Origin of the sequence: Methylibium petroleiphilum PM1 (assembly GCF_000015725.1) — a bacterium.
GTDB classification, from domain to species: Bacteria; Pseudomonadota; Gammaproteobacteria; order Burkholderiales; family Burkholderiaceae_C; genus Methylibium; species Methylibium petroleiphilum.
Window position 1 is genome coordinate 2,071,162 of the sequence record NC_008825.1, and the last position, 897,149, is coordinate 2,968,310.

Here is an 897,149-nt window from a genome sequence, read left to right on the forward strand (position 1 = left end):
GGCTGGAGCGGCGAGATGCAGCACGAACTGCTCTGGACCGCGTCAAGCATGGCGAGAGACCTGCGGCTTGCGATCCAAACGAATCACATTCGGGTGCCAGTTCTATCAGCTTGCGTAGGGCCGAACGTCCGCTTGGCCAGTGCACCGTGTGATTCGGTTTTGCACGACTATCGGCGACAGAAACACTACCTAGCGGCTCTGTCGTCATTGCATCTGCCTTGACCGCATGATCACGGCGGGATGGATCCGATAGCAGAACGCGCCGATCAACGCGACCACCGTCCCGATACTGCTTCCCGCGCCGTAGCGCCATAACACTCCCATGACAAAGATGAGCGCTCCATAGCGGGTCAGCATTCGTAGCGAGCCCTTCGGTTGATGCAGCATGGCGATGTTTTTGTGTTCCTCACCGAACAGTGCACCCCAAAAATTAACGCTGCATTAAGGGGCTCGGCTTCGTCCTTCTTTCGGCGGCCGGTTGTCCTACTTCTCTGGCGCTTCCGATGCGTGAGGATGATGGGTCATCAACAGAGCAGGTGCACCATGACCGATCCCCGCGATATTGCGCACGACAAGAAGCTGCGACAAGAAAAGAAGAAGCACGGCGAGGAAATTGCGCCGGGTGCGGACAAGACGCCGCAACTGGGCAAGAAGACGCACAAGGAACACCATGCGTCGGATACGCCCAAGGTGCCCGACGAGGCGGCGCCAGCACCGACGGGCGAAAAGCTGCGGGAGTAGTCATCGCTCGCTACGATGCGCCCATGTGCTTCTCTGCCCAGCTCGTAGACGCCTACCGTCAGCACTGCCGCCGCTGGGGCGCCTTCATCTCCTTGGAGGAGTTCAAGGATTTGTATGGGCCTGCGTTCAGCGATAGACGCAAGGTCCCCAAGATGATCGACCAGTTTTTCGCCGATCCTCAGACCGACGACGAGCGGGCCATCAAGACACTGATCGACCAGCGCAACGCCGAGCTGGCCACCGAGCACGAGCAGGAGCTGTTCAAGCAGCGCACGAGGCTGGCCGACGCCGAACGCAAGCTCGCGGTCAAAGAGACCAAGGCCGCCGCCGAGAGCAAGCGCATTGCAACGGACAAGGTCGAGGCGCTGAAGCGCAAGCTCGATGACTTGCGCCGCACCGAGCCCAAGGATCGCGATGCGCGGATCTTCCCCGGCATCTACGCGCCGGTGATCGTCAGCGAGGGCGGCAAGCTCGTGGTGAAGCCGATGCGCTACCAGTGCCGCCCAGCCGGCAAGCCGGCGTTCTACGACATCAAGTACCCGGGCACGTACAACGCCCGCAGGGACAACCTCGAAGGCTTCTGGAAGGGCCAGTTCGGCCACACCCACGGGCTCATGATCGTCAAGACCTTCTACGAGAACGTCGACCGCGACGGCAAGAACGTGGTGCTGCAGTTCACCCCCGACGACCGGGAGCCGATGCTGGTGGCGTGCCTGTGGTCACGGTGGACCGGAAAGGACGAACCGGATCTGCTGAGCTTCGCCGCGATCACCGACGACCCACCGCCCGAGGTGGCCGCTGCGGGGCACGACCGCTGCATCGTGCAGATCAAGCCCGAGAACGTTGCGGCCTGGCTCAATCCTGACCCGAGGAATCTGGCGGCCAGCTACGCGATCCTCGATGACCGACCGCGGCCCTACTACGAGCATCGCTTGGCTGCTTGAGTCCTCAGGGTGAAAACCCAGCGGCCGTGTCGACATGTCCGCAAGCGTCCGATGAAGTGCAATACTGTATGTTCATACAGTGTTTGGGGGCAGCATCATGGACGCACAGGAATGGCAGCGTGGCTTCGCCGCGCGCCTGCAGAACCAATGGCCGACGATCCCGATCGACGAGCTGCTCGACGCGGCTGGCGATCTCTGGTGCGATGAGCACTGGCGGGCCATGTCGCCCGAGGAAGCTGCGGTGCGATGGCTGAAGCTGGGCGTGCTGGCGGACTGAGATGTGCCCTCGACCAGCGTTCGAGTCAGTCGGCGGCAAAGAGACCTTCAGCTGCACCGCCTGCGAGTCCACCAGGTGCACGCGTGTCGCGGTCAAGCGGCCCGACGGCCGAAGCTACGAGACCGAGTTCGTGTCGTGCTATTGGTGCGGCGTGATGTACCACCACGCCGGGGCCGTGCCGGTGTTCGATCCGAGGTCGGCCACGCCGCGCTTCCACGCTGGCCAACTTGGTAGCGGTGAACCCCACGGCATCAGCGCAGAGGCCTACGCGAAGATCAAGGAGGCGGCAGAGCGAGCTAACAAGTCGAAGGGTCGGCGGCACCGATGAAGGCCATCCCGGTTCGACCCCGGGTCGAGGCACACGCCGGGCTTGAGGTCTACAAGGGAAAATCTGTCGAAGTATGTGAATCGCAAAACCCATATGCAGCGAACAGGCGACGAACTACTTCATATCGGCAGACTCAGTTGTGAGATGGGCCACAAATGTGGAAAATCGCAGATGGGAGAGCGGCTCCGTACGCAAAAGAGAGCGTGTAGCTGAGCAAAAAATGACAGAAGCAGAGATCCGCGACAGGCTTATCAAAGAGTTGGCATTGTCGCCGGCCGGTCTCGGTGCGACCTTCATTCCTGAGCTGTTCGTTGACGGATTTTCGCGACGCGCCGACCTCGTTATGGCGAACGGCAAACTCAGCGTTTTTGAGATTAAGAGCCCGCGCGATTCTCTCGATCGACTTGATGGTCAAGTTGAGAGCTACTGCAAGTTCTTCGAGCAGGTAACCGTGGTTTGTGCGCCAAAGCACCTAGCGGGTGTGATGGCGCGCGCCCCAGAAACTGTTGGCGTCTGGACCATCAACGATGACGGAAGTCAGATAGTTCGAAAAGCAAAGTGCAGCTCACCTACTTCGAAAGCGAACTGGCTAAGTTTCTTGCCGGTCTTAGAGCTTCGAAGATTTCTGAGGGCGCAGGGTGGCCGCGCGCTTGGCTCGCGAGCAGATCTTGTCGAACAAGCGTCGCGGCAGAGCGTGAGCGTCATTCGCGCAAGCGTCCTTTGCTACTTGAAGCGCAGGCACGAGCACATCCTTGCCCTTAAGCAGAAGCAGCGTGCGTCAACACGACATGTCGCCAAAGCTGAGCCGAGCCAAGCCGAAAGGCTCGCCGAGTACATCTCAAAAAGCGGGCTCAGAGATGCGGCACCAATTCCTCGCCAGCGAGCAATTTAGTTCATTCCTCCGTATCTTCTTCAGCGTCGAGTCCAGCACCCAACTTAGCCGAGAAGTCGATCTGTCGCGCAAGGTGGATGTTCACTCGAACGGATATCCAAGAACTAGGTGCTTTGCCGTGCGGGGTGCCCCCGGCCGCCTGCCGAATCATGTCTTCCCCCCAGATGTCTCGTGACCCAATCTCAGCATCCGTAGCAAGGACAGCCTGAGCTGCGGACACATAACCTGCGGTTGCGTCAACGCCACTTCTGCGCTCGAAGTACCAATCCAGTTGTCGAGGGTAGTCCACTCTTGGTACCCAACGCATAACTTGTGCATCGTCATAAACAACGGAATGCACAGAGCCATGGTCACCATATGCAGCGACTGGGCTTCCACCAATTCTGGCGTGAAGATCTCTCTCTAAGATGTCGATAGATCCTCTTTGCTGCTGTTGGTCTCGCCCGGCAAATGACAGCGTCGATGATGGAAAACTTGTAGACAAAACAACAATCATCAATTCCGGATACTCAATCCGCAATTGATTGATTGAAGCAATTGTTGCAGTCGCATAGGCAGATAGAGCGCTTCGAATGTACTGGCAGTCGATGAACACAATCGCATTTCGTGGGTTGTCAAGCGCACTCAACGCATTAACCACCATCGCGGTTTCCGCAGAGAATTCTTTGATTCTGAACGCCACTTTTCCAACAGCGCGCTCTATCTCTTGCGCCTGCTTGGTCACATCACGGACTCGCGCGCCTGAAACAATCTGAACTACTGGTATCGCTCGTGGATATTGAGCAGTGAACCTCCGCCATGCTTCAAAAGCCCCGACTGGATTCCTTAGCGCCAGTTGCTGATCTGCTAGGTGATTGCCGTCGGTTGTCAGATCGAGAAAGTAGGGCAAATCTGGCATTGCCGCTGCCGCCCTCTCTGCTGATTTGACGAAGTCAATCGCCTTCGGCCAGCGGCCAAGCGTTAGCAACGGCACGATTTGGCGCTTGCGGTAAGGATCCAACATTTCTAGACCCTTCAACTCCGCCTGCCTCGTACGCAGCGTCGGGTAGTACGAATAGCCATCAAAAGAAATGTTTATCACATTGCCTCCCCATCCTCGTGCGGCTGCACGGTCATCGCGCGCGGTGTGGCAACTCGCCCCATTTGCAAAGAAGCCAGATAGTCCAGTGTTGCGTTTCGAGATGACATTTCACGCTTGAGCCCTTCGAGCTCAACGGTTAGTCGTCCAATCAGTTCGCCATCAGCGCGAGCAACGTGAAATGCTTTTACCAGCATCAGCCCGTAGATGATCGCTGCAAACCAACCTGACCCAAGTAACGCGTACTCGTACCAAGACGCATCATTTTTCACAAGGAAGACCAAACCAATCAAGGCCGGAATCAGCCCAGCAAGGCCATACACATGGTTAAGCATCGCGCCCCTGTCAACGGCCTTGGTCATCTCACCTCCCCCTTGCTGCATGCGATTCGAGCGCCTACTTGCGGCGCCCACAGAACCGCACCTGCGGATTGACTTGTGCTCAGATGGTGCTGGACCGCAGCGGTATCCACAACATGGGATCAAACGTGGGTAGAAAGCAAAACGGGCCGCAAAGGCCCGTGTTTCCTAGCTATCTGGCGGAGAGAGCGGGATTCGAACCCGCGGAGGGCTGTTAACCCTCACACGCTTTCCAGGCGTGCGACTTAAACCGCTCATCCATCTCTCCGGAGCGACGGATTGTAGCCACGCGCCGGAACAAAAAAGGCGCCTCTCGCGAGGCGCCTTCTTCATCAAGGACGCGCTGGCGTCATCAGTTCAGCGGGACCTTCTTGCCGTCCTTGTAGACGTACAGGGTCATCGCCGGGTTCTTCAGTTCACCATCGCTCTCGAAGGCCACCTTCGCGGTCACGCCGGTGTAGTTGGTTTCGAACAGCTTCGGGCCGTAGACCTTGGGGTCGGCCGAGTTGGCGCGCTTCATGGCGTCGACCAGCACGAATACCGCGTCGTAGACGTAGGGCGAGTAGACCTGGAACTGGCCGGGATACTTCGCGTCGTACTTGGCCTTCCAGGCGGTACCGCCGGGCATCTTCTCGAGCGAGGAGCCGCCTTCGGCGCAGACCACGTTGCCCAGCGTCTTGGCGCCGGCCGACAGGTCGGCGAGCTTGGCGGTGCACACGCCGTCGCCGCCGAAGAACTTGACGTTCGACAGGCCGAGTTGCTCCATCTGGCGCAGCATCGGGCCGGCTTGCGGGTCCATGCCGCCGTAGAACACGCCATCCGGACCCTTCGACTTGATCGAGGTCAGGATCGCCATGAAATCGGTGGCCTTGTCGGTGGTGTACTGCTCATCGACGATCTGGATGCCCTTGGCCTGGGCAGTCTTCTTGAACACCTCGGCCACACCCTGCCCGTAGGCAGTGCGGTCATCGATGATCGCGACCTTCTTGAGCTTCAGGTTGTTGGCGGCGTGCAAAGCCAGGCCGGCGCCGAGCGCGTTGTCGTTGGCCAGGATGCGGAAAGCGGTCTTGAAGCCCTGCTGCGTGTACTTGGGGTTCGTGGCCGACGGGGTGATCTCAGGAATGCCGCAGTCGTTGTAGATCTTCGAGGCGGGAATGGTGGTGCCGGAGTTCAGGTGACCGACCACACCGTTGACCTTGGCATCGCACAGCTTGGTGGCGGCGGCCGTGCCCTGCTTCGGGTCGGCAGCGTCGTCTTCCGCAACCAGTTCGAACTTGACCTTCTTGCCACCGATCGTGATGTTCTGGGTGTTGAGTTCCTCGATCGCCATCCGGGCGCCGTTCTCGTTGTCCTTGCCGTAGTGGGCCTGGGCACCGGAGATGGGGGCGACGTGGCCGATCTTGATCACTTCCTGGGCCGAGACGGCGCCGGTCGCGAGCAGGGCCGTTGCAAGGGCGATGGCTTTGAGTTTGAGTTGCATGAAGAACCTCCGGGTTGGAAGAAAGATTGAAGAAAACGGGTCGTTCTCAACGGCCGAGACAATACTCCAAAACAGGCAGCACACCGCTCGGGAGACGCCCCGGGAAAACACCGTCGGCGCCGGTGCCGGCGGTCTGCACCTGAAGCTGGAACAGTAGCAAGCCGCAGACCACCCGCTTTGCAGGCGCCGAGATCAGCCGCGCACCTCGTGCGGGCGGATCTCGTAGCCGCGGCTCTCGAAGTAGCGCCAGCGCTGGCGGCCTGCGCGCCGCTCCTCGTCGTCTTTGCCGACGATCTCGAACAAGCGTTCGAAGCTCTCGAAACCAGCCGGCACCTCGGGTCCCAGGTTCACCAGCACCTCGTGATGAGGTGCGTCGGCTGCCCGGTCCAGCAGCCAGATCGGGGTCGGCGCCAGGCGCTCGGCCGGAGCCGCTCCTGCGCGCAGCCGGGCATGGGGCACGAACGCCAGCGGATCGTAAGTCCACAGCATCACGTCGAGCTGGGCGAGCCGCTCGCTCGACGACGCCGTGACGGCTACCCGGGCGCCCCGCTGGTAGGCCTTCGTCAGCAGGCGGCAGGCGTGCGCCAGCGGATCGGCTGCACCGTGGTGGAAGTTGATCTCCGTCAAGCGGGTTCCCCGCGCGCAGGCGTCAACGGGTGCGCGACAGCACGAAGTGCGTGAGCAGCGGCACCGGCCGGCCGGTCGCTCCCTTGGCGGCGCCGGATTTCCAGGCCGTGCCGGCGATGTCGAGGTGCGCCCAGCGGTACTTGGCTGTGAACTTCTTGAGGAACATCGCCGCGGTGATGGCCCCGCCGGCGCGGCCACCGACATTGCCCATGTCGGCGAAGTTGCTGCGCAGCGCTTCCTCGTACTCGTCGTCGAGCGGCATGCGCCAAGCCGGGTCGAGGCCGGCGCTGCCGGCGTCGAGCAGCGCATCGGCGAGCGCATCGTCGGCGCTGAACAGGCCGCTGCGGTGATGACCGAGCGCAATGACGCAGGCGCCGGTCAGCGTGGCGATGTCGATCACCACGGCCGGCTTGAAGCGCTCGGCGTAGGTCAGCGCGTCACACAGGATCAGGCGCCCCTCGGCGTCGGTGTTGAGCACCTCGATCGTCTGGCCCGACATCGAGGTCACCACGTCGCCCGGCTTGATGGCGCGCCCGCTGGGCATGTTCTCGCAGCTCGGGATGAGGCCCACCACATTGACCTGCGGCTGAAGTTCCGCGACAGCGCGGAAGCTGCCGAGCACGCTGGCGGCGCCACCCATGTCGTACTTCATCTCGTCCATTTCGGCCGCCGGCTTGATGGAAATGCCGCCGGTGTCGAAGGTGATGCCTTTGCCCACCAGCACCACCGGTGCATCGCTCCGCGACGCGCCGTCATAGCGCAGCACGATGAACTTCGGGGGCTCGTCGGAGCCCTGCGCCACGGCGAGGAAGGAGCCCATGCCGAGCTTCTCGCAGGCCTTGCGGTCGAGCACGTCGACCTTGATCCGCGGCAGCTTGGCGAGCTTGCGCGCCTCGGCCGCCAGGAAGCTCGGCGTGCAGTGGTTGCCGGGCCGGTTGGCGCACTCGCGCGCCAGCGCCACGCCAAGGGCGATCGCCGCGCCGCGCGACAGTCCGGTCTGCGCCGCCTTGGCTTCCGCCTTGTCGACCAGCAGGGTGATCTTCTGCAGCGCCGGCGCGGGGCTCGCGCTCGGCTTGGTGTGGCGGTAGCTGTAGGTGGCGTCGGACGCTGCCGCCGCGGCGGCCTCGGCATGGGAGTCCTCGATGGCGCCGCTTGCGGCCACTGCCAGGTGTTTCACACCCAGCGGCTTGATCAGGCCCAAGCCCGCGGCCACGGCGGACTTGAAGGCCTTGGGCCCGGCATCGCCGGCCACGGCGAACACCACGCGCGCCGCCTTCACGCCCAGCGGACGGTGCAGATAGAGCGTGCGACCGGCCTTGAAGGCCAGGTCGCCGGCCGCGATCGCATCGGACAGCACGCGATCCAGGGGATCGTCCAGGCCTTGCTGCTTCGGATCGCCGGCCACCACGATCAAGAGCGCATCGGCGCTGACCTTCGAAAGGCTGGAGGTCGACGTGGCGAGAATGCGAAAGTCCATAATGCGATCCGTTTGAAATCCAATTGATGTTATTCGATTCCACTCTGCGCCGAGACCTCGCCAGGAGCTTTGGCGCGACCCTGGTCGTGATCATGACCATCGTGATCACGATGTTCCTCATCCGCACGCTCGGCCAGGCGGCGGGTGGTTCGGTGGCCGCGCAGGATGTCGCGCTGCTGCTCGGCTACGTGGCCCTCGAGAACCTGCCCACCATCCTCAGCCTGTCGCTGTTCATCGCGGTGGTGACGACGCTCACGCGCATGTACCGCGACAGCGAGATGGTGATCTGGTTCGCCAGCGGTGTGGGCCTGCTGCGTTTCGTGCCGCCGGTGCTGCGGCTGACCGCACCGCTGCTGCTGCTGGTGGCGCTGCTGGCGCTGTTCGTCTGGCCCTGGGGCAACCGCCAGATCGCCGAGCTGAAAGACCGTTACCAGCGGCGCTCAGACGTGGCGCGCGTGGCGCCCGGGCAGTTCCAGAGCTCGGCCGACGGCAAGCGCACCTTCTTCATCGAGCGTGACACCGGCGAAGGCAACATCGCGCGCAACGTGTTCGTCCTGGAGCGCAAGCCCGACAGCGAGAGCGTGACCTCGGCCCGCACCGGGCGCATCGAGATGGACGGCGACCAGCGTTTCGTCGTGCTCGAAAGCGGCCAGCGCAACGATATCAACCTCGCCACCGGCGAGCGCAAGCTCGCCCAGTTCGACAGCTACCGCGTGCTGGCCGGCGAAGCCGTCAGCAGCGGCGCCGACAACCTGCCACCGAAGGCGCGCAGCACCTGGGATCTGCTCACGCAGCCGAGCAACCGGCACTTCGGCGAGCTCGCCTGGCGCATCGGCCTGGCCGTCGGTGGCATCAATCTCGTGTTGTTGGGCATCGGCCTGGCGGGCGGCAACCCGCGGCGTGCCGGCAGCTGGAACCTGCTGTTCGCGCTGCTCGCCTTCGTCGTCTATTTCAACCTGCTGAACCTCAGTCAGGCCTGGGTCGCCAGCGGCAAGCTCGAGATCGGCATCGTGCTGCTGCTCATCCACGGCGGCAGCTTCGTGCTGGCTGTTTCCTTGCTCTGGTGGCGCGAACGCGGCGCCTCGTTCGGACTGCGCCGCCGGCGCGCAAGCACCTAAGGCCTCGCCATGCGCACGGTCCGCCGTCTCCTGTATGCCGACGTCCTGGGCGCGGTGACCTTCGTCGCCGTGTCCTTCCTGTCGCTGTTCTTCTTCATCGACTTCGTGGAGGAGCTCGACGACATCGGCCGTGGCGCCTACCGCGTGCACCATGCGGCCCTGTACTGCCTGCTGGAGCTGCCGGGGCGCCTGTACGAACTGCTGCCGATCGCGGTGTTGATCGGCACCATCTACGCGATGGCCAGGCTGGCGCAGTCTTCAGAGTTCACCATTCTGCGCACCGGCGGGCTGGGTCCGGGCCGGGCCCTGTCGCTGCTCGCCAAGATCGGACTGGCGTTCGCGGTGCTGACCTTCGTGGTCGGCGACTACGTCGGCCCCTATTTCGATGCCAAGGCGCAGACGCTCCGTTCCACGCTGCGCGGCTCGGCCTCCGGCGGCGGCAACAACAGCGCCTGGCTGAAGGACCGCCGCGCCGCCGCGCCGGGGGAGCTGCCCGCCGGAGAGCGCATCGATTCGATCAACATCGGCAACGTCGGGCCCGACGGTCTGCTCGACGACGTGCGCATCTACGAGTTCAGCGAGGAAGGCCAGCTGCTGGCGCGTGTGGCCGCGGAGCATGCCGTGGTCGAAGACGGTGCCTGGCGCCTTAAAAAGGTGCGTCTCACGCGCTGGCATGCGGCGAGCGGCGACGGCCTGCCGGTCGACGAGCGGCGCGACGAGCTGCGTTGGCCGACCCGCTTGACGCCTTCGGTGGTTGGTGCGGCCGTCTCGCCGCTCAAGAGCATGTCGACCGTCGATCTCTACCGCTACATGAGCCATCTGTCCCAGAACGAGCAGGCCGCGCAGCGCCAGGAGATCCAGTTCTGGAAGAAGGCGCTGTACCCGCTGGCCTGCCTGGTGATGGTGGGCCTGGCCCTGCCGTTCGCCTACCTGCACGCGCGCGCCGGTGGCGTCAGCGTCAAGGTGTTCGGCGGCATCCTGCTGGGCATCAGCTTCGTGCTGCTGAACAACGTGTCGACCCACCTCGGGTTGCTGCGCGATTGGACGCCCTGGATCGCAGCCGCAGCACCCGGCGCTTTCTACCTGCTGCTGTCGATGGCTGCCTTCAGCTGGCTCGTGCGCTACCGGTGAGAGGGAACCGCATGCAGCAGCACGGCATCCTCCTGTTCGCCCACGGCGCCCGCGACCCCTTGTGGGCGCGGCCCTTCGAGGCGGTGGCGCGTCAGCTGCGGGAGCGCGCGCCGGATACACCGGTCGCGCTGGCCTACCTGGAGTTCATGAGCCCGGACCTGCGCGGCGCGGCCCATGCCCTGGCGGCGCAGGGCTGCTCGGCCGTGAGCGTGCTGCCGCTGTTCCTGGGCGCAGGAGGGCATGTGCGCAAGGACTTGCCGGCACTGCTGCACAGCGTGCGCGGCGAACTGCCGGCGGTGCGCTGGCAGCTCGCGCCCGCGATCGGAGAGATCGACTCGGTGGTCGCCGCGATGGCCGATGCCGCCTGGGCGCTGCTGCAACCGCAGGCCCGCTGAGAGCGTCACGCCGGTGGCACTGAGATAATTTCGTTTCACCCGCCTCGCGCAGCTGCGCGCACCGCCCGATGAACCTGCATCAGTTTCGTTTCGTCCAGGAAGCCGTGCGCCGCAATCTCAACCTGACCGAGACCGCGAAGGCCCTTCACACGTCCCAGCCCGGAATTTCCAAGGCCATCCTCGAGCTCGAGGGCGAGCTCGGCATCGACATCTTCGCGCGCCACGGCAAGCGGCTCAAGCGCATCACCGAGCCAGGCCAGCAGGTGCTCGCGGCCATCGAGATCATCATGCGCGAGGTCGGCAACCTCAAGCGCATCGGCGAGGAGTACAGCCAGCAGGATGCCGGCACCTTGTCGATCGCCACCACCCACACCCAGGCACGCTACGTGCTGCCTGGCCCGGTGGCTGCGCTGCGCAAGCGCCATCCCAAGGTGGCAATCAGCCTGCACCAGGGCACACCCGAGCAGGTGGCGCAGATGCTGATCGACGAGACCGCAGAGGTCGGGCTGGCGACCGAGTCGCTGAGCGATTTCGAGTCCCTGGTCACCCTGCCCTGCTACGACTGGCAGCACGTGGTGGTGCTGCCGCTGAACCATCCACTCGCGGCGCACGAACGGCTGACCCTGGAGCAACTGGCCCAGGAGCCGCTGATTTCCTACCACCCGTCCTTCACGGGCCGCACCCGCGTCGACCAGGCCTTCGCCACGCGCGGACTCAAGCCGAACGTCGTGCTGGAGGCGATCGACTCCGACGTCATCAAGACCTACGTCCGGCTCGGCCTGGGTGTGGGCATCGTGGCCGAGATGGCGGTGCGCGACGATCCCGCCTGTGCACCGGGCGGCGATCTCGTCACGCGTCCAGCCGGCCAGCTGTTCGGCAACAACGTCGCCCGACTCGCTTTCAAGCGCGGAGCCTACCTGCGCAACTTCGTCTACGGTTTTGCCGAGCTGCTGTCTGACCGGCTGACCCGCGATCTGATCACCCGCGCGTTGCAGGGCGACGCCGAAAGCTACGAACTGTGAAGCCAGCACCGATGAGCAGCGCCCACCTCCTGGCCCGCACGCCCGTGCCGCCCAGCCGCCTGCCGCGGGTGGGCACGACGATCTTCACCGTGATGTCCGCGCTGGCCCAGGAGCACGGCGCGGTCAACCTCGGCCAGGGCTTCCCGGACTTCGAGTGCGACCCGCGCCTGGTCGATGCCGTGACGCAGGCCATGCAGGCAGGCCACAACCAGTACCCGCCGATGGCCGGCGTGCCGGTGTTGCGCGAAGCAGTCGCCGCAAAGATCGCCGCGCTCTATGGTCACCGCTACGACCCCGGCAGCGAGATCACCATCACCGCTGGCGCGACCCAGGCCATCCTGACCGCGATCCTCGCGCTGGTGCATCCGGGCGACGAGGTGATCGTCCTTGAGCCCTGCTACGACAGCTATGCGCCAAACATCGAACTGGCCGGCGGCCGAGTACGGCGGGTGCCGCTGACGCCGGGCCGCTTCCGGCCGGACTTCGACCGTATCGCCGCGGCGCTCGGGCCGCGCACCCGCGCAATCCTCGTCAACACGCCGCACAACCCGAGCGCCACGGTGTGGACCGCCGGCGAGATGCAGCGCCTGGCCGATCTGCTGCGGCCCACCAACGTGATCGTCATCGCCGACGAGGTCTACGAGCACATGGTGTTCGACGGCCAAGCCCACCAGAGCGTGGCTCGCCATGCGGAGCTCGCCGCGCGCTCCGTCATCGTGTCGAGCTTCGGAAAGACCTTTCATGTGACCGGCTGGAAGGTGGGCTACGCCGCGGCCCCGGCCGAACTGATGGCGGAGTTCCGCAAGGTGCATCAATTCAATGTGTTCACCGTCAACACGCCGGTGCAGCACGCGCTGGCCGCCTACCTGGGCGACCCTCGCCCCTACCTGGACCTGCCGGATTTTTATGCACGCAAGCGCGACCGCTTCCGCGCCGGGCTCGCGGACACCGGCCTCGACCTGATGCCCAGCGAAGGCAGCTACTTCCAGTGCGTGGGTTATGGCGGCCTGGCCGCGCATCGGGCGCGCAGCGAAGCCGAGTTCTGCCGCTGGTTGACCACCGAGGCCGGCGTCGCGGCGATTCCGCTGTCGGCGTTCTACGACGCCGGATTCGAACAGCGGGTCGTGCGCTTCTGCTTTGCCAAGCGCGAAGGCACGCTGGATGCCGCGTTGCAGCGGCTGCGCACGGCGCTGTCCGCGCGATCTCCCGGCTGAGGGCGCCCGCAGGCGCGCAACTCAGCCGCGCGAACCGCCGTCCTGGCCTGTGCCGCCTTCGGCCGGCTTGGGCTCGAGGTCCTCGAGCGACAGATCGACCGCCAGCGGCTTCTGCACCTCCGGCTGGGCCTCGAGCGAGGTCGTCGCCAGCAGACGCTCGAAGACCGCGCTGGCCGGCGCATCGTCCGTGGGTTCGCCTGCGCCGATCGGCAGGAGCAGGTCGACGGCCCCGCCGGCCTCGAGCTCCGATCGATCGCGTGCGACCGAATACAGCAGCATCAGCTCGCGATAGGCCGGCAGGTCGAAGCTGTCGCTGCCCTCGGGATCGGCATTGCCATCGTCGGGGCGCAGCAGGCTGACCTGCAACACGTCCATCGCTCGCGACGGCGTCGACCACAGCGCCTGGAGCTGCTCGATGACGGCCGGGTAGTCTTCCAGCGTGCGTCCGCCCAGAAGGTCGGTCTCCCAGGCCGGGGCGTAGGCATTGAAGCGGCTGTTGAAGCGCTCGCGCAGCCGTTCGTAGTCGCTACGGTCACCGCGGCGCTTGTAGATTTCCAGCAGCTTCAGATAGGGCAGCGGACTGGTACCTGACGTGCTGCGCAGATGCCCCATCAGCAGATCGATCGCCGCAGCGTCCTGACCCAGGACGATGAAGAACTCGGCCTGTTGCTCGAGGTCGATCAGCTCCTCGACCGAAACCTCGCGCTTCTGCGCAGCGCTGAGCGGCCGCACCGCATTCAGCGGAGCAGGCTCCGACAGCGCGCCGGTCACCGACATGCTGCCGGCCCGCGTCGCGGCCAGCGTGTCGTCGAAACCGTCAATCTCGTTGGGCTTGCTGACCCAGGCCTTGAGCGTCGGCACCGGCGCGAAGGCGGCCGCCTCTGCCGTTGCGGCCGGCGCTCCCACGCCACCGCTCCGCGGCGCTTCCGCCGGCGTGGCCGCCTGCACCAGCCAGGCGTGCGACTGGCGCTCCTGGTTGCGTTGCCGCCAGAGCCAGATCACCACGCCGAGCAGAACCGCGAGGGCCGCCGCCAGACCGTAGACCAATGGGTTGCTGTAGCGATCGCTTTCCGCGCGCTGCAACCGCGCCTGCAGGCCGGCAATGGCCTGCTGGGTGGTTGCGGTCTCGAGGCGCAGCTTGTTCATCGCCGCCTCGAGTTCCTCGACTCTGACCCGGGCGGCCTCGGCCAGGGCTGCCGCACTGGCGGCGCTGGCCGCCTGCTCGGCGGCGGCCGCGCTGGCGGCCACCTCGGCGGGCGTTGGCGTCGCCGCGACCAGGGCGCCCGCCTCGAGAGGGGCGAGCTTCAAACGGGCGTTGTTGCCGGTCGCCGCGGGCCGGGCCGCACGCTGCGGCGCGGGGCGCGGCACAGCGATTGGGGCAGCGGCAGTGGCGGGCGCACGGCGTGGTGCGGCCGTGGTGGCACGGCTGCGCGCCGGCGTGCGCGGTGTGGCGGCACGCGGCATCGGCGCGGTATCCGGGGGCGCGGCTTCGGGGCGGCTCGCTGCGGAGGCCGCCGGCGCAGGTGGTGCCGACGGTGCAACGGCCGCAACTGGGGCGGCCACTTCGGCGGGGGCGATCAGCGGCGGGTCCGCGAACAGCGTGAAGCGGCGTGTGACCTTGGAGGCACATCCGACCGTGATCTGCACCGTCACGACCGGCTCGTCGACGCGCGTGGTGGTGGCAAGCCGCAGCACGCGCTCGGTTGCGCTGGGTTCGGCGGGTTCGAGCCGCAGCGAGGTGGTGCCGGGCTGCTGCAGGTTGTCGGAGAAATGGACTTCGCCATTGAGGCATTCGGGACGCAGATCCTCGCCCGCGTCGACCCGCAGCGGAATCTTCAGTTCCAGCGGCTGCCCGAGCGTCGTGGAGTCCGGCAATTTTCCGAAACCGACAGCCACGACACCCTGTGCCAACGCGCACAGGCTCACACCGATCAGTAGTTTTCGCGTGCTGAGATGCATAGCTCTTCTTTTGCCGACCGCGATGGACTCTAGCATGGAGCCGACCGGCCCAATCCGCAGAGGAGCGCCCGAATACACCGACTCCGGTGGCCCGCTGCCACGGTCTCGGCGACGGTGCGTGACACAATTCTCGCCTGCCCCGAGACCGCAGCAGCCGACGATGACCGCAGAACTGCGCACCGAGCGACGCGACAGCACCCTGGTGCTGACCTTCAGCGATCCGGCCAGCCGCAATGCCCTGGCGCCGCAGGCCCTGACCGCGGCCGTCGAGGCGCTGAACGTCGCCGAAGCCGACGCCACGGTTCGCGCGGTGGTGCTGGTCGGTGAAGGCGCGCACTTCAGCGCGGGCAGCGACCTCCAGCGCTTGGCGAACGACGCGGAGATCCGGCCCGGCGATGCCGCGGCGCACCAGTTGCATGCGTTGCGATCCTTCGTCGAGGCCCTGCGTGCGCACCCCAATCCCGTCATTGCCGCCGTCGAAGGGGCAGCGACGGCGGCCGGCTTCTCGCTGGCGCTGGCCTGCGACCTGATCGTCGCCGCGGAGGACGCGCGCTTCACCATGTCGCAGGGCCAGGCCGGACTGTCGCCCGACGGCGGCGGAAGTTGGCTGCTGGCGCACGCGCTGCCGCGCGCGCTGGCACTGCAGCTGCTGTGGCTCGGCGAGCCCGTGTCCGCGCGCGAGCTGCAAGCCTGGGGACTTGTCAATCGCGTGACAGACAGCGGCCAGGCCTTGGCCGAAGCTACTCGGCTGGCCCGCCAGCTCGCGTCCCGCGCGCCGAACGTGCTGGCCGCCACCAAGGAACTCGTGAACCAGGCCCGCGGACTGGCTCTGAACGAGCACCTCAATGCCGAAGGTATTCACTTTGCCGATACCCTGTCTCACATCAAAGGGGCCGAGACGCTGCCCAAGAAGCGCGGGCCGCGCTCGCGCTGACTGGTCCTCCCGATGAAGCTGCCCCGGGCGCGGCGCCGCCTCTACCTGATGCGGCATGGATCGGTCGACTACTTCCTCCCCGACGGCACGCCAGTGGCGCCCGACTCGGTGCCGCTCAACGCCGAGGGGGAACGCCAGGCCGACGCCGCGGGGCAGCTGTTCGCTCAGTGCGGCGTGCGCTTCGACCGGGTATTGGTGAGCGGGCTGCCGCGCACGGTGCAGACGGCGCAGCGCGTGCTGTCGGCATCGGGCCAGGCGCTGACGCTTGACCACGAGGCGGCGCTGCAGGAAATCCGCGGAGGTCGACTCGCCGACATCCCGGCCGACCAGGTCGAGCAGGCCTTTCTGGGCGCGTTCCAGGGGCGCGGCGGGAGCGAGACCGAGCAGCAGCGCTTCCTCGGCGGTGAGTCGATCGGCGAACTGCTCGACCGCGTGCTGCCGGCCTTCGACGCCTGGTGCGCGCGCGACGACTGGCAATGTCTGCTGCTGGTGCTGCACGGCGGGGTCAACCGTGCCCTCCTCTCGACGGCGCTGGCCGGGCAGCGCGCCTTCTTCGGCCGCCTCGAGCAGCAGCCGGCCTGCATCAACGTGCTCGACATCGGACTCGGAGACGAGGCCGTCGTGCGCGCGGTGAACCTCGCACCGACGCAGTGGCTGCACGAGCAGGAGCGGTACACCACCATGGAAAAGGTGTTGGCGCAGTATCTGCGCCTGCCCCCCTGAGGCTGACACCGGAGCCGCGCGTTCCGCGGCCATGAATTGCCATGTGGACAATCGAACGTACAGCTTCCACGATGCTGTCACGTCAGGGACAAGCCATGCACAACCCCGTTCTTACACTCGACGAACAACAGCACATCGACGCCGGCCCGTGGTTCAGCAAACTGTCTCCTGCGCTCCGACAGGCCATCCTGGCGCGAGCAACGGTACGCCGGGTCGCCGATGGCGCAATGCTGACCTCGCGGGGCGCAGCCGCCGACGAGTGGTGGGGTGTCGCGGCCGGCGCCGTGCGCATCAGTTCAGTCTCGCTTTCGGGCAAGCTGGTCACGCTGACCTACGCGGAGCCGGGCATCTGGCTCGGCGATACCTCGCTGTTCGACGGACTGCCTCGTACGCACGATGCGAACGCGCACGGCGACACCACGCTTCTGGTCGTGCGCCGGCCCGATTTCAAGGAGCTGCTCGCGCAGCACGTCGAGCTCTACGAGGCCCTGCTGCGGCTCAATTGCCGCCGGCTGCGACTCGCCTACGACCTGGTCGAGGATCTCAACACGCGCCCCCTTTCGGCGCGACTCGCCAAGCAGATCCTGCTGCTGGCTCGCAGCTACGGCATCGCGCAAGGCGACGAGATCCGCATCGGGCTGCAACTTGCGCAGGAAGACCTCGCACAGCTGCTGGGCGCGTCGCGTCAGCGCGTGAATCAGGAACTCAAGGGCTTCGAGCGCGAGGGCGCAGTGCGCATCGAGCCCACGCGCCTGGTGGTGCTGTCGCGCGAGCTGCTGCTCGCGATCGCCGAACGATGAACTGAATCCGAGTCCCCATGGAAGCCCAGTCCGGAACGAAACCCGTCACCTCGCAGCACGCATTCGACGTTGGCGCACTGCAGTCCTATCTCGAATCCGCGCTCGACGGCTTCCGCGGTCCGCTCAGCGTCGAGCAATTCAAGGGCGGCCAGTCGAACCCGACCTTCAAGCTGCTCACCCCGCAGCGCAGCTACGTGATGCGCAGCAAGCCGGGGCCGGTCGCGAAGCTGCTGCCGTCGGCACATGCGATCGAACGCGAGTTCACGGTGATGCGAGCACTCGCCGGAAGCGAAGTACCAGTGGCCCGGATGCACCTGCTGTGCGAGGACGAATCGGTGATCGGCCGGGCCTTCTACGTGATGGAGTACGTGGAGGGCCGCGTGCTGTGGAGCCAGGCACTGCCCGACATGACCACCGTGCAGCGTGGTGAGATCTACGACGAAATGAATCGCGTGATCGCGGCGCTGCACCGTGTGGACTACGCCGCTTGCGGTCTGGCCGGCTACGGCAAGCCCGGCAACTACTTCGAGCGTCAGATCGGACGCTGGAGCCGCCAGTACCAGGCCTCTCTGGGTCCCGGCGGACCGGAGCCGATCGACGCAATGGAGCGCCTGATCGACTGGCTGCCGGATCACATCCCGGCCAGCGCACGCGATGAATCCCAGACCCGCATCGTTCACGGCGACTACCGGCTCGACAACCTGATCTTCCACCCGAGCGAGCCGCGCATCGTCGCGGTGCTCGACTGGGAACTGTCGACGCTGGGACACCCTCTGGCCGACTTCAGCTACCACTGCATGAGCTGGCACATCTCGCCCGGCACCTTCCGCGGCATCGGCGGGCTCGACGTCGCGGCGCTCGGCATCCCGACCGAAGCCGAGTACATGCAGCGCTATTGCGAACGCACCGGCCGCGGCGGCACCGACGCGCTGGTGACAGACTGGAACTTCTACCTGGCATACAACCTGTTCCGCATGGCCGGCATCCTGCAGGGCATCGCCAAGCGTGTGCTGGACGGCACCGCCGCGAGCGAGCAGGCCCGACAGGCCGCTGCCGGCGCTCGACCGCTAGCCGAACTGGGCTGGGCGATCGCACAACGGCAGCGCTGACGCCACGATCGCCGACACGGGCCGCCCGCGCTGCCTGCGCAACGGCACCGACCCTCAGGGAGACACGCATGGACTTCGACTACTCGCCGCGCACGCAGGACCTGCAGGCCCGCCTCACGGCCTTCATGGACCGGCACATCTACCCGGCCGAGGCCGCCTACTGGGCCGAGATCGAAGCCAACACGCGCGCCGGCAAGCGCTGGACGCCGCTGCAGGTGATCGAGCAGCTCAAGCCCAAGGCGCGCGACGAAGGACTCTGGAACCTGTTCCTGCCCGACAGTGCCGACGGGGCGAACCGCACGTCGGGCAACTACGGCGCCGGCCTGTCCAACCAGGAATATGCGCCGCTGGCCGAGATCATGGGCCGCGTGCCCTGGGCCAGCGAGGTGTTCAACTGCTCGGCACCCGACACCGGCAACATGGAGACGCTCGTGCGCTACGGCAGCGCCGAGCACAAGAAGCGCTGGCTCGAACCGCTGCTGCGCGGCGAGATCCGCAGCGCCTTCGTGATGACCGAGCCGGACGTCGCCTCGTCGGATGCCACCAACATCGAGTCGCGCATCGAGCGCCAGGGCGACGACTACGTGATCAATGGTCGCAAGTGGTGGATCTCGGGCGCGGGCGACCCGCGTTGCGCGATCTACATCTTCATGGGCAAGACCGATCCGGAGGCGCCGCGACACAGCCAGCAGTCGATGATCCTGATCCCCAGCGACGCGCCGGGCATCAAGGTGCTGCGTCCGCTTTCCGTATTGGGTTACGACGATGCCCCGCACGGCCACTGCGAGATCACCTTCACCAACGTGCGCGTTCCGGCCAGCAACCTGATGCTCGGCGAAGGCCGCGGTTTCGAGATCGCCCAGGGCCGCCTGGGGCCGGGACGCATCCACCATTGCATGCGGCTGATCGGGCTGGCTGAGCGCTCTCTCGAGCTGATGTGCCGGCGCACCAGTGCGCGCGTGGCCTTCGGCCGCCCGGTGGCCGACCAGGGCGTGACGCGGGAGCGCATCGCCGAGGCGCGCTGCCGGATCGACATGGCGCGCCTGCTGACGCTCAAGGCGGCGTGGATGATGGATGTGGCGGGCAACAAGGCCGCCAAGGCCGAGATCGCGATGATCAAGGTCGTGGCGCCCAACCTCGCCTGCCAGGTGATCGACTGGGCCATGCAGGCACATGGCGCCGCGGGCATGTGCGAGGACTTTCCGCTCGCCTACTTCTACACCCTGGCGCGCACGCTGCGCTTTGCCGACGGCCCCGACGAAGTGCACCGCAACGCGATCGCCAAGCTCGAGCTCGGCAAGTACGCCGCCGCCTGAAGCCAGCCCCAGGGCGCGGCTGTCTCAGCGGCGGTTGTCGCCGAGCCCGGCCTCCGCCGGGTAGTGCGAAGGCAGGTGGCTCTGCCAGGCCGTGGTGCTGGTGCTCGGCCACTGCGTCTGCGAAGACGCGCCTTCGGCCGCTGCCAGCGCGCCGCGGGCGGCCGCCTCGAACAGCGCCATCACGCCATCGAGCAGCGCAGCGTCCGGCTGCACCGACTCGATGCGCAGGTAGAGCCTGCCCCGCAGCGTCATCAGCACGAGCGGGCCCTCTTCACCCAGCCAGCCTTGCCGGGCGGCCTCGAGTTGGCCGACCAGATCCTTGTCAAGCCACACCGCCAGCGGTGCCGCGGCATTCGATGCCGTCGTGTAGCGATTGCGCAGCATCTTCAGCGCAGCCAACTGCGTCTTCGGGAACATCGCCAGCCAGCGCATTTCCTCCGGCATGCCGGAGTCGATCTGCGTCTGCATGTCCTGTGTGAACAGCGCGTAGGCCGCCTGTTCCAGCTCCTCGGCCAGCACGCGCGAGATCACCATCATCTGCAGGCTCTGCGGCAGACCCAGGTCCATGCGCAGGCGCAGTTCGCGATCGAGCAGATAGGCTCGCTGTGGCGTACCCCATTCCATGCGCCACGGCGTCCCGTGCATCTCGCCCTCGATCACCACGCCTTCACCGTTGCGCACGCGCTTGAAGACCAAGCCACGCTGCTTGGCCCAGGTCTGGAGGAGACGACCGTCCGGGCCGCCGCGCTTGCCGTCTATCCAGCGCTTGAAGGAGTCGAGCATGGGTCCGTGCGATCGAATAGAGTGCCCACAAGCCGTCCGTCGGAGCGGCTGCCACCCACCGAGGGCTCTGACGATGATCGAAGTGTATTCCTGGGCCACGCCCAACGGGCACAAGGTCCACATCATGCTGGAGGAGTGCGGGCTGCCATACCGTGCATTTCCTGTCGATATTGGCGCCGGCGATCAGTTCGAGCCCGCCTTCCTGGCGATCAGCCCGAACAACAAGATCCCCGCGATCGTCGATCCTGATGGCCCGGACGGAAAGCCCATCTCGCTGTTCGAATCCGGCGCAATCCTGCTCTATCTGGCCGGCAAGACCGGCCAGCTGCTGCCAGCCGACGTGCGGGGCAAGTACGAGGTGCTGCAGTGGCTGATGTTCCAGATGGGTGGCGTCGGGCCGATGCTCGGCCAGACGCACCATTTCCGGGTCTACGCACCCGAGAAGATCGACTATGCGATCGACCGCTATACCAACGAGGCCAAGCGCCTCTACGGCGTGATGAATCGCCAGTTGGCCAAGTCGAAGTACATCGCGGGGGCGGACTACAGCATCGCCGACATCGCGATCTTCCCCTGGCTGCGCTCCTGGAAAAACCAGGGCATCGACTGGAACGACTACCCTCACCTCAAGGGCTGGTTCGACGAGATCGCCGCACGCCCTGCGGTGCAGCGCGGCGTCGAGGTCTTGGCTCAACAGCGCAAGCCGCTGGTCGACGAGCAGTCGCGCAAGATGCTGTTCGGGACCGAACAGTACAAACCGCGCTGAGCCGCACGGACTTTTCTTCGCCGCCAGAAAAACGAAAGGCCCGCGAGACGGGGCCTTCGTTTGAGATCAGGTGGGGTGGCTGATGGGACTCGAACCCACGACAACAGGAATCACAATCCTGGACTCTACCAACTGAGCTACAGCCACCGCAGAGCCCTGCATTATAGCGGAGAGCTTCAGCGCGAAGCGCCGGACTGCTCGGCGTCGGCGCTCTTCGCCACGCCGGTGATCTTCACCTTGTATCGTTCCTTCAGCGCCGCGTAGTAGGCCTCGTCTTCGGCCGCGCCCCAGATCTGTCCGTATTGCTGCTGCAGCCGCTTGTCGTCACCAGCCGCCGCGTCGCGCGGCAGCAGCTTGTCGACGCGCACCACCGCGTAGCCCTCGTCGCCGAAATCGACACCCGTCCACGACGGCAGCGGCGCCGGCGAGGCCTTCATCACCGCATCGATCAGAGCGGGCGGCAGCTCCTGCTGCCGGCCGCGCGAGACCGTCATCGCGGGCTCCAGACCCTCAGGTTCGGCACCGCCCTTCCAGGCGGCGAGCCGCGCCAGGGCTTCCTTGCGCGCCAATGCCGCCGATTGCTCGACCACCACCCGCTCCCGCACCCGGTCCTTCACCTCGGCGAGCGGCAGCTTGCGCGACGGCGCGTATTCGACGATGCGGCCGGCCACCAATTGACTGCCACCCAGATCGACCGCCTCGGTGTTGCGCTTGTTGCGCAGGGTCTCGGCGGCAAACAGGGCCTCCAGGAACTTCGGGCTGGCGAGCGCGCCGGTCGTCCCCTGCGCCGGCGTGCGCGCCACGCCGGACGCCGTGCGCACCGTGAGCTTGAGCTTCTCCGCCGCCGGTTTCAGGCTGTCGGCTTGTTCGTAGACGGTGTTGCTGAAAATCTCTGCCGCTTCGGCGTAGCGGCGCTGCGCCAGCTGCTGCTTCACCTCGTTCTCGATCTCCGCCTTGACGGACTCGAAAGCCTTCTTCTCGCCGCCCCGCACCGCGGTGAGCAAAATCACGTGGTAGCCGAAATCGCTTTCCACCACCTCGCTCAGTTGCCCCGGCTTCAGTGCGAACGCGGCGTCCTCGAAGGGCTTGACCATCGCACCGCGCGCAAAGAAGTCCAGGTCGCCGCCCTGCACCGCGGAGCCGGGGTCTTCCGAATTCTTCTTGGCCAGTTCGGCGAACTTCGCAGGGTCCTTCCGCGCCTCGGCGAGCAAGGTGGCGGCCTTGGTCCTGGCCTTCTCGCGCTGCTCGGCCGACGCGCCCTTCTCGGCCTTGATCAGGATGTGGCTGGCGCGGCGCTCTTCCGGCGCGACGTAGCGACTCTCGTTCTCCGCGTAGTATTTGCGGAGATCGTCGTCGCTGACCGTGAGGCCGGACTTGATGGCATCGAGGTCGAGCACGAGGTACTCGATCGACGCCTGCTCCGGCGTCTCGAATTCGGCAGCGTGCCGGCCATCCTTGTAATAGGCTTCGATGTCGGCGTCGGTCACGTTGACCTTCGTCACGAACTTCTGAGCCTCGAAGCGCGCGATGCGCACTTCGCGTTGCTGCAGCAGCGCATCCAGCGCCGTCGACGTGGGACGACTCGGCGCCAGCACCGTGCCACTCACGCCCTGCAGGACCTGACGCATCGCCAGATCCTGACGCAGTTGCTGCTCGAACTGCCTGGCACTCATGCCCTGCGCCGCAAGCACGTCGGCGTTCAGGCTGCCGTCGGGCTTGCGCAGGAAGGCGAGTTGCGGATCGCTGGCGAACACCCGCTGCAGGCGTTCGTCGCTGGCGGTCAGGTGCAGCTTGTCAGCCGCGACGAGCATCACACGCTCACGCACGAGGGCGTCCAGCGTGCGCTGCTTCGCCTCGGGCGTATCGAACAGCTTGAGGTCGACACCGGGGGACTGCGCCCGCAGGCGCTCGACCTGATTGCGGTGCGCCGCATCCCACTCGGCCTGCGTGATCGAGGTGCCTGCAACCTTGGCGACGACCGCATTGCCTTCGCTCATGCCGGTGTAACCCTGCACCCCGAAGAACACGAAGGCCGGAAAGACCAGCAGGACCAGGATGAACTGCAACAGCCGGGTGTGCGAACGAACGAATTCAAACATCGATGGCCTCGGAAGATCGATCTGTGTCGGCCCACATGCGACAAAGGCGAACCGGGGTTCGCCTTTGCTGGACTGGCTCTCTTGCGCGCTCTGAGGAGAGCGCTGCTGCCGGATTCTATCGAAGCGGTCGTGGCCGTCTCAGGATGTCGACTCCGGGGTGGTGGGTGCTGAGGGGTTCGAACCCCCGACCTACGCCTTGTAAGGGCGCCGCTCTACCAGCTGAGCTAAGCACCCGAGCCTGACTTGGTTCAGTTGAGTGCGTCCTTCAGGGCCTTGCCCGGACGAAACTTCGGCACCTTGGCCGCCTTGATCTTGATCGTATCGCCGGTGCGCGGGTTGCGCCCACTGCGCGCTGCACGCTTGGTCACGGCAAACGTGCCGAAACCGACGAGCGATACGCTGCCGCCCTTCTTGAGCGTCGTGCGCACACCGCCGATCAGTGCCTCGAGCGCACGCGTGGCAGCGGCCTTCGAGATGTCGGCCTGCTTGGCGATGTGTTCGATCAGTTCAGTCTTGTTCACGAAAGGTACCCCCTTTGAAAGGTGTCTCTGTCTACGGTGGAAGGTGCGGGACCCAGCCCGGTGGGACGCGCTGCGGAAGGCCGCTGGGACTGCGGATCATTACAGCGGTGAGCCTGCGGGGTGTCAAGCGCGGAAGGCGATTCTATGCGTATTCCCCCATGCAGATCGCCTACCGGGCGGGGCTCGGCGACTCGGCTCGCGTCGACGCTGCAGGCCCGACGGGACACCTTGTGGACGCGACGACACAGCTCGCCCCACTCACGCCTCGCTTCGCGTCGCACGAACCACCACGGCGACGCCCGCCGCCGTCAGGGCCAGCCCGACCAGCACGCTCAGCGACAGCGATTCGCCGAACAGCAGCCACGCCATCAGCGCGGTGCAAGGTGGCACCAGGTAGAGCAGACTGGTCACGGCCGTCGCGGCGCCGCGCTGGATCAGCAGGTAGAGCAGCGAACTGCCGCCCAGCGTCAGCACCACGACGGACCACGCCATCGCACCGAGCAGTTGAGGGTGCCATTGCACCGGCGCCGGCTCCAGCAGCGCGAGCGGCAGCGTGACGGCCAGCGCCGCCAGCAGCTGCACGGCACTGGCAGTCCGCACGTCGCAACGCGCCACATGCTGCTTCTGGTACAGCGTACCGGCGGTGATGCAGAGCAAGGCGAACAGCGCCAGGCCGAGGTTCGCTACCGTGACCTCGCCGCTGCCGAGCCGGTGACCTACCACCAGCAGCAGCCCGGTGAAGCCGAGCGCCAGGCCGATCCACTGCCGGGCCGACACCCGTTCGGACAGCGATCCGGTGCGGCTGATCCACACGGCGGTGAGCACCGGTTGCAGGCCGACGATCAGTGCCACGGTGCCGGCACCGATGCCCAACCGCACCGCGGCCCACACCCCACCCAGGTAGCCCGCGTGCATCAGCACGCCGGTCACGGCCAGGTGTCTCCACTGCGCCCGCCCTTGAGGCCACGCCGCGCCGGACACCCTTACCCAGAGCACGAAGCACAGCGCCGAGAGCGCGAAGCGCCAGGCCAGGAACTTCAGCGGCGGGGCATGCGGCATGCCGTAGCGCGCAACGATGAAGCCGGTACTCCAGATCAGCACGAACAGCGCCGGCATCGCGCCGATCAACAGCGCGCGCTGCTGGGCGGGCTGCATCACCGCACCTTGGCCCGGATCTCGGGCAAGGCCTTCTGCAGGTAATAGACCATCGACCAGATGGTCAGCGCCGCCGCGACGATGATCAGGACGGTGCCCCACAGGTGGGTGTCGATCACGCTGAACAGATGGCCGTCAAAGAGTAGGAAGGGGATCGCGATCATCTGCACGGTGGTCTTGAGCTTGCCCAGCATGTGCACCGCGACGCTGCGCGACGCGCCGATCTGCGCCATCCACTCACGCAGGGCCGAGATCGCGATCTCGCGCCCGATGATCACCAGCGCGACCAGCGCGTTGACGCGGTCGAGCTGCACCAGGATCAGCAACGCGGCGCAGACCAGGAACTTGTCGGCCACCGGGTCGAGGAAGGCGCCGAACGATGAAGTCTGATTCAGCTTGCGGGCCAGGTAGCCGTCAGCCCAGTCGGTGAGCGCCACCACGACGAACAGCACCGTCGCGATCAGGTTCTGCATCGATGGCGCCACCTGGAGGTAGAACACGCCGACGATCAGCGGAATCGCGACGATGCGCGCCCAGGTCAGGAGAGTCGGCAGCGTGAAGAACATGCGGGCATTGTGCCCAAGAAGGGCCGATGCCCGTGGCCATGCCGGCAGCGTTCAGGAATCGAGGGTACGAGGCTTGAACTTGCGGTCGTCACGGAACAGGAAGGTCTCGGTGAACTTCCAGGGCCGGGGCAGCTTCGACACGTCGCCGAACGGCGCCGCGCGTCGTACCGCATCGATGGACAGCTGGATGGTGTCCTTGGCCTGGCGCGGCTCGCGCAGCACCTCGATACGGCGCACGCTGCCATCGGCGTTGAGCTCGACCTCCAGCACCGGGATGGCCAACAGCGGCTCGGGCACCTCGCCGCTGTAGGTCATGCCCGGGTTGGCGGCGACCAGCCGGCGCGCCGCCTGCAGGCGCAGGCCGGCGAGCGTGCGTGGCGCCTCCGGGGCCGGCAGGGCCCCGGCCGACGGTGCCGGTGCGACAGGCGCCGCAGGGCGGGCAGGCGCCGGCGCCGGCTTCGGCGTCGGTGGTGCGGTAGTCGAGCAGGCGCCCAGCGTCAACGCCAGTGCGGCCCCGAGGCGGGCCACGTGCCAGCGCGTGCGTCGCGCCGACGATTCTTCAGTGCAGGACACGGTAGATCTCCTCCGCCAGTTCTCTCGAAATGCCATCGACGCTCGACAGGTCGTCCACGCTCGCACTGGCCACGCCGCGTGCGCCGCCGAAGCGCTGCAGCAGCTTCGCACGTTTCTTGGGCCCGATGCCGGCGATGTCCTCCAGCCGGCTGCCGCCGGTGCGCACACTGGCACGCCGGGCGCGCATGCCGGTGATCGCGAAGCGGTGGGCCTCGTCACGGATCTGTGCCACCAGCATCAGCGCGGCCGAGTCCTTGCCAAGGTAGACCTTGGCGCGGCCATCGGCGAATACCAGTTCTTCCAGGCCGACCTTGCGGCCTTCCCCCTTCTCGACCCCGACGATCAGGGACAGGTCGAGCCCGAGCTCCTCGAACACGTCGCGCGCCATCGCCACCTGGCCCTTGCCGCCGTCCACCAGCACGAGGTCGGGCAGCCGCGCCGTTCCCTGGGCGGATGCCTCGGCGAGCTTGGCGTAGCGGCGCGTCAGCACCTGGCGCATGGCCGCGTAGTCGTCGCCGGGGGTGATGCCGGTGATGTTGTAACGCCGGTACTGGGCCGGCTGCATCTTGTGCTCCTCGAATACCACGCACGAGGCCTGGGTCGCCTCGCCGGCCGTGTGACTTATGTCGAAGCATTCGATGCGGAAGCGCTCCAGCTGGTCGGGTGCCAGGTCGAGCGCATCGACCAGGGCCCGCGTGCGGGCCTGCTGCGAGCCTTCCTCGCCCAGCAACTGCGTGAGCTTGATGCGTGCGTTCTTCTCCGCCATCTCCAGCCACTGCCGGCGCTGGTCGCGCGGCTGGTGCTGGGCCGTAACGCGCACGCCGCTGGCGTCGGTCAGCGCCTCGACGAGCGCCTTGTCGATCGCATGGCTGGTGATCAACAGTGGCGGTGGCGCACCGTCGAGGTAGTGCTGGGCGATGAAGGCCTCCAGTACCCGCACCTCGACGCGGGCCTGGGGCGGGGCCACCGCGGCGACCGGCCCGGCGGCGTCCTCCATCCCCTCGAGTGCACTCGCCTCCTCGACATGCGTCGGGAAATAGGGCCGGTCGCCCAGGTGCCGGCCGCCCCGCACCATGGCCAGATTGACGCAGGCGCGCCCCCCCTGCACCACCGCGGCCAGGATGTCGGCGTCCTTGTCGAAGGCGCCGTCGGCGTTGGTCTCGACCGACTGCTGGTGCAGCACCCGCGACAGGGCCCCGAGCTGATTCCGGATCTCGGCGGCCTTCTCGAACTCCAGCGCATCGGCGTACGCCATCATCTGCGCCTGCAGCGTACCCATCACCTCCTGCTGCTCACCGAGCAGAAAGCGCTCGGCGTTGCGGACATCGCGTGCGTAGTCCGCGGCCCCGATGGCCTGCACGCAGGGCCCCGAGCAGCGCTTGATCTGGTACAGCAGGCAGGGCCGCGTGCGGTGGTTGAACACCGTGTCCTCGCAGGTGCGCAGGCGGAACACCTTCTGCAGCAACTGGATCGATTCCTTCACAGCCCAGGCGCTCGGGTAGGGGCCGAAGTAGCGATGCCGCTTGTCGACCCCACCGCGGTAGTAGGCCATGCGCGGATAGTCGACGGCGGCCGCCGTGCCAGCGGCAGGCGACGGCCCGCCGGCGACCGCGGCGCCGGTGATCTTGAGGTAGGGATAGCTCTTGTCGTCGCGGAACAGGATGTTGAACTTCGGGTTCAGCGTCTTGATCAGGTTGTTCTCGAGCAGCAGCGCCTCGGCCTCGGAGCGCACCACCGTGGTCTCCAGCCGAGCGATCCTGCCGACCATGTGGCCGGTGCGCGTGCCGCCATGGTTCTTCTGAAAGTAGCTCGACACCCGCTTCTTCAGGTTGCCGGCCTTGCCCACATAGAGCAGCGTCCCCTGCGCGTCGAAGTAGCGGTAGACGCCCGGCAGGCTGGGCAAGGCCGCCACCTCGATCGCCAGGCGGTCCCGCGCCTCGTCGCTGGCTGCCGCTGTTGCGGCGGCGTCGGGCGGAGGTACCGTGTCGTCGGGGGAAGCGGCCGTCATGGTCGCGGATTGTGCAGCGTGGCCCTGTCGATAATCCCGCCGATGACACAGCCGCTGCGATGGGACCTGTTCTGCCACGTGATCGACAACTTCGGCGATGTCGGCGTGTCGTGGCGGCTCGCTGCCGACCTGGCGCGGCGCGGTCAGCAGGTCCGGCTGTGGATCGACGACCCGTCGGCACTCGCCTGGATGGCCCCGGCCGGGCAACCCGGCGTCGAGGTGCTGCGCTGGGCCGAGCCGCTGCCGGACCGCGAGCCGGGCGACGTGGTCGTCGAGACCTTCGGGTGCCAGCTCCCTGCGACCTTCGTGCAGCGCATGCGGCGCCCCTGCCCGCCGGTGTGGATCAACTTCGAGTACCTGAGCGCCGAGTCCTACGTGGAGCGCAGCCATGGGCTGCCCTCGCCGCAGCTCGAAGGTCCCGGCCAGGGGCTGAGCAAGTGGTTCCTCTACCCCGGCTTCACGCCGCGCACCGCCGGCCTGATCCGCGAACCTGAGTTGCTGCCGCGCCGTGCGGCCTTCGACGCCACGGCCTGGCTGGCATCCCACGGCGTGCAGCGCCAGCAGGGTGAACGCGTGGTCAGCCTGTTCTGCTACGAAAACGCGGCCTTGCCAACCTGGCTGGACAGCCTGGCGGAGGTGCCTACGGTCCTCCTGGTGACGCCGGACCGGGCGGCACGGCAGGTGCGGTCCGCGCTCGGCGACGGCGGTCGGACGGGTGCGCTGCGAACCGTGATGTTGCCCTATCTGCCACAGGACGAGTTCGATCACCTGCTGTGGGCCAGCGACCTCAACTTCGTGCGCGGAGAGGATTCGTTCTCGCGCGCGCAATGGGCGGGCGTGCCCTTCATCTGGCAGATCTACCCGCAGGTGGACGACTTCCATGCCGTCAAGCTGGACGCCTTCCTGGACCGTTACCTCGACGCGGCCGCACCCGCCCAGGGTGTGCAGATCCGCGCGCTATGGCACGGGTGGAACGGTTTGTCCGGCGTTACCCGGCCGACCTGGCCCGAAGGGCAGGATTGGCAGCGCCTTGCCCGCGACTGGAGCGCGCACCTGGCCGCCCTGCCCGACGCCACCGACTGTCTGCTTCGCTTCGCGGCGGACAGAGGCTAAAATGCCGAGTTGTCTCGAAAGAAGGCGGCGCTGCCGCTGGGCAGCATGGCCGGGCCGCCACGGACCCGCCCCTTCCAACACGGAATCACTATGAAACTCGCACAGGAAATCCGCGCCGGTAACGTGATCATGCAGGGCAAGGACCCGATGGTCGTGCTCAAGACCGAATACAGCCGCGGCGGCCGCAACTCCGCCACGGTGCGCATGAAGATGAAGAACCTGCTGAACGGCTCCGGTGCCGAAGTGGTGTTCAAGGCCGACGACAAGATGGACCAGATCGTGCTCGAGAAGAAGGAGTGCACCTACTCCTACTTCGCCGACCCGATGTATGCGTTCATGGACGCCGAATACAACCAGTTCGAGGTGGAATCCGAGAACATGGGCGACGCGATCCAGTACCTCGAGGACGGCATGCCGGTCGAGGTGGTGTTTTACGACGGCAAGGCCATCTCGGTCGAACTGCCGACCAGCCTGGTGCGCGAGATCACCGAAACCGAGCCGGCCGTCAAGGGCGACACCTCGGGCAAGGTGCTGAAGATCGCGAAGCTGGCCACCGGCTTCGAGATCTCGGTGCCGCTGTTCGTGCAGACCGGCGACAAGGTCGAGATCGACACCCGCACGCACGAGTACCGCAAGCGCGTGTGAGCGAACTCGCTTCGCCGCGAACGAGGGCACCTGCGGGTGCCCTTGCCGTTTCTGGTGCTGCACGGCGGCTGCAGGCACCATCCGGACCATGAACCCAGGGTTCGACTTCGATGCCGCCGTCGGCGCGCCCTTTCGCATGCAGCCGGGGCTGCGCAAGCTGGCGCCGGCGACGGCCCAGTTGACGGCGCTGAACCCTGCCGCACCGGCGTTCGCCGAGAAGCTCACGGTGCTGACGCGGCATGCCGGCGAAGCGCTGCTCTGCGCACCGGACTTCGACCCGCTGCCCGCGTTGCGGGCGCTGGTCCACGAGGCCGCCCGGGACCCACTCACGGCGTTGAGCGCCGATGAGGAGGGCGTCACCGCCCACCGGCTCGGCGGTCGCGTGCGCTGGGACGGCAGGTTGGCCGATGCCGGCGGCGCGGCGCCCTGGCCGCACGAAGCGGCGCTCGCCTGCCTCACGGCGATGCCGCCCGCGCAACGCCTGTCGGGCCTGCTGAGCCTCACGCTGCACGAGGATCTGGCCATCGTCGATGGCGCGCGGGCCACGCTGCCCTGGATGGCGGTCTGCCTGCCCTCGCACTGGGCGCCGTCCGAGAAGGTCGGTCGCTCCTTCGCTGCGGTGCATGGGCCGGTGGCCGACAACGCCACGCTGATCGCGGCCAGCCAGCACCTGACGCGGCTGGTCTGCCAGTCGCAACGCTGGGAGCGCTTCGTTTGGAACCTGACGACGCACCCGTCGCACGACCAGCATCCGGCCCGTCACGCGCGGCTGCCTTGGCCCGACGACCCGCAGGCCGTGGCCGAGGCTGCTCACTGGCGCACCGAGCACCAGACCTTCATTCCGCTGCCCGCGCTGCAGCAGGCCGTGTTCACGATCCATGTGAACGTGCAGGCGATGACGCAGGCCATCACGACGCCACGCCAGGCCACTGCATTGCATGCCGCGCTGTCGACGATGAGCGATGCGGTGCTCGCCTATCGCGGCCTCGGCCCGGCACGTGACGCCCTGCTGGTCTGGCTCGCCGCGCGCGCGTCGGCATGAAGACGGCGCCGATCACGCCAGGCCGCCTGGCCTTCTCACCCGACGGCGTGCCGCTGGCGCCGGAGTTCGGCGATGTCTACCACCCGGCGGCGGGCGCGCTGCAGCAGGCGCACCACGTCTTCCTCGGCGGTAACCGGCTGCCGGCGCGCTGGGGCGGTCGCGGGCGCTTCGTGATCCTCGAGACCGGCTTCGGCCTGGGCAACAACTTCCTCGCCACCTGGGACGCCTGGCAACGTGACCCGCAGCGCTGCGAGCGGCTGGTGTTCGTCTCGATCGAGAAGCATCCGCTGACGCGCGAGGACCTGGCTCGTGCGCACGCGGCTTCACCGCTGCCCGAATTGGCCCGTGCACTGGTTTCGGCCTGGCCCTTGTCGACGCCGAATTTGCATCCGATCGCCTTCGAAGGCGGTCGCGTGCAACTGCTGCTGGGTTTCGGTGACGTGGCCTTGCTGCTGCCGCAATTGGTGGTGTCGGTCGACGCCTTCTTCCTCGACGGGTTCGCCCCGGCCCGCAATCCTGAGATGTGGGAGCCGCGCCGGCTTCAGCGCCTGGGCCGGCTCGCCGCGCCCGGCGCAACCGCGGCGACCTGGAGCGCTGCGCGGGTCGTGCGTGACGGGCTCTCGGCAGCCGGCTTCACGGTGGAAACCACAGCCGGTACCGGCGGCAAGCGCGACATCACGGTGGCGCGATTCACACCAAGGCACATCGCGGTGCCCCCGCCCGGTGGCTGGCATGCGCACGACGCGGCCTCACGCGAAGCCTTGGTGATCGGCGCCGGTCTGGCCGGCTGCGCGGCAGCCTGGGCGTTGTCGCAACAGGGCTGGCAGTGCCAGCTGCTGGATCGTGCGGCGGAGCCGGCCGACGTCACGTCTGGCAATCCGGCCGGCCTGTTCCACGGCAGCTTCCACCGCGACGACGGTCCGCATGCCCGCACACTGCGAGCCGCGGCACTGGCGACCGAACGCCTGGCCGGCGCGTGGATCGCGCAGGGCCGAGTGTCCGGCCAGCTCGCTGGCTGCCTGCGCCTCGAATCGAGGTGGTCGGACGACGCGGCGCGCGCGGCAATGGCGGCCCAGCAGATCGCCCCCGGCTATATCGACTGGATGGACCGGGCCGTCGCGAGCACGCTCTCCGGCCTCGCCCTGCCGAGCGGCGCCTGGTTCTACCCGGGCGGCGGCTGGCTCGCGCCGCGCGACTATGCGCGCGAACTGCTTGCGCGCAGTGGCTCCCTCTTTCGGGGCGGCATCGACGTGGCGACCATCGAGCGGCATAGCGGCTTGTGGCGCGTGCTCGACGAACAGCGCCAGGTGATCGCCGAAGCACCGGTGCTGGTGCTGGCCAACGGGCTCGGTGCGAACGGCCTGCTGGCCTCCGGCCGCGGTGAGGTGCCGTGGCCGCTGACGGCGGTGCGCGGACAGATCAGCAGCCTGGCGACCGACGGTCACCCCGCCACCCTGCCCTGCCCGCGCCTGCCGGTCGCCGGCGGCGGCTATGTGCTGCCGCAGACGGGCGGTCGGCTGCTCTTCGGCGCCACCAGCCAGCCCGACGACATCGATCCCGCGCTGCGCGATGCCGACCACCGATTCAATCTGCAACAGCTCGCAGGACTGTCGGGCTGCGACGTCGAAGCCTGGTCCAGCCTGCCCTGGCAGGGCCGCGTGGGGTGGCGCGCAGTGACGAGCGATCGGCTGCCGCTGATCGGTGCAGTGCCCGACCTGGAGGCGCTGGACCGCACTTCGCGCGCCGACCAGCCGCGCTTCGTGCCGCGCCAGCGCGACGCGCGAGGCGGTCTCTATGTCTTCACCGGCCTCGGTTCGCGCGGCATCACCTGGGCCGCGCTCGGTGGCCAGTTGCTGGCCTCGTGGATCAGCGGCGCGCCCTGCCCGCTCGAAGCCGATCTGCGCGACGCGCTCGACCCCGCGCGCTACGCGCTGCCGCGCTGGCGCAGCGACTCGTAGAGGCAGATCGCGGCGGCAGCAGCCACGTTCAGCGATTCCTGGCCGCCCGGCTGCGGGATGCGCCGCGTTTCGCTGCAGCGCGCCAGCAGCGCCTTGCCGACGCCCTGGCCTTCGTGCCCGAGCACCCAGCCACAGGGACTCGGCAATCGTCCCTCGGCCAGCGCGAGGCCGGCGTGGGAACTGGTGGCCAGCAGCGGCACGCCCAGCGCGTCCAGGTCTCCGACCTCGGCCGATTCGACCAGGTGCAGCGCGAAATGCGCGCCCATGCCGGCGCGCAGCACTTTCGACGACCACAGCGCCGCGGTTCCCTTGAGCGCGACGACCTGCGCCACGCCGAGCGCTGCTGCACTGCGCAGGACGCTGCCGACGTTGCCGGCATCCTGCAGCCGGTCGAGCACGACGGTCGCCACCCCCGCCTGCACCGCCGTCGCCTCGGTCGCGTGATCGAGCACGAAGCCCAGCCGGGCCGGCGACTCCAGGCCGCTGAGTTGCGCGAACAGCGCGTCGGCCACGACCGCGATGCGCGGCGCCGCTCGCGCCAGCCGCTGCAACCGCGGATCGACCCAACCAGCCTCGCTGACCACCGCCTGCGCCGGCACGACGCCGCGCGACACGCAGGCCTCGCACAGATGGTCGCCCTCGAGCCAGACCGCGCCGAGCTTGCGGTAGGCCCCCGGGTCCTGCGCCAGCTTGCGCAGCCGCACGAGCAGCGCGTTGTCGCGCGAGCTGATGAACTGAGGGCCGCTGGTCACGGCCGCCGCTCCAGCAACACCTCGCGCACCGGCGCGAAGCTGCGTCGGTGCGCGCCGCAGGCCCCGTGGACGCGCAGCGCCGCAAGGTGGTCGGGCGTCGGGTAGCCCTTATGGCCCGCGAAGCCGTACTGCGGGTGCGCCTCGTGCAGCGCGAGGCAGAGACGGTCGCGATGCACCTTGGCGAGGATCGACGCCGCCGAGATCGCAGCCACCTTCGCGTCCCCCTTGACGATGGCCTCGGCCGGCACCTGCAACACCGGCAGCCGGTTGCCGTCGACCAGCACCTTGTTCGGCCGCAGCCGCAGGCCCGCAACCGCGCGGCGCATCGCCAGCAGCGTGGCCTGCAGGATGTTGAGCGTGTCGATCTCCTCGACGCTGGCCTCGGCGATGCAGCAGCACAGCGCCTTCGCGCGGATCTCGTCGAACAGCCGCTCGCGCACCCGCTCGCTCAGGACCTTGGAGTCACCCAGGCCGCGGATCGGCTGCACGTCATCGAGGATCACCGCCGCGGCCACCACCGGCCCGGCCAGCGGCCCGCGGCCGGCTTCGTCGACACCGGCCAGCAGGCCCGGGACGTCCCATGACAGGCCGAGCTGCCGGTCGGTCGGCAGGCCCGGCGCCTCAGCCCGCGATGACTTGCGCGATCGCATCGGTGGCGGCGCGAGCGGTGTCGCGCCGGAGCAGGAAATGGAGCTCTGTAAAGCGCCCCGCGATGCGCTCGCAGGCAGCCGGATCGTCGAGCCAGCGCAGCGTTTCGGTGGCCAGCGCGTCCGGCGTCATCGCGTGCTGCAGCAGTTCGGGAACGACAAAGTCCTCGCTCAGCACGTTCGGCAGGCCCACCCAGGGCTGGTAGCGCATGTGGCGCATCACCTGCCAGTTGAGCCAGTGGACGCGGTAGCCGATCACCATCGGCCGTTTGAACAACGCGGCTTCCAGCGTGGCGGTGCCGCTGGCCACCATCACCACGTCGCTGGCGGCCATCACCTCGTGCGAACGGCCGTCGACCAGCTCCACCGCCTCCTGCGCACCGGCTTCGGCCACCGCCGCCTCGACCATCGCACGCAGGCCGGGCGCGACCGGCAGCAGGCAGCGCAGGCCAGGCCGCGCCGTGCGCAGCCGCCGTGCGGCGCGCAGGAAGTCGGGAGCAATGTGGCGGATCTCGCCGCGGCGGCTACCGGGCATCACGGCCACCACGGTCTCGCCGTCACCCAGGCCAAGCGCAGCGCGAGCGGCGGCGCGCGGTACGTCCAACGGAATCGCATCGGCCAGTGGATGGCCCACGTAGCTGGCGGGCACGCCTGCCTTCGCCAGCAGCGCCGGCTCGAACGGAAAGAGGCACAGCACATGGTCGGCCGACGCGGCCAGCTTGTGCACCCGCCCGCCGCGCCAGGCCCAGATCGACGGGCAGACGAAGTGGATGGTCTTGAGCCCGGCTGCCTTCAGGCGTGCCTCGAGGCCGAGGTTGAAATCGGGCGCATCGATGCCGATGAAAGCCGAAGGGCGCTGCGCCAGCAGACGGTCGCCGAGCTCGGTACGCAGCGCGACGAGCTGGCGGTAGACCCTCAGCGCCTCGGCGTAGCCGTGCACCGAAAGTCGCTCGCTGGGCCACCAGGCCTCGAAGCCCTGGGCCACCATGTCGGGGCCGCCGATACCGGCCGCCTGCAGCGTCGGCCAGCGGGCCTTCAGGCCCCCCATCAACAAGCCGGCGAGCAGGTCGCCAGAGGCTTCGCCAGCGACCATGCCGAGCTGCATGGTGGTGCTATCTGACGATGCCGCGCTTGGAGGCCGCGAGGAAATCGAGCATCAGCCCGAGATCCTCATCACCGCCGTCGACACCGCCCTGCAATGCGGCGATGGACGCCTTCGACTCGTCGAGCGTCAGCCCCTTGCGATAGAGCAGGCGGTGCATCTGCTTGACCTGGGCAATGCGCTCCGCGCCGAAGCCGCGCCGGCGCAGCCCCTCGACGTTGAAGCCGCGCACCTCGGCCGGGTTGCCGTCGACCATCATGAAGGGGGGCACGTCCTGCGACAGCGCGGTCTGGAAACCGGCCATCGCGTGCGCGCCGATCTTCACGAACTGATGCACGCCGGTGAGGCCGCCGATGATGACCCAGTCGCCCACGTGCACATGGCCGGCCAGCGTGGCGTTATTGGCCAGGATGCACTGGCTGCCGAGCTGCACGTCGTGCGCGATGTGCACGTAGGCCATCACCCAGTTATCGTTGCCGACGCGGGTGACGCCGCTGTCCTGCGCGGTGCCGCAGTTGAAGGTGCAGAACTCGCGGATGGTATTGCGGTCGCCGATCTCGAGCCGGGTGGGCTCGCCAGCGTATTTCTTGTCCTGCGGTGCCGCGCCGATGGAGCAGAACTGCCAGATGCGGTTGTCGGTCCCGATCGTCGTGTGGCCCTCGATCACGCAGTGCGCACCGATCGTGGTGCTGGCACCGATGCTCACGTGGGGACCGATGACCGCATACGGCCCGACCTGGACGTCGGGCGCGAGCTGCGCCTGCGGATCGACGATCGCGGAGGGATGGACCGTGCTCATCGCCGGCGCCTTCAGGCGACGCTGCGCATCGTGCACATCAGCTCGGCACCGCAGGCCAGTTCCCCGGCGACCGTGGCGCGTGCCTTGAACTTGTGGATGCCGCCGCGGACGCGATCGGCCTCGACCTCGAGGATCAGCTGGTCGCCGGGCTCCACAGGCCGCTTGAAGCGCGCACCGTCGATGCCGACGAAATAGATCACCGAGTTCTTGTCGGACTGCAGGTTGTTGTCGGCAAAGCTCAGCAACGCGGCGGCCTGCGCCAGCGCCTCCAGCATCAGCACGCCCGGCATCACCGGCCGGTGCGGAAAGTGCCCGACGAAGAACGGCTCGTTGATCGTGACGTTCTTCAGCGCCTTGATGCGCACGCCGGCCTCGACCTCCAGCACCCGGTCCACCAGCAGGAACGGATAGCGATGCGGCAGTTTCTCGAGGATCTGGTGAATGTCCATCATGGCGTGTTCTCGGCGCCGTTCGCGTCGGCGGCGCCTGGTTCTTGGTCGGAAGCGGCAGCGGCCTGGCGCTCCAGTGCGCGGATGCGCTCGCGCAGCGCCGGCAACTGGCGCAGCGTGACCGCGGTCTTTTCCCACGCGCGATTCTCGGCCAGCGGGAAGATGCCGGTGTACACGCCGGGCTTGTCGATCGAGCGCAGCACGGCCGTGTGAGCCGAGACGTGCACACCGTCGGCGATGCTCACGTGGCCGACCACGCCGGCGCCGCCACCGAAGGTGCAGCCTTCGCCGATGCGCGTGCTGCCGGCCACGCCGGTGAAGGCGGCCATCGCAGTGCCCCGGCCGATTCGCACGTTGTGGGCGATCTGGATCAAGTTGTCGAGCTTCACGCCGTCCTCGATCACGGTGTCGCCGAGCGCACCGCGGTCGATGCAGGTGTTGGCGCCGATCTCCACGTCGTCGCCGATGCGCACGGCGCCCAGTTGCTCGATCTTCACGTAGCCGTGCTCGCGGCTCGGCGCGAAGCCGAAGCCGTCGGCGCCGATGACGGCACCGCTGTGGACGATGCAGCGGGCACCGACCACGCACTCGAACGCCAGGGTCACGCGCGGATGCAGCCGAGTGCCTGCGCCGACGCGCGCCGCGCGCCCGACGAAGCACTGCGCACCGATCTCCGCACCGTCGTCGATCTGCGCGCCGGCCTCGACGACCGCCAGCGCGCCGATGCTGACGCCAGCGCCAAGCCGTGCGCCGGGATCGACCACCGCGCTCGGGTGCACCCCGGTGACCGCTGCCGGCCGCACGCGCCGCGCCCACCATTGGGTCAGGCGCGCGAAATAGAGATAGGGATCGGGCGTGACGATCGCCGCACCGCGGGCCACCGCTTCGTCACGCAGGGCCGGCGCCACGATCACGCAGCCTGCCGAACTGCCGGCCAGCTGGGCGCGGTAGCGCGGATTGGCCAGAAAGGAGATGGTGGCGGCGTCGGCGTCCTCGAGCGGCCCGATGCGGGCGATGTCGAGTGACTTCGGGCCGATCAGTTCGCCGCCGAGTGCTGCGGCGATGTCGCCGAGCGTGACCTCTGCCGAGTCGATCACCGCGCGGCCACGCGCCTCACTTCGCGCCGTTCAGCGCCTTGATCACCTTGTCGGTGATGTCGACGCGCGGACCTGCGAACACGGCTTCCTGGAGGATGACGTCGTACTTCTCGGTCTCGAAGATCTGCTTGATCACCTTGTTGGCGCGATCGACCACACCGGCGAGTTCCTCGTTCTTGCGCTGGTTCAAGTCTTCCTGGAACTCGCGCCGCTTGCGCTGGAACTCGCGATCCTGCTCGACCAGGTCGCGCTGCCGGCGGCTGCGATCGCCTTCGGCCAGGGTGGGAGCATCCTTTTCGAGTTTTTCCGAAGCGGTCTTCAGCTTCGCAGCGACGTCCGCCAATTCCTTCTCGCGCTTGGAGAACTCGGACTCCAGCTTGGCCTGGGCCGCCTTCGCGGGGCCTGCCTCGCGCAGCACGCGTTCGCTGTTCACGTAGCCGATCTTCAGTTCCTGCGCTGCCGCCGCCGTCACTCCGGCAGCGAGCACCGCCGCGGCAAGCATCGGCATCAATGACAAGGTCTTCATCAGAACGCGGTCCCGATCTGGAATTGCAACTTTTGAATTCTATCCTGCGCAAACTTGCGCACCGGCTGGCCGTAGCTGATCTTGAGCGGCCCGACCGGCGAGACCCAACTCAGGCCGATGCCGGCCGCGGCACGCAGGTCGCCGAGGCTGAGCTTCTCGTCCTCGCCCCACACGTTGCCGGCGTCGAGATAGCCGAACAGGCGCAGCGTGCGGTCGTTGCCCGAGCCCGGCACCGGGACGTAGAACTCGGCATTCAGGTTGAGCTTGCGGTTGCCGCCGATGTAGGCGCCGGTCACGTCGATCGGGCCCAGCGAGCTCTGGTCGAAGCCCCGCACCGACCCGAGGCCACCGCCGTAGAAGTTCTTGAAGATCGGATACGGACGGCCGCCGAAGCCCTTGCCCCAGCCGGCTTCGGCATTGAGGCCCAGCGTGTACTTCTTCGACAGCGGAATCCACTGCTGAATCTGGTAGTTGGTGCGCAGATACCGGGTGTCGAGCGCCACGCTCCACTCGGCGTTCAGCCGCTGGTAGAGACCGGAGGTGGGGACCAGCGCGCTGTCGCGGCCGTCGCGCTGCCAACCGAGCGTCAGCGGCAGGCTGTCGGTCGTGTCACCGAAGGCCTCGCGGTACAGGAAATAGCTGTTCGGGATCGAGACACCGGCCTCGATCTGGGTCCGCTCCCAGCCCGCACCGAAGAACACGGTGTCGAACTCGCTGAACGGCACGCCGAAACGGATCGCCCCGCCCTGCGTCACCAGCTTGTAGTCCTCGCCCTGGCTGTTGATCGGCCTGGCCGTTCGGTAGAACACGTCGATGGCGCGCGAGATGCCGTCGACCGTGAAGTACGGATCGACCGTGCTGACCACGATGTTGCGGTTGTAGCGGCTGGTGTTGACCTCGAAGCCCAGGTAGTTGCCGCTGCCGAAGATGTTGTCCTGTCGGATGCCGAAAGTCAGCGAGACCTTCTCCGCGCTGGAGAAGCCGGCGCCCAGCTGCAGATTGCCGGTCGGCTTCTCGACCACCTGGGCGGTGATGTCGACCTGGTCCTGCGCACCCGGTACCTCGGCCGTGTCGATCGTGACCTCGCTGAAGTAGCCGAGCCGGTCCACGCGGTCGCGCGACAGCTTGATGCGCCGGCCGTCGTACCAGGACGACTCGAACTGCCGGAATTCGCGCCGCACCACCTCGTCGCGGGTGCGGGTATTGCCTGCCACGTTCACGCGGCGCACATAGACCCGGCGGCTCGGCTCGCCGACCAGCACCACCTCGACGCGCCCGGTGGCACGGTCGATCTCGGTACGCGGCTCGACGCGTGCAAAGGCGTAGCCGAAGGCGCCGTACATCTCGGTGAAGCGGCGGGTCGTCTCGGCGACTGTCTCGGCGCGGTACGCCTCGCCCGGCTTGATGGCCACCAGCGCCTTGAAGTCGTCTTCCTTGCCGAGGTACTCACCCTCGAGGCGGACCGCTGTCACGGTGTAGGGCTGACCTTCGGTCACGTTGATCGTGATCGAAATGTTCTGCTTGTCCGGTGAGATGGCCACCTGCGTGGAGTCGACCGTGAACTCGAGATAGCCGCGGTTCAGGTAATAGGCGCGCAGCGTTTCGAGGTCGGCATTGAGCTTGGTACGCGAGTAGCGATCCGTCTTCGTGTACCAAGTGAGCCAACCGCCGGTGGTCAGCTCGAACTGCCCGAGCAGCGTGCTTTCCGAGAACACCTTGTTGCCGGTGATGCGGATGTCGCTGATCTTCGCGACCTCACCTTCGCTGACGGTGAAGGTGACGTTGACGCGGTTGCGCTCCACCGGAGTGATGGTGGTCACGACCTCGGCGCCGTAGAGGCTGCGCGTGAGGTACTGGCGCTTGAGTTCCTGTTCGGCACGGTCGGCCAGCGCGCGGTCGAACGGCTGGCCTTCGCCGATGCCCACATCCTTCAGCGACTTGGTGAGCGCGTCCTTGTCGAACTCCTTGAGCCCGACGAAGGTCACCGACGAGATGATCGGCCGCTCCTCGACGATGACGACGACCACGTCATTGTCGACGTCCAGTCGCACGTCCTTGAACAGGCCGGTGGCGAACAGCGCGCGCAGCGCGGCGGCGCCCTTCTCGTCGCTGTAGGTGTCGCCGATACGGAACGGCAGCGCGCCGAAAATGGTACCGGCGTCGGCCCGCTGGAGGCCTTCGACACGGATGTCCTTGAGCACGAAGGGCTCGACCGCCCACACCGGCGCCGCGTGCATTGCCACCGCCAGGGCGGCGGCGAGAATCGAGGGGCGCAACGCGGAAGGGGTGGCCAAGGAGAGCGACGGACGGACCGTCGACAGGAGGAGCGCGCGGGAGAAGGCCATGCGGTCAATGCAGGCCCAGCAGGCGGGCCACGTCGTTGTAGAGGGCGAGTGACATCATCACGAGCATGATTGCCAGCCCCCCGCGCTGCAGCCGATCGAGCCACACCTCAGAGACCGGCCGCCCTGTCACTCCTTCGAAAAGATGATACATGAGGTGTCCGCCGTCGAGCATCGGCAACGGCAGCAGATTGAGCACGCCGAGGCTGACACTCACCAGTGCGAGGAAGCCGAGGTAGTAGGCCAGCCCGAGTTGTGCCGACTGGCCGGCGTAGTCGGCGATCGTCAGCGGCCCGCTCAGATTCTTCAGCGAGGCCTCGCCGATCAGCATCTTGCCCAGCATGCGCAGGCTCAGTGCCGCCACTTCCCAGGTGCGTTGGGCACCGCGCACCAAGCCATCGACCACGCCGTAGCGCACCGTGACCATCTCCGGCGCCTGCCCCACGTAGGCCTCGATCCGGCCCACGCTGCGGGCGCCGTCGGTCAGCAGCCCCGGCATCACGGTCAGCGATAGCCGCTCGCTGCCGCGCTGTACCTCCCACGCCATCGGGACCGGCACGCCGTCGCGCACGGCCGCACGGATCGTCTCGCGCAGCCGTCCGGCATCGTCGATGCGGGCGCCATCGACGCCCAGCACGCGGTCGCCTTCACGCAGCCCGGCCCGCGCGGCGGGTCCGCCCTCGACCAGCTTGCCGAGCACCGGCTCGCTGAACGGCGTGCCGATGCCGATGCGGCGCATCAGCTCGGCATCGACCTCTCGCGCGTTCACGCCCTCGAGTGCCAGGCGCACCGTGCGCTCGCCGTGCCCCTGGGCGTCGGTGATGCGCAGCGCGATGCGTTCGCCGCGCAAGGCGGCGTCGGTCAGTTGCCAGCGCAGATCGGTCATCGACTGCACCGGCTCGTTACCGCCGTCGTCCTGCACGACGCCCCGCACCCAGTCGCCCGCCGCCAGGCCCGCGCGATCGGCAATGCTGCCGACCGTCGGCGCGCCGAGGACGGCCTTGGGTTCCTCCAGCCCGACCCAGTTGGCCGCGGCGTACAGCAGCACCGCGAGCAGCAGATTGGCGGCCGGGCCGGCCGCCACGATGCTCGATCGCTGCCACAGCGGTCGGTTGTTGTAGGCCCGAGCGCGTTCGGCAGCGGGCACCGAACCCTCACGCTCGTCGAGCATCTTCACGTAACCGCCCAGGGGCAGCATCGAGACGACGAACTCGGTCTCCCCCCGCTGGCGGCGCCAAACGACCCGACCGAAGCCGACCGAGAAGCGCAGCACCTTCACGCCACAGGCCACGGCGACCCGGTAGTGCCCGTACTCGTGCACGACGATCAGGATGGCGAGCGTCAGCAGGAAGGCCAGCAAGGTGGTCATGACAGGGCTTTCAAGTGCTGGCGCGCAACGCTGCGGGCTTCGGCGTCGAGCGAGAGCAGGCCCGCGAGCGAGCCCGCGGCCCCGGAGCCAAGCGGCGTGCGTTCGAAGGTGTGGGCATTGACGCTGTGAATCTGGTCGAAGCGGATCGTTCCGGCCAGGAAGGCCGCCACGGCCACTTCGTTCGCGGCATTCAGCACCGCCGTACCGCCCTCGGGCCCGCGCAGGGCGGCCCAGGCCAGTGGCAGCCCGGGGTAGCGGCGCTCGTCGGCCGGCTCGAAGCTGAGTGTCCCCAGCCGCATGAAGTCGAGCTGCTCGGCTCCGGACTCGATCCGTTCCGGCCACGCCAGCCCGTAGGCGATCGGTACCCGCATGTCGGGCGTTCCGAGCTGCGCCAGCACCGAATGATCGCGGCATACCACCATCGAGTGGATGATGCTCTGAGGGTGCAGCACGACACGCACCTGCTCGGGTTGCAGGTCGAACAGCCAGCGAGCCTCGATCACCTCGAGCGCCTTGTTCATCATCGTCGCCGAGTCGACCGAAATCTTGCGGCCCATGACCCAGTTCGGATGGGCGCAGGCCTCGTCGGGCGTGACGTTGCTCAGGCTGGCCGGGTCGCGGCTGCGGAACGGCCCGCCCGAAGCCGTCAGCACGATGTGATCGATGCGCCGCGCCCAGGTGCTGCGGTCCTCCGGCAGACACTGGAAGATGGCCGAGTGCTCGCTGTCGATCGGCAGCAGCGTGGCGCCGCCTTCCTTCACCGCCGCCATGAACAGCGCACCGCCCACCACCAGCGCCTCCTTGTTCGCCAGCAGCAGGCGCTTGCCGGCGCGCGCGGCGGCCAGGCAGGGCGCCAGCCCGGCGGCGCCGACGATCGCCGCCATCACCGTGTCCACCTCCGCGTGCGCTGCCACCTCGGCCAGTGCGGCCGCGCCGGACAGCACCTCGACGCCGCTGCCCGCGAGCCGCTCGCGCAGCGTCTGCGCTGCCGCGGCGTCCGGCAACACCGCGTAGCGCGGCCGGAACTGCAGGCACTGCGCCGCCAGTTCATCGATGCGGCTGTGGGCGCTGAGTGCGAACAGCTCGTAGCGGTCGGGATGGCGCGCGATCACATCGAGGGTGCTGACACCGATCGAGCCGGTGGCACCGAGCAGGCACACGCGTTGCATCGTCATGGCGTCTTCAGAAGGAACACAGCGCCAGCGCCAGTGGAAACACCGGCAGCAGCGCGTCGATACGGTCGAGCACGCCGCCGTGGCCCGGCAGCAGCGCGCTGCTGTCCTTGGCGCCGGCACTGCGTTTGACCAGCGATTCGAACAGATCGCCGACCACACTCATCGCTGTGAGGAACAGCAGGGCCACCGTCAGGCCGGCGGGCCCGAGCCTTTCGAGCAACTGGCTGTACAGGCTGGACACCGACTGGCCGGTGTACCGATCGAGGGCGATCCAGACCAGGGCGAGCACCAGCACGCCAGCCATGCCGCTCCACACACCCTCCCAGCTCTTGCCCGGACTGATGGCCGGCGCCAACTTGCGCCGACCGAAGGCGCGGCCACCGAAATAGGCCGCGATGTCGGCCGCCCACACCAGCGTGAACACCGAGAGCAGGAAGTTCACGCCGCGCGCCTTGGCGGCCACCATCGCCAGCCAGACGCTCCACAGAAGCAGCGCGCCGAGCATCCAGCGCAGCGGCGGGCTCAGGGCCGGCCAGCCGGCGACGCCGCGACGCAGGATCCAGGCTCCGCCCAGCACCCAGGCCGAGGTCGCGAGCCACCACCCGGTGCCCTCCGCGGCCATGTCGGGCCAGCCCAGGCCGTAGGCCAGCAGTCCGCCCGCGGCCACCAGACCGCCCAGCGCCACCGCGCCCACCGGTCCGAGGCCGTTCAGGCGCCCCCACTCCCAGCCGGCGGCACCGATCATCACCAACAGCAGCAGCGCGAACGGCCACAGGGCCGCGGCGAACAAGGCCGGAAGGAGCACCGCGAGCAACAGCAGCGCCGTGATGATGCGTTGCTTGAGCATCGTGCGGGCCGGGCTCAGACCGTGGCCTGTGGGTCGGCCGCCACCGCTGCGACCGGCTTCACGCCACCATAGCGGCGATCGCGCGCGGCGTAGGCGGCCAGCGCCGCATCCAACTCGACGTCACCGAAGTCCGGCCACAGGCAATCGGTGAAGTACAGCTCCGAGTAGGCCGCCTGCCACAGCAGGAAGTTCGAGATCCGGACCTCGCCACCGGTGCGGATGAAGAGATCGGGATCGGGTGCGTGGCTGAGCGCCATGTACTGCCCCAGCCGGGCCTCGTTCAGCTGGTCGGCCGGTATGCCGTCGGCGATCGCCTGCCGGCAGGCCTGCAGTACGTCCCAGCGGCCCCCGTAGTTGAACGCGACCGACAAGGTGATGCGCGTGTTGTGCGCGGTGCTGCGCTCGGCCTCCGCCCACGCCTCTCGCACCTTGTCGGACACCGCGTCGCGGTCGCCGACGATGCGGATGCGCACGCCCTCCTTCGCCAGCTTGGCGAGGTACTTGGAGACCGCCACCAGCACCAGACCCATCAGACCCGACACCTCTTCTTCGGGTCGCTTCCAGTTCTCGCTGGAGAACGCGAACACCGTGAGGTACTCGATGCCACGATCGGCGCAGGCCTTGACCGTGCGCACCAGTGCGTCGACGCCCTGCTTGTGGCCGACGAAGCGCGGCATGAAGCGCTTGCTGGCCCAGCGGCCATTGCCATCCATCACCACGGCCACGTGGCGCGGGATCGCGGCAGGGGCCTGGCTCACGGCGGAGGCGCTACGCACACCGGAGGTTCTCAAACCGCGAGGATCTCGGCTTCCTTGGACTGCACCAGTCGGTCGATCTCGGCGATCACGCGGTCGGTGAGCTTCTGCACCTCGTCGAGCGAGCGGCGCTCGTCGTCTTCGGAGATGGCCTTGTCCTTCAGGAGCTTCTTGGCCTGGTCGTTGGCGTCGCGGCGCAGGTTGCGAACCGCGATCCGTGCGTCCTCGCCGGCGCCACGCACCACCTTCGTGAGGTCGCGGCGGCGCTCTTCATTCAGCGCCGGCATCGGCACGCGCAGCAGTTCACCTTGCGACGACGGATTCAGACCCAGGTCCGACTCGCGGATCGCCTTCTCGATCTTCGGGCCCATGCCCTTTTCCCACGGCTGGACGCTGATAGTGCGGGCGTCGAGCAGGCTCACGTTGGCCACCTGGCTGATCGACACCATCGAGCCGTAGTACTCGACGTGCACCTGATCCAGGATGCCGGGGTGAGCGCGGCCGGTGCGGATCTTCTGCAGTTCCGACTTGAAGGATTCGATCGAACGTGCCGACTTCTGCTCGAACGTCTTCTTGATGTCTGCGATGCTCATGTTGTTGCGATCCTCGGACGGGTTCACACGTGCACCAGGGTGCCCTCGTCCTCTCCCGTCACCACGCGCCTGAGGGCGCCGGGCTTGAAGATCGAGAACACCTTGATCGGCAGCTTCTGGTCGCGGCACAGCGCGAACGCGGTCGCGTCCATGACCTGCAGGTTCTTGCTGATCGCCTCGTCGAAGCTGATCTTGGCGTAGCGCGTGGCGCCGGGATCCTTCTTCGGATCGGCGGAGTAGACGCCATCGACCTTGGTCGCCTTCAACACGATCTGCGCGCCGATCTCGGCCCCGCGCAGCGCGGCGGCGGTGTCGGTGGTGAAGAACGGATTGCCGGTGCCGGCGGCGAAGATCACCACCTTGCCTTCTTCGAGGTACTGCAAGGCCTTCGGCCGAACATAGGGCTCGACCACCTGCTCGATGCCGATCGCCGACATCACCCGGGCCGTCATGCCCTCCTGGCGCATCGTGTCGGCCAGGGCGAGCGCATTCATCACCGTGGCGAGCATGCCCATGTAGTCGGCCGTCGCGCGGTCCATGCCGACGGCGCCGCCGGCCACGCCTCGAAAGAGGTTCCCGCCGCCGATCACCACCGCCACCTCGCAGCCCATCTCGGTGATCTCGCGCACCTCCTGCACCATGCGCACGATGGTCGCGCGGTTGATGCCGTAGGCGTCGTCGCCCATCAAGGCCTCGCCGGAAAGCTTGAGCAGGATGCGCTTGAACGCCGGCATGCGGGGGTCTCCTCGGGTGAACGGTCGGTAGAACGGCAGTTTAGGGGATGGCCCCGGCACTCAGGCACGCGCGCCGGGCCGGGCGCAGCGCTTACTGCCCCTTGGCAGCGGCCACCTGGGCGGCCACTTCGGCGGCGAAGTCGTCGGTCTTCTTCTCGATGCCCTCACCCACGATGTACATCGTGAAGCCCTTGATCGTCGTGCTGGCGGCCTTGAGCATCTGCTCGACGGTCTGCTTGTCGTTCTTCACGAAGGTCTGGTTGAACAACGAGACTTCCTTCAGAAACTTCTGCACCGAGCCCTCGACCCGCTTGGTGACGATCTCGGCAGACTGCGGCGCCTTGCCGGCCGCCTCGGCGGCCTTTGCATCCTCGGCGGCCTTGCCGGCGGCGACGTTGCGCTCCTTCTCGATCAGATCGGCCGGCACGTCGGCCGAGGTCAGCGCCACAGGCTTCATCGCGGCCACGTGCATCGCCACGTCCTTCGCGGCGACATCATCGCCCGTGTACTCGACGACCACGCCGATGCGCGTGCCGTGCAGGTAGCTGACCAGCTTGCTGTCACCGCTGAAGCGCTTGAAGCGGCGGATCGCGATGTTCTCTCCGATCTTGCCGATCAGCGCGGTGCGGGTGGCCTCCACCGTCACGCCGGCGATCTCCAGCGCCGACAGCGCAGCGACGTCCACCGGGGCCTTGGTGGCCACAAGTTCCGCGAGCGTCTTGCCGAAGGCCAGGAAGTCGTCGTTCTTGGAGACGAAGTCGGTTTCGCAGTTCAGTTCCATCAGCGCACCGGTCGTGCCGCTGATGTGCGCCACGACGATGCCTTCGGCCGTGACGCGCGAGGCGGCCTTGCTGGCCTTGCTGCCGAGCTTGACGCGCAACAGTTCCTCGGCCTTGTTCAGGTCGCCTTCGGCCTCGGTGAGGGCCTTCTTGCACTCCATCATCGGGGCGTCGGTCTTGGCGCGCAGTTCGGCGACCATGCTGGCGGTGATTGCGGGCATTGCGTTCTCCGTTCGGTGAAGCGGGGCTGCCTCCGGGCAGCGATCGCTTCGAAATCATTGAAAAAAAGGGGCTGAATCAGCCCCTTGATGAGTGCGCGGGGGCGCCTTGCGACGGGCTCAGGCCGCGTCGCTGACTTCCACGAACTCGTCGGTGCTCTGGGCGGCGGCGACCACTTCGTTGACCGCGTTGGCCTTGCCTTCGAGTGCGGCATCCGCCACGGCACGGGCGTAAAGCGCCACGGCCTTCGCGGAGTCGTCGTTGCCCGGGATCACGTAATCGATCCCCTCGGGCGAGTGGTTCGAGTCCACCACGCCGATGACCGGAATGCCCAACTTCTTCGCCTCGGCAATCGCGATCTTGTGGTAGCCCACGTCGATGACGAACATGGCATCGGGCAGCGCGTTCATGTCCTGGATGCCACCGATGTCCTTCTCGAGCTTGGCGATCTCGCGGGCGAACAGCAGCGCTTCCTTCTTGCTCATGGACTCAAGGCCCGCTTCCTGCTGGGCCTGCATTTCCTTCAGCTTCTTCAGCGACCCCTTGACGGTCTTGAAGTTGGTCAGCATGCCACCGAGCCAGCGCTGGTCGACGTAGGGCATGCCGGCGCGCTGGGCTTCCTGGGCGACCACTTCGCGCGCCTGGCGCTTGGTGCCGACCATCAGGATCGTGCCGCGCTTGGCGGCGAGCGAGCGGGTGAATTTCATCGCCTCGTTGAAGAGCGGCAGCGTCTTCTCGAGGTTGATGATGTGGATCTTGTTGCGATGGCCGAAGATGAAGGGGGCCATCTTGGGGTTCCAGAAGCGGGTCTGGTGTCCGAAATGGACGCCCGCTTCCAGCATTTCACGCATGGTGAGGGACATGGAAACTCCAAAGGTTGGGTCTAAAATCCGGCCAGAATTGCAAGTGATTGCAGCGCTTTGTTGCGACATGCAAGCAGACCTCTTTCGAGTCTTGCAACACCTTTTGGCGACCGGGTTTGCGGATTGCAAATGCCCTTCCGGCTTTTGCCGAACCGACCTCGATCGAACCGACCAGGACAGGCACCGACGTGTTCCAGAAAAACCCTGAGAGTTTAGCACGCCGATGACCGACGACCTGCTCTCCCGGCGCGCCCGGGTGCTTGACGGCACGAGCAGCGCCGGCGCGGAGATCGAGCGCTCACTGCAGCACGCAGCCTCCGCTGCCGTAGCCCCGGCCTTCCTGAAGATCGATGCTGTCGGCGCGCGAGCCGCGGCCCGCGCCGTCGACGCCGCGATCTCCAGCGGCGCCCCGCTGCTGCCGCTCGCCGGTCTGGCCGTCAGCATCAAGGACCTGTTCGACATCGCCGGTCAGGTCACGACCGCGGGCTCCACGGTACTGACCGATGCCGAACCGGCTGCGCAGGACGCGCCCGCGGTGTCGCGGCTGCGGGCCGCCGGCGCAGCGCTGATCGGCCGCACCCACATGACCGAGTTCGCGTTCTCGGGCGTTGGTCTCAATCCGCATTACCCCGCGCCGGCCAACGTGCCAATGGCGACCCTGGACCGCGACACACCGCGCATCCCGGGCGGCTCCAGTTCCGGCGCGGCGGTTTCGGTGGCGAGCGGGGCTGCGTGGGCGGCGTTGGGCTCGGACACCGGCGGTTCGGTGCGAATCCCCGCCGCATTGCAGGGTCTGGTCGGCTTCAAGAACACCGCGTCGCTGACGCCGACCGAAGGTGCCATACCGCTGTCCACCACGCTCGACACGGTCTCGGCCCTGACGCGCTCGGTGCGCGACGCCGTACTGCTGCACGAGTTGCTGTCAGCCCGCCGCGTTGCGCTGCCTGGCCGGCCGCTGAGGGCCACCCGGCTCGCAGTGCCGACAACGCTGATGCTCGACGCGCTGGAGCCTGCCGTGGCCGCGGCCTTCGAACGCGCCGTGGACCGGCTGTCGCGCGCCGGCGCGCAGATCGTCACGCTCGACGTCCCGCCGCTGGCCGACCTGGCGCCGCTGCAGGTCAACGGTGGTTTCGCGAGCTGCGAAAGCTGGGCCTGGCACCGGCACCGGCTCGCGACTCACGAAGCCGACTACGACCGCCGCGTGGTGACGCGCATCCGCCGCGGCATGGCCATGAGCGCGGCGGACTACATCGACCTGCAGAAGGCACGCGCCGCCTGGATCGCTCGCATGCACGCGGCGCTGCGTGGTTTCGACGCGGCGCTGTCCCCGACCGTGCCGATCCTCGCGCCACCGATCGCGGCGCTGGAAGCGAGCGACGAGGAATTCTTCCGCGTCAACTCGCTGCTGCTGCGGAACCCCTCGGTCGTGAACTTGCTCGACGGCTGCGCGATCAGCCTGCCCTGCCAGGCGCCGGGCGACGCGCCAGTCGGCCTGATGCTGTGGTCGCGCGGCCATGCCGACGACGCCCTGCTCGACATGGCCCTGGCCGTCGAAGCCGCGCTGGCCAATGGAGCATTCTCATGAGAGTCGGCGTGATCGGCGCCGGTATCGTCGGCGTGACCACAGCCTACGAACTGGCCGAGGACGGCCACGACGTTACCGTGTTCGAGCGACACAGCAGCGTCGCCTCGGAGGCGAGCTTCGCGCATGCCGGCGTGCTGGGCTCGGGCGATGTCGTGCCGTGGGCTGCGCCCGGCCTTCCTGGACGCCTGCTGCGCGACCTGTTCAGCCGCCATCCGGCGATGCGCGTGCGCCCCTCTTTCGACGCGATGCAATGGCGCTGGCTGTGGCGCTGGTGGAGCGCCTGCCGCGCGCCGAACTTCCCGCAGCGCCGCATCGAGCTGCTGCGCCTGGCGCAGTACAGCCGCGAACGGCTCCGCGTGCTGGACGAGCGGCTGCAGCTGGATTTCGAACGCTCGCAGGGCCTGTTGCTCCTGCTGCGCGAAGAGCGTGACGTTGCCGCGGCACAGCCTCGCCTGGCGCTGCTGCGAGAGCTCGGCATCAGCGTGCGCGAACTGGATGTCGCTGCCTGCCACGCGACGGAGCCCGGCCTCAATCGCGAGCAAGCGCTGGCCGGCGGGATCCAGCTGCCCCAGGACGGCGTGGGCAACTGCCGCCAATTCGCTCATCTGCTGCGCGACGCGGCCGAGCGGCTCGGCGTCGAGTTCCGGTTCGGTACCGTGGTGCGCGCGCTGGAGACCGGGACACGCTCCGACGGCGCCGAACTGCAGCTCGAGCACCTGGCCCTGACCACCGGCTTCGCCTCGAGCCGGGCCACGGCCATTCCCGGCGGCAACGGCAACAAGCATGGCAGCGCGATGGCTCACCGCGCGCGCGCCGCAGCGCGCTATCTCGACCCGGTGTCGGCGGAGGCTTTCGATGCCGTGGTGATCGCCGCCGGTGTCGACGCTGCCGAATTGCTGCCGGGTCTGGGCATCAAGCTGCCGCTGATGCCGATCCACGGCTACTCGCTGACAGCGCCGCTGCGTTCGCCCGAACGGGGCCCGAAGGCGGCACTGGTCGACGAGCGCTACCGCATCGCGATGAGCCGGCTGGGGCAGCGCGTGCGTCTGGCCGGCTGCGCCGAGCTGGGCGGCTCGGTGCAGACGCAGCGACGGGCGGCGGTCGAGACGCTGTACCGCCTGCTCAACGACTGGTTCCCCGGCGCCGCCCACATTGCCCGGCCGCAGGTATGGAAAGGCGCGCGACCGACGCTGCCCGACGGCCTGCCGCTGATCGGCCCCAGCCCGCGCCCCGGCGTGTGGCTGAACCTGGGCCACGCCGACCACGGCTGGACGCTGGCCTGCGGCAGCGCCCGCCTGCTGGCCGACCAGATCGCCGGGCGCTCGCCCGGCTTCGATCCGGGCAGCTTCGCGCTGGCCCGGGCGGCCTCGGGCCTACCGCCTGTCTGACGGATCAGCCAAGATGTTCGATGTTGCGATGCCCTGGGCCGTTCTGGGCGATGGCTCGCGGCGTGACGCGGAGCGGCTGCCGCTGTTCGGTGTGGCCGCAACGCGTGCGCTGGAAATCGAGGCCGCGCGCGCCTTGCCGCCCCACACGCTGATGCAGCGTGCCGGCGGTTCGGTGGCGCGGCTGGCCCTCGCATTGGCGCCGCATGCACGACGCATCTGGATCGCTGCCGGTCCCGGCAACAACGGTGGCGATGGCCTGGAAGCCGCGGCGTGGCTGCAGCGCACCGGCAAGCAGGTGACGGTGAGCCTTGCGCCTTGCGTGCAAACGCCAGTCGATGCAGCAGCGGCCGGCGCCGAGGCACGTGCCGCGGGAGTCGCTCTGGTGGAAAGCAGCGCGCCGCCCGAGCCGCTCGGCCCCGACGATCTGGCCATCGACGCCCTGTTCGGCATCGGCCTGACCCGCGCGCCCGCCGGCTGGGCCCTGGCCGCGATGAGGTCGCTCAACGACGGCGGCACTCCCGTGTTGTCGATCGATCTGCCCAGCGGGTTGGATGCCGAGCAGGGTGCGCTGCTTGACGAGACCGCCGTGGTGCAGGCTCGCTGGACGCTGAGCCTGCTGACCCTGAAGCCGGGATTGTTCACCGCCCAGGGACGCGACCACGCCGGGCAAATCTGGTTCCACGACCTGGGCGTCCATGCCGAGGCCTCACAGGCGAGTGCCGGCCTGCTGACGGGTGCGAGCTCTCTGTGGCCGGCGCGCCGGCATGCGCAGCACAAAGGCAGCTTCGGCGATGTATGGGTGGTCGGTGGCGCCGCCGGCATGGCCGGGGCTGCGCTGCTTGCGGCACGGGCCGCGCTGGCCGCCGGCGCGGGCCGTGTGCATCTGGTACAGCTCGATCCGCAGTCACCGACGCTCGATCCCATGCACCCCGAGTTGATGCTCCGGCCGCTCGCCGCACTGCACGATGCACGCACGCCGCTCGAGAACGCCACGGTGGTGTGCGGCTGCGGTGGCGGCGATGCGGTGCGCGAACACCTGCCGGGCCTGATCGCCCGTGCCGGACGCCTGCTGCTCGATGCCGATGCGCTGAACGCGGTGGCCGCCGACCCGTCGCTCGCTCGCCTGCTCGAAATGCGTGCCGGCCGCGGGCGGGCCGCCACGCTGCTGACGCCGCACCCTCTCGAGGCCGCCCGGCTGCTGGGGCTGCAGACTGACGCGATCCAGTCCGCCCGGCTGTCGGCCGCGGAGCGGGTCGCGCAGCGATGGCACGCCACCGTCGTCCTCAAGGGATCGGGGAGCGTCATCGCGGCGCCTGGGGAAACCACGCTGATCAACGCCAGCGGCAATGCATCGCTGGCCACGGCGGGAACCGGCGATGTGCTGGCGGGCTGGATCGGCGGGCTCTGGGCGCAAGGCCTGTCAGCACGAAGCGCCGCGCTGCTGGGCACGCACACCCATGGCGCCGCGGCCGACGTCTGGTGCGCACACCAGGCGCGTCCCGGGCCGCTGGCCGCGAGCGCGCTGATTGCTCAGCTGCGGCGCTGAGCGCCGCAGCGACTCAGTGGATCGGGCCTACCGCCTCGAACGCTTCGACTTGCGCGGCGCTGCCGCGGTGTCCGCCCCAGCGCTGCGCGCAGGCTTGCGGGGAGTCTTGCTGACCGCCTTCTTGGTCGCCCGCTTGTGCTCGCGGTCGACGTCCTTCACGACCTGCAGTTCCTCGACGGCCGAAGCCGCCTTGTCACGCGGTGCCCGCGGGTTCAGCCCCGATTCGTGGACCAGTCGGAAGTCGATCTTGCGCCCGTCGAGATCGACGCGGCTCACTTGCACCCGCACCCGGCTGCCGACGACGTAGCGCACGCCGGTGCGCTCGCCGCGCAGCTCCTGTCGCGCTTCGTCGAAGCGGAAGTACTCTCCGCCGAGTTCGGTGATGTGCACCAGGCCCTCGACGTACAGCTCGTCGAGCGTGACGAACAACCCGAAGGTCGTGACTGCGGTGACCGCGCCGCCGAACTCCTCGCCGAGGTGCTCACGCATGAACTTGCATTTCAGCCAAGCCTCGACATCGCGCGACGCCTCGTCGGCCCTCCGCTCGTTCGCGCTGCAGTGCGCGCCGGCCGCTTCCCAGGCCATCGCCTCGGCGGTCCGCTTGACGACCAGCTTGCTGGCCTGCTGCGCCTTGGAGGCCGCGGTCGGCCGAACCTTGCGCGTGTGGACGGCTGAGCTGGCGAGCTCGGTGACCTGCAGGTGGTACTTCTTGCTGCCCAGCAGAGCCTTGATCACACGGTGCACCAGCAGGTCCGGGTAGCGGCGGATCGGGCTGGTGAAGTGGGTGTAGGCCGGATAGGCCAGGCCGAAGTGACCGCTGTTGGTCGGCGTGTAGATGGCCTGCTGCATCGAGCGCAGCAGCATCGAGTGGATCTGGGTGGCGTCAGGGCGGTCCTTCGTCGCCTGCGCGATCGCCTGGAACTCACCGGGCCGGGGATCGTCGCCGATCGACAAGCCGAGGCCGAGCGCACGCAGATAAGTCTGCAGGATCGCGCGCTTCTCGGGCGTCGGGCCTTCGTGCACGCGATACAGCGAAGCGTGCTTGTGTGACGCGATGAAATCGGCCGAGCACACGTTCGCCGCCAGCATCGCCTCCTCGATCAGGCGGTGTGCGTCGTTGCGTGTCCGCGGCACAATCTTCTCGATTCGCCCGTTCTCATCGCAGACGATCTGCGTCTCGGTGGTCTCGAAGTCGACCGCGCCGCGCGTGGCGCGCGCCTTCAGCAGGGCGCGATACACCTCGTGCAGGTGCAGCAGGTGCGGCACCAACTCCTTGCGCTTCTGCGCCTCTGGCCCGCGCGTGTTGGCGAGGATCGTCGCGACTTCCGTGTACGTGAAGCGCGCATGCGAGTTGATGACGGCCGGGAAGAACTGGTAGGCGTGTACCTCGCCTGCGGCGTCGACCACCATGTCGCACACCATCGCGAGGCGGTCCTCGTTGGGATTCAGCGAGCACAGCCCGTTGCTGAGCTTCTCCGGCAGCATCGGAATCACGCGCCGCGGGAAATAGACCGAGGTCGCGCGCTCGTAGGCATCGTCGTCCAGCGACTCGCCGGGCTTCACGTAGTGGCTCACGTCGGCAATGGCGACGATCAGGCGCCAGCCGTTCGGCGCCGCCCCCTTGGTCTTGCGGCCGATCGTGACCGGCTCGCAGTACACGGCGTCGTCGAAGTCCCGGGCGTCCTCGCCATCGATGGTGACCAGCGGGACGTCGGTCAGGTCGATGCGCTGCCTCTTGTCGGCTGGCCGCACCTTGTCGGGCAGCTTGGCCGTCTGCGCCAGCGTTTCGGCCGAGAAGCGGTGCGGCACCTCGTACTTGCGCACCGCGATCTCGATCTCCATGCCCGCGTCGTCGATCTCGCCGAGCACCTCTGTCACGCGGCCCAGCGGCTGCGAATGCATCGACGGCGGCTCGGTCAGCTCGACCGCGACCACCTGACCCGCGCTGGCATTGGCAATGCCATTCTTCGGGATCATGATGTCCTGGCCGTAGCGCTTGTCCTCCGGGGCGACCAGCCAGATGCCGCTCTCGTGCAGCAGGCGACCGATGATCGGCGCCTTGCGGCGTTCCAGGATCTCGAGCACCCGCCCTTCAGGCCGGCCCTTGCGGTCGTAGCGGATCACCCGCACGCGGACCCGATCGCGGTGCAGAACCGCCCGCATTTCCTGCGGCGACAGATAGATGTCGGATTCGCCGTCGTCGCGCTGGACGAAGCCGTGCCCGTCGCGGTGGCCTTGGACGATACCCTCGACCTCACTCATTAGCGCAGCACCGAGTGAGGCGCTGCTTGTCTTGTCTTCGTTCTTGATGCTAAAATCTCCGGCTTCGGTACCTAGCCCAGGTGGCGGAATTGGTAGACGCACTAGTTTCAGGTACTAGCGAGTAACATCGTGGAGGTTCGAGTCCTCTCCTGGGCACCAAATCATAAAAGGCCAGCGCAGCGCGCTGGCCTTTTTGTTTTCCGCGGTCGATGGTGCGTGACCTCTCAAACCGCCAGCTTCCTCGCGAGCCCGTCAGGCCGCAGGCTGTCGTAATCCTCGAACGGCTGGTGGATCCAGGGACTGGTCGGCAGCGATTCGACATAGTAGTCCGGCGTGTAGCTCGACACACCCTTCACCCAGATCACGGACGAACGCAGTTCGCTGATCGAGGGCATGCCGCGCAGGCGATCGACCACCGCCTTCAGTGTCACCCCGGTATCGGCGAGGTCATCGACCAGCAGGACCCGGCCGGCCAGTTCGCCCTTGGGCAGGGTGATGTAGGTCGCCAGGTCCAGCCGCCCCTGGATGGTCCCGGCGTCCGAGCGATAGGAACTGGTCGACATGATGGCCAGCGGCTTGTCGAACACCCGCGACAGCATGTCGCCGGGCCGCAGGCCGCCACGCGCCAGGCACAGGATCTGGTCGAACGCCCAGCCCGAGTTGTGCACCTTCAGTGCCAGGCGCTCGATCAGCAGGTGGTACTCGTCCCAGGAGACGTAGAGGTGCTTGCCGTCGTCGGTGAGCATGTGGCGTGGTTCCCGTGGTGTCTACCTTTGGCGCATCAGCCCTGGTAGGGGTGGCGTAGCAGGATGGTGTGCTCGCGATCCGGCCCCGTCGACACCATGTCGATCGGCGCGCCGATGACCTCCTGCACGCGCTCGAGATAGCGGCGGGCATTGAGTGGCAAGTCGTCCCAGCGCGTCGTGCCGACGGTGCTGCCGGTCCACCCCGGGAAGCTCTCGTAGACCGGCTTGCAGGCCACGATCTCGTCGGCGTCGAGCGGCAGGATGTCGATGCGCCGGCCATCGAGTTCGTAGCCCACGCCCATCTTGATCTCGGTCAGGCCATCGAGCACGTCGAGCTTGGTGATGCACAGGCCCGTGAGGCCGTTGATCAGGATCGAGCGCTTCATCGCCGCCGCATCCAGCCAGCCGCAGCGCCGCGGGCGGCCCGTGACGGTGCCCCGCTCCTGACCGACCGTCGACAGATGGTGCCCCACCGTGCCCGGCTCGTCCATCGGCAGCTCGGTCGGGAACGGGCCCGAGCCCACGCGTGTGGTGTAGGCCTTGGTGATGCCGAGGATATAGTGCAGCTTGTCCGGGCCGACGCCGGACCCGGCCGCCGCATTGCCGGCCACGCAGTTGCTCGACGTGACGTAGGGGTAGGTGCCGTGGTCGATGTCGAGCAGTGTGCCCTGCGCACCCTCGAACAGAACGCTGCCGCCGGCCAGGTTGGTCTCGTGGATGCGCACGCCGACATCGGCCAGCATGGGCTTCAGCTGCTCGGCGACGTTCATTGCATGGTCGAAGATCGGCGGAAACTCGAGCGCCTCCGCCTTCAGGAAGCCCTGCAGCACGAAGTTGTGGAGTTCGAGCAGGTCGCGCAGCTTCTTCGCGAAGCGATCCGGGTGCTTCAGGTCCTGCACGCGCAACGCGCGCCGTGCGACCTTGTCCTCGTAGGCCGGGCCGATGCCCTTGCCGGTCGTCCCGATCTTGCCGGCCCCCGAGCTCTCGCGCAGCGCCTCGCGGGCCTTGTCGACCTCCACGTGGAACGGCAGGATCAGCGGGCACGACTCGCTGATGAACAGCCGCGAACGCACCTCGACGCCGGCCGCCTCCAACCGCTCGATCTCGCCGAGCAGGTGGGCCGGATCGACGACCACGCCGTTGCCGATGTAGCAGGCCACGCCGTCGCGCATCACACCCGACGGAATGAGCTGCAGCGCAGTCTTCTTGCCCTTGATCACCAGCGTGTGACCGGCGTTGTGGCCGCCCTGGAAGCGCACCACCGCCGCTGCGTGGTCGGTCAGCCAGTCGACCACCTTTCCCTTGCCCTCGTCGCCCCACTGGGTCCCGACCACCACGACGTTGTGACCGGCCTTGCTCGCTGCTTGCATTGTCTTGTCCTGAATCTGATGGCTCTCGGTCGCTGGTTTCACAGCGGCCGGACGACCCATTGGCCGCCTTTTTGCACGATCTCGCGGTCGCAGTCGAACTCCTGGACCTCGTGCTCATGTCCCGGCAGCACGCACACCACGGTCTCGCCGCCAGCCCGCAGGGCGCGGACGGCGGCGCGCAACCCGGTTTCCTCACCCCAGGGCGCACGCACGGCAGCCCGGCGCCCATCGGGGCAGGCACGTTGCACCACTTCCTTGAGATCAGCGCTGAAGCCCACCGCTGGCCGGTTGCGGCCGAACACCGCACCGACCTCGTCGTAGCGCCCGCCGCGCACCAGCGAGTCGCTGGACCCGGCGCCGTAGACGGCAAAGCGCGCGCCGCTGTAGTAGGCGTAGCCGCTCAGGTCGGCAAGGTCGAAGCCGACCCGCACGTCGGGATGCGCGATCGCGGCGTGCGCGGCCAGGCGTCGCAGGTCGGCCAGCGCGGCCGTGATCAGTGGACGCTGAGGCAGCCGCGCTGCCGCGATGTCGAGCACCTCTCCATCGCCGTACAGCGAGGTCAGTGCCTGCAGCCCCTGCCGCACCTCGGCGGCGAATCCGCTGCCAAGCGCCTGCAGCGCCGTGCCGTCCTTGGCAGCGAGCGCCGCGTACACCTCGTTCAGACGCGCGGGGTCGCAAGCGACACCGGCCAGCAGACCGCGCACGATACGCGCGTCGGCCAAGTCGAGCACCAGGCCCGGGACACCCGCGGCACGCAAGCTGTCGAGCGCCAGATCCTGTACCTCGAGATCGGCCTCGAGTCCGGCATGACCGTAGAGTTCGGCGCCGAACTGCAGCGGTTCCCGGCTACCGTGCAGTCCGGCCGGCCGCGTGTGCGCCACCGGGCCGCAGTAGCACAGGCGCGTGATGCCATCGCGATTGAGCAGGTGCGCGTCGATGCGCGCCACCTGGGGCGTGGTGTCGGCACGCAGACCCAGCGTGCGGCCGCTCAGTTGATCGACCAGCTTGAAGGTCCGTAAATCCAGTTCGTGCCCGGTGCCCGTCAGCAGCGACTCGAGGTGCTCGAGCAAGGGCGGCATCACCAGTTCGTAGCCGTAGACGCGGGCCGCGTCCAGCACGGTGCGCCGCAATTCCTCGATGCGCCGCGCCTCGGAGGGCAGCACATCGGCAATGTGCTCGGGCAGCAGCCAAGCAGAGGTCATGAAAAGCCTGCGGGGTTAAAACCGCATTGTACCGGCGCCCCCAGCAGCATTCGCGCGCGATTGACCTGCGCGAACGGTGATCAGCCTGCCAAAACCAGCAGCACCACCAGCCCGCCCAGCATGCTGCTCAAGCCAAGAAAACGCAGTTGCCCGTCGCTCAGCCGCGTGGCCTGCTCGAACACCCGGCGCCAGCGCTGCGGACTCAGGAAAGGCAGCAGCCCCTCGAAGACCAGCATCAGCGCCAGCGCGCTGAACAGCGTGTCCCACATGCCGGCTCCTGCGGCAACGCGCCGTCAGCCCGGACTCACCTGGCACGGGAGGAGGATGGCCCGCCCTCACCTCGCATCGCGCGGAAGAACTCGCTCTCGGGCTCGACCACCATCACGTCGGTCTTGCTGCGAAAGCTCGCCCGATAGGCCTCGAGACTGCGATAGAACTGCGCGAACTGCGGGTCGCGACCGAAGGCCTCGGCATACAGGGCCGAAGCCTTGGCATCGCCGTCACCCTTGACCTTCTGTGCATCCCGATAGGCCTCGGCGACAATGACCTCGCGCTGCCGATCGGCGTCGGCACGCACCTGCTCGCCTTCGGCCTGGCCGGTGGAGCGGGTCTCGTTGGCGACGCGCTTGCGCTCCGACTCCATGCGGCGGTAGACGGCCTCGGTGATGTTGGCGACGAAGTCGACCCGCTTGATCCGCACGTCGACCACCTCGATGCCGAAGCTCGTGGCGTCGTCCGACAACCGCCGCAGCACGCCCTGCATGACCTTGTCGCGCTCGGTCGAGAGCACCTGGCGCACACTGACCTTGGTGACCTCCTCGTTCAGCGCGGCCTGGACGATCGGTGCCAGCCGCGCCTCGACATTGCGCGCATCGATGCCGCTGTTGCGGATGAATTGTCGCGGGTCCTTGATGCGCCACTTCACCAGCCAGTCGATCACCAGACTGGTCTTCTCGGCGGTGAACACCGGCCGCGTTTCAGGGCTGTCGAGGCTCTGGATGCGGCGGTCGAGGAAGACCACGTTCTGGAACGGCGGGGGCAGCTTGAACTTCAACCCCGGCTGGGCAATGACTTCCTTGATCTCGCCCAGCGCATACAGCACGGCGAACTGCCGCTGGTCGACGACGAACAGCGTGCTCGAGGCAATCATCAATGCGAGCAGAGCGCTCGCCACGATCAGACCGATGCGATTCATTCTTGTTGTTCTCCTCAACGGCTTTCGCGCTCACGCGAACGCTGGTTGTCGCGCGATCGCACATCGTTCTGTGACGTGCCGGTGCTTTCGGTGGTCGGCAGCGCGGGCGCAGGTGCGGCCGCGGCGGTCGCCCCGGCCGATTGCATCAGCTTGTCGAGCGGCAGGTACAGCAGGTTAGAGCCGGTGCGCGACTCGATCATGATCTTGCTGACGTTGGAGTACACCTCTCGCATCGTGTCCACATAGAGGCGATCGCGCGTGACGGCCGGCGCCTTCTGGTACTCCGTCAGCACCTGCTTGAAGCGCGATGCATCGCCCTCGGCCTGCGCGATCACGCGCGCCTTGTAGCCCTCGGCCTCCTCGCGCAGGCGCGAGGCCGTGCCCTGCGCCTTCGGGATCACGTCGTTGGCGTAGGCCTGGCCTTCGTTCTTGAAGCGCGAGCGGTCGGCGCCGGCCTTCACGGCATCGTCGAACGCCGCCTGCACCTGCTCGGGCGGCGCCACACTCTGCACGTTGACGTTGGAAATCAGGATGCCGGTCTTCAGACGATCGAGCTGCGCCTGGATGGACTTGACGAGGTCGGTCGCGATGGCATCGCGCTGCTCGTACAGCACCGAGTCCATGTTGCTGCGACCGACGATCTCGCGCACCGCGGATTCGGAGGCCAACACCACCGCCTCGTCCGCATTGCGGTTCTCGAACAGGTAGTCCTTCGAATCCTTCAGGCGGTACTGCACCGTGAAGCGGATGTCGACGATGTTCTCGTCCTGGGTCAGCATCGACGAGTCCCTCAGCCCGGTGGCCTGCACCACCGAATTGCGCCCGACCTCGACCGACCGCAACTGCGTCACGTTCACCACCTCTGCCGACTGGAACGGGTATGGGAAACGCCACTGGAAGCCGGCTTCGACCGTGTGGCTGTATCGGCCGAAGGACATCACGACGCCCTGCTGCCCTTCCTGCACGATGAAGAAGCCGCTGCCCAGCCAGATCAGCGCCACGACCGCGCCGATCAAGCCGATGCCGATACCGGCGCTGCGCAGGTCCGGCGGTGGCGAGCTGGCGCCACCGCCGTCGGGCTGCGGACTGTTCCCACCCCCTTTGCCACCGAACAGGCCGCTCAGGCGACGATTGAAGTCGCGCCAAAGCTCGTCGAGATCGGGCGGGCCGTCATTGCGGCCGCCGGTCGCCAGCAGCCGCTCCCCACGCGCGCGCCAGACGGCGCGGCGCACGGCGCCGGACCACAGCAGCGCCAGGGCCTCGACCAGGAGTGCGGGGCGTCCCCGCGGGCGCGCTGCGCCTGCATCGTTATAGGTATTCATGCGTGTCGTTGGAGCAAGACGGAGGCGGGAATGGGATCGTGATCGGAGGGCGCGGCGTCGGCGACGTCGCGCACCGGCGCGTCGGAGACCGAGGCACCGGGCGCGCCCGCCTCGCCACCGTCGGCGAGCAGCGCCTCGCTCACCAGCGCCCGCAGCTCGGCGAGCCCCACACCGCGCAAGGCACTGACGAAGACGCGCGGGATGCGGCGTCCGCCGTCGAGTTCGAGCCGATCCACCAGCACGCGAGGCCGCTGCTCCTCGTCGAGCTGGTCGAGCTTGTTGTAGACCAGGATCTGGGGAATACCGGCCGCGTCGATCTCCGCGAGCACGCGCTCCACCTCGACCCGCTGCTCGGCCAGCACCGGGCTCGAAGCGTCGACCACATGCAGCAGCAGATCGGCATCGGCAGCCTCCTGCAGCGTGGCGGCGAAGGCCTTGACCAGCGTGTGCGGCAGATCGCGGATGAAGCCCACGGTGTCCGACAGACTGACCGAGCGCTGCGCGTCCTCGAGATAGAGCTGCCGCGTGGTGGTGTCGAGCGTCGCGAACAGTTGGTCGGCGGCGTAGCTGCGGGCCTTGACCAGCGCGTTGAACAGCGTGGACTTGCCGGCATTGGTGTAGCCGATCAGCGAGACGCGGAAGGTGCCGGCGCGCTCGCGCGAGCGCCGTTGCGTGCCGCGCTGGCGCTTCACCTTGTCGAGCCTCGCCTTGAGCGCCTTGATGCGCTCGCCGATCATGCGGCGATCGAGTTCGATCTGGCGTTCGCCCGGACCGCCACGATGACCCACGCCGCCGCGCTGGCGCTCGAGGTGGGTCCACCGGCGCACCAGTCGGTTGCTGAGGTACTGCAGCTGCGCGAGCTCGACTTGCAGCTTGCCTTCGTGGCTCTGAGCGCGCGCGGCGAAGATCTCGAGGATCAGGCCGGTTCGGTCGAGCACCTCGACGCCAAGATGGCGCTCCAGGTTGCGCTGCTGCGTCGGGGACAAGGCCTGATCGAAGATCACGCACTGGCCGCCGCTTTCGGCCACCAGCGCCTTCAGCTCGTCGGCCTTGCCCGAACCGAGGAACAGTGCGGCGTCGGGCGCCTTGCGGCGAGCGATCAGGCGCGCCACCGGCGTGTCGCCGGCCGACTCGGCCAGCAGCGCCAGTTCGTCGAGGGTGGCGTCGAAGGAGGCGCCGGCGCCGAGGTCGACACCGACCAGCACCGCCCTGGCCTCGTTGACGGCGGTGGACGCGCTCAAGCTGAAACCACCAGGGTCTGGCGGCAGGCGGTCAGGCGACGAGACGGATGCCGGGAGTCCATCGAGCCGTTCAGCCCGCCGACTCCGGCGCGTCGTTGGCCTGGAAATTCACGGCCCGGCCGGGCACGACGGTGGAAATCGCGTGCTTGTAGACCATCTGGGTCACGGTGTTGCGCAACAAGACCACGTACTGGTCGAAGGACTCGATGTGCCCCTGCAGCTTGATGCCGTTCACGAGGTAGATCGAGACCGGAACGTGCTCCTTGCGAAGCAGGTTCAGGAACGGGTCTTGTAGGAGTTGCCCTTTGTTGCTCACGATATCGTCCGTGTTGTGAAGCTGTTGGAGGATGGAAGGTATCACAGGCTCCAGCCGGCGACGCCCTCAGACTACGAGTCCTTCTCCGCGAAGGGGTTCCGTGACGATTTCATCTCGATGCGCATCGGCGTGCCGCTGAGCTGGAAGTGGCAGCGGAAACGCCCCTCCAGGAAGCGCTTGTAGGCGTCTGTCACATGCTCCAGCGAGTTGCCGTGGATCACGATCACCGGCGGGTTCTGCCCGCCTTGGTGGGCGTAGCGCAGCTTGGGCCGGAAGGCGCCGGCGCGCTTGGGCTGCTGGAACTGCACCGCCTCCAGCAGCACCCGCGTCAGCACCGGCGTGGCGAGCTTCTTGGTGGCCGAGGCCCACGCGTCGGCGATCGCCTTCCACACCGGCCCCAGGCCCTGGCGCTTGATGGCGGAGATGTGCAGCACCGGCGCGAACTTCAGGAACGCCAACCGCTGCTCGATGGAGCGCTGCAGCAGTTCGCGCTGGTAGCTGTCGACCGCGTCCCACTTGTTCACCGCCAGCACCACGGCACGGCCGGAATCGAGGATATAGCCGGCGATGTGGGCGTCCTGGTCAGTCACCCCCTGGGTCGCGTCGAGCAACAGCAGCACGACATTCGCGTCGGCGATCGCCTGCAGCGTCTTGACGACCGAGAACTTCTCGATCGACTCGAACACCTTGCCCTTGCGACGCAGGCCGGCAGTGTCGATCAACTCGAACTTCTGGCCATTGCGCTCGAACGGAACGCTGATGGCGTCGCGTGTGGTGCCGGGCAGGTCGAAGGCCACCAGCCGCTCTTCACCGAGCCAGGTGTTGATCAACGTCGACTTGCCCACGTTCGGGCGACCCGCTACCGCCAGGCGGATCGGCCGTTCGGGGTCGTCGAGCGCGAGATCGTCGGGCTCGTCGAACGCAAAGTCCTCCAGCGCCGCCGTCAGCAGGCTGCGGATGCCCTGCCCGTGTGCCGACGACACCGCCAGCGGCTCGCCCATGCCGAGCTCGTAGAACTCGGCCAGCTGGATGCCTTCCAGCATGCCCTCGGCCTTGTTGGCAGCGAGCAGCACCTTCTTGCCGGCAGTGCGCAGGTAGCGTGCGATGTCATGGTCCTGCCCGGTGACGCCGGCGCGGACGTCGACCACGAAGATGACCACGTCGGACTCCGCCACCGCCTGGCGCGTCTGCTTGGCCATCTCCTTGTAGATGCCGCTCTCGGCCGTGGGCTCGAAGCCGCCGGTGTCGACGACGATGAACTCGCGTTCGCCGAGCCGCCCATCACCGTAATGGCGGTCGCGGGTCAGGCCGGCGAAGTCGGCCACGATCGCGTCGCGGCTCTTCGTCAGACGGTTGAACAGCGTCGACTTGCCGACGTTGGGGCGCCCCACGAGCGCCAGGACGGGTTTCATTCAGGTTCCGATCGCACTCACTCGGGCCGGAACGCGAACACCGTGCCGCGGCGGGTCACCGCGACGATGGTGGTGCCGACCTTCACCGGGGCACCGATGATGGGCTGCCCGTCGGTGGGCAGGCGCAACAGCGGCTGGCCGTTGTCGCGATCGAGGAAGTGCACCTGGCCCTCGAAATCTCCAAACACCAGCGTCGGACCCACCACCAACGGTGAACTGAGGCCGCGGTGGAGCATGCGCTCCGAGGTCCATGCGACTTCGCCGCTGGCGCGCTTCCAGGCGGTAATGCGGTCGGTGGCATCGGCCGAGAACACCAGTTGCTCGTCGGCCGCCACGCCCTGGGTCCCGCCGGTGGTCTTGGCCCAGCCGAGGGTGCCCCGTTCGACGTTGACGCAACCGACCGCGGCCTGGAAGCCGCGCACGCAGACCGCGTCGCCGACGCGCGCCGCCGGCCCGACGAGGTCGGCCAGCCGTTCGACCTCGTTGGTGCCGCGCGGCGACGCGACGGTGGTGTCCCAGCGCACGCTGCCGCGCAGCGGGTCGAGCCCGGCGAGGCGCGGACCCTGGCCGACCACCAGCGTGTCCTTCCACGGCAGCAGCACACCGGGCTGCAGCAGCGTCAACGGATCGCCGGGGCGCTGCTGGACCCACAGCTTGCGGCCATCCAGTACGTCGAAGGCCTGAACGCTGCGGTCGATGCCGAGCACGAAGACGCGCTCGCCCGCCACCAGCGGCGGCGTCACGACACGGGTGGTCAGGCGCGTGCGCCACAGCGGCTTTCCGCTGTCGAGCACGACCAGCTCGTTGCCGGTGGTCACGACGCTGGCGTAGCGCCCGTCGCTGCCCACCCCGGCGCTGAGCTTGCCATCGGCATCGCCGCGCCAGAGCTCGCGGCCGGTGTCCGCCGCCAGGGCGACGACGCGACCATCGGAACTGGCCAGCACCACGGCACCGGCGCCGGTGGCGATGCGCAGGGGAAAGTCCACACTGCCCAGGCCCTGCGTCCACACCTGCCGGCCGGCGATCTGCGCCTTGAGCGGCTCGAGTGGCGTCGGCTTGGGCTTCTCGGGCCCGCTGGAGCAGGCGGCCAGGCCGGCAACGAGCAGCGCGGCGGCAAGGCGGCGCATCACTTCGACGCTCCCGTCGCAGCCGCTGAGGCCGCCGCAGCGGGCGCCTCAGCGGCGCCCAGCGCGGTTAGCTTGGCCTCGACCAGCCGACGGTAGTCGAGCGTCGGCGGCATCGCATCGAACGCGGCCTGATAGGCGGTACGCGCCTCGGCGGGCTTGCCCTGCGCCGTGAGGATGTCGCCGCGGCGATCGGCCGCCAGCCCTGCAAAGGACTGCGGAGGATCGGTCGGCAGTGCCTTGAGCGCCTCGTCGTACTTCTTCTCGTCGAGCAGTACGCCGGCCAGGCGCAGGCGCGCCAGCACCGCGTACTCCTTGTCGCTCGCATTGCCGATCACCCATTCCAGGCTGGCCCGCGCCGCGTCGTTCTGGCCCTTCTCGAACTGCGCCTTCGCCGCCAGCAGGCCGGCCTGTCCAGCGAACGCCGTCGAGCCGTAGCGATCCTTCATGTCGGAGAACACGCGGGCGGCCTTGTCGGTGTCGCCGGCGATCACGGCCTTGTCGAGTTCGTCGAACAGCACGCTGGCCTTCACGGATCGGTCTCGCTGCATCCACTGCCAGCCGTTGAACGCGGCGAAACCGCCGAGCGCAATGATCAGGACCCAGGTGATCAGGTTGCCGTACTGCTTCCAGAAGTGCTTGATCGAGTCGAGCTGTTCTTGTTCTTGGAGGTCGAGATGGGTGGCCATGCGGATGCTTTGTGAGAGGCTGCGCGGCGTGCGGGGCGCGAAGCCGGGATTATGAACGGAGCAATTCGCCGGCCCAGGCCGCCGGATCGTCCAGCGGGCGCAGCACCTGGGTGGCCGCGCCCTCTCCGGCACGCAGCGGCTTGAGCGCCACCATGCCCTGCGCCAGCTCGTCGGCGCCGAAGACCAGCGCATGGCGGGCGCCGCTGGCGTCGGCCTTCTTGAACTGCGACTTCATGCTGGCCGGCCCGTCCTTGCCGGCGGGATGCAGGACGACGCTGGCGCCGTGGGCGCGCAGGGCCTCGATCAGCACCATCGCCGTCGGCAGCGCAGCAGCGGCAGGCAACACCGCATAGGCGTCCGGCAGCCGCGGCGGCGTCACGACGCCCACCGCGTCCAGCAGCAGCAACAGGCGCTCGATCCCCAGGCCCCAGCCGACGCCTGGCGCCGGCTTGCCGCCGAGCTGCTCGATCAGGCTGTCGTAACGGCCACCGCCTCCGACCGTCAGGGGCGCGCCCATGCGATCGGTGACCCACTCGAACACGGTGAGGTTGTAGTAGTCCATGCCGCGCACCAGCCGCGGGTTGATGCGGTAGGGCAGACCGGCGGCATCCAGCACCGCACGCACGGCATCGAAATGCGCCAGTGAGGCCTCGCCGAGGAAGTCGATGAGCCGGGGCGCCGCATCCACCACAGCCTGCATCACCGGCGTCTTGGTGTCGAGGATTCGCAGCGGGTTGCTGTGCAGGCGGCGCTTCGCGTCATCGTCCAGCAGGTCGGCGTGCGCCTCCAGGTGCGCGATCAGCGCCGCCCGGTGGGCACGCCGCTCTTCGGGCTGCCCCAGGCTGTTGATCTCCAGCCACAGATCACGGCCTTCGATCAGCCCGAGCTCGCGCCACAGCGCGCGGCACATCAGGATCAGCTCGGCATCGACGTCCGGGCCATGAAAGCCCAGCGCCTCGGCGCCGGCCTGATGGAACTGGCGGTAGCGGCCCTTCTGCGGGCGCTCGTGGCGGAACATCGCGCCCAGGTAGTAGAGGCGTTTGCCGCCCTCGTACAGCAGCGAATGCTCGGTCACCGCCCGCACCACGCCGGCCGTGCCTTCCGGGCGCAGCGTGAGTTGGTCGCCGTTCATGTTGTCGGTGAAGGAGTACATCTCCTTCTCGACGATGTCGGTCACCTCGCCGAGCCCGCGCACGAACAGCGCCGTCGGTTCGACGATCGGTGTGCGGACCGCGGCATAGCCGTAACGCTGCATCACGCGGCGCACCGCGTCCTCGAACCATTCCCAGCGTGCCGATTCGGGCGGCAGCAGGTCGTTCATGCCCTTGACCGCACGCAGCGGCGAAGTCTCCGTCTTGGCGGCTTTCTGTTGTTCTGCCATGGTCGATGCCCACAAGGATTCAGGCCGGCCGCGGCCGGTTCGCTGGGCACACCCGGGGGGTGCGCCGGCTCGCCGCGTCAATGCGCGGCGGTGATGCTGCCGTAACGGCGCTCGATGTAGTGCTCGACGACGTTCTGGAACTCGCGCGCGATGCCCTCGCCGCGCAAGGTCATCGCCTTCTCGCCATCGATGAACACCGGCGCGGCAGGCGCCTCGCCGGTGCCGGGCAGGCTGATGCCGATATCGGCATGCTTGCTCTCGCCAGGCCCGTTGACGATGCAGCCCATCACCGCCACCTTCATGTTCTCCACGCCCGGGTAACGCGCCTTCCAGACCGGCATCTGTGCCCGCAGGAAGTCGTCGATCTGCTTGGCCAGCTCCTGGAAGGTGGTGCTGGTGGTGCGGCCGCAGCCCGGGCAGGCGGTGACGCTGGGATTGAAGGCACGCAGGCCGAGCGACTGCAGGATCTCGAGCGCCACCACCACCTCCTGCGTGCGGGCCTCGCCCGGCTGCGGCGTGAGGCTGACGCGGATGGTGTCGCCGATGCCGTCCTGCAGCAGCATCGCCAGCGCCGCGGTCGACGCCACGGTGCCCTTGGTGCCCATGCCGGCTTCGGTGAGCCCGAGGTGCAGCGGGTAATCGCAGCGTCGCGCCAGTGCGCGGTAGACGCTCACGAGGTCCTGCACGCCGCTGACCTTGCAGCTGATGAGGATCTGGGACGGGTCCATGCCCAGCTCGCGCGCATATGCGGCCGACTGCAGCGCCGAGCTGATCAGCGCGTGGTACATCACCTGCTTCGCGTCCCAGGGCCGGGCGCGGGCGGCGTTCTCGTCCATCAAAGCCGCCAGCAGTTCCTGATCGAGGCTGCCCCAGTTGACGCCGATACGCACAGGCTTGTCGTGGCGCATCGCGGCCTCGATCATCATCGCGAACTGCCGGTCGCGCTTGTCGCCCTTGCCCACGTTGCCGGGATTGATGCGGTACTTCGACAGCGCGGCCGCGCAGTCCGGGAACTCGGTCAGCAGGCGGTGGCCGTTGTAGTGGAAATCGCCGATCAGCGGCACCGAGATGCCCATGCGGTCTAGCTGCTCGCGCACGTGCGGCACGGCCTGCGCCGCCTCCGGCGTGTTGACCGTGATGCGCACCAACTCCGAGCCCGCCAACGCCAGCTCCTTGACCTGGATCGCAGTCTCGATCGCATTCACCGTGTCGGTGTTGGTCATGGACTGCACGCGCACCGGGGCGTCGCCACCGACCGTCACGACATTGCTGCCCCAGACGACACGCGCCTGCAGCGAACGGCGCGCGGCAGGCTGCGCCACGTCGATCGCTTCGGCGTCACTGCGGGTCCCTGTGGACGCTACTGGCCTGTTCATTTCAGCTCCAAGCGCGCGACGTTGTCGCGCGTCGACTCGCTCAATGCGACCGGCTGGCCGCGGAAAACGATCTGGGTGGCTTCGGCATTTCCCACGGTCACGCGCAGCGGGAGCGGGCCGTCCAGACCCGCCGCCTCGCCGGCCGCCAGCGTGCGCGACAGCAGCACCTGCCCCTTCGCATCACGCACCTCGACCCAGGATTCCGCCACCGCCCGCATGGTCAGCAGGCCGCCGGCCGCGGATGCCGAGGCTGCGGTGCCGACCGGGGCCGAGAACACCGTGTCGATCACGGCCGAACCGGGTGCTGCAGCCTCGGCCTCGGACGACCCGACGGCCGACGCTCCCGCCAGCGCGGGCGATGCCGACTCGGGCGCGATCGACGTCGTCGAGGACACGGCAACGCCTGTATCGATCGGGTTGCTGGCGGCGATCTCCGGGACTGCCGAGGCGCTTGGATCGGTCGGCAGCAGCCGACCCACCCAGCCCACGGGCAGCAGGTAGACGGCCACCGCTGCCAGCACCAGGACGGCGGCCGCGATCAGCGGTGGGCTGAGGAAGCGCTGCCACTCGTCACCGTCGCTCGGCACGCCGCGATCGTGGAAGGGCTGGTTGAGGCCCCGCGCCACGTGATCGAGCCCCCGGCCGGCCGACGCGGCCGTAGGCAGGAGCGACAGCACCGGCTCGGCATCGATTTTCAGTGCGCGGCACATGCTCTGCGCCAGCGCACGCGCGAAAGTGGCATCGGGCAGCTGTTCTGGGTGGTCGTTCTCGATCGCCTCCAGCTTCTGCGGCGAGACCTTCAGCGAGGCTGCGAGCACCGCGAGGTGCATCCCTTGCGATTCGCGCGCCGCGCGCAGCAGCTTCCCGGCCGTCGTGGCCGGCGGGCCGGCGTCGACCGTCCCCTCACTCATCGAACATCCCCCGCTCGAACGACGCCGCCTCGCGCGACGTGGGGTAGCTCGCACGCAGCTGGTTGCCCAGATCGCGAACGCCCTGCGGATTGGCCAGGCGGTTCTCGATGCGGGCGGCGAGCCACAGCGTCTCGGCGCTGCGCAACTCGGCGTTGTTGTTGACGCGGCGCACGTAGAAGCGCGCCCGCTCGTACTCGCCACGTCGGTACAGCACGTCGGCCAGGTTCATCGCGATCGCCGGGTTGGCCGGCTCGAGTTCGTAGGCGCGCTTGAGCGTCAGCTCGGCCAGGTCCAGCTGGCCGGCGCGTGCCTCGCAGATCCCCTGCACCAGGAAAGTCCGGTTCGGGGTGCGGTACTGCGGCGTCGCCACGGCGCGCTCGAACAGCTTTCCCGCCTCCGGGTAGCGGCCACGCTGGCACAGGAACCAGCCGTAGTTGTGCATCACGTCGCCGTCGGTGGATGCCAGCTGCAGTGCGCGCTTGAAACTGTCCTCGGCCTTCTGCTCCTCGCCCAGCGCGGCCAGTACCAGGCCTTGCAGGTTCAGCGCCTGCGGCAGATTGGGGTCGGCGGCCAGCGCCAGCTTCACCTCCGACAGGGCATTGTCGAAACGCCCCTCGGAGAAATAGGCCCCCGCAAGGTCGAGGCGGATGCGCGCGCGCTTCGCCGAGTCGGACTCCTCGTCCGTGCCGGCACCGGCGGTGGAACTGCTGCGGCCGAAGTCGTTGGGCCGGCCCTGCGCCTGGGCAACGCTCCAGACCGCGCCACACAACAGCGTCGCCAGCAGCAGTCCTCGCATCGCGTCCCTCACCCATCCGTCCCGCATCATCGTGTCGTCTCCGTGGCTGAACCTGATGGTGCAGCGTCGGCCCGGCGCTGCACCGCGCTGTCGATCGGCCGGATGGCGATCGGCGCACGCCGCATCCGTGCCTGCGCATTGGTGCGGTCCTGTACCTCGCCGGCCAGTTGGCCGCAGGCGGCGTCGATGTCATCGCCGCGAGTCCGTCGCACCGTGGTGACCAGACCCCCGTCGACCAGCAGCTGCGCGAAGGCCTGCACGCGCGCCACTGACGAACGCGTCAGCCCCGAGGCCGGGAACGGGTTGAACGGGATGAGGTTGATCTTGCAGGGCACGCGCCCCACCGGCCCGCGTTCGCCCACCAGGCGCAACAGTTCGCGCGCCTGCGCCTCACTGTCGTTGACGCCGTCGAGCATGCAGTACTCGAAGGTGATGAAGTCGCGCGGCGCCGCCTCGAGGTAGCGCTGGCAGGCCTCGAGCAGCTCTGCGATCGGGTACTTGCGGTTGAGCGGCACGAGATCGTCGCGCAGCGCGTCGGTCGGCGCATGCAGCGACACTGCCAGAGCCACCGGACAGTCCTCGCGCAGGCGGTCGATCATCGGCACCACACCGGAGGTCGATACCGTGACACGGCGACGCGACAGGCCGTAGCCGTGATCGTCGAGCATCACGCGCAGCGCCGGCAACAGCGCGGCGTAGTTCTGCAGCGGCTCACCCATGCCCATCATCACGACGTTGCTGATGACGCGCTCGGTCGTGCCCAGCCGTGCGCGCAGCTGGTGCTCGGCATGCCAGAGCTGGGCAACGATCTCGCCGGTCGACAGGTTGCGACTGAAGCCCTGGTGACCGGTCGAGCAGAAGCGGCAACCGACCGCGCAACCGGCCTGCGACGAGATGCACAACGTGCCGCGATCGTTCTCGGGGATGAACACCGTCTCGACGGCATTGCCGCCGCCGACGTCGAACAGCCACTTGACCGTGCCGTCGGCCGACACGTGCTCGCTCAGCACTGCGAGTGGCCGGACCACCGCCCGCCCCGCCAGCTTCTCGCGCAGCGACTTCGCCAGATCGGACATCTGAGCGAAGTCGCTCTGGCCCTTCTGGTGGATCCAGCGGAACAGCTGAGTGGCGCGAAAACGCTTCTCGCCGAGCTGCTCGCAGAAAGCGGCCAGCGCGTCGAGATCGAATTCGAGCAGGTTGGCCGCAGTCATGGCATGCACCGATCGGACCGTCGGGGCGCCAGGCGCCCCGCAGTCGTTCAGCGGCTGTAGACGTTCATGCCCGGGAAGAAGAACGCCACCTCGACCGCGGCGGTCTCCGGCGCGTCCGAGCCGTGCACGGCATTGGCGTCGATGCTGTCGGCGAAGTCGGCACGGATGGTGCCCTTCTCGGCCTTCTTCGGGTCCGTCGCGCCCATCAGCTCGCGGTTCTTGGCGATCGCGCCCTCGCCTTCCAGCGCCTGGATCATCACCGGGCCCGAGATCATGAACTCGACCAGGTCCTTGAAGAAAGGCCGGGCCTTGTGCACGGCGTAGAACTGCTCGGCCTCGCCGCGCGACAGGTGAACCAGCTTGGCCGCCACGATCTTCAGGCCCGCGCCCTCGAAACGGGCATAGATCTGACCGATCACGTTCTTGGCAACGGCGTCAGGCTTGATGATGGACAAGGTGCGTTCGATCGCCATATTTATTCTCCGGAATCAATGATTTAGCAGAACCTTGAATTGTAGCGCTTGAGGTCGGCGCCTCGATGTCGCTCGCAGCCTCAGCGGCGCGGTCCGCGGCCCCCACCGCCGCCCCCACGACCCCCCTGGCCTCCGCGCCCACCCCCACCGCCCCGCTTGCCGCCGGCCTTGTTGAAGTAGGCATCGGCGCCGATGTAGCCCACCGAGGTCTGCATCGGATCGGGCTGCTTCGGCCCGCCCTTCCTGGCGCCCGGCTCGGGCTGGTGCGCATCGTGCCGGCCGAAGCCGGCATTGATGCGCTGAGAGCCCTTGACGAAGCGCTTGTCGAAGGTCTGTTCCAGCGGATTCGGAATGGTTCCGGGCGGGCCGCCGGCGTCGTGATCCGACTGCGAGCCACCATGCCCGAAGCCCTGGGCTGCGCCGCGGCGCGGGCCCTTCGCAAAGCGACGGTCGAAGGTCTGCTCCAGCGGATTGGGGATGCGGCCGAAGTCTTCCTCTCCAGCGCCGTCGGTGTCGGGTGCGGCCTCGCCGAACCGCGATTCACGCGGCTCGCGGCGCGGGCCGCGCTCGCCGCCGCCCTGGCCCTGCGCGCGGGCCCCGCCCTGCTGCGGCCCGCGCGCGTTGCGCTCGGGCTTGCCGTTGCGACCGTTGTTGCGCCGTTGTTCGCGGTTGCCCTGAGCGTCGCGCGACTCGCTTTGCGCCGCTGCGCCACGGTTGCCGCTGGCCAGCTGGCGGATCGCGCGCAGGTCCTGGTCGTCGAGCTCGACCCAGACGCCGCGCTTGAGGCCGCGCGGCAGCACCACAGTGCCGTAGCGAATGCGGATCAGACGGCTCACGGCCAGGCCGACCTTGTCGAACAGCTTGCGCACCTCACGGTTGCGCCCTTCGGTGATGACCACGCGGTACCAGCGGTTCGCGCCTTCGCCACCGCCCTCCTCGATGCTCTTGAAGCCGGCGGTCTGACCGTCGATCTCCACGCCCTCGAGCAGCTTCGCGCGCTGCTCCTCGTTCAGGCTGCCGAGCACGCGCACCGCGTACTCGCGCTCGACGCCGAAGCGGGGATGCATCAGCTGGTTCGCCAGTTCACCCGAGTTGGTGAACAGCAGCAGGCCCTCGGTGTTGATATCCAGGCGACCGACGGACTGCCACTTGCCCTGCTGAAGGCGCGGCAGACGGCGAAACACCGTGGGACGCCCTTCCGGGTCGTTCAGCGTGACCACTTCGCCGGTCGGCTTGTGATAGGCCAGCAGCCGCGCCGGGCCCGGCTGGATGCGCAGACGCACCGGCTTGCCGTCGACGGCGATGCGGTCGCCGTAGGAGATGCGCATGCCCACATGGGCCACCTCGTCGTTGACCGTGACCTTGCCGTCGAGAATGAACTGTTCCATGTCGCGGCGCGAACCGATGCCCGACTGCGCCAGCACCTTGTGCAGCTTGGGCGCCTCGGGCTCGGGGCGCAGCACGCGCTTGGTCGACTGCTCGACGCTGGCCTCATCGTCCGGCTCGGGTGGCTCGGCGTCGTAGGCACCCGACAGCACTTCCTCGAAGCGCTCCACCACCAGCGCCGGATCGAGCGCCGGTCGCGGTGCCTGCGGCGGGCGTTCGGCGCCGGGCTCGGCCGAGCCATCGGCGCCCGCAGCCTCGCCGCCTTCACGGCCGGCGCGGTCCTTGCGGCCTCGGCGCCGGTTGCGGCCACGACGGCTGCGCTCGACCGATTCGTCGCCGGCCGCAGCCCCCGATTCGCCGGATCCGGCCACTTCGGTCGGTTCGCTGTCGGCGGCTGTTCCTTCGGCCGCTTCCGCGGCAGCCGGCGCCGAGACCGGTACAGGTCGCTCGATCGGAGCCGGTCGGGACTCGGCCGCCGCCGGCGCATCAGCCGCCACGGGCGACGCGACGGCATCGGACGACTCCGCGACAGCCACATCGGCCTTGGGCTTGCGCCGCCGCGGGGTCTTCGGTGCCGCTGTGTCCGCATCGGCTTCGACGGCCGCCGTCACCTCCACGGCTGCCGTGCTCGCGGCCGCTGGCGTCGCCGCCTTGCGCGTGCGTCGCTTGACCGGCGCTGCAGCGGCGCTGTCGTCGCCGGTGTGCGGCGTGGCATCGGGCTGCGTATCGCTGGGCGGAGTGTCGTTCGAATTCATGTCTGGGGTTCCGTGCCGGCGTCGGCCGGCGGCGTGGGAAGTTCTGCGGTCGAGGAGAGAGCCTCCGATGCAGCCATGGGGATGGCTGCGTCGACAGCCTCGTCGTCGTCCGAGGCCGCTTCGTCCGAAGCCTCGAGCGGCTCCGGCGGAATGGCATCGAGGCCCTGCTGCGGAAGCCCGGGATCGCCCTCCCCCGGCAAGGCCGCATCGATGGCGACATCGAGTAGCGATACCTGGCCCGGCAAGGCGTCGACGAGCATCGTCACCGCTGGCGCGCCGTCGAGGGCGGGCAACTGCTCGAGCGTGGCGAGGCCGAGGTCGTCGAGGAACTGCCGCGTCGTCGCGAACAGCGCCGGCCGCCCCGGCGTTTCGCGGTGGCCGATCGCCTCGATCCAGCCGCGGTCCTCGAGCTGCTTGAGCAACTGGCTGTTGACGGTGACGCCGCGGATGTCCTCGATGTCGCCGCGCGTCACGGGCTGGCGGTAGGCAATGATTGCCAGCGTCTCGAGCGTCGCGCGGGTGTAGCGCGGCGGCTTCTCGGGGTGCAGGCGATCGAGGTACTCACGCAGCTCCGGACGGCTCTGGAAACGCCAGCCATTGGCCACCGCCACGAGCTCGACGCCGCGGTCCTCCCAGTCGCGCGCCAGCTCGTCGAGCAGGACGCGCAGGGTGTCGGGGCCGAGTTGGTCATCGAACAGCGTGCGCAACTCGCGCAGCGGCAGCGGCTGCTGCGCGCAGATGAGCGCCGTCTCGAGGACGCGCTTTGCATCCTGTGTGTTCATCGAATCCGTCTGTCGTCTTGGCCGACTGGGGAGCCGGCGTGCAAGGGAACCGGGGTGCCTTCCGTGTGCTGTCTGCACTGCAGGTGCGGCGAGTGTCTCGGCCGCAGAGGCCGGCCGGAGCCGGGGTGTGGCTGAACTCGGGGGGACCTGCGGTGGTCGGAGCCGGTCGAGCCGCCTTCGGCCACCGGCAAGGGCTGCATCAGCCCTGCACGACGATTGTATCTGTATCGTGGCCGGGCGCGTGCGACCCGCCCACGATCTGCTGCCAGGCCGCGCGCAGGTCGTCGGGCGGGACGGCGCTGAACTCGATTGGCTGCAGGCTCGCCGGATGGACGAAGCCCAGCCGGTGCGCATGCAGCGCCTGTCGCGTCAGGCCGAGTCCGGGTCGGCCACCGTACAGCGCGTCGGCCAACAGGGCATGTCCTCTCGAGGCCATGTGCACCCGGATCTGGTGCGTGCGGCCGGTGTGGAGCGTGCAGCGCACCGCGCTGACGGCGTCGCGCGCCGCGATCAACTCGACATCGGTGCGCGCCGTCCGGCCGCCCGCCAGCACGGCCATCTTGATGCGCGACACCGGATCGCGACCGATCGGCGCGTCGACGCTGAAGACCGCCTGGCGCAGCACACCGTGCACCAGGGCCAGGTACTCGCGATGCACCTCCCGCGCGGCGATCGCACGCACCAGTGACGTCATGGCCGGCAGCGTCTTGGCCACCACCATCAGGCCGCTGGTGTCCTTGTCGAGCCGGTGCACGATGCCGGCCCGCGGCAGCGCCGCCGCGCCGGCGTGATGCGCCAGCAGGCCGTTGAGCACGGTGCCCGACCAATTGCCGGGCGCCGGGTGCACCACCAGACCGGCCGGCTTGTCGATGACCAGCAGATGGGCGTCCTCGAACACCACCGGCAGCGCCACCGGCTCGGGCCGGAAGGCCTGGCTCTCCGGCGTGGGCAGCAGCGTGATCTCGATCTGCTGGCCCGCACTGACGCGCCGTGCGCGGGCGGTGACGGTCTGCCCGTCGATGCGGACCTGCCCGCCCTCGATCAGCGTCTGCAGGTGGTTGCGGGAGAACTCGCCCGCCAGCGTCGCCAGCCAGCGATCGAGACGCTCGCCGTGGGCGCCGGCATCGACCCGCGCCTGGCGTTGCTCGGCATCGCCCGCCAGCGGTTCGGCGGGCTCGTCGGCCTCGGCCGGCTCGGTGGCCACGGTCTGGCGCAAGGGAGCACCCATATAATTTTGCTGTTCCTTCAACTGCGGTCGCTCCGGCGCCGCCTGCTGGTGATGACCGCGATGCGTATGAGCCCTGCCGCCCACTGGCGCGCGACCCTGGCCGTGGTGCTGGCGGCCGCCAGCATCGGACTGATCGGATGTGCCGGCGGCCCGAAGGACGAGTTTGCCGGCAAGAGCACCGACAAATTGTACGAAGAGGCCCGCGACGAAGCCGCCAACGGCAACTGGGAGCGCGCCTCCAAGCTGTACGAGAAGCTCGAGGCGCGCACCGCCGGCACCCAGCAGGCGCAGCAGACGCAGATCGACCTCGCCTACGCGTACTACAAGACGAACGAAAAGGCTCAGGCGCTGTCGACGATCGAACGCTTCATCAAGCTGCATCCCAGCAGCCCGGCGATCGACTATGCCTACTACCTGCAGGGCCTGATCAACTTCAACGAGAACCTCGGCCTGCTCGGCGGGCTGGCACGCCAGGATCTCTCCGAACGCGACCAGCAGGCCGCGCGCGACGCCTACCAGAGCTTTCGCCAGCTCACGCTGCAGTTCCCCAATTCCAAGTACACGCCGGATGCGCAGCTGCGCATGAACTACATCGTCAACACGCTGGCCACCTACGAGGTCCACGTGGCGCGCTACTACTACCGCCGCGGCGCCTACGTGGCCGCGGCCAACCGCGCCCAGCAGGCCGTGCAGGAATTCCAGCGCGCTCCTGCGACCGAGGAGGCGCTCTACATCCTGGGCATCAGCTACGACAAGCTCGGCCTGACCGAACTGCGCGACGATGCCCAGCGTGTGCTGCAGACCAACTTTCCGGAATCGCGCTACGTGAAGGACGGCTTCGAGACGGCCGACAAGCCCTGGTGGCAGATCTGGTGATCAGGCGGCCGGACCCACGGCGCTGATCCCGCCGCCTCAAGCCCAGGCCGACGCCGCCTTCGATATCTCGGCCAACCACGCCAGCGCCTGCGCTTCCTCGCGCAGCACCTGCATCGGCGGCAAAGCGGCCCTCATGCGCTGTCCATAGCCCATCGTGCCCATGCGGGGGTCGCACACGACCAGCAGACCGCGATCGCTCTCGCTGCGGATCAGCCGGCCGGCCCCCTGTTTCAGCGAGACCGCAGCCTCGGCCACGAAGTAGTCGTTGAAGGGGTTGCGCCCCTCGCTCTCGAGCCGCTTCACGCGCGCCTCGACCAGCGGATCGTTCGGCGGCGGGAACGGCAGCTTGTCGATGATCACGCACTGCAGTGCCTCGCCGGGCACGTCGATGCCTTCCCAGAAGCTCTGCGAACCGACCAGCACCGCGCGAGGTGTGTCGAGGAAGCGCTGCAGCAGCTGGCGCTTGGGCCCGCTGCCCTGCATCAGCACGGTGATCGGCTCCGCATCGCCCTCGAAGTCGGACTGCAGCGCCTCGCCCACGCCGGACAGCGCACGCAGGGTCGTCGTCAGCACGAAGGTGCGCCCCCCCGCGGCCCGCGCGCAGGCCGCCGCCAGGCGTGCAACCGCCGCCGTGTGGCCCGGCTCGTTCGGCTTCGGGAAACGCGTGGGGACGTAGAGCCGCGCGTGCATCGGGTAGTCGAAGGGGCTGTCGACGCGCAGCGTGCGCGCCGTCTCCAACCCGGCCTGCTCGGTGAACCAGGTGAGCCGCTCGTCGGCTCCGAGCGTGGCCGACGTGAAGATCCAGGCCTTGGGCGCCGCCGCGATCTGCTCGCGCATCGCGTCGCGCACGTCGAGCGGGGATTCCACCAGCCGCAGCCCCTGCGGTGTGAGGTCGATCCAGCGCACGCGCCCCGGCTCGGCCTCGAGCCCGAAGCCGGCGGCGCGGGCGGCCAGCGTCGACGCCCGCTCCGCGAGCTTGGCCAGATCGGGTGACATCTCCGCCACGACGTCGAGCGCGTCGGCCGCACTCCGGCAGGCCTGCCCCAGCGCGGCGAGTGTCTCGATGAAGTCGGCCCGGTCGGCGCGATCGCCCCAGCGCAGCTTGAGGCTGCCGCGCACCTCGCGAAGGGGCCCGTTGGCCGCGAGGCGCAGATCGCGCGCCGCGCGGTCGCATCTTGCCGCCAGGTCCTGCCAAGGCTGCAGGCCGCGCGCCTGCGCCAGCCCGACGGCCAGCATGTCGCGCGCGAAATCGACCACCTGGGCGCTGCCCAGCGTGCTGCCGAGGAAGGCCACGCCCGCCTCGGCAAGCTGATGCGCTTCGTCGAACACCGCCACGTCCACGGAAGGCAGCAGCTCTGCCATGCCGGTGTCGCGCAGCGACAGGTCGGCGAAGAAGAGGTGGTGGTTGACCACCACCAGGTCGGCCGCCATCGCCTCGCGGCGGGCCTTCATCACGTGGCAGCCGCGGTATTCCGGGCATTCGCTGCCGAGGCAGTTCTCGCGCGTCGAGGTCACCAGCGGGATCACCGACGAGCGCTCATCCAGGCCTTCGAGCTCGGCCAGGTCGCCGCTCACGGTGCGCTGCGCCCACTGCTCGATCTTCGCCAGCGTGCGCGCCGCATAGCGGTCGGGCAGCGCCGTCGTCTCCCGGGCCAGCACCAGCCGCTGCAGGCACAGGTAGCTGCCGCGTCCCTTCAGCAAGGCCACGCTGACCGGCAGGGCCAGCACCTCGCGCAGCCGCGGCAGATCGCGCAGGAAAAGCTGGTCCTGCAGGCTCTTGGTCGCGGTGCTGATCAGCGTGCGATGCCCGGCCAGCAGCGCAGGGACCAGGTAGGCGAACGTCTTGCCGACGCCTGTGCCGGCCTCGGCCACCAGCACCTCGCGCGCATCGATCGCATCGGCCACGGCTGCGGCGAGCTCCAACTGGGCGCCGCGCTCGCGGTACTGCGCATCAGCCCGCTGCAGCGGACCGCCGAACGCGAATGCCGCACTCACCGCCTTCTGCAGTTCGCTGCGCATGCCGTTGGCCGGGCTCATGAGCGCCCCGCGCTCACGGCCGCCGGCCGCTCCCGATCCCCCGCGGGGATGTCGCCCGCCTTCGGGCGGCCGTGCATCGACCTCATGCCGGCTCGGGCGGGCTGAGGCGCATTTCCAGTGTGGCGATCTGGTCCCGCAAGGCCAGGCGGCGCTTCTTGAGACGCCGCAGCGTCAGTTCGTCGAGGGGCCGCTCGACGGACGCCTGGTCGATCAGGCTGTCGAGGTCGCCGTGCTCGATGCGCAATTCGATGAGCCGGCGTTGCGGTGAATGCAGGTTGTCGTCCATCGGGGGTTGCACCGCCGCAATCTGGATGTCAACAGGCCTTGATGCCGATGCAAGCCTGCCATTGGTTCGCATGGCAATGAAGATTATAGTTTTCGGATGAGTACTGCGCCCCCAGGTTATCGACTTGCCGCCGCCACCGGCCTGCACCGCGGCGATCGCGCGTACCAGCAGGATCAGGTCGGCGTGCTGCCGCACCCACGGGTGCCGGGCTGCGTGCTGGCCGTCGTCGCCGATGGCATGGGCGGCAAGAGCGGCGGGCGCAAGGCCGCCGACCAGGTGTTGCTCACCGCCCAGCAACTGTTCGAGCGCTACACGCCGACCCGCGACACACCCGCCGAGACGCTGAAGCAGCTCGTGCTCGAGTCGCACCTGATGATCAAGCTCACGGCGATCACTGCCGAGGAAGAACCGCACAGTACGCTGGCGGCTTTCCTGATCAGCGCCACACGCGCCTGCGACGTGATCCATGCCGGCGACTCGCGCGTCTACCACTTCCGCGGCGCAGAGCTGGTCAGCCGCACCGTGGACCACTCGTTCGTGCAGCGCCTGGTCGATGAAGGCCAGATCACCGAGGATGAGGCGAACACGCACCCGCAATCGAACCTGCTGACCGGCTGCCTCGGCACGCAGCAGGACCCGCCGCTGACGCTGAGCCACATCCCGTCGCTGGAAATCGGCGACACGCTGTTGGCCTGCAGCGACGGCTTGTGGCACTACTTCACGCCGCGCGAGCTTGGTGCGATCGTGCACACGCTGTCACCGCGCGAGGCCAGCGAGATGCTGGTCGGCAAGGCCCGGCATCGGGCCCGCGGGGGTGGCGACAACCTGTCGCTGGCGCTGGTGCGCGTCGAAGCGCTGGGCTGAAAGGGCTCCCTCGGCGGTTGAACGGCGCTGCCAAGTTGCAGGCGGACGCAGCCCCGCTGTCACTCAGGGTGCCGACGCACTCTCGACCGGCGGCAGCGGTGCAGCGGGCGGCTTGCGCGATGCGGCCCTCTGCGCCGCTGCCTCCTGACGCGCCTTGACCTGGCTCTGCCGGTTCTCGTATTCAGTGCGCGAGCGCTGCTCGTCGGCGCGCCGCTGGGCGGTGTCGAGAGGCCGCGCGGGCGCAGGCGTATGCGTTGCCGCGCGCGTCGGCGTACGGATCGCCGCGCTGGCGGGTTCGAAGGGGATCAGCGGCGCCGATGCGCGCTCCTCGCGGTCACGCGCCTGGCGCGCCTGCTTCGCGTCGATGCGCTGCTGACGGGCCGCAGCCCGCCGCGTCCGCTCCGCGTCGTCAAGTGCCGCCTCGCGAGTGCTCAGGCGCTTCAGCGCGTCTCGGCGCTGCGTCTTGGCAGTGTCGACGCAAGCCGTCACGAGAAAACGCTGCGAGCATTCGCGCTCCTGCTCCGCAAAATCGCGCTCGACTTGCCGACGCTCGGCGGACAGGCGCTCTCGCTGTGCCTTGTCCGAATCCCCTGTCGCGCCCCGCGAAGGGAATGCCGCGCCAAACGTCGCCACGGCGACGGCGCAGGAGATCAGGCAGCCGGCGAGCTGTGCTCTCATCACGTCAAGCTCGTATCGACATCTCGCCGCGACAGCGCCAGAAACTCGGCCGACTGCATCTCGGTCAAGCGAGACACGGTGCGCGGAAATTCATGGGCCAGCGGCCCGTCGGTGTAGAGCTGTTCGGGAGGCACGGCGGCGGATATCACGAGTTTCACGCGCCGATCGTAGAGCACGTCGACCAGCCACGTGAAGCGCCGCGCCTCGGACGCCAGCCGGGGCGGCATCTCGGGCACGTCGGACAGCAGCACGGTATGGAACTGCGAGGCCAGTTCGAGGTAGTCGTTCTGCGAGCGCGGGCCGCCGCACAGGGTCTTGAAGTCGAACCACACCACCCCCCCGGCGCGCCGGCGCGCACGGATCGTCCGCTGCTCGATGTTCAGCACCGGATCCTCGTCCTTGGCCTCGGCGAGGCGCTCGAAGGTCTCGGTCAGCGCTCCGTCGGCCTCCGGTCCGAGCGGTGTGTGGTAGAGCGCCACGTCCTCCAGCGTGCGCTGGCGGTAGTCGACCCCGGCGTCGACATTGATCACCTCCAGCCTGTCCTTGAGCAGTTCGATCGCCGGCAGGATCCGGTCGCGATGCAGGCCATTGGGATAGAGCGCGTCGGGGTGGAAGTTGGACGTCGTGACGATGCTGACGCGGTTGGCAAACAGTGCCGCCAGCAGGCGGTGCAGGATCATCGCGTCGGTCACGTCGGCGACGTGGAACTCGTCGAAGCAGATCAACCGGAAGCGCCGCGCGATGCGGCTGCCCAGTTCGTCCAGCGGGTCGGCCGTGCCCTTGAGCTCCTGCAATTCGCGATGCACCTCGCGCATGAACTCGTGGAAGTGCAGCCGCGTCTTGCGCACCAGCGGCACCGACTGGAAGAAGCAGTCCATCAGGAAGCTCTTGCCGCGCCCGACACCGCCGTACATGTAGACGCCGCGAGGAATCGGTGGCCGGCGCAGCAGCTTGCTCACCGCATTGCTGCGGCGTGCCTTGTAGTCGATCCACTCGTTCTCGCAGCGCTCCAGCGCGTCGAGCGCGCGCAACTGCGCCTCGTCGGCCCGGTAGCCGCGCTCGGAAAGCGTCTCACCGAACAGTTGGCGGACCGTCATGGCTGTCGGCCCGCGCCGTTCAGAAATTCAGTGTGCGCTTGTCCACGGCCAGGGCGGCCTCCTTGGTCGCTTCCGACAGCGACGGGTGCGCGTGGCAGATGCGGGCAATGTCCTCGGCGCTGGCCTTGAACTCCATCGCCACCACCGCCTCAGCGATCAGTTCGCTGGCCATCGGTCCGACGATGTGCACGCCGAGGATCTCGTCGGTCGCAGCGTCCGCCAGGAACTTCACCATGCCGGTCGTGTCGCCGAGCGCACGCGCACGACCGTTGGCCAGGAACGGGAAGGTTCCGGCCTTGTAGGCGCGGCCCGCCGCCTTGAGCTGCTGCTCGGTCTGGCCGACCCAGGCGATCTCCGGACTGGTATAGATGACCCAGGGGATGGTGTTGAAGTTGACGTGTCCATGCTGGCCGGCAATGCGCTCCGCGACCGCCACGCCCTCTTCTTCCGCCTTGTGGGCGAGCATCGGGCCGCGCACCACGTCGCCGATGGCCCACACCTTCGGCAGGTTGGTGCGGCAGTCGTCGTCGACCACGATCGCGCCGCGCTCGTCGAGCTTCAGTCCCACCGCCTCGGCGTTCAGGCCGGTGGTGTTGGGCACGCGGCCGATCGACACGATCAGCTTGTCGACTTCCAGCGTCTTGGCATCGCCCTTGGCGCTGGTGTAACTGACGCTGACGCCCTTCTTGTCCTTCTTGACTTCGCTGATCTTCACGCCCAGCTCGATCTTCAGGCGCTGCCTCATGAAGGCCTTCTGGGCTTCCTTGGCGATCTGTTCGTCGACCGCGCCCAGGAAGGTCGGCAGCGCTTCCAGCACCGTCACCTCGGCGCCCAGGCGGCGCCACACCGAGCCCATCTCGAGGCCGATCACGCCCGAGCCGATGACGCCCAGCTTCGCCGGCACCGACGGGATGCGCAGCGCCCCGTCGTTGCTGAGGATGCTCTCCTCGTCGAACGGTGCACCCGGCAGCGCACGTGCACTCGAGCCGGTCGCGATGATGATGTCCTTGCCGATCAGCGTGTCCTCGGTGGCGCCGCTGACCTTGATCTCGTAGCCGGCGTCACCGGCCTTCACGAACGAGCCGCGGCCGTGGAAGAAGCTGACCTTGTTCTTCTTGAACAGATAGAGGATGCCGTCGTTGTTCTGCTTCACGACGGTGTCCTTGCGCCCCAGCATCTTCGCGACGTCGATGCTCAGATCCTTCAGTCCGATGCCGTGGTCGGCGAACGCATGGCCGGCGTGTTCGAAGTGCTCGCTCGACTGCAGCAGCGCCTTCGACGGGATGCAGCCCACGTTCGTGCAGGTGCCGCCCGGCGCTGGACCGCCCTTGTCGTTCTTCCACTCGTCGATGCAGGCGGTGTTGAAACCCAGCTGCGCCGCACGGATGGCAGCGATGTAGCCGCCCGGGCCGCCGCCGATGACGACGACGTCGAAAGTCTTGCTCATGAGAATGCTCCGAAAGGCTCGCCGCGTTCAGTGGGCGAGCTTGAGTGTGATGACGCCACCGACGATCAGTGCCACGCCGAGGTACCGCGCCAGCGACGCCGAGTCGCCGAAGAACAGCACCCCGATCAGGAAGGTGCCTGCGCCGCCGATGCCGGTCCAGACCGCGTAGGCCGTGCCGATGGGGATCTCGCGCTGGGCCAGCCACAGCAGCCAACCCGACAGCCCCATCGACAGCACGGCAGCGGCGATGCCCCAGACCTTGTAGGCCGGTTGCTGCGACAGCTTGAAACCGACCGGCCAGCCGATCTCGAACAGGCCCGCCAGCGCGAGGTAGATCCAGGCCATGCTCGTCAATCGGGAACCGGTCTCGAGACGATCAGATATCGAACAGCAGGCGCGCCGGGTCTTCCAGCGCTTCCTTCATCGCCACGAGGCCCAGAACCGCCTCGCGGCCGTCGATGATGCGGTGGTCGTAGGACATCGCCAGGTAGTTCATCGGCCGGATCACGATCTGGCCGTTCTCGACCACCGCGCGGTCCTTCGTCGCGTGCACGCCCAGGATGGCGCTCTGCGGCGGGTTGATGATCGGCGTGCTCAGCATCGAACCGAAGGTGCCACCGTTGGAGATGGAGAAGGTGCCGCCGGTCAGGTCCTCGAGCGACAGCTTGCCGTCGCGGGCCTTCTGGCCGAATTCGGCGATCTTCTTCTCGATGTCGGCGAAGCTCATCTGGTCGGCGTTGCGCAGGATCGGCACCACCAGGCCGCGCGGCGAGCCCACCGCGATGCCGATGTCGAAGTAGCCGTGGTAGACGATGTCGTTGCCGTCCACGCTGGCGTTGATGACCGGGTAGCGCTTGAGCGCCGCGACCGCCGCCTTCACGAAGAAGCTCATGAAGCCGATCTTGACGCCGTGTTCCTTCTCGAACTTCTCCTGGAAACGCTTGCGCATCTCCATCACCGGGGCCATGTTGACCTCGTTGAAGGTGGTCAGGATGGCGTTGGTCGCCTGCGACTGCAGCAGCCGCTCGGCCACGCGGGCCCGCAGGCGCGACATCGGCACGCGCTGCTCGGGGCGGTCGCCCAAGTTCAGCGCGGCCGGCACCGTGACGGCGGGCAGCGCCTTGGCGACGGATGGCGCGACCGGCACCGAGACGGCAGCCGCTGCCGGGGCAGCGACGGCGGGCGCCGCTGCCTTGGCGCCGGTCTGCAGCGCTGCCTGCACGTCGCCCTTGGTCACGCGACCATCCTTGCCGCTACCGGCCACCTGGCCCGCACCCAGCTGGTTCTCGGCCAGCAGCTTCGCGGCCGCGGGCATCGCCACGTCGCCCTTCGCGCCGGCCGTATCGGACGCGGCGCCGGGCGCCGGCTTGACCTCGGGCACCGGCTTGACCTCGAGCGGGCTGACCGCTTCCTTGCCCTCGGTATCGATCTTCGCGATCACCTCGTCGCTGACGCAGCTCTCGCCGTCGTTCTTGACCAGTTGCGCCAGCACGCCGGCAGCCGGTGCCGGCACCTCGAGCACGACCTTGTCGGTCTCGATCTCGATCAGGATCTCATCGATCGCCACGGCTTCGCCGGGCTTCTTCTTCCACTGCAGCAGCGTCGCTTCGGCAACGGACTCGCTCAGCTGGGGGACTTTGACTTCAATGATGGCCATGGAATGCTTTCTTCGTTGTTTGGATGACGCATCGCGCGGATCCGGCAGCTCCGACCGGCGCAAGGGCCGGTCGAAGGCCGCGGTTCATCGCCGCGCACGCGTCCGCGATGACGTCACTTGGACAGGACGAATCCCTTGAGCTTGCCGTAGGCCTGGTCCAGCAGGGCCTTGAGCTGCTCCTGGTGCAGGTGCGCGTAGCCGACGGCTGGCGAGGCAGACGCCGGTCGGCCGGCGTAGCCGAGCTTCTGCCCCTCGAGCATGTTCTCGTGCACGTAGTGCTGCACGAAGAACCACGCGCCCTGGTTCTGCGGCTCGTCCTGGCACCACACCACGTCGGTCGCGTTCGGGTACTTCTTCAATTCGGTCGCGAAGGCCTTGTGCGGGAAGGGATAGAGCTGCTCCACGCGCAGGATCACCACGTCGGTGCTCTTCTTCTCGTCGCGACGCTTCACCAAGTCGTAGTAGACCTTGCCCGAGCACGCGATCACGCGCTTGACCTTGGCCGCGTCGATGTCGGCGTTCTGCTCGGGGATGACCGTGCGGAATTCGCCGCGGGTGAACTCCGACAGCGGCGACGCCGCGTCCTTGTTGCGCAGCAGCGACTTCGGCGTCATCACCACCAGCGGCTTGCGGAACATGCGCACCTGCTGGCGACGCAGCAGATGGAAGATCTGACTCGCCGAGGTCGGCTGGCAGACCTGCATGTTGTTGTCCGCCGCCAGCTGCATGAAGCGCTCGAGGCGCGCCGAGCTGTGCTCAGGTCCCTGCCCTTCGTAGCCGTGCGGCAGCAGCAGCGTGAGTCCGTTCGCGCGGCCCCACTTCACCTCGCCGGAGGCGATGAACTGGTCGATCACGACCTGCGCGCCGTTGACGAAGTCGCCGAACTGCGCTTCCCAGATCGTCAGCGTGGTCGGGTCGGCCGAGGCGTAGCCGTACTCGAAGCCGAGCACCGCCTCTTCCGACAGGATGGAGTCGATCACGACGAACGGCGCCTGGCCGTCGGCCACGTGCTGCAGCGGCGTCCAAGTACCTTCGTCCCACTTCTCGCGGTTCTGGTCGTGCAGCACTGCATGGCGGTGGGTGAAGGTGCCGCGGCCGCAGTCCTCGCCGGACAGACGTACCGGATAGCCGCTCGCCACCAGCGAGGCGTAGGCGAGGTGCTCGCCCATGCCCCAGTCGACGTTGATCTCGCCGCGGCCCATCGCCGCGCGGTCGGCGAGCACCTTCTCGACCAGCGGATGGACCTTGAAGCCCTTCGGGATGGTCGTGATGCGCTCGGCCAGACGCTTGATCTCGGCCAGCGGCAGCGCGGTGTCGGCCGCGTCGGTCCACTTGCGGTTCAGGTAGGGCGTCCAGTCGACCGCGTACTTGCTCTTGTAGTTGGTCAGCACCGGGTCGACCGTGTGCTTGCCGGCGTCCATCGCGGCACGGAAGGCCTTCACCATCGCGTCGGGCTCGTCGGGCTTCAGCGTGCCCTGGGCGACCAGCTTGTCGGCGTACAGCTTGCGCGTGCCGGGGTGGGCCGCGATCTTCTTGTACATCAGCGGCTGGGTCAGCGACGGCGTGTCCTGCTCGTTGTGGCCCAGCTTGCGGAAGCAGATGATGTCGACGACGACGTCCTTGTTGAACTCCTGCCGGTAGTCGAGCGCGAGCTGGGTGCACAGCACCACGGCCTCGGGATCGTCGCCGTTCACGTGCAGCACCGGCGCCTCGATCATCTTGACCACGTCGGTGCAATACAACGTGGAACGCGAGTCGCGCGGGTCGCTGGTGGTGAAGCCGATCTGGTTGTTGATGACCAGGTGCACCGTGCCGCCGGTGTAGTAGCCACGCGTCTGCGCCAGCGCCAGCGTCTCCATCACCACGCCCTGCCCGGCGAAGGCCGCGTCACCGTGCACCAGCACCGGCAGCACCGTGTCGCCTTCCTTGTCGCCGCGTCGGTCGAGTCGCGCCTTGACGGAACCTTCCACCACCGGATTCACGATCTCCAGGTGCGAGGGGTTGAACGACAGGCTCAGGTGGACCGGGCCGCCCGGCGTGGTCACGTCGCTGGAGAAGCCCTGGTGGTACTTCACGTCACCCGCCGGCAGTTCTTCCTTGGCGGTGTGGTCGAACTCGGCGAACAGGTCCTTGGGCATCTTGCCCAGCGTGTTGACCAGCACGTTGAGGCGGCCACGGTGGGCCATGCCGATCACGATCTCCTGGACGCCGCGCTCGCCGCCGCGCTGCACCACCTCGTCCATCGAGGCGATGAAGCTCTCGCCGCCCTCGAGCGAGAAGCGCTTCTGGCCGACGTACTTGGTGTGCAGATAGCGCTCCAGGCCTTCGGAGGCGGTCAGCCGATCGAGGATGTGGGTCTTCTGCGCCGCGGAGAAGCTCGGCTTGGCCCGCACGCTTTCGAGCCGCTGCTGCCACCAGCGCTTCTCGACCGGCTCGGTGATGTGCATGAACTCGGCGCCGATGGAGCCACAGTAGGTCTCGCGCAGCGCCTGCAGGATCTCACGCAGCGTCTGCTGTTCGGCGGTGGTGAAGTAGGTGTTCGTAGCGCTGAACGTGATGTCCATGTCGGACTCGCTCAGGTCGTAGAACGCCGGCTCCAGTTCGGGAATCTTGGGGCGCTCGGTGCGCTTGAGCGGGTCGAGGTCGGCCCAGCGGGCGCCCAGCGTGCGGTAGGCCGCGATCAGCGACTGCACGTGCACCTGCTTGCGCGCGACCGCCAGTTCGGCGGCGCTGGCCTTGACGGCGAAGGCGTTGGCCTTGGCGCGCTGCGCGAAGGATTCGACGACCGGCGCATGCGCCACGTCGCGGGATTCGGAGCCGTCGGTGGCCGGTACGTGCTGAAGCGCGTCGAAGTAGGCGCGCCATTTCTCGGGGACCGAACCCGGGTTGTCGAGATAGGACTCGTACAGTTCCTCGACGTAGGGCGCGTTGCCCCCGAACAGGTACGAGTTCGACCGGTACTGCTGCATCATCTTCGCTCACCTTTCACCCTGGTATCCAGGACGTTGGCTGGTTGAAAAACCTTCCGCGACACGGCTGGACCGGTTGGCGGATTGCGACCCGCCTTTGCTTGTTCAACAGAACCAGAAAAGGGGACGGGAAGGACCAAATTTCGAGGTGCACTGTAGCACCGCGGCGGGGCGCTGTCCCGTGAACCGGCACCAGAACAGGCCGGAATCCGGCCGTTCATCGGCGTTTCACGATCGTGCGGACGGCCTTCGCTACTGCACGGCGCGCGAGGCCGGCGGCTGGTCGCGGGGCGCCGTGAAGACCTCGCCGCCGTCGACCGCATCGAAGTGGTACTGGGCGCCACAGAACTCGCAGCCCACCTCGGCCAGCCCGCGCTCGGCGATCAGGCCGTCGAACTCCTCGCGCCCCAGGCCGCGCAGCATGCGCGCCACGCGCTCCCGCGAGCAGCTGCAGGCGAAGCGCGGCCCGTGCTCGCCGGTCAGCGGCTCGAAGCGGCGCACGGTCTCCTCCCAGAACAGCCGCCGCAGCAGGGTGTCGGCGTCCAGCGTCAGCAACTCCTCGCGCGTCAGCGTCGCACTGAGGTGGGCGATGCGGTTGTAGGCCTCGTTGAGGCCGATCTCGTCCTCGTTCCGCGCGCCGAGGTTGCCTTCGCCCTCGACCGGCAGGCGCTGGATCAGCAGGCCGGCGGCCACGTCGTCGTTCGCCGCCAGCACGAGCTTGGTGTCGAGCTGCTCCGACTGCAGCATGTAGTGCTCCAGCACCTCCGACAGCTGCTGCAGCGGCTCGCGCCGGTCACCATGCAGCGGCACCACGCCCTGATAGGGCTGCTGGCCCGGGTAGCGGTCCTTGGGGTCCAGCGTGATCGCGCAATGGCCGCGCCCGCCCACGTTGACCAGCGCCTCCAGCCGCGCGCCGGCCGGCACGTCGCCGACCACCGTGGCCGTGGCCCGCAGCGCCAGGTCGGGCTGCACCTCGGCCACCGCCAGCTTCACCGGCCCGTCGCCCGAGATCTGCAGCACCAGTGCGCCGTTGAACTTGATGCTGGCCTGCATCAGCACCCCGGCGGCCGCCATCTCGCCGAGCAGCGTGCGCACCGGCGCCGGATGCGCCCGCTCTGTCCCCCGGCGTGCCAGCAGTTCGGTCCACGCGCCGGTCAAACGCACCAGCATGCCGCGCACCGGCAGGCCCTCGAAGATGAATTTATGGAGTTCGCTCATGACTGCCCCTCGCCCGATGGATCCGGCTGCATATGGGGCTCAACCCACGCGCTTCAACGTGGCCTTGAAGCGCTGCCCGCGCTCCACATAGGTCTGGGTGCCGCGCCGCATGCGCGCGATGTCCTCCTCGCTCAGCGGCCGCACCGCCTTGGCAGGGCTGCCGAGGATCAGCATGCCGTCCTCGAACTCCTTGCCTTCGGTGACCAGCGCGCCGGCACCGACGAGGCAGTTGCGGCCGATCTTCGCGCGGTTGAGCACCACCGCCTGGATGCCGATCAGGGCGCCGTCGCCGACGGTGCAGCCGTGCAGCATCGCCTGGTGCCCCACGGTGACGCCCTCGCCCACCACCAGCGGACAGCCCGGGTCGGTGTGCAGCACGCTGCCTTCCTGCACGTTGGAGTGGCGACCGATGACGATGGGCTCGTTGTCGCCGCGCATCGTGACCTGCGACCACACGCTGGCGCCTTCGCCGATCTCCACGCTGCCGATCAGCTCGGCGCTCTCGGCCACATAGGCCGTCGCGTGCACCTGCGGCACGCGATCATCGAGCTGGTACAGGGCCATGGGCAACTCCGGCAAAGCGATAATTTTACGGATGCATCCCGACCTGCCCTGCGCCGGCGAGCAAGCCCTTGAACTGCGAAGCCAAGCGCTGACGCTGCTGCAGGAATGCGATCCACTGGCCAAGGCTTCTGCGGCGCGCGCACTGCTGGCCCGGCGCGATGCGCTCGCGCTCGACACCACGGCCATGCTTCAGCCTGCAGGCCCGCTGCCCGGCCGGCCCGCACGGCCCCTGCTGCTGCCGGCGCTGCGCGTGCCGCAACGTTCGATGGCCAGTCCCGAGGGCCGGGCCTCGCTGCTGCACGCCATCGCCCACATCGAGTTCAACGCGATCAAGTACGTTTAGAACGTAGGAAGTTACAACGCGTAACCGATCACGCCTGGGCCGGTGTGAATCTCACTTGAACAACGCTTCACGAAGCTGCTTGATCATGTCAACGAGCGACGTGGTCTTGTTGTTCTCGGTCCAGGCGAAGAACGCGCGCACGCTGACCCACGCAGGTAGACCGCTCAGGAAGAACGCTGCACCTTGAGCGAGCGGACCCCATGCGCCAAAGCCGAAGTACTCGATGAGGGCTCCAACCTCTCGGTTCACTAAATAGCCCGAGCAATTCGGGAGTGAACGAGCATGTGTATGGGTGGCGGATACAGCGGACCAAGTCAGGCAGAGATCCTCGCGCAGGAAGAAGCATCCAGGCAGCGCGCACAGGCAGAGGCATCGAAGCTCAAGGCTGAGCAGGCGCTTGAGCAGGAGCGAGAAGGTCAGAAGGTTCTGGCCGACCGCGTGGCGATGGCGACCTCTGACCAAGAGGCTCGTCGGCGCACCAGAGCCCTGCTGATCGGCGCGGAGGCTGAAGAGAAGGACAGCGCATCGCTCGCTGACCCTGCGGAGCCTGAGAAGCGCTCAGAGAAGAAGGCGCGTCGCGCCACGCTCATTGCCGCCGGAGGCGAGTAATGGGTTGGGTGACGGTCAAGAAGCGCGTCCCCCTCGCGTCGCTGTCCCCGAACGCCCAGGCCGGCTCGTACGGCAAGGCTGTCGCCAAGTTCCTGCTTCTCGCTGCTGAACCGGATGTAGGACCACGCTTTGAGCATGGATGACCCCAGGAGCCAATCTTCCTACATTCTAAATCATCAACCTCGCGCTCGACGCCCTCTGGCGCTTTCCGGGCCTGCCGGCCGCCTACTACCTCGACTGGCTGCAGGTCGCCGGCGAGGAGGCCCTGCACTTCACGCTGCTGCGCGAGCACCTGCTGAGCCTGGGCCACGAGTACGGCGACTTCCCCGCCCACGACGGCCTGTGGATCATGACCGAGCGCACCGCCCACGATCCCATCGCCCGCATGGCGCTGGTGCCGCGCACGCTGGAGGCCCGCGGGCTCGACGCCACCCCGCCGCTGCAGCGCAAGTTCGCCGCAGCCGGCGATGCGCGCGCGGTCGAGATCCTCGGGATCATCCTGCGCGACGAGATCGGCCACGTCGCGATCGGCAACCGCTGGTACCGCTGGCTGTGCGAGCGCGAGGGCCTGGACCCGGTGGCGCTCTACCCCGAACTCGCAGCGCGCTACGAGGCGCCGCGCCCGCGTCCGCCCTTCAACCTGGCGGCCCGCACAGCGGCGGGCTTCAGCGCCGAGGAGCTGGCCTACCTGAGCGGATGAGGCAGCTCAAAGGCTGTCAAAGAAGTAGCGCTTCAACCCCGCCAGGATCATCTCCACCGCCACCGCGGTCAGCACCAGGCCCATCAGCTTCTCGATCGCCGACACCATCGAGTGTCCGAGCAGCTTGCGGATGCGGTCGGCCGCCAGCATCACCGCGCCGCACACCAGCATCGCCGCGCTGACCGCGCCGACCCATTGCATCAGCTGCTGCGGCTGCCGCGAGGCCAGCAGCAGCACCGTGGCCATCGCCGACGGCCCGGCCAGCAGCGGCACCGCGAGCGGGAAGATGAAGGGCTCGCGCGCGCCCCCGTCGGACGCGTAGATCTGCGAGCCCGACGTGAAGATCATGCGGATCGCGATGATCAGCAGGATCACGCCGCCGGCCACCTCGAGCGAGCGCTCCGACAGGTGCATCAGGTTCAGGAAGCCCTGCCCCGCGAACATGAAGGCCAGCAGCACGCAGAAGGCGATCAGCACCTCTCGCACCGCCACGCGGGTGCGCCGCTCGGGCGGCACGCCCTTCAGCACCGAGATGAAGATCGGCAGGCTGCCGAAGGGGTCGAGCACCAGCAGCAGCAGGACGAAGGCGGAGACGAAGCTGTGATCCATGGCCCGATTGTCCCAGGCCGGCGCCTCAGGTCTCGCCCGTGCGCGGCGCCGGGGCGCCCGCCGCAGGGCGGACGAGCGGACGGGGCGCCAGCGAAAGCAGGCTCAGCCAGCCCACCAGCCCGCCCAGCGCGCTGCCGGCCAGCATGTCCAGCGCCACGTGCTGCCGGATCGCCAGCGTGGCGTACAGGATGCCCATGCACCAGAGCGCGTTCAGGCCGCGCATCACCAGGCCGGCCGAGGTCTGACGGAACACGCGCTCGAACCACACCGCGGTGTACACCGCGAACGCCGCGTGCAGCGACGGGCAGGCGTTGCCGGCTACGTCGGCCGATTTCAGGAAGGCCACCGCCTCGTGGCGGGCCCAGTCGATGTCGAACTCGGGCACCTTGCTCGGCCAGAACCAGAAGATCGCCAGCCCGACCAGGCTCAGCAGCAGCGCCGACAGCGCATAGGTGCGCACCTCGCGCGCGTCGTCCAGCAGCGCCGGGGCGATCGACACGTAGAACCACAGCGACGCATACAGCGGCAGCGCGGCGGGCTGGAAGTCCACCCAGTCGTCCATCGCGATCAGCGGCATCGTCGTGATCGCCTGCGGCGTGTGGCGCATCACCCAGAAGTAGGCCACGAAGAACAGCGTGATGCCGAGCGTGGTGCCCGTCATCTTCACCAGGCTCAGCACGCGGGTGCGCCGGCGCAGTTCGTGCAGCCAGCCGACGGGAGGCAGGAGGCGGTGCTTCAAGGCCCCGATGGTAGTCGGCCGCTCCTGCGGCCCGTGTTCAGCCGCGCGGGTGATGCTGTGAGTGCAACTGCTTGAGCCGCTCGCGCGCCACGTGCGTGTAGATGGTCGTGGTGGAGATGTCGGCATGGCCCAGCAGCATCTGCACCGCACGCAGGTCGGCGCCGTGGTTGAGCAGGTGCGTGGCGAACGCATGCCGCAGCGTGTGCGGCGACAGTGGCACCTGGATGCCGGCGGCGCCCGCATGCCGCTTGATCAGCTGCCAGAACGCCTGCCGCGTCATCGGGCCGCCGCGTGCGGTGACGAACAGCGCGTCGCTCGCCTGGCCGCCCAGGATGGCCGCGCGCGCCTCCGCCAGGTAGCGCATCAGCCAGCCGTGCGCCTCCTCGCCGAACGGCACCAGCCGCTCCTTGCTGCCCTTGCCGGTGACGCGCAGGGCCGCCTCCGAGTAGCCCACGTTCACGCTCTTCAGCGTGACCAGCTCGCTGACGCGCAGGCCGCTGGCGTACAGGATCTCCAGCATCGCCCGGTCGCGCAGGCCGAGCGGCGTGTCGACGTCCGGCGCCTCCAGCAACGCCTCCACCTGCGCCTCGCTCAGCGTCTTGGGCACCCGCAGCGGCTGCTTCGCGGCCAGCAGCTTCAGGGTCGGATCGGCGCTCAGCCGATGCTCGCGCAGCGCCCAGCGGAAATAGCGCCGGAAGACGGTGAGCCGACGGTTCGCGCTGGTCGCACGCGTGCCGGCGTGCCGCTCCAGCGCGTAGGCGCGCAGGTCGGCCTCGCCGCTGCCGTCGAGCGGCTTGCCGCTGGCGTGGACCAGCCAGCGCGCATACAGCGTCAGGTCGCGCCGGTAGGCGGCCAGGGTGTTGTCCGACAGCCCGTCCTCGACCCACAGCGCCTCGAGAAAGGCGTCGATCGCGACCGCACTGTCGGCGGGCAGCGGGGGCAGTTCGTCGTGTGGCTCGGCTGACATCAGGCACGCAGTGTGCCTAAAGCTGGCTCACCCCCGTTGGAGCCGCTGGACAGCACGAGCCAGGGGTGGGCTTCAGTCGAGTTTCAACTTCTGCTGCTCGACCACCTTCTTGTAGACCTCGAACTCGGCCTGCGTCTGGGCGGTGAACTGCTCCGGCGTGTTCGCCACGATCAGCGAACCGGTGTCCTCGATGCGCTTGCGCACCGACGGGTCCTCGAGCGTCTTCTTGGTCGCGGCGGCGATCTTGTCGACCACATCCCGGGGCATGCCCTTCGGGCCATGGAAGCCGTAGTAGGCCATCCGGTTCACCGGCTCCAGCCCCACCTCCTTGAAGGTCGGCACGTTCGGCAGCACCGCCAGGCGCTCGGGCGCGGCCACCACGATCGCGATCAGCCGGCCGTCCTTGATGAAGGGCAGCGCCGACGGCAGGTTGTCGAAGATCATCGGCACCTGGCCCGCCACCGTGTCGTTGAGCGCCGGGCCGGCGCCGCGGTACGGGATGTGCGTCACGAAGGTGCCCGACAGGCTCTTGTACAGCTCCATCTGCAGGTGGCCGATACCGCCGGTGCCGGAGCTCGCGAAGCTGTACTTGCCCGGGCTCTTCTTCAGCTCGGCGAGGAAGCCCTTGTAGTCGCGGGCGGGAAAGCTGGGGTGCACCGCGATGACGTTCGGTGTCGCCGCGATGTTGATGATCGACGTGAAGTCGGTCAGCGGGTTGTACGGCGTCTTCGGGTTGATGGCCGGGTTGGACGCCGTGGTGGACACCGTGGCCATGCCGATCGTGTAGCCGTCCGGTGCCGCCTTGGTGATCTCGTTGGCACCGATGATCCCGCCGCCGCCGGCCTTGTTCTCGACCACCACGGTCTGTCCGAGCGGGCCGTTCATCTTCTCGGCCACGACACGGGCCACGATGTCGGTGGTGCCGCCCGGCGCGAACGGCACGATCAGCCGCACCGGCTTGCTCGGGTAGGCCTGGGCGAACACCATCGTGACCGGGGCGAGGGCCGCCAGCACCCCGCAGGCGGCCACCACGATGCGACGCGAACTCGAAACCATTGAGCGCTCCTGGAAGAATTGGGCAATGCGGTCGACTGTGCCCCCGAGGTTTGCCATCGCCGATTGTGGAAACCCCTCACAGGGTCAACCGTTACTCTAGGAGCCCCTGCCCCGGTTCCGACATGCGCGACATCCTGCTCCTGCTGCCCGACTTCCTGCTGATCGTGGTCGGCTTCCTCGTCTGCCGCTACACCACGCTGAACCGCCCGATCTGGGAGTCGATGGAGAAGCTGGTCTACCACCTGCTCTTCCCGGTGCTGCTGTTCACCTCGATCGTTCGCAACCCGCTGAATCCGGCCGATGCCGCCTCGCTCGCCCTCGGTGGCGTGGCCACCGTGGTGCTGGGCATGGGGCTGGCCTACGCGCTGGGTCGCTGGCCCGGGGTCGACCCGATGCTGCACGCTTCCGGGGCGCAGACGGCGTTCCGCTTCAACTCCTACGTGGCGCTGGCGATGGCTGAGCGCCTGGGCGGCGCGGCCGGCGTGGCCCAGATGGCCGTGCTGGTGGCGGTGTGCGTGCCGCTGTGCAACGCTGGCGCGGTGCTGCCTCTGGCGCGCCACGGCGGCCACCACCTCGGCCGCGAGCTGATGCGCAACCCGCTGATCCTCAGCACCTTGGGCGGCCTGGTGGCGAACCTGCTGGGGTTGCAGTTTCCCGATGCGGTCGGCACCACCCTGCAGCGGATCGGCAGCGCAGCGCTGCCACTGGGGCTGATGGCGGTCGGCGCCGGCCTGCAGCTGGGAGGGCTGACGATCGCACCGAAACTGGCCACCGCGCTGCTGACGATCCGCCATGCGCTGCTGCCGGCCTTCGCGCTCGGCTTCGGCCTGTGGCGGCAATTGCCGCCGCTCGAACTGACGGTGCTGGTGGCCTTCGCTGCGATGCCCACCGCGTCGAGCGCGTACGTGCTGGCGGTGCGCATGGGCGGCCACGGGCCCTTCGTGGCCGGGCTGGTGACCGTGTCGACCCTGCTCGGCATGGTCACGCTGCCCGCGTGGATCGCGCTGCGGCTCGCGGTGGGCTGAGTCCGCCCGTGCACCGGCCGCGAGGCCGCTCAGGCGCGCTGCGCCAGCGCCCAGTCGATGTGCTCGCGCAGCAGCTCGCTCGCACCGTAACGCGCCGCCTGCAGCGCCTGCGCGACCGCCGGATCGCCCTGCTCACGCCAGGCATTGCCCAGCGCCACCGCCAGGTTGCGCCGCCAGCGCGCGGGGCCGATGCGTCGGATCGCGCTGCCCTCGGTCCGCTTCAGGAATTCGGCCTCGGACCAGGCCCACAGCCCCAGCAGCGTCGGCGCATCGAAGACCTCGCGGGTGTCGAAGTCGGGCAGCACGGCGCGCGTGGCGTATTTGTTCCAGGGGCACACCAGCTGGCAGTCGTCGCAGCCGTAGATGCGATTGCCCATCGGTGCGCGAAGCTCGGCCGGGATCGGACCGTCGTGCTCGATCGTCAGGTAGGAGATGCAGCGCCGCGCATCGACCCGTCGCTCGCCGACGATCGCCTGCGTGGGACACACGTCGATGCAGGCGCGGCAGCTGCCGCAGTGCGCGTCCACCGGCTCGGTGAGCGGCAGCGCCAGGTCGACGTAGATCTCGCCCAGGAAGAACATCGACCCGGCCTCGCGCGACAGCGCCAGCGTGTGCTTGCCGCGCCAGCCGATGCCGCTGCGCGAGGCCAGCTCCACCTCCAGCACCGGCGCCGAATCGGTGAACACGCGGTGGCCGAACGGGCCCAGCCGCTCACCGAGCCGATCGGCCAGTGTCTGCAGCCGCGCGCGCAGCACCTTGTGGTAGTCGCGGCCCCGGGCATAGAGCGACACGGTCGCCGCCTCGGGCCGGCGCAGGCGCTCGAACTCGATCGTCTGCCAGCCCTCGGGGAGCGCGGCCGGTAGGTAGTCCATGCGCGCGGTGATCACGCGCACCGTGCCCGGCACCAGCTCGCCGGGCCGTGCCCGCTTCAGCCCGTGCAGCGCCATGTAGTGCATGCTGCCGTGGAAGCCCTGCGCCAGCCAGGCCAGCAGGCCGGGCTCTGCGCTGCGCAGGTCCACGTCGGCCACACCGATCTGTGAAAATCCGAGCTCGCGCGCCTCACGGCGCAGCCCGGCCATCACGGCCTGCTCGTCCGGGACGCCTTGCGTTCGATGCATCCACCGATTCTAGAAACCCGACACGAACACTGGCCCGACGAGGACGCCTGCGCGGCGCGCGCGTCCGCACTGGCCGCCCATGCGGCGCTGCGCGACGCCTTCGTCGAGCTGCAGGGACCGCTCGGCGCCGGCAAGACCACCTTCACACGCCACCTGCTGCGCGCGCTGGGCGTCACCGGCCGCGTGAAGAGCCCGAGCTATGCGGTGGTCGAACCGTACGAACTCGCCACCGGGCCTGCCTGGCACTTCGACTTCTACCGCTTCGGTGACGAGCGCGAGTGGGAGGACGCGGGCTTTCGCGACATCTTCGCGGGCCCGGGCCTCAAGCTCGTGGAGTGGGCGCAGAACGCCGGCGAGACCCTGCCCGTCCCCGACCTGCGCGTGGAACTTGCGCCGCTGGATGGCGACCAACGCGCCGTGACCCTGATGGCCTACACCGAGCGCGGCCGGGAGCTGCTGCGATGAAACCCTCCCGACGCCGACTGCTGCAACGCGCCGGTTCGGTCGTGCTGCTGCTCGGCTCGCGCGAACTGGCCTTCGGCGCCAGCATCGTCGCGGTGCGCGTGTGGCCGGCAGCCGACTACACCCGCGTGACCATCGAGTCCGACACCGCGCTCGCCGCGAAGCACTTCATGGCCGAGAACCCGCAGCGCGTGGTGATCGACGTCGAAGGCCTCGAACTCAGCCCCGAGCTGCGCGAGGTGGTCGGCAAGGTGAAGGCCGGCGATCCCTTCATCTCCGGTGTGCGCGTCGGCCAGAACCAGCCGCGCGTGGTGCGGCTGGTGATCGACCTGAAACAGCCCACCGCGCCGCAGGTCTTCACGCTCGATCCGGTGGCCGCCTACCGGCACCGGCTGGTGTTCGACCTCTACCCGACCGCCGAGCGCGACCCACTGCTCGCGCTGGTGCAGGAGAAGGTCTACGCCGACCGCGCCGCCGCCGAGCCCTCGGACCGCGCCGCCTCGGCGGTGAACGACGCACTGGGCGACTTCATCGGCCAGATGGGCGGGCACGGCAACAAGCCCGCCGCCAGCGCCACCGGGCCGCTGCCGGTGCCGCCGGTGGCCGGCAGCGAGCCGCCGTCAGCGGGTGCTGCGGCGGCCAAGCGCATCGCCGAACGGCTGGTGATCGTCGCGCTCGATCCCGGCCACGGCGGCGAGGACCCCGGCGCCATCGGCCCGACCGGCCTGCGCGAGAAGGACGTGGTGCTGCAGGTGGCGCAGCGCCTGCGCGCCCGCATCAACGAGCAACCCAACATGCGCGCGATGATGACGCGCGACGCCGACTTCTTCGTGCCGCTCAACGAGCGCGTGCGCAAGGCGCGCCGGGTGCAGGCCGACCTGTTCATCTCCATCCACGCCGACGCCTTCATCAAGCCGCATGCGCGCGGTGCCTCGGTGTTCGCGCTCAGCGAGCGCGGCGCCACCAGCGTGGAGGCGCGCTGGATGGCGCAGAAGGAGAACGCCGCCGACCTGGTGGGCGGCACCAACATCAAGAGCAAGGACGCCGCCGTCACGCGCGCCCTGCTCGACATGAGCACCAGCGTGCAGATCCGCGACAGCCTGCGACTCGGCAGCGAAGTGCTGGGCCGCATCGGACAGGTCGGCCGGCTGCACAAGCCGCGCGTCGAGCAGGCCGGCTTCGCGGTGCTGAAGGCGCCCGACGTGCCCTCCATCCTGGTGGAAACGGCCTTCATCTCCAACCCCGAGGAGGAGAAGCGCCTGCGCGACCCGGCCTACCAGACCCAGCTGGTGGAGGCGCTGCTGAGCGGCATCCTGCGCTACTTCGCGAAGAACCCGCCGCTGGCGCGCAACCGCTCCATGTGACGGACAGAACCGGCCTTGCACCGGTGTCGCGGTGTCGCCGCTGGCCTGCCTGGGATGTGGGTGCTATCGAGGGCGTCGAGCCATTTCGTCACAACCACGGCAGCGGAAGCACACCCGCATGCAGGACGACGAACCCCGCGACATTCAGCAGCACAGTCAACCAAAATGCGGCCACGAAACTCGGCTTGGAGGACTTGTGCCGCAGGAACTGCTGCGCGACCAGGGATCCGGGCCAGCCGCAGGCGAGCCCGATGAGGAGCAGTGTTCCTTCGGACGTTCGCCAGCGCTTCTGGATGGCCGCTGACTTGTCCAGCGCGTATGCCATGAAGGCAACAAGACTGACGAACACGTAGATGGCCGCGACGACCGGCTTGACCGGCCAGTGACTCGCCACAACGTAGTAGATCGCGACGAATGCGGGAATAGCGAGTAGTCGGGGGAGCGTCCAGTCAGCCGGGGCTTCGGAGCGCAGCGGCTTGCGGGATCGACCACGCACCGGGTACTGCACCGAGCGCGCGCGCTTCTTTCCGTTGGGGCCGAGTTCTACCTCGAAAGTTACGGCCTGCCCGACGGTAGGTCGACCGGTTCCTGAAGGAAAGGCCTTGATGTGGACGAAGATATCCTGCCCACCATGAACCGGATCGATGAAGCCGAAACCGCGCTCATCGTTCCAGGATTTGAGTTTGCCGTCGAGACGCATGCGAAGACAACAGACAGTGGCGGAACTCGCACCGAACTGAGCCGTCAGACGGCCTGCGCCTTGCCCTCGCCGCGGCTGGCGCGCCAGGCGCCGAACAGCGCCACCACGCCGGGGATGATGATCATGGCCCAGATGATCTTGCTGAGGTTCTGCTGCACCCACGGGATGTTGCCGAACCAGTAGCCGGCGAGCACCAGGCCGCAGACCCACAGCACCGCCCCCAGCACGTTGTAGGCGGTGAACTTGCCGCGGCTCATCGCGGCCACGCCGGCCACGAAGGGCGCGAAGGTGCGGATGAACGGCATGAAGCGCGCCAGCACGATGGTGATGCCGCCGTAGCGCTCGTAGAAGGCGTGGGCCTGGTCGAAGGCGCGCTTGTTGAAGAAGCGCGAACTCTCCCACTGGAACACCTTCGGTCCGAAATAGCGCCCGATCGAGTAGTTGGTCTGATCGCCCAGCACCGCGGCCACCAGCAGCAGCCCCATCGCCAGCGGCAGGCTCATCAGCCCGGCGCCGCACAGCGTGCCCACCACGAACAGCAGCGAGTCGCCGGGCAGGAAGGGCATCACCACCACGCCGGTCTCGACGAACACGATCAGGAACAGCAGCGCGTAGACCCAGGCGCCGTAGGCCTGCACGAAGGCCGCGAGGTGCACGTCGACGCGCAGGATGAAGTCGATCAGGTAGGCAATGATTTCCATGGGACGCGATTATCCGGGGCGACCGTGACGGCGACGGCGGCTCACAGCCGCGCGCGGATGGCGCGGGTGATCTGCTCGGTCTGCTCGTCCAGCGCATCGACCACGAACTCGGCGCCGAAGTCGCGCAGCCAGGCGGCCTCGGCATCGTTCATCGCCGCGCCGACGATCTCCACGCGCGGGTTGAGCTGGCGCGCCGCGCGACAGACCTGCATCTTCTCCACCAGCGGCATGTCGGCCACCACCAGCATGTGCGCCTGGCCCAGTCCGGCGGCGGCCAGCACATCGGGGCGTCCGGGGTCGCCGTAGATCTGGGCCACGCCGGGCGGCAGGCCCTCCAGCGCCTCGATCGCCTCGTGTTGCACCACGCACAGCGGGATGCCGGCGGCGGCGCAGCGCTGCACCACGCGCCGACCGAGCGAGCGGTAGCCGGCCAGCACCACCGCGGCGCCCGGCGCGTCCGGCGCATAGGTGGAGGCGAGCGGCACCTCTTCCTCGGGCGCGCTGCCGTGCTCCTTCGGCAGCCAGCGCTCGACCAGGCGGAACAGCACCGGGTTGAGCGCGATCGAGACGATGGCCGCCACCACCAGCACGTCCAGCGCCTCCTTGGGGATCACACCCAGGCTCAACCCCAGGCTCGCCAGGATGAAGGAGAACTCGCCGATCTGCGCCAGCCCCACGCCCACCGTCGCGGCGGTGCGCCAGTCGGAGCGCAGCAGCAGCACGATCACCACCGCCACCAGCGGCTTGAGCAGCAGCACGACGCCCAGCGCGGTGAGCACCAGCGCGGGCTGCTGCACCACCAGGTTCGGGTTGAACAGCATGCCCACCGACACGAAGAACAGCGCGGTGAAGACGTCGCGGAACGGCGCCATGTCGGCCGCCGCCTGCGGCCCGAAGCGCGACTGCCCGACCACCAGCCCGGCGAAGAAGGCCCCGAGCGCCACCGACACATGGAACAGCTCCGACGCCAGCACCGCCACGCCCAGCGCCACCACGAACACCGTGAGCGTGAACAGCTCGGCCGAGCGCGCGCCCGCCACGCGCTCCAGCAGCCGGCCCACCACACGGGTGCCGACCAGCATGACGATCGCCACGAAGGCCGCGACCTTGCCCATCGCCAGCAGCAGCGCGCTGCCCAGGCTCTGCGCATCGGAGGAGTCACTCGCCAGCACCGGCAGCACCACCAGCGCCGCGACGGTGAACAGGTCCTCGACGATCAGCCAGCCCACCGCCACATGGCCGTCGCGCGAGCTCAGGCGGTCGCGCTCCACCAGCATGCGCATCAGCACCACGGTGCTCGCCACCGCCAGAGACATGCCGAACACCGCACCGGCCGCATGCGACCAGCCGAAGGCGCGCGCCGCGGCCCAGCCGGCCACGCCGGCCACCAGGCTCTGCGCCACCGCGCCGGGCACCGCGAGACGCCACACGCGCAGCAGCTCCTGCGGATGGAAGTGCTGCCCCACGCCGAACATCAGCAGGATCACGCCGATCTCCGACAGCTGCGAGGCCAGCGACTGATCGGCCACGAAGCCCGGCGTGTTGGGGCCGACCACGATGCCGGCCAGCATGTAGCCCACCAGCGTCGACAGGCCGAGCCGACGCGTCAGCGTGCCCAGCAGCAGGGCAAAGGCCAGCCCGCCGGCCAGCGTGACGATCAGCGTGAGGTCGTGCATGCGTGAGAGGAAGTCGAGGGTCGATCGAGGCGGTGCCCGTGACCATAACAGGCCGACGCCCGATTTCGCGCTCCTACAATCTTCTCGATGAATGCCGTGTTGTCCCCGGCCGGCCCGCGCCGGCAGATCCGTGAGCTGCCCGACGAGCTGGTGAGCCAGATCGCCGCCGGCGAAGTGGTCGAGCGGCCGGCCTCGGTGGTGCGAGAGCTGGTCGACAACGCCCTCGACGCCGGCGCCCGCGAGATCGTCGTCAAGCTGATGGCCGGCGGCGTGCGCGCCATCCTGGTGGAGGACGACGGTGCCGGCATCCCCGCCAGCGAGCTGCCGCTGGCGCTCAAGCGCCACGCGACCAGCAAGATCGCCTCGCTCGACGAGCTGGAGAACGTGTCGACGATGGGCTTTCGCGGCGAGGCGCTGGCCGCCATCGCCGCGGTGTCGGAGCTGTCGATCGCCAGCCGCCACGCCGACGCCCCCCACGCGCAGCGCCTCGACGCCCGCTCCGGTGAGCTGGTGCCCGCCGCGCGCGGCGTGGGCACCAGCGTGGAGGTGCGCGAGCTGTTCTTCAGCACGCCCGCACGCCGCAAGTTCCTGAAGACCGACGCCACCGAGCTGGCCCACTGCCTGGAGGCGGTGCGCCGCCACGCGCTGGCGCGGCCCGACGTGGGCTTCGCGGTCTGGCACGAGGGCAAGCTGCTGGCGCAGTGGCGCCGCGCGCCGCTCGAGCAGCGCATCCGCGACGCGCTGGGCGAAGACTTCATGGCCCACAGCCGCGAGGTCACGGCCCAGCCCACCGGCCTGCGCATCAGCGGCCGCATCGGCCTGCCCGATGCCGCGCGTGCCCGGGCCGACGAGCAGTACGTCTACGTCAACGGCCGCCACGTGCGCGACCGGCTCATCTCCCACGGCCTGCGCACCGCCTACGCCGACGTGCTGCACGGCGGGCGCCAGCCGAGCTACGTGCTGTTCATCGAGATCGCCCCCTCGCGGGTCGACGTGAACGTGCACCCGACCAAGATCGAGGTGCGCTTCCGCGACGGCCGCGAGGTGCACCAGGCGGTGCGACACGCCGCCGAGGACGCGCTGGCGCTGCCGCGTGCCGACGAGACCCGGCCCGCGCTGTTCGAGCCCACCCGGCCGGCCGTGTGGAGCCCGCTGGCCGAGCAGGCCGGGCTGGGCCTGGGGGCAGGCGTCAGCGAGCGCCGGCCGGCCTGGCCCGCACCGAGCGGCGAATCGGTCGACCTGCTGCTGCACCTCGATGCGGCGCCGGACGGTGGCGCTCCGTCCCCGTTCCTGCCGCTGACCCTTCAGAGCGGTGACGACTGGCCGCTGGGCCGCGCGCTGGCGCAGTTGGGCGGCGTGTACATCCTGGCCGAGAACCGCGACGGCCTGGTCATCGTCGACATGCACGCCGCGCACGAGCGCGTGGTCTACGAGCGGCTCAAGGCCGGCCTGGCCGGCGCACGCATCGAATCGCAGCCGCTGCTGATCCCCGCCATCTTCCCGGCCACCGCCGCCGAGGTGGCTACCGCCGAGGCGCAGGTGGAGACGCTGGCGCGGCTCGGCCTCGACCTCACGGTGCTGTCGTCCAACGTGCTGGCGCTGCGCTCGCACCCGGCCGCGCTGGCCGGCGGCGACATGGTGGCGCTGGCGCGGTCGGTGCTCGCCGAACTGGCACGCTACGACGCCAGCCACGCGATCGAGCGTGCGCAGCACGAGCTGCTGTCCAGCATGGCCTGCCACGGCGCGGTGCGCGCCAACCGGCGCCTCAGCGTCGAAGAGATGAACGCGCTGCTGCGCGACATGGAGCGCACCGAGCGCGCCGACCAATGCAACCACGGCCGCCCCACCTGGCGCCAGCTCACGCTGAAGGAGCTGGACCAGCGCTTCCTGCGCGGCCGCTGAACTTCTGCGCGGCGCGGTGCTCTGTCGCCCATGCCCGCACCGCCCCGCTCCGCACGCCGCCCCGGCATCGCACCCGCCCTCGTCGCCCTGCTGCTCGGCCTCGTGCTGCTGACGGCCGGCTGCGCCTCGCTCGACACCCAGCAGCGCCGTTGGATCTTCCAGCCCGCCGCGTCGCCCTGGGCCGGCGGAGTGACCGCCGCCGAGGGCATGGACGACGTGTGGATCGACTTCGACTCCACCGCGACCGGCCGGCCGGCGCGGCTGCACGGCCTGTGGCATCCGCGCCCCGACGGCACGCAGGCCGGAGCGCCGGTGCTGCTCTACCTGCACGGTGCGCGCTGGGACGTGACCGGCAGCGCCCGCCGCGTGCGGCGCATGCAGGAACTGGGCTTCAACGTGCTGGCGATCGACTACCGCGGCTTCGGCCGCAGCGCCCCGGGCGAGCTGCCGTCGGAGCAGATGGCCTACGAGGACGCCCGCGCCGCCTGGGATTGGCTTGCCGTGCAGCACCCGGGCGCGCCGCGCTACATCTTCGGCCACTCGCTGGGCGGCGCGATCGCGATCGACCTCGCCGCGCAGGTGCCCGACGAGGCCGGGCTGATCGTCGAGGGCAGCTTCACCTCGGTGCGCGACGTGTTCTCGCAGATGCGCTGGGGCTGGCTGCCGCTGGGCCCACTGATCACGCAGCGCTTCGACGCACAGGAGAAGGTGGCCCGGGTCGGCTCGCCGCTGCTGGTGGTGCACGGCAGCGAGGACCGGCTGATCCCGCCCGCGCTCGGCAAGGCGCTGTACGAGCGCGCCGCGTCGCCCAAGCGTTGGCTGCTGGTGGAAGGTGGCTCGCACCACAACACCAACGCCGTCGGCCAGGGCGCCTACCGCGAGGCACTGCGCGAGCTGTTCGGGCTGGCGTCCTGAGTGGCCAGCCCGGCGCCCGCGGCGCGCCATGATCCAATCGGCACCGACATGGCCACCCTCAAGCTCAAGAAGCCGGCGCCCGGCGCGCCCTCCTCACCCGCGACCGTCCGCCGCGCGCCACTGCGCAGCGGCGGCGTGAAGCCCGCGCGGCCGACCCTGGCGCAGGCCGAGGCCGAGCGCGCCCGGCAGCGCGCGGAAAGCACGCCCCCACCGCGGCCCGAGCGGGCCGACGCCCCGCCTCGCGCCGGCCGCGCGGCACCCGCCGCGCCCGGCCGTCAGCGCAGCGACGCACCACGCCCCTCATCCCGCACGGAGGCCGGCCAGCCCCCGCGCGGCCCCGGTCGGCCCGGTGCCGAACGCTCGCCGCGTGACCCGAACCGCACCTCCGAGCGCCCCACCTTGCGCGATCCGGCCCGCGAGCCGAGCTCAGACCGCCGCCCACCGCGTACAAACGACAGCGGTGCGCCGCGCCCCTCGGCCCGGCCCTCGCAGCGCCCACCGCCCCGCCCTGCCCAGGCCCGCACCACCGGCGGCGCGCCGCCCGAGGAGCTCAACCCGCGCCTCTCCAAGCGCATGAGCGAACTCGGCCTCGCCTCGCGTCGCGAGGCCGACGAGTGGATCGAGCAAGGCTACGTGCGCGTCGACGGCGAGGTGGTCGACCAGCTCGGCGCCCGCGTGCGGCCCGAGCAGCAGATCACCATCGACCCGCAGGCCAGGCTGGAGCAGGCGCAGCGCGTGACCATCCTGCTGCACAAGCCGCTCGGCTACGTGAGCGGCCAGGCCGAGGACGGCCACGCGCCGGCCTTCACGCTGGTCACCGCCGCCAACCGCTGGGCGACCGACGGCAGCAAGCAGCGCTTCAACGCCAGCCAGCTCAAGCACCTGGTGCCGGCCGGCCGCCTGGACCTCGACTCCACCGGCCTGCTGGTGCTGACCCAGGACGGCCGCGTCGCCAAGCTGCTGATCGGCGAGGACAGCCCGGTCGAGAAGGAGTACGTGGTGCGCGTGCAGTGGACCGCGCGGCCCGAGCTCACCGACCTGAAGCAGCACTTCCCGCCCGAGGCCCTGGCGCGGCTGCGCCACGGGCTCGCGCTCGACGGCGAGAAGCTCAAGCCCGCCAAGGTGTCGTGGCAGAACGAGCAGCACCTGCGCTTCGTGCTGCGCGAGGGCAAGAAGCGCCAGATCCGCCGCATGTGCGAGCTGGTCGGCCTGAAGGTCGAGTCGCTCAAGCGCATCCGTATCGGCCGCGTCGGCCTGGGCGAGCTGCCGCCGGGGCAGTGGCGCTACCTCGGGCCGTTCGAGAACTTCCTGTGAGCGTGGCCTCGCCCGCCGCCGCCGGGCTGGACACGCTGTGCCTGGCCGGGCCCACCGCCTCCGGCAAGACCGCGGCCGCGCTGGCGCTCGCGCAGGTGCTGCCGGTCGAGGTGGTCAGCGTCGACTCGGCGCTGGTCTACCGCGGCATGGACATCGGCACCGCCAAGCCCAGCGCCGCCGAGCGCGCGCTCGTGCCGCACCACCTGATCGACCTGATCGAACCCTGCGCCGCGTACTCGGCCGCGCAGTTCGTGGCCGACGCGCGGCGTGCGATGGCGGAGATCCGCGCCCGCGGCCGGCTGCCGCTGCTGGTGGGCGGCACGATGCTGTACTTCAAGGCGCTGTTCGACGGCATCGACGCGCTGCCGCCGGCCGACCCGGCCCTCCGCGCCGCGCTCGACGCCGAGGCACGCACGCGCGGCTGGCCGGCGCTGCACGCCGAGCTGGCCACGGTGGACCCGGTCACCGCCGCGCGGCTGGCGCCGAACGATGCGCAGCGCGTGCAGCGCGCGCTGGAGGTGTGGCGCGCCACCGGCCAGCCGCTGTCGAGCTTTCACAGCGGCCGCTTCGACGTAGCCTCCGCCGCGCCGCCCCGCACGGCGCTGATCTCGCTGGAGCCCACCGACCGCGGCTGGCTGCACGCCCGCATCGGCGAGCGCTTCGCGGCCATGCTGCAGGCCGGCCTGGTGGACGAGGTGCGCCGCCTGCGCGCGCGCGGCGATCTGCACGCCGACCTGCCCGCCATGCGCTGCGTGGGCTACCGCCAGGCCTGGGCCGCGCTGGACGCCGGCGACCCGCCCGACCTCGCCCGCCTGCAGGCCGAAGGCGCCGCCGCCACGCGCCAGCTCGCCAAGCGCCAGCTCACCTGGCTGCGGGGCATGCCGTGGCGCCGGACGGTGGCCTGCGACGCGCCCGACGCCAGCGCACAGGTGGTGGCGCTGGCGCGGCAACTGGTCGACGAGCGCGAGGCCGCGGCATGAGCCTGCTCGCCATCGACGGCCTCGCCAAGCGCTACGGCGACAGCGCCGTGTTCGAGCAGGTGTCGCTGCGCGTCGAGGCGGGCGAGTTCGTCGCGCTGCTCGGCGAATCGGGCGTGGGCAAGTCGACGCTGCTCAACGCTATCGCCGGGCTGGACACGGTGGATGCCGGCCACGTGCTGCTGGACGGCGACGACGTGACCGCCCTGCCCGAGCGCGCGCTGGCGCTGCTGCGGCGCGCGAAGCTCGGCTTCGTGTTCCAGGCCTTCCACGTGCTGCCGCACCTGAGCGTGGCCGACAACGTGGCGCTGCCGCTGCTGCTGCTGGGCGCGCCCGATCCGGCGCGCGTGCAGTCGGTGCTGGACGCGGTGGGCCTGGGCGGGCTGGGCGAGCGCCTGCCGCAACAACTGTCGGGCGGCCAGCTGCAGCGCGTGGCGATCGCCCGCGCGGTGGTGCACCGACCGCGCCTGATCCTGGCCGACGAGCCCACCGGCAACCTCGACCCCACCACCGCCGAGCGGGTGATGGACGTGCTGGCTCACGAGGTGAAGCAGCAAGGCACGGCCTGCCTGCTGGTCACCCACTCCACGGCCGCGGCGGCACGGGCCGACCGCGTGCTGCGGCTCACGCCGAAGGGCGTGCAGCCGGCCGCGGCCTGAAGGCGCGGCCGGGCCTCGCGGTTCAGCCGCAGAGGTTCTCGGCCACGGCCTTCTGCGGGTCGGCCGCGAACTCGTTGAAGGCGCCGATCGAACGGCCGGTGTAGGTGATCGTGGCGGGGGCGGCCGGCGTGGTGTGGGCGGTGCGCTGACGAACTCTTTGTGGACACCTTGCGGACAGGCCGCATGGGGATCGGTGACCCGCCTCTGCATGCGGTGCTGCTCGCCACGGGAACTTCACGGGGTGATGACCGCTTTCGCTCCTCATCAGCCAGACATTGACGCGTGCTGAGCGGCACTTTGGCAGCGTAAGCGGCCATCCGAGCTCGCAAGCCGAACAGCAGATCAGAGCCAGCTTGCCGAAGTTCGCGACGTCGCTGAGCGGGTGCCGGTGCTGCCGCTGGTGCTGACGGTGTTCGCCATCAACGCCCGCCACCTGCTGATGGGCGCCACGCTCTACCGCTGGCTGCGCCCGCTGCCGGCGCGCCGGCGCTACGGCGTGATGGTGCTGGCCTCGGACGCCAACTGGGCCATGACCCTGCAGGCCTTCGGGCGCGGCCAGCCGGGCCTCGGCCAGCTGCTGGGCGGTGGCCTGGCGCTGTGGCTGTTCTGGGTCGTCGGCACCTGGCTGGGCACGCAGGTGGGCGACCTGATCGCCGATGCGCGGCGGTGGGGGCTGGACATGGTGATGGGTTGTTTCCTGCTGGCCATGGCGGTCGGCGGACAAACGAAGAACCTGCGCCTGCTCGCCATCTGGGCGGTGGCGGCCGGCGCCTCGCTCGCCGCCTGGCGCTGGCTGCCCGAGAACAGCCATGTGGTGGTGGGCGCCCTGGCCGGCGGCCTGCTGGGCACGGCCTGGAAGGAGCCGCGCGATGAGCCTTGATTCGCTGGGCTGGGGCACGCTGCTGATCGTGGCCGTGATGGCGCTGGTCACGCTGGCCACGCGCTGGGGCGGCGTGTTCGTCATGTCCTTCGTGCCCATCGGCCCGCGGGTGCGGCGCTTCATCGAGGCCATGTCGGGCTCGGTGCTGATGGCACTGCTGGCGCCGCTGGCCGTGCAGGGCGACGGCGGCGCGCGGCTGGCGCTGGCGACCACCGCGGTGGTGATGCTCGTTCTGAAGAAGCCCCTGCCCGCCATCGCCGCCGGCATCGTGGCGGCGGCGGTGTTCAGGCAGTTCTGACGGCGAGCACCCTCTGGCAACATCGCCGGACCATGCCGCCCGCCGCCTTCTCCGACGCCGCCCAGTTGCTCTGGCGTTGCCGCCAGTCGGGCACCGTCATCGACGCCCTGCCCGCCGCGCTGCGCCCCGCCGATGCCGCGGCCGGCCATGCGATCCAGGCCGCGCTGGCCGACGTAGCCGGCAGCCCGGTGGTCGGCTGGAAGATCGCCGCCACCAGCGCGGCCGGTCAGGCGCACATCCAGGTCGACGGCCCGCTGCCGGGGCGCATCCTGAGCAGCTTCGTTCATCCGATGGGCGCGACGCTGTCACTCGCGGGCAACCACATGCGCGTGGTCGAGCCCGAGTTCGCGTTCCGCATGGGCTCCGCGCTGCCGCCGCGCGCCACGCCCTACGCCGTCGACGACGTGATGGCGGCCGTCGCGTCGCTGCACCCGGCCTTCGAGCTGCCCGATTCGCGCTTCGCCGATTTCGCCCGCGCCGGCCAGGCGCAGCTGATCGCCGACAACGCCTGCTGCGGCCGCTTCGCGTTCGGGCCGGCGGTGGCGCCAGCGGCGTGGCGCGGGGCCGACTTGGCGGCGCAGGCCGTGCACGCCACCGTGCGGTCCGCAGACGGCAGCGTGCGCTGCACGCGCCGCGGCGAAGGGCGCGCGCTGCTCGGCGATCCGCGCACCGCGCTCACCTGGCTGGCCAACGAGCTGTCCTCGCTGGGCGTCGGCCTGCGCGCCGGCGACTGGGCCTCGTGCGGGACCTGCATGGTGCCGCTGGAGGTGCAACCGGGCGACCGTGTCGAGGCCGACTACGGCAGCTTCGGCGCCATCCAGATCGGCGTGTCCCGCTAGCGCCGCCTGCGGCTGCAGCTCACGCGGGCGGACCGGCGGCTCGCATCGCCTCGCCGAGCTCGCTGTCGCCCTGGCCGATCAGCGCCTGCGCCGCGCTCAGGCGGTCGCGCGCCTCGCGGTTCTGGCTGAGCTTGTACTTGCCCACCAGGCGCTCCACCGCGATCTCCAGCCCGACGATGGACTTGAGCATGGTGTCGATGTACTCCGGCGGCGCATCGCCCATCTTCCACGGGCGAGGCTGGTCGGCCTCGTGCCGGCGCGTGAGGCGCGCCACCAGGCCGCGCACGTGGCGTTCGTCGTCGTGCACGGTGATGCGGCCGTGGGCATGCACCACGCGGTAGTTCCACGTGGGCACCTGCTTGTGCGCCTCGTGCTTGCTGGGGTACCAGTTGGGCGAGATGTAGGCGTCCTGGGCGCGGAACACCACCAGCACCTCGTCGCCCTGGGCCACGTTCTGCCACAGCGGGTTGTTGCGCGCCACGTGGGCGCGCAGCACACCGTGCGGGCCCTCGCCGGCATCCAGCTCGAACGGCACATGGTTCGCGTCGAGGCCGTCGCTGCCGTGGGTGACCAGCATGCCCAGCGGGTGCTTGTCGATCAGGTCGTGCAGGGCCTCGGGCCGCTGCTCCTCGAAATGGCGGGGTAGGTACATCGTGGCTCCGCGTGTTCCGGGCTCGCTCGCGGTCGATTCTCAGGCCGCCGATCGCTCGGCACCCGGGAGATACGGCCCGATGTTGCGCATCGCCTGCGCCACATAGGCGTCCTTCTCGCCCACCGGCGCCACGTAGTGCAGCGCGCTCTCGGCCGCGGCCACGCCCTGCAGCCGGGCGATGACCCACGCCGCGAGGTAGGCCGACGCCAGGCAACCGCCCGCGGTGGCGATGTTGCCCTTGGCGAAGAAGGGCTGGTTCAGCACATCGACGCCGGCCTCCTGGACCCAGGGCTTGGTGATCAGGTCGGTGCAGGCGGGCACGCGGTCCAGCAGGCCCAGCCGGGCCAGCACCAGCGTGCCGGAGCACTGGGCGCCCAGCAGCTGCCGGGTCGGGTCGAGCGGCTTCAGTTGTTGCATCAACGCGGCATCGGCGATCACCTCGCGTGTCTGCATGCCGCTGCCCACGATCACGGCGTCGGCCGCCACGGCGTCCTGCAGCGAGGCCTGGGCCTCGATGACCACGCCGTTCATCGAACGGACCTTGGCGCTCGGGCTGGCGATCGACACGCGCCAGCCGGGCTGCTTGACGCGGTTGAGAATGCCGAGGGCGATCAACGAATCGAGCTCGTTGTAGCCCTCGAAGGTGAGGATGGCGATGTGCATGGGTTCGATGCTAGATGCGCCAATCAATACAATCAAATAATTGTCATGCATACAACATCGCCCCATGGCCCAGACCCGGTACAAGCAGGTCGTCGACCGGTTCGCCGCTGAGATCACGGGCGGCCGCCTGCCCCCCGGCACGCGCCTGCCCACGCACCGGCAGCTCGCCGCCGACGAGGGCCTGGCGCTGGTGACGGCCAGCCGCGTCTATGCCGAGCTGGCGGCCATGGGCCTGGTGAGCGGCGAGACCGGCCGCGGTACCTTCGTCAAGGAAACGGCGGTTCCGCGCGGCCAGGGCGTGGACCAGCACGCGGTGGCGGCCAACATGCTCGACCTGAACTTCAACTACCCGTCGCTGCCGGGCCAGGCCGAACTGTTGCGGAACGCGCTGCGCCAGCTGGCCGCGGCCGGTGACCTGGAGGCGCTGCTGCGCTACCAGCCCCATGGCGGGCGCCCGCACGAGCGCGCCTCGGTGGCGCGGCATCTGGCGCGCCGCGGGCTCACGCTGCCGGGCGAGCAGGTGATGCTGGTCGACGGCGCGCAGCACGGCCTGGCCACCACCGTGATGGCGCTGCTGCAGCCCGGCGACGTGGTGGCGGTCGACGCCCTCACCTACCCCGGCTTCAAGCTGCTCGCCGAGGCGCACCGCCTGGAGCTGGTGGCGGTGCCCGCCGGCACCGACGGCCCCGACCCGGACGCGCTGGCTGCGCTGTGCCAGCGCCGCCGGGTCAAGGCCCTGTACGCCATGCCGACCATGCACAACCCGCTGGGCTGGGTGATGAGCGCCAGCCACCGCCGTGCCCTGGTGGCGGTGGCGCGGCGACACGGGCTGCTCGTCATCGAGGACGCCGCCTACGCCTTCCTCGTGGAGAAGGCGCCGCCGCCGCTGGCGGCGCTGGCACCGGAGCGCACGGTCTACGTGTCGGGCTTCTCCAAGAGCGTGGCCACCGGCCTGCGCGTGGGCTGCGTGGCCGCGCCGCCGCAGTGGGTGGGCGCGATCGAGCGCGCGATCCGCGCCACCACCTGGAACACGCCGGGCGTGATGACCGCCATCACCTGCGGCTGGATCGACGACGGCACGGTGGACCGGCTGGAAGCCGGCAAGCGCCGGGACGCACGCGCGCGCCAGCAACTCGCCGCGCAGGTGCTGGGCGCGCTGCAGCGCGTGAGCCACCCGGCGTCCTACTTCGTCTGGCTGCCGCTCGCCGAAGAGGTGCGCGCCGACCAGGTGGCCGCGGCGCTGATGCGCGAGCGCATCTCGGTGTCCACAGCCGAACCCTTCGCCACGTCGGCCCGGGTGCCGCACGCGATCCGGCTGGCGCTGGGCTCGGTGGACTTCGACACGCTGCGCGAGGCGCTGGAGAAGGTGGCGGCGGTGATTGCCGCGCGCACGTACTGATCGGCATCGATCCTTCGCACGCTGTCGAAGGCTGTCGTCTCGGCGTTGCGCCCGGCCTGCGCATGGCCGCTTTTCCGACCTCTTGAAACCGCTGCGCCGGCCCCTACTTCGAGAACCGAGCCGGCGGGTCTGGTCTCCTGCCGGTGTCGACCCATGAATCGGAGGACACACACCATGTACGAATCGATCCTGAATCACCCGTACAGCCTGTTTGGCCAGTTCGAGCGCCTGCGTCGTGAACTCGACGACGTGTTCGGCGTTTCCGGGTTGCCCAACAGCATCCGCTCGGTCGCGGCGGGCACGACCCCTGCGATCAACATCGGCCGCACCGCCAGCAGCGTGGAGATCTACGCCTTCGCGCCCGGCCTGGACGCGTCGAAGATCGAGGTCACGCTCGACCGCGGCGTGCTGCGCATCTCGGGCGAGCGCGCGCCGGGCATCCCGAGCGGCGACCCCAAGGTGCAGGTCTATGCCCGCGAACGCGGCACCGGCCGCTTCGCCCGGGCGATCTCGCTCCCCGACGACGTGGACGCCGCTCACGTGAACGCGAGCTACCGCGACGGCGTGCTGCAGGTCAGCGTGGCGCGCCGCGAATCGGCCCGACCCCAGCGCATCACCGTGCAGTGACGCGCAAGCAGGACACGAAAGGAGAGCCCATCATGAGCGACAGGAAGCAAGTGACCGCCCGCGCCGCCGCCGACACCGAACAGCAACGCGCCGTGTCGCCCGCGGTCGATGTGTTCGAGGACGCCTCCGGCATCACGCTGCTGGCCGACATGCCCGGCGTTCCCAGGGATCAGCTGGATCTGAAGATCGAGGGTGACGCGCTGCTGATCGAAGGCGCGGTGCAGCAACCCACGCCCGATGGCCTGGAGGCGGTGTATGCCGAAGTGCGGGTGCCGCGGTACCGACGCAGCTTCACGCTGAGCCGGGAGCTCGACACGGCGCGCATCGAGGCCAACCTGAAGGACGGCGTGCTGACCGTGCGGATCCCCAAGCAGGCGCACGCGCAGCCGCGGCGCATTGCCGTGACTTCGGGCTGAAGCGTCGGGCCGCCGTCGGCATGCGGCGCCCTCGAAGCACGCGGGGGCGCCCAAGTCCACGCGCCGGGCGCCCATGGCTCGGGGTGATGACCGCTACATCGCGTAGTCGCCGCTCGCCTCGGGCTGGAACAGCAGGGCAACCACCTCGGCGGACCGCGCCTCGCCCGAGGGCGTGGACCAGCGCGCCACGGCGCCGACCGTCAGCCCCAGCAGGCTGCAGCCCACCGGCGACAGCACCGACACGAAACCTGCCGCGGGCTCCGCGTCGGCCGGGTAGCAGAGCGTGAGCCGGCTGCGCAGGCCGCTGGCCAGGTCCTGCAGCAGCACCTGCGAATACATGGTCACCACGTCGGGCCGGACCTGGCGCGAGGGCACGACGGTGCACGCGTCGAGCAGCGGCTCGATCGCCGCGGCAGCGACGCCGGGCCGCTGGCGGCGCGCGAGGCTCAGCAGACGAACATGGTCGAGCTCAGTGAGCGTGCGCTCGAGTGTCAAGACTTCCACGGGGCATTCCTTCGATCAGGGGCGCCGTGCCGGGCCATCGCCGGCACACGCCATCGCGCGGACTGGAGGCCCGGCGATCGGAGGTTTGCGCAGTGTGGGTGGAGGTGATCGCCGGGCCTAGGGGTGTGCGGCCGGCAGACGGGTGCGCGTGCCCGCCCCGGCCCGCAAGGCGGGTCCGCGCAGCGCGGTGGTGCGAAGGGGCGAACACATGCAGGCACTCTAGGCGGCTGCCCGGATCGACGCAACGGACGGCCGGCAAGTCGCACTGCGGCGTGGGCGTATTGCGTCGGCGGAGACCGGCGGGCCGCTCCCGCAGACTGCGGCGCACTCAGATCTTCGGGATCCGCAGCGTCTTGCTGATCATCAAGGTGCCCGACAGCGCGAACATCAGCACCAGCGGGTGCAGCGTCCAGCCGGCGAGGGACCAGGCGCCGCCGGGCAGCGGCGCCGTGAGGCCGCCCTGCTGCCACGCGATGGCCGCGAGCACCGCGGTCAGCACCACGCTGGTGGGAATGGGCGTGCCCTCGAAGTAAGGCACCTTGGCGGCGCCGGCCGACAGGCTCTCGGCAGTGACGTTGTAGCGCGCCAGCCGGCTGACGCCGCAGCACACGAAGTAGATCAGCACCACCACGTCCCAGCCGCCGCGCAGACCCGCGGCGAAGGCCAGCGCGGCCGGCGCCACGCCGAAGGAGATCACGTCGGCCAGCGAATCGAGTTCGCGGCCCAGCGCCGAGAGCTGCTGCCGCCAGCGCGCCACGCGGCCGTCGAGCCAGTCGAACGCGAAGGCCAGTGGCGCCATCGCGGCGGCCCACAGGAAGTCGGCCAGCTCGCCGCTGCCCATGTACAGCATCGCCAGGAACACACCCGCGGTGCCGCAGGCGGCGTTGCCCAGCGTCACGAAGTCCGCGAGATGGAAGCCGCGGATCATCGACAGGTGGCGAGGCGGCGGGGGCGGCGGGGATGGCGTGTGGTGGGACATGCAGACCTCCTGGATGTGCATTCAGCGGTTGCCGCCGAGCGGCCGGGCCCGGACGGTGCGCGAGGGCACGGCGAAGGTGCCGCCGCCCAGGTGGTGCAGCGTGTGCAGCTCGGCGTTGTCGTCGCGGAACGACCAGCGCCCGTCGGCGAACACGCGCGGGTCGGCCTGCGCCGAGACCACCTCGCCGAACACGGTGTCGTAGGCTGCCTCGGTGTGCGGCTCCGGGATGCGGCGCAGTTCCAGCCAGGCCACGCAGCCCTCGATCAGCGGCAGGCCCAGCACCGGCCCCGGTGTGGCGCGGAGGCCGAAGCGGGTGAACTTGTCGACCTCGCGCCCGCTCTCGCTGCCCACCGCGTAGGTCAGGTCGGCCAGTGCCGCGCAAGGCAGCCCGATCGCGAAATGGCCACTGGCCTCGAGCAGCTCGCGCGTGAGGGTCTTCTTGTCGACCACGATGGCAATGCGCGGCGGCGTGAACTCCACCGGCATCGACCAGGCCGCGGCCATCACATTGCGGCGGCCCTGGTGTTCGGTGGTGATCAGCACCGTGGGGCCGTGGTTGACCAGGCGGCTGGCGTGGTCGAGGGTGACGGGGTGCATCGGCATCATGCGGGCAGTCTACGGGGGCGGCAGCGTTAGCATCGGCGCCGTCATGAAGCGCACCGTGCCCCCGCAGCCCCACGGACGCCTTCTCGTCGGCGTGGCGGCGGCGCGCTGAGCGAGCGCGATGAGCCTGGCCACCCTGCTGCGCCACCTTTCGTGGCCCGAGCTGCGGCACCACGCCGCACGCCACGCCATCGCCGTGCTGGCGGTGATGCTCGGCGTGGCGCTGGCGTTCTCGGTGCACCTGATCAACGCCTCGGCGCTGTCGGAGTTCGGCGCGGCGGTGCGCAGCGTCAACGGCGAACCCGACCTGAGCCTCCGCGCCGTGAGCGGCGGCGGTTTCGACGAGGCACTGTATGGCCGCGTGGCCACGCACCCGCAGGTGGCGCTGGCATCGCCGGTGGTCGAGGTGGACACCTACGCGCTCGACGCGCAGGGCCGGCGCGTGGCACTGCGCGTGCTGGGGCTCGACGCGCTGGTGGCGCCGGCGCTCTCGCCTTCGCTGTTGCCGGAGCCGGCCGCCGATGCCGGCCGCCTGGCGATGCTGGACCCCGGCGCGGTGTTCCTGAACCCGGCCGCCCGCGCGGCGCTGGCACCGAGCGGCGGCGATGCGCTGCGCGTGCAGAGCGGCCTGCGCCTCGTGTCGCTGCGCATCGCTGGCGGCAGCAGCGCGCCGGGTGCGCCGCTGGCGTTGATGGACCTGGCCGGTGCGCAGCAGGCCTTCGACCGGCTGGGGCGGCTGAGCCGCATCGACCTGCGCCTCGCCGCCGGCGCCGACCCGCAGCGCGTGCTGCGCGAACTGGCGCTGCCGACCGACGTGCGGGCTGCCACGCCGGGTGAATCGGCGCAGCGGCTCAGCAACGTGTCGCGCGCCTACCGCGTGAACCTCACGGTGCTGGCGCTGGTGGCGTTGTTCACCGGGGCCTTCCTGGTGTTCTCGGTACTGTCGCTGTCGGTGGCGAAGCGGCAGCCGCAGTTCGCGCTGCTGGGCGTGCTGGGACTTGGCGCGCGCGAGCGGCTGCACTGGGTGCTGGCCGAGTCGGCGCTGCTGGGGCTGGCGGGCAGCGCGCTGGGCATCGCGCTCGGCACGGCGCTCGCGCTGGGCGCGCTGCGCTGGCTGGGCGGCGATCTCGGCGGCGGCTACTTCTCAGGCGTGGCGCCGCGGCTGCAGTTCGGGCCGCTCGCAGCGCTCGTCTACGGCGGACTGGGCGTGGTGGCGGCGCTGGTGGGCGGCTGGCTGCCCGCGCGCGCGGCGCAGCGCATCGCACCGGCCCAGGCCTTGAAGGGCCTGGGCGAGGCCGGCGCGCGCACGCGGCGGCCGTGGCTCGGGCCGCTGCTGATGCTGGCCGGCGCCCTGCTGGCGCTGGCACCGCCGATCGCCGGCCTGCCGATCGCCGCCTACGTGGCGGTGGCGGTGCTTCTGGTCGGCGGCATCGCCTGCGTCCCGGCCGGCGTGGGCCTGCTGCTGCGCGCGGTGCGTGCCCCGACCTCGAGCGCTGCCTGGCTGCTGGCCACGCAGCGCGCGCGGCACCTGCGTTCCAGCGCGACGGTGGCGGTCGCCGGCGTGGTGGCGAGCCTGGCGCTGGCGGTGGCGCTGACGGTCATGGTGGCGAGCTTCCGCGACGCGGTGACGCGCTGGCTCGACACGGTGCTGCCGGCCGACCTGTACGTGCGCACCGCGACCGTGAGCGCCAGCAACGACACGGCCTGGCTGCCGCCGGATTTCGTGGCGCGTGCCGGCGCCCTGCCCGGCGTGCGCCGCCTCGAGACGCTGCGCGCCCTGCCGCTGTCTCTCGACCCGGCGCGGCCGTCGCCGGTGCTGATCGCACGGCCGCTGGCCGACGCGCAGCGCACGCTGCCGATGACGGGCGAGTTGCTGCCTGCCGCGCCCGGCGGCGAACCCGGCGTGTACGTGAGCGAGGCGATGGTGGCGCTGTACGGCGCCGCGCCGGGCACGCGCCTCCTGCTGCCGCTGACGCACCGCGACGGCCACGCGCTGCCCACGCGCTTCTTCGTGCGCGGCGTGTGGCGCGATTACGCACGGCAGCAAGGCGCGCTGGTGGTCGACGCGCAGGATTTCGTGGCGCTCACCGGCGACACGCGCGTGAACGACCTCGCGCTCACGCTCGCGCCCGGCGCCGACCCGGCCGCGCTGCAGCAGGCGTTGCGCGCACTGGCGCCCGACCCGGCCTTGCTCGAGTTCGCGCAGGCGGGGGAGATCCGCGCGAGCTCGTTGCGCATCTTCGACCGCAGCTTCGCGGTCACCTACTGGCTGCAGGCGGTGGCGATCGCGATCGGGCTGTTCGGCATCGCGGCCAGCTTCTCGGCCCAGGTGCTGGCACGGCGCAAGGAGTTCGGCCTGCTGGCGCACCTGGGCTTCACGCGCGGCCAGGTGCTGGCCATCGTGGCCGGCGAAGGCGTGGCGTGGACGGCGGCCGGTGCCCTGCTCGGCCTGGCGCTCGGGCTGGCCGTGAGCGTGGTGCTGGTGCACGTGGTCAACCCGCAGAGCTTCCACTGGACGATGGAACTGCTGGCGCCTTGGGGCCGGCTGGCCGCGCTGTGCGCCGCGGTGGTGGCCGCCGGCACGCTGACCGCGGCCGTCGCGGCGCGTCGCGCGGTCTCGCAGGACGCGGTGCTCGCGGTGAAGGAAGACTGGTGAACGACAAGCCCCTGCCGCTGTCGCGCCGCGCGCTGCTGCTGGCGTGTGCGCCGGGTTTCGGGCTGGGCGTGGGCACCGCACGCGCGGCGCCGGTGGTGCGGGCCGGCACGCCCATCGTGCTGCCGCGCGACTTCGGCTCGCACCCCGAGTACCGCACCGAATGGTGGTATGTGACCGGCTGGCTCGAGGCCGCCGCAACGCCCGAACCCTTCGGCTTCCAGATCACCTTCTTCCGGTCGCGCACCGACGTGGCGGCCGCCGACCACCCGAGCCGCTTCGCCGCGCGGCAGTTGCTGTTCGCGCATGCCGCGCTCACCGATCCGCTGGCCGGCCGGCTGCGCCACGACCAACGCATCGCCCGCGCCGGCTTCGACATCGCCGAGGCCGCCACCACCGACACCGACGTGCGGCTGCGCGGGTGGCAACTGGTACGCGACGGCAAATCCTCTCCGAGCGCGCACCACTACCGCGCCGTGGTCGATGCCGGCACGCAGGGCTTCTCCTTCGACCTGCGCCTCGACGCGACGCAGCCGGTGCTGCTGCAGGGCGACGCCGGCTATTCGCGCAAGGGCCCGGCGCCCGAACAGGCGAGCCACTACCTCAGCGAGCCGCAGCTCGCCGTGGGCGGCACGCTGCGCGTCGAGGGCCGCGCGCTCGCGGTCAGCGGCCGCGCCTGGCTCGACCACGAATGGAGCGAGGCGCTGATGCACCCCGACGCCGTGGGCTGGGACTGGGTCGGCATGAACCTCGACGACGGCAGCGCCCTCACCGCCTTCCGGCTGCGCCGCGCCGACGGCTCGGCGCTGTGGGCCGGCGGCAGCTTCCGGCCGCGCGACGGCGCGGTGCGCGCGTTCGGGCCCGACGAGGTGCGCTTCACGCCACTGCGGCGCTGGCGCAGCCCGGCCACGCAGGCCGAGTACGCGGTGGCATGGCAGCTCGACACACCCGCCGGCACGCACCAGGTGCGCGCCCGCCTGGACGCGCAGGAACTCGACAGCCGCGGCTCGACCGGCTCGGTCTACTGGGAGGGCCTGAGCGACCTGCTCGACGCGCGCAGCGGCACGCGCATCGGCCGTGGCTACCTGGAAATGACCGGCTATGCGAGCCCGCTGAAGCTGTAGCCGCGCCGCGCGCAGGGCCGCAGCGTCAGGGCGCCACGGCGGGGGCTGCTTACACTGCTGGCCCCATGGCCTCTTCCACTTCCACGATGTCCCAGGCCGTCACCGGCGGCGCCGCTGCCGGCGCCGGCGCCAAGGCGCGCTCGGTCCGCCCCTTGCGCGGCCTGCTGCCCTTCCTGAAACCCTACCGCGGCCGCATCGTGCTGGCCGGGTTGTTCCTGGTGGGGGCCGCGCTGACCACGCTGGTGTTCCCGGTGGCGCTGAAGGCGCTGATCGACCAGGGCCTCGTCAGCAGCGACCCCGGCGAGCGCGTGCTGGCGCTGCGCGGCCACTTCTTCGCGCTGTTCGGCGTGGGTGCGGCGCTGGGCGTGTTCTCGGCACTGCGCTTCTACATGGTCACCTGGCTCGGCGAGCGCATCACGGCCGACCTGCGCAACGCGGTGTATGCGCATGTGGTGAAGCAGAGCCCGCAGTTCTTCGAGACCACGCAGACCGGCGAGGTGCTGTCGCGCCTGACCACCGACACGACGCTGGTGCAGACGGTGGTGGGCTCCAGCCTCAGCATGGGCCTGCGCAACACCGTGATGGGCCTGGGCGCGCTCGTCATGCTGGTGATCACGAACCCGGTGGTGATGGCGCAGGTGCTGGGCATCCTGGTGCTGGTGGTGCTGCCGGCGCTGTGGTTCGGCCGCAAGGTGCGCAGCCTGTCGCGCGCCAGCCAGGACCGCGTGGCCGATTCGAGTGCGATCGCCGCCGAGGTGCTGAACGCCGTGCCGGTGGTGCAGAGCTACACGCAGGAGGCGCGCGAGGCGCAACGTTTCGACGAGTCGACCGCACGCGCCTTCGCCACCGCGGTGCGGCGCACGCGCATGCGCGCCGGGCTGGTGGCCTTCATCATCACGGCCACTTTCGGGGCGCTGCTGTGGGGTCTGTACCAGGGCACGCAGGCGGTGATCCGCGGCGAGATCAGCGCAGGCCACCTGGGCCAGACGGTGGTCTACGTGATCCTGCTGGTGAGCTCGGTGGCGGTGCTGGCCGAGGTGTGGGGCGACCTGCTGCGCGCCGCCGGCGCCAGCGAGCGGCTGATGGAACTGCTGGCCACGCGCTCGCCGATCGAGAGCCCCGCCCGGCCGCGCGCGCTGGCCGCAGCGCCGATCGGCTCGCGCGTGAGCCTGCGCGATGTGGTGTTCCGTTATCCGTCGCGCCCGCTGACGCCGGCACTGGACGGTGTGACGATCGACGTGGAGCCGGGCCAGACGGTGGCGCTGGTGGGCCCGAGCGGCGCCGGCAAGAGCACGGTGTTCCAGCTGCTGCTGCGCTACTACGACACCCAGGGCGGCACGGTGGCGATCGACGGCGTGCCGGTGCGCGAGGCCGACCTCGGCGCGCTGCGCTCGCGCATCGGCCTGGTGCCGCAGGACAGCGTGATCTTCTCGACCAGCGCGATGGAGAACATCCGCTACGGCCGACCCGAGGCGAGCGACGACGAGGTGATCGCCGCCGCACGCGCCGCGCACGCGGACACCTTCATCCGCGCCCTGCCCGAGGGATATGCCAGCTTCCTGGGCGAGCGCGGCGTGCGGCTGTCGGGCGGGCAGCGCCAGCGCATCTCGATCGCCCGCGCGATCCTGAAGAACGCGCCGCTGCTGCTGCTGGACGAGGCCACCAGCGCGCTCGACAGCGAAAGCGAGCGCGCGGTGCAGGCCGCGCTCGACGAGGCGATGCGGGGCCGCACCACCCTGGTCATCGCGCACCGGCTGGGCACGGTGATGCACGCCGACCGCATCGTGGTGCTCGACGCCGGGCGCGTGGTGGACAGCGGCACGCACACGGAACTGCTGGCGCGCAGCGGGCTCTACCAGCGGCTGGCGGCGTCGCAGTTCTCCGATGCGCAGGCGATGGCGGTCAACGACGCCTGAGGCGGGCGCGTTGTAACGAACGCTTGCAGCGCCCCCGGCGCCGCGCCGTACAAAGACGATCCTGGACCTCGAAGGAATTGCCATGACGATCACCTCCTCCCGCAAGTCGATCCCCACGCTCTCGATCGTCGCGCTCACCGCGGCCGCGTTGCTGGCCAGCGGCTGCGCGAACATGAACCAGGAACAGCAGGACACCGCCAAGGGCGCCGGCATCGGCGCGGCCGTCGGTGCGGTGGCCGGCGTGCTGATCGGCGACAGCAAGAAGGGCGCGGCCACCGGCGCGGCGATCGGCGCGCTGGGCGGCGCGGTGGCCGGCAACGTGTGGTCCAAGAAGATGGAAGAGAAGCGCCGTGCGATGGAGCAGTCCACGCAAGGCACCGGCGTCGACGTGACGCGCACCGCCGACAACCAGCTCAAGCTCAACGTGCCGAGCGACATCTCCTTCGACACCGGCAAGTCGGCCATCAAACCCGAGCTGCGCACCGTGCTCGACAGCTTCGCCAACGGCCTAGCCAACGACCCGGCGCTGCAGGTGCGCGTGATCGGCCACACCGACAGCACCGGCAGCGACGCGATCAACAACCCGCTGTCGGTCGACCGCGCGCAGAGCGTGCGCGACTATCTCGCCGGCCGCGGCATCCTGCCGACACGCATCGAGACCTCGGGCCGCGGCTCGCACGAGCCGATCGCCGACAACACCAGCGAGGCCGGCCGCGCGAAGAACCGCCGCGTGGAGATCCTCCTGCGCGAGCCGGAACAGGCCGGCGCACCGGCCGCCCCGAAGTCCTGACCCGGCGCGGCCGCGGGGCCCGCTGCCTACAATCTGCAGATGTCAGCTCTTCCTTCCCCCTCGCCCCGCCCCGCCCGCTCCCAGTACGAGGACTTCCTGCGCCACGTGCGCGACCACGGTGTGGTCAAGGCCGACCGCACCGGCACCGGCACCACCAGCGTGTTCGGCCACCAGATGCGCTTCGACCTGCGCGAGGGCTTTCCGCTGGTCACGACCAAGAAGGTCCATCTCAAGAGCATCGTCCTCGAACTGCTGTGGTTCCTGCGCGGCGACGGGAACGCCACCTGGCTGCAGGAACGCGGCGTGACGATCTGGGACGAGTGGGCCGCGCCCGACGGCGACCTCGGCCCGGTCTATGGTGTGCAGTGGCGCAGTTGGCCCACGCCGGACGGCGGCCACGTCGACCAGATCGCCGAGGTGGTGAAGCAGCTCAAGACCAACCCTGATTCGCGGCGCATCATCGTCAGCGCGTGGAACGTGGCCGACTTGCCGAAGATGGCACTGATGCCCTGCCACGCCTTCTTCCAGTTCTATGTGGCGCCCGGCGACTCGCCTTCGGCTCGGGGTCGGCTGTCGTGCCAGCTCTACCAGCGCAGCGCCGACATCTTCCTCGGCGTGCCCTTCAACATCGCCAGCTACGCGCTGCTGACGCACATGCTGGCGCAGCAGTGCGACCTGGAGGTGGGCGACTTCGTCTGGACCGGCGGCGACTGCCACATCTACAGCAACCACCGCGAGCAGGTCGAGCTGCAGCTCTCGCGCGCGCCGCGCCCCTACCCCACGCTGCAGATCAAGCGCCGGCCGCCGTCGATCTTCGACTACGCCTACGAGGACTTCGAGATCATCGGCTACGACCCGCACCCGGCCATCAAGGCGCCGGTCGCGGTCTGAGGCCTCCCGATGGAACTCTGGCTGATCGCCGCGGTGGCGCGCGACGGCGCCATCGGCCGTGCCGGAACGATGCCGTGGCACCTGCCGCAGGACCTGGCTCACTTCAAGCGCACGACGCTGGGCTGTCCGGTGGTGATGGGCCGCAAGACCTGGGAGTCGTTGCCGCCGCGTTTCCGGCCTCTGCCGGGCCGCCGCAACGTGGTGGTGACGCGCAATGCCGCCTGGCAGGCCGACGGCGCCGAGGCCGCGCCCTCGCTCGACGCCGCGCTCGAGCGCCTGCGCGAAGCGGAGCGGGTGTTCGTCATCGGCGGCGGTGAGCTCTACGCCCAGGCGCTGCCGCGCGCCGACGGACTGGTGCTGACCGAGGTCGACACCGACGTGCCGGACGCCGACACGCACTTCCCGGCCTGGGACCGCAGTGCCTTCTCCGAAGCCGCGCGCGAAAGCCACACCGACGGCGCGCCCTGGCCCTATCACTTCGTGCGCTACGAGCGCATCCGTCGCTGAAGCCGCACATCAGGCAGCGACTATCATTTGGGCGTTCAACCAGAGGGTGCGAACCATGACAACCTCTCCCCGAACTGCAGCGACCGCCTCGAAGCGGGCCAAGAAGCCGAAGTCCGGGAGCGGCGGCGCTCGCTCCAAGCCGGCCGCAGCCCAGCGCACGAAGAAGGCCGCGATCAACGAGGCCATTGCGACGGAGCTCGCGCCGGCTGTCGCCATCGCATTGCTCGACAAGACCGACCAGGCCCCAGGCGCCGCGACGCCGTCGCTGGAATGTCTGGCTGCCGGAGCAGCACCTTCCGAGACCGAGGGCAAGGTCCGCGTCCAATTGCTGTTCGAGAACGGGGCGGTGCTGCCGGTCGAGATGAGCAACGCCGCAGGAGCTGCGCTGTCCAAGGGACTGGCTGAGGAACTTCCCAAGAAGTAGTTCGGCTTCGCAGTTCAGGCCGTCGACGGCGGCAAGCACAACGCTTGCGCAACGCCCCTGCTCCAGCTTCGACCGCCTCCGGATGGCATCCTTCGGAGCCCGCACAGTCGATTCGGAGTTCGGTTCGGGCTCGCCGCCAATGACATCGTCCACCCCCGCATTCCGCGGCAACAAGGCCGCCCTGCCCAGCAAGCCTTGCGTGGCCTGCGGCCGGCCGATGAGCTGGCGCCGTCGCTGGGCGCGCACCTGGGATGAGGTGAAGTTCTGCTCCGACGCCTACCGGCGCGCCAAGGGAACTCGTGACTGAGATGCGCCACCTGGTCGTGGTGCTGGGCGATCAGCTGGATCTGCACGCCGCCGCGTTCGACGGCTTCGACGCCGCACGCGATGCGGTGTGGATGGCCGAGGTGGCCGAGGAATCGGCGCATGTGTGGTCGAGCCAACCGCGCACGGTGATGTTCCTCGCCGCGATGCGCCACTTCGCGCTCGCCCTGCGTGCGGCTGGGCGAGCCTTGCATTACGCCGCGCTGGACGATCCCGCCACGCACGGCAGCCTGCAGGCGCAGCTGCACGCCGACATCGAACGCCTGCGCCCCACCGGCCTCGTGATGACGGCCCCAGGCGACTGGCGCGTGCTGCAGGCGATCAAGTGCGTGGCGCAGGCGCAGGGCCTGCCGCTCGAGATCCGCGAGGACCGCCATTTCTACGGCAGCGTGCGCGAGTTCGCGGCCCACGCGCGCGGCCGCAAGGCGCTACGCATGGAGTACTTCTACCGCGAGATGCGCAAGCGCCACGGCGTGTTGATGCACGGAGACGAGCCCGAGGGCGGCCAGTGGAATTTCGATGCCGACAACCGCGAGGCCTTCGGTGCCGCCGGCCCGGGCGCCGTGCCGCCGCGTGCGGTGTTCGAGCCCGATGCGCTCACGCGCGAGGTGATCGCGCTGGTCGAGAAGCGCTTCGGCACCCATCCCGGCCGACTCGATGGCTTTGCCTGGCCGGTGACGCGTGCACAGGCACTCGTCGCGCTGCAGCGCTTCATCACCGAGCGCCTGCCGCTGTTCGGCCGCTACCAGGACGCCATGTGGCCCGGCGAACCCTGGCTGTACCACGCCCACCTGGCGGCCGCGCTGAACCTGAAGCTGCTGAACCCGCGCGAGGTCGTGGACGCGGCCGTAGCGGCCTACCGCGGGGGCGCCGCGCCGCTGGCCGGCGTGGAAGGCTTCGTGCGCCAGATCCTCGGCTGGCGCGAGTACGTGCGCGGCATCTACTGGACCCGCATGCCGGGCTATGCCGAGCTCAATGCACTGGACGCCCGCGAAGACCTGCCCGCCTGGTACTGGACCGGCGACACCGAGATGGCCTGCCTGCGCGACGCGATCACGCAGACGCTGCAGCACGGCTACGCGCACCACATCCAGCGCCTGATGGTCACCGGCCTGTACGCGCTGATGCTGGGCGTGCAGCCGCAGCAGGTGCACGCCTGGTACCTGGCGGTGTACGTGGATGCCGTCGAATGGGTGGAACTGCCCAACACCCTGGGCATGAGCCAGTACGCGGACGGCGGGCTGATGGGCAGCAAGCCCTACGTGGCGACCGGCAAGTACATCCAGCGCATGAGCCCGCACTGCCAGGGCTGCCGCTACGACCCCGCCCAGCGCACGGGCGAGAAGGCCTGCCCGTTCACCACGCTGTACTGGGATTTCCTGATGCGCCACGAGGAGACGCTGGCCGGCAATCCGCGCATGGCGCTGCAGGTGAAGAACGTGGCGCGTCTGGACGACGCGCAGAAGCAGGCGATCCGCGAGCGCGCAGTGGCTATCCGCAACGGCGCGGTCGCGTGAGCCGGGCCATTGTCTGGTTCAAACGACGACCTGCGCGTGGCAGACCACGCGACGCCGGCCGAGGCAGCGCGCGGCGACGCCGCGCTGGCGCTCTTCATCGTCGAACCCGCTTGGCTGACCAGCCCCGAATCCCACCCGCGGCGCGAGGCCTGGTTGCTGAAATGCCGGGTGGCACTGCGCGACGCCCTCGCCGCGCGAGGCCTGCCGCTGCCGGTGCGCACCGGCGAGGCGGTGGATGGTCCTGGTCGGGGTTTCAGCGACGACCTCGACCGGTAGCACGGCGACGAGGAGCCCGAGACACATGGCTGACAAGGCCCGCTTCCAGCATCCGGCGGCTGCAACGCGACGTCGAAGCCAACCTGCAAAGCGTGGCCGTGAGGAGAGACCTCCTCGACGAGGTCGATCGCCCACGTGCGGTCTTGCAACGCGCCGGGGTCATCACGCCCTGATCAGTGCCCGCTGCCCTCTCGATCCACGACCACGAGCCAGCGTCCCGCCCAGGGCGTCATGAGTCGGTCGGAACGCAGGACCCAGAAGCTCTCGCCGCGGGCGACGGCCGCGTCGTAGTCGGCATCGAGCACGCCGTGACGATCGAGAAAGCGGTTCAGGCTGGCGGCGATGCGGATGCAGCCTTTGGACTGCTGCGTGCCCAGGCGCGGTTCGAGCCGCTGCGGATCGGTGGCGTGCACCTGCAGGCGCATCTGCCCCCATCCACCGCCGCCCCACCCGCGCCAGCCCTGCTGCCATCCAAAGTCGAAGACGCGCATGCCGCGCGCGCCGTAGCCGCAGATGCCCTGCGCATTGGGCGTGCCTTCGGCACGGAAGTCGGGATTGGCCAACGTGTGAGGGAAGACCCCCAGCGGCGTCTCGAAATGGTCGTACCCTGAGGCGCGTCCGGTGGACACGGGACTGGCGCCGACCACGCGCGCCGCGTCGAATCCACCCTGCGGCGGCAGCCACCACAGCACGGCGGCCTGTGCATGCGGCGCACGGTCGACCATGAGCACGAACTGTCCGTCTGGCACAGCCACCCCGGCGACCGCGAAAGCCCGCTGCAGCAGGCCGCGCCATTCGATCACCTCTTGTGCGCCGGGCGCCAGGCGGCGGTCCACCTCGGCAACGAAGACGTCGGCCAACGGCGTCGAGGTCGGCGGGCCATCGTCGACCTCGACGCCCCCGGCCGCTGCGGCGCCGGACGCCATCGCCATCGCCATCGCGAGCGAAAGGCCCCACACCGCCGTTTCGGTCAACCGCGGCAATGCCTTCGCGGCCGAGCCGAACGCGAGGTGCGGCTGTTTCAAAAGCCACCGGACTCGCGCAGGCGACGCAGCAGTTCTTCGCTCGGAGGCACGTCGTCGAGGCACATGGTGACCTCGACTACTGGATCGCGATGACGCGGGAGCCGGCACCGTCGCGCTTGGGCAGGGTCAGCTTCAGCACGCCATCTTCCAGCTTCGCGACGACCGCCTTGTCGTCGATCTCGTGCGCCAGCGAGAACCCGCGCGATGCGCTGCCGTAGTAGGTTTCCTTCAGTAGCGAGCGGCCGGACTTCTCCTCCTTCTCCTTGCGCACTTCGGCGCTGATGGAAACGTAGTTGCCGTCGACCGAGACGCGGATGTCATCCTTCTTCGCGCCAGGAATCGATGCGCGAACGTGGTAGTCCTTGTCGTTCTCGGTGACGTCGACTTTGATCTCGGCCGGCATGTCGGCCGCCAACGAGGTGGGCACGGTGCGCGCGAAGCGGCGGAAGAACTCGGGGAAGAAATCGTCGAGGCGGGCGAGGTCATTCATGGTCAGCTCCATTCGGTTGAGTCGCTGCACGACACGCAGCGGCAAGGTCAGTCTAGGATTCGCTCCGGCGCACGGCTTGCGCCACGTCAAGCCAACCGAACGAGCGGGCGGCAGCCGCGACCTGCCTGTCGTCGGCCATCCGGCCGGAGAGATCGCATCGCTGGTCGACAAGGAGCAGCCGGACCTGTTTGGGATGAGCTCGCACGGCCACGGCGTGTTCGCCGGGTTGGTGCTTGGCTCGGTCGGCACCGGCGTCCTGGACCGCTGCAAAACGGCAGCGTTGCTCTCGGTGGCCTCGCAACCGATGAACCTGCTGCTGGCCCGCCGCCCGCCTTGCGCTCCGGCTGGATGCCACGAGCCGCCATCAACGCGAATCGGCCGCCGGGATGGGCAACGTGCGATCTTGCGGAAACGAGACGCGCTGGAACGCGCCCAGTGCATGCTTGGCCAGCTCGACTGCGGCCAGATAGGAAAGCGTCAGCGCGACGATCATCGCCAGCGCCGGCAACGGCAGTGGCACGAAGCCGAAGGCATCGGCCCAGGGGAGCCACGGCATCGCCACCGCCAGCGCCGTGATCGCGAGGCTGCTCGCCGCCAGCCAGGCAGAGGGCCGATCGCGCCACGCGGCGTGCGGCGTGCGGATCAGGAAGATGACCAGGACCTGCGTGGCCATCGACTGCACGAACCACGCGCTCTGGAAGACGGCGGCCGGGACGTGCAGAACGAGCACCATCAGCGCGAACGCGGCGAGGTCGAACACCGAGCTCAGCGTGCCGAAGCACAACATGAAGTTGCGGATCTCGGCGACATCCCAGCGCTGCGGCACGAACAGTTGGGCGTCGCTCACGCGGTCGGTCGGGATCGCGAGTTCCGACAGGTCGTAGAGGAAGTTGTTGAGCAGGATCTGCACCGGCCGCATCGGCAGGAACGGCAGGAACACCGCGGCGGCTGCCATGCTGACCATGTTGCCGAAGTTGGAACTGGTGGCCATCTTCACGTACTTGCCGACGTTGACCACGGTGCGCCGGCCTTCACGCAAGCCGTCGCACAGCACCGCGAGGTCTTGCTCCAGGAGAACCAGATCGGCCGCCTGCTTGGCGACGTCGACTGCGCCGTCGACCGAGATGCCGACGTCGGCCGAGTGCAGCGGCGGCGCGTCGTTGATGCCGTCGCCGAGGTAGCCGACGACATGCCCGCCGGCCTGAAGCGCGCGCACGATGCGGTTCTTCTGCTCCGGTGTCACGCGGCAGAACAAGGTGGCATCGGACGCCGCGGCGCGCAGCGCATGGTCGTCGAGTGCGGCGATCTGCGTGCCGGTCAACACGCCGCCAAGCGGCAGGGACAGCGCGCCGCACAGGTGCCGGGCCACGGCTTCGTGGTCGCCGGTGACGATCTTCACCGCCACGCCGTGCGCCCGCAGCGAGCGCAGCGCCTCGGCCGCAGACGCCTTGGGCGGATCGGTGAACGCAACGAAGCCGGCAAAGATGAAGTCGTGTTCGTCGCGCGCCGTGACATCCGTCGTGGCGTTGTCGATACACCGCGTGGCCACGGCCAGCAGGCGCAGGCCCTGCTCGCCGCACTGCGCAAACAGGCGTTCGATGGAGATACGGCGCGCTGCGTCTAACGCCGCGATGCCCGAACCCTGCTCGACACCCACACACAGGCGCAAGATGTCTTCCGGCGCACCTTTGGCCACGAGCAGCCGGGAGCCCGCGCGCTCGACCAGCACCGAGACCCGGCGCCGCTCGAAGTCGAAGGGCACTTCATCGAGCTTGCGCCAGCCCTCTGCATCTAGCTGGCCGTGGGCAAGGATGGCGTCGTCCAGCGGGCTCTTCAGCCCGGTCTCGAAGTGGCTGTTGAGCCACGCCAGTTCGAGCACGCGCGGGCTCGGCTCGCCTTCGGCATCGAGCGCACGCTCGACGCGCAAGCGCGCCTCGGTCAGGGTCCCGGTCTTGTCGGTGCACAACACGTCCATCGCGCCGAGGTCCTGCACCGCGGCGAGCCGCTTGACGACAACCTTGCGGCGCGCCAAGCGCGCGGCACCGCGGGCCAGTGTCACCGACACGATCATCGGCAGCAGCTCCGGCGTCAGGCCCACGGCCAGCGCGACCGCGAAGAGGAAGGATTCCAGCATCGGCCGCTGGTTCAGCAGGTTGACAAAACGACGGCCAGTACCAGCGCCACCGTGGCACGCGTCAGCAGTAGACCGAAGCGACGCGTCGCGCGTTCGAAGGCTGTCGGCGGCGGCGCCTGCGCGAGGCGATGCGCCAGCCGGCCCAGCTCTGTCTGCCGCCCGGTCGCGCACACCAGCACGCGGGCCGATCCGCTGACCACACTGCTGCCCATCAGGGCGGCGTGCGGGCAGCCGAGTGCGACCTGCTCGGTCCCGGCAGTAGCGCGCGGCCGCTTCTCGACAGGGAACGCCTCGCCCGTCAGAGACGCCTCGTTGACGAAGAAGTCATTCGCCTCCAGCAACCGCCCATCGGCCGGCACCAGGTTACCGGCAGCCAGCATGACGCAGTCGCCAGGAACCAGGCGTGACGCCGGCAGCTCGACCTCGCGCCCATCGCGCCAGGCCCGCACGCGCAAGGCCACCGAACGTTGCAGTGCCTCGACGGCGCGTCCCGCGCGATGCTCCTGGAACAGGTCGAGGCAGATGCTCGCCAGCACCACCGCAGTGACAAGACCGAAGCTGATCGCATCGCCGGTCGCGGCGGCGATCCCCGAGGCCACCAGCAGCACCAAAGTCAGCGGTTCCAGCAGGCGCGTGGCGACGCGGCGGACGAACGATGACCCTTTGGCCTGCTCGAGCCGGTTCTCGCCATGGCGGCGCAGGCGCGCGGCTGCCTGGCGCTGCGTCAAGCCTCGCGGGGTCGTGTGCAGCGTCGCCAGCAGCCGGTCGAGCGGCAACAGCCACCAAGTCGCGGGCGCCTTGTGCTGCACCACCGGAGACTCAGCGCATCAGCACGTACTGCCCCGGCGCATCCGCCAGCACGGCATAGCCCTGCGCGGCCGCGCCGACGGCCGGTGGCGTGACCAGACGGCCGGAGCGGCTCGCCAGCCAGCGTTGCCACTCGGGCCACCAGGAGCCGGGCTTTGCCTCGGCCTGCGCGAGATACAGGTCGGGGTCGATGTACTTGCCATCCGCGGCGCGGGTGCGCACGCGGTAGTGCCGGTGGGGATGGCCCGGCGGGCTGACGACGCCGACGTTGTGGCCGCCGCTGGTCAGCACGAAGGTCAGTTCGGTGTCGGTCAGCACGTGCAGCTTGTAGACCGAGCGCCACGGCGCGACATGGTCCGTCTCGGTGCCGAGGCAGAACACGGGCACGTGCACGTCGCCCAGCGCGACCGGCTTGCCGGCCACACGGAAGCGCGCAGCGGCCAGATCGTTGCGCAGGAAGAGGCGCTTCAGATACTGAGCGTGCATGCGGTAGGGCATGCGGGTGGCGTCCTGGTTCCAGGCCATCAGGTCGGTCATGGGCGCGCGCTCACCCATCAGGTAGTCGCGCACACCGCGCGACCAGATCAGATCGTTGGAGCGCAGAATCTGGAAGGCGCCGGCCATCTGGTCGCTGGCGAGGTAGCCGCGATCGAACATGATGTCCTCGAGAAACGCCACCTCGCTGTCGTCGATGAAAAGGGCGATCTCGCCCGGCTCGGTGAAATCGGTCTGCGCGGCCAGCAGCGTCAGCGAGGCGAGGCGATCGTCGCCGTCGCGCGCCATCGCGGCGGCGCCGATCGCCAGCAGCGTGCCGCCCAGGCAGTAGCCGACGGCATGCACGCGGCGTTTCGGCACGATCGCGCCGACCGCGTCGAGCGCGTCGTACAAACCCATGCGCAGGTAGTCCTCCATGCCGTAGTCGCGCTCGGCTTCGCCCGGGTTCTTCCACGACACGCAGAACACCGTGTGGCCTTGATCGACGAGATACCGGATCAGCGAGTCGTGCGGCGACAGGTCGAGCACGTAGTACTTCATGATCCACGCGGGCACGATCAGGATCGGCTCGGGATGCACCTTCGGCGTGGTCGGCGTGTACTGGATCAGCTCGACGAGCGAATTGCGCAGCACGACCTTCCCCGGCGTAGTGGCCAGGTTCCCACCGACGCCCCAAGCCTCGCTGCCCGCGCTCGGGCGGCCCGCCTTCAGGCGCTCCCAATCGTCCCACCAGTGCCCGGCGCCCTGCGCCAGGTTGGCGCCGAGGGTGGAGAGCGTGCGCTGCAGCACCAGCGGATTGGTGGCGACGAAATTGCTCGGCGAGCACAGGTCCAGCAGTTGGCGGGTGATGAAGGTCACCACCTCCTCATGGTGCTTCGAGACGCCGCGCACTCCGGTGGTGGCGTTGTGCCACCATTGTTGGGTGAGCAGGAAAGACTGCGAGATCAGGTTGAACGGCCACTGGTGCCAGGCCGGGTCGGCGAAGCGCCTGTCCTGCGGCAGCGGCTCGATGCAGCAGGGCGCTTCGGGGCTCGTTGCATGCGCGAGGTACAAGGCGAGCCGAAGCGCCTTGCGCCAGGCTTTGTGCACCAGCTCGGCCTGCTTGGCCGGCGACAGCGCCAGGTGCGACAACCAGTCGACATAGGCGAGCAGCAGCGCCGACGGCGAGACGCCGCGCGTGGCGTGCCCGAGTTGCGCGTGCAGCCAGCGATCGAACCCTTCGGTGGGCTCACCCACGGGAATGTCCAGCACCGGCGGCGCTCGAGCTGCGTCGACCTCGATCTGCTGAGTCATGGTCCGTCCCATCCATCCAGCACCTCACTATAGGGACGGCCGGCGCGACCGCCATTGACGCAGCGCAAGCGGACCCCCCTGGCGCGCGGCGAGACTGGCTGCCGTGAAGATCCCCTTCGATCGCTGGCTCGGCTGGCCCACGCTGCTCCTGCTGCTGCTCGGCCTCTGGTTGCTGGGAAGCAGCTTGCGCGACCAGCGCACCGTCGAGGCGGTGCCTTACAGCGTGTTCGAGCAGTACCTGCGCGACGGCCAGTTGACCGACGTGCAGGTCGGCGACCAGGTGATCAGCGCTAGGTTCACCTCGCCGCACGACGGCAAGGCGACCGTCGTCGCCGAGCTGGTCGAACCGGCGATGGCCGAGCGCATGTCGCACTATGGCGTGTCGTACCGGCGCGTGCGCGAATCGAACTGGCTCTCCCAACTGTTGTCGTGGATGGCCGGGCCGCTGCTGTTGCTCGGATTCTGGTACTTCATGAGCCGCCGCATCGACGGGCAACAGGGCGGCGCCGGCTTCCTGGGCATCGGCCGCAGCCATGCCAAGGTCTACATGGAGAAGTCCACCGGTGTTCGCTTCGACGACGTCGCCGGCGTCGACGAGGCCAAGGCCGAGCTGCAGGAGATCGTCGACTTTCTGAGGGACCCGAAGGCGCACGGGCGACTCGGCGCCCGCATGCCCAAGGGCGTGCTGCTGATGGGGCCGACCGGGACCGGCAAGACGCTGCTGGCGCGTGCGGTGGCTGGCGAGGCCGGGGTGCCGTTCTTCTCGATCAGCGGCTCCGAGTTCATCGAAATGTTCGTCGGCGTCGGTGCGGCGCGCGTGCGCGATCTGTTCGAGCAGGCTCGTGCCGCGGCGCCGGCGATCATCTTCATCGATGAGTTGGACGCGCTCGGCAAGGCGCGCGGCATGGGCGCGCTGGTGGGCGGCCACGACGAGCGTGAGCAGACACTGAACCAGTTGCTGGTCGAGCTCGACGGCTTCGATCCGAGCGTCGGGGTGGTGCTGCTCGCGGCGACGAACCGGCCCGAGATCCTCGACCCGGCGCTGTTGCGCGCCGGCCGCTTCGACCGCCAGGTGCTCGTGGACCGGCCCGACAGGTCGGGTCGGCGCGCGATCCTGCGGGTGCACGCTGCGAAGGTCCGCCTCGCGCCCGATTGGGACCTCGATCAGGTGGCCGCGATCACGGTCGGATTCGCCGGCGCGGACCTGGCGAACCTCGTCAACGAGGCGGCCCTGGTCGCGACGCGCCGGCGGGCGGATGCCGTGACGCTGGCCGATTTCACCATCGCGATCGAGCGCATCGTGGCCGGCATCGAGAAGAAGCACGGCCTGCTCGGGGAGGACGAGAAGCGTCTCGTCGCCTACCACGAGCTGGGGCACGCACTGACCGCACTCGCACTGCCAAGCACCGACCGAGTGCAGAAAGTGTCGATCGTGCCGCACGGCATCGGCGCGCTCGGCTACACGCTGCAGCGCCCGAGCGAGGACCGTCACCTGCAGCGGCGCACAGAACTGATCGACCGGCTGACCGTGCTGCTTGGCGGCCGGGCGGCGGAGGAACTCGTCTTCGGAGAACCGTCGACCGGCGCCGCGGACGATCTGGCGCGCGCCACCGGGATGGCGCGCGACATGGTGCTGCGCTTCGGCATGGACGAGGGCCTCGGGCCGGTGGCCTACGCCGATGCGCCAGCGAGTCCCTTGGTCGGTCTGCCCGCCATGCCGACTCTGTCCGAGCGCGCCAGCCCGGCCACCGCCGAACGCATCGATGCGGCCGTGCAGGCGCTGCTCGGCCACGCCCGGCAACGCGCCACCGAGATCCTGCGCGACAACCGCGAGATGCTGGACCGCACGGCTGCAGCGCTGATGGCGCAGGAGACGCTCGACGAAGAGGCCCTGCTGGCGCTGACGGCAGGCCTGCGTGCGGCTGGGCGTCCAGCCGCAATCCGGCAGGTCGCCTGAAGGCGGATCGTCGCGGTCGATCACACAGTGTTGCGCAGCGATGCTGCGCGTTATCGGCGTCGTCGCGATGTGTTGTCGTCGCCCCTCCGTCCTGTTCCCATGGCGAGACCGCCAGAAACCGGAGGAGCAAGAGATGAGCGCTGGTGCCATCGCCGCGGACCTGGGCTACCAGCTGCGCTTCCACTCGCTCTTCCACGAAGGCCGCGGCTGCGTTTCCCGTGCGACGCCGCCGGCAGGTCGACCTGGGAACCTTGAGCCCGCACGCGCTCAGCAACTACTTCTACGCCCGCAAGGTGATCGGCCGGGAACCCGCGATGCCCGCCATCGAGTCGACGATGCACCGACGCCGCCTGGGCGGCGGAATTCTTGACCGGGCGCAAGCCGGCCGCACGGCAGTTGCGAACAATGCGAAGCACCGCCCACCTCGAGGAGTCAGCCATGCCCAAGATGAAAGCCGCCGTCTTCGTCGAGCCGGGACGCATCGTCCTCGAGGACAAGCCGATTCCGGACATCGGTCCGCTCGATGCGCTGGTGCGCATCACCACCACGACCATCTGCGGCACCGACGTCCACATCCTGAAGGGCGAGTACCCGGTCGCCCGCGGCCTCACCGTCGGTCACGAACCCGTGGGGGTGATCGAGAAGCTCGGTTCGGCCGTCGAGGGCTACGAGGAAGGGCAGCGCGTCGTCGCGGGCGCCATCACGCCCAGCGGCTGGAGCAATGCCTGCCTCTGCGGTGCTTGCTCGCAGGACGGCGCGGGAACCGCGCACGGGTGGAAGCCGATGGGTGGCTGGCGCTTCGGCAACACCATCGACGGCTGCCAAGCCGAGTACGTGCGCGTGCCCGACGCCATGGCCAACCTGGCGCGGGTGCCCGACGGCCTCACCGACGAGCAGGTGCTGATGTGCCCCGACATCATGTCGACCGGCTTCGGCGGCGCCGAAAGTGCAGGCATCCGAATCGGTGACATTGTGGCGGTGTTTGCTCAAGGCCCGATCGGGCTTTGCGCAACAGCCGGCGCGAAGCTGTGCGGTGCCAGCGTCGTGATCGGCGTGGACCGGCTGCCCGAGCGTCTGGCGATGGCTCGGCGCATGGGGGCCGATCATGTCATCGATGCCTCGCGGGTCGATCCGGTCGAGGAGATCGCACGGCTGACCGGTGGCCGCGGCGTCGACGTGGCGATCGAGGCGCTGGGGACACAGCAGACTTTCGAGTCGTGCTTGCGGGTTCTGCGTCCCGGTGGCACGCTGTCCAGTCTGGGCGTGTACTCCACCGACCTGAAGATTCCACTCGGCGCCTTTGCTGCGGGGTTGGGCGATCACAAGATCGTGACGACGCTGTGCCCGGGCGGCAAGGAACGCATGCGGCGGCTGATGTCGGTGATCGAGCGCGGGCGCATCGATCTGGGCGCCATGGTCACGCACCGCTACCGGCTCGACGACATCGAGACCGCCTACGAGCTCTTCGGTCAGCAGCGCGATGGCGTGCTGAAGATCGCGATCACGCCGTGAAGCACCGGGTTCGCGCGTGACCGTCCGCAACCTCGATGCCCTGCTGCGGCCTTCGTCGGTCGCCGTCATCGGAGCTTCCGATCGCATTGGCAGCGTCGGCGGTACCGTATGGCGGAACCTGCGCGCGGGCGGTTTCCAGGGGCCGGTGCTGGCCGTGAACCCGCACCACGCGGTCCTGGACGGACAGCCCGTGGTCCCAAACATCGGGGCCCTCCTCGTGGTGCCGGATCTGGCCGTGCTCTGCACACCTCCGGAAACGCTGCCGCCACTCGTCGCCGAGCTCGGCGCACGCGGTACACGCGCCGCGATCGTGATGACCGCGGGCCTCGATGCCATGCGGAAGCAGGCGCTGCTGGACGCCGCGCGGCCGCATCTGCTGCGCGTACTGGGGCCCAACTGCCTCGGTCTGCTCACACCCGCCATCGGGCTGAACGCGAGCTTCGCTCACGCCGACGCGCTGCCCGGAGACATCGCCTTCGTCTCGCAATCGGGCGCGCTCGTCACCGCCGTTCTGGATTGGGCCCGATCGCGGCGCCTCGGCTTCTCGCATCTCGTCTCGCTCGGCGAACATGCCGACGTCGACTTCGGCGACCTGCTCGACTACCTGGCGAGCGACCCGCAGACGCGCTCCATCCTGCTCTACATCGAGAGCATCGAGTCACCGCGCAAGTTCATGTCCGCGGCGCGTGCGGCCGCGCGCAACAAGCCGGTCGTCGTCGTGAAGGCCGGGCGTGCCGGCAACGGCATCCATGCCGCCGCATCGCACACCGGGGCTTTGGCCGGCTCGGACGTCGTGTTCGATGCGGCGATCCGCCGCGCCGGCATGCTGCGCGTGGACACGCTGCAGGAACTCTTCACGGCCGCGGAGACGCTGGCGCGCTTTCGCGGCGGCCACGACGGTACCCTGACCATCGTGACCAACGGCGGCGGCGCCGGCGTGATGGCCGCCGATGCGGCCTCGCTCGCCGGCATCCCGCTGCGCGAGCTCGGCCCCGAGCTGCTTAGCCGGCTCGACGCCGGGCTGCCGGCCACCTGGTCGCACGCCAATCCGATCGACATCATCGGCGACGCGCCCGTGCATCGTTACACCGACACATTGCGGGCGCTGCTCGCCGATCGCGACACCGGCGCGGTGCTGTTCCTGCATGCGCCCACCGCGATCGTGCGCAGCGACGACATCGCGCGTGCCTGCGCGCCGATCGTGCGCCCCGATGCCGATCGCGTGATGGCATGCTGGCTCGGGGACGCCGCCGTGACCGACGCGCGGCGCATCTTCGAGGAGGCCGGCGTGGCCGACTACGCGACCCCCGAAGAGGCCGTGCATGCGTTCGCCAGCGTCGTGACCTACCGCCGCAACCAGGCCCTTCTGACCGAGGCACCGACGGCCAGCGAGAACGGACCGCCCGCTGTCGACGTGGCCCGCACCGTCATTGCGCGCGCGCTCGACGCCGGCCGCGAGATGCTCGACGAGTCGGAGGCCAAGGCCGTGTTGGTCGCCTACGGCATTCCGGTGGTAAAGACATTGGCCGTCGACGCGTCGGCCGATGCCGCAGAGGATGCAGCGCGGACACTGGGCTATCCGGTGGCGCTGAAGATCCGCTCGCGCGACATCAGCCACAAGTCGGATGTCGGCGGTGTCGCCCTCGACTTGTGCGACGGAGCGGCAGTGCGCGACGCCACCGACAGCATGCTCTCGCGCATCCGCGGGAGCCGGCCGCAGGCACGCATCGATGGCTTCACGGTCCAGGCGATGGGGAAGCGGCCGCTGGCGCAGGAGCTGATCGTCGGCGCCAGCATCGACCCGCTGTTCGGGCCGGTGATCCTGTTCGGCCAGGGCGGCACCGCGGTCGAGGTGCTCGCCGACCGCGCGGTGGCGCTGCCGCCGCTGAACCGCGTCCTAGCGCACGAGGCAATCGGGCGCACGCGGGTGGCCAAGCTGCTTGCCGGCTACCGCGACCATCCGCCGGCGAAGCTCGACGCGATCGCCGACGTGCTGGTCGCGGTCTCGCAGATGCTCGCCGACCTGCCGCAGATCGCCGAGCTCGACATCAATCCGCTGTGGGCCGACGCCGACGGCGTGCTGACGCTCGACGCACGGCTGCGCGTGAGCCGCAAGCAGTGCGCCGGCGCGCAGCGGTTCGCCATCGCGCCCTACCCTGCCGAGCTCGCCGAGACCGTGGCGTGGCGCGGCCGCGAGTTGCTGCTGCGCCCGATCAGGCCGGAAGACGAGGCGCGCCACCGCGCATTCTTCGAGCAAGTCGAGCCCCGCGACTTGCGCCTGCGCTTCTTCAGCAGCCGACGCGAGTTGCCGCGCAGCGAGTTGGCGCGCCTGGTCCAGATCGACTACGCACGCGAGATGGCCTTCATCGCACTGCTCGCGCCCGCCCGCGGCGGCGCGCCCGAGACCGTCGGTGTGGTGCGCGTCGTGTGCGACCCGGACAACGTCGAGGCCGAGCTCGCGATCCTCGTGCGCTCGGACCTGAAGCATCAGGGCCTGGGCCATCTGTTGCTGGACAAGGCGATCCGCCATCTGCGCGGGCACGGGACGCAGCGCGTCGTCGCCGACGTTCTGCACGAGAACGCCGCGATGCGCGAGCTGGCGCGCAGCCACGGCTTCACGGCTGAACCGGGGCAGGATTCGACGGCGTCAATGCGCCTGGTGCGAGAACTGGCAGCCGACCGCGGCGCGCCGATCACGGTCCACCCATGAGACCCGAGGCGCTTTCGACCTTCGCCGCGGCAAAGACCGGGGCGCAAGCAGCGCCCTTCGCCGCCGGCGAACGCATCGTCGGCGCACTCCAGCGCAAGCTGGGCGCGCGCCTCGTCGAGACCCACATCTCGTGGGTGCTGCTCGGCGCCGGGCAAGTCTGGAAGATCAAGAAGCCGGTGACGCTGCCGTTCGTCGACTTCAGCACGCTGGAGGCGCGCCGGCGCATGTGCGCCGAGGAGTTGCAGCTGAATCGCCGCCTCGCGCCTTCGATCTACCAGGCCGTCGTCCCGGTGACCGGCGAGCCCGACGACCCGGTGCTCGGCGGGTCCGGGCCTGCGATCGAGTGGGCGCTCGTGATGCGCCGCTTCGCCGATGGGGCGCTGTTCAGCGAGCGCCTGGCGGCCGGCACGCTGACGCCAGCGCTCGTCGACAAGCTGGCGGAACGGCTGGCCACCTTCCATGCCGCGGCGCCTCGCGCCAGCGCGGGCACGGCCTACGGCAGCCCGACTCGCATCGCGGCCGACACGTGTCACTTGCTCGAAGGTCTTGCCGCGCACGGCGTGCAGACGCAGGCGTTCGAAACCTGGGCCCGCTCGCAGGCGTCGGCACTCGACGGCCACTGGCGGGCGCGCCAGCGCGAAGGCTGGGTGCGCGAAGGCCATGGCGACCTGCACCTGGCCAACCTGTTCGCCGAAGGCGACGAGGCAACCGCCTTCGATGGCATCGAGTTCGACCCGGCGATGCGCTGGATCGACGTCCAGGCCGACATCGCCTTCACCGTGATGGACCTGACGGCTCACGGACGCACTGACCTCGGATTCCGCTTCCTCGATCGTTGGCTCGCGGCCACCGGCGACCACGCCGGTCTGGCCGTGTTGCGCTACTACCTCGTCTACCGTGCCCTCGTGCGGGCGATGGTCGCGACGCTGCACTCACCGGTGACCGAGGCGCCCGACTACCTGGGCCTGGCACGGCACTGGATCGCGCCCGCGAGCGGGCGGCTGCTGCTGATGCATGGCGTGTCCGGCTCGGGCAAGAGCACCATCGCGGAGCGCCTGCTCGAACGCGCAGGCGCGGTGCGGTTGCGTTCTGACGTCGAGCGCAAGCGCCTGCATGGGCTGGCGGCGCTGGCGCGCAGCGGAGCAGGACTGGGCGACGGTCCCTACGATGCGGCGGGCACGGAGCAGACCTATGCGTACCTGCGTGACGCTGCGCACCACGCGCTCGCGGCCGGCTGGCCGGTGATCGTCGACGCGACCTTCCTTTCCGAGGCGCCGCGGCGCATGTTCCGCGCGCTGGCCGACCAGATGCGGGTGCCGTTCTCGATCCTGCACTGCGAGGCACCCCGGGACGTTCTTGCCGTGCGTCTGGCGCAGCGTGCCGCCGCCGCGAGCGACGCTTCGGAAGGCGGCACCGAGGTGCTGGAGCATCAGTTGCGCACACAGCAGCTGCTGGCCGAAGACGAGCTTGCCCACGTGCTGCCGCTGGCCGGTGACATCGATGCGCTGGCGGCGCACTGGCTCGCCGCCGACGCGCGCTGAGCCGGGTCCTTCCGTGCGCCATCAGGGTCGGCAGCGTCATCGATTGCAGCAGCGTGCGCGTTGCGCCGCCGAACACCCGTTCGCGTGCGCGGCTGTGACCATAACAACCGCAGACCAGCAGATCGGCTTCAAGGTCGGCAGCGCGCGAAAGCAACAACTCGCCCAGCGCGTCGGGCTGCGCCCCGGCCGACACGTCCAGCCGGCCCTGGACATCGTGCCGCGCCAGCCAGTGCCGCACGCCCTCGGCGCTGGCTCCGGCATCCTCGCCCCAGCCGACGACAGTGATCGTTTGTGCCGGTCGCAGCAGCGGCAGCGCTGCGTGCAGCGCGCGGGCTGCCTCGCGCGTCGGCTTCCAGGCCACCATCGCCCGGTATCCCATTCCCTTGTAGGGCATGGCTTGCGGGACAAGCAGCGCCGGCATGCCGCTGTCGATGACCACCGCCTGAACGAAGTCGGCGCGCAGCTCGCTGGCCCGGCGCAACGCGGGCCTGCGCTGGCCCAGAACCACCAGGTCGTGCACGAGCGCTGCACGCGCCGTCTCGGCAACGGGCATGCCGTCGCGGCACTCTCGCCAGTTCATCGGTACGTCGGACTCGGCCAGCCAACCCGCAGAGCCGTCGAGACGATGGCCCGGCTGCCGCAGGACCTGGCGCGGCGGCTGCATCGGGCGCGGCGCGGCAATCTGAAGGTGAGCATCGAGATCGACGACCTTCACCACCACGGCGATCCGCTCGATCGTGCCGCGAGCCGGCTCTCGCTGGCGCTGGTGACCGCGGCGCTGATCATCGGCTCGTCGATCGTGATGACCATCCGCGGCGGCCCCCCGCTGCTGGGTCTGCCGGCGTTCGGGCTTGTCGGGTTCGCCGGCGCCGTGTTCAGCGCATTGCTGCCGCTGCGGGCGGTCGCAAACGGAAGACGGCGGCCCGACGAGGAAAGATGAAGATGCCGCTCGTCGACTCGCCTCTCTTCCGCGCCCGCGGTCTCGCAAAAACCTACCGCACCGGCGAGGTCGAGGTGCGCGCGCTGCGCGACGTCGACCTCGACATCGCGCGCGGCGAGTTCATCGTGCTGCTCGGACCTTCGGGCAGCGGCAAGTCGACGCTGCTGAACATCCTCGGTGGGCTCGACGTGCCGAGCGCCGGCACTCTTCAGTTTGGCCCGACGCGCCTGGACGGGGCGGGCGACGCCGCGCTCACCGCCTATCGACGCGAGCACGTGGGCTTCGTGTTTCAGTTCTACAACCTGATCCCGAGCCTGACCGTCCGGGAGAACGTCGCCCTCGTGACCGAGATCGCGCGCGACCCGATGCCGGCTGATGAGGCGGTGGCACAGGTGGGCCTGGCGCCGCGGCGCGACCATTTCCCGGCCCAGCTGTCAGGCGGCGAGCAGCAGCGCGTGGCGATCGCGCGCGCCATCGCCAAGCGGCCCGAGGTGCTGCTGTGCGACGAGCCGACCGGCGCGCTCGACTTCCAGACCGGCAAGCTGGTGCTGGAAGTGATCGAGCGCGTCAACCGCGAGCTGGGCACGACCGCGATCGTGATCACGCACAACGCGGCAATCGCCGGGATGGCCGATCGCGTGATCCATCTCGCCGACGGCCGCATCCAGCGCATCGAAGTGCCCGCGCGCAAGCTGACGCCGGCCGAACTGGCTTGGTGACGGTTCATGAAGGCCCTCGACCGCAAGCTGCTGCGCGACCTGCGCCTGATGTGGAGCCAGGCGCTGACGATCGCGCTGGTGGTCGCTGCCGGCATCGCCGGCTTCATCGCCAGTCTGTCGGCAGTGGACTCGCTGGCCGCCGCGCGCGACGACTACTATGCCGCCGGCCGCTTCGCCGACGTGTTCGCGAACCTGAAGCGCGCGCCCGACTCGTTGCAGGTCACGCTGCGCGAGCAGCCCGGCGTGGCCGACCTGGAAGCCGGCGTCGAGACGATGGCGCGCATCACGTTGCCCGGCGTGCCAGATCCCATCATCGGTCAACTCGTCGGCCTGGACCTGGAACGCCCACAACGGCTCAACGTGGTGAGCGTCGCCGCCGGCGCGGCGCTGCAGCCCTTCGACGCCGACGGGGGCGCACGCAGCATCCCGGTGCTGGTGTCGCGCGGCTTTGCGCAGGCGCGCGGGCTGAAACCCGGCGCCACGCTGCAGGCGCAGATCAACGGCCGCTTGCGCACCCTGCGCGTGAGCGGGCTGGCGCTGTCGCCGGAGTTCGTGTTTGCGGGCCTCTGGGGCATGCCGGACCAGCGCGGATACGGCATCTTCTGGGTCGACCGCCGCGTCCTCGCCGCCGCCATCGACATGGACGGCGCGTTCAACCGCCTCGCGGTGCGGCTGGCGCCGGGCGCCGACACCACCGCGACGATGGCTGCGCTGGCGCGCCGCCTGGCGCCCTACGGCGGCCGCGATGTGCACGGCCGCGCCGACCAGGCTTCGCACCAGATGCTGGACAACGAGATCAAGGCGCAGCACGTCATCGGCACCGTGGTGCCGGCGATCTTCCTCGGCGTCGCGGCCTTCCTGCTGCACGTGGTGATCTCGCGCCTGGTCGGCACACAGCGCGAACAGATCGCGGCGTTGAAAGCGCTGGGCTATACCGACCGCGCGATCGGCATGCACTACCTGAAGCTGGTTCTGGCGATCGTGATCGTCGGTCTGGGCCTGGGTCTGCTGCTGGGCCGCTGGATGGGAACGATGCTCACGGGACTCTACGCCGAGCTGTTCCAGTTCCCGCGCTTCGAACACCGCCTCGCGCCCTGGCTGGCGGCGACCAGCGCGGCGGTGGCGCTGCTCACCGCGGTGCTGGGCACGCTGAGCGCGGTGCTGGCCACGGTGCGCTTGCCGCCGGCCGAGGCGATGCGCCCGCCGGCGCCCGACCGCTACCGCCGCACCTTGCTGGAGCGGCTGGGCGTGCAGCACATGGCGCCGGCGCTGCGCATGGTCATCCGCAACATGGAGCGGCGGCCCCTGCGCACCGCCTCCAGCATCACCGGCATCGCCGCCGCGGTGGCCATCACGATCATGGGCAACTTCTTCCGCGACGCGATCGACGTCATCGTGCACACACAGTTCGAGCTCGGCCTGCGCGGCGACGTCACGGTCTGGGCTGTCGAGCCGGTCGATGACGCGGCGCGCCTCGAGCTGATGCGGCTGCCTGGCGTGCGCCAGGTCGAATCGACGCGCTTCGTGCCAGTGACGCTGGTGCACGGCCACCGCCACGAACGCGGCCTGATCCGCGGGTATGCCGCCCGGCCCGCGCTGTACCGCGTGGTCGATCTCGACGGGGCGGTCATACCGCTCGCCGGCGATGGCGTCGTGCTCTCCGACCGGCTGGCCGACAAGCTCGGGCTGCGGGTCGGCGACACCGTGCAGGCCGAACTGCTGACCGGCGAGCCGCGCACGCTGGCGCTGCGCGTCGATGCCACGGTGCGCGAGATGATGGGCCTCAACGCCTACATGGAGCGCGGTGCTCTCAACCGCGCGCTCGGCGACAGCGACGTCTCCACCGGCTGGGTGCTAGGCGTCGAGCCGGGCCGCGAGGCCGCGCTGCTGGAGGCCAGCAAAGCGCTGCCCCGCGCAGCCGGTGCCTTCAGCAAGGCGACGATGCTGCGCAACATGCAGGAGATCAGCGCGCGCAACGTGCGCATCACGAGCACGGTACTGACGCTGTTCGCCGCGATGATCTCGATCGGCGTGGTCTACAACAACGCGCGCATCGCGCTCGCCGAGCGCGGCTGGGAGCTGGCCTCGCTGCGCGTGCTCGGCTTCACGCGCGCCGAGGTCTCGGCGCTGCTGCTGGGCGAGTTGGCGCTGGCGATTGCGCTTGCGCTGCCGCTCGGCATGGCGCTCGGCTGGGCACTGGTGCACGGCGTCAACGAGCTGCTTCGCTCGGACCAGTTCCTGTTCCCCGCCACGATCCGCCCGCGCACGTACGCCTGGGCCGCGTTGTGTGTCGCGGTTGCCGGAGTGGGCAGCGCGCTCGTGGTGCGCCGGCGCATCGACCGGCTCGACCTGGTGGCGGTGCTGAAGACGAGGGAGTGATGATTAAGAAGACCACCATGGCCTACACCGCCGGTGCGCTGCTGGCAGCGGCTTTGCTGCTGACCTGGGCCTTCGCGCCGCGGCCGATGGACGTGCAGACGGCCCAGGCCAGGCTCGGCCGCTTCGAGGCCGCGATCGAGGAGGACGGGCGCACGCGGCTGCGCGAGCGCTACCTCGTCTCGGCGCCGCTGGCGGGCCGACTGCGGCGCATCGAGCTCCACGAGGGCGACCGCGTGCAAGCCGGCGCGGTTCTCGCCATGCTCGACCCGGTGCTGCCGCCGATGCTGGACGAACGCACGCTGCGCGAACAGCAGTCGCAGCTCGAGATCGCGCGAGCCAACGTGCAGCGCGCCGGCGCCCGCGCTGCGCGCGCCGCGGTCGCGCGGCTGCAGGCCGCGCACGACGCCAGCCGCAGCGCCGAGCTTGCGCAGCAGGGCTTCGTTGCCATGACGCGGCTGGAATCCGACCGCCTGGCGCTCGCCGCCGCCGAGCGCGAAGTCGATGCGGCCGAGAGCGAGCGGCTGGTTGCAGTGCATGGCGTCGAGCAAGCCCGCGCCGCGCTCGCCGCCGTGCGGCAGCCCACGCCCGGGCGCGCCTTCACGCTGCGGGCACCGGTGGCAGGCACGGTGCTGCGGGTCGCGCAGGAGAGCGAGGCCAGCGTCGCCACCGGCGCGCCACTGATGGAACTGGGCGACGTACGTGAACTGGAAATCGTGGCAGAGCTCTTGACCGCCGACGCGCTGCAGGCCGCGCCCGGCAGCCGCGTGCTCATCGAGCGCTGGGGCGGCGAAGGCGTACTCGAAGGACGCGTGCGCCGCGTCGAGCCGGCCGCGTTCACCAAGGTCTCGGCGCTCGGCGTCGAGGAACAGCGCGTGCGCGTGCTGATCGATCTGGTTGCGCTCGAGCGAGCGCCGGCGCGCTGGCGCTTGCTCGGAGACGGCTTCCGTGTCGGCGTGCGCATCATCACGGTGTCCGAAGAACAGGCGGTCGTGGTTCCTGTCAGTGCGGTGTTCCCGTCGGTCGACGATGGCGGCGCGGGCGCTGCCGTGATGGTGGTCGAAGACGGCCGTGCCCAACTGCGCCGCGTCGATCTGGGCGCACGCAATGGCAGCCAGGCCTGGCTCCGCGGGGGGCTGGCCGCAGGCGCCACGGTCATCGTCTACCCACCGCCAGCGCTGCAGCCGGGCCAGCGGGTACGCGGGAAGGCCGGCTGAACCCTGACAGCCCGGAAGGCGTGCGGCTCGCTTGACGGAGCGCAACACCAATTCTCGCCTGCTGGAGATGCTTCAGCATGTGGAGCGATCTCGACCCATGGCGGTTGACAAGTCGCCTCTGTACCGGCGCCGCCTCGGCGCACGGGCGGCTTCGATGCCGCCGGCCGAACTGCTGCCGGTGGGGAAGGCCGAACTCATGCGCGGATTCGACGACTGGGCCACGGATCGGGACATCCACCTGGATGAGATCCACCGCTTCATCGCCGATCCGGGGAACAGCTTGCGCCGCTGTGGCCATTGGGCCGCGCTCCTCATCGCCGCTTGATCAGCGCAGGGCACTGGAGGAGCGGGTGACGCCGGCACCTCTGCCTGGGCCATGAGACGATGTGCTCGGCGTTTCCTCGTATCGGTCGAACAACCGACTCGCCTGTGGCGGCAAGATCGTTCGTTCGCGACCGTGCAACGAGATCGGCAGGAGGAATGCGCATTCGTGTAGCTAAGTGCGTAGCTGATTCAGAATCGAATCAATTACTCTGTTGATGTGTATCGATTTTTTCCTCTTATGAGACTTGCCACCTGGAACGTCAACTCGCTCGCCGTGCGCCTGCCTCAGGTGCTGGACTGGTTGACCGCGAACCCGGTCGACGCGCTGGTGCTGCAGGAAACCAAGCTCACCGACGACAAGTTCCCGCGCGCCGAAATCGAGGCCGCCGGTTACGCGGTGCAGTGGTTCGGGCAGAAGACCTACAACGGCGTGGCGCTGCTGTCGCGCGAGCCGGCGCATGACGTGACGAAGAACATCTTCGGCTTCGCCGACGAGCAGGCCCGCGTGATCGCCGGCACGGTGGACGGCGTGCGCGTGATCGGCGCCTACTTCCCGAACGGCCAGGCGCCGGACAGCGAGAAGTTCACCTACAAGATGGCCTGGCTGCAGGCGCTGCGCGACTGGGTGCGCAGCGAGCTGGCCGCGCACCCGCGGCTGGTGCTGATGGGCGACTTCAACATCGCGCCGGAAGACCGTGATGTGCACGACCCGGTGCTGTGGGCCGGGCAGATCCATTGCACACCGCAGGAGCGTGAGCACTTCCGCGAGTTGATCGCGCTCGGCCTGGTCGATGCCTTCCGACTGTTCGAGCAGCCGCCCAAGAGCTGGAGCTGGTGGGACTACCGCAACCTGGCGTTCCGCAAGAACCAGGGTCTGCGCATCGACCACATCCTGGTCAGCGAGGCGCTCCGACCCGCGGTGAGCGCCTGCATGATCGACAAGCTGCCCCGCAAGAACGAGCGTCCGAGCGACCACGCGCCGGTGGTCGTGGAGTTGTCGACCGCGTAGAAGGCGGCTTGCCTATTTGGCGGCGGCGGGCGGGCGCGGCAGCGGCTTGACGCTGCCGCAATCGGCGCCGAGCCACTGGCCCTCACCCTGCATCGCCATCTTCGTGCCCTTGGCGCCACCGGTGCCGCGCATCTTCATCGTGTAGCGCTCGGGGCCGAGCGTGGTGATCTCGATGTCACCCTGCGACGGCGGCTTGGTGCAGACGTACTTGATGTTCGTCGTCGCGCCGGAGCGGCTCTGGTCGTATTTGCAGTCCGGCCGCTGCTCCATCGGCACCGACTGGCGCGCCACGTCATCGGGCGTGACGCAGACCTTGCTGGTCGAGCCGCCGCCGGCGGCGGCGTCCATGCCGGCGCCGTTGCGGCCCATCATCTCTTCCATCTGCTTGCGCTGCGCCGGCGGCATGGCGGCGATCTGCTTGCGCATCTGCTCCATCTGCGCCTGCTGGGCAGGATCAAGCTCCATCTGCTGCTTGATCTGCCACAGGCCCGGCTTCATGGCGGTCTGACTCTGCGCCGGCCCGACCATCCCCGACATCCCTACTGCGCACAGCAGCGCCGCGGTACGCGTTCCGAAGTGGCTCACGGTCGTCTCCTCGTCCAGCCCGGGCATCGACCCGCGCCGGCATGGCGCCGTTCAGTCGTCGAGACCCAGTTCCTGGATTTTGCGCGTGATCGTGTTGCGGCCGATACCGAGCTTGTGGGCCGCCTCGATGCGACGGCCGCGCGTGATGTCGAGCGCGGTGTGGATCAGGCGCGCCTCGAACTTGTCGGTCAGGGCCTGCCAGACGTCGGGCACGCCGGCCTCCAGCAGGGCGCGGGCCTCGCGCTCCAGGTCGTCGAGCCAGAGACCGGCAACCGCGGCGGCCACCGCGCTCGGCGTGGCGGCCAGGCCGGACACCCCCGGCTCGCCGGCCGGAGCGGCGGGTGCCTCGGACAGGCCACCAGGGCCCGCGGCCAGCGTCACGGCCGCCGCGGGAGCGGCCAGGGCCGCGGTGGTCAGTTCCGGCGGCAGGTCCTTGGCGTCGACCATCTGCGCCGGCGCCATCACCGTGAGCCAGTGGCAGATGTTCTCGAGCTGCCGCACGTTGCCGGGGTAGTCGAAGCTTGACAGCCGAGCCAGCGCGGCCTCGCTCAGGCGCTTGGCCTCGACGCCCAGTTCCTTGGCGCTCTTCTGCAGGAAGGAGCGCGCCAGCGCCGGGATGTCCTCGCGCCGCTCGCGCAGCGCCGGCAGACGCAGGCGGATCACGTTGAGGCGGTGGAACAAGTCTTCGCGGAAGGCGCCCTGCTTCACTCGCTGCTCGAGATCCTGGTGGGTGGCGGCGATCACGCGCACCGTGCTCTTCAGTGGGTTGTGCCCGCCAACGCGATAGAACTGCCCGTCGCTCAGCACGCGCAGCAGGCGCGTCTGCAGGTCGAAGGGCATGTCGCCGATCTCGTCGAGGAACAGCGTGCCGCCGTCGGCCTGCTCGAAGCGCCCGCGCCGCGTGGTCTGCGCGCCGGTGAAGGCGCCGCGCTCGTGGCCGAACAGCTCGCTCTCGAGAAGGTCCTTCGGGATCGCCGCGGTGTTGATGGCGACGAACGGGCCGCTGGCGCGCGAGCTGTGCTTGTGCAGCGCATGCGCCACCAGTTCCTTGCCGGAGCCGCTCTCACCGGTAATGAGCACGGTGACGTTGCTCTGGCTCAGGCGACCGATGGCACGGAACACGTCCTGCATCGCCGGGGCCTGGCCGAGCATCTCGGGCACCTGGGTCAGGCGCTCGTCGCCCTCGTCCTCGCGCAGGCTCTCGTCGAGCGCGCGGCGGATCAGCTCCACGGCCTTGGGCAGGTCGAAGGGCTTCGGCAGGTATTCGAAGGCCCCGCCCTGGAAGGCCGAGACGGCGCTGTCGAGGTCGGAGTAGGCGGTCATGATGATGACCGGCAGGGCCGGCAGCCGCTCCTTGAGCGTTCCGAGCAGGTCGATGCCCGAGCCGCCGGGCATGCGGATGTCGCTCACCAGCACCTGCGGCGCGTCGCCGTCGTCGAGCGCCGCGAGCACGTCGCGCGGGTTCGCGAAGCAGCGCACCGGCAGCTCCTCGCGTTGCAGGGCCTTCTGGAGCACGAAGCGGATGGATTGATCGTCGTCGACGATCCAGATGGATTTCATGCGGCTCTGCGATCCCTGAGCGTCTTGCCAGCCGCAGCCCCGACAACGGGTCAGGGTAACGGCATCGTGATTTTGAACAGCGTCCTGCCCGGTTCACTCTCGCATTCGATCGTGCCCTGATGTTGCGCCACGAAGGTCTGTGCCAGTGTGAGCCCCAAGCCCGATCCGCCATCGCGCCCAGAAACCAGGGGGTAGAAGATGCGATCACGGATGGCCTCGGGAACGCCCGGACCGTTGTCCTCAATATGCAATTCCAGTGCCAAACGAAAGCGCTGCTTGCCGAGCGTGACCTGCCGGGCGATCCGCGTGCGCAGCACGATGCGGGCGTCACCGGCCACCATGCGCTCGCCCAGCGCCTGGGCGGCGTTGTGGGCGATGTTCAGCACCGCCTGGATCAGCTGCTCGCGGTCGCCGCGGAAGTCGGGGATGGATGTGTCGTAGTCGCGTTCGATCCGGAGCCCGCGGGGAAACTCGGCCACGATCAGGGCGCGCACCCGCTCGCACACCTCGTGGATGTTGACGTCGCCCACCACGTGCGGGCGGCGGTGCGGCGCCAGCAGCCGGTCGACCAGCGCCTGCAGGCGGTCGGCCTCGTGGATGATGACCTGGGCGTATTCGCTCAGGCCCTTGGACTCGACCTCCATCTGCAGCAGTTGCGCCGCGCCACGGATGCCGCCCAGCGGGTTCTTGATCTCGTGCGCCAGGTTGCGAATCAGCTCCTTGGTGGCGCGCACCTGGTCCAGCGCGCGCTCCTCGCGGTCCTGCCGGGTCTGCTGCTCGATCTCGATCAGCTCGACCAGCGTGACGTCGGACTGCTCCATCTGGTTGACGATCACGTGCACGAGCAGCGGCTCACCGGGTGACACGAAGGGCCGCTTGAGCTGGGCGTCGAGGCGGCTGGTCGAGAACTCGTTGCAGGCCACCGCGGCGACGGTGTCCCGCAGCAGCGAGGGATCGACGAACCATTCGAACCAGTCGCGCCGCAGCACGTTGCGGCGCGACAGGCCCAGGACGTTCTCGAACGCCGCGTTGGCGAACAGGCAGCGCCCGTCGGGCTGGACCACCGCCACCATGGTGGCGAGCAGGTCGAAGGCCTCGCTCCAGTGCGCCGCAGCCGGCAGTGTCGTGCTTGTCGTGCCGGCCGCGACGGCGATGCCGCGCCGCTCAGCCACCGCTGCCGCCGGTGACCTTGGAGAGCTCGCGCCGCAGGGCCGCCACGTCGGACTCGGAGCGCTCGATGCTGGCCTTCATCTCGGCCACGCGGTCGAGGTACTTCTGGTAGTTCTTCTCGTCGCCGCGTCGCTCGGGCTGGCCGTTGTTGTACTCCTGCTTCAGCGCCGTCAGGCGCTCCTCTTCGCGGCGCAGCTCGGTCTCGAGGATGCGGCGCTTGTCGGTGTCGCGCGCCCGCTGGTCGGCCGGGTCGACACGGCTGTCTGCGGGACGCGATTCGCCGCTCGGCGTGGCGGCCGGAGCGCGCCGCGCCGGCGCCTGGATCACCGTGATCGGCGCGCCCTCGAGCGTCTTGCAGCCCTTGGCGGCGGCCTCCTTCGGCGTGTAGGCGCTGGTGTACAGGTTGCCCGGGCACTTGTAGATGACGGGCTCCTGGGCCCCCGCGCCAGCGGCCGAGCTCACCAGCCCTGCCGCGACCAGCACGCGCAGTTCAACCGTCCATCGACTCATCCCGACTCCTTCATCCTGACGATCCGCAACAGCGCGACGCCCTGCGACCGGAGTATCCGGCATCCCGCATTCAACGCGCGGTGGGCGGCTGGAGCACACAGCGCCGCCAAGAAAAAGGGACGGCAGATGCCGTCCCTTGCTCACACGCGACTTGCGCGCCGGTCGGCGGGCCCGCAGGCCCGCCTCGGCGATCAGAGCGTGTAGTACATGTCGAACTCGACCGGATGGGTCGCCATGCGGAAGCGCGTGACTTCCTGCATCTTGAGGTCGATGTAGGCGTCGAGGTAGGAGTCGGTGAACACGCCCCCCTTGGTGAGGAAGGCACGGTCCTTCTCCAGGTACTCGAGCGCCTGCTCGAGGCTGGCGCAGACGGTCGGGATCTTCGCGTCCTCTTCCGGCGGCAGGTGGTACAGGTCCTTGGTGGCGGCTTCGCCCGGGTGGATCTTGTTCTCCACGCCGTCCAGGCCGGCCATCAGCAGCGCCGCGAAACCCAGGTAGGGGTTCATCAGGGGATCGGGGAAGCGCGCCTCGACACGACGGCCCTTCGGGTTCGCCACGTAGGGGATGCGGATCGAGGCCGAGCGGTTCTTGGCCGAGTAGGCCAGCTTCACCGGGGCTTCGAAGCCGGGCACCAGGCGCTTGTAGCTGTTGGTGCCGGGGTTCGTGATCGCGTTCAGCGCACGGGCGTGCTTGATGATGCCGCCGATGTAGAACAGCGCGAACTCGCTCAGGCCGGCGTAGCCGTCACCGGCGAACAGGTTCTTGCCGTCCTTCCAGACCGACTGGTGAACGTGCATGCCCGAGCCGTTGTCGCCGACGATGGGCTTGGGCATGAAGGTCGCGGTCTTGCCGTAGGCATGGGCCACGTTGTGGATCACGTACTTCTGCAGCTGCACCCAGTCGGCGCGCTGGATCAGCGTGCTGAACTTCGTGCCGATCTCCATCTGGCCGGCATTCGCCACCTCGTGGTGGTGCACCTCGACCGGGATGCCCAGGGATTCGAGGATCAGACACATCTCCGAACGCAGGTCCTGGCCCGAATCGACCGGCGGCACCGGGAAGTAGCCGCCCTTGACGGCCGGACGGAAGCCCGAGTTGCCATGCTCGTATTCCTTGCCGGTGTTCCAGGCGGCTTCCTCGCTCTCGATCTTGGCGAAGCAGCCCGACATGTCGTTGCTCCAGCGCACGCTGTCGAACACGAAGAACTCCGGCTCCGGGCCGAAGTAGGCGGCATCGCCCAGGCCCGAGGCCTTCATGTAGGCCTCGGCGCGCTTGGCAAGCGAGCGCGGGTCGCGCTCGTAGGCCTTGCCGTCGGCCGGGTCGATGACGTCGCAGGTCAGGATCAGCGTCGGCTCTTCGAAGAACGGGTCGATGTTGGCCGTGTTCGGGTCGGGCATCAGCTGCATGTCGGAGGCTTCGATGCCCTTCCAGCCGGCGATCGAAGAGCCATCGAAGGCGTGGCCCGACGTGAACTTGTCTTCGTCGAAATGCGAGACGGGCACGGATACGTGCTGCTCTTTGCCGCGGGTGTCGGTGAAACGGAAATCAACGAACTTGATCTCGTTTTCCTTCACCATCTTCATCACGTCGGCGACGGTCTTGTTGGCCATCAGGTGCTCCTAGCGGGACGTTGTGTCGGTGTGGGGGAAATGGGGCTGAGAGGCCCCGGCAATGGCCGGAAAGGGCTCTTGGAAATTTAGCAGAAACCATGCCCAGGACAGGAGCACGAACGGTGCACGCGTGCGCCTCGACGGCCCATGGACGGCAAGGCGGATCGATCAGGCACCAATTCAACGCGGATTACGCACCTTAACCGGGCGATTCCGGGCGTCGTCATCGCACCATTTCGGGGCCTAGCCTGGCTCCGTGGTTGGCCAGTCCCTCCAGCAGCACGGCGTAGGCGCGACCCAGCGAGAGCGCGTTGGCGCCCTTCACGCCGAGCTCGATGTGGCGCCCGTGCTCCGGGTGGTCGACGCTCGGGAGGCTGAACACCTTGACGTCGCCGAACTCGGCCTCGATGGCCTCCATCAGCGGCGTCAGCGTGGCCTCCATGGCGCCGTAGACGATCACCGAGCGCTCGGCCTGGCCGCCGCCGCGCAGGTGACCGTAGTGCGTGTCGAGCACCCAGGCCATCATCGGCCACGCCATCACCGGGAAGCCGGGGACGAAATGCACGGCACCGCCGGCCGGACCGTCGAGTGTGAAACCGGCGATCTTGTTGTACGGATTGGGGATGAGGCGCGCGCCTTCGGGGAACACGCCCATGTTGAGCCGGTGGCGGTTGTCGTCGCGATCGGGTTCGTAGGGTAGGCCCTGCTCCGCCGCCACATCGCGCATGCGCTCGAGGATGAGGTCGCGCGCCTGCGGGTGCAACGCCAGCGGCACGCCGAGCGCCGCCGCCGCGCACTGGCGCGTGTGGTCGTCCGGCGTCGCGCCGATGCCGCCGCAGGAGAACACCGCCGCACCGCTGGCGAAGGCGTCGCGCAGGTCCGCGGTGATGCGCGCGCGGTCATCGCCGGCGTAGCGCGCCCAGGCCAGCTGCAGGCCGCGTTCGGCCAGCAGTTCGATGGTCTTGGCGAGGTGCTTGTCCTGGCGCTTGCCCGACAGGATCTCGTCCCCGATGATCAGCAGTCCGAATTCCATGTTCGTTTTCCCTCGGCGGCCACTCAGACCGGCGGCAGCGCCGGCGGCGCCGCCGGCACGGCATCGATCCCGATCGCATCAGGCCGCGGCGGCGTCAGCGCGGCACTGCGTTCGCGCAGCGCCTGCAGCTCGGCCAGGCAGTAGTGGCTGAACCACAGCGACGAGAACGCGAACACCAGCGTGTACAGCCACACCGACACCACGATCAGCACCGGCGCGAACACCAGCAGCGCGGCGCTCACCGCCCACACCAGCGCGGGCGCTGCACCCAGGTAGCCGGTGACGATGCCGATGCCCAGCAGCGGCAGGCGGTGCACGCGCATCAGTTCGCGCCGCTCGTCGCGCGTCGCGTGCTCGGCGAGCGCATCGAAACTCATCACGCGGTAGCTGAGCCAGCCCCAGATCAGCGGAGGCAGCAACAGCACCAGCGGCGGCACGAGCCACAGCGGCATCGAGATCACCAGCGCGCCCACCGCCAGCAAGGTCGCGCCCAGCGAGTACAGCACGCTGCGCCACACCGGCTCGCCATGCCGGCGTTCGAGCGCGGCGAAGCGCCGCTGCGCCACCAGGTCGACCAGCCTGGGCATCATGATCAGGGCCACCGCGAGCAGCGACAGGATCACCAGCGCAGGCACCGCCAGCGCCAGCACGATCAGCGGCGCGACCAGGGTCCGCAGGCTGCCCGCGCCGACCGATTCGAGCCAGCCGAGCGCACTGCCGGTCAGCGACCAGGCATCAAGCTGGGTGCGCACGGCGATCAGCGCACTCTCCCAGAAGAAGTAGCCCAGGACCGCGGCCAGCACGCCGGTCAGCAGCAGCGGCAGCACCGACAGCCAGATGACGCGCGGGTGCAGACAGTAGGCGGCGGCCCGCCAGAAGGAATCGACCAGTTGCTTCATCCGATGAGCATACCCAAGGGCCGCCGGACGCGCCGTCGCTCAGGCACGCCCGAACAGGCGCTGCAACCCGCGCAATTGCTGGGCCCAGAAGCCGCGGCCGTAGTCGCGCGCGCCCTCGCCAGGCAGCTGGTCGCGCACGCCGGTCGGGTCGTAGCGGTTCTCGAAGTTCGCGGTGCCGAAGAGCACGTCCCACAGCGGGAACAGCACCGCGAAGTTGTGGCCGCCGAGCGTGCCCTGCCCGTTCGACTCGTGGCCCAGCCCGATGCTGTGGTGCAGGCGGTGGAAGCGCGGGCTGGTCAGCAGACGCTCGCCGACGCGACCGAAGCTCAGGCGCAGGTTTGCGTGCTGCAGGTTCTCCAGCAGCTGGGTGACCGCGACGACCGCGATGAACTGGCCCGGCGGGACGCCGATCGCCCGCGCCAGCAGCACCAGCAGCGCGTCGCGCAGCAGGTCGTCGAGCAGGTGGTTGCGGCTGTCGCTCCACATCGTCATCTGGCGCTGGCTGTGGTGCAGCGCATGCAGCGCCCACCAGGCGTTCAGGCCGTGCTGGCCCCGGTGGATCCAGTAGTCGGCGAGGTCGAACACCAGCAGGTAGGCCACGAAAGCGAACAGCGCCGTGTCGCTGACGCCCGGCCACGCGGGAGCCATCCACTGATCGAGCTGCCAGCCGCCGTAGCCCCGCACGCTGAGCGCGCCGAACAGCGCGTCCCACAGCGGATCGACGGCGAAGAACAGCGCCACACGGAACAGGCCCAGGCGGTGCAGCAGCGTGTACAGCACGTCCACGCGCACGGCGCGCCGGTCCACCACCGGTTCCACCGGCCGCCAGCGCTCCAGCGGTGCAATGACCGCGAGCATCACCGTCAGCTGCAACAGGCCGACCAGCAGCCAGCCGGTGGCATCGAAGCCGTCCTCGAGCAGGTTGCCGAAGCCGAGCGAGAACAGCAAGGGCTGCACCACGGCCTCGAACAAGGCCTGTTGGGCCTGCGCGAACAGATCGGTCAGGGTATCCATCGGCGGACTCAATGCAGCGGATGGGCCGAGATCCAGGCGCGGTAGTCGGGATGCTCGCGCAGGGTCGCGAAGCACAGCCCGCGGGCCTTCAGGCCCTCGATCAGCGGCTCCAGCACCGCCGGCGCCCAGGCGTCCTGGCGCGACCAGATCCCCAGGTGGGCCAGGAGGATGTCACCCGCCCGGATGTCGCGCAGCGCCTTCGACAGCAGCTGCGCGTTCGGGTACTTGTCGCTCGGCAGCTCGTCGCCCAGGAAGCCGGCCGGCGACCACGGCACGTGCTTGTAGCCGCAGGTTTCGGCCGCTTTCAGCAAGGCCGGCGAGGTGCGTCCGGCCGGCGCGCGGAACAGCGGCAGCGCCGGCTGCCCGGTCATCTGCTCGAAGCGCTGCAGCGGCCGCTTCAGCGCCGCGCAGTACTCGGCCGCGGTGACCGAGAGCGTTCGCCCGCTGTCGGGGCCGGCGGTGGGCCGCACGCTGAAGCCCGCACCGCGGTCGGCGCGCCACACCCAGTGGTCCCAGGTGTGAGAGCCGAAGGCATGGCCCTCGGCGGCACGCGCCTTCCACCACGGCGCCCACTGGTCGTCGAGGCTGCTGCCGCCGGTCAGGGTGCGCTCGTTGGCAAGGAAGAACGTGACCCGGACCTGCTGACGCTGCAGCACCTCGGCCACCAGAGGGGCCACGCCCATGTGCCCGGTGTCGAAGCTCAGATAGACCGGCTTGTCGCAGGCCGCGGCGAGCGCTGCGCCGCCGCACAACGCGGCCGCCACGGCGGCCAACGCACGTCGCAGCTCAGCGGCGAGACGCATGGGCCAGGGTCCACACGCCATGCGGCGAGCGACCGACGGCGACCTGGCGCACCACCTGGCGCTTGACCGGGTCGATCACCGTGAGCTTGCGCGCCCAGCGCGAGGTGACCAGGATGGTCTTCGTGCCCTGCGCATCGACCATCACGTCGATGCAGTCCGGCCCGCCGGGCGCCGGATAGGTGTCGACCACGGCGAGCGTCTGCAGGTCGATGCGGCTGATGGTGTTGGCCACTCGGTTGCTCACGAGCACATGGCGTCCGTCGCCCCAGGCGCGAAAGGCATGCGCGCCGGCACCGGTCTTGATGCGCTTGACCAGCTTCGCGGTGGCGGAGGTCACGTCGTAGACCTCGACGAACTCGTCGCCGGTCAGGCCGACGAGCAACTGCTTGTCGTCCGGCGTCAGGTAGACGTCGGCCGGCAGCTTGCCGGTCGGCACCGTCCAGCGCGGCGCCTGCGTGGCGAGCTCGATCGCCATCAGCTGGTCGCTGTCCTGCAGCGAGGCGTAGACCACGCTGCTCCTGCTGTCGATGAACAGATGGCTCGGTGTCTTGGCGGCGGCCACCTTCTTCACCAGCTTGAAGTCGCCGCCGTCGGCGCCGGCGGTCCAGCGGTAGATCGCCACATGGTCGAGCCGGTTCGCCGCGGTGACGAACCACTTCATGTCGGGTGAGAAGCGCAGCTGGTAGGGATCGTCGACGCCGGCGATCGTGCGTTGCACCAGCCCGGTCTTCGGATCGACCAGCGTCAGGGTGTCCGACATCGCATTCGCGACGAGCAGCGAACGCTCGTCGGGCGACAGGTAGAGATGGTGCGGCTCCTTGCCGGTGGGCAGACGGCGCAGTTCGGTGAAACTCACGGGATCGATCACGCTGATCGTCGCGTCCAGCGAGTTGAGCACGAAGATCGGCTGCGATGCGGTCACCACCCCGCCTGCACTCGCGGCAGCCACCGCCCGTGTTGGGGCCGGGGTCGAGACCGGCACCTGAACCGCCGGTGAAGCCGAAGCCCGCGCTGGGGTCGGCACTGGCACCGGCGTTGCAGGCCGTGTCCTGGCTGGCACCACGGCCTGTGCCGGAGCGGGCCGCGCTGCAGATGCGGGCGCAGGTGCAGGTTCCGCTGCGACGGCTGACGCCGCAGAGTGCGCCGGGGTCGACGCGACGGTCGGTTCCGGGGCAGGGATCGACACGGGAATGACAGCCGGCGCGGGTACCGAAGCGGCTGTTGGAGCGACTGCAGCTTCCGATGCGGCCGGGGCGGGCTGCGATCGAACCCCGAAGCCGGCTGCGCACAGCGTCGCCAGCACCACGGTCTGCAGAGCCCGACCCACCATTCCGGGCCGGCACGGGCCGCGCCGCGCGCTCACTTCTTGATTCAATCGATTCCCCGACAGCAAACCCAAGATTCTACGGGCCGCCCCATGACGGCCCGGGCTTCACTACAGTGCAGTCAACGCGATGACGGCCTTCGCGGCCGACCTACCGACCATGAGCCCCAGCCCCCTGCCCGCCCTCGGCATCGACCTCGGCGGCACCAAGATCGAAGCCATGCTGCTCGACGACACCGGCGCCACGCGCTGGCGCGAGCGCATCCCGACACCGCCCGACGATTACCGGGCCGCGCTGGCCGCCATCGGCGGCCTGGTCGAGCAGGCCCGTACGGCCGCCGGGAGCGCCATCAGCGTCGGCATCGGCACACCGGGCACGCGGCGCGCCGACGGCGCGATGAAGAATGCCAACTCCACCTGCCTCAACGGCCAGCCGCTGCAACGCGATCTGGAGGCGCTGCTGGGCCAGCCGATCGCCCTGGCCAACGACGCCAACTGCCTGGCGCTGTCCGAAGCCACCGACGGGGCCGGCGCCGGCGCGGCGGTGGTGTTCGCGGTGATCCTCGGCACCGGTTGCGGCGGGGGCGTGGCGGTGCATGGCCGGGTCCTGCAGGGCCCGAACGGCCTGGCCGGGGAATGGGGCCACAACCCCCTGCCCTGGGCACGCGACGACGAACGCCCCGGGCCGGCCTGCTACTGCGGCACCGCAGGGTGCATCGAGGCCTGGCTCAGCGGTCCGGCCGTGGCCGCCGACCACCGACGCCACGGTGGCGCGGCCATCGACGCCGTCGCGATTGCGCAAGGCGCCCTGGCCGGCGATGCGGCCTGCCAGGCCAGCCTCGACCGCCATGCGCTGCGCGTGGCGCGGGCGCTGGCGTCAGTGGTCAACCTGCTCGACCCGGACGTCATCGTGTTCGGTGGTGGCGCCTCGCGTCTGCCGGGACTCATCGAGCGCCTGCCGAGCCTGTGGACACCCTGGGTGTTCGGCGCCCGCCACGACCCGCCGGTGCGGACGCGGCTCGCGCTCTCGCAGCATGGCGACGCCTCGGGCGTGCGCGGGGCGGCCTGGCTCGGACGCGCGCTGTGAGCGCCAGCGTCACCGCGCCGCTCAGGACGAAGCGCGCACCGGCCGCGCGCTGAGTGCCTGCAACAGAGTCTCGGCGCTGTCAGCCAGGTGGGCCCGCGCCTCGGCGCTGAGGCCCGGCCGACGGCGCGCCACCTCCATCTGCGCCAGCAGCGTGCGCGATTGCGCGCGCAGCAGGCTGCGGGCATCGGCCCGGCTGAGCGCGCCCGGCCGCAACAACAGCGCGGCGACGCGGTTCACATGCTCGCGCTGCAGTTCGCGACGCGGCGGCGCGATGTCGCCACCGGCGCGCAACTCACTCCACACGTCGCGCGTCAGGCGCTGGTAGAGCTCGGCGAGCGGCAAGGCATCGGCGGCGCTGCTGGCCTTGCCCTGGCTGTCGAGCAGGCGCGCGGCCACCGCGTCGCTCATCAGCTGGTTCAGCACATTGCGCTGCAGTTCGAGCACCGCGCCGACCAGCGAGTAATCGGTGGCGATCTGCGTCTCGCCGCTGAAGACCGCGTCGGTGCGCTCTGCGAAATCGGGCGCCAGCCGGCGCTGCAGGGTCGGCGAGAGGCGGATGCTGTCGGCCGCCAGCAGGCCGCGCGACAGCGTGTCGAGCGCCAGGCGCTGCTGCGCGGCCGGCAGCGGCTGCAGCGGGTCTCGCCCGCTGCCCGGCGCATCACGCAGCGTCCGCACGCCGCCGATCTGGCGCGCCAGCACGGTCGCGGCACGGCCCAGATCGCGCAGCGCATAGCTGACCGAGCGCCGCAGCACCGGGTAGTCGCTGCCCGGAGGCAGCGCGCGCCGCTCCTGGCGCGCCAGCAGGTCGCGCGCGATCGCGAAGCGCTTGCTGGCGAAGGCCACCGGATCGTCGCCGAGGTCGAACTGCAGCGCCTCGGGGTCGATGCCCAGCGCGTTGTCCTCGTCGGTGCCGTAGGCCAGCTCGGGTTCGGCGCTGCGGGCGGCGATGCGCGACAGTTCGGCCGCCTCGTCGGCCGCGGAGAGCGGCTTGTAGCCGTACTCGATGGCCCAGTAGTCGTAGGGACCGAGCGTGGTCTGGAACGGCACGCCGCCGGCCTGGCCGGGCGCCGGCAGGTTGACGGCGGCGTACTCCATCACCGAGCCGGTCAGCGCATGGTCGGCGGTGAAGGCCGGGTCGGACAGCTGCGCCTCGCCGTAGACCCGGGAGGCACGGAAGTTGTGGCGCAGCCCCAGCGTGTGGCCGACCTCGTGCATCGTCACGTCCTTCAGGTAGGCCAGCACGTAGGCCTCGGTGTCGAGGCTGCCGGGGTCGAGTTCACCGCGCGCCTCGAGCACGTCGAGCGCGTAGCCGAGCTGCTCGGCGGCGCCATCGGCGTGAGTGCAGGCAGCGGCGTCATGCCCCGCATGCGTGTCCGGGCCCTGACCGATCGCGAGCACCTGGGCGCGCTCGGTGCGGCGGTTGCGCGAGGACAGGCTCTCGATGCCGATGTCGGCATCGACGATCTCGCCGCTGCGCGGATCGACGTGGCTCGGGCCGATGGCGCCGAAGGACGGTGCCGCGTTGGTCATCCAGCGCACCGAGGCGCGGTTCACGTCCAGCGTGTCGAAGTCGGCATCGTCGGGCTGCACCTCGACGCGGATCGCATCACGGAAACCGATGCGCTCGAAGGCCTTGTTCCACTCCAGGATGCCGGCGCTGATGGCGCCGCGGTACTTGTCCGGGATGCTGCGGTCCAGCCAGTAGGTGATGGGCTTGACCGGCTCGGACAGCGCCGCCGCCGGGTCCTTTTTCTCCAGACGCCAGCGGTTGACGAAGCGCTGGCGCGGCGAGCGCGCGAGGTCGTCGCTGAAATCGCTGCGCACGCTCTGGAAGTAGCCGATGCGGGGATCGGAGGCACGCGGCGCCATCGGCTGCTCGGGCAACCGGGCCAGCGCGTAGTAGACGGTGACGAACAGGCTGCGGGCGTCGGGCACGGTGCCGGGCGTGCTCGGCACCACCGTCGCGCCCGGCTGGGCCTGGGCGATGCGGGCGGTGGCGAAATGCCCCAGCACCTCGAAGCTCACCGCGTCGGGCAGCGCGCGCTCCTTGCCGATCGCGGAGTTGCGCGCCTCGAAGGCGTAGCCTTGGCGGTAGCTGCGGTCCAGCGTCGAGGCAATGCCCAGCAGGTCGCCGACGAACAGCGCATTGAGCTCGACCAGCACCGACTTGCGTTGCGGGTGCGGCTGGCTGGCCACCGGCGCGCTGGTGACGAGGCTCGGCGAGAACGCCGCCTGCACCGCACGGCCGGTCGGCGTGCCCGCGGCGGCGGTGTACGCGAGGTTCGGCGCGATCAACTGCACCTGATTGTTGAGCCGGCGGAACTCGACGATGCGCGGGCTGCTGGCCATCAGGCCGCCGAACAGCCCGGCCTCGCCGATGCCGGTGGCCAGCTTGGGCGAAAAGAAGTAAGGCCGGTTCAGATCCTCGGGCTTCAGCTCGAGCCAGAGCTTGTCGTCCTTGCGCCACAGCGTGAACAGGCCTTCGCTGGCCTTGGCGTCCTTCACCACTGTCGCGAAGGCCGGCGGCGCACCGGGTGCCGGTGCAGGCGCCGAAGCGGCCCCCGCGGCGGCCGGCGGCGCCGCCGCCGCACCGGCCTGTGCCGCCGTCCCCAGCGATGCGCAGCCGGACAGCAGCAGTGCACCCGCCAGCAACAGCACCGGAACGCGCAGGAACTTCATGCTCGACGGGATTGCGGCGCCGCACCGCGCCCGTTGCGGGCGCGAGGCCTTCGCCTCAGACGCTCAGCGCCTTGAAACGGATGCGCTTGGGCTTGGCGCCCTCCTCGCCCAGGCGCTTCTTCTTGTCGGCCTCGTATTCCTGGTAGTTGCCGTCGAAGAAGAACCACTTCGAATCACCCTCGCAGGCCAGGATGTGGGTGGCGATGCGGTCGAGGAACCAGCGGTCGTGCGAGATCACCATCACGCAGCCGGCGAACTCGAGCAGCGCGTCTTCCAGCGCACGCAGCGTCTCCACGTCGAGGTCGTTCGACGGTTCGTCGAGCATCAGCACGTTGCCGCCTGTCGCCAGCGTCTTGGCCAGGTGCAGGCGTCCGCGTTCGCCGCCCGAGAGGTTGCCCACCAGCTTCTGCTGGTCGTTGCCCTTGAAGTTGAAGCGCCCCAGGTAGGCCCGCGATGGCACGACGAACTTGCCGATCACCAGGTTGTCGAGACCGCCCGACATGTCCTGCCACACGGTCTTGTCGCCTTCGAGCGTCTCGCGGGTCTGCTCGACGAAGGCCATCTTGACGGTCGCGCCGACCTTCACGTTGCCCGAGTCCGGCTTCTCCTTGCCGGCGATCATGCGGAACAGCGTGGACTTGCCCGCACCGTTCGGGCCGATGATGCCGACGATCGCGCCGGCCGGTACCTTGAAGCTCAGGTTGTCGATCAGCACCCGGTCGCCGAAGCTCTTGGTGACGTTCTCGAACTCGATGACCTCGTTGCCCAGGCGGTCGGCCACCGGGATGAAGATCTCGTTGGTCTCGTTGCGTTTCTGATATTCGACGTCCGACAGTTCCTCGAAGCGCTGCAGGCGTGCCTTGCTCTTGGCCTGGCGCCCCTTGGCGTTCTTGCGGACCCACTCGAGCTCCTGCTTCATCGCCTTGGTGTGGGCATCCTCGGCCTTCTGCTCCTGCTCGAGGCGGGCTTCCTTCTGCTCGAGCCAGTCGGAGTAGTTGCCCTTCCAGGGGATGCCGCGGCCGCGGTCGAGCTCCAGGATCCACTCGGCGGCGTTGTCGAGGAAGTAGCGATCGTGGGTGATGCCGACCACGGTGCCGGGGAAACGCTTGAGGAACTGCTCCAGCCAATCGACCGATTCGGCGTCGAGGTGGTTGGTCGGTTCGTCGAGCAGCAGCATGTCGGGCTGGCTCAGCAGCAGCCGGCACAACGCGACGCGGCGCTTCTCGCCGCCCGAGAGCTTGCCGATCACGGCGTCCCAGGGCGGCAGGCGCAGCGCGTCGGCGGCGATCTCGAGCTGCAGGTCGGTGTTCTCGCTGCCGGCGGCAGCGATCACGGCCTCCAGCTCGGCCTGCTCGGCGGCCAGCTTGTCGAAGTCCGCATCCGGTTCGGCGTACTCGGCATACACCTCGTCCAGGCGCTTCTTGGCGGCCAGCACGCCGCCGATGCCCTCCTCGACCGCCTGACGCACGGTCTGCTCCGGGTTGAGCTGCGGTTCCTGCGGCAGGTAGCCGATCTTGATGCCGGGCATGGGCACGGCCTCGCCCTCGATCTCGTTGTCGAGGCCGGCCATGATCTTCAGCAAGGTCGACTTGCCCGAGCCATTCAAGCCCAGCACGCCGATCTTGGCGCCGGGGAAGAAACTCAGGGAAATGTCCTTGAGGATCTGTCGTTTCGGGGGAACCGTCTTGCTGACGCGGTTCATCGTGTACACGTACTGGGCCATGTTCGGAGCGCTCTTCCCGGTCAAATTCTGTAAGGCGCAGCGTTTGCCGCGCGACCACGGTATTGTCGCCGACGGCCCCTGCGGCGGCGGGGATCAGGGATCAAACCACTGACAAGCGCCGGTCCTGGGCGCATGATCCGACGATCGAACAGCCCTCGATGGCGCTCCTGGAGACACGCATGACGACCCTCACCCGAAGGATGCTCCTCGGCCTGGCGGCCCTGGGCCTGTACGCCGGCCCGGCCTCGTCGGCCGACGACAACGCGGACAACGAGCGCTGGCAGGCGGTGCGCAAGTCGCTGTTCGCGGACCGCCCGATCTCCGAGGACGCGCGCGGCATCGTCGAACTCGACACCCCGGTCCGGGCGGCCGACGCGGCAGTGGTGCCGATCGCCATCCGGACCCAGCTGGTGCAGAGCCCGGCGCGCTACATCCGCAAGCTCTGGCTGGTCATCGACGGCAACCCGTCGCCGGTCGGCGCGGTGTTCAGCTTCACGCCCGAGAGCGGGCGAGCCGATCTGGAAACCCGCGTGCGCATCGAGGAGTACACCCATGTCCGGGCCATCGCCGAGCTGAGCGACGGCAAGCTGGTGATGGACAAGCGCTTCGTCAAGGCGTCCGGCGGCTGTTCGGCACCCGCCGGCAAGGACCTCGCCGAGGCGATGGCCTCGATCGGCCGGATGAAGCTGCGCGTCGAGGGCGAACCGGTCGCCGGCCAGCCGGCGCTGGCGCAGTTGATGGTGAGCCACCCCAATGTGTCCGGCCTGGCGATCGACCAGCTCACGCGTCTGGCGCCGCGGCCGCACTATGTGCGCAGCATCAGCGTCACCTACGCCGGCCGGCCGGTGATGAGCGCCGACGTCGATTTCACGATCAGCGAGAACCCCTCGCTGCGCTTCTACTTCGTGCCACGCGGCGACGGCGAACTGAAGGCCCAGGTCGTCGACAGCAGCGAGCGCACGTTCGAGAGCGTGCTCCCCGTCCACTCGAAGTCCTGAGGCCGTGGCGGACACGCCCGGCCCGCCCGGCGACGCACTGCAGCCGGTGGCCGGCGGCGGCCTGCTGGGCCGGCGCGCACTGCTGACGCGCGGGCTGGTGCTGGCCACGGCGGGCAGTGCGGCCGCGCCGCTGCAGGCGGCCGCGCCGGCGGTCAGCGCCGGCGATCCTTCGCCCCCATGGATGCACGCGCCGGGCCGCCCGTTCACGGTCTATGGCCAGCCCTCGAAGCACGAGCAGCAGGTGATCCGCCGCATCAGCGGCAACCGCCTGCTGCCGGGCAACGGCGTGTCGCTCACGCCGCTGGAGGAGCTCGAAGGCATCATCACGCCCACCGGCCTGCATTTCGAGCGCCATCACAACGGCGTACCCGACATCGATCCGGCGCAGCACCGCCTGCTGATCCACGGCCGTGTGAAGCGTGCGCTGAGTTTCTGCGTCGACGACCTGCTGCGCTACCCGATGCGCTCGCAGCTGCTTGTGCTGGAGTGCGGCGGCAACAGCAACGCAGGCTGGCATCCCGAGCCGATCCAGCGGCCGGTCGGCTCCTTCCACGGCCTGGTTTCGTGCAGCGAGTGGACCGGCGTGCCGCTCTCGGTGCTGCTCGACGAGGCCGGGATCGAGCCACGCACGACCTGGGCCGTCGCTGAGGGCGCCGACGCCTTCGCGATGAACGTGAGCCTGCCGGTCGCCAAGCTGATGGACGACGCGATCGTCGCGCTCTACCAGAACGGCGAGCGCCTGCGGCCCGAGCACGGCTATCCGCTGCGGCTCATCGTCCCCGGCTGGGAGGGTGTCCTGAATGTCAAGTGGCTCAGGCGGCTGCAGTTGAGCGAACAGCCGCTGATGGCGCGCAACGAGACGGCCAAGTACACCGAGCTGCTGCCCGACGGCAAGGCGCGCATGTTCACCTTCGTGATGGAGGCCAAGTCGCTGATCACCTCGCCCTCGCACGGCCAGCACCTGCGCGGGCCCGACGTCTACGCGATCAGCGGCCTGGCGTGGAGCGGCCGGGGTCGCATCCGGCGCGTGGAGGTGTCGGCCGACGGTGGCCGCAGCTGGGCCGACGCCACGCTGCAGGACCCGGTGCTGCCGCGCTGCATGACGCGCTTTCGCGCCGCATGGAAATGGGATGGTCGACCGACCGTGCTGAAGAGCCGCGCGACCGACGAAACCGGCGATGTGCAGCCCGAGCGCAGCGCCCTGGTTGCGCAGCGCGGCACCAACGGCTACTTCCACTACAACGCCATCGTGTCCTGGGCCGTCGACGAGGAAGGCAACGTGCGCCATGTCTATGCGTGAGCCGCGTGCGCTGGCCGCCGGGCTGCTGCTGGCGTGGGCCGGCGGCGCTGCGGCGGCCGAGGCCCTGCAGGCACCGCGGCTGGGCCGGCCAGTCGACGCGCAGGAAGTCGCCCGCTGGGACCTGAGCGTCTTTCCCGACGGCCGTGGCCTCCCTGCCGGCCGCGGCAATGCCGCCGAAGGCGCCATCCTGTTCCGCCAGCACTGCGCGGCCTGCCATGGGGCGGGAGGCCGCGGCGCAAGTGCCGAGGAACTGGCCGGCGGCACCGAGCCGCTGACCAGCCCGACGCCCGACAAGACCATCGGCCTCTACTGGCCCTACGCGACGACGGTCTTCGACTTCGTGCGCCGCGCCAAGCCGATGACGGCACCCGGCACGCTCAGCGCCGACGAGGTCTACGCGCTCACCGCCTACCTGCTGTACGCCAACGGGCTGCTCGGCGAGACAGACGAGATGGACGCCCGGACCCTGCCACGGCTGCGCATGCCCAACCGCGACGGCTTCACCGGCATCGACGCGACGCTGCCGCCGCGCTGACCGCCGCCGTCGGCGCGGGCCGGGTCCTGCCTCGCGGAACTGAGGGTTTCCAATCTGTCCCCTACAATAGCGTCCGTAGCGCGCAGTTCCAGTCCTTGCGCTGCAGTCGATTCCGACCTCTTCCCCCTTCAGGCCTCCGACTGGCGCACGTGCTTCGCACGCCGCGGCAGGCCGACTCGATGCCCGCATCCGGGCACCTCATTCATGTCATTCAAAGAACTGGGGCTCGCCGAGCCCCTGCTGCAAGCCATCGTCGACGCCGGCTACGAGACGCCCACGCCGATCCAGAAACAGGCCATTCCGGCCGTCATGCTGGGCGGCGACCTGCTCGCCGGCGCCCAGACCGGCACCGGCAAGACCGCCGGCTTCGTGCTGCCGATGCTGCACCGCCTGATGGCCAGGCCGGCCGTCAAGGACGCTCGCGGCAAGAGCCCGGTGCGGGCGCTGATCCTCACGCCGACCCGCGAACTGGCGGCGCAGGTGGAGGAAAGCGTGCGCATCTACGGCAAGCACGCCAAGCTCAGCTCGATGGTGATGTTCGGCGGCGTCGGCATGCAGCCGCAGATCGACCGCCTCAAGCGCGGCGTCGACATCCTGGTGGCCACGCCCGGCCGCCTGCTCGACCACCACCAGCAGCGCACGCTGGACCTGAGCCACGTCGAGATCTTCGTGCTCGATGAAGCCGACCGCATGCTCGACATGGGCTTCATCCACGACATCAAGAAGGTGCTGGCGATCGTGCCGAAGCAGAAGCAGAGCCTGCTGTTCAGCGCGACCTTCAGCGACGAGATCAAAACCCTGGCCGACCGCCTGCTGAACAGCCCGCAGGTGATCGAGGTGGCGCGCCGCAACAGCACCGTCGAGACCATCGCGCAGAAGATCCACCCGGTCGACCGCGACAAGAAGAAGGAACTGCTGGCCCACCTGATCAAGAGCCAGGATTGGCACCAGGTGCTGGTGTTCTGCCGCATGAAGCACGGCGCCAACCGCCTCACCGAGTATCTGAACGACCAGCGCATCACCGCGATGGCGATCCACGGCAACAAGAGCCAGACCGCGCGCACCAAGGCGCTGGCCGACTTCAAGAGCGGCGCGCTCCAGGTGCTGGTGGCGACCGACATCGCCGCGCGCGGCATCGACATCGACCAGTTGCCGCACGTCGTCAATTTCGAGCTGCCCAACGTGTCCGAGGACTACGTGCACCGTATCGGCCGCACCGGCCGCGCCGGTGCCCTGGGCGAGGCCGTGTCGCTGGTCTGTGTCGACGAGGACGGCTTCCTGCGCGATATCGAGAAGCTGATCAAGCGCAGCATCCCGCGCGAGGTCGTGCCCGGCTTCGAGCCCGATCCGCGTGCCGTGGCGCAGCCCATCCAGATCGGACGGCAGACGCTCAACGGCGGCCTGCGCTCTGGTGGCGGCGGCCGGGGCGGCGCGGGTCGTCCGGCGGGCGGTGGCGGTGGCGGCCGTGGGGGCCCCCGCAGTGCCGGCGGCGGCGCCCGCAGTGGCGGGGCCGGTGGCCCTCGCGGCGGTGGCGGCCACGGCGGGGGCGGTGGCCGCAGTCGCTGATTTGCGACAGGGCGCCGAGGCGTCAGGCAACGGACCGAAGCATGTACTTCGGTCCCGGGGCCCGCTGGCCGGGAGCTTGGGGCACTGCGAACGGTGACCTGCAGCCGCCTCGTCCATCGTTCGCACACAGCGATTGCATTTGGACGCGCCTCGTCACACCCCGTTTTCTCGCAGGGACCTAGAGTCCACGCGATGAAAACCAGCTTCGATCTTTCCCCACGCTGGAGCACCGTGTGGTCCGGGGCCGACATCGTGGTGCGGCGCAACAGCAACGAAGTCGATCGGCTGCACACGCCGGACATCCGGCGCATCGTCTTCGTGCAGGCCGCCGGGGCACAAGGATCGGCCGATCCCTCTTTTGCGCTGGTCGAACTGGAGGCCGAGTTCGTGGTCTTCCCGACCGAGACCGGCTTCGCCGGACGCGTCCATTTCGAGCGTCAGGCCTTCTGGGCCGCGAAGGCGTGCACCTACTGGACCAACACCGTCACCGCACGGCTGCCGGCGCATTGCCTGCGCCGCGGCGGCTTCATGCTCTCGCGGCGCAGCCCGCGCTATGGCCGCGTCCCGCGAGCCGAGCTCGATGCCGTGGTGGAGCAGTGGCTCATCGAAGGGCCGTGCAGCTGGGACGAGCGCCGCTGGCGGCGTTTCGAGCGCTCGGTGCCATTCGCTCATATCGATACGCGGCGCGACACGATGCCCTCCCGCCTGCAGGAACCGCAGCAGGGCTGAGGGAGGGCCGCCGTCGGCCGCGACCGGTACGCCTCGAGTGAAGAGGCCCGCAAGCGCGGGCCTTCTTTCTTTGTGCCGACGTTCAGGCCGTGGGCTTGGTTGCCGCCGCCTTCTTGTGCTTCTTCTTTGCCGCGGTCTTCTTCGCGACCGCCTTCTTTTCCGTCTTCGCCGGCGCAGCCGTCACCGCAGCGGATGGCGTCGCAGCAGGCGCTGCGGGTGCAGCGGGCGTCGCGGTCTGGGCCTGGGCTCCCAGGACGATCAGTGAAGCAGCGAGACCAGCAATCAGCTTGTTCATTTGGGACAACTCCTCGAAGGGTGAATGAGCGACAGGCTCCTTCACTCAACGGTCCGCCCGGCAGCAACGGCGACGCCTGGCAGCGACGTTCAGGCCGGCGTCAACCGTCGCAAGCCCGGCGTCAATCGAAGCGTCCGACGCGCAACCACTTGGTCGCCACCCACTTGTCGCCCTCCAGCACCGGCGCGCCGCCGTGCAGGCTGCGGGTCGAGGGGTGCGGCCGGTCGTAGCTGAAGAACACTGCATGCCCCTTGAGCGGCGTGACCTCGAGGCCGATGTCCGGGAAGGTGGTGCCACCGCCCCGCGTCGGGGTGTTGAGGTAGGTCACCAACGTGGCCACCCGCTGGCCGCCCCGCCGCAAAACAGCCGGAGTGCCGGGCTGGTCGGGGTCGAAGTAGTCGTAGTGCGGCTTGTATTCTGCGCCCGGCCGGTAGTGCAGCACCTGCAGGCCCTCACCGTTCTCGACCGGCCAGTTCAGCAGCGCCGCGATGCGGGCCTCGAAGCGCGCACACACCGGGTGTTCGCCGCGCGTGAAGAACATGCCATCGCTGGTGCGGGCGGCGTTGACCTCGCTGGCTCCGGTGGCCGTGTCGACGGTGTGCGATCGCGCCAGCCGCGCGCCCGCGAGCGCCACGATCTCGTCGCATTCCGCGTCCGACAGCAGGCCGGAGAAGACGATCACGCGCGGATCGCGCATCGCCATCACCACGCGCACCTCGCGATCGTGTGCCCACAGGGTGGCCGGCGCACCGTCGAGGAAAGGCTCGGGCACCCGCGCGGGCGGTGGCAGCACCTTCTGCCGGGTACCCGCCTCGACGATGTCGCGCAGCACGATCTCGAGCACGTCCAGCGCGGCATCCTCCTCCCAGCCGCTGGCCTTCATGGACGCCAGCAAGGCTTCGGGCGTGTGCCCGGCGCGTGCCTGGTCGGTGACCCATTCGCGCATCTCGCGGGTGATGTGGGGCACGCTGCGGGTGGGAGTTGCACTCATCGGGCAGTCGATAGCGTTGCGGAGGCGTCAGGGCAGGCGGCGACGGAACACCATCCGGTCGGGTTCGCTTGCCGAAGCATCGAAAGCATAGCCCTCGAGATCGAATCCGGCCAGCGCCCGCGGCGATCGCGCGCGGTGCAGTGCCGCGTAGCGCACCATGAGTCCGCGCGCCCGCTTGGCGTGGAAGCTGATGATCTTGTAGGCGCCGCCCTTCCAATCCTGGAACACGCAGTGGACGACACGCGCGCGCAGTTCACTGCGATCGACCGCCTTGAAGTACTCCTCCGACGCGAGGTTCACGACCACCGGCGCTCGTTGCCCGGCGAGGCGCTCGTTCAGGTGCTCGGCGATGCGCGTGCGCCAGAAGGCGTAGAGATCCTTGCCCAGCGGGTTGGCGAGCCGCGTCCCCATCTCGAGCCGGTAGGGCTGCAGGCGGTCCAGCGGTCGCAGTACGCCGTACAGGCCGCTCAGGATGGCCACGTGCTCCTGCACCCAGCGGACCTGGGGCCGGCTCAGTTCGTGCGCGCCCAACCCACCGTAGACGTCACCGTCGAAGGCGAACAGCGCGGGCTTGCTGTTGGCCGAGGTAGGGCGCGGACTGAAGGCGGCATAGCGGGCGACGTTGAGTGCGGCCAGCGGCTCGCTCAGGTCCATCAGCTCGGCGATGCCACGCTCGTCGTGCTGGCGCAGCAGCCCGATGAGTTCGCCGGCCGCGGCCGAGAAATGCGGCACACCGGCATCGGGCACCGGCGCGGGATGTTCGTAGTCGAGCGACTTGGCGGGTGAGATCAGGAACAGCATGACAGGCGAGGAACGGCGAAGCGCGAAGGGTAGCAGCGCGGCTGCCGCCCCGGTCGCGGTAGGCTCGCTCCATGGTTCCCGACGCGAAGCACGCCCCCTTGCCCTGCCCCTGCGGCCGCCCGGCCTATGACCGGTGCTGCGGACGCCATGTCGGGACGGCGCTGCCGGCCCCCGATGCCGAGACCCTGATGCGCTCGCGCTACAGCGCCTTCGTGCTCGACCGCCGCGAGCATCTGCTGGCGACTTGGCACGCTTCGACCCGGCCCGCGGCGATCGAGCCACCGCCTCCCGGCCTGCGCTGGCTGGGCCTCGAGGTGCGGCAGCACCGGCTCACCGGCCCCGACGCGGCAGAGGTGGAGTTCGTGGCCCGAAGCAAGCTCGCCGGCCGTGCCCACCGGCTGCACGAGCGCAGCCGTTTCGTCCGCGATCAGGGCCGCTGGTTCTATCTGGACGGCGAGATTGACCCGCCGGTCGCCGGCTGAGGCCGACGCCTCAGGCGAGCGCAGGCGCCGTCGAGCGGATCAGGTGGTCGAAGGCGCTCAGCGCCGCCTTCGAGCCCTCGCCGAGCGCGATCACGATCTGCTTGTAGGGCACGGTCGTCACGTCGCCAGCCGCGAACACGCCAGGCACCGAGGTCTGGCCACGGGCATCGACGATCACCTCACCGTGCCGGGACAGCTCCACCGTGCCCTTGAGCCAGTCGGTGTTGGGTAGCAGGCCGATCTGCACGAACACGCCCTCGAGCGTCAGCTGGTGAACCTCGCCGGAGGCGCGATCGGTGTACGTCAGGCCATTGACCTTGTGCCCGTCGCCGGTGACTTCGGTCGTCTGCGCCTGGGTGATGACCTTCACGTTGGGCAGGCTGTGCAGCTTGCGCTGCAGCACCGCATCGGCGCGCAATTCCGCGGCGAACTCGAGCAGCGTGACGTGCGCCACCACGCCGGCCAGGTCGATCGCGGCCTCGACGCCGGAATTGCCGCCGCCGATCACCGCCACGCGCTTGCCCTTGAACAGCGGGCCGTCGCAGTGCGGACAGTAGGTCACTCCCTTGGTCCGGTACACCTGCTCGCCGGGCACGTTCATGTCGCGCCAGCGCGCGCCGGTGGCGATGATCACCGTGCTGGCCTTCAGCGCCGCGCCCCCGGCGAAGCGCACTTCGGTCAGCTCACCGGGTTTGCCGGGGATCAGCGCCTCGGCACGCTGCAGATTCATGATGTCGACATCGTAGGCCTTGACGTGCTCTTCCAGCGCGACGGCGAACTTCGGGCCGTCGGTCTCCTTGACCGAGATGAAATTCTCGATCGCCAGCGTGTCCAGCACCTGGCCGCCGAAGCGCTCGGCCGCGAGGCCGGTGCGGATGCCCTTGCGCGCCGCGTAGATGGCAGCGGCCGCGCCGGCCGGGCCGCCGCCAACGATCAGCACGTCGTAAGGCGCCTTGGCGCTGAGCTTCGCGGCCTCGCGCTTCACGGCGCCGGTGTCGAGCTTCGCGACGATCTCCTCCAGGCCCATGCGGCCCTGGCCGAAGACCTGGCCGTTGAGAAAGATCGTCGGCACGGCCATCACCTGGCGTTGTTCGACTTCGGCCTGGAACAGCGCACCGTCGATCGCCACGTGGCGGATGTTCGGGTTCAGCACCGCCATCAGGTTGAGCGCCTGCACGACGTCAGGGCAGTTCTGACAGCTCAGGGAGAAGAAGGTCTCGAACAGGTAGTCGCCTTCGAGTCCCCGGACCTGCTCGATCACCTCCGCCGCCGCCTTCGAGGGATGGCCGCCGACCTGCAGCAGCGCCAGCACCAATGACGTGAATTCATGGCCCATCGGCAGACCGGCGAACCGCAGGCCGATCCGCGCGCCGGGGCGGTTCAGCGAGAACGAGGGCTTGCGCTCGGCGTCGTCACGGCGCACCGAGAGCGTGATGCGGGCCGAGAGTTCGGCGATGTCGTTCAGCAAGGCCAGGAGCTCCTGCGACTTGTCGCCTTCGTCGACCGAGGCCACGATGTCGATCGGGTGTTCGACCTTTTCGAGATAGCTCTTCAGTTGGGTCTTGAGGGCAGCGTCCAGCATGGTGGCTCGTCCTTGGAAAATTCAGGGAAAAGGCCGTCCCGACGCCCGGGCCTCGTGCGCCCGGTCGTGCGGTCCGGCGCTCGGCCGGGGTCAGGGGTTACGGCTCCGCGGACCGGCTTCGATCGGAAGCAGTCCGCGGCGAACGCGGACCGTCAGATCTTGCCGACGAGGTCCAGCGAGGGCTTCAGCGTCTCGGCACCTTCGGTCCACTTGGCCGGGCAGACTTCACCGGGGTGCGCGGCGACGTACTGCGCGGCCTTGACCTTGCGCAGCAGCTCCGTGGCATCACGGCCGATGCCGTTGTCGTGCACTTCGATGATCTTGATCTTGCCTTCGGGGTTGATCACGAAGGTGCCGCGGTAGGCCAAGCCTTCCTCTTCGATCAGCACCTCGAAGTTTCGCGCCAGCGCCGCGGTCGGGTCACCGACGAGCGGGTACTGCACCTTGGAGATGGTGTCCGAGGTGTCGTGCCAGGCCTTGTGCGCGAAATGCGTGTCGGTGGAGATGCCGTAGATCTCGACGCCGAGCTTCTTGAATTCCGCGTAATGGTCAGCCAAGTCGCCCAGTTCGGTCGGGCAGACGAAGGTGAAGTCGGCCGGGTAGAACACGAACACGGACCACTTGCCCAGCAGGTTCTCGTTGCTGACCGGCACGAACTTGCCGTTGTGGTACGCGGTGGCCTTGAAGGGCTTGACTTCGGTGTTGATCAGGGACATCGGGAGCTTCCTTATCGGGACAGGGTTGAGTGATACCGCGCCCAAATAGTAATGCGACCCCGTTATCCACTTTATTCATAGACTAAATCAAACCCATCCGAAATTGCTATCGAACCGACCGCGGCTCAGCGCAGGTCGCCCGCCAGGCTGGCCAAGGTTTCCGGCGGGATGCCGGTGTGCGCCGGGTAATTTCGGTGGTCGCAACCCAGCTTCACGGCGGCGCCAGCCCGGATGGCCTCGATCGCGACCCGGGTGAACTCGAAGCGCAGGAAGTGCACCGAGGAGGTCTTCTCCTCGGTCTCCCGGTCCAGGTCCTCGTCGGCGATCGCATAGACGCGCTGCAGCCCTTCCGGCTCGACGAACATCCGATCCTCGATGCCGATCAGGCGCGCCAGTTCGCGCTTGCGCTCGTGCGCGTCGGGGTATTCGATCAGCATCGTCGCCTTCCAGTTGCCGCCGTCCGGCACGAGCGGCGCATAGGCGTCGATCTCGGCCTGGATGCCCGCCTCGTCGAAGATCTTCTCGATGTGCAGCATCTCCTGGATTTGACGGCGGACGGTGCGCTCGTCCTCGAACTGCACGCTGAGGTGCTCGCCGAGCCGCACGGTGCGCAGACGCCGGTGCGCGATCGACTCGGGCTTGCCGGTCTGGCGGACCTTGGCATAGGCCTCGAGCGACATCAGGCTGTCTCTGGGAATGGTCGTCATGGCGATCTGTCCTCGCTGCGTGGGGTCACAGCCCGTAGGCGGTTCGCACCAGGCTGAGCGGATGCAGGAGCCTGGCGGCCGGGAACCCGCCCGCCTCCATGCCCTGCGCGATGTGGTGCCCGGCCAGCTGGCAGTCGGAGCTGATGTAGTCCGGTTCGTCCTTGGCCATGCTCTTGAAGACCGGCCGCCCGATCTTCATCGCGATCGGGTGGTAGGGGGTCTTCACGCCATACGTGCCCGCATGGCCCGAGCACCGCTCGACCGTGTTGAGCTGCACGGACACCGTCTGGCCGATCAGCTTGAACATCTCCTCGGTCTTCCGACCGATGTTCTGCACGCGGCCGTGGCAAGGGATGTGATAACTGACCTTGCCGAGCGCCTGCTTGAAGTCGGTCTTCAACAGGCCGTCGCGGTGCCGGGCGATCAGGTACTCGAAGGGATCGAACATCGCCTCCTTGACGAGCTGCGTGTCCGCGCACGCGGGGAACATCAGCGGCAGCTCCTGCTTGAACATCAGCGTGCAGCTGGGAATGGCACTGAGGATCGCGTAGCCCTCCTTCGCATACCTTGCGAGCACCGGCATGTTCGCAGCCTTGTGCGCCGCCACGGCGTCGAGGTCGCCGAGCTCCAGCTTGGGCATGCCGCAGCACTTCTCCTTCTCGACCAGCACATAGGGAATGTCGTTGTGCTCGAGCAGCTTGATCAGGTCGTGACCGATGCCGGGTTCGTTGTAGTTCACGTAGCAAGTGGAGAAGATCGCCACCTTGCCCGGCGTGCGTTCCCCGTTCGTGACCACGGTGGCACGGCCCTGCCGACTCGCGGACCAGCGGAAGCGGTTGCTCGCGAGCTCCGGCAACCAGGCGTCGGGATGCACCTGCAGCGCCGAGTCGAGCAGCTTGCGCATTGGCCGGGTCTTGTTCAGCGCGTTGGCCACCTGGACCACCACCGGGATGCCGGCGAACTGGCCGTGCACGTCTGTCGAGGCAAGCAGCTTCTCGCCAGCGCCGACACCGCCCTTCTTGAACTTGATCGCCTTCGCCCGCAGCATCGTGTGCGGGAAATCCAGGCGCCAGGGGTGCGGCGGCACGTAGGGACATTTGGTCATGTAGCAGAGGTCGCACAGGTAGCACTGATCGACGACCTTCGCGTAATCCTGCTTCGGGATGCCGTGCACCTCGCCGTCGTCGGTCGCATCGACCAGATCGAACAGGCTCGGAAAAGCCTGACACAGGCTCACGCAACGGCGGCAGCCGTGGCAGATGTCGAAGATGCGCTCGAGCTCCTTCTCGCAGGCCGCCTCGTCGTAGTACTCGGGGTTCGTCCAGTCGATCGCGTGCCGGGTAGGGGCTTCGAGATTGCCCTCGCGTGTGCTCATCCGGGGTTCTCCTGTGGACCAAGGGCTTCCTGCGCGGGAAGGAACGGCGACTCGCGAGCGCAAGGCATGCACACGGGCGCCGAGCGGGGCACGGCGCTCCGCTCGACGCTCGCTGCGGCGGCGACGCTACGCGCCACCGCCGTCTGCTCAATCGACCAGAGCGTCCAGCGCCTTCTGGTAGCGGTTCGCGTGGGAGCGCTCGGCCTTCGCCAGGGTCTCGAACCAGTCGGCGACCTCGTCGAAGCCTTCGTCGCGCGCCTGCTTCGCCATGCCCGGGTACATGTCGGTGTACTCGTGCGTCTCGCCGGCGACGGCGGCCATCAGGTTCTGGCGGCTCGACCCGATCGGCAGGCCGGTGGCCGGGTCGCCGACAGCCTCGAGGAACTCGAGGTGGCCATGCGCGTGGCCGGTCTCGCCTTCGGCGGTGGAGCGGAACAGCGCCGCCACGTCGTTCTGGCCCTCGATGTCGGCCTTGTTCGCGAAGTAAAGGTAGCGACGGTTCGCCTGTGATTCCCCGGCGAACGCGTCCTTCAGGTTCTGCTCGGTCTTGGAGCCCTTCAGTTGCATGTCGATCTCCTTGTCGTGCGTGTGCGATGGTGACCACGGAGCCTGGAGGGCCCAGTGCGCGTCGACGGTAGAGGAGACCGGAGGCAACGTCCAATAGCGCGCGTCAATGCAGAGAATTGTGCGGGTTTACCTGAGGGCCCGTGCCCCATTGACCTCTGAGTTGACGCGTCGCTCCGCAGCGACGGCCCCGAAACAGGAATCCGCCACGCTGAGCGACAATCCACGCTATGAAACGCACCGAAGCCCAGGCGCCGACCATTCAGGTGATGGAGCGCATGTTCTCGCTGCTCAACGTGCTGGCGGCGCACCCGGATCCGGTCTCGCTGAAACACATCAGCGAACAGACCGGATTGCACCCCTCCACGGCCCATCGCATCCTCAACGATCTCGCGATCGGTCGCTTCGTCGACCGGCCCGAGGCGGGCAGCTACCGGTTGGGCATGCGCCTTCTCGAACTCGGCAACTTGGTCAAGGCACGGCTGGACGTCCGGGAGGCTGCGATCGCGCCGATGCGCGAGCTTCACAAGCTCACGCACCAACCCGTGAATCTTTCGATGCGTCAGGGCGACGAGATCGTCTACATCGAGCGGACCTACAGCGAGCGCTCCGGCATGCAGGTCGTTCGCGCCGTCGGCGGCCGCGCCCCGCTGCACCTGACCTCCGTGGGCAAGCTGTTCCTCGCGCACGACGACGCCCAGCGAGTCCGGGCCTATGCCGCCCGTACGGGGCTCGCCGGCCACACGCGCAACAGCATCACCGAGTTACCGGCTCTGGAGCGCGAACTGGCGAAGGTGCTGCAATACGGCAGCGCCCGCGACAACGAGGAACTGGAACTGGGCGTGCGCTGCATGGCAGCCGGCATCTTCGACGACCAGGACAAGCTGATCGCCGGACTGTCGATCTCGGCCCCCGCCGATCGCCTGGAAGACAGTTGGATGGAGCGGCTGAAGGCCACGGCCGCCCAGATTTCGGCGGCCCTCGGCCACCACGCCAAACCCTGAAAGGCTGATCGCCGGGGTCTGCCCGGGCGGATGCCCGGCGCTCGCCGGTGCGTCCCGCCGCAGCGCGTCAGGAGGTCGTCTTCGGCCCTTCGGCCCGCGGCACTTCCGGCGTCACGGCAGGCGGCGGGCTTGCCTCGATCCAATGGCGCACACGCTCGGCGTCGCCCTGCCGCGAGTACTTGCCGGCTGAATCGAGGAAGACCATGATCAGCTTGCGTCCCGCCAGTTGCGCCTGCATGACCAGGCAGCGACCCGCCTCGGAGATGTAGCCGGTCTTCTGCAACCCGATGTCCCAGGCTGGATTGCGCACCAGGCCGTTGGTATTGCGGTACTGGAGCGTGCGGCGCCCGACCGCCACGCTGTATTCCTGCGAGGTCGACAGCTCGCGGATCAGCGGATGCTGGTAGGCCGCCGATACCAGCGCCGCCAAGTCGCGCGCGCTCGATTGATTGCGGCTCGACAGTCCCGTGGGCTCGACATAGCGCGTGTCGGTCATGCCGAGCAGGCTGGCGCGCGCGTTCATCGCCGAGACGAAAGCCACCAAGCCGCCCGGGTAATGCCGGCCCAGAGCATGGGCCGCACGGTTCTCCGACGACATCAGGGCCAGATGCAGCATCTCGCCACGCGTCAGCTGGGTACCGACGGCCAGTCGCGACCCGCTGCCCTTCTCGGTGTCCACGTCGTCCTGGCTGATCGTGAGCATCTCGTCGAGCGACTGCCCGGCTTCGACGACGACCACCGAGGTCATCAGCTTCGTCAACGACGCGATCGGCAACACGGCCTGGGCGTTCTTGTCGATCAGCACCTCGTGGGTGTCCTGATCCATCACGAGCGCCACGCTCGAACGCAGATCGAGCGGGTCATCGGTGGCGCGCAAACCGCTGAGCTCACCGAAAGAGGGGCGTGCCACCACCGTACGGACCGACTTGCGCGTCGCGGCACGAATGCTCTTTACCTTGGCCTTCGACTTGGCGCTCGCCTTGCTGGCGCTGCTCTGACGTTTGGTGGCGGCATCGGCGCCCGTGCTCAGTCCGAAGGACAGCATGGCAAACAGGGCCAACAGAGCCACACGCCAACGAAACACAGGCAACGAAATCAACACGGGCACTCCCTCCGACACGCGCACGAGTCTAGGATAAAGAAAAAAAGCGCGCAAGATCAAAAGCTTACGCGCCCTTCCTCCATTCCACGTGAAGAATGCCTCCCGTTACCCCTGGGCGGCGACGCGCTCGTTCTTGCTGTGCAGCTTGTTCAGGGCCGACAGGTAGGCCTTGGCCGAGGCCACCACGATGTCCGGGTCCGCCCCCACGCCATTCACCACCCGTCCGCCGTGCTGCAGCCGCACAGTCACCTCGCCCTGGGATTCTGTGCTGCCCGAGGTGATGGCATTGACCGAATAGAGCAGCATTTCTGCGCCGCTTTTCAGCTTCGACTCGATGGCCTTGAGACTCGCGTCGACCGGCCCGTTGCCTTCGCTCTCGGCATGGAACTCGGTCTCTCCGACCGCGAAAGCCACCTTCGCATGCGGACGCTCCCCAGTCGCCGATTGCTGCTCCAGCGAGAGCAGCCGGTACGTCTCCTGCTCGTGGGTCACGCTCTCATCGCCGACCAGCGCGATGATGTCTTCGTCGAAGATGTCGCTCTTGCGATCGGCCAGATCCTTGAAGCGCGCAAAGGCCGCGTTGACGTCGGTCTCGGACTCGAGCTCGATTCCGAGCTCCTGCAGGCGCTGCTTGAAGGCGTTCCGGCCGCTGAGCTTGCCGAGCACGATCTTGTTGGCACTCCAGCCCACGTCCTCGGCGCGCATGATCTCGTAGGTGTCGCGCGCCTTCAGGACGCCGTCCTGGTGGATACCGGAGGCGTGCGCGAAGGCATTTGCGCCGACGACCGCCTTGTTCGGCTGCACGATGAAGCCAGTCGTCTGCGACACCAGCCGCGAAGCCGGCACGATCTGCGTGGTATCGATGCCCACTTCGAGCCCGAAATGGTCGCGCCGCGTGCGAACCGCCATCACGACTTCCTCGAGCGAGCAGTTGCCTGCGCGCTCGCCGAGCCCATTGATCGTGCATTCGATCTGGCGGGCACCCCCGATCTTCACGCCAGCCAACGAGTTCGCCACCGCCATACCGAGGTCGTTGTGGCAGTGAACCGACCAGACCGCCTTGTCCGAATTCGGCACCCGCTCCCGCAAGGTCCTGATGAAATTGCCGTACAGCTCGGGGATGCCGTATCCGACGGTGTCGGGCACGTTGATGGTGGTCGCGCCCTCGTTGATCACGGCCTCGATCACACGGCACAGGAAGTCCGGGTCGGACCGGTAGCCATCCTCCGGCGAAAACTCGATGTCCTCGCACAGGTTGCGGGCGAAGCGAATCGACAGCCTGGCCTGCTCCAGCACCTGCTCGCGCGTCATCCGCAACTTCTTCTCCATGTGCAGTTCACTGGTCGCGATGAAGGTGTGGATGCGAGAACGCGCAGCGCTCTTCAGCGCCTCGGCCGCCCGCGCGATGTCGCGGTCATTGGCGCGCGCCAGCGAGCACACGGTCGATTCCTTGATCACGTCGGCAATCGCCCGGACCGCCTCGAAGTCGCCGTTGCTCGACGCCGCGAAACCCGCCTCGATCACGTCGACCCGCAAACGCTCCAGCTGGCGCGCGATGCGCAGCTTCTCATCCTTGGTCATGGAGGCGCCGGGCGACTGTTCGCCGTCGCGCAAGGTGGTGTCGAAGATGATGAGCTTGTCGGCCATGGAAGTCTCCAGCGAAGATACGAAGGTCGAGGACTAAACAAAACGGCCCGCGAGCAGGAAGCGCGCGGGCCGTGGATGCAGAAACGACGGGACGTGTGCAATCAGCGCGCGCAGGGCACTCCTAGCAGTAGCAGCAGCGAAAAGCGGGCGCGAAACGTCATGAGCACAATATAGCACGCGCCTGATCACGGCACGCGCCGCAGTGGCTATCAGCGGTGCAGCCCCTCTTCATCGGGCTCGTGAGTGGACGTGGCGATGACGCTGACAGGCCTGCCCTTGGTCTTGCGCCACACGTAGACCGCGTAACCTGAGAAGCCGTAGCAGACGAACAGACTGAACAGCACGAGCGGCGGGTGAAGGTTGATCACTGCGATGAAGAGCGCGATCGCGACGATCACGATGAACGGGACCGTGCGCTTGAAGCTCACGTCCTTGAAGCTGTAGAACGGCACGTTCGTGACCATCGTCAGTCCGGCGTAGAGCGTGAACGCGAACGCCATCCAGGACAACCAGTCGATGCTGCCGGCCCCCTTGAACCCCGCGTCGTCCATCAGCCAGATGAACCCGACCACCAGCGCTGCGGCGGCCGGACTCGGCAGCCCCTGGAAGAAGCGCTTGTCGACGACGCCGATGTTGGTATTGAAGCGGGCCAGCCGGAGCGCAGCCCCAGCGCAGTAGACGAACGCCGCCACCCAGCCGAGCTTGCCCAGCCCCCGCAGCGCCCACTCATAGACGATCAACGCCGGCGCAGCGCCGAAGGACACCATGTCCGACAGGCTGTCCATCTGTTCGCCGAAGGCGCTCTGGGTGTTGGTCATGCGCGCGACGCGACCGTCGAGGCTGTCGAGCACCATCGCGCAGAACACGCCGATCGCCGCCTGCTCGAAGCGGTCGTTCATGGCCATCACGATCGCGTAGAACCCGCCGAACAATGCCGCAAGCGTGAAGAGATTGGGCAGGATGTAGATGCCCTTGCGGCGAGGCCGGCGCGGCGCCTCGTCGTCGACATCTTCGAGCGCGTCCGGCGTTTTCGGATCCTGCGTGCCGTCGTGCATGCTCATGCTCGGCCAGTCCGTGGCAACGAATCCAGACCCCTCGGCGCACCATGAAGATCGATCATGGGCGGGAGGATACCGCAGCACCCGTCGCAAGAAGGGCCGCGCACCCTTCAGTGTCGCGGCCCTAGACGGAGCGTGGAGCGGAAGGTCGCGATCAGTTGCGGCTCTTGTCCACCAGCTTGTTCGCCTTGATCCACGGCATCATCGCGCGCAGCTTCTCACCCACCACCTCGATGTCGTGCTCTGCGGTCAGGCGGCGACGCGACAGCAGCGTCGGCGCACCGGCACGGTTCTCGAGGATGAAGCTCTTGGCGTACTCGCCGGTCTGGATGTCCTTGAGGCACTGGCGCATCGCCGCCTTGGTGTCCTCGGTCACGACCCTCGGCCCGGTCACGTACTCGCCGTACTCGGCATTGTTCGAGATCGAGTAGTTCATGTTGGCGATGCCGCCTTCATAGATCAGGTCGACGATCAGCTTGAGTTCGTGAAGGCATTCGAAGTAGGCCATCTCGGGCGCGTAGCCGGCTTCCACCAGTGTCTCGAAGCCGGCCTTGATCAGCTCCACGGTGCCGCCGCACAGCACGGCTTGCTCGCCGAACAGGTCGGTCTCGGTCTCCTCGCGGAAATTGGTCTCGATGATGCCGGCCTTGCCGCCGCCATTGGCTGCCGCATAGCTCAGAGCCAGGTCGCGCGCCTTGCCGGTCTTGTCGGCGTGGACGGCGATCAGGTGCGGCACGCCGCCGCCCTGGGTGTAGGTGTTGCGCACCGTGTGGCCGGGGGCCTTCGGGGCAACCATCCACACGTCGAGGTCTTCGCGCGGCACGACCTGGCCGTAGTGGACGTTGAAGCCGTGCGCGAAGGCCAGCGAGGCGCCCTGCTTGATGTTCGGCGCGACCTCGGCGCTGTAGACCGAGGCGATCTGCTCGTCGGGCAGCAGGATCATCACGACGTCGGCGCTCTTGACCGCATCAGCGACCTCGGCCACCTTCAGCCCGGCCTTCTCGACCTTGTTCCACGATGCGCCGCCGCGACGCAGGCCGACGGTGACCTTGACGCCGCTGTCGTTCAGGTTCTGGGCATGCGCATGGCCTTGCGAGCCGTAGCCGATGATCGCCACGCTCTTGCCCTTGATGAGGCTGAGGTCGGCGTCCTTGTCGTAATAGACCTTCATGGGGTTCTCTCCTGTCGAAATTCAGTAATGGAACGGGGTTCAGACGCGCAGGATGCGCTCGCCGCGACCGATCCCGCTGGTGCCGGTGCGCACGGTTTCCAGAATCGCGGTGCGGTCCACCGCCTCGATGAACGCGTCGAGCTTGGGCGCATCGCCGGTGAGCTCGATCGTGTAGGTCTTTTCGGTGACGTCGACGATGCGGCCCCGGAAGATGTCGGCCATGCGCTTCATCTCGTCGCGCTCCTTGCCGACGGCGCGCACTTTGATGAGCATCAGTTCGCGCTCGGTGTACTGACCCTCGGTCAGGTCGACCACCTTCACCACCTCGATGAGCCGGTTGAGGTGCTTCGTGATCTGCTCTATCACGTCCTCGCTACCGGTGGTGGTGATGGTCATGCGCGACAGCGACGGATCCTCGGTGGCCGCAACGGTCAGGCTCTCGATGTTGTAGCCGCGCGCCGAAAACAGCGCCACGACGCGCGACAGGGCGCCCGGCTCGTTCTCGAGCAACAGGGCAATGATGTGTTTCATGGGTAGATCGTCCTTCGCGCTCTTCAGGACTGCGGCGGTAACCGCAGCCCCTTGGCCACGCGCTTCGATGAATGAGTAGTGGTTCAGACCGCGGTCGCTGCACTCGCTGCGCTCCTGGCGACGGACCGGCAAGCCCGCCGCCCTCGCGCCGCTCGTGCCCCGGCCTTACAGGTCTTCCGAGCCCAGCAGCATCTCCGAGATGCCCTTTCCGGCCTGGACCATCGGCCAGACGTTCTCGGTCGGGTCGGTACGGATGTCGAGAAAGACCGTGCGATCCTTCAGCCGGATCGCCTCGCGCAGCGCGGGTTCCACCTCGCTCGGTTTCTCGATCTTCAGTCCGACGTGACCGTAGGCTTCGGCCAGCTTCACGAAATCGGGCAAGGCCTCCATGTAGCTGTGCGAATAGCGGCCGCCGTAATCGAGCTCCTGCCACTGCCGCACCATGCCCAGATAGCGGTTGTTCAACGAGATCACCTTGACCGGCGTCTTGTACTGCAGGCAGGTCGACAGCTCCTGGATGCACATCTGGATCGAGCCTTCGCCGGTGATGCAGAAGACATCGGAGTCCGGCTTCGCGAGCTTGATGCCCATGGCGTACGGCAGGCCCACCCCCATCGTGCCCAGACCACCCGAGTTGATCCAGCGCCGCGGCTCGTCGAAGCGGTAGTACTGCGCCGCCCACATCTGGTGCTGGCCGACATCGGAGGTGATGTAGGTGTCGCGTTCGCGGGTCAACTCCCAGAGCTTCTCGACCACGAACTGCGGCTTGATGACCTCGTCGGAATTCTTGTACTTCAGGCACTCGCGACCGCGCCATTCAGCGATCTGTTTCCACCAGGCCGACAGGGCCTGCGAATCCGGCTTCGCCTGCGCTTCCTTGATCTGCGAGATCAGTTCTTGCAGCACTTCCTTCACGTCGCCGACGATCGGAATGTCGACCTTCACGCGCTTGGAGATGCTCGACGGATCGATGTCGACGTGCACGATCTTGCGCTCCACCGAAGCGAAATGCTTCGGGTTACCGATCACCCGGTCGTCGAAACGTGCGCCCACGGCCAGCAGGACGTCACAGTTCTGCATCGTCATGTTGGCTTCGTAGGTGCCGTGCATGCCCAGCATGCCCAGGAAGCGCGGGTCGGTCGACGGGAAGGCGCCCAGGCCCATCAGCGTGTTGGTGCACGGGTAGCCGAGCAGGTCGACCAGCTGGCGCAGTTGCGCCGAGGCATTGCCGAGGATCACGCCGCCGCCGGTGTAGATGTAAGGCCGCTTCGCCTGCAGCAGCAGCTGCACGGCCTTGCGGATCTGGCCGCTGTGGCCCTTCTTCGCCGGGCTGTACGAGCGCATCTCGACCGCCGCAGGGTACTGGAAGGGCGCGGTCTTCAGCGACACGTCCTTCGGCACGTCGACCACCACCGGGCCAGGACGGCCGGTGCGGGCGATGTGGAAGGCCTTCTTCATGGTGAGCGCCAGCTCGCGCACGTCCTTCACAAGGAAGTTGTGCTTGACGATCGGCCGGGTGATGCCGACGGTGTCGCACTCCTGGAAGGCGTCGAGGCCGATCGCTGGCGTCGGCACCTGCCCGGTGATGATCACCATCGGAATCGAGTCCATGTAGGCGGTGGCAATGCCGGTGATGGCATTCGTCACGCCCGGCCCCGAGGTCACCAGCGCAACGCCCACGTCGCCGGTCGCGCGCGCATAGCCGTCGGCCGCATGGATGGCCGCCTGCTCATGGCGCACGAGCACGTGCTCTATGGTCTCCTGCTTGTACAGCGCGTCGTAGATGTACAGCACGGCGCCGCCCGGGTAGCCCCAAAGGTACTTGACACCTTCGGCCTGCAGGCAGCGAACGAGGATTTCCGAACCGTTGGGCTCGGCAGCTTGGGTGGGGTGCGGTTGGGCCGTGGCGGCCCGCTTGATTTCCGCGGCAGACATGTCCATTTCGAACCTTTGTGAATTTCTCTGACGAAAAACCATCGGTGCCCCTCTTCGCACCCTGGTGGGGTGGATGTGGGGCCTGCGCGGTCTGGCAAAGCCACCCGGGTCGGATGGTGTTGAAGACCAATGAGCGTTTTGCGAACGCACATTATGGCATCCGCCCGGCACCAGCCCGGCGCAGGCTGCTGCATCGAGGCGCGGTGACATAATCCGCGGCCTCCCCAAAGCCACGGCAGACAGGCCGCGCCTCTTGGCTTCCGACAAAGAACTCAGCGACTTCCTCAAGAGCGTCGAAAAGCGCGCCTTCAAGCGCGCCGTTTATGCCGTTCGCGACGACGATGCTGCGCTCGACATCGTGCAGGACTCGATGATCCGCCTGGCCGAAAAATATGCCGACCGGCCGCCGGCCGAATTGCCGCTGCTGTTCCAGCGCATCCTGTCGAACGCCATGATGGACTGGTTCCGCCGGCAGAAGGTGCGCAATGCAGTCGTGCGCAATTTCTCGGATTTCGAGCCAGCGGACGCCGACGGCGACTTCGATCTGCTCGAGACTCTGGCGGCCGCCGGTGGTGCTACCGCGGTCGAAACGGCGGCCGACAGCGTGTCGCGGGCCCAGATCCTGCTCGCGATCGAGACCGAAGTCGCGCGGTTGCCGGGGCGTCAACGGGAGGCCTTCCTGCTGCGTTACTGGGAGGAACTCGATGTCGCCGAGACCGCTCAATCGATGGGCTGCTCGGAGGGCAGCGTCAAGACCCACTGCTCCCGGGCAGTGCACAGCTTGGCGCAGGCCTTGAAGGCCAGAGGGGTGCTGCCATGAATCATTCCAACGTCGTCACGGGACCAACCCGGCTGGATCGCCAGTCGCTCGAAGACCGCTTTGCGCTGCGTGTGGCGGCGGCTCTCAGCACGCACGTCGACAGTCTGCCTGGCGACGTGACGGAGCGCCTTCGTTTCGCGCGCGAGCAAGCGCTGGCGCGTGCCAGACAGGCTGCGACACGCACCGCCCCGAGCACCGCTCGGCTCGGCGGAGGCGTGCTGGCCTGGGGTGGAGAGCCCGGTTGGGGCTGGCGCCTCGCGACGTTGGCGCCGTTGTTCGCGCTGGTGGCCGGCCTGGTGCTGATCCAGATCCAGCACGACGACGACCAGATCAGCGCCGCGGCCGAGGTCGACGCCGCCCTGCTGGCCGACGACCTGCCGCCGGCGGCTTACACCGATGCCGGCTTCGCCGAGTTCCTGCGCCTGCCCGGATCGGTGGGCAGCAACTGAGGATGACGGGTTTCGTGTCCCTGCGGCGAGTCGCTGCGCGGCATCCGGCGTTTGCCCGGGTCGCGGCCGGCGCGTTGCTGAGCATGCTGCTGGCGCTGGCCGCGCCACTCGCCAGTGCCGCGGGCGCCGACGCCGGTGGCCCCAGCTGGAACAGCCTCGGCCCGGCGCAACGCGAAGCACTGGCACCGCTCCAGAGCGAATGGTCATCGATCGCCCCCCAGCGCAAGCAGAAATGGCTGGAGCTGGCATCGCGCTTCGATCGCATGTCGCCCGACGAGCGCAGCCGCGTTCAGCGACGCATGTCCGACTGGGTCAATCTCAGCGCCAAGCAACGCACCGAGGCGCGCATGAACTACCAGGGTGCGAAGGACCTGAGCCCGCAGGAACGCCAGCGCCGCTGGGAAGCCTACCAGTCCCTGCCGGAAAGCCAGCGGCGCGACCTCGCCGCCCGCGCCAAGACCGGCGCCGGCAAGGTCAATGCGCGACCCATCACGCCAGCCGCCGAGACCAAGGTCAACACCGTCCCCAACCCGCTGCTGGAGGCCCGTAAGCCGCGCGCAGTGACACCGGGGCTGACGCAGGCCAAGCCTGGGGCCACGACCAACCTGATGTCGACGCGCCCCGCGCCCCCTCTGCACCAGCAGACTGGCCTGCCGAAGGTCGCGGCGACCCCCGAGTTCGTCGACTCGACGACGCTGCTGCCGCGCCGCGGCCCTCAGGGCGCAGCGACCGAGCCGCGCCGCAAGCCCTGACACGTGCCGACCCCGAACGTGCAAGCTGGCCTAGCGCCGCCGCCCGGGGCACTGGCACCGCCACTGCGTCGCCGGCTGGCGTGCTTCCTCTACGAGGGCGTGCTGCTGTTCGGCGTGGTGTTCGTCTGTGCGCTGATCTATTCCGTGCTCACCGATCAGCGCCATGCGATGGTCGGACGCCTGGGCCTGTTGCTGACCGCCTTCGTGCTGGCGCCCGGCGTTTACTTCACGTGGTATTGGTCGGGGAGCGGCCAGACGCTGCCGATGCAGACCTGGCGCATCCACCTGCAGACGGCCGACGGCCGGCGGCTCACGCGCGCACGCGCTTTGGGGCGTTATCTCACCGCCTGGATATGGTTCCTGCCGGCCCTGACCCTGGCCTGGCTGGCCGGCTGGCATGACAGCGGCACGCACCTGGCCGCGGTGCTCGCGGCCGGGGTCGCGCTCTATGCCCTGTCATCGAAGCTGCATCCGCAGCGCCAGTTCTGGCACGACGCGCTGTGCGGCACGCGGCTCGTCGACACGCGCGGCGCGCCTCCTGCCCGCGCCTGAGTTTCGCAGCGGCGCCATACGCCGCAGTTACCATCGCGCGCCATGAGCAACCCCTACAAAGGCCGCACCGGCCTGGACCGCGTGATCCGCGCGGCTGGCTACTCGATGGACGGGCTGCAGATCGCCTACCGCGGCGAGAGCGCGTTCCGGCAGGAAGTCTGGGCGGCCGTGCTGCTGGTGCCCACAGCCTTCTGGCTGGGCGGCAGCTGGATCGAGGTCTCTCTGCTGGTCGGCTCGGTGCTGTTGGTGTTGATCGTCGAGCTGCTCAATTCGGGCATCGAAGCGGCGATCGACCGCGTCAGCTACGAGCTCCACGACCTGTCCAAGCGCGCGAAGGACCTCGCCAGTGCCGCCGTGCTGCTGTCGCTGCTGCTGTGCATGGGCATCTGGGCGGCTGCGCTCTGGCATCGTTTCGGCAGCTGACGCGACGCGAACCATGACGAAGCGCTTCACGCTGTGTGTGTACTGCGGCTCGCGCCTTGGCGACGATCCGGCCCATGCCCACGCGGCCCGGGCCGTTGGCCGGGAGATCGCGCAACGCGGCTGGCAGCTGGTCTACGGCGGCGGCAACGTCGGGCTGATGGGCATCGTCGCCGACGCCTCGCTGGCGGGCGGCGCCCCGGTGATCGGCGTGATCCCGCGGTCGCTGATGGAGCGCGAGGTCGGACACTCCGGCCTCAGCGAACTGAACGTGGTCGAGACCATGCATCAGCGCAAGCAAGGCATGGCCGAGCAGGCCGACGCTTTCCTGGCGCTGCCCGGCGGCATCGGCACCTTCGAGGAGTTGTTCGAGGTGTGGACCTGGCGGCAGCTCGGCTACCACGACCAGCCGATCGGGCTGCTCAATGTCGGCGGCTACTACAACGCTCTGGTCGCGTTCATGCAGCAGACGGTAGACGCCGGCTTCGTCTCGGATGGCACGCGCGCGATGCTGGAGATCGGCGACGAGCCGTCTGCCCTGCTCGATCGGCTCGCAGCCCAGGCTGCGCTGAGCGGCGGCCGCGACGACTACAGCCGAACCTGAGCTTCAGTTCGGTCAGACCGCCGCTTCGTCCGTTTCGCCGGTGCGGATGCGAACGACCTGCTCGACCGAGCTGACGAAGATCTTGCCGTCACCGATCTTGCCGGTCTTGGCCGCCTTGACGATGGCTTCCAGGCAACGATCGACGTCGACGTCCTTCACCACCACCTCGAGCTTGACCTTCGGCAGGAAGTCGACCACGTACTCGGCACCACGGTACAGCTCGGTGTGGCCCTTCTGGCGGCCGAAGCCCTTGACCTCGGTCACGGTCAGACCGGACACACCCACCTCGGCAAGCGCCTCGCGCACTTCCTCGAGCTTGAAGGGCTTGATGACGGCGGTGATCTGTTTCATGGCGCGCTCCGGTGAAAGGTGACTGACCAGAATTTAAGCACGGAATTTCGAGGTGATGGGATAGCGCCAGTCCTTGCCGAACGAGCGGTGCGTGATGCGAATCCCCACCGGTGCCTGCCGTCGCTTGTACTCGTTGATCTTGATCAGCCGCGTCACGCGCTCCACATCGGTGCGTGCGTAGCCCGCAGCGACGATCTCCTCGACGCCCTGATCGTCTTCCATGTAGCGCGCCAGGATCGCGTCGAGCACGTCGTAGGGCGGCAGGCTGTCCTGGTCGGTCTGGTCCGGCCGCAGTTCCGCAGACGGTGGCCGCGTGATGATGCGTTCGGGTATCACCGGCGCGGCACCCTGCGCATTGCGCCAGGCCGCGAGGCGGTAGACCAGGGTCTTGGCCACGTCCTTGATCACCGCGAAGCCGCCCGCCATGTCGCCGTAGAGCGTGCAGTAGCCGGTCGCCATCTCGCTCTTGTTGCCGGTGGTCAGCACGATGCGACCCGACTTGTTCGACAGGGCCATCAGCAGCGTGCCACGGATGCGCGCCTGGATGTTCTCCTCGGTCGCATCCTCGGCCAGGCCGGCGAACTCCAGCGCCAGGGCCGACTTGAAGGACTCGAACATCGGCACGATCGAGATCTCGTCGTACTGCACGCCCAGGCGCCGCGCCATGTCCCGGGCGTCGATCCACGAGATGTCCGCGGTATACGGCGAAGGCATCATCACCGCCCTCACCCGATCGGCCCCCAAGGCATCGACCGCGACCGCCAGCACCAGCGCCGAATCGATGCCGCCGCTCAGGCCGATGATGGCGCCGGGGAAGCCGTTCTTGCCGAGATAGTCGCGCACGCCGGTCACCAGTGCTGCCCACGCCTGCGATTCCAGCGAAGGCGCCGGCGCCAGCGGGCCGCTGACGGCGCCGTCGGCGTTCACCTGAACCGCAAGCACCTCCTCCACGAAGCTGGCGGCGCGCGCCCGCACAGCGCCCTTTGCGTCGACTGCGAACGAGGCCCCGTCGAACACCACCTCGTCCTGTCCGCCGACCAGGTGTGAGTACAGCAATGGCAGGCCGCTCTCCACGGCGCGCCGCGCCATGCGTTCCTCGCGCTCCTCGGCCTTGCCGAGGTGGAAGGGCGAGGCATTGATCACCGCCAGCACCTGGGCGCCCGCCGCCTTCGCCGCCGCCGCCGGCTCGTCGAACCAGGCGTCCTCGCAGATCAGCAGCCCGACGCGCAACCCGCCTGTCTCCACCACCAGCGGGCCGAAGCCGGCATCGCGGCCCGACACGAAGTAGCGGCGCTCGTCGAACACCTGGTAGTTGGGCAGTTCCCGCTTCGCATAGGTGGCCATGACACGCCCGCCGGCCAGCACCGACGCCGCATTGACCCGCCGCTGCACCGCCAGCGAGCGCGTGCGAAGATCACCCAGCGCATCGATGGCCTGCGGGTGACCGACCACCACCTGCAGGTCCGGCAGATCGGCCAGCGACGCCGCGCAAGCGGCCAGCGCTTCGTCGCAGGCACGCATGAAGGCCGGTCGCAGCAGCAGGTCTTCCGGCGGATAACCGGTCAGCGACAGTTCCGGCGTAATCACCAGTCGCGCGCCCTGTGAGTAGGCCTGGCGGGACCACTGGGCGATGCGTTGCGCGTTGCCTGCGAGGTCGCCGACGGTGGCGTTGAACTGGACGAGGGCGATCGAGGCAGACACGGTGGCAGGCATGGATCAGGAAGAAGACGCGTTGTCGATCGATGGTACCCGCGACCCCGAGGCGTGGGCGGTCCAGGTGCACGCCGATCCGGCCCTCATCGACGCCCAGGCCTGGGACGCGCTGGTCGACGCCAGCCCGGCGCAGACGCCCTTCATGCGCCATGCCTATCTGTGCGCGCTGCACGCGTCGGCCAGCGCCGTTTCGGGTACCGGGTGGGCACCGCAGTTCCTGGTGATCGAGCGTGACGAGGTGCTGGTGGCGGCCTGCCCGCTCTACCTCAAGAACCACTCCTACGGCGAGTACGTGTTCGACTGGGCCTGGGCGCAAGCCTATGAGGAGGCCGGACTGCGCTACTACCCGAAGCTGCTGTCGGCGGTGCCGTTCACGCCGGTGCCAGGCTCGCGCCTGCTGGCACGCGACCCGGCCGCGCGCAGCGTGCTGCTGCGCGCGATGGAGAGCTTCGCCCGACAACACGGCCTGTCATCGGCGCACGTGCTCTTTCTCGACGAGGCCGACCGCAGCGCTGCTGAGGCGGCCGGCTGGATGCTGCGCAGCACGGTGCAATTCCACTGGACCAACCGGGCTCCCGCGGCCTATGCCGACTTCGCCGATTTCCTCGCCAGCCTGCAGCGCGACAAGCGCAAGAAGATCCAGCAGGAGCGCCGCTACGTGCGCGAGGCCGGCGTCGAGTTCGAAACCCGCGTCGGCACGCAGATCCGGGCCGCCGACTGGGACTTCTTCTACCGCTGCTATCGCAACACCTACCGTGAGCACCGCTCGACGCCCTACCTGACGCGCGACTTCTTCGCCCACATGGCCGAGTCCCTGCCGCAGCACTGGCTGCTGTTCACCGCCCGGCGCGAGGGTGAGCCGATCGCCGCATCGCTGATCGCCCTCGACCCCGAACGCGGCCACGCCTATGGCCGCTACTGGGGCGCGCTCGCTCCGGTGAGTTGCCTGCACTTCGAGGCCTGCTACTACCAGCCGCTGCAGTGGTGCATCGAGAACGGCTACCGTCGCTTCGAGGGCGGCGCGCAGGGCGAGCACAAGATGGCTCGCGGGCTGATGCCGGTGCGCACGCATTCCGCGCACTGGCTCAGCGATGCGCGCTTTGCCGATGCCGTGGCGCGCTATCTGGCGCGCGAAGGCGCCGGCATCGAGGCCTACGTCGACGAGCTCGACGAGCGCAACCCGTTCAAGCGATAGGGCCTCTTGCGCGACCGAAGGGCGCCGGGCCTCACGGTGCCTTGCCCAGACGCTCGAGCGCACGTCCCAGCGCCGCCACGGCGTCACCGATCTCGCGTGCACCGATCACCAACGGCGGCGCGAAGCGCACCACCGTGCCATGGGTGTCCTTGCTCAGCACGCCTTCCTGCATCAGTCCCTCGCACACGGTGCGGGCCGAGGCGAAGCCCGGATCGATCTCCACGCCGACCAGCAGCCCCTTGCCGCGGACGTCGCGGATCGCGGGATGCCGCAGCGCGTGCAGACGCTCGAGCAGCACGGCGCCCTGCTCGGCCGCCCGCTCGGACAGCTTCTCCTCCACCAGCACCTGCAACGCCGTGTCGCCCACGGCCGCCGCCAGCGGATTGCCGCCGAAGGTGGAACCGTGGTCGCCGGGCGTGAATACCGCCATCACCTCCTCGCGCGCCAGGAAGGCGCTGACCGGCAGGAGCCCGCCACCCAGCGCCTTGCCCAGCGTGAGGCCGTCGGGACGCACGCCCTCGTGGTCACAGGCGAGCACCCGCCCGGTGCGACCCAGGCCGGTCTGCACCTCGTCGCAGATCATCAGGATGCCGCGGCGCGTGCAGATCTCGCGCACCGCCTTCAGGTAGCCGACCGGCGGCACGACGATGCCGGCCTCACCCTGCACCGGCTCGACCAGGAAGGCGCAGGTGTCGTCGGTGATGGCCGCTTCCAGAGCCGCCGCATCGCCGTAGGGCACGGTCACGAAGCCGGGCGCGAACGGCCCGAAGCCGCTGCGGTATTGAGCCTCGCTCGAGAAGCCCACGATGGTCGTCGTGCGTCCGGCGAAGTTGTTGGCCGCGACGATGATCTGCGCGTGACCCTCGGCGATGCCCTTGACCGTGTAGCCCCACTTGCGGGCCGCCTTCAGCGCCGTCTCCACGGCTTCGGCGCCGGTGTTCATCGGCAGCGCCCGGTCCATGCCGGTCAGGCGGCACAGGCGTTCGAGGAAGGGGCCGAGGCGGTCGGTGTGGAAAGCGCGCGAGGTCACGGCCAGTTGCCGGGCCTGCGCGACCAGCGCCTCCACCAGCCGCGGGTGACCGTGACCGAAGCTGACGGCCGAATAGGCCGACATCATGTCGAGATAGCGCCGGCCATCCTGACCCCACAGGTAGACGCCCTCGCCGCGCGTCAGCACGACCGGCAAGGGGGCGTAGTTCGCGGCACCGTAATGCTCTTCCAGCGCGATGGGGCTGGCCGACAAGGGGAAGCCGGGGTGAATGGTCATGGCGATCTCCTGAACACGGGGGTCGCTTCCCCCAGCGCTTCACTGTAGAGACGGTCGAACGCAATGTGCGTTCAATTTGTTGTGCATTCTCATTTTTTGGCGCATGCTTCGTGTATGAAAGACAGAACATGAGCACATTAGATGCGCTGGACCGCCGTTTGCTGGCCGAACTTCAGGCCCGCGGTCGCGCCTCGAACGTCGAGTTGTCCGCGGCGGTCCACCTGTCGGCGCCGCAGTGCTTCCGGCGCGTCAGGTCGCTCGAGGAGCGTGGCGTGATCCGCGGCTATGCAGCGCACGTCGATCGCGAGGCGCTGGGGCTGGGCGTGATGGCCTACGTCAGCGTGGACATCGCCGCCGAGCAGTTCGGGCATGTGCGCGAGTTCGAGCAGACGATCCGCGACTTCCCGCAGATCCTGGAATGCCACACCGTCTCGGGTGACTCGGACTACCTGCTCAAGGTGGTGGCGCGCGACCTGAAGTCGCTCAGCCAGTTCCTGACCGACCGATTGATGCAGATCTCCGGCGTCGCCAACGTGCGCTCGATGATCTGCATGGAAGAGATCAAGCCGCCCTCGCCGCTGCCAACGACGACCGAATGAAACGGGCGTCCCACGCGCGGTCGAGCGCCGGGCCGCCAGCCGACCGCACACCCGCTCGGCGGGTAGCGCCGGCAACCCGGCGCCGGGTGCCCACACTACTCCTTGAAGTCGCCGCCGAAGCCGTAGACGAAGGCCTCGGGCCGGATGTACTTGCGCAGCGCCGCGTTCACCTGCTCCAGGGTCGCCGCAGCGATCGCGTCGTCGACCTGCTGCGAGATCGCGAAGGTTCGGTCGAGCCGCAGGTTGCTGGCCAGCCCGGCCGCCAGCCGCGCGTCCTGCGCGCGTGACAGGCGGCGCGCGCTGATCAGCCCCCGCTGCGCCTCCTGCAGCTCGGTTGCAGTGAAGCCGTCCTGCAGGGAACGCGCCACCTCTTCCCTGAACGCCGCCTCGACCTTGGCGCGGTTCTGAGGCGCGAAGATGGCCTGCGCCTGCCACGGCGAATTGCGCTCGTCCTGGTTCTCGGGTGACTCGGACTACCTGCTCAAGGTGGTGGCGCGCGACCTGAAGTCGCTCAGCCAGTTCCTGACCGACCGATTGATGCAGATCTCCGGCGTCGCCAACGTGCGCTCGATGATCTGCATGGAAGAGATCAAGCCGCCCTCGCCGCTGCCAACGACGACCGAATGAAACGGGCGTCCCACGCGCGGTCGAGCGCCGGGCCGCCAGCCGACCGCACACCCGCTCGGCGGGTAGCGCCGGCAACCCGGCGCCGGGTGCCCACACTACTCCTTGAAGTCGCCGCCGAAGCCGTAGACGAAGGCCTCGGGCCGGATGTACTTGCGCAGCGCCGCGTTCACCTGCTCCAGGGTCGCCGCAGCGATCGCGTCGTCGACCTGCTGCGAGATCGCGAAGGTTCGGTCGAGCCGCAGGTTGCTGGCCAGCCCGGCCGCCAGCCGCGCGTCCTGCGCGCGTGACAGGCGGCGCGCGCTGATCAGCCCCCGCTGCGCCTCCTGCAGCTCGGTTGCAGTGAAGCCGTCCTGCAGGGAACGCGCCACCTCTTCCCTGAACGCCGCCTCGACCTTGGCGCGGTTCTGAGGCGCGAAGATGGCCTGCGCCTGCCACGGCGAATTGCGCTCGTCCTGGTTCCACGCCAGGTAGCTGTAGACGCCGTAGGACAGGCCCTCCTTCTCGCGGATGCGCACCCACAGCCTCGAGCTGCCGCCGCCGCCCAGCAGGTGGTTGGCGAGCGTGAGCGGTGCGTAGTCCGGATCGCTGTCCATCAACGGCACCGGCAGGAACACTGCCATGTGGGCGTTCTGCTTGTCGGGCGTCGGCAGCACCAGGCGAGCCGGTGCCACCGGCGCCAGCGGATCGGACACCCGCGCGTAGGGTTCACTGCTCTTCCAGTCGCCGAAGGCCGCCTCGAGCGCCTGCCTCACCGCCGGCACATCGAGGTCGCCGCTCGCGCCGAACTCGGCATGCGAGGCGCCGTAGAAGCGACGATGGAAGGCACGCAACTGGTCCGGCGTGGCCGCGCGGATGTCGGCCACCAGTTCGTCGAAGCTCTTCGCATGGCGCACGTCGCTGCGTGGGTACCGGTTCACATGGCGGTCGATCGCGTTGGCCACCACCGCCTCGGGTTCCTTGCGCTGCTGCTCCACGCCCGTCAGCGCCTGACTGCGCTGCTCCTCCAGCACCGCAGGCGGGAAGGAAGGCTCGCGGAGCAGTTCGCCCACCAGCGCGATCACGGCTGGCAGGTTCTCGCGCTTGGTGGCGATCGTCGCGCTCACGCTACCGGTGCCGCTGGAAAAGGCCACCTCGGCCTGCAGCGCGTCGAGCCGATCGCGGATCTGCTGGCGCGAGAGCTTCGCCGTGCCCTCGTCGAGCATCGCGGCCGTCAATGCAGGCACCTCGCCCTGATCGGCCAGGCTTTTCTCGTCGCCGAAGTGCAGAGAGAGCACCGCATTCACCGCCCCGCCGCGGGTCGGCTTGGGCAGCAGCGCGACCTTCATGCCGCTGGCCAGCGCGAAACGCTGCGTCTGCGCGTCGATGTTGGCCGGGGTGGTGTCGAACGCGGCCACCGCGGTGGCGCCCGCCTGCGGCTTGAAGTCCTTGAATTGCGCCGCCACGTCCACAGCCTTCGGCGCCGGCGCGCGCTGCGGCTTGTCAGTGGGGACATAGGTCGCGAGCGTGCGGTTCGACGGCAGCAACCGCTCGACGGCGACGCGCTGCACGTCCTCCAGCGTGGTCGCCTTGACGCGGTCGCGGATCAGGAAGAACAGGCGCCAGTCGCCCTGCGCGACCGACTCCGACAGCGAAACGCCCACCGTCTCCGGGTTCGTGAACGCCAGGTCCCAGCCCTTGAGCCACTTGGCGCGCGCGCGCTCCAGTTCCTCGGCCGTGACCGGCTCGGCCGCGACCGACTCCAGCACCGCGATCAGCTCGCTGCGCGCACGCTCGACGTCCTGCTCCGGCGCGAGCTGCGCCACGAACAGCGCCGCGCCGGGATCATGCAGGCCGAACGGCTCCGCCCCCACGCTTGCGGCCAGTTGCTTCTCGACCAGTCGCTTATGCAGCCGCCCTGAAGGCGCATCGCCCAGCACCAGCGCGAGCAGTTCGATGGCGGCGAACTCGGGATCCGGCGCAGCCGGCACGTGATAGCCCGCGTACAGCAGCGGCGCGCCGCCGACGCGGCGCAGCGTCAGGGCGCGCTCACCGTCCTGAGCCGCATCGAGGGTGTAGAGCGTGGGCAGCACGCGTCGAGGCCTCGGGATCTTGCCGAAGTACTGCTGCACCCAGGCCAGCACCCGGGCCGTGTCGAACTGACCGCTGACGACCAGCGTGGCGTTGTCGGGCTGGTAATACTGACGGTAGAAGGCCTGCAACCGCGCGATGTCGACGTTCTCGACATCACTGCGCGCGCCGATCGTGTCCTTGCCGTAGTTGTGCCAGTCGTACATCGCGGCCAGCGTCTTCTGGTACAGGATGCGGCCGGGGTTGTTCTCGCCCATCTCCATCTCGTTGCGCACCACCGTCATCTCGGAATCGAGATCCTTGCGCGCGATGAAGCTGTGGACCATGGCATCCGCGTGCCACGACAGGAACCACCGCAGGTTGTCGTCGTTCGCCGCAAAGCTGGCGAAGTAGTTGGTACGGTCGAACCAGGTGCTGCCGTTGGCCCGCAAGCCGCGCTTGGTGAACTCGCCCCACACGTTGGGCGTGGTCGGCGTGCCCTTGAACATCAGGTGCTCGAGCAGGTGCGCCATGCCCGTCTCGCCGTAGTTCTCGTGGCGAGAACCGACGTGGTACGTCAGGTTGACCGTCGTCGTGGGCTTGGACGCATCGGGCACCAGCAGCACCTGCAGCCCGTTGGTCAGCCGGTACTCGGTGATGCCCTCGACCTGGGTCACTGCGGTCACCCCGCGTGGCAAGCCTGGTGAGGCGACGGAACCGGAAGGTGGGATTGGCTTGCTGGCGGCCGCAACAACCGGCGACACCTGCATCACGACCAGCGCGAGCGCGCCGGCGACCAAGTACTTCGAGAACATGCTGCGGGCCTCGCAACCACCGAGGCGGTGTGATGGAGGCCCGCAGTGTAGCCAGCCGGTTTGGGGCCTCGCCGCCTCGGGGGCATACCCGAGCGCGGCGCTGGCGACGCCAGCCGATCGTCAGTCAGGCCGCCTGGGCCTTGAGGTAGTTCTCCATGCCGGAGCGCACTTCAGCCTGCGCGCTTTCGGGGCCTTCCCAGCCCTGAACCTTGACCCATTTGCCGGCCTCGAGGTCCTTGTAGTGCTCGAAGAAGTGCTGGATCGCCTTCAGGCGCATCTGATTGATGTCCTCCGGCTTCTTCCAGTGGTCGTAGATCGGCAGGATCTTGGTGGTGGGCACGGCCAGCACCTTGGCGTCTCCGCCCGCCTCGTCTTCCATCTTCAGCACGCCGATGGCGCGGCAGGTCACCACCACGCCCGGGGTCAGCGCGAACGGCGTGATCACCAGCACGTCGACCGGGTCCCCGTCGTCGGACAGCGTCTGCGGCACGTAGCCGTAGTTGCAGGGGTAGTGCATCGCGGTCGTCATGAAGCGATCGACAAACAGGGCGCCGCTTTCCTTGTCGACCTCGTACTTGATCGGGTCGGCGTTCATCGGAATCTCGATGATCACGTTGAACTGTTCGGGCGCCTTGGCGCCGGGGGTCACTTTGTCCAGACTCATGGGTCCTGTCTCCGGAATCGCGGGGAAACCCGAATTCTAAGCAGCGGCCTGTCGCGGGCCTGACCACGGCCCGGCCCCACCGTGGCGAACCGCACGGGCCAATTCCATTGCGGCTTCGAGGGGCTTCCCTTAGCATGCGCCGGCAACCCGACCGGGATGCCACACGCGTGGTGTCGACAGTGAAGAGTCGCGGTGCAAGCCCTTTCACCGAGGACCTCTAACGAGGAAGGAGACTCTTTCCATGTCCAGTTCCCTGGCGCTCACCTTTGCGCTGCTTTGCGGTTTCGCGGCCGTCGTCTACGGTTTTGTCCAGCGAAGCTGGATCCTCAAACAGGACGCGGGCAACGCCCGCATGCAGGAGATCGCGGCGGCCATCCAGCAGGGTGCGGCCGCCTACCTCGCGCGGCAATACCGCACCATCGCCCTGGTCGGCGTCATCCTCACCGTGCTGATCGGCATCTTCATCGGACTGCCGACCGCGGTGGCCTTCGTGATCGGCGCGGTGTTGTCGGGAGCCTGCGGCTTCATCGGCATGAACGTGTCAGTCAAGGCCAACGTGCGCACCGCACAGGCGGCCACGCGCGGCATGAAGGAGGCGCTCGATGTGGCCTTCAAGGGCGGCGCCATCACCGGCATGCTGGTGGTCGGCCTCGGGCTGCTGGGCGTGGGCATCGTGTTCTGGTTCCTGACCAGCAACGGCCAGCTCACACCGACCAGCGGCCTGGCACCGGCACTGAAGCCGCTGCTTGGCTTCGCGTTCGGCTCCAGCCTGATCTCGATCTTCGCGAGACTGGGCGGCGGCATCTTCACCAAGGGCGCCGATGTCGGCGCCGATCTGGTGGGCAAGGTCGAGGCCGGCATTCCGGAAGACGACCCGCGCAACCCGGCGGTGATCGCCGACAACGTGGGCGACAACGTCGGTGACTGCGCGGGCATGGCGGCCGATCTGTTCGAGACCTACGCGGTCACGCTGATCGCGACCATGGTGCTGGGCGCGCTGATGGTCACCGCGGCGCCGATGCAGGCAGCACTCTACCCGCTGGCGCTGGGCGGCTTCTCGATCATCGCGTCGATCATCGGCTGCAGCGCTGTCAAGGCCACGCCGGGCATGAAGAACGTGATGCCTGCGCTCTACAAGGGCCTGATCGTCGCGGGCGTGATCTCGCTGGTGGGCTTCTTCTTCATCACCAAGTGGGTGATGCCTGACAACGCGATCTACGAGAGCGGCACCCAATGGCGCCTGTTCGGTGCGGCGGTCATCGGCCTCGTGCTGACGGCCCTGCTGGTGTGGATCACCGAGTACTACACCGGCACCGACTACGCGCCGGTGAAGCACGTGGCGCAGGCCTCGACCACCGGCCACGGCACCAACGTGATCGCCGGCCTGGGCGTGTCGATGCGCTCGACGGCCTGGCCGGTCGTGTTCGTCTGCGGTGCCATCCTGGCGTCCTACCAGCTCGGTGGCCTGTACGGCATCGCGGTGGCGGCCACCTCGATGCTGAGCCTGGCCGGCATCGTGGTCGCGCTCGACGCCTACGGTCCGATCACCGACAACGCTGGTGGCATCGCCGAGATGGCCGAGCTGCCGTCGAGCGTGCGCGACATCACCGACCCGCTGGACGCCGTCGGCAACACGACCAAGGCGGTGACCAAGGGCTACGCCATCGGCTCGGCTGGCCTCGCCGCGCTGGTGCTGTTCGCCGACTACACCCACACGCTCGAGGCCGCCGGCAAGCTGGTGAGCTTCGACCTCAGCAACCCGTCGGTGATCGTCGGCCTCTTCATCGGTGGCCTGATCCCCTACCTGTTCGGTGCGATGGCGATGGAGGCCGTGGGGCGTGCCGCCGGTTCCGTGGTGGTCGAGGTGCGGCGCCAGTTCCAGGATGGCCAGATCATGGCCGGCAAGCGCAAGCCCGACTACAGCGCAGCGGTCGACATGCTGACGTCGGCGGCGATCAAGGAAATGATTATCCCCAGCCTGCTGCCGGTGGTGGTGCCCATCGTCGTGGGCCTGCTGCTCGGCCCGGCGGCGCTCGGCGGCCTGCTGATGGGCACCATCGTCACGGGCCTGTTCGTCGCGATCTCGATGTGCACCGGCGGTGGCGCCTGGGACAACGCCAAGAAGTACATCGAGGAAGGTCACTTCGGCGGCAAGGGCAGCGACGCCCACAAGGCGGCTGTCACCGGCGATACGGTGGGTGATCCCTACAAGGACACGGCCGGCCCCGCTGTCAACCCGCTGATCAAGATCATCAACATCGTGGCGCTGCTGATCGTGCCGCTGCTGCCGGCTGCCAGCGGTGGTGCGGGGGCGCATGCGCCGGCCGCCCCCGCGGCGGCGGTCGAGAGCACCGCGCCAGTTGCCGCCACGCCGGCGCCCACCGCCGACGGCGCCAGCATCAAGGTCGAGAACGGCGTGGTGAAGTTCTACTTCGCCAGCGCCTCATCGTCCCTGGCGGGTGGCGCGGCCGAGGCACTGGCCGACGTGGTAAAGGGCGTCGCGGCGGGCAAGAAGGCCGTGATCAGCGGCTACCACGACGCCACCGGGGACCCGGACAAGAACGTCGAGCTCGCCAAGCAGCGTGCCCTCGCGGTGCGCGATGCCCTGAAGGCGGCAGGCGTGGCCGAGGACAAGATCGAGCTGAAGAAGCCCGAACAGCTCAATGCCGGCGACGCGGCCGAGGCCCGGCGCGTCGAGGTGAAGCTCGAGTAACCCGCCCGCGGGATCAACGAGGGCCCGCCTCGGCGGGCCCTTTTTTTTGGGAACAACGCGGAATGGTCCGGACGGGCAACGCCGGGCGTGGGAGAGAGGCAGCCGCCATCAACTCCAGGGTGGTTTCGGCGAAAACTTCTCGGTCAGGTACTCCAGCAGCACCCTCACCTTCGCCGGCAAGTGCCTGCGGTGAGGATAGACCGCGTAGATCAACTGCTTTTCGATGTGGTAATTCGTCAGCAGCGGCTCCAGGCGTCCCGCCGCAATATCCTTGGCCACCATGAACGCGGAAAGTCGGACGATACCTCCGCCCAGCCGTGCGTATTCATGCAGCACATCGACGTTGTCGGTCACGAAATGCCCCTGGACATTGACCAGCTCCGGTCCCGTGGCGCCGCTGAAATGCCACTGATTGAAAACATCGCTGGTGGACAGGCGAAGGCAATCGTGATCCAACAGATCCGATGGCCGGGTCGGACGTCCTCTGGCGTTCAGATACTGGGGGCTGGCACAAACCAGACGCTGGCTCTCACCCAGCTTGCGGCCGACAAGGCTCGTATCCCGCAACTCACCCAGTCGGATCGCCAGATCCACGCCCTCGTCGATCAGGTCCACCGCCTGCCCGGTGATCTGGAGTTCCAGCGTCAAACGCGGATAGCGCCCCTGAAACTCAGCCATGAACTCCAGCAGCTGGTGCTTGGCGAAGCCCTGAGTGCTGTTGATGCGCAGGGTTCCGGTCGGCTCACGCACGAAGCTGGTCAGCGAATCTTCGGCGCTCTCTATGTCGGTCAGGATCTCCAGGCATCGCTTGAAATAGCGCTCACCTCCCTCGGTCAGGCTGAGGCTGCGCGTGGTGCGGTTGATCAGACGCACGCCCAGCCTGGATTCCAAACGCGATAGCAGCTTGCTGATCGCCGATGGCGACAGATTCAGCTGGCGTCCCGCAGCGGAAAGGCTGCCGCGCTTGACCGACTCCACAAATACCTGCATTTCGGTCCACTTGTCCAAATCACCTCCTGATTTGTGAACTCTATTCACAGAACATTTTCCACTTGTGATGATTATCACCAGGCGGCCGGGAAGATAGCCTTGCGAATCGTCGAATTCAGCGACCAGTCACCTGACCACCGCAATCGCCACGGGAGTTTCCATGCTCGAGCTGTACACGCACCCGATGTCACCCTGTGCCCAGAAAGTTCGCATCGTCCTGGCCGAAAAGAAGCTGGAGTGGATCAAGCACCACGTCGATCTTTCGCAGAAGGAAAACTTGCGACCGGAATACCTGAAACTCAATCCATTGGGCGTCGTGCCCACCCTGGTCCACGACGGTCGCCCGGTGATTGAATCGAGCGTGATCTGCGAGTATCTGGACGACGCGTATCCCGTTATCCGCCTCAAACCCAGCTCGGCTTACGCGCTGGCGAACATGCGCCTGTGGATGAAGCATGTGGACAACAAGCTGCACCCGTCCTGCGGCGCCTTGCAGTGGCCGCTGGTGATGCGGCCGGCATTGATGGAGAAAGGCGAGGAGGAGCGTGAGGCACTGCTGGCGCGGATCCCCGAAAAGCCACGCCGCGAACGGCAGAGACGCCTGGTCAAGTTCGGACTTGAGGCTCCGGATGTCGTCGACGCCGTCCATGTCTACCGCCGGACGATCCTCGATATGGAAGCGGCGCTCGCCCAGCACCACTGGATGGTTGGTGACGTCTTCAGCCTCGCCGACGTGTGCCTGGCGCCCTACTTCCAGACCGTCCTGCAGTTCGGCTGGACCGCGATGTACGACGATTGCCCGCGCGTGGCCGATTGGTTTTCGCGCTGCCGCGAGCGCGAATCCTATGAAGGTTCCGTGACGCGCGATTTCGCACCCGAAGTCCAGGTCGACCTGCTGACCATGGGGGAATCGGCCTGGCGGACGATCCGCACGCACCTGGCCTCGTTCGACGACTCGGGCGCGATTGCGTGAAGTCCTACGATTTCGACCTGTTCGTCATCGGGGCCGGCTCTGGTGGCGTGCGGACGGCGCGCATGGCGAGCGAACGGGGGCTGCGCGTCGCAATTGCCGAGGTGTCGCGTCTGGGGGGGACCTGCGTGAACGTCGGCTGCATCCCGAAGAAGCTCTTCGTCTATGCCGCACAGTTCACCGAGGCGTTCCAGCAGGCACGCGGCTACGGTTGGCGCGTGCCAGAAGCCGCGTTCAATTGGTCGACCTTGCGCGACAACAAGGATGCCGAGATCGAACGTCTGAACGGTGTCTACCGAGCGTTGCTGGTCGATTCCGGTTGCCAGTTGATCGAGGGGCACGCGACGATCAAGGGAGCACACACGGTCGCCGTGGATGGACGCAGTTGGAGCACCGAACGCATGGTGATTGCCACCGGAGGCTGGCCGTTCGTGCCGAACGTGCCGGGACGCGAACACGCGATCACCTCCAATGACTTTTTTTTGCTCGAACATTTCCCGAAGCGGGCGGTCATCGTCGGGGGAGGCTATATTGCCCTTGAACTCGCCAGTATCGCCGCCGGTCTCGGCGCACAGACTCGACTCGTGTATCGCGGCGCGTTGTTCCTGCGCGGCTTTGACGAGGACATACGCCGCGTCGCAGCCGAGGAGATGATGAGGCGGGGCGTCTTCCTGAACTTCGGCTGCGAAATCAGCGCCATCGAAAAGCAGGCGGACGGAAGTTTGCTAGTGACGTTCAGCAATGGCCGTCGCGAATCGACGGATTGCGTCCTCTACGCGACAGGGCGACTCCCCAATGTTGCAGGGCTCGGTCTGGAAAACACGCGCATCCGGCAGCAGGCCCATGGCGCCATTGTCGTCAACGAACACCTGCAGACTGACGAGCCCTCGATCTATGCGATCGGCGACGCGGTCGGACGCACGCAATTGACGCCCGTTGCCCTGGCCGAAGGAATGCAATTGGTCCGACATCTCCTCGGCGACGAAGGTCCGCAGGTGGACTATGAAATGGTCCCAAGCGCCGTGTTCAGCCTACCGGCCATTGCGACCGTCGGACTGACCGAAGCGCAGGCGCGGCTCCGTTATAAAGACGTGGTGGTCTACAAATCCAGTTTTCGCGCCCTCAAGCAGACCCTCGCCGAAGGCAACGAGAGAACTTTCGCGAAGCTTCTGGTGGACCATGACAGCGACCGTGTCGTGGGTGTCCACATGGTGGGAGCCGACGCTGCCGAAATCATTCAGGGCATGGCCATCGCCTTGCGAGCCGGGGCGACCAAGCAGGTGTTCGATACGACACTCGGCGTTCATCCGACCTCGGCGGAAGAGTTCGTCGCCCTGCGCAAACCGAGCCATGAACCCTTCATCACGACAGGCCCCTAAGGCGATGACCCCTTCTTCACCGACCTCGGATCAGTTCCTCGACGATTGTTCTGCACGACTCTGGGCGGCCGAGGTCGCCTGTACGCCGACGGCGCTGTTGAGCTCGTCCCACCCCGAACTCGACGTGAGCGACGCGTACGCGATACAGGCCGCGACGTTGCGCCGCCGCGGCATGCCGGCCGTCGGCTTCAAGCTCGGCTACACCAGTGCGGCGATGCGCGCCCAGATGAACATCGACCAGCCGAACTTCGGCGTGCTGACCGAAGCACACCGCCTCGGCGTCGACGGCCACACGATCGACCGCGGGCGCCTGATCCATCCGCGCGTCGAGCCCGAGATCGCCCTGAGGCTGGGGCGTGAACTCGCCGGCGCGGGGCATGACCGGGCGAGCGTCTCCCGGCACCTCGATGCGGTGATGCCGGCGCTGGAGGTGGTGGACACACGCTACCCGGACTACCGCTTCACGCTCGTCGACAACATCGCCGACAACAGCTCCAGCGCCGGTTTCGTGACGGGCCCGGCCCTCCCCTGGCAGGAGGGCTTCGACCTCGGCGCCGTCGAGGTCGAGCTGCGGATCGATGGGCAGACGGTGGATCGCGGCCGCGGTGCCGACGCGATGGGCGACCCGTTGCTCGCGCTGGCCTGGCTGGCTGGATTCCTGGCCGAGCGCGGGCTGGCCGTGCCGGCCGGCGCGGTGGTGCTGACCGGCGGGCTCACGCGCGCCCAGCCGGCCGAGCGCGGGCAGTTCGTCGAGGCTGGCTTCGGCTGGCTGGGCCGCGTGCAGGCGCGCTTCGGCTGACGCGTCGGCCGCGGCGAGGCCTCAGCGCTTCGCCGGCGGCAGGTCGGTGCAGGAGCCGTGTGCCACTTCGGCCGCCATGCCGATGCTCTCACCGAGCGTCGGGTGCGGATGGATGGTCTTGCCGATGTCCACCGCATCGGCGCCCATCTCGATCGCCAACGCGATCTCGCCGATCATGTCGCCCGCATGCGTGCCGACGATGCCACCGCCGACGATGCGGTGCGTGGCCTCGTCGAACAGCAGCTTGGTGAAGCCTTCGTCGCGGCCATTGGCGATCGCACGACCCGAAGCTGTCCAGGGGAACAACCCCTTCTTCACCTTGACGCCGCGCGCCTTGGCCTCGTCCTCGGTCAGCCCGACCCAGGCCACTTCCGGATCGGTGTAGGCCACGCTCGGGATCACGCGCGCGTTGAAGGAGCTCGTCGCGAGCTTGGCGTCGCCGAGTACCGCGCCGGCTGCCACCTCGGCCGCCACGTGGGCCTCGTGCACCGCCTTGTGTGCCAGCATCGGCTGGCCGACGATGTCGCCGATCGCGAAGATGTGCGGCACGTTGGTGCGCATCTGGATGTCGACGGGGACGAAGCCGCGCTCGCCGACCAGCACGCCGGCCTTCTCGGCACCGATCTTCTTGCCGTTGGGCGTGCGGCCGACGGCCTGCAGCACGAGGTCGTAGACGCCCTCGCTCTTCGTACCGTCCAGGCCCTCGAACTGCACGCGGACGCCGTCCTTCGTCGCTTCGGCGCCGACGGTCTTGGTCTTGAGCATCAGCTTGTCGAAGCGCGGCGCATTCATCTTCTGCCACACCTTGACGAGGTCGCGGTCGGCGCCCTGCATCAGGCCATCGAGCATCTCGACGACGTCGAGCTTCGCGCCCAGCGTGGAGTACACCGTGCCCATCTCCAGGCCGATGATGCCGCCGCCGATCACCAGCATCTTCTTCGGCTGCTGGCGCAACTCGAGCGCGCCGGTCGACGTGACGATGCGCGGGTCGTCCTTCGGCAGGAAGGGCAGCTTCACCGCCTCGGAACCGGCCGCGATGATCGCTTGCTTGAAGCGGATCGTCTGCGGCGCGCCGTCCTTCGACGGCACGACCTTCAGGTGATGTGGATCGACGAACTCGCCGCTGCCGGTCACCACGGTGACCTTGCGCATCTTGGCCATCGCGGCCAGGCCGCCGGTCAGCTTGCCGACCACCTTGTCCTTGTGGGCCTTGAGCCTCGCTAGGTCCACACTGGGCTTGCCGAAGCTCACGCCCAGGGCCTCGAAGTGCGAGACCTCGTCCATCACCGCGGCAACGTGCAGCAGCGCCTTCGACGGGATGCAGCCGACGTTCAGGCACACGCCGCCGAGCGTCGCGTAGCGCTCGACCAGCACGACCTTCAGGCCGAGGTCGGCGCCGCGGAAGGCGGCCGAATAACCGCCGGGACCGGCACCCAGCACCAGCAGGTCGCACTCGACGTCGGCACCGCCGGCGTAGCTGGCGGCTGATGGCGCCACCGCAGCCGCCGCGGGTGCAGCGACTGCCGGCGCCGCGGCAGCCGCGGACGATGCCGCCGGCTCGGCGGCCGCACTGGCCGCATCGAGCGACAGGATCACCGAGCCCTCGTTGACCGTGTCGCCGACCTTCAGCTTCAGCGCCTTCACGACGCCCGCATGCGAGGACGGGATCTCCATCGACGCCTTGTCGCTCTCAACGGTGATCAGGCTCTGGTCGGCCGCGACGGTGTCGCCCGGCTTCACCAGCAGCTCGATCACTGCCACGTCCTTGAAGTCGCCGATGTCGGGGACCTTGATATCGATCATTGCCATGTCCGCGTCCCTCTCACAGCAGCACCCGGCGGAAGTCCGCCAGGATCTGACCGAGGTAGGCGTTGAAGCGAGCCGCCGCCGCGCCGTCGATCACGCGGTGGTCCCAGCTCAGCGACAGCGGCAGGATCAGGCGTGGCTGGAAGGCCTTGCCGTCCCAGCGCGGCTCGGTGCTGCTCTTGCACACGCCGAGGATGGAGACTTCGGGCGCGTTGATGATCGGCGTGAAGTAGCGTCCGCCGATGCCGCCGAGCGAGCTGATGCTGAAGCAACCGCCGCTCATGTCGGCCGGCCCCAGCTTGCCGTCGCGTGCCTTCTTGGCCAGCTCGCTCATCTCCTGGCTGATCTGCAGCACGCCCTTCTTGTCGGCGTCCTTGATCACCGGCACGACTAGCCCATTGGGCGTGTCGGCCGCGAAGCCGATGTGGAAGTACTGCTTCAGCACGATCTGCTCGCCGTCCAGGCTGGCGTTGAATTCAGGGAACTTCTTCAGCGCCGCCACGCAGGCCTTGATCAGGAAGGCCAGCATCGTGACCTTCACGCCGGACTTCTCGTTCTCCTTGTTGAGCTGGACACGGAAGGCCTCGAGTTCGGTGATGTCGGCATCGTCGTGGTTGGTGACGTGCGGGATCACGACCCAGTTGCGGTGCAGGTTGGCGCCGCTGATCTTCTTGATGCGCGACAGGTCCTTGCGCTCCACCGCGCCGAATTTCGCGAAGTCGACCTTGGGCCACGGCAGCAGGTCGAGCCCGGCGCCGCCGCCCGCAGCGGGCGCCTTGGCGGCCTGCGCGGTGCGCGTCTCGCCGGACATCACGCCCTTGACGAAGCCCTGCACGTCCTCCAGCGTGATGCGGCCCTTCAGGCCGCTGCCCTTGACCTCGGCCAGCGGCACGCCCAGTTCGCGGGCGAAGCGGCGCACCGACGGCGAGGCGTGCGGCAGATGACCCTGGGGCGCCGTCTGCTCGTGGGCCGGCAGCGCGGCCGTCGGCGCGGTGCGCTCGACCGGCTGGCTGGCCAGTGGCGAAGCCGGAGCAGCCGCAGCGGCCGGAGCGACGTCGGCCGCCTTGGCTGCGGCCGGCGCCCCGCCGGCGCCCTGCAGAACCACCACCGGCGTGCCTTTGGACACCTTGTCGCCCAGCTTGACCAGCAGCCGCTCCACGGTGCCGGCGTGCGAGGACGGGATCTCCATCGACGCCTTGTCGCTCTCGACCGTGATCAGGCTCTGCTCGGCTTTCACCGCGTCGCCGGGCTTAACCAGCAGTTCGATCACCTCAACGGCGTCGAAGTCGCCGATGTCGGGCACCACCACCTCCACCGGACCGGCGGCCACCGACGCAGCAATGGGCGCCGCTGGCGGCACCGAAGCCACGGCCGGAGCCGGGGCCGGTGCGGGCGTCGAGGCAGCGGCATCGGCCGCCTCGATCACCAGCACCACGGTGCCCTCGCTGACCTTGTCGCCCAGCTTGACCTTGAGTTCCTTCACCACGCCGGCGTGCGACGAGGGAATCTCCATCGAGGCCTTGTCGCTCTCCACCGTGACCAGGCTTTGCTCGGCCTTGATCGCGTCACCGGGCTTGACCAGCACCTCGATGACCTCGACCGCCTCGAAATCCCCGATGTCAGGGACCTTCACTTCCATCAGCGCCATGTTGTCTCCGTTCTAGGGCAGATCGGCGGGAAGCCCCGCCGCCGCGTTCTTCGCTCACGCGTACAAGGGGTTGATCTTGTCAGCGTTGATCCCGTACTTCTTGATCGCCTCGGCCACCTTCGCAGCCGGCACCGTGCCCTCGTCTGCCAGGGCCTTGAGCGCGGCAACCACGACGTAGTGGCGGTTCACCTCAAAGTGTTCGCGCAGCTTGGTGCGGAAGTCACTGCGGCCGAAGCCGTCGGTCCCCAGCACCTTGTAGCTGCGGCCCTTCGGGATGAAGGCGCGGATCTGCTCCGCGTAGGCCTTCATGTAGTCGGTCGACGCCACCACCGGCCCGGCATGCGGCTCGAGCTGCTGCGTCACGAAGGGCACGCGCGGCTTCTTGTCGGCCGGGTGCAGCAGGTTCCAGCGGTCGGCGTCCTGGCCGTCGCGCGCCAGTTCGTTGAAGCTCGGGCAGCTCCACACATTGGCGGACACGCCCCAGTCCTTCTCGAGCAACTCCTTCGCGGCGATCGACTCGCGCAGGATGGTGCCGCTGCCCAGCAGGTTGACCTGCGGCGCGTCCTTCTTCTTCGACCCGCCCTCGAGCAGCAGGTACATGCCCTTGACGATCTGCGTCTCGGTGCCCGGCCTCAGGCCCGGTTGCGCGTAGTTCTCGTTGAGCAGCGTGAGATAGAAGTAGACGTTGTCCTGCTGCTCGACCATGCGCTTCAGGCCATGGTGGATGATGACCGCCACCTCGTGCGCGAAGGTCGGGTCGTAGCTGATGCAGTTGGGGATCGTGCTCGCGAGGATGTGGCTGTGGCCGTCCTCGTGCTGCAGGCCCTCGCCGTTGAGCGTGGTGCGGCCCGAGGTGCCGCCGAGCAGGAAGCCGCGCGCCTGCATGTCGCCCGCGGCCCAGCACAGGTCGCCGACGCGCTGCAGCCCGAACATCGAGTAGTAGATGTAGAACGGAATCATGATGCGGTTGTTCGTCGAGTACGACGTCGCCGCAGCGATCCACGAGCTCATCCCGCCCGCCTCGTTGATGCCTTCCTGCAGGATCTGGCCGGCCTTGTCTTCCTTGTAGTACATGACCTGGTCCTTGTCGACCGGCGTGTACTGCTGCCCCGCGGGGTTGTAGATGCCGATCTGGCGGAACAGGCCTTCCATGCCGAAGGTGCGCGCCTCGTCGACGAGGATCGGCACGGTGCGCGGGCCCAGGGCCTTGTCGCGCAGCAGCGCGTTCAGACAGCGCACATAGGCCTGCGTGGTGCTGATCTCGCGGCCTTCGGCTGTCGGCTCCATCACCGCCTGGAACACCGACAGATCGGGCACCGGCAGCTGCTCGTCGGCCTTCGGACGGCGCTTGGGCAGGTAGCCGCCGAGGGCCTTGCGGCGCTCGTGCAGATACTGCATCTCCGGCGTGTCGTCGGCCGGCTTGTAGAACGGAATGTCGTGCAGCTTGTCGTCGGGGATGGGGATGTTGAAGCGGTCGCGGAAAGCCTTCACGTCCTCGTCGACCAGCTTCTTGGTCTGGTGGGCGGTGTTCTTGCCCTCGCCGATCTTGCCCATGCCATAGCCCTTGACCGTCTTGATCAGCAGCACGGTGGGCTGGCCCTTGTGGTTCACGGCCTCGTGGTAGGCGGCATGCACCTTGTGCGGGTCGTGACCACCGCGGTTCAGGCGCCAGATGTCGTCGTCGCTCAGCTTGGACACCATCTCCAGCAGCTTGGGGTGCTGGCCGAAGAAGTGCTTGCGCACGAAAGCGCCGTCGTTGGCCTTCATCGCCTGGTAGTCGCCGTCGACCGTCTCCATCATCACCTTGCGCAGCAGGCCCTCCTTGTCGCGCGCCAGCAGCGGGTCCCAGTAGCTGCCCCAGATCAGCTTGATGACATTCCAGCCCGAGCCGCGGAACTCGCCCTCGAGCTCCTGGATGATCTTGCCGTTACCGCGCACCGGGCCGTCCAGCCGCTGCAGGTTGCAGTTGATGACGAAGATCAGGTTGTCGAGCTTCTCGCGCGCCGCCAGGCCGATGGCGCCCAGCGACTCGGGCTCGTCCATCTCGCCGTCGCCGCAGAACACCCAGACCTTGCGCTTCGATGTGTCGGCAATGCCGCGCGCGTGGAGGTACTTCAGGAAGCGCGCCTGGTAGATCGCCATCAGCGGGCCGAGGCCCATCGAGACGGTGGGGAACTGCCAGAACTCCGGCATCAGCTTCGGGTGCGGGTAGCTGGAGAGGCCCTTACCGTCGACCTCCTGGCGGAAGTTGAGCAGTTGCTCCTCGGTGATCCGGCCTTCCATGAAGGCGCGGGCGTAGATGCCGGGCGAAGAATGGCCCTGGATGTAGAGCAGGTCGCCGCCGTGCTTGCCGCCCTGGTCGGTGTCGTCGGCGTGCCAGAAGTGGTTGAAGCCGGCGCCGAACATCGTGGCCAGCGAGGCGAAGCTGGAGATGTGGCCGCCGAGGTCGCCGCCGTCGGCCGGGTCGAGGCGGTTGGCCTTGACCACCATCGCCATCGCGTTCCAGCGCATGTAGGCACGCAGCCGCTCCTCGATGTCGATCTGCCCCGGACTGTGCAGTTCCTGGCCGGCCGGGATGGTGTTGACGTAGGGCGTGGTGGCCGAGAACGGCATGTCGATGCCGGCCTGGCGCGCCTCGTCGATCAGGCGCTCGAGGAGGAAGTGCGCGCGCTGCGGCCCCTCGCTGTCGATCACGGCGGCCAGCGCCTCCAGCCATTCGCGCGTTTCCTGCGCGTCACTGTCGTTGGCGGCCGAACGGCCAAAGGATTCCGGCAATGCAGACATGTCTTGTCTCCTTGGATCGGGTGCTGTGGCGCGCCCTGGGCTGATGCTCGATTTCAGTATTGCATAGTCGTCTTATTTTTTCAAATGGTGCCAGTTGATTTCTTATTGTGGAATTTACTTAGCCATCCGCCAACCAACATCCCCCGGGATGGGAGCTTCCTGCGACGCCGAATTCACTCTGGCACCGATAATCCGCCGATGACGCCCCATCCACCCGACTCGACCCTCGATCCGCCACCCAAGGCGCATCCGCGGCGGCTGTTCTGGGCCTGGTGGAAAAGGCAGTCGCCGGCCCACCAGGACCGCTTCGCCACGTTCGCGCCCCTGTTGTCGGTACTGCTGTTCCTCGCGGCGATCATCACGGCCTTCTGGTACCTGCGCAACGAGGAATTCGAGCGGGAGCAGGAGTCGGTCAAGCGCGACACCGAGATCGCCCAGCAGCAGATCCGCCTGCGGCTGATCGAGAACCAGGAACAACTGGTGCGCATGGCCCGCGAGGTCGCCACCCGCGCCATCGACCTCGACGAATTCCTGGGCCAGGCAGTGAGCTTCGCGCGCGAGCGCCCCGAGGTCGTGAGCCTGAGCTGGATCGATGCCGACCAGAGCGTCAAGGCGCGCCACCTGTCGCCCAATCACCCGGCCGACCTGATGCGCTGGACGGAGCCTTCCGCACCGGCCGCCTCCGCGGCCGAGCCGCAGCCGCCGGCCGGTACCGCTGCTGCGGCCGCCCTTCGCGGCGAGCCGGCCTGGGCCTTCGCCGCGGCGCGCGACCTGCGTCAGCCGGTCTATTCGCGCCCCTACGAAGGCACCGGCTCGCTGTCGGTGTTCCAGGTGCACGTCCCCCTGCTCGACCGCAGCGCCTTCTCCGGCACGCTGGTGGCGGAGTATTCGGTCGAATCACTGCTGCGCTATTTCGTGCCCGCCGAGGTCACGCGGCGCCACGCCATCAGCCTGCTCGACAGCAACGACCGCGTGCTCGCCAGCAGCGTCTCGCGTGAGCCGGCCAACAGCGTGCGCAGCAGCAGCGGCATCGTGCAGGACGTGGCGCTCGCGCCGTCGGGCAACGGCCTGGTCGTGCGCGGCCAGGGCTGGCGCACTTCCATCGGCCTCATCGGCAACACGTTGTTCTGGATGGTGGTCGCGCTGTCCGCACTGACGGTGTGGATGCTGCTGGGCACCTGGCGCCACATGCGCCGGCGTTCGCAGATGCAGAGCACGCTGATCACCGAGACGAACTTCCGGCGCGCGATGGAGAACTCCATGCTGACCGGCATGCGCGCGATGGATCTCGAGGGGCGCATCAGCTATGTCAACCCGGCGTTCTGCGCAATGACCGGTTTCGCCGAGGACGAGCTGATCGGCCGTCTGCCGCCCTTCCCGCACTGGCCGCCCGACCGCATGGAAGAGAACACGCGGCTGCTGCAGCAGGAGCTGCAGGGCCGCAGCCCGGCTGGCGGCATCGAAGTGAAGATCATGCGCAAGGACGGCACGCTGTTCGACTCGCGGATGTACGTGTCGCCGCTGATCGATGCCAAGGGCCACCAGACCGGCTGGATGACCTCGATGACCAACATCACCGAGGCCAAGCGCATCCGCGACCAGTTGTCGGCCTCGCACGAGCGCTTCACCACGGTGCTCGAGGGGCTAGAGGCTGCGGTGTCGGTGCTGTCGGTGGCGCAGGACGAACTGCTGTTCGCCAACCGTTCCTACCGGCTGTGGTTCGGCGCCGATTCCCAGGGCCATGCGCGCCTGGCCGGCGCAGACGAGCTGCAGGCAGGCCGGCGCGACGCCGATGAGTCGGTCGACAGCTTCGGCGGCCTGCCTGCACAGGAACTCACCGAAGCCAGCGGCGACGTGCACGAAGTGTTCGTCGAGTCGCTGCAGAAGTGGTTCGACGTGCGTGCGCGCTACGTGCAGTGGACCGACGGCCGGCTGGCGCAGATGCTCATCGCGACCGACATCACCGCTCGGCGCCGCGCAGAGGAGCAGGCCTCGCACCAGGCGGAGAAGGCCCAGGTCACCAGCCGCCTCGTGACGATGGGCGAGATGGCCTCCAGCGTCGCCCACGAGCTGAATCAGCCGCTCACCGCGATCACCAACTACTGCAACGGCATGGTCTCGCGGGTCAAGTCCGACGCCATCGAGAAGGACGACCTGATCGCCGCGCTGGAGAAGACCGCGCGCCAGGCCCACCGCGCCGGACAGATCATCCACCGCATCCGCGCCTTCGTGAAGCGAAGCGAACCACAGCGCCAGACCGCCAAGGCGCGCGACATCGTGGAGGACGCTGTCGAACTGGCCGGCATCGAGCTCAAGCGCCGCAACGTGCACATCCGCACCTACGTCGCGCAGCGGCTGCCCGACCTGCAGGTGGACCCGATCCTGATCGAGCAGGTGCTGCTGAACCTGCTGAAGAACTCGGCCGAGGCGATCGACAACGCGAAGCTGCCGTCCTCTCGTCGCCACATCGAACTGCGCGTGGTGCCCAAGCACACGCCGGAGGAAGGCGGCGTGATCGAGTTCAGCGTGCGAGACAACGGCCCGGGCGTGAAGGAGGAGATGATGGCCCGGCTCTACGAGGCGTTCTTCTCCACCAAGCCCGACGGGCTGGGCATCGGCCTGTCGTTGTGCCGATCCATCGTCGAGTCCCACCGCGGCCGTATCCGTGCGGAGAACCTCTACAATGGAAGCGTGATTAGCGGCTGCAGCTTTGCCTTCACCCTGCCAGTGGAGCTCCCGGTCCCGGCGACCGAGCCTCCCGGCGTCACCTTGACCGAAACCTCGTAAAGAGCGCGCATGAGCCTCATCCCCAAGAAGGGCACGGTCTATGTCGTCGACGACGACGAAGCCGTGCGCGACTCTCTTCAGTGGCTGCTCGAAGGCAAGGACTACCGGGTCAAGTGCTTCGACTCGGCCGAGTCCTTCCTGTCGCGCTTCGACTCCCGCGAGGTCGCCTGCCTGATCGCCGACATCCGCATGGACGGCATGAGCGGGCTGGAGCTGCAGGATCGTCTGGTCGAGCGCAAGAGCCCGCTGCCCGTGGTCTTCATCACCGGCCACGGCGACGTGCCGATGGCGGTCACCACGATGAAGAAGGGCGCGATGGATTTCATCGAGAAGCCCTTCAAGGAAGAGGAACTGCTGAGCCTGGTCGAGCGCATGCTCGACAGCGCCCGTGCCGCCTTCAGCCAGCACCAGGAAGCCGCCAGCCGCGACGCGCTGCTGTCGCGGCTGACCACCCGCGAGGCCCAGGTCCTCGAGCGCATCGTCGCCGGCCGCCTGAACAAGCAGATCGCCGACGACCTGGGCATCAGCATCAAGACGGTGGAGGCCCACCGCGCCAACATCATGGAGAAGCTCAACGCCAACACCGTGGCCGATCTGCTGAAGATCGCGCTCGGTGCCCAGGCCAAGGCCTGACGCACCTCCTCGTCGCCAGGGCCGCCTTCGTGCGGCCCTTGTCGTTTCTACCTCCGGTGCCGTGCTGACGGTGCCTACCGCTGAAGGAGCCCCTCGCATGAGCGCCCGAGCCATCGACGGCAATGCCCTGTCCCGCCACCTCCGCCACGAAGTCGCGCAGCGCGCCGCCACGCTGCGCGAGCACGGCATCACGCCGGGACTCGCCGTCATCCTGGTGGGCGAGAACCCGGCCTCGCAGGTCTACGTGCGCAACAAGGTGAAGGCCTGTCACGACAGCGGCCTGCATTCGGTGCTGGAGCATTACCCGGCGGCGATGACCGAGGCCGAGCTGCTGGCCCGCGTGCAGGCGCTGAACGCCGATCCGGCAATCCACGGCATCCTGGTGCAGTTGCCGCTGCCGCCGCACATCGACGCGCACCGCGTCATCGAGACCATCGCGCCGCACAAGGACGTGGACGGCTTCCACGTCGCGAGCGCAGGCGCACTGATGGTCGGCCAGCCCGGTTTCAAGCCCTGCACACCCTACGGTTGCATGAAGATGCTCGAGTCGATCGGCTACGACCCCAAGGGCAAGCACGCCGTCGTGATCGGCCGCAGCAACATTGTCGGCAAGCCGATGGCGATGCTGCTGCTGCAGGCCAACGCCACCGTCACGGTCTGCCACAGTGCGACCCCCGACCTCGCGCTGCACACCCGCCAGGCCGACATCGTGGTCGCCGCGGTCGGCAAGCGCAAGGTGCTGACCGCCGACATGGTGAAGCCCGGCGCCGTGGTGATCGACGTGGGCATGAACCGCGACGACCATGGCAAGCTGTGCGGCGACGTTGACTACGCCGGGGTCGCCAAGGTCGCCGGATGGATCACGCCGGTGCCCGGCGGCGTGGGACCGATGACGATCACGATGCTGCTGATGAACACCCTGGAATCGGCCGAGCGGCTGGTGGGCTGAGCCCATGGGCTCGCTATCCTGCCGATGAACAGGATTGAAACCGCGCCGCCCGACGCCAGCTGACACTGCTGCGAGCCCCGAACCGACGAGCCGACCCATGAGCAATCCTCTACTCGATACCGCCGCCCTGCCGCGCTTCGGCGAGATCCGCCCCGAGCATGTGGAGCCTGCGGTCGAGGCCCTGCTGGCCGAAGCGAACGTGGCGCTGGAACGCGCCACGGGCGCGGACGTGCCGGCCGACTACGATGCCCTCTCCGCGGTGCTCGATGTCGCAACCGAGCGCCTCGGGCGCGCCTGGGGAGCGGTCAGCCACCTCAACGCGGTGGCCGACACGCCCGAGCTGCGCGCCGCCTACACCGAGGCCCTGCCGCGCGTGACCGAGTTCTACACGAACCTGGGTGCCGACGAGCGGCTCTACGCGAAGTACAAGGCCGTGGCCGGCAGCCCTGCGGCAGCCGCGCTCAACGCGGCACGGCGCAAGGCGCTGTCGAACGCGATGCGCGATTTCGTGCTGTCCGGCGCCGAGCTGCAGGGGGCCGCCAAGGAGCGCTTCGCAGCCATCCAGGCGCGTCAGGCCGAACTCGGCCAGGCCTTCTCCGAGCATGTGCTCGACGCGACAGACGGCTGGAGCTTCATCGCGAGCGAGGCCGAGCTCGCCGGCGTACCGGAGGACGTCAAGGCCGCCACGCGCGCCGCCGCCCGGGCCGACGGCCAAGACGGCCACAAGCTCAGCCTGCACATGCCGGTCTACCTGCCGGTGCTGCAGTACGCGCAGGACCGCGCGCTGCGCGAACGCGTCTACCGCGCCCACGTCACGCGTGCCTCGGAGGCCGGCCCGACCGAGCGCGACAACAGCGCCGTGATGGGCGAGATCCTCACTCTGCGGCAGGAAGAGGCCGAGCTGCTGGGCTACCGCAACTTCGCCGAGGTTTCGCTGGTCGCCAAGATGGCCGACTCGCCGGCGCAGGTGCAGGGATTCCTGCGCGACCTGGCGCGGCGCGCACGGCCCCACGCCGAGCGCGATCTGGCCGAGCTTCGCGAGTTCGCCCGCACCGAGCTCGGCCTGGCCGATCTGCAGGCCTGGGACATGGCCTACGCGGCCGAGCGCCTGAAGGAAGCCCGTTACGCCTTCAGCGACACCGAGGTGAAGCAGTACTTCACCGAACCCAAGGTGCTGGCCGGCCTGTTCCGCATCATCGAGACGCTGTTCGAGGTGGCGATCCGCCCGGACACGGCGCCGGTCTGGAACGAGCACGTGCGATTCTTCCGCATCGAGCGCGGCACTCAGCTGGTCGGCCAGTTCTACCTCGACCCCTACGCACGCCCCGGCAAGCGCCCGGGCGCCTGGATGGACGACGTACGGGGTCGCTGGGCCCGCCCTGAGGGCAGGGTGCAGACGCCGGTGGCTCATCTGGTTTGCAACTTCGCTGCGCCCGTCGGTGACCGCCCCGCGCTGCTGTCGCACGACGACGTGACCACGTTGTTCCACGAGTTCGGCCACGGCCTGCACCACATGCTCACGCAGGTCGACGAGATCGGCGTGGCCGGCATCTCCGGCGTCGAGTGGGACGCGGTCGAGCTGCCCAGCCAGTTCATGGAGAACTTCTGCTGGGAGTGGGAGGTGGTGAAGCACATGACGGCGCACGTCGACAGCGGCGAGCCGCTGCCGCGGACGCTGTTCGACAAGATGCTCGCCGCAAAGAACTTCCAGAGTGGCTTGCAGACGTTGCGCCAGGTGGAGTTCTCGCTGTTCGACATGCTGATCCACGACGGTGCGTCGGCGGCGCCCTACGGCGCCGACGCCATCCAGCGGGTGCTCGACGGCGTGCGCCGCGAGATCGCGGTCATCGTGCCGCCGGCCTTCAACCGCTTCCAGCACAGCTTCTCGCACATCTTCGCCGGCGGTTACGCAGCCGGCTACTACAGCTACAAGTGGGCCGAGGTACTGAGCGCCGACGCCTACGCCGCCTTCGAGGAGGAAGGGGTGTTCAACCCCGCCGTCGGCCGCCGTTACCGCGAAGCCATCCTCGAAGCCGGTGGCAGCCGTCCGGCGATGGAGAGCTTCAAGGCCTTCCGCGGTCGCGAGCCACGCATCGACGCCCTGCTGCGCCACCAGGGCATGGCGGACTAAGATCGAAGTTCCGCCGAACCCGAGAACCTTGTCATGAGCCGTTCCGCTGCCGTCCTGCTGTTCAGCCTCGTCGCACTGGGCTCCGGTCCGGCCCTGGCGCAGTACAAGATCGTCGAGCCCGACGGGCGCATCACCTACACCGACCGCCCCGCGCCCTCGGCCGCGGCCAAGGTACAACCGATCCGCGGCGGCGCAGCGGTCGCCGGCACCCCCAGCGGCCTGCCGTACGAGCTGGCGCAGATCGCCGAACGCTACCCGGTGACGCTGTACAGCGGTAGCGACTGCTCGGGCTGCGTGGCCGGCCGCGACATGCTGCGCCAGCGTGGCATCCCCTACACCGAGAAGACCATCACCGGCGAAGCCGACATCGCCGCCTTCCGACAGATCGAATCGAGCGCCGAACTGCCGGTGCTGCGCATCGGCGGCCAGCAGCTGCGCGGCTATTCGGAGGCCGAATGGCGCGGCTACCTCGACGCCGCCGGCTACCCCAAGCAGTCGCGCCTGCCGCCCACCTACCGCGGCTGGGAGCCGACCCCGCTGGTGGGTCAGACCACGGCGCCGCGGGCCGCTCCGGCGCCGCGCCCCGCCGCGGAAGCCCCGGCCGCCCTGCCGCCGGCCCTGGAGGCCGCACCCAACGGCATCCGGTTCTGACGGCCTGCGCGGCTCGCGCGCAGGATGCCGGTCAGAAGCGCAGCGTCTTCACGCCTTCGGGCGTGCCCAGCAGGCAGACGCTGGCCTTGTGCCGCGCGAACACGCCCACGGTCACCACACCGGGCCACTGGTTGACCTCGGTCTCGAAGGCCAGCGGGTCGCCGATGCGCAGGCCCTGAACATCGAGGATCAGCTGACCGTTGTCGGTGATCACACCCTCGCGCACGGTCGCGGTCGCGCCCAGCTTCGCAAAGCGCCGCTGGATCTGGCTCACCGCCATCGGCAGCACCTCGACCGGCAACGGAAAGCGCCCCAGCACGTCCACCAGCTTGGAGGCATCGGCGATGCAGACGAAACGCTCGGCCAGATCGGCCACGATCTTCTCTCGCGTCAGCGCCGCGCCACCGCCCTTGATCATGCAGCCGTGGGGGTCGATCTCGTCTGCGCCGTCGATGTAGACCGGCAGCGATTCGACCGCGGCGGCCTCGAACACACGGATGCCCTTCTCGCGCAGCCGCTCGGTGCTCTTGACCGAGCTCGACACGGCCCCGGCGATACGCTCCTTGATACCCGCCAGTGCGTCGATGAAGCAGTTGACGGTCGAGCCGGTGCCGACGCCAACGATGCTGCCTTCGGGCACGTACTCGAGTGCAGCGCGGCCGACGAGGGTCTTCAGTTCATCCTGGTTCATGATGGGTGGCCGGGGCGGGACCGGCAGGGAGGTCGTGGGAAGTCAGTGCGAATGCAGCGATCGCGGCCGCGATTATCCAAGCCTCGAAGCAAGATGCGTGTCATGCCCCCGCCACGGCGACGGCGGCCACCGCGGTATGCTCGCCCAGCAACAGGGCCGACCCGCCCTGACCTGCCCTGAAAGGCCTCCGGCTGCAGCCCGACTCGCGAGTCCTCGCCGAGCGGCCGGTCCCGAAGGCGAGGCTTCCGGCCCGCCGACCCCCGACGCATGACCGAGCCCCTTTCCCTTCGTTCCTCCCGACCGCCCACGCCCCGCGGATTGCCCGCACGGTCGATCGCCGCAGCCCTGTGCCTCCTGCTGGGTGCCTGCGCCGCGCCGCCGGCCACCACCCCACCGGCCGGCGCGCTGGCCATGGCCTGGTCGGCGCCACTGCCGCACGGCGGCCAGCGCGCGGCCTTGCGCGACTGGTGGTCAGGCTTCGACGATCCGCAGGTGGCAGCGCTGATCGACGCGGCCCAGCGTGCCAACCCGACGCTGGCGCAGGCCGCGGCGCGTGTCGCCGAGTCGCGCGCGCTGGCGCAGGCAGCCGGCTCGTCCCGCTGGCCCACGCTCGACGCGAATGCGAGCGCCGTGCGCAGCCGCAGCGTGCTGCCGCCCGCGGGCGCCATCCAGACCACGAGCGGTGCCACGCTCGACGCGCTGTGGGAGATCGACCTGTTCGGCGCCGTGCGCCAGGGCGTTGCGGCGGCCGAGGCGCGGGCCGACGCGAGCCGCGCGCAATGGCACGACGCCCGCGTCAGCCTGGCGGCCGAGGTGGCGGCCACCTACGTCGGCCTGCGCAGTTGCGAGGCCGTGCTGGCGGTCTACGAGGAGGACGCGGCGTCGCTGCAGCAGACCGCCGACCTGGTGGGACAGAAGGTCCGCGCCGGCTTCGACGCACCGGCAAACGGCGCGCTCGCACGGGCCAGTGCAGCGGAGGCGGTCAACCGCGTGGCGGCACAGCAGACCGAGTGCGAGCTCTCCGTCAGGCAGCTGGTGCAGTTGACCGCGACGTCCGAACCGGCGTTGCGTGAACAGTTGCTGCCGCAGCGCGCCCGGCTGCCGCAGCCGTCCAGCTTCGAGGTCGCCGCGGTACCCGCGGCCGTGCTGTCGCAGCGTCCCGACCTCGCTGCGGCCGAACGCAACATCGTCGCGGCGGCGGCCGAGGTCGGCGCGGCCCAGGCGGATCGCTTTCCGCGCCTGAGCCTGTCGGGCTCGATCGGCCGCGCATCCATCCGCAGCGGCGGCCAGACGTTCGACGGCACGACCTGGTCCTTCGGTCCCGGCCTGCTGATGCCTCTGTTCGATGGTGGCCGGCGACGCGCCAACGTCGATGCCGCGCAGGCGCGATACGACGGCGCGATGGCTGCCTACCGCGAGCGCGCGCTGGCCGCCGTGCGCGAGGTGGAGGAAGCCCTGCTGCGGCTGGACGCGGCTGGCCGCCGCGAAGCCGACGCCGAGCGGGCGGCTCAGGGCTATGGCGAGTTCCTGGCCGCCGCGCAGACCCAGTGGCAGGTCGGCGTGGGCAGTCTGCTCGACCTGGAACAGGCGCGGCGTGCCGCGCTGGCGGCCGACGCCGGGCTGATCCAGGTGCGGCGAGAGCGCGTGAGCGCCTGGGTTCAGCTCTACAAGACGGTCGGCGGCGCCTGGCAGGCCGACGACGATACGACGACGAGGTAAAGGGCATGCAGGAGAGCAAGAGATCGCGCAAGTGGATCGTCGCGGCCGTCGCTGTGGCCGGCGTGATCGCCGTTGCGGTGGGGTTGGCCATCGGCCGCAGCGCACCCGACGGCGCGGCAGCGGCCGCCCCCGCCGCGTCGGCGGCGACCTCGGCCGGCAAGCCGGCACTCACCGTGACCACCACACGCGCCGAGACGCTCGACTGGCCGCGTACGCTGGAAGCCCACGGCAGCGTGGCGGCCTGGCAGGAGGCGTCGATCAGCGCCGAGATCGGCGGTTTCCGCCTCACCGAGGTGCGGGTCAACGTGGGCGATCGTGTCCGGCGCGGCCAGGTGCTGGCGCTGATGTCGCCCGACACGGTGCAGGCCGACCTGGCACAGACCCGTGCCGCCCTCGCCGAGGCCGAGGCCACGCTGGCCGAGGCCCAGGCGAACGCCGAGCGCGCCCGCCAGCTGCAGACCACCGGCGCCATCAGCAGCCAGCAGATCAACCAGTACCTGACCGCGGAGCAGACGGCGCGTGCGCGCCTCGAGGCGCAGCGGGCCCGGCTGGAGGTCGAGGCACTGCGGCTGCGCCAGACCCGCGTGCTCGCACCCGACGATGGCGTGATCTCGGCACGTACCGCCGCCGTCGGTGCTGTGGCCCAGCCGGGCGCCGAGATGTTCCGACTGATCCGCGGCGGACGGCTCGAATGGCGCGCCGAAGTCACCGCGACCGAGTTGCCTCGCCTCCGCGCCGGAATCCCGGTGCGGCTGCTGCACGGCGACGGCAGCAGCACGCCCGGTCGCGTGCGCATGGTCGCGCCGACCATCGACCCGCAGACGCGCAACGGCCTGGTCTACGTCGACCTGCCGGCCAACGGCGACGATCGCGCACAGGTGCGCGCCGGCCTGTTCGCGCGCGGCGAGTTCGAACTGGGCCGCTCGCCGGCGCTGACCCTGCCGCAATCGGCGGTGGTGCTGCGCGACGGCTTCAGCTATGCGCTGCGCGTGGGACCGGATGCGCGGCTCGCGCAGGTCAAGCTGGCCACCGGGCGGCGCCTGGGCGAACGCATCGAGGTGCTCGACGGCCTGAAGGCCGGCGATTTGGTGGTGGCCTCGGGCGCCGGCTTCCTCGGCGACGGCGACCTCGTTCGCGTGGTGCCGGCCGGCCCGCGCGCCGACGCCGCGTCCGCCCCCTGAGACCGACCCGCGAGCTGCCGATGGACATCAACGTCTCCGCCTGGTCGATCCGCAATCCGATCCCGGCCATCCTGCTGTTCGCGCTGCTGACGGTGCTGGGACTGATGTCGTTCCGGGCGATGAAGATCCAGAACTTCCCCGACATCGACCTGCCGATGGTCACCGTCACGGCCGCCTTGCCCGGTGCATCGCCGTCGCAGCTGGAGACCGAGGTGGCGCGCAAGATCGAGAACTCGGTCGCCTCGGTGCAGGGGGTCAAGCACCTGTACACCAAGGTGCAGGACGGCGTGGCCACGATCACCGTGGAGTTCCGCCTAGAGAAGCCCATCCAGGAGGCCGTGGACGACGTGCGCGACGCCGTCTCGCGGGTGCGCTCCGACCTGCCCGTCGACCTGCGCGACCCGGTGATCGCCAAGGTCGACCTGGCGGGCATGCCGATCCTCACCTACACGGTCGCCTCGGACCGCATGGACGATGAGGCGCTGTCCTGGTTCGTCGACAACACGGTGGCCAAGACGCTGCTCAATGTGCAAGGTGTGGGCGCGGTGGCGCGGGTCGGCGGCGTCACGCGCGAGATCGCGGTCGAGCTCGACCCTGGCCGCCTGCTGGCGCTGAACGCCAGCGCGGCCGACATCTCGCGCCAGCTACGCCAGGTGCAGCAGGAGGCGGCAGGCGGCCGCACCGATGTCGGCGGGGCCGAACAGTCGGTGCGCACGCTGGGCACGGTGCAGTCGGCCGAGGAACTGGGGCGCGTGCAGATCGCGCTGAGCGACGGCCGCCGCATCCGCCTTGACGAAGTGGCGAGCGTGCGCGACACCGTGGCCGAGCAACGTTCGGCCGCCCTGCTCGACGGCCGGCCGGTGGTCGGCTTCGAGATCACGCGCAGCCGCGGTGCCGGCGAGGTGGACGTCGATGCCGGTGTGAAGCGAGCGCTCCAGCGGCTGCTGGCCGCCCACCCCGAGATCACCGTCAGCGAGGCCTTCAATTTCGTCGACCCGGTGGTCGACAACTACGAAGGCTCGATGAAGCTGCTGCTCGAGGGCGCGCTGCTGGCCGTCGTGGTGGTGTGGTTCTTCCTGCGCGACTGGCGCAGCACGCTGGTCTCGGCCACGGCGCTGCCGCTGTCCATCCTGCCGGCTTTCGTCGGCATGCACCTTCTGGGCTTCACGATCAACGGCGTGACGCTGCTGGCGCTGTCGCTGGTGGTCGGCATCCTGGTCGACGACGCGATCGTCGAGATCGAGAACATCATGCGCCACCTGCGCATGGGCAAGACGCCCTACCAGGCCGCCATGGAGGCAGCCGACGAGATCGGCCTCGCGGTCATCGCCACCACCTTCACGCTGGTCGCGGTGTTCCTGCCCACCGCGTTCATGAGCGGCGTGGCCGGCAAGTTCTTCGTGCAGTTCGGCTGGACCGCGGCCATCGCGGTGTTTGCCTCGCTGGTGGTGGCGCGCATGCTGACGCCGATGATGGCCGCCTACCTGCTACGCGCCGACGGCCAGGCCCACCATGACGGCCGTCTGATGCGGGGCTACCTGGCCGCGGCCGCCTGGTGCCTGCGGCACCGCGTGCTCACCTCGCTGGCGGCCGCGCTGTTCTTCTTCGGCTCGCTGGCACTGGCGCCGCTGCTGCCGACCGGCTTCATCCCCCCGGACGACCTGTCGCAGACGCAGGTCTACCTGGAGCTGCCGCCCGGCTCGACCTTCGAGGAGACGCGCGCCGCGGCCGAGCAGGCACGCGAGATCGTGCAGCGCCATCCGCATGTGAAGCGCGTCTACACCGCCATCGGCGGCGGCAGCGCCGGCGGCGATCCCTTCGCCGGCGCCGGTGTCGCGGAGGCGCGCAAGGCCACCCTCACCATCAATCTCACGCCACGCGGCGAGCGGGGCGGCTTAAAGAAGCAGGCCGTCGAGCGCGAGTTGCGCGACACGCTTGAGGCGCTGCCCGGCGTGCGGCTGAAGATCGGGCTGGGCGGCTCGAGCGAGAAATACGTGCTGGTGCTGGCCGGCGAGGACGGCCCGACGCTGGCCGCGCACGCGAGCCGTGTCGAGCGCGAACTGCGCACCCTGCCCGGCATCGGCAACGTGACCTCCACGTCCAGCCTGGTGCGGCCGGAGCTCATCGTGCGACCCGACTTCGCCCGCGCCGCCGACCTGGGCGTGACCTCGGCCGCGATCGCCGACACGCTGCGCATCGCGACCGCTGGCGACTACGACCAGGCGCTGGCCAAGCTCAACCTGTCGCAACGGCAGGTGCCGATGCTGGTGCGGCTGAAGGCCGACGCGCGCCAGGACCTCACGCTGCTGGCGAGGCTGCCGGTTCCCGGCGCGCACGGCCCGGTGATGCTGGGCAACGTGGCCACGCTCACGCTCGAGAGCGGCCCGGCGCAGATCGACCGCTACGACCGGCTGCGCAACATCAACTTCGAGATCGAGCTGAACCAGCAGCCGCTCGGCGCGGTGGAGAAGGCCGCGCTGGCCCTGCCCAGCCTGAAGACCTTACCGCCCGGCGTGAGCCAGACCACCGTGGGTGACGCCGAGGCGATGGCCGAGCTGTTCGAGAGCTTCGGCCTGGCGATGCTGACCGGCGTGATGTGCATCTACATCGTGCTGGTGCTGCTGTTCAAGGACTTCGTGCAGCCGGTCACCATCCTTGCGGCGCTGGTGCTGTCGGTGCCGGGCGCCTTCCTGGCGCTGTTCATCACGCACACCGCGCTGTCGATGCCGTCGATGATCGGCCTCATCATGCTGATGGGCATCGCGACCAAGAACTCCATCCTGCTGGTGGAGTACGCGATCGTCGCGCGGCGCGACCGCGGCCTGTCGCGCTGGGACGCGCTGATCGACGCCTGCAGCAAGCGCGCCCGCCCGATCGTCATGACGACGGTGGCGATGGGCGCCGGCATGATGCCGATCGCGATCGGCCTGGGTGTGGACCCGAGCTTCCGCGCGCCGATGGCGATCGTGGTGATCGGCGGCCTGATCACCTCGACCTTCCTGAGCCTACTGGTGATCCCGGTGGTGTTCACCTACGTCGACGACCTCGTGGCCTGGCTCAAGCGCCATACCTTCAAGGGCGCGCACCGGGTGAACGCCGGCCTCTAGCAAAATGCGCCGATGCCCCTCATTCCGTACGCGCTGACGCGCCCCTTCCTGTTCGGCCTGGACGCCGAGCACGCCCACGAACTGACGCTGGCCTCGATCGCGCGGCTGCAGAACACGCCGCTGCAGTGCCTGTGGCAGCAACCGCGCATCGACGATCCGGTCACGCTGGCGGGCGTGCGCTTTCCCAACCGCATCGGCCTGGCGGCTGGCCTCGACAAGAACGGCCGCTGCATCGACGGCTTCGGTGCCATGGGCTTCGGCTTCATCGAGGTGGGGACCGTCACGCCCAAGGGACAGCCCGGCAACCCGAAGCCGCGCATCTTCCGCCTGCCGCAGGCCGAGGCGCTGATCAACCGCCTGGGCTTCAACAACGACGGCCTCGACGCCTTTCTCGCCAATGTGCGGCGCGCCGGCTTCCGTCAGGGCGGTGGTGTGCTCGGCCTGAACATTGGCAAGAACGCCGCCACGCCGATCGAGGACGCGGTCGACGACTATCTGCTCGGCCTGGAGGGTGTGTACCCGCACGCCGACTACGTGACGGTCAACATCTCCAGCCCGAACACGCAGAACCTGCGCAGCCTGCAGAGCGACGCAGCTCTCGATGCGCTGCTCGGCCGCCTGCAGGAGCGTCGCCAGCAGCTCATCGCGCGGCACGGCCGCAGCGTGCCGATGTTCGTGAAGATCGCGCCCGACCTCGACGAGGCCCAGGTCGACGTGATCGCCGCCACCTTGAAGAAGAATGCCGTCGACGGCGTGATCGCCACCAACACCACGTTGTCGCGCGATGCCGTGCGGGGCCAGGCGCACGCCACCGAGGTGGGCGGCCTGAGCGGCCGGCCGGTGTTCGAGGCCAGCAACCGCGTGGTCGGCCAGCTGCGCGCCGCGCTCGGCGCCGGCTATCCGATCATCGGCGTGGGCGGCGTGATGAGTGGCGCCGATGCGCGCGCCAAGCGCGACGTCGGCGCCGACGTGGTGCAGATCTACACCGGCCTCATCTACCGCGGTCCGGCGCTGGTGAGCGAAGCGGCGCGCGCCCTGAAAGGCTGAGCCGCGACGCAGCGACTCAGTGCGGCTTGCGTCCGACGGCGCTCACGCCCTTCGGCGGCACCGACGCGAACAGCCGCGCTGCGCGGCCCTTGAGTTCGAGCAGCTCGCTCGGTGTGACCGAGTAGGTCCCGGCAACCACATTGACCTCGACCCGGAACTCCACGTCGCGGTCGCCGTTCGACAGCATGCCCGAGGTGAACTCGTAGTCCTCCTGCTCGGCCGGCAGCCCCTGGGTGCCGATGTCGTAGTCCTCGTAGTCGACGCGCGTGATCTCGCCGCTGGCCATGTCGAGCAGCCCGGAGGAACGGATCACCGTCTCGGACAGCTCGTCGAAAAGAACCACGGGCAACTTCAGATCCACGTCGAGCCTCCTGTACCTTGCATCGGCAAGACCGTGATTTTAGGCCGTGGCCCGCGGACTGTCCGACGTCGCGCTCACAGCGTGGCGACCACCGCCGCCGCCATGCGCTGCGCAGCGCCGCGGTGCGCCGCCGAGAACGCCAGCGCTGCCTGCGCCATGCGCGCACGCAGCGGCTCGTCGGCGGTGAGCGCGATCGCGCGCAGCACGCCGGTGTCGATGTCGGCCACCCGCTCGGCGGCACCTGCCGCGAGCGAGCGCTGCGCCGCATCGGCGAAGTTGAAGGTGTGCGGCCCCATCAGCACCGGGCACCCGCAGGCGGCCGCCTCGATCAGGTTCTGCCCGCCCAGCGGCTCGAAGCTGCCGCCGAGCAGCGCGACGCGCGCGGCCGCGTAGTAGGCCGGCATCTCGCGCAGCGTGTCCCCCAGCCAGACGTCGGCGGCCTGAGCCACCTCGCCGGGCTGGTCGTCGAACCACGCACTGCGGCGCGACAGCGACGCGCCGCTGCGCTCGACCAGTGCCGCCACCTCGTCGAATCGCTGCGGGTGGCGCGGCACCAGCAGCAGCCGCGGGCGCGGCGCGGGCCGGGCCTGCCAGGCGGCCAGCAGCGCGGCCTCCTCGCCCTCGCGGGTGCTGGCCGCCAGCACCAGCGGCCGGCCGCTCGCCTGCGCCCAGCGTTCGCCGAGCCGGCACAGCGCGGCATCGGGATCCACGTCGAACTTCAGGTTACCCATCACGTCGACGCGGCGTGCGCCGGCGTCGCGCAGGCGTGCCGCGTCGGCCTCGGTCTGCGCCAGCACGCGCACGAGCGCCGCGAAGGCCGGCCTCAGCAGTACCGCGAAGCGCGCACCGCGTCGCAGGCTCTTCTCGCTGAGGCGGGCATTGGCCAGCAGCACAGGCACGCCGGCGGCGGCGGCGCTGCGCATCAAGTTGGGCCACACCTCGGTTTCCATCAGCACGCCGACCGCCGGCCGCCAATGGGCCAGGAAGCGGCGCGTCGCGCCCGGCGTGTCGTAGGGCAGCCAGGTCTGGGCGTCACCGGCGCGCAGCAGGGCGGCGCCGGCCTCGCGCCCGGTCGCCGTGCCGTGGGTGAGCAGCAGGCGCAGCGACGGCTGTTCGTCGCGCAGCGCATCGACCAGCGCCTGGGCGGCCCGGGTCTCGCCGAGCGACACGGCATGGATCCACACCGCGCCGGGCACCGCGGTCCCGGCATAGCGGCCGAAGCGCTCGCCGATGGCCTGGCGGTACGGCGGTTCGGCGCGCCCGCGCCACCACAGCCGCAGCGCGTAGACCGGGCTCAGCGCGCGCAACAGGCTGCCGTAGACGAAGCGCGCGAAGCCGGCCTTCACGTCCATGGCGGCCGCGAGGCGACGGCGCCGCTCAGTGCGCCGCCGCGGCGACCTGCGCGTCCGGCTTCACGGCGCGCAATGCGGCCATGAACTGCGCCTGGATGCGCTCCAGCGCCGCCGCCGTGTGGCCCTCGAAACGCAGCACCAGCACCGGCGTGGTGTTGGAGGCGCGCACCAGGCCGAAGCCATCCTTGAACTCGGCGCGCAGGCCATCGATGGTGATCACCTCGCTGGCGCCGGGGAACTTGGCCACTTCGCGCAGCCGGGCCACCACCTCGTGGTGCTCGCCCTCGGCGCAGGGCACGTTCAGCTCAGGCGTGCTGTAGCTGGTGGGCAGGGCGTTGAGCAGCTTGCTCGGGTCCTTGTGGCGCGACACGATCTCCAGCAGCCGCGCCGCGGTGTAGGTGGCATCGTCGAAGCCATACCAGCGCTCGCCGAAGAAGATGTGGCCGCTCATCTCGCCGGCCAGCGGTGCGCCACTCTCCTTGAGCTTTGCCTTGATCAGCGAGTGGCCGGTCTTCCACATCACCGGCTCGCCGCCGGCCTTGCGGATCGCCGCGACGAGGCGCTGCGAGCACTTGACGTCGAAGATGATCGGCGCGCCGGGGTGGCGCTGCAGGATGTCCTGCGCGTACAGCATCAATTGCCGGTCGGGGAAGATGTTCTGGCCATCGGCGGTCACGACGCCCAGGCGGTCGCCGTCGCCGTCGAAAGCCAGGCCGAGTTCGGCACCGGTCTCCTTCACGGTGCGGATCAGGTCCACCAGGTTCTCCGGCTTGGAGGGATCGGGATGGTGGTTCGGGAAGTCGCCGTCGACCTCGGAGTAGAGCTCGATCACCTCGCAGCCCAGCGCGCGCAGGATGCCGGGCGCCGACGCGCCGGGGATGCCGTTGCCGGAATCGACCACGATCTTCATCGGCCGGGCCAGCTTGCAGTCGTTGGTGATGCGGTGCCGGTACTCGGCGCCGATGTCCATCGCGGCCGAGCGGCCCTGGCCCTTCACGTAGTCCTCGGCCTCGATGCGCCGGCGCAGACCCTGGATGTCCTCGCCGTAGATCGCGCGGCCGCCCAGCACCATCTTGAAGCCGTTGTAGTCCTTCGGGTTGTGGCTGCCGGTGACCTGGATGCCGCTGCGGCAGCCGTGCTTTGCGCGCGTGGCGGCCACGTAATACAGCATCGGCGTGGTGACCGGCCCCAGGTCCACCACGTCGAGACCGGTCGAGGCCAGGCCACGGATCAGCGCGGCCGACAGCCCCGGCCCGGAAAGGCGCCCGTCCCTGCCGACCGCGACCGCCTTCTCGCCCAGCTTGCGCGCCTCGCTGCCGAACGCACGGCCGAGGTGCTCGGCGAACTGCTCGTCGATCGTCTTGCCGACGATGCCACGGATGTCATAGGCCTTGAAGATCGAAGCTGCAACTTGCATGCGGGGGTCCGTCCTGAATGAGAAGACTGAGGAGACCGGCGGATTGTAGGGACGCCCCCTGCTTCGGCCCGCCGGTCACCGGGTTTCCTCGCGCCGAGTGCATCACGCCTGCCCAGCCTAAGATCGCGGGTCCGTCGCCGGCTGGCTGCTCAACGGGATCTCCGGCGACCTTTCCGTCCAAGCGCCCCATGCCACCTCGTTCGTTCGCCGCCCAGGCCCGGGCCGACACGCCGCTCGGCCCGATCACACTCGCAGCCACCGAGCGCGGCCTCGCGGGCCTCTGGTTCGACGGTCAGAAGCACCATCCCGGCACGATCGATGCGCCGGTCGACGCCGGCCAACGCTGGATCGTCCAGGCCCTCGATGAACTCGCCGACTACTGGCGCGACGGTTCGGCACCCTTCACGATCGCGCTGGATCCGCAGGGCACGCCGTTCCAGCAATCGGTGTGGGAGGCGCTTCGTGGCATCGCCGCGGGCCGCACGCTCAGCTACGGTGGCCTCGCGCAGCAGCTCGGCCGTGCGTCGGCGGTGCGGGCGGTGGGTGCGGCGATCGGCCGCAACCCGGTCGCGGTGATCGTGCCCTGCCACCGCGTGCTGGGCACGAGCGGCTCCCTCACCGGCTATGCCGGTGGCCTGGAGCGCAAGGCGGCGTTGCTGCGGCTTGAGGGCACCCTGCTGTGAAGCCGGCCGACGTCCTCGAGCTGTGCCTGCTGGCGGCGCTCTGGGGTGCCTCCTTCCTGTTCATGCGCCTGGGGGCCGGCGAATTCGGCCCGGTGGCGCTGGCCGGGCTGCGCGTGCTGGGGGCCACGCTGTTCCTGCTGCCGCTGCTGGCCGCCCGCCGGCAGCTGGGTGTGCTGCGTACACACTGGCGCGACATCTTCCTGGTGGGACTCGCCAACTCGGCTCTGCCCTTCCTGGCCTACAGCTATGCGGCGCTCGCCATCACGGCCGGCCTGTCGTCGATCTTCAACGCTACCACTCCGCTGTGGGGTGCGCTGATCGCCTGGCTGTGGCTCAAGGACCGGCTGACGCCATCGCGCGTGCTGGGCCTGCTGATCGGCTTCAGCGGCGTGCTGTGGCTGGCCTGGGACAAGGCCAGCTTCAAGCCGGGCGCCGATGGCACAAGCACCGGCTGGGCGATCGTGGCCTGCCTGGGCGCGACCCTGCTCTACGGCTGGTCGGCCAGCTTCACCAAGAAGCGGCTCACCGGCGTGGCGCCGCTCGCCGTGGCCACCGGCAGCCAGGTGTCGGCGGCGCTCGTGCTCACGCTGCCGATGCTGTGGTTCTGGCCCACGCAGGCGCCCTCGGCCACGGCCTGGCTGGCGGTCGGCCTGCTGGCACTGGCCTGCACCGGCGTGGCCTACGTGCTGTTCTTCCGCCTGATCGCCCGCATCGGCCCGTCCAACACGATCGCGGTGACCTTCCTGATTCCGGCGTTCGCTGTGCTGTGGGGCTGGATATTCCTGGCCGAGGGCATCACCACGGCGATGGTGATCGGCTGCGCGGTCATCCTGGTCGGCACGGCGCTCACGACCGGGCTGGTCACGTTGCCGCTTGGCCGACGCAAGACCGCCACGGAAGCGTGAGGGTCCGGGCCGGCGGGCCCGGCTCAGTCGACCTCGATCAGCAGCGCCGGATCGAACGCCGGGTTCTCTACCTGACCGCGTGGCGCATAGCCACGCGGATTGGCGACCACGCGGGTCCGGCCGATCCGGTAGTCGAAGCTGTCGTGCACATGACCGTGCAGCCAGAGCTGCGGCTGCCAGCGCAGGATGCGCGCCTCCAGGTCGGAGACGAAGCAGGCGTTCAGCGGCGAGCCGGCGAACTTGTCCGCGATGCTGCCTCGCGAGGGCGCATGGTGGGTCACCACCACCGTCGGGCCGTCGTGCGGTTCGGCGAAGCGCGCCTCCAGCCAGTCGACGGCCGTGTCGAACAGCAGTTGCGACAGCGCGGGCGTGAAAAGCTGGTCGAACTCCGGTGCCATGCGAATGCGCGAGAAGTCTCGCACCAATTCGGTCGCCTGTCGCACTCCGGCGTCACGCTCGGCCAAGGTAGCGAACAGGCGGTAGTCGGACCACAGCGTGCAGCCGAGGAAGCGCACGCCGCCGTGGTGCCACTCGTCGCGCTCCAGCACCCGCACCGCGCTGCCCTGCGCCTGCTCACGCAACTGCCGCAGCGTGGTGACGAGATCGCCGCCGTAGAACTCGTGGTTGCCCGCAACGAACAGCGTGGGCTGCGGAAACTGTCGAGCCCACGCGATGGCGCCGGCGGGCCGCGACACGTCGCCCGCCACCACCACCACGTCGGCCGGCGTCGACGGCACGTCCAGCGGCTGCACCGACAGGTGCAGGTCCGAGTACAGCGCAAGCCTCATGCCGCGGCAGGCTCGTCCGACAGGCGAACCATCAGCTTGCCCTGGTTGCGGCCATCAAGCAGCATGTTGATGGCATCGGGCACGCGTTCGAGGCCTTCGACAACATGCGCGCGATGCTGCAGGCGGCCCTCTCCGGCCCACTGCAGCAGGTGCGCGTAGGCCTCCTTCGGGTCGTGCTCGGGATCAAGGATCACGAAACCCTGCATGCGCAGCCGCTTCAGCACCACCTGCACGATGTTGCGCGGACCCGGCACATCGTAGTCGTTGTAGGTCGAGATCATGCCGCAGCAGACGATGCGGCCGAAGTCGTTCATCAGCCCCAGAGCAAGCTCGAGGGTGTGCCCGCCGACGTTGTCGAAGTACACGTCGATGCCCTTCGAACAGGCTGCGGCCAGCGACGCGTCGAAGTCGGCGGCGCGGTAATCCACCGCGGCATCGAAGCCCAGCACCTCGGTCAGGTAGCGGCACTTCTCGGCGCCGCCCGCCACGCCGACGACGCGGCAGCCGAGGATGCGGCCGATCTGGCCGACCAGCGCGCCCACGGCACCGGCGGCGCCAGACACCAGCAAGGTCTCTCCGGCCTTCGCCGCGCCCACTTTGACGAGGCCGCAGTAGGCCGTCATGCCGATGTGACCGAGCAGACTGAAATGAGCCGTGACCGGCAGCGGCGCGATGTCCGACAAGACGAGCAGGTCAGAGCCATCGCTGATCACGCGTTGCTGGCAGCCGAACAGGCCCTGCACCAGCGTGCCCTGTGCGAAGCCAGGGTGCCGCGTGGCCTCGACCACGCCGATGCCGATGCCGCGGAACACCTCGCCGGGCTGGATCATCGGCAGGTAGTTGTCGGTCGGGTGCAGCCAGACGCGCATCGTCGGGTCGATCGACAGGTAGATCGTGCGCACCTGCACCTGGCCGTCCGCGAGCGGCGCGAGCGGCGCGTCGACGAGGCGGAAATCTTCGTCGCGGATGCGGCCTTCGGGATGGCGGGCGAGCAGCAGTTGGCGGTTGCCAGCGGTGGTCACGGTTAAGTCTCCTGGTTGTGGGTCGCCCCAATGGCGCGGTTGTGGCGAGGAGATCACAAGTTCCGGCGAAACGGAAGCGGTGGAAAGCCTCGGGCGGGCCTCGCCGACCAACTCCCGCTGCGACGACCACTGCATCGGAATCGCAAGAACTTCACACGCGTGGCCCGCGACGCCCTCGCTTCAGGGGGGCCCGCTTGCGCCCATGAACAGCCGGTCCCGTCTACGCTTACGGCGCAGGAGCAACCACTGAGCGCGGCGCCCCGCTGCCGCCCTGGAGTACAGGAATGACGACGGTACAAAAGATCATCTGGGCTGAAACCTTCGCGCAGCAATGTCAGGCCCTCTCCGAAGGGCGCGGCAACTTCCACGGCTACCTCGATCTGGCCTATGAACTGCAGGCGCGTGAAGGCGCCAGCGACCCGGCGCTGGTGGCCCGGCGAGAGTTCGACCGGTTGCGCAGCATCGACTCCTGCCAGCGAGCGACGGCCACGTCGTGACCCGTTGACCCCGGCGCGCCGCCGCTGATCCGCGGCGCTCGTCGTCCCGGTATGTGCGAGCAGGGCGAGGTTCGATATGCGATCCGCCCGGTTGGCCGCACCAGCGGGCGCCGCGACGCTCCCGGCAACTCGTCGTGACAAGTTGCCGATGAACGCTTCTCGCGCCGCCAGATCCCCCGCTACCCTGGTCCGCCTGCCCGGCACACCGCTGCTTGCGCAGATCGAGCTGCAGGGCAAGGGCAGCTTCGCCGCCAAGCCCAAAGCTTGGTCGAATCGGTGTCTGCCACGGACTGTGAGGCGCTCAACCAGCTGCAGGCACTGCGATTTCGGCGCGCCGACGCCAGCGTCGCCGAGCGCTCAACCGCCGGGCGGGTCGTACTCGGGGCCGGAGGCCGGCAGCTCGCGCTTCAGGTAGCGCACCACCGACTCGGCGCGCGGACCGACTTGCTGGACGGCTCGACGCAACTGCGCGTGGTCGACGTCCAGCAAGCGACACCAATAGGCGACGTCGACGTCGCGCAAGAGGTCGATGCGCGCGGACGATGCGATCGAAGACGGGTTCGTTTCGACGACCATGCCTGCCTCCTTCGGAGCGAAGACGAATCCATTATGAGACGGCACGGCTGCCGGGTGGAGGGCTTCCCCCTCTTCTCGCCGTGGCACGGTCAGACGGGCCGGCATATGCAAAGCCGCAAAGCGTCCTTGTCCACCGGGACCTCGCGGCTTAGGGTCGAGGGTTGTTCCGCGACTGCACTTCTCTCTCTCGCACACCAAACCAGAACCCCATGAAAGTCATCAGCATTCTCGGCAGTCCCTCGTTGCGTTCGCGCTCCGGCGCCCTGCTCCAGTTGGCGCAGGCCAGGCTGCAGCCTCACGCGACCACCACAGAGACGATCACGGTCCGCGACCTGCCCGGCCAGGCACTGCTGCACGCCGAATTCGCCGACACCGACATCCAGGCCGCGATCCGCAAGGTGCTGGAGGCGCAGGTCGTCCTCGTCGCCACCCCGATCTACAAGGCCGCCTACAGCGGCCTGCTGAAGAGCTTCCTCGACCTGTTGCCACAGGACGGACTGCGCGACAAGACCGTGCTGCCACTCGCCACGGGCGGAAGCGCAGCTCACCTGCTGGCTCTCGACTACGCGCTCAAGCCGGTGCTGTCGGCGCTGGGTGCTCGCGACATCCTCGACGCGGTCTACGCCAGCGATGCGCAGATCCCGAGCGTGGACGGCCGCTACGAGGTCGACGCAGAGATCGGCGTGCGCGTGGAACAGTCACTGCGCAGCGTCATCGAGCGCGATGCTGTGTTGGCACGTGCACGCGGCACGCCCCAGCCGCCCTGGTTGAGCCACCGCGTGCGCTGGGCGGTGTGATAGAGCGCCCACAAAGCACAACGGGTTGCAACATCGCTGCTGCAACCCGTTGATTTTTTGGCGGAGTGGACGGGGCTCGAACCCGCGACCCCCGGCGTGACAGGCCGGTATTCTAACCAACTGAACTACCACTCCATGTGGTTGGCAGGTTTCACATCGCTGTGCAAGTCCTGCGCTGACTTGGCGTCCCCTAGGGGATTCGAACCCCTGTAATCACCGTGAAAGGGTGGTGTCCTAGGCCTCTAGACGAAGGGGACTGAAACCTTCTGGCAAATCACTTCTCTTTTGAACAGCGCCACCGCAGCTTCAAGCCTTTGGTGGAGGTAAGCGGGATCGAACCGCTGACCTCTTGCATGCCATGCAAGCGCTCTCCCAGCTGAGCTATACCCCCGGCGCTGTTCAAGCGAGACTGAAATTATATGACGATTTTCAGGATGCTCGCAAGCGAGCCAGCACAGTGTCGCGGGCAAACAGGGCCAGCACGGCATCGACCGACGGCGTCTGCGCGCGGCCGCACACCAGCACGCGCACCGCATGCGCCAGTTGCGGCATCTTCAGGCCGTGCTCGGCAAGCGTTGCCTTGAAGGCCTGCTGGATGGATGCGGCATCCCACGCGATCTCGGCGAACTGGACCGCGAGCGACGACAGCGCGGGCTTCACCGCGTCGGTCACGTGGGCCGCAAGGTCCTCGGCGCTCGGCGTCACGTCGCCGAAGTACATCGCCAGCCACTGCGCCAGCTCCGCGGTGGTCGCGCAGCGGTCCTTGAACAAGCCACACAGCTTCGCGAGCCGCTCGTCGGTGGGAGCGGCAAGGCCCAGCCGATGCAACTGCAGCGCCACCAGCGGCGCCAGCACGGCATCGTCGGTGCGCTTGAGGTGCTGGGCACCGACCCAGCGCAGCTTGGCCTCGTCGAACTGTGCAGCGCTCTTGCCGAGGTGATCGAGGTTGAACCATTCGACCAGTTGCTCGCGCGAGAAGATCTCGTCATCGCCGTGGCTCCAGCCCAGGCGGGCCAGGTAGTTCACCACCGCATCGGCGAGGTAGCCCTCGTCGCGATACTGCGTGACGGGCTTGGCGCCGTGGCGCTTGCTCATCTTCTCGCCCTGCTCGTTCAGCACGGTCGGCAGGTGCGCGTAGACCGGCGGCTCGTGACCCAACGCTCGCAGGATGTGGATCTGCCGCGGCGTGTTGTTCACGTGGTCGTCACCGCGGATCACGTGCGTGATCTGCATGTCGGCGTCGTCGACGACGACGCAGAAGTTGTAGGTCGGCGTGCCGTCGGGCCGGGCGATCACCAGGTCGTCGAGCTCGTCATTGCTGAACTCGATGCGGCCCTTGACCTTGTCGTCCCACGCCACGCTGCCGCCGATCGGCGAGCGGAAGCGGATCACCGGTTGCACACCCGCCGGCACCGGCGGCAGCGTCTTGCCGGGTTCGGGCCGCCAGGTGCCGTCGTAGCGCGGCTTCTGCTTGGCGGCCATCTGGCGCTCGCGCAACGCGTCGAGCTCGGCCTGGGCCATGTAGCAGCGGTAGGCGAGCCCCCGCTCGAGCATCCCGGCCAGCACCTCCTTGTAGCGGTCCATGCGCTGCATCTGGAAGAACGGGCCCTCGTCGGCATCCAGGCCCAGCCAGCGCATGCTCTCGAGGATGACGTCGACGGCCTCCTGCGACGAACGCTCCACATCGGTATCTTCGATGCGCAGCACGAACACGCCGCCCGTCGCCCGGGCGTAGGCCCAGGGGTAGAGCGCGGAGCGGATGTTGCCGAGGTGGATGAAGCCGGTGGGCGACGGCGCGAAGCGCGTGCGAACGGGGGCTGGGGAGGTGCTGCTCATGCCGTCAGGGTGTCGAGGCCGCGCGCGAGATCGGCCTTCAGGTCGTCCAGGTCGTCCAGGCCGGCGGCAACGCGGATCATGCCCTGCGTGATGCCGGCCGCCAGGCGCTGCGCCTCGGTCAGTCGTCCGTGCGAGGTGCTGGCCGGATGCGTGATGGTGGTCTTGGTGTCGCCGAGGTTGGCGGTGATCGAGCAGATGCGCGTGCTGTCGATCACGTGGAAGGCGTTGCGACGCGCGAGTTCCGCGCCCTCGCCCTTCACGATGAAAGACACCACCGCCCCGCCGCAGCCGTTCTGCTGCGCCATCGCCAGCGCGTGCTGCGGGTGCGACGGCAGGCCAGGGTGGAAGACGCGCTGCACCGCCGGGTGAGCCTCGAGCCATCGCGCCAGACCGAGCGCTCGCTCGCTCTGAGCGGCCATGCGGATCGCCAGCGTTTCCAGGCCCTTCAGCACCACCCAGGCGTTGAACGGCGACAGGCTCATGCCGGCGCTGCGCATCAGCGGCACCAACTTGTCGTTGACGATGTGCGCCGGGCCGCACACCGCGCCGGCCAGCACGCGACCCTGGCCGTCGAGGTACTTGGTGCCGGAATGGACGATCAGGTCGGCACCCAGCTTCACCGGCTGCTGCAGTGCCGGCGAGCAGAAGCAGTTGTCGACTGCCAGCAGGGCACCAGCCCGGTGCGCCACGTCAGCCAGCGCCGCGATGTCGCACACCTCGGTGAGCGGGTTGCTCGGCGTCTCGGCGAACAGCAGGCGGGTCGTCGGCCTCACGGCTGCCTGCCATGCCGCCACGTCGGTCTGCGACACGAAGCTGGTCTCGACGCCGAACCTGGCCAGTTCACCGCCCAGCAGCTTGATGGTCGAACCGAACACGCTCTGCGAGCAGATCACGTGATCGCCGGCCTTCAACAGGCCCAGGCACAGCAGCAGGATCGCGCTCATGCCGCTCGACGACGCGATGCAGGCCTCGGTGCCTTCCATCGCCGCCAGGCGACGCTCCATCATCGTGACGGTCGGGTTGCTGAAGCGCGAGTAGACGAAGGCTTCTTCCTCATTGGCGAAGCGCGCGGCCGCGGTGGCGGCGTCGGGGTGCACGAAGCTGCTGGTCAGGTACAGCGCCTCGGAGTTCTCTCCGTACTGGCTGGGCGGCAGGCCCTCGCGCACGGCGAGCGTGTCCAACCGAACGTCGGCCGGCAGATCGACGCGCGGCAGCCGCTTGGTGTCGTCGGTGCCCGCCATCAGACCTCCGTGGCGCTCTGCAGCGCCAGCCGCGATGCCGACTCGGCATCTTCTTCCAGTTGCAACGGCCGCTGCGCAGCCAGTGCCTCGAAGTCGGCGGCACTCACGTCACCGGTGATGTAGACGCCATCGAAGCACGAGGCCTCGAAGCCGGCCAGGTTCGGGTTCAGCGAGCCCACGGCCTTCTTCATTGCCGCGACGTCCTGGTAGATCAGCGCATCGGCGCCGATGAACTCGCGGATCTCCTCGATGCTGCGGTCGTGCGCGATCAGCTCGCCCTTGGTTGGCATGTCGATGCCGTAGACGTTCGGGAAGCGCACCGGCGGTGCAGCCGAGGCCATGAAGACCTTGCGGGCACCGGCCTCGCGCGCCATCTGCACGATCTCCTTGCTGGTGGTGCCACGCACGATGGAGTCGTCGACCAGCAGCACGTTGCGGCCCTTGAACTCCGACACGATCGCATTGAGCTTCTGGCGCACCGATTTCTTGCGCATGCCCTGCCCCGGCATGATGAAGGTACGGCCGACGTAGCGGTTCTTCACGAAGCCCTCGCGGTAGGGCTTGCCGAGCTTCTGCGCCAGCTGCATGGCCGACGGCCGACTCGACTCGGGGATCGGAATCACCACGTCGATCTCGTTCGGCGGCATCGTCGATACCAGGCGCTGCGCCAGGGTCTCGCCCATGTTGAGCCGCGCCTGGTAGACCGAGATGCCGTCGATCACCGAGTCGGGACGGGCCAGGTAGACGAACTCGAATACGCAGGGATTGAGCGAGGCCTTCGCAGCGCACTGCCGCGCGTGGACACGGCCTTCGAGATCGATGAACACCGCCTCGCCCGGCGCCACGTCGCGCACCATGCGGTGGCCGGTGCCTTCGAGTGCGACCGATTCACTGGCCACCATGACGCTGCGTCCTTCTGGGCCTTCCGCATCGCCCAGGCAGAGAGGGCGGATGCCGAACGGGTCGCGGAACGCCAGCACGCCGTGCCCGGCAATCAGGCAGACCACCGCGTAAGAGCCCTTGATGCGCCGATGCACCGCGCCAACGGCCTTGAAGATCTCGTTCGGCGTCAGCGGCAAGTCGCGGGCCGCGAGTTCGAGCTCGTGCGCCACCACGTTCAGCAGCACCTCGGTGTCGCTGTCGGTATTGAGGTGGCGGCGATCGACCGCATACAGCTCCTGCTTCAGCGCATGGGCGTTGGTGAGATTGCCGTTGTGCACCAGCACCAGGCCGAAGGGTGCGTTCACGTAGAACGGCTGCGCCTCCTCCTCGCTGTAGGCGTTGCCCGCGGTCGGGTAGCGCACTTGGCCGAGCCCCACGGTGCCGGGCAATCCGCGCATGTTGCGGGTGCGGAACACGTCGCGCACCATGCCACGCGCCTTGTGCATGAAGAACTTGCGGCCCTTGGCGTCCGGCCCCGCTGTCACGATGCCGGCTGCGTCCTGCCCGCGGTGCTGCAGCAGCAGCAGTGCGTCATAGATCAGCTGATTGACCGGTGCCGTGGAGATCACACCGACGATGCCACACATGGACTACCCCTTGAAATGAATCTCTCTCAGGCCCGCAGATGCCGCGCCACCTCGTGCGGCAGCAGCGGCTTCAGGCCGGCCAGCACCGCCTGCAGGCCCGCCACGCTGTGGGCAGCTTGCCATGCCGGCGATGTCGCCAGCGGCGTCATGGTGACCGCCGTCGCGGCGACCAGCGCCACCAGCACCCCGCGCAACAGACCGAACACCGCGCCCAGCACCCGATCGAGCGGACTCAGCGGCGAGGCCTGCACCAGCTTCTTGATCAGCCACGACAGGAAACCCCAGCCGATCAGCACGGCCACGAAGACGATCACGAACGACGCTGCGAGATTGAGCCCCGAGCCCGGTGCCCCGACCGGGATGCTCGGCGCCACGGCGAAGCCGAAAGCCTGCGCCGCCACGTAGGCGACCACCCAGCCCAGCAGCGACATCACCTCGTACAGCAGGCCGCGCACCAGACCCACGATGACCGACAGGCCGACGACGGCGAGGAACACCCAGTCGACCCAGCTGACCTGCGCCACGGCGGCGCTCACAGCGTGAGCACGGCCGAACCGAGGCCGGATTGCTTGATCTTCGCGGCCACCTTGTCGGCCTCACCGCGATCGGCGTAGGGGCCGATGCGCACCCGGATGCGCTTGCCCGATGGCGTCTCCACGACCTGCGTGTAGGTCTTGTAGCCCAGCTTCTCGACACGCGAGCGGGCCTCGCGGGCAGAGTCGGCCTCACTGTAGGCACCGACCTGCACGACGAAGCGTGTACTGCCATCGGAGGGCTTGTCGGCAGCCTCGGTCTTGGCCGCGACGACCGCAGGCTTGCCTTCCAACGCGGCCCTGGCTCGGGCAGCATCGGCGGCCACCGCCGGTTTGGTGGCAGCGGGCTTGCTGGCGGCCGGCTCAGGCTTCTTGTCGGCGGGTTTTGCGGCGGGCTTTTCCGGGGGCGCAGCCGCGACACGCGGCGACGCAGCCGGCACGGCGACCTCGCGTCCGGCCTCCTCGGCGCGCTCCGTCATGACCGCATCGTCCTTCGGTGCCGTCACGGCGTCCGACGGCGGACTCGCCGGCTTGGTGACCAGCGGCGCGGCAGCGTCCTTGCGAGGAATGTCGATCGGGATATCGCCCGACAGCGGTCGCGGCGCCGTGTCGAACAGCAGAGGAAAGCCCAACACACCCAGCACCACCAGAACTGTCGCGCCGACCAGGCGGCGACGTGCACGGCCACGCGCGAGTTCGACGGAATCAGCGTCGGTCGGTGAGGCGCCGGACCCGGTGCCGGACTTGCGTTGAAAGAAGGACAGCAGACCCATGCGAGGAGGCTTCCGGGAGGTGATCGACGGCAAGCGCAACGCCCTGCGATGGTTCCGCGATGCAGGCCGTCGGACCTGCACATCGGGTCGGCAACCGCAATGTCAACCCAGATGCTTGGCAGTGCGGCGTGGCAACCCGTTCTCGAGCACGCCACCGACGGTGAAGAACGATCCGAACACCACAATTCTATCAGCGGGGTCAGCCGCTTCGAGGGCCGCGACGAGTGCGGCGCGGGGCGCTGGATGCTCGCTGGCCTGCACTTGCGGCGGCAGCGGCGTCGCCCCCGGCGCGCGCGCGGCCACGGCCCGCACGTGCAGGGCCCGGAGCTCCTGCGCCGTCGCAGCGCGGGGTGTCGGCAGGTCGCTGAAGTACCAGCGATCCACCAGCGGCAACAGACGCGCGAACATGGTCTCGATGTCCTTGTCCTTCATCGCACCGAACACGACGTGGGTGCAGGGGTAGTAGCCCATCTGGTCGAGGTTCTCGGCCAGCGTGGCGACGGCGTGCGGGTTGTGCGCGACATCGAGCACCAGCGTCGGTGCGCCCGGCACGATCTGGAAGCGCCCTGGCAGTTCCACCATCGCGAGTCCGTTGCGAACGGCCTGCGCTGTGACCGGGAGCCGGTCGCGCAGCGCCTCCAGCGCCGCCAGCACGCCCGAGGCGTTGAGCAGCTGGTTCGCGCCGCGCAGGGCCGGATAGGCCAGCCCGTTGTGGCGGCGCGCGCGACCGGCCCAGCCCCACTGCTGCTTGTCGCCGCGGTAGTTGAAGTCGTGCCCGAAGCGCCACAGGTCGGCGCCGATCTCGCGCGCGTGGTCGATCACGCTCTGCGGCGGCACCGGGTCGCCGACGATCGCCGGCCGGCCGGTGCGCAGGATGCCTGCCTTCTCGCGCCCGATCGCCTCGCGGTCGGGCCCGAGATAGTCCATGTGGTCGAGGTCGATGCTGGTGAGGATGGCGCAGTCGGTATCGATCGAATTGACGGCGTCAAGCCGCCCCCCGAGGCCGACCTCCAGCACCACCGCGTCAAGCGAGGCTTCGCTGAGAAGCCGCAGGATCACCAGCGTGGTGAACTCGAAGTAGGTCAGCGTCTCACCTTGGCGGGCCGTCTCGACGGCCGCGAAGTGCGGCAGCAGCGCTGCCGCCTCGACGATCTCGCCGCCGATGCGGCAGCGTTCCTCGAAATGCACCAGGTGCGGCGAGGTGTAGACGCCAACCCGATAACCCGAATGCAGCAGGATGGCTTCGAGCATCGCGCAGGTCGAGCCCTTGCCGTTGGTGCCAGCCACCGTGAACACCGGACAGTCGAAGCCCAGCCCGAGCCGCTTGCGCACGCGCTGCACGCGCTCCAGCGTGAGGTCGATGGTGCGGGGATGCAGGCGCTCGCAATGGGCCAGCCAGTCGGCGAGCGTGGACGGGGTCGTCATGGAGCGCGAATCGTGGGACAGAGAAGCGGATGGACAACGGCCGAGCTTCAAGCGCAAGGGCGGCCGACACCGCCCTTCGCCGTGCTGGCGGCTCGCTGCCGCCAGCTGCACCGAGCGCGACGGGAGAAAGCTCAGGCCACCGCGTCGGCGCTCTGCCGCTGCAGCATCGCGAGCAGTTGGGCCACCGTGCCGCGCAATTCGCGACGGTCGACGATCATGTCGAGCGCCCCCTTGTTCAGCAGGAACTCGCTGCGCTGGAAGCCCTCGGGCAGCTTCTCGCGCACGGTGTTCTCGATCACGCGCGGGCCGGCGAAACCGATCAGCGCCTTCGGTTCGGCAATCACCACGTCGCCCATGAAGGCGAAGCCGGCCGATACGCCGCCCATCGTCGGGTCGGTCAGCACGCTGATGTAGGGCAGCTTCGCCTTGGCCAGCCGCGTCAGGGCCGCATTGGTCTTGGCCATCTGCATCAGCGACAACAGTCCCTCTTGCATACGCGCGCCGCCGGTCGCGGTGAAGCAGAGGAACGGCGTCTTCTGGTCGATGGCTGCCTCGACGCCGCGCACGAAGCGCTCGCCGACGACCGAGCCCATCGAGCCGCCCATGAACTCGAACTCGAAGGCTGCGGCGACGACCGGCAGCGTGTGGACCGCGCCGCCCATCACCACCAGCGCGTCGGTCTCGCCGGTGGATTCCATCGCCTGCTTCAGGCGCTCGGGGTACTTCTTGCTGTCCTTGAACTTCAGCGGGTCGACCGGCACGACCTCCTGGGCCAGCTCGTAGCGGCCCTCCGGGTCGAGGAACTTGTCGAGGCGTTCGCGCGCACCGACGCGGTGGTGGTGGGTGCACTTGGGGCAGACGTAGGCGTTCTGCTCCAGGTCGGTCTTGTAGAGCACCGTCTCGCAGGCAGGGCACTTGATCCACAGCCCTTCCGGCACCGAGCGACGCTCGGTCGGATCGGTGGGCTGGATCTTGGGCGGCAGCAGTTTCTCGAGCCAGCTCATGCACGCACTCCTTCGGTTGAAGAATCTAGCGCCTCGCGGATCGAGGCAATGAAGGTGCCGCCGACGGCAGCGACGCTCTCGCGCGGCTCGGCTTCCAGCAACTGGACGATGCGCGAGCCGATGACGACCGCGTCGGCCACCGCTGCAAGCGCCTTCGCAGTGGCCGCGTCGCGAATGCCGAAACCCACGCCGACCGGCACTTTCACGTGCTCGCGGATGCGCGGCAGCATCGTCGCGACGGCGTCGGTGTCCAGGTGCCCTGCTCCGGTCACGCCCTTGAGCGACACGTAGTAGACGTAGCCCCGCGCAATGCGGCCCACGTCCTTCATACGCTGCTCGGTGGAGGTCGGGGCGAGCAGGAAGATCGGGTCGAGGTCCGCGCCCTGCAGTTGCGCGGCGAAAGCCTCGCACTCCTCAGGCGGGTAGTCGACCACCAGCACACCGTCGACACCGGCCGACTTGGCGTCGGCGACGAAGCGGTCGATGCCATAGCGCTCGACCGGGTTCGCGTAGCCCATCAGGACCACCGGCGTGGTGTCGTTGTGCTCTCGGAAGCTCCGCACCATCGCCAGCACCTGACCCATGCCGATGCCTTTGGCCAACGCCCGCTCCGAGGCCTTCTGGATCACAGGGCCGTCGGCCATCGGGTCGGAGAACGGCACGCCGAGTTCGATGACGTCGGCCCCGGCTCCGGCCATCGCCAGCATGATGTCGACGGTGGCGTCGGCGTAGGGATCGCCGGCGGTGATGTAGGGAATCAGCGCGGTGCGCCGCTGCCCGCGCAGCCGCTCGAAGGTCGCAGCGATGCGACTCATTGCTTCACCTTCTCGCCGCGCGACGACGGCCGGTCGTAGAACTCGGCGCCGGACAGGTCGGCAACGGTGCCGATGTCCTTGTCGCCCCGGCCGGACAGATTGACCAGCAGACTCTGGTCGCTGCGCATCGTCGGCGCCAGTTTCATCGCGTAGGCCACCGCATGGCTGGATTCAAGCGCCGGGATGATGCCTTCGGTGCGGCACAGCCGGTGAAAGGCCTGCAGCGCCTCGTCGTCGGTGATGCCGACGTACTCGGCCCGCCCGATGTCCTTCAGGTAGGCGTGCTCAGGGCCGACGCCGGGGTAATCGAGTCCGGCGGAGATCGAGTGCGTCTCGATGATCTGGCCGTTCGCGTCCTGCAACAGGTAGGTGCGGTTGCCGTGCAGCACGCCCGGCGAGCCGGCGCTGAGGCTGGCCGCATGCTTGCCGGAGTCGAGCCCGTGTCCGGCCGCCTCCACGCCGATCAGGCGCACGCCCTCGTGTCGGATATACGGGTAGAAGATGCCCATCGCATTGCTGCCGCCGCCGACGCAGGCGATCACCGCGTCGGGCTGGCGACCCGCCATCTCCGGCATCTGCCGCAGGCATTCCTCGCCGATGACGCTCTGGAAGTCACGCACCATCTCCGGGTACGGCGCCGGGCCGGCCACGGTGCCGATGATGTAGAAGGTGTTCTCGACGTTGGTGACCCAGTCGCGCAGCGCCTCGTTCAGCGCGTCCTTCAGCGTCTTGCTGCCGCTGTCCACCGGCACCACCCTGGCGCCCAGCAGGTGCATGCGGTAGACGTTGGGCGACTGGCGCTTCACGTCCTCGCTGCCCATGTAGACCACGCATTCCATGCCGTAGCGGGCACAGATGGTGGCGGTGGCCACGCCGTGCTGGCCGGCACCGGTTTCGGCGATCACGCGCGGCTTGCCCATGCGCCGGGCCAGCAGCGCCTGGCCGATGGTGTTGTTGATCTTGTGGGCGCCGGTGTGGTTGAGGTCCTCGCGCTTCAGGTAGATCTGGGCGCCACCGAGCTCGCGGCTCATGCGCGCGGCGTGGTAGATCGGACTGGGTCGGCCGACGAAATGCGCGAGCTCGCTCTTGAACTCGGCCACGAACTCGGGATCGTCGCGATAGCGCGCGTAGGCGGCCTTCAGTTCGTCGAGCGCGTGGATCAGGGTCTCGGCGACGAAGCTGCCGCCATAGCGGCCGAAATGGCCGCTCGCATCGGGTTGCTGGTAATTCAACATGGTGGGTGCAGGGAAGGTGTCAGATCTCGCTGGCGGCGACACGGGCATCGGCCTCGCGCACTGCCTCGCAAAACCGGCGGACGGCGTCGGCATCCTTGATGCCCTTCGCACTCTCCACGCCGGAACTCACGTCAACGGCCCAAGGCCGCACCTTCAGCACCCCATCGGTCACGTTGGCAGCACTCAACCCACCAGACAAAACGAGCGGAGGGGTGACGCCGGATGGAACGAGTGACCAATCGAAGACCTTTCCGCCGCCGCCGTAGCCCTCGACATATGCATCGAGAAGCAGGGCCTGGGCGCTCGAGAACTGCTGCGCAAAGTTTAACAAATCGAAACCCGGTGTCATGCGGGCAGCGCGCAGGTAGGGCCGCCCCACCGCATCGCACTGCGCCGGCGTCTCGTCGCCGTGGAACTGCAGCATCAGCGTCGGAATGGCGGCACAGGCAGCGGCCAGTTCGTGCGGCGCAGCGTTGACGAACAGGCCGACCGGCGTCACGAACGGCGGCAGGCGACGCGCCAACGCCGCAGCGTGCGCCACGGACACCGCACGCGGGCTCTTCGCATAGAAAACGAAGCCGACGGCGTCGACTCCGGCCTCGACCGCCGCGTCGACATCGGCCTCGCGGGTCAGACCACAGATTTTGATGCGGGTGCGCATGGGCTTTCAGGGCAGCCAGTCGAACGCGGGCGTGCGTTCGGGCAGGTCGAGGTTCGCATCGTATTGCGGACCGAGGAAATACAGGCCATCCGGGGCAAAGGTGGGCGCAGCCCGGCGGCGATCGCCCGCGGCCAGCACCTCGGCCAGCCACTGCGGCGCTCGCACACCCTGCCCTACGGCCAGCAGGCAGCCCATCAAGTTGCGGACCATGTGGTGGAGAAAGGCGCTAGCCTCGAACTCAAAACGCCAGTAGGCGCCGCAGCGAACGATCTCGATACGCCTCAGGTTCTTCACCGGGCTGGCCGCCTGGCACTCGGCTGAGCGGAAGGCGCTGAAATCATGCTCGCCGATCAGGTGGGCTGCCGCCTCGCGCATGGGCGTCGCATCGAGTGGCCGGAACACCCAGCCGACGGCACCGGCCTCGATGGCCGGCCGCACGGGGGACTCCAGCAGCAGGTAGGCATAGCGCCTTCCACGCGCGCTGTTGCGCGCGTGGAAGGCGGCATCGACCGGCCGGCACCATTGCACGGCGATATCAGGAGGCAGGTAGCGGTTGGTGCCGCGCACCCAGGAGAACGGCTCACGCTCGATCTCGGTGTCGAGATGGACCACCTGGTTGAGCGCATGCACGCCAGCGTCGGTGCGCCCGGCGCACACGGTGCGCACCGGCCGATCGGCGAAGCGGGCCAGGGCCTCCTCGACCCGGTCCTGCACCGTGAGTCCGTCGGGTTGGCTCTGCCAGCCCCGGTAGGCGCCGCCGCGATAGCTCAGGCCCAGGGCCAATCGCATGGCCCGGAGCCCGGCTGGAGACGATCAGCGACCGAACCGACCCGGTTCAGCCGATGTCCTTCAGCATGCTCTGGGCCTTGGCTTTGAGCGTGCCGCCGGACTGCGCCACGACTTCCTGCAACAGGTCGCGGGCGCCTTCGAGATCACCGATCTGGCGGAACTCCTCCGCCAGTTCGAGCTTGCGGGACAGCGCCTCATCGGTCGCTTCGTCGCCCGGCAGATCGAAGTTGCCGAGGTCGGGCAGCGACTCATCGGCCACGGTGGTGGAGACAGCCGGTTGGCTGGGATCGTCAAGCGAGAGGGACGGCAGGTCGAAGTCGAACCCGAGGTCCGGCGAGGCGGTCGGGGCCGCCGCGGCCGGCAGCGGCTGGGTGCGCTCCGGTGCCGAAGGCCGTGGGGTCTCGTCGAGCGCGCCGGGCACCGACACGTCCAGGTCCAGGTCGACTCCTGGGTCCTCGAGGATTTCCGAACGCTGCGCATCGAAGCGCGACGGAGACGGCAACACCGATTGCGGCATGGTGCTGGCGCCGAGCGCCTCCACCACGGCGCCGCCGTCGACCGGCGCACCGGGCGGGCGGCCGCCCGGCTGGAACAGCGGGTTTTCGGGGTCGATGCCGGCGCCGAGCTGCTGCGCGCGCAGCCAGTCCTCGCCTTCGCCACCGGTCAGCGCATAGAGCTGCGTGGCGAGCAGTTCGAAGCCCTTGGTGTCGCGGCGCTTCGCATAGACCTCGAGCAGCTTCAGCCGGATCGCCATGCGCTCCGGACTCGAGCGCATCGCTTCCTTGAGGATCTCTTCGGCCTGCAGATCGCGGCCGTAGGCCAGGTAGACATCGGCCTCGGCCACAGGGTCCACGTCGCCGATCGCATCGAGCTGGCTCAGAGAGTAGCTCATCGATGACGGCACGCCGGTCGCGTCGCGGGTGTCGACGCGCTGCCCACCACTCGCACCGAAGAACGAATCCGGCTGCAGGCGACTTTCGAGGAACGAGGTCTCGCCGCTGTCGCGCTTGCCCTGGCGCATGCGGTAGAAGCCGAAGCCGGCGAGGAGCGCGACCAGCACGCCGACACCCGGCAGCAGCAACGGGTTCTCGAGCAAGCCGTCGAGGAAGCTCGGGCCCGCGCTGGGTGCCGGTGCCGGGGCAGTTGCCGGCTCGCTGGCTGCCGTCGACGCTGGCGCAGCAGCGACCGGCAGCGCCTCGGAGGGTGCCGAAGCCACCGCCGGAGGCACTTCCGGGCTGGGCGCCGGGGCGGGCGCGGGGACAGGGGCCGGCGCAGGGGCTGGCTCGGGAGCCGGGGGCGGGACCGGCGCGGGCGGCGGCGGAGCGGGAACTGGTGCGGGCGCAGGAGCGGGCTTCGGCGGCGTCGGCGGGACGACCACTGGCGCGGGTACGCTGACCCCCGGCTTGGCTACCGCAGCTGAAGCCGCCGAACCGGCCGCGGCCGCTCCCTGCAATTTCTTCAGTTCCTCGACGTTCTTGGCCAATTCGGCCACACGGGTGGAGCTGTCCTTCTGCTCGCGGCCTTTGGCCACCTGGTCTTCCGGCCCCGGCTTGCTCGCACCGACCGCACCCTTGCTCAAGGTCAGCTTGTCCGGCGTACCACCAGCGGCCGTCTTGCGGTCCTGCACGTCCGCCTGCACCTTGCCCGCCGCAGAGCGGCTGCTGTCGGGCGCGGCCGCAGTGGGCACGCCACCGGCGAGCTTGGCACGGTAGGCGCCGAAGTCGGCGCTCTGCGCCTGGATCACCTGCCGGGCGTCGGATGGCGTGATGGCCTGGGTCTCTTCACCGGACGGAACATTGAGCACGGCGCCGGCCTTGAGCCGGTTCATGTTGTTGCCGAGGAAGGCGCCGGGGTTGCTGCGATAGAGCGCCACCAGCATCTGGTCCAGCGACACGCCGGGCTGCTGCGTGCGAGTGGCGATGCGGTACAGCGTGTCACCCGCCTTGACGCGGTACTCGGACGCGGCACCCGTGCCAGCCGGCTCGGCCGCCGCAGCGCGCGGTGCCGGTGCCGGTGCCGGTGCCGGTGCCGGTGCCGGTGCCGGTGCCGGTGCCGGACGCGGAGCCGGGGCCGGGGCCGGGGCCGGGGCCGGGGCCGGAACCGCCCCGTTCGGGCTGGCGGGAGCGGCCGCGCGGGGCGGCAGCGGCGCCGCGACGGCGGGCGCCGCCGACGGCGCCGGCGAGATGACCGCCGGTGCAGATGCCGGCGCCGCGGCACGCGTGGCCGGCGGGTCGAACAGCATGGTGAACTCGCGCACCAGGCGCCCCGACGACCAGTTCAATTCGAGGATGACGTCGACGAAGGGCTCGCCGACCGGACGATCGCCGGTCAGTCGCAGGTAGGGTCGGCCATCGGCGCGCCGCTGCAGCGTCACGTTCGCCGCCGACAGCGCTGCGTTGTAGTCGACCCCGGCCGCACGGTAGGCGTCGGGCGACGCCACCTTCACCTTCAGGCTCGAAGCCTCTTCCGGCGTGAGTGCGGTGACGTCGATCTCGGCCCGGAGCGCCTCCCCGAGTGCGGACTGAACCGACAGACGCCCCAAGCCGAGCGCCGCCGCGTCGATCGGCATCCAGGCGCAAACCGCCAGCGCTGCAACAGCGACGGCGTTCAGTGTTCTGGGTGCACGAGCCTGCCCGACGCGGTTCTTTCGTTCTTTCAAGGCGCCTCCCAAATACGAAATCCAAGCGTCGCGCGATGCGACTCGTTGTCCGCCGGTGCCGAGGCGAAACGCCGGGCAAGCCGAGCTGAAATGACTGAAATCACAATAACATCAAGCAGATACGGTGACAAGCTCATGCTCCGCGTGACGTCTTCGTGACCGTGGCGACCTGCGCACCCGAGACGGCTTCGTTGTCACTCTGCAACGTCTCGGTCCCAGGCGGTGCGCTGCCGGTCGTTCAAGCCTGCAGCAGGATGCGCAGCATACGCCGCAGCGGCTCGGCCGCACCCCACAACAACTGGTCGCCGATCGTGAACGCGCCCAGGTATTCCGGGCCCATCGCCAACTTGCGAACGCGCCCGACCGGAATGCCGAGCGTGCCTGTCACGGCCACCGGTGTCAGGTCGCGGATCGTCGCCTCGCGCGTGTTCGGCACCAGCTTGACCCAGTCGTTGTCCTGGGCGATCAGGGCCTCCACATCGGCCAGCGGCACGTCCTTCTTCAGCTTGAAGGTCAACGCCTGGCTATGGCAGCGCATGGCGCCGACACGCACACAGAAGCCGTCTACCGGGATCGCCGGCGTGCCAAAGCCTTCGCCGATGCCGAGGATCTTGTTGGTCTCGGCGCCCGCCTTCCATTCCTCGCGGCTGACGCCTGCGCCGAGGTCCTTGTCGATCCACGGGATCAACGAGCCGCCCAGCGGCACGCCGAATTGCTGGGTCGCTTCGGCCGACAGGCCACGTTGCGTGTCGATGACCTGGCGGTCGATCTCGAGGATCGCGCTCTTCGGATCGTCGAGCAGCGCACGGACCGAGGCGTTCAGGGTGCCGAACTGCGTCAACAGTTCGCGCATGTGCTGTGCGCCGCCGCCCGAGGCCGCCTGGTAGGTCATCGAGCTCATCCACTCGACGAGACCCGCCTTGTACAGCGCACCCACGCCCATCAACATGCAGCTGACCGTGCAGTTGCCGCCGACCCAGTTGCGCCCTCCCTGGGCGAGCGCGTTCTCGATGACCGGCAGGTTCACCGGGTCGAGGATGATGACGGCATCGTCCTTCATGCGCAGTGTGGAGGCGGCATCGACCCAATGGCCCTTCCAGCCTGCGGCGCGCAGCTTGGGGAAGACCTCGGTGGTGTAGTCGCCACCCTGCGCCGTGATGATGATGTCGCAGCGCTTGAGCGCCGCGATGTCGTGCGCATCCTGCAGGCGCGTCTCGTTCTTCGCCATCGCTGGCGCCGCGCCGCCAGCGTTGCTGGTGCTGAAGAACAGCGGCTCGATGAGGTCGAAGTCGCGCTCGGCGACCATGCGATCCATCAGCACGGAACCTACCATGCCGCGCCAGCCGACCAATCCTACGAGTGCCATGTGATTGCCTTTCCAGTTCGAGAGTCCGGACCCCACTTGCCCGGCTCGTGTCGCCGGGGTCCAGGAAGGTGGGGCGAGACGAACCGGAGCCTGCTAGCTCTTGGTAATGGTTTTGCCGGTGATGGCGGCCACGACCGCATCACCCATCGCGCGCGTGCCCACCTTGGTGGTGCCCTCGGACCAGATGTCGGCCGTGCGCAGGCCCGCCGCGAGCACGGCATCCACGCCGCGCTCGATGCGAGCGGCGGCTTCGGGCTGGTTGAGGGAGAAGCGAAGCATCATGGCAGCGGACAGGATTGTAGCGAGCGGATTCGCCACGCCCTTGCCCGCGATGTCGGGCGCGCTGCCGTGGCTGGGCTCATACAGGCCCTGGTTCTTTGCGTTCAGCGAGGCGCTGGGCAGCATGCCGATCGAGCCGGTCAGCATGGCCGCCTCGTCACTGAGGATGTCGCCGAACATGTTGCCGGTGACGATCACGTCGAAGGCCTTGGGCGCCTTGACCAGCTGCATCGCGGCGTTGTCGACATAGAGGTGGTCGAGCTTCACGTCCGGGTACTGGGCGTGGACCTCGGTGACGATGTCCTTCCAGAACTGGAAGGTCTCCAGAACGTTGGCCTTGTCCACGCTGGTGAGCTTGCCGCCGCGCTTGCGGGCCGCCTGAAAAGCCACGTGGGCGATGCGCTCGACTTCAGGGCGGCTGTAGCGCATCGTGTCGTACGCCTCCTCGGCCCCAGGGAAATGCCCATCGGGTGCACTGCGCCGGCCGCGCGGCTGGCCGAAGTAGATGTCGCCGGTCAGTTCGCGGATGATGAGGATGTCCAGGCCCGCCACCAGCTCGGGCTTCAGGCTCGACGCGTGCGTGAGCTGCGGGTAGCAGATGGCCGGGCGGAAGTTGGCGAACAGCCCCAGGTGCTTGCGCAGCCCGAGGATGGCCTGCTCGGGCCGCAGCGGGCGGTCGAGCTTGTCGAACTTCCAGTCGCCGACGGCGCCGAACAGGATCGCGTCCGCGCTTTGGGCAAGCTGCAGCGTGCTCTCGGGCAACGGATGACCCGCGGCCTCGTAGGCAGCGCCGCCCACCGGCGCAGCTTCCAGCTCGAAGCGCAGGTCCAGCACCTCCAGGACCCGGACCGCCTCGTCGACGATCTCGGGACCGATGCCGTCACCCGGCAACACGGCAATCTTCATGCTCTGCAATTCCTCGTGGTTCAGGAGGCCAGCGTGTTCGCCAGCCAGGGCTTGCGCAGCAGGCGCTCGGCCTCGTAGGCGCGGATCTTGTCCGCGTGGCGCAGCGTCAGGCCGATGTCATCCAGGCCGCCGAGCAGGCAGTGCCGGCGGAACGGCTCGACGTCGAACGCCAGCTCGTCGCCGTCGGGCTTGACGACCACCTGGCGCTCTAGGTCGATCGTCAACTCGTAGCCCGGGAAGGCCGCCACCTCGTCGAACAGCCGCGCCACCTGCGCCTCGGGCAGCACGATGGGCAGCAGGCCGTTCTTGAAGCAGTTGTTGAAGAAGATGTCGGCGAAGCTCGGCGCGATCAGCGCGCGGAACCCGTACTGGTCGATGGCCCAGGGCGCGTGCTCGCGGCTGGAGCCGCAGCCGAAATTGCGGCGCGCCAGCAGCACCGAGGCGCCACGGTAGCGCGGCTGGTTCAGCACGAAGTCCGGGTTGGGTCGGCGCGACGCCGGATCCTGCCCCGGCTCGCCATGGTCGAGATAGCGCCATTCGTCGAACAGGTTCACGCCGAAGCCGCTGCGCTTGATCGACTTGAGAAACTGCTTGGGGATGATCGCGTCGGTGTCGACGTTCTCACGGTCGATCGGGGCGACCACGCCTCGGTGCAAACGGAAAGGCTGCATGGCTGTCGGTTTCAGGTGGAGGCGGTGACGGACGCTCAGGCGGCAATGCGCCGGACGTCGACGAAATGCCCTTCCATGGCGGCGGCGGCGGCCATCGCGGGGCTCACGAGGTGCGTGCGGCCGCCGGCGCCCTGGCGACCCTCGAAGTTGCGGTTGCTGGTAGACGCGCACCGTTCTCCGGGCTCGAGGCGGTCGGCGTTCATCGCCAGGCACATCGAGCAGCCCGGCTCCCGCCATTCGAAGCCGGCCGCCTTGAACACCGCATCGAGCCCTTCGCGCTCGGCCTGCGCCTTGACCAGCCCGGAACCCGGCACGACCAGCGCCAGCTTCACGTTGCCGGCGATGCGCCCGCCGACGCGCCGCACCACCGCGGCGGCCTCGCGCAGGTCCTCGATGCGGGAGTTGGTACACGAGCCGATGAACACCTTGTCGATGCGGATGTCACCGATCGGCTTGTTCGGCTCGAGCGACATGTAGGTCAGCGCGCGCTCGATGGCGCCGCGCTTGCCAGCATCCTTCTCGCGGTCCGGATCGGGCACCCGGTCGTTGATCGAAAGCACCATCTCGGGCGAGGTGCCCCAGGTGACCTGCGGTGCGATCTGACCCGCATCGAGTTCGACCACGCGATCAAAGACGGCATCCTCGTCGGAATGCAGCGTGCGCCAGTAGGCGACCGCGTGCTCCCACTCCACACCTGACGGCGAGAACGGCCGCCCCTTCACGTACTGGATCGTCGTGTCGTCCACCGCGACCAGGCCGGCCCTCGCGCCGGCCTCGATGGCCATGTTGCACACCGTCATGCGGCCTTCCATGCTCAGCGCGCGAATCGCCGAGCCACCGAACTCGATGGTATGGCCGTTGCCGCCGGCCGTGCCGATGCGACCGATGATCGCCAGCACGATGTCCTTGGCGCTGCAGCCGGCCGGTAGCACGCCGTCCACCCGCACCAGCAGGTTCTTCGCCTTCTTGGCGAGCAGCGTCTGAGTCGCAAGCACGTGCTCGACCTCGCTGGTGCCGATGCCATGCGCCAGCGCACCGAAGGCGCCGTGGGTGCTGGTGTGCGAATCACCGCACACCACCGTCATGCCCGGCAGCGTGGCGCCCTGCTCCGGCCCGATCACGTGCACGATGCCCTGGCGACGATCGTTCATCTTGAACTGCGTGATGCCGAAGCGGTCGCAGTTGGCGTCCAGCGTGTCGACCTGCAGGCGCGACACCGGGTCGGCGATGCCCCGGGATCGGTCGGTGGTCGGCACGTTGTGGTCGCTCACCGCCAGATTGGCCGAAAGTCGCCAGATCTTGCGGCCGGCGAGGTCCAAGCCTTCGAAGGCCTGCGGGCTCGTCACCTCGTGCACCAGGTGTCGGTCGATGTAGAGCACGGCGGTGCCGTCGTCCTCGGAGTGGACGACGTGTTCGTCCCACAGCTTGTCGTACAGAGTGCGTCCCATGGCCTCGATTTTAGGCGTCAACAACAAGAAACCCCGGCGCAGGGCCGGGGTTGCTCTGATTGGAGCGGACCGGCGTCAGGCGCGCTCGGCAATCGGCGTGACGTCGCGGGCCGTTGCACCGACGAACAACTGGCGTGGGCGGCCGATCTTGTACTCGGGGTCGCCGATCATCTCGTTGAGCTGCGCGATCCAGCCCACCGTGCGGGCCAATGCGAAGATGGCGGTGAACAGGCTCACCGGGATGCCGATGGCACGCTGGACGATGCCGGAGTAGAAGTCGACGTTCGGGTAGAGCTTGCGCGACACGAAGTAATCGTCTTCCAGCGCGATCTTCTCCAGTTCCATCGCCAGCTTGAACAGCGGATCGTTCTGCAGGCCCATCTCGGCGAGCACCTCGTGACAGGTCTCGCGCATCAGCTTGGCGCGCGGGTCGTAGTTCTTGTAGACGCGGTGTCCGAAGCCCATCAGGCGCACGCCCGAGTTCTTGTCCTTCACCTGCTCGATGAACTTGCCGACCTTGGCCACGCCGCCCATCTTCTGGATGTCTTCCAGCATGTTCAGACAGGCTTCGTTGGCCCCGCCGTGCGCCGGGCCCCACAGACAAGCCACCCCGGCCGCGATGGCGGCGAACGGGTTGGTGCCGGAGCTACCGCACAAACGCACCGTCGAGGTCGACGCGTTCTGCTCGTGGTCGGCGTGCAGGATGAAGATGCGGTCCATCGCGCGCACCAGCACATCGTTGGGCACGTACTCCTCACAGGGGGTACCGAACATCATCCGCATGAAGTTCGAGGTGTAGCTCAGATCGTTGCGCGGATAGATGTAGGGCTGGCCGATCGAATACTTGTAGGCCATCGCAACCAGCGTGGGCATCTTCGCGATCAGGCGGATCGCCGCGATCGCGCGGTGCTCCGGGTTCTGCACGTCGGTGCTGTCGTGATAGAAGGCCGACAGCCCCCCCACCAGACCGGTCAGCACGGCCATCGGGTGGGCGTCCCGGCGGAAGCCGCGCAGGAAGAACTGCATCTGCTCGTTGACCATCGTGTGGCCGTTGACCGTCTTGACGAACTTCGCCTTCTCGGTGACGTTCGGCAGTTCGCCGTTGAGCAGCAGATAGCAGGTCTCGAGGAAGTCGCAGTTCTCGGCCAGCTGTTCGATCGGGTAGCCGCGGTACAACAGTTCACCCTTGTCGCCGTCGATGTAGGTGATGGCCGATTGGCAGGACGCCGTGCTCAGGAAGCCCGGGTCGTAGGTGAACTTGCCGGTCTGTGCGTAGAGCTTGCGGATGTCGATCACGTCCGGGCCCACGCTGCCCTTGTAGATCGGCAAATCCATGCTGGGGCTGCCGTCGGAGAACGACAGGGTGGCTTTCACGTCGGACGGTGTCATGGCAGTTCCTTGGCTAGAGACTTCGAAGGGAGACGAAACGGAGCGGGACAAGGGGCAAAGAGCGAGGGACGAAAGCGAAACGGAGCGCAGCGTGGCTTCAGGCGGGCCGCGGCGTGCGCAGTTGATCGAGCACCAGGCGAACCTCGGGGCGGTCGAGTTCAGCCTGGGGCTGCGTGCGCACCAGCAACAGGTCCAGCAGATCGTTGTCCGGCAGATCCATCAGCGCTTCCAGGCCCGTCGCCTGACGCTCGGTCAGCGTGGCCTCGTGCCGTGCGAAGAAGCGCTCGATGAACAGATCGTTCTCGAGCAGGCCGCGGCGGCAACGCCAGCGCAGCTTGCTCAACGCAGCGGGGCTCAGCAGCGGATCATCGAGCACGTGGGCCATGCAGGTCTGCCGGGTCGGGTCAGACGGCGCGGCGCACCATCAATTCCTTGATCTTGCCGATCGCCTTGGTCGGGTTCAGGCCCTTCGGGCAGACGTCGACGCAGTTCATGATCGTGTGGCAACGGAACAGGCGATAGGGGTCCTCGAGGTTGTCGAGTCGCCCTGCGGTGTCCTGGTCGCGGCTGTCGGCGATGAAGCGGTAGGCCTGGAGCAATCCGGCCGGGCCGACGAACTTGTCGGGGTTCCACCAGAAGCTCGGGCAGCTGGTCGAGCAGCTCGCGCACAGGATGCATTCGTACAGGCCGTTGAGCTCGTCGCGCTCCTCCGGCGACTGCAGACGCTCCTTCTCGGGCGGCACCTCTTCGTTGACGAGATAGGGCTTGATCGAGTTGTACTGCTTGAAGAACTGCGTCATGTCCACGATCAGGTCGCGGATTACCGGCAGCCCCGGCAGCGGCTTGAGCACCACGGTTCCCGGCAGCGTGCGCATGTTGGTCAGGCAGGCCAGACCGTTCTTGCCGTTGATGTTCATCGCGTCCGAGCCGCAAACACCCTCGCGGCACGAGCGACGGAAGCTCAGGCTCGGATCGACCGCCTTCAGCTTGTTCAACGCGTCCAGCAGCATGCGCTCGGAACCGTCGAGCTCGACCTCGAGCGTCTGCATATACGGCTTGGCGTCGGTGTCCGGGTCGTAGCGGTAGATCTGGAATGTGCGCTTGCTCATGTTTTCGCTTCCTGGGGCGCTTCGGACTGGGGTGATCAGAACGTGCGGACCTTGGGGGGGATCGACTCGACCGACATCGGCTTGAGGTTGACCGGCTTGTAGTCGAGCCGGTTGCCATCGCTGTACCAGAGGGTGTGCTTCATCCACACGGCATCGTTGCGGCCGTTCGGATGCTCGGGCGTGTCGCCGTAGTCGTTGACCGTGTGCGCGCCCCGGCTTTCCTTGCGGGCCGCGGCCGACACGATGGTGGCCTGCGCCGCCTCGATCAGGTTCTCGACTTCCAGCGCCTCGATGCGGGCGGTGTTGAAGACCTTGGACTTGTCCTTCAGCGCGATGCTCCGCACGCGCTCGGCCACCGCGGCCATCTTGGTCACGCCCTCGTCGAGCATCGCCTGGGTGCGGAACACGCCGGCGTGCTGCTGCATCGTCGTGCGGATGTCGTTGGCCACATCCTGGGCGTACTCGCCGCTGCTGCTGCCGTCGAGGCGCGCCAGGCGTGCCAGCGTGCGATCGGCAGCATCGGCGGGCAGGGACTTGTGCAGCTTGTTCTTCTGATTGAACTCGACGATGTGGTTGCCCGCCGCGCGGCCGAACACCAGCAGGTCGAGCAGCGAGTTCGTGCCCAGCCGGTTGGCGCCGTGCACGCTGACGCAGGCGCACTCGCCGACCGCATAGAGGCCGTTGACGATGTCGTTGGGCTTGCCGTTGTTCGGCACCACCACCTGGCCGTGAACGTTCGTCGGGATGCCACCCATCTGGTAGTGGATGGTCGGCACGACCGGGATCGGCTCCTTCGTGATGTCGACGTTCGCGAAGTTGTGGCCGATCTCGAACACGCTCGGCAGGCGCTTCATGATCGTCTCGCCGCCGAGGTGGGTCATGTCGAGCTGGATGTAGTCCTTGTTCGGACCGCAGCCGCGCCCTTCCTTGATCTCCTGGTCCATGCAGCGCGACACGAAGTCGCGCGGCGCCAGGTCCTTCAGCGTCGGCGCGTAGCGCTCCATGAAGCGCTCGCCGTTGCTGTTGCGCAGGATCGCGCCTTCGCCACGACAGCCTTCCGTCAGCAGCACGCCAGCGTTGTGCACCCCGGTCGGGTGGAACTGCCAGAACTCCATGTCCTCCAGAGGGATGCCGGCACGAGCCGCCATGCCCAGGCCGTCGCCGGTGTTGATGAAGGCGTTGGTGCTGGCCGCGAAGATGCGACCCGCCCCACCGGTGGCGAGCAGCACGGTCTTGCCTTGCAGCACGTGGACGTCACCGGTCTCCATCTCGAGCGCGGTGACGCCGACCACGTCGCCGTCAGCGTCGCAGATCAGGTCGAGCGCCATCCACTCGACGAAGAACTGCGTGCGCGCCTTGACGTTCTGCTGGTACAGCGTGTGCAGCATCGCGTGGCCGGTGCGGTCGGCCGCGGCGCAGGCGCGCTGCACCGGCTTCTCGCCGTAGTTCGCGGTGTGGCCGCCGAACGGGCGCTGGTAGATCGTGCCGTCCGGGTTGCGGTCGAACGGCATGCCGAAATGCTCGAGCTCGTAGACGACCTTGGGCGCTTCGCGGCACATGAACTCGATCGCGTCCTGGTCGCCGAGCCAGTCGGAGCCCTTGACGGTGTCGAAGAAGTGGTAGTGCCAGTTGTCCTCGGACATGTTGCCGAGCGAGGCGCCGATGCCGCCTTGCGCCGCGACGGTGTGCGAGCGGGTCGGGAACACCTTGGACAGCACGGCCACGTTCAGGCCGGCACGAGCGAGTTGCAGCGAGGCGCGCATGCCGGAGCCACCGGCTCCGACGATGACGACGTCGAACTTGCGGGTCGGAAGCTTGGTTGTCATGGTGTCACAGCCTCCACAGCACTTGGATCGCCCAGCCGGCACAACCGACCAGCCACGAGATCGTCAACACCTGCAGCAGCAGGCGCACCCCGACCGGCTTGACGTAGTCCATCCAGATGTCGCGCACGCCGACCCAGGCGTGCCAGGCCAGCGACACGATGACGACGAAGGTCAGCACCTTCATCCACTGCGACGAGAAGATGCCGGCCCAGCGTTCGTAGCCCATCGGCGCGCCGAACAGCACCTGAGCGATCAGCACGATGGTGAAGATCGCCATCAGCGCGGCCGTGACGCGCTGGCTGAGCCAGTCGCGCAGACCGTAGTGCGCACCGACGACGATGCGCTTGGATCCGTAGTTCTGTGTCATGTTGATCGATCCGCGTTGCCTCAGATTTCTCGTTCTTCTCTTGTCAGTACCAGCCGAACAGCTTACCCATCAGCGCCAGCGTCAGCAGCGTGCTCAGGCCCAGGGTGATCAGGGCCGAGCGGTGCCCCGCCTCCTTGCTGACGGCATGCGTCACGTCCATCCACAGATGGCGCACGCCGGCGATGAAGTGCAGCAGGTAGGCCCAGATCAGGGCCAGCGCCACCAGCTTGACGAACCAGCCCGGCACGAAGCCGATCCCGGCGACGAAGGCACTGGTGAAGGTCTCGTAGGAGATTTCGGAGCTCAGGCTGGTGTCGAACAGCCAGACGATGAAGGGCAACAGCAGGAACATGATCGCGCCGCTGATGCGGTGCAGGATCGACACGATGCCGGCAGGGGGCAGCCGGTAGCCGATGATCTGGCTGACGTGGATGTTGCGGTGGACCGGACGCGGCCGGCCTGCTTTCACGGTGGTCTCTGCCATACCCATTTACCTTGTTCTGGTCTGTGAAACTCGGCGAGTTTATTGCATTGTTGCATCGCAGCAGACGGATGCTCGCCGGCGAACATCCGACGCGCGATTCTGTTCCGTTCCGGTTCAGCTCAACTCGTTCCTGTAGTGATGGAGCGTCGTGTCGTACAGCCCGCGGCGCAGTTCCACCGGCCGGTCCCCGTAGGTCAGCGTGCGCCGCTCCACGCTCAGCAGAGGTGCGCCGAGCGCCACCTGCAGCAACTCGGCCTCGACGGCCATCGCGGCCACCGCCCTCAGCTTTTCTTCGGCACGGATCATCCGAACACCGAATTCCGCTTCGAAGGTGGCGTACAACGCGCCGCGCGAATCGGCCAGCCGTTCGGCCGTGAGCCCCCTGAACAGCGCGCCGTTGAGCCAAATGTCGTCCAGCACCACCGGGCGGCCGCCGAACGACAGCAGGCGCCTGACCTGGATCACCGTCTCGCCAGCCTTCAACTCCAGCGCACGCGCGACCTCGGCCGGCGCCCGGACGCGCCGACAATCGAGGAAGCGGCGCTCCACGGCGCCGACCTTGCCCTCTGCATCGGGAACCAGACGCAGGAAGCGGTACTGCACCTGCTGCTCCGCGTGGGTCGCGACGAAGGTCCCCTTGCCCTGGCGGCGAACAACCAGGTTCTCGGTGGCGAGTTCATCGATCGCCTTGCGCACCGTCCCCTGGCTGACCTTGTAGCGTGCCGCAAGTTCGATCTCGCTCGGAATAGCCTCGCCGGGGCGCCACTCGCCGCCCTGCAGGCTGCGCGTGATCAGCGCCTTGATCTGCTGATACAGCGGACTGAAGGCCGGCCCCGACACCTCGAGCGACGTGTCTTCCGCAGACAGGGGGGGAGGCAGCGCGTTGGCCATGCGGCGGATTGCATCACAGCGCGCCCCGGATCGTCCACAAAACCGATGAAAGATGTCTTATATAAGACATAAGATTCGGCGAATCCTGCGGCAGCAGCATCGATTGCTTCTACACTCGCAGTCGTGTGCCGGTCTTCGTCACGTCTTTGACGTACGCAACCCGGCCCCCCATCTCACGACCCTACCTCCGGAGCTTCGACATGAGCAAGAAACCCGTCCGCGTGGCCGTCACCGGTGCTGCTGGCCAGATCGGCTACGCCCTGCTGTTCCGCATCGCCTCCGGCGAGATGCTGGGCAAGGACCAGCCCGTGATCCTGCAGTTGCTCGAGATCCCGGACGAGAAGGCCCAGAAGGCGCTGAAGGGCGTGATGATGGAACTGGAAGACTGCGCCTTCCCGCTGCTGGCCGGCATGGAGGCCCACGGCGACCCCATGACCGCCTTCAAGGATGCCGACTACGCGCTGCTCGTCGGCTCGCGTCCGCGCGGCCCGGGCATGGAGCGTGCCGAGCTGCTGTCGATCAACGGCGCCATTTTTACCGCGCAGGGCAAGGCGCTGAACGCCGTGGCCTCACGCAACGTCAAGGTGCTGGTGGTCGGTAACCCGGCCAACACCAACGCCTACATCGCGATGAAGGCCGCACCCGACCTGCCGCGCAAGAACTTCACCGCGATGCTGCGCCTTGACCACAACCGCGCCGCCTCGCAGATTGCCGCCAAGACCGGCAAGCCGGTGTCGTCGATCAAGCAGCTGGCCGTGTGGGGCAACCATTCGCCCACGATGTATGCCGACTACCGCTTCGCCACCATCGATGGCGCCTCGGTGAAGGACATGATCAACGACCAGGTCTGGAACAAGGACGTGTTCCTGCCGACGGTCGGCAAGCGCGGCGCGGCGATCATCGAGGCCCGTGGCCTGTCGTCGGCGGCGTCGGCAGCCAATGCGGCAATCGACCACATGCGCGACTGGGCCCTGGGCACCAATGGCGCCTGGGTCACGATGGGCGTCCCGTCGAACGGCGAATACGGTATCCCGAAGGACGTGATGTTCGGCTTCCCGGTCACCTGCGCCAACGGCGAGTACAAGATCGTCGACGGCCTCGCGATCGACGCGTTCTCGCAGGAATGCATCAACAAGACCCTGGCCGAACTGCAGGGAGAACAGGACGGCGTCAAGCACCTGATCTGATCCGGCCCGCAGCGCCGCCCCGAGAGGCCGATCCCGTTGCTCGGGTCGGCCTTTTTCATTCCGCCTCGCTGTTCCCGCATGGAGCCCTCGCGATGAGCCGCCCCCGCATCCACCCGCTGCAGGCGCTGTTCGGCGCCCACGAACACCGGCCGGATCTGCCGGTCTGCGACCACTACGCCGGCGTCGAGCCGCGCATGCGCAAGGCCCTGGCGCTGCAGGCTGACATGGCCGACACCGCGCTGTTCGACGTGACGCTCGACCTCGAGGACGGCGCCCCGGTCGGCGGCGAACCAGAGCACGCACGGCTCGCCGCGGAGTTGGTGTCGAGCGCCGCCAACCGCCACGGCCGCGTCGGGGTGCGTGTCCACCCCTACCCTCACCCGAGTTTCGCGGATGACGTGCGCAGCCTGCTGGCCGGCGCCGGCGAGCGGCTGGCCTACCTCATGATCCCGAAGGCGCAGGGCGTGGAAGAGCTGCGCGACGCCATCGCCGCCATCGAAGCGACCCGCCGCGAGCAGGGCCTGGCGCGCGCGGTCCCGGTGCATGCGCTGGTCGAAACGCACGGCGCGCTGCGCGACGTGCAGGCGATCGCGGCACTGCCGGCGATCGAATCCCTGTCCTTCGGGTTGATGGACTTCGTCTCGGCGCACCACGGCGCGATCCCTGCCTTCGGCATGAGCCTGGCGGGGCAGTTCAGCCATCCGCTGGTGCTGCGTGCCAAGCTGGAGATCTCGGCTGCCTGCCACGCGGCCGGCAAGCTGCCCTCGCACTGCGTGGTCACCGAGTACAGCGACACGCAGGCCATCGCGCAGGCTGCCACGCGTGCGTCGCGCGAGCTGGGCTACGCGCGCATGTGGAGCATCCACCCCAACCAGATCCGACCCATCGTCGAGGCCTTCGCCCCGGTGCCGGCCGAGATCGAGGCGGCTCTCGACATCCTGCTGGCCGCCCAGGCCGCCGATTGGGCCCCGATCGCGCACCGCGGCCTGCTGCAGGACCGTGCGAGCTATCGCTACCACTGGCACGTGCTGGAGCGTGCCGCCCGCACCGGGCGCTCGCTGCCCGACACGGCGCGCTCGGCCTTCTTCGCCACCGCCGCGGCCTGAGCCACCCGCGGCCACACGGCGCGGCACTCAGTGCGCGCAGAGCGCCAGCACCATCGGCGTGGCGTACTCGCGGCCGACCACGGCGCGCGCATAGAGGTAGTTGTGACGAGCCTGCTCGCTCAGCGCGTCGAGCTGCACGTGGCCCTGCGCGTCGCAGGGAAAGCTCAGCGCCCGGCCTTCCCTGAACAGCGACTGGAAGCGGATCTCGTAGCGGGTGACGGAGAGGGAGCTCATGCGTCGGCCTCCTGCGGCTTCGACGCCCCGCATCTCCCGGACCCTCCACCGCGTGGAGCCGACCGGCCTTGCGGACGCAGGGCTTCGTGTCTCCTCAACGCGCTCGCAGGAACAACGTTGACCCTCTCCAGAACGTAACGCAGCCGCGGGCGCCCACCCTGTCGAGTGGACGCCCGCGACACCGTCGTGCCCGGCGGCTGCCGGGTCGTTCGGGGATCAGCTCTTGGCCGGTTCGATGGTGAGCTGGTTGTCGACGCTCACCACGCCCTTGACCGCCATCGCGAGCTGGGTCGCACGTTCGCGCGAGGCGCTGTCCGGCGCCGTGCCGCGCAACGCCACCTTGCCGTCGGCGGTGTCGACATCGATCTTCAGCGCGCTCAGCTTCGGATCCTTCGCCAGTTCGGCATTGACCGTCGTGGTGATCATGGCGTCGCCGACCTTGTCGCCGACCTCGGCCGCCGCGTTCTTGGTCGCCTGGGTGGCGTCCTGGGCGGCGCCCTTCACGGCGTTGGCAGCGTTGTCCATGCCGCGCTCGGCGCTGGCCTGCGCCTGATCGACCTTCTGCTCCATGCGCTGCTCGGACTGGGCCACGCCCGCGCCGCTGTCGGCCGGCGCCTGGGCCTGTTCGGTGTTGCGATTGCATCCGGCCAGCGCCAGGGCGGCCAGCAGCACGGTGGAAGCAGACATCGTGGTGAGGGTGCGTGAACTCATCTTCATCTCTATCTCCTTGAAAAGCGGGAGGGCATTGCCTGCAGCAGGGCCCGGACATCGCGAGGGGCCGAAGACACCGACTCGCGTCGTTGCGATGTAGACAGCTTAGGAACGGCGGGGGCCCCTCACCATCGGCGCTCACCGCGCAGTGTTGTCGGACGATTCCCACGCCCCCGCCGCGGCATCCCGCCACGGCGGCAGGGCGCCGCGCTAGCATCGCCGGCGGCCGCCCTGCCGGGGGCGCGACGCAGAACCTCTTCCCGGCCGAGGAGAAGCTGGTGGGCAAGACGCAAGAGCGCGACCGATCGATCCGGCTGCTGCTCGCCGCGTGCGCGGCGGGCTGGGTGGGCAGCGCCGCTGCCGCAACCGAGGCGTGGCCGGTGGCCGGCCGGCAGGGGATCATCCGCTCGGTGATCGTGCCGGCCGACCTGGCCGGCCAGCGGGAGGCCTATCAGCCGCAGATCGACAGCCTGTGTGCCGGTGCCGAAACCTGCTTTCTCAACTTCTACACCAACACCACCGGCGCGCCTCTGGCGGTGCCGCTGCCGGATGCGATCGCAAACGAGCCCACCGCCATCCTGAGACGTTCGGCCAAGCAGGGGGTCGACGGCTTTCGCTGGAGCTGCCGCCTGAAGAAGCCCGAACCGGACTGCTACTAGGAAGAAAAGCAGGACCGGGCCCCTGCGGGCGGGGACACGGGGCGCAGGCCCGACAATCGGGCATGTCTCTGCCCCTCTCGAAAGACGCCCCGTCCGGCGCACCTCCCCTGCCCTTCAGCCAGCTGCCGCTGGCGCCCGCCGTGCTGGCCAATCTGGAGCAGCTCGGCTACCACAGCATGACGCCGGTCCAGGCCGCCACACTGCCGATCGCACTGGCGGGCCGCGACCTGATCGCCCAGGCCAAGACCGGGAGCGGCAAGACGGCTGCCTTCGCCCTGGCCCTTCTGGCGCGGCTCGATCCGCGCCGCCTCGACGTGCAGAGCCTGGTGCTGTGCCCGACGCGCGAACTCGCCGACCAGGTGACGCAGGAACTGCGCCGCCTGGCTCGCAGTCAAGAGAACACCAAGATCCTCACGCTGTGCGGCGGCGCCACGATGCGCCCGCAACTGGCCAGCCTGCAGCACGGCGCGCACATCGTCGTCGGCACGCCAGGTCGCATCATCGACCACCTGGAGCGCGGCAGCCTCGCGCTCGCCTCGCTGAACACACTGGTGCTCGACGAAGCCGACCGCATGCTCGACATGGGCTTCTTCGACGACATCGCTGCCGTCGCCCGCCATTGCCCACCGCAGCGCCAGACACTGCTGTTCTCGGCCACCTACCCGGACGGCATCGCCCGGCTGAGCGCGCAGTTCCTGCGCCAGCCCGAGCATGTCCGGCTCGAATCGCAGCAGGACGCAGGCAAGATCCGCCAGCGCTTCTACGAGGTGACGGAAGAGCAGCGCCTGCACGCGGTCGGACTGCTGCTCGACCACTTCCGCCCCGCCAGCACGCTGGCGTTCTGCAACACCAAACAGCAGTGTCGCGACCTGGTGGCCGTGCTGAGCGCGCAAGGCGTGCAGGCGCTGGCGCTGCACGGCGATCTGGAGCAGCGCGAACGGGACCAGGTGCTGATGCAGTTCGCGAACCGCAGCTGTTCGGTGCTGGTGGCCACCGACGTCGCCGCGCGCGGCCTCGATGTCGAGCAACTCGAAGCGGTCGTCAACGTCGACATCTCGCCCGACCCGGAAGTGCACATCCACCGCATCGGCCGTACCGGCCGCGCCGATCAGGCCGGGTGGGCGCTCAGCCTGGCGACGCTCGACGAAATGCCCAGCGTGGCGAAGATCGATCAGTTGCAGGACCGGGAATCGGAATGGCACCCGCTGAGCGAACTCACGCCGTCCGGCGCCGGGCCCCTGGTGCCTCCGATGGTCACGCTGCAGATTCTGGGCGGCCGCAAGGAGAAGATCCGTCCCGGCGACGTGCTGGGCGCGCTGACCGGCGACGCCGGTCTGGCCGCCGCCCAGATCGGCAAGATCAACGTCACCGAATTCTCGACCTACGTGGCCGTCGAGCGCAGCATCGCCAAGGAGGCGCTGCGCAAGCTCGACGGCGGCCGGGTCAAGGGCAAGAAGATCAAGGCACGCAGCCTTCAGGCATGAGCCCGGCGGGCGGACGGCGTGCGGACCGCGTCTTCAAAGCGACGGGTCGGCCTGGGCACGGGACGCAACGCATTCGATTCGGGATCGGACCGCTCGGCGGCCGACGTCGGCGGGTTCATCGCGACCAGGCGCATCATCTTGCTGTGCGGTGCGTCCCAGTAATCGGCCGAGTGCGGGACGAACTTCAACAGCACCAGGTAGGGTGATTCGGGACCCTCGAGGAACCAGGGCTTCGCATAGGGCGTCCACAGTCGCTTCACGTGCTCCCGGTCGCGAACTACCTCGCCGTGACCGGAGATGGACACGTAGATCGAGTTCGCTTCGTTGGAGAAGCTGAGGTTCAGAGGGATCAGCCGCTCCGTCTTCTCCGAACGCACATCGGTGAAGAACCACAGCGCGCCGTCGCCGTCCATCTCCAGCGGCGTCATCGGCCGGCTCACCAGCGAACCGTCGCGTTCGACGCCGCTGAGCATCGCGATCGACATGCCGTCGATCAGGCTCGCCAATTGGTTCAGGTCGGCCGCTTCTTGTGTTTCGATGTTCATGGACCACTCCTTGCGTTGGGGTGCATTCATGGTCGCCCCGGGCCGGGGCGCGAACTATCGGCGAGGGCCGCTCCTGCGCGTCGGCCGCGTCCTACAGCGGCGGCCGACGGCAGGGGCCGCGTCACGTCAGGGCGTCGTCGTCAGTTCGGTCGCTGCCGGCGTGTCGTCGTCCGACTGCACCACGAGGGCCTTCACGTCGTCGGGTGTCGCGCTGGCCGGCAGGCTGAGCACCAACCAGTCGGCGTTGACGTTCAACGTCACCGGTGCATTGAAGATCACGTTCTTCGTGCCGGCGTTGGTGATGCGCATCTGGTAGGTACCGCCGGGCAGATCGACAGAGTCGGAGCCCGAGGCCGGACTCGCTGCCTTGTAGGCCACCGCTGGGAAGGTGGGCGACACGCCGGCCAGATCGGTGCCGGGTGCATTGAGATAGACATCGATGCTGCCGGCGTTGAACGAGGCATTGAACACGCGCACGCGGGCATTGTCCGCGGTCAGGCCCTTGTTGTACGGGTCGTCGATCAGCACCATCTCGGTCACCGAAGAACTCGGCACCGCGAGCAGGCTGTACTTGTTGCCGCGCTTGGCATCGAAGGTGACCGCACCGACATCGAGCGAACCGGTCGATGTCTTCACCGACCAGGTCGCGTCGCCGGAATCGACGTCGAAGTACTTCGATGCGAACAGGTAGGGCACATCGGTCGCGTCGGACTGCGCGTTGGCGCCGCGGAACAGCGTGACGTCCGGGCCGGCCGGAATGGCATGGACGAACCGGACCTTCGGGTCGGCGATGTCGAGCCGGTCGTCGAGGTCGTCGTCGCCGCCACCACAAGCGGCGAGCAGGGCGATGGGCGCGAGCGCCAGCAGGAACTTCATGGAATGCTTCATCGGTCTTGCCTCTCGAAGGGTTGCTGAGTGATCGCCTGGGCCTGGCGGCCGGTGAGGCGAGTCCGTCTTGCGAACCCTTGAAAGGTAGGAGCGAAGCCTGCGGGCTTCTGTCGGCCGATGCGGCGCCTGCACGTAGGGCGCCCCGCAAGAGAGTGTCGGACAACGCGCTTTGTCTTTTGACATGCTCCGCCGGACCGCTCGGCCGACGCAACGCTCGCGGTCAGGCGGTGGACGCCGCGCCCTCAGTCGAGGAACACACTGCGCACGACACGCCACTCCTGCGGTCCCGTGCTGCTGCGCGAACACCCCAGGGCCTCGGGCTCGCCAGCGGGTGCGAGATCGCTGCGCGAGCGGTCGCCGGTCCCGGTGCCCATGTGGTAGCGATCCAGCCACACGCGCAGCCGGCGCGTGGGGTGCGTGTTCCTGACGAGAATCTGCACGCCGTTTCGAGAGACACACTGCGCGGTGAAGTCTTCGACGAAGGCCACGTAGGCCCTCGCGTCTTCCTCCGCGCCCGCCGTGCCGGGCAGCACGGTGCCGCACAGCGCCAGCACGATGGCCCAACCTGCGGTGAGTCGCTGACGTCTCACGTTGCTGCTCCTGTATGGATGACCGGCCTTGATGTCGACCGCTGCAAATGATGACACGCGCCGCGCACTCAAGCGGACGCAGCGGATCAACGCTTCAGCTTGCGGTAGGCGCGGTCCGCTTCCGGTCCGCGATCGGTGTCCTTCAAACCGCGAGCCAGATCGCGATGGGCCTGCCGCATGCTCTCGCTGGGCTCGCCACCGGTCATGTCGCTGGATTCGTCGCGTTCGTGTGGCAGTGATGGACGCGGGCTCGGCTTCGGCGCGGGCGGCCGGGATCGGGAGGAGGATGCGGCGCGTGTGCTCATGGGACTCTCCTTGCTCGAGGGGACGCCTTGCGCTCAGCCCGGCGCACGGCGATAGCGACGCGTCAGCTCGGTGCTGACGACGCAGACGGTCAGCCAGGCCAGGCCGGAAGCGAAGCCGGCCAGCACGTCGCTGGCGAAATGCACCTGCAGGAAGATGCGGCTGCATCCGGTCGTGAAGGCGATCGCGGTGGCCAGAAGCAGCGCCGGCAGATGCCACGCCGGCGGCAGGCGCCGCATCGCGATGTAGGCGAGCATGCCGTAAGCGACTACCGCACCGGAGCTGTGGCCACTGGGGAAGCTCCACCCCAGTTCGTGCACCAGGCCGTGTTCGTGCAGTGGCCGCACGCGCTCGAAGATGCCCTTCAGGGTGGTGTTCAGGACGCCGTTGCCGGCGATCGCGATCACCCAGGCCAGCGCCAGCCAGCGTTTGCGGACGACCCACAGCCACACCGCCACCACGGTGCAAAGCACGGAGAGCGTCGCCGTGTCGCCGAAGCGGGTCAGAAGCGAGAAGACCCGCAGGGTCGCGAGCGAGACGCTGTCCCGCAGCGTGTCGGAAAAGGCCGTGTCGAGCATCCCCAATTCCTCGTCGATGCCGATCTCGTCAGCCGTGCCGGCGAAGATGGCGGCGGACACCACGACGATCACGAAGCCCAGGCCGAGGTTCAGCGCCAGGAAGCCGCTCGGCGGCAACGGGCTCTCCAGCCGCGGCAGCACATGGCGTCGTGTCAGCCACCAGGCCGAGGCGACGAACAACAGCAGGCAAGCCAGCGCAAACACGAAGCTGGGTACGGCCCGCTCGCCCACCGCGGTGACCAGCGCGAGAACGCGGGCCTCATCCATCGCTGCCAACCTCGAAGCCGAGGCGGTGCATCGACACCGGTTCGAAACGCTGCGACGCCGCGCGGTAATCCCAGCGCTCGACCAGCGCCTCGCGGCGCGGCCCCACACGGCCTCGCGAACGGACCAGGTTGACCGAGTTGCCGGCCTCGTCACGCACCCGCCGCGACACCGCGGTGCCCGCCTGCACCGCCCACAGTGGTCGCGCCAGCGCCTCGAAGCGCTCGTGCAGCGGCAGCACGAAGGGCAGATGGATGTGGCCGCCGAGCACCAGGTCCGCCCCGGCCTGAGACCAGGCGCGCGCCGCCTCGGTGCCGCGGTGCAACCGGTTCGGTTCGTCCTCCTCGCGCGTCACCGCCAGCGGCTGGTGCACGACCACCACCCGCAGCTGACCCGGTTGCGCGGCGTGCAGCTGCGCCGCCACGCGCGCCACCTGCGCGTCCGACACCTCGCCGTCCTTGTGGCGCCAGGGCCGGGTGGTGTTGACGGTGAGCAGCAGCAGGTCGGGCCACGCGGCCATCGGTTCGAGCTCGGCACCGAAAGCCTGGCGGTGGTTGGCATACGGCGCAAACAGCCGGGCGAGCGGGTTGAACAGCGGGATGTCGTGGTTGCCGGGGATCACTAGCGTGACCGGGGTACCCAGGCGATCGACGAAGGCCCGCGCCGCGCGGAATTGCGCGCGGCTGGCCCGTTGGGTGATGTCGCCCGACAGCACGGCCACGTCGGGCGCCTGCTCGCGCACCAGCTGCAGCAGCGCCTCGACCACCGCGGGCTGCTCGGTACCGAAGTGCGGATCGGAGATCTGGATCGCCAGGGTCATTGCGGCTCCGGCTTGAGCAACCACAGCGGCTGCGGAGCGACTCGGAACACCAGTGGCGTGGCCAGCCAGGCGATCTCGCCGTCGGTCGCCACCTTGATACGCCGCCCCGCGCGGCCCCGCAGCGCCGGCTGCACCGTGATCCGCGCGAACGGGAAGCTCGACACCTTGTCGGCGTCCCCGAGCTGACCGAACGCGCCCCGCAGCAGCAGCCACAGCATCTCGAGCCGGCCCACAGGCCGCAGCGCGATCGCCGCGAGCCGGCCCTGTTCGAGCAGCGGCGCCTCGCGGATTCCGATCTGCTCGAGCTGCAGGCGGTTGTTGCCGATGAACAGCGTCGACGTTCGCAGCTCGCAGGCCTGCAGATCGCCGTCCTGCTCGAGATGCAGGCGCAACCGCCGGTGCCCGCGCAGCAGCGTCATGACGCCCGACCACAGCGCCACCAGGCGGCTGCGTCCGTACTGCTGCTTGTAGGCCTCGCGGTCCTCGAGCAGCTTCGGGTAGAGCCCGAGGCTGGCGTTCACGAGGAACACGCGGTCGTTGACCAGCCCCACCTGCACCGGCTGCGCCTCAGCCGTCAGCAGCAGTCGGGTGCCCTCTTCCGTCGTGGCCGGCAGCCCGTGGGTGCGACTGAAGTAGTTGAAGGTGCCCTGCGGCAGCACCCCGAACGCGCAGCCGCTGCCCAGAACCGCCTGGGCCACCGCGTTGATCGTGCCGTCGCCACCGGCGGCGACCACGATGCCGCCACGCGCCCGCGCGCGACCGACTACGTTGCGCGCGATGTCGTGCAGCCGCGCCGGCTCGTCGACCACCGTCAGTTCGTGCTTCCGTCCCGCCTCGCTCAGCACACGCTCGATCGTCGCGCGCGTGGCGTTGGCGTCGTCGCTGCCGGAACCGACGTTGAGCACCACGAAGATCGGCGCGTTGGAGTCGGGCTCGGGAGGGTCGGTAGGCATGGTCGGTGGGCGTGCGGCACGAAGACCGCATCAGACCATGCACCCCGGCCGCAAGCCATAGTCCGCGGACCGACCGCACGGTAGGAACTTGCCTACGCTCCTACTCCGGACATCCACTCGACGAGGCGGGCGCGCCGACGCCGGCGCACGGGCCCTAGCGTCGGGCCTTGCCGGAACCGAACAGGCCGCGCAGCAGGCCCGGCTCCGAACGGGCGGCCGGGTTGGTGCGGGTGACCATCAGGCTGGAGGTCAGGTAAAGCGCATTGAGCAGGCGCGCGGCCCGCTCGACGTTCATGCCAGGGAAGCGCGCCACGTCACGCATCGAGACCGACTCCTTGCGCAGTCGCTCGATGGCCGAGCCAAGGGCGCCAGGCGCATTCAGGTTCTCGATCGCCGAGCGATCGACCACGCGGTAGGCCGCCGTGCCGCCGATTTCGCTGAGCAAGGTGCGTCGCGGACCGTTCAGAGCCATGGTCCAGAGCAGCGGAGCCAGCGGACGGTAGCAATCCGCCTGGCCCACCCGTTCATGCATCCAGTGGCCCGGTGGCCTCACGCCCGGCGGCTCGACGGTCAGCACGCGCAACTCGGCCAAACCCTCTGCAGACGCACCGGTCATGTCGCGCGGCGAATGGTAGAGGCGCTCGTCGGGAAACACGGTGATGGGCCACACCAGTTGCTCGTGCTGCAGGCAGAGCAATGCCGGCTCCCGGTGCCGTATGCAGGCAGCGATCACCTCGAGGATGTCGCCCTCCTGCAGGTCCTCCTCGATCTGCCGCAGGTCAGCCATCAGCGTGCTGGGCAGCAGCGTCGGCCCGCCCGCCAGACGCATGAAGCCGCTGGTGCCGGTTTCCGCCCTCACGCGCTCGAACGCACTGATGCGCCACAACGTGGACGCCGCAAAGTCACGCATCGCTTCCCGCATCACTCTCTCCCTGAACTGCTGGCCGGTGGCCTATGAATACATCATGAACGACGATGGCGACAAGTCGTCGCTGCGGCGGACCCCGCAATCGAGGGGAATTGTGGTCCGGGGCAGCCCCACCGGCGGGCTCACGCCAACACCTCTGCGGCGTCCTCTGCCTCTTCGCCCAGGAAGCCCCCACTCTGGTGCGCCCACAATCGCGCATACAGCCCACCCCGCGCGAGCAGGCTGCGGTGGTCGCCCTGCTCGACGATGCGGCCGCGGTCCAGCACGACCAGCCGGTCCATCGCCGCGATCGTGCTGAGCCGGTGGGCGATGGCGACAACCGTCTTGCCCTCCATCAGCCGGTACAGGCTGGCCTGGATGGCCGCCTCGACCTCCGAGTCGAGCGCGCTGGTGGCCTCGTCGAGCAGCAGGATCGGTGCGTCCTTCAGCATCACGCGCGCGATCGCGATGCGCTGCCGCTGGCCGCCCGAGAGCTTGACGCCGCGTTCGCCCACATGGGCGTCGTACCCGGTCCGCTGCTTCGGGTCGGTCAGGCCCTGGATGAACTCGTGTGCCTCGGCCCGTCGGGCGGCGAGCACCATGTCGGCATCGGTCGCGTCGGGCCGGCCGTAGAGGATGTTGTCCCGCACCGAGCGGTGCAGCAGCGAGGTGTCCTGCGTGACCATGCCGACCTGCTCGCGCAGGCTGTTCTGTGTCACCCCGGCGATGTCCTGGCCGTCGATCAGCACGCGGCCTCGTTCGATGTCGTAGAAGCGCAGCAGCAGGTTGATGAGGGTGGACTTGCCGGCACCGGACCGGCCGACCAGGCCGATCTTCTCGCCCGCCCGGATGTCCAGCGACAGGTTCTCCACCACCATCCGCTCGCCGCCGTAGCCGAAGCTCACGTCCTCGAAACGGATCTCGCCGCGGCTTACCTGCAGCGGCCGTGCGTCCGCCCGGTCGACCACCGCATGGGGTCGCGACAACGTGTTCATGCCGTCCTGAACCGTGCCGATGTGCTCGAACAGCGCCGCCATCTCCCACATCACCCAGTGCGAGATGCCGTTGAGCCGCAGCGACATCGCGGTCGCCGCCGCCAGCGCGCCCACCCCCACCTGCCCTTGCGTCCACAGCCACAGCGTCGCACCGGCCGTGCTCAGGATCAGCAGCATGCTCAGCGCGTGATTGACGATCTCGAAGCCGGTGACCAGCCGCATCTGCGCCTGCACGGTCTGCAGGAACTCCTGCATCGCGCCGCGTGCATAGCCGGCCTCCCGCCCGGCATGCGAGAACAGCTTGACGGTGGCGATGTTCGTGTAGGCATCGGTGATGCGCCCGGTCATCAGCGAGCGCGCATCGGCCTGCGACTGCGCCACACGCGCCAGCCGGGGCACGAAATGCCGCAGGGCCAGCGTGTAGAGCGCCACCCAGCCCAGGAAGGGCAGCAGCAGCCATGCATCGAAGCCGCCCAGCACCAGCAGCAGCGTGACGAAGTAGATCACCACGAACACCAGCAGCTCGGCCAGGATCATCCAGGTGTCGCGCACCGCCAGCGCCGTCTGCATCACCTTGGTGGCCACCCGGCCGGCGAACTCGTCTTGGTAGAAGCCCATGCTCTGGCCGAGCATCAGGCGGTGGAAGTTCCAGCGCAGCAGCATCGGGAAGTTGCCGGCCAGCGCCTGCTGCTTGATCAGCGACTGCAGCGCGATCAGCAGCGTGCTGCCCACCAGCACCGCCGCCAGCAGCATCAGTGTGCCGCCCTGCTCGGCCCACAGACGCGCGGGCGCCACCGCGGCCAACCAGTCGACGATGCGGCCGAGCATGCTGAACAGCAGTGCCTCGAACGCCCCGATGCCGGCGGTCAACAAGGTCATCGCCAGCAGCCAGGGCCGCAGCCCGCGCGTGCTGTGCCACAGGAAAGGCAGCAGCCCCTTGGGCGGCGGCGTGGGCGCCGCGTCTGGGTAAGGATGGAGCAGCTTCTCGAACGCGCCGAACACGCAGGGTCTCCGTGGTGGATGGGGCCCGCACCGGAGCCAGGCGGCGAGGTTAGCCGATGGCAATGGCCCTGCCCCCATGCCAGCGTCGACAGGCCCTAGCATGCGCGCTTCGCCCGCACGGCTCACCGCTTCGCCCACCGCCTCCGATGGATTCACTGACTCAGCTCGCACTCGGCGCCGCCGTCGGCATCGCCGTCATGGGCCGACGCACCGCCGCCTGGAAGGCCGCGCTGTGGGGCGGCCTGTGCGGCACCCTGCCCGACCTCGACGCCTTCATCGACCACGGTGACGCGATCAGCAACATGACGCTGCACCGCGCCGAGAGCCACGCGCTGTTCTTCCTGACGCTGGCGGCGCCGCTGCTCGCCGCAGCCATCGCCGGGCTGCACCGTGACCGCGCGCACTTCGGCCGCTGGTGGGTGACCGTCTGGCTCGCGCTCGTCACCCACCCGCTGCTCGACCTGATGACGGTCTACGGCACGCAACTCGCCCGGCCGTTCAGCGACTTTCCGTTCGCCGTCGGCAGCATCTTCATCATCGACCCGCTCTACACGCTGCCGCTGCTGGCGGGTGTGATCCTGGCGCTCGTTGCGTGGCCCGGCCGCGGCTTGCGCTGGAACGCCGCGGGCCTGCTGCTGAGCACCGGCTACCTCGCCTGGAGCGTGATCGCGCAGCAGCATGTGACGAGCCTCGCGCGGGCCTCGCTGCAGGCTCAGGGACTGGCCGCGCGCGACTTGCTGGTGACGCCGGCCCCGTTCAACACCGTGCTGTGGCGCGTGCTCGTCCTCACGCCGGACGGCCACGCCGAGGGCTTCTATTCGCTGCTGGACGACACACCCCACATCAGCTTCGAGCGCTTTCCGCACGACACCGGGCTCCTGCCCCGGCTCGCCGACAACCTCCCCGCACAGCGCATCGCCGCGTTCAGCCACGGCTTCTTCAAGCTCGAGCAGCGCGACGGTCAGGTGCGCATCACCGACCTGCGCATGGGGCTCGAACCGAGCTACTTCTTCAGCTTCGTCGTCGCCGAGCAACGCGACGGGCGGTTCGAGGCGCGACCGCCACTGCCGGTCGGCGTGCGGCCGGACTTGCAGCGCACGGGCCCGTGGCTCTGGCGCCGCCTGCTCGGCGAACCGCTGCCATCGCCACGCTGACCAGCGCGACCTATTGCACCAGATCGAGCACCTCGATCTGCTCCAGCACGGTCTGGAAGGTTCCGGCCCCCGAAGGCATCTGCATCAGCGGCCTCAAGTCGGCGTCGAACAGCCAGACCGTCGGGTAGACCAGCAAGCGCGAACGCTCGTCGCCGATGGAGCGCTGGAATTCGCCATAAGGCCAGACACTCCCTCCGACGCGGAAGTACAGGCGGCTGGCCGGCACCGACAGCGAACTCCGCAGGTGGACCACGATGTACTTCGCCGCGAAGCGCGGCACCAGCTCCCGCGCGTTCTTTTCCAGGAAGGCCTCGTATTGACGGCAATAGCGACAATCGCTGGCACCGAGGTAGACATAGAGCCTCTTGTTCTCCTGACGCGCCCGGTCGCGCACGGTAGTCAGGTCGAACTCGGTCCGCTCCGGCCCGCCACCGGGCTGCAACACCACCGCGCCATAGGCCGACGGCAGGCCGGCCGCAGAACTGAGCGACGCCAACGACGAGCCCAGCGCCAGCATCAGCACCCACGCGCCAGAGCGCCAGCGGTGCAGCCAGGGCGTCATGCGGGTCGTCTCACTGCACGGCCAGGCGACCCGAGAACCGCCCGTCCTTCGAATCCTCGACCTCGGCCGACAGCTCGCCCCGGGCGTGCGGCACGAAGTTGAAGCGGAAGGTCGGGTTCTCGCTGACCGAGAAATCGAGCTCGGCGTCGAACAGCTTTCGCTGGTCGTAGCTCACCCTGATCGAGCGCACGAAGTGCGGCGGTATGAACATCACTGTCTGGTTGTTGAGCTCGAAGCCGGTGTCGTTGGGGTGCAGAACCGTCACGTCGGCCGCCGTCACGGCGTTCATGCGGGCCGGCTCGGGCAGCTTGAACACCGTCTTGCCGACCAGATGCAGCGCGTCGCGGTTCGGCGGCGCCGAGCAGCCGCCGGAGGTCTTCACGTAGCGGGAATCCATGTGCAGCGAGCCGTCTGACAATTCGCTGATGACCCGCACATGGCTGTACTCGTCGACCCTCAAGCGGGTCTCGAAGTCGGCCTGGCCGAGTTCGGTCGTGAGGTCGAGCACCGCCGCCACGGGCGAGGGGTTCTTGTCCACCAGCACGTACATCTTGCGGACATAGAGCTCGGCGGTCTGCGGCAGCTTCGAGACGATCTTCACCGGCACCGAGGCGCCGTAGGCGGCCCGCAGCGGCACGATCAGCTGCACCTTGCCGGAGTCAGTTTCGATGCGACGCGACGCGAACAGCCGTTGCCGCAGGTTCTCCCACTCGGGCGACGAGTCGGTGTGCGCCACGTTGGTCGGCAAGCCACCCGGCGCCGCGTGCACCGGCCCCACCATTGCCCCTGCGGCGGCGAACAGCAGCGCCACCAGCCACCCCGCAACGCCCCTCGACGGTCTCGACCGCTTGCTTTCCAGCATCGTGATCCTCCGGATGCCTGCCTCTTACCTGACCAACAGATCGCGCTCCATACGCACGAAGACGATCGATGCGTTGCGCCGGTGGATCGTCTGATACTGGTCCCAGTCCTTGAACTCGGGCAAACCCGCCGCATCCGGCACCTCGCTCAGCGCCGCGTCGGCCCGGGTCAGCTCGATCAGCCGGGATTCGAGTTGGGTCAGGTAGCGGTCCACGCCGTCGATCAGCGCGGCCGACGCGACCGGACCGTGCCCTGGAACCACCTGGCGGATCGGCAGCCCCCGCAGTGCCTGCAGGGCCTGCCGCCAGCCGTCGATCTCTCCGTCCTGCACGTCGGGGATGCGGCGCTGGTCGAGCAGGCCGCCGGCGAACAGCACGCCCGTGCGCCCGTCCAGCACCGCGATGTCGCCCGGCCCGCTCGAATGGCCGTAGTACAGCACCCGGACCGGCCGACCGATCAACCCGGACTCGTAGGGCGCATCGAACTCGGTGTCCGGCTTGAACATCACGGTGCCACGCATCGCCTCCTCGCCGAGCACGCGATTGAGCGTCTTCAGGCAGCCCTCGCAGCGCGCCGTCATCAGCCGCGAGGCCTTGCGCTGCATCTGCACCGGAATGCCGCGCTCTCGGAAGGCCGCAGCGCCGAAGATGAACTCCTGGCGCGCATGCGTGAGCAGGAGCAGCTTCACGGGCTTGTCGGTCACCCTCGCGATCTCGGCCAGCAGCGCCTGGCCATGACGGTAGGACGTGCCGCTGTCGATCGCGATGACGCCGGCGTCACCGACGATGAAGCCGGCGTTGCCCAGCCGGCCCTGGTTGGCCAGGTCCACCTCGCCGGAGCTTCCCTGCACCATGTACACGCCGGACGCCACTTCGACGGCCCTCGGCGCCGTCGGGTCCGCGCCGGGGGCCGCAAGCGTGGCACAGCCGCTCGCCGCGGCCAGGCCGAGGGCGCCGACGAGCGGCAGCAGGATCCTTCTTCTGATGGCGAACTGCACCTTCTTCTTCCAGGGCTCGGGGCTGGAGCGATTCCGGCCCGGCGGCCCGCTGCGCTCTCGTCTTGTCTCCCGACCTCACTGTAGCGGGCCCACCGCACCGACTGCCGCGTGGGGTCGGCCTTTCTCGACTCACGACCGAGCTCGAAGGGCGCGGGCCGGCCGGCGCCCGACCCCGGCGCCGTCAGTGTCGAACTGAACCGGTCCGGCCAGATGCGCCCCGATTCCCGACAATCGAGCCCTCCCTCGATGTGGCCTTGCCGGCCCTCAGCCCATGCAACTCTCGGTCCTCGACCAGTCCATCGCACTCGCCGGTGTCGGCGAGGACGCGGCGATCCGCGACACCGTCGATCTCGCCGTGCACTGCGAGACGCTCGGCTACCGGCGCTTCTGGTTGAGCGAGCACCACAACCTGCCGACCATCGTGGGCACCGCGCCCGAGGTGCTGATGGCCGCGGTGGCCGCACGCACCCGCCGCATCCGCATCGGCAGTGCGGGCGTGATGCTGCCGCACTACGCAGCGCTGAAGGTGGCGGAACAGTTCCGCGTCCTCGACGCGCTGGCGCCGGGGCGCATCGATCTGGGCGTGGGCCGCGCGCCGGGCGGCGACATGCGGACCGCGCTCGCGCTCAACCCGCAGGCCCACGGCGCGGCTGACCAGTTCCCCGAGCAGATCCGCGACCTGCAGGCCTGGACCGCCGGGCGGCAACACCGCGGCATCGTGGCGCATCCCCGGCCGCCGGCGGACGCGCGCGACTTCGAGCGGGCCCCCGCGCTCTGGGTGCTCGGCAGCTCCGACTACGGCGCCCGGCTCGCGGCGCACTTCGGCCTGCCCTACGCCTTCGCCTACTTCTTCATGGACGGCCAGGGCGTCGAGCAGGCCCTGTCGCTGTATCGCGCGCTGTACCAGCCGAGCGAACGGCACCCGACGCCGCAGGCCACGATCTGCGTCTGGGCGCTCGCCGCCGACAGCGAGGCCGAGGCACGGCACCACGCGCTCAGCCGCGACCGCTGGCGGATCGACCGCGCTCGCGGCCGTCTTGGCCCGCTGCTGTCGCCCGACGCAGTTGCCGAACGCGGCTTCAGCGCCGAGGAAGGACCGGCCCTGGAGGCCCAGCATCGCAAAGCCTTCGTCGGCAGCGCCCCGCAGGTCGCCGCGCAGCTGAGGGAGCTGGCGACCGCGCTGGGGCTCGATGAACTGGTGGTCAACACCTGGGCGCACGACCCGGCCGTGCGCCGCCGCTCCTATGCGCTGCTGGCGCGCGAGTTCGGCTTGGCGCCGGACCTCGCAACAACACCCCCGGAGAACGCTGCATGAGCTTTCGCCCGCTCGCACTGCCGCCTGGGGTCGCCGGTCGGGTGTGGCTGTCGCCGATGCCGGGCCGGCTGCAACCCTGGGAGCGGTTCGTCACCGTGGCGCGCGATGCCGGGCTGACGCGCATCGTCTGCTTGACACCCCTCGAGGAGATCGCCGAGCTGTCGCCCGACTACGCGGCGGCCATCGAATCGCACACCCTGCCCTGCCAGTGGCAGGCGCTACCGATGCGCAACTACGGCGTCGCGCCGGATCTACCGGCCTTCCAGGTCGGGGTCGAGGAGATGGCGCTCGCCCTGGGCCGCGGCGAGGTCCTGCTGCTGCATTGCGCTGCCGGCATCGGCCGCACCGGCACCGCCGCCGCCTGCCTGCTCAAGCGCCTGGGTCTGAGCACCGATGCGGCACTGCAGCAGGTGCGCGAAGCCGGGTCGAACCCCGAATCGGCACGGCAGTCGGGCTGGATCGAGACCATCTGAGCGCAGGTGCCGGCGACGTTCGGAACCAATTTGTCAGCTTTACGTCATACTTCCGACAGGCGCCCTTCCACTGATCGGCCGCCTGCAGACTCTGACAAGGAACAGGACATGAAGCGTTGGTGGCTTGGTGTAGTGATGGCGGCGTCGCTGGCAGTGGGGCTGGCCCCGACGCTCGTGGAGGCCAAGCGCCTCGGCGGTGGCGGTTCGGCCGGCATGAAGCGCAGCCTGCCGCCGCGCAGCACCCCGGACGCGCCGCCGGCCAAGCCGGCCGCCACACCGAACCAGGCCGCACCGGCGGCGCCGGCAGCGGCCGGTACGGCCGCTGCCGCCGCGCCCAAGCGCTCCTGGATGGGCCCGATCGCCGGTCTGGCCGCCGGCCTGGGCATCGCGGCATTGATGAGCCATCTGGGCCTGGGCGAGGCCTTCGGCAATTTCCTGATGCTCGCACTGCTGGCCGTCGCCGCGGTCTTCCTGATCCGCTTCGTGATGCGGCGCATGGCCGGCGGCTCGGCCGGACCGCGACCGGCGCTGGCCGGTGCGGGAGCCGGCGGTCACGGCGGCGCCACGCAGCCTGCCTGGCCCGCGCCGGCCGAGCCGCTGCAGCGCCGCGTGGAGCCCTCGCCCGTCGCGGCAGTGCCCCCGATCGCCATGGTGTCCACGGGCGGAGCATTGCCGGCTGATTTCGACGCCGCCGGCTTCGAACGCCTCGCCAAGCAGATCTTCATCCGCCTCCAGGCAGCCAACGACACGGCCGATCTGAACGACCTGCGCGCTTTCACGACGCCCGAGCTGTTCGCCTCTTTGCGCCTGGACCTGCAGGAGCGCGGCGAGACTTCGCAGCAGACCGACGTGCTCAAGATCGACGCCGAGGTTCTGGACCTGGCCCGTGAGGACGGCCGGCAAGTGGTCAGCGTGCGCTTCCACGGCCTGGTGCGCGAACTGAGCGACGCCGCCGCCACCGATTTCGACGAGGTCTGGCACCTCGTGAAGCCGGACGACGACAGCCGTCCCTGGGCCATCGCCGGTATCGAGCAGCGGCACTGATCGCGTCGAGGTGCGTGGCTGCGGCTACGCTCCAGGGTGTCGACAAGGGGCTGCGGCCCCTTGTCCCGTTCTGGAACCCGAAGAATCCCCTGCACAGCTGCCATGCCCCGCACGATCCTCCTCACCGCCTCGCTGCTCACCGGCCTGCTGATGCTGCAGGCCTGCGGCACGCCTGCGGCGCGCTCGCCGGCCGCCGGCACGCTGCTGCCGAACGAGAACCTCGTCGTGCAGGGCATTCCGGCCATCCCGGTGTCGCTGGTGCAGCAGGTCGAGCGTTACACCGATTTTCGCGGCCATGCCCTTGCCGACTGGCATCCGGCACGCGACGAGATGCTGGTCTCGCACCGCCCGGCCGGCGCCAACACCGCGCAGCTGTTCCGTGTGCCCGGCCCGTTGGCGGCCCCGGTCGCGCTGACCGACTTCGCCGACCCGGTGACCGAGGCGAGCTACGAGCCAGTGCTGGGCCGCTACCTCGTGTTCTCGCGCAGCCCCGGCGGCAACGAGGCCGAGCAGCTGTATCGGCTCGATGCCGGCAAGCGCCAACCCACGCTGCTGACCGATCCCGACCAGCGCCACGACGCCATCGGCTGGCTGCACCAGAGCGCGCAGTTGCTTTACACCGCGGTACCGCTGGACCGCACCGCCGAGGGCGGCAGCCGCGCAACGCCCACCACCACGCTGTGGCTGGTCGATCCCCTGCAGCCGTCGTCGCGTCGCCGCATCGCCGAGCTGCCCGGCACCGGCTGGTTCGGTGGCGAGATCTCGCGTGACGACAAGCAGTTGGCGATCACGCGCTACCGCTCGGCGACCGATTCGCAGGTCTGGCTGATCGACCTCGCCGACGGCACGCCGACGCAGTTGCTGCCGGCCGTCGGCGAACCCTTGCAGGCCACGCACTTCCCGGTCGGCTACTCGCCGGACGGCGCCTCGCTCTACGTGCTGAGCGACCGCGCCGGCGAGTTCCGCGAGCTGATGCGCTACGACTTCGCGAGCCGCGCGCTGACGCGGCTCACGGCGGCGATTCCCTGGGACGTCGGCGCGGCCCAGCTCAGCGACGACGGCGCGCTGGCGGCGCTGAAGATGAACGTCGACGGTCGCGAGGAACTGCGCGTCGTCGACACCCGCACGCTGCGCGAACGAGCGCTCCCCGCGCTGCCGGCCGGCGGCGTGAATGCGGTGCGCTTCCAGCCGCGCACCCACCGGCTCGCGGTGGCGATCGACAGCGCCCAGGGGCCGGGCCGCCTGTTGGCGCTCGACGTCGACCGCGGCACGGTGCAGCCGTGGACACGGCCCCACGTGCCGCCGGGCCTGGACACCACCAGCTTCCCCGACCAGCGCATCGTGCGCTGGACCAGCTTCGACGGCCTGAGCATGTCGGCCGTGCTCAGTCCGCCGCCGGCGCGCTTCACCGGCAAGCGGCCGGTCGTGGTGCTGGTGCACGGCGGCCCCGAAGCGCAAGCGACGATGGGCTTCCTGGGCCGCTGGAGCTACCTTGTCAACGAGCTCGGCGTCGCCATCGTCGAGCCCAACGTGCGCGGTTCCTCGGGCTATGGCAAGACCTTCCTCGCGCTCGACAACGGCATGAAGCGCGAGGACGCCGTCAGGGACCTCGGCACGCTGCTCGACTGGATCGCCACGCAGCCGGACCTCGACGCGGGCCGCGTGCTGGTGGTCGGCGGCAGCTACGGCGGCTACATGAGCCTGGCCGCGAGCGTGCACTTCGCCGACCGCATCGCCGGTGCGATCGACATCGTCGGCATCTCCAGCTTCGTGAGCTTCCTGAACAACACCGAGAGCTATCGGCGCGACCTGCGCCGCGTGGAATACGGCGACGAGCGCGATCCGGCGATGCGCGACTTCCTCGAACGCATCTCGCCGCTGAACAACGCACAGAAGATCCGCAAGCCGCTGTTCGTGATCCAGGGTCGCAATGACCCGAGGGTGCCGTGGACCGAGGCCGAACAGATCGTCGAACGCGTCCGGCAGACCGGCACGCCGGTCTGGTACCTGCTCGCCGAGAACGAGGGGCACGGCTTTCGCCGCAAGGAGAACGCCGACTACCAGTTCTACGCGATGCTGCTCTTCATGCAGGAGACGCTGCTGAAGTCGGCCGGGCGCCAAGACTGACACGACTTCACCGGATTCAGCGACGCCGCGGGCCCCGGCGGGGTCGGAACGCGGCCGGCGTGCGCTCTAATCCGGGCCAGTGCGCGCACTGATCTGGTGGCAAGCTGGTCCACCGTCGGTCTCGCTGTAGCCGTCCGACCGGAGGAGAAAGAATGGGACCTACGAGAATGCGCCGCTTCCTGGCCGCCTGTCTGCTGCTGGCCGCGCCCTGGGCCCAGGCTGGCCTGGTGTTCGCGGTCAACGAAGGCGTGACCTACCGCGTGCCGAGCGAGCAGATCGCCGCCAAGTACGCCGCTATCGCGGCCGACCTGGGCAAGCTGCTGAAGCAGCCGGTGACCATCGAGCCCGTGGGCGACTACCCGACGCTGCGCAAGCGCCTGGCCGAGAAGGCCTACGACCTGGCGATGGTGCACCCGGCCCACCTGTCGATCGTCGCCATCAAGCAGTCGGGCTACAAGCTGGTGGTCGTGACCAAGGGCTACGAACAGTACAGCGCCAACTTCCTCGTCAAGGCCGACTCGCCGCTGAAGTCGCTGGCCGACATCAAGGGCCTGCGCCTCGGCGCACCCGACGAAGACTCGATCACCTCGTGGATGGTGCGAGCCTCGCTGCGCGACGCGATCGGCGATCCCAAAGGCGTGGCCTTCACCTACACCCGCTACCAGGACGCGGTGCCCTTCTTCGTCGAGAACAATCTCACCCACGTCGGTGCGACCGCAGCGTCATCGGTCATCAAGGCCTGGCAAGCCAAGGGCGGCAAGGTGCTGTTCAAGTCCAAGCCGGTGCCGATCAAGCACGTGATCGCGAGCCCCTCGCTCAGTGCGGAGCAGGTCGGCATCGTGCGCGATTACCTGCTGTCGCTCGATGGCAGCGAGGACGGCCGCAAGAAGCTCGAACCGACCAAGTACCAGGGCTTCGCCACCTACGACGAAGCCGCGATGCTCGCCATCGGCACCTGGCTGGGTCTCTGACCCGAGCCACGGAGGTGACGCCAGCCGACGACCCGTTGGTGGGGCCCGCACCGCCGGCGCTCTACCGCGACGAGGCCCTGCTGGTCGTCGACAAGCCACCCGGCCTGCTGGCCGTGCCCGGACGCGGCCCGCTGAAGCAGGATTGCCTGGCGGCCCGGGTGCAGCGCGCCTGGCCGGACGCCCGCGTGGTGCATCGGCTCGACGAGGCCACCTCCGGGCTGATGGTGTTCGCGCTGGACGTCGAGATGCAGCGACGCCTGAGCCGGGCGTTCGAGCAGCGTGAAGTCGAGAAGCGCTACGTCGCCGTGGTCGCAGGCCATGTCGAGCCGGCCGCGGGCCGCATCGACCTGCCGCTCGGCGCCGACTGGCCGAACCGGCCGCGCCAACAGGTCGATCACGCGCGCGGCAAACCCGCGCGCACGCACTGGCAGGTGCTGTCCTACGACACGAGCGGCGATTCGACCCGCCTCGAGCTCACGCCCGAAACCGGCCGCACGCACCAGTTGCGCGTGCACCTGATGGCCATCGGCCACGCCATCCTCGGCGACGCGCTGTACGCACCGCCGTCGATGATGGCCCGATCACCGCGCCTGCTGCTGCACGCCAGCGCCCTGGCCTTCGCGCACCCGATGCCCGGCCGGCCGGCGCTCGCCTTCGAGTCGCCGCCGCCGTTCTGACCGAGGCGTCGCCAGGAGCGGACCGCTCAGGCCTTCTTCGCGTAGGCGCTGCACCACCCTGCTGCGGCCACCTGCTTGCCGGCGAACAGCGGGCAGTTGCCGGCGGCGTCGCCCGCCTTGCCCTGGAACAACTGGCAGTTGCCGCATTTTTGCCCGGCGGCGTAGGTCTTGAACTTGGCCTTGTCGGCCTTCGTCGCGTCTTCCACATAGCCCAGTGCCACGGCCTGCGGATCCTTCTCGCTGACCTTGGTCTGCGCTTGCGCATGGCGTCCTGCCCAGGCGGCCAGGCCGGCTGCGGGTATCCACTGGATGAACTGGCGTCTGGCTGTCATCGTCGTCTCCTGCTGAGGGTCGGGTTGCACGGATCGCCGGATGCGCAGGCATCCGATCGACGCTGCATGCTAGGCAGCCAAGGCTGACATCTCGGCGACGCGACTGCAAAGCCCTGCGCGCGCAGCCGAACCGAGAATCGATCGCGTTCCCGAGCCCGACACGATCAAGCGCTTCCCGCGCCTTCCGCGGCCAGCAGCCGCACGCGCGCGCCGCTCACGGCGACCACCTGACCGGCCCGCAGCTTGGCGCCGCGCCGCAGTTCCTCGCGGCCGTCGACCTGGACCTGGCCGGACTGGATCAGTTGCTTGGCGGCGCCGCCGCTGTCGGCCAGTCCCGTCGCCTTGAGCAGCGCGTCGAGCGTGATGAACTCGCCGCGCAGTGCGAAGTCGAGCTGCTGCAGCTTGCGCCCGCTCATGCGAACCGCACGCGCGCGGCGCCGGACTGCAGCCGACCGATGGATGCGGCCGCCGCGAAGCCGGCGCGCCAGAACGCGGCCAGCACCGCGTCGACGGCGCCCGGCGCACACGACACCAGCAACCCGCCGCTCGTCTGCGGATCGCTGAGCAGCGCACGCTGCCAGGGCTCGACCTGCGGGCCGAGATCGACGTGGTCGCCGTAGCCGGCCCAGTTGCGTGCCGAGGCGCCGGTGACGATGCCTTCCTGCGCGAAGCCTCGCGCGATGTCGATCCACGGCACGCTCGCCAGGTCGACTTCGGCGGCCAGTCCGGAGCCACGGCACACCTCCAGCAGGTGGCCCGCGAGGCCGAAGCCGGTCACGTCGGTCATCGCGTGCACGCCGTCCAGCGCACCGAGTTCGCTGCCCACGCGATTGAGCTGCGTGGTGAGGCGCAGCATCTCGGCATAGCCGGCCGCGTCGAGGCGGCCCTTCTTCAACGCCGCCGACAGCACTCCCACGCCGAGCGGCTTGCCGAGCACCAGCACGTCGCCCGGCCGGGCGTCGGCATTGCGGCGCACGCGCTCGGGGTGCACCAGGCCCAGCGCGACCAGGCCGTAGATCGGCTCGAGCACGTCGATCGAGTGTCCGCCGGCGATCGGGATGCCGGCCTCGCGGCACACGCTCGCGCCGCCCTCCAGGATGCGGCCGATCACCGCGGGCGGCAGCTTGTCCAGCGGCATGCCGACCAGGGCCAGGGCCAGGATCGGCGTGCCGCCCATCGCATAGACGTCGGAGATCGCGTTGGTGGCCGCGATGCGGCCGAAGTCGTAGGGCTCGTCGACAATCGGCGTGAAGAAATCGGTGGTGGCCACCAGCGCCTGGTGCTCGTTGAGTCGGTAGACCGCCGCGTCGTCGGCTGTCTCGGTGCCGACCAGCAGGTCGGGTGGGATCAGCCCGGCCGGGGCACGCGACAGGATGTCGGCCAGCACCCCGGGCGCGATCTTGCAGCCGCAGCCGCCACCGTGGGAAAAGGATGTGAGTCGGATGGATTCCATGATGCAAGTGTCGATCAAACCGAATCGGGCGGCCCGACGGTGAGCCACTGCCCGACTACCGTCGACGACCTCGCCGGCTTCGACACCGTGATCGACGTGCGCTCGCCGGCCGAGTTCGCGCTCGACCACATCCCGGGCGCGATCAACTGCCCGGTTCTCGACGACGAGGAGCGCCGCGTCGTCGGCACGCTGTACGTGCAGGTGTCGGCCTTCGAGGCACGCAAGCTCGGCGGCGCGATGGTCGCACGCAACATCGCACGGCATCTGGACACGGCTTTCCACGACCGGCCGAAGGGCTGGCGACCGCTGCTCTACTGCTGGCGCGGCGGCATGCGCAGCGGCAGTTTCGTGACCTGGATGCGCTTGGTGGGCTGGGATGCCCAGCAACTGCAGGGCGGCTACAAGGCCTGGCGCGCGCATGTCATCGCGCGCATCGCGGCGCTGGCGCCGAGCTTGCCGCTGCGCGTGCTGTGCGGGCCGACCGGCAGCGCCAAGACACGTGTGCTGCAGGCGCTGGGTGCGCTGGGCGAGCAGGTGCTCGACCTCGAGGCGCTGGCCGCACACCGCGGCTCGGTGCTCGGCGCACTGCCCGGCATGGAGCAGCCGTCGCAGAAGGCCTTCGAGACGCAGCTCGCGGCGGCAATGAAGGGCTTCGACCTGACGCGCACGATCTGGGTCGAGGCCGAGAGCCGCAGGATCGGCCGCATCAGCCTGCCCGACGCCCTGCTGGAACGCCTGCGCGTCAGCCCGGTGGTGCAGATCGATGCCACGCCCGACGCCCGCCTGGCCTACCTGCTGCGCGACTACGCCTGGCTCGGCGACGACCCGCAACGCCTTGCCGACAAGCTCGGCCTGCTCAAGGGCATGCTCGCCAACGAGACGCTGGCGCAGTGGCAGGACTGGGCGATGGAGCGCAATCTGCCGCCGCTGTTCGCGGCACTGATGACACAGCACTACGACCCGCTCTACGCCCGCTCGCAAGGCCGCCACTTCGAGAAGCTGAGCGGAGGGCGGCGCGTCGGGACGGACGATCTCTCCGAGGCCGGCATTGAAGCGCTCGCGCGGCGCATCGCCGCCGGCTGACTCAGGGCTCCAGATCGACCAGCGGCAGTTGCTCGAGAAAGGACGCGATCGCGCCCTCTCCACTCAGCGCGTCGAAACGCGTCAGATCCCGGCCATCGTCGAGCATCAGGTGCCCAGGCGCCAACGCGCGAACCGCCGTTCACCCTGCAGCGGAGCGTGGTGCAGCACCTTCAGTTGCTCATGACGCGGGTCGACCATCAGGCGCTCAATCAGCGCATCGATCGTGCCCACCTCGCCCTCCACGTACTGGCAGACCTGGGCCCCGTCGAACACCAGCACACCGGTGATCGACTGTTCGGCATTCAGCTGCCGCGCCTCGGCCACCACCACGGCGATCGTTTCGAAGGGCTTGTCGCCGCGGACCTGACTGAGATACAAGAACTGCGACAGTGTCGTCATGGAGGAGAGATTCCGGTTCAGGTGGAAGTGAGGCGCGCAGCACGATAGAACACACCATCAGCCTTCACAATGTCAATTGACACTCGCCGGAGTTCCCTTGCCGCCCTTGCCCATCACGCCGATCGCCACCCGCCGGCCGCCTGCGCCCAGTGCCCGCTGCGGGCTCTGCCGGCGTTCTCTCCGGTCAGCGCGAAGGAATTGGCTTATATCCAGAGCTTCCGCCATGGCAGCGCGGCTTTCGCCGCCGGACAGGACGTGCTGGCCGAGCATGCGACGAGCGAGTGGCTCTACACGGTGTTCTCGGGCTGGGCCTTCCGCTTCAAGACCCTCAGCGACGGGCGCCGCCAGATCCTCAATTTCCTGCTGCCCGGTGACTTCATCGGCTTGCAGGAGCAGTTCGCCGACGGGGCTCCACACGGCGCCGAGGCCCTGACCGAACTGCAGTTGTGCCGCTTCCCGAAAGCCGAGTTGTGGTCTCTGTACCGCGAGTTCCCGAGCCTCGGCTACGACCTGACCTGGCTGGCTGCGCGCGAGGAGAACCTGACCGACGAGACGCTGCTGTCGGTGGGCCAGCGCAGCGCGGCCGAGCGGATCGCGATGCTGTTGATCCATCTGTACCGGCGCGCCGAGCGGGTGGGCCTCGTCGAGGGGGCCGCCGTGGCCTTTCCGGTCACGCAGCAGCACATCGCCGATGCGCTGGGCCTGTCGCTGGTTCACACCAACAAGACACTGCGCCGCCTGCACAGGCTCGGCCTGCACGAGATCGCCGACGGCCGGCTGCGACTGCTGAACCGCCACGCCCTGCAGCGCCTGGCCGACTATGCAGAACGGCCGATGCGAACGATCCCTCTGATCTGACCGCGGGCCATGCCGGTCGTCGGCGCAGGGTTCACGGGTGTGGCATCGGTGAAACGGATCGAGGCTCCTTCGCCCACATGGGAAACGATCAGCTACACTCACCTTCGTAGATATACACAAGATCGCGGTTCTTAGGTGTTTGCTCAATCCGGTCGATGGTTCTCGTCGACTGTCTGGTTTGTCTCCCCCAGGTAACGTTTCTTGAGTGTCTCTGCATGAGCACGGCATGTTGCCGTGCCGTACTTTTTGATCGACAGGAACGTATATGAGCGTGCAAACCGGCACCGTGAAGTGGTTCAACGAAGCCAAGGGCTTTGGATTCATCGCCCAGGACGGCGGTGGCGCCGACGTCTTCGCGCACTTCCGCGACATCCAGGGCAACGGCTTCAAGACGCTGCAGGAAAACCAGCGCGTCGAGTTCGAAGTGAAGCAAGGCCAGAAGGGCCCGCAAGCTGCGAACATCCGCCCGCTGTAATCAGCGAGTTCGGTGCTCCACTCAAGACGCGGCTTCGGCCGCGTTTTTTGTTGTCCGCCCGCGTCTGCATCCTAGAATCGCGCCCCCTCGCCAGACGCCACCATGCCCGGACCGACCCTTTCCTACTGCGCGATCGATTTCGGCACCTCGAACTCAGCCATCGCCATTCCCGCCGACCACGGCAGCAGCCGCCTGGTCGAACTGGAGGCCGGCGAGTCCACCATGCCGACGGCGGTGTTCTATTTCGCCGAGCACGAGCCGCTCGCACCCGGTGCCGAGCCACCGCGCGCCTTCGGCCGGGCCGCGATCGCGGCCTACGTGGACGGCTACGAAGGCCGCCTGATGCGCTCGATGAAGAGCATCCTCGGCTCCAGCCTGGTCGAGCAGACTACCGATGTCGGAGGCGGTCATGCGGTGAAGTTCCTCGACGTCATCACCGGTTACCTGCGCCACCTGCGACATGCCGCCGAAACCGCCCTCGGCGCGCCGATCACGCAGGCTGTTCTGGGGCGGCCGGTGTTCTTCGTAGACGGCGACGCGACGCGCGATGCGCAGGCGCAGGCTTCGCTTGAAGCCGCAGCGCGCGCGGTAGGTTTGCGCGACGTGGTGTTCCAGTACGAGCCGATCGCGGCCGCCTTCGACTTCGAGCAGCAGGCGACGCGCGAGCAATGCGTGCTGGTGGCCGACATCGGCGGCGGCACCTCGGACTTCTCGGTCGTGCGCGTCGGCCCCGACCGCCGCGACCGGACCGATCGCAAGGACGACATCCTCGCCAGCCACGGGGTGCACATCGCCGGCACCGACTTCGACCGGCGCATCGAGCTCACCGGCATCCTGCGCGAGCTCGGCTACGGCGCCTCGGGCCCCGCACGAGGCGACCAACCGCCGCGCGAGGTGCCGAGCGCGGTGTACTTCGACCTCGCGACCTGGCACCTGATCAACACCGTCTACCAGCCGGGACGCGTGGCCGAACTCAAGAACATGGCGGCCTTCTACGCCGACCCGCGCCACCACCGGCGCCTGCTGCGCACGGTGAGCGAACGGCTCGGGCACGAGCTGCTGGCGCGTGCCGAGGCGGCGAAGATCGCGGTCGCCGACGGTGCCGACACGCAGATCGACCTGGACCTGGTCGAACGTGCGCTGAGGGTCCCGCTCAGCGCGCCGCAGGCGGCCGAGGCGATCGACGGCGATGTGGAGCGCATCGTCGAGGCCGCGCGGCAGACCGTGGTGCAGGCCGGGTTGACGGCGGCATCGGTGGACGCGCTCTACTTCACCGGCGGGTCCACCGGCCTGCGGCTGCTGACCAAGCGCCTGGCCGCGAGCTTCCCGGCCGCACGCGCAGTGCGCGGCGACCGGCTCGCCAGCGTCGCCACCGGGCTGGGCCTGCACGCGCAACGCCGGTTCGCCGTGGCCCGCTGAGGTTCCACGCCACCACTAACATCGCCCGCATGCATTCCGACGACCCGTCCCCCCTGGCCCGGCCCGCCTCCTGCACCGAACTCTTCACCGCCTTCACCGGCCTCGCGCTCCAGGGCTTCGGTGGTGTGCTGGCGGTGGCTCAGCGCGTGCTGTGCGACGACAAGCGCTGGCTGAGCAAGGGTGAGTTCCTCGAGGCCCTCGCGCTCGCGCAGGTGCTGCCCGGGCCGAACGTCTGCAACCTCTCGCTGATGGTGGGGGACCGCTACTTCGGCACGCGTGGCGCTTTCGCCGCGCTGGCCGGGATGATGGCGGCGCCGCTGCTGATCGTGCTGGCGGCCACGATGCTCTATGCGCAATTCGCCACCCATCCCCTGGTGGCCGGTGCCCTGCGCGGCATGGGGGCCATCGCGGCAGGCATGATCATCGGAACAGCCCTGAAGCTGGCCGCACCGCTGCGCAGCAGCCCGCTCGGCCTGCCAACGCTGGCGGCGTTGGCCACCGCCTGCTTCGTGGCCGTGGCGCTGCTGCGCTGGCCGCTGGTCTGGGTGCTGCCGGCGCTGGGCCTGCTGGCCTGCGCGCTGGCATGGCGGCGGCTGCGGACCTCGGAGACGCCGTCGTGACGCTGCCCGAAGGCTCGGCGCTATTGGCGCTGTTCGGCCACTTCCTGCTGCTGTCGCTGCTGTCGATCGGCGGCGCCATCACGGTGGCGCCGGACATGCACCGCTGGATGGTCGTCGAACAGCAGTTGCTGAGCGATCCGCAATTCACGTCGTCGATCGCGATAGCCCAGGCGGCGCCGGGCCCGAACGTGCTGTTCGTGGCGCTGCTCGGCTACCAGGCGGCCGGGTTGCTGGGCGCGGCGGCCACCCTGCTGGGCATCATGCTGCCCTCGGTCACGCTGGCGCTGCTGGTCAACCGCTGGGGGCACACGCGGCAGGATTGGCGCTCGGTGCGCGCCTTCAAGGTCGGCATGGCGCCGATCACGCTGGCGCTGATCGCCGCCACCGGCTGGCTGCTGGCCGCACCGCCGAGCGAGTGGCGTTCCCTGCTGGCGACCGCCGTCGCCGCGCTGCTGGTCTGGCGCACGCGGCTGCACCTGCTGTGGATGATCGCGGCCGGCGCGCTGCTCGGCCTGCTGGGCTGGATCTGACCGCCCGGCCCGCACGGACGACGCGCCGCGTGCACACTGTCCGCACTCCCCGCCCTGCCGTTGCCTCATGATCACTGTCCTTCACAACCCGGCCGCCACGCGCTTCGAAGCGAGCGTCGACGGCCTGCTCTCGGTCGCCGACTACGCCCTGCGCGGCCACGTGATGACCCTGCACCACACCTTCGTGCCGACCGCGCTGCGCGGCCGCGGCGTGGCCGCCGCGCTGGTGCAGGAAGCCCTGGCGCATGCACGAGCGCAGGGGCTCAAGGTGGAGCCGTCGTGCTCCTACGTCGCGAGCTACATGCGGCGCCATCCGGAGACGCAGGACCTGCATGCCTGAGCGCTTCGCTCGTGCTGCACCGCACCACGAAAAGCGGGCCCGGCATTCGGCAACTCGACGCGACTTCTGACCGGAATGAGGGGGTCGCATCCCCCAATCACGGCATATGCCTGTCATCTTCCCTGCCGACAATCAGAACCGTTCGATGGCGATGGAGGGCAACGCCCCGTCGACTCTCCGCGGCCACCGGACAAAGGGTCGAGCTTCCGGGCCCCGGGCCCCCTGCGGGGGACCCACCAACAGGAGCACCAACAACGAAGCCCCTGCCCCGCGGCAGGGGCTTTTCCTTTGGGGGCGACGCGCCGGAGCGGGCGTTAGCATGGCCACGAAGCCCTTCGACCGGAGCCGCACGATGTGCCCGCGTGACGCCCTGCTTGCTGCCGCGATCGCCGCCCACGCCGGCGCTTACGCGCAACCCTGCCCCAGCGACACGGCGCCACGCGACGCCGAGGTGCTGCTGACGGCCCAGGTGGCCGACGGCCGCGCTCGCGACCTCAAGCGCAGCGACCTCGAGTCGCTGCCGCCGCGCCAGGTCAGCCTTCGCCGCGCGGTCGAGCGCGAAGGCGCTCGCGACGAGCAGATCCTGAGCTACGGCGGCTGGCTGCTGCGCGACGTGCTCACGCTTGCCGGCTTCGACGAGGCCGGCCGTCGCGACACGCGCACCTGGGTGGTCGAGGCCACGGCCACCGACGGCTACCGCGCGGTGTTTTCCTGGGGCGAGCTCTACAACAGCGCGCTCGGCGAGCAGGTCTACGTGATCGGCTCGCAGGACGGTCGCGCGCTCGACGTCACCGCCGGTCCGCTGGCGCTGCGCTCGCTCGCCGATCAGCGACCCGGGCCGCGCCACGTGCGCAACCTGTGCGCGCTCGCGGTGCGGCCGTTGCCCGCACGCTGACCCGCCCATGCGCACCGCGTTGCGGCTCGAGCCCGGCGACGACCTGCGGCGCCGTCTCGAGGCGCTGACAGTCGAGCGCGGCTGGCCGGCCGCCTTCGTGATCGCCGGCATCGGCAGCCTGCGCATCACCGCGCTGCGGTTGGCCGAAGCGACCGAGCCGCTGCAACTGGAGGCACCGGTCGAGATCCTGAGCCTGTGCGGCTCGCTGTCGCTCGCGGGCGCCCACCTGCACATGAGCATCGCCGACGCCCAGGGCCGCGTGCTCGGCGGACACGTAGCGGCCGGCTGCGAGGTGCGCACGACGGTCGAGCTGCTGGTCGAGGTGCTCGAAGACCTGCGCTTCGAACGCATGGCGGACGCCCGCACCGGCTATCCAGAGCTGCGCATCACGCCGCGCTGAAACCGTCCTGCATTGCGCTGTCGCCTTGGCGACAGCGCACCATTCAGCCTGCCTTCAGCTCGGCGACCTCCAGACCTGCGATCTTCTCGCCGCAGCCCGTGACAACGCCACGGGCCTTCCGCGTCCGGTGCGGTGACTGATTGGAGTTCGCGATGGTTTGGCAGCAGGTCTACAACCCTTTCGACAGCATGCTCGTCTCGACGCTGCTGGCCGCCGTGCCGGTGGCAGTGATGCTGATCGGCCTCGGCTTTCTGCACCTCAAGGCCCACATCGCCGCGGCGGCCGGCCTGGCCAGCGCGCTGGCGATCGCGATCCTCGCCTTCGGCATGCCGGCCGGCATGGCCGGTCGTGCGGCGCTGCTCGGGGGGCTGACCGGCCTGCTGCCGATCGGATGGATCGTGCTGAACATCATCTTCCTGCACCAGCTGACCGAGCAGAACGGCAGCTTCAAGGTGCTGCAGGACTCGATCGCCGGCATCACCGAGGACCGCCGCCTGCAGTTGCTGCTGATCGCGTTCGCGTTCGGCGCCTTCTTCGAGGGCGCCGCGGGCTTCGGCACGCCGGTCGCGGTGACCGCCGCGATCCTGATCGGCCTGGGCTTCTCTCCGCTCGCGGCCTCCGGCCTGTCACTGATTGCGAACACCGCGCCGGTGGCCTACGGCGCGCTCGGCACGCCGGTCATCACGCTGGCCAAGGTGCACGGTTACGACGTGCTGGCGGTGTCGGCGATGATCGGCCGACAGCTGCCGTTCTTCTCGCTGCTGGTGCCGTTCTGGCTGATCTGGGCCTTCGCCGGCTGGCGCGGCATGAAGCAGATCTGGCCGGCGGTGCTCGTCACCGGCGTGAGCTTCGCGGTGCCGCAGTTCCTGGTGTCCAACTACATGGGCCCGGAGCTGGTCGACGTGATCGCCGCGATCTGCTCGATGACCGCGCTGGTGTTGTTCCTGCGCGTCTGGCAGCCGTCCGAGATCTGGACCTCGGTGTCGCTGAAGGGTCACGAAAAGGACGGCGGCGAAGCGCGCGCCGCCACCGCACCGACCCGCCATGCGCGAGCGGACGTCGTGAAGGCGTGGACGCCCTGGGTCATCCTGACGGCCTTCGTGTTCGTCTGGGGTCTGCCAGCCACCAAAACCTGGCTGAACGGCATCTTCGCTCCCAAGTTCCCGATCGAGGGCCTGCACAAGCTGATCGAGAAGATGCCGCCGGTGGTGCCCAAGCCGACCGCCGAATCGGCGGAGTACGTGTTGGGCCTGCTGTCGGCGACCGGCTCGGGCATCCTGCTGGCCGCTGTCGTGGGCGGCCTCGTGATGGGCTATGGCATCCCGGCCCTGGTCCAGGCCTACGGCCGGACGATCTGGCTGGTGAAGTACTCGTTGCTCACCATCGTGCTGATGCTCGCGCTCGGCACGCTCACCCGCTACTCCGGTCTCGACACCACGCTGGGTCTGGCCTTCGCGTCGACCGGCGTGTTCTATCCGTTCTTCGGCACGCTGATGGGCTGGCTGGGTGTGGCGCTGACCGGTTCGGACACCGCCTCGAACGTGCTGTTCGGCGGCATGCAGAAGGTCGCGGCCGAGCAGCTGGGCCTGAGCCCGAACCTGATGGGTGCGGCCAACAGCTCCGGCGGCGTGATGGGCAAGATGATCGACGCGCAGTCCATCGTCGTCGCCTCGACCGCGACACGCTGGTTCGATCACGAAGGCGACATCCTGCGCTACGTGTTCTTCCATTCCATCGCGCTCGCGAGCCTGGTCGGGATCCTGGTGACGCTGCAGGCCTACGTGTACCCGTTCACGCTGATGGTCGTGAAGTGACGTGCCGCCGCAGACGCGGCCGGAGCAGACCGTGACCCGGCTCGCGACTTGCATGCGGCGCACGCGTGCTGACCCCACCCCGTCCGTTCGAGCCTGCGGCGCCGACGATCCTCGACATCGAAGCGTCGGGCTTCGGCCGCGGCAGCTACCCGATCGAAGTCGGCTTCGTGCTGCCCGACGGCCGCGCCTGGTGCTCGCTGATCCGGCCCGAGCCGGACTGGCTGCACTGGGATCCGCAGGCCCAGGCCCTGCATCACATCCCGCGCGAGCTCGCGCAGCGACACGGCCGCAGCGCAGCCGAGGTCGCCGGCTTGTTGAACCAGCGCCTGAACGGCCGCGTCGCCTACTGCGACGGCTGGGCACACGACTACCCCTGGCTGGCACGCCTGTACGACGCCGCCGAGCTGACGCCGAGCTTCCGACTGGAACACCTGCTGAGCCTGCTCGACGAAGACCAGGCCCGACGCTTCGATGCCCTGAAGCGCCAGGTCATCGCCGAGTCCGGACAGCAGCGCCACCGCGCCAGCACCGACGCCCGCATGCTGCAGCTGGCACTGCGCCGACTGCGGCCCGCGTCGCTGCGCCGGCGTTGAGCTGAAGGCCGCCGCGCCCCAGAGCCGACTCGTCGGGCAGCCCCGCAGGCCCTAGCATGCCGGTCATGGAGATTCCCGAACCTGCCTGGCGCGCGCGGCTCCGCACCTGGTCCGCCAGCAGCCGCCTGCTGGTGTCGGCCACGCTGGGCGGCGGGGTCGCAACCGCGTGCCGGATCGCGGATTTGCCGTGGGTGGAGTCCCTGCTGGTCGGCTGGTGCGGCTTCGCCCTCCTCTCCCTGTTGTTGTCGGGGCTGACGCTGGGCCTGCACGGCGACATCCCACGGCCCGACGAGGTGGCTCGCAACGACCAGAGCAGCACCGCGATGCTGGTGGTCGTGCTGCTCGGCTGTGCGGCCAGCATCACCGCGATCGGTGCGCTGCTGCTGACCAGCCGGGATCTGCCGGCCGGCGAACGCTGGCCGCACGGCCTGCTGGCGGTGGTGGCGATCGCGCTGTCGTGGCTGCTGATCCACGTGCGCTTCGCCTTTCACTACGCCCACCGCGATCTCGAGGCACGCCCCGCGTCGAAGGGCCGGGCCGCGCTCGACTTCCCGGGCACGCCCGAGCCCGACTACCTGGACTACCTGTACTTCTCGTTCGTGATCGGCATGACCTCGCAGGTCTCCGACGTGACGGTGCACACGCGGGCGATGCGTCGCCTGGTGCTGTGGCACAGCCTGCTCTCCTTCGGCTTCAACCTCCTCATCCTGGCGCTGGCCGTCAACACACTGGCCGCACTGTTCCAGTAGCGGCCCTTGCGGCTATGCTGCGACCCTGTTTTCAAAGGAAGCGATCATGAACACCACTCCCTCGGGCCTGAAATACGAAGACCCACTGATCGGCAACGGCCCGACCGCCACCGTCGGCAAGAACGTCCGTGTGCACTACACCGGCTGGCTCTACAACGACGGCAGCGCCGGGCGGAAGTTCGATTCCAGCAAGGATCGCGGCGATCCGTTCGAGTTCCCGCTCGGCGGCGGCATGGTGATCCGCGGCTGGGACGAAGGCGTGGCCGGCATGCAGGTCGGCGGTACGCGGCGCCTGGTGATTCCTCCGGCGCTCGGCTACGGCGCACGCGGCGCCGGCGGTGTGATTCCGCCGAACGCGACGTTGCTGTTCGAGGTCGAGTTGCTCGCCGTCATCGGCTGAGCCGTCGCCCCGGGGCAGTGCCCGGGGGGCTCAAGTCCGGCGATGCGCTACCGAAATCGCCGTGTCGCGGACCGTCCCCAGCGGATGTGTCCCGACGCGATTTCAATGACCGAAAACTCCTCCGCCCGCTCACCCCTCACGTCGTCGGTCACGCTCCACAGCGCGCTGCTGGCGGCGGCCGTGCTGTTGCTCGCCGTGCTCGGCGTCGTGACACAGCTGAGTCTCGACACCGCCCGCCGCAACGAGGTGCAGCGCGCACTGCGCGATACCGAACGCAACACGCAGAAGCTGGCCGTGCGCGTCGGCGAAGTGCTCGACCGTGTCGACCAGACCACGCTGCTGGTCAAGTCGCTGCACGAGACCGGCAACCCGACGAGCCTGTCCGGGCTGCGCGCCGCCGGACTCGTGACGCTGGACACGACCCGCGCCCTGCTCATCACCGATCGACATGGCGTCGTGCAGGAAAGCACCTCGCCCGACGTTGCGCTGAACGTCGCCGACGAAGACGATTTCAAGCGTCACCTCCACGATCCCGTCCTCGGTCTGAGCATCGGCGCGCCTCAGCCCGATCATCTGAATGGCGGTTGGATGCTGCCGGTGATGCGCCGCCTGACCCACGACGGCCAGTTCGACGGCGTCGTCGTCGCGATGCTCGATCCCGGCTCTCTGACCAAGGGCTTCGATCATGGCGAGGCGCCGGGCACCGTGATCACGGTGATCGGCCTCGACAACATCAACCGCTCACGGCGTCTGGACGGCAGCATCAGTTTCGGCGAGAAGGTCGACGCCCAGAAGGTGCTGCAGCGCTCGCGCGAGATCCGCGAGACGCTCCAGCCCTTCTACAGCCAGGTCGACGGCACGGCCCGCTTCTTCACGGCGCTGCCGATCGATCGCTATCCGATGGTCGCCGTCGTGGCCGTCTCGGCCGACGCCGTGACAGCCGGCTATCAGCAGACGCGGCTTCGTCTCCTCGGCTGGTCCGCGGCCGTCGCACTGCTGATCGTGTTCGGAACGCTGGTGCTGTGGCGGCAGGCCCGCGGGCTCGACAGCAGTCGGCGCGAGGCCCGTCGGGCCAAGGCGCTCTACGTCGCCACACTCGACGGCAGCCTGGATGCACTGTGGCTGATGCGTGCCGAGCGGGATGCGTCGGGGCAGACACACGATTTCGTGATCACCGACGCCAACCGCCGTGCGGGCGCCATGCTCGGGCTGGACCCCGCTGCGATGATCGGGCGTCGCGCGACCGAGTTGGTGCCGTCGATCCGCGAAGATGGCCTGCTGAACCTGCTGCTCACGGTGCTGCAACGGCAGAAGCCGATGGATGTCGAGGCCCAGGCCGTCGCGACCTCGATGCGCGGACGCTGGATGCACTTCCAGGTCGTCCCGGTCGAGGAGGGCGTGGCGCTGATCACGCGCGACATCGACGACCGCAAGCGCGCCGAAGCACAGCTCGCCGACATTGCACGCCGGGATGCCTTGACGCAGTTGCCGAACCGCCGTCATTTCGAGGAACAGCTCGAACTGGCCGCTGCCCGCGCTCAACGCAGTGGTCGGCCGATGGCCCTCGTCTACCTCGATCTCGACGGCTTCAAGCGCGTCAACGACACGCTCGGTCACGAAGCGGGGGATCGGTTGCTGATCTCGGTCGCGCTGCGCCTGACAGCCTGCGTGCGTGTGACCGATCTGGTCAGCCGGCTCGGGGGTGACGAGTTCACCGTGATCCTGGAAGAGTCGGGAACGGCCGAGGATCGTCTTCAGCTGTGCGAGCGCATCCTCGCCCAGCTGTCCGAACCACACGTGTTGGCCGGCCAGGCAACCGTGTCGACGCCGAGCCTGGGCATGGCCGTCTACCTGCCGGGTGAATCGCTCGACAGCCTGCGCAAGCGTGCCGACGGCGCGATGTACGACGCCAAGCGGGCCGGCAAGGCCTGCCTGCGGATCGCGGCCTCTGCCAGCACGGCGAGTTGAGCAAACCCAGGCAGTCGTCGCGCGGGGCCCTTCGCCCGATCTAGGACCAGGTCAGGTCGCCGCAGATCACCTGCAGTTCCCCGCCCTGACTGGCAGGTGCCCGGAAGGCGGTGGAAACCGTCACGCACAGGTGCGAGCCGTGCAAGGTGCGGTATGGCCGGGTGACCTGCACCTTGCCGACCGCCGCGACGGCGCGGCGGAAATAGGGCCGACGCGCCCAGCGCGCACCGCGCGTGTCGCGAAACGGCTCGAACGCCGTGCCGTTGCCCGCCGCGGGGCTGCGGCCCCACTGGTTCACGCCCACCTGCCGCCCGTCCTGGCCGAGCAGATAGCAGAGTTCGGTGCCCGGCAAAGCCAGGAAAGACTGCGTCGCCTCCTCGAGCGGGCGCCCACCGGCCAGCAGCGCCGACGCGTAGCCGATGGCGTTGAAATACGGCGCGATGCGCTCGCGATAGCCCGCGTCCTCTTCGCGCCAGCGCTCGCCGAAGCCGCTCCAGATCGCGTTCAGGGCCTCGCTGGCGTGGTTCGGCCCGACCAGCGCCGCCTGCGGCCGCGCGAAGAAATAGCCCTGCACCAGGTCGGCGTCGGCTTCCAGCGCGACGAAGGCCTCGGCCTCCGTTTCCACGCCTTCCATCAGCACCAGCGCGCCGCATTCGTGCAGCAGCGAGGTCATCTGGATCACGACACGGCGCGCACGCAGGTCGAGCGCCGCGCGCTCGACCAGGCTGCGGTCGAGCTTGACGATCTCGGGGCGCAGGCGCCACACGCGATCGAAGTTGGAATGCCCGGCGCCGAAGTCGTCGAGCGCGATCAGGCCTCCTTGGGACCGGATGGTCGCGACAGCGGCATCGAAGTTCGCGTCGTCGCGCACCGCGTCCTCGAGCACCTCGACGACGATCTGCTTGGGTTGCAACCGCAGGTCGGCGGGCATCGCCTCGCTGCAGGCGTCGAAGGTCGTCTGCGGTGACTGCAGGAAGACCTGCGGGTGCAGGTTCAGGAACAGCCACTGAGACTGCGGCGCCGCCTTGGCGTAGTTCGCCATGTGCATGGTGCGCACCAGCTGGTCGCGCCACAGCAGTTCGTTGGAGTCGTGTCCGTCGAAGAACCGCGGCGGCGGCAGTCCGGCGCCGGTCGCGTCGCTGGCGCGCAGCAAGGCCTCGTGACCGACCACGCGGCCATGCGACAGGCTGAAGATCGGCTGGAAATGACTGGCGAGCCGGAGACCGGCATGGTGGCCTGTGACCGATTGGCCGGCCGGGCCGCCAAGACCACTCAGGCAGGCCAGCGCTGCTTCGAAACTCGGGGTCAGGGGTGGGACAGCGGACATCGGTCGTTGCACAAGCAGAGAACGCGCCCGGCAAGGCGCCACTCCCGGGTATCGGTCACGAAACGCGAGACTGAAGCACTATTTCGCCGCCCGCGCCTCTCCGTCCGATCCCGGATCGCGCCCTCCGCCCCGAGCGTTCCCCCGTGGATCGGATGCGTCCAGCATGTGACCCCGCACACGCTGGACGAGAATGCGACCTCCGCTCGCCCCGCCCCGACTGCTCCAATGCCCCGCCTGCCTTCCCTGCGTCACACCTTGCTGAGCAGCCGCGACCTGCTGATGACCGCCGGCCCGTTCGTGCTGCTGACGGTGGCGCTCCTGGCGCTGGCCTACTGGGCACTCGACCCGAGCCCGCCGAAGAAGCTGGTGCTGGCCACCGGGCCGGAACAGGGGGCGTACGCCGAGTTCGGCAAACGCTACCAGGCGGCGCTGGCCAAGCACCGCATCCAGGTCGAACTGCGCACGACCCAGGGCGCGGCGGAGAACCTGAAGTTGCTCGAAGACCCGGACTCGGGCGTCGACTTCGGCTTCGTACAGGGCGGTGCCGGTCGCCTGCGAGGCGGCGACGAAGCGCCGCCACCGGATCTGGTGTCGCTGGGCAGCCTGTTCTACGAGCCGATCTGGCTGTTCTATCGCGAGGACAGCGCCAGGCGGCTGATCGGCAGCGATCGGCTCGACTCGGTGGCGAAGCTCAAGGGCTGGCGCGTCAACATCGGGGCCCAGGGCAGCGGCATCACCAACCTGATGCGACGGCTGCTCGACACCAACGGCCTCGGGCCCGAGGACATCGTCGCCCAGCGGCTGACGCAGACCCCAGCCGTCGTGAGCCTGCTCGATGGCAACACCGACGCGCTGGCGCTGGTGTCCGCGCCCGAGGCGCCGATGGTGCAGTTGCTGCTGCTGACGCCCGGCATCCGCCTCATGAGCTTCGATCAGGCCGAAGCGTACGCGCGCCGCCTGCCGATGCTCACGCCGGTGAGCCTGCCGCGCGGCGTGGTGAAGCTGGCCGAGGACGTGCCGCCCGAGGACATCGAGCTGCTGGCCCCGACGGCCGCGCTGGTGGCGCGCGCATCGGCCCATCCGGCCCTGCAGCAGCTGTTCGTGCAGGCCGCCAACGCGATCCACAGCGAAGCGGGCTGGTTCCAGCGCCGCGGCGAGTTTCCGAACCGGCGCGCCGTGGAACTGCCGATGTCGAAGGAGGCCGACCGCTTCTTCGAGACCGGTCCGCCCTGGCTGCAGCGCTACCTGCCGTTCTGGGTCGCGAACCTGATCGACCGGATGTGGGTGGTGTTGGCCTCGATCATCGTGGTGCTGATCCCGCTGTCGCGCGTGGTGCCGCCGCTGTACGAACTGCGCATCCGCTCGCGGGTGTTCCGCTGGTACGGCCGGCTGCGCCAGATCGAGGAAAGCCTGGCCGACGCCCCGGACGGGCCGGCCGATGCCCAGCCGCTGATGGACGAGCTCGACGCTCTCGATGCCCGCGTCAAGCAGTTGCAGGTCCCGCTGTCGCATGCCGACGAGCTGTATGCGTTGCGCAGCCACATCGACCTGGTGCGCAAGAAGCTGCGCGCACTGGGCGCCCAGACCCCGGCAGCCTCCCCATGACGGTGGGCTGCCTTCCGCGTGGCCGACGCCGGCCCGACACGTCCGCCCCATCCGCCGACGCTCCCCACGACGACATTCCCCGCCAGGCGCTCGGAGGCGCCTCGTCATGAACGCTCCCTCCCCTTCCCGTGCCGACGGCGCGCCGCGCCCTCGCGTGGTCATCATCGGCTGTGGTTTCGGTGGCATCGAAGCCGTCCGCTCACTGTCCAGGGCCGACGTCGAGATCACGCTGGTCGACCGCACCAACCACCACCTGTTCCAGCCGCTGCTCTACCAGGTGGCGACCGCCAATCTCTCGGCGCCCGCGATCTCGGGCCCGATCCGCCACATCCTGCGCCGCGAGATGCAGCGCGGCAACCTGACCATCCTGCTCGGCGAGGTGACCGGCATCGACACGGCCGCGCGCAGCGTCACGCTCGATGGCCGCGAACCCATCGCCTATGACCACCTCATCGTCGCCGCCGGCGCGACCCACAGCTACTTCGGCCACGACGACTGGGCCGCCCATGCGCCGGGCCTGAAGACGCTGGCCGACGCCTTCACGATCCGGCGCCGCGTGCTGATGGCGTTCGAGCATGCCGAGCGAGAAGCCGACCCCGCGAAGCGCGAAGCCTGGCTCACGTTCGCGGTGGTCGGCGCCGGGCCGACCGGCGTGGAGCTGGCCGGACAGCTGGCCGAGATCGCGCACCACACGCTGCACGACGAATTCCGCCGCATCGACTCGCGCCGCTCGCGCGTGGTGCTGGTCGAGGGCGGTCCGCGCGTGCTCGGCGCCTTCAGCGAGCAGCTGTCGCAGCGCGCGCTCGAGCAACTGCAGTCGCTCGGCGTGGAGGTCCGTACCGGCGCCAGCGTTACCGCGATCGACGCCGAGGGACTGAGCTACGCCGGTACCGACGGCCCGCAGCGCATCGCGGCGCAGACCGTGGTCTGGGCTGCCGGCGTGGCCGCCTCGAAGCTGGGGCGGGCCCTCGCCGAGCTCACCGGCTGCACGCTGGACCGCGCCGGCCGCGTGGTGGTCGAGCCCGATCTGAGCCTGGCCGGCCACCCCGAGATCCACGTCGTGGGCGATCTGGCAGCGGCGCAGAGCCACCCGAAGCGCGGCGCGCCGACGCCGGTCCCCGGTGTCAGCCCGGCGGCCAAGCAGATGGGACGCACCGCCGCGACCAACCTGCTGCGCCGCCTGCGCGGCGAACCAACGGCGGCGTTCCGCTACAACGACTACGGTGCGCTGGCCACCATCGGCCGCCGCGCCGCGATCGCGATGGTCGACCTACCGGTGTTCGGGCGTGTGCACTTCAGCGGCATGCCCGCCTGGCTGTTCTGGCTGTTCGTGCACATCTATTTCCTGATCGGTTTCCGCAACCGCCTGGTGGTCCTGAGCGACTGGGCCTGGGCCTACTTCAGCTTCGAACGCCAGGCTCGCGTGGTGGCCGAGGCGGAGGCCGATGCCCACCGGCCGGCGGCCGGCTAGGCGAGGTTCTAAGATCGAGGCCACCGGGGCGGCGCAGTCGTCGGCCTCGATCAGGACCCGCATGGACACACGCACTTCCCCGATCCGACTGCGCCTGGAGCGCCTGCGCGCCGCGATGGCCGCACGGCAGACCGATGCCGTGCTGCTGCCGTCGAGCGATCCGCACCTGTCGGAGTACCTGCCCGGGCACTGGCAGGGCCGCGCGTGGTTCTCGGGCTTCACCGGCTCGATGGCCACGCTGGTGGTGCTGGCCGATCGCGCCGCGCTGTTCGCCGACAGCCGTTACTGGGTGCAGGCCGAGGCGCAGCTCGCCGGCACCGGCATCGAGCTGGTGAAGATCGCGACCGGCACCGCGGCCACGCACATCGAATGGATCGCCGCAGCGCTGCGCCCCGGCCAGACGCTCGCGGCCGACGGCGCAGTGCTCGGCCTCGCCGCGGCCAAGACGCTGCGCGAGGCGATGGACGCCGCCGGCATCGTGCTGCGCACCGACGCCGATCCGCTCGCCGCCGCCTGGCCGGAGCGCCCCGCGCTGCCCGCGGTGCCGGTCTACGAGCACCGCGCACCGCACGCGCCGCAATCGCGCAGCGACAAGCTGGCGCAACTGCGCGCGGCGATGGCGGCGCGCGGCGCGAGCCACCACCTCATCTCCACGCTGGACGACCTGGCCTGGCTGTTCAACCTGCGCGGTGCCGACGTCGACTACAACCCGGTGTTCCTGGCGCACGGGCTGGTGTCGGCCTCGGACGCCCTGCTGTTCATCGGCGAAGGCAAGGTCGACGCCGCACTGGCCGCGATGCTGGGTGCCGAGGGCGTGCAACTGCGACCCTACGGGCAGGCACGCATCGCGCTCGCCGCCCTGCCCGCCGATGCGCGCCTGCTGATCGATCCGCGGCGCGTGACGCTGGGGTTGCGTGAGGCGGTGCCGGCCTCGGTGCGGTTGATCGAGGCCGTGAACCCGTCCACGCTCGCGAAGAGCAGCAAGTCCGCCCCCGAGGCCGCCTTCATCCGCGAAGCGATGGCACGCGACGGTGCGGCGATGTGCGCCTTCTATGCCTGGTTCGAGAGCGCGCTCGGCCGCGAGCCGATCACCGAACTGACCATCGACGAGCGCCTGAGCGCCGAACGAGCGCGCCAGCCCGACTACGTCTCGCTGAGCTTTCCAGTGATAGCCGGCTTCAATGCCAACGGTGCGATGCCGCACTATCGGGCCACGCCCGAAGCCCATGCGGTGATCTCCAGCACCGCCGGGGTCGCCGCCGACGGGCTGCTGTTGATCGACTCCGGCGCGCAGTACCTGGGCGGCACGACCGACATCACGCGCGTCTGGCCGATCGGCGAGCCGACCGAGGCGATGAAGCACGACTACACGCGGGTACTGAAGGGCACGATCGCGTTGAGCCAGACGCGCTTCCCGCGCGGCACGGCGAGCCCGATGCTCGACGCGATCGCGAGGGCGCCGCTGTGGGCTGCGTCGCTCGACTACGGGCATGGCACCGGCCACGGCGTCGGCTACTTCCTCAACGTGCACGAAGGCCCGCAGTCGATCAGCAAGGCCGTCCCGACGCCCGACATGGCGATGGAGCCAGGCATGGTCACCAGCATCGAGCCAGGCCTGTACCGACCGGGCCGCTGGGGCGTGCGCATCGAGAACCTGGTGCTCAACGTGACGGCGCCAGGCGACGAGTTCGGCGACTTCCTCGCATTCGAAACCCTGACGCTGTGCCCCATCGACACGCGCTGCCTGGAGCGTTCACTGCTGCGCGCCGACGAGATCGACTGGCTGAACCGCTACCACGCCACGGTGCGCGAGCGGCTCGTGCCGCTCGTCAGCGGCACGGCGCGGGCCTGGCTGCTGGCGCGCACGCAGCCGGTCTGATGCGGCGACGCGCGGTCGCCCGCTCGCGCGCTATTCCTCGTCGCCGCCCAGCACCGCGCCCAGCAGCCCCCCGGCGCCGAAGCCACCGAGCACCGAACCCTCCTCTCGCGAACCGCCCCGCTGCGGTGCTGCGGCGAACACCCGCGATGCGAGCCGCGAGAACGGCAGGCTCTGCAGCCACACCGTGCCCGGACCGGTCAGCTTGGCGAAGAACAGGCCTTCGCCACCGAACAGCGCCGTCTTGACCTTGCCGACGTACTGGATCTCGAAGTCGACGCTCTGCGTGTAGGCCACGACGCAACCGGTGTCGACCAGCAGCGTCTGTCCCGGCTGCAGTTCGCGCTTGAGCACGGTGCCGCCGGCATGCACGAAGGCCAGGCCGTCGCCGTCGAGCTTCTGCATGATGAAGCCCTCGCCGCCGAAGAAGCCGACCGACAGCTTGCGCTGGAAGGCAATGCCCAGGCTGACGCCGCGCGCCGCGCACAGGAAGGCGTCCTTCTGGCAGATCAGCGTGCCGCCCAAGGTCCGCAGGTCCATCGGCAGGATCTTGCCGGGGTACGGCGCCGCGAACGCCACGCGCTGCTTGCTGCCGACGTTGTTGGTGTAGACCGTCGTGAACAGCGATTCGCCGGTCACCAGGCGCTTGCCGGCCCCCAGCAGCTTGCCGAAGAAGCCGCCCTGTTGCGCAGATGCGTCGCCGAACACCGTGTCCATGCCAATGCCGGCGTCCATGAACATCATGCTGCCGGCTTCGCCGATGGCGGCCTCGCCGGGGTCGAGTTCCACCTCGACGAACTGCATCTCTGCGCCTTTGATCTCGTAATCGATCACGTCCATCGCCATGCTCGGTCTCCGTCAGTGCGTTTGCGCACGATCTAGCGGGGCACGATGGTAGCGAAGTGCCGTGAACTCCTGCCGGCCCGCGAACGGCCTCCTGCGCCGGCGCCGCTCGGGACCTGACGTGCACCCCCTTTTGGGGGAGCCATCACCCACGCCTCGACTCCCAGAATCGCGGGTTACCCCTTGCAGAAACCGCCCGTGACCTCCGATTTCACGATCCACCTGCCGACGCTGATGCTGCTGGCCGTCGTCGTGATGGGAGCAACCGCGGCCATCATGTCGGTGTTCGGCCTGAGCCAGCGCGTCTACCGCGGCTACTGGTGGTGGGTGGGGGCCATGTGGCTGGCCACCCTGGGAGCGGCGCTGCACGGACTGCGCAACCTGTGGCCGGTGGCCGTGGTCCCGGCCTGCCTGCTGGTGATGGTCTGGCCGGTGTTGATCACCACCGGACTGCGCCGCTTCTTCTCGCGCGACCGGCAGTTCTCTTCGACGCGGATCGATGTCGCGCTGTATGTCGCCTGCTACCTCGGCTGGCTGGCTTGCTGGCTGGCTTCCGCGCCGCAGCCGATCCGGTCGCTGGCCTATGGCGCCGGCTCGCTGATCCTGCTGCTTTACGCCGCCGTTTTCATCGGCAAGCTCGACGACTTCCGCCGCAGTCCGGCCCTCAAGCTGCTGATGGCGGTGATGATCGTTCAGGCCGCCGTCCCCATGTTGCGCCTGGCGGGCATGTTCTCCCAGGGCGCCGGCGCGCTGCCCGCCCAATCGCTGGTGGTCACCGGCGTGGTGCTGCCGTTGCTCCTGAGCATGCTGTTCACGGTCTACCTCTGCCTGGTGCTCACGCACGAGCGCACCGTGCGCGACCTGCGCGAGACTCAGCGCCAGCTGCGCGTGCTGGCCGACATCGACATGCTCACCCAGGTGCCGAACCGCCGTCACTTCGAGGAATTGGCCACCGCGATCGTCGGCAACGGCGCCGCGCCGCCGTCGGTGCTGATGCTGTTCGACATCGACCATTTCAAGCACGTCAACGACAACCACGGCCATGCCGTCGGCGATGCGGCGCTGCGGCTGGTCGCCCGCTGCACGCGCGACACGCTGCGCACACGCGACGTGATGGGCCGTGTCGGGGGCGACGAGTTCATGCTGCTGCTGCCAGGTGCGAGCGTTGACGATGCGCTGCACGTGGCCGATCGCATCACGCGCAATCTCGACCTGGCGAGCAAGAACTTCCCGCTGCCGTTGAGTCTGAGCTTCGGGCTGGTGCAGATCCACACAGGCGAATCGCTCGCCGCCGCACAGCACCGCGCCGACCTCGCCCTCTACGAGGCCAAGCGCCAGGGCCGCCGCCGCGCCGTGCCGGCCCGGCAGGACGGGCCCGATACGGTGTTCGGTGAGAGCCGGTCGCTGGGGCTCGATCCGCTCTGAGGCCTGGCGACGATGTCAGCGCGGCGCGAACCCCTGCTGCGCCAGCACCGCCTGCCCGGCCGGGCCCAGCACAAAGTCGACGAACCGCCGGGCCCGCGGACCCGCACGCTCCAACAGCGCCACGCCGTAGTCGGCAGAAACGTTCACGTCCTCCGGCAGGTCGACGCGCTGCAAGGCAGGCAGTTCCTGTTGCGCCTGCAGGGCATTGGTGCAGTAGGTGATGAACACATCGGCCTGCCCCGCCTCGAGCAGCGCCGCATAGACGCTGCGGCCGGCGGGGGGCGGTGGCGAGGCCGGCCCGCCGGTCAACTTCAGGGCCTTGCGATCGAGCGATTCGTAGGCTCCGGCGTACGCAGCACCACGCCCGTCGATGCGGCGGAACAGTTCCCAGGTGTAGTCCCCCGAAGGATCGGCCTGGGGCGTGGACGTGCCCACGCGCACGGCGGGATCGAGCAGGCGGTCCAGCGCGTTGTCGGCCGTCACGCCGGCCTCGGGCCGCGCCAGCAGGCACAGGCGATTGCGCGTGAAGCGCTGCACCGCGCCGGCCCGGCCGACAGTGGCCAGCGCCTGCGGGTGCGCCATGTTGGCTGAAGCAAACACCTCGGCCGCCTCGCCCGCCGACAGACGGTCCTTCAGCAGGCCGGATGCGCCGAACACGAAGCGCAGCGGCGCTCCGGGCTCGCGCGCCTCGAACTGCCGGCCGATCTCGGCCAGCGGGGCCCGCAGACTGCCTGCGGCGAAGACCACCAACTCGCCGTCCGGCGCGCCGGCCCGGCTCGCCTCGCCCGTCATGCCCAGCGCCATCGTCACGGCGGCGACCAGAGCCAGCGCGGCGGCCTTCACTTGGTTGCGGCGTTCGGGAAGAACAGTTGCTGGCCCCCGATCTGGTAGCTGGCGATCGTGGCCTGGCCTTCCGCAGAGACCACCCAGTCGGCGAAGGCCTGCGCCAGGGCCGTCTTGGTGTGCGGGTGCTTGGCCGGATCGACCACGATCACGCCGTACTGGTTGAACAGGCGCTTGTCGCCCTCCACCAGCACGGCCAGGTCGGCGCGGTTCTTGAACGACAGCCAGGTACCGCGGTCCGCCAGCACATAGGCATTGCTGGACGCGGCGATGTTCAGCGCCGGGCCCATGCCGCAGCCGCATTCCTGGTAGCCGGCATAGGTGCCCTTCGGGGCCTCGATGCCGGCGGCCTTCCAGTAGCGCAGTTCGGCAGCATGCGTGCCGCTCTTGTCGCCACGTGACACGAAGCTCGACGGGCTCTTCGCCAGCGTGCCCAGCGCGGCCACGATGTCGGCGCCCTTCACGCCCACCGGATCGGCTTTCGGGCCGATCAGCACGAAGTCGTTGTACATCACGGGGCTGCGCTTCAGGCCGTAGCCTTCGGCGACGAACTTCTCCTCGGCCGCCTGGTCATGGACGAACAGCACATCGGCATCGCCGCGACGGCCCATGTCCAGCGCCTGGCCGGTACCGAGCGCCACCACCTTCACGTCGATGCCGCTGGCCTTCTTGAACGCCGGCAGCAGGTGCGCGAACAAGCCGGACTGCTCGGTCGACGTGGTCGACGCCATCACGATGCTCTTGTCCTGCGCGACCGCTGCGCCGGCCACGCCGAGCGTGATCGCGAACATGCCCAGATGGCGCAGCAGCGCCCGCCTGTCGAACTTCACCATGGCAACTCTCCTTTGAGAAACAACTTGGCCTCGGGCGGCAGCGCCACCCCCTCGAAAAACTGTGCGGCCGGCACGTCGGCCAGCACGCGGCCGTGCTCCAGGTACACGACGCGCTGCGCCAGCCGCTTCACCTGCCCCAGGTTGTGCGACGCCATCAACAGCGTCATGCCCTGCATCGCGAACTCGGCGAGCAGGTTCTCGACCTCGCGCTTGGCACTCGGGTCAAGGCTGGCGGTCGGCTCGTCGAGCAGCAGCACGTCGGGCTGCAGCGCCCAGGCGCGCGCCAGCGCGAGCCGCTGCTGCTGGCCACCCGACAACGCGCGCGCTGGACGCGCCGCCTCGGCGGCCAACCCGACGCGCTGCAAGGCCTGCGCGCTGCGCACCTTGGCCTCCTCGCCACGCACCCCGCCGAGCCACAGGCCCAGCCGCACATTGGCCTGGACGGAGAGGCGGAACAGGAAGGGCCGCTGGAACAGCATCGCGAAGCGCAGCGGCCGGCCGTCGAGGGCCTCGCGCTGCCGGCGCACGCCGGCGCTCGGTGCGAGCAGCCCGTGCAGCACCCGCAGCAGCGTGCTCTTGCCCGAGCCGTTGGCCCCGACGAAGGCCACGCACTCCCCCGGGACGATGCTCAGGTTCACGGCGCGCAGCGCCTCGAGCGCGCCGTAGCGCAGGCCCACCGACTCCAGGGCAATCAAGGCCTGTTCAGCCATGCATCGCTCCTGCAGCCCGACTGCCGTCGCTCGCGCCGCCTTGCGCCGTCCCGTGCGAGCGCGTGCTCCAGGCACGCACCAGCGCGATCAGTACATTGAGCAGCAGCACCACGCCGAGCAGCACCATGCCCAGCGCGAGCGCCAGCGGCAAGTCGCCCTTGCTGGTCTCGAGCGCGATGGCGGTCGTCATCACGCGCGTGTGGCCATCGATGTTGCCGCCCACGATCATCACCGCACCCACCTCCGAGATCGCGCGGCCGAAGGCCGCCAGCATCACCGTCAGCAGCGCCAGCCGCTCGTCCCACAGCAGCAGCGCGCCGCTGGTCCAGCGGCCTGCCCCGAGCGAGCGCAGCTGCTCGCCGTGCTGCTTCCAGCTGTCGGCGATGGCCTCGCGCGTGAGCGCAGCCACCACCGGCACCACCAGCACCGTCTGCGCGATCACCATCGCCGTCGGCGTGAACAGCAGGCCCCATGCGCCGAGGGGGCCCGAGCGCGACAACAGCAGGTAGACCACCAGGCCCACCACGACCGAGGGCAGCGCCAGCAGCGTGTTGAGCAGCACCAGCACGCCGCGCCGGCCGGGAAACCGCAGCACCGCCAGCGCGGCGCCGCCGGCCAGGCCCACCGCGGCGGCCAATGCACAGGCGGTGCCGCTGATCCCGAGCGACAGACCCACGACGCGCAGCAATTGCGCATCGGCCTGCACGATCAGGCTCACGGCCGTGCGCACACTCTCGACAAAAGCATTCATTCCCTGGCCCGTTCCGGACGGCGTACGCCCTTGGGGCACACTGCAATCGTGGCGATGCTAGATATGCACGGACGCCAAATCGATATGAACGAGCATGCATAGCAACAACAACGACGACTCGCCTGCGCCCACCCGTTCGCCGCAGCGCGTGCAGCTCACCTATTCGCTCGGGACCGACGGCACCGCCGGGCCGGTGCATCACCCGCTGTTCGCGCTGCTCGACGCGCTGCACCGCGGCGGTTCGATCTCGGCCGCGGCCACGGCGCTGGGGTTCTCCTACCGGCATGTCTGGGGTGAACTGCGGCGCTGGGAGACCGAACTGGGCCGCTCGCTGATCATCTGGAACAAGGGCCAGCGCGCGGTGCTCACGTCCTTCGGCGACAAGCTGCTGTGGGCCGAGCGTCGGGCGCAGGCGCGGCTCGCGCCGCAGATCGAGTCGCTGCGCATGGAGCTGGAGCGCGCCTTCGCGGATGCCTTCGACGACCGCGTCGACGTGCTCAGCGTCTGCGCCAGCCATGACCAGGCGTTGCCGCTGCTGCGAGAACTGGCGCTGGCGGAACAGCTGCACCTCGACATCGAGTTCGCCGGCAGCCTCGACGCGTTGCACACCCTCGACGCCGGCGGCTGCCTGCTCGCCGGCTTCCACGTGCTGGACGGCGTGGCGCGCGGCTCGGTCAGTGCACGCACCTACCGCGCACGGCTGAAGCCGGGCCACCACAAGCTGATCGGCTTCGCGCAGCGCGTTCAGGGCGTGATGACGGCGCCCGGCAACCCGCTGAAGGTGGGGTCGCTGCACGACCTGTCGCGGCCCGGTCTGCGCTGGGTCGGGCGCCCCGAGGGCACCGGCACGCGGGTGCTGCTGGAGGAACTGATCGAACAGGCCGGCCTGAAGATGCCGGAGGCCTTCGCGCTGATCGAGCCGTCGCACGGCGCGGCCGCGCAGGCCGTGGCCAGCGGCGCGGCCGACGCGGCCTTCGGGCTGGAGGCCGCGGCGCGCGCCGCCGGACTGGGCTTCGTGCCGCTGGCCCGCGAGCGCTACTTCCTCGTGACGCTGAAGTCCACGCTGGAGCAGCCAGCGGTGCAGCGCCTGGTGAGCCTGCTGGGCTCCACGACCTGGGCCCGCACGCTGGCCGGCCTGCCCGGCTACCGCGCCACCGAGCCCGGCGCGGTGCTGGCATTGACGAAGGTACTGCCGTGGTGGAGCTACCGCAGCAAGCACTGAGGAGACGACGATGAAATGGCTGAGATTCCGCCTCGGCGAGCGCCAGGGCTACGGCTGCCTCGATGGCGATGAGGTGCTGGTGCACGAGGGCGACCTGTTCAGCGCAGCGCGGCCCACCGGCGAGCGTCTGCCGCTGGCCGGACTGACCTGGCTCACGCCCTGCGTGCCCGGCAAGATGATCGGCCTGTGGAACAACTTCGCTGCGCTGGCCGAGAAGAACGGCTGGGCCCGGCCCACCGAGCCGCTGTACTTCCTGAAGGCGCCCAGCAGTTTCGCCGCGCACGGCGAGGCCATCGCGCCGCCGGCCACTGACGTGGGCCGCATTGCGTACGAGGGCGAGCTGGCGATCGTGATCGGTCGGAGGGCGCGCGCGGTGTCGCCGGCCGACGCCCCCTCATGCATCTTCGGCTACACCTGCGCCAACGACGTGACGGCCATGGAGCTGATCGCGCGCGATCCGAGCTTCCCGCAATGGGCCCGCGCCAAGAGCTTCGACGGCTTCGGCGTGTTCGGCCCGGTGATCGAGACCGACTTCGACCCCGCACAGGCCACGCTGCGCACGCGGGTGAGCGGCCGCGAGCGACAGAACTACCCGCTGTCGGACATGTGCTTCGGGCCGGCCGAGCTGGTGTCGCGCCTGTCGCACGACATGACGCTGGAGCCGGGCGACGTGATCCTGTGCGGCACCTCGCTCGGCGTGATGCCGATGAAGCCCGGCTGCGTGGTGGAGGTCGAGATCGACGGGATCGGCGTGCTCGCCAATCCCTACGGCTGACTCAGGCCAGCGGCTGCACCTGCAGCCTGCCGCGCGCGTCGCCCAGGGTCTTGCCCAGCAGGCTGGCGGCCGCGTAGATGGCGTCGATGGTCGGCGTGGGCGTGTCGGTGATGCGCCCGAGCTCGACCACGCTGCCGACCAGCGCCTCGAGTTCGAGCGCGCGGCCGTTCTCCACGTCCTGCAGCATCGAGGTCTTGTGCGCGCCCACCGCCTCGGCGCCGGCGATGCGCTTGTCGAGCGAGATCTTGAACTCCACGCCGAGCTTCTGACCGACTGCCTGCGCCTCGCCCATCATGCGCGCCGCGAGCTCGCGCGACAGCGGAAAGCGGCAGATGTCCTGCAGCGTCGCATGCGTCAGCGCGCTGATCGGGTTGAAGCTCAGGTTGCCCCACAGCTTGACCCAGATCTCGCCGCGGATGTCCTTGGACACGGGGCTCTTGAAGCCGGCGCGGATCATGGCCTGCGACAGCGCTTCGATGCGCGGGCTGCGCGAGCCGTCGGGTTCGCCGAGCGTGAAGCGGTTGCCCTCGATCACCTTGACCACGCCCGGCGCCACCAGCTCGGCGGCCGGGTAGACCACGCTGCCGATCACGCGCTCGGGCTCGATGTGCTGCGCCAGCAGGCCGTCGGGATCGACGCTGCGCAGCGCCTGCCCATCGTAGGGGCCGCCGAGCTTGTGGAAATACCACCATGGCACGCCGTTGATCATCGTGACGACCATGGTCTGCGGGCCGAACAGCTCGCGCAGATCGGGCAGCAGGTCACGCACCTGGTGTGCCTTCACGGTCAACAGCACGGCGTCCTGCGGGCCGGCCTCGGCCATGCGCTGCACCGCCTTGGCGGTCGGCGCGTGCTGCTCGCTGCCGTCTTCCAGCTGCAGCCGGAAGCCGTTCGCGCGGATCGCCTCGAGGTTGCGGTTGCGAGCGATGAAGGTCACGTCCTCGCCAGCGATCGCCAGCTTGGCGCCGAGATAGCCGCCGATCGCACCTGCACCGACGATCGCGATCTTCATGCCATGCCTTCCTTGCGTTCCCGGGCCTTGTAGTGATCCTTGGCAAGACCCCACAGCGGCCACAGCAGCATCACGATGGCCAGGCCGGCGATGCTGCCGACCAGCGGATTGGACCAGAAGATGGCCAGGCTGCCCTGCGACAGCAGCATCGCCTGGCGGAAACTCGCTTCAGCCATGTCGCCCAGCACCAGCGCCAGCACCATCGGCGCCAGCGGGTACTTGAGCTTCTTGAACAGATAGCCCACCACGCCGAACACCAGCATCAACCACACGTCGAACATCGAGCTGTGCACCGTGTAGGCACCGATCGCGCAGATGACGATGATCACCGGCGCGATCACCGAGAACGGGATGCGCAGGATCGAGGCCCAGAACGGCACGGTGGTCAGCACCACCAGCAGGCCGACGATGTTGCCGAGGTACATGCTGGCGATCAGCCCCCAGACGAAGTCCTTCTGTTCGACGAACAGCATCGGTCCCGGCTGCAGGCCCCAGATCAGCAGACCGCCCAGCAGCACCGCCGCGGTCGGCGAGCCCGGGATGCCGAGCGTGAGCATCGGCAGCAGCGCCGAGGTACCAGCCGCATGCGCCGCGGTCTCGGGCGCCACCACGCCCTCGATCTGGCCCTTGCCGAAGCTCGCCGGGTCCTTGGAACTGCGCCGCGCGATGCCGTAGCTCATGAACGAGGCCGGCGTTGCGCCACCCGGCGTGATGCCCATCCAGCAGCCCACCACGGTGGAGCGCAGGAAGGTCAGCCAGTAGCGCGGCAGCCCGGCCCAGGTCTGCAGCACCACGCGCGGGTTGATCTTGGCGTTCTTGCCCTTGAAGGACAGGCCCTCCTCCATCGTCAGCAGGATTTCGCCGATGCCGAACAGGCCGATCACCGCGATCAGGAAGTCGAAACCCTTGAGCAGTTCGCTCACGCCGAAGGTCATGCGCAGCGTACCGGTCACGCTGTCCAGGCCCACTGCGGCGAGCGCGAAGCCGAGCATCATCGCGGCGATCACCTTGGCCGGTGGCTCCTTGCTCATGCCCACGAAGCTGCAAAAGGTGAGCAGCTGCACCGCGAAGAACTCGGCCGGCCCGAACTTCAACGCGAACTTGGCGAGCAGCGGTGCCAGGAAGGTGATCAGGATCACCGCGAACAGCGCCCCGACGAAGCTGGAGGTGAACGCCGCCGTCAGCGCCTGCGCGGCGCGGCCCTGCTGCGCCATCGGGTAGCCGTCGAAGGTGGTCGCCACCGACCACGGCTCGCCGGGAATGTTGAAAAGGATCGAGGTGATCGCCCCGCCGAACAGCGCACCCCAGTAGATGCAGCTCAGCATGATGATCGCCGAGGTGGGGTTCATGCTGAAGGTGAGGGGCAGCAGGATCGCGATGCCGTTGGCGCCGCCCAGCCCGGGCAGCACGCCGATCAGCACGCCCAGCGTGATGCCGATCAGCATGTACATCAGGTTCGGCAGCGTCAGCGCCACGCTGAAGCCATGCATCAGGTTGCCGATTTCTTCCATGATCTTCCAGCAGAGGGGTTGGTGGCGCGGCTCAGAGGCCGAGCCAGTGCTCGATCGGGCCCTTGGGCAGCGGCACCAGGAACCAGCGCTCGAAGACCAGGAAGAAGAACAGCGGCACACCGACCGCCACCGCGGCCGTCAGGGCCCAGCCGAACTTGCCGTGACGGCGCATGAAATAGCCGATCAGCAGCAGCGACGCGGCATAGATGCCCAGCACGGCGATGCCGCCGACATACACGCCCATCGGCAGCAGCACCGCGAGCACCATGCCGATCTGCGCGCGCTCGGCAAACACCTCGTCGCTGCGACGCCAGCCCAGCAGCGCCTTGATCAGCACGGTGGCGCTGGAGGCCAGCAACAGCAGGCCGATGTAGAACGGAAAGTAGCCCGACCGCGGGCCATCGTCGGCCCAGCCGATCCCCGCCCGCATGCTGTCGACGATCACCAGCACCGCCAGCGCCATCAGCACCGCGGCCACGACCAGTTCGGGCCAGCGCGACCCGATCGCGTCGCTCGAAGTTTCAGAGTCCATGAGCTCGTTCCAGAAAAATCCGCCGGCGGCCACAAGCGCCGCGATCAACCGGGCAGCCGCCACGGGCCGGCGCCGCCGGCCCGTCAGCGGCTCCCCCTGGAGGGGGAGCGGCGCAGCCGCAACGGGGGTGGTCGACTTATTGCGCGATGAAGCCCGCTTCCTTCATGAGGACGCGGTGCATCTGCTCGGTCTTGCCGAGCCAGTCGAAGAATTCGGAGCCGGTGAGTGCCGTCTGGTTGAAGGCGCCCTTGGCCATGAACTCCTGCCACTCGGGCAGCGCGCGCAGCTTCTTGAACAGGTCGAGGTAGTAGGCCACCTGCTCCTGCGACACGCCAGGCGGCATGAAGATGCCGCGCAGCATCACGTACTCGACCGGCAGGCCCGCCGCCGGGCAGGTCGGCACATCGGCCCACGACTGGGTGGCTGTGAGCTTGGTCTTGTACGGCATCGGCTGCTTGTCGAACACGCACAGCGCCCGCAGCTTGCCGGCGCGCCAGTGCGACTCGGCCTCGATCGGGTTGTTGACGGTGGAGTCGACGTGCTTGCCGACCAGTTGCACCGCCACGTCGCCGCCGCCCTTGAAGGGGATGTAGGTGATCTTCTTGCCGGCGGCCTTTTCCAGCAGCACGGTGATGATCTGGTCTTCCTGCTTGGAGCCGGTGCCGGCCATCTTCACGCTGCCGGGCGGCGCGGCCTTCACCGCGTCGAAGTAGGCCTTGGCCGTCTTGTAAGGCGACTCCTCGTTGACCCACAGCACGAACTGATCGAGCGCCAGCATCTGCACCGGCGTCAGGTCGCGCCAGTTGAATGGCACGCCGGTGGCCAGCGGCGTGGTGAACAGGTTCGACAGCGTGATGATGATCTTGTGCGGATCGCCCTTCGCTTCCTTCACGGCGAGGAAGCCCTCCGCGCCAGCGCCGCCCGAACGATTGACCACGACGATCGGCTGCTTGGTCAGGTTGTTCTTCGCCGCCACGCCCTGGATGAAGCGCGCCATCTGGTCGGCACCGCCACCGGTGCCCGCCGGCACGACGAACTCGATCGGCTTGACGGGTTCCCAGGCGGCAGCCAGCGGCGCATGGCCTAGGCCGGCCAGCGCGGCCGTCGCGAGCGCGGTGCGCAGGAAGAGCTTCTTGACTGTCTGCATCTTGTCTCCTTCGTGGTCGGCGGACGCCGGATTGATCATTCGAACCTCGTCACGGGGAGCCGCCCTGAGCTGCCCCGCGGCACGATAAGGGCCTCCTCCCCCAAGAGGAATTCAGGTTTTGTTCTGGTTCTGTTCAGCAATCTTTTAATCGGCGCCGCCCACCGATCAGCCCAGACCGAGCTTCTGCGCCAGCCCGATGCGCTGCAGCTTGCCGGTGGCACCCTTCGGAATTTCATCCATGAACAGGATCTTCTTGGGCACCTTGTAGTCGGCGGCGCGCTTGGCGACGAAGTCCTGGATCTCGCGCTCGGTGGCGCTGGCGCCCTCCTTCAGCACCACGACCGCGGCCACCTCCTCGCCCAGCTTCGGGTGCGGCATGCCGAAGCACACGCACTGGCCGACCGCCGGGTGGTCCATCAGGATCTCGTCCACCTCGCGCGGGCTGACCTTCTCGCCGCCGCGGTTGATGATCTCCTTCAGCCGGCCAGTGAGGCTGATGTAGCCGTCGGCATCCTTGCTGCCCTGGTCGCCGGTGCGGAACCATCCGTTCAGGAAGCCCTCGGCATTGGCCTTGGGGTTGTTCTCGTAGCCGGCGGTGACATTGGGGCCGCGGATCACGATCTCGCCGATCTGGCCGACGGCGAGCAGACTGCCGTCCTCGCCCATGATCTCGACCTCCGGCCCCGCCGGCAGGCCCACTGCCCCGGGCTTGCGCGTCAGCGGCGGCAGCGGGTTCGAGGCCATCTGGTGCGTGGCCTCGGTCATGCCGTAGGCCTCGATCAACGGCGCCTTGAAGATCTCCTCGAGCTCCTTGATCACCTGAGGCGGCATCGACGACGACGACGAGCGCAGGAAGCGCAACGGGTTGCGCGCGATCACGTCGGCATTGCCCTTGGCGCGCTGCACGATCGCCTGGTGCATGGTCGGCACCGCCGTGTACCAGGTGGGCTTGGCCTCGTCCATCCAGGCGAAGAACTTCAGCGCGTTGAAGCCGGGTGTGCAGAACACCTGCGAGCCTGCCGACAGCGGCGCCAGCACGCCGGCGATCAGGCCGTGGATATGGAACAGCGGCATGATGTTCAGGCCGATGTCGCCGGCCGTGAACTGCAGCGTCTTCCGGATGTTGGCCGCCGAGGCGCAGAGGTTGCCGACCGACAGCGGTACGATCTTCGGCCGCGAGGTCGTGCCCGAGGTGTGCAGCACCATGCCCACGTCGCCCGCCTCGCCGTAACCACCCTGCCCGGCTGCAGCGGCGCTGCCACCGTCCCGTGCGGCCAGCCGGAAGCTGCCGGCCGGCGCGCCGGGCTCGACGATGAGGTCGACGACCCGCACCCCGAGCTTCTGCGCCACCTCGATCGCCGTCGAGCTGCTGCCCTGCTCGACGATCAGCAGCTTGGCGTTCAGGTCCGACAGGTAGAACTCGAACTCGTCGGCACGATAGGCCGGGTTCAGCGGCGCGCTGGTCGTGCCCGAGGCACAGGCCATGTAACAGGTGGCCATCTCGGGGCCGTTGTTCAGCACGATGGCGACGCGGTCGTTGCGCCCGGCGCCCAGCGCATTCAGGCTCGCCAGCGTGGCATCGACCAGCGCACGCAATTCACGGTAGGACAGCGCAGTGCGGCCCGGCGCGGAGATCGCGGGGGCAGCATCGGCGCCGTGGGCAAGCAGGTCTTTCAGCGAGGTTTGCATCGGTCTCTGAATGTTGAGGCGGCCTGCGGCCGCGGATCGTCGGGAGCTGGAGACAAATGTACGGAGGCCATCGCGCCGGCACATCCGGGCGCTCCCCATGCAGGGGCGTCGGGGCGCAGACCGCGGGTGGGTCACGTCGCCTGCGTCGCAGATCACGACGCGCGGAGGTTCAGCAGGGCTTGAGCCGAGGGGTGCTCGGACAATCTGCAACGAAGAACATGAACTGCCGTGTGAGGCCGTTCCGCGAAGATTTATACCCCATGCCGGCGAAACGACCAATCCTGCGCAGGCGCACGGCCGCAACGCAATCGGCACGTGTGAACACAAATATGTCGCCGACGGTCGATAGGCGTGGGCACCACGCCATGCCCCGGGCCTACTTGGTAGAGCCGCTGAACTTGAGCTGCGCCATCTCGTCACAGTAGCGCTGGCTCATGTCGAGCCAGCGCTCCCGCGCGTCGCTCATGCGGTCGATCAACTCGGACATGACGGTCCAGTTCATGTCGGCACCGAGCGAGGCGGTCGTCTGGAGCAGGCGCTTGTACTCGGCGGCCACCGCCTCCCAGGCCTCGAAGGCCTGCAGGATGTCCTGCAAGTTCACGGGGGTCTCTGCGGCCATGGCGTCGCGTCTGGAGATTGGGCGTGCCGAAGTATTGCCCAACTGCCCCGCAATGCGCCCGCGGTCGCGCGCCACGCGGAGGCTTGCGTTTGTCGGCCTACCCCGCTAGCGTGCCTGCCATCGCAGCCCCAACCTACAGCCGGCAGGTCCGGCCGCCGGGAAACCCATGAAGAACCTTGCCCGCTACATCCTCTGCCTGTCGCCGCTCGCCTGCTCGACGGCTTTTGCACAAGCTGCGGAGGTCAAGGTGCTGCGGGATCTGGACGCCACCGGCCGGACCACATTGACCCGCGAGGAGCTCGTACAGCTGCTGCCTGGCGCCAACATGAGCCGCATCTCGGCAAAGGGCAACACACACATCTGGAAGAACGAGAGTGGCGGCAGCTTCATCATCTCGTCGGACAACCGCGACCGCGGCGCGGTCGCCTCGACGGCAGCCGGCAAGTGGAGCATCTCCGACGACGGCCGCTACTGTGTGCTGATCGAGTGGAAGCTGATCGAGACCGAGGAGTGGTGCCGCTACATCGTGCGCTCGGGCGAGGACTACTACGCAACGAAGTCCGACAAGACCGGCACGGAGCGGGTCCACAAGCTCTCGATCAAGCGTTAGCGACCCAGTCTGACAACCCCCCTGAAGTCGCACCGCTGCGTCGACATCGAGACGCTCCGCTCACAGGATCGACAGCGCAGGACGGACCTCATGACCGCTGGCCGAGGTGGCAGATGTCGAGACCTGGGCAGGGTCAGCGTCCGGCTCCCGGAGACCGACGTCAGGCGCGGGTTTGAACCTAGCAAGATCTGACAGGTGACGCGACGATGCGGGAAGCAGACACTGACGGCTCCCGGTGCACGCGTCTCGGCGGTCTCGCCCGCGACTCGACGCGTCGGCGACAGGGAGTGCCGCCATGGATGCCTGTCTTGTTCCGTCTGCTGCAAAGCCCGGCGCCTGCCGCTGTGGTCGACGCGCCTTCGTCAGACATTGCATGGCGACATGTCTGTGCGCATCCACCACCCGGATCACCGCCGAGCTCCTGGAAGGAGAGCCCCCGGAAGCCGACCTGACACGGGCAAGGCGCGAATTCGAGGCCTTGGCGGTTGAGGCACGTGCACTGGATTTCGACCGACGCATCGCATTCATCAACGTCGAGGTCAATCAGCGAATCGAGTATGGGGCCGACCCGGCATCGGTGCCCGGAGCGGACGTGTGGTCTACCCCCTGCGAAACCATGGCCCGCGGCGCGGGCGACTGTGAAGACTTCGCGATCACGAAATTCTTCCTGCTTCTGGCAAGCGGCTACCCCCAGCACGGCGTTCGGCTGCTGTACGCGCGCTACAGCCGGATCGACCTCCAGGCTGCGCCGGCGCCTCACATGGTGGCGCTTGCGCAGTGGCCGTTCGTCGACCCGCTCGTCATGGACTCCGTCAACCCGCTGCTCATCGCGCTGTCACGCCGCGACGACCTTCACCCCATTTTCAGTTTCGACCAATCGGCCGTCTGGCAGCAGGTCGATGCGGTGTCGATGTCGCCACGGCGAAGCGGGATCCGGCCGTGGCGCACGACGCTGGCTCGCGCGGGGCAGCAGTTGCACTGACTGCAACGCGGAAAGCGGCTGATCGTAAAGAAGAAGCCCGCACCAGTGGTCTTTCACTGGCACGGGCTGTCCGGTTTGGTGGAGCCGGGGGGAATCGAACCCCCGTCCGCAAGCCATCCTCAGGTAGATCTACATGCTTAGCTGTCTGATTTGAGTCTCACGCCGCCGTCGCGCAGAAGCACGCTACGGACAACGCCAGTCACTGAGTCTCGTTGAACGCCGAGTGACCCGACGAGCAACCAGCCGATGTGCATGACGTCTCAGCCTTCCACCTTGCGGCTTGGGCCCGGCCCATCGGCCTGCCGTTGAGACGCTCACCGGTGTTTAAGCGGCGAGGGCGAAACGTTCGTCGTTCGCAGTTGGTTTGTTTCAGCTGGATTTACGAGCTCACTGATGCTCGGCATGCACCACTCCAATTCCGCACCCACGTCGAAACCAGGTCGGCCCCTGTACGTGCATTGTAGGTGGAGGGTCGGCGGGCCGATTCAAGAGCTGCGCGCCGACCCTGCGGGCGTCATTTCAGGCCGAAGGCGACCCGGGCGGTCGCGCCCTTGTCGTCGATCCCCTCGGTGCCGAGCCGTGAGGCCGTCAGCAGCACCCTCTCGGGCGGCACCTTCCCGGTCAGGTAAGCCTTGACGCGGTCACCGCGCTGGTCGGCCAGGGCCTTCAAGGCTGGCTCGCCGGCCGGTGCGCTGGCCAGCAGCAGGGCTTCCATCTCGCCCGGCGGCAGGCTCTTGGCCAGGCCGATGGCGTTGCGGGGCTTGGTCTTCAGGTCGGAGGCCTTGTAGGCGGCCTCGAGCCAGCGGCCCCGTTCGTCGGGCTCGATCTTCACGCTCTCAGCCAGCTCGCCGGTGGATTTGGCCTTGGCCGTGCGCAGCAGGCGGTCGAGGTACTGGGCGCGGAGCGCGGCCTCGTCGACCGCCGGGTCGGCGCGGCCGGTGGCTTCGAGCTTGAGGGCCGGCCGGTCGGTCAGTGCCTTGACCAGGGTGTCCAGGCGCTGGCGGCTGGCGTCGCTGAGTTCGGTGGAGCCAGGGGCGAACTCCACATAGCCCAGCTCCTGCCCTCCGCCGCCGAAGGCGCTGGCGAGCAACGAGAACGGCGCGGTGATGGCCTTGGTGATCAGGTTGACGATGACCCGCACGACGATGCGACCGACCGAGAACTGGGGATCGTCGAGGCTGCCGCTGATCGGCAAATCGATGTCGATCACGCCGTTCCGGTCCTTCAGCAGCGAGACGGCCAGCAGCACCGGCAGCTTCAGCGCGTCGGGGCTGTCGATCTTGTCGCCGAAGGTGAGCTGGTCGAGATAGACGTTGTTCTCGGCCTCGAGCTTGCCGTTCTCGATCTTGTAGTGGACCTTGACCGACAGGGTGCCCTTCTCGATGCCGTAGCCGGCATAGCGGCCGGAGTAGGCGGTGAGACGGGTGATGTCGATGCCACGCGCGCTGGCCGTGATGTCGGTGGCCAGGCGCGGCCCCAGCGGGTGCATGGTGCCGCCGATCTCCAGCGGCGCGGCGCCATCGACCTTGCCGGAGATCTTCACGGTGGCCGGTTGCGGGCTGTCCCAGGCCAGCGCCGACACCTCGCCGCCGATGTCGGTGAGCTTGGCCGAGTAGTTGGGGCGGATGAAGTTGTCGGTGAAGTCGACCGTGCCGCCCGCCAGGCGGATCTCGCGCCAGCGCAGCTGCGGTGGCGGCGCGGCCGGCGCTGCGTCGGCCACCACGGGAGCGGATGCCGCAGCGGCCGCCGCCGGGGCCGGCGGCGCCGGCTCAGGTGGTGCGGCAGGTGCGGCGCCGGACGCGGTCTCGGTGGTCAGCGAGCGAGGGGTGGCGTCGCCTGGGCGCTTGACGATCTCGGACAGGTTGATGCGGCCATCCGCGTTGACGATCACCCTGCCGTAGAAGTCGTCGAGCGTGACGGTACCCAGATCGGCCTGGACCGCGGCGGGCCGCCATCCGACATCGGCCGCATCGAACTGCAGGCCCTTGAAGCGCACGAACTCGGCCTGGTTGATCTGGTCGAGCAGGCGCAGCTCCCGCAGCGCCAGACGTCCGCGCCAGCGCGCCAGCGACACGGCCTCCTGCGGCGTCCCGTCGACCTGCAGCTCGCCTCGCGCGCTGACCTTCGCCGACACCAGCGCGACGTTCAACTGCGCCTCGACATAAGGCTGCAGCGCGCGCAGGTCGAGGGAATCGAGGTCGATCTTGCTGCGCAGCGCCAGCGGCTGCGGTCGCGCGGTGCCGCTGGCACGCAGCCGGCCGCCGTGCTGCAGGGCCGTGGCCAACTCGAAGCTCAGCGGCTTGGTCAGGTCGCTGTCGAGCTGGCGCAACTTGAGATCGGTGCGTGTGACACCGAAGACCGCGACCGGCTTGACGCTGCGATCGCTGAGGGTGACGCGGCAGTTGCTGCAACTCAGTTCGCCGACCTGCCAGCGCGGCGGCGGGATCGACCGTTCCTGCGCGGCGGCCGACGCCGAGACCGCCGGCTCGGCGGGCGGCGGCTGCCAGCCGATCAGGCCTCGCTCGTTGCGCGCCGCCTCGAGGTCCAGGCCCTCCAGCTTCACGGCGGCAATGCGGGCCACGATCGGCTCGGCGGCGCCGGCACCGACCTGCAGCCCGTTCACGTCGAGCCGCGACAGGCGCAGCCGGTCCGTCGCCGTGTCTGGCTTGGCGAGCTTGCCAGCTGCCTTGCGCGCCGACGGCGGCGGAGGCACCGCGGCGGCACCGACCGGCTGCAATTCCAGTCCCGTGAGCTGTAGGGCGCCTTCGCTGACGGACCAGCTCGCCGGGCCGACCTCGGCCTGTGCCTGCAGCGCCACGTCGGCCCCCACCACGCGCACTGGAAGCAGCGTCTGCCACGGCGCGAGCCAAGCGGTGGGCTTGAAGCCGGCCACGTCGGCTTTCAGCCGGGCGTTGCGGGCCGCGACCGACAGCGTGCCATCGACCTGGACCTTGGCGCCCTGCGCGTCGACCAGCGAAAGTGCCAGCGTGGCGGGCGGCGCATCGGGGCGGGCGTCAAGTCCGCTGACCGCCAGCGTGATGGGCGTCAGCGCCTGACCCTGCGGCCAGGCCGGCTCGGTGAGCAACACGCGGCCTTCGGCCAGCTCGAGCTTGTCCACCCGCCATTGCCAGCCGTCGGCATCGCCAGCCGCGGCGGGCGCCGAGGCGGCCCCGCCCGCTGCACTGACGGCCGAGGCTGGCACATCGGACAGCACCAGGCGGTCCTTGCCGGTGGGCGCCGGCGCCGCGGCCGCGAGGCGCGGCAGGTCGACCTCGATCTGCGGCGCCTGCAGCCGGATCGCACCCACGATGGCCTTGCGCTCCAGCGGCTGCAGGTCCAGCCCCTCGATCGCCAGACGTTCCACCGCGACCCGCGCGCCCTGCGCCGGAACCACCGTCTGCATCTGGGACAGCGTGGCGCTGCCAGCGATCCGCAACAGGGGCGCCGCCGGTGCGGGCCGCTGCTCGAAGCCGATCGCGAGCCGCAGGTCGAGCTGCCCTCGCAGGACATCGATCGGCAACGCCTGCGGCAGCAGTGGCGCAAACGCCTCGACCCAGCGCGGCACGTCGAGCTGCTGCCAGCTCACGTCGACGTGTGAGCGGCGCCCCTCGGCGAACGGCTGGGTCTTGCCCTGCACCTGCAGGTGGCTGCCGTTGACCCGGGCGTCGAGCAGCGGTTCGACGTCGATCGTCACCTGAGAAGGCAGATTCGAGACGAAGGGAACGCCGATCTGCAGCCCCTCCACGTGGTGCTCACTGCGAGACACGCGGTCGACGATGTGGATGCGCCCGCCTTCGAGACGGATGTTGTTCAGCGCGAAGCGCGCCGGCTTGGCATCGGGCGGCGCCGGCGGCTGCTTCGCCAAGGCTTCGAGCATCGGCGTGATGTTGTAGCGCCCGATCGCCTGGCGCTCCAGTTCGATCTGCGGCTCGCGAACCAGCACGCGCTCGAGCACCGGCGCGAGCCGCCACAACGACTCGATGGACAGGTCGGCGCGCAGCTCGGCGACGCGCAGCCAGGGCGCCTCGGCCGGCCCGAGCTTCAGGCCTGCGATCACCGCCTCCAGCCTCCATGGCGCCAGTTCGATGCGATCCAGCGCCAGTGGTGCGCCGAGCGCCTCGCTGGCCGCTGCCTCGATGCGTGGTTTCAGGAAGCCCGGCAACCAGGCGCCGATCAGCAGCGTCCACAGCAGAGCGAAGGTCGCTACGCCGCCCGCGGTCCACAACAGGGCGCGCGGCACCGCGCCACACTGCCGAAAAGGGAGCAGAGCTGGCAATCGTGTGCGGGAGGAAGTCATTGCTGACGCAGACGGGACAGTCGGGAAGGCCGTGGCAGTGTGCTCGCGCGCGCACTCGCGGGTCAACGCCACGCTTTCACTCAAAGGGGCGCAAGCAGTGACAGCAGGTCGAGCGGCGTTGCGATCACCGCGTCGGCGCCCCAGGCATCGAGATCCGGCGTCGCTCCGAGGTAACCGTAGGCCGCAGCGATGGCGGGCATGCCGGCGGCGCGCGCCGCCTCGATGTCGCGCAGGTCGTCGCCCACGTACACGGCCTCGCGCGGCGCGACCCCAAGCCGCCGGCAGGCTTCGAACAGCGGCGCCGGATGCGGCTTGGCATGCGGGGTGGTGTCACCCGAGATCACCACCGAGGTCAGGCGATCGAGCCCCAAGCCCGCCACCACCGGGCCTGTGAAGCGGGTCGCCTTGTTGGTCACGATGCCCCAGGACAGGCCGCACTGCGCGAGCGATGCAAGGCACCCGGCCACCCCGTCGAACAGGCGGGTGTCGCGGTCGAGCGCGGCCTCGTACTCCGTCAGGAACTCGGCGCGCGCCGTTTCGTAGTCGTCGTCGCCGGGATGCATGCCGAGTCCGGCGCCCAGCATGCCGCGCGCGCCGGCCGACGCGACCGGACGCAACTGCGATATCGGCAGCGCGGGCAGGCCGCGCCGCTCGCGCAGTCGGTTCAGGGCCCCGCCGAGGTCGGGTGCGGTGTCGGCGAGCGTGCCATCGAGGTCGAACAGCACGGCGCGCACACTAAAGCGCGCGCTCATGCTCTGCGGCAGCCGAACAGGTAGTTCACGCTGGTGTCGGCGCTCAGCCAGTAGCGGCGCGTGACCGGGTTGTATTCCATGCCGCGGGTCGCGCTCACGTCGAGATCGGCTTCGCGACACCAGCGTGCCAGTTCGCTCGGGCGGATGAAGCGCGCGTACTCGTGCGTTCCACGCGGCAGCAGCTTGAGCAGGTATTCCGCACCGACGATCGCGAACAGGAAGGCCTTGGGATTGCGGTTCAACGTCGAGAAGAACACGTGCCCTCCGGGCCGCACCAGCGCAGCGCAAGCCTGCACGATCGAAGACGGATCGGGAACGTGCTCGAGCATTTCCATGCAGGTCACGACGTCGTAGCGGCCCGGTTGCTCGGCCGCCAGCGCCTCGGCGGCGATTTCGCGGTACTGCACCGATGGTGTGGCCACCTCCAGAGCGTGCAGCTGTGCCACCTTGAGCGCCTTGCTCGACAGGTCGATCCCCAGCACCTCGGCGCCCTGGCGCGCCATCGCATCGGACAGGATGCCGCCCCCGCAACCGACGTCGAGCACCCGCTTGCCCTGGAGCCCGCCGGCCAGCTTGGCGAGCCACTCGAGCCGCAGCGGGTTGATCTGGTGCAGCGGCCGGAACTCGCTCTCCGGGTCCCACCAGCGGTGAGCCAGGTCACCGAACTTCGCGAGTTCCTGGGGGTCGGCGTTCATTGCCGAGGCATCGTTCGTCGTCATGAGCGGATGGTAGGCGCTGGAAATGGCGCGAAGAAACAAAAAACCCCGCCGAGGCGGGGTTTCGAAGCGGACCAGGCCAGCTTACTTCTTGGTACGCGTACCGACCACTTCGATTTCCGTGCGGCGATTCTTCGCGCGGCCATCGGCGGTCTTGTTGTCTGCCACCGGTTGCTTCTCGCCCTTGCCTTCGGTGTAGATGCGGTTCTTCTCGATGCCCTTCGACTCGAGATAAGCCTTGACGGCCTCCGAACGACGCAGCGACAGCTTCTGGTTGTAGGCGTCGGAACCGACCGAGTCGGTGTGGCCGACGGCGATCACGACTTCCAGGTTCAGACCGGCGATCTTGCTGGCCAGGTCGTCGAGCTTGCTCTTGGCCTCGGGCTTCAGGGTCGCCTTGTCGAAGTCGAAGAACGCGTCGGCGGCGTAGGTCACCTTCTCGCTGACCGGCACCGGCACGACAGCCGGAGCAGGCGCCGGGGCCGGCGGGGCCACGGGCGCAGGAGCGGGGGCGGCGGCAACAGGAGCCGGCGGCGGGGCCTTCGGCGGCGCGCCGTCGCAGCGCTCGTCGGCGGTCGCGGGGGTCCAGAAATTGTCGCGCCAGCAGAGTTCGTTGGTGCCGTTCTTCCAGACGTTCCCGTCCACGTTCTTCCAGTTGTCGACCGTCTGGGCGAACGCGGTGGAAGCGGAGGTGGCGATCGCGGCAGTCGCGAAGAGCATTGCCACCTTGTTCAATTTATTCATGACTTTCCTCTCTCGGTAGGCCGTTAAACGGCAGACGTCCATGCGGATATATCGAGCGAAACTATCAAGTGCCCTATGAAAAGAGCACTTTAGGACCGACAAATCATTGTGCCATATGGCTTTGCAGCGACAAGGTTTCGGCCAGCTCCCGTGCCGCACCCGTGGCCGCTGTTGCGCTGCTGCGACAGCGAGCGGCAACTAGAATCGTCGACTTCCCGCTACCCCTTGCGTCCGGCCCCGCGCCCGATGCAAGCCCCGCGGCCCCTCACCGCGGACCACCTCCCGATCTCGCATGACCCAGTTCGCCAAGGAAACCCTGCCGATCAGCCTCGAAGAGGAGATGCGGCGCTCCTACCTCGACTACGCGATGAGCGTGATCGTCGGTCGAGCCCTGCCGGATGCACGCGACGGCCTGAAGCCGGTGCACCGGCGCGTGCTGTTCGCGATGCACGAGTTGAACAACGACTGGAACCGCCCGTACAAGAAGTCGGCGCGCATCGTCGGCGACGTGATCGGTAAGTACCACCCGCACGGCGACACCGCGGTCTACGACACCATCGTGCGCATGGCGCAGGACTTCTCGCTGCGCCACATGCTGGTCGACGGCCAGGGCAACTTCGGCTCGGTCGACGGCGACAACGCGGCGGCGATGCGCTACACCGAGATCCGGCTGTCCAAGATCGCCCACGAGATGCTGGCCGATCTGGACAAGGGCACGGTCGATTTCGGCCCCAACTACGACGGTTCCGAGAAGGAACCGCTGGTGATGCCGACCCGCCTGCCGAACCTGCTGGTCAACGGCTCGGCCGGCATCGCGGTGGGCATGGCCACCAACATCCCGCCTCACAACCTGAACGAGACGGTCGATGCCTGCCTGCACCTGCTGAAGAACCCCGAGGCCTCGATCGACGAACTGATGGAGATCATCCCGGCGCCGGACTTCCCGACTGCCGGCATCATCTACGGCCTCAATGGCGTGCGCGAGGGCTACCGCACCGGCCGCGGCAAGGTGGTGATGCGCGCCAAGTGCCACTTCGAGGATATCGACAAGGGCGCGCGTCAGTCGATCATCGTCGACGAAATCCCCTACCAGGTGAACAAGAAGACGCTGCTCGAGCGCATGGCCGAGCTCGTCCACGAGAAGAAGCTGGAGGGCATCAGCCACATCCAGGACGAGTCCGACAAGTCGGGCATGCGGGTCGTCATCGAGCTCAAGCGCGGTGAAGTGCCCGAAGTGGTGCTGAACAACCTGTACAAGCAGACCCAGCTGCAGGACAGCTTCGGCATCAACATGGTGGCGCTGGTGGACGGCCAGCCCAAGCTGTGCAACCTGCGCGATCTGGTGGAGGTGTTCCTCGAACACCGCCGCGAGGTGGTCACGCGGCGTACCGTGTTCGAGCTGCGCAAGGCACGCGAACGCGGCCACGTGCTCGAGGGCCTGGCGGTCGCGCTGGCGAACATCGACGAGTTCATCGAGATCATCAAGAACTCGCCCACGCCGCCGCTGGCCAAGCAGGGACTGATGGACAAGAGCTGGGATTCGTCGCTGGTGCGCGAGATGCTCGTCCGCGCGGCGTCCGACACCCCGGGCGGCCGCGACGCGTTCCGTCCTGAAGGACTGCCGGCGGTATACGGCATGCAGGCCGACGGGCTGTACCGGCTGTCCGACGATCAAGCCCAGGAGATCCTGCAGATGCGCCTGCAGCGTCTCACCGGCCTGGAGCAGGACAAGATCATCGGCGAATACAAGGAGGTGATGGCGCACATCGCCGACCTGCTCGACATCCTGTCCAAGCCCGAGCGCGTGACCACCATCATCGGCGAGGAACTGGTGGCGGTGAAGCAGGAGTTCGGCCAGACCAAGCTGGGCGCACGCCGCAGCGTGATCGAGCACAACGTGCAGGAGCTCGGCACCGAGGATCTGATCACGCCGACCGACATGGTGGTCACGCTGAGCCACACCGGTTACGTGAAGAGCCAGCCGCTGGCCGAATACCGCGCGCAGCGCCGCGGCGGGCGCGGCAAGCAGGCCACGCAGACCAAGGACGACGACTGGATCGAGCAGCTCTTCATCGCCAACACACACGACTGGATGCTGTGCTTCAGTAACCGGGGACGCGTCTACTGGCTCAAGGTCTGGGAGGTGCCGCAAGGCGGCCGCGCAGCGCGCGGCAAGCCCATCGTCAACATGTTCCCGTTGCAGCCCAACGAGAAGATCACGGTGGTTCTGCCGCTGACGGGCGAGTTCCGCACCTTCCCTTCGGATCACTACATCTTCATGTCCACCGCGCTCGGCACAGTGAAGAAGACCGCGCTCGATGAATTCAGCAACCCGCGCAAGGCCGGCATCATCGCCGTCGACCTGGACGAAGGCGACCACCTCATCGGTGCGGCGCTGACCGACGGCAAGCACGATGTGATGCTGTTCTCCGACGGAGGCAAGGCAGTCCGCTTCGACGAGGACGACGTGCGACCGATGGGCCGCAACGCGCGCGGCGTGCGGGGCATGGCGCTCGAACCCGGCCAGAACGTCATCGCGATGCTGGTGGCCGAGGACGAGTCGCAGAGCGTGCTCACCGCCACCGAGAACGGCTACGGCAAGCGCACCTCGATCACCGAGTACACCCGGCACGGCCGCGGCACCAAGGGCATGATCGCGATCCAGCAGACCGAGCGCAACGGCCGCGTCGTCGCCGCGACGCTGGTGCGTCCGGAGGACGAGATCATGCTGATCACCGACCGGGGTGTGCTGGTCCGCACGCGCGTGAGCGAGATTCGCGAACTCGGCCGCGCGACCCAGGGCGTCACGTTGATCTCCCTCGACGACGGTTCGCAGCTCGGTGGCCTGCAGCGCATCGTCGAGAACGACGCTGGCAGCGATGCCGGCGATACCGAAGAGACGCCGGCGCCATGAGGAAACTGCCTCCCCTGGCGACCGCCCTCGCACTCTTGCTGAACGTTGGCGCTGGCAGCGCCCTGGCCCAGGGCGCCGTCGCGCCTGCCGCGGCGGCCTCGGCGGCGCCCGCCGCCGGCAGCCCGGCGAAACGCGACCTCGCGAGGCGCTGGGTGGCACTGCAGCAGGATTCGCTGGACGCCGCGGCGCGCAGCATCGTCGAGGCACCGGCTCGGCAGTTGCTGGGTGCGGCCGAACCGGTATTGCGCAGCAAGGTGCCGGCCGACAAGCGCGATGCCGTGGCGAAGCAGCTGCAGGACGAGGCGCGCAAGTACGCCGACGAGCTCACGCCGGTGGTACGCAAGCGGGCCCAGGAGCTGGCCCAGAGCCAGATGCTGGCGGCGGTGGAAGAGAAATACACCGAGGACGAACTGCGCCAGGTCGTCGGCTTCTACGAATCGCCGGTGTTCAAGAAGCTGCAGCAGACGCAGCCGCCGATCGAGCAGGCGCTGGGCCAGAAGCTGCTTGCCGGCGTCCAGCCGACCGTCGAGACGAAGGCCAAGGCGCTGCAGGCCACGATGGCGAAGATCCTCGGCGTCTCGCCCGCACCGGTCGGCGGTGGCGCGAGCGCGCCGGCCGGCAGCGGCCTCAAGCCGTCTGCGCCGAAGAAGCTGGGCGCCCCGTCCGCCGACAAGCCCTGACCGGCCGTGACACGCGCCTACAACTTTTCCGCCGGGCCGGCCACGCTGCCGGAGCCGGTCCTGGCCCAGGCGGCCGCCGAGATGCTCGACTGGCGGGGCAGCGGCATGGGCGTCATGGAGATGAGCCACCGCGGCCGCGAGTTCGACGAGATCTTCGCGCGCACCGAGTTGCGGCTGCGCGAGCTGCTCGCCGTTCCGGCCGAGTTCAAGATCCTCTTCATGCAGGGCGGTGCGATCGCCGAGAACGCGATCGTGCCGATGAACCTGTCCCGCGGCGGCGTGACCGACCACGTGGTGACCGGCCTGTGGTCGATCAAGACCCGGCAGGAGGCGCTGCGCTATGGCGAGGCGCACATCGTCGCGAGCAACGCGGCCGACGGTGCCGCCAACCACACCACCCTGCCCGCTCCCGCGACCTGGCGGCTCAGCGCGAACGCGAGCTACGTGCACGTGTGCAGCAACGAGACCATCAACGGCGTGGAGATGCACGAACTGCCCGACCTGCGGGCGCTCGGGTGCGACGCACCGCTCGTGATGGACTGCTCCTCGCACATCGGCTCGCGGCCCATCGAGTGGACACGCGTCGGACTCGCCTACGCCGGTGCGCAGAAGAACATCGGCCCCTCCGGCCTGACGTTGGTGTTCGTGCGCGAGGACCTGCTCGGCCATGCGCTCCCCTTCTGCCCCAGCGCCTTCGACTACGCCGTCGTTGCCGCGAACGGCTCGATGTACAACACGCCGCCGACGTACTCCATCTACATTGCCGGCCTGGTATTCGAGTGGATGGCGGCCCAGGGTGGCGTGGCGGCGCTCGAGCAGCGCAACATCGAAAAAGCGACGCTGCTGTACGACGCAATCGATGGCTCGGCCTTCTACACCAACCGCGTCGCGCGCGAGGCCCGCTCGCGCATGAACGTCCCCTTCTTCCTGCCCGACGACCGGCTGTATGCCCCGTTCCTGGCGGGCGCCGAGGAGCACCGCCTGCTGCAGCTCAAGGGGCACAAGAGCGTGGGCGGCCTGCGGGCCTCGATCTACAACGCCATGCCGCTGGCTGGAGTGCAGGCACTGGTGACCTACATGCGAGAATTTGCGCAACGCCATGGCTGATTCCGCTGCCTCCCCCCTCGACCCCGCGCTGCTGGGCTTGCGCCAGCAGATCGACGCCGTCGACCGCGAGTTGCTGGCCCTGCTGAACCGCCGTGCGTCGCTAGCGCAAGAAGTAGGCGGCATCAAAAAGCGCGAAGGCTCGGTGGTGTTCCGCCCCGAGCGCGAGGCCCAGGTGATCGACGGCCTGAAAGCCTCGAATCCCGGCCCGCTGCAGGCAGACAGCGTGGCACCGATCTGGCGGGAGATCATGTCGGCCTGCCGCGCCCTAGAGACGCCGACGCGCGTGGCCTACCTTGGCCCGGCCGGCACCTTCAGCGAACTCGCGGCCCTGGGCTACTTCGGCAGCTCGATCGTGCGCGTGCCCTGCGCCAGCATCGATGAGGTGTTCCGTACCACGACCGCAGCCGCGGCCGACTTCGGCGTTGTCCCCGTCGAAAACTCGACCGAGGGCGTGGTGGCGCGGTCGCTGGACCTGCTGCTGACGACGCCGCTGTTCCTGATCGGCGAGACCAGCCTGTTCGTGCGCCACAACCTGCTGCGCCAGACCAATTCGCTGGCGGGCATCCAGGCCGTGTGCGCGCATCCCCAGGCGCTCGCGCAATGCCACGGCTGGCTCAGCTACCACCTGCCCGATGTCGAGCGTCGGCCGGTTGCCAGCAATGCCGAGGGGGCCCGGTTGGCTTCGCTCGACCCCGGCCTCGCCGCCGTGGCGAGCGAACGTGCCGGCAGCGAGTTCGGACTGCACGTCGTCGCGCCGGCCATCCAGGATGACCCGCACAACCGCACCCGCTTCGTGATCGTCACGCACCCCGATCGGCACCCGCAGCCCAAGGCCTCCGGCCACGACTGCACCAGCCTCGTGGTGTCGGTCAACAACCGGCCCGGTGCGGTGCACGACATGCTGGTGCCGCTGAAGCAGCACGGCGTGTCGATGACGCGCTTCGAGTCGCGCCCCGCCCGCAGCGCCGATCAGTGGGAGTACTACTTCTACATCGACCTGCAGGGCCACCCCGACGAGCCGGCCGTCGCCGCGGCGCTGGCCGAATTGCGCGCGGCCTGCTCCTTCTTCAAGCTGTTGGGCACGTACCCGCTCGACGTCCACTGATTGCCGCCCCATGTTCAACCAACTCGGCGTGATCGGTTGCGGCCTGATGGGCGGCTCGTTCGCGCTGGCGCTCAAGCGCGCCGGCCTCGTGAAACGCGTGGTCGGCTACAGCAAGTCGCCGTCGACCACCGAGAAGGCGAGGCGCCTGGGTGTGATCGACACCGCGGCCGAATCGGCTCTGCTGGCCGTCTCGGGCTCCGACCTGGTGCTGCTGGCAGTGCCGGTGGCGGCCACCGAGGCCACCTTGAAGGCCATCCGCCACCTGGTTGAGCCCGGCGTGATGCTGATGGATGTGGGCAGCACCAAGCGAGATGTGGTCGACGCCGCTCGGCGGGTCCTGAAGGACAAGGTTGGGTGTTTCGTGCCGGCCCATCCGATCACCGGCAAGGAAGTCTCGGGGATCGAGAACGCCGACGCCTACCTCTACGCCAACCGCCAAGTCATCCTGACGCCGCTGGCGCAGACCGATGCGGCGCTGGTGCAGAAGGCCACCGACGTATGGGCCGCCATCGGCTGCCAGGTGCTCAAGATGAGCCCGGAGAACCACGACGCAGCATTCGCGGCCGTCAGCCACCTGCCGCACCTGCTGGCCTTCGCCTACTTCGCCTCGGTCGCCAAGCAGCCGGCCGGACGCGACTTCCTCTCGCTGGCGGGCCCGGGTTTCCGTGATTTCACCCGCATCGCTGCCAGCGACCCGGTGATGTGGCGCGACGTGCTGATGAGCAACCGCGAAGAGATCCTGAAGCAGTCGCAACGATTCCGCCACACGCTCGACGCACTCGAGCACGTGATGAAGCTCGGCAACAGCGAGGCGCTCGAAGACCTGATCCGCAACGCCTCGGAAATGCGTGCCGGCTGGCAGATGAGCAGCCCGAAGCCGGGCGGCAGCCGCTGAGCGTGGCGACCCCACGCGCCTTCCTCGACATCCCCCCGCTCCAGGCCGCGGGCGGCACGGTGCGGCTGCCTGGCTCCAAGAGCATTTCCAACCGGGTGCTGCTGCTCGCCGGCTTGTGCGCCGGCCGTACGCGGGTGCTCGACCTGCTCGATTCCGACGACACCCAAGTCATGCTCGACGCGCTGCGCGCGCTCGGCTGCGACATCGAGACCGACGGCGCGGCGCGGGTCGTCACCGGCCTCGGCGGGCGGCTGGCCGTGCGCGAGGCCCGGCTCTTCCTCGGCAACGCCGGCACCGCGATGCGGCCGCTGGCCGCAGCGCTGGCGCTGCTGGCGGCCGACCAGGGGGGGCGCTTCGAACTCAGCGGCGTGCCGCGCATGCACGAGCGGCCGATCGGCGACCTGGTCGATGCGCTGCGGCCCCTGGGCTGCACGATCACCTGCCTGGCCAATGAAGGCTATCCCCCGCTGCGGCTCGAACGCGGCACGCTGAAGCTGGACGCGCCGATCCGAGTGCGCGGCGACGTCTCCAGCCAGTTCCTGACCGCGCTGCTGATGGCGCTGCCGCTGGTCGCTGCACGCCAATCGATCACGATCGAGGTCGATGGCGAATTGATCTCCAAACCCTACATCGAGATCACGCTGGCGCTGCTGGCGCGCTTCGGCATTTCGGTGCAGCGCGAAGGCTGGCAACGCTTCGTCATCCCGCAGGGCAGCGCCTACCGGTCGCCGGGCGAGATCGCCGTCGAGGGCGATGCCTCGTCGGCCTCGTACTTCATCGCGGCCGGGGCCATTGCCGCCGCTGACACGCCCTTGCGCATCGAAGGGGTCGGCTCCGCATCGATCCAGGGCGACATCCGCTTCGTCGAAGCGGCCCGTGCGATGGGCGCCGACATCACCGAGGAAGCGAACGCCCTCGTGGTACGCCGCGGCGCCTGGCCGCTGACCGCGATCACGCTCGACTGCAACCACATTCCCGACGCCGCGATGACGCTGGCGGCAATGGCCTTGTATGCGACCGGCACCACGCGGTTGACCAACATCGCGAGCTGGCGGGTCAAGGAGACCGACCGCATCGCCGCCATGGCCATCGAGCTCCGCAAGTTCGGCGCCACGGTTTTGGAAGGCACCGACTTCATCGAGGTCACGCCGCCGGCGCGCTGGCAGGCTGCGGCGATCCACACCTACGACGACCACCGCATGGCGATGTGCGCCTCGCTGGCGGCCTTCAATCCGCTGGCCGGCGGCGACGTGCCGGTGCGCATCCTGGACCCGCGCTGCGTCAACAAGACCTTCCCGGCCTACTTCGACGCCCTGTTCGGCGTGACCCGCGCCCGGACCGACCGCGTCCCGGTGCTGACCGTCGACGGGCCCACAGCCTCGGGCAAGGGCACGCTCGGCAGTGCGCTCGCCGAGCGACTGGGCTATCACCATCTCGACTCCGGAGCCCTCTACCGTGCCACGGCCCTGGCCGCGCTGCGCCAGGGCGTACCGGCCGGCGATGAAGCCGCCGTTGCGGCGATCGCGCGCGCGCTGCCGCTGCGCTTCGAGAACCAGCAGACGCTGCTGGCCGGTGAGGATGTCAGCGACGAGCTCCGCCACGAGGCGGTCGGTAGCCTGGCCTCGCAGATCGCGGCCCTGCCCGCCGTGCGTCAGGCGCTGGTGGAGTTGCAGCTCGCCTTCCGCCGCCTGCCCGGCCTGGTGGCCGATGGGCGGGACATGGGCACAGTGATCTTCCCCGGCGCCGCGCTCAAGGTCTTCCTCACTGCCAACAGCGAACAGCGCGCCAGCCGGCGGCATAAGCAGTTGATTTCAAAGGGAATTTCAGCTAATATTGAAAGTCTTCGGGCCGACTTGGAGGCACGTGACGCTCGCGATCAGCATCGCAGCGTGGCGCCCTTGAGGCCGGCCGAGGATGCCCGGTTGCTCGACAACTCGGCCCTGTCCGTCGAAACCTCGGTGGATCAGGTGCTGGATTGGTGGGACGCCGTGCAGCCCTTCGGTTCTCGCGCCACGCACGAGGATTGACGGGCGCCCCAGGCCCGCGGCTTCCCCTCAGCACTGCAAGGTGCGCTGAAGCGGCGGTTCTTTCAACCTAACCCGCCACGCAAGTGGCAAATCGCCGGAACGCCGGCCTCAGGAAACCCCAATGAGTCAAACCGCAACTGCCTCGTCGCAAGGCATGGAATCGTTCGCCGCCCTGTTCGAGGAGTCGCTCAAGCGCTCCGACATGCGTGCTGGCGAGGTGATCACTGCCGAGGTGGTCCGCATCGAGCACAGCTTCGTGGTCGTCAATGCCGGCCTCAAGAGCGAAGCCTATGTGGCGATCGAAGAGTTCAAGAACGACCAGGGCGAGCTCGAAGTCCAGGTCGGCGACTTCGTCTCCGTCGCGATCGACGCGATCGAGAACGGTTACGGCGACACCATCCTGTCTCGCGACAAGGCCAAGCGCCTCGCGTCGTGGATGTCGCTCGAGACCTCGCTCGAGTCCGGCGACTTCGTGACCGGTACCGTCAACGGCAAGGTCAAGGGCGGCCTGACCGTGCTGGTCAACGGCATCCGTGCCTTCCTCCCCGGCTCCCTGCTCGACACGCGTCCGGTCAAGGACATGACGCCGTTCGAAGGCAAGACCATGGAGTTCAAGGTCATCAAGCTCGACCGCAAGCGCAACAACGTCGTGCTGTCACGCCGCGCCGTGGTCGAGGCCTCGATGGGTGAAGAGCGCGCCAAGCTGCTCGGCACGTTGCGCGAAGGCGCCTTCGTCAACGGCGTGGTCAAGAACATCACCGAATACGGCGCGTTCGTCGACCTCGGCGGCATCGACGGCCTGCTGCACATCACCGACATGGCCTGGCGCCGCGTGCGTCACCCGAGCGAGGTGGTCACGGTCGGTCAGGAACTGACCGCCAAGGTGCTGAAGTTCGACGCCGAGAAGAACCGCGTCTCGCTGGGCCTCAAGCAGATGGGCGACGACCCGTGGGTCGGCGTCTCGCGTCGCTACCCGACCGGCACCCGCCTGTTCGGCAAGATCACCAACATCGCCGACTACGGCGCGTTCGTCGAGATCGAGCCCGGCATCGAAGGCCTGGTGCACGTCTCGGAGATGGACTGGACCAACAAGAACATCGCCCCGTCCAAGCTCGTCACGCTGGGCGAAGAGGTCGAGGTCATGGTGCTCGAGATCGACGAGGACAAGCGCCGCATCAGCCTGGGCATGAAGCAGTGCAAGGCCAACCCGTGGGACGAATTCGCGCAGAACCACAAGCGCGGCGACAAGCTCAAGGGCCCGGTCAAGTCGATCACCGACTTCGGCGTGTTCGTCGGCCTGGCTGCCGGCATCGACGGCCTGGTGCACCTGTCCGACCTGTCCTGGCACGAGCCGGGCGAGGCCGCCGTGCGCAACTACAAGAAGGGCCAGGAAGTCGAGGCCCTCGTGCTGGCGATCGACGTCGAGCGCGAGCGCATCTCGCTGGGCATCAAGCAGCTCGACGGTGATCCGTTCGCCACCTTCACCACGCTCAACGACCGTGGCGCGACGGTGACGGGCAAGGTCAAGACGGTCGACGCGCGCGGCGCCGAGATCCAGCTGACCGACGACGTGACCGGCTACCTTCGCGCCAGCGAAATCTCCCGCGATCGTGTGGAAGACGCCCGCAACGTGCTGAAGGAAGGCGACGAAGTCACGGCGCTGATCATCAACGTCGACCGCAAGACGCGTTCGATCCAGCTGTCGATCAAGGCCAAGGACAACGTCGATAACCAGGAAGCCATGCAGCGCCTGGCCCAGACGTCCGAACGTGAAAACGCCGGCACCACGAGCCTCGGCGCCCTGCTGAAGGCCAAGCTGGACCAGAACAACTCCTGAGTCCCGCCGAGGCTGGAGACCTTATAGGGTTTCCAGCCTGCGCGCATGCCCTTTGCCCCCGAGGGCATGCGCGCAGGCCACAGTGCCCGGATCCAGGCCAACGAACGCCGCATCTATCATGACCCGCTCCGATCTCGTGGCCCTGCTGGGTGAGCGTTTCAGCCAGCTGACGCACCGCGACACCGAGTTCGCGGTCAAGACCATCCTCGACGCGATGAGCGATGCGCTCGCGCGCGGTCACCGCATCGAGATCCGCGGCTTCGGCAGCTTCTCGATCAATCGCCGTCCTCCGCGCATGGGGCGCAATCCCCGCTCGGGCGAGCAGGTGGTGATCCCGGAGAAGCTCGTCCCGCACTTCAAGCCCGGCAAGGCCCTCCGGGAAGCGGTCGATGCACACACCGCCGCACTCGAGGCCGAGGCTCACCAGACCGCGCGCGACGAACCCACGACCTGAGCACGACGAGGCACCCGCTTCGGTCCCGTTGCCGTCGCTAGAATCGTTGGCGATGCGTGCTCTCAACTGGCTCCTGCGAGCCGCCATCTTCTTTGCGCTGTTCGCGTTTGCGCTGAACAATCAGCACGACGCCGCGCTCAAGTGGTTCTTCGGCCATGAATGGCGCGCTCCGATGGTGTTCATCGTTCTCGGCGCCTTCGGCCTCGGCTGTGCGCTGGGCATCTTCGCGATGCTGCCGAGCTGGTGGAAGCACCGCCGCGTCGCCCAGCAGCAACTGCCGCGTACCGAGACCGCGACGACGATGCTCGATGCCGACGCCGCGCGCAGCACCGAGCCTTCCTTCCCCGAACACCCGCCCCGCGATGGACTTTGATCCGCTGACCACGCTGCCGCTGGCCCTGCTCGGCCTGATGGTGGCCTTCGCGCTCGGCTGGCTGGCTTCGCGCTTCGACGTCCGCCAGTGGAAGCGCGAGCAACAGGAATCGCCGAAGGCCTACTACAAGGGCTTGAACCTGCTGCTCAACGAACAGCAGGACAAGGCGATTGACGCCTTCATCGAGGCGGTGCAGCACGACCCGGGCACCTCGGACCTGCATTTCGCGCTCGGCAACCTGTTCCGCCGACGAGGCGAGTACGAGCGTGCGGTACGGGTCCATCAACACCTGCTCGGTCGCGGTGACCTGCCCGCCACCGAACGCGAGCGTGCCCAGCACGCGCTGGCGCAGGACTACGTGAAGGCCGGTCTGTTCGACCGCGCCGAGGCGGCCTTCCGTGCACTCGAGGGCACGGCGTTTGCCACCGATGCGCGCCTCGATCTGTTGACGCTGCACGAGCGCTCGCGCGACTGGCATGCCGCCATCGAGACGGCTCGCAAGCTGGAGGCCGCGGGCGCCGGATCCTTCGCCAACCGCATGGCGCACTACGGCTGCGAGATCGCGCTGGAAGCGGATGCACGCCGCCGCCCCGATGAAGCCGAGGAAGCCCTGCGCAAGGCGCGTGAAGCTGCGCCGCAGGCACCGCGACCGCGGGTCATCGCCGGGCAGCGCCTTGCGCGCGCCGGCCAGCATCGCGAAGCGCTCTCGGCATGGGACGAACTTCTCGCCACGCAACCGAGCGCCTTCGCGCTGATCGCATCGGACTATGCCAACAGCGCGCTGGCCTGCGGTGACGCAGCCGACGCCCGCGGGCGGCTGGAAGCCGTTTACGACCGTGTTCCGAGCCTCGACATCGTGACGGCGCTGCAACAGCTCGAACCGGATCCGGCCGCGCGCCACGAACGATTGCGCCGTCACCTGCAGGCACACCCGACACTGTCGGCCGCATCGGCCCTGCTGAAGGAGCAGCAGGCTCAAGGACTGGCCCCAACGTCGACCGACGCCGAGCAGCTGCAGCAGATCACGGCCGCCGCCGCCCGGCCGATCCGGCGCTTCCGCTGCGCAGCCTGCGGCTTCGAGGCGCAGCACTACTTCTGGCAATGCCCCGGGTGCCACAGCTGGGACAGCTATCCGCCCACGCGGTTGGAGGACCAGTGAAGAAGCAGGTGCCCGACAAGACCGAGCTCGGCCGTACACGCGTGCTGGTGGTCGGCGACGTGATGCTGGATCGCTACTGGTTCGGTGCCGTGGAACGGATTTCGCCGGAGGCGCCAGTGCCGGTGGTGCGCGTCACGCGCGAGGAGGAACGCCTCGGCGGGGCCGCCAACGTGGCACTCAACGTCAAGTCACTCGGTGCCCGCGCGACCCTGCTGACCGTGGTCGGTGACGACGAGCCGGCGCACACGCTAAAGCGCCTGCTGGAGCGCGACGGCATCGATACGTTGCTGGGCAGCGACCCGCAGCTCTACACCATCGTCAAGCTGCGGGTGATCGGCCGCTCGCAACAGCTGATCCGCATCGATTTCGAGAATCAGCCCGACCACGAGGTGCTGGCCGAGATGCTGCAGGACTACGAAACCACGCTCGCCGAGCAGGACGCGGTGCTGTTCTCCGACTACGGCAAGGGCGGGTTGGAACACATCCCGCGCATGATCGAATTGGCACGCCGCTCAGGCAAGCCAGTGCTCGTGGATCCCAAGGGCAGCGACTACCGCCGCTACGCGGGCGCCAGTGTGATCACACCGAACCGTGCCGAACTCGCGCAGGTCGTCGGCGCCTGGAGCAGTGAGGCGCAGTTGCGTGAGCGCGCCCAGGCGCTGCGCGTCGAGCTGGGCTTGGAGGCCCTGCTGTTGACCCGCAGCGAAGAAGGCATGACCCTGTTCGACGCACGAGGCGACACCAGCGTGCCGGCCCAGGCCCGCGAAGTGTTCGACGTGACCGGCGCCGGTGACACCGTGATCGCGACGATGGCCGCGATGATCGCCTGCGGTCTGAGTCCGCGCGAGGCGATGCCGCTGGCCAACCGAGCCGGCAGCATCGTGGTCGGCAAGTTCGGCACCGCGAGCGTCAGCTACGACGAGTTGTTCGAGTAGACCGCAGCGCTCACGGCGCGCCGTTGTCTGCTCCCGGCGACGTAACACCCCTCCGGCCGCCCTCCTGGGAAGGATGGGCAGGCTGCCAAGCGGCTTCTAGAGTGCTCTGGCGGGTCTCGAACAAGGCTCGCCATCGCAACCACTCTGGAGGAGATTCGACATGCTGAAGAAGATGCTGAGCGCGCTACTCGCGTTCTGGTTCATGGCCGCTGTCGCCGCGGTCGATGTCAACAAGGCCGACCAGGCGACGCTCGAGGGCGTCAAGGGCATCGGCCCCGGCTTGTCGACGCGACTGCTCGACGAGCGCAAGAAGAGTCCGTACAAGGATTGGGACGACCTGATCGGTCGCGTCAAGGGCGTCGGCGAAGGCAATGCGCAGCGCTTCTCCGACGCCGGGCTCACAGTCAACGGCGCGAGCTACGGCGCCGCGACGAAGCCCACCAAGGTGACGGTTCCCTCGTCGTCCGCCAAGGCGTCGGCTGCCGGCAAATGAGCCCGGGGGCACGGTCGGGCCACTGGCTCACGTGCCCCAGCCGAAGAAGCGCAGCACGTCTTCGCGACGCGCCAGCGTGTCGGCCTCGCCGAGCGCGATCAACTCTCGCGTGTACGGAGCTTCGAACAACAGATAGCTCGCCAGCGCGGCGCCCCGCGCGCTGTCGGGCGCCACGTCGCTGACACCCACGGCCCGCAGCATCGCGCGCACCGGCGTCGGCAGCGCGTGAAGGTGTCGCGCCGCGATGTCGTCGAGCCGTTGGCTCGGCGCGATGACCAGCAGTTCAATGGGCTTGAGCTGCGTCTGTGCCAAGGCCTCCGGACCAAGCAGCGAGAGCGTGTGGTTGATGCGCTGTAGTCGCTCGATGTCCACCGCCAGCGCGTCGAGGAAGATGTTCGATAGCGCGTGGCCGGCGATCTGCGCGAGGCTGGGGTAGCCGTTCGCCGGCGGGCGCTCGCCAGACGGCTCGTGCAGCCGACCAGCTCCAACGACGAGGATGCGCTCGGCACCGAGGTGCACCGCCGGCGAGATCGGCGCGGCCTGGCGCATCGAACCATCGCCGAAGTACTCGGCACGGCCGTGCCGGTCCAGCGAGACCGCCGGAAAGATGAACGGTATGGCCGAAGACGCCATCAGGTGCGGAATGCCGAGCGTCGCGCGCGCCGCCACGCGCTGGGAGCGTGTCCAGGCCGGCAGGTCCTGCGGCGCGTCGTAGAAGGTCACATGGTCGCCCGCGGTGTAGCTGGACGCACTGATTGCGAGGGCGCGCAGGTGGCCGGCATCGATCAGTTCCGGGATTCGATCCAGCGGCAGCAGTTGCGCGAGCAAGTCCTCGAGCGGCTCGTTGTCGAGCAGGGAGCGCGGCCGCGCCCGCCGCCAGCGCGCAAGCGCCCAGCCGGCGGTGAACAAGGTGAGCCAGCGCGCGCCGGTGCGGATCACGCCGAAGGCATCGGCTCGATAGACCTGTCCCGCCTCGAAATTGCGCCACACGCGCAACAGCAGGCGCACGGCCCGATCGAAATCGTCGGCGCCGCAGGCCAATGCCGCCGCGTTGATGGCGCCGGCCGAGGTGCCAGCGATGACGGGAAAGGGGTTGTCGTGAGCGCGCACGCCGGCGTCGCGGCGTAGCCGGCTCAGGGCCGACAGCACGCCGACCTGATAGGCGGCGCGTGCGCCGCCGCCCGTCAGCACCAAGCCTGTGGTCTTGCTCACGCGGCGAGCATAGCCGCGGGCCAGGCAGTGACTAAGGGCGGAACTGAAGGAGAGAAGTCGCCGTTATCGTGCCGCCAGATGCGCCGAGACGGCGTCCGGCGTCAATTCAGTCACGGCCGTGCTTGCCCGGGCCGTGGCCCTTGCCGCGGTGATCGTGGTCGTCGCGGCCGCGCCGCCGCTCGTCGCGCCCGCCACGCGGGTCGTGCCGGTGCTCCTCCCGATAGTGCGGCGCATAGACGTTCTGATACCAGCCGTCCTGCACGAAGTAGACCGGCTGACCGCAGGCCGCATAGCGAGCGCAATGCTTGCCCCAGTTCTTGGCGTGGCCCGGCGGCACGCGCAGATAGATCGGCCGCTGCACCACCGCATAGGGGGCCGGCGCGATGACCACCGGCTGCGGATAGATCAGCTGCGGCTGCGGGTAGTTGCCGATGTCGATGCGGCCGTAAAAGCCAGGCTGGCCGATGCTGACAGAGACCCCGACATCGGCCGCCAGCGCGGGCGCGATGGCCGAGACCGCCAGCGTAGCGGCGAGAAGCATGCGTTTCATCCAACGATCCTCTTGTGGTTGTGCACTTGTTCAACGCCTCGCGAAGCGATTCGCTGACACGACCTCAGTGTGCTGCGGCGGCCCGCTTGCCCGCACGACCACGATGTTGCAGCGTTGTAAAGAAATGCACCATCACTCGTACACCACCGCGGCCTGGCCGTGGGTGCTGGCTTTCCAGCGCGCCAGGGCCGTGTCGGTCGGGAAGAAGCGGCCATCGTCGCCGAGGTCGATCTCGCCCTGCACCGCCTCGCGGTGCAGCACCACGCGCACTGGCAGGCCCTGGACCAGGTCACCCTGGTCGGTGCGCAAGGTGCGCGGAGGGAACTCGCGCAGCAGTTCGTCGATCGGTGGCGTGACGCCGTTCACGGCCACGCGCAGATAGCGGCCGAAGCGACAGCGCGCTGCAGCCAGATCCCACACCTGCTGCACATTGAGCCGCACGCCCCCCGAAAAGCGGTCGGGCTGCACCTTGCCCTGCACGACGATGAACTCATCCTCCACCAATTGTTCGCGGTGCGCGTTGAGCAGATCCTCGTTCGCCACGGCCTCGATCGTCTCGCTCTTGTCGTCGAGCTTGAAGATCGCAACCCGGCCACGCTGACCGTTGACGACCCGCAACTCGGTGACGATCCCCGCCAGCAACTGCGGCTCCCGGCTATCGAGCAGGTCAGCGATGCGGCGCCGCGCGAACTGCCGCACCTCGGTCTCGCATTCGTCGAACAGATGGCCCGAGAGATAGAAGCCCAGAGCCGCCTTCTCGTGCGTCAGCCGTTCCTTGATGCTCCAGGCTTCCGTCGCCACGAGATCGGGCTCGTTGGTCGAGGCGGCATGCGAGTCGCCGAAGTCGAACAGGCCGCCCTGGTCGGCGTTCGCCGCCTGCGTGTCTGCGTACTCGAAGGCGAGCGGCACGCTGGCCATCAGCACCGCCCGGTCGGCTTCGAGCGCGTCGAAGGCCCCACCCTTGATCAGTGCTTCGACCACCCGCTTGTTGACGCGACTGCGGTCCACTCGCGCGGCGAAGTCGAACAGGCTCTTGTATGGACCGCCTTCGCGGCGCGCGTCGACGATCGCCTCGATGGCGCCCTGCCCCGTGCCCTTGATGGCGCCGAGTCCGTAGCGCACGCGGCCTCGCTCCTTGCCCTGCGGCGCCACCGGCTCGAAGCGGTAGCCGCCGGCATTGACGTCGGGTGCCTCGAACACCACGCCCAGGGACACCGCGTCATCGTGGAAGATCTTGAGCTTGTCGGTGTCGTCCAGCGCGACGCTCATGTTGGCCGCGGTGAACTCGGCCAGGTAATGCACCTTGGCCCAGGCCGTGTGGTAGGCCAGCAGCGCATAGGCCGCGGCATGCGACTTGTTGAAGCCGTAGCCCGCGAACTTCTCCATCAGGTCGAAGATCTCGTTCGCGAGACCTGCGCCGATGCCGTTCTTCGCAGCACCTTCCGCGAAGATGACGCGGTGCTTGGCCATCTCCTCGGCCTTCTTCTTCCCCATCGCGCGACGCAGCAGGTCCGCGCCGCCGAGCGAGTACCCGCCCAGGCGCTGCGCGACCTGCATCACCTGCTCCTGGTAGACCATGATCCCGTAGGTCTCCTCGAGCACCTCGCGCATCAGCGGATGGGGATAGTCCACTTCCTCCTTGCCGTGCTTGCGGGCACAGAAGCTCGGGATCAGGTCCATCGGGCCCGGACGGTAAAGCGCCACCAGCGCGATGATGTCCTCGAACACGCTGGGCCGGGCCTCGCGCAACATGCCCTGCATGCCACGACTTTCCAGCTGGAACACCGCGACCGTCTTGCCCTCGCTCAGCAGCTGGTAGGTCTTGCGGTCGTCGAGAGCGATGTTCTCGAACGCGAAGTCGGCGCGATCGGCGTGGCGCGTCCGGATGAAGTCCTTGGCCAGTTCCAGGATCGTCAGCGTGGCGAGGCCGAGGAAGTCGAACTTCACGAGTCCGATCGCCTCGACGTCGTCCTTGTCGTACTGGCTCACCGCCGAATCGCTGCCCGGCTGCTGGTAGAGCGGACAGAAGTCTGTGATCTTGCCCGGCGCGATCAGCACGCCACCGGCGTGCATGCCGATATTGCGCACCGTGCCTTCCACGCGTTCGGCCAGCGCCAGCAGTTCGGCGACCTCCTCCTCCTTCTGCTCGCGCTGCTCGATCTCCGGGGCCTCCTTTCGGGCGTAGATCAGGCCCGGGTCAGGCCTGTCGCCGGGGCGCTTCAGCGTCACCGTCTTGCCGGGTGGCGCCGGCACCAGCTTGGCGATGCTGTCGACGTGGCCGTAGCCCATGCCCAGCACGCGGCCCACGTCGCGCAGCGCGGCCTTGGCGGCCATCGTGCCGAAAGTGGCGATCTGGCTCACCGCATCGCGGCCGTACTTCTGCTTCACGTAGTCGATCACGCGATCGCGGTTGCCCTGGCAGAAGTCGATGTCGAAATCGGGCATCGACACGCGGTCCGGATTCAGGAAGCGCTCGAAGAGCAGGTTGTAGGCAAGCGGGTCGAGGTCGGTGATCTTCAGCGCGTAGGCCACCAGCGAGCCGGCGCCCGAGCCCCGCCCGGGCCCGACCGGACAGCCGTTGCCCTTGGCCCAGTTGATGAAGTCGGCCACGATCAGGAAATAGCCCGGGAAGCCCATCTTCAGGATCGTCTCGATCTCGAAGTCCAGCCGCTCGACGTAGCGTGCGCGATGACGCTCGCGCTCGTCCTCGTTCGGGTAGAGCTGCGCGAGCCGCTCGTTCAGCCCGGCGTGCGAGGCGTGGCGAAAGTAGTCGTCCGGCGCCATGCGCTGTCCGTCGACGATCGGTGTCGGAAAGTCGGGCAGCTGCGGTTTGCCGAGCGTCAGCGTCAGATGACAGCGGCGCGCAATCGCCAGCGTGTTGGCGATCGCCGAGGGAATGTCGGCAAACAGCTCGACCATCTGCGCGGCGGTCTTGAAATGCTGCTCACGCGTGAAGCGCTTGACGCGGCGAGGATTGGTGAGCGTCTCGCCTTCGGCGATGCAGACGCGGGCCTCGTGGGCCTCGAAATCATCGGCACTCAGGAACTGCACTGGATGCGTCGCCACCACCGGCAGGCCCAGCTTCGCGGCGAGCGGTACCACCGCCCTCACCTGGGCCTCGTTGCCGGCTTGCCCGGCACGCTGCAATTCGAGATAGAAGCGCCCAGGGAACAGCGCGGCCAGCCGCAGCGCCTGCGCCTCGGCCCGCACCGCATCACCGGCCAGCAGCGCCAACCCGACCGCGCCCAGGTCGGCGCCGGACAGCGCGATCAGTCCATCGCCATGCTTCGCCAACTGAGGCCATGCCACGCAGGCCTGGTGGCGCTGCAGGTTCTCGGTCCACGCGTGCGAGATCAGCTCGCAGAGGTTCAGGTAGCCAGTGCGGTTCTGCACCAGCAGCAGCAAGCGGCTCGGCTGCTTCTCGTCGCTCTCGGCCTCGAGCCACAGATCCGCACCGATCAGCGGCTGCACGCCCTTGCCGCGCGCCGCGCCGTAGAACTTGATCGCACCGAACAGGTTCGACAGATCGGTGATCGCCAGCGCGGGTTGCTCATCGGCCGCCGCCGCGGCCACCATGTCGTCCACACGCAGCATCCCGTCGACGACGGAGTACTCGGTGTGGGTACGGAGGTGAACGAAGCTCGGGGACGAAGTCATGCGAGGATTCTAGGGAAGCGCCCCACTGCATCGACGCTCGGATCCGCTCGATTCCCGTCAATCGCCCCATGACGCCCGGGCCCGCACGCTGCCTGCACAAGTTGTCCACCGCAGCGGTGCACAAACCTGTGGAAAACCACGGCCGATGCGCTGCGAGGCCCGGCCGATGCGCCGCCACCGGCCACTGCCTCGAATCGGGCAGGACCGGAGCCCGGGAAGGCTCAGGCCCTCTTTCGGGCAACGACCTTGCGCGGTGCTGGCTTCTTCGTCGCGGGCTTCCGGGTGGCGGCCGCCTTCGGCGTGGACTTCGGCGCTGCTGCGGGCGTCACCGACGCTTCGCTCACACGCGGACGCCCGGTCTTCAGGGTCGGCACCGCCAGCAGCGCCGAGACGAAGCGCGTGTCGGCCAGTTCGGTCAGCAACTTGATGCCGGCGCGCAGCAGCTCGCTCTTCTTCGCTGCCTGACCGAGCTTGGCGGCGCGCTGCTTCAGGTCGGCCAGCGCGGCGTACTCGCCCTTGGGGATTGTGAAACCGTCACGGACCAGTTTCTCGCGCTTCTTCGGCGCGTCGGCGCGGTCCGGAGCAGCGGCGGCCTTGGCGCGCTTGCCCGGCGCCGGAGCGGCCTTGACCGGCTTCGCGGCGACCGCCTTGCGCCCGACGGCGCCCGTGGACTTGGATTTCGTGACCATGGAATTCCTTTGATGAATAAACAGTATTTTCAGTTTATACCGTTTATTTCTCAACGGCAAAGCGAGCCATTCCCAGCCCGCTCTCCGCTCTCTGCTACAGCCAGTGCAGCAGCTTCAGGATCAACGGCATCAGCAGCGCCGTCGCGATGCCATTCAGGCCCATGGCGAGTGCCGAGAAGGCCCCTGCCGTCTCGTTGACCTGCAGGGCGCGCGCCGTGCCGACCGCGTGCGCGGTGATGCCGACGGCGAAGCCGCGCACCGCGGGGTCGTCGATGCGCGACAGGTTCAGCAGACCCCGTGCGACGATCGCACCGCCCACGCCGGTGACCGCCACGCCCACCGCGGCAAGCGACGGCAGGCCGCCGATGCGCTCGGCCACTGCCATCGCGATCGGCATCGTGGCCGAACGCGGCGCCAGCGACAGCACCGTCTCAGGGGAGCCGCCGAGCGCCCACGCGATGCCCATGCCGGAGAGGATCGCCGTCACCGAGCCGACCACCAGGGCTACCGAGATCGGCAGCCACATCCGCTTCAGGCGCTCCCACTGGCTGTACAGCGGCACGGCAAGTGCGACCGTCGCCGGGCCGATCAGGAAATGCACGAACTTCGCACCCTCGAAGTAGGTCGGATAGGGTGTGTCCGTGAGCAGCAGCACCGCGATGATCGCGACGGTCGCCGTCATCACCGGGATGAGGAACGGCGTGGCACCGCAGCGCCGGTACAGCCAGGTCGCACCGAAGTACGCCAGCAAGGTCACCGTGAGCCACAGCAGCGGCGAACTGGCCAGGAAGACCCAGACCTCGAACAGGCTGTGCTTCATTGGTCGGACGCCTTGGTGATGCGCAGCATCCAGCGCAGAGTGAAAGCGGTGACCACCAGCGTGATCGCGGCGCCGCCCACGCCCGCCGCGAGGAACGGCAGCCATTCCTGGGAAACGCGGCCGAAATGCATCATCACACCCGTGACCGCGGGGATGAACAGCAGCATCAGGTGCTGCAGCAGCCCGTTGGTGGTGTCGCGCAAGGCCTCCGGCACCCGGCCGTAGGCAATCAGCGCGGCCAACAGCAGCAGCATGCCGACCAGCGGCCCCGGCACCGACAGGCCGAGCCACTGCACCAGCACTTCGCCGATCAGTTGCAGGATGAACAAGGCAGCGATCGCGTGCAGCATCGGACACTCCGGTGAACGTGGCCGACAGAGGGCTCGCCACAGCGCCAAGAGAAAAGCCCGCAAGCGCGACCGCTTGCGGGCTTCTGTCTGGTGGGCGGTGCAGGGTTCGAACCTGCGACCCCTGCCGTGTGAAGGCAGTGCTCTACCGCTGAGCTAACCGCCCGAATAATCGGGTTCGCGGGGTAACGCGAGAAGTCGGCATTATGCCATGGCGCGCCACAGCGTCTTGCCGCCGGAAACCTTGTCGAGTTCTGCGAGCACGGCCTCGTGCGCTTGACGCTCGTCGTCGCTGGGTTCGATGACGGGCAGAGCGAACTGCCGCAGGTCGATGTCCGCGACGGCGATCGCCCCGCCTGACGCTGCGCCGGCATCGATGACCAACGAGTTCTGGCCTCGCGTCATGCGGATATACACCTCCGCGAGCAGCCCTGCGTCAAGCAGCGCGCCGTGCAAGGTGCGGCTGGCGTTGTCGACCTCGAGGCGCTTGCACAGTGCGTCGAGCGAGTTGGACTTGCCAGGGAACATCTCGCGCGCCATCGTCAGGCTGTCGGTCACCGCGCCCACCTGCTCGGCGAAGCGGGGCCGCTGCAGGCGCTTCAGCTCCGCGTCGAGGAAGCCGACGTCGAAGGCCGCGTTGTGGATGATGATCTCGGCGCCAGCCAAGTACTCCATCAGCTCATCGGCAACGACCGCGAACTTGGGCTTGTCCGCCAGGAACTCGTCGGTCAGGCCGTGGATCTTCACGGCATCCTCGTGATTACGACGCTCGGGGTTCAGGTAGAAGTGCCGGTTGTTGCCGCTCAGGCGGCGGCTGAGCATCTCCACGCAACCGATCTCGATGATGCGGTCGCCGTTCTCCGGGCTTAGGCCGGTGGTCTCGGTGTCGAGGAAGATCTGGCGGCTCATGGTGAGTGCAGTGATTCTGGCTTCGGCATCACATCGCTGCGCGCCATGAGCCTACGCCGAAATCACTGACCGGCGTACCGCCGGTCAGTGATTCTCCTTGGCGTGGTTGATCGAGTAGCGCGGAATCTCCACCACCAGATCCTGCTGCGCCAGGATGGCCTGGCAGCTGAGGCGGGAGTTCGGCTCCAGGCCCCAGGCGCGGTCCAGCAGATCTTCCTCGTTCTCGTCCATCTCGTTCAGCGACGCGAAACCCTCGCGCACGACGACGTGGCAGGTGGTGCAGGCACAGCTCATCTCGCAGGCATGCTCGACCTCGATGTCGTGCTCCAGCAGCGCCTCGCAGATCGAGCTGCCGGGCGCCGCCTCGATGCTTGCGCCCTGGGGGCAGTACTCGGGATGCGGCAGGATCTTGATGATGGGCATGGCATTCTCGAACGGGGTCAGACTTCTTCGACGCGCCGGCCAGCCAGGGCCTGCCGGATGCCGCGGTTCATGCGCTCGGCCGCGAAAGACTCGGTGCCATCGGCCAGCGCCTTGACGGCCGCATCGATGGCTGCCGCATCTTCACCGAGCGCCTGCTGCTCGGCCGCGCGCATCAGCGCCTCGATGCCGGCGCGCTCGCCGTCGGCGAGCAGGTCGCCATCAGCCGCCAGCGCGGCACGGGTGGCCAGCACCATGCGCTCGGTCTCCACGCGAGCCTCGCGCAGCGCGCGGTCGCGCATGTCACCCTCTGCGGTGGTGAAGCCCTCCTGCAGCATGCGCGCGATCTGCTCATCGGCCAGGCCATAGCTCGGCTTGACCGTCACCGCCGCTTCGACGCCGGAGGTCTGCTCGCGTGCGGTGACGCTCAACAGCCCGTCGGCGTCGACCTGGAAGCTCACGCGGATGCGCGCGGCCCCGGCCACCATCGGCGGGATGCCGCGCAGTTCGAAGCGTGCGAGCGAGCGGCAATATTCGACCTGCTCGCGCTCGCCCTGCAGCACGTGGATGGCCATCGCGGTCTGGCCGTCCTTGAAAGTGGTGAAGTCCTGCGCCCGTGCCGTGGGAATGCTGCTGTTGCGCGGGATGATGCGCTCGACCAGCCCGCCCATCGTCTCGAGACCCAGCGACAGCGGCGTCACGTCGAGCAGCAGCAGGTCGTTGCCGGAGGCATTGCCCGCCAGCTGGTGCGCCTGGATCGCGGCGCCCAGCGCCACCACTTCGTCAGGGTTCAGGTCGGTCAGCGGCGAGCGGCCGAGGTAGAGCGTGACGGCCTCGCGGATCTGCGGCATGCGGGTCGAGCCGCCGACCAGCACGACGCCCTTGACCTCGTCCTTGCTCACCTTGGCATCGCGCAACACCTTGCGCACCGCGGCCAGCGTGCGGTCGGTGAGCGGCTTGGTGAGCGCCTCGAACTGCACGCGCGTGACCGCGAGGTCCAGCAAGCCGGCACGGAGCACGACCTGCATGCGCGCCTCGGCCGCGGACGACAAGGCTTCCTTGACGGCTCGCGCGGCGACCAGCACCGCCCTCTTGTCCTGCGCTGTCTCGGCCGCGAGTCCGGCACCGGCCAGTGCCCAGTCGGCCAGAGCATGGTCGTAGTCGTCGCCTCCCAGTGCGGAGTCGCCGCCGGTCGCGACGACTTCGAACACGCCTTCGCTCAAGCGCAGCAGCGAGATGTCGAAGGTACCGCCGCCCAGATCGTAGACCGCGTAAAGGCCTTCGCTGCCGTTCTCCAGACCGTAGGCAATCGCCGCCGCGGTGGGCTCGTTGATCAGGCGCAGCACGTTCAGGCCGGCCAGTTGCGCCGCGTCCTTGGTGGCCTGGCGCTGCGCGTCGTCAAAGTAGGCCGGCACCGTGATCACCGCACCGAACAGCTCGTCGTCGAAACTGTCCTCGGCGCGGAAGCGCAGTGTCGCCAGCAGTTCGGCCGACACCTCGACCGGCGTCTTCACGCCATCGCGGGTGGCCACGCTCACCATGCCCGGCTGGTCGACGAAGCGGTACGGCAGCTTCTCGCGGTCGTCGATGTCGGTCAGCGTCCTGCCCATGAAGCGCTTGGCAGAGACGATGGTGTTCTCGGGGTCCTCGGCCTGTGCCGCCAGCGCATCGAAGCCGATCGCGCGGCGACCGCCTTCGAGGTAGCGCACCGCCGAAGGCAGGATCACGCGGCCTTCGTCGTCGGGCAGGCATTCGGCGACACCGGAGCGCACCGCAGCCACCAGCGAATGCGTGGTGCCGAGATCGATGCCGACCGCGATGCGCCGCTGGTGCGGGTCCGGCGACTGGCCGGGTTCGGAGATTTGCAGCAGAGCCATTCGTCTATTGTCCCAGCGCTTCCAGGCGCCGATCGAGATCGTGCGCAAAGCGCTCGACGAACATGAGGGCTCTGACCTGCTGCGCTGCGGCAGCCCAGTCGCGGCGCTCGTCGAGCGTGGACTCCAGTTCAGCCAGGGCCGCGCGGCGGAACGCCAGCACCTCGTCGTTGAGCGACTCCACGGCCGCGCCGTCGCGCGCGTCGTCGAGCGCCTCGCGCCAGGCCATCTGGTGGATCAGGAAGCTCGCTGGCATCGCCGTGTTGTTCTCGGCATCGACCTTCGCGCCCTGCAACTCGCACAGGTAGGCCGCGCGCTTCAGCGGATCCTTCAGCCGTGCATAGGCCTCGTTCACGCGCACGGCCCACTGCATCGCGACGCGCTGCGCCGCCGCGCCCTCGGTCGCAAACCGATCAGGGTGCACCTCGGCTTGCAGCGCCTTCCAGCGTGCATCGATCTGCACACGATCCTGGGCACAGCGCCTCGGCAGGCCGAAGAGTTCGAAATCGTCGCTGTCGAGCTTCATCGTCGTCGGGGGATCAAAAAAAGGGCGCGGCCGTGCCGCGCCCTTTTATGCATAGTCGGTTTCAGATCCGGAACGATTCACCGCAACCACAGCGGTCGCGTTCGTTCGGGTTGTTGAACTTGAAGCCCTCGTTCAGACCTTCGCGCACGAAGTCGAGCTGCGTGCCTTCGATGTACGGCAGGCTCTTCGGGTCGACCAGCACCTTCACGCCCTGGTCCTCGAAGATCACGTCCTCGGGTGCCGCCTCATCAGCGTACTCGAGCTTGTAGGCCAGGCCGGAGCAGCCGGTGGTCTTGACACCCAGACGCACACCGACGCCTTTGCCGCGCTTGCCCAGGTAGCGCGTCACGTGGCGTGCCGCAGCAGGAGTCAGGGTGACGGCCATCGTGGTCAGTGCGTTGCGGTCGCGGCGGCAGGCTGCGCGTTGCCATGCTTGGCCTTGTAGTCGCTCACGGCCGCCTTGATCGCGTCCTCGGCCAGGATCGAACAGTGGATCTTCACCGGCGGGAGCGCCAGCTCCTCGGCGATCTGGGTGTTCTTGATCGTCAGCGCTTCGTCGAGCGACTTGCCCTTGACCCATTCGGTGACCAGCGAGCTCGACGCGATCGCCGAACCGCAGCCATAGGTCTTGAACTTGGCGTCCTCGATCAGCCCGGTCGCCGGGTTGACCTTGATCTGCAGCTTCATCACATCGCCGCAGGCCGGAGCCCCAACCATGCCAGTGCCGACCGTGTCGTCGCCCTTCTCGAAGGAACCGACGTTGCGGGGATTCTCGTAGTGCTCAACGACTTTTTCGCTATAGGCCATGCTGCTGCTCCTGAAACTCGGTCGAACGGGGTGCCGGGGCGAGGCTCAGTGCGCCGCCCACTGGATGGTGCTGATATCGACGCCGTCCTGGTACATCTCCCAAAGCGGCGACAGTTCGCGCAGTTTGGCCACGTTGTGGCGGATGGTGCCGATGGCGTAATCGATCTCTTCCTCGGTCGTGAAGCGGCCGATGGTCATGCGCAGGCTGGAGTGCGCCAGTTCGTCGCTGCGGCCCAGCGCGCGCAGCACGTAGCTCGGCTCCAGGCTGGCCGAGGTGCAGGCCGAACCCGACGACACCGCGAGACCCTTGATGCCCATGATCAGCGACTCGCCCTCGACGAAGTTGAAGCTCATGTTCACGTTGTGCGGCACGCGCCGCTCGGCGTGGCCGTTCAGGAAGGTCTGCTCGATGTCGGCCAGGCCGTCGATCAGGCGCTTCTGGAGCATGCGAATGCGCTCGCTCTCGGTGCCCATCTCCTCGCGCGCGATGCGGAAGGCCTCGCCCATGCCGACGATCTGATGCGTGGGCAGCGTGCCGGAGCGCATGCCACGCTCGTGGCCGCCGCCATGCATCTGCGCTTCCAGCCGCACGCGCGGCTTGCGGCGCACGTACAGCGCACCGATGCCCTTGGGACCGTAGGTCTTGTGCGAGGCCAAGCTCATCAGGTCGACCGGCAGCGTGGCCAGATCGATCGCGACCTTGCCGGTCGCCTGGGCCGCATCGACATGGAACACGATGCCGCGCTCGCGGCACAGTGCACCGATCGCCGGGATGTCCTGGATGACGCCGATCTCGTTGTTGACGAACATCACCGAGACGAGGATCGTGTCAGGCCGGATCGTGGTCTTGAGCAGGTCGAGGTCGATCAGACCGTCTTCCTGAACCTCCAGGTAGCTCACCTCGAAACCCTGGCGCTCGAGTTCGCGCATGGTGTCGAGCACCGCCTTGTGCTCGGTCCGGACCGTGATCAGGTGCTTGCCGCGCGTCTTGTAGAACTGCGCCGCGCCCTTGAGCGCGAGGTTGTTGGACTCGGTCGCGCCGGAGGTCCAGACGATCTCGCGCGGGTCCGCACCGATCAGTGCCGCCACCTCGCCGCGTGCCTTCTCGACCGCCTCTTCGGCCTCCCATCCCCATGCGTGGCTGCGCGAGGCTGGATTGCCGAAGTGTTCACGCAGCCAGGGAATCATCGCGTCGACGACGCGGGGGTCGACCGGCGTCGTGGCGCCGTAGTCCATGTAGATCGGAAAGTGCGGGGTCATGTCCATGGCGGGCGGCTCCCTGGCATCAGGGCGTGGCTGGCGGGAGCGGAAGGCGGTTGATTACTTGCTGAAGGAGCTGCCGAGCGCGAACACGGAGTTCGGCGCAGTGATCTTGATCGGCTTGACGACCGGCTGCGACGAGATCGCCCGCTTGACCGGCGCCTCCTCGATCGACACACCCTTGGCGAGCTGGTCGTCGACCAGCTTGCGCAGCGAGATCGAGTCCAGGAACTCGATCATCTTGGTGTTCAGGCTGGCCCACAGGTCGTGCGTCATGCAGCGGCCCGAATCCTCGCCCATGCAGTTTTCCTTGCCGCCGCAACCTGTGGCGTCGATCGGCTCGTCGACCGCGACGATGATGTCGGCGACCGTGATCTCCTCGGCCTTGCGACCCAGCGAATAGCCGCCGCCCGGGCCACGGGTCGACTCGACCAGCTCATGACGGCGCAGCTTGCCGAACAGCTGTTCCAGGTAGGACAGCGAGATCTGCTGGCGCGAACTGATCGCGGCAAGCGCAACCGGGCCGCTGTGCTCGCGCAGGGCCAAGTCGATCATGGCGGTGACGGCAAAGCGGCCTTTGGTGGTGAGACGCATACTGAACTCCTTGAGGCGCGTGGCTGGCGGACCGGGTATCCGGGGGTCGCTTCACTGCGAGCCATCGGGACTTAATCCCGACTGAATAGCTCAATTATAGGTGAAGCCGACTTATTTGGTCGGACACGTCCCCGTAAGTTCCCCTACTTGCGACCCGGAGTTCGAGCCAGGTGCTCGACCAGCCCGTCGCAGGCCGCCTCGACCAAGTCCAGCACGTGGTCGAACCCGGCTGCGCCACCATAATAGGGGTCAGGTACAACTTCACTGCCCGCCGTGCGGCCGAATTCCATCAGCCGCCGGAGCTTGCGCTGGGCCTGCGGTGGGCAGCGCTCCTGGAGCAGCGCCAGATTGTCCCAATCCATCGCCAGCAGCAGGTCGAAGCGCTCGAAATCGTCGTCATCCACCGCGCGGGCCCGTTGCGCCGACAGATCGTAGCCGCGCCGCGCGGCATACGCCCGGCTGCGCTCGTCCGGCGGCTCGCCCACATGGTAGGCATGGGTGCCCGCCGAATCGACGAGCACCCACTCGGCCATCCCGGCCGCGGCCAGCCGTGCGCGGAGCACGCCTTCGGCCGTGGGGCTGCGGCAGATGTTCCCCATGCAGACCATGAGGACACGGAACGGTGGCGGGGCTTCGGGCACGGGCTTCTCCATCGAGAGCCGCGATTCTCGACGAAGCCTCCGCGCCGGCACGCCACGCGCACCATCACACCGAGGCGAACCCGGCGCTGTCGGCCGGCCCACCTGCCGAGCTGCGAATCCTCAGCGGCCGAGCGCCTTCGCGGAGACGCCGCCGATGCCCCAGTTCTCCTTGGGTACATCGTGGATCCACACGCGCACGTTCTCCTTCGGCGCCCCCACCGCCTCCATCATGGCCTGGGTGACCTTCTCGATCACGGCGCGCTTCTGCTCTTCGGTGCGACCTTCGATGAGGTAGATCTGTGCGAACGGCATGAGCCTCTCCTGTGTCCTGTGGTCGGTCGCGGCACTCAGGCGGCGGCCTTGTGCGCGGCGGCGGCGCGCTCGCGCGCCAGCGTCATCGCGGTGTCCTCGATCATGTCCTCCTGGCCGCCCACCATGCCGCGGCGGCCCAGTTCGACCAGGATCTCACGGGCCGGCACGCCGTATTTCTTCTCGGCGCGCTTGGCGAACAGCAGGAAGGACGAGTACACGCCGGCATAGCCCAGCGTCAGCGAGTCGCGGTCGACACGGATGATGTGATCCATGATCGGCACCACCAGGTCCTCGGCCACGTCCTGGATCCGGAACACGTCCACGCCGGTCGCGATGCCCATGCGGTCGCACACGGCGATGAACACCTCCATCGGCGTGTTGCCCGCGCCCGCGCCCAGTCCGGCGGCCGCCGCGTCGATGCGGTTCGCACCGGCGTCGACCGCGGCGATCGAGTTGGCCACGCCCATCGCGAGGTTGTGATGACCGTGGAAACCCAGTTCAGTCTCGGGCTTCAGGGCGCCGCGCACCGCGCGCAGCCGCACCGTCACGTCGTCGGGCAGCATGTAGCCGGCCGAGTCGGTGACGTAGATGCAGTTGGCCCCATAGCCTTCCATCAGCAGCGCCTGGCTCACCAGCTTCTCGGGGCTGGCCATGTGGGCCATCATCAGGAAGCCCACGGTGTCCATCTCGAGCGAGCGCGCCTTCGAGATGTGCTGCTCGGACACGTCGGCCTCGGTGCAGTGGGTGGCCACGCGCACGGTGTGCACGCCGAGGTCCTTGGCCATCAGCAGGTGGTCGACGGTGCCGATGCCCGGCAGCAGCAACGCCGACACCTTGGCCTGCTTCATCAGCGGGATCACCGCACCGAGGTATTCCTCGTCGCTGTGGGCCGGGAAACCATAGTTGACCGACGAGCCGCCCAGGCCGTCGCCGTGCGTCACCTCGATCAGCGGCACACCGGCGGCGTCCAGGCCGCTGGCGATGCTCTTCATCTGATCCAGCGTCATCAGGTGGCGCTTGGGGTGCATGCCGTCGCGCAGCGTCATGTCATGGACGGTGATCTTCTTGCCTTGCAGGTTCATCATGGCGTTCTCCTTCGTCCGGGTCAGGCCGGCACAGCTTCGAGCTTGAGCGTGCCGGCGATCAGTTCCTCGGCGAACATCTCGGCGGTGCGTGCGGCGGCGGCGGTCATGATGTCCAGGTTGCCGGCGTACTTGGGCAGGTAGTCGCCCAGGCCCTCGACCTCCATGAAGACCGAGACGCGCTTGCCGTCGAACACCGGGCCATTGACCAGCTTGTAGCCCGGCACGTACTTCTGCACCTCGCGGATCATCTGGTGGATCGATGCGGTAATCCGGTCGCGGTCGGGCTCGTCCACCGTCAGACAGTGCACGGTGTCGCGCATGATCAACGGCGGCTCGGCCGGGTTGATGATGATGATGGCCTTGCCCTTCTTCGCGCCGCCGACCTTCTCGACCGCGCCGGCCGTGGTGCGGGTGAACTCGTCGATGTTCTTGCGCGTGCCGGGGCCGACCGAGCGGCTGGAGACGGTGGCGACGATCTCGCCGTAGGCCACTGCCTGCACCTGCGACACCGCGGCCACCATCGGGATGGTGGCCTGGCCGCCGCAGGTGACCATGTTGACGTTCATCTCGCGCCGCCCGAGGTGCTGCTTCAGGTTCACCGGGGGCACGCAGAACGGGCCGATGGCCGCCGGCGTGAGGTCGATCATCATCACGCCCAGCGCGTTGAGCTTGCGCGAGTTCTCGGCGTGCACATAGGCACTGGTCGCGTCGAAGGCGATCTGCACGCCGTCGGCCTTGACATGCGGCAGCAGGCCGTCGACACCCTCGGCGGTGGTCTTGAGCCCCGCGTCGCGGGCCCGCTTGAGGCCGTCGGAGCCGGGGTCGATGCCGACCATCCACACCGGCTCGAGCACCGGGCTGCGCTGGAGCTTGGCAAGCAGGTCGGTGCCGATGTTGCCCGGCCCGATGAGGGCGCACTTGATCTTCTTCATGAAAAACTCCGGGAGTGAACAGATTCAAGGGCCGGCGACCCGCGTCGCCGGCCGTGGGCTCGTCAGTCGCCGCCTCGCATGTTCTGCACCTGGAACAGGCTGGGCGGGTTGAGCTTGGGATCGACCTGGCCCTTGAACTGGCCGGTGGTGCAGTGCTTGGCCTGCACGTCGATCATCGAGAACGAGTCGTCGATCGCGATGCCGGTGCCCTTGTTGACCGGCAGGTGGTGGTCGGGGTGCGACTTGCCGATCGTGAAGGTCTTCCACAGCTCGCCCTTGCGGTCGTAGATCAGCGTGCGGTTGATGTTGAAGACCTGCGCATCGACGTGGAACACGCGCTTGCTCACCGGGTGGCTGGCCAGCACCGGTGCGGCCTCGAGCACGTAGACCTTGCGCAGCTGCCAGGTGATCTTCGGGAAGCAGCCGCCCTGCCCGCCGAAGTCCACGAACTTGTAGCCGCTCGGGTCCTTGAACTCGTCGGTCAGCTGCAGCTCGTTGTGGTTGTAGTAGGGCATCAGGATGTTCTTCGTGCCCTTGAACGTCCACTTCATGTCCGAGATGCGGCCGTTGTAGCCCTCGAAGTCCTCGATCATCAGGTCGGCGCCCAGGAAGGCATCCGTCGTCTGCCCGGTGGCGAGCCGGCGCACGCGGCGCTGGAAGCCGAGGTAGAGGTAGGCGTCGTCGAACTTCAGGTCGTCCTCGTAGCGCTGGATCAGGAGCTGCGTGTTCTTCAGGTCCTGCGGCTCGAGCACCTTCACGTAGATGCCGCGGAACAGCTCCGACGGGTTCGGCGTCACCTCGGGCACCGGGGCGTGCTGCACGCGGTGCTTGAAGTTCAGGAAGTGGAAGTTGAACTTCAGCGTGCGCTCGACCTGGCCGCTCGTCATGTTGCGGTACTTCCAGTAGAACGGGTAGATCGCGGCGTTGTCGCCCCAGTTGAGGCCGTACTTGAAGTTCCAGGCCAGCTTCTCGCCGGCGCGCGGGTCGTCGGCCTTGGGCTCCTCGGGGAAGGGCCGGCCGGCAACGAAGCCGGTGATCTCACCGTTCTGGGCACCGAGCTTGGCGGTGTTCAGGTTCTTCTTCGTGGCCTCGACGTAGAACTTGTCCATCGCGAACTGCGTGGTCGGTCCGACCTTGATCTCGTCCCAGCCGTTCTTGACGATCTGGTAGAGGCCCGGGTCCAGGGCGTCCTTGAACTGCTCGACATTGCCCTTGTTCACGACGGTGCCGGCCGCCAGCCCGGGGAAGCTCGGGAAGCCGTTCTTGTACGGGTTGAACGCGGCCTCCACGTCGGCCTCGGTGGCGGCGCCGGCGGCCAGGGCGAAGCCCGCCGTGACCAGGGCCAGCCCGATCTGATGAATCTTCGTTGTCATGATGCTTGTCTCCTGCTTCAGAACTGATACCGCGCGGTGAGGAAGATCTCGTTCTCCTTCCATGCGGCGCCGATGGGGCCGGCGCGGAAGCGCCCGAGGGGCTCGAAGCCGCCGAAGCCGCGCGAGTAGGGGGTGGTGGGGTCGGCGTCACCGAAGGGCGCGGTGAACGGCCCCCACGGGTTGCACGAGCGGCAGTCGTCGAACTTCCAGCGGTCCTCGCCGTTGCGCAGCTTGAAGTTGCCCCCGAAGCTGATCTTGAACTTGTCGGTGACGATCCAGTCGACCTGCGGGGAGGTGACCAGCGCGCGGGCCTGCACGTCGTAGGCCGTGATCAGCTGCGGGCTGACGCGGTCGTTGACGAGGAAGGCCTTCATCAGCAGCGTGGCGATCACGTTGTTCTCCCAGTCGGGCATGCCCACCGGGCCGAACTGGCCGCGCTCGTACTCGTGGTCGAAGATGTGCTGGTAGAACAGCTGCGCGGAGAACAGCGTGGTGCGGTTGGGGTTGATGAAGGGCACGAAGGTGGGCCGGTCGAAGCCGACCACCGAGCGGAACACCTTGTTCTTCGAGTACAGCTGGGGCTTGAGGGTGTTGGCGAACTCCTCGCCGTTGGTGAAGGCCGCCTCGACCCGCACCGCCGCCTTGGCCGCCTGCCACTCGAAGTCCATCGAGCCGCCGATGAGGTTCACGCGCGGGAAGTGCATGTCGAAGGCGATCAGGTAGGGCCAGCCGCCCTGCGCGTCGGTGCGCGTCTCGCCGGTGAAGGCGTTGGTCGCGCCCTTGCCGCCGCGCAGCGAGGGCAGCTGCGAGCGGTAGGTCAAGGCGTTGAGCGAGAACGACAGGCCGTCCTGGCTCACGCCCTCGTACTTCAGCCCGAGCTGGGTGTTCTTCAAGCTCCAGTTGGGCAGCTTCACGTCGCGCAGGCCGATCTGGCCGGGGCCGAAGTCGGTGGCGAGCAGCACGCCGGGGCCGACGTTGGCGAAGTTGGCCACCGTGCCGCCGTTGTCCCACAGGTTCTTCATGCCGCGGAAGAAGCAGCCGGCGTCGAGGATGACGTTGGCGGTGCCGCACTGGCCGAGGTTGTTGGGGCGGAACTTGTCGAAGTTCCACACCAGCTGCAGGTTGCGGTCCTGCATGCTCTCGCTCGGGCCCATGCGGTACTCGGCCTGGGCGATCCACATGGGGATGCGGATGTCCTGGAGTTCGTCGTAGATGTTGTTGCGCGAGTAGTCGACCGGGTTGATCACGTCGAGCACGCGGAACAGGTCGGTGCGGCCCCACACCACCTGCTGCTTGCCCAGCTTGAGGAAGAGCTGCTTGCCGTCGGCCAGGCCGACGGTGTTGGTGACGAAGGCTTCGCGGATGACGTCCCAGCGTTCGTTGAACTCGGGCAGTTCGAGCTCGCTGCGCTTCTTGTCGCCGTAGCCGCCGAAGTCGGCGCAGCCGCGCCGGTCGGTGTCGCAGGGGCGCACGGGGGTGGCGAACTCCACCCCGCCGTTGAGCGAGTCGTGCCAGCGGTCACCGAGCAGGCGCAGGCCTTCGTTGGGGTTGTAGTTGGGCGCGGCGGGGTTGGTGGAGTTGAAGCCGAAGACGTTGTTGACCAGCCCGAGGCCGTCGACCAGGCCCTTGTTGACGATGCCGCTGCCGTGGGGCACCGGGGGCGGTCCGCCCTGGGACTCGAGCAGCACGCCGCCGCCGGCCTTGCGGCCGTACTGGTCGTCGTTCATGCGGTAGACGCCGTCGAAGCTGCCGCGCAGGATGCTGCGGAACTTCCAGCCGCCTTCGAGCTTCTTGTCGGCCTCGACCTGCAGGGTGTTGCGGAACTTGGAGAGTCCGACGCGCTCGCCGGTCGCGTCCTTGCCCCGGAAGCGGGTGTCGTTCTCGTAGTAGATGTCGACCTTCCAGGGGTCGACCGGCGCGGCGGCGTCCTGCGCCTGGGCCAGGCCGCACACGGCCAGGCCGCCGGCCAGCGCCGCGCGCGCGAGGCGGCGGGACTGGCCCGCGCGGGGGGTCGCGCCGCTTCGGCGCGCAGTGTCTTGTCTGTTCTTCATCGTTGTCTCCTCGCTGCGTGGGTTCCTTGGATGGAATCGAATGCACACCTTCTCTTGGAGCGGGCAGTCCCCTGCCCGCGCGTCTTCACTCCTGGGTTCGGGGCGGCGTCTCAGGCGGGCTGGAGCGCCGCGGGGGTCTTGTCGTCGCGGTCGGGGGTCTCGGCGGTCACGAAGCGGGGCTTGAAGACCACGCACCAGGCCGGCACGATGAGCATGGCGGCGACGGCGTTGACGATGAGCATGAAGGAGAGCAGGACCGCGGCGTCGGACTGGAAGCGCAGGTCGGAGAGGAAGATCCACATGACGACGCCGGCGATCAGGGTGAGCGCGGTGAAGCTGACCGCGTAGCCGGTGGTGCTGAAGGCGTTGATGGCGGCCTGGCGGATGTCGTGGGTGGCTTCGTACTCTTCGCGGATGCGGTCCATGAAGTACACCGCGTAGTCGATGCCCACGCCCACGCCGACGGCGATGACGGGGACGGTGTTGACGCTGATGCCGATGCCCTGGATGCCCATGTAGGCGTAGGTCATGACGGTGGAGAACAGCATGGGCAGGACCATCAGCCAGCCGGCATGGAAGGACTGGTAATAGACCATCACCAGCAGGAAGGCGATGCCCATCACCAGGGGGATGATGAGCATGTGGTCGGCGTGCAGGGCTTCGTTGGCCGCGGCGGTGACGCCGATCAGGCCGCCACCGAGTTCGATGGTGAGGCCGGGCACGCGCTGCTCGATCTCGGCGGCGCCTTCCTTGGCGAGTTCGACGGCGCGGTTGATGGTCTCGGCGCGCTGGTCCTTGTAGAAGAAGACCATGTTGGCCTCGTTCTCGTCGGCGTTGACGAACTCCTTGAGCGCGCCGGGGATGGGGCTGGAGGCCATGTAGGCGAACATGAGGCCGCCGACTTCGGCGGCGTTGTCGGGCAGCTGCATCCAGCGGGGGTCGTCGCTGTGGGTGAGGCGGTTGACGGCACGCACCATGGCCGGGATGGCCTTGACGCCGCCGAGCGCGGGGTCGGCCTGCATGTGTTGCTGGAAGTCCTCCATGGCCTGGAGCACTTCGGGGCGCTTGATGCCGCCCTTCTCGGCGGTGCGCGCGACGATGTGGAGTTCTTCGGAGCCGGGGAAGCGGGCGTTGATGGCCTTGGTGGAGAGGTTGAAGTCGTGGTCGCGCTTCAAGATGGGCGAGCCGGGCTCGGATTCGCCGATCTGCACGCGCGCGGCGTACAGGCTGCCGCCGGCCATGAGCACGGCCGAGACGGCGAGGATGGCGATGGCGCCGCCGCGGGTGCCGCCGGTGCGGGTCATGACGGCAGCGAGGAAGCTGCGCATGCCCTGGTTCTTGTTCTCGGTCTTCTTGGGCTGGGGCAGCACGGTGAGCGCGAGCGGGACCATGAAGTGGACGGTGAAGATGACGGCCAGGCCCCAGAAGCCGGCGGAGACGCCGAGCTTCCAGTTGAAGGGGGCCGCACCGAGCACGAGCACGGCCAGGCCGAGGGCGTCGACGACGATGGCGAGCGAGCCGGGCCGGAACAGGGCGTCGAGGGCGTTGCGCGCGGCTTGCTTGCCGCTGTGGGTGACGGCGAGTTCTTCGTAGTAGCGCGCCACGAGCTGTACGCCGTGCGAGGTGGCTCGCGCGGCGATCAGGAAGGGGATGGGCATGGACAGGGGCTCGAGGTTGTAGCCGAGCCAGGCCATGAAGCCCAGACCCCAGATGGAGCTCAGCGCGATGCCCAGCAGCGGGAGCGCGACGCCGTAGAAGCGGCGGAAGTAGACGATCAGCAGCAGCGCCAGCAGGGCCAGCGTGGAGAACATGATCGCGATGATCTGGTTGAGGTAGGTGTAGACGTAGCCGGTGAGCACCGGGTTGCCGGTGACGTAGACCTTGTGGCCGGGTTGTTCGAGCTTGTGGCGCACGTCCTGCAGCGCGGCGAAGGTCTTGGCGTAGTCGATGTCGCCTTCGTTGAGCTGGGCCTTCACCAGCGCGGCCTTGAGGTCGGGCGAGACGAGCAGGCCGTAGATGCGGGGGTTGGCGATGACGTCCTTGCGCAGTTGTTCGAGCTGCTCGGCGCTGCGCGCGGGCTGGGCCGGGTCGTAGTAGGACTCGGAGGCGAAGTTGCCGTCGGCGGTGAGGTAGACCTTGCGCGCGGTGCGGTGGGTGAGGCTGGCGACGAGGTTGTGGTTGACGCTGGGGAGGTTGTCGATGCCCTGGGTGGCCTGGTCGATGAGCGCGAGGGTGCGGTCGTTGAAGATGGTGCCCTGCTCGACTTCGATGGCCATGACGATCATGTTGGCGCCGCCGAAGTTCTCCTTGATGCGGTTGTAGGTCTGGATGTAGGCGTGCTTCTGCGGCAGCAGGTCGCTGAAGTCGGTGTAGATCTTGAGCGCGGGCAGCTGGGTGGCGAAGCCCAGGGTGACCGCCAGGATGATGCCGAGGACGTACTTGGGGTTGGCGAAGAGCCATTCTTCGCCGCGCTGCAGGACAGCGACGATGCGTTGGCGCAGGCCGTTCATCGGGCGGCTCCTTGGCTGGGGGTGTGGGGGTCGTGGGCGGCGAGCGCGATCTGGCCGGGCGCGGTGACGACGTGCAGGGCGCCGGCGGAGCCGGCCACGAGCATGGAGCGGGCGTCGAGCACGGCGCCGGCTGCGAGGTAGGCGGGCGGGACGAGGCCGTGGTCGAAGCGTTCCCAGGTGTCGCCTCGCTTGACGACCATGAGGCCGCCTCCGCCGAGGCCGTAGAGTTCGTCGCCCTGGCGCAGCAGGGTGTACATGGGGGCGGCGGCGCGGTTGTCCTGGGCGCGCCAGGTCTTGCCGCCGTCGGCGGTGTGCCAGATGACGCCGCCCAGGCCGCTGGTCCAGCCGTTCGAGCGGTCGGTGAAGACGGTGGCGTAGGGGTAGAAGTCGCCGGGGATGGGGGCTTGCTTGACCCAGGTCTTGCCGGCGTCGGCGCTGGTGAGGACGGTGCCGAATTCTCCGGTGACGACGGCGTGCTGGTCGTCGATGAACTGGAGGGTGGTGAGGAGCGCGTCTTCGTCGAAGTCGCGGGCTTCCCAGGTCTGGCCGCGGTCGGCGCTGGAGAGGAGCGTGGTGTGGCTGCCGGCCACCCACAGGCGTCCGTCGGGGGCGCAGGCGATGGCCATGGGGTTGATCTTGCCGGGCAGGGGTCGCGCGCTCCATTGCTGGCCGGCAGCGTCGCCGATCCAGACTTTGCGGTAGAAGTCCAGGCCGATGAAGCTGCCGTCGGCGCAGGCGGTCAGGGCAATGACGGAGGCCGGCGAGGCCAGGCGCTGGCGGCTCCAGCTGCGCCCCGCATCGGCCGAGCTGACCAGCGCCCCGCTCGCGGTCCCCGCCACCAGGACCTTGCCGTTGCTCGACGCGGACTGGAAGGTGTCGGACCTCAGCACAGACTTCTCGCGCTCAGCCATCACCGCACTGAAATCAGGCGCCTGCATGCAGCCGCTCAGACCTTGCAGACCAAGGAGCAGCAGCAATGCGCTCAGGCCTCGGCGGATCGTGTTCATGGGTGTCTCGTCTCTCTCGTTCTTCTGTTCAGGTCTCAGACGAAGCGCATCGACACGCTGCCGAGATCCTGGAAACGCACGTTGACCGCGTCGCCCGCCTCGACCGCGATCGCCTCGGTGACGCCGCCGGTCATGATGAAAGTGCCGGCCGGGATTTCCTGCCCGCGGGCACCGAGGTGGTTGGCCAGCATCGCCACCGCCGCCGCCGGATGGCCCAGCACCGCGGCGCCGGCCGCCATCGCGACGACCTGGCCGTTCTTCTCGAGCACCACGCCGAGCGTGCGCAGGTCGAGCTCGGCCAGGTCGCGCATGCGCCCGCCGACGACGAAGCGCGAGGCCGAGGTGTTGTCGGCCACCACGCTCTTCAGGTCGAACTTGAAGTCGCGGTAGCGCGAGTCGATGATCTCGACCGCCGGCACCACGAAGTCCACCGCGGCGAGCACGGCGCCGACGTGGCAGCCCGGGCCTCTCAGCGGCGCCTTGGTGACGATGCAGATCTCGGCTTCCACCTTCGGGTGGATCAGCTCGGAGGCCTGGATCTCGCCGCCGTCGGGCCGGCTCATGTAGTCGCTGACGAAGCCGAACACCGGGCTGGTCACGCCCATCTGCTTCATCTTCGCGAACGAGGTCAGGCCGGCCTTCAGGCCGACGGTCTTGTGGCCGCGCGACTCCTTGCGACGACGGATCTCGTCCTGGATCGCGTAGGCGTCGTCCCAGTCCATGCCGGGAAAGTCGTCGGTGATCTTGGTGACGTCGCGCGCCTGCAGTTCGGCCGTTTCCAGGTGCTCGGCGAGCTGGGCGATGGTCTTGGCATCGAGGTTCATGTCGTTTCTTCCGCTCATTCGACGAAGCGCACCGAGGTACTGCCGAGGCCCCCGACGCTGCAGTACAGGCTGTCGCCGGCCACCACCGGCACGAGCGGCGATTGCGAGCCCGACAGGATCACGTCACCGGCCTTCAGCGCGATGCCGAGACGGCCCAGCGTGTTGGCCAGCCAGGCCACGGCATTGACCGGCGAGCCCTGCACCGAGGCGCCGGTGGAGGTGCTGACGATCTCGCCGTTCTTCTCGAGCACCATGCCGGCCAGTGCGAGATCGAGACGGCGCGGATCCTTGCGCACACCGCCGAGCACCAGCACACCGCAGGAGGCGTTGTCGGCCACGGTGTCCTGGATCTTGATCTTCCAGTCCCTGATGCGCGAGTCGACGATCTCGAAGCACGGCATCACGCAGTCGGTGGCGCGCAGCACGTCGGCCGCGGTGACGCCGGGGCCGATCAGGTCGCGCTTGAGCACGAAGGCCACCTCGGCTTCTGCCTTCGGCGCGATCAGCGTGCTCATGCGGACCGGCTCGCCCTCGTTGAAGGCCATGCCCGAGAGCAGGTGGCCGAAATCGGGCTGGTTGACCTTGAGCATGTCCATCACGACCTTGCTCGTCACGCCGATCTTCTTGCCGATCACGGTCTCGCCGGCATCGAGCCGACGCTGGATCATGCGCAGCTGGATCTGGTAAGCGTCGTCTATCGTGATCTCGGGTTCGCGCTCGGTCAGCGGCGCCACCGGCGTGCGATTCAGCAGCGCCTGGTAGAGCTCGTCGCCGTAGCCCTGGATGCGTTGGAGGTCCATGGTCTGGAATCGGGAAGTGAGAATTCAGGGGGTGGCGCTGGCGGCGGCATCGGCTTCCGCGAGGAAGTCGCCGACCAGCCGGACGAAGCGCTCGGTGTGCTCGATCTGCGTCCAGTGACCGCAGCGGCCAAACAGGTGCAGCTGGGCGTCCGGGATCCACTGCGCCAGCGTCAGCGAGGTGCTCATCGGAATCACCTGGTCGTCGCGGCCGTGGATCACCAGCGTGGAATGCGGCAGCGCGCGGATCGCGGCCTCCGGGCTGGCGAGCGCGTCGACCCAGCGCTGGCGCGGCGCCGGGAACATGGCCCCGAACGACTCCTGGAAGCCGGGGCGGATGCTGGCCTCGTAGCGCAGCTTCGCGAGCTCGTCGTTGACGAGCCGGCGGTCGTGCGCGAACACGTCCATGATGCCGCGCATGTTCTCGAACGACGGGGTGTAGCCCCACACCGCGTCGAGCCCCGGCGTGATCGGGAAGCGCACGCCGACACTGCCCATCAGCACCAGCCGGCGCACCCGTTGAGGATGGCGGATCGCCAGAGCAAGCGACAGCGCACCGCCGAAGGAATTGCCCACCAGGTCGGCCTGCGCGATGTCGAGCGCGTCCAGCAGGTCCACGGCCTGCTGCACCCAGGCGTCCATCGTGTAGACGCCCGACTGGTCGGCCGGCTGCGGCCGGTCGGTGTAGCCGAAGCCCAACATGTCGGGGGCGACCACGCGGCGCTGCGTGGCCAGCCGCGGCAGCACCAGGCGCCAGTTGGCCCAGGCGCTGACACCGGGGCCGGAGCCGTGGACGAACAGCACCGGCGGCTGGCCGGGCGCCGAGGCGCCCTGGTCGTGCACGTTGCTGTCGAAGCCGCCGGTGCGGACTTTCTTGCCAATCTCGGGATTCGCGCTGCTCATGGTCCGGTCCTCACAGCTTCACGCACACATTGCGCAGCTCGGTGTAGAACTCGAGCGAGTGCACGCCGCCTTCGCGGCCGATGCCCGAGGCCTTGGCGCCGCCGAAGGCGGTGCGAAGGTCGCGCAGGAACCAGCTGTTGATCCAGCAGATGCCGACCTCGACTTGCCGGGCCACGCGGTGCGCGGTGCCGAGGTTCTGGGTCCACACCGTGGTGGCGAGTCCGTAGTCGGTGGCATTGGCCAGCGCGATCGCCTCCTCTTCGGTGTCGAACGGCGCGATGTGGCAGCACGGGCCGAAGATCTCCTCGCGGATCACTGCGGCCGACTCGGGCAGGCCGGTCCAGATCGTCGGCTGCACCCAATGGCCTTCGGCCAGCGCGCCACTCATCTTCGGCACGCCGCCGCCGGTGACGACGGTGGCGCCCTGCTCCACCGCCTTGCGGTAGTAGCTCAGCACCTTGTCGCGGTGCTCGGCCGAGATCAGCGGACCCAGGCCCACGCCGGGCTCCTCCGACGGGCCGATCTTCAGCGCCTCGGCCTTGGCCTTGAGCGCCTGCACGAACTTCTCGAAGATCGGCCGCTGCACGTAGACACGCTCGGTGCCCAGGCAGACCTGGCCGCAGTTCTCGAAGGCACTGCGGGTGATGCCCGCCACCGCCTTGTCGAAGTCGGCATCGGCGAACACGATGCCGGCGTTCTTGCCGCCGAGCTCGAAGCTGACCGGCCGCACGCCCTTGGCCGCCGCGGCCATGATGGCCTCGCCGGTGCGCGTCTCGCCGGTGAAGGTGATCGCGTCGACGTCCGGGTGCTGCGTGAGGAAGGCTCCGGCCGAGTCCGGGCCGAAGCCGTGCACGACGTTGTAGACGCCCTTGGGCATGCCCACCTTCTGCATCACCTCGCCGAGCAGCGTGGCAGTGGCCGGCGTCTCCTCGGAGGGCTTGACCACCACGGTGTTGCCGCAGGCCAGCGCCGGGCCGACCTTCCAGGTCATCAGCAGCAGCGGCAGGTTCCACGGGCAAACCACGCCGACCACACCTACCGGCGTGCGCACCGCGTAGTTCAGCGCCTGGCCGCCGTCGGGCGTGGCCATCTCGAAGGTCTCGGCCGGCACGTTCTTGATGATGTCGGCGAACACCTTGAAGTTGGCCGCGCCGCGCGGGATGTCGATGTGCGAGGCCAGGCTCAGCGGCTTGCCGGTGTCGGCGATCTCGGCCGCCAGGAAGTCGTCGAAGCGGCGGTTGATCTCGTCGGCCACCGCATACAGCAGCTCGACGCGCTTGGCGACGGGCATGCGGCCCCACTCGCCCTTCAGTGCACCGCGCGCCGCGGCCACCGCCGCGTCGACCTCGGCGCGGCCGGCTTCGTGCACCAAGCCCAGCACCCGGTTGTCGACCGGCGCACGGTTGGCGAAGGTCTTGTCCGTGGCGACGAATTCGCCATCGATGAAGTTCAGGAACTGTTTCATGCTTGCTCTTGGATCACTGCGAAATTCATGACGCCTGCGCGACGAGTCCGATGGCCGCCAGCCCGGCCCGCGCACAGGCTGCGTCCTGCTCGGCCGTGCCGCCCGACACGCCGAGCGCCCCGACGCGCTGCGCGCCCTCGAAGGCCGGGACGCCACCACCGAACACCACCAGACGCGGCACCGCCGGCAGGCCGGCCTTCAGCGACGCGTCGCCCTCGAGCACCGGCCCCCAGCCCTCGGTCGGGAAGCCGAAGCTCGCCGCCGTGTAGGCCTTGTCGATCGCGATGCCACCCGAATGCAGGAAGGCGCCGTCCATGCGCAGGAAGGCCAGCAGCACGCCGCTCACGTCGACCGCCGCCGCGTTGACCCGGATGCCGAGGCCGCGCGCATGCGCGACCGCCGCCGCGACGGCGGCATGCGCCGCTTCGGACGAGAGGTTGCGCAAGGGAACGGTGGAAGATGTCATCTCGGTCAATCGATCATTCGGTCTGTCGGGTCGCCCGACGCTTCGGTTCGCCACGGCCCACCTCAGCAGACGCAGCGGATCCGGCTCCGCCGGTCCGCCAGCGCCGCCCCCTTCGAGGGGGAGCGGCGCAGCCGCAACGGGGGTGGGTCAAGTCACGACGCTCAGGAAGGCCTCGTTGAGCTTGCGGTCGTGATAGAAGATCGCGCGGCCCAGTTCGTCGTCGGTCCAGGTCAGCGGCGGGCGGTCCGGATAGGCGATGTAGCCGCCGGAGAACACCTCGTTGCGGTTGCCGCTCGGATCGAAGAAATAGATGGTCTCGCCGCGCGTGATGCCGTGGCGCGTCGGGCCGATGTCGAGCGAGACGCGCTTGCGCGTGATGATGTCGGCCGCCTTCAGCACCTCGCCCCAGTTGTCCAGGATGAAGGACGCGTGGTGGAACTTGTTCTTCTCCGGGTGGCGGATGAAGGCCACGTCGTGCGGCTTGTTGGAGCAGGTCAGGAAGGCCGCGATCTGCAGGCGGTCCGGGCCGGCCACCACCTGCTCGGCGAGACTGAAACCCAGCACGTCGATGAAGAGCTTGACGGTGCCGTCGAGGTCGTCGCCGTACAGCAGGCAGTGGTCGAAGCGCGTCGGCGACATGCCCTTGAGGCCGTCCGGGTAGATCTCCGGGTTCTCCAGCGGCATGCCGTTGCCGACCTTCTCCTTCTCGGCGAACAATTCGATCGAGTGCCCGGTCGCCACCGTGAAGCGGAAGCGCTCGCCGGTCTTGAGCATCTCGCCGGCCTCGATCCACTGCAGCTGGGTCGCCAGACCGCTGGCCTTCACATCGGCGGCCAGCTTCTTCAGCGTGGCCGGCGAATCGACGCGGAAGCCCAGGAAGTCCATGCCGGCCTCATCGGCCTCGCGCAGCACCACGCTGTGGTGGTCGTGCTCGTCCCAGGCCTTGAAGTAGACGCGGCCCTGGGCGTCGCGGCCGCTCTCCCACAGCCCCAGCACGTTGCCGTAGTGTTCGATCGCCGCCTTCATGTCGAGCACGCGCAGCTGCACGTGTCCGGGTCTCAGTACGCCAGTCATGGCCATGGTTGTCTCCTCTTGGGGGGTGGGTCGCGGTCAGGAAGTCGTCGATCGCTGCGCGGCACGCGCAGCGTCGAGGAAGGAACGGGCATGGCTGCGCTCGATGCAGCGCGCCATCTTCTCGACGGCGCACAGCCGCAGGTCGCTCTGCGGGTAGGCGCGGCAGGCCAGCACATAGCCGGCCGCCTGCTCGGCCACGCTGACGTGGGCGCGGCTCATCTTCTCGGTGCGCACGGTGCCGGTCTCGATGCGCACCTTGCAGACACCGCAGCCACCGCCGCGGCAGCCGACCGGGATGCCGCGGCGCGCCAGCGCCTCCATGCCTTCGAGCAGCGTGCGCGTATCGGCGCAGCCATAGGCCTCGCCGGTGTTGTCGATGTGAACCTCGTAGTGCGACATGGCCTGCCTCAGACCTGCTCGCGCCGCGGTGCGCTGTTCATGCCTTGTCTCCTGACCGTGCGGCCGGTGCCACGTGTCTTTGCACGCGCTGCATCACGACCGAACGGTTGAAACGATAGGGTTCGCGTCCGATACTGTCCAATACTGCTTTTCGCAGAATCGATACCAATCCAGTATTGGCAAACCGACACGGAGCGCTCCGATGGAACTGAGACAGATGCGCGAATTCCTGGCGTTGGCCGAGGAACGGAACTTCCGCCGCGCCGCCGAGCGGCTGCACATGGCGCAACCGCCGCTGACCCGGCAGATCCGCACGCTGGAGGAGGAACTGGGCACGGCGCTGTTCGTGCGCACGCCCAAGGGCGTGGAGCTGACCGAGGCCGGTCAGGTGCTGCTCGACGAGGTGCCCAACCTGCTGACGCTGGCCGGCCGCGCCAAGGAGCGCACCCAGCTCGCCGGCAAGGGCATGATCGGCCGCATCGACGTGGGCATCTTCGGCTCCGGCGTGCTCGACGTGATCCCGCGGCTGCTGGCGCGCTTCCACGCCGAGCGGCCGACGGTCGAGATCGAGCTGCACCACCTGAGCAAGGCGCAGCAGATCGAGGCCCTGCGCGACCGCCGCATCACGGTGGGCTTCAACCGCCTGTTCCCGCGCGAGTCCGACCTGGTGATCGAGACCGTGCTGCGCGAGCGCCTGGTGGTCGGGCTCTACAAGGGTCATCGGCTGTGCGAACAGCGCGAGATCACGCTGCGCGACATGGACGCCGAACCGCTGATCCTCTACCCCAACTCGCCGCTGCCGGGCCTGGCCCAGCAGGTGGCCGCCGCGTTCCATCGCGAGGGCGTGCGCATGAACGTGGCGCAGTCGGTGGAGGACGTGCTGACCTGCGTGGCGCTGGTGGCCGGCGGCTTCGGGCTGTGCATAGCGACGGAATCGACGGCGAGCCTGCAGTTGCCCGGTGTGGTGTACCGGCCGCTCAACTGCCGCTACCTGAAGGACATCGAGCTCGCCTGCATCCACAGGCGCGACGATCCGTCGCCCATCCTCGCCACCTTCGTCGACGTGGTCCGGGCGTTCTCCAGGGAATGGCAGGGCCGCTGAGTTCATCGAAGCGCCACGCTCAGAGCTTCCTGAACAGCGGGCTGCGCGGCGCCGCGTTCGCCGCGTCGGCCGCGGTGAAGAACTTCTCGGTGTAGATGTCACGCTCGAACAGGCGGCCCTGCATCAGCGTGGCGATGCAGCCCTCGATCATCGGCGGCGGCCCGCACAGGTAGGCCTGGTGGCCGCGGAAGTCGCCCTCGAAGCGCGCCTTCAGCGCTTCGTGGGCATAGCCGCGCGCACCGCTCCAGCCCGTGTCCGCCGGCAGGTCCGACAGCGCCGGCACGTAGTTGAAGTTCGGGTGTTTCTGCGCCAGCTGCTCGAACAGCTCGCGGAAGTAGAGCTCGCCCTCGTTGCGCGCGCCCTGCACCAGCGTGATCGGCAACGTGCTGCCTTCGGCCAGCAGATCGAGGATCATCGACTTGGGGCTCGACAGCCCGGAGCCTCCGGCCACGAAGATCAGCGGCAGTCCGGCCGACTTGCGCACGAAGAAGCGGCCGCTCGGCGCGGTGAAGTGCAGCGTCTGCCCGACCTGCAGCGTGTCGTGCAGCCAGCCGGTGGCGCGGCCCTCGGGCACGCGCCGGATGTGCAGCTCGATCAGCGCTTCGTCCGGGCTGTTGGCGATCGAGAACGCGCGCTCGCCTTCGACGCCTGGCACCTGCAGCATCACGTACTGGCCGGCCTGGAAGGACACCGGGCGGTCGGGCTTCAGCCACAGGCCACGGATGGTGGGCGTGAGCATGCGCGCCTCCACCAGCTCGGCGCGGTAGTCCTCCAGCGGCAGGAACTGCGCGTCGGGGTCCTCGTCGATGTCGGCCTCGACGACGATGTCGGTGCTGGCCGTCGCGCAGCAGGCGAGGATCTTGCCCTCGTCGCGCTCGAAGTCCATCAGCGCGAAGCTCGACGATTCGTTGTGCTCGCACTCGCCCTCGAGCACCTGGACCTTGCAGGTGCCGCACACGCCGTGGCCGCAGGCATGCGGCAGCCAGACGCCGGCGCGCAGGCAGGCATCCAGCACGGTCTGGCCGTCGCGCACCGCGACCGCCTGGCCCAGCGGCTCGATCGTGATCTGAAAGCTCATGGGCGCCTCTCTCTCAGCTGCGCGAGCCCTGGATGCCGTGCAGCCCCGGCGTGCGGAAGCGGATCACCGACTTGTGCACCAGGCCGTTGTCCGCGAGCGACTTCTCCGGGTCGGGCTGGAAGGGCTCGCTGCCATGCGTCCAGACCGCCTTCGACCAGTCGACCTGGGCGAAGTCGGGGTGGCTGCCGTAGATGCCGGGCAGCACCTGCGACTGCAGCGCGCCGAACGGCATGGTGGCCGGCAGCGGCAGCGCCACCGGGGCGCAGAACAGCAGGTGCTCGTCCCAGCAGATGTAGAGCAGGCGGTTGCCGTGGAACTTGTCCTCGGTGTCCTCCACGGGGCCCGAGTAGCCGGGCTTCAGGGCGATGGTGGGCATGGCGGGCTCCTCAGGCGGCCTTGGGCTCGGCGGCAGGCGGCGTTAGGTCCTGGCCGGTCCAGCGTTCCCAGTTGTGGCGGTCGGGCGAGGTGTTGAAGTCGCCGCTGTCGGCGCCCGGCTTCATGTGGTAGTAGTCGAGCACCGCGGCCAAGGGGTTGAAGCCCGGCACCGTCGGGTCGGTGCCCTCGGGGAAGCAGTTGCCTTGGTAGATCTGGTGCACCGGCATCCAGGCCTGGACGTACTTCTCGGGCTCGTCCTTGAAGATGTCCATGCAGCCATCCGAGCAGCAGTGGTACTTCATGCCGTGGTACGAGGTCTCGCGCAGGCTGATGCGCGTCGGGTCCGACACCTCGGTGAATATGCACGGCACCTGGCACACCTGGCACAGCAGCGGCAGCGTGTCGTTGCGCCACATCTTCCCGTGCTCCTTCTCGTATGCGGCCAGCCACTCGAAGCGCGGGCGGTAGACGGCATCGAAGGTGTCCGGATACTTCTGGCTCAGCCAGTCCAGTTCGTCGGGCTGCGGCACCCAGGAGTTGAAGTCGGCGGCGTGGCCGTAGTTGTTGAAGGTGGCCCAGGCGATGTGCGAGAGGTGACCCTTCTCCGCCTTGGCGACCTCGTGGTACTTCGGCAGGCGGATGCCGTAGCGCGCCAGGTCCTCGAACAGCGCGCCGCCGTTCTGCTCGAAGTACATCTCCCAGGCCTCGCTCCAGCTCATCACGCGCTTGGGCAGCATGTAGTCCATCATCATCGACACCAGCGTCAGCAGCCGGTAGCCGCGCCAGAACCACTTGTCGACCCACTTCTGGATGATCGGCACGTTGTCCGGGTCCTGCTCGAGCATGAACTTCACCACCTCGAGGCCCAGCGTCATGTGGCGCGACTCGTCGCTCTGCGCCGAGAAGCCGAAGGTCACCGTGGCCATGTCGCCATTGAAGGCAGCGCCGCTCATGAAGGGCATGAACAGCAGGTTGGTCAGCACGTACTCGAACGAGAACGAGATCGCGGTCACGAACTCGAACGGCCCGGCCGTCATCGCGTCCTCGAAGTAGGACTTCGGCACCGACAGGTACCAGACGCGGTCGTGCATGTACTGCGGATCGTGCAGGCCGTCGAAGTACTTGTTGAAGTGGCTGATGGTGTGGATCTGCGTCTGCGCGTGGCGCAGCTCGTCGATCGACTGCATCTGCGCCGCCACGCGCGCGCCGACGCCGCGGAACGAACGGCCGGCCATCGCGTAGCCGCGGTGCGCGGCGTACTCCAGCGGCGACACACCGGTCAGGAACAGCTTCAGGGTGTTCAGGTAGCGCGGGTCGCTGATGTTGAACTGGCCCTGGTTCTGCTGGAACGCGTCGATGATCGCGTAGAGCTTCTTCTCCTTCTCGCCCTGGAATTTCCAGTACGCGTCCATCGTCAGGCGGAACGGGTCCTCCCACTTGTCCCAGTCGTGGATCTTGATGCCCTCGAACTTGTCGAACGGGAACACGTCGTCCATGGACTGGTAGGTGGTCTCCCACCCGAGGCCGCGCGTCATCATCGCGTAGCGTTCCTTGATGCCCAGGCGCTTGCCGGGCTTGGCGGCGGTTTGGCTCATGCGGATCTCCTGCTGCTGAGGGGGAATGTTTCGGCGGGCGGGCGGCTCAACGGCGCGCGCCCCACTGGAGGGTGAACTCTTCGTCGGTCTCGTCGATGTTTCCGGACAGCGAGATCAGGCTGAGGTGCAGTTCCTGCACGTCCCAGCGCCGGCCGAGCCGTTCCTCGACCGACTCGCGGCGGATCACGAGACGCCCGGGCGCGTCGATCTTGACCATCGCCGGGTACTCCGAAACGGTCGCCTCGGGGTTGTCGGCGACGATGGCGTCGACGATGCCGCGCGAGATGTCGTTGGTCTGCAGCGAGATGAACACGGGCTGCCGCGAAGCGCCGGCGGCGGGAGCGGTGGGGGCGTTGGAGCTCATGGGGTGTCCTCGGTGGTCGGGTCTGGGGCGCGATCAGGCTGCGAGACGCAGGCGCGCGACGCGGGCATCGAACTCGGCGCGCACGTCGGCGAGCGCCGCAGTGCCCTGCTCGCCGAGCGCCAGCGCGGCCAGCGGTCCGAGTGCGCGCAGCACCTCGTCGCGCCACATGCCCACCCACTCGGCCAGACGCGCGGCGTTGGCCGGCGACTCCTCGGCCGCCGTCTTGACGGTGGCATCGACCCAGCGTGCGCTTTCCGCATACCAGTCGTTGATGAACTCGGTGAGCATCGCCAGCGCATTGCCCGTGCGCGGGCTGACCTCATCGACGTAGTGGCGGAAGATCAGCGGGTACAGCAGGCCGTCGAACACCAGGTTCTGCGCGACGAACAGCTCGAACCAGTCCTTGGTGACGAACAGGTTCTCCATCACGCGGCGTACGCCCTGCCAGGCGGGGTCCGACAGCCAGGCGATCTTGCCGGCGTCGAGCGAGCTGCCCTGGCTGCCGTCGAGCAGCAGGCCGATGCGCGAGAGCTGCTGCGCGATGCCCAGCCGGTCCATCGCCGCGTACGAGCAGGCCTGGGTGACGGCCGTGCCGTAGCCGTAGGCACAGCAGTAGGTGTTGTTCATGTTGCTGCCCCACTCGTAATGGCGCAGCGGCACCAGCACGCGGGTCAGCGAATCGCGCGCCGCGTCGTCGAGCAGGCCGAGCAGGTTGCGCTTCTCGGCGAACTCGAACTGCTTGTCCACGCCCTCCTGCTGCTTGGCGCGCGCCATCGTGTAGACGCCGTAGTAGAAGTGGCGCGGGTCCTTGAACGTGTACCAGTCGGCCATCACGATGCTGGAGCGACGCACGTCGAACACGTGATGCTCCGCGTCCCAGAGCGGCCGGTAGTGCCAGTTGGTGGTCGGCTGCATGTCCAGCGTCGCCTCCTGGTAGCGCGACGCGGGCTTGTCCGCACCCAGACGACGCGCCACATGCGCGAAGGTCTGGCGGACCGGATGGATGTCGGTGGTCTTGATGTCGACTTGCACGGCCTTGTCTCCTGTGGTGCTCTGTCTGCTGTCTGGTTGGCGATCGATCTCGATCAGTCGGTGATGCCGGGGGCGCCGAAGCGCCACTTCATGCGCTCGAAGTCCAGCCGCGCGCCTTCTTCGGCGCTGAGGTGGGTGACCTCGTGCGTCGCGCAGAACTCGCGGAACTGCTCGAACTGCATCACCAGTTCGACCGACAGCTCCGGGTCGCCGATCGCGAACTCGAACTCCACGAAGCGCTCGTCCAGGGTGCCGGTGACGCGCACGTAGCAGGGCTGGCCGGTCATCCGGGCCGCCGAGCCCGACGACGACCGGGCAGTCTTGGGGAGCGCGAGCTTCATTTGTTCAATCCATCACTTCGGCCCTGGCGAACCGCCTGGACGGACTGATAAGGGCAACGGCCGTGCCAATTGCGCTAAGTGCTTGATTCACAAGCCCTCGAAGCCGGCGCCAGCGCGAACCCAGGGTTGCCCCGGATACGGAGCTGATCAGTTGCTGCAGCGCAGCTTGATCATTTGGTGAAGTGCCGGCGCACACGAAAAAGCCGCCCGGCCGCCGGGAGGCGACGGGGCGGCTCGAGCCACGGGCCGGCGGAGCGAGTTCAGCCGGTCGGCAGGCCTTCCTTCTTGAGCCGATAGGCCAGCTGCGGTCGGGTGATGCCGAGCAGGCGCGCGGCCTGCGACAGGTTGCCCTTGGCGCGCTGCATCGCCGCCTGCATCATGCGGCGCTCCAGCGACTCGAGGTCGATGTGGTGCTCGAAGGCCTCGTCGCACAGGCGGCCGAGGGCGTCGGGGTGGACCTCGGTCACGCGGCCCTTCGCATCCAGGCTGCCCTCGCTGGCGCGCAGCGCCGGTTCACCGAACAGGTGACAGGCCTCGATCGGGCCGTTGGCCGGCGCCAGCAGCACGGCGCGCTCGATCACATTCTCCAGCTCGCGGATGTTGCCGGGCCAGGCGTGGCTCAGCACCTGGCGCATCGCCTTGTCGGTCAGGCCGCGCAGTTTCTTGTTGTAGAGCTCACCGTATTTCTCCAGGAAGCGCTCGATCAGCGCCGGGATGTCGGTGGTGCGCTCGCGCAGCGGCGGGATGGTGATCGGGAAGATGTTGAGCCGGTAGAACAGGTCGCTGCGGAAGCGGCCGGCCTGCATCGCCTGCTGCAGGTCGACATTGGTGGCCGCAACGATGCGCACGTCGATCTTGGTGGCGTGCTCGGAGCCGAGCCGCTCCACCTCGGCGGTCTGCAGCGCGCGCAGCAGCTTCACCTGGGCCGCCAGCGGCAGGTCGCCCACCTCGTCGAGGAACAGTGTGCCGCCGCTGGCGCGCTCGAAGCGCCCGGCGCGCGCCAGCTGTGCCCCCGTGTAGGCGCCCTTCTCCACGCCGAACAGCTCGGCCTCGATCAGCTCGTGCGGGATGGCAGCGCAGTTCACCGCGATGAACGGGCCGCCGGCGCGCGGGCCGTTCTCGTGCAGCCAGCGCGCGAACATCTCCTTGCCCACGCCGGTCTCGCCCAGCAGCAGCACGGTGATCGCGCTGCCGGCCGCGCTGCGCAGCAGCTCGAAGGCGGCGCGGAAGCCCGGCGACACGCCGATCAGCTTGCGGTCGTACTGCCGCCTCGCCTGCACCGCGCGCAGCTGCTCCAGGCCGATGCTGTAGTCGATCAGCTGCTGACCGATCACCTGCGGGCGGAAGTAGCTGAGATAGGCCTCGTCGCGCCAGGCCTCGGCTGGCTGGCCGATGATGCGGCAGCGGCTGTCGCCCTGGCTGCGGCATTCCATTTCCTTGAACACCACCAGCCGGCCCATGAAGGCGCTGGTGTAGCCCGAGGCGTAGCCGATCTGCGTCCAGCAGGCCGGCTCCTCGCCGAAGCCGAAATCGGCGATGTTGGCCTCGTCCTCCCAGGAGTTGGTCCACAGGAAGTCGCCGAAGAAGTGGCCGGTGGCGAGGTCCATCTCGAGCGCCACCTTCTCCACGCTGACCGCACCTTCCAGCGCGTGCAGCTGCGGCCCGAGCAGGAAGGCCTCCTCGTTGCTCTTGCCGCTGCCGCGCTGCTTGACCGCCAGCTCGCCGTCGTGACGGCCGGAAGCGAAGCCCATGCGCACCAGCAGGCCTCGGGCGCGCTCGACGCCCAGGGAGTCGAACAGTTCCTTGCGCAGCGCGGCCAGCGCGCGCGCGTGCAGCAGCAGCATGCGCTGCTCGTCGAGCCAGATGTGCCCGGATGCCGCACTGAATCTCAGCAGCGACAGAGGATCGCCCACGACAAGTCTCCTGCAAGAGCGCGGCCGGGCCGCACGGGCGGGGCTCGAACGGCCCCGTTGACTATCCCGTGCGGATTATCGGAGACGCGGCGACCACGGGTCAGCGGGCAGACCCGCTCTTGCCTGACACGAGCGGCAGCACGTTGTCGTGACCGGCGCCGCCGAAGGCCTGCTCGCGCAGCAGCGCCAGCTGGTCGCGCACCCGTGCCGCCTTCTCGAACTCCAGGCTGCGGGCGTGCTCCAGCATCTGCTTCTCGAGCAGCTTGATGCGCTTGCCCAGGTCCTTCTCGCTCATCGACTCGATCTCGGCCGCCGCCTGCGCGGCCTTCAGGTCGTCGCCACGGCTCTTCTCGGAATACACGCCGTCGATCAGGTCCTTGACCTGCTTGTTGATGCTGCGCGGCGTGATGCCGTGCTCGGCATTGAAGGCGATCTGGCGCTCGCGCCGGCGCTCGGTCTCGCCGATGGCCCGCCGCATCGAGTCGGTGATCTTGTCGGCGTAGAGGATGGCCTTCCCGTTGAGGTTGCGCGCCGCGCGGCCGATGGTCTGGATCAGCGAGCGCTCGGAGCGCAGGAAGCCTTCCTTGTCGGCGTCGAGAATGGCCACCAGCGAGACCTCGGGGATGTCGAGGCCCTCGCGCAGCAGGTTGATGCCCACCAGCACGTCGAAGCTGCCGAGCCGCAGGTCGCGCAGGATCTCCACCCGCTCCACGGTATCCACGTCGGAGTGCAGATAGCGCACCTTCACGCCGTTGTCGGCCAGGTAGTCGGTCAGCTGCTCGGCCATGCGCTTGGTGAGCGTGGTGATCAGCACGCGCTCGTTTGCGTCGACGCGATCGCGGATCTCCTGCAGCACGTCGTCGACCTGATGAGTGGCGGGCCGCACCTCGACCACCGGGTCCACCAGCCCGGTGGGCCGCACCAGCTGTTCGACCACGTTGCCGGCGTGCTCCTGCTCGTAGGTGGCCGGCGTGGCGGAGACGAACACCACCTGGCGCATCTTCGTCTCGAACTCCTCGAACTTCAGCGGCCGGTTGTCCAGTGCGCTCGGCAGCCGGAAGCCGTACTCGACCAGCGTGGTCTTGCGCGCGCGGTCGCCATTGAACATGCCGCCGAGCTGGCCGATCAGCACGTGCGACTCGTCCAGGAACATCAGCGCGTCCTTGGGCAGGTAGTCCACCAGCGTCGACGGTGGTTCGCCCGGCGCCGAACCCGCCAGATGGCGCGAGTAGTTCTCGATGCCCTTGCAGTGGCCGATCTCCTGCAGCATCTCGAGATCGAAGCGGGTGCGCTGCTCGATGCGCTGCGCCTCCACCAGCTTGCCGTCGGCCACGAACTCGGCGAGGCGGTTGCGCAGTTCCTCCTTGATGCCTTCGATCGCCGCGAGCACCTGCTCGCGCGGCGTGACGTAATGGCTGGAGGGGTAGACCACGAAGCGCGGCACCTTCTGGCGGATCTGGCCGGTGAGCGGATCGAACAGCGACAGCGCCTCGATCTCGTCGTCGAAGAGCTCGATGCGGATCGCCAGCTCGGAGTGCTCGGCCGGGAAGATGTCCACCGTGTCGCCGCGCACGCGGAAGGTGCCGCGCGCGAAATCGGTCTCGTTGCGCTTGTACTGCATGCGGATGAGCTGCGCGATCAGGTCGCGCTGGCCCAGCTTGCCGCCGGCGCGCACGATCAGCCGCATCTGCGTGTAGTCCTCGGGCTTGCCGATGCCGTAGATGGCCGACACGGTGGCGACGATGATCACGTCGCGCCGTTCCAGCAGGCTCTTGGTGGCCGAGAGCCGCATCTGCTCGATGTGCTCGTTGATCGCGCTGTCCTTCTCGATGAACAGGTCGCGCTGCGGCACATAGGCCTCGGGCTGGTAGTAGTCGTAGTAGCTGACGAAGTACTCGACCGCGTTCTTCGGGAAGAAATCGCGGAACTCGCTGTACAGCTGAGCCGCCAGCGTCTTGTTCGGCGCGAACACGATCGCCGGCCGCCCCAGCCGCGCGATCACGTTGGCCATCGTGAAGGTCTTGCCCGAGCCGGTCACGCCCAGCAGCGTCTGGAACACCTCGCCGTCGTTGATGCCGTCCACCAGTTGCCCGATCGCGGTCGGCTGGTCGCCGGCCGGCGGGTAGGGCTGGAACAGCTGGAACGGCGAATCGGGGAACGAGACGAACTCGCCCTCGGGCAGCGCGGCCGGGGCTTCGGGGGTGACGGGCAGGACGTGGGCAGGCTCAGGCATCGTGGGCCCCGGTTCGAGCGGGGTGGTTGCGGCGGCCCGAGCGGGGCCGGGCCAATCCGCCAGCCTACAGCAAGCGGGATGCCGGGGTCACCCGCGGGTCACCAGTCGCGCCCTCCCCGATGCCGCCGCCCGGTTCACTCCTGGGATGGCATCGTCACGCCGCCATTCAAGGTCGCGGCCGGCCGGCCGGTGCCGGCCTCGTAGAGCGTGGTGCCGGAGAACGCGAAGCTCCGCTCGGCCGCCGGGTTGCCGGCATCTCCGCGAACGCTCATCGACACGCCACCGCAACGCGTGTCCCGGCACGACAGCGTGCCCAGCGTCACGCCATCGATCGTGCCGTCGGAGCCCACGGCCACCGCCAGCGCGCGGCCTTCCAGGTCACGGAAGGCAAAGCGCGTGGGGCCGTCATCGGCCACCTCGAAGCCGGCCCCCCCCAGGGCACAGAAATCGATCACGGCGCCCTGGTTGTTCACGATCGTCACGCCACGCCCGGCACACGCCAGCGCCGAGTCGTTGCGATCGGGCTGGGCACTCAGGACGGCCTTCACGCTCACCGTGGGACGGGCCTGCCCGGCCGCACTGCCAGCGGCGGCCAGGTCCGGGCTGCGCCTCGCGCCGGGCAAGGGCCGTCGCCAACGCTGGCCGGGCGGCAGGGCCTGCAGCCGGGTGTCGTCCAGGGTCAGCGCGCGTGCGCCGTTGGCATCGGGGGTGGCCAGCGATGCGCCCTGGCAGGCCACACCGTCACAGACATAGAGACGCTCGGGCGACGTGCCGATCGCCCCCTGCCTGAGGCGCACCGAAATCACCTGCCCCCCGGCGGCGTCGATCGTCATGTGCCAGTTCGACACGCCCTCGGCCTGCGTCCCGTAGCTGCGCACGCTGCCGCTCTGGCGCGTGCGCGTCGCCGACAGACAGCCGCGCTGCAGCAGGCCATCTGCGCCGGTGATGTCGACGTGCTGATGCGGGCAGGACGGCAGTGCGGCGGGCGCCGCAGATGCCGGCACGGCCACCGGGTCGGCCACGACCGGCAGCGCGAGCGGAGCCGGCTGAGGCGCTGCCGTCTCCACCCGGACCCGCTGGACGGCGTCAGCCGGTTGGCTCCAGCGCGCCCACACCAGCCAGCCGGAGAACAGCAGGGCCGACAGCATCACCGCGGCCAGCACCCAACCGCGGCCATGGAGCTCGTCGTCGAGCCAGCGTGGGAGGTAGATCATCGTCAGCGTCAGAACGGAGGCAGCACCGCGCTGCCGTTCAACAGGGCCGCGGCACCGCCGCGCAGCCCGTCGGTCACGGTGGTGCCGGAAAAACTGAACCGGCGGCCACTTTCGCTCGCCGGGTCGTCTCCCGGCTGCGTCGTGGCGCCAGAGCAGGCCAGTCCCTGGCACTCGAGGGCACCGATCTGCACGAAATCGACCGCGCCGCCGGCGTCCACCCCGACCAACAGCGTGTCGCCGGCCGCACCGCGCAGGCTGTAGAGGCGGCGCTCGTGCTCCAGGCGGACCACGCCACCGCCGCCGGAGGGGCACAGCGTGAGCACCGCGCCGCTACGCTCAACGATGGCGATGCCGGGCTCGTTGCAGGCCAGGTCGGCATCCTGCTGGTCACCGGGCGCCTTGAGGCTGGCGCTCAGGTGCATCGCCACGCCGTCCTCGGCCGTGAGCACGGCCCGGCTCACTACCAGCGTGCGCCCTCCGTGCGCGTCGCGCGGGCCGATCGAGAAGCCGGCGCATGTGTCTTCCTCGCAGCGGTAGTCGCCGCGACCGGGCGCTGACAGGCTGGCCGCCATCACCCGTCCGTCCCCGCTGTCCACGCGGAGCGTCCAGTCGGAGACGCCCTGCGGTTCGAGCACGTAGCTGCGCAGGTCGCCGCTCTGCAGCGTGCGGGTGGTCGCCACGCAGGCCCGCTGCACCTTGCCGTGCGCCGTCACGAGATCAAGTTGCTGGTAAGGGCAATTCGGAAGCGCAGGCTTTGCCGGCGCGGCCGTGCCGCCCGCGTCGATGCGAACGCCGGGCTGCATCGGCAGCCCGACCCGCACCGCCACGTCCGGACCTCGCGGCGACACAGCCACCGCCGGCACCGTCGCCGGCGAGGGCTGATCGCGCCAGAGATTGGTGCCGACGGCCACCAGCAACACCGCCAGCACCGGCAGCAGCAGGAGCAGCCACCCCAGGTGGCGTGGCCGCTCGTCGAACCAGAGGGAGTTCCTGCTCATGTCAACGTCGAGGGCCTCGCTCCCCTCACCCGCTTCCGGCTTCTGGCCTCAGGGCTTGCAGACGTAGCCGCTGGTGCTGATGCTGATGATGGGCTGCCCCTCCTCGCCGCCCTCGCGTACACGCGTCTTGAAAGTGATGTTGGCCGGCGCCGTCTCCACGCCGTTCGGGCAGGTCACGCGGTGGTAGACCCAGGCGCTGATCGGGTTGTTCTTCGAGTACGGCTCGCAACGCTCCGGATCGCTGGCGTTGACGTCGGTGCGGAACGCGACCTTGGTGTTGTCGCGCGTGATGGTCTGGTTGAGCCCGCTGTTCGTGCGCCCCACGTACTCGACGTACTTGGTCGACAGCCCGGTGTCGACGCTGGTGCCGCTCGTGCCCATGTAGTACCCGGCCTCGACGGTGGCGGTCGAAGGCACGGTACGGAAGAAGTCGTTGATCTCGAAGGTGAGGTTGGGCGGGTTGGCGACCGTGGTGTTCAGGATCGCGCGGGTGGCGAACACGTAGACCTTGCTGGCATTGCAGGTGGTGGTGCCCGAGCCGGCGCAGTAGACCCGGTCGTACAGCGTGCCCACGGTCTTGGCCGGGCTGCCGGTCTGCAGTGTGTAGGAGGTCGCGGCGACCGGCGTCGACGCATAACCCGGCATCGCGGCGCTGCCCGGCAGGCCGGTGAACTTGCCGGTGGCGAGCGACGCCGACTGCTGTTCGACCGGCAACTGGTCGCCGGTCGGCGCCACGCCGGTGTTGGTGCAGGTCGCCGGCGTCGGCGAGACGACGGTCTTCGGGTTGACGGTCTGCAGGATCGTGCCGGAGGTCGGCAGCGACACCCATTGGGCTTGGGCGGGCATGGCGACGCCGAACACGGCGGCGACCGCCGCCAGCGCGGTCAGGTGAGAACGGATATGCATGGTGGTCTCCTGTTGTGGGTTGCTCTCGGGTCCGCGACGCGTCAGTCGTCGTCGTCCTCTTCGGGCGCGCACGCTTCGCTGGTGCACACCGGCTGGTAGCCCAGCGCGTAGATGCTGTTCTGGTCGACGTCCTCGTTCTCCGAGTTCAGCAGACGCAACGCGAAGTCCTGGAGGCTGTAGCCCTCGGGAGCGCGCGTCTTGGTCAGCAGCCACGGCGAGTTCGGGCTGCTCGGGCCGCTCGCCTCGGCGGCGTTGGCGTCGATGCGGAAATCGACCCAGGCGTTGTTGCGCGGCGGCTTCGCGGTGTCGTACTCGTTCAGGCCCGCGAAGGTGCGGCCGGCGGCCTTGAGCAGCTTGGTCGCCGCCGGGCTGCCCGCGAAATAGGCGACTTCCACCGCCTTGTCGGTGCGAACCTGGCGCAGCACGTCGTTGACGTTGAAGGCGGCGCCCGTCTCGTCCCACTGGTTCGCGTTCATCTGCACGCGCACGCCGAAGATGAAGAGCTTCTTGTCGGTGCAGTGCCGCCACACCTTCTCGAGCTGGGTGCCCACGCTCACGCCATTGATGATGATCGGCGCCGAGCGCGACGCCACCAGATCGAAGCCGCTCTCGCCCGGCAGGCTGGTGACCTTGCAGGTCGTCACGCCGCTCGAACTCGTCGGGTTGCAGGTCTTCAGCACGTTGGCGCCGTTTGCGCTCAGCGTCTCGAAACCCGCGGCCTGCGCCGCGCCCGTACCGGCCAGCACCAGGCCGATGGCCATGGCCATGCCACGCCGCCGCAGCGGCAATCTCTTCTTCATGTCGGTCTCCTCTCTCCGTTGGAACGCCACACCCGCCGGCCCTTCCGGCGGATGCCACCCTCCCGCCTCGCGGGAAGCCCCTTGATCTGTCATCCGCCCTTCCCTGCAGACCGTCGCGCGCGGCGCACTAGGGCGGCGGCGCGACGAAGCTTCCGTTCAAGGTGATCGTTCTAGTGCCGGGCAGATTGGCAGACTCGATCTCGCGCAGAACCGCGCCGCTGAACGTCACTTGCCGTTCACCGGCCACATTGGGTGCCCCCACGGTGATCCCCGTGCATCCACCGGTGCAGGCGTACTGCTGCGCGTCGACAAGCGAGATCCGCGCGCCCCCTCCGCCGGCCGGCACGACGACCCCGAGCATCGGCGAAGGCAGGCCGGACCCATCAGGCGTCGAGCCGGTCACATTGAGGGTCAGTTCACCGTCGGGCGCCACGAACGTGTTCTTGACGCCGCTGACGGGATTGGGGCAGATGCGAACAGGGTCCGCGCGGAAACTGAGCTGGCCTTCGACGAGGTCCGTCGCACCCGCGCAGTCGTTCAGCGTCGGTGGCGGCTGGATGTACTCGATCGTCAGGAACGTGCCCTGCAAGGTCGCCGCGCCGAGGGCGGCCGCCGTACCGTCGGCATTCAGCGCCCGCAGTTGCACACCGGCGAGCGTCAGGCTGCGCAGGGTGAGCTCGGGCCCATAGTCGTAGTTGAGTTCCGGCTCACCGAGAACCGCGCCCGCGCATTCGGCGCCCACGCACTTGAAGAACACCGGCTGGCCGGTGCCCGGGTCGGTGAGCGGCTGCAAGGCCGTGATGCTGAGCAGGCTGCCGTCCTCGAAGTACACGGACAGGGCGCTGCCGAACGTGACGGCGGTCCGTGGCAGGCCGGCGTCGCCACCGAACATGCCGCCGATGCCGAACGGATCGCTGGCATCGACGCATTCGGCAGCAAAGCTGAAGTCCGGATATACCAGCGCATAGCGGTTGTTGTCGCAGGGCAGCACCGGGATCGCGGGGCCTGGCGCCGGCAGCGTCAGGCTGCCGTTCAAGGTCGCGGCGCCGATCCGCGCGTCGGTGAAGGTGGCCGGGCGACTGAGGTCGCCAGCCGGTGCGCCGAGCACGAGCCCGGTGCAGCCCGCCGCGCTGCAGTCGTAGGCCGCGCCTTCCGCTGTGACGTAGCGTTCGGTGAGCAGGTCGTTGCCGCGCACGCGCAGCGTCAGCGTGGCGCCGTTCGGGTCGGTGAACACGTAGGCCATCACCGTGGGGTCGGCCGTCTCCGGCAGGCCGCTCTTCGACGCCGTGCAGAAGCGGCTCGTGGAGCCGCCGAGGCTGATCGTGATCGATTCGGTGAGGCACAGGCGGGCCTGGGCCGCGATGGTCTGCGACAGGTCGGTCAGCGTGATCCCGTCGGCGGCGAGCTTCGCATTGAGCGCGACCATCGTGTCGTACATCGGATCACCGTCCTTGGCCTCGAACGCCACCTGGGTGAAGCTCGCGCTGCCGGACCGCACCGGGATGCCCAGCACGTTCTGCAGGTAGGTGGTCACCGCGGTCTGCGCCTCGGCGATCCGCGCATCGGTGATGCGCGCGATGTTGGCGGTCGAGGCAGCGCTGTAGTTGTCGAAGGCCGTCGCCGGGTCGGCACCCAGCAGCTGTGCGACCAGCAGGGTGGTGAGAGCGGTGACGTTGGCGCGGCCCGGCTCGGTGGCGACGGACACCAGGAAGCTGCCGTCGACCAGGCTGAAGCGCAGCATGTAGGGCGCGTCCAGCTCGGCCAGGCTGGTGCGGTGCTCGTCGGCCGGGCCGGCGCCGAAGCTGTCGCTGGTGCGGATGATCCCGCGGCTGCCCTTGACCGAGACGACGATGCGGCCGGTGATCGGCGAACTGCCGGGCTCGGGGATCTGTGCATCCAGGTCGAATCCCGGGCTGACGACCCCGGCCAGTTCGGCGCGCACCGCGGGCGGCTGTTCGTCGGTGTCGCCGGTGGTGCCGCCGCCGCAGGCCGACATGAGCACCGCGCACGCGCACGCGCAAGCCCGTGACGCGCCGCGACGGCCGCGAATCAGGTCGAGCACCACGTGCACGGCGCGCAAAGCGCCCGCCTCAATCCGCGCCGAGCGCATAGGACAGCCCCAGGAAGATGCCGCGCGGCGCGCCGGGACCGACGAAGGTCGACGGCTGCCACTCGGCCGAGTTGTAGTTCCAGCCGCTCGCGCCGATCGCGCCCACGGTCGACGGCGAGAACGGGTTCACGCCCAGGTTGCCCGCCGTGACGTAGCGGCGGTCGAACAGGTTGGTGACCTGGGCGACGACGGTGAAGCCCTTGGTGACGACGACGCTGGTGTCGAGGTTGAAGACCGCGAAGCCCGGCACCGTGCCCTTCTGCGTGAAGGTGCGGCCCGGTCGCGTCGGGGTCTGGATGTAGCCCCCATCGCTCTGGTCGCAGGCGCGCGTCTGCACGTTGGTCGAGCAGTAGTACTGGCCGGTCTCCTGGTCCGTGCCGCCGGGGCGGTGCAGGTTGTTCTCATTGCCACGCACGTAGGACATCGAGCGCAGCTGCATGCCCAGCCCGAGCTTCCACGACGGCGTGACGCGCCAGCCGAGGTTGAAGTTGAGGGCATGCGCCGGGATGCCCGGCATGCGGGCGCCGGGCTTCACCAGGATCTGGTGGTAGGTGCCGCGCCCGCCGTTCAGCGACGCGCCGGGCGAAGGCAGCAGCTGGTAGTCGCGGTAGCCCAGGTCGGCCTGGGTGCGCGAGTTCTGGTCGAAGTCCGCGCTGCTGTTGTGCGGGCTCGTCATGTAGAACGGCGACTCGAAGGTCGCCGACGTGTATGAGTAGCTCGCCTTCACGTCGAACGCGCCGGTGCGTCCCTGCAGGCCCAGCTCGAGGCCCTGGCGGCGCGTCTTGCCGATGGTGTCGAAGTAGCTGCGGCCCTGCCCCACGCCGACGTAGTAGATGTCGTCCTTCAGGTCGGTGCGGAAGAGGCTTGCGTTCCACTCCCAGTTCGCCGACAGCAGACCGCGCGCGCCGAGCTCGAACGAGGTGGAGCGGATCTGCGGCAGGTAGGGGTCGCCGGACAGCGTGGTCGGCAGGTTGCAGCCCGGCCCCAGCAGGCTGCGCGCGGTGGTGCCGATCACCACCGGCGGGTCGTTCGGCGTCGCGCCCGGCAGCGTCACCGGCGTGGGCGTGTCGTCGAAGGCGCAGCCGAGCTCCACCACCGACGGCGTGCGGGATCCACGGCTCACGTTGGCGAAGGTGTTGAGGCCCGGTGCCGGCAGCCAGTTGAGTCCGATCGACGGATTGAGGGAGCGGTAGCTGAACTTCTCGGCCGTCAGCGTCTGCGCGTTGTCGTAGTTGGCGGGCAGCTCGTGCAGATCGACCAGGCCTTCGACGGTGCGCGTCAGCAACTGGTTGTCGACCGTGGTGTGGTTGTAGCGCGCGGCGGTGGTGAGCGTGAGCTGCGGTGCCAGCGTCCAGGTGTCGCTGGCGTAGAGGCTCTTCGTGGTCGACGTGCCCTCGAAGTTGTTGCCCGGAATGTCCATCTGCGCGGCGATGAACGCCGGCAGCGCGGCCGGGTCCGCATAGACGCCGTGCGTGGCGTCGATCAGGCCGAGCCGCTGGAACATCGAGTAGGTCGAACGGCTGCGGTCGATCGAGGCGCCCACCATCACGCTGCGCGTCGGCAGGTTCCAGTTGAACTGCAGCGAGGCACCGTGCGTGCGCTGATCCAGTGCGGTGTCCGTCAGCAGGCCGATCGGCGTGCCGGTGATCACGCCGGGCGTGTTGTAGTAGGCGCCGTTGCGTGGCTGCACGCCCGCTGCCGGATTGTCCGGATCGAAGTAGCCGCCGCGCAGGCCGATCATGTCGTCGAAGCCTTCGTAGATGTCGCCGTTGAGGCCGCCGCGCCGGCTCTTGCGGGTGTAGAGCTGGCCGGTGATGTTGAAGCGCTCGGAGACGTCGAACTGACCACCGAGCGCAAGCTGCAGCACGCGGTTGTCGGAACGGTCGGGCGAGGTGAACACGGTCTCGGCGCGCTGCTCGTACAGCGACAGAGGGATCAGCCCATTGCCGATCAGCTCGTTGCTCGCGAACAGCGCGCTGGCGAACAGCGAGCCGCGATCCAGCCGCAGGTCGCCGCGGCCGAACAGCTGGTGCACGCGCGACGGCGAGTTGTCGCGCCAGCCGTCCTCGCGAAAGCCGGTGTAGGCCACGAAGCCGCCCAGCGTGTCGTCATTGCCACCGGCGCTCAGCTTGACCTGCCGGCGGCCCCAGGAACCGGCCAGCAGCTCACCCTCGACGCCGGGCGCGGTGAAGCCGTTCTTGCTGCGCACCGAGATCGCGCCGCCCAGGGTGTTCAGCCCGAACAGTGGGTTGCTGCCGGGGAACAGGTCGAAGCGCTCGATCGCGTTGAGCGGGATCAGGTCCCAGTTCACCACGTCGCCGAAGGGCTCGTTCACCCGCACACCGTCGAAGAACACCGACAGGCCCTGCGGCGTGCCGATCTGCGGGCTGGCCGTGAAACCGCGGTAGTTCACGTCCATCTGGAAGGGGTTGCCGGCGTAGTCGTTGACGCTAACCCCTTGCAGCTGAGTGTTCATGTAGTCGCCGATGTTCAGCGCCCGCGATTCCTTGATCTGCTCCTTGGTCGCGCTCTGGATGTTCGCGGGGATCTGGTCCTTCGTGACCGCCAGGCCCGGCATCGGCCCGACGTCGGTGGCGCGCTTGCCCGGTACCAGCACGGGGTTGAGCCGCACGGCGGCATCGGACGGGGCGGCTTCGGGCGCCGAGGCCGCGGCCGCGGGCGCCTGCTGGGCCAGCGTCGACAACGGCGAGGCCAGTGTCGCCAACGAAAGCACCGCGCGCTTCAGTGGCGTCAGGCGGTGCTTTCGGGCTCGGGATCGGACGCTCATGCGGGCGGGGGCGACAAGGGGAAAACGGCCTGCGTACAGGGCTCTGGAACGAGAGGCGTCGCATGCTAGGAGCGAGGCGCAGGCCGGCGATACGGGAGACGCTCCCGACTTGGCTCGGTGGAAATCCCGAGCGTTTTGCAGCGACTTTCGCGCGGGTTCGCGGGTCCTGTGCCAGACCGGATCATCTGCTCCAGACGGGCTCGAATAGGCAGCGCCTAAAATTGATCTAGGGCCGCACTAACCCTGTGAACGCCCCGTCCCTCCAACTTCGCTGGAACTCTCCATGTCTCTGTTTGCATCCGTCGAGCTCGCTCCGCGCGACCCGATCCTCGGCCTGAACGAGCAGTTCAACGCCGACCCGAACCCGGCCAAGGTCAACCTCGGTGTCGGCGTGTACTACGACGAGAACGGCAAGCTGCCGCTGCTGAAGTGCGTGGCCGCGGCCGAACACCAGATGCTCGAGGCGCCGAAGGCGCGCGGCTACCTGCCGATCGACGGCATCGCGGCCTATGACAAGGCGGTGCAGGGCCTGGTGTTCGGCGACGCCGCCACCGCCAGCGGTCGCATCGCCACCGTGCAGGGCCTGGGCGGCACCGGCGGCCTGAAGGTCGGGGCCGATTTCCTGAAGCGCCTGAACCCGAACGCGCAGGTGCTGATCAGCGACCCGAGCTGGGAGAACCACCGTGCGCTGTTCACCAACGCCGGCTTCACGGTCGGCACCTATCCCTATTACGACGCCGCGCAGCGCGGCATCGCGATCGACGGGTTGCTCGGCGCGCTGAACACCGCCGCCGCCGGCACGATCGTCGTGCTGCACGCCTGCTGCCACAACCCGACCGGCTACGACCTCTCCGCGGCGCAATGGGAGCAGGTGATCGCCGCGGTGAAGGCGCGCGGTCTGGTGCCCTTCCTCGACATGGCCTACCAGGGCTTCGGTCAGGGCATCGCGGAGGACGGCGCAGTGGTGCAGCAGTTCCTGGCCTCGGGCCTGGACTTCTTCGTCTCCACCAGCTTCAGCAAGAGCTTCTCGCTGTACGGCGAGCGCGTCGGTGCGCTGAGCGTGGTGTGCGCGAGCAAGGAAGAGGCCTCTCGCGTGTTGAGCCAGCTGAAGATCGTGATCCGCACCAACTACTCCAACCCGCCGACGCACGGCGCCTCGGTGGTCGCCACGGTGCTCACCACCCCGGCGCTGCGCGCGCAGTGGGAGCAAGAACTGGCCGGCATGCGCCAGCGCATCAAGGCCATGCGCGTCGCGCTGGTCGAGAAGCTGCAGGCCGCCGGCGTGAAGGGTGACCTGAGCTACATCACCACGCAGCAGGGCATGTTCAGCTACTCCGGGCTGAACGCGGCGCAGATGCAGCGCCTGCGCAGCGAGTTCGGCATCTACGGCGTCGACTCGGGCCGCATCTGCGTGGCGGCGCTGAACCAGCACAACCTCGACGCGGTGGCCAAGGCGATTGCCGCGGTGATCTGAGATGACCCCGCTCCGGTAGCGCGTTCCGGCGCGCTGCCTGTCCGAAAGCCGCGGCCTGCCGCGGTTTTTTTGTGCGCCTCGCAAGCTCGTTTGCAATTCTTTTCAAGCCGGCCGGCGCAACCGATGCACCGATCCGGGGTCTCATGCGTTAGACAGCAGACGCCGCGCCGCGGCCCGAGGTGACTACGTGATGCGCATGGACCCTACCCTGATCGCCCTCAGCCGCCGCCTGATGGCCGGCCTGTGCGCGGGCCTGCTGTTGGCCGGGCCCACGCTGGCCGAGACCGATCCGGCCGATCCCCCCGCGCGCGTGGGCAGCATCAGCGCGCTGCGCGGGCCGGTCGACAGCTCGCCCGAGGCGGGCGCGGCCTGGGATCCGGCCAAGCTCAACCAGCCCATCACCAGCGAGACCTCGCTGTGGGTGCCGCCCGGCAGCCAGGCCGAGGTGCGCATCGGCAGCAGTTCGGTGCGCCTGGACGGCAACACGCAGGCCGTGTTCTCGCAGCTCGACGACCACGGCATCGCGATCGACGTGGCCCAGGGCACCGTGCGGGCCCGGGTGCGCAGCCTGGCCACCGGCGACAGCTTCAGCTTCTCGGCCGACGGCGTGCGCGCCGAGGCTCAGGGCCCGGGCGATTACCGCGTCGGCTACGACCCCGACCGCCGCGCCTACACCGTGCGCGCGCTGTCCGGGCGGCTGCGCGTGGTGACGCCGAACAACGCCTTCAACCTGGAATCGGGCCAGGAAAGCCTGGTCGAGAACGGCGGCAGCGAGTTGCAACTGCGCGCGATGGGCCAGCGCGACGACTTCGATGCGTGGGCCGAGGCACGCGACCGCGATCAGGACCGCCTGGCCTCCGCGCGCTATGTCTCGCCCGAGACCACCGGCATCGAGGCGCTCGACGAGCACGGCTACTGGACCACCGCGCCGGACTACGGCGCCGTCTGGTACCCGCGCGGCCTGCCCTACGGCTGGGCCCCCTACCGCTACGGGCACTGGGCCTACGTGCGGCCCTGGGGCTGGACCTGGGTCGACGACGCGCCCTGGGGCTTCGCGCCCTTCCACTATGGCCGCTGGGCGTTGATCGGCGGCAGCTGGGGCTGGGTGCCCGGCCCCATCGTGCCGCGCCCGGTGTATGCGCCGGCGCTGGTGGGCTACGTCGGCGCCCATTCGGGCAATGTCAGCCTGAGCATCGGCTTCGGCAGCGGCGCGCCGGTCGGCTGGTTCCCGCTCGGCCCGCGCGAGTGGTACTACCCGCCCTACCGCTACTCGCCGCGCTACGTGCAGCAGATCAACGTCATCAACGTCGTCAACCCGCCGCCGCACGGCCCCGGGGACCGGCGCGCCACGCGGCCCACACCGGTCGAGCGGCCGTCGTACCGCTATGCGCAGCGCCCGGACGCCGTCACCATGGTCAGCGAGGACCAGTTCCGCAACGCCCGGCCGATCGGCCGCGACCGCCTCGACCTGACGCCCGGCCAGATGGCCCGGTTGCAGCCGGTCGCGGCCAGCCTCAATCCGCCGGGACGTCCGGGCGGCGCGGTACCAGGTCCGGCTGGCCGCCCTGGCGGTGCGGCGAGCGGCCTGCCGTCGGCGCTGCTGCCGGCACCGGGCCGCGCGCAGCGTCCTCAGGAGCCCCGGCGCGCGCCGGTGTACGGCACGCGAGACGACGCGCCGTCGATGACCCCTGCCCCAGGCGGCTCGGCGCAACGTCCGCCGCCGATGGGCCAGGACCGTCGCCGTGACGAGGGCGAACCGACTGCGGCGATGCCGGTCCCGGGCCGCGGTATCCCGGCGGCCGGACCTCCGAATGTGCAGCGGACCCCGGTGGTCCCGCAACCTCGGCCGGCGATCGTGCCGGGTGAACGGACCGGTTCCATGCAGGACGGACGTGACGCCGCCGACCGCCCACGTTCGGCCCAGCGAGAACCCGGCCCACCGCGCGGTGACGACCGCGACGATCGCGGCCGCCGCAGTTACGTCGACCCCGGCAGCGCCGAGCGCGGCCCGCACGGCCAGCGCATCCCACGACCCGACGCTGGGGGTGCGGCGCCCACGCAGCCCGTGCCCCGACCGCAGCTCTCGCTGCCACAGGCCACGCCCTCTCCCCAGGCGATCCCGCGGCCGGTGCCGGTGCCCGCACCGCAGGCCCTTCCCCGTCCGCAGGTGGTGGTGCCCAATCCCCCGCCGCAACCGATGCCCCAGGCCCGCGAACCACGCCAGCCCCTCCAGCAACAGCAGCAACGCGGGCGCGAATCGGTGAACGAACAGCGCGGCGCCGGGGGCGGTGAGCGCCGCGGCGGCGGCGGCGAGGGGGGGCAGCGGGGCTGGAGCCAACGCGAGCGCTAGGCATCGGCTGCCCCTGCACCCGAAACGACCGCAAAACTGTCACGCTTTGGTGCAGTTCGGCCCCACCGAGCTGCGGGTTGGCCTCCATGCACCGGTCGGGCGCTTTCCTCCTACACTGCTGCAGCGCACCAACGGTGCACGTTTGCGGCCTGCCGAACGGCGACCGCTCGGTGGCATCCGCGGGCCGAACGATCCGCCTCCGGGGAATTCCATGCTCTATCAGCTCTACGAGACCCAGCGCGCGCTGCTCAGCCCGTTCTCAGAGTTCGCCAGCGCCTCGTCCAAGCTCTACAGCCACCCGCTCTCCCCCTTCGCACAGGGCCCCGGGGCCCAGCGGCTGTCGGCCGGTTTCGACCTGATCCACCGGCTGACCAAGGAATACGAGAAGCCGCAGTTCGGCATCACCAGCATCCAGGTCGACGGCATCGACGTGGTGGTGCAGGAGAACGTGGCGATCGAGAAGCCCTTCTGCAAGCTGCTGCGCTTCAAGCGCTACACCGACGACGCCCGACTGCTGACCCGGATGCGCGACCAGCCGAGCGTGCTGGTCGTGGCGCCGCTGTCGGGCCACCACTCCACGCTGCTGCGCGACACCGTGCGCACGCTGCTCAAGGACCACAAGGTCTACATCACCGACTGGATCGACGCCCGCAAGTCGCCGACCGCGGTGAACAACCTGGCGATGAACAAGAGCATCGAGTGGTTCGAGCACAACGTGATCTACCGCGTGCCGCCCAACTACCCGGGCGCGGGCCGGCTGGTCTACCCGGGCTTCCTGCAGCACAGCGGCTTCGTCGCGATGAACCCGGACCGCCACATGACGGCCCACTACGACTACTTCCTCGACCTGGTGCGAGGCGACGACGACAGCGCCGACGCCCACCGCGAGTTCTACGACGAGTACAACGCCGTGCTCGACATGCCGGCCGACTACTACCTCGAGACCATCAAGACCGTGTTCCAGGACTTCGCGCTGGTGAACGGCACCTGGCGCGTCGCGGGCGAGCCGGTGCGCCCGCAGGACATCAAGACCACCGCGCTGCTGACGGTGGAAGGCGAGCTCGACGACATCTCGGGCGCCGGCCAGACCGCCGCGGCGGTGGACCTGTGCGCCGGCATCCCCAAGGCGCGCAAGCGCCACTACGAGCTCAAGGGCGCCGGCCACTACGGCATCTTCGCCGGCCGTCGCTGGCGCGACTTCGCCTACCCCGAGATCCGCGACTTCATCGCGAAGCACCACAAGTGAACGCGCTCCAGCGCCCCGCCGACGCGCCGGACGCGCGGCAGGCAGCGCTGGCCGACGCGATCGACGCCGCGCTGCCGCAGACGCAGTGCACCCGCTGCGGCGAACCCGACTGCCGGCGCTATGCCGAGGCCGTGGCCGCCGGTCGCGCCGACATCAACCAGTGCCCGCCGGGCGGTGCGGAAGGCATCGTCCGGCTCGCGGCGCTGACCGGCCGCGCGGCGCTGCCGCTGAACCCTGCCAACGGCAGCGAGGGCCCTCGCCGGCTCGCCGTGATCGACGAGACCTGGTGCATCGGCTGCACGCTGTGCATCAAGGCCTGCCCGGTGGACTGCATCGTCGGCGCGGCCAAGCAGATGCACACCGTCGTCGAATCGCAGTGCACCGGCTGCGAGCTGTGCATCCCCGTGTGCCCGGTCGACTGCATCTCGCTGGAGGACGCCACGCAGACCACCGGCTGGGCCGCCTGGTCACCGGCCGAGGCCGACGCGGCGCGCGCCCGCTACACCGCGACCACCCGGCGCCGCGAGCGGGGACGGCGCGAGCACGACGAGCGGCTCGCCGCGAAGGCCGCGCACAAGCTGGCCCACCTGGACACCGAGACGAAGCCCGGCAACGCCGACGAGACCGCCCGCAAGCGCGCCGTCATCGAAGCCGCGATGGCGCGCGCACGCGCGCGGCGTTGATGTGAGCCCCCGGCCGCGGCGTACCGCGGCCACCCCCCGCGGGAGTCTCGGCCGGCTTGGGGCGGCCCGGCGCTCGGCCGATGAATACAGGTGAGCCCCCGGCCGCAGCGTACCGCGGCCACCCCCCGCGGGGGTCTCGGCCGGCTTGGGGCAGCCCGGCGCTCGGCCGATGCATACAGGTGAGCCCCCGGCCGCCGCCCCCGGCCCTGCCAGAATGCGCGGCCATGAAGCCTGCCGATGTCGAGACCTTCTTCGCCACCCTGAAGGCGGCCAATCCGCAGCCGGCGAGCGAACTGGTCTACAGCTCGGTGTTCGAGCTGCTGGCCGCCGTGCTGCTGTCGGCACAGGCCACCGACGTGAGCGTGAACAAGGCGACTCGGCGGCTGTTCGCGGTGGCGCCGTCGCCGCAGCGGATGCTGGCGCTCGGCCTCGACGGCGTCATCGAGCACATCAAGACCATCGGCCTGTTCCGCAGCAAGGCGAAGCATCTGCTCGAGACCTGCCGCCTGCTGATCGAGCGGCACGGCGGCCGGGTGCCGCGCTCGCGCGAGGCGCTGGAGGCCCTGCCCGGCGTCGGCCGCAAGACCGCCAACGTGGTGCTGAACGTGGCCTTCGGCGAACCGACGCTGGCGGTCGACACCCACATCTTCCGGGTCGGCAACCGGACCGGCCTGGCGCCGGGCAAGACGCCGCTGGCGGTGGAGCTGAAGCTGCTGCAGCGCGTGCCCGCGGCCTACCTGGAAGACGCGCACCACTGGCTGATCCTGCACGGCCGCTACGTGTGCCAGGCGCGCAAGCCGCGCTGCTGGGACTGCGCGGTCGCGGACGTGTGCGACTTCCGGCCCAAGCCCCCCCGGCCCTGACCGGCCGCGTCTGCAGGCTATCCTCCCTCACCACAGCATCTGCCGCACTTCCAACCGGAGCCCTCGATGACCTTCACGCCGACCCTGCGCGCCTGCCTCGCCCTGCTGTGCCTGGCCGCCGCCGCGACCGCCGGCCGCGCCGAAAGCTTCGCGTCGTCGGCCTCGAGCGCCGGCTCCGCCTCGTCGGGCAGCGTGTCCGACTCGCTGCACGGTTCGAGCAACAGCTCGTCGCGCGACAAGGAGGTGGCCGAGGGCGACTACCGCATCCTCGAGGTCGCCGAGCTGCCCGAACGCCCCGGCCTGCTGCGGCTCACCCTGCAGGCGGCCCTGCCGCGCGACGACGCGCGCGCCTTCTTCCTCGACGTGCCGCGCCAGACGCTCGCGCAGCACCGCCTGGGTCGCGGCGACGTGCTCAGCGCACGCCACCGCCCCTACGGCCTGGAGTTCGCGCTCGCGCAGACACGCGAAGCCTTCTTCCTGGTGTTGCGCGACGACTGGCAACGCGAGCTGCCGCCGCACGCCGTGGCGCTTTGACGGCCGGGTGGCGCGCGCGGGCGCTGGCGGCCGGGCTATGGGCCGGTGCGGCGGCCGGCTGTGCGCTGGCGGCACCGTCAGACGCCTCGCGTTTCTGCGACCGCCCCACCTCGCTCACCGCTCGGCAGCAGGACCGGCTGCTGCGCTTCGCCGCCGTGGTGCGGCAGGAGCTCGACACCTCCGGCCGCACGGTGGCGCTGATCTCTCGGTCGGGCCTGGACCTGAGCCGCTTCGACGTGCGTTACTCGCATGCCGGCATCAGTCTGCAAGCCAGCGAGAACGGGCCCTGGTCGGTACGCCAGCTCTACTACGCCTGCGATGAGTCGCGGCCCCGGCTCTACGACCAGGGGCTCGCCGGCTTCCTGTTCGGCACCGACGATCCGGCGATCGGCCATGTGTCCATCGTGCTGCCGCCGCCGGCCGAGGCGGCAACGCTGGAACGCGCAGCGCTCGACAAGGCGCTCGCGCTGCGCCTGCTGGCGGAGCGCTACAGCGCCAACGCGCACCCCTACGGCCTGCGCTACCAGAACTGCAACCAGTGGGTGATGGAGCTGCTGGCCACGGCCTGGGGCGCGCTGGACCGTGGGCGCGACGGCAGCCCCGAGGCGCGCGCCCGCGCGCAGGCCTGGCTGGCCGAACAGGGCTACGCGCCGGCGCCGCTGCAGGTTGGCTCGCAGCTGCTGATGTTCGCCGCGCACTTCGTGCCCTGGGTGCACCTCGACGACCATCCCGCCGAGGACCGCTATGCGCTGCAGTTCCACATCAGCATGCCGGCGTCGATCGAGGCCTTCGTGCACAGGCGGCTGCCGGAGGCCGAGCGCATCGAGCTCTGTCACGACGAACGGCAGGTCGTCGTTCGCCGCGGCTGGCAGCCCATCGGAGCGGCCTGCGAGCCCGGACCGGGAGACCGGGTGGTCGCACTCGACTGAGCGACTGGCCTCGTTCCGTCCTACCATCCTGGCCGGAGACCGCAAGGAGGCTCATCGCCATGACCCGCGTCCGCCCCGGCAAGCTTGCGCACGTTCTCTACCGGACCCGCCGCTTCGAGGAGATGCTGGCGTGGTACCGGGTCGTGTTCGACGCCCGGATCCAGCAGCAGAGTCCGGCGCTGGCCTTCCTGACCTACGACGACGAGCACCACCGCTTCGCATTCGCCAATCTGGCACTGCTGCAGCCCGAGGGCGAGACCGAGAAGACCGGCCTGATCGGCATCGATCACGTGGCCTACGGCTACGCCTCGCTGCACGACCTGTTCCAGAACTACGTGCAGCTCAAGTCGCTGGGCATCACGCCCTACTGGTGCGTCCACCACGGCGTGACGGTGTCGATGTACTACGCCGACCCCGACGGCAACCAGATGGAGTTCCAGGTGGAGGCCTTCGCCTCGAAGCAAGAGGCCAACGCCTTCATGCGCGGGCCGGTGTATGCCGCCAATCCGCTGGGCGTCGAGTTCGACCCGGACGACTGGCTCGCGCGGCTGGCGGCCGGGACGCCCGCGTCGGACCTGCTCGTGCGACGGGAGCACGTGCCGATGTCACCGATCCGAGGGGCGGTGGAGCGCCGGGGCCTGTAGACGCCACAGGATCACCCGACGTCCGTAGCCCGGCGCCTTCGGCCACGTGGCGGCCGTCGGAGCGTGCGCCTCACCGAGCGCCAGCCAGACCGCGGCGGAGAGCCAGCCCCCGTGCGTGACCAGCAGCGCCGCGGGCGCCCGCGCGTGCACCGCCCGCACCCTCGACAGCAACACTCGCACGGACTCGCCGCCGCCCGGCGCATGACCGACAAGGTCCGCCGACCAGGCCGCGATCTCGGCCGCGTCGATCGCCTCCCAGCAGCGCCCGTCCCAGCGGCCGAAGTCCAGCTCGGCGAGCTGCGCATCGACCACGTGACGGAAGCCGAAGCGCCGCAGCCAGCGGCCCACGTCGCGGCAACGTGCCAGCGGCGAGGTCGCGACCGCACGCGGCAGACCCTCGCGGCGCGCGATCGCGCGGATGCGGTGCGCCAGCCGCTTGGCCTTGCGGCGATCGACCGGCAGGTCCGTGCGGGCGCCGATGCAGCGGCCCGCGGCACCCTTCGGCGCCGGGTGGCGCCAGGCGTGCATCAGCGGCGCCGGACGCTCAGCATCGACGCTCATCGCCCCAGCATCGCCAACATGGCCAGGTAGACCGCCAGCTCGCTGAGCTGCTGCGACGCCCCCAGCGTGTCGCCGGTCACGCCGCCCAGCCGACGGCGGAACCATCGCGCACAGGCCAGCCCGGTCATCGCGGCAGCGACCAGCGCCGCCGCCCAGGCCTGCGGCGACGGCAACGCGAACGAGTCGCTGCCGTGACGTGCTGCGGCGAACATTGCGATCAACGCCAGCGGCCACACGCAGGCCACCCCCCAGCTGCCCACCGACACCTGCTGCGCCAGCGGCTTGGCCTTGGCGTGCGCGGGATCACCGGCATACGGCAACCAGCAGTTCAGGCTCACCGCGACGGCACGCGACAGCGTGTGCGCGACGCACAGCGCCGCGAGCGCCCAGCCCAGCGGCAGCGACATCAGCGCCAGCGCCTTCAGCCCCAGCATCACGACGATGCCGATGGCGCCGTAGGCACCGATGCGCGAGTCCTTCATGATCTCCAGCGCGCGGGCCCGCTCGGCGCTGCCGCCGAGGCCGTCGCAGGTGTCGGCGAAGCCGTCCTCGTGGAAGGCGCCGGTCAGCAGGATCGTCGCAGCCATCGACAGGCCCACGGCCACGGACATCGGCCACAGCATGGCCGCCGCGGCGAACACCAGCGCCGCGATGGCGCCGACGAAGGCGCCGACCAGCGGGAAGTAGCGCGCACTCTGGTTCAGCCACGTCGCATCCCAGCCCATCCACGCCGCGAGCCGGCCTGTCACGGGCACGCGGGTGAAGAACTGCAAGGCCAGCAGCAGCAGGCGCAGTTCGTGGGCGAGGCGGGGCTTGATGGGCTTCATGCGGTCGCGGTGCTCGCATCGCGCCCGCTGATTCCGGCACTGTCGAACGAGGCCATGCCGTCGAGCAATGCCACCGCGCCGACCACCAGCGGCCAGGCCAGCGCCGCGCCCGAGCCTTCGCCGAGCCGCAGGTCCAGCGCCAGCAGCGGACGCGCACCCAGGTGCGCCAGCGCGCGGGCGTGGCCGGCCTCGTCGGAGCAGTGCGCGAACACGCAGGCCTCCAGCACCGCTGGCCGCAGCGCGTGCGCGACCAGCAGCGCGGCGGTGACGATGAAGCCGTCGACGACGATCAGCCGCCGCTCGTGCGCGGCCTGCAACATCGCACCGGCCAGCGCGGCGATCTCGAAGCCGCCGAAGGCCGCCAGCGCCTCGAGCGGCGTGGCGACGCCCGCATGGCGCTGCGCCACCTGCGCCAGAACCTCGAGCTTGCGGGCCAACCCCGCATCGTCGAGTCCGGTGCCGCGGCCCACGCAGGCGGCCAGCGGCGCGCCGGTGAAGTGTGCCGTCAGCAGCGCCGCGGCCGAGGTGTTGCCGATGCCCATCTCGCCCAGCACCAGCGCGTTGCCCGGCACCGAGCCGACGACCTCGCGGCCGAGTTCCAGCGCCTGCACGCACTGCGCCCGGCTCATCGCCGGGCCCAGCGACGCATCGGCGGTTCCGCCCGGCGCGACCGGCCGCACGATCAGACCCGGCCGCACCGCCCGCGCGCCGCGCACGCCGGCGTCCACCACCGTCAGCGGCAGGCCGTGCAGGCGCGCCAGCACACTGATCGCCGCGCCGCCGGCAAGGAAGTTCTCGACCATCTGCGCGGTCACGTCGCTCGGATAGGCCGACACGCCGCGCGCCGCGAGGCCGTGGTCGGCCGCGAACACCAGCACCTGCGGTGCGTCCAGCCGAGGGTCCACGCGGCCCTGCAGCAGGCCGGCCTGCAGCATCAGCGCTTCCAGCTGGCCCAGCGCGCCGAGCGGCTTGGTCAGGTGGTCGATGCGCTGCCGCAGGCGAGCGGTGAGCGCTGCGTCAGCGCGGGGCGCGACGGCCGGCGGTGTCCAGTCCATCTCAATCCTTCCCGGGTTCGGCGTCGGCCAGCAGCCGCATCAGCGCGCCCGGCTCGAAATGCCGGTCGATGAAATCGGCCAGTCCGTCGAACACCGACTCGAGGCCGCGCACGCGCGCACCGAACAGCGCGCGCAGCACCTCGGTCGATTCGAACAGGCCGTGCGCGTAGAGGCCCAGCACGCTGCCCTGCTGCCAGCCGATGGCTTCGCCCTCGGCATTGCGCAGCGCCACCGCCGCCGCCGGCAGCGCCGGGTGCTGCACGCTGCGGCCGTGGCGGATCTCGTAGCCGCCGAACTGCACGCCGCGCAGCATGCTCCATTCGTCTCCCACACCATCAAAGCAGGCGTCGGTGCGGCGCAGCAGCTTGTCGGGCTCGAAGGCCGTGACCAGCGGCAGCAGGCCCAGCCCCGGCGCATTGCCCTCGCCGTTCTCGCCCTCCACGCCGTGCGGGTCGACCAGCGCCTCGCCCAGCATCTGCAGGCCGCCGCACAGCCCGAGCACCGGGCGGCGCGCGGCGGCATGGCGCGCCAGCGCCGCGTCGATGCGCTGCTCGCGCAGCCAGGCCAGGTCGCCGCTGGTGTGCTTGGAGCCGGGTAGCACGATCCAGTCGGCGCCCGCCAGCTCCTCCGCGCTGCGCGCCCAGCGCAGCTGCACGCCGCGCAGCTGGCGCAGCGGCTGGAACTCGTCGAGGTTGCTGATGCGCGGGTAGGCCACGACGGCGATGCGCAGGCTGGCCGCGGCATTGCCGGCGCCGCGCTGCCAGCCGGGACCCTCGTCGTGCAGGCCGTCTTCCTCGGGCAGTCCGTGGCCGCGCCACATCGGCAGCACCGCGAGGGTCGGCACGCCGGTCAGCGCCAGCAGCTGCTGCGGTCCCGGTTCGAGCAGCCGCGCGTCGCCGCGGAAGCGGTTCAGCACATAGCCCCGCAGCAGTGCGCGCTCCGCCGCCGGCAGCAGCTGGTGCGTGCCGTAGAGGTGGGCGAACGCGCCGCCACGGTCGATGTCGCTCACCAGCAGGCAGGCGGCCCGCGCCGCCTGCGCGGTGCGCATGTTGACGTAGTCGCTGGCGTGCAGGTTGATCTCGGCCGGCGAGCCGGCGCCCTCGATCACCACCACGTCGTTCTCGGCCATCAGCGCCAGCAGCGCGTCCTGCGCGAACGGCCACAGCCGCTCGCTGCGCTCGCGCCACGGCACGGCCGCGAGGTCGGCACGCACCTCGCCCAGCACGACGACCTGGCTGCCGGTGTCGTTCTCGGGCTTCAGCAGCACCGGATTCATGCGCACGTCGGGCAGCACCCGGGCGGCCAGCGCCTGGAAGTACTGCGCGCTGCCGATCTCGCCGAGCCGGCCCCCGCTGCCCGGCACCACGCGCGCGTTGTTGCTCATGTTCTGCGCCTTGAAGGGCGCGACCTTCAGGCCCTGACGCGCATACCAGCGGCACAGCGCCGTCGCCAGCCAGCTCTTGCCGGCCCCGCTGGTGGTGCCGAGCACCATGACAGCCCGCGCGGGCGATCGTGTGCGTCCGTTCATCGTCTCAGGGCGCCGCGTCAGCAGGCAGGTGGGGCACGGTGATGTAGCGCTGCACGCCGCCGGGGCTCGGCAGCGGCTCGATGCGCAGCGCGCCGTCAAACACGTCGACCAGCGCGTGGTGCAGCGCCGGATCGTCGTGCTCGCCCTCGGCGCGCAGGCGCCCGGCCTGCAGCACCACCAGCCGGTCGGCCTGCAGTGCCAGCGGCAGGTCGTGCAGCACGCTGACCACCGTGTGGCCGCGCGCCAGCCGGCGCAGGAGCCGGACCAGCGCCACCTGGTGCGGTGGGTCGAGGTGGGTGGTCGGCTCGTCGAGCAGCAGCACCGGCGCACGCACTGCCAGCGCGCGCGCCAGCAGCACGCGCTGGCGCTCGCCGCCCGACAGCTCGTGCAGGCGGGCGTGCTGCCAGGCACTGCACTCGGTGGCGGCCATGGCCTCGTCGACGATGGCCTCGTCGGCCGGCCCCGGCAACGCGAACAGGCCGAGCTGCGGCAGGCGGCCGAGCTGCACCGTCTCGCGCACCGTGAGGTCGCCGCTGGTGTCGCCCTGCTGCGCCAGCCAGGCGATGCGCCGTGCGCGCTCGCGTGCCGGCCATTCGGCCAGCCGCCGCTGCTGCAGCCACACGCTGCCGCGCGCCGGCGTCAGCAGCCCGGCCAGCGTGCGCAGCAGCGTGGACTTTCCGGCTCCGTTGGGGCCGACGATGGCGGTCCAGCCCGGTTCCAGGCTCAGCGACAGGTCGTGCAGCACCGGGTGGTCGCCCAGCGCGACCTGCAGGCCGTCGGCGCGCAGGGTCGGGCCCGGCCCGCCTGTCTCGCGCGGCGCGACCGGCGCGTTCATGCCATCCCCCGGCGGTGCAGCAGCCACAGCAGGTAGCCGCCGCCGAGCACCGCGGTCAGCACACCGACCGGCAGCTCCTGCGGCGCGATCAGGCTGCGCGCCAGCACGTCGGCCGAGAGCAGCAGGCAGCCACCGGCCGCGGCGCTGGCGACCAGCGTGAAGCTCTGCGTCGCCGGCACGAAGCGCCGCACCAGGTGCGGCGACACCAGGCCGACAAAGGCCACCAGTCCGGCCTGCGACACCGCGAGCCCGGTCGCCAACGCCAGCACCGTCACCAGCACCATGCGCAGCGTCGGCAGCGCGAGGCCCAGGCTCACGGCGCTGTCGATGCCCAACGTCAGTGCGTCCAGCACGCGCGCCAGCCGCCACGCCAGCGGCAGCGTCAGCGCCAGGCCAACGGTCAGCAGGCCGACACTGGTCCAGCCCAGGAAACCGGTGCTGCCGAGCATGAAGGCCTGCTTGCCGCGCAGGGCCTCGGGCGCCGCCATCGTCGCCAGGTCACCGAACGCGCCGAGCACCACACCCACCACCACGCCGGCCAACAGCAGTCGCACCGTGTGCTGAGCGCCGCGCGACAGCAGCAGCGTCAGCAGCACCCCGCCCAGCGCACCGGCGAAGGCGGCCAGCACCAGGCCGGCGCGCGCCAGCAGGTCGGCCGCCGCGAGGCTGACGCCGTGGCCGGCAAGCGCGCTGCCGGCCAGCACCAGCACCACGCACAGCGAGGCCCCGGAGGCCGAGCCGAGCAGGTAGGGATCGGCCAGCGGATTGCGGAACAGGCCCTGTGCCACCGCGCCGGCCAGGCCGAGCAGCGCACCGACCAGCCACGCACCGAGCGTGCGCGGCGCACGGATCTCGCCGACGATCAGGCCGGCATCCGGGCCCCACAGCGACCCAACCGACCAGCCCTCGCTGCCGGCCATCAGGCCGGCGACGATCAGCAGCGAGCTCAGCACCGCCAGCCCGACCGCAAGATGGCGGCGACGCGAGACGATTTCGGCGTGGGTCATCGGCTCCCCGCCCCCGGCTTCGCACTGGCGGCCGACACCGGCAAAGCGGCCAGGCAGTCGGCCAGCAACAGCGCCGCTTCTCCCATGCGCGGGCCGGGACGCACCAGCACGTCGTAGGGCGCGCTCGCGAAGCCGCAGGTCTGTCGCCGCTGCAGCGCCTGCAGCGAGGCCCAGCCCGGACGTCCGGGCATCTCGGCCAGGTTGCGCTGCAGCGCCATCACGATGTCGGGCTGCGCGCGCAGCACGTACTCCGGGTTGAGGCGCGGAAACGGCCCCAGCGCCGGCGGCACGACGTTGCCGAGCCCGAGCCGCAGCAGCGTCTCGCCGATGAAGGAGCCACTGCCGGCGGCATAGGGCGTGGCATCGACCTCGAAATAGACGCGCCGGCCGCGCAGCGTGGCCGGCACCCGCGCGGCGGCGTCGGCCAGCTGCCGCTCGATGGTCAACCACACCGGCGCGGCCGCGGCCGGCGTGCCGAGCAGCCGCGCCACGGCGTGCAACGCACGCTGCACGCCGGCATGGTCGCGCGCCTCCAGCACCACCAGCTTGAGGCCCAACGCTTCCAGCCGCTCGATCACGCGATCGGAGAGGGCCAGCAGCACCACGTCGGGCTTCAGCGCGACGATGGCTTCGATCTGTGCATCCTCCAGCCCTCCCAGCTTGGGCAACGTGCCGACGCCGGCCGGCCAATTGGAGAAGCGGTCCGTGCCGACCAGCCGCGCGCAACCGCCGAGCGCGCACACGCTCTCGGTCAGCGAGGGCAGCAGCGTGACGATGCGCTGCGGCGGCACCGCCAGCGTCAGCGTCACGCCGCGGTCGTCGCGCAGCTCGATGGGCGCCGCTGCAGCGACGTGCAGGCCCAGCGCCCCCAGCAGCACGAGGACGCAGCACCGCAGCATCGAAGACAGGCTCACGGATCCGCCCGCCTCACCGGCAGCTCGATGCCGGCGACCATCAGCGTGACCCGTGCGCACTGCGCCGCCACTGCCTGGTGCAGGCGGCCGAGGTCGTCGACGAAGCGGCGCGCCTCGGCGCCCAGCGGCGCCAGGCCGAGGCCGATCTCGTTGGACACCAGCACCACCGGCCCGCGCGCCGATCGCAGCGCCTCGCACAGGTCGGCGACGTGGCGGTCGAGTTCGGCGTCGGTCACGGCCGCGCCCTGCATCGGCATGCGCAGGTTGGTGAGCCACAGGCTCAGGCAATCCACCAGCACCATCCGATCCGGCTCGCTGTGGCGCCTCACGGCAGCGGCCAGCTCGCGCGGCACCTCGTCGGTCGCGAGACCGGGCACGCGCTCGGCGCGGTCGTGTCGGTGTCGGGCAATGCGCGAGCGCATCTCGTCGTCGCCCGCCAGCGCGGTAGCCAGCAGCACGGCCGAGCGGCCGGGCAGCGCCAGCCAGTCGGCCGCGCGCGACTCGGCGCAGCGCGACTTGCCGCTGCGCTGGCCGCCGAGGATCAACTCGCCTGTCCCGCTGCCCTTCGGATGACTGCGCCGCTCGCCCATGCGCCTCCCGTCAGAAGCTGACCTTGACCGATGCCGCGAAGGTGCGACCCGCCTCCGGGTAGATCGAGGTCGTTTCGCCGCCGGCCGTGCACCCGAAGGCCTGCGTGTAGTACTTGCGGTCCGTCAAGTTGACCACGCCGAGCGCGAACTCCGCCTGCGTCCAGCGATAGGCGTAGCGCAGGTCGGCGGTGGTGCGACCCGGGATGCTGCAGACGTTGGCGAAGTCCGGGCTCTGCGAGGACACGTAGTTCACGATCGCATCGAGCTTGTGCGCCGGCGCGGGCGTCCAGTCGGCCCGAAGGGACAGCGTGCGCTCGGGTGTCAGCGGCACATCCTGGCCGTCGTAGGCGCCCTCGGTGAAACGGGCCCGCCGCAGCGCGCCGTTGACGCGCAGGTTCAGCGCCTCGGTCAGCGCCTGCGCCAGTTCGAGCTCGACACCCTGCCGGCGCGTCGGGTCGAAGTTGACGTTGGCGCCGAACGGCCCGAACGGTCCGACGCCGCTGGGATCGAAGCCGATCTCGTTCTTCAGCGAGCTGCGGTAGACGCGCAGCTCGGCGCTGCGGCCGGCAGCACGCCAGCGCACGCCCAGTTCGGTGTCGCGTGAAGTCTGCGGCCGCAGCGGCACGGCCGGATTGGTGAAGCTGAACTCGTCGACGTTGGCGAGGCGGAAGCTGCGGCCGACCCGGCCGTAGACCGCGCTGTTCTCGGACAGCGGCTGCAGCACGCCCAGTTCCCAGGCGCGCTGGCGGTCGTCGATGCGGTCGACCGTGCTGCTGACCGCCTTCTCGATGCGCTCGGTGCGCACGCCGGCGCTCAGGCGGGTGCCGCCGCTCAGCGTGAGGTCGTCCTTCAGGTAGTAGCCGGTCGAGGACTGCTCGCCCACCGAGCCGATGGCGCCCAGCACCGTGCGTTCCCATTCGTTGCGATCCACGCCGAACACCACCGCGTTGACGACCGACGCGAACTGCGTGCGGTTGCGCACCCGCAGCGAGTAGTTCTTCGCGTCGACGTCGTAGTCGTAGGCGAAGGCCCCATTGCGGCTGCGCAGCTCCTTGTCACGCCAGCCGGCGTCAAGGCCGAGTTGCCAGTCGCCGCCGAGATCGGCCTCGGCGAACACGCCACTGCGCGTGTTGCGGATATCGGCGTGGTCGTTCGGCGCAGTGGTCTGGCTCGGGTCGGCGGCGTACTGCGCCGCAGTCAGCGCGCCGGGCAGCCCGGTGTCGAGGTCGTCGTAGGCATGCCGCAGGCCGACGCGCAGCCAGTCGTTGCGCCACTGGCCGGTGAGCGATGCGCCCTCCGTCTCCGAACGGAAGTTGTCGCGATGGTTGTCGGTCGTGCGGCGGTTGGCGGCCGCATCCAGCGAGAAGCCGCCGGCCTCGAGCGTGGCGTCGGCGCGCAGGTCGCGCAGGCGATCGCTGCCGGCGGCGGCGTACACGCTGGCCCGGTTGCTGCGAGCTGTTCCGTGACCCGCCTTGGTGGTGACGATGATCACGCCGCCCGTGGCGCCCTCACCGTACAGCACGGTGCCGCTGCCGCGCAGCACCTCGATGCGCTCGACCGAATTGATCGGGATGCCGGCCAGCCGCGTGCCGCCGAGGTCGCCCTCGTTGATGCGGATGCCGTCGAGGATCACGACCTGGTTGTTGTCGGACGTGGTGCCGAAGCCGCGCAGGTCGAGGGCGTAGTCGCCACCGCCGTAGAGGTCGAGCCGACCGGGCACGCCGAGCAGCTTCATCACGGCCTCGTTCACCGTGGACACGCCCGAGTCGGCGATGTCCTGGGCGGTCAGCACGCTGACACCGTACGGCAGCGTCGCCGAGTCCTCGACGAAGCGGCTGGCCGTGACCAGCACCGGAGGCAGCTTGCCTGCCTCGGTGACGGGCGCGGATTGCGCGCTCGCGATGCCGCTGGCGAAGCCCAGCAGCGACAGCATCAACAACGGCGCATGCGGCAGCGCCCCGAGGCGAACAGGAATGCGAGGCGCGGTGGCCTCGAAGGGAGTGGCAATCATGGAATGACCAACGATGAAAACGTGCGCGCCAGCTTCCCCGCGGGCGCTCACCTCATGACGCGCCGCTTGCGCAGCACGCCTCCCGTTGGCCGGTATCCGGGCTGGCGGAACGACCCTCGCGACCTTCCCAGAGCCGGAGACTCCAGTGGCATGTGCGCGAGAGCGGAAGTGTGAACGCAGGCGTTCTGGCTTCGTCCGCTGACCGTTGCGGGGGCAGCGCAGGCTGAAGGAGCACCCGGTGGGTCCCCCTCCTCTGCTTCCCGTTTAACTGCGCCGGCGTGAACGCCGGCACGAGCACCAACAGCCCGCAGTGTAAGCGCGGCCCGGGCCGCCCCCTACAATCGTCGCGTGCAGTGAGGAGAGGCATGGCGACGATCGAAGAACTGGCCGAGCGCGTGGAGCGGTTGCTGCTGAGGCACCAGGAACTGCAGCGCACGCACGCGCTGACCCTGGAGCAGCTGGCCGGCGTCAATGCCGAACGCGACTCGCTGCGCTCCCGCCTCGCCGCCGCCCGCCAGCGCGTCGAGGCCCTGCTGGATCGCCTGCCGGCCAGCGAACCGGTCGCCGAGGCCGGCCCGGAGACCGGAAAGACCGCCGAATGAAGCAGCTCGAAGTCACCATCATGGGCCAGAGCTACATCCTCGGCTGCCCCGACGGCGGCGAACGGGCCCTGCTCGAGGCCGTGGGCAACGTGGACCAGGAGATGTGCGCGATCCGCGACGCCGGCAAGGTGCGCGCCCGCGAGCGCATCGCGGTGCTCGCCGCGCTCAACCTCGCCTACCAGCTGGCCGAGCGGCCGCTGGCGGCGGCGACACCGGCGCGCAGCGCCGGGCAGGCCGCGCCGGACCCCGCACACGGCATCGACATCGAGGCCCTGATCGGGCGCATCGACGAGACCCTCGGGCGCGACGGTCAATTGCTCTGAAACGCCGGTTCGTCAGCGCTGGCGGCGTACACTGATCTCGTCCGTCGCGTTCGCGGGAGTTTTATATTTCCTTGAACCGATGCTCATATGAGCCCGGGCTTGGAACATTGCGAAGCGGGCGTGATCGTCTCGCGTCAGATGAACCCGAAGCTTCGCTGACCTCGCCCACCTGAACTCCCCTGGGTTCAGGAATGCGACTCCCGGTTCGCGGCGGACACCTTTCCCCGTTGCCCTTCCCGACCTGCTGCCGCCATGGCGTACTGGCTGATGAAGTCCGAGCCCGACGAGTGCTCGATCGACGACCTGGCGCGCGCGCCGGGCCGCAAGCTGCCGTGGACCGGCGTGCGCAACTACCAGGCGCGCAACTTCATGCGCGACGATTTCCGGCCTGGCGACGGCGTGCTGTTCTATCACTCGTCGTGCCCGCAGCCGGGCATCGCCGGGCTGGCCGAGGTGGCTTCCGTCGCGCACACCGACGCGACCCAGTTCGACCCGGCGAGCCCCTACCACGACCCCGCCTCGAAGCCCGAGGCACCGCGCTGGTTCGGCGTGGACGTGAAGCTGGTGCGCAAGACGCCGCTGCTGTCGCTGGCCGCGATGCGCGCGGCACCCTCGCTCGCGACGATGCGCGTGCTGCAGCGGGGCAACCGCCTGTCCATCACGCCCGTCACGACGGCCGAGTGGCGCGCGGTGCTCGCGCTGCTGCCGCCGGCCTGATGCTGCTCGCCTGGCCGCTGGTCGTCGAGCTGCTGCTGCTGGGCGCGGGCGCCGGCTTCCTGGCCGGCCTGCTGGGCGTCGGCGGCGGCATGGTGCTGGTGCCCTTCATCACGCTGCTGCTGACGCTGAAAGGCTTTCCGTCCGACCTGATCGTGAAGGTCGCGATCGCGACCTCGCTCGCGACGATCTGCTTCACCTCGCTGTCTTCGGTGCGAGCCCATCATGCGCGCGGCGCCGTGCGCTGGGACATCGTGCGCCGCCTCGCACCTGGGATCGTGCTGGGCTCGCTGCTGGGGGCGCAGGTCGCGAAGGCGCTGCCCTCGGCGCTGCTGGCCGGGCTGTTTGCGCTGTTCGTCGGCTTCTCGGCGACGCAGATGCTGCGCGGCGGCAAGCCCACGCCGGCCCGGCAGTTGCCACCCGCGCCCGGACTGTTCGGCGTCGGCGGCGTGATCGGCGCCGTGTCGGCGCTGGTCGGTGCCGGTGGCGCCTTCATGTCGGTGCCGTTCATGACCTGGTGCAACGTGCCGATCCACAACGCCGTGGCGACCTCGGCCGCACTGGGCGTGCCGATCGCGCTGGCCGGCACCGCCGGCTACATCGCCGCTGGCTGGAACCTCCATGGGCTGCCGCCCGGCACGCTCGGCTTCCTCTACCTGCCGGCACTGCTGGTGGTGTCGACCGCCAGCGTGATGACGGCACCGCTCGGCGCGCGCACCGCACATGCGCTCGACGTGCAGCAGTTGCGTCGCGTGTTCGCGCTGCTGCTCTACGCCATCTCCGGCTACATGTTCTGGCGCGCCCTGCAGGGCTGAGCCCGCGTTCCGGCGCGCGCCCTGCGGTCAGCCGACCGTGGCCCCGCCGAAGGCGATGCTGGCCAGCGCCACGTGGTTGCCGCCACGCTGCACGGCCTGCGCCAGCGCAGTCTCGGCGGCGTGCAGCAGACCGGCCTGCGTCTGCGCGGTGTGCGGGAAGCTCGCGAGCCCCATCGACACCGTGAACCGCAGCGCCGCGCCGCCCTTGGGCACGAGCTGCGTTGCGCACTGGCGGCGCATTCCCTCCATGCGGGCATGGGCCGTCGCCAGGCCCATGCCGGACAGCAGCAGCGCGAAGCGCTCGCCCTCGAGACGGCACGGGGCATCCATCGCACGCGTATTGCTGCGCAGCAGCCGGGCCATCGCCTCGAAGACGCGCTCGCGACCGGCGTCGTCATGGGGCGGGCTGCCGGCGGGTGGCGCATCGACGTGGATGTAGACCACGGCGAACTCACGGTGCTCGCGCAGCGACAGGTCGATCTCACGGCGCAACTGGTCGTCGAACTGCTCGCGACGGCCGATGCTGCGCACCGGCTCGCCCGACGCGTTGCGGTTCTCCGCATCGCTGCGCAGCGCCTCGTTGGCACGCTGCTGCTCCTCGAGCTGGTGCAGCGCCTGCTGCAGCTGGCCGGACAGGCGGGTGCGCTCGCTGCGCTCGACCCACACGCCCAGCAGGGCTCCACCATCGAGCGGCACGCGCGCACCGAGGAACTCGCGCCGCTCGCCGCCGAACTCGAGGCTGTGTTCACTGACGCTGGCGCCGGGCCGGGCCAGCGCGGCCTGATCGGCGGCGCGCAGCGCGCCGGCGGTCGGCGCGGTGAGCAGTTCGGCATCGGTCCGGCCGCAGGCCTCGGTGGGCACGCCGAGCGCTGCGACCGCCGCCGCGTTGAGGTGTGTGTAGCGACCCGCGGCGTCCTTCGTGTAGACGGGCAGACCGAGCTTTTCGAGCGCCTCGGCAAGGGCCGACGCGGTGGCGGAGGACTCGTAGGAAACGCTCATGGTGCTCGGACCATGATAGCCCTGCACCGCAGGCGTGCCCCCCCAGCTTGAGGGTGTCGAACCCCCTAGCGCTGCATCAGCCGATCAGCGTCTGCATGCTGTGCTCGATCTGCCCGGTGAGCTGCTCGAAGCGCTCGAGCAGCGTGTCGCTCGCGTCGGCCAGCTGCTGCCGGCCAGCCGGCGTGCCGGCGGCGTCGATGCCGGCGCGCATCTGCGGCCAGGCCTGCGCCGCGGCGGCCAGCGTCGCGCAGATCTCGGGGGTCGACAGCGGCGCGGCCTGCAATGCGGCCAGCGCCTCCTCGGCCTCGAGCGCGGTGCGCTCGGCCGCCTCGCGCGCCAGCGCGGCCATCGGACCCGGCAGCAGCGTGGCCAGCAGCACCTCCTTGGCCAGCCGCTGGCTCAGCATGCGCTGCCGGCCCGCGAGGTTGATCACGTGCAGGCGCGGCATGCCGCTGGCCTGCTCCAGGGCGGCGGTCAGTGTCTCGGCGGCCTGCAGCAGCGCCTCGGCCAGCGCATCGAGCTTGAGCAGGCGCGCGGCCTGCGGTGCTTCGCCGAGCATCGCGTCCAGCGGCTTCCAGGCGCTCAGCACGCCGTCCAGCAGGTCGCCGAAGGTGGGTTTGGACAGCAGGCGCCCCAGTTGGGCCAGGTTGGCCTCCAGGCGCTCGACCGCCTGCGACTGCAGAACCCGCGCCGCGCCGGCCTCCGCCTCACCGCCAGCGACCTGCAGCGCATAGAGCTTGACCAGCCGCTGCGACAGCATGCGCAGCTGGCCGGAGCGGTTGACCCCGGCCGCGTCCTGCGCGGCATCGATGAGCAGCTGGGCCGCCTGACCGACGCGCAGTTGCTGCTGCATCGCGCTCTGGCGCAGCAGCCTGAACGCCTCGTCTTCCGGGACCTGGCGCGCCAGCATCAGGATGCCCTTGGCCCGATCGACCAGCTTGCGTTCTTCGTAGCGGTTCCCCAGGTCCTCGAGCGCATCGCGCAGCCCGCGCTCGTGGCGGAAGCGCGCCTGCACGAGCTGCAGCAACGGCCGCAGCCGCGCTGCGGCGTAGCCCTGCACGACCCAGCCCTGCACGCCGCACTGCAGGGCCCGCTCCATGGCCTCGACGCCGGCGTCGCCGCTGAACACGAGCACCGGCAGGGCCTGGGTCGTGCGCAGGATGTCCAGCGCACGGAACAGCGGCTCACCCGGGTGCGAAGACCAGCCCACCAGCACGTCGGGTCCCTGCCGCAGTGCCTCCTGCACCAGCTTGTCGCATGGACAGGCACCAAGCACGTGAATGCCGGCCGCGCGCAGATCGGCTGCCAGCGGCGGCGCACCGTGATCGGGGTCGAGCACAAGGAGAACGGAAGTCACGCGACGACGGGCCTTTTCAGAGGAGCGGACGCAGGGCGCGACCTGCGGGGGGCGCCAGTATGGAGCAGCCGGCGTGGCGCCGGCCGCTCCCCCTGGCACGGATGCTGCTCCGCACAACGCGGGCGCAGCGACGCGCCCGGATCGGCGCTCCGCACGCCCGGTCCTGTGCACACCGACGTGCCCAGCTTCGTGCCTTCGTCACTCGCCCCCGGGGGCCGAGCGACTGTTCTCCCTGGAGAAGCACCATGAGCTCGCCGTCGTCGGCCGCCATCATCGCGGCGCCCCACCCCCCCTTCTCGCATCGCTGCCGCGCGTGAGCGCAGGCACGTCACGCCATGGCTGATTTCAAGACCTTCGTGCGCTCGGGCCACTGGCCCACGCTGCTCGCGTCCTTCCTCTACTTCGACTTCTGCTTCGCGATCTGGGTACTGAACGGCGCGATGGCGCCCTTCATCAGCGAAAGCTTCCAGCTCACCGCCGCGCAGAAGGGCTTCATGGTGTCGGTGCCGATCCTGGCCGGCGCGCTGATGCGCTTCCCGCTGGGCGTGCTGTCGCAGTACATCGGCCGCAAGAACGCGGCGATGGTCGAGATGGGCCTGATCGTCGCCGCACTGGGATACGGCTACGGCTACGTCGACAGCTATGACGGCGTGCTCGCGATGGGGGTGCTGCTCGGCATCGCCGGCGCGAGCTTCGGCGTTGCGCTGTCGCTGGGCTCGGGCTGGTTCCCGCCGCAGCACAAGGGGCTGGCGATGGGCATCGCCGGCGCCGGCAACTCGGGCACGGTGCTCGCCGTGCTGTTCGCGCCGCCGCTGGCGGCCAAGTTCGGCTGGTCCACCGTCTACGGCCTGGCGGCCTGCACCATGCTGCTGCCGATGCTGGTGATGTGGTTCGCCGCCAAGGAGCCGCCGGACCGCGAGCACCAGACGCTGCGCGAGCACGTGGCCTGCCTGTTCGAGAAGGACGGCTGGGCCTTCAGCCTGATCTACATCATCACCTTCGGCGGCTTCATCGGCCTGGCGAGCTTCCTGCCGACCTACTTCTACGACCAGTTCCACGTCACCAAGATCGAGGCCGGCCAGTTGACGATGCTGGCCACGCTGATGGGCTCGGCGGTGCGCGTGCTGGGTGGCTACATCTCCGACCGCATCGGCGGCATCAACACGCTCAGCGGCGTGCTGATGATCGTGATCGTGACGCTGGTGATGTGCGGCTTCGCGGGCGGCTCGGTCGCGGTCACCACGCTGCTCTTCATGCTGTGCTTCGCGGCGCTCGGCGCCGGCAACGGCGCGCTGTTCCAGCTGGTGCCGCTGCGCTGGCCGCTGACCACCGCGGTGGCTGGCTCGATGATCGGCGAGGTCGGCGCGCTCGGCGGCGGCTTCCTGCCCAATGCGATGGGGCAGTCCAAGCAACTGGCGGGCACCTACCTGTGGGGCTTCGTCGCCTTCGCGGTGCTGGCGCTCGTGATGCTGGTGATGCTGCGGCGCGTGCAGATCCGCTGGACCCGCACCTGGGCCGAGAAAGGCGGGCGCGCCCGCCCGATGACCGCGCCGACCGACTACGGTGCCGCCAGCCGGACCGCGCAGCGCTAGTCCCGGGGCAGCCGCATGACCCGCCTCCAGCCCGGTGCCGCCGCCTGCCCCGCTTCAGCGCGGCAGGAACAACAGCCACACCACGAGCAGCATGTTGAACAGCAGCGAGATCGCGAAGGCGATCTTCCACAGCGCGTTCGGGTCGCGGGCGACGAGCGGCGTCGCCGGCGGCGCGGCGAGCGGGCGCGACGCGCCGCGCTCCAGCGCCAGCACGAACTCCTCGGCCGTCTCGAAGCGCTGCTGGCGCTCGCGCGCCACGGCCTTCAGCACCACGTGGTCCAGCCAGATCGGCAGCTCGGGCCGCAACCGCGAGGGCGCGATCGGGTCGCGCCGGTAGCGCGCGAGCTGGAACGGCTCGATCTCGCCGTACGGCAGCCGGCCACTCAGCCAGCGGTAGAGCGTGACGCCCAGCGCGTAGAGGTCGCTCGCCGCGTCGGCGCCGGCATGCCCTGCTTCCCACTGCTCGGGATTCATGTAGCTGGGCGTACCAGCATGCAGGCTGCGCACCGCTGGCGGCTCGCGACCGGAGATCGCCACGCCCAGGTCGAGCAGGCGCCACTGGCCGTCGTCGCCCAGGTGCAGGTTGGCCGGCTTGACGTCGCGATGCACCACGCGCTGACGGTGCAGCCGGCCCAGCGCGCGCGCCGCGGCCAGCGTGCCCTGCACGATCTCCTCCACGCTGAAGGCCTGCCCGGCCTCCAGCAGCTGCTCGAGCGTGCGGCCGCCGTGCCAGTCGAACACCGCATAGAAGGCGCTCGGGTCGCGCGGCTCGCGCACCCGCACGAAACCCTGCCCGTCGCGCTCGGTGACGGTGCGGCCCAGCCAGGCCTCATGGGCCAGCATCGCGCGCTCCTCGGGATCGCCGGCACGCGACTCGTGCAGCGTCTTGATCGCCACCAGCTCGCGCGTCGCCGCATCGCGCGCCTGCACCAGCCGGTGCACGCCGGTGTTGGCCACCAGCGCGGTGATCACATAGCCGTCGAGCGTGTCGCCCACCTTGAGGCGCGGCGGTATCGGCAACTGGCGTCCCAGCAGCAGGGCGTCGTCCAGGCTGCCGGCATCGAGCCCGCGCACGCGGACGACCAGCGCCGTGGCGTTGTCTCGGCCCCCCGCCGCGAGCGCCGCCTCGACCAGTCGCTCGCTCGCCTGCTGCGCGGTCTCGGCGGCGCCGAGCAGCTCGCGCATCGCGGCGTGCTTGAGCACCTGGTGCACACCGTCGCTGCTGAGCAGCAGCGTGTCGCCGATCTGCAGCTCGCCCTGGTGGAAGTCGATGCGCAGGCTGTCGTCGAGTCCGATCGCACGCGTGAGCTGGCTGCGCAGGTCCGGGTGGTCGAAGGCGTGGTCGTGGGTGAGTTGCGTGCATTCGCCGCCGCGCAGCAGCCAGGCCCGCGTGTCACCGACGTGGGCCACGGTCCAGGTGTGCCCGCGCAGCACCACCGCGGTCAGCGTGGTCAGGCCCGACGCATCGCCGCTGCGGCGCCGGTTGTGGTCGACCAGCCAGGCGTTGTGAGCCCCCAGCAGGCGGTCGAGCGCGACGGTGGTCTCCCAGGTCGCGGGCACGGCGTGGAAATCGTTGACGAGCGAGATCACCGCGGTCTGCGCCGCCACCAGGCCGTGGCCGCCGGCCGACACGCCGTCGGCGATGGCCGCGATCAGGCCGCGGCCGGCCTCGTGCGGCGCTGCCCGCAGCGCCGCGGCGAAGTCCTCGTTGCGCTCGCGCGGGCCCTTGTGGCTGGCATGCCCGATGTCGACGTCGAAGCTCATGAAAGGCCGCAATCCAGGTTCCCCCCGCGCTGCAGTGCGCCGCGGCCGGGGCGCGCCGATTCTGCCGCCGAACGCCGCGCGCGCCGCCGCGCTGGCACCCCGATTGCTAAACCTCAGCTGTGGTCGAAGGAGATCTGCGCATGAAGAAGATGAAACTCGTGATGGTGGGCAACGGCATGGCCGGCGTCCGCACCCTGGAAGAGCTGCTGAAGATCGCGCCCGATCTCTACGACATCACCGTGTTCGGCGCCGAGCCGCATCCCAACTACAACCGCATCCTGCTGAGCCCGGTGCTGGCGGGCGAGCAGACGGTCGACGAGATCATCCTCAACCCGCTCGACTGGTATGCCGAGCACGGCATCGCGCTGCACCTGGGCAAGAAGGTCACCGAGATCGACCGCGTGAAGCGCATCGTTCGCGCGTCCGACGGCACCGAGGCCGAATACGACCGCCTGCTGATCGCCACCGGCTCCAACCCCTTCATCCTGCCGGTCCCGGGCAAGGACCTGGAGGGCGTGATCGCCTACCGCGACATCGCCGACACCAACACCATGATCCAGACGGCCGAGAAGTACCGGCACGCCGTCGTGATCGGCGGCGGCCTGCTGGGGCTGGAGGCTGCCAACGGCCTGATGCTGCGCGGCATGCAGGTGACCGTGGTGCACATCATGCCGTGGCTGATGGAACGCCAGCTCGACGACGTGGCGGGCAGACTGCTGCAGAAGTCGCTGGAGGACCGTGGCCTGAAGTTCCTAATCGGCGCGCAGACCGAGCAACTGATCGGCGACAAGGACGGCCGCGTGATGGCCGTGCGCTTCAAGGACGGCCAGGAGATTCCCGCCGACTTGGTGGTGATGGCCGCCGGCATCCGCCCCAACACCGAACTCGCCCTGAAGGCCGGCCTGCACTGCTTCAATGACGGCCGGGGCGGCATCGTCGTCACCGACACCCTGCAGACCGTGACCGACCCGCGCATCTACTCCGTGGGCGAATGCGCCGCGCACCGCGGCATCGCCTACGGGCTGGTGGCGCCGCTGTTCGAGCAGGGCAAGGTGTGCGCGACGCACCTGGCGCAGTTCGGCATCGGCCGCTACACCGGCAGCCTGACCAGCACCAAGCTCAAGGTCACCGGCATCGACCTGTTCTCGGCCGGCGAGTTCATGGGCGGCACCGACACCGAGGAGATCGTGATGAGCGATCCCTTCGGCGGCGTCTACAAGAAGCTGGTCATCAAGGACGACAAGCTGGTCGGTGCCTGCCTGTACGGCGACACGGTCGACGGCTCCTGGTATTTCAAGCTGCTGCGCGAGGGTCGCAGCGTCGCCGACATCCGCGACAAGCTGATGTTCGGCGAATCCAACATCGGCGACACCGGTCACGAGGGCCACAGCAAGGCCGCCGCCATGGCCGACAGCGACGAGGTCTGCGGCTGCAACGGCGTCACCAAGGGCGCGATCTGCAAGGCCATCAAGGAAAAGGGACTGTTCACCCTCGAGGAGGTGAAGAAGCACACCAAGGCCAGCGCGAGCTGCGGCTCCTGCACCGGCCTGGTCGAGCAGCTGCTGATGTTCACCGCCGGCGGCGACTACTCGGCCGCCCCCACCAAGAAGGCGATGTGCGGCTGCACCGACTACAGCCACGCCGAGGTGCGCGAGGCGATCCGCACCGTGCCGTCGGACGGCAGCAAGCTGCTCACGGTCGACGGCGTCTACAAGGCCCTGAACTGGCGCACCCCGAACGGCTGCTCGAGCTGCCGGCCGGCCGTCAACTACTACCTCATCAGCACCTGGCCGAAGGAGGCGCGCGACGATCCGCAGTCGCGCTTCATCAACGAGCGCAGCCACGCCAACATCCAGAAGGACGGCACCTACTCGGTGATCCCGCGCATGTGGGGCGGCGAGACCACGGCCTCCGAGCTGCGCCGGCTCGCCGATGCCGTGGACAAGTACAAGATCCCGACCGTCAAGGTCACCGGCGGCCAGCGCATCGACCTGCTGGGCGTTAAGAAGGAAGACCTGCCCGCGGTCTGGAAGGACATCGGCATGCCCAGCGGCCATGCCTACGCGAAGGCGCTGCGCACCGTGAAGACCTGCGTTGGCAGCGAGTGGTGCCGCTTCGGCACCCAGGACAGCACGCAGATGGGCAAGGACCTGGAACGCGCGATGTGGCGCATGTATGCGCCGCACAAGGTGAAGTTCGCCGTGTCGGGCTGCCCGCGCAACTGTGCCGAGGCCGGCATCAAGGACGTCGGCATCATCGGCGTCGATTCCGGCTGGGAGATGTACGTGGCCGGCAACGGCGGCATCAAGACCGAGGTGGCGCACTTCTTCGTCAAGCTCAAGACGCCGGAGGAGGTGCTCGAGTACACCGGCGCCTTCTGCCAGCTCTACCGCGAGGAAGGCTGGTACCTCGAGCGCACGGTGCACTACGTGAACCGGGTCGGGCTCGACTACGTGAAGAAGAAGATCCTCGACGACGCCGAGGGCCGCAAGGCGCTGTGGGAGCGGCTGCAGTTCGCGCTCGACGGCGAACCCGACCCGTGGTTCGAGTTCGACAAGGCCGAGGTCGACAAGCGCCAGTTCGACGCGCTGAACGCCTGAGGCCGAAGGAGACTGATGATGAGTGACTGGAAGACAATCTGCCGTGTCGAAGACATCCCGGTGCTGGGCGCGCGCCGCGTGCTGCGGGCCAACGCCGTGGCCGTGGCGGTGTTCCGCAACAGCGAGGACAAGGTGTTCGCGCTGCTCGACCGCTGCCCGCACAAGGGCGGCCCGCTGAGCCAGGGCATCGTGTTCGGCGAGAGCGTGGCCTGCCCGCTGCACAACTGGACCATCGGTCTGGCCGACGGCTGCGCCAAGGCGCCCGACGAGGGCTGCACGCCGACCTTTGCCTGCAAGGTCGAGGGCGGCGAGGTCTTCCTCGATGCCGCGGAACTGGCCGGCAAGGCACTCGACGCCGTCGCCCCGGTCGCGGGCCCCTGCAGCAAGGCGACGGCCTGACGACGGCGACTGACGACCGCACACCCGATTCCATGCGCGAGACCCGATCGACCTGTCCTTACTGCGGCGTCGGCTGCGGCGTGATCATCGAGTCGCAGGGCGCGCAGATCACCGGCGTGCGCGGCGATCCGGAGCACCCGGCGAACTTCGGCCGCCTGTGCACCAAGGGCAGCACGCTGCATCTCACCGCCTCGGCCGCCATCACGCAGCAGACGCGCCTGCTGCAGCCGCTGCGGCGCGCCGCGCGCGGCCAGGCTGCTCAGCCGGTGGGCTGGGACGCCGCGCTCGACGAGGCCGCCGAGCGCTTCGCGGCGGTGATCGCGCAGCACGGGCCGGACGCAGTGGGCTTCTACCTGTCGGGCCAGTTGCTGACCGAGGATTACTACGTCTTCAACAAGATCGCCAAGGGCCTGATCGGCACCAACAACGTCGACACCAACTCACGCCTGTGCATGAGCAGCGCGGTGGCCGGCTACAAGGCCACGCTCGGCGCCGACGCGCCGCCGGCCTGCTACGACGACCTGAAGCACGCCAGCACGATCTTCATCGCCGGCAGCAACACCGCCTGGGCCCACCCCATCCTGTTCCGCCGGCTCGAGGACGCGCGCGCCGCCAACCCGGCGATGAAGCTGATCGTCGCCGACCCGCGCCGCACCGAGACCGCCGAGGTCGCCGACCTGCACCTGCCGCTGCTGCCCGGCACCGACGTGGCACTGTTCCACGGCTTGCTGCATCTGCTGATGTGGGAGGGCCTGACCGACACCGCCTACATCGCCACCCACACCACCGGCTTCGAGGCGCTGCGCGACCGGGTGCGCGAGTTCACGCCCAAGCACGTGGCCCAGGTCTGCGGGCTCGACGAGTCCGCCATCGTGCAGGCGGCGCGCTGGTTCGGCCAGAACACGCCGACGCTGAGCCTGTACTGCCAGGGCCTGAACCAGAGCTCGAGCGGCACCGACAAGAACGCCGCGCTGATCAACCTGCACCTCGCCACCGGGCAGATCGGCAAACCCGGCGCCGGCCCGTTCTCGCTGACCGGCCAGCCCAATGCGATGGGCGGGCGCGAGGTCGGCGGCCTGGCCAACCTGCTGAGCGCACACCGCGACCTCGCCAACCCGCAGCACCGCGCCGAGGTCGCCGCGCTGTGGGGCGTGCCGGACGTGCCCGCCGCACCAGGCAAGAGTGCGGTGGAGATGTTCCAGGCCGCCGCCGACGGCGAGATCAAGGCGCTGTGGATCAGCTGCACCAACCCCGCGCAGTCGATGCCCGACCAGACGACGGTGCGCCGCGCCCTCGAACGCTGCGAGTTCGTCGTGTTGCAGGAAGCCTTCGCCACCACCGCCACCGCGGCCTATGCCGACCTGCTGCTGCCGGCCACGACCTGGGGCGAGAAGGACGGCACCGTCACCAACAGCGAACGCCGCATCAGCCGCGTGCGCCCGGCCGTTGCGGCGCCCGGCGAGGCCCGCCACGATTGGGCCGCCGCGGTCGACTTCGCACGCCGGCTCGAAGCGAAGCTGCCGCGCCGCGCCGCGAACGGCGGCTCGCTGTTCCCGTATGCCGGCCCCGAGTCGGTGTGGAACGAACACCGCGAGAGCACGCGCGGACGCGACCTCGACATCACCGGCCTCAGCTACGCCCGCCTCGACCAGGGCCCTCAGCTGTGGCCCTGCCCGCAAGGTCAGGCCGAAGGCCGCGCCCGGCTCTACGAGGACGGCGTGTTCGCCACCCCCGACGGCCGAGCCCGCTTCGCGGCGATGGCCTATCGGCCGGTGGCGGAGCCGCGCGACGCGCGCTACCCGGTCTCGCTGACCACCGGCCGGCTGCGCGATCACTGGCACGGCATGAGCCGCACCGGCACGCTGGGCCGGCTGTTCGGCCACGTCGCGGAGCCCGGCGTCGAGATCCATCCGCGGGAGCTGGTGCGTCGCGGCTGGGAGGAAGGCGCGCTGGTGCACGTGACCTCGCGCCGCGGCTCGGTGATGCTGCCGGTGCGGGCCAGCGATTCGGTCGCGCCGGCGCAGGCCTTCGTGGCGATGCACTGGGGCGAGGAATTCGTCTCCGGCCTGTCGCCGTCGGGCGTGCGGCTGGCCGGCATCAACACGCTGATGCCCAGCGCCTACTGTCCGCAGTCGAAGCAGCCCGAGCTCAAGCACGCGGCGGTGAAGCTGCTGAAGGCCGAGATGCCCTGGCAACTGCTCGCCGCTGCCTGGCTGCCCGAGGACCAGGCCCTGCTGGCGCAGCAGCGGCTGCGCGACCTGATGCCCTCGTTCTCCTACGCGCACTGCGTGCCCTTCGGGCGCGAGCCGCATGCGCGCGGCGTGGTCGGCGTGCTGTTCCGGGCCGCCGCCGAGGAGCCGGCGGCCGACGAACTGATGGCGCAGATCGAGAGCCTGCTCGGCGTGGCGGGCCCGCAGGCGCTGCGCTATGCCGACCCCAAGCGCGGCCAGCGTCGTGCGATGCGGCTGGTGGCCGGCGACGGCGGCAACGCGAGGCTCGACGCCTTCGTGCTCGGCGGCGACATCCGCGCAGAGGCCTGGATCAAGGCGCTGCTGACCGACGAACTGCCGGCGCAGGCCTACGGTCGCGCGCTGCTGCGGCCGGGCGCCGAGCCGCCGGGGGCGGTGGTGGCGCGCGGCAGGCAGGTGTGCTCGTGCTTCAACGTCACCGAGCCCGAGATCCTGGACGCCCTCACGCGCTGCAGCGGAACCCCGGAGGCTCGGCTCGATCAACTGCAAGGCCTGCTGAAGTGCGGCACGAACTGCGGCTCCTGCATTCCGGCCCTGCGCACCCTCGTTCGCGGTTCGGTGCAGGCCGCCTGACGCACACCAGGGGAGTGCGCATTCGACGAGCGTGCGCTAGCCTCCGTTTGCAAGCCGTTGCACCTGCGACGGCACAGACGGCCGGCTTGGCCTGAGTCTTGCGGAACACGGATCACGATGGGCATCGCGCACTACCTCAAGGAAATCGGCCGCGGCAAGGAAGGCGCACGTTCGCTGACCGAGGCCCAGGCCCGCGACCTGATGAACCAGGTTCTCGACCGCACGGTGAGCGAGGCCGAGCGCGGCGCGTTCGCGATCGCGATGCGCATCAAGGGCGAGAGCACCGAGGAGTTGGCTGGTTTCACCGCCTGTGCGGCCGAGCGCAGCCTGGTGCTGGAGGCGGATGCCATGCCGGTGCTGCTGCCCTCCTACAACGGCGCACGCAAGCTGCCCAACCTCACGCCGCTGCTCGCGCTGCTGCTCGCGCAGGAGGGCGTGCCGGTGCTGGTGCACGGACCGCTGCACGATCCGGCGCGCGTCACCACCTACGAACTGTTCGAGAGCCTGGGGCTGCCGATCGCGCGCGACGCCGCCGGCGTGCACGATGCCTGGGCGCGCCATGAGCCGGTGTTCGTGCCCACCGCGGTGCTGTGCCCGGCGCTGGTGCCGCTGCTCGAACTGCGCTGGGTGCTGGGCCTGCGCAACCCGGCACACACCGTGGCCAAGCTGCTGACGCCGCGAGGCCGCGCCTGCCTGCGCGTCGTCAACTACACGCACCCTGAGTACGCGGCCGCGCACACGCGCTTCCTGCAGCACACCGGCGCACATGCCCTGCTGATGCGCGGCACGGAGGGCGAGCCGGTGGCCGACGCGCGCCGCCTGCCGAAGCTCGACATCTTCATCGCCGGCACGCCGCGGCCCGAACTCGGCCGTTCCGCGGTCGAGGGCGTGCTGGCCGAGCTGCCGCTGCTGCCGCGCAGCAGCGATGCCGCGACGACGGCGGTCTACATCCAGGCGGTGGTCAGCGGAGAGAAGCCGGTCCCCGGCCCGCTCGTCGAGCAGGTCGAGGTGCTGGTCCGCGCACACGCGGCCATGCGACAACACGAGGAAAGAACCCATGAGCGCTCGGCCTGAACCTCCGGTGCCGACGGTCTGGCTCGTCGGCGCCGGCCCCGGCGACCCGGAGCTGCTGACCTTGAAGGCGGTGCGCGCGATCCGCGCTGCCACGGTGCTGCTGGTCGACGACCTGGTCGGCGACGCGGTGCTGCGCTACGCGCGCCGCTCGGCGCGCATCGTCCACGTCGGCAAGCGCGGCGGCTGCCGCAGCACGCCGCAGGCCTTCATCGAACAGTTGATGCTGCGCGAGGCGCTGGCCGGCGAACGCGTGGTGCGGCTCAAGGGCGGCGACCCGTTCATCTTCGGGCGCGGCGGCGAGGAAGCCGCCTCGCTGCGCGCGCACGGCGTGCACGTCGAGGTGGTCAACGGCATCACCGCCGGCCTCGCCGCGGCCACCTCGATCGGCGCACCACTGACGCATCGCGACCATGCCCACGGTGTGATGCTCGTGACCGGCCACGCCAAGGACGAGTCCACCACGCTGGACTGGCGCGTACTCGGTGCGGCGGCCGCGCAGGGCCTCACGCTGGTGATCTACATGGGCGTGAGCCAGGCGGCCCGTCTGCAGGCGGGCCTGCTGGAAGCCCTGCCGGCCGGCACGCCGCTCGCCATCGTGCAGCACGCCAGCACCGCGCGGCAGCGCAGCGCGCTCACCACGCTCGGTGGCCTGCTGGACACGCTGGCGCGCGAAGGCCTCGGCAGCCCGGCCGTGCTGATCGTCGGCGACGTGCTGCGCGGGCTGGCACAGCTGTCACCCCCGGTTGCCACGCAGGCGGCCTGAGCGTCCGTCAACGATCGACCGGCGCCACCCGCAGCAGTTGCACGCCGGGCCGGTTGCCGACCAGCGTGATCGCGTCGAAGGCCCGCCGTGCCGGCTCGTCGCCGAGGTCGAAACCGGTCTGCCGACGCCAGCCGCCGGTGATCTGCACCACGCGCTCGCGCACCGGCTGCAGCGACGTGCCCGGGCCGTGGACCTCGTCGATCACCCGCAGGAAACCGGCGAGCACGCTGGGTCCGTCGGCATGCTCGGCCCACACCACGCAGCGGCCATCATCCGCGAGCGCCAGTTGCAGCAGGGCCTCGCGGTCGGGTGCGGCGTAGACCTGCCCGCTCGCCCCGCCGAGCAGGCTGCTGCGCTGCGCATCATCGGTCTGCAGCGGCGCCAGGCCGGCAGCCAGCGCCAGGTCGACCCGCGCACCGGCATCGCCGCCGGCGACGGCGCAGGTGCGACCGTAGAGCTCCACCGCTTCCTGCGCCAGGGTCCGCGCATCGACCACTGGTCCCTGCACCACCGCATCGGTGCGCGCCGAGCCCGGCGGCGCCACGAACTCCGGCCCGGCCGATTGCGCCGCGACCGACTGCAGCACGGCCACCAGCACCACGCCGATCCCGAGCCTCCGCCCCAGCCCGCCGCGCGGGCCCGCGCATCGCTGCAGCGGCTCCATGCGATCCAGGCCCGTGCGGCTCAGGCCCGCTCGCCGACCCAGCCGGCCACCGAAGCCAGCGCCGCCCCCAACCCGGCCGGATCGGTGCCGCCGGCCATCGCGAGGTCCGGCTTGCCGCCCCCCTTGCCGCCGACCTGCTGCGCCACGAAGTTGACCAGCTCGCCGGCCTTGACCCGGGCGGTCGCATCGGCGGTCACGCCGGCGGCGAGCTGCACCTTGCCGCCCTCCACCACTGCCAGCACGATGGCCGCGCTCTTGAGCTTGTTCTTCAGCTGGTCCAGGGTGTCGCGCAGCGCCTTCGCGTCGGCGCCTTCGAGCCGGGCCGCCAGCACCTTCAGACCCTTCACGTCGACGGCCTGTGCCAGCAGCCCGTCACCCTGCGAGGAAGCGAGCTTGCCCTTCAGCGCGGCGAGCTCCTTCTCCAGCGTGCGCAGCTGCTCCAGCACCGCGGCGACGCGGCCCGGCACCTCGGCCGGCGCCGCCTTCAGCGCGCCGGCCAGACCGGCCACCGTGCCCTCGAGCTGCTGCACGTAGGCCAGCGCGTTGTCGCCGGTGATCGCCTCGACGCGGCGGATGCCGGCCGCGACGCCGCTCTCGGCGACCACCTTGAACAGCCCGATGTCGCCGGTGCGCTGCACATGGGTGCCGCCGCACAGCTCGCGGCTGCTGCCGATGTCGAGCACGCGCACCTCGTCGCCGTACTTCTCGCCGAACAGCATCATCGCGCCGAGCTTCTGCGCCTCCTCCATCGGCAGCACGCGCGCCTGTGTCGGCGCGTTGGCCAGGATCTCGGCGTTGACGATCGCCTCCACCTTCGCGATCTGCGCATCGCTCATCGGCGCGTTGTGCGCGAAGTCGAAGCGAGTGCGCTCGGCGTTCACCAGCGAGCCCTTCTGCTGCACGTGGCCGCCCAGCACTTCGCGCAGTGCCTTGTGCATCAGGTGGGTCACGCTGTGGTTGCGCACGGTCCTGGCGCGCTGCTCCCCGTCGACCCGCGCGTTCAGCACGTCGCCGACCCGGATCTCGCCCTCGACCACGCGGCCGTGGTGGCCGAACACGTCGGCCTGGATCTTCTGCGTGTCCTCCACGATCACGCGGCTCGTGCCGTTGCGCAGCTCGCCGCCGTCGCCGACCTGGCCGCCGCTCTCAGCGTAGAACGGCGTGTGGTCGAGCACGATCACCGCGTCGTCGCCGGCCTTCGCGCTCGGCACGGCCGAACCATCGACGTAGACCGCGGTGACCTTCGAGCCCTCGTGCACCAGGTGCTCGTAGCCGTGGAAGGTGGTGGCCGCACCGGCGTACTCGAGGCCGGCGGCCATCTTGAACTTGCCGGCCGCGCGCGCCTGCTCGCGCTGGCGCTTCATCGCGGCGTCGAAGCCGGCCTGGTCGACCGTCACGCCGCGTTCGCGGCAGACATCGGCGGTCAGGTCGAGCGGGAAACCGTAGGTGTCGTGCAGCTTGAAGGCGGTTTCACCGTCGAGGGTCTTCGCGCCGCCGGCCAGGGCCGATTCCAGGATCTCCATCCCGTTGGCGATGGTCTGGAAGAAGCGCTCCTCCTCCTGCTTCAGCACCTCGGTCACGCGCGCCTCGGCGCGGGCCAGCTCGGGGTAGGCCTCGCCCATCTGGCGCACCAGCTCGGCCACCAGCGTGTGGAAGAAGGGCTTGCGGGCGCCGAGCTTGTAGCCGTGGCGGATGCCGCGGCGGGCGATGCGGCGCAGCACGTAGCCGCGGCCCTCGTTGCCGGGGATCACGCCGTCGACGATGGTGAACGAACAGGCGCGGATGTGGTCGGCAATGACCTTCAGCGACGGCGAGTCCTTGTCGCTGTCGCCTGCGCCGGCCGCGTCCACCGCCTGCTTGGCCGCCGCCAGCAGCGCGACGAACAGGTCGATCTCGTAGTTGGAGTGCACGTGCTGCAGCACCGCGGTGATGCGCTCCAGGCCCATGCCGGTGTCCACGCTCGGCTTGGGCAGCTTGTGCATCACGCCCGCCTCGTCGCGGTTGAACTGCATGAACACGTTGTTCCAGATCTCGATGTAGCGGTCGCCGTCCTCGTCGGGCGAACCGGGCGGGCCGCCGGGGATCTCGGGGCCGTGGTCGTAGAAGATCTCGGTGCACGGGCCGCAGGGCCCGGTGTCGCCCATCATCCAGAAGTTGTCGGAGGCGTAGCGCGCGCCCTTGTTGTCGCCGATGCGCACGATGCGCTCGGCCGGCACGCCGACCTGCTTGTTCCAGATCTCGTAGGCCTCGTCGTCCTCCGCGTAGACGGTGACCCAGAGCTTGTCCTTGGGCAGCTTGAAGACCTCGGTCAGCAGCTCCCAGGCATAGGCGATGGCATCCTGCTTGAAGTAGTCGCCGAAGCTGAAGTTGCCCAGCATCTCGAAGAAGGTGTGGTGCCGCGCCGTGTAGCCCACGTTCTCGAGGTCGTTGTGCTTGCCGCCGGCGCGGATGCACTTCTGTGCCGTGGTGGCGCGCGAGTACGGGCGCTTGTCGAAGCCGAGGAACACGTCCTTGAACTGGTTCATCCCCGCATTGGTGAACAGCAGCGTCGGGTCGTCGCCGGGCACCACCGGGCTCGAGGCCACGATCTGGTGGCCCTTGGACTCGAAGAACTTCAGGAAGGCGGAACGGATCTCGGAGGCTTTCATGCGGGGGCTCGGTCGGGTCGGCGGGCGGTGCGCGGCGGCGGTCCGCGACGCGCGAATGCTGGCGCAAGTGCTTGATTCAACAAACTTTTTCATTATAGGTTTGCAACCCTCATGGCCTGCGTGGAACAGGGTCGGCGCGTATCATCGAAAACCGGTTCCGGAGATACCGCATGGACATGAAGAATTCGCCGCTGGCCACCCTGGCCGACCCCACCCTGCTGAAGACCGCCGCGCTGATCGATGGGGCATGGGTCGACCGCGGCGAACACTTCGCCGTCACCGACCCTGCCACCGGTCAGGTTCTGGCGCAGGTGGCCAACCTGGGTGCTGCCGACGCCGAAGCCGCCCTCGCCGCCGCGGCGCGCGCCTGGCCGGCCTGGCGCGCCAAGACCGCCAAGGAACGCGCTTCGGTGCTGATGAAGTGGTACCAACTGCTGCTGCAGCACGCCGACGACCTGGCCCGCATCATGACCGCCGAGCAGGGCAAGCCGCTGGCCGAGGCCAAGGGCGAGGTGGGCTACGGCGCCAGCTTCATCGAGTGGTTCGCCGAGGAAGCCAAGCGCGTCTACGGCGAGACCGTCCCGACCACCGACAACAACAAGCGCTACCTGGTGCTGAAGCAGGCGATGGGCGTGTGCGCGGCCATCACGCCTTGGAACTTCCCGATCGCGATGATCACCCGCAAGGTCGCGCCGGCGCTGGCCGCCGGCTGCCCGGTGGTCATCAAGCCGGCCGAGCAGACGCCGCTGTCGGCGCTGGCCGTTGCCGAGCTGGCGCAGCGCGCCGGCATGCCGGCCGGCGTGCTGAACGTGCTGACGGCCGACGCGGAGCGCTCGATCCAGATCGGCAACGTGCTGTGCGCCAGCGACACCGTGCGCCACCTGAGCTTCACCGGCTCCACCGAGGTCGGCCGCATCCTGATGAAGCAGTGCGCGCCGACCATCAAGAAGCTGAGTCTGGAGCTCGGCGGCAACGCGCCCTTCATCGTGTTCGACGATGCCGACCTCGACAGCGCGGTCGAGGGCGCGATGATCAGCAAGTACCGCAACGCCGGCCAGACCTGCGTGTGCGCGAACCGGCTCTACGTGCAGGCCGGCGTCTACGACGCCTTCGTCGAGAAGCTGGCGGCGAAGGTGAAGGCCATCAAGGTCGGCAACGGCTTCGAGGCCGGCGTGACCCAGGGGCCGCTGATCGATGAGGCGGCGCTGGCAAAGGTGGAATCCCACGTGGCCGACGCGCTGGCCAAGGGTGCGAAGCTGCTGACCGGCGGCCAGCGCATCGGCGAGCGCTTCTACTCGCCCACGGTGCTGGCCCAGGCCACGGGCGAGATGCTCTGCGCCCGCGAGGAGACCTTCGGCCCGGTGGCGCCGGTGTTCCGTTTCGAGACCGAGGCCGAGGTGGTGGCGCTAGCCAACGACACCGAGTTCGGCCTCGCCAGCTACTTCTACAGCCGCGACGTGGGCCGCATCTTCCGCGTCGGCGAGGCGCTGGAGTACGGCATGGTCGGCATCAACACCGGCCTGATCTCGACCGCCGAGGTGCCGTTCGGCGGCGTCAAGCAGTCGGGCCTGGGCCGCGAGGGCTCGCACCACGGCATCGACGACTACGTGGAGATCAAGTACCTCTGCCTGGGCGACATCCAGAAATGACCCCCTGCTGAGCCACGGACATCATGGAACTGCGTCACTGGGTCCTCGTCGTCTTCCTCGCCTCGGCGCTGTTCATCCACTTCCGCGGCAAGGTGCGTTTCCCGCTGAAGCGGGCACTCGACTTCACCATCGTGCTGGCGCCGGTGAACGCGCTGATGTACCTGTTCTCGCGCGTGCCGGCCAAGGCCTACCTCGACCCGCAGCAGTTCCCGGAACTGGCGCCGCTGCAGGCGAACTGGCAGACCATCCGCGACGAGGCGCTGAAGCTCAACGACGAGGGCCAGATCCGTGCGGCCGCGAGCTACAACGACATCGGCTTCAACTCCTTCTTCCGCACCGGCTGGAAGCGCTTCTACCTCACCTGGTACGGCAAGGAACTGAGCAGCGCCAACGCGCTGTGCCCGCAGACGGTGGCGCTGCTGAAGAGCATCCCCAGCATCAAGGCAGCGATGTTCGCGTCGCTGCCACCGGGGGCCACGCTGGTGCGGCACCGCGATCCCTACGCCGGCTCGCTGCGCTACCACCTGGGACTGACCACGCCCAACGACCCCGGTTGCTTCATCGAGGTGGACGGCCAGCGCTACCACTGGAAGGACGGCGAGGTGGTGATGTTCGACGAGACCTTCATCCACCACGCCGCCAACGAGACCCAGCAGCAGCGCGTGGTGCTGTTCTGCGACGTGGAGCGCCCGTTGCACACGGCGCCGGTGCGCTGGTTCAACCGCATGTTCGCAACCCACGTGATGGCCGCCGCGTCGTCGCAGAACGAGACCGGCGACGAGCCGGTGGGCGCCATCAACCGCTTCTTCGCGGTCGCCTACCAGCTGCGCCTGAAGGCCAAGGCCCTGAAGGTCAGCCACCGGCAGGTCTACTACGCCGGCAAATGGCTTCTGATCGTCGGCCTGCTGTGGCTGCTGTTCTACTGAGCGCCGCCTGATCCCGCCGGGCCCGGCGCGGGTCCGTCGTCCCCGAGCTCGTCGTTGGCCGCCTCGACCGGGCCGCGCTCGACGTGGTTGGCGAAGCCGGCGCGGCCCAGCGGCGCGGCACCCTCCGCCGCGGCGCTGGCCTGGCGCCACAGGCTGCCGGCGTCCTTGCCGTGCTCGGGGTAGCGCGCGATGCCGGCGCGCGCGGCCACCGCGAGCTCGTGCGTGCCGATGCGCACCGGCCGCGTCAGGCTGCGCACCAGCTTGGCGGCCACGCGGTCGGCCGCGGTCGGCGTGTCGATCCACGCCAGCAGCACCGCGAAGGCGTCGGCCCCGACCGAGGCCACCACGTCGCTGGCGCGCAGCGCGGCGCGCAGCCGCACCGCCAGCTTGCGCCGCAGCGCACCCAGCTCGGCCGCCGACGCGAGCTGCGTCGCGGCCGTCGCCAGGCCTTCGAGGTGGATCACCACCAGGGCCATCGGTGCGGGTTCGCGCTCGCGCAGCGCCAGCAGGTGGTTCACGTGCTCCAACAGCTGCATCTGGTTGGGCAGGCCGGTGGCCAGGTCGGTGGCGTAGGCGCGGCGCGCCAGTCGGTCCAGGCGCTGGCGGACCACGGCCTGCTGCAGCGCCGGCAGCAGCCGCTCGGCCGAGGCCAGGTCGGCCGACGGCAGCAGCGCCTGCACGCCGCGCTCCAGCAGCGCCTGCGCCAGCGCGGCGCTCGGCCGTTCGGTGGCCACCAGCACGGCGGCGTCACCGGCATCGGCCTGCCACCACGGCGGCGCCACGGCAGCGGCCAGCACCCGCAAGTCAGCCGCCGCCGGCAGGTTCAGCAGCAGCGCGTCGAAGGGCTCGGCGCGCAGCCGCTCGCGCGCCTCGCCCGGCGAGGCGCAGGCCTCGACCGTGCAGCGCCCCCAGCCCGCGACGGCCAGCGCCGCCGGCCCCGGCACCCCGGGCAGCGAACCGACCAGCAACACGCGGCGGCAGTCATCGGCCATCACCGGCTCCGGGCACGAAAAAGGCCACCAGGGTGGCCTCGGAATGTGGAGCGGGTGAAGGGAACAGCACCCGGTCGCTAACTCGTTTATTACGAACGTCTTTTCCGATCCAAGCGTCACGGAATGGACTCGATTGTGGACTCAAGTCTTCGGCCTGGTCAACGCAGGCCGTTGTGGGTGATCCAAAGCGAGCCAAGCACATCCACCAACAGCCAGAGCATCGGATTTCATTCCGAAGTCTATCTGTCCACTGGCACATCACGCCACAGGCCGCAACGGACAGGTGAGCTGCGTCCTCAAAGGACTGGCTCATCATCGACCGGCGCGGCCCCGTCTTTCACCCGCTCGATGAACCGCCTCATGGGCTCCGAGGGTTCGCCCCGGCGGCGCAGCAGGTAGGTAGAGAGCATCGGTGGGGTGCCGGCCAGGGGACGAATGGAGATGTCCGGGCGCTGTAGCGTCTGCACCTGCGAGGCGATGGCGAAGCCGATGCCGTAGCCGGCGCCGACCAGGGTCAACATCACGCCGAGGCTGGTCACTTCATCGACCAGCTTGAGCGGCGTGCCTGCGTCCTGCAGCAGCGCTTGAATCTGATGGCGGCAGCCCGATCCCGATTCGGGATGGCACAGAACCAGCGGAAACTTCAAGGCTTCGGGCAGCGGCACCTGCACGTGTGCCAGCAAGGGATGGCGTGCGGGCACGATCACCGACAGCGGGTCGGTCCACACCGGCTCGGCGACGAGGCCATCATGCACCGCGTTTGACAACGCAAAGCCGATGTCCAGCAGATCATCGTGCAGCATCTTGAGCTGCTGCGCGAACGGCAGCTCGAAGACGCGAATCTCCAGCTCGGGCTCCTCCTCACGGCTGCGTGCCAGCAGGGTGGCGATGCGGGGCTGCGCCAGGCTGTCGCAGATGGCGATGCGCAGATGGCCCTGGTAGCCCTGTGCCGCCGCCTTGGCGCTCTTGACTGCCTGCTCCACGGTGGCCATCACGCGCCGGCATTCGCCGAGGAACACCTGGCCGGCCCAGGTCAGCCGCGTCAGGCGTGTGCTGCGGTCGAACAACTGCACGCCAAGCTGGCTTTCCAGGTCGCGCATCGCACGCGACACAGGCGACTGCTCGATGCCCAGACGCTCGGCTGCACGGGCCAGATGCAGTTCTTCCGCAACTGCGACGAAGTAACGCAGCAATCTGAAATCCAAGGCCACCTCCTGTTTGTCTTCTTCTGGTTCGGCCTCTCGGGCGCCAGCATCTACATCCGCATCCCGTCAGCACCTCCTTCGATTGCATCGCGTCGAAGCACTCATGCCTGTCGGGAGCCCGTCGCCGACACGCGCGGAGCTGGCCGGCGCACACAGCCGGACACTGAATGCTGATGGCCATGTTTGCTGCTGCCATGCCAGGGCGGGCGGCCAAGCAATATGACGCAGGCGTTCCTGCGAACCAGGGCCGCGAAGACGATGCTGCGTCCGCAAGGCTGGTAAATCAGCCGGTGTGCCGAGCACCGCGCGCAGGCGCTCACGCGTGTCGGAGTTCGCGATCGGTGCAGCCGACGACGACACGCCGGCGTCAGGGCGGGCGTGCCGATGCAGTTTCATGGGGGGGTCTTTCGGCTCACCCCGGTCGTGGCCTGGTCGGTCACGAAGCCCAGCTCCAACACCCCGGACTTCTGCGTAGCCGCCATCCCCTGGGCGACGCGCTCGTAGATCCACCAGGCGGTCGCCGCGGATGAAGTCCTCGGGCTGCGGTTGACGCGGCGCGGAGGCCTGCAGCCGCTGCGCGAGCTGCTCGTCGCCCATGCGTTCGTCGTTCCAGAACACGCTGCCGTGGGTAGTGACGGACAGGTTCGCCACGTCGGGCTTGATCGGCTTCACTCCATTCAGACACAGATGTTAATGAGAATTATTATTGATTGTCCGTGGTTTTGTGTGATATGGCAACACCGATGGAATAACCCGGCCTTGCCTGGACACTCGCCGCCTCGCCGGCGACTGAAGGCCGGATGGCGGCAACTGGAAAGCCTCTGTGACCGGCATCGCCACCGGGAAGCACTCATGCGGTTCCCTACGGCCAGAGGAATGGACTCCACTTTCTGGGGGGGGGGGGAAGTACATGAACTTACGCCATCTTCGCTGTTTCATCGCCGTGGCCGAGGAGTTGCACTTCGGCCGGGCGGCGCGAAGGCTGCATGTGGAGCAGTCACCCCTGTCGCGAACGATCCGCCAACTGGAGGCGGACTTGGGCGTGACGCTGCTGGAGCGCACGCCGCGCGGGGTGCGCCTGACCCCGGCCGGGCAGGTGTTCCTGGAGGAGGCCCGGCGCGTGCTGCTGACCCTTGAGCAAGCCCAGACCAAGGCGCGGGCGGTGGCGGCGGGACACCGGGGCACCCTGCGCATCGCCCTGGCCGGCGGCGTCGGGCGGACCCGGCTGTCGGCGCTGCTCGCGCTGTGCCGGGAGGAGGCGCCGGAAGTGGGCATCCGGCTGTTCGAGGCGCCGCTGTCGCAGGTGGTGGGCGGGCTGGGCAACGACCTGTACGACGCGGCCTTTGCCATGGCCGGCGAGATAGATGCCGGGGTGGTCGCCATGCCGGTGTGGCAAGACCCGCTGGTGGTGGCCATACCCGCGCGGCACCCCTTGCTGGCGCACAAGCGGGTGCCGCTGGAAGAGGTGGTGGGCTACCCGCTGGTGCTGTGCCACCCGCAGGTGTGTGCGGAGTGCAGCCGGCAATGCGAGCGCCTGCTGCGCCTGGTGGAGACACCGTCGGTCGTGGCCGAGTACGTGACGACCCACTCGCTGATGCTGGCCCTGGTGGCGGCCGGCTATGGCGTGGGATTTTCCACCGCGGCGCACGTGGTGGCACGCCGGCAGGCGGACGTAATCGTCCGGCCGCTGGATGAAGACTCGGCGGCGCTGACGACCTACCTGCTACATCCCGAGGGCGCGATGTCGGAGCCGCTGCGCCACTTCATCGACCGTGCGCAGCGTGTCGGCCATATGCCGTTGGATACGCAACGGCTCGCATGAGGCTGCTTCAGGCGAGTTGGCCGATTCCATTTTGGTCAAAGCGCCAGACCCGTTATGTCATAGCGGGATTCCATTGACGCGGTGCACCGGCGCGCCGCACTCAGGCGTTGCTCGCGGTTGCGGTTGGCATCCTGCAATGAAATTCGCATGCCTATCGTGGCGCGTCACAGCGAAGACGCGCGGCGCAACAGTGCTTGCCGTATGCGCATCGGCTCTGGCGTGTTGAGCTGATCGCGCTTTACTGGGCCTTTTCCCCTGCAAAGACTTTGGCCTGGTTATCCGGGTCAGGCATGGTGCCCGCGAATGACGCTGGTGACAGCATGTTTCGCGGCTTGCGAATTGTGAGTGATGGCGCCATGCGCGGCAAGACGCACATCTCGCAACGAAACCGGCGGCATCGTCGATGCCACGGTCTTCGCCGCTTCGCCACTTGCTCGTTTCGCCCGGAGATTCCTGGACAGCCACGCACGCCGCCTGTACGGCGGGTGCGCGTGCTTGGACTCGGTGCGATGACGAATGGAGGCGCGCGATATGCCGAAGTCGAGCAGCCTGGCCGATGGTGCCAAGACCTACTACCGCCCGATCGAGGCGGCAATCCGCTGGAGCGGATTGCTGCGCTTCGAGCGGCGCATCCTGGCGACCTTGGGACAGCGGCCTCTACCGGAGGCAACGGAGTTTCCGCGCTGGCCGATGCTGCGGTTGAACGCCGAAAGAATCTTCGATGCGCTGGCTCACGGCGAGATGCCGTATGGCAAGGAGGGCTTGGTGCGGGACACGCAGGGCCTGGCGATGGACGACCCGTCGCTGACGGTGCGGCACGTCGACCTGAAATCCTGGATGGCGCACCACTACCCCGGCGAGAGACCGGCGTTTCTGTTCGATGAGATCGAGCGTGCGCTTCACCCAGCGATCAGCCTGGACACAGTGGGCGCATTGCTGGCCGAGCGGGAAGCGATCAAGGCGCGGCTGGCGGAACACTTGGGCGTGCACGAGACGCTGCGCACCGAGCACGAGGCGCTGCTAAAAATGCACGCCGCCTGCGCGGCCGACGCGGAGCGTGCGAGCACGCCGGGGCCGCGCAGTGAATCGACCTACCTGAACATCGTTGGCGGGTTACTGACGCTACTGCTGGGCAAGTCGCCCAGCGGCATGCCGTATTCCAGCTTCCTGACGCAGGAAGCCATCATCAGCGCGATGGTGGCGCACCACGGCAACGCGATGGGCATCACCGAGCGCACCCTGCAGGCCAAGTTCGCACTGGCTCGGCGCAATCTGCAGAGCACAACTTCCTGAGCGATGCCAGACCGTATCTGCGGTCGCGGAAACCGCATTTGCGGTGTCTTTCTTCAACGCGGCGTTCTTAATTCGAGTCACGCCAATCAGCGCCACTGAGCGTTAAGGAGTGACCCTCATGTCTTCGCAGACCACCGCCACGGCGGCACCGACCGAGCACCGCATCCTGCGCCGCGCCGAGGTCGAAGCCAAGACCGGCTTCAAGCGCGCGCACATCTACAGCCTGATGAAGGAAGGCAAGTTCCCCAAGGCGCTGCGCCTGGGCGTGCGCGCGGTGGGCTGGGACTCGGTGGAGATCGAACAGTGGATCGCCGAGCGCCTCAAAGAACGCGCCTGACGCTTCTTCTCGGTTCATGCCATTCGACGAGGAGAAGCCCATGCAGGTGGTGTCCATCATTTCGACCAAGGGCGGCGTGGGCAAGACCACGACTGCGGCCAACCTGGGCGGCTTCATCGCCGATGCCGGGCTGCGCGTGCTGCTGCTGGACCTGGACGTGCAGCCCACGCTGTCGAGCTACTTCACGCTGGACGTGCGCGCGCCCGGCGGCATCTACGAGATGCTGGCCTTCAACGAGCGGCGCATCGAGCAACTGGTGTCGCGCACCGCGATCGCGGGCCTGGACCTGGTGCTCTCGAACGACGACCGCGGCGAACTGAACACGCTGCTGCTGCACGCTCCGGACGGGCGTCTGCGACTGCGGCATTTGCTTCCCACTTTCCGCACGCACTACGACCTGTTGTTGATCGATACGCAGGGCGCGCGCAGCGTGCTGCTGGAGATGGCAGTGCTGGCGTCCGACCTGGCGCTGTCGCCGGTAACACCGGAAATCCTTGCGGCGCGCGAGCTGCGGCGCGGCACGCTGCAACTGATTGAGGACATCGCGCCGTATCGGCACCTGGGCATCGAGCCGCCACCGCTGCGCCTGCTCATCAACCGTGTGCATCCGGTGTCGTCGAACGCGCGGATGGTCCAGCAGGCGCTGCGACAGGTGTTCCAGGAACAGTCCGGTGTGCAGGTGCTGGACACCGACGTGCCGGCCATCGAAGCCTATCCACGCGCTGCGACACGAGGATTGCCGGTGCATCGGGTGGAGTACCGGCAGCCGGCTGGGCGAACGGCGCCCGCGGCACTGGAGACCATGCGTACGCTGGCCGGCGAGCTGTTCCCCGCGTGGCGGGAGCGCTTTTCGCTGGTCACCGGCCGGCCCGATGGGGGAGGGGCCGCCCATGGCGAGCGCGCGTGAACTGGCACGCGGCCGTGAGCGGCTGCGTGCGCTGATCGAGTTCGCGCAGGGCGAAGGCTGGCGCGTGGTGCGCACATCCGGCGGGCACCTGAAATTCACGAAACCAGGTTGCACGTCGATCTACACCAGCTCGACTGCGAGCGACCATCGTGCCGACCGCAATGCCCGCGCGCAGCTTCGCCGCGCTGACCGGCAGGCGCAGGAGATCGGCCATGGCTGAGCTGACGCCCCAGGACATGGCTGCCAAGTTGTTGACCACCGGCTTCGAGCGCAGCGGCCCTTCGGCCGCGGCCTTGAGCGACCCCATCGCCGATACGCCGATGGTGGTGACGCTGGACCAGTTGCGGCCCTACGACCACGACCCGCGCGTGACGCGCAACCCGGCCTATGCGGAGATCAAGGCGTCCATCCGCGAACGCGGGTTGGACGCGCCCCCTGCGATCACACGCAGGCCGGGCGAGGCGCACTACATCATTCGCAACGGCGGCAACACGCGGCTGGCGATCCTGCGCGAGTTGTGGAGCGAGACCAAGGAGGAGCGCTTTTTTCGCATTGCGTGCCTGTTCCGCCCGTGGCCGGCGCGCGGCGAAATCGTGGCGCTGACCGGGCATCTGGCCGAGAACGAGCTGCGCGGCGGGCTGACCTTCATCGAGCGGGCCTTGGGCGTCGAGAAGGCGCGCGAGTTCTACGAGCAGGAAAGCGGCCAGGCGCTGTCGCAGAGCGAACTCGCGCGGCGGCTGACTGCCGACGGCTATCCGGTGCCGCAGTCACACATCAGCCGCATGAACGATGCGGTGCGCTATCTGCTGCCGGCGATCCCGACGCTGCTGTACGGCGGATTGGGCCGGCATCAGGTGGACCGGCTCGCGGTGCTGCGCAAGGCGTGCGAGCGCACCTGGGAGCGGCGTGCGCTGGGCCGCACCGTGACCGTGGACTTCGCCACCTTGTTCCACGACGTGCTGACGCAGTTCGACACACAGCCGGACGACTTCTCGCCGCAGCGGGTGCAGGACGAGCTGGTGGGCCAGATGGCCGAGCTGCTGGAGGCGGACTACGACACGCTGGCGCTGGAGATCAACGACAGCGAAAGCCGCCAGCGTGCGCTGACCAGCGAACCGGCGGCGCCGACGCCACCGGCAGCGCCTTCCGTGCCTTCTGCTCCTCCCCCGCCGGTCTCCGCGCCTCAGCAGCCACCCGCCTCGTCTGTGCCGCGCGACACCACGCCAGCCGCGCCTCCGGCGCCAGCAGCAACACCGCCTGCACCGCCCGAAGCGCCGGAGGAGCAGCACGGGCAGCGCGACGAGCGCCTGCAAGGGCACATCGTGACGCCGGCGCCGACCACCGAGCGCCTGCAGTCCATCCAACGGATGGTCGCGGACCAGCTCGGCGACAAGCTGCCCGACTTCGAGGCCGATGCGCTGCGTGCGATCCCCGTGCAGGCGGGCGGGCTCTATCCCATCTCGGACGTCTGGTACATCGAGCCGAGCTTGGACGTGCCGGATCGCCTGCGCGTGCACATCGCGCAATTCGCGCGCGAGATCGCCGGGGACGCAGCGGTAGCCGACCACATCGAGGCCAGCGACGGCGGCATCGGCTTCGTCTGCGTGGCGCCGGCCGTGGGCCAGGCGAAGGCGCTGCCGGTGTTCGCGCGGGCAGTGCTGACCCTGCTGCATGCGCTGAGTGCAGCGCCGCCCGCCGCGAACGGATTGGACCGCGCGCGGCTGGCCGACGAGCTGGCGGCGCTGCTCCATGGCCATGGCGGCTCGGCCACACGCCTGAGCGATGCTGCGCTGGTGAAGCTGTTCCGTCTGCTGCGCCTGGCGCGCCGGCTGCTGGATCTGGAAGCCGGTGACCCGGGCCACGAGTCCTGAGCGCGCAGGAGGCTCCCATGTCGGCACCGCACCCGCTCAACCAGGCCGTCATCGCCCAGGCGCTGCATGACCTGCGCAACGGCCAGTTGCGCCGCTGCAAGGCCATGGGCTTCGGCGAGGAGGAGCTGGATGCGCTGAAGCACCCCGAACTCGTGAGCATGCTGGTGAATGCCACGGTGTCGTGGTGTTCGGTGTCGGTGAACCGGGAGGTATTGAAGCGGCTTCTGAGCCAGGTGCACGACGTGGAGCGGGAGATCGCCACGGTGGACCGCATGCTGCGCCTGGGGGCGAGCACGGAGATGGTTAGCAAGTTCTACGGCCTCACGCATCAGGAAGTGGCGCTGCGCCGTGACATCCTCGGGCTACCCAAGCGCAAGGGCCGGCATCCGGTACTCGACGAGGCGCAGGACGTGGCCTTGTGGGAGCGCTGGAAGGCCGGCGTCACCGAGCGCCATATCGCCCTGACCGACGACATGGCGATGCTGGCGCTGACCATGGACCTGGCCGAGGCCATGACCCTGCCCATGTCGGTGATCTGGTCGGCGATACGGAACTGGATCGACCAGGGGCTGGTGTAGCCATGACCACGGGCAGCGCACCACGGCGCGATGGCCCGGTTGCGCTGTCGGCGTTGTTCGACGAGGCGCTGCGGCACCTTGAGCCGAAGGAACCGGCGCAGGGCACGGCGCCGAGCCAGGACTGCTTTCTCTACAGCGGCAACCGGCACGAGAGCGTCCCGCGCGCGCTGTTCCTCGACCGGCGCCTGACGCCGCTGGAGCGCAATGCCTGGCAGGTGTTCCGCCTGCAGCTCAACGACGACGGCGTGACCGCCTTTCCTACCTACGACCAGCTCCGCCCCTATCTGGCGTCCATGCCCTGTGCGTCGCAAGCCTCGCACGAGACCGTGGCGCGCGCCTTGACGCTGCTGCGGCTGACACGCTGGCTCAGCCTGGTGCGGCGGCGGCGCGATCCCAGGACCGGCCGTATCCAAGGCAACCTCTACGTGCTGCACGACGAACCGCTGTCGCCCTTCGAGGCGATGCAGCTCGATGCCGACTACCTCGGCCTGGTCAGTCAGGCGCTGACCCATGCCGCCAAGGCGGTACAGATGGTGGGCATGAACACGCTCAAGGAGATTGCCGAAGACCCGCTGCTCAGCGGCCGCACGCTGCCGACCCGCCTGCAGGTGCTCGCGCAGCGCATGGCGCGGCATGGCTGGACGACGCCAGGTTATCCACAGGAGGGTGCCGGCCACGAATCCGAAGAGGGCCAGGAAGCCCTTCTTCGGAATGCTGCGCGCCCGTCTTCGGAATCCGAAGCAGGGCCGAAACCCGCGCCGGACGGCTCTCTTCGGATTCCGAAGGAGGACCGTACAGTACGTAATGATCGTATAAATGAAGTACGTACAGTACCGCGCGCGAGGGCCTTGCAGAACCTGCGACTGCCCGAGCGTTTCCTGCGCTTGAAGGATGAGCAGCAGGCAGGCGCGTTGGTGGCCCTGCAGCAGGTGGACGAAGCGCAGCGGCAGGCCGTGCTCGACGAGTGGGCGGCACGCTGTGGCGGCAGTACGGTGCGCAATCCCGCCGGCTACTTGTTCGGCATCATCCAGAAGGCGATCCGCGGGGAGTTCAAGGCGTGGGCGGGCAACGACGCAGCAGCGCCGCCCGCGCCGCGAGCTGCGGGGCCGGCGCCATCGTCGTCGCCTTCGGCTTCCCGCCCAGCCGACCCCGAGGTGGCGCGCGCCTACCTCGCACGGCTGCGTTCAGCCTTGCGCGATCCCTGAGCTATCCCCAGGGGATAGACGGAACAGGTCGCCTTCCAGCTGGGGGAGCAGACCGCTTGGAACTGTGCTCAAACTGTGCGTATAATGTGCTCGTGATTCCTTGCCTTTGGGAGCAACGTCATGGCCTCTACCGCTTTCGCGGATGTGCTCGAATCGGTGCGTGAAGCCGGCACGTCCCGCTTTTCCGCCACGAACGTCGCCGATGCCCTGGGCCTGCAGTACCAGGACTTGGCCACGCTGGCTGGGGTGCACCGCAACACCCTGCGCACCCACCCCGAATCCCCGCGGCTCCAGGCCGCGCTGCGTGACCTGATGCGGGTGCTGTCGGCCGCCACGGCGGTGCAGCCGGATACCGCGCGTGCGTTCTTCATGGTCAAGAACGAACCCATTCCGGCGTTCCACCACAAGACCCTGCTGCAGTTGGTGCAGGAAGGACGCACCGACGATGCGATCGACTACCTGGAGTCGATCAGTGCAGGGTTCACCGGATGATCCTCCTCGACCTGCCGCCCGGCACCACGCTGTTTCGTGCGCACACGCCGCAGTGGGCCAGCCGGCCCACCAGCGGCGCCGGTGCGGCGGCCAAGGGCGGTCGCTTCAACCGGGAGGGCGTCGAGGCGCTGTATCTGTCGCTGGAGGAAGTGACCGCGTTACGCGAGTACCAGCAGACCTCGCCCTTCCTGCCGCCCTGCACGATGTGCTCGTACACCGCGAACTTGCGCGGACTGGTCGATCTGCGGCAGCTCCACCGCGGCGAGCCCTGGGACGAGCTGTGGCACGACTGGCGCGAGGACTGGCGCCATCTGAAATTCGAACTTCACATCGAGCCGCCCACCTGGGTGCTGGGCGACATGGTGCTGGCCCAGGGCCATACCGGAATCCTGTTCCCCAGCCAGGCGAACGATGGCGGCACCAATATCGTGGTGTTCGTGGATCGGCTCAGGGATGGCAATTCGGTCGAGGTCAATGATCCCGACGGGCGACTGCCCCGCGACCAATCCAGTTGGACGCGCTGACTCCACAGCGCGGATTCGCACTCCACCCTTCGGCCCGCCGCCGAGCTATCCCCAGGGGATAGCCGGCACACACAGCCTTCCGCGCAGAACAAACCGGGCGCGCATGGGCTGCGGTTTGTTGACTGACAGCCTTCCGGCCGATGCCGATGCTGGCGACTCGCCAATTCACCGCGAGTCGCTCCCATGGCCAACGAACGCACAGAACCCCTGCAACTGAATCTCGGATCGCTGCGCAGCGCGATGTCGCTGACACTGCACACACACCACGCTTCGCGCATCTGGCACGGCCGCGCGCCGACCGAAGGACGCGCCGGCATCATCGGACTCAACGGCTTCATCAGTGCGATGAACAAGATGAAGCGCGGCGCCGAGCAGGACGACCCGTACTCGGATTGGTGGATGTTGCGGATCGAGGACAAGCTCGCCGACACCAAGACCCGTCTGCAGACCCTGCGCGAACAGGTGGACCAGGCGTTGGCCGACGTGCCAGCGGCGCTGTCGCTGGGCGAGAACATGAACGTGCAGCCGGTGAAGCTGCCGCTGTTCGTGAACGCCCAGCTCGGCTTCATGGCGGTGTACCTGCTGGCCGACTACGACGACTTGGCGCGCAAACTCATCCTGGCGCACCACACGGCGCTGATCGACCGCAGCACCTTGGAGCGCTGGCTCAATGATGGTGCGCACGCGCTGCGCAGCCTGTTCTCGCTGGCCCAGCAGTACCGCTACTCGGGCACGACGCGCGACGACTTCGCGGCAAAGAACGCGGCGGCGCGAGCGGCGCTGGAGAAGTTCGGCGAGTTGCCGCAGGACGTGCTGGAAGGCACGCGCCGCTCGCGCTTCGCGCCACCGATCGCGCGGCGGACGACCAAGCCCGGCGCGCCGCCTGCAGCGCCCGCCATCGAGCCCGATGCGCCGGCTCACACGGATGGCGCAGCCGATGGTGCGGCGGGCGATGAGGGTGCGGGCGCATGACAGCATCGATCCCCATCAGCCACTCCACGCGCTTCGTGGCGCTGGAACAGGCGGACTTCCAGCGGCTGGAACACGCAGGCTACCTAAAAGGCCTTTTACAGCCTTTTAAGGGTAAGGGGAGTCTGGAGACCTGGGCCAGCCAGTGCGCAGCGCTGCGCGACGACGTGATTGGCCTGGCGCAGCGGCGCGTGCTGCCCCAGGCGCGCGCCTACCCCTTCAGCCTGCTCCACGTGCAACTGGCCCAGCAGGCCACTGGCGCAGGGACGACCTTCCTGCGCTGGCGCAACCTCGACCGTTCCTCCATGGGCGTGGCGTTGTGGGAGGCCCTGCTGGCCAACCCCGCGACGCCGGCCTCGCTGATCGACGAGCTGTACGCGATCGAACTGCAGCGCATCGTGCTGAACATGCAGATCAGCCTGACCCACAGCATCGCTCGCCAAGCCCTGGAATGCGCCAACAAGGCCGCGCAGGCCGAAGCGGCTTACCTGCGGCGCGTCCACGGGCATACCGCGTCCGTTCCACCCACCACCAAGGAGTCACCATGAGCACGCACTTCGTCGGCGAGGGCAACATCGGTTCTGCGCCGGACTACCGCGAATTTCCGAACGGCAACGACGAGCCACGCCGGCTGCTTCGCCTGAACGTCTACTTCGACAACCCGATCCCGAAGAAGGACGGCGAGTACGAAGATCGCGGCGGCTTCTGGGCGCCCGTGGAGCTGTGGCACCGCGACGCCGAGCACTGGAAGACGCTGTACCAGAAAGGCATGCGGGTGCTGGTCGAGGGCCGCACCGTTCGCGACGAATGGGAGGACGCCGACGAGAACGAGCGCGTCACGTTCAAGGTCGAGGCCCGGCGCGTGGGCATCCTGCCGTACCGCATCGAGTCGGTGGCGCTCAGCGCCAAGCCCGCCGGCGGGCAGTAATTCGCCCATCGCCGTTCCCCCGAGGGCGGCTGTAGCAACCGTCATACGCCCGCGATGCACCAGCGAGCTATCCCCAGGGGATAGCTCCAAGGTCGTCCTCGGAGTTCCAGCCGCCCTCCCGAAACGACGCTCTTGCTGTGCCAGCTCCTGCGGTCTATGCGCACCGCTGCAGCAACGGACCGCCTGCCGATCACAAAGCGGTGTCTGCATCAATCGGCTTCCTTGCTGCCGGCATCTCCTGGCCCCGCCAAGCTGACGCCCATCCGATGAACCGCACATTTCCGAGGAGGCTTCATGCGCGTGTTCCTGTGCGAGAAGCCGTCCCAGGGCAAGGACATCGCCCGTGTGCTGGGTGCCGGTCAACGCGGCAACGGCTGCTACAGCGGCGCGGGTGTCGTCGTGACCTGGTGCATCGGTCATTTGGTGGAGGCGGTTCCGCCCGAAGGCTACGGCGAGCAATACAAGCGCTGGGCCATCGAACAACTGCCTATTCTTCCTGAGCGTTGGCGTGTCGAGCCCAAGGCGGCGACCGCAGCGCAATTCAAGGTCGTGCAGCAGCTCGTCGCCAAGGCGGGCGAGCTGGTGATCGCGACTGACGCCGACCGCGAGGGCGAGATGATCGCCCGCGAGATCATCGACCTATGCGGCTACCGCGGGCCGATTCAGCGCCTGTGGCTGTCGGCGCTCAACGATGCGTCGATCCGCAAAGCGCTGGGTGCGCTCAAGCCGTCCGACGAGACGCTGCCGCTGTATTTCTCCGCACTCGCCCGATCGCGCGCCGACTGGCTGATTGGGATGAACCTGAGCCGCTTGTTCACACTGCTGGGGCGCCAGGCCGGCTATACCGGCGTGCTGTCGGTGGGGCGCGTGCAGACGCCGACGCTGAAGTTGGTCGTGGACCGCGATCGCGAGATCGCGCGATTCGTCTGCGTACCGTTCTGGGCCATCGAGGTTGCGCTTTCGCATGCAGGCCAGTCCTTCGTCGCAAGCTGGACGCCGCCGCAAGGCAGCGCCGACGACGCCGACCGCTGCTTGCAGCAGCCGGTGGCGCAGCAGGCAGCGGAATTCCTGCGCGCGGCCGGCACCGCCCAGGTGCTGTCGGTGGAGACCGAGCGCGTGCGCGAAGGGCCGCCGCTGCCGTTCGACCTGGGCACGCTGCAGGAGGTGTGCTCCAAGCAGTTGGGCCTCGACGTGCAGGAGACGCTGGACATTGCCCAGGCGCTGTACGAGACGCACAAGGCGACAACGTATCCGCGCTCGGATTCGGGCTACCTGCCCGAGAGCATGCTGGCCGAGGTGCCGACGGTACTCAACAGCCTGGTCAAGACCGACCCCAGCTTGCGGCCGCTGATCGAGCGCCTGGATCGCCAACAGCGTTCGCGTGCATGGAACGACGGCAAGGTGTCGGCTCACCACGGCATCATCCCGACGCTGGAGCCCGCCAACCTGTCGGCCATGAACGAGAAGGAACTGGCCGTCTACCGGCTGATCCGCGCTCATTACCTCGCGCAGTTCCTCCCACACCATGAGTTCGACCGGACGGTGGCGCAGTTCTCGTGCGGCAGTCAGTCGCTGGCGGCCGTGGGCAAGCAGATCGCCGTCATCGGCTGGCGTGAGGTGCTGGCGACGCCGGGGCCGGACGATGCCGATGGCGAGGATGCGCAGCGCAGCCAGGTGCTGCCCGCCCTGCATGCGGGCCTGTCCTGCCCGGTCGGAAAGGTGGATCTCAAGGCGCTGAAGACGCTGCCGCCCAAACCCTACACGCAGGGCGAGCTGATCAAGGCCATGAAGACCGTCGCCAAGCTCGTGACCGACCCGCGCCTGAAGCAGAAGCTGCGAGATACCACCGGCATCGGCACCGAGGCGACACGCGCCAACATCATCAACGGTCTGATCGGTCGCGGCTACCTGGTCAAGAAAGGCCGCGCCGTCCGCGCTTCCGACGCGGCATTCACGCTCATCGACGCGGTGCCCTCAGCCATCGCCGACCCCGGCACCACGGCGGTGTGGGAGCAGGCGCTCGACATGATCGAGGCCGGCCAGATGACGCTGGACACCTTCATCGAGAAGCAGTCCGTGTGGGTCGGCCAGCTCGTGCAGCAGTACCGCGGCGCAACGCTCTCGCTCAAGCTGCCGCCGGCGCCGGCCTGCCCGCAGTGCGCCGCACCGATGCAGCAGCGCACGGGCAAGAGCGGCGCGTTCTGGTCCTGCTCGCGCTACCCGGACTGCAAGGGCACGTTGCCGATCGAGTCCCCGACGGGCCGGCGCAGCGCACCGCGCAAGCGGCGCGCTGCCTCCAAGGCGTCCTGATCCTCGCTTCCCCCTGCCGCGCCGGCCACTTCACTGGCGGCGAGGCAAACGTCCCGCACCGCGCGGGACTCCAAAGCGCGCGTCTCCTTCTGCAACGGTGTGCGCGCCCCGTCTGCCCGCCATCGGGCGACGGGGCGAGAAGGTCATTGCTCCACGAATCGCTCCCGCCGCCATTCCCTTGATCGGTGTGCGTTGCCTCGGTCACGAGGGGCTTCCTGACGCCTTGCCGCCGCGCGAGCCGTGAGGAGGCCCCTTGGGCCGAGGGTATTCCGTGCCGGTGCCCGCCGGCGAAACATCGGGCTCCCTTTGTGTGTGGATGCACGCCAGAGGTTTCCGGCCCCAGCCACGAAACGGGCCGGGTGCGATTGCTGACGCAGCGAACGGCTTTGACGACGGCCTGCGCTGACGCAGCCCACAGGTGGTTTTCCTTCCTCTCCAGCCGAAGGCCCGCGTGGCCTTCGGCGATTAGTCATTTCACTGATGCACCTCTGTGTCCCGGGATGTCCTTGCGAGGGCACATCACAGTGACATTCGACGTCCAAGCAGCACGGCGCTCGAAGGACAAAGGCTTGCGGCCTGCCGTGTGGCAAGGATGGCCGCCGGTGCGGCGCTGCGCTCGATTGGCTTGAAGCCCGCGCGCTCGAAGAACGGCGCCGCCGTCGTGGTCAGTAGCCAGGCGTCGCGCCCGCCCTCGTCGAAGGCACGGCGCAGCAGCAGTGCGAACATTCCGCCGCCGATGCCGCGATGGCGTGCGTGTGGCAGCACCACCAGGGAGCGCACGAGCACGTCTCGGCCCAGGCGCTCGAAGCCGCCGTAGCCCACGCGCTCGCCGGACACCGTGGCATAGGCGAAGAAGCTGCGCCCTGGTTCGGCCAGGTCGTCCGTGGGAAGCACGGCCTCTTGCAAAGCCAGGGCGAGGTCCGGGTCGCTGCCGGCGATCGGCGTATCCACCAGCAGCGGCGTGCCATCCTCCTTGCGGTTCTCGCCCGCCGGTCGTTGCGGCAGCAGGTCGATCACCGTGTCCGAGGGGCGGCACAGGCGCACGCCCGAGCGCGACACCACGATGGGCCGATTGATGAGGATCGGGTACGCCAGCATCTGATCGATCAACTGGTCGTCGCTCCAATGCGCGGCATCCAGGCCCAGTTCCTTGTAGGGCGTGCCCTTGATGCGCAACACATCCCGCACGCCCATGCCCATCCGCGCGATCAGCGCCTTCAAGGTCTCGCGGTCGGGCGGCGTTTTCAGGTACTCGATGACCGTGGGCTCGATGCCGCTGGCGCGGATCAGCGCCAGCGTGTTGCGCGACGTGCCGCAGTCCGGGTTGTGGTAGATCGTGACGGTACTCATGCCGGATGCCTCGCTGCGTTGCGCGGGGCCTGTTCGTACCAGGCGCGGGAACGGTTGACCACGCGCACCACCAGCAGCATCACCGGCACTTCGATCAGCACGCCGACCACGGTGGCGAGGGCCGCGCCGGAATGGAAGCCGAACAGGCTGATGGCCGCTGCCACTGCCAGCTCGAAAAAGTTGCTGGCACCGATCAACGCCGAGGGACACGCGATGTTGTGCTTCTCGCCGACCCTGCGGTTGAGCCAGTAGGCGAGGCCGGAATTGAAGAACACCTGGATCAGAATGGGCACGGCGAGCATGGCGATCACCAGCGGCTGTCGCAGGATGGCCTGGCCCTGGAAGGCGAATAGCAACACCAGCGTCAGCAGCAGCGCTGCGATTGAGAGCGGGCCGAGGCGCTCCAGCGCGCGGTCGAACGCGGCCTGTCCACGACGCAGCAGCGAGCGGCGCCACACCTGCGCGAGGACGACGGGGATGATGATGTAGAGCACCACTGAGGTCAGCAGCGTGTCCCACGGCACGGTGATCGCCGACAGGCCCAGCAGCAGCCCGACGATGGGCGCGAAGGCGAACACCATGATGGTGTCGTTCAGCGCCACCTGCGACAGAGTGAATACCGGGTCGCCGCCGGTCAGTCGGCTCCACACGAACACCATCGCTGTGCACGGCGCGGCGGCCAGCAGGATCAGGCCGGCGACGTAGCTGTCGAGCTGGTCGGCCGGCAGCCAGTCGGCGAAGACGTGGCGGATGAACAGCCAGGCCAGCAGTGCCATCGAGAACGGCTTGACCGCCCAGTTGACGAACAGCGTCACGCCGATGCCACGCCAGTGCTGGCGAACCTGGCCGAGCGCGCCGAAATCCACCTTGAGCAGCATCGGGATCACCATGACCCATATGAGCAGGCCGACCGGCAGGTTGACCTGGGCCACTTCCATGCGGCCGACGGCCTGGAACGCGCCAGGCGCGAGCTGGCCCAGGGCGATGCCGGCGACGATGCACAGCAGCACCCACACCGTCAGGTAGCGCTCGAAGATGCTCATCGAGAACGATGGCGTGGCGGCGACGGCTTCTGTCTGTACGGTCATCGTGCTACCTCACTGCTTGCCGATGACGCGCAGCTCATGCTGCAGCGACATGGCATCGAGCCGTTGGAGCGGCAGCGACAGGAACAGCTCGATGCGACGCTTGAGCGTCAACGCGGCGTCCATGAACGCCTTGCGCTGCTGTTCCTCGCTGCCTTCGACGGCGGCCGGATCGGGCACGCCCCAATGGGCCGACACCGGCTTGCCCGGCCATACGGGACACACCTCGCCAGCGGCGTTGTCGCAGACGGTGAAGATGAAATCGAACACCGGCGCACCGGGCGCCACGAATTCGTCCCAGCTCTTGCTGCGGTAGCCGGTCGTTGGCAGGCGCAGGCGCTCCAGCGTGGCGAGCGCCAGCGGATGCACCTCGCCCTTGGGATGGCTGCCCGCGGAGTAGGCGCGGAAGCGCCCTTGGCCCAGCGAATTCAGGATGCCCTCGGCGAGGATCGACCGGGCCGAATTGCCCGTGCAGATGAACAGCGCGTTGTAGGTGGTTTCAGTCGTCATCGATGCCTCGCGTCAGCAGCAAGAAGCAGCCCGTTTCGCGGCGGCGCGACTGTCACTCGGCGCGCAGCAAGCTGGAGCTGTGCTCGGCGCGGGCTGCGGCGCTTCGTTGAACACGGGGATGTTGCCCAGCGTGTGGAAATGCTCCCAGGCCACGCCCTGCGGGTCGGTGACCCAGTGCTTCTCACTGCGTGCATAGCAGCAGGTCGTGGTGCCTTCGTCGAGCAGCGCCATGTCGGCAGCCTGCGCGCGGGCCTTCAAGGCGGTGAGTTCGTCGGCGTCATCGGTCTGGATGCCCAGGTGGTCGATGCCCGGCTTGCTGCCGCGCGTGGAGATGGCGAAGTTGACCGGCGGGTCTTCGAGCATCCACTTCGCGTAGTCGGCCTCGATGCGAGCCGGCTGCGCGGCGAACAGTTGGGAATAGAAGCCGATGCTGCGATTCAGGTCATCGACGTGCAGGTGGACGTGGAAGCGTTTCATGGAGGTTCCTTTCAGCAGGAGGCGCAGGCACGGGTGGATTCATTGGCCTCGCACACGCCACCTTGGCAGCAGTGCTCGGTCAGGTAGCCGAGCAGCCCGTTCATGTGGGCGAAGTCGGCGCGGTAGATCAGGTTGCGGCCCTGTTGCTCGATGGTGACGAGGCCGGCATGGGCCAGCTCCTTCAGATGGAAGGACAGGGTGTTGCGGGCCACGTCGAGCTGGTCGGCCAGGACGCTGGGCGTGAGCCCTTCGGGGCCGGCGACGACCAGGGCGCGGAACACGCGCAGCCGCTGGGTGTGGGCCAGGGCGCTCAGGGCGGAAACGGCTTGGGTCTCGTTCATAGTTCAATAATACAACATCGATTGAATAATTGTGCAAGCACATCGCAATAGAGGACCGGGCGCGCCCGACCCCAATCGGGGACGCCACTGCGCCCGATTGCTGCGTGACGCGGCTATCTGATAGTCCGAAGCTCACCCTCATGCGTTGCTGACCGTCGTCAGCGGCATGCCCTGGCAGTCTCGGTCTTCAAGACTGCAACGCGGTTCGCCGCGTTGACCGATCCAGTCCGCTTCGCATCGCCCACCGCGGACGCTCGCCGGCCTGGCGACGATGCACTTTTCTCAACCACCCGAGGGGAACCCCATCCCCTGTGGGATGCGTGCTCCCCGACCCACCAAGGAGCACGGCATGTCTGAACCTTCCGCATCTTCCTCTGCAACCGCAGTGCGCAGTGGTGCGCTGGCGCTGGCCTGGACCGGCAAGCGTTTGCCGCTACAGGTGCTGCGCAGCGCGGCCGGCCAGTACATCGGCACGCAAGACGACGAAGGCCCGGTATCGCGGGAGTCCGTCGAGTATTTCCCCACCCACCTCGCAGCACAGCGCGCCCTGGATACCCATGCCTGGACGCAGCGCGCTCAGCCCTGATTCCCCACCCTTCAAGGAGTCCTCTCATGAATCTGTCTTTGCCCGAAGACGTGCTCGATCAGATGGCGCTGGAACAGGCGCACTTCGACGCTGCACCGCAGGCCTTCTTCGAGGCCTGGAAGCGCGGCGCGCAGATCGCCGGCCACGAGTGGTTCGGCGACGGCACACGCGAAGGTCTGCAGCGTGCCACCACCAAGTGGGATCTGCGGCCCAACATGCTGATGCTCAACGACGCCCTGGGCGTGCTGAGCAGCGGTCAACGCATGTTCCTGTCCGCGATGGTGAGCTTCTACAACGCCCGCGAGGGTGGCGCGATGCTCAAGCGTTGCGGCTTCGAGGGGCTGTCCGACTTCGGCGGCCTCGATCTGGAACGGCGCCAGGTCATCGCTGACCTCACGCTGCACTACAACGGCTGGTGAGCCGCGCCTGGCAACCCACCGTCCTTTCATCCCACCCCACGAGGGACATGCGTCCCCGTTCGGGGCCATGTCCCTCCTTCTTTTCGCAGGAGCGGCCATGTCCCGAATCAGCATCTTCCACTGACCCGCACCGCCCGCCACCAGGGCGGCCCGATGCCGCGGCCGGCTGACCGGCTGCCACTTCATCCACCTACTGGGGTTCAATCCCCGGCAGGGGATTGCCTCGGCCATCCTCTGCTGGAGGAATCCCATGTCCCATTCCAACAATCCCTTCGTCCGCGGCTACGATGGCCTGTCCGTGCAGCGGCTGCTGGCGATTTCCTACGACGACGACTGCCCGCTGAGCTATCTGCCGCTGCACGTCTCGCAGTCGCACCTGCCGGACAGCCAGGTCGAGCGCCATGCCTGCGTCTTCTGCGACGACTTCGCGCTGATCACCGAGGGCCAGATCGTGCCGCCCGAGCTGGACGCGCAGTGCCCCAGCCACGGCATCGCCCGAAACCTCGTCTACGCCGTCATGGCCGAAGAAGCCGGCCAGCCGCTGCACGTCGGCGATACCTACTCCGAGGAAGCCGCGCGCGAGGTGGTACGCCGCCTGCGCTTCGAGACCGGCTTCTTCAGCCGTGCCTGGGAAATCAGTTCGGCGCACATCACCGAGGAGGCCGGTCGCTTCCTCGCCGAACTGGCGGACATCGCCACGCCGAGCGGCTTTCTGTTCGTCGCCTTCCGCATTCCCTACAGCCCGGCGGTCGGCGTGAAGCTGATCGCCACCTCCTGGACGGATGCGAACCTGCAGCATGTCGAGGGCATCACGGCCGAAGAGCTGCGGCAGGAGCACCGGGCCAAGGGCGTGCCGGAATCCTTCGTGGAAGTGTTGCACCTGGCTGCGCTCGCTGACGTTCGCATGTTGGTGTTCGATGCCGACGCGCCCGTGCTGGACGGGCTGACGCTCTACGACGACGAGTAACCCGCAACCCATTCGAGCCCCCACGTCGGGGCTCTTCTTTTTCATCGAACGCGGTGGCGCCCGCCGTTTTCGGAGGACAGTTGCCCGAGATGTCCGACGTCCATGGCGCTTCCCTGATACCCAGGCCAATCCATGACCCATCAGCAATGCAGGGCGGCGATCAGCGGACAGGAAACATTGCCTTGATGCGCATGGCACTCACCAACCAGCGTGGATAAGGCTGCCTCGATCCGGCTCAGGTCGGACAGCTTGGCGCGACACTGGGCTTTCACATCGACCCGAAGCCTTTCGAGGGCAAGGTCATCGCCACCACCGACGAGGCCATCGTCGTCAAGACGGGACGAGCCGAGTTCGCGGTGCTCGATCGCACGCTCGTGACCGAAGTGCCCGACGAAGGCGCCAAGGTGCAGGTCGAACCCTATTTCAGATGCCGCTTCGGCGTAGCGCACCAAGGTCATGGGTGGCATCCGATCCTGCGCACGCCTCGCCCGTGTGCCGCAGCGCTCCGAGGATGGTGCACGTCCCGCGCTCGCCGCCGGCGCATTGGGCGATCACCCGATCCAGTTCGCCAGCCATGCGGGTCAACGCCTGAATCCGCTGATGGATGTCGGCCAGGTGCGCGCGGGCCAGTACGTCGACATCGCCACACGAGAGGCTCGGATCGTCATTCAGCCGCAGCAGGCTGCGGATCTCCTCCAAGCTGAACCCCAGTTCGCGACCGCGGCTGATGAACCGCAGCCGCTCGACATCGGCCGGCGTGAACGCGCGGTAGCCGCTTCCGGTCCGTGTCGGTCGTGGCATCAGCCCGACACGCTCGTAATAGCGGATGGTTTCTAGGTGGCAACCGCTGGCGGCGGCGGCTTCACTGATTTTCATTCGCATTCCACTTGACCCTGTAGTGGCTACGGACTTTACGCTGTGTATGTCCTCGCTGCCACCCCGGCGGCGACCCTGCTGCGTTCACGTCCATGCCCCTACTGTTTGCCTGGCATCGTTTGAACCTTTTTATCCTTCTGGTCGGCTGGGCCGCATTACTGCCGGCTCATGCCGATTTGCCCCAGGCCAACCCGCGCCAGACCTGGCAGATGCTCGACTACATCGCGGTGGACTACGCCGGCGCGGTCCAGGGCGGCCGCGTCGTGGCCCCGGGCGAGTACGCCGAGATGCAGGAGTTCGCCGGCGCGGTGCGCACGCAACTGGCGGCATTGCCCGCCACGCCCAAGCAACCCGCGCTACTGGCCCAGGCCGAGCGGCTGGTTGCCGCCGTTGCCGCCAAAGCCGAACCCGCGCAGGTCGCCACGCTCGCACGCGGACTGGCCGATGACCTGCTGGCCAGCTACCCCATCGGCGCGGTGCCCGCTTCGCCGCCGGAACCGGCGCGAGCCGCGGCGCTCTATGCCCAGCAGTGTGCCGCCTGCCACGGTCCGACGGGTCACGGCGATGGCCCCGCCGCAGCCGGGCTGGATCCGCCGCCGATCGCCTTTGCCGACGCTGGCCGCGCCGACCAGCGCACGCCGCTGGCCCTGTACGAAGTGATATCGCAGGGTGTGCCGGGCACCAGCATGGCGAGCTTCGCCGGCCTGCCCGAGAACGATCGCTGGGCGCTGGCGTTCTACGTGGGCAGCCTGGCCTATTCGCCGCAGGCCCGTGCGGACGGCGAGGCCTTGTGGCGCCAGAACGGGGAGCTGCGTGGACGCATCCCCTCGCTGGAAGCGCTGACCCGTACCCGCGAAGCCGACCTCGCCGCGGCGCTGCCTGCCGCGCAGGCCCACGCCATCGTCGCCTACCTCCGATCCCGTCCGCAGGCGGTGACCGAACCGGTGGCGGGGGCCGGTCCGTTCGCGTTGGCCCGCCAGCGGCTGGCCGAGAGCGAGCGTGCCTATATCGCGGGTGACGCGACGCAGGCCACGACACTGGCGCTGTCGGCCTATCTGGACGGGGTGGAGCCGGTCGAGCCGACGCTGGCCGCACGCGATGTCGAGCTGCTGCGCGAAATCGAAACCACCCTGGCCCGCTACCGCACCCAGTTGGGCCGCCGCACGGCGCCGGCGGACCTTGCCACGCAGAAGGCGCAGATCAACGCGCTGTTCGATCGCGCCGAAGCGGTGCTGGCCGACACGCACCTGGACACCACCACGGCGTTCCTCGGCAGCTTCACGATCCTAGTTCGGGAAGGGCTGGAGGCGCTGCTGATTGTCATCGGCATGATCGCGTTCCTGCGCAAGGCCGAACGCCGCGAAGTGCTGCCCTACGTCCATGCCGGCTGGGTCGGCGCCTTGCTGGCCGGTGCGGCGACCTGGGCGGTGGCCACCTATCTGGTCGACATCAGCGGCGCCAATCGCGAGGTGACCGAAGGCGTGTCGGCGCTGTTCGCCGCCGCCGTACTGCTCAGCGTGGGCATCTGGATGCATCAGAAGAGCCTGGCCGGCCGCTGGCAGCAATACCTGCACGCGAAGCTGTCGGCCGCATTGACGCGGCGTTCGGCGATGTTCCTGTTCGTGCTGGCCTTCGTCGCGGTGTACCGCGAGGTGTTCGAGACGATCCTGTTCTACATCGCGATGTGGAGCGAGCAAGCCTCCGGCGCCATCGTCGCGGGCCTGCTGGTCGGCAGTGTGGTCCTCGCCGCGGTGGCGTACTGGATGCTGCGCGTGAGCAGGCGCCTGCCGATCGGCCAATTCTTCTCGATCAGCTCGATCCTGATCGCCGTACTGGCGGTGGTCCTGGTCGGCAAGGGCGTGGCCGCGCTGCAGGAAGCAGGTTGGGTGCCGCAGGCGCTGATCGCGGGACCGCGGGTCGAGTGGCTTGGCGTCTATCCGTCCTGGCAGTCGCTGCTCGCGCAGCTGGCGGTGGCGACGGCGGCCGTGGTCGGCTTTCTGTTCAACGCTCGTGCCGTGCCGGCGTCCGCACGCACGCGACCGTCGAATTCGTGAAGGGCCTGCCATGAGTGGATGCCAATGCGGTCACACCGCCCTAACGCTGATCCCGATGCCAACGAAGGAGAGCTCATGCACCTCGCCACGCTGATCCGCTATGGCAGCTATCCGTTCGTCATGGTGTTGGCCGCTCTGGTAGCTGGCGCCGTCGCGATAGCAATGTTGCCACCATGGCCGACGCTGCCGCTGATGGCGGCCACCGGCATTGCCGCCGTGGCTTGGCTCGAACGCGTGCAACCGTATGAAGCCGCATGGCGGCGCGATCATGGTGATCTGCGCGCCGACGTATTTCACGGCGTCGCCAACTTTGCCCTGCTCGCGGGCACCGCGCTGGCGTTGCATGCACTGCGCGATCGCGTGCCCGTTACGTCGGTCTGGCCGACGAACTGGAATGGCTGGCTGCAGCTGCTGCTGGCCGGGGCCATCATCGATGCCGGGTTGTACGCCATGCACCGGCTCAGCCATTGCTATGCGTGGACTTGGCGCCTGCACGCCATCCATCACAGCGCCGAACGCCTGTATTGGCTCAATGGCGAACGGCGCCATCCGCTGAGCGCGCTGCTGATGGCTGGTCCCGGCCTGGTGGTGAGCGTAGGGCTTGGCGCACCCGCGTACGTGCTCAGCGCGTGGCTGGGGTTGCTCAGCGTGCAGCTGGCCTTCCAGCACGCCAATCTCGATTACCGCGTGGGTCCGCTGCGGCGCTGGCTGGGCGTGGCCGAAGTGCATCGCTGGCACCACAAGCGCGAATACGAGGACGCGCAGGTGAACTTCGGCGAGTTCTTCATGGTGTGGGACCGGCTGTTCGGCACGTTCCTCGACCGCCCCGACACCCTGCGCGCCGGCGATGTGGGGCTGCGCGAGGAGGTCATGCCCACGGACTATCTGGGGCAGTTGGCGTGGCCATTCCTGGCGCACGCATCCGATGGTGAGCGCGCCGCTGCGGTGGCGACCGTCTTTGCCGCGTCCCTGTCCGATGGTTACGCCGCGCTGGACGCCGGCGATCTGCAGGCGGCATATGCGACCTTCGAGCGCGCACACGTATTGGGTCAGACCCGCACCATGCGCCACGTGTGCACACACATTGCCTTCTGGCGCTGGGCGCGCCGCGCGGGTGACTGGCGCGAAGCGCTCGGCCAGCTACTCCGCATTCCGGCCGCGCTGTTGTTTACCTGGGTGTGGATGCCGCGCGGCAACACCGGCGGTGCCCGCGTCGGCGCGTTGCGCTCGCTACCGATTCCCGATGACCTACGCCCCTACCTGGAACCTTCCCGATGAGCGATTGCGGCTGCCACCACGAAGCTAAAAATGCACAGGAGCGAAAGATCCTGCGGATCGCCTTAGTGCTCAATGCCGCCATGGCGGTGGTCGGCGGCGTCGCCGGCTGGATCGCCGAGTCCACGGGCCTGCTCGCCGATGCGTTGGACATGCTGTCGGATGCGACCGCCTATGCGATCGGTCTGATCGCGATCGGGCGCACGGCGCGTTTCAAGGCCAACGCGGCGCTGCTCAGCGGCAGCGTGCTGTTGCTGCTCGGCCTGGGCGTGCTGGTCGAAGTGGGACGCCGCGTGCTCTACGGCGCCGAGCCCTTGAGCGGCTGGATGATGGGGACCGCGCTGGTGTCGCTGGCGGTGAACTTCACCGTGCTGCGCATGCTCGCGCCGCTGAAGTCAGGTGAGGTGCACCTGCGCGCCACCTGGTTGTTCACGCGCGCCGATGTGGTGGCCAACCTCGGCGTCATTCTGGCGGGCGCCTTGGTGTGGTGGCTGGCCTCGCCGTATCCGGACTTCGTCATCGGCACCCTGATCGGGTTGTACGTGATCAAGGAGGCCGTGGAGATCCTCGGCGACGCGCGTCGGGCCCGCGTCAGCTCATGAGGCGAGACTTCTACGCGCGGTCACGGCGCCAGTGGCTACAGAAATTTGCTGGCCTCATTCCTCGGGAGCACTGCATGCGGTTCCTATTCGCGGCCGCGTGGCTGCTGTCCAGCGCGGTGATCGCGCCGGCCAACGCCACCGAGCGAATGACCTTGGACGAGGCGATTGCGCGTGTTGCCGCAACGCACCCTGACCTGCGCTGGGTCGACGCCCGCGCCAAGGTGCTTGAGGCCGAACGTGAGCGGTCGGCGCAACGCCCGCCCTGGGTGCTTGGCGCCGAGATCGAGAATGCGTTCGGCACCGGCGAAACCCGCGGCATGGACGGCGCCGAGTTGACGCTGAGCCTGGCCTCCGTCCTGGAGCGCGGCGGCAAGCTCGATGCGCGGCGCGCCTTGGCGCAGAGCCGCATCGACGCCCTGGCCGTGCAACGCGAGACGCGCCGCCTGGACCTGCTGGCGGAGACGGCACGGCGTTACCTGGCCGTGGTGGCCGCGGATCGTACCCGCAGCCTCGCCGCGCGGGATGTCGAGCAGCGCCAGCGCACCGTGGCCGCCGCACGCCACCGCCTGCAGGCCGGTGCGTCGCCCGAATCGGTGCTGTTGACCGCGCAAGCGGCACTCGCCCGGGCCGAACTCGCCCGCGACCGCGCCGCGCAACAGTTCGCGGCCGCACGGCAGCACCTGGCCGCGCTGTGGGGCGAACGCGCTCCCGCGTTCGAGGCGCTGGCCGGCGATCCGCTGGCGCTGCCGGCCATCGCGCCGGTCGAGGCTCTGGTGAGCGAGCTGGAGCGCACGCCGGAGCTGGCCCAGTTCGCCGACGAACGACGCGTCGGCGAGGCGCGCCTGCGGTTGGCGCAGTCCGCCGCGGCACGCGATCTGGACTGGCAGGTCGGCATCCGCCGCCTGCAGGACAGCGGCGAAACCGCCTTGGTCGCCGGCGTTTCGCTGCCGTTGGGCAGCCGCGCACGTGCCGAGCCGGAGATCCGCGCGGCACAGGCCGAACTGGAGGCGCTGTCGATCGAACGCGAAGCCAAGGGGCTGTCGTTGTACTCGACGCTGGTGGAGGCCCACGGCCGCTACACCGTGGCGCAAGCCGAAGTCGTCCGCCTGCAGCGCGACGTGTTGCCTAGGCTTGCACGCGCCGAACAGGCGGCCGAGCGCGCTTACCGCGCCGGCGCCATCAGTTACCTCGAATGGGCGCAACTGCAGTCCGAGCAGACCGCCGCCCGGCAACAGCAGCTCGACGTTGCGCTCGATGCGCAACGCGCCCTCATTGAAATCCAGCGACTGACCGGTCAGCCCTTCGTGCAGCCGGCCGGTGTTTCCGGAGTAACCCCATGATCCGACCCTTGGCCACCGCCTTCGCCATTGCGGTGCTGTTGAGCGCCTGCAGCCCCTCCAAATCCACCGGCACCGAAGCGGCCGAATCGCACGAAGCCGACGAGCACGGCGAGGAAATCCCGCAGCAAACAACGATCCCGGCCAAGACCGCGGCGGCGGCGGGCATCCGCGTCGCGGCGGTCGGCCCGGGCGAGATTGCCGACGAACATGAGGTGCAGGGATTGCTGACCCCCATCGATGGGCGCGTCGCGCAAGTCACGGCCCGCTTCCCGGGTCCGATCCGTTCCGTGCGCGCACAACCGGGGGATCGTGTGCGCCGCGGCCAGGTGCTGACGACCGTGGAAAGCAATCTCAGCCTGACCACGTATGCGATCGCCGCACCGATCGACGGCGTGGTGATGGCGCGGCAAGCCGCCGTCGGCATGACCGCGGCCGAAGGTGCGCCGCTGTTCGAAATCGCCGACCTGTCGACGTTGTGGGTGGACTTGCACATCTTCGGTGGCGACGCCCAGCACATTCGCGCCGGCGCGCCAGTGACGGTCACGCGGTTGAGCGATGGCGTCACGGCGACGACCACGCTCGAACGCGTGCTGCCCGGCACCGCGACCGTGAGTCAAAGCACCGTGGCCCGCGCGGCGCTGCCCAACGCCGACGGCCAGTGGCGACCGGGCTCCGCCGTCAAGGCGCGCATCACGGTGGACCGCCAGCCGGTGACGCTGGTGGTGCCGGTGACAGCGCTGCAGACCGCCAAGGATCAGGACGTGGTCTATGTGCAACAGGGCGATGTCTACCGCACGCGTCCCGTGAAGCTGGGGCGGCGCGACGCCGAGCGCGTGGAGGTCGTGGATGGGTTGAAACCGGGCGAGCGCGTGGTCATCGCGCAGAGCTTCCTGGTCAAGGCGGACATCGAAAAGTCCACCGTCGAAGAAGAGGAGTGAGATCGCGATGATGCTCGAACGCCTCATCCGCTTCTCGATCCGACATCGCTGGTTGATGCTGGTGCTCACCGGTGCGCTCGTCGCGCTGGGCGTGTGGAGCTACCGGCACCTGCCGATCGACGCCACGCCCGACATCACCAATATCCAGGTCCAGATCAACACGCAGGCCCCGGGCTATTCGCCGCTGGAGGCCGAGCAACGGGTGACTTTCCCGATCGAGACCGCGATGTCGGGCCTGCCGCGGCTGGACTACACGCGCTCGCTCTCGCGGTATGGCCTGTCGCAGGTCACGGTCGTGTTCGAGGATGGCACCGACCTGTATTTCGCGCGGCAACAGGTCGCCGAACGCCTGCAGCAGATTGCCTCGCAATTGCCCGAAGGCCTCGATCCCGAACTGGGACCGATCTCGACCGGACTGGGCGAGATCTTCATGTACACGGTGGAAGCCAAACCGGGTGCGCGCAAACCCGATGGCGGCCCGTACACCGCCACGGACCTGCGCACCCTGCAGGACTGGGTGATCCGTCCGCAGCTGCGCAACACGCCGGGCGTGACCGAGGTCAACAGCATCGGCGGCTATGAACGGCAGATCCACATCACGCCCGATCCTGCGCGGCTGGTTGCGCTCGGGCTGACTTTGCGCGACGTGCTCGCCGCGATCGCCCGCAACAACCAGAACCTGGGCGCCGGCTACATCGAGCGCAACGGGCAACAGTTCCTGGTGCGCGTCCCGGGGCAACTGGTGGGCCTGGACGCGATCGGCAACATCGTCCTGGACCGGCGCGAAGGCGTGCCGATCCGGGTGCGCGATGTCGCCACCGTGGGCGAAGGCAAGGAACTGCGCACCGGCGCGGCGACGCAGAACGGCCACGAGGTCGTGGTCGGCACGACCTTCATGCTGTTCGGGGCGAACAGTCGCGAAGTTTCGCGCGCCGCCGCCGCAAAGCTGGAGGCCGCCAACGCGAGTCTGCCCGAGGGCGTGCACGCCCAGCCGGTGTACGACCGCACCGTGCTGGTCGACCGCACGATCCACACCGTGGCCAAGAACCTGATCGAAGGCGCACTGCTGGTGATCGTGGTGCTGTTCCTGTTGCTGGGCAACGTGCGCGCCTCGCTGGTTACCGCCGCGGTGATCCCGTTGGCGATGCTGTTCACCATCATCGGCATGGTGCGCGGTGGGGTGTCGGGCAACCTGATGAGCCTGGGCGCGCTCGACTTCGGCCTGATCGTCGACGGCGCGGTGATCATCATCGAGAACTGCCTGCGCCGTTTTGGCGATGCGCAACATCGGCTCGGACGCGTGCTCAGCGAGGAAGAACGTTTCGACCTCACCGCCAGTGCCACCGCCGAGGTCATTCGCCCGAGCCTGTTCGGCCTGGGCATCATCACCGCGGTCTACCTGCCGATCTTCGCCCTGACCGGGGTCGAAGGAAAAATGTTCCATCCGATGGCGATCACCGTGGTGCTGGCGTTGACCGGCGCAATGGTGCTGTCGCTCACCTTCGTGCCGGCGGCCATCGCGGTGTTCCTGCGCGGCCGCGTCGCCGAACACGACAACCGGCTGATGGCGTGGGCGCGGGCGCGCTATGCCCCGATGCTCGCCTGGGCCTTGCGTCGACGCATCGCGGTGCTGGTTGGTGCCGGCGTGCTGGTGCTGGTCAGTGGCGTGCTGGCCACGCGTCTGGGCGCGGAATTCGTGCCGAGCTTGGACGAAGGCGACATTACCTTGCAGCCGATGCGCATCCCGGGCACCGGGCTGGAGCAGTCGGTCACGATGCAAAAGACGCTGGAACTGCGGATGAAGCAATTCCCCGAAGTGGCCAACGTGTTCTCCAAGATCGGCACGGCCGAAGTCGCCACCGATCCGATGCCACCGTCGATGGCCGATACCTTCCTGATGCTCAAGCCGCGCGAGCAATGGCCCGACCCGCGCAAGCCCAAGGGCGAGCTGATCGAGGAACTGGAAGCCGCCGCCCGCGAAATTCCCGGCAGCAACTACGAGTTCACCCAGCCCATCCAGATGCGCACCAACGAGCTGATCTCGGGCGTGCGGTCGGACGTGGCCGTAAAGGTCTATGGCGACGATCTGGCGCAGCTGGCGCGACTGGCCAGCCGCGTCGAACGGGTGATGCGCAAGGTGCCGGGCGCGGAGGACGTCAAATCCGAACAGGTGACGGGCCTGCCGCTCCTGACGGTCACGCCGGATCCGGCCGCGCTGGCGCTGTACGGGCTCAATCCCGGCGATGTTCAGGAAACGGTCGCCACGGCGGTCGGTGGTTCCGTCGCCGGGCAACTGTTCGAAGGCGATCGCCGCTTCGACCTCGTCGTGCGCTTGCCGGAAGCCTTGCGCCAGGATCCCGCGGCGCTGGCCGACCTGCCCATTCCGTTGCCGGACGGAGCGCAGCCCGACGAATCGAGCCATGAGGCGTCGTGGGCCGCCGGCGCCCCGCGCACGGTGCCGCTGCGCGAAGTGGCACGCATCGAGGTGCAACGCGGTCCCAACCAGATCAACCGCGAGAACGGCAAGCGGCGGGTGGTCATCACCGCCAACGTGCGCGAGCGCGACTTGGGTAGCTTCGTCGGCGAGCTGCGCACGCGCATCAACCGCGACGTGCGATTGCCGGAAGGCTACTGGGTCGATTACGGCGGCACTTTCGAGCAGCTGATCTCCGCCAGCCAGCGCCTGGCCATCGTCGTGCCCGTGACCCTCGCGCTCATCTTCGCGCTGCTGTTCATGGCCTTCGGTTCGGCGAAGGATGCGGCGATTGTGTTCAGTGGCGTGCCGCTAGCCCTCACTGGCGGAATCATTGCCCTTGTGCTGCGCGGCATTCCTCTGTCGATCTCCGCCGGCGTGGGCTTCATCGCGCTGTCTGGTGTCGCGGTACTCAACGGCCTGGTGATGATCGCCTTCATCCGGAAGTTGCGCGAACAAGGCGATCCGTTGGACAGCGCGATCGTAGATGGCGCCCTGGGTCGCTTGCGCCCGGTGATGATGACCGCGCTGGTCGCGTCGCTGGGATTCCTGCCAATGGCGCTGAATGTCGGTGCGGGCTCGGAAGTGCAGCGGCCGCTGGCGACCGTGGTGATCGGCGGGATCGTCTCCTCAACACTGCTGACCCTGCTGGTACTGCCAGCGCTGTACCGGTGGTGGCATCGGGATACCGAGACCACCGAAGAGCTGCTGCATGGTTGAGCCGCCGAGCACGGCCACACATTCTGGGAGGATAGTGCCATGGGGACATCGCCGTCCGATCAGTCTCGCGTCAGCGCACTCACAGGAGGGGCGGTTGATCTGGCTCGCCAGCGGCGCGCCTTGTTCAAGGTGGCGGGGCTGGCCGTGCTGACCTGTGGCATCGGCTTGGCCGCGGGATTCCTCTTGCTTCCGCGGTTCATCGCATTTCCTGAAGCGCTGAGCGACCGACTGGTCTTCTGGGCTCGCCTGCAGGTGTTTCTCCTGGTGTGGGTGGCGCTGGGCGTGGGGGGCGTGTCGCGCGGCCGGCGCCAGTCGGCGCAGGACATCCGCGGCTCGGCGTTCGGTCCGCCCAGCCCGCGTCTGGCGATCCGGATCGCGTTCCTGCAGAACACCCTGGAGCAGGCCGTGCTCGCCAGCGGCGCCTACCTGGCGCTGGTCACGCTGCTCACGGGGCCAGCGCTTTCGCTTCTCGTCAGTGCAGTGATTCTGTTTGGAATCGGCCGGGCGGCATTTTTCCTGGGGTACGCGAAGGGAGCGCCGGGGCGAGGCTTCGGTTTCGTGCTGACGGTGCTCCCGACCCTGTTGGGTTATGGATTGGCCATCGCCCTCATGGCCCGTGCGGGGCTAGGGTAGCCAGGCGGGCTTTGTCGTGCACGGATACAAGTACCGGACCAAGGCATTCCATTGACCCAGATCAATCCACCTGCCGGGAAAGGAGCTACTTTTGTAGCGCGTCCCAATCCGGAGAGCCGATCATGGGCAAGTTGACCAGCAAGCCGATCTCCTTGGCGCTTGGCGCCACCTATGTGCTCGCGGGCATGAACACGTACGCGGGCGGATTCCAGATGACCGACCTTCCGGCGGGCTACATGTTGGCCGCCGCGCAGGGCACTCAGGCGACGCAGCCCGCCCAAGCTACCGACCGTCGCCGCTATGAGGGGCACTGCGGCGGCGTGCATGGCGAAGGCATGTGCGGAGCGCGCGCCTTCGACATGATGGAAGGCAACAAGGACGGCAGCCTGACCCGGGACGAGTACGTCAACTGGCACGACAAGAACTGGTCCGATGGCTCCTGCGGTGCCTGCATGGGCATGCCGGCAGGACGCGGTCACGACGACATGTGCGGGCCGCAGGGATACGACATGATGGATACGGACAAGAACGGCAAGCTCACCAAAGACGAGTTTGTGAGCTGGCACGACAAGAACTGGTCCGATGGCATGTGTGGCGCCTACATGAAGATGCCGCACGGCCGCTGTGGTGAAGGCATGTGCGGGGGAACCGATGAGATATGGGGGGCCGGCGTTATGCACGCATGAGGAGGGGCCATCGGCGCGCGATGAGTTGTTGCCCCGGCCTCCCTTCGACGAGGAGACTCTATCGCCTGCGCTGGCAGGCGCAACCGACTTCTGACATTTCGTGCGCTCACCTTCTGAGAATGACATCAGGTCTGCGGTGACGATCGGGGAAGAATGAACCTCGATGCGACAACTCCATCTCCCTGACTGCCCACTCTGGTAGCACCTGACCAGTGGCTTGCCATCAAGCCGCTACTGGCCAAGCGGGAGAACGACAGGTCGCTCAGGCGGGGACGATCATGCAAAGATTCAAAAATCAGTGAGTCGCCCCACGCGTTACCGCGCATCGTCACCGAGGCCACACCAATGCGGACAGCCGCGAGTGCCGATTGCCGCTCGCCTGCGCACCGTCCTGGCGCCACGCTTCCGGCCATGTTCCGCTGACGTCCGTCAGCGACATGCCCAGGCAGCCACGATCTTCAAGGCTGCGACGCGGTTCCGACCGCGTTGATCACTCCAGTTCGCACCGGCATCCAAGCGCGAACGGCCATCGGTTCTCGATGGCGATGCCTCCAAGCTGTTCCATCAACCCACGCGGGGGTTCCACACCTTCCCCGCCTTGGGTCGGGTGTGTCTCCGCCTCATTGTTCCCAGGAGATTCACCATGACCACTTCCACCGAAAAATCCTACTTCGATCTGCACATCACCGGCCTCGGGTATCTCAATCGCATCCGCGAAGTGAAGCCCAAGAAAGGCGATGCGTTCCTGGCCTGCGACATCGCGGCTCTGAACGGTCCCAGCGATGACGTCTCGTATGTGCGTTTCGACACGCGCGTATCGGGTTCGGAAGCGCAGCACCTGGTGCGCCGCTGCATTCAGGCGGTCGACGCCGAGAAGAAGGTGATGATCGGCTTCCGCTTGGGCGACCTGTGGACCGACACCTTCACCTACTCCAAGGGCAAGCGTGCCGGCGAACAGGGGGTGAGCCTCAAGGCCCGCCTGCTGTTCGTCAGTTGGATCAAGGTCGACGGCAAGCTCGTCTACAAGGCCGAACCCAAGCCGACCGAGACCGACGAGCGCGACCCGGAAGTCCCTGTGACGTCCGACGCGCCCGCCGCGCAGCAAGCCTCGGCACCGGAGCCTTCCAGGCCCGTCGCCGATGCTGCCGACGACGCTGCCGATGCCCCCGCATTGGCCGTTGCCGAGTCGTTCTGATCCGCAAGGCCCCATCCCCGGGGCCTTGTCTTCTCTTCGTCCGCAGGAGACCTTCATGATCACCATTCCCGGCCAACTGGCCATCAAGACCATCCACGGCAGGAACGGCGACTTCAACGTCGGCCGCCTGGCGACCTCGATCGGCGAGTTCGTCGTGAAGAACGCCGAACTCGATCAGTACCGCGAGGGCAAGTACGACGGTGATTTCGTCATCGTCGAGATTCGTCCCTCCACGTACAACTCCAACGGCCGCATGGTCATCGAGATCCGCGCCCATCTGGGCGGGATGACGCTGTCCAACATCGACGCCCTGAGCCGCGACGAAGCCCGCCGGCTGAGTCCGCAGGAAGTCGATCCGATCGACGAGGAGGCGCAGGCGCCCGTGCCGGCAACGCCCCCGGCCAAGCCGAAGGCGAAGCCGCGCAGTCCGCGCGATCCCCTGGTCGATACCACGCCGTTCGGCAGCGAACCGGCTCCCGTGTCCGCTGCGGCCTCGGCCGAGGCAGACGACGCGGCGCTGTTCGGTGCCTTGTGGCCCCTGGGCGAGACCGTGAAGCTCGATGCGACCGTGGATCGTCGTGTGCTGCGCCAGCAGCGCGACCGTCTCGACAAGCTGGGCTACGAGTTCGCTCCGTTATCCCAGGACTGGCACCTCCAAGCTGCCTGATCCATCCGCCGCCTTGCGCGGCATACCGCCACCCGCCGGGGCTCTCCCCCGACGGGGAGGGCTCCGGCCTTTTCTTCAAGGAGACCCTCATGGGCTGGACCTTCGTTCGTCAGACGCGCGATCAGATGATCCGCGAGCTGCTCGCTCCGCAGGCGTCCGAACGCGCTTGCTGCGAAGTCATCGACCACACGCTGGACGGCGACGTTCTGTGGACCGTGGTTCGCGTCACCGCCAGGCAGGCGGGCGTCATGGGCCTCGCGGCCGGTGAGTCCGTCTGCTACATCGGCTGCCATCTGCTGGAAAGCTCGGGCGGCGATTGGGGCTACAAGTCCCTCGATGAGTCCGTGCATCCGTACTACTACTCGTGCCCGCTGCGCTATCTCGACATGGCGCCGGTGCAAAGCTCCGAGTGGCGCGAGCGGGTTCACCGCTTCCACGCGGGGCGCGCTGTCTAGCGGCACGCATCTTCCTTCACCCAACCGGGGCGAGCACGGCCCCGCGGGCTGTGGTTGCTCCTTCATTTCCAAGAGGACATCACCATGCCTGCACCTTCTTCCGCGAAACCGCTGTACCGCATCGACGAATGCCCCGACCTTATGGCCGACGGTTGCGTCGGTGACGAGCAGGGCAATCTCGTCTTTCTCTCGATCTGGGCGCGCGACACCGCCGTTCAGGAGTTCCTCGCCCGCCTGACCCTCGGCCGGGATGAACAGGGACTGGATCAGTTCCACGTCATCACCGAGCAGGGCGCTTCCATCCCGGTCTTCGTCGGCAACGTCGAGAACCTGGAAAAGCGCATCACCCGCGCCTATCGGCGAACGCTGTTCGGTTCGCTGACGAATGTGTGGCTGTTCGATCGTCGCAGCGTGAAGCCAGACAAGGCCAACGCCAGCGCGCTGGCGCTTCTGCCCAGGGATTCCGCTCACCGGCTCGACCGGCTGTGGACGCTGGTGCAGGACACCTGCCCGCTGCCACTGCTCGGCCACTGGCGCGACACCGTGCTGGAGCTGTTGCAGACACGACGGATGCTGACCGGTCTTCCCTTGGCCCTCGGGCCGCTGGAAGGCCATCGGCTGGCCCTCGATGTCCCGGCGCTGACGAAGGCGTTGGGCGAGCTGATCCGCAACGGCACCCTCGGCGCTACGCAGTACGAACTGGCCGCGAACGCACCGCTTCGGCGTGTGGCGTGAGCCATCCCCACGGGCATGCGCGCCGCGCGTGCCCGCCTTCCCTCATCCATCACCAGGAGAAATCCATGGCACTCATGTTTCCGCGCCTGGCGCGCAATTTCATTCGTAACGGCTACTTCCCCACCGACGAGCCGACGCTGGAGCGGGCCTTGTCCGCGCTGGCGCCGTCTCTCGGCGCCATGTCCATCCTCGATCCCTGCGCCGGCGAAGGCGTGGCGATCGCCGAAGCCGCCCACGCCCTCGGGCGCGAGCAGGTCCAGGCCTTCGCCGTCGAGTACGACGCCGAGCGTGCCCGCCACGCACGGAAACTGGTCGATCGCTGCATCCACGGTGACCTGATGGACACGCTGATCTCGCGCCAGTCCTTCGGGCTGCTGTGGCTGAACCCGCCATATGGCGACCTGAGCAAGGACGTGAACGGCAACATCGGCTATCAGGGCCAGGGCCGTGCGCGGCTGGAAAAGCTGTTCTATCAGCGTGCGCTGCCGCTGTTGCAGTACGGCGGCGTGTTGATCTTCATCGTGCCGTCCTACGTGCTCGACGCCGAGCTGGTCGGATGGCTGACGCGCCACTTCGCCGACCTGCGTATCTACCGTGCGGTGGAGACGCAGTTCAAGCAGGTGGTGATCTTCGGTCGCAGGATTCGTCAACGCGACCAGGCATCGGAGTCGGTCAAGGCCGTGCGCGGTCTGCTGCTGCAGATCGGACAGGGTGACGCTGAAGCTGAGGAACTGCCGCTCGAATGGCCGTTCCTGCCGTACACCGTCCCTGCCAGCCCGGCCGAGCCGGAGCACTTCTATCGCGTGACGATGGAGCCCGAGCAGTTCGCCGATGAAGTCGGCCGGCTGCAAGGACTCTGGCCGGAGCTCGATATGCACCTGGGCGCCGCGCAGCAATCGCTGCGTCCGCCCGCGCGGGCCTTGTCGCACTGGCATCTCGCCCTGGCTCTGGCCGCAGGCGCGATCTCCGGCGTAGTGAAGTCCAAGAGCGGGCGCGTGCTCGTCGTCAAAGGTGATACCCACAAGGAGAAGACCCTCCAGACGGAATACACCGAACGCGACGACGGCTCCGTGGCCGAGACGCGCATCCTCACCGACAAGTTCGTGCCGGTCATTCGTGCATGGGACTTGACGCTGGGCTCGCCCACGTGTGGCGAAGTGTTGACCATCCGCTGATCGCTGTTCCCTGACGGTTCGCCGTCGCTTTCATCCACCCACCGGGGTCATGTCGCCCCGATGGGGGTGCCGTGGCCCCTTCTTCCAGAAGGAGAAACCACCATGGCACTCGCAGTCCTCAACCTCACGTCACAAGCACGCTTTTCGCCCGGGCAGGTGGTCATGACCGCCGGCGTCGACGAGCTGGTCCGACAGGGCCGGCTCAACCCCACGCCGTACCTGCGCCGCCATCTTCATGGCGAATGGGGCGACCTGAGCGACAGCGATCGGCGGCAGAACGACGCCGCGCTGAAGTCCGGCGAGGATCGTCTGTTCTCGTCCTACCAGGTCACGCGCGACCTGAAGCTCTGGATCATCACCGAATGGGATCGCAGCGTCACCACACTGCTGCTGCCCAGCGAATACTGATCCGCATCCAGCGGTCTCGCGCCGCTTCGTTCTTCCCACCCAGGGGCATGTCACCGCCCCGTGGGGGAGGTGCATGCCCCATTGCCTTGGAGCATCACCATGTCCCTCGATCTTGAAACTGTTCCCGAAACCGCCGTGCAGGGCGACCTGCTCGAAGCGGCCGCTTCACCCCTCACGCTCAGCCTGCAGGACTTCGTATCGGAGTTCGGCGACGAGCTGCTCGATTCGCTCAACCGCGCCAATCCTCCGGTCTACACCGGCCAGGTGCGGGTGCATCGGCAACTGATCCTCGCCGCGCTCAAGCGCAAGCTGTTCCCGGCGCAAGCCGATGTGGTCCATGCCGTCACCGAGCTACTGGTCGACCGCGGCGAACGCGCCGCGATCGTCAATGGCGAGATGGGCTGCGGCAAGACGACGGTGGGTATTGCCACCGCCGCCGTGCTCAACGCCGAAGGCTACCGCCGTACCCTGGTGCTCTCGCCACCCCACCTGGTCTACAAGTGGCGGCGCGAAATCCAGGAGACGGTGGCCGGTGCCAAGGTCTGGGTGCTCAATGGCCCGGACACACTGGTCAAGCTGCTGAAACTGCGTGAGCAGTTGGGCGTGCCGGCCCATGGCCAGGAGTTTTTCGTCCTGGGCCGCGTGCGGATGCGGATGGGGTTCCACTGGAAACCTGTCTTCGTTCAGCGGTGCACGCTTCACGGCGACGTGGGGGCCTGCCCGGATTGCGGGCATGTCATCACCGACCTCGACGGCGAGCCGATCAACCCGGTCGAGCTGGAAGCCGAGGAGTCCCGCCGCAAGTGCAGCCACTGCCGTGCACCGCTGTGGTCGTTGATCCGTCCCAGAGGCCTGTCCGCCAGCGACCAGTCCTCGACCGTGCTCAAGGCACTGAAGCGTATTCCGACCATCGGGGAAGTCACCGCGCAGAAGCTGATGCAAAAGTTCGGTGACGCCTTCCTCGCGTCGATGCTCGGGGACAACATCCACGAGTTCATCAACCTGATGGATGGCAACGGCGAGCTGGTCTTCTCGGACCGGCAAGCCCATCGGATGGAACGTGCGATGGCCAACATGGAGTTCGGCTTCGGCGAGGGCGGCTACCAGCCGTCCGAGTTCATCAAGAGGCAGCTTCCCCAAGGCACGTTCGACCTGCTCATCGCCGACGAGGCACACGAGTACAAGAATGGCGGCTCCGCACAGGGCCAGGCCATGGGGGTGTTGGCGGCCAAGGCGCGCAAGACGCTGCTGCTCACCGGCACGCTGATGGGCGGCTACGGCGACGACCTGTTCCACCTGCTGTTCCGCGCCCTGCCGGGGCGGATGATCGAAGACGGCTACCGGCCGACGAAGAGCGGCAGCATGACCTCGGCCGCGATGGCGTTCATGCGCGATCACGGTGTCTTGAAGGACATCTACTCCGAGAGCACTGGCACGGCGCACAAGACGGCCAAGGGCACCAAGGTATCGGTGCGCACGGTCAAGGCGCCGGGCTTCGGTCCGAAGGGCGTACTGCGTTGCGTCCTGCCGTTCACGGTCTTCCTCAAGTTGAAGGACATCGGTGGCAACGTGCTGCCGCCCTACGACGAGGAGTTCCGCGAAGTCGCGATGGACACGGCGCAGGCCGCGGCCTACCGCGATCTGGCGGGTCGGCTGACCCAGGAGCTGAAGCAGGCCCTGGCGAAGCGCGACACGACGCTGCTCGGTGTCGTCCTCAACGTGCTGCTGGCCTGGCCGGACTGCTGCTTCCGGTCGGAAACGGTGGTGCATCCGCGCACGCGCAACACCCTGGCCTTCGTACCGGCTCAGTTCAACGAGCTGGAGGTGATGCCCAAGGAACGCGAGCTGATCGAGATCTGCAAGCAGGAGAAGGCAGAAGGTCGCAAGACCCTGGTCTATTCGGTCTATACCGGCACGCGCGACACCACGTCGCGTTTGAAGGTGCTGCTGGAGCAGGAAGGCTTCAAGGTGGCGGTACTGCGCGCGAGCGTGGATGCCTCCCGCCGCGAGGACTGGATCGCCGAGCAGTTGGACCGTGGCATCGACGTGCTCATCACCAATCCCGAGCTGGTGAAAACCGGCCTGGACCTGCTGGAGTTCCCGACCATCGTGTTCCTCCAGTCCGGCTACAACGTGTATTCGCTGCAGCAGGCCGCCCGGCGCTCATGGCGCATCGGCCAGAAGCAGCCGGTGCGCGTGATCTACCTGGGCTACGCCAACTCCTCGCAGATGACCTGCCTGGGGTTGATGGCCAAGAAGATCATGGTGTCGCAGAGCACATCGGGCGACGTGCCCGAATCCGGACTCGATGTCCTGAACCAGGACGGCGACTCGGTGGAGGTGGCACTGGCCCGGCAGTTGGTCGCGGTCTGACCTGTTTACGTGAGCCGACTCCCCGTAAGGGCTGTCGGCTCTTTTTCTGGCCGCTTGCCGATGTGCGAGCCAAGCTGGTCAATCAAGTAGGGGGGACGCCGACGGGCTCCGGACGACCGCTTGGGCCGGGCCACCGCCGGGCTTGCTTACTCTGATAATTCCTACGAATGGCTATCCAGTTTGATGGGCATATGACTATTTCATGAGCCACTGCCCATAAGCTTCCACATCGATCATGGGAACTGTCCCACTGAACTGAAGTCGGGAAATCAACTTGAACAGAAAGGCCGTCGCTGGTTTGTTCTCGTTGATGTAGCTGTACTCGCCCGTAGCATGGTCGAGAAAAAAGTGGCCGTGAGCAGCTACGCACCCGATGTCCAGTCGCCCGTCCTCTAAGTCGGCGGTCAGAGCTCGGTCGAAGGATTTCCCCAGTGCAGGGCTCCATTCACTCTCAAAGGTAAGCAATCCGCCCAAAATGGGAATGAGAGGCTTGGGAGGGTAAGTCCCTCCCGCATGAGGAATTGGCAAGCTGGTCCGATGCAAGCTGCGGACGCTAGCAACCTTTTGCTGTGCATAAGCCACCAGATTGGCGTCTGCCGTCTGCTTGGCCTCGAATACGGCATATACGCTCTCGGCTGGGATGATGGTCTCATTCTCGTAAGTGAAGATGAAGGGCGAGTACTGCCGATCGAAGATCACCACATCGATCTGCTGGCTGAAGTTCCCGAGACTGTCCACCACATGCGCCTTGGCGGCCTGATAACGCTTCGGCAAGTACGTATCCAGCATGCTGATCCAGACGTTTTCACTTGCATCGCCTTTCGTTCCTGGATGGCCAAATGTCTTGCGGACAGTAGAAAGGCGCTGCTGGATGTCTTCATGCAAAGAGGAAAGAAGCTGGGAGAGCGACCACTGAGACATTTAACACCCCCTTGCCGTGGAGTCTTTGAACGGCGGAGTCGGCGCCATCGCGCGGGCCAGTTCGATGGCACGGGATGGCTTTATGGGCCCCTGAGGGTAGGCGTCCAGCACGATCGCGGGTAGCAGGCGCTGCGTGAGGTCCGAGTAGGTAAAGCCGTAAGGGCGTTTGGCCTGCTCGCCCGTGGCCGCCACCAGGGATTGCAGATCGGCCTTGCCAAAGCCAGCGTCGCCCAGGCGCCGGTGAAGGACCTCAAGTCGCTGAGCTTCGTCAGGTCGCTCGAATACGAGGATGTCGGCCGCGCGTCGGCGCACGGCCGGGTCCAACGCGTTGAGGCGGTTAGTGCACATCAGCACAGCGGCCGGCAGGTGGCCGTTGGCCAGCCGGTCGATCCCGCGGATGAACGCATTCACGCCCGCGCGATCTTCATGATGCATCTGATCGGCTTCTCGGGATTGCGCGAGCGCATCGGCCTCATCAACCAGCAGTATCACGCCTCCGCGTGATCGACTGCCCCTGGAGGACTTGACCTTGCTTGCTTCATGGAAGGCGTGGTCGAACGCCGCCGAGACGAGTTGGGTCATCTCGCCGACACGGCCTTGCCCCCGAGAAGACAGGCTGAGCGGTAGCAGTGTGATGTCGATCCCTTCTTGCCGCGCCACCATGTCACCGATCGTTTCGGCGAGTTCGGTCTTTCCGGAGCCCACATCGCCGGAGAGCACTACCAATGGGGGCCGGCGCAGCACGGCGTCGAGCAATCCTGTCGAATGAGCGTGGTGCTGGTCGAGCCATTCCTTGAGACCTGCGGGGTTGATGAGAACAGCGAGAACGTTACTCAGACGACGGATCTTGTCGTCCATTCCGACCAGCTTGGCCAGACGGCTCTGGGCGTCGGCATCTGGCAAAGTGATGGGGCGTTCGAACAGCCCCGGCGTGCTGGTAGTGGTCATCAGTAGCTCCTGACACTGGCGCGGCCCAAGGCGCGGCCGCCGGATGAATACGTCTTGTCGTCGGCGAAGTAGCCTCCGCTGACCGATGGCTCGGGCGCTCCCGTGCGTTGGACGGGCAACTGCTGCTTGATGGCTTCGCGCTGCGCCAGCGTGAGTGCATCCCAGGCAGAGCTGTAGGTGAGATAGCTGTAGAACGACGCTCCTGCCACGTTGGTGCCGGGGCGAACGCGGCCCGGATCGTCATCCATGCCGTCTCCAGCCAGTTCACGGGCCGTGTAGCGCAGGGTCGGCTCGATCCATTCGCCATCGCGCTTGAAGCCATAGGTCACCGTGTCGAGATAGCCTTGACGCAAGAGCTCCGTGATCTCGCCTTCGAGTCGCTCGATGAAAGCATCGTCGGGGGCATGGTAGAAGCGCTGCATTCGCTTCAGGTCGGCTGCCACTTTCGCCGCCAGGTGCCTGGCATGCGTCAAGGTGAACGCCTTGGTCTCGGTGGTGGTGTAGGCGTAACTCATGGTGTTCACCCTTGGAAAGAGGAGCCGAAGACCTTCTGCCAGTAGTGCACGGTTAACTCCTTGGTAGGTGCCTTCAGTGCGGCGTCGATGGCGTCGCCAGCGTCCAGCGCCGCGTCTACGATCGCGGCGGCATTCTGGGCGGTGTACAGCCGCGCAACGTTGTTGGACGCATTGATCGGGTCGATGATCTGCACACGGTCCGCGCTGGGTGCCACCGTCGAGGCCTGGTAGTAGTCCTCGAACACGATGCGCTCGCTCAGGTTGCTCTCTGCGACGTATGTGAAGAAGGACTGCAGCGCTTCGGGGTAGTCCGAAAGATCGGTGCCGTTGTCTGTCAGCTTGGCCAGGATCATTTCGATCATGAACGACTTGAAGCGGAATCCGTCGTGTTCCTGCTTCATGCGACGTGCCCAGTACTTGATCAGCCGCACCACCTGCGCGAAGTGCGTGGGCTGCGCTTGCTTGCGCTTGCGGGCGCACTCCAGGTGTAGCGGAATGCTGGTTTCCAAGAACGAGCCGTCGTCCTGGCTGATGAGGTTGCCGCGCCAGTCGGGTAGGCCGGCGTACAGTACGGGTACGACATCCACGTTCAATCCGGTTCCGCGGAAGTTCACCGTGACCGAGTAGGTCTGGGGCTGCACCTGTTCGGGGCTGAAGTTGGGAAACGCCTTGCGCAGCTTCTCGGCAAGGTAGTTCAGCAGGGCCTGGAGGTCGTGAGGCGCATCGGAGCCGCTGATATAGACGGCCACGTCGATGTCGTTCAGCGAGCGCAGTGCCGTGCCCTTCGCCAAGCTGCCGGACAGCAGCATTTTCTTCAGCGCGAAGTCCGGATGCTCCGCGAGGTAGCCCTCCAGCTTTTCGCGCAGTCGGCGCGCCTGTGCCCGGAACTCATCGGCCTTTTCCTTGGGCAGGTTGACGCGTTCCTCGGCAAAGCGGACGAGGTCGCGGTGATCGACGTGAGCTCTGGACATGTGGACATGCTCCTTCGGTGATTGGGCCGGGCTGTCCGATCAGTCCTTGTGATCGCGCTCAGAGCGCCGGCAGAAAAAGTTCGGCATCGTGAACTTGTCGTGATGTTACACCCGTTTCCTCGGTTGTCAAACAAAAAGTTCGGTACCGTGGTATTCTCAGAGTTCGTAGGAACTAGACAGGAGACGTGACCATGGCGACCCGTCTCGGGGAAAAGCTGCGCGAGCTGCGAAAGGAGCGCAAGCTAACCCTTGAAAAGCTGGCCGACGCCGCCGGCTTGAGCAAAAGCTATCTTTGGGAACTTGAGAATCGCGAGTCCCAGCGGCCATCAGCAGAAAAGCTCACCGCGCTGGCGGACGCGCTGGGTGTGGCGGCCTCGTACTTCATAGAGGAAGACGTGCGCGCACCAGAAGAGCGGCATTTGGACGAGGCGTTTTTTCGCGGCTACCAGAAGCTGGAGCCTGAGGCGAAGGAACAACTTCGCAAGATCCTCGATACCTTCAAGAAGACCCCATGACGGACGGCGGCTGGACGCCCCAGCGTGCTGCGAATCGCCTCGTGAAGGTGGTCGAAGCTGTCAGCATGGCGCACGGCATTGATCGGTTTCCGGTGGACGTGCCTCAGTTGGCGCTTGAGTCCGCTCGCATATTCAACTGGTCAGATCCCATCACAAAGGTCCAAGCTGCGGCGATCAAAGGTTTTGACGGAGCATTGTTTCCCGGGGATGGCCGCAAGGAGTGGCTGCTCCTCTACAACAACGCGGTGACATCTCCGGGACGTGTGCGCTTCACGCAAGCGCACGAACTTGGGCACTACATTCTGCACCGGATGCAAAGGGAGTCCTTCCAGTGCAGTGATGCCGACATGCTGAACTGGTCCCAGGACGATCGCGACATCGAGGCTCAGGCGGATCTGTTTGCTTCGTACCTGCTGATGCCGCTGGACGACTACCGCAAGCAGGTCACCACGAACGTCGACATGGACATCCTCGGCGCATGCGCGGAGCGCTACGGTGTGTCGCTGACGGCGGCGATCTTGAAGTGGTTGCAGTACACCGATGAGAAGGCCGTTCTAGTGATGTCCAACGATGGCTTCATCAATTGGGCTTGGTCGAGCGAACCCGCGGCCCGAGCTGGCGCGTTCTTCCGCACCCGTGGCAACGTCATTCCTCTGCCAGAACACTCCCTCGCGGCAAATCAGGAAGTGCTGCATGATCGACAAGGCACCAAGATTTCCGCGGCCGTTTGGTTCCCACACGCCGATCCGAGTATTCCGCTGCGTGAGATGAAGATACACGCAGCACAGTACGACGCTACGCTGAGCCTTTTGTGCTTACCGCGATCAGCCGAAGCTTGGCCGCCACGTGACCGTGACGAAGAGTAGCTGATTGCTAGAAAGAAGGTGGTCGAGCGCTAGCTCCCTTTCTTTGCTGCGCGTTCGGTTTCATGCGCCGAAGGTATCGGCTCCGCTACAGGAGCCGAGCGATGCATCGATTTCCATCTTTTCTATCCATTGCCCGCCGGCTAGGCACTACTGGCCTTCTATTGATCTTCGCAGCATTGCCAGCCGGCTGCACCACCATTACGCCACCCCAGGTCGAAGTGCCGGCACGGAACTCCGGGAGCGTTGCTGAAGCATCTCCGCCGGCACTGATTCCGGTCGTCCGCTACGGCCGCTACACATTGGTCGAACTGATGCCGGAGCCTGCCCAGCGCGATCTGCTGCAGCAGACCTTGGAAGTCTCCATCCCGCCCACGCTCAATGCGAACGTGGGCGACGCCATGCGGCATGTCCTGCTGCGCTCGGGCTACCGGCTCTGCGATGCGGGCGAGGCCGCATCGCTCTACGCGCTGCCGCTGCCTGCCGCACACCTGCGCCTGGGTCCGCTGATGCTGCGCGATGCCTTGCTGACCCTTGCCGGCCCCGCCTGGGAGCTGTCGGTCGATGACTCGACCCGCCAGGTCTGCTTCAGCCGGCGCGGTGCCTCCACCTCCCTTTCCGCCAACCCGCCCGGCACCGCCACGCCCGTGCCGGACGCCGACCGGCCCGAGGAACTGCAGCCATGACCTTTCCCCAAGCGCCATCCGAGCGCGATTCCCGCACGCGCTGGCTCAGGATCGCCGCGGCCTTCTGGCTGCTGCTCATCAGTGCCGTGGCACTCATCAACAGCGTCGGCCTGTCTCGGCTCGCAGAACAGACCCAGAGCAGCGCACAGGATGCGCAGGTCAATGCGCTGGGCCTGCGCGTGGCCGATCTCGAACAACAGGCCGATGCGGACAAGCGCCGGCCGGCGCCGATCAGCCAGGCCGAATTCGCCAACGCGCGGCAGGCGCTGGACGAACGGATGACGCGCCTCGAAGAGGCCGATGAGGCGAGGGCCTTGGCCGTCGACCTGCAGACGCTGCTGGCGCGCGTGAACGCAATCGAAACCCGCCTTGAGAAAACCCGGCAGGTGGCATCCGCCGCTCGCCCGCGCACTCCGGTTGCGACGAAGCCCAAGGTGCCGGAGCCGCCGTTCCGTGTGCTCGGCGTGGAGCTGCGGGGAGGCGAGCGCTTTCTGTCGATCACCTCTACCGCCGCGGCCTCGCTCGCGGGCGCCCGGCTGCTGCGCGAGGGCGATGCCGAGGGCGGCTGGCAACTGCAGTCCATCGAGGCGCAGGCGGGCGTGTTCCAGGTGAACGGCCAGACGCAGCGCGTTGCGGTGCCGTAGGAGGTGTCATGACCCCCACGCTCACTTCGTTCGCTGCCCCCCGAGGGGGCTTCAGCCTCCTTGAGGCGGCTCGGCGGAGGCTGACCATGAACCTGCGGTCGTTGCTCGCTGCCGTCGTCCTGTTCGCCACCTTCGGCGCATCCGCCCAGCCGGCCCCGGTGACGAACTCGCGCATGGTGCCCGCCCAGGTGCAGCCGGGCGCTGATGCCGCGCTCGACGAGAGACAGGCGCGGGAGTGGGGGCTTCGCTCCGAGGAGTGGGCACGTTACCGGCAACTGATGCAGGGGCCGCTCGGGGTCTATTCGCCCCAGCTCGATCCGCTCACGGCGCTGGGCATCGAGGCACGTAGCGAGGAGGAGCGCAGGCGCTACGCGGAGTTGCAGGTGCAGGCCGAGGCCCAGCGCGTCGGCAAGACGCTGGCCTACCAGCGCGCCTACGACGCGGCGTGGCAGCGCCTGTTTCCCGGCCAGCCGCGCGTGAGCCTGCCCGGCGCCAAGGCGCAGGGTGCCGGCAACACCGGCTCCGGGCGCCTGGCGGTCTTCGTCAAGGCCGACTGCGCACCGTGCGCGCAGCGCGTGCAGCAGTTGCAAGCGGCCGGCACAGCCTTCGACCTCTACATGGTCGGCAGCCGTCAGGACGACGCGCGCATCCGGCAGTGGGCCACCCGGGCGGGCATCGACCCGGCCAGGGTGCGCGCCCGCACCATCACGCTCAACCACGATGCGGGGCGCTGGCTGTCGCTCGGCCTGCCCGGCGAGCTGCCGGCCGTGGTGCGCGAGGTGAACGGTCAATGGCAGCGGCAGTAGGTACGCCGGGCCGGGAGCGTCGGCCGTCCCGCGTCGCCATCCGCTGCGCCAGCGCCGCGCTGCTGCTCGCCACCGGCGGCTGGGCGTTGGCCGCCCTGGCGCGGGAAGTGCCGCCGCCGGCCTATCAAATGGCGGCGCATCGTGCAGACGTGCCGGCGGCGGTGCTGTACGCGGTGGCCTTGCAGGAGAGCGGCGCCATGCTGCGCGGGCGCCTGATCCCCTGGCCGTGGACGCTCAACGTCGCCGGCACACCGCAGCGCTACGCCACCCGCGCCGAGGCCTGCGCGGGGCTGCGCCGGGCGCTCGCCCGCACGCCGGCCAATCGCATCGACGCCGGCCTCGGCCAGGTCAATCTCGGCTACCACACGCATCGCTACACGCAGCCCTGCGAGCTGCTGGACCCGTACCGCAACCTCGCCGTCGCTGCGGAAATCCTGCGCGAACAGCACACGCCGGGCGAGGACTGGCTGCTTGCCATCGGCCGCTACCACCGGCCCGCCGGCGGGGCACCCGCGGCGCGATACCGGCGCAGTGTGCATCGGCACCTGACCCGCGTACTCGACCCCGGCGTTCCCGTTCCAACTCTCCAGGCCACCACGCCATGAACCACACCGTCCTCATCGCCGCCATCGGGCTGCTGTCCACGACCACCATCTTCGCCCAGACCGTCTCCGGGCCGCTGATCGTCGTCGAAGACCGCGGCGGCGACTCCGCGCTGCCGTACTACCAGTCGCTGAATCCTCAGCCGGATCAGGCCACGCCGCCGGCCCCGATGCCGACCCCTCGCGCGGGCAACACGGCCGACGCCGAAGCCGCCATGCTGCCGGTGCGCTCGACGCAACTGTCGCCGGGCGAGGTGCAGCGCCGCGTCATCCGGGCGCCGGGCCTGACGGCGCTGTTCCTGATCGGCGACGACGAGCGTTCGCGCGCCTGGCTGCGGCAGCGGCAGGCGGCGCTGCGAGAGCTGCAGGCCGTGGGCCTGGTGGTCAACGTGGAGTCGATGGCTGCGCTGACGGCGCTGCGCAGGCTGGCGCCCGGCCTGATCCTGTCGCCGGCCTCCGGCGATGACCTGGCCCAGCGCCTGGGCCTGCGCCACTACCCGGTGCTCATCACGGCCACCGGTGTCGAGCAGTAGGTGCGCAAATGGCCCAACCGCATGCGGTCGAGGTCTTGCTGCGGCCAGCGGTGGAGCTTTATACCGTGGCGGTCTGCACCGGCGCCGCGATTCTGTGCCTGGTGGCACCGTGGTCGCTCGCGCTGAACCCGCTGCTCGGCCTGGGCTCGGCGCTGGCCTTCCTGACCTTCGGCGCGATTCGCCTGCGCGATGCCTGGGCGATCCTGCGCTATCGCCGCAACATCCGCCGCCTGCCGCGCTACGTGATGACCAGCCGCGACGTGCCGGTGAGTCAGCAACGGCTGTTCGTCGGCCAGGGCTTTCGCTGGGAACAGCGGCACACGCACCGGCTGATGCAGACCTATCGGCCGGAGTTCCGCCGCTACGTCGAGCCGACGGCGATCTACCGGGCCGCCCGGCGGCTGGAGGAGCGGCTTGAGTTCGCGCCGTTTCCCGTCTCGACGCTGGCGCGCGCGTTGGCCTGGGACAGCCCGCTCAACCCGGCGCGACCACTGCCGTCGGTCGGCGGACTGCCACGCCTGCATGGCATCGAACCTGCCGAGGTCGACGTCACCCTGCCGCTGGGCGAGCGCGTCGGCCACACCCTGGTGCTGGGCACCACGCGCGTGGGCAAGACGCGGCTGGCCGAGCTGTTCATCACCCAGGACATCCGCCGCAAGGTCCGCGGCGAGCACGAGGTGGTGATCGTCTTCGACCCCAAGGGCGATGCGGACCTGTTGAAGCGCATGTACGTCGAGGCCAAGCGCGCCGGGCGCGAAGGCGAGTTCTACGTCTTCCATCTGGGCTGGCCGGACATCTCGGCGCGCTACAACGCCGTGGGCCGGTTCGGGCGGATCTCCGAGGTGGCCACGCGCATCGCCGGACAGCTCTCCGGCGAAGGCAACAGCGCCGCGTTCCGCGAATTCGCCTGGCGCTTCGTCAACATCATCGCGCGCGCCCTGGTCGAGCTGGGGCAGCGGCCGGACTACCTGCTGATCCAGCGCCACGTCATCAACATCGACGCGCTGTTCATCGAGTACGCCCAGCACTACTTCGCCAAGAACGAGCCGAAGGCCTGGGAGGTCATCGTCCAGCTCGAAGCCAAGCTGAACGACAAGAACATCCCGCGCAACATGATCGGGCGCGAGAAGCGTGTGGTGGCCCTCGAACAGTACCTGTCCCAAGTGCGCATCTATGACCCGGTGCTCGACGGCCTGCGCAGCGCGGTGCGCTACGACCGGACGTACTTCGACAAGATCGTCGCTTCGCTGCTGCCGCTGCTGGAGAAGCTCACCACCGGCAAGATCGCGCAACTGCTCGCACCGAACTATTCCGACCTGTTCGACCCGCGGCCGATCTTCGACTGGATGCAGGTCATCCGCAAACGCGCGGTGGTCTACGTCGGGCTGGACGCGCTGTCCGACGCCGAAGTCGCGGCGGCGGTGGGCAACTCAATGTTCAGCGACCTGGTCTCGGTCGCCGGCCACATCTACAAGTTCGGCATCGACGACGGGCTGCCCGGCGCAGCGGTGAGCGCCAAGATTCCGATCAACGTCCACGCCGACGAATTCAACGAACTCATGGGCGACGAGTTCATTCCGATGGTCAACAAGGGCGGCGGTGCCGGCGTGCAGGTGACGGCCTACACGCAGACCTTGAGCGACATCGAGGCCCGCATCGGCAATCGTGCCAAGGCCGGCCAGGTGGTCGGCAACTTCAACAACCTGTTCATGCTGCGCGTGCGCGAGACCGCCACCGCCGAGCTGCTGACGCGACAACTGCCCAAGGTCGAGGTGTACGCCACGGCGCTGATGAGCGGCGCCACCGACAGCTCCGATCCGCACGGCAATACCGCGTTCACGTCCAACACCCAGGACCGCATCAGCAGCAACAGCGTGCCGTTGATCGAGCCGGCGCATGTGGTGGCGCTGCCCAAGGGGCAGTGCTTCGCGCTGACCGAGGGCGGCAACCTCTGGAAAGTCCGCATGCCGCTGCCTGCGCCCGACCCCGACGAAGCCATGCCGAAGGATCTGCAGGAGCTGGCCGGCTACATGCGACAGCACTACGTCGAGGCAGGAGACTGGTGGGAGAACCAAGGCATCCCCGGCCTGCAGGACAAGGCGCTGCCCGACGACCTGCTGGACGACTTCAAGCAGATGGCCGCGGCTGAAGAGGCCGAAGCATGAGCGATCCGGCCGTCGCGGCACAGCGCCAGCAGCAACGACAGCAAGGCCTGATCGCCAGCCTGGTCACGCTGCCGTTCCGCTTCTTCGGCGTGCTGTGCGGCGCGCTGCTGCTGTGCATCCTGATCGAATGCGTCGGCATGCACTTCTTCTGGCCCGAGCAGGGCTGGCGCCACGCGCAGGGCATGCTGCACTACGAGCTGGATCAGCTTTCCACGCATTTCACCCGCAGCGCGCTGGTGCAGGAGCCGGGGCGCACCGCGCACCGGCTGGTCGAGCAGGGCTACGACTGGCTGTTCGTGAAGAGCGGTCTGCTGGACTGGATACGCGACGCCTCGGCGCAGGCCAGCGCCGGCAGCCATCGTCCGACCAAGGATTTCCGCTACTACATCGGCTTGGTCTATGTGAACGTGGAGAGCTACCTGATCGCGGCGGCCTATACGACGCTGGTCTTCCTCGTGCGGCTGCTGGTGCTGTGCCTGACCCTGCCGCTGTTCCTGATGGCCGCCTTCGTCGGGCTGGTCGACGGCCTGGTGCGCCGGGACATCCGCCGCTTCGGCGCGGGACGCGAGTCGGGGTTCATCTATCACCGCGCCAGGGCCAGCTTGATCCCGCTGGCCGTACTACCGTGGGTGACTTACCTGGCACTGCCGGTCAGCGTGAACCCGCTGCTGATCCTGCTGCCCAGCGCTGCATTGCTCGGCGTGGCGGTGTGCATTGCGGCGGCGACGTTCAAGAAGTATCTCTAAATGGTCTGATCCAATGCGTCTCCAGCAGTCAGCAACGGACATGCTGGCCATGCTTGTGAGAGCGTCGCCATATCTGTGATGGCACGTCTCAGACCTCGACCTATCGTGGGCAACGCCTGCGATAGGCCGAGCAATTCTCCATATCCAGGGCTGTCGGGCATCAGAAGCATGTAATCGAAACACCGCACCTGTCGCTCGCGAAAAACGAGCAGCGGCGGGGAATCCGGATAGTCCAAGCCCTTTGCCGCCGCAATCTCAATCTTGTGATTCCCATTGGCTTGGGAGAAGACGACCGGCCGTACCTCCTCTTCCCCCCGCAAGCCTGCAGCGTCGATGGATGTCAGGTAGACCCGCTGAGTTGCGACATCGGTCACGCGGAAGTACTGTTCCGTGATCTGAGTATTGAAATGCACCTGGGACCATCGACCACCTGCCGCTGGGACTTGCGCAAGCAGGATACGGTCAAGTACCGCCTCCCTGGAGACCGCCCTCGGTGGCCTTAACTGAGGCGCTCGCGGACCCGGGAGAGCGGCAACGGGGCGAACGATGTTGAGCGCCGCACGGTCAAGCGCCGCCTGATCGATAGGCCGAATATCTGCTTCGTGTCGTGCTATGAACGCATCCAGCGAAGACAGGTCAATCGCCTCCCGCCGCCCTCCACTAATGACGCTATAGCCTTCGAAGTTATGCCTCAGCCCGCCTGGCGTCAGATTGCCTGACCCCAAGATCAGCTTCGTGCGTCCATCAGCATAGCCAAAATGCGAAATCTTGGGATGAAACAACCCGCCGGTCGTGTTCCAGAAGACCTTGGGATGAAAATGCTCATGCCGCTCTTCGAGTGCCTGCATGCGCTCCAGCGTCTGCCGGTTCGTCACGGCATCAATGCCGACGATGAGATCGATTTCTCCGCCGCGCCGCATGAACTCGTGGACGACCGGATCCTCAATGAGTTGGTCCACCCCGCCACGCGTCGCAAAAGCGTACATGCCGCGCCACGTCGTGGCGTCGGCAGCCGCGCCGATGATGGCCTCGTACAGGTAGCGTGTACCCGGATCCGTGGGATCCTGCACGCAAAACTCGAACTCCATGCCCCCTCCGTCGGCGATCTACTGTTGCCTGAATGCCTGAGCATAGGCCGGCAGCGAGTCCGGCTCCATGATGCCCCCAGTGAGACCCTCGACCAGCTTCTTGTAAGGCTGCACCTTGGGGCCGGTGGTCTTGGTGCGCGGGGGCTTCGCGAAAATCAGGATGTACTCATGCACGTTCTTGAAGAGGAAGTTCGGCGGGTAGGGATAGCTGCCGAAGATGGGGCGCTGGGCGCCGTAAGACCCCCATTTCCCGCCGGTCGCATCTTTCGACCAGATGATCTCATTGATCATCACGAAGCCGATCTGGCGCAGCAGCACGGCGAAGTCGGTCGCCAGCGGAAACGTGAGCAGGCCATGGTCGGTGTGCTGGTTGACATTGGCGGTCACGACGCAGAGCTTTCGACCCGGTGTCAGGATCCGATAACACTCCTCGAAGACCGGACGGATGCCTTCGATGAAGTCGCTGTAGCGCTCGATCGTCCCGAGGTTCCGTTTGCTGTCGCCGTAATCCGCCTTGTTCCAGTAGGGGGGGCTGGTGACGACAAGACCTACGCTGTCGCTCTCGACGAAATCCATCTTGCGGCTATCGCCGTTGACCACGACGAGCGGCTCGAAGTCCGCTCCATGCCCATTGCGTAGCTTTGCGCAGTCCTTCTTGATGATCTCCGTGTAGTCGGCGTTCTGATCGACGCAGATCGCGCGGCGGCCCAGCGGGATGGCCGCCCGGGCCGTGGTTCCGGTTCCGGCGAAGGGATCCAGCACGGTTTCACCATAAAAGCTGAACAGCTTTGTGAGCCGGTGCGGGATCTCAAGCGGGAACACAGCGGGATGGTCTTCATGACTCGTGTTGGCAATCGACCAGACGGTCTTGGTGTAGTCCCGCCACTCTTCCTTGGTGAGCTTGCTTTTTTCCTTGTCCTCGGCCGACGGTTTGTGGCTCATGGAATCGATCCTCTCGTTATCTTTCGGTGCCTGGCAATGTCCGCGCACGGGTCACGTCCTCGCAGAACCGTTCCAGTTCATGGGTAAATTCGGATGGCAGGCCAAGTGCTCTGACGAGTAGCGCGTCGATCTTGCTGCGAAGCGGTGACGCCACGGCCGAGAAACCGAGTGACGTCTTGCCACGGTTGCGGCTGACGATGGGGCTAACTGATATCTCGTTCCAGAGCAACGCGCCCAACCGCGTCATCTCCGTTGCATGTTCAGCGCAGTCAAGCATCCCCCCGACCGGCATCGTCTCAATGACGTGCTTGGATACGTGAAAACCGTCACCATGAACATGCCACCACCAGAATGCGAGCCGGCTGCTTAGCAACGCGAAGATCTGGAGGGCGGCCTCAGGCGATGGGCATGCGATAGCGTGCAGGGGGTTCTCAGTGAACAAGTCTTCGCCGCCCAATGAATGCGACGTGGGACACAGGAAGACACTCAGGAAGTTGTAAGCGGTGGCGGCAACGAAAACCGTCTTGGCATTGCTCTCCTGCATCGCCTGTCCAAGTGTCGCGCGACCAATGTGCGGAGCGGCATGCGCAAGCGTGTATCGCAGTTCGACCAAGTGCGCCAAGACCTCGGACTGCATCGCACCTTCGAGTTTGGGAATGCCTAACCGGATGTCAGCGTTAATCGGCGTGAAATTGATACCCGCCAGCATGCGGGCCCGGTCACCGCCGCGCCACTTCCGCAAGGGCCCGGTCGAAATACGGACGTCAGATTCGCAGCCGTGTCGCACCCACAGCGCAATGGCGTTGCGCGTTTTCACATCCTCTCCGAAGAGCGCGTGCGGCTCACGGTCGAAGAAGGCGAATTGCCAATGCCCTGGTGTGCGCGAAAGAAGGCGCCGCAGCGCCAGGAACTGGCGGCTGGTATTGCACGCCAAGGAAAGCGGCAGAACCATCGCGCCACCGTGCGCATCGGGCGCCGTCAGTCGCGTCATCTGCTCCACGAACAATGGGTACATATCGGAGGTCGATTTCGGCGCCGCCTGGAACGTCTCGAAGCGTTTACTCAACGAGAGGAAATCGGCGGCCTCTCCAAAACTCGCGTAGGGCGGATTGCCGATGATGACGTGCGCGCCCTCTGCGATCTCGGGAAACACGGCCTGAAATCCGACCGGGCCGGACGGCGGTGGCTCGCCCTCCACTTCAGGCAGCGTTCCCGCTTTCAATGCCGCCCTGCATGCCAGGCGTGCGATGCGTTCGGGGTCGTCATGGGGCACGGCCCTGCCTGGATCGAGCCGCAGTGTGTCCATGTGCACGAGGTTCAGGCGCAGCGCATGCCAGGCCGCGACCGGCGCAATGCCACGTGCCTCCACCGACTCGAAACTGTCGACCAGAACAACCAAGGCTGCCGCACTGACGGCCCAGGGATCGATATCCGCTCCATACAGGCATGAGCACGCGAGATCGAACGCATCGGCACCCGGATGCCGGCGTTTCAGTTCGGTCAGCACTGCCCGCAGGAATACGCCGCTTCCACACGCCGGATCGAATACCGTCAGCGGCACGGCGTCGTCGATCAGGCTCCGGACGATGCGCTCGGCCATGAAGCCCGCGACATCGGCCGGCGTGTAGAAAACCCCGTCTGCCTTCTTGCGCGCCCGCGTCGGCGCCGTTTCCGGCCGAAGCATGACGCTCATACGGCTGCCTTCGCCGTGAGGATCAAGAACGTAGGGTAAAAGGTCGAGCAGCGCTTTGTGATCGGCGATTTCATGTAGCAGGCCTTCGGCTTCCACGCGCACGCTGTCGGGCACCAGGGAGACGAAGCCGGTCTGGGCGAGACCGCCGAGAAACCAGGACTCGGCCTCGCCCAATGTCGCGTTTTCTCGCAGACGCCCGGTGACCACGCCAGCCGTCCATGCGCCCACTGCCATCCACGCCGCCAGATCATTTGGCGAGCGCACTTGATGGGCACCAGGCTCGACCCTGCGCCGGGCATGCAGTCGATGCCAGACCGCATCGGCCGCCTTTGGCGACACAGCATCGGCCAGCAACGTGGCAGCCCGACGCATAGGCGCGCCGTACTGCTCTGCAATGGTTGACAGCACATGCCCTTTGCGCGGCACGGCCAGACTCACCGTTTGGTGTTCGCGCTCGGGCTGCCCGCCCGATGGCATCTGCAAATCCAGGAGTCGGTCAGGTTCGACGTACACGACGCTCACATTTCATTCCTTGCCAGCGAGCAGCGGCCACTGCTCGTTGACATACTTTTCAGAGGCATCCCGGACGACCCAGGCCACAGACACTTTCTTGTCTCTGGCAATTCGTTCCAGCGTCTCATACAGATCGCTCGGAAAACTGACCGACACCCTGACGGTCTTCAGGTCGGTCTTCGGATCCATTGCCTGCAATGCTTTCGTCGTCATCAGAGATCCCCCAGGCCACTACACCACATTACACCACATAGGTGCGGCGGTTGCTAGCTTAGAGCTGGGTTCGCCGGATACCTGTTTGGTGAAGAAAACTGGTCCATCGCTGAAACCCATTGTTTGCGGTGCTCGGCTCGCTCACGGCGCAGCATCACAGCATCTTCCCGTGCTGACGTGATGCCTGAACTGCATGAATACGCTGACGTTTCGCCGCTTAATGGGCCTGCTATCGGTCCTGCTCATGGCAAGCCCGGCGCCTGTGCTAGCCAGCGAGGTCATCGAACGCGAACAGCTCGCCGCGCTCGCCCGCCAGCTCGACCTGATCGACCGCCTCGCCGAGCACGCCGCCAATACCGCTCCGCAGGAACGCGCGCGCTACCACTTCGACTACGCCCGACTGCGCGCAGACCTGAAGCGCGTTCGCGCCGGCCTGCAGGACTACCTCGTGCCCCAGCGCGCCCAGCCGCGCGATCCCGTCCCGCTGGCCGGCGATTACGTCCGCCGCGACCGCACCGACGACGAGGAGCCGTCGCCATGACGCCCTCTGCCGATCAGGTCGCCGCCTTCCAGGCCAACGGCGGCTTTGCGCCTTCGGCCGTCTCTGCCGTGGTGCTGGGCTTCGTGTTCGCCGTGTTGCTGCTGTGGGGCGTGTGGGCCATGCGCACCGCCTACGTCGGCTGGGCCGAGCACCGCATCACCGAACGTCAGTTCCTCGGCGTCGTCGTGCGCTTCGTGGCGATGTACCTGGTGCTGACCTTCTTCCTCCTCTCCTGACCGTCACGAAAGGCCATACGCCATGAACACGCCTCCGACATTCCATCGCATTCCGTCCCGCATCGCCGCACCGCTGCTGCCGCTGGCGCTTGCGCTCGCGGGCCTGCCGCTGTCGGCCTTCGCGCAGGGCCTGCCGACCATGGAAGACCCTTCGCGCGGCCAGGGCAGCGGCATCCTGCAGACGTTGCAGAACTACGGCTACGACATCGTGCTGCTGATCGCGCTGCTCGTGGTCGCCTCGATGTTCGTCGGTGTCTGCTATCACGCCTACACCCGCTACTCGGAGATCCACACCGGCCGCGCCACCTGGGGCCAGTTCGGCCTGACGGTCGCCGTGGGCGCGATCCTGCTGGTGGTCGGCATCTGGCTGCTCACCAAGGCCACCGGCGTGCTGTAAGGGCGGCAAGCGATGACTGTCCCTTCGGAGAGCCCGCACGACACGCTGGTGACCTTCCTGCCGCACCGACTGAATCGCCAGCCGGTGGTCGTGCGCGGGCTGACCGCCGACGAGTTGTGGATCTGCGCCGGCCTGTCGGCCGCAGCCGGGTTCGCGCTCGGCCTGCCCTTGGCCTGGCTCACGCACAGCATCGCCATGGTGCCCACGCTGATCGTCGCCGGCATCGCGCTGGGCGTCTTTGTCGGCGGAGGCTTCCTGCGCGCGCAGAAGCGCGGCCGGCCCGACACCTGGCTGTACCGGCAGCTCCAATGGCGGTTGGCCCTGCGGCATCCGGCGCTGGCGGCGCTCCTGGGCGGGCAGCGCCTCATCACCCGCTCGGGCTACTGGACTACCCGGCGCAACACCAATCGAGGGGCGCCATGAGCCGTTTCAAGAACGAGGTTGCGCACCTGCAGGCGCACGTGAAGACGTTGCGTCTGGGGGCCGGCGCGCTGTTCGTGGTGGCGCTGCTGCTCGGCTTCGGTTGGTGGAGTGCGCCGAAGAGTCTCACCATCCATGTGCCGCCGGATCTGCGCTCGGGCAGCACGCGCAAGTGGTGGGACGTGCCGCCCGAGAGCGTGTATGCCTTCTCGTTCTACATCTGGCAGCAGGTACAGCGCTGGCCCACGAACGGCGAAGAAGACTATCCGCGCAACCTGCGCGCGCTGTCGGCCTACCTGACGCCGAGCTGCCGGGCCTTCCTGCAACAGGACTACGAGTACCGGCGCGCCAGTGGCGAGCTGCGTCAGCGCGTGCGCGGCATCTACGAGATTCCCGGTCGCGGCTACGGCGATGATCCGGCCACGCGCGTCAAGGTGCTCTCCGACCGCGATTGGATCGTCACGCTCGACGTGAGCGCGGACGAATACTACGGCTCCGAGCAGGTCAAGCGCGCCCTGGTGCGCTACCCCATCAAGGTCGTCCGGCTGGACATCGACCCCGAGCGCAACCCCTTCGGCCTGGCGCTGGACTGCTACGCCAGCGCACCCCAGCGCATCGAACCGCCGCCGACGCCGACCCAGGCCGGCGCGCCCGCCAACACCTCCGGCCATCTGCAGGGAGACTCCCCATGAAGTCCGTTGCCTTGTCGGCCCTGGCCGGCGTCCTGCTGACCCTCGGTTTCGTGCCGGCCAGCCAGGCCGTGGAAATCCTGCGTTGGGAGCGCCTGCCCCTGCCGGTGCCGCTGGTGGTCGGCCAGGAGCGCGTGGTCTTCATCGACCGCAATGTGCGCGTCGGCGTGCCGGCCAGCGTCGGCGACCACCTGCGCGTGCAGAGTGCGGGCGGCGCGATCTACCTGCGGGCGAGCGAGCCGATTCCGCCCACGCGGCTGCAACTGCAGGACGTGGAATCCGGCGCGCTGATCCTGCTCGACATCGCCGCCGAGCCGGCGAAGGACGGCCAGGCGCCGCTGGAGCCGGTGCGCATCGTGGAAGCGGAAGCCCCCGCGAAGCGCTACGGCGGCGGTGCAGCAAGCGGCGCGGACGAGCAGGCCGATGCGCCCGCGGACAAACCCCTTCCCCGGCGCGAAACGCCGGTACCGGTCGTGCTGACGCGCCATGCCGCACAGAACCTGTACGCGCCACTGCGCACCGTCGAGCCGGTCGCCGGCATCGGGCGCGTGAACCTGCGCCGCGGCCTTGCGCTGGACACCTTGCTGCCGACGTTGCCGGTGCACGCGCGGGCACTGGCCGCGTGGCGCCTGGAAGACCAGTGGGTGACGGCCGTGCGACTCACCAACACCGCCGCGCGCTGGCTCGACCTCGACCCGCGCGCTTTGCAGGGGAACTTCGTGGCGGCGACCTTCCAGCATCCGAACCTGGGGCCGGCCGGCACCCCGTCCGACACCACGGTGCTCTACCTGGTCACGCGCGGCCACGGTCTGGCCGAGTCGCTGCTGCCGGCGCTGAGCCCGATCGACGCCACCGTGAACCTGCCGCCGGCAGCCGCGGCCGGCTCGACCGAAGGAGCGCGCGATGAAAAGTAATCCGCTGCTCAAGTGGCTGCTGATCCCGATGGCGCTGCTGCTGGTGTTCGTCGGCATCAAGCTGTTCTCCGGCTCCCCCGGCGGCCAGCCCGCTCCCAAGGGCGCGGCCAGTACGCTCACGCCCGAGGAGATGAAAGCCCTGGGCATCGCTGGCGACACGCCGCGCGATACCGTCGCCACGCTGGTGGCCCAGGTGAAGCAGTTGCGCACCGAGCTGCAGAGCGCGCTCGGCGACAACAAGCAACACAAGGCCGAGAACGAGCGCCTGCGTGCGCGGGAAAGCGCGATCGACCAGCGCATTCAGAGCGCGCTGGAAGGCGAACGCAACCGCCTGGAGCAGGAGCGCAATCAGGTGGCCAGCGACAGGCAGCAGACCCAGGGGCTGCTGCAGGATCTGCAGCGGCAACTGGACGGCCTTTCCGGCAAGGGTGGCCCGTCCGATCTGCCCGTCGGGCTGGGGCTCGAAGAGGGTGACGGCCAGCGCTTCAACCGCGGCGTCGCTAGCACGCAGTGGGTCGAGCCCGACGATGCCAAGGTCGACGCCAAGAACAGCAGCAAGGAGCCGAGCTTTCCCCTGAGCTTCGGGCCGGCCCAGAAAAGCCTGTCGGCCGCAGCGGAATCCGTCGCCGACGTCGGCAGCCGCGCGGTGGGCGCATCCACGAAGGCTGTCTACACCGTGCCGTCGAACTCGACGCTCATGGGGTCGATTGCCATGACGGCGCTGATCGGGCGCGTGCCGATCGATGGAACCGTCAACGATCCCTATCCATTCAAGGTGCTGATCGGCCCGGACAACCTCACGGCCAACGGCATCGACATCCCCGACGTGGCCGGCGCCGTGGTCAGCGGCACGGCCTCGGGCGACTGGACGCTCTCGTGCGTGCGCGGGCAAATCCGCTCGGTCACGTTCGTGTTCCAGGACGGCACCATCCGCACGGTGCCGGAGGACAGCAGCAAGGGCGGCAGCAGCGGCGGCAACTCCGGTCACAACGGCGCCAGCATCCAGGGCGGTCTGGGCTGGATCAGCGACCCCTACGGCATTCCCTGCGTCAGCGGCGAGCGGCGCAGCAACGCCCAGCAGTACCTGGGCAGCCAGGCGCTCATCACCGCGGCCGGCGCGGGCGCCGCTTCGCTCATCAAGTCCGACAACGGCAGCGTGGCCGTGGTCGCCAACAGCAACGGCTCGCTGGGCACCGTCGGCATCAGCGGCAACGAAGCGATGGGCCGCATCCTCGCGGGCGGCGTGCGCGACATGGCCGATTGGGTCAACAAGCTCTACGGCCAGGCCTTCGCGGCGGTCTACGTGCAGCCGGGCGCCAGGGTGGCCGTGCATCTGGAGCAGCCGCTCGACATCGACTACGACGCCAAGGGGCGTCGGGTCCACCACCGCACCGGAGAAGCCCATGCCTCGGATCTGGATTGACGCGGCCGCCGTGCTGCTGGCGGCCACCCTGCTCGGCGGCTGCGCCACCAGCAAGGAGAAGCTGCTGCCGCACGGCGACAGCACCATGCTCGACATCTGGCATCAGGAGACCGGCGGCAGCGCGGGCGGGGGCCAAGCTGCGCGGCAACTGCTCGACGCGCGCCAGGGCCTGCGCCGGCCGCTGGCCGATGCCGATGTGCAGGCGGCGCCCGGCGTGCAGGCGCGCTACACCCGTACCGCGCAGAACGAGATTCACCGCCAGTTCCACCGCCTGCCGAACCCCGACCTGGTGATGTACGTGTTCCCGCACCTGGCGGGCACCGACCCGGTGCCGGTACCCGGCTACAGCACGGTGTTCCCGCTCTACCAGCGCGTGCAGTACGCGATGCCGGGCGAGCGCGTGGAGGACTACTGATGGCCTGGTCGCTGCCGTGGTCACGCAAGCCCGACGCATCGCCTGCTGACGCCGTAGATGCGGCCGATGATGCCTGGGCACGGCACGTAACGGCGCTGGCGGTACAGGGTGTCGCCGAGCCGGGCAGCGCGCTCGGCCGGGGCCGGCGCAGACCGGCCACCCAGGCCGACCACGATGCGCTCTATGGCGTCGCGCCGTCGTTCGCGGACTTGCTGCCCTGGGTCGAGTACCTGCCCGACACCAAGTGCATGTTGCTGGAAGACGGCCAGTCGGTGGCGGCCTTCTTCGAGCTGGCGCCGGTCGGCACCGAGGGCCGCGAGATGGCCTGGCTGTGGCAGGCGCGCGATGCGCTGGAGAACGCCCTGCAGGATTCCTTCGACGAGTTGGACGACAACCCCTGGGTGGTGCAGCTCTACGCCCAGGACGAGGCCGACTGGGACAACTATCGGCGCTCCCTGGCGAACTATCTGCAGCCGCGTGCACAGGGCAGCGCGTTCAGCGACTTCTACCTGCGCTTCTTCGCCCATCACCTGCGGGCCATCGCCAAGCCGGGTGGCCTGTTCGAGGACACCACGGTGACGCGCCTGCCGTGGCGCGGCCAAGTCCGGCGCGTGCGCATGGTGGTCTACCGCCGCACGTCCGCGGCCCAGACCTCGCGGCGCGGCCAGTCGCCCGAGCAGGCGCTGACCACGATCTGCGACCGCCTCGCCGGCGGGCTGGCCAATGCCGGCGTGAAAGCCCGGCGTCTCGGCGCGGCGGACATCCATGCCTGGCTCCTGCGTTGGTTCAACCCGAATCCGACCTTGCTCGGCGCCACTGCCGAAGATCGGGAACGCTTCTATGCGCTGAGCCGCTACCCGGAAGAGCGGGAGGAGGGCGAGATCGAACTCGCCAGCGGCACCGATTTCGCGCAGCGCCTGTTCTTCGGCCAGCCCCGCTCGGACGTGCCCAACGGCCTGTGGTTCTTCGACGGCATGCCGCATCGGGTGATCGTGATGGATCGCCTGCGCACGCCGCCCGTGACGGGCCATCTGACGGGCGAGACGCGCAAAGGCGGCGATGCCATGAACGCGCTGTTCGACCAGATGCCCGAGGACACGGTGATGTGCCTGACGCTGGTCGCCACACCCCAGGACGTGCTGGAGGCGCACCTCAACCACCTCGCCAGGAAGGCCGTCGGCGAGACCCTGGCCTCGGAGCAGACCCGGCAGGACGTGCAGCAGGCGCGCGGGCTGATCGGCAGCGCGCACAAGCTCTACCGTGGCGCGCTGGCGTTCTACCTGCGCGGCCGCGACCTGGCCCAGCTCGATGCGCGCGGCCTGCAGCTCGTCAACGTGATGCTCAACGCCGGCCTGCAACCGGTACGCGAAGAGGACGAGGTGGCGCCGCTGAACAGCTATCTACGCTGGCTGCCGTGCGTGTTCGATCCGGCGGCCGACAAGCGCCAGTGGTACACCCAGCTCATGTTCGCGCAACATGCGGCGAACCTGGCGCCGGTCTGGGGCCGCAGTCAGGGCACGGGGCATCCGGGCATCACGTTCTTCAACCGCGGCGGCGGCCCGATCACCTTCGATCCGTTGAACCGCCTCGACCGGCAGATGAACGCGCATCTATTCCTGTTCGGCCCCACGGGTTCGGGCAAGAGCGCGACGCTCAACAACATCCTGAACCAGGTGACGGCGATCTACCGGCCGCGCCTGTTCATCGTCGAGGCGGGCAACAGCTTCGGCCTGTTCGGCGACTTCGCGGCACGGCTGGGCCTCACCGTGCATCGGGTGAAGCTCGCGCCGGGCGCGGGCGTCAGTCTGGCTCCGTTCGCCGACGCCTGGCGCCTGGTCGATACGCCGAGCCAGGTACAGACGCTGGACGCCGATGCGCTCGACGAAGACCAGACCGATGCCGGCATGGCCGTGGAAGGCGACGAGCAGCGCGACGTGCTCGGCGAGCTGGAGATCACTGCACGGCTGATGATTACCGGCGGCGAGGACAAGGAAGAAGCGCGCATGACGCGCGCCGACCGCAGCCTGATCCGCCAGTGCATTCTCGATGCGGCCCAGCATTGCGTGGCGGACAGACGCACGGTGCTCACGCGCGATGTGCGCGACGCGCTGCGCGAGCGCGCCCGCGACGCCACGCTGCCGGAGATGCGGCGCGCACGGCTGCTGGAGATGGCCGACGCCATGGATATGTTCTGCCAGGACGTGGACGGCGAGATGTTCGACCGGTCCGGCACGCCGTGGCCCGAGGCGGACATCACCATCGTGGACCTGGCCACCTTCGCGCGCGAGGGCTACAACGCCCAACTCTCGATTGCCTACATCTCGCTCATCAACACCGTCAACAACATCGCCGAGCGCGACCAGTTCCTGGGCCGTCCGATCATCAACGTGACGGACGAAGGCCACATCATCACGAAGAACCCGCTGCTCGCGCCCTACGTGGTCAAGATCACCAAGATGTGGCGCAAGCTCGGCGCCTGGTTCTGGCTCGCCACGCAGAACCTCGACGACTTGCCGAAGGCGGCCGAGCCCATGCTCAACATGATCGAGTGGTGGATCTGCCTGTCGATGCCACCCGATGAAGTGGAGAAGATCGCGCGCTTCCGCGAACTCAACGCTTCGCAGAAGGCGCTGATGCTCTCGGCGCGCAAGGAGGCCGGCAAGTTCAGCGAGGGCGTCATCCTGTCCAAGTCGATGGAGGTGCTGTTCCGCGCCGTGCCGCCCAGCCTCTACCTGGCGATGGCGATGACCGAGCCCGAGGAGAAGGCCGAACGCTTCCAGTTGATGCAGCAGCACGGCATCAGCGAACTGGATGCCGCCTTCCGCGTGGCCGAGAAGATCGACCGCGCGCGGGGCATCGAACCTCTGACGCTGGACACGCTGGCCTGACGGGAGCAACACGATGCGCATGCCTTCATTCGCCCGCCGTCATCCCTGGATCGGTCTGCTGATCGTGGTGACGATTGGGGTTGCCTCGTGGATGCTGCTGCGCGCGCCGCATCCGGCGACCGAGCCCATGTCCCTGGCCGCCGCCGGGTCCGAAGCGCCGAAACCGGCCGGCCCGCCCTGGCTGTATGGCCGTGCCGATGCGCGCTTCACGGTGGTCGGGTACGCCGACCTGGAGTGTCCGTACTGCCGGGCCTACTTCCCCGCGCTCAAGCGCTGGATCGACGCCCATCCCGAGGTGAACTGGCAGTGGCACCACCTGCCGCTGTCCATGCACGAGCCGGCCGCGACTGCCGGGGCACGCCTGGTCGAGTGCGCGGGCGAGACGGGCGGACATGCCACGTTCTGGCAGGCCGTGGCGTGGCTCTACTCGAACACCCGCGGCGACGGCCACGGCCTGCCGGAGGGCCTGCGCTATCCCGACCTCACGCCAGCCATGCAGGGTTGTCTCGACAGCGATCGCCCCGATGCCGTCATCCGCGCCCAGGCGGTGGAAGCAGCACAGCAGGGCATCGCGGCCACGCCGGCCCTGCAACTGCGCGACCGCGAGTCCGGCAAGACCCTCCTGCTGCACGGCCCCGTCGAAGGCGATGCCTTGCTGTCGGCCATCGACCTGCTCGCTGCCGGCAGCACGACCGCAGCCGAACCTGCCCATTCCCCAGACATGCCCGCCGGCGTTGCCGGTGACATGCCCAGGTAGCCATCGATCTTCAAGGCTGCGGCGCGGCTCGTCCGCGTTGATCGAAACCCGTTCGCATCGCATCCCTTGACGCGAACGGCCACCGCATCCGCGGTGGTGGATGCCCGCTCGTCACCTGTTCCATCCCCATCGTCCCCAGGAGGGTTTGCCCTCCTGGGGCAGGCGCCCTCCGATCTCATCCATTGGAGGTTCGCCATGTCTCTTGTCATCGCCGACTCCCGCCCGGAGTCGCTCACCCTGATCGCCGCCCAGCACGAAGACTGGATCATCCAGCAGGCCATCACCCTGCTGGAGAACCGCGTGTTCAAGGCCGGTCCGGCGCTGGGCAGTCCCGCCGCCGTGCGCGACTACCTGCGCCTGAAACTGGTCGCGGAGCCGAACGAAATCTTCGCCGTCGTGTTTCTCGACAACCAGCACCAGGTGCTCGCCTTCGAGCCGCTGTTCAAGGGCACGGTCGACCAGACTTCTGTGTATCCGAGGGTGGTGGTCCAGCGTGCGCTGGCGCTCAACGCTTCGGCGCTGATCCTGGCGCATCAGCACCCCTCTGGGAACACCGAGCCCTCGGCCGCTGATCGTGCGATCACCGAGCGGCTGAAGAGCGCCCTGGCCACCGTCGATGTCCGGGTGCTGGATCACTTCATCGTCGGCAAGGGCAGCCCGTACTCGTTCGCCGAAGCCGGCTTGTTGTAGCAGCACCCCAGGCGCATTCATTTCATCACCACGGGAGCCCTTGGCTCCCGTTTCCTTTCGCCGACCCGCAGAGAAATCGGGACTGACCGGTTTCGGTTTCTTTGTCGTCCCCTGATCTGCGTTGCGCTCGACTACGAGTCTGCATCGACTCCGCGGAGGCGCGACATGCCGGCTCATTCCCTCAACCTTCCTACCGCCTCGCGGCGCCCCCTGGCCGTCCGGCTGGCCGCTGGACTGTGCGCCGCGTTGCTCGGTCCCATCGCGGCGGCCGCCGATGTGCTCGTCGTCACCGGCGGCCGTCATCCGGTGCAGGCCCCGGCCGGCGTGCGGATCATCGAGCTGGACCAGGCCACGCGCATCGAGGTCGAACTCGCCGCGCACCTGCCGGCCGACCCGCAACAGGCCGCAGCCGTGGTGCGGCAGCGGTTGCATGACGGCGGCGAGGCCCTTCAACGCCGCATCGGCCACGCCTACCAAGGTGTTGCGGATGCCTGGGGACTGGGCATCGCCAAGATTCCCGCCGTGGTGGTCGATCGACGCTACGTGGTCTACGGCGAGCCCGACGTGGCACGCGCTGTCGCGCGCATCAACGCCTACCGGAGCACGCAGCCATGAGCCTCCCGCCGGCACGCCGGCGCCTGCGCGCCACCGCCGCCTCGCTGCTGCTGGGCGCGGCTACGTCGACGTTCGCCCTGGACACCGCCACCATCGTTTCGTCGGCACTGTCCCCCGACTGCCTCGAATACCGCGTGGTCGGAATCTGCTACTGGCTGTACTGCACGCCCTTCGGCTGCTCGGTTCGCACCTCCGTCAAGGTGCGCCACTACGTCCCCGATGCGGTGGTGTCGAGCTACTCGAACACCGGCGAAAACCCGTGGCTGGAAGTCAGGGCGATGAGCATGCCCAACCCGAGCGCCAAGGCTGGGGGTGACGGCACGACCAATCATGACAACGAGAACAACCTCGCTAAGTTCAAGAACACCGATGTCATCGGCCATCCGGCCGGGATGGTGTTCAGCCAGTTCGCCAGCGCCTCAGGCCACTCGTGCGAAGGCGCTGGCACGGCCTTCATGCCGTATCTGCTGAGCACGCTCGACACGATCGCCTGGCGCTACAACATCCCGGAAGCGTTCTACCCCGAAGCGCTCATCCCCGGCCGGCGCGAAATCGGTACGCGCACCGGCCTGAACCTCTGGGGCAACGTGTATCCCCGCGGTGGCTTCCTGCACCAGACCGACGACCACAAGAGCGGCGCCGTGGTCGCGCAGCGCGCGGGCGACATCGTGACGCGCCGCAACCAGATTCACGTGTACCAGCCTCTGCTGGCCAACGCCCGCGACGGCTACTGGCCGGCCGGCGCGCTGATGGAGACCGACGCCTCGACGGGCAAGTGGCATGAGCTGACGCCCACGCTCTCGAACAGTTGCGTGGTCTTCCCGCACAGCCGCACCCGCGTGCAGGCCCAGCAGGGCGACTACGCCTGGGCCTTGTGGCGGCCGTACTCCTGCTGCCGGCGCCGTGGCCAGGTCTTCCTCGGCAGCGTCGATTTCATGTGAGGAACCCACGATGAACGCCTCCCTCCCTGACTTTCTGCGCCGCGCGAAGTCGCCCCTGCGGGCCACGCTGCTCGTGGCGGCCATCACGCTGGTCGTCGGCGTCGCCTGGGCGCAGACCCGCATCGACCCCAATGGCGTGAACGTCAGCGGCAGCGTGATCGGCGACGACGTGCTCTACAGCATCGGCGGCGGCCGGGCCGTGTCGATGGGTGGTGCCGGCAACATGCAGAGCATCGGCGTCGGCGTCGGCTGGAACAGCAACCTGATCTGCGGCGACATGAGCATCACCACGACGCTGCAGAACCAGCTCAACGGCATCACCAACGGCTTCCAGACGATCATGAGCAACGTGATCCAGAATGCCACCAGCGCCGTGGCCTCGCTGCCGGCCCTGATCATCCAGCGCGCCGACCCGGGTCTCTACAACCTGCTGACCAACGGCATCCTCCAGGCGCGCCTGGACTTCGACCGCTCGAAGATGACCTGCCGGGCCATCGCCAATCGGATGGCGGACATGGCCGGCGGCCAAGCCGGCTGGGACCAGCTCGCCGAGGGGATGGCGCTGCGGGATGCGGTCAGCAGCACCGATGCCGTCTCCGCCATCGAGCAGGCCGAGTCCAACAAAGGGAACAACGGCGTGCCCTGGGTCGGCGGCGGCAACGCGGGCGGCTCCGGCCAGAGTTCGATCAAGGTGGTCGGCGACGTGACGCGCGCGGGCTACAACCTGCTCAACGGGCGCAACGCCACCGATACCTCGTCGATCGCGCGCAGCGCCTGCGGCAACCGCCTGACCTGCCAAACCTGGTCCTCGCCCCAGGCGGCCGCCGACTGGGCGACCCGCGTGTTGGGCGAACGCGAGCAACGCACCTGCGAAAACTGCACGAAGACCCAGACCACGCCTGGCGTCGGGCTCACGCCAATGATCCAGGAGGAGTACGAGACCAAGCTGCAGGCGCTGCAGGAACTGGTGACGGGCGCCCGGCCGACGACGTTGGCCAATCTCGACGCAGCCGGCAGCAGCTCGCTGCCGATCACCCGCGGCGTGATCGAGGCCCTGCGTGACGAACCCGACCAGGACGTGCTGGGCCGGCGCCTCGCGTCCGAGGCTGCGCTGTCCAGCGTGCTGGAGAAGGCCCTGCTGCTGCAACGCACGTTGCTGACCGGCAAGAAGGAGCCGAACGTCGCTGCCAACGAGCTGGCCGTGCAGGCGGTCGACCAGGAGAACAGCGCGCTGGAGCAGGAGATCAACAACCTCAAGACCGAGCTGGAACTGCGGCGCACGCTGGCCGGCAACTCGGCGATGGCGATCATCCAGCGCCACAGCACCCGCGCTGCCGGCTCGCGCGGCGTCTTCGAGGGCGACACCACGCGCGACCGTCTGCGGGAAATCCAGAAGCCGCGGAGCGGTACGCCATGAGCCGGCTGGCCTGGCTGCGGCTGCCATGGCTGTTCAACCGCCGCATCGGCGTGGCGCTGCTGTGGACCTTGCTGGTGGTCGCTGCCGCGGTGGCGGTGAACATCGCCGGCATCCACCTGGTCGGCGGCGTCGAGGGCTGGCAGCACTGGCTGCAGGCGCACGCCGGCCACTTCTTCGTGTGGCGTCTGTGCCTCTACGGAGCGACGGCTTACGGCTGGTGGTGGATGCGTCGGCGCCTGTTGCGGCGGGAGCCGTCCCGCGAGACGCATCAGCGCCTGCTGCGCACGGAGATCGCGGCCGTCATCGCCGTGGTCGCGCTGGAAGCCAGCCAGCTGCTGCGGCACGGCTGAGACCGGGAGGCAGGCATGACGCTCTACACCACGGACTACTTGGAGTATTACCTGACCCTGGTGGCTTGGGTGGTCAACAACGGCATCTGGAGCATCCTCGTGGCCAGCGGCGTGTTCGCGCTGCCGTTCGTGGCCATCGTGATCCAGGAATGGCTCAAGGCCCGCAGCGAAGGTGCGGACGAGGGCAACAAGGGTGTGCTGTCGACGATGCGCATCGAGAACCGGGTGTGGGTGGCGATCGTGGTCATCATGTTCGCGGGCATCCCGTTCATCCCGGTGGATCTCGCCACGATCAGGTTCGACACCACGCGCTCCGCGCAATGCCAGGTCAACGTCCCGCTGCCCAACGACACGGGCTGGTCCAACGTCTACACGGCGCTCAACGACCAGAGCGCGCTGGTGCCGGTGTGGTGGTTCTTCATGCACGCGCTGTCGAAAGCCGTGACGGGCTCCGCGGTGGCGGCGATTCCCTGCGGCACGGACCTGCGTCAGATTCGCATGGATGTGGATGCCACGCGCATCGACGATCCGGTGCTGGCACAGGAGGTCGCCGACTTCACGCACGACTGCTACGGGCCGTCGCGCGCCAAGCTGTTCATGAACCGGCCGACGCTCTCCGACGAGCAGATGAACGACGTCACCTGGATCGGGTCGAGTTACTTCCTCGACACGCCCGGCTTCTATGACACCTATCGCGCCAAGACCCCACGCACGGCCTGGCCCTACGACGCGACCCGCGATGCGGGGTTGGCACAGGTGGACAGCGGCGGCGGCTATCCGTCCTGCCGGCAGTGGTGGGCCGATGGTGGCCAGGGGCTGCGCAGCCGGCTGCTGGCACAGGTCGACCCGGACCTGCTGACCCGCATCGGGCGCTGGGTGGGCTTCCTGTCGCAGCGCGAGGTCAATGACTCGGTGATCCGCGCCGTCGTCTCACCGCGGCAGCAGAAGATGAACCAGGGCGCCGTCTACACCGACTACGGCGGCCAGATCGACAAGACGCTGTCGAACATCGTCACGCGCGGCGCGAGCGACCTGGGGCTGACCGTCGGCTCGCTGGGCTTCTTTCCGGCGATGGACGTGGTGCGCCAGGCGCTGCCGATGGTGCTGACCATGCTCAAGATGGCGCTCGTCATCTGCATCCCGCTGGTGCTGCTGATCGGCACCTACGACCTGAAGACGGTGGTGACGGTGAGCTGCGTCCAGTTCGCGCTGTTCTTCGTGGACTTCTGGTTCCAGCTCGCACGCTGGATCGACAGCACGATCTTGGATGCGCTCTACGGCTGGGGGTTTGGCGCGGACAGGCCGCACACGAACTTCGATCCGTTGATCGGTTTGAACAACGCCTTTGGCGACATGTTGCTGAACTTCGTCATGGCGATGATGTTCATCGTGCTACCGGGTTTCTGGGTAGCTGCGCTCGCGTGGGTTGGTGTCCGCGTAGGCAGCATTTCGCAGATGCTCTCAGCAGCCACCGATGGCGCCAAATCTGCGGGAGGCAAAGGCGCTGACCTTGCAATCAAAGCAGCGAAGGCGAAGTAGCGCCGAGAGTGGCGAGCTACTCGTCGTCCGCGCTGCCGCCGTCGATGCGTACCTCGCCCCGGTAGAGACCGTATCCGTCCAGGCCGTTTCGCCATTGAGGCTCGTCATCATCACTGCTTTCGTCGGCATCGACGTTGCGTACCATCCAGGCAGCGATCACTGCAAAGGCCAGCAGCAGCGCCAGCCAGAACGCGGAGTAGAGCAGCACACCAAGCACGGCCAGCTTGACGATCCAGAGCACCGCCGTCGCCGCGCCCGCTGGCACCCCGCGCGTCACCAGCCAGCCGGCGACACGCTGCTCGCGGCGCAGGTATCCACGCCAGGCACGGCCAGCCCCCCGGCCCAGCCGGTGGCTCCAGCTCCCGTTGTGCGTGTTGGTGGTCATGCTCATGTGCCTCGGCTTCAGTGGTACCTCACCTCATGGAGCGGCCGGTCGGGGCCTGCCCTCCAGCATAGACCGCGATCAGGAGGGCGGGTTGCGGCTGGCAGAGCCGGTCGGCCTGGGTCGCAGGTCGATTAGATTCTGCGATGGAAATCAAACGTTATGCTACTTTCCCTGCACGTTCTTGCGATAGTTCTAGGGATTGATTGGATTCCGTGCTATTTTTATAGCATGGATGGAAATTCTAGGCACCAGGTAATCAAGCGGCTGCAGGCGGGACTCCCCCGCGGGGCGCCGTTCGACCTTGCCACCCTGAGCCAGTTCGGGGTATCGCCCCAGCTCGCCGCCCACTATGCCGACGGCGGGTGGCTCGTGCGCCTGGCCCATGGCGTCTATGCCTTCCCGAACGATGAGTTCGGGGTCTACGGTGCGCTGAAGTTCCTGCAACAGCGCGTGCCCGGCCTGCACGTCGGCGGCAAGAGTGCCCTGGCCCTGCAGGGCGTGCGGCACAACCTGGGCAGCCGGGAGGCGCTGGTGCTGTGGGGCGACGGTCGCTTCGCGTTGCCGGCCTGGTTCACTTCGCGCTTTCCGGCCCGCTACGTCCACGCCCGCCTGTTCGACTGGCCGGACACGGCGCTGGCCGGCAAGACCCTGACCACGCCGCCGGGCCTGCCCGAGGATCTGCGGGTGGCAGCCCCCGAGCGTGCCGTGCTGGAGCTGCTGTACGAAGCCGGCGTCAAGCAGAGCCTCGAAGAGGCCCGCAACATCTTCGATGGACTGCGTTCCCCCCGCAAGGACTTACTCGGGCAACTGCTGTCCTGCTGCGCCAGCGTGAAGGCCGTGCGCCTTTTCCTGACCTGGGCGCGCGAGACCAGCCTCGTGGATGTCGATGCCCTGCTGGAGCAGTACCCGGTTCGCACCGGCAGCAACACGCGCTGGATGAGCCGGCTCGATGACGGCACCTTGCTGAGCCTGAGACCTCATGGATAAGACCTACGCGGACACCGTTCGCCTGCTGCTGGCCGTCGCGCCCGACGTGTTCGCCAACGACATCTTCGCCATGAAGGGCGGCACGGCCATCAACCTCTTCGTGCGGGACATGCCGCGCCTTTCAGTGGACATCGACGTGGTGTACCTCCCGTGGCAGACGCCGCGCGACGAAGCGCTGCAAGCCATCAACCAGGAGCTGGCCGCCATCGCCACGCGCGTTGCGCCACTGGGCGTGCAGACACGCCTGGTTCGCGCCAAGGACCTGGGAGACACCAAGCTGATCGTCGAGAACGACGCCAGCCAGGTGAAGATCGAGGTCAACGTCGTGTTCCGCGGCAGCGTGCTGCCCGTCGAGCGGCGGCCGCTGAGCGCCAAGACCAGCGATCTGTTCGGCGTCGAGTTCGAGCTGCCGGTTCTGGCACCGGACGAGCTGTACGCCAGCAAGCTGGTGGCCGCGCTGGATCGACAGCACCCCCGCGACCTGTTCGACGTGTGGCAGCTCTACGAATCGGGCGACATCAGCGACGGCATGGTCGAGTGCTTCGTGATCTATCTGGCGGGCCACAACCGGCCGCCCCACGAAGTGCTGTTCGGCAACGACAAGGACATCGCCGGCGAGTACGAACGGGCCTTTGTCGGTATGGCCGAAGTGGACTGCCCCTTGGATACGCTGCTGGACGCTCGCGCGCAGTTGCGACGCGAGTTGCAGCAACGGCTGACGAAGGCGCACAGGCGGTTCCTGAGCGGTCTGGTACGCGCAGAACCGGACTGGTCGCTGGTGCAATGCCAGCACGCCGCGCAACTGCCGGCACTGCGCTGGAAGCTCAACAACCTGGAGACCTTTCGCAAGAAGCGCCCCAAGGACTTCGCCGCGCAAGCCGCTGCGCTCGATGCCGGCCTGGGCCAGATCTGAAGCGGAGGCAGAAGTATTCCCGGCTTGCCGGGGTTGCCCCATGCCGCATTGATTGCGGCACGCGACACGCGCTGCCCCTATACCCAAAGGCTTCCGAAAAGGCCGCAAGGGCTGGGAAGGGGCAAGGGAACGGAGCCAAGGGGAAAGGCCCTACCCGAAAAGGCCAAAAGGCGCCCCGAGCAGCCCGTCATCCGGGGTTCGCCATGCTCTCGCTGTTCCAGCGCAAACGGGTGCCACCCACCGCCGGCACACCGCCCACATCCGCCATCGAAACTCCAAAAGGGTTGATGCGGCCGGAGTCGGCCGCATCGCTGCTGGCGACGCCGCGTCGGCAGAAACTGCTGGAACACATCTGGCAGCGCACCTCGCTCTCGCGCCGGCAGTTCGCCACGCTCTACCTCGCCCCACTGGAGCGCTACGCCGAGCTGGTCCAGCAGTTCCCGGCCTCCGAGAACCACCACCACGCCTATCCGGGCGGCATGCTGGACCACGGCCTGGAGATCGTCGCCTATGCGCTGAAATTGCGGCAGTCATACCTGCTGCCTGCGGGCGTCACGCCGGAGGCACAGGCGGCCCAGGCCGAAGCCTGGACCGCAGGCACGGCCTACGCGGCCCTGCTGCACGACATCGGCAAGATTGCGGTCGATCTGCACGTCGAGCATGCCGACGGCAGCGTCTGGCATCCCTGGCACGGCCCGCTGCGAAAGCCCTACCGCTTCCGTTACCGAAAGGAGCGCGAGTACCGCCTGCATAGCGCCGCCACCGGGCTGCTCTACGCGCGCCTTCTCGATCGGGACATCTTCGACTGGCTCAGCGGCTATCCCGACCTCTGGGCCGCGCTGCTGTACGTGCTGGCCGGCCAGTACGAGCACGCCGGCACGCTCGGCGAGCTGGTCGTGCAGGCCGACCAGGCATCGGTCGCCCAAGAACTCGGCGGCGATCCCAGCAAGGCGCTGGCGGCGCCCAAGCATGCGCTGCAACGCAAATTGCTCGACGGCTTGCGCTACCTGCTCAAGGAAGAATTCAAGTTGAACCAGGCCGGCCCGGCGGACGGTTGGCTGACCCAAGACGCCCTGTGGCTGGTGAGCAAGACCGTCTCCGACAAGCTGCGCGCACATCTGCTGTCGCAGGGCATCGACGGCATCCCGGCGAGCAACACGGCGGTGTTCAACGTGCTGCAGGATCACGGCATCGTGCAACCGACGCCGGATGGCAAGGCGATCTGGAAGGCTGCCGTCACCAGCGACGCCGGCTGGTCGCACGCCTTTACCTTCCTGAAACTCTCGCCGGCGATGATCTGGGATGCCGTCGACCGGCCGGCGCCGTTCGCAGGCCGTGTGCAGGTCGAAGAGGAACAGGCGGAGCCGCCGCCGCTGGCGCCGGCGGTGGCCGATGGGCCGCGCGTGGAAGGCACCGAAGCTGCACCCGCGAGCACGGCGCCGATCGCATCCGCAGCCACGGACATCGGCGTGGCCGCGCTGCTCGACCTGCTGGGCGACACTGCTCCATCCACAGCGCCGGAGATCGCCGAGGCCGAGCCGGCCCCTTCGACCGTGCCCCCGCCGCAGATGAGCCTCGCGCCTTCCCAGGATCGCGCGGAGCCCTCCGGGGCGCACTTCATGGCCTGGCTGCGTCAGAGCATCCAGACGCGCAAGCTCATCATCAACGACGCCAAGGCCCTGGTGCATACCGTCGCCGGTACGACCTATCTCGTCAGCCCCGGCGTGTTCCAGCGCTACGCGCAGGAGTACCTTCAAGTCGCCGCGCTGGCCAAGCAGGAGAAGCTGGAGGGGTGGCAGTGGGTACAGAAGCGCTTCGAGAAGCTGGGACAGCACCGCAAGCAGCCGAGCGGGCTGAACATCTGGACCTGCGAAGTCACGGGGCCGCGCAAGTCGCGCCGGCTGCACGGCTATCTGCTCGCCAGCCCGGAGGCGCTGTTCCGGGAGACGCCGCCAGACAACCCATACCTGCGGCTCCTCAACGAGGCCGCAAAGCGCGAAGATTCAGCCCTTGGGGGCAAGGACAACGACGATCAGGGGTAGCCGTGCGGCCGCTGCGCAGGCCGGCTTCAATCCGCGGATGGGGCCGACTCTGCCAGCTTGGCTTCGGTCAGAGTCATCAAGTGGGCGGAACTGCATTTCAGCGCACGGGCGATCTTGAGGATGAGAGGGAGCGTGGGGACATGCTCGCCGCGCTCGATCTTGCCCATGTGCGACCGTTCGATGCCGGCCATGTGGGCCAGCGTTTCCTGAGCGATACCCTGGTTGGTTCTTTCTTCCCGCACGGCAGCCCCAAACGCGATGGCTGGTTCCGCTTCGTAGGTAGTGGTGCCGGTGGGCCGGCCCCTTTGGATCGAACGCTTTGGCATTGCCAAGAGCGTCGAACACGGTCACGATTTAAACCACGTTAAACTTAACTCATTCAACGGATTCGAGATCAGTTGCCACGAGTTCACCGCCTGGGGGGAGCTGGACGTGGAATCGAGTGACATCACCGCCGAAATTCGCATGGCCGTCCTCGGCGAATGGGTGCCTCCCCAGCTCGCCGACGTGCTCGCCCTGCAGCGTGCCGAAGAGCCGGAGACTCATGCCGTCCTGGCCGGCTGGACAGATCCCGGTCGAGGCGCGGAGCTGCCGGGCGACGGCTTCGACTTCGCCTTGTCTGCGGTTGCCCGGCAGTGGCCTGGCTGGGTATGCGAGCCGCTGTGGCATGACACGCTGGCGGTCGCCGTGGCCAAGCGCTCCCACCTGCTGGCCTACCGTGAAGTGCCGTGCCAGGAAGTGCTCAAGCAGCCGTTGATCTGCTCGCAGTCCACGGCCGATGAACCATGGCGCATGACCGTGCAGCGCGTGTTCGAGAACGCGCTGCAGGAGCGGGAGCAAGCGGTGGAGACATTCGATGTGGTGATGACGCTGGTTGCCGCCGGGTACGGGATCGCCATTGCGCCCGCCGCGAGACTGGCGAGCTACCTACGCCGAGGCATCGCCGTGCGGCCGCTGGCCGGCGCACCAACGATCGTGATGGCTTACCTGCTCCGCCGCAACGCTTCCTTGTCGGACACCCAGGCAAGATTCGCCCGCCGCGCGCGCTTGGTGTCCTGACAGACGTGTGGGGATCGCGGTTTCGCCACGATCCCGCATTCCTGCTGCTAGGCGACTCCGACTCGCGGCGGGGTCCATTCGCTTTCCTTCACGGCTGTGCTCACTGCCATGACGAGCTTGTCGAGATTGCCGGCCGTCACGCCCTCCAGTGCCGAATGCCCCCGCAGCATCGAGCGCGGTTGCAGCAGTGCATGGTAGATCTGCCAAGGGTCCGCACCCCTGGTCAGCTTGAGGACGGACTGGATCAGCTCGTGCTTGAGTGGGTCGAGGTGCCAGTCCGGCACCCGCTGGCCGCGGTTGCCCACGTTCAACGCCAGCAAGTTGCCGGCCTTGATCTCGTAGCTGATCCACCTGCGGGACTTGCCCGCCATCTTCGCAAACGCCGCGACGGGAAGGTTGTGCGGCGCTTCGAAGACATCGAACAGTTCCATCCTCTCGCGCTGAATGTCCGAAGGCACCAGCGGCGCGGCCGACCGAGGGGGCGGAACCGCCGGCAGCCGGTGTGCGGCGGCAGAAACCAACGGCATGGCGTCGCCGGGCTTCGTCACGAGCAGGATTGGCGAAGCGGCAACCGGCGTGGAGGGTGCGCTTGCGGTTTGCTCATTCGGGAACGCGGGCACGCCTTCCAGATGCACGGTGAGCGGCATGCTGGCCGCCTCGACCTGGTTCTGCTCGAAGAGGTCGAGCCGATCGGCCCAGTCCTGCATCATGCGGCGACGCTGTTCCACGTACTCGGCATGGTTGTAGGTCGCGCTGACCTTGTTGGGATCGACATGCGAGAGCTGTGCATCCACCCAGACCTTCGGGTAGCCGATCTCGTTGAGCGCAGTGGACATCGTGCCGCGGATACCGTGTCCCGTCAGGCGTTCCTGATAGCCCATGCGTTTGAGCGCACCATTGAGCGTGTTCTCGCTGATGCGCTTCTTCAAGTCGCTGTCGTGCCGGAACAGGTGGCGCTGGGCCGGCTTGAACTCATCCAGCAGGTGCCGGACGATCTCCATGGCCTGAATCGACAGCGGCACGATGTAGGGCGGGATGTCCTTTGGCTGCTGCCGCTTCTTGCGCATATCCAACTGGAGTTGCTTCACGACGTCGGGCGGGATGATCCACAACCCACGGTCCAGATCGAATTGATCCGGCGTCGCCTGTCGCAGCTCGCCGGTTCGCACGCCGGTCAGCAGCAATAGCCGCAGCCCGAGCTGGGTCTGCCGCCTGCCGCGATAGCTGCGCAGCCGCTGCAACAGCTTCGGCAGCTCGGCCATGCGCAGGAACGGGTTGTGGTTGACGGGTGGCAGCGGCAGCGCCACCACATCGAGATCGGAGGCGGGGTTTTGCTCCAGGCCCGGCACGATCACCAGCGCGTAGCGAAACAGTTGGTTGAACCACGTCCTGACTTTCTCGGCGACGGAGAGTGCCCTGCGCTTCTCGATCTTGGCGATCACCTCCAAGAGGTCGGGACGCTTGATCTCATAGACCGACCGCTTGCCCAAGGTGGGCAACACATCCTTGTCGAAGATCCGTGGAAGTATCGAGAGGGTCGTCTGCCGGCCTTCCTTGAGGCTGAGCCCGCGATGCTTGAGCCACTTGCGATACACCGCCTCGAAGGTGTTCTCGTCGGCGAGCCGGACGGCAGTGCGCTTCTGCTTGCGGTGAACGCGAGGATTGATGCCTTTGGCTAGCAGGGCGCGCGCTTCATCGCGCAGGCTGCGGGCCTCGCGAAGCGTCACCTCCGGGTAGGTGCCGAGCGACATCCGCTTCTGCTTGCCCGCCCAGTAGTAGCGGAAGTGCCAAGTCCTGCCCCCTGCAGCCGTGACGGCCAGGGAGAGGCCATCCAAGTCAGGGAGGGTGTATGCCTTGCCAGTTGCCTTGGCCTGTCGAACGGCCAAGTCTGAGAGTGCCATGCTCTTGCTCCTGAACATGAGTCAGGAACCAGATGCTGGTCACGTCGACCTCGCCCCTCCATCAACAATCCGGAATCAGCCGCGCCCGCAAAAATGGACTTGTTTGTGGACTTAAAAGTCCCGGCTGTAGGCGGATCGCAGTGGACTACGGCAGAACGTCAAAGAGAGGAAAAGTCCTTGTGTGGCAACGACTTGCAAACTCTCTTGGACTTCTGCGGAAGTCCGCAGAATGATGCAGTGGAGCGGGTGAAGGGAATCGAACCCTCGTATGAAGCTTGGGAAGCTGCCGTTCTACCATTGAACTACACCCGCGATACGCACTGATTCTAGCGTGGTGCTACGAGTTAACAGCGCGCCTCCGGCCACGCGCCCGTTCGCTCAAATCGGTGATGTCGAAGGTGCGCGTGTAGCTGGTGTTGGCATGCAGAAACGTCCCGTCTGTCGAATTGCTCAATGACCGAAGGAGTTGCTGACCCCAACTCAATCACGCAAAGCGAATCAGCAGTAAATTATGCCACTCTTTCGCGGCGGGCTCTTTTGGTGCCTCTGCACGCAGTTTGGCAGCTCGGGAAGCTGCCTATGTGCCGATTGATTTCGGTGATCACATATTTAAATCAACGACCGAAATCTTGCAGGGCGCCCACGCCTCGGTGACGATCGGCGCTCCGCTGCCGTAGTCCGTCCCAACCACGGATATTGCTATTGGCACGCCGGGAGTTGCTCGTATATAGCCAACAATCGAATGAGAAAGGGATGCGCCAAAGACTTTTGACACCTCCTTTCCTGAGTTGAGTTGATCGATACCTTGCCCGTTCGGAAATTTCAGATTGGTGCCCACCCACATGGTAGCCGAGTTGTACCCTGGAGTTCCGTAGCTGGTCTGCGCTGAAATCTGGAGCAAACCACCTGACGGCGTAAAAGAAACTTGACACAGCGTTGTATCAACGTTGAACGCCAGTTGGAGCTGGTTCGTCTGAACGCTTTCATAGAACCCAGCAACCGCCTTCGCTCCCTGGGGCCCAATAGCCCCCGTAGGGCCGGCGGGGCCGGCAGAACCCGCTGGCCCGACTGGACCAATCGGCCCAATGAGGCCCTGGGAACCCTGAGCCCCTGCCGGACCTTGAACCCCCTGAATACCTTGGGGACCGACTTGGTTCCACGCGAGTGGACTTTCACCCCGCCTGCAGCCGGCCGTAGAGGACACTCTGATCGATCCGCTCCTGTTATCCACGCAGGTGTTGATCACTTGCGCCGATGCCGACACTACTCCTGAAAGTGCTGCACAGATAACCAAGGCGCTTGCCAGCCTCTCATTCTTCATATTTCCGTCTCCTTGTGACCCTATCAAACATGCGACGCCGACTTCAAAGGTCGAAGGTAACCAGAGTCACTCCAATTTTGACGCCTTTACCCCACATCTCGAGCACGCCCATTAGCTTGTCGCGAAAGCACAGTGGCGTCGCTTTCGCTTCAACTATCGAACGCGCGTCATGTGCCTTCATCATCCAAACACACGAAAACCCGCCAAGCAGAAAATATCATACCTCTTTCAAATTAACAGGACTGCGTCATCTCAGCACTTGAATTCATTGCTTGCGACATCCGTTCTCGCTCGGACGCTCGGGCGATCTACAGTAAATAAACCGAACGTTCTGCTTTCTATCACTGACACGCTTTTCGAAGCCCGGAAGAAGAGTCACCAACGACTCTCTCGGCGGATCACATTCAGACCCAAAGCAGAATGATAAATTCACAGAGTATGGACACGAATTCTTTATAACCGTCCCAAAATCACTTGACGCCCCTTCCACACAAGCAAACGCCCCACCAGAACAAAAAACCACGACGAAAGCCAAAAATCTACGCCAGACATTGAACCCGCCCATAAATATCCCCTTTTTAAATAAATTTTCGCCACCCATCCCATCACACTTACGCGTCCACCGAACTATCAAATTCTTATGCTGGGGCCACCAAAGACAAGCCCCCAGAGTAGACCCGTCGAATGACGACTTATCAGCAATCAATTTCGTAGAAATTTTGCTTCATTCCCACAAAATCAATCATGCATTGAGCACCTATACAAACTATTGCCTAGAAATTCCTCCTACATAATTCACCACCCTCTCTTAGCTCACCCCTACTGTAGCGACAATAAATTAGTTTTTCATTTTGCTCTCCCACCCAAAAAACATAAATATCAGTTCTATAAATGCTCTTGCATTCTCCTTTTGTTTTGCACTGCTCCCTGGCCAGTATCAGGGCCTGCTCTGCGCTTTTTGCATGGCAAGCCCAACCGCCGTGATAGCCATGATCTTGACCATCTCGCGAAGCACCGACTAATGCAGCCCATCCAGCCTTACACCTAGCAATCTGCTTTATCCATCTAGTTGGAGACGGGTTCGAGTTTCCTCGCCCCACTCGAGACTGAATTTCGTCTTTATAAATTTCATCAATATCTTTTTCACCCCCCGAGACAAAAAACATCTGACTCAATTCCCCATGGTCATACACCTCAAAAAATATAACCGCCCCCTGCTCATTCGCGTAAACCGGCGATAAAACTAAATAAGCAAAAAGCAACACGAACACCCTCATTATTTACCTCCAGGTAACAATAATTATATTATCACTATTGATCACAAAATAACGCACACACAACAATTTCCACAAAACATATTCTCATGACTTTATAAATACCAAATACAAACGATTAAATCGCGCACTCAACAATAGTCGCCGACAAGCTCTTTTACGAAAATCGCGTCATCACAAATATAGTCAAGCACGATTGTCAACGAAACCGCACGCTTAATATTCCATTGATCCACAACCGTTTCTTCGTCCAATTGGCATAGCTTGCCCCGCACATGCACTGAATTTCTCGTCCAAATGCATGAGGTCACTGGCTCGCGCATCCGCTATATCGCTAACAGATCCGTCGTTCTTGGCGAGCTGCAGACTAAAGAGCAAAGCTACGATTGGCATAAGAGCTCTCGGAAAGGTGACATCGATGGCTTGGAACGAGGGAACGGCTTCTCACATCATCGAACTGGCGGCAGAGGCTTGCTTGCAGCCAGCCAAGTGGGACGAATTAGTGGGTGCAATCAGCTTGGCCCTGGGCGCCAACGGCGGGGGGCTGTTCACACCGCAGCTCGACCCGACCGGACTAAACCTCGCCGCATCCTCCGGCACCGGCGCGGATGCCTTACCGGAGTTCGCTGCACGCTGGGCCCCGGAAGACCCTTGGTTTCAGGCCGTCCAGAGTTCGGGGCGGGGCTGGCGAGGCGGGCAGATCTACGTCGCTGACGAATTAGTACCGGCCTCAGCCTTGTTTCGAACTGCGTTCTACAACGAGTTCAGTAAGCCTTACGGCATCGAGAACGTACTTAGCCTGAAGATCGTCGGTGATCAGGATCCGACCTCGCCGGTCACTCACCTCTCGCTGTTCCAGAAGCGCAATGCCGAGTCGCAATTCGGCGATCCCCAACGACAGGCGCTCAACGCCCTCTGGCCGCACCTCCAGCGCGCGATCCAAACCTATTGGCTGCTGCGCAAGGCACGCGACTTCGACCGCATCGCCGAAGGAGCGCTCGATGCCCTGCCGCAACCCACTTGGGTCTTACGCGACGACCAGACGATCGACCACGCCAACCGTTCCGCGCGCGACCTGATGTCGTCGGCGCCCTGGCTACGCGCCAGCACGCGTCGCCTAACGGCTGTTGGCGACCTCGACAGCACTGCACTGCACCGTGCCATTCGTGCGGCAGCCACCGGCGGTGGGCGCCAATGGGTGGCCGCGATTCTCGTGGCCGGCCGGCTGCGCCGCGCCGTTCTTCACATCGCCCCGCTCGCCGGCGCCGCCCCTTATGAAACGGCCTGGCCTCTTGCCCGCACCCTGCTCACGCTAGAGCTACCCCCACCCGACGATGTCGCGACCTCGTGGCTGGAACGACTGGCAAAACACTACCGCCTCACTCCGGCAGAAACTCGTGTGCTCGAGCGCCTGGGCGCAGGCTTGAATCCTCGCGACGTCGCCGACGAGATGCGGGTGTCCTACACCACGGTGCGCACCCACCTGCGCGCCTTGTTCGACAAGACGGGCTGCCACCGGCAGGCCGACCTCATGCGGCTGCTGCAAGCCTAGGTTTCGGCACTGCGGAGAGCGCCCCGGGACGCAGACCGCGATCGACCAGGCGCAGGCACGCGCACGACCGGCAGCGGGGCCGGGCCGCTCAGGGTCGCGAGCCAGTCGACGAAGGCGCGCGTGCGTGCCGGCAGATTGCGCTGGCTCGCATACACGGCGTTGATCGGCGTGGGCGGAGGCCGGATGCCGGCGAGCACTTCGACGGCCTCGCCGCGGTCGATGGCGTCGGCCGCCATGTAGTCCGGCACCTGTGCGACGCCCAACCCGGCCCGGACCGCCACAACCATCGCTTCGCCTTCGTCCAGCATCATGTACACGCGCGGCCGCAACTGCACCGTGCGGCCGTCGCAGCGGAACATCCAGGGCCGCTCGCGGCCGGTGGTCGGCCAGCGGAAGCTCAGGCAGCGGTGCCGGGCCAGGTCGCCCAGGGTCGCCAGCGCCGCGCTGTCCTGCAGGTAGCCCGGCGAGGCGATCGTCACGACCTGCTGGGTCCACAGCGGTCGCGCGACGAGGCTCGAATCGACGAGCGTGCCGATGCGCACCGCCACGTCGACGCGCTCGTCGACGAGCGCCACCTGGCGATCCGACAGGTCCAGCTCGAGCGTCACGTCGGGCCGTGCCGCGAGGAACTGCGGCAGCCGCGGCACGACGAACAGCTTGCCCAGCGTCGACGGGACGCTCACCCGCAGACGCCCGCTCGGCGCGGCGCCGCGGTCGGACATCAGGCTGCGCGCCGCGTCGAAGTCGTCGAGCAACCGACGGCAGTGCTCGAAGAACACCGCACCGTCGTCGGTGAGCGACACCTGGCGCGTGGTCCGGTGCAGCAGCCGCAGGCCGAGCTGCGTCTCGAGCCGCGCGACGCTCTTGCTGACGCCCGACGGCGTCACGTCGAGCAGGCGCGCGGCCTGCGCGAAGCTGCGCGACTCGGCGGTGCGGACGAAGGCCAGGATGCCGGTGAGTTGGTCCATGGACGGAACGCCGTTCGGACGCTCGATTGATGACAGCTTGTCCGCAGTCTAGTGCCGGCCCCCGGACTTATCAACGCGCCGGCGGCTGCCCACACTGCAGGCATCGCCCCCCTGCTCCGAGGAGATTGCCATGTACGCCGTCGTTTCCCATCCCGCCTTGCTTCCCGAACTGCTGCCCGGCATACGGCACCGCACGCTCGCGGGCCCCGATGACGGCCTGTCGAGCCTGGAAGTCTGGTCGCAGTCGATCGCAGGACACGGCGCCACGCCGCCGCACCGGCACGATTGCGAGGAGGTGGTCCTGGTTCTGGCGGGCCGGGGTCTGCTGGCGATGAACGGCACCGACCTGCCCTTCCAGGCCGGCGACACGCTCATCATCCCGCGGGGTGTGGTGCACCAGATCCTCAACGACGGCGAGCACGAGCTGCGGCTGTTCGTCGCGCTCGGCATGGCACCGGTGCGGGCGGAGTTCCCGGACGGTACGCCGATCGCGCTGCCGTGGCAGCAGCCCACCGCCACCGCAGCGGCGTGCGTTCAGCCGCCGGTCCGGGCCGCCGCGGCGCGCGCCAGCGTCTCCGACGCCCGCTCGCCGAACTGACGCCGGTAGTCGCCGGCGAAGGCGCTCAGGTTCCAGAAACCCCAGTGGGCTGCCGCGCGCTGCACCGTCAGGCCGGGCGCGGCCTCGCGCAGCAGGCGACGCACGCCGTTCAATCGCACGCTGCGCAGGTAGGCGAGCGGGTTGACGCCCACTTCGTCCTCGAAAGCGTATTGCAGCGTGCGGCGGCTCACGTGCAGTGCCGCACACAGCTCGGGCACGCTGGGTGCGCGATCGGGGGCGGCTTCGATGCGCTCGCGCACCTGGGCCACCAGCCGGCGCCGCGCGCTGGCATTGCCGCGCTCGCGCCGCTCGGGGCCGCGCGCGTCCAGCAGGCCGGCCACCACGTCGAGCATCGCGCTGCGCAGGTCGCAGGACACGCCGGCCTCGGCCAGCACCAGGATGGCGCGGGCATGCACCAGCGCCGCATGGCGCCGTGCCGGGTCGGCCGCCCACCAGCCGGCGCCGCCGGCCCGCGGCAGCTCCAGCCCGGGGGCGTGCGACTGCAGCGCCTCGCGCGAGACGACGAAGCCGACGATGTCGTGCCCGGCCGGGCTCACCAGCTCGAAGCCACCGTCCTCGCCGCTGACCATCACGCCGTCGGCGCCGACCAAGCGGCCGTCCAGCCGCGAGCCGTCGTCGGCCACGGTGATGCCGCACCACAGCGCGCCCTGCCAGACCTCGCAGCGCTGGCGCAGGCGCTGGCTGGTGCGCTCGCGGAACAGCTGCACGCCCGCGCTCACCGCCTCGTCGAGCCGGCCCTCGAAACCGCCGCTGCCGAGCTGGTCGTATGCCTGTCGCCAACCTGACAGATGCGAGGCGTGCTCGTCGACGTCGGTCGAGCGGTGCGAGCGCGCGCACCACGGAGCGTCCTGCCGTGCGGCGTGGTCGGGCACGTTCTGCGTGCTTGCGGTGCCGTTCAACATTGCCGATTTCCGCTAACGCTCCCTCTGCGCTCTGTCTACGCTGATGCAAACACCGCGCCAACTGCGGGGACTTTCACATCATCCGGAGGGATTACGCATGAGTACAAGTACGGGACCGGGACTGAACAAGTCCCTCTCGACCCTGCAGCTGTGGGGCATCGCGGTCGGCCTGGTGATCTCGGGCGAGTATTTCGGCTGGAGCTACGGCTGGGCCGGCGCCGGCACGCTGGGCTTCCTGGTGACGGCGGGCTTCATCGCGCTGATGTACACCACCTTCATCTTCAGCTTCACCGAGCTCACCACGTCGATCCCGCACGCGGGCGGCCCGTTCGAGTACGGCCGCCGCGCCTTCGGTCCGACCGGCGGCTACATCGCCGGCTACGCCACGCTGATCGAGTTCGTGTTCGCGCCGCCGGCCATCTCGCTGGCGATCGGCTCCTACCTCGCGGTGCAGTTCCCGGGCCTGGACCCGAAGACCGCCGCGGTCGGTGCCTACCTGATCTTCATGACGCTCAACATCCTGGGCGTGCAGATCGCGGCCACCTTCGAGCTGGCGGTGACACTGATCGCGATCTTCGAACTGCTGGTCTTCATGGGCGTGGTGGCGCCGGGCTTCTCGATGGCCAACTTCGTCAAGGGCGGCTGGTCCGGCGAGGACAGCTTCAGCCTCGGCTCGCTCGGCGGCATCTTCGCCGCGATCCCGTTCGCGATCTGGTTCTTTCTAGCGATCGAGGGCGTGGCCATGGCGGCCGAGGAGGCCAAGGACCCGAAGCGCTCCATCCCCATCGCCTACATCGGCGGCATCGTCACCCTGCTGCTGCTGGCCACCGGCGTGATGATCTTCGCCGGCGGCGTGGGCGACTGGACCAAGCTTGCCAACATCAACGACCCGCTGCCGCAGGCGATGAAGGCGATCGTCGGCGAATCCAGCGGCTGGCTGCACATGCTGGTGTGGCTGGGGCTGTTCGGTCTGATCGCCTCCTTCCACGGCATCATCCTCGGCTACTCGCGGCAGATCTTCGCGCTGTCGCGCGCCGGCTACCTGCCCGAGCTGCTGGGCAAGGTTCATCCGCGCTTCCACACGCCGCACATCGCGGTGCTGGCCGGCGGCGTGGTGGGCATCCTGGCCATCTTCAGCGACGAGCTGATCTCCTTCGGCGGCCAGACCCTCACCGCCAACATCGTGACGATGAGCGTGTTCGGCGCGATCGTGATGTACATCGTCAGCATGGCCAGCCTGTTCAAGCTGCGCCGCAGCGAGCCGAACCTGGCACGGCCCTTCCGCGCGCCCATGTTCCCGATCTTCCCGGCCTTCGCGCTGGCGGCGGCCGTGGTGTGCCTGGCCACGATGGTGTACTTCAATCCCTTGGTCGCGATGCTGTTCGTCGGGCTGGGCGTCGTCGGCTACGGCTATTTCCTGCTGACCCACAAGCGCCGCGAGCGGGCGGCGCTCGCTGCGGCATGATCGACGCATGGCCTACGCGCACTCCATCGGCCCGCGGCGCTACAGCTTCGACGACCTGCGCACGTTGATGGCCCGGGCTTCGCCCGCGCGCTCCGGCGACGAACTCGCCGGGGTCGCGGCGCGCAGCAGCGAGGAGCGCGCCGCGGCGCAGATCGCGCTGGCGGCGCTGCCGCTCAAGACCTTCCTGAACGACGCGCTGGTGCCCTACGAGGACGACGAGGTCACGCGCCTCATCCTCGACAGCCAAGACGCCGCCGCCTTTGCCCCGATCGCCCACCTCACTGTGGGCGACCTGCGCGACTGGCTGCTGTCCGACGCGGTCGACGGCGACACGCTGCGCGCCGCGGCGCCCGGCCTGACGCCCGAGATGACCGCAGCGGTCAGCAAGATCATGCGCAACCAGGACCTGATCCTGGTCGCGCGCAAATGCCGCGTGCGCACGCGCTTTCGCGACACCATTGGCCTGCCCGGCCGGCTGTCCACCCGGCTGCAGCCCAACCACCCGACCGACAACGCCGCCGGCATCGCCGCCAGCACGCTCGACGGCCTTCTCTACGGCAGCGGCGACGCGGTGATCGGCATCAACCCGGCCACCGACAACGTGGCCCAGGTGACGCGGCTGCTGCAGATGCTGGACGCGGTGATCCAGCGCTACGAGATCCCCACGCAGAGCTGCGTGCTGACCCACGTGACCAACACGCTGCAGTGCATCGAGCGCGGCGCGCCGGTGGACCTGGTGTTCCAGTCGATCGGGGGCACCGAAGCCACCAACCGCAGCTTCGGCATCGACCTGGCGCTGCTCGCCGAGGCGCACGACGCCGCACTGTCGCTGCAGCGCGGCGCGCTGTTCTCCGACGACGGCCAGCGCGGCCGCAACGTCATGTACTTCGAGACCGGCCAGGGCAGCGCGCTGTCAGCCCAGGCCCACCACGGCTGCGACCAGCAGACGATCGAGGCGCGGGCCTACGCGGTGGCACGGCGCTTCGAGCCGCTGCTGGTGAACAGCGTGGTCGGCTTCATCGGCCCCGAGTACCTGTACGACGGCAAGCAGATCATCCGCGCCGGCCTCGAAGACCATTTCTGCGCCAAGCTGCTCGGCCTGCCGATGGGCTGCGACATCTGCTACACCAACCACGCCGAGGCCGACCAGAACGACATGGACGTGCTGCTCACGTTGCTGGGCGTGGCCGGCTGCAGCTTCATCATGGGCATCCCGGGCTCGGACGACGTGATGCTGAACTACCAGACCACATCCTTCCACGACGCGCTCTACGCACGCCGCGTGCTGGGCCTGCGGCCCGCGCCGGAGTTCGAGCGCTGGCTGGAGGCCATGCGCATCACCGAGCCCGGCGCGCCCGATCGGCTGACCGACCTGATGCCGCCGGCCCTGGCCCGCCTGCTGGAGCACCCGCGCTGATGAGCGGCGGCCCGGTCATCGCCAACCCCTGGAGCGTGCTGCGCCGGCACACACCGGCGCGCATCGGCCTGGGCCGCAGCGGCATCAGCCAGCCCACTGCGCCGCAGCTCGACTTCCAGCTTGCGCACGCCCAGGCGCGCGACGCCGTGCACCGGCCGCTGGACCATGAAGCGGTCGACGCCGCGGTCCGCGCGCTCGGTCTGCCGACGCTGGCGTTGCACAGCGCTGCCGCCGACCGCCATATCTACCTGCAGCGGCCCGACCTGGGCCGCCGGCTCGACGAGGCCTCCATCGCCCGTCTCGCCGCCTGCACGGCCAACGAACAGGCCGATCTCGCGCTGGTGGTGGCCGATGGGCTGTCGGCGCTGGCCATCGAGCGCCACGCCGCGCCCTTCATCGCCGAACTGCGCCGTGTGCTGGCGCGCGACTGGCGCTGGGCACCGGTGGCGATCGTGCGGCAGGCGCGCGTGGCGATCGGCGACCCGATCGGCGAGGCGCTCGGCGCCCGGCTCGCGGTGGTGCTGGTCGGCGAGCGGCCGGGGCTCAGTTCGCCCGACAGCATGGGTGTCTACGTCACCTGGTCGCCGCGAGCAGGCCGGGTCGACGCCGAGCGCAACTGCATCTCCAACGTGCGCCCCGAGGGCCTGCCCTTGCCGCAAGCCGCCGCCCGCCTAGCCTGGCTGCTGGGCGAGGCGCGCTCGCGCCAGCTCACCGGCGTGGCCCTGAAGGACGACAGCGGGCCGGCGCTCGAAACGGGCGGCGACAGCGGCAGCTTCCTGCTCGCGCCACCCTGATCCGACTTCCTCTTACTTGACGACGGCCGGCAGGTTGTCGAGTCCGGCGCGGTAGACGCCGGAAATCACCTTCTTCGCCTCATCGTCCGAGACGCCTTCCTTGGCCTTGAAGGTCGACGACCAGGTCACCGTGGAGCCGCCCTTCGCCTTCGCGACCTTCAGCGTCGAGACATAGTCGGTCACGGGCAGCGGCGAATCGGTGATGCGGTACTTGTAGCTCATCGACGAAGCGCTGTGCGACAGCAGTTCCTCGGTGATCTTCGCGCCGTCCTTGGTGGTCAGCACCCGCACCGTGCCCTTGGTATTGCCCTTGCCCTTGGTGATCTCGGTGCCGCCGATCGCCGGGTGCCAGTTCTGCCAGCTGTCGAAGTCCTTGATGGCGGCGAAGGTCTTGGCCGGCGTGGCTGCCACGTCGACCTTCTCCGTGACCGAGAGCGTCTTTCCCGCGGCCAGCGCGCCGCCGGTCGCGAATGCGAGCGAGAGAAGAATGCCGAACGTACGATGGCCTGCTGCAGTCATGTTGTCTCCTGTGTTCTTGACGGACGGAATGGCGAACGCCGCGCGGCGTCGGAAGACACAGAGCGCGCGGCACCCACTGCGATGCTATGTCCGACCCGTCCGCTCCGACGCACGCCGCAGCGGGCAACTTGCCCGCGCTGCGTCCTGCGTCGGCGCCTTGTCAGCCGCGGGCAGGCATTGAGGGCGGTCGGTGTCGCCCAGGTGACAGCACAGCCTGCGTGCGCCGTCAGCGATCGCGCTCGCGGCCGCTCGCCGTCTGTGCATCGAGCCCGCGCGCCGGCGATTCGGCCACCTGCGGCAGGTCGTCGCCATGCTCGATCAGTTCCTCGACGATCAGGCGTCCATACTTCTGCGCGCGCTCGGCGTTGAAACGCCGCGCCACCGAGGCGACCCGGCGCGCCTGATCGTCGGAGGGCGCGCGCACCACCAGCCAGTGATAGCCCCGCTCGGCCAGCGCACGGTGCGCCTTCACGAGGTTGAGTTCCTGCCCGAGCGAGGCGAGCGGGCTGGCGTCGGCCAGTTGCGCATCGATCTGCTCGATCATCGCGGCCGGCGTGTAGCTCCGCACCGTGTCGGGCCCGTGGAAGCCAGCCTCGACCAGCGCGGCCTGCGCGAAGCGCAGGTCGGCATCGCTGGGGAAGGAGATCACCACGTGACCGACCGGCTTGAACACGCCGTAGGCTTCGGGGACTTCGTGCTGGCTCATCGGCAACTCCTGTTGAGGTTGCCGCCATCGTGGCCTCGCCGACACTGCCTGACGATCAGCGGACCGCGCCCCTGCGTGTGGGCCTGGGCCTACAGCCGCCGGTGGGCCTTCAGCGGCCCGGCGCGGGGCCACCGAAGGCCGCGATGTCGAGCTGCCCTGTGGACTCGAAGCGCAGCGCCGTCCCCACCGCGCCGGCCAGCTTGCCGCGCAGGCGGTAGTCGAGGCTGCGCACGTCGCGCGAGGGCAGGCCGAGCATCTGGCGCACCGCGGCGATCGCCGAGACGCTGGCCGGCACGCCGATCACCGCCTCGCCGAAGCGCGGCACGCTGCCGGCCGCGTCGCTGACGCCGCTGGCGAAGGGCTGGCCCATCAGCTCGAGTTCCATCGAGAGGCCGCGGTAGTCGATCGGCGCATCGTTCGGGTTCTGCACGCGCAGCTTGACCAGGAAGCGCAGTTCCAGTCCTTCTCCGGGCAGCGCCTCGAGGCCGGCCACCGACACCCGCGGTGGATCGCGGCCGGACAGGCCGGCGCACGCGCCGACGGCGAGCGCGGGAACGAGCAGCAGGAGCCGGCGACGACGGGGCATGGTTCGCCATCATGCGCCACTGCGGCCCGGTAGAGTTCGGCCAAAGCCATCCCGGCCCCCGACCGCCGGCCTCGCCCCCCTCCTCATGCTGACCACGCTGCCCTTCCTGGTGTGCCTCGGCGCCGGCCTGACCGGCGGCGTGTTCTTCGCGTTCTCCGCCTTCGTGATGAAGGCGCTGGCCGAGTTGCCCGCAGAGCACGGCCTGGCTGCCATGCAGCGCATCAACCGGGTCGTGTTGAACCCCGGCTTCCTGGGCCTCTTCATCGGCACCACGGTGCTGGCCGCCATCTGCATCCTCGCCGGCTTCTTTCCGTGGGGAAGCACGCGCTCGGCGCTGCTGCTGGCCGCCGGCCTCTGCTACGTGATCGGATCGTTCGGCGTCACCGCCGTCTGCAACGTGCCGCGCAACGAGCGGCTCGCGCGGCTGGACAGCGGGTCGGCGGAAGCCGCGGCCTACTGGCCGGTCTATGTGCGCGAGTGGTTGCGGTGGAACCACGTGCGCACCGCCGCCTGCCTCGCGTCCGCCGCCGCGGCAGCCGCGGCGCTGACCTGCTGAACCGCGACGCGCACGCCCTGCACAGGCCCGCGATGGACCAGCGGATCGTCGGCTTTCATCGGGACGACGAAGCCCACTGGGTCGCCGAGCTCGAGTGCGGCCACAACCAGCATGTGCGCCACGACCCGCCGTGGACGAACCGGCCGTGGACCACCACCGCCGAGGGCCGCGACAGTGCGCTCGGCAAGCGCCTGGCCTGCAGGAAGTGCGATCAAGGCGCGCCGCGGGACTGGGGCGGCTGAGTCGGCTGAGTCGGCCCGAGGCGGGTGGATCGACCGCTAAGAGGCCTGTTCCGGGCCCTTGCGGCACAGGCAGTAGAGGAACTTCTGGACGGCGCCCACGGGCGTGCGATGCTCCTCGCGCTGCTGCTTCAGGAGCGTGAACGAAACACCGAACTCCGCATGCAGTCCGTCGGCGCTGTAGCGCATGACCGGCAGACCGCTGCACCGGTCCGGCCCATCGTCGGCGAACGTTGCCACGATGACGTGGCCACCCGGCCTGACCGCATGCAGCACGGCCCGGACGTAGGCTTCGCGCTCCTCGCGCTGGGTGAGAAAGTGGAAGACGGCCCGGTCGTGCCACACGTCGTAGGCATGCCGCGGCAGATCGACCCTCGTGACGTCCCCGACCCGCCAGGTGACTTCGTTGGCGCGCGAGCCCAGGCGCAACTTGGCCGTCGACAACGCGGCTTCGGACAAGTCGAGCACCGTGAGGTTCGAATAGCCTCCGCAGAGCAGGTCATCCACCAGCGTCGAGGCGCCGCCACCCACGTCGATGAGGCCGGCATCCTTCGCTGCGCCAGTCTGCGCGATGAGCCGCACGGACTCGCGAGCGTGTTCCTGGAACCAGCTGACGCCAGTCGCCGCCTTCGTGGTGTAGACCCGCTCCCAGTGAGCCTTCGATTGCATGCCGGCACCCTTCTCGAGCGTGGGCGCCAAGCCGCCAACCATGCGTTCCGACCGGCCTCGCCGTCCGCTGCTCAACCCTGCCTGAGCGTCGGCATCAGCCGATCGGACACGGGGATGCTGGCATCGCCGTCGATCTCGGTCGCGATCTGGTTGCAGACCGCTCGACACAGGGTGGCCGCACGCTGGCTCTTCAGGTTGTAGAAGATCTGGGTGCCCTCACGCCGCTTCCCCAGGATACCGGCGCGGTACAGCGTGGAGAGGTGCTGCGACATGTTGGGCTGCGTGGTGTCGATCTCCGCAAGCAGCTGCGAGACGTTCTTTTCGCCATGGCACAGCGCGCTGATCAGCCTCAGGCGGATCGGCGTCGACAAAATGGAGAACAGGTCCGCCGCCGAGGAGAAGACGGCCTCTGACTCTTCCTGGCTCACCGGGATTCCTTCGGGTTTCGTTCGATTGCCATCGTAGCGGATTCTGCGCTTTCTGCACTACTTGCGCATACATCAAATCATGGCCCACCACCCCTCACTTGAAGCGGTAGTGATCCCGCTGCAGCACGGCTGCGATCGCGGTGACTTCCTCGGGGAACAGGCCGAGACCCAGCTCGGTGTTGCACTGCTCGACCATGCCACGCAGCAGCCCGGGCGTGGTGATGCGTTCACCGGGTCGGAACACCGCGGACCCGTCCCCGCCGAACTTCGTGGCGTGGCATTGCTGGCATTTGTGCTCCGTCATCAGCCGCTGGCCCATCGCGAGGTCGGCGTCCTTGAAGATATCGAGACCCTGGGCACCGGCGCCCGCCCCCGCCAGGCAGGCGATCGAGGCGCAGATCCGGCGGACGGTGGAGACCATGGAAGACTCCTTGGAGAACGTGCCGGTCCGGGCCGGACCGGGAATCAGGTAGCGCATCGCGAAGTGTCCTGCATGCCCGCCGTCCTGTCCGGTCGATCCGCCAGCCGGAGCAGGTCCAGGACGTCCTCCTCGAACATTTCTCCGGGTATCGACTGCAACAACCGTCCCGACCGACCGACCGCGCACGTCATCGGAATGACGTTGCGGGACGTGAAGAGCGGCCGGAGCCGCTGGGCGCTCATCGAGACCGGAAAGCCGTAGCCGCGGTCGGCCAGATAGCGGCGCACGACGCCGGCATCGCGGTCGACGGCGACACCGAGCACCCGCAGCCGCCGACCGGCGCTGGCACGGTGGAGCTTCTCGACGTGTTCATTGTGACGTCGGCAGAACGGGCAGGTCGTCGACCAGAACACGACAACGGCCGCGGTGTCATTCCAGTCGGCCGGTTGAAGGACCGTTCCATCCACCAGGGCGATCGTCGGCCAGTCGATGGCCGGCGACGCGCCCGGTTGTTGCGCCGCGGCCGGCATCGGCAGCAGACCTCCGGCCGCCGCGGCCAGGATCGCGCGGCGTGACCACGGCAGTTCAGTCACGCTCCTGCTCCATCTGCAGATAGGTGTTGTAGGCGTTCATGCGGTTCGCCGCGCCGAACAGCGGCAACCCCTCGAACCGAGACCAATCGGCCTTCCGATAAGCGTCCTCGAAAGGCTCCAGGTTGCGGGCCGCGTCACCCATGGTCTGTCGCAGGTAGAGCAGGTAATCGTGCGTCAGGCGGATGTCCTCCGCGGGTTGGCGTGATGGCGGGCCGTGTCCCGGCACCATGACCCGGATGTCGAAGCGCAGCAAGCCGTCGAGCGACGCGATCCAGCGCCGGCTGTCCGCCTGGCCCACGAAGGGGATGCGACCTCGGAACACCGTATCGCCGGCGAACAGCACGAGCTCGCGGGGTACGTGAACCACCATGTCCTCGGGCGTGTGTGCCGGCCCGACGGCGCGCAACTGGAACTCGAATCCACCGACCTTCAGATCGGTGTCGCCATCGAGCCAGACGTCGGCCGGCACGAGCCGCGTCGCTTCGTCCACCCACGGAAAGAGCGTCTGACGGCTGGCCTCCAGCCGCTGTCGCGCGGTGTCGGAGTTCAGGTACTCGAGGGAACGCCGCTGCGCCACGACGGTCGCGCCGGCCCTCTTGAACGCCTGCAGCCCGTACACGTGGTCGGCGTGATAGTGGGTCACCAGCACATGACTCACCGGCTTGTCCGTGATGCGGCGGATCTCCTGCAGCAGGCGCTCGGCGAGCGGTGGCGAGCCGAGCGCATCGATGACCACGACCGAACTGTCGGTCACCACGAAGCCGGCGTTCGAGATGAAGTTCTGGTTCGAGGCCGACCCGAGGGCCGTCTCGCCCTGCACGAAATAGCTGTGCGGTGCCACCTGCTCGGCTTGCATCGCCACGGTCACATCGTTTGCCTGCGCATGCGCGCCCGGCAGCAGTGCACACAGGCCGAGCGCCGCCGCGATGCGGCGCGACGCAGACAGCCATCGGCCTCCGAGGCCTCGGTGTGCGGGCAGACCCTGATGGTGCAGTCGCCACAAGCAACCGTAAATTAGCATTTACGAATATTAAGAGCTGCCAACCCTTACCGCCAGCGACGACGCTCATCGTTTCTACCGGGGTGAGCACAGTGCGTCGAAGCGTCTTCCACCACAGACACCAGGAGCCTGCATGCCAAGAATCCTCCCGCCCCTGCCGGCACTGCGCATGTGCCTCGCCGTGGGGCTCGTCGTCGCCGGCAGCGCCCAGGCGCAGAGTGCGTCGCAGGCCCTCCACCTGAGGGCGCTCGCGGCCACCTGCGCAAACTGCCACGGCACCGACGGTCGCGCCGTCGATGGCGCCGGCAGCATCCCGTTGCGCGGGCTGGGCAAGGACTACATCGTGGCCCAGATGACCGCCTTCCGTGAAGGCAAGCGCGCGGCCACCGTGATGCACCAGCTCGCCAAGGGCTACACGCCCGAGCAGGTCGAGCAGCTCGCCGCGTACTTCGCGGCCCAGAACTGAAAGGCCTCCCATGAAGCGTCGTCAACTGATCCAGGCCGGCCTCGCCGGCGGCGGTCTGCTCGCCTTGGGGGGCTGCGCCACCCCGAGCGGTGGCGTGCCCGGCAGCGCGAAGGTCGTCGTCATCGGCGGGGGCTACGGCGGTGCGACCGCAGCGAAGTACGTGCGCCTGCTGTCCGACCAGCGCATCGACGTGGTCCTGATCGAACCCCAGGCCAGCTTCGTCTCCTGCCCGATCTCCAATCTCGTGGTGGGCGGCACGCAGACGTTGGGGGACCTGACGACGTCCTACGACGCGCTGGCCACACGCCACGGGGTGCGCATCGTGCGGGACACGGCATCGAGGATCGATGCCACAGCTCGGACCGTGACGCTCGCATCCGGCGCCACGATCCGCTACGACAAGCTGGTGCTCTCCCCGGGCATCGAACTGATGTTCGACGGCGTCCAGGGGCTGCGCGAGGCACAGGCCAGCGGCCAGATCCTGCAGGCCTGGAAGGCCGGGCCCGAGACCCTGGCGCTGCGCCGGCAGCTCGAAGCGCTGCCCGACGGCGGCGTGTACGCCATCGCGATCCCCGAGGCGCCTTTCCGCTGCCCCCCCGGGCCCTACGAGAGGGCCAGTGTGGTCGCGGCCTATTTCAAGCGCGCGAAGCCCCGCTCGAAGGTCCTGATCCTCGACGCCAACCAGGATGTCGTCTCCAAGGCCGCTCTCTTCAAGAAGGCCTGGGCCGAGCTTTATCCCGGCATGGTGGAGTACCGGCCGCAGCACAAGGCGGTGGGGGTCGATCCGCGGACCGGCACGATCAAGTTCGATGTGCAGGACGATGTGAAGGCTGACGTGCTCAATGTGCTGCCGCCGATGCGCGCCGGCGCGATCGCCGTGCAGACCGGCCTGGCCAATGCCAACGCACGCTGGTGTCAGGTGGACTACCAGACCTTCGAATCCACGGCGGCGAAGCACATCCACGTGCTGGGTGACTCGATCCAGGTCGCGCCGCTGATGCCCAAGAGCGGCCACATGGCCAACTCGCATGGCAAGGTGGCCGCCGCTGCGATCGTGGCGCAACTGATGGACATCGAGATCAATCCGCGTCCGATGCTGACCAACACCTGCTACAGCTTCGTCGACGAGAAGCACGTGATCCACGTCGCCAGCGTGCACGAATACGTCGCGGCCGAGAAAACCTTCAAGACCGTGGCCGGTTCCGGCGGCGTCTCGGCCGCTCGCAACGAAGCCGAAGCCGGCTTTGCCATGGCCTGGGCGCGCAACATCTGGGCCGACACGCTGGGCTAGAACTCCAGCGCCTCGGCGATGGCCTGGATGCCGGCCTTCGCGCAGGCGTCGTCCGCCGCGCCGCCCGGCGCGCCGGACACGGCGATCGCACCGACGACCGAACCGGCCGATTCGATGACCTGACCACCGCCGACCGCCACGACCCGCGGCGCGGCGCGGATGCCGCTCATCTCCTTGCCGGCCTGCGTTTCGGTCCCCAGCGTGGCCGTGGGGATGCGAAAGCTCGCTGCCGTCCAGGCCTTGCCGATGGCCAACTCGACGGTGTGCGCGCCCGCATGACGATCGCGCAGGAACACCTGCGGCAACCCGGCGCGGTCGACCACCGCCACGCCGACCTGGTAGCCCGCCTTTCGGCAATGCTCGAGCGCAGCGCGCGCCGCGGTCAGCGCAGTCTCGGGCGTCAGCGACCTGGTGATGAAGGTCCCTTCGGCAGTTTGCGCCGGAGCGGCTCCCACCGACATCCACAGTGCGGCCAGCACCGCGAAACGTTCTGCCTTGCTCATCGGTGCGCCTCCCGCATCAGGGCTTGATGTACGCATAGCCCTGCAACTGCATCTTGGTGAGCCGGACGACGCCCGAGGGAGTGAACGTCGCCTCCTGGATGAACTGTTCCTTCTTCAGGTTGCGGTTCTTCAGCGTGATCTCGCAGATCTCGAACTTCACGCCGCGGCTGACCAGCGCCGAGACGGTGGCCGCGTACTCGCCGCCATTCGGGTCCTTGGCGCCCTCCATCAGGAAGTCGACGCCGTTCGCGTGAGTCACCACCGTGATCTGCGCGCTGGGGTCGGTGTCGAGATGGTTGCGAATGTTCCGCAGGGTGGCGAGCGCCTGGGTCTGGGCTTCGTTGACGTGGTACGCGACCTTGTCCTGTGCATGGGACGTCGCGACCACGGTCAGCAGCAGTGCGGCCATGAGCCACCGTCGGATATTCATGTGTGTCTCCCCGATGCGCCGACCTCGGCGTCAAGCCGCGCCGGCATTGCCGTCCACGCCGATCAGTCGAGGCGCATTGAGCCTGCGCGGCGTGACGCGGCCCTTCGCCTGGAGCCAGGATTCGACCACGTCCCACACCATCTTGTTGCCGGCGCTGCGGGCCTCTTCGGCGACGGGGGCCCAGCCCGCCACCCGGTAGCGCTTGTCCGCCTCGATCGGTCGGCCTGCGAGGCGCAGGTCCTGGATGCGCTTGCCCATCGATTCGCCGGGTGCGATCGCGTAGGCAAGGCCCCCCACGCGAACCATGTCACCGCCCTGCTGGTAGTAGGGGTCGGGGTTGAACAGGTTGTCGGCGACATCCTCGAGGATGGTCTTGATCGTCTCGCCGGTCATCTCGGTCACGGTTGCATAGGAGTAGGTGGTCGCCACCTGGTCCATCATGAGTTCGCGCGTGATCACGTCACCGGGCAGCAGGCTCGTGCCCCATCGAAAGCCCGGCGAGAAGGCGATCTCTGCGCCCTGCACCTCCATCAACGCATCGCACAGCAGCTGATCCCAGCTGCCGTTGAAGTTGCCGCGCCGGTAGAGCAGCCCCTCGGTGATGGCCAGTTTCTCGGCGAGCTTGTCCTTGTAGGGAGCACGGATCCTGTCGATCAGCGACTGCATCTGAGGGTCGGCCGGCAACTGGTTCGAGAACACCGGCAGCAGCTTGTAGCGGTAGTCGGCGACCTTACCGCCCTTCACGTCGAGATCGAGCACGCCGAGGAACTTGGTGTTCGAGCCGGCATTGGTCACCAGAGTCTTGCCCCCCGGGTTGGCAACGACCACCGGCACCGGAATGCCATCGTGCGTGTGGCCGCCGAGGATGGCGTCGATGCCACGCACGCGGCCCGCCATCTTCAGATCGACGTCCATGCCGTTGTGCGACAGCACCACCACCACCTGCGCTCCGGCAGCCCGCGCCGCGTCGACGACCTTCTGCAGGTTGTCGTCCTGGATCCCGAAGCTCCAGTCCGCCACCATGTAGCGCGGGTTGGCGATGGGCGTGTAGGGAAAGGCCTGCCCCACGATCGCCAGCTTCACGCCGTTGACATCGCGCAGCGTGTAGGGCTTGAACACCTCGTCGCCGAAATCGGTCGTCCTGACGTTCTGCGCCACGAAATCGATCCGACCCTTGAAGTCCTCGTCGACGATCTGCTGCACACGCTTCTGGCCGTAAGTGAACTCCCAGTGCCCGGTCATCACGTCGACCCCCAGCAGCTTGCAGGCGTCCACCATGTCCTGACCGTTCGTCCACAGCGACGTGGCCGAGCCCTGCCAGGTGTCGCCGCCATCGAGCAGCAGCGCGCCGGGGCGGCTGGCCTTCAGGCGCTTGACCAGCGTCGCCATGTGCGCGAAGCCGCCCACCTTGCCGTAGCGGCGCGCAGCCGTCTCGAAATCCAGAAAGGTATAGGCATGCGCGAGCAACGTGCCGGGCCGCACCCCGACGGCCTCGAGCAGGTGCTCGCCGACCCGGTGCGGCAACTGGCCGCTCATCGCACCCACGCCGAGGTTGACGCTCGGCTCGCGGAAGTGGATGGGCAGCAATTGCGCATGACAGTCGGTCATGTGCAGCAACGACACGTTGCCGAAACGCGGCACCTCGTAGAGCCCCCGCTCTGCCGTGGCGGCGTCGGCGTCGGCGTACCGTGCCAGGCCCAGGCCCGCAGCCGACGCCGCGCCCAGCACCTGCAGGAACTCTCGCTTGGACAGGCTCATGATTCAGTGATTACTTATATGTTGCAGACGAAAAGGCCCGCCGTCTCGTGCATCGATCAGGCGGGCCAGGCAACCGCGGTCGGTCACTGGTTGACCGGTGACTTCGGGTCGAGCAGCAACGCCATCAGATGGCGGATCTGGGTCTCGTCCAGCACACCGGCATGGCCGAAGCGCGGCATGTTCGAGCAGGCCTCGTAGGCCTTGCTGTTCCACAGCTTGGCCCAGGTGTACTGCACGATCGCCGCGCTCTTGGGGTCGACGGGGTCGGTGACGCCGCGCAGCTTGCCGTACTGGTACAGGCTCGGGCCGATGGTGCCGAACGACAGCTCGGCCTTGCCGATCTGGTGGCAGTTGTAGCAGCCACCGCCGTTGACGCTGCCTGCCGCATCGGTCCAGGTGCCGCCCCGCCCGTTCTGGGCGATCTTTTCGCCCTCCTTCCAGTCTCCGAGGTACTGTCCGGAAGCTGGCCACTTGACCGAGGCGAGCGCGGCGTCCCGGATCTGCGCCGCCGCCCTGTCGTCGGGCGAGTGGTCGGACGAGCAGGCCTTCTGTCCCAGGTCCTGGTTCAGTCGATCGACCTTGGCGATGCCCTGGTCGCGGAACGAGGCCTTCATCATGGCCGCGGCCTGGGCATCGAGCTCCTGTGATGAAGGCAGGGGTTGCAACGCGGCGCAGCCGGCAACGGCCAGCGCGGCCACGGCGAGAGTGATCTTGGCGTTCATGCAGTCCTCGCTTCAGCGCTTGATCGACGGCGCGATCGATTCGGCGCCCTTGGCGTTGACGCCCATGAAGACACCGAGCGCGATCGTCACGTCGGAGGCAAAGCCCGGGAACGGGAAACGTTGCTGGCGGTAGCAGTCGTTCAGGCGGCGCTGCATGCTCCACAGCTCGCCGCTGGACACCCGGTAAGCGGGCCAGGCGGCGAAGCCCACGCCGTCGCCGGGATTGCGGGTCAGCACCGGCAGATCCTGCAGCCGGATTCGCTTGCCCGCCTCGCCATGGCAGGAGGCGCAGGAGAAATCCATCGGCCCGCCGCGGAAGAAGAAGGCTCGCTTGCCGAGCTCGTACATCACCTTCTCTTCGCGGTGCGTCTGCGGCAGGTTCATCCGCAGGCCGCGCGAGGCTGCCGAGACATAAGCCGCGAGAGCCTCCATGTTGGCCTGCTCGCCGCGGCCGAACGGGGTCTTGGCGATCTCCGCCGCGTTGAGTCCCTGCAGCGTCTCCATGCAGGTCAGCAGCCGCGATTCGAGGTCCTGCACGCGCCCCGTGTCGGCGAACCAGCGCGGCAGTTCGACCCAGGCGCCCTGGACGACGCCGGGCCCCTTGCCGAGATCGCACTGCTCGAGCGAGGCGTTCTTCGGGCCGCGCTTCTGCTTCCACAGGTTCTCGCCCTTGGCCTCGAACAGATCGGCCGGGTTGCCGTCCTCCAGCATCTTGCGGTACTCGGCGATGCCGTCGGCCGTGCTCTTGGCCTGCGACCACGCGGTGCCGGACACCACCAGCGCCGCCGCGCCGAGCAGCGCACGCTTGTTCCATGCCTTCATCGGTCTGTCTCCTCGTTCAGCGCCCTCGGCGCTTCGTCTTGTGACCGGGACACCCGCCATTCCCGGCGCCGTGCCGCGCTCAGGAAACAACCGCCTCGTCGGTCCGGGTGTCGCCCTTGTTGTCGACCCAGGTGATCGAGATCTTGTCGCCCGCCTTCGCGCCCTTGACGGTGAACTGCAGGAACGGGTTCTTGGAGACGGCCGGACCCCACTGGGCCTTCATCACCGGCTTGCCATTGTGCTGGGCGCTGACGGTCTGGATGTGCCAGGCCGGGATCGCCTTGCCGGCCGCGTCCTTGCGCAAGCCGGTCTCCATCTCGTGCGCCATCAGCACGCGCACGGTCGCGTTGTTGCCGGCCACCTGGGCGCGGATCTTCATCGGGTCTGCCATGGGATGCTCCTCAAATCGTCGGGGGATCGCGCCGTCCGCTTCAGCCGCCGCAGCCGCCGAGCGTGACCTTCACTTCCTTCTGCGCGTACAGCACCCGACCGTCGTTCATCATCGCGACCGCGAAGACATTCGACGACTGGCCCATCTTGACGCGGGTGCTGACCGAGGCCTCGACGGCGTCGGTGAGCTCGAACATCGAGGTCATGATGCTCGGGTTCTTCTCGACCAGCAGCAGCAGGTTCTTGACGCCAGGCAGTGCGGTGGCCGCACCGAGCGGCACGACGGCGCCGTTCTCGGCGATATCGGGCCCGGTGATGGTCACGTCCTTGCTCTCGGTCGGCGCGGACGCGCCCAACGTCTTCATCAGGTCGGCCATCGTCTTGCTCTCGAACGCGCCGGCGTTGTAGCCGGCGGCCTGCGCGCGCACGGTGGTCGGCAGCAGGCCGGCGCTCATCAGCAGCGTGGCCACCGCGGCGCCGTGCCGGAGCATCTCTCTGCGGGTGTTCATCATCGATCTCCTATTGTTCAGCCGATGCTAATAAATACGGGACGGCAGTTCGGTACGTGCCATCCCTTAGGGAATTACTTGGGGGCCCCGGCGGCGAGCCAGGCGGCGATCGTCCGGGCATCGGCCTCGGGCAGCGCCTGCGGCGGCATCGCCATGGCACCGCCCCACACACCGCCGCCGCCGCTCCGGATCTTGCCGGTCAGGTAGTCGACCCCGTCGGCGCGTCCGGCGTACTTCTGGGCAATCTGCCGGAAGGACGGGCCCAGGCCCTTGCTGTCGAGCGAATGGCACGCCGTGCAGGCGTTCGAACTGGTCAGCGCGAACGCGGCGTTGCCGGTGCCGTTCGCGGCGGCGCGCGCCGGCACAGGCGCCGACTTCGCGGCGGCATCGGGCCGCGTCGTGTCCGCGCCGCGCTGCGCGCCGACGGTCCGGTTCTGGTCGGCAAGATTGCCATGCGCATCGCGCGCGAACTCGGGCAGCGAGGAGGCCAGCCGCGGTTCGCCGCCGCAGTTGCGCATGCAGCCGGACCCCTGCACGTCGGGCTTGCCGGTGCCGCCGAACTCGGGGCCGGGCCACAGCCCGTGCTGCGTGGTCAGGCCCTTGCGATTGGGCATCCGCTGCTGGACTTCGGCGGCATTGCGGTCCGAGAGCACGAAGTCGTCGGGCACCACGCCGCCGAGGTTCAGCAGGTAGGCAGTGACGGCGTAGACCTCCTCGGTCGCCAGCGACTTCGGGTTGTCCCAGGGCATGGCCCGGTTGATGTAGTCCCACAGCGTCGACAGGTGGGCCGCCTTCATCAACGTGGTGCGGCCGGGGAAGCTCGAGTCGGTCAGGCGCGCGACGCGACCGGCCTCGACATCGGCCTGGGTGGTGCCGCCGACCAGCGGATTGAACACCTCGCCGGATTCGCCGAAGATGCCGTGGCAGGACGCGCACTTGCTCTCCCAGACCCCCTGGCCCCTGGCGACCGAACCCGATCCCTTGGGCAGTCCCTTGAAGTCCGGCCGCACGTCGATGTCCCAGGCGGCGATCTCCCCGGCCGTGGCGGGGCGCCCGATGCCGTCATAGACCGTCCCCTGCGCCAGCGAGGCGCCGCTGACCGTCAGTGCGGCGAGCACCGCGAGTTCACGCCAGCTGGACATTGCGCACCTCGCCGCTCTCTTCCACCAGCCAGGTCTGGATGGCGTTGTTGTGATAGATCGAGCGCGAGCCGCGCACCGCCCGCAGCTGCGAATAGTTCGACTGCACATGGCCGGTCTCGTCGGTGGCGCGGCTCATCACCAGCGCCGGCTTGCCGTCCCAGGTCCAGTCGATGTTGAAGCGCGTCAGGCACTTGCTCATCGCCATGCCCTCGAGTCGCGCCTGGCGCCAGTTGCGCCCGCCGTCGACCGAGACATCGACCTTCTTCACCTTGCCCCGCCCCGACCACGCGAGGCCCGACACGTTGTAATAGCCCTTGTCGAGCAGCACCTGGCCACCCGAGGGCGTCGTGACCACGCTCTTGACCTCCTGGAGCGAGCTGTACTGCCGGTGCAGGCCGCCGGGCATGAGGTCGATGTAGTGGATCACCTCGTCCTTCGCGCCGTAGGGCTGGTCTCCGAGCTCGATGCGCCGCAGGTACTTGACCCAGCTCACGCCCTGGACGCCAGGCACCACCAGGCGCAGCGGGTAGCCGTTCTCCGGTCGCAGCATCTCTCCGTTCTGCCCATACGCCACCAGCACCTCGCCGCTGTCGATCAGCGAGCGGGGGATGGTGCGCGTCATCGACGATCCGTCGGCGCCTTCCGCCAGCACGAAGCGGCCGCGCTTCCAGTCGGCACCGCACAGGTCGAGCAGGATCTTCAACGGCACGCCGGTGAACTCGCTGCACGAGATCATTCCGTGGCTGTACTGGCAGGTCGGCACCGCGACGTTGCCCCACTCCATACCGGTGTTGGCGCCGCATTCGATGAAGTGGAACCGGCTCACCGATGGCAGCCGCATGATCTCGTCGAGCGTGAAGACCATCGGCTTGCGCAGCATCTTCTCGTCCGAGCCGTTGACCATCAGCCGGTGCTTGGACGGGTCGATGTCCCACCAGCCCTGGTGGTGGCGCTCGAAATGGAGGCCGCTCGGCGTGACGATGCCGAACAGGCTCTGCAGCGGCGCGAACGACACCGAGGCCTGCGCCGTCTGCGTGAGTCCCGGGCTCCGGCGGCGCTGCACGTTGGCCTCGAACCTCGAGGGCCTGCCGTAGCCGTCGGTGACGACCGGCTGGCCCAGACCTCGGCTGTGCGCCGGCAACGTGAGGATGTTCGGATCGCCGTCGCCGGCCACCGGGTTGGACTGCGAGGTCGCCAATGGCGTCGCCAAGCCTGCGGCCGCGGCGGCGAACGCACCGCGGATGAAGTCACGGCGCCCGGCCTTGGCCTCGGCGAACACGCGGCGAATGCCTTCGCGGTCCAGGAAATTCTCGGGTGCCTTGAGCAGGCGACCGGAGCCGTTCGGGTCTCGAATCACGTTGTCTCCTTGCGGATGCGGCAGGGCCTGCGTTGCGGATCAGTCCAGGCCATCCCGGATCGCGATGTCGATACAGACCTCGCGACAGATGGCCGACACACCGGTGTGGCTGATGCGGTAGTGCACCTGGGCCCCGTCGCGACGCCTCGCGACGACGCCGGCGCGGTACAGCACCGACAGGTGCTGCGACATGTTGGATTGCGTCGCCCCGATGCGTTCCTGCAGCTGCCCCACATTGAGCTCGCCGCGACACAGCTCACCGACGATGCGCAGCCGCAGCGGCGACGACAGCAGGCCGAACAGCTCGGCCGCCCTCTCGAACACCTGCGCGGCATCGGTTGCATGGGACGGAAGATTCGTATGCATTTATTTGAATATCTGCAACAACAAATATATAGATCGACAGGACCGCATCCATCCGGACTTACGCGGAGACCGGCCACGCGCCATGCCGCCCCGGCCCGACAAGGCGGCGCGGACGCGCTGCGGTCACAATGTCCGCCCGTCGCCCTCCAGCGCTCCTCCCTGCTTCCGCCCCTTCGCCATGAACCTGCCCCTCGCCCCGGACACAGCGACCCACTTCGTGGTGTGGGGAGCCCTGCTCATCGGGCTGGTACTCGGCGCGGCCGGACAGGCCTCACGCTTCTGCGTGCGCGGCGCGATCGCCGACTGGTTCATCTACGGCGGGCGCTCGCGGATGATGGTGTGGGTGCTGGTGGTCGTGGTGGCCGCTCTCGGTTCCCAGGCGGTCATCGGCCTCACGTCGTTCCAGCCCGAACGCACGATCGCCTGGAGCGACCGCTTCCTCTGGTCGTCCTACCTCGCCGGCGGGCTGTTGTTCGGGTACGGCATGGTGCTCGCGGCCGGGTGTCCGCAACGCAGCCTGGTCAAGGCGGGAACCGGCAACCTGCGAGCCATCGTGACATTGCTGGTCGCGGCGGTGACCGCGCAGATGACGCTGCGCGGCGTGTTCGCCGAGGGCCGCGTGAGGACCGTGGACGCCTGGGGCCTGCAGTTGTCCGGCCCGCAGGATCTGGGTTCGCTGCTGGCCGCCTGGGTGCCCGCCTCGGCCGGCGCGCTGCGCACCGGCGTGCTGCTGCTGCTGGTGACCCTGGCCGCCGCGTGGCTGTGGCGGCGCCGGGCCGACCTGACGCTGCTGGACTGGAGCGCGGGCGTGCTGATCGGGCTGCTGGTTCCTGCCGCTTGGCTGCTCACCGGGCTCATCGGTTTCCTGCCCGAGCACCCGGACACGCTGGAGCCCGCCTGGCAGGGAACGCAATCGCGACGGCCAGAGGCGCTGACCTTCATCGCTCCGATCGCGCATGGGCTGGACCTGCTCACCTACTGGACGGACAAGAACGCACGGCTGAGCTTCGGCGTCATGCTGACCGCGGGGGTCCTGCTCGGCAGCCACCTGTCGGCGCGCGCGCGCGGCGAGTTCCGGCTGGAGTCCTTCAGCAACGCCGCCGAGTTGCGGGACCACCTGCTGGGTGGCGTGCTGATGGGCGTCGGCGGGGTGACCGCGATGGGCTGCTCCGTAGGACAGGGCGTGACCGGGCTGGCCATGCTGTCGGCCGGCGCGGTGCTGGCCGTGACCGGGATCGCTGCCGGCGCGCTGCTCGCGCTGAAGGCGCAGGTCCGACGGGCCGACGCTGCCGCCGGCTGATCGCCTCGCCCGGCGGGTCGGAGGGTTCGCTACGTTCGTTGTAGCGCCAGTAAGTACGTCGTTTCGATGCCATCGAGTGCGCCACTCCCCGACGATTTCCCCGATCCCGCCCGGTGTCTGGCCAAGAACACTGCGCAGATGACGATGCTGTCGCGCTGAGCAATCTGCGGATGGCTCGGCGGCAAGTGATCGAGGCCCAGGGGTGAGAGCGCCAGCGATGCGGCGCAGGGTCCTCAAAGGGGCCGAACTCACATCCCGCAGGCCGCCCAACCCGCTCAACAGGACAGTCAGGGCCGGATCACGGCATGCCAGCCCTGAGTGCAGCTCCGATGCGCACAAACGGCAAGGTCTTTCAGACAGTCCTTAGATCGGAAGCCTGGGACCTCGGCGAACATCTCCTGCCGGCGATTGCGAATGCATCGCACGCCAAACTTCGGCCAGTCGACGAATCGCTTCATTGCTCGTCTCCGTCGGCACGGTGAAGGGCAAGCGAACGAAACGCTCGAATGCATCGTCTATTCCAAACCTCGGGCCAGCTGAAAGAAGGACTCCTGCGTGGCCTGCCGCACTGACGAAGCGCGATGAGATTCGCTCTTGTAGATCGACCCAAAGGCTAAGTCCGCCGAGCGCCCTCGTCGGACGCCATTCAGGAATGTGGTTGTTCAGCTGAGAGACCAACTCGTCGCGAGCAGTGCGAAGCACTTGTCGGCGATGCGCGACCACTTCGTGCAACCGGGGGAACAGTGAGGCGACGATCAGCTGCTCGAGGATCGGACTCGACATGTCGAGCGGAGGACGAAGACCCGCCACCTTGCGAATGACGGCAGCCGGGGCGCGCAGCCACCCGACGCGTATTCCGCCCCAAAAGATCTTGCTCGCCGATCCAATCGTCACGATGGGCGTCGCTTCTTCGGAGCCATAGACGCCTGTCGGCTCCGGTGCGTCGTGTTCGATGCCGAGTTCAACAAGTGTCTCGTCGATGATCAGGGGCGTCCGTGTTCGATGTGCTGCAAGGACAAGCTGCTTGCGGTCCGCGGGGGACATGCAGAGGCCGGTCGGGTTGTGAAAGTCCGGAACGAAATAGCCCAGTTGCGCTCCGGAATCTCGCATGGTGGACGCGATCAGGTCGAGGTCCCACTTCCCTTCGTTGAAGGGCACCGGAACCGGCCGGGCGCCCCGCTGACGGATGGCGTCGAGGGCATTGGGGTAAGTCGGATGCTCAACAATGACCTTTGACCCGTGGTCCGCAAAAGCCATGATGGCGAGGCTGAGCGCCTGTTGGGCGCCACTCGTTATCAACACCTGCTCTGCATGGGTGGGAAGGCCTCGTGCCGAGAACCGTGCGGCGACGACCTCCCTCAGCTTGGGCAAGCCGAGCAGGTTGTAGCCGTGTCCGCGCAGGTGAATTGACAGCTGACCGGTGGCCTCGGCCATCGCGGAATGGAACACCTCCACGGGCGCGCTCAGAGCGGCATGGGAAAGATCCAGCTCACTTCTTGCTGCACCTGGAAGCCAAGGCGCAGTCGCTTTGGAGTCCACGTCCTCAGGCAGTGCAATCCATGTCCCGGATCCTTGTTGGCTTTGCAGGAATCCGCACTGCCTCAGAAGGTCATACGCGGCCGCTACGGTGGTTCTGCTGATGGCCAGCTCCGCTGCCAGCGAACGTTCGCTAGGTAGGCGGGTCATCACGGGAAGTCGGCCGTCCAGGACCATCAGCCGCGTTTGCTCCGCCAGCGTTGAGGCGAGGTTTCCACGAATCCCTTGGCGCCATTGGCCCAGATGCCTGGCAAAGCCTTGACTGCTCACGCGACGATCGATTTGCATGCGCTTGATCCACTATCAGGCGATTGGCCATTTCCGTCGCCGCCATCCAGATCCAATATAGCGGAATTGAGCGGCTTCATTCAATCCACTTCGAGCGAAGTGGATCACCAAGACGCTCACCCTTGGTTTGCCGATTGGTGCAATGGAGAGCGAATGAATCAGCTTGCTGCGGTCGAAGGTTCTGGCCTGCATCGTGTGCTCGTTCTTCACGGATGGGCACTCGACAGCGGGGTATGGCTGGCGAGCCGCGCTTTGACCGACCAGGCGCAGTTCTGCTACGCGTACTTCGATTTCCCGGGCTATGGAGTGAACCGACGCCAAGCGCCGGCTGCAAGCCTGGACGATATGGCCGCTGCCGCGCTTGCGGCGGCCGATAGCCTCGGGTGGAGTTCGTTTTCGGTCGTGGGTCATTCGATGGGCGGCGCCACGGCCATGCGGGTCGCGACGATGGCGCCCCAGCGCGTCCGCTCGGTGGTCGCGGTCACCCCAGCGTCGCCCGGAGGGACGCCACTCGACGCAGATGCCTATGCCCACTTCCAAAGCGCATGGGCTGACCCGGCGACACGCATCGTCAAGGCGCTCTCGCCGGGCATTGCACCGGTCGACCTGCGCAACCTTTCAGCGCGCAACCGCGCCACGATGAACCAAGTCGTCTGGGACGCGTACCTCGCGAACTGGACCTCTGCCAATTTTCTGACCGAGTTGAAGAACTACGACGGCCCCGTCGAGTTGCTGTACGGAGAAGACGACCCGTTCGTCACGCCGGCTTACCTGTCCTCAACGATCGCCGCGCTGCCCCGGCACAACTTGCGTTGCATCGCCAAGGCAGGTCACTACCCCATGGTCGAGCAACCCGCCTCGACCGTCGGCTTATGGGAAGCGGCGCTGGCCACGTCAGCACGCTGACCTTCACTGACTCAAGGAGACGTACGAATGCCAGTTGATGCACACGCACAAGGACTGCTGGATGCCCTCAAGGCGCAGGGCCTCAAGTCGTTCGAACAGATGACCATCGCCGAGGCGCGCGGCGCGATCGAGACGTTCGTGGGCCTGCAGGCTCCGCCAGAGGAGGTGAAGCAAGTCCACGATCTGACGGTGAAGGGGCCTGCAGGTGAGCTCCAGTACCGGATCTTCGTTCCCGCTGGTCCGACACCTATGCCGGTTCTCGTGTACTTCCACGGGGGCGGCTGGGTCGGTGGGAGTCTCGCGGTGGTGGACGAACCCTGCCGGGCGATCGCGAACCGTTGCGGCGCCGTGGTCATCGCTGCGAGCTACCGACTTTCACCGGAAGCCCGGTTCCCCGCGGCGACGGACGACGCGTACGCCGCAGTCCAATGGGCCAGCGCCAACGCCGCGACCTACGGCGGTGATGCGAGCCGTCTGGGCGTCATGGGCGACAGCGCCGGCGCCAATCTCGCGGCGGTTGTTTCAATGATGGCGCGTGATCGCAAGGGGCCGGCCATCAAGGCTCAGATCCTGACCTATCCCGTGATCCAGCGCGATGGCGACTTCGCCTCCCGCAAAGCCAATGAAGAGGGGTATCTGCTGACGTCGGCGGGTGTCGCGTGGTTCTGGAAGCAGTACCTGGCGAGCGATGCGGACGCGGTCAACCCGTACGCATCGCCCATCATGGCCAAGGACCTGACCGGCCTGCCCCCTGCACTGGTGATGACCGCCGAATTCGACCCCGCGCGCGACGAAGGCGAGGCCTACGGCAAGGCGCTGGCCAAGGCGGGGGTTCCTGTGACGGTCCGCAGGTTCGAAGGTCTGATCCACGGCGTCTTCGGAAGCGCTGATCAACCCGCTTCGTGACCGCGACTCGGCCGACAGCGGGCGTTGATGGCGACTCGTGAACTCAGAAGTGGCACCGATGAGCCCCTTCTGCGGCACTTCGAGGCCGCTCTCAGGCCCCCGTTCATGCAGCAGACGCACTGAGGCCTTGGGCCAGCAATCGGCGCCGGGCGATGTACAAGTTGGCCAGCGCAGCGTGCGCCTTCGCGCGAGCTTCGTTCTTGGAGATCCCGCGGTAGCTGACCTTGCGGTAGCCGAACAGGTTCTTGATGACGTGGAACGGGTGTTCGACGATGGCCCGCACCTGAGCCTTGCGCCGTTCGAACCACTCGTGCATCGCCTTGGCCGGCCCTTCGGGCATGGCCTTGAGTTGGCCGCGCTTCATGGCGATACGCCAATCCATGTCCTGGCGCAGCCTGCCCTCTTCCTGCGCCGTCGTGATCTCGTCTCGCCTCTGGATGCCGGTGTAGCCGCTGTCGCCGTGAACTTGGCTCTCCTGGCCATGCAGCAGTTCGTGCGCGTGCGCCACGTCAGCCTCGTTGGCCGCGGTGCAGACCACGCTGTGGATCAGACCCGACTCGGCATCCACGCCCGAGTGCATCTTCATCCCGAAGTGCCACTGGTTCCCCTTCTTGGTCTGGTGCATCTCGGGGTCGCGCTTGCCGTCCTCGTTCTTCGTCGAACTTGGCGCGGCAATGATGGTGGCGTCCACCACCGTGCCCTGGCGCATCAGCAGCCCACGCTCGGTGAGGTGCGCGTTGACCTCGGCCAGGATGGCCGACGTCAAGTCGTGCTGCTCGAGCAGGCGGCGGAACTTCAGCAGCGTTGTGGCGTCGGGTACGTTCTCCCGCCCAAGGTCGATGCCGATGAACTCGCGCATGGCCTGGCTGTCGTACAGCGCGTCTTCCAGTGCCTCGTCGGCCAGCGTGTACCACTGCTGCAGGAAGTACATGCGCAGCATCCGCGGCACGCCAATCGGCGGTCGGCCCACCTTGCCGCTCTTCGGGTAGTGCGGCTCGATCAGCGCCTCAAGCCGCGCCCACGGAACCACCACGTTCATCTCGGCCAGGAAGCGCTCCCGGCGCGTCTGGCGCTTCTTGCCGGCGTACTCGGCAGTGGCAAAACTCGTCTGCTTCATGGCAGCATCATCGCCGCTGAATTCGCCGCACGCCATCGTGGCCTGCACGGATAAATCAGTGCTTCCCTTCTGGATGTCCGGTGCGGTTCCTCGCGGCGCCGAATTGCAACAGGCGATCGTGCAGTTCGTTTCCAAGCAGTTGAAGTAACCCACACACCAACAGGCCTCCTGAATGAACACCTATGCCGTTCTCTGGACCTACACCGCCGATGCGGAGAAGGTCGCCCGCCACAAAGACAGCCACATGCAGTACATCAAAAGCCTGGCAGCGGGAGGCGCAATTGTCGAAGGGGGAGCCTGGCGTGACGGCTCGGGCGCATTGATCATCTTCCGCGCCAGTGATCGCGAACAGATCAGGGGCTACCTGGACGCCGATCCATTCACGACCGAAGGCGTGATCGTCGCAACTCAGATCCACGAATGGGTCGCGGCGATCGGGCCGATCGCCAGGATCTGACCAGCCTGAAGACCCTCGAGGCCAAGAGGCTCACCGAGCGCGCTTGCCGCTTCAGGCCATGAGGGCCGTCGTGCTCGACGACGCCGAACGCTGCGTGCGCGACGGCACCGTCGATGATGCCGGCAGCCGATCGCCACCCTTCTCGGGCGCACTCGCCAAGGCGAGATGACCCGCCGCAGTTCCATCGGTGATGCAGTTCCCGAGCGTCAGAAGACGCTTCCGGTTCCACATAGTTCGTTCCCGATGCTTGCATCGCGCCGCGCAAGCCCTAGACTGCGAAAACGCCACCCCACCCAGCCAGCAGTTGACCGAGGCGCGGTGCCGACACCATGCGTGATCGCCCCACCGCCGCCTCCACGAGGTTCGAACTGCTCGCTCAGGAACTCGAGCAGCAGATCGCTGCCGGCGTGCTGCGCGCGGGGGACCGCTTGCCCTCCGTGCGCCAGACCTGTGCCAGTCGGGGCTTGAGCCCCAGCACCGTATTCCAGGCCTACTACCTGCTCGAGTCCCGCGGCCTCGTCCGCGCAGCGCCACGCTCGGGCTACTTCGTCACCGCGCGCGCCGACGGTGTACTGCTCTCCGAACCGAAAACCTCGGAGCCCCAGTCCGGATCGCAGCCCGTCGAAGTCAACGACCTGATCTACGCCTGCCTGGGTGCCGCGCGCGCGCGCGATATCGTGCCCTTCGGTTCGGCGTTCCCGAGTCCCGTCCTGTTCCCTCTCGATCGACTGCGCCGCGCGCTGGTCTCGAGCACACGGCGGCTCGAGCCCTGGAGCATGGTCGAGGACCTGCCGCCGGGCAACCTGCGTCTCAAGCGGGAGATCGCCAAGCTCTACCTGCGCCAGGGCATGAACGTGGCCACCGACGAGATCGTGCTGACCCACGGTGCGATGGAGGCGCTGAACCTCTGTCTCAACGCCGTGACACGGCCGGGTGATGCGGTGGTGGTCGAGTCGCCGACCTTCTACATGGCGCTGCAGGCCCTGCAGCGCCTGGGCCTGCGAGCCATCGAGGTACCGACCCATTGCCGCGAGGGCATCGATCTCGGCCGCCTGGCGCAGGTGATCGAGCTCTACCGCCCAAACGCCTGCTGGTTGATGACGAGCTTCCAGAACCCGCTCGGCAGCCTGATGCCCGAGGCGAAGAAGCGCGATCTTGTCGAACTGCTCGCCCGCCACGACGTGCCGCTGATCGAAGACGACGTCTACTCGGAGCTCTACGAAGGCCCCGCGGCGCCGCTGCCGGCCAAGGCCTACGACCGCCGCGGCCTGGTGCTGCACTGCTCGTCGTTCTCGAAGTGTCTGGCGCCGGGCTACCGCGTCGGCTGGGCCGCGCCCGGCCGGCTGGCACGCGAGGTCGAACGGCTGAAGCTGATGACGAGCCTGTCGGGGTCGATTCCGGTGCAGGCGGCGCTGGCCGAGTACCTGCAGGAGGGCGGGTACGACCGCCACCTGCGCGGCTTGCGCCAGTCTCTGCTCACGCAGCGCAACAGCCTGTTCGACGCCGTCAACCGGCACTTTCCTGACGGGACGCGGGTGGTGCGGCCGGCCGGCGGCTACTTCGTGTGGGTCGAATTGCCCGTCGGCGTCGACGCGATGGCCCTGCACCGCGCCGCGCTGGCACAACACATCAGCCTGGCCCCGGGGCCGATGTTCTCGGCGCGCGCCGAGTTCCAGCACCACATCCGGCTGACCTGCGGCCAGCTCTGGGACGAGGCGCTCGAGCGCGCCATGCGCACGCTGGCGCGGTTGGTCGATGACGCAGTGCGCGCCGTCGCCGCTGAACCCGCATCGGTCTGATCCGGTCGCCGGAGGCCGCAACTGCTCACGCCGTCGGCGCAGGCCGCCGGGCAGAGTGCGGGCATGTCGAAACCCATGCTGATCTGCGTATGCCGCACCGCGATGCCGCACTGACGCTCGTGGCGGCCAGCCCGACGCCGCCAGGCCCGGAATACGCGTTGCGCGAAGTGCTTGACCGGCTGGGCCCCTCGGTGTTCGCGGGCCTGCTCGACGCCGATGGCGTGCTGCGTTATGCCAACCAGGCGGCGTTGCAGGCCATCGGCGCCACGCCGGAGCAGGTGCTCGGCCTGCGCTTCGAGACCACCCCCTGGTGGCAGGGCTGCAAGTTGTCGCAACGGCGGCTGCAGCAGGCGCTGGCCAGCGCATCGCGCGGCGAGGCATCCCGTTTCGACGTGCGCCTCGCCATCCGCGGCGACACGCTGGCCATGGACTTTTCGCTGCTGCCGCTGTACGGGCCCGACGGACGCGTGGCCTGGCTGATCCCTTCCGCGCATGACGTGAGCGAACGCGAGCGGGCACGGCGCCAGTTGCGCCTGACGCGCCATGCCGTCGAACAGGCCCACGACGCGCTGTTCCTGGTCGGGCCCGACGGTGCCTATCGCGATGCCAATGCAGCGGCTTGCCGGCTGCTGGGCCTCACGCGCAAGCAGCTGCTGCGCCTGCGGGTGCACGACATAGACACCCAGGTCAACGAGACCTCCTGGCCACAGCGCTGGCACGAGATGTGCGAACGCGGTTCGTCTCGTTTCGAGACCAATGTTCGCCATCACGATGGCCATGAGATTCCTGTCGATGTCTCCGTCAGCCTGGTGACCAGCGACGGGGAGACTTTCGCCCACGTCTGCGTCGACGACCTGCGCGATCGACGTGCCGCAGAGCGGCGCATCCAGCAGTTGCTGCAGTTCGACGAGCTGACCGGTTTGCCGAACCGCCAGCGGCTCTTCGAGCACCTGGGGGCCACCCTGCAGACCAGCGCCACAACCGCGGTGCTGGTGCTGGAGCTCGACCGCTTCAAGCGCATCAACGACGGCCTCGGCCCCCAGATCGGCGACGCCGTGCTGCGCGAAGTGGCCGGGCGCATCGCCGCCACCGTGCGCAGCGTCGACCTGGTGGCGCGCCGCGGCGGCGACGAGTTCGTGATCGTGATGCCGGCCCCGTCGGTGCCGGCGCCGCACGTGGCGCAGACGCTGCTCGAGACCATCGCGCGGCCGATGACGATCGAGGGGCACGAGATCCACCTCACCTGCGGCATCGGTATCGCCATGGCGCCCGCCGACGGCGACCGTGCCGACACGCTGCTGCGCCGCGCCAACGCCGCGTTGGAACAGGCCAAGCGGCTGGGCCGCAACCAGGTCAACGTCTATGCCGGCGCGCCGCATGATGACGACCCCGAACAGATGGCGCTGGAGACCGCGCTGCGCCATGCGCTGCGCGACGAGCAGTTCGAGCTGCACTACCAGCCCCAGGTGGATCTGGCGCAGGGCCGCATCGTCGGCGTCGAAGCGCTGCTGCGCTGGCAGCACCCGACGCTGGGGCGCATCTCCCCGGATCGTTTCATCCCGATCGCCGAGGAGACCGGCCTGATCGTTCCCATCGGCGACTGGGTGCTGCGCCACGCCATCGAGCAGGCCGCGGCCTGGCAACGCGCCAGGCTGCCACCGCTTCGCATGGCCGTCAATCTGTCGGCGCGCCAGCTGCTGCAGCCGGACCTGGCGCGACGCATCGAGGGCCTGCTCGCCGCAACCGGCCTCGACCCGCGGCGCTTCGGTGTCGAGGTCACCGAGAGCATGCTGATCGGCAACTTCGATCAGGCGGTGCAGCACCTGCGAGCGCTGCGTGCGCTCGGCGTCGAGGTCTCGCTCGACGACTTCGGCACCGGCTACTCGAGCCTGAGTTACCTGCGGCGGCTGCCGGTGGACGTCGTCAAGATCGACCGCTCGCTGGTGCCTGACGTCACCGCCCCGGCAGAAGACGTGTCGATCACGCGCGCCATCATCACGATGGCGCACCAGTTGCAGATGAAGGTGCTCGCCGAAGGCGTCGAAAGCGAAGGCCAGGCGGCACTGCTCGCCGCGAACCAGTGCGACCAGATGCAGGGCTGGTGGTTCAGTGCCGCACAGACGGCCGCAGCGATCGAGGCGATGCTGCGCGAGGGCCGGCAGATCGATCCGGCGCTGCTCGGCCGGCGTTCGCGGCAGCGCACCTTGCTGCTGGTCGACGACGAGGAGAACATCGTCGCCGCGCTGCGCCGACTGCTGCGCGCCGAAGGCTGGCTGCTGCTCGGCGCCACCGGCGCCGAAGAGGCGCTGCAGCTGATGGCACGGCACGAGGTCGACGTGATCCTGTCCGACCAGCGCATGCCGGGCATGACCGGCGTCGAGCTGCTGCGCCGTGCAAAGCAGCTGTACCCGGAAACGATCCGGCTGGTGCTCTCAGGCTACACCGAGCTGCAGTCGATCACCGACGCGATCAACGAGGGAGCGATCTACAAGTTTCTCGCCAAGCCCTGGGACGACGAGCAGCTGCGGACGCACCTGCGCGAGGCCTTCGCGTTGAAGGAGATGGCCGACCAGAACCGCCGCCTCGACGAGGAGGTGCAGGCTGCCAACCGCGAACTGGCCGAGCTGAACCGGCGGCTGCAGACACTGCTGAGTGCGCAGCGCGAGCAGAACGAGCGCGAGGTCGGCAGTCGCGAGGTGGCGCAGGAACTGCTGGATGCGGTGCCGGTGCCCGTGTTCGGCATCGACGACGAAAACCTGCTGGTGTTCGTCAACGCACCGGCGCGGGCGCTGTTCGGCCTGGATGGCAACCTGCTGGGTAGGCCGGCGGCCGAGCAGCTGCCGCAGACCTTGCGGCGGGCACTGGAGGGCGAGCCCCTGATGCTCACGCTGGCGGGTCGCCGCTGGTGGACGATGAGCCGGCCGTTGAGCGGGAACGCGCGCGGCCGCCTGTTGGTACTGCTGCCGCAAGCCGGCGCCTCGAAGTGACCGCCCCGGCCGTTCCCGGCACGCCGCCTGTCGTTGTGCCCGTCGCACCGGTGGCGTTGACGCACCTGTTCCGCCACAGCCTGCGCGACGGACGGGTGCATCCGCTGCTGCACGCGGTGCAGCGCTACCGCCAGGAAGCACCACGATGACCAGCACGATGACGCCCGCCCTGCGACCGATCTCCCGCGACGAACTGCTCGCCGCGCTGCGCGACTTGCCGCCGCTGCCGTCGGTGGTGCTCGAACTGGTCGAGTCGCTCGGCCACGACGAGCTCAGCGCCACGCAGTACGCGGCCAAGATCTCGCGCGACCAGGCACTGGCCGCCAGGACACTGCGCCTGGCCAACTCGTCGTTCTACGGGCGTGGCAGGCAGGTGCGCTCGGTCGCCGAGGCGATCGGCGTGCTCGGCCTGCGCACGGTGCGCGGTGTCGTCACTGCCGCCGGGCTGGCCGGTAGCTTCCGCCGCCACGCAGGATTCGACCACGACGCCTTCTGGCGCCACTCGATCGGCAGCGCCCTGTGCGCGCAGGCCCTGGCCGGTGAACTGCGACGCGACGACGCCGAGCTGGCGTTCACGGTCGGGCTGCTGCACGACATCGGCCGGCTGGCGCTCGCCAGCGCGTTTGCACCGGCCTATGCCGAGGTCGAGCAGTGGCGGCGCGACCAGGACTGCCCCGATGGCGAGGCCGAGCGCGCCGTGCTGGGCATTGATCACGCCGAAGTCGGCGGGCTGATCGCACGGCAGTGGAACTTCGCGCCGCCCATCGTCGACGCGATCCGCGAGCACCATGCACCGCCGGACGCCGCCGTGGTCACGCTGACGGGCATCGCGCATGTGGCCGATGCCATTGCCCATGCGCTCGGCCTGACCGGCGACGCCGACGAGGCGGTGCCTGCGCTGGTGCTGCCGGTCTGGGCCGCCTGCCGCCTCGACGACGCGGCCTGCATGCGGCTGTTCGCCCGCACCGAGGCGCAGTTCGAGACCGTCTGCGAAGCGCTGCTTCAATGAAGACCATGTCCAGGACCCCACCCGAGAGCGAGCTCATCTCGCTGCAGCGCGCCAACGAGGAACTGCGCGCGCTGAACCAGAGCCTGCACAGCGCGCAGGACCAGTTGCTGCAGTCCGAACGGCTGGCGTCGATCGGGCAGCTGGCGGCCGGCGTGGCGCACGAGATCAACAACCCGATCGGCTACGTGTTCTCGAACTTCGGCACGCTGGAGGCCTATCTCGAGCGCCTGTTCGAGATGCTCGAAGCCTACGAACAGGCCGAACCGGCACTGGCCGACAGCACCATCGCGGACCGGCTCGCGGCCTTGCGCGAGCGTGTCGAGCTCGACTACCTGAAGCAGGACATCCCGGCGCTGATGGCCGAGTCCAAGGAAGGCCTGTCGCGGGTCCGCAAGATCGTCCAGGACCTGAAGGACTTCTCGCGTGTCGACACCCACCAGGAGTGGGGCTGGGCTTCGCTGCACCAGGGCATCGACTCGACGCTGAACATCGTCGCCAACGAGATCAAGTACCGCGCCGACGTGAAGCGCGAGTACGGTGCCTTGCCCGACATCGAGTGCCTGCCGTCGGAGCTGAACCAGGTGTTCCTGAACCTGCTCGTCAACGCGGCCCATGCGATCGGCCCGCAGCGCGGCCTGATCGTCGTGCGCAGCGGCGATGCCGGGGACAAGGTGTGGGTCGAAGTCGAGGACAACGGCAGCGGGATCGCACCCGAACACCTGGCGCGCATCTTCGACCCCTTCTTCACCACCAAGCCGGTCGGCCGCGGCACCGGCCTGGGCCTGTCGCTGGCCTACGGCATCGTGCAGAAGCACCAGGGCCGCATCGACGTGCGCAGCGAACCGGGCCGCGGCTCGTGTTTCCGCGTCACGCTGCCGGTGCGGCGCCCGAGCGCCGAAGGCGGTTCGGCATGACGGCCGCAATCCCGGCGTGGACGGTGCTCGCCGTCGACGACGAGCCGAACATCCTGGCCGCGCTGCGGCGCCTGTTCCGCGCCACGGGCTGGCGCATCCTGACCGCCGCGCACGCCGAAGAGGCGCTCGCGCTGCTGGCCGCCGAACCCGTCGACGCCGTGCTGTCGGACATGCGCATGCCGGGCATGGACGGTGTGCAGTTCCTCGAGCGGGTCAGCCAGGGCTGGCCGCGTACCGCGCGATTGCTGCTGACGGGCCAGGCAGATCTGGGCTCGACGATCGCTGCCATCAACCGCGGCCGGCTGCACCGCTACATCACCAAGCCCTGGAATGACGAAGAGCTGGTGCTGACGCTGCGCCAGGTCGCCCAGAACCAGCAGCTCGAAGCCGACAAGCTGGCGCTGGAGCAGCTCACGCAACAGCAGAACGACGAGCTGAAGACGCTGAACTCGAGCCTGGAGATCCGCGTCGCCTTGCGCACCGAGGAACTCGCTGCCGCCAACCAACGGCTCAAGCGCAACTACCTGACGTCGATCAAGGCCTTTACCGCGCTGATCGAGCTGCGCGGCAGCGCCCAGGTCGGACACGCGCGCCAGGTGGCCGATCTGACCCGGCGCATCGCCCAGGCGATGACGCTGGATGCCGACACCACGCACGACCTGCCGATCGCCGCGCTGCTGCACGACATCGGCCACATCGGCCTCAGCGACGCGGTGCTGGCGCGACCGGTGAACCGGCTCGACAGCGACGAGCTGCGCCGCTACCGCCTGCACCCGGTGCTCGGGGAGCAGGCCTTGCTGGCCAGCGATGACATGCAGGGCGTGGCGCCGCTGATCCGCGCCCACCACGAGCGCTGGGACGGGCAAGGTTTCCCCGACGGCCTGCGCGGCGCGGCGATCCCGCTCGGGGCCCGCATCCTGGCGGTGGCCGACGCCTTCGAGGACTTGCGCAGTGGCAGGATCGACGGCCACGTCCTGAGCCCGCTGGATGCCCGCCGCACGGTCCTCGCCGCGCGCGGCAGCCAGTTCGACCCGAGCGTCGTCGATGCCTTCGCGGGCCTGTTCCCGGCGGCGCCCCCCAAGCCGGCCGTGACGACGCTGCGCCTGCGCACCGCGGACCTGCGCGCCGGGCAGACGCTGGCGCAGGATTTCGTGTCGCTTGAGGGCGTGCTGCTGCTATCGGCCGGCCAGCGGTTGAACGACGACCTGATCGGCCGCATTTGTGCCTTCGAGCGCAAACATGGCTTGGCGTTGACACTGGGCGTGCACGCGTCGCAAGGGGCCGGCCGGTGAAGCGGCTGCTGATCGTCGACGACCAGACACCGGTACTGCATGCCCTGCGTCGTCTTGTGCAACGGCACTTCAAGCCGCAGCAACTCGGCGTGGAAGTCTGCGCCGATCCTCTGCAGGCCCTGCAGCGCCTGCAGCAGGCGCACTTCGACGTGCTGATCAGCGACTACCGCATGCCGCGGCTGGACGGCGTGACGCTGCTTGCCCGCGCCAGAGAACTGGACCCGCGCATGGTGCGCATGATGCTCAGCGCGGCGGCCGACTTCGGCACGGTGCTGGCGGCAGTGAATCGCGCCGGGGTCTTTCGTTACATCACGAAGCCGTGGAGCGAATCGCAACTGATCGCCGACCTGCGTGCCGCACTGGTGTTCGACCCTTGCGCCGCCCCGAGCGCTGACGAGCGGGAACGGCGCCGACTCGAGGCGCTGGAGCCGGGCATCACGCAGGTCGAGTGGGGGCCGAACGGCGAAGTGCTGATGCCGGGCCACCTGCCGACGCGACCGGGCAAGCTGTGAGTCCGTCGCGGTACGAAGGTGGTTGGTTCGGAGGCGGTTCCCCCAGGCAGGAGTGCCCGGTTCCCCCGATTGTTCCCCCAGCCTGCGCTGGATGACCAAGCACGGCGCGAGACACCCAGAAACGACAAAGCCCCGTGGAACGGGGCTTTGCAGCGGATTCAGAGGCGTCTTGCGATGCTCTGATAGCGATCCTTGGCGGAGTCGGAGGGATTCGAACCCTCGATGCAAGTTTTAGCTCACATACTCCCTTAGCAGGGGAGCACCTTCGGCCTCTCGGTCACGACTCCAGCACGGGATGGATTATGCCGCAGGCACGGCGGCCGGCGCGTCGAGGTCGAAGGCCTTGTGCAACGCGCGCACCGCGAGCTCCATGTACTTCTCGTCGATCACGACGCTGGTCTTGATCTCGGAGGTGGAGATCATCTGGATGTTGATGCCCTCCTCCGACAGCACGCGGAACATGCGGCTGGCCACGCCCACGTGGCTGCGCATGCCGATGCCGACGATGCTGACCTTGCAGATCTTCGGGTCGCCCAGCACCTGGGCCGCGTTGATGACCGGCTGCACGGTGCCCTTCAGCAGTTCCATCGTGCGCGCGTAGTCGTTGCGGTGCACGGTGAAGGAGAAGTCGGTCTTGCCGTCGTGCGAGACGTTCTGGATGATCACGTCGATGTCGATGTTGGCCTCGGCCACCGGGCCGAGGATCTGGAACGCGATGCCCGGCTTGTCGGGTACGCCCATCACGGTGATCTTCGCCTCGTCGCGGTTGAAGGCGATGCCCGACACGACAGCTTGTTCCATGTTCTCGTCTTCCTCAAAGGTGATCAGGGTGCCGGACTTCGCTTCCTCGTCGAGCGGGATGTCCCAGGGCGTGAAGCTCGACAGCACGCGCAGCGGCACGCGGTACTTGCCGGCGAACTCGACCGAGCGGATCTGCAGCACCTTGGAGCCCAGGCTGGCCATCTCCAGCATTTCCTCGAAGCTGATCGCCGACAGGCGCCGGGCTTCGGGCACGACGCGCGGGTCGGTGGTGTAGACGCCGTCGACGTCGGTGTAGATCAGGCACTCGGCGGCCTTCATCGCCGCCGCGACCGCCACCGCCGAGGTGTCCGAGCCGCCACGGCCCAGCGTGGTGATGTGGCCGTCGCCGTCGATGCCCTGGAAGCCGGTGATGACCACCACCTTGCCAGCGGCCAGGTCGGCGCGCACACGCACGTCGTCGATGCTCTCGATGCGCGCCTTGGTGTAGGCGCTGTCGGTGCGGACCGGCACCTGCCAGCCGGTGTAGCTGACGGCCTGCAGGCCTTCGGCCTGCAGCGCGATGGCCAGCAGGCCGACCGAGACCTGCTCGCCGGTGGCGGCGATCATGTCGAGCTCGCGCGCCAGCTGCGGCGTGTGCGATGCGGGCGACAGCTCCTTCGCGAGGCCGAGCAGCCGGTTGGTCTCGCCGCTCATCGCGGAGGGCACGACCACCATCTGGTGGCCGGCGCGCGCCCATTTGGCGACGCGCTTGGCGACATTGCGGATGCGCTCGGTCGAGCCCATCGACGTGCCGCCGTACTTGTGAACGATCAGTGCCATGAGAAAAGCCGCGGCGGGAAAGTCGGTTGGGCGGGGTGCCCGGCGCCGCGAGCCCGGCATTTTAGCCGGCCGGCGCGGCATTCCCGGGTGCTCCGGACCGCTCAGCCCGTCGGCAGCGGTTCCCAGCGCAGCGCGAGCTGCGGCTCGCCGGGCGCGGCCATCGCCCGGGCGTCAACCCCCAGGCCGGGCACGAACAGCAACCGCCCATCACCGCCGTACAGCAGCGGACCGCCACGCGCCCAGGCCGGGACGGCGGCGGCCTGGTACTGCTTCTTGAGGCTTCGCGCCGGCCGACCGGCTTCCCCCTGGAACTGCTCGCCGCCACGTCGCGGCTGCAGGCTCAGCACCGCCAGCTGCGCCGCCGGCACGCCGCCGGCGCGCACCCGCTCGGCCACCAGCACGCCGCCCCAGCCGGGCAGGCGGTAGCGCCCGCCACGGCGGAGCGCGAGCGTGGTCTCGCGGACCGCCGGGGGCTCCCGCGTCGCGTCCGGCGTGGGCACGAAGCGCAGTTCGCCACGGTAACGGCGCAGTTCGCCGCCCTTCAGGGGCCAGCGGGCCGGCGCGCCGGCGGGCAGTTCGGCCATCAGCCGCTCCAGATCGGCGGCCGTCGGCGCCGTGACGCCGGCCTGCTGCAGCCACCGCCGCAGCGCGTGCACCGCGCGGTGCGGCGCCAGCTGCCGCCAGGCTGTGAGCGGGAGCACGTCGTTGGTCGCGGCGCAGGCCGCCAGGTCCAGAGCCGCCAGGTCGGCCACACAGGCTGCGGCCTGCTGGGCCCAGCGGGCGGCATCGGCGAGCGTGCCCTCGGCCTGCGGAAACGCCGCCTGCAGGGCCGGCCAGACCTGCAGCCGCAGGCGGTTGCGCGCGAAGCGCGGATCGTCGTTGCTGTCGTCGTCGATATAGCTCAGCCGATACCGGCGCACATAGGCCTCGATCGCCTCGCGCGGACGGGCCAGCCAGGGACGCGCCCAGGTGATGCCGTCACGTTCGATCGAGCGCGGCATGCCGGCCAGCCCGGCCACGCCGGCACCTCGCAAAGCCTGAAGCAGCAGGGTCTCGGCCTGGTCGCGCTGGTGGTGAGCCAGCAGCACGAGCGCCACGCCCTGCTCGACGGCGAGCGTGCGCAGCGCCGCATACCGAGCGGCACGCGCCACGGCTTCGAGGCTGTCACCGGACCGGCAGGCAAGCTGCACGCGCATCGCGCGAAAGCACACGGGCAGGCCGCGCCGCGCCCAGCGCCGGCACTGCGACTCGCAGTGCGCGAGCCAGGCATCGGCACGGGCACTCAGGCCGTGGTGCACATGCAGGGCATGGACCGTGAGGCCGCTGTCGCGGGCCGCGATCAGCGTGGCGTGCAGCAGCGCGGTGGAGTCGCGCCCACCGCTGTAGGCGACGGCCAGGCCGCGGGGCGGCTCAGCGCTCCTTGGTGTCGTTGTAGCGGCCGTAGCTCTTGAGCCGCTCATAGCGCTGGTTCAGCAGCTCGCGGGGCTTCAGGTCGGCGACCTGGCGCAGCGCGTCGTTGAGCGCGCGCTTGAGGTAGACCGCCATCTGCGCCGGATCGCGGTGGGCACCGCCGACCGGCTCGTTGACGATCTTGTCGACCAGGCCCAGCGCCTTGAGCCGGTGCGCGGTGATGCCCATCGCCTCGGCGGCGTCGGCCGCACGTTCGGCGGTCTTCCAGAGGATGGAGGCACAGCCCTCCGGCGAGATGACCGAATAGACCGAGTACTGCAGCATCAGCACCTGGTCGCCCACGCCGATGGCGAGCGCGCCGCCGGAGCCGCCCTCACCGATGATGGTGGTGATGATCGGCACCTCGAGCTGGGCCATCGCGAAGATGTTGTGGCCGATGGCCTCGGACTGGCCGCGCTCCTCGGCGCCGATGCCGGGGTAGGCGCCCGGCGTGTCGACGAAGGTGAACACCGGCAGGCCGAACTTCTGCGCCAGCGTCATCAGGCGCAGCGCCTTGCGGTAGCCCTCGGGCCGGCTCATGCCGAAGTTGCGCAGCGCGCGCTCCTTGGTGTCACGCCCCTTCTGGTGGCCGAGCACCATGCAGGCCTGGCCGTTGAAGCGCGCCAGGCCGCCGACGATGCTCTGGTCGTCGGCGAACGCGCGGTCGCCGTGCAGTTCCTGGAAGTCGGTGAACACATGGTTCACGTAGTCCAGCGTGTAGGGCCGCTGCGGATGGCGCGCGATCTGCGTCACCTGCCAGGGCGTCAGGCTCGAGTAGATGTCCTTGGTGAGCTGCAGGCTCTTCTTGGACAGGCGGTCGATCTCCTCGGAGATGTCGACCGCCGACTCGCTCTGCACGTAGCGCAGCTCGTCGATCTTGGTTTCGAGGTCGGCGATCGGCTGCTCGAACTCGAGAAAATGTTTCTTGCTCATCCCAAACGATCCTTTCTCGGGAAAGGTGGGCGCATTGTCGCGGAATTCTCGGCGCGCTCAGTAGGTCACGCGCGGATCCAGGCTGCGCCACAGGTACCAGGTGGCCACCGAGCGGAACGGCGCCCATGCGTCGCCCACCTCACGCGCCTCGTTGCGCGACACCGGCTCGCCGCTGAAGTAGTGCTGGCTGATGCCCTTGAGCAGGCCGAGGTCGTCGAGCGGCAGCACGTTGGGGCGCATCAGGTGGAAGATCAGGAACATCTCGGCCGTCCAGCGGCCGATGCCGCGGATGGCGACCAGTTCGTCGATGATGGACTCGTCGTCCATCGAGGTCCAGTTGCGCACGTGCACCGTGCCACCGTCGAAGTGCCCGGCCAGGTCGCGCAGGTATTCGATCTTGCGCGCGGACAGGCCGGCGCCGCGCAGCGCGGCACTGTCGGCCGCGAGCACCCCCGCCGGCCGCACGTGCACCGCGGAGCCGCCCTCGAACAGCGCGGCGAAGCGCTCCCACACCGCCTGCGCGGCCGGCACCGAGATCTGCTGGCCGACGATGGAACGTGCGAGCGTGGTGAAGGCATCGCCGCGGCTCTCGAGCCGGGCCTCGCCCAGCTTCGGGATCAGCTTGCGCATCACGCGATCGCGCTTGGCGAGGTGCTTGCACGCCTCGTCCCAGTAGTCGGGCGTGACGAAGCCGGGGCCGCGGGGCGACATGGTGCGGGAGGCTCGTGGCTCGGGCGAAGGCTCAGGCCTTGACCCAGGTGGTCCCGGCGGGCGTGTCCTTGAGGACGATGCCCTGCGCCGCCAGGGCGTCGCGGATGCGGTCGGACTCGGCGAAGTCGCGTGCGGCCTTGGCCGCCGCCCGCGCCGCGATCTGGGCCTCGATGTGGCCGGTATCGACGCCGCTGCCGCCCTGCAGGTACTGCGCCGCTTCCTGCTGCAGCAAGCCCAGCGTGCCGGCCAGCGAACGCAGCAGGCCGGCGCTCTGCGCCGAGCGGCTGCGGTTCACCTCGCCGGCCAGGTCGAACAGCACCGACACGGCGATCGGCGTGTTGAAGTCGTCGTCCATCGCCGCCTTGAAGCGCGCGGCATGCGGGTCGGTCCAGTCGATCTCGGCCGGTGCGACCGCCGTGCCTTCCAGTGCGGTGTAGAGGCGGCGCAGGCCGCTGCGGGCATCGTCGAGCCCGGCATCGCTGAAGTTGAACGGGCTGCGGTAGTGCACCCGCAGCATGAAGAAGCGGATGGTCTCGCCGTCGTAGCGCTTGAGAATGTCGCGGATGGTGAAGAAGTTGCCCAGCGACTTGGACATCTTCTCGTTGTCGACATTGAGGAAGCCGTTGTGCATCCACACGTTGACGAAGCTGTGCCCGCTGCCCAGGTGGAAGGCGCCGTCGCTCTGCGCGATCTCGTTCTCGTGGTGCGGGAACTGCAGGTCCATGCCGCCGCCGTGGATGTCGAAGCGCTCGCCCAGCAGGGCGTGGCTCATCGCCGAGCACTCGATGTGCCAGCCGGGGCGACCCGGGCCGAACGGCGCGTCGTATTTCGCGTCGGCCGGCTCCTCGGGCTTTGCAGCCTTCCAGAGCACGAAGTCCAGCGGGTCGTCCTTGCCCTCGAGCACCGCCACGCGCTCGCCGGCGCGCAGCGCATCGATCGACTTGCCCGACAGGCGGCCGTACCCGGGGAACTTGCGCACCGAGTAGTTCACGTCGCCGCCCGGCACACGGTAGGCAAGCCCGTTGCGTTCGAGCACCTCGATCAGGCCGACCATCGCCCCCACGTACTCGGTGGCGCGCGGCTCGTGCGTCGGGGGCTCGATGCCGAGCGCCCCGATGTCCTGGTGCATCGCGGCGGTCATCTCGTCGGTCAGCTGGCGGATCGGGATGCCGCGCTCGAGCGCGCGCTTGATGATCTTGTCGTCGATGTCGGTGATGTTGCGCACGTACGTGACGCGCAGTCCCGACACCCGCAGCCAGCGTTGCACCACGTCGAACGCCATCATCATGCGTGCGTGGCCCACGTGGCAGAGGTCGTAGATCGTCATGCCGCACACGTACATGCGCACGTGGCCGGGTTCGATCGGCGAGAACGCCTCGGTCGAGCGAGTGAGGGTGTTGTGGATGCGCAGGCTCATCGGGACGGATCGATCGGGTCTGTCACGGGCAGGCCGCATGCCGACGATCGAAGCGCCGCAGTATAGCGATCACCCCCCTGCCCGCGGCGGGGCTTCCGATCGGTGGAGAATACGGTTCCGAGCGGGTGACAAGCCCGCCGTTTGCATTCAGGAGACTTGATGATTTCCAGAACCTGGGCCGCCTTCGCGCTGGCCGCTGCGGTATTCGCCGCACCGTTGACCGCGGCGGCGCAGAAGGTGCGCCTCGCGACGAGCGAGGGCGACATCGTGCTGCAGCTCGACCCCGCCAAGGCCCCGAAGACCGTCGACAACTTCGTCGCCTATGTCAAGAGCGGGCACTACGACGGCACCATCTTCCACCGCGTGATCGACGGCTTCATGATCCAGGGCGGCGGCTTCGACAAGGACATGAAGGAGAAGAAGACCGGGGCCCCGATCGCGCTGGAGAACCGCAGCGGCCTGCGCAACGAGCGCGGCAGCATCGCCATGGCGCGCACCATGGACCCGAACTCGGCCACCGCGCAGTTCTTCGTGAACCTCACCAACAACGCCTTCCTCGACCCGGCGAACTCGCGCGACGGCAACGGCTACGCGGTGTTCGGCAAGGTCATCGAGGGCATGGACGTGGTCGACCGCATCAAGGGCGTGCCCACCACCAACAAGGGCCCCCACCAGAACGTGCCGGCGACGCCGGTGCTCATCAAGAAAGCCACGCTGGAGCCATGACATGACCAAGACCATCGAACTGCACACCAACCACGGCGTGATCCGTGCCGAGCTCGACGAAGTGAAGGCGCCCGCCACGGTCGCCAACTTCCTGAGCTACGTGAAGGCCGGCCACTACGACGGCACGGTGTTCCACCGTGTCATCAAGGGCTTCATGGTCCAGGGCGGTGGCTTCGAGCCGGGCCTGAAGCAGAAGCCCACCCAGGCCCCGATCGCCAACGAGGCGAACAACGGCCTGAAGAACGACAAGTACACGCTGGCGATGGCACGCACCAATGCGCCGCACTCCGCGTCGTCGCAGTTCTTCATCAATGCCACCGACAACGACTTCCTGAACTTCAAGTCGGAAAGCCCGCAGGGCTGGGGCTATGCGGTGTTCGGCAAGGTGGTGGCCGGCACCGAGGTGGTCGATGCGATCGAGCGCGTGAAGACCGGCCGCCAGGGCGGCCACGACGACGTGCCGCTCGAGGACGTGGTGATCACGCGAGCGAACGAAGTCGCCTGAGGCGCTCGAAGCCGATGACCTCGTCGCCGGCCGCACCGCCCCGGGGCGCCGGCGTGTCCCCGTCGCTGCCGAAGTTCTGGGAGTTCGAGGCGCCCGCTGAATGGCGGGCGATCGACTTCATCTCCGACCTGCACCTGCAGGCGAGCCATCCCCTCACCTTCGAGGCGTTCTCGCAGCATCTGCTGCACACGAGCGCCGAGGCGGTGTTCATTCTCGGCGACCTGTTCGAGGTATGGATCGGCGACGACGCCCGGCATGAGGGCTTCGAGCACCAGGTCGTCGAGGTGCTGAAGGAAGCCGCCGCGCGACGCAGCGTGTCCTTCATGGCAGGCAACCGCGACTTCCTGGTCGGCGTCGAACTGCTGAAGGAGTGCGGCATGACGGCCCTGCCCGATCCGACGGTGCTGCGGGCCTTCGGCGAGCGGGTGCTGCTGACGCACGGTGACGCGCTGTGCCTGGAAGACGTGGAGTACCAGCGCTTCCGCGCCGTCGTGCGCACCGAACAGGCCCGCGAGGACTTCCTGGCGCGGCCGCTGCCCGAGCGCCGTGCGCTGGCCGCCCAGATCCGCGCGGTCAGCATGCAGCAACAGCAGCGCGACGGTCGGCCGGAGACCTGGGCCGATCTCGACGCTGGCGCCACCGTGCAGTGGATGCACGAGGCCGGCACGCCGCTGCTGGTGCACGGTCACACCCACCGCCCGGCCACGCAGGAACTGGCCCCCGGCTTCACCCGCCACGTACTGACCGACTGGGAGCTCGACCGGGGCCCCGCGCAGGCAGCCCGCGCCGGCGTGCTGCGCCTGAGCGCGCGCGGCCTGCAGCGGCTGCCGCCCGCGGTTTCTCCGGCCGCGCACGCTGCACCGTGATCGCGCGCTGGTGGCGCCGCCGACGGGAGGCCCGCACGCTGCGCACGCGGGCGGTGCCCTCGGCGTTGTGGCAGCTGACGCTGCAGCGCTACCCCTTCCTCGCCGCGCTCGACGACGCCGGGCGCGAGCGTCTGCGCGCGCTGGTCAGCCTGTTCCTGGCGGACAAGGAATTCACCACGGTCGGGGGCCTGGAGCTCAGTGACGAGATCGCCGTCGCGATTGCCGCGCAGGCCTGCCTGCCGGTGCTGGAGCTCGGCCTGGCGGCCTATGACGGCTTCGTCGGCATCGTGGTGCATGCCGACGAGGTGGTGGCACAGCGCGAGCACCTGGACGAAGATGGCATCCTGCACCGCTACGAGGAGGTGCTCACCGGCGAGGCCATGGAGGGCGGTCCGGTGATGCTGTCCTGGCACGACGTGGCCGAGGCCGGCGTCACCGCCGAACGCGGCTACAACGTCGTGATCCACGAGTTCGTGCACGTGCTGGACATGGCCGACGGCCTGCCGGCCGACGGCGTTCCGGTGTTGGCCGGTCGCGCCGCGCGCACTCACTGGCTGCAGGTGCTGGAAGCGGCCTACCAGCGGCTGTGCCGCGAACTCGATGCCGGCCGCAAACCCTTCCTCGACCCGTATGGCGCGGAGGCGATCGAAGAGTTCTTTCCGGTGGCGGCCGAGGCCTTCTTCGTCGCACCGCACGCGCTGCGCGACGAGCAGCCCGCTTTGTACGAGTTGTTCCGCGAATATTTCCGGCAGGACCCGGCTGCCCGCCTGGTGCCGCAGCCCGGGCCCTGAAAGCAAAACGGGGAGCCGAAGCTCCCCGCTCCCTGCAAGCCGCTGCCGGCCTGTGGCCGGGTCAGTCGGCCGTGGCCGGCTCCGATTTCGGCTTGTCGCTCTTCTTCCACGGCGTGATGTCGAGCACCGGCTGGCCTTCGGCGTCGATGTCGACCGACAGGCGCCCGCCATCGACCAGGCGGCCGAACAGCAGTTCGTCGGCCAGCGCGCGGCGGATCGTGTCTTGGATCAGCCGCTGCATCGGCCGCGCCCCCATCAGCGGATCGAAGCCCTTCTTCGCCAGGTGCTTGCGCAGGGCGTCGGAGAAAGTCACGTCGACCTTCTTCTCGGCCAGCTGGCTCTCGAGCTGCAGCAGGAACTTGTCGACCACCCGCAGGATGATCTCCTCGTCGAGCGCGCGGAAGCTGACGATCGCGTCGAGCCGGTTGCGGAACTCCGGCGTGAACAGGCGCTTGATGTCGGCCATCTCGTCGCCCGATTCGCGGGCATTCGTGAAGCCGATGGTCGACTTGTTCATCGTCTCCGCGCCGGCGTTCGTGGTCATGATGATGATCACGTTGCGGAAATCGGCCTTGCGCCCGTTGTTGTCGGTCAGCGTGCCGTGGTCCATGACCTGCAGCAGCACGTTGAAGACATCGGGGTGGGCCTTCTCGATCTCGTCGAGCAGCAGCACGCAGTGCGGCTTCTTGGTGACCGCCTCGGTCAGCAGCCCGCCCTGGTCGAAGCCCACGTAGCCCGGCGGCGCGCCGATCAGGCGGCTGACCGTGTGGCGCTCCATGTACTCGGACATGTCGAAGCGCACCAGCTCGATGCCGAGGATGAAGGCCAGCTGCTTGGCCGCCTCGGTCTTGCCGACGCCGGTGGGGCCGCTGAACAGGAAGGAGCCGATCGGCTTGTCCGGCTTGCCCAGGCCCGAGCGCGCCATCTTGATGGCCGACGCCAGCGCGTCGAGCGCCGGGTCCTGACCGAACACCACGCTCTTCAGGTCGCGGTCCAGGTTCTTCAGCTTGCCGCGGTCGTCGTTGCTGACGCTCTGCGGCGGGATGCGCGCGATCTTGGCGACGATCTCCTCGACCTCCGCGCGGTTGATCGTCTTCTTCTGCTTGCTCTTGGGCAGGATGCGCTGGGCGGCACCGGCCTCGTCGATCACGTCGATCGCCTTGTCGGGCAGGTGGCGGTCGTTGATGAACTTGGCCGACAGCTCGGCTGCGGCCTGCAGCGCGCCCAGCGCGTACTTCACGCTGTGGTGCTCCTCGAAGCGCGACTTCAGCCCCTTCAGGATCTCGATGGTCTGCTCGACCGAAGGCTCGACCACGTCGACCTTCTGGAAGCGCCGCGACAGTGCCGCATCCTTCTCGAAGATGCCGCGGTACTCGGTGAACGTGGTTGCGCCGATGCACTTGAGCTGCCCGGAGCCGAGCGCCGGCTTCAGCAGGTTGCTGGCGTCGAGCGTGCCGCCCGATGCGGCGCCGGCGCCGATCAGCGTGTGGATCTCGTCGATGAACAGCACGGCATGGGGCTGCTCCTTCAGGGCCTTCAACACGCCCTTCAGGCGCTGCTCGAAATCGCCGCGGTACTTGGTACCGGCCAGCAGCGCGCCCATGTCGAGCGAGTAGACGGTCGCGTCGGCCAGGATCTCGGGCACGTCGTTCTGCGTGATGCGCCACGCCAGGCCCTCGGCGATCGCGGTCTTGCCGACCCCGGCCTCGCCCACCAGCAGCGGGTTGTTCTTGCGGCGGCGGCACAGCACCTGGATCACCCGCTCGACCTCGTGCTCGCGGCCGATCAGCGGATCGATCTTGCCGTCACGGGCGAGCTGGTTGAGGTTCTGGGTGAACTGGTCCAGCGGCGAGCCCTTGCCTTCGCCGGCCTCTTCCTTCTCGCCTTCGCCGCTGCCGCCCTCGGCGCCCTTGGAAGGCTCGGGCGGCTCGGACTTCTTGATGCCGTGGGCGATGAAGTTCACCACGTCCAGCCGCGTCACGCCCTGCTGGTGAAGGTAGTACACCGCGTGCGAATCCTTCTCGCCGAAGATCGCCACCAGCACGTTGGCGCCCGTCACTTCCTTCTTGCCGGACCCGGTGGACTGCACGTGCATGATCGCGCGCTGGATCACGCGCTGGAATCCCAGCGTGGGTTGGGTGTCGACCTCGTCGGTGCCGCCGACCGTGGGCGTGTTCTCCTTGATGAACTGCGTCAGGCTCTTGCGCAGGTCATCGAGGCTGGCCGAGCAGGCGCGCAGCACTTCGGCGGCGGACGGGTTGTCGAGCAGCGCGAGCAGCAGATGCTCGACCGTGATGAATTCGTGGCGCTGCTGACGCGCTTCGACGAACGCCATGTGCAGGCTGACTTCCAGTTCTTGCGCAATCATGCGGCCTCCATAGTGCATTGCAACGGGTGCCCCGACCGCTTGGCCGCAGCGAGCACCGACTCGACCTTGGTCGAGGCGACATCTTTCGTGTAGACGCCGCACACGCCCCGACCTTCGTGGTGGATTTTGAGCATGATCTGCGTCGCCGTCTCGATATCCCGCTGGAAGAATTCCTGCAGGACCATCACGACGAACTCCATCGGCGTGTAGTCGTCATTGAGCAGCACCACCTGGTACATCCGGGGCGGCTCGACGCGGGCCGATTGCCGTTCGGCCACGACCGCGCCCTGCCCGTCGTCCGGCTTGGTGACCGGGCGCTTCGGGGGAGTGGGCGGTACGGTGTCGTCGGGCATGGAAAAGATTCTATCGACTGCTGGGAAGCGACTTCCATGCCGGTCAATATGACACCACTGAGCCCGAACTCAAGGCCTCCGCACGCCGTGCACGCACGCTGGCCGCCCTATCCCGTTCGTCCGTCACGGCCGGCGCCGGCTTGACAGGCCGCGGCCGCCCTGCCCAGAATCGTCCGTCGAGGGGTTGGAGAACGTCCATGGTCAACGGCACGGTCAAGTGGTTCAACGATGCCAAGGGCTTCGGCTTCATCGAACCCGAGGGTGGCGGCGAAGACGTGTTCGCCCATTTCTCGGCCATCCTGATGGACGGCTTTCGCACGCTGAAGCAAGGCGCCCGCGTCAGCTTCGAACTGGTGGACGGCCCCAAGGGCAAGCTGGCCCAGAACATCGCCCCGCTGGAAAGCCGCGCCGACCCGGCGGCGGTCCGCGCTCCGGCCAACGACCGGGAACTGGCCGCCGGCCTCTGAGGCTCATCCGCGCCGAACAGGCGCGCGGCGTGCACTGGAATGCGGCGATGCCGCTCCGGCGGACTTCGGCTCTGCCCCAACGCGCGCCTGTTGCGCACCGGATTCATGCAGTCAGCAGGGCTTCAGCGGGAATGCCCGGCCGCCTCGTCCGGCGCTGGGCGAGCCGGCTGCAGTTCCGCGAACAGGTCGCCCGGCAGCGTGTCGAGCGGCGACTCGGACACGTCGAGACCCTGACGCAGGTCGAACGACGACACCAGCCAGCCCGCGCCCTGGGGGTCGGCGGGCGGCTCGGGACTGACCGGGACCACGCACTCCAGATCGGGCGACGGACGTGCGCGCTTTTTGGGGGACTTGAAGAATGCCATGGCTCCCTCTGCGGGGCGGCGCGCGAAACGCGCGTGCCGGCTGCGGGAAGAAGCATCGCAAATGCCGGGCCCGCTGCCGTCCCCCTCTCTGAGGGGCGGACACAATGCAACGGCCGTGCAGTGCGAAAGATGCCACGGCATGCCGGCGACCGGGCTACGTCCCGCCCGGCCCGCGACCGGCAGGCGGCGTCATGTCCAGCACGGCCGGGATCGTTTCCTCGGTGCTCACCAGGCCGGCGTGGATCGCCCGCAGAGCGGCCAGGCTGTCCACGTGCGGCAGCACGGTGTCCGCCCCGCAGATCGGGCACGCCGCCGTGCTGTCCTCGTGCAGCCAGAACACGATGTCGGCCGGGCGGAAGATGCCCAGGCACGAGAAGCAGCCGGCCACACGGGCGCGCGTCAGCTCGTCGCGGTTGTTGAAGGATTGGTAGCCGGCATCCATGTCGGTCGACACATTACAACGTGCGGCCCACCATCGGCAATCGGTTCGCAGCCCACCCGGCCAGCCTGCGCTCAGGGCCGTCGCCTGGCCGCCCTTCTTGCGGTGGAGAGCGCCTCCTGCAACTCCCCCGGCAGCGTATCGATCGGATGCTCGATCACGGTGAGGCCGGTGCGCAGTTCACGGGTCGAGTCCAGCCAGGTCGGATCGGAGGCCGCGGAATCGTCGAGTTCCAGATCGAGCGGCGCGGCCGACGGCTGCCGCGACGCTTCCACGGCGGACTTGCGGGAACGGAACCTGAACCAGGCCATCGGAAGCTCCGCGCCCGGCTTCAGTTGAAGACGAGGTAGAGGACCACCAGCACGATCGTCGGCACGCCCAGTATCCAGCCCAGAAAGTACTTGCCCATGTCGGCACTCCTTGGTTCTCTGAAGGAACCTCATGCTCGGACATCCGGACCGCGATGTCACAAGGACGCCGCCGCAAGCTCGCGTAGGACAAGCGCCCGGTGCTTGACGGTGGCGCCAGCGGAATCTCTCACGCCGGCCGCGTGGCCTGCGGAACGCCTGGACGCAGGCAATTCCCCTTCAAAAGGTGGCGCGGCAACCGACTGGCTCGTCGCCTGAGCGACGCACGCCCGTCGCTCCACCGCCTGCGTTTCAATCGCTCACGTGGGAACGCAAAACTGCAACGGATACTTCGAAGTGCCTCGTGGCCGCGAAGACTACGTCGATCCTGCCGGATTCCGCGCGATGGCCGATGAAGTCGATCGGCTGGAGCGTGCGATGGCACCGTGGCCGATCTGGATCCGCTCGCTGGCCCAGATCGCGTTCCTGCTCGCGGCGTTCGCGCACCGCGTTAGGCGCTGCATTCGCCGCAGGCGCCTGCCTGCCGCCGGCCGCCTCGCTCCCGAGCCCCGACAGGAACGCTGCCGCGAACGCGGTCCAGCGCGCCCGCAGTCCTGCATCGAGATCTTCGCGAGCCCGTATGCCGCAAGATGAAAAGCCCCAGGCAAATCAATGCACTGGGCCTGATATGTGGCTACCGGCACCTGCCGGCAGGCTCATCACATGTTGTCGATCATCACCTGCCCGAAGCCCGAGCAGCTGACCTGCGTGGCGCCGTCCAGCAAGCGCGCGAAGTCGTAGGTGACCTTCTTCGACAGGATCGACTTCTCCATCGACGAGATGACGAGGTCGGCCGCCTCGGTCCAGCCCATGTGGCGCAGCATCATCTCGGCCGACAGGATCTCGGAGCCCGGGTTCACGTAGTCCTTGCCGGCGTACTTGGGCGCGGTGCCGTGGGTGGCCTCGAACATCGCGATCGAGTCCGACAGGTTGGCCCCCGGCGCAATGCCGATGCCGCCCACCTGCGCGGCCAGCGCGTCGGACACGTAGTCCCCGTTCAGGTTGAGCGTGGCGATCACCGAGTACTCGGCCGGGCGCAGCAGGATCTGCTGCAGGAAGGCGTCGGCGATCGAGTCCTTGACGGTGATCTCCTTGCCGGTCTTCGGGTTCTTGAACTTGCACCACGGGCCGCCGTCGATCGGCTGCGCGCCGAACTCCTTCTGCGCCAGGCCATAGGCCCAATCGCGGAAACCGCCCTCGGTGAACTTCATGATGTTGCCCTTGTGCACGATGGTCACGCTGGGCTTGTCGTTATCGATCGCGTACTGGATGGCCTTGCGCACCAGGCGCTCGGTGCCCTCGCGCGACACCGGCTTGATGCCGATGCCCGATGTGGCGGGGAAGCGGATCTTCTTGACACCGAATTCGTCCTGCAGGATCTTGATGAGCTTCTTGGCCTTCTCGCTCTCGGCTTCGAACTCGATGCCGGCGTAGATGTCCTCCGAGTTCTCGCGGAAGATCACCATGTTGGTCTTGTGCGGCTCCTTCACCGGGCTCGGCACCCCCTCGAAGTACTGGATCGGGCGCAGGCAGACGTAGAGGTCGAGCTCCTGGCGCAACGCCACGTTGAGCGAGCGGATGCCACCACCCACGGGCGTGGTGAGCGGGCCCTTGATCGAGACCACGTACTCCTTCAGGACCTGCAGCGTCTCTTCCGGCAGCCAGACGTCGGGGCCGTAGACCTTGGTCGACTTCTCGCCGGCGTAGATCTCCATCCAGTGGATCTTGCGCTTGCCACCGTAGCTTTTCTCGACCGCCGCGTCGACCACCTTGATCATCACCGGCGTGATGTCGAAGCCGGTGCCGTCGCCCTCGATGAAGGGGATGATCGGCTGATCGGGCACGTTGAGCGAGAAATCGGCATTGACGGTGATCTTTTGGCCGTCGGCAGGCACCTTGATGTGCTGGTACATGGACTTGCGTCTCCGCTGGGTAAGGGGTCGGAAGGAACAGGGGGGGTGGCTTCGATTCTAGGCGAGCCATCGTGCGGTGCAGCGAGCCGCCGGACGGCGGCCGCGAGCACCATCGATCCGCTGCATCAGACCACCTTGCACCATGGCCCGGACGGACCGGTCAGCTGCAGCCAGATCGCCCATCCGCCAGCCATCACCAGCAGGGCACCGGTCCACCTCGCCGCGCTGGCGCCCTGCCCCAGTCGACCGAGCACGCCGCGGCCGAACAGCAAGGCCAGCCCGCCGCCCAGCGCGAAGGCGAGCATGACCGCAGCGCCCGCCAGCGGCCCGTCGGCCAGCGCCGCAACGACCAGCGCCGAATAGAGCAGGCCGCAAGGCCAGGCCGCCCACAGCGCTCCGGCCGTACCGGCCCAGCCCCAGCCGCGCCGCCGCCCCTTCGCAGGGAGCGGCCCGAGCATGGGGACGGCCACGCCGGGTGCGGAGCCGGTGCCCAGCACGATGCGGGGCATGCGTCCGGCCACCAGCAGCCACAGGCCAAACACCACCACGGTCACCTGCAGCAGGGTCCACAGCGGCCGCAACCAGCGGGTGGCCTGGGCCAGTTCGGCCATCCATCCAGCCCCGGTGGCCACCAGCGCCCCCGCCAGGCCGTAGGACAGCAGGCGCCCCAGATGCAGGGCGGCGGCGGCCCGCGCAGGCCGTGCGCCACCGCAGGACCGCTCGATCGCCGCGCAGGGCGCGGCGCACATCGCGGCACAGTGCGGACTGCCCGCGATGCCGATCGCCAGCCCGGCCGCCACCAGCGAGAGGCTCATGCCGTGACTGTCCCTTGCGTCAGATCAGCCGCGAATAGCGTTCGCGATCGCGGTCGGCCTGCAGGTGACGATCGAACACCATCGCCACGGCGCGCACGAAGTACCAGCCCAGCGGGGTGAGCTGGATCGCGTCGTCGTCGATCTCGATCAGCCCCTGCCCGGCCAGTGGCTGCAGCCGGCGCAGTTCGGCCTCGAAGTAGCGGCGGAAATCGAGCAGGTGAGCCAGTTCGATGGATTCGAACACCACCCGCCCCTGGCACATCAGCGCCATGATCACCGAGCGGCGCACCACGTCGTCGCGCGTCAGCACGAGGCCGCGCACCACCGGCAGTTCCCCGGAGCGCAGGGCGTCCTGGTACTCCGGCAGCGTCTTCGCATTCTGGCTGTAGGTCGCACCGATGCGGCCGATGGCCGAGACGCCCAGGCCGATCAGGTCGCAGTCGGGCTGGGTGCTGTAGCCCTGGAAATTGCGGTGCAGCCGGCCCTGCCGCTTGGCCGCGGCCAGCGCGTCACCCGGCAGGGCGAAGTGGTCCATGCCGATGTAGTCGTAACCGTGCGCCAGGAAGGCGGCGATCGCGTTCGACAGCATCGTCACGCGCTGGGCGGTGCCTGGCAGGTCTGCCGCATGGATGCGCCGCTGCGGCTTGAAGCGCTGCGGCAGGTGCGCATAGCTGTAGAGCGCCACGCGGTCCGGCCGCAACCGCGCCACCTGCTCCACCGTCCGGGCCAGCGAGGCCGGGGTCTGCTTGGGCAGGCCGTGGATCAGGTCGACGTTGATCGAATCGAAGCCCAATGCGCGCGCGCTGGCGATCAGTGCCTCCACCTGCTCGGCCGGCTGCACGCGATGCACCGCGTGCTGCACTTCGGGGTCGAAGTCCTGCACGCCGAAGCTCAGGCGGTTGAAACCCAGCGCCTTCAGGTGCGCCAGCCGCGAGGCACTGACGGTGCGCGGGTCGACCTCGATCGAGCATTCGGCCTGCGGCTGCAGGTCGAAGGCACCGCGCAGCAGGGCCATCAGCTGCGACAGCTCCGTATCGTCCAGGAAGGTCGGCGTACCGCCGCCGAGGTGCAGCTGACTGACGCGCTGGCGGCTGCCGATCACGTCCTGGTGCAATGCCACCTCGCGGCCCAGCCACTCCAGGTACTCGGTGCCGCGCCGGTGCTGCCGGGTGATCACCTTGTTACAGGCGCAGTAGTAGCAGACCGACTCGCAGAATGGGATGTGAACGTAGATCGACAGCGGTGTGCCGCCGCCCACCGCGCCGGCCGCCGGGGCTCCGCTGCGGCGCTGGCCCAGGGCCTGCCGGTACTGAGCGGGGCCGAAGGCCTCCACGAAGCGGTCGGCGGTCGGGTAGGAGGTGTAGCGCGGCCCACCGGCGTCCAGACGACTCAGGAGTTCCTCGCTCGGCGCAGCCGGTTCCAGCATGTCGGTCAGGGTCGGAGGGGGCATGTCCGGACTGTGCCGAGGGCCTCTCACCGGGCTCTTGATCTGGGTCAAGGCCGGTCGCCGGTGGCCTCCGACAATCCATGCACAGCTTGAGGTCGATCATGCAACTTGCCCCTCACGACGCCGCCGCCGACTCACATGCTCCATCGCGGGCCGCGCACAAGATCATAATGAAGCGCATGGAACGCGAACCGATCCGCATCGAGGCCCTCAAGGTCGCATGCTCCAGTTGCAACCTGCGCGAGCTCTGCCTGCCGGTGGGGCTGTCGGACGACGATCTCGACCACCTCGACCAGCTGGTGGGCAGCCGCCGCCCCGTGAAGCGCGGCGACACGCTGTTCCACGCCGGGGATCGCTTCGAGTCGCTTTATGCGGTGCGCACCGGCTTCTTCAAGACCTGCGTGTCCGCCGACGATGGCCGTGACCAGGTGACCGGCTTCCAGATGGCCGGCGAACTGCTGGGACTGGACGGCATCAGCACCGACCGCCATGCCTGCGACGCGGTGGCGCTGGAGGACTCCCAGGTCTGCCAGATCCCCTACTCGCAGCTCGAGAAGCTGTCGCGCGAATCCACGCCGCTGCAGCACCAGTTCCACAAGATCATGAGCCGCGAGATCGTGCGCGACCACGGCGTGATGCTGCTGCTCGGCAGCATGCGGGCCGAGGAGCGGCTCGCGGCCTTCCTGCTGAACCTCACGCAACGCCTGCAGGCACGCGGCTTCTCGGCCTCGTCGCTCGTGCTGCGCATGACGCGCGAGGAGATCGGCAGCTACCTCGGTCTCAAGCTGGAGACCGTGAGCCGCACCTTCTCGAAGTTCCAGGACGAAGGCCTGCTCGAGGTTAAGCAGCGCGACATCCGCGTGCTCGACGAATCCGGGCTGCGCCGGCTCGTCAACGGCCCGGCCTGCTGAAGGTTCGCCGCCTGCCTCGCCCGGCGCGACTCAGGGCCAGCGGCGCGGCTCGGTATTGGCCGGCTCCGGCATTGCCAGCAGCAGCGTCAACATCGACGTCAGCGCGCACACGGTCCAGAACGCGAAGAAGGCCAGCGTGTAGACGCCAGCCGGCGACACCGTCTCCAGCGCGCGCCCGACCCAGCCGCTCAGTTCCGCCGGGTCGGCTGCGCTGAACACCAGGACCTCCAGCACACCCGCCATCAGGAACGACGGCCAGACGATCCACAGCGTGCGTTGTCTCATCGTCGCGAGCTCCGGGTCGACGGGCGGCACCACGTTCAGCGCTCGGGACGCGGCGTGGCCGCATGGTTGCGCGCCTGCACTGCCGGCGTGTCGCTGCCCAGCGGTTCGCTGCTGCGGCTGAGCACCGGGTCGCTGCCACGCACGGCGATCACGGCAGTGACGATGCCAGCCACCACGACCGCCAGCGGGCCGCCCAGCACCAGCCACAGCATGGGCTCGCGCCACCAGGGCAGCGGCCGCTCGGGCGCGGGCGTCGGGCGGGTTGCGTTCTCGTTCGGGGTCATGGGTTGCTCCGGAGAGGGCCGCGTTCAGCGCGGCACGACGAAGGTGGATTTCTCGGACACGCTGGCCGCCGGCTGCATGCCGTCGGCCTCGCGGATGATCTCGAAGCGCAGGGGGTGGGCGCCGGGGCCCAGGGCCGCGGCGCTCTGCGGCGGCACTTGCACCGCGACAGGCACCCAGCGCGACTCGGCCGGGGCCAGCCGCACCTCGTCACGCACCTGCGCCTGCGCGCCGGCGATGCCGCTCACCACCACCCGGTAGCGCTGCTCCGACTCGGTGGCGTTCATGATCTGCAACCGGTAGACGTTCTCGATGCGCCCTTCGTCGACCAGCCTTGCCAACGTACCGCGGTCGCGCACCACGTCGACGCGCATCGGGCTGCGCAGCACGAGACTGGTGACGAAGCCGACCGAGATCAGCAGCAGGATCACGCCGTAGACCAGCACGCGCGGACGGAACACACGCCGCCAGTCCAGCCTGCTCTGGCCGGCAGTCAGGCCGTTCTGCGTCGCATAGCGGATCAGTCCGCGCGGATACGCCATCTTGTCCATCACGCCGTTGCACACGTCGATGCAGGCGGCACAGCCGATGCACTCGTATTGCAGCCCCTCGCGGATGTCGATGCCGGTCGGGCAGACCTGCACGCACAGCGTGCAGTCGATGCAGTCGCCTTTGCCCTGGGCGGCCAGCGCGTCGTGCGCCAGGCTGCGCGGGCGCGAGCCGCGCGGCTCTCCGCGCCCGCCGTCATAGCTGATGATCAGGGTGTCGTGGTCGAACATCGCGCTCTGGAAGCGCGCGTACGGGCACATGTACTTGCACACCTGCTCGCGCATGAAGCCGGCGTTGCCATAGGTCGCGAAGCCGTAGAACAGCACCCAGAACGCTTCCCAGGGGCCGGGCCCGGCCGACCCCGGGCCGGCCAGACCGATCAGCGCGAGCACCTCGCCGCCCAGTTCGCGGATCGGCGTGAAGTAGCCGACGAAGGTGAAGCCGGTCCACAGGCCGATCGCCAGCCACACCGCGTGCTTGGCCGACCGGCGGGCCAGCTTCGCGGCGCCCCAGGGCGCGGCATCGAGCTTCAGGCGCGCCTGGCGGTCGCCCTCGATATGGTGCTCGACCCACATGAAGATCTCGGTGTAGACCGTCTGCGGGCAGGCGTAGCCGCACCACAGGCGGCCTGCCACCGCGGTGAACAGGAACAGCCCGTAAGCCGACAGGATGAGCAGGCCCGTCAGGTAGATGAAGTCCTGCGGGTAGAGCACCAGGTCGAAGATGTAGAAGCGCCGTGCGCCCAGGTCGAACAGCACCGCCGGGCGGCCGTTCCAGGGCAGCCAGGGCAGCCCGTAGAACACCAGCTGCGTGAGCCACACCAGCGCCCAGCGCCACGCAGCGAACCAGCCATGCACCGAGCGTGCGTGGATGGTCGCCTGCTTCGCATACAGCGAGACCATCTCGCCGGTGTCGTCGGACACCGGCGCGATCGGGATCACGCGTGACGCCGGTCGACTCATCGACAACTCGCGCCAGGGCGGCGGCGGGGACTCATTTCGCTGCGGCCGTTGTCGTGGCCCCGCCGTTCGAGAGCCCCCAGACGTAGGCGGCGAGCACCTGGATCTGCGCATCGCTCAGCCGCCCGGCGTGCGCCGGCATCAGGTTGGTCTTGCCTTCGTTGATCATCCGGACCACCGCCTCCTCGCCCCAGCCGTGCAGCCAGATCCGATCGCTGAGGTTGGGCGCGCCGAGCGCCGGGTTGCCCTTGCCGCCCGGGCCGTGGCAGGCTGCGCAGGCCGTGAACTTGGTGCGTCCGATCTGGGCCGCGATGCTGTCGTGCGGGCTGCCCGAAAGGCTCAGCACGTAGTTCGCGACATTGCGCACATCGTCGGCGCTGCCGACTGCCGCCGCCATCGGCGGCATCATGCCCTGGCGCCCCTGGGCGATCGATTGCGCAATCTGCTCGGGCGACCCGCCGTGCAGCCAGTCGGTATCGGTCAGGTTCGGAAAGCCCTTGCTGCCCCGCGCGTCGGAACCGTGGCACTGCGCGCAGTTGTTGATGAACAGCCGCTCGCCCAGCGCATGGGCCTGCGGGTCACGCGCCAGTTCGGCGGCCGACATCGTGGTGAAGCGCGCGTAGAGAGGCTCCACTTGGGCGCGACCGCGCGCCATCTCCGATTCGTACTCCGACTGCGAGGTCCAGCGCAGCTGGCCTGGGTGGGTGCCCAGCCCCGGATAGAGCACCAGATAGAGCGCACCGAACAACACCGTCAGCACGAACAGCCCCATCCACCACAGCGGCAGCGGGTTGTTCAGCTCGCGCAGATCCTCGTCCCAGACATGGCCCGTGGTGTTGTCGCCGGCCATCACCTTGCGGCGGCTGGCGATGAATAGCAGCACCAGGCACGCCGCGAGGCCGGCGATCGTGACGATGGCGATGAACAGCGGCCAACCGACCGCGACGAAATCACTCATGACGGCCCCCCAGCCGGGTTGCGGCCTCGTCGGCCGCGAACGGCAGACGGGCAGCTTCTTCGAAGCTCTCATTGCGCCGACGCGACAAGGTCCAGGCGACGATGCCGATGAAGACCAGGAAGGACAGCAGCGTCACGGCTGCCCGCAATTCGTTCAGGCTCATTTCGTGCGTCCCCTTCTCACTTCACCGCGGTGCCGAGCACCTGGAGATAGGCCACGAGCGCGTCGAGCTCGGTCTTGCCCTTGACGTCCTCGCCGGCCTGCGCCAGCTCGGCGTCGGTGTACGGCGCGCCCAGGGTTCGCAGCGCGCGCAGCTTTCCAGGCATCTCGGCCGGATCGAGCGCCGCCTTGGCGAGCCAGGGATAGGCGGGCATGTTGGACTCGGGCACCAGGTCGCGCGGGTTCGCGAGGTGCAGGCGATGCCACTCGTCGCTGTAGCGCCCGCCGACCCGGTGCAGGTCGGGACCGGTGCGCTTGCTGCCCCACTGGAACGGCCGGTCGTAGACGAACTCGCCCGCCACCGAGTAGTGGCCGTAGCGCAGCGTCTCGGCGCGGAACGGCCGGATCATCTGCGAGTGGCAGTTGTAGCAACCCTCGCGCACGTAGACGTCGCGGCCGGCCACCTGCAGGGCCGTGTAGGGCTTGAGGCCGGGCACCGGCTCGGTGGTGCTGCGCTGGAAGAACAGCGGCACGATCTCGACCAGGCCGCCGACAGCCACCACCACCAGGATCAGCACGATCATCAGCCAGTTGGTGGTCTCGATGCGCTCGTGGCCACGGGCCGGCGCTGCGTTGTGTTCGTTGCTCATGTCATCGGGTCCTCGGCAGGGTTCAGGCGCGCGCCAGCGCGGTGGGCACCGGCACAAGCGCGCGGCGGCCCGCCTTCACGGTCATCACCACGTTCCAGGCCATCAGCAGCATCCCGCTCAGGTACAGCAGGCCGCCGAGCAGGCGCACCACGTAGAACGGAAAGGTCGCCTTCACGCTCTCGACGAAGCTGTAGACCAGCGTGCCGTCAGGGTTGATGGCGCGCCACATCAGGCCCTGCATCACGCCGGCGATCCACATCGCGGCGATGTAGAGCACGACGCCGATGGTCGCGATCCAGAAGTGCAGCTCGATCGCCCGCACGCTGTACATCTCCTTGCGGCCGAACATGCGCGGGATCAGGTAGTACAGCGAGCCCATCGAGATGAAGCCCACCCAGCCGAGCGCGCCGCTGTGCACGTGTCCGACGGTCCAATCGGTGTAGTGGGAGAGCGCGTTGACGGTCTTGATCGACATCATCGGCCCCTCGAAGGTCGACATGCCGTAGAACGACAGCGAGACGATCAGGAACTTCAGGATCGGGTCGTCGCGCAGCTTGTGCCAGGCACCGCTGAGGGTCATGATCCCGTTGATCATGCCGCCCCAGCTGGGCGCCAGCAGCACCAGCGAGAACACCATGCCCACGCTCTGCGCCCAGTCGGGCAAGGCGGTGTAGTGCAGGTGGTGGGGGCCTGCCCACATGTAGGTGAAGATCAGTGCCCAGAAGTGCACGATCGACAGCCGGTAGCTGTACACCGGGCGCTCGGCCTGCTTGGGGATGTAGTAGTACATCATCCCGAGGAAGCCGGCCGTCAGGAAGAAGCCCACCGCATTGTGGCCGTACCACCACTGCACCATCGCATCCTGCACGCCGGCGTAGGCGGAGTAGCTCTTGGTCAGGCTCACCGGCAGCGCCGCGCTGTTCACCAGGTGCAGCAGCGCCACCGTCAGGATGAAGGCGCCGAAGAACCAGTTGGCCACGTAGATGTGGCGCACCTTGCGGATGCCGATGGTGCCGAAGAACACCACCGCGTAGGCCACCCACACCAGCGTGATCAGGATGTCGATCGGCCACTCGAGTTCCGCGTACTCCTTGCCGCTGGTCATGCCCAGCGGCAGCGTGACCGCAGCCAGCACGATCACCGCCTGCCAGCCCCAGAAGGTGAAGTGCGCGAGCGCCGGCGCGAACAACCGGACCTGGCAGGTGCGCTGCACCACGTGAAAGGAGGTGGCCATCAGCGCGCAACCGCCGAACGCGAAGATCACGGCGTTGGTATGCAGCGGCCGCAGCCGCCCGTAGCTCAGCCAGGGAATGCCGAAGTTGAGTTCCGGCCACGTGAGCTGCGCTGCGATCAGCACGCCCACCGCCATGCCGACCACGCCCCACAGCACGGCCGCCAGCGCGAACTGCGTGACCACACGATCCTCGTAGACCGGCGCTGCTCCCTGGGCCGCCATTGCGTTCATCGAACTCTCCTCGCATCCTGTCGATGACAGGGAGTGTCCGAACCGGAGCCTTGATGCGGCTTGACGCCGGTCAAGCTTCGGTCGATGCGTGCGCGTTCGGGTCGGCCGCCGTGGCGGGCGCGCCGCAGGCGCCGGGCTCTTCCAGCACCCGGGTGGCCTCGCGCTCGAGGTCGTCGAACTGGCCGTGGTGCACCGCCCAGGCGAAGACACCGAGCACGACCAGCGCAAGCAGCACCGAAATCGGCAAAAGCAGGTAAAGGCTGTCCATCCGGTCCGCCGTCCCTTCGTGTTCAGCGCGCAAGGCGCAGCGCGTTGCCGACCACGACGAGCGAACTGAGCGCCATGCCCAGCCCAGCAGCCCACGGCGGCAGCCAGCCCAGCAGGGCCAGCGGCACGCAGACCGCGTTGTAGCCTGCCGCCCAGGCCAGGTTCTGGCGCACGACGGCGGCACAGCGACGTGCGACGCCACGCGCATGGGCAATCTCACCGAGCCGGCTGCCCAGCACCACGATGTCGGCGCGCTGCTGCGCGAGCGCCGCGCCGTGGCCGAGCGCGACGGACACGTCGGCCTGGGCCAGCACCGGGCCGTCGTTCAGGCCGTCGCCCACCATCAGGACGCGGTGCCCCTGGCGCTGCAGTGCGCGCAGGCTGGCCAGCTTGTCCTGCGGCGTCGCGTCGTGCCGTGCATCCGCGAGGCCCAGACGCTGGGCCACCGCCTGCACGGCCCCCGCGCGATCGCCCGAGAGCAGGCGCAACCTGATGCCTTGCTCGCGCAGCGATTGCAGCAGGCCGGCCGTATCGGGGCGCAGCACCTCGTCGAACTCGAAGCGCGCGTGCGGCGGGGCCGCTGTCCCGTCCTGCGGCGCCAGCCACACCGCCGGCCGCGCAAGATCGGTGGGCGGCACGACGCCGACCCAGGCCGCCGACCCGAGCCGCCAGCGCCGGCCGTCGGCATCGAGCGCCTCGAGGCCCTGCCCGGCCTGCTCGCGCGCACCGTGCCAAGGCCAGGACGCGGCGTCCTCGGAGGGCGTCGCGCGCACCAGCGCCTGTGAGAGCGGATGACGGGAGTGGGCGGCCAACGCCGCCGCACGCCGCTGCCAGGCCTGCAGGTCGTCACCGTCCGGCCACACCACCTGCGCGAGCGCAAGCCGGTCTTCGGTCAGCGTGCCGGTCTTGTCGAAGCAGGCGACGTCGATCTGCGCCAGCGTCTCGAGCGCGTCGAGGCGCTGCACCAGCACGCCGCGACGCGCCAGCGCGCCGGTGGCCGCGATCAGCGCCGACGGGGCAGCCAGCGACAGCGCGCAGGGGCAGGTGACGATCAGGATGGACACCGCCACCCACACGGCACGCGACGGGTCGACGTGCATCCACACACCGAAGGCCGCCGCCGCCAGCAGCAGCACGCCGCCCACGAACGGCGCGGCCACGCGGTCGGCCCAGCGCACCGTCGACGGCCGCTCGGTCAGCGCTCGCTGCATCAGCGCCACGATCTGTTGATGGCGGGTGCCATGGCCGACCTGTGTGACCCGCATCAGCACCGGCGCGCCGAGGTTCAGGCTGCCGGCGATCACCGCGTCGCCGACGCCGCGCACCAGCGGCCGCGACTCGCCCGTCAGCAGCGATTCGTCGGCCTGCGTCCGGCCCTCGATCAGGCAGCCGTCGGCCGGGAAGGCCTGCCCCACCGCAACGCGGACCCGGTCGCCCGCGGCCAACCGCGCCGCCGGCACCCAGGCCACGCTGCCGTCGGCGGCGAGTCGCTCGACGCTGTCGGGCAGGCGGCGCAGCAGCGCGTCGAGCGAGCGCGTGCTGCGCTCGCGCGAGCGCGCCTCGAGCCAGCGGCCGGCCAGCAGGAAGCAGACGAACATCGTCAGCGAGTCGAAATAGACCTCGTGACCGAAGATCCCGCCAGGGTCGAAGCTCGCAGCGCTGCTGGCCACGAAGGTGACCGCGATGCCGAGCGCCACCGGCACGTCCATGCCGATGCGCCGCTGGCGCAGCGATTGCCAGGCACCGCTGAAGAAGGGCCGCGCCGAGAACAGCAGCACCGGCAGCGTCAGCACCCAGGCCGACCAGCGCAGCAGCGCGGCGAGATCGGGCGCGATATCGCCCGGCGCCGCGAAGTAGCCGGGCGCCGCGGCCATCATCACCTGCATCATGCAGAAGGCCGCGACGAACAGCCGCCACAGCGCCTGGCGCGATTCGGCCTGTCGGGCCCGCAGGGCGTCCTCGGCATCGGCCAGGTAGGCCTGGTAGCCGGCCCGCTGCACGGCCTCGATCAGGGCCGAGGCGCGGGTGCGGGCGGGGTCCCAGTCGACCTCGGCCCGCTCGGACGCGCCGTTCACCCGTGCCGCACGCACCCCATCGACCCGCTCCAGTGCCGCCTCGATGAGTCCCGCGCAGGCCGCGCAGTGCAGCCCCTGCAGGACCAGCCGGGTGCGGGCCTCGCGCCGGCCGTCGGCAGCCTCCTGCCACGTCGTGCAGGCGGCCAGCGCCGTGTCGTCGTCCAGCGCAACGCGCTGCCGCCCCGACAGTTCGGTCGGCGGCAGGGCCAGCGCAGGGGCGGCAAGTGTCAGGGTGGTGGCAGGCATGGGGCGTCGACGGAGCGCGGCAGGCGTCAGCCTGCGGTCGGCTGCGGACGGCCCCGTGCGTTACTCTAGGACCGAACTCTCCCCGTCGAACTGATGCAGATCAAGCCCGCACCTCGCCGTCACCTCCGTCTCGTCGTTCCCGCGCTGCTTTCGCTGCTGGCGGCGACCGCACCGGCGCAGTCGGGCCCGCAGAAGCTGCCCTCGGTGCGTCTCAATGCGGGCATCCACAACATCCAGGCCGAGGTGGCGCGCACGCCCGAGCAGCGCGCGATCGGCCTGATGAACCGGCCGACGATGCCCCCGAACGACGGCATGCTGTTCGTGTTCGACGAGGCCGCGACGCAGTGCTTCTGGATGAAGAACACGCTGCTCCCGCTGTCGATCGCCTACCTGGCCGACGACGGCACCATCACGCAGATCGTCGACATGCCGCCGCAGACGCTGGATTCGAAGTGCTCGACGAAGCCGGTGCGGCTGGTGCTCGAGATGAACCAGGGCTGGTTCGCCAAACGCGGGCTCAAGCCGGGCAGCCGGCTCAGCGGCGACGCCTTCAAACCCTAGACGCCCACGGCATGAAAAAGGCCGGCACTGGGCCGGCCCGGGATCGCGCCGAGGCGGGACTCAGGCGAAGTTCTTCGCTGCGAAGTCCCAGTTCACGAGCGAATTGAGGAAGGTCTCGACGAACTTCGGGCGCGCATTGCGGAAGTCGATGTAATAGGCATGCTCCCACACGTCGACCGTCAGCAGCGCCTTGTCGGCGGTGGTCAGCGGGGTGGCGGCGTTGCCGGTGTTGACGATGTCCACCGAGCCGTCCGCCTTCTTCACGAGCCAGGTCCAACCGGAGCCGAAGTTGCCGACGGCACTCTTCGCGAAGGCTTCCTTGAAGGCGGCCAGGCTGCCCCACTTGGCGTCGATGGCGGCCGCCAGCGCGCCGCTCGGCGCACCGCCGCCCTGCGGCTTCATGCTGTTCCAGAAGAAGGTGTGGTTCCAGATCTGGGCTGCGTTGTTGAACACGCCACCGCTGGACTTCTTGACGATGTCTTCCAGGCTCAGCGACTCGAACTCGGTGCCCTTGATCAGGTTGTTGAGATTGGTCACGTAGGCTTGGTGGTGCTTGCCGTAGTGGAACTCGAAGGTCTCCTTCGAGAGGTGCGGCGCGAGGGCGTCCATCGCATACGGCAGCGGCGGCAGGGTGTGTTCCATGAGGTCTGTCCTTCCTTGGTCTTGAGCCTGGGGGATGAGAGGGGCATTGTAGGCAGCACCCGCAGGCCGGCCGCCTGCGCGGCGCATGCCTGCATCAGCGTCGGGGCTTGTCGGGTTCGATGCCGATCACCTGCGCCTCGATGCGGCCGTCGGCCAGCCGGGCTTTCACGGTCTGCCCTGGCTGCAGCTGGTTCACCGATGTGAGCGCCCGTCCCTCGGCGTCACCGAGCCACGCATAGCCGCGCGACAGCACGCGCTGCGGGTCGAGCGCACCCAGGCGTGCGACCAGCACGTCGAGCCGCTGGACGGCGCGCAGGCGCAGTTGCCGCGCCGCCTGCATCCAGCGCGAGGCCAGCACCGCCTGGCGCTGCTGCTGTCGTTCGAGGTGGCGGTGCATCGCCGTTCGCTGCCGTTGCGACAGCAGCGCCAGCCGCTCGCGGTGCGGCGCCAGCGCCTGGGCCGGCCGCGCGAGCCGCAGCGCGGTGCGGTCGAGCCGCTGCGCCTGGCCGTCCAGGCGCAGCGCCACGCCGCGTCTGGCGCGCCGCGCCAGATCGTGCAGCACCGCCAGCGCCTCTTCGCGCGGCATGGCGGCCAGCTCGGCCGCCGCGGTCGGCGTCGGTGCGCGCAGGTCGGCGGCGAAGTCGACCAGGCTCACGTCGGTTTCGTGGCCGATGCCGGCGATCACCGGGATGCGGCTGGCCGCGACGGCACGCACCACCAGCGCCTCGTTGAAGGCCCACAGGTCTTCCAGCGAACCACCGCCCCGGGCGACGATCAGCGTGTCGGCCCGGCCGTGCCGTCCGGCGGTCTCGATCGCTGCGGCCAACGCCGCCGGGGCCTCGGCGCCCTGCACCGGGCTCGGGTAGACAATCACGCGCACCTGCGGCGCTCGGCGCTGCAACGCGGTCAGCACGTCGTGCAGGGCCGCCGCCGCAAGCGACGTGACCACACCGATGCAGGCAGGGTGGCGGACGATCGTTCGTTTGCGCGTCGCGTCGAACAGGCCCTCGGCCTCGAGCTGGGCCTTGAGCCGCAGGAAGCGCTCGTAGAGGGCGCCTGCGCCGGCACGCTGCATCGATTCGACGACGAACTGCAGTTCGCCACGTGGCTCGTACACCGCCAGACGACCGCGCAACTCGACGAGATGCCCCTCCTCGGGCGCGAAGTCGAGCAGGCTCGCGGCGCGACGGAACATCGCACAGCGCAGCGCGGCGGTGCCTTCGGCGTCCTTCAGCGTGAAGTAGCAATGGCCGCTGGCGGCTCGGGTGTAGCCGGACACCTCGCCGCGCACGGCGACGGACGCGAAGCGCGCCGCCAGCGTGTCGGCGACTGCATGCACCAGCGCAGCGACCTCCCAGACCCGGGGCCCGATGGCACGGCCCGCTCCCTCCTCCACGGGCATCACGCCGCGCACCGCGGGGCGATCAGCCGGGGCCATCGCAATGGCCCCGATACGCTCCGAGCCCCCTCGAAATGCGGGGATGGAACTCCACAGCCGCGCCAAATAAGGCCGCGCACCGCACTGACCCCGTCATGAGCCTGTCAAAGTTGTGCAAGCCTTTGATTCCAAAGCGTTTTTTTGTGCTCATTGTTTGAGCAATCTGTTCGAGGCCTTGACTGGCGGGCGTTTGAGGCGGGGAGCAAGGTGGTTGCCCACAAAGTTATCCACAACAACGGTGGACGATTGCGGCAGCGAACTCGAGGGGGCTGTCGCGGCAGGCACCGCCGGGGCCGGGCCATAATCGCCGCGACCCGAATCAGGAGAACCTCGTTGTTTTCGATCATACAAGCCGCGGGCTGGCCGATCTGGCCGCTGATCCTGTGTTCCATCGTTGCGCTGGCGCTCGTGATCGAGCGATTCAGCAGCCTGCGCACCGTGCGCGTCGTGCCGCAGCGACTGCTCGATGAAGTCATCTCCGTCACCAGCAAGAGCCTGCCGGCGCCCGAGGTGGTGAACAAGCTGTCGGCCAACTCGGTGCTGGGCAGCGTGCTGGCCAGCGGCCTGCGCGCGGTGATCGCCGACCCGCGCATCACCGAGGACGGCCTGCGCATCGCCTTCGAGACCGCCGGACGTGCCGCTGTGCACCGTCTCGAGCGCTACCTGAACACCCTGGGCACCATCGCTTCGGCAGCGCCGCTGCTGGGGCTGTTCGGCACGGTGGTGGGCATGATCGAGATCTTCGGCTCGCAGGCCCCGGCCACCACCGCCGGCGTCGGAGGCAACCCGGAACAACTGGCGCACGGCATCTCGATCGCGCTCTACAACACGGCCTTCGGGCTGGTGGTGGCCATCCCGTCGCTGATGTTCTATCGCTACTTCCGCGGGCGAGTCGACGAGTACACGATCGATCTCGAGCAGGCCAGCGAGCGCATCATGCCGCACCTGCTGCGCTTCACTTCGCGCCAGAGCTGAGCAGCGGCACCGGGCCCGACGACCATGGCGATGAACTTCCGCCACCGCCGCAGCGAGGAGCCGGAGATCAACCTGATCCCGTTCATCGACGTGCTGCTGGTGATCCTGATCTTCCTGATGCTCTCGACCACCTATTCCAAGTTCACCGAGTTGAAGGTGAACCTGCCGGTGGCCGATTCGGAACGCGCCCGCGACTATCCGAAAGAGATCATCGTCGGCGTCGCGAGCGACGGGCGCTACACGGTCAACCGCGACGCGGTCGCGGGTCGTGACCTCGCCACGCTGACAGCCGCCCTGGCTGCCGCCGCCGCGGGCCAGAACGACCGGGTGGTGATCGTCTCCGCCGACGCGAGCGCGGCCCACCAGAGCGTGATCAATGTGCTGGACGCCGCCCGCCGCGCCGGGTTGCAACAGCTGACCTTCGCGACCCAAGGCAGCCGCAACGGCGCCGACGCCGAGCCGCGTTGAATGCGGACCCGCCCCGCGCGCCGCGGCGCGCACCGCTCGAAGCCTTCCTGACCCAGCAGTGGCTGCGCCGCGGGCCGGTGGCCTGGGCGCTGCGACCACTGGCGGCGCTGTACGGCGCGGCCGTGGCGCTGCGCAACCGTCGCTATCGGCTCACCCCCGGCCGCAGCGTGCGCGTCGGCCGGCCGGTCGTGGTGATCGGTAACCGCATCGCCGGCGGTGCCGGCAAGACGCCCACCGTGATCGCCGTGCTGGCCCATTTGCGTCGCCAAGGCTGGCAGCCCGGCGTGGTGTCGCGCGGACACGGCCGCACTGCCCTCGGCGTGCAGGCCGTCGCCGCCGACACGCCGGCCGACGTCGTGGGCGATGAACCCCTGCTGATCCACCTGCGCAGCGGCGCGCCGGTGGTGGTCGGCCGCGACCGCGTGGCGGCGGCCGCCGCGCTGCTGCGGGCCCGGCCGGAGATCGACGTGATCGTTGCCGACGACGGCTTGCAGCACCGCCGCCTGGCGCGCGATGTCGAAGTCGTGGTGTTCGATGCTCGGGGAGCCGGCAACGGCTGGCTGCTGCCGGCGGGCCCGCTGCGCGAGCCGATCGACACGCCGACCGGTGCCGGGACCGCGCTGGTGCTCTACAACGCCGACCGGCCCAGCACGCCACTGCCCGGCTACGCGACGCGACGCGCGCTGACCGGCGCCGTGGCGCTCGCGGCGTGGTGGCAGGGCACGCCGGCTGCCGCCGCCACGCTCGCTTCGCTGCGCGGCAGGCCCGTACTCGCCTGCGCCGGCATCGCCCAGCCTCAGCGCTTCTTCGAACAGCTGCGCCACGCCGGCCTCGACGTGCAGGAGCAGGCCCTGCCCGACCACGCGGCGTTCGACGCCCTGCCCTGGCCGGCCGCGACCCCCGACGTGATCGTGACCGAGAAGGACGCCGTCAAGCTCCCGGTCGACCGCGTACGACGCGAGCGGCCCGGCACGCGGGTCTGGGTCGCGCCGCTAGACTTCTCGCCCGAGCCGGCATTCTTCGCCGCACTCGACACCGCACTGGCCCCACTGTCACCGCGCCGCGAAGGATGAGCATGGACACCCGATTGATGGACCTGCTGGTGTGCCCGATCTGCAAGGGCCCGCTGACGCACGATCACTCCAGCCACGAGCTGCATTGCGCGGCCGACCGGCTGGCGTTCCCGATCCGCGACGGCATTCCGGTGATGCTCGAATCGGAGGCGCGCGCACTGGACGAGTCGCCCTCGCAGGCCGCACCCCTGTCGGAATGAGCTTCACGGTCCTGATCCCGGCGCGGCTCGGTTCGAGCCGGCTGCCGGACAAGCCCCTGGCCGACATCGCCGGCCTGCCGATGGTGGTGCACGTGGCGCGGCGCGCCCTGGCCAGCGGCGCGGCGGTGGTGGTGGTGGCGGCCGACGACACGCGCACGGTCGAGGCCTGTGCGCGCCATGGCGTGCGGGCGCTGCTGACGCGCCGCGACCATGCAACCGGCAGCGACCGCCTCGCCGAGGCCTGCGACCTGCTCGCACTGCCGGACAGCGAAATCGTCGTCAACGTGCAGGGCGACGAGCCGCTGATCGATCCGGCGCTGATCGACGCCTGCGCACGCCTGCTGGCCGAGCGCCCCGAATGCGTGATGGGCACGGCCGCCCACGCGATCGACACCGTGGCGGAGTTCGAGAACCCGAACGTCGTGAAGGTGGTGTGCGACGCGCTGGGCCGGGCATTGAGCTTTTCGCGGGCGCCGATGCCCTGGTGGCGCGATGGCTACGCCGCTGGGCTGCGCCAGGCAACAGCGCTGAGCGATCCGCCGCCGCTGCGGCACATCGGTCTGTATGCCTACCGGGCCGGCTTCCTGCGCCGCTACCCGAAGCTGGCGCCGAGCCCGATCGAGACGATCGAATCGCTCGAACAGCTGCGCGTGCTCTGGCACGGCGAGCGCATCGCGGTGCACGTGAGTCCGCTGCGTCCCGGCCCGGGCGTCGACACGCCCGACGACCTGGCACGCGTGCGCGCCCTGCTCCACGATACGGGGCAAGAACCGCCGCGCGAGTCAGGTTGACGAAAGGCTGCGTGGTATTCTCATTTTGACCCTGCAGGCAACGTTCCTTCACGGTCGAGCAGCTGCGAGACAAGCCGCGTGCCGCCTCCGGGTGCCACGGCGTGCGAACCGACAAGAAACCACGAGGACCCGCGATGAAACTGATCCTGTTGGGCGCACCCGGCGCTGGCAAGGGCACCCAAGCCACCTTCATCTGCCAGAAGTTCGGAATCCCGCAGATCTCGACCGGCGACATGCTGCGCGCCGCCGTCAAGGCTGGGACCCCGCTGGGGCTGGAGGCCAAGAAGGTGATGGACAGCGGCGGCCTCGTCAGCGACGACATCATCATCGGCCTCGTCAAGGAACGCATCACGCAGCCGGACTGCGCCAACGGCTTCCTGTTCGACGGCTTCCCGCGCACGATCCCGCAGGCTGACGCGATGAAGGCCGCGGGCGTGAAGCTCGACCTCGTGCTGGAGATCGACGTGCCCGACGAGGCCATCATCGAACGCATGAGCGGTCGCCGCGTGCACGTGGCCTCGGGCCGCACCTACCACGTCAAGTTCAACCCGCCCAAGGTGGCCGGCGTCGACGACGTGACCGGCGAACCGCTGATCCAGCGCGACGACGACAAGGAAGCCACCGTGCTCAAGCGTCTGCAGGTCTACCAGAGCCAGACCCGGCCGCTGGTCGACTACTACGCCGCCTGGGCCGCGACCGGCGATGCGGCAGCCCCGAAGTACCGCAAGATCGCCGGCACCGGCAGCGTCGACGAGATCACGACGCGGGCTCTGGCGGCCCTGGCCTGAGGCCGGTCGACGGGCGGCTCGCGGCCTCTCCCTCCTTCCTCTTTTCCTTTTTGTACCGGGGCCGCAGCAGCGGCCCTTTTTCTTTCCTCCCTCCACTTCACCACCGGAGCTCCGCATGGATATCGCAGGCAAGGTCTATATCGTCACCGGCGGCGCCTCGGGCCTGGGCGAAGGCACCGCGCGCATGCTGGCCCGCGAAGGCGGCATCGTCGTGGTGGCCGACCTGCAGGCCGAGGCCGGTGAGGCGGTGGCGCGAGACATCGGCGGCGCCTTCGTCAAGTGCGACGTCGCCAACGAGGCCGACGGCCAGGCGGTGGTGGCGAAGGCGGTCTCGCTGGGCAAGCTGATGGGGCTGGTGAACTGCGCCGGCATCGCGCCCGCCGTCAAGACGGTGGGCAAGGACGGCGCCCACCCGCTGGCCGTGTTCAGCAAGGTGGTCACGGTCAACCTGGTCGGCACGTTCAACATGATCCGGCTCGCCGCCGAGGCGATGAGCCGCAACGCCCCCGAAGCCACCGGCGAGCGCGGCGTCATCATCTCGACGGCCTCGGTGGCGGCCTACGACGGCCAGATCGGCCAGGCGGCATATGCCGCCAGCAAGGGTGGCGTGGTCGGGATGACGCTGCCGATCGCGCGCGACCTGGCCCGCAGCGGCATCCGCAACATGACGATCGCCCCGGGCATCTTCGGCACGCCGATGCTGTTCGCGATGCCGCAGGAGGTGCAGGACGCACTGGCCGCCGGTGTGCCCTTCCCCTCGCGTCTGGGCACGCCCGCAGACTACGCCAAGTTGGTGCAGCAGATCCTCACCAACGAGATGCTCAACGGCGAGGTCATCCGCCTGGACGGGGCGATCCGGCTGGCGCCGAAATGAAAGTGAGCGCGCCCGGGCGCGAACTGCCCGCTGGCCCGACCAGGCCCTAGACTTCGCGCGTGATCCCCCAGGCTTTCATCGACGAACTGCTCGCCCGCGCCGACATCGTCGAGGTCATCGGTCCGCACGTCGAGCTCAAGCGCGCCGGCAAGGACTTCAAGGGCCTGTGCCCCTTCCACGGCGAGAAGACGCCGAGCTTCTACGTGATCCCGGCCAAGCAGTTCTATCACTGCTTCGGCTGCGGTGCCCAGGGCCATGCGCTGCGCTTTCTGACCGAGCATGTCGGGCTCGACTTCCCCGAGGCGGTGCGCGACCTCGCGCAGCGCCTGGGCATGACCGTGCCTCAGGAAGACAGCTCGCCCGAGGAGCGCGAGCGCGCCAGGGCAGCGAAGGAGCGCCAGGCCACGCTGAGCGAGGTGCTGGCGAAGGCCGGCGAGCACTGGCGCAAGCAGCTCAGGGGCAGCCCGCGCGCGGTGAACTATCTCAAGGGCCGCGGACTGACTGGCGAGATCGCGGCACGCTTCGGCATGGGCTACGCGCCCGAAGGCTGGCGAGGCCTCGCCAGCGTGTTCCCGCGCTACGACGACCCGTTGCTCGCCGAATCGGGTCTGGTGATCGTGCAGGGCGACGAAGGGCCGGAGCAGAAGCGCTACGACCGCTTCCGCGACCGCATCATGTTCCCGATCCGCTCGGTGCAGGGCGAAGTGATCGGCTTCGGCGGTCGCGTGCTCGACGCCGGCGAGCCGAAGTACCTCAACTCTCCGGAGACCCCGGTGTTCGTCAAGGGTCGCGAACTCTACGGCCTGCACGAGGCCCGCCAGGCGCTGCGCGAGCGCGGCTATGCACTGGTGGTCGAGGGCTACATGGACGTGGTGGCCCTCGCCCAGCTCGGATTTCCGAACGCCGTGGCAACGCTTGGCACCGCCTGCACCGCCGAGCATGTGCACAAACTGCTGCGATTCACCGACCGCATCGTCTTCAGCTTCGACGGCGATGCGGCCGGCCGCCGTGCCGCCGGCCGCGCTCTGGAGGCGGCGCTGCCGCACGCCAGCGACACGCGCAGCATGAAGTTCCTGTTCCTGCCGGCAGAGCACGACCCTGATTCGTTCGTGCGTGCGCACGGCACCGCCGCCTTCGAAGCCTGCGTCGAGCAGGCGGTGCCGCTGTCGCGCCAGCTGCTCGAGGTGGCCCGCGAGGGCTGCGATCTCGACAGCGCCGAAGGGCGCGCGCGCATGCTTGCCAACGCCAAGCCGCTGTGGTCGGCGCTGCCGGATGGCGCGCTGCGGCGCCAGCTGCTGGGCGAGCTGGCGCGGGCTGGCGCCCTCGAATCCGCGGAGCTGCAGGCGCTCTGGGGCGGCCAGGCGCCGCCGCGGCGCGAGGCCGCGCGCCCGCCGCCGCGCCCCAACCGGCGGGCGCTGCGCGCCGCGACCAGCTCACTCGACCGCGGGGCCTGGCTGCTGGTGCAGCGCTGCGACCTGTGGGACCGGCTCGACGTGGCCACTCACGAGCTGTTGTGCGAGGTGCTCGACCCCCACGGCAGCTTCTTCCGTTGGCTCGACCGCCGCTTCCACGAAGAGGGCCCGCTATCGCCGCAGACCCTGCTCGCCGAGATGCAGGCCGGCGGCGAAGGCCCGGGACTGGCCGAACTGGCACAGCGCATCGGGGCGCTGCACGAGGTGGAGGTCGGCGAGCACGCCGAGGCCGAGCTGCGGGTGGTGGCCGACCGCGTGCGCCTCGATGCGTTGGAGCGCGATCTGGAAAGCCTCACCGCTGCCGAGCCGCTGACCGCAGACATGCTGGACACGATCCGTCGTACCCGCCAGAACGCCGACGAGATCAAGCGCCGCCTCGCGCGCGGGCAGACCACAGCGAGTTCCTGACCCTGCGGCTTTGACGCCCGACCAGGAATCGCCGATAATCGTCGGCTAGTCGTATGCGGCAAGAGTGAGCGCAGCACCTCCGGGCCCCGGCCACCCTCGACAAGGGTTACCAACAGGCCACCTTCCCCCGCCAGGGCTGCACCTTCAGGACACTCACGCGAGCTTGCCCGCCAACGCCGATGCCCCGACGGCCCCCTCCGGCCCGACGGCTGCCCGACCTGTGTTTGCATGGTGCCTTCCGCGGCCATGCAGTGCCGGGCCGGATTGCGGCGCATGGCTTCAGGCACCCGAGACACCCATCCTCCAAGGAATCGCATGACCGCGAAGAAGAGCGCTCCCGCCCCTGCGAGCAAGCCATCGAAGACCGCCGCGCCGGCGCCGGCCGCCAAGGCCGCAGCCAAGTCGGCCGGCAAGGCCGAGATCGACCCGAAGAAGGCCAAGGCGGCTGCCGCCCCGGCCAAAGCCGCGGGGAAGACGGCCAAAGTCGCCGTGCCCGAGGCCCCCAAGGGCAAGCCGGGTCGCAAGCCGGCCGCCAAGCAAGCGCTGCCGGTGCTCGACGAGGACCTGGGCGACATCGAGGCCGACCTCGAAGGCGAAGCCAGCGCCGAGGACACCGGTGGCGACAAGCCCAAGGCCAAGCCGCTGCGCATGAAGGTCTCGCGCGCCAAGGAGCGCGCGCTGATGCGCGAATTCGGTCTCGATGAGACGGCGCTGACCGAGGACGAGGTGGCCAAGCGCCGCCAGGAGCTCAAGACGCTCATCAAGATGGGCAAGACCCGGGGTTTCCTGACACACCAGGAAATCAACGACCACCTGCCCGAAAAGCTGATCGAGGCCGAGATCCTCGAGGCCATCGTGTCGATGCTCAACGACATGGGCATCGCCGTCTACGAGCAAGCACCCGACGCGGCCACGCTGCTGATCGCCGGCGGCTCGACCGCCACCTCGACCGATGAGGAGGCCGAGGAAGAGGCCGAGGCGGCGCTGTCGACCGTCGACTCCGAGTTCGGCCGCACCACCGACCCGGTGCGCATGTACATGCGCGAGATGGGCACGGTCGAGCTGCTGACGCGCGAGGGTGAGATCGAGATCGCCAAACGCATCGAGGGCGGGCTGCAGGCGATGATGCTGGCGATCAGCGAATCGCCCACCACGATCGCCGAGATCCTGGTGCTGGCCGACAAGATCCGCGTCGGCGAGATGCAGATCTCGGAGGCGGTCGACGGCTTCGTGTCGAACGAGGAGGCCGACGACTACGTCGCCGAAGAGGACTTCGACGAGTTCGACGAGGAAGACGACGACGACGGCAACGGCGGCTCGAAGGCGCTGACCAAGAAGCTCGAGGAACTGAAGACGCAGGCGCTGGTGCGTTTCGACGAACTGCGCACGCACTTCGACCGCATGCGCAAGGCCTACGAGAAGGAAGGCTACAAGTCGCCGGCCTACAACCGCGCGCAGATGGGCGTGAGTTCCGAGATCATGAGCCTGCGCTTCACGGTCAAGACCATCGAGCGGCTGTGCCAGATCCTGCGCTCGCAGGTCGACGACATCCGCCGCTACGAGCGCGAACTGCGCAAGATCGTGGTCGACAAGTGCGGCATGCCGCAGGACCACTTCATCAAGACCTTCCCGCCAAACTCGCTGAACCTCAAGTGGGCCGAGAAGGAGATCGCAGCCAACAAGTCGTACAGCGCGGTGATGGCGCGCAACCTGCCGCCGATCCAGGACCTGCAGCAGAAGCTGATCGACCTGCAGAGCCGTGCGGTGGTGCCGATCGACGACCTGAAGCTCATCAACAAGAAGATGAACCAGGGCGAGAAGGCCTCGCGAGACGCGAAGAAGGAGATGATCGAGGCCAACCTGCGCCTGGTGATCTCGATCGCGAAGAAGTACACCAACCGCGGCCTGCAGTTCCTCGATCTGATCCAGGAAGGCAACATCGGCCTGATGAAGGCGGTCGACAAGTTCGAATACCGCCGCGGCTACAAGTTCTCGACCTACGCGACGTGGTGGATCCGCCAGGCCATCACGCGCTCGATCGCCGACCAGGCGCGCACCATTCGCATTCCGGTGCACATGATCGAGACGATCAACAAGATGAACCGCCTGTCGCGCCAGCACCTGCAGGAGTTCGGCTTCGAGCCGGACGCCCCGACGCTGGCCGAAAAGATGGAGATGCCCGAGGACAAGATCCGCAAGATCATGAAGATCGCCAAGGAGCCGATCTCCATGGAGACGCCGATCGGCGACGACGACGATTCGCACCTGGGCGACTTCATCGAGGACACCAACAACACCGCGCCGATCGAGGCGGCGATGCAGGCAGGTCTGCGCGACGTGGTGAAGGACATCCTCGACTCGCTGACGCCGCGCGAGGCCAAGGTGCTGCGCATGCGCTTCGGCATCGAGATGTCGACCGACCACACGCTGGAGGAAGTGGGCAAGCAGTTCGACGTGACGCGCGAGCGCATCCGCCAGATCGAAGCCAAGGCGATCCGCAAGCTCAAGCACCCGAGCCGTTCCGACAAGCTGAGGACCTACCTGGACAATCTCTGAGCGCGGCCCTGTCCGCCCCCAAAGCCCGGCCTTGTGCCGGGCTTTTTTCATGGCGGACTTGTTGGGGATGGAGGCGTCTTGCCACGCGGGATAAACTTTGCGTGACATATCTCACGCCGGCTTGATGACTTCACTGCTCCAACGCACCGTCCTGTTCGCCGACCTGCGCGGCAGCACCGGCCTGTTCGAGAAGCTCGGCAACGCCGAGGCGGCGTCGGTCGTGACGCAGAGCGTCGCCCTGATGGCGCAGATCGTCGGCAGTTGCGGCGGCCAGGTCGTCAAGACGCTGGGCGACGGCCTGATGGCGGTGTTCGAGCAGCCGCAAGGTGGCATCGAGGCCGCCGACGAGATGCACGAGTCGCTGGATCGCATCGTCGCCGGCGCACCGCAGAGCGGCACGCGCCGGCAGGCGTTGAAGCTGCAGGTCGCCATGGCGCACGGCGAGGTGGTGGAACTCAATGGCGACTGCTTCGGAGACGCCGTCAACGTGGCGGCCCGCCTGCTCGACAGTGCCGGGGACAACGAGACGCTCACCACTCAGCAGGTGCTCGACGGGCTCGACGCCGAGCACCGTAGCCGCTTCCGCTCCCTCAGCAAGCTGCAGCTGCGTGGTCGGCAGGAGCCGGTGCAGGTCTACCGGCTCGATGCGCGGCGCTTCGGCGAGACCGTGGCCACGCTGTTCGAGGGCTCGGTGCCGATGCCGGCGCCGGACGGTATCCGCCTGGCCTGGCTGGACGTGACGCGGGTGTTCGCCGGCGTCGATCTGCCCGCTGTGCTGGGCCGAAGCCCGCAGGCCACCTACTGCATCGACGACACGCGCGTCTCGCGCTCGCACGCCCGCGTCGAATGGCACGGCGGCACCTTCCAGGTGAGCGACCTCAGCTACAACGGCACCTACGTCCGCTTCGCCGGTCGCGACGAGGTGATCGCGTTGCGTCGCGGCAGCTGCACGCTGCACGGCCGCGGCGTGATCTGCCTCGGCGCCTCACCGACCGACCCGACGGCCCCGACCGTCAACTTCGACGTGCTGAGCTTCCAGGACACCGAGCCGCGCTCGACCGACTGAGCCCCTCAGACCCCCAATCGGTCGGCCAGTGCGAGCAGATCGGGCCCCTGCCAGCAGCGCACCCCGGCCCCGATGACATCGTCTTCTCGTCCCTCACCGTCACGGCGCACCCAGGCGGCCTGCATGCCAGCGTCGAGCGCACCGTGCACGTCGAGCCGCAGATCGTCACCGACGTGCAGCACTTCGTTCGGTGCGCAACCCAGACGCTCGCAGGCCGCGGCGAAGATGCGAGGATCGGGCTTGCCGACCCCGAATTCTCGCGCCGCGAGGCTGCCTCGGAACCAGGGTTGCAGCCCGATCCGCACGAGATCGGCGTTGCCATTGCTCAGTGCGAACAGCGGCCAGCGCGCAGCCAGCCGCTGCAATGCCGGCAGCGAATCGGCATAGAGATCGACGCACTGTCGCTCGGCGAGAAAGACCGAGAACGCGGCGTCGAGCAAGGCTTCCGTCTCCCCCGCCGCGACCAGCAGGCGCCGGATGCTCTCGCGCCGCAGGGCACTGAGATCGTGCGCCCAGTCGGGTCGCTCGCGCGCCACCGCCTCGCGGTCGGCCCGCATCGCGGCCAGGTCGAACCGCTCGGTGACGCGCGGAGCATGCCGCTGCAGCCAGGCCTGCAAGGCCGATTCAGCGCGAGCGATGGTCGGCCAGATCGGCCACAGCGTGTCGTCCAGATCCAGCGTCAGCGCGCGGAGCTTGCCAGTGTCCAGGTTCATTGCAGATCGCCCCCGGACGCAGTGTGACCGAAGCACGGCGCCATGGTGCCGGCCGCGGCCATCGCCGCCTCCGGGCGTGACGCTCCGCTACATTACGTTGCCCTTCCAACCGGTGACCGACCGCTGAATGAAATCGGCCCCAGCGCCCGCCGACGATGCCGAGCGCCTGCGCGTCCTGCACGAACTGCGCCTCCTCGACACCGAGGTAGACCCCGCTTTCGCAGCGATCGCGCGGCTCGCCCAGCAGCACAGCGGCTGGTCCGTCGGCGCGATCAGCCTGGTCGCCGCCGACCGCCAGTGGTTCCCCGCGTCGGTCGGCCTCGAGGTTCGCGAGACGCCGCGCAAGCTCGCCTTCTGCGCGCACACCATCCTCGGGAACGATGCGATGGAGATCGTCGATGCGCAGCGGGACGAACGATTTGCCGACAACCCGCTCGTCGTCGGGGCCCCGCGCCTTCGTGCCTATGCCGCGGTGCCCGTGCAGGTCGACGGCCAACGGATCGGCACCGTCTGTGCGATCGACGCACGACCCGGGCGACTGCCCCCCGACGCCCTGGCCACACTGCGCGATCTGGCGACGCTGACCAGTGCCTTGCTTCAGGCGCGGCTTCAGGAACAGCGCTCGCGCCTGCAGGAAAGCCGCGTGCGCGCTGCGAGCCGCGCCGGCAGCGACTGGCTCTGGGAGACCGACGAGCACGGCACGATCAGCTGGGTGTCCGACAGCGTGGAAGCCCACACGGGCCACCCTCCCAGTCATGAGGTGGGCCAGTTCGGCCAGGGCATGCACCGCGCGCGCGACGATGAGCACCGCGCTTCCTGGGAGGCCCTGGTGGCCGCACGGGCGCAACAGCGGCCCTTCCGCAACGCCGTCGCCGATCGCGACGCGGCGCACGGCACGATCACGATCTCCACCAGCGGCGACCCGGTCTTCGATGCCACGGGACAGTTCAAGGGCTATCGCGGCGCCGCGCGCAACATCACCGAGGAACTGAACCGGCGCACCCAGGAACAGCGCACCCAGGCACTGCTACAGGCGGCCATCGAAGGCGTCGCCGCCGGCGTGATGGTCAGCGACCCCCGCGGCCGCATCGTGCTGAGCAACACTGCCTGGCGCACCGGCATGCAGCGCTTCCTGCCAGAGTGGCCGTCCCACTGGCCCGATCTCGTCCACGCGCTGCTGCGGGCCGGCGCTTATCCCGACGCCACCGGCCGCGAGGCCGAGTTCGCCGCATGGCGGCTCGGGCTCACGACCGCCGAGGGTCGCCAGCACGAGCTGCGCTTTGGCCAGCAGCACGTGCTGGTGACCGACCAGCTGCTGGCCGATGGCAGCGTCATTCACCTGTCGATCGACATCACGCGGCGGCGCCGCACCGAGCTCGAACTCGCCGAGCAGCAGGCCCGGCTCGGAGCCGTGCTGCGTTCACTGCCCGATCTGTGGTTCGTGATCGACGCCGAAGGCCGCCACGTCGAGTGCAGTGACGAACGGCACCCGAGCCTGTTTCGGCCTTTCGAGGAGTTGCGCGGCAAGCACTTTGCCGAGGCCGTGCCCGAACCGCTGGCGAGCCTGGCCATGCGCTCGATTGCCGAGGCGCTGCGCAGCGGCGAAGTGCAGCGAATCGAGTACGAACTGCCGACGCTGGACGGCCGGGTTCGCAACTTCGAAGCCCGCATCTCGCCGATGGGCGGCGACCGCGTGCTGTACCTGACGCGCGATCTGACCGAATTGCGCCACTTGGAACGCAATGTCCAATTGATGCAGCGTGCGCTCGAGGCCGAGGCTGCCTTGCCGATGGTGGTCGCCGACGCCACCCAGCCTGATCTGCCGCTGATCTACGCCAACACCGCCTTCGAGCGCCTGAGCGGCCTGCCGCTCGACCAGGTGATCGGGCGCAACTGCCGCTTTCTGCAGGCCGGCGATCGCGACCAGCCCGGACTGACCCGGCTGCGCGAGGCGCTTGCCGCCGAACGCGCGTGTAGCGTCACGCTGCGCAACCAGCGCGCCGACGGCACCTCCTTCATCAACGAGCTGCACGTGGCACCGGTGCGTGACACGCTGGGCCGCGTGACCCATTACGTCGGCGTGCAGCACGACGTGACGGAGCGCAGCCGCGCCGAGCGGCAGCTCGCGCTCAGCGAGACGCTCTACCGCTCGGTGGCGGCGTCGATCACCGACGGCCTGCTGGTCATCGGGCCGGATCGCCGGATCGTCACCGCGAACCCGTCCGCCTGTACGCTGCTGGGGGCCCGCGCGACGACGCTGACCGGCCAGCGCCTCGGGCGGCTGGGCTACAAGCTGCTGGAGGAGGACGGCCGCCCGGTCGAGCACGATCGGCATCCGGTTCGCGAGGTGCTCCTGAGTGGCCGGAGTGCGCTCGACCGGGTGCATCGGCTGCGACGGCCGGACGGCAGCGAGCGCCTGCTGCGCCTGAACGTGCAGCCGCTGCGCGCCCATCCCGACGACAGCCGGCTTTCCTGTGTGGTGACTTTCCGCGACATCACCGCCCAGCGTGGCGCCGAGGCCGAACTGGCCCAGGCCGAGGCGCGCTGGAAGTTCGCGCTCGAAGGCGCCGGCGACGGTATCTGGGACTATGACGAAGATACACAACTGGTCTTCTACTCGCCGCGCTGGAAGGCCATGCTCGGCTACCGCGATGACGAGATCGGCACCTCGACCCGCGAGTGGTCGCGCCGCATCCACCCCGATGACCGGCCGGGCGTGATCGACGCCATTCGGCGCTACCGCGCCGGCGAGATCACCGAGTACCGCACCGAACACCGACTGCGCCACAAGGACGGCCACTGGATCTGGGTCTACGAGCGCGGCAAGATCGTCGAGCGCCGCGCCGACGGCAGCCCACGGCGCATCGTCGGCACGCACACCGACGTCACGCGCCAGAAGATGGCCGAACAGGCGATGCGCGACAAGGCCGCCGCCGAGCTGGCGAGCCAGGCCAAGAGCGCATTCCTCTCGCGCATGAGCCACGAGATGCGTACCCCGCTGAACGCGGTGATCGGCTTCGCGCAGCTGCTGCGCAAGGACGACGCGCCCGGCGGCGCGCGCGTCGCCCAGTTCGGCGACCACATCCTGCAGGCAGGCGAGCACCTGCTGGCGCTGGTGAACGATGTGCTCGACCTGCAGCAGGTCGAGGAGGGCCGGCTGTCGATCCGGCTCGAATCGCTGCCACTGAGAGCAGCGGTCGACGCGGCGCTCGAGTTGATCCGCCCGCAGGCGGCGCAGCGCCGCGTGACGGTGTGCAACCTCATCGAACCGGACCTGTCGGTGCAGGCCGATCCGCAGCGCCTGCGGCAGGTGCTGCTGAACCTGCTGTCCAACGGCGTCAAGTACAACCGGGAGGGCGGCGAACTGCACTGTTCGGCGGTGCTCGACGGCACGACCCCGTGCTGCACGCTGCTGATCGAGGACCAAGGCTTCGGCCTGGAGGCGGACGACCTTGCGAGGCTGTTCCAACCGTTCGAGCGACTGGGCCGTGAGACATCGGCCATCGAGGGCACCGGACTCGGTCTGGTCATCTCGCGTCGGCTCGCCGAGGAGATGAACGGGCGCCTGTCGCTGAGCAGCCGCCCGGGGCACGGCACGCTGGCACGGCTTGAACTGCCGCTGCAGGCGCCCGTCGAACCGGCGGGTGATGCCGCGGCAGCGGCCCTCGCTCCACCGCTTGCAGCGCCCCCCTCGGCCGCCCTGCCGCTGCGCATGCTCTACGTCGAGGACAACCGCATCAACGCCATCCTGTTCGAAGAAGCGATCAAGCTACGCGGCGGGATCGATCTGCGAATCGCCGAGGACGGCCCGGAAGCGCTGACAATGGCGGACGAATGGCAACCCGACGTGCTGGTCCTCGATGCCCACCTGCCCAGCACCACGGGCTATGACGTGCTGGCCGAGTTGCGCCGCCGGCCGGACTTCGAGCGCACGCCGGCCTTCATGTGCTCCGCGGACACGATGCCGCAGGATCTGCAACGCGCGACCGACGCCGGATTCGCCGGTTACTGGACCAAACCGATCGACATCGACCGCGTGATGAACGACCTAGACGCCCTGCGCATCGCCGCCCGCTCATGAAGCACGCACCCGAACCCGCGCACCGCCACGGCGGCGCCGAACGCTGTGCGATCCTGCTGGTCAACCTGGGCACACCGGACGAACCGAGCGCCCCCGCACTGCGCCGCTACCTCGCCGAGTTCCTGAGCGACCCGCGCGTCGTCGAGATCCCGCGCGCAGTGTGGCTGCCGATCCTGCACGGCGTCGTCCTGCGGGTGCGGCCCGCCAAGTCGGCCGCCAAGTACGCCAGCATCTGGACAGCCGAGGGCTCGCCGCTGAAGGTCTGGACCGAAAAGCAGGCCAAGCTGCTCACCGGCTATCTGGGCGAGCGCGGCCACCCGGTGCTGGTGCGCGCGGCGATGCGCTATGGCCAGCCCTCGGTCGCGACCCAGCTCGACGCGCTGAAGGCCGATGGCGCGACACGCATCCTCGTGCTGCCGCTGTACCCGCAGTACGCCGCCGCCACCACCGCCAGCGTGTTCGACGCCGTCTACGCCTGGGCCGCTCGCACCCGGCGCGTGCCGGAGCTGCGCTTCGTCAACCACTACCACGACGACCCGGGCTACATCCTTGCGCTCGGTCGCTGCATCGAAGACCACTGGATGCGCAACGGCCGCGCCGAGCGGCTGGTGCTCAGCTTCCACGGCGTGCCCGAACGAACGCTGCGCCTCGGTGATCCGTATCACTGCGAGTGCCAGAAGACAGCGCGGTTGCTGACCGAGCGGCTGGCACTGAAGCCCGAGCAGGTGCTGGTGACCTTCCAGAGCCGCTTCGGCAAGGCCAAGTGGCTGGAGCCCTACACCGAGCCGACTTTGGTGCAGCTGGCGCAGCAGGGCATCCGGCGCGTCGACGTGGCCTGCCCCGGCTTCACCTCGGACTGCCTCGAAACGCTGGAAGAGATTGCGCAGGAAGCCCGTGAGGCCTACCTGCATGCCGGTGGCGAGACGTTCCACTACATCCCCTGCCTGAACGATCGGCACGAGTGGATCGCCGCGCTCAGCGACATCGCGATCCGCCACCTGCAAGGCTGGCCGACCCAAACGGCGCCGGATCCGGCGGCCCTGCAGGCCCAGGCTCTTCGGGCCCGCCAACTGGGGGCCCAGGCATGAGCACAACCGGGCCGGGGGTTCGCCTCGACAAATGGCTGTGGGCCGCGCGCTTCTACAAGACGCGCAGTCTCGCCGCCGAGGAGATCGGCAAGCACCGGATCGAGGTCAACGGCGTACCGGCCAAGGCCTCGCGCGAAGTCCGGGTCGGCGACGAACTGCACCTGCGCCAGAACGGTGGCCTGTCGCGTACGGTGATCGTGCGCGGCGTGTCCAGCGTGCGCGGCCCGGCCCCCCAGGCCCAGGCCCTGTACGAGGAGACCGCAGCCAGCCTCGCGCAACGCGAAGCCCGTGCCGAGCAGCTGCGCACCGCGCCCGAGCCCGCCCTCAGCATCGACCAGGGCCGCCCCACCAAGCGCGACCGGCGCCAGCTCGCCGACTGGGACCGCTGGAGCGCCGCGCTGGACAGATAGCGCGGCCGGGGGCTGCAGCCCAGACATCGTCGCCGCACCGGGCGCCGCTGGTGCCTGCCACAGATCAAAATGCCCCTCTTGAAAATACGGACTCCGGCCCAAGCTGTTGTCCGTTCCCGCAGAAGCTCACCCTGAAAATGGAAAAACCTGAAGAAAATCAAGCACCTGGCGCGCCCGAGCCCTCCTTTGCCGCAGACACGCCGGACTTGAACAACGCCGCCGCCGCATCGACGCCCGAGCAGCGCCTGGCCGAACTGGAAGCCAAGCATTCCGAGATGGCCGATGCCTACCTGCGCGCCAAGGCCGAGGCGGAGAACACCCGGCGCCGTGCCGAAGAGGAAATGAGCAAGGCCCGAAAGTTTGCGGTCGAAGGCTTCGCCGACAGCCTGCTGCCCGTGAAGGACAGCCTGGAGGCCGCCCTCGCGATCGAGGGGGCCACCGTCGAGCAGTTGCGCGAGGGCACGCATGCAACGCTGCGCCAACTGGCCACCGCGCTGGAGCGCAACAAGGTGATCGAGATCTCGCCGCCCGCCGGCACCAAGTTCGACCCCCATCAACACCAGGCGATCACGATGGTGCCGGTCGAGCAGGAGGCCAACACCGTGGTGGCCGTGCTGCAGAAGGGTTACCTGATCGCCGACCGCGTGCTGCGCCCGGCGCTCGTCACCGTCGCCGCGCCGAAATAACACCGCACCCTCTTGAATCAGCGGAAGTTATCCACAGCTTCCCAGCAACAGATTTCAGCTTGAAGGAGTTTTGACCATGGCCAAGATCATCGGCATCGACCTGGGGACCACCAACTCGTGCGTCGCCATCATGGAAGGCAATACCACCAAGGTGATCGAGAACAGCGAAGGTGCGCGCACCACGCCGTCGATCATCGCCTACCAGGAGGACGGCGAGGTGCTCGTCGGCGCGTCGGCCAAGCGGCAGGCCGTCACCAACCCGCGCAACACGCTGTACGCGGTGAAGCGCCTGATCGGCCGCAAGTTCACCGAGAAGGAAGTGCAGAAGGACATCGACCTGATGCCCTACACCATCGCCGCGGCCGAAAACGGCGACGCCTGGGTCGAGGTGCGGGGCAACAAGCTCGCGCCGCCGCAGGTGAGCGCCGAGGTGCTGCGCAAGATGAAGAAGACCGCCGAGGACTACCTCGGCGAGACGGTGACCGAGGCCGTGATCACCGTGCCTGCCTACTTCAATGATGCGCAGCGCCAGGCCACCAAGGACGCCGGCCGCATCGCCGGTCTGGACGTCAAGCGCATCATCAACGAGCCGACCGCGGCCGCGCTGGCCTTCGGCCTGGACAAGCACAACGACGGCAAGGGCGGCGACCGCAAGATCGCCGTGTACGACCTCGGCGGCGGCACCTTCGACATCTCGATCATCGAGATCGCCGATGTCGACGGCGAGATGCAGTTCGAGGTGCTGTCGACCAACGGCGACACCTTCCTCGGCGGCGAGGACTTCGACCAGCGCGTCATCGACTACATCATCGCCGAGTTCAAGAAGGAGCAAGGCGTCGACCTGAGCAAGGACGTGCTCGCGCTGCAGCGGCTGAAGGAAGCAGCCGAGAAAGCCAAGATCGAGCTCTCCAACAGCACGCAGACCGACATCAACCTGCCCTACGTGACGGCCGATGCCAGCGGCCCGAAGCACCTGAACATCAAGCTCACGCGCGCCAAGCTCGAGGCGCTGGTCGAGGAACTGATCGAACGCACGATCGCGCCCTGCCGCACCGCCATCAAGGACGCCGGGGTCTCCACCAGCCAGATCAACGACGTGATCCTGGTCGGCGGCATGACCCGCATGCCCAAGGTGCAGGAGAAGGTCAAGGAGTTCTTCGGCCAGGAGCCGCGCAAGGACGTGAACCCGGACGAGGCGGTGGCAGTCGGTGCCGCCATCCAGGGTCAGGTGCTGGCCGGTGACCGCAAGGACGTGCTGCTGCTCGACGTGACCCCGCTGTCGCTCGGTATCGAGACGCTCGGCGGCGTGATGACGAAGATGATCACGAAGAACACCACCATCCCGACCAAGTTCGCGCAGACCTTCAGCACCGCCGACGACAACCAGCCGGCGGTGACGATCAAGGTGTTCCAGGGCGAGCGCGAGCTGGCCTCGGGCAACAAGATGCTGGGCGAGTTCAACCTCGAGGGCATCGCGCCGGCGCCGCGCGGCATGCCGCAGATCGAGGTGAGCTTCGACATCGACGCCAACGGCATCCTGCACGTCGGCGCCAAGGACAAGGGCACCGGCAAGGAAAACAAGATCACCATCAAGGCGAACTCCGGCCTCAGCGAGGAAGAGATCCAGAAGATGGTGAAGGACGCCGAGCTCAATGCGGCCGAGGACAAGAAGAAGCTCGAGCTCGTGCAGGCGCGAAACCAGGCCGACGCCATGGTGCACAGCGTGAAGAAGAGCCTCGCCGAGCATGGCGACAAGCTCGACGCCGGCGAGAAGGAGAAGATCGAGTCCGCGCTGAAGGACGCCGAGACCGCGCTCAAGGGCGAGGACAAGGCCGAGATCGAGGCCAAGACCGAGGCGCTGATGTCCGCGAGCCAGAAGCTCGGCGAGAAGGTCTATGCCGACATGCAGGCGGCTCAGGCCGCGGCCGGTGCGGCAGCGGGCGGCGGCGAAGCACCGGCGGCCGAGGCGACCGCATCGAAGCCGGCCGACGACAACGTCGTCGATGCCGAGTTCAAGGAAGTCAAGGACCAGAAGTAAGACGAGCCCACCCCGGTGAGCCTCCCCCGTGAGCCGTCGGCGGCACACGGGGGCTTTGCACATTAAGAAGGCAGCCCTCATGGCGAAGCGTGACTACTACGAGACCCTCGGCGTCGCCAAGAACGCCAGCGAAGAAGACATCAAGAAGGCCTACCGCAAGCTGGCCATGAAGCACCACCCCGATCGCAACCAGGGCGACGGGGCGAAGAAGGCCGAGGAGAGCTTCAAGGAGGCCAAGGAGGCCTACGAGATGCTGTCCGACGCGCAGAAGCGGGCCGCCTACGACCAGTACGGCCACGCCGGCGTTGACCCGAACATGGGCGGCCGAGGCGCAGGCGGTCCCGAAGCCTACGGCGGTTTCGCCGAGGCCTTCGGTGACATCTTCGGCGACATCTTCGGCCAGAACGGCCAGCGTCGCGGTCCGGGGGGCCAGCAGGTCTACCGCGGCAACGACCTCAGCTACGCGATGGAGATCACGCTCGAGGAAGCGGCGCGCGGCAAGGACACGCAGATCCGCATCCCGAGCTGGGACAGTTGCAGCACCTGCGACGGCACCGGCGCCAAACCCGGCACCAGCGCGAAGACCTGCCCCACCTGCAGCGGCTCCGGCCAGGTGCATCTGCGCCAGGGCTTCTTCAGCATCCAGCAGACCTGCCCCAGCTGCCACGGCACCGGCAAGATCATTCCCGAGCCCTGCACGGCCTGCAACGGCGCCGGCCGCATCAAGAGCAACAAGACGCTGGAGGTCAAGATCCCGGCCGGCATCAACGAGGGCATGCGCATCCGCTCGGCCGGCAATGGCGAGCCCGGCACCAACGGCGGCCCGGCGGGCGACCTGTACATCGAGATCCGCATCAAGGCGCACGACATCTTCGAGCGCGACGGCGACGACCTGCACTGCACGATCCCGATCGGCATCGCGACGGCAACGCTGGGTGGTGCGATCGAGGTGCCGACGCTGGGCGGCAAGGCCGAGATCGAGTTGCCCGAAGGCACACAGCATGGCAAGACCTTCCGGCTGCGCGGCAAGGGCATCAAGGGCGTGCGGTCCAGCTACCCGGGCGACCTGTACTGCCACGTGGCGGTCGAGACCCCGATCAAGCTGACGGAACACCAACGCAAGCTGCTGAGGGAACTTGACGAGAGCCTGAAGAAGGGCGGCGAGCGCCACTCGCCGAATGCCAAGAGCTGGACCGACCGGGTCAAGGACCTGTTCAAGTGACCGAGAGCGGCCGGGCCTTCCCCGGCCGCCGCGCGGTGCCACGGCCTTAAGGCCCCGCTAATGCGGCGCCGGCACAGTCAGCCGGATGCTGTTGCCCCATTCGCTGACCCGCGCCCCTTTCCTGCTCCGCCGGCGCAACGCCCCCGACACCGAGCCCCACGCGGCACCGCCCCATAGCCCGCTGGCGCTGGCCTGGTGGATCGCGTTGTGGATCGCCGGCCCGGCCAACTGGCCCCTCTGGAAAGCCTTCGCGGGCCTGCCCGATGTCACCGGCACGCGCGGTCTGCTGTTCGGCATCGGATTCGGGCTGATGATCGCCGCAGCGACGGCCGCGTTGCTGAGCCTGCTGGCGTGGCGACCGACCTTCAAGCCAGCCCTCACCGTGGTGCTGCTGACGGCGGCGGTGAGCGCACATTTCATGGGCAGCTACGGCGTCGTCATCGACCCCACGATGATCCTCAATGTGCTGGGCACCGACGTGCGCGAGACGCGCGACCTGCTCAGTCTGCGGTTGCTGGAGTCCCTGTTGCTGCTGGCCGCGCTGCCACTGTGGTGGCTGTGGCGTCGGCCCGTCGACTACCAGCGCGGGGCGGTGCGGGCGATCCGCAATCTGGCGAGCCTGGCAGGCGCGCTGGTGATGCTGGCGGCGATGACGCTGCTGTGTTTCCAGGACCTGTCGGGGACGATGCGCAATCACAAGGAGCTCCGCTACCTGGTCAATCCGCTCAACGGCTTCTATTCGGTCGGCCGCGTCGCCTACGCGAAGCAGGCCAGGCCGGCCGGGCCGCCGATGCCGATCGGCCTCGATGCACGCCCGCTGCCACCGCTGGCCGGCCAGCGCACGCCGCTGCTGCTGCTGGTGGTCGGTGAGACCGCCCGCGCCGACCACTTCGCACTGAACGGCTATCCGCGCGACACCGACCCGGAACTGCGCGCGCTCGACGTGCTGAGCTTCCGCAACGTCACGTCCTGCGGCACCAACACGGCGGCGTCCCTGCCCTGCATGGTGTCGCACCTCGGCCGCACGGCCCACGAGGCGCGCTCGCACAACTACGAGAACCTGCTCGACCTTCTGCAGCACGCCGGTCTCGCGGTGCTGTGGATCGAGAACCAGGCGGGCTGCAAGGAGGTGTGTGATCGCGTACCGCACACCCGCCCCGAGCAGCCGGCACCGGGCGCGACACCGCCCGACGACCGCCTGTGCCCGAACGGAGAATGCCTGGACGAGGCGATGCTGCACGGACTCGATGCCCGCCTTGCCGCGCTGCCGGCGCCCCAGCGCGCGCACGGCGTGGTGCTGGTGATCCATCAGATGGGCAGCCATGGTCCGGCGTACTCGCAACGCTCGCCGGCCGATCGCAAGCGCTTCACACCCGAGTGCACGAGCACCGTGCTGCAGCAGTGCGACCACCAGCGACTCGTCAATGCCTACGACAACTCGATCGCCTACACCGATCACGTGCTGGCGCAATCGGTGCGCTGGCTCCGGCAGCAGACCGCCAGCTACGACCCGGCGATGCTCTACCTGTCGGACCACGGCGAGTCGCTGGGCGAGAACAATCTCTACCTGCACGGCCTACCCTACGCAATCGCGCCGCGCGAGCAGAAGCACGTGCCGATGATCGCCTGGCTGCCACCGCAGCGGCTGCAGGCCGACCGGCTCGACCTGGGCTGCCTGCGCGGCCGGCTCGACACCTCCTTGAGCCACGACAACCTGTTCCACACCGTGCTGGGTCTGGCGCGCGTGCGGGCTGGCGAGTATCAGCCCGCGCTCGACGCGCTGGCCCCCTGCCGTGCCGCGTCCTGATGTCGCGCGCCTGTCGGGCGCGCAACGTGACCTGTTGCTCGCGCTGGCCGGGCTGGCGCTGTTGATGCTCTGGGACAGCAGCGGCCTCGACATGGCGTTGCTGCGGCAGGTCGGCGATGCCGACGGATTCGCCTGGCGCAACCACTGGCTGACCGCAGGGCTGCTGCACCAGGGCGGTCGCTGGCTGAGCGTGGCGCTGTTCGTGCTCACGGTCGCGATCACGCTGCGCCCCTTCGGCCCCTGGCGCGGCGCTATGCCACGCGAGCGCGTGTGGGCCCTGGGCATCACGATCGCCTGCCTGGTGCTGATCCCGCTGCTCAAGCGCCACAGCCTGACCAGTTGTCCCTGGGAGCTGCAGGAGTTCGGCGGCGTGGCGCGCTACGTCTCGCACTGGCGCTTCGGCATAGGCGACGGCGGCCCGGGCCGCTGCTTCCCCTCGGGCCATGCCTCCGGCGCGTTCTCCTTCCTGGCACTGGCCGTCCTGCTGCGCACACGGCGCCCCGCGGCGGCGCGCGCCGTGCTGATCGCGCTGTGCACGGTCGGCGCCGTGTTCGGCCTCGCGCAGATGGCGCGCGGCGCGCACTACCTGAGCCACACGCTCTACACCGCGTGGCTGTGCGCCAGTCTGACCGCGTTGTCGTGGCAGGCGCTGCAGCGGCCGGCATCGCGGGCACTGCCGCTGCCGCACCACCGGCCAGCGGACTGAGCCGGCGCCTTCAGCCCATCGCCCGGGTCACGAAGCGATAGCCGACGCCGGTCTCCGTGAGCAGGTACTCCGGCCGCGCCGGGTCGGCCTCCAGCTTGCGCCGCAACTGGCTCATGTAGATGCGCAGGTAGTGGCTGTGCTCCACCGCGTTCGGGCCCCAGACCTCGCGCAGCAGCTGCCGGTGCGTCAGCACCTTGCCGGTGTTGGCGATCAGCAGCGTGAGCAACCGGTACTCGATCGGCGTCAGGTGCACCGGTTCGCCGTCGCGTGCCACGACGCGTGACGCAAGGTCGACATCGACTGCGCCGAAGCGAACGTGCACGGCCCCGGTGTCCGAGACGCCTTGCGCGCGCCGCCGCGCCACCCGCACGCGCGCCAGCAGTTCGCCGACGCCGAAGGGCTTGGTCAGGTAGTCGTCGGCGCCGGCATCGAGCGCGGCGATCTTGTCGGCCTCGTCGGCGCGTGCCGACAGCACGATCACCGGCACCTGCGACCAGGCCCGCAGGTCATGCAGATAGCCGACCCCGTCACCGTCGGGCATGCCGAGGTCGAGCACGATCAGGTCCGGCCGCCGCGTGCCGGCCTCGACCAGTCCCTGCCTGAGGGTCGCCGCATCGAACACCAGCCAACCCTCGCCCTCCAGCGCGATGCGCACGAAGCGGCGGATCTGCGGCTCGTCCTCGACGATGATCGCGATGGGCGCGGGATCGCTCATGGCACGGCACCGTCGAGTGCGGCATCCACCGTCACGGCCTCGGGCTGCGGCAGCGCCGGTGGCGTGCCGAGCGGCAGGCTGAAGCCGAAGCTCGCGCCCGGCCGCTCGGGCGGGCCGTCGCCTCGGCCGGCGCGAATGTGGCCGCCGTGCGCCTCGACGATCGCGCGGCAGATCGCCAGGCCCAGGCCCACGCCGGCGGTGGCCGACTCGCGCTCGCCGCGCACGAACTTCTCGAACAGCGCCTCCTCTCGGCCAGCCGGCAGGCCAGGGCCAAGATCGCTCACGCTGACGACCAACTCCTCGCCCTGCACCCGGGCGCCGATCGTCACCGCGCTGCCGGAGGGCGTGTACTTCGCGGCGTTCTCCAGCAGGTTGCACAGCACGCGCTCGATCAGCGCCGCATCGAAGCACACCAGCGGCAGGCCATCCGGCAGCTCGGTGCGCACCGGGTGGCGCGCCAGGGCCGGGCCAAGCGAGCGCAGCGCGCTACCCACCACCTCCTCGATCGGCTGCCACTGCCGGTCGAGCTGCACCGCGCCGCTCTGCAGTCGCGCCATGTCGAGCAGCTTGCCGACCATCGCGTTCAGGCGCCGCGCCTCCGCACCGAGTGCCCGCGCCATCTCCTGCGCCTCGCCCTGCGTGCCGTCGACCAGGGTGTCAGCCAGGCCGTAGAGCGCCGCCAGCGGCGTGCGCAGGTCGTGCGACAGCGCCGACAGCAGCGAGTTGCGCAGGCGCTCCGACTCGATCTGCACCGTCGCCTGCTGCGCCACCTCGACGTAGTGCACGCGCTCCAGGGCGATCGCGGTCAGCACAGCAAAGGTCTCGAGCTGGCGGCGCTGCTCGGGGACCAGCAGCAGCCGCGGCTGCGTGGGCTGCAGCGCCAGCACGCCGCGCGAGCGCATCGGCGCCTTCAGCGGCAGGTAGAGCCAGGCGGTGCCGGGCAGGGTGTCGGTCCCAAGTCCGGCCGCGTCGCCGTGGTCGAGCACCCACTGGGCCGTGCCGAGGTCCAGGCCGGGCGCATCGGCGCCGCTGCGCGGCCACTGCAGGCGACCCGCCTCGTCCTGCAGGAAGGTGCGCGCGCGGCCCCGGAATTCACGTTCGATCGCCTGTTCGGCCGTGTGGACGACCTGGTCGGTCAGCAGTTCACCCGACAGGTCGCGGGCCAGTTCGAACAGCGCCCGCGAGCGCGCCTCGCGGTGCGTTGCGACGCTGGCCTGGTAGCGCAGGCCGGCGGTGAGCTGGCCGGTGAGCAGCCCGACCACCAGCATCACCGCGAACGTCAGCAGGTACTGCACGTCGGACACCGCGAACGACAGCTGCGGTGCGACGAAGAAGAAGTCGAAGGCGGCGACGTTCAGGAAGGCCGCCAGCACCGCCGGGCCGCGGCCGAAGCGCAGCGCCACGCCCACCACCGCGAGCAGGAACAGCATCACGATGTTGGCGAGCTCGAACACCGGCTGCAAGGGCAGCGCCACCAGCGTGGTCAGGGCGCAGGCCGCCGCCGCCCAGAGGTAGCCCTCGGGCCGGCCGGGCGCGAGGCGGCCTTCTCCCTGGCGCTCGCGCGTCACCGGCATGGCGTGTCGCTGGCCTTCGCCGACTTCGATCAGATCCACGTCGGGCGCCAGCCGCGCCAGCCGCTGCGAGAAGGTGTCGCGCCGCCACCAGGGGCGTTCACGGTTGTGGCCCATCAGCAGCTTGGAGAGGTTGTGCTCGCGCGCATGCGCGGCCAGCGCGGTTGCCACATCCTGCGCCGACAGCACCGCCGTGACCGCGCCCAGCTCGCCGGCGAGCTTCACGGTCTGCAGGATGCGCTCGCGCTGCGCGGCCGGCAGGCGCTGCAGCGCCGGTGTCTCGACGTAGACCGCGTGCCAGGCCACCGCGAGCTGCTGCGCCAGGCGCGCGGCACTGCGCACCACGTGGTCGGAGTCGTCGCGCGGCCCGATGCAGCACAGCAGCGCGGCCTCGGTCTTCCACACCGGCGCGATGGCCTGCTCGACGCGATAGGCCTGCACGTCGTCCTCGACGCGGTCGGCGGTGCGCCGCAGCGCCAGCTCGCGCAGCGCCATCAGGTTGCCCTTGCGGAAGAAGTGCCCGACCGCCCGCTCCGCCTGCGCCGGCAGGTAGACCTTGCCGGCCTTGAGCCGCTCGATCAGCTCGTCGGCCGGCGTGTCGACCAGTACCACCTCGTCGGCGCGATCGAAGAAGGTGTCGGGCAGGGTCTCGTGCACGCGGATGCCGGTGATGCCGCTCACCACGTCGTTCAGGCTCTCCAGGTGCTGCACGTTGAGCGTGGTGTAGACGTCGATGCCGGCATCGAGCAGTTCCTCCACGTCCTGCCAGCGCTTGGGGTGGCGCGAGCCTGAGACGTTGGAGTGGGCCAGCTCGTCGACCAGCAGCAGCGCGGGCCGGCGCGCCAGCGCGGCGTCAAGGTCGAACTCCGGCAGCGTGCGGTCGCGGTGGCGCACCACGGCCGGCGGCAACAGTTCCAGGCCGTGCAGCAGTGCCTGCGTCTCGGCGCGGCCATGCGTCTCCACCACCCCGGCCAGCACGTCGACGCCGTCGTCGCGCAGCTTGCGCGCCGCCGTCAGCATGGCGCAGGTCTTGCCGACCCCGGCCGACGCACCGAAGTAGATACGCAGCCTGCCGCGCGCGGCCCGCGCCTCGTCGTCGCGAAGTTGCACCAGCAGTTGGTCAGGATCGGGCCGCGATTCGGTCATACGGCACCCACGCCGCCACGTTGTCTCACCCGCGGACGCTGCGGGTCCGGCTCCACCGGCCCGTCAGCGTCGCTCCCTGGAGGGGGAGCGGCGCAGCCGCAACGGGGGTGGTCGTCCTCACAGCCAGCCCGACCGCCGGAAGCGCCACCACACGAAACCGCAGGTCGACGCGATCAGCGCCAGCGCCAGGGGGTAGCCCCACTTCCACTTCAGCTCCGGCATGGAGTCGAAGTTCATGCCCCAGATGCCGGCGAAGGCGGTCGCCACCGCGAAGATGCCGGCCCAGGCCGCCAGACGCTTGGTGACCTCGCTCTCCTCGATCGCCACCATCGACAGGTTGACGTGGATCGCGGTGCCCACCGTGTCGCGGATCGACTCGATCGAGGCGTTGATGCGTGTCAGGTGGTCCACCACGTCGCGGAAATACTCCTGCGTGCCGGCGCACATCTGCGGCACCCGGCCGCCGTGCAGCTTGGCCGCTGCCTCCAGCAGCGGCGCGACCGCGTGCTTGAGCACCATCACGCGACGCTTCAGGTCGTAGAGCCGCTCGATGTTGGTCCGCGCCGTGCCCTTGACGAAGATCTGCTCCTCGATGGTCTCGAGCTCGGACTCGAACGTGTCGATGATGGGGAAGTAGCGGTCGACCACCGCGTCCATCAGCGCGTACAGCACGAAGCCGGATCCGCGCTTGAGCAGGTGCGGCTCGCGCTCGCAGCGGTCGCGCACGCCGAGGAAGCCCTGCGTGCTGCGGTTGCGCACCGACAGCACGTAGTTGGGCCCGACGAACACGTCGACCTCGCCGACGTTCAGGTCCTGGCCCACCGCCTCGACAAGATGCAACACCGCGAACATCGAGTTGCCGTACTCCTCGATCTTGGGACGCTGGTGGCCGTGCTGCGCGTCCTCGACCGCGAGTTCGTGCAGGCCGAACTCGTGGCGCATCTCCTCCAGCTCCTCGGTGCTGGCGTCCTGCAGAGCGACCCAGACGAAGCAGCCGGGCCGCGAGATGTAGTCGCTGATCTGTTCGACGGGCAGGTCCGCGAGCTTGCTGCCGTCCTGGTAGGCCACGCAATTGATGAGCATGGGCGATTGTGCTTCGCGCGCGACGGCCTCGGAAGGACCCCTCAGGGCCGCCGCCCGTCCAGCGTCAGATTCAGCGCCAGGACGTTGACGCGCGGCTCGCCGAGGAAGCCGAACCACCGGCCCCGGGCATGCTGATCGATGAGCGCCAGCACCTCGGCTTCGCTCAGGCCGCGCGCCCGGGCCACCCGAGCGGCCTGGTAGCGGGCGCCGGCCAGGCTGATCTCCGGATCGAGCCCGCTCGCCGAAGCCGTGACCAGATCGACCGGGATCGGCAGGGTGTTGCCGGGGTCCGCCGCCCGGAGCGCCGCGATGCGCGCCTCGACGGCCTGCAGCAGCACCGGATTCGACGGCCCCAGGTTCGATCCTCCGGAGGCCTGGGCGTTGTTCGGCGTCGGCGCGGTGGCCGACGGACGGCCCCAGATGTAGCGGGCCGCACCGAACGGCTGGCCGATCAGCGACGAGCCGATGGGCCGGCCGTCCCGGAACAGCAGGCTGCCGGCCGCCTGCGCCGGGAACAGCACCTGGCCGAGCCCGGTGACGAGCAGCGGATAGGCGACACCGGTCAGCAACGTCAACGAAAGGAACAGCACCAGCGAGGCGCGCAGCAGGGTTTTCATGTCGAGATCTCCGTGTCAGACCCAGTGCGCCGCCGCACCGAGCAGCAGGTCGATCGCCTTGATGCCGGCGAAAGGCACCACCAGCCCGCCCAGGCCGTAGACCAGCACGTTGCGACGCAGCAGCGCGGCCGCGCCGATGGCGCGATAGGCCACGCCCTTCAGCGCGAGCGGGATCAGGAACACGATCACCACGGCGTTGAAGATCACCGCCGACAGGATGGCCGACGACGGGCTGGCGAGATGCATCACGTCGAGCGACTGCAACTGCGGGTAGGTGCTGGCGAAGGCCGCCGGGATGATGGCGAAGTACTTCGCCACGTCGTTGGCGATCGAGAAGGTGGTCAGCGAGCCGCGCGTCATCAGCAGTTGCTTGCCGGTCTCGACGATCTCCAGCAGCTTGGTCGGGTTGGAGTCGAGGTCGACCATGTTGCCGGCCTCCTTCGCGGCCTGCGTGCCGGTGTTCATGGCCACCGCCACGTCGGCCTGGGCCAGCGCCGGCGCGTCGTTGGTGCCGTCACCGGTCATCGCGACCAGCCGCCCCTCGGCCTGGTAGTCGCGGATCAGCTTCAGCTTGGCCTCGGGCGTGGCCTCGGCCAGGAAGTCGTCGACGCCGGCTTCGGCCGCGATCGCCGCCGCGGTGAGCCGGTTGTCGCCGGTGATCATCACGGTGCGGATGCCCATGCGGCGCAGCTCGGCGAAGCGCTCCTTGATGCCGCCCTTGACGACATCCTTCAGTTCCACGACGCCGAGCACGCGCGCGCCCTGCCCGTCAGACTGCGCCACCAGCAGCGGCGTGCTGCCCCGGCGCGCCACCTCGTCGGCGATGCGCTGCGCCTCGGCCGGGAAGTGGCCGTGCTGCGCCTCGACCCACTGGCGGATCGCCTCGCCCGATCCCTTGCGCAGTTGCCGCGCCGCGCCGTCGACGGTGCAGTCGACGCCGCTCATCCGCGTCTGCGCACTGAACGGCACGAAGCTCGCGCCCAGCGCCGCGAGTTCGCGCTCGCGCAGGCGGAACTTCTGCTTGGCCAGCACCACGATGCTGCGCCCCTCGGGCGTCTCGTCGGCGAGCGACGCGAGCTGCGCCGCACCGGCCAGCACCGGCTCGCTCACGCCTGGCGCCGCGAGGAAGGCCGAGGCCTGCCGGTTGCCGAGCGTGATGGTGCCGGTCTTGTCCATCAGCAGCACGTCGACGTCGCCGGCTGCCTCGACCGCGCGCCCCGAGGTGGCGATCACATTGGCCTGCATCATGCGGCTCATGCCGGCGACGCCGATGGCCGACAGCAGTGCGCCGATGGTCGTCGGGATCAGGCACACCAGCAGCGCGACCAGCGCGGTGAGGGTCACTGCCGTGCCCTGTTTCGCCGTCTCCACGGCGAAGATCGACATCGGCAGCAGCGTCACCACGACCACCAGGAACACGAGGGTCAGCGTGATCAGCAGGATGTTCAGCGCGATCTCGTTCGGTGTCTTCTGGCGTTTCGCGCCCTCCACCATGGAGATCATGCGGTCGAGAAACGCCTCGCCCGGGTTCACCGAGATGCGCACCACCAGCCAGTCGGACAGCACGCGCGTGCCGCCGGTCACCGATGCGAAATCGCCACCGGACTCGCGGATCACCGGCGCGGATTCGCCGGTGATCGCGCTTTCGTCGACCGAGGCCGCGCCCTCGATCACCTCGCCGTCGAGCGGGATGGTGTCGCCGGCCTCCACCAGCACCACGGCACCCCGGCGCAGTTCATCGGCCGGCATCGGGTGCCACGACGACCCATGGCGCGGCTGCTCGAGCTTCTTCGCGATCCCCTTGCGCTTCATGCCACGCAGCGAGGCGGCCTGGGCCTTGCTGCGGCCCTCGGCCAGCGCCTCGGCGAAGTTGGCGAACAGCACCGTGAACCACAGCCCCGTGGCCACCGCCAGGATGAAGGCCGGCGGTGCCTCGCCGGCACCGAGCAGCGCCTGGACGCCGAGCCCGGTGGTCAGCAGGCTACCGACATAGACCACCAGCATCACCGGGTTGCGCCATTGCAGGCGCGGATCGAGCTTGCGGAATGCCGCGCCGATGGCCGGCCGCAGAAGCACGGGGTCGAGGAGCGCGAGGGAGGTCCTGTCGTTGTTCATGGGGTTCTCCGCCGGCTCAGCGTGCCGCGGCCTGCATCAGGTGCTCGACCACCGGGCCCAGCGCCAGCGCCGGCACATAGTTCAGCAACCCGACCAGCAGCACCGCGCCGATCAGCAGCACGACGAACAGCGGCCCGTGGGTGGGCAGCGTGCCGGCCGTGACCGGCAGGCGCTTCTTGGCCGCCAGGCTGCCGGCGATCGCCAGCACCGGCACGATCACGCCGAAGCGACCGAACCACATGGCCACCGCGAGCAGCAGGTTGTAGAACGGCGTGTTGGCAGACAGACCGGCGAAGGCGCTGCCGTTGTTGTTGGCCGCCGAGCTGAGCGCGTAGAGGATCTCGGTGTAGCCGTGCGGCCCCGGGTTGCCCATCCCCGCCGGGCCGGTGGGGGCGGTGAGCGCGACGGCCGTGCCCAGCAGCGCCAGCAGCGGCGTGACGAGGATGACGACGGCCGTCATCTTCATCTCGTAGGGCTCGATCTTCTTGCCCAGGTACTCCGGCGTGCGGCCGATCATCAACCCGGCGATGAAGACGGCCAGGATCGCGAACACCAGCATGCCGTACAGGCCGGAGCCGACGCCGCCGAACACCACCTCGCCGAGCTGGATCAGCAGCAGCGGCACCGCGCCGCCGAGCGGCATGAACGAGTCGTGCATCGCGTTCACCGCGCCACAGGAGGCCGCGGTAGTGATGGCTGCGAACAGCGCCGAGGCCGCGATGCCGAAGCGCGCCTCCTTGCCCTCCATGTTGCCGCCCGCCTGCAGCGCGCTCGCCACCGGGTCGACGCCCAGCGCGGCCAGCTGCGGATGGCCCCGCTGTTCCAGGCTCGTGACGGTGACGACCGCCAGCACGAACATCACCGTCATCGCCGCCAGCAGCGCGCCGCCCTGGCGCACGTCGCCCACCAGGCGACCGAAGGCGAACACGAGGCCTGCCGGGATCAGGAAGATCGCCAGCATCTGCGCGAAGTTCGACAGCGGCGTGGGGTTCTCGTAGGGGTGCGCCGAGTTGGCGTTGAAGAAGCCGCCGCCGTTGGTGCCGATCATCTTGATCGCCTCCTGCGACGCCACCGGGCCCATCGCCAGCGTCTGCGGGGTGCTCGCCGCGCCCTCCAGGGTCGACACGTCCTGGTAGGGCTGGACGTTCTGGATCACGCCCTGGCTCACCAGGAAGACCGCGAACACCAGCGACAGTGGCAGCAGCACGTAGACGGTGATGCGCGTCACGTCGACCCAGAAGTTGCCGATGGCCGACGACGAACGCGCCGCAAAGCCGCGGATCAGCGCGAAGGCCACCGCGATGCCGGTCGCGGCCGACAGGAAGTTCTGCACCCCGAGCGCGAGCATCTGCGTCAGGTAGCTCATCGTCGTTTCGCCGGCATAGCCCTGCCAGTTGGTATTACTGACGAAGCTGACCGCGGTATTGAGTGACGAGTCGGCGCCGACGCCGGGCAGTCCCTGGGGGTTCAGCGGCAGCCCGCCCTGCAGCCGCTGCAGCGCATAGACCGCCAGCGCGCCCAGCGCATTGAAGGCGAGCAGCGCGAGCGCATAGGCCTTCCAGCCCATGCCGACTGCGGCGTCGATGCCGGCCGCGCGGTAGAGCGCCGTCTCGACACGGCAGAACGGCGCGAGCCCCTGCGGAAGGTGCCCTTCTGCCACGGCCGCGAGCCAGCGACCCAGCGGCCAGGCCAGCAACATCAGCAGCGCGAGGAAGACCGCGAGCTGGATCCAGGCCTGCGAGTTCATCAGTAGTCCTCGGCCTTCAGCAGGGCGTGCAGCAGGTAGACCAGCAGGCCGGCGGCGACCGCGCCGCCGAGCAGGTAGAGGCCGCTCACGACCAGTCTCCAAGCGAATCGCAGACCCGCACCAGCCCCGCGATCGCCACGACGAACAGGGCCAGCAGCCCCAGCATCACGACGTCCATGTGCACCTCCGGGCAACGATGATTTCCATGCACGAGATGCTAGGAATCGCCGCCTCAGGACGGCGTACAAAGCTGCGCCGGGCGCATCAAGAAAGCGTAAAGACGGGAGGCGCAGGCTTCAGAACAGCGTCTGCTGCGCCGGATCGCCGGACGGCGGGCGGAAGCGGCTCGTGTCGAGCACCACGCGCTCGCGCACCAGGCCCTGTCGTGCCTCGGCCTTGCGCACGCGCTGGCGGATCAGGTCGGCCCACGGCCCGTCGCCCTTCATGCGGGTGGCGAAGTCGGCGTCGTAGTCCTTGCCGCCGCGCATCTCCCGCACCCGCGCCATCACGCGCGCCGCGCGCTCCGGCACGTGCTGCTCCAGCCACTGGCGAAACAGCGGCGCCACCTCCCAGGGCAGGCGCAGCACGGTGTAATGGATGGACTTCGCCCCGGCCCGCGCGGCGGCCTCGACGAGGCGTTCGATCTCGGGCTCGTTGACGAAGGGGATGATGGGCGCCACGTTCACGCCCACCGGGACGCCGGCCTCGGCCAGTCGCTGCACCGCCTGCAGACGGCGCTGCGGCGAAGCGGCCCGCGGCTCGAGCCGGCGCGACAGGCCGGCATCGAGCGTGGTGACGCTGATGAACACCATCGCCTGCCCGCGGCGTGCGGCCGGCGCGATGAGGTCGAGGTCGCGTTCGACGCCGGCCGACTTGGTGACGATGCTGAATGGGTGCTCGCAGGCGGTCAGCACCTCCAGCACCGCGCGGGTGAGGCGCAACCGCCGCTCGATGGGCTGGTAGGCGTCGGTGACCGAGCCGATGTTGATGGCGCTGGGCTGGTAGCCCGTCCGACCCAGCTCGGCGCGCAGTCGCTCGGCGGCATTGACCTTGGCGACCAGCCGGGTCTCGAAGTCCAGGCCGGGCGACAGGTTCAGGTAGCTGTGGGTCGGCCGCGCATAGCAGTAGCTGCAACCGTGCTCGCAGCCGCGGTAGGGGTTGATCGACAAACTGAAGGGAATGTCCGGCGAGTCGTTCGCGCTGAGCAGGGTCTTGACGCGCTCCTCGCTGACCTGGGTCACCGGCGGTGGCCGTTCGCCGTCATCGTCGGCGGCCGGTGATTCCCATCCATCGTCGACGGTCTCCCGCTCGTCGCGCTCATAGCGGTGAGCGATGCGCACGGCGATGCCGCGGCCCTTGATGGGGTCGGCCGGTGGCGCGGGTCGGATCGTGGCCATGAGGGCCACAGAATACTGTATTTTTGTACAGTATTTCAGGAGCTCAAGCCAGCGCGCGCGCCTTCGCCCCGCTGGGCAGATCGAGCATCGTCGCAGTCCGTGCCTCGAACTCCGCGACCGGGAGGGCCGGCGCGAACAGGAAGCCCTGGATCTCGTCGCAGCCGGCGCGCTGCAGGAAATCGCGCTGCGCCATGGTCTCCACGCCCTCAGCGATCACGCGCAGCCGCAGTGCGCGCGCCACCTGGATCACCGCCTGCGCGATGCCGGCATCGCTCTCGTCGCCCGGCAGGCCCTTGATGAAGCTGCGATCGATCTTGAGCTTCCTGATCGGGAAGCGCTTCAGGTAGCCGAGACTCGAGTAGCCGGTGCCAAAGTCGTCGATCGCGAGCTGCACGCCGAGCCGGTCGAGCGCGCGCAGGCGCTGCAGGGCCTCGTCGGCATCGCGGATCAGGATCGACTCGGTCAGTTCGAGCTCGAGCCAGGTCGCCGGCAGTTTGGCCTCGGCGAGCGCCGTCGCCACGCGATCGACGAAGTCGGCCTGCTGGAACTGCAGCGCCGACACGTTCACCGACACCACCATCGAGCGGCCCTGCGCACGCCACAGCGCGGCCTGCCGCACCGCCTCGCGCAGCACCCATTCGCCCAGCGCGACGATGAAGCCGCTCTCCTCTGCCACCGGGATGAACTCGCCCGGCGACACGTCGCCGAGGCCCGGGTCGCGCCAGCGCAGCAGCGCCTCGGCACCCACCACCGCGTTCGAGGCGATGTCGATCTGCGGCTGGTAGTGCAACCGGAAGTCGCCGCGCTCCAGCGCCAGGCGCATGGAGTGGTCCAGCTTCATGCGCGCCAGCAGGTCGACGTTCATCTGAGGCTGGTAGAAGCGGAAGCCGGCACGGCCTCGCTCCTTCACGCGGTACATCGCGGCGTCGGCGTTCTTGATCAGATCGTCCATCGACTCGCCGTCGTTCGGGTACATCGCGATGCCGATGCTCGCGGTGACGCTGAAGCTCATGCCCTCCAGCGTGAAGGGTTGCCCCAGCACCTCGAGCACGCGCCGAGCAATGGCCTCGGCGCCGCGCGCGTCGGTCTGGTTCAGCAGCATCACGAACTCGTCGCCACCCAGCCGCGCCACGGTGTCGATCTGACGCAGGCAGGTCTTCAGCCGTTCGGCCACCTCGACGAGCACGCGGTCGCCGAACACGTGACCGAGCGAGTCGTTGATCTGCTTGAAGCGGTCCAGGTCGAGGAACAGCAGCGCGAACGGCGTCTGGTGGCGGTGCGACATCGCCAGCGCGAAGTCCAGGCGCTCGGCCAGCATCACGCGGTTGGGCAGGCCCGTCAGCGCATCGGTGAAGGCCAGCTCCTCGATGCGCTTCTGCGCCGCCACGGTTTCGGTCAGGTCCTTGAAGAAGCCGACGTGGCGCACGCCGGTCTCGCCCGGATCCGTGCCTTCCGCGGCCAGTCGCACCAGCGACACCTGCCCCGGCAGCGTGCTGCCGTCGGCACGGCGATGCCACAGCTCGCCCTCCCATACGCCGCGGTGCGCAAGCTGCTCGCGCACCAGCTCGAACCAGGCGGTGTCGGCGTCGTCGGCGCCGGGCGGGTGCAGCAGGGCCTCGGTACGCAGGCCGACCAGTTGCTCGCGGCCAAGGCCGGTGATGCGCTCGCAGCTGGCATTGACGGCGGCGATGCGGTGCTCGCCGTCGGTCACGAAGATCGCGTCGAGGCTGGACTCGAACACCTGCGCGGCAAGTTGCAGGCGCGCGGCGCTGGCCAGTTGCTCGGTGATGTCACGGAACGAGCAGACCCGGCCGATCGGCTGGCCGCGGCCGTACTGCGGCAGCACCACGCGTTCGAGCACGCGTCCGGAGCGCAGGCGCAGCACGTCGCTGGCCCGCAGCAGCGGATCACGGTCCAGTTCGCCCATACGCTCGACGAAACGCTGCTCGTCGACGACATGGCCGCGCATCCATTCGAGGATCTGGCTGTCGTCGCGTTGTGTCAGCAGCTCGACCGGCATGTCCCACAGCTGCGCGAACAGCTGGTTGCAGCCGCGGATCGCGCCGTGCAGGTCGGTGACGAGGATGCCCTCGGCGGTCGACTCGAGCGTGGCGCGCAGCTCGGCCACCAGCTTCTCGAGCTCGTCCTCGGCCTGGCGCTGGGCGCTCTGGTCGCGCAGGCCGAGCACGAAGATCGCCTGACCGGGACGCATCCAGATGCGGTTGACGCGCCGCTCGACGGGGATCATGCGGCCGTCGGCATGGCGCACGAAGCTGTCCGAGTGGATCTGCGGGCCCTCGGCGGTGCCGACACCGGCCGCCATGTCCTCCCAGAAACACTCGTCCTCGGGCGTGGCCGACAGCTCGATCACCGGCCGACCGACCAGCGCCGACACCGGCTGGCCGAACAGGGCGGCCGCGGCCTCGTTGGCCGCGACGACGTGCAGCGTCAACGGCTCGACCAGGCAGACGGCCTCGAGCAGGCTGCCGATCAGCGGCTCCCACACGGGCGGGGGCGTCGTCATGCGCTGCCCCGGCCGTCGAGCGCGCCGGTCTCGCGGGCGCGTTCGAAGAAGTAGCAGACGCGCGGTCGCGGCGACAGGTAGTCGAGCGTGGCGCGCGGCAGATGTTGCGGTTTCAGGCTGCGGCGGATGCCGAGCGTCGGCGTGGTCTCGAGGTTCAGCGGCACCGCCTCGTTGCGCGGCTGCTTGGGCTCGTGCACCAGCACGCAGGGCTTGAGCGGCCGGGCCGAGTTGACGGAGACGACCATGCCGTAACGGTCGTCGGTCAGCTGCACCACGGAGCCTGGCGGGTACACGCCCATCATCTTGACGAAGGCGCCGAACACCGCGCTGTCGAACTTGGCCTTCATCTGTCCGTACATCAGCGCCAGTGCCTCGTGCGGCGTGAGCGCCTGCGCCGGCGTGGCCGGGTTGCACAGGTTGTCGTAGCGATTCACCAGCGCGACGATCTTGGCCGCGGCGCTCATCCGATCGGCGCCGAGCTTGAGCGGAAAGCCGGTGCCATCGGCGTATTCGTGGTGCTGCGCGAGCACCAGCAGCGCGCCGGGCGACAGCGCCATCTTGCGGCCTAGCGTCACGCCGTGCGAGACATGCTCCTGGTAGAACTGCCGCTCGTGGCTGGACACACTGGGCGACAGCGGGTCGAGCCATCGCACGCGATCGGGCAGCTCGGTCTTGCCGATGTCGTGCAGCATCGCACCGGTGCCCAGGTCGAACATCTCAGCCTTGCCGAGTTCCATCTGCTTGCCCAGCAGCAGCGAGATCACGGTGACGTTGATCGCGTGCATCGAGCCGCGGTCGCCCGCGCCCTCGTTGAGCAGGCGGATCGCCATTTCCTGGGCGCCGAGCACCTTGTCGAGGAAGCCGTTGACCTGCGCCTCGGTCTGTTCGCGCGCGGCCTGCGGCTGGCTGCTCGCCAGTTCGAAACTGCGCCTCAGCACGCGCCCTGCTTCGCTGTAGTGGCGTTCGGCCTGGGCCGCACACGCCTGCTCGGCCAGCAGGGCCTCGCGGCGCAATCGGCGCTCAGCGGCTTCGGGCGTTTCCACCGGAACGACAGGCGCCGCGTCGGCGTCGGCAGCCGCAGCCGCCGGCGCCTCGACGCCAGCGACCTCGGCGCTCAGCACGCCCTCGCCCACCAGGCTCTGCAGCGTCGTGCTGTCGCTGCGCTGCGGCGAGATGCGCACGCGGTCCAGGCCCAGCCCGCGCAGCGTCTCGAGCTGCTGCTCGGTCGAGATGCGGAAGTTGTTGAGCGGGAACGGGTGCTCCATCCACCCCAAGTCGAGGTGAACGTGGAGTCCGATCCGCAGCTTCCGAACGTCGATGGTGGGGCTGTCGTGCATGAGGTTCTGGCCGGGGAATAGCCCTGGCGTGCCCCTTTTTCGGCACTTGCCGGCCTTCCTTGAGCGTCACAAACCCGGCCCCGCTAAAGTCCCGGGCTCGAACTCCTGCCGAGCCCCGATGTCACTCACCGTCTGGTTGACCTTTTTCCTGGCCGCCTGGGCCATCAGCATCTCGCCGGGAGCCGGCGCGGTGGCGGCCATGAGCGCCGGCGCGCGCTACGGCTTCGTGCGCGGCTACTGCATGACTTTCGGGCTGGTTCTGGGCATCCTGACCCAGGTGCTCGCGGTCGGCCTGGGCCTGGGCGCGCTGATCGCCACCTCGGCGACGGCTTTCGCAGTCATCAAGTGGCTGGGGGTCGCCTACCTGCTGTGGTTGGGAGTGCAGCAGTGGCGCGCCCCGGCGGTGCCGCTGGTGCAGGCGACTGCCGAGGCGGCCGTTCCGCGCATCGGCACGCTGGTGTTGCGCGGCTGGATGGTGAACGCCGTGAACCCGAAGGGCACCGTGTTCCTGCTGGCCGTCGTGCCGCAGTTCCTGGACCTGGCCGCGCCGCTGGCACCGCAGTACCTGGTGATCGCCGCGACGCTGGGCTTCACCGACCTGGTCGTGATGGCGGTCTACACCGCGCTGGCCGCCCGCGTGCTGCGGGCCCTGCAGGCGCCGCGGCAGATCCGCTGGATCAACCGCGTGTTCGGCAGCCTGTTCGTCGCGGCCGGCGCGCTGCTGGCGAGCTTCCGGCGCGGCGCCTGAGGCGCGCGGCGCCCGCGCGCCCCCTCACTTCCCGAGCAACTCCCGGATGGCCTGCAGGGCCGTGGGATCCTCGATGGTGGTCAGGTCGCCCGGGTCGCGGCCCTCGGCCACCGCCTGCAGCGCACGGCGCAGCAGCTTGCCCGAGCGGGTCTTGGGCAGCAGCGTCACGAAGTGCACCCGCGCCGGCCTCGCCACCGCCCCGAGCTGCTGGTCCACCGTCTTCATGATGTCGCCTTCGAGCTTCAGCCGCGCCTGCGGCTCCTCCAGCCCCCGCGCGTCCTTGGGCACCACGAAGGCCACCGCCACCTGACCCTTGAGCGGGTCGGCCACCCCGACCACCGCCACTTCGGCCACGTTGGCGTGGCTGGAGACGCTTTCCTCGATCTCTCGGGTGCCCAGCCGGTGCCCGGCGACGTTGATGACGTCGTCGGTGCGCCCGAGGATGTAGTAGTAGCCGTCTTCGTCCCGGATGCCCCAGTCGAAGCTGCTGTAGACGCTCTGGCCGGGCACGCTTTTCCAGTAGGTGTTGACGAAGCGGTCGTCGTCGCGCCAGACGGTCTGCATGAAGCCGGGCGGCAGCGGGCCTTCGACCACGAGCACGCCTTTCTGGTGGGCGCCGTGCAGTTCTTCGCCGCTGGCGTCGTCGACGAGCTTGACCTTGTAGCCGTAGGTGGGGATGCCGGGGCTGCCGAACTTGCTGGGCTGGCGCTGCACGCCGTTGGCGATGCTGAGGATGGGCCAGCCGGATTCGGTCTGCCAGTAGTTGTCGACGATGGGCACGCCCAGGGCGTCGGCGATCCACTGGGCGGTGGGTTCGTCGAGCGGCTCTCCGGCCAGGAACAGGGCGCGCAGGCTGCTGAGGTCGTGTTTCTTGAGGGCCGCGGGGTCTTGTTTCTTGAGCACGCGCACGGCGGTGGGGGCGCTGAACATGGCGGTGACTTTGTATTTCTCGACCAGACTCCACCAGATGGCGGCGTCGGGGCGGATGGGCAGGCCTTCGTACATGATGGTGGCCATGCCGGCGAGGAGCGGGCCGTAGACGATGTAGCTGTGGCCGACGACCCAGCCGATGTCGCTGGTGGAGAAGTAGGTTTCGCCGGCGTTGCCGAGGTAGATGTGTTTCATGCTGGCGGCCAGCGCGACGGCGTAGCCGCCGGTGTCGCGCTGTACGCCCTTGGGGGTGCCGGTGGTGCCGCTGGTGTAGAGGGTGTAGCTGGGGTGGGTGGCGTCGACCCAGGTGCAGGGGACGCGGCTGTCGAGGTGGCGCGCCCTGAGGGTGGCGTAGTCGATGTCGCGGCCTTCGACGGGTTGGCTGGGGGCGAGGCCGCGGTCGACCATGAGGACGTGCCGGGGTTTGTTCTTGGCCAGGCGGATGGCTTCGTCGAGGAGGGGTTTGTAGGGGACGACTTTGCCGGCGCGGCTGCCGGCGTCGGCGCTGACGATGAGTTTGGGCTGGGCGTCGTCGATGCGGCTGGCGAGGCTGACGCTGGCGAAGCCGCCGAAGACGACGGAGTGGATGGCGCCGATGCGCACGCAGGCGAGCATGGCGAAGGCGGCCTCGGGGATCATGGGCATGTAGATGAGGACGCGGTCGCCCTGGCCGACGCCGAGTTCGACGAGGCCGGCGGCCATGCGTTCGACTTCGCGCTGGAGTTCGGCGTAGCTGTAGGTGCGTTCCTGACCGACTTCGGTGGAGACCCAGATGAGGGCGTTGTCGTCGGGGCGCCGGGCGGCGTGGCGGTCGACGGCGTTGTGGCAGAGGTTGGTCTGGCCGCCGACGAACCAGCGGGTGAAGGGCGGCCGGCTGTCGTCGAGCACTTCGTCGAACGGGCGGTGCCAGTCGATCAGCTCGGCCTGCTCGGCCCAGAAACCCTTCGGGTCTTCGATCGAGCGGCGGTAGAAGGTGGCGTAGTCGGTCATGCGCTTGTCTCCAGTGTTCTGTCTGTCTTCTTGTCGGGCGCTCAGGCGGCCGGGGTCTTCAGCAGCGCGAGCACGTCCTTGAACCGCGGATGGCGGCACGAATGCAGCCACTCGAATACGACCATCTCGGTGCTGACCACCCCCGCACCCGCCTCGCGCAGCCTCTGCATCGCGAGCGCGTGGTCCGAGACCTTACGCGATCCGCAGGCCGGCGCAACCACCCACACACGATGCCCGGCGCGCAGCAACCCCAACGCCGTCTGCAGCAGGCACACATGCGCCTCGCAGCCGGCCAGCACCACATCGCCCGTCGCGCCACCATCCGTCCGGATCAATTCCGACAGGCCATCGGCGCAGGCGTCGAAGTGCATTTTCGACAGGCTACTTTCGCAGAACTGACGCAGGCTCTCGACACTCGGTCCCAGCCCGGTCGGGTTCTGCTCGGTGCCGAGGGTGCGGATGCCCAGCAGTTGGGCGGCCCGAGCCAGCAGCGTCGCCTGCGCAAGCACCTCGTCGGCGTGGGCGATGGCCGGCATCAGCCGCTGCTGAAAGTCGACCAGCACCAGCGTGCTGCCGGGTGCGGACATCGCGTTCGTCATCATCGTGCGGCTCCTTGCGTCCGGCCCAGGGCTCGCTCGACCAGCGCGTCGAGGTAGCGATCGAACAGGCCCTGCGACTCCTGGTGGAACATGCGGATGCGGCCGGTGTGGCTCAACAGCAGCAGGCCCACGGTGTGCGCGAACAGCGCGGTGACCTCGGCCAGGGCGTCGCGCTCACCCAGGCCCAGTTGCGCCAGCGCGCGCTGCGCCGGTGCCAGCGCCGCGCGCAGGCGGGCATTGAGCTGCTCGTTGAGCTGCGGTGTCAGGCCGCGCGGTTGCAGGCCCTGGAACAGATAGAAGCCCAGATCCAGGTCGCGCGGGTTCTCGCGGTAGAAGCCGAAGAAGGCATTGGCGGCGCTGCGCAGGGTCGCCGCCTCGGCCGGCTCGCCCCGCCGCGCCGCGCCCGGCCGGGCCGCGGCCACGGCCTGGTTCAGGCGCTCCAGCGATTCGCCGAGCAGCGCGCCGTACATCTCCTCCTTGCTCGCGAAGTAGCTGTAGATCGCGCCCGGCGTGTAGCCGGCGCGGCGGGCGATCTCGCGCACGCTCGCGCGCTCGAGCCCGAGCTCGAAGAAGGCGGCCCGTGCGGCATCGAGCACCAGCGCGCGGCGTGCATCGGCCACGGCGCGCTGGCGCATCCCGCGCTCGGCGCTGGGCAGGGTGGTTGATTTCGGCATCGCTCGAATATACAGTTGATCAATTCTTTGAACACTGTTCAATTTTCCAAACCAACACCGCGAAGACCTGCCGCCATGAACGCTCCGACCTCCATCGCCCCGCCGGCTCGCCCGGCCACCCTGATGTCCGGCGCCGACTACCGCGACTCGCTGCGCCGCTACAAGCCGACGGTCTACGTCGACGGCCAGCGGGTCGACTCGGTGGCCGACGCGCCGTCGCTGCGCCCCGGCGTCAACGCCCTCGCCTACACCTACGACTTCGCCCGCGACCCGGCGATGGCGCCGCTGGCGCTGGCCGTGCAGTCGAGCCGCGGCTTCACCGTGAACCGCATGGCCCACGTCAACGAGTCGGCCGGCGACCTGCTCAACAAGCTGGAGGCGGTGCGCCTGCTGTGCCAGGAGACCGGTTGCGCGCAGCGCTACCTGATGCACGACGCGCTGAACGGCATCGCCCAGGTCAGCGCGCGCCTGGACGACGCCAAGGGCAGTACCGAGCACCGCGCCCGCTTCCAGGCTTACCTGGCGCGCGTGCAGGACGAGGACCTGAGCCTCGGCGTCGCGATGACCGACGCCAAGGGCGACCGCAGCAAGCGTCCGCATCAGCAGGCCAACCCCGACACCTATGTGCACGTGGTCGAGCGCAACGGCAAGGGCATCGTGATCTCGGGCACCAAGGCCATCGTGACCGGCGCGCCCTACATGCACGAGCTGCTGGTCATGCCGGGGCGCAACATGGGCGCCGAGGACGCCGACTTCGCCGTCTGCTGCGCGGTGCCGATCGACGCGCCAGGCATGACGCTGGTGTCGCGCCCCGCGGGCCGACCGGGCGACAAGCTCGAGCACGGCGCGGCGCTGTTCTCGCGCCGCTATGGCCAGGCCACCGCGGTGGTGATCTTCGACCGCGTGTTCGTTCCCTGGGAGCGCGTGTTCTATGCCGGCCAGGACGGCGAGTGGGAGCACAGCGGCGTGCTGACCTACAGCTACGCCACCCACCACCGCCACAGCTGCATCGCCGCGCGCGCCGGCTTCGGCGACCTGCTGATCGGCGCCGGCGCGCTGATGTGCGAGGCCAACGGCTTCGACCCCGGCGAGAAGAGCAACCTGCGCGAGCCGATGGTCGAACTGATCAAGATCACCGAGGGCTTCTTCGCCTGCGGCGTGGCCGCCAGTGTGTACGGCACGGCCGATCCGTACAGCGGCAGCTTCATGCCCGAGCCGGTGTTCAGCAACATCGGCAAGCTGCTGATGTCGACCCAGATCTACGACATGCACCGCCTGGCGCACGAGGTCTCGGGCGGCCTGATCGTCGCGCTGCCCGGCCCTGACGAGGACCACAACCCGGCCACCGCCGCCACGCTGTCCGAGGTGCTGCGCGCCAACCCGACGGTGCCCTACGACAAGCGCATCGAGGTCGCGCGTTTCATCGAGGACCTGACCGCCTCCTACCAGGGCGGCTGGTATTCGGTGATCAGCCTGCACGGCGGCGGCTCGCCGGCCGCGCTGAAGCAGGAAATCTGGCGCAACTACCCGGTGGGCAGCAAGGTGGAGCTGGTCGAGCGGCTGCTCGACCGCGGCGTGCTGCATGACGAGACGCGCGCGATCACGCGGAACCGCCAGCCTGGCCGCTGCTGCGACACCGGCTGCACCGTGCCGGGCCAGCCGGTGATGGTGGCGCTGCCGGAGTCGACGCGAAAGCAGGACTGAGCGTCCGCACTCAGCCCTGCGTGCGCACCACGATGCGGCCACGCACCTCGCCCCGCATCAAGCGGGCGGCGGCGTCGATGGCTTCGTCCAGGCCGATCTCGGTGGTCATCGACTGCAGCAGCGCGGGGTCCAGATCCTTCGCGAGGCGCGCCCAGGCCTGCTGGCGCAACGCCAGCGGCGCCATCACGCTGTCCACGCCGAGCAGCGCCACGCTGCGCAGGATGAAGGGCATCACCGTGCCCGGCAGGTCGGCGCCCTGCGCCAGGCCGCAGGCGGTCACGGCACCGCCGTAGCGCGTCTGGGCGCAGGCGTTGACGAGCGTGTGGCTGCCCACCGCATCGACCACGGCGGCCCAGCGTTCGGTCTGCAGCGGCTTGCCCGGGGCGCTCAGCTCGGCGCGGTCGATCACCGACTCGGCCCCGAGTTGCTTCAGGTAGTCGGCCTCGCTGGCCTTGCCGGTGGCTGCGACGACGCGATGGCCCAGCTTGTGCAGCAACGCCACGGCGACCGAGCCCACGCCGCCGGTCGCGCCGGTCACCAGCACCTCGCCGTCGCCGGCCTGGATGCCATGGCGCTCGAGCGCCAGCACGCTCAGCATCGCGGTGTAGCCGGCCGTGCCGATTGCCATCGCCTGCCGGGGCGTGAAGGCATCGGGCAGGCGCACCAGCCAGTCGCCCTTGAGCCGCGCCTTGCCGGCCAGGCAGCCCTTGTGGACCTCGGCGACGCCGAAGCCGTTGAGCACCACGCGGTCGCCGGCCTTCCAGGCGGGGTGGCGGCTCTCGATCACGGTGCCGGCGCCGTCGATGCCGGCGACCATCGGCCAGCTGCGCACCACCGGCAGGCGGTTGGTGATCGCCAGGCCGTCCTTGTAGTTGAGGGTGGAGTAGTCGATCGCCACCGTGACATCGCCGTCCGGCAGGAAGCTGTCGTCGACCTCGCGCACCTCGGCGCGAAAACCCTCGCTCTTGTCGAGCACCAAAGCCTTGAACATGTTCGCGTCTCCTCGTGAGTGGATGGTCGGGGTCGGTACTTGGCGGCTCAGTCGGGGGCGACGAGCCGTCGGAAATCGGCAATGGCGGCCTCCAGCGGCGCGCCGTCACGCGCCAGGCGGGCACGCAGCACGGCCCCTTCCCAGGCCGTCCAGAAGCCGCGCGCGGCCAGCGCGGGGTCGAGCCCGCGGCGCACCTCGCCGCGCGCTTGCGCCGCGGCGAGCGCACGCGCCAGCACCTCGCCCCATTCGTCGAGCGAGGCCAGCAGGCGCTGCCGGAAGCCCTCGTGCAGCCCGCCCAGTTCCTGGCCCAGCGCCCCGACCAGGCAACCGCGCTGCCAGCCGTGCCGCGCCATGCCCTCGAGCGACTCGGCCAGGAAGGCGGCGAACTGCGCATCGACGTGGCGCACCGTCGGCGCTTCTCCTCCGAAACAGCGCTCGAGCCGCTTCAGGAAGAACGCCTGGTAGCCCTCCAGCACCGCATAGCCGAAGTCATCCTTGCTGGGGAAGTAGTGATAGAACGAACCCTTCGGCACCCCGGCCGAACGCAGCACTGCGTCCACGCCGCTGGCGGCCCAGCCGCGTTCGAGCACGGCCTCGATGCCGGCACGCACCAACCGGGCCCGCGTGCCGTCACGAGCGTCGCCGCGTTCGGCATGGCTGCGCCGGACGGCGACGGGGCGTGCGCGATCTGGCGCAAGGGAAGAGGCAGGCATGGCGTCCGAAGATTAGACCGATCGTCTACATTTTTCAAGGCCGACTGCCGCGGGCCCCTGCCGGGCACCGTCGATCGGCCGAGAAAGTCAGCTAAGTGCTTGTGAAACAAGAAGTTTCCGCCTTGACGTCAGCGCCCGGCCGCCGCTATCTTCGCGGCCATGATCCGACTGCCCCGGAGCCTGCGGCCGCCATTGGCCAGCCTGTGCTTGGCCTTGTGCCTGGCCGGCACGAACGTGCAGGCCGAGCCGGGTGCCACCGACAGCGCGCCGGACAGCGTGGCCCGCTTCCTCGCCGAGCGCGGCCTGATCGAACCGATCCCGGCCGATTCCTCGTTCGCCCAGCAGGTGCGCGAGCGCGCCGCCGACTGGACCTCGGACCTCGTACTGTCGGCCATGAACTTCCTGGGCGTGCGCTACCGCCGCGGCGGCGAGACCGCCGAGCAGGGCTTCGACTGCAGCGGTTTCACGCGCCACGTGTTCGAGGCCAGCGTCGGACTGGTGCTGCCGCGCCGCTCGAACGAGCAGGCCAAGGCGCCGGGCCTGCTGAACGTCAACCGCGACGAGCTCAAGCCTGGCGACCTGGTGTTCTTCAACACCCTGCGCACGGCGTTCTCGCATGTCGGCATCTACGTCGGCGACGGCAAGTTCATCCACGCCCCCCGCACCGGCGGCAAGGTGCGTGTGGAGGACATGCGTGTCGCCTACTGGAGCAAGCGCTACGACGGTGCACGGCGTGCGCCGCAGCCGGCCGAAACGGCGGTCACGGCGAGCCCGGCATCGACACCCGCGGTGGCCGCGACCGCCCTCGCCTCGCCACTCGCCAGCCCCGGTCATTGAGCGGCGCGCACTGCGCGGCGCGGCGCCCGCGGCACAATGCCGCATGGCCGAGCGCAGCATCCCCCTGATCGACCACCGGCAACACGCCACGCGGCCGGCCGTGCCCGCGCAGGCACCGCCGCCGAGCGGGCTGCTGAGCGACCGCCGCGGCCGTGCGCTGCACGACCTGCGCATTTCGGTCACCGACCGCTGCAACTTCCGCTGCAGCTACTGCATGCCCAAGGAAGTGTTCGACAAGGACCACCGCTTCCTGCCGCACGGCGAGTTGCTGAGCTTCGAGGAAACCACGCGGCTGGCGCGCCTGTTCACGCTGCACGGCGTGCGCAAGATTCGCCTGACCGGCGGTGAACCGCTGCTGCGCAAGAACCTCGAGATCCTGGTCGCGCAACTGGCGGCTCTGCGCACGCCCGACGGCGAGCCGCTCGACCTGACGCTCACCACCAACGCCTCGCTGCTCGCGCGCAAGGCGGTGGCGCTGCGCATGGCCGGGCTGCGGCGCGTCACTGTCAGCCTCGATGCACTCGACGACGCCGTGTTCCGCCGCATGAACGACGTCGATTTCCCGGTGGCCGACGTGCTGGCCGGCATCGAAGCGGCGATCGCCGCGGGGCTGGCGCCGATCAAGGTCAACATGGTGGTCAAGCGCGGAACCAACGACCAGGAGATCGTGCCGATGGCGCGCTTCTTCCGCGAACGGTTCGGCGGCCGGGTGGTGCTGCGCTTCATCGAATACATGGATGTCGGCATCACCAACGGCTGGCGCATGGACGAGGTGCTGCCCTCGGCGCAGGTGGTGCAGCGCATCCACGAGGTCTTCCCGCTGCGTGCGCTCGAGCCCACCGCGCCGGGCGAGACCGCCGAGCGCTGGGGCTATGCCGATGGCCGCGGCGAGATCGGCGTGATCTCCAGCGTCACGCACGCTTTCTGCGGCGACTGCAACCGCGCCCGCCTGTCGACCGAGGGCAAGCTCTACCTCTGCCTGTTCGCGCAGCGCGGCCACGACCTGCGCGCGCTGCTGCGCGACCCGGCCGCCTACGACGACCGGCAGATCGCCGCGGCGATCGGACAGATCTGGCAGGGCCGCGACGATCGCTACTCCGAACTGCGCGGCAGTGCGGCCGGCGCAGAGGCGGCGGCCGCCAAGGTCGAGATGAGCTACATCGGTGGTTGAGGCACGAGCGCGATGATCGGCGCCGAACACATCACGGGTGTCGTCCTCGCCGGCGGGCGCGGCAGCCGCATGGGCGGCGTGGACAAGGGCCTGCAGCCCTACCGAGGCATCCCGCTCGCGCTGCACGCGCTGATGCGGCTGCAACCCCAGGTCGGGACAACGATGATCAATGCCAACCGCAACCTGGCCGCCTACGAGAGCTTCGGTGTGCCGGTCTGGCCCGACACCGACCCCGACTTCGCCGGGCCGCTGTCGGGCTTCCTGGTCGGGCTGGAGCGTGCCGAGACGCCGTTCGTCGTGACCGTGCCCTGCGACACGCCGGACTTCCCCGACGATCTGGTGGCTCGCCTGGCCCACGCACTGGAGGCCGAGGACGCCGAGCTCGCGATGGTGCGCGCCCCCGACAGCGCCGACGCTCCCGGCGCGCCACGGCCCCAGCCGGTGTTCTGCCTGCTGCGCTCCACCCTGCTGGAAAGCCTGGTCCGCTTCGTCCACGCCGGGGGCCGCAAGATCGACCGCTGGACGGCGCAGCACCGCTGCGCGATGGTCGACTTCGACGCCGCCCCGTTCTTCAACGCCAACACGCTGGACGAACTGCGCCGGCTGGAGACGCAGCGTGTCTGAGCCGACCCTCGCCCGGCGCCCGAGCGCGCAGCAGCCGGCCGTGATCCGGCGCCTGGGTCCGGCCGACCTGCTGGCCTACAAGAACCTGCGTGACGAGGCGCTGCGCCTCTACCCCGAGGCCTTCACCTCCGACCACGAGAGCCAGCGCCTGCGCACGCCCGAGAGCTATCTGGGCCGGCTCGGGCTGAACGAGCCGCTGGGCGGCAGCTTCCTGCTGGGCGCCTTCGTCAAGGAAGACGGCGGACGCGAGCGGCTCGTCGGATCGGTCGGCCTCGAGCGCGACACCCGCAACAAGACCCGCCACATCAGCCGCCTGATCGGGCTGATGGTGCTGCCCACCCACAACGGCCACGGCATCGGCAGCGCACTGGTCGGCGCCTGCGTCACCGCGGCGCACCAGGCCGCCGACCTCCAGATGATCGTGCTCAGCGTCACCGCCTCGAGCGACCGCGTGCTGCGGCTGTACGAACGTGCGGGCTTCCGCCGCTACGGCCTGCTGCCGCGCGCGGTGCGGCTGGTCGACGCGCGCGGCGAACACTACTTCGATCGCGCACACATGCAGCTCACGCTGTGAAGCACGCGCCCTGACGATGGACTCACCGACCCCCTCCGCCTTGCCGTCGATCGAACAGATCGCCTCCTGCATCGCCGGCTACGACCCCAATGCGCTGGCCGTGGCGCAGGCGCAGGACTTCATCGCGCGCTTCGTGCCGAAAGTCGGCGCGGTGGAGCAGCTCGCGCTGCGCAGTGCGCTCGGCCGCGTGCTGGCGCACGACATCATCTCGCCGATCGATGTGCCGGCGCACGACAATTCGGCGATGGACGGCTACGCGTTGCGCGGTGCCGATCTGCGCGACGGCCAGCCCACCACGTTGCGCCTGGCCGGCACCGGCTTTGCCGGCCAGCAGTTCGAGGGCCGCGTGGCCGCGGGCGAATGCGTGCGCATCATGACCGGTGCCGTGATGCCGGCCGGCCTGGACACCGTCGTGCCGCAGGAGTTCACCAGCGTCGCCGACGGCGCCGTCACGCTGCCCGCCGGCGTGGTGCGCACCGGCGACAACCGCCGCCTTGCCGGCGAGGACCTCGCGCGCGGCGAGGCCGCGCTGCAGGCCGGTCGGGTGCTGCGCCCGGCCGACATCGGCATGCTCGCCTCGCTGGGCCGGGCCGAGGTGCCGGTGCGGCGCCGGCTGCGCGTCGCCTTCTTCTCCACCGGCGACGAGCTGCGCTCGATCGGCGAGCCGCTCGAGGCCGGCTGCGTCTACGACAGCAACCGCTACACGATCCACGGCATGCTCACGCGCCTGGGTGTCGAGCTGCTCGACCTGGGCGTGGTCCGCGACGATCCGGCCGCGCTGGAAGCCGCCTTCCGCAGCGCGTGCGAGAACGCCGACGCGGTGATCACCTCGGGCGGCGTCAGCGTCGGCGAAGCCGACCACACCAAGCAGGTGATGGCAAGGCTCGGCGAAGTGGCGTTCTGGCGCATCGCGATGCGGCCCGGCCGGCCGATGGCCTTCGGCCGCGTCGCCTCGAACGGCCGCACCGCGGTGCTGTTCGGCCTGCCCGGCAACCCGGTTGCGGTGATGGTGACCTTCTATGCCTTCGTGCGCGATGCGCTGCTGGCGATGGCCGGCGCCACGCCCCAGAGCCTGCCGTTGCTGCGCGCGCGCACCGCCGAGGCCATCCGCAAGAAGCCCGGCCGCACCGAGTACCAGCGCGGCATCGTCTCGCGCGCCGCCGACGGCGACTGGGACGTGCAGCTCACCGGCGCCCAGGGCTCGGGCATCCTGCGCAGCATGAGCGTGGCCAACGGCCTGGTCGTGCTGCACCACGAACAGGCCTCGGTCGAGCGCGGCGGCTACGTCGACGTGTTGCCGTTCGACGGGCTCGTCTGAGACCGAGGGGCGCGTCGCGCCGATGGCCCGCCCGCAATGATCGATCTGCAAGGAGCCCTCATGACCCCGGTGCGCGACGTCGACGTGGCCATTCTCGGCGCCGGCTCGGCCGGCCTGAGCGCCTACCGCGCGGCGCGCGAGCACACCGATCGCGTGCTGCTGATCGACCCCGGCCCGCTCGGCACCACCTGCGCCCGCGTCGGCTGCATGCCGAGCAAGCTGCTGATCGCCGCCGCCGAGGCCGCGCACGCCGTCGACGACGCGACGCGCTTCGGCATCGACGTGCAGGGCGTGCGCATCGACGGCGCGCGCGTGATGGCACGCGTGCGCGCCGAGCGCGACCGCTTCGTCGGCTTCGTGCTCGACGACATCGAGCGCATCGCCCCCGACCACCGGCTGGACGGCGTGGCCCGCTTCCTCGACCCGCACCACTTGCAGGTGGACGGCCCCGGGGGCGCGCTCACCGTGCGCGCTGACCGCATGGTGATCGCCACCGGCTCGCGGCCTCGCCTGCCACCCGAGTGGCGCAGCGCGCTCGGCGATCGCCTGATCGTCAACGACGACGTGTTCGACTGGCAGGACCTGCCGCGTTCGGTGGCCGTGGTCGGCACCGGGGCGATCGGTCTCGAACTGGCGCAGGCGCTGCATCTGCTGGGCGTGCGCGTGCGTCTGCTGGGCCGCGGACCGACGGTCGGCCCGCTCAGCGATCCAGCGCTGGCCGCGCTGGCCGCCAGCCACTTCGATGCGACGCTGCCGCTGCAGCGCGACGCCACGGTGCAGCGCGTCGAGCGGCTCGGCGACGAGGTCGCCGTCCACTGGCGCAGCGCCTCCGGTACGCAGAGCGAACACTTCGACGTGCTGCTCGCCGCCATCGGCCGGCGACCGAACACCGACGCGCTCGGGTTCGAGCACACCGGCCTCGATTGCGACGCCGACGGCGTGCCACTGCGCGACCCCACCACGATGCGCATCGGCCACTCGCACATCTTCATCGCCGGCGATGCGGGCGACGATCGCCCGCTGCTGCACGAGGCGTCTGATGAAGGCCTGATCGCCGGCCACAACGCCGGGCGCTATCCCGACGTGCAGGCCGGGCGTCGCCGCACGCCGCTGGCGGTGGTGTTCTGCGAACCGCAGATCGCGATGGCCGGTCGCAGCCACCGCGAGCTGACCGCGGCCGGCACGCGCTTCGCGACCGGTACCGTGAGCTTCGAGAACCAGGGCCGCAGCCGCGTGATCGGGCGCAACGTCGGCGCCCTGCACGTGTACGGTGAACGCGGCACGCGCCGCCTGCTCGGTGCCGAGATGCTGGGCCCTGCGGCCGAACACCTGGGCCACCTGCTGGCCTGGAGCATCGGCCGCGGGGAAACAGTCGACGAGGCCCTGGCCCAGCCGTTCTATCACCCGGTGATCGAGGAAGGCGTGCGCACCGCGTTGCGGCAGTTGCGCCAGGCGCTCGACCGCCCCGAGCCGGCGCCGTGCGAGGGCTGTGCACCCGGCGACTGATGCGCCGCGCCACCTGACAGCGCACCGTCACGGCGCTGTCGATTCGCCGTCGCGCCGCGCGCGACGAGCTGACATCTGCCTGATGTGGGAAGCCGCCTACACATATCGGCGGCGCCCGCCGACTACGGTGCCTGCACGGACGCCCTACGGTGCGCTTGTCACCCTCGCATCGCGGTTCGATGCGGGCGTCCGGCCGAACCCAACCAGGAGTCAATGAATGCGCATCAGTGGAATGAAGCCCTCGTGGAAACAATGCATCGCCCCGCACGCGGCACTGGCGATGCTGCTCGTCACCGGCACGGCACGAGCCGACCTGGAAGCCGACCGCGCCTACTGCGAGTCGCTTCAAGGGGGCGCCCGCATCGTGTGCCTGCGCGACCTGAAGGCCACGCCCACGCCCGCCGCCAAGCCACCCGCGGCCACCGCTGAGACGCCGGCTGCTGCGCCGGCGGCCGACGCCAAGCCCGCCGCCGCAGCGGCCACGCCCTCCGGCGGCGCCGCACCGTACAAGGTGGTCGACGGCTACAAGGTCGATCCCGAAACGATGAAGGGCTTCCGCACCTGGCGCGCCGCGGCCTGCGACCGCTGTCATGGCGCCAACCAGGAAGGCATGGTGGGACCGTCGCTGATCAACAGCCTGAAGACGCTGAGCAAGGCCGAGTTCGTGACCACCGTGACCCAGGGCCGTCTCGAGAAGGGCATGCCGAGCTTCGGGCAGGCGCCCAACGTGGTCGGCAACATCGATCAGCTCTACGCCTACCTGAAGGGCCGCTCGGACGGCGCCATCACCAAGGCGCACGTCGAAGCGATGCCCTGAACCGACACGCGACGCTGAGATACTCGCCGGCGTGACGGCGCGATGCCGTGAGGATGCACGCCGCCGATGAACCCCAGCGACACCGACCCGCCCGCCGAAGTCGGCCTCCGCGAGGCGTTCGGCTTCTGGCTCAAGCTCGGCTTCATCAGCTTCGGCGGTCCGGCCGGGCAGATTTCGATCATGCACCAGGAGCTGGTGGAGCGGCGCCGCTGGATCTCGGAGCAGCGCTTCCTCCATGCGCTGAACTACTGCATGGTGCTGCCCGGTCCGGAAGCACAGCAGCTGGCCACCTACATCGGCTGGCTGATGCACCGCACCTGGGGCGGCCTGGTGGCCGGCGGGCTGTTCGTGCTGCCCTCGCTGTTCGTCCTGATCGCACTGTCGTGGGTCTATCTGGCCTACGGCGAACTGCCGGCGGTGGCGGGCCTGCTGTACGGCATCAAGCCGGCGGTCACCGCGATCGTGGTGTTCGCTGCCTGGCGCATCGGTTCCCGCGCACTGAAGAATGCCTGGCTGTGGGCCATTGCGGTCGCGGCCTTCGTGGCGATCTTCGCGCTGCACGCGCCGTTCCCGCTGATCGTTCTGGCAGCCGGCCTGCTCGGCCACCTCGGGGGCCGCTACCTGCCCGAACGTTTCGCGATCGGCGGCGGCCATGGCCAGGGCGCAGCGCGCCCGGGGCCGGCGCTGATCGACGACGACACGCCGACGCCGGCCCACGCCCGCTTCTCCTGGCCGCATGCGACGCGCGTGCTGGTGGTCTTCGTGGCCTTGTGGGTCGTGGTCCTCGGCGCGCTGAGCCTGGCCTTCGGCTGGTCGGCGGTGCTGACGCAGATGGGCTGGTTCTTCACCAAGGCCGCGCTGCTGACCTTCGGCGGCGCCTACGCGGTGCTGCCCTATGTCTACCAGGGCGCGGTCGAACACTACCAGTGGCTGACCGGGCCGCAGATGATCGACGGCCTGGCACTCGGCGAGACCACGCCCGGCCCGCTGATCATGGTGGTGGCCTTCGTCGGTTTCGTCGGCGCCTGGACCCATGCGGTGTTCGGGCCCGACGCGCTGTTCGCGGCCGGCGCCGCCGCCGCCGTGATCGTCACCTACTTCACCTTCCTGCCGTCCTTCCTGTTCATCCTGCTGGGCGGGCCCTTCATCGAGACCACGCACGGCAAGCTGCAGTTCACCGCGCCGCTGACCGGCATCACCGCCGCAGTGGTCGGCGTGATCGTCAACCTGGCGGTGTTCTTCGCCTACCACGTGCTGTGGCCGGCCGGGCTGGAGGGGCGCTTCGAGTGGCCCGCGGCACTGATCGGCGCGGCGGCGGCCGTCGCGCTGTTCGGCTTGCGGATCGGCGTGATCCCGGTCGTGCTGGCCGCCGGGCTGCTGGGTCTCGTCTGGCAGTTGCTCTGAGCGGGGACGCAGCGACCGGACTCAGTCGGCGCTGCCGGATTTCAGCGCCAGCGCCTTGTTCGCGAGCGCATCGGCGCGCTCGTTGAGCGGGTCGCCGTTGTGTCCGCGCACCCAGCGCGTCGACACCTTGCGCGCATCGGCCAGCGCGAACAACTGCTTCCACAGGCCCAGGTTGGCGACCGGCTCACCCTTGGAGTTGCGGTAGCCCTTGCGCTCCCAGCCGGCGCGCCACTCGCTCAGGCCCTTGAGCACGTACTGGCTGTCCGACACCAGTTCCACCAGCGCGCCGGCCGGCACGCGCGTCAGGCCTTCGATCGCCGCAGTCAGTTCGGCGATCTGGTTGGTGCCGTGGCCGATGAAGCCGAAATGATCGGTCTCGGTGCGGCCGTCCGGCGCGATGAGCACGGCGCCCCAGGCCGCCGGCCCGGGATTCGACGGCGCACAGGCGCCATCGGTGTAGGCGATCCACTTCATGTCTCGAATCTCTTCTCTCTGTCGTCGGGCGACGATCCTGCCCGGTGGTGCTTGTGGCTGACGACGGCCGGCGCGGCGCGCGGCTTCGGCGTCTTCTTCCAGGCCGGGCCGATGAGGCGCATGCCGCGCACGCGCTTCACGGCCTTGAGCAGGTAGACCGCGCCGAACACCGGCCACCAGCGTTCGCCCGCGCGCTCCATCCACGCATAGCGGTCCAGCCAGGCCTGCGAGCGCAAGGCCGGCCGGTAGCAGCCGAAGCCGCCGCTCTCGACCTCGAAGCTGAGCAGGCGCAGCCAGTCGCGCAGGCGCCGGTAGGCGATGAAGTCGCCGGCGCGCGGCAGGAACAGGCGCTCGTCGTCGCTGCGGCGACCGAGGCGCTGCGCAGCACGTCCGCCCGCCTGGCGCAAACCCCACAGGCTGGTCGGGTTCAGCCCGGTGATCACGACCTGGCCTTCGGGCACGAGCACGCGCTCGACCTCGCGCAGGGTGTGGTGGGGGTCGCGCGCCAGTTCCAGCGTGTGCGGCAGCACCACGAGGTCGAGGCTCTGGCTCGCGAACGGCAAGGCATCGAAATCGCACGACAGCGCCACGGTGCGCGGCGCGGCGCCGCCGTCTTCCGGAACGGTCGCCGCGGCGCCCTCGCGGGCCGACAATGCAAGCCAACGGTGCGGCATGCGGTTGGCCTGCAGCGCATCGATCTCCGGCAGGCCGAGCTGCAATGCGTGAAATCCGAACACATCGGCCACATGCGTTTCGATGCGCGCCTGTTCCCACGCCAACACGTACCGGCCGGGCGGGGTCTGCAGCCACAAGGGCAAATCTATACTCGACGCTTCCTGCACCATGAACCTGATCGCTGTTCCCGCCTTCACGGACAACTACATCTGGATGCTCCACGATGGCGTGTCGGCCATCGTCGTCGATCCGGGGGAAGCCGCGCCGGTGACTCGCGCGCTCGACGAGCGGTCACTGAAGCTCGCGGCGATTGTAGTGACCCACCATCACGGCGACCACGTCGGCGGTGTCGACGCGCTGCGTGCACGCTTGCCCGACGGCCGCGGACCGGTCTACGGTCCGGCGCGCGAGGACATCCCGCAGCCCTTCCTGCCGCTGCGCGACGGCGATGCGATCGAGCTGTTCGGCACGCGCTTCGAGGTGATCGACGTGCCCGGCCACACGGCTGGCCACATCGCCTACTTCGGCCAGCCGGCCGGCGAGGCGCCCATCCTGTTCTGCGGCGACACGCTGTTCAGCGGTGGCTGCGGCCGGTTGTTCGAAGGCACGCCGGCGCAGATGCACGCGTCGCTGTCGCGACTGGCCGCGCTGCCCGGCGACACGCGGGTGTGCTGCGCCCACGAGTACACACTCGGCAACCTGAAATTCGCGTGCGCCGTGGAACCCGGCAACGCCGATCTGATCGACTACGTTGCGCAGTGCGAGTCGCTGCGACAACGCGACCTGCCCACGCTGCCCAGCACGGTGGCGCGTGAACGACAGGTCAACCCCTTTCTGCGCGTCACGAGCACGCAGGTCCGAACCAGTGCCCGCGCGCATGGCGCCGCCGGCGACGATGCGGTGAGCGTGCTCGCGGCATTGCGACAGTGGAAGAACGAATTCCGATGACCGCCCTGCTGCTCACGCCGAAGCGTCGCGCCACGCTGTCCGTGCTGGCCCTGACGCTCGTGCTGGCAGCCTGCGCCACCGCTCCGTCGCCCGAACCGGTCACGGCTCCCGTCGTCAACGCCGGCGCCGCCGCGCCCGGCGCCACGCCGCCCCCCGAGGCCGCAGCGCCCGGCGTGGCCGCCGCCAGCGCCGCCGCGCCGAACGATGCCGCCGTCGCGGCCGGCCCACCGACCGATCCCGTGCGCCCGGAAGAACCGGTCGACCTCGACGCCATCGCGGCGCAACGCGATCTGTGGATACGCGTGCGGCGCGGCTTCGCGATGCCCGACCTCGACACGCCGCTGGTCCGCGACCGCGAGCAGTGGTACGCCACGCGGCCCGATTACGTGCAGCGCATGACCGAGCGGTCGAGTCGCTACCTGTTCCATGTGGTCGAGGAGATCGAACGGCGCGGCATGCCCACCGAACTGGCCCTGCTGCCGTTCATCGAGAGTGCCTTCAACCCGCAGGCCATGTCGACCGCCAAGGCCTCGGGCATGTGGCAGTTCATCCCGTCGACCGGCAAGCACTTCGATCTGGCGCAGAACGCCTTCCGCGACGACCGGCGCGACGTGCTGGCCTCCACGCGCGCCGCGCTCGACTACCTGCAGAAGCTGCACGGCATGTTCGGCGACTGGCATCTCGCGCTGGCCGCCTACAACTGGGGCGAAGGCAGCGTGGGCCGCGCGATCGCCCGCAACCAGAAACTCGGCCTGCCGACCGACTACCTCAGCCTGAAGATGCCGGACGAGACGCGCTACTACGTGCCCAAGCTGCAGGCCGTGAAGAACCTCATCGCGCGGCCAGAGGCCTTCGGATTGACGCTGCCCGCGATCGAGAACCACCCCTACTTCCTGAGCGTGCCGATCCAGCGCGACATCGACGCAGCCCTGGTGGCCCGTCTGGCCGGCCTGCCGCTCGACGAATTCCACGCGCTGAACCCCTCGCTCAACAAGCCGGTGATCCTGGCCGCCGGCACGCCGCAGGTGCTGCTGCCCTACGACAACGCCAACGAGTTCGTGCGCGCGCTGCCCGGTTACCAGGGCCCGCTGGCCAGCTGGACCGCCTGGGTCGTGCCGACGACGATGAAGCCGGCCGATGCCGCCAAGCGGGTCGGCATGAGCGAAGCCGAACTGCGCGAGGCCAATCGCATCCCGCCGCGCATGCTGGTGCGCGCCGGCTCGACGCTGATGGTGCCCCGGCACCCGCACCGGCACCTCGACGACGTGTCCGAGCGCGTGGCCGACAACGCGACGATGCTGCTCGCCCCTGACGCCCCGGCGCTGCGCCGCACCACCGTGAAGGCGCGCAAGAATGACAGCGTGGCCTCGATCGCCGCACGCTACCGGCTCAGCGCCGCCAGCGTGGCCGACTGGAACAAGGTGGCGGCCGGCGCCCACTTCAAGACCGGCCAGGCGGTGGTGCTCTACCTGCCGGGCAGGGCCGCGACCGCCCGCAAGAGCAGCCCCAGCACGACGGCCAAGGCCCGCGGCAACCGCGCCACCACGTCAGCCACGGCCCAGCGCAAGTCGGCCGGCAAGTCGGTGGCCGCGCGCCCGACCGCGCAGGGCAAGAGCCGCGTGGCCGCCAACAGCCGCTGAGGCCAGGCCGGGCCCGCGGGCCTCAGTTGCGCGGCGTGAACAGGATCGCGATGTTGACCACGAGCGCCAGCGTCCAGACCGCCGAACGCAGCATCGCGCGGTCCGCCAGGTAGCACGCCACGAAGGCGGCGCGCAGCCCCACCCACAACAGTGCCAGCATGCCGATGCGGTCGGCCGGCGCCCCGAGCGTCAGCGCGATCGCCACCGCGCCCACGAAGAACGGCAGGGCCTCGAAGCAGTTGGCCTGCGCCGCGTTCGCGCGCGCCCGGTAGCCGCTCTGCCGCGCCAGCCACTCGCGCGGCGCATGGTTGTCGAAACCGCCTTCGCCGCGCGGCGTGCCGAGGCGCCCTCCCTTGGCGATGCCGGCGCAGACGATGGGCATCAGCGCAGCGGCGAGCACGCTCAGGAGCAGGATCGTCGTCATCGCATCGTCTCCGGTTCGGGTCGACGCCGGCACTGGCCCTAGCGTCGATCGCTCAATGCATGGGCGATGGTGCCCAGGTCCACGTACTCGAGTTCGCTGCCGACCGGCACGCCGCGCGCCAGCCGCGTGACGCTCGGGCCTCGGCCCTTCAGGGCCTGGGCGATCACGTGCGCGGTGGCCTCGCCTTCGGCGGTGAAGTTGGTGGCGACGATCAGTTCCTGCACCTCGCCATCGGTGGCACGCGCCAGCAGTTTCTCCAGCCCGATGTCGTGCACCCCGATGCCATCGAGCGGGCTCAGCCGCCCCATCAACACGAAGTACAGCCCGTGGTAGCTGCCGCTGCGCTCGACCGCTGCCTGATCGGCCGGCGTCTCGACCACGCACAACTGCCGGCGTTCACGCGCCGGATCGAGGCAGGTGCTGCACACCGGGGCCTCGGTGAAGGTGTTGCAGCGCTCGCAGTGCCTCACCGTCGCCACGGCCTGCTCCAGCGCACGCGCGAGCCGCAGCGCGCCCTCGCGATCGTGCTGCAGCAGGTGGTAGGCCATGCGCTGCGCCGACTTCACGCCCACACCCGGCAAGCGGCGCAAGGCCTCGGTCAGCGACTCAAGCGTGGACGACGCAGCCATGCCTCAGCGACTCGATCATCAGGAACAGTCCGCGGCAAAGGAATGGCAGCACGCCACCGTCCCACCGAGCGGACGCCGCGGGTCCGGCTCTGCCGGCCCGCCAGCGTCGCCCCCTCGAGGGGGAGCGGCGCAGCCGCAACGGGGGGGAGCCATCAAAACGGCAACTTCATGCCCGGCGGCAGCGGCATTCCTGCCGTCAGCTTGCCCATCTTTTCCTCGCTGGTCGCCGCCGCGCGGCGCACCGCGTCGTTGAAGGCCGCTGCCACCAGGTCCTCGAGCATGTCCTTGTCGTCGGCCAGCAGGCTGGGGTCGATGGTGATGCGCTTGACGTCGTGCTTGCAGGTCATCAGCACCTTCACGAGCCCGGCACCCGACTGGCCCTCGACCTCGATCAGCGCCAGTTCGTCCTGTGCCTTCTTCAGGTTGTCCTGCATGGCCTGCGCCTGCTTCATCAGGCCGGCCAGTTGTCCTTTGAGCATGTCGTTCTCCGGTGGTTCGAATGGGTCAGACGGGTTTGATCGACCCCGGCACGATGCGGGCCGTCTTGAACTGCGCCGTGAGCTGCAGCACCAAGGGGTCGTTGTGGATCAGCGCCTCGGCCTCGCGCTGGCGCTGCTCGCGCGCCGCTGCATCGCGCCGTGCCGGCGTGTCGTTCACCACACCGGCCTCGACGTCCAGCACCACCGCGTGACCCAGCGCGGCGGCCAGTGCCGCCTGCAGGCGTTCGGCATGGTTCGGATTGCGCAGGCTCTCTCGCTCGACGCGCAGCCGCAGCCGCGTTTCGCCGGTATCGATGGCCACGCACTCGGCCTGCAGCGCCAGCTCGCGGACCAACGCCGCGATCGCGTTCGCATCGGTCAGCTGGCGCACCAGCGCGGCCCAGCGGTCGCCCAGCGGACCGCGGGTCATCTCGGTCGGCGCAGGACCACCAGCCGCGTCGTCGCGCGCGACGGTCGGTGGTGCGGGGCGCGGTGCCACCGTCGCCGGGGGCTGGGACATTTCTTCCGCCAGCGGGATGTCGTCCTCCCATGGCGGGACGCTGGACGGGCTCTTCGCAATCAGCGGCGCAGGCGGTCGGGTCGGCACGGGGTCCGCCTTGGACGGTGGCGCCACGGCAAGGCTCGCGGTTGCCGGCGAGCGGGCCAGCGGCACGGCAGGTGCCGAGCCACGCACGAGGGCGGTTGCGGCACGCGGCGCCGCTGCGGGCGTAGCCTGGCCCGGCCGCACCACCGTCTCGGTGCGTGCAGCACCCGGTGGCCTGAACGCCAGCATGCGCAGCAGCACCATCACCAGGCCGCTGTATTCGTCAGGCGCCAGCGCCAGCTCGGCGCGGCCGTGCAGCGCGATGCTGTAGAGCAGCTGCGTCTCGTCGGCCGGCAGCAGGCCGGCGCGCTGCACGAGTGCCGCGGTGTCGGGATCGGCGGCGTCCAGCGCATCGGGCAGCACCTGCAGCAACGCGAGCTGCTGCAGCACCACCGCCATCTCCTCCAGCGCACCCTCGGCCGACAGGCCCTCGGCGCGCAGTGCGTCGGCCGTGGCCACCACGCCGGCGCCGTCACCGGCGGCCAGCGCATCGATCAGCGCATAGACATGGCTGCGGCCCACGGCGCCTATCATCTGGCGCACGCCGGCTTCCTGGAGCGTGCCGGCACCGAAGGCGATGGCCTGGTCGGTGAGCGACAGCGCATCGCGCATCGAGCCGTGCGCGCCGCGCGCCAGCAGCCGCAGCGCCCCCGGCTCGGCCGAGATGCCTTCGGCCGCCAGCACCTGCTCCAGGTGCGCGAGCACCGTCTCGGGCGCCATTGGCCGCAGGTTGAACTGCAGGCAGCGCGACAGCACCGTGACCGGTACCTTCTGTGGGTCGGTCGTCGCCAGCACGAACTTCAGGTACTCGGGTGGCTCCTCCAGCGTCTTCAGCATCGCGTTGAACGCGGTACTGGAGAGCATGTGCACCTCGTCGATCATGAAGACCTTGAATCGCCCGACGACCGGCTTGTAGGCCGACTGTTCCAGCAGTTGCGAGATCTCGTCGACGCCGCGGTTCGAGGCCGCGTCGAGCTCGGTGTAGTCGACGAAGCGGCCGGCGTCGATGTCGCGGCAGGCCGGACACACACCGCAGGGCTGCGCGGTGATGCCTCCCTGACCGTCGGGCCCGGTGCAGTTGAGGCTCTTCGCGAGGATGCGCGACACCGTGGTCTTGCCGACGCCGCGCGTGCCGGTGAACAGGTAGGCATGGTGCAGCCGCTGCGAGGTGAGCGCGTTGGCCAGCGCCTGCACCACATGCTCCTGGCCGACCATCTCGCCGAAGTGGCGTGGACGGTACTTGCGGGCCAGGACCAAGGTGCTCATGCCCGGCAGTTTACCGGCCGGGGTGGAAGCCCCCGGCCACAGGGGTGCCGGATAATCGGTGCGAATCCGCGGCCTGCCCGCGCCGCGCCATCCGCTCATCGGGCCCCTGCCCTGCCGACCATGACCACGCCCACCCCCACCCCGCTGAGCTACGAACAGGCCGGCGTCAACTACGACCTGATCGACCCGCTGAAAGTGGCCGCGCAGCGTGCCGCCAAGGACACCGCGAAGAACCTCGCCGCGCACGGTTTCGGCGAAGTGGCGGCGTCGCGTGGCGAGTCGGCCTACGTGGTCGACGTCGGGCCGTTCTACCTGGCCAGCATCGTCGAGTGCCTGGGCTCGAAGGCTCTCGTCGCCGACGAGATGAAGGCGCTGACCGGCCAGAGCTATTACGCCGGCATCGCGCAGGACACCATCGCGATGGCGATCAATGACCTGATCACCGTCGGCGCGACGCCGCTGGTGGTGCAGGCCTACTGGGCCGCCGGCGGCAGCGAATGGTTCGGCGACGCGCAGCGCGCGCAGGCGCTGGTGGCCGGCTGGAAGCAGGCCTGCGACACCTGCGGCGTGGCCTGGGGCGGCGGCGAGACGCCGGCGCTGGCCGGCATCGTGGAGGCCGGCCGCATCGATCTCGCGGCCTCCTGCACCGGGCTGATCAATCCGAAGTCGCGGCTGTCGGTCGGCGATGCGCTGGCTCCGGGCGATGCGATCGTGCTGCTCGCGTCGAGCGGCATCCATGCCAACGGCCTGAGCCTGGCGCGCAAGCTGGTCGAGCGGCTGCCGCAGGGCTACCTCACCGAAGTGGCGCCGGGCCTGAGCTACGGCGAGGCCCTGCTCGCGCCGACCACGCTGTACTCGCCGGTGACCGAGGCGTTGTGGAACGCGCAGATCGTGCCGCACTACAGCGCCAACATCACCGGCCACGGCTGGCGCAAGCTGCTGCGCCACCCGGCCACCCACACCTACCGCATCCACAGCGTACCGCCGGTGCCGCCGGTGCTGCGCTTCATCGCCGAGCATGCCGGCCACGACGCGCGCGAGGCCTACAGCACCCTGAACATGGGCGCCGGCTTCGCGCTGTTCGTGAAGGCCGCCGATGCGCAGCGCACCGTCGAGGTCGCGCACCAACAGGGCGTTGCCGCCTGGGTCGCGGGCACGGTGGAGGCCGGCCCCAAGCAGTTGCTGATCGAACCGATCGGCGTGCGCTTCGGCGACGACGACCTGCAGCTGCGCTGACGGTCTTTCCCTCGTCGGGTCCGCGACGCGCGACCGGTCGCCTACAATCCTCGGTGACGGGCCTCCCCGCATGGGGGCGCGGCCAACCGGGTCAGGTCGGGAACGAAGCAGCCCTAACCGTTAGCCTCCAGTGCCGGGGTCGGGCTCGTCACCCTTTCCCCTGTACCCCTGGTACGGCGCGCAATCCAGCGTTCGCGCAGAGTTCCGGCGCATCGATCGCGCTGTTCAGCCCTGCCCTAGATGGCGAGTTCCTCGAAGATCCGGGCCAGGGAAACCATCGAGCGGACGCGCATCTTCTTCATGATGTTGTGTCGATGGACCTTGATGGTGACCTCCGCGACACCCAGCCTGGCAGCGATCTGCTTGTTGAGTCCGCCGCCGATCAGCAGTGCAAGAACTTCCTTCTCGCGTGGTGTGAGGGTCTCATAGGCCTCTCGAAGCGCCCGCAGTCGATCGGCCTCCAACCTCTCGCCGGCATCTCTTTCGAGGGCCTGTCCGATGGCGTCCAGGAGATCCTGATCGCGAAACGGCTTTGAAAGAAACTCCACCGCCCCCGACTTGATGGCCCGGACCGCCATCGGTATGTCGCCATGTCCCGTGATGAAGATGACGGGAATGGAGTCCAGGCGCTTCTTCAGCTCGTGATGGACGTCGATGCCACTGAGGCCTGGCATTCTCACGTCCAGGACGACACAGGCTGTCGCGGCCGACCGCCGGTGTCGAAGGAACTCGGTGGCAGAGGAAAAGGTCTCGACCTGCAGACCGACCGACCGGATCAAGCTGCTCAGGGCCTCTCTCACCGAGAGGTCGTCATCGACGACGTAGACGACCGGGGACGACAGGCCATCCATCATGAAGCCCGGACGATGGGCATGCTGAAGATGAAGGTCGCCCCGAAATCATCGTTCACGCGTGCCCAGAGCCTTCCGCCCTGGGATTCCACGATCGACCGGCTGATGCTCAGTCCCATGCCCATCCCGGAGGGCTTCGTCGTGTAGAAGGCATCGAAGATCCGGTCAGCGATGTCCGGCGTGAAGCCGATGCCGCTGTCGCGGATCTCGATGACGAGGTTCTCGTTGCCGTCGTCGTAGGCCTCCACGAGCATCTCGCGGGGACGATCACCGACCGAGCTCATCGCCTCGATGCCGTTCATGACGAGATTGAGGACGATCTGCTGCATCCGAACCCGATCGATGAACGTCGGGTCCAGCGCCGACCTCGCCTGGAACTGCAGAGACACACGAGCACGGTCCGCGAGATCACGAACCATGTCGAAGACCTCGGTGATCACGTCCGCGACATGCAGCAAGATCCTGTCCGGATCGTCTCTTCGCAGGAATCCTCGAATCCTCGCAATGACCTCGCTGGCGCGATTCGCATCCCGAACGATGCGATCGACCGCATTCCGTGCCTCGCGGTCGTTTCGGGGGTTCGCGGCCAGCCAGCGAGTACAAGCTTGGGCATTGGCGACAACAGCCGCCAGCGGCTGGTTGACCTCGTGCGCGATGGACGCCGCCAGCTCACCCATCATCGTCACCCTCGCCACCCGGGCCAGCTCGACTCGAGCCTCGGCAAGGGCATCCTGGGCGATCTTGGGAAGCACTGATTTATCCGTGCAGGCCACGATGGCGTGCGGCGAATTCAGCGGCGATGATGCTGCCATGAAGCAGACGAGTTTTGCCACTGCCGAGTACGCCGGCAAGAAGCGCCAGACGCGCCGGGAGCGCTTCCTGGCCGAGATGAACGTGGTGGTTCCGTGGGCGCGGCTTGAGGCGCTGATCGAGCCGCACTACCCGAAGAGCGGCAAGGTGGGCCGACCGCCGATTGGCGTGCCGCGGATGCTGCGCATGTACTTCCTGCAGCAGTGGTACACGCTGGCCGACGAGGCACTGGAAGACGCGCTGTACGACAGCCAGGCCATGCGCGAGTTCATCGGCATCGACCTTGGGCGGGAGAACGTACCCGACGCCACAACGCTGCTGAAGTTCCGCCGCCTGCTCGAGCAGCACGACTTGACGTCGGCCATCCTGGCCGAGGTCAACGCGCACCTCACCGAGCGTGGGCTGCTGATGCGCCAGGGCACGGTGGTGGACGCCACCATCATTGCCGCGCCAAGTTCGACGAAGAACGAGGACGGCAAGCGCGACCCCGAGATGCACCAGACCAAGAAGGGGAACCAGTGGCACTTCGGGATGAAGATGCACTCGGGCGTGGATGCCGAGTCGGGTCTGATCCACAGCGTGGTCTGCACCGCGGCCAACGAGGCTGACGTGGCGCACGCGCACGAACTGCTGCATGGCCAGGAGAGCCAAGTTCACGGCGACAGCGGCTACACCGGCATCCAGAGGCGAGACGAGATCACGACGGCGCAGGAAGAGGGCAGGCTGCGCCAGGACATGGATTGGCGTATCGCCATGAAGCGCGGCCAACTCAAGGCCATGCCCGAAGGGCCGGCCAAGGCGATGCACGAGTGGTTCGAACGGCGCAAGGCTCAGGTGCGGGCCATCGTCGAACACCCGTTCCACGTCATCAAGAACCTGTTCGGCTACCGCAAGGTCAGCTACCGCGGGATCTCCAAGAACGAAGCTCGCGCGAAGGCGCACGCTGCGCTGGCCAACTTGTACATCGCCCGGCGCCGATTGCTGGCCCAAGGCCTCAGTGCGTCTGCTGCATGAACGGGGGCCTGAGAGCGGCCTCGAAGTGCCGCAGAAGGGGCTCATCGGTGCCACTTCTGAGTTCACGAGTCGCCATCAACGCCCGCTGTCGGCCGAGTCGCGGTCACGAAGCGGGTTGATCAGCGCTTCCCTTCAGCACAACGGCCGGTGGTATCACTTCTGCTCCAAGGGCTGCAAGTGGTGTTTCGAGCAGGAACCGTCCCGATACCAGGGCCATCTTTCCATCGTCGATCGGTTCCTGGCCGGGGAGATCCAGCCTCCGAACCTCGCCGGCGCTCTGGCTTACATGGGGTTGGCTCCGGGGGAGATCGGGGACGACGCCCATTCGTACGCCTGGGTCGAGGCATACCGGGCCCCTGAAAGAAGTCGCGCCTAGCGCACCGACCCGGTCCTCTTGGGGCAGCGCCCCGAAGGCCTTGCTTCCCGCCAGGGACGCACACATCCGTTCATCAGTCTGGGAGGCCTCGAGTGGCGCTGTTTCCTCTGACGTCGAAGTTTCAAGGTGACTTCGTCCTGCAACTGCTGGCCGTGGACTCGGCGGATTCCATGGATGTCGTTGCGGCGTCCGCAGCCAGGCACTCCATCGGAAAGCGCGTGATGTCGAGGCCCGGAAGGGTGCTTCGCGTGCGACGCCAGGGTACGGGTGATTCCTTTCCTCGCGACATGAGCGTCGAGGACAGCGGTCTCTATCCGACCGAATGCATCGAAGTCTTCTGGGAATGATCCCGGGCTGACATCTTTTCGCGAGGCTGGTTCTGAATGGCATATACGAGGATTTGCACGACCGACGATCTCTGGGAAGGCGAGATGAACGCCTACGAGATCGACGGGCACGAGCTGGTGGTCGTCTGCATCGAGGGGGGCGCGATCCGGGCGTATCAGGGCGCCTGTCCGCATCAGGACATCCCATTGGTCGATGGAAAGTTCGATGGGAAACACCTGATCTGCCGTGCGCATCAATGGATCTTCGATGCTTGCACGGGCGAAGGGATCAATCCCGAGGGATGCAAGCTTGCCAGCTATCCGATACGAATCGATGGCAATGAAGTCCATGTCGATACCGAAGGCGTCACGCCATTGTTTGCTCGTGCCTGATCAGAAAGCGTACGAACGTGGATCAAGAGAAAACCGGCAATGACGCTTCGCCACACAGAGTCAACAACACCGTCGGCCCCATCCTGCGCCGAGGAGAACTGGCGAGGGCCGTCGCAGAAGCGGCGGTACTGGACAACCCGGACAAGGACATTCGCGTCGATGACAAGGTGGCTTATGTCCGCGTGGAATCCGAAAGCGAGATGGTGATACGCCGATCGACGATCGAGGAAATGCTCGGGCGCCCTTTCAGGATGCGCGACATCGAGGTGGATCTCTCGTCCTTCGCCGGACGCATCGAGATCTCGTCGGAGCACATACGGTTCTATTACAGCAGGCATCTCTGAATGTTGAATGCCGTCAATCGACAGGGTCAGGACATGAATCAGCCGGAGACACTCAAGCCCCTCAGGACATGGAGCCACCTGGCGGGACGCCGGCGCAAGCCGAGCGAGTACGAGATCGTCTCCGTCGGCCTGCACTACAGCGACCGCCAGGAGCAGGCGCCTTTCGAGCTGGATCCCGACATGTTCATGTCGCGCTGGTACAGGAAGTACAGGAACGACAGCCCTTTGACCTGCGATGACTGGAACGCCTTCCGGGATCCGGACGAGCTGGTCTACAGAACCTACAACCTGCTCCAGGACGGTCAGGAGACCTATGTCTTCAGCGTCCTGAGTCAGTTCAGCGAACGGGAACACGACAAGGGGCTCGACCCGGCCTGGGCCGGAACATTGGCTCGCTTGCTGGCCCCGAGCAGGTATGTCTTCCATACCTTGCAGATGGCCTCCGCCTACGCCATGCAGATGGCACCTGCAAGCACGATCTCGAACTGCTTCGCTTTCCAGGCCGCGGACTCGCTGCGCTGGGTCCATCACACCGCATACAGGACCAAGGAGTTGTCGAGGACGTTCGTCGGCAAGGGCTTCGGGGTCGACGAGCGCCAGTACTGGGAGGAGGACCCGGCATGGCAAGGCATGCGAGAGCTGATGGAGAAAGTTCTCGTCGCGTGGGACTGGGGCGAGGCTTTCGTCGCGCTGAACCTCGTCGCCAAGCCAGCCATCGAGGAGTCGTTGCTGCGTCGATTCGGAGACGTGGGACGACACAACTCGGACACCCTGCTCGGGATGCTGACGGACGCTCAGGCGCTCGACGGGGCAAGGCATCGACGGTGGGCCACCGCGCTCGTGCGCATGTCGACTGCCGTGCCCGGGAATCGAGAAGTCCTGAGGGCCTGGATCGACAAGTGGGAGCCCCTGGGCGACGCCGCGATCGACGCCTTCTGCGGTGCCTTGCCGGACGCTCCGAGCGCCGCCTCCGAGGCAAGGGCCGCCACAAGAGAGTTCCGCCGGTCACTGGATCTCTGAGCCGATCGATCGTTCGGATCGCCGCGGCATTGTCGGATGGAGCATATGGATGGCGGGAAGCCCATGATCAGTCGCATTCGGATCGACGGCGTCCCGATGCCGGTCCTGCAGGTCGGGAACGACACGGTTCTTCGCGCTGCACTGCGAGAGGGTGTCGGGTTTCCGTATGAGTGCAATTCGGGCGGGTGCGGCAGCTGCAGGTTCGAGCTGCTCGGCGGGGAGGTGCACTCGCTCTGGCCGGAGGCTCCCGGGCTGTCGGATTGAGACAGGCGACGCAAGCAACTCCTGGGATGCCAGAGCCGCGCCTTGGGAGACATTGCCATCAAGGTCCGATGCTCTCCGGAGTTCGTTTCCGCGCATCGCCCCCGGCGGCAGCGGGCCCGCCTGATGTCGAGCGTGGATCTGACGCATGACATTCGCGAGTTCAGATTCGCGACGGAATCTCCAGCCGAGTTTTCTCCGGGACAGTATGCAAGCGTCGCCCTCGGAGAGTCTGGCGTCGTTCGATCCTATTCCATGTCGAACCTGCCGAATGTCGACGGGCAGTGGCACTTTCAGATCCGACGAGTCCCTGGCGGCGCTGCGACAGGGTGGCTCTTCGGACAGTCGCGCATCGGAGATGAAGTCGAGATCGATGGTCCTTATGGGCTCGCGTCGCTGCGGGAGCACGTTCGTCGCGACATCGTTTGCGTGGCAGGTGGGTCAGGACTGGCTCCGATGGTCTCCGTTGCGAGAGGTGCTTCGGCTGCGGGCATGCTCGAAACGGGCAGATTGCACTTCTTCTACGGTGCACGCGAACCGCGGGATGTGTGTGGCGACGATCTGCTGCGCCAGCTTCCTCAATATCAGAAGTCAATTCGCTACTGCGCCGTGGTGTCCGGTGCACAGCGAGATCGATCTGCCTGGAGTGGCGAAACCGGCTACGTCCACGATGCCGTGGCACGTCATCTCGGTGCGGACCTCGGTCACTACGAGTTCTATTTCGCCGGTCCTCCGCCGATGACCGAGGCGCTTCAGGAAATGCTGATGCTCCAGTTTCGGGTCCCGAATCGGCAGCTTCATTTCGATCGTTTCTATTGAATCTACAACGGGCTCCATCCAAGGAGCCTTCGGAGCGAGGAGACAACGATGAAGAACAGACAAGACACTGCGCGCCGAAGCGGCGCGACCCCCCGCGCGGGCCAGTCCCGCCGCCTCGCGCGCGCGGCGCTGGCCGGCGGCCTGGCCGTGTGCGGCCTGGCCCAGGCGCAGGACGCCGCCGCGCCGGTCGACCCCTGGAAGGTCGACATCTACTACGAGAACGACACCCGCTTCCGGGGCAAGGACGCGACCGGCGAGCGCGTCGGACTCTCCAAGTTCCGCAACACCCTGCAGGTCGAGGCCGACAAGAAGCTCGAAGGCGGCTGGAAGTTCCGCAGCATCCTGCGCGGCAGCTTCGACGGCGTCTACCGCATGAACGACGACCAGTACGGCCGCAAGGCCGGCGGCGGCGTGCTGCTCGAGTCCCAGGGCGGACCGCCCCCGGTGCCCCACGGCAGCGGCATCGTCAACAAGGGCCTGGTCGACGGCCTCGGGCTGGTCAACAACGTCTTCGGCTTCAACTCCACCAACCCCGCCGCACCCAACTACAACCCCAACGAAGGCCTGCGCCTGCTCGGTGACCGCTGGCACGACGTGCCCAACGGCGGGGTGGAGTTCGCCACCCCCGTGCGCCCCTGCGACACCGACCGGCGCGGCTGCGCCGACTTCGGCGGCTACGGCGACAAGAAGCGCAGCGAGCTCGAACTGCCCGAGTTCAACGAACGCTGGGACGTCATCCGCGAAGCCTTCGTCACCAACACCGTCGGCCTGGCCGACGGCAAGCAGCTCTTCCTCAAGCTCGGCAAGCAGCAGGTGGTGTGGGGCCGCACCGACCTGTTCCGCGTGCTCGACGTGATCAACCCGGTCGACTACTCGCGCAACAACATCTACGACGAACTCCAGGACATCCGCATCCCCATGTGGATCGCCCAGGCCGAGTACCGCATGGGCCCGAGCGAGAGCATGCAGGACCGCAACCTGCAGCTGGTGTGGAACTTCGACAAGTTCCGCCCCAACAACCTCGGCCAGTGCGGCACCGCCAACGTCATCCTCGACGCCGGCTGCTTCTTCCGCGGCATGAAGAACCTGTGGGACAACGGCGGCACGGTGGCCAACTTCGCCAACGTCGGCCCCGGCGTGCTGCTCGCCACCGACTTCGGCCCCGGCCAGATCGGCCTGCGCGACGTGAAGCTGCCCAACTGGAGCTTGAAGAACACCCAGCTCGGGCTGAAGTACGAGGGCGTGAGCCAGGACGGCCTGTCGTTCTCGCTCAACGCCTTGACCTACCGCTCGCAGCTGCCCTCGCTGCGCGGCGGCAAGGGCGCGACCAACGCCTTCACCGGCGAGACGCGCACCGACGCGCAGGGCGGCTGGCCCTACCTGATCGCCTTCGACATGCACTTCCCGCGCGTGAACCTCATCGGCGGCTCGATGGACTTCGAGTGGCAGGCGGCCAAGGCGGCGGTGCGGGTCGAGGCGGCCTTCACCAACGGCGAGGAGTTCGCCAACACCCTCAAGCCCCAGCTGTACTCGAAGAACAAGGTGTTCCGCTCGGTGGTCGGCTTCGACCGGCCCACCTTCGTGCCCTTCATCAACCCCAACCGCACCACGCTGTTCTCCGCGCAGCTGTTCTACCAGCACATCTTCGACCACGAGTTCGAGCGCGGCCAGTTCGGCCCGGTGGGCATGCCCGACTGGGAGAACAACGTCATCGCCACGCTGCTGATGAAGGCCTTCCTCGTCAACGACCGCGTCAGCCCGCAGCTGATCACGGCCTACGACGTGCAGGCCCGCGCGCTGGTCACGTCCCCGCAGGTCGACTGGATCGTCACCGACAAGTTCAAGATCAGCTTCGGGGGCAACTTCAAGCTGCGCAACGGCGACGAGCGCTGGAAGTTCGACGACTGCCGCTCGTGCAACCCGTGGGCGCCGTTCACCGCGCCCTTCGGTGACGCCGACCCCACCACCGCCTACTCGCGCGGCCTCGGCGGCCTCGAACCCCTCGGGCGCTTCCGCGCCGGCCCCATCGGCTCGGCATGGAAAGAAAACGAGATCTTCCTCACCGCAAGGTATCAGTTCTGACCATTCCGCCTGGTACAGGCGCCGCGGCTCCCAGGAGCACGCTCGATCCGATTGCGAGCCGCCGATTCCGCTCGCCTGGTTCCAGCCTTGCCCGCCTCATCGGGCATCGCACCGAATTGACTCCACGGAGACTGACATGAAACTCAAGACGCTCTTCACGATCGGACTTCCCATGATCTTTGCTGCGGGCCAGGCCATCGCCTTGACCGACGCGGAGATCGATGCGTCGTTCAATCCCTATCAGGCCGGTCCGACCACCTCGCCCGGGATCACGCCCGGGATGAAGATCGACAAGTCCAATGCACAGAAATTCCGCGACATCATCGATCCGGCGACGTATGCGCTGATCGAGCAAGGGAAGCTCGAGTTCCCGGTCGAGGAAACACACTCCATCGCACTTCATCCGAACTACATCGCCGCCACGAAGAAGCATTCGTCCCAGGTCAAGCTCGGCAGCGCGACAGGCACGATCGAAGGCTACGTGGCCGGGCGCCCCTTCCCCGGCAAGCCTGACAAGTCGGATCCCCGTGCCGGCGAGAAGCTGGCATTCAACTACAAGTACGCGCAGATCGTCGGAGACAGCGGGCGAATCTATCCGTTCATCTGGCAATACAAGGACGCAAGAAGTGGAAAGGTCGAACGTCAGCTGGAGTTCGATTTCAACTTCCTGAGCTTCAAGCACAGGACCACGCAGCTCCCCACCGCGGACATCGAGCCAAATCCCTCGAAGTTCTATCGAGGGATCTACCTGAAGGTCCTGAGCCCGCAGGACCTGAAGAACACGCAGTTGCTGATCCAGCGTTTTGACGATGACACCAAGCTGGACGATTCGTACCTGTACCTCGGATTCCAGCGGCGTGTCCGTCGGCTGGCAACCGGGCAGACGACGGACTCCTTCCTCGGCTCCGATCTCATGATCGAGGACTTCGAGGGATACAACGGCCGCGTGCCCGACATGGATTGGAAGTACGTCGAGACCAAGGTGATGCTGCTGCCGGTCTATCGACACAGCGAGTGGAAGAAGACGGAACCACGAGACCAGATGGGCTACGGGCAGGTGCAGTTCGACGGTCAGGCCCAGTGCTTCCAGAACATCCCGTGGTCGCTGCGCGTCGTGCACGTCATCGAAGGCGTGCCCGTCGAATCTCGCAACCCCATCGGAAAGCGGATTCTCTACATGGATGCCCAGACATCCATCTTCCCGATCATCAACATGTACGACCGAAAGGGAGCGCTCTGGAAGCGCTGGGCCATCGGCTTCTCCGATTCGGCCTATCACGCGCCTGCGAACCAGGCGGCGGGGATCGCGATCTACACGTCGGCCTCCATGCTCGACGTTCAGGCGCAGCATTGCACGACTCTCCAGCTGCGGATGATCAGTGATCCTGCGCTGAGTCCCCCCTCCATCTTTTCGGTGCAGAACTTGCGCGGAGGAGATTGACGCTGCGTGTCGTTTCGAGATGGCACGTTTGCGGCGGAGATCGATTCCGCCGCTTTTTTTTGAGCGGCGATGCTCTGACAGTGCGGTCGGTCCTCCGTCGAATCGAATCCGGCCCATCCGCCTGTTCCACCCGCCGCGCGATTCGCTGATCGACGTGACATCCGACACGGACGCCCGGTCGGATGCAAGGCCCGCGTAAGTCTGACTGATATTTCAGCTTCACTTCACCGCTTCACGGACCGACATCCTCGTCGATCATCTTTTGAATCGATCGATAGCTGTCAATAAGCATTCTTTATGAGGTGGCCTGTGAATCTGACCCCCATGACCGTCCGCACCAAGCTGAGCCTGACCTTCGGCGGACTCTCGGTGCTCGTGCTGTTCGTTGCCGGACTGGCGATGAAGTCCCTCGCCGAGGAGCACGACCAGTTCGTCGACTACGTGCACGGCGTCAATGCCCGGGCACAGGCGGCAGCCGATGTGCGCGCAGCCGTGGACCGCCGCGCCATCGCGGCGCGCAACCTCGTGCTCGTCCGCAAGGCCGAGGATCTGGCCGCGGAACAGAATTCGGTGGTCGCGGCGCATGAAGCGGTGCAGGCGAACCTCGGGACGCTGAATCAGCTGGTGACCCGGGCCGCGGACCTGCCGGAGACGGCGCGCAGTCTCGTGGCCGAGATGAACCGCATCAAGGCAGCCTACGGGCCGGTCGCACTGGAGATCGTGAGGCTCGCCGCCGCCGGCCAGCACGACGCGGCCATCGCCCGCATGAATGCCGACTGCCGCCCGCTGCTGGCCGCGCTGGTCAAGGCATCCGACGACTACCGCGACTACACGCTGAGCCGCGCGGTGCAGCTCACCGAAACGGCCGAGGCCGACTACCTGCTGCACCGCAATCTGCTGATCCTCGGCTGCGTGATCGCCTTCCTGTCGGCCGCCGTGTCGGGCACGCTGATCACGCGCAGCCTGACCCGCGCGCTGGGGGCCGAACCGGGTCAACTGGGCACGGTGGCGCAACGCGTCGCCCAGGGCGACCTGAGCCGGGTGGACGGCGCCGCGGACGCACCGCGCGGCAGCGTGCTGGCCTCGCTCGGCGCCATGCAGGCCAGCCTGGCGGACATCGTGGGCCGGGTGCGCAACAGCAGCGACTGCATCGCCACCGGGTCGGCGCAGATCGCCACCGGCAACGCCGACCTGAGCCAGCGGACCGAGGAACAGGCGAGCAACCTGCAGCAGACAGCCGCCTCCATGGAGGAGCTGACCGCGACGGTGAAGCAGAACGCCGACACGGCACGCCAGGCCACGCAGCTCGCCGGCTCGGCCTCGGGCGCCGCGGCGCACGGCGGCAGCGTGGTGTCCGAGGTGGTGGCCACCATGGGCGCGATCACCGAATCGAGCCGCAAGATCTCCGACATCATCGGCGTGATCGACGGCATCGCGTTCCAGACCAACATCCTGGCGCTCAATGCGGCGGTGGAGGCTGCCCGCGCCGGCGAGCAGGGGCGCGGATTCGCGGTGGTGGCCGGTGAGGTGCGCAACCTGGCGCAGCGCAGCGCCGAGGCGGCCAAGGAGATCAAGGCCCTGATCGAGGACAGCGTCGAGAAGGTCGGCACCGGCTCTCGGCTGGTGAACGATGCCGGGCAGTCGATGAACGAGATCGTTGCCCAGGTCCAGCGCATGAACGACCTGATCAGCGAGATCAGCGCCGCCAGCGTCGAGCAGAGCGGCGGCATCAGCCAGATCGGCAACGCGGTCAACCAGCTCGATCAGGTCACGCAGCAGAACGCCGCGCTGGTGGAGGAAAGCGCGGCGGCGGCCGAGAGCCTGAAGCACCAAGCCGCCACGCTGGCCGATCTGGTCAGCGTGTTCAGGATCGAAGGCTCATTGCGAACCACGTCCTTCTGATCGACCGCCAGAAGGCCCGGCCCTCCTCTCCTCCGCACCACGCAGCCCACAAGGGCCGCCGCCGCGTCAGACCGGCACCAGGAAGTCGCGGCTGATGCCGATGCCCAGGTCGCCCACGCGGTCGAGGAACTGCGTGAGGAAGGCGTGCAGGCCGGTGGCGAGGATCTCGTCGATGCGGCCGAAGCTCAGGTCGGCGCGCAGCCGGCCGGCGCGGCGCAGCGTCTCGCCGCTCTGCTCGTTGGCCACCATCTTCAGGTTGCCGACCACCTCGTCCATGCAGGCGGCAAGCGAGCGCGGCATGTCGGGCCGCAGGATCAGCAGCTCGGCCACCTTCTCGGGGCGGATCACGTTGCGGTAGACCTTGCGGTAGACCTCGAAGCCGGACACCGAACGCAGGATCGCGCTCCAGTAGTAGAAGTCGACTTCGACCGGCTCACGCTGCTCGCGCACGCCGAAGAACTCGGACTGCGCGCCATGGAACTTCACGTCGAGCAGGCGTGCGGTGTTGTCGGCTCGTTCGAGGAAAGTGCCGATGCGCAGGAAGTGGAAGCTCTCGTCCTGCAGCATCGTTCCCAGCGTCACGCCGCGCGAGAGGTGCGAGCGGAACTTCACCCACTCGAAGAAATCGGCCGGGTCGCGCCGGAAGCTACCGTTGGCGATCAGGCGCTTGAACTCCAGCCAGGTGGTGTTGGCGGTCTCCCAGACCTCGGTGGTCAGCGTGCCGCGCACGGCACGGGCGTTCTCGCGCGCCGCGCGCAGGCAGGAGTGGATGCTCGACGGATTGGACTCGTCGCACACCATGAACTCCATGACATCGTGCGGATTCAGGTTGTCGTGCAGGCGGTGGTAGTCGTGCGTCAGCTCGCTGATGCTGAGCAGGCCGCGCCAGCCCTGCTCGGTGGCCTCGCTGGACTGCGGCAGCAGCGAGGTCTGGTAGTTCACGTCGAGCATGCGGGCGGTGTTCTCCGCGCGCTCGGTGTAGCGAGCCATCCAGAAGAGGTGGTCTGCGGTTCTTGACAACATGGTCGTGTCTCCTCAGGCCCGGCTCACGCTTCGAGCATCCAGGTGTCCTTGGTCCCGCCGCCCTGCGACGAGTTGACCACCAGGGACCCTTCCTTCAACGCCACCCGCGTCAGGCCGCCCGGGACCATCTGCACCGTCTTGCCCGAGAGCACGAAGGGCCGCAGGTCGATGTGGCGCGGCGCGATGCCGCTCTCCACGAAGGTGGGGCAGGTCGACAGTGCGAGCGTGGGCTGCGCGATGTAGTTGCTCGGGTTCGCGACCAGCTGCGTGCGGAACTCCTCGATCTCCGCCTTGCTGGCGGCCGGGCCGACCAGCATGCCGTAGCCGCCGGCGCCGTGCACTTCCTTCACGACCAGTTCGCCCAGGTGGGCCAGCACGTACTGCAGGTCCTCGCTCTCGCGGCACAGGTAGGTCGGCACGTTGTTCAGGATCGGCTTCTCGCCGAGGTAGAACTCGATCATCTTCGGCACGTAGGGGTAGATCGACTTGTCGTCCGCCACGCCGGTACCGATGGCGTTGCACAGGTTCACGTTGCCGGCGCGGTAGACCGACAGCAGGCCGGCACAGCCGATCGTCGAGTCGGCGCGGAAGGCCTTGGGGTCGAGGAAGTCGTCGTCGATGCGGCGGTAGATCACGTCGACGCGGCGCGGCCCCTGGGTCGTGCGCATGTACAGGTAGTTGTCCTTGACGAACAGGTCCTGCCCCTCGACCAGCTCCACGCCCATCTGCTGCGCCAGGAAGGCGTGCTCGAAGTAGGCCGAGTTGTACATGCCCGGGGTCATGACCACCACGGTCGGCTCGGCCACGCCGGGCGGCGCCACGGCGCGCAGGGTGTCGAGCAGCAGGTCGGGATAGTGAGCGACCGGCGCCACGCGGTGGCTGCTGAACAGCTCGGGGAACAGCCGCATCATCATCTTGCGGTTCTCGAGCATGTAGCTCACGCCGCTGGGCACGCGCAGGTTGTCCTCGAGCACGTAGTAGTTGCCCGAGCCGTCTGGGTTGGCAGCCCGCACGATGTCGATGCCGGCGATCTGCGAGTAGACGTTGCCCGGCACGTCCACACCCATCATCTCGGGGCGGAACTGTGCGTTCTTGAAGACCTGCTCGCCCGGCACGATGCCGGCCTTGATGATCTCCTGGTCGTGGTAGACGTCGTGGATGAAGCGGTTGAGCGCGTTGACGCGCTGCCTCAGGCCCTTCTCCATTTCGCGCCATTCCTGCGCGGGAATGATGCGCGGGATCAGGTCGAAGGGGATCAGCCGCTCGGTGCCGGAGCCGTCCTCGTCCTTGGCACCGTAGACCGCGAAGGTGATGCCGACGCGGCGGAAGATCATCTCCGCCTCGTCGCGGTGCCCCTTCATGGACTCGTGCGGTTGCTGGGCCAGCCAGCGCTCGTAGCCGGCGTAGTGCTCGCGCACCTTGTCGCCGCTGGCATGCATCTCGTCGTAGAACTTCTTCATCGTGTCTCCCACGCTGAGACTGGAGCTAGCAGAGATTGTGCCAAGCAGCCATCCCGGTCCGTCGCGAACCGATCATGCCGCAGGCACCACGCGCGTCCCCACGCGCACGTCGAGCTGGTGGCGGCCGCCACCACGGATCACGCCGCACAGCGGCGTCACGTCGGCATAGTCGCGCCCCAGTGCGAGGCGCACATGGGTCAGACCGGCCTCGCAGTCGTTGGTGGGGTCGAGTTCCAGCCAATCGGCCGAGCCGTCCTCGCGCGGCACCGCCACCGCCACCCAGGCATGCGAGGCATCGGCACCCTGCAGTACCGGCTGGCCCGGCGGCGGCTCGGTCAGCAGGTAGCCGCTGACATAGCGGGCCGACAGGCCCAGCGCCCGCAGGCTGCCGATCATCACGTGGGCGAAGTCCTGGCACACGCCACGCCGCTGCTCGAAGGCCTGCAGCACCGGGGTGCCGACCTCGGTGCTGTGCGGCGCATAGGTGAAATCGGCGTGCAGCCGGTGCATCAGCTCGGTGGCCGCCTCGTCGATGCCGCGGCCCGGCGGGAAGGACGGCAGGGCCCAGTCGCGCAGCGCCGCGTGGTGCGGCACCAGCGTGGACGGGAAGGTGAACTCGACCGCCGCGTCCAGCGGGCGGCCCGACTCGTAGCGCCAGTGGGCGCGGCAGGCCTCCCAGGGCAGCGCCGCGGCGTCGGAGCGCGCGGGCGCGTGGGCACGCACGCGGCTGGTGGCGCAGACCCGCAGGTGCTGGTGCGAAGCCGTCAGCGTGAACACGCGGCGGCTGTTGCCGTAGACGTCGCGGTCGTCGTGCTGCTGCGCCGGCGCCGGCTCGATCTCCATCTCGAAGCCCAGCAGTTGTTGTGCGGCGTCGTCACGCGGCCGCAGCACGGCAATGTGCTGCGCCAGCTCGACCGGGCTGGAATAACGGTACTCGGTGACGTGCACGACCTCCAGCTCGACCGGCCCGTGCAGGGCGTCGGCCGGGCGCGGCAGGGGCGCCGGCGGCTCAGACCGAAAGATGCTGTTCATGCAGGCCGGCGAGCGCGAAATAGCGTCGCCCCACGTCATCGGAGAGCCGCGCGCCGGCATCGGCCAGGCGGTCGGCGAGTGCCACCACCAGCTCGTCGTCGACCACCGCTTCCTGGCCCGGCCCGGCCTTGCGACACAGATCGACCAGCGTCGTGCCGACGCCGAACGGCGGCAGCAGGCCCAGCATCTCCTCCACCGAGCCCGCGCTGCCGGGCAGCTTGGCCAGCTCGGTGCGCAGGCGGCGCAGCACGCAGCCCAACGCGCGGGGGTTGGCCGGGTCGATGACCAGCAGGTCGAGCAGCGCCAGCGCCTCCTGGCGGCCCGGATAGCGTGCGCGGTAGGTCAGGCTGCTGTCGAACAGGTCGAGCAGCAGGTCGAAGCCATGCGCGCTGTGCACCGCACCGTCCTCGAAGAAGCAGCGCAGCGTGCCGCTCATCGTGATCAGGCGCTCGGCCTGGCGGCCGATCGTCAGCAGGCGCCAGCCATCGTCGCGCGTCATGCGGTCGCTCTGCGCGCCGGTGACCGCAGCGAGCTGACTCGCCAGGTGCTCGAGCGCACCGCGCATCGCGTCGGTGGCGAGCCCGGGCACGGCCGGGATCGCCCGCTCGTTCTCGCCTTCGTCGTCGTCGGTGCCGGCGGGTGCCGGCATCAGCGCCCGCGTGAGCCGGGCGTGGAAGTCTTCGACCATCGAGCGGACCAGGCGCCCGTGCTCGGTCGACAGGCGCTCGCGCAAGGACCCAGCCACGCGGTCGAGCGCCGCCAGGTTGTAGGCGATGCTGTGGTGGTCTTCGGGATCGGCCAGCGCGGCCACCACCGAGCGCTCGAACACCCGCGGCGACTGCGTCAGTGACGGCACACCGGTCGGTCCCAGGCCGCTGCGTTGCGTCAGCTCGGAAATGGCGTCGAGCACCGCCGACGGCGTGTCGTCATCGTCCTCGACCAGCGCCGCGGTGGCCAGCGCCAGACGCACCAGTTGCTCGGTGCGCTCGGTGTATCGACCCATCCAGAACAGGTTCTCGGCGGTGCGGCTCGACACCGGCCGCTGGTGCACCGCGATCTCCTCCGGCCGCAGGCGCTGCGGAAGCATCGAGTAGGTATCGACCGCGCCCTCGCGCAGCACCCAGGTGTCGAGGCTGGCGCCGCCGTGCTGCATCGACACGATGTGCGGATCGCGCGCGGCGATGCGCGTCATGCCGCCGGGCAGCACGCGGTAGCCGCCGCGGCCGTCGGCGATGGCATAGACACGCAGCATCGCCGTGCGTGGCAGGAACGCGCCCGACTCCCACCACGGCGTCTGCGAGAACGGCAGGTAGCGCTGCAGCGTGTAGGCATCGGGTTCGGCGTCGATGCGCGCGCGCCATTGCTCGTGCGCAGCCGACGGCAGCGTGCCGCCGATCTGCGGCTCGAAGCTGCGGCTTCGCACGCCCTGGTAGGTGGGCCGGATCACGCGCGCCGCCAGCTCGCCGCGGGTGGCCTGCCAGGCGGCGTCCTCGCCGCACCACCAGCTCGCGAGCGCCGGCAGTGCCAGTGGCTCGCCGAGCAGGCGCCGCGAGATCGCCGGCATGAAGCCCAGCACGCCCGGCGACTCGACGAAGCCGGTCCCCAGCGCATTGGCCATCACCAACCGGCCGGCACGCAGCACCTGCAGCAGGCCCGGCACACCCAGGGCGGAATCGGCGCGCAGCTCCAGCGGATCGCACCAGATGTCGTCCAGCCGCCGCAGCAGGCCGTGCACCGGCTCCAGGCCCTGCACGGTCTTCAGGTAGAGGCGGTCGTCGCGCACTGTCAGGTCGCCGCCCTCGACCAGCGGCAGGCCGAGGTAGCGGGCCAGGTAGGCCTGCTCGAAATAGGTCTCGTTGTAGGGCCCCGGCGTCAGCAGCGCGAGCCGCGGCGTGGCGCCGCCGTCGGCCGCGGCGATCACCGAGGCCGGGCCGAGCAGCGAGTCGAGCAGGCTGCGGTAGCTGGAGGCGATGTGCTCGACGCGCAGCTCGCGGAAGGCCTCGGGGAACTGGCGCGACACGATCAGCCGGTTCTCCAGCACATAGCCCAACCCGGACGGCGCCTGGCTGCGTTGCGACACCACCGACCACTCACCACCGGGCCCTCGCGCGATGTCGAAGGCCAGCACATGCAGCCTCACATCACCGGCCGGCACGACGCCGTGCAGCGGGCGCAGGTAGCTCGGGTGACCGAGCACCAGCGCCGGCGGCAGCAGGCCCTCGTGCAGCAGGCGCTGCGGGCCATAGCAGTCGGCCAGCATGGCCTCGAGCAGGCGGGCGCGCTGGGCGATGCCGGCTTCGATCACCTGCCAGTCGGCCGGCTCGATCAGCAGTGGCAGCACACCCAGCGACCAGGGCCGCTTGATGCTCTCGCCGCCGACACCGGCCGGCTGGTGGACGTTGTAGGTGACGCCGTTGCGGTGGATCTGCTGCGCGATCTGGCCGGCGCGCCGGTCCAGGCCGCTCAGTCCATCGGCGCCCAGCAGCTCGAAGAAACGCTGCCAGCGATCGCGCAGCGCCTGTCCGGTGTCCTGCAGCAGCTCGTCGTAGTGGCCCGGGTCGGCCCGCCGCGCGGCGTGCAGCACGCCGTGCAGCACCGCATCGGAATGCCAGCCGCCGGAAGCGTCGAATTCGAGCGAAGACTGCTGCACGGCGGCGGGATCGAGACTCAGAGGTGGCGCAGATCGAGGGTGAAGGGGAACTCGCGACTCGGTTGGGCCGGCTGGACCTTCATCTTGCCCGGCGTGTGGCCGAGCTTGAAGAAGCGCGCCAGCCGTCGGCTTTCGGCCTCGTAGGCGTTGACTGGGAAGCTGTCATGGTTGCGACCACCGGGGTGCGCCACATGATAGCGGCAGCCCCCGATCGAACGGCTCATCCAGGTGTCGACGATGTCGAAGGTGAGCGGCGCATGGCCGGGAATGGTGGGGTGCAGCGCGGACGGCGGCGCCCAGGCCTTGTAGCGCACCCCGGCCACGAACTCCCCGACCCGTCCGGTGGGCTGCAGCGGCAGCGACCAGCCGTTGACAGTGACGACGTGTCGGTTGCCGTTGAGGCCGGTGGCCTTGACCTCCACGCGCTCCAGCGACGAATCGACATAGCGCACGATGCCCCCGGGTGCGCCCTCCTCGCCCATCACGTGCCAGGGCTCGAGCGCGGTCCGCACCGTCAGCTCGATGCCGGCCACCGTGACCTCGCCGATGATCGGGAAGCGGAACTCGAAGTGCGGCGCGAACCAGGCCGGATCGAACGCGAAGCCGTCCTGGCGCAGTTCGGCCAGCACGTCGGCGAAATCCATCTGCACGAAGGTCGGCAGCAGGAAGCGATCGTGCAGCTCGGTGCCCCAGCGCGTGAGCCGCGTGGTGGTGCCGCCGGTGTAGGGCGTGTGCCAGAAGCGCGCGATCATCGCGCGCAGCAGCAACTGCTGCACGAGGCTCATGCGCGCATGCGGCGGCATCTCGAAGGCGCGCAGCTCCAGCAGTCCGAGGCGGCCGGTGGGGCCGTCCGGCGAGTACATCTTGTCGATGCAGAACTCGGCGCGGTGGGTGTTGCCGGTGACGTCGATCAGGATGTTGCGCAGGGTCCGGTCGACCATCCACGGCGGCACCTGCCCGAAGCGGGAGGTCTGGTTCTCGATCTCCTTCAGCGCGATCTCGAGCTCGAACACCTGGTCGTTGCGCGCCTCGTCGATGCGCGGCGCCTGGCTGGTCGGCCCGATGAACATGCCCGAGAACAGGTAGCTCAGGCTGGGGTGGTTGTGCCAATAGGCCAGCAGGCTGGCCAGCAGGTCGGGCCGCCGCAGGAAGGGGCTGTCGCCCGGCGTCGCCCCGCCCAGCACGAAGTGGTTGCCGCCGCCGGTGCCGGTGTGGCGGCCGTCGAGCATGAACTTCTCGGTCGACAGGCGCGTCTCGTGCGCCGCCTCGTACAGGAACTCGGTGTGATCGACCAGTTGCTCCCAGCTGGACGCCGGGTGGATGTTGACCTCGATCACGCCGGGATCGGGCGTCACCTGCAGCATCTTCAGCCGCGCGTCGCGCGGCGGCGGATAGCCTTCGAGCACAAGCTTGATGCCCAGCGCCTCCGCCGTGGCCTCCACCGCGGCCAGCAGGTCGAGGTAGTCGTCCAGCAGTTCCAGCGGCGGCATGAAGACGTAGAGGATGCCGCCCCGCACCTCGACGCACATCGCGGTGCGCGTGATCCACGCAGCCGACTCGAAGCGCGCCGGCGCATGCGTCAGACCGCGGCGGGCCATGGCAGTGCGCGGCGACCTGCTCGCACCCGCGCCGAGACCAGCACCCGCACCGGCCGGCTGCCCAGCACCCGGTGCACCGCCCAGGCCGCCGGCATCACCCATCGCTGTCCCGGACCGCGCTGAAGCGCCGCCATCGCCTGTGGCGCCGCCGCCCTCCGATCCGGACGCATCGGCGTCGGGCCCACGGAAGGCATGCTCGCCGTACTGCGCCCGCAGCGCAGCCACCGAGCGCAGGCGTGCGGCCGGAGCGAAGGGGTCGGCATCGATCAGATAGGGGTAGTCGCCCTTCGTGACCCAGGGCAGCGAATCGAGTGGCAACCGATAGCCCATCGGCGAATCGCCCGGCATCAGGTACATGCGCTCGTCGCGGAAGAACCAAGGGCCGGTGGTCCAGCTCGGTCCGGCCAGACCGGGCGCGCCCGGTTCGCGCTTGATCGGCAGCATGTAGCCGACGACCTTGGTCAGCCCCTGGTCGAACACCTTGCGCAAGCGGGCACGCTCCAGTTCGTCGTCGAGCCGCGCATCGAAGGGGTCGACGTTGACCGGCAGGCGGCGCTCGCGCCACAGGTAGTACCAGGTGTCCTCGTAGCCGGCCTGGATGTAGTCGGTGGCGAGGCCCAGCTTGCGCGCCAGCAGCTCGATGAAGGCCTTGGACTCGACCTCGCTGTAGCCGGTGGGCTGGCGCTCGTCGGCGAACAGCGTCGGGTCGATCCAGCACGGTTCGCCGTCGGCGCGCCAGAAGATGCTGAGCGCCCAGCGCGGCAACTGCTCGCCCGGGTACCACTTGCCCTGGCCGAAGTGCAGGAAACCGCCCTCGCCATAGCGCGCGCGCAGGCGCTGCACCAACTCGTTGGCAAAGCCGCGTTTCGTCGGGCCGAGCGCGGCGGTGTTCCACTCGGCACCCTCGCGGTCGTAGACCGACACGAAGGTCGGCTCGCCGCCCTGCGTGAGCCGCACGTCCTGCGCCTTCAGTTGCTGGTCGACCTGCTCGCCGAGCGACAGCACCTCGCCCCACTGCGCCTCGGTGTAGGGCTTGGTGACGCGCGGCGATTCGTGGATGCGGGTGACGCTCATCGAGTGGGTGAACACCACCTCGCTCTCGTCGACGCCGCCCTCCACCGGCGCCGCGCTCGACGGCTCGGGCGTGCAGGCCACCGGGATGTGGCCCTCGCCGGCCATCAGGCCTGACGTGGGATCGAGGCCGATCCAGCCGGCCCCTGGCAGGTAGACCTCGCACCAGGCGTGCAGGTCGGTGAAGTCGGCCTCGGCGCCGCTGGGGCCATCGAGGGCCTTCACGTCGGGCTTGAGCTGGATCAGGTAGCCCGACACGAAGCGCGCCGCCAGGCCCATGTGGCGCAGCGCCTGCACCATCAGCCAGCCGGTGTCGCGGCAGGAGCCGGAGCGGTTTTCCAGCGTCTGTTCGGGCGTCTGCACGCCGGGCTCCATGCGGATCAGGTAGCTGATGTCGCTCTGCAAGCGCTGGTTCAGGCCGACCAGGAAGTCGATGGTGCGCTGGGTCTTGCGCGGCACGCTGTCGACGAAGGCCTTGAAGAGCGGCGTCAGTTCGCCGGCCACCAGGTAGGGCGCGAGCTCGCGCTTGAGGCCCTCTTCGTAGCTGAAGGGAAAGTTCTCGGCGCTGGGTTCGAGGAAGAAGTCGAAGGGGTTGTAGACCGACATCTCGGCGACGAGATCGACGGTGATCTTGAACTCGGTGGTCTTTTGGGGGAACACCAGGCGCGCGAGGTAGTTCGCGAACGGATCCTGCTGCCAGTTGACGAAATGATCGGCGGGCTCGACCCGCAGCGAGTAGCTGAGGATGGGCGTGCGGCAATGCGGCGCCGGGCGCAGGCGGACCACCTGGGGGCCGAGCGCAACGCGCCGGTCATAGCGGTAGTGCGTGACGTGGTTCAGCGCGACATGAATCGACAAGAGACTCTCCTTCGGGGCGGGCAGTGCGTGCCGGTGTCAGTCGGTCGATTCCGGCCCGACAGGGTTAGCAACTTCCACGCCATTGTGCGTGCTGTCTGCGTCGGGATGATGCCAATAGCGCCGGACCCGTGGGCGCCAGCAGGCGGCGCCCGCCGGGCCGTAGTGCCAGGCGCCGCAGCGCGGGCTGTCCACCACCGAGATGCCTCGTTCGGCATAGCGCGCCAGCACCTCCATCGCCGGATGGCCGAAGCGGTTGCGATAGCCGGCCTGCACGACCGCCACGCGTGGCGCCACGGCGTCGAGGAAGGCGGCGCTGGACGAGGTCTTGCTGCCGTGGTGAGGCACCAGCAGCACCTCGCTCGCCAGCAACCCGCCATGCTGGGCCACCAGGCGCGCCTCCTGCTCGCGCTCCAGGTCGCCGGTGAGCAGTGCCGTGTGCGCCTGCCCGCTCCAGCGGCCGCCGATCCGCAGCACGCAGCTCAGGGTGTTGGGCCGGGGCTTCACCTGCTCCGCCGACGCCAGCGCCTCGGCGGTCGGGTGCAGCAGCTCGAACTGCACGCCGTCCCAGGTCCACCGCCGGCCCGCCACGCAGGGCTCGCGATCGACCCCCAGCGTGCCGGCCAGCGCCAGCAGGCCGTGGCTCGCCTCGAGCGAACTCGCCAGGCGCGTTACCGGCAGGCCGCGCAGCACGGCGCCGGCGCCGCCCACGTGGTCGCTGTCGCGGTGACTCAACATGAGCAGGTCGAGGCGCTCCTCGCCGAGCGAGCGCAGCAGCGGCAGCAGCACCCGCCCGCCGGCATCGGACTCGCGCGAGTACTGCGGCCCGGTGTCGTAGAGCAGCGTGTGGCGCGCGGTGCGCAACAGCACCGACGTGCCCTGGCCGACGTCGATCACCGTCATGTCGTAGGCGCCCTCCGCCGGCCGCGGCACAGCGGGCGCGAGCAGGGGCAGCAACAGCGGCAGGCCGAGCGCGCGCGACGTCCAGGGCAGCGGCAGCAGGGCGAGCGCGGCGCCGAGCAGGCCGCAGGCCGCGGCCCACGGTGTGGCGGCCGGCACGGACCACACCGCCCAGTCCGGCGTGGCGAGCCACTGCAGGCCGGCGTTCAGCTGCGCCACCGTCCAGGCGGCCGGCCCCCACAGCGGCGGCAGCAGCACGCCCAACAGCGCCAGCGGCGTGACGCCGAGCGTGATGATCGGAATGGCGACCAGATTGGCGGCGAAGCCGACCAGCGACAACTGCTGGAAGAACACCAGCGTCAAGGGCGCAAGACCCAGCGTCGCGATGGCCTGCGTGCGCAGGCCGCCCGACAGCAGCCGAACCAGCCACTCCGCAACGCCCTGCCAGCGCAGCCGCGTCGGTGCGGTCGCCAGCCCGCTGGTCGCCGCGACGAGCCCACGCGCCTCGCCCGAGGCCAGCAGCAGGCCCACGGCCGCGAAGGACAGCCAGTAGCCCGGCTGCAGCAGGGCCCAGGGATCGATCGCGGTCACGACCACCATGGCGGCCGTCCAGACCAGCGGCCAGCTCCAGCGCAATCCGGCTGCTCCCAGGACGACGACGCTGGCCAGCATCAGCACCGTGCGCTGCGCCGGCACGCCCCAGCCGGCGAACACCGCATAGGCGCAGGCCGCCGTCAGGCCACCCCAGCGCGCAGCGAGCGGTGTCGGGCACATCCCCATCGCACGGCGGCTGCGCCGCCACAGTGCGCCGACGCCCAAGCCCGCGAGCCACGCGAACATCGTGACATGCAGGCCGCTGATGGACATGAGGTGTGCGACGCCGGTCTGGCGATAGAGCGCCCAGTCGTCGCGCTCGATCGCAGCCTGGTCGCCCACCGCCAGCGCGGCCAGCACGCCGGCTGAGGAGGCATCGGCCACACGCGCCGTGATCGCGTCGCGCACCGATTGCCGCAGGCGATCGACGACGTGGCCCTCGCCGTCTCCGAGCAGGCGGTTGGGCGTGTCGCGCACCGCACGCACCGAGCCGGTCGCGCGCACGCCCTGCTCGAAGAGATACAGCTCGTAGTCGAAACCGTGCGGATTCGACAGGCCATGCGGGCGCTTCAGGCGCAGCATCAGCTGCCAGCGCTGGCCGGCGCGCAGCGCGGGCAATTCGGGGCCGTCGGGTGTGGCGTACCAGCCGAGCGACAGGCGGGACGGCAGCTCGATCACGCGGTCGCCGATGCGCGCAGAGCGAGGCTCGAAGTGGAAGCGCCAGGCCTCGGCCGAGCGCTGCGGCAGCCCGGCGATCACGCCGATCACGGCGAGATCGCGCCCCTCGAGTTCGGCCGGCAGTTGCTCGGCCAGACGCCAGCCGGCGCGCAGGCCTGTCGCACCGAAGCTCACCGCGGTCAGCGCGGTCAGGACGGCCAGCGTCAGCGCGTGGACGCTTCTTCGCAGTGGACCGCGACGATCGAGGCCGAACAGGAGCCTCGACACCGCGAGGCCCAGCACCGCGAGTGCGGCGTAGTGGACCGGCAGCCACAGTTGGGCCTGCTGCAGCTGCAGGGACGATCCCAGCACCACGCCGGCACCGGCAGCCAGCAGGCGCAGGCCCGGCAGCGATGGAGACGAGGGCATCGGCCGAGTGTAGGAAGCCGATGCGCCGATCGGCAGGCCCTCCACGACTGGGGTGACGGCCCGCGCGGTAGGATCGTCGCCCGCGAAAAGGAGCCTCCCTCATGTCGATCCAGCAACGCCTCAAAGACCTCGGCATCGTGCTGCCGCCGGTCGCCGTGCCGGCCGCCGCCTACGTGCCCTTCGTGCGCAGCGGCAACCTGGTGTTCCTGTCCGGCCACATCGCCAAGCGCGACGGCAAGCCGCACGTCGGGCAACTCGGCACCGACATGAACACCGACACCGGCAAGGCCGCCGCGAGGGCCGTCGCGATCGACCTGTTGGGTACGCTGAACGCCGCGGTCGGCGGCGACCTGGAGCGCGTGCTGCGCATCGTCAAGCTCATGAGCCTGGTGAACAGCTCGCCCACCTACACCGAGCACCATCTGGTGACCAATGGCGCCTCCGAGCTGATCGGCGAGGTGTTCGGTGCCGACCGCGGCGCCCACGCCCGCAGCGCCTTCGGCGTGGCGCAACTGCCGTTGGGCGCCTGCGTCGAGATCGAACTGATCGCCGAGGTGGCTGCGTGAGCGTTGCGACCGCGCGCCTGCACCACGCCAGCGTGTTCCACCGGCTGCCGCGCGGCGTGCTCGCGCTGGTGGCGCTGGCCTGCATCACCGCGGTCGGCGGCGCGCTGGTCGCGCAGCACGTGTTCGGCATGCTGCCCTGCCCCTGGTGCATCTTCCAGCGTGTGCTCTACCTGGCGATCGCCGTGGTCGCACTGATCGGCTGGGCCGCACCGGTGTGTGCGGTGACGGTGGTGACGAGCGGACTGGTCCTCGCGCTGTCGGTCGGTGGCATCGCATCGGCCGTGTTCCAGCACCAGGTCGCGGCCAAGGACAGCAGCTGCGCCTTCACGCTCGCGGATCGCTTCCTGAGCGCGACCGGCCTCGAGACTGCCGTGCCCTGGCTGTTCCAGGTGACGGCCACCTGCGCCGAGGCGGCATCCGCCCGGTTGCTGGGCCAGCCCTTCGAGGTGTGGAGCGGCCTGTTGTTCGCGCTGATCGGGCTCACGGCGGCGTTGCTGCTGTGGCACCGCAGGCTGCGCGCCTGATCCCGGTCAAGACCCGGTCACGCGCGGGGACTATGCTGGTCGCCGAGGCGCAGTGCTGCGCCGTAGGAGATCGGCCATGACCCCCTGGCATCGCTTCTGGTTTCCCGACGGCGACAGCGTGCCGTCGCCCACGCGCGACGCCGCGCTGTGGACACCTCAGGCGCTCGCCGAGTCACAGCGCGTGCTGTGGCAGCAGGCCGCCGAGGCGACCGAGGCCTGGTGGCGCTACTGGCGCCTCGCTTGGCCCGCCCTGCCGGGGGTCGTGCCCGCGCGGCCCGTCGTGCCGCCGAGCCCGCTCTCCGCGATGCCGATGCGAGTGGCATCGACCTCCGCAACGCCGCAGGGCCGCAGCGTGGCGCGCAAGCGCCCCGCGACGCCGACCCCCACCCCGGCCAGACCGCGTCGGGCCGCACGCGGCAAGTGATCGGCGCCGGCAGCCGCCGGCAACCGCTCAGGCGCGCAGCAGCCAGGTCGGTTTGAAGCCGATGTCGGCCGGCTTGCCCTTGCGCGCCCGCGCACCCTTGTAGACGGCCACCGCCGCCGCGCCGAGCGTCTCGTCCTTGGCCTTGCCGCCACGGCCGCTGCCCAGCACGCGCAGGGTCTTGTCGAAGGCAGCGACGCTCACCAGAGCGTCCTTGGCCTCCAGGTCCATCAGCGTCAGGCCGCGGCCGCCCTTGGGCTGCAGCTTCAGATCATCGAGCGCGAACACCAGCAGGCGACCGCCGAGGCTGAGGCAGGCGATCTGCCCCGCGGCATCGGCACGGCTGGGCGGCAACGGCTTCTCGCCCTCGGCCAGCGTGAGGAAGCCCTTGCCGCCGCGCTGGCGCGACTGCAGGTCGCCGGCCTTCGCCAGCAGACCGTAGCCGCCGGTGTTGGCGAGCAGCAGCGTCGCGTCGGCCGGGCCGGCGAAGTAGTGCTGCGGCTGGGTGCCCGATTCGAGCTCGATCATCGACGTGATCGGCTGCCCGTCGCCACGCGCGCCGGGCAGGCCGCTGACGGCGACCGAGTACACGCGCCCGTTCGATCCGAACACCAGCAAAGTGTCGACGGTGCGGCACTCGAAGGTGCCGTAGAGCGTGTCGCCGGCCTTGAAGGCAAAGGCCGCGGCGTCGTGGCCATGACCCTGGCGCGCGCGCACCCAGCCCTTGCTGCTGATGACCACCGTGACCGGCTCGTCGACCACCTTGACCTCGGCGACCGCCTTCTTCTCGGCCTGGATCAGCGTGCGGCGTTCGTCGCCGTGCGTCTTGGCATCGGCCTCGATCTCCTTCACGACCGTGCGCTTCAGCGCGGCCGGGCTGTTGAGAATCTCCTCGAGCCGACCCTGCTCCTCGCGCAGGCTCTTCAGCTCCTGCTCGATCTTGATGGCTTCCAGCCGCGCCAATTGGCGCAGCCGGATCTCGAGGATGTCCTCGGCCTGCCGGTCGCTGAGCCGGAAGCGCTCGATCAGCGCCGGCTTGGGCTCATCGGCATTGCGGATGATGCGGATCACCTCGTCGATGTTCAGCAACACAAGCTGCCGGCCTTCGAGGATGTGGATGCGGTCCAGCACCTTGCCAAGACGGTGGCGGGTGCGGCGCTGCACCGTCTCGAGCCGGAAACCGATCCACTCGGTCAGCATCTGACGCATCGACTTCTGCGTCGGCCGGCCGTCGGCCCCCACCATCGTCAGGTTGATCGACGCCGAGGTCTCCAGGCTGGTGTGCGCCAGCAGCACGTTGATCAGCTCCTGCTGCTCGACGGTGCGGCTCTTGGGCTCGAACACCAGACGCACCGCGGCTTCCTTGCCGGATTCGTCGCGCACCGCGTCCAGCACCGCGAGCACGGTGGTCTTGAGCTGGGTCTGCTCGGCGCTCAGTGCCTTCTTGCCGGCCTTGACCTTGGGGTTGGTCAGCTCCTCGATCTCCTCCAGCACCTTCTGCGCGCTGGTGCCGGGCGGCAGTTCGGTGACCACGAGGTTCCATTGACCGCGCGCCAGATCCTCGATCTTCCATTTCGCCCGCACCTTCAGCGAACCGCGGCCGCTGCGATAGGCGTCGCGGATGTCGGCCTCGGCGCTGATGATCTGGCCGCCGCCCGGGTAGTCGGGGCCGGGCAGCAAGGCGAACAGCTCGTCGTCGGACAGCTTTTCCTGCTTGATCAGCGCCACCGCGGCGGCGGCCACCTCGCGCAGGTTGTGGCTGGGGATCTCGGTCGCCAGGCCCACCGCGATGCCGCTCGCGCCGTTCAGCAGCACGAAGGGCAGGCGCGCGGGCAACTGCTTCGGCTCCTGCGTGGAGCCGTCGTAGTTGGGGATGAAGTCGACCGTGCCCTCGTCGATCTCGTCGAGCAGCAGCCGCGTGATCGGCGCGAGACGCGCTTCGGTGTAGCGCATCGCCGCCGCGCCGTCACCGTCGCGCGAGCCGAAGTTGCCCTGGCCGTCGATCAGCGGATAGCGCTGCGAGAAGTCCTGCGCCATCCGCACCAGCGCGTCGTAGGCCGCGGTGTCGCCGTGCGGGTGGTAGCGGCCCAGCACGTCGCCGACCACGCGCGCGCTCTTCATCGCCTTGGGGCCGCCGGCGGTGGTGAAGGCCAGGCCCAGCCGCTCCATCGCGTACAGGATGCGACGTTGCACCGGCTTCTGGCCGTCGCACACGTCGGGCAGCGCGCGGCCTTTGACGACGCTCAGCGCGTACTCGAGGTAGGCCCGCTCGGCATAGTGGGCGAGCGTGATGGCATCGCCGTTGTCGCCGCCGGCAGCATTCAGTTCCAGTTGATTCATCTCGTTCTCGATCGTGAGCCGTCGTCAGACCCGCAGGGTGCGACCCCTCACACATCCACCTCGACCGCATCGCCGTGCAGTTCCATCAGCTCGCGCCGCGACGCGGCCTCGCCCTTGCCCATCAGCTTGTTGAACGAGCCCTCGGTCTGGCCGAAGTCCAGCAGGCCCCAGCTCACTGGGAGCAGGCGGCGCGTGTCGGGGTTGAGCGTGGTGTCCCACAGCTGCTCGGCATTCATCTCGCCCAGGCCCTTGAAGCGGCTGATGGTCCAGCTGGTTTCGCGGGCACCTTCCTTGCGCAGCTTGTCGAGGATGGCGGTGAGCTCGCCCTCGTCCAGCGCATAGAGCTTCGCCGCCGGCTTCTTGCCGCGCGCCGGCGCGTCCACACGGAACAGCGGCGGCTTGGCGATGCAGATGTGGCCGCGCTCGATCAGTTTCGGGAAGTGCCGGAAGAACAGCGTCAGCAGCAGCACCTGGATGTGCGAGCCGTCGACGTCGGCGTCGCTCAGGATGCAGATCTTGCCGTAGCGCAGGCCCGAGAGGTCGGGCTCGTCGGCGGCGCCGTGAGGATCGACGCCGATCGCCACCGAGATGTCGTGGATCTCGTTGTTGGCGAACAGACGATCGCGCTCGACCTCCCAGGAATTGAGCACCTTGCCGCGCAGCGGCAGGATGGCCTGGGTCTCCTTGTCGCGGCCCATCTTGGCGCTGCCTCCAGCCGAGTCGCCTTCGACGAGGAAGAGTTCGTTGAGCGCGAGGTCGCGGCTCTCGCAGTCGGTCAGCTTACCAGGCAGCACCGCCACGCCGGAGCCCTTGCGCTTCTCGACCTTCTGCCCGGCGCGCTGGCGCGCCTGGGCCTGGCGGATCACCAGCTCGGCCAGCTTGCGGCCATGCTCGACGTGCTGGCTCAGCCACAGCTCGAAGGCCGGTTTCACGTAGGTGGACACCAGCCGCAGCGCATCGCGCGAGTTGAGTCGCTCCTTGGTCTGCCCCTGGAACTGCGGGTCGAGCACCTTGGCGCTCAGCACGAAGCTGGCGCGCGAGAACACGTCGTCGGGCATCAGCTTCACGCCCTTCGGGCAAAGCGCGTGCAGCTCGATGAAGCCCTTGACGGCCTGGAACAGGCCATCCTTCAGGCCCGACTCATGCGTACCGCCGGCCACCGTGGGGATCAGGTTCACGTAGCTTTCGCGCACCGCCTGACCGTCCTCGGTGAAGGCCACGCACCAGGCCGCACCCTCGCCCTCGGCGAAATTCTCGGTCTCGCCTTCCTCGGCATAGTGCGCGCCCTCGAACAGGGGAATCACCGGGTCCGCCTGCAGCGTCTGCATCAGGTAGTCGCGCAGCCCGCCTTCGTAGCGCCAGGTCTGCACCTCGCCGCTCTTCTCGTGCGTGAGCGTCACGCTCACGCCCGGCATCAGCACCGCCTTGCTGCGCAGCAGGTGCACCAGTTCGTTCCTCGGTAGCTCGGCGCTCTCGAAGTACTTCGGGTCTGGCCAGACCCGCACGCTGGTGCCCTGCCGGCGGTCTGCGGCACCGGCCTTGCGCGAGGCGACCGGCTCGATCACGTCGCCGCCGGAGAAGGCCAGTGCCGCGACCTTGCCCTCACGGAACACCTCGACCTGCAGTCGCGTCGACAGCGCATTGGTCACGCTGACGCCCACACCGTGCAGGCCGCCGGAGAAGCTGTAGGCACCGCCCGCGCCCTTGTCGAACTTGCCGCCAGCGTGCAGCCGCGTGAACACGATCTCGACCACCGGCACCTGCTCCTCGGGGTGCAGGCCGAAGGGGATGCCGCGGCCGTCGTCGTCGACGCTGACCGAGCCGTCGGCATGCAGCGTCACCGCGATGCGCTGGCCGTGCCCGGCGAGCGCCTCGTCGGCGGCGTTGTCGATCACTTCCTGCACGATGTGCAGCGGGTTGTCGGTGCGGGTGTACATGCCCGGCCGCTGCTTCACCGGCTCCAGACCCTTGAGCACGCGGATGGACGATTCGCCGTAACGGCCCGGCGAAGAAGATTTGGTTGCCATGGGCGAAGATTCTAGGGAGCCGCCGCGCGTGCACCGGCGCGCGGGCTTACCACACTGCCCCCACCCGCTCCGCCGCCTGCGCAGGGCATCTCCACGGCAGACGGCCAACGCCGGTGACAAACGTCGGAACGTGAAAATCGTGACAATCGGTCGATGACCTCGCCGACCCGCGCTCCGCACACGCTTTCGATGACCCAGGTGCTGCTGTGCGGCGCCGCCATCGTCACGCTGTCGATGGGCATCCGCCACGGCTTCGGGCTGTGGCTACAGCCGATCACGATGGACCGCGGCTGGTCCCGGGAGACCTTCGGCCTCGCGCTGGCGATCCAGAACCTGAGCTGGGGCCTGGTCGGTCCGTTCGCCGGCATGCTGGCCGACCGCTACGGCGCCTTCAAGGTGCTGGTGGCCGGTTCCGTGCTCTACGCCGGCGGGCTGGTGCTGATGGCGCTGGCCACGTCAGGTCTGGCCTTTCACGGCAGTGCCGGGCTGATGATCGGCATGGCCCAGGCCGGCTGCACCTACGCCATCGTCTATGGCGTGATCGGTCGCAACGTCGCCCCCGAGAAGCGCTCGTGGGCGATGGGCATCACGGCTGCGGCCGGCTCGTTCGGCCAGTTCCTGATGGTGCCGGTGGAAAGCGGCCTGATCTCGGCCTTCGGCTGGCAGGAAGCCCTGATCCTGCTGGGTTGCGCGGCACTGGCCATCGTGCCGCTGGCCTTCGGCTTGAAGGAGCCGAAACTCGCCCCACCCGCCGGCAGGCAGCAGAGCATCGGCGAGGCCGTTCGCGAGGCCTTCGGCTACCGCAGCTTCCAGCTGCTGATGGCGGGCTACTTCGTCTGCGGCTTCCAGGTGGTCTTCATCGGCGTACACATGCCGAGCTACCTGAAGGACCACGGCCTGTCGCCGCAGGTGGCGACGACGGCGCTGGCGCTGATCGGCCTGTTCAATGTGTTCGGCACCTACGCGGCCGGCGTGCTGGGCCAGCGGCTGGCCAAGCGCCACATCCTGGCGAGCATCTACGCGTTGCGCTCGGTGGCCATCATCGCCTTTCTGCTGCTGCCGTTGACGCCCGCCTCGGTCTACGCGTTCTCGATCGCGATGGGGCTGCTGTGGCTGTCGACGGTGCCGACCACCAATGCCGTGGTCGCGCAGATCTTCGGCGTCAAGCACTTCTCGATGCTGGGCGGCTTCGTCTTCCTGGCCCACCAGATCGGCAGCTTCCTCGGTGTGTGGCTGGGCGGCAAGCTCTACGACGCGACCGGCAGCTACGACGTGGTGTGGTGGATCGCGGTCGCGCTCGGCGTGTTCGCCGCGCTGATCAACCTGCCGGTGCGGGAGACCGCGATCGTGCGCGGCGGCGTCCCGGCGCCGGCATGACACGCGGGGCGCCACGGCGATGAGAGCCCTCTCCTGCAAGCGACTCCTGATCTGGGCCGTGTCCGCTGCCGCCCTGGGTGCGGTGTTCCTGGCCTACCTGCAGCCCGACCTGATGGTCGACCTGGCCAACCGCGTATGGAGCTGCTTCTAGCATGGGTTCGACCGCGCTGCACGGTGGGCTGGCGGTGTCGCCCTGGTTGGAACGCTGGACGCGCACGCTCCCGGCCGGCCAGCGCGTGCTCGACCTGGCCTGCGGTTCCGGCCGACACCTGCGCTGGCTCACGGTCCAAGGGCAGCGCCTCACCGGCGTGGACCGCGACGCGGCGGCCCTCGCGGATCTGGCATCCGCCTGCCCGCAGGCCGAGCTGATCACCGCCGACATCGAGTCCGGTCCGTGGCCGCTGGAGGGCCGCAGCTTCGACGTGGTGATCGTCACCCATTACCTGTGGCGACCGCTGCTGCCCACGATCCTCGCCTGCGTGGCCGCCAACGGCCGCCTGATCTACGAAACCTTCGCGATCGGCAACCAGACCGTCGGCAAGCCGTCGAACCCCGACTTCCTGCTGCGCCCGGGCGAGCTGCTCGACGCGGTGCGCGGCGCCGGTGCCGGCTGGCGCGTGCTGGGCTACGAGGACGGCACGCTGGAGTCACCGCTGCGCTTCGTGCAGCGCATCGCCGCCGTGCGGGAGGCCGAGCCCGGCGCGTCGGCCTCGGACCAGCCACCGCGTTATCCCTTGTAGCCACCGCGTCAGCCTCGTTGCCGCGGCTGGCTAAAATCCCGGGATTCAGAGGACTCCCCATGAAACCCATCGTTGGCAGCATCGTCGCGCTCGTCACGCCGATGCACGAGGACGGTAGCGTCGACTACCCCTCTCTGCGTCGCCTGATCGACTGGCACATTGCCGAAGGCACCGACTGCATCGGCGTGGTCGGCACCACCGGCGAATCGCCGACGGTCGCGCCCGAAGAGCACTGCGAGATCATCCGCGTGGCGGTCGAGCATGTCGCCGGACGCGTGCCGGTGATGGCCGGAGCCGGCGCGAACTCCACGCGCGAAGCCATCGAGCTCAGCCGCTACGCCAAGCAGGTCGGCGCCGACTGCACGCTGCAGGTCGTGCCCTACTACAACAAGCCCACGCAGGAAGGCCAGTACCAGCACTTCCGCAGCATCGCCGAAGCGGTGGACATCCCGGTGGTGCTCTACAACGTGCCCGGCCGTACCGTGGCCGATATGCTGCCCGAGACAGTGCTGCGTCTGGCCCAGGTGCCCGGCATCGTCGGCCTGAAGGAAGCCACCGGCAACATCGAGCGCGCATGCTGGCTGATCAAGCAGGCACCGAAGGGCTTCTCCATCTACTCCGGCGACGACCCGACCGCGGTGGCGCTGATGCTGCTGGGTGGCCATGGCAACGTCAGCGTGACGGCCAACGTTGCGCCGCGTGCGATGCACGAGCTGTGCGTCGCGGCGATGGCCGGTGACGCGAAGCGCGCCGCCAAGATCCACCTGGCGCTGTTGCCGCTGCACAAGCAGTTGTTCTGCGAACCCAATCCGATTCCGGTGAAGTGGGCGCTGCAGCGCATGGGCCGCTGCGGCGGCGCACTGCGCCTGCCGCTGACGCCGCTGAGTGCAGCGCTGCAGCCGGTGGTCGAGCAGTCGCTGCGCGACGCCGGCCTGCTGTGACGCTTCGGCCCCCGGAACGGTACCGCTGCTTCACCCACGACGCCTTGCGCTCCCCTGCCCCGCCGCACCGGCGGCCTGCCCAGCCCGATCCCCGGAGAAGCCTCCCGTGAGTTTTCAAAGTCGATTCAACGTTCCTGCCCGCCTGCTGCTGATCGCGGTGGCGTCCGGCCTGTCGGCCTGCACGATCAACAATGCGCTGGAAGGCGACAAGGTCGACTACAAGACCAAGGGAGCGAAATCGGTCTCGCTCGAGATCCCGCCCGACCTCACCCAGCTCTCCCCCGACCAGCGCTACCAGACGGCCAGCGGCACGATCAGCGCATCGACGCTGCAGACGCCTTCGCCCAACAGTTCGGCGCCCACCGCCGCCGGCACGGCCGCGAGCGTCGCGCCCAGCGTGGTCGGCGATGTCCGCCTCGAGCGCGCCGGCAGCCAGCGCTGGCTGGCCACTCGCCAGACACCCGAGCAGCTGTGGCCTCAACTGCAGGCCTTCTGGCAGGAGCGCGGCTTCCAGCTCGATCTCGAGCAGCGCGACACCGGGCTGATGGAAACCAACTGGGCCGAGAACCGCGCCAAGCTGCCGCAGGACATCATCCGCGGCACGATCGGCAAGGTGTTCGATTCGGTCTACGACACCGGCGAGCGGGACCGCTTCCGCACCCGTCTGGAGCGCACGCCCGAGGGTGGCACCGAGATCTACATCAGCCACCGCGGCATGGTCGAGGTCTACACCAGCGAGCGCAAGGACTCCACGGTATGGCAGCCCCGCCCGGCCGACCCCGATCTCGAGGCGGTGATGCTGTCGCGCCTGATGCTCAAGCTCGGCGCCAAGGAAGAGCAGGCCAAGGCCGCGGAAGCCGCTGCGGCGGCCGCCTCGGCCGCCCCGGTGCCGCCCGCCGCCCGTGCGCGACTGCTGGCCGGCGCCGGCACTGGACTGCAGGTCGACGAGGGCTTCGACCGCGCCTGGCGGCGTGTCGGCCTGGCACTGGACCGCAGCGGCTTCACGGTCGAGGATCGCGACCGCGCCCAGGGCCTGTACTACGTGCGCTACATCGACCAGGCGCAGGCTGCCAAGGATGAGCCCGGCTTCTTCAGCAAGCTGTTCGGTGGCGGCAAGAAGGACGCGGCGGCACAAGGTGGCCTGGCGCGCTACCGCATCGCGGTGAAGAGCCAGGCGGATTCAACGCTGGTGACGGTGCTGAACAACCAGGGCGGCTCCGAGACGGGTGATGCCGCGCAGCGCATCCTGGAACTGCTGGCGACCGACCTGAAGTAGCGATAACGGCCTGAACGGCGGAGACTGCGGTCGCTGCCATGCGCTTTTGCAGCCTCGGCAGCGGCAGTACCGGCAATGCCACGCTGGTGGAGGCCGGCGCGACCCGCCTGCTGATCGACTGCGGCTTCACGCAGAAGGAGCTGTCGCTGCGGCTCGGCCGCCTCGGCCTCGACCCGCCCGGCCTCACGGCCCTGTTCATCACCCACGAGCATGGTGACCACGTCGGCTGCGCGCTGAGCCTGGCCCGGCGCCACCGCCTGCCGCTGTGGATGAGCCGCGGCACCTGGCGCGCGATCGGCGCCCCCGAACTCGACGACGACCTGCTGCACTTCGTGAGCGATGGGGCTCCCGTCGCGGTGGGGGATCTCGAACTGTCGCCCTACACCGTGCCTCACGACGCCGCCGAGCCGTTGCAACTGAGCTGCACCGATGGCCAGCGCCGGTTGGGCGTGCTCACCGATGCCGGCTCGATCACGGCGCACCTTCTGGGTGCATTGCAGGACTGCGACGCACTGCTGCTGGAGTGCAATCACGACCGGGACCTGCTGGCGAACTCGAGCTACCCCGCCTCGTTGAAGGCCCGTGTCGGCGGGCGCCTGGGCCATTTGGCGAACGACACCGCCGCCGAGGTGCTGGCCGCCTGCCGACATGCCGGGTTGCGCCATGTGGTGGCAGCCCATCTGAGCGAACAGAACAACCGTCCGGATCTGGCTGCCGCCGCATTGGCCGGGGCGGTCGGCACCGACGCCGCCGACATCGTGGTGGCCAGCGCGCGCCGGGGTTTCGACTGGCTGGACCTGGCCTGAGCCGCTTCGCGCGGCCGCCGGACGAAAAAAAGCCGCCCCGAGGGGCGGCTTCCTGAAGCGCGGAGCGACCGGGACCAGCGCCCTGTCGCCCTCCTGCCTGCATTTACTTCGTGGCAGCGTCGATGGCGGCCGAAGCAGCAGCACCGGCAGCCGAAGCCGCATCCGCAGCGCCCGCGGCGGCACCGGCGGCGGCCGAAGCGGCTGCGTCGGTCGCAGCGGTGGCAGCCGACGACGCAGCGTCAGCCGCAGCACCTGCCGCAGCCGAAGCCGCGTCAGTGGCGGCCGAAGCGGCCTGCGCGGTCGCCGACGCCGCAGCGTCGACGGCGGTCGCGACTTCTTCCTTCTTGCCGCAAGCAGCGAGGGCGGCAGCAGCGATCAGCGTGGCAAGCAGGAGCGATTTTTTCATCATGAGGTCCTCAAACGAAGGGTTCAAATAACACCGGTGTGGCGGAACCCGCCGAACAACGTCGAGTTCCTGACAAAGACCAGGGCCGCTCGAGCAGCCCCATGCCTAGCCCAACAGTGTATCCCGAACATGGTGCATACCCTCATAGACCCAAGGTCGTGACAGGGAAGCTTTCGTCGGCTCGTTGCGAAAGCGCCTCAACGAGTTCTCGACAGGACACCAGATCCGCGGTCTCGCGGTAGACCCGGCCCCGGTAGCGCTCGCCATCGTGCAAGCGGACGGCCACGCGTTCCGGTGCGAACAGCAGCGTCGGCAGTTTGTCGGCCACTTCCTCGTGGACTGCCAGGCACTGGACGATGTGCGACCACTGCCGGCGCCAATGCACCCAGCGCGGGAAACGCTGCGCGAAGCCATCGTAACCGGCGGCCAGCACGGTCAGCTGGCGTCGCGAACTGGCCCAGCGTGTCAGCGCCTCGATCACCGCCGGCTGCCCGAGCGGCCACCGGGCGAAGTCCCGATCGCACAGCCAGAGATGCCGTGCGCCGGCCTCCGCGCACTCGTCCAGCGCGGACAGCACGGCCTGGCCGAAGCCCTCGCGCGTGTCGATCACCTGGGTGCCGCCGGCGGGCGCCGAAGCGCCCTCCTGCGGTGTATCGGTCGGTTCAGCAGCCATCCTCATCTCCCACGACCTGCAGCCAGCCGTCTTCGGCCCACTGCGTCAGCAACTCCCGTGCAGGCTCGCTGGCCCGCTCCAATTCGCGTGTCGACAACGCACGGCGGTCGGCGAGCCGGCGCATCAGAGCGGCATCACGCCCCGCGGCGCGCCAGGATTCGCCATTCACGAACACATGGGCCGCGTCGTACATCATGCGCGTGCGCGGATCCAGGCGCACGCCTGCGTCGACCGACCGCACCTCCGCTGGCGGCGCGAACCAGACGCGCGGCTTCGGCTCGGTGAGCGCCTCGCCGAGCGCCGCCTGCAGCGCCCGCGGATCACGCAGTGCACGCGACACCGCGTCGACCGCGAAGCGCTGCAGCTCCTCGGGGATGCGCCCCGGCGCGTCGGTCGCGGGCTGGGCCGCGTCGCGGTACAGCACGCGCGGCGCGTCGTCCTCGCGCTCGAGCAGCCGAGCCAGCACCTCGCGCGCCAGTTCGCCGCGCGCCGGGGCCCGGAAGCCGATCGATGCGGTCATGCACTCGCCATCGGCCACCCCGTCGTGCCCCCAGCCGGGAGGCAGGTAGAGCATGTCGCCGGGTTCGAGCAGCCACTCCTGCTGCGGCTCGAAGTGCGCCAGGATCTTCAGCGGCAGATCCGGCCGCAGCGTGTCATCGCCCGGCGGCGCGATGCGCCAGCGACGACGACCCTGCACCTGCAGCAGGAACACGTCGTAGGAGTCGACATGCGGGCCGACCCCGCCGCCATCGCTGGCCCACGACAGCATCAGGTCGTCGAGCCGCGCCTCGGGCACGAAGCGGAACATCGACAGCAGGTCGCGCGCCGCCGGCACGTGCAGGTCCAGGCCTTGCACCAGCAACGTCCAGCCGGCCTGAGAAACGGGCGGCAGCGCCCGGCGCGGCAGCGGCCCGGAACGCAAGGTCCAGCGATCGCGCTGCCGCACGATCAGGCGCGACTCGACATCCTCGCTGCCGGCCAGTGCGAACAGCGCGCCGCGGTCCAGCGGGGGGCGCACGCCAGGCAGTGCCTGGCGGATCAGCAGCGGCCGCTTCTGCCAGTGGCGGCGCATGAAACGGCGGGGGCTCAGGGCACCCAGCAAGGGCGTCGGCGTGTCGATGGCAGGCAGCAGGGACATGGCCTCATTGTGCGATCATCCTTTCATGCAAATCACGCCCCCCTGCGTCGTCAGCCTGACCTGGCGGCTCGAAGATGCACACGGCCAGTTGATCGACGAACTGGCCGAGCCGGTGGAGTTCTTCGTCGGCGGCGACGATCTGCTCTCCAAGGTGGAGGAATCGATCGTCGGCCAGTCCGAGGGCTTCGAGGCCACGCTGCACCTGGAGCCCGAGCACGCCTTCGGTGACTACGACGCCGACCTGGTGTTCTTCGAGGAACGCAGCGTCTTTCCGGAGCACATCGAGGCCGGCATGCAATTCGACGGACCGCCCGAAGGCGCGACCACGCGCGACCTCCCGCTCGACACCGTCTACACGATCACCGAGGTCTACGACAGCCACGTGGTGCTCGACGGCAACCACCCGCTGGCCGGCATCGCGCTGGTCCTTGCGCTGAAGGTGCGCGACGTGCGCGCGGCCAGCGAAGAGGAGATCGAGCACCGCTCGGTCTCGACCTCGGCACTCTCGGTGCTGAGCGCGGTACCGCCCTCGCCCCAGCTGCACTGACGCGGCGGCACGGCGCGCGCGGGCCGGGCCCGGTCAGCGCTGGCCGGTCGAGCCGAAACCGCCCTCGCCGCGCTCCGAGGCGCCGAAGTCGTCGACGACCCGGAAGCTCGCCTGCACCACCGGCACGATCACCAGTTGCGCGATGCGTTCGAGCGGCTGCACCGTGAAGGCCGCCAGCCCGCGGTTCCAGCAACTCACCATCAACGGGCCCTGGTAGTCGGAGTCGATCAGGCCGACCAGGTTGCCGAGCACGATCCCGTGCTTGTGGCCCAGGCCGGAGCGCGGCAGGATCACCGCGGCCAGGCCCGGGTCACCGATGTGGATGGACAGGCCGGTCGGGATCAGCTGCGTCTGACCGGGCTCGAGCAACAGCGGCGCGTCGAGGCAGGCGCGCAGGTCGAGGCCGGCACTGCCCGGGGTGGCATAGGCGGGCAGCTGGTCCGCCATGCGCGGGTCCAGCACTTTCACGTCGATCGTCGTCATGGGTTCAGGTGTTCAAGGTGGCACGGCGCCGCGCGATCTCCGCCACCAGCGCGCGCGCCAGCGTGAGCTTGTCGGCCGTGCCGCCGTCGGCCGGCAGCGGCTGTTCGCCCCGTGCGTCGACCAGCAGCAGCGCGTTGTCGTCGCGGCCGAAGGTGGCCGGCCCGAGGTTGCCCACCACCAGCGGCAGCTTCTTGCGTTCGAGCTTGGCACGCGCGTGCACGGCAAGCTGCTCGCTCTCGGCCGCGAAGCCGACGCAGAAGGGCGGGTTCGGCAGCGCGGCCACGGTCGCGAGGATGTCGGTGTTCTCGGTCAGCTCGAAGCTCGGCGCCTGCTTCTTGCCGTCCTTCTTGATCTTGTGCTCGGCCAGCCGCGCCGGTCGCCAGTCGGCAACCGCGGCGGTGGCGACGAAGATGCCGTGCGTCGCCGCCAGCGGCAGCACGGCGGCGAGCATCTGCTCGGCGCTCTGCACGTCGATGCGCCGCACGCCGCGCGGCGTGGGCAGGTGCACCGGGCCAGCCACCAGCGTGACCTCGGCACCGGCCTCGCGGGCGGCCCGCGCCAGCGCGAACCCCATCTTGCCGCTGGAGCGGTTGGTGAGCCCGCGCACCGGGTCGATCGCCTCGAAGGTCGGCCCGGCGGTGATCAGCACGCGCTCACCGGCCAGCGGCTTGGGCGCGAGCTGCGCCACGATGTCCTCGAACAGCTCTGCGGCCTCGAGCATGCGGCCGTCGCCGACCTCGCCACAGGCCTGGTCGCCACTCGCCGGCCCAAGCACCGTCGCGCCATCGGCCCGCAGCTGCGCCAGGTTGCGCTGGGTGGCCGGGTGCGACCACATTTCGCGGTTCATGGCCGGCGCCAGCAGCAGCGGGCAGCGGGCGATGGGGCGCGCCAGGCACAGCAGGCTCAGCAGTTCGTCGGCCCGGCCCTGGGCCAGTTTCGCCATCAGGTCGGCACTCGCCGGCGCGACGATCACCGCGTCGGCGTCGCGCGTGAGGTTGATGTGCGCCATGTTGTTCGGCTCGCCGGCGTCCCACTGGCTGGTCAGCACCGGCTGGCCCGACAGTGCCTGCATCGTCACCGGCGTGATGAACTGCTGCGCCGCATCGGTCATCACCACCCGCACGCTGGCGCCGGCCTTGACCAGCAAGCGCAGCAGCTCGGCCACCTTGTAGCAGGCCACGCCCCCGCTCAGTCCCAGCACGAGGCGCCGGTTCGCGAGGTCACCGCCAGGCTCGGGGCGATCGGTCATCGTGAGGCTTTCGTCGTCGAGGCCGCTCGTCGAGCCGCCGGATGGGCGCGATTATCGCGGCCGCCCGGCGCCGCCGCTCCCGCACGGGTACATGCTCGCCACCCCTTTCGGTTCAATCTGAATTTTCAGTAATTACTGAAAATTCAACTAGAATCCGGGCACGTTCCGCATCCACTGCATGAGCTCGCTCTCCCCTCTCGTCCACAGTTTCGTCTCGCACTTCGGCGAGATGGGCAGTCGCTGGGGCATCAACCGCACGGTGGGACAGATCTACGCGCTGATCTTCGTGTCGCCGACGCCGCTGAATGCGGACGACATCGCCGAGCAGCTGGAGTTCTCGCGCTCGAACGTCAGCATGGGGCTGAAGGAACTGCAGGCCTGGCGGCTGGTCCGGCTGCGCCACCTGCCCGGTGACCGGCGCGAGTACTTCGAGGCCCCGACCGACGCCTGGGAGATCTTCCGCACGCTCGCCGAGGAGCGCCGGCGCCGCGAGATCGAACCCACCCTGACGATGCTGCGCAGTGCGCTGCTCGAGACACCCACCAGCGAGGCCGACCGCATCGCGCAGCAGCGCCTGCGCGGCATGCACGAGCTGATCGAGCTGATGAGCACCTGGTTCGACGACGTCCAGAAGCTCGATGCGAAAACCCTCTCCCAGCTAATGAAGATGGGCTCTAAAGTTCAACGGCTGCTGGAATTCGCCCGCAAGGCGAAGCCCGGCGCGCCTGCCGCCTAAGCCGCATCGCCCCTGATCTGAAAGGACCGACTGCATGGACCCGCTGATCCTCGCGCGCGCGCAGTTCGCCGCCAACATCACCTTCCACATCCTGTTCCCCACGATCACCATCGCGCTGGGCTGGCTGCTGATGTTCTTCCGCTGGCGCTGGCTGCGCACGCACGACGGCGCCTGGCTTGCCGCCTACCGCTTCTGGACCAAGGTGTTCGCGCTGAGCTTCGCGCTCGGCGTGGTGAGCGGCATCACCATGAGCTTCCAGTTCGGCACCAACTGGCCGGGCTTCATGGAGAAGGCCGGCAACGTGGCTGGCCCGCTGCTCGGCTACGAGGTGCTGACTGCCTTCTTCCTCGAGGCCGGCTTCCTGGGCGTCATGCTGTTCGGCCACGGCCGCGTCAGCGAGCGCATCCACATGATGGCCAGCTTCTTCGTCGCCTTCGGCACCACCGTCAGCGCGTTCTGGATCCTCGCGCTGAACTCCTGGATGCAGACGCCCGCCGGCCATGAAGTGATCGACGGCGTGTTCCACGTCAAGAGCTGGGCCGAGGTGCTGTTCAACCCGTCCTTCCCCTACCGCTTCACGCACATGCTGCTGGCCTCGGGCCTGACCTGTGCCTTCCTGATGGCCGGGCTGAGCGCCTGGCAGCTGCTGCGCGGCCAGGCCGAGCGCTCGGCACCCAAGGTGATGCGCGTCGGGCTCACCGTCGCGGCGCTGCTGATCCCGGTGCAGATCTTCGTCGGCGACCTGCACGGCCTCAACACCCTGAAGCACCAGCCGCAGAAGATCGCGGCGATGGAGGGGGTGTGGGAGACCGAGCGCGGCGCGCCGCTGCTGCTGTTCGCGGTGCCCGACGACAAGGCCCGCACCAACCACTTCGAGATCGCGATCCCCAAGATGGCGAGCCTGGTCCTCACCCACGACGCCGACGGCGAGATCAAGGGCCTGAACGACTTCCCCGATGCCCACCCTCCGGCCGCGCCGCTGTTCTTCGCCTTCCGCGTGATGGTCGGCATGGGCGTGCTGATGCTGCTGGTGAGCTGGGTCGGCTGGTGGATGGGCCGCCGCGTCGGCTGGGCGCCGCAGCGCCTGTCGCGCGGCCTGCTGTGGGTGCTGGCGGGCATGAGCTTCTCGGGCTGGGTCGCCACCGTGGCCGGCTGGTACGTGACCGAGATCGGCCGCCAGCCCTTCATCGTCTACGGCCTGCTGCGCACCGCCGACGTGGCGGCGACCACCGTGCCGTCCTCGATGATCGCGCTCAGCCTCGCGATGTACGTGACGCTCTACCTTGCGCTGATCGTGGCCTACGTCAGCGTTCTCAAGTACATGGCCGAGAAGCCCGAGGACGTGATCGAGCCCGATGCGCTGGAACGCGCCGAAGGCCGCGCCGCGGCCGCACTGGCGAAGGGGAGTGCCACATGACGTTCGATCAATCGCTGCCACTGATCTTCATGGCGTTGATGGGCATCTCGATGCTCGTCTACGTCATCAGCGATGGCTACGACCTCGGTGTCGGCCTGCTGATGCCGCGCGCCAATGCCACCGAGAAGGACGTGCTGATCGCCTCGATCGGCCCGTTCTGGGACGCCAACGAGACCTGGCTGGTGCTGGGCATCGGCATCCTGCTGATCGCCTTCCCCAAGGCGCACGGCCTGGTGCTCACGCAGCTCTACCTGCCGGTCACGCTGATGCTGATCGGCCTGATGCTGCGCGGCGTGGCCTTCGACTTCCGTGTCAAGGCCAAGGACGTGCACAAGGCCACCTGGGACCGGCTGTTCTTCGCCGGCTCGCTGCTGGCCTCGATGTCGCAGGGCTGGATGCTCGGGCGCTACATCAGCGGCTTCGGCTCGGGCTGGAACTACCCGGTGTTCGCCGCCGCGATCGCGCTCGCGCTGCCGGCGGCCTATGTCCTGCTCGGCGCGGCCTGGCTGATCATGAAGACCGAGGGTGAGCTGCAACGCAAGGCCATCCGCTGGGCCAAGCTCGCGTGGTGGCCGGTGGTGGTCGGCATGGTGCTGATCTCGCTGTCCACGCCGTGGATCAGCGCCACCGTGCGCCAGCGCTGGTTCGAGCTGCCGGCCATCATCGCGCTGTCGGCCATTCCGCTCACCACCGCCATCGCGCTGGTGGCCGCCCGCCTGGTGCTCGACCGGCCCATCGTCCGCAAGGAACTGTGCTGGCTGCCCTTCGTGCTGCTGATCGCGGTGTTCGTGTTCGGCTTCCTCGGGCTGGCCTACAGCATCTATCCCTTCGTCGTGATCGACCAGCTGACGATCTGGCAGGCCGCCAGCAGCCCGGCGGCGCTGAAGGTCATCCTGATCGGCGTGTGCATCTCGGTGCCGGCGATCGCGGCCTACACCGTGTTCTCCTACCGCGTGTTCTGGGGCAAGGCCACCGAGCTGCGCTACGGCTAGGACGCTTCCGAGAGAAAGCGCAACAGCGCGGCCGCGCCGGCGCCCGGTTCGGTATCGACGGCGGTGCACAGCAGCAGCCGGCGCGTCGCCCAGGCATCCGCCAGCGGCCGCACCGTGATGCGTGCGCTCGCCAGCCGCGCGGCGGCCACGGCCGGCACCACGGCGATGCCGGCGCCGTCGGCCACCAGCGCGGCCACCGCGTCCAGGCTGCGCACCCGCACGCGGTGGTGCAGCCCACGCCCCTGGCGCAGCGCCTGAGCCTGCAGGAATCGGCTGAGCCCGCTCTCGGCGGGCAGGCCGACGAAGGGCTGGTCGATCACATCGGCGAAACGCAGCGCACGCCGCCCCGCCCTGCTGCCCTGCGCCGGTTGCAGGACCACCAGGCGATCCTCGCGGAACACGCGCGTGTTCAAGCCTTCGGTGTCGACGTAGTCCGCCACGATGCCGATGTCGGCGTGCTCCTGCCGCATCGTCCGCAGCACGTCCGGACTGCCGAGTTCGCGCAGGTCGACGTCGATGTCCGGATGGGTGACCAGAAAGCGCCCCAGCAGCGCCGGCAGGTATTCGGTCATCGCCGCCGTGTTGCACAACACCCGCACGCTGCTGCGCACCCCGTGGGCGTGGGCCGACATCTCGGCGTGCAGGGCCTCCATGTCGCGCTGCAGCCGCCCGGCATGCCGGCGCAGCGTGCGGCCCGCATCGGTCGGCACCACGCCCTGCTTCGACCGCACGAGCAGCGCCGCGCCGAGGGCGTGCTCGAGGTTCTGCAGCCGCGTGCTCGCCGCCGACAGCGACAGGTGCATCTCGCGCGCGCCCGCGGTGATCGAGCCGGCCTCGGCGACCGCGCCGAACAGGCGCAGGTCGAACGGGTCGATGCGGAAGCCGGCAGCGCCGCGCGGGCGAGCGAGGGGGCGGGACTGGGGCATCGTCATCCTTCGCGGTTGCCGAAGGATAGCTGCGCCAGTGCGCGATGGACGCCCCGAGGCCGCGCCGCGACCATGCCGGCATGGACATCGAACGGCTCGCCACTCTCGGCGCCATCTTCGCGCTGGCGGGCGCGGTCAAGGGCGTGTCGGGCATGGGCCTGCCCACTGTCTCGATGGCGCTGCTGGGGCTGGTGATGCCGCCGGCTGCCGCGGCCGCCCTGATGGTGTGGCCCTCGCTTGCCACGAACCTGGCGCAGTGCGCCGGCCCGAGCTGGCGCGCGCTGTGCCGCCGGCTCTGGCCGGTGTGGGCCGGCCTGCTGCTCTTCACCGTCTTCAGCCCCCTGCCCGACCTCGCCAGCGCGGGGCGCGGGCCGCACCTCGCGCTCGGCGCCGTGCTGCTGCTGTATGGCGCGTGGGGCCTGCTCCGGCCTGCGCTGCCGCGCCCTGCGCCGCGGCACGAGGACTGGCTGGGCGCACTGGCCGGCGCCGTGTCGGGCCTGCTGACCGCGGCCACCGGCGTGTTCGTGCTGCCGCTGGTGCCCTACCTGCAGTCGCTGCGGATGGACCGCGACGAACTGGTCCAGGCCCTGGGCCTCAGCTTCACGCTGGCCACCGTCGCGCTGGGCCTGGTGCTGTGGCAGGCGGCCCCGCAGGCCGCCACGCCGGATGCGACGGACTGTGGCGTGGCGCTGCTCGCCGCGTTCGCCGGCCTGTGGGTCGGCACCCGGCTGCGACGGCGCCTGCCGGCGCCCACTTTCCAGCGCGCGCTCTACGGCATGTTCGTGCTGCTCGGCGCCGCCCTGCTGGGCCGCACGAACTAGGCCCCGCGATGCCGACGCACGGCGATGAACAAGCGCGGGCCGAGGCCCTGGAGCAGGCCTACCGGCTGGCGCTCGAACTGCTGGAGTTGCTGGACGAGGCGCGCGCCGCGATGGTCCGTCCGCCGCCGCGGCCCGAGGCTGCGGCGGGCCGCACCGACGACCCGGCCCATCCTGCAGCACCGGGATGACCCGCGAACTCGCGTCACAAAAACTACCCGCGCGGGTGGCTACGGCAGTTCACGGTTCTTTGAACATCGCGCCCTGGTCATCGGGGCGCGCCGCCGCCTCCCGGTGTTCTTTCTTCCCTTCCTGGAGCAAGCCCGCATGCGCGACTACCTCAAGTTCTACATCGACGGCCACTGGGTCGACCCGGTCAAGGCGAAGAGCCTCGACGTCGTCAACCCGGCCACCGAAGCCTCGGCGGGTCGCATCTCCATGGGCACGGCTGCCGACGTGGACCGTGCCGTGAAGGCCGCGCGCAAGGCCTTCGCGAGCTACTCGCAGACCAGCGTGGCCGAGCGCGCCTCGCTGCTTGAACGCATCATCGTCGAGTACAAGAAGCGCTACGCCGACATGGCTGCCGCCATCACCGAGGAGATGGGCGCGCCGGTCGCGCTGTCGAAGGACGCCCAGGCGGCGATGGGCATCGCCCACCTGCAGATCGCGCTCGACGTGCTGAAGAACTACAAGTTCCAGGAACTGCGCGACACCACACTGATGGTGAAGGAGCCGATCGGCGTGTGCGGCTTCATCACGCCGTGGAACTGGCCGGTCAACCAGATCGCCTGCAAGGTGGCGCCGGCGCTCGCGGTGGGCTGCACCATGGTGCTCAAGCCGTCCGAGATCGCGCCGTTCTCGGCCTACCTGTGGACCGAGATCCTGCACGCCGCCGGCGTGCCGGCCGGCGTGTTCAACCTCGTCAACGGCGATGGCCCGACGGTGGGCGCGGCGCTGTCGAGCCACCCCGACGTCGACATGGTCTCGTTCACCGGCTCCACGCGCGCCGGTGTCGAAGTGGCGCGCAATGCCGCGCCGACCGTGAAGCGGGTGCACCAGGAGCTGGGCGGCAAGTCGCCCAACATCATCCTTCCCGACGCCGACTTCAAGCACGCCATCACCGCCGGCGTGCAGGGCGTGATGCTCAACTCGGGCCAGTCGTGCAACGCGCCCACCCGCATGCTGGTGCCGAACGCGCGCCTCGACGAGGCGCTGGCCATCGCCAAGGAGGCCGCCGAGGCCACCACGGTGGGCGACCCGGCCAGCGGCGCCGCCCTCGGCCCGGTGATCTCGGCCACGCAGTGGGACAAGATCCAGACGCTGATCCACAAGGGCATCGAGGAAGGCGCCACGGTGGTGGCCGGCGGCCCGGGCAAGCCCAAGGGCCTGGAGACCGGCTACTACGTGAAGCCCACGGTGCTGGGTCACGTGAACAACCAGATGACGGTGGCGCGCGAGGAGATCTTCGGCCCGGTGCTGACCATCCTGGGCTACGACACGGTGGACCAGGCGGTCGAGATCGGCAACGACACGCCCTACGGCCTGGCGGCCTACGTGTCGGGCACCGACCCGGAAGCCACGCGCAAGGTGGCTTCGCGCCTGCGCGCCGGCCAGGTGAACATCAACAGCGTGCCGCTGGACTTCAAGGCGCCGTTCGGCGGCTTCAAGCAGTCCGGCAACGGCCGCGAGTGGGGCGACCACGCCTTCGGCGAGTTCCTCGAGGTGAAGGCCGTGCTCGGCTACGCACCCAAGGCGGCCTGAAGCGTGCGGCGCGGGCGGCTAGCCGCCGCCGCGCTGCATGAAGAGGTCGAAGTAGCGCATGAAGCGCTGCCGGTCGGCCTCGTCGACGTCGGTGAAGCTGAACTGCACCGCCAGCCGCGGCAGGCGCATCAACGCGATCTGTCGGTCCGGCAGCGGCGCCCAGCGCAGCTCGAGCCGACCCGCACCGATGTCCACGCGGGCCTGCCCCTGCGCCGCGCGATCGGCGGTCTGCGCACCGCAGGCGCCCGGCAGCCAGCCCAGCCATTCGGCCTCGGTGCAGCCCATCTCGCGCTCGAAGCGCGGTGGATAGTGCGTCTGCATCAGCCGCCGGCGATCGGCGGCCAGATCGCCAGCACGTCGCCTTCCTGGAAGGTGCGCGCGGCGCGGTCCTCGGGCGCCACGTAGTGGCCGTTGACGAGCACCAGGTGCACCAGCTTCATCGGCAGGCCGTAGGGCGCGATCACGTCCGCGATGGTCGCCGACGGCGCGATGTCGAGCTCCACCCGGTTGCCGCTGCGGGCCTCGGCAGGCAGGTAGTCGGTGAGCGTGGCGTAGAGCTTGAAGCTGATCTTCATGCGGCGATCATCGCCCGGAACCGGCTCACACGTGCGCGCCGGCCTGGGCCCAGCGCGCCTGCGCCTGCCCCTGGGCAATGTAGGCCTCGGTCAGGCGCGTCGGGTCGGCGATCAGCTTCTCCTTCCACTCGCCCAGCCTCACGCGGCCCTCCACCAGCCCTCGCATCACGCCCACATGTTCGGTCCAGCCGATGCTGTTGCAGCCGACCAGCCGGTCGGCGTCGAACTGCAGGCTGAGGAGCTTGAAGCCCTCACTGTCGGTGAGCTCCGCCTGCTGGCCGCCGGGCACGCCCTGCCAGTCGCCGAAGCTGGCCGAAATGAGGCCCAGCGTGTCGAGCACGTTGATCTGCGGCACGCGCTTGAGCACCGCGCCGCGTTCGAGCATGTTCATCGCGGCCACGTAGGCCTGGTCGGCGGCGTTGGGCTGGATCGCGCTGATGACGCGCGTCTTCGTCGCCAGGTCGAAGGCCTCGGCGCAGTCGCCGGCGGTGTAGATGCCCGGCACATTGGTCTGCAGGCGCTCGTCGGCCAGCACGCCCTGGCCGCACTCGATGCCCGAGTCCTTCAGGAAGGCGACATTGGGCTTCACGCCGGTAGCGCTGATCACCAGGTCGGCCTCCACCGTCTGCCCGTTCGACAGCCGCACGCTCATCGCGCTGCCGCGCGGCGCCGGTGCCGTTTCGCGCCAGTCGGGCGCGGGCGGTGCCGGGTTCTTGCCGCCGAGGCCGAGCATCGCCGCGGCGCGGGCGATGAAGCCCCCCTCGGCCGAGGCCGGGGCCACCGCCGACGGCGAAGCCACGGTGGACTTCGCCGCCTCGATCGCCTCGACGCGGGTGCCGGTGAACACGCGCACGCCCTTCTTCTCGCACCAGGCCTTGATCATGTTGCCGGCGGCCGGCCCCATCATGCGCGGCACCATGCGGTCGCCCATCTCCACGACGGTCAGCTCCACGCCGCGCAGCGCGAGCGCTTCCATGATGATGCAGCCGATGAAGCCGGCGCCCATCTGCAGCACCTTGGCGCCTGGCTGCGCCAGCTCGGCGATGTGGCGCGCGTTCTCCAGCGTCCAGCACGGCTGCACGCCCGGCAGGTCCATGCCGGGGATCGGCGGACGCACCGGCTTGGAGCCGGTGGCGATCAGCAGCTTGTCGAAGCCGAGGATGCTGCCGTTGTCCAGCGTCACGGTGCGCCGCGCGGCGTCGACGTGGGTCGCACGCTGGCGCAGCACCGCGATGTTGAGCTTGCGGAACTGGTCCGCGTCGCGCCGCAGGTAGGTGCCGTCTTCGCCCACCTTGCCGATCAGCAGGTAGGGAATCGCCATGCGCGAATACGGCGGCTCCGGCTCGTCGCCGACGATCGTGATGCTGTCGTACGGCGCGTGCTTGCGCAGCGTCTCGGCCGCGATGACGCCGGCCGGGCCGGCGCCGAGGATCACGTGTCTCATAGGCCCAGGCGTGCGCGTGTCTCGGGCTTGAGCTGGCCGCCGGCGTCCCAGCCGCGCACCTCGTAGTACTGCGGCAGCATTTCCGGCAGCTTGTTCACCAGGCCCTTGGCCGGACCGGTCTTCGCCGGTTCGGTCAGCAGGCGCTTGGGCAGCGTGTCGTCCTTCGCGGTGAAGCCGGCCTGGTTGTTGAAGTCGCGCTCCATGTTCCACACGCGCTCGCCGATCTCGTTCAGCTTCTCCAGCGTGAACTCCTCGCCACAGGCCGCCGCGACCTGCGGCTGCACGTCGGCCAGGCCCCAGGCGAAACTGGTGAAGATGCAGATGCCGGCCGAGTCGAAGGCGGCGGTGGCGTCCTGGAAGGCCTTCACCAGCTCCGGCTTGCCCTCGGCCACCAGCGGGTCGGTCTTGACCGGGATGCCCAGCACTTCCGAGGCGACCGTGTAGCCACGCAGGTGGCAGGCGCCACGGTTGGAGGTGGCATACGCGAGGCCCATGCCCTGGATGCCGCGGCTGTCGTAGGCCGGGAATTCCTGGCCCTTGACGCTCATGCTCAGGTCGGGGTGACCGTACTTCGCGGTCAGCCGCGCCGAGCCCAGGCCGATCTCCTTGCCGAAGCCCACGCCCTGCGCGGTCATCTCGGCAAAGTGCACCAGGGCGCGCGCCGAGCCGAACGGGGCGTCGGTGCCGAGCTGCTCCTTGGTCAGCACGCCCATCTCGTAGAGCTCCATCACCGCGCCGATGGTCGCGCCGAAGGAGATCGGGTCCATGCCCTGCTCGTTGCACAGCACGTTGGCGTACTGCAGCGCGTCGAGGTCGTTCACGCCGTTGGCGTTGCCCAGCGCCCAGGCCGCCTCGTACTCCAGGCCGCCGGAGGCGCCCCAGTACTGCGGCTTGTTCTCGACCGAGAAGTGGCTCTGGTCGATCTTCTGGATGCGCCCGCAGGCGATGGTGCAGCCGAAGCAGGCCTGGTTGGTGACCAGCGGCTTCTTGCCGTCGGTCTTGCGCGGCGTGGCCATCGCCTCGGCGGAGATGTCCTTGGCGCCCTCGAACTGCACGTCGCGGTGGTTGCGCGTCGGCGAGGCGCCGATCTCGTTGATCACGTTCATCAGCACCTGGGTGCCGTAGGTCGGCAGGCCCTGGCCGGTGACGGCGTTGTCGGCGAGGATCTTCTTCTTCTCGAAGGTCACCTTCATGAATTCCTTCGGGTTCGCGACGTTGCCGACCCCCTTCGTGCCACGCACCGCGATGGCCTTCAGGTTCTTCGATCCCATCACCGCGCCCACGCCCGAGCGGCCGGCCGCACGGTGCAGGTCGTTCACCACCGCCGCGTACAGCACGCCGTTCTCGCCCGCCAGGCCGATGCTCGACACGCGGGTCAGCGGGTCCTGGTGCTGCTTCTTGATGATCTCCTCGGTCTGCCAGACGCTCTTGCCCCACAGGTGGGAGGCGTCACGCAGCTCGGCCTTGTCGTCCTCGATCGACAGGTAGACCGGCTTGGCCGACTTGCCTTCGAAGATCACCATGTCCCAGCCGGAGAACTTGAGCTCGGCGCCCCAGTAGCCGCCCGAGTTGGAGCAGGCGATCGCGCCGGTCAGCGGGCCCTTGGTCACCACGGTGTAGCGGCCGCCGGTCGAGGCCATGGTGCCGGTCAGCGGGCCTGTGGCCCAGATGATCTTGTTCTCGGGCGCGAGCGGGTCGACCTTGGGGTCGATCTCGCTGACGAGGTACTTGGTGGCCAGGCCGCGCGAGCCCAGGTAGGCGCGCGCCCATTCCATGTTCAGCGGCTCCGAGGAAACGGTGCCGGCGGTGAGGTTGACGCGAAGGATCTTTCCAGCCCAAGACATAGTGTTCTCCTCAAGCCGCTGCGTTCTGGTTGCCGAGCTTGTCGGCCCAGGCCTGCATCTTGTTCAGGCCGGTCCAGTTCGCGTCGACGTAGGTGATGGCGCCCGTCGGGCAGGCTTCGGCACAGGCCGGCTCGCCGCCGCACAGGTCGCACTTCTGGACCTTGCCGGTCTCCTGCACGTAATTGATGGTGCCGAACGGGCAGCTGATGGTGCAGACCTTGCAGCCCACGCAGGTGGTCTCGTTGACGATCTTGGCGCCGGTGGCGCCGTCGATCGTGATCGCCTCCACCGGGCAGGCATGCAGGCACCACGCCTCGTCGCACTGGGTGCAGGTGTAGGGCACCTTGCGGCCGGTGTGATGGAAGTCGAACACCTTGATACGCGACTTGCTCGGCGCGTAGACGGCGTAGTTCTCGAAGGAACAGGCCATCTCGCACTGCAGACAGCCAGTGCATTTCTCGGGGTCAAGGTGGAGGGTCTTCTGCATGGCTGGCGTCTCCGCTGGCGGTTCGTGATCGGATCGAATTCCCGTGCGCGCGAGCAAACCTCCGCCCGGCGCTAGGAACAAGTCTGCCTATGTTCTGGATTGAACATCCCGCTTCATATCCGGTGCTTACCCTGATCCGGCGCAGAACAATTGCTCCCCTGCAGCAAGTCGACCGGCTGGTGGGAGCAATCGCTCGGTGCTTCCGGGCGTCGCAGTGTCCGGCTGCCTGACCCGCCGGGCCGCCGCGCGCGCCACCGCCTCGTGCGTCGAAATTGAACACGAGTTCCATATCTTCCGGGACGAGCAGGATCACAATGAATGTGAAGTCCCACGCCCGATCTGGCGCTGATCCGTTCTCCGGGCGAGGCATCGCCGCCCGCCCGGGACACTGGCCGCCGATGGCGGCATGAAAGGAAGGCCTCGATGTCGATCCCCAGCGTGCACCCCACCCCGAGCACGGGCCGCCGCCGCCGCGAAGAGGCGGCCCAGCGGCCGATCGCCAGCGCCCTGCCCCTCGACGGCGAGCATGTGCTGTCGATCAACGAATCCCACGAGCGCTGTGCCGCGCTGGGCCTGAGCCGCATCGGCGCGCCCGACTACACGCCGCTCGGCCGCGCCGACTTCACCATCACCCGCGAGCGCAACCGCCGCCTGTTCGCCCACGCGGCGCCGGTGATGGAACTGCTGTTCGACCAGATCGTGAAAACCCAGAGCATGGTCGTGCTGACCGACGCGCAGGGCACCATCCTCCACTCCATCGGCGACGAAGACTTCCTCGAGAAGGCCGGCAAGGTGGCGCTGGCGCCCGGCGTCAACTGGGCCGAGTGCACCAAGGGCACCAACGGCATGGGCACCGCGCTGGTCGACGAGACCGCGGTGCTGGTGCATGCCGACGAGCACTTCATGCACGCCAACCACTTCCTGACCTGCCAGGCCGCGCCCATCCTCGACCCGCGCGGCAACATCCTGGGCGTGCTCGACGTGTCGGGCGACCGGCGCGGCTACCACCAGCACACCATGGGGCTGGTCAAGATGTCGGCGCGCATGATCGAGAACCACTGGCTGAACGACGACTTCAGCGACGCGCTCCGTCTGCACATCCATCCGCGCATGGAGTTCATCGGCACGCTGCTCGAAGGAATCCTCGCGATCGACCGCGACGGCCGGCTGCTCGGCGCCAACCGCAGTGCGCTCGACCTGCTGGGCATGAGCGGCGCCGCGCTGCGCATGCACACCGTGGCCAGCCTGCTGGGCACGCCGCTCGGTGCCATCGTCGACCGCGGCCGCGCGCTGATGGGCGCCCCGATGCGCATGGCGCTGCCCAATGGCCAGACCGTGCATGTGCAGGCCCGCTGCAACTGGCCGCTGTGGCCCGGCCAGTGGACCGGCACGGGCGGCGGCCTGCGCGACGCGGCGGCCGACGGCACCCCTGCCATGCCGGCGACCGAGGAAATCGGCCCCACGTCGCCTGCCGCGACCGCGCGCGACGCCGCAACCCGCAACCCCCGGCCGGCCCCGGCAGCCGACGGCGGTGCGCCGGCCGAAACTGCCCCGGAACCCGAAGTCACCTTCGCGCGCCTGCAGACCGGCGACCTGCAGATCGAGGCACTGATCTCCAAGCTGCGCCGGGTGCTCGACCGCGACATCCCGGTGCTGATCCTCGGCGAAGCCGGCAGCGGCAAGGAGATGCTGGCGCGCGCCATCCACCGCGAATCGCGGCGGGCGCACCGGCCCTTCATCTCGGTCCAGTGCGCCTCCACGCCCGAGGCGCAGCTCGAGGCCGAGCTGCTGGGCTACGCCGAGGGCGTGTTCCCGGGCGCACGGCGCAAGGGCGCGGTCGGCAAGCTGGTGCAGGCCTCCGGCGGCACGCTCTTCCTCGACGAGATCGGCGGTCTGCCGCTCGGGCTGCAGGCACGCCTGCTGCGTGTGCTGCAGGAGCGCCAGGTCACGCCGCTGGGCGCGGTGCAGCCGCAGGAGGTTGACCTGGCCCTCATCGGCGCCACCGACCGCAACCCGCGCGAGCTGATCGACACCCACCGCATCCGCGAGGACCTCTACTACCGGCTCAACGGGCTGGCGGTGAAGCTGCCGCCGCTGCGCGAGCGCTCCGACCTGATGGCCCTGGTGCGCCGGCTGCTTGCCGACGAGGCGCCCGGCGCGCCGCTCATGCTGGCGCCGGACGTCGAGGCCCTGCTGCAGCGCTACGACTGGCCCGGCAACCTGCGGCAGCTGGCCAACGTGCTGCACACCGCCGCGGTGATGGCAGCCGGCGAGCCGGTGATCACCCGCGAGCACCTGTCGGACGACTTCCTCGAGGAAGCCCAGCTGCGGGCCGCCCCCGGCGCCGCGGCGCCCGGCGGGCCCGCGCCGGGCGTGGTGCGCGCGATGGCGAGCGGCATCGACAGCGGCGGCAAGACCCTCGAGGAACTGGAGCGCGAGATGATCCGCCACGCGGTGGACGCCGCCGACGGCAACATCTCGGTCGCCTCCAAGCGCCTGGGCATCAGCCGCAACACCATCTACCGCAAGCTGCGCTGGCGCGAGCCGGAATGACCGGCGGGCCGAGCGGCTGACGACCGGCCCTCACCCCGACCCTCTCCCCGACCCTCTCCCGCCAGCGGGAGAGGGAGTTGATTCAGCCGCTGCCCCGACACCGCAGCGCCCAGTCGCGCGCGGCGGCACGCAAGGCCGGCGCCAAGCGGGGATCGCTCATGCGGTGACCGGCCTCCGGCACCTCGTTCGACAAGGCGCCTGGCAGCGCCGCCGCGAGCGCCCGGGCCACGGCCGGGTCGCAGGTGGCATCGGCCGCCCCCCAGACCACGCTGACCGGCACACCGCTGTTCAGCGCCGGCACACCGGCCGCACCGGCGGCTGCCGCCCCCCAGGACGCGGCGGCGTAGTGGGCGTGGACGCGCCACGAAGCCATCAGCTGCGGCGTCGCGGCCGGCAAGGCGGCGGGATCGCAGCGAGCGCCGCTGGCCGCGACCCCACCCGGCGCCGATTGCGCATCGTCGAACGCCGACCAGGCGCGGGCGATCCGCTCGTCGGCCTGCATTGCGCCAATGTGGAGCAACCCCGGCTCCGCCTGATACAGCGCGGCCACCGCCGTCGCGGCCGGTTCGCCCAGCCAGGCCTGGCCCTCGGCGCCCAGCCAGGGCCGCCACGGCGCGATGTAGCGCCGCGTCTCGGCGGCCGTGCCGAGGAAGGGGCTGCGCAGCAGCAGCCCGTGCAGCACCTCCGGCCAGCGCGCGGCATAGGCCAGCGCCACGCGCGCACCCCACGAGCCGCCGGCCACGGCCCAGCGCCGCAGGCCCAGGTGGCGGCGCAGGCGCTCCATGTCGTCGAGCAGCGCTCCCAGGTCGTTGCCGTCCGTCCGACCGGGCGGCTCGCTGCGCCCGCAACCGCGCTGGTCGATCGCGATCCAGCGCAGCGGCAGGCCGTCGAACCAGCGCGTCGGCTCCAGGCGGCTGGCGCCGCCCGGGCCGCCGTGCACGATCAGCACCGGCAGCCCGGCCGGGTCGCCCCCCTCGCACCACCAGACGCGGTGTCCGTCCACGGGCGCCAGCCAGTCCCCGGCCGGCAGCGCCGCGGGGGCGAGGGTTTGCCCCGGATCGCCGTTGCTGCTCACAGGGTCAATGCGGGGTTGCGGCCCCCGTCGGGCCTGCGCGAACCTCCGACCGTCGATGGCGGCAACCATCGACCGCGTCGCCGTAACACGGACGCCCTGCGCGGCACACGCAAGGCCCCATCCGTCGCTCGGAAGAAAATCATGATCGACTGGCGTTGCCTTCGGGGCACGAGTAGCGTTCAGGGATGGGTTCGCAGTGTGCGCGATCCCGCGCTGGACAGAACAAGACGAGGGGACCGATGTTGTTGTTGAGCGAGCGGCGCGTCAGACGCCGGAGTGCGCCATGAAGGTGCTGGTACTGGGCTCCGGCGCAGGCGGCGGCTGCCCGCAGTGGAACTGCAACTGCGCGATGTGTGCCGCCGCGCGCAACGGCTCGCGGCTGATCCGGCCGCGCACGCAGAGCTCCATCGCCATCTCCCCCGACGGCCAGCGCTGGGTGCTGCTGAACGCCTCGCCCGACATCGGCCAGCAGCTGCGCGTGCAGCCCGCGCTGCACCCGAAGCACGGCCTGCGTGATTCACCGATCAAGGCCGTGGTGCTGATGGATGCCCAGATCGACCACGCGACCGGCCTGCTCAGCCTGCGCGAGGGACCGCCCATCGAGCTGTACGTGACGCCCTGCGTGTTCGAAGACCTCACCACCGGCCTGCCCATCCTCACCGTGCTGGACCACTACTGTGGCGTGCACTGGCACATGCTGCCGGTGGCCGGCGAGCAGCGCGTGGCCGAGTTCAGCGTCGACGGCTTCGAGACGCTGCGCTTCCGCGCCGTCGCCATCCCGGGCAAGGCGCCGCCGTATTCGCCGCACCGCCACGATCCCAAGGTGGGCGACAACATCGCGCTCGAGGTCACCGACCGCATGACCGGCAAGCGGCTGTTCTACGCACCGGGCCTGGCCGACGTGGGCGACGTGGAGCTGCAGTGGATGCGCGACGCCGACTGCCTGCTGGTCGACGGCACCTTCTGGACCGAGGACGAGATGGTGCAGGCCGGCCTGGGCAGCAAGTTCGCCTCCGACATGGGCCACCTCCCGCAGAGCGGCTCGCCGCAACGCGGCGGCATGATGGACGCGCTCGACCGCACCGGCGCCCACCGCAAGCTGCTGATCCACATCAACAACAGCAACCCCATCCTCGACGACTACGGCGCCGAACGCGCCGAACTGGCGCGTCGCGGGATCGAGGTGGCGCACGATGGCATGGAGATCGTTCTTTGAGCGCCGACCTGCCCTGGTCTCCCGCAGAATTCGAGGCACGCCTGCGCGCCAAGGAGTCCGGGTACCACATCCACCACCCCTTCAACAAGCGGCTCAACAGCGGCGCGCTGCAGCCCTTCCAGGTGCGCGGCTGGGTGGCCAACCGCTTCTACTACCAGCAGGCGATCCCGATGAAGGACGCCGCGGTCATGGCCAACTGCGAGGACCGCGCCACGCGGCGCCGCTGGATCGAGCGCATGCTCGACCACGACGGCCATGGCGATCACGAGGGGCAGAACGCCGGCGGTATCGAGACCTGGACGCGCCTGGGCATGGCCGTGGGCCTGAGCCGCGAGGACCTCTGGTCGCACCGCCACGTTCAGCCGGGCGTGCGCTTCGCGGTCGATGCCTACGTGAACTTCGCGCGCCGCGCGCCCTGGCGCGAGGGCGTGATCTCCTCGCTGACCGAGATGTTCGCGCCCAAGATCCACGCCGACCGGCTGGCCGGCTGGCCCAGCATGTACCCGTGGATCGCCGCCGAGGGCCTGGCCTATTTCCGCAGCCGCATCCCGCTGGCGCAGCGCGACGTGGAGCACGGCCTGGAGGTCGCCATCGCGTTCGGCGACACCCGCGCGAAGCAGGAGCGCGCGATCGAGATCCTGCAGTTCAAGCTCGACGTGCTGTGGTCGCTGCTCGACGCCGTGGAGCGCGCCTACCCCGACGACCTGCCCGAGGAGCGCCGACCGTGAGTGCTGTGGCCGACACCGCCCGCCCGCGCCTCGCGCCGATGTTCCGCCTGCAGTTCGAGCCGGCGCAGGACTGCTGGGTGCTGCTCTACCCCGAAGGCCTGGTCAAGCTCAACGGCCCGGCCAGCGAGATCCTCAAGCGCTGCGACGGCCAGGCGAGCGTGCTCGACATCACCGCCGATCTGGAGCGCAGCTTCAGCACCGAGGGGCTGCGCGGCGACGTCGAGGATTTCCTGCGCCACGCCTACGAACAACACTGGATCGTCTAGGCCCGCATGAGCCACGCCGCCGCCCCCGCCGCTTCGCCCGCCACCCCGCAGCCCCCCGGCGCGCCGATGTGGCTGCTCGCGGAGCTCACCTACAAGTGCCCGCTGCACTGCGTGTTCTGCTCCAACCCCACGAACTACGCCGACCACCTGGGCGAGATCGGCACCGAGGACTGGAAGCGCGTGTTCCGCGAGGCGCGGCAGATGGGCGCGGTGCAGCTCGGCTTCTCGGGCGGCGAGCCGCTGCTGCGCGACGACCTGGAAGAGCTGGTGGCCGAAGCGCGCCAGCTCGGCTACTACACCAACCTCATCACCTCGGGCATCGGCCTCACCGAAAAGCGCGCCCGCGCGCTGAAGGACGCCGGGCTCGACCACATCCAGCTCAGCTTCCAGGACTCCACCAAGGAGCTGAACGACTTCCTGTCGTCCACCCGCACCTTCGACCACAAGAACAAGGTGGCCGCGATCATCAAGTCGCTCGGCTACCCGATGGTGCTGAACTGCGTGATGCACCGCTACAACCTGCCGCACGTGGGCCGCATCATAGAGATGGCCGAGGCCATGGGCGCCGACTACCTGGAGCTGGCCAACACCCAGTACTACGGCTGGGCCTGGCTCAACCGCGCGGCGCTGATGCCCACGCCCGACGAACTGCGCGCGGCCGAGGCCATCGTCGACAGCCACCGCGAGCGGCTGGCCGGCCGCACCAAGATCCTGTGGGTCTCGCCCGACTACGTGGACGCCAAGCCCAAGCCCTGCATGGCCGGCTGGGGCGCGGTGTTCATGGTCATCGCGCCCGACGGCACAGCCCTGCCCTGCCACAGCGCGCGCATGCTGCCGGGCTTCGACTTTCCCAAGGTCACCGAGCACAGCATCGCCGGCATCTGGCGCGACAGCGACGCCTTCAACCGCTACCGCGGCACGGCGTGGATGAGCGACACCTGCCTGAGCTGCGACCAGCACCCGGTCGACCACGGCGGCTGCCGCTGCCAGGCCTTCCTGGTCTCCGGCGACGCGGCGGCCACCGACCCGGTCTGCCCCAAGAGCCCCGACCGCCCGCTGATCGACGCCGCGCTGCAGGCCGCCGTCGAGCAGGCCGAGGCCGCGCCCGCGACCCAGCCGCTGCGCTTCGTGCCCGGTGCGGCGCGCAGCGGCAACCTCTGGTACCGCACCGACGCGAACTCGCGCACGCTGTCCGACGACGGGCACGGCCCGCAGCACGACACCGCGCCCGCCGCCGCCGAGACGCGGTGATGCGCCGCCCCGGCCTCGCCCACCGCGAGATCGGCCCGCGATGCTGAGCGTCGCCGGCCTCACCCAGCGCTACGGCGAGCGCGCAGCGCTGCAGTCGCTGAGCCTCGCGCTGCGCCCCGGCGAATTCACCGCGCTGCTCGGCCCCAACGGCGCCGGCAAGTCCACGCTGTTCCAGGTGCTGACCGGCCTGTTCGCGGCCGACGAGGGCGAGGTCGAGGTGGCCGGCCACTCGCTGCGCCACGCCGCGCCGGCCGCGCTGCGCCACATCGGCGTGGTGTTCCAGCAGATCTCGCTCGACCTGGACCTGAGCGTGCGCCGCAACCTGCTGTTCCACGCCGACCTGCACGGCCTGCCGCGCGCACTGGCCCGCGAGCGCATCGCCGCCGACAGCGCGCGCCTCGGCATCGCCGCGGCCGACCTGGACCGCAAGGCGCGCGAACTGTCGGGCGGCAACCGCCGCAAGGTCGAGCTGGTGCGCGCCGGCCTGCACCGCCCGGCCGTGCTGCTGATGGACGAGGCCACCGTGGGCCTGGACCCCCAGTCGCGCCGTGACCTGCTGGCTGCGCTGCGCGAGGACGTGCGCACGCGCAGCGTCTGCGTGCTGTGGGCCACCCACTGGGTCGAGGAGGCCGAGCCGGCCGACCGCGTGCTGGTGCTGCACCAGGGCCGGCTGCTGGCCGACGGCACGCCGGCCGACGTGACGGCGGCGCTCGGCGGCGCCACGCTGGAGCAGGGTTTCATCGCGCGCACCAGCGGCCCTGGCGGCGGCGCGCAGCGGGAGGCCGCATGAGCGGCAAGCCGGCCGTAGCGCGCCGCGGCGCGGCGCACGCGCTGCAGGCCCTGCGCGCCGTGGTGCTGCGCGAGCTGTTGAAGTTCTCGCAGCAGACCGGCCGACTGCTGTCGGCGCTGGTGCGGCCGCTGCTGTGGCTGGCGGTGTTCGCGGCCGGCTTCCGTCGCGTGGCCGACGCCTCGCTGCAGCAGCCCTACGACGTGTACATCGTGCCCGGCCTGGTGGGCATGGTGCTGCTGTTCAACGGCATGCAGTCCTCGCTGTCGATGGTGTACGACCGCGAGATGGGCCTGATGCGCCTGCTGCTCACCGCGCCGCTGCCGCGGCCCTGGCTGCTGTTCTGCAAGCTGTGCGCCACCGCGCTGCTGTCGGCGCTGCAGGCGCTGGCCTTCGTGGCGCTGGCGCTGCTGATCGGCACCGCGCTGCCGGGCGACTGGGCGCACGGCCTGCATGCGCTGCTCGCGCTGCTGGCCGCGGCGCTGATGCTGGGCGCGCTGGGCCTGCTGCTGTCGGTGCACATCAAGCAGCTGGAGAACTTTGCCGGCACCATGAACTTCGTGATCTTCCCGATGTACTTCCTCTCCACTGCGCTCTATCCGCTGCAGCAGCTGCAGGCCTCGGGCGCGCAGTGGATCTACCAGGTGGCGCGGCTCAACCCGTTCACGCACGCGGTGGAGTGGATGCGCCTGGCGCTCTACGGCCAGGACCCGGGCAATGCGCCCTGGGTGGTGCTCGGCTGCCTGGCGCTGTTCTTCACGCTGGCGTGCTGGGGCTACGACCCGCAGCGCGGCTTCGGGCAGCTCGCCAAGCGCGGCGGCGGCTGAGACGGCCTTCCTCGCACAGCGGGCAAACTGCCCTGCACGGGAGCGCGGCGGCTGACTAAGATCGCGGCGAACCGACCCACCGCTCCGGCCTGCCGCCGGCGGCCGGGCCCCGCCAACGATTCGGAGACTCCCATGCGATCCACGCTCACCCGGACCCCGCGGGCCCACGGCGCATGACGGCCGCCACCAGCGGCAACAAGCGCCGCATCGGCGGCGCGCCGCGCGCCAGCGGCCTGCCCGAACCGATCTGGCTCGAATGGGTGGCGCTGATCGGCCTGCTGGGCTTCGGTACCTGGCTGCTCGGCGTGCGCGGCGTGTGGGGCCTGCTGCTGAACTCCGACCCCACCGGCCTCACGCTGGTGATCATCGTGATCTTCGTCGCCGCGTCGTTCTGGGCCGGCCAGCGCGCCCGCGAACTGCAGCAGCAGCGCGCCGCGCTGCACCACGCCATCGCCAGCGGCCGACGCGACGGCGACAGCTGGGCCGCCGCCTACTGGGCCGCGCTGGCGCAGCGCCCCACCGACGCCGACGCCCCGCTCGACATGCTGATGGAGCAGACCCACGGGCCGCACGCCACCGCGTGGTGGGTCAACGGCATCCAGCTCAAGCTCGGGCTGCTGGGCAAGGTGATCGGCTTCTCCATCCTGGCGATCCAGATCGGCCACACCGAGAGCTTCGACGCCACGCAGTCGCAGGCGCTGCTGAAGAGCCTGACCTCCGGCCTGGGCATCGCGCTGCTGACCACCATGGTGGGCCTGGTGGGCAACATCCTGCTCGGCCTGCAGCTCACCCGCCTGGACCGCTACGCCGACGCGCTGGTGGCCGACACCCAGCGCCACGGCCTCGCCCACGGCGCCGGGCGTGAAAAGACCGCGGCCGAGCCGACTGCATGAGCCGCAAGCGCCGTTCGCGCGAGGTCGAGGTCGACCCGTTCTACGACATGTTGTTCAACATGCTGATCGCCTTCGTCTTCTGCTTCATCATCGCGCTGCTGGCGATGAACCCGAAGGCGCTGAAGGCCGGCGACATCCCGGCCAAGGCCGAGTTCATCATCACCGTGAGCTGGCCCGACAACAACCCGAACGACCTGGACACCTGGGTGCAGGACCCGTCGGGTGAGCTGGTGTGGTTCCGCGCCCGCGAGGCCGGGCTGATGCACCTGGACCGCGACGACCGCGGGCTGGCCAACGACACCATCGTGGTCAACGGCAAGCAGATCGTGAACCCGCTGAACCAGGAAGTGGTCACGCTGCGCGGCATTGCGCCCGGCGAGTACACGGTGAACATCCAGTACTACGAAACCAAGAACGGCGAGCCGGTGGAGGCCACCGTGTCGCTGGTGAAGGTGAACCCGCGCGCCGAGGTCGTGTACTACGGCACCGCCACGCTCGCGCGCAAGGGCGACGAAGCCACCGCGCTGCGCTTCACCGTGCTGCCCGACGGAACCGTGAACAACATCAACACCCTGCCCAAGACCCTGGTGCAGCAAATCTGAGCCGGCCCCGCCATGACACTCTCCATTGCCATCACCTACGCCGCGCTGCTGGCCCTGACCGCGCTGGCCCTGCTGTACTCGCGCTGGCCCGCGTGGCTGAAAGGCCTGCTGGTGGCCGGCGTGACGGTGCTCTACTTCCACGGCGCCGCGGTGCTGCAGGCGGTGTGGGGCCTGCCGGCCGACGAGGCGCTGCCACCGCGCTTCATCCTGCTGGCCGCCGTGATCGACGAACCCAGCGCCTCGCACCCCGGCGCGCTGTACGTGTGGGTGAACCGCATCGAGGACGGCAAGCCCGCGCTCGAGCCGCGCGCCTACAAGCTGCCCTATGCCAAGGACCTGCACGCGCTGCTCAACGAAGGCATGAAGAAGGCCCGCCAGGGCGTGAGCCAGCTCGGCACCGCCGAGCCCAAGGCCGGCCGCAAGGGCCTGGCCTGGCTGCGCCCCGGGCGCGACGAGCAGAACGTGAAGATCCGCGACCTGCCCAAGCCGCAGCTGCCGGAGAAATAAGCCATGAGCACAAGCATGACGATGCGCCGCGCTCTGGCCGCACCCGGCCTGCTGTGCGCCGTGGCCGCGCTGCTGGTGACGGCCGGCTGCGGCCAGCCGCCCGCCGCGGCCCAGCTGTTCCCGCTGGAACCCGGCCGCTCCTGGGTCTACCGCACCGTCACCGAACTGGAAGACAACACGCGCGACGAAGAGACGATCACGCTGCGCACGCTGGGCAAGGACACGCTCACCGTGGAGCAGGCCGCCGAGCCCGGCCCGGCCTGGCACCGCCACAGCGACGGCGGCGCCGACTACTGGCTGCGCGCCGACGACACCGGCATCTACCGCGTGGCCAGCAAGAGCGAGCTCGACGCCGAGCCGCAGCCCGACGCCACGCGCCGTTACGTGCTGAAGGCGCCCTACACCGTGGGCACGCAGTGGCAGACCGACACCGCGCCCTACCTGCTGATGGAGAACACCAATTTCCCGCGCGAGACGCGCCACCGCCACCCGGCGGTGCCCATGCTGTTCAGCATCACCGCGGTGGACACTGCGGTGGAAGCCGACGGCCGCCGCTACACCGGCTGCACCCAGGTGCAAGGCAACGGCCAGATCCGCATCTTCTCCAGCTCGGTGGGCGGCTGGCGCGACGTGCCCATCGTGGCGCGCGAGTGGTACTGCCCCGGCGTGGGCCTGGTGCGGCTGGAGCGCGAGGAGTTGGTGGGGTCGAGCGGGTTGGTGTTCGGGGGAAAGCTCGTGATGGAGTTGGTGGAGGAGAGCTGAGGACGGTCTGCTCCGTGCCGAGTCGCGCGAAGGGTCAGTCGTCGCTTCCTGGCGCGCGACTCAGCCAGTACTCGGGGGCCCCGCTGAGCGGTTCGCATCTGGGTCAGCCGCAGGCGCTGGCTATTGCTTGGGTCGGCGTTTGGCAAGCTCGCGTTCTAGCTCCGCATTCTTTCTGCGAAGGTCCGCGTTCTCGCGCTCGACGCGATGTGACGCTCCGATCTTGTCAAGCGCTTCGGTAAGTATCTCCAACGTCCTCGGCTGGTTCTCTGGCGTGAGTGCCTGTGCTTCCGCCACGGCGACCAGGCGTTCTTCCGGTGCCTTTAGTCCCTTTTCGTGGGCATCCTTGACAAATCTGTCCCGCAGCGTCTTCATCAGAACGCCCCGCTGCGCAAAGGCTAGCTCACGCTCCTTGCTCGCCCGTACCATTCTCAGAAGCGTTCTCTCCAACTCGCTAGAGAGACCGGGTCGGTAGCCTTCGAAAAGAAAAGACTTCATGGCGGAGAGCCCTAGGCTCACACCAGGCATCAATGACACCAGGTACAGCATTGCCGACACCGTACTTACGATCTGGTAGTCCGCTGCGATCTTGAACTTGTCTTCCACACTGGCGAGGCGCTTGGCAGAACTCACCAGGACGCAGTTTGCAGCCGGGTCTAGAGATCTAATTGTTCGCAGATGATGTGCTATCGCTGCATACAGCTGCGCATCGCGTCTGGCCTTGTCCTGCGCATGAGGTGTCTGGGAACGCGTTTCGTCGGCGAGAGAGATCAAGTACTTGCGGACCTGAACTTCGAGATTCGCCTCACGCGACGACCTTGGCGCCAGTTTCTCCAGGCCGTGATCATAAACAAGCGTCGTCAGCGCGGGCTGCCAGTCATAGACCTTGGCGCCGCGGAACTGATCGATAAAGCTCTTCCATTGGACTCGTTTGGCGTGTCCGTCCGCAAGAAGACGGCCGAAGGCTCGCACGAAGACATTCTTAAAGAGAATCAAGCGGTCTTCTGGCGTCCCCGGCAGCAGATGCTGGACATGATCAAACTCTACTTGTGCGATATGCGCGTGCCGTGCGAACTCCTCAAGAACCGGCTCAGCAACAAGGACCTTGCCGGTGAGTTCCTTCCATCTACGCACCAGCGAAACTACGCCCTCGTGTTCCGGCTCATCAAGACCTACCAGAGACAGCAAAACGTCTGTGTCGAGGACAATGTTTGTCTTCTTGAGAAGGTTGGCGACCGCCTCGGCGCTCTGATGCTCAAGGCCCATCGCCGCTGCAGAGATGAAGCTGGTGGCGAGGCGGATGAGCCACTCTGCGGCTGGGCCTAGGCGATCGGAAAAGATGTCGCGGATGGCAGTGCTAAGTTCGATCTTGCGCTCCGCGGTGGTGACAGTCGCCGCCACGGCGTCGGCGAGGTCATCCAGGAAGGTGAGCGACGAGCTTCTCGTAGGCTCAGCTGCAACTTCGGCCGTAGCTCCTTCATCAATCAATGCGGCAATCTCTGCGACTATCTCCTCGCCGCGCGTGATGAAGTACTGCGTAAGGTTGTCTTCAAGTACAAGCCAAATCCGATGAAACTCGTCATCCAGAATCGGGAGTTCTATCGACTCTTCTATCTCTGCCTTAATCGCAGCCTTCAGTTGCAGGAGTCGGCCAGCCGCGGCGGATTGCCGCTTCGCAACGTCAACCTTGCCGGCTCCGGTGATGCGGTATGCCACGCCGTCCGTCTCCACCAGTTTGGACGTCACAAGGACGTCCAAGTGCAGTTTGCAGGTTTCAGCGGCGATGCTGCGATGGAGGCGGAGTGAGTCAGATAGAGCCTTCGCACAGAGTGCGGCGGTTAGGCTCTGATGTCCGGCAAGCACATCAAGCAAGCCTGCGGCGTAAGTCGCCTTCCTGATGGAGTCCGAATCGTCAGCAGATGATGCGATCAGCGCAAGGCGGAGACCGCGAAGCTGGGCCCCGTCTGAGGGCTTGGCGGTCAGAACGCGAACTACATCCGCGATCTCAGGGCCGTAGTACAACTCGGCCAGTTCGTCGGACTTCGCAGCGAGTTCTGCTAGGGAAGCGCTGATCAACCCGCTTCGTGACCGCGACTCGGCCGACAGCGGGCGTTGATGGCGACTCGTGAACTCAGAAGTGGCACCGATGAGCCCCTTCTGCGGCACTTCGAGGCCGCTCTCAGGCCCCCGTTCATGCAGCAGACGCACTGAGGCCTTGGGCCAGCAATCGGCGCCGGGCGATGTACAAGTTGGCCAGCGCAGCGTGCGCCTTCGCGCGAGCTTCGTTCTTGGAGATCCCGCGGTAGCTGACCTTGCGGTAGCCGAACAGGTTCTTGATGACGTGGAACGGGTGTTCGACGATGGCCCGCACCTGAGCCTTGCGCCGTTCGAACCACTCGTGCATCGCCTTGGCCGGCCCTTCGGGCATGGCCTTGAGTTGGCCGCGCTTCATGGCGATACGCCAATCCATGTCCTGGCGCAGCCTGCCCTCTTCCTGCGCCGTCGTGATCTCGTCTCGCCTCTGGATGCCGGTGTAGCCGCTGTCGCCGTGAACTTGGCTCTCCTGGCCATGCAGCAGTTCGTGCGCGTGCGCCACGTCAGCCTCGTTGGCCGCGGTGCAGACCACGCTGTGGATCAGACCCGACTCGGCATCCACGCCCGAGTGCATCTTCATCCCGAAGTGCCACTGGTTCCCCTTCTTGGTCTGGTGCATCTCGGGGTCGCGCTTGCCGTCCTCGTTCTTCGTCGAACTTGGCGCGGCAATGATGGTGGCGTCCACCACCGTGCCCTGGCGCATCAGCAGCCCACGCTCGGTGAGGTGCGCGTTGACCTCGGCCAGGATGGCCGACGTCAAGTCGTGCTGCTCGAGCAGGCGGCGGAACTTCAGCAGCGTTGTGGCGTCGGGTACGTTCTCCCGCCCAAGGTCGATGCCGATGAACTCGCGCATGGCCTGGCTGTCGTACAGCGCGTCTTCCAGTGCCTCGTCGGCCAGCGTGTACCACTGCTGCAGGAAGTACATGCGCAGCATCCGCGGCACGCCAATCGGCGGTCGGCCCACCTTGCCGCTCTTCGGGTAGTGCGGCTCGATCAGCGCCTCAAGCCGCGCCCACGGAACCACCACGTTCATCTCGGCCAGGAAGCGCTCCCGGCGCGTCTGGCGCTTCTTGCCGGCGTACTCGGCAGTGGCAAAACTCGTCTGCTTCATGGCAGCATCATCGCCGCTGAATTCGCCGCACGCCATCGTGGCCTGCACGGATAAATCAGTGCTTCCCTAGATGGTTGCCCCCGAGGCACGTAATCGGGAACTTCGAGTCCGTTTCTGCACCTAGTTGAGCCTCGAACTGCGCTCGACGGTGCTCGCTAATTCGGTTGCTGAGGCAGAAGTAGAGGCGGGAGATGTTGTGTGTAGTTGTACTGATGCGCTCGATGTCTTCTAGAGTCTTGTTGTCAATGTCATCTCTAAGCGAAGAGCAGACGTACAAGCCCGTAGCCTTCCCGACGCCTACGCCGTCGCGACCGAGATCCCAACTCGCCGACGTTGGGAGGACCTTGGCCCCTCCTTCTATAGCAGAGACAACCGAGTTCGCGAAGCGCTCGAAGCGAGCATCGTTGTTCTCGTTCGCGAGGACCTGCTCAATGACTGCGACTTTGAACGGAGAGTTCTCGATGGGCATTCGGGTTGTCCGGCAAGCGAGAGGGGCAGGAGTCTCTAGTCTAAGGCGCAGTGCGCGCTGAACGTCGCTTCTGGGACCTAAGGAAGGTCTGCACAACGCGACGCGCGGTGCGGTTTGAAGTGACGTGATGACGGTGACGCGCCGAAGCCCTCGATCCGGTCTGTTCTGCGGCTCGGTCGTGCCGTTTCGCAGGTGCTTTTGGCACCTCGCGAGCCCGCTGCGGGTATCGCGGACGCACTCATCCCGGCGCTCGCATCAACTGCCGCCTGGCCATCCACAGGTTCGACAGTGCGAACAGCGTGACGATCTGCGCGGTGTTCTTCGCAAGCCCTCGGTATCGCACCTTGGTGAACCCGAACTGCCGCTTGATGACGCGGAACGGGTGCTCGACCTTCGCGCGGATGCTGGCCTTCATCTTCTCGATGCGCTCGGCAATGAAGTCGGGCTCGATGAAGGGGTTGAGCGTCCTACGCAGGCCCGGGCGCATGGCCACATGCCAGGTGGGCCCCTTGGCCTCGGGCCGCTTGTGCACGCCCCGGTAGCCCGCGTCACCGAAGGCAGCTTCTTCGTCTCCGTGCAGCAGCGCCCCGGCCACGTTCAGGTCGTTGACGTTGGCCCCCGTGGTGGCCACGGTATGCACCAGACCCGACTGCGCGCCCACGCCGATGTGGGCCTTCATGCCGAAGTACCAGTTGTTGCCCTTGCGGGTCTGCTTCATCTCCGGATCGCGCTCACCGTCGGCGTTCTTGGTCGAACTCGGCGCGGAGATCAACGTGGCGTCCACCGCCGTGCCCGTGCGCATCATCAGGCCCTTGTGCTGAAGCAGATCGTTGACCACCCGCAGCATGTCCACGGCCAGGTTGTGGCGCTCCAGCAGGTGGCGAAACCTCAGGATGGTGGTCTCATCGGGCAGTCGTGCCGTCACGCTGTCGAGCTTGGCGAACTCCCGGTGCAGCGGCACGTCGTGCAGCGCCTCTTCCATCGCCGGGTCGCTCAGTCCGAACCACTGCTGCAGGTAGTGGATGCGCAGCATGGTCTCGATGCCGAAGGGCGGTCGGCCGGTCTTGGCCTTGGGGTAGTGCGGCTCGACGATCTGCACCAGCACGCCCCACGGCACCACGCGTTCCATCTCTTCCAGGAACTCGCGCTTGCGCGTCTTCTTGGTCGGCAGGTTCAGGCCCAGGCCCAGCTGCTTCATGGTCGTCTTGCTCCGATGCGTCGTCGCTTCAACTCATGCAAGATTCGGGCGGGTTTTGCAGACCTTCCCTAACGTTTGACATGCGAGACATCACCCGGCTCGCCGGGTGACGTCCTCTCGATGGAAGGGTAGGTTTTGCCCGCAGAACTGAGCGGAACGGTTGCTTGAAGCGATGCATCTTTCAAAAGTACATAGAGAAGAACAACAAGTATCAGGAGCGGAATTAGGTGTAGCGCGATGTCAAGTTGAAGTCGACACCAGCAGATCATGCGGTCCAAGGTGCCGACCTTGTAGTGCTTCGCGTACCTCTTGATCTGCGCAACCTTGTAATCAACGTCTTCATGGTTCTCATACATCTTGAGGAGACTTTCGTACTGCTCGCTCAGTGCATCAATTTCTTGTTGCTCGTCCCGGCTTATGGCCATCTCCAACTTCCGCGAAACCGCGTTAATCTCGATTGCTCCTGCGTGCATCTTCTCTGCGCGTTCTCCGTACTTTCTTCCGCTAACAAGCAGTGACACTACAAGAATGAGCATGGAGACGATTGCGGCAGATAGGTTCACCGCGCCTGAAGGTACTGAGAGCCGAACTCCAAATGGCTCTAGGAGCGAAATGACGACGACGCCAAGCGAACACATGGTGATGGAGAAGAGCGAGACGCTCTCGTGGCGTCTTAGCCTTTGAACCGCTGAGAATCGGGCAGCCGCAGTTACCCGGATAGCGCGTAGCTTGTGCTCAGCAGGCGTTTCAATCGCTTCTTGCGTCATCGAACGTTCCCTCAAAAATCGTTCTTGTTCGACGGAGTGGCGAATCAACTGGCGAGGCCTAACGATTGCGTTCAGCCGCGCCGTTAGGCGTCGGCTGCAACTGCCGGTTAGGCTGCCCTGCGGCTCGCGTAAGCCCTGGCGGTGCGAAGTCTGGCCACGCGGCCCGCAAGGGTGACCTGCTCGAATTGACCAAGCGTGGACTTGCGTCGCCAACGATGGGTGGATTGGGCCACATGCGCTGCCTAGGGAAGCACTGATTTATCCGTGCAGGCCACGATGGCGTGCGGCGAATTCAGCGGCGATGATGCTGCCATGAAGCAGACGAGTTTTGCCACTGCCGAGTACGCCGGCAAGAAGCGCCAGACGCGCCGGGAGCGCTTCCTGGCCGAGATGAACGTGGTGGTTCCGTGGGCGCGGCTTGAGGCGCTGATCGAGCCGCACTACCCGAAGAGCGGCAAGGTGGGCCGACCGCCGATTGGCGTGCCGCGGATGCTGCGCATGTACTTCCTGCAGCAGTGGTACACGCTGGCCGACGAGGCACTGGAAGACGCGCTGTACGACAGCCAGGCCATGCGCGAGTTCATCGGCATCGACCTTGGGCGGGAGAACGTACCCGACGCCACAACGCTGCTGAAGTTCCGCCGCCTGCTCGAGCAGCACGACTTGACGTCGGCCATCCTGGCCGAGGTCAACGCGCACCTCACCGAGCGTGGGCTGCTGATGCGCCAGGGCACGGTGGTGGACGCCACCATCATTGCCGCGCCAAGTTCGACGAAGAACGAGGACGGCAAGCGCGACCCCGAGATGCACCAGACCAAGAAGGGGAACCAGTGGCACTTCGGGATGAAGATGCACTCGGGCGTGGATGCCGAGTCGGGTCTGATCCACAGCGTGGTCTGCACCGCGGCCAACGAGGCTGACGTGGCGCACGCGCACGAACTGCTGCATGGCCAGGAGAGCCAAGTTCACGGCGACAGCGGCTACACCGGCATCCAGAGGCGAGACGAGATCACGACGGCGCAGGAAGAGGGCAGGCTGCGCCAGGACATGGATTGGCGTATCGCCATGAAGCGCGGCCAACTCAAGGCCATGCCCGAAGGGCCGGCCAAGGCGATGCACGAGTGGTTCGAACGGCGCAAGGCTCAGGTGCGGGCCATCGTCGAACACCCGTTCCACGTCATCAAGAACCTGTTCGGCTACCGCAAGGTCAGCTACCGCGGGATCTCCAAGAACGAAGCTCGCGCGAAGGCGCACGCTGCGCTGGCCAACTTGTACATCGCCCGGCGCCGATTGCTGGCCCAAGGCCTCAGTGCGTCTGCTGCATGAACGGGGGCCTGAGAGCGGCCTCGAAGTGCCGCAGAAGGGGCTCATCGGTGCCACTTCTGAGTTCACGAGTCGCCATCAACGCCCGCTGTCGGCCGAGTCGCGGTCACGAAGCGGGTTGATCAGCGCTTCCCTAGCCTTTGATCTCGAACTGAGGCATTCCGTTGTAGCCGTCGACATGCGAAACCGTACGATAAATCTTGCTACCTTTGATCTGGTATTGGGGCATGCCGTTGTAGCCATCCACATGGGAGACTGTGCGGTATATCTTGTCGCCCTTGATCTCGTATTGAGGCATGCCGTTGTAGCCGTCAACGTGCGAGACGGTCCGATAAATTTTCGTTCCCTTGATCTCGTACTGCGGCATTCCGTTGTAGCCGTCGACATGGGAAACGGTGCGATAGATCTTTGACATCGTGTCGGTCTCGATTCGAATTGGTGGGCCTAACGTTCGACGTAAGGGGCCTGCCGCAGGCAGGTCCCCTTGACGGAGGGGTTAGCCACCATTTTGCGCGACACGAGAAAGCCAGACTGCAAGGCTAAAGAGCGCGAGGCCGCCAAGCATGTGCCAAATGCTTTGCCCGTGCCCGAAGGAAAGCCAGCCGATGCCGCCGAGCAGGGCTACCAGTAGCCAAACGAACACTTTGACCAGGTGGCCATTCGGTCGCTCGCCTTCAGACACGAACGACCTCGACTTCATGTGGCTGCTTGGTGGAAAAGGACTTGGCGAACTCAATGACTTCGGCCTCCGACTCACCAGGGTGCGAAGTGGTTGTGATGAACTGGGTTCCAGAGCCGTCGGCTCCGACGCACAACCAGTCAAGAGCGTCCTCCCACTTTTCGGCGTCGACGCCGACGACGCAGAACAGTTCGATTTGGCTTTCAATCAGTTTCTGCAACAACGGATAGCCCCGGTCTTGAGAGTAGCCAGAGGAGGACACCAGAACGATCTTTCCGCTGTGCATGGTATGGCGGCTAACTAGATTTAGACACGCGCGACCGTACTGGCGCCGATGATCTAACGCAACCCCTTTACCCAAGAAAAAGCCTGCTGCTTCATGCGAGAAAAGCCCCGCCCTTTCGGTCAAACACCGGTGCGTTAGGCGACCCAAATAGACCCGGCTTCACCGCGACCGCCATCACCCCCCTACACCCCCGGCCCCCCCAACCCATGCTCCCGCGCGTAGTTCAACAACTCCACCGCACTCCCCACGCCCAGCGCCTGGCGGATGCGTGTCTGGTAATTGGCCACGGTCTTGGTGCTGAGGCGCAGCGTCTGCGCGATCTCTTCCACACCGCGGCCGGCCAGCAGCTGCTGCAGGATGTCGAACTCGCGGCTCGACAGCCGGGTGTGCGGTGGACCGCCCTCGCTGCGCGCCGCCAGCGCGGCCACGTCGGGTGACAGCGCGATCTCGCCGCGCGCGGCCTGGCGCACCGCCGTCACCAGCACCTCGGGGGCGCTGCTCTTGGTCACGAAGCCGGCCGCGCCGGCGCGCAGGCACTGGTCGAGCATGGCCGCGCTGTCGTGCATGGTGAACACCAGTACCGACAAGTCGGGCCGCCGCTGCGCCAGGCGGCGCAGCAGCTCCAGCCCGCTGCGGCCGGGCATGGAGAGGTCGAGCACCAGCAGGTCGATGTCGTCGCCGCTGCTGGCGCCGCCGGCCAGCGCGTTGTAGGCCGACTCGGCGTCGCCGTACTCCGCCACCACGGCGATGTCGGCCTCCAGCTCCAGCAGGCGGCGGTAGCCGGCGCGCACGACCGCGTGGTCGTCGGCCAGCGCCACACGCAAGGGACCGGGCAATGGGCTCACGCTCACGAAATGTTCTCCTGTTCGGCAGCGGTCGTGCTGCTGCTACGAGTGCTGTTGTTGTTGACGTTGTCGTTGTTGCTGCTGCGGTTGTCGATCACGGCAAAGGGCAGCCGTGCATGCAGCTTCAATCCGGGGCGCCCGGTGCCGGCCGCCGATGCCGGCGCGGGCTGCCATTCCAGGTCGCCGCCGGCCGACCACACGCGGTCCTTCACGCCGGCCAGGCCGTTGCCGCGCTGCCAGGCGCCAGCGTCGTCGAGCCCACAGCCGTCGTCTTCCACCGCCCAGTCCAGCAGGGCCGTGGCCGCGCCCGGCTCGCGGGTGATGCGCACGCTGAGCCGCGCCTCGCTCGCCTGGGCGTGGCGGGCCACGTTGGTCAGTGCCTCCTGGCTGATGCGGTAGACGGTGAGCACCAGTTCGCGCGGCAGGCGGTCGTTGTCGCCCAGGCCCGCGCTGTCGAAGGCCAGCGTGTAGCGCGTGCTGCGGCCCGGCGACTGCACCCAGGCCTGCACCAGCGTTTCCAGCAGCGCGCGCAGGCGTTCCACGCTCTCGCCGCCGTCGGCTTGCGCGGACTCCGCGGTGCCCAGCGGTCGCAGGCGCGTCAGCAGCGCCCTCACCTCGCTCTGGATGCGCGAACAGTGCTCGCTCATGCCGGCCACCACCGCCGCGAGTTCGGGCTCGTGGGCCAGCCGGCGCTGCAGCCAGCTGGCGTCCACGCGCAGTGCGGTGAGGTGCTGGCCCAGTTCGTCGTGCAGCTCGCGCGCCAGGTGGTTGCGCTCGTCTTCCTGCAGCGTGAGCACCTGCGCGCCCAGCACGCGGCGGCGCGCCTCGGCCTCTTCCAGCGCGCCGGCCAGGTGGCGCAGCGCATGGGCTATCACGTCCAGCTCGCGGATCGGCATGGCCGGCAGCGCGCGCACCTCCCCCAGGTCCTGCCGCTCCACCTGCTCGATGGCCGACAGCAGCGGCGCCAGCGCGCGGAACGAGCGCCGCACGCGCCAGTGCATCACCCCCAGCATCAGCAGGCCGCAGCCGGCCAGCAGGCTCATCATCTCCACCAGCTGCACCAGCGACTCGCGCTGTTCGCTGTCGTGCGAGGCGATCCACTGCACCTGCCACGCCGGCCCGGCCGGCCGCGGCAGCGCGGCGGCCACGGTCTGCGGCCGCGGCGGCGCGAACAGCACGCGGTTCAGCTGCACCAGCAGGCCCAGCACGGCGGAAGCCGGCGGCTCGGGCTTGGGCTCCAGCCGCACCTGGCCGGCGCCGTCGACCAGCCGCACGTCGAGGTGGCGCGAGCCGCCGGCGTCGCGCAGCGCGCGCACGGCGGCCACCAATTGCTCGTCGTCGATGGTGTTCGCCGCGATCAGCAGCGCGCTCATCTCGGCCTGGGCCAGCGCGCCCGAAAGTTCGTCGCGCATGTCCTCGCGCGCCCGCCACAGCCCCACCAGCAGCGCGAGCAGCAGCGCCCCCAGCACCACCACCAGCGCGCCGCGCATCACCAGGCGCGGCAGCTCCAGCGGCGCCGGCGCGGCCGGTACGTCGGGAAGAACTCCCGGCGTACTGGCGGGAGGAAGCACCACAGAATCAGGACGGGTCATCACCAACGAAGCAGCAAGGAGAGAGCGACGATGCAGGCCCGGAGGGAGGCCCCACGCCCGGCGAGCGGCGTGCCGAGCAGCCGGCCCGTGATGCGCGCGATGCCGTCCGCCGATGTGCCGACGCAGTGTGCACGAGCGCGCGGCACTTGCATCGGTCGCCACGGCGCGCAGAGCGCTGGCAAACCGGTGGTGTTCGTTCGCCGTGTGACTGCGGCCACCGCCGGATCGGCGTTGCCGGCGGGGCGCCACCGCCGCCTCATGCGGGCCGGGCTCCGGCCCCTGCACTGACGCCGTTTTCCCCGTGTCCCTCTGGGCAAGTCTGGCGTTGCCGCGCCTGATGGGCTTGCCTCTGCACCCCGCTCGATGCCTGCATCGGGCGGGGTATTTTTTGGGCCGCCGGGTTTGCGCGCGGAGGCGGGCAATCGGTTGTTTCCCCAGTGCTCACTCGTTCAACTCGGGAATTTCTCCCGAGCCGGGCAGCGGTACACCGTACGCACAATCCCGGGTCGTTGTTGTGATGACCCTATAACTACTATCAGGAGACTTGACGGTGACTCGCCCTCTCGAAACCCGGCCCGCGCGGCCCACGCGCCTGGCACGGCCGGCCCGATCCACACCGTCGCCGATCACGCGCGCACTGGCCGCCCTCGGGTGGCTCGGCCTGCCGCTGATCGCCCTGCCCGGCACCGCTGCAGCCCAAGCCGCCGCTGCGCAGCTCGATCGCGTGGAAATCATCGGTGTCTCGCCGCTGCCCGGCCAGGGCATCGACCGCAACATCCTTCCCTACTCCACGCAGGTGCTCAAGCGCGACGCCATCGACGGCGCGCAGGCCGTGAACCAGAGTGACTACCTGAACCGCCGCGTGGTCGGCGTGCAGGTCAACGAGATCCAGGGCAGCCCCTTCCAGGGCGACCTCACCTACCGCGGCTTCCGCGCCTCGCCGCTGCTCGGCGCCGGCCAGGGCCTGTCGGTCTACCTCGACGGCGTGCGCATCAACGAGCCCTTCGGCGACGTCGTCAACTTCGACCTGATCCCCGAGTTCGCGATCAACACGCTGTCGCTGGTGCCGGGGGCCAACCCGGCCTTCGGCCTTAACTCGCTGGGCGGTGCGCTGGCCTACACCACGCACGACGGCCGCAGCGCGCCGGGCTTCCGCGCCGACCTGTCGGCCGGCAGCTTCGGCCGCAAGCGCGCGGACCTCAGCTATGGCCGCAGCGACGACAGCGGCTGGCACCAGTACGTGGCCGTCACCGGCTTCGACGAGGACGGCTGGCGCGACCACTCCGACGGCAAGCTCGGCCAGTTCTTCGGCAAGCTGGGGCACGACGACGGCACCACGAGCTGGAGCCTCGGCGCGCTGTACGCGCAAAGCAACCTGGTCGGCAACGGCCTGCTGCCGGCCTACACCATCGACGACGGCGCGCTGGTCAAGGACCTGTACTTCTCGCGCCGCGAGTCGGTCTACACCTTCCCCGACCAGACCCGCAACAAGCTGGGCCAGCTGAGCTTCAACGGCCAGCACGCGATCGACGCCAACAGCTCGCTGGCCGCGCTGCTGTACGTGCGCAAGAGCTCGCGCAGCACCATCAACGGCGACGAGGCCGAGGAAGAGCCGGACGATCCGGGCGATCCGAACGCCGCGTTCAACAACACCGCGACCACGCAGACCGGCTACGGCGCGGCGCTGAGCTACACGCGCGTCAGCGGGGCGCACCAGTGGCAGGTGGGCGCCAGCGTGGACCGCTCGCGCGTGGAGTACAGCCAGTACGAGCAGGAAGGCTTCTTCACCGACCGCCGCGGCGTGATCCCGGCGCCGGGCGAGGACCGCGAGCTGTCGGCCAACGTGGAAGGCAGGTCCACCCACTACGGCGTGTACGCCACCGACACCTGGCAGGTCGCGCCGCGCACCCACGTGACGGGCACCGCGCGCTACAACCATTCGACCGTGAGCAACCAGCTCACCACGCGCGACGACGACACCGGCATCATCGAGGACAAGCCCAACGAGCGATTCAGCTACAACAGCGTGAACCCGGCGCTGGGCATCGCGCACCGCCTCGGCGACGCGGCCACCACGCCCACGCTGTTCGCCAACGTGGCGCGCAACACGCGCGTGCCCACCGTCATCGAACTCGGCTGCGCCGACCCCGACGAGCCCTGCCGCCTGCCGGCCGGGCTGCAGGCCGACCCATACCTGAAGCAGGTGAAGTCGACCACGGTGGAGGCCGGCCTGCGCTGGCCGCTCGCGCCCGGCATGCGCTTCAACCTGGCGGCCTTCCGCACCGACAACAAGGACGACATCCTGTTCCGCAGCACCAGCGTGACCGGGCAGCTCGGCTACTTCGCCAACTTCCCGAAGACGCGCAACCAGGGCGTGGACACGGAGTTCGCGGTGACCCACGGCGCGTTCGACGTGGGCATCGGCTACAGCTTCCTGAAGGCCACCTACGAGGCCAACGGCGTGCTGCGCCAGGGCGAGCGCAACGTGACCATCACGCCGGGCACCCGCATCGCCGGGCTGCCGCGCCACACGCTGAAGCTGGCGGTGGACTGGCGCGTGGGCGACGGCCTCACGGTCGGCAGCGACCTGCAGGCGGTGACGAGCCGCGGCGTGTCGGGCAACGAGGACGGCCTGCTGGAGGACCCGGAGGTCGGCGAGGACCCCGAATACAAGCGCGTGCGCCTGCCCGGCTACGCCATCGTGAACCTGCGCGCGAGCTGGAAGCCGAGCGCGCAGTGGGAGCTGTACGCCAACGTGAACAACGTCTTCGACCGCCGCCACGAGACCTTCGGCGCGCTGGCCGAGACCATGTTCGACGCCAGCGGCAACTACACCGGCGAGGAAGCCGACGCGCTGTTCGTGGCGCCGGGCACCCCGCGCGCCGTGTTCGTGGGCCTGCGCTACCGGTTCTGAGCCCTTCGCGTTGACGCGGGCGCCTGAGCGGACCACTCGGCGCCCCACCCTGCCCCCGCTGGTGCCTCGCACCGCCGGGGGCTTTTTCATCGGGGAAGCGAGCTCGCCGGCCGGGCCGCGGCGTGACACACTGTCCGCGCTTTGGCACATCACGCCACACTGCGAACGGCCCGCGCCCCGGCGGCCCCGCCGCCAGCCACCGCGGCGGGCCGGGAACAGCGATTGCTCTGAACCCCGGCTCACGCCGAACCCGCCTGCCCCGACCCGATGCTCATGACCGCCCGTTCGACCCTGCGGCCCGCCACCGACAGCGCGGTGGTGGTGCGTGCGCCCGGCCGGCTGCATCTGGGCTTCCTCGACCCGTCGGCCACGCTCGGACGACGCTTCGGCAGCCTGGGGCTGGTGATCGACGACTTCGACACCGTGGTGGCGCTGCGCCGCGACGCGCGCAACCACGGCGAGGCCCTGCACGACGGCGCCGCCGCGCAGGAGGCGCTGGCACGCGCGACGGCGCATGTGGCGACGCTGCAGCGCGCCTTCGGCCTCGACGCCCCGCTGCACCTGCAGCTGCTGCAGCTGCCTCCGGCCCATGCCGGCTTCGGCTCGGGCACCCAGCTCGCGCTGGCGGTGGGCCGGGCCTTCGCCAGCCTGCACGGCCTGTCGCTCGCCACCCCGGAGATCGCGCGCCTGCTGGGCCGCGGCCTGCGCTCCGGCGTGGGCATCGCGGGCTTCGACCAGGGCGGGCTGCTGCTCGACGGCGGCACCGGCGACGACGGCGTGCCAGCGCCGCTGCTGGCGCGCCTGGAGCTGCCGTCGGCGTGGCGCGTGCTGCTGGTGCTCGACCCGCAGCGGCAGGGCCTGAGCGGCGCCGACGAGAGGAGCGCGATCGCCACGCTGCCGGCCTTCGCGCAGGCCAGCGCCGCCGCGGTGTGCCACGAGGTGCTGATGCGCGTGCTGCCCGGTGCCGCGAGCGACGACTTCACGCTGTTCGCCCAGGGCGTGAGCGCGGTGCAGCGCCTGGTCGGCGCGCATTTCGCGCCGGCCCAGGGCGGCCAGCTCTATGCGAGCCCGGCGGTCGCGCGGCTGTGCGAATGGATCGCCCGCCACCACGTGGCCGCCACCGGACAGAGCTCGTGGGGCCCGACCGGCTTCGCGATCCTGCCGTCGACGGCCGAGGCCGAGGCCGTGGTGGCCGCCGCGCGCGCGGCCGGCATGGTGGAGGCGGCGCTGCAACTGCGCACCGTGGGCGCCCGCGCGCACGGCGCGTCGATCGAAGTTCGCCCCCCGCTCCGATGAAGACCGACGTTCTCCCCGACCCCGACGAAGACGACCTGAAAGCGACTGCGATGGACCGCCCCTACATCCTCCACATGATCACGCCGGGCAAGCAGATGAGCCCGTTCGACATCAACATGGCTGCCGACGCCGGCTACCAGCTGCTGCCGACCTACAGCGAGGTGACGCTCGACGGCGTGACCGGCCTGACGCAGGACGCGATCTTCTCGCGCGGCCCCAAGGGCGTGGCGCGCACCGGCCTCTTCATCGGCGGGCGCGACGTGCTGCTGGCCGCCGACATGCTGGACGCCGCGCGCAAGGCGATGGTCAAGCCCTTCGTGGTGTCGGTGATGGCCGACCCGAGCGGTTCGTACACCACCGCCGCGGCGCTGGTGGCCTGCGTCGAAGGCCAGCTGCGCAAGGTGCATGGCACCGACCTCGCCGGCAAGCGCGTGGTCATCCTCGGCGGTGGCGGCACCGTGGGCCGCATCGCCGGCGTGCTGGCGCAGCAGCTCGGCGCCGACGTGCGGCTGTCCAGCCGCGGCGGCGTGGAAGCGGCGCAGCGCGCCGCCGACGAGACCAACGTGCGCTTCGGCAGCGCGATGAGCGGCGTGTCGGGCAAGGGCGTGGACGCCATCCGCGCGTCGATCGCCGACGCCGACGTGGTGCTGGGCACCGCGGCGGCCGGCGTGCAGGTGATCAGCGAGGCCGACCGCGCGGTGGCCACGCGGCTGCTGGTGGCGGCCGACGTGAACGCGGTGCCGCCGGAGGGCATCGCCGGCGTGGGCGTGATGGACAGCGGCAAGCTGCTGCCCGGCAGCCGCGCGGTGGGCATCGGCGCGCTGGCGATCGGCAACGTGAAGTACCAGGTGCAGCACCGCCTGCTGGTGCGCATGCGCGGGGCGGAGAAGCCGGTCTACCTGAGCTTCCCCGAGGCGCTGGCGGTGGCGCGCGAAGTGCTCGCCGAGACGTGACCCACCTCCGAAGCGCAGGAATGACCCATCCCCGAAGCGCCTGCGGCGCCTCCCGCTCGAGGGGGCGACGCTGGTGGACCGGCAGAGCCGGATCCACGGCGTCTGCGCGCCAGAGCTGCGGCCGGGTGCACGATCGGCGCGTGGGGTCCTGAGATGTCTGCTGCTTCGACGGGCCGCGCGACGCTGGTGGTCGCGGGGCTGTCCGCGCGGTGGATGGCGGAGGCGGCGGCGCGTGACGGTTACGACGTGATCGCGCTCGATGTCTTCGGCGACGTGGACACACGGCGCGCCGCACGGCAGTGGGCGTCGATCGGGCGCGACGGCGCACAACTCGGGATCGACCCGCAGCGCACGCTCGCGGCCTTGCGCGCGGCGGCCGCCGATCCGCAGGTGCTGGGCTGGGTCGCGGGCAGCGGCTTCGAGGGTCAGCCCGAGCTGCTGGGCCGCGGTGCGCAGGCGCTGCCGCTGATCGGCACGCCGGCCGAGACGGTGCTGCGCGTGCGCGACCCGGCCGGCTTCTTCGGCATGCTCGACTGGCTGGGCCTGCCGCATCCCGAGGTGCAGTTCGACGCTCCCGATCCGCCGTCGGGCTGGCTGCGCAAGGAGGCGCGCGGGACCGGCGGCTGGCACATCCGGCCGGCCGACGACCCGCACCCGGCCGATCCCGAACAGCAGCCCTATTACCAGCGCGAGGCGCCCGGCACGCCGATGTCGGCGCTGTTCCTCGCCAACGGCCGCGAGGCGCGCGTGCTCGGCATCAGCGAGTTGATCGTCCGGCCGCTCGGTGCGCACCATCCGCATGTCTACCGCGGCGCCATCGGGCCGGTGGCGTTGCCGGCGGCGCTGGCCGTGGGGCTGGACACCACGCTGCACACGCTGGTCGCCGCCTTCGGCCTGCGCGGGCTGTGCAGCCTGGACTTCCTGCTCGACGGCGACCACTGGTCGCTGCTGGAGATCAACCCGCGGCCGTCGGCCAGCGCGGTGCTGTACGGCGACCACCTGGCGTGGATGCGGGCCCATGTCGGCGCCTGCCTGCAGGGCACGCTGCCCTCCGCCGAGACCGCGGCGCCGGCACCGGGCACGCTGCGCGGCAGCGAGATCGTGTTCGCGCGCCGCGCGGTGCAGCTGACGGCGGCCCAGGCCGAAGCCCTGGCGTCCCGCGACGACTGCCACGACCTGCCCGCCGCCGGCAGCCGCCACGCGCCGGGCGACCCGCTGTGCAGCGTGGACGCCCAGGGGACCCGCGTGGCCGAGGTGCGCGAGCGCCTGGCCGAGAAGCGAGCTGCGCTGCGCGCGTCACTGGCGCAGACTTGAGCCCGGCCGAGACATCACCACGACGACCGACCCCGAGAGAGACCACGCCATGAGCAGCACCCCGTCCACGACCGACTCCGCAACGACCCCGCCCTTCGCCGACAGCCCCCTCAGCGTCAACGCGGCCGTGCGCCCGCTGCTGCAGCGCCTGCTCGACCAGGCCGACGAGCTGCGCGTGCAGGTCGGCCAGGACGCGAGCGGCGTGCGCATCGTCGACGCCGGCATCGCCGCGCCGGGCAGCGTGGCCGCGGGCGTGCTGGTCGGCGAGATCTGCATGGGCGGCCTGGGCCGCGTGCAGCTGGCCGCGCAGGGTTATGGCGACGCCAGCAGCGGCTGGCCGACCTGGCTGGAGGTCAGCAGCAGCCAGCCGGTGCTGGCCTGCCTGGCGAGCCAGTACGCCGGCTGGAGCCTGTCGGCCAGCAAGGAAGAGGCGGGCGGCAAGAAGTTCTTCTCGCTCGGCTCCGGCCCGGCGCGCGCGCTGGCCGGCAAGGAGGAGCTGTTCAAGGAGCTGGGCTACCGCGACCCGATCGCCGCGGCCGAGCGCAGCGGCGTGCTGGTGCTCGAGGTGGACCGCGCGCCGCCGCCGGTGGTGGTGGAGAAGGTGCTGCGCGACTGCGGCCTGCGCCCCGAGCAGCTGACGCTGATCCTCACGCCCACGCGCAGCCTGGCCGGCACGACGCAGGTGGTGGCGCGCGTGCTCGAGGTGGCGCTGCACAAGGCGCACGAGCTGCATTTCCCGCTCGAGCACATCGTCGACGGTGTGGCAAGCGCGCCGCTGCCCTCGCCCGGCGCCGACGGCCTGGACGCGATGGGCCGCACCAACGACGCCATCCTCTACGGCGGCCGCGTGCAGCTCACGGTGCGCGGCGGCGACGACGCGGCGCGCCTGCTGGCCAAGGAGCTGCCGTCGCTGAACTCGCGCGACTACGGGCGCGGCTTCGCGGACATCTTCAAGGCGGCCGAGTACGATTTCTACAAGATCGACGGCGCGCTGTTCGCACCGGCCGAGGTGTGGGTGTCGAGCCTGGAGTCGGGCAAGACCTGGCATGCGGGGCGCCTGAACCTGGACCTGCTGCGCGGGCAGTGGCTCGACGCGGCCTGAGCCTCCCGCTCCTGCGATGCGTGTTGCCATCTTCACGGACGAAACGGGCTGGCACACGCGCCAGATCCAGCAGGCGTTGCGGGCGCGCGGTGCCGAGGGCCGCTGCGTCGACCTGGCCGACTGCCGCATCGACACCGCGGCGTCCTGGCACGGCCTGGTGATCCCCGGCTACGGCCGTGAGCTGCCCGACGCGGCGCTGGTGCGCGGCATCGCCGGCGGCAGCTTCGAGCAGGTGACGGTGCGGCTGGGCGTGCTGCACGCGCTGCGCGAGCTGGGCGTGCCGGTCTACAACGACGCGCGCGCCATCGAGCGCAGCGTGGACAAGTCGATGACCAGCCTGCTGCTGCACGCGGCCGGCATCCCGATGCCGCCGACCTGGGCGATGGAGTCGCCGGCCCAGGCGCAGCGCCTCGTCACGCGCGAGAGCGCGGCCGGCCGCGCGTTGGTGCTCAAGCCGCTGTTCGGCTCGCAGGGCAAGGGGCTGCGGCGTGTGGGCTGCGTGGACGGCGCCCACGTGCCGCTGCCGTCGCTGAAGGCCTATGGGGGGCTCGCCTACCTGCAGCGCTACGTCGAGTCGCCCGGCTTCGACTGGCGGGTGCTGGTGGTCGGCGGTCGCGCGATCGCGGCGATGCGGCGCTGCAGCGCGCACTGGATCCACAACCTCAAGCAGGGCGCGAAGGTCGAGCCGGCCGCGCTGACGCCCGAACTCGCCACGCTGGCCGAACGCGCCGCCGCGGCGCTGCAGATGGACTACGCCGGCATCGACCTGCTGCCCGGCGCCGACGGCCCGCTGGTGCTGGAGGTGAACGGCGTGGCCGCGTGGCAGGGGCTGCAGCGTGTCACGCCCTTCCCGATCGCGCGGGCGCTGGTCGACGACCTGCTCGACCGCAAGCTCGCCGCCGCGCGCGCCGCGACCGGCGGCGCACGCCGCGCATGAGCCCCGCCGCGCCGCCGCACACCGTCTTCCTGCAGGCCTGCCGGCTCGACGTGGCGGTGCGCAAGCCCGGCAACGTGAGCCTCGCCTCGGCCGGCCACGGCATGCAGGCGCGCCAGTTCCTCGACAGCGCCGCGGCGGCCGCGCCCGCGCTGTTCGCACCGGGCGCGCGGGTCGGCGCGCGCATCGAGGCGGCGATGGCAGCGACGCTGGCCGTGGCGGGCTGCAACACCAACCTGGGCATCGTGCTGCTGTGCGCGCCGCTGGCCGCCGCGCTCGAGCGTTGTGCCGGATCGTGGAACGCGCTCGGCGACGATGCGCGTCCCGCGGCGCTGCGTGCGGCCCTGGCGGACGTGCTGGCCGCACTGGACGTGGAGGACACGCGCGCCGCCTACCGCGCCATCGCGGCGGCGAACCCGGGCGGCCTCGGCCGCGCCGAGGCGCAGGACGTGGCGGCCGGGCCCACCGTGGGCCTGCGCGAGGCCATGCGGCTCGCCGCCGATCGCGACCGCATCGCGCGCCAGTACGCGAGCGACTATGCCGACCTGTTCGACACCGGCCTCGCGGCGCTGCGTCGCCCCGCCGCGGCCTCACCGCGGCTCGATGCCGCCGCGGTGCAGGCGCTGTTCCTCGCCTGCCTGGGCCGCTGGCCCGATTCACACATTGTTCGAAAGTTCGGCGCCGACGTGGCACAGGCTGTCACCGACGAGGCGGCGCCGTGGCTGCGGCGGGCCGAAGGCGGCGAGCGGGTCGGCGACGATCCGGCCTTCGCGGCCTGGGACGAGGATCTCAAGGCCCGCGGGCTCAATCCCGGCACGAGCGCGGACCTGACGGTGACCACACTGTTCATTGCTGGCGCACTCGGCGTGGCCGACCTCTCGACTTTCCCATGATTGCGGCGCTGGCATGGAACGTGTAAGTTCACGACGTACTGGCAATGCCCAGTGCTCTTCACATTCACTTCTGCAGAACTTGCTCACGGAGACTCAACATGGCAAAGATTGACCGGATGATGGTCGGCGAATCGCTCGTCGGTGATGGCAACGAAGTGGCTCACATCGACCTGCTGATCGGGCCGCGTGGCAGCGCCGCCGAAACGGCCTTCGCCAACAGCCTGACGAACAACAAGGACGGCTTCACGTCCCTGCTCGCCGTCGTGGCCCCCAACCTGCTCGTGAAGCCGGCGACTGTGATGTTCAACAAGGTCACGATCAAGGGCGCGAAGCAGGCCGTGCAGATGTTCGGCCCGGCCCAGCGCGGCGTGGCCATGGCCGTCGCCGATTGCGTGGAAGACGGCACCATCCCCGCCGACGAAGCCGACAACCTGTTCATCAGCGTCGGTGTCTTCATCCACTGGCTGGCCGAAGACGACAAGAAGATCCAGGACTACAACTACCAGGCCGTCAAGGAGTCGATCAAGCGCGCGGTGTCGGGTTCGCCGACCGCTCGCGAAGTGGTCTCCAAGAAGGGCAGCGCCGCTCACCCGTTCGCGGCCAAGTGATGCGTGGGCCGCAGGTCGGCGTGCCGTAGCGCGCCACCCTGCGGTCACTGCATGAGAAAAGCCGACCGGTTGCCCGGTCGGCTTTTTTTCGGCTGTCGGGTACGGACCCTCAGGCGCCGCCCGGCACCATGCCCGCGCCGATCAGCGACAGCACCGGCGCGGCCCGGCCGCTGGCCGGGTCGGCGGCACGGCGGCGCTCGATCGCCACGCCCACCGCTTCCACGTCGTCGAACTTCTTCGGCTTGACCACCACCACGCGCACCCAGTGCGCGCCGAACTCGTGGAGCAGGATGTCGGCCACGGTCTCGGCGAACGACTCCAGCAGCGTGAGCTTGTGCTCCTTGAGCAGGCGCTGCAGCCGCTCGCGCACGACGCCGTAGTCGATGGTGTCGGCGATGTGGTCGCTGTCGCAGGCGCGCGGCCGCGGCAGGCCGGCCGTCACGTCGATGCGGATGGTCTGCGGGCGGTGCAGCTCGGAATCGTGGATGCCGATCACCGTCTGGCCGGTGAATCCTTCGATGAAGATCAGGTCCAGCGGCTCGGCGTCGCGGCCGGCGTCGGTGGCGGTGAACTGCAACTGCGGGCGGGGGGCGGCGATCAAGGGCGACTCCTGGGCTGAAATACCATCACGGGCCGGTGCAAGTCCCGGACCATGCCAGATTTTGGAACACTCCACCGCCGCTCCCCGGGCTTCCACCCCCTACGAGGGCCCAACCGGACGCGCCAGAATCGGTACGCAATGACCCTGTGAGGGACAAGCTGAACGGTCCCTGGGACCCTGGCCGGCGGCAACCGGCCCGGCGCCCGGATCGCTGGCCCTGTGCCAGCGCCTCGCGCGTTCGGCCACAACACGAAGGAGAGACAGCATGGGCATCGTATCGCTGCGCGAGGCAGGCGAACACGCACACCGCATTCTCGACACCGTGCGCCAGGGGGCACGGGCCACCGACGACGACGAGATGGCGCGCTCCTGGACGCGCTGCCTCGAACAGCACCGCCTGCACCCGGACCGGCCGCACCGCCCGTCGGTGGTCCCGGCGGCCCAGCTCGCGCAGCGCCAGGAGCGGCTGGCCGACGTGATCGACTGCGCCCGCCACGAGATGGCCACACTCTACCAGCAGCTGGCCGACACCGAGTCGGCCGTGGTGCTGACCGACACCGACGGCGTGATCCTGCACATGGTGTCCTCACCGGCCTTCGCCGAGGACGTGACGCCGCTGGGCTTCCACGTCGGTGCGGTGTGGAGCGAGGCCGAGGCCGGCACCAACGGCATGGGCACCTGCCTGGTCGCGGCCAGCCCGGTGGCGGTGCGGCGCGAGGACCACTTCTTCACCCGCCTCACCTCGCTCACCTGCTCGGCGGTGCCGGTGTTCGACCCGCAGGGCCAGATGACTGCGGTGCTCGACGTGACCAGCCGCTCGAGCCTACTGCAGCAGCACTCGCTGGTGCTGCTGGGCATGACCGCGCAGATGATCGAGAACCGCCTGCTCGAGCTGCGCCACCCCGAGGCCCACCTGCTGCATTTCCACAGCCGGCCCGAGTTCGTCTACACGCTGCACGAGGGCAAGCTGGCGCTCGAGGCCGACGGCCGCATCCTCGCCGGCAACCGCAGTGCGCTGTTCCAGCTCGGCCTGCACTCGGTGGCGGAGCTGCGCGAGCGCCGGCTGGAAGACCTGCTCCACACCCGGCTGGCCGAGCTGGTGGAACGCTGCCGGCGCAGCGCCTTCCATCCGGTGGTCAGCTTCGGCGCGCAGGGCGCGAGCCGCTTCTTCGTGGTGGCGCGCCCGCCGGTGTCGGAGACCGGGGCGCACGAGCTGCCGGTGGCCCTGACCGGCCCGAGCACCGGCACGCGCGCCCGCGCGCTGGTGCCGCGCATGGAGCCGCGGCGCGATGCCGCACTGCCACCGCGCGCCGCGCCAGCCTTCGGCGACCCGCGGCTGAGCGGCCAGCTCGACCAGGCACGCCGCGCGATCGCGCGCGACATCCCGGTGCTGCTGCACGGCGAGACCGGCGCCGGCAAGGAGGTGTTCGCGCGCGCGCTGCATGCGGCCAGCCCCAAGCACGCCGGCAGCTTCGTCGCGGTCAATTGCGCCAGCCTGCCCGAGAGCCTGATCGAGGCCGAGCTGTTCGGCTACCGCGCCGGCGCCTTCACCGGTGCGCAGCGCAGCGGCCGGCGCGGCAAGGTGCTGGAGGCCGACCGCGGCACGCTGTTCCTCGACGAGATCGGCGACATGCCGCTGGCGCTGCAGGCCCGCCTGCTGCGCGTGCTCGACGAGCGCAAGGTCACGCCGCTCGGCGCCGAGGAAACCGTCGACGTGGACTTCCAGCTGGTCAGCGCCAGCCACCGGCCGCTGGCGCAGATGGTGGAGGAAGGCCGCTTCCGCGAGGACTTGTACTACCGCTTGTGCGGCTTCGAGGTCAGCCTGCCCGCGCTGCGCGAGCGCAGCGACCGGCGCGCGCTGATCGCCGAGCTGCTGGCGCTGGAGTCCGGCGGCCTGGCCTCGCTGACGCCCGAGGCACAGACCCTGCTGGAGCAGCACCCGTGGCCCGGCAACGTGCGGCAGCTGCGCCACGCGCTGCGCACCGCGCTCGCGCTGGCGGACGACGACGGCCTGATCGACCTGCCGCACCTCGCCTCGCTGCGCGCAGCCACCGTCCGCGCCGGTGCGCCCTTGACCCTGCCGGCGCCCGCCGCGTCGACGAGCGTCGACAATGACGCTCCAGCGTTGCCGCCGATGAACCCGATCCAGGCCAAGGAGCGCGAGGTGCTGCTGCAGCTGCTGGAAGACCACCGTTGGAACGTGAGCAATGTCGCCAAGGCGCTCGATGTCAGCCGCAACACCCTCTACCGCAAGCTCCACAAGCTGCACATCGCCCTCTCCCACCCCGGCAGCGGACCCGCCGCTGCAGGGTGAGGCGGCGAAGCGCTGGGCCGCGGCGCTGGGCGACGACCACGCGCCGGCCACCGACGACCCGCCCGGCTCACGCTTCGCGTGGTGCGTGACCGGCTCGGGTCACTACCTCGAGGAGTCCATGGCGCTGGCGGCACGGCTGCCCAACGTGGACCTGTTCCTGTCGGGCGCCGCCGACGAGGTGCTGCCGCTGTACGGCATGCGCCTCGAGCTGCTGCGCGAGCGCTATCGCGTGTTCCGCGACAAGAGCGCGAGCTCGGTGCCGGTCGGGCGGCTGTACGCAGAGGCGTACCACACCGTGGTCATCGCGCCGGCCACCAGCAACACGGTGGCCAAGTGCGCGTTCGGGTTGTCGGACACGCTGCCGACCAACATGTTCGCGCAGGCCGGCAAGCTGGGCGTGCCCAGCCTGGTGTTCGCCTGCGACACCGAGCCGGTGGTCATCACGAAGGCGCCGCGCAGCCATGCCACCGAGTGGCTCACGCTGCGCCCGCGCGGCATCGAGCTGGAGAACGTGGAACGGCTCAAGCGGATCGATCACTGCCAGGTGCTCAGCTCGCCGGCCGAGCTGGAGGCCGCGCTCGACGCACGGCTGAAGGCGCTGAAGCTCGCATGGAACACATCGTCTTCCTGACCGGCCGGCTGGCGCAGCCCAGCCTGGAGCGCGTGCTCGCCGGCATCGAGCCACCGGCCTTTACCTACGAGGTGCGCGAGATCGGCCTGCAGGTGGCGGCGCTGATGACGACCGACATGGTCCGCCGCCGCGTCGCGGCGCCGCTGACCAGCGTGGACGCCGAGGGCCGGCCGCGCCGCGTGGACCGCCTCCTCGTGCCGGGCCGCTGCCGCGGCGACGTGGACGCGCTCGGCGCGCACTACGGCGTGCCGGTGCAGCGCGGACCGGAGGAGCTGAAGGACCTGCCGCGCTTCTTCAACCGCGCCGCGAAGCCCATCGACCTGAGCGAGCACCAGGTGGCGATCTTCGCGGAGATCGTCGACGCACCGCGGCTCACGGTGGCCGCGATCGTGGAGCGCGCCCGCGCGCTGGTGGCCGATGGCGCCGACGTGATCGACCTCGGCTGCCTGCCGGCCACGCCCTTCGATCACCTGGAAGACAGCGTGAAGGCGCTGAAGGCCGAGGGCTGGAACGTCAGCGTCGATTCGATGAGCGCCGACGAGCTGCTGCGCGGCGGCCGTGCCGGCGCCGACTACCTGCTGAGCCTGAAGCTCGAGACGCTGTGGATCGCCGACGAGGTGGCCTCGGTGCCGGTGCTGATCGCCAGCGACCAGGCCGACATGGCCACGCTGCACGAGGCGATCGAGACGATGGAGCGGCGCGGCAAGGCCTACCTGGCCGACCCCATCCTCGACCCGATCCCGTTCGGCTTCACGGCGTCGATCGTGCGCTACCACGCGCTGCGCCAGCGCTACCCCGAGGCGCCGATCATGATGGGCGTGGGCAACGTCACCGAGCTGACCGAGGCCGACACCAGCGGCATCAACGCGCTGCTGTTCGGCCTGTGCGCCGAGCTCGACGTGGCCGCGGTGCTGACCACGCAGGTGAGCCAGCATGCGCGCCGCGCGGTGGCCGAGGCCGACCTGGCGCGCCGCATCATGCACGCCGCGACGCGCCACAACACGCTGCCCAAGGGCATGAGCGACGGGCTGATGACCACGCACGCGCGGCACCCGTTTCCCGACACGCCGGCCGAGATCGCCGCGACCGCGGCCCAGGTGCGCGACCCGAACTTCCGCGTGCAGATCTCGCCCGAGGGCCTGCACGTCTACAACCGCGACGGGGTGCGGCTGGCGCAGGACGCCTTCGCGCTGTGGCCGCAGCTCGGCCTCGAGGACGACGCCGCGCACGCGTTCTACATGGGCGTGGAACTTGCACGTGCGGAGACCGCGTGGCGGCTCGGCAAGCGCTACGTGCAGGATCAGCCGCTGGACTGGGGCGTCGCGGTGCCGCGGCGCGCCGACGACCTGGACGCCTGGTGTGCCCCCGGAACGACGATGACCCACGGCGGCAAGAAGCCGCCGCCCGCGACGGAATGAACGACCAGATCTTCGAGACCGTGATCACCACGGTGGCCGCCGATGGCACGCCGCATGTCGCGCCCTTCGGCGTGCGCTACCGCGGCGAGCAGGTGGTGCTGATGCCCTTCAAGCCCAGCGCGACGCTGGACAACCTGCGCAGCACGCGGCACGCGGTGCTCAACCTGACGACCGACACGCGGGTGTTCGCCGGCGCCGTGTGCGCGCGCTGGCTGGGGCCGCGCCAGTGGCCGCTGCTGCCGGCCCAGGCCATCGCCGGCCGGCGGCTCGCCAGCGCGCTGGCGCACAGCGAGCTCGAGCTGCGGCACGACGACGACCACGCCGAGCGCCCCACGCTGACGCTGGCGCGCGTGCTCGACGTGAGCCATGCGCCCTTCCCCGGCTTCAACCGCGCGCAGGCCGCGGTGATCGAGGGCGCGGTGCTGGTGAGCCGGCTGCACATGCTGGCGCCGGAGAAGATCGATACCGAGATGGGCTACCTGCAGATCGCCATCGACAAGACCGCCGGGCCCGAGGAACACGAGGCCTGGGGCTGGCTGCGCGAGGCCGTGGCGCGGCAGCGGGTGCAGGCCGGAGCCGGCGCATGAGGCTGCTGGTGAGCGTGCGTGACGTCGACGAGGCGCTGGCCGCCGCCGCCGCCGGCGTGGATTTCATCGACCTGAAGGAGCCGTCCGCCGGCGCGCTGGGGGCGCTGCCGCCGGCCACCCTCGAAGCCATCGTCGCGGCGCTGCAGCATGCACCGGGCCGGCGCCCGATCAGCGCGACGATCGGCGACTGCGCCGGCACGACCGAGGTGCTGGAGCGCGTGGCCGAGACCGCCGCCTGCGGTGTCGACTACGTGAAGGTCGGCATCGCGCGCGGCCAGCATGCGCTGCTGGACGCGCTGGCCATGTGCGGCCACGCGGTGGTGCCGGTGTTCGTGGCCGACCACGGCATCGACGGCGCGCTGCTCGCACGCGCCGGCGCGCTGGCCTTCCCCGCGCTGATGCTCGACACCGAGGACAAGGCGCGCGGCAGCCTGTTCGACATCGCCAGCGAGGTGCAGCTGCAGCGCTTCGTCACGCAGGTGCGGCGCAGCGGCAAGCTGTGCGGCCTGGCCGGCGCGCTGCGCTTCGAGCACCTGGCACGCCTGCAGTCCATCGCGCCCGACTTCGCCGGCTTCCGCAGCGCGGTGTGCAGCGGCGCGCGCACCGCGGCGCTCGACGTTCAGCGCGTACGGGCGCTGCGCGAGCAGTTGCAGTGCGAGGATGCCGCGCAGGCGGCGTAAGAGAAAGCTAGTCCGCGAACGGCCGGCAGCTGAGCGACTCGTCGAGCAGCAGCGCGCGCGCGCGGGTCAGCTCGCCCCTGTGCAGCAGGTCGATCGGAAAGGCGGCCTGGCGCGCGCGCTGCGCGAACCCGGCGTCCAGCACGCCCGCGTCGCCCAGCTGCGACAGCGTGAGCCGGCCGTCGATGGCGCAGGACTTGACGACCAGCAGGCGCTCGGCGTGCAGCCGCTGCGCGAGCCACAGCGCCAGGCTGTCGGCGCTGGTGTCCCACGTGGTCAGTTCGTCGGGCCGACTGCGCAGCAGGTCGAGCGGCAGCCACAGCGCCGTCTGACCGCCCTTCAGCACGCGGCGCAGCGGCTGCTCGCCGGCGGCGGCCTGCAGCGTCGGGCACAGGCCCTGCAGCATCAGCGCGGTCTGCGCCATGCCGAGCACCGCCATGTTGTGCGCCACCAGGTCGTCGAACTGCCAGTGCGACTGCGCGTCGCGCACCTGGTCGGCGAAGGCGCCGCCACCCGGCACCACGATCACGCGGCCACCGCCCAGCTCGGCCAGCAGGTCCAGCCACTGCGGCAGCGACGCGTCCTGGTTCAGGCTGCCGCCGAGCTTGACGACCCACATCAGGCCGTCTCCCGCACCCGCAGCAGCGCGACCGCCGCGCTGGGGGCGCCCACCTGGGCCCGCCGCTGCAGCGCCGCGTCGGCCTGCGGCCGGTCGCCGAGCAGCAGCGACGCGACGCTGCGGCAGGGCCGCCCGATGCGCCGCGCCAGCGCGTCGGCCAGGAAGTCGCCGCAGCCGGCGGAGACCAGCGGCGCCGAGGCCGCGATCGGCGCTGCGAGGAGCACGCGTTCGAGCTGGCCCTGCAGTTCGTCGAGCTGCAGTTCACGCCACGCGTTCGCGAAGGCGAGCCAGTCGGACTCGTCGGCATCGCGCGCGTCGAGGCCGATCATGCGCGCCAGGCGCCGGCGGGTCGCGGCGGCGTCCTTGGCGCCACCGTCGGCCGCCGGATGGAGATCGTGCGCCGGATCGAGTTCGCCGGTGAGACGGTACACATCGGCCGTGGTCGCGAAGAACTCGTTCATCACGTTCGATGCCCGGCCGCGGAACACCACCCGCGGCGTCAGCGCACACAGCGGCGTGCGCGACACGCCCTGGTAGACCAGTTCGCCGCTCTGCAGACGGGCCGCGTCGCTGCGGCCCTGCGCGCGCACCGTCCCACCCCGCAGCGCGATCAGGTCGGTGGTGGTGCTGCCGATGTCGACCAGCACGCCCTCGCCGAGCGCCTGCGCCGCCAGCGCGGCGGTCGCCCACCAGTTGGCCGAGGCGATGGCCTGCCACTGCGCGGCGACGTCGGCCGGCGCACACCAGCCGCGCTCGCCGGCGTAGAACCACAGCGGACCGTCGAGCGCGTCGCCCATCGCTGCAGCCAGCGCCACGACGCCGGCCTCGCGGTGCTCGAACAGGTCGACCATCTCGCCGGTCATCGTGATCGCGTGCACGGCACCGCTGGCCTGCGGCCAGCGCGCCTGCGCCTCGGCCAGCACCGCGTGCAGACGGTCGAGGCCCTGCCACAGCGGGCAGGCCCATTGCGTCACGTCGCGCAGCACGCCGCGCTCGACCCAGCTGGCCTTGACGTGCGCGCCGCCGATGTCCCAGCCGATCACGACACGCTCAGGCATCGACCGGCTCCTCGTGCAGCGCCAGGATCTCGGCCGCCAGCGGACGCCCGAGCGCGGCCGACAGGCCCACGAAGGCGCAGGTCAGGCGCGGGTTGACCTCGATCACCACCGGCCCGCGCTGCGGATGCCAGACGAGGTCGATGCCGACGAAGCCGCGCAGGCCGGGCACCGCCCGCGCCACCGCCTGCGCGGTGCGGGCCAGCGCCGGGGCGCGCGCGTCGTCGAGCGCCAGTGCGTTGATGGTCACGCCCTCGTCGCTCAACTGGCCGTCGTCCGCGATGGCGATGCGCTGGCGGTTGATGCTGAGCAGTTCGGCCGCGCCGTCGCGACACAGCAGCGACAGGCTCAGCGGCTCGCCGTCGACCCAGGGCTCGAGCGTGGCCGACGCGCCGCGCGCGCGGCGCTGCTGCAGGTCGGCCTGCGCCGCGGCGCGCTGCGCATGGCGCCGGGTGTCCTGCGTGCCGGCGCCGTCGCCCGGTTTCACCACCCACTGACGCGCGCCGGCATCGAAGGCCAGCGGCGTGGCCAGGCCGCGCGCTGCCAGATGCGCCAGCGTCGCGCGCTTGCCGCTGCACAGCCGGATCGCGGCGCGGTCGCAGCCGATCCAGCGCGCGGGGTCCACCGCCTCGGCCAGCTGCAGCAGCAGGCCATCGCTCTCCGGCGCCGTGACCCACACGCGGTCGTGCACCGCCGCCTCACGCCGCAGGAAGCCCAGCGGTGTGTCGCCGGGCCGCGGCCGCAGCGCGCCGCCCGGCGCGTCCGGCAGCGGCGCCACGCCGGCACCGCACGCGTAGCGCACGCCCGGGCCGGCCAGTTCGTCCAGCAGCGCGGCCCGCATGGCCAGGCCGGCGTCCAGCAACTCGCTGTGCCCGGCCTCGGCGGCATCGCCCGCGGGCGCGGCGTCGAGGCCGCCGCCGCTGAGATACTCGTAGACGAAGAGGGTCTGGGTCATCCTATGCACATCATTCCGGTCATCGATCTGCTGGACGGCCAGGTGGTCCGCGCGGTGCGTGGGGAGCGTCGGCACTACCGGGCGATCGCCTCGGCGCTGTGCGGCAGCGCCGATCCGCGGATCGTGGCTCGGCGGCTATGCGAACACTGTGCCACCGATACGCTGTACCTCGCCGACTTGAACGCCCTGCAGGGTCGGCCGCCGCAGCTCGAGTGGCTGCGCACGCTGCTGCAGGACCGGCCGGACCTGGCGCTCTGGCTCGACGCCGGCTTCAGCGGACCGGACGACGCCGCCCACCTGCTGGCTCGGCTGGAGCCCACGGCGGCAGCGCGCGTCACGCCGGTCTACGGCAGCGAATCGCTGCGCTCGCGCGAGACGCTGGCCGCCTGCTTTGCGCCACCGTCGCGCGCCCTGCTCTCGCTGGACCATCGCCAGGGCGCACCACTCGACCCGGCCGGTGTGTGGGAGCTGCCGGCGCAGTGGCCGCGGCGCCTGATCGTGATGACGCTGTCGCGCGTGGGCAGCGACGGCGGCCCCGACCTCGACACGCTGGCCGCGGTGCGCGCACGGGCGCCGCATGCGCAGCTGATCGGCGCCGGCGGCGTGCGCGATGCGGCCGACCTGGCCGCCGCACAAGCCGCCGGTGCACACGCCTGGCTGGTGGCGTCGGCGCTGCACGACGGGCGCCTGCCGGCTGTGGTCGGCGCGCCGGGCGACGGCACAGACTGTGGCGCTTGTGGCGGCGCCGGCCACACAGTGTCGCGGGCCGGTGCGGATGCGGCCGCGCTGCCGCGCGGCCCCGCCCGTGGCACATGCTTTGCGTGACAGCGCGCCGATGATGGATCCCGTGAACGCCCCTGCCCCCCGCGCCTGGACCAGCCCGTTTTGTGCGCTGCTGAACGACGACCTGCAACTGGCGCAGCAGGACGGACGTTTCTCTCTGAGCGGCCCCGGCTGCGAGCGCGCACAGCGCGCGCTGGCGCACTTCCGGCCGGAGCGCTCGAGTGCCACGCCGAGCATCGCCGGGCAACCCGCCACGCTCGACGAGGCCATCGAGCAGGCCGCGCAGCGGCTCGCGGCGAGCCGCCAGCCGTTGTTCGGCGGGCTGGCGACCGACGTCGACGGCGCGCGCGCCCTCTACCCGCTGGCCTGTGCCACCGGCGCCATCTGCGACGCCGCCGGTGGCGCCGCCCAGCTGCACACGCTGCGCGCGCTGCAGGACCGCGGCGCCTTCACCACCACGCTGGCCGAGGTGCGCAACCGCGCCGACCTGATCGTCTGCGTCGGCGCGTCGCCGCGCGAGAATTTTCCGGGGCTGTGGCGCCGCGTGGGCATCGGCGAGCCGCTGGTCGCGCAGCGCGAGATCGTCTTCCTCGGCGGCGCCACCGAGCCGGCGCTCGACGGCCTGGCCGGCGTCTCGCAGCGCAGCGTCGCGCTGAGCGGCGACCTGTTCGACAGCGTCGCGCAGCTCGCCGCGCTGGTGGACGGCCGGCGCGTGCCGTGCGCGGCCCCGGCGCTGGCCGAACTGGCGACGCAACTGCACGCCGCGCGCTACGCCGTCGTCGTGTGGGAATCGTCGCAGCTGCCCGAGCACGGCGCGCTGATCGCCGAGGCGCTGAACCGCCTGGTGGGCACGCTCAACCAGCGCACGCGCGCCGCGCTGCTGCCACTCAGCGGCAAGGACGGGCTGCAGACGGTGAACTACGTCTTCACCTGGCTGTCGGGCCTGCCGCTGCGCAGTCGCGCCGGACCGCTGGGGCTGGAACACGAACCGCTGCGCTTCGATGCGAAGCGGCTGCTCGCCGAGGGCAGCGTCGACGCGCTGCTGTGGGTGTCGGCCTTCGGTCCGGAGCCGGCGGCCCCGAGCGCTCCGATACCGACGGTGGTGCTGGGCCATCCGGCGCAGCAGGCCGGCGCCGGTGCCGATGCGGTGTTCATCCCGGTGTCGACGCCGGGCATGGGCTCGGCAGGCCATCTGTTCCGCTTCGACGGCGGCGTGGCGCTGCCGCTGGAAGCGGTGTACGACGACGGGCTGCCGACGGTGGCGCAGGTGCTGCAGCGCCTGAACGCACGCGTGCGATCGATGCAGGCCGGGAGGTCGGCATGAGCAGCACGCTTCGACTGCGCGGCGGGCGCGTGATCGACCCCGCGAACGGCGTCGACGCGGTGCGCGACATCGGCGTGCGCGATGGCCGCATCGTCGAGCTGCATCCCAAGGAAGCGGTGGGCGAGGACATCGACGCCAGCGGCTGCGTGGTGATGGCCGGCGGCATCGACATGCACACGCATATCGGCGGCGGCAAGGTCAACCTCGCGCGCATGCTGCTGCCGGAGGACCACCGCCTCAACCGCGACCCGATCGCGTTGCCGACCAACCCGCTGGAGCTGGCCTCGTGCGGCCACTGCGCGCCCGGCACGCTGGCCACCGGCTACCGCTACGCCGAGATGGGCTACACGGCGGCCTTCGAGCCGGCGATGATGCATTCGAACGCGCGCCATGCGCACATGGAGATGGGCGACACCCCCATCCTCGACCACGGCGCCTACGTGATGCTCGGCAACGACGAGCTGTTCCTTCAACTGCTCGCCGAGGGACGCGACTTCCAGCAGATCCGCGACTACGCCGGCTGGACCATCAACGCCGCGAAGGCGATGGGCGTGAAGGTGGTCAACCCGGGCGGCATCTCGGCCTTCAAGTTCAACCAGCGCAAGCTCGACGTCGACGAGGAGCACGCGCACTGGCGCGTGACGCCGCGCAGGATCGTGCACACGCTGGCGAAGGCGCTGCACGAGCTGGGCGTGCCGCACCCGCTGCACATCCACGGCAGCAACCTCGGCGTGGCCGGCAACATCGAATCCACGCTCGCGACCATCGATGCGCTGGAAGGCCTGCCCGCGCACCTGACGCACATCCAGTTCCACGCCTACGGCACCGAGGGGCCGAAGAAGTTCTCGTCGGCCGCGCAGCGCCTGGCCGACGCGGTGAACGCCAACCCGAACGTCAGCATCGACGTCGGCCAGATCATGTTCGGCCAGACCGTGACGGCCTCGGGCGACACGATGCGCCAGCATGCCAATGCCGGCCTGGCGAACCCGCGCAAGTGGATCGGCGCCGACATCGAATGCGACGCCGGCTGCGGCGTGGTGCCCTTCAAGTACCGCGAGCAGAGCTACGTGAACGCGCTGCAGTGGGCGATCGGGCTGGAGATCTTCCTGCTGGTCAAGGACCCGTGGCGCGTGGTGCTGACCACCGACCACCCGAACGGCGCGCCGTTCACCAGCTACCCGCACCTGATCCGGCTGCTGACGGACAAGAGCTTCCGCGACGAGCAGTTCGCGAAGCTCCACCCCGACGTGGTGGCGCAGTCGGCGCTGGGCTCGATCACGCGCGAGCTGACGTTGAACGAAGTGGCCATCATGACGCGCGCCGGTCCGGCGAAGCTGCTGGGCCTGAAGGACCGCGGCCAGCTCGGCGTCGGTGCCGCGGCCGACATCGCCGTCTACCGCGAGCACGCCAACCGCGAGACGATGTTCACCGCGCCGGAGCACGTGTTCAAGGACGGCGTGCGCGTGGCGCGGGCCGGCGTCATCACCGCCACGCCGACCGGCGGCACGCACTTCGTCGAGCCGGCCTTCGACCGCGGCATCGAGAAGCTGCTGGCGCCCTACACCGAGAAACACCTGAGCGTGAGCCTGCGCAACGCCGTGATCGGCCACGACGAGCTGTGCCGGTGCTGCAACGGCGGGCGCCTGCTGCCGACCGCCTGCTTCACGACGACTGCGAACTGACGCGATGGAACTCAACGGCATCGTCATCGACGACAGCTTCGCCGAAGCCTTTCCGATGAAGGGCACGCGGCTCGTCATCACCGCGCACAACCTCGAGTGGGCGCGCCATGCGGCCGTGGCCACCACCGGCTTCGCCACCTCGGTGATCGCCTGCGGCTGCGAGGCCGGCATCGAGCGCGAGCTCTCGCCCGAGGAGACGCCCGACGGGCGGCCCGGCATCGCGATCCTCATCTTCTCGATGAGCGGCCGCGAGCTGGCCAAGCAGGTCGAGAAGCGCGTCGGCCAGTGCGTGCTGACCTGCCCGACGACGGCGGTCTACGCTGGTCTGTTCGAGGGCGACGCCATCGCGCTGGGCAAGAACCTGCGCTTCTTCGGCGACGGCTGGCAGACCAGCAAGGTGATCGGCGGCCAACGCTACTGGCGCGTGCCGGTGATGGACGGCGAGTTCGTCGCGCAGGAGACCACCTGGGTCACGACCCAGGCCGTCGGCGGCGGCAATCTGCTGCTGCTGGCGACCGACACCGCGGCGGCGCTGGCGGCTGCGGAAGCCGCGGTCGCCGCGATGAAGCAGTTGCCCAACATCGTGATGCCCTTCCCCGGCGGCGTGGTGCGCTCGGGCTCCAAGGTCGGCAGCAAGTACCCGACGCTCGGTGCGTCGACCAACGACGCCTACTGCCCCAGCCTGCGCGAGCTGGCGGCGAAGAGCGAGCTCGGCCCCGACATCGGCAGCGTGATGGAGATCGTGATCGACGGACTGACCGACACCGACGTGGCGGCTGCGATGCGCACCGGCCTGAAGACCCTGATCGAGCGGGGCGCCGCGTCGGGCCTGAAGCGCATCGGCGCCGGCAACTACGGTGGCAAGCTCGGGCCCTTCCTCTACCACCTGCACAAGCTGGTGCCGGGCATGGCGGAGGGGCGGTCATGAGCCCGGCGCACGGCCGCCCGAAACCGGGCGACATCCCCGCGGGGGATCGTGAGCGGCCGGCGGCCGTGAGCGAGGGGCGGACATGAGCGGCTGGACACTCACGCTGAAGCAGGCGCCGGCACTGCGCCTGGACCTGCGCGCGCTGTCGCCCGCTGCGCTGGCCGGACTGTCGGCCGACGCGGTGGCGAAGTTCGGCGTCTGGCACGGCAACGAGTCGGTCGCGCTGGGCGAGTTGTTCACGATCACCGCACGAACCGACGACGCGCTCCACTTCGAGGGCGATCTGTCCCGCGCCGACCGCATCGGCTGGCAGCTCGCCGCCGGACGCATCCACGTGGACGGCCCGGTCGGCGACTACCTCGGCGCCGGCATGAGCGGCGGCGAGATCGTCGCGAGCCGTGATGCCGGCCTGCTGGCGGCCTGCGAGATGTCGGGCGGCCGGCTGGAGATCGGCGGCAACGTCGGCGACCATGCCGCCAGCGCCCTGCCGGGCAGCATGGACGGCATGCGTGGCGGCACGCTGCTCGTGCGCGGTTCGGCGGGCGCGCGCTTCGGCGACCGCATGCGGCGCGGCAGCGCGCTGGTGTTCGGTGACGCCGGTGACTTCCTGGCCTCGCGCATGGTGGCCGGCACGATCGCGGTGGCCGGCCGCATCGGCGCGCACGCCGGCTATGGCATGCGCCGCGGCAGCGTGGTCTGCGCCGGCACGGCGCCGGCGATCCCGCCCACCTTCGTGACCAACGACGCCAACATCGCCGTGTTCTGGCAGCTGCTGGCGCGCGACCTGGCGCGCCATGGCGGCGCCTTCGCTTCCCTGCCGGCACGGCGCGTGCAACGGCATCTGGGCGACCTCGCCGCGGGCGGCAAGGGCGAACTGCTGCTGTGCGTCTGAGCGAGCCGCGCTCCGGCACGGCGCGGCCCGGCTAAGCTCTTGAAAGGCGCCGGGACGGACCCGGCCATTCCTGCCGCTTCATTCGATTTCTTCTTTCGTCCCACTCACTCGAGACCCTGCCATGAGCAAGACCTACACCTTCCACGCCGGCGAAGCCACCGTGTTCGCCGCCGACGGCCAGTTCACCGACGCGATGCCGGAGATCCTGATCGGGCGCACCGACGGCCCGGTCGGCGCCGCTTTCGCCAACATGATGGCGCAGAGCAAGGGCCACACCGCGATGTTCGCGATCCGCGCCTGCAACCAGATGGTCCGCCCGGCGACGATCACCGTGCCGAAGGTGACCCTGAAGGACAGTGCCAACATCGACCTGTTCGGCGGCGTGGTGCAGGCAGCCACCGCCGACGCGGTGATCGACTGCGTGATCGAGGGCATCATCCCCAAGGATGTGGCCAACGAGCTGTGCATCGTGAGTCTGGTGTGGATCGATCCCCGCTGCGCGAAGGATCCGAACCTCGACAAGAAGGACATGTACCGCACCAACTACGAGGCCACCAAGCTGGCCATCCGCCGCGCGCTGAACAACGAGCCGTCGATCGACGAGCTGATCGCGAACCGGCACACGATCCGGCACGACATGGACGACTGGTCATGACGACCACCCTCGTTGAGAAATGACGACCACCCCCGTTGCGGCTGCGCCGCTCCCCCTCGAGGGGGCGACGCTGGCGGGCCGGCGGAGCCGGACCCGCGACGTCCACTGGGTGGGCGGCGGTTGGCTCCGGCCTGTGCGCTTCGGCTGCGTTGTTGAATGAATGAGTGGTCGTGGCGCTGACTGAATGCCGATGAGCGACGACGTTGACGCCTTTGCGCTGCTGGACGACCGCGCGGCGACGGCCGAGCGGCCGAGCAGCCGGCTCTACACGGACCATGTGCGGACGCACCGCTGCGAGGATCCGGCCGCGCTCGACGCGGTGTGGCGCGCGGTCGAGGCCGACCAGCGCGCCGGCCTGCACGCGGTGCTGCTGGCCGACTACGAATGGGGCGCGAAGCTGCTGCAGGCCGGTCGCCGCGCCGGCGACGCGCGGGCCGCGCTGCGCGTGCTGATGTTCCGCGAACTGCGGCGGCTGTCGGCCGACGAGGCCGGGCACTGGCTGGCCACGCGGGAGGGTTCGGCCGAGCCTGGCCCGGCCGGCGCGCTGGACGTGCAGGCCAGCGTGGACCGCACCGCCTTCCACGCCGCGATCGGCCGCATCCACGAGGCCATCCGCGCCGGCGAGACCTACCAGGTCAACTACACCTACCGGCTGGACTTCCAGGCCCACGGCACGCCGGTCGCGCTCTACCGCCGGCTGCGTGCGCGCCAGCCGGTGCCCTATGGCGCCTTCATCGCGCTGCCGGCCGACGAGGTGGCCGCGAGCGGCGTCGCACACGTGCTGTCGTGCTCGCCGGAGCTGTTCGTCCGCCATGCGCAGGGCCGGCTCGTCGCCAAGCCGATGAAGGGCACGGCGCCGCGCCGTGCGGTGCTCGAAGGCGACAGCGAGACCGCCCGGCTGCTGAGTCTGGACACCAAGAACCGCGCCGAGAACCTGATGATCGTCGACTTGCTGCGCAACGACCTCGGTCGCATCGCCCGCACCGGCTCGGTGAAGGTGCCGGAGCTGTTCGAGGTGGAGTCGCATGCCACCGTGTTCCAGATGACCTCGACGGTCAGTGCCGAGCTGGCACCCGGCACCGACCTGCCGGCGGTGCTGCGCGCGGTGTTTCCCTGCGGCTCGATCACCGGTGCCCCCAAGCACCACACGGTGGAGCTGATCGCCGGGCTGGAAAGCACGCCGCGCGGCCTGTACTGTGGCGCCATCGGCTGGGTCGACCTGCCGACCGCGGCGCCGGACGGGGCCTGCGGCGACTTCTGCCTGTCGGTGGCGATCCGCACGCTGACCCTGGGCCCGCCCGCGCCCGACGGCCTGCGCGCGGGCCGGCTGGGCATCGGCGCCGGCATCGTGCTGGACAGCGAGGCCGAGGACGAATACGGGGAATGCCAGCTGAAGGGGCGTTTCCTGACCGGCCTCGATCCGGGCTTCTCGATCTTCGAGACCCTGCACGCGACGCGCGAGCAGGGCGTGCGCCATCTCGACCGTCATCTCGCGCGCCTGCAGCGCAGTGCCACCGCGCTGGGTTTTCGCTGGGACGAGATCGAACTGCGCGAGGCGCTGCAGGAGCAGGTCGGCCGCCTGCCCGCCGGCACGCCCTGCCGGCTGCGCCTGTCGCTCGACCGCGCCGGCCGCTGCGAGTTCACCGGCGCGCCGCTCACCGCCCTGCCCGCCGGCCCGGTGACGCTGCGGCTGGAGCCGCAGCCGCTGCCCGAGCCGCGGCCGCTGGCGGGCCACAAGACCACGCTGCGCGCCGCCTACGACGCCGGCGTGCGGGCCGCCGAGGCAGTCGGCGCCTTCGACAGCCTGTTCTTCACGGCCGACGGCCGACTGGTCGAGGGCGGCCGCAGCAACGTGTTCCTGCAACTCGACGGCCGCTGGTGGACACCGCCGCTCGCCGACGGCGCGCTGCCCGGCGTGATGCGTGGCCTGCTGCTCGAGGATCCGGCCTGGGCTGCCGCGGAGCGCCCGCTGACGCGCGCCGACCTGGCGCGGGCCGAGGCCGTGGTCGTGTGCAACGCGCTGCGCGGCGCCGTGCCGGCCCGGTTGGCGACATGAAGCTCGCGCTGTTCGATCTCGACCACACACTGCTGCCCTACGACAGCGGCATGGAGTGGACCCGCTTCCTCGTCGCGCGCGGTGTCGTGGAGGCGGAGCAGGAAGCCGACTACCTGGCGCACTGCAAGGCCTATGTCGAGGGGCGGCTCGACATCGCGGCCCTGCACCGTTCGATGTTCGCGCCGCTGACGCGGCTCACGCGTGCCGAGCTGTCGCACTGGCTCGACGAGTTCGAGACCGAGGTGTCGACGCGGCTGCCCTACGCCGCCCGCGTGCTGGTGGCGCGCCACCTGGGCGTGGGCGACCTGTGCTGCATCGTCACGGCCACGTCGCGCCTCATCGCCGAGCGCTTTGCGCGCGCCTTCCGCATCGAGCACGTGCTCGCCACCGAATCGGCGGTCGACAGCCACGGCGTGCCGACCGGCGAGATCGTCGGGGCGCCCTGCCACGGCACCCACAAGCTCGACAAGGTGAAGGCCTGGCTCGACAGCCAGGGCCGGCCGCTGGCCCGGCTCGAACACAGCTGGTTCTACAGCGACTCGGCCAGCGACCTGCCACTGCTGCGCGCCGTGCGCTACCCGGTCGCGGTGCGCCCCGACGCCTCGCTGCGGGGGATCGCGCAGTTCGAGGGTTGGCCGATCGAGATGCTGGGAGGCTGAGGGCGGCCGCGGCCGCCGCTCACCGGCGCGTCATTCGCGTTCGATGACCGCGAATGCCGAATGGTTGTGGATCGACTCGAAGTTCTCGACCTCGACGCGGTAGCGCCCGATGCGGGCGTCGGCGTTGAGCCGCAACGCCACGTCGCGCACCAGATCCTCGACGAACTTCGGGTTCTCGTAGGCGCGCTCGGTGATCCACTTCTCGTCGGGGCGCTTCAGCAGGCCCCAGATCTCGCTCGACGCCGAGGCCTCGGCGAAGCGCACCAGGGCCTCGAAGCCGAGTTCAACTGCCGAGTCGACGACGGGCCGCTCCCGAGTCGACTCGCCCCCCCCGGGGGGCGGCGGCCGCCGGCGGTCGCCTGGGGGCTCCATCAGCTCGGCGCGGATCGTCACATGCGAACGCTGGTTGTGCGCACCGTAGTCCGAGATCTCCTTCGAGCACGGGCACAGGCTCTTGACCGGCACCACCACCTCGCACCACACCGTCGTGCCGCTACCGGCACGGTGCTCGGCGATCCAGGCGCCCTGGTAGTCGAGCAGGCTCGACACGCCGGACACCGGCGCATGCTTGCGGATGAAGAACGGGAAGCGCGCCTCGATGCGCCCCTCGACCGCATGCAGCTTGTCGAGCATCACCGCCAGCTCGTCGCGCAGCGCGGTGGCGTCGAGCGGCTTGCCGGAGGCGCTGAGGGCGTCGAGCCAGGCGACGAAGCGCGACATGTGGGTGCCCTTCTGCTCGGCCGGCAGCGCCACATCGAGGCTCCAGGACGCCACGGTCGGCGAAAGCTGTTCGCCGATGCGCACGGTGAGCGGATAGCGCACTTCCTTGACGCCGACGCGCTGGATCGCCAGATGGCGTTCGTCGCGCTCGCTCTGCGTGTCGGGGATGTGCTGCGTCAGGCCGAGGGCAGAGGCGTGGGTCATGTCGTTCATGGGCGTCGCGCCGGCCGGCGTGTGCGGCTTCGGGCGTTGAATTCGTTCGCGAGCATGACAGTTTGTATCAGACGCGGCTGTTGCAAGGGCGACAGGGGCCTTGTCGCCTCGATGGCGGCGATAGTCCTCAGCCGTTGATCGCCGGCCGCACCAGCTCGAGCTTGGCGCCGAAGCGCTTGAGGATGCTCTGCTCGATGCCGGCGGCGTCCAGGCCCAGCTGCGCCAGCAGCTTGGCGGGGTCGCCGTGCTCCACGAACTCGTCGGGCAGGCCCAGCGTGAGCACCGGCAGGTTGACGCCGGCGGCCTGCAGCGCCTCGAGCACCGCGCTGCCGGCGCCGCCCTGCAGGCAGCCCTCTTCCACCGTGACGAGGGCCTCGTGGCTGCGCGCGAGGCTCAGCACCAGTTCCGTGTCCAGCGGCTTGATGAAGCGCATGTTGGCCACCGTCGCGTCGAGCTTCTCGGCCGCGGCCAGCGCCGGATAGAGGAGCGTACCGAAGGCCAGGATCGCGATCCGGCGACCGCCGCCGCGCGCCTCGCGCCGCAGTTCGCCGCGTCCCCAGGGCAGCGCCGTCAGCTCGGACTGGACGGCCACGCCGACGCCCGCACCGCGGGGGTAGCGCACGGCCACCGGATGTTGTTGCTCGAACGCAGCGGTCAGCGCCTGGCGGCATTCGTTCTCGTCGGCCGGCGCGATCAGGCTGAGGTGGGGCACGCAGCGGACGTAGGCGATGTCGTAGGCCCCGGCGTGCGTGGCACCGTCGGCGCCGACGATGCCGGCCCGGTCGAGCGCGAACACGACCGGCAGGTTCTGGATCGCGACGTCGTGGATCAGTTGGTCGTAGCCGCGCTGCAGGAAGGTGGAGTAGATCGCCACCACCGGCTTCAGCCCTTCGCAGGCCAGGCCGGCGGCGAAGGTCACGGCGTGCTGCTCGGCGATGCCGACATCGAAGTAGCGGTCCGGGAAGCGCTGCTCGAACTCCACCATGCCGGAGCCCTCGCGCATGGCGGGCGTGATGCCGACCAGGCGCGTGTCCTTCGCCGCCATGTCGCACAGCCACTGGCCGAACACCTGGGTGAAGCTGGGCTTGCCGGGGGCGGCCTTCTTCAGGCCCTCGGCCGGGTTGAACTTGCCTGGGCCGTGATAGGCCACCGGGTCGGCCTCGGCCAGCTTGTAGCCGTAACCCTTCTTCGTGACCACGTGCAGGAACTGCGGGCCCTTGCGGTCGCGCAGGTTCTCCAGCGTCGGGATCAGGGAGTCGAGGTCGTGGCCGTCGATCGGGCCGACGTAGGTGAAGCCGAATTCCTCGAAGATGGTGCTGGGCACGATCATGCCCTTGGCGTGCTCCTCGAAGCGGCGTGCCAGCTCGAGCAGCGGCGGCGCGTTCTTCAGCACGCTCTTGGCGCCCTGGCGGGCCGCGCTGTAGAAGCGCCCGGACATCAGCCGCGCGAAGTAGCGGTTCAGCGCGCCCACCGGCGGCGAGATCGACATGTCGTTGTCGTTCAGCACCACCAGCATGTTGGCGCCGGACACGCCGGCGTTGTTGAGCGCCTCGAAGGCCATGCCGGCGGTCATCGCGCCGTCGCCGATGATCGCGACCGAACGGCGATCCTCGCCCTTGATCTTGGCCGCCAGCGCCATGCCGAGCGCGGCGGAGATGGAGGTCGACGAGTGCGCCGTGCCGAAGGTGTCGTACTCGCTCTCGTCACGGCGCGGGAAGCCGCTGATGCCACCGAGCTGCCGCAGGCCGGCCATGCGGTCACGACGGCCGGTCAGGATCTTGTGCGGATAGGTCTGGTGGCCCACGTCCCACACCAGCCGGTCCTGCGGCGTGTTGAAGACGTGGTGCAGCGCGATCGTCAGCTCCACCGTACCGAGGTTGCTCGACAGGTGGCCGCCGGTCTGCGACACGCTGGTCAGCACGTGGTCGCGCAGCTCCTGCGCCAGTTGCTTGAGCTCGGCGCGCGACAGGCCGCGCAGGTCGGCCGGCTGGTCGATGGTGGACAGCAAGGGATAGGACTTCATGGACGGTTCAGCAATCGCGCTCGACGACCTTGTCGGCCAGCACGCTGAGCCAGGCCGCGTCGGGCAGGCCGCTGCGGGCCAGCGCCGCCTGGGCCTGCTCGCGCAGCGTCTGGGCCCGGCGCTGCGCCGCGCTCAGGCCGAGCACGGTCACGTAGGTGGGCTTGTTCTGGTCGGCGTCCTTGCCGGCGGTCTTGCCGAGCGTGGAGGAGGCCTGGGTGACGTCGAGGATGTCGTCGACCACCTGGAAGGCCAGGCCGAGCGCCGCACCGTACTCGGAAAGCGCCTGCCGGGCCTGCGGGCTCGCATCGCCGCAGGCCGCCCCCATCATGACGCTGGCCTGCAGCAGCGCGCCGGTCTTGCGACGGTGCATGTCGCTCAGCGACTGCTCGTCGAGCGGCCGGCCGATGCTGGCCAGGTCGATCGCCTGCCCACCGGCCATGCCGTCCTGCCCGGCGGCACGGGCCAGCAGTCCGCACAGTCGGGCCTGCAGCGCCAGCGGCACGCTGTCGTCCTCGGGGGTCAGCACCTCGAAGGCCAGGGCCTGCATCGCATCGCCGGCCAGCATGGCCTGCGCCTGCCCGAACTTCACGTGCACGGTGGGCTTGCCGCGCCGCAGCACGTCGTCGTCCATGCAGGGCATGTCGTCGTGGATCAGCGAGTAGGCGTGGATCAGCTCCACCGAGCAGGCGGCGCGCAGGGCGGCCTCGCTGTCGGTCGCGCCGACGGCCTCGGCCGCCGACAGCACCAGCAAAGGACGCAGGCGCTTGCCGCCGTCGAGCACGCCGTAGCGCATGGCGTCGCCCAGGCCGGCCGGCGCCAGCGCCGGCACCCAGCGTTCCAGCGCCGCCTCGACCTGCTCGAGACGGTCGCGCGACCAGGTGTCGAATTCGTCGCGCTTCATGCCGCCGTGGTCCAGGGCTTGAGTTCGCCGGCCTCGAGCACCTGCACCTGCTGCTCCACCGCTTCGAGGCGCCCGCGACAGTAGCCGAGCAGGACCGCACCGCGGCGGTAGCTGTCGAGCAGGCAATCGAGCGGCAACTGGCCGGCCTCCATGGCCGCGACCAGTTGTTCGAGCTCCGCCAGCGCCGCCTCGTAGCTGGCGGGTTCGGCGTCAGGAATCGAGGGGCTGGGCCCGCTGGCGTGTGCTTGCTTGGCCATGTGATCGCGTCAAAACCTGATTGTAGTCAGCCGGGCGTCAAGCCATGCCGGGGTGCGTGAGCATTTGTGAGGCGCCCCCACAGGCTCCGCCGCGCAATGGCCCTAGGGATTGCTGCCATCGGACCGCGCCAGGCCCGGCTCCCGGAGCAGAGGCCGATAGAATCCTTCCTCCTCCCTGCAGCACGCAGGTGCCCCTGCCGTCGCCGTGACGGCGTGGCGCCCAAGCCGTCACCGACGGCCGGCACCGGATATCGGAGACCCCTTCGGATCATGTCCGACCTGAGCATCACCCGCGAAGTCCTCGGGCGCAGCCGCGCGCAGCTGCCCGTGTCGAGCTATTTCGACGAGGATCTGTACCGCCGCGAGGAGGAGCTCATCATCCGACCTGGCCCGCGCTACGTCGGGCATGCGCTCTCGGTGCCCGAGGTCGGCGACCACCATGCGCTGCTGCAGGAAGGCGAAGGCCGGGCGCTGGTGCGCACGCCGCAGGGCATCGAGCTGATCTCCAACGTCTGCCGCCACCGCCAGGCGGTGATGCTGCGCGGGCGCGGCAACACGAAGAACCACATCGTCTGCCCGCTGCACCGCTGGACCTACGACCTGTCGGGGCAGCTGGTCGGCGCGCCGCACTTCCCCGACGACCCCTGCCTGCACCTGAACAACTACCCGGTGCAGCAGTGGAACGGGCTGCTGTTCGAGGCGCCGCGGGAGGTGAACGGCCAACGGATCGGTCGCGACGTGCACGCCGACCTGGCCGGCCTCGCGCTGCCGCCGGAGTTCGACTTCTCGGGTTATGTGTTCGACCGCGTGCACCTGCACCAGTGCGACTACAACTGGAAGACCTTCATCGAGGTCTACCTCGAGGACTACCACGTCGGCCCCTTCCACCCCGGGCTCGGCAACTTCGTCGCCTGCGACGACCTGCGCTGGCAGATGGGCCCCGAGCATTCGCTGCAGACCGTCGGCGTGGCGCGCCATGCCGGCGAGGCGCTGGGCAAGCCCGGCTCCGACGTCTATGGCCGCTGGCACCAGGCGCTGCTGAACTACCGCCGCGACGCGCACGACAGCGTGCCGCCGAAGCACGGTGCCATCTGGCTGACCTACCACCCGACGGTGATGCTGGAGTGGTACCCGCATGTGCTGGTGGTCTCGACCCTGGTGCCGCAGGGGCCGCGCAAGACGCTCAACGTGGTCGAGTTCTTCTACCCCGAGGAGATCGCCGCGTTCGAGCGCGAGTTCGTCGAGGCGCAGCAGGCGGCCTACATGGAGACCTGCGTGGAGGACGACGAGATCGCGCTGCGCATGGACGCCGGGCGCGAGGCGCTGTGGCGACGTGGCGACGACGAGTTCGGCCCCTACCAGAGCCCGATGGAAGACGGCATGCAGCACTTCCACGAGTGGTATCGGCGGCGCATCGCGCTGCCGCGCTGACCGCCGCGCCGCCCCAGGGCCGCCCAGCGCGGCCCGCCTTCCGGTTCCGGACCCGCGCAATGCCTGCCTCCTTGTTGATGATGCTCGCCACGCTGCTGTTCGCGGCGATGAGCGTGTGCGTCAAGTACGCCTCGGCGCACTACGGCACCGGCGAGATCGTGTTCTACCGCGGGCTCATCGGCGCGCTGTCGATGGCGGCGCTGCTGCACCGGCGAGGTGACGGCGTGCGCACGCCGGTGCTGGCGATGCACTTCTGGCGCAGCGCCAGCGGCGTCACCGCGCTCAGCCTGTGGTTCTACTCGATCGCCGGCCTGCCGCTGGCGACCGCGATGACGCTGAACTACATGTCCTCGGTGTGGATGGCGCTGTTCCTGATCGGCGGCGCGATCATGCTCGGCGGCGCGCGCACCGACGGCCGGCTGATCGCGACCGTGCTGGTCGGCTTCATCGGCGTGGCGCTGATCCTGCGGCCGACGATGGAGCGCGACCAGCTCTGGTACGGCCTGATGGGCCTGCTGTCGGGCCTGCTGTCGGCGGTGGCCTACCTGCAGGTCACCGCGCTCGGCCGGGCCGGCGAACCGGAGCCGCGGGTGGTGTTCTATTTCTCCGTCGGCGGCATGGCGGCCGGCCTGCTGACGGCGCTGCCGTCCGGCGGGTTCACGGCCCACACCGACACCTTCGCGGCGCTGATGCTGCTCGCTGTCGGCGGCTTCGCCACCGCCGCGCAGTTGCTGATGACGCGCGCCTACGCCACCGGGCGACCGCTGGTGAACGCCAGCCTGCAGTACCTCGGCATCGTCTATTCCTTCATCTTCGGCGCGCTGCTGTTCGACGACCCGGTCACGCCGATGGCGCTGGGCGGCATGGCGCTGGTGGTGGCCGCCGGCATCGCCGCCACGCAGTTGCGCAACCGCGCGGCGCCGCGAGATGCGGTGCAATCGACCCTTGAAACATGACCCACCCCCGTTGCGCCTTCGGCGCCCCCCTCCAGGGGCGCCGAAGGCGGACCGGCGGAGCCGGATCCGCGGCGGCCGCGCGCTGCCTCGGGTCGCTTGCGAGGAGAAGTGAGTTGAACCGTGTTGCCTCGACCCTGCCCATGCCGCTGATCGACGCTGAGGCGCTGCGCGAGCGGCTGGCTGCCGGCGCGCCGACCGTCGTGGTCGACACCTCGTTCGACCTGGCCGATCCCGCGGCCGGCGAACGCAGCTACCGCGAGGGCCACCTGCCCGGTGCCCACTACCTGCACCTCGACCGCGACCTGGCCGACCACACGCCGGCCACCGACGGCCGCTTCCGCGGCCGCCATCCGCTGCCGACGCGCGAGGCCTTCGCCGCAACACTGACACGCCTGGGCATCACCCCGGCCACGCCGGTGGTGGTCTACGACCGGCAGGGCGCGATGTTCGCTGCCCGCGCGTGGTGGATGCTGCGCTGGCTCGGCCACCGCGAGGTCACCGTGCTGGACGGCGGGCTCGCCGCATGGCGCGCAGTCGGCGGCGCGCTGGAGAGCGAGACGCCGGCGGCCGTCGCGGCGCGGCCTGCCTATGGGCCCGCGGCCTCGCTGGTTCCGACGGTCGATGCCGCCGCGCTGCAGGCCGGGCTCGGTCGCGTGCGGCTGATCGACGCGCGGGCGCCGGAGCGCTTTCGCGGCGACGTCGAACCACTGGACCCGGTGGCCGGCCACATCCCCGGGGCACTGAACCGGCCGTTCAAGGACAACCTCGACGCCGAAGGCCGCTTCCTCGCGCCCGCGGCGCTGCATGCCGCCTTCCTGCCGCTGCTCGCCGGCCGGCCGCCGGCCGAGTCGGTGCAGCAGTGCGGCTCCGGCGTCACCGCCTGCCACAACCTGCTGGCGATGGAACGGGCCGGACTGCCCGGCGCCGCGCTCTACCCGGGCTCGTGGAGCGAATGGTGCGCCGACCCGGCGCGCCCGGTGGCGCGCGGCTGAGCGGAAGTCCGCACCGCGCCCGCGGGCAGGCTCGACGCAAAGCTTGATCCTCGGCAAGATCAGGGGCGGGGCAACGGTGCAAGATGCGCCTGTCAGTCCCGCAGCCAAGGAGGCCGCCATGTACCAACGCATCCTGGTTCCCACCGACGGCAGCGACGTCACCGGCAAGGCCGTCGCCACCGCGGTGTCGCTCGCCAAGGCCCTGGGTTCGAAGATCGAGGCGCTGAGCGTCAAGGAGCCCTTCCCCTACAGCGCGATCAGCGAGATCCAGCCGGTGGCGCCGCAGGAGTACTTCGACGCGCAGGAGCAGATCGCGCAGCGGCGCGTGCAGCAGGTCGCCGCCGCCTGCCAGGCCGCCGGCCTGGGCTGCGAGACCTACACCATCGAGGCGCTGCATCCCTACGAGGCCATCATCGAGCATGCGAGCCAGCGCGGCTGCGACCTGATCGTGATGGCCTCGCACGGCCGCCGCGGCATGAGCGCGCTGTTGCTGGGCAGCGAGACCCAGAAGCTGCTGACGCACACCGCGATCCCGGTGCTGGTGGTGCGCTGAGCGCAGGCCCGGGCTGCGGCCCGGGCGGGTTTCAGAGCAGCAGCTGCGCGGCGCCGTCGCGTTGCCGCACCACGCCGTTGGCCTCGATCCGCAGGGCCCCCTCGACCGCCCAGCGCACCGCCATCGGATAGAGCCGGTGCTCGCTGGCCAGCACGCGCGCGGCCAGCGTCTGCTCGGTGTCGTCGGGCAGCACCGGCACCGCCGCCTGCGCGACGATCGGGCCGTGATCCAGCTCGGCGGTCACGTAGTGCACGGTGGCGCCGGCCAGCTTGCAGCCGGCCTCGATCGCGCGCCGATGGGTGTGCAGGCCGGTGAAGGCCGGCAGCAGCGACGGGTGGATGTTGAGCAGGCGGCCGGCATAGCGCTGCACGAAGCCCGCCGTCAGGATGCGCATGAAGCCGGCCAGCACCACCAGGTCGGGCGCGTGCTGGTCGATGGCCTCGGCCAGCGCGGCGTCGAAGCGCTCGCGGTCAGGGTAGGCACGATGCTCGACCGCCGACGTCGCGATACCTCTCGCGGCAGCGTAGTCCAGGCCCGCGGCGTCGGCGCGGTTGCTGATCACCGCCGAGATCCGGGCCGGCCAAGCCTGCGCAGCGCAGGCCTCGACGATGGCCTCCATGTTGGAGCCCCGGCCGGAGATCAGGATCACGATGCGCTTCATGGGCCGGCAGTGTAGGCGGGTATCGCAAGCCGCCGATAATCATTGCCCGGCCTGCGACGCCTCGGCGACAGGCCCTCCGGGCTGCCCGTTGCTGCATCCCGCGACCCACCCCACGCCCCCACGCCATGAACGCTGTCCCCGGGCGCTCGCTGCCCTCTTCCCTCTCCCTGACGTCGAACGCCTGGGCGCCGATCAGCCGCGCCGAGGTCGTCACGGTCGCGCTGCTGGCTGCGATGGTGCTGTGGCTCGTGGCGATCGCGCTGTCGGGTGACCACGCGATGGTCGACTGGCTCACCTCGGAGAACGGTCCGCTCGAATGGACCAGCGTGCTCGCCTGGCTGCTGCTGGCGGTGGTGGTGCTCGCTACCGGCGGCCTGAACCGCCACACCCTGCTGCTGGCCGCAGTGAGCCTGCTGTTCTGCGCGCGCGAACTCGACCTGCACAAGCAGGCGGTGTTCGGCGGCGTCAGCTTCCTGAAGATCAACTTCTACCGCGGGCACGAGGTCACGACGCCGCAGAAGCTGCTCGGCGGCCTCATCGCGCTCGGCGTGCTCGGCACCGTGCTGGCCGGACTGGGCTACAACACCCTCGCCTTCCTGCGCCGGCGCCTCTACCGCCAGCCCTGGGGCCGGCTGATCGTGCTGGCGGGCGGCCTGCTGGTGCTGTCCAAGGTGTTCGACCGCCTGCCCGCCGTGATGGCCGACGAATACCACCGCCCGCTCGGCTGGACCGCCACCGCGCTGTCCCATCTGCACGAGGAAGGCCTGGAGACCTTCGTGCCGCTGCTGCTGATCGCCACCGCCTGGCTGCGCACGCGCACGGACGACTGAGGCGCCGGGGCGCCTGCCTAGAATCCGCGACCCGACGAGTTCCTGGAAGAGCCCTCATGACGCAACGTGTCCTCACCGGCATCACGACCACCGGCACGCCCCACCTGGGCAACTACGTCGGCGCGATCCGGCCGGCCATCGCCGCGAGCCGCGAGCCCGGCGTCGAGAGCTTCTTCTTCCTGGCCGACTACCACGCGCTGATCAAGTGCGACGAGCCCGACCGCATCGAGCGCTCGCGGCTGGAGATCGCGGCCACCTGGCTGGCCGCCGGGCTGGACACGCAGCGCGTCACCTTCTACCGCCAGAGCGACATCCCCGAGACCACCGAGCTCACCTGGCTGCTGACCTGCGTGACCGCCAAGGGCCAGATGAACCGCGCCCACGCCTACAAGGCCGCGACCGACGCGAACGAGGCGGCCGGCGAGGACATCGACGCCAACATCTCGATGGGCCTGTACAGCTACCCCATCCTGATGGCGGCCGACATCCTGCTGTTCAACGCCCACCGCGTGCCGGTCGGGCGCGATCAGGTCCAGCACATCGAGATGGCGCGCGACGTGGCCCAGCGCTTCAACCACCTGTTCGGCCGCGGCCGCGAGCTGTTCGTGCTGCCGCGCGCCGAGGTCGAGGAGGACGTGGCCACGCTGCCCGGCCTCGACGGCCGCAAGATGTCGAAGAGCTACGACAACACGATCCCGCTGTTCGAGGGCGGCCCGAAGGCGCTGAAGGAAGCGGTGGCGCGCATCGTCACCGACTCGCGGCTGCCTGGCGAGGCCAAGGATCCCGACGGCTCCTCGCTGGTGACCATCCACGACGCCTTCGCCAGCACCGAACAGCGTGCCGCGCTGCGCGCCGATCTGCGCGCCGGACTCGCCTGGGGCGAGGCCAAGGCGCGCAGCGTGGCGCTGATCGAGTCGCACGTGGGCCCGATGCGGGCCCGCTACGAGGAGCTGATGGCCCACCCCGAGCGCGTCGAGGACGCGCTGCTCGAAGGGGCCCGCAAGGCCCGCGCGGTGGCGCTGCCGCTGATGCGCGAGCTGCGCGACGCGGTCGGCCTGCGCGCGATGGTGGCGGTGAACCGCCCGGCCGCGAAGCAGGCGCCGGCCCGCGCGGCCGGCAAGGCGCTGCCCGAGTTCAAGCAGTACCGCGAGAACGGGCTGTTCTTCTTCAAGCTCACGGCGGCCGACGACCGCGTGCTCCTGCAGAGCACCGGCCTGGCCGAGGGCCGCGAGGCCGGCGGCTGGGTGAAGCGCCTGAAGACCGAGGGCGCGGCGGCGCTGGCCGAGGCGCCGGTGCAGCGCGGCGAAGGTGTCGACGCGGCCGACGTGGAAGCCGCGCTGAACGCGCTGGTCGCCGCGCAAGCCTGACCGCACGACGCAGGACGCGGCCATGGCCGGCATCCACATCACCGACATCGAGTCGGCCATCAACTGGTGGCGCGAGCGCTCGCCCTCGCCCGACGGCATCACCGCCTGCGCCGAGGTGCGCGCGCTGGCCGAGGTGTATGCGCTGCTCGTCTACTACCGCGAGAGCGAATGCGACGAGGCCACCATGCCGGCGAAAGCCAAGGCCGCGTGGCTCGGTTGGTACGCGAGCACGCCCGACGCGCCATGCATCGCGATCTGCTCCACCAGCCAGGGCGACGACGTCTGCAAGGGCTGCGGCCGGACCTTCGACGAGGTGCAGCACTGGCCCGCGCTGAGCCCGGCCGCGAAGCGGGCCACCTGGCGGCGCATCACGATGGAGGCCACGGCCTGGCGATTCAACCGCTATGCCGAACGTGCGCACGAGGTCGATGCAACAGCCGCGCGACCTGCGAGCCCGGGCGAAGACGCTTCGGCCGCCAGCCCGCCGCCGGCGGCGGCCTGAGCCGCTCGCCGCCATCGCGCTTCAGGGCGCGATCGGCAGGCGGAGAACGAAACGGCTGCCGCCGCCCGCGCGCGGCTCGCAACGCACGTCGCCGCCGTGATGCTGGGCGATCTGCCGGACCAGGCTGAGCCCCAGCCCCACGCCGCCGGCCTGCTCGGCATGACCCGGCAGACGGTAGAACGGCTCGAAGATGCGCTCGCGCTGCGATGCGGGCACGCCCGGACCGCGGTCGCTGACGCTCAGTTCCAGCCACTCTCCGACGCGGCGCAGCTGCAGCTCCGGCGCCCCGGCGCCGCCGTAGCGGCGGGCGTTCTCCAGCAGGTTGCGCAGCGCGCGGCGCAGCAGGCGCTCGTCGCCGCTCAGCGTGGCGGGCAGCGCCGCGGCGCGGTCGGCCTCGTCCGGCAGCTCGAGCACCGCGTCGACACGCGCCGCTTCCTCCGCGGCGAGCGCGATCACGTCGACCGGCTCGCGCACCCGCTCGTCGACACCGTCGCGCGAGCGCGGGTGGCGGGCATCGAGCCGGCTGGCGAGCAGCACCTCCTCCACCAGCGCGTCGAGTTCGCGGATGTTGCGCTCGATCTCGTCCTTCAGCGCACCGCGGCGCTCGGCCGGCGTGGTGTCCAGCATGGCCAGGGCCATCTTCAGCCGTGCCAACGGCGAGCGCAGCTCGTGGCTGGCGTTGGCCAGCAGCGACTGGTTGGCCTGCACCAGCGACTCGATGCGCGTGGCGGCCGCATTGAAGCTCGCCGCCAGCGCGGCGATCTCGTCGCGGCCGGTGGCGTCCACGCGGTGGTGCAGTTCACCGGCGCCGAAGGTCTCGACACCGCGCTTCAGCGTCTCGAGCCGGCGTGTCAGGCGCCGCACCACGGGGTAGGCCCCGCCGGCCACGGCGACGAACAACACGCCCAAGGTCAGCAGCAGGCCGACGCCGCGCATGAAGAACGGCGGCTCGGGCACCAGCAGGCGGCCGTCGGGGCCGCGCCCGCCCGGACGCAGCATGCTCGGCCGCACCACCCACAGCGTGCGGCCGTCGCTGAGCGCCACGCGCTGCGGCGGGCGGCGCTCGACGAGGTCGGGCAGGCGGTCGTCGGGACGCGGGCGGCGCGCCTCGCGCGGGCGGCCGGGCGGCGCGGGTTCCACGCCCTCGGGCGGCGGCGGGCGCAGCTCGTCGGGCGGCACCGGCCCGTCCGGCCCGACGCCGCCGTCGATCCAGCGGGCGAAGGCCTGCGAGGTGGCGATACGCCGGCCCTGCGCGTCATCCAGCGCCAGCGGCATGCGCAAGCGCGACGACCACTCCAGCAAGGCCTGGCTCTGCTCGTCACGCGGTGCGTCGACGGGCGGGAGCGCGTTCTGCAGCAGCTCGCCCCAGGCGATCAGGCGCTCGTTGCCGCTCGCCTCGACCCGGATGCGCTCATGCTCGATGTTGCGCTGGAGCAGCCAGCCCGACACCAGCGCGAACAGCAGCAGCACCGCCACGACGGTGAGGTAGATGCGCAGGTAGAGCGTCTTCACCGGCCGGCCCGTCCTGCTGCGCGGGCGCGACGCCGATCAGGCCGCCTCGGCATCCTGCTTCTTCGCGAACACGTAGCCCGCGCCGCGCACCGTGAGGATGCGGCGCGGCGTCTTGGGATCGTCTTCGATGGCGGCACGGATGCGCGAGATGTGCACGTCGATCGAGCGGTCGAAGGCCTCGAGCGCGTGGCCCTTCAGCGCGTCCATGATCTGGTCGCGCGACAGCACGCGCCCGGGCGCGTTGGCCAGCACCTGGAGCAGGTCGAACTGGTAGCTGGTCAGGTCGCAGGGCTTGCCGTCGAGGCGGGCCTGGCGACCGCCGGCGTCGACCTCGAGGCGACCGAAGCGCAGCACGTCGCCGTCGCCCCCGCTCGGCGCGGCGCGGCGCAGCAGGGCCTTGACGCGCGCCAGCAGTTCGCGCGGCTCGAAGGGCTTGGGCAGGTAGTCGTCGGCACCGAGCTCAAGGCCGACGATGCGGTCCATCGGCTCGCCGCGCGCGGTGAGCATCAGCAGCGGCAGCGCGCGCGTGCGCGGTGCGGCGCGCAGCTCGCGGCACAGGTCGAGGCCGTCGCCGTCGGGCAGCATCAGGTCGAGCACCAGCGCGTCGAACAGCTCGCGCTCCAGCCGCGTGCGGCCGGAGTCCAGCGTCGGCGCCACCTCGACCTCGTAGCCGGCCTGGCGCAGGTAGTCGCCCACCATCGCGGTGAGGCGGGCGTCGTCGTCGATCAGCAGCAGTCGAGCACTCATGGTCTTGCTAGGCGAGGGAGCTCGGGCTCCGGAGGATAGAACAGCGGAGCCGACCCGGCAGGCCGGGCCGGTCCCGCCGGCCGCCGCGTCAGCCCTTGGGTTCGGGCGGCGGCGCGCGGTGGTGGCGCTCCATGCGTTCGTGGCGCGCCTTCATGCGCTCGGCGAGCTGGACGCGCTGTTCCACCGTCAGCACGCGGCTGGCGTCGAGCAGGGCCTGGCTCATGCGCCGACTGGCCTGGTCATGCTGCGCCACCATCTGCTGGCGCAGCGCCTCGACGGCCTGCGCATCGACGGTCGGCTGCGTGAACAGGCGGGCCTGCTGCTCGCGCAGGTCCCTGCCGGCCTCGCGCTGCGCCTTCAGGTCGGCGGCCGCGGCCTGCGCGATCTGCCGGATCTGGCTGCGCTGCGCGTCGGTCGCCTTCACGCTGTCGAGCAGGCGCTCGAGCTGGCGTGGCGAGGCGCCCCAGCCAAAACCCGGTCCGCCATGCGGACCGCCGTGCGCGGCCGGGCGGGCCGGCGCGCCCTCGGGCACGGCCCAGGCCGTCAGGCTCGCGCCACCGGCCAGCGCGATCGCCGTCCCGAGAATCACGCCGCGCAGACCGCGGGGAATGAGAGAGTCGCTGTTCATCTTGCGTCCTTTCCATGCAAACCCCTCAGGGGGTGCATGCATGGTCGGCCGCGGGGGTGAAGCGCGCTTGCGCAGGCGGTAAAGATCTGTGTAGCGCCGGGGGCCCTAGCTTGAAGCGCCGGTCGAGCCGTTCTCCTACAGACCGCCGCACGCAGGCGCACTACATTGAGCTGACGGAGCCGTCTCTCCTCCCGTCTCCCCTCCTCCCGCTGACGGCTCCCTTGTGGTGGACAGCGCCGTGCGCTGTCCACCTTTTTCATGGGCGGCCGAACTGCCCGCTCTGGTAGTCGACGAAGGCCTGCCGGATCTCGGCCGGGGTGTTCATCACGAACGGTCCCTGCCCGACGACGGGCTCGTTCAGCGGCTCGCCACCGAGCAGCAGCAAGGTCGCATCCGCCACCGCCTCGATCTGCAGCGTGTCGCCCTCGCGCTCCAACACGGCGAGCTCCGCCTCGCCGACCACGGTGTCACTGCCGTCCGCGCGCAGCGCGCCCTTCAGCACGAACAGCGCCGTGGTGTGTCCGGCCGGAACGCTCAGCCGCACCGGCCGGCCCGCCACGAGTCGCAGGTCCCACAGGTTGATCGGGCTGAAGCTGCGCGCCGGCCCCACCACGCCTTGCAGTTCACCGGCGATCACGCGCACCGTGCCCGCAGCGTCCGGCAGTTCCACGTGCGGGATCTGCGCCGCCGTGATGCCCTGGTAGGCGGGCGCCACCCGCTTGTCCTTCGCGGGCAGGTTGACCCACAGCTGCAGCATCTCGAACGGGCCGCCGCGACGCGCGTAGTCGCGGCCGTGGAATTCCTCGTGGACGATGCCGCGGCCTGCGGTCATCCATTGCACGTCGCCAGGACCGATCGATCCGCCCGCGCCCGTCGAGTCGCGATGCTCCACCTCGCCAGCGTAGACGATGGTCACGGTCTCGAAGCCACGGTGCGGATGCTGGCCCACACCGAGCCGCCGGGAGGTGGGCTCGAACTCCACCGGGCCCGCATGGTCGAGCAGCAGGAAAGGCGACATCGGCTCCGCGAGGTCGTTGTACGAAAAGATGCTGCGCACCGGAAAACCGTCGCCGACCCAATGGCGCCCCGGACTGCGCCGAACGAACGAAAGCTGCTTCATGGTGGATCTCCTTGAAGCAAGAGTTTGGGGCGGCCCGGCCTGCCTGCAACGCATCGAATCTGCACGCAGGGTTCAAGCGGCTTCAATGACCGGAGGGAACCGGCGCCGGACCCGTTCCAGGCCCCGGTTGACGGACTCGCCACAACCCCAGGCCGTCGGCGAACCGCCGCCTGTGACACAGTGGCACCGACCGGCCGTCGCCGTTGCAGCGCCCTGCCATCCCCTTCACCCCGAACCTCCGCGAGGACACGATGCCACTCGTTCGAATCGACATTTCGCATGACGCCCCACCGACGCTGGGACGCGACATCGGTCAGCTGATCTACGCTGCCATGACCGACCTGATCAACGTGCCTGCCGACGACAAGTTCCAGATCATCGCCCGACACGGTCAGGGCGAACTGGTGTTCCCGGCCAGCTATCTGGGCGTCGAGTATTCGCCGGGCATCGTGTTCATCCAGATCACGCTGAACCAGGGCCGCTCCATCGAGCTGAAGAAGGCGTTCTACAAGCGCGTTGCCGACGACCTGCACGCCAGGTTGGGTGTGCGCCGACAGGATGTCTTCATCAACCTGATCGAGGTCGCCAAGGAGAACTGGTCCTTCGGCAACGGCGAGATGCAGTACGCGCCTGCACCCGGCTGAGCGATGCCCGGCAGGCCGGGCCCGGACACCCCAGCTTCTCCCCCTCTAGCGGGATGGCCCCTGCCTTGGGCGGGCCCTAGGCTAGACGCCATGAGTTACACCCACCTCCAATCCTTCAACAACCGCGCCGCCCTGGCGCGGTCTTCCATCGCCGGCTGCTATTCGTGCCTGGGGAGCTTCAAGCCCCAGGACGTGGTGGCCTGGGTCCACGACGACACCACGGCCGTGTGCCCGATCTGCAGCGCCGACACGGTGCTGCCGGGGGTCGGGGACGTGCGGGCCCTGCACGCCGCGCGAGCGGCCCAGTTCGACAGCGCCGAGACGGTGCCTGCCGTGCTGTCCCTCCTGCCCGAGCGCAACTGAGACCCGGCGCATGCATTTCGATGAGCGCGACTGCGGCGACTTCAGGATCTACGGCGGGGCACTCGACGCCCCCGGCGGGGGTTACCTGGCCGCCGTCGTCGTCATGCGGGTGCGCGGGCTGAGCGGCGAGCCGGTGGCGGTGTTCCGCGACGAGCGCCTTGCCGGCGGCCACCGCTTCAAGGATGCGCGCTCCGCGCTCCATTTCGCCATGGATGCAGGCCGCCGTGCGGCCCAGGAGAGCGCAGAGTCCGTCGGCAGTTGAAGGCGGGGCTCGCAGGCGATCCCTTTTTCGGAGTTGCCTTAAAACCATCCAAGTGGATGGTGATAGGATGGCGTCATGCCTGCACGACGCCAACTCTCCACCGCGACCAAGCCCCTCGACGAGAAGGTCACCGTCAACATCGGCTATGTGGACCTCGGTCACATCGACCTGCTCGTCCAGGACGGCTTCTATGCCAACCGCACCGACCTGATCCGCACCGCGGTCCGCAACCAGCTCGCCGGCCATGCCGACGTGCTGAAGCAGGCCGTGGCCCGCAAGACGCTGGTGCTGGGCATCCAGCAGTTCACTGCCAGCGACCTGCGCGCCGTGCAGGCGGCGGGCCAGACGCTGCAGATCCGCGTGCTCGGCCTCGCATCGTTCACCGCCGACGTGACGCCGGAACTCGCGCTGGCCACCGTCGAGTCGGTGGTGGTGCTGGGGGCGCTGCACGCCAGCCCGGCCGTCAAGGCAGCGCTCGCCCAGCGCACCCGCTGAGGCGTGCGGCCCACCGAACCCCAGAAAGCCCATGCACCCCGATTTCCAGCGCCTGATGACCGAGGCCGCCCGCCTCACGCGGGCCGGCGAGTTGCGGCGCGCCACCGCATCGATTCGCGCCGCACTCGGCAAGGGCTCGGCGACCGCCGCCGAGACGCCGACGGCATCCGACGACGATTGCGTGGTGATCGACGTCGAGGCGCGCCGGGTCGAACCCGCGCCGCCAGTGCAGCAGCCGGCGCCGGCCAGCGTGCCCGGCGGTCGGTTCATCGCCGGCAGCCACACCGACGTGAACGGTACGCACGAGTACCGGCTCTTCGCGCCACCGGTCTGGCAAGGACAAACGCTGCCGCTGGTGGTGATGCTGCACGGCTGCACGCAGAACCCCGACGACTTCGCGGCCGGCACCGGCATGAACGACGCGGCCCGCGAGCACGGCGTCTTCGTGCTCTATCCCGCGCAGACGCAGCGCGCCAATGCGTCGCGCTGCTGGAATTGGTTCAAGCACAACCACCAGCAGCGCGATCGCGGCGAGCCCGCGATGCTGGCTGCGATGACGCGCGAGGTGATGGCGCGCTACGGCATCGACCCCCAGCGCGTCTACGTGGCCGGCCTTTCGGCTGGCGGCGCGATGGCGGCCATCCTCGGTGACGCCTATCCCGACCTGTTCGCTGCGGTCGGAGTGCACTCGGGTCTGCCGGCCGGTGCGGCGACCGACCTGCCCTCAGCACTCGCGGCGATGAAGCGCGGCACCGGCAGCGTCGCCAGGAGCACCTCCGTGCCGACCATCGTGTTCCACGGCGATGCCGATGCCACCGTGCATCCGTCCAACGGCGAGCGCGCGGTTGCCGCCCGCGCCGGCCGCGACACGCCCGAGAGCACCCGCGCGCGCAGTGCCAACGGCCGCGAGTACACGCAGCGCCGCTACCGCGATGCCGACGGTCGCGTGGTCGCCGAACACTGGGTCGTGCACGGCGCCGGCCACGCCTGGGCCGGCGGCTCGGCGCAGGGCTCGTACACCGACGCCCAGGGCCCCGATGCGAGCGCGGAGATGCTGCGCTTCTTCCGCACCCATACGCTGCCGCCGCCGGCGCGCTGAGCGCTCGTCGTCTGCTGCGGCCTCAGGCGTCGCGCGTGCGCCGCCGCTGCGTCTGCGACGGCAGCTCGTTGAACATCAGCTTGTAGTGGCGAGTGAAATGGCTCGCGCTGCTGAAGCCCATGGCGCACGCCAGCAGCGTGATGGGCTGATCGCCCGGTTGCTTCAGGCGACGCCGCGCCTCGTTCAGGCGCAGCGCGCGCAGATAGGCCTGCGGCGTGGTGTGCAGGAACTCCTCGAAGCAATACTGCAGGCTGCGGCGGCTGGCGCAGGCGGCCGCGCAGATCTCGGGGATGCCGATGTCCTCCTGCAGGTTGGCGCGGATGAATTCGATGGCGCGCTTCACCACCCGCAGCCGCGAGTCGGCACGCCGCGGAATGCCGACCGCGCCGCGGTCGGCGCCGCCGTCCGACATCGCCAGCGCCACCGTGTGCGCGAGCGTGGCGCCGATCAGCGCCGGCTCGTTCTCGATGTCGATCACCGCACCGGGCGCACAGCGGCCAGCGGCTGAACACACGGCGAGCAGCTGGCTGCGCACCGCGCCGGCGGTGTCGGGGGCCAGCGCCCAGCGCCGCTGGCGTTCGGCCCGCGCCAGCCACTCGATCTCCTCGGGCGCCAGCATGCCGCCCAGCCGCCGTCGGTCGACCGACAGCGCCAGCAGGTCGAGTTCGCCGGCCGCCACCAGCTCGTACTCCTCGTGGCCCGAGATGACCATCAATGCATCGCCGTCCAGCGGCCGGCCGGCAAACACCGAACCGGGCGCGACCGACAGCGGGATGGCCAGCACCAGGCAGTCGGAGGGCGGACGGATCTGCTCGCGCAGCTGGCGGTTGGTGGACTCGCGCAGCACCGTGCCGCCGGCCATCACCACCTGCCGCGCCGACCCCCGGAAGCGGCCGCAGCCGAGTTGCTCGTAGCGCTGCTGCCAACCGCTCAGCGCCTGCGCCTGGTCGTCGACATCGGCCGATTGGTGATCCAGCACGAGAGCCATCTGCCCTTGTAGCACGGCGCTGCGCGACGGCGTGTCGCCTCGGTGCGCGGCGCGCCTCAGTCCAGCGGCACGCCGCGCCGACGGGCCTCTTCGAGCAGCCCGGCGCGCGCCGCCGCCACGTCCACCAGCGGATTGCTGCGCGCCCGCTGCACTTCGGCCGCGTCGTAGGGCACGTGGTCGGCGGGCAGCGAGGCCGGCGCCAGCGTGGTCAGCACCCAGTTGGTCACGTCGGCCACCTGCCGGTCGTTCAGGCCCGAGCCCATCACCCCGGGCACACGGATCACGAACTCGCGCCCGCCCGGCAGGCGCAGGAAATGGCCCAGCTGCCGCATGTCGGGCACGTTGCCGATGCGCGACCCCGCGCCGTCCAGCCCGTGGCAGCCGGCGCAATGCACGACGTACTGACTGCGCACGCTGGTGGTCACGGCCACCGATTCCGCCTGCGCGCGGGGCACGACCTGTCGCCCCAGCGACTGCGCCTGCAGCACGGACCCACCGCCCGCCAGCAGCAGCGCCAGGGCGAACCCACGCAGCCGCGTCATCGGAGCCGGGGCGCGGTGCCCGCCGTCACGCCACGCCGGCGATGATGGCCGTCGTGCAATGGAACATCGGGCTGGTGTTGGCCATGCACCAGTTGATGTCGTTGTGCACGCCGAGCCGGTAGCCCGGGCGCTCACGCTCGTTGTTGTTGCACAGGCATTCGCCGCACGAGCCCTTGCCGCAGCAGTCGTTGTAGGACACCAGGTACTGGCGGCCGTCCTGCGGATTCAGGCAGGTGCCGATCCAGCTGACCTTGGAGGCCTCGGTGCCCGGCGGGCACTGCGTCAGCGACCCGCCGCAACAAGTGCACAGGTAGCCGTCGAAGGCGCAGTAGCGCCAGTACTCGCACTGCAGCGGATCCTCACGCGGGTCGGGCTTGGCGGCCTTGCGTGGCGATGGCTCCGCGGCGTGGGCGGCCCCGGACGACTGTCCGCTGCGGTCGAACGGCAGCATCGGCAGCACGGCGCCCCCGACCAGCGCCACGCCCAGGCGCGCGAGCAGGCTGCGCCGGCCGTGCCGGTGCGCCATCTGGCGCACGCCATGCTCGGCGTGCCGGTCGATCAGCTTGAAGAGCCAGCGCATGAAACGTCCTCCGTGAATGGGCTGGGTCGACGACTGGAATGCCGTGCAGCTCAGGCCGCCGCCGACGTGCCGCTCAGGTAGTGCTGGATCGTCGGGGCGCCCATCTCGTGGGCGTTGAGCAGGCTGTCGAACTGCTCACGCGAGTTGACCAGGCCCTTCGCCGCCACCACGCCCTGGGTGTCCAGCAGCACTGCATAGGGCAGCCGCGAGACGCGATAGCTCATGCCCAGCTCGGTCGACAGCACGTAGGGCAGCGCGTCCAACCCGTATTCGCGCACGAATCTCCGGTGCGCCGTCGCCTCGCCGTCGCTGGCCAACACGATGCGCAGTCGGCGGCCTTCGTCACGCAGCAGCGCCTTGAGCACCGGGATCAGCTTCTTGCACACCGGACAGGTCGGCGAGAGGAAGAACAGCAGCGTCGGCCCGGCCTGGATGCCGCCGATGGTGACCGGCTCGGACTGCAGGCTGGTCAACGCGAAGCTCGGCGACGGCGCGCCGACCGGCGGACCGGCGTCGGTGACCAGCGCCCCCATCGGCGCCACCCGCTCGTAGAGGATGCCCACCTGGCGCGACAGCGCCCAGAGCATCACGCCGAGCACCAGCACGGCGGCCCACAACAGGACAACGGAGACCGTCAAGGCATTCATGAGGAAGAGCTCCCGAACAGAGAACGAAGGCCGCGCCCGCCGGCCCGGTGGCGCAGCAGCTGATTCATCGCCGCATACAGCAGGGCGGCCAGCGCCGTGGCGGCAACGACCACTGCCATGTCGACGCCGGCCATCGGCCGCGCGCCGAGGCCCGAGGCGGCGAGCCCCGCCAGCGCGGCCAGCCCGAGGTTGCGCAGCACCAGCGCCCACGACACCGGCAGCGGCTCGCCGCCGCAACCGCAATCGAGCACCTGTCCGCGCCAGCGGTGGTAACCCATCGCGCCGGCATAGAGCAGCAGCAGCGCGGCCGCGAGCCCCGCGCCGAGCGGTCGCCACGGACCGGCCATCAGCAGCAGCGCCATCGACAGCTCGAGCGGCGGCAGCAGCCGGGCCAGCGCGGGCACCGTGCTGGCCGGCACCCCATAGACCGAGAGCTGATGCTCGAACAGCGCGAGGTCGGCCCACTTGGCCAGGGCCGCATGCGCGAACAGCGCGGCCAGCGCCGCGGCGGCGATCCACACCGGCAGCGGATCGAAGGACGGCAGCGGAAACGGCATGATGCAGCGGCCCGGGCTCAGTCGTGCGATTCGAGGTGGATCGCCGCCTCGCCGGCCCGGGCCACGCTGCTGATCGGTGTCAGCTTGCCGCGCTCGCCCCAGCGCCAGACGTGCAGGGCGCCCTTCTCGCCGTCCAGCGCCTGCAGCCGCTGGCCGCTGCGCGAGAAGGTCAGCGACACGCTGCCTTGTCCCGGTGCGCTGGCCACGCGCGTGCCGGCCGCCATGTCGAACATCCACAGCCTTCGCGCCGGGCGCTTGTGAGAGCCCTCGCTGCCCTTGTCGTGCATCGCCACCACCAGCCAGCGGCCGGACGGGTCGATGGCGAACGGCTGGTAGCCGCCGGGCCGCCAGCCGGCGCGCTGCCCGGCGGCACCGACCAGCGGCCTCGCGGACTTGACCACGGCCACAGCGCCACCAAGGTCCACCTCGGTCAGCACGCCCTTGAAGGACACGAACCAGTAGCGGTCGCCCAGCTGCTCGGCGTGGTGAAACCAGGGGTCGGCGTCGGCATCGAAGACGGCCTCGCCGATCTGGCGGTCGCTGACCTGACCGCTGTCGTCGAGCGTGACGGTGGCCAGCTTGCCGTCGCCGCACAGCATCGAGAAGCGGCTGCCATGGCTGGCCGCCGGCAGGATGCCCCAGCAGCCCGGTGTCGGCACCTCGGACACCACCTTGCGCTGCTGCAGGTCGACCACGGTGATCGACGTCGCCGGGGTGGCGTTCTGCACCAGCACGAAACGGCCGTTGCCGCTGGCCCGCACCAGGCCCCGGTAGTTCAGCGCCTGCGCCCGCTTGGCCGGCAACGCGATCTCGTACTTGAACGCCAGGCTCTCGGTGTCGTGCACCTCCAGCACGTCCACGCGCTCCCCGCGCGAGCCGCGGCTCAGGTAGGTGGTGGCAACGTACAGCTCGTCGGCGTTCGCGCTGAGCGTGAAGTTGCCGACGTAGCCAGTCGACACCATGCCCAGGAAGCGGCCGTGCCGCGCGTCGAACACCCGGATGCGGCCGTCGGAGATGTGGCTCACGGCGACATCGGCCACGTACACGCGCTCCGTCGCCGACGCAGCGATCGGCCCGGTCGACAGCGTCTCGACCGGCAGCTCGGCCGGCTGCGGGCGGGCCGGGGACACCGGCGCCGCGGCCGCCTGGGCGCCGAGCGCCAGCCCGGCCGCGCAGGCCGCGACCCGAGCGCACGCACCGACGTGCCGGTGAATCCTCCGCATCCTGGGCCTCCCGTCCGCCCTCTCCTCCGGCTCGCCGGTGTCGCCAACCGACACCGCGACCGTGCGTCGAGCGTTCGGCGGCAGTCTCCATCGCGCCGCGGCCCCGAACTATCACGCTTCGGCAAGAACGCGGCGGCGCGACCGCCGGCTCGGGAAAACCCTCCGCGGCGATGGCGCACTTGAGGCTCGAATCCAGCTTTCGGCCCCGCGCGTCGCCGCGCACGCACCGACAGGCCGCCACGCAAAGGACCTCCGCTCATGCCCCTGCCCACCGCCTTCTTCCACGACGAACGCTGCCTCTGGCACAGCACCATGGGCGGCTTCGCCCTGATCGCACCGGTGGGTGGCTGGGTGCAGCCGCCGGCCGGCGCGGGGCTGGCCGAATCCCCCGAATCGAAGCGGCGCATGGTGTCGCTGATGCAGGTCTCCGGGCTCGCGGACAAGGTCCACCTGCGCAGCGCGCCGATGGCCACCGAGGAGGACCTGCAGCGCGTCCATCCGACGGCCTACCTGGAGCGCTTCAAGGCGCTGTCCGACCAGGGCGGCGGCGAGATCGGCCTCTACGCGCCCTTCGGGCCGGGCAGCTACGAGATCGCCAGGCAGTCGGCCGGCCTCGCGCTGCATGCGGTCGACGCGGTGCTCTCGGGCGCCCACCGCAACGCCTATTCGATGTCGCGTCCGCCCGGCCACCACTGCCTCGCCGACATGCCGATGGGCTTCTGCCTGCTCGCCAACATCCCGATCGCGATCGAGGCCGCACGCGCGCGCCATGGCGTGAAGCGCATTGCGGTGCTGGACTGGGACGTGCACCACGGCAACGGCACGCAGTCGATCTTCTACGAGCGCGACGACGTGCTGACCGTGTCGCTGCACCAGGAAGGCTGCTTCCCGGTCGGCTACAGCGGTGCACCCGACCGCGGCCAGGGCCGCGGCCTCGGCTACAACGTCAACGTGCCGTTGCTGCCGGGCGGCGGGCACGACGCCTACCTGTATGCGATGGAGCGCATCGTGACGCCGGCGATCGACCGCTACCGGCCCGAGCTCCTCATCGTCGCCAGCGGCTTCGACGCCAACGGCGTCGATCCGCTGGCGCGCATGCTGCTGCACAGCGAGTCCTACCGCCAGCTGACCGAGCGGGTGATGGCGCTGGCCGACCGCCACTGCGGCGGCAGGCTGGTGGTGGTGCACGAGGGCGGCTACTCGGAGGCCTGCGTCCCGTTCTGCGGCCACGCGGTGGTGGAAACGCTGGCCGGCGAACGCCTGGGTGTCGAGGACCCGTTCCTGCACTTCACCGGCGGCCAGCAGCCCAACGAGCGCTACGCCGCCTTCCAGCGCGGCCTGATCGACGAGATGGCGGCCGAGTTCGGCTTCTGACCGCCCGCAGGGCCGGCGGCGGCGCTGCCACGCCCGGCCGTGGCCTCAGGCCGCGGCGATCGTCTCGGTGCGAGCCGAGCCGTCGCGCGCTGGCAGCGGGCAGCTGTCGTCGACCAGCTGCGCCACCTTGAGGATGCGCCCCAGGCCCAGCGCCATCGCGCTCCACAGCAGCAACTCGGTGATCTGCTCGTCGCTGAAGTGGCGCTGCAGGTCCTCGAAATGCTCGGGCGTGACCTTGTGGTGATCGTTGCCGAAGTGCGTGGCGAAACGCACCACCGCGCGCTCCGCCGGCGTCAGCGTGCTCGCGTCGACGCCCGGGAGCGCGGCGACATCGGCCTCGCCGACCTCGGCGGTGTAGCGCACCGCCAGGCACAGCTGGCACTGCGTGCCGTTCGCGATCGCGAGCCGCGCGAGCTCGGTGATGCGCGGGCCCAGGCCGTTGTCGAACCAGATGCCGAAGTAGTACGGAAAGAAGCGCTCCGCGTGCTCCGGCGCGTTGCCGAGCAGGCCCATGTAGCGCTCGAAGTGCGGCATGAACAGCGGGTCGACGCGCGGGTACAGGTCGTCCGCGATCTTGCGCATGTAGGGCGAGAGCGCTTCCTTCTCGACGGTGCTGATCAACATGGGCGAGCCTCCGGTGGGCCGCACCGGACAGTCGGTGCGGCATGCGCGGCCATGCTAGCCAGCACGGCGGCCGCCGCCTTGGCCGCACATGACCCGCCGCTTGGCCAGGGCTGACATCGCCGGCGCTGCGGGGCACTGCGGATTGCGGCGCGCGGCGCCGCGCTCCTATGATGGTCCGCACCCACCCCGGCCGTCGGCGGTCGCGAGCAGGAGACCCGAAGTGGACAGGCAGACCTCATCGCTGGTCGATTGCTGGGAGGACCCCGCCGTCTGGTCGACCGAGCGCGTGGCCCCGAGCAAGCAGTTCGATTGCTGGCGCGACTTCGTCATCGACGCCCACCTGCACTGGTCGATCCGGCCGATCCGCTGCGAGCGCTTCCCGGCCTTCATCCGCCAGGGCCGCTTCGACGGCTTTCGCGTCACCCACCTCACCTCCGCCCAGGGCGGCATCGTCGGCACGCGCGGCGCGCGCGAGATGGCGCAGGACAGCGAGGCGCTCTACAACCTGATCTACATCGCCGAGGGGTCGATCTGCCTGGTCATCGACGACGAGGAACTCACGCTGACCCCGGGTAGCTTCGCGCTCTGGGACAGCGCGCGCCCGATGACCTTCATCACCGGCGCCGGCCTGCGGCAGATCACCCTCGCGGTGCCGCAGCGCGAACTGCAGCTCGCGCTGCCGCGCGCCGGCGAGTTCGTCGGCCGCCGCTTCGCGGCCACCAGCGGCCTCAGCCGGCTGTTCGTCGACCACCTCATCTCGCTCGACGCGCGCTTCGGCGAGCTGCCGCGCGGCAACGCGGGCCACGTGCTGCATGCCAGCGTGGAATTGCTGGCCTCCACGCTGAGCGCGCAGGCCGAGCCCTGCGCCGGACGCAGCGGGAAGATCGTGTTGCAAGGGGTGATGGCCTACATCGACCGCCACCTCGACGATCCGGAACTCGACACACGCCGCGTCGCGAGCGACTGCGGCATCACCGAGCGGCATCTGCACCGGCTGTTCGAACGCGCCGACACCACGGCGGCAGCCTGGATACGGCGACAGCGGCTGGACCGCTGCCGCCAGGACCTGCGCGCAGCCGAGACCGCGCACCTCAGCATCACGCAGATCGCCTACCGCTGGGGTTTCGGCGACTCCAGCAGCTTCAGCAAGATCTTCAAGCGCGAGTTCGCCAGCAGCCCGAAGGACTACCGCGCCGCCGGCGGCTTCTCCAGCCAGGCCCGGCGTGCCTCCAGCGGCTGGGCCACGTAGGCGCGCATCGCGCTCACGCTGCCGTCGGACAGCATGGTCTCGAGGAAGCGTTCGCCCTCGAGCTTCAGGCCGGCCGCCAGGCTGGTGTCAGAACCCTCGTAGACCGCGCGCTTGGCCATCGCCATCGCGAACGGCGGCGTGAGCACCATCTCGTGGGCAATCTGCTGCGCGCGCCGCAGGGCGTCGTCGGCGAGTTCGTGCACCAGCCCCATCTCCAGCGCCACCGCGGGCTCGACGATGCGCCCGCGCAGGATGAACTCGATGGCGCGGCCGGCGCCGATCAGCCGCGACAGGCGCTGCGTGCCACTGCCGCCCGGCAGGATGCCGAGCTTGACCTCGGGCAGGCCGTAGCGGAAATCGCCGCGCTGGGCGATGCGCAGGTCGCAGGCCAGGCACAGCTCGAAGCCGCCGCCCATCGCGTCGCCGTTCATCGCCACGATGACCGGCTTGGGCAGGTCGCGCAGCCCCAGCAGCAGCGCGTGGTAGCCGTCGTTCAGCGCCGTGCCGGCCTGCCGCATGGCCGCACGGTCTTCGGCATAGGACAGCAGCTCCTCGACGCTGTAGTGCGTGATGAAGCGGCCGGCCATGCCGCCCGACAGCACCACCGCCTTGACGGCGGGGTCGCGCCAGGATTCGACCAGCGCGCCGAGTTCGGCCGCGCCCTCGGCGCAGAAGTAGTTCATCGGCGGGTTGCGGTAGATCGCGGTGACGACGCCGTCGTCCAGGGTGCAGGTCCAGAGGGACATCGGAGGACTCCTTCTACGAACAGGGGCCGGCATGCGCCGGGTCGAACACGGGTGCGCCGTCGCGTCTCAGAACGCCACCTTGGCCGCGCCCTTGAGCTGCAGGATCTCGCGCGCCTCGGCGGGCGTGGCGATCTCCAGCCCCAGGCCTTCGAGGATGCCGCGCACGCGGCGCACCTGGTCGGCGTTGGAACGCGCGAGCTGGCCCTTGCCGATCCACAGGCTGTCTTCCAGCCCGACGCGCACGTTGCCGCCCATCGCCGCGGCCATGGCGGCGATCTTCATCTGGCTGGCGCCCGCGCCCAGCACCGACCAGCGGTAGTCGTCGCCGAACAACCGGTCCGCCGTCCGCTTCATGTGCATCACGTCGTCCGGATGGGTGCCGATGCCGCCCAGGATGCCGAACACGGTCTGCACGAAGAACGGCGCCTTCACCAGGCCGCGCTCGACGAAATGCGCGAGGTTGTAGAGGTGCGCGGTGTCGTAGCACTCGAACTCGTAGCGCGTCTCGTTGGCCGAGAGTTCGGTCAGCACGGTCTCCAGGTCGCCGTAGGTGTTGCGGAAGATCAGGTCCTTGCTGCCCTCGAGATAGGGCCGCTCCCAGTCGTGCTTGAACTCCTTGAAGCGCCTGAGCATCGGGAACAGGCCGAAGTTCATCGTGCCCATGTTCATCGAAGCCACCTCGGGCCTGAGCACCTTGGCCGGCTGCATGCGCTCCTGCACCGTCATGTAGGGCGAGCCGCCCGTGGTGAGGTTGACGATCGCGTCGCAGCGCGCCTTGATCGTCTTCAGGAAGGGCGTGAAGGCCTCGGGCCGCTGGTCGGGCTTGCCGGTGACGGGGTCGCGCGCATGCAGGTGGATGATCGCCGCGCCGGCCTCGGCGGCGGCGATCGACGACTCGGCGATCTCCTCGGCCGTGACCGGCAGGTAGGGCGACATCGACGGCGTGTGGACCGCGCCGGTGACGGCGCAGCTGATGATGACCTTCTTCTGCTGGAACATGGACCTCTCCTGCGGGACGCGATGCGACGCGCCCGGTCGAGCGCGTCGACCGACTCTCGCACAGCGAGCGGGAGGCAGGCTTCTAGGGAACTACCCTGCACCGCGGCGAGCCAACTCGCGCGGCGCGACGGCCCCCGGCGCAGGCTCAGCCGTAGGTCGACGGGCGCGGTGCCGCGCCGCGTCGCGCGCGTTTCTCGTGGGCTCCGGAGGCCCCGCCCCTGCGATCCCGGCGCGTCCTGCGGGCGCCGAAGTACACGGCTGCAGCGGCCACCGCGATGGCGATCAGGCCGATCAGCTCCAGCATCGCCTCGCCGGCCGGCGGTCGCTCGTCGGCGACCCGCTGGCTCGTCTCCGCGTGCTGCCTGGAGGCGCCCGCGACGGGCGGGCCGGGGTGGACTTGAGGGGCACTGTTCTGCATGACGCGCAGTGTAGGAAGCGCGCCGGCCCGCTTCGGGCGGCGTTACACCGGAGCGTCGGCGGGTGCGGAATTTTCCCGCGCCGGCGCGACGCTTCGGCACACCAGCAGCACTTCGTCGACGCCGGCCGTCGGGATCATGCCGGGCACGAAGTGCAGTTCCTTCTGGAAGCGCAAGCCGAGCGGCATCAGCACTTTGTTGTACCACCACAGGGCCCGCTCGCGATGGTGAGCGAGCCACCACATGCCCAGTTCGACCAGCCGCGACGACGGTGGCTGCATGCCGAACACCGCGCTGCGCTCCACCTGCAGATGGTGCTGCGCCAGCTTGGCCAGCAGACGGTCGGGCTCGTAGCGCCGCTTGTGGCCCACGAAATCGTCGAACGGGGTCCATTGCTCGGGATGCAGCGGCGTCGAGATCAGCACGGCCGCACCGGGCTTCGCGACCCGCGACAGCTCCGCTAGCGCGCCATCCTCGTCGTCCACGTGCTCGATGATGTCGAGGGCGCATACCAGGTCGAAGGCGGCCGCCGCGAACGGCAGGGCCGTCACCTCGCCGAACGCGACCTGCGCGCCGCGATCGCGCAGCGTGCCGAGCGCCGGGCCGCTGATGTCGACGAACTGCGTGCCCTCGATCGGCAGGCGCGGCCGCAGTCCGGGCGCCACCTCGAGCCGTCGCTCCGCCGATGGCCCCAGCGACTGCACGAGCGGCCAGGTGTTGAAGCGTCGCGGCTCGACCAGCCGGGCGCCGGACCAGAGCGAGTCGTAGAAGCGGCGATTGAGGTCGACGAGTTCGCGGTCGCCGGGTGCCTGCGCAGGCGGAGTCTGCATCGTCGCACCAATGTAGCAGCCGCGTTCCGCACCTCGATGGCCGGCGCGTCCCGAAGCAAAAGAGAAGCCGGCGGTGGCACCTCGGTGCCACCACCGGCTGGCGTGCGGATCGCGTGAGCTCAGATCAGATCAGAGCGCCGCGTCCTTGAGCTTCTTCAGCGCACGGGTCTTGATCTTGACCGTGGCGGGCTTGGCCGCGAACACGCGTTCCTGCTTGGTGAAGGGGTCGATGCCGGTGCGCTTCTTCTTGGCCGCCACGTTGATCACGTTGACCTTCAGGAGACCGGGCAAGGTGAACGAGCCCAGGCCCTTCTTGTGCACCGAGGCCAGGATGGTGGCTTCGAGCGAGGCGATCACAGCCTTCACGGCCTTGGCATCGACCGCAGCGGCTTGTGCCAGGTGGGCGATCAGGCCGGTCTTGTTGAGCGCCGTCTTGATGGGCTTCAGCGGGCCGGCTGCAGCCTTCGCCGGAGCGGCGGCCTTGACGGCCTTCTTCGCGGGAGCAGCCTTCTTGGCCGCAGCGGTCTTCTTGATCGGGGTCTTGGTCGCGGTCTTCTTAGCAGTTGCCATGGGGTCTTCGGATACCGGGAGTTGAGAAATCATGCGCCCGCGACGCGGGCCGGCGGATTCTAGGGGCCTGCATCGATGTCCGGCCTCTCGTGCCCGCAGACAAGGAGGCCGCCCCGAACCGCGCCGATCCCTCAGGTCGCCAGCTTGAAGACGCTCACCACCGACGCCAGCTTCGAAGCCTGCTGCTTCAGGCTGTCGGCGGCGGCGGCGCTCTCTTCCACCAGGGCCGCGTTCTGCTGGGTGGCCTGGTCGAGTTGCGACACTGCGGTGCTGACCTGCCCGATGCCGGTGGTCTGCTCGATGGTGGCCGCGCCGATCTCCGAGATGAGGTCGGACACGCGCTTCACCTGGACCACGATGTCGTCCATCGAGGTCCGCGCATCGCCGACCAGGCGGGTGCCCGCCTCGACCTTCTCGACGCTGGCCCCGATGAGTTCCTTGATCTCCTTGGCGGCGCTGGCGCTGCGCTGCGCCAGGTTGCGCACCTCGCTCGCCACCACCGCGAAGCCGCGGCCCTGCTCGCCGGCACGCGCCGCTTCCACCGCGGCGTTCAGCGCCAGGATGTTGGTCTGGAAGGCGATGCCGTCGATCACGCCGATGATGTCGGCGATCTGCCGCGAGCTGGCGGTGATGTCGTCCATCGTCGCCACCACCTGGCCGACCACCTGGCCGCCCTTCTCCGCCGCGCCGCGGGCGGAGCCGGCGAGCTGGATGGCCTGGCGCGCAGTGTCGGCATTGGCCTTCACCGTCGCGTTCATCTGTTCCATCGAGGCCGCGGTCTCCTGCAGGCTGGCGGCCTGCTGTTCGGTGCGGTGCGACAGGTCGGCATTGCCGGTGGCGATCTGGGCGCTGCCGGTGGCGATGCTGTCGCTGCTGGTGCGCACGCTGCCCACGATGTTCACCAGGCTGTCGTTCATCGACTTGAGCGCGGCCAGCAGCTTGCCGGTCTCGTCACGCGCACTGTCGTCGATGGTGGAGCGCAGGTCGCCGGCCGCGACGGTCTGGGCCACTTCCATCGCCCGGTTGATGGGCGTCACGATGGCGCGGGTGATGACCCAGGCCAGCACGGCCGCCAGCGCCGCCGCCGCCACGCAGGCGGCCAGCATCATGTTGCGGTTGGCGACCGCGGCGGCGTCGGCGCGCGCCACGTCGCGCTTGGCCACGTCCACGCTGAGATCGATGAACTGGTTGGCCGACTTCACCAGCGCCGACAGCAGCGGGCGGCAGTCGGCGTTCATCTTCGTCACCGCCTCGTCGCGCCGGCCCTGCAGCGCGAGCCCGACGATGTCGAGCGCCACCGGGCCGTAGCGCGATTCGACGCCGTCGAGCGTGGCGAACATCTTGCGTTCTTCGTCGCTCACCCCGGCCATCGAACCGAGCGCCGTCCGCAAGCGGGCCATCGATTCGCCGACCTTCTTGTGCGCCGCCGTCACGGCCGCCTTCTCGATCTCGCGGTCGGCAGGCGCGCTGACCAGCACCAGGTTGCGCGCGCTGATGGCGCGGGCATTCGCCGCGTCGAGCACGTCGTTGGCCATCGTGATGCGGACGGCGGTCTGGTCCACGTAGTGGGTGAACGACTGGTGCTCGCTGGCCAGGGCTCGGATGGCCACGCCCGACACCACGAGCACCACGGCCGTGAGGAGGGCGAAGGCGGTTGCCAGCTTGTGCTTGACGGAAAGGTTTCTGAAGGACATGGGGTTCTCCGCAACGGGGGTGACTAACGATACGGCTGTGGTGGCGTGGCGATGGGCAGAGGTGGCGGGTGTCGAACCGTCATCTTTGAACGACTTTCTCATCCTGAAATTTCCCGACGGGAATGGCTCTCGTTCAGCAGCGCAGGGCACCAAGCGAGTGCCGTCCCACGACTTTTCACACGGTCACGCGGGTGACCGGCGCCTCGCGTTCGGCCAGCCAGGCCTCGAAGGCCGGCACCGGCATCGGCCGCCCGAACAGGTAGCCCTGCAGCTCGTCGCAGCGCGCCTCGCGCAGCAGCGCCGCCGCACGCGGCTCCTCCACGCCCTCGGCCACCACCTGCAGGCCGAGCGCATGGCCCAGGCCGATGATGGCCATCGTGATGGCCCGATCCGTCGGATCGGCCAGCATGTCATGCACGAACGAGCGGTCGATCTTCAGCTTGTCGATCGGGAATCGGTTCAGGTAGGCGAGGCTCGAGTAGCCGGTGCCGAAGTCGTCGATCGCCAGCCCGACGCCCAGGTCGCGCAGCGTGTGCATCTGGCGCAGGTTGCGCTCGGCGTCGTCCATCACCATCGACTCGGTGAGTTCGAGCTCCAGCACACCGGGCGGCACACCGTGCCGCAGCAGGCTGGCGCGCACCAGGTCGGTCAGGCCGTCGTCTCGCAGCTGGCGGGCCGACAGGTTGATCGACACGCCGAACGACGGCAGGCCTTGCGCGCGCCACGCGGCCACCTGCCGGCAGGCCTCTTCGATGACCCAGGCACCGATCGGCACGATCAGCCCGGTCTCTTCCGCCAGCGGGATGAAGTGCGCCGGCGAGACCAGCCCGCGCTGCGGGTGCTGCCAGCGCAGCAGGCCTTCCACGCCGAGCAGCACGCCGCCGGCCGCGCTCACGCGCGGCTGCCAGTGCAGCTCGAACTGTCCCAGCTCGAGCGCACGCCGCAGGTCGGCGTCGAGCTGCATGCGCGACTCCGCGCGCTGCGTCATCTCGGCGGTGAAGAACTCGGCGGCGTCCTTGCCGCCGGCCTTGGCCTGGTACATCGCCGTGTCGGCATGCTTCATCAGCTCGTCGATGTCGGTGGCATCGTCCGGGAAGACGGCGATGCCCACGCTGCACGAGACATGCAGCTCGGCGCCCTCCACCAGGTGCGGCTGGCGGATCAGCGGGATCAGCCGCTGGTCGACGATGTGCGTGACCTCGTCGATGTGCTGCACGCCGTTGAGCACGATCACGAACTCGTCACCGCCCAGCCGGCTGACGGTGTCGCCGGCGCGCACCGCTTCCAGCAGGCGCCGCGCCACCGAGCGCAGCAGCCCGTCGCCGATGTGGTGGCCGAGCGAGTCGTTGATGTCCTTGAACCGGTCGAGGTCGATGAACATCACCGCCACCTGCTGCCCGCTGCGCTGTGCCTGCTGCACGGCCATGCGCAGCCGCTCGGTGCACAGCGAGCGGTTCGGCAGCTCGGTGAGCACGTCGTGGTCGGCCAGGAAGCGGATGCGCTGCTCGCTCTTCTTGCGGTCGCTGATGTCGATCGACGTGAAGATGTAGTGCGAGATGTCGCCCTGCGACTGCCGCACGGCGTTCACCATCAGCCAGGCCGGGTACTCGCTGCCGTTGCGGCGGCGCACCTGCAGCTCGCCCTGCCAGGTGCCGCGGTTCGACACGCTCTGCCAGAACGCGGCGCTCTGTTCGTCGGTCTGCTCCACGGCCAGCATCAGGGACGGCTTCTCCCCCACCACCTCCTGCAGCTCGTAGCCGGTGTGGCGCGAGAACGCCTGGTTGGCGGTCAGGATGCGGCGCTGCGCATCGACGATCAGGATGCCTTCGCTGGAGGCCTCGAACACCTTGGCCCACAGCTCGAGCCGCCGCTCCATCAGCTTGAGGTGGTTGATCGGGGCAAAGGCGGTCAGCACCGCGTCCTGGCCCTGGTAGCGCACGCGCCGGGCCGACAGCACCGCCCAGGCCGGCTCGGTCCCGGCGCCCCAGCGGACCTCGAATTCGTCGACTGCGCCGCGATCGGCCAGCTGCTGAAAGAAGCGCGCCCGCACCGACGAATCGAGACCGTGCTTCCACGGATCGGCGCGATGACCAGCCAGCCAGGCCTCGGCGGGCGGGTTGGCGTGCAGCACCTCGTGCCCCGGCACCGAGGTCACGACCAGCGGGATCGGCGTGGCCTCCACCAGCGCGCGCTGGGCCTCCGCGGCGCGGGCGCTCGCGGCCAGTTCCTTCTGCGTCTCGCGTTCCTGATCGAGCTGCGCGAGCATGCCGTTGAAGCCCACGACCAAGCGGCCGATCTCGTCGCTGCTGCTCCACTGCGCGCGCAGGCTGTGGTCGCCGGTGCGCCGCACGGTGTCGGTCACCTCGGCCAGATGCCGCAGCGGCATGGCGATCTGCCGGGCCACGAAGTAGACGATCGCGAGGATCGCGCACAGCAGGGCCAGCGCGGTGCCGAGGTGGATCCACATGCGGTGGTAGAGGCTCGCGACACGCGCGTCGAGCAACCCGTCCATCGCGCCACCGGCCACCGCCCAGGCGACCTGCAGCTCGCGCACCAGTCCGGCCTGCGCCACATGCACGCCGGCCAGCGACTGCGGCGTGGCGCCGCTGTCGAACAGCAGGCGCGCGCTGCGCCGATAGGCCTCCAGCGCAGCCTGCAGCTTGGCCTGGGCCGGCCGGAGCTGGGCCTTCAGCGCCGGTCCGCCGGCCGCGTAGGCCTCGCTGTGGTCGGTGTCGATGCCCTGGCGGGTCGCGTCGAGCTTGCCTTCGAGGATGAGGTACTGCGTGCGGGCCTCGGCCAGGCCGGCCCCCGCGCTGACCTGGGCCGCCAGCTGCGCGCCGATGCCGTCGATGGTCTCGAGCAGCTCCGGGTAGCGCAGCACGATCAGCGACATCGTGTAGTAGCTGTCGAGGTCGGGGTCCAGGATCAGGTTGGACTGGTTGCCGACCCGCGTGATCAGGTCGCGCCCGCGCGCCAGCACGTCCGACTGCGCCTTGCCGCGGTCGCCCGGTCCGGCCGTGGCCAGCACACCGTAGGCGGTGGCCAGCGCGAGGCTCGGCTCCTCGCTCTGCATGCCCGCACCGTGCTGCCGCTCGGCGAGCGCCAGCGCCGCCCGGTGGTCCGTGCGTGCCGCCGCCCCGCTCGCGTCCGGCCCCAGGGCGGCCTCGATCAGGCCATCGCGCATGCCCGCGATGTAGGCGTTGCCGGCGATCTCCTTGCGTGCGAAGTCGATCGCGATGAACTTCTCGTTGATCAGGATGCTGCTGACGAAGATCACCGCCGTGAGGTCCAGCAGGTAGATCAGCATCAGCTTGCGGCCGACGCTCAGACGGGCCAGCAGGCGACTGAAGGGATGGGAGATCGTCATGGGCAAGGGTCGGGAAGGCGGTCCGGTGCGCCCGCTCCAGTGGCACCGGTAGCGCACTCGGGTCTCTTCGGCAGAAGCCGGATCAACTTGACCCGCTCAGGCCCTCCGCGACGCGGCCGCGTGGCCGCCGTCCTTCACCGGCCCAGCTGGGCGTGCGCCTTCTCGATGAGGACCCGGGCCTCGTCGCGGCGCCCGGCATCGGCGATCTGCCGGCCGGCCCGTGCGGGAGCCTGCATGGCCCGCTCCAGGTAGACCAGCGCGTCGGCCGGTCGCTTCTGCTCGAGCAGGAACTCGCCATAGAAGAAGTTCGGGTCGATTCCCTGGGGGTTGAGCTTCAGCGCGGACTGCATCAGCTCGTCGGCCTTCTTCTTGTCGCCGAAGCCGATCGGCCAGCCCGGCACCTTGTAGTAGAGGACGCCGAGGCTGTTGTAGGCCGAGCCGTCGAGGGCCTCCGGGTTGATCTTGATCGCCTGCTCGTACAGGCCCTTGGCCTGCTTGACGAGACCGAGCGCGCCCAGGCCGCCCTTCTCGCCGGCCAGCGAACTCACGACGATGCCCTCCCAGACCAGCGGTTCGCTGCGCCCCGGGTGGGCCTCGCTAAACTGGTGCGCCTTCGCGACCAGGGCCTCATAGCGCTTCTCGCGCTCCTTCGGCGGCGTCTGGTAGCGCGTCACCTCCCACTCGTGCTGGACCTCGCTGACGGCGTCCTCCACGGGGCCGGCGCGCAGCAGCGGCGCATGGAGGGCGAGCACGAGGCCGGCCATCAGGAACAGGGGGGAGCGAGCAAGCATCTGGGTTCTCCTTGGATCTTCAGGGTTCAGGCGCCCGACAGCGCCAGTCGGTGCGGCTTGAAGGCGCCGTCGAGCGCCGCCGGCGCCAGGCCGTTCACGCACACCGCCAGCTTCTCGGGCAACCCGAGGAAGCGCTCGGCCGCGCCGTCGCGCAGCAGTTGCAGCAGCGCGGCCGCAACGTCGTCCGGGTGGTCGACCGCCGCGCCGGTCTTGCGGTTGTAGGCCTCGACCTCCGGCGCATTGAAGCCGGTCTCGGTGACGCGGGGCCCGAGGTACTGCACCCGCACCGGCGTGCCGATCAGCTCGCGCCGCAGCGCCTCGCTGAAGCCCCGCAGGCCGAACTTGGTGGCGCTGTAGACCGAGAAGCCCGGCAGCGCCAGCCGCCCGAGCACCGAACCCACGTTGAGCACTGCCGCGCTGCGCTGCGCCAGCAGCCCCGGCAACAGGGCCCGCGTCAGCAGCATCGGTGCCACCAGGTTGGTCGTCACGGCCTGCAGGATGTGGGCGTCGTCCAGCGCGTCCAGGCGCCCGAAGCTCGCCACGCCGGCGTTGTTGACGAGCACGTTCGCGCGGCGTGCCAGCGCCACGCGCCGCACCGCCTCGACGCCGGCGCTGGTGGTGAGGTCCGCGGCCAGCACCTCGACGCGCCGCGGTTGGTCGGGGTGGGTCTCGAGCGTGCGCGCCAGGGCCGCCAGCCGGCCGGCATCCCGGCCGACGAGCAGCAGCCGCGCACCGGCTCCGGACAGGGCGCGCGCCACGGCCGCGCCGATGCCGCCCGAGGCGCCGGTGAGCACCACGCTGCAATGCTTCAGGTCGAGGCCCATCATGCGGCCTGCGCGGTGGGCTGGACCCCCGACGCCACGATCCGGGGCAGTGGCAGGCTGCGGAACACGTCCCCGTAGAGGCGGTAGAAGGCGCGGGCGGCATGCACGATGGCGTCCTGGTCGGCGCGGTCGTCCAGCCGGTCCATCAGCAGCTCGAAATGCGCGGTGTGCTCCTGGTCGAGAGTGCCGTGCGAACGCAGGTAGCTGAAGGCGGCGTCAGGCAGGCGCAGGTTCACCTGGATGCGATCGGCCGCCATCAGCGCCAGAGACACGCTGGTGCCCTCGAGCACATGCACCATGCCGAAGAAGCCCAGCGGGTTGCCGCGCGCGATGGTGTCGTAGGCATAGGCCACCATCACCTCGGTCGCATGGCCCGGCGTGCCGTGGCGCACAGCCTCCTTGTCGCCGCCGCAGGCCGCGATGTCGTCGAGGATCCATTCGTCGTGACCGCGCTCTTCCTCCACGTACTCGTCCAGCGCGTCGGTCAGCCACGCCGGCCGCGAGGAGCCCACGCGCTCGCGGCAGGCCTGCAGCAGCGGCACGGTGTGGCGCACGTGGTGGTAGGCCTGGGTCAGGAAGGCCAGGTAGCTGTCGCGCGAGACCTCGCCGCGCAGGCAGCCCTGGATGATGGGAATGGCGACCAGCCCGCCGCGTTCGGCGGCGGTGTCGCGCAGGAGTCGGGCGTGAAAGCTCATGGAGAGATCGGTTCCGTGATGAAGGTCGAAGGGAGCGGATCGGCCACCAGCGCATCGCGGTGCAATTGCTCGATGGCGGCACGTTGCGGCCGGCCGTTCGCGGTGGCGAGTCCGGTGTCGGTGTCGAAGGCCGCGCGGGCGCGGACCCAGCGGCGCACCCGCGCGTAGTCGGGCAGCCCGGCGTTGGCCGCATCGACGGCTGCCTGCAGCACGGCGTCGGGCAGGTCCGCGCGCAACGGCCACAGCACCGCCGACAGTGCCGGCCGGCCATCGCCGAACACCACCGCCTGGGCGATCGGCGGCAGGCCGCCCACCGCGGCACTCTGCAGCGCCGTCTCGACCCATTCGGGCGACACGTTGCGGCCATAGGCCGTGATCAGCACCTGCTTCTTGCGGCCCTGCACGTGCAGGAAGCCCTGGGCGTCGATCGTGCCGAGGTCGCCGCTCGGCCACCAGTCCGGCAGTGGCGCCTCGCTGCCGAGGTAGCCGAGGAACGCGCTTCCCGTCACCTCGATCTCGCCGTCGGCGGCGATGCGCAGGCGCGCGTGCGGCAGCGGTCGGCCGGTGCTGCCCGGGCGATCGGCGCCGGGCAGGTTCAGCGTCTGCACCGACGCCCCTTCCGACAGGCCGTAGCCTTCGTAGGCCGGGATGCCGAGCTCACGTGCCGACTGCAGCAGCGGCGCACCGACCGCGGCACCGCCCACGGCCACCAGCCGCAGCGATGCCGGTGCCCGGCGACCGGTGGCCCGCAGCCACATCGTCCACGCCCGCAGCATCTGCGGCAGCAGGATCAGGCTGTGCGGCTGCCAGGACTCGACCGCGGCCTGCAGCTGCGCCGGATCGAAGCGCGACGAACCGTGCAGCCCGACGCTGGCCAGCGGCACCGCGATGCAGGTGGCCTGGCGCCGGCGCGGCGCCAGCACGCCGGCGATGTTCTCCAGCAGCACCGCGAACGGCAGCACGCTGAGATGGCGGGTGATGTCCAGCGCGGCCGTGGCCTCGCCGATCGCCTGCGCCACCCGGTCCATCGCTGCCTGCCCCAGGCAGACGCCCTTCGGTGTGCCGGTGGTGCCGGAGGTGAAGGTGACCTTGGCGGTCCCGGCCGGCATCGCGACCGGCACCGCCGGGAGGCGCAGCGCGCTGATCGGCTCCGCTCCGGGGTCGAAGCGGAGCGGCTCGGACGGCGCACCGGGAAAGCCGGCGGCAGCCGCCGGAAACGTCCACAGGGTATCGACGCCGGCCGCGGCCAGCGCATGCTGCAGCTGCCCGCGCGTGAAGAAGCCGGGCAAGGGCACATGCACCACCCCGGCCCGTGCCGCGCCCGCATCGGCCACGAGCCAAGCGATGCCGTTGTCGAACAGCGTCGCCAGCACGCGCGTGCCACGCGCCCGCAGGGCCTCGGCGGCGCGGTCGACGGCCGCCTCGAAGCGCGCGGCCGGCCAGGCGTCGGGCTGCCCCGACGCCAGCGTTTCCACGAGATTCATCGGTCCGCGCCCCGCGCCCGCTCGGCCAGTCGACGCATGGCGAGCGGCAGGTGGCCGGCCAGCACGACCGGGTGGTGCTCGTAGTAGCTTCCCCAGTCGTGCGCGGCGTCGCCGAGACGGGCCGGGTCGGCCGGCCCGAGTGCCCTCGGCACCACGCCCATGCGCGTGAACAGGTGGCGCAGTTCTTCGGTCAGGGTGCTGACGACCCATTCGACCTGCAGCCCTGCCAGGTGCTGTGCCAGCCGGAGGATCAGGCGCCTGCCCTCGCCGGCACGGACGGCGGCCAGGTGGCCCACTTCGACGATGCGTTCGCGCGGCGGCTGCACCGCGCCCACGGTCAGGGCATGCTCGATCGGAACGTCCAGGTAATGTTCGAGGAACAGCGGCTGCGTCGCGACCCGGTAGCCGGCGGCGGCCAGCACCGGGGCATCGGGATCGGCGCCGTCGCGCAGGCTCACCAGCACCGGGGCGAACTGGCGCACCCGCGCGCCGTAGCGCTCGCCGTAGACGCGGCGGATGAACTCCTCGACGCGGGCGCGTCCGGGGTCCCCGACGCCATGCCAGGCGAAATGGGGCACCGGGGCGGCGGTCTCGACATCCTGCGAGCGGGGACCGGCGGCGAACTGGGCGATGCGCATGAACACTCCTTTGAGGCCTGGATGCTCGCGGCGCAAACTTAAGCCGGCGTTAAGTGGAAGGCAGCCTTACACCTGGTCACCGGCGCTTGCCACATCCGTCACGGCGAACGCCGGCCCGCGGGCGGGCCGATGACCCTGCGATTCCTCCATGCGGCGCCGGGCTCGCTACACTGCCGCCCGTGCGCCGCCTCCTCGCCATCGTCCTGCTCGCCTTGCTGCCCCTCCAGTTCAGCTGGGCGGCGGTGGCGTCCTATTGCGAGCGCGAAGCAAGCGTGGACGCCGCGCACGTGTGCCATCACGAGCACCTGCACCACGCGAACGCGGTCGCGGACGATGGGTGCCCGGAAGGCGAGACCACCGGCGCGGGTGATGTCGATTGCGGACACTGCCACGGCCACTGCACCGGCCTGCTGGGCTTGCCGGAGAGTTTGTCCGGCGACCTGTCGACGGCAACGCCCCGCACTTCCGCCGACGAAGCGGGCGGCGCCCACGCACCGGCCCGACCCGAACGCCCTCAGTGGGCGCCCCTTGCCTGATCGGCAAGGCGGGTCACTCTTTCCTTTCCTGAAGCCCGTCGACGCCTGAGCGCGTGCCGCTGTCGCGGCCGCCTCCGGCGTGCGGCGTCCGCTGGGTCGCCGCTTGCCGATCTCCCGTGGGTTGATTCCTTCAACACTGGAGCATCGGATGGACCGAAGTTCACGAACGAATACCACCTGGCGCCGGCACGCCGCCGCCGCGCTCGCGGCGCTGCTGGCGGCCGCACCGGCACAGGCCGCGCCGCCCGCCGCCGACCCCCTCGACCTGCGACGGGCCTTCGAGGCCGCCTGGGCACGGCAGCCCGAGTCGCTGTCGCTGCCGTCGCGGCGCGACGCCGCCCGGGCGCAACAGGGCGCCGCGCGGTCCTGGACGCCCGAGCCGGCCGCGCTGGCGCTGTCGAACAAGACCGACCGCCTGAACCGCAATCGGGGCGCACGCGAGCTGGAGGTCGGCGTCGCGATGCCGCTGTGGCTGCCGGGCGAACGCAGCCGCAGCGGCGCGCTGGCCGACGCCGAGGCGGCGGCCGTCGAGAGCCACACCCTGGCCGCGCAACTGGCCGTGGCGGCCCGCGTGCGCGAGGCCTGGTGGGACTGGCAGCGGGCCCGCCTCGACGCCGACATCGCGGACGGCCAGCTGGCCAGCGCCCGGCGCATCGCCGCCGACGTCGCCCGGCGCACCCAGGCCGGCGATCTGGCGCGGGCCGACCAGCACCAGGCGGACGGCGCCGTCGCCGGCGCCGAATCGGCGCTGGCGCAGGCCCGGGCGGCGCTGGCGGCGGCCCGGCAGCAGCTCAAGGCCGGCACTGGCCTGATGCCGCCGGCCGAGCCCGCCGCCGCGGCCCCGCTCGCCGAACCGGAACCCGAGCCCGGCCGGACCGCCGAGCCCGAGGCACATGCCGCGCTGCGCGAGCTGCAGGACCGCGCCACGGTGGCCGAGCGCACGGCCCAGCTCGCGGCCACGCAGTCGCGTGCCAACCCGGAGCTGACGCTGGCCGGCACGCGCGAGCGCGGCACCGATGGCGAGGCCAGCCAGCCGTCGATCACGCTCGGCCTGCGCATCCCCTTCGGCGGCGGCGCGCGCCACGACAGCCGCGTGGCCCGCGCCCGCGCCGAGGCTCTGGAGCTGCAGACCCGGCTCGCACTGGAGCGCGAGCGGCTGCAGGCCGAGCAGGAGGCGGCGCGCGTGCGCGTCGACGCGGCGCGCAGCCAGCTCGCCGCGACGGAGCGGCGCGCCCGGCTGGCGCGCGAGTCGCGCGGCTACTTCGACCAGTCCTTCCAGCTCGGCGAGACCGACCTGCCGACCCGCCTGCGCATCGAGGCCGAGGCGGCCGACGCCGAACGCCAGGCGGCCCGCACTCGCATCGAACTCGCCGCCGCCCTGTCGGCCTGGCGCCAGGCCCTGGGGCTGCTGCCCCGGTGACGCCGCGCCCCCCAACGAACTCCCAGAGGAACCCCATTCCATGACCTCCACCTCTCTGTGGGCCGCGCTCGCCGTCGCGGCCCTCCTCGCCACCGGCGAGGCCGCCCATGCCGGCGAAGGCCACGACCACGGCAGCGAAGCCCCGGCCCCAGCCGGCGTGGCGCTGCCCCGTTTCGCGGCCGTCTCCGAGACCTTCGAACTCGTCGGTGTTCTCAACGGCCGCCAGCTCACGCTCTACCTCGACCGCACGGCCGACAACCGCCCGGTGCGCGACGCCGAGATCGCGCTCGAGATCGGCGGCCAGCCCGTCAAGGCCGAGGCGCACGGTGACGCCGAGTACGAGGTCGTGCTGGCCGAGGCGCCCGCGCCGGGCGTCCTGCCGATCACCGCGACGGTGACCGCCGGCGACGAGCTGGACCTGCTGGCCGGTGAACTCGACCTCCACGCGCCCGTGCACGCCGAGGCTGCGAACCCTGCACACGCGACCAAGGCCTACGCCGCCTGGTTCGTCGGCGCCATCGCCGTGCTGGCCCTGCTCGGCTGGGGCGCACGGCGGGTGCTGGGCGGGCGCCGTGTCCGCACCGGAGCGGCCGCATGAAGCGCCCCGCCCTGACGGCCGCGGGCGCGGCCCTGCTGATCGCCCTGACGACTTGCATCCCGATGGCCCGTGCCGGCGAGGGCCACGACCACGGCGACGCGCCTGCGGCGCCCAGCGCCAACGGCCCGCAACGGCAACCCGACGGCAGCGTGTTCCTGCCCAAGCCGGCTCAGCGCCAGCTGGGTGTGCGGACCGTCGTGAGCACGGCCGCCGATCTGCCGCGCACGGTGGAGCTGGGCGCCCGCGTGCTGATGGACCCGAATGCCGGCGGCCGGGTGCAGGCGCTGCACGCCGGCCGCATCGAGCCCGGCCCGCGCGGCCTGCCCCACCCCGGGCAGGCGGTGCGCCGCGGCGAGGTGCTGGCCCACGTGCTGCCGTCGGCCGCGCCGATCGAGCGCTCCAACCAGGCTGCACAGCTGGCCGAGCTGCGCGCCGCCCGGGCGCTGGCCGACAAGCGCGTCGCACGCCTGCAGGCACTGGCCGACACGGTGCCGCGCAAGGAGATCGAGGCCGCCGAGAGCGAAGCGGCCAGCCTGGCGGCGCGCATCGCGGCGGTGGGTGGCGGCCTGGCGCTCCGCGAGCCGCTGACGGCGCCGGTGGCGGGCGTGATCGCCTCGGCGCACGTGGTGGCCGGCCAGGTGGTCGACGCCCGCGAGCTGGTGTTCGAGATCGTCGACCCGACGCGCCTGCGCATCGAGGCGCTGGCCTTCGACGCCGCCCTCGCCTCGAACATCGGCAGCGCGACGATGGCCGTCGGCGAGCGGCGCGTGCCGCTGGTGTTCGTCGGCGCCGCACGCAGCCTGCGCGAGCAGGCGCTGCCGCTGGCCTTCCGCGCCGAGGGCGCGGCGCTGGAGGCGCTGGCCGTCGGCCAGCCGGTGCGGGTGTTCGTGCAGACGCGCGACAAGGTGCAGGGCATCGCCGTGCCCGTGGCTGCGCTGATGAAGAACGCCGCCAACCAGACCATCGTCTGGGTCAAGACGGCCCCGGAGCGCTTCGAGCCCCGTGCGGTGACCACCGAAGCGCTGGACGGCGTGCACGCCGCGGTGACCTCGGGTCTGAAGCCCGGTGATCGGGTCGCGACGCAAGGCGCGACCCTGATCAACCAGGTCCGCTGAGGGAGCCCGCGATGTTCAAGTGGCTCCTCGACAACAGCCTGAGCAACCGGCTGCTGGTGATCATCGCCAGCGTGGTGCTGATGGCCTACGGCGCATTCACGCTCTCGCGCACACCGGTGGACGTGTTCCCCGACCTCAACAAGCCCACCGTCACGGTCATGACCGAGGCCGGCGGCATGGCCGCCGAGGAGGTGGAGCAGCTCATCACCTTCCCGCTCGAGACCACGATGAACGGGCTGCCCGGCGTGGAGTCGGTGCGCTCCACCTCGTCGGCCGGCCTGTCCTTCCTCTACGTCACCTTCGACTGGCGCACCGACATCTTCCGCGCCCGGCAACTGGTTTCGGAGCGCCTGTCGGCGATGGAGGAAGGCCTGGCCGAGGGCGTGCTGCCGCGCATGGGGCCGGTCAGCTCGATCATGGGCGAGATCCTGCAGATCGCGATCCCGGTCGACGCGGCGAAGATCTCGCCGATGGCGGTGCGCGAGTACGCCGACTGGGTGCTGCGCCCGCGGCTGCTGGCGGTGCCGGGCGTGGCGCAGGTGATCCCGATCGGCGGTGAAGTGCGGCAGTTCCAGGTGCAGCCGGACACGCAGCGCATGGCCGAGCTGGGCGTCACGCACGAGCAGCTGGAGGCCGCGCTGCGCGGCTACTCCAGCAACACCTCGGGCGGCTTCCTGGAACTCAACGGCCGCGAGGTGCTGATCCGCAACCTGGGCCGCACCTCCCGGCTCGAGGACCTGAAGGATCTGGCGCTCACCGCCCGCGACGGCCAGCCGCTGCTGCTGCGCCAGATCGCCGAGGTGAGCTTCGCCGCCGCGCTCAAGCGCGGCGACGCCGGCTTCGAGGGCAAGCCGGCCGTGATCCTGGGCATCCAGAAGCAGCCGACCGCCGACACCATCGCGCTGACGCGCGCGCTCGAGGAGGCCCTGCTCGGCCTGAAGTCCTCGCTGCCGCCGGGCATGGAGGCGCCGCAGGTCACGTTCCGCCAGGCGAGCTTCATCGAGGCCTCGATCACCACGCTGCAGGGCAAGCTGATCGGCGCTTCGGTGTTCGTCGCGCTGATCCTGTTCTTCTTCCTCGGCACGCTGCGCCCCACGCTGATCGCGCTGACGGCGATCCCGGTCTCGATCTTCATCACCGCGCTGGTGTTCCGCTACTTCGGGCTGTCGATCAACACCATGACGCTGGGCGGCCTGGCGATCGCCATCGGCGGCCTGGTCGACGATGCGGTGGTGGGCGTGGAGAACGTGCTGCGGCGCCTGAAGGAAGACCGTGCGAAGCACCCCGACAAGCGCCTCCACCCGATCGAGATCGTGGGCCGCGCCACGATGGAGGTGCGCTCGGCCATCCTGTACGCCACGGTGATCATCGTGCTGGTGTTCATTCCGCTGTTCGCGCTGCCGGGGCTGGAGGGCCGGCTGTTCGTGCCGCTCGGCATCGCCTTCATCGTCTCGACGCTGGCCTCGCTGGTGGTCTCGGTGACCGTCACGCCGGTCCTCGGCTTCTACCTGCTGCCGCGGATGAAGAACATCGACCACGGCGACACCCGGGTGCTGGCCTGGCTGAAGGCCGGCTACCGCCGCAGCCTGCAGCGGGTGCTCGACCGCCCGCGCGCCGCGCTGGCCGCCGCGGCGTCGGCGGTGCTGGTGGCCGCCGTGGCGGTGCCCTTCTTTCCCACCACCTTCCTGCCGCCGTTCAACGAGGGCACGCTGCTGATCGGCCTGCGCCTGAACCCGGGCGTGACGCTGACCGAGACCTCGGCCGTCGCGCGCCAGGCCGAGGTGCTGATGAAGCAGGTGCCGGAGGTGACACACGTCGGGCGCCGCAGCGGCCGGGCCGAACTGGATGAACACGCCGAGGGCGTGCACGTCAGCGAGCTCGACGTGGGGCTCAAACCCACCGCCGAACTCAACCGCAGCATGGACGAGATCAAGGCCGACATCCGCGCGCGCCTGGTCAACCTGCCGGCTGCGCTGGAGATCGGCCAGCCCATCTCGCACCGCATCGACCACATGCTCTCCGGCGTGCGCTCGCAGATCGCGGTCAAGATCTTCGGCGAGGACCTCGACGCGCTGCGCGGTCAGGCCGACGCGCTGCGCGCGCGGCTGGCCACGATCCCGGGCATTGCCGACCTGCAGATCGAGAAGCAGGTGCTGGCGCCGCAGATCAAGGTGCGCATCGACCCCGCCGCCGCCGCGCAGTACGGCGTGCCCGCGCCGCAGGTGCTGGCGGCGCTGCAGGCGCTGGTGGAGGGCGAGAAGATCACCCAGATCGTCGAGGGCAGCCGGCGCTTCGCGCTGGTGGTGAAGCTGCCGGAGTCGGCACGCTCGCTGGAGGGGCTGCGCCGGATCCTGATCGAGACGCCCAGCGGCCGCGTCCCGCTGTCCCGGCTCGCGAGCATCGAGGAAGGCGACGGACCGAACCAGATCAGCCGCGACGACGGCAAGCGGCGCATCGTGCTGTCGGCCAATGCCTCGGGGCGGGCGCTGTCGGAGATCGTCGCCGACATCCGGCGAATCGTGGCCGACACGCCGCTGCCGGAGGGCTACTTCATCACCCTGGGCGGCCAGTTCCAGGCGCAGGAGGAGGCCTCGCGCCTGGTCGGTCTGCTGTCGATCGTGTCGCTGACGCTGATGTTCGTGGTGCTCTACAGCCGCTACCGGTCGGCGGCGCTGTCGGCGCTGATCATGGTGAACATTCCGCTGGCCCTGGTGGGCGCGGTGCTCGGGCTGTGGCTGTCGGGTCAGCCGCTGTCGGTGGCCGCGCTGGTGGGCTTCATCACGCTGGCCGGCATCTCGGTGCGCAACGGCATCCTGAAGGTCAGCCACTACATCAACCTGATGCGCTTCGAGGGCGAGAACTTCGACCAGCGGATGATCGTCCGCGGTTCGCTCGAGCGCCTGAGCCCGGTGCTGATGACGGCGCTGGTCACCGCCTTCGCGCTGGCGCCGCTGCTGTTCGAGGCCGAACAGCCCGGCACCGAGGTGCTGCACCCGGTGGCCGTGGTGATCTTCTCCGGCCTGATCAGCTCGACCCTGCTCGACACCTTCCTCACGCCCGCGATGTTCTGGCTGTTCGGCCGCCGATCGGCCGAAGCGCTGATGGACGACAAGGACGCCGAGGCGCTCTGAATCCCCTGCTCTCCCCTCACACGAAAGGACGCTCCATGAAGCCGCAACACCTGCTCGCCGCCGCAACCCTGGTCCTGGCCACCACGGCCTTCGCCGCCGGCGACCCGCACGACCACGCCCACGCGCACACGCCGCTGCACGGCGGCGTGGTGGTCGAGGTCAAGGACATCGACTACGAGCTGGTCGCCCAGCCCAGCGTGATCCAGCTGCACCTGCGCGACCACGGCAAGCCGGCCGACGTGTCGAACGCGACCGCCCGGCTCACGCTGCTGACCGGCACCGAGAAGCAGGAGGTGGTGCTGAAGCCGGCCGGCGACAAGCTCGAGGCCACCGGCAGCTTCAAGGTCGCCCCCGGCAGCAAGGCGGTGGCCGTGGTGACCGTCGCGGGCAAGCCCTCGACGGTGCGCTTCGTCTTGAAGTGAGCCCGCGCCCGGAACGCGGGGCCTAGCCCCGGCCCTCGGCCGACGCCATGGCGTCGTAGCCGGGGCTGCGGAGCAGCGCGTGCAGCTGACGCCGGCGCACCCCCAGGTTGCCGCCGTCGTAGAGCGGGAAGCAGAGCGCGTCCTGCATCAAGCCCGCGAGCGGGAACATGTCGGTGTAGCTGTCCACCCCCACCACGCGCATCGCGTCGTAGACCCCCTGCACGCAGAGTTCGGAGGCGTAGACCTTGGCCGTGGTCGGCAGCTCGCGGCTGCGCCCTTCGGTGAGGTCGAACTGATGGCAGGCCTTCCACGTCAGGTAGCGGGCCGCCTCGATGCGCATCTTGATGTCCGCCAGCAGGTAGCCCACGCTCTGGTGCTCGATCACCGGCACGGTCCCGGAGCGCTTGTCGGTCTTCGCGAACTGCAGCGCCGTGTCGAAGGCCGCCCGCATCACGCCGACGCAGGCGGCGCCGATCAGCGCGGCGGTCCACGCGAAAGCGGTCTCCACGATGTCGATGCCGTCGCCGGGCGCGCCGAGGAGGTTGCCCACGGGAACGCGCACATCGTCGAAGTGGATGCGCGGCGAGATCGTCGCGCGGTGACCGACGGTGTCGAGGATGCCCGCCACCTGGATGCCGGGCAGACCGCCCGGCACCACGATGACGGCCAGCGATTCCCGCGGCCCCAGCGCGGGGTCGGTGCGGCAGACCACGGTGAACAGGTGCGGCCCCTGGCCGTCCCATCCGGTGCCGTTGGTGGTGTAGTGCTTGCGCCCGCTGATCACCCATTCGTCGCCCTCGCGCCGCGCGAAGGTCTGGACGCCGGCGCTCGGGTCCGGGCAGTCGTAATTGGCGCCGCCGGTGACCTCGGTGAACGCGATGCCGGCCAGGCGGGCGCCGTCCTCCACGAAATCGGGCAGGAAGCGCCGCTTCTGTTCGGCGTTGCCGAAGCGCAGCAGCGGCTGTAGGCCCAGGCCGGTGGACAGCAGCGCCGAGGGCACGTTCACGTCGACGGCGGCCAGTTCCTCGGCCGCCAGCGCGAAGTCGAGCGTCGACAGTGCGGTGCCGCCGAACTCCTTAGGGATCAGGGCCTTGACGAAGCCCGCCGCGACCATGGCGTCGTAGTAGGGCCGCGTCGCGTAGAAGCGCTCCTCGGGCCGCGCCAGCGGCCGGATCGTCGCGGCCACCTCGCTCAGGACGCGCGCGGCAAAGCCGCGCGCATCGGCCTGCAGGGCGCGCTGGAACTCGCTGAGCGTGAAGTCGATCGCCATGGCCGCTCCGGATCGTGATGGGGGGAGCACTGATCTTGCCCGTGCCGGCCTCGGGCGTAAACCGGCGGCCGTTACGGCCGGTCAGCCCGGCCCGCGGGCCGCACGCTCGACGCCGACACTCCGCGACGCCGACCCGAGCCGACGCGCAAACGCCCACGACAGCGCCAGCACCGCGATGACGGGCACGTAGACCACGGCCAAGCCGGCCAGTTCCGGGCGATTCAGGAGTTGATCGGCCATCAGGACCACGATGGGCACGTTGTGGATGCTGGCCTCGATGGAGATCGTGAACCGCAACGGCGGGTCGAGTCCGGCGACGGCTGCAGCGGCGTGGCTGGAACCCAGCATCAGTGCGCACAGCAGCAAGGCGGCCGGGAGGTTGTCGAGCCAGCGCGCCGCCAGATGGTCGAAGATCGAAACGAAGACCACCGCCAGGATGACGACGACCAGTGCTGCCGCGCCGTCGTGTGCGAGCCGCATCAGGTCCGAACCGGCCTTCAGGTGGGCTCTCAGCAGCATGCCCAGCGTCACGGGCAGCACCACCAGCAGCACGATCTTCTGCACGGTCCTCCAGGGGTGCAGCTGAAGAGCGTCCGATCCATCGCTGAACATCGCGAACCCCAGCCCTGCGATGAGCGGCGTCAGGGCCATGCAGAGCAGGCCGTTGAGCGTGGTCAGGGCCACCGAGACATCGACCCGGGCCCGTGCAAACTGCACGATCCCGTTGGCGACGGCCCCGCCCGGCGCCGCGACAAGTAGCACGACTCCCAGTGCGATGTCGGGCCGATCGCGATACAACCAGGCCACGGCGAATCCGCACGCTGGGGCCACGAGCAATTGACACCCGAGGCCGATCCACAGCGGCTTCGACTGGCGTGTCAGGGCCCTGAAGTGCTCGATCGAAAGACCCAGCCCCACGCACACCATCATCATGAACACGCTGACGGACAGCACGAATGACAGCACGGATCGGGTGTCCAGAGCGTCCAAGCCTTGTCTCTTGTCGGGCTGCGGTCCGGCGAGGTTCCCGTAGCGGGTCGGCTCTGTCAACCCGCACCTGTCCTTGTTCCACCAGGCGAAACCTTGACTGCCTCCGTGAAGACCGTTCGTGCACTGGAGCGTGGGCTGCAGGTGTTCAGGGCCCTCGACAACGACGACGGGCGCTCGCTGCAGCAACTGCACACCCAGACCGGCATGGCGAAGCCCACGTTGCTCCGGCTGCTGCTGACCCTGGAACAGCAGGGGTTCGTGTGGCGTGCCATGGGCGACGGCCTCTATCGCCGAAAGGTCGTCCTGACCGAGACAACGCAAGGTTCGACGCGCCAGCGTGAGCTCGGAGAGATTGCCGGCCCCTATCTCGAGCGCCTGCAGCGCAAGGTGATCTGGCCGTCGGATCTGCTGGTGGTCCGCAACAACCGCCTCATCGCCGCCGAGACGTCGCGCAAGCGCAGCGGCCTGGCGCTGGACTTCTACCCGATCGGCTTCCGGGTCGACTTCTTCCTCAGTGCGCCGGGACGCGCCTACCTCGCCTGGTGCTCCGACAAGGAGCGCGAGCGCGTCCTGGCCTTCCATCACCGGCACCCGCCGACGATCCCGCGCAGTCTGGCGGTCATGAACGCTGAACTGCCCGCGATCCTCGAACGCACGCGCCACCAGGGCTATGGCGCGCGCGACCCGCAGTTCGGCGGTTCGCAGAAGCCGATGTCCGAGTTCGACGATGGCCTCGATGCCATCGCCGTGCCGGTGCTCCAGGGCCAGCGCGTTCTCGCGTGCATCAACCTGGTGTGGATGCGCAAGTACCGCTTGCGCAGCAAGATCGTGCGAGACCACCTCGCGGATCTGAAGGCGACAGCCGCCGAGATCGGCGCAGCTGCGGCCCGGGCCGGCCGGTAGCTTCCGCAGCACCGCGGCTCTCCCGTCGCGCCCCGCGTGCGGCCCGTGGAGGGCTCGCTCGGACCATTCCACCTGGTGTAACGCCACCCCAAAACAAGATGCGATAGCTCCTGCTTGCGTGCAGCATCCGCCCCCAACAAGAAACCCACCGCATCTGGACGGTGAGGCGATGCACACAAGGAGACAAGCATCTTGAAATCGTTCCGACTTCCGCAGGCCATGGCGGCCGCTGCCCTGTGCGCGGCCTCCTCATCCGCCCTGGCACAAGGCTCCGACCTGACGCTCTACGGCTACCTCAACACCGCCGTCGAGTCGTATTACAAGGGCGCGGCGGCGAGCAGCAGCGCCGTCGGCCTGCCGAGCGCGACCACCTCGCGTCTCACGAACTACGGCTCCTTCTTCGGCACCCGCGGCAGCGAGGACCTGGGCGGCGGCATGAAGGCACTGTTCCAGGTCGAGTCCTACGTCTTCCTCGACGGCGTGACGCCCCCCGGCTTCAACGCCTTTGCCTCGCGCAACACGCGGGTCGGCCTGGAGACGCCGTATGGCACCGTCTTCGGCGGGGTGTGGGACACCCCCGTGCGGATGCTGCTGGCGCGCGATCTCTTCCCCGGCTCCACGCCCGACGGCGGCCAGATCCTCGGGAACGGCGTCGCCAACACGGTCAGCAACGTGCAGGCTCCCGGCTCCTTCGCCCGTCGCCAGGTGAACACACTCGCGTACTGGTCCCCGTCGATGAACGGGCTGCGGCTGATGGCGCACTACAGCTTCGGCGAAGATGCCACGCCGACGGCACGCCCGCGCTTGCTGTCCACGTCGGCGGTGTACGACGGGGGTCCGCTGTCCTTGGGTGCCGCGTACGAAACCCACGGTCGCTACGGCGGCGCCGGAACGCAGGACCGCGCCTGGGTCCTCTACGGTGCCTACACCTTCGGCAACCTGAAGCTCGGTGCCTATGTCGTGGACATGCACTACGAACGGGTGATCGGCAGCGACACGCTCGACCTCGACGTCCGCAACTGGCAGCTGCAGGCGACCTACCGGCTCGGCAAGGGCTTGCTGAAGGCGGCGTACACCCGCGCCGACAACGGCTCCGGCAGCCTGTCGGCACTGGGCACCGACGCCAACGGCCAGGTCACCGTCGATGCGTCCCGGATGGCCGGCCAGGCCACCGCCGGCCCCGACACCGGCGCCTCGCAGATCGCGCTGGGCTACGAGTACGGCTTGTCCAAGCGCACGGCCTGGCACACCAACCTGCTGTTCCATCGCAACGAGCGCAACGGCGCCTACACCCCCTTCGCTGGGGTGCCGTCCCCCGCCGGCGCGCTGGGCGTCCGCACCCGGCTGCTGTCGGTCGGCCTGCGCCATGTGTTCTGAGGAGCCCACGATGAGACTCACCGCATCACCGAAACCCACCCTCGCCGCCTTGACGCTGGGCGCCGCCGCACTCCTGTGCGTCGCGACGGCCGTGCGTGCCGAGGGCACGGCCCCGCCAATCCGCCCCAACATCCTGCTGATCGTCGCCGACGACCTGGGCTACTCCGACCTCGGCGCCTACGGCGGCGAGATCGACACGCCTCACCTGGACGCGATCGCCCGTGACGGCGTGCGCCTGACGAGCTTCTACTCGGCGCCGTTCTGCTCGCCCACGCGCGCCATGCTGATGTCGGGCACGGACAACCACCTGGCCGGCTTCGGCGGCATGGCCGAACTGCTCACCCCGGACCAGAAGGGCAGGCCGGGCTACGAGGGCTTCCTCAACGATCGGGTCGTGCCCTTCCCGCAGTTGCTGCGGGACAGCGGGTACCACACCTACATGGCTGGCAAGTGGCACCTCGGGGTCACGCCCGAAGTGAGCCCGGCCCGGCGCGGCTTCGAGCAGTCGTACGCGATGGTGCAGGGCGGCGCCGGGCATTTCGACCAGACCGGCATCATCACCGGCGACCCAGCCAAGCCCCCGCGCGCGATCTATAACGAGAACGGCCAGCTCGTCGACGTGCCCGCGCGAGGCTTCTACTCGAGCGAGTTCTTCGCGCGCCGCATGATCTCCTACATCGACCGCGGCCGCGGCGACGGCAAGCCCTTCTTCGGCTACCTCGCCTTCACCGCGCCGCACTGGCCCCTGCAGGCCTACGACGAGACGATCCGCAAGTACGAGGGCCGCTACGACGTCGGCTACGACGCGATCCGCGACCAGCGCACCACGCGCCAGAAGGCGCTGGGCATCATCCCGAAGGATGCGCAGGTCTACACCGGCCACCCGCTGTGGCCGAAGTGGAGCACGCTGACCGCTGCGCAGAAGCAGACCGAGTCCAAGCGCATGGCGGTCTATGCCGCGATGGTCGACGACATGGATTACTACATCGGCGAAGTCGTGAACTACCTGAAGAAGACCGGCCAGTACGACAACACGCTGATCCTCTTCATGTCCGACAACGGCGCGGACGGCAACACCGCCCTCGACGAAGGCCGCACGCGCGAGTGGGTGAAGACGCGCATGGACAACAGCCTTGCCAACAGCGGGCGCAAGGGCTCCTACATCGATTACGGCCCCAACTGGGCCCAGGTGGGCTCCAACCCCTTCCACCTGTACAAGGGCTTCCTGTACGAGGGTGGAATCTCCGTGCCGTTCATCGCCAGCTGGCCGGCACTGGGCCGCAAGGGGCAGATCAGCGACAGCTTCGCCCACACGATGGACATCGCTCCCACGCTGCTGGAGCTGGCGGGCGCCCGCCATCCGGGCACCGAGTACCAGGGACGTGCGGTGCTCCCGCTGCGCGGTCGCTCGATGCTCGCGATGCTGACCGGGCAGCGCGACAGCGTGCACCCGGCCGATCACGTGCACGGCTGGGAACTCGGGGGCCGCAAGGCGCTGCGCAAGGGGGACTGGAAGATCGTCTACAGCAACCGGCAGTGGGGCACCGGCGAGTGGGAGCTCTACGACCTGTCCAAGGATCGCAGCGAGCTCAACAACCTGGCAGCGTCCCAGCCGGCCAAGTTGAGCGAACTGGTGGCCGAGTACGAGCGCTACGTGCGCGAAGTGGGCGTGGTGGACATCCCCGGCCTGGCGGAGCGCAAGGGCTACAGCAACGGCACACGCTACTTCGAGGACATGCAGTGAAGAGGGACCTGCGGCCACGCGCACTGCCGCGGGTGGCAGCGGCTGCGCTGGCCGCAGGCCTGCTGTGCCACCAGTTGACCCCGATGGCCGTCGAGGCGTCGGCCGATCACGGCCTCTGCGAGGCCTACGCCGGGCTGCCGGCCGCCGACGGTGCCCACGACGGCATGGTGCGGGTCGCGGGCGGCCGCTTCGAGATCGGCGCCGACGACGCCTACCCCGAGGAACGGCCGGCGCTGCCGGCCGAAGTGCGCAGCTTCTGGATCGACCGGCACCCGGTCACGAACGCGCAGTTCGCCCGCTTCGTCGCGGCGACGGGCTACGTCACGACCGCCGAGCGCGCGGCTGCCGCGGGCGAGGTGCCAGGGTCTGCGGTGTTCGTGCCGCCGGCGCACGGCCGGCCCGGTGGCTGGCGCTACGTGCCCGGCGCCGACTGGCGCCATCCCGGCGGGCCCGACAGCGATCTGGACGGACGAGGCAACCACCCCGTGGTGCAGGTGTCGTACGACGATGCGCTCGCCTACGCACGCTGGGCGGGACGCGACCTGCCGACCGAGGCGGAATGGGAGTACGCCGCGCGGGGCGGGCTGAAGGGGCAGCGCTACGCCTGGGGCAGCGAGGTGAGGCCCGAAGGCGTGCACCGGGCGAACACCTGGCAGGGCGAGTTTCCGCTGCGCAACACGCAGGAGGACGGCTACGCCGGCACCTCGCCGGTGGGTTGCTTCCGGCCCAACGGCTTCGGTCTGTACGACATGGCCGGCAACGTGTGGCAATGGACTTCCAGCTGGTACCGGCCGGGGCACCAGGCCGGCGCGAACGGACGGCTCGCCGAGACGCCGGCCGCCGGCAGCGGTGACCCGCGCCAACCGGGCACGCCGGTGCGCGTGATCAAGGGCGGCTCGCACCTGTGCTCGCCGGACTACTGCCTCCGCTACCGACCGTCGGCGCGGCAGCCGCAGGCCACCTCGACCGCCACGTCGCACGTCGGATTCCGCACGGTGCGCCGGTCCTGAGCGATCGACCGGAGGGAGGCCGCGAAGGCCCGGCCGGGCACGAGCGATCACGGCGCGCTGGCCACCCCCTTGCCGGCCGGCCGCAGCCCGCGGTCGCGCCGCTGACGATCGAGGGCGCCGGAGGCCGCGGCCTTCAGCAGCTTGCGGAAGGTCGGGCATTGCGCATGGCTGGGCGCGCGGCAGGCCGCGGCATGTCGCAGCCCCCGGCTCATGGCGCGCAGCTGCCGCACCGTCGCATCGATCTCGTCGGCCTTCGCCGCGAGCAACTGCCGGTCGATGTTCGGGGCGCCCTGCGGCGACAGCATCGAACGGACCTCGTCGAGCGACAGGCCGGCCGCCTGGCCCAGGGCGATGAGCGCCAGCTGGTCCAGCACCGAGTCCGCGAAGCGGCGTCGGGCGCCCTGCGGGCCCAGCGACGCGATGAGCCCCCGCTGTTCGTAGTAGCGCAGCGTCGACGCCGGCACGCCCGCGCGCCGGGCCACCTCGGAAATATCCACCGCGGACCCCTTGACTTGAAGTTGACTTGAACTTCTATAGTGAACTCGAAGCACACCCGAGTCAATCAAGGAGGTCCCTCATGACATCGATGCAAGAGATTCAACGCCTGGTCCTGATCGGGGCGGGCGCCACCGCTGTCCTCGACGCGTGGCTCCTCGTCCTCCGCCGCGCGGGGGTGCCCGGCCTGGACCTCGCCCACCTCGGGCGCTGGGCGGGGCACCTGCTCCACGGCCGGTTCCGGCATGCCGCGATCGCACGCTCGGCGCCCGTTGCGGGCGAACGGGCGTGGGGCTGGCTCGCGCACTACGCGATCGGCATCGCCTTCGCGGCCGCCCTGGTGGCCATCGAGGGCTGGGCCTGGGTTCGGGAGCCGACGCTGATGCCGGCCGTCGCCTTCGGTCTGCTCACGACACTGACGCCGCTGGCCATCCTGCAACCGGCGATGGGCGCCGGATTCGCGGCGTCCAGGACGCCGACACCGATGAAGAACCGGCTGCGGAGCCTGGCCAACCACACGGTCTTCGGCCTGGGCCTCTACCTGTCCGCTGCCATCGCCGCGATGCCGTGGCACTGATCCCGAAATCCCTTGGAGTCATGACATGCAAAGACTTGCAATCGTTTATCACAGCGCGCACGGGCACACCGAACACATCGCGACCCACGTGGCCGAAGGCGCCCGCAGCGTCGGCACGGCCGAGGCGCAACTGCTCAAGGCCGATGACCTGGCCCGGCAACCCGATGAGCTGCTGGCGTACGACGGCGTCGTGCTGGGCTCTCCCACCTACCTCGGCGGCGTGTCCGGCCCGTTCAAGGGCTTCATGGACGCCACGGGCCGGCTGTGGCGCACGCAGCGGCTCAAGGGCAAGCTGGCCGCCGGATTCACCGTGTCGTCCCTGCCCTCCGGCGACAAGCAGTCGACGCTGACCTCGATGTTCGTGTTCGCCATGCAGCACGGCATGCTGTGGGTCGGCAACCCCTTCCTTCCCGGGCAGCACGACGGCGTGCCTCACGACCAGGCCGTCAACCGGCTCGGCTCCTGGTCGGGCCTGATGGCCCAGGCCGGGCATGCGGCAGCGGCCGATGCCTTCGTGCCGGGCGACATCCGGACCGCGCGGATGTTCGGCCGGCACGTCGCAGAGACCCTGGAACGACTCGGCCATGCCCGCCCCGCGGGAGCGGCGGCATGATCCCCAGGCGCTACGGCCCGCTGCTGTCCGGGCTGATGCTGTCGGGCCTGATGTCGCTCCTGATCTCGGGGCTCACGACCTTCCGCGCCATCGGACCGGCACCCGGTTTCGCAGGCCTCTGGTTCGGCGCCTGGTGGGCGGCCTGGATGGTGGCCTTCCCCGTCGTGCTGCTGGTCGCTCCGCTCGCCCGAAGGCTCGCCGAGCGGCTGACGGCCCCTCCGTGATCCGCCGCCACGGCGGCGCTCACTGCAGGCCGATCAGCCGCGCGATCATCTCGCCCGCACTGCGGGCCTGCAGCTTCTTCATGAGGCGCGCGCGGTGGCCGTCGATCGTGCGCGGGCTCACGCCGAGCGCCCGCGCGATGCCCTTGGTGCCCTGCCCCGCCGCGAGCTGGCGCGCGATCTCGCGCTCGCGCGCCGTCAGTTCGACCGTCACCGGGCGCCGCGCGGAAATGTCCTCGAAGGCCCACACCGCACAGGCGAACGGCTGGTCGAGCCGCATCGAACGGCCGGCCACGTGGCACCAGAACAGGCGACCGCTGCGGTGGCGCATGATGCGCTCGTCGCTGTAGTGGCCGGTCTGCTGCATGACGGCCAGTCCCTGGGCACCGATGTGCTCGAACTCGCTGCGCGACGGGTACAGGCCCTCGAGCGAGTGCCCGGCCAGATCGGCCGGGGAGTAGCCGAACATCGCCGCGAACGGGGCGTTGCAGCGCCGGATGGTCCGCTCGCGCGAGACGCACAGGCCGACCGGCGCCAGGTCGAAGACCTGTTCCAGGTCGTCGTCGACCGTCGGTGCCTCCGTTGCCGCCGCCGGCGAGGGAAGGTCTGTGCGGGGCATGCGGGAAAGCACCATGAGGTAGTCCTACGTCTGGCGGCGGGCGAACGAGTTTCCTACATTGGCCGTCGCGGCAAACGGGGACGAAGACCCTGCGGTTGCCCGGTTTCCGGAGTGCCTGCAATGAACCTGGCCCGATGGCTCGTGCGCGCCGCCCTCGCCCATCCCGACCGCCCCGCCGTGCTGCTGGGCGATACGGTGGTGCTGGACTACCGGACCCTGGCCGACCGCGCCGCGCGACTGGCCGGCCACCTGCGCGGAACCCTGGGGCTGCAGCCGGGCGAGCGGGTGGCGCTCTGCATGCACAACCACGTGGGCTACCTCGAGCTGCTCTATGCCGCCTGGTGGGCCGGCCTGGTGGTGGTGCCCGTCAACGCCAAGCTGCACCCTGGCGAGGTGGCGTTCATCGTCGGCGACGCCGAGGCCGCCGTCCTGTTCGTCTCCGAGGATCTGGCGCCCGACCTGCGCGCCCCCCTCGCGGCGCTGCCGGCGTTGCGCCAGGTGCTCACGCCGGCCGATGCCGCCTACCGCACGGCGCTGGAGGCGGCCGCCATCGAGCCGGTGCACCGGGCGCCCGACGACCTGGCGTGGTTGTTCTACACGTCGGGCACCACCGGCCGCCCCAAGGGCGTGATGCAGTCGCACCGCAACCTGGCCGCGATGACGGCCTGCTATTTCATGGACGTGGACGAGGTGACGGCGGCAGACGCCATCGTCTATGCCGCGCCGATGTCGCACGGGGCCGGGATGTACAACTTCGCCTTCGTCGCGAAGGCGGCACGCCACGTGGTGCCGGTCTCGGGTGGCTTCGATCCGGCCGAGTTGCTGACGCTGTCCCGAGGCATCGGGCGGCTGTGCCTGTTCGCCGCGCCCACCATGGTGAAACGCCTGGTCTCGCACCTGCGGGACACGGGCGCGCCGGCCCACGGTTTCAAGACCATCGTCTACGGCGGCGGCCCGATGTACGTGGAAGACATACAGGACGCGCTCGGCGTCATGGGCCCGTGCTTCGTGCAGATCTACGGGCAGGGCGAGTCGCCGATGACGATCACGGCGCTCTCGCGCCAGCACCTCGCCGATCGCGCGCACCCGAAGTGGCTCGATCGCATCGGGTCGGTCGGCATGGCCCATTCCCTGGTCGAGGTGTGCGTGGTCGACTCACGGGGAGACCCCGTGGCGGCGGGCGAGATGGGCGAGGTCGTCGTGCGTGGCGAGACGGTCATGACGGGCTACTGGCGCAACCCCGAGGCGACGGCACAGACGCTGCGCGACGGCTGGCTCCGGACCGGCGACCTGGGTGCGATGAACGAGGACGGATTCCTCACGCTCAAGGACCGCTCGAAGGACGTGGTCATCAGCGGCGGCTCCAACATCTACCCGCGCGAGGTGGAGGAGGTGCTGCTGCGCCACCCGGGCGTGCGGGAGGCCGCCGTCATCGGCCAGCCCGACGCCGAGTGGGGCGAGATCGTCGTCGCGTTCATCGTGGGCGACGGGGTCGAGCCCGAAGCGCTCGATGCGCTGTGCCTGCAGCACATCGCCCGCTTCAAGCGCCCCCGGCGCTACCGCTTCGTCGAGGCGCTGCCGAAGAACAGCTACGGCAAGGTGCTGAAGACCGCGCTGCGGCAGCTCGCCTGAGACGGGGCGGCGCAGGGCCCGTCACCGCTCCAGCGTCCACACCAGCTTCAGCAGCGCGCGGGTCTGATCGGGCAAGGTGTCGCGCTGCTCGCCGGTGTAGCCGAGGCGATCGACGTAGAAGAGGAGCTCGCGGCCGGGCTGCCATTGCCAACGCAGGCGCCCGCTCGCGCCCAGTTCGTGCGACACGTTGGCCCACTGCAGCGGCAGGCTGCCCGCCAGCTGCGTGCTCGGCGCGTGATCGATCCGCAAGGTCGCCGTGCGCACCGTGAACCGCCCCTCGTCGAAGCGGATCGCGTTTCGCATGCCGCCCACCGCCGCACTCCAGCGCGAACTCGGATGCCATCCCAGCGTCAGGCCCTGGCCGTTGCGGCGACCGGTGTAGTCGCCGCCGCTGTCGCTATAGCGCTCGCGGAGCTCGCGCTCCGGGCTTCGGCGTTCTTGCAGGCGGTGTCGGTCAAGGGCATCGGTTCGGAGGCAATTCCCCCAGGCAAAAGAGCCCGGTTCCTCCAATTGTTCCCCCAGTCTGCGCCGGATACCGAGCACGGTGCGAGACGCCCAGAAACGACAAAGCCCCGTAGAACGGGGCTTTGCGGGGAATTCAGAGGCGTCTTGAGATGCTCTGAAAACGATCCTTGGCGGAGGGAGGCATCGCTACGTTATCTGTAACGCCAATAAATACGTTGTTTTCTACACCGTCGAGTACGCCATTCCCCCAACGATTCCCCCGATCCCGCTCGGTAGTTGTTCGAATCCTGGGCGGCGCCAACGAGCAGGCCGTGAATTGGAGGGACGGTGAAGCACGCGCAGGACGGGGAATCGCGCCAGGGCTTCTCAGCTACGCCTCGCTGTTGTGGAAGAAGTAGTCCGGCACCTCCGGCCCCCACAGGTAAAGGGAATCCTCCGGGGCATGGTCTCCGGTCGGCCAAGTCATCCCGGTCGCGATGAAGTCGATATCGGCGGAATACTCGGCGAAGGAACCCCATGGATCGCGAACGTAATGAAAGTAGTTCGATCCGAGCACATGCCGCCCGGTACCCCATCCTTCCGTGTAGCCCGCCTTTCGCATCTGCTCGCCGCCCTTGCCGACGGCCTCGATGCCATCGACGTCCCAGGAGCTGTGGTGCCAGCCTCGCGCGCTGCTGGAGGCGAACGCCACCAGGTGATGGTCGGAGCCATGTCGACCGTGCATGAAGGCAACGGCGTCGCGCGACCGGTCGGACAGCCGCAGTCCGAGGGCTCGTGCGTAGAAATCGATCGCGCGGGCGATGTCCGGGGTGAACACGGGCGCAAAGTGCGTGGGACCGAATGAGAGCGGCGCGGCGACGCGCAGGCGGCCTCGTAGCTCACCGGCCGGGAGGATGGCTTCCCTGGCCGCATCTACTTCTGCGCAGACCCGGGCCGCGTAGTCGCGAAACATGGCCCCTGCTTCCGTCACGGCCGCCCCGCGGGTGGACCGAGTCAGCAGTTGCACCCCGAGTTCTGCTTCGAGCCGGGCAAGGCGGCGACTGACGATCGATTTGGCCACACCGAGCCGCCCGGCTGCCGGCGACACCCCCCCGGCGTCAGCCACCGCCACGAACGTCTGAAGCTCCTCGATATCCATCGTCGCGTTCCTCTTCAAGCAACACAGCGTCGCCCATCATGGCACTACCGGGCCACCGATGGGAACAACACAATGCGCTCCAGCAACGTCGCACCGGCGACTGCATTCCCGGAATCAACCCCGCTCACGCGGCAACCTAGGACCCCTTCCATGACTTTCCGCAATGGCCTGGCTTCGCTCCTGCGCCCCGAGGATTCGGTGCTCGTCCTGATTGACCACCAGCCCTACCAACTCGCGAACGTGAACAGCCATGAACCGCAGATGGTGATCAACAACACGGCGGGCCTGGCGAAGGCTGCCAAGGCCTTTGGCGTGCCAACCATCCTGACGACCGTGATCGCGGCCCGTGGAGGCCTGCTGTTCCCGCAGATCACCGAGGTCTTCCCCGGCCAGGAGGTGATCGACCGCACGTTCATCAACACCTGGGAAGACAGGACGGTGGTGGATGCCGTGAAGGCGACGGGCCGCAAGCAGCTGGTCATTGCCGGCCTGTGGACCGAGGTGTGCGTCGCGATGCCCACGATCCAGGCCCTCGGCGAAGGCTGGGATGTCACGGTGGTCACCGATGCGTCAGGCGGCGTGTCGGTCGAGGCCCATCAAGTCGCCATCCAGCGCATGATCGCGGCCGGCGCGAACATGATGACCTGGCTGGCAGTGGCGGCGGAATGGCAGCGCGACTGGGCCCGACTCGAGCAGGCGGCCGCATTGACTGAGGTGATCACGCAGCACGCCGGCGGCAGCGGCATCGCATTCCTTTGGGAGCAGCAGCTGCTCAACACGCCGGTGCCGGCGGAGGCACGGTGACCTGAACGGGACGGCGGATGTCCGGGGCACGGCACTGACGCCGCTCTTCGGACGTCCCGTCCCCTCACGCTCATTTTTGTCGCACAGAAGGCGAGCCGATTAGCGCAGCAGCGGATTACGTGCGACCTCATCCAGTACCTCCCGCTTGGCCTGTGCACGGCACCATTCGAAGAGATCGGTCTGGCCTGCTCCCCGGACATCTCGGACCCCGATCGCGGAACGGCCCCGGTGCGCTGGGCCAATGCCAACAAGTCCAACGAGGGCGCGGCGGCGCTCGCTTCGCTGGAAGCCCAAGGCATGCAGCTCGTTATTCCCTGTGGGCAGGTTACCTACGAGGGTCGATGGGGGAAGCTACCGGACGGCTCGATCGCCTTCGTCGGCCGCTATGTCAGCCCGAACGCACCTGACGGGCAGCCCGCCATTGCACGCGTCGGGGCCGCGCCCAACGAACCGGATGCCGTGGGCTGGCTTCAGATCGAAGACGCGTCGGGGTCCGAACTGTTCGGGCCGTGGCTGGTCCGCAAGGTTGATGGCCAGGTGAGTTTCACCGCGTGCGCGCCGTAGGTGATGGTCGGAAAAATTATCCGTACCACTTTGGAAGGCCACTGAGAAAGGCCTCGGAGAAGGCGCTTCGATGGTCCGGTCAGTGCCCTACTGAGAATGGCCATCGGGCCCGCAGCCCGCGCCACGCGGGGCTCACGCGAAAAAAAGCCCGCGTCGTGCGCGGGCTTGGACTACTTGGCGGAGAGGGAGGGATTCGAACCCTCGGTACGGGGATACCGTACGCCTGATTTCGAGTCAGGTACATTCGACCACTCTGCCACCTCTCCGGAAAACTGTGGTCTCACTATCGCTAGCGAAGCCACCGATTGTAGCTCAGGCCACCAGCCTTTCGAGCCCACCGAGGTAGGGCCGCAGCGCCGCCGGGATCGTGATGCTGCCGTCGGCATTCTGGCCGTTCTCCAGCACCGCCACCAGCGCACGGCCGACGGCCAGGCCCGAGCCATTGAGGGTGTGCACCAGTTCGTTCTTGCCCTGCGCCGTCTTGTAGCGGGTCTGCATGCGGCGCGCCTGGAAGGCCTCGCAGTTGGAGCAGGAACTGATCTCGCGGTAGGTGTTCTGCGCCGGCAGCCAGACCTCAAGATCGTAGGTCTTGGCCGCACCGAAGCCCATGTCGCCGGTGCACAGCGTGATCACACGGTAAGGCAGCTCGAGCTTCTGCAGCACCGCCTCGGCGTGGCCCACCATCGCCTCGAGCGCGGCGTCGCTCTGCTCGGCGGTGGTGATCTGCACCATCTCGACCTTGTCGAACTGGTGCTGACGGATCATGCCGCGCGTGTCGCGGCCGGCGCTGCCGGCCTCGGAGCGGAAGCAAGGGCTGTGGGCCGTGAGCTTGATCGGCAGCTGGTCGGCGGCCAGCACCTGCTCGCGTACGCTGTTGGTCAGCGAGATCTCCGACGTGGAGATCAGGTACTGCGTGGTGGCTTCGTCGTCGTCACCGCCGCGCGTGACCCAGAACATGTCGGCCTCGAACTTGGGCAACTGGCCCGTGCCCTCGAGCACCTCGCGGTTCACGATGTAGGGCGTGTAGCACTCGGTGTACCCGTGTTCCTGCGTCTGCACATCGAGCATGAACTGCGCGAGCGCACGGTGCAGCCGGGCCACCGGCCCGCGCAGGAAGCTGAAGCGTGCGCCGGACAGCTTGGCCCCGGTCTCGAAATCGAGCCCGAGCGGTGCGCCGAGGTCCACGTGGTCCTTCGGCGCGAAGTCCAGCGCGCGCGGCTGGCCCCAGCGGCGCACCTCGACGTTGGCGTGCTCGTCGGCACCGACCGGCACGCCGGCCTGCGGCAGGTTGGGCAACGCCATCAGCAGCGCGTTGAGCTCGCTCTGGATCACCTCCAGCCGCTCGGCGCTGGCCTTGAGCCCGTCGCCGATGCCGCCCACCTCGGCCATCACCGCCGCCGTGTCCTCGCCCTTGGCCTTGAGCTGGCCGATCTGCTTGGACAGGCTGTTGCGTCGGGCCTGCAGCTCCTCGGTACGGGTCTGGATGGCCTTGCGCTCGGCCTCGAGCGCGGTGAAGCGCTCCACGTCCAGGAAGGGCTGTGGCGACTTGCGCGTCTCGAGGCGCGCGACGACGCCCTCGAGGTCCTTGCGCAACAGGTTGATGTCCAGCATGGTGGGTGGCGGCGGGAAAAGGCTCGCGATTCTAGGGTTGCGGCGTCAAGCCACACCTTCCATCGATTTGTCGCCCAGCCCCAGGGGCAGCGGGAAGCGCACGGTTTCCTCCACGCCGGCCATCTTGCGCACCGACACCGCACCCAGCGCGCGCAGGCGCTCGATCACCTCGCGCACCAGCAGCTCGGGCGCCGAGGCGCCGGCGGTCAAGCCGACCCGGGCGGATCCCTCGAACCACTCGGGCCGCAGGTCGCTGGCGGAGTCGACCATGTAGGCCGGCGTGCCCAGGCGTTCGGCCAGCTCGCGCAGGCGGTTGCTGTTCGAGCTGGTCGGGCTGCCCACCACCACCACCACGTCGACCTGCGGCGCCAGCACCTTCACGGCGTCCTGGCGGTTCTGGGTGGCGTAGCAGATGTCCTGCTGCTTGGGCTCGCGCACCTGCGGAAAGCGGCGCTTCACGGCGGCCAGGATCTCGGCCGCGTCGTCGGTGGACAGCGTGGTCTGCGTCACCACCGCCAGGCGGTCGGGGCGCGTCACCCGCAGCTGCGCCACGTCGTCGACGTCCTCGACCAGGTAGATGCCCTCGCTCAGCTGGCCCATCGTGCCTTCGACCTCGGGGTGCCCCTTGTGGCCGATCATGATGAACTCGTAGCCTTCCTTGTGCAGCTTGGCCACCTCGACGTGCACCTTGGTCACCAGCGGACAGGTGGCATCGTAGACGCTGAAGCCGCGCGCCTCGGCCTCGTCGCGCACTGCACGGCTCACGCCGTGGGCGCTGAACACCAGCGTGGCGCCGGGCGGCACGTCGGCCAGGTCCTCGATGAAGATCGCGCCCTTGGCCTTCAGGTCGTTGACCACGAAGGTGTTGTGCACGATCTCGTGGCGCACGTAGATCGGTGCGCCGAACTTGCGGATCGCGCGCTCCACGATCTCGATCGCCCGGTCGACGCCGGCACAGAAGCCGCGCGGCTCGGCCAGCAGCACGTCGGTCACGCCGCGTTCGGCGTCGTGGGACGGGCTCGTGTCCATCGTCATCACAGCACCCCGATCAGTTGCACCTCGAAGCTCAGCGGCTGGCCGGCGAGCGGGTGGTTGAAGTCGAACAGCGCCCAGTCTTCTTCGGGCGGGCCCAGCTGGCGTAGCACGCCGGCGAAGGCGCCCTGCCCGTCCGGCGTGGGGAACTGCACCACGTCGCCGACGCCGTAGCGCTCGTCGGGGTCGCCGTGCGCGCGCAGCACCGACAACGCCACGCGCTGCAGCAGTTCGAGGTTGCGCTCGCCGAAGGCCTCGCCGGGGGCGAGCTGGAAGGTGGTGTGCGCGCCCTCGGCCAGGCCGATCAGGCGCCGCTCCACGGCCGGCGCCAGCTCGCCGGTGCCCAGCGACAGCGTGGCCGGCTTGTCGGAGAAGGTGTTGATCAGATCGGCACCGTCCGGGCCGGTGAGCCGGTAGTGCAGGGTCAGGAAGGACCCGGGCTGGACCTGTTGAGCGTTGACCACGGAGGTTTGCTTTCGCTTCGATAGACTGGGATGGATTTTCGCACTGCACCGTGAAAGACCTTCCCGCCGACCTCCGACCCCGCGAAAAGCTGCTCGCCCGCGGCCCGGCGGCGCTGGCCGACGCAGAACTGCTGGCGCTGCTGCTGCGCACCGGGCTCAAGGGCCAGGGCGTGCTGCAGCTCGCGCAGGCGCTGCTCGATCGTTTCGGCGGACTCTCCGGACTGCTGGCAACCGACACAGCCGAGCTCGGCAGCGTGAAGGGGCTGGGGCCGGCCAAGCGGGCCGAGCTGGCAGCAGTGCTGGAGATCGCCCGCCGCAGCCTGGCCTCGCGGCTGGCGCAGACCCCGGTGTTCGACTCGCCGCAGGCCGTGAAGGACTACCTGCAGCTCCAGTTGGCCAGCAAGCCGCACGAGGTGTTTGCCGTGCTGTTCCTCGACACGCAGCACCGGCTGCTGGCCTTCGAGGAGCTGTTCCGCGGCACGCTGAATCAAGCGAGCGTGTACCCGCGCGAAGTGGTCAAGCGCGCGCTGGCGCTCAACGCCGCGGCGGCGATCCTGGCCCACAACCACCCGTCCGGCGTGGCCGAGCCCTCGCGTGCCGACGAGGCCCTGACACAGGCGCTGAAGGCCGCGCTGGCGCTGGTCGACGTGCGGGTGCTCGATCACTTCGTGGTGGCACGGGGCAGCGTGGTGTCGTTCGCCGAGCGGGGGCTGCTGTGAGTGCCGACCCGCCCGTTGGCCGGGCGCGCCGAACGCGCCGCAAGGCCGCCGCGCCGGTGGCCGGCAGCCTGCAGGACCTGAAGGCCCTGAAGCGCCGGATCGACGACGCCGCGCAAGAGCAGGCTCGGCTCGAGGCCGAGCAACGTGCCACCGAGGCGCGCCTGCGGCGCGAGCGCGACCTGTTCGCGCTCAGCGTCGGCCCGGTGTTTCCGCTCCAGCGCGCCGTGCGCGCGCCGGTGCCACGGCCCAAGCCGGAGCCCGTGCCGCTGCAACGCCAGCGTGACGAGCAGGCCGCGCTGCGCGAGGCGCTGTCCGACGAGTTCGATGTGGAGTCGCTGCTCGACACGGATGAAGCGCTGTCCTACCGCCGCAGCGGCGTGGGTATCGACGTCGTCAGGAAGTTGCGGCGCGGCGGCTGGGCCATCCAGGCCCATCTCGACCTGCACGGCCTGCGCCGGGACGAGGCCCGCGAGCGGCTCGCCGACTTCCTGCGCGAGGCCGGTCGGCAAGGCTTGCGTTGCGTGCGCGTGGTGCACGGCAAGGGCAATGGCTCACCGGGCCGGCAGGCCGTGCTGAAGGCCAAGGTGAGGACCTGGCTGGTGCAGAAGGCCGAGGTGCTGGCCTTCACGCAGGCGCGCGGGTCCGAAGGCGGCGCCGGCGCGCTCGTCGTGCTGCTCGGCGCGCCGCCTTCGTCGGTCTAGACCGAAGAGGAACCGCGGCCCTCAGGTGCCCCGGTTCCTCATCCAGTCGGCCGTGTTGGCGAACGAAGCCTTGAGCCGCGAGACGAGCAAGGGGTCGAGCTCGCATTCGTGCATCGCCTGCTCCATGCAGGCCATCCACTGGTCACGTTCGCGCACGCCGATCGAATAGGGCAGGTGCCGCGCGCGCAGGCGCGGGTGGCCGAAGCGCTCGACGTAGAGATCCGGCCCCCCGAGCCAGCCGCACAGGAACCAGAACAGCTTGTCGCGCGAGCCGTCCAGCGTGCTCGGGTGCAGGCGGCGCAGGTCGTGGAAGCCGGGCTCCAGGTCCATCAGGTCGTAGAAGCGGTCGACGAGCGCGCGCACGGCGTGCTCGCCGCCGACCCATTCGTAGGGTGTCGCCGGGGCGGTGGATTCAGGAGGGGTCGTGGTCATTTCGGCCCGGAGCATAGCGGTTGCGGCGGGCGGGGGGCATGCGCCAGCGGCGGCGGCGGCGGCGCCCGGCGGACGCGGCAGGTTCAGGGGCTGAGCCGCGCCGCCAGCTGGCTCACCGCTTGCGCGGCGGGCGTGCCCGGCAGTGTCTCGACGACCAGTTGACGCTTCTTGACGGCGTCGCGGACCGAGGGGTCGAGCGGCACCTCGCCCAGCAGTTCCAGCCGCACCGGCGTGTCCACGGCCGAACTGACGAAACGGTCGATCACCTGCTGCAGTTGCAGCGCGACGCCCCGCCCGTCGCCGGCGCGCGGCACCTGGTTCACCACCAGCCGCAGTTCGCGCCGTGACTGCTGCATCGCCAGCACCTTGATGGTGGCGTAGGCATCGGTCATCGAGGTCGGCTCCGGCGTGGCGACGATCAGCACCTCGTCGGCCAGCGACACGGTGTAGAGCACCACGTCGGAGATGCCCGCGCCGGTGTCGAGCAGCACGATGTCGAAACGCGGCGTCACTTCCTCGATCACCGCGAGCAGCTTCTCGCGCACCTCGGGCGTCAGCCGCGAATATTCGACCAGTCCCGAGCCAGCCAGCAGCACCGAGAAGCCGCCGGGCGCCGGCAGCACCGCCTGCTCCAGCGTGGCATCGCTGGTGAAGACATCGTGCAACGTGATCTTGGGATGCAGGTTCAACACCACGTCGAGGTTGGCCAGGCCCAGATCGGCGTCGAGCACCAGCACGCGCAGGCCACGGCGCGCCAGCGCCGCCGCGAGATTGGCGGAAATGAAGGTCTTGCCGACCCCACCCTTGCCGCTGGTGACGGCCAGGATGCGGGCGCGCGGCGGCGCGTCGTTCGGCGCGGGTCGGTCGGTGGGAGCGGTGGTCATGGCGGTGAGGAGTTAGGAGGTGGCCGCCGCATCGTCGAGTGGCATCGGCAGACTGGGCGAGAACAGCATGCCGCGCTCTTCGGCACTGACGAGCGAGACGGCAGTCGGCTCGATGCACGTGCGGTTGCGGCCCTCGGCCTTGGCACGGTAGAGCTGGGCGTCGGCACGCTCGGTCCACAGGCGGGCCGACGAGCGCACCCATGGCGGAGCGAAGGCACCACCGGCGCTCAGGGTGACACTCAGCATGGTGCCCTGTGGCAACGGGACGGTGCGCGCCTCGACCGCTCGGCGCACGCGCTCGGCGGCCGCCTGGGCGAATGCCGGTGGGCAGTTGGGCAGCACGATCGCGAACTCCTCGCCGCCGTAGCGGGCCACGGTGTCCATCGGACGTACGCATTCCTGCAGCGTGCGCGCCACGGCCTGCAGCACCATGTCGCCGGCGGCGTGGCCGTAGGTATCGTTGACGCGCTTGAAATGGTCGATGTCGAGCAGCAGCACCAGTGCCGCCTCGCCCGAGCGGGCCACACGATCGGTCTCGCGCTCGAGCGCAAGGTCGAACTGCCGGCGGTTGGCCAGGCCGGTGAGGGCGTCTCGGCTGGACAGGTCGCACAGCGCGTCGACCAGCTGCTGCAGCCAGGTCGCGTCGCGCGGACCCGTCGACAGCGCGTGCCCGGCGCGCTGCAGCAGTTGCAGCGCGGTGTCGAGGTGGAGTCCGTCGGTGGGCAGGGGCGCGTCCGGCGGCGAGGGGCGGGAAGGCTTCACGATCACGGCAGTCTAGCGGGGGCGACACGGGCGTGAAGCTGCGAACTGCACCGCTTCCGCTCGGCTTCTTGCGGCCCGGTCGGCCGCTCAAGATCGCCAGACTTCCGCCGATAAACCTGACGATCCCCCTGCCACTGTCCGAACTCGCCCCATCATGAGCGCCGTGCTGTCATCCGTCCCGTCCGCTTCGCCGCCGGCCGGCGAACGCGAGTTCGATTTCGAAGCCGCCGACTTCCAGCGCGTCTGCGCCCTGATCTACCAGCGTGCCGGCATCAACCTGCAGCCGGGCAAGCAGGCCATGGTCTACAGCCGGCTGTCGCGCCGGCTACGCGACACCGGGCACCGCTCGGTCGGCAGCTACCTGCAGTGGCTGGAACAGCACACCGGCCCTGCCGGCGAGGCGGAGTGGCAGGAGTTCGTGAACTGCCTGACCACCAACCTGACGAGCTTCTTCCGAGAGGAGCACCACTTTCCGCTGCTGACGCAGGCGCTGCAGCAACGGCGTGGCCAGGCCGTGCGGATGTGGTGCAACGCGGCCTCCACCGGCGAGGAACCCTATTCGCTGGCGATGACGGTCATCGAGGCGCTGGGTTCCCAGCACAACGTCAAGCTCGTCGCCAGCGACATCGACACCAAGGTGCTGGCCACCGCGAGCCGCGGCGTCTACGACGCGGACTCTCGCGGCCTGAGCCCCGAACGGCTGCGCGCGCACTTCCTGCGCGGCAAAGGCGCCAACGCCGGCTCGATCCGCGTGAAGCCCGAACTGGCCCGCATGATCGAATTCCGCGCCTTCAACCTGATGAGCAGCGCCTGGGCGCTGGGAGACCCGTTCGACATCGTGTTCTGCCGCAACGTGATGATCTACTTCGACAACCCGACGCAGCGCCGCGTGCTGGAAGGCATCCACCGCGTGATGAAGCCGGGAGGCCTGCTGTTCGTCGGCCATTCCGAGAACTTCAGCGACGCGCGCGAACTGTTCCGCCTGCGCGGCAAGACGGTCTACGAGCGCGTGGATCGCTGAATTTACCGACCCGGCCCCTGCCCTCATGCTCTCTTCCATCGCCCATCCCACAGGCGCTGCCGCCGGCCCCGCGCGCGGCACCGGCCGCCCGTTCTCCCGCCTCGAGCAGTTGAAGGCCGCGCCGCGCAAGCCAGGCGAGGCCTCCTTTTTCTTCTTCGACGCCCACTTCAAGGCCGACGCCGTGAAGGTGCTGCCGGGCGAGTACTTCGTCCATGACGAAGATCTGCTGATCATGACCACGCTGGGCTCCTGCATCGCCGCCTGCCTGTGGGACCGCGAGCGCCGCATCGGCGGACTCAACCACTTCATGCTGCCCGACGGCGGCGGTGCGATGGAATCGGGCCGCTACGGTTCCTATGCGATGGAGTTGCTCATCAACGAGATGCTCAAGCGCGGCGCGAACCGCCTGACGCTCGAGGCCAAGGTGTTCGGCGGCGGCGCGGTGGTGAGCGGGATGAACACGCTCAACGTCGGCGAGCGCAACACCGCCTTCGTGCTGGACTACCTGAAGACCGAGCGCATCCCGGTGGTCAGCAAGGACGTGCTCGACATCTACCCGCGCAAGGTGTGCTTCTTCCCGGCCAGCGGCAAGGCGATGGTCAAGCGGCTGGCAGCGACCAACACCGACGCCCTGGTGGCGCAGGATCGCGCGGCCGCGAAGGCCGTGCTGCCGGCCACGGGCGGTGGGGGCTCGGTGGACCTGTTCTGAGCCGACCGGCGGCGACAGGACGGTGCATCGAGGACACAAGAACAGGGAGAACAAGATGGCGAAGATCCGTGTGGTGGTGGTGGACGATTCGGCGCTGGTGCGCAGCCTGCTCACCGAGATCATCAACCGCGAACCGGACATGAGCTGCGTCGGCGCGGCCAGCGACCCGATCGTCGCGCGCGAGATGATCCGCAACCTCGATCCCGACGTCATCACGCTCGACGTCGAGATGCCGCGCATGGACGGCATCGACTTCCTGTCGCGCCTGATGCGGCTGCGTCCCACACCGGTGGTGATGGTGTCCACGCTGACCGAGCGCGGTGCCGAAGTCACGCTGAAGGCGCTGGAACTGGGCGCCGTCGACTTTGTCGCCAAGCCGAAGATCGGCGTCGCCGATGGCCTGCGCCAGCTCGGCGCCGACATCACCGAGAAGATCCGCACCGCGGCCCAGGCCCGCGTGCGCAAGCTGGTCACGGCGCCGTCGCCGGCGCCCGGTGCCAGCGCACCGCGCGCGGCCGCGCCGGCTGCCAGCCTGGGCCGTCTGTCGACCGAGAAGATCGTGTTCATCGGCGCTTCGACCGGCGGCACCGAGGCCACCAAGGAGGTGCTGATGGCGCTGCCGGCCGACGCCCCGGCCGTCGTGATCACCCAGCACATGCCACCCGGCTTCACGACCAGCTACGCGAACCGGCTCGACGGCCTGTGCCGCATCAGCGTGCGCGAGGCACGCGACGGCGAGCGCGTGCTGCCCGGGCACGCCTACATCGCCCCCGGCGGCCTGCACCTGAGCGTGGAGCGCAGCGGCGCCAACTACGTCGCCCGCGTGCAGGACGGTGAGCCGGTCAACCGCCACAAGCCCAGCGTCGAGGTGCTGTTCAAGAGCGCGGCCCGCGTGGTGGGCCCGAACGCGATCGGCATCATGCTGACCGGCATGGGCGCCGACGGCGCCAAGGCAATGCGTGAGATGCGCGACGCCGGCAGCTACAACCTGTGCCAGGACGAGGCGAGCTGCGTGGTGTTCGGCATGCCGCGCGAGGCCATCGCGGCCGGCGCGGCGCACGAGGTGCTGCCGCTGTCGCAGATCGCACCGCACCTGCTCGATCGCCTGCGCAGCACCGCGGGCCTCTCGCTCAACCGGGTCTGAGCTTCACGCCCGGCTGGCTACGGCAGGAACAGCGACTGCAGGTCGCTGAGGAAATCGAAGCCGCGCTCGGTCGGCCAGACACGCTGGAGATCGCGCTCGATCAGGCCCTTGGCCTCGGCCGCCTCCAGCCCGCGCTGGATCGCGGTCACCGCGAGGCCGGTGCGCTCGGCGAACCGGGCCAGTTCGAAGCCCTCCCTCAAGCGCAGCGCATTGAGCATGAACTCGAACGGCAGTTCCTGGCGCGCCACCTCGTGCTCGTTGGACACCGCCGCGCCCTCCACCGCCTGCCGCAGGTAGGCCGCCGGCTCGCGCCAGCGGGTCTGGCGCAGGACGCGGTGCGCGAAGCTGAGCTTGCTGTGAGCACCGGCCCCGATGCCCAAGTAGTCGCCGAACTGCCAGTAGTTGAGGTTGTGCTGGCAGCGATGGCCGGGCCGCGCATAGGCCGAGACTTCGTAGCGCCCCAGGCCCGCTGCGGTGGTGAGTTCGGTGATGCGATCGAGCATGCCGAAGGCGGTGTCGTCGTCGGGCAGACCGGCCGGCGGGCGCGACGCGAACTGGGTGTTCGGCTCCAGCGTCAGGTGGTAGACGCTCAGGTGCGGCGGCTCGAAGGTGAGCGCCTGCCGCACGTCGGCCTCGCAATCGGCCAGGCTCTGGCCTGGCAACGCGTACATCAGGTCGAGGTTGAAGGTGTCGAAGGCCGAGCGCGCTTCCTCGACAGCCGCCAGGGCCTGGGCGCGATCGTGCACCCGGCCCAGCGCCTTCAGCTTGGCGTCGTCGAAGCTCTGCACGCCGATCGACAGACGCGTCACGCCGGCCGCGCGGAAAGCGCGGAAGCGCTCCCGCTCGAAGGTGCCCGGGTTGGCCTCGAGCGTGATCTCGCAGCCGGGCTCCAGCGGCAACCGGGCGCGCACGTCGGCCAGCAGTTGCCCGATCGCGTCGGGCGAGAACAGGCTGGGCGTGCCGCCGCCGATGAAGACGCTGACCACGCGCCGGCCCCAGACCAGCGGCAGAGCCCCCTCCAGGTCGGCGCGCAGCGCGTCGAGGTAGCGCGACTCCACTCCGGCGTCGAGCGCACGGCCTGTTCCAGCCCCGGGCCTGTCGGGCCGGAGCATGGGCGCCGTCGTCAACTCATGCGAGTTGAAATCGCAGTAGGGGCACTTCTTCAGGCACCACGGCAGGTGGACGTACAGCGCCAGCGGCGGCAAGGCCGCCAATTGCAGCGTGCCGGCGCGCTGGTGCAGCGCCGCGACGTCGATAGCTCGCGTGTTCACGCGAGCCAGTGTGCGCGCATCAGCGCAAGCATGTCGCGCGCGGCGAGAGCCCGGTGGCTGCAGCGGCTCTTCTCTTCGGCCGGCATCTGCGCGACGCTGCGGCCGAGCGCCGGGATGAACATCAGCGGGTCGTAGCCGAAGCCGGCCTCGCCGCGCGGCGCGTCGAGGATTTCGCCCTGCCAGCGGCCGAAAGCGATCAGCGGCTGGGGATCGTCGGCATGGCGCAAAGCGACCAGGGTGCTGACGAAGCTGGCGCGCCGGTCCGCCTGCCCTTGCAGTCGATCGAGCAGCAGCGCGTTGTTGGCGGCGTCCTGCACTGCACGCTGTGCCTCGCGATCGGCGGCCGGCAGCACGACCGTCGCGTAATGGGCCGAAACGACCCCGGGAGCGCCCCCCAGCGCATCGACACACAGGCCGGAGTCGTCGGCGATCGCCGCACAGCCCGCCTCTGCAGCGGCGTGCCGCGCCTTGGCCAACGCGTTCTCGACGAAGGTGTGGTGCGGCTCCTCGGCCTCGGCGATGCCCAGCGAACCCTGCGTCACCAGTTCGATCGGCAGCGCGGCGAACAGCCGCTGCAGTTCGACCAGCTTCTTCGCGTTGTTGGAGGCCAGGACCACGCGCACGGCGGGGACCTCAGTCCTTCAACGCCGCGGCCTGGGCCGCGACCAGGGTACGGATGCCCTGCTCGGCTAGCGCCAGCAGCCGGTCCATCTCGGCGCGACTGAAGGCAGCGCCTTCGGCGGTACCCTGCACCTCGATGAAGTGGCCGGCACCGGTCATCACGACATTCATGTCGGTATCGCAGGCGGAGTCCTCGATGTACTCGAGATCCAGCAGGGGCGTGCCCTGCACGATGCCGACGCTGACCGCTGCCACCGGCTCGCGGATCGGCGAGGCCCCGATCTTGCCCTGCGCCAGCAGCCAGGTCACCGCGTCGTGCGCCGCCACGTAGGCGCCGGTGATCGCCGCGGTGCGCGTGCCACCGTCGGCCTGCAGCACGTCGCAGTCGAGGTGGATGCTGCGTTCGCCCAATGCCTTCAAGTCGAACACCGCGCGCAGCGAGCGACCGATCAGGCGCTGGATCTCCTGCGTGCGACCGCTCTGCTTGCCGCGCGCGGCCTCACGATCGCTGCGCGTGTGGGTGGAGCGCGGCAACATGCCGTACTCGGCGGTGACCCAGCCCTCGCCGGAGCCGCGCTTGTGCGGCGGCACCTTCTCCTCGACCGAGGCCGTACACAGCACCTTGGTGTCGCCGAAGGCGATCAGCACCGAACCCTCGGCGTGCTTCGTGTAGCGGCGGGTGATGGTGAGCGGGCGCAAAGCGTCCGCTGCACGGGCTTGCGTGCGTTCGAAACCCATGGCGGGCCTTTCAGTGCTTCTTGGATTCGGACGAGCGCCGGATGGCCTCGTTGATCTCGCGGATCGAGCGGTCGATCTCGGCTTCGTCCAGCTCGTCGGGTTCGCCGGAGCCGGCGCCGACACTGGCCTGGATCGTGGAGGCGAACACCTCCTCGCCCAGGGTCTGGGTGGATATGGCCTGGTCCGGGACGGCATTCTCCGCCGCCTCCCACTCGACCGAGAGCACTGTCACGTTGTCGCTCTTCGGACCCCCCTTGCGCAGGGCCTGCTCGACGAGTTCAGGCACGGCGTCGGAGATCGAGCGCGTGGCGAGCTGCTCGGTGATGGTGTCGTCGCTGATGCTGCCCCACAGACCGTCGGAGCAGAGCAGCAGGCGATCGCGCTTCTGCAGGATCAACGGCCCCACGGTATCGACGACGGGCTTGCCCGGGCTGCCCAGACAAGTGAACAGCACATTGCGGTTGAAGCGCTCGCCCATCGGCACGACCTGCGCCATCGTGTCCTGCAGCTCGGAATAGCTGTGGTCGCGGGTGCGGGCGATGAGCTTGTCGCCGCGAACCAGGTAGAGCCGGGAATCGCCGCAGTGCGCCCAGTAGGCGGTGTTGCCCTGCAGAACGCAGGCGACAATGGTGGTGCGTGGCGTGTCGATCAACGCCTTCTCGGTGGCGTAGCGGATCAGCTGGTGATGGCCCGCGATGATGGCATCGTGCAGGAAGCGCATCGGGTCCTTCAGCACCGGCTTGGCATCGCGCTGGAACATGGCGGCCAGCGTCTGCAGCGCGAGCTGCGAGGCGACCTCGCCCTCCGGGTGCCCTCCCATGCCGTCGGCCAGCGCGAACAGCCCCGAATCCCGCGTGTAGCAATAGCCCATGCGGTCTTCGTTCTTCTCGCGGCCGCCCTTGCGGCTGATCTGGTAGACGGAGAACCTCATGCGGCGATCCTCACGCCTTCGCGCCGGTCTTGATGTTTTCGAGCTGCAGCTTCAGCCGCTCGCTGAAGCTGAGCTTGGTGTAGCGGCGCTCGGTCTCGCGCGCCAGTTCCTTCTGCAGCGCGAACACGCTCTGCGGGCGCGACAGCGGGTCGAGCGACATGCACCATTCGGTGACTTCGATCAGGTTGTCGGAATACACATTGCGCAAGCGCGACAGCGAAAGCCCGAGGCGGTCCTTCTCGATGCGCTGCGGCGCGTCGTTCGGCGGATAGCCCTGCATGCAGGCGTAGATGCACGCGCCGATCGCGTAGATGTCGGTCCAGGGGCCGAGCGTGCCATCGCGCCGGTACATCTCAGGCGCAGCGAAACCCGGCGTGTACATGGGACGGATGAAATTGCCTTCCTTCGACAGCACCTCGCGGGCCGCGCCGAAGTCGAGCATGACCGCCTTGTTGTCGTTCGTGATGAAGATGTTCGCCGGCTTGATGTCCAAGTGCAGCATCTTGTGCTGATGCACGATGCGCAGTCCACGGAGGATCTCGTCGAACAGTGAACGAATCGTCGATTCCCTGAAAACCTTGTCGCGCTTCAGGTCGCGTGCCGTGACGATGAAGTCCTGAAGGGTGTCGCCCTGCAGGTAGTTCATCACCATGTAGACGGTCTCGTTCTCGCGGAAGAAGTTCAGCACCGAGACCACGCTCGGGTGGCTGATCTGCGCGAGCGAACGGCCTTCCTCGAAGAAGCTCTTCAAGCCCAGGCGATACAGCGGCTGCTTCTCGGGTTTGACTCGGGGCGTGAGTTCACCCACCGAACGTTCGGCCAGCGAGGCGGGCAGGTATTCCTTCAGCGCGATCAGCCGCCGCTCGCTGTCTTCGCAGAGATAGACGACACCAAAGCCGCCGGCCGCCAACTTCTTGATGACCTGGTAACCCCCGACCACGGTGCCCGCAGGCAGTGGCGCGGGTTTCAGCTTTGACATAATCGGATTTTGCAATGCGATAAGTTCGATGGCAGTTTACAGCATGACCGGTTATGCAAGCGCATCGACCGGGGCCTCCGCCACAGGGGAAAACGCCAGCGAGAGCGGGCACGGTCCGTTCGCCGGGGTGATGGTGGAATTGCGCTCGGTCAACAGCCGCTTCCTGGACATCGCATTTCGCATGCCTGACGAAATGCGCGCGCTGGAACCGGCGCTGCGTGAGCTGATCACCGGCCAGCTGCGGCGCGGCAAGATCGAGTTGCGGCTCGCGACGCGGGACGACGCCGGCACCGCTTGGCCCCAGCCGCAGACCGATCAGCTGCACACGCTGTCGCGCCTGGAAAACACCGTGCAATCGTGGCTGCCGAACGCCCCGCCGCTGACGGTGCACGAGGTGCTGCAGTGGTGCCGCGGCGCGGCGCCGGCGGTGCGGCTCGACGACGCGGCGCTCGATGCCGCCCGGCGCGCCGTGACGGGGCTGGTCGAAGCGCGCGCGCGCGAGGGCGAGAAGCTCGTTGTGGTGCTGATGCAGCGCGTCCACCGCGTGCGGCAGCTGGCCAGCGATGCCCAGCCGCTGGTGCCGCAGGTGGTGCAGCGCCAGCAGCAACGCTTCTTGGAGCGCTGGCAGGAAGCCCTGGCATCGAGCGGTGCTGCGCAGACCCTGCCGCAGCAGGCACTGCAGGAACGCGCCCTGAACGAGGCGGCCGCTTATGCCATCCGGATCGACGTGGCCGAGGAGCTGGCGCGGCTCGGCGCCCACCTCGACGAGATCGAACGTCTGTTGAAGGCCGGTGGCGAGCTCGGCAAGCGCCTGGACTTCCTGATTCAAGAGTTGCAGCGCGAGGCCAACACGCTGGGCTCGAAGTCGGCCGCATTGGAGCTGACGCAGATCTCCGTGGAGATGAAGGTCGCGATCGAGCAGATGCGCGAGCAGGTGCAGAACATCGAGTGAGGGTTCACGGGGTCTCCTGACACCCCCAAGCGGCCGGAAAGTCCAGCGTTTACGCGGGTTTAGCGTTTCAGGAGGTTGAACAGCGGCCCACCCCATCCCAGAATCTGTGTGTACACAAGCGTGTACCCACAGGGCCCACGGGCCGGCAGTGTGTACACACGGCAGGGGGTGGCGATGGGAAAGCTGACTGACGTGGCGATCCGGGCCTGGATCCGGTCCGGGGAACGATTCGAGGGCCGCTCCGACGGCGATGGTCTCGTGCTGACCTGGCGAGAGAAGCGCACGGCGCCCAGCTGGCGACTGCGCTACCGCTTCGCCGGCAAGCCGAGGGTGATGGAGATCGGCAGCTACTCGGATCTCACCCTCGCCGCCGCACGCCAAGCCGCGAAGGAACTCCGCGCCAAGATCGCCCTCGGCCATGACGTGGCCGGCGAGAAGCAGGAGCGCAAGTCCACCGCCCTGGCCCGCATCGAGGCCGCGCGCAGCGTCACCACCGTCGGCCAGCTCGCCGACGAGTACTTCGAGCGCATGATCAATGGCCGTTGGAAGCACCCGAACATCGTGCGCAGCCGCATCGAGAAGGACATCAAGCCGCACCTGGGCAAGCTGGCCCTGGATGCGGTGGAGCCGAGGCACATCGACGCCATGCTGCGCGCCGTCGTCAAGCGCGGCGCGCCGACCATCGCCAACGACGTGCTGCGCTGGGTGCGGCGCATGTTCGACTACGCCATCAAGCGCCACCTGGTGCGCTTCAACCCGGCAGCGGCCTTCGACCTGGCGGACGCGGGCGGCAAGGAACTCGCCCGCGAGCGCGCGCTGTCACGCGATGAGCTGGTGACGCTGTTCGAGGCGATGCGCCAGGCCAAGGGCTTCAGCGTGCAGAACGAGCTGACGGTGAAGCTGCTGTTGCTGCTGGCCGTGCGCAAGGGCGAGCTGATCGCCGCACGCTGGGACGAGTTCGAGCTGGAGGCCGACCCGCCGGTGTGGCACCTGCCCGGCGTCCGCACCAAGACCGGCCAGCCGCTGGACATCCCGCTGCCGACCATGGCGGTGGAGTGGCTGCTGAAGCTGAAGGAGCTGGCCTGCAACGCCGAGCACGTGCTGCCGGCGCGCAAGCTCCAGACCCGCATGGTGCCGCACGTCTGCGAGTCGACCCTGGGCGTGGCGATGGGCAAGGTGAAGCACGGCCTGTCCCACTTCACGGTGCACGACTTCCGCCGCACCGCGCGCACCCACCTGGCCGCCCTGGGCGTGGAGCCGCACGTGGCCGAGCGTTGTCTGAACCACAAGCTCAAGGGCGTGGAAGGTGTCTACAACCGGCACGACTACTTCGAGGAGCGGCGGCGGGCTCTGGAAGCTTGGGGCCGGTTGCTGCTGAAGCTGGGGCGCGATGACGCGACGGCCAAGACCGGCAAGGCCAAGGCAGCTTGACACCCGGCGCACCCGACTTCGATGATGCCGCCATGAGCCTGCACAGGATCAAGCTCATGTTGCCGCCGGACCTCCTCGAGTACGTCGCCCGACGCGTGGCGCAGGGCGGCTACGTGAATGCAGGCGAGTACTTGCGCCAGCTGATTCGCAGCGATGCCGCGGATCAGCAAGACCGTCGATTGGGTAACAGGTTGGCGGCCGATGAGACAAGGCGCGGCGGCACGCCGGCCGGCGACTCGCGCTGAGATGCCGACTGCTCATCGTAGGCGAGACGCTGATTACCGATCAGTCACTTTTCGCTTGACCTCCAGCGGGTCGGCACCGAAAATGACCGAAAGGTAACTTCAAGCGCCTGCCATGCCGTCGTCGGCCCAAGACTTACCGCTCGGTCACTCCGCCGACTCAGAGACGCCGATCCGCTCCTCCGTGGAGTTGGGCCTCGTGATCCGTGAGCAGCGCAAGCGGCTGGCGCTGAAGCAGCTCGACCTCGCCGGCCTCGGCAACACCGGCAACCGCTTCATCGTCGACCTGGAGAACGGCAAGCCGACGGTGCAACTGCAGAAGGTGCTGGATCTCATGGACCTGCTGGGCCTGGAGGTGGTGGTGCGCACCAAGGCCTCTCGTTCGACCTCCTCGCTGTGAGGCGCGGGTGATGCAACCACGGCCCGATCGGCTGGATGTCTACTACGGCAGCGACCGGGTCGGTGCCGTGCACGACAGCGCGCCGCTGGCCTTCGAGTACGCATCGACCTGGCTGGAAGCCGGGCAACGCATGTCGCTGGCCGCCATCCCGCTGCAGCCGGGCCGACAGGCCACGCCCGAGGTGCAGGCCTTCTTCGAGAACCTGCTGCCCGAGGGTGAACTGCGCGACTACCTGGCCGCCCAGCGCAAGGCATCCACGCTCTTCTCGTTGCTGCTGGCGGTGGCTGGCGACACCGCGGGGGCCTTCGTGCTGGTGGCGGCCGGCCAAACGCCGGAACCGCCCCGCTACGAAGCCACGACCTGGGAGGCCATCGCCGCGATCCTGGCCAAGCGGTCGGCTTCTGCCATCGACATCCACGAGCAAGGCGACCGCATCTCGCTGGCCGGGGCGCAGGACAAGACCAGCCTGGCGATCTTCGACGACGGCGTGCCGCAGCTGCCCAAGGGCACCTCGCCGTCCACGCACATCCTCAAGCCCAACATCCGCCGTCTGGCCAAGGTCTGGCACTCGGCCGCCAATGAGGCCATCGTGATGCGCGCCGCGGCGCTGGCCGGCCTGCCGACGGCCGAGGTCTTCTACGAACCGCGCACCGAAGCCTGCGTCGTGCGCCGCTTCGACCGTCAGCTGCGCGCCGACGGCACGCTGGCGCGGCTGGTCCAGTACGACCTGTGCCAGCTGGCTGGCACGGTGTCGGACCGCAAGTACGAGAAGGAAGGCGGCCCGGGCTTGGCCGCCTGCGCCGATCTGATCCGCCGCTACAGCGCGCAGCCCGCCGTCGACCTGCGCCACCTGGTGCGCTGGGTGTTCTTCAATCTGTACGTCGGCAACAACGACAGCCACGCCAAGAACCTGTCGATCTACAGCGTGCCCGGCCAAGGCGTGACGCTGACGCCGTTCTACGACCTGCTGTGCACGCGGCTGTACCCGGGCCTGTCGCCCGAGTTTGCCTTTGCGATCGGCGGCGAGGTCAGGCCGGGCGAGATGGGCGCCGAGCACCTGGCGCTGATGGCCCGGCAGCTAGGCATGCAACCGCGCTTCCTGGCTCAGCAGGCGCGGGACATGGCCGACCGCGTGCCCACGGCCATCGACCAGGCCGCGCGCGAGATCGCCCCCGCACTCACGCCAGCGGCCTGCACGCTGGCCGAGCGGCTCGTGCGCTTCGTGTCGACGACGACCAAGAAGCTGGCAGCGCGCCTGACCGCGTGACGGCAGCCGCAGGAAAGACGGATCCATGGGAGAGATCACCAACCAGGTCGCCATCGTCCTTGGCGTCCTCGTCGCCTGCTTCGCCGGGCCTGCCGCGGCCCTCTTCGTCCTGATTCGCAGGAAGGCGAAGGCGCGGCAAAGCCGCCGCTCTCCCATCGGCATCGCGCTGCTGCGTGGCCCAGGCCACTCGCTGCGGGAACAGCTCGACGAGGCCCACAACGATCTGACCTGGGACCTCGTGCTGTTGATGGTGGTGCCGCTGCTGGCGCTGGCGCTGTTCCTCGCGCAGAGCCATCTGCGCGGCCTGCCGCAGATGGCGCACCTGGCGCCGGTCTACGCCCTGGCGGCGATCGCCTTCATCGCCTACATGCTGCGCAAGCTGCTGAAAGCCGGCACCCGGCTCGACCACCTGAAGGCGGGCTACGACGCCGAGGTGGCCGTCGGCCAGCCTCCCTGGAAGCCGTTGAACGGCTGGAGCGCCTGCGAGAGCAAAGCCGTGAGCGCATCATGCGGCCGGGCACCGAGGTCGTGGCGCAGGAGCGCGATGCTACGGGCGTCGCGCTCGACGTTTTCGATCAGACGGGGCGGCTGCGCAAAGCGACATTGCAAGGGTGGACGGCGCCAGCTGGGGACAACTTGACTTCCTTCTTGGACGGCCTGGCAGGCGTCCGGACGATCGAAGACCAATTGATCGCCCGCGATGCCGCGTCCTTCCCGCAGGCGGAGGGACGACGCACGACGTTGCTGGGTGCGGTCTTCTCGACGGGCGGGCGAAAGCTGGAAGTCTTCAACGTCAACCGCTCGTCGGTTGAGCATGCTCTGGGCGTTGACCTGCTGTACTACCACGAGGAGTTCGATGCGTGGACCATGGTCCAGTACAAGTCGATGGAGCGCGAGGACGACAATCCCGAGAGAACGGCCGTGTACAGGCCGGATGCGCGCTTCGACGTGGAACTGGCTCGGATGGTCGGTTTTCGCCAAGCCTTTGCCGATCGGTGGACCCCAACCGATGGGGTGTCGGCATACCGCCTGCACGGCGATGGGTTCTTCTTCAAGTTCTGTTCCCGGATCCAGTTGGAAGTGCTCTCCGAGGCCCTCCTGCCCGGTATGTACCTGTCGCGAGAGCACATCGAGTCCGTCCTGGCAGATCCAGCCTCATTGGGCCCGCGAGGAGGCCGTCAGATCACCTTCGAGAACTGTGGCCGGCATCTCAGCAACACGCTTTTCGCAGACCTCGTGCGGGACGGTTGGATAGGTACCCGATCGGTGTCATCTGCGCGAGTGGCCCAGCTCGTCCAGGAGGGCCTGGCGGGCAATCGATCGATCGTCATTGCCCGGGCAAGGCGAAGCGGTCAGGCGGCCAACGTCGAGGAAACCATCGCTTCCCTGGAACTGTAGGGACTTCGCTGATCGACACGCCAACCATCGACATGAGTAGGCTGGAGGAGCGCTCAGTGAGAGACACAGGCTTTGGCGAACTGGGGCGTCTCCTGGACCGCTCGCGGGACCTGGAAGCCGAGGTGAACCGCATGCTGGGTGGGGACGCACTGCAACTGTTCGACGACAGCCCTCGAACGCTTGTCGCTCTTTCGGCCGCGCAAACTTCGCTGGAGCATGGAACCGCTCTTCGGGTATTGCTCGCGCAGCCACTCCCTACCGCCGGCATCAGCATGATGCGGCTTCAGCACGAGGCCCTGACGCGGGCTGTGTGGCTGTTGTACGCCGCGTCTGACGAGCAGATCGACCGCCTGGTCGCCACACTCGATGCCGCCGCCGAGAAGGCCGCAGCCAAGCTGCCAATGGCCAAGGCGATGCTCGACGAGATCGTCGGCAAAGCGCCCCACGGCGCGGTCGAAATGCTCACTCACTTCAAAGACGTGAATGCGCCGGCCCTGCACTCTTTCGTGCACGGTGGCATCCACGCCATCCAGCGCGGCCTGACGGGCTATCCGGTCGAACTGCTTGCCAACGTGGTGCGTAGCTCCAATGGGCTGTACACGATGGCCGGCATGCTGCTGGCCATCCTCTCGGGTGACGAGGCCCTGGCCAAGCGCATGAGCAAGATTCAGCCGCGCTTTGCCGACTGCCTGCCACCGCTGATCGCGCCTGCGGCCAGGCCCGAAACTTGATGCATGGGTCCAATCAACCAGCCGCCGGGGCAGATCTCATGGCACAGTCTGTTGTGCGGAGCCGACACCGGCTCCAGCCCCCAATTCCTGTGTACCCACACGTGTACCCGCCAGCGACCTCGAACCGGGAAACCCAGCATCCATGCGCCTTCCCGGCCGATCTCCCTGAGCAGGTGCAGAACATCGAATGAGGCCCTGACACCCGATGGACACCCCTGGCAACCTCTTCGTCGTTGCGGCCCCCAGCGGGGCCGGCAAATCGAGCCTGGTCAAGGCGCTGCTCGAACTGGACTCGCACCTCGCGGTCTCTATTTCGCACACCACCCGGCCGCCGCGCGGGCAGGAGGTCGAGGGACGCGAATACCATTTCATCGAGGAGCCGACCTTTCGCGACATGGTCATGGAGGGCGCGTTCTTCGAATGGGCGGAGGTGCACGGCAACCTGTACGGAACGTCGCGCATCGCGATCGAACAGCGATTGCAGGATGGCGAGGACGTCGTGCTGGAGATCGATTGGCAGGGCGCGCTGCAGATCAAGCGGCTGTTCCCGAACGCCGTGCTGATCTTCATCCTGCCGCCGAGCTGGGACGAACTGCTCCAGCGCCTGCAGCGCCGCGGCGAGGACCCGCCGCCGGTCATCGAGACCCGGATGGCCAACGCCCGCCTCGAGGTGGCCCAGGCAAAGCACTTCGACTACGTGGTCATCAACGCGGTGTTCGAGACGGCCTTGTTCGACCTGAAAGCCATCGTCCACGCGCAGCGGCTAAAATACTCTCGTCTGCGCCGCAGCAAGGCGGCCGTGTTCCGGGCTCTGCACCTGGACTGATTCCCTTCACACCCTCCCCGGAGCACCGTCCATGGCCCGCATCACCGTCGAAGACTGCCTGACCAAGATCCCGAACCGCTTCCAGCTCGTGCTGGCAGCCACCTACCGGGCTCGCATGCTGAGCCAGGGCCATGCGCCCAAGGTCGAGAGCAAGAACAAGCCCGGCGTGACCGCGCTGCGCGAGATCGCCGAAGGCCATGTGGGCCTGGAGATGCTGCGCAAGGTGCCGGTCTAAAGCCTCACGCCCGCTCGCGAACGGCCCGCCTCGGCGGGCCGTCGTCATTTTGGCGGCCCCGCCTCAGGCGACGCCGGTTGCGGTGATGCGCCGGCGCCGCTCCAACAGCTCGAACGCGCCCATGCCGACGAGCATCGCCGCCACGAACACCAGCGCCTTGAACTCGCCCATGCCCAAGGCGACCAGTCCGGGACCGGGGCAGAACCCGGCCAGGCCCCAGCCTACGCCGAACACCAGGCTGCCCAGCACCAGCCGGCGATCGATGTCGCGGGCCGCGGGCAATTGCATCGCAGCCCCCAGCAGGGACACGGTGCGGCGGCGCGCGACGAGGAACGCCACCGTTCCCACGGCGATCGCTCCGGCCATCACGAAGGCCAGCGACGGATCCCACGGGCCGGCGAGGTTCAGGAAACCGATCACCTTGGCCGGATTGGTCATGCCGGCGACGATGAGGCCCAGGCCGAACAGCAGGCCGGCCAGCAGGGACGTGAAGATCAGCATGGCGACGCTCCTCAGAAACCGAACACGTGGCGGACCGCGAACACGGTGGCAAAACCCGCGGCCATGAACGTCGCCGTGGCGACGAGCGAGCGCGGCGACAGCCGCGACAGACCGCAGATGCCGTGGCCGCTCGTGCATCCCGAGCCGTAGCGGCTGCCGGCCCCGACCAGCACGCCGGCCACGACGAGCGTGCCGAAACCCGCGTCGATCTGCGCCTTTGGCAGCGCGGCGAACAGCAGGTAGACGAACGGTGCGCCGATCAGGCCGGCCACGAAGGCGACGCGCCAAGCCGCATCGCCCCAGACGGGTCGCAGCAGGCCCCCGACGATGCCGCTGATGCCGGCGATCCTGCCGTTCAGCAGCACGAAGGCCGCCGCGGCCAGTCCGATCAGCAGGCCGCCGGCGAGCGCGGACCACGGGGTGTAGGCATTCCAGTCGATGTTCACGGCTCATTCCTCGGGACAGTAGAGGCGGTAGAGCACCGCCAGGATCTCGAGCATCGCGGGATCCGCGACGCTGTAGAAGATGTGCTTTCCTTGTCGCCGCGTGCTGACCACGCCCTCGGCGCGCAGGACGCCGAGCTGTTGCGACAGCGTCGGCTGGCGGATGGCGAGTTGCTCCTCCAACTCGCTGACGCAGCGCTCGCCCTGCGACAGCTGGCACAACAGCAGCAGCCGATCCTCGTTCGCCAGCAGCTTGAGAGCCCCGACGGCGCGCGCAGCGGCACCGCGCAGCGCGCCGGGGTCGATGGCAGTGGAGGTGGACTTCACGAAGCGCTCCAGGATTGGACTTGATATCAATATATAAATAAATATACTATAAATCAACAGAGCATCTGAACCCCTGAAACAAGGCCCGCCCATGAGCAAGCGAACCGCGACCCGCGCCTTCTACGATCCCCTGACCGGCACGGTCACCTACGTCGTGTGGGACACGGCGACGCGACGCGCCGCGGTGATCGACCCCCTGCTGGATTTCGAGTTCAAGGCGGGCCGCACCAGCACCGGCTCGGCCGATGCGGTGCTGGCCTGCCTGGCTGAACAGCAGTTGCAGGTGGACTGGATCCTCGAGACCCATGCCCACGCGGACCACCTGTCCGCGGCCCGCTATCTGCAGGGGCGCGTCGGCGGGCGCATCGCCATCGGCGAGAACATCCGAGCAGTGCAGGCTGTCTTCAAGAAGATCTACAACCTCGAGCGCAGCTTCCTGCCCGACGGCAGCCAGTTCGACCACCTGTTCCGCGACGGCGAGACGTTCCGGATCGGTGAGGTGGAAGCCACTGCCTTGCTCGTTCCGGGCCATACCCCGGCCGACATGGCCTACCTCGTCGACGGCCAGGTGTTCGTGGGCGACACGCTGTTCATGCCCGACGTGGGCAGCGCCCGAGCCGACTTTCCCGGGGGTGACGCACACCAGCTCTACCGCTCCATGCGCCGCCTGCTCGATCTGCCGCCAGACACCGTGATGTACGTCTGCCACGACTATCCGCCGCCGAACCGCCCGCCGCGCTGGGAGACGACGGTCGCCGATCAACGAGCCCGCAACATCCACGTCCACGATGGCATTGGCGAGACCGAGTTCGTGGCCATGCGCACCGCACGCGACGCGCAACTCGAGGTGCCCGCGCTGATCCTGCCCTCGCTGCAGGTCAACGTACGCGCCGGGCAGCTCCCGCCAGCGGAAAGCGATGGTGTCAGTTATCTGAAGATCCCGCTCAACGTGCTGGCGACGAAGCACGCACGCGAACCGAACCCGCGCTGACCCGGCCGGCGCCCGTCGTTCGGCAGGGTCGTTCCGCGTTCGCTGCAGTCCGGCTCGGCGAGCGCGCTACCATGAGCCCATGCCCTCTCGTGCCGTACTTGCCGTCCGCAAAAAGCTGAGTCAGGCGTTGCCGTCGTTCATGCTCGGCGGCAGTGCCGTGGCCGAGCAGGACGCGGCCACCAGCGATGCCGAGGCAGCATCTTTTGCCGCGCTGACGCACAAGCTGTCCTACCTCGACGCGGCCGACATCAAGCGCGTGCGCGAGGCCTACAAGTTTGCCGACGAGGCCCACCTCGGCCAGTTCCGCGCCAGCGGCGAACCCTACATCACGCACCCGATCGCGGTCGCCGGCCTGTGTGCCGATTGGAAGCTCGACGCACAGGCCATCATGGCCGCGCTGATGCACGACGCGATGGAAGACTGCGGCATCGGCAAGGCTGAGCTGATCGAGCGCTTCGGCGCGCCGACGGCCGATCTGGTCGACGGCCTCACCAAGCTCGACAAGCTGCAGTTCAGCACCCGAGAAGAGTCGCAGGCGGAGAGCTTCCGCAAGATGCTGCTGGCGATGGCACGCGATGTGCGCGTGATCCTGGTGAAGCTGGCCGACCGGCTGCACAACATGCGCACGATCGATGCGATGCTGCCGGTCAAGCGCGAACGCATCGCGCGCGAGACGATCGAGATCTACGCACCGATCGCCCATCGGCTGGGCCTGAACGAGACCTATCGGCAGCTGCAGGAACTCTCGTTCCAGCAGCTGCGCCCGTGGCGCCATGCCGCGCTCAGCAAGGCGGTGCTGCGCGCCAGGGGCAACCGGCGCGACATCGTCGAGCGCGTGCAGCGCGATGTGGTGAAGGCCTTCAAGGAGGCCAAGCTCGCGGTGCAGGTGTCGGGCCGCGAGAAAACCATCTTCTCCATCTACAACAAGATGGACGAGAAGCGCCTGAGCTTCGCCCAGGTCAGCGACATCTTCGGCTTTCGCATCGTCGTCAACACGCTGCCCGAGTGCTACCTTGCGCTGGGTGTGCTGCACCAGCTCTACAAGCCGGTGCCGGGCCGCTTCAAGGACTACATCGCGATCCCCAAGGCCAACGGTTACCAATCGCTGCACACCACGCTGGTCAGCCCACTCGGTACTTCGGTCGAATTCCAGATCCGCACGGCGCCGATGCACATGGTGGCCGAGAAGGGCATCGCGGCGCACTGGATGTACAAGACCCGAGGCAGCGCCGACGCCCAGAACATCGGCGCGATGTGGCTGCAGTCGCTGCTCGACATCCAGGACGAGACACGCGACTCGGCTGAGTTCCTGGAGCATGTCAAGATCGACCTGTTCCCCGACTCGGTCTACGTTTTCACCCCGAAGAGCAAGATCCTCGCGCTGCCGAAGGGCGCCACCCCGGTGGACTTCGCCTATGCGATCCACAGCGATGTCGGTGACCACTGCATCGCCGCCAAGATCAACGGCGAGCCCGCGCCGCTGCGCACCGCGCTGCGCAGCGGCGACGCGATCGAGATCGTCACCGCACCGGGCGCCCGCCCCAACCCGGCCTGGTTGAACTTCGTGCGCACTGGCCGCGCGCGCTCGCGCATCCGGCACTACCTGAAGAACATGGAGGCAGAGGAGTCCCTGCAACTCGGGCAGAAACTGCTGGCGCAGGCGATCCGTGCCGAAGGCCTGTCCCTGCCTGCCGGCGACGAGACCTCGGCCGGCGCCGACGGTGCGCTGTGGCAGGCCCTGCTGCGCTGGAGCGGCACCAAGAAACGCGACGAGCTGCTGACCGAGATCGGCCTGGGCAAGAAGATCCCGACCATCGTCGCCAAGCGCATGGCCGCGCTGCTGGCCGAGCGTGGCGCGCGGCCCGATGCGCTGACCCTGACGATGGGCCGCTACGGTGCCGATGATGGAGCACCCTCTCAAGGCACCGTGGTCATCGATGGCAGCGAAGGTGCGACCGTGCAGTTGGCCGAATGCTGTCGGCCGGTACCCGGTGACTCGATCGTCGGCTACCTGGGGCGTGGCGAGGGCCTGATGGTGCACACCGGCGAGTGCAGCACTGCCAAGCGCCTGTTCGGGCGGGACAGCGAACCGTGGATCACGGTGGAGTGGTCCGAGGCTCCGCAGCGCAGCTTCGAGACAGCGGTGACGGTGCTGGTCCACAACGGCAAGGGTGTGCTGGCGCAGATCGCCACGGCGGTGAGCGGCGCCGAGGCCGACATCGTGCACATCGACATGGGCGATGAGCGCGCCACCGAGACGACCGAACTGCGCCTGCTGCTTGCGGTACGTGACCGGCTGCACCTGGCCGACACCCTGCGGGCGTTGAAGCGTTCGCCGTCGGTATTGCGCGTGGCGCGCGTCAAGCCCTGAGAACGCGGCCAGCGCCCGCGCGGGTGGGCAGAATGCGCGCGTCGCACGAACGGGAGCAAACGATGCAGATCCTCGAAGGCATCAAGGTGGTCGAACTCGGCCAACTGATCGCCGGCCCCTTCGCGGCCAAGACGCTGGCCGATTTCGGCGCACGGGTCGTCAAGATCGAGCCGCCGGGCGGCGGCGATCCGCTGCGCAAGTGGCGCAAGCTGCGCGAGGGCAACTCGGTGTGGTGGGATGCGCAGTCTCGCAACAAGGAGTCGGTGGCGATCGACCTGCGCCAGCCCGAAGGCCAGGCACTGGTGCGCGAGCTGCTGGCCGACGCGGACGTGCTGATCGAGAACTTCCGACCGGGCACGCTCGAGGCCTGGGGCCTGGGCTGGGAAGCACTGCATGCGCTGAATCCGCGGCTGATCATGCTGCGCCTGTCTGGCTTCGGCCAGACCGGGCCCCGGGCGGGCGAGCCAGGCTTCGCGGCGGTGGGCGAGGCCTTTGCCGGCCTGCGCCACCTGAATGCCGAACCGGGCCGTGCACCGGTGCGGGCCGGCGTGTCGCTCGGCGACACCGTGGCCGGGCTGCACGGCGCGATGGGCGTGCTGCTGGCGCTGTACGGTCGCGATGCGCGCGGCGGCACCGGACAGATGATCGACCTGGCGCTCTACGAGGCCATGTTCAACCTGACCGAGAGCCTGCTGCCCGAGTACGACGCGTTCGGCGAGGTGCGGCAGCCGGCCGGCGGCGCGCTGCCCGGTATCGCACCGTCGAATGCCTACCCCTGCGGCGACGGTCGCTTCGTGCTGGTGGCCGGCAACGGCGACAGCATCTTCCGCCGGCTGATGGCCGCGATCGACCGGCCCGATCTGGCCGACGACCCGGCGCTGGCGCGCAACGATGGCCGCGCCGCGCGAGCCGCTGAACTGGACACCGCGATCGGCGCGTGGACCGCGCAGCGAACACTCGACGACGTGCTGGCCGCCATGGCGGCCGCCGACGTGCCGGCGAGTCGCCTCTACACGATCGCCGACCTGGCGACCGACGCGCACTACCAAGCGCGCGGCAACATCGAGCGCATCCCCGCACTGGCGGGAGGCACGATCGCGGTGCCCGGCATCGTGCCGCGGCTGTCGGCCACGCCGGGTGCGGTGCACCGCCGCGCGCCCCGGCTCGGCGAGCACAGCGATACCGTGCTGCACGAACTGGGTCACGACGACGTGGCGATCGCCGCGCTCCGCGCGCGCAAGATCGTGGGCTGACGCCGGCGGTCAAGCCGGTCGGGGTGGGTAGCGCACCTCGATCACCTCGATCGTCTGCGGCCCCTGCGGCGTGAGCAGCGTGACCTCGTCGCCCACACGCGCCTTCAACAGTGCCCGCGCCACCGGCGAGATCCAGCTCACCTCGGCCTGCAGGTTGTCGGCCTCGTCGATGCCCTTGATCGTGATCGTGCGCTCGACGCCGTCGGGGGCCGCGTAGGTGACGGTCGCGCCGAAGAACACCTGGTCGCTGCCTCGATGCACGCTGGGGTCGGCCACCTCGGCGATCTCGAGTCGCTTCGTCAGGAAGCGGATGCGGCGGTCGATCTCGCGCAGCCGCTTCTTGCCATAGAGGTAGTCGCCGTTCTCGGAGCGGTCGCCGTTCTTCGCGGCCCAGGACACGGTCTCGACCACCTTGGGACGTTCGTCGTCGAGCAGTTGCATCAACTCGGCCCGCAAGCGGGCGAAGCCCGCCGGCGTGATGTAGTTCTTGCTGCCGGCCGGCAAGGCGGGCAGCTCGAGCTCGTCGTCCTCGTCAGGCGCGTCGCTTTCCTTCGTGAAGGCCTTGCTCATGCCATCATTCTCACGCGCGTCGCCGCGGAATGAGCAAGCCCGGACATTCGGTTGAAAATGCCTTCCCTGCACCACCTCCATCGCCAGCCGCACGCCCCGCAGGGCGCGTCAGTCTGCTCGCGAACTGCACACTGATGACGCAACAGGCACAGTCGGCCAACTCCGACACCAACGGCTTCACTTGCCAAGAATTCAACCACCACTTCGAGACTGATGTTCGGCTGCATCACCGCCCGGACGCGCAGTGACGCGTGAACCTCGGCATCGACCATCTCAATAACGAGAAACTCTGAGCCTTCCATCCAGACCCGCAGCGGACATTCCACCCGGAGATATGGTTCGACCTATCACTACCGGGATCCGGCTTATGACGGTCATGCCGGTCGCGAGATCATGGCGTTGGACCACAGGAAGGGCAGCACGCTCCACCATGCCTGCTCGCCCGACTTGAACGTCGCCTTCGGGTCGTGCATGACACGGTGAACGAGTTTGGTGGCGCGCTCCGCGTCTACCAGGCCGCACTGCTTGAAGGCGGTGGAGTTCACCGTGTCGAGGAAGAAGCCACGCAGCGGGCCCCGCATCCAGTCGACGATCGGGGAATTGAAGCCGATCTTGTTGCGACGGTAGGCGATCTCGTGTGGCATGAACGGCGCGATGGCGTCGCGGATGATCGCCTTCGAGTAGCCGCCGCGAATCTTCGATGTCCACGGCAGTGCGAAGGCAAAGGTCGCGATCCGCCAGTCCAGGAACGGCATGCGGATCTCGATCGATGCGGCCATACCGTAGCGATCGTAGCTACGCAGGATGGAGGGCAGCACGAAGGAGTGGGTCTGCCAGAACAGCGCGCGGCTCAGGTGATCCAGTTCTTTCCAACGGGGATGGTCGGTGTACTCACGGCCCAGGTTGGTGTGCATGCCCAGCGCGTGCTTGGCCATCGCGCTACCCATGTGCTTAGCGTAAGAAGCCAGACGGCTCGAGGGCTTGCGGAACTGGGTCGAGTTGTCGGGAACGTTGTGCTCGTAGAGATCGAGCACTTCGTTGATCTGTTGCCGGTCGGTGCCTGCATCGAGTAGCGCGTATGCCCAGTCATTGCTGTAGCCGCCGAACAACTCATCGGCCGCATGGCCGTCCAGGGTGACCGTGACACCCCCTTGCTTGATGCGGCCGTAGAGCGACATGAACGGGATAGGACTCGTAACTGTCATGTCCTCGTACAGATAGAGCATGTTCTGCAGTTGATCGATGTGCCGGGTCGGATCGATCGGCAGGATCTCCGCCTTGATGCCCGCGTGCTCAGCCACGCGTTGCGCATAGTTGGCCTCGTCCAGCGGCGTGCCGGGGAAGGAAGCGACGAAGGCATGTTGCCAGTCGGCCGACAAGCGGCTTTCGCCGCCGCGGGTTCGGTTGATATGCGCCAGCGCCGACAACACTGAACTTGAGTCCAGCCCCCCGGAGAGCGCCGTGCCGATGGTGACGTCGCTGCGCATGCGGATACGACAGGCGTCAAGGAAAAGCTCGCGCATCATCTCGACCTGCTCGCCATAAGACGAGGGGATGGTCGGGATATGGTCCAGCGTGTTCCACCAGCGCCGGCTCTGCACACGCCCCCGCACGACCTTGCCGCAATGCCCAGCCAGCAATCGCTTGACGCCCTTGATCAGGCAACGCTCCGTCGCCTCGTAGGCGAATGATGACCGTAGCGTCATGCCCTTGATGAGCGCGTCGTCGGGCTCCACCGTCGGCAGCAACGGCAGCAGCGCCTTCATCTCGGAGGCAAACGCAAAGTCCCCGTTCGGCAGTTCCGCGAAGAACAGCGGTTTCTTGCCGAAGCGATCGCGCGACAGGAAGAGGCTCTTCTCGACACGATCCCAGATCGCGAACGACCACATGCCGTTGAAGCGCAGCATGCAGGCTTCGCCCCATTGCTGATAGGCCGCGAGGATGACTTCCGTGTCCGATTCGGTGCGGAAGACGTGCCCCAGCGCCTGCAATTCGCTACGGATCTCGATGAAGTTGTAGATTTCGCCGTTAAAAGTGATCCAGTAGCGGCCTTCGCCGAAGCTCATTGGCTGCTTGCCGTTCTCGGACAGGTCGAGGATCGACAGTCGCCGGTGTCCGAGCGTCACCCCCTCCTCGATCCACATCCCCCAACCGTCGGGGCCGCGGTGGACCATGGTGTTCAGACACTGCTCGGCCTTCCCTCGATCGAGTTGGCCGACGTAACCAAAAATGCCGCACATGTGTTCGCCTTTGACGATGCAGGATTAGAGAGTCACCTGAGCCGGCCGCTCAGGCCCGCGAGCCTCGAAGGCCCGACCAGAGCAGTCGGGCATAGGGCCACGAGAAATACAGGGGCCAGAGAGGTCCGCCATGGCGACGTGTGAAATGCAGCCAGGAGCGGACAGGCAGACCCTTGCGCCCGAGCAGCAAGCGCCATCGCTTGCGCAACGGCAGGGAGGTGTCGGAATGGGTGCCGCTCACCGGATTGTCGGAACAGTAGCCAATAACGCCGGCGCTGACAAAGCACCCGAACCCTGCACGTCCGGCGCGCAACCCGTAGTCCGTATCGCCCATCGCGTGCTCGAACACAGGGTCCAGATTACCCACGCGCAGCGCAATCTCGCGTGGAATCAGCACGCAGTTGCCCTCGATCACGTCGCAGCGCATCGGTTCGGTGGGGCTCCAGACCATCTGGTAGTTGAAGCGCCGCAGGGAGCTGCCGGCGACACGTCCGCCGTAGGTGATCCGCCCGCTGCCACGCTCTGCCATCGCACCGACGATGATGACCGGCTTGCCCTGCTCCTGCCGCAATTGCACGGACTGCCGCAGGAGCCTCCCGATCGCATCAGGCACCAGGTGGCTGTCGTCGTTGATCCACAAGTAGTAATCGGCCGGCCGCTGCATCGCCAAGCCATAGCCCTCGTGCATGCCCCGGTTCCAGAACAGCGCCCCCGAACCGTCGATCACCTCCACCTCCGGGAAGCCGGCTCGGACCGCGGCGGCGGTGCCGTCTGAGCTTGCATCGTCCACGACGATCATCTGCAGCTCGACGTTCGCTTCGTTGGCAGACGCGTGAAGCGCCTCCAGACATGCGAGCGTCATCGGCTTGCGGTTGAAGCACGTGAGGACGCCGACGACCCTGACTGATGGCGTCGCTGCAGAAGTCTGAAGGGAGTCGGAGGCCTTTGCAGATGTCATCGGAGCGGTCGGGGGGGTCGGCAGGGACAAGCGGGGCACACGCGCAGGGAATTGCTAGACGCTTCGTTTCACGTAGGCGGTCGGCCGAGCGTTCGTGAACTTGGCCTGCCGTCGCCGCCGTCTCGAGCGATGCATGATCTGCGCCAACGCCAGTCCGGTCACAGCGCCATGTGTGTAGGAAGCGGAATACGGCACGTAATAGACCACCGACGCGATGAGGATCAGACCAAACCCGCGTATCTGCAGGTACTCGGACTCGGACTCGACCCGGCCGAGCAGGCTGTACACCAAGGCGATCAGCGTCGCCAGCACGAGCAGGCCGAGGCCCACCACGCCGACACGCAAGAGCATGTCGACGTAGAAGTTGTGCGGCGAGTATTCAGCGATCTTTCCGTCGACGAATCGGTGCCAGCCGTGGCCGTACGGAAAACCGAACAACAGAGTTTTCGTCGAGGAGTTGGCCCATTCGTCCAGCAGAGACTCCCAGCCGAACATCCGGTCGGTCACTGTGCTGCGCGAAGCGGTCACCGATGACAGGGAAGCGTCCAGCGCGTCGAACAGCGGATCGAGGTAGCCGAAGGTCGCCGCGATGCCCGTACCGATGCCCGCCACCAGCACGAAGCCGAGCAACCACGGGAACTGGCGCGGCAGATGTTTTCGCTCCTGGACCAGAAGATAAGCCCCCGCCGCCACGGTAGCCAGCCACACGGAGCGATGCTGCAGCACCAGGACGATGGCGGCGAAGATCAGCGCATGCAAGCCGCTGCGGGGAGTGCCGGTGCCACGCAGCCAGGCCATGCCATGCACCAATGCTGCTGCCGCCAGGAAGAACGCTGCCTCTGAGGGCAATGCGCGGAAGACGCTCGTTATCCCGATATCGAGCACGAAGCTTCGCGGCACGAACCCGAGCGCCAGGCCGACCCAGCGGTAGATGGCGATCACGATCAACCCATAGGCGCACCACGTTGCCCACTTCGCGATCTTCTTCATCTCCCCATCGTCGAAGTCGCAGGTACAGGCATAGAGGCCGACGCACCAGTAGTACACGTAGTCGCGCGCCTCCGTGCCGGCCGACTTCCCGTACTGCGACAAGCCCAGCGTCAACGACGCGAACAGCAGTCCTCCCAGTGCCAGCCACAACAGCAAGGGCCCCTGGAGCGGGAGCGGCCGCTTGAACGACTCGAGCACCACCACGACCATCAAAACGAGGACGAGAATGTCCGCCGGGTAGGCTTGCAGCCCGCCCAGATTGAGATAGGGCCGCGGATAGTGCGTGAAAAGATCGAACGCAAAGATCATCAGCACATACGCCATCCCGAGGATGCGCTTGTTGCTGGAGGCGATGAAGAACCAGACGATGGCAATCACCGCGCCCAGCACCAGGGGTGCGGCCACGACCGCAAACGCCGATGGCAACAGCAGATCGGACAGGTCACCCATGGCAGTTCTCTACACCGACCTTCATCGCTCATCGGCCATCGTCAACCGACGGTCTGGCGCGCACGTGCACCGTGAGGGGCCGAGACCACCGAAGCCGCGCACGCAGCCTCGTACTGGAGCATGTATTGATCGACAACCCGATCGGCTGCGAAGAGGCTGCGAGCTCGCGCTCGCCCCGCTGCAGAAAAACCGGCCCATCGCTTGGGATCGGTGGTTAGATCGAGGACAGCCCGCGCCATCGATTCCGGGTCGTTCACATCGACCAGCACACCGGCCTTTCCATCGTTCAGTTGCCATGGCACGCCAGCGGTCATCCGGCCGGCGATCACAGGCAGTCCGACGCTGAGTGCCTCGGCGATCGTCATCGAGCAGGCCTCCAGCCTCGAAGGATGAAGCAGCACCGCACCCGCCTGCATCTGGCTCAGGATGGAAGCGTGCGGCACGGCGCCACGGAAATCGATGCCGGCGTCTATGCCGTTGCTTCGAGCCCATTGCTGCGCCACCCCTTCGGGCTCCCAATGCCAGCCGAAGCACACCATCCGCAATGCCGGATTCGCGCGGCGGGCGATCGCGAACGCACGCAGCGCCGCAGCGCCGTTCTTCCAAGCGTCCCAGCCATTGAGCACCATCACCAGCGTTTGCGAATCGAACGACTCCGCGGTGCATCCCCGCGAGGCCATCACATCGTCAGCTATCGGGTTCGCGACGACGGCGACCGGGGTGCGAGTGAATTTCTGCACGTCAACAGCGAGGTCGGCGGATACGGCCGTCAGATAGCGGCAACGCGGAATCACGCGCCGCGCCATGCCGAAGCGCAATGCCCGGTAGAGATCCGGCATCAACCGCAGCACCTTCCACGGAGAATCGTGTGCCGTCACGACCGTCGGATAGCCGCTGTCGAGCGCCGCCCAGGCGAACTCGTAGGTCCAGTGCGCATGGACCACATCCGGCGCGAAGTCCGCGATGGCCGCCATCATGCCGCGCCGCTCGAACGAGAACAGGTCGAGCGCCTTACCGACGTGGCCGTTCGAATAGCGGAAGCCCTTGATGCGCTCAGGGCAGAAGTAGGCCCGCAGGCCCAGGCCATCGAAGACCTTGAAGGACGGACTGCGCGCGGCTGCGGGAAAGCTTGACTTGTCCGTTGTGACCGCAGCAACGGTATGCCCGCGGTTGACCAGCGCACGCGCATAGGCCGCCATCAGCGGCGCACCCAGATAGCCGTCAGGCAGGTGCGTCCCGGCGGGAAAGCTGAACGATGACGCCAGAGACGAACCGGTGAACGGCCCTACGATCGCGATGCGCACGGAGCGGCCTCCCGTTGGCAGCGTCGACACTGCGGTTCTCCCCCCGCCAAAAGGCAGTTGCGCGGAAAAGACGGCGTGACCTCGGCCGCCTCGTGGCGGCATCGCATGCTCACACTGACTCCTGCAGGACAGACTGAGTCGACACCGCTGCCGTGGACTCACCAGTACTTGTCGAGGCATCCGGCGCACCCAACTGAGCAACGAGGTGATCAGCGAGCCGCAAGCTGAGTGCGACGAGCGTGAACGTCGGGAAATTAGCCCCGGCCGTCGGAAACACCGAACTGCCGGCCACGTACATGTTGGACATCCCGTGGATCCGGCTGTCGGGGTCGACTACGCCTTGCTTGGGGGACTCGTGCATCCGCGTAGTCCCCATGTGGTGCCACGTGCCTTCGATGTTGGCAGGCCAGGGATTGCCCTGCAATGGCCGATCGAAGGCGACATCGGCAATGCCGGCCGTGCCGAGTTCGTCGGCAATGATCTCCAGCGATCGATCGAACGTGCGCTTGACCTGCTCATCGAGCCGCCAATCGACCTTGACCCGCGGCATGCCCAATGCGTCCTTCTGGTCGGACAACGAGATGCGGCTGTCGGGATTGGGCGTCGGTTCGCAGATCATCTGGAACTGGGCTTCCTTGATCGCGTGGAACTGAAGCTCGCGAGTGATCCATTCCGGCACCTGGCGCGCCGCGATGAAGTTGAGACTGTCGAGCGGCTGCTTTGCCATAGTGGCCAAGTCGCCCCAGAATCCATGCTGCGGATCGACCTTCGAATGCAACCGGTGCTTCATGCGAACAATCGCGGCCGCTGCATCGGTGCCTTCGCCAGGGAAGATCGAGTGGAACCAGATGCGCGCGTTGAGCAATCCTTCGCGTCGCTGAGTTTCGGGCGTGACGGCCATCTGGGCCGCGACGTGCGTCCCGTGTGCTGAAACTGCTCGGTTCAGATAGTGGAACTTGATATCGTAGAGCTTGTTGCGCAGCCACGCCGGCCGGAATCGGACCTTGTGCAGGTAGAGGCGGGGATGCTCCATGAAGAAGCGCCCGACCAAGTCGTTGGCATTCCCCAGACCGTTCGTGTGCTGCTTGTTGCAGGCAAGCAGCACACGAGCATTCTCGATGCCACCTGTGGCCAGCACGAACTGGCGAGCCTCGACGCTGAGCTTCTTACCCGTGACAGTCTGCACATGGACCCGCTTCACGGTCTGACCGGTCGACTCGGTCTCGATGTCCGTTACGTTCGCATAGAGGAAAACCTTGATGTGTCTCGCCCGCTTGAGCTCGCCGCGGTAATGCTTGCCGAATCGGGTCGGGCGGCTGAACTGGGACATGCTGTCCTCCACGCGACCGGTGGGCAACGGCATGCGGCGGACGTCGCGACGGTTGATCGCCTTGACCCAGTAATCCATCTCGAAGTTGGAGGGGCCAAGGCTGAGGACGGAGTGCGCTCGCTCATAGAACGGCATCAACTCTTCACGATCAATCGGCCAGCCGCTGTGCGGCACCCATGAACGAGGTTGGAGATCCTCGACATCGAGCGGCCGACACCATCCGCCCCAGCAATTGCTCCCGCCGCCGAGAAAGCGGCTGCGGAAACCATCTCCGAACTCGTAGGGAATACCGACGTTCTCGCCACGGTAGAGATCCATCGTCGCGGGATCGGGCTTGAAACCGCCACTCTCGAGAACGATGGTGTCGATCCCATGACGCTCGAACTCGAGCGCCATCGTCAGACCGGCCGGGCCCGCGCCGATAATGCAGACCGTGGACTGCAGTACCTGACCTTCATTCACCTGCCGTGCATCGCACAACATGTCATTTCACTCCATGTTCAAGGTTCGCGACCCAGACGAAAGGTGTGTCGAGTTTCATCGGGCACAGTCGACTGTCGACAAAGCACGCGGGGACCTCCGCATCACTTCGCACGACCGTAAGAGTCCTCGAACCTCACGATGTCATCCTCCCCAAGATAACTGCCGGACTGCACCTCGATGATCTCGAGCGGGATCGACCCGGGATTCGCCAGCCGATGCGTCTCCCCCAAGGGGATGTAGGTGCTCTGGTTCTCGGTCAGCAATCGCTTGCTGTCGCCGCAGGTGACCTCTGCCGTTCCGGACACGACAATCCAATGCTCGGCACGGTGGTGATGCATCTGCAGGCTGAGCGTCGCGCCGGGCTTGACGAGAATGCGCTTGACCTGAAAGCGCGGTCCGGCATCCACACTGTCGTACCAACCCCAGGGGCGGTGCACGCGGCGATGCAGGATGTGTTCGCTGCGCCCGCCCCCTTCGAGTCGGGAAACGATCTTGCGGACGTCCTGGCTGCGGCCACGATCGGCAACCAGAATGGCATCTGGCGTTTCGACGACGACCACGTTGTCGACGCCGACCACGCTCACCAATCGGCTCGTGGCATGGACCAGGGTATCGCGGCAATCTTCAATGATGGCATCGCCATCGGACACATTGCCTGCACCATCCTTGTGTCCCAGCTGCCACACAGCATCCCAGGCGCCGAGATCGGACCATCCGGCATCGAGGCCGACCATGCGGATGTCGATATCGCTCTTCGGGCACTTCTCCATGACCGCATAATCGACCGACTCGGCAGGAATGACCTCGAACAACGCCCGGTCTGGTCGAATGAATGGCCCGTCGACGCGCCGCGCCGCCCAGGCCGCATGTGTCGCGGCCGCGATGTCGGGCCGGAACGATTCGATGGCACGAAGCCAATCGGACGCACGGACCACGAACAGTCCGGCATTCCAGAAATAGTCGCCGCTGTCGACGTACCGGGTTGCCGTTTCCGCATCGGGCTTCTCGACAAACTCCGCTACGCGGGAATGCGCATCGGACGTATCGAGCCTGATGTAGCCAAAGCCTGTTTCAGGCCGCTGCGGCTTGACGCCGATCACGACAATGACCCCTCGCGCTGCCCATTCGACCGCGCGACGCAAGGCCGAGGCAAACGCGCCCGGATCCGTCACGGTCTGGTCCGCCGGGCTGACCACCAGCACGGGGTCCGATCCATCGCTGCCGGCTTGAAGAGCGGCGAGCGTCAGCGCTGCAGCGGTGTTGCGACCGACCGGCTCCAACAGCAGCGTTGGCGCACCGAGACTGGCTGCGATCACCTGGTCCTGCATCAGGAACCGATGATCATCGCTTCCCACGACCAGGGGCGCACTCAGGCTCAGCCCAGGCCCTTCCAGATTGTGCAGCCGAAGCAGCGCCTGCTGGAAGAGGCTGTGCTCACCGGACAAGGTCAGGAACTGCTTCGGATACTGCCCACGCGATAGGGGCCACAACCTGGTCCCCGACCCTCCGGCCATCACCACCGGCTGTACGGAGATCGTGTTAGACATTGCTTCACTCATCGTTGTTCAGTGCCGACCGGACTAGCGGCCAGTCGACCGGCGCCGTTGTCATTGCTCGTTGTCGATGAAATCCCGGTAGGCCCGTTGCAGGCCCTCCTGGAGCGTCGTACGGGCCTTCCATCCAGCGCTAGCGGCCAAGCTCACATCGAGCAACTTGCGCGGAGTGCCATCCGGCTTGCTGGTGTCGAAGGCGATACCGCCTTGGAAGCCGGTCACACCCTGCACCAGTTCAGCCAGTTCTCGAATGGTCACGTCCTCGCCAACACCGATGTTGACGAGAGGTGGCTCGAACCGCCCGGTCAGGCTCTCGTTGCTGCCGAGCAAGGGATTGAACTTTGCGTCGTCGAGGCTCATCAGATGCACGCAGGCATCGGCCATGTCTTCGCTGTACAGGAACTCGCGGCGCGGCGTACCGGTCCCCCAGACAGGCACTTCGGCATCGCCTCGCACCTTGGCCTCATGAAACTTCCGCAGCAAGGCCGGGATGACGTGGCTGTTTTGCGGGTGATAGTTATCACCGGGTCCATACAGATTCGTCGGCATCACGGACAGGTATTGCGTGCCGTGCTGGCGGTTGTAGCTCCAGCACATCTCGATGCCCGCAATCTTGGCGAGTGCGTAAGCTCGGTTCGTCGGCTCCAGCGGCCCGGTCAGCAAGCAGTTCTCTTTCATCGGCTGCGGAGCCAGGCGTGGATAGATGCAACTCGAACCGAGGAACATCAAGCGCCGCACGCCAGTCTGCCAAGCCGCATGGATCACATGCGTCTGAATCGCTAGGTTGTCACGAATGAAATCCGCAGGGTAGCTGTCGTTGGCCACAATCCCGCCCACCTTCGCCGCGGCCAGGAAGACGTACTCCGGCTTCTCCGTACGAAAAAAACCTTCGGTGGCCTGCCGGTCCGTCAGATCCAGTTCGTGGTGGGTGCGAACCAGCAGATTGCGGAAACCGCGACGCTGAAGATCACGCAGCAGCGCGGAGCCAACCAGGCCGCGGTGCCCGGCCACATAGATGCGCGCATTCAAGTCCATGGGGCGGCTACTTACTCGTGGTGATCGTAGGCCTGGAAGCCGGCCAGCTTGACCAGACTGTCGCGCTTTGCCGCGGAGTAGTCCGATTCGATCATCTCGCGGACCAGTTCCTCGAAGGTGGTGGTGGGCGTCCAACCGAGCTTGTTCTTCGCCTTGGTCGGATCGCCCAGCAGCGTTTCCACTTCCGTAGGCCTGAAGTAGCGCGGATCGACCTGCACGATCACATCACCCGGCTTGCAGCGGGCGCGGTTGCCTTCGACGCGAGCGACGATACCGATCTCGCGTTCCCCCTCGCCCTCGAAGCGAATCGTGACGCCCAGTTCGGCGGCGGCACGCTCCACGAACTGTCGAACGCTGTACTGGACGCCCGTTGCGATGACGAAGTCCTCAGGCTGCTCCTGCTGCAGCATCAACCACTGCATCTGCACGTAGTCGCGCGCATGACCCCAGTCACGCAAGGCGCTCAGATTGCCGAGATAGAGGCACTCCTGCAGACCAAGCGCAATGCGAGCGATGGCGCGCGTGATCTTGCGGGTCACGAAGGTCTCGCCTCTGATGGGGCTTTCGTGGTTGAAGAGCACGCCATTGCAGGCATAGAGTCCGTACGCTTCCCGATAGTTGACGGTGATCCAGTAGCCGTAGAGCTTGGCCACGGCATACGGACTGCGCGGGTAGAAAGGAGTGGACTCCTTCTGCGGAATCTCTTGCACCAGCCCGTACAGCTCCGACGTGCTGGCCTGATAGAAGCGGGTCTTCTTCTCTAGGCCGAGGATTCGGATCGCCTCCAGCAGGCGCAGAGTTCCAATGCCGTCGGCATTGGCGGTGTACTCGGGCGTATCGAAGCTGACCGCGACATGGCTCATTGCCGCAAGGTTGTAGATCTCGTCCGGCTGCACCTGCTGCACGATCCGGATGAGATTCGTACTGTCGGTCAGATCACCGTAGTGCAGCTTGAAGCGCTGGTGATCGACATGCGGATCCTGGTACAGGTGATCGATCCGATCGGTGTTGAACAGCGAAGTCCGGCGCTTGAGCCCATGAACCTCGTAGCCCTTCTCCAGCAGAAGTTCGGCCAGGTAGGCACCGTCTTGTCCGGTAATGCCTGTGATCAGTGCTTTCTTGCTCATGGTTCTGTCAATTGAGATTCGAGGAAACGGACGAATCACCCGCAAACACACCGGGAACAGCCCGCTGAATGAAGTCCGCGAGGATCGGTAGAGTTCACACTCACTCTGCCTCCAACGCTTGACCGGTATGGAGCGAAGCATGCCATCCGATCAGCCCCCAGTCAGCCCGCACCTAGGGGTAATCCGCACACTACAACGGCCGTGCCGTGAATTCATCACCGTCATGGCACCTGTGATGTCGAGGCATCCAAGCCCCGCAAGCTGCCCTGCAGTGATCTGCGGTGCCGTCAGAACTCGTTCATGATGACCCCAGCCACATGGCCGGCGCCATCGGCTAGCGTGCCGACGAGATCCTGCAACGAACGCAACTGCGATTTCCCCTTGCGGGCCACCACCAGTGCTGCGCCGCAGCGCGACGCAATGACCGAAGCATCGGAGCCATGGACCGCTGCCGGCGTGTCGACGATGACGTGATCGAACTTGCTCTTCAATTCCCGGACGAGCAATCCAAAGGCAGGTCGCTCAACCAGTTCGAGAGGGTTAGGCGGCAACACGCCCGCCGGCAGCAGATACAGACTGGGAAGCGCCGGGATCTGCTGAATCACGTTGGCTTCGGCGCGCCCGGACAGAACGCTCGAAAGCCCTGACATGCTCTCAATACCGAACAACCCTTGCTGACGCGGGCCGCGCAGGTCGGCATCGACCAACAGTGTCCGCCCACCCAGCTGAGACAGCGCGATCGCCAGATTAGCCGAGAAATAGGTCTTCCCATCTCCCGAATCCGGGCTCACGACAGCTAGAGCCATCTTGGACGGCTCCCCGCCAAAGACACGCATCATCAGCTGGCTTCGAATCGCTCGAAACCGCTCCGCCTGGCGAGAAAAAGGTCGATTCGCCACCACCAACTCCGAACTCAGCTGGTGCTGTTCCGCCGGTGCGTAGTGATAGTGAAACTGCTGCGACAGCGCGAAAAGTATGTCCTCATCAGTCGCAAATCCCAGCGCAATGGCTGCTTCACCGAAACGAAGCCGCTTGTCGCGCTGGAAGGCCAGGATCTGATCGACCTGTTCGGCCGTCAGATTTTTGGTTTGCTGAAGGATGTCACCCAGCGCTCGATCATGAACGGACGATGTGGGTACCGTTCCTTCGACGGTCGTCTGCTCGACAACCGCAAGCCTGGAATCACGAAATTTCGCCATCACAACCCCTTGATCACGGCCGGGACATCGGCAACTGCCCCAGCACACGGCGCGCCAAAATGGGCTGAGACGAAGGCTTGCCAAACACACCAATGCGGTCCGGCTTTGGCAAGGTACCGATCACTGGAAGACCGAGTGCCTCGGTGATGTCGTCGACGTTTCGCACCCTGCGATTGATCATCTCCAGAACGATCGCGATGGCGACAGCACCCAGCGTTCCGAGGAAAAGCCCAATGAACGCATTGAGAAAGATCTTGGGCGAAGAGGGCAGCAAGGGCGTGCTGGCCGGTGTCAGAACAGATGCATTGGAACGGGTCGCCTGGCTTTCGAGCGCGGTCTGGTTAAAGCGCGTCATGACGCTGTCAAGCGCGCGTTGCGCCGCTTCGACTTCGCGCTGGTAGATCGACGCCTCGTCACGCTGCTCCTTCATGCGCAGCACACGCTGGCGCTGGGCTTCATAGGCCGCACGAATCTCCGCCTCACGTTGCCGATTGATCGTGTTCGTCACGCCGACGCCAGAAGCGACCTGCCGCGATTCGGCGCTGATGCGACCGCGCAACGCCGCGATATTTGCCTTGGCTTCCATCACTTGCGGGTGGGCATCGCCAAGGCGCGCGTTCAATTCCTGTAGTCGGACCTCTTGGCGAGAGAGATCGGCCTTGAGGCTGGCGACCACCGGATTGGCCTGGACATCAGGCAGTTGCTCCGCCGAGCGCGCCAGAGCCTGTGTCTGACGGCTGCCCGACTCGGCCGACAGCGCCTGCATGGCCACCACCTGTGCAGAGAGCTCCGCCAACCGAGCGGACTCAGTGTCGAGCCGTTCATCGGCCCCGATCAACCCCTTCTGCCGCTGGAAGGCGGAAAGCTTGGCCTGTGCCTGCTCCAACTGCCCCCGCAGCTCTTTGGCACGGCTCTCGAAGAACGTTGAATACTGGCGTGCTGGATCCACCTTCAGGTCGACCACGGTATCGAGATAGGCCTTCACGAACGCGTTGGACACCCGCGCTGCAACCTGGGGGTCGGGGGCGCGATAGGACAGCGTCACGACGTTGGACTCACGCGTCAGCTTGACCACCAGTCCTCGACTCAGGACATTGATCATCCATTCCTCGAAATCGCCCTGCCCACCCGTTGCCTCCTGCCAGCGCCGACGGCTGAGTTCGTCGTCCTTCATCTGCAGCGCCTCGACCACGCGTCTGGCAACCCGAACGCTCTGCATGATCTCGACCTGCGTCGCGAGATACGCGGGCCACACCATCTCGCCATAGCCGACCGTCGACACAGGGTCCGGATTGACGTCGAAGACGATCGCCGCGGTCGCCGTGTACTGCTTCGGCAACGCGAGGCTGACGCCGATCGCGGCGGTCACCACGAGCGCGACGATCGACAGCACGAGCCGCCAACGCGCAGCGAGGATGGAAAGGAACTGGCCGAAGGTCATGTCGTACGCCCCACGTCAAATCAGAACAGACTCTCTCGGACGTAAACGACGTCGCCATCTCGCAACTGATCGTCCATCGAGGGCTGCAGAACCTGGACCTTGCCATCGGTCCCACGCCGATGAACGCGCATCCCCTTCTCCGTACCGCGCACCGTCAATCCCCCGCCGGTTGCCAGGGCCTGCATCACGGTCATTCCCCTCTCCAAGCGAATAGCACCCGCACGCTGCACCTCGCCATAGATGTACACCGTCGGCGCGCGGTCGACCCAGACAACATCACCATTCACGATCTGGATGTCACCGGTAGACCGATTAGCCGAACCGATAGAACGAGCCAGATCGATCTCGGCCCGGAACGGCTGGCCGCCACGGACACCAACCACGGTCACAACATCTGCGCCTGTCGGCGCCACTCCGCCGGCGACCGCCAGCACATCACTCAGCTTCGAGTCAGCGACTTCCAGAGGGTACCGGCCTGGACGATTGACCTGTCCAAGAACCGACACCTGATTGCCGCGAACTTGGACCACCAGCACTGTGACCTGCGGTTGCTTAACAAAATTCCCCGTCTTTAGCCCGTCGGCAATGCGTTTCTCGACTTCTGTCACGCTTTGCCCGCCGACCTTGACGGACCCCAGCAGCGGATAGGAGATTACGCCGGCTTCTGAGACCCGCGTCTCCAAGGTCAGGTCGGGGTTCTGATAAACCGTCACGCGAATGACGTCGCCCGAGCCCAGGACGTACTCGTTGCGAACCGGCTGCGTCGCACCCTGAGCGTGGGCGAGCCCGAACGAGCACAACGGCGCCAGCGCTGCGAGCAACCAGAACAAACCGAGACGAAACGTCTTCATACCCTTGAACCTTCCGTGTATCGACCAATTTCCAGGACGAGCCACCGACCGCCAGCGCTCAGCGAAGAGCTCGACCGAACCGGTGCACCCGGCCTTGCGCGATGACACCCTGCAAAGGCGCCAACCATCCCAAAGACCCAGCCTCAGGGTTTTATCTGATTGTCTAGAGAAAATCGCAACTCGAACAAAGCCAAACGAGTGTACCCGTCACTCTTGACGAGATATCCACCCAAGACCGGGGGCCGGCTCGTGTGCAGACCTGACCTTGTGAAATCCTCACGACGACGACTCCGGGAACACCCCTCGGACTAACTTCGCCTCAGCATCGGATCCCGGCGTGCAATGCAACGACACCTCCCGCCATATTGTGGACATCCACATGGCCGAATCCAGCCGCTTTCATCATCGATTTCAGGGTCGCCTGGTCAGGATGCATCCTGATCGACTCGGCCAGGTAGCGGTAGCTGTCCGCGTCGTTCGCGACCCACTTGCCCAGGCGCGGCAGCACCTGGAACGAATACCAGTCGTAGGCCTTCTCCAGCGGCTTGGCCACCTTAGAGAACTCCAGCACCAGCAGGCGCCCGCCCGGCTTGAGCACCCGAGCCATCTCTGCCAGGGCCTGTTCCTTGTGGGTCATGTTGCGCAGGCCGAAGGCCACGCTGACCACGTCGAAGCTGCCACTGGCGAAGGGCAGGTGCTCGGCGTCGCAGATCGCGGTCGGCAGGACCAGGCCCTCGTCGAGCAGGCGGTCGCGGCCGGTGCGCAGCATCGCCTCGTTGATGTCGGTGTGCACGACCATGCCGCGGCTGCCGACGCGACGCGAGAAGGCGCGCGCCAGATCGCCGGTTCCACCGGCGATGTCGAGAACGCGGTCACCGTCGCGCACGTTCGCGACGGCCACCGTGTAGGCCTTCCAGGCACGGTGCAGGCCCAGCGACATCAGGTCGTTCATGACGTCGTACTTCGATGCGACCGCATCGAACACACCGCGCACGCGACCGGCCTTTTCTTTCTCGTCGACGTTCTGGAAGCCGAAGTGCGTGCTGCCCATGCCGCAGTCCTCAGTGGTGGTGGCCGCAGGCCGAACCGCCAGCTTCGACCATGGGGGCGTCGCGGTCCACCCCGGCGGCGGCGAGCCGCGCTTCGTAGGCCTGCCAGAGCTGCTCCTGCTGGCGACCCAGATGGTAGAGGTAGTCCCAAGCGAACAGACCCGAGTTGTGCCCGTCCGAGAAGGTGGGCTGGACGGCGTAATTGCCGACCGGTTCCAGTTCCACGATGTCGACATTGCGCTTGCCGGTCTGCAAGACCTCCTGGCCCGGGCCATGTCCCTGCACCTCGGCCGAAGGCGAATACACGCGCAACAGCTCGAACGGCAGCCGGAACTGCGCGCCGTCGGAGAACGCAATCTCGAGCACCCGGGACTGCTGGTGCACAGTCAGGGCAGTCGGGGTCGGGGTGTCGGGGGTCAGTCCGGCCATTGGGGGATGCTCGTCGTCGGGGAACGCTGCCAGTTTAATGGCCGGCGAGCGGTGCCAGCGCCGCCACCACGCGCGCATCGAGGTCGACCAGCGGCAGCGACAGGCGCACCTCGGCCGTCGGCTCGACGCGACGCTGCGGCGCGCCCCACACCGGCTGTGGGAAATGGCTGTCCCAGTCGAAGCGCGCGATCACGTGCCAGTGAAGGTGTGGGACCACATTGCCCAGGCTGGCAAGGTTGATCTTGGTCGGCCGCAGCGCCTCGCGCAGCACCGTCTCGACCTTCGCGACCGCCTGCATGCACAGGCTGCGCTGCACCGGTGGCAGGTCGGTCCACTCGGCGACGTGAGCGTTCCAGATCACCCGGTAGAACGCTGGGAAGGCGGGATCCTCGGCGCGGATCACGCGCCAGTCGGCGGCACGCAGCACCAGCCGGCCGCCGTCACCGCGGCACAGCTCGCAGTCAGCCTGCCCGGTCACACGAGCACCCGCTCGATGCCACCGGCGTTGGCACGCTCGACATAGCCTGGCAGCCATTCTTCACCCAGGATCCTGCGTGCCATCTCGACCACGATGTAGTCGGCCTCCAGCAAGCCATTGTTCAGGTCGTTGCCGTAGCGGCTCAGGCCCTGCAGGCAACTGGGGCAGGACGTGAGGATCTTCACCGGCCCGTCGGCTCCCACGCCGCCCGAGGCGCGCAGAGCCGCCTCGTCGCGGCGCAGCTCCTCTTCCTTGCGAAAGCGGATCTGCGTGGAGATGTCGGGGCGCGTGACACCGAGCGTGCCGCTCTCGCCGCAACAGCGCTTGCTCTCGCGCACCCGATCGCCCATCAGTGCCTTTACCGTCTTCATCGGCTCCTGCAGCTTCATCGGGCTGTGGCAGGGGTCGTGGTACAGGTAGCCGCCGGCGCCTTCGAGCCGGATGCCCTTCTCCAGCAGGAACTCGTGGATGTCGACGATGCGGCAGCCCGGGAAGATCTTGTCGAACTGGTAGCCCTGCAGCTGGTCGTAGCAGGTGCCGCAGCTCACCACCACGGTCTTGATGTCGAGGTAGTTCAGCGTGTTGGCGACGCGGTGGAACAGCACCCGGTTGTCGGTGATGATCTTCTCAGCCTTGTCGTACTGGCCGCTGCCGCGCTGCGGATAGCCGCAGCACAGGTAGCCGGGCGGCAGCACGGTCTGCACGCCGGCATGCCAGAGCATCGCCTGGGTCGCCAGCCCGACCTGCGAGAACAAGCGCTCGGAGCCGCAGCCAGGGAAGTAAAACACCGCCTCGCTGTCGGCCGTGGTGGCCTGCGGGTCCCGGATGATCGGCACGTAGTCGGCATCCTCGATGTCGAGCAGCGCCCGCGCGGTCTTCTTCGGAAGGCCGCCCGGCATCTTCTTGTTGATGAAGTGGATCACCTGGGCCTTCACCGGCGCCGGGCCCACGGTCGCCGGCGGCGCCGCGGTCTGCTTGCGCGCCAGCCGGCGCAGCAGGTCGTTGGCCAGGCGCTGGGCCTTGAAGCCCACGTCGACCATGGCCGAGCGCATCAGCTTGATCGTGTCGGGGTTCTTCGCGTTCAGGAACAGCATCGCCGCCGCGTTGCCGGGGCGGAAGCTCTTCTGCCCCATCTTGCGCAGCAGGTTGCGCATGTTCATCGACACGTCGCCGAAGTCGATCTTCACCGGACACGGCGACAGGCACTTGTGGCAGACCGTGCAGTGGTCGGCCACGTCCTCGAACTCCTGCCAATGCTTGATGCTGATGCCGCGGCGCGTCTGCTCCTCGTACAGGAAGGCCTCGACCAGCAGCGAGGTCGCGAGAATCTTGTTGCGCGGGCTGTAGAGCAGGTTGGCGCGCGGCACATGGGTGGCGCACACCGGCTTGCACTTGCCGCAGCGCAGGCAGTCCTTCACCGAATCGGCGATCGCGCCGATGTCGCTCTGCTGCATGATCAGCGACTCGTGGCCCATCAGCCCGAAGCTGGGCGTGTAGGCGTGGCTCAGGTCGGCCGCCAGCACATCGTCGCCCAGGCCTTTCAGGGCGTCGCCGCGCAGCAGCTTGCCCTTGTTGAAGCGGCCCTGCGGGTCGACGCGCTGCTTGTAGGCGATGAAGTCGGCGATCTCGGCATCGCTCAGGAACTCGAGCTTGGTGATGCCGATGCCATGCTCGCCGGAGATCACGCCGTCGAGCCGGCGCGCCAGCGCCATGATGCGGCCCACCGCCTCGTGCGCAGTCTGCAGCATCTCGTAGTTGTCGCTGTTGACCGGGATGTTGGTGTGCACGTTGCCGTCGCCAGCGTGCATGTGCAACGCAACCCAGACGCGCCCACGCAGCACCTCCCGGTGGATGCGGCTGCATTCGTCGAGCACCGCGGCGAACGCGCCGCCGCTGAACAGCGCCTGCAGCGGCGCCCTCACCTGCGTCTTCCACGAGGCGCGAAGGCTATGGTCCTGCAACTGCGCGAACAGGCTCGGCCCGCCGTCCGCCGGCCGCACGTCCAGCCCCTGCAGCCAGCCCTGCCACAGCGCACGCACCTCGCGCAGCAGCGTCAAAGCCTGCTGCACGCGGTCTTCCAGCAGCTCGGCGCTCGGGATGTCGCTGGCATCGTCGTTCCTGCCGAGCGGGAGTTCGCCGCGCTCGAAGTAGGTCTCCAGCGCGTCCAGCAGCTGCAGCTTGTTGCGCATCGACAGCTCGACGTTGATGCGTTCGATGCCCTCGGTGTACTCGCCCATCCGCGGCAGCGGAATCACCACGTCCTCGTTGATCTTGAAGGCGTTGGTGTGCTTGCTGATCGCCGCGGTGCGCTTGCGGTCGAGCCAGAACTTCTTGCGCGCGTCGGCGCTCACCGCGACGAAGCCTTCGCCGTGGCGCGAATTGGCGATGCGCACCACCTCGCTGGCGGCGCGCGCCACTGCGTCGGCGTCGTCGCCGGCGATGTCACCCACCAGCACCATCTTCGGCAGGCCGCCGCGCTTGCTCTTGGTGGCGTAGCCGACCGCCTTCAGGTAGCGGTCGTCCAGGTGCTCCAGCCCGGCCAGGATCGCGCCGCCCGTACGCTGCTCGGCAAACAGGTAGTCCTTGATCTCGACGATGCTCGGCACCGCGTCCTTCGCATTGCCGAAGAACTCCAGGCACACGGTGCGCGTGTGGGCCGGCATCTTGTGCACGATCCAGCGCGCGCTGGTGATCAGGCCGTCGCAGCCTTCCTTCTGGATGCCCGGCAAACCGGCGAGGAACTTGTCGGTCACGTCCTTGCCCAGGCCTTCCTTGCGGAAGCTCGGACCGGGCACGTCGAGCCGCTCGGTACGCACCGGCGTCTTGCCGTCGGCCTCGAAGTAGCGCAGCTCGAAGCTCGCCAGCTCGGCATCGTGGATCTTGCCGAGGTTGTGGCTCAGTCGCACCACCTCGAGCCACTGCGCGTCGGGCGTCACCATGCGCCACGACGCCAGGTTGTCGAGCGCGGTACCCCACAGCACGGCCTTCTTGCCGCCGGCATTCATCGCGATGTTGCCGCCGATGCAGCTCGCCTCGGCCGAGGTCGGGTCGACCGCGAACACGTGGCCGGCACGCTCGGCGGCGTCGGCCACGCGCTGGGTCACCACGCCCGCCTCGGTCCACACCGTCGGCACGGGTTGCGCGAGCCCCGGCAGCGAGACCCACTCGACCTCGCTCATCGCCTCGAGCTTCTCGGTGTTGATCACCGCGCTCTTCCAGGTCAGCGGCACGGCTCCACCGGTGTAGCCGGTGCCGCCGCCGCGCGGGATGATGGTCAGGCCCAGCTCGATGCAGCCCTTCACCAGCGCCGCCATCTCGGCCTCGGTGTCCGGCGTCAGCACGACAAACGGGTATTCGACCCGCCAGTCGGTCGCGTCGGTCACGTGCGACACGCGCGACAGGCCGTCGAACTTGATGTTGTCCTTGGCCGTGTGCCGCCCCAGCCGGCGCTGCGTGCGGCGGCGCAGCTCGGCCATCGTGTCGAAGCCTAGCGAGAAGCGATCCACCGCCTCGCGTGCCGCCTTCAGCAGCTCGCCGACGCGGGCATTGCGCTGCGCCGCTTCCACGTCCATCGTGGCCTCGTCCTTGTCGGCGCGGCGCTTGTCGATCTCGCCCAGCCGGTGCTGCAGGGCCTCGACCAGCTGGCGGCGCCGGCGCGGGTTGTCCAGCAGGTCGTCTTGCAGGTAAGGGTTGCGCTGCACCACCCAGATGTCGCCCAGCACCTCGTAGAGCATGCGTGCCGAGCGGCCGGTCACGCGCTCGGCGCGCAGCTGGTGCAGCATCTCCCACGACCGCGGCCCGAGCAGCCGCAGCACGATCTCGCGATCGGAGAACGAGGTGTAGTTGTACGGAATCTCGCGCAGTCGCGCGGCGTGGCCGTCGGCGGCCTGGATCGTGCTGTGGAGGGGAAGCGGTGCGTTCATGGTCACCAGCCGCCAACATCAAGTCGCGTCTGGGCCCGAATGCTATCGCAGTGCAGCACGGCCGACGCCCGTGCGGTCATGACTGCCGGTGCTGGCTACCATGCAGCATGCCGCCTCCTGCACCCTGGCCCTACCCGTTCTGGATCGCCCACCGCGGCGCCGGCAAGCTGGCGCCGGAGAACACGCTGGCCGCCTTTCGCGCCGGTCAGGCACGCGGCTATCGCATGGCCGAATGCGATGTGACGCTGAGTGCCGACGAACAGCCCTTCCTGCTGCACGACGCGACCCTCGATCGCACGACCGACGGGCACGGCCTGGCGGCCGGACAGTCCTGGGCCACGCTGGCCGCCCTGGATGCCGGCGCCTGGCATGGCCCCCGCTTCCGCGGCGAGCGCCTGCCGACGCTGGCATCGCTGGCCGAGCACGCCCGCCACAGCGGCCTGCTGCTGAACCTGGAGCTCAAGCCCGGCCCGGGCCAGGCGGCGCGTACCGGCGCCGTGGTCGCCCGAGTGGCCGCCGGCCTGTGGGCCGGCCTCACGCCGCCGCTGCTGAGCTCCTTCGAGACCGCCTCGCTGGCGGCGGCGCGCGACGCTGTCGAGGCGCTACCGCGCGCCCTGCTGCTGGAGCATCTGGCGACAGGCTGGCGCGAGGCGGCCTGCGGTCTGGGCTGCATCGCCATCGTGGTCCACCACGGCGCGCTCGACGCCGACGCCATCCGCCAGGCCCATGAGGCTGGCCTGCGGGTGCTGTCCTACACGGTCAATGGCGCGGCGGAGGCCCGGCGCTTGCGTGCGGCCGGCATCGATGGCCTGATCACCGACGCCATCGACCGCTTCGCGCCGGACACGCTGGGCTGAACACCCGAGGCCCGGGCCGCGTGCAGGCTGGGGATGGTCAACGGCACCCGCCGCGGCAACATCGAGACCGATCCAGGATCCACGAAAGGAACGCACCCCGATGGAAGCCCTTCTGCATCTGCTGCACCTCGAAGACGACGCACTCGACGCCGATCTGCTGTGTCGCACCGTGCAGCACCTGGGGGTGCGCGCCGAATGGCAACGCGTGTCGACCGCTGCCGACTGAGGCTGTGTGAAAACCCGCTGCCAGATCGATGATTGCTTGCGTAGAGTGACGAGCCGACGCGGTTAGCGGAGGCTGCCAGATGGCCCGATTTGTTGAAGGTGGCGACCGGAACCAGGTTACGTTGTTGCCAGAGTGCCTTGACGACTTCGTCGCCGAGGACAACCCGGTCCGAGTGGTCGACGCATTCGTCAGCGAACTCGACTTACAGGCCTTGGGCTTCGATGGGCTGACGCCGGCATCGACGGGTCGACCCTCGTATCACCCAGCGGTACTGCTGAAGATCTATATCTACGGCTACCTCAACCGCATTCAATCCAGTCGGCGCCTGGAGCGGGAGTGTCAGCGCAATATTGAGCTGATGTGGTTGACAGGCAGGCTGGCTCCTGATTTCAAGACCGTCGCTGACTTCCGGCGCGGCAGCGGCAAAGGCATCCAGAACGCTTGCCGCCGATTCGTTGTCCTGTGTCGCGAACTGAAGCTCTTCTCGCAGGCCATCGTGGCCATCGACGGCAGCAAGTTCAAGGCGGTCAACAACCGGGACCGGAACTTCACGGAGGTGAAGATCGACCGATTCCAAGAGCAGGTTGCGCAGAGCATCCAGCGCTACCTGGACACGCTGGAGACTGCCGATCGCACGCAATCGGTCGGTGTGGAGGCCAAGACCGAGCGACTGCAGGAGAAGATCAAGAAGTTGCGCAAGCGCATGCGCGAACTCGATGGGCTCAGGGCGCAGTTGAAGTCCGAGCCAGACGAACAGCTGTCGTTGACTGATCCAGATGCGCGCTCCATGGCCACCAGTCGGCTGGGCTCGGGGATCGTGGGCTACAACGTCCAAGTAGCTGTAGACGCCAAGCACCATCTGATCGTTACGCACAACGTGACCAACGACAGCAGCGACAGGTCGCAGCTCAGCGCGATGGCGCTGGCGGCGCGCGGTGCGATGGGCAAGATCAGGCTGCACGCCCATGCCGATCGTGGCTACTACAACAGCATCGAACTCAAGGCATGCGACGACGCTGGGATCCTGGCCTACGTTCCGAAGTCAATGACATCCAATGCTAAGGCTGAGGGACGATTTGATAAGTCTGACTTCATCTACATCGCCCGCGATGATGAGTACCAATGTCCTGCCGGGCAGCGCGCCATTCACCGCTACACGCGCGATGAGCGCGGCCTGGAGATCCGTCGCTACTGGAGCAGCGCGTGCCCGCAATGCCCGATCAAGGCGCAGTGCACGACAGGTGACTACAGGCGTATCTCCCGCTGGGAACACGAGGCGGTGCTTGAAAAGGTGCAGCGACGACTGGATAGCCGGCCAACCGCTATGGCGGTTCGAAAGCGGACTGTTGAGCATGTGTTCGGAACACTGAAACACTGGATGGGCTCAGCGCACTTCCTGACCCGGAGACTGCCCAACGTTGCGACAGAAATGAGCCTTCACGTACTGGCTTACAACCTCAAGCGTGTAATGAGCATCCTTGGTATTGCCAAAACGCTGAAGGCCATGAAGCTGGTGGGCGCGTAGGCGCCTTGTTATGCGAAATGGCGGGCCGTAGACCCGTCAAGACCTACAAACGCGGCATATAGCTCTGTAATGACTACTGTGGGCCAATGAACGCGCGTGCAGCGCCAGAAGCGCAACTCGTTCCGAAAGCGTCGACGACAGGAGTTCTCACACAGCCTCGACTATGTGCAGGCGCTGGGCGAGCACCGCTTCGACGCGATCCTCAGCGACAGCGAGGTGCCGGGCCTGGACGGTCTGCAGGCGCTGCAACTGGCCGGTGAACGGCAACCCGGAGCGCCCTTCATCTTCGTCAGCGGCCACGCGGACGAGCAGCGTGCGCAACAGTGGCTGGCGGCCGGCGCCGCCGATGTCGTCCCGAAGGACGCACTGTGGCGGCTGGCGCCGGCGTTGCGGCACCCGCTGCTGCAGGCCGACCGCGATCGACTGGCCTGGCGCGCGCGCGGCATGGCGCTGCTGGTCGACATCGTCAAGCAACTCTCGCTGGCGCGCAGCGTGGAGCAGATCATGGCCATCGTGCGCCACGGCGCCCGCGAGCTGACCTCGGCCGATGGCGCCACCTTCATCCCTGCGCGACGGCGACCTGTGCCATTACGCCGACGAGGATGCGATCGAGCCGCTGTGGAAGGGGCAGCGCTTTCCGATGTCGGCCTGCGTCAGTGGCTGGGTCATGCTCCAGCGCACGCCCGCCGTCATCCCCGACATCTACCAGGACCCGCGCGTGCCGGTCGACGCCTACCGCCCGACCTTCGTGCGCAGCATGGCGATGGTGCCGATCCGCAGCGAGTCGCCGATCGGCGCCATCGGCAACTACTGGGCACGCCCCTACCGGCCGAGCACCGACGAGGTGTCACTGCTGCAGGCCCTGGCCGACACGACCTCGGTCGCGATCGAGAACGTGCAGACGCTGCAGGAGCTGGAGCACCGGGTGCAGGAGCGGACCGCTGCGCTGCGCGAAGCCAACGCCGGGCTGGAGGCCTTTTCCTACAGCGTCGCCCATGACCTGCGGGCCCCGCTGCGGGCGATCAGCGGCTACAGCGGTCTGCTCGCCGACCATCACCGTTCGCAGCTCGATGCGGAAGGCCAGGGCTTCCTGGACCGCATCGGCAAGTCCGCACGGCGCATGGAAGCGCTGATCGACGACCTCATCAAGCTGGCGCATGTCGGCCACGGCGACGTACAGCACCGCACGATCGACATCGGGCAACTCGCCCACGAGATCGTGGGCGTGCTGCGCGAGCAGAGTCCACGGGCCGGCATGACGGTGCGCATCGCCACCGGTCTGAAGGTCGTGGGCGATCTGGGCCTGTTGCGCGTCGTGCTGGAGAACCTGCTGTCGAACGCCTGGAAATACACCCTCCGGCGCGACGATGCGCTGATCGATCTGCAAGGCGCCCCAACGGCCGACGGTCAGCTCGTCTGCCAGGTTCGCGACAACGGCGTGGGCTTCGACATGACGGCGGCCGAACACCTGTTCGAACCGTTCAAGCGCCTGCACGGCGACGTCGAGTTCGCGGGCACCGGCATCGGGTTGGCGATCGTGCGCCGCGCGATCCACCGCATGGGCGGGCGGCTCTGGGCCGAATCCGAGAAGGACCGCGGGGCGACCTTCTACTTCGCACTGCCGCTGGGCCGCCGCTGACGTCGCTTCGGACGAACGCTCAGCTGCGGTAGTCGGCGTTGATCGTGACGTAGTCGTGCGAGAGATCGCAGGTCCACACGGTGGCATGGGCCGCCCCGCGGTGCAGATCGACCCGCACGGTGATCTCGCTCTGCTTCATGACGCGCTGGCCGTCGGCCTCCTGGTAGGCGGGATGGCGACCGCCCTTCGTCGCGACGTGCACGTCGTCGAGGTGGAGGTCGATCAGCGACTGGTCGAGGTCGGCGATGCCCGCATAGCCCACCGCGGCGAGGATCCGGCCCAAGTTGGGGTCGCTGGCGAAGAAAGCGGTCTTCACCAGCGGTGAATGCGCGATCGCGTAGGCGACCCACCGGCACTCCTCCTTCGAGCGGCCGCCGTCGACACGCACCGTGATGAACTTCGTCGCACCCTCGCCGTCGCGCACGATCGCCTGCGCGAGCTGCTGCGACACCGCGATCACTGCCTCGCGCAGCGCTGCACCTTCGGGCGACTCGAGTGCCGTGATCTCGTCGTGCGCCGCCTGGCCCGTGGCGACCAGCACGAAGCTGTCGTTGGTGGACGTGTCGCCATCGATGGTGATGCGGTTGAAGGACCGGTCGGCCGCCTCGCGTACGAGCGCCTGCAAGGCGCGCGGTGCCACCCTGGCATCGGTGGCCACGAATCCGAGCATCGTCGCCATGTTGGGACGGATCATCCCCGCGCCCTTGGCGATGCCAGTCACCGTCACCGTCCGGCCGCCGATCTGCAGCTGACGCGACGCGGCCTTGGGCAGGGTGTCGGTGGTCATGATGGCCTCGGCGGCGGCCGGCCAGTTGTCGGCCCGGCAGTCGGCCAGCGCCGCCGGCAGCCCGGCCTCGATGCGGTCGGTGGGCAGCGTCTCCATGATCACGCCGGTCGAGAACGGCAGCACCTGCTCCGGCGCGATGTCGAGCCGGCGGGCCAGCGCCACACAGGTGGAGAACGCGCGCACCAGCCCGTCCTCGCCGGTGCCGGCGTTCGCGTTGCCGGTGTTGACGACGAGTGCCCGCACGCCGACGGCGGCCTCCAGGTGTTTGCGGCACAGTTGCACCGGCGCGGCGCAGAAACGGTTCTGCGTGAACACCGCCGCCACCGCAGAGCCCTCGGCCAGCTTGAACACGCTCAGGTCACGCCGGCCCGCCTTGCGCACACCGGCCATCGCGATGCCGATCTCGACCCCCGGCACGGGATGCAGGTCGGCGGCGTTCGGGGCGACGAGATTCACGGGCATGAGGCTCTCCGGGTCGCTGCGATCAAGCCAATCGGCCGTGACACTGCTTGTACTTCTTGCCGCTGCCGCAGGGGCAGGGGTCGTTGCGTCCGGCGCGCGGCACCTCGGCCATGCGGTTCGCCACCTCGGTGGCCGGATCGGCCTCGACCGCCACGCCACCGTCTTCGGTGGGGTGCGTGTAGGTGAGGTTGCTGATGGCCTCGGCCTTCTCCTCCAGCGCCTCGGCCGCCTGCGTGACTTCCTCGGTGCTGCGGATACGTACCGTCATCAGCAGGCGGGTGACGTCCATCTTCACCGTGTCGAGCAGGGTCGAGAACAGCTCGAAGGCCTCGCGCTTGTACTCCTGCTTCGGGTTCTTCTGGGCGTAGCCGCGCAGGTGGATGCCCTGGCGCAGGTAGTCGAGCGCTGCGAGATGCTCGCGCCAGTGCGTGTCGATCGACTGCAACAGCACCGCGCGCTCGAAGCCGGAGAACTGCTCCTCGCCGACCAGCGCCACCTTGCCGGCGTAGGTCTCGTCGGCGGTCTTGGCGACCATCTCGACCAGATCCTCATCGGTGATCGCGTCGCTCTTGTCCACCTGTGCGGCGATCGGCACGTCGAGCTGCCATTCGTCGCGCAGCACCTTTTCGAGGCCGGGGATGTCCCACTGCTCCTCGACACTCTCGACCGGCACGAAGGTGCGCACCACGTCGGTCATCGCACCACGACGCAGGTGAGCGATCTGGGCACCGAGCTCCTTCGATTCGAGGATGTCGTTGCGCTGCTGGTAGATCACCTTGCGCTGGTCGTTCGACACGTCGTCGTACTCGAGCAGCTGCTTGCGGATGTCGAAGTTGCGCGCCTCGACCTTGCGCTGCGCACCCTCGATGCTGCGCGAAACGATGCCGGCCTCGATGGCCTCGCCATCGGGCATCTTCAGGCGCTCCATGATCGCCTTGACACGGTCGCCGGCGAAGATGCGCATCAGCGGATCCTCGAGCGACAGGTAGAAGCGCGAGGCGCCCGGATCACCCTGACGGCCCGAACGGCCGCGCAGCTGGTTGTCGATGCGGCGCGACTCGTGGCGCTCGGTGGCCACGATGCGCAAGCCGCCCGCCGCCTTGACCTGCTCGTGCAGGCCGGCCCATTCGTCCTTGAGCTGCTGGATGCGGCGCAGCTTGTCGTCGGCCGGGATGGCGTCGTCGGCCTCGATGAACTGCACCTGCTTCTCGACGTTGCCGCCCAGCACGATGTCGGTGCCGCGGCCGGCCATGTTGGTGGCGATGGTCACCGCCTTCGGCCGGCCGGCCTGGGCGATGATCTCCGCCTCGCGGGCGTGCTGCTTGGCGTTGAGCACCTCGTGTGGGAGCTTGTACTTCTCGAGCAGCTTCGAGATCAGCTCGGAGTTCTCGATCGACGTGGTGCCCACCAGCACCGGTTGGCCGCGCTCGTAGCAGTCCTGGATGTCCTTGACCACCGCCTCGTAGCGCTCGCGCGAGGTCTTGTAGACCAGGTCGAGCTCATCGCGGCGCTGGGTCGGCTTGTTGGGCGGGATCACCACGGTCTCCAGACCGTAGATCTCCTGGAACTCGTAGGCCTCGGTGTCGGCCGTGCCGGTCATGCCGGCGAGCTTGCCGTACATGCGGAAGTAGTTCTGGAAGGTGATCGAGGCCAGCGTCTGGTTCTCGGCCTGGATCGGCACGCCTTCCTTGGCTTCCACCGCCTGGTGCAGGCCGTCGCTCCAGCGCCGCCCGGTCATCAGGCGGCCGGTGAACTCGTCGACGATGACGACCTCGCCGTTCTGCACCACGTAATGCTGGTCACGGTGGTACAGATGGCGCGCGCGCAGCGCCGCGTACAGATGGTGCATCAGCGTGATGTTGGCGGCGTCGTACAGGCTCGCCCCCTCGACCAGCAGACCGGCCTGCGCGAGCAGCGCCTCGGCGTGCTCGTGTCCCGCCTCGGTCAGCACCACCTGGTGGGTCTTCTCGTCAGCGGTGAAGTCGCCGGCCTCGATCACGCCCTCGCCGGTGCGCGGATCGGCCTCGCCGATCTGCTTCTTCAGCAGCGGCGCGACCGCGTTGATGCGCAGATAAAGCTCGGTCTGGTCCTCGGCCTGGCCGCTGATGATCAGCGGCGTGCGCGCCTCGTCGATCAGGATCGAGTCGACCTCGTCGACGATCGCGAAATTCAGCGAGCGCTGCACCCGGTCGGCCACCTCGGTGACCATGTTGTCGCGCAGGTAGTCGAAGCCGAACTCGTTGTTGGTGCCGTAGGTCACGTCGGCTGCGTAGGCAGCCTGCTTGGCCTCGCGCGTCATCTGCGGGCCGTTGACCCCGACCGTCAGCCCGAGGAAGTTGTACAGACGTCCCATCCACTCGGCATCGCGCCGCGCGAGGTAGTCGTTGACCGTCACCACGTGCACGCCCTTGCCGGCCAGCGCGTTCAGGTAGACCGGCAGCGTCGCCATCAGCGTCTTGCCTTCGCCGGTGCGCATCTCGCCGATCTTGCCGTTGTGCAGCGTCATGCCGCCGATCAGCTGCACGTCGAAGTGGCGCATCTTCAGCGCCCGCTTGCTGCCCTCGCGCACGACGGCAAAGGCCTCGGGCAGCAACTGGTCGAGCGTCTCACCGTCGGCCACGCGTTGCTTGAACGCCTCGGTCTTGGCCCGCAGTTCGTCATCCCCGAGCTGCTCGAACTGCGGCTCGAGGGCGTTGATCTGATCGACCACGCGCCGGTACTGCTTGAGGAGCCGTTCGTTGCGGCTGCCGAAAATCGAGGTGAGAAGCTTGGGCAACATGCGGGGAATCGGTCGATGAGGGGTGAAGCGGCCCGCAACGTGGCGAGCACAGCAACCGCCGGGCCATCACGCCACGCCACAGTGCAGCCCCGGGCTGCAAGCAACTGCGGATGGCACTCCGGAATACAAGAGCGGCGCCCGTTCGGCGCCGCACTCAGCCCAGAACTCTACCACCCGCCCCGGGATGCCCCACCCTCGCGACGGGGCTTCCGGGCCGTCGTGTCAGCGGGCCTCCGCCGTGCGGTTCGCAGCCCGAGCGACATTGCCCGCAGGCAGCCGGGAAGCCTGCGCCAGGAACTTCGCCGGATCCTGCGGCGCGCCGTCGACCAGCACCTCGAAATGCAGGTGCGGCCCGGTCGAGCGGCCGGTGCTGCCGACCTCGGCGATCTTCTGGCCGCGACGGATCAGGTCGCCGGGCACCACCAGCAGCCGCGCCGCGTGGGCATAACGCGTCACCAGGCCGTTGCCGTGGTCGATTTCGACCGTGCGCCCGTAGGCGGGGTGGGTCTCGGCGCTCATCACCACGCCGCCCGCCGCCGCCAGGATGGCGGTGCCGGTCTCGGCCGGGAAATCCAGGCCGGTGTGGAGCGCGCCGCGGCCGGTGAAGGGGTCGGTCCGGAAGCCGAAGCCCGAGCCCACCGGCCCATCGACGGGGGCCGAGCTCGGCACCATCAGCGCCCGCAGGCGCGTCTCGAGCAGGCGCGACTCGACCAGCGTGAACACGTCGCTGTGGCGGTCGGCCCCTTCATCCAGCGCGGCGATCGCCTGGTTCAGCTGCGCCAACGACGGCGATTCGACCGGCACATAAGGCCCGCCCCGCCCGCCGCCAACGGCCGCGCCGGCGGGAACCGGCGCCGCCGGACGGTCGAGGCCGCGGAAATCCTCGGGCTTCAGGCCAGCCAGCCCGGAGACCCTCTCGCCCATGGTCTCGAGCTTCATCAGCTTGGCCTGCATCTCGCCGACCTTCGAAGCCATGGCGTCGAGGTTCTCGCGCATGAAGCGGTCGCGCTGCGCGATCTCGTCACGCACCACCAGCTTGACCACCTGGCTGACCACCGGCCAGCCCTCGCGCGCGGCCTTCAGGAACACGAAGTGGTAGATCGCGCCCGACAGCGCCAGCAGCAGCCCCACGAGGAAGGTTCCGACGATCGCCAGCTTCCAGGCCGGCAGGTCGAGCACGCGGGTGCGTGCGTAGCGGCCATGGGTCACTATGATCTGCATACGGTCTCCTTCATCCCATGGCCCTGCATCCCAACTCCAGCCTGCCCGTCGCGCTGCCGATCGGCGATGCGCTGGCGCAGTCGGAGCCGCTCGTGCGGCTGCAGGCACTGCTGCGCGAATCGAACGCGCGTTTCGACGTGATCCGCCCGCTGCTGCCCGCGGCGCTGGCCGTTCAGGTGCGGCCGGGCCCGGTGGACGAACAGGGTTGGGCGCTGCTTGCGGGCAACACGGCCGTGGCGGCCAAGTTGCGGCAGTTGCTGCCCCGTTTCGAGGCCGCGCTGCAGCAGCAGGGCTGGAAGGGTAGCGCGATCCGCATCCGGGTTCAATCGAGCTGATCCGGCCCGGCCGGTACCAGTGCACGCCCGGGCCGGCGACGGCCGGCGACTGTGCAACAGCCTGTGTGCTCGGGCCTGAACCTCAGGCCTGCAGCGTGCCGCGGTCGAGCCGCACGCGCCGGTGGCAGCGCGCCGCCAGCGCGTCGTCGTGCGTCACCATCACATAGGCGGTGCCCTGGGCCTGCGCCAGGTCGAGCATCAGTGCGAACACACCGTCGGCGGTGGCGCGGTCGAGGTTGCCGGTAGGCTCGTCGGCCAGCACGCAGGCCGGCCGCGTGACCAGCGCCCGGGCCACCGCGACGCGCTGGCGCTCGCCGCCCGACAGCTCGGACGGCCGGTGCGCGGTGCGCGCGGCCAGCCCCACGGCGGCGAGCATGGCGTGCGCCTCGGCATGAGCCGCTTCGCGCGGCAGGCGCCGGATCAGCAGCGGCATGGCGACGTTGTCGAGCGCGCTGAATTCAGGCAGCAGGTGGTGGAACTGGTAGATGAAGCCGAGATGCCGGTTGCGCCAGGTGCCTTGGGCCGCCGCATCCATCGCGGCGAAGTCGCGGCCCATCAGCTGCACGCCGCCGGCGCTGGGCCTGTCGAGCCCGCCCAGCAGGTGCAGCAGCGTGCTCTTGCCCGAGCCGGACGCACCCACCACCGCGAGCGTCTCGCCGCGCACCACCTGCAAATCCACCCCACGCAGCACCGCCACGTCGAGACCGCCCTCGGTGAAGCGCTTGTGCAGCCCGCGCGCCTGCAGCACGGCACCGTCGCTCACCCCCTCCACCGACTCACTCATAGCGCAGCGCCTGGGCCGGTTGCACGCGGCTCGCGCGCCAGCTGGGGTAGATCGTCGCGACGAAGGCGAGCAGCAGCGACACCAGGCCGATCGGCACGATGTCGGCCGACTGCGGATCGCTCGGCATGCGGCTGATCAGGTAGATGCTGCCAGGCAGGAAGCTGGCGTTGAACAGACGCTCGAGCGCAGGCACGATGACATCGATGTTGAGCGACACCAGCAGCCCCAGCGTCAGTCCCGAGCAGGTGCCGATCACACCCGCGGCCGCGCCCTGCACCATGAAGATCCCCATGATCGAGCGCGGGCTGGCGCCCAGCGTGCGCAGGATCGCGATGTCGGCCTGCTTGTCGGTCACCGTCATCACCAGCGTGCTGACCAGGTTGAAGGCCGCCACCGCGACGATCAGCGTGAGGATGATGAACATCATGCGCTTCTCGAGCTGCACGGCGTCGAACCAGTTGCGGTTGGTGCGGGTCCAGTCGCGCACGCTGACCGTGGGGCCGAGCTGCTCTGCCAGCTCGAAGCCGACGCGGCGCGCCTGCTGCTGGTCGCGCAGCCTGAGCTGCACGCCGGTGGGCCCGTCCACGCGGAACAGCCGCGCCGCATCGTCGATGTGCATCAGCGCCAGTCCGCTGTCGTACTCGTAGTGACCGGCATTGAAGGTGCCCACCACCGTCATCTGCTTGAGCCGCGGCACAACGCCGGCCGGCGTGACCTGGCCGTTGGGCGTGACCAGCGTCACCGGGTCGCCCACCTTCACGCCCAGCGTGCGCGCCAGCTCGCCGCCCAGCACGATGCCCCAGGCGCCCGGCTTCAGGCCCGCGAAGGCGCCGTCGCGGGATTGCGCCGCCAACGGCGTCACGTTCGCTTCTTCGGCCGGATCGATGCCGCGCACGACGGCGCCGCGCATGTCCTCGCCGCGCGCGATCAGCGCCTGGGTCGCGATGAAGGGCGCCGCACCCAGTACCTCGGGATTGCCGCGCGCCGCCGCGGCGGTAGCGCGCCAGTCGGGCAGCGCATTGCCGCCGGCTTCGAAGATCTCCACATGCGCGATGACGCTCAGCATGCGGTCGCGCACTTCCTTCTGGAAGCCGTTCATCACCGACAGCACGATGATCAACGCCGCCACCCCGAGCGCGATGCCGAGCATCGACACACCCGAGATGAAGGAGATGAAGCCGTTGCGCCGCCCGCTGCGGCCGGCGCGGGTGTAGCGCCAGCCGATGGTGAGTTCGTAGGGCCAGTGCATGAGCAGCAGGATGCTACCCGAGGCGATCCGGCCTCGCGGCGGTCGGGATCGTTGCGGCGCGTTAGGCTGGCCGCCCTCGCACCCGCAAAGACGAAGGAGTCTCGACATGCCGCTGCACCGTCTCGCCACTGCACTGGTGGCCCTGCTGGTGCTCACCGTCGGCGCCGCAGTCGCCGCGCCGTTCGACCGCGGCCTGCTGTGGCGCATCGAGCGCGACGGTCGGCCGGCGAGTCACGTCTACGGCACCATCCACCTCGACGACGCCCGCGCCAAGGCCTTCGGCCCGCAGGTCGACGAGGCCCTGGCCGCGTCGCGCGCCCTGGTGGTGGAGATGCTCGACGACGCCGACAGCCGCAGCGCGTTCGAGACGGCGGCCCGGTTGCCGCCGGGGCGCAGCCTGCGCACGCTCGCCGGGCCCGAGCGCTTCGAACGCGTGGCGTCGCGGCTCTCCGCACGCTATGGCCTGCCGGCCGCCGCCACCGAGCGTCTGACACCCTGGGCCGCCTACCTGACTCTGTCGCAGCCACCTCGGCCTCAGGGCGAGATCGTCGACGCCGCGCTGCAGCGCATCGCGCGCCAGCGCGGGCTGCCGGTCGTGCCGCTCGAGACAGCGCGGGAACAGATCGCCTCGATCGCGGCCGTGCAGACCGGGCACATGCTGGCGCTGCTGGAGGCGCAGGCACGGCGCCACGACGAAGCCATCGCCGCCATCGACACGCTGCTGGCGCGCTATCTCGAGGAAGACCTCGACGGCATGCTGCACAACGAGGAACTCGCCCTGCGCGACGAGCCGGCGCTGCGCCCCGCCTACGGCGACCTGTTCGAGCAGATCCTGGTGCGCCGCAGCGCCCGCATGGTCGAGCGCATGCGGCCCCGGCTGGAGCGCGGCGGCGCCTTCGTCGCGATCGGCGCCCTGCACCTGCACGGCGAGCAGGGCGTGCTGGCGCTGCTCGAGCGGGCTGGCTGGCAGGTGCGGCGCGTCGAGATGCAGCGCCGCTGAACCGTCCGGGGACCGGCCCGGATAATCCTGCCATGCACCTCGTGATCCCCTTCGCCGCCCCACTGTCCGAGGCCGGCCAGCACGCGTTGGGCGAACTCGCGTTGCCGTCGCTCGACGCGCTGCTGGGCCGGCTCACGGCCGACTCCCTGAACGAAGGCGACGAATACCAGCTCTCGCCGCCACACGAGCGGGTGCTCGCCCGCGCGCTCGGCTGGCGGGGGGCCGACGGCGCCCTGCCCTGGGCGGCCCGCGCCGCCGCCGACGACGGCCTGGACACCGGCGATCTGGCCTGGGGCCTGCTGAGCCCGGTGCACTGGCAGATCGGCCGCGAGCACCTGACGATGGACGACCCCGAGTCGCTGGCGCTCGACGCGGCCGAGTCGCGCGCCGCCTTCGACGCCGTGCGACCACTGTTCGAGAGCGAAGGCTGGCTGTGCGCCTGGGGCGCGCCGACACGCTGGTACGTCGCCCACGAGACCTTGGCCGACTTGCCGACCGCGTCGCTCGACCGCGTGATCGGCCGCAACCCCGATCTGTGGATGCCCGAGCACCCGGCCGCGCGTTTCGTGAAGCGTCTGCAGAACGAAGTGCAGATGCTGCTCTACACGCACGCGCTGAACGACGCCCGCGAAGCGACCGGCCGGGACGTGCTGAACAGCTTCTGGCTCAGCGGCTGCGGCACCCACCAGCCGGACCGCGGCGAGGCACCGCGGGTGCTGGACGCGCTGCGCGCGCCGGCGCTGCGCGAGGACTGGGCCGCCTGGTCCGAGGCCTGGCGCGCACTGGACGGCGGCCCGCTGCGCGAGGCGCTGGCGCACGCCCGCCGCGGCGAGGCCTTGCGGCTCAGCCTGTGCGGCGAACGGCATGCGCAGGACTTCGTGCTGCGGCCACGCGGCGTCCTGGCCGCGCTGCGCAGTCGCGTCCAAAGGCCCCAGGCGACCCGACTGATGGCTGCTCTCTGAACGGACCGCGACGCGCCCGCCCATGCAGATCGCCGTCCGCGACGTCCCGCCCCGCACTGCCTGGTCGCTTGAACAGGCCGGCGTGTCACCGCTGCTCGCTCGGCTGTTCGCAGCGCGCGGCATCACCGCGGCCGAGCAACTCGACGATTCGCTCGCCCTGCTGCTGCCGCCCACCGCGCTGCTGGGAGCGGCCGATGCGGCCCGCCTGCTGGCCGATGCGACGCAGCAGCGCCGGCGCATCGTCGTGGTGGCCGACTACGACTGCGACGGCGCGACCGCCTGTGCGGTGGCACTGCGCGGGCTGCGCCTGCTCGGCGCCACGCCGGAGACGCTGGGCTACGTGGTGCCCGACCGCCAGGTACATGGCTACGGGCTCACGCCGGCGATCGTCGACCTGGCCTTCGGCGTGTTCGGAGGCCAGGCGCCCGACGTGCTGGTGACGGTGGACAACGGCATCGCCAGCCTCGACGGCGTGGCGCACGCCAAGGCCCGCGGCCTGCAGGTGCTGGTGACCGACCACCACCTGCCGGCGCTCCAGGACGATCGCGTCGTGCTGCCGACGGCCGACGTGATCGTCAACCCCAACCAGCCCGGCTGCCCGTTCGAGAGCAAGGCGCTGGCCGGCGTCGGCGTGATGTTCTACGTGCTGCTGGCGCTGCGCAGCGAACTTCGCTCCCGCGGCGTGTTCGACGCCGCCGCGCAGCCCCGGCTCGACGCGCTGCTGGACCTGGTGGCGCTGGGCACCGTGGCCGACGTGGTGAAGCTCGATGAGAACAACCGCCGCCTGGTGGCGCAGGGGCTGCGGCGCATCCGCAGCGGGCGCATGCAGCCGGGCGTGCGCGCACTGTTCGACGCAGCGGCCCGCGACCCGGCGCGCGCCAGCGGCTTCGACTTCGGCTTCGCGCTCGGGCCGCGTCTCAACGCGGCCGGGCGCATGGAGAACATGACGCTGGGCATCGAATGCCTGCTGACCGACGACGCCGGCCGCGCGGCGGAACTTGCTCAGCAGCTCGACGCGATCAATCGCGAGCGCCGCGAGGTCGAGAGCGGCATGCGCGAGCAGGCCGAAGCGATGCTCGAAGCGCTGGTCGCACGCGACGACCACGGCGCCGGGGCCGGCGACCCACCGCCCGCGCTGGCGATCTACGACCCCGGCTTCCACGAGGGCGTGGTCGGCATCGTCGCCTCGCGTCTGAAAGACCGCAGCCATCGCCCGACTTTCGTGTTCGCGCGCGGCCAGGACGGGCTGCTGAAGGGCTCCGGCCGTTCGATCCCCGGCTTCCACCTGCGCGATGCGCTCGACCTCGTCAGCAAGCGCCACCCCGGACTGCTGCGCCGCTTCGGCGGCCATGCCATGGCGGCCGGCGCCACGCTGGCCGAGGCCGACTTCGCCCGCTTCGAGCGCGCCCTGGTCCAGGTGGCCGGCGAATGGCTGGACGCCGCGGCGCTGCAGCGCACGCTGCGCACCGATGGTCCGCTGGGCGCCGAGTACTTCAATGCCGACACCGTGCGGGCGCTCGAAGCCCAGGTGTGGGGCCAGGCCTTCGAGCCGCCGGTGTTCAGCGACCGCGTCGAGGTGGTTTCTCAAAGGCTGGTTGGCGAGAAACACCTGAAACTCGCCGTGCGCCACGGTGGCGCGCTGCGCGACGCCATCTGGTTCGGTCACAGCGAGCCGGTGGCCGCGCAGGTGACGCTGGCTTACCAGTTGCGGGTCGATGAGTACAACGGGCGGCAGCGCGTGCAGATGATCGTCGAGGCCGCGGCATGACCGGATCCCGATCAAACGCCGGGGTGTAGGCGTTTTCCGACGTCGAGACGGGTTATCGTCGCTCGCTCACGGCGCGGATCCCCACGAAAGTGAGGGGCCTCTGCGCTGACGAATGAAATGAGCGCTTCGGGCCCGCACCGCGCGTCCCGTCGCAGCCTCGGGCCGCAGGCCGAAGACATCCAGGAGACCCAGCGCATGAGCATCCCCACCCCGATACCGACCGAAATGCCGAGGCGCTCCCGTACTGCATTGCGCCTGCTGGGTCTGGCTACGTTGGGCTTGGCCATCGCATCCTGCGGAGGTGGGGGAGGCGACAGCGCCCCACCGCCATCCGGTTCTCCTCCCGCCCCGGCGCCGCCGCCAGTGGACGTCACCGCTCCGCCCCGTGCGACCGTCCTCAACAGCACGCTGAACATGCCATGGGGATTGGCCTTCCTGCCGGATCGCCGCATGTTGATCACGCAAAAGAGTGGTGCGCTGCTGATCGTCAGCGCCGACGGCAGCACCAAGACCAACGTGACGGGCGTCCCGGCAGTAACCAGTGGAGGCGGCGGCAATGCGATCGCCTTCCAGAACAACCAGGGCGGTTTGCTCGACGTCGCGATCGACCCCGACTTCGACCTATCCACCAATCCCTGGATTTACTTGACGTATGTCGAAGCCGGCAGTGGGTCAACCGCCGGCGTCGCGGTCGGCCGTGGCCGACTCGTCGGCAACGCCTTGCAGAACTTCACGCGCCTTTACCAGCAACTGCCGAAGGTCAGCGGTCCGGCGCATTTCGGCTCCCGGATGGTCTTCCGCAGCGACAAGACCTTGTTCGTCACTCTGGGCGAGCGGATGCAGTACGACTCCACGTCTGAGTCCGCCACGATGCAGGCGCTGGAGCCGCAGGAGCCTTCCAGCTTGCTGGGCAAGGTCATCCGCATCAATCGCAACGATGGCTCGGCCGCCACGGGAAACCCCAACCTGGGCGTCGGCGCAGCGCCCGGTGTCTGGAGTCTCGGCCACCGCAACCCGCAAGGCGCGGCCATCCACCCGACCACCGGCGAACTCTGGGTGACCGAGCATGGCCCCCTCGGCGGCGACGAACTGAACCGTGTCGTGGCAGGCGGCAACTACGGCTGGCCGCTAGTGAGCTATGGGTGCCCGTACGACAGCCCCACGGTCAATGTCAGCTGCCGCATCGGGGGGACCAACGGCAGCCACGGCTCCTCGTACAGGGAACCGGTCAGCTTTTTCGGGCCCACCTCCATCGGCCCGTCCAGTTTGATCTTCTATACCGGCGACAATTTCCCGGAGTGGAAGAACAATGCGCTCTTCGGCGCGATCGCAGACAGCAAGGGGCTGTGGCGCGTGGCCTTGAACGGCAACGCCGAAAGTGCGCGCGGAGCCATCTCACTGAGCGGCGTCACCGGCGAACGCGTGCGCCTCGTGCGCCAGGGCCCGGACGGCTGGCTCTACGTGCTGACGGACAGTGGCAAGCTGATCCTGATCGACCGCTGAAGGTAGCCAGTGCTCGCGCGCCGAGCGCGCCGTCCGCTCGCATGGGGGCGGTTTCCGACTCCTCTTGACGTCATGCGCCATCTGCTCGCCACGCTCGCTCTGATCCTGCTCGCTCCGCAAATTGCCGCCCAGCCATTGCGACTCACGTCAGTGGCGAGCGGCCTCGAGAATCCCTGGAGCCTCGCCTTCCTTCCCGGCTTCGAGAAGGAGGGCCGCATGCTCGTCACCGAGCGCCCCGGCCGGCTGCGCGTGGTCGAGCGCGACGGCAGGCTGTCGGCGCCGATCCAGGGCCTGCCGCCGGTGGTGGCGCGTGGCCAGGGCGGCCTGCTCGACGTGGCGCTGCACCCCGGTTTCGAAAGCAACCAATGGGTCTACTGGAGCTATGCCGAGCCCGCGCCGGCGGGCCGCAGCGGCAACAGCACGGCGGTAGCGCGCGGTCGGCTCGATCTCGCGGCGCTGGCGGTGAAGGATGTGCAGGTGGTGTTCCGGCAGGCGCCGAAGGTCGATTCGAACGCGCATTTCGGTTCCCGGCTGGTGTTCGCGCCCGACGGCACGCTGTTCATCACGCTGGGCGACCGCTACAGCAGGCGCGACGACGCCCAGACCCTCGACACTCACCACGGCAAGGTGGTGCGCATCACCGACGATGGCGGTGTTCCGCCCGACAACCCCTTCGCGAAGCGGCCCGGCGCCCTGCCCGAGATCTGGAGCTACGGCCACCGCAACCTGCAGGGCGCCACGTTGCACCCGACGAGCGGCGCGCTGTGGGTGCACGAGCACGGTCCGCAGGGCGGCGACGAACTCAACATCGCCACGCGCGGTGCTAACCATGGCTGGCCCGTCATCACCCAGGGGCGCGAGTACGGCACGGGCATGAAGATCGGCGACGGTGAGACACGCGCCGACGTGGTCCCGGCACTGACGACCTGGGTGCCGTCGATCTCTCCCAGCGGCATGACCTTCGTCGCCGGTGACCGCTATCCGGCCTGGCGCGGGCAGCTGCTGGTCGGCGCGCTGAAGGCGCGCGGGCTGGCGCGGCTCGAGCTCGACGGCACGCGGGTCGTGCGCGAGCACCGCCACGAGCTCGACCTGCGCGTGCGCGACGTGCGCCAGGGCCCCGACGGCCTGCTGTACGTGCTGAGCGACGACGGCAGCGACGGCCGGATCTGGCGCATCGAGCCCTGAGTCGCGCGGCCGCCGCCGTGGTATGAACGCGGCATGCGCATCCTGATTGTCGAAGACGACCGCCTGCTCGGCGACGGCCTGGCCGCCGGCCTGCGCTCCCTGGGCTTCGCCGTCGACTGGTTCACCGACGGCGCCCAGGCCGACGCCGCACTGTCCCACACCCCCTACGACGCCATCGTGCTCGATCTCGGCCTGCCGGGCCGCGATGGCCTCGCCTGGCTGGCACGCTGGCGCGGCCCGGGTCCCCTGCAGTCGACGCCGGTGCTGGTGCTGACCGCCCGCGACGGCATCGACCACCGCATCGCCGGGCTCGACACCGGCGCCGACGACTACCTCATCAAGCCGATCGAGACCACCGAACTGGCCGCGCGGCTGCGGGCGGTGCTGCGGCGCAGCCAGGGCCGGCCACAGCCGCTGTGGCAGCACGGCGCTCTGAGCTACCAGCCGGCGGCCAAGGCCGTGCTCTGGCGCGGCAAGCCGGTCGTGCTGACGGCACGCGAATGCGCGCTGCTCGAACTGCTCCTGGCGAATCCGCAGCGCGTGCTGCCCAAGTCGCTGATCACCGAGAAGCTGTATTCGTTCGAACAGGAGATCGAGAGCAACGCGCTCGAAGTCCACATCCACCACCTGCGCCGCAAGATCGATCCGAAGCTGGTGCGCACGGTACGGGGCATGGGCTACGCCCTCGGCCCGGCAGAGGACCTGGCATGACGCTGCAGCGCCGCATGATGCTGCTGCTGTTGCTCAGCGCACCGCTGGTGTGGACCGGCGGGCTGTTGTTCAGCCTCGACCGCGCCCGCCATGAGATCAACGAGCTGTTCGACACGCAGCTGATCCGCCTGGCGCGCCAGATGCAGTCGACGCTGCCGCTGGCGGACATCGACGTGATCGACCTGCCGCCCGCCGGAACGGCCGCGCAGGCCGCACTGGGTGATGCCGAACTCGAGGACATGGCCACCGCGGTCTGGAACCGCGACGGGCGGCTGTTGCTGGTGGACCGCGAAGGCGTTCTGCTGCCGCGCCAGCCGGATGCGTCGGGCTTCCACGACATGACGCTGGGCGGGGAGCTGTGGCGCGTCTACTACCTGCAGGCGTCGACGGGTGCGTGGCTGGTCGCCGTGGGCCAGATCATGAGCGAGCGCGACGAGCTGGTCTGGGATCTGATCGCGGGTCAGCTGCTGCCCTGGGCGCTCACCCTGCCCGTCCTGCTGCTGGTGATGGCCGCGGCGGTGCGGCAGGCCCTGAAGCCGGTGCGCACGCTCACCGGCGAGATCGACCGGCGCGCCGCGGACGACCTGCAGCCGCTGCCGGTGAAGGACATGCCGAGCGATCTGCAGCCACTGGTGCGGGCGATGAACACCATGCTGGAGCGCATCGCCGACATGCTCGACCGCGAACGCCGCTTCACCGCCGACGCCGCCCACGAGCTGCGCACCCCGCTGGCCGCGCTGCAGGCGCAATGGGATGCGGCCCGGCTCTCGGTCGGCGCGCCGGCCGAGGCCGACGCCAGCCAGGACAAGATCGGCCGCGGCCTGGCGCGCCTGAGCCGGCTCGTGACCCAGATGCTCGCGATGGCGCGGCTCGATCACGTCCAAAGTCACGCCGCCGGCACGCCGATCGTCTGGTCCGACGTCGTGGAGCAGGTCATCAACGAGGTGCTTCCGCTCGCCGATCGGGAGCGGGTCGAACTGGCCTGCGAGTGGCCCGCGGGCGCAGCCGCTCCTCTGCCTTTGAACGGCGACGCGAGCCTGCTCGCGTCGATGCTCCGCAACCTGATCGAGAACGCGCTGCGCCACACCCCGCCGAACGGCCACGTGACGCTGCGGCTGTCTGCCGATGGCATCGAGGTGCTCGACGAGGGACCTGGCGTGCCACCAGAACACCTCTCGAGACTGGGCGACCGGTTCTTCCGGCCACCGGGCGAGGAGACTCCGGGCAGCGGGCTGGGCCTGTCGATCGTGCGGCGGATCGCCGAACTGCACGGACTGGCGGTCGACTGGGGGCCGCGCGACGACGCCCCCGGCTTTCGCGTGCAGGTGCGCCGCAAGCCCCCCTTGCTGCGGCCCGCCTGAGCCCGGCGCGCGCCCACCGCGAGTAGCCCGCCGCCCCTGTCGCCGGGACCGGCTTCTTACAATCACCGCGTGAGCATCGCCCTCCTCAATGCCGACCTGCACTGCCACTCGAACGTGTCGGACGGCACGCTCGAGCCGGAAGCACTGGCCGCGCGCGCGCAGACGAACGGCGTGGAACTGTGGGCCCTGACCGATCACGACGAGGTGGGCGGCCAGCGACGTGCCCGCGACGCCGCCCTCGCGCTGGGGCTGCCCTACCTGACCGGCACCGAGATCTCGGTCAGCTTCGCCGGTGTGACGGTGCACATCGTCGGGCTCGGCTTCGAGGCCGACGACGCCGCGTTGGTCGCCGGCCTAGCGGCCACCCGCGGCGGCCGCGAGGCACGTGCCCGCGAGATGGCGGCCTCGCTCGCGCAGGCCGGCATCACCGGCGCCTACGAAGGCGCGCTGCAGTACGTGGGAAACCCCGAACTGATATCGCGCACGCACTTCGCGCGCCACCTGGTGGATGCCGGTGTGTGCCCCGACACCAACAGCGTGTTCCGCAAGTACCTCACCGAGGGCAAGCCGGGTTACGTGCCGCACCGCTGGGCCGCGCTGGGCGACGCGGTGCGCTGGATCACTCAGGCCGGCGGCGCCGCGGTCATCGCCCACCCGGGCCGCTACAAGTTCACCCCCACGGAGGAGTACGCCCTGTTCAGCGAATTCGTGGCCCACGGCGGGCGCGGCGTGGAAGTGGTGACGGGCAGCCACACCACCGCGGAGTACGAGAAGTATGCCGACATGGCGGTGGAGTTCGACCTGCTGGCCTCGCGCGGCAGCGATTTCCATGCCCCGGAGGAAAGCCGCACCGACCTCGGCGCACTGCCGTGGCTGCCGGGTCGACTGACGCCCGTGTGGGAAGCGATTGCCGATCGGGTGCAGCGGCCGTGAGCAACGACCGCGCGGCAGCCGGACACGCCGGCTGAGCCAACCATGTCGCAGTACTTCGAGGTCCATCCCGACAACCCGCAGCCGCGCCTGCTGAAGCAGGCGGTGCAGATCCTGCACGGCGGCGGCATCGCGGCGATCCCCACCGACTCCAGCTACGCGCTGGTGTGCCACCTGGACGACAAGGCCGCCGCCGAGTCGCTGCGCCGCATCCGCGGCGTCGACGACAAGCACCACCTGACGCTGCTGTGCCGCGACCTCAGCGAACTGGCGAACTACGCGCGCGTCGACAACCGCCAGTACCGGCTGCTCAAGCTTGGCACGCCCGGCCCCTATACCTTCATCCTCGAGGCGACCAAGGAGGTGCCGCGGCGCGTCTCGCATCCGTCGCGCCGCACGATCGGGCTGCGCGTACCCGAACATGCGGTGACCCAGGCGCTGCTGGAACTGCTGGGCCAGCCGCTGCTGGCCACCACCCTGATCCCGCCGAACGAGGCCGAGGCACTCAACGACCCGCACGAGATCCGGCAACGCTTCGAGAAGCAGCTGCAGGCCATCGTCGATGCCGGTGCCTGCCCAATGCAGCCGACGACGGTGATCGACCTGAGCGGCGACGAGACGGTGCTGGTGCGGCGAGGAAGCGGCGATCCGGTCGCGCTGGGCTTGGCCGGCTGACGCCGCCGATCACCAAGCGCTCGGCGAGGCCCGCGGCTCCTCTGCTCCGCCCACGAACACCTGCCGGAACATCGGCACGAGCAGGCGGTTGCCGAACTCGCTGAGGTGATGCCGGTCGGTATACAGCGGCCGCCCGTTCAGCGATCCGCGGCAGAGCCCGTCAGGGCAGAGGTAGGGCACCGGGTCGAGCAGGTGGATGCCGCAGCGCGCGCTGGCGGCTTGCATCCAACCGATCACCTGGGCGTTATGTTGCCGGTAGTCGCCGACCGGCAGGGTCATGTCGGGCGCATGTGGATCGCGCATCAGGCGAAGCGCCATCGTGCGCGGCACGTGCTCCGCGAACTCGGGGAACGGCAGCGTGACGTAGACCGGGCGCCGACGGGCGAGCGCACACATCGTGGCCTCGAAGCGCTGGCGATAGCCGTCGATGTTGAACGGCTGTGGGTCGGCGCCGGACGCGTCTCGCCCCGCGAACTTCAGGCCCGACGCGTCGAGGTAGCTGCTCCAGTAGTTGGTCACGACCAGAGGAACCGGCGACTCAGTTCCCTCGGTCAGCGGGTCGAGATAGGTCCGGTTGAAATCGAAGCACTTGAGCTCCGAGTGCGCCCCGTAGGTCACGCCCTGCACCGTCGGGCAACTGGCGTAGCCCTGGAACTGGACGCCCCCCGCGCTTCGGCCGCCAGCGGGTGCTGCCGCTGCCAGCGCGGTGGCGATGGCCAGCGCATGGCTGTCGCCGATCAGCAGGACGCGTGCGGGACCGTCGAAGCCGATCCGGCACGGCGGCAGGGCCGGACCGAAGGTCGAGAAGCATCGGGGGCCGTAGGGATCGCCATCGGTCGCTTCGCGGTCGGCGATCTGAACCGTGTCGCTGAAGCGCCACGGCGCACCCTGCAGCTTCCACACGCCCGCGCCGAGCAGCGCGATCGCCAGCGAGGCCGCGCCGAACTGCAGGACATCCCGTCGCAGCAGTCCACCGCGCTTGGCCGCACCGCTCTGGCCCAATCGCCTCGCGGGCCGCTCGACCCACCGATAGGACAGGGAGGCGATCGAGAGCGACAGCACAAGGCCGGTCGCGATGTGAGCCGTGGGGGTAGCCAGGATGCCGGACTCGAAACGCCGCAGCGCGACTTCCACCGGCCAATGCCACAGGTAGACGGAATAGGAGATCGTGCCGAGAAACTGCGCTACCGGATGGCCTAGGAGCGCCGAACGCTCCCACGCCGACCAGATGACCAGCGCGGTCCCGGTGACCGGCAGCAGCGCGAGCCCCCCGGGCCACGGCGTCTCGACGCCGATCAACGCGAATCCGATCGCCAGCAAGACCAGGCCGCTGACCTGGACCCACCGCCTCCCGATCCGGCCCGGCGGGAAGGGGATCAGGGCCACCAGCCCCCCGGCGAACATCTCCCAGGCACGAAACGGCAGCAGATAGAAGGCCGAGGTGGGCCATCGCTCGGCGCCAACCACCGCCAGTGCGAAAGCCAGTACAGCGACGATCGCCAACGCGAAGCCTGTGCGCGCAGCCCCGACCATACGGCGCAGCGCGACCAGCAACAGTGGATAGAGCAGGTAGAACTGCCACTCGACCGCCAGCGACCATGTGTGCAGCAGCCATTTCTCGTGCGAGCCCTCGTCGAAATAGCCCGACTGCCGCCAGAACAGCAAGTTGGACGCGAACACCGCGCTGCTGGCGATTTGCTTTCCCATCCGGCGGAACTCGGAAGGCAGCAACACGAGCCAGCCAACCGCGAACAGCACCACGCACAGCACCAGCAGCGCTGGCACGATGCGTCGCGCGCGCTCGACGTAGAAGTCGACCAGCGAGAAGCGCCCTGCCTCGAGCCGCCGCACGATGATCCCGGTCATCAGGCAACCGGAGATCACGAAAAAGATGTCGACGCCGACGAAGCCGCCGCGCAGGCCTGGGACGCCGAAATGGAACAGCATCACCACCAGCACGGCCATCGCGCGCAGGCCGTTGATGTCCTGGCTGAACCGCGGCGACGAGGTGCTCGCGTGGTCCGCCCCTTCAAGTTGTATCGACACAGCGTCGATTCTGGAGCACCTGTCCGCGGTGGCTTGCACCGCGGCCTCGGATAGCCTGCGGCGCGCTGACAGGATCTGCCTGAATGGCGGAGAACGCCAATAAATCCCGGTTATCGGGCGCGCCAGCGCGAGCCGCGCGTCAGAGCGCCGCCGTCACCAGCATCTCGACCTTCCACTCCGGCTTGGCCAGCGCGGCATTGACGGTCGCGCGCGGAGGCGCTTCGCCCGCCGGTAACCAAGCCTCCCAAACTTCGTTCAAAGCGGGGAAATCGGCCAGATCGGGGAGGAAGATCTCCACGCGCAGCAGCCGCCGCTTGTCGGTGCCGGCACGGGCCAGCAGGGCGTCGATGGCCGCCAGCACCTGGGCGGTCTGGCCACGGATGTCCTGGCTGGCGTCGGCGGCCACCTGGCCTGCAAGGTAGACGGTGCCGCCCTCGCCGGTGCGGTGGACGGCCATCTCCGACAGGCGGGTACCGACATCAAAACGTTGAATGCTCATGAGTGTCCTTTGGAAGGTGAAGTCTTCTGTCCCAGCCGGCTCTCGGTGCCGGCAAGCAATTTCCTGATGTTCGCGCCGTGGCGCCAGACGAGCAGCAGGCTCATCACCGCGATCGCCAGCGCCGCGGGTCCGGCGCCCCAGATCAGCAACTGGTAGAAGGGCGCGAAGGCCGCGGCGACGATGGACGCCAGCGATACGTAGCGGAAGAAGGCGACGATGATCACGAAGGTGAGCAGCGTCGCCAGGCCGAGCCAGGGATTGAGCGCCAGCAGCGCGCCCGCCGCGGTCGCGACGCCCTTGCCACCCTTGAAGTCGAAGAACACCGGCCACAGGTGGCCGACGAAGGCGGCCAAGCCGACCAGGGCCGCCGTACCCTCTTCCAGGCCGTAGGGGGCGCCGAAGTGCTCGACCAGCAGCACCGGCAGCGCGCCCTTCAGGGCATCGAGCAGCAGCGTGGCGATCGCCGCGCCCTTGTGGCCCGAGCGGAGCACGTTGGTCGCGCCGGGGTTGCCGGAGCCGTAGCTGCGCGGATCGGACAGACCGACGGTGCGGCTCACGATGACCGCAAACGACAGCGAGCCGAGCAGGTAGGCCGCGAGCGCGGCAAGCACAGGAAGGAAGGACGGCATGGCACGTATTCTGCCGCCGCCAGCCGCGGCATCACCCGGCGCAACGCACCGGCACGGCCCCCAGAAGTTCAGCCGCGCGCCGCGGATCCAGCCCGACCAGGTAGCCGCGCCGGCCGCCGTTGAGGTAGATCTTCGGCAGCTCCAGCACGCCGGCCTCCACGTAGACCGGCATGGGCTTGCGCGTGCCGAAGGGTGAGGTGCCGCCCACCAGGTAGCCGCTGTGGCGCTGCGCGACCTCGGGCGGACACGGCTCGACCCGCTTGCAGCCGATCTCGCGCGCCAGCGCCTTCAGGCTGACCTGGCGATCACCATGCATCAGCACGATCAGCGGCTTGGCCTGTTCGTCCTGCATCACCAGTGTCTTGACGACGTGGTGCTCCTCGACACCGAGCTGGCGCGCCGACTCGGCGGTGCCGCCACGTTCCACGTAGTCATACAGGTGCTCGGTGTAGGCCAGCTTCGCGCGCTTCAGCAGCGCGGTGGCCGGCGTCTCGCTGGCGTGGTCTCTGCGGCTCATGCCCGGGAGTCTGCCTGACGCGCGCCGGCACCGCGCCGCGCGACACGATCCTGGGGAAGGAAGGCGTGTGCACTGCATGCTAGATTGCGGCGCCAGCCTACCGGACCCCCGTCTCTACGCCGCCCTCCCGCCATGCACGTCGATATCGAACTGCCCCTCGGCCGCGCCACCGCGCTGCAGCGTCTGCGCGCCCAGGGTTTCTGCGTGTTGACGCCGGCCGCGCTGGAAACGCTGACCGGCATGCCGCTCGACGCCTTCGACATGATGCTGCCGTACTGGGAAGAGCTGGCGCCGGACCTGCACCTCAAGGATGGCGGCCACTACCGCTACCGCCGTCACGGCTGCTTCATGCAGACCCTGCAGCCGGGGCAGCTCGAGACCGTGCAGCACCGCGCCCACTGGCAACCCACCACCTACAACGCGCTGCATGGCGGCATGGAGCGCTGGTTCGAGCCGCTGTCGAACGAGATGATCCACCTGCCTTCGTGGAGCGCCCTGCTGGTTGCGCTCGGCGAGCTGTTCGCCAAGCTGCGCGCGCCGCAGGGCGGCCGCTGGTACATCGAGGCCCATCCCTTCCGCATCGACACCGAAGGGGGCGTGGGGCGGCCGACGCCCGAAGGCGCTCACCGCGATGGCGTCGACTTCGTCGCGGTGGTGTTCATCGGCCGGCAGGGCGTGCGCGGCGGCGAGACACGGGTATTCGACGCGGCGGGCCCGCAGGGCGTGCGCTTCACGCTCGAGCAGCCCTGGACCGTGCTGCTGCTCGACGATCAGCAGGTGATCCACGAAAGCACGCCGCTGTTGCCGCTGGACCCCGCCGACCCGGCGGTGCCGGCCCATCGCGACACGCTGGTCCTGACCTACCGCAGCGGCGGCTTCCAGGCGCCGGCCTGAGGGGACACCGGCGGCGCGCCGGGCTGCACCTCCAGGCCGGACACGGGCGGGGCACCGGCTCGAAACGTGGACAATCGGTCCGCCCTCGACCTTGCGCCGTGACTCCTTCCGATTCAAACATCTACCGTCGCCTGTTCGGCTTCGTCCGACCGTACTGGCGGATCTTCGCGCTCGGCGTCCTGGCCATGGTCGCCTACGCGGCCACCGAGACGGCGCTGCCCGCGCTGCTGAAGGAACTGCTCGACGGCAGCTTCGTGAACAAGGATCCCTGGGCCATCCACGCGATGCCCTTCCTGATCGTGCTGCTGTTCCTGGTGCGGGGCCTGGCCGATTTCAGCCAGACGGTGGCGCTCCACAGCGTGGCCAACAAGATGCTGGTCGACCTGCGTACCCGCGCCTTCGACAAGCTGCTCAGCCTGCCCACCAGCTACTTCGATGCCCACGCCGGCGCTGCCACCCTCTCGAAGCTGGCCTACGATGCAGCCCAGGTCACGCCGCTGATCACCACCGCACTGATCACCATCGTGCGCGACAGCCTCACAGTGCTCGGGCTGCTGGGCTACATGCTCTACCTGAACTGGCGGCTCTCACTCGTGTTCTTCACGGTACTGCCGCTGATCGCCTGGGTGATCCGCGCCGTCAGCCGGCGCCTGCGCGGCCTGAGTCGCGGACAGCAGCGCACCCAGGGTGAGATGACACGCGTGATGGACGAGGCGATCGGCGCGCACCGCGAGATCAAGGTGTTCGGTGGCGCCGCCTACGAATCCGAGCGCTACGCCCGCGTGGCCCACGAGCTGCGCCACTACACGATGAAGGTGGTCAGCACCGCCGCCGCCAACGGTCCGATCGTGCAGGGCATCGCCGTGCTGGCGCTGGCCGCGATCATCTACTACGCGGCACTTCAGTCGCAGAACAACCAGATCACGGTCGGCGGTTTCGTCTCCTTCTTCGGCGCGATGGCGTTGCTGCTGGCGCCGCTGAAGCGCCTGTCCAACGTCAACGAGGTGCTGCAGCGCGGCCTGGCCGGCGCCGCGAGCATCTTCGAGATCCTTGACACGCCAGGTGAACCCGATGCCGGCACGCGCTCGCTGGCGCGGGCGCAGGGTCGCCTGCAGTTCGAAGGCGTGCGTCTGCGCTACCCGCAGGCCGAGCGCGAGGCGCTCGCCGGCGTCGACCTCGAGATCCACCCGGGCGAGACGGTGGCGCTGGTCGGCGCCTCCGGCAGTGGCAAGACCACGCTGATGGCGCTGATCCCGCGCTTCTACGTGCCGGACGCCGGCAGCATCCGCCTCGACGGCATCGACCTGCGCGAACTCCGGCTGGCCGACCTGCGCGCCAACCTCGCGCTGGTGACGCAGCACACGGTGCTGTTCGACGACACCGTGGCGGCCAACATCGCCTACGGCGCGCAGCGCCATCTGAGCGAGGGCGAGATCGTGGCGGCGGCCGAGGCCGCGCATGCGATGGAGTTCATCCGCGCGCTGCCCCAGGGCCTGCAGACTCCGGTGGGCGAAAACGGCGCCCGCCTCTCGGGCGGCCAGCGCCAGCGTCTCGCGATCGCGCGTGCGCTGCTGAAGGACGCCCCAGTGCTGCTCCTCGACGAGGCGACCTCGGCGCTCGACACCGAGAGCGAACGCGCGGTCCAGGCGGCGATCGAGAACCTCAAGCGCGGCCGCACCACGGTGATCATCGCGCACCGGCTGTCGACCATCGTCAACGCCGACCGCATCGTGGTGCTGGACCAGGGCCGCATCCACGAGGTCGGCAGCCACGCCGAGCTGCTGGCGCGCGGCGGCATCTACAGCCGCCTGCACCGCCTGCAGTTCGCCGACGACGGGCTGCCGGCGGCAGGAGAGGCCGCCGGCTCATGAAGCGCATCCTGATCGTGCGGCTGTCGGCGATCGGTGATGTGGTGATGGCCTCGGGGCTGATCCCGGCGCTGCGAGCGCTGCACCCCGATGCCCGCATCGCCTGGCTGGTCGAGCCGGCGGCGGCCCCGCTGCTGGTGCACAACCCGCGGCTCGACGAAGTGATCGTGTGGCCGCGCGCCGAGTGGCAGCAACTGTGGCGCGCGCGCCACTACGCCGAGCTGTGGCGCCGCTTCCGCGACTTCCGCCGCGCGCTGCGGGCGCAGCGCTTCGATCTCGCGCTCGACACCCAGGGCCTGCTGAAGAGCGCCCTCTGGTCCTGGCTCAGCGGAGCACCGCGTCGCCTCAGTCTCATCGGTCGTGAACAGAGCCACCACCTCGCCACCGAGCGCGTCGTCCCGCCGCCGGAGGCCGGTCCACGCCCCATCGGGGCCGAGTACCGCCACCTCGCCCGGCACCTCGGTGCGCCGGACGGCAGTTTCCGGCTCGACCTGGCGGTCGGCACCGCGCCGCGCGCGGCAGCCCGCGCGCGACTGGCCGCGGCCGGCGTAGCTGCGGGCGGGCGCTACGTGGCGCTGTGCCCGTTCACGACGCGCCCACAGAAGCACTGGTTCGAGGACCGCTGGCAGGCCCTGGCGCGCCGCTGCCGCGACGCGGGGCTGGTCCCCGTGCTCCTCGGCGGCCCCGCCGACCGTGCTGCAGCAGGCCGCATCGCGGCCGGCGCGCCCGGCCTGGTCGATCTGGTCGGTGGCCTGAAGCTCGACGAGACGGTGGCCGCGATCGAGAGCGCGGCACTGCTGATCGGCGTCGACACCGGGCTCACGCACATGGGCACCGCGCTCGAGGTCCCGACCGTCGCGCTGTTCGGATCGACCTGCCCTTACCGCGACCCGAGGACGCCGCGCAGCGTGGTGCTCTACGAGCAACTCGACTGCTCGCCCTGCCAGCGCCACCCGACCTGCGACGGCCGCTACGACTGCATGCGCGCCTTCGAGGTCGACCGCGTGTTCGCCGAAGCCTCTCGCCTGCTGGAGCCGGTGGCATGAAGAGCCTGCACGTCGAAGCCGGCCGGCATCTCTACGGCGGGGCGTTGCAGGTGGTGTTCCTGCTGCAGGGCCTGAAGGCCCGCGGCGAACCGGCCGTGCTGGTCTGTCCGCACGGCAGCGCGATCGCCGAGGCGGCGCGCCCGCATGCGCTGCGGGTGCACGAGATCGCCATGAAGGGCGACGCCGACTTCGGCATGGTCGGGCGCCTGCAGGCACTGATCCGCGAGGAACGCCCCGACATCGTGCACTTGCACAGCCGGCGCGGCAGCGACCTGTGGGGCGGCCTGGCGGCCCGCCGCGAGGGCGTGCCGGCCGTCCTGAGCCGGCGTGTCGACAACCCCGAGCCACGCTGGTGGGTGAAGCGCAAGTACCGTCTCTACGCACGCGTGATTGCGATCTCCGAGGGCATCCGCCAGGTGCTGCTGGGCGAGGGTCTGTCGACCGACCAGGTGGTGTGCGTGCACAGCGCGGTCGACACCGGGCGTTACCGCCCCGAACCGGCCGACCGCGCCTGGCTGCGCGCCGAGTTCGGCCTGGCCGAGGACGAGGCCACGCTCGCGATGGCAGCGCAATTCATCCCACGCAAGGGCCACCGCACGCTGCTGACCGCGCTGCCGGCCGTGCTGGCGGTGCACCCGCGCACCCGCACGCTGCTGTTCGGGCAGGGTCCGGAACTGGAGGCGATCCAGGATCTGGTGCGCGAAGCCGGCCTGGGCGAGCGTGTGCTGTTCCCTGGCTTCCGGCGGGACCTGGAGCGGGTGCTGCCGTGCATCGACGTGATGGTGCATCCGGCCGAGATGGAGGGTCTGGGCGTTGCGCTGCTGCAGGCAGCGGCCTGCGGCCTGCCGATCGTCGCTGGACGCGCCGGCGGCATCCCGGAGATCGTGCGGCCGCGTCTGAACGGCGAGTTGATCGAACCCGGCGATGCCGCCGCGCTGGCGCAGCACCTGACGAACCTGCTCGGCGACCCCGCGCTGCGCGCGCGCTACGGCGCGGCCGGGCGGCAGCTGGTGCTCGACGAGTTTTCGGTGGATGCGATGGTGGACGGCAACCTGGCCGTGTACCGCGCCTGCGTCGGGGCGGCGCCCGGGTGATCGACAATCCCGCCGTCCAGGCGCCACGCCATCCGCCACTCGGAGTTTCCCGATGAACCAGCACCGGATTCCTGTCTACCGCCCAGATCTCAGCGGGAACGTCAAAGCCTATGTCAACGAGTGCATCGACTCGTCGTGGATCTCCTCGCGCGGCCGCTTCGTCGGAGAGTTCGAGTCCGCGTTCGCGGCGTACATCGGGGTCGAGCACGCCGCCTCCGTCTGCAACGGCACGGTCGCCCTGCATCTGGCGCTGCTGGCGCTGGGCATCGGACCGGGCGACGAGGTCATCGTTCCCACGCTCACCTACATCGCGCCCGTCAATGCCATCTCGTACACCGGCGCCACGCCCGTCTTCGTGGATTCGCTGCGCAGCAGCTGGCAGATGGACCCGGAGGACGTGCGGCGCCACATCACGCCGCGCACACGCGCGATCCTCGCGGTCCATCTCTACGGTCAGACCTGCGACATGGCCGCGCTGGCCGCGATCGCGCGCGAGCACCGCCTGTTCCTCGTGGAAGACTGCGCGGAGGCCTTCGGATCGACGTACGCGGGCCGGCATGCCGGGACCTTCGGCGACATCGCCACGTTCAGCTTCTTCGGAAACAAGACCATCACGACCGGCGAAGGCGGCATGGTCGTCACCAATGACAAGACCCTGAACGAACGCGCGCGCCACTTCAAGGGCCAGGGTCTGGCCGCGCACCGCGAGTACTGGCACGACGTGGTCGGCTACAACTACCGCATGACGAACATCGCCGCGGCCATCGGCCTCGCGCAACTCGAGCGGGCCGACGAGATCATCGCGCGCAAGCGGGATCTGGCCCAGCAGTACGCGCGTCGCCTCGCCGGCCTGCCGATCGAGCTCCACGCCGAGGCGCCCGACACGCAGCACAGCTACTGGATGGTGTCGATCCTGACCGAGCGCGCCGAAGCGCGTGAGCCGCTGCGTGCGGCTCTGGCCGAAGCGGGCATCGAGACCCGCCCCCTGTTCTATCCAGTGCACACGATGCCGATGTATGCCCGCAGCTACCGCAAGCACCCGGTGGCGGAGGACCTGGCATGGCGCGGCATCAACCTGCCGAGCTGGCCCGGCCTGAGCGGCGAACAGATCGACCACATCGCCCACTCGATCGCAAGCTTCTGCTCCAGGTCGGCATGAGCTCGCGTCTGTACATCGTCGGCACGGGGGGCTACGCAAAAGAGGTCGCCCAGCTCGCGCACGCCGTGATGCAGGCCACTGGTTCGTGGACGGAGATCGCCTTCCTCGGAGAAGACGAGGCCGGTGCGAGCACGGCCATGCCGTTCGGCAAGGTCGTCGGGACCGACGCGCTCCTGCTCGATGCCCGGCACGACCTGGACGTCGTGATCGGCATCGGCTCGCCGCGAATCCGCCAAGCGCTGGCGACGCGGCTGTCGAAACTGAGCCACCTTCGCTTCCCGAACCTGTTCCATCCCCGCATGACGGTCAGCCTCGAGTACCTGAGGTGCGGCGTGGGCAACCTGTTCCATGCCGGCAGCGCGGTGGAATGCGATGTCGTTGTCGGTGATTTCAATGTCTTCAACCTCAACACCACGGTCGGTCACGACTCGGTCATCGGTTCCTGCAACGTGTTCAACCCCGGATGCAATGTGTCCGGGAACGTCAGGATGGGCGACGGCTGCCTGGCCGGCACCGGATGCCAGGTGCTGGAGAAGCTGAGCGTGGCGTCCAGGACCACCCTGGGCGCCGGCGCGGTCCTGGTCCGGTCGATCGACGTGGAGGACGGCGTCTATGTCGGCGTTCCCGCCCGGCGACGGCGATGAGTCCGTTCACCGCCGCACCGGCCGCCGCGCGACGGCTGCGTGACCCATGCTGAAGCTGGGTCTGCTCGGTCATGGCTTCGTTCGGTGGACGGGCGGCCAGGACTTCCTCAGGCTGGTCACGGCCAGCCTGGCGGCCACCGGGGAGCCGATGGAGTTGCACGCGCTGCTGCCCGAGCCACGGCGCCGCTTCCACGAACGCGGCTGGGCCGGTGCCCTGTGGCGAAGCAGCCGCCAATGGCTGGGTCACCCGCTGCCCGCACCAGCATCGCCCGCCGGCGAGCCCATGGAACGGATCTTCTCCGGCCACGGTATCGATGTGCATGTGCACCGCATCGAGGCCGGGCACGCCGCCATCGCACGAGCCTCGGAACGGCTCGGCCTGCAGGCCCTGCTGCCGGCCGATTCGGCGCTCAAGCCGGTGGTGCGAGTCCCCTGGGTCGGCTACATCTACGACTTCCAGCACCGCCATCTTCCGCAGTACTTCACGCCGGACGAATCGGCCTCGCGCGACCGACGCTTCCGGTCCACGCTGTCACGTGCATCGAGCGTCATCGTCAACGCGAGAGACGTCGCCGCGGACATCGAGCGCTTCTGTCCTGGACATGCTGCGCGGGTGTTCCCCCTGCCGTTCGGGGCCGCGCCCGCCGCCCACTGGTTCGCGCTCGATTCGGGCGCGATGCGATCCCGGTATGGCATCGCCGGCGCCTACTTCATCATCAGCAGCCAGTTCTGGAAGCACAAGGATCACTTGACCGCGTTCCGTGCCTACGCCGAGGTGGCGAAGGACCACCCTGGACTGACGCTCGTCTGCACCGGTTCGACGGAAGATCACCGGGATCCCGCGTACTTCCCGGGCCTGCTGCAGTCGCTCGCATCGCTGGGCATCAGCGAGCGGGTGCAGATACTCGGGCTGATCCCCAAGGACGACCAGATCGCGCTGCTCAAGGACGCGGTGGCGGTGATCCAGCCAACGCGCTTCGAAGGCGGACCCGGCGGCGGTGCGGTGTACGACGCCGTGGCCCTCGGCGTGCGTTCGATCCTCTCCGACATCCCGGTCAACCTCGAGATTGCCGAGGAACGGGTCAGCTACTTCCCGGCCGGCGACGCGGCGACGCTGGCCGATCGCATGCGCGCCGCCCTCGCGGCGCCGCACGTCTGCCCCTCGGCGCAGCATCTTGTCGAGAGCGGACAGAAGCGCCGACGCCTGTGCGGGTCGACCCTTCTGGAATCCATCGAATTCGCGCGGCGGCAGCAGAGCCGCCGGGCCTAGGCTGAGAGACCATGACTTCCCGTCCGGAGCTACCCGCTCGGCTGACCCCCGCACGGCTGCCGCCCCACTGGCCCGGCATCGCGATCCCGTCGGCCGCCGCTCGCCCCGCGGACCCGCCGCGCATCACCGTCGTCACACCCTCCTACAACCAGGCCGCCTTCCTCGAATCCACCATCCGCTCGGTACTGGAGCAGGGTTATCCGGCGCTCGACTACCACGTGATCGACGGCGGCAGCACCGACGGTTCGGTCGACATCCTGCGGCACTACGCACCGTGGCTGACCAGTTGGGTGACAGAGCGCGACCGTGGCCAGGTCGATGCCCTCCTCAAGGGCCTGGCCCGCGCCGACGGCGAGTGGTTCAACTGGATCAACTCCGACGACCTGCTGGCCCCCGGCGCGCTGTGGGAGGTGGCCCGCGTGCGCGACTCCGACCTGTTCGGCGGCTGCACGCAGAACTTCAGCGAGCACCGGCTCGACCGCCTGCGCGCCAGCCGCGCACTGACGGCACGCGACCTGGTGCGCCTGCCGATCGAGTCGCGCACGCGCTGGCACCAGCCGGGCATCTGGTACCGCACCGCGGCGCTGCGCGAGACTGGCATCGACGCGACGCTGCACTACCGCTTCGATCTCGACCTGTTGATCCGCTACACGCAGCGCTTTCCGCGCGTGCAGTACAGCGATCGCACGCTGGCGTGGTTCCGGCTGCACGGCGCCTCCAAGTCGCTCGCCGATGCCGAGCGCTTCAGTGACGAGCACCAGGCGCTGCTGACGCGCCTGCTCGACGACTCGGCCCTGCAGACCCTGCACGCGGACGCCCGCGCCGCCCTCGCGGCGCTGCAGTGGCGCAAGACGCTGCGTGCGCTGCAGGACGACCACTCGCGCCCCCGGGCGTCCCGCCTGCTGGCGCTGTGGCGGGCGGCGCGGCAGGTGCCTGGGGCCTGGCGCATCAACGCCACCTATGACACGCTGGGCCGCCTGCTGCGGCCACGCCGCCGCTAGAGCCGGGCCGCGGCCTGCTGCAGCCGTTGCCGGATCAGCGGCACCAGCGGTTCGACGGGCCAGCGGCGGCTGGCCTGCAGCAGCACGAAGCGCGCGGCCGGATCGGCAAACGCCGCTTCGACCAGCGCGGCGGCCTGGTCACGCTGCTGCTGCGTGATCACGAAGCGGGTCGCGGTGTTCGCCAAACTCTCGAAATGGTGGCGGCCCCGCTCGATGAACTGCGCGTAGGCACCGTAGAGCGTAAACTCCGACAGCTCGCCGGGCCGCTGGCCCAGCAGGCTGCGCCACCAAGGGCGCCCGCCATGCACCTGGGCCAGGTGGGCGTGCAGACCGCGCGCGGTGTCGCGATGGAACACGAACGGCCAGGCCACGAAGTTCACCGGGCGCACCGTCTCGGCCGGCAGCGCCAACATGCGCGCGGCGGCTTCGGCCCAGTGCGCGAAGGTGGGCTGGTGCTCGATCATCAACGCGGCCCGGTCGTCGTGCAGGTAGTGCTCGGCGCGCAGCGGCACGGTGGGCAGCACGTCGGAGTCGAGCGCCACGTAGGCCGTGTGCGGCCCGATCGCCGGCACGGCGAGCTTGACGATCTGCTGCACGTGCCATCCATCGCTCGCCGCGTCCGGAAACCAGCCGAAGCGCTTGGCCAGGCTGCGGCGCAGCTTGCGGTAGCCGTCGGGCCAGCCCGACAGGCGCCGTCGCGTGGCCTCGACCTCGGCGGGCAGCACCTCGGCCGACGCGATCCACTCGACCCGAGAGGCGCCCAGCGCGTTGCGGAACAGTGGCAGGTCCTCGGTCTGCACCACCGCGAGGTGCGGCCAGTCGCAGCCGAAGGCCTCGAGCGCCTCGCGCAGCAGGCCGAAGCGCTGCAGGTCGGCGCGGTAGGTCGGCGTCAGCAGCGCGACGCGCGGCGGCGCCTTCATCATGGCGCCGGCGGCGGCGTGCTCGGCGGCGTTGCCGCATCCGCCTCCAGGGCCCACAGCGCCGCGTACTTGTGGAACGCGTACTGCCCCAGGATCACGGCCATCAGGAAGCCCCGGCTGCCGTCGAGGAAGCCGCCGCGCAGCAGATACTGCTGCAGGAAGTCGGTCCCGAAGCGCAGCGCCGCATACGCCAGGTTGCCGCGGTGGCCCTTGGCGAACTTCTGTCCGGCGAGCAGGCAGCCGTACTTCAGGTGCTTCTCCTGCACGTGCTGGTAGCTGCGCCACGAGTAGTGCTCCAGCGGCGCCTTCAGCACGCGGTCCTTGCGGCGCGGCATCAGCAGCGACTCGTGCACCTGGTGGTCGCGGTAGCGAACGCCTTCGCGCAGGAAGAGCTTGGCCTGCGGCGAGGTGTAGCGGCCGTGCTTCAGCGGACGGCCGAAGAAGTAGGTCTTCCACGGCATCTTCAGCACGGTGAAGTCGCGCTCCGGCTCGTCGAGCACGCGGTCGATCTCGTCGCGCAGTTCGGGCGTCACCACCTCGTCGGCATCGATCGACAGCACCCACTCGCCGCTGCAGTGGTCGAGCGCGCGGTTGCGCTGCGGGCCATAGCCCGGCCAGTCGGTGACCCAGAGCTTGTCGGTGTAGCGTCGCACGATGTCGGTCGTGCCGTCGGTGCTGCCGCTGTCGAGCACGACGATCTCGCTCGCCCAGCCAGCCACCGACTGCAGGCAGGCCTCGACCCGGTCGGCCTCGTCGCGGACGATCATCATGACCGAGAGGGTCGTGCGGCGGCTGGAACGGGGCAGCATGGCGGGGGCGGAGTCGCGTCGGCCCGGATGATAGGCGCTCGTGCCGCCGCGAGCGGCTGTGCGCAGCACCCGCGCGCAACACGAGCTACCCTCCGCGCATGACCTCGCCCTCCTCGTCGACCGCTCCCGGCCTGCGCCCGTCCCGCGTTCTCCACGTGCCGGTTCGCGGCCTGCATTACCAGGTGCATGCCTGGGGCGATGCCTCGCTCGTCGCACCCGACCGCCCGCCGCTGATGCTGCTGCACGGCTGGATGGACGTCGGAGCGTCCTTCCAGTTCCTGGTCGACGCGCTCGCCACACCGCGCCTCGTGCTCGCGCCCGATTGGCGCGGCTTCGGCGGCAGCGTGGCGCCGCCGGGCACCGACAGCTACTGGTTCGCCGACTACCTGGCCGACCTGGACGCGCTGCTCGATCACTTCGCCCCCGATCAGCCGGTCGACCTGCTGGGCCACAGCATGGGCGGCAACATCGTGATGCTCTATGCCGGCGTGCGGCCCGCGCGCATCCGCCGACTGATCAATCTCGAGGGTTTCGGCATGCCGCGCAGCGCGCCGGCCCAGGCGCCCGGCCGTTACGCGAAATGGCTCGACGAACTGAAGGCGCCGCAGAGCCTGCGCGACTACGCCAGCCTCGACGAGGTCGCGCACCGGCTGCGCCAGAACAACCCGCGGCTCACCGCGGAACGCGCCTCCTGGCTGGCGCCGCACTGGGCGCGCCAGACGGCAGCAGGACGCTGGGAGATCCAGGGAGACCCGGCGCACAAGCGCAGCAACCCGCTGCTCTACCGCGTCGACGAAGTGCTGGCCTGCTGGGCGCGCATCACGGCGCCACTGCTGTGGGTGGAGGGGCGGCAGACCGACGTGTCCAAGTGGTGGGGCAACAGCTACCCGCGCAGCGATTTCGAGGAGCGCCTGGCCTCGATCGCCTCCACCGTGTCGATCGAACGCGTGATGCTGGAAGACGCCGGGCACATGCTGCATCACGATCAGCCGGAGCATCTGTCGGAGCACATCGAGCGTTTCCTGTCGGGGCCGTGAGTCGCCTGCGGGGCGGTGGAGCGCGTGCCGCGATGGCACCCGCCCTCATCCTCGCCCGCTCCGGGGCAGCATGAGAAAATCCACGGATCAGCGGCCGTCAGCCGCCGCTCTCCGAACACGAAGGAATCCCCATGGACATCGAACACATCAACGCCCTCGGCAACCAACTTGCTGACCTGCGCGAGCGCACGGCCCAGCTCCGGGGGTATCTTTGACTACGATGAAAAGTCGCGCCGCCTGAGCGAGGTCAACGCCGCGCTCGAGGATCCGACGGTCTGGAACGACCCGAAGAACGCCCAGGCCCTGGGACGGGAGAAGAAGTCGCTCGAGACGGTGGTCGACACCATCGCGTCGCTGGAGCGCAACCTCGCCGACAACGCCGAGCTCTACGAGATGAGCAAGGAAGAAGGCGACGAGGACGGCCTGCGCGCCATCGAGGCCGAGACGCTGGGGTTGGCCGCGCAGGTGGAGCAGCTCGAGTTCCGCCGCATGTTCAGCAACCCCGCCGACCCGAGCAACTGCTTCATCGACATCCAGGCCGGCGCCGGCGGCACCGAGGCGTGCGACTGGGCCAGCATGCTGCTGCGCCAGTACCTCAAGTACTGCGAACGCAAGGGCTTCAAGGCCACCATCGAGGACGAGACCGAGGGCGACACTGCCGGCATCAAGAGCGCGACGATCAAGGTCGAGGGCGACTACGCCTTCGGCCACCTGCGCACCGAGACCGGCGTGCACCGCCTGGTGCGCAAGAGCCCGTTCGATTCCTCGGGCGGGCGCCACACCAGCTTCGCGTCGCTGTTCGTCTACCCGGAGGTCGACGACTCGATCGAGATCGAGATCAACCCGGCCGACGTGCGCACCGACACCTTCCGCGCCAGCGGTGCGGGTGGCCAGCACATCAACAAGACCGACTCGGCGGTGCGGTTGACGCACATCCCGACCGGCATCGTCGTGCAGTGCCAGGACGGCCGCAGCCAGCACAGCAACCGCGACGTGGCGTGGAAGCGGCTGCGTTCGCGCCTCTACGACCACGAGATGCGCAAGCGCCAGGAAGAGCAGCAGAAGCTGGAAGACACCAAGACCGACGTCGGCTGGGGCCACCAGATCCGCTCCTACGTGCTGGACAACAGCCGCATCAAGGACCTGCGCACCAACGTCGAGATCTCCAACACGCAGAAGGTGCTCGATGGCGACCTGGACGCCTTCATCGAGGCCAGCCTGAAGCAGGGCGTCTGAGCCCCACCCCGCTCGACCCCCACGAAGTTCCCCTGGAGACACCGCACATGCGCGAAGGCACCGCTTCCCTCGTCCGCCGCGAGGACTACAGCGCCCCGGCCTACTGGATCCGCAGCGTCGACCTCACGTTCGACCTGGACCCGCAGAAGACGCTGGTCATCAACCGCATGGAGGTCGAGCGCAACCCCGACCTGCCGATGCAGCCGCTGCGCCTGGACGGCGAGGACATCAACCTCACGCGGGTGCTGGTCAACGGCGAGAGCATCTCCTTCCGCGTCGAGGGCGCGCAACTGGTGCTCGACGGCCTGCCGGACGGCCGCTTCACGCTCGAGCTGCGCAACACCTGCGCACCGGCGAAGAACACCCAGCTGTCCGGCCTGTACACCTCCGGCGGCGGCTTCTTCACGCAGTGCGAGGCGCAGGGCTTCCGCCGCATCACCTACTTCCTCGACCGGCCCGACGTGATGGCGGTCTACACCGTCACGCTGAAGGCCGATGCCAAGGCCTACCCGGTGCTCCTGTCGAACGGCAACCTCGTGGAGCAGGCCGAACTCGACGGCGGCAAGCACTGCGCGAAGTGGCACGACCCCTTCCCGAAGCCGAGCTACCTGTTCGCGCTGGTCGCGGCCGACCTGGTGATGCGCGAGCAGAAGATCCGCAGCCGTTCGGGCAAGGACCACCTGCTGCAGGTCTATGTGCGGGCCGGTGACCTCGACAAGACCGAGCACGCGATGAACTCGCTGATCGCCTCGGTGGCCTGGGAAGAGGCGCGCTTCGGCCTGTCGCTCGACCTGGAGCGCTTCATGATCGTCGCGGTCAGCGACTTCAACATGGGCGCGATGGAGAACAAGGGCCTGAACATCTTCAACACGAAGTTCGTGCTGGCCAGCGCCGCCACCGCCACCGACTTCGATTTCGCGCACGTCGAGAGCGTGGTCGGCCACGAGTACTTCCACAACTGGACCGGCAACCGCGTGACCTGCCGCGACTGGTTCCAGCTGTCGTTGAAGGAGGGGCTCACGGTCTTCCGCGACCAGGAGTTCAGCATGGACATGGCGGGCGCCGCCAGCGCCCGCGCCGTGCAGCGCATCCAGGACGTGCGCCTGCTGCGTCAGGTGCAGTTCTCCGAGGACGCCGGCCCGATGGCGCACCCGGTGCGGCCCGACCAGTACCAGGCGATCGACAACTTCTACACCGCCACCGTCTATGAAAAGGGCGCCGAGGTGGTGCGGATGATGCACACGCTCGTCGGTCGCGACGGCTTCGCCGCCGGCATGAAGCGCTACTTCGAGCGCCACGACGGCCAGGCCGTGACCTGCGACGATTTCGCGCAGGCGATCGCCGACGCCAACCCCGGCAGCGCCCTGGCCGGGCGACTGGACGCCTTCAAACGCTGGTACGCGCAGGCCGGCACGCCGCAGCTCGCCGCGAGCGGCCGCTATGACGCCGAGTCTCGCCGCTACACGCTCGAACTCACGCAGCGCGGCCTGCCCACGCCGGGCCAGCCCGACAAGCAGCCGTGGGTGATCCCGGTCGCAATCGGCCTGGTGGCCGCCGACGACGGCCGTGCGTTGCCGCTGCAGCTCGAGGGCGAACCGGCCGCGGGCGGCACCGACCGCGTGCTGGTGCTCGACCAGCCGAGCGCCGCCTTCACCTTCGTCGGCGTCGAGTCCGAACCCGTGCCCTCGCTGCTGCGCGGCTTCTCGTCGCCGGTGGTCCTGGACGCCGCACTGACGGACGCCCAGCTGCTGGTGCTGCTGGCGCATGACCAAGACGCCTTCAACCGCTGGGAGGCCGGCCAGCAGCTCGCGTTGCGCCGCCTGCTCGCGGCGGCCCGACGGCCGGACGACGGCACGCCGGTGCTCGACGAGCCCTTCGTCGCGGCAATGCACAGCCTGCTGCGCGATCCCTCACTCGACGCCGCCTTCAAGGAGCTCGCGCTCACGCTGCCGACCGAAACCTATGTGGGCGAGCGGCTGGGTGCGGAGATCGACCCACAGCGTGTGCATGCGGTGCGCGAGGCCGCGCGCCTGCAGCTCGCGCAGGCGCTGCGCGACGACTGGGTCTGGGCCTACGAGCACCACCAGCCCGCGGGCGGCTACTCGCCCGACGCACACAGCGCCGGCCAGCGCGCGCTGGCCAACCTGGCTCTGGCGATGCTGGTGCTCGACGCCACCGGCAGCGGCGACACCGTCTGGCCCGGCCGGGCCTACCAGCGCTTCAAGGACGCCGGCAACATGACCGACCGCTTCGGCGCGCTGTCGGCTCTGGTGAACGCGCACGCCGAGCTGGCGGTGCCGGCGTTGGAGCGCTTTCACGCGCTGTTCAAGGGCGAGGCGCTGGTGATCGACAAGTGGTTCGCGCTGCAGGCCGGCGCGAGCGAGCCGGTCGGCGAGCACGCCGGCCGCGTGTTCACGCGGGCCAAGGCCCTGCTGCAGCATGCCGACTTCTCGCTGCGCAACCCGAACCGGGCGCGCAGCGTGCTGGCGGCGCTGTTCCTCAACAACCCGGCCGCCTTCCACCGCCGCGACGCGGCCGGCTACGTGTTCTGGGCCGAGCGCGTGTGCGAGGTCGACGCCATCAACCCGCAGCTCGCCTCGCGGCTGGCGCGCGCGCTCGACCGCTGGCGTGCGCTGGCCGAGCCTTACCGCAGCGCCGCGCGCGAGGCGATCGCCCGCGTGGCGGCCAAGCCGGAGCTGTCCGAGGACACGCGCGAGATCGTCACGCGCGCGCTGCAGGACTGACCTGCCCTCCTCCTCCCCCCTCCTCCTCTCTCACGTCCGAAGGAACCCCGAGATGACCCGACGCATCAGCCTCACGCAGTACCTGGTGGAGGAGCAGCGCGAGCGCGGCCGCATCCCGGCGCAGTTGCGCCTGCTACTGGAAGTGGTAGCGCGCGCCTGCAAGAGCATCGCGATCAGCGTCAACAAGGGCGCGCTGGGTGGCGTGCTCGGCAGCGCCGGCAGCGAGAACGTGCAGGGCGAAGTGCAGAAGAAGCTCGACATCATCGCCAACGAGGTGCTGATCGAGGCCAACGAATGGGGCGGCGCGCTCGCGGCCATGGCCAGCGAGGAGATGGACAGCATCTACGTCGTGCCCAACCGCTACCCCCAGGGCGAATACCTGCTGCTGTTCGACCCGCTCGACGGCTCGAGCAACATCGACGTCAACGTCAGCATCGGCACCATCTTCTCGGTACTGAAGAAGCAGAGCGATACCCCGGGCGTCAGCACCCAGGATTTCCTGCAGCCCGGTAGCGCCCAGGTGGCCGCCGGCTACTGCGTCTACGGCCCGCAGACCACGCTGGTACTGACCGTCGGCGACGGCGTCGCGATGTTCACGCTCGACCGCGAGCAGGGCTCGTGGGTGCTGACCACCGACGAGGTGCGCATCCCCGAGGACACCAGGGAGTTCGCGGTCAACATGAGCAACCAGCGGCATTGGGCGCCGCCGATGCAACGCTACATCGACGAATGCCTGCAGGGCAAGGACGGCCCGCGCGGCAAGGACTTCAACATGCGCTGGGTCGCCAGCATGGTGGCCGACGTGCACCGCATCCTGTGCCGCGGCGGCGTCTTCATGTACCCCTGGGACAAGCGCGAACCGGCCAAGGCCGGCAAGCTGCGGCTGATGTACGAGGCCAACCCGATGGGCTTCATCGTCGAGCAGGCCGGCGGCGCGGCCACCAACGGCAAGCAGCGCGTGCTCGACCTGCAGCCGAGCCAGCTGCACGAGCGCGTCAGCGTGATCCTGGGCTCGAAGAACGAGGTCGAGCGCGCGAGCGCCTACCATCGCGAAGCGGGCTGACAGCGGCGGCCGCGACGTCACCACCGCGGAGGACGAGTCGATGGCAAAGCAGAAGAGAAACGCGTTCTATGCCCAGTCGGGCGGCGTGACGGCGGTCATCAATGCCTCGGCCTGCGGCGTGATCGAGACGGCGCGCCGCCACAAGGACCGCATCGGCAAGGTCTACGCCGGCCGCGACGGCATCATCGGCGCGCTGACCGAGGACCTGATCGACACCGGCAAGGAGTCGGCCACGGCGATCGCCGCGCTGCGCTCCACGCCGTCGGGCGCGTTCGGCTCCTGCCGCTACAAGCTCAAGTCGCTCGAGGCGAACCGGCGCGAGTACGAACGCCTGATCGAGGTGTTCCGCGCGCACGACATCGGCTACTTCTTCTACAACGGTGGCGGCGACTCGGCCGACACCTGCTTCAAGGTCAGCCAGCTGTCGGAGGCCATGGGCTACCCGGTGCAGGCGATCCACGTGCCCAAGACCATCGACAACGACCTCGCCTTCACCGACTGCTGCCCCGGCTTCGGCTCGGTGGCCAAGTACGTCGCGGTGTCGACGCTCGAGGCCTCGTTCGACGTGCGCTCGATGGCCAAGACCTCGACCAAGGTGTTCGTCGTCGAGGTCATGGGCCGCCATGCCGGCTGGATCGCCGCGGCCGCCGGCCTGGTCGAGGAGCAGGGCATCCCGGTGGTGATCCTTTTTCCCGAGATCGTGTTCGACGAGCCGGAATTCCTTGCCCGCGTCGACCAGCTCGTCCGGCAGCACGGCTACTGCACCGTGGTGGTGTCCGAAGGGTGCCACCACGCGGACGGCAGCTTCCTCGCCGAGCAGGGCGCGCGCGACGCCTTCGGCCACGCGCAGCTCGGCGGCGCAGCGCCGGTGGTGGCCAACCTCATCAAGCAGGCACTCGGCCACAAGTTCCACTGGGCCGTGGCCGACTACCTGCAGCGCTCGGCGCGCCACATCGCGTCGAAGACCGACGTGACCCAGGCCTACGCGCTGGGGCGAAAGGCGGTCGAGCTCGCGCTGCAGGGCCACAACGCGGTGATGCCGACGATCGAGCGCCTGTCCGATGCGCCGTACAAGTACCGCATCGGCATGGCGCCACTGGCAAAGGTGGCCAACGTCGAGAAGTTCATGCCGCGCGACTTCATCTCCAAGGACGGCTTCGGTATCACCGAGAAGTGCCGCCGCTACCTGCGACCGCTGATCCAGGGCGAGGACTATCCGCGTTTCACCAACGGCCTGCCGCGCTACGTGAGCCTGAAGAACGTGGCAGTGCCGAAGAAGCTGGCTGCCTTCGACCTGAAGTAGTGCCACGCCATCGGCTAGAATCTGCGTTTTCTCGGAGCGGCATTGACGCCCCGAGGGTCTGAAAAGACCTTGCCGGTGTAGCTCAGTTGGTAGAGCAGCGCATTCGTAATGCGAAGGTCGGGAGTTCGACTCTCTTCACCGGCACCATCGCTTGTGTTCGTCGCAGAACGGTTCAACGGCGCCAGCGCCGCATCAGATCCGTCGCATGAGCGCCCCCGGCTACGGTCAACCACAAGCCGATCCAATACCATGCCGCATCGGTAACGGCTGCGCGCAACGCCAGCATCAGGCACAGCCCCGACACGAGGTTGACGGCAAAGTCGCCGACCGGCACGCCCTTGCCGGTGCGACGGTGGTACAGCGCCAGCGCGAGGCCTTCGAACAGCGTCAGGCCGATCACCAGATCGATGACGGTGACGCTCGACAGGCCTTCGAGCACGGCGACCTCAGGACCCGAACGGGCCGTTGAGACGGACGGTCGCGAGGTTCAGGAAGCCGGCGAACGCCACCCACGCGAGGTAGGGCAGAAGCAACAGGCTCGCGGTGCGTGCATAACGGGCCAGCGCCCCGATCAGCAGCAGGATCGATAGCCACAGCAGCAACACCTCGAACAGCGCCCAGTCGGGCCGGTGCAGGCGGAAGAACAGCAGGCTCCACAGCACGTTCAGGAAGCCGTTGAGCGCGAACAGCGCCAGCATCCACTCCCGGTCGGTCCGCCGCGGCGCGCGGCGCCACGCGATCACGCCGGCCATGGCCGCCAGCGCGAAGATCGCCGTCCATGCTGGACCGAACAGCCAGTCGGGCGGCTTCCAGGGCGGCTGCACGAGCCGCTGATACCAGGGGCCCAGGTCGGTCATCAAGCCCCCGAGGCCGGCCACCGCGAGCGCGGCAGCCGCCGCGATCAGGACAGGCTTGAGGAGACCACCGCGTGAGGTCATGCGCGCACCAGCCCCAGCAGGTGCCCCATGTCCTTGAAGAAGATGCGCACATGGGCCATCGGCTTCTTGCGGACCAGTTCCTTGTTCATGTACGACTCAAAGGTGAGCTGCTGCACGTCGCGGTCCTCGCAGATCGTGACGAAGCGCTCGCGGCGGCGGTCGCTGGAGTACCAGAACCACTGCATCACGCCGAGCACGCGGAACACCGTGCCATGGGCCTTCATGAAGCGCCGCCGCGCCTGCCGCAAGCAGCGGCCGTCGCCGGTCTGCAGCGCCGACTCGACCGCCTCGGCCGCAAGGCGCCCAGAGGCCATCGCGTAGTAGATGCACTCGCCCGAGGCCGGCGCGACGACGCCCGCGGCGTCGCCGGCCAGCAGCACGTCGCGGCCGTTGTCCCAGCGCCGCAGAGGCTTCATCGGGATCGGTGCACCCTCACGGCGCAACGTCTGAGCGCCCTGCAGCCCAGAGTCGGAGCGCAGGCGACCAACCGCCGCGCGCAGCGAGAAACCCTTGTCGGCGCTGCCGGTGCCGATGCTCAGCGTGTCGCCGTGCGGAAACACCCAGCCGTAGAAGTCGGGCGACAGGCTGCCGCGGTAGTAGACGTCGCAGCGCGAACCGTCGTAGCCGACCGGCTTGGCCAGCGGCGCGCGGACGATCTCGTGGTAGGCGAACACGCAGGGGTTGCGCTCCGCACCGGCGATCGCCTGGCGGGCCACCGCCGAGCGCGCGCCGTCGGCACCGATGACGCAGCGCGCACGCACGCTGCGCGGCGCGCTGGCGGCGTCGCCGGGCCGCTCTCGGGCCTGGTAGTGCACGACGCTCACACCGTCGTCGTCGCGCGTGAGCCGCTCGAAGCTGCCGATCTGCCGTTGTGCACCGCTACCGGCGGCACGCGCGCGCAGCCACTCGTCGAAGGCATCGCGGTCGACCATGCCGACGAAGCCGTTCTCGATCGGGATGTCGACCCGCTTGTCGGTCGGTGACACCATGCGTGTCAACCTGCTGAAAGCGCGCAGCCGGCGCGCCATGCGCTGGCGCTACACCGGTCTCAATCGGGGCTCCACACGCCCAGCGCAGCCTGCAACCGCTGCGCTTCGCGGATTGCGTCGGCGCTCGACATGGCGCTGGCGCGCGCGAGCTCGGCGTTCTGGTGCGTGGTCGCGTCCAACGTCTGCAGCCGCGTGTTGATGTGCTCGACGCCGGCGCATTGCTCCTGCGCCGCGAGGCTGATCTGCGAGATCATCGTGCTGACCTCCTTCACCTGCTGAGCCACGCCATTGATGCGTGTGCCGACCTGGGCCGCCAGCTTCTCGCCGACGCCGGTCTGTTGCTGGGATTCGTCGACCAGGTGCTTGATCTCCCTTGCCGCGGCGCCGCTGCGCTGAGCCAGCGTGCGCACCTCGCCGGCGATGATGTTGAAGGTGCGGCCCTGTTCGCCGGCACGGCTGGCGGCGGCGGCGGCGTTGAGCGCCAGGATGCCGGTCTGCAGCGCGATCTCGTCGATGACGTGGCTGATCTCGCCGATGCGCCGGCTGCACGCGGTGATGTCGTGCATGGCGGTATGCATGGCGGCGGCAGCGGCGCAGGTCTGGTCGGCTTCGTCGGAGGCCTGGTGCGCCGACCGGCTGGCCTGGGTGGCCGCATCGGTGTTGCGCTGACTCAGCGCATCGATGTCGGCGGTGCTGCGCGTCACGGCCTGCACGTCGTCGGCCTGGCTCGCCGAGCGCTCGGCGAGGCGGCTCGCGCCGTCGGCCAGTTCGTCGACCACCGAAGCGACCTCGGCGGCGTGGAGCCGAGCGTCACCGAGCACAGCGGTCATCTTGGCCACCATCTGCCCGAGTGCGAGATTCAGCTCGAGCAGTTCGCCGGCCGTTCGCGTGTCGTCGAACTGCCGCGTGATGTCGCCGCCGGCGATGGCCATCGCGGCATCGAGCGATTGGCGCAGCGGCGCGACCACGCGCTGCAGGAAATACACCGCCACCGCGATCGATGCCATCAGCCCGATCGATCCACCGACCAGGGCCCAGACGCGCCAGCCCCCGCTCATCGCCATCGGCACGGCCAGCGCATCGGGCCATAGCGCACCGACAAGCAGCAGAGTGAACAGCAATGCGAGGATCGCGGCGGTACCCTGCATCCGCCACTGCACCGGCAGGTCCAGCGGGTTCTTCACGGCCCTGACGAGCGCGCGCCATCCGGTCTCGACGATGCGCCCGGCGCGCAGCACGTAGTGCGCGCCGGCGCCGGCCCGCCAGAGGCCGTAGACCTGCTCCGCCTCACGGACCTCGGCATCCGCGGGCGGGCACTGCACCGACGTGAAGCCGACGGTCTGCCGGTCCTTGAACATCGGGATGATGTTGGCCTTGACCCAGAAGGCGTCGCCGGAGCTGCTGCGGTTCTTGACGAGCCCCGTCCAGGGCCTTCCGGCATGGAGAACCGCCCACATGTCCGCGAACACCTTCGGTGGCATGTCGGGATGCCGCACGATGCTGTGCGGTGCACCGAGCACCTGTTCCATCGCGTAGCCGCAGGTCTGCAGGAAGGCCTTGTTCGCGAAGCTGATCGCGCCCTGCAGGTCGGTGGTGGTGATCAGCGGCGCCTGCTGCACTGCCGAGACGATGCCGGCGGCGCCGCCCTGCTGGATGGGTCTGTGATTCACGCTGTCTCCGTCCGCGCCTTGCGCTGTTGTGGGGTACACCTCCCGCCGACAGACGGGGTCGGGTCGCGGCAGCCCCTCACGCAAGCTTCGAACCCGTCGGCGTCACGGTCAGCGAACGCGACGAACGGCCGGCCGACTTTCGGCACGGCACACAGAGTGATCAGTCCGTTACCAGCGCCGCTCGGTCCGGGCGTGGTCGCCGACCCACCACCCGAGGCTTGGGCTCAACCGAAGTCTGCAACTGGGCATGGATGAGACGCTGCCCCTGCGCGGTCAGGAACTGCTCGAATGCCACCGCCACCTGCGGCAGCTGTCGCGACGCCAGGTGCAACACGAACCACTCACGCTCGACAGGGTTGCTGTCCAGCGGCAGCAGTTGCAGCAGATCGGCGTCGAGCTCGAGCCGGCAGGTGTGCAAGGACAGGAAGGCCACGCCGAAGCCCGCCACGCACATCTGCTTGATGGCCTCGTTGCTCGACAGCTCGGAGCCGATGCGCAAGGTGATGGCCTCGTCCTTGAACAGGCGCTCCAGCGTCGTGCGGGTGCCAGAGCCGCGCTCACGTGCCAGCAGGCTGGCACCCTCCAGATCGGCCAGCGTCAGCCTGCGCTGCGCCATCAACGGGTGGCGCGGCGACGCGATGAAGGCCATCGGGTGCTTGGCAAAGGCTGTCGCCACGGTCTTCAGCTCTCCGGGCGGGCGGCCCATGATCACCAGGTCGACCTCCTGGGCCGCGAGCATCCGCACGATCTCGTCGCGGTTCCCGACGCGCAGCTTGACCTTCACGTTGGGATGCTCGTTCGCGAAGCTCACCAGCAACGGCGGCAGCAGGTATTCAGCGGTCGTCACGGCACCGACGCGCAGCGTGCCCGAGAACACGCCTCGCAGCGTGGCCATCTCGTCGCCGACGTCGCGCCACAGGTCGAGGATGCGGCCCGCATAGGACGCCATCAGGTCGCCCGCCGGCGTGAGTCGCACACCGCGGCCCTCGCGCTGCAGCAGCGGCGTCCCGGCCGATTCCTCCAGCAGCTTGAGCTGGATCGAGACCGCGGGCTGGGTCAGGTAGAGCTCGCTCGCGGCACGCGACACGCTGCCCAGCCGAGCGACGGCATGGAATGCCGAAAGCTGGCGCAGCGTCGCGTTCTTAAGCATTTGCAAACACCAATGTTTTGCTGAACATAATTAATTTTTATATGTGAAGACAGGTTCGTATATTCATGTCCATCAACGGTTTGGCAGGTCATTGCAAGGCCTGTACCGCCAAGCCCTTGCATGCAGAACCGCCAACCAAACCGCCGTCGAGCAAGGAGAGTGCCGTGGGCAAGATGAACGAACCAACGCAGATCACCGACACCAAGAAGCGCTATGCCGCCGGTGTCCTGAAGTACGCCCAGATGGGCTACTGGAACGGCGACTACGTGCCGAAGGACACCGACATCCTGGCGCTGTTCCGCATCACGCCGCAGGACGGCGTCGATCCGATCGAGGCCGCCGCCGCGGTGGCCGGCGAGTCCAGCACCGCGACCTGGACCGTGGTGTGGACCGACCGCCTCACCGCCTGCGACATGTACCGCGCCAAGGCCTACAAGGTCGAGCCGGTGCCCAACAACCCGGGACAGTACTTCTGCTACGTCGCCTACGACCTGAGCCTGTTCGAGGAAGGCTCGATCGCCAACGTCACCGCATCGATCATCGGCAACGTCTTCAGCTTCAAGCCGCTGAAGGCCGCACGCCTGGAGGACATGAAGTTCCCGGTCTCCTACGTGAAGACCTTCGCCGGCCCGCCGACCGGCATCGTCGTCGAGCGCGAGCGGCTCGACAAGTTCGGCCGCCCGCTGCTGGGCGCCACCACCAAGCCCAAGCTGGGCCTGTCGGGCCGCAACTACGGCCGCGTGGTCTACGAGGGCCTGAAGGGCGGCCTCGATTTCATGAAGGATGACGAGAACATCAACTCGCAGCCCTTCATGCACTGGCGCGACCGATTCCTGTTCGTGATGGATGCGGTCAACAAGGCCAGCGCCGCGACCGGCGAGGTCAAGGGCAGCTACCTGAACGTCACCGCCGGCACGATGGAGGAGATGTACCGCCGCGCCGAGTTCGCCAAGGAGCTCGGCTCCGTCATCATCATGATCGACCTGGTGGTCGGCTACACGGCGATCCAGAGCATGAGCAACTGGGCGCGCCAGAACGACATGGTCCTGCACATGCACCGCGCCGGCCACGGCACCTACACGCGCCAGAAGAATCACGGCGTGAGCTTCCGCGTGATCGCCAAGTGGCTGCGCATGGCTGGCGTCGACCACCTGCACACCGGCACCGCGGTCGGCAAGCTCGAGGGCGACCCGCTCACCGTGCAGGGCTATTACAACGTCTGCCGCGACACGCACACCAAGGTCGACCTGCCGCGCGGCATCTTCTTCGACCAGGACTGGGGCGCACTGAAGAAGGTGATGCCAGTGGCCTCGGGCGGCATCCACGCCGGCCAGATGCACCAGCTGATCGACCTGTTCGGCGACGACGTGGTGCTGCAGTTCGGCGGCGGCACGATCGGCCACCCGCAGGGCATCCAGGCCGGTGCCACCGCCAACCGCGTCGCGCTCGAAGCCATGGTGCTGGCGCGCAACGAAGGCCGCGACATCAAGAACGAAGGTCCGCAGATCCTGCGCGATGCCGCCAAGAGCTGCACGCCGCTGGCCGCCGCACTCGATACCTGGGGCGACATCACCTTCAACTACACGTCCACCGACACGTCGGACTACGTGCCCACGCCGTCGGTCGCCTGAGCACGACCTCCCCGCACCTCCTGGAGTACCCCATGCGCATCACACAAGGCACCTTCTCCTTCCTGCCCGACCTGAGCGACGAGCAGATCAGCCGTCAGGTCAGCTACTGCCTCGACAAGGGCTGGGCCATCGGCCTCGAATACACCGACGACCCCCATCCCCGCAACACCTACTGGGAGATGTTCGGCAACCCGATGTTCGACGTGCAGGACGCCGCCGGCGTCATGCTCGAGGTCAAGAGCTGCCGCAAGACCTTCCCGAACCACTACATCCGCCTGACCGCGTTCGACTCGTCGCACGGCACCGAGTCGGTGGTGCTGTCTTTCATCATCAACCGCCCCAGCGAGGAGCCCGGTTTCCGCCTGATCCGTACCGAGGAGCCGGGCCGCACCTTGCGCTACAGCATCGAGAGCTACGCGGTCCAGGCCGCCGCGGAAGGCGCACGCTACTGATCGCGCCGCGCACCGAGATCGCTGCCATGGACGAGACCTCCTCTTCCGCCCCCTCCCCGCGTGCGCTGTTCGAAGCCTCGGGCGTGCGCACGCTGCTCGAGCAGCTCGATGCCGAGTTGGTCGGTCTGGCGCCGGTCAAGGGGCGCATCCGCGACATCGCCGCGCTGCTGGTGATCGACAAGCTGCGGCAGCAACAGGGGCTGCAGTCGCAGCCCCCTTCGCTGCACATGTGCTTCACCGGCAACCCCGGCACCGGCAAGACGACGGTGGCGATGCGCATGGCCGCGGTGCTGAAGCAACTGGGTTACGTGCGCAAGGGCCACCTCGTCGCGGTGACGCGCGACGACCTGGTGGGCCAGTTCATCGGCCACACCGCGCCCAAGACCAAGGAGGTGCTGAAGAAGGCGATGGGCGGTGTGCTGTTCATCGACGAGGCCTACTACCTGTACCGCCCCGAGAACGAACGCGACTACGGGCAGGAAGCGATCGAGATCCTGCTGCAGACGATGGAGAACCACCGCGACGACCTGGTGGTGATCCTCGCTGGCTACAAGGACCGGATGGACACCTTCTTCGGCAGCAATCCGGGGATGGCCTCTCGCATCGCGCACCACATCGACTTCCCCGACTACAGCGAGTCGGAGCTCATGCAGATCGCAACCCTGATGCTGCAGGGCCTGAACTACCGCTTCGACGACGAGGCCGAGCCGGCCTTCGCACGCTATGTCGGCCTGCGGCGCCAGCAGCCGCACTTCGCCAACGCCCGCTCGGTGCGCAACGCACTCGACCGCATCCGGCTGCGCCATGCCACCCGCCTGTTCGACGATGACAGCGCGCTGACGCGCGATCAGCTCTGCACGCTGCAGGCGCAAGACATCCTGGCCAGCCGCGTGTTCGAGACGGCCAGCCTCGAAGGAGACTGACATGGGCATCGACGCGCTCATCTTCGACGTGGACGGCACCCTCGCCGACACCGAGGAGGCCCACCGCGTGGCCTTCAACCTGGCATTCGATCGCTACGGTCTGGGCTGGAGCTGGAGCCGCACCGAGTACCGCGGCCTGCTCGACGTCACCGGCGGCAAGGAGCGCATCACCAGCTACATCCAGTCGCTGCCGATCGCACCGACCGACCGGCGCCGCCTGCTGGAGCTGGTGCCGCACCTCCACCGCGAGAAGACGCGCTTCTACAGCTCGATGGTGAACGACGGCGGCATCGTGCTGCGCGACGGCGTGGCGCGACTGCTCGAAGAATCCCTGCATGCCGGTCGACGTCTCGCGATCGCCAGCACCACCAGTGCGGTCAATGTCGACGCCCTGCTGCAGTCGACCCTCGGCGCTCGCGGACTGGAGATGTTCAGTGTGATCGCCTGTGGCGACCAGGTGAAGCAGAAGAAGCCCGCCCCCGATATCTACCAGCTCGCGCTGCGAACGCTCGGTCTCACGGCCGACCGCGCCGTGGCGTTCGAGGATTCGTCCAACGGCCTGCGCTCCGCCGTCGCGGCCGGCCTGTGGACCGTGATCACACCGACCTTCTGGACCGAGGGCAGCGATTTCACCAGCGCCGGCCTGGTGTTGCCGCGCCTCGGCGACCCCGAGAAGCCCCTGAGCGACGAGCCCGGCCGTCAGCTGCAGAGATCCGCCTGGCTGAGTTTCGACGAACTGTGCGCACTGGCCCGCCCCGCTGCACCGCTGGACAGCGTCCAGGCCCTTTACCGGGGAATCGCCTGATGAGCGCCATCCGCATCGCGCCCAGCCTGCTGTCGGCCGACTTCGCCCGTCTCGGTGACGAGGTCCGATCCGTCATCGAGGCCGGTGCCGACCTGATTCATTTCGACGTGATGGACAACCACTACGTGCCGAACCTGACCATCGGCCCGCTGGTATGCCAGGCCATCAAGCCGCACGCCACGGTGCCGATCGACGTGCACCTGATGGTGAAGCCCGTCGACGCGCTGATCCCGATGTTCGCGCAGGCCGGCGCCGACATCATCTCCTTCCATCCCGAGGCGAGCGAGCATGTCGACCGGACGATCCAGCTGATCCGCTCGCACGGCATCAAGGCAGGCCTGGTGCTGAACCCGGCCACGCCCTTGAACGTGCTGGATCACGTCCTGGATCAGCTCGATCTGGTGCTGCTGATGTCGGTCAACCCCGGCTTCGGCGGCCAGAGCTTCATCGAGGGCACGCTGCCGAAGATCGAAGCTGTGCGCCGGCTGATCGATCGCAGCGGCCGCGATGTGTGGCTCGAGGTCGACGGCGGCGTGAAGGTCGACAACGCCCAGCGTGTCGGCGCCGCCGGGGCCGACACGCTGGTCGCCGGCTCGGCGGTGTTCAACAGCGCCAGCTACGCCCACGCGATCGCCGGCATCCGCGACAACGCCCGCCTGGGGCAACGCGCATCGAACCGCATGGCGGGCGACGGGGCGACATGATGAACTTCGACGCCATCGCCTTCGACCTCGACGGCACGCTGGTCGACAGCGCACCCGACATTGCGCACGCGCTGAATGCCGGCCTGGACGAGGTGCGCCTGCAGCGCTTCGATCTCGCCCGCGTGCGCGGCTGGATCGGCGACGGCCCGGACGCGCTCATCGCGCGAGCGATGAATGCGCAGGACCTCGACGCGGTCAGCACCGCGCTGCTGACGCCGCGCGTGCGCGCCGCATTCGATCGCGCCACGCTCGCGGCGCCGCTGCAGCATGGCCAGGTCTACGACGGCATCGCCGAGCTGCTGGCGCAGCTGAAGCCGCACCGACCACTCGCCGTCGTGACCAACAAGCCGACCCGGCTCGCCCGTGCCGTGCTGGAGGCTGCCGGGCTGCTGGACTGCTTCGCCACCGTGCACGGCGCCGACA

Annotated in this window: 859 protein-coding genes, 12 tRNA genes, 3 other RNA genes, 8 pseudogenes and 1 riboswitch (2 of these 883 only partly in view); of the genes and pseudogenes, 429 read left to right on the forward strand and 453 right to left on the reverse strand. The window is 68.8% G+C overall.

The annotated features are described in order from the left end of the window. Positions 1–118 carry the final stretch of a zinc-binding dehydrogenase gene (locus tag MPE_RS24980; RefSeq protein WP_049820794.1) on the forward strand. Its footprint begins 749 nt before the window's first position, so the window shows 118 of its 867 coding nt (coding positions 750–867); its start codon lies off the left edge, out of view; it ends in the stop codon at positions 116–118. Positions 119–204: 86 nt separating this feature from the next. Here MPE_RS24980 and MPE_RS09735 read toward each other — a convergent pair whose 3' ends face one another. Beyond that, entirely contained in the window at positions 205–387 is a 183-nt protein-coding gene (locus tag MPE_RS09735; protein ID WP_041929628.1) for a hypothetical protein, read from the reverse strand. Positions 388–543: 156 nt separating this feature from the next. Here MPE_RS09735 and MPE_RS23950 point away from each other — a divergent pair, with 156 nt between their 5' ends. The 5 genes from MPE_RS23950 (at position 544) to MPE_RS23955 (ending at position 3,182) form a co-directional block, all read left to right on the forward strand. Beyond that, positions 544–741, forward strand: coding sequence for a hypothetical protein (locus MPE_RS23950; protein WP_011829528.1), 198 nt, complete (start codon positions 544–546; stop codon positions 739–741). A 23-nt stretch (positions 742–764) separates the two neighbouring features. Continuing rightward, complete coding sequence (locus tag MPE_RS09745; RefSeq protein ID WP_011829529.1) at positions 765–1,685, forward strand: SOS response-associated peptidase family protein; 921 nt, start codon at positions 765–767, stop codon at positions 1,683–1,685. A gap of 97 nt (positions 1,686–1,782) precedes the next feature. Then, positions 1,783–1,962 (forward strand): hypothetical protein, encoded by a 180-nt coding sequence (locus tag MPE_RS09750; RefSeq protein ID WP_011829530.1) that lies wholly within the window; start codon positions 1,783–1,785, stop codon positions 1,960–1,962. A gap of 1 nt (position 1,963) precedes the next feature. Further along, positions 1,964–2,290 carry a hypothetical protein gene (locus MPE_RS09755; protein WP_011829531.1) on the forward strand — a complete coding sequence of 109 codons (327 nt, stop codon included), beginning with the start codon at positions 1,964–1,966 and terminating at the stop codon, positions 2,288–2,290. Positions 2,291–2,510: 220 nt separating this feature from the next. Further along, positions 2,511–3,182: a sce7726 family protein gene (locus MPE_RS23955; RefSeq protein ID WP_011829532.1), complete on the forward strand. Its 672-nt coding sequence runs from the start codon at positions 2,511–2,513 to the stop codon at positions 3,180–3,182. Between the two features lies 1 nt (position 3,183). Here the strand turns inward: MPE_RS23955 and MPE_RS23280 are convergent, their stop codons facing one another. From MPE_RS23280 to MPE_RS09780, 6 genes are all read right to left on the reverse strand, one after another. Then, positions 3,184–4,263, reverse strand: coding sequence for a beta family protein (locus MPE_RS23280; RefSeq protein WP_011829533.1), 1,080 nt, complete (start codon positions 4,261–4,263; stop codon positions 3,184–3,186). Further along, entirely contained in the window at positions 4,260–4,622 is a 363-nt protein-coding gene (locus MPE_RS23960; RefSeq protein ID WP_148210923.1) for a hypothetical protein, read from the reverse strand. Before MPE_RS23960 ends, MPE_RS23280 begins: the two co-directional genes overlap by 4 nt. Positions 4,623–4,796: 174 nt before the next feature. Beyond that, a tRNA-Ser gene (locus MPE_RS09765) sits at positions 4,797–4,887 on the reverse strand. A gap of 84 nt (positions 4,888–4,971) precedes the next feature. Further along, positions 4,972–6,099: a branched-chain amino acid ABC transporter substrate-binding protein gene (locus MPE_RS09770; protein ID WP_011829535.1), complete on the reverse strand. Its 1,128-nt coding sequence runs from the start codon at positions 6,097–6,099 to the stop codon at positions 4,972–4,974. Positions 6,100–6,291: 192 nt separating this feature from the next. Next, entirely contained in the window at positions 6,292–6,726 is a 435-nt protein-coding gene (locus tag MPE_RS09775) for a DNA polymerase III subunit chi (protein ID WP_011829536.1), read from the reverse strand. A 22-nt stretch (positions 6,727–6,748) separates the two neighbouring features. Beyond that, positions 6,749–8,203, reverse strand: coding sequence for a leucyl aminopeptidase (locus tag MPE_RS09780; RefSeq protein WP_011829537.1), 1,455 nt, complete (start codon positions 8,201–8,203; stop codon positions 6,749–6,751). A gap of 26 nt (positions 8,204–8,229) precedes the next feature. Here MPE_RS09780 and lptF point away from each other — a divergent pair, with 26 nt between their 5' ends. The 5 genes from lptF to MPE_RS09805 all read left to right on the forward strand — a co-directional run bounded on the left by lptF (position 8,230) and on the right by MPE_RS09805 (position 13,083). Continuing rightward, the gene (gene lptF, locus MPE_RS09785) at positions 8,230–9,321 is read left to right on the forward strand and encodes an LPS export ABC transporter permease LptF (RefSeq protein ID WP_011829538.1); all 1,092 of its coding nucleotides are present in this window, start codon (positions 8,230–8,232) and stop codon (positions 9,319–9,321) included. 9 nt (positions 9,322–9,330) lie between these two features. Further along, positions 9,331–10,452: an LPS export ABC transporter permease LptG gene (gene lptG, locus MPE_RS09790; RefSeq protein ID WP_011829539.1), complete on the forward strand. Its 1,122-nt coding sequence runs from the start codon at positions 9,331–9,333 to the stop codon at positions 10,450–10,452. A gap of 11 nt (positions 10,453–10,463) precedes the next feature. Then, positions 10,464–10,847 carry a sirohydrochlorin chelatase gene (locus MPE_RS09795; RefSeq protein WP_011829540.1) on the forward strand — a complete coding sequence of 128 codons (384 nt, stop codon included), beginning with the start codon at positions 10,464–10,466 and terminating at the stop codon, positions 10,845–10,847. A gap of 68 nt (positions 10,848–10,915) precedes the next feature. After that, entirely contained in the window at positions 10,916–11,869 is a 954-nt protein-coding gene (locus MPE_RS09800; RefSeq protein WP_011829541.1) for a CysB family HTH-type transcriptional regulator, read from the forward strand. Positions 11,870–11,880: 11 nt separating this feature from the next. Beyond that, positions 11,881–13,083 carry a pyridoxal phosphate-dependent aminotransferase gene (locus MPE_RS09805; RefSeq protein WP_011829542.1) on the forward strand — a complete coding sequence of 401 codons (1,203 nt, stop codon included), beginning with the start codon at positions 11,881–11,883 and terminating at the stop codon, positions 13,081–13,083. Positions 13,084–13,104: 21 nt separating this feature from the next. Here MPE_RS09805 and MPE_RS09810 read toward each other — a convergent pair whose 3' ends face one another. Beyond that, a complete protein-coding gene (locus MPE_RS09810) occupies positions 13,105–15,078 on the reverse strand; it encodes a type IV pilus assembly protein FimV (RefSeq protein ID WP_148210924.1) in 1,974 nt (657 codons plus the stop codon). Between the two features lie 124 nt (positions 15,079–15,202). Between MPE_RS09810 and MPE_RS09815 the strand changes: the two genes are divergently transcribed. The 5 genes from MPE_RS09815 to MPE_RS09835 all read left to right on the forward strand — a co-directional run bounded on the left by MPE_RS09815 (position 15,203) and on the right by MPE_RS09835 (position 19,924). Further along, positions 15,203–15,976: an enoyl-CoA hydratase family protein gene (locus MPE_RS09815; RefSeq protein ID WP_011829544.1), complete on the forward strand. Its 774-nt coding sequence runs from the start codon at positions 15,203–15,205 to the stop codon at positions 15,974–15,976. A gap of 12 nt (positions 15,977–15,988) precedes the next feature. Beyond that, positions 15,989–16,699, forward strand: a complete 711-nt coding sequence (locus MPE_RS09820; protein ID WP_011829545.1) for a histidine phosphatase family protein — start codon at positions 15,989–15,991, stop codon at positions 16,697–16,699. Between the two features lie 95 nt (positions 16,700–16,794). Then, complete coding sequence (locus tag MPE_RS09825; RefSeq protein ID WP_011829546.1) at positions 16,795–17,499, forward strand: Crp/Fnr family transcriptional regulator; 705 nt, start codon at positions 16,795–16,797, stop codon at positions 17,497–17,499. Positions 17,500–17,516: 17 nt separating this feature from the next. Continuing rightward, on the forward strand, positions 17,517–18,608 hold the full coding sequence (locus tag MPE_RS09830) for a phosphotransferase (protein ID WP_011829547.1): 1,092 nt from the start codon (positions 17,517–17,519) through the stop codon (positions 18,606–18,608). A gap of 68 nt (positions 18,609–18,676) precedes the next feature. After that, positions 18,677–19,924, forward strand: coding sequence for an acyl-CoA dehydrogenase family protein (locus MPE_RS09835; protein ID WP_011829548.1), 1,248 nt, complete (start codon positions 18,677–18,679; stop codon positions 19,922–19,924). 24 nt (positions 19,925–19,948) lie between these two features. Here MPE_RS09835 and MPE_RS09840 read toward each other — a convergent pair whose 3' ends face one another. Then, the gene (locus MPE_RS09840) at positions 19,949–20,707 is read right to left on the reverse strand and encodes a hypothetical protein (protein ID WP_049820795.1); all 759 of its coding nucleotides are present in this window, start codon (positions 20,705–20,707) and stop codon (positions 19,949–19,951) included. A 73-nt stretch (positions 20,708–20,780) separates the two neighbouring features. Here MPE_RS09840 and MPE_RS09845 point away from each other — a divergent pair, with 73 nt between their 5' ends. After that, positions 20,781–21,473 carry a glutathione binding-like protein gene (locus tag MPE_RS09845; RefSeq protein WP_041929631.1) on the forward strand — a complete coding sequence of 231 codons (693 nt, stop codon included), beginning with the start codon at positions 20,781–20,783 and terminating at the stop codon, positions 21,471–21,473. Positions 21,474–21,544: 71 nt separating this feature from the next. Here the strand turns inward: MPE_RS09845 and MPE_RS09850 are convergent. The 8 genes from MPE_RS09850 to MPE_RS09885 all read right to left on the reverse strand — a co-directional run bounded on the left by MPE_RS09850 (position 21,545) and on the right by MPE_RS09885 (position 28,395). Beyond that, positions 21,545–21,620, reverse strand: a tRNA-His gene (locus tag MPE_RS09850). Between the two features lie 29 nt (positions 21,621–21,649). Further along, positions 21,650–23,572: a SurA N-terminal domain-containing protein gene (locus tag MPE_RS09855; RefSeq protein ID WP_011829550.1), complete on the reverse strand. Its 1,923-nt coding sequence runs from the start codon at positions 23,570–23,572 to the stop codon at positions 21,650–21,652. A gap of 158 nt (positions 23,573–23,730) precedes the next feature. Next, a tRNA-Val gene (locus tag MPE_RS09860) sits at positions 23,731–23,806 on the reverse strand. Between the two features lie 14 nt (positions 23,807–23,820). Then, positions 23,821–24,093, reverse strand: a complete 273-nt coding sequence (locus MPE_RS09865) for an HU family DNA-binding protein (RefSeq protein WP_011829551.1) — start codon at positions 24,091–24,093, stop codon at positions 23,821–23,823. A gap of 258 nt (positions 24,094–24,351) precedes the next feature. Beyond that, positions 24,352–25,248: a DMT family transporter gene (locus MPE_RS09870; RefSeq protein ID WP_011829552.1), complete on the reverse strand. Its 897-nt coding sequence runs from the start codon at positions 25,246–25,248 to the stop codon at positions 24,352–24,354. Further along, positions 25,248–25,814: a CDP-diacylglycerol--glycerol-3-phosphate 3-phosphatidyltransferase gene (pgsA, locus tag MPE_RS09875; protein ID WP_011829553.1), complete on the reverse strand. Its 567-nt coding sequence runs from the start codon at positions 25,812–25,814 to the stop codon at positions 25,248–25,250. Before pgsA ends, MPE_RS09870 begins: the two co-directional genes overlap by 1 nt. 51 nt (positions 25,815–25,865) lie before the next feature. Then, positions 25,866–26,387: a hypothetical protein gene (locus MPE_RS24595; RefSeq protein ID WP_237706426.1), complete on the reverse strand. Its 522-nt coding sequence runs from the start codon at positions 26,385–26,387 to the stop codon at positions 25,866–25,868. Then, positions 26,374–28,395 (reverse strand): excinuclease ABC subunit UvrC, encoded by a 2,022-nt coding sequence (locus MPE_RS09885; protein ID WP_011829555.1) that lies wholly within the window; start codon positions 28,393–28,395, stop codon positions 26,374–26,376. The genes MPE_RS24595 and MPE_RS09885 overlap by 14 nt, the downstream gene beginning before the upstream one ends. A gap of 42 nt (positions 28,396–28,437) precedes the next feature. Here MPE_RS09885 and earP point away from each other — a divergent pair, with 42 nt between their 5' ends. From earP to mnmC, 4 genes are all read left to right on the forward strand, one after another. Continuing rightward, positions 28,438–29,508 carry an elongation factor P maturation arginine rhamnosyltransferase EarP gene (gene earP / locus MPE_RS09890; RefSeq protein ID WP_011829556.1) on the forward strand — a complete coding sequence of 357 codons (1,071 nt, stop codon included), beginning with the start codon at positions 28,438–28,440 and terminating at the stop codon, positions 29,506–29,508. 90 nt (positions 29,509–29,598) lie between these two features. Beyond that, positions 29,599–30,153 carry an elongation factor P gene (gene efp, locus MPE_RS09895; RefSeq protein WP_036230106.1) on the forward strand — a complete coding sequence of 185 codons (555 nt, stop codon included), beginning with the start codon at positions 29,599–29,601 and terminating at the stop codon, positions 30,151–30,153. A gap of 88 nt (positions 30,154–30,241) precedes the next feature. After that, positions 30,242–31,195, forward strand: coding sequence for a heme-dependent oxidative N-demethylase subunit alpha family protein (locus MPE_RS09900; protein ID WP_011829558.1), 954 nt, complete (start codon positions 30,242–30,244; stop codon positions 31,193–31,195). Next, a complete protein-coding gene (gene mnmC / locus MPE_RS09905; RefSeq protein ID WP_011829559.1) occupies positions 31,192–33,153 on the forward strand; it encodes a bifunctional tRNA (5-methylaminomethyl-2-thiouridine)(34)-methyltransferase MnmC2/FAD-dependent 5-carboxymethylaminomethyl-2-thiouridine(34) oxidoreductase MnmC1 in 1,962 nt (653 codons plus the stop codon). Before MPE_RS09900 ends, mnmC begins: the two co-directional genes overlap by 4 nt. Here mnmC and MPE_RS09910 read toward each other — a convergent pair. The 16 genes from MPE_RS09910 to rpsB form a co-directional block, all read right to left on the reverse strand. Continuing rightward, complete coding sequence (locus MPE_RS09910; RefSeq protein ID WP_011829560.1) at positions 33,120–33,905, reverse strand: TrmH family RNA methyltransferase; 786 nt, start codon at positions 33,903–33,905, stop codon at positions 33,120–33,122. The genes mnmC and MPE_RS09910 overlap by 34 nt on opposite strands. Next, positions 33,902–34,555 carry a ribonuclease HII gene (gene rnhB / locus MPE_RS09915; protein WP_011829561.1) on the reverse strand — a complete coding sequence of 218 codons (654 nt, stop codon included), beginning with the start codon at positions 34,553–34,555 and terminating at the stop codon, positions 33,902–33,904. Before rnhB ends, MPE_RS09910 begins: the two co-directional genes overlap by 4 nt. Beyond that, positions 34,527–35,645, reverse strand: a complete 1,119-nt coding sequence (gene lpxB, locus MPE_RS09920; RefSeq protein WP_148210925.1) for a lipid-A-disaccharide synthase — start codon at positions 35,643–35,645, stop codon at positions 34,527–34,529. Before lpxB ends, rnhB begins: the two co-directional genes overlap by 29 nt. Positions 35,646–35,664: 19 nt before the next feature. Continuing rightward, positions 35,665–36,453: an acyl-ACP--UDP-N-acetylglucosamine O-acyltransferase gene (lpxA, locus tag MPE_RS09925; protein ID WP_041930071.1), complete on the reverse strand. Its 789-nt coding sequence runs from the start codon at positions 36,451–36,453 to the stop codon at positions 35,665–35,667. Positions 36,454–36,464: 11 nt separating this feature from the next. Beyond that, complete coding sequence (fabZ, locus tag MPE_RS09930) at positions 36,465–36,905, reverse strand: 3-hydroxyacyl-ACP dehydratase FabZ (RefSeq protein WP_036230115.1); 441 nt, start codon at positions 36,903–36,905, stop codon at positions 36,465–36,467. Then, on the reverse strand, positions 36,902–37,999 hold the full coding sequence (lpxD, locus tag MPE_RS09935; protein ID WP_011829564.1) for a UDP-3-O-(3-hydroxymyristoyl)glucosamine N-acyltransferase: 1,098 nt from the start codon (positions 37,997–37,999) through the stop codon (positions 36,902–36,904). Before lpxD ends, fabZ begins: the two co-directional genes overlap by 4 nt. Positions 38,000–38,015: 16 nt before the next feature. Next, on the reverse strand, positions 38,016–38,525 hold the full coding sequence (locus MPE_RS09940) for an OmpH/Skp family outer membrane protein (RefSeq protein WP_011829565.1): 510 nt from the start codon (positions 38,523–38,525) through the stop codon (positions 38,016–38,018). Then, the gene (gene bamA, locus MPE_RS09945; RefSeq protein ID WP_129452265.1) at positions 38,525–40,762 is read right to left on the reverse strand and encodes an outer membrane protein assembly factor BamA; all 2,238 of its coding nucleotides are present in this window, start codon (positions 40,760–40,762) and stop codon (positions 38,525–38,527) included. Before bamA ends, MPE_RS09940 begins: the two co-directional genes overlap by 1 nt. 112 nt (positions 40,763–40,874) lie before the next feature. Beyond that, positions 40,875–42,236: an RIP metalloprotease RseP gene (gene rseP, locus MPE_RS09950; RefSeq protein ID WP_011829567.1), complete on the reverse strand. Its 1,362-nt coding sequence runs from the start codon at positions 42,234–42,236 to the stop codon at positions 40,875–40,877. Next, the gene (gene ispC, locus MPE_RS09955) at positions 42,233–43,411 is read right to left on the reverse strand and encodes a 1-deoxy-D-xylulose-5-phosphate reductoisomerase (RefSeq protein WP_011829568.1); all 1,179 of its coding nucleotides are present in this window, start codon (positions 43,409–43,411) and stop codon (positions 42,233–42,235) included. Before ispC ends, rseP begins: the two co-directional genes overlap by 4 nt. Positions 43,412–43,418: 7 nt before the next feature. Then, positions 43,419–44,258: a phosphatidate cytidylyltransferase gene (locus tag MPE_RS09960; protein ID WP_011829569.1), complete on the reverse strand. Its 840-nt coding sequence runs from the start codon at positions 44,256–44,258 to the stop codon at positions 43,419–43,421. 14 nt (positions 44,259–44,272) lie between these two features. After that, positions 44,273–45,016 carry a polyprenyl diphosphate synthase gene (gene uppS / locus MPE_RS09965; protein ID WP_036230143.1) on the reverse strand — a complete coding sequence of 248 codons (744 nt, stop codon included), beginning with the start codon at positions 45,014–45,016 and terminating at the stop codon, positions 44,273–44,275. Positions 45,017–45,045: 29 nt separating this feature from the next. Next, on the reverse strand, positions 45,046–45,606 hold the full coding sequence (frr, locus tag MPE_RS09970; protein WP_011829571.1) for a ribosome recycling factor: 561 nt from the start codon (positions 45,604–45,606) through the stop codon (positions 45,046–45,048). Between the two features lie 23 nt (positions 45,607–45,629). Then, positions 45,630–46,340: a UMP kinase gene (pyrH, locus tag MPE_RS09975; protein ID WP_011829572.1), complete on the reverse strand. Its 711-nt coding sequence runs from the start codon at positions 46,338–46,340 to the stop codon at positions 45,630–45,632. A 91-nt stretch (positions 46,341–46,431) separates the two neighbouring features. Continuing rightward, positions 46,432–47,340 (reverse strand): translation elongation factor Ts, encoded by a 909-nt coding sequence (gene tsf / locus MPE_RS09980; protein ID WP_011829573.1) that lies wholly within the window; start codon positions 47,338–47,340, stop codon positions 46,432–46,434. Between the two features lie 117 nt (positions 47,341–47,457). Continuing rightward, a complete protein-coding gene (gene rpsB / locus MPE_RS09985) occupies positions 47,458–48,201 on the reverse strand; it encodes a 30S ribosomal protein S2 (RefSeq protein ID WP_041929633.1) in 744 nt (247 codons plus the stop codon). Positions 48,202–48,424: 223 nt separating this feature from the next. On the opposite strand from rpsB, the gene MPE_RS09990 reads away from it, so the two are divergent. The 3 genes from MPE_RS09990 to MPE_RS10000 are packed head-to-tail and all read left to right on the forward strand — an operon-like array spanning position 48,425 to position 52,720. Next, a complete protein-coding gene (locus tag MPE_RS09990) occupies positions 48,425–49,786 on the forward strand; it encodes an amidase (protein WP_011829575.1) in 1,362 nt (453 codons plus the stop codon). Further along, on the forward strand, positions 49,783–51,174 hold the full coding sequence (locus MPE_RS09995) for an FAD-dependent oxidoreductase (RefSeq protein ID WP_011829576.1): 1,392 nt from the start codon (positions 49,783–49,785) through the stop codon (positions 51,172–51,174). Before MPE_RS09990 ends, MPE_RS09995 begins: the two co-directional genes overlap by 4 nt. 13 nt (positions 51,175–51,187) lie before the next feature. Continuing rightward, on the forward strand, positions 51,188–52,720 hold the full coding sequence (locus MPE_RS10000) for a bifunctional ADP-dependent NAD(P)H-hydrate dehydratase/NAD(P)H-hydrate epimerase (RefSeq protein ID WP_011829577.1): 1,533 nt from the start codon (positions 51,188–51,190) through the stop codon (positions 52,718–52,720). Between the two features lie 27 nt (positions 52,721–52,747). On the opposite strand, the gene rnr is transcribed toward MPE_RS10000, so the two are convergent. Then, on the reverse strand, positions 52,748–54,982 hold the full coding sequence (gene rnr / locus MPE_RS10005; RefSeq protein ID WP_011829578.1) for a ribonuclease R: 2,235 nt from the start codon (positions 54,980–54,982) through the stop codon (positions 52,748–52,750). 74 nt (positions 54,983–55,056) lie between these two features. On the opposite strand from rnr, the gene MPE_RS10010 reads away from it, so the two are divergent. Continuing rightward, positions 55,057–55,141, forward strand: a tRNA-Leu gene (locus MPE_RS10010). 65 nt (positions 55,142–55,206) lie between these two features. Here the strand turns inward: MPE_RS10010 and MPE_RS10015 are convergent. From MPE_RS10015 to MPE_RS10110, 20 genes are all read right to left on the reverse strand, one after another. Further along, positions 55,207–55,728, reverse strand: a complete 522-nt coding sequence (locus tag MPE_RS10015; protein WP_011829579.1) for a phosphoribosyltransferase — start codon at positions 55,726–55,728, stop codon at positions 55,207–55,209. 35 nt (positions 55,729–55,763) lie between these two features. Then, positions 55,764–57,098: an adenylosuccinate synthase gene (locus tag MPE_RS10020; RefSeq protein ID WP_011829580.1), complete on the reverse strand. Its 1,335-nt coding sequence runs from the start codon at positions 57,096–57,098 to the stop codon at positions 55,764–55,766. Positions 57,099–57,136: 38 nt separating this feature from the next. Then, positions 57,137–58,300, reverse strand: a complete 1,164-nt coding sequence (locus tag MPE_RS10025) for an ATP phosphoribosyltransferase regulatory subunit (RefSeq protein ID WP_011829581.1) — start codon at positions 58,298–58,300, stop codon at positions 57,137–57,139. Between the two features lie 80 nt (positions 58,301–58,380). Beyond that, positions 58,381–58,569 (reverse strand): DUF2065 domain-containing protein, encoded by a 189-nt coding sequence (locus MPE_RS10030; protein WP_011829582.1) that lies wholly within the window; start codon positions 58,567–58,569, stop codon positions 58,381–58,383. Between the two features lie 35 nt (positions 58,570–58,604). Then, on the reverse strand, positions 58,605–59,495 hold the full coding sequence (gene hflC / locus MPE_RS10035; protein WP_011829583.1) for a protease modulator HflC: 891 nt from the start codon (positions 59,493–59,495) through the stop codon (positions 58,605–58,607). A 14-nt stretch (positions 59,496–59,509) separates the two neighbouring features. Beyond that, positions 59,510–60,817, reverse strand: a complete 1,308-nt coding sequence (gene hflK, locus MPE_RS10040; RefSeq protein WP_011829584.1) for an FtsH protease activity modulator HflK — start codon at positions 60,815–60,817, stop codon at positions 59,510–59,512. Beyond that, the gene (gene hflX / locus MPE_RS10045) at positions 60,814–62,058 is read right to left on the reverse strand and encodes a GTPase HflX (protein WP_011829585.1); all 1,245 of its coding nucleotides are present in this window, start codon (positions 62,056–62,058) and stop codon (positions 60,814–60,816) included. The genes hflK and hflX overlap by 4 nt, the downstream gene beginning before the upstream one ends. Positions 62,059–62,128: 70 nt before the next feature. Continuing rightward, on the reverse strand, positions 62,129–62,374 hold the full coding sequence (gene hfq, locus MPE_RS10050) for an RNA chaperone Hfq (protein WP_036230128.1): 246 nt from the start codon (positions 62,372–62,374) through the stop codon (positions 62,129–62,131). A 71-nt stretch (positions 62,375–62,445) separates the two neighbouring features. Further along, positions 62,446–63,786 (reverse strand): ribosome biogenesis GTPase Der, encoded by a 1,341-nt coding sequence (gene der, locus MPE_RS10055; protein WP_011829587.1) that lies wholly within the window; start codon positions 63,784–63,786, stop codon positions 62,446–62,448. Between the two features lie 17 nt (positions 63,787–63,803). Beyond that, a complete protein-coding gene (gene bamB, locus MPE_RS10060; RefSeq protein ID WP_011829588.1) occupies positions 63,804–64,913 on the reverse strand; it encodes an outer membrane protein assembly factor BamB in 1,110 nt (369 codons plus the stop codon). Beyond that, entirely contained in the window at positions 64,913–65,599 is a 687-nt protein-coding gene (locus MPE_RS10065; protein WP_011829589.1) for a YfgM family protein, read from the reverse strand. Before MPE_RS10065 ends, bamB begins: the two co-directional genes overlap by 1 nt. A 49-nt stretch (positions 65,600–65,648) precedes the next feature. Beyond that, positions 65,649–66,980, reverse strand: a complete 1,332-nt coding sequence (hisS, locus tag MPE_RS10070) for a histidine--tRNA ligase (protein ID WP_011829590.1) — start codon at positions 66,978–66,980, stop codon at positions 65,649–65,651. 77 nt (positions 66,981–67,057) lie between these two features. Then, the gene (gene ispG / locus MPE_RS10075; protein ID WP_011829591.1) at positions 67,058–68,356 is read right to left on the reverse strand and encodes a flavodoxin-dependent (E)-4-hydroxy-3-methylbut-2-enyl-diphosphate synthase; all 1,299 of its coding nucleotides are present in this window, start codon (positions 68,354–68,356) and stop codon (positions 67,058–67,060) included. Beyond that, the gene (locus MPE_RS10080; protein WP_011829592.1) at positions 68,353–69,267 is read right to left on the reverse strand and encodes a helix-turn-helix domain-containing protein; all 915 of its coding nucleotides are present in this window, start codon (positions 69,265–69,267) and stop codon (positions 68,353–68,355) included. Before MPE_RS10080 ends, ispG begins: the two co-directional genes overlap by 4 nt. Continuing rightward, a complete protein-coding gene (gene pilW / locus MPE_RS10085) occupies positions 69,260–70,093 on the reverse strand; it encodes a type IV pilus biogenesis/stability protein PilW (protein ID WP_231497530.1) in 834 nt (277 codons plus the stop codon). Before pilW ends, MPE_RS10080 begins: the two co-directional genes overlap by 8 nt. Next, positions 70,090–71,274 (reverse strand): dual-specificity RNA methyltransferase RlmN, encoded by a 1,185-nt coding sequence (gene rlmN / locus MPE_RS10090; RefSeq protein ID WP_011829594.1) that lies wholly within the window; start codon positions 71,272–71,274, stop codon positions 70,090–70,092. Before rlmN ends, pilW begins: the two co-directional genes overlap by 4 nt. A 47-nt stretch (positions 71,275–71,321) precedes the next feature. Continuing rightward, positions 71,322–71,747 carry a nucleoside-diphosphate kinase gene (ndk, locus tag MPE_RS10095; protein ID WP_011829595.1) on the reverse strand — a complete coding sequence of 142 codons (426 nt, stop codon included), beginning with the start codon at positions 71,745–71,747 and terminating at the stop codon, positions 71,322–71,324. 80 nt (positions 71,748–71,827) lie between these two features. After that, positions 71,828–73,888: a pseudouridine synthase gene (locus MPE_RS10100; RefSeq protein WP_011829596.1), complete on the reverse strand. Its 2,061-nt coding sequence runs from the start codon at positions 73,886–73,888 to the stop codon at positions 71,828–71,830. Next, entirely contained in the window at positions 73,885–74,670 is a 786-nt protein-coding gene (gene scpB / locus MPE_RS10105; protein ID WP_011829597.1) for an SMC-Scp complex subunit ScpB, read from the reverse strand. The genes MPE_RS10100 and scpB overlap by 4 nt, the downstream gene beginning before the upstream one ends. A gap of 199 nt (positions 74,671–74,869) precedes the next feature. Then, positions 74,870–75,898: an RluA family pseudouridine synthase gene (locus tag MPE_RS10110; RefSeq protein WP_041929634.1), complete on the reverse strand. Its 1,029-nt coding sequence runs from the start codon at positions 75,896–75,898 to the stop codon at positions 74,870–74,872. Between the two features lie 66 nt (positions 75,899–75,964). Here MPE_RS10110 and MPE_RS10115 point away from each other — a divergent pair, with 66 nt between their 5' ends. Next, on the forward strand, positions 75,965–76,774 hold the full coding sequence (locus MPE_RS10115) for an outer membrane protein assembly factor BamD (RefSeq protein ID WP_148210926.1): 810 nt from the start codon (positions 75,965–75,967) through the stop codon (positions 76,772–76,774). 36 nt (positions 76,775–76,810) lie between these two features. Here the strand turns inward: MPE_RS10115 and yoaA are convergent, their stop codons facing one another. Together yoaA and MPE_RS10125 are read right to left on the reverse strand one after the other, a co-directional pair. Next, on the reverse strand, positions 76,811–78,811 hold the full coding sequence (yoaA, locus tag MPE_RS10120; RefSeq protein ID WP_011829600.1) for a DNA repair helicase YoaA: 2,001 nt from the start codon (positions 78,809–78,811) through the stop codon (positions 76,811–76,813). 82 nt (positions 78,812–78,893) lie between these two features. Continuing rightward, the gene (locus MPE_RS10125) at positions 78,894–79,097 is read right to left on the reverse strand and encodes a YdcH family protein (RefSeq protein ID WP_011829601.1); all 204 of its coding nucleotides are present in this window, start codon (positions 79,095–79,097) and stop codon (positions 78,894–78,896) included. 96 nt (positions 79,098–79,193) lie between these two features. Between MPE_RS10125 and MPE_RS10130 the strand changes: the two genes are divergently transcribed. Further along, on the forward strand, positions 79,194–79,961 hold the full coding sequence (locus tag MPE_RS10130; protein ID WP_011829602.1) for a PP2C family protein-serine/threonine phosphatase: 768 nt from the start codon (positions 79,194–79,196) through the stop codon (positions 79,959–79,961). Positions 79,962–80,024: 63 nt separating this feature from the next. On the opposite strand, the gene MPE_RS10135 is transcribed toward MPE_RS10130, so the two are convergent. The 8 genes from MPE_RS10135 to MPE_RS10170 all read right to left on the reverse strand — a co-directional run bounded on the left by MPE_RS10135 (position 80,025) and on the right by MPE_RS10170 (position 89,591). Then, the gene (locus MPE_RS10135; RefSeq protein ID WP_148210927.1) at positions 80,025–80,594 is read right to left on the reverse strand and encodes a hypothetical protein; all 570 of its coding nucleotides are present in this window, start codon (positions 80,592–80,594) and stop codon (positions 80,025–80,027) included. A gap of 44 nt (positions 80,595–80,638) precedes the next feature. Beyond that, positions 80,639–81,736, reverse strand: coding sequence for a cell division protein ZapE (zapE, locus tag MPE_RS10140; protein ID WP_011829604.1), 1,098 nt, complete (start codon positions 81,734–81,736; stop codon positions 80,639–80,641). Between the two features lie 19 nt (positions 81,737–81,755). Beyond that, on the reverse strand, positions 81,756–83,183 hold the full coding sequence (gene lpdA / locus MPE_RS10145) for a dihydrolipoyl dehydrogenase (RefSeq protein ID WP_011829605.1): 1,428 nt from the start codon (positions 83,181–83,183) through the stop codon (positions 81,756–81,758). Positions 83,184–83,210: 27 nt separating this feature from the next. After that, entirely contained in the window at positions 83,211–83,528 is a 318-nt protein-coding gene (locus MPE_RS10150; RefSeq protein ID WP_011829606.1) for a DMT family transporter, read from the reverse strand. A gap of 31 nt (positions 83,529–83,559) precedes the next feature. After that, positions 83,560–84,840: a 2-oxoglutarate dehydrogenase complex dihydrolipoyllysine-residue succinyltransferase gene (gene odhB / locus MPE_RS10155; RefSeq protein WP_011829607.1), complete on the reverse strand. Its 1,281-nt coding sequence runs from the start codon at positions 84,838–84,840 to the stop codon at positions 83,560–83,562. Between the two features lie 113 nt (positions 84,841–84,953). Beyond that, positions 84,954–87,812 (reverse strand): 2-oxoglutarate dehydrogenase E1 component, encoded by a 2,859-nt coding sequence (locus MPE_RS10160; protein ID WP_011829608.1) that lies wholly within the window; start codon positions 87,810–87,812, stop codon positions 84,954–84,956. A 249-nt stretch (positions 87,813–88,061) separates the two neighbouring features. Then, complete coding sequence (hslO, locus tag MPE_RS10165; RefSeq protein ID WP_011829609.1) at positions 88,062–89,027, reverse strand: Hsp33 family molecular chaperone HslO; 966 nt, start codon at positions 89,025–89,027, stop codon at positions 88,062–88,064. A gap of 39 nt (positions 89,028–89,066) precedes the next feature. Continuing rightward, a complete protein-coding gene (locus tag MPE_RS10170; protein WP_011829610.1) occupies positions 89,067–89,591 on the reverse strand; it encodes a gamma carbonic anhydrase family protein in 525 nt (174 codons plus the stop codon). Between MPE_RS10170 and MPE_RS10175 the strand changes: the two genes are divergently transcribed. Continuing rightward, positions 89,590–89,934: a DUF455 family protein gene (locus tag MPE_RS10175; protein WP_202796697.1), complete on the forward strand. Its 345-nt coding sequence runs from the start codon at positions 89,590–89,592 to the stop codon at positions 89,932–89,934. The two genes, MPE_RS10170 and MPE_RS10175, sit on opposite strands and share 2 nt — an antisense overlap. Before the next feature lie 51 nt (positions 89,935–89,985). On the opposite strand, the gene MPE_RS23970 is transcribed toward MPE_RS10175, so the two are convergent. Further along, complete coding sequence (locus tag MPE_RS23970) at positions 89,986–90,183, reverse strand: hypothetical protein (RefSeq protein WP_011829612.1); 198 nt, start codon at positions 90,181–90,183, stop codon at positions 89,986–89,988. A 39-nt stretch (positions 90,184–90,222) separates the two neighbouring features. Here MPE_RS23970 and MPE_RS10180 point away from each other — a divergent pair, with 39 nt between their 5' ends. Together MPE_RS10180 and MPE_RS10185 are read left to right on the forward strand one after the other, a co-directional pair. Then, on the forward strand, positions 90,223–90,543 hold the full coding sequence (locus tag MPE_RS10180; protein WP_041929636.1) for a hypothetical protein: 321 nt from the start codon (positions 90,223–90,225) through the stop codon (positions 90,541–90,543). Between the two features lie 175 nt (positions 90,544–90,718). After that, positions 90,719–91,243, forward strand: a pseudogene (locus MPE_RS10185) (ferritin-like domain-containing protein); the annotation flags it as partial. A gap of 6 nt (positions 91,244–91,249) precedes the next feature. Here the strand turns inward: MPE_RS10185 and MPE_RS10190 are convergent. The 4 genes from MPE_RS10190 to MPE_RS10205 form a co-directional block, all read right to left on the reverse strand. Continuing rightward, positions 91,250–91,852 (reverse strand): MarC family protein, encoded by a 603-nt coding sequence (locus tag MPE_RS10190; RefSeq protein ID WP_011829615.1) that lies wholly within the window; start codon positions 91,850–91,852, stop codon positions 91,250–91,252. 25 nt (positions 91,853–91,877) lie between these two features. Continuing rightward, on the reverse strand, positions 91,878–92,591 hold the full coding sequence (locus tag MPE_RS10195; protein ID WP_011829616.1) for a phosphatase PAP2 family protein: 714 nt from the start codon (positions 92,589–92,591) through the stop codon (positions 91,878–91,880). A gap of 37 nt (positions 92,592–92,628) precedes the next feature. Beyond that, entirely contained in the window at positions 92,629–93,558 is a 930-nt protein-coding gene (xerD, locus tag MPE_RS10200) for a site-specific tyrosine recombinase XerD (protein WP_011829617.1), read from the reverse strand. Positions 93,559–93,630: 72 nt separating this feature from the next. Next, positions 93,631–94,545 (reverse strand): tripartite tricarboxylate transporter substrate binding protein BugE, encoded by a 915-nt coding sequence (locus MPE_RS10205; protein ID WP_148211038.1) that lies wholly within the window; start codon positions 94,543–94,545, stop codon positions 93,631–93,633. Between the two features lie 191 nt (positions 94,546–94,736). On the opposite strand from MPE_RS10205, the gene MPE_RS10210 reads away from it, so the two are divergent. Next, on the forward strand, positions 94,737–95,639 hold the full coding sequence (locus tag MPE_RS10210) for an AEC family transporter (protein ID WP_011829619.1): 903 nt from the start codon (positions 94,737–94,739) through the stop codon (positions 95,637–95,639). A 29-nt stretch (positions 95,640–95,668) separates the two neighbouring features. Here MPE_RS10210 and queG read toward each other — a convergent pair whose 3' ends face one another. Beyond that, the gene (gene queG / locus MPE_RS10215) at positions 95,669–96,718 is read right to left on the reverse strand and encodes a tRNA epoxyqueuosine(34) reductase QueG (RefSeq protein WP_011829620.1); all 1,050 of its coding nucleotides are present in this window, start codon (positions 96,716–96,718) and stop codon (positions 95,669–95,671) included. Positions 96,719–96,751: 33 nt separating this feature from the next. Here queG and tsaE point away from each other — a divergent pair, with 33 nt between their 5' ends. Then, the gene (tsaE, locus tag MPE_RS10220; protein WP_011829621.1) at positions 96,752–97,222 is read left to right on the forward strand and encodes a tRNA (adenosine(37)-N6)-threonylcarbamoyltransferase complex ATPase subunit type 1 TsaE; all 471 of its coding nucleotides are present in this window, start codon (positions 96,752–96,754) and stop codon (positions 97,220–97,222) included. Continuing rightward, positions 97,219–98,583: an N-acetylmuramoyl-L-alanine amidase gene (locus MPE_RS10225; protein WP_011829622.1), complete on the forward strand. Its 1,365-nt coding sequence runs from the start codon at positions 97,219–97,221 to the stop codon at positions 98,581–98,583. Before tsaE ends, MPE_RS10225 begins: the two co-directional genes overlap by 4 nt. A gap of 88 nt (positions 98,584–98,671) precedes the next feature. Here MPE_RS10225 and MPE_RS24860 read toward each other — a convergent pair whose 3' ends face one another. From MPE_RS24860 to MPE_RS10240, 3 genes are read right to left on the reverse strand one after another with little or no spacing between them, the layout of a single operon-like run. Continuing rightward, positions 98,672–99,283 carry a DUF1294 domain-containing protein gene (locus MPE_RS24860; protein ID WP_011829623.1) on the reverse strand — a complete coding sequence of 204 codons (612 nt, stop codon included), beginning with the start codon at positions 99,281–99,283 and terminating at the stop codon, positions 98,672–98,674. A gap of 44 nt (positions 99,284–99,327) precedes the next feature. After that, the gene (locus MPE_RS10235; RefSeq protein ID WP_011829624.1) at positions 99,328–99,984 is read right to left on the reverse strand and encodes a DedA family protein; all 657 of its coding nucleotides are present in this window, start codon (positions 99,982–99,984) and stop codon (positions 99,328–99,330) included. Between the two features lie 41 nt (positions 99,985–100,025). Then, positions 100,026–101,660 carry a cation:proton antiporter gene (locus tag MPE_RS10240; protein WP_049820797.1) on the reverse strand — a complete coding sequence of 545 codons (1,635 nt, stop codon included), beginning with the start codon at positions 101,658–101,660 and terminating at the stop codon, positions 100,026–100,028. Between the two features lie 87 nt (positions 101,661–101,747). Between MPE_RS10240 and mutL the strand changes: the two genes are divergently transcribed. The 8 genes and pseudogenes from mutL (at position 101,748) to MPE_RS10280 (ending at position 109,444) form a co-directional block, all read left to right on the forward strand. Next, positions 101,748–103,562, forward strand: a complete 1,815-nt coding sequence (gene mutL / locus MPE_RS10245) for a DNA mismatch repair endonuclease MutL (protein WP_011829626.1) — start codon at positions 101,748–101,750, stop codon at positions 103,560–103,562. A 30-nt stretch (positions 103,563–103,592) separates the two neighbouring features. Beyond that, positions 103,593–104,477 carry an alpha/beta hydrolase gene (locus MPE_RS10250; protein ID WP_011829627.1) on the forward strand — a complete coding sequence of 295 codons (885 nt, stop codon included), beginning with the start codon at positions 103,593–103,595 and terminating at the stop codon, positions 104,475–104,477. Between the two features lie 339 nt (positions 104,478–104,816). Further along, a pseudogene (locus MPE_RS10255) lies at positions 104,817–105,791 on the forward strand (pseudouridine synthase); the annotation flags it as partial. Next, positions 105,788–106,771: a tRNA (adenosine(37)-N6)-dimethylallyltransferase MiaA gene (miaA, locus tag MPE_RS10260; protein WP_011829629.1), complete on the forward strand. Its 984-nt coding sequence runs from the start codon at positions 105,788–105,790 to the stop codon at positions 106,769–106,771. The pseudogene MPE_RS10255 and the gene miaA, both read left to right, overlap by 4 nt. After that, entirely contained in the window at positions 106,768–107,427 is a 660-nt protein-coding gene (locus tag MPE_RS10265) for an ABC transporter ATP-binding protein (protein ID WP_011829630.1), read from the forward strand. Before miaA ends, MPE_RS10265 begins: the two co-directional genes overlap by 4 nt. A gap of 358 nt (positions 107,428–107,785) precedes the next feature. Next, positions 107,786–108,307, forward strand: a pseudogene (locus tag MPE_RS10270) (AzlC family ABC transporter permease); the annotation flags it as partial. Next, complete coding sequence (locus tag MPE_RS10275; RefSeq protein WP_011829632.1) at positions 108,297–108,605, forward strand: AzlD family protein; 309 nt, start codon at positions 108,297–108,299, stop codon at positions 108,603–108,605. The pseudogene MPE_RS10270 and the gene MPE_RS10275, both read left to right, overlap by 11 nt. A 32-nt stretch (positions 108,606–108,637) precedes the next feature. Next, the gene (locus MPE_RS10280) at positions 108,638–109,444 is read left to right on the forward strand and encodes a 2-keto-4-pentenoate hydratase (protein ID WP_011829633.1); all 807 of its coding nucleotides are present in this window, start codon (positions 108,638–108,640) and stop codon (positions 109,442–109,444) included. A 19-nt stretch (positions 109,445–109,463) separates the two neighbouring features. Here MPE_RS10280 and MPE_RS10285 read toward each other — a convergent pair whose 3' ends face one another. Both MPE_RS10285 and MPE_RS10290 read right to left on the reverse strand, forming a co-directional pair. Continuing rightward, on the reverse strand, positions 109,464–110,096 hold the full coding sequence (locus tag MPE_RS10285; protein ID WP_011829634.1) for an FMN-binding negative transcriptional regulator: 633 nt from the start codon (positions 110,094–110,096) through the stop codon (positions 109,464–109,466). Positions 110,097–110,135: 39 nt separating this feature from the next. Then, complete coding sequence (locus tag MPE_RS10290; protein ID WP_041929637.1) at positions 110,136–110,759, reverse strand: DJ-1/PfpI family protein; 624 nt, start codon at positions 110,757–110,759, stop codon at positions 110,136–110,138. A gap of 64 nt (positions 110,760–110,823) precedes the next feature. On the opposite strand from MPE_RS10290, the gene MPE_RS10295 reads away from it, so the two are divergent. The 3 genes from MPE_RS10295 to MPE_RS10305 all read left to right on the forward strand — a co-directional run bounded on the left by MPE_RS10295 (position 110,824) and on the right by MPE_RS10305 (position 113,201). Next, complete coding sequence (locus tag MPE_RS10295) at positions 110,824–112,158, forward strand: aminotransferase-like domain-containing protein (RefSeq protein WP_011829636.1); 1,335 nt, start codon at positions 110,824–110,826, stop codon at positions 112,156–112,158. 174 nt (positions 112,159–112,332) lie between these two features. Further along, a complete protein-coding gene (locus MPE_RS10300; protein WP_041929638.1) occupies positions 112,333–112,785 on the forward strand; it encodes an Hsp20/alpha crystallin family protein in 453 nt (150 codons plus the stop codon). A gap of 32 nt (positions 112,786–112,817) precedes the next feature. Beyond that, a complete protein-coding gene (locus MPE_RS10305; protein WP_011829638.1) occupies positions 112,818–113,201 on the forward strand; it encodes an Hsp20/alpha crystallin family protein in 384 nt (127 codons plus the stop codon). 93 nt (positions 113,202–113,294) lie between these two features. Here MPE_RS10305 and MPE_RS10310 read toward each other — a convergent pair whose 3' ends face one another. The 3 genes from MPE_RS10310 to MPE_RS10320 all read right to left on the reverse strand — a co-directional run bounded on the left by MPE_RS10310 (position 113,295) and on the right by MPE_RS10320 (position 115,290). Beyond that, the gene (locus MPE_RS10310) at positions 113,295–113,705 is read right to left on the reverse strand and encodes a GreA/GreB family elongation factor (RefSeq protein ID WP_011829639.1); all 411 of its coding nucleotides are present in this window, start codon (positions 113,703–113,705) and stop codon (positions 113,295–113,297) included. Positions 113,706–114,033: 328 nt separating this feature from the next. Then, entirely contained in the window at positions 114,034–114,684 is a 651-nt protein-coding gene (locus tag MPE_RS10315) for a CDP-alcohol phosphatidyltransferase family protein (protein WP_011829640.1), read from the reverse strand. A 21-nt stretch (positions 114,685–114,705) separates the two neighbouring features. Continuing rightward, positions 114,706–115,290: a flavin reductase family protein gene (locus MPE_RS10320; protein ID WP_011829641.1), complete on the reverse strand. Its 585-nt coding sequence runs from the start codon at positions 115,288–115,290 to the stop codon at positions 114,706–114,708. Between the two features lie 118 nt (positions 115,291–115,408). On the opposite strand from MPE_RS10320, the gene MPE_RS10325 reads away from it, so the two are divergent. The 10 genes from MPE_RS10325 to MPE_RS10370 all read left to right on the forward strand — a co-directional run bounded on the left by MPE_RS10325 (position 115,409) and on the right by MPE_RS10370 (position 125,709). Beyond that, a complete protein-coding gene (locus MPE_RS10325) occupies positions 115,409–117,943 on the forward strand; it encodes an FtsX-like permease family protein (protein WP_011829642.1) in 2,535 nt (844 codons plus the stop codon). Continuing rightward, positions 117,940–119,064 carry a lipocalin-like domain-containing protein gene (locus MPE_RS10330; RefSeq protein ID WP_011829643.1) on the forward strand — a complete coding sequence of 375 codons (1,125 nt, stop codon included), beginning with the start codon at positions 117,940–117,942 and terminating at the stop codon, positions 119,062–119,064. Before MPE_RS10325 ends, MPE_RS10330 begins: the two co-directional genes overlap by 4 nt. Before the next feature lie 86 nt (positions 119,065–119,150). Further along, the gene (locus tag MPE_RS10335) at positions 119,151–120,980 is read left to right on the forward strand and encodes an ABC transporter transmembrane domain-containing protein (protein ID WP_049820798.1); all 1,830 of its coding nucleotides are present in this window, start codon (positions 119,151–119,153) and stop codon (positions 120,978–120,980) included. Between the two features lie 82 nt (positions 120,981–121,062). Then, positions 121,063–121,770, forward strand: coding sequence for a YiaD family glycine zipper/OmpA-like lipoprotein (locus MPE_RS10340; protein WP_011829645.1), 708 nt, complete (start codon positions 121,063–121,065; stop codon positions 121,768–121,770). 39 nt (positions 121,771–121,809) lie between these two features. Next, on the forward strand, positions 121,810–122,661 hold the full coding sequence (locus MPE_RS10345) for a thymidylate synthase (protein ID WP_011829646.1): 852 nt from the start codon (positions 121,810–121,812) through the stop codon (positions 122,659–122,661). Between the two features lie 9 nt (positions 122,662–122,670). Then, positions 122,671–123,168 carry a dihydrofolate reductase gene (locus MPE_RS10350; RefSeq protein ID WP_011829647.1) on the forward strand — a complete coding sequence of 166 codons (498 nt, stop codon included), beginning with the start codon at positions 122,671–122,673 and terminating at the stop codon, positions 123,166–123,168. A gap of 55 nt (positions 123,169–123,223) precedes the next feature. Then, positions 123,224–123,592: a hypothetical protein gene (locus MPE_RS23975; RefSeq protein WP_011829648.1), complete on the forward strand. Its 369-nt coding sequence runs from the start codon at positions 123,224–123,226 to the stop codon at positions 123,590–123,592. A gap of 139 nt (positions 123,593–123,731) precedes the next feature. Then, positions 123,732–123,899 (forward strand): DUF2256 domain-containing protein, encoded by a 168-nt coding sequence (locus MPE_RS23285; protein WP_083767965.1) that lies wholly within the window; start codon positions 123,732–123,734, stop codon positions 123,897–123,899. Position 123,900: 1 nt separating this feature from the next. Next, positions 123,901–125,433, forward strand: a complete 1,533-nt coding sequence (locus MPE_RS10365; RefSeq protein WP_011829650.1) for a cryptochrome/photolyase family protein — start codon at positions 123,901–123,903, stop codon at positions 125,431–125,433. A gap of 36 nt (positions 125,434–125,469) precedes the next feature. Next, positions 125,470–125,709 carry a deoxyribodipyrimidine photo-lyase gene (locus MPE_RS10370; RefSeq protein ID WP_158304609.1) on the forward strand — a complete coding sequence of 80 codons (240 nt, stop codon included), beginning with the start codon at positions 125,470–125,472 and terminating at the stop codon, positions 125,707–125,709. Between the two features lie 173 nt (positions 125,710–125,882). Here the strand turns inward: MPE_RS10370 and MPE_RS10375 are convergent, their stop codons facing one another. The 5 genes from MPE_RS10375 to MPE_RS10390 form a co-directional block, all read right to left on the reverse strand. Next, entirely contained in the window at positions 125,883–126,668 is a 786-nt protein-coding gene (locus MPE_RS10375) for a L,D-transpeptidase family protein (protein WP_158304610.1), read from the reverse strand. Positions 126,669–126,810: 142 nt separating this feature from the next. Next, complete coding sequence (locus MPE_RS10380) at positions 126,811–127,224, reverse strand: Hsp20/alpha crystallin family protein (RefSeq protein WP_231497659.1); 414 nt, start codon at positions 127,222–127,224, stop codon at positions 126,811–126,813. Between the two features lie 364 nt (positions 127,225–127,588). Beyond that, on the reverse strand, positions 127,589–129,358 hold the full coding sequence (mgtA, locus tag MPE_RS10385) for a magnesium-translocating P-type ATPase (RefSeq protein WP_237706307.1): 1,770 nt from the start codon (positions 129,356–129,358) through the stop codon (positions 127,589–127,591). Positions 129,359–129,369: 11 nt separating this feature from the next. Beyond that, entirely contained in the window at positions 129,370–130,086 is a 717-nt protein-coding gene (locus MPE_RS25000) for a P-type ATPase actuator domain-containing protein (protein WP_237706309.1), read from the reverse strand. Between the two features lie 91 nt (positions 130,087–130,177). After that, positions 130,178–131,953 carry a PHA/PHB synthase family protein gene (locus MPE_RS10390; RefSeq protein WP_148210929.1) on the reverse strand — a complete coding sequence of 592 codons (1,776 nt, stop codon included), beginning with the start codon at positions 131,951–131,953 and terminating at the stop codon, positions 130,178–130,180. A 103-nt stretch (positions 131,954–132,056) separates the two neighbouring features. On the opposite strand from MPE_RS10390, the gene ftsH reads away from it, so the two are divergent. The 10 genes from ftsH (at position 132,057) to xth (ending at position 146,258) form a co-directional block, all read left to right on the forward strand. Then, entirely contained in the window at positions 132,057–133,910 is a 1,854-nt protein-coding gene (ftsH, locus tag MPE_RS10395; protein WP_011829655.1) for an ATP-dependent zinc metalloprotease FtsH, read from the forward strand. 438 nt (positions 133,911–134,348) lie between these two features. Then, positions 134,349–135,422, forward strand: a complete 1,074-nt coding sequence (locus tag MPE_RS10400; RefSeq protein WP_011829657.1) for an NAD(P)-dependent alcohol dehydrogenase — start codon at positions 134,349–134,351, stop codon at positions 135,420–135,422. Positions 135,423–135,438: 16 nt separating this feature from the next. Then, positions 135,439–138,132: a bifunctional acetate--CoA ligase family protein/GNAT family N-acetyltransferase gene (locus tag MPE_RS10405; protein ID WP_011829658.1), complete on the forward strand. Its 2,694-nt coding sequence runs from the start codon at positions 135,439–135,441 to the stop codon at positions 138,130–138,132. Beyond that, the gene (locus MPE_RS10410; protein WP_011829659.1) at positions 138,129–139,673 is read left to right on the forward strand and encodes a bifunctional aminoglycoside phosphotransferase/ATP-binding protein; all 1,545 of its coding nucleotides are present in this window, start codon (positions 138,129–138,131) and stop codon (positions 139,671–139,673) included. Before MPE_RS10405 ends, MPE_RS10410 begins: the two co-directional genes overlap by 4 nt. 13 nt (positions 139,674–139,686) lie before the next feature. Beyond that, positions 139,687–140,613 (forward strand): hypothetical protein, encoded by a 927-nt coding sequence (locus tag MPE_RS23985; RefSeq protein ID WP_158304611.1) that lies wholly within the window; start codon positions 139,687–139,689, stop codon positions 140,611–140,613. Further along, on the forward strand, positions 140,610–141,332 hold the full coding sequence (locus MPE_RS10420; protein ID WP_011829660.1) for an ABC transporter ATP-binding protein: 723 nt from the start codon (positions 140,610–140,612) through the stop codon (positions 141,330–141,332). The genes MPE_RS23985 and MPE_RS10420 overlap by 4 nt, the downstream gene beginning before the upstream one ends. 6 nt (positions 141,333–141,338) lie before the next feature. Continuing rightward, complete coding sequence (locus tag MPE_RS10425; RefSeq protein ID WP_011829661.1) at positions 141,339–143,711, forward strand: ABC transporter permease; 2,373 nt, start codon at positions 141,339–141,341, stop codon at positions 143,709–143,711. Further along, on the forward strand, positions 143,711–144,925 hold the full coding sequence (locus MPE_RS10430; protein ID WP_011829662.1) for an efflux RND transporter periplasmic adaptor subunit: 1,215 nt from the start codon (positions 143,711–143,713) through the stop codon (positions 144,923–144,925). The genes MPE_RS10425 and MPE_RS10430 overlap by 1 nt, the downstream gene beginning before the upstream one ends. A gap of 31 nt (positions 144,926–144,956) precedes the next feature. Beyond that, the gene (locus tag MPE_RS10435) at positions 144,957–145,250 is read left to right on the forward strand and encodes a hypothetical protein (RefSeq protein WP_011829663.1); all 294 of its coding nucleotides are present in this window, start codon (positions 144,957–144,959) and stop codon (positions 145,248–145,250) included. 237 nt (positions 145,251–145,487) lie between these two features. Continuing rightward, entirely contained in the window at positions 145,488–146,258 is a 771-nt protein-coding gene (gene xth / locus MPE_RS10440) for an exodeoxyribonuclease III (RefSeq protein ID WP_011829664.1), read from the forward strand. A gap of 12 nt (positions 146,259–146,270) precedes the next feature. Here the strand turns inward: xth and MPE_RS10445 are convergent, their stop codons facing one another. The 10 genes from MPE_RS10445 to MPE_RS10490 all read right to left on the reverse strand — a co-directional run bounded on the left by MPE_RS10445 (position 146,271) and on the right by MPE_RS10490 (position 156,391). Continuing rightward, positions 146,271–146,843, reverse strand: a complete 573-nt coding sequence (locus MPE_RS10445) for a DUF3617 domain-containing protein (protein ID WP_158304612.1) — start codon at positions 146,841–146,843, stop codon at positions 146,271–146,273. Between the two features lie 51 nt (positions 146,844–146,894). Further along, a complete protein-coding gene (gene ntrC / locus MPE_RS10450) occupies positions 146,895–148,403 on the reverse strand; it encodes a nitrogen regulation protein NR(I) (protein ID WP_011829666.1) in 1,509 nt (502 codons plus the stop codon). Positions 148,404–148,453: 50 nt separating this feature from the next. Next, on the reverse strand, positions 148,454–149,575 hold the full coding sequence (gene glnL / locus MPE_RS10455; protein WP_011829667.1) for a nitrogen regulation protein NR(II): 1,122 nt from the start codon (positions 149,573–149,575) through the stop codon (positions 148,454–148,456). Beyond that, positions 149,568–150,083 (reverse strand): hypothetical protein, encoded by a 516-nt coding sequence (locus MPE_RS10460; RefSeq protein ID WP_011829668.1) that lies wholly within the window; start codon positions 150,081–150,083, stop codon positions 149,568–149,570. Before MPE_RS10460 ends, glnL begins: the two co-directional genes overlap by 8 nt. 191 nt (positions 150,084–150,274) lie before the next feature. After that, complete coding sequence (gene glnA, locus MPE_RS10465; RefSeq protein ID WP_011829669.1) at positions 150,275–151,693, reverse strand: type I glutamate--ammonia ligase; 1,419 nt, start codon at positions 151,691–151,693, stop codon at positions 150,275–150,277. 223 nt (positions 151,694–151,916) lie between these two features. Further along, a complete protein-coding gene (locus MPE_RS10470) occupies positions 151,917–152,726 on the reverse strand; it encodes a competence/damage-inducible protein A (RefSeq protein ID WP_011829670.1) in 810 nt (269 codons plus the stop codon). 23 nt (positions 152,727–152,749) lie between these two features. Beyond that, positions 152,750–153,625, reverse strand: a complete 876-nt coding sequence (locus MPE_RS10475; RefSeq protein ID WP_011829671.1) for an EI24 domain-containing protein — start codon at positions 153,623–153,625, stop codon at positions 152,750–152,752. A gap of 39 nt (positions 153,626–153,664) precedes the next feature. Then, a complete protein-coding gene (locus MPE_RS10480; protein ID WP_011829672.1) occupies positions 153,665–154,639 on the reverse strand; it encodes a sterol desaturase family protein in 975 nt (324 codons plus the stop codon). A gap of 8 nt (positions 154,640–154,647) precedes the next feature. Further along, positions 154,648–155,442 (reverse strand): polysaccharide deacetylase family protein, encoded by a 795-nt coding sequence (locus MPE_RS10485; protein ID WP_041929642.1) that lies wholly within the window; start codon positions 155,440–155,442, stop codon positions 154,648–154,650. Then, entirely contained in the window at positions 155,426–156,391 is a 966-nt protein-coding gene (locus tag MPE_RS10490) for a YncE family protein (protein WP_041929643.1), read from the reverse strand. The genes MPE_RS10485 and MPE_RS10490 overlap by 17 nt, the downstream gene beginning before the upstream one ends. A 535-nt stretch (positions 156,392–156,926) precedes the next feature. Between MPE_RS10490 and MPE_RS10495 the strand changes: the two genes are divergently transcribed. Continuing rightward, complete coding sequence (locus MPE_RS10495) at positions 156,927–157,853, forward strand: ROK family protein (protein WP_041930088.1); 927 nt, start codon at positions 156,927–156,929, stop codon at positions 157,851–157,853. A 21-nt stretch (positions 157,854–157,874) separates the two neighbouring features. Here the strand turns inward: MPE_RS10495 and MPE_RS10500 are convergent, their stop codons facing one another. Next, positions 157,875–160,532, reverse strand: a complete 2,658-nt coding sequence (locus MPE_RS10500; protein WP_011829676.1) for a zinc-dependent metalloprotease — start codon at positions 160,530–160,532, stop codon at positions 157,875–157,877. A 55-nt stretch (positions 160,533–160,587) separates the two neighbouring features. Continuing rightward, entirely contained in the window at positions 160,588–162,255 is a 1,668-nt protein-coding gene (gene ettA / locus MPE_RS10505) for an energy-dependent translational throttle protein EttA (protein ID WP_011829677.1), read from the reverse strand. Positions 162,256–162,434: 179 nt separating this feature from the next. On the opposite strand from ettA, the gene MPE_RS10510 reads away from it, so the two are divergent. The 5 genes from MPE_RS10510 to MPE_RS10530 all read left to right on the forward strand — a co-directional run bounded on the left by MPE_RS10510 (position 162,435) and on the right by MPE_RS10530 (position 167,383). Next, positions 162,435–163,253: a quinoprotein dehydrogenase-associated SoxYZ-like carrier gene (locus MPE_RS10510; protein WP_011829678.1), complete on the forward strand. Its 819-nt coding sequence runs from the start codon at positions 162,435–162,437 to the stop codon at positions 163,251–163,253. A gap of 4 nt (positions 163,254–163,257) precedes the next feature. Further along, a complete protein-coding gene (soxC, locus tag MPE_RS10515) occupies positions 163,258–164,553 on the forward strand; it encodes a sulfite dehydrogenase (protein WP_011829679.1) in 1,296 nt (431 codons plus the stop codon). Next, entirely contained in the window at positions 164,546–165,088 is a 543-nt protein-coding gene (locus MPE_RS10520; protein WP_011829680.1) for a c-type cytochrome, read from the forward strand. The genes soxC (MPE_RS10515) and MPE_RS10520 overlap by 8 nt, the downstream gene beginning before the upstream one ends. Positions 165,089–165,292: 204 nt before the next feature. Then, positions 165,293–166,654, forward strand: a complete 1,362-nt coding sequence (locus MPE_RS10525; protein ID WP_011829681.1) for a DEAD/DEAH box helicase — start codon at positions 165,293–165,295, stop codon at positions 166,652–166,654. Positions 166,655–166,846: 192 nt separating this feature from the next. Next, positions 166,847–167,383, forward strand: a complete 537-nt coding sequence (locus MPE_RS10530; RefSeq protein WP_148210931.1) for a hypothetical protein — start codon at positions 166,847–166,849, stop codon at positions 167,381–167,383. An 82-nt stretch (positions 167,384–167,465) separates the two neighbouring features. Here MPE_RS10530 and MPE_RS10535 read toward each other — a convergent pair whose 3' ends face one another. The 3 genes from MPE_RS10535 to yaaA all read right to left on the reverse strand — a co-directional run bounded on the left by MPE_RS10535 (position 167,466) and on the right by yaaA (position 169,470). Then, positions 167,466–167,678: a hypothetical protein gene (locus tag MPE_RS10535; protein WP_036231255.1), complete on the reverse strand. Its 213-nt coding sequence runs from the start codon at positions 167,676–167,678 to the stop codon at positions 167,466–167,468. A gap of 121 nt (positions 167,679–167,799) precedes the next feature. Further along, positions 167,800–168,669: a 2OG-Fe(II) oxygenase gene (locus tag MPE_RS10540; RefSeq protein WP_011829684.1), complete on the reverse strand. Its 870-nt coding sequence runs from the start codon at positions 168,667–168,669 to the stop codon at positions 167,800–167,802. 27 nt (positions 168,670–168,696) lie between these two features. Next, on the reverse strand, positions 168,697–169,470 hold the full coding sequence (yaaA, locus tag MPE_RS10545) for a peroxide stress protein YaaA (protein ID WP_011829685.1): 774 nt from the start codon (positions 169,468–169,470) through the stop codon (positions 168,697–168,699). A 71-nt stretch (positions 169,471–169,541) separates the two neighbouring features. Between yaaA and MPE_RS10550 the strand changes: the two genes are divergently transcribed. After that, complete coding sequence (locus MPE_RS10550) at positions 169,542–169,952, forward strand: YchJ family protein (protein WP_011829686.1); 411 nt, start codon at positions 169,542–169,544, stop codon at positions 169,950–169,952. A 10-nt stretch (positions 169,953–169,962) separates the two neighbouring features. On the opposite strand, the gene ahpF is transcribed toward MPE_RS10550, so the two are convergent. The 5 genes from ahpF to MPE_RS10575 form a co-directional block, all read right to left on the reverse strand. Further along, entirely contained in the window at positions 169,963–171,534 is a 1,572-nt protein-coding gene (ahpF, locus tag MPE_RS10555) for an alkyl hydroperoxide reductase subunit F (RefSeq protein WP_011829687.1), read from the reverse strand. Positions 171,535–171,686: 152 nt separating this feature from the next. Then, the gene (gene ahpC, locus MPE_RS10560; protein WP_011829688.1) at positions 171,687–172,250 is read right to left on the reverse strand and encodes an alkyl hydroperoxide reductase subunit C; all 564 of its coding nucleotides are present in this window, start codon (positions 172,248–172,250) and stop codon (positions 171,687–171,689) included. A gap of 125 nt (positions 172,251–172,375) precedes the next feature. Then, complete coding sequence (locus tag MPE_RS10565; RefSeq protein WP_011829689.1) at positions 172,376–172,957, reverse strand: DUF3501 family protein; 582 nt, start codon at positions 172,955–172,957, stop codon at positions 172,376–172,378. 25 nt (positions 172,958–172,982) lie between these two features. Then, positions 172,983–174,332 carry a heterodisulfide reductase-related iron-sulfur binding cluster gene (locus tag MPE_RS10570; protein WP_011829690.1) on the reverse strand — a complete coding sequence of 450 codons (1,350 nt, stop codon included), beginning with the start codon at positions 174,330–174,332 and terminating at the stop codon, positions 172,983–172,985. 147 nt (positions 174,333–174,479) lie between these two features. Next, the gene (locus MPE_RS10575; RefSeq protein ID WP_036231269.1) at positions 174,480–174,899 is read right to left on the reverse strand and encodes a rubrerythrin family protein; all 420 of its coding nucleotides are present in this window, start codon (positions 174,897–174,899) and stop codon (positions 174,480–174,482) included. Between the two features lie 275 nt (positions 174,900–175,174). Here MPE_RS10575 and MPE_RS10580 point away from each other — a divergent pair, with 275 nt between their 5' ends. Next, positions 175,175–175,900 carry an IclR family transcriptional regulator gene (locus MPE_RS10580; protein ID WP_375136155.1) on the forward strand — a complete coding sequence of 242 codons (726 nt, stop codon included), beginning with the start codon at positions 175,175–175,177 and terminating at the stop codon, positions 175,898–175,900. A 67-nt stretch (positions 175,901–175,967) separates the two neighbouring features. Here MPE_RS10580 and pbpG read toward each other — a convergent pair whose 3' ends face one another. From pbpG to MPE_RS10610, 6 genes are all read right to left on the reverse strand, one after another. Beyond that, on the reverse strand, positions 175,968–176,945 hold the full coding sequence (gene pbpG, locus MPE_RS10585) for a D-alanyl-D-alanine endopeptidase (RefSeq protein ID WP_081782201.1): 978 nt from the start codon (positions 176,943–176,945) through the stop codon (positions 175,968–175,970). A 162-nt stretch (positions 176,946–177,107) separates the two neighbouring features. Then, positions 177,108–178,649 carry a 2-isopropylmalate synthase gene (locus MPE_RS10590; RefSeq protein WP_011829694.1) on the reverse strand — a complete coding sequence of 514 codons (1,542 nt, stop codon included), beginning with the start codon at positions 178,647–178,649 and terminating at the stop codon, positions 177,108–177,110. Positions 178,650–178,858: 209 nt separating this feature from the next. Further along, positions 178,859–179,704 carry a CDP-diacylglycerol--serine O-phosphatidyltransferase gene (gene pssA / locus MPE_RS10595; RefSeq protein WP_036231304.1) on the reverse strand — a complete coding sequence of 282 codons (846 nt, stop codon included), beginning with the start codon at positions 179,702–179,704 and terminating at the stop codon, positions 178,859–178,861. Between the two features lie 157 nt (positions 179,705–179,861). Then, the gene (gene ilvC, locus MPE_RS10600; RefSeq protein ID WP_011829696.1) at positions 179,862–180,878 is read right to left on the reverse strand and encodes a ketol-acid reductoisomerase; all 1,017 of its coding nucleotides are present in this window, start codon (positions 180,876–180,878) and stop codon (positions 179,862–179,864) included. Between the two features lie 39 nt (positions 180,879–180,917). Next, a complete protein-coding gene (ilvN, locus tag MPE_RS10605; RefSeq protein ID WP_011829697.1) occupies positions 180,918–181,409 on the reverse strand; it encodes an acetolactate synthase small subunit in 492 nt (163 codons plus the stop codon). A gap of 165 nt (positions 181,410–181,574) precedes the next feature. Then, positions 181,575–183,350: an acetolactate synthase 3 catalytic subunit gene (locus MPE_RS10610; protein WP_011829698.1), complete on the reverse strand. Its 1,776-nt coding sequence runs from the start codon at positions 183,348–183,350 to the stop codon at positions 181,575–181,577. 247 nt (positions 183,351–183,597) lie between these two features. Between MPE_RS10610 and MPE_RS10615 the strand changes: the two genes are divergently transcribed. From MPE_RS10615 to MPE_RS10640, 6 genes are read left to right on the forward strand one after another with little or no spacing between them, the layout of a single operon-like run. Beyond that, positions 183,598–184,164 carry an RNA polymerase sigma factor gene (locus tag MPE_RS10615; RefSeq protein WP_011829699.1) on the forward strand — a complete coding sequence of 189 codons (567 nt, stop codon included), beginning with the start codon at positions 183,598–183,600 and terminating at the stop codon, positions 184,162–184,164. Continuing rightward, positions 184,161–184,613 (forward strand): DUF3619 family protein, encoded by a 453-nt coding sequence (locus tag MPE_RS10620; RefSeq protein WP_011829700.1) that lies wholly within the window; start codon positions 184,161–184,163, stop codon positions 184,611–184,613. The genes MPE_RS10615 and MPE_RS10620 overlap by 4 nt, the downstream gene beginning before the upstream one ends. Positions 184,614–184,627: 14 nt before the next feature. Next, positions 184,628–185,365: a DUF3106 domain-containing protein gene (locus MPE_RS22750; RefSeq protein ID WP_158304613.1), complete on the forward strand. Its 738-nt coding sequence runs from the start codon at positions 184,628–184,630 to the stop codon at positions 185,363–185,365. Positions 185,366–185,383: 18 nt separating this feature from the next. Then, entirely contained in the window at positions 185,384–185,917 is a 534-nt protein-coding gene (locus MPE_RS10630) for an RDD family protein (protein ID WP_148210932.1), read from the forward strand. A 42-nt stretch (positions 185,918–185,959) separates the two neighbouring features. After that, on the forward strand, positions 185,960–186,340 hold the full coding sequence (locus MPE_RS10635; RefSeq protein WP_011829703.1) for a diacylglycerol kinase: 381 nt from the start codon (positions 185,960–185,962) through the stop codon (positions 186,338–186,340). 13 nt (positions 186,341–186,353) lie between these two features. Then, positions 186,354–186,941, forward strand: a complete 588-nt coding sequence (locus MPE_RS10640; RefSeq protein WP_011829704.1) for an LOG family protein — start codon at positions 186,354–186,356, stop codon at positions 186,939–186,941. A 12-nt stretch (positions 186,942–186,953) separates the two neighbouring features. On the opposite strand, the gene MPE_RS10645 is transcribed toward MPE_RS10640, so the two are convergent. Further along, complete coding sequence (locus tag MPE_RS10645) at positions 186,954–187,292, reverse strand: P-II family nitrogen regulator (protein ID WP_011829705.1); 339 nt, start codon at positions 187,290–187,292, stop codon at positions 186,954–186,956. Positions 187,293–187,325: 33 nt separating this feature from the next. Further along, entirely contained in the window at positions 187,326–189,005 is a 1,680-nt protein-coding gene (locus tag MPE_RS10650; RefSeq protein ID WP_011829706.1) for an NAD+ synthase, read from the reverse strand. On the opposite strand from MPE_RS10650, the gene MPE_RS10655 reads away from it, so the two are divergent. Beyond that, a complete protein-coding gene (locus tag MPE_RS10655; protein WP_049820801.1) occupies positions 189,004–190,200 on the forward strand; it encodes a GNAT family N-acetyltransferase in 1,197 nt (398 codons plus the stop codon). The genes MPE_RS10650 and MPE_RS10655 overlap by 2 nt on opposite strands. A gap of 31 nt (positions 190,201–190,231) precedes the next feature. Here MPE_RS10655 and rocD read toward each other — a convergent pair whose 3' ends face one another. Continuing rightward, on the reverse strand, positions 190,232–191,467 hold the full coding sequence (rocD, locus tag MPE_RS10660) for an ornithine--oxo-acid transaminase (protein WP_011829708.1): 1,236 nt from the start codon (positions 191,465–191,467) through the stop codon (positions 190,232–190,234). A gap of 128 nt (positions 191,468–191,595) precedes the next feature. Here rocD and MPE_RS10665 point away from each other — a divergent pair, with 128 nt between their 5' ends. Next, entirely contained in the window at positions 191,596–192,066 is a 471-nt protein-coding gene (locus MPE_RS10665) for an Lrp/AsnC family transcriptional regulator (RefSeq protein WP_011829709.1), read from the forward strand. A gap of 95 nt (positions 192,067–192,161) precedes the next feature. On the opposite strand, the gene MPE_RS10670 is transcribed toward MPE_RS10665, so the two are convergent. Beyond that, positions 192,162–192,434, reverse strand: a complete 273-nt coding sequence (locus MPE_RS10670) for a peptidase M16 family protein (RefSeq protein WP_011829710.1) — start codon at positions 192,432–192,434, stop codon at positions 192,162–192,164. A gap of 91 nt (positions 192,435–192,525) precedes the next feature. On the opposite strand from MPE_RS10670, the pseudogene MPE_RS10675 reads away from it, so the two are divergent. Continuing rightward, positions 192,526–192,693, forward strand: a pseudogene (locus tag MPE_RS10675) (Lrp/AsnC ligand binding domain-containing protein); the annotation flags it as partial. 95 nt (positions 192,694–192,788) lie between these two features. On the opposite strand, the gene MPE_RS10680 reads toward MPE_RS10675, so the two are convergent. Beyond that, positions 192,789–195,554: a M16 family metallopeptidase gene (locus tag MPE_RS10680; RefSeq protein WP_011829712.1), complete on the reverse strand. Its 2,766-nt coding sequence runs from the start codon at positions 195,552–195,554 to the stop codon at positions 192,789–192,791. Positions 195,555–195,678: 124 nt separating this feature from the next. Beyond that, on the reverse strand, positions 195,679–196,218 hold the full coding sequence (gene ppa, locus MPE_RS10685) for an inorganic diphosphatase (RefSeq protein ID WP_011829713.1): 540 nt from the start codon (positions 196,216–196,218) through the stop codon (positions 195,679–195,681). Positions 196,219–196,459: 241 nt separating this feature from the next. Here ppa and MPE_RS10690 point away from each other — a divergent pair, with 241 nt between their 5' ends. Further along, positions 196,460–198,931: a sodium-translocating pyrophosphatase gene (locus tag MPE_RS10690; RefSeq protein WP_011829714.1), complete on the forward strand. Its 2,472-nt coding sequence runs from the start codon at positions 196,460–196,462 to the stop codon at positions 198,929–198,931. 108 nt (positions 198,932–199,039) lie between these two features. Here MPE_RS10690 and MPE_RS10695 read toward each other — a convergent pair whose 3' ends face one another. Beyond that, complete coding sequence (locus MPE_RS10695; RefSeq protein WP_041929645.1) at positions 199,040–199,939, reverse strand: LysR family transcriptional regulator; 900 nt, start codon at positions 199,937–199,939, stop codon at positions 199,040–199,042. A 142-nt stretch (positions 199,940–200,081) separates the two neighbouring features. Between MPE_RS10695 and MPE_RS10700 the strand changes: the two genes are divergently transcribed. From MPE_RS10700 to MPE_RS10710, 3 genes are read left to right on the forward strand one after another with little or no spacing between them, the layout of a single operon-like run. Next, the gene (locus MPE_RS10700) at positions 200,082–200,894 is read left to right on the forward strand and encodes a glutathione S-transferase family protein (protein ID WP_011829716.1); all 813 of its coding nucleotides are present in this window, start codon (positions 200,082–200,084) and stop codon (positions 200,892–200,894) included. Next, entirely contained in the window at positions 200,891–202,270 is a 1,380-nt protein-coding gene (gene gorA / locus MPE_RS10705; protein WP_011829717.1) for a glutathione-disulfide reductase, read from the forward strand. Before MPE_RS10700 ends, gorA begins: the two co-directional genes overlap by 4 nt. Positions 202,271–202,274: 4 nt before the next feature. Next, positions 202,275–203,069 carry a 2-keto-4-pentenoate hydratase gene (locus MPE_RS10710; RefSeq protein ID WP_011829718.1) on the forward strand — a complete coding sequence of 265 codons (795 nt, stop codon included), beginning with the start codon at positions 202,275–202,277 and terminating at the stop codon, positions 203,067–203,069. Between the two features lie 21 nt (positions 203,070–203,090). Here the strand turns inward: MPE_RS10710 and lpdA (MPE_RS10715) are convergent, their stop codons facing one another. Genes lpdA (MPE_RS10715) through aceE form a run of 3 tightly spaced genes read right to left on the reverse strand, consistent with a single transcriptional unit; the run spans position 203,091 to position 209,307 of the window. Next, positions 203,091–204,878, reverse strand: a complete 1,788-nt coding sequence (gene lpdA / locus MPE_RS10715; RefSeq protein WP_011829719.1) for a dihydrolipoyl dehydrogenase — start codon at positions 204,876–204,878, stop codon at positions 203,091–203,093. A gap of 13 nt (positions 204,879–204,891) precedes the next feature. Then, positions 204,892–206,523 carry a dihydrolipoyllysine-residue acetyltransferase gene (aceF, locus tag MPE_RS10720; protein ID WP_011829720.1) on the reverse strand — a complete coding sequence of 544 codons (1,632 nt, stop codon included), beginning with the start codon at positions 206,521–206,523 and terminating at the stop codon, positions 204,892–204,894. A 54-nt stretch (positions 206,524–206,577) separates the two neighbouring features. Continuing rightward, positions 206,578–209,307 carry a pyruvate dehydrogenase (acetyl-transferring), homodimeric type gene (gene aceE / locus MPE_RS10725; protein WP_011829721.1) on the reverse strand — a complete coding sequence of 910 codons (2,730 nt, stop codon included), beginning with the start codon at positions 209,305–209,307 and terminating at the stop codon, positions 206,578–206,580. Between the two features lie 198 nt (positions 209,308–209,505). On the opposite strand from aceE, the gene MPE_RS10730 reads away from it, so the two are divergent. From MPE_RS10730 to MPE_RS10750, 5 genes are all read left to right on the forward strand, one after another. Next, the gene (locus MPE_RS10730) at positions 209,506–212,094 is read left to right on the forward strand and encodes a PAS domain-containing sensor histidine kinase (RefSeq protein WP_011829722.1); all 2,589 of its coding nucleotides are present in this window, start codon (positions 209,506–209,508) and stop codon (positions 212,092–212,094) included. A gap of 9 nt (positions 212,095–212,103) precedes the next feature. Further along, positions 212,104–212,727: a response regulator transcription factor gene (locus MPE_RS10735; RefSeq protein WP_011829723.1), complete on the forward strand. Its 624-nt coding sequence runs from the start codon at positions 212,104–212,106 to the stop codon at positions 212,725–212,727. Positions 212,728–212,824: 97 nt separating this feature from the next. Next, entirely contained in the window at positions 212,825–213,676 is an 852-nt protein-coding gene (folD, locus tag MPE_RS10740; protein WP_011829724.1) for a bifunctional methylenetetrahydrofolate dehydrogenase/methenyltetrahydrofolate cyclohydrolase FolD, read from the forward strand. A gap of 97 nt (positions 213,677–213,773) precedes the next feature. Then, positions 213,774–215,807 (forward strand): M3 family metallopeptidase, encoded by a 2,034-nt coding sequence (locus MPE_RS10745; RefSeq protein ID WP_011829725.1) that lies wholly within the window; start codon positions 213,774–213,776, stop codon positions 215,805–215,807. Positions 215,808–215,840: 33 nt separating this feature from the next. Then, on the forward strand, positions 215,841–216,458 hold the full coding sequence (locus MPE_RS10750) for a glutaredoxin family protein (RefSeq protein ID WP_011829726.1): 618 nt from the start codon (positions 215,841–215,843) through the stop codon (positions 216,456–216,458). A gap of 31 nt (positions 216,459–216,489) precedes the next feature. Here MPE_RS10750 and rpiA read toward each other — a convergent pair whose 3' ends face one another. Further along, positions 216,490–217,149 (reverse strand): ribose-5-phosphate isomerase RpiA, encoded by a 660-nt coding sequence (gene rpiA, locus MPE_RS10755; RefSeq protein WP_011829727.1) that lies wholly within the window; start codon positions 217,147–217,149, stop codon positions 216,490–216,492. 318 nt (positions 217,150–217,467) lie between these two features. On the opposite strand from rpiA, the gene MPE_RS10760 reads away from it, so the two are divergent. From MPE_RS10760 to MPE_RS10775, 4 genes are read left to right on the forward strand one after another with little or no spacing between them, the layout of a single operon-like run. Continuing rightward, positions 217,468–218,868, forward strand: a complete 1,401-nt coding sequence (locus tag MPE_RS10760; protein WP_041929646.1) for an efflux transporter outer membrane subunit — start codon at positions 217,468–217,470, stop codon at positions 218,866–218,868. Between the two features lie 5 nt (positions 218,869–218,873). After that, positions 218,874–220,049 (forward strand): efflux RND transporter periplasmic adaptor subunit, encoded by a 1,176-nt coding sequence (locus tag MPE_RS10765; RefSeq protein WP_011829729.1) that lies wholly within the window; start codon positions 218,874–218,876, stop codon positions 220,047–220,049. Between the two features lie 20 nt (positions 220,050–220,069). Continuing rightward, positions 220,070–223,156 carry an efflux RND transporter permease subunit gene (locus tag MPE_RS10770; protein WP_011829730.1) on the forward strand — a complete coding sequence of 1,029 codons (3,087 nt, stop codon included), beginning with the start codon at positions 220,070–220,072 and terminating at the stop codon, positions 223,154–223,156. Between the two features lie 12 nt (positions 223,157–223,168). Then, positions 223,169–224,203, forward strand: a complete 1,035-nt coding sequence (locus tag MPE_RS10775; protein WP_011829731.1) for a quinone-dependent dihydroorotate dehydrogenase — start codon at positions 223,169–223,171, stop codon at positions 224,201–224,203. 16 nt (positions 224,204–224,219) lie between these two features. Here MPE_RS10775 and MPE_RS10780 read toward each other — a convergent pair whose 3' ends face one another. The 3 genes from MPE_RS10780 to MPE_RS10790 all read right to left on the reverse strand — a co-directional run bounded on the left by MPE_RS10780 (position 224,220) and on the right by MPE_RS10790 (position 227,333). Further along, a complete protein-coding gene (locus MPE_RS10780; RefSeq protein WP_011829732.1) occupies positions 224,220–224,564 on the reverse strand; it encodes a hypothetical protein in 345 nt (114 codons plus the stop codon). Between the two features lie 74 nt (positions 224,565–224,638). Continuing rightward, the gene (locus tag MPE_RS10785; protein WP_011829733.1) at positions 224,639–225,916 is read right to left on the reverse strand and encodes a 3-deoxy-D-manno-octulosonic acid transferase; all 1,278 of its coding nucleotides are present in this window, start codon (positions 225,914–225,916) and stop codon (positions 224,639–224,641) included. Between the two features lie 25 nt (positions 225,917–225,941). Further along, positions 225,942–227,333 carry a phosphomannomutase/phosphoglucomutase gene (locus MPE_RS10790; protein ID WP_011829734.1) on the reverse strand — a complete coding sequence of 464 codons (1,392 nt, stop codon included), beginning with the start codon at positions 227,331–227,333 and terminating at the stop codon, positions 225,942–225,944. Between the two features lie 188 nt (positions 227,334–227,521). On the opposite strand from MPE_RS10790, the gene MPE_RS10795 reads away from it, so the two are divergent. Continuing rightward, positions 227,522–228,016, forward strand: coding sequence for a methylated-DNA--[protein]-cysteine S-methyltransferase (locus tag MPE_RS10795; RefSeq protein WP_011829735.1), 495 nt, complete (start codon positions 227,522–227,524; stop codon positions 228,014–228,016). After that, complete coding sequence (locus MPE_RS10800; protein ID WP_011829736.1) at positions 228,013–228,921, forward strand: DMT family transporter; 909 nt, start codon at positions 228,013–228,015, stop codon at positions 228,919–228,921. The genes MPE_RS10795 and MPE_RS10800 overlap by 4 nt, the downstream gene beginning before the upstream one ends. A 23-nt stretch (positions 228,922–228,944) precedes the next feature. Here the strand turns inward: MPE_RS10800 and MPE_RS10805 are convergent, their stop codons facing one another. Continuing rightward, the gene (locus MPE_RS10805) at positions 228,945–229,709 is read right to left on the reverse strand and encodes a metallophosphoesterase (RefSeq protein WP_011829737.1); all 765 of its coding nucleotides are present in this window, start codon (positions 229,707–229,709) and stop codon (positions 228,945–228,947) included. Next, complete coding sequence (locus MPE_RS10810; RefSeq protein WP_148210933.1) at positions 229,706–230,866, reverse strand: NADP-dependent oxidoreductase; 1,161 nt, start codon at positions 230,864–230,866, stop codon at positions 229,706–229,708. The genes MPE_RS10805 and MPE_RS10810 overlap by 4 nt, the downstream gene beginning before the upstream one ends. A 149-nt stretch (positions 230,867–231,015) precedes the next feature. Between MPE_RS10810 and MPE_RS10815 the strand changes: the two genes are divergently transcribed. Beyond that, complete coding sequence (locus MPE_RS10815; RefSeq protein WP_011829739.1) at positions 231,016–231,228, forward strand: hypothetical protein; 213 nt, start codon at positions 231,016–231,018, stop codon at positions 231,226–231,228. Positions 231,229–231,585: 357 nt separating this feature from the next. Here MPE_RS10815 and MPE_RS10820 read toward each other — a convergent pair whose 3' ends face one another. Beyond that, positions 231,586–231,804 (reverse strand): DUF3606 domain-containing protein, encoded by a 219-nt coding sequence (locus tag MPE_RS10820; RefSeq protein WP_036229090.1) that lies wholly within the window; start codon positions 231,802–231,804, stop codon positions 231,586–231,588. A gap of 209 nt (positions 231,805–232,013) precedes the next feature. Here MPE_RS10820 and ssuE point away from each other — a divergent pair, with 209 nt between their 5' ends. After that, complete coding sequence (gene ssuE / locus MPE_RS10825) at positions 232,014–232,601, forward strand: NADPH-dependent FMN reductase (RefSeq protein WP_011829741.1); 588 nt, start codon at positions 232,014–232,016, stop codon at positions 232,599–232,601. Positions 232,602–232,659: 58 nt separating this feature from the next. Here ssuE and MPE_RS10830 read toward each other — a convergent pair. From MPE_RS10830 to MPE_RS10955, 26 genes are all read right to left on the reverse strand, one after another. Beyond that, a tRNA-Asp gene (locus MPE_RS10830) sits at positions 232,660–232,736 on the reverse strand. A gap of 46 nt (positions 232,737–232,782) precedes the next feature. Then, positions 232,783–232,858, reverse strand: a tRNA-Glu gene (locus MPE_RS10835). 58 nt (positions 232,859–232,916) lie between these two features. After that, a tRNA-Ala gene (locus tag MPE_RS10840) sits at positions 232,917–232,992 on the reverse strand. Between the two features lie 38 nt (positions 232,993–233,030). Then, entirely contained in the window at positions 233,031–234,437 is a 1,407-nt protein-coding gene (gltX, locus tag MPE_RS10845; RefSeq protein WP_041929647.1) for a glutamate--tRNA ligase, read from the reverse strand. Beyond that, positions 234,434–235,678, reverse strand: coding sequence for an O-succinylhomoserine sulfhydrylase (locus MPE_RS10850; RefSeq protein WP_011829743.1), 1,245 nt, complete (start codon positions 235,676–235,678; stop codon positions 234,434–234,436). Before MPE_RS10850 ends, gltX begins: the two co-directional genes overlap by 4 nt. After that, positions 235,678–237,207, reverse strand: coding sequence for an amidophosphoribosyltransferase (gene purF, locus MPE_RS10855; protein ID WP_011829744.1), 1,530 nt, complete (start codon positions 237,205–237,207; stop codon positions 235,678–235,680). The genes MPE_RS10850 and purF overlap by 1 nt, the downstream gene beginning before the upstream one ends. A 26-nt stretch (positions 237,208–237,233) precedes the next feature. After that, positions 237,234–237,743, reverse strand: a complete 510-nt coding sequence (locus tag MPE_RS10860) for a CvpA family protein (protein ID WP_237706311.1) — start codon at positions 237,741–237,743, stop codon at positions 237,234–237,236. After that, positions 237,740–238,513, reverse strand: coding sequence for an SPOR domain-containing protein (locus MPE_RS10865; RefSeq protein WP_049820803.1), 774 nt, complete (start codon positions 238,511–238,513; stop codon positions 237,740–237,742). Before MPE_RS10865 ends, MPE_RS10860 begins: the two co-directional genes overlap by 4 nt. Positions 238,514–238,615: 102 nt before the next feature. Beyond that, positions 238,616–239,938 (reverse strand): bifunctional tetrahydrofolate synthase/dihydrofolate synthase, encoded by a 1,323-nt coding sequence (gene folC / locus MPE_RS10870; RefSeq protein ID WP_011829747.1) that lies wholly within the window; start codon positions 239,936–239,938, stop codon positions 238,616–238,618. A gap of 131 nt (positions 239,939–240,069) precedes the next feature. After that, positions 240,070–240,942 (reverse strand): acetyl-CoA carboxylase, carboxyltransferase subunit beta, encoded by an 873-nt coding sequence (accD, locus tag MPE_RS10875; RefSeq protein WP_011829748.1) that lies wholly within the window; start codon positions 240,940–240,942, stop codon positions 240,070–240,072. Further along, positions 240,939–241,757 carry a tryptophan synthase subunit alpha gene (trpA, locus tag MPE_RS10880; protein ID WP_011829749.1) on the reverse strand — a complete coding sequence of 273 codons (819 nt, stop codon included), beginning with the start codon at positions 241,755–241,757 and terminating at the stop codon, positions 240,939–240,941. Before trpA ends, accD begins: the two co-directional genes overlap by 4 nt. Then, on the reverse strand, positions 241,754–242,992 hold the full coding sequence (gene trpB, locus MPE_RS10885) for a tryptophan synthase subunit beta (RefSeq protein ID WP_011829750.1): 1,239 nt from the start codon (positions 242,990–242,992) through the stop codon (positions 241,754–241,756). The genes trpA and trpB overlap by 4 nt, the downstream gene beginning before the upstream one ends. A gap of 19 nt (positions 242,993–243,011) precedes the next feature. Continuing rightward, complete coding sequence (locus MPE_RS10890) at positions 243,012–243,653, reverse strand: phosphoribosylanthranilate isomerase (protein WP_011829751.1); 642 nt, start codon at positions 243,651–243,653, stop codon at positions 243,012–243,014. Between the two features lie 6 nt (positions 243,654–243,659). Further along, positions 243,660–244,442 carry a tRNA pseudouridine(38-40) synthase TruA gene (gene truA, locus MPE_RS10895; protein ID WP_011829752.1) on the reverse strand — a complete coding sequence of 261 codons (783 nt, stop codon included), beginning with the start codon at positions 244,440–244,442 and terminating at the stop codon, positions 243,660–243,662. 46 nt (positions 244,443–244,488) lie between these two features. After that, the gene (locus MPE_RS10900; protein WP_011829753.1) at positions 244,489–247,101 is read right to left on the reverse strand and encodes a motility hub landmark protein FimV; all 2,613 of its coding nucleotides are present in this window, start codon (positions 247,099–247,101) and stop codon (positions 244,489–244,491) included. Positions 247,102–247,339: 238 nt separating this feature from the next. Continuing rightward, positions 247,340–248,467, reverse strand: coding sequence for an aspartate-semialdehyde dehydrogenase (gene asd / locus MPE_RS10905; protein ID WP_011829754.1), 1,128 nt, complete (start codon positions 248,465–248,467; stop codon positions 247,340–247,342). Between the two features lie 93 nt (positions 248,468–248,560). Next, the gene (leuB, locus tag MPE_RS10910) at positions 248,561–249,652 is read right to left on the reverse strand and encodes a 3-isopropylmalate dehydrogenase (RefSeq protein WP_011829755.1); all 1,092 of its coding nucleotides are present in this window, start codon (positions 249,650–249,652) and stop codon (positions 248,561–248,563) included. A 20-nt stretch (positions 249,653–249,672) separates the two neighbouring features. Further along, complete coding sequence (gene leuD / locus MPE_RS10915) at positions 249,673–250,323, reverse strand: 3-isopropylmalate dehydratase small subunit (RefSeq protein ID WP_011829756.1); 651 nt, start codon at positions 250,321–250,323, stop codon at positions 249,673–249,675. 35 nt (positions 250,324–250,358) lie between these two features. Beyond that, positions 250,359–251,771 (reverse strand): 3-isopropylmalate dehydratase large subunit, encoded by a 1,413-nt coding sequence (gene leuC, locus MPE_RS10920; protein WP_036232181.1) that lies wholly within the window; start codon positions 251,769–251,771, stop codon positions 250,359–250,361. 75 nt (positions 251,772–251,846) lie between these two features. Then, on the reverse strand, positions 251,847–253,160 hold the full coding sequence (locus MPE_RS10925; protein ID WP_011829758.1) for a citrate synthase: 1,314 nt from the start codon (positions 253,158–253,160) through the stop codon (positions 251,847–251,849). A gap of 97 nt (positions 253,161–253,257) precedes the next feature. Beyond that, entirely contained in the window at positions 253,258–253,545 is a 288-nt protein-coding gene (locus MPE_RS10930) for an FAD assembly factor SdhE (protein ID WP_011829759.1), read from the reverse strand. Between the two features lie 19 nt (positions 253,546–253,564). Next, positions 253,565–254,269: a succinate dehydrogenase iron-sulfur subunit gene (locus MPE_RS10935; RefSeq protein ID WP_011829760.1), complete on the reverse strand. Its 705-nt coding sequence runs from the start codon at positions 254,267–254,269 to the stop codon at positions 253,565–253,567. Between the two features lie 35 nt (positions 254,270–254,304). Next, positions 254,305–256,095 carry a succinate dehydrogenase flavoprotein subunit gene (sdhA, locus tag MPE_RS10940; protein WP_011829761.1) on the reverse strand — a complete coding sequence of 597 codons (1,791 nt, stop codon included), beginning with the start codon at positions 256,093–256,095 and terminating at the stop codon, positions 254,305–254,307. A gap of 4 nt (positions 256,096–256,099) precedes the next feature. Beyond that, positions 256,100–256,462, reverse strand: coding sequence for a succinate dehydrogenase, hydrophobic membrane anchor protein (gene sdhD / locus MPE_RS10945; protein ID WP_011829762.1), 363 nt, complete (start codon positions 256,460–256,462; stop codon positions 256,100–256,102). A 43-nt stretch (positions 256,463–256,505) separates the two neighbouring features. Next, a complete protein-coding gene (gene sdhC, locus MPE_RS10950; RefSeq protein ID WP_011829763.1) occupies positions 256,506–256,946 on the reverse strand; it encodes a succinate dehydrogenase, cytochrome b556 subunit in 441 nt (146 codons plus the stop codon). 114 nt (positions 256,947–257,060) lie between these two features. Then, positions 257,061–257,837 (reverse strand): GntR family transcriptional regulator, encoded by a 777-nt coding sequence (locus tag MPE_RS10955; RefSeq protein ID WP_011829764.1) that lies wholly within the window; start codon positions 257,835–257,837, stop codon positions 257,061–257,063. A 200-nt stretch (positions 257,838–258,037) separates the two neighbouring features. Between MPE_RS10955 and MPE_RS10960 the strand changes: the two genes are divergently transcribed. Further along, positions 258,038–259,024: a malate dehydrogenase gene (locus MPE_RS10960; protein WP_011829765.1), complete on the forward strand. Its 987-nt coding sequence runs from the start codon at positions 258,038–258,040 to the stop codon at positions 259,022–259,024. Between the two features lie 92 nt (positions 259,025–259,116). After that, entirely contained in the window at positions 259,117–260,130 is a 1,014-nt protein-coding gene (locus tag MPE_RS10965; protein ID WP_011829766.1) for an HpcH/HpaI aldolase/citrate lyase family protein, read from the forward strand. Positions 260,131–260,157: 27 nt separating this feature from the next. Here MPE_RS10965 and MPE_RS10970 read toward each other — a convergent pair whose 3' ends face one another. Then, positions 260,158–260,364 (reverse strand): hypothetical protein, encoded by a 207-nt coding sequence (locus MPE_RS10970; RefSeq protein ID WP_036232189.1) that lies wholly within the window; start codon positions 260,362–260,364, stop codon positions 260,158–260,160. A gap of 216 nt (positions 260,365–260,580) precedes the next feature. Continuing rightward, entirely contained in the window at positions 260,581–261,081 is a 501-nt protein-coding gene (locus MPE_RS10975) for a BON domain-containing protein (RefSeq protein ID WP_011829768.1), read from the reverse strand. A 272-nt stretch (positions 261,082–261,353) separates the two neighbouring features. On the opposite strand from MPE_RS10975, the gene MPE_RS10980 reads away from it, so the two are divergent. Together MPE_RS10980 and dbpA are read left to right on the forward strand one after the other, a co-directional pair. After that, complete coding sequence (locus MPE_RS10980; RefSeq protein WP_049820804.1) at positions 261,354–261,734, forward strand: hypothetical protein; 381 nt, start codon at positions 261,354–261,356, stop codon at positions 261,732–261,734. Positions 261,735–261,796: 62 nt separating this feature from the next. Further along, a complete protein-coding gene (gene dbpA, locus MPE_RS10985; protein WP_011829770.1) occupies positions 261,797–263,218 on the forward strand; it encodes an ATP-dependent RNA helicase DbpA in 1,422 nt (473 codons plus the stop codon). Here dbpA and MPE_RS10990 read toward each other — a convergent pair. The 9 genes from MPE_RS10990 to MPE_RS11025 all read right to left on the reverse strand — a co-directional run bounded on the left by MPE_RS10990 (position 263,209) and on the right by MPE_RS11025 (position 271,063). Further along, the gene (locus tag MPE_RS10990; RefSeq protein ID WP_158304614.1) at positions 263,209–263,763 is read right to left on the reverse strand and encodes a pyridoxamine 5'-phosphate oxidase family protein; all 555 of its coding nucleotides are present in this window, start codon (positions 263,761–263,763) and stop codon (positions 263,209–263,211) included. The genes dbpA and MPE_RS10990 overlap by 10 nt on opposite strands. 126 nt (positions 263,764–263,889) lie before the next feature. After that, the gene (locus MPE_RS10995) at positions 263,890–264,651 is read right to left on the reverse strand and encodes a DUF4397 domain-containing protein (protein WP_011829772.1); all 762 of its coding nucleotides are present in this window, start codon (positions 264,649–264,651) and stop codon (positions 263,890–263,892) included. A 242-nt stretch (positions 264,652–264,893) separates the two neighbouring features. After that, complete coding sequence (locus MPE_RS11000; protein ID WP_011829773.1) at positions 264,894–265,241, reverse strand: hypothetical protein; 348 nt, start codon at positions 265,239–265,241, stop codon at positions 264,894–264,896. An 86-nt stretch (positions 265,242–265,327) separates the two neighbouring features. Continuing rightward, the gene (locus MPE_RS23990) at positions 265,328–265,546 is read right to left on the reverse strand and encodes a hypothetical protein (RefSeq protein WP_129451615.1); all 219 of its coding nucleotides are present in this window, start codon (positions 265,544–265,546) and stop codon (positions 265,328–265,330) included. A 33-nt stretch (positions 265,547–265,579) separates the two neighbouring features. Continuing rightward, positions 265,580–266,389, reverse strand: a complete 810-nt coding sequence (locus MPE_RS11005) for a phosphatase PAP2 family protein (protein ID WP_011829774.1) — start codon at positions 266,387–266,389, stop codon at positions 265,580–265,582. After that, positions 266,382–267,206, reverse strand: a complete 825-nt coding sequence (locus MPE_RS11010; RefSeq protein WP_011829775.1) for a metallophosphoesterase family protein — start codon at positions 267,204–267,206, stop codon at positions 266,382–266,384. Before MPE_RS11010 ends, MPE_RS11005 begins: the two co-directional genes overlap by 8 nt. Then, the gene (locus MPE_RS11015) at positions 267,203–268,159 is read right to left on the reverse strand and encodes a diacylglycerol/lipid kinase family protein (protein WP_011829776.1); all 957 of its coding nucleotides are present in this window, start codon (positions 268,157–268,159) and stop codon (positions 267,203–267,205) included. Before MPE_RS11015 ends, MPE_RS11010 begins: the two co-directional genes overlap by 4 nt. Positions 268,160–268,313: 154 nt before the next feature. Then, on the reverse strand, positions 268,314–269,069 hold the full coding sequence (locus MPE_RS11020) for a hypothetical protein (protein ID WP_148211046.1): 756 nt from the start codon (positions 269,067–269,069) through the stop codon (positions 268,314–268,316). Between the two features lie 140 nt (positions 269,070–269,209). Next, entirely contained in the window at positions 269,210–271,063 is a 1,854-nt protein-coding gene (locus MPE_RS11025) for an ABC transporter ATP-binding protein (RefSeq protein WP_011829778.1), read from the reverse strand. 146 nt (positions 271,064–271,209) lie between these two features. Here MPE_RS11025 and MPE_RS11030 point away from each other — a divergent pair, with 146 nt between their 5' ends. Beyond that, positions 271,210–272,217, forward strand: coding sequence for a metal-dependent hydrolase (locus MPE_RS11030; RefSeq protein WP_011829779.1), 1,008 nt, complete (start codon positions 271,210–271,212; stop codon positions 272,215–272,217). Positions 272,218–272,227: 10 nt separating this feature from the next. Here the strand turns inward: MPE_RS11030 and MPE_RS11035 are convergent, their stop codons facing one another. From MPE_RS11035 to MPE_RS11045, 3 genes are read right to left on the reverse strand one after another with little or no spacing between them, the layout of a single operon-like run. After that, the gene (locus MPE_RS11035) at positions 272,228–272,779 is read right to left on the reverse strand and encodes a thioredoxin domain-containing protein (RefSeq protein WP_011829780.1); all 552 of its coding nucleotides are present in this window, start codon (positions 272,777–272,779) and stop codon (positions 272,228–272,230) included. Positions 272,780–272,789: 10 nt separating this feature from the next. Continuing rightward, positions 272,790–273,641, reverse strand: a complete 852-nt coding sequence (locus tag MPE_RS11040) for a quinoprotein dehydrogenase-associated SoxYZ-like carrier (RefSeq protein WP_011829781.1) — start codon at positions 273,639–273,641, stop codon at positions 272,790–272,792. A gap of 24 nt (positions 273,642–273,665) precedes the next feature. Continuing rightward, positions 273,666–274,637 carry an MBL fold metallo-hydrolase gene (locus MPE_RS11045; RefSeq protein WP_011829782.1) on the reverse strand — a complete coding sequence of 324 codons (972 nt, stop codon included), beginning with the start codon at positions 274,635–274,637 and terminating at the stop codon, positions 273,666–273,668. Between the two features lie 271 nt (positions 274,638–274,908). Here MPE_RS11045 and MPE_RS11050 point away from each other — a divergent pair, with 271 nt between their 5' ends. From MPE_RS11050 to MPE_RS11075, 6 genes are all read left to right on the forward strand, one after another. After that, positions 274,909–275,952: an LLM class flavin-dependent oxidoreductase gene (locus MPE_RS11050; RefSeq protein ID WP_011829783.1), complete on the forward strand. Its 1,044-nt coding sequence runs from the start codon at positions 274,909–274,911 to the stop codon at positions 275,950–275,952. Then, entirely contained in the window at positions 275,949–276,425 is a 477-nt protein-coding gene (locus MPE_RS11055; RefSeq protein ID WP_011829784.1) for a protein-tyrosine phosphatase family protein, read from the forward strand. Before MPE_RS11050 ends, MPE_RS11055 begins: the two co-directional genes overlap by 4 nt. Positions 276,426–276,533: 108 nt before the next feature. Beyond that, positions 276,534–277,469 (forward strand): Tim44 domain-containing protein, encoded by a 936-nt coding sequence (locus MPE_RS11060; RefSeq protein ID WP_011829785.1) that lies wholly within the window; start codon positions 276,534–276,536, stop codon positions 277,467–277,469. 102 nt (positions 277,470–277,571) lie between these two features. Next, positions 277,572–279,596, forward strand: coding sequence for a S9 family peptidase (locus MPE_RS11065; RefSeq protein WP_011829786.1), 2,025 nt, complete (start codon positions 277,572–277,574; stop codon positions 279,594–279,596). A 152-nt stretch (positions 279,597–279,748) separates the two neighbouring features. Further along, positions 279,749–280,567: a phosphate/phosphite/phosphonate ABC transporter substrate-binding protein gene (locus tag MPE_RS11070; RefSeq protein ID WP_011829787.1), complete on the forward strand. Its 819-nt coding sequence runs from the start codon at positions 279,749–279,751 to the stop codon at positions 280,565–280,567. A gap of 14 nt (positions 280,568–280,581) precedes the next feature. Next, the gene (locus tag MPE_RS11075) at positions 280,582–281,244 is read left to right on the forward strand and encodes an RluA family pseudouridine synthase (protein WP_237706313.1); all 663 of its coding nucleotides are present in this window, start codon (positions 280,582–280,584) and stop codon (positions 281,242–281,244) included. A gap of 26 nt (positions 281,245–281,270) precedes the next feature. On the opposite strand, the gene MPE_RS11080 is transcribed toward MPE_RS11075, so the two are convergent. The 3 genes from MPE_RS11080 to selD all read right to left on the reverse strand — a co-directional run bounded on the left by MPE_RS11080 (position 281,271) and on the right by selD (position 283,029). Further along, positions 281,271–281,576 carry a high-potential iron-sulfur protein gene (locus MPE_RS11080; protein ID WP_011829789.1) on the reverse strand — a complete coding sequence of 102 codons (306 nt, stop codon included), beginning with the start codon at positions 281,574–281,576 and terminating at the stop codon, positions 281,271–281,273. A gap of 164 nt (positions 281,577–281,740) precedes the next feature. Next, positions 281,741–281,992, reverse strand: a complete 252-nt coding sequence (locus MPE_RS11085) for an RNA-binding S4 domain-containing protein (protein WP_011829790.1) — start codon at positions 281,990–281,992, stop codon at positions 281,741–281,743. After that, entirely contained in the window at positions 281,989–283,029 is a 1,041-nt protein-coding gene (gene selD, locus MPE_RS11090) for a selenide, water dikinase SelD (protein ID WP_041929648.1), read from the reverse strand. The genes MPE_RS11085 and selD overlap by 4 nt, the downstream gene beginning before the upstream one ends. 39 nt (positions 283,030–283,068) lie before the next feature. Here selD and mnmH point away from each other — a divergent pair, with 39 nt between their 5' ends. Then, the gene (mnmH, locus tag MPE_RS11095) at positions 283,069–284,112 is read left to right on the forward strand and encodes a tRNA 2-selenouridine(34) synthase MnmH (protein ID WP_036229872.1); all 1,044 of its coding nucleotides are present in this window, start codon (positions 283,069–283,071) and stop codon (positions 284,110–284,112) included. A 105-nt stretch (positions 284,113–284,217) separates the two neighbouring features. On the opposite strand, the gene MPE_RS11100 is transcribed toward mnmH, so the two are convergent. After that, positions 284,218–284,511, reverse strand: a complete 294-nt coding sequence (locus MPE_RS11100) for a BLUF domain-containing protein (protein ID WP_011829793.1) — start codon at positions 284,509–284,511, stop codon at positions 284,218–284,220. A 69-nt stretch (positions 284,512–284,580) separates the two neighbouring features. On the opposite strand from MPE_RS11100, the gene MPE_RS11105 reads away from it, so the two are divergent. The 13 genes from MPE_RS11105 (at position 284,581) to MPE_RS22760 (ending at position 295,572) form a co-directional block, all read left to right on the forward strand. Further along, a complete protein-coding gene (locus MPE_RS11105) occupies positions 284,581–285,369 on the forward strand; it encodes a Crp/Fnr family transcriptional regulator (RefSeq protein ID WP_011829794.1) in 789 nt (262 codons plus the stop codon). Between the two features lie 265 nt (positions 285,370–285,634). Beyond that, entirely contained in the window at positions 285,635–285,844 is a 210-nt protein-coding gene (gene cspE / locus MPE_RS11110; protein WP_011829795.1) for a transcription antiterminator/RNA stability regulator CspE, read from the forward strand. 102 nt (positions 285,845–285,946) lie between these two features. After that, positions 285,947–287,263 (forward strand): Hsp70 family protein, encoded by a 1,317-nt coding sequence (locus tag MPE_RS11115; RefSeq protein WP_011829796.1) that lies wholly within the window; start codon positions 285,947–285,949, stop codon positions 287,261–287,263. 29 nt (positions 287,264–287,292) lie between these two features. Further along, the gene (locus MPE_RS11120) at positions 287,293–287,883 is read left to right on the forward strand and encodes a chromate transporter (RefSeq protein ID WP_011829797.1); all 591 of its coding nucleotides are present in this window, start codon (positions 287,293–287,295) and stop codon (positions 287,881–287,883) included. Continuing rightward, positions 287,847–288,413, forward strand: a complete 567-nt coding sequence (locus MPE_RS11125) for a chromate transporter (RefSeq protein ID WP_049820805.1) — start codon at positions 287,847–287,849, stop codon at positions 288,411–288,413. The genes MPE_RS11120 and MPE_RS11125 overlap by 37 nt, the downstream gene beginning before the upstream one ends. 67 nt (positions 288,414–288,480) lie before the next feature. Then, positions 288,481–288,753 carry a GNAT family N-acetyltransferase gene (locus MPE_RS11130; RefSeq protein WP_011829799.1) on the forward strand — a complete coding sequence of 91 codons (273 nt, stop codon included), beginning with the start codon at positions 288,481–288,483 and terminating at the stop codon, positions 288,751–288,753. Positions 288,754–289,072: 319 nt separating this feature from the next. Then, entirely contained in the window at positions 289,073–289,648 is a 576-nt protein-coding gene (locus MPE_RS22755) for a hypothetical protein (protein ID WP_011829800.1), read from the forward strand. Positions 289,649–289,655: 7 nt separating this feature from the next. Continuing rightward, the gene (locus tag MPE_RS11140; protein ID WP_011829801.1) at positions 289,656–290,048 is read left to right on the forward strand and encodes a PPC domain-containing DNA-binding protein; all 393 of its coding nucleotides are present in this window, start codon (positions 289,656–289,658) and stop codon (positions 290,046–290,048) included. Between the two features lie 152 nt (positions 290,049–290,200). Further along, positions 290,201–291,862 (forward strand): L-lactate permease, encoded by a 1,662-nt coding sequence (locus MPE_RS11145; RefSeq protein WP_011829802.1) that lies wholly within the window; start codon positions 290,201–290,203, stop codon positions 291,860–291,862. 65 nt (positions 291,863–291,927) lie between these two features. Continuing rightward, positions 291,928–292,455 carry a 3'-5' exonuclease gene (locus MPE_RS11150; RefSeq protein WP_011829803.1) on the forward strand — a complete coding sequence of 176 codons (528 nt, stop codon included), beginning with the start codon at positions 291,928–291,930 and terminating at the stop codon, positions 292,453–292,455. A gap of 65 nt (positions 292,456–292,520) precedes the next feature. Continuing rightward, positions 292,521–293,204 carry a DUF1345 domain-containing protein gene (locus tag MPE_RS11155; RefSeq protein ID WP_036229940.1) on the forward strand — a complete coding sequence of 228 codons (684 nt, stop codon included), beginning with the start codon at positions 292,521–292,523 and terminating at the stop codon, positions 293,202–293,204. Positions 293,205–293,250: 46 nt separating this feature from the next. Beyond that, complete coding sequence (locus MPE_RS11160) at positions 293,251–293,604, forward strand: FKBP-type peptidyl-prolyl cis-trans isomerase (protein WP_011829805.1); 354 nt, start codon at positions 293,251–293,253, stop codon at positions 293,602–293,604. A gap of 105 nt (positions 293,605–293,709) precedes the next feature. After that, positions 293,710–295,572: a sensor domain-containing diguanylate cyclase gene (locus tag MPE_RS22760; protein ID WP_049820806.1), complete on the forward strand. Its 1,863-nt coding sequence runs from the start codon at positions 293,710–293,712 to the stop codon at positions 295,570–295,572. A 40-nt stretch (positions 295,573–295,612) separates the two neighbouring features. On the opposite strand, the gene MPE_RS11170 is transcribed toward MPE_RS22760, so the two are convergent. After that, complete coding sequence (locus MPE_RS11170; RefSeq protein ID WP_011829807.1) at positions 295,613–296,899, reverse strand: sensor domain-containing phosphodiesterase; 1,287 nt, start codon at positions 296,897–296,899, stop codon at positions 295,613–295,615. A 225-nt stretch (positions 296,900–297,124) separates the two neighbouring features. Between MPE_RS11170 and MPE_RS11175 the strand changes: the two genes are divergently transcribed. The 3 genes from MPE_RS11175 (at position 297,125) to MPE_RS11185 (ending at position 301,854) form a co-directional block, all read left to right on the forward strand. Next, on the forward strand, positions 297,125–298,504 hold the full coding sequence (locus MPE_RS11175; protein WP_011829808.1) for a TAXI family TRAP transporter solute-binding subunit: 1,380 nt from the start codon (positions 297,125–297,127) through the stop codon (positions 298,502–298,504). A 106-nt stretch (positions 298,505–298,610) separates the two neighbouring features. Continuing rightward, positions 298,611–299,975, forward strand: coding sequence for an NAD(P)/FAD-dependent oxidoreductase (locus MPE_RS11180; RefSeq protein WP_041929649.1), 1,365 nt, complete (start codon positions 298,611–298,613; stop codon positions 299,973–299,975). 61 nt (positions 299,976–300,036) lie between these two features. Next, positions 300,037–301,854, forward strand: coding sequence for an aminopeptidase P family protein (locus MPE_RS11185; protein WP_011829810.1), 1,818 nt, complete (start codon positions 300,037–300,039; stop codon positions 301,852–301,854). A 30-nt stretch (positions 301,855–301,884) separates the two neighbouring features. Here MPE_RS11185 and MPE_RS11190 read toward each other — a convergent pair whose 3' ends face one another. Further along, positions 301,885–302,697 (reverse strand): TIGR00266 family protein, encoded by an 813-nt coding sequence (locus MPE_RS11190; RefSeq protein WP_011829811.1) that lies wholly within the window; start codon positions 302,695–302,697, stop codon positions 301,885–301,887. A gap of 195 nt (positions 302,698–302,892) precedes the next feature. On the opposite strand from MPE_RS11190, the gene MPE_RS11195 reads away from it, so the two are divergent. Next, positions 302,893–304,119 (forward strand): GGDEF domain-containing protein, encoded by a 1,227-nt coding sequence (locus MPE_RS11195; protein WP_041929650.1) that lies wholly within the window; start codon positions 302,893–302,895, stop codon positions 304,117–304,119. A 15-nt stretch (positions 304,120–304,134) separates the two neighbouring features. Here MPE_RS11195 and MPE_RS11200 read toward each other — a convergent pair whose 3' ends face one another. Genes MPE_RS11200 through MPE_RS11215 form a run of 4 tightly spaced genes read right to left on the reverse strand, consistent with a single transcriptional unit; the run spans position 304,135 to position 307,256 of the window. Continuing rightward, complete coding sequence (locus tag MPE_RS11200) at positions 304,135–304,962, reverse strand: molybdate ABC transporter substrate-binding protein (RefSeq protein WP_011829813.1); 828 nt, start codon at positions 304,960–304,962, stop codon at positions 304,135–304,137. Then, positions 304,959–305,753 (reverse strand): ABC transporter substrate-binding protein, encoded by a 795-nt coding sequence (locus MPE_RS11205; protein WP_237706408.1) that lies wholly within the window; start codon positions 305,751–305,753, stop codon positions 304,959–304,961. The genes MPE_RS11200 and MPE_RS11205 overlap by 4 nt, the downstream gene beginning before the upstream one ends. Positions 305,754–305,788: 35 nt before the next feature. Next, positions 305,789–306,505 carry an ABC transporter ATP-binding protein gene (locus MPE_RS11210; RefSeq protein WP_011829815.1) on the reverse strand — a complete coding sequence of 239 codons (717 nt, stop codon included), beginning with the start codon at positions 306,503–306,505 and terminating at the stop codon, positions 305,789–305,791. Continuing rightward, a complete protein-coding gene (locus tag MPE_RS11215; protein ID WP_011829816.1) occupies positions 306,498–307,256 on the reverse strand; it encodes an ABC transporter permease in 759 nt (252 codons plus the stop codon). The genes MPE_RS11210 and MPE_RS11215 overlap by 8 nt, the downstream gene beginning before the upstream one ends. Before the next feature lie 94 nt (positions 307,257–307,350). Between MPE_RS11215 and MPE_RS11220 the strand changes: the two genes are divergently transcribed. Continuing rightward, positions 307,351–308,478 (forward strand): substrate-binding domain-containing protein, encoded by a 1,128-nt coding sequence (locus MPE_RS11220; RefSeq protein WP_011829817.1) that lies wholly within the window; start codon positions 307,351–307,353, stop codon positions 308,476–308,478. A 10-nt stretch (positions 308,479–308,488) separates the two neighbouring features. After that, positions 308,489–309,253, forward strand: coding sequence for a fumarylacetoacetate hydrolase family protein (locus MPE_RS11225; RefSeq protein ID WP_011829818.1), 765 nt, complete (start codon positions 308,489–308,491; stop codon positions 309,251–309,253). Between the two features lies 1 nt (position 309,254). Here the strand turns inward: MPE_RS11225 and MPE_RS11230 are convergent, their stop codons facing one another. The 6 genes from MPE_RS11230 to MPE_RS11255 form a co-directional block, all read right to left on the reverse strand. Further along, positions 309,255–310,265: a 2-dehydropantoate 2-reductase gene (locus MPE_RS11230; protein WP_011829819.1), complete on the reverse strand. Its 1,011-nt coding sequence runs from the start codon at positions 310,263–310,265 to the stop codon at positions 309,255–309,257. Next, positions 310,262–311,776: a tripartite tricarboxylate transporter permease gene (locus MPE_RS11235; RefSeq protein ID WP_011829820.1), complete on the reverse strand. Its 1,515-nt coding sequence runs from the start codon at positions 311,774–311,776 to the stop codon at positions 310,262–310,264. Before MPE_RS11235 ends, MPE_RS11230 begins: the two co-directional genes overlap by 4 nt. Positions 311,777–311,807: 31 nt before the next feature. Continuing rightward, complete coding sequence (locus MPE_RS11240) at positions 311,808–312,308, reverse strand: tripartite tricarboxylate transporter TctB family protein (RefSeq protein ID WP_011829821.1); 501 nt, start codon at positions 312,306–312,308, stop codon at positions 311,808–311,810. Between the two features lie 136 nt (positions 312,309–312,444). Further along, positions 312,445–313,455: a Bug family tripartite tricarboxylate transporter substrate binding protein gene (locus MPE_RS11245; RefSeq protein ID WP_041930105.1), complete on the reverse strand. Its 1,011-nt coding sequence runs from the start codon at positions 313,453–313,455 to the stop codon at positions 312,445–312,447. Between the two features lie 165 nt (positions 313,456–313,620). Continuing rightward, positions 313,621–315,144: an acyl--CoA ligase gene (locus MPE_RS11250; RefSeq protein ID WP_041929652.1), complete on the reverse strand. Its 1,524-nt coding sequence runs from the start codon at positions 315,142–315,144 to the stop codon at positions 313,621–313,623. Between the two features lie 376 nt (positions 315,145–315,520). Next, positions 315,521–315,763, reverse strand: a complete 243-nt coding sequence (locus MPE_RS11255; RefSeq protein WP_011829824.1) for a hypothetical protein — start codon at positions 315,761–315,763, stop codon at positions 315,521–315,523. 166 nt (positions 315,764–315,929) lie between these two features. Between MPE_RS11255 and MPE_RS11260 the strand changes: the two genes are divergently transcribed. Together MPE_RS11260 and MPE_RS11265 are read left to right on the forward strand one after the other, a co-directional pair. Continuing rightward, the gene (locus MPE_RS11260; protein WP_011829825.1) at positions 315,930–316,373 is read left to right on the forward strand and encodes a DUF995 domain-containing protein; all 444 of its coding nucleotides are present in this window, start codon (positions 315,930–315,932) and stop codon (positions 316,371–316,373) included. A 373-nt stretch (positions 316,374–316,746) separates the two neighbouring features. Continuing rightward, the gene (locus tag MPE_RS11265; protein WP_158304615.1) at positions 316,747–317,355 is read left to right on the forward strand and encodes a transglutaminase-like cysteine peptidase; all 609 of its coding nucleotides are present in this window, start codon (positions 316,747–316,749) and stop codon (positions 317,353–317,355) included. A 76-nt stretch (positions 317,356–317,431) separates the two neighbouring features. Here the strand turns inward: MPE_RS11265 and ssrA are convergent. From ssrA to ompA, 5 genes are all read right to left on the reverse strand, one after another. After that, positions 317,432–317,803, reverse strand: a transfer-messenger RNA (tmRNA) gene (gene ssrA, locus MPE_RS23290). A 66-nt stretch (positions 317,804–317,869) separates the two neighbouring features. After that, the gene (locus tag MPE_RS11270) at positions 317,870–321,652 is read right to left on the reverse strand and encodes a DUF748 domain-containing protein (protein ID WP_011829827.1); all 3,783 of its coding nucleotides are present in this window, start codon (positions 321,650–321,652) and stop codon (positions 317,870–317,872) included. Positions 321,653–321,732: 80 nt separating this feature from the next. Beyond that, positions 321,733–322,404 carry an HAD-IA family hydrolase gene (locus MPE_RS11275; protein WP_011829828.1) on the reverse strand — a complete coding sequence of 224 codons (672 nt, stop codon included), beginning with the start codon at positions 322,402–322,404 and terminating at the stop codon, positions 321,733–321,735. Beyond that, positions 322,401–323,123, reverse strand: coding sequence for a bifunctional 2-polyprenyl-6-hydroxyphenol methylase/3-demethylubiquinol 3-O-methyltransferase UbiG (gene ubiG, locus MPE_RS11280; protein ID WP_036249453.1), 723 nt, complete (start codon positions 323,121–323,123; stop codon positions 322,401–322,403). The genes MPE_RS11275 and ubiG overlap by 4 nt, the downstream gene beginning before the upstream one ends. 81 nt (positions 323,124–323,204) lie before the next feature. Next, positions 323,205–323,864 carry an outer membrane protein OmpA gene (ompA, locus tag MPE_RS11285; protein WP_011829830.1) on the reverse strand — a complete coding sequence of 220 codons (660 nt, stop codon included), beginning with the start codon at positions 323,862–323,864 and terminating at the stop codon, positions 323,205–323,207. Positions 323,865–324,156: 292 nt separating this feature from the next. On the opposite strand from ompA, the gene gyrA reads away from it, so the two are divergent. From gyrA to MPE_RS11345, 12 genes and pseudogenes are all read left to right on the forward strand, one after another. Next, positions 324,157–326,778 carry a DNA gyrase subunit A gene (gene gyrA / locus MPE_RS11290; protein ID WP_011829831.1) on the forward strand — a complete coding sequence of 874 codons (2,622 nt, stop codon included), beginning with the start codon at positions 324,157–324,159 and terminating at the stop codon, positions 326,776–326,778. After that, positions 326,775–327,458: a DUF2059 domain-containing protein gene (locus MPE_RS11295; protein ID WP_011829832.1), complete on the forward strand. Its 684-nt coding sequence runs from the start codon at positions 326,775–326,777 to the stop codon at positions 327,456–327,458. Before gyrA ends, MPE_RS11295 begins: the two co-directional genes overlap by 4 nt. Positions 327,459–327,464: 6 nt before the next feature. Then, positions 327,465–328,565, forward strand: a complete 1,101-nt coding sequence (gene serC / locus MPE_RS11300; protein ID WP_011829833.1) for a 3-phosphoserine/phosphohydroxythreonine transaminase — start codon at positions 327,465–327,467, stop codon at positions 328,563–328,565. Continuing rightward, positions 328,558–329,670 carry a prephenate dehydratase gene (gene pheA / locus MPE_RS11305; protein ID WP_011829834.1) on the forward strand — a complete coding sequence of 371 codons (1,113 nt, stop codon included), beginning with the start codon at positions 328,558–328,560 and terminating at the stop codon, positions 329,668–329,670. The genes serC and pheA overlap by 8 nt, the downstream gene beginning before the upstream one ends. Positions 329,671–329,680: 10 nt before the next feature. Then, on the forward strand, positions 329,681–330,565 hold the full coding sequence (locus tag MPE_RS11310; RefSeq protein WP_011829835.1) for a prephenate dehydrogenase: 885 nt from the start codon (positions 329,681–329,683) through the stop codon (positions 330,563–330,565). 2 nt (positions 330,566–330,567) lie between these two features. Further along, positions 330,568–332,592 (forward strand): bifunctional 3-phosphoshikimate 1-carboxyvinyltransferase/cytidylate kinase, encoded by a 2,025-nt coding sequence (locus MPE_RS11315; protein ID WP_011829836.1) that lies wholly within the window; start codon positions 330,568–330,570, stop codon positions 332,590–332,592. Positions 332,593–332,659: 67 nt separating this feature from the next. After that, positions 332,660–334,429 (forward strand): annotated as a pseudogene (gene rpsA / locus MPE_RS11320) (30S ribosomal protein S1); the annotation flags it as partial. A 118-nt stretch (positions 334,430–334,547) separates the two neighbouring features. Continuing rightward, positions 334,548–334,883, forward strand: a complete 336-nt coding sequence (locus MPE_RS11325; protein WP_011829838.1) for an integration host factor subunit beta — start codon at positions 334,548–334,550, stop codon at positions 334,881–334,883. A 52-nt stretch (positions 334,884–334,935) separates the two neighbouring features. Further along, on the forward strand, positions 334,936–335,256 hold the full coding sequence (locus tag MPE_RS11330; RefSeq protein WP_036232620.1) for a lipopolysaccharide assembly protein LapA domain-containing protein: 321 nt from the start codon (positions 334,936–334,938) through the stop codon (positions 335,254–335,256). After that, on the forward strand, positions 335,246–336,415 hold the full coding sequence (lapB, locus tag MPE_RS11335; RefSeq protein ID WP_011829840.1) for a lipopolysaccharide assembly protein LapB: 1,170 nt from the start codon (positions 335,246–335,248) through the stop codon (positions 336,413–336,415). Before MPE_RS11330 ends, lapB begins: the two co-directional genes overlap by 11 nt. Next, positions 336,358–337,350 carry a D-glycero-beta-D-manno-heptose-7-phosphate kinase gene (gene rfaE1 / locus MPE_RS11340; protein ID WP_083767969.1) on the forward strand — a complete coding sequence of 331 codons (993 nt, stop codon included), beginning with the start codon at positions 336,358–336,360 and terminating at the stop codon, positions 337,348–337,350. Before lapB ends, rfaE1 begins: the two co-directional genes overlap by 58 nt. Positions 337,351–337,510: 160 nt before the next feature. Beyond that, entirely contained in the window at positions 337,511–337,843 is a 333-nt protein-coding gene (locus MPE_RS11345; RefSeq protein WP_011829842.1) for a ComEA family DNA-binding protein, read from the forward strand. 27 nt (positions 337,844–337,870) lie between these two features. Here MPE_RS11345 and MPE_RS11350 read toward each other — a convergent pair whose 3' ends face one another. The 30 genes from MPE_RS11350 to MPE_RS11495 form a co-directional block, all read right to left on the reverse strand. Continuing rightward, positions 337,871–339,055, reverse strand: a complete 1,185-nt coding sequence (locus MPE_RS11350) for a patatin-like phospholipase family protein (protein WP_011829843.1) — start codon at positions 339,053–339,055, stop codon at positions 337,871–337,873. Between the two features lie 106 nt (positions 339,056–339,161). After that, on the reverse strand, positions 339,162–339,605 hold the full coding sequence (locus MPE_RS11355; protein ID WP_011829844.1) for a hypothetical protein: 444 nt from the start codon (positions 339,603–339,605) through the stop codon (positions 339,162–339,164). A gap of 132 nt (positions 339,606–339,737) precedes the next feature. Next, positions 339,738–343,262: a DNA polymerase III subunit alpha gene (gene dnaE / locus MPE_RS11360; protein ID WP_011829845.1), complete on the reverse strand. Its 3,525-nt coding sequence runs from the start codon at positions 343,260–343,262 to the stop codon at positions 339,738–339,740. A 221-nt stretch (positions 343,263–343,483) separates the two neighbouring features. Beyond that, on the reverse strand, positions 343,484–343,951 hold the full coding sequence (locus MPE_RS11365; RefSeq protein WP_011829846.1) for a hypothetical protein: 468 nt from the start codon (positions 343,949–343,951) through the stop codon (positions 343,484–343,486). Between the two features lie 94 nt (positions 343,952–344,045). Next, positions 344,046–344,771, reverse strand: coding sequence for an LrgB family protein (locus MPE_RS11370; protein WP_011829847.1), 726 nt, complete (start codon positions 344,769–344,771; stop codon positions 344,046–344,048). Continuing rightward, the gene (locus tag MPE_RS11375; RefSeq protein ID WP_011829848.1) at positions 344,768–345,121 is read right to left on the reverse strand and encodes a CidA/LrgA family protein; all 354 of its coding nucleotides are present in this window, start codon (positions 345,119–345,121) and stop codon (positions 344,768–344,770) included. The genes MPE_RS11370 and MPE_RS11375 overlap by 4 nt, the downstream gene beginning before the upstream one ends. An 88-nt stretch (positions 345,122–345,209) precedes the next feature. Continuing rightward, positions 345,210–345,284: transfer RNA gene (locus MPE_RS11380), tRNA-Val, on the reverse strand. Positions 345,285–345,322: 38 nt separating this feature from the next. Then, the gene (gene dnaQ, locus MPE_RS11385; protein ID WP_011829849.1) at positions 345,323–346,027 is read right to left on the reverse strand and encodes a DNA polymerase III subunit epsilon; all 705 of its coding nucleotides are present in this window, start codon (positions 346,025–346,027) and stop codon (positions 345,323–345,325) included. A gap of 84 nt (positions 346,028–346,111) precedes the next feature. Then, entirely contained in the window at positions 346,112–346,450 is a 339-nt protein-coding gene (gene fdx / locus MPE_RS11390; RefSeq protein ID WP_011829850.1) for an ISC system 2Fe-2S type ferredoxin, read from the reverse strand. Positions 346,451–346,467: 17 nt separating this feature from the next. Beyond that, positions 346,468–348,324 carry a Fe-S protein assembly chaperone HscA gene (gene hscA / locus MPE_RS11395; RefSeq protein ID WP_011829851.1) on the reverse strand — a complete coding sequence of 619 codons (1,857 nt, stop codon included), beginning with the start codon at positions 348,322–348,324 and terminating at the stop codon, positions 346,468–346,470. A gap of 4 nt (positions 348,325–348,328) precedes the next feature. Beyond that, the gene (gene hscB / locus MPE_RS11400) at positions 348,329–348,847 is read right to left on the reverse strand and encodes a Fe-S protein assembly co-chaperone HscB (RefSeq protein WP_011829852.1); all 519 of its coding nucleotides are present in this window, start codon (positions 348,845–348,847) and stop codon (positions 348,329–348,331) included. A gap of 61 nt (positions 348,848–348,908) precedes the next feature. Further along, the gene (gene iscA / locus MPE_RS11405) at positions 348,909–349,232 is read right to left on the reverse strand and encodes an iron-sulfur cluster assembly protein IscA (RefSeq protein WP_011829853.1); all 324 of its coding nucleotides are present in this window, start codon (positions 349,230–349,232) and stop codon (positions 348,909–348,911) included. Between the two features lie 5 nt (positions 349,233–349,237). Then, positions 349,238–349,654 (reverse strand): Fe-S cluster assembly scaffold IscU, encoded by a 417-nt coding sequence (gene iscU, locus MPE_RS11410; RefSeq protein ID WP_011829854.1) that lies wholly within the window; start codon positions 349,652–349,654, stop codon positions 349,238–349,240. Between the two features lie 45 nt (positions 349,655–349,699). Further along, positions 349,700–350,920: an IscS subfamily cysteine desulfurase gene (locus MPE_RS11415; protein WP_011829855.1), complete on the reverse strand. Its 1,221-nt coding sequence runs from the start codon at positions 350,918–350,920 to the stop codon at positions 349,700–349,702. A 54-nt stretch (positions 350,921–350,974) separates the two neighbouring features. Continuing rightward, positions 350,975–351,508 (reverse strand): Fe-S cluster assembly transcriptional regulator IscR, encoded by a 534-nt coding sequence (gene iscR, locus MPE_RS11420; protein ID WP_011829856.1) that lies wholly within the window; start codon positions 351,506–351,508, stop codon positions 350,975–350,977. A gap of 143 nt (positions 351,509–351,651) precedes the next feature. Further along, positions 351,652–352,161 carry a low molecular weight protein-tyrosine-phosphatase gene (locus MPE_RS11425; protein WP_041929656.1) on the reverse strand — a complete coding sequence of 170 codons (510 nt, stop codon included), beginning with the start codon at positions 352,159–352,161 and terminating at the stop codon, positions 351,652–351,654. A 108-nt stretch (positions 352,162–352,269) separates the two neighbouring features. Next, positions 352,270–352,461 carry a 2-hydroxymuconate tautomerase gene (gene thmT / locus MPE_RS11430; RefSeq protein ID WP_011829858.1) on the reverse strand — a complete coding sequence of 64 codons (192 nt, stop codon included), beginning with the start codon at positions 352,459–352,461 and terminating at the stop codon, positions 352,270–352,272. Positions 352,462–352,496: 35 nt separating this feature from the next. Further along, a complete protein-coding gene (dmpG, locus tag MPE_RS11435; protein WP_041930107.1) occupies positions 352,497–353,543 on the reverse strand; it encodes a 4-hydroxy-2-oxovalerate aldolase in 1,047 nt (348 codons plus the stop codon). 23 nt (positions 353,544–353,566) lie between these two features. Continuing rightward, positions 353,567–354,478, reverse strand: a complete 912-nt coding sequence (locus MPE_RS11440) for an acetaldehyde dehydrogenase (acetylating) (RefSeq protein ID WP_011829860.1) — start codon at positions 354,476–354,478, stop codon at positions 353,567–353,569. Positions 354,479–354,540: 62 nt separating this feature from the next. Beyond that, positions 354,541–355,851: a DUF1329 domain-containing protein gene (locus MPE_RS11445; RefSeq protein ID WP_011829861.1), complete on the reverse strand. Its 1,311-nt coding sequence runs from the start codon at positions 355,849–355,851 to the stop codon at positions 354,541–354,543. 17 nt (positions 355,852–355,868) lie between these two features. After that, positions 355,869–357,902: a DUF1302 family protein gene (locus tag MPE_RS11450; RefSeq protein ID WP_011829862.1), complete on the reverse strand. Its 2,034-nt coding sequence runs from the start codon at positions 357,900–357,902 to the stop codon at positions 355,869–355,871. 110 nt (positions 357,903–358,012) lie between these two features. Next, positions 358,013–360,412, reverse strand: coding sequence for an efflux RND transporter permease subunit (locus MPE_RS11455; RefSeq protein ID WP_011829863.1), 2,400 nt, complete (start codon positions 360,410–360,412; stop codon positions 358,013–358,015). Beyond that, positions 360,409–361,419 (reverse strand): YCF48-related protein, encoded by a 1,011-nt coding sequence (locus tag MPE_RS11460; RefSeq protein WP_148210934.1) that lies wholly within the window; start codon positions 361,417–361,419, stop codon positions 360,409–360,411. The genes MPE_RS11455 and MPE_RS11460 overlap by 4 nt, the downstream gene beginning before the upstream one ends. A 35-nt stretch (positions 361,420–361,454) precedes the next feature. Further along, entirely contained in the window at positions 361,455–362,243 is a 789-nt protein-coding gene (gene dmpH / locus MPE_RS11465; protein WP_041929657.1) for a 2-oxo-3-hexenedioate decarboxylase, read from the reverse strand. Between the two features lie 14 nt (positions 362,244–362,257). Next, on the reverse strand, positions 362,258–363,043 hold the full coding sequence (gene dmpE / locus MPE_RS11470; protein WP_011829866.1) for a 2-oxopent-4-enoate hydratase: 786 nt from the start codon (positions 363,041–363,043) through the stop codon (positions 362,258–362,260). A gap of 24 nt (positions 363,044–363,067) precedes the next feature. Further along, the gene (locus tag MPE_RS11475; RefSeq protein ID WP_011829867.1) at positions 363,068–363,943 is read right to left on the reverse strand and encodes an alpha/beta fold hydrolase; all 876 of its coding nucleotides are present in this window, start codon (positions 363,941–363,943) and stop codon (positions 363,068–363,070) included. 10 nt (positions 363,944–363,953) lie between these two features. After that, positions 363,954–365,408, reverse strand: a complete 1,455-nt coding sequence (locus MPE_RS11480) for a 2-hydroxymuconic semialdehyde dehydrogenase (protein ID WP_011829868.1) — start codon at positions 365,406–365,408, stop codon at positions 363,954–363,956. 25 nt (positions 365,409–365,433) lie between these two features. After that, positions 365,434–365,874 carry a GlcG/HbpS family heme-binding protein gene (locus MPE_RS11485; RefSeq protein ID WP_041929658.1) on the reverse strand — a complete coding sequence of 147 codons (441 nt, stop codon included), beginning with the start codon at positions 365,872–365,874 and terminating at the stop codon, positions 365,434–365,436. Between the two features lie 147 nt (positions 365,875–366,021). Beyond that, positions 366,022–366,954, reverse strand: coding sequence for a catechol 2,3-dioxygenase (locus MPE_RS11490; RefSeq protein ID WP_011829870.1), 933 nt, complete (start codon positions 366,952–366,954; stop codon positions 366,022–366,024). A 30-nt stretch (positions 366,955–366,984) separates the two neighbouring features. After that, on the reverse strand, positions 366,985–367,347 hold the full coding sequence (locus MPE_RS11495) for a 2Fe-2S iron-sulfur cluster-binding protein (protein ID WP_011829871.1): 363 nt from the start codon (positions 367,345–367,347) through the stop codon (positions 366,985–366,987). Positions 367,348–367,549: 202 nt separating this feature from the next. Here MPE_RS11495 and MPE_RS11500 point away from each other — a divergent pair, with 202 nt between their 5' ends. Further along, positions 367,550–368,449: a LysR family transcriptional regulator gene (locus MPE_RS11500; RefSeq protein ID WP_011829872.1), complete on the forward strand. Its 900-nt coding sequence runs from the start codon at positions 367,550–367,552 to the stop codon at positions 368,447–368,449. A 19-nt stretch (positions 368,450–368,468) separates the two neighbouring features. On the opposite strand, the gene MPE_RS11505 is transcribed toward MPE_RS11500, so the two are convergent. The 14 genes from MPE_RS11505 to MPE_RS11570 form a co-directional block, all read right to left on the reverse strand. Continuing rightward, entirely contained in the window at positions 368,469–369,527 is a 1,059-nt protein-coding gene (locus tag MPE_RS11505) for an NADH:ubiquinone reductase (Na(+)-transporting) subunit F (protein ID WP_011829873.1), read from the reverse strand. Between the two features lie 13 nt (positions 369,528–369,540). Beyond that, the gene (locus MPE_RS11510) at positions 369,541–369,903 is read right to left on the reverse strand and encodes a phenol hydroxylase subunit P4 (RefSeq protein ID WP_011829874.1); all 363 of its coding nucleotides are present in this window, start codon (positions 369,901–369,903) and stop codon (positions 369,541–369,543) included. A gap of 10 nt (positions 369,904–369,913) precedes the next feature. Beyond that, entirely contained in the window at positions 369,914–371,497 is a 1,584-nt protein-coding gene (locus MPE_RS11515; protein ID WP_011829875.1) for an aromatic/alkene/methane monooxygenase hydroxylase/oxygenase subunit alpha, read from the reverse strand. 46 nt (positions 371,498–371,543) lie between these two features. Continuing rightward, positions 371,544–371,861, reverse strand: coding sequence for an MmoB/DmpM family protein (locus MPE_RS11520; RefSeq protein ID WP_011829876.1), 318 nt, complete (start codon positions 371,859–371,861; stop codon positions 371,544–371,546). 33 nt (positions 371,862–371,894) lie between these two features. Next, positions 371,895–372,893, reverse strand: a complete 999-nt coding sequence (locus MPE_RS11525) for an aromatic/alkene monooxygenase hydroxylase subunit beta (protein ID WP_011829877.1) — start codon at positions 372,891–372,893, stop codon at positions 371,895–371,897. Positions 372,894–372,946: 53 nt separating this feature from the next. Beyond that, positions 372,947–373,234 (reverse strand): phenol hydroxylase subunit, encoded by a 288-nt coding sequence (locus tag MPE_RS11530; RefSeq protein ID WP_011829878.1) that lies wholly within the window; start codon positions 373,232–373,234, stop codon positions 372,947–372,949. 260 nt (positions 373,235–373,494) lie between these two features. Next, positions 373,495–375,147 carry a sigma-54-dependent Fis family transcriptional regulator gene (locus MPE_RS11535; RefSeq protein ID WP_011829879.1) on the reverse strand — a complete coding sequence of 551 codons (1,653 nt, stop codon included), beginning with the start codon at positions 375,145–375,147 and terminating at the stop codon, positions 373,495–373,497. A gap of 100 nt (positions 375,148–375,247) precedes the next feature. After that, entirely contained in the window at positions 375,248–377,380 is a 2,133-nt protein-coding gene (gene uvrB / locus MPE_RS11540) for an excinuclease ABC subunit UvrB (RefSeq protein WP_011829880.1), read from the reverse strand. A 134-nt stretch (positions 377,381–377,514) separates the two neighbouring features. Continuing rightward, positions 377,515–378,594 carry a hypothetical protein gene (locus MPE_RS11545; protein ID WP_011829881.1) on the reverse strand — a complete coding sequence of 360 codons (1,080 nt, stop codon included), beginning with the start codon at positions 378,592–378,594 and terminating at the stop codon, positions 377,515–377,517. A gap of 8 nt (positions 378,595–378,602) precedes the next feature. Further along, complete coding sequence (locus tag MPE_RS11550; RefSeq protein ID WP_011829882.1) at positions 378,603–379,592, reverse strand: hypothetical protein; 990 nt, start codon at positions 379,590–379,592, stop codon at positions 378,603–378,605. A 48-nt stretch (positions 379,593–379,640) separates the two neighbouring features. Continuing rightward, positions 379,641–380,498: a hypothetical protein gene (locus MPE_RS11555; RefSeq protein ID WP_036231166.1), complete on the reverse strand. Its 858-nt coding sequence runs from the start codon at positions 380,496–380,498 to the stop codon at positions 379,641–379,643. A 41-nt stretch (positions 380,499–380,539) separates the two neighbouring features. Continuing rightward, complete coding sequence (locus MPE_RS11560; RefSeq protein ID WP_036231169.1) at positions 380,540–381,298, reverse strand: hypothetical protein; 759 nt, start codon at positions 381,296–381,298, stop codon at positions 380,540–380,542. Between the two features lie 127 nt (positions 381,299–381,425). Further along, positions 381,426–383,300 (reverse strand): hypothetical protein, encoded by a 1,875-nt coding sequence (locus MPE_RS11565; protein WP_158304616.1) that lies wholly within the window; start codon positions 383,298–383,300, stop codon positions 381,426–381,428. 88 nt (positions 383,301–383,388) lie between these two features. Next, the gene (locus tag MPE_RS11570; RefSeq protein ID WP_237706315.1) at positions 383,389–386,142 is read right to left on the reverse strand and encodes a TonB-dependent receptor; all 2,754 of its coding nucleotides are present in this window, start codon (positions 386,140–386,142) and stop codon (positions 383,389–383,391) included. A gap of 337 nt (positions 386,143–386,479) precedes the next feature. On the opposite strand from MPE_RS11570, the gene MPE_RS11575 reads away from it, so the two are divergent. The 8 genes from MPE_RS11575 to MPE_RS11610 all read left to right on the forward strand — a co-directional run bounded on the left by MPE_RS11575 (position 386,480) and on the right by MPE_RS11610 (position 394,919). Continuing rightward, the gene (locus MPE_RS11575; RefSeq protein ID WP_011829886.1) at positions 386,480–387,670 is read left to right on the forward strand and encodes an amino acid aminotransferase; all 1,191 of its coding nucleotides are present in this window, start codon (positions 386,480–386,482) and stop codon (positions 387,668–387,670) included. 196 nt (positions 387,671–387,866) lie between these two features. Beyond that, a complete protein-coding gene (locus MPE_RS11580) occupies positions 387,867–390,020 on the forward strand; it encodes a DUF6600 domain-containing protein (RefSeq protein ID WP_148210936.1) in 2,154 nt (717 codons plus the stop codon). 211 nt (positions 390,021–390,231) lie between these two features. Then, entirely contained in the window at positions 390,232–391,266 is a 1,035-nt protein-coding gene (locus MPE_RS11585) for a polyhydroxyalkanoate depolymerase (RefSeq protein ID WP_011829888.1), read from the forward strand. Beyond that, a complete protein-coding gene (gene rsxB, locus MPE_RS11590; protein WP_011829889.1) occupies positions 391,263–391,949 on the forward strand; it encodes an electron transport complex subunit RsxB in 687 nt (228 codons plus the stop codon). Before MPE_RS11585 ends, rsxB begins: the two co-directional genes overlap by 4 nt. Before the next feature lie 224 nt (positions 391,950–392,173). Next, positions 392,174–392,812: an endonuclease III gene (gene nth / locus MPE_RS11595; RefSeq protein ID WP_011829890.1), complete on the forward strand. Its 639-nt coding sequence runs from the start codon at positions 392,174–392,176 to the stop codon at positions 392,810–392,812. A 66-nt stretch (positions 392,813–392,878) separates the two neighbouring features. Further along, positions 392,879–393,346: a hypothetical protein gene (locus MPE_RS11600; protein WP_011829891.1), complete on the forward strand. Its 468-nt coding sequence runs from the start codon at positions 392,879–392,881 to the stop codon at positions 393,344–393,346. After that, the gene (locus MPE_RS11605) at positions 393,343–394,275 is read left to right on the forward strand and encodes a DUF2145 domain-containing protein (protein WP_011829892.1); all 933 of its coding nucleotides are present in this window, start codon (positions 393,343–393,345) and stop codon (positions 394,273–394,275) included. The genes MPE_RS11600 and MPE_RS11605 overlap by 4 nt, the downstream gene beginning before the upstream one ends. 59 nt (positions 394,276–394,334) lie before the next feature. Beyond that, positions 394,335–394,919, forward strand: a complete 585-nt coding sequence (locus tag MPE_RS11610; RefSeq protein WP_011829893.1) for a VOC family protein — start codon at positions 394,335–394,337, stop codon at positions 394,917–394,919. On the opposite strand, the gene MPE_RS11615 is transcribed toward MPE_RS11610, so the two are convergent. From MPE_RS11615 to MPE_RS11655, 9 genes are read right to left on the reverse strand one after another with little or no spacing between them, the layout of a single operon-like run. Further along, a complete protein-coding gene (locus MPE_RS11615; protein ID WP_011829894.1) occupies positions 394,881–395,480 on the reverse strand; it encodes a histidine phosphatase family protein in 600 nt (199 codons plus the stop codon). The two genes, MPE_RS11610 and MPE_RS11615, sit on opposite strands and share 39 nt — an antisense overlap. Continuing rightward, on the reverse strand, positions 395,477–396,307 hold the full coding sequence (locus tag MPE_RS11620; protein ID WP_011829895.1) for an adenosylcobinamide-GDP ribazoletransferase: 831 nt from the start codon (positions 396,305–396,307) through the stop codon (positions 395,477–395,479). The genes MPE_RS11615 and MPE_RS11620 overlap by 4 nt, the downstream gene beginning before the upstream one ends. Beyond that, positions 396,304–397,362 carry a nicotinate-nucleotide--dimethylbenzimidazole phosphoribosyltransferase gene (gene cobT / locus MPE_RS11625; protein ID WP_011829896.1) on the reverse strand — a complete coding sequence of 353 codons (1,059 nt, stop codon included), beginning with the start codon at positions 397,360–397,362 and terminating at the stop codon, positions 396,304–396,306. The genes MPE_RS11620 and cobT overlap by 4 nt, the downstream gene beginning before the upstream one ends. A 1-nt stretch (position 397,363) precedes the next feature. After that, complete coding sequence (locus MPE_RS11630) at positions 397,364–398,890, reverse strand: cobyric acid synthase (protein WP_011829897.1); 1,527 nt, start codon at positions 398,888–398,890, stop codon at positions 397,364–397,366. A 4-nt stretch (positions 398,891–398,894) separates the two neighbouring features. Further along, complete coding sequence (locus tag MPE_RS11635) at positions 398,895–399,725, reverse strand: ABC transporter ATP-binding protein (protein ID WP_011829898.1); 831 nt, start codon at positions 399,723–399,725, stop codon at positions 398,895–398,897. Then, the gene (locus MPE_RS11640; protein ID WP_011829899.1) at positions 399,722–400,732 is read right to left on the reverse strand and encodes a FecCD family ABC transporter permease; all 1,011 of its coding nucleotides are present in this window, start codon (positions 400,730–400,732) and stop codon (positions 399,722–399,724) included. The genes MPE_RS11635 and MPE_RS11640 overlap by 4 nt, the downstream gene beginning before the upstream one ends. Further along, complete coding sequence (locus MPE_RS11645) at positions 400,729–401,631, reverse strand: ABC transporter substrate-binding protein (RefSeq protein ID WP_011829900.1); 903 nt, start codon at positions 401,629–401,631, stop codon at positions 400,729–400,731. The genes MPE_RS11640 and MPE_RS11645 overlap by 4 nt, the downstream gene beginning before the upstream one ends. An 11-nt stretch (positions 401,632–401,642) precedes the next feature. Next, a complete protein-coding gene (locus tag MPE_RS11650) occupies positions 401,643–402,236 on the reverse strand; it encodes a bifunctional adenosylcobinamide kinase/adenosylcobinamide-phosphate guanylyltransferase (RefSeq protein WP_011829901.1) in 594 nt (197 codons plus the stop codon). Between the two features lie 10 nt (positions 402,237–402,246). Further along, complete coding sequence (locus MPE_RS11655; protein ID WP_011829902.1) at positions 402,247–404,247, reverse strand: TonB-dependent receptor; 2,001 nt, start codon at positions 404,245–404,247, stop codon at positions 402,247–402,249. Between the two features lie 70 nt (positions 404,248–404,317). Continuing rightward, positions 404,318–404,564: riboswitch (cobalamin riboswitch) on the reverse strand. Between the two features lie 48 nt (positions 404,565–404,612). Here MPE_RS11655 and MPE_RS11660 point away from each other — a divergent pair. From MPE_RS11660 to MPE_RS11675, 5 genes are all read left to right on the forward strand, one after another. Continuing rightward, positions 404,613–404,849 (forward strand): hypothetical protein, encoded by a 237-nt coding sequence (locus tag MPE_RS11660; RefSeq protein WP_011829903.1) that lies wholly within the window; start codon positions 404,613–404,615, stop codon positions 404,847–404,849. Beyond that, complete coding sequence (locus MPE_RS11665; protein ID WP_011829904.1) at positions 404,846–405,172, forward strand: cell division protein ZapA; 327 nt, start codon at positions 404,846–404,848, stop codon at positions 405,170–405,172. The genes MPE_RS11660 and MPE_RS11665 overlap by 4 nt, the downstream gene beginning before the upstream one ends. Positions 405,173–405,209: 37 nt before the next feature. Then, positions 405,210–405,391, forward strand: a non-coding RNA gene (ssrS, locus tag MPE_RS23295) — 6S RNA. Between the two features lie 33 nt (positions 405,392–405,424). After that, positions 405,425–405,889 (forward strand): EVE domain-containing protein, encoded by a 465-nt coding sequence (locus MPE_RS11670; RefSeq protein ID WP_036234346.1) that lies wholly within the window; start codon positions 405,425–405,427, stop codon positions 405,887–405,889. After that, positions 405,889–406,701, forward strand: a complete 813-nt coding sequence (locus MPE_RS11675; RefSeq protein WP_041930117.1) for a sulfite exporter TauE/SafE family protein — start codon at positions 405,889–405,891, stop codon at positions 406,699–406,701. Before MPE_RS11670 ends, MPE_RS11675 begins: the two co-directional genes overlap by 1 nt. Before the next feature lie 27 nt (positions 406,702–406,728). Here the strand turns inward: MPE_RS11675 and MPE_RS11680 are convergent, their stop codons facing one another. Both MPE_RS11680 and MPE_RS11685 read right to left on the reverse strand, forming a co-directional pair. Next, positions 406,729–407,700, reverse strand: a complete 972-nt coding sequence (locus MPE_RS11680; protein ID WP_041929660.1) for a GGDEF domain-containing protein — start codon at positions 407,698–407,700, stop codon at positions 406,729–406,731. Positions 407,701–407,776: 76 nt separating this feature from the next. After that, positions 407,777–409,057, reverse strand: a complete 1,281-nt coding sequence (locus MPE_RS11685) for a type IV pili methyl-accepting chemotaxis transducer N-terminal domain-containing protein (protein ID WP_011829907.1) — start codon at positions 409,055–409,057, stop codon at positions 407,777–407,779. 335 nt (positions 409,058–409,392) lie between these two features. On the opposite strand from MPE_RS11685, the gene MPE_RS11690 reads away from it, so the two are divergent. Further along, positions 409,393–410,649: an MFS transporter gene (locus tag MPE_RS11690; protein WP_011829908.1), complete on the forward strand. Its 1,257-nt coding sequence runs from the start codon at positions 409,393–409,395 to the stop codon at positions 410,647–410,649. A gap of 54 nt (positions 410,650–410,703) precedes the next feature. Here the strand turns inward: MPE_RS11690 and MPE_RS11695 are convergent, their stop codons facing one another. Continuing rightward, a complete protein-coding gene (locus tag MPE_RS11695; protein WP_041929661.1) occupies positions 410,704–412,413 on the reverse strand; it encodes a bifunctional protein-serine/threonine kinase/phosphatase in 1,710 nt (569 codons plus the stop codon). Positions 412,414–412,553: 140 nt separating this feature from the next. Here MPE_RS11695 and nirB point away from each other — a divergent pair, with 140 nt between their 5' ends. The 5 genes from nirB to cobA all read left to right on the forward strand — a co-directional run bounded on the left by nirB (position 412,554) and on the right by cobA (position 420,071). Next, the gene (gene nirB, locus MPE_RS11700; protein WP_011829910.1) at positions 412,554–415,013 is read left to right on the forward strand and encodes a nitrite reductase large subunit NirB; all 2,460 of its coding nucleotides are present in this window, start codon (positions 412,554–412,556) and stop codon (positions 415,011–415,013) included. Between the two features lie 18 nt (positions 415,014–415,031). Then, positions 415,032–415,412, forward strand: coding sequence for a nitrite reductase small subunit NirD (gene nirD, locus MPE_RS11705; RefSeq protein WP_036233853.1), 381 nt, complete (start codon positions 415,032–415,034; stop codon positions 415,410–415,412). A 32-nt stretch (positions 415,413–415,444) separates the two neighbouring features. Continuing rightward, positions 415,445–418,234, forward strand: a complete 2,790-nt coding sequence (locus MPE_RS11710; RefSeq protein WP_011829912.1) for a nitrate reductase — start codon at positions 415,445–415,447, stop codon at positions 418,232–418,234. Positions 418,235–418,351: 117 nt separating this feature from the next. Then, positions 418,352–419,308 (forward strand): DNA-binding protein YbiB, encoded by a 957-nt coding sequence (gene ybiB, locus MPE_RS11715; protein WP_011829913.1) that lies wholly within the window; start codon positions 418,352–418,354, stop codon positions 419,306–419,308. After that, positions 419,292–420,071 (forward strand): uroporphyrinogen-III C-methyltransferase, encoded by a 780-nt coding sequence (gene cobA / locus MPE_RS11720; protein WP_011829914.1) that lies wholly within the window; start codon positions 419,292–419,294, stop codon positions 420,069–420,071. The genes ybiB and cobA overlap by 17 nt, the downstream gene beginning before the upstream one ends. 7 nt (positions 420,072–420,078) lie before the next feature. On the opposite strand, the gene MPE_RS11725 is transcribed toward cobA, so the two are convergent. Both MPE_RS11725 and alaS read right to left on the reverse strand, forming a co-directional pair. Beyond that, positions 420,079–420,735, reverse strand: a complete 657-nt coding sequence (locus tag MPE_RS11725; RefSeq protein ID WP_011829915.1) for an NMCC_0638 family (lipo)protein — start codon at positions 420,733–420,735, stop codon at positions 420,079–420,081. A 20-nt stretch (positions 420,736–420,755) separates the two neighbouring features. Further along, positions 420,756–423,383, reverse strand: a complete 2,628-nt coding sequence (gene alaS / locus MPE_RS11730) for an alanine--tRNA ligase (protein ID WP_011829916.1) — start codon at positions 423,381–423,383, stop codon at positions 420,756–420,758. A gap of 170 nt (positions 423,384–423,553) precedes the next feature. Here alaS and MPE_RS11735 point away from each other — a divergent pair, with 170 nt between their 5' ends. Both MPE_RS11735 and MPE_RS11740 read left to right on the forward strand, forming a co-directional pair. Beyond that, positions 423,554–425,032 carry an NAD-dependent succinate-semialdehyde dehydrogenase gene (locus MPE_RS11735; RefSeq protein ID WP_011829917.1) on the forward strand — a complete coding sequence of 493 codons (1,479 nt, stop codon included), beginning with the start codon at positions 423,554–423,556 and terminating at the stop codon, positions 425,030–425,032. Between the two features lie 29 nt (positions 425,033–425,061). Beyond that, positions 425,062–425,958: an aspartyl/asparaginyl beta-hydroxylase domain-containing protein gene (locus MPE_RS11740; protein WP_085984414.1), complete on the forward strand. Its 897-nt coding sequence runs from the start codon at positions 425,062–425,064 to the stop codon at positions 425,956–425,958. Here MPE_RS11740 and MPE_RS11745 read toward each other — a convergent pair. Further along, positions 425,952–426,950, reverse strand: a complete 999-nt coding sequence (locus MPE_RS11745) for a diguanylate cyclase domain-containing protein (protein WP_011829919.1) — start codon at positions 426,948–426,950, stop codon at positions 425,952–425,954. The two genes, MPE_RS11740 and MPE_RS11745, sit on opposite strands and share 7 nt — an antisense overlap. Before the next feature lie 296 nt (positions 426,951–427,246). Continuing rightward, positions 427,247–428,155, reverse strand: a complete 909-nt coding sequence (locus MPE_RS11750) for a LysR family transcriptional regulator (protein ID WP_011829921.1) — start codon at positions 428,153–428,155, stop codon at positions 427,247–427,249. A gap of 910 nt (positions 428,156–429,065) precedes the next feature. Between MPE_RS11750 and MPE_RS11755 the strand changes: the two genes are divergently transcribed. The 14 genes from MPE_RS11755 (at position 429,066) to MPE_RS11820 (ending at position 441,391) form a co-directional block, all read left to right on the forward strand. Continuing rightward, complete coding sequence (locus tag MPE_RS11755) at positions 429,066–429,977, forward strand: LysR family transcriptional regulator (RefSeq protein WP_011829923.1); 912 nt, start codon at positions 429,066–429,068, stop codon at positions 429,975–429,977. Between the two features lie 531 nt (positions 429,978–430,508). Continuing rightward, positions 430,509–431,270 (forward strand): hypothetical protein, encoded by a 762-nt coding sequence (locus MPE_RS11760; protein WP_011829924.1) that lies wholly within the window; start codon positions 430,509–430,511, stop codon positions 431,268–431,270. Positions 431,271–431,388: 118 nt separating this feature from the next. Next, positions 431,389–431,607, forward strand: a complete 219-nt coding sequence (locus MPE_RS11765) for an AlpA family transcriptional regulator (RefSeq protein ID WP_011829925.1) — start codon at positions 431,389–431,391, stop codon at positions 431,605–431,607. 40 nt (positions 431,608–431,647) lie between these two features. Then, positions 431,648–432,514: a ParA family protein gene (locus tag MPE_RS11770; protein WP_041929662.1), complete on the forward strand. Its 867-nt coding sequence runs from the start codon at positions 431,648–431,650 to the stop codon at positions 432,512–432,514. Then, on the forward strand, positions 432,498–432,734 hold the full coding sequence (locus tag MPE_RS11775; protein WP_041929663.1) for a type II toxin-antitoxin system HicA family toxin: 237 nt from the start codon (positions 432,498–432,500) through the stop codon (positions 432,732–432,734). The genes MPE_RS11770 and MPE_RS11775 overlap by 17 nt, the downstream gene beginning before the upstream one ends. Continuing rightward, positions 432,727–434,385: a ParB family protein gene (locus tag MPE_RS11780; protein ID WP_011829927.1), complete on the forward strand. Its 1,659-nt coding sequence runs from the start codon at positions 432,727–432,729 to the stop codon at positions 434,383–434,385. The genes MPE_RS11775 and MPE_RS11780 overlap by 8 nt, the downstream gene beginning before the upstream one ends. A 17-nt stretch (positions 434,386–434,402) precedes the next feature. Further along, on the forward strand, positions 434,403–434,963 hold the full coding sequence (locus MPE_RS11785) for a DUF2857 domain-containing protein (protein ID WP_011829928.1): 561 nt from the start codon (positions 434,403–434,405) through the stop codon (positions 434,961–434,963). 2 nt (positions 434,964–434,965) lie between these two features. Continuing rightward, the gene (locus tag MPE_RS11790; RefSeq protein WP_011829929.1) at positions 434,966–436,168 is read left to right on the forward strand and encodes an STY4528 family pathogenicity island replication protein; all 1,203 of its coding nucleotides are present in this window, start codon (positions 434,966–434,968) and stop codon (positions 436,166–436,168) included. Positions 436,169–436,288: 120 nt separating this feature from the next. Continuing rightward, positions 436,289–436,660 (forward strand): hypothetical protein, encoded by a 372-nt coding sequence (locus MPE_RS11795; RefSeq protein ID WP_011829930.1) that lies wholly within the window; start codon positions 436,289–436,291, stop codon positions 436,658–436,660. Next, positions 436,657–437,184 carry an RES family NAD+ phosphorylase gene (locus MPE_RS11800; RefSeq protein WP_011829931.1) on the forward strand — a complete coding sequence of 176 codons (528 nt, stop codon included), beginning with the start codon at positions 436,657–436,659 and terminating at the stop codon, positions 437,182–437,184. Before MPE_RS11795 ends, MPE_RS11800 begins: the two co-directional genes overlap by 4 nt. Positions 437,185–437,367: 183 nt before the next feature. Next, positions 437,368–438,156 carry a PFL_4669 family integrating conjugative element protein gene (locus MPE_RS11805; RefSeq protein WP_011829932.1) on the forward strand — a complete coding sequence of 263 codons (789 nt, stop codon included), beginning with the start codon at positions 437,368–437,370 and terminating at the stop codon, positions 438,154–438,156. Then, positions 438,153–438,701 carry a DUF3158 family protein gene (locus tag MPE_RS11810; RefSeq protein WP_011829933.1) on the forward strand — a complete coding sequence of 183 codons (549 nt, stop codon included), beginning with the start codon at positions 438,153–438,155 and terminating at the stop codon, positions 438,699–438,701. The genes MPE_RS11805 and MPE_RS11810 overlap by 4 nt, the downstream gene beginning before the upstream one ends. Next, complete coding sequence (locus tag MPE_RS11815; RefSeq protein ID WP_004362284.1) at positions 438,698–439,081, forward strand: single-stranded DNA-binding protein; 384 nt, start codon at positions 438,698–438,700, stop codon at positions 439,079–439,081. The genes MPE_RS11810 and MPE_RS11815 overlap by 4 nt, the downstream gene beginning before the upstream one ends. Positions 439,082–439,375: 294 nt before the next feature. Beyond that, on the forward strand, positions 439,376–441,391 hold the full coding sequence (locus MPE_RS11820; RefSeq protein WP_011829934.1) for a DNA topoisomerase III: 2,016 nt from the start codon (positions 439,376–439,378) through the stop codon (positions 441,389–441,391). A gap of 519 nt (positions 441,392–441,910) precedes the next feature. Here MPE_RS11820 and arsN2 read toward each other — a convergent pair. The 5 genes from arsN2 to MPE_RS11845 are packed head-to-tail and all read right to left on the reverse strand — an operon-like array spanning position 441,911 to position 445,154. Then, complete coding sequence (arsN2, locus tag MPE_RS23305; RefSeq protein ID WP_011829935.1) at positions 441,911–442,741, reverse strand: arsenic resistance N-acetyltransferase ArsN2; 831 nt, start codon at positions 442,739–442,741, stop codon at positions 441,911–441,913. Then, entirely contained in the window at positions 442,738–443,829 is a 1,092-nt protein-coding gene (arsB, locus tag MPE_RS11830) for an ACR3 family arsenite efflux transporter (RefSeq protein WP_011829936.1), read from the reverse strand. The genes arsN2 and arsB overlap by 4 nt, the downstream gene beginning before the upstream one ends. Positions 443,830–443,838: 9 nt before the next feature. Further along, a complete protein-coding gene (locus tag MPE_RS11835) occupies positions 443,839–444,336 on the reverse strand; it encodes an arsenate reductase ArsC (RefSeq protein ID WP_011829937.1) in 498 nt (165 codons plus the stop codon). Between the two features lie 12 nt (positions 444,337–444,348). Further along, positions 444,349–444,813, reverse strand: a complete 465-nt coding sequence (locus MPE_RS11840; protein WP_011829938.1) for an ArsI/CadI family heavy metal resistance metalloenzyme — start codon at positions 444,811–444,813, stop codon at positions 444,349–444,351. A gap of 11 nt (positions 444,814–444,824) precedes the next feature. Further along, a complete protein-coding gene (locus tag MPE_RS11845; RefSeq protein WP_011829939.1) occupies positions 444,825–445,154 on the reverse strand; it encodes an ArsR/SmtB family transcription factor in 330 nt (109 codons plus the stop codon). A 349-nt stretch (positions 445,155–445,503) separates the two neighbouring features. On the opposite strand from MPE_RS11845, the gene MPE_RS11850 reads away from it, so the two are divergent. The 4 genes and pseudogenes from MPE_RS11850 to MPE_RS23310 form a co-directional block, all read left to right on the forward strand. Next, positions 445,504–445,740, forward strand: a complete 237-nt coding sequence (locus MPE_RS11850; RefSeq protein WP_011829940.1) for a hypothetical protein — start codon at positions 445,504–445,506, stop codon at positions 445,738–445,740. A gap of 26 nt (positions 445,741–445,766) precedes the next feature. Next, positions 445,767–446,159 (forward strand): hypothetical protein, encoded by a 393-nt coding sequence (locus MPE_RS11855; RefSeq protein ID WP_011829941.1) that lies wholly within the window; start codon positions 445,767–445,769, stop codon positions 446,157–446,159. A gap of 250 nt (positions 446,160–446,409) precedes the next feature. Further along, the gene (locus MPE_RS11860) at positions 446,410–447,126 is read left to right on the forward strand and encodes a DUF5983 family protein (RefSeq protein ID WP_041929664.1); all 717 of its coding nucleotides are present in this window, start codon (positions 446,410–446,412) and stop codon (positions 447,124–447,126) included. Between the two features lie 254 nt (positions 447,127–447,380). Continuing rightward, a pseudogene (locus tag MPE_RS23310) lies at positions 447,381–447,563 on the forward strand (GTPase); the annotation flags it as partial. Here MPE_RS23310 and MPE_RS11870 read toward each other — a convergent pair. Beyond that, positions 447,550–448,002, reverse strand: a complete 453-nt coding sequence (locus tag MPE_RS11870; RefSeq protein ID WP_202796698.1) for a MerR family transcriptional regulator — start codon at positions 448,000–448,002, stop codon at positions 447,550–447,552. The pseudogene MPE_RS23310 and the gene MPE_RS11870 overlap by 14 nt on opposite strands. Before the next feature lie 92 nt (positions 448,003–448,094). Between MPE_RS11870 and MPE_RS11875 the strand changes: the two genes are divergently transcribed. From MPE_RS11875 to MPE_RS11945, 15 genes are all read left to right on the forward strand, one after another. After that, positions 448,095–450,056 (forward strand): cytochrome c/FTR1 family iron permease, encoded by a 1,962-nt coding sequence (locus MPE_RS11875; RefSeq protein WP_011829945.1) that lies wholly within the window; start codon positions 448,095–448,097, stop codon positions 450,054–450,056. Between the two features lie 75 nt (positions 450,057–450,131). After that, positions 450,132–451,334, forward strand: coding sequence for a DUF3703 domain-containing protein (locus MPE_RS11880; RefSeq protein ID WP_011829946.1), 1,203 nt, complete (start codon positions 450,132–450,134; stop codon positions 451,332–451,334). Beyond that, entirely contained in the window at positions 451,331–451,933 is a 603-nt protein-coding gene (locus MPE_RS11885; RefSeq protein ID WP_011829947.1) for a cation efflux transmembrane domain-containing protein, read from the forward strand. The genes MPE_RS11880 and MPE_RS11885 overlap by 4 nt, the downstream gene beginning before the upstream one ends. Positions 451,934–452,007: 74 nt before the next feature. Further along, positions 452,008–453,273 (forward strand): TolC family protein, encoded by a 1,266-nt coding sequence (locus MPE_RS11890; RefSeq protein ID WP_011829948.1) that lies wholly within the window; start codon positions 452,008–452,010, stop codon positions 453,271–453,273. Positions 453,274–453,281: 8 nt separating this feature from the next. Continuing rightward, on the forward strand, positions 453,282–454,211 hold the full coding sequence (locus MPE_RS11895; protein ID WP_202796699.1) for an efflux RND transporter periplasmic adaptor subunit: 930 nt from the start codon (positions 453,282–453,284) through the stop codon (positions 454,209–454,211). A 10-nt stretch (positions 454,212–454,221) separates the two neighbouring features. Then, positions 454,222–457,404 (forward strand): efflux RND transporter permease subunit, encoded by a 3,183-nt coding sequence (locus MPE_RS11900; RefSeq protein ID WP_041930124.1) that lies wholly within the window; start codon positions 454,222–454,224, stop codon positions 457,402–457,404. Between the two features lie 39 nt (positions 457,405–457,443). Continuing rightward, on the forward strand, positions 457,444–458,037 hold the full coding sequence (locus MPE_RS11905; RefSeq protein WP_011829950.1) for an MAPEG family protein: 594 nt from the start codon (positions 457,444–457,446) through the stop codon (positions 458,035–458,037). Between the two features lie 122 nt (positions 458,038–458,159). Next, positions 458,160–458,723, forward strand: coding sequence for a CREC-EF hand family protein (locus tag MPE_RS11910; RefSeq protein ID WP_011829951.1), 564 nt, complete (start codon positions 458,160–458,162; stop codon positions 458,721–458,723). A gap of 643 nt (positions 458,724–459,366) precedes the next feature. Then, positions 459,367–459,918 carry an STY4534 family ICE replication protein gene (locus MPE_RS11915; RefSeq protein WP_010792166.1) on the forward strand — a complete coding sequence of 184 codons (552 nt, stop codon included), beginning with the start codon at positions 459,367–459,369 and terminating at the stop codon, positions 459,916–459,918. Positions 459,919–459,973: 55 nt separating this feature from the next. Next, entirely contained in the window at positions 459,974–460,585 is a 612-nt protein-coding gene (locus MPE_RS11920) for a DUF3275 family protein (RefSeq protein WP_011829953.1), read from the forward strand. Positions 460,586–460,674: 89 nt separating this feature from the next. Next, entirely contained in the window at positions 460,675–461,040 is a 366-nt protein-coding gene (locus MPE_RS11925; RefSeq protein ID WP_011829954.1) for a hypothetical protein, read from the forward strand. Between the two features lie 84 nt (positions 461,041–461,124). Continuing rightward, entirely contained in the window at positions 461,125–461,775 is a 651-nt protein-coding gene (locus tag MPE_RS11930) for a hypothetical protein (protein ID WP_011829955.1), read from the forward strand. 65 nt (positions 461,776–461,840) lie between these two features. After that, a complete protein-coding gene (locus MPE_RS11935) occupies positions 461,841–462,950 on the forward strand; it encodes a DUF6094 domain-containing protein (RefSeq protein WP_011829956.1) in 1,110 nt (369 codons plus the stop codon). A 102-nt stretch (positions 462,951–463,052) separates the two neighbouring features. Then, complete coding sequence (locus MPE_RS11940; protein ID WP_011829957.1) at positions 463,053–463,358, forward strand: hypothetical protein; 306 nt, start codon at positions 463,053–463,055, stop codon at positions 463,356–463,358. A gap of 99 nt (positions 463,359–463,457) precedes the next feature. Next, positions 463,458–465,731 carry a helicase-related protein gene (locus MPE_RS11945; RefSeq protein ID WP_011829958.1) on the forward strand — a complete coding sequence of 758 codons (2,274 nt, stop codon included), beginning with the start codon at positions 463,458–463,460 and terminating at the stop codon, positions 465,729–465,731. A 195-nt stretch (positions 465,732–465,926) separates the two neighbouring features. Here MPE_RS11945 and nucC read toward each other — a convergent pair whose 3' ends face one another. Genes nucC through MPE_RS11965 form a run of 4 tightly spaced genes read right to left on the reverse strand, consistent with a single transcriptional unit; the run spans position 465,927 to position 469,086 of the window. Next, positions 465,927–466,652: a CBASS effector endonuclease NucC gene (nucC, locus tag MPE_RS11950; RefSeq protein ID WP_011829959.1), complete on the reverse strand. Its 726-nt coding sequence runs from the start codon at positions 466,650–466,652 to the stop codon at positions 465,927–465,929. Beyond that, positions 466,653–467,600, reverse strand: coding sequence for an ATP-binding protein (locus MPE_RS11955; RefSeq protein WP_011829960.1), 948 nt, complete (start codon positions 467,598–467,600; stop codon positions 466,653–466,655). Next, positions 467,600–468,115 carry an HORMA-1 domain-containing protein gene (locus MPE_RS11960; protein WP_011829961.1) on the reverse strand — a complete coding sequence of 172 codons (516 nt, stop codon included), beginning with the start codon at positions 468,113–468,115 and terminating at the stop codon, positions 467,600–467,602. Before MPE_RS11960 ends, MPE_RS11955 begins: the two co-directional genes overlap by 1 nt. 5 nt (positions 468,116–468,120) lie before the next feature. Next, complete coding sequence (locus tag MPE_RS11965) at positions 468,121–469,086, reverse strand: CBASS oligonucleotide cyclase (RefSeq protein WP_011829962.1); 966 nt, start codon at positions 469,084–469,086, stop codon at positions 468,121–468,123. Between the two features lie 191 nt (positions 469,087–469,277). On the opposite strand from MPE_RS11965, the gene MPE_RS11970 reads away from it, so the two are divergent. From MPE_RS11970 to MPE_RS12010, 9 genes are all read left to right on the forward strand, one after another. Continuing rightward, positions 469,278–469,601 carry a helix-turn-helix domain-containing protein gene (locus MPE_RS11970; protein WP_011829963.1) on the forward strand — a complete coding sequence of 108 codons (324 nt, stop codon included), beginning with the start codon at positions 469,278–469,280 and terminating at the stop codon, positions 469,599–469,601. After that, on the forward strand, positions 469,598–470,467 hold the full coding sequence (locus tag MPE_RS11975; protein WP_011829964.1) for an ImmA/IrrE family metallo-endopeptidase: 870 nt from the start codon (positions 469,598–469,600) through the stop codon (positions 470,465–470,467). Before MPE_RS11970 ends, MPE_RS11975 begins: the two co-directional genes overlap by 4 nt. 101 nt (positions 470,468–470,568) lie before the next feature. Further along, positions 470,569–471,150 (forward strand): PFGI-1 class ICE element type IV pilus protein PilL2, encoded by a 582-nt coding sequence (gene pilL2 / locus MPE_RS11980; RefSeq protein WP_011829965.1) that lies wholly within the window; start codon positions 470,569–470,571, stop codon positions 471,148–471,150. Beyond that, positions 471,147–471,794, forward strand: a complete 648-nt coding sequence (locus tag MPE_RS11985) for a hypothetical protein (protein ID WP_011829966.1) — start codon at positions 471,147–471,149, stop codon at positions 471,792–471,794. The genes pilL2 and MPE_RS11985 overlap by 4 nt, the downstream gene beginning before the upstream one ends. A gap of 86 nt (positions 471,795–471,880) precedes the next feature. Then, positions 471,881–472,600 (forward strand): TIGR03759 family integrating conjugative element protein, encoded by a 720-nt coding sequence (locus tag MPE_RS11990; RefSeq protein ID WP_011829967.1) that lies wholly within the window; start codon positions 471,881–471,883, stop codon positions 472,598–472,600. Next, positions 472,585–473,205: a lysozyme family protein gene (locus tag MPE_RS11995; RefSeq protein ID WP_011829968.1), complete on the forward strand. Its 621-nt coding sequence runs from the start codon at positions 472,585–472,587 to the stop codon at positions 473,203–473,205. The genes MPE_RS11990 and MPE_RS11995 overlap by 16 nt, the downstream gene beginning before the upstream one ends. Continuing rightward, positions 473,202–473,735 (forward strand): integrating conjugative element protein, encoded by a 534-nt coding sequence (locus MPE_RS12000; protein WP_003141015.1) that lies wholly within the window; start codon positions 473,202–473,204, stop codon positions 473,733–473,735. Before MPE_RS11995 ends, MPE_RS12000 begins: the two co-directional genes overlap by 4 nt. 8 nt (positions 473,736–473,743) lie before the next feature. After that, entirely contained in the window at positions 473,744–475,900 is a 2,157-nt protein-coding gene (traD, locus tag MPE_RS12005) for a type IV conjugative transfer system coupling protein TraD (RefSeq protein ID WP_011829969.1), read from the forward strand. Next, complete coding sequence (locus MPE_RS12010; protein WP_011829970.1) at positions 475,897–476,646, forward strand: TIGR03747 family integrating conjugative element membrane protein; 750 nt, start codon at positions 475,897–475,899, stop codon at positions 476,644–476,646. The genes traD and MPE_RS12010 overlap by 4 nt, the downstream gene beginning before the upstream one ends. On the opposite strand, the gene MPE_RS12015 is transcribed toward MPE_RS12010, so the two are convergent. Genes MPE_RS12015 through MPE_RS23315 form a run of 4 tightly spaced genes read right to left on the reverse strand, consistent with a single transcriptional unit; the run spans position 476,643 to position 481,095 of the window. After that, complete coding sequence (locus MPE_RS12015) at positions 476,643–477,734, reverse strand: phospholipase D family protein (protein WP_011829971.1); 1,092 nt, start codon at positions 477,732–477,734, stop codon at positions 476,643–476,645. The genes MPE_RS12010 and MPE_RS12015 overlap by 4 nt on opposite strands. 18 nt (positions 477,735–477,752) lie before the next feature. After that, entirely contained in the window at positions 477,753–478,676 is a 924-nt protein-coding gene (locus tag MPE_RS22770; RefSeq protein WP_011829972.1) for a DNA methyltransferase, read from the reverse strand. A gap of 16 nt (positions 478,677–478,692) precedes the next feature. Continuing rightward, a complete protein-coding gene (locus MPE_RS12025; RefSeq protein WP_011829973.1) occupies positions 478,693–480,891 on the reverse strand; it encodes an N-6 DNA methylase in 2,199 nt (732 codons plus the stop codon). A gap of 3 nt (positions 480,892–480,894) precedes the next feature. After that, positions 480,895–481,095: a ribbon-helix-helix domain-containing protein gene (locus tag MPE_RS23315; RefSeq protein WP_011829974.1), complete on the reverse strand. Its 201-nt coding sequence runs from the start codon at positions 481,093–481,095 to the stop codon at positions 480,895–480,897. Between the two features lie 220 nt (positions 481,096–481,315). Between MPE_RS23315 and MPE_RS12030 the strand changes: the two genes are divergently transcribed. From MPE_RS12030 to MPE_RS12105, 16 genes are all read left to right on the forward strand, one after another. After that, entirely contained in the window at positions 481,316–481,636 is a 321-nt protein-coding gene (locus tag MPE_RS12030; protein ID WP_049820808.1) for an integrative conjugative element protein, RAQPRD family, read from the forward strand. Further along, the gene (locus tag MPE_RS12035) at positions 481,633–481,872 is read left to right on the forward strand and encodes a TIGR03758 family integrating conjugative element protein (RefSeq protein WP_011829976.1); all 240 of its coding nucleotides are present in this window, start codon (positions 481,633–481,635) and stop codon (positions 481,870–481,872) included. Before MPE_RS12030 ends, MPE_RS12035 begins: the two co-directional genes overlap by 4 nt. A 22-nt stretch (positions 481,873–481,894) precedes the next feature. Next, positions 481,895–482,269, forward strand: a complete 375-nt coding sequence (locus MPE_RS12040) for a TIGR03745 family integrating conjugative element membrane protein (RefSeq protein WP_011829977.1) — start codon at positions 481,895–481,897, stop codon at positions 482,267–482,269. Positions 482,270–482,281: 12 nt separating this feature from the next. Next, positions 482,282–482,692, forward strand: coding sequence for a TIGR03750 family conjugal transfer protein (locus MPE_RS12045; protein WP_011829978.1), 411 nt, complete (start codon positions 482,282–482,284; stop codon positions 482,690–482,692). After that, positions 482,689–483,381, forward strand: a complete 693-nt coding sequence (locus MPE_RS12050; protein WP_011829979.1) for a PFL_4703 family integrating conjugative element protein — start codon at positions 482,689–482,691, stop codon at positions 483,379–483,381. The genes MPE_RS12045 and MPE_RS12050 overlap by 4 nt, the downstream gene beginning before the upstream one ends. Beyond that, positions 483,378–484,292, forward strand: coding sequence for a TIGR03749 family integrating conjugative element protein (locus MPE_RS12055; protein WP_011829980.1), 915 nt, complete (start codon positions 483,378–483,380; stop codon positions 484,290–484,292). The genes MPE_RS12050 and MPE_RS12055 overlap by 4 nt, the downstream gene beginning before the upstream one ends. After that, positions 484,282–485,715 carry a TIGR03752 family integrating conjugative element protein gene (locus MPE_RS12060; protein ID WP_011829981.1) on the forward strand — a complete coding sequence of 478 codons (1,434 nt, stop codon included), beginning with the start codon at positions 484,282–484,284 and terminating at the stop codon, positions 485,713–485,715. The genes MPE_RS12055 and MPE_RS12060 overlap by 11 nt, the downstream gene beginning before the upstream one ends. Continuing rightward, complete coding sequence (locus tag MPE_RS12065; RefSeq protein ID WP_011829982.1) at positions 485,696–486,130, forward strand: TIGR03751 family conjugal transfer lipoprotein; 435 nt, start codon at positions 485,696–485,698, stop codon at positions 486,128–486,130. The genes MPE_RS12060 and MPE_RS12065 overlap by 20 nt, the downstream gene beginning before the upstream one ends. Continuing rightward, entirely contained in the window at positions 486,130–489,018 is a 2,889-nt protein-coding gene (locus MPE_RS12070) for a conjugative transfer ATPase (protein WP_011829983.1), read from the forward strand. The genes MPE_RS12065 and MPE_RS12070 overlap by 1 nt, the downstream gene beginning before the upstream one ends. 13 nt (positions 489,019–489,031) lie before the next feature. Beyond that, complete coding sequence (locus MPE_RS12075) at positions 489,032–489,775, forward strand: DsbA family protein (RefSeq protein ID WP_011829984.1); 744 nt, start codon at positions 489,032–489,034, stop codon at positions 489,773–489,775. A 195-nt stretch (positions 489,776–489,970) separates the two neighbouring features. Beyond that, positions 489,971–490,465 carry a RadC family protein gene (gene radC, locus MPE_RS12080; RefSeq protein WP_011829985.1) on the forward strand — a complete coding sequence of 165 codons (495 nt, stop codon included), beginning with the start codon at positions 489,971–489,973 and terminating at the stop codon, positions 490,463–490,465. A 165-nt stretch (positions 490,466–490,630) separates the two neighbouring features. Beyond that, complete coding sequence (locus MPE_RS12085) at positions 490,631–491,080, forward strand: TIGR03757 family integrating conjugative element protein (protein ID WP_011829986.1); 450 nt, start codon at positions 490,631–490,633, stop codon at positions 491,078–491,080. Continuing rightward, a complete protein-coding gene (locus MPE_RS12090) occupies positions 491,077–492,021 on the forward strand; it encodes a TIGR03756 family integrating conjugative element protein (RefSeq protein WP_011829987.1) in 945 nt (314 codons plus the stop codon). The genes MPE_RS12085 and MPE_RS12090 overlap by 4 nt, the downstream gene beginning before the upstream one ends. 10 nt (positions 492,022–492,031) lie before the next feature. Further along, complete coding sequence (locus MPE_RS12095) at positions 492,032–493,438, forward strand: integrating conjugative element protein (RefSeq protein WP_011829988.1); 1,407 nt, start codon at positions 492,032–492,034, stop codon at positions 493,436–493,438. Continuing rightward, positions 493,435–493,788, forward strand: a complete 354-nt coding sequence (locus tag MPE_RS12100; protein WP_011829989.1) for a hypothetical protein — start codon at positions 493,435–493,437, stop codon at positions 493,786–493,788. The genes MPE_RS12095 and MPE_RS12100 overlap by 4 nt, the downstream gene beginning before the upstream one ends. A 15-nt stretch (positions 493,789–493,803) precedes the next feature. Next, the gene (locus MPE_RS12105) at positions 493,804–495,327 is read left to right on the forward strand and encodes a conjugal transfer protein TraG N-terminal domain-containing protein (RefSeq protein ID WP_011829990.1); all 1,524 of its coding nucleotides are present in this window, start codon (positions 493,804–493,806) and stop codon (positions 495,325–495,327) included. Positions 495,328–495,343: 16 nt separating this feature from the next. On the opposite strand, the gene MPE_RS12110 is transcribed toward MPE_RS12105, so the two are convergent. Next, positions 495,344–495,712, reverse strand: a complete 369-nt coding sequence (locus tag MPE_RS12110) for a DUF3742 family protein (protein ID WP_011829991.1) — start codon at positions 495,710–495,712, stop codon at positions 495,344–495,346. A 228-nt stretch (positions 495,713–495,940) separates the two neighbouring features. On the opposite strand from MPE_RS12110, the gene MPE_RS12115 reads away from it, so the two are divergent. The 3 genes from MPE_RS12115 (at position 495,941) to mobH (ending at position 499,654) form a co-directional block, all read left to right on the forward strand. Continuing rightward, a complete protein-coding gene (locus MPE_RS12115; RefSeq protein WP_041929668.1) occupies positions 495,941–496,699 on the forward strand; it encodes a type IV toxin-antitoxin system AbiEi family antitoxin domain-containing protein in 759 nt (252 codons plus the stop codon). Then, positions 496,692–497,612: a nucleotidyl transferase AbiEii/AbiGii toxin family protein gene (locus tag MPE_RS12120; protein ID WP_011829993.1), complete on the forward strand. Its 921-nt coding sequence runs from the start codon at positions 496,692–496,694 to the stop codon at positions 497,610–497,612. Before MPE_RS12115 ends, MPE_RS12120 begins: the two co-directional genes overlap by 8 nt. Positions 497,613–497,815: 203 nt before the next feature. Beyond that, positions 497,816–499,654, forward strand: a complete 1,839-nt coding sequence (gene mobH / locus MPE_RS12125) for a MobH family relaxase (RefSeq protein ID WP_011829994.1) — start codon at positions 497,816–497,818, stop codon at positions 499,652–499,654. Positions 499,655–499,680: 26 nt separating this feature from the next. Here mobH and MPE_RS12130 read toward each other — a convergent pair whose 3' ends face one another. Next, the gene (locus MPE_RS12130) at positions 499,681–499,980 is read right to left on the reverse strand and encodes a helix-turn-helix domain-containing protein (RefSeq protein WP_003282197.1); all 300 of its coding nucleotides are present in this window, start codon (positions 499,978–499,980) and stop codon (positions 499,681–499,683) included. Between the two features lie 106 nt (positions 499,981–500,086). On the opposite strand from MPE_RS12130, the gene MPE_RS12135 reads away from it, so the two are divergent. Next, on the forward strand, positions 500,087–500,713 hold the full coding sequence (locus MPE_RS12135) for a LysR substrate-binding domain-containing protein (RefSeq protein ID WP_041929669.1): 627 nt from the start codon (positions 500,087–500,089) through the stop codon (positions 500,711–500,713). Between the two features lie 47 nt (positions 500,714–500,760). Here MPE_RS12135 and MPE_RS12140 read toward each other — a convergent pair whose 3' ends face one another. The 4 genes from MPE_RS12140 to MPE_RS24000 form a co-directional block, all read right to left on the reverse strand. Next, on the reverse strand, positions 500,761–502,614 hold the full coding sequence (locus tag MPE_RS12140; RefSeq protein ID WP_011829996.1) for a tyrosine-type recombinase/integrase: 1,854 nt from the start codon (positions 502,612–502,614) through the stop codon (positions 500,761–500,763). 238 nt (positions 502,615–502,852) lie between these two features. Next, positions 502,853–502,926 (reverse strand) — tRNA-Gly (locus MPE_RS12145). 289 nt (positions 502,927–503,215) lie between these two features. Continuing rightward, positions 503,216–503,458, reverse strand: a complete 243-nt coding sequence (locus MPE_RS24615; RefSeq protein ID WP_237706427.1) for a hypothetical protein — start codon at positions 503,456–503,458, stop codon at positions 503,216–503,218. A gap of 1,250 nt (positions 503,459–504,708) precedes the next feature. Further along, a complete protein-coding gene (locus tag MPE_RS24000; RefSeq protein ID WP_011829999.1) occupies positions 504,709–505,212 on the reverse strand; it encodes a hypothetical protein in 504 nt (167 codons plus the stop codon). Positions 505,213–505,627: 415 nt separating this feature from the next. On the opposite strand from MPE_RS24000, the gene MPE_RS22775 reads away from it, so the two are divergent. Next, positions 505,628–506,761, forward strand: a complete 1,134-nt coding sequence (locus MPE_RS22775; protein WP_011830000.1) for a helix-turn-helix transcriptional regulator — start codon at positions 505,628–505,630, stop codon at positions 506,759–506,761. Here the strand turns inward: MPE_RS22775 and MPE_RS12160 are convergent. After that, positions 506,758–507,729: a LysR family transcriptional regulator gene (locus tag MPE_RS12160; RefSeq protein WP_011830001.1), complete on the reverse strand. Its 972-nt coding sequence runs from the start codon at positions 507,727–507,729 to the stop codon at positions 506,758–506,760. The genes MPE_RS22775 and MPE_RS12160 overlap by 4 nt on opposite strands. Before the next feature lie 130 nt (positions 507,730–507,859). Here MPE_RS12160 and MPE_RS12165 point away from each other — a divergent pair, with 130 nt between their 5' ends. After that, entirely contained in the window at positions 507,860–508,327 is a 468-nt protein-coding gene (locus tag MPE_RS12165) for a cupin domain-containing protein (protein WP_011830002.1), read from the forward strand. Here the strand turns inward: MPE_RS12165 and MPE_RS12170 are convergent. Beyond that, positions 508,264–509,250, reverse strand: coding sequence for a helix-turn-helix domain-containing protein (locus tag MPE_RS12170; protein WP_011830003.1), 987 nt, complete (start codon positions 509,248–509,250; stop codon positions 508,264–508,266). The genes MPE_RS12165 and MPE_RS12170 overlap by 64 nt on opposite strands. Positions 509,251–509,347: 97 nt before the next feature. Here MPE_RS12170 and eat point away from each other — a divergent pair, with 97 nt between their 5' ends. The 3 genes from eat to eutC are packed head-to-tail and all read left to right on the forward strand — an operon-like array spanning position 509,348 to position 512,926. After that, positions 509,348–510,715, forward strand: a complete 1,368-nt coding sequence (gene eat / locus MPE_RS12175) for an ethanolamine permease (protein ID WP_011830004.1) — start codon at positions 509,348–509,350, stop codon at positions 510,713–510,715. Positions 510,716–510,722: 7 nt separating this feature from the next. Next, positions 510,723–512,132, forward strand: coding sequence for an ethanolamine ammonia-lyase subunit EutB (locus MPE_RS12180; protein ID WP_011830005.1), 1,410 nt, complete (start codon positions 510,723–510,725; stop codon positions 512,130–512,132). After that, positions 512,132–512,926, forward strand: coding sequence for an ethanolamine ammonia-lyase subunit EutC (gene eutC, locus MPE_RS12185; RefSeq protein WP_011830006.1), 795 nt, complete (start codon positions 512,132–512,134; stop codon positions 512,924–512,926). Before MPE_RS12180 ends, eutC begins: the two co-directional genes overlap by 1 nt. Positions 512,927–512,938: 12 nt before the next feature. On the opposite strand, the gene MPE_RS12190 is transcribed toward eutC, so the two are convergent. The 3 genes from MPE_RS12190 to MPE_RS12200 all read right to left on the reverse strand — a co-directional run bounded on the left by MPE_RS12190 (position 512,939) and on the right by MPE_RS12200 (position 514,737). After that, the gene (locus tag MPE_RS12190) at positions 512,939–513,445 is read right to left on the reverse strand and encodes an SRPBCC family protein (protein ID WP_011830007.1); all 507 of its coding nucleotides are present in this window, start codon (positions 513,443–513,445) and stop codon (positions 512,939–512,941) included. 226 nt (positions 513,446–513,671) lie between these two features. Next, the gene (locus MPE_RS12195; protein ID WP_011830008.1) at positions 513,672–514,151 is read right to left on the reverse strand and encodes a hypothetical protein; all 480 of its coding nucleotides are present in this window, start codon (positions 514,149–514,151) and stop codon (positions 513,672–513,674) included. 109 nt (positions 514,152–514,260) lie between these two features. Continuing rightward, positions 514,261–514,737 carry an LEA/WHy family protein gene (locus MPE_RS12200; RefSeq protein ID WP_011830009.1) on the reverse strand — a complete coding sequence of 159 codons (477 nt, stop codon included), beginning with the start codon at positions 514,735–514,737 and terminating at the stop codon, positions 514,261–514,263. Between the two features lie 85 nt (positions 514,738–514,822). Between MPE_RS12200 and MPE_RS12205 the strand changes: the two genes are divergently transcribed. Further along, positions 514,823–515,293: an anthrone oxygenase family protein gene (locus MPE_RS12205; RefSeq protein WP_011830010.1), complete on the forward strand. Its 471-nt coding sequence runs from the start codon at positions 514,823–514,825 to the stop codon at positions 515,291–515,293. Between the two features lie 32 nt (positions 515,294–515,325). Then, the gene (locus MPE_RS12210) at positions 515,326–515,535 is read left to right on the forward strand and encodes a DUF3565 domain-containing protein (protein WP_036231503.1); all 210 of its coding nucleotides are present in this window, start codon (positions 515,326–515,328) and stop codon (positions 515,533–515,535) included. Between the two features lie 36 nt (positions 515,536–515,571). Here the strand turns inward: MPE_RS12210 and MPE_RS12215 are convergent, their stop codons facing one another. The 5 genes from MPE_RS12215 to MPE_RS12235 form a co-directional block, all read right to left on the reverse strand. After that, on the reverse strand, positions 515,572–516,201 hold the full coding sequence (locus tag MPE_RS12215) for a class I SAM-dependent methyltransferase (protein WP_041930130.1): 630 nt from the start codon (positions 516,199–516,201) through the stop codon (positions 515,572–515,574). Between the two features lie 71 nt (positions 516,202–516,272). Then, positions 516,273–516,629, reverse strand: coding sequence for an ArsR/SmtB family transcription factor (locus tag MPE_RS12220; protein WP_011830012.1), 357 nt, complete (start codon positions 516,627–516,629; stop codon positions 516,273–516,275). A gap of 94 nt (positions 516,630–516,723) precedes the next feature. Next, complete coding sequence (locus MPE_RS12225) at positions 516,724–517,107, reverse strand: hypothetical protein (protein WP_011830013.1); 384 nt, start codon at positions 517,105–517,107, stop codon at positions 516,724–516,726. Then, a complete protein-coding gene (locus MPE_RS12230; protein WP_011830014.1) occupies positions 517,095–517,643 on the reverse strand; it encodes a TlpA disulfide reductase family protein in 549 nt (182 codons plus the stop codon). The genes MPE_RS12225 and MPE_RS12230 overlap by 13 nt, the downstream gene beginning before the upstream one ends. Continuing rightward, complete coding sequence (locus MPE_RS12235; protein WP_011830015.1) at positions 517,636–518,499, reverse strand: MBL fold metallo-hydrolase; 864 nt, start codon at positions 518,497–518,499, stop codon at positions 517,636–517,638. Before MPE_RS12235 ends, MPE_RS12230 begins: the two co-directional genes overlap by 8 nt. Positions 518,500–518,776: 277 nt before the next feature. Here MPE_RS12235 and MPE_RS12240 point away from each other — a divergent pair, with 277 nt between their 5' ends. Next, complete coding sequence (locus tag MPE_RS12240; protein ID WP_011830016.1) at positions 518,777–519,109, forward strand: c-type cytochrome; 333 nt, start codon at positions 518,777–518,779, stop codon at positions 519,107–519,109. Positions 519,110–519,119: 10 nt separating this feature from the next. Further along, positions 519,120–520,400 (forward strand): NAD(P)/FAD-dependent oxidoreductase, encoded by a 1,281-nt coding sequence (locus MPE_RS12245; RefSeq protein WP_011830017.1) that lies wholly within the window; start codon positions 519,120–519,122, stop codon positions 520,398–520,400. On the opposite strand, the gene MPE_RS12250 is transcribed toward MPE_RS12245, so the two are convergent. From MPE_RS12250 to MPE_RS12295, 10 genes are all read right to left on the reverse strand, one after another. Further along, positions 520,397–520,903 (reverse strand): GlcG/HbpS family heme-binding protein, encoded by a 507-nt coding sequence (locus MPE_RS12250; protein WP_011830018.1) that lies wholly within the window; start codon positions 520,901–520,903, stop codon positions 520,397–520,399. The genes MPE_RS12245 and MPE_RS12250 overlap by 4 nt on opposite strands. Before the next feature lie 16 nt (positions 520,904–520,919). Next, positions 520,920–521,333 carry a DsrE family protein gene (locus MPE_RS12255; protein ID WP_011830019.1) on the reverse strand — a complete coding sequence of 138 codons (414 nt, stop codon included), beginning with the start codon at positions 521,331–521,333 and terminating at the stop codon, positions 520,920–520,922. 30 nt (positions 521,334–521,363) lie between these two features. Further along, a complete protein-coding gene (gene soxB, locus MPE_RS12260) occupies positions 521,364–523,091 on the reverse strand; it encodes a thiosulfohydrolase SoxB (RefSeq protein WP_011830020.1) in 1,728 nt (575 codons plus the stop codon). An 83-nt stretch (positions 523,092–523,174) separates the two neighbouring features. Further along, on the reverse strand, positions 523,175–523,813 hold the full coding sequence (soxX, locus tag MPE_RS12265; protein ID WP_011830021.1) for a sulfur oxidation c-type cytochrome SoxX: 639 nt from the start codon (positions 523,811–523,813) through the stop codon (positions 523,175–523,177). A gap of 12 nt (positions 523,814–523,825) precedes the next feature. After that, complete coding sequence (gene soxA, locus MPE_RS12270) at positions 523,826–524,635, reverse strand: sulfur oxidation c-type cytochrome SoxA (RefSeq protein ID WP_011830022.1); 810 nt, start codon at positions 524,633–524,635, stop codon at positions 523,826–523,828. Between the two features lie 79 nt (positions 524,636–524,714). Continuing rightward, positions 524,715–525,026 carry a thiosulfate oxidation carrier complex protein SoxZ gene (gene soxZ, locus MPE_RS12275; protein WP_011830023.1) on the reverse strand — a complete coding sequence of 104 codons (312 nt, stop codon included), beginning with the start codon at positions 525,024–525,026 and terminating at the stop codon, positions 524,715–524,717. 40 nt (positions 525,027–525,066) lie between these two features. Then, positions 525,067–525,534, reverse strand: a complete 468-nt coding sequence (soxY, locus tag MPE_RS12280; RefSeq protein ID WP_036231508.1) for a thiosulfate oxidation carrier protein SoxY — start codon at positions 525,532–525,534, stop codon at positions 525,067–525,069. 74 nt (positions 525,535–525,608) lie between these two features. After that, a complete protein-coding gene (locus MPE_RS12285) occupies positions 525,609–526,676 on the reverse strand; it encodes a c-type cytochrome (protein WP_011830025.1) in 1,068 nt (355 codons plus the stop codon). After that, positions 526,660–528,033 (reverse strand): sulfite dehydrogenase, encoded by a 1,374-nt coding sequence (soxC, locus tag MPE_RS12290; protein WP_011830026.1) that lies wholly within the window; start codon positions 528,031–528,033, stop codon positions 526,660–526,662. Before soxC (MPE_RS12290) ends, MPE_RS12285 begins: the two co-directional genes overlap by 17 nt. A gap of 39 nt (positions 528,034–528,072) precedes the next feature. Continuing rightward, positions 528,073–528,399: an ArsR/SmtB family transcription factor gene (locus tag MPE_RS12295; protein ID WP_011830027.1), complete on the reverse strand. Its 327-nt coding sequence runs from the start codon at positions 528,397–528,399 to the stop codon at positions 528,073–528,075. A gap of 178 nt (positions 528,400–528,577) precedes the next feature. On the opposite strand from MPE_RS12295, the gene MPE_RS12300 reads away from it, so the two are divergent. Then, entirely contained in the window at positions 528,578–529,699 is a 1,122-nt protein-coding gene (locus MPE_RS12300) for a YeeE/YedE family protein (protein ID WP_011830028.1), read from the forward strand. 363 nt (positions 529,700–530,062) lie between these two features. Here MPE_RS12300 and yczR read toward each other — a convergent pair whose 3' ends face one another. Beyond that, positions 530,063–531,523, reverse strand: coding sequence for a MocR-like transcription factor YczR (gene yczR / locus MPE_RS12305; protein ID WP_083767973.1), 1,461 nt, complete (start codon positions 531,521–531,523; stop codon positions 530,063–530,065). A 153-nt stretch (positions 531,524–531,676) separates the two neighbouring features. Between yczR and MPE_RS12310 the strand changes: the two genes are divergently transcribed. Further along, positions 531,677–532,429, forward strand: coding sequence for an alpha/beta fold hydrolase (locus tag MPE_RS12310; protein ID WP_011830030.1), 753 nt, complete (start codon positions 531,677–531,679; stop codon positions 532,427–532,429). A 27-nt stretch (positions 532,430–532,456) separates the two neighbouring features. After that, entirely contained in the window at positions 532,457–533,335 is an 879-nt protein-coding gene (lipP1, locus tag MPE_RS12315; protein WP_011830031.1) for a LipP1 family hormone-sensitive lipase, read from the forward strand. Between the two features lie 103 nt (positions 533,336–533,438). Here lipP1 and MPE_RS12320 read toward each other — a convergent pair whose 3' ends face one another. Beyond that, on the reverse strand, positions 533,439–534,452 hold the full coding sequence (locus MPE_RS12320) for an IS5 family transposase (protein WP_011830032.1): 1,014 nt from the start codon (positions 534,450–534,452) through the stop codon (positions 533,439–533,441). Between the two features lie 172 nt (positions 534,453–534,624). Between MPE_RS12320 and MPE_RS12325 the strand changes: the two genes are divergently transcribed. From MPE_RS12325 to MPE_RS12355, 8 genes are all read left to right on the forward strand, one after another. Next, positions 534,625–534,909: a YciI family protein gene (locus MPE_RS12325; protein ID WP_011830033.1), complete on the forward strand. Its 285-nt coding sequence runs from the start codon at positions 534,625–534,627 to the stop codon at positions 534,907–534,909. A 329-nt stretch (positions 534,910–535,238) separates the two neighbouring features. Further along, positions 535,239–536,708, forward strand: coding sequence for an aminotransferase-like domain-containing protein (locus tag MPE_RS12330; RefSeq protein ID WP_011830034.1), 1,470 nt, complete (start codon positions 535,239–535,241; stop codon positions 536,706–536,708). Positions 536,709–536,797: 89 nt separating this feature from the next. Further along, positions 536,798–539,695 carry an EAL domain-containing protein gene (locus tag MPE_RS24905; protein ID WP_011830035.1) on the forward strand — a complete coding sequence of 966 codons (2,898 nt, stop codon included), beginning with the start codon at positions 536,798–536,800 and terminating at the stop codon, positions 539,693–539,695. Further along, complete coding sequence (locus MPE_RS24325) at positions 539,692–539,844, forward strand: hypothetical protein (RefSeq protein WP_158304617.1); 153 nt, start codon at positions 539,692–539,694, stop codon at positions 539,842–539,844. The genes MPE_RS24905 and MPE_RS24325 overlap by 4 nt, the downstream gene beginning before the upstream one ends. Further along, complete coding sequence (locus tag MPE_RS12340; protein ID WP_011830036.1) at positions 539,841–540,704, forward strand: HDOD domain-containing protein; 864 nt, start codon at positions 539,841–539,843, stop codon at positions 540,702–540,704. The genes MPE_RS24325 and MPE_RS12340 overlap by 4 nt, the downstream gene beginning before the upstream one ends. A gap of 5 nt (positions 540,705–540,709) precedes the next feature. Then, positions 540,710–541,618, forward strand: a complete 909-nt coding sequence (locus MPE_RS12345) for an ATP-binding protein (RefSeq protein WP_310733856.1) — start codon at positions 540,710–540,712, stop codon at positions 541,616–541,618. After that, the gene (gene nosR / locus MPE_RS12350; RefSeq protein WP_011830038.1) at positions 541,615–542,910 is read left to right on the forward strand and encodes a response regulator c-di-GMP phosphodiesterase, NosR family; all 1,296 of its coding nucleotides are present in this window, start codon (positions 541,615–541,617) and stop codon (positions 542,908–542,910) included. Before MPE_RS12345 ends, nosR begins: the two co-directional genes overlap by 4 nt. Continuing rightward, a complete protein-coding gene (locus MPE_RS12355; protein WP_011830039.1) occupies positions 542,907–543,422 on the forward strand; it encodes a response regulator in 516 nt (171 codons plus the stop codon). Before nosR ends, MPE_RS12355 begins: the two co-directional genes overlap by 4 nt. Positions 543,423–543,615: 193 nt before the next feature. Here MPE_RS12355 and MPE_RS12360 read toward each other — a convergent pair. The 6 genes from MPE_RS12360 to cysS all read right to left on the reverse strand — a co-directional run bounded on the left by MPE_RS12360 (position 543,616) and on the right by cysS (position 549,513). Next, positions 543,616–543,709, reverse strand: a tRNA-Ser gene (locus tag MPE_RS12360). A 13-nt stretch (positions 543,710–543,722) separates the two neighbouring features. Then, complete coding sequence (locus tag MPE_RS12365) at positions 543,723–545,003, reverse strand: aspartate kinase (protein ID WP_036231489.1); 1,281 nt, start codon at positions 545,001–545,003, stop codon at positions 543,723–543,725. 101 nt (positions 545,004–545,104) lie between these two features. Next, positions 545,105–546,463 (reverse strand): tRNA lysidine(34) synthetase TilS, encoded by a 1,359-nt coding sequence (gene tilS, locus MPE_RS12370; protein WP_011830041.1) that lies wholly within the window; start codon positions 546,461–546,463, stop codon positions 545,105–545,107. Next, a complete protein-coding gene (locus tag MPE_RS12375) occupies positions 546,414–547,385 on the reverse strand; it encodes an acetyl-CoA carboxylase carboxyltransferase subunit alpha (protein WP_011830042.1) in 972 nt (323 codons plus the stop codon). Before MPE_RS12375 ends, tilS begins: the two co-directional genes overlap by 50 nt. A 57-nt stretch (positions 547,386–547,442) precedes the next feature. After that, complete coding sequence (locus tag MPE_RS12380; protein WP_011830043.1) at positions 547,443–548,096, reverse strand: DNA-3-methyladenine glycosylase family protein; 654 nt, start codon at positions 548,094–548,096, stop codon at positions 547,443–547,445. A gap of 31 nt (positions 548,097–548,127) precedes the next feature. Continuing rightward, positions 548,128–549,513 carry a cysteine--tRNA ligase gene (gene cysS, locus MPE_RS12385; RefSeq protein WP_036235430.1) on the reverse strand — a complete coding sequence of 462 codons (1,386 nt, stop codon included), beginning with the start codon at positions 549,511–549,513 and terminating at the stop codon, positions 548,128–548,130. A 159-nt stretch (positions 549,514–549,672) separates the two neighbouring features. Between cysS and MPE_RS12390 the strand changes: the two genes are divergently transcribed. Genes MPE_RS12390 through MPE_RS12405 form a run of 4 tightly spaced genes read left to right on the forward strand, consistent with a single transcriptional unit; the run spans position 549,673 to position 552,401 of the window. Further along, the gene (locus tag MPE_RS12390; protein WP_011830045.1) at positions 549,673–550,239 is read left to right on the forward strand and encodes a peptidylprolyl isomerase; all 567 of its coding nucleotides are present in this window, start codon (positions 549,673–549,675) and stop codon (positions 550,237–550,239) included. Position 550,240: 1 nt separating this feature from the next. Next, the gene (locus tag MPE_RS12395) at positions 550,241–550,744 is read left to right on the forward strand and encodes a peptidylprolyl isomerase (protein ID WP_011830046.1); all 504 of its coding nucleotides are present in this window, start codon (positions 550,241–550,243) and stop codon (positions 550,742–550,744) included. A 14-nt stretch (positions 550,745–550,758) separates the two neighbouring features. Further along, the gene (locus tag MPE_RS12400; protein ID WP_011830047.1) at positions 550,759–551,610 is read left to right on the forward strand and encodes a UDP-2,3-diacylglucosamine diphosphatase; all 852 of its coding nucleotides are present in this window, start codon (positions 550,759–550,761) and stop codon (positions 551,608–551,610) included. After that, on the forward strand, positions 551,607–552,401 hold the full coding sequence (locus MPE_RS12405; protein ID WP_011830048.1) for a M90 family metallopeptidase: 795 nt from the start codon (positions 551,607–551,609) through the stop codon (positions 552,399–552,401). Before MPE_RS12400 ends, MPE_RS12405 begins: the two co-directional genes overlap by 4 nt. Before the next feature lie 61 nt (positions 552,402–552,462). Here MPE_RS12405 and clpA read toward each other — a convergent pair whose 3' ends face one another. Continuing rightward, the gene (gene clpA / locus MPE_RS12410) at positions 552,463–554,769 is read right to left on the reverse strand and encodes an ATP-dependent Clp protease ATP-binding subunit ClpA (protein WP_041929671.1); all 2,307 of its coding nucleotides are present in this window, start codon (positions 554,767–554,769) and stop codon (positions 552,463–552,465) included. After that, complete coding sequence (clpS, locus tag MPE_RS12415) at positions 554,766–555,122, reverse strand: ATP-dependent Clp protease adapter ClpS (protein WP_011830050.1); 357 nt, start codon at positions 555,120–555,122, stop codon at positions 554,766–554,768. Before clpS ends, clpA begins: the two co-directional genes overlap by 4 nt. A gap of 197 nt (positions 555,123–555,319) precedes the next feature. Here clpS and MPE_RS12420 point away from each other — a divergent pair, with 197 nt between their 5' ends. After that, complete coding sequence (locus MPE_RS12420; protein ID WP_011830051.1) at positions 555,320–555,589, forward strand: cold-shock protein; 270 nt, start codon at positions 555,320–555,322, stop codon at positions 555,587–555,589. A gap of 122 nt (positions 555,590–555,711) precedes the next feature. Here the strand turns inward: MPE_RS12420 and MPE_RS12425 are convergent, their stop codons facing one another. From MPE_RS12425 to MPE_RS12435, 3 genes are all read right to left on the reverse strand, one after another. Beyond that, positions 555,712–555,954 carry a hypothetical protein gene (locus MPE_RS12425; RefSeq protein ID WP_011830052.1) on the reverse strand — a complete coding sequence of 81 codons (243 nt, stop codon included), beginning with the start codon at positions 555,952–555,954 and terminating at the stop codon, positions 555,712–555,714. Positions 555,955–556,108: 154 nt separating this feature from the next. After that, positions 556,109–556,396, reverse strand: coding sequence for a hypothetical protein (locus tag MPE_RS12430; protein ID WP_011830053.1), 288 nt, complete (start codon positions 556,394–556,396; stop codon positions 556,109–556,111). A gap of 71 nt (positions 556,397–556,467) precedes the next feature. Continuing rightward, positions 556,468–556,704, reverse strand: a complete 237-nt coding sequence (locus MPE_RS12435) for a hypothetical protein (protein WP_011830054.1) — start codon at positions 556,702–556,704, stop codon at positions 556,468–556,470. Positions 556,705–557,145: 441 nt separating this feature from the next. Here MPE_RS12435 and MPE_RS12440 point away from each other — a divergent pair, with 441 nt between their 5' ends. After that, entirely contained in the window at positions 557,146–557,394 is a 249-nt protein-coding gene (locus MPE_RS12440) for a hypothetical protein (protein ID WP_041929672.1), read from the forward strand. Between the two features lie 65 nt (positions 557,395–557,459). On the opposite strand, the gene icd is transcribed toward MPE_RS12440, so the two are convergent. The 3 genes from icd to hemN all read right to left on the reverse strand — a co-directional run bounded on the left by icd (position 557,460) and on the right by hemN (position 560,978). Further along, entirely contained in the window at positions 557,460–558,713 is a 1,254-nt protein-coding gene (gene icd / locus MPE_RS12445) for an NADP-dependent isocitrate dehydrogenase (protein ID WP_011830056.1), read from the reverse strand. 125 nt (positions 558,714–558,838) lie between these two features. Then, positions 558,839–559,528 (reverse strand): sulfite exporter TauE/SafE family protein, encoded by a 690-nt coding sequence (locus MPE_RS12450; protein WP_011830057.1) that lies wholly within the window; start codon positions 559,526–559,528, stop codon positions 558,839–558,841. A gap of 19 nt (positions 559,529–559,547) precedes the next feature. Beyond that, positions 559,548–560,978 (reverse strand): oxygen-independent coproporphyrinogen III oxidase, encoded by a 1,431-nt coding sequence (gene hemN / locus MPE_RS12455; RefSeq protein ID WP_011830058.1) that lies wholly within the window; start codon positions 560,976–560,978, stop codon positions 559,548–559,550. A gap of 176 nt (positions 560,979–561,154) precedes the next feature. Here hemN and fnr point away from each other — a divergent pair, with 176 nt between their 5' ends. Continuing rightward, complete coding sequence (gene fnr, locus MPE_RS12460) at positions 561,155–561,886, forward strand: fumarate/nitrate reduction transcriptional regulator Fnr (RefSeq protein WP_036233357.1); 732 nt, start codon at positions 561,155–561,157, stop codon at positions 561,884–561,886. Between the two features lie 30 nt (positions 561,887–561,916). Here the strand turns inward: fnr and MPE_RS12465 are convergent, their stop codons facing one another. From MPE_RS12465 to MPE_RS12505, 9 genes are all read right to left on the reverse strand, one after another. Continuing rightward, positions 561,917–562,171: a hypothetical protein gene (locus MPE_RS12465; protein ID WP_011830060.1), complete on the reverse strand. Its 255-nt coding sequence runs from the start codon at positions 562,169–562,171 to the stop codon at positions 561,917–561,919. 35 nt (positions 562,172–562,206) lie between these two features. Then, entirely contained in the window at positions 562,207–562,455 is a 249-nt protein-coding gene (locus MPE_RS12470; protein WP_011830061.1) for a hypothetical protein, read from the reverse strand. A gap of 24 nt (positions 562,456–562,479) precedes the next feature. Then, the gene (gene ccoG, locus MPE_RS12475; RefSeq protein WP_011830062.1) at positions 562,480–563,964 is read right to left on the reverse strand and encodes a cytochrome c oxidase accessory protein CcoG; all 1,485 of its coding nucleotides are present in this window, start codon (positions 563,962–563,964) and stop codon (positions 562,480–562,482) included. Between the two features lie 31 nt (positions 563,965–563,995). Further along, the gene (gene ccoP / locus MPE_RS12480; protein WP_011830063.1) at positions 563,996–564,919 is read right to left on the reverse strand and encodes a cytochrome-c oxidase, cbb3-type subunit III; all 924 of its coding nucleotides are present in this window, start codon (positions 564,917–564,919) and stop codon (positions 563,996–563,998) included. Further along, on the reverse strand, positions 564,912–565,082 hold the full coding sequence (locus MPE_RS12485) for a cbb3-type cytochrome oxidase subunit 3 (RefSeq protein ID WP_011830064.1): 171 nt from the start codon (positions 565,080–565,082) through the stop codon (positions 564,912–564,914). Before MPE_RS12485 ends, ccoP begins: the two co-directional genes overlap by 8 nt. Positions 565,083–565,098: 16 nt before the next feature. Beyond that, on the reverse strand, positions 565,099–565,728 hold the full coding sequence (gene ccoO, locus MPE_RS12490) for a cytochrome-c oxidase, cbb3-type subunit II (RefSeq protein ID WP_011830065.1): 630 nt from the start codon (positions 565,726–565,728) through the stop codon (positions 565,099–565,101). A 22-nt stretch (positions 565,729–565,750) separates the two neighbouring features. After that, a complete protein-coding gene (gene ccoN / locus MPE_RS12495; RefSeq protein ID WP_011830066.1) occupies positions 565,751–567,193 on the reverse strand; it encodes a cytochrome-c oxidase, cbb3-type subunit I in 1,443 nt (480 codons plus the stop codon). Between the two features lie 70 nt (positions 567,194–567,263). Continuing rightward, positions 567,264–567,494 (reverse strand): cbb3-type cytochrome oxidase assembly protein CcoS, encoded by a 231-nt coding sequence (ccoS, locus tag MPE_RS12500; protein WP_310733857.1) that lies wholly within the window; start codon positions 567,492–567,494, stop codon positions 567,264–567,266. After that, the gene (locus MPE_RS12505; protein ID WP_011830067.1) at positions 567,484–569,781 is read right to left on the reverse strand and encodes a heavy metal translocating P-type ATPase; all 2,298 of its coding nucleotides are present in this window, start codon (positions 569,779–569,781) and stop codon (positions 567,484–567,486) included. The genes ccoS and MPE_RS12505 overlap by 11 nt, the downstream gene beginning before the upstream one ends. A 93-nt stretch (positions 569,782–569,874) precedes the next feature. Between MPE_RS12505 and MPE_RS12510 the strand changes: the two genes are divergently transcribed. Then, a complete protein-coding gene (locus MPE_RS12510) occupies positions 569,875–570,342 on the forward strand; it encodes a DUF192 domain-containing protein (RefSeq protein ID WP_011830068.1) in 468 nt (155 codons plus the stop codon). A gap of 60 nt (positions 570,343–570,402) precedes the next feature. On the opposite strand, the gene sodB is transcribed toward MPE_RS12510, so the two are convergent. Both sodB and xseA read right to left on the reverse strand, forming a co-directional pair. Then, on the reverse strand, positions 570,403–570,984 hold the full coding sequence (sodB, locus tag MPE_RS12515; protein WP_011830069.1) for a superoxide dismutase [Fe]: 582 nt from the start codon (positions 570,982–570,984) through the stop codon (positions 570,403–570,405). A gap of 94 nt (positions 570,985–571,078) precedes the next feature. Continuing rightward, positions 571,079–572,422, reverse strand: coding sequence for an exodeoxyribonuclease VII large subunit (xseA, locus tag MPE_RS12520; protein ID WP_011830070.1), 1,344 nt, complete (start codon positions 572,420–572,422; stop codon positions 571,079–571,081). A 333-nt stretch (positions 572,423–572,755) separates the two neighbouring features. On the opposite strand from xseA, the gene MPE_RS12525 reads away from it, so the two are divergent. The 10 genes from MPE_RS12525 to MPE_RS12570 all read left to right on the forward strand — a co-directional run bounded on the left by MPE_RS12525 (position 572,756) and on the right by MPE_RS12570 (position 583,093). Continuing rightward, positions 572,756–573,397: a MotA/TolQ/ExbB proton channel family protein gene (locus MPE_RS12525; RefSeq protein ID WP_011830071.1), complete on the forward strand. Its 642-nt coding sequence runs from the start codon at positions 572,756–572,758 to the stop codon at positions 573,395–573,397. A gap of 30 nt (positions 573,398–573,427) precedes the next feature. After that, positions 573,428–573,865, forward strand: a complete 438-nt coding sequence (locus MPE_RS12530; protein ID WP_036235919.1) for an ExbD/TolR family protein — start codon at positions 573,428–573,430, stop codon at positions 573,863–573,865. After that, positions 573,862–574,938 (forward strand): tetraacyldisaccharide 4'-kinase, encoded by a 1,077-nt coding sequence (lpxK, locus tag MPE_RS12535; RefSeq protein ID WP_011830073.1) that lies wholly within the window; start codon positions 573,862–573,864, stop codon positions 574,936–574,938. Before MPE_RS12530 ends, lpxK begins: the two co-directional genes overlap by 4 nt. Before the next feature lie 2 nt (positions 574,939–574,940). Further along, entirely contained in the window at positions 574,941–575,138 is a 198-nt protein-coding gene (locus MPE_RS12540) for a Trm112 family protein (protein ID WP_011830074.1), read from the forward strand. Continuing rightward, a complete protein-coding gene (kdsB, locus tag MPE_RS12545) occupies positions 575,135–575,929 on the forward strand; it encodes a 3-deoxy-manno-octulosonate cytidylyltransferase (protein WP_011830075.1) in 795 nt (264 codons plus the stop codon). The genes MPE_RS12540 and kdsB overlap by 4 nt, the downstream gene beginning before the upstream one ends. Before the next feature lie 134 nt (positions 575,930–576,063). After that, a complete protein-coding gene (adk, locus tag MPE_RS12550) occupies positions 576,064–576,717 on the forward strand; it encodes an adenylate kinase (protein WP_011830076.1) in 654 nt (217 codons plus the stop codon). A gap of 115 nt (positions 576,718–576,832) precedes the next feature. Beyond that, positions 576,833–577,591, forward strand: coding sequence for a 3-hydroxyacyl-CoA dehydrogenase (locus tag MPE_RS12555; protein WP_011830077.1), 759 nt, complete (start codon positions 576,833–576,835; stop codon positions 577,589–577,591). 59 nt (positions 577,592–577,650) lie between these two features. Further along, positions 577,651–579,471 carry a DNA primase gene (gene dnaG, locus MPE_RS12560; protein WP_011830078.1) on the forward strand — a complete coding sequence of 607 codons (1,821 nt, stop codon included), beginning with the start codon at positions 577,651–577,653 and terminating at the stop codon, positions 579,469–579,471. A gap of 315 nt (positions 579,472–579,786) precedes the next feature. Beyond that, on the forward strand, positions 579,787–582,027 hold the full coding sequence (rpoD, locus tag MPE_RS12565) for an RNA polymerase sigma factor RpoD (protein WP_011830079.1): 2,241 nt from the start codon (positions 579,787–579,789) through the stop codon (positions 582,025–582,027). Positions 582,028–582,151: 124 nt separating this feature from the next. After that, positions 582,152–583,093, forward strand: coding sequence for an adenylate/guanylate cyclase domain-containing protein (locus tag MPE_RS12570; RefSeq protein WP_011830080.1), 942 nt, complete (start codon positions 582,152–582,154; stop codon positions 583,091–583,093). A 5-nt stretch (positions 583,094–583,098) separates the two neighbouring features. Here MPE_RS12570 and MPE_RS12575 read toward each other — a convergent pair whose 3' ends face one another. Beyond that, entirely contained in the window at positions 583,099–583,806 is a 708-nt protein-coding gene (locus MPE_RS12575) for an HAD family hydrolase (RefSeq protein WP_011830081.1), read from the reverse strand. A gap of 127 nt (positions 583,807–583,933) precedes the next feature. Here MPE_RS12575 and MPE_RS22785 point away from each other — a divergent pair, with 127 nt between their 5' ends. The 8 genes from MPE_RS22785 to MPE_RS12615 all read left to right on the forward strand — a co-directional run bounded on the left by MPE_RS22785 (position 583,934) and on the right by MPE_RS12615 (position 595,844). Continuing rightward, the gene (locus MPE_RS22785; RefSeq protein ID WP_011830082.1) at positions 583,934–587,887 is read left to right on the forward strand and encodes a PAS domain S-box protein; all 3,954 of its coding nucleotides are present in this window, start codon (positions 583,934–583,936) and stop codon (positions 587,885–587,887) included. Further along, positions 587,884–588,975 carry a ferrochelatase gene (gene hemH / locus MPE_RS12585; RefSeq protein ID WP_011830083.1) on the forward strand — a complete coding sequence of 364 codons (1,092 nt, stop codon included), beginning with the start codon at positions 587,884–587,886 and terminating at the stop codon, positions 588,973–588,975. Before MPE_RS22785 ends, hemH begins: the two co-directional genes overlap by 4 nt. Continuing rightward, a complete protein-coding gene (locus MPE_RS12590; protein WP_011830084.1) occupies positions 588,972–589,385 on the forward strand; it encodes an RNA-binding S4 domain-containing protein in 414 nt (137 codons plus the stop codon). Before hemH ends, MPE_RS12590 begins: the two co-directional genes overlap by 4 nt. Before the next feature lie 137 nt (positions 589,386–589,522). After that, positions 589,523–590,071: a nucleotide exchange factor GrpE gene (grpE, locus tag MPE_RS12595; RefSeq protein ID WP_011830085.1), complete on the forward strand. Its 549-nt coding sequence runs from the start codon at positions 589,523–589,525 to the stop codon at positions 590,069–590,071. Positions 590,072–590,147: 76 nt separating this feature from the next. After that, positions 590,148–592,109 (forward strand): molecular chaperone DnaK, encoded by a 1,962-nt coding sequence (gene dnaK / locus MPE_RS12600; RefSeq protein WP_011830086.1) that lies wholly within the window; start codon positions 590,148–590,150, stop codon positions 592,107–592,109. A gap of 79 nt (positions 592,110–592,188) precedes the next feature. Beyond that, positions 592,189–593,331: a molecular chaperone DnaJ gene (gene dnaJ, locus MPE_RS12605; RefSeq protein ID WP_011830087.1), complete on the forward strand. Its 1,143-nt coding sequence runs from the start codon at positions 592,189–592,191 to the stop codon at positions 593,329–593,331. Positions 593,332–593,416: 85 nt separating this feature from the next. Then, positions 593,417–595,138 carry a phosphoethanolamine transferase gene (locus tag MPE_RS12610; protein ID WP_011830088.1) on the forward strand — a complete coding sequence of 574 codons (1,722 nt, stop codon included), beginning with the start codon at positions 593,417–593,419 and terminating at the stop codon, positions 595,136–595,138. Beyond that, positions 595,125–595,844 carry a phosphatase PAP2 family protein gene (locus MPE_RS12615; RefSeq protein WP_011830089.1) on the forward strand — a complete coding sequence of 240 codons (720 nt, stop codon included), beginning with the start codon at positions 595,125–595,127 and terminating at the stop codon, positions 595,842–595,844. The genes MPE_RS12610 and MPE_RS12615 overlap by 14 nt, the downstream gene beginning before the upstream one ends. A 10-nt stretch (positions 595,845–595,854) precedes the next feature. Here the strand turns inward: MPE_RS12615 and kdpE are convergent, their stop codons facing one another. The 10 genes from kdpE to MPE_RS12665 all read right to left on the reverse strand — a co-directional run bounded on the left by kdpE (position 595,855) and on the right by MPE_RS12665 (position 610,096). Next, entirely contained in the window at positions 595,855–596,559 is a 705-nt protein-coding gene (gene kdpE / locus MPE_RS12620) for a two-component system response regulator KdpE (RefSeq protein ID WP_011830090.1), read from the reverse strand. After that, positions 596,556–599,276: a two-component system sensor histidine kinase KdpD gene (gene kdpD / locus MPE_RS12625; RefSeq protein WP_011830091.1), complete on the reverse strand. Its 2,721-nt coding sequence runs from the start codon at positions 599,274–599,276 to the stop codon at positions 596,556–596,558. Before kdpD ends, kdpE begins: the two co-directional genes overlap by 4 nt. Positions 599,277–599,393: 117 nt before the next feature. Next, positions 599,394–600,359, reverse strand: coding sequence for a magnesium/cobalt transporter CorA (gene corA / locus MPE_RS12630; protein ID WP_011830092.1), 966 nt, complete (start codon positions 600,357–600,359; stop codon positions 599,394–599,396). A gap of 41 nt (positions 600,360–600,400) precedes the next feature. Further along, positions 600,401–600,976, reverse strand: a complete 576-nt coding sequence (gene kdpC, locus MPE_RS12635; protein ID WP_011830093.1) for a potassium-transporting ATPase subunit KdpC — start codon at positions 600,974–600,976, stop codon at positions 600,401–600,403. A 15-nt stretch (positions 600,977–600,991) separates the two neighbouring features. Continuing rightward, positions 600,992–603,091 carry a potassium-transporting ATPase subunit KdpB gene (kdpB, locus tag MPE_RS12640; protein WP_011830094.1) on the reverse strand — a complete coding sequence of 700 codons (2,100 nt, stop codon included), beginning with the start codon at positions 603,089–603,091 and terminating at the stop codon, positions 600,992–600,994. A 16-nt stretch (positions 603,092–603,107) separates the two neighbouring features. Continuing rightward, complete coding sequence (gene kdpA, locus MPE_RS12645) at positions 603,108–604,838, reverse strand: potassium-transporting ATPase subunit KdpA (protein ID WP_011830095.1); 1,731 nt, start codon at positions 604,836–604,838, stop codon at positions 603,108–603,110. Then, a complete protein-coding gene (gene kdpF / locus MPE_RS12650; RefSeq protein ID WP_011830096.1) occupies positions 604,838–604,927 on the reverse strand; it encodes a K(+)-transporting ATPase subunit F in 90 nt (29 codons plus the stop codon). The genes kdpA and kdpF overlap by 1 nt, the downstream gene beginning before the upstream one ends. 207 nt (positions 604,928–605,134) lie before the next feature. Continuing rightward, entirely contained in the window at positions 605,135–606,235 is a 1,101-nt protein-coding gene (locus MPE_RS12655; RefSeq protein ID WP_011830097.1) for a PA0069 family radical SAM protein, read from the reverse strand. A 43-nt stretch (positions 606,236–606,278) separates the two neighbouring features. Beyond that, on the reverse strand, positions 606,279–608,759 hold the full coding sequence (locus MPE_RS12660) for an EAL domain-containing protein (RefSeq protein ID WP_011830098.1): 2,481 nt from the start codon (positions 608,757–608,759) through the stop codon (positions 606,279–606,281). Beyond that, a complete protein-coding gene (locus tag MPE_RS12665) occupies positions 608,756–610,096 on the reverse strand; it encodes an HD-GYP domain-containing protein (protein WP_011830099.1) in 1,341 nt (446 codons plus the stop codon). Before MPE_RS12665 ends, MPE_RS12660 begins: the two co-directional genes overlap by 4 nt. A 118-nt stretch (positions 610,097–610,214) precedes the next feature. On the opposite strand from MPE_RS12665, the gene MPE_RS12670 reads away from it, so the two are divergent. Continuing rightward, positions 610,215–610,844 carry a LysE family transporter gene (locus MPE_RS12670; protein WP_011830100.1) on the forward strand — a complete coding sequence of 210 codons (630 nt, stop codon included), beginning with the start codon at positions 610,215–610,217 and terminating at the stop codon, positions 610,842–610,844. Positions 610,845–610,868: 24 nt separating this feature from the next. Here MPE_RS12670 and MPE_RS12675 read toward each other — a convergent pair whose 3' ends face one another. From MPE_RS12675 to MPE_RS12685, 3 genes are read right to left on the reverse strand one after another with little or no spacing between them, the layout of a single operon-like run. Further along, a complete protein-coding gene (locus MPE_RS12675; protein WP_259372584.1) occupies positions 610,869–612,809 on the reverse strand; it encodes a propionate--CoA ligase in 1,941 nt (646 codons plus the stop codon). After that, positions 612,806–613,366: an isochorismatase family protein gene (locus MPE_RS12680; protein ID WP_011830102.1), complete on the reverse strand. Its 561-nt coding sequence runs from the start codon at positions 613,364–613,366 to the stop codon at positions 612,806–612,808. Before MPE_RS12680 ends, MPE_RS12675 begins: the two co-directional genes overlap by 4 nt. After that, positions 613,363–614,037, reverse strand: a complete 675-nt coding sequence (locus MPE_RS12685) for a TetR/AcrR family transcriptional regulator (protein ID WP_049820812.1) — start codon at positions 614,035–614,037, stop codon at positions 613,363–613,365. Before MPE_RS12685 ends, MPE_RS12680 begins: the two co-directional genes overlap by 4 nt. Positions 614,038–614,112: 75 nt before the next feature. Between MPE_RS12685 and MPE_RS12690 the strand changes: the two genes are divergently transcribed. Further along, positions 614,113–615,741, forward strand: coding sequence for a 4-hydroxyphenylacetate 3-hydroxylase family protein (locus MPE_RS12690; protein ID WP_011830104.1), 1,629 nt, complete (start codon positions 614,113–614,115; stop codon positions 615,739–615,741). Between the two features lie 10 nt (positions 615,742–615,751). On the opposite strand, the gene acuI is transcribed toward MPE_RS12690, so the two are convergent. Then, on the reverse strand, positions 615,752–616,732 hold the full coding sequence (gene acuI / locus MPE_RS12695) for an acrylyl-CoA reductase (NADPH) (RefSeq protein ID WP_011830105.1): 981 nt from the start codon (positions 616,730–616,732) through the stop codon (positions 615,752–615,754). 47 nt (positions 616,733–616,779) lie between these two features. Continuing rightward, a complete protein-coding gene (locus MPE_RS12700; protein WP_011830106.1) occupies positions 616,780–617,445 on the reverse strand; it encodes a TetR/AcrR family transcriptional regulator in 666 nt (221 codons plus the stop codon). 159 nt (positions 617,446–617,604) lie between these two features. On the opposite strand from MPE_RS12700, the gene MPE_RS12705 reads away from it, so the two are divergent. The 8 genes from MPE_RS12705 to chrA all read left to right on the forward strand — a co-directional run bounded on the left by MPE_RS12705 (position 617,605) and on the right by chrA (position 625,696). Then, positions 617,605–618,282, forward strand: a complete 678-nt coding sequence (locus MPE_RS12705) for a C40 family peptidase (RefSeq protein WP_011830107.1) — start codon at positions 617,605–617,607, stop codon at positions 618,280–618,282. Between the two features lie 43 nt (positions 618,283–618,325). Then, positions 618,326–619,453 carry a GTP 3',8-cyclase MoaA gene (gene moaA / locus MPE_RS12710; protein WP_049820813.1) on the forward strand — a complete coding sequence of 376 codons (1,128 nt, stop codon included), beginning with the start codon at positions 618,326–618,328 and terminating at the stop codon, positions 619,451–619,453. 12 nt (positions 619,454–619,465) lie between these two features. Next, positions 619,466–620,077 carry a molybdenum cofactor guanylyltransferase MobA gene (gene mobA / locus MPE_RS12715; RefSeq protein WP_011830109.1) on the forward strand — a complete coding sequence of 204 codons (612 nt, stop codon included), beginning with the start codon at positions 619,466–619,468 and terminating at the stop codon, positions 620,075–620,077. Further along, positions 620,070–620,651, forward strand: coding sequence for a GNAT family N-acetyltransferase (locus tag MPE_RS12720; RefSeq protein ID WP_011830110.1), 582 nt, complete (start codon positions 620,070–620,072; stop codon positions 620,649–620,651). The genes mobA and MPE_RS12720 overlap by 8 nt, the downstream gene beginning before the upstream one ends. 16 nt (positions 620,652–620,667) lie before the next feature. Next, complete coding sequence (gene moeA, locus MPE_RS12725) at positions 620,668–621,969, forward strand: molybdopterin molybdotransferase MoeA (protein ID WP_011830111.1); 1,302 nt, start codon at positions 620,668–620,670, stop codon at positions 621,967–621,969. A gap of 60 nt (positions 621,970–622,029) precedes the next feature. Then, positions 622,030–623,475, forward strand: coding sequence for a dihydrolipoyl dehydrogenase (locus MPE_RS12730; protein ID WP_011830112.1), 1,446 nt, complete (start codon positions 622,030–622,032; stop codon positions 623,473–623,475). Between the two features lie 379 nt (positions 623,476–623,854). Then, positions 623,855–624,292, forward strand: coding sequence for a c-type cytochrome (locus MPE_RS24640; protein ID WP_375136166.1), 438 nt, complete (start codon positions 623,855–623,857; stop codon positions 624,290–624,292). Positions 624,293–624,358: 66 nt separating this feature from the next. Beyond that, on the forward strand, positions 624,359–625,696 hold the full coding sequence (gene chrA / locus MPE_RS12740) for a chromate efflux transporter (protein WP_011830114.1): 1,338 nt from the start codon (positions 624,359–624,361) through the stop codon (positions 625,694–625,696). Positions 625,697–625,717: 21 nt separating this feature from the next. Here the strand turns inward: chrA and MPE_RS12745 are convergent, their stop codons facing one another. Then, positions 625,718–626,170: a ribonuclease H family protein gene (locus MPE_RS12745; RefSeq protein WP_011830115.1), complete on the reverse strand. Its 453-nt coding sequence runs from the start codon at positions 626,168–626,170 to the stop codon at positions 625,718–625,720. Next, positions 626,167–627,015 carry a class I SAM-dependent methyltransferase gene (locus MPE_RS12750; RefSeq protein WP_036234715.1) on the reverse strand — a complete coding sequence of 283 codons (849 nt, stop codon included), beginning with the start codon at positions 627,013–627,015 and terminating at the stop codon, positions 626,167–626,169. The genes MPE_RS12745 and MPE_RS12750 overlap by 4 nt, the downstream gene beginning before the upstream one ends. Here MPE_RS12750 and gloB point away from each other — a divergent pair. Both gloB and MPE_RS12760 read left to right on the forward strand, forming a co-directional pair. Continuing rightward, a complete protein-coding gene (gene gloB, locus MPE_RS12755; RefSeq protein WP_011830117.1) occupies positions 627,014–627,793 on the forward strand; it encodes a hydroxyacylglutathione hydrolase in 780 nt (259 codons plus the stop codon). The genes MPE_RS12750 and gloB overlap by 2 nt on opposite strands. After that, positions 627,790–629,433 carry a transglycosylase SLT domain-containing protein gene (locus MPE_RS12760; RefSeq protein WP_011830118.1) on the forward strand — a complete coding sequence of 548 codons (1,644 nt, stop codon included), beginning with the start codon at positions 627,790–627,792 and terminating at the stop codon, positions 629,431–629,433. Before gloB ends, MPE_RS12760 begins: the two co-directional genes overlap by 4 nt. A 22-nt stretch (positions 629,434–629,455) precedes the next feature. Here the strand turns inward: MPE_RS12760 and MPE_RS12765 are convergent, their stop codons facing one another. The 4 genes from MPE_RS12765 to dnaX form a co-directional block, all read right to left on the reverse strand. After that, a complete protein-coding gene (locus tag MPE_RS12765) occupies positions 629,456–629,857 on the reverse strand; it encodes an MAPEG family protein (protein WP_011830119.1) in 402 nt (133 codons plus the stop codon). A gap of 38 nt (positions 629,858–629,895) precedes the next feature. Next, complete coding sequence (gene recR / locus MPE_RS12770; protein WP_011830120.1) at positions 629,896–630,486, reverse strand: recombination mediator RecR; 591 nt, start codon at positions 630,484–630,486, stop codon at positions 629,896–629,898. 152 nt (positions 630,487–630,638) lie between these two features. After that, positions 630,639–630,965, reverse strand: a complete 327-nt coding sequence (locus tag MPE_RS12775) for a YbaB/EbfC family nucleoid-associated protein (protein ID WP_011830121.1) — start codon at positions 630,963–630,965, stop codon at positions 630,639–630,641. Between the two features lie 25 nt (positions 630,966–630,990). Next, entirely contained in the window at positions 630,991–632,835 is a 1,845-nt protein-coding gene (gene dnaX, locus MPE_RS12780; protein WP_011830122.1) for a DNA polymerase III subunit gamma/tau, read from the reverse strand. A 120-nt stretch (positions 632,836–632,955) separates the two neighbouring features. Here dnaX and MPE_RS12785 point away from each other — a divergent pair, with 120 nt between their 5' ends. After that, positions 632,956–634,071 (forward strand): AIR synthase-related protein, encoded by a 1,116-nt coding sequence (locus MPE_RS12785; protein WP_041929675.1) that lies wholly within the window; start codon positions 632,956–632,958, stop codon positions 634,069–634,071. Positions 634,072–634,126: 55 nt separating this feature from the next. Beyond that, positions 634,127–634,224, forward strand: an RNA gene (gene ffs, locus MPE_RS23330) — signal recognition particle sRNA small type. 83 nt (positions 634,225–634,307) lie between these two features. Here ffs and MPE_RS12790 read toward each other — a convergent pair. Both MPE_RS12790 and MPE_RS12795 read right to left on the reverse strand, forming a co-directional pair. After that, positions 634,308–634,925 carry a response regulator transcription factor gene (locus MPE_RS12790; RefSeq protein WP_041929676.1) on the reverse strand — a complete coding sequence of 206 codons (618 nt, stop codon included), beginning with the start codon at positions 634,923–634,925 and terminating at the stop codon, positions 634,308–634,310. Then, the gene (locus MPE_RS12795) at positions 634,922–635,755 is read right to left on the reverse strand and encodes a sensor histidine kinase (RefSeq protein ID WP_148210939.1); all 834 of its coding nucleotides are present in this window, start codon (positions 635,753–635,755) and stop codon (positions 634,922–634,924) included. The genes MPE_RS12790 and MPE_RS12795 overlap by 4 nt, the downstream gene beginning before the upstream one ends. Between MPE_RS12795 and MPE_RS12800 the strand changes: the two genes are divergently transcribed. The 11 genes from MPE_RS12800 to MPE_RS24910 all read left to right on the forward strand — a co-directional run bounded on the left by MPE_RS12800 (position 635,733) and on the right by MPE_RS24910 (position 645,710). Next, positions 635,733–636,746 carry an IS5 family transposase gene (locus MPE_RS12800; protein WP_011830032.1) on the forward strand — a complete coding sequence of 338 codons (1,014 nt, stop codon included), beginning with the start codon at positions 635,733–635,735 and terminating at the stop codon, positions 636,744–636,746. The genes MPE_RS12795 and MPE_RS12800 overlap by 23 nt on opposite strands. Before the next feature lie 25 nt (positions 636,747–636,771). Beyond that, entirely contained in the window at positions 636,772–637,122 is a 351-nt protein-coding gene (locus tag MPE_RS24645; protein ID WP_375136167.1) for a YHS domain-containing protein, read from the forward strand. Between the two features lie 92 nt (positions 637,123–637,214). Then, positions 637,215–637,469 (forward strand): toluene-4-monooxygenase system B family protein, encoded by a 255-nt coding sequence (locus MPE_RS12810; RefSeq protein WP_011830127.1) that lies wholly within the window; start codon positions 637,215–637,217, stop codon positions 637,467–637,469. Between the two features lie 36 nt (positions 637,470–637,505). After that, entirely contained in the window at positions 637,506–637,841 is a 336-nt protein-coding gene (locus tag MPE_RS12815) for a monooxygenase system ferredoxin subunit (RefSeq protein WP_011830128.1), read from the forward strand. Positions 637,842–637,858: 17 nt separating this feature from the next. Continuing rightward, positions 637,859–638,185, forward strand: coding sequence for an MmoB/DmpM family protein (locus MPE_RS12820; RefSeq protein ID WP_011830129.1), 327 nt, complete (start codon positions 637,859–637,861; stop codon positions 638,183–638,185). Between the two features lie 33 nt (positions 638,186–638,218). Further along, positions 638,219–639,205 (forward strand): aromatic/alkene monooxygenase hydroxylase subunit beta, encoded by a 987-nt coding sequence (locus MPE_RS12825; RefSeq protein WP_011830130.1) that lies wholly within the window; start codon positions 638,219–638,221, stop codon positions 639,203–639,205. A gap of 63 nt (positions 639,206–639,268) precedes the next feature. Beyond that, positions 639,269–639,469: a 2Fe-2S iron-sulfur cluster binding domain-containing protein gene (locus tag MPE_RS24650; RefSeq protein ID WP_259372585.1), complete on the forward strand. Its 201-nt coding sequence runs from the start codon at positions 639,269–639,271 to the stop codon at positions 639,467–639,469. Between the two features lie 123 nt (positions 639,470–639,592). Further along, positions 639,593–640,285 carry an FAD-binding oxidoreductase gene (locus tag MPE_RS12830; RefSeq protein ID WP_237706414.1) on the forward strand — a complete coding sequence of 231 codons (693 nt, stop codon included), beginning with the start codon at positions 639,593–639,595 and terminating at the stop codon, positions 640,283–640,285. Between the two features lie 48 nt (positions 640,286–640,333). Next, positions 640,334–642,367: a DUF1302 family protein gene (locus tag MPE_RS12835; RefSeq protein WP_011830131.1), complete on the forward strand. Its 2,034-nt coding sequence runs from the start codon at positions 640,334–640,336 to the stop codon at positions 642,365–642,367. 136 nt (positions 642,368–642,503) lie between these two features. Continuing rightward, positions 642,504–643,808, forward strand: coding sequence for a DUF1329 domain-containing protein (locus MPE_RS12840; RefSeq protein ID WP_011830132.1), 1,305 nt, complete (start codon positions 642,504–642,506; stop codon positions 643,806–643,808). A gap of 324 nt (positions 643,809–644,132) precedes the next feature. Next, positions 644,133–645,710: a methyl-accepting chemotaxis protein gene (locus tag MPE_RS24910; protein ID WP_011830133.1), complete on the forward strand. Its 1,578-nt coding sequence runs from the start codon at positions 644,133–644,135 to the stop codon at positions 645,708–645,710. Positions 645,711–645,776: 66 nt separating this feature from the next. Here the strand turns inward: MPE_RS24910 and MPE_RS12850 are convergent, their stop codons facing one another. From MPE_RS12850 to MPE_RS12875, 6 genes are all read right to left on the reverse strand, one after another. After that, positions 645,777–646,733, reverse strand: a complete 957-nt coding sequence (locus MPE_RS12850) for an alpha-E domain-containing protein (protein WP_011830134.1) — start codon at positions 646,731–646,733, stop codon at positions 645,777–645,779. A 23-nt stretch (positions 646,734–646,756) separates the two neighbouring features. Continuing rightward, the gene (locus MPE_RS12855) at positions 646,757–648,193 is read right to left on the reverse strand and encodes a circularly permuted type 2 ATP-grasp protein (RefSeq protein WP_011830135.1); all 1,437 of its coding nucleotides are present in this window, start codon (positions 648,191–648,193) and stop codon (positions 646,757–646,759) included. 72 nt (positions 648,194–648,265) lie between these two features. Continuing rightward, on the reverse strand, positions 648,266–649,225 hold the full coding sequence (locus MPE_RS12860; protein ID WP_011830136.1) for a transglutaminase family protein: 960 nt from the start codon (positions 649,223–649,225) through the stop codon (positions 648,266–648,268). Next, positions 649,203–651,875 (reverse strand): circularly permuted type 2 ATP-grasp protein, encoded by a 2,673-nt coding sequence (locus MPE_RS12865; RefSeq protein ID WP_011830137.1) that lies wholly within the window; start codon positions 651,873–651,875, stop codon positions 649,203–649,205. The genes MPE_RS12860 and MPE_RS12865 overlap by 23 nt, the downstream gene beginning before the upstream one ends. Before the next feature lie 17 nt (positions 651,876–651,892). Then, entirely contained in the window at positions 651,893–655,402 is a 3,510-nt protein-coding gene (locus MPE_RS12870; RefSeq protein WP_011830138.1) for a transglutaminase family protein, read from the reverse strand. A gap of 36 nt (positions 655,403–655,438) precedes the next feature. Continuing rightward, the gene (locus tag MPE_RS12875; RefSeq protein ID WP_011830139.1) at positions 655,439–657,979 is read right to left on the reverse strand and encodes a DNA internalization-related competence protein ComEC/Rec2; all 2,541 of its coding nucleotides are present in this window, start codon (positions 657,977–657,979) and stop codon (positions 655,439–655,441) included. A 101-nt stretch (positions 657,980–658,080) separates the two neighbouring features. Here MPE_RS12875 and MPE_RS12880 point away from each other — a divergent pair, with 101 nt between their 5' ends. The 3 genes from MPE_RS12880 to MPE_RS12890 all read left to right on the forward strand — a co-directional run bounded on the left by MPE_RS12880 (position 658,081) and on the right by MPE_RS12890 (position 659,493). Beyond that, complete coding sequence (locus MPE_RS12880) at positions 658,081–658,545, forward strand: RidA family protein (RefSeq protein ID WP_011830140.1); 465 nt, start codon at positions 658,081–658,083, stop codon at positions 658,543–658,545. After that, positions 658,542–659,069, forward strand: a complete 528-nt coding sequence (locus tag MPE_RS12885; RefSeq protein ID WP_011830141.1) for a disulfide bond formation protein B — start codon at positions 658,542–658,544, stop codon at positions 659,067–659,069. The genes MPE_RS12880 and MPE_RS12885 overlap by 4 nt, the downstream gene beginning before the upstream one ends. Before the next feature lie 76 nt (positions 659,070–659,145). Continuing rightward, positions 659,146–659,493 carry a hypothetical protein gene (locus MPE_RS12890; protein ID WP_011830142.1) on the forward strand — a complete coding sequence of 116 codons (348 nt, stop codon included), beginning with the start codon at positions 659,146–659,148 and terminating at the stop codon, positions 659,491–659,493. Between the two features lie 27 nt (positions 659,494–659,520). On the opposite strand, the gene parC is transcribed toward MPE_RS12890, so the two are convergent. Together parC and MPE_RS12900 are read right to left on the reverse strand one after the other, a co-directional pair. Further along, positions 659,521–661,830, reverse strand: coding sequence for a DNA topoisomerase IV subunit A (gene parC / locus MPE_RS12895; protein ID WP_011830143.1), 2,310 nt, complete (start codon positions 661,828–661,830; stop codon positions 659,521–659,523). A gap of 47 nt (positions 661,831–661,877) precedes the next feature. After that, on the reverse strand, positions 661,878–663,857 hold the full coding sequence (locus MPE_RS12900; protein ID WP_011830144.1) for a DNA topoisomerase IV subunit B: 1,980 nt from the start codon (positions 663,855–663,857) through the stop codon (positions 661,878–661,880). 153 nt (positions 663,858–664,010) lie between these two features. On the opposite strand from MPE_RS12900, the gene MPE_RS12905 reads away from it, so the two are divergent. The 5 genes from MPE_RS12905 to MPE_RS12925 all read left to right on the forward strand — a co-directional run bounded on the left by MPE_RS12905 (position 664,011) and on the right by MPE_RS12925 (position 668,997). Next, entirely contained in the window at positions 664,011–665,234 is a 1,224-nt protein-coding gene (locus MPE_RS12905) for an MFS transporter (RefSeq protein ID WP_011830145.1), read from the forward strand. A 152-nt stretch (positions 665,235–665,386) separates the two neighbouring features. Continuing rightward, positions 665,387–665,974 (forward strand): class I SAM-dependent methyltransferase, encoded by a 588-nt coding sequence (locus MPE_RS12910; protein ID WP_011830147.1) that lies wholly within the window; start codon positions 665,387–665,389, stop codon positions 665,972–665,974. 59 nt (positions 665,975–666,033) lie between these two features. Further along, positions 666,034–666,915 (forward strand): 4-hydroxy-tetrahydrodipicolinate synthase, encoded by an 882-nt coding sequence (dapA, locus tag MPE_RS12915; protein WP_011830148.1) that lies wholly within the window; start codon positions 666,034–666,036, stop codon positions 666,913–666,915. A gap of 106 nt (positions 666,916–667,021) precedes the next feature. Continuing rightward, entirely contained in the window at positions 667,022–668,191 is a 1,170-nt protein-coding gene (bamC, locus tag MPE_RS12920; protein WP_011830149.1) for an NlpB/DapX family lipoprotein, read from the forward strand. 38 nt (positions 668,192–668,229) lie between these two features. Next, the gene (locus MPE_RS12925; protein ID WP_011830150.1) at positions 668,230–668,997 is read left to right on the forward strand and encodes an MBL fold metallo-hydrolase; all 768 of its coding nucleotides are present in this window, start codon (positions 668,230–668,232) and stop codon (positions 668,995–668,997) included. A gap of 103 nt (positions 668,998–669,100) precedes the next feature. On the opposite strand, the gene MPE_RS12930 is transcribed toward MPE_RS12925, so the two are convergent. From MPE_RS12930 to MPE_RS12940, 3 genes are all read right to left on the reverse strand, one after another. Beyond that, a complete protein-coding gene (locus tag MPE_RS12930; protein WP_036234836.1) occupies positions 669,101–669,403 on the reverse strand; it encodes a hypothetical protein in 303 nt (100 codons plus the stop codon). A 142-nt stretch (positions 669,404–669,545) separates the two neighbouring features. Next, the gene (locus tag MPE_RS12935) at positions 669,546–670,076 is read right to left on the reverse strand and encodes a hypothetical protein (RefSeq protein ID WP_011830152.1); all 531 of its coding nucleotides are present in this window, start codon (positions 670,074–670,076) and stop codon (positions 669,546–669,548) included. Beyond that, a complete protein-coding gene (locus MPE_RS12940) occupies positions 670,066–671,214 on the reverse strand; it encodes a JmjC domain-containing protein (RefSeq protein WP_011830153.1) in 1,149 nt (382 codons plus the stop codon). Before MPE_RS12940 ends, MPE_RS12935 begins: the two co-directional genes overlap by 11 nt. A gap of 25 nt (positions 671,215–671,239) precedes the next feature. On the opposite strand from MPE_RS12940, the gene MPE_RS12945 reads away from it, so the two are divergent. Further along, on the forward strand, positions 671,240–671,761 hold the full coding sequence (locus MPE_RS12945; protein ID WP_011830154.1) for an FKBP-type peptidyl-prolyl cis-trans isomerase: 522 nt from the start codon (positions 671,240–671,242) through the stop codon (positions 671,759–671,761). A gap of 33 nt (positions 671,762–671,794) precedes the next feature. Here MPE_RS12945 and dut read toward each other — a convergent pair whose 3' ends face one another. Further along, entirely contained in the window at positions 671,795–672,244 is a 450-nt protein-coding gene (gene dut / locus MPE_RS12950) for a dUTP diphosphatase (RefSeq protein ID WP_011830155.1), read from the reverse strand. Between the two features lie 4 nt (positions 672,245–672,248). Continuing rightward, the gene (gene coaBC / locus MPE_RS12955; protein ID WP_011830156.1) at positions 672,249–673,493 is read right to left on the reverse strand and encodes a bifunctional phosphopantothenoylcysteine decarboxylase/phosphopantothenate--cysteine ligase CoaBC; all 1,245 of its coding nucleotides are present in this window, start codon (positions 673,491–673,493) and stop codon (positions 672,249–672,251) included. A gap of 178 nt (positions 673,494–673,671) precedes the next feature. On the opposite strand from coaBC, the gene MPE_RS12960 reads away from it, so the two are divergent. The 3 genes from MPE_RS12960 to MPE_RS12970 are packed head-to-tail and all read left to right on the forward strand — an operon-like array spanning position 673,672 to position 676,638. Beyond that, complete coding sequence (locus tag MPE_RS12960; protein ID WP_011830157.1) at positions 673,672–674,229, forward strand: GbsR/MarR family transcriptional regulator; 558 nt, start codon at positions 673,672–673,674, stop codon at positions 674,227–674,229. Positions 674,230–674,263: 34 nt separating this feature from the next. Further along, a complete protein-coding gene (locus MPE_RS12965) occupies positions 674,264–675,646 on the forward strand; it encodes a cytochrome ubiquinol oxidase subunit I (RefSeq protein WP_011830158.1) in 1,383 nt (460 codons plus the stop codon). Continuing rightward, positions 675,643–676,638, forward strand: a complete 996-nt coding sequence (locus tag MPE_RS12970; RefSeq protein WP_011830159.1) for a cytochrome d ubiquinol oxidase subunit II — start codon at positions 675,643–675,645, stop codon at positions 676,636–676,638. The genes MPE_RS12965 and MPE_RS12970 overlap by 4 nt, the downstream gene beginning before the upstream one ends. Here MPE_RS12970 and MPE_RS12975 read toward each other — a convergent pair. Next, positions 676,635–677,564 carry a LysR family transcriptional regulator gene (locus MPE_RS12975; RefSeq protein WP_011830160.1) on the reverse strand — a complete coding sequence of 310 codons (930 nt, stop codon included), beginning with the start codon at positions 677,562–677,564 and terminating at the stop codon, positions 676,635–676,637. The two genes, MPE_RS12970 and MPE_RS12975, sit on opposite strands and share 4 nt — an antisense overlap. A gap of 44 nt (positions 677,565–677,608) precedes the next feature. On the opposite strand from MPE_RS12975, the gene MPE_RS12980 reads away from it, so the two are divergent. The 3 genes from MPE_RS12980 (at position 677,609) to MPE_RS12990 (ending at position 680,143) form a co-directional block, all read left to right on the forward strand. After that, positions 677,609–678,385: a sulfite exporter TauE/SafE family protein gene (locus MPE_RS12980; RefSeq protein WP_011830161.1), complete on the forward strand. Its 777-nt coding sequence runs from the start codon at positions 677,609–677,611 to the stop codon at positions 678,383–678,385. An 8-nt stretch (positions 678,386–678,393) separates the two neighbouring features. After that, positions 678,394–678,573 carry a hypothetical protein gene (locus MPE_RS12985; protein WP_036234797.1) on the forward strand — a complete coding sequence of 60 codons (180 nt, stop codon included), beginning with the start codon at positions 678,394–678,396 and terminating at the stop codon, positions 678,571–678,573. Positions 678,574–678,709: 136 nt separating this feature from the next. Beyond that, positions 678,710–680,143: an aldehyde dehydrogenase family protein gene (locus MPE_RS12990; protein WP_011830162.1), complete on the forward strand. Its 1,434-nt coding sequence runs from the start codon at positions 678,710–678,712 to the stop codon at positions 680,141–680,143. Positions 680,144–680,161: 18 nt separating this feature from the next. On the opposite strand, the gene MPE_RS12995 is transcribed toward MPE_RS12990, so the two are convergent. Genes MPE_RS12995 through MPE_RS13015 form a run of 5 tightly spaced genes read right to left on the reverse strand, consistent with a single transcriptional unit; the run spans position 680,162 to position 684,493 of the window. After that, a complete protein-coding gene (locus MPE_RS12995; protein WP_011830163.1) occupies positions 680,162–680,464 on the reverse strand; it encodes a hypothetical protein in 303 nt (100 codons plus the stop codon). Beyond that, positions 680,464–680,718, reverse strand: coding sequence for a sulfur carrier protein ThiS (gene thiS, locus MPE_RS13000; RefSeq protein WP_011830164.1), 255 nt, complete (start codon positions 680,716–680,718; stop codon positions 680,464–680,466). The genes MPE_RS12995 and thiS overlap by 1 nt, the downstream gene beginning before the upstream one ends. Positions 680,719–680,743: 25 nt before the next feature. Continuing rightward, positions 680,744–682,162, reverse strand: a complete 1,419-nt coding sequence (locus tag MPE_RS13005) for an NAD(P)/FAD-dependent oxidoreductase (RefSeq protein ID WP_011830165.1) — start codon at positions 682,160–682,162, stop codon at positions 680,744–680,746. Further along, complete coding sequence (locus MPE_RS13010; RefSeq protein WP_011830166.1) at positions 682,159–684,006, reverse strand: aldehyde ferredoxin oxidoreductase family protein; 1,848 nt, start codon at positions 684,004–684,006, stop codon at positions 682,159–682,161. Before MPE_RS13010 ends, MPE_RS13005 begins: the two co-directional genes overlap by 4 nt. A 10-nt stretch (positions 684,007–684,016) precedes the next feature. Beyond that, complete coding sequence (locus MPE_RS13015) at positions 684,017–684,493, reverse strand: 4Fe-4S dicluster domain-containing protein (protein WP_011830167.1); 477 nt, start codon at positions 684,491–684,493, stop codon at positions 684,017–684,019. Between the two features lie 423 nt (positions 684,494–684,916). Between MPE_RS13015 and MPE_RS13020 the strand changes: the two genes are divergently transcribed. Beyond that, on the forward strand, positions 684,917–687,046 hold the full coding sequence (locus MPE_RS13020; protein WP_011830168.1) for a sigma-54-dependent Fis family transcriptional regulator: 2,130 nt from the start codon (positions 684,917–684,919) through the stop codon (positions 687,044–687,046). Between the two features lie 82 nt (positions 687,047–687,128). On the opposite strand, the gene MPE_RS13025 is transcribed toward MPE_RS13020, so the two are convergent. Next, positions 687,129–688,121, reverse strand: a complete 993-nt coding sequence (locus MPE_RS13025) for an alpha/beta fold hydrolase (protein WP_011830169.1) — start codon at positions 688,119–688,121, stop codon at positions 687,129–687,131. A gap of 283 nt (positions 688,122–688,404) precedes the next feature. On the opposite strand from MPE_RS13025, the gene pqqB reads away from it, so the two are divergent. The 10 genes from pqqB (at position 688,405) to MPE_RS13075 (ending at position 695,960) form a co-directional block, all read left to right on the forward strand. Then, complete coding sequence (gene pqqB, locus MPE_RS13030) at positions 688,405–689,337, forward strand: pyrroloquinoline quinone biosynthesis protein PqqB (protein WP_011830171.1); 933 nt, start codon at positions 688,405–688,407, stop codon at positions 689,335–689,337. Beyond that, complete coding sequence (gene pqqC, locus MPE_RS13035; RefSeq protein ID WP_011830172.1) at positions 689,334–690,065, forward strand: pyrroloquinoline-quinone synthase PqqC; 732 nt, start codon at positions 689,334–689,336, stop codon at positions 690,063–690,065. Before pqqB ends, pqqC begins: the two co-directional genes overlap by 4 nt. After that, positions 690,062–690,331: a pyrroloquinoline quinone biosynthesis peptide chaperone PqqD gene (gene pqqD / locus MPE_RS13040; RefSeq protein ID WP_011830173.1), complete on the forward strand. Its 270-nt coding sequence runs from the start codon at positions 690,062–690,064 to the stop codon at positions 690,329–690,331. The genes pqqC and pqqD overlap by 4 nt, the downstream gene beginning before the upstream one ends. Before the next feature lie 6 nt (positions 690,332–690,337). Further along, positions 690,338–691,582: a pyrroloquinoline quinone biosynthesis protein PqqE gene (gene pqqE, locus MPE_RS13045; protein ID WP_011830174.1), complete on the forward strand. Its 1,245-nt coding sequence runs from the start codon at positions 690,338–690,340 to the stop codon at positions 691,580–691,582. Between the two features lie 40 nt (positions 691,583–691,622). After that, complete coding sequence (locus tag MPE_RS13050; RefSeq protein ID WP_011830175.1) at positions 691,623–692,372, forward strand: lanthanide ABC transporter ATP-binding protein PedB/LutE; 750 nt, start codon at positions 691,623–691,625, stop codon at positions 692,370–692,372. Beyond that, positions 692,369–693,196, forward strand: a complete 828-nt coding sequence (locus MPE_RS13055; protein ID WP_011830176.1) for a lanthanide ABC transporter permease protein PedC — start codon at positions 692,369–692,371, stop codon at positions 693,194–693,196. The genes MPE_RS13050 and MPE_RS13055 overlap by 4 nt, the downstream gene beginning before the upstream one ends. Positions 693,197–693,369: 173 nt before the next feature. Then, positions 693,370–694,089: a hypothetical protein gene (locus tag MPE_RS13060; protein ID WP_011830177.1), complete on the forward strand. Its 720-nt coding sequence runs from the start codon at positions 693,370–693,372 to the stop codon at positions 694,087–694,089. Further along, a complete protein-coding gene (locus tag MPE_RS13065) occupies positions 694,086–694,691 on the forward strand; it encodes a DUF2135 domain-containing protein (RefSeq protein WP_011830178.1) in 606 nt (201 codons plus the stop codon). The genes MPE_RS13060 and MPE_RS13065 overlap by 4 nt, the downstream gene beginning before the upstream one ends. 12 nt (positions 694,692–694,703) lie before the next feature. After that, complete coding sequence (locus MPE_RS13070) at positions 694,704–695,198, forward strand: hypothetical protein (protein ID WP_011830179.1); 495 nt, start codon at positions 694,704–694,706, stop codon at positions 695,196–695,198. 3 nt (positions 695,199–695,201) lie between these two features. Beyond that, the gene (locus MPE_RS13075) at positions 695,202–695,960 is read left to right on the forward strand and encodes a hypothetical protein (protein WP_011830180.1); all 759 of its coding nucleotides are present in this window, start codon (positions 695,202–695,204) and stop codon (positions 695,958–695,960) included. Between the two features lie 120 nt (positions 695,961–696,080). On the opposite strand, the gene MPE_RS13080 is transcribed toward MPE_RS13075, so the two are convergent. The 5 genes from MPE_RS13080 to MPE_RS24005 form a co-directional block, all read right to left on the reverse strand. Further along, positions 696,081–698,165: a hypothetical protein gene (locus MPE_RS13080; protein WP_148210940.1), complete on the reverse strand. Its 2,085-nt coding sequence runs from the start codon at positions 698,163–698,165 to the stop codon at positions 696,081–696,083. Then, a complete protein-coding gene (locus MPE_RS13085; RefSeq protein WP_011830032.1) occupies positions 698,149–699,162 on the reverse strand; it encodes an IS5 family transposase in 1,014 nt (337 codons plus the stop codon). The genes MPE_RS13080 and MPE_RS13085 overlap by 17 nt, the downstream gene beginning before the upstream one ends. A gap of 55 nt (positions 699,163–699,217) precedes the next feature. Beyond that, positions 699,218–699,631 (reverse strand): hypothetical protein, encoded by a 414-nt coding sequence (locus tag MPE_RS13090; protein WP_041929679.1) that lies wholly within the window; start codon positions 699,629–699,631, stop codon positions 699,218–699,220. A gap of 238 nt (positions 699,632–699,869) precedes the next feature. Next, positions 699,870–700,829, reverse strand: coding sequence for an IS5 family transposase (locus MPE_RS13095; protein ID WP_011830183.1), 960 nt, complete (start codon positions 700,827–700,829; stop codon positions 699,870–699,872). A gap of 68 nt (positions 700,830–700,897) precedes the next feature. Continuing rightward, positions 700,898–701,596: an SLATT domain-containing protein gene (locus MPE_RS24005; RefSeq protein ID WP_148210941.1), complete on the reverse strand. Its 699-nt coding sequence runs from the start codon at positions 701,594–701,596 to the stop codon at positions 700,898–700,900. Between the two features lie 312 nt (positions 701,597–701,908). On the opposite strand from MPE_RS24005, the gene MPE_RS13105 reads away from it, so the two are divergent. Beyond that, on the forward strand, positions 701,909–702,922 hold the full coding sequence (locus MPE_RS13105) for an IS5 family transposase (RefSeq protein WP_011830032.1): 1,014 nt from the start codon (positions 701,909–701,911) through the stop codon (positions 702,920–702,922). Between the two features lie 130 nt (positions 702,923–703,052). Here the strand turns inward: MPE_RS13105 and MPE_RS13110 are convergent, their stop codons facing one another. The 4 genes from MPE_RS13110 to MPE_RS13125 form a co-directional block, all read right to left on the reverse strand. Then, the gene (locus MPE_RS13110) at positions 703,053–703,334 is read right to left on the reverse strand and encodes a hypothetical protein (protein ID WP_011830185.1); all 282 of its coding nucleotides are present in this window, start codon (positions 703,332–703,334) and stop codon (positions 703,053–703,055) included. Between the two features lie 259 nt (positions 703,335–703,593). Continuing rightward, positions 703,594–703,884: a DUF7684 family protein gene (locus MPE_RS13115; protein WP_041929681.1), complete on the reverse strand. Its 291-nt coding sequence runs from the start codon at positions 703,882–703,884 to the stop codon at positions 703,594–703,596. Positions 703,885–704,066: 182 nt separating this feature from the next. Continuing rightward, positions 704,067–704,735, reverse strand: coding sequence for a response regulator transcription factor (locus MPE_RS13120; RefSeq protein ID WP_011830187.1), 669 nt, complete (start codon positions 704,733–704,735; stop codon positions 704,067–704,069). After that, complete coding sequence (locus tag MPE_RS13125; protein WP_148210943.1) at positions 704,732–706,300, reverse strand: sensor histidine kinase; 1,569 nt, start codon at positions 706,298–706,300, stop codon at positions 704,732–704,734. Before MPE_RS13125 ends, MPE_RS13120 begins: the two co-directional genes overlap by 4 nt. Before the next feature lie 571 nt (positions 706,301–706,871). On the opposite strand from MPE_RS13125, the gene MPE_RS13130 reads away from it, so the two are divergent. The 8 genes from MPE_RS13130 (at position 706,872) to fae (MPE_RS13165) (ending at position 716,335) form a co-directional block, all read left to right on the forward strand. Next, entirely contained in the window at positions 706,872–709,235 is a 2,364-nt protein-coding gene (locus MPE_RS13130) for a TonB-dependent receptor (RefSeq protein WP_011830189.1), read from the forward strand. 267 nt (positions 709,236–709,502) lie between these two features. Next, positions 709,503–710,531 (forward strand): beta-ribofuranosylaminobenzene 5'-phosphate synthase family protein, encoded by a 1,029-nt coding sequence (locus tag MPE_RS13135; RefSeq protein WP_011830190.1) that lies wholly within the window; start codon positions 709,503–709,505, stop codon positions 710,529–710,531. A 50-nt stretch (positions 710,532–710,581) separates the two neighbouring features. Further along, positions 710,582–711,484 carry an NAD(P)-dependent methylenetetrahydromethanopterin dehydrogenase gene (locus MPE_RS13140; protein WP_011830191.1) on the forward strand — a complete coding sequence of 301 codons (903 nt, stop codon included), beginning with the start codon at positions 710,582–710,584 and terminating at the stop codon, positions 711,482–711,484. A 153-nt stretch (positions 711,485–711,637) separates the two neighbouring features. After that, the gene (locus tag MPE_RS13145) at positions 711,638–712,798 is read left to right on the forward strand and encodes an ATP-grasp domain-containing protein (RefSeq protein ID WP_011830192.1); all 1,161 of its coding nucleotides are present in this window, start codon (positions 711,638–711,640) and stop codon (positions 712,796–712,798) included. Between the two features lie 49 nt (positions 712,799–712,847). Next, complete coding sequence (mch, locus tag MPE_RS13150) at positions 712,848–713,900, forward strand: methenyltetrahydromethanopterin cyclohydrolase (RefSeq protein WP_011830193.1); 1,053 nt, start codon at positions 712,848–712,850, stop codon at positions 713,898–713,900. Positions 713,901–713,916: 16 nt separating this feature from the next. Further along, a complete protein-coding gene (locus tag MPE_RS13155; RefSeq protein ID WP_011830194.1) occupies positions 713,917–714,837 on the forward strand; it encodes an ATP-grasp domain-containing protein in 921 nt (306 codons plus the stop codon). Then, positions 714,834–715,727 (forward strand): triphosphoribosyl-dephospho-CoA synthase, encoded by an 894-nt coding sequence (locus MPE_RS13160; protein WP_011830195.1) that lies wholly within the window; start codon positions 714,834–714,836, stop codon positions 715,725–715,727. Before MPE_RS13155 ends, MPE_RS13160 begins: the two co-directional genes overlap by 4 nt. A gap of 98 nt (positions 715,728–715,825) precedes the next feature. Continuing rightward, a complete protein-coding gene (gene fae / locus MPE_RS13165; RefSeq protein ID WP_011830196.1) occupies positions 715,826–716,335 on the forward strand; it encodes a formaldehyde-activating enzyme in 510 nt (169 codons plus the stop codon). A gap of 109 nt (positions 716,336–716,444) precedes the next feature. On the opposite strand, the gene MPE_RS13170 is transcribed toward fae (MPE_RS13165), so the two are convergent. Further along, on the reverse strand, positions 716,445–716,936 hold the full coding sequence (locus tag MPE_RS13170; RefSeq protein WP_011830197.1) for a dihydroneopterin aldolase: 492 nt from the start codon (positions 716,934–716,936) through the stop codon (positions 716,445–716,447). A gap of 265 nt (positions 716,937–717,201) precedes the next feature. On the opposite strand from MPE_RS13170, the gene MPE_RS13175 reads away from it, so the two are divergent. From MPE_RS13175 to MPE_RS13195, 5 genes are read left to right on the forward strand one after another with little or no spacing between them, the layout of a single operon-like run. Continuing rightward, positions 717,202–719,250 (forward strand): sigma-54-dependent Fis family transcriptional regulator, encoded by a 2,049-nt coding sequence (locus tag MPE_RS13175; RefSeq protein ID WP_011830198.1) that lies wholly within the window; start codon positions 717,202–717,204, stop codon positions 719,248–719,250. A gap of 25 nt (positions 719,251–719,275) precedes the next feature. Beyond that, positions 719,276–719,881, forward strand: a complete 606-nt coding sequence (locus MPE_RS13180) for a flavoprotein (RefSeq protein WP_375136168.1) — start codon at positions 719,276–719,278, stop codon at positions 719,879–719,881. Beyond that, positions 719,860–721,299 carry a DUF6513 domain-containing protein gene (locus tag MPE_RS13185; RefSeq protein WP_011830200.1) on the forward strand — a complete coding sequence of 480 codons (1,440 nt, stop codon included), beginning with the start codon at positions 719,860–719,862 and terminating at the stop codon, positions 721,297–721,299. Before MPE_RS13180 ends, MPE_RS13185 begins: the two co-directional genes overlap by 22 nt. Further along, complete coding sequence (locus MPE_RS13190) at positions 721,296–721,886, forward strand: DUF447 domain-containing protein (RefSeq protein ID WP_011830201.1); 591 nt, start codon at positions 721,296–721,298, stop codon at positions 721,884–721,886. The genes MPE_RS13185 and MPE_RS13190 overlap by 4 nt, the downstream gene beginning before the upstream one ends. Continuing rightward, complete coding sequence (locus MPE_RS13195; RefSeq protein WP_011830202.1) at positions 721,883–722,566, forward strand: (5-formylfuran-3-yl)methyl phosphate synthase; 684 nt, start codon at positions 721,883–721,885, stop codon at positions 722,564–722,566. The genes MPE_RS13190 and MPE_RS13195 overlap by 4 nt, the downstream gene beginning before the upstream one ends. Before the next feature lie 7 nt (positions 722,567–722,573). Here MPE_RS13195 and MPE_RS13200 read toward each other — a convergent pair whose 3' ends face one another. From MPE_RS13200 to MPE_RS13210, 3 genes are read right to left on the reverse strand one after another with little or no spacing between them, the layout of a single operon-like run. Further along, on the reverse strand, positions 722,574–723,182 hold the full coding sequence (locus tag MPE_RS13200) for an amino acid kinase family protein (RefSeq protein WP_011830203.1): 609 nt from the start codon (positions 723,180–723,182) through the stop codon (positions 722,574–722,576). After that, positions 723,182–724,240, reverse strand: a complete 1,059-nt coding sequence (locus MPE_RS13205) for a hydantoinase/oxoprolinase family protein (protein WP_011830204.1) — start codon at positions 724,238–724,240, stop codon at positions 723,182–723,184. Before MPE_RS13205 ends, MPE_RS13200 begins: the two co-directional genes overlap by 1 nt. After that, positions 724,233–725,192 (reverse strand): ATP-grasp domain-containing protein, encoded by a 960-nt coding sequence (locus MPE_RS13210; protein WP_011830205.1) that lies wholly within the window; start codon positions 725,190–725,192, stop codon positions 724,233–724,235. The genes MPE_RS13205 and MPE_RS13210 overlap by 8 nt, the downstream gene beginning before the upstream one ends. A 3-nt stretch (positions 725,193–725,195) precedes the next feature. Between MPE_RS13210 and MPE_RS13215 the strand changes: the two genes are divergently transcribed. The 8 genes from MPE_RS13215 (at position 725,196) to MPE_RS13250 (ending at position 734,171) form a co-directional block, all read left to right on the forward strand. Then, positions 725,196–726,017: a HisA/HisF-related TIM barrel protein gene (locus MPE_RS13215; protein ID WP_011830206.1), complete on the forward strand. Its 822-nt coding sequence runs from the start codon at positions 725,196–725,198 to the stop codon at positions 726,015–726,017. A 13-nt stretch (positions 726,018–726,030) separates the two neighbouring features. After that, on the forward strand, positions 726,031–727,299 hold the full coding sequence (locus MPE_RS13220; protein ID WP_202796716.1) for a molybdopterin-binding domain-containing protein: 1,269 nt from the start codon (positions 726,031–726,033) through the stop codon (positions 727,297–727,299). Continuing rightward, positions 727,296–728,981, forward strand: coding sequence for a formylmethanofuran dehydrogenase subunit A (locus MPE_RS13225; RefSeq protein ID WP_011830208.1), 1,686 nt, complete (start codon positions 727,296–727,298; stop codon positions 728,979–728,981). Before MPE_RS13220 ends, MPE_RS13225 begins: the two co-directional genes overlap by 4 nt. Positions 728,982–728,985: 4 nt before the next feature. After that, positions 728,986–729,909, forward strand: coding sequence for a formylmethanofuran--tetrahydromethanopterin N-formyltransferase (gene fhcD, locus MPE_RS13230; RefSeq protein ID WP_011830209.1), 924 nt, complete (start codon positions 728,986–728,988; stop codon positions 729,907–729,909). Positions 729,910–729,991: 82 nt separating this feature from the next. Next, positions 729,992–730,801 (forward strand): formylmethanofuran dehydrogenase subunit C, encoded by an 810-nt coding sequence (locus tag MPE_RS13235; protein ID WP_011830210.1) that lies wholly within the window; start codon positions 729,992–729,994, stop codon positions 730,799–730,801. A gap of 121 nt (positions 730,802–730,922) precedes the next feature. After that, on the forward strand, positions 730,923–731,456 hold the full coding sequence (gene fae, locus MPE_RS13240) for a formaldehyde-activating enzyme (RefSeq protein WP_011830211.1): 534 nt from the start codon (positions 730,923–730,925) through the stop codon (positions 731,454–731,456). Between the two features lie 184 nt (positions 731,457–731,640). Further along, entirely contained in the window at positions 731,641–733,512 is a 1,872-nt protein-coding gene (locus MPE_RS13245; protein ID WP_011830212.1) for a chorismate-binding protein, read from the forward strand. Then, positions 733,509–734,171 carry an HAD family hydrolase gene (locus MPE_RS13250; RefSeq protein WP_011830213.1) on the forward strand — a complete coding sequence of 221 codons (663 nt, stop codon included), beginning with the start codon at positions 733,509–733,511 and terminating at the stop codon, positions 734,169–734,171. Before MPE_RS13245 ends, MPE_RS13250 begins: the two co-directional genes overlap by 4 nt. A gap of 30 nt (positions 734,172–734,201) precedes the next feature. On the opposite strand, the gene MPE_RS13255 is transcribed toward MPE_RS13250, so the two are convergent. From MPE_RS13255 to MPE_RS13270, 4 genes are all read right to left on the reverse strand, one after another. Then, entirely contained in the window at positions 734,202–735,104 is a 903-nt protein-coding gene (locus tag MPE_RS13255; RefSeq protein ID WP_011830214.1) for a GTP cyclohydrolase I FolE2, read from the reverse strand. Positions 735,105–735,231: 127 nt separating this feature from the next. Then, positions 735,232–737,127 carry a 1-deoxy-D-xylulose-5-phosphate synthase gene (dxs, locus tag MPE_RS13260; protein WP_011830215.1) on the reverse strand — a complete coding sequence of 632 codons (1,896 nt, stop codon included), beginning with the start codon at positions 737,125–737,127 and terminating at the stop codon, positions 735,232–735,234. A gap of 7 nt (positions 737,128–737,134) precedes the next feature. Beyond that, positions 737,135–738,028: a polyprenyl synthetase family protein gene (locus MPE_RS13265; RefSeq protein WP_011830216.1), complete on the reverse strand. Its 894-nt coding sequence runs from the start codon at positions 738,026–738,028 to the stop codon at positions 737,135–737,137. After that, positions 738,025–738,285: an exodeoxyribonuclease VII small subunit gene (locus tag MPE_RS13270; protein WP_011830217.1), complete on the reverse strand. Its 261-nt coding sequence runs from the start codon at positions 738,283–738,285 to the stop codon at positions 738,025–738,027. The genes MPE_RS13265 and MPE_RS13270 overlap by 4 nt, the downstream gene beginning before the upstream one ends. A 270-nt stretch (positions 738,286–738,555) precedes the next feature. On the opposite strand from MPE_RS13270, the gene MPE_RS13275 reads away from it, so the two are divergent. From MPE_RS13275 to MPE_RS13290, 4 genes are all read left to right on the forward strand, one after another. After that, positions 738,556–739,716 (forward strand): aromatic ring-hydroxylating oxygenase subunit alpha, encoded by a 1,161-nt coding sequence (locus tag MPE_RS13275; RefSeq protein ID WP_011830218.1) that lies wholly within the window; start codon positions 738,556–738,558, stop codon positions 739,714–739,716. 59 nt (positions 739,717–739,775) lie between these two features. Further along, the gene (locus MPE_RS13280; protein ID WP_011830219.1) at positions 739,776–740,672 is read left to right on the forward strand and encodes a DMT family transporter; all 897 of its coding nucleotides are present in this window, start codon (positions 739,776–739,778) and stop codon (positions 740,670–740,672) included. Between the two features lie 134 nt (positions 740,673–740,806). Continuing rightward, complete coding sequence (locus tag MPE_RS13285) at positions 740,807–741,664, forward strand: sulfurtransferase (RefSeq protein ID WP_375136169.1); 858 nt, start codon at positions 740,807–740,809, stop codon at positions 741,662–741,664. 118 nt (positions 741,665–741,782) lie between these two features. Continuing rightward, positions 741,783–742,217 carry a universal stress protein gene (locus tag MPE_RS13290; RefSeq protein ID WP_011830221.1) on the forward strand — a complete coding sequence of 145 codons (435 nt, stop codon included), beginning with the start codon at positions 741,783–741,785 and terminating at the stop codon, positions 742,215–742,217. A gap of 31 nt (positions 742,218–742,248) precedes the next feature. Here the strand turns inward: MPE_RS13290 and purN are convergent, their stop codons facing one another. Then, positions 742,249–742,878, reverse strand: a complete 630-nt coding sequence (purN, locus tag MPE_RS13295) for a phosphoribosylglycinamide formyltransferase (RefSeq protein WP_011830222.1) — start codon at positions 742,876–742,878, stop codon at positions 742,249–742,251. 125 nt (positions 742,879–743,003) lie between these two features. Between purN and MPE_RS22790 the strand changes: the two genes are divergently transcribed. The 3 genes from MPE_RS22790 to MPE_RS13310 are packed head-to-tail and all read left to right on the forward strand — an operon-like array spanning position 743,004 to position 745,577. Further along, positions 743,004–743,708: a hypothetical protein gene (locus MPE_RS22790; protein ID WP_011830223.1), complete on the forward strand. Its 705-nt coding sequence runs from the start codon at positions 743,004–743,006 to the stop codon at positions 743,706–743,708. Between the two features lie 56 nt (positions 743,709–743,764). Continuing rightward, a complete protein-coding gene (locus MPE_RS13305; RefSeq protein ID WP_011830224.1) occupies positions 743,765–745,075 on the forward strand; it encodes a tryptophan--tRNA ligase in 1,311 nt (436 codons plus the stop codon). Positions 745,076–745,097: 22 nt separating this feature from the next. After that, on the forward strand, positions 745,098–745,577 hold the full coding sequence (locus MPE_RS13310; protein ID WP_011830225.1) for a DUF3717 domain-containing protein: 480 nt from the start codon (positions 745,098–745,100) through the stop codon (positions 745,575–745,577). Between the two features lie 21 nt (positions 745,578–745,598). Here MPE_RS13310 and MPE_RS13315 read toward each other — a convergent pair whose 3' ends face one another. The 4 genes from MPE_RS13315 to MPE_RS13330 form a co-directional block, all read right to left on the reverse strand. Beyond that, a complete protein-coding gene (locus MPE_RS13315) occupies positions 745,599–747,089 on the reverse strand; it encodes a sensor histidine kinase (protein ID WP_011830226.1) in 1,491 nt (496 codons plus the stop codon). Between the two features lie 36 nt (positions 747,090–747,125). Next, positions 747,126–747,836, reverse strand: coding sequence for a response regulator (locus MPE_RS13320; RefSeq protein WP_011830227.1), 711 nt, complete (start codon positions 747,834–747,836; stop codon positions 747,126–747,128). Positions 747,837–747,924: 88 nt separating this feature from the next. Then, complete coding sequence (locus MPE_RS13325) at positions 747,925–748,464, reverse strand: Spy/CpxP family protein refolding chaperone (protein ID WP_011830228.1); 540 nt, start codon at positions 748,462–748,464, stop codon at positions 747,925–747,927. Positions 748,465–748,720: 256 nt separating this feature from the next. Continuing rightward, positions 748,721–749,584 (reverse strand): pirin family protein, encoded by an 864-nt coding sequence (locus tag MPE_RS13330; RefSeq protein WP_011830229.1) that lies wholly within the window; start codon positions 749,582–749,584, stop codon positions 748,721–748,723. 251 nt (positions 749,585–749,835) lie between these two features. Between MPE_RS13330 and MPE_RS13335 the strand changes: the two genes are divergently transcribed. The 5 genes from MPE_RS13335 (at position 749,836) to MPE_RS13355 (ending at position 752,447) form a co-directional block, all read left to right on the forward strand. Continuing rightward, positions 749,836–750,228 (forward strand): tautomerase family protein, encoded by a 393-nt coding sequence (locus MPE_RS13335; protein ID WP_011830230.1) that lies wholly within the window; start codon positions 749,836–749,838, stop codon positions 750,226–750,228. A 90-nt stretch (positions 750,229–750,318) separates the two neighbouring features. After that, complete coding sequence (locus tag MPE_RS13340; protein WP_036235081.1) at positions 750,319–750,591, forward strand: hypothetical protein; 273 nt, start codon at positions 750,319–750,321, stop codon at positions 750,589–750,591. A gap of 10 nt (positions 750,592–750,601) precedes the next feature. Beyond that, positions 750,602–750,853, forward strand: coding sequence for a hypothetical protein (locus MPE_RS13345; RefSeq protein ID WP_011830232.1), 252 nt, complete (start codon positions 750,602–750,604; stop codon positions 750,851–750,853). A 75-nt stretch (positions 750,854–750,928) separates the two neighbouring features. Beyond that, positions 750,929–751,348, forward strand: a complete 420-nt coding sequence (locus tag MPE_RS13350; protein WP_011830233.1) for a ribbon-helix-helix domain-containing protein — start codon at positions 750,929–750,931, stop codon at positions 751,346–751,348. Positions 751,349–751,379: 31 nt separating this feature from the next. After that, positions 751,380–752,447, forward strand: coding sequence for an extracellular catalytic domain type 1 short-chain-length polyhydroxyalkanoate depolymerase (locus MPE_RS13355; protein ID WP_011830234.1), 1,068 nt, complete (start codon positions 751,380–751,382; stop codon positions 752,445–752,447). Between the two features lie 22 nt (positions 752,448–752,469). On the opposite strand, the gene MPE_RS13360 is transcribed toward MPE_RS13355, so the two are convergent. The 6 genes from MPE_RS13360 to MPE_RS13385 are packed head-to-tail and all read right to left on the reverse strand — an operon-like array spanning position 752,470 to position 756,984. Next, positions 752,470–753,435, reverse strand: a complete 966-nt coding sequence (locus MPE_RS13360) for a helix-turn-helix domain-containing protein (protein ID WP_041929683.1) — start codon at positions 753,433–753,435, stop codon at positions 752,470–752,472. 56 nt (positions 753,436–753,491) lie between these two features. Further along, positions 753,492–753,977 (reverse strand): c-type cytochrome, encoded by a 486-nt coding sequence (locus MPE_RS13365; protein ID WP_011830236.1) that lies wholly within the window; start codon positions 753,975–753,977, stop codon positions 753,492–753,494. Positions 753,978–754,002: 25 nt separating this feature from the next. Continuing rightward, positions 754,003–754,557 carry a methylamine dehydrogenase light chain gene (locus tag MPE_RS13370; RefSeq protein WP_011830237.1) on the reverse strand — a complete coding sequence of 185 codons (555 nt, stop codon included), beginning with the start codon at positions 754,555–754,557 and terminating at the stop codon, positions 754,003–754,005. Between the two features lie 50 nt (positions 754,558–754,607). Further along, positions 754,608–755,204, reverse strand: a complete 597-nt coding sequence (gene mauD / locus MPE_RS13375; RefSeq protein WP_011830238.1) for a methylamine dehydrogenase accessory protein MauD — start codon at positions 755,202–755,204, stop codon at positions 754,608–754,610. Next, positions 755,201–755,761, reverse strand: a complete 561-nt coding sequence (locus MPE_RS13380; RefSeq protein WP_049820816.1) for a MauE/DoxX family redox-associated membrane protein — start codon at positions 755,759–755,761, stop codon at positions 755,201–755,203. Before MPE_RS13380 ends, mauD begins: the two co-directional genes overlap by 4 nt. 17 nt (positions 755,762–755,778) lie before the next feature. After that, positions 755,779–756,984, reverse strand: coding sequence for an amine dehydrogenase large subunit (locus tag MPE_RS13385; RefSeq protein WP_041929684.1), 1,206 nt, complete (start codon positions 756,982–756,984; stop codon positions 755,779–755,781). Positions 756,985–757,242: 258 nt separating this feature from the next. On the opposite strand from MPE_RS13385, the gene MPE_RS13390 reads away from it, so the two are divergent. Beyond that, positions 757,243–758,358 carry a histone deacetylase-like amidohydrolase gene (locus MPE_RS13390; protein ID WP_011830240.1) on the forward strand — a complete coding sequence of 372 codons (1,116 nt, stop codon included), beginning with the start codon at positions 757,243–757,245 and terminating at the stop codon, positions 758,356–758,358. A 45-nt stretch (positions 758,359–758,403) separates the two neighbouring features. Here the strand turns inward: MPE_RS13390 and MPE_RS13395 are convergent, their stop codons facing one another. Then, positions 758,404–758,982 (reverse strand): carboxymuconolactone decarboxylase family protein, encoded by a 579-nt coding sequence (locus MPE_RS13395; protein WP_011830241.1) that lies wholly within the window; start codon positions 758,980–758,982, stop codon positions 758,404–758,406. Positions 758,983–759,202: 220 nt separating this feature from the next. On the opposite strand from MPE_RS13395, the gene MPE_RS22795 reads away from it, so the two are divergent. Then, positions 759,203–760,231: an AraC-like ligand-binding domain-containing protein gene (locus MPE_RS22795; RefSeq protein ID WP_049820817.1), complete on the forward strand. Its 1,029-nt coding sequence runs from the start codon at positions 759,203–759,205 to the stop codon at positions 760,229–760,231. Here the strand turns inward: MPE_RS22795 and MPE_RS13405 are convergent. The 12 genes from MPE_RS13405 to MPE_RS13460 form a co-directional block, all read right to left on the reverse strand. Next, positions 760,168–760,977 carry an enoyl-CoA hydratase/isomerase family protein gene (locus tag MPE_RS13405; protein WP_011830243.1) on the reverse strand — a complete coding sequence of 270 codons (810 nt, stop codon included), beginning with the start codon at positions 760,975–760,977 and terminating at the stop codon, positions 760,168–760,170. The genes MPE_RS22795 and MPE_RS13405 overlap by 64 nt on opposite strands. Before the next feature lie 66 nt (positions 760,978–761,043). Continuing rightward, complete coding sequence (kce, locus tag MPE_RS13410) at positions 761,044–761,976, reverse strand: 3,5-dioxohexanoate:acetyl-CoA acetone transferase (protein ID WP_011830244.1); 933 nt, start codon at positions 761,974–761,976, stop codon at positions 761,044–761,046. 145 nt (positions 761,977–762,121) lie between these two features. Beyond that, the gene (locus MPE_RS13415) at positions 762,122–762,394 is read right to left on the reverse strand and encodes a hypothetical protein (protein ID WP_041929685.1); all 273 of its coding nucleotides are present in this window, start codon (positions 762,392–762,394) and stop codon (positions 762,122–762,124) included. Positions 762,395–762,436: 42 nt separating this feature from the next. After that, entirely contained in the window at positions 762,437–763,222 is a 786-nt protein-coding gene (locus MPE_RS13420; RefSeq protein ID WP_011830245.1) for a class I SAM-dependent methyltransferase, read from the reverse strand. Positions 763,223–763,351: 129 nt separating this feature from the next. Next, positions 763,352–763,792 (reverse strand): HU family DNA-binding protein, encoded by a 441-nt coding sequence (locus MPE_RS13425; RefSeq protein WP_036233274.1) that lies wholly within the window; start codon positions 763,790–763,792, stop codon positions 763,352–763,354. A 131-nt stretch (positions 763,793–763,923) separates the two neighbouring features. Then, positions 763,924–765,486 carry a methyl-accepting chemotaxis protein gene (locus MPE_RS13430; RefSeq protein ID WP_011830247.1) on the reverse strand — a complete coding sequence of 521 codons (1,563 nt, stop codon included), beginning with the start codon at positions 765,484–765,486 and terminating at the stop codon, positions 763,924–763,926. Positions 765,487–765,661: 175 nt separating this feature from the next. After that, entirely contained in the window at positions 765,662–768,853 is a 3,192-nt protein-coding gene (locus MPE_RS13435; protein ID WP_011830248.1) for an EAL domain-containing protein, read from the reverse strand. 134 nt (positions 768,854–768,987) lie between these two features. Next, positions 768,988–769,644, reverse strand: coding sequence for a tetratricopeptide repeat protein (locus MPE_RS13440; RefSeq protein ID WP_193373370.1), 657 nt, complete (start codon positions 769,642–769,644; stop codon positions 768,988–768,990). A 26-nt stretch (positions 769,645–769,670) separates the two neighbouring features. Then, complete coding sequence (locus MPE_RS13445) at positions 769,671–770,471, reverse strand: SDR family oxidoreductase (protein ID WP_041929686.1); 801 nt, start codon at positions 770,469–770,471, stop codon at positions 769,671–769,673. Beyond that, a complete protein-coding gene (locus MPE_RS13450; protein WP_011830251.1) occupies positions 770,468–771,163 on the reverse strand; it encodes an iron-containing redox enzyme family protein in 696 nt (231 codons plus the stop codon). Before MPE_RS13450 ends, MPE_RS13445 begins: the two co-directional genes overlap by 4 nt. Next, positions 771,160–772,647 carry an AMP-binding protein gene (locus MPE_RS13455; RefSeq protein ID WP_011830252.1) on the reverse strand — a complete coding sequence of 496 codons (1,488 nt, stop codon included), beginning with the start codon at positions 772,645–772,647 and terminating at the stop codon, positions 771,160–771,162. Before MPE_RS13455 ends, MPE_RS13450 begins: the two co-directional genes overlap by 4 nt. After that, positions 772,644–773,285, reverse strand: coding sequence for a thermostable hemolysin (locus MPE_RS13460; protein WP_011830253.1), 642 nt, complete (start codon positions 773,283–773,285; stop codon positions 772,644–772,646). Before MPE_RS13460 ends, MPE_RS13455 begins: the two co-directional genes overlap by 4 nt. Before the next feature lie 179 nt (positions 773,286–773,464). On the opposite strand from MPE_RS13460, the gene MPE_RS13465 reads away from it, so the two are divergent. The 6 genes from MPE_RS13465 (at position 773,465) to MPE_RS13490 (ending at position 780,507) form a co-directional block, all read left to right on the forward strand. Continuing rightward, positions 773,465–773,821: a hypothetical protein gene (locus tag MPE_RS13465; RefSeq protein ID WP_011830254.1), complete on the forward strand. Its 357-nt coding sequence runs from the start codon at positions 773,465–773,467 to the stop codon at positions 773,819–773,821. A gap of 148 nt (positions 773,822–773,969) precedes the next feature. Beyond that, positions 773,970–775,241, forward strand: a complete 1,272-nt coding sequence (locus MPE_RS13470) for a TolC family protein (protein WP_011830255.1) — start codon at positions 773,970–773,972, stop codon at positions 775,239–775,241. A gap of 40 nt (positions 775,242–775,281) precedes the next feature. Further along, the gene (locus MPE_RS13475) at positions 775,282–775,839 is read left to right on the forward strand and encodes a hypothetical protein (RefSeq protein WP_011830256.1); all 558 of its coding nucleotides are present in this window, start codon (positions 775,282–775,284) and stop codon (positions 775,837–775,839) included. Next, complete coding sequence (locus tag MPE_RS13480) at positions 775,836–776,954, forward strand: efflux RND transporter periplasmic adaptor subunit (protein WP_011830257.1); 1,119 nt, start codon at positions 775,836–775,838, stop codon at positions 776,952–776,954. Before MPE_RS13475 ends, MPE_RS13480 begins: the two co-directional genes overlap by 4 nt. An 11-nt stretch (positions 776,955–776,965) precedes the next feature. Next, positions 776,966–780,085, forward strand: coding sequence for an efflux RND transporter permease subunit (locus MPE_RS13485; protein ID WP_011830258.1), 3,120 nt, complete (start codon positions 776,966–776,968; stop codon positions 780,083–780,085). A gap of 35 nt (positions 780,086–780,120) precedes the next feature. Beyond that, on the forward strand, positions 780,121–780,507 hold the full coding sequence (locus MPE_RS13490; protein WP_011830259.1) for a hypothetical protein: 387 nt from the start codon (positions 780,121–780,123) through the stop codon (positions 780,505–780,507). A 22-nt stretch (positions 780,508–780,529) separates the two neighbouring features. Here MPE_RS13490 and MPE_RS13495 read toward each other — a convergent pair whose 3' ends face one another. Next, positions 780,530–781,777 carry an acyl-CoA dehydrogenase family protein gene (locus MPE_RS13495; protein ID WP_011830260.1) on the reverse strand — a complete coding sequence of 416 codons (1,248 nt, stop codon included), beginning with the start codon at positions 781,775–781,777 and terminating at the stop codon, positions 780,530–780,532. Positions 781,778–781,858: 81 nt separating this feature from the next. Further along, positions 781,859–782,767: a bile acid:sodium symporter family protein gene (locus tag MPE_RS13500; protein WP_158304618.1), complete on the reverse strand. Its 909-nt coding sequence runs from the start codon at positions 782,765–782,767 to the stop codon at positions 781,859–781,861. A 105-nt stretch (positions 782,768–782,872) separates the two neighbouring features. Between MPE_RS13500 and MPE_RS13505 the strand changes: the two genes are divergently transcribed. From MPE_RS13505 to MPE_RS13520, 4 genes are all read left to right on the forward strand, one after another. Further along, entirely contained in the window at positions 782,873–783,670 is a 798-nt protein-coding gene (locus tag MPE_RS13505; protein ID WP_129450908.1) for a helix-turn-helix domain-containing protein, read from the forward strand. A 192-nt stretch (positions 783,671–783,862) separates the two neighbouring features. Further along, positions 783,863–785,047 (forward strand): porin, encoded by a 1,185-nt coding sequence (locus MPE_RS13510; protein WP_011830263.1) that lies wholly within the window; start codon positions 783,863–783,865, stop codon positions 785,045–785,047. Between the two features lie 10 nt (positions 785,048–785,057). Then, positions 785,058–786,791 (forward strand): arylsulfatase, encoded by a 1,734-nt coding sequence (locus tag MPE_RS13515; protein WP_041929689.1) that lies wholly within the window; start codon positions 785,058–785,060, stop codon positions 786,789–786,791. Continuing rightward, positions 786,788–787,801 (forward strand): formylglycine-generating enzyme family protein, encoded by a 1,014-nt coding sequence (locus tag MPE_RS13520; RefSeq protein WP_011830265.1) that lies wholly within the window; start codon positions 786,788–786,790, stop codon positions 787,799–787,801. The genes MPE_RS13515 and MPE_RS13520 overlap by 4 nt, the downstream gene beginning before the upstream one ends. Before the next feature lie 47 nt (positions 787,802–787,848). Here the strand turns inward: MPE_RS13520 and MPE_RS13525 are convergent, their stop codons facing one another. Next, a complete protein-coding gene (locus MPE_RS13525; RefSeq protein WP_036232721.1) occupies positions 787,849–788,298 on the reverse strand; it encodes a helix-turn-helix domain-containing protein in 450 nt (149 codons plus the stop codon). A gap of 80 nt (positions 788,299–788,378) precedes the next feature. Here MPE_RS13525 and MPE_RS13530 point away from each other — a divergent pair, with 80 nt between their 5' ends. From MPE_RS13530 to MPE_RS13540, 3 genes are read left to right on the forward strand one after another with little or no spacing between them, the layout of a single operon-like run. Continuing rightward, positions 788,379–788,873 (forward strand): DUF2938 domain-containing protein, encoded by a 495-nt coding sequence (locus tag MPE_RS13530; protein ID WP_011830267.1) that lies wholly within the window; start codon positions 788,379–788,381, stop codon positions 788,871–788,873. Positions 788,874–788,898: 25 nt separating this feature from the next. Beyond that, on the forward strand, positions 788,899–789,486 hold the full coding sequence (locus MPE_RS13535) for a flavodoxin family protein (RefSeq protein ID WP_011830268.1): 588 nt from the start codon (positions 788,899–788,901) through the stop codon (positions 789,484–789,486). After that, positions 789,483–789,710, forward strand: coding sequence for a DUF2798 domain-containing protein (locus MPE_RS13540; RefSeq protein WP_011830269.1), 228 nt, complete (start codon positions 789,483–789,485; stop codon positions 789,708–789,710). Before MPE_RS13535 ends, MPE_RS13540 begins: the two co-directional genes overlap by 4 nt. Before the next feature lie 19 nt (positions 789,711–789,729). Here the strand turns inward: MPE_RS13540 and MPE_RS13545 are convergent, their stop codons facing one another. Then, the gene (locus MPE_RS13545) at positions 789,730–790,326 is read right to left on the reverse strand and encodes a PAS and helix-turn-helix domain-containing protein (protein ID WP_148210946.1); all 597 of its coding nucleotides are present in this window, start codon (positions 790,324–790,326) and stop codon (positions 789,730–789,732) included. Between the two features lie 120 nt (positions 790,327–790,446). Between MPE_RS13545 and MPE_RS13550 the strand changes: the two genes are divergently transcribed. Beyond that, complete coding sequence (locus tag MPE_RS13550) at positions 790,447–791,958, forward strand: AMP-binding protein (protein ID WP_011830271.1); 1,512 nt, start codon at positions 790,447–790,449, stop codon at positions 791,956–791,958. Positions 791,959–791,979: 21 nt separating this feature from the next. Here the strand turns inward: MPE_RS13550 and MPE_RS24330 are convergent, their stop codons facing one another. Next, positions 791,980–792,261, reverse strand: coding sequence for a hypothetical protein (locus MPE_RS24330; protein ID WP_158304619.1), 282 nt, complete (start codon positions 792,259–792,261; stop codon positions 791,980–791,982). 532 nt (positions 792,262–792,793) lie between these two features. Further along, a complete protein-coding gene (locus MPE_RS23345; protein WP_011830273.1) occupies positions 792,794–793,561 on the reverse strand; it encodes a LysR family transcriptional regulator in 768 nt (255 codons plus the stop codon). A gap of 150 nt (positions 793,562–793,711) precedes the next feature. Here MPE_RS23345 and MPE_RS13565 point away from each other — a divergent pair, with 150 nt between their 5' ends. Together MPE_RS13565 and MPE_RS13570 are read left to right on the forward strand one after the other, a co-directional pair. After that, positions 793,712–794,365, forward strand: coding sequence for a hydrolase (locus MPE_RS13565; protein WP_011830274.1), 654 nt, complete (start codon positions 793,712–793,714; stop codon positions 794,363–794,365). Positions 794,366–794,593: 228 nt separating this feature from the next. Then, positions 794,594–794,929 carry a hypothetical protein gene (locus tag MPE_RS13570; protein ID WP_011830275.1) on the forward strand — a complete coding sequence of 112 codons (336 nt, stop codon included), beginning with the start codon at positions 794,594–794,596 and terminating at the stop codon, positions 794,927–794,929. A gap of 175 nt (positions 794,930–795,104) precedes the next feature. On the opposite strand, the gene MPE_RS13575 is transcribed toward MPE_RS13570, so the two are convergent. The 4 genes from MPE_RS13575 to MPE_RS13590 form a co-directional block, all read right to left on the reverse strand. After that, a tRNA-Ser gene (locus MPE_RS13575) sits at positions 795,105–795,195 on the reverse strand. 46 nt (positions 795,196–795,241) lie between these two features. Continuing rightward, positions 795,242–796,540 carry a serine--tRNA ligase gene (gene serS / locus MPE_RS13580; RefSeq protein WP_011830276.1) on the reverse strand — a complete coding sequence of 433 codons (1,299 nt, stop codon included), beginning with the start codon at positions 796,538–796,540 and terminating at the stop codon, positions 795,242–795,244. 45 nt (positions 796,541–796,585) lie between these two features. After that, positions 796,586–797,575 carry a 4-hydroxy-3-methylbut-2-enyl diphosphate reductase gene (gene ispH, locus MPE_RS13585; protein WP_011830277.1) on the reverse strand — a complete coding sequence of 330 codons (990 nt, stop codon included), beginning with the start codon at positions 797,573–797,575 and terminating at the stop codon, positions 796,586–796,588. Then, positions 797,575–798,036 (reverse strand): FKBP-type peptidyl-prolyl cis-trans isomerase, encoded by a 462-nt coding sequence (locus MPE_RS13590; protein ID WP_011830278.1) that lies wholly within the window; start codon positions 798,034–798,036, stop codon positions 797,575–797,577. The genes ispH and MPE_RS13590 overlap by 1 nt, the downstream gene beginning before the upstream one ends. Positions 798,037–798,086: 50 nt before the next feature. Between MPE_RS13590 and radC (MPE_RS13595) the strand changes: the two genes are divergently transcribed. Further along, on the forward strand, positions 798,087–798,755 hold the full coding sequence (gene radC / locus MPE_RS13595) for a RadC family protein (RefSeq protein ID WP_011830279.1): 669 nt from the start codon (positions 798,087–798,089) through the stop codon (positions 798,753–798,755). Beyond that, positions 798,752–799,456 (forward strand): Smr/MutS family protein, encoded by a 705-nt coding sequence (locus MPE_RS13600; protein ID WP_011830280.1) that lies wholly within the window; start codon positions 798,752–798,754, stop codon positions 799,454–799,456. Before radC (MPE_RS13595) ends, MPE_RS13600 begins: the two co-directional genes overlap by 4 nt. Before the next feature lie 21 nt (positions 799,457–799,477). Here MPE_RS13600 and MPE_RS13605 read toward each other — a convergent pair whose 3' ends face one another. The 3 genes from MPE_RS13605 to MPE_RS13615 form a co-directional block, all read right to left on the reverse strand. Further along, on the reverse strand, positions 799,478–799,888 hold the full coding sequence (locus MPE_RS13605; protein WP_011830281.1) for a group II truncated hemoglobin: 411 nt from the start codon (positions 799,886–799,888) through the stop codon (positions 799,478–799,480). An 83-nt stretch (positions 799,889–799,971) separates the two neighbouring features. Then, positions 799,972–800,772 carry a MinD/ParA family protein gene (locus MPE_RS13610; protein ID WP_011830282.1) on the reverse strand — a complete coding sequence of 267 codons (801 nt, stop codon included), beginning with the start codon at positions 800,770–800,772 and terminating at the stop codon, positions 799,972–799,974. Between the two features lie 12 nt (positions 800,773–800,784). Beyond that, on the reverse strand, positions 800,785–801,540 hold the full coding sequence (locus MPE_RS13615; RefSeq protein WP_011830283.1) for a GGDEF domain-containing protein: 756 nt from the start codon (positions 801,538–801,540) through the stop codon (positions 800,785–800,787). A gap of 148 nt (positions 801,541–801,688) precedes the next feature. Between MPE_RS13615 and MPE_RS13620 the strand changes: the two genes are divergently transcribed. From MPE_RS13620 to MPE_RS13630, 3 genes are read left to right on the forward strand one after another with little or no spacing between them, the layout of a single operon-like run. Further along, complete coding sequence (locus MPE_RS13620) at positions 801,689–802,555, forward strand: CheR family methyltransferase (RefSeq protein ID WP_011830284.1); 867 nt, start codon at positions 801,689–801,691, stop codon at positions 802,553–802,555. Between the two features lie 25 nt (positions 802,556–802,580). Then, a complete protein-coding gene (cheD, locus tag MPE_RS13625) occupies positions 802,581–803,264 on the forward strand; it encodes a chemoreceptor glutamine deamidase CheD (protein WP_011830285.1) in 684 nt (227 codons plus the stop codon). A 55-nt stretch (positions 803,265–803,319) separates the two neighbouring features. Beyond that, positions 803,320–804,408: a protein-glutamate methylesterase/protein-glutamine glutaminase gene (locus tag MPE_RS13630; RefSeq protein ID WP_011830286.1), complete on the forward strand. Its 1,089-nt coding sequence runs from the start codon at positions 803,320–803,322 to the stop codon at positions 804,406–804,408. A gap of 17 nt (positions 804,409–804,425) precedes the next feature. Here MPE_RS13630 and hemW read toward each other — a convergent pair whose 3' ends face one another. Genes hemW through MPE_RS13655 form a run of 5 tightly spaced genes read right to left on the reverse strand, consistent with a single transcriptional unit; the run spans position 804,426 to position 808,948 of the window. Beyond that, positions 804,426–805,679 carry a radical SAM family heme chaperone HemW gene (hemW, locus tag MPE_RS13635; RefSeq protein WP_011830287.1) on the reverse strand — a complete coding sequence of 418 codons (1,254 nt, stop codon included), beginning with the start codon at positions 805,677–805,679 and terminating at the stop codon, positions 804,426–804,428. Further along, positions 805,676–806,302 carry an RdgB/HAM1 family non-canonical purine NTP pyrophosphatase gene (gene rdgB / locus MPE_RS13640; RefSeq protein WP_011830288.1) on the reverse strand — a complete coding sequence of 209 codons (627 nt, stop codon included), beginning with the start codon at positions 806,300–806,302 and terminating at the stop codon, positions 805,676–805,678. The genes hemW and rdgB overlap by 4 nt, the downstream gene beginning before the upstream one ends. Before the next feature lie 10 nt (positions 806,303–806,312). Continuing rightward, the gene (gene rph / locus MPE_RS13645; protein WP_011830289.1) at positions 806,313–807,038 is read right to left on the reverse strand and encodes a ribonuclease PH; all 726 of its coding nucleotides are present in this window, start codon (positions 807,036–807,038) and stop codon (positions 806,313–806,315) included. A 10-nt stretch (positions 807,039–807,048) separates the two neighbouring features. Continuing rightward, entirely contained in the window at positions 807,049–807,969 is a 921-nt protein-coding gene (locus MPE_RS13650) for a PP2C family protein-serine/threonine phosphatase (protein ID WP_011830290.1), read from the reverse strand. A gap of 10 nt (positions 807,970–807,979) precedes the next feature. Beyond that, entirely contained in the window at positions 807,980–808,948 is a 969-nt protein-coding gene (locus MPE_RS13655) for a serine/threonine protein kinase (protein WP_011830291.1), read from the reverse strand. A 28-nt stretch (positions 808,949–808,976) separates the two neighbouring features. Here MPE_RS13655 and MPE_RS13660 point away from each other — a divergent pair, with 28 nt between their 5' ends. From MPE_RS13660 to rpoZ, 10 genes are all read left to right on the forward strand, one after another. Continuing rightward, entirely contained in the window at positions 808,977–809,900 is a 924-nt protein-coding gene (locus tag MPE_RS13660) for a YicC/YloC family endoribonuclease (protein WP_011830292.1), read from the forward strand. A 174-nt stretch (positions 809,901–810,074) separates the two neighbouring features. Next, positions 810,075–811,331 carry a tyrosine-type recombinase/integrase gene (locus MPE_RS13665; protein ID WP_011830293.1) on the forward strand — a complete coding sequence of 419 codons (1,257 nt, stop codon included), beginning with the start codon at positions 810,075–810,077 and terminating at the stop codon, positions 811,329–811,331. A gap of 32 nt (positions 811,332–811,363) precedes the next feature. After that, positions 811,364–811,576 (forward strand): ribbon-helix-helix domain-containing protein, encoded by a 213-nt coding sequence (locus MPE_RS13670; protein WP_041929691.1) that lies wholly within the window; start codon positions 811,364–811,366, stop codon positions 811,574–811,576. Positions 811,577–811,757: 181 nt separating this feature from the next. Next, entirely contained in the window at positions 811,758–811,973 is a 216-nt protein-coding gene (locus MPE_RS13675) for a helix-turn-helix domain-containing protein (RefSeq protein ID WP_310733859.1), read from the forward strand. Between the two features lie 10 nt (positions 811,974–811,983). Continuing rightward, entirely contained in the window at positions 811,984–813,240 is a 1,257-nt protein-coding gene (locus tag MPE_RS13680; RefSeq protein WP_011830296.1) for a type II toxin-antitoxin system HipA family toxin, read from the forward strand. 25 nt (positions 813,241–813,265) lie between these two features. Then, positions 813,266–813,880: a hypothetical protein gene (locus MPE_RS13685; protein WP_011830297.1), complete on the forward strand. Its 615-nt coding sequence runs from the start codon at positions 813,266–813,268 to the stop codon at positions 813,878–813,880. 8 nt (positions 813,881–813,888) lie between these two features. Beyond that, positions 813,889–814,638, forward strand: a complete 750-nt coding sequence (locus MPE_RS13690; protein ID WP_148210947.1) for a hypothetical protein — start codon at positions 813,889–813,891, stop codon at positions 814,636–814,638. 131 nt (positions 814,639–814,769) lie between these two features. Then, entirely contained in the window at positions 814,770–815,369 is a 600-nt protein-coding gene (locus MPE_RS13695; RefSeq protein WP_375136170.1) for a DUF6988 family protein, read from the forward strand. A 205-nt stretch (positions 815,370–815,574) separates the two neighbouring features. Continuing rightward, a complete protein-coding gene (gene gmk, locus MPE_RS13700; protein ID WP_011830299.1) occupies positions 815,575–816,195 on the forward strand; it encodes a guanylate kinase in 621 nt (206 codons plus the stop codon). Positions 816,196–816,226: 31 nt separating this feature from the next. Next, complete coding sequence (gene rpoZ / locus MPE_RS13705) at positions 816,227–816,430, forward strand: DNA-directed RNA polymerase subunit omega (protein ID WP_011830300.1); 204 nt, start codon at positions 816,227–816,229, stop codon at positions 816,428–816,430. Between the two features lie 63 nt (positions 816,431–816,493). Here the strand turns inward: rpoZ and MPE_RS13710 are convergent, their stop codons facing one another. The 3 genes from MPE_RS13710 to MPE_RS13720 are packed head-to-tail and all read right to left on the reverse strand — an operon-like array spanning position 816,494 to position 817,758. Next, complete coding sequence (locus tag MPE_RS13710; protein ID WP_011830301.1) at positions 816,494–816,931, reverse strand: DUF6691 family protein; 438 nt, start codon at positions 816,929–816,931, stop codon at positions 816,494–816,496. Positions 816,932–816,942: 11 nt separating this feature from the next. Beyond that, positions 816,943–817,377 (reverse strand): YeeE/YedE family protein, encoded by a 435-nt coding sequence (locus MPE_RS13715; RefSeq protein ID WP_011830302.1) that lies wholly within the window; start codon positions 817,375–817,377, stop codon positions 816,943–816,945. 3 nt (positions 817,378–817,380) lie between these two features. After that, on the reverse strand, positions 817,381–817,758 hold the full coding sequence (locus MPE_RS13720; protein ID WP_011830303.1) for an ArsR/SmtB family transcription factor: 378 nt from the start codon (positions 817,756–817,758) through the stop codon (positions 817,381–817,383). Between the two features lie 34 nt (positions 817,759–817,792). On the opposite strand from MPE_RS13720, the gene MPE_RS13725 reads away from it, so the two are divergent. The 3 genes from MPE_RS13725 to MPE_RS13735 all read left to right on the forward strand — a co-directional run bounded on the left by MPE_RS13725 (position 817,793) and on the right by MPE_RS13735 (position 822,316). Continuing rightward, positions 817,793–818,692 carry an MBL fold metallo-hydrolase gene (locus MPE_RS13725; RefSeq protein ID WP_011830304.1) on the forward strand — a complete coding sequence of 300 codons (900 nt, stop codon included), beginning with the start codon at positions 817,793–817,795 and terminating at the stop codon, positions 818,690–818,692. Between the two features lie 139 nt (positions 818,693–818,831). Then, a complete protein-coding gene (locus MPE_RS13730) occupies positions 818,832–821,063 on the forward strand; it encodes a RelA/SpoT family protein (RefSeq protein WP_049820903.1) in 2,232 nt (743 codons plus the stop codon). Between the two features lie 62 nt (positions 821,064–821,125). Next, positions 821,126–822,316, forward strand: coding sequence for a CaiB/BaiF CoA transferase family protein (locus MPE_RS13735; RefSeq protein ID WP_041930177.1), 1,191 nt, complete (start codon positions 821,126–821,128; stop codon positions 822,314–822,316). Positions 822,317–822,325: 9 nt separating this feature from the next. Here MPE_RS13735 and greB read toward each other — a convergent pair whose 3' ends face one another. The 16 genes from greB to MPE_RS13815 all read right to left on the reverse strand — a co-directional run bounded on the left by greB (position 822,326) and on the right by MPE_RS13815 (position 843,726). Continuing rightward, a complete protein-coding gene (gene greB / locus MPE_RS13740) occupies positions 822,326–822,886 on the reverse strand; it encodes a transcription elongation factor GreB (protein WP_036229178.1) in 561 nt (186 codons plus the stop codon). 374 nt (positions 822,887–823,260) lie between these two features. Continuing rightward, positions 823,261–825,126, reverse strand: coding sequence for an asparagine synthase (glutamine-hydrolyzing) (asnB, locus tag MPE_RS13745; RefSeq protein ID WP_011830308.1), 1,866 nt, complete (start codon positions 825,124–825,126; stop codon positions 823,261–823,263). A gap of 49 nt (positions 825,127–825,175) precedes the next feature. Beyond that, entirely contained in the window at positions 825,176–826,084 is a 909-nt protein-coding gene (locus tag MPE_RS13750; protein ID WP_011830309.1) for a glycosyltransferase family 2 protein, read from the reverse strand. Positions 826,085–826,138: 54 nt separating this feature from the next. Continuing rightward, positions 826,139–827,524, reverse strand: coding sequence for a hypothetical protein (locus MPE_RS13755; RefSeq protein WP_011830310.1), 1,386 nt, complete (start codon positions 827,522–827,524; stop codon positions 826,139–826,141). Positions 827,525–827,565: 41 nt separating this feature from the next. Then, positions 827,566–828,828: a glycosyltransferase family 4 protein gene (locus tag MPE_RS13760; protein WP_041929693.1), complete on the reverse strand. Its 1,263-nt coding sequence runs from the start codon at positions 828,826–828,828 to the stop codon at positions 827,566–827,568. A gap of 109 nt (positions 828,829–828,937) precedes the next feature. Then, positions 828,938–830,641, reverse strand: a complete 1,704-nt coding sequence (locus MPE_RS13765; protein ID WP_011830312.1) for an FAD-dependent oxidoreductase — start codon at positions 830,639–830,641, stop codon at positions 828,938–828,940. A 101-nt stretch (positions 830,642–830,742) separates the two neighbouring features. Then, positions 830,743–832,188, reverse strand: coding sequence for a mannose-1-phosphate guanylyltransferase/mannose-6-phosphate isomerase (locus tag MPE_RS13770; RefSeq protein WP_011830313.1), 1,446 nt, complete (start codon positions 832,186–832,188; stop codon positions 830,743–830,745). A 60-nt stretch (positions 832,189–832,248) separates the two neighbouring features. After that, positions 832,249–833,229 carry a GDP-L-fucose synthase family protein gene (locus MPE_RS13775; RefSeq protein WP_011830314.1) on the reverse strand — a complete coding sequence of 327 codons (981 nt, stop codon included), beginning with the start codon at positions 833,227–833,229 and terminating at the stop codon, positions 832,249–832,251. A gap of 11 nt (positions 833,230–833,240) precedes the next feature. Continuing rightward, positions 833,241–834,356, reverse strand: a complete 1,116-nt coding sequence (gmd, locus tag MPE_RS13780; protein WP_011830315.1) for a GDP-mannose 4,6-dehydratase — start codon at positions 834,354–834,356, stop codon at positions 833,241–833,243. Between the two features lie 287 nt (positions 834,357–834,643). Then, positions 834,644–835,555 carry a polysaccharide biosynthesis tyrosine autokinase gene (locus MPE_RS13785; protein WP_011830316.1) on the reverse strand — a complete coding sequence of 304 codons (912 nt, stop codon included), beginning with the start codon at positions 835,553–835,555 and terminating at the stop codon, positions 834,644–834,646. A gap of 13 nt (positions 835,556–835,568) precedes the next feature. Next, the gene (gene epsF, locus MPE_RS13790) at positions 835,569–836,996 is read right to left on the reverse strand and encodes a chain length determinant protein EpsF (protein WP_011830317.1); all 1,428 of its coding nucleotides are present in this window, start codon (positions 836,994–836,996) and stop codon (positions 835,569–835,571) included. A 20-nt stretch (positions 836,997–837,016) separates the two neighbouring features. Next, positions 837,017–837,847 carry a polysaccharide export protein EpsE gene (gene epsE / locus MPE_RS13795; RefSeq protein WP_011830318.1) on the reverse strand — a complete coding sequence of 277 codons (831 nt, stop codon included), beginning with the start codon at positions 837,845–837,847 and terminating at the stop codon, positions 837,017–837,019. A 319-nt stretch (positions 837,848–838,166) separates the two neighbouring features. Next, positions 838,167–838,898: a bifunctional demethylmenaquinone methyltransferase/2-methoxy-6-polyprenyl-1,4-benzoquinol methylase UbiE gene (gene ubiE / locus MPE_RS13800; protein ID WP_011830319.1), complete on the reverse strand. Its 732-nt coding sequence runs from the start codon at positions 838,896–838,898 to the stop codon at positions 838,167–838,169. A gap of 10 nt (positions 838,899–838,908) precedes the next feature. After that, a complete protein-coding gene (locus tag MPE_RS13805; RefSeq protein WP_011830320.1) occupies positions 838,909–839,325 on the reverse strand; it encodes a gamma-butyrobetaine hydroxylase family protein in 417 nt (138 codons plus the stop codon). A gap of 34 nt (positions 839,326–839,359) precedes the next feature. Then, entirely contained in the window at positions 839,360–839,803 is a 444-nt protein-coding gene (locus MPE_RS13810; protein ID WP_011830321.1) for an HIT family protein, read from the reverse strand. Next, the gene (locus MPE_RS13815) at positions 839,800–843,726 is read right to left on the reverse strand and encodes a DUF3683 domain-containing protein (RefSeq protein WP_011830322.1); all 3,927 of its coding nucleotides are present in this window, start codon (positions 843,724–843,726) and stop codon (positions 839,800–839,802) included. The genes MPE_RS13810 and MPE_RS13815 overlap by 4 nt, the downstream gene beginning before the upstream one ends. Before the next feature lie 107 nt (positions 843,727–843,833). Here MPE_RS13815 and ugpQ point away from each other — a divergent pair, with 107 nt between their 5' ends. The 5 genes and pseudogenes from ugpQ (at position 843,834) to MPE_RS13830 (ending at position 847,973) form a co-directional block, all read left to right on the forward strand. After that, entirely contained in the window at positions 843,834–844,583 is a 750-nt protein-coding gene (ugpQ, locus tag MPE_RS13820; protein WP_011830323.1) for a glycerophosphodiester phosphodiesterase, read from the forward strand. A 100-nt stretch (positions 844,584–844,683) separates the two neighbouring features. Next, positions 844,684–844,809, forward strand: coding sequence for a hypothetical protein (locus MPE_RS24865; RefSeq protein WP_259372572.1), 126 nt, complete (start codon positions 844,684–844,686; stop codon positions 844,807–844,809). A gap of 79 nt (positions 844,810–844,888) precedes the next feature. After that, a complete protein-coding gene (locus MPE_RS13825) occupies positions 844,889–846,334 on the forward strand; it encodes an IS1182 family transposase (RefSeq protein ID WP_011829309.1) in 1,446 nt (481 codons plus the stop codon). A 165-nt stretch (positions 846,335–846,499) separates the two neighbouring features. Continuing rightward, positions 846,500–846,637, forward strand: a pseudogene (locus MPE_RS24985) (response regulator transcription factor); the annotation flags it as partial. Between the two features lie 244 nt (positions 846,638–846,881). Next, positions 846,882–847,973, forward strand: a complete 1,092-nt coding sequence (locus MPE_RS13830; protein ID WP_011830325.1) for a sensor histidine kinase — start codon at positions 846,882–846,884, stop codon at positions 847,971–847,973. Positions 847,974–847,992: 19 nt separating this feature from the next. Here MPE_RS13830 and argJ read toward each other — a convergent pair whose 3' ends face one another. The 4 genes and pseudogenes from argJ to MPE_RS13845 form a co-directional block, all read right to left on the reverse strand. After that, the gene (argJ, locus tag MPE_RS13835) at positions 847,993–849,222 is read right to left on the reverse strand and encodes a bifunctional glutamate N-acetyltransferase/amino-acid acetyltransferase ArgJ (protein ID WP_011830326.1); all 1,230 of its coding nucleotides are present in this window, start codon (positions 849,220–849,222) and stop codon (positions 847,993–847,995) included. Positions 849,223–849,244: 22 nt separating this feature from the next. Next, the gene (locus tag MPE_RS24995; protein WP_409072470.1) at positions 849,245–849,334 is read right to left on the reverse strand and encodes an SEC-C metal-binding domain-containing protein; all 90 of its coding nucleotides are present in this window, start codon (positions 849,332–849,334) and stop codon (positions 849,245–849,247) included. A 29-nt stretch (positions 849,335–849,363) separates the two neighbouring features. Continuing rightward, a pseudogene (secA, locus tag MPE_RS13840) lies at positions 849,364–852,001 on the reverse strand (preprotein translocase subunit SecA); the annotation flags it as partial. 222 nt (positions 852,002–852,223) lie between these two features. Further along, positions 852,224–853,222, reverse strand: coding sequence for a M23 family metallopeptidase (locus tag MPE_RS13845; RefSeq protein ID WP_011830328.1), 999 nt, complete (start codon positions 853,220–853,222; stop codon positions 852,224–852,226). Between the two features lie 17 nt (positions 853,223–853,239). Here MPE_RS13845 and MPE_RS13850 point away from each other — a divergent pair, with 17 nt between their 5' ends. Next, positions 853,240–853,557: a hypothetical protein gene (locus MPE_RS13850; RefSeq protein ID WP_011830329.1), complete on the forward strand. Its 318-nt coding sequence runs from the start codon at positions 853,240–853,242 to the stop codon at positions 853,555–853,557. 82 nt (positions 853,558–853,639) lie between these two features. Here MPE_RS13850 and MPE_RS13855 read toward each other — a convergent pair whose 3' ends face one another. Continuing rightward, positions 853,640–854,341 (reverse strand): ABC transporter ATP-binding protein, encoded by a 702-nt coding sequence (locus MPE_RS13855; RefSeq protein ID WP_011830330.1) that lies wholly within the window; start codon positions 854,339–854,341, stop codon positions 853,640–853,642. Next, positions 854,334–855,590: a lipoprotein-releasing ABC transporter permease subunit gene (locus MPE_RS13860; RefSeq protein ID WP_011830331.1), complete on the reverse strand. Its 1,257-nt coding sequence runs from the start codon at positions 855,588–855,590 to the stop codon at positions 854,334–854,336. The genes MPE_RS13855 and MPE_RS13860 overlap by 8 nt, the downstream gene beginning before the upstream one ends. 106 nt (positions 855,591–855,696) lie before the next feature. Here MPE_RS13860 and MPE_RS13865 point away from each other — a divergent pair, with 106 nt between their 5' ends. The 9 genes from MPE_RS13865 to MPE_RS13905 all read left to right on the forward strand — a co-directional run bounded on the left by MPE_RS13865 (position 855,697) and on the right by MPE_RS13905 (position 865,685). Then, positions 855,697–856,590, forward strand: a complete 894-nt coding sequence (locus MPE_RS13865; protein ID WP_011830332.1) for a TraB/GumN family protein — start codon at positions 855,697–855,699, stop codon at positions 856,588–856,590. A 32-nt stretch (positions 856,591–856,622) separates the two neighbouring features. Beyond that, the gene (locus tag MPE_RS13870) at positions 856,623–857,552 is read left to right on the forward strand and encodes a hypothetical protein (protein ID WP_011830333.1); all 930 of its coding nucleotides are present in this window, start codon (positions 856,623–856,625) and stop codon (positions 857,550–857,552) included. 22 nt (positions 857,553–857,574) lie between these two features. Beyond that, positions 857,575–859,320, forward strand: coding sequence for a single-stranded-DNA-specific exonuclease RecJ (gene recJ / locus MPE_RS13875; RefSeq protein ID WP_011830334.1), 1,746 nt, complete (start codon positions 857,575–857,577; stop codon positions 859,318–859,320). A gap of 195 nt (positions 859,321–859,515) precedes the next feature. Next, on the forward strand, positions 859,516–860,823 hold the full coding sequence (locus tag MPE_RS13880; protein WP_011830335.1) for a PQQ-dependent sugar dehydrogenase: 1,308 nt from the start codon (positions 859,516–859,518) through the stop codon (positions 860,821–860,823). A gap of 72 nt (positions 860,824–860,895) precedes the next feature. Beyond that, a complete protein-coding gene (locus tag MPE_RS13885; protein WP_041929694.1) occupies positions 860,896–862,008 on the forward strand; it encodes a PQQ-dependent sugar dehydrogenase in 1,113 nt (370 codons plus the stop codon). 33 nt (positions 862,009–862,041) lie between these two features. Beyond that, entirely contained in the window at positions 862,042–862,719 is a 678-nt protein-coding gene (locus MPE_RS13890; RefSeq protein WP_011830337.1) for a response regulator, read from the forward strand. Next, the gene (locus MPE_RS13895; protein WP_011830338.1) at positions 862,716–864,080 is read left to right on the forward strand and encodes an ATP-binding protein; all 1,365 of its coding nucleotides are present in this window, start codon (positions 862,716–862,718) and stop codon (positions 864,078–864,080) included. Before MPE_RS13890 ends, MPE_RS13895 begins: the two co-directional genes overlap by 4 nt. Before the next feature lie 69 nt (positions 864,081–864,149). Next, positions 864,150–865,013, forward strand: coding sequence for a 3',5'-nucleoside bisphosphate phosphatase (locus tag MPE_RS13900; protein ID WP_011830339.1), 864 nt, complete (start codon positions 864,150–864,152; stop codon positions 865,011–865,013). 42 nt (positions 865,014–865,055) lie between these two features. Then, on the forward strand, positions 865,056–865,685 hold the full coding sequence (locus MPE_RS13905) for an L-threonylcarbamoyladenylate synthase (protein WP_011830340.1): 630 nt from the start codon (positions 865,056–865,058) through the stop codon (positions 865,683–865,685). A gap of 9 nt (positions 865,686–865,694) precedes the next feature. On the opposite strand, the gene MPE_RS13910 is transcribed toward MPE_RS13905, so the two are convergent. The 4 genes from MPE_RS13910 to ybaK form a co-directional block, all read right to left on the reverse strand. Beyond that, on the reverse strand, positions 865,695–867,731 hold the full coding sequence (locus MPE_RS13910) for an acyltransferase family protein (protein WP_049820821.1): 2,037 nt from the start codon (positions 867,729–867,731) through the stop codon (positions 865,695–865,697). 139 nt (positions 867,732–867,870) lie between these two features. Beyond that, positions 867,871–868,230, reverse strand: a complete 360-nt coding sequence (locus tag MPE_RS13915; protein WP_011830342.1) for a RidA family protein — start codon at positions 868,228–868,230, stop codon at positions 867,871–867,873. Beyond that, complete coding sequence (gene plsY / locus MPE_RS13920) at positions 868,227–868,859, reverse strand: glycerol-3-phosphate 1-O-acyltransferase PlsY (protein ID WP_011830343.1); 633 nt, start codon at positions 868,857–868,859, stop codon at positions 868,227–868,229. The genes MPE_RS13915 and plsY overlap by 4 nt, the downstream gene beginning before the upstream one ends. Positions 868,860–868,890: 31 nt before the next feature. Further along, complete coding sequence (ybaK, locus tag MPE_RS13925; protein WP_041929695.1) at positions 868,891–869,376, reverse strand: Cys-tRNA(Pro) deacylase; 486 nt, start codon at positions 869,374–869,376, stop codon at positions 868,891–868,893. 132 nt (positions 869,377–869,508) lie between these two features. On the opposite strand from ybaK, the gene MPE_RS13930 reads away from it, so the two are divergent. The 8 genes from MPE_RS13930 (at position 869,509) to MPE_RS22805 (ending at position 878,352) form a co-directional block, all read left to right on the forward strand. Further along, on the forward strand, positions 869,509–870,270 hold the full coding sequence (locus MPE_RS13930) for a 2OG-Fe dioxygenase family protein (protein WP_011830345.1): 762 nt from the start codon (positions 869,509–869,511) through the stop codon (positions 870,268–870,270). A 98-nt stretch (positions 870,271–870,368) separates the two neighbouring features. Then, a complete protein-coding gene (gene msbA, locus MPE_RS13935; RefSeq protein ID WP_011830346.1) occupies positions 870,369–872,141 on the forward strand; it encodes a lipid A export permease/ATP-binding protein MsbA in 1,773 nt (590 codons plus the stop codon). Next, entirely contained in the window at positions 872,138–873,184 is a 1,047-nt protein-coding gene (locus MPE_RS13940; protein ID WP_011830347.1) for a glycosyltransferase family 9 protein, read from the forward strand. Before msbA ends, MPE_RS13940 begins: the two co-directional genes overlap by 4 nt. Further along, a complete protein-coding gene (locus tag MPE_RS13945) occupies positions 873,181–874,278 on the forward strand; it encodes a glycosyltransferase (RefSeq protein ID WP_011830348.1) in 1,098 nt (365 codons plus the stop codon). Before MPE_RS13940 ends, MPE_RS13945 begins: the two co-directional genes overlap by 4 nt. 52 nt (positions 874,279–874,330) lie before the next feature. Further along, a complete protein-coding gene (locus MPE_RS13950) occupies positions 874,331–875,437 on the forward strand; it encodes a DegT/DnrJ/EryC1/StrS family aminotransferase (RefSeq protein ID WP_011830349.1) in 1,107 nt (368 codons plus the stop codon). Next, entirely contained in the window at positions 875,434–876,081 is a 648-nt protein-coding gene (locus tag MPE_RS13955) for an acetyltransferase (RefSeq protein ID WP_011830350.1), read from the forward strand. Before MPE_RS13950 ends, MPE_RS13955 begins: the two co-directional genes overlap by 4 nt. Before the next feature lie 46 nt (positions 876,082–876,127). Continuing rightward, a complete protein-coding gene (locus tag MPE_RS13960) occupies positions 876,128–877,351 on the forward strand; it encodes a glycosyltransferase (RefSeq protein ID WP_011830351.1) in 1,224 nt (407 codons plus the stop codon). Between the two features lie 11 nt (positions 877,352–877,362). After that, the gene (locus MPE_RS22805) at positions 877,363–878,352 is read left to right on the forward strand and encodes a glycosyltransferase family 2 protein (protein WP_011830352.1); all 990 of its coding nucleotides are present in this window, start codon (positions 877,363–877,365) and stop codon (positions 878,350–878,352) included. On the opposite strand, the gene MPE_RS13970 is transcribed toward MPE_RS22805, so the two are convergent. Continuing rightward, positions 878,349–879,272, reverse strand: a complete 924-nt coding sequence (locus tag MPE_RS13970; RefSeq protein WP_011830353.1) for a DUF6492 family protein — start codon at positions 879,270–879,272, stop codon at positions 878,349–878,351. The two genes, MPE_RS22805 and MPE_RS13970, sit on opposite strands and share 4 nt — an antisense overlap. Next, complete coding sequence (locus MPE_RS13975; protein ID WP_202796700.1) at positions 879,272–880,042, reverse strand: glycosyltransferase family 2 protein; 771 nt, start codon at positions 880,040–880,042, stop codon at positions 879,272–879,274. Before MPE_RS13975 ends, MPE_RS13970 begins: the two co-directional genes overlap by 1 nt. Positions 880,043–880,179: 137 nt before the next feature. Here MPE_RS13975 and MPE_RS13980 point away from each other — a divergent pair, with 137 nt between their 5' ends. From MPE_RS13980 to MPE_RS14005, 6 genes are all read left to right on the forward strand, one after another. Next, positions 880,180–881,118 (forward strand): alpha/beta fold hydrolase, encoded by a 939-nt coding sequence (locus MPE_RS13980; protein WP_011830355.1) that lies wholly within the window; start codon positions 880,180–880,182, stop codon positions 881,116–881,118. A gap of 131 nt (positions 881,119–881,249) precedes the next feature. Then, positions 881,250–882,354, forward strand: a protein-coding gene (prfB, locus tag MPE_RS24025) for a peptide chain release factor 2 (RefSeq protein ID WP_129448243.1) whose coding sequence is annotated in 2 segments (ribosomal slippage) — positions 881,250–881,330 and positions 881,332–882,354 — 1,104 coding nt in all. Because the reading frame shifts where the segments join, the coding sequence is not laid out codon by codon here. A gap of 47 nt (positions 882,355–882,401) precedes the next feature. Further along, positions 882,402–885,098, forward strand: a complete 2,697-nt coding sequence (gene pepN / locus MPE_RS13990) for an aminopeptidase N (RefSeq protein ID WP_011830357.1) — start codon at positions 882,402–882,404, stop codon at positions 885,096–885,098. A 52-nt stretch (positions 885,099–885,150) separates the two neighbouring features. Beyond that, positions 885,151–886,161: a class 1 fructose-bisphosphatase gene (locus MPE_RS13995; RefSeq protein WP_011830358.1), complete on the forward strand. Its 1,011-nt coding sequence runs from the start codon at positions 885,151–885,153 to the stop codon at positions 886,159–886,161. A 40-nt stretch (positions 886,162–886,201) separates the two neighbouring features. After that, positions 886,202–887,464 carry a 6-phosphofructokinase gene (locus tag MPE_RS14000; RefSeq protein WP_011830359.1) on the forward strand — a complete coding sequence of 421 codons (1,263 nt, stop codon included), beginning with the start codon at positions 886,202–886,204 and terminating at the stop codon, positions 887,462–887,464. Positions 887,465–887,535: 71 nt separating this feature from the next. Then, positions 887,536–887,611, forward strand: a tRNA-Thr gene (locus MPE_RS14005). A 25-nt stretch (positions 887,612–887,636) separates the two neighbouring features. Here MPE_RS14005 and MPE_RS14010 read toward each other — a convergent pair. From MPE_RS14010 to MPE_RS14030, 5 genes are all read right to left on the reverse strand, one after another. Continuing rightward, entirely contained in the window at positions 887,637–887,903 is a 267-nt protein-coding gene (locus tag MPE_RS14010; protein ID WP_011830360.1) for a hypothetical protein, read from the reverse strand. A 7-nt stretch (positions 887,904–887,910) separates the two neighbouring features. Then, the gene (locus MPE_RS14015) at positions 887,911–888,402 is read right to left on the reverse strand and encodes a TspO/MBR family protein (protein ID WP_011830361.1); all 492 of its coding nucleotides are present in this window, start codon (positions 888,400–888,402) and stop codon (positions 887,911–887,913) included. Further along, positions 888,399–889,391 carry a geranylgeranyl diphosphate reductase gene (locus MPE_RS14020; RefSeq protein ID WP_011830362.1) on the reverse strand — a complete coding sequence of 331 codons (993 nt, stop codon included), beginning with the start codon at positions 889,389–889,391 and terminating at the stop codon, positions 888,399–888,401. The genes MPE_RS14015 and MPE_RS14020 overlap by 4 nt, the downstream gene beginning before the upstream one ends. A gap of 59 nt (positions 889,392–889,450) precedes the next feature. Further along, the gene (locus tag MPE_RS14025; protein ID WP_041929697.1) at positions 889,451–891,061 is read right to left on the reverse strand and encodes a methyl-accepting chemotaxis protein; all 1,611 of its coding nucleotides are present in this window, start codon (positions 891,059–891,061) and stop codon (positions 889,451–889,453) included. Positions 891,062–891,221: 160 nt separating this feature from the next. After that, positions 891,222–892,211: a LysR family transcriptional regulator gene (locus MPE_RS14030; RefSeq protein ID WP_011830364.1), complete on the reverse strand. Its 990-nt coding sequence runs from the start codon at positions 892,209–892,211 to the stop codon at positions 891,222–891,224. Positions 892,212–892,375: 164 nt separating this feature from the next. On the opposite strand from MPE_RS14030, the gene MPE_RS14035 reads away from it, so the two are divergent. The 6 genes in view from MPE_RS14035 to MPE_RS14060 are tightly spaced (at most 32 nt apart) and all read left to right on the forward strand, a layout consistent with a single transcriptional unit that may run on beyond the window. After that, positions 892,376–893,842: a form I ribulose bisphosphate carboxylase large subunit gene (locus MPE_RS14035; protein ID WP_041929698.1), complete on the forward strand. Its 1,467-nt coding sequence runs from the start codon at positions 892,376–892,378 to the stop codon at positions 893,840–893,842. A 32-nt stretch (positions 893,843–893,874) separates the two neighbouring features. Next, the gene (locus tag MPE_RS14040; protein ID WP_011830366.1) at positions 893,875–894,294 is read left to right on the forward strand and encodes a ribulose bisphosphate carboxylase small subunit; all 420 of its coding nucleotides are present in this window, start codon (positions 893,875–893,877) and stop codon (positions 894,292–894,294) included. A gap of 26 nt (positions 894,295–894,320) precedes the next feature. Continuing rightward, positions 894,321–895,217, forward strand: coding sequence for a CbbX protein (cbbX, locus tag MPE_RS14045; protein ID WP_011830367.1), 897 nt, complete (start codon positions 894,321–894,323; stop codon positions 895,215–895,217). A gap of 1 nt (position 895,218) precedes the next feature. Then, a complete protein-coding gene (locus MPE_RS14050) occupies positions 895,219–896,022 on the forward strand; it encodes an HAD-IA family hydrolase (protein WP_011830368.1) in 804 nt (267 codons plus the stop codon). Next, positions 896,022–896,726 carry a ribulose-phosphate 3-epimerase gene (gene rpe, locus MPE_RS14055; RefSeq protein WP_011830369.1) on the forward strand — a complete coding sequence of 235 codons (705 nt, stop codon included), beginning with the start codon at positions 896,022–896,024 and terminating at the stop codon, positions 896,724–896,726. The genes MPE_RS14050 and rpe overlap by 1 nt, the downstream gene beginning before the upstream one ends. Continuing rightward, positions 896,723–897,149, forward strand: partial view of an HAD-IA family hydrolase gene (locus MPE_RS14060; RefSeq protein WP_011830370.1) — the 5' portion only. It continues 266 nt past the right edge of the window; the window shows 427 of its 693 coding nt (coding positions 1–427); it begins with the start codon at positions 896,723–896,725; the stop codon falls past the right edge of the window. Before rpe ends, MPE_RS14060 begins: the two co-directional genes overlap by 4 nt.

Excerpts from the sequence above, each read along its gene's own strand:
- MPE_RS09735 (WP_041929628.1), bottom strand. The coding sequence starts at position 387 with ATGCTGCATCAACCGAAGGGCTCGCTACGAATGCTGACCCGCTATGGA.
- MPE_RS23950 (WP_011829528.1), top strand. The coding sequence starts at position 544 with ATGACCGATCCCCGCGATATTGCGCACGACAAGAAGCTGCGACAAGAA.
- MPE_RS09745 (WP_011829529.1), top strand. The coding sequence starts at position 765 with ATGTGCTTCTCTGCCCAGCTCGTAGACGCCTACCGTCAGCACTGCCGC.
- MPE_RS09750 (WP_011829530.1), top strand. The coding sequence starts at position 1,783 with ATGGACGCACAGGAATGGCAGCGTGGCTTCGCCGCGCGCCTGCAGAAC.
- MPE_RS09755 (WP_011829531.1), top strand. The coding sequence starts at position 1,964 with ATGTGCCCTCGACCAGCGTTCGAGTCAGTCGGCGGCAAAGAGACCTTC.
- MPE_RS23955 (WP_011829532.1), top strand. The coding sequence starts at position 2,511 with ATGACAGAAGCAGAGATCCGCGACAGGCTTATCAAAGAGTTGGCATTG.
- MPE_RS23960 (WP_148210923.1), bottom strand. The coding sequence starts at position 4,622 with ATGACCAAGGCCGTTGACAGGGGCGCGATGCTTAACCATGTGTATGGC.
- MPE_RS09770 (WP_011829535.1), bottom strand. The coding sequence starts at position 6,099 with ATGCAACTCAAACTCAAAGCCATCGCCCTTGCAACGGCCCTGCTCGCG.
- MPE_RS09780 (WP_011829537.1), bottom strand. The coding sequence starts at position 8,203 with ATGGACTTTCGCATTCTCGCCACGTCGACCTCCAGCCTTTCGAAGGTC.
- lptF (WP_011829538.1), top strand. The coding sequence starts at position 8,230 with ATGTTATTCGATTCCACTCTGCGCCGAGACCTCGCCAGGAGCTTTGGC.
- lptG (WP_011829539.1), top strand. The coding sequence starts at position 9,331 with ATGCGCACGGTCCGCCGTCTCCTGTATGCCGACGTCCTGGGCGCGGTG.
- MPE_RS09795 (WP_011829540.1), top strand. The coding sequence starts at position 10,464 with ATGCAGCAGCACGGCATCCTCCTGTTCGCCCACGGCGCCCGCGACCCC.
- MPE_RS09800 (WP_011829541.1), top strand. The coding sequence starts at position 10,916 with ATGAACCTGCATCAGTTTCGTTTCGTCCAGGAAGCCGTGCGCCGCAAT.
- MPE_RS09805 (WP_011829542.1), top strand. The coding sequence starts at position 11,881 with ATGAGCAGCGCCCACCTCCTGGCCCGCACGCCCGTGCCGCCCAGCCGC.
- MPE_RS09810 (WP_148210924.1), bottom strand. The coding sequence starts at position 15,078 with ATGCTAGAGTCCATCGCGGTCGGCAAAAGAAGAGCTATGCATCTCAGC.
- MPE_RS09815 (WP_011829544.1), top strand. The coding sequence starts at position 15,203 with ATGACCGCAGAACTGCGCACCGAGCGACGCGACAGCACCCTGGTGCTG.
- MPE_RS09820 (WP_011829545.1), top strand. The coding sequence starts at position 15,989 with ATGAAGCTGCCCCGGGCGCGGCGCCGCCTCTACCTGATGCGGCATGGA.
- MPE_RS09825 (WP_011829546.1), top strand. The coding sequence starts at position 16,795 with ATGCACAACCCCGTTCTTACACTCGACGAACAACAGCACATCGACGCC.
- MPE_RS09830 (WP_011829547.1), top strand. The coding sequence starts at position 17,517 with ATGGAAGCCCAGTCCGGAACGAAACCCGTCACCTCGCAGCACGCATTC.
- MPE_RS09835 (WP_011829548.1), top strand. The coding sequence starts at position 18,677 with ATGGACTTCGACTACTCGCCGCGCACGCAGGACCTGCAGGCCCGCCTC.
- MPE_RS09840 (WP_049820795.1), bottom strand. The coding sequence starts at position 20,707 with ATGCTCGACTCCTTCAAGCGCTGGATAGACGGCAAGCGCGGCGGCCCG.
- MPE_RS09845 (WP_041929631.1), top strand. The coding sequence starts at position 20,781 with ATGATCGAAGTGTATTCCTGGGCCACGCCCAACGGGCACAAGGTCCAC.
- MPE_RS09855 (WP_011829550.1), bottom strand. The coding sequence starts at position 23,572 with ATGTTTGAATTCGTTCGTTCGCACACCCGGCTGTTGCAGTTCATCCTG.
- MPE_RS09870 (WP_011829552.1), bottom strand. The coding sequence starts at position 25,248 with ATGCAGCCCGCCCAGCAGCGCGCGCTGTTGATCGGCGCGATGCCGGCG.
- pgsA (WP_011829553.1), bottom strand. The coding sequence starts at position 25,814 with ATGTTCTTCACGCTGCCGACTCTCCTGACCTGGGCGCGCATCGTCGCG.
- MPE_RS09885 (WP_011829555.1), bottom strand. The coding sequence starts at position 28,395 with ATGACGGCCGCTTCCCCCGACGACACGGTACCTCCGCCCGACGCCGCC.
- earP (WP_011829556.1), top strand. The coding sequence starts at position 28,438 with ATGACACAGCCGCTGCGATGGGACCTGTTCTGCCACGTGATCGACAAC.
- efp (WP_036230106.1), top strand. The coding sequence starts at position 29,599 with ATGAAACTCGCACAGGAAATCCGCGCCGGTAACGTGATCATGCAGGGC.
- MPE_RS09900 (WP_011829558.1), top strand. The coding sequence starts at position 30,242 with ATGAACCCAGGGTTCGACTTCGATGCCGCCGTCGGCGCGCCCTTTCGC.
- mnmC (WP_011829559.1), top strand. The coding sequence starts at position 31,192 with ATGAAGACGGCGCCGATCACGCCAGGCCGCCTGGCCTTCTCACCCGAC.
- rnhB (WP_011829561.1), bottom strand. The coding sequence starts at position 34,555 with ATGCGATCGCGCAAGTCATCGCGGGCTGAGGCGCCGGGCCTGCCGACC.
- lpxB (WP_148210925.1), bottom strand. The coding sequence starts at position 35,645 with ATGGTCGCTGGCGAAGCCTCTGGCGACCTGCTCGCCGGCTTGTTGATG.
- lpxA (WP_041930071.1), bottom strand. The coding sequence starts at position 36,453 with ATGAGCACGGTCCATCCCTCCGCGATCGTCGATCCGCAGGCGCAGCTC.
- fabZ (WP_036230115.1), bottom strand. The coding sequence starts at position 36,905 with ATGATGGACATTCACCAGATCCTCGAGAAACTGCCGCATCGCTATCCG.
- MPE_RS09940 (WP_011829565.1), bottom strand. The coding sequence starts at position 38,525 with ATGAAGACCTTGTCATTGATGCCGATGCTTGCCGCGGCGGTGCTCGCT.
- bamA (WP_129452265.1), bottom strand. The coding sequence starts at position 40,762 with ATGCACGCGGCGCCGGTGTGGGCGGTCGAGCCCTTCGTGCTCAAGGAC.
- rseP (WP_011829567.1), bottom strand. The coding sequence starts at position 42,236 with ATGACCACCTTGCTGGCCTTCCTGCTGACGCTCGCCATCCTGATCGTC.
- ispC (WP_011829568.1), bottom strand. The coding sequence starts at position 43,411 with ATGACGATGCAACGCGTGTGCCTGCTCGGTGCCACCGGCTCGATCGGT.
- MPE_RS09960 (WP_011829569.1), bottom strand. The coding sequence starts at position 44,258 with ATGCTCAAGCAACGCATCATCACGGCGCTGCTGTTGCTCGCGGTGCTC.
- frr (WP_011829571.1), bottom strand. The coding sequence starts at position 45,606 with ATGAGCATCGCAGACATCAAGAAGACGTTCGAGCAGAAGTCGGCACGT.
- pyrH (WP_011829572.1), bottom strand. The coding sequence starts at position 46,340 with ATGCCGGCGTTCAAGCGCATCCTGCTCAAGCTTTCCGGCGAGGCCTTG.
- tsf (WP_011829573.1), bottom strand. The coding sequence starts at position 47,340 with ATGCCCGCAATCACCGCCAGCATGGTCGCCGAACTGCGCGCCAAGACC.
- rpsB (WP_041929633.1), bottom strand. The coding sequence starts at position 48,201 with ATGTCCCTCACCATGCGTGAAATGCTGGAAGCGGGCGTCCATTTCGGA.
- MPE_RS09990 (WP_011829575.1), top strand. The coding sequence starts at position 48,425 with ATGACCGACGACCTGCTCTCCCGGCGCGCCCGGGTGCTTGACGGCACG.
- MPE_RS09995 (WP_011829576.1), top strand. The coding sequence starts at position 49,783 with ATGAGAGTCGGCGTGATCGGCGCCGGTATCGTCGGCGTGACCACAGCC.
- MPE_RS10000 (WP_011829577.1), top strand. The coding sequence starts at position 51,188 with ATGTTCGATGTTGCGATGCCCTGGGCCGTTCTGGGCGATGGCTCGCGG.
- rnr (WP_011829578.1), bottom strand. The coding sequence starts at position 54,982 with ATGAGTGAGGTCGAGGGTATCGTCCAAGGCCACCGCGACGGGCACGGC.
- MPE_RS10015 (WP_011829579.1), bottom strand. The coding sequence starts at position 55,728 with ATGCTCACCGACGACGGCAAGCACCTCTACGTCTCCTGGGACGAGTAC.
- MPE_RS10020 (WP_011829580.1), bottom strand. The coding sequence starts at position 57,098 with ATGCAAGCAGCGAGCAAGGCCGGTCACAACGTCGTGGTGGTCGGGACC.
- MPE_RS10025 (WP_011829581.1), bottom strand. The coding sequence starts at position 58,300 with ATGACCTCTGCTTGGCTGCTGCCCGAGCACATTGCCGATGTGCTGCCC.
- MPE_RS10030 (WP_011829582.1), bottom strand. The coding sequence starts at position 58,569 with ATGTGGGACACGCTGTTCAGCGCGCTGGCGCTGATGCTGGTCTTCGAG.
- hflC (WP_011829583.1), bottom strand. The coding sequence starts at position 59,495 with ATGAATCGCATCGGTCTGATCGTGGCGAGCGCTCTGCTCGCATTGATG.
- hflK (WP_011829584.1), bottom strand. The coding sequence starts at position 60,817 with ATGAATACCTATAACGATGCAGGCGCAGCGCGCCCGCGGGGACGCCCC.
- der (WP_011829587.1), bottom strand. The coding sequence starts at position 63,786 with ATGAAACCCGTCCTGGCGCTCGTGGGGCGCCCCAACGTCGGCAAGTCG.
- bamB (WP_011829588.1), bottom strand. The coding sequence starts at position 64,913 with ATGCGCCGCCTTGCCGCCGCGCTGCTCGTTGCCGGCCTGGCCGCCTGC.
- MPE_RS10065 (WP_011829589.1), bottom strand. The coding sequence starts at position 65,599 with ATGGCCACCCATCTCGACCTCCAAGAACAAGAACAGCTCGACTCGATC.
- hisS (WP_011829590.1), bottom strand. The coding sequence starts at position 66,980 with ATGGCAGAACAACAGAAAGCCGCCAAGACGGAGACTTCGCCGCTGCGT.
- ispG (WP_011829591.1), bottom strand. The coding sequence starts at position 68,356 with ATGAACAGGCCAGTAGCGTCCACAGGGACCCGCAGTGACGCCGAAGCG.
- MPE_RS10080 (WP_011829592.1), bottom strand. The coding sequence starts at position 69,267 with ATGAGTGAGGGGACGGTCGACGCCGGCCCGCCGGCCACGACGGCCGGG.
- pilW (WP_231497530.1), bottom strand. The coding sequence starts at position 70,093 with ATGATGCGGGACGGATGGGTGAGGGACGCGATGCGAGGACTGCTGCTG.
- rlmN (WP_011829594.1), bottom strand. The coding sequence starts at position 71,274 with ATGACTGCGGCCAACCTGCTCGAATTCGATCTCGACGCGCTGGCCGCT.
- ndk (WP_011829595.1), bottom strand. The coding sequence starts at position 71,747 with ATGGCGATCGAACGCACCTTGTCCATCATCAAGCCTGACGCCGTTGCC.
- MPE_RS10100 (WP_011829596.1), bottom strand. The coding sequence starts at position 73,888 with ATGAATTCGAACGACACTCCGCCCAGCGATACGCAGCCCGATGCCACG.
- scpB (WP_011829597.1), bottom strand. The coding sequence starts at position 74,670 with ATGAACACACAGGATGCAAAGCGCGTCCTCGAGACGGCGCTCATCTGC.
- MPE_RS10110 (WP_041929634.1), bottom strand. The coding sequence starts at position 75,898 with ATGGGTGCTCCCTTGCGCCAGACCGTGGCCACCGAGCCGGCCGAGGCC.
- MPE_RS10115 (WP_148210926.1), top strand. The coding sequence starts at position 75,965 with ATGAGCCCTGCCGCCCACTGGCGCGCGACCCTGGCCGTGGTGCTGGCG.
- yoaA (WP_011829600.1), bottom strand. The coding sequence starts at position 78,811 with ATGAGCCCGGCCAACGGCATGCGCAGCGAACTGCAGAAGGCGGTGAGT.
- MPE_RS10125 (WP_011829601.1), bottom strand. The coding sequence starts at position 79,097 with ATGGACGACAACCTGCATTCACCGCAACGCCGGCTCATCGAATTGCGC.
- MPE_RS10130 (WP_011829602.1), top strand. The coding sequence starts at position 79,194 with ATGAGTACTGCGCCCCCAGGTTATCGACTTGCCGCCGCCACCGGCCTG.
- zapE (WP_011829604.1), bottom strand. The coding sequence starts at position 81,736 with ATGACGGTCCGCCAACTGTTCGGTGAGACGCTTTCCGAGCGCGGCTAC.
- lpdA (WP_011829605.1), bottom strand. The coding sequence starts at position 83,183 with ATGAGCAAGACTTTCGACGTCGTCGTCATCGGCGGCGGCCCGGGCGGC.
- MPE_RS10150 (WP_011829606.1), bottom strand. The coding sequence starts at position 83,528 with ATGGCCTGGATCTACCTCGCGCTGGCGGGCCTGTTCGAGATCGGCTGG.
- odhB (WP_011829607.1), bottom strand. The coding sequence starts at position 84,840 with ATGGCCATCATTGAAGTCAAAGTCCCCCAGCTGAGCGAGTCCGTTGCC.
- MPE_RS10160 (WP_011829608.1), bottom strand. The coding sequence starts at position 87,812 with ATGATGCAGCAGTACCGGTCGAACTCGTACCTGTTCGGGGGCAACGCG.
- hslO (WP_011829609.1), bottom strand. The coding sequence starts at position 89,027 with ATGAGCGAACTCCATAAATTCATCTTCGAGGGCCTGCCGGTGCGCGGC.
- MPE_RS10175 (WP_202796697.1), top strand. The coding sequence starts at position 89,590 with ATGGGCAACTCCGGCAAAGCGATAATTTTACGGATGCATCCCGACCTG.
- MPE_RS10170 (WP_011829610.1), bottom strand. The coding sequence starts at position 89,591 with ATGGCCCTGTACCAGCTCGATGATCGCGTGCCGCAGGTGCACGCGACG.
- MPE_RS10180 (WP_041929636.1), top strand. The coding sequence starts at position 90,223 with ATGGGTGGCGGATACAGCGGACCAAGTCAGGCAGAGATCCTCGCGCAG.
- MPE_RS10190 (WP_011829615.1), bottom strand. The coding sequence starts at position 91,852 with ATGGATCACAGCTTCGTCTCCGCCTTCGTCCTGCTGCTGCTGGTGCTC.
- xerD (WP_011829617.1), bottom strand. The coding sequence starts at position 93,558 with ATGTCAGCCGAGCCACACGACGAACTGCCCCCGCTGCCCGCCGACAGT.
- MPE_RS10205 (WP_148211038.1), bottom strand. The coding sequence starts at position 94,545 with ATGGTGTTCGCCCAGGCCTACCCGAGCAAGCCGGTGCGGCTGATCGTG.
- MPE_RS10210 (WP_011829619.1), top strand. The coding sequence starts at position 94,737 with ATGCGCGACATCCTGCTCCTGCTGCCCGACTTCCTGCTGATCGTGGTC.
- queG (WP_011829620.1), bottom strand. The coding sequence starts at position 96,718 with ATGGCCGGGCTGCGCCGTGAGGCGCGCGAGCTCGGATTTTCACAGATC.
- tsaE (WP_011829621.1), top strand. The coding sequence starts at position 96,752 with ATGCATCCACCGATTCTAGAAACCCGACACGAACACTGGCCCGACGAG.
- MPE_RS10225 (WP_011829622.1), top strand. The coding sequence starts at position 97,219 with ATGAAACCCTCCCGACGCCGACTGCTGCAACGCGCCGGTTCGGTCGTG.
- MPE_RS24860 (WP_011829623.1), bottom strand. The coding sequence starts at position 99,283 with ATGCGTCTCGACGGCAAACTCAAATCCTGGAACGATGAGCGCGGTTTC.
- MPE_RS10235 (WP_011829624.1), bottom strand. The coding sequence starts at position 99,984 with ATGGAAATCATTGCCTACCTGATCGACTTCATCCTGCGCGTCGACGTG.
- MPE_RS10240 (WP_049820797.1), bottom strand. The coding sequence starts at position 101,660 with ATGCACGACCTCACGCTGATCGTCACGCTGGCCGGCGGGCTGGCCTTT.
- mutL (WP_011829626.1), top strand. The coding sequence starts at position 101,748 with ATGAATGCCGTGTTGTCCCCGGCCGGCCCGCGCCGGCAGATCCGTGAG.
- MPE_RS10250 (WP_011829627.1), top strand. The coding sequence starts at position 103,593 with ATGCCCGCACCGCCCCGCTCCGCACGCCGCCCCGGCATCGCACCCGCC.
- MPE_RS10265 (WP_011829630.1), top strand. The coding sequence starts at position 106,768 with ATGAGCCTGCTCGCCATCGACGGCCTCGCCAAGCGCTACGGCGACAGC.
- MPE_RS10275 (WP_011829632.1), top strand. The coding sequence starts at position 108,297 with ATGAGCCTTGATTCGCTGGGCTGGGGCACGCTGCTGATCGTGGCCGTG.
- MPE_RS10280 (WP_011829633.1), top strand. The coding sequence starts at position 108,638 with ATGCCGCCCGCCGCCTTCTCCGACGCCGCCCAGTTGCTCTGGCGTTGC.
- MPE_RS10285 (WP_011829634.1), bottom strand. The coding sequence starts at position 110,096 with ATGTACCTACCCCGCCATTTCGAGGAGCAGCGGCCCGAGGCCCTGCAC.
- MPE_RS10290 (WP_041929637.1), bottom strand. The coding sequence starts at position 110,759 with ATGCACATCGCCATCCTCACCTTCGAGGGCTACAACGAGCTCGATTCG.
- MPE_RS10295 (WP_011829636.1), top strand. The coding sequence starts at position 110,824 with ATGGCCCAGACCCGGTACAAGCAGGTCGTCGACCGGTTCGCCGCTGAG.
- MPE_RS10300 (WP_041929638.1), top strand. The coding sequence starts at position 112,333 with ATGTACGAATCGATCCTGAATCACCCGTACAGCCTGTTTGGCCAGTTC.
- MPE_RS10305 (WP_011829638.1), top strand. The coding sequence starts at position 112,818 with ATGAGCGACAGGAAGCAAGTGACCGCCCGCGCCGCCGCCGACACCGAA.
- MPE_RS10315 (WP_011829640.1), bottom strand. The coding sequence starts at position 114,684 with ATGTCCCACCACACGCCATCCCCGCCGCCCCCGCCGCCTCGCCACCTG.
- MPE_RS10320 (WP_011829641.1), bottom strand. The coding sequence starts at position 115,290 with ATGATGCCGATGCACCCCGTCACCCTCGACCACGCCAGCCGCCTGGTC.
- MPE_RS10325 (WP_011829642.1), top strand. The coding sequence starts at position 115,409 with ATGAGCCTGGCCACCCTGCTGCGCCACCTTTCGTGGCCCGAGCTGCGG.
- MPE_RS10335 (WP_049820798.1), top strand. The coding sequence starts at position 119,151 with ATGTCCCAGGCCGTCACCGGCGGCGCCGCTGCCGGCGCCGGCGCCAAG.
- MPE_RS10340 (WP_011829645.1), top strand. The coding sequence starts at position 121,063 with ATGACGATCACCTCCTCCCGCAAGTCGATCCCCACGCTCTCGATCGTC.
- MPE_RS10345 (WP_011829646.1), top strand. The coding sequence starts at position 121,810 with ATGTCAGCTCTTCCTTCCCCCTCGCCCCGCCCCGCCCGCTCCCAGTAC.
- MPE_RS10350 (WP_011829647.1), top strand. The coding sequence starts at position 122,671 with ATGGAACTCTGGCTGATCGCCGCGGTGGCGCGCGACGGCGCCATCGGC.
- MPE_RS23975 (WP_011829648.1), top strand. The coding sequence starts at position 123,224 with ATGACAACCTCTCCCCGAACTGCAGCGACCGCCTCGAAGCGGGCCAAG.
- MPE_RS23285 (WP_083767965.1), top strand. The coding sequence starts at position 123,732 with ATGACATCGTCCACCCCCGCATTCCGCGGCAACAAGGCCGCCCTGCCC.
- MPE_RS10365 (WP_011829650.1), top strand. The coding sequence starts at position 123,901 with ATGCGCCACCTGGTCGTGGTGCTGGGCGATCAGCTGGATCTGCACGCC.
- MPE_RS10380 (WP_231497659.1), bottom strand. The coding sequence starts at position 127,224 with ATGAATGACCTCGCCCGCCTCGACGATTTCTTCCCCGAGTTCTTCCGC.
- mgtA (WP_237706307.1), bottom strand. The coding sequence starts at position 129,358 with ATGCTGGAATCCTTCCTCTTCGCGGTCGCGCTGGCCGTGGGCCTGACG.
- MPE_RS10390 (WP_148210929.1), bottom strand. The coding sequence starts at position 131,953 with ATGACTCAGCAGATCGAGGTCGACGCAGCTCGAGCGCCGCCGGTGCTG.
- MPE_RS10400 (WP_011829657.1), top strand. The coding sequence starts at position 134,349 with ATGCCCAAGATGAAAGCCGCCGTCTTCGTCGAGCCGGGACGCATCGTC.
- MPE_RS10410 (WP_011829659.1), top strand. The coding sequence starts at position 138,129 with ATGAGACCCGAGGCGCTTTCGACCTTCGCCGCGGCAAAGACCGGGGCG.
- MPE_RS10420 (WP_011829660.1), top strand. The coding sequence starts at position 140,610 with ATGAAGATGCCGCTCGTCGACTCGCCTCTCTTCCGCGCCCGCGGTCTC.
- MPE_RS10425 (WP_011829661.1), top strand. The coding sequence starts at position 141,339 with ATGAAGGCCCTCGACCGCAAGCTGCTGCGCGACCTGCGCCTGATGTGG.
- MPE_RS10430 (WP_011829662.1), top strand. The coding sequence starts at position 143,711 with ATGATTAAGAAGACCACCATGGCCTACACCGCCGGTGCGCTGCTGGCA.
- xth (WP_011829664.1), top strand. The coding sequence starts at position 145,488 with ATGAGACTTGCCACCTGGAACGTCAACTCGCTCGCCGTGCGCCTGCCT.
- ntrC (WP_011829666.1), bottom strand. The coding sequence starts at position 148,403 with ATGAAATCCATCTGGATCGTCGACGACGATCAATCCATCCGCTTCGTG.
- MPE_RS10460 (WP_011829668.1), bottom strand. The coding sequence starts at position 150,083 with ATGAGTCGATGGACGGTTGAACTGCGCGTGCTGGTCGCGGCAGGGCTG.
- glnA (WP_011829669.1), bottom strand. The coding sequence starts at position 151,693 with ATGGCCAACAAGACCGTCGCCGACGTGATGAAGATGGTGAAGGAAAAC.
- MPE_RS10470 (WP_011829670.1), bottom strand. The coding sequence starts at position 152,726 with ATGGAATTCGGACTGCTGATCATCGGGGACGAGATCCTGTCGGGCAAG.
- MPE_RS10475 (WP_011829671.1), bottom strand. The coding sequence starts at position 153,625 with ATGAAGCAACTGGTCGATTCCTTCTGGCGGGCCGCCGCCTACTGTCTG.
- MPE_RS10480 (WP_011829672.1), bottom strand. The coding sequence starts at position 154,639 with ATGGATACCCTGACCGATCTGTTCGCGCAGGCCCAACAGGCCTTGTTC.
- MPE_RS10485 (WP_041929642.1), bottom strand. The coding sequence starts at position 155,442 with ATGCGTCTCGCCGCTGAGCTGCGACGTGCGTTGGCCGCCGTGGCGGCC.
- MPE_RS10495 (WP_041930088.1), top strand. The coding sequence starts at position 156,927 with ATGAGCCCCAGCCCCCTGCCCGCCCTCGGCATCGACCTCGGCGGCACC.
- MPE_RS10500 (WP_011829676.1), bottom strand. The coding sequence starts at position 160,532 with ATGAAGTTCCTGCGCGTTCCGGTGCTGTTGCTGGCGGGTGCACTGCTG.
- ettA (WP_011829677.1), bottom strand. The coding sequence starts at position 162,255 with ATGGCCCAGTACGTGTACACGATGAACCGCGTCAGCAAGACGGTTCCC.
- MPE_RS10510 (WP_011829678.1), top strand. The coding sequence starts at position 162,435 with ATGACGACCCTCACCCGAAGGATGCTCCTCGGCCTGGCGGCCCTGGGC.
- MPE_RS10520 (WP_011829680.1), top strand. The coding sequence starts at position 164,546 with ATGCGTGAGCCGCGTGCGCTGGCCGCCGGGCTGCTGCTGGCGTGGGCC.
- MPE_RS10525 (WP_011829681.1), top strand. The coding sequence starts at position 165,293 with ATGTCATTCAAAGAACTGGGGCTCGCCGAGCCCCTGCTGCAAGCCATC.
- MPE_RS10530 (WP_148210931.1), top strand. The coding sequence starts at position 166,847 with ATGAAAACCAGCTTCGATCTTTCCCCACGCTGGAGCACCGTGTGGTCC.
- MPE_RS10535 (WP_036231255.1), bottom strand. The coding sequence starts at position 167,678 with ATGAACAAGCTGATTGCTGGTCTCGCTGCTTCACTGATCGTCCTGGGA.
- MPE_RS10540 (WP_011829684.1), bottom strand. The coding sequence starts at position 168,669 with ATGAGTGCAACTCCCACCCGCAGCGTGCCCCACATCACCCGCGAGATG.
- yaaA (WP_011829685.1), bottom strand. The coding sequence starts at position 169,470 with ATGCTGTTCCTGATCTCACCCGCCAAGTCGCTCGACTACGAACATCCC.
- MPE_RS10550 (WP_011829686.1), top strand. The coding sequence starts at position 169,542 with ATGGTTCCCGACGCGAAGCACGCCCCCTTGCCCTGCCCCTGCGGCCGC.
- ahpF (WP_011829687.1), bottom strand. The coding sequence starts at position 171,534 with ATGCTGGACGCTGCCCTCAAGACCCAACTGAAGAGCTATCTCGAAAAG.
- ahpC (WP_011829688.1), bottom strand. The coding sequence starts at position 172,250 with ATGTCCCTGATCAACACCGAAGTCAAGCCCTTCAAGGCCACCGCGTAC.
- MPE_RS10565 (WP_011829689.1), bottom strand. The coding sequence starts at position 172,957 with ATGACGACCATTCCCAGAGACAGCCTGATGTCGCTCGAGGCCTATGCC.
- MPE_RS10570 (WP_011829690.1), bottom strand. The coding sequence starts at position 174,332 with ATGAGCACACGCGAGGGCAATCTCGAAGCCCCTACCCGGCACGCGATC.
- MPE_RS10575 (WP_036231269.1), bottom strand. The coding sequence starts at position 174,899 with ATGCAACTGAAGGGCTCCAAGACCGAGCAGAACCTGAAGGACGCGTTC.
- MPE_RS10580 (WP_375136155.1), top strand. The coding sequence starts at position 175,175 with ATGTTCTCGCTGCTCAACGTGCTGGCGGCGCACCCGGATCCGGTCTCG.
- pbpG (WP_081782201.1), bottom strand. The coding sequence starts at position 176,945 with ATGCTGTCCTTCGGACTGAGCACGGGCGCCGATGCCGCCACCAAACGT.
- MPE_RS10590 (WP_011829694.1), bottom strand. The coding sequence starts at position 178,649 with ATGGCCGACAAGCTCATCATCTTCGACACCACCTTGCGCGACGGCGAA.
- pssA (WP_036231304.1), bottom strand. The coding sequence starts at position 179,704 with ATGCACGACGGCACGCAGGATCCGAAAACGCCGGACGCGCTCGAAGAT.
- ilvC (WP_011829696.1), bottom strand. The coding sequence starts at position 180,878 with ATGAAGGTCTATTACGACAAGGACGCCGACCTCAGCCTCATCAAGGGC.
- ilvN (WP_011829697.1), bottom strand. The coding sequence starts at position 181,409 with ATGAAACACATCATTGCCCTGTTGCTCGAGAACGAGCCGGGCGCCCTG.
- MPE_RS10610 (WP_011829698.1), bottom strand. The coding sequence starts at position 183,350 with ATGGACATGTCTGCCGCGGAAATCAAGCGGGCCGCCACGGCCCAACCG.
- MPE_RS10620 (WP_011829700.1), top strand. The coding sequence starts at position 184,161 with ATGAATCATTCCAACGTCGTCACGGGACCAACCCGGCTGGATCGCCAG.
- MPE_RS10635 (WP_011829703.1), top strand. The coding sequence starts at position 185,960 with ATGAGCAACCCCTACAAAGGCCGCACCGGCCTGGACCGCGTGATCCGC.
- MPE_RS10640 (WP_011829704.1), top strand. The coding sequence starts at position 186,354 with ATGACGAAGCGCTTCACGCTGTGTGTGTACTGCGGCTCGCGCCTTGGC.
- MPE_RS10645 (WP_011829705.1), bottom strand. The coding sequence starts at position 187,292 with ATGAAACAGATCACCGCCGTCATCAAGCCCTTCAAGCTCGAGGAAGTG.
- MPE_RS10655 (WP_049820801.1), top strand. The coding sequence starts at position 189,004 with ATGGATCAGGAAGAAGACGCGTTGTCGATCGATGGTACCCGCGACCCC.
- MPE_RS10650 (WP_011829706.1), bottom strand. The coding sequence starts at position 189,005 with ATGCCTGCCACCGTGTCTGCCTCGATCGCCCTCGTCCAGTTCAACGCC.
- rocD (WP_011829708.1), bottom strand. The coding sequence starts at position 191,467 with ATGACCATTCACCCCGGCTTCCCCTTGTCGGCCAGCCCCATCGCGCTG.
- MPE_RS10665 (WP_011829709.1), top strand. The coding sequence starts at position 191,596 with ATGAGCACATTAGATGCGCTGGACCGCCGTTTGCTGGCCGAACTTCAG.
- MPE_RS10680 (WP_011829712.1), bottom strand. The coding sequence starts at position 195,554 with ATGTTCTCGAAGTACTTGGTCGCCGGCGCGCTCGCGCTGGTCGTGATG.
- ppa (WP_011829713.1), bottom strand. The coding sequence starts at position 196,218 with ATGAGTCTGGACAAAGTGACCCCCGGCGCCAAGGCGCCCGAACAGTTC.
- MPE_RS10690 (WP_011829714.1), top strand. The coding sequence starts at position 196,460 with ATGTCCAGTTCCCTGGCGCTCACCTTTGCGCTGCTTTGCGGTTTCGCG.
- MPE_RS10700 (WP_011829716.1), top strand. The coding sequence starts at position 200,082 with ATGCTCGAGCTGTACACGCACCCGATGTCACCCTGTGCCCAGAAAGTT.
- MPE_RS10710 (WP_011829718.1), top strand. The coding sequence starts at position 202,275 with ATGACCCCTTCTTCACCGACCTCGGATCAGTTCCTCGACGATTGTTCT.
- lpdA (WP_011829719.1), bottom strand. The coding sequence starts at position 204,878 with ATGGCAATGATCGATATCAAGGTCCCCGACATCGGCGACTTCAAGGAC.
- aceF (WP_011829720.1), bottom strand. The coding sequence starts at position 206,523 with ATGGCGCTGATGGAAGTGAAGGTCCCTGACATCGGGGATTTCGAGGCG.
- aceE (WP_011829721.1), bottom strand. The coding sequence starts at position 209,307 with ATGTCTGCATTGCCGGAATCCTTTGGCCGTTCGGCCGCCAACGACAGT.
- MPE_RS10730 (WP_011829722.1), top strand. The coding sequence starts at position 209,506 with ATGACGCCCCATCCACCCGACTCGACCCTCGATCCGCCACCCAAGGCG.
- MPE_RS10735 (WP_011829723.1), top strand. The coding sequence starts at position 212,104 with ATGAGCCTCATCCCCAAGAAGGGCACGGTCTATGTCGTCGACGACGAC.
- folD (WP_011829724.1), top strand. The coding sequence starts at position 212,825 with ATGAGCGCCCGAGCCATCGACGGCAATGCCCTGTCCCGCCACCTCCGC.
- MPE_RS10745 (WP_011829725.1), top strand. The coding sequence starts at position 213,774 with ATGAGCAATCCTCTACTCGATACCGCCGCCCTGCCGCGCTTCGGCGAG.
- MPE_RS10750 (WP_011829726.1), top strand. The coding sequence starts at position 215,841 with ATGAGCCGTTCCGCTGCCGTCCTGCTGTTCAGCCTCGTCGCACTGGGC.
- rpiA (WP_011829727.1), bottom strand. The coding sequence starts at position 217,149 with ATGAACCAGGATGAACTGAAGACCCTCGTCGGCCGCGCTGCACTCGAG.
- MPE_RS10765 (WP_011829729.1), top strand. The coding sequence starts at position 218,874 with ATGCAGGAGAGCAAGAGATCGCGCAAGTGGATCGTCGCGGCCGTCGCT.
- MPE_RS10770 (WP_011829730.1), top strand. The coding sequence starts at position 220,070 with ATGGACATCAACGTCTCCGCCTGGTCGATCCGCAATCCGATCCCGGCC.
- MPE_RS10775 (WP_011829731.1), top strand. The coding sequence starts at position 223,169 with ATGCCCCTCATTCCGTACGCGCTGACGCGCCCCTTCCTGTTCGGCCTG.
- MPE_RS10785 (WP_011829733.1), bottom strand. The coding sequence starts at position 225,916 with ATGGACGTGAAGGCCGGCTTCGCGCGCTTCGTCTACGGCAGCCTGTTG.
- MPE_RS10790 (WP_011829734.1), bottom strand. The coding sequence starts at position 227,333 with ATGCAAGTTGCAGCTTCGATCTTCAAGGCCTATGACATCCGTGGCATC.
- MPE_RS10795 (WP_011829735.1), top strand. The coding sequence starts at position 227,522 with ATGCCACCTCGTTCGTTCGCCGCCCAGGCCCGGGCCGACACGCCGCTC.
- MPE_RS10805 (WP_011829737.1), bottom strand. The coding sequence starts at position 229,709 with ATGAGGCTTGCGCTGTACTCGGACCTGCACCTGTCGGTGCAGCCGCTG.
- MPE_RS10810 (WP_148210933.1), bottom strand. The coding sequence starts at position 230,866 with ATGCAGTGGTCGTCGCAGCGGGAGTTGGTCGGCGAGGCCCGCCCGAGG.
- MPE_RS10815 (WP_011829739.1), top strand. The coding sequence starts at position 231,016 with ATGACGACGGTACAAAAGATCATCTGGGCTGAAACCTTCGCGCAGCAA.
- MPE_RS10820 (WP_036229090.1), bottom strand. The coding sequence starts at position 231,804 with ATGGTCGTCGAAACGAACCCGTCTTCGATCGCATCGTCCGCGCGCATC.
- ssuE (WP_011829741.1), top strand. The coding sequence starts at position 232,014 with ATGAAAGTCATCAGCATTCTCGGCAGTCCCTCGTTGCGTTCGCGCTCC.
- gltX (WP_041929647.1), bottom strand. The coding sequence starts at position 234,437 with ATGAGCAGCACCTCCCCAGCCCCCGTTCGCACGCGCTTCGCGCCGTCG.
- MPE_RS10850 (WP_011829743.1), bottom strand. The coding sequence starts at position 235,678 with ATGGCGGGCACCGACGACACCAAGCGGCTGCCGCGCGTCGATCTGCCG.
- purF (WP_011829744.1), bottom strand. The coding sequence starts at position 237,207 with ATGTGTGGCATCGTCGGTGTGATCTCCACGGCACCGGTCAATCAGCTG.
- MPE_RS10865 (WP_049820803.1), bottom strand. The coding sequence starts at position 238,513 with ATGGGTCTGCTGTCCTTCTTTCAACGCAAGTCCGGCACCGGGTCCGGC.
- folC (WP_011829747.1), bottom strand. The coding sequence starts at position 239,938 with ATGACGACCCCGTCCACGCTCGCCGACTGGCTGGCCCATTGCGAGCGC.
- accD (WP_011829748.1), bottom strand. The coding sequence starts at position 240,942 with ATGAGCTGGCTCGAGAAACTGCTGCCGCCCAAGATCCAGCCCACCGAT.
- trpA (WP_011829749.1), bottom strand. The coding sequence starts at position 241,757 with ATGAGTCGCATCGCTGCGACCTTCGAGCGGCTGCGCGGGCAGCGGCGC.
- trpB (WP_011829750.1), bottom strand. The coding sequence starts at position 242,992 with ATGTTGAATTACCAGCAACCCGATGCGAGCGGCCATTTCGGCCGCTAT.
- MPE_RS10890 (WP_011829751.1), bottom strand. The coding sequence starts at position 243,653 with ATGCGCACCCGCATCAAAATCTGTGGTCTGACCCGCGAGGCCGATGTC.
- truA (WP_011829752.1), bottom strand. The coding sequence starts at position 244,442 with ATGCGATTGGCCCTGGGCCTGAGCTATCGCGGCGGCGCCTACCGGGGC.
- asd (WP_011829754.1), bottom strand. The coding sequence starts at position 248,467 with ATGGCACTCGTAGGATTGGTCGGCTGGCGCGGCATGGTAGGTTCCGTG.
- leuB (WP_011829755.1), bottom strand. The coding sequence starts at position 249,652 with ATGAAGATTGCCGTGTTGCCGGGTGACGGCATCGGTCCCGAGATCGTC.
- leuD (WP_011829756.1), bottom strand. The coding sequence starts at position 250,323 with ATGCAGCCTTTCCGTTTGCACCGAGGCGTGGTCGCCCCGATCGACCGT.
- leuC (WP_036232181.1), bottom strand. The coding sequence starts at position 251,771 with ATGGGACGCACTCTGTACGACAAGCTGTGGGACGAACACGTCGTCCAC.
- MPE_RS10925 (WP_011829758.1), bottom strand. The coding sequence starts at position 253,160 with ATGACACCGTCCGACGTGAAAGCCACCCTGTCGTTCTCCGACGGCAGC.
- MPE_RS10930 (WP_011829759.1), bottom strand. The coding sequence starts at position 253,545 with ATGGCCCACGTGCTCGATGATCCGCTGCTGAGCCCCGCTGCGTTGAGC.
- MPE_RS10935 (WP_011829760.1), bottom strand. The coding sequence starts at position 254,269 with ATGAGCAAGCGCACATTCCAGATCTACCGCTACGACCCGGACACCGAC.
- sdhA (WP_011829761.1), bottom strand. The coding sequence starts at position 256,095 with ATGACAACCAAGCTTCCGACCCGCAAGTTCGACGTCGTCATCGTCGGA.
- sdhD (WP_011829762.1), bottom strand. The coding sequence starts at position 256,462 with ATGACACAGAACTACGGATCCAAGCGCATCGTCGTCGGTGCGCACTAC.
- sdhC (WP_011829763.1), bottom strand. The coding sequence starts at position 256,946 with ATGGCAGAGACCACCGTGAAAGCAGGCCGGCCGCGTCCGGTCCACCGC.
- MPE_RS10955 (WP_011829764.1), bottom strand. The coding sequence starts at position 257,837 with ATGGCCAACGCGCTGCCTCCCCCCCTGTCTGCGGAAGACACGTCGCTC.
- MPE_RS10960 (WP_011829765.1), top strand. The coding sequence starts at position 258,038 with ATGAGCAAGAAACCCGTCCGCGTGGCCGTCACCGGTGCTGCTGGCCAG.
- MPE_RS10965 (WP_011829766.1), top strand. The coding sequence starts at position 259,117 with ATGAGCCGCCCCCGCATCCACCCGCTGCAGGCGCTGTTCGGCGCCCAC.
- MPE_RS10970 (WP_036232189.1), bottom strand. The coding sequence starts at position 260,364 with ATGAGCTCCCTCTCCGTCACCCGCTACGAGATCCGCTTCCAGTCGCTG.
- MPE_RS10975 (WP_011829768.1), bottom strand. The coding sequence starts at position 261,081 with ATGAAGATGAGTTCACGCACCCTCACCACGATGTCTGCTTCCACCGTG.
- dbpA (WP_011829770.1), top strand. The coding sequence starts at position 261,797 with ATGTCTCTGCCCCTCTCGAAAGACGCCCCGTCCGGCGCACCTCCCCTG.
- MPE_RS10990 (WP_158304614.1), bottom strand. The coding sequence starts at position 263,763 with ATGAACATCGAAACACAAGAAGCGGCCGACCTGAACCAATTGGCGAGC.
- MPE_RS10995 (WP_011829772.1), bottom strand. The coding sequence starts at position 264,651 with ATGAAGCATTCCATGAAGTTCCTGCTGGCGCTCGCGCCCATCGCCCTG.
- MPE_RS23990 (WP_129451615.1), bottom strand. The coding sequence starts at position 265,546 with ATGAGCACACGCGCCGCATCCTCCTCCCGATCCCGGCCGCCCGCGCCG.
- MPE_RS11005 (WP_011829774.1), bottom strand. The coding sequence starts at position 266,389 with ATGGATGAGGCCCGCGTTCTCGCGCTGGTCACCGCGGTGGGCGAGCGG.
- MPE_RS11010 (WP_011829775.1), bottom strand. The coding sequence starts at position 267,206 with ATGACCCTGGCGATCCAGATCTCCGATCCGCACTTCGGTACCGAGCAG.
- MPE_RS11015 (WP_011829776.1), bottom strand. The coding sequence starts at position 268,159 with ATGCCTACCGACCCTCCCGAGCCCGACTCCAACGCGCCGATCTTCGTG.
- MPE_RS11020 (WP_148211046.1), bottom strand. The coding sequence starts at position 269,069 with ATGCGTGACTTTGCGGCGTCCACGTTGTGGCGCATCAGTGCGTTCGAG.
- MPE_RS11030 (WP_011829779.1), top strand. The coding sequence starts at position 271,210 with ATGGATTCACTGACTCAGCTCGCACTCGGCGCCGCCGTCGGCATCGCC.
- MPE_RS11035 (WP_011829780.1), bottom strand. The coding sequence starts at position 272,779 with ATGACGCCCTGGCTGCACCGCTGGCGCTCTGGCGCGTGGGTGCTGATG.
- MPE_RS11040 (WP_011829781.1), bottom strand. The coding sequence starts at position 273,641 with ATGCTGGAAAGCAAGCGGTCGAGACCGTCGAGGGGCGTTGCGGGGTGG.
- MPE_RS11050 (WP_011829783.1), top strand. The coding sequence starts at position 274,909 with ATGCAACTCTCGGTCCTCGACCAGTCCATCGCACTCGCCGGTGTCGGC.
- MPE_RS11055 (WP_011829784.1), top strand. The coding sequence starts at position 275,949 with ATGAGCTTTCGCCCGCTCGCACTGCCGCCTGGGGTCGCCGGTCGGGTG.
- MPE_RS11060 (WP_011829785.1), top strand. The coding sequence starts at position 276,534 with ATGAAGCGTTGGTGGCTTGGTGTAGTGATGGCGGCGTCGCTGGCAGTG.
- MPE_RS11065 (WP_011829786.1), top strand. The coding sequence starts at position 277,572 with ATGCCCCGCACGATCCTCCTCACCGCCTCGCTGCTCACCGGCCTGCTG.
- MPE_RS11070 (WP_011829787.1), top strand. The coding sequence starts at position 279,749 with ATGGGACCTACGAGAATGCGCCGCTTCCTGGCCGCCTGTCTGCTGCTG.
- MPE_RS11080 (WP_011829789.1), bottom strand. The coding sequence starts at position 281,576 with ATGACAGCCAGACGCCAGTTCATCCAGTGGATACCCGCAGCCGGCCTG.
- MPE_RS11085 (WP_011829790.1), bottom strand. The coding sequence starts at position 281,992 with ATGAGCGGGCGCAAGCTGCAGCAGCTCGACTTCGCACTGCGCGGCGAG.
- selD (WP_041929648.1), bottom strand. The coding sequence starts at position 283,029 with ATGGAATCCATCCGACTCACATCCTTTTCCCACGGTGGCGGCTGCGGC.
- MPE_RS11100 (WP_011829793.1), bottom strand. The coding sequence starts at position 284,511 with ATGACGACACTGTCGCAGTTCTTGTATCTCAGTCAGGTCCGCGGCGAC.
- MPE_RS11105 (WP_011829794.1), top strand. The coding sequence starts at position 284,581 with ATGTCAATTGACACTCGCCGGAGTTCCCTTGCCGCCCTTGCCCATCAC.
- cspE (WP_011829795.1), top strand. The coding sequence starts at position 285,635 with ATGAGCGTGCAAACCGGCACCGTGAAGTGGTTCAACGAAGCCAAGGGC.
- MPE_RS11115 (WP_011829796.1), top strand. The coding sequence starts at position 285,947 with ATGCCCGGACCGACCCTTTCCTACTGCGCGATCGATTTCGGCACCTCG.
- MPE_RS11120 (WP_011829797.1), top strand. The coding sequence starts at position 287,293 with ATGCATTCCGACGACCCGTCCCCCCTGGCCCGGCCCGCCTCCTGCACC.
- MPE_RS11125 (WP_049820805.1), top strand. The coding sequence starts at position 287,847 with ATGGCGGCGGCTGCGGACCTCGGAGACGCCGTCGTGACGCTGCCCGAA.
- MPE_RS11130 (WP_011829799.1), top strand. The coding sequence starts at position 288,481 with ATGATCACTGTCCTTCACAACCCGGCCGCCACGCGCTTCGAAGCGAGC.
- MPE_RS22755 (WP_011829800.1), top strand. The coding sequence starts at position 289,073 with ATGGCCACGAAGCCCTTCGACCGGAGCCGCACGATGTGCCCGCGTGAC.
- MPE_RS11140 (WP_011829801.1), top strand. The coding sequence starts at position 289,656 with ATGCGCACCGCGTTGCGGCTCGAGCCCGGCGACGACCTGCGGCGCCGT.
- MPE_RS11145 (WP_011829802.1), top strand. The coding sequence starts at position 290,201 with ATGGTTTGGCAGCAGGTCTACAACCCTTTCGACAGCATGCTCGTCTCG.
- MPE_RS11155 (WP_036229940.1), top strand. The coding sequence starts at position 292,521 with ATGGAGATTCCCGAACCTGCCTGGCGCGCGCGGCTCCGCACCTGGTCC.
- MPE_RS11160 (WP_011829805.1), top strand. The coding sequence starts at position 293,251 with ATGAACACCACTCCCTCGGGCCTGAAATACGAAGACCCACTGATCGGC.
- MPE_RS22760 (WP_049820806.1), top strand. The coding sequence starts at position 293,710 with ATGACCGAAAACTCCTCCGCCCGCTCACCCCTCACGTCGTCGGTCACG.
- MPE_RS11170 (WP_011829807.1), bottom strand. The coding sequence starts at position 296,899 with ATGTCCGCTGTCCCACCCCTGACCCCGAGTTTCGAAGCAGCGCTGGCC.
- MPE_RS11175 (WP_011829808.1), top strand. The coding sequence starts at position 297,125 with ATGCCCCGCCTGCCTTCCCTGCGTCACACCTTGCTGAGCAGCCGCGAC.
- MPE_RS11180 (WP_041929649.1), top strand. The coding sequence starts at position 298,611 with ATGAACGCTCCCTCCCCTTCCCGTGCCGACGGCGCGCCGCGCCCTCGC.
- MPE_RS11185 (WP_011829810.1), top strand. The coding sequence starts at position 300,037 with ATGGACACACGCACTTCCCCGATCCGACTGCGCCTGGAGCGCCTGCGC.
- MPE_RS11190 (WP_011829811.1), bottom strand. The coding sequence starts at position 302,697 with ATGGCGATGGACGTGATCGATTACGAGATCAAAGGCGCAGAGATGCAG.
- MPE_RS11205 (WP_237706408.1), bottom strand. The coding sequence starts at position 305,753 with ATGTTCGCGATCACGCTCGGCGTGGCCGGCGCAGCGGTCGCGCAGGAC.
- MPE_RS11210 (WP_011829815.1), bottom strand. The coding sequence starts at position 306,505 with ATGGCTGAACAGGCCTTGATTGCCCTGGAGTCGGTGGGCCTGCGCTAC.
- MPE_RS11215 (WP_011829816.1), bottom strand. The coding sequence starts at position 307,256 with ATGAATGCTTTTGTCGAGAGTGTGCGCACGGCCGTGAGCCTGATCGTG.
- MPE_RS11220 (WP_011829817.1), top strand. The coding sequence starts at position 307,351 with ATGCATAGCAACAACAACGACGACTCGCCTGCGCCCACCCGTTCGCCG.
- MPE_RS11225 (WP_011829818.1), top strand. The coding sequence starts at position 308,489 with ATGAAATGGCTGAGATTCCGCCTCGGCGAGCGCCAGGGCTACGGCTGC.
- MPE_RS11230 (WP_011829819.1), bottom strand. The coding sequence starts at position 310,265 with ATGAAGATCGCGATCGTCGGTGCAGGTGCGATCGGCGGCTATCTCGGC.
- MPE_RS11235 (WP_011829820.1), bottom strand. The coding sequence starts at position 311,776 with ATGGAAGAAATCGGCAACCTGATGCATGGCTTCAGCGTGGCGCTGACG.
- MPE_RS11240 (WP_011829821.1), bottom strand. The coding sequence starts at position 312,308 with ATGGACTCTGAAACTTCGAGCGACGCGATCGGGTCGCGCTGGCCCGAA.
- MPE_RS11245 (WP_041930105.1), bottom strand. The coding sequence starts at position 313,455 with ATGCAGACAGTCAAGAAGCTCTTCCTGCGCACCGCGCTCGCGACGGCC.
- MPE_RS11250 (WP_041929652.1), bottom strand. The coding sequence starts at position 315,144 with ATGCAAACCTCGCTGAAAGACCTGCTTGCCCACGGCGCCGATGCTGCC.
- MPE_RS11255 (WP_011829824.1), bottom strand. The coding sequence starts at position 315,763 with ATGGCCGCAGAGACCCCCGTGAACTTGCAGGACATCCTGCAGGCCTTC.
- MPE_RS11260 (WP_011829825.1), top strand. The coding sequence starts at position 315,930 with ATGAAGAACCTTGCCCGCTACATCCTCTGCCTGTCGCCGCTCGCCTGC.
- MPE_RS11265 (WP_158304615.1), top strand. The coding sequence starts at position 316,747 with ATGGCGACATGTCTGTGCGCATCCACCACCCGGATCACCGCCGAGCTC.
- MPE_RS11270 (WP_011829827.1), bottom strand. The coding sequence starts at position 321,652 with ATGACTTCCTCCCGCACACGATTGCCAGCTCTGCTCCCTTTTCGGCAG.
- MPE_RS11275 (WP_011829828.1), bottom strand. The coding sequence starts at position 322,404 with ATGAGCGCGCGCTTTAGTGTGCGCGCCGTGCTGTTCGACCTCGATGGC.
- ubiG (WP_036249453.1), bottom strand. The coding sequence starts at position 323,123 with ATGACGACGAACGATGCCTCGGCAATGAACGCCGACCCCCAGGAACTC.
- ompA (WP_011829830.1), bottom strand. The coding sequence starts at position 323,864 with ATGAATAAATTGAACAAGGTGGCAATGCTCTTCGCGACTGCCGCGATC.
- gyrA (WP_011829831.1), top strand. The coding sequence starts at position 324,157 with ATGACCCAGTTCGCCAAGGAAACCCTGCCGATCAGCCTCGAAGAGGAG.
- MPE_RS11295 (WP_011829832.1), top strand. The coding sequence starts at position 326,775 with ATGAGGAAACTGCCTCCCCTGGCGACCGCCCTCGCACTCTTGCTGAAC.
- pheA (WP_011829834.1), top strand. The coding sequence starts at position 328,558 with ATGGCTGATTCCGCTGCCTCCCCCCTCGACCCCGCGCTGCTGGGCTTG.
- MPE_RS11310 (WP_011829835.1), top strand. The coding sequence starts at position 329,681 with ATGTTCAACCAACTCGGCGTGATCGGTTGCGGCCTGATGGGCGGCTCG.
- MPE_RS11325 (WP_011829838.1), top strand. The coding sequence starts at position 334,548 with ATGACCCGCTCCGATCTCGTGGCCCTGCTGGGTGAGCGTTTCAGCCAG.
- MPE_RS11330 (WP_036232620.1), top strand. The coding sequence starts at position 334,936 with ATGCGTGCTCTCAACTGGCTCCTGCGAGCCGCCATCTTCTTTGCGCTG.
- lapB (WP_011829840.1), top strand. The coding sequence starts at position 335,246 with ATGGACTTTGATCCGCTGACCACGCTGCCGCTGGCCCTGCTCGGCCTG.
- rfaE1 (WP_083767969.1), top strand. The coding sequence starts at position 336,358 with ATGCCCCGGGTGCCACAGCTGGGACAGCTATCCGCCCACGCGGTTGGA.
- MPE_RS11345 (WP_011829842.1), top strand. The coding sequence starts at position 337,511 with ATGCTGAAGAAGATGCTGAGCGCGCTACTCGCGTTCTGGTTCATGGCC.
- MPE_RS11355 (WP_011829844.1), bottom strand. The coding sequence starts at position 339,605 with ATGAAACGCATGCTTCTCGCCGCTACGCTGGCGGTCTCGGCCATCGCG.
- dnaE (WP_011829845.1), bottom strand. The coding sequence starts at position 343,262 with ATGACTTCGTCCCCGAGCTTCGTTCACCTCCGTACCCACACCGAGTAC.
- MPE_RS11365 (WP_011829846.1), bottom strand. The coding sequence starts at position 343,951 with ATGGTCACGAAATCCAAGTCCACGGGCGCCGTCGGGCGCAAGGCGGTC.
- MPE_RS11370 (WP_011829847.1), bottom strand. The coding sequence starts at position 344,771 with ATGAAGCACAGCCTGTTCGAGGTCTGGGTCTTCCTGGCCAGTTCGCCG.
- MPE_RS11375 (WP_011829848.1), bottom strand. The coding sequence starts at position 345,121 with ATGCTGCACGCGATCGCTGCCTTGTTCATCCTGCAACTGATCGGCGAA.
- dnaQ (WP_011829849.1), bottom strand. The coding sequence starts at position 346,027 with ATGAGCCGCCAGATCTTCCTCGACACCGAGACCACCGGCCTAAGCCCG.
- fdx (WP_011829850.1), bottom strand. The coding sequence starts at position 346,450 with ATGCCCATCATCAAGATCCTGCCGCATCCCGAGTACTGCCCCCAGGGC.
- hscA (WP_011829851.1), bottom strand. The coding sequence starts at position 348,324 with ATGGCTCTGCTGCAAATCTCCGAACCCGGCCAGTCGCCGGACCCGCAC.
- hscB (WP_011829852.1), bottom strand. The coding sequence starts at position 348,847 with ATGAAGCTCGACAGCGACGATTTCGAACTCTTCGGCCTGCCGAGGCGC.
- iscA (WP_011829853.1), bottom strand. The coding sequence starts at position 349,232 with ATGGCCGTCACCCTGACTCCTGCTGCGGCACGCCACGTGACGCGCTAC.
- iscU (WP_011829854.1), bottom strand. The coding sequence starts at position 349,654 with ATGGCCTATAGCGAAAAAGTCGTTGAGCACTACGAGAATCCCCGCAAC.
- MPE_RS11415 (WP_011829855.1), bottom strand. The coding sequence starts at position 350,920 with ATGGACATGACCCCGCACTTTCCGATCTACATGGACTACGGCGCCACG.
- iscR (WP_011829856.1), bottom strand. The coding sequence starts at position 351,508 with ATGCGTCTCACCACCAAAGGCCGCTTTGCCGTCACCGCCATGATCGAC.
- MPE_RS11425 (WP_041929656.1), bottom strand. The coding sequence starts at position 352,161 with ATGGAGAAGCCCGTGCCCGAAGCCCCGCCACCGTTCCGTGTCCTCATG.
- thmT (WP_011829858.1), bottom strand. The coding sequence starts at position 352,461 with ATGCCGTTCGCACAGATCTACCTCATCGAAGGTCGCACCGAAGAGCAG.
- dmpG (WP_041930107.1), bottom strand. The coding sequence starts at position 353,543 with ATGAACCTGCAAGGCAAGAAGATCACCGTCCATGACATGACGCTGCGC.
- MPE_RS11440 (WP_011829860.1), bottom strand. The coding sequence starts at position 354,478 with ATGAAGAAGATCAAGTGCGCCCTCATCGGGCCGGGCAACATCGGCACC.
- MPE_RS11445 (WP_011829861.1), bottom strand. The coding sequence starts at position 355,851 with ATGACAACGAAGATTCATCAGATCGGGCTGGCCCTGGTCACGGCGGGC.
- MPE_RS11450 (WP_011829862.1), bottom strand. The coding sequence starts at position 357,902 with ATGAAGAACAGACAAGACACTGCGCGCCGAAGCGGCGCGACCCCCCGC.
- MPE_RS11455 (WP_011829863.1), bottom strand. The coding sequence starts at position 360,412 with ATGAACGGCCTGCGCCAACGCATCGTCGCTGTCCTGCAGCGCGGCGAA.
- MPE_RS11460 (WP_148210934.1), bottom strand. The coding sequence starts at position 361,419 with ATGAACACGATCCGCCGAGGCCTGAGCGCATTGCTGCTGCTCCTTGGT.
- dmpH (WP_041929657.1), bottom strand. The coding sequence starts at position 362,243 with ATGAACCTCGATGCCAAGACCATCGCCCAGCTCGCCGAGCACCTGGAA.
- dmpE (WP_011829866.1), bottom strand. The coding sequence starts at position 363,043 with ATGGACCTCCAACGCATCCAGGGCTACGGCGACGAGCTCTACCAGGCG.
- MPE_RS11475 (WP_011829867.1), bottom strand. The coding sequence starts at position 363,943 with ATGAGCAGCGCGAATCCCGAGATTGGCAAGAAAGTCCGCACCGGCGGC.
- MPE_RS11480 (WP_011829868.1), bottom strand. The coding sequence starts at position 365,408 with ATGAAACAGTTCCTGAACTTCATCGATGGCGAATTCGTCGCCACGGAC.
- MPE_RS11485 (WP_041929658.1), bottom strand. The coding sequence starts at position 365,874 with ATGACATCTTCCACCGTTCCCTTGCGCAACCTCTCGTCCGAAGCGGCG.
- MPE_RS11490 (WP_011829870.1), bottom strand. The coding sequence starts at position 366,954 with ATGGCCATGACTGGCGTACTGAGACCCGGACACGTGCAGCTGCGCGTG.
- MPE_RS11495 (WP_011829871.1), bottom strand. The coding sequence starts at position 367,347 with ATGTCGCACTACGAGGTTCACATCGACAACACCGGCGAGGCCTATGGC.
- MPE_RS11500 (WP_011829872.1), top strand. The coding sequence starts at position 367,550 with ATGGAACTGAGACAGATGCGCGAATTCCTGGCGTTGGCCGAGGAACGG.
- MPE_RS11505 (WP_011829873.1), bottom strand. The coding sequence starts at position 369,527 with ATGAGCTTTCAGATCACGATCGAGCCGCTGGGCCAGGCGGTCGCGGTG.
- MPE_RS11510 (WP_011829874.1), bottom strand. The coding sequence starts at position 369,903 with ATGCCCACCATCGCCCTGAAGCCCGGCTACTCGGGCCCCGTGGAGGAC.
- MPE_RS11515 (WP_011829875.1), bottom strand. The coding sequence starts at position 371,497 with ATGAGCCAAACCGCCGCCAAGCCCGGCAAGCGCCTGGGCATCAAGGAA.
- MPE_RS11520 (WP_011829876.1), bottom strand. The coding sequence starts at position 371,861 with ATGAGCTCCAACGCCCCCACCGCTCCCGCCGCCGGCGCTTCGCGGCAG.
- MPE_RS11530 (WP_011829878.1), bottom strand. The coding sequence starts at position 373,234 with ATGAAGCTCGCGCTCCCCAAGACTGCCCGGTCGTCGTCGGGCTCGGCG.
- uvrB (WP_011829880.1), bottom strand. The coding sequence starts at position 377,380 with ATGCCTGAGCCTGCCCACGTCCTGCCCGTCACCCCCGAAGCCCCGGCC.
- MPE_RS11545 (WP_011829881.1), bottom strand. The coding sequence starts at position 378,594 with ATGATCTACCTCCCACGCTGGCTCGACGACGAGCTCCATGGCCGCGGT.
- MPE_RS11550 (WP_011829882.1), bottom strand. The coding sequence starts at position 379,592 with ATGAGCAGGAACTCCCTCTGGTTCGACGAGCGGCCACGCCACCTGGGG.
- MPE_RS11555 (WP_036231166.1), bottom strand. The coding sequence starts at position 380,498 with ATGCATATCCGTTCTCACCTGACCGCGCTGGCGGCGGTCGCCGCCGTG.
- MPE_RS11560 (WP_036231169.1), bottom strand. The coding sequence starts at position 381,298 with ATGAAGAAGAGATTGCCGCTGCGGCGGCGTGGCATGGCCATGGCCATC.
- MPE_RS11575 (WP_011829886.1), top strand. The coding sequence starts at position 386,480 with ATGTCTCTGTTTGCATCCGTCGAGCTCGCTCCGCGCGACCCGATCCTC.
- MPE_RS11580 (WP_148210936.1), top strand. The coding sequence starts at position 387,867 with ATGGACCCTACCCTGATCGCCCTCAGCCGCCGCCTGATGGCCGGCCTG.
- MPE_RS11585 (WP_011829888.1), top strand. The coding sequence starts at position 390,232 with ATGCTCTATCAGCTCTACGAGACCCAGCGCGCGCTGCTCAGCCCGTTC.
- nth (WP_011829890.1), top strand. The coding sequence starts at position 392,174 with ATGAAGCCTGCCGATGTCGAGACCTTCTTCGCCACCCTGAAGGCGGCC.
- MPE_RS11600 (WP_011829891.1), top strand. The coding sequence starts at position 392,879 with ATGACCTTCACGCCGACCCTGCGCGCCTGCCTCGCCCTGCTGTGCCTG.
- MPE_RS11610 (WP_011829893.1), top strand. The coding sequence starts at position 394,335 with ATGACCCGCGTCCGCCCCGGCAAGCTTGCGCACGTTCTCTACCGGACC.
- MPE_RS11615 (WP_011829894.1), bottom strand. The coding sequence starts at position 395,480 with ATGAGCGTCGATGCTGAGCGTCCGGCGCCGCTGATGCACGCCTGGCGC.
- MPE_RS11620 (WP_011829895.1), bottom strand. The coding sequence starts at position 396,307 with ATGAAGCCCATCAAGCCCCGCCTCGCCCACGAACTGCGCCTGCTGCTG.
- cobT (WP_011829896.1), bottom strand. The coding sequence starts at position 397,362 with ATGGACTGGACACCGCCGGCCGTCGCGCCCCGCGCTGACGCAGCGCTC.
- MPE_RS11630 (WP_011829897.1), bottom strand. The coding sequence starts at position 398,890 with ATGAACGGACGCACACGATCGCCCGCGCGGGCTGTCATGGTGCTCGGC.
- MPE_RS11635 (WP_011829898.1), bottom strand. The coding sequence starts at position 399,725 with ATGAACGCGCCGGTCGCGCCGCGCGAGACAGGCGGGCCGGGCCCGACC.
- MPE_RS11640 (WP_011829899.1), bottom strand. The coding sequence starts at position 400,732 with ATGACCCACGCCGAAATCGTCTCGCGTCGCCGCCATCTTGCGGTCGGG.
- MPE_RS11645 (WP_011829900.1), bottom strand. The coding sequence starts at position 401,631 with ATGCTGCGGTGCTGCGTCCTCGTGCTGCTGGGGGCGCTGGGCCTGCAC.
- MPE_RS11650 (WP_011829901.1), bottom strand. The coding sequence starts at position 402,236 with ATGGGCGAGCGGCGCAGTCATCCGAAGGGCAGCGGGACAGGCGAGTTG.
- MPE_RS11655 (WP_011829902.1), bottom strand. The coding sequence starts at position 404,247 with ATGATTGCCACTCCCTTCGAGGCCACCGCGCCTCGCATTCCTGTTCGC.
- MPE_RS11660 (WP_011829903.1), top strand. The coding sequence starts at position 404,613 with ATGGCGACGATCGAAGAACTGGCCGAGCGCGTGGAGCGGTTGCTGCTG.
- MPE_RS11665 (WP_011829904.1), top strand. The coding sequence starts at position 404,846 with ATGAAGCAGCTCGAAGTCACCATCATGGGCCAGAGCTACATCCTCGGC.
- MPE_RS11670 (WP_036234346.1), top strand. The coding sequence starts at position 405,425 with ATGGCGTACTGGCTGATGAAGTCCGAGCCCGACGAGTGCTCGATCGAC.
- MPE_RS11675 (WP_041930117.1), top strand. The coding sequence starts at position 405,889 with ATGCTGCTCGCCTGGCCGCTGGTCGTCGAGCTGCTGCTGCTGGGCGCG.
- MPE_RS11680 (WP_041929660.1), bottom strand. The coding sequence starts at position 407,700 with ATGAGCGTTTCCTACGAGTCCTCCGCCACCGCGTCGGCCCTTGCCGAG.
- MPE_RS11690 (WP_011829908.1), top strand. The coding sequence starts at position 409,393 with ATGGCTGATTTCAAGACCTTCGTGCGCTCGGGCCACTGGCCCACGCTG.
- MPE_RS11695 (WP_041929661.1), bottom strand. The coding sequence starts at position 412,413 with ATGAGCTTCGACGTCGACATCGGGCATGCCAGCCACAAGGGCCCGCGC.
- nirB (WP_011829910.1), top strand. The coding sequence starts at position 412,554 with ATGAAGAAGATGAAACTCGTGATGGTGGGCAACGGCATGGCCGGCGTC.
- nirD (WP_036233853.1), top strand. The coding sequence starts at position 415,032 with ATGAGTGACTGGAAGACAATCTGCCGTGTCGAAGACATCCCGGTGCTG.
- MPE_RS11710 (WP_011829912.1), top strand. The coding sequence starts at position 415,445 with ATGCGCGAGACCCGATCGACCTGTCCTTACTGCGGCGTCGGCTGCGGC.
- ybiB (WP_011829913.1), top strand. The coding sequence starts at position 418,352 with ATGGGCATCGCGCACTACCTCAAGGAAATCGGCCGCGGCAAGGAAGGC.
- cobA (WP_011829914.1), top strand. The coding sequence starts at position 419,292 with ATGAGCGCTCGGCCTGAACCTCCGGTGCCGACGGTCTGGCTCGTCGGC.
- MPE_RS11725 (WP_011829915.1), bottom strand. The coding sequence starts at position 420,735 with ATGGAGCCGCTGCAGCGATGCGCGGGCCCGCGCGGCGGGCTGGGGCGG.
- alaS (WP_011829916.1), bottom strand. The coding sequence starts at position 423,383 with ATGAAAGCCTCCGAGATCCGTTCCGCCTTCCTGAAGTTCTTCGAGTCC.
- MPE_RS11735 (WP_011829917.1), top strand. The coding sequence starts at position 423,554 with ATGGACATGAAGAATTCGCCGCTGGCCACCCTGGCCGACCCCACCCTG.
- MPE_RS11745 (WP_011829919.1), bottom strand. The coding sequence starts at position 426,950 with ATGGCCGATGACTGCCGCCGCGTGTTGCTGGTCGGTTCGCTGCCCGGG.
- MPE_RS11755 (WP_011829923.1), top strand. The coding sequence starts at position 429,066 with ATGAACTTACGCCATCTTCGCTGTTTCATCGCCGTGGCCGAGGAGTTG.
- MPE_RS11760 (WP_011829924.1), top strand. The coding sequence starts at position 430,509 with ATGCCGAAGTCGAGCAGCCTGGCCGATGGTGCCAAGACCTACTACCGC.
- MPE_RS11765 (WP_011829925.1), top strand. The coding sequence starts at position 431,389 with ATGTCTTCGCAGACCACCGCCACGGCGGCACCGACCGAGCACCGCATC.
- MPE_RS11770 (WP_041929662.1), top strand. The coding sequence starts at position 431,648 with ATGCAGGTGGTGTCCATCATTTCGACCAAGGGCGGCGTGGGCAAGACC.
- MPE_RS11775 (WP_041929663.1), top strand. The coding sequence starts at position 432,498 with ATGGCGAGCGCGCGTGAACTGGCACGCGGCCGTGAGCGGCTGCGTGCG.
- MPE_RS11780 (WP_011829927.1), top strand. The coding sequence starts at position 432,727 with ATGGCTGAGCTGACGCCCCAGGACATGGCTGCCAAGTTGTTGACCACC.
- MPE_RS11785 (WP_011829928.1), top strand. The coding sequence starts at position 434,403 with ATGTCGGCACCGCACCCGCTCAACCAGGCCGTCATCGCCCAGGCGCTG.
- MPE_RS11790 (WP_011829929.1), top strand. The coding sequence starts at position 434,966 with ATGACCACGGGCAGCGCACCACGGCGCGATGGCCCGGTTGCGCTGTCG.
- MPE_RS11795 (WP_011829930.1), top strand. The coding sequence starts at position 436,289 with ATGGCCTCTACCGCTTTCGCGGATGTGCTCGAATCGGTGCGTGAAGCC.
- MPE_RS11800 (WP_011829931.1), top strand. The coding sequence starts at position 436,657 with ATGATCCTCCTCGACCTGCCGCCCGGCACCACGCTGTTTCGTGCGCAC.
- MPE_RS11805 (WP_011829932.1), top strand. The coding sequence starts at position 437,368 with ATGGCCAACGAACGCACAGAACCCCTGCAACTGAATCTCGGATCGCTG.
- MPE_RS11810 (WP_011829933.1), top strand. The coding sequence starts at position 438,153 with ATGACAGCATCGATCCCCATCAGCCACTCCACGCGCTTCGTGGCGCTG.
- MPE_RS11815 (WP_004362284.1), top strand. The coding sequence starts at position 438,698 with ATGAGCACGCACTTCGTCGGCGAGGGCAACATCGGTTCTGCGCCGGAC.
- MPE_RS11820 (WP_011829934.1), top strand. The coding sequence starts at position 439,376 with ATGCGCGTGTTCCTGTGCGAGAAGCCGTCCCAGGGCAAGGACATCGCC.
- arsN2 (WP_011829935.1), bottom strand. The coding sequence starts at position 442,741 with ATGAGTACCGTCACGATCTACCACAACCCGGACTGCGGCACGTCGCGC.
- arsB (WP_011829936.1), bottom strand. The coding sequence starts at position 443,829 with ATGACCGTACAGACAGAAGCCGTCGCCGCCACGCCATCGTTCTCGATG.
- MPE_RS11835 (WP_011829937.1), bottom strand. The coding sequence starts at position 444,336 with ATGACGACTGAAACCACCTACAACGCGCTGTTCATCTGCACGGGCAAT.
- MPE_RS11840 (WP_011829938.1), bottom strand. The coding sequence starts at position 444,813 with ATGAAACGCTTCCACGTCCACCTGCACGTCGATGACCTGAATCGCAGC.
- MPE_RS11845 (WP_011829939.1), bottom strand. The coding sequence starts at position 445,154 with ATGAACGAGACCCAAGCCGTTTCCGCCCTGAGCGCCCTGGCCCACACC.
- MPE_RS11850 (WP_011829940.1), top strand. The coding sequence starts at position 445,504 with ATGTCTGAACCTTCCGCATCTTCCTCTGCAACCGCAGTGCGCAGTGGT.
- MPE_RS11855 (WP_011829941.1), top strand. The coding sequence starts at position 445,767 with ATGAATCTGTCTTTGCCCGAAGACGTGCTCGATCAGATGGCGCTGGAA.
- MPE_RS11860 (WP_041929664.1), top strand. The coding sequence starts at position 446,410 with ATGTCCCATTCCAACAATCCCTTCGTCCGCGGCTACGATGGCCTGTCC.
- MPE_RS11870 (WP_202796698.1), bottom strand. The coding sequence starts at position 448,002 with ATGAAAATCAGTGAAGCCGCCGCCGCCAGCGGTTGCCACCTAGAAACC.
- MPE_RS11875 (WP_011829945.1), top strand. The coding sequence starts at position 448,095 with ATGCCCCTACTGTTTGCCTGGCATCGTTTGAACCTTTTTATCCTTCTG.
- MPE_RS11880 (WP_011829946.1), top strand. The coding sequence starts at position 450,132 with ATGCACCTCGCCACGCTGATCCGCTATGGCAGCTATCCGTTCGTCATG.
- MPE_RS11885 (WP_011829947.1), top strand. The coding sequence starts at position 451,331 with ATGAGCGATTGCGGCTGCCACCACGAAGCTAAAAATGCACAGGAGCGA.
- MPE_RS11890 (WP_011829948.1), top strand. The coding sequence starts at position 452,008 with ATGCGGTTCCTATTCGCGGCCGCGTGGCTGCTGTCCAGCGCGGTGATC.
- MPE_RS11900 (WP_041930124.1), top strand. The coding sequence starts at position 454,222 with ATGCTCGAACGCCTCATCCGCTTCTCGATCCGACATCGCTGGTTGATG.
- MPE_RS11905 (WP_011829950.1), top strand. The coding sequence starts at position 457,444 with ATGGGGACATCGCCGTCCGATCAGTCTCGCGTCAGCGCACTCACAGGA.
- MPE_RS11910 (WP_011829951.1), top strand. The coding sequence starts at position 458,160 with ATGGGCAAGTTGACCAGCAAGCCGATCTCCTTGGCGCTTGGCGCCACC.
- MPE_RS11915 (WP_010792166.1), top strand. The coding sequence starts at position 459,367 with ATGACCACTTCCACCGAAAAATCCTACTTCGATCTGCACATCACCGGC.
- MPE_RS11920 (WP_011829953.1), top strand. The coding sequence starts at position 459,974 with ATGATCACCATTCCCGGCCAACTGGCCATCAAGACCATCCACGGCAGG.
- MPE_RS11925 (WP_011829954.1), top strand. The coding sequence starts at position 460,675 with ATGGGCTGGACCTTCGTTCGTCAGACGCGCGATCAGATGATCCGCGAG.
- MPE_RS11930 (WP_011829955.1), top strand. The coding sequence starts at position 461,125 with ATGCCTGCACCTTCTTCCGCGAAACCGCTGTACCGCATCGACGAATGC.
- MPE_RS11935 (WP_011829956.1), top strand. The coding sequence starts at position 461,841 with ATGGCACTCATGTTTCCGCGCCTGGCGCGCAATTTCATTCGTAACGGC.
- MPE_RS11940 (WP_011829957.1), top strand. The coding sequence starts at position 463,053 with ATGGCACTCGCAGTCCTCAACCTCACGTCACAAGCACGCTTTTCGCCC.
- MPE_RS11945 (WP_011829958.1), top strand. The coding sequence starts at position 463,458 with ATGTCCCTCGATCTTGAAACTGTTCCCGAAACCGCCGTGCAGGGCGAC.
- nucC (WP_011829959.1), bottom strand. The coding sequence starts at position 466,652 with ATGTCTCAGTGGTCGCTCTCCCAGCTTCTTTCCTCTTTGCATGAAGAC.
- MPE_RS11955 (WP_011829960.1), bottom strand. The coding sequence starts at position 467,600 with ATGACCACTACCAGCACGCCGGGGCTGTTCGAACGCCCCATCACTTTG.
- MPE_RS11960 (WP_011829961.1), bottom strand. The coding sequence starts at position 468,115 with ATGAGTTACGCCTACACCACCACCGAGACCAAGGCGTTCACCTTGACG.
- MPE_RS11965 (WP_011829962.1), bottom strand. The coding sequence starts at position 469,086 with ATGTCCAGAGCTCACGTCGATCACCGCGACCTCGTCCGCTTTGCCGAG.
- MPE_RS11970 (WP_011829963.1), top strand. The coding sequence starts at position 469,278 with ATGGCGACCCGTCTCGGGGAAAAGCTGCGCGAGCTGCGAAAGGAGCGC.
- MPE_RS11975 (WP_011829964.1), top strand. The coding sequence starts at position 469,598 with ATGACGGACGGCGGCTGGACGCCCCAGCGTGCTGCGAATCGCCTCGTG.
- pilL2 (WP_011829965.1), top strand. The coding sequence starts at position 470,569 with ATGCATCGATTTCCATCTTTTCTATCCATTGCCCGCCGGCTAGGCACT.
- MPE_RS11985 (WP_011829966.1), top strand. The coding sequence starts at position 471,147 with ATGACCTTTCCCCAAGCGCCATCCGAGCGCGATTCCCGCACGCGCTGG.
- MPE_RS11990 (WP_011829967.1), top strand. The coding sequence starts at position 471,881 with ATGAACCTGCGGTCGTTGCTCGCTGCCGTCGTCCTGTTCGCCACCTTC.
- MPE_RS11995 (WP_011829968.1), top strand. The coding sequence starts at position 472,585 with ATGGCAGCGGCAGTAGGTACGCCGGGCCGGGAGCGTCGGCCGTCCCGC.
- MPE_RS12000 (WP_003141015.1), top strand. The coding sequence starts at position 473,202 with ATGAACCACACCGTCCTCATCGCCGCCATCGGGCTGCTGTCCACGACC.
- traD (WP_011829969.1), top strand. The coding sequence starts at position 473,744 with ATGGCCCAACCGCATGCGGTCGAGGTCTTGCTGCGGCCAGCGGTGGAG.
- MPE_RS12010 (WP_011829970.1), top strand. The coding sequence starts at position 475,897 with ATGAGCGATCCGGCCGTCGCGGCACAGCGCCAGCAGCAACGACAGCAA.
- MPE_RS12015 (WP_011829971.1), bottom strand. The coding sequence starts at position 477,734 with ATGGAGTTCGAGTTTTGCGTGCAGGATCCCACGGATCCGGGTACACGC.
- MPE_RS22770 (WP_011829972.1), bottom strand. The coding sequence starts at position 478,676 with ATGAGCCACAAACCGTCGGCCGAGGACAAGGAAAAAAGCAAGCTCACC.
- MPE_RS23315 (WP_011829974.1), bottom strand. The coding sequence starts at position 481,095 with ATGACGACGAAAGCATTGCAGGCAATGGATCCGAAGACCGACCTGAAG.
- MPE_RS12030 (WP_049820808.1), top strand. The coding sequence starts at position 481,316 with ATGGGCCTGCTATCGGTCCTGCTCATGGCAAGCCCGGCGCCTGTGCTA.
- MPE_RS12035 (WP_011829976.1), top strand. The coding sequence starts at position 481,633 with ATGACGCCCTCTGCCGATCAGGTCGCCGCCTTCCAGGCCAACGGCGGC.
- MPE_RS12040 (WP_011829977.1), top strand. The coding sequence starts at position 481,895 with ATGAACACGCCTCCGACATTCCATCGCATTCCGTCCCGCATCGCCGCA.
- MPE_RS12045 (WP_011829978.1), top strand. The coding sequence starts at position 482,282 with ATGACTGTCCCTTCGGAGAGCCCGCACGACACGCTGGTGACCTTCCTG.
- MPE_RS12050 (WP_011829979.1), top strand. The coding sequence starts at position 482,689 with ATGAGCCGTTTCAAGAACGAGGTTGCGCACCTGCAGGCGCACGTGAAG.
- MPE_RS12055 (WP_011829980.1), top strand. The coding sequence starts at position 483,378 with ATGAAGTCCGTTGCCTTGTCGGCCCTGGCCGGCGTCCTGCTGACCCTC.
- MPE_RS12060 (WP_011829981.1), top strand. The coding sequence starts at position 484,282 with ATGAAAAGTAATCCGCTGCTCAAGTGGCTGCTGATCCCGATGGCGCTG.
- MPE_RS12065 (WP_011829982.1), top strand. The coding sequence starts at position 485,696 with ATGCCTCGGATCTGGATTGACGCGGCCGCCGTGCTGCTGGCGGCCACC.
- MPE_RS12070 (WP_011829983.1), top strand. The coding sequence starts at position 486,130 with ATGGCCTGGTCGCTGCCGTGGTCACGCAAGCCCGACGCATCGCCTGCT.
- MPE_RS12075 (WP_011829984.1), top strand. The coding sequence starts at position 489,032 with ATGCGCATGCCTTCATTCGCCCGCCGTCATCCCTGGATCGGTCTGCTG.
- radC (WP_011829985.1), top strand. The coding sequence starts at position 489,971 with ATGTCTCTTGTCATCGCCGACTCCCGCCCGGAGTCGCTCACCCTGATC.
- MPE_RS12085 (WP_011829986.1), top strand. The coding sequence starts at position 490,631 with ATGCCGGCTCATTCCCTCAACCTTCCTACCGCCTCGCGGCGCCCCCTG.
- MPE_RS12090 (WP_011829987.1), top strand. The coding sequence starts at position 491,077 with ATGAGCCTCCCGCCGGCACGCCGGCGCCTGCGCGCCACCGCCGCCTCG.
- MPE_RS12095 (WP_011829988.1), top strand. The coding sequence starts at position 492,032 with ATGAACGCCTCCCTCCCTGACTTTCTGCGCCGCGCGAAGTCGCCCCTG.
- MPE_RS12100 (WP_011829989.1), top strand. The coding sequence starts at position 493,435 with ATGAGCCGGCTGGCCTGGCTGCGGCTGCCATGGCTGTTCAACCGCCGC.
- MPE_RS12105 (WP_011829990.1), top strand. The coding sequence starts at position 493,804 with ATGACGCTCTACACCACGGACTACTTGGAGTATTACCTGACCCTGGTG.
- MPE_RS12110 (WP_011829991.1), bottom strand. The coding sequence starts at position 495,712 with ATGACCACCAACACGCACAACGGGAGCTGGAGCCACCGGCTGGGCCGG.
- MPE_RS12115 (WP_041929668.1), top strand. The coding sequence starts at position 495,941 with ATGGATGGAAATTCTAGGCACCAGGTAATCAAGCGGCTGCAGGCGGGA.
- MPE_RS12120 (WP_011829993.1), top strand. The coding sequence starts at position 496,692 with ATGGATAAGACCTACGCGGACACCGTTCGCCTGCTGCTGGCCGTCGCG.
- mobH (WP_011829994.1), top strand. The coding sequence starts at position 497,816 with ATGCTCTCGCTGTTCCAGCGCAAACGGGTGCCACCCACCGCCGGCACA.
- MPE_RS12130 (WP_003282197.1), bottom strand. The coding sequence starts at position 499,980 with ATGCCAAAGCGTTCGATCCAAAGGGGCCGGCCCACCGGCACCACTACC.
- MPE_RS12140 (WP_011829996.1), bottom strand. The coding sequence starts at position 502,614 with ATGGCACTCTCAGACTTGGCCGTTCGACAGGCCAAGGCAACTGGCAAG.
- MPE_RS24615 (WP_237706427.1), bottom strand. The coding sequence starts at position 503,458 with ATGTGGGTGGGCACCAATCTGAAATTTCCGAACGGGCAAGGTATCGAT.
- MPE_RS24000 (WP_011829999.1), bottom strand. The coding sequence starts at position 505,212 with ATGAGGGTGTTCGTGTTGCTTTTTGCTTATTTAGTTTTATCGCCGGTT.
- MPE_RS22775 (WP_011830000.1), top strand. The coding sequence starts at position 505,628 with ATGGCTTGGAACGAGGGAACGGCTTCTCACATCATCGAACTGGCGGCA.
- MPE_RS12160 (WP_011830001.1), bottom strand. The coding sequence starts at position 507,729 with ATGGACCAACTCACCGGCATCCTGGCCTTCGTCCGCACCGCCGAGTCG.
- MPE_RS12165 (WP_011830002.1), top strand. The coding sequence starts at position 507,860 with ATGTACGCCGTCGTTTCCCATCCCGCCTTGCTTCCCGAACTGCTGCCC.
- MPE_RS12170 (WP_011830003.1), bottom strand. The coding sequence starts at position 509,250 with ATGTTGAACGGCACCGCAAGCACGCAGAACGTGCCCGACCACGCCGCA.
- eat (WP_011830004.1), top strand. The coding sequence starts at position 509,348 with ATGAGTACAAGTACGGGACCGGGACTGAACAAGTCCCTCTCGACCCTG.
- MPE_RS12180 (WP_011830005.1), top strand. The coding sequence starts at position 510,723 with ATGGCCTACGCGCACTCCATCGGCCCGCGGCGCTACAGCTTCGACGAC.
- eutC (WP_011830006.1), top strand. The coding sequence starts at position 512,132 with ATGAGCGGCGGCCCGGTCATCGCCAACCCCTGGAGCGTGCTGCGCCGG.
- MPE_RS12190 (WP_011830007.1), bottom strand. The coding sequence starts at position 513,445 with ATGACTGCAGCAGGCCATCGTACGTTCGGCATTCTTCTCTCGCTCGCA.
- MPE_RS12195 (WP_011830008.1), bottom strand. The coding sequence starts at position 514,151 with ATGAGCCAGCACGAAGTCCCCGAAGCCTACGGCGTGTTCAAGCCGGTC.
- MPE_RS12200 (WP_011830009.1), bottom strand. The coding sequence starts at position 514,737 with ATGCCCCGTCGTCGCCGGCTCCTGCTGCTCGTTCCCGCGCTCGCCGTC.
- MPE_RS12205 (WP_011830010.1), top strand. The coding sequence starts at position 514,823 with ATGCTGACCACGCTGCCCTTCCTGGTGTGCCTCGGCGCCGGCCTGACC.
- MPE_RS12210 (WP_036231503.1), top strand. The coding sequence starts at position 515,326 with ATGGACCAGCGGATCGTCGGCTTTCATCGGGACGACGAAGCCCACTGG.
- MPE_RS12215 (WP_041930130.1), bottom strand. The coding sequence starts at position 516,201 with ATGCAATCGAAGGCTCACTGGGAGCGGGTCTACACCACGAAGGCGGCG.
- MPE_RS12225 (WP_011830013.1), bottom strand. The coding sequence starts at position 517,107 with ATGCGCTACCTGATTCCCGGTCCGGCCCGGACCGGCACGTTCTCCAAG.
- MPE_RS12235 (WP_011830015.1), bottom strand. The coding sequence starts at position 518,499 with ATGCAAGCCGAGCAGGTGGCACCGCACAGCTATTTCGTGCAGGGCGAG.
- MPE_RS12240 (WP_011830016.1), top strand. The coding sequence starts at position 518,777 with ATGCCAAGAATCCTCCCGCCCCTGCCGGCACTGCGCATGTGCCTCGCC.
- MPE_RS12245 (WP_011830017.1), top strand. The coding sequence starts at position 519,120 with ATGAAGCGTCGTCAACTGATCCAGGCCGGCCTCGCCGGCGGCGGTCTG.
- MPE_RS12250 (WP_011830018.1), bottom strand. The coding sequence starts at position 520,903 with ATGAGCAAGGCAGAACGTTTCGCGGTGCTGGCCGCACTGTGGATGTCG.
- MPE_RS12255 (WP_011830019.1), bottom strand. The coding sequence starts at position 521,333 with ATGAATATCCGACGGTGGCTCATGGCCGCACTGCTGCTGACCGTGGTC.
- soxB (WP_011830020.1), bottom strand. The coding sequence starts at position 523,091 with ATGAGCCTGTCCAAGCGAGAGTTCCTGCAGGTGCTGGGCGCGGCGTCG.
- soxX (WP_011830021.1), bottom strand. The coding sequence starts at position 523,813 with ATGAACGCCAAGATCACTCTCGCCGTGGCCGCGCTGGCCGTTGCCGGC.
- soxA (WP_011830022.1), bottom strand. The coding sequence starts at position 524,635 with ATGAAGGCATGGAACAAGCGTGCGCTGCTCGGCGCGGCGGCGCTGGTG.
- soxZ (WP_011830023.1), bottom strand. The coding sequence starts at position 525,026 with ATGGCAGACCCGATGAAGATCCGCGCCCAGGTGGCCGGCAACAACGCG.
- soxY (WP_036231508.1), bottom strand. The coding sequence starts at position 525,534 with ATGAACACCCGCAGAGAGATGCTCCGGCACGGCGCCGCGGTGGCCACG.
- MPE_RS12285 (WP_011830025.1), bottom strand. The coding sequence starts at position 526,676 with ATGTCCAGCTGGCGTGAACTCGCGGTGCTCGCCGCACTGACGGTCAGC.
- MPE_RS12295 (WP_011830027.1), bottom strand. The coding sequence starts at position 528,399 with ATGCATACGAATCTTCCGTCCCATGCAACCGATGCCGCGCAGGTGTTC.
- MPE_RS12300 (WP_011830028.1), top strand. The coding sequence starts at position 528,578 with ATGAACCTGCCCCTCGCCCCGGACACAGCGACCCACTTCGTGGTGTGG.
- yczR (WP_083767973.1), bottom strand. The coding sequence starts at position 531,523 with ATGCAAATCGATCGTCGCGTGAGCAGTCAAGGCTTTGCCAGGCATCTG.
- MPE_RS12310 (WP_011830030.1), top strand. The coding sequence starts at position 531,677 with ATGAATCAGCTTGCTGCGGTCGAAGGTTCTGGCCTGCATCGTGTGCTC.
- lipP1 (WP_011830031.1), top strand. The coding sequence starts at position 532,457 with ATGCCAGTTGATGCACACGCACAAGGACTGCTGGATGCCCTCAAGGCG.
- MPE_RS12320 (WP_011830032.1), bottom strand. The coding sequence starts at position 534,452 with ATGAAGCAGACGAGTTTTGCCACTGCCGAGTACGCCGGCAAGAAGCGC.
- MPE_RS12325 (WP_011830033.1), top strand. The coding sequence starts at position 534,625 with ATGAACACCTATGCCGTTCTCTGGACCTACACCGCCGATGCGGAGAAG.
- MPE_RS12330 (WP_011830034.1), top strand. The coding sequence starts at position 535,239 with ATGCGTGATCGCCCCACCGCCGCCTCCACGAGGTTCGAACTGCTCGCT.
- MPE_RS24905 (WP_011830035.1), top strand. The coding sequence starts at position 536,798 with ATGCCGCACCGCGATGCCGCACTGACGCTCGTGGCGGCCAGCCCGACG.
- MPE_RS12340 (WP_011830036.1), top strand. The coding sequence starts at position 539,841 with ATGACCAGCACGATGACGCCCGCCCTGCGACCGATCTCCCGCGACGAA.
- MPE_RS12345 (WP_310733856.1), top strand. The coding sequence starts at position 540,710 with ATGTCCAGGACCCCACCCGAGAGCGAGCTCATCTCGCTGCAGCGCGCC.
- nosR (WP_011830038.1), top strand. The coding sequence starts at position 541,615 with ATGACGGCCGCAATCCCGGCGTGGACGGTGCTCGCCGTCGACGACGAG.
- MPE_RS12365 (WP_036231489.1), bottom strand. The coding sequence starts at position 545,003 with ATGGCACTGATCGTTCACAAGTACGGCGGCACGTCGATGGGCTCGACC.
- tilS (WP_011830041.1), bottom strand. The coding sequence starts at position 546,463 with ATGAGCGGCTCAAGAGCTACGGCCGCTACAACGACACCAAGGAGCGCT.
- MPE_RS12375 (WP_011830042.1), bottom strand. The coding sequence starts at position 547,385 with ATGAGCAAGAAACATTTTCTCGAGTTCGAGCAGCCGATCGCCGACCTC.
- MPE_RS12380 (WP_011830043.1), bottom strand. The coding sequence starts at position 548,096 with ATGTCGCCCCGCGGCCCCGGCTTCGTCACGCCCGACTACTGGGACGAG.
- cysS (WP_036235430.1), bottom strand. The coding sequence starts at position 549,513 with ATGAGCCTGCGCATCCACAACACCCTCACTCGCTCGACCGAGGCGTTC.
- MPE_RS12390 (WP_011830045.1), top strand. The coding sequence starts at position 549,673 with ATGATTTCCAGAACCTGGGCCGCCTTCGCGCTGGCCGCTGCGGTATTC.
- MPE_RS12395 (WP_011830046.1), top strand. The coding sequence starts at position 550,241 with ATGACCAAGACCATCGAACTGCACACCAACCACGGCGTGATCCGTGCC.
- MPE_RS12400 (WP_011830047.1), top strand. The coding sequence starts at position 550,759 with ATGACCTCGTCGCCGGCCGCACCGCCCCGGGGCGCCGGCGTGTCCCCG.
- clpA (WP_041929671.1), bottom strand. The coding sequence starts at position 554,769 with ATGATTGCGCAAGAACTGGAAGTCAGCCTGCACATGGCGTTCGTCGAA.
- clpS (WP_011830050.1), bottom strand. The coding sequence starts at position 555,122 with ATGCCCGACGACACCGTACCGCCCACTCCCCCGAAGCGCCCGGTCACC.
- MPE_RS12420 (WP_011830051.1), top strand. The coding sequence starts at position 555,320 with ATGGTCAACGGCACGGTCAAGTGGTTCAACGATGCCAAGGGCTTCGGC.
- MPE_RS12425 (WP_011830052.1), bottom strand. The coding sequence starts at position 555,954 with ATGGCATTCTTCAAGTCCCCCAAAAAGCGCGCACGTCCGTCGCCCGAT.
- MPE_RS12430 (WP_011830053.1), bottom strand. The coding sequence starts at position 556,396 with ATGGATGCCGGCTACCAATCCTTCAACAACCGCGACGAGCTGACGCGC.
- MPE_RS12435 (WP_011830054.1), bottom strand. The coding sequence starts at position 556,704 with ATGGCCTGGTTCAGGTTCCGTTCCCGCAAGTCCGCCGTGGAAGCGTCG.
- MPE_RS12440 (WP_041929672.1), top strand. The coding sequence starts at position 557,146 with ATGGCCGATGAAGTCGATCGGCTGGAGCGTGCGATGGCACCGTGGCCG.
- icd (WP_011830056.1), bottom strand. The coding sequence starts at position 558,713 with ATGTACCAGCACATCAAGGTGCCTGCCGACGGCCAAAAGATCACCGTC.
- MPE_RS12450 (WP_011830057.1), bottom strand. The coding sequence starts at position 559,528 with ATGAGCCTCTCGCTGGTGGCGGCCGGGCTGGCGATCGGCATCGCGGGC.
- hemN (WP_011830058.1), bottom strand. The coding sequence starts at position 560,978 with ATGCCCCCTCCGACCCTGACCGACATGCTGGAACCGGCTGCGCCGAGC.
- fnr (WP_036233357.1), top strand. The coding sequence starts at position 561,155 with ATGGAACGCGAACCGATCCGCATCGAGGCCCTCAAGGTCGCATGCTCC.
- MPE_RS12465 (WP_011830060.1), bottom strand. The coding sequence starts at position 562,171 with ATGAGACAACGCACGCTGTGGATCGTCTGGCCGTCGTTCCTGATGGCG.
- MPE_RS12470 (WP_011830061.1), bottom strand. The coding sequence starts at position 562,455 with ATGACCCCGAACGAGAACGCAACCCGCCCGACGCCCGCGCCCGAGCGG.
- ccoG (WP_011830062.1), bottom strand. The coding sequence starts at position 563,964 with ATGAGTCGACCGGCGTCACGCGTGATCCCGATCGCGCCGGTGTCCGAC.
- ccoP (WP_011830063.1), bottom strand. The coding sequence starts at position 564,919 with ATGAGTGATTTCGTCGCGGTCGGTTGGCCGCTGTTCATCGCCATCGTC.
- MPE_RS12485 (WP_011830064.1), bottom strand. The coding sequence starts at position 565,082 with ATGAGCCTGAACGAATTGCGGGCAGCCGTGACGCTGCTGTCCTTCCTG.
- ccoO (WP_011830065.1), bottom strand. The coding sequence starts at position 565,728 with ATGAGCAACGAACACAACGCAGCGCCGGCCCGTGGCCACGAGCGCATC.
- ccoN (WP_011830066.1), bottom strand. The coding sequence starts at position 567,193 with ATGAACGCAATGGCGGCCCAGGGAGCAGCGCCGGTCTACGAGGATCGT.
- MPE_RS12505 (WP_011830067.1), bottom strand. The coding sequence starts at position 569,781 with ATGCCTGCCACCACCCTGACACTTGCCGCCCCTGCGCTGGCCCTGCCG.
- MPE_RS12510 (WP_011830068.1), top strand. The coding sequence starts at position 569,875 with ATGCAGATCAAGCCCGCACCTCGCCGTCACCTCCGTCTCGTCGTTCCC.
- sodB (WP_011830069.1), bottom strand. The coding sequence starts at position 570,984 with ATGGAACACACCCTGCCGCCGCTGCCGTATGCGATGGACGCCCTCGCG.
- xseA (WP_011830070.1), bottom strand. The coding sequence starts at position 572,422 with ATGGCCCCGGCTGATCGCCCCGCGGTGCGCGGCGTGATGCCCGTGGAG.
- MPE_RS12530 (WP_036235919.1), top strand. The coding sequence starts at position 573,428 with ATGAACTTCCGCCACCGCCGCAGCGAGGAGCCGGAGATCAACCTGATC.
- MPE_RS12540 (WP_011830074.1), top strand. The coding sequence starts at position 574,941 with ATGGACACCCGATTGATGGACCTGCTGGTGTGCCCGATCTGCAAGGGC.
- kdsB (WP_011830075.1), top strand. The coding sequence starts at position 575,135 with ATGAGCTTCACGGTCCTGATCCCGGCGCGGCTCGGTTCGAGCCGGCTG.
- adk (WP_011830076.1), top strand. The coding sequence starts at position 576,064 with ATGAAACTGATCCTGTTGGGCGCACCCGGCGCTGGCAAGGGCACCCAA.
- MPE_RS12555 (WP_011830077.1), top strand. The coding sequence starts at position 576,833 with ATGGATATCGCAGGCAAGGTCTATATCGTCACCGGCGGCGCCTCGGGC.
- rpoD (WP_011830079.1), top strand. The coding sequence starts at position 579,787 with ATGACCGCGAAGAAGAGCGCTCCCGCCCCTGCGAGCAAGCCATCGAAG.
- MPE_RS12570 (WP_011830080.1), top strand. The coding sequence starts at position 582,152 with ATGACTTCACTGCTCCAACGCACCGTCCTGTTCGCCGACCTGCGCGGC.
- MPE_RS12575 (WP_011830081.1), bottom strand. The coding sequence starts at position 583,806 with ATGAACCTGGACACTGGCAAGCTCCGCGCGCTGACGCTGGATCTGGAC.
- MPE_RS22785 (WP_011830082.1), top strand. The coding sequence starts at position 583,934 with ATGAAATCGGCCCCAGCGCCCGCCGACGATGCCGAGCGCCTGCGCGTC.
- hemH (WP_011830083.1), top strand. The coding sequence starts at position 587,884 with ATGAAGCACGCACCCGAACCCGCGCACCGCCACGGCGGCGCCGAACGC.
- MPE_RS12590 (WP_011830084.1), top strand. The coding sequence starts at position 588,972 with ATGAGCACAACCGGGCCGGGGGTTCGCCTCGACAAATGGCTGTGGGCC.
- grpE (WP_011830085.1), top strand. The coding sequence starts at position 589,523 with ATGGAAAAACCTGAAGAAAATCAAGCACCTGGCGCGCCCGAGCCCTCC.
- dnaK (WP_011830086.1), top strand. The coding sequence starts at position 590,148 with ATGGCCAAGATCATCGGCATCGACCTGGGGACCACCAACTCGTGCGTC.
- dnaJ (WP_011830087.1), top strand. The coding sequence starts at position 592,189 with ATGGCGAAGCGTGACTACTACGAGACCCTCGGCGTCGCCAAGAACGCC.
- MPE_RS12610 (WP_011830088.1), top strand. The coding sequence starts at position 593,417 with ATGCTGTTGCCCCATTCGCTGACCCGCGCCCCTTTCCTGCTCCGCCGG.
- kdpE (WP_011830090.1), bottom strand. The coding sequence starts at position 596,559 with ATGAGCGATCCCGCGCCCATCGCGATCATCGTCGAGGACGAGCCGCAG.
- kdpD (WP_011830091.1), bottom strand. The coding sequence starts at position 599,276 with ATGACCGAATCGCGGCCCGATCCTGACCAACTGCTGGTGCAACTTCGC.
- corA (WP_011830092.1), bottom strand. The coding sequence starts at position 600,359 with ATGCTCATCAATTGCGTGGCCTACCAGGACGGCAGCAAGCTCGCGGAC.
- kdpC (WP_011830093.1), bottom strand. The coding sequence starts at position 600,976 with ATGAAAACCCTGCTGCGCGCCTCGCTGGTGCTGTTCCTTTCGTTGACG.
- kdpB (WP_011830094.1), bottom strand. The coding sequence starts at position 603,091 with ATGAACAACGACAGGACCTCCCTCGCGCTCCTCGACCCCGTGCTTCTG.
- kdpA (WP_011830095.1), bottom strand. The coding sequence starts at position 604,838 with ATGAACTCGCAGGCCTGGATCCAGCTCGCGGTCTTCCTCGCGCTGCTG.
- MPE_RS12655 (WP_011830097.1), bottom strand. The coding sequence starts at position 606,235 with ATGGCCACGATCCGACCCGCGCCACCGGCCGACCCCATCAAGGGCCGC.
- MPE_RS12660 (WP_011830098.1), bottom strand. The coding sequence starts at position 608,759 with ATGACGACGCCCCCGCCCGTGTGGGAGCCGCTGATCGGCAGCCTGCTC.
- MPE_RS12665 (WP_011830099.1), bottom strand. The coding sequence starts at position 610,096 with ATGCACGACAGCCCCACCATCGACGTTCGGAAGCTGCGGATCGGACTC.
- MPE_RS12670 (WP_011830100.1), top strand. The coding sequence starts at position 610,215 with ATGTCACTCACCGTCTGGTTGACCTTTTTCCTGGCCGCCTGGGCCATC.
- MPE_RS12680 (WP_011830102.1), bottom strand. The coding sequence starts at position 613,366 with ATGATGACGAACGCGATGTCCGCACCCGGCAGCACGCTGGTGCTGGTC.
- MPE_RS12685 (WP_049820812.1), bottom strand. The coding sequence starts at position 614,037 with ATGCCGAAATCAACCACCCTGCCCAGCGCCGAGCGCGGGATGCGCCAG.
- MPE_RS12690 (WP_011830104.1), top strand. The coding sequence starts at position 614,113 with ATGAACGCTCCGACCTCCATCGCCCCGCCGGCTCGCCCGGCCACCCTG.
- acuI (WP_011830105.1), bottom strand. The coding sequence starts at position 616,732 with ATGTTCAAGGCTTTGGTGCTCGACAAGAGCGAGGGTTTTCGCGCCGAG.
- MPE_RS12700 (WP_011830106.1), bottom strand. The coding sequence starts at position 617,445 with ATGCCTGCCTCTTCCCTTGCGCCAGATCGCGCACGCCCCGTCGCCGTC.
- MPE_RS12705 (WP_011830107.1), top strand. The coding sequence starts at position 617,605 with ATGATCCGACTGCCCCGGAGCCTGCGGCCGCCATTGGCCAGCCTGTGC.
- moaA (WP_049820813.1), top strand. The coding sequence starts at position 618,326 with ATGGCCGAGCGCAGCATCCCCCTGATCGACCACCGGCAACACGCCACG.
- mobA (WP_011830109.1), top strand. The coding sequence starts at position 619,466 with ATGATCGGCGCCGAACACATCACGGGTGTCGTCCTCGCCGGCGGGCGC.
- moeA (WP_011830111.1), top strand. The coding sequence starts at position 620,668 with ATGGACTCACCGACCCCCTCCGCCTTGCCGTCGATCGAACAGATCGCC.
- MPE_RS12730 (WP_011830112.1), top strand. The coding sequence starts at position 622,030 with ATGACCCCGGTGCGCGACGTCGACGTGGCCATTCTCGGCGCCGGCTCG.
- chrA (WP_011830114.1), top strand. The coding sequence starts at position 624,359 with ATGAACCCCAGCGACACCGACCCGCCCGCCGAAGTCGGCCTCCGCGAG.
- MPE_RS12745 (WP_011830115.1), bottom strand. The coding sequence starts at position 626,170 with ATGAAGTGGATCGCCTACACCGATGGCGCCTGTGCGCCGTCGAATCCC.
- gloB (WP_011830117.1), top strand. The coding sequence starts at position 627,014 with ATGAACCTGATCGCTGTTCCCGCCTTCACGGACAACTACATCTGGATG.
- MPE_RS12750 (WP_036234715.1), bottom strand. The coding sequence starts at position 627,015 with ATGGTGCAGGAAGCGTCGAGTATAGATTTGCCCTTGTGGCTGCAGACC.
- MPE_RS12760 (WP_011830118.1), top strand. The coding sequence starts at position 627,790 with ATGACCGCCCTGCTGCTCACGCCGAAGCGTCGCGCCACGCTGTCCGTG.
- MPE_RS12765 (WP_011830119.1), bottom strand. The coding sequence starts at position 629,857 with ATGACGACGATCCTGCTCCTGAGCGTGCTCGCCGCTGCGCTGATGCCC.
- recR (WP_011830120.1), bottom strand. The coding sequence starts at position 630,486 with ATGGCTGCGTCGTCCACGCTTGAGTCGCTGACCGAGGCCTTGCGCCGC.
- MPE_RS12775 (WP_011830121.1), bottom strand. The coding sequence starts at position 630,965 with ATGCTCAAAGGACAACTGGCCGGCCTGATGAAGCAGGCGCAGGCCATG.
- dnaX (WP_011830122.1), bottom strand. The coding sequence starts at position 632,835 with ATGAGCACCTTGGTCCTGGCCCGCAAGTACCGTCCACGCCACTTCGGC.
- MPE_RS12785 (WP_041929675.1), top strand. The coding sequence starts at position 632,956 with ATGACCACGCCCACCCCCACCCCGCTGAGCTACGAACAGGCCGGCGTC.
- MPE_RS12790 (WP_041929676.1), bottom strand. The coding sequence starts at position 634,925 with ATGATGGATGGCCTGTCGTCCCCGGTCGTCTACGTCGTCGATGACGAC.
- MPE_RS12800 (WP_011830032.1), top strand. The coding sequence starts at position 635,733 with ATGAAGCAGACGAGTTTTGCCACTGCCGAGTACGCCGGCAAGAAGCGC.
- MPE_RS12815 (WP_011830128.1), top strand. The coding sequence starts at position 637,506 with ATGGCATATACGAGGATTTGCACGACCGACGATCTCTGGGAAGGCGAG.
- MPE_RS12825 (WP_011830130.1), top strand. The coding sequence starts at position 638,219 with ATGAATCAGCCGGAGACACTCAAGCCCCTCAGGACATGGAGCCACCTG.
- MPE_RS24650 (WP_259372585.1), top strand. The coding sequence starts at position 639,269 with ATGATCAGTCGCATTCGGATCGACGGCGTCCCGATGCCGGTCCTGCAG.
- MPE_RS12830 (WP_237706414.1), top strand. The coding sequence starts at position 639,593 with ATGTCGAGCGTGGATCTGACGCATGACATTCGCGAGTTCAGATTCGCG.
- MPE_RS12835 (WP_011830131.1), top strand. The coding sequence starts at position 640,334 with ATGAAGAACAGACAAGACACTGCGCGCCGAAGCGGCGCGACCCCCCGC.
- MPE_RS12840 (WP_011830132.1), top strand. The coding sequence starts at position 642,504 with ATGAAACTCAAGACGCTCTTCACGATCGGACTTCCCATGATCTTTGCT.
- MPE_RS24910 (WP_011830133.1), top strand. The coding sequence starts at position 644,133 with ATGACCGTCCGCACCAAGCTGAGCCTGACCTTCGGCGGACTCTCGGTG.
- MPE_RS12850 (WP_011830134.1), bottom strand. The coding sequence starts at position 646,733 with ATGTTGTCAAGAACCGCAGACCACCTCTTCTGGATGGCTCGCTACACC.
- MPE_RS12855 (WP_011830135.1), bottom strand. The coding sequence starts at position 648,193 with ATGAAGAAGTTCTACGACGAGATGCATGCCAGCGGCGACAAGGTGCGC.
- MPE_RS12860 (WP_011830136.1), bottom strand. The coding sequence starts at position 649,225 with ATGAACAGCATCTTTCGGTCTGAGCCGCCGGCGCCCCTGCCGCGCCCG.
- MPE_RS12875 (WP_011830139.1), bottom strand. The coding sequence starts at position 657,979 with ATGCCCTCGTCTCCATCGCTGCCGGGCCTGCGCCTGCTGGCTGCCGGT.
- MPE_RS12880 (WP_011830140.1), top strand. The coding sequence starts at position 658,081 with ATGTCGATCCAGCAACGCCTCAAAGACCTCGGCATCGTGCTGCCGCCG.
- MPE_RS12890 (WP_011830142.1), top strand. The coding sequence starts at position 659,146 with ATGACCCCCTGGCATCGCTTCTGGTTTCCCGACGGCGACAGCGTGCCG.
- parC (WP_011830143.1), bottom strand. The coding sequence starts at position 661,830 with ATGAATCAACTGGAACTGAATGCTGCCGGCGGCGACAACGGCGATGCC.
- MPE_RS12900 (WP_011830144.1), bottom strand. The coding sequence starts at position 663,857 with ATGGCAACCAAATCTTCTTCGCCGGGCCGTTACGGCGAATCGTCCATC.
- MPE_RS12905 (WP_011830145.1), top strand. The coding sequence starts at position 664,011 with ATGACCTCGCCGACCCGCGCTCCGCACACGCTTTCGATGACCCAGGTG.
- MPE_RS12910 (WP_011830147.1), top strand. The coding sequence starts at position 665,387 with ATGGGTTCGACCGCGCTGCACGGTGGGCTGGCGGTGTCGCCCTGGTTG.
- dapA (WP_011830148.1), top strand. The coding sequence starts at position 666,034 with ATGAAACCCATCGTTGGCAGCATCGTCGCGCTCGTCACGCCGATGCAC.
- MPE_RS12925 (WP_011830150.1), top strand. The coding sequence starts at position 668,230 with ATGCGCTTTTGCAGCCTCGGCAGCGGCAGTACCGGCAATGCCACGCTG.
- MPE_RS12930 (WP_036234836.1), bottom strand. The coding sequence starts at position 669,403 with ATGAAAAAATCGCTCCTGCTTGCCACGCTGATCGCTGCTGCCGCCCTC.
- MPE_RS12935 (WP_011830152.1), bottom strand. The coding sequence starts at position 670,076 with ATGGCTGCTGAACCGACCGATACACCGCAGGAGGGCGCTTCGGCGCCC.
- MPE_RS12940 (WP_011830153.1), bottom strand. The coding sequence starts at position 671,214 with ATGTCCCTGCTGCCTGCCATCGACACGCCGACGCCCTTGCTGGGTGCC.
- MPE_RS12945 (WP_011830154.1), top strand. The coding sequence starts at position 671,240 with ATGCAAATCACGCCCCCCTGCGTCGTCAGCCTGACCTGGCGGCTCGAA.
- dut (WP_011830155.1), bottom strand. The coding sequence starts at position 672,244 with ATGACGACGATCGACGTGAAAGTGCTGGACCCGCGCATGGCGGACCAG.
- coaBC (WP_011830156.1), bottom strand. The coding sequence starts at position 673,493 with ATGACCGATCGCCCCGAGCCTGGCGGTGACCTCGCGAACCGGCGCCTC.
- MPE_RS12960 (WP_011830157.1), top strand. The coding sequence starts at position 673,672 with ATGAGCTCGCTCTCCCCTCTCGTCCACAGTTTCGTCTCGCACTTCGGC.
- MPE_RS12965 (WP_011830158.1), top strand. The coding sequence starts at position 674,264 with ATGGACCCGCTGATCCTCGCGCGCGCGCAGTTCGCCGCCAACATCACC.
- MPE_RS12970 (WP_011830159.1), top strand. The coding sequence starts at position 675,643 with ATGACGTTCGATCAATCGCTGCCACTGATCTTCATGGCGTTGATGGGC.
- MPE_RS12975 (WP_011830160.1), bottom strand. The coding sequence starts at position 677,564 with ATGCCCCAGTCCCGCCCCCTCGCTCGCCCGCGCGGCGCTGCCGGCTTC.
- MPE_RS12980 (WP_011830161.1), top strand. The coding sequence starts at position 677,609 with ATGGACGCCCCGAGGCCGCGCCGCGACCATGCCGGCATGGACATCGAA.
- MPE_RS12985 (WP_036234797.1), top strand. The coding sequence starts at position 678,394 with ATGCCGACGCACGGCGATGAACAAGCGCGGGCCGAGGCCCTGGAGCAG.
- MPE_RS12990 (WP_011830162.1), top strand. The coding sequence starts at position 678,710 with ATGCGCGACTACCTCAAGTTCTACATCGACGGCCACTGGGTCGACCCG.
- MPE_RS12995 (WP_011830163.1), bottom strand. The coding sequence starts at position 680,464 with ATGCAGACGCACTATCCACCGCGCTTCGAGCGCGAGATGGGCTGCACC.
- thiS (WP_011830164.1), bottom strand. The coding sequence starts at position 680,718 with ATGAAGATCAGCTTCAAGCTCTACGCCACGCTCACCGACTACCTGCCT.
- MPE_RS13005 (WP_011830165.1), bottom strand. The coding sequence starts at position 682,162 with ATGAGACACGTGATCCTCGGCGCCGGCCCGGCCGGCGTCATCGCGGCC.
- MPE_RS13010 (WP_011830166.1), bottom strand. The coding sequence starts at position 684,006 with ATGTCTTGGGCTGGAAAGATCCTTCGCGTCAACCTCACCGCCGGCACC.
- MPE_RS13015 (WP_011830167.1), bottom strand. The coding sequence starts at position 684,493 with ATGCAGAAGACCCTCCACCTTGACCCCGAGAAATGCACTGGCTGTCTG.
- MPE_RS13020 (WP_011830168.1), top strand. The coding sequence starts at position 684,917 with ATGTCGATCCCCAGCGTGCACCCCACCCCGAGCACGGGCCGCCGCCGC.
- pqqB (WP_011830171.1), top strand. The coding sequence starts at position 688,405 with ATGAAGGTGCTGGTACTGGGCTCCGGCGCAGGCGGCGGCTGCCCGCAG.
- pqqE (WP_011830174.1), top strand. The coding sequence starts at position 690,338 with ATGAGCCACGCCGCCGCCCCCGCCGCTTCGCCCGCCACCCCGCAGCCC.
- MPE_RS13050 (WP_011830175.1), top strand. The coding sequence starts at position 691,623 with ATGCTGAGCGTCGCCGGCCTCACCCAGCGCTACGGCGAGCGCGCAGCG.
- MPE_RS13055 (WP_011830176.1), top strand. The coding sequence starts at position 692,369 with ATGAGCGGCAAGCCGGCCGTAGCGCGCCGCGGCGCGGCGCACGCGCTG.
- MPE_RS13060 (WP_011830177.1), top strand. The coding sequence starts at position 693,370 with ATGACGGCCGCCACCAGCGGCAACAAGCGCCGCATCGGCGGCGCGCCG.
- MPE_RS13065 (WP_011830178.1), top strand. The coding sequence starts at position 694,086 with ATGAGCCGCAAGCGCCGTTCGCGCGAGGTCGAGGTCGACCCGTTCTAC.
- MPE_RS13070 (WP_011830179.1), top strand. The coding sequence starts at position 694,704 with ATGACACTCTCCATTGCCATCACCTACGCCGCGCTGCTGGCCCTGACC.
- MPE_RS13075 (WP_011830180.1), top strand. The coding sequence starts at position 695,202 with ATGAGCACAAGCATGACGATGCGCCGCGCTCTGGCCGCACCCGGCCTG.
- MPE_RS13085 (WP_011830032.1), bottom strand. The coding sequence starts at position 699,162 with ATGAAGCAGACGAGTTTTGCCACTGCCGAGTACGCCGGCAAGAAGCGC.
- MPE_RS13090 (WP_041929679.1), bottom strand. The coding sequence starts at position 699,631 with ATGCCCATCGAGAACTCTCCGTTCAAAGTCGCAGTCATTGAGCAGGTC.
- MPE_RS13095 (WP_011830183.1), bottom strand. The coding sequence starts at position 700,829 with ATGAAGCAGCTGGGCCTGGGCCTGAACCTGCCGACCAAGAAGACGCGC.
- MPE_RS24005 (WP_148210941.1), bottom strand. The coding sequence starts at position 701,596 with ATGACGCAAGAAGCGATTGAAACGCCTGCTGAGCACAAGCTACGCGCT.
- MPE_RS13105 (WP_011830032.1), top strand. The coding sequence starts at position 701,909 with ATGAAGCAGACGAGTTTTGCCACTGCCGAGTACGCCGGCAAGAAGCGC.
- MPE_RS13110 (WP_011830185.1), bottom strand. The coding sequence starts at position 703,334 with ATGTCAAAGATCTATCGCACCGTTTCCCATGTCGACGGCTACAACGGA.
- MPE_RS13115 (WP_041929681.1), bottom strand. The coding sequence starts at position 703,884 with ATGCACAGCGGAAAGATCGTTCTGGTGTCCTCCTCTGGCTACTCTCAA.
- MPE_RS13135 (WP_011830190.1), top strand. The coding sequence starts at position 709,503 with ATGCTCATGACCGCCCGTTCGACCCTGCGGCCCGCCACCGACAGCGCG.
- MPE_RS13140 (WP_011830191.1), top strand. The coding sequence starts at position 710,582 with ATGGACCGCCCCTACATCCTCCACATGATCACGCCGGGCAAGCAGATG.
- MPE_RS13145 (WP_011830192.1), top strand. The coding sequence starts at position 711,638 with ATGTCTGCTGCTTCGACGGGCCGCGCGACGCTGGTGGTCGCGGGGCTG.
- mch (WP_011830193.1), top strand. The coding sequence starts at position 712,848 with ATGAGCAGCACCCCGTCCACGACCGACTCCGCAACGACCCCGCCCTTC.
- MPE_RS13155 (WP_011830194.1), top strand. The coding sequence starts at position 713,917 with ATGCGTGTTGCCATCTTCACGGACGAAACGGGCTGGCACACGCGCCAG.
- MPE_RS13160 (WP_011830195.1), top strand. The coding sequence starts at position 714,834 with ATGAGCCCCGCCGCGCCGCCGCACACCGTCTTCCTGCAGGCCTGCCGG.
- fae (WP_011830196.1), top strand. The coding sequence starts at position 715,826 with ATGGCAAAGATTGACCGGATGATGGTCGGCGAATCGCTCGTCGGTGAT.
- MPE_RS13175 (WP_011830198.1), top strand. The coding sequence starts at position 717,202 with ATGGGCATCGTATCGCTGCGCGAGGCAGGCGAACACGCACACCGCATT.
- MPE_RS13185 (WP_011830200.1), top strand. The coding sequence starts at position 719,860 with ATGGAACACATCGTCTTCCTGACCGGCCGGCTGGCGCAGCCCAGCCTG.
- MPE_RS13190 (WP_011830201.1), top strand. The coding sequence starts at position 721,296 with ATGAACGACCAGATCTTCGAGACCGTGATCACCACGGTGGCCGCCGAT.
- MPE_RS13195 (WP_011830202.1), top strand. The coding sequence starts at position 721,883 with ATGAGGCTGCTGGTGAGCGTGCGTGACGTCGACGAGGCGCTGGCCGCC.
- MPE_RS13200 (WP_011830203.1), bottom strand. The coding sequence starts at position 723,182 with ATGTGGGTCGTCAAGCTCGGCGGCAGCCTGAACCAGGACGCGTCGCTG.
- MPE_RS13205 (WP_011830204.1), bottom strand. The coding sequence starts at position 724,240 with ATGCCTGAGCGTGTCGTGATCGGCTGGGACATCGGCGGCGCGCACGTC.
- MPE_RS13210 (WP_011830205.1), bottom strand. The coding sequence starts at position 725,192 with ATGACCCAGACCCTCTTCGTCTACGAGTATCTCAGCGGCGGCGGCCTC.
- MPE_RS13215 (WP_011830206.1), top strand. The coding sequence starts at position 725,196 with ATGCACATCATTCCGGTCATCGATCTGCTGGACGGCCAGGTGGTCCGC.
- MPE_RS13220 (WP_202796716.1), top strand. The coding sequence starts at position 726,031 with ATGGATCCCGTGAACGCCCCTGCCCCCCGCGCCTGGACCAGCCCGTTT.
- MPE_RS13225 (WP_011830208.1), top strand. The coding sequence starts at position 727,296 with ATGAGCAGCACGCTTCGACTGCGCGGCGGGCGCGTGATCGACCCCGCG.
- fhcD (WP_011830209.1), top strand. The coding sequence starts at position 728,986 with ATGGAACTCAACGGCATCGTCATCGACGACAGCTTCGCCGAAGCCTTT.
- MPE_RS13235 (WP_011830210.1), top strand. The coding sequence starts at position 729,992 with ATGAGCGGCTGGACACTCACGCTGAAGCAGGCGCCGGCACTGCGCCTG.
- fae (WP_011830211.1), top strand. The coding sequence starts at position 730,923 with ATGAGCAAGACCTACACCTTCCACGCCGGCGAAGCCACCGTGTTCGCC.
- MPE_RS13245 (WP_011830212.1), top strand. The coding sequence starts at position 731,641 with ATGCCGATGAGCGACGACGTTGACGCCTTTGCGCTGCTGGACGACCGC.
- MPE_RS13250 (WP_011830213.1), top strand. The coding sequence starts at position 733,509 with ATGAAGCTCGCGCTGTTCGATCTCGACCACACACTGCTGCCCTACGAC.
- MPE_RS13255 (WP_011830214.1), bottom strand. The coding sequence starts at position 735,104 with ATGAACGACATGACCCACGCCTCTGCCCTCGGCCTGACGCAGCACATC.
- dxs (WP_011830215.1), bottom strand. The coding sequence starts at position 737,127 with ATGAAGTCCTATCCCTTGCTGTCCACCATCGACCAGCCGGCCGACCTG.
- MPE_RS13265 (WP_011830216.1), bottom strand. The coding sequence starts at position 738,028 with ATGAAGCGCGACGAATTCGACACCTGGTCGCGCGACCGTCTCGAGCAG.
- MPE_RS13270 (WP_011830217.1), bottom strand. The coding sequence starts at position 738,285 with ATGGCCAAGCAAGCACACGCCAGCGGGCCCAGCCCCTCGATTCCTGAC.
- MPE_RS13275 (WP_011830218.1), top strand. The coding sequence starts at position 738,556 with ATGTCCGACCTGAGCATCACCCGCGAAGTCCTCGGGCGCAGCCGCGCG.
- MPE_RS13280 (WP_011830219.1), top strand. The coding sequence starts at position 739,776 with ATGCCTGCCTCCTTGTTGATGATGCTCGCCACGCTGCTGTTCGCGGCG.
- MPE_RS13290 (WP_011830221.1), top strand. The coding sequence starts at position 741,783 with ATGTACCAACGCATCCTGGTTCCCACCGACGGCAGCGACGTCACCGGC.
- purN (WP_011830222.1), bottom strand. The coding sequence starts at position 742,878 with ATGAAGCGCATCGTGATCCTGATCTCCGGCCGGGGCTCCAACATGGAG.
- MPE_RS22790 (WP_011830223.1), top strand. The coding sequence starts at position 743,004 with ATGAACGCTGTCCCCGGGCGCTCGCTGCCCTCTTCCCTCTCCCTGACG.
- MPE_RS13305 (WP_011830224.1), top strand. The coding sequence starts at position 743,765 with ATGACGCAACGTGTCCTCACCGGCATCACGACCACCGGCACGCCCCAC.
- MPE_RS13310 (WP_011830225.1), top strand. The coding sequence starts at position 745,098 with ATGGCCGGCATCCACATCACCGACATCGAGTCGGCCATCAACTGGTGG.
- MPE_RS13320 (WP_011830227.1), bottom strand. The coding sequence starts at position 747,836 with ATGAGTGCTCGACTGCTGCTGATCGACGACGACGCCCGCCTCACCGCG.
- MPE_RS13325 (WP_011830228.1), bottom strand. The coding sequence starts at position 748,464 with ATGAACAGCGACTCTCTCATTCCCCGCGGTCTGCGCGGCGTGATTCTC.
- MPE_RS13330 (WP_011830229.1), bottom strand. The coding sequence starts at position 749,584 with ATGAAGCAGCTTTCGTTCGTTCGGCGCAGTCCGGGGCGCCATTGGGTC.
- MPE_RS13335 (WP_011830230.1), top strand. The coding sequence starts at position 749,836 with ATGCCACTCGTTCGAATCGACATTTCGCATGACGCCCCACCGACGCTG.
- MPE_RS13340 (WP_036235081.1), top strand. The coding sequence starts at position 750,319 with ATGAGTTACACCCACCTCCAATCCTTCAACAACCGCGCCGCCCTGGCG.
- MPE_RS13345 (WP_011830232.1), top strand. The coding sequence starts at position 750,602 with ATGCATTTCGATGAGCGCGACTGCGGCGACTTCAGGATCTACGGCGGG.
- MPE_RS13350 (WP_011830233.1), top strand. The coding sequence starts at position 750,929 with ATGCCTGCACGACGCCAACTCTCCACCGCGACCAAGCCCCTCGACGAG.
- MPE_RS13355 (WP_011830234.1), top strand. The coding sequence starts at position 751,380 with ATGCACCCCGATTTCCAGCGCCTGATGACCGAGGCCGCCCGCCTCACG.
- MPE_RS13360 (WP_041929683.1), bottom strand. The coding sequence starts at position 753,435 with ATGGCTCTCGTGCTGGATCACCAATCGGCCGATGTCGACGACCAGGCG.
- MPE_RS13365 (WP_011830236.1), bottom strand. The coding sequence starts at position 753,977 with ATGACGCGGCTGCGTGGGTTCGCCCTGGCGCTGCTGCTGGCGGGCGGT.
- MPE_RS13370 (WP_011830237.1), bottom strand. The coding sequence starts at position 754,557 with ATGCGCTGGCTCTTCAAGCTGATCGACCGGCACGCCGAGCATGGCGTG.
- mauD (WP_011830238.1), bottom strand. The coding sequence starts at position 755,204 with ATGAATGCCTTGACGGTCTCCGTTGTCCTGTTGTGGGCCGCCGTGCTG.
- MPE_RS13380 (WP_049820816.1), bottom strand. The coding sequence starts at position 755,761 with ATGCCGTTTCCGCTGCCGTCCTTCGATCCGCTGCCGGTGTGGATCGCC.
- MPE_RS13385 (WP_041929684.1), bottom strand. The coding sequence starts at position 756,984 with ATGCGGAGGATTCACCGGCACGTCGGTGCGTGCGCTCGGGTCGCGGCC.
- MPE_RS13390 (WP_011830240.1), top strand. The coding sequence starts at position 757,243 with ATGCCCCTGCCCACCGCCTTCTTCCACGACGAACGCTGCCTCTGGCAC.
- MPE_RS13395 (WP_011830241.1), bottom strand. The coding sequence starts at position 758,982 with ATGTTGATCAGCACCGTCGAGAAGGAAGCGCTCTCGCCCTACATGCGC.
- MPE_RS13405 (WP_011830243.1), bottom strand. The coding sequence starts at position 760,977 with ATGTCCCTCTGGACCTGCACCCTGGACGACGGCGTCGTCACCGCGATC.
- kce (WP_011830244.1), bottom strand. The coding sequence starts at position 761,976 with ATGTTCCAGCAGAAGAAGGTCATCATCAGCTGCGCCGTCACCGGCGCG.
- MPE_RS13415 (WP_041929685.1), bottom strand. The coding sequence starts at position 762,394 with ATGCAGAACAGTGCCCCTCAAGTCCACCCCGGCCCGCCCGTCGCGGGC.
- MPE_RS13420 (WP_011830245.1), bottom strand. The coding sequence starts at position 763,222 with ATGCAGACTCCGCCTGCGCAGGCACCCGGCGACCGCGAACTCGTCGAC.
- MPE_RS13425 (WP_036233274.1), bottom strand. The coding sequence starts at position 763,792 with ATGGCAACTGCTAAGAAGACCGCGACCAAGACCCCGATCAAGAAGACC.
- MPE_RS13430 (WP_011830247.1), bottom strand. The coding sequence starts at position 765,486 with ATGTCCTTCAGAAACCTTTCCGTCAAGCACAAGCTGGCAACCGCCTTC.
- MPE_RS13435 (WP_011830248.1), bottom strand. The coding sequence starts at position 768,853 with ATGACGATCTCCCATCCCTTCAGTCGCCTGCTGGCCCGTCTGAGCGTC.
- MPE_RS13440 (WP_193373370.1), bottom strand. The coding sequence starts at position 769,644 with ATGCTTGCTCGCTCCCCCCTGTTCCTGATGGCCGGCCTCGTGCTCGCC.
- MPE_RS13445 (WP_041929686.1), bottom strand. The coding sequence starts at position 770,471 with ATGATGGGCCTCGACCTGAAGCATTGCAGCGTGGTGCTCACCGGCGCC.
- MPE_RS13450 (WP_011830251.1), bottom strand. The coding sequence starts at position 771,163 with ATGAGCTTTCACGCCCGACTCCTGCGCGACACCGCCGCCGAACGCGGC.
- MPE_RS13455 (WP_011830252.1), bottom strand. The coding sequence starts at position 772,647 with ATGAATCTCGTGGAAACGCTGGCGTCGGGGCAGCCCGACGCCTGGCCG.
- MPE_RS13460 (WP_011830253.1), bottom strand. The coding sequence starts at position 773,285 with ATGCGCATCGCCCAGTTCGCCGCCGGTCCCCGCTCGCAGGATGTCGAG.
- MPE_RS13470 (WP_011830255.1), top strand. The coding sequence starts at position 773,970 with ATGGACCGAAGTTCACGAACGAATACCACCTGGCGCCGGCACGCCGCC.
- MPE_RS13475 (WP_011830256.1), top strand. The coding sequence starts at position 775,282 with ATGACCTCCACCTCTCTGTGGGCCGCGCTCGCCGTCGCGGCCCTCCTC.
- MPE_RS13480 (WP_011830257.1), top strand. The coding sequence starts at position 775,836 with ATGAAGCGCCCCGCCCTGACGGCCGCGGGCGCGGCCCTGCTGATCGCC.
- MPE_RS13485 (WP_011830258.1), top strand. The coding sequence starts at position 776,966 with ATGTTCAAGTGGCTCCTCGACAACAGCCTGAGCAACCGGCTGCTGGTG.
- MPE_RS13490 (WP_011830259.1), top strand. The coding sequence starts at position 780,121 with ATGAAGCCGCAACACCTGCTCGCCGCCGCAACCCTGGTCCTGGCCACC.
- MPE_RS13495 (WP_011830260.1), bottom strand. The coding sequence starts at position 781,777 with ATGGCGATCGACTTCACGCTCAGCGAGTTCCAGCGCGCCCTGCAGGCC.
- MPE_RS13515 (WP_041929689.1), top strand. The coding sequence starts at position 785,058 with ATGAGACTCACCGCATCACCGAAACCCACCCTCGCCGCCTTGACGCTG.
- MPE_RS13530 (WP_011830267.1), top strand. The coding sequence starts at position 788,379 with ATGACATCGATGCAAGAGATTCAACGCCTGGTCCTGATCGGGGCGGGC.
- MPE_RS13535 (WP_011830268.1), top strand. The coding sequence starts at position 788,899 with ATGCAAAGACTTGCAATCGTTTATCACAGCGCGCACGGGCACACCGAA.
- MPE_RS13540 (WP_011830269.1), top strand. The coding sequence starts at position 789,483 with ATGATCCCCAGGCGCTACGGCCCGCTGCTGTCCGGGCTGATGCTGTCG.
- MPE_RS13545 (WP_148210946.1), bottom strand. The coding sequence starts at position 790,326 with ATGCCCCGCACAGACCTTCCCTCGCCGGCGGCGGCAACGGAGGCACCG.
- MPE_RS13550 (WP_011830271.1), top strand. The coding sequence starts at position 790,447 with ATGAACCTGGCCCGATGGCTCGTGCGCGCCGCCCTCGCCCATCCCGAC.
- MPE_RS24330 (WP_158304619.1), bottom strand. The coding sequence starts at position 792,261 with ATGCGAAACGCGATCCGCTTCGACGAGGGGCGGTTCACGGTGCGCACG.
- MPE_RS23345 (WP_011830273.1), bottom strand. The coding sequence starts at position 793,561 with ATGGATATCGAGGAGCTTCAGACGTTCGTGGCGGTGGCTGACGCCGGG.
- MPE_RS13565 (WP_011830274.1), top strand. The coding sequence starts at position 793,712 with ATGACTTTCCGCAATGGCCTGGCTTCGCTCCTGCGCCCCGAGGATTCG.
- serS (WP_011830276.1), bottom strand. The coding sequence starts at position 796,540 with ATGCTGGACATCAACCTGTTGCGCAAGGACCTCGAGGGCGTCGTCGCG.
- ispH (WP_011830277.1), bottom strand. The coding sequence starts at position 797,575 with ATGACGATGGACACGAGCCCGTCCCACGACGCCGAACGCGGCGTGACC.
- MPE_RS13605 (WP_011830281.1), bottom strand. The coding sequence starts at position 799,888 with ATGACCACGACCCCTCCTGAATCCACCGCCCCGGCGACACCCTACGAA.
- MPE_RS13610 (WP_011830282.1), bottom strand. The coding sequence starts at position 800,772 with ATGACCACCGCTCCCACCGACCGACCCGCGCCGAACGACGCGCCGCCG.
- MPE_RS13620 (WP_011830284.1), top strand. The coding sequence starts at position 801,689 with ATGAGCGCCGTGCTGTCATCCGTCCCGTCCGCTTCGCCGCCGGCCGGC.
- cheD (WP_011830285.1), top strand. The coding sequence starts at position 802,581 with ATGCTCTCTTCCATCGCCCATCCCACAGGCGCTGCCGCCGGCCCCGCG.
- MPE_RS13630 (WP_011830286.1), top strand. The coding sequence starts at position 803,320 with ATGGCGAAGATCCGTGTGGTGGTGGTGGACGATTCGGCGCTGGTGCGC.
- rph (WP_011830289.1), bottom strand. The coding sequence starts at position 807,038 with ATGGGTTTCGAACGCACGCAAGCCCGTGCAGCGGACGCTTTGCGCCCG.
- MPE_RS13650 (WP_011830290.1), bottom strand. The coding sequence starts at position 807,969 with ATGAGGTTCTCCGTCTACCAGATCAGCCGCAAGGGCGGCCGCGAGAAG.
- MPE_RS13655 (WP_011830291.1), bottom strand. The coding sequence starts at position 808,948 with ATGTCAAAGCTGAAACCCGCGCCACTGCCTGCGGGCACCGTGGTCGGG.
- MPE_RS13660 (WP_011830292.1), top strand. The coding sequence starts at position 808,977 with ATGGCAGTTTACAGCATGACCGGTTATGCAAGCGCATCGACCGGGGCC.
- MPE_RS13665 (WP_011830293.1), top strand. The coding sequence starts at position 810,075 with ATGGGAAAGCTGACTGACGTGGCGATCCGGGCCTGGATCCGGTCCGGG.
- MPE_RS13670 (WP_041929691.1), top strand. The coding sequence starts at position 811,364 with ATGAGCCTGCACAGGATCAAGCTCATGTTGCCGCCGGACCTCCTCGAG.
- MPE_RS13680 (WP_011830296.1), top strand. The coding sequence starts at position 811,984 with ATGCAACCACGGCCCGATCGGCTGGATGTCTACTACGGCAGCGACCGG.
- MPE_RS13685 (WP_011830297.1), top strand. The coding sequence starts at position 813,266 with ATGGGAGAGATCACCAACCAGGTCGCCATCGTCCTTGGCGTCCTCGTC.
- MPE_RS13695 (WP_375136170.1), top strand. The coding sequence starts at position 814,770 with ATGCTGGGTGGGGACGCACTGCAACTGTTCGACGACAGCCCTCGAACG.
- gmk (WP_011830299.1), top strand. The coding sequence starts at position 815,575 with ATGGACACCCCTGGCAACCTCTTCGTCGTTGCGGCCCCCAGCGGGGCC.
- rpoZ (WP_011830300.1), top strand. The coding sequence starts at position 816,227 with ATGGCCCGCATCACCGTCGAAGACTGCCTGACCAAGATCCCGAACCGC.
- MPE_RS13710 (WP_011830301.1), bottom strand. The coding sequence starts at position 816,931 with ATGCTGATCTTCACGTCCCTGCTGGCCGGCCTGCTGTTCGGCCTGGGC.
- MPE_RS13725 (WP_011830304.1), top strand. The coding sequence starts at position 817,793 with ATGAGCAAGCGAACCGCGACCCGCGCCTTCTACGATCCCCTGACCGGC.
- MPE_RS13730 (WP_049820903.1), top strand. The coding sequence starts at position 818,832 with ATGCTCGGCGGCAGTGCCGTGGCCGAGCAGGACGCGGCCACCAGCGAT.
- MPE_RS13735 (WP_041930177.1), top strand. The coding sequence starts at position 821,126 with ATGCAGATCCTCGAAGGCATCAAGGTGGTCGAACTCGGCCAACTGATC.
- greB (WP_036229178.1), bottom strand. The coding sequence starts at position 822,886 with ATGAGCAAGGCCTTCACGAAGGAAAGCGACGCGCCTGACGAGGACGAC.
- asnB (WP_011830308.1), bottom strand. The coding sequence starts at position 825,126 with ATGTGCGGCATTTTTGGTTACGTCGGCCAACTCGATCGAGGGAAGGCC.
- MPE_RS13750 (WP_011830309.1), bottom strand. The coding sequence starts at position 826,084 with ATGACATCTGCAAAGGCCTCCGACTCCCTTCAGACTTCTGCAGCGACG.
- MPE_RS13755 (WP_011830310.1), bottom strand. The coding sequence starts at position 827,524 with ATGGGTGACCTGTCCGATCTGCTGTTGCCATCGGCGTTTGCGGTCGTG.
- MPE_RS13765 (WP_011830312.1), bottom strand. The coding sequence starts at position 830,641 with ATGTTGTGCGATGCACGGCAGGTGAATGAAGGTCAGGTACTGCAGTCC.
- MPE_RS13770 (WP_011830313.1), bottom strand. The coding sequence starts at position 832,188 with ATGTCTAACACGATCTCCGTACAGCCGGTGGTGATGGCCGGAGGGTCG.
- MPE_RS13775 (WP_011830314.1), bottom strand. The coding sequence starts at position 833,229 with ATGGACTTGAATGCGCGCATCTATGTGGCCGGGCACCGCGGCCTGGTT.
- gmd (WP_011830315.1), bottom strand. The coding sequence starts at position 834,356 with ATGAGCAAGAAAGCACTGATCACAGGCATTACCGGACAAGACGGTGCC.
- MPE_RS13785 (WP_011830316.1), bottom strand. The coding sequence starts at position 835,555 with ATGGCGAAATTTCGTGATTCCAGGCTTGCGGTTGTCGAGCAGACGACC.
- epsF (WP_011830317.1), bottom strand. The coding sequence starts at position 836,996 with ATGACCTTCGGCCAGTTCCTTTCCATCCTCGCTGCGCGTTGGCGGCTC.
- epsE (WP_011830318.1), bottom strand. The coding sequence starts at position 837,847 with ATGAAGACGTTTCGTCTCGGTTTGTTCTGGTTGCTCGCAGCGCTGGCG.
- ubiE (WP_011830319.1), bottom strand. The coding sequence starts at position 838,898 with ATGGGCAGCACGCACTTCGGCTTCCAGAACGTCGACGAGAAAGAAAAG.
- MPE_RS13805 (WP_011830320.1), bottom strand. The coding sequence starts at position 839,325 with ATGGCCGGACTGACCCCCGACACCCCGACCCCGACTGCCCTGACTGTG.
- MPE_RS13815 (WP_011830322.1), bottom strand. The coding sequence starts at position 843,726 with ATGAACGCACCGCTTCCCCTCCACAGCACGATCCAGGCCGCCGACGGC.
- ugpQ (WP_011830323.1), top strand. The coding sequence starts at position 843,834 with ATGCCGCCTCCTGCACCCTGGCCCTACCCGTTCTGGATCGCCCACCGC.
- MPE_RS24865 (WP_259372572.1), top strand. The coding sequence starts at position 844,684 with ATGGAAGCCCTTCTGCATCTGCTGCACCTCGAAGACGACGCACTCGAC.
- MPE_RS13825 (WP_011829309.1), top strand. The coding sequence starts at position 844,889 with ATGGCCCGATTTGTTGAAGGTGGCGACCGGAACCAGGTTACGTTGTTG.
- MPE_RS13830 (WP_011830325.1), top strand. The coding sequence starts at position 846,882 with ATGGCGCCACCTTCATCCCTGCGCGACGGCGACCTGTGCCATTACGCC.
- argJ (WP_011830326.1), bottom strand. The coding sequence starts at position 849,222 with ATGCCCGTGAATCTCGTCGCCCCGAACGCCGCCGACCTGCATCCCGTG.
- MPE_RS24995 (WP_409072470.1), bottom strand. The coding sequence starts at position 849,334 with ATGGCCGAGGTGCCGCGCGCCGGACGCAACGACCCCTGCCCCTGCGGC.
- MPE_RS13845 (WP_011830328.1), bottom strand. The coding sequence starts at position 853,222 with ATGCAGATCATAGTGACCCATGGCCGCTACGCACGCACCCGCGTGCTC.
- MPE_RS13850 (WP_011830329.1), top strand. The coding sequence starts at position 853,240 with ATGGCCCTGCATCCCAACTCCAGCCTGCCCGTCGCGCTGCCGATCGGC.
- MPE_RS13855 (WP_011830330.1), bottom strand. The coding sequence starts at position 854,341 with ATGAGTGAGTCGGTGGAGGGGGTGAGCGACGGTGCCGTGCTGCAGGCG.
- MPE_RS13860 (WP_011830331.1), bottom strand. The coding sequence starts at position 855,590 with ATGCACTGGCCCTACGAACTCACCATCGGCTGGCGCTACACCCGCGCC.
- MPE_RS13865 (WP_011830332.1), top strand. The coding sequence starts at position 855,697 with ATGCCGCTGCACCGTCTCGCCACTGCACTGGTGGCCCTGCTGGTGCTC.
- MPE_RS13870 (WP_011830333.1), top strand. The coding sequence starts at position 856,623 with ATGCACCTCGTGATCCCCTTCGCCGCCCCACTGTCCGAGGCCGGCCAG.
- recJ (WP_011830334.1), top strand. The coding sequence starts at position 857,575 with ATGCAGATCGCCGTCCGCGACGTCCCGCCCCGCACTGCCTGGTCGCTT.
- MPE_RS13880 (WP_011830335.1), top strand. The coding sequence starts at position 859,516 with ATGAGCATCCCCACCCCGATACCGACCGAAATGCCGAGGCGCTCCCGT.
- MPE_RS13885 (WP_041929694.1), top strand. The coding sequence starts at position 860,896 with ATGCGCCATCTGCTCGCCACGCTCGCTCTGATCCTGCTCGCTCCGCAA.
- MPE_RS13890 (WP_011830337.1), top strand. The coding sequence starts at position 862,042 with ATGCGCATCCTGATTGTCGAAGACGACCGCCTGCTCGGCGACGGCCTG.
- MPE_RS13895 (WP_011830338.1), top strand. The coding sequence starts at position 862,716 with ATGACGCTGCAGCGCCGCATGATGCTGCTGCTGTTGCTCAGCGCACCG.
- MPE_RS13905 (WP_011830340.1), top strand. The coding sequence starts at position 865,056 with ATGTCGCAGTACTTCGAGGTCCATCCCGACAACCCGCAGCCGCGCCTG.
- MPE_RS13915 (WP_011830342.1), bottom strand. The coding sequence starts at position 868,230 with ATGAGCATTCAACGTTTTGATGTCGGTACCCGCCTGTCGGAGATGGCC.
- plsY (WP_011830343.1), bottom strand. The coding sequence starts at position 868,859 with ATGCCGTCCTTCCTTCCTGTGCTTGCCGCGCTCGCGGCCTACCTGCTC.
- ybaK (WP_041929695.1), bottom strand. The coding sequence starts at position 869,376 with ATGAGCCGCAGAGACCACGCCAGCGAGACGCCGGCCACCGCGCTGCTG.
- MPE_RS13930 (WP_011830345.1), top strand. The coding sequence starts at position 869,509 with ATGCACGTCGATATCGAACTGCCCCTCGGCCGCGCCACCGCGCTGCAG.
- MPE_RS13940 (WP_011830347.1), top strand. The coding sequence starts at position 872,138 with ATGAAGCGCATCCTGATCGTGCGGCTGTCGGCGATCGGTGATGTGGTG.
- MPE_RS13945 (WP_011830348.1), top strand. The coding sequence starts at position 873,181 with ATGAAGAGCCTGCACGTCGAAGCCGGCCGGCATCTCTACGGCGGGGCG.
- MPE_RS13950 (WP_011830349.1), top strand. The coding sequence starts at position 874,331 with ATGAACCAGCACCGGATTCCTGTCTACCGCCCAGATCTCAGCGGGAAC.
- MPE_RS13955 (WP_011830350.1), top strand. The coding sequence starts at position 875,434 with ATGAGCTCGCGTCTGTACATCGTCGGCACGGGGGGCTACGCAAAAGAG.
- MPE_RS13960 (WP_011830351.1), top strand. The coding sequence starts at position 876,128 with ATGCTGAAGCTGGGTCTGCTCGGTCATGGCTTCGTTCGGTGGACGGGC.
- MPE_RS22805 (WP_011830352.1), top strand. The coding sequence starts at position 877,363 with ATGACTTCCCGTCCGGAGCTACCCGCTCGGCTGACCCCCGCACGGCTG.
- MPE_RS13970 (WP_011830353.1), bottom strand. The coding sequence starts at position 879,272 with ATGAAGGCGCCGCCGCGCGTCGCGCTGCTGACGCCGACCTACCGCGCC.
- MPE_RS13975 (WP_202796700.1), bottom strand. The coding sequence starts at position 880,042 with ATGATGATCGTCCGCGACGAGGCCGACCGGGTCGAGGCCTGCCTGCAG.
- MPE_RS13980 (WP_011830355.1), top strand. The coding sequence starts at position 880,180 with ATGACCTCGCCCTCCTCGTCGACCGCTCCCGGCCTGCGCCCGTCCCGC.
- pepN (WP_011830357.1), top strand. The coding sequence starts at position 882,402 with ATGCGCGAAGGCACCGCTTCCCTCGTCCGCCGCGAGGACTACAGCGCC.
- MPE_RS13995 (WP_011830358.1), top strand. The coding sequence starts at position 885,151 with ATGACCCGACGCATCAGCCTCACGCAGTACCTGGTGGAGGAGCAGCGC.
- MPE_RS14000 (WP_011830359.1), top strand. The coding sequence starts at position 886,202 with ATGGCAAAGCAGAAGAGAAACGCGTTCTATGCCCAGTCGGGCGGCGTG.
- MPE_RS14015 (WP_011830361.1), bottom strand. The coding sequence starts at position 888,402 with ATGACCTCACGCGGTGGTCTCCTCAAGCCTGTCCTGATCGCGGCGGCT.
- MPE_RS14020 (WP_011830362.1), bottom strand. The coding sequence starts at position 889,391 with ATGGTGTCACCGACCGACAAGCGGGTCGACATCCCGATCGAGAACGGC.
- MPE_RS14030 (WP_011830364.1), bottom strand. The coding sequence starts at position 892,211 with ATGCTTAAGAACGCGACGCTGCGCCAGCTTTCGGCATTCCATGCCGTC.
- MPE_RS14040 (WP_011830366.1), top strand. The coding sequence starts at position 893,875 with ATGCGCATCACACAAGGCACCTTCTCCTTCCTGCCCGACCTGAGCGAC.
- cbbX (WP_011830367.1), top strand. The coding sequence starts at position 894,321 with ATGGACGAGACCTCCTCTTCCGCCCCCTCCCCGCGTGCGCTGTTCGAA.
- MPE_RS14050 (WP_011830368.1), top strand. The coding sequence starts at position 895,219 with ATGGGCATCGACGCGCTCATCTTCGACGTGGACGGCACCCTCGCCGAC.
- rpe (WP_011830369.1), top strand. The coding sequence starts at position 896,022 with ATGAGCGCCATCCGCATCGCGCCCAGCCTGCTGTCGGCCGACTTCGCC.